The 922,746-nt window shown below is 60.3% G+C and carries 816 protein-coding genes, 16 tRNA genes, 1 other RNA gene, 10 pseudogenes and 4 riboswitches (2 of these 847 cut by a window edge); of the genes and pseudogenes, 426 read left to right on the top strand and 417 right to left on the bottom strand.

What is annotated here, in order from left to right; genetic code table 11:
• The 9 genes from EAO39_RS16450 to EAO39_RS16410 all read left to right on the top strand — a co-directional run.
• Positions 1–91, top strand: the final stretch of a protein-coding gene (locus tag EAO39_RS16450; protein WP_240467113.1) for a beta-propeller fold lactonase family protein. It extends 1,031 nt beyond the left edge of the window; only the last 91 of its 1,122 coding nucleotides appear in the window; its start codon lies off the left edge, out of view; its stop codon occupies positions 89–91.
• Positions 92–176: 85 nt separating this feature from the next.
• Positions 177–1,052, top strand: a complete 876-nt coding sequence (locus EAO39_RS16445) for a polysaccharide deacetylase family protein (protein ID WP_162989598.1) — start codon at positions 177–179, stop codon at positions 1,050–1,052.
• 18 nt (positions 1,053–1,070) lie between these two features.
• Positions 1,071–2,051: a sterol desaturase family protein gene (locus tag EAO39_RS16440; RefSeq protein WP_120969441.1), complete on the top strand. Its 981-nt coding sequence runs from the start codon at positions 1,071–1,073 to the stop codon at positions 2,049–2,051.
• 14 nt (positions 2,052–2,065) lie between these two features.
• Entirely contained in the window at positions 2,066–2,938 is an 873-nt protein-coding gene (locus tag EAO39_RS16435; protein WP_120969438.1) for an EI24 domain-containing protein, read from the top strand.
• 281 nt (positions 2,939–3,219) lie between these two features.
• Entirely contained in the window at positions 3,220–4,635 is a 1,416-nt protein-coding gene (gene glnA, locus EAO39_RS16430; RefSeq protein ID WP_120969434.1) for a type I glutamate--ammonia ligase, read from the top strand.
• A gap of 182 nt (positions 4,636–4,817) precedes the next feature.
• Positions 4,818–5,321 carry a hypothetical protein gene (locus EAO39_RS16425; protein ID WP_120969431.1) on the top strand — a complete coding sequence of 168 codons (504 nt, stop codon included), beginning with the start codon at positions 4,818–4,820 and terminating at the stop codon, positions 5,319–5,321.
• 108 nt (positions 5,322–5,429) lie between these two features.
• Positions 5,430–6,527 (top strand): nitrogen regulation protein NR(II), encoded by a 1,098-nt coding sequence (gene glnL, locus EAO39_RS16420; protein ID WP_120969428.1) that lies wholly within the window; start codon positions 5,430–5,432, stop codon positions 6,525–6,527.
• A 55-nt stretch (positions 6,528–6,582) separates the two neighbouring features.
• Positions 6,583–8,124, top strand: a complete 1,542-nt coding sequence (gene ntrC / locus EAO39_RS16415) for a nitrogen regulation protein NR(I) (RefSeq protein WP_120969425.1) — start codon at positions 6,583–6,585, stop codon at positions 8,122–8,124.
• 222 nt (positions 8,125–8,346) lie between these two features.
• Complete coding sequence (locus EAO39_RS16410) at positions 8,347–9,186, top strand: hypothetical protein (protein ID WP_120969422.1); 840 nt, start codon at positions 8,347–8,349, stop codon at positions 9,184–9,186.
• 69 nt (positions 9,187–9,255) lie between these two features.
• Here EAO39_RS16410 and xth read toward each other — a convergent pair whose 3' ends face one another.
• Positions 9,256–10,032 (bottom strand): exodeoxyribonuclease III, encoded by a 777-nt coding sequence (xth, locus tag EAO39_RS16405; protein WP_120969419.1) that lies wholly within the window; start codon positions 10,030–10,032, stop codon positions 9,256–9,258.
• A gap of 105 nt (positions 10,033–10,137) precedes the next feature.
• The gene (locus tag EAO39_RS16400) at positions 10,138–11,223 is read right to left on the bottom strand and encodes a metallophosphoesterase (RefSeq protein ID WP_120969417.1); all 1,086 of its coding nucleotides are present in this window, start codon (positions 11,221–11,223) and stop codon (positions 10,138–10,140) included.
• Between EAO39_RS16400 and EAO39_RS16395 the strand changes: the two genes are divergently transcribed.
• Positions 11,222–11,479, top strand: coding sequence for a hypothetical protein (locus EAO39_RS16395; protein WP_120969414.1), 258 nt, complete (start codon positions 11,222–11,224; stop codon positions 11,477–11,479). The genes EAO39_RS16400 and EAO39_RS16395 overlap by 2 nt on opposite strands.
• A 19-nt stretch (positions 11,480–11,498) precedes the next feature.
• Here EAO39_RS16395 and EAO39_RS16390 read toward each other — a convergent pair whose 3' ends face one another.
• Positions 11,499–11,999 carry a dihydrofolate reductase gene (locus EAO39_RS16390; protein WP_120969411.1) on the bottom strand — a complete coding sequence of 167 codons (501 nt, stop codon included), beginning with the start codon at positions 11,997–11,999 and terminating at the stop codon, positions 11,499–11,501.
• Between the two features lie 129 nt (positions 12,000–12,128).
• A complete protein-coding gene (locus EAO39_RS16385; RefSeq protein ID WP_120969408.1) occupies positions 12,129–12,959 on the bottom strand; it encodes a thymidylate synthase in 831 nt (276 codons plus the stop codon).
• Positions 12,960–13,210: 251 nt separating this feature from the next.
• Between EAO39_RS16385 and EAO39_RS16380 the strand changes: the two genes are divergently transcribed.
• A complete protein-coding gene (locus tag EAO39_RS16380) occupies positions 13,211–13,789 on the top strand; it encodes a hypothetical protein (RefSeq protein ID WP_120971203.1) in 579 nt (192 codons plus the stop codon).
• A 63-nt stretch (positions 13,790–13,852) separates the two neighbouring features.
• Here EAO39_RS16380 and EAO39_RS16375 read toward each other — a convergent pair whose 3' ends face one another.
• The gene (locus EAO39_RS16375) at positions 13,853–15,283 is read right to left on the bottom strand and encodes an FAD-binding oxidoreductase (RefSeq protein WP_120969405.1); all 1,431 of its coding nucleotides are present in this window, start codon (positions 15,281–15,283) and stop codon (positions 13,853–13,855) included.
• A 148-nt stretch (positions 15,284–15,431) separates the two neighbouring features.
• On the opposite strand from EAO39_RS16375, the gene EAO39_RS16370 reads away from it, so the two are divergent.
• The gene (locus EAO39_RS16370) at positions 15,432–16,367 is read left to right on the top strand and encodes a LysR family transcriptional regulator (RefSeq protein WP_120969402.1); all 936 of its coding nucleotides are present in this window, start codon (positions 15,432–15,434) and stop codon (positions 16,365–16,367) included.
• Position 16,368: 1 nt separating this feature from the next.
• On the opposite strand, the gene EAO39_RS16365 is transcribed toward EAO39_RS16370, so the two are convergent.
• On the bottom strand, positions 16,369–16,806 hold the full coding sequence (locus tag EAO39_RS16365; protein WP_120969399.1) for a DUF2069 domain-containing protein: 438 nt from the start codon (positions 16,804–16,806) through the stop codon (positions 16,369–16,371).
• Between the two features lie 125 nt (positions 16,807–16,931).
• Here EAO39_RS16365 and EAO39_RS16360 point away from each other — a divergent pair, with 125 nt between their 5' ends.
• Positions 16,932–18,638 carry a YhjD/YihY/BrkB family envelope integrity protein gene (locus tag EAO39_RS16360; protein ID WP_346427105.1) on the top strand — a complete coding sequence of 569 codons (1,707 nt, stop codon included), beginning with the start codon at positions 16,932–16,934 and terminating at the stop codon, positions 18,636–18,638.
• A 60-nt stretch (positions 18,639–18,698) separates the two neighbouring features.
• On the opposite strand, the gene EAO39_RS16355 is transcribed toward EAO39_RS16360, so the two are convergent.
• On the bottom strand, positions 18,699–19,034 hold the full coding sequence (locus EAO39_RS16355; protein WP_120969396.1) for a DUF962 domain-containing protein: 336 nt from the start codon (positions 19,032–19,034) through the stop codon (positions 18,699–18,701).
• A 367-nt stretch (positions 19,035–19,401) separates the two neighbouring features.
• Here EAO39_RS16355 and EAO39_RS16350 point away from each other — a divergent pair, with 367 nt between their 5' ends.
• On the top strand, positions 19,402–20,205 hold the full coding sequence (locus EAO39_RS16350) for an alpha/beta hydrolase (RefSeq protein WP_120969393.1): 804 nt from the start codon (positions 19,402–19,404) through the stop codon (positions 20,203–20,205).
• Positions 20,206–20,226: 21 nt separating this feature from the next.
• Here the strand turns inward: EAO39_RS16350 and EAO39_RS16345 are convergent, their stop codons facing one another.
• The 3 genes from EAO39_RS16345 to EAO39_RS16335 form a co-directional block, all read right to left on the bottom strand.
• Positions 20,227–21,135: a PoNe immunity protein domain-containing protein gene (locus EAO39_RS16345; protein WP_120969390.1), complete on the bottom strand. Its 909-nt coding sequence runs from the start codon at positions 21,133–21,135 to the stop codon at positions 20,227–20,229.
• Between the two features lie 30 nt (positions 21,136–21,165).
• On the bottom strand, positions 21,166–21,975 hold the full coding sequence (locus EAO39_RS16340; protein WP_120969387.1) for an alpha/beta hydrolase: 810 nt from the start codon (positions 21,973–21,975) through the stop codon (positions 21,166–21,168).
• A gap of 66 nt (positions 21,976–22,041) precedes the next feature.
• Entirely contained in the window at positions 22,042–23,340 is a 1,299-nt protein-coding gene (locus tag EAO39_RS16335) for an O-acetylhomoserine aminocarboxypropyltransferase (RefSeq protein WP_120969384.1), read from the bottom strand.
• Positions 23,341–23,558: 218 nt separating this feature from the next.
• Here EAO39_RS16335 and EAO39_RS16330 point away from each other — a divergent pair, with 218 nt between their 5' ends.
• The 3 genes from EAO39_RS16330 (at position 23,559) to aroC (ending at position 26,822) form a co-directional block, all read left to right on the top strand.
• Positions 23,559–24,011, top strand: a complete 453-nt coding sequence (locus tag EAO39_RS16330) for a CBS domain-containing protein (RefSeq protein WP_120969381.1) — start codon at positions 23,559–23,561, stop codon at positions 24,009–24,011.
• A 133-nt stretch (positions 24,012–24,144) separates the two neighbouring features.
• Positions 24,145–25,593: a CoA transferase gene (locus EAO39_RS16325; protein WP_162989597.1), complete on the top strand. Its 1,449-nt coding sequence runs from the start codon at positions 24,145–24,147 to the stop codon at positions 25,591–25,593.
• A 131-nt stretch (positions 25,594–25,724) separates the two neighbouring features.
• Positions 25,725–26,822 carry a chorismate synthase gene (gene aroC / locus EAO39_RS16320; RefSeq protein ID WP_120969378.1) on the top strand — a complete coding sequence of 366 codons (1,098 nt, stop codon included), beginning with the start codon at positions 25,725–25,727 and terminating at the stop codon, positions 26,820–26,822.
• Positions 26,823–27,139: 317 nt separating this feature from the next.
• Here the strand turns inward: aroC and nrdR are convergent, their stop codons facing one another.
• From nrdR to EAO39_RS22715, 4 genes are all read right to left on the bottom strand, one after another.
• Complete coding sequence (gene nrdR / locus EAO39_RS16315) at positions 27,140–27,616, bottom strand: transcriptional regulator NrdR (RefSeq protein WP_120969375.1); 477 nt, start codon at positions 27,614–27,616, stop codon at positions 27,140–27,142.
• 21 nt (positions 27,617–27,637) lie between these two features.
• Positions 27,638–28,885 (bottom strand): serine hydroxymethyltransferase, encoded by a 1,248-nt coding sequence (glyA, locus tag EAO39_RS16310; RefSeq protein ID WP_120969372.1) that lies wholly within the window; start codon positions 28,883–28,885, stop codon positions 27,638–27,640.
• Between the two features lie 34 nt (positions 28,886–28,919).
• A riboswitch (ZMP/ZTP riboswitch) is annotated at positions 28,920–29,076 on the bottom strand.
• Positions 29,077–29,233: 157 nt separating this feature from the next.
• Positions 29,234–30,148, bottom strand: a complete 915-nt coding sequence (locus EAO39_RS16305; protein WP_120969369.1) for a lytic transglycosylase domain-containing protein — start codon at positions 30,146–30,148, stop codon at positions 29,234–29,236.
• 293 nt (positions 30,149–30,441) lie between these two features.
• The gene (locus tag EAO39_RS22715; RefSeq protein WP_162989596.1) at positions 30,442–30,705 is read right to left on the bottom strand and encodes a hypothetical protein; all 264 of its coding nucleotides are present in this window, start codon (positions 30,703–30,705) and stop codon (positions 30,442–30,444) included.
• A gap of 404 nt (positions 30,706–31,109) precedes the next feature.
• On the opposite strand from EAO39_RS22715, the gene EAO39_RS16300 reads away from it, so the two are divergent.
• Entirely contained in the window at positions 31,110–35,009 is a 3,900-nt protein-coding gene (locus EAO39_RS16300; protein ID WP_120971200.1) for a DUF748 domain-containing protein, read from the top strand.
• 228 nt (positions 35,010–35,237) lie between these two features.
• Positions 35,238–37,886, top strand: a complete 2,649-nt coding sequence (locus EAO39_RS16295) for a DUF349 domain-containing protein (RefSeq protein ID WP_120969366.1) — start codon at positions 35,238–35,240, stop codon at positions 37,884–37,886.
• A 145-nt stretch (positions 37,887–38,031) separates the two neighbouring features.
• On the opposite strand, the gene EAO39_RS16290 is transcribed toward EAO39_RS16295, so the two are convergent.
• The 4 genes from EAO39_RS16290 to EAO39_RS16275 all read right to left on the bottom strand — a co-directional run bounded on the left by EAO39_RS16290 (position 38,032) and on the right by EAO39_RS16275 (position 38,804).
• A tRNA-Leu gene (locus EAO39_RS16290) sits at positions 38,032–38,116 on the bottom strand.
• 143 nt (positions 38,117–38,259) lie between these two features.
• Positions 38,260–38,344: transfer RNA gene (locus tag EAO39_RS16285), tRNA-Leu, on the bottom strand.
• A gap of 143 nt (positions 38,345–38,487) precedes the next feature.
• A tRNA-Leu gene (locus EAO39_RS16280) sits at positions 38,488–38,572 on the bottom strand.
• 147 nt (positions 38,573–38,719) lie between these two features.
• Positions 38,720–38,804 (bottom strand) — tRNA-Leu (locus tag EAO39_RS16275).
• A 34-nt stretch (positions 38,805–38,838) separates the two neighbouring features.
• Here EAO39_RS16275 and rnr point away from each other — a divergent pair.
• Positions 38,839–41,730 carry a ribonuclease R gene (gene rnr / locus EAO39_RS16270; RefSeq protein ID WP_120971199.1) on the top strand — a complete coding sequence of 964 codons (2,892 nt, stop codon included), beginning with the start codon at positions 38,839–38,841 and terminating at the stop codon, positions 41,728–41,730.
• A 103-nt stretch (positions 41,731–41,833) separates the two neighbouring features.
• Here rnr and EAO39_RS16265 read toward each other — a convergent pair whose 3' ends face one another.
• Complete coding sequence (locus EAO39_RS16265) at positions 41,834–43,438, bottom strand: NAD(P)H-hydrate dehydratase (RefSeq protein ID WP_120969363.1); 1,605 nt, start codon at positions 43,436–43,438, stop codon at positions 41,834–41,836.
• 95 nt (positions 43,439–43,533) lie between these two features.
• Positions 43,534–44,932 (bottom strand): annotated as a pseudogene (locus EAO39_RS16260) (amidase).
• 268 nt (positions 44,933–45,200) lie between these two features.
• Between EAO39_RS16260 and rpsB the strand changes: the two are divergent.
• From rpsB to EAO39_RS16155, 21 genes are all read left to right on the top strand, one after another.
• Entirely contained in the window at positions 45,201–45,953 is a 753-nt protein-coding gene (rpsB, locus tag EAO39_RS16255; RefSeq protein ID WP_120969360.1) for a 30S ribosomal protein S2, read from the top strand.
• Between the two features lie 109 nt (positions 45,954–46,062).
• Positions 46,063–46,956, top strand: coding sequence for a translation elongation factor Ts (gene tsf / locus EAO39_RS16250; RefSeq protein ID WP_120969357.1), 894 nt, complete (start codon positions 46,063–46,065; stop codon positions 46,954–46,956).
• 96 nt (positions 46,957–47,052) lie between these two features.
• Positions 47,053–47,775, top strand: a complete 723-nt coding sequence (gene pyrH, locus EAO39_RS16245; protein ID WP_120969354.1) for a UMP kinase — start codon at positions 47,053–47,055, stop codon at positions 47,773–47,775.
• Between the two features lie 58 nt (positions 47,776–47,833).
• Entirely contained in the window at positions 47,834–48,394 is a 561-nt protein-coding gene (gene frr, locus EAO39_RS16240) for a ribosome recycling factor (RefSeq protein ID WP_120969352.1), read from the top strand.
• 26 nt (positions 48,395–48,420) lie between these two features.
• A complete protein-coding gene (gene uppS / locus EAO39_RS16235; RefSeq protein WP_120969349.1) occupies positions 48,421–49,158 on the top strand; it encodes a polyprenyl diphosphate synthase in 738 nt (245 codons plus the stop codon).
• Between the two features lie 14 nt (positions 49,159–49,172).
• Positions 49,173–50,039, top strand: a complete 867-nt coding sequence (locus EAO39_RS16230; protein ID WP_120969346.1) for a phosphatidate cytidylyltransferase — start codon at positions 49,173–49,175, stop codon at positions 50,037–50,039.
• Positions 50,036–51,214, top strand: a complete 1,179-nt coding sequence (ispC, locus tag EAO39_RS16225; protein WP_120969343.1) for a 1-deoxy-D-xylulose-5-phosphate reductoisomerase — start codon at positions 50,036–50,038, stop codon at positions 51,212–51,214. Before EAO39_RS16230 ends, ispC begins: the two co-directional genes overlap by 4 nt.
• Before the next feature lie 88 nt (positions 51,215–51,302).
• Entirely contained in the window at positions 51,303–52,673 is a 1,371-nt protein-coding gene (rseP, locus tag EAO39_RS16220) for an RIP metalloprotease RseP (protein WP_162989595.1), read from the top strand.
• A gap of 44 nt (positions 52,674–52,717) precedes the next feature.
• The gene (gene bamA, locus EAO39_RS16215; RefSeq protein WP_120969340.1) at positions 52,718–55,018 is read left to right on the top strand and encodes an outer membrane protein assembly factor BamA; all 2,301 of its coding nucleotides are present in this window, start codon (positions 52,718–52,720) and stop codon (positions 55,016–55,018) included.
• Positions 55,018–55,521, top strand: a complete 504-nt coding sequence (locus EAO39_RS16210; RefSeq protein WP_120969337.1) for an OmpH family outer membrane protein — start codon at positions 55,018–55,020, stop codon at positions 55,519–55,521. The genes bamA and EAO39_RS16210 overlap by 1 nt, the downstream gene beginning before the upstream one ends.
• Before the next feature lie 18 nt (positions 55,522–55,539).
• On the top strand, positions 55,540–56,541 hold the full coding sequence (gene lpxD / locus EAO39_RS16205; protein WP_120969334.1) for a UDP-3-O-(3-hydroxymyristoyl)glucosamine N-acyltransferase: 1,002 nt from the start codon (positions 55,540–55,542) through the stop codon (positions 56,539–56,541).
• Positions 56,541–56,981: a 3-hydroxyacyl-ACP dehydratase FabZ gene (gene fabZ, locus EAO39_RS16200; protein ID WP_120969331.1), complete on the top strand. Its 441-nt coding sequence runs from the start codon at positions 56,541–56,543 to the stop codon at positions 56,979–56,981. The genes lpxD and fabZ overlap by 1 nt, the downstream gene beginning before the upstream one ends.
• Positions 56,982–56,987: 6 nt before the next feature.
• Positions 56,988–57,785 carry an acyl-ACP--UDP-N-acetylglucosamine O-acyltransferase gene (lpxA, locus tag EAO39_RS16195; protein WP_120969328.1) on the top strand — a complete coding sequence of 266 codons (798 nt, stop codon included), beginning with the start codon at positions 56,988–56,990 and terminating at the stop codon, positions 57,783–57,785.
• Between the two features lie 59 nt (positions 57,786–57,844).
• A complete protein-coding gene (gene lpxB, locus EAO39_RS16190; RefSeq protein ID WP_120969325.1) occupies positions 57,845–59,029 on the top strand; it encodes a lipid-A-disaccharide synthase in 1,185 nt (394 codons plus the stop codon).
• Positions 58,992–59,714 carry a ribonuclease HII gene (rnhB, locus tag EAO39_RS16185; protein ID WP_120969322.1) on the top strand — a complete coding sequence of 241 codons (723 nt, stop codon included), beginning with the start codon at positions 58,992–58,994 and terminating at the stop codon, positions 59,712–59,714. The genes lpxB and rnhB overlap by 38 nt, the downstream gene beginning before the upstream one ends.
• Before the next feature lie 88 nt (positions 59,715–59,802).
• Complete coding sequence (locus EAO39_RS16180; RefSeq protein ID WP_120969319.1) at positions 59,803–60,594, top strand: RNA methyltransferase; 792 nt, start codon at positions 59,803–59,805, stop codon at positions 60,592–60,594.
• A 170-nt stretch (positions 60,595–60,764) separates the two neighbouring features.
• On the top strand, positions 60,765–61,937 hold the full coding sequence (gene carA, locus EAO39_RS16175) for a glutamine-hydrolyzing carbamoyl-phosphate synthase small subunit (protein ID WP_120969316.1): 1,173 nt from the start codon (positions 60,765–60,767) through the stop codon (positions 61,935–61,937).
• Positions 61,930–65,178, top strand: a complete 3,249-nt coding sequence (gene carB, locus EAO39_RS16170; RefSeq protein WP_120969313.1) for a carbamoyl-phosphate synthase large subunit — start codon at positions 61,930–61,932, stop codon at positions 65,176–65,178. Before carA ends, carB begins: the two co-directional genes overlap by 8 nt.
• Positions 65,179–65,398: 220 nt before the next feature.
• Positions 65,399–65,875 carry a transcription elongation factor GreA gene (gene greA, locus EAO39_RS16165; RefSeq protein ID WP_120971197.1) on the top strand — a complete coding sequence of 159 codons (477 nt, stop codon included), beginning with the start codon at positions 65,399–65,401 and terminating at the stop codon, positions 65,873–65,875.
• A 111-nt stretch (positions 65,876–65,986) separates the two neighbouring features.
• The gene (locus tag EAO39_RS16160) at positions 65,987–66,409 is read left to right on the top strand and encodes a DUF4149 domain-containing protein (protein ID WP_120971196.1); all 423 of its coding nucleotides are present in this window, start codon (positions 65,987–65,989) and stop codon (positions 66,407–66,409) included.
• 46 nt (positions 66,410–66,455) lie between these two features.
• Entirely contained in the window at positions 66,456–67,334 is an 879-nt protein-coding gene (locus tag EAO39_RS16155) for a Kdo hydroxylase family protein (protein ID WP_120969310.1), read from the top strand.
• A gap of 81 nt (positions 67,335–67,415) precedes the next feature.
• On the opposite strand, the gene EAO39_RS16150 is transcribed toward EAO39_RS16155, so the two are convergent.
• From EAO39_RS16150 to EAO39_RS22710, 12 genes are all read right to left on the bottom strand, one after another.
• Positions 67,416–68,183, bottom strand: coding sequence for a glycosyltransferase (locus EAO39_RS16150; protein WP_162989594.1), 768 nt, complete (start codon positions 68,181–68,183; stop codon positions 67,416–67,418).
• A gap of 68 nt (positions 68,184–68,251) precedes the next feature.
• Complete coding sequence (locus EAO39_RS16145; RefSeq protein WP_120971195.1) at positions 68,252–68,722, bottom strand: YhbY family RNA-binding protein; 471 nt, start codon at positions 68,720–68,722, stop codon at positions 68,252–68,254.
• Between the two features lie 54 nt (positions 68,723–68,776).
• Positions 68,777–69,421 (bottom strand): recombinase family protein, encoded by a 645-nt coding sequence (locus tag EAO39_RS16140; RefSeq protein ID WP_120969304.1) that lies wholly within the window; start codon positions 69,419–69,421, stop codon positions 68,777–68,779.
• 577 nt (positions 69,422–69,998) lie between these two features.
• A complete protein-coding gene (locus tag EAO39_RS16130; protein ID WP_120969298.1) occupies positions 69,999–71,105 on the bottom strand; it encodes a zonular occludens toxin domain-containing protein in 1,107 nt (368 codons plus the stop codon).
• Between the two features lies 1 nt (position 71,106).
• On the bottom strand, positions 71,107–71,376 hold the full coding sequence (locus tag EAO39_RS16125) for a DUF2523 domain-containing protein (RefSeq protein WP_120969294.1): 270 nt from the start codon (positions 71,374–71,376) through the stop codon (positions 71,107–71,109).
• Positions 71,373–72,596: a virulence factor TspB C-terminal domain-related protein gene (locus tag EAO39_RS16120; protein WP_120969291.1), complete on the bottom strand. Its 1,224-nt coding sequence runs from the start codon at positions 72,594–72,596 to the stop codon at positions 71,373–71,375. Before EAO39_RS16120 ends, EAO39_RS16125 begins: the two co-directional genes overlap by 4 nt.
• A 493-nt stretch (positions 72,597–73,089) precedes the next feature.
• Entirely contained in the window at positions 73,090–73,317 is a 228-nt protein-coding gene (locus tag EAO39_RS16110) for a hypothetical protein (RefSeq protein ID WP_120969285.1), read from the bottom strand.
• Between the two features lie 77 nt (positions 73,318–73,394).
• Complete coding sequence (locus EAO39_RS16105; RefSeq protein WP_120969281.1) at positions 73,395–73,577, bottom strand: hypothetical protein; 183 nt, start codon at positions 73,575–73,577, stop codon at positions 73,395–73,397.
• Between the two features lie 8 nt (positions 73,578–73,585).
• Positions 73,586–73,732, bottom strand: a complete 147-nt coding sequence (locus tag EAO39_RS16100; RefSeq protein WP_162989593.1) for a hypothetical protein — start codon at positions 73,730–73,732, stop codon at positions 73,586–73,588.
• 74 nt (positions 73,733–73,806) lie between these two features.
• Positions 73,807–74,139, bottom strand: coding sequence for a hypothetical protein (locus EAO39_RS16095; RefSeq protein WP_120969275.1), 333 nt, complete (start codon positions 74,137–74,139; stop codon positions 73,807–73,809).
• 13 nt (positions 74,140–74,152) lie between these two features.
• The gene (locus EAO39_RS16090) at positions 74,153–75,373 is read right to left on the bottom strand and encodes a replication initiation factor domain-containing protein (RefSeq protein ID WP_120969272.1); all 1,221 of its coding nucleotides are present in this window, start codon (positions 75,371–75,373) and stop codon (positions 74,153–74,155) included.
• A 201-nt stretch (positions 75,374–75,574) separates the two neighbouring features.
• Positions 75,575–75,853 carry a hypothetical protein gene (locus EAO39_RS22710; RefSeq protein ID WP_162989592.1) on the bottom strand — a complete coding sequence of 93 codons (279 nt, stop codon included), beginning with the start codon at positions 75,851–75,853 and terminating at the stop codon, positions 75,575–75,577.
• Between the two features lie 104 nt (positions 75,854–75,957).
• Here EAO39_RS22710 and EAO39_RS16080 point away from each other — a divergent pair, with 104 nt between their 5' ends.
• The 6 genes from EAO39_RS16080 to ppk1 all read left to right on the top strand — a co-directional run bounded on the left by EAO39_RS16080 (position 75,958) and on the right by ppk1 (position 83,877).
• Complete coding sequence (locus tag EAO39_RS16080) at positions 75,958–76,260, top strand: hypothetical protein (protein ID WP_120969266.1); 303 nt, start codon at positions 75,958–75,960, stop codon at positions 76,258–76,260.
• A complete protein-coding gene (locus tag EAO39_RS16075; protein ID WP_120969263.1) occupies positions 76,244–76,906 on the top strand; it encodes an RlmE family RNA methyltransferase in 663 nt (220 codons plus the stop codon). Before EAO39_RS16080 ends, EAO39_RS16075 begins: the two co-directional genes overlap by 17 nt.
• Before the next feature lie 279 nt (positions 76,907–77,185).
• Entirely contained in the window at positions 77,186–79,108 is a 1,923-nt protein-coding gene (gene ftsH / locus EAO39_RS16065) for an ATP-dependent zinc metalloprotease FtsH (RefSeq protein ID WP_120969257.1), read from the top strand.
• Between the two features lie 69 nt (positions 79,109–79,177).
• On the top strand, positions 79,178–80,026 hold the full coding sequence (gene folP / locus EAO39_RS16060) for a dihydropteroate synthase (protein WP_120969254.1): 849 nt from the start codon (positions 79,178–79,180) through the stop codon (positions 80,024–80,026).
• A gap of 41 nt (positions 80,027–80,067) precedes the next feature.
• Positions 80,068–81,402, top strand: coding sequence for a phosphoglucosamine mutase (gene glmM, locus EAO39_RS16055; RefSeq protein WP_120969251.1), 1,335 nt, complete (start codon positions 80,068–80,070; stop codon positions 81,400–81,402).
• 303 nt (positions 81,403–81,705) lie between these two features.
• Positions 81,706–83,877 (top strand): polyphosphate kinase 1, encoded by a 2,172-nt coding sequence (gene ppk1, locus EAO39_RS16050; protein ID WP_240467035.1) that lies wholly within the window; start codon positions 81,706–81,708, stop codon positions 83,875–83,877.
• Between the two features lie 172 nt (positions 83,878–84,049).
• On the opposite strand, the gene EAO39_RS16045 is transcribed toward ppk1, so the two are convergent.
• Positions 84,050–85,531 (bottom strand): Ppx/GppA phosphatase family protein, encoded by a 1,482-nt coding sequence (locus tag EAO39_RS16045; RefSeq protein WP_120969249.1) that lies wholly within the window; start codon positions 85,529–85,531, stop codon positions 84,050–84,052.
• Between the two features lie 358 nt (positions 85,532–85,889).
• Here EAO39_RS16045 and pstS point away from each other — a divergent pair, with 358 nt between their 5' ends.
• The 7 genes from pstS (at position 85,890) to phoR (ending at position 92,617) form a co-directional block, all read left to right on the top strand.
• On the top strand, positions 85,890–86,930 hold the full coding sequence (pstS, locus tag EAO39_RS16040; RefSeq protein ID WP_120969246.1) for a phosphate ABC transporter substrate-binding protein PstS: 1,041 nt from the start codon (positions 85,890–85,892) through the stop codon (positions 86,928–86,930).
• Positions 86,931–87,045: 115 nt separating this feature from the next.
• Positions 87,046–88,038, top strand: coding sequence for a phosphate ABC transporter permease PstC (pstC, locus tag EAO39_RS16035; protein WP_205589437.1), 993 nt, complete (start codon positions 87,046–87,048; stop codon positions 88,036–88,038).
• Entirely contained in the window at positions 88,035–88,919 is an 885-nt protein-coding gene (gene pstA / locus EAO39_RS16030) for a phosphate ABC transporter permease PstA (protein ID WP_120969243.1), read from the top strand. The genes pstC and pstA overlap by 4 nt, the downstream gene beginning before the upstream one ends.
• An 18-nt stretch (positions 88,920–88,937) precedes the next feature.
• Entirely contained in the window at positions 88,938–89,720 is a 783-nt protein-coding gene (pstB, locus tag EAO39_RS16025; RefSeq protein ID WP_120971192.1) for a phosphate ABC transporter ATP-binding protein PstB, read from the top strand.
• Positions 89,721–89,730: 10 nt separating this feature from the next.
• The gene (gene phoU, locus EAO39_RS16020; protein WP_120969240.1) at positions 89,731–90,432 is read left to right on the top strand and encodes a phosphate signaling complex protein PhoU; all 702 of its coding nucleotides are present in this window, start codon (positions 89,731–89,733) and stop codon (positions 90,430–90,432) included.
• Between the two features lie 18 nt (positions 90,433–90,450).
• A complete protein-coding gene (gene phoB, locus EAO39_RS16015) occupies positions 90,451–91,146 on the top strand; it encodes a phosphate regulon transcriptional regulator PhoB (RefSeq protein ID WP_120969237.1) in 696 nt (231 codons plus the stop codon).
• Between the two features lie 64 nt (positions 91,147–91,210).
• Complete coding sequence (gene phoR, locus EAO39_RS16010) at positions 91,211–92,617, top strand: phosphate regulon sensor histidine kinase PhoR (RefSeq protein WP_120969234.1); 1,407 nt, start codon at positions 91,211–91,213, stop codon at positions 92,615–92,617.
• On the opposite strand, the gene EAO39_RS16005 is transcribed toward phoR, so the two are convergent.
• The 5 genes from EAO39_RS16005 to trxA all read right to left on the bottom strand — a co-directional run bounded on the left by EAO39_RS16005 (position 92,614) and on the right by trxA (position 98,335).
• The gene (locus EAO39_RS16005) at positions 92,614–93,984 is read right to left on the bottom strand and encodes an MATE family efflux transporter (RefSeq protein WP_120969231.1); all 1,371 of its coding nucleotides are present in this window, start codon (positions 93,982–93,984) and stop codon (positions 92,614–92,616) included. The two genes, phoR and EAO39_RS16005, sit on opposite strands and share 4 nt — an antisense overlap.
• Positions 93,981–95,705 (bottom strand): hypothetical protein, encoded by a 1,725-nt coding sequence (locus EAO39_RS16000; RefSeq protein WP_120969228.1) that lies wholly within the window; start codon positions 95,703–95,705, stop codon positions 93,981–93,983. The genes EAO39_RS16005 and EAO39_RS16000 overlap by 4 nt, the downstream gene beginning before the upstream one ends.
• Before the next feature lie 227 nt (positions 95,706–95,932).
• On the bottom strand, positions 95,933–96,178 hold the full coding sequence (locus EAO39_RS15995; protein WP_120969225.1) for a type B 50S ribosomal protein L31: 246 nt from the start codon (positions 96,176–96,178) through the stop codon (positions 95,933–95,935).
• 282 nt (positions 96,179–96,460) lie between these two features.
• Complete coding sequence (gene rho / locus EAO39_RS15990; RefSeq protein ID WP_120969222.1) at positions 96,461–97,723, bottom strand: transcription termination factor Rho; 1,263 nt, start codon at positions 97,721–97,723, stop codon at positions 96,461–96,463.
• Positions 97,724–98,002: 279 nt separating this feature from the next.
• Complete coding sequence (gene trxA, locus EAO39_RS15985; RefSeq protein WP_120969219.1) at positions 98,003–98,335, bottom strand: thioredoxin TrxA; 333 nt, start codon at positions 98,333–98,335, stop codon at positions 98,003–98,005.
• A 285-nt stretch (positions 98,336–98,620) separates the two neighbouring features.
• On the opposite strand from trxA, the gene EAO39_RS15980 reads away from it, so the two are divergent.
• Together EAO39_RS15980 and EAO39_RS15970 are read left to right on the top strand one after the other, a co-directional pair.
• Positions 98,621–99,895 carry a TIGR03862 family flavoprotein gene (locus tag EAO39_RS15980; RefSeq protein ID WP_120969216.1) on the top strand — a complete coding sequence of 425 codons (1,275 nt, stop codon included), beginning with the start codon at positions 98,621–98,623 and terminating at the stop codon, positions 99,893–99,895.
• Positions 99,896–100,340: 445 nt separating this feature from the next.
• Positions 100,341–100,574, top strand: coding sequence for a hypothetical protein (locus tag EAO39_RS15970; protein ID WP_120969211.1), 234 nt, complete (start codon positions 100,341–100,343; stop codon positions 100,572–100,574).
• Between the two features lie 8 nt (positions 100,575–100,582).
• Here EAO39_RS15970 and EAO39_RS15965 read toward each other — a convergent pair whose 3' ends face one another.
• Together EAO39_RS15965 and ffs are read right to left on the bottom strand one after the other, a co-directional pair.
• Positions 100,583–101,044, bottom strand: a complete 462-nt coding sequence (locus tag EAO39_RS15965; protein ID WP_162989591.1) for a CPBP family glutamic-type intramembrane protease — start codon at positions 101,042–101,044, stop codon at positions 100,583–100,585.
• Between the two features lie 492 nt (positions 101,045–101,536).
• An RNA gene (ffs, locus tag EAO39_RS15960) (signal recognition particle sRNA small type) lies at positions 101,537–101,632 on the bottom strand.
• 101 nt (positions 101,633–101,733) lie between these two features.
• Here ffs and dnaX point away from each other — a divergent pair.
• The 3 genes from dnaX (at position 101,734) to recR (ending at position 105,054) form a co-directional block, all read left to right on the top strand.
• Positions 101,734–103,905, top strand: a complete 2,172-nt coding sequence (gene dnaX / locus EAO39_RS15955; protein ID WP_120969205.1) for a DNA polymerase III subunit gamma/tau — start codon at positions 101,734–101,736, stop codon at positions 103,903–103,905.
• Between the two features lie 38 nt (positions 103,906–103,943).
• On the top strand, positions 103,944–104,276 hold the full coding sequence (locus EAO39_RS15950) for a YbaB/EbfC family nucleoid-associated protein (protein ID WP_120969202.1): 333 nt from the start codon (positions 103,944–103,946) through the stop codon (positions 104,274–104,276).
• Positions 104,277–104,463: 187 nt separating this feature from the next.
• Positions 104,464–105,054 carry a recombination mediator RecR gene (gene recR / locus EAO39_RS15945; RefSeq protein ID WP_120971191.1) on the top strand — a complete coding sequence of 197 codons (591 nt, stop codon included), beginning with the start codon at positions 104,464–104,466 and terminating at the stop codon, positions 105,052–105,054.
• Positions 105,055–105,057: 3 nt separating this feature from the next.
• Here the strand turns inward: recR and EAO39_RS22705 are convergent, their stop codons facing one another.
• Genes EAO39_RS22705 through gloB form a run of 3 tightly spaced genes read right to left on the bottom strand, consistent with a single transcriptional unit; the run spans position 105,058 to position 107,504 of the window.
• Complete coding sequence (locus EAO39_RS22705) at positions 105,058–105,219, bottom strand: hypothetical protein (protein ID WP_162989590.1); 162 nt, start codon at positions 105,217–105,219, stop codon at positions 105,058–105,060.
• 6 nt (positions 105,220–105,225) lie between these two features.
• Positions 105,226–106,716 carry a transglycosylase SLT domain-containing protein gene (locus EAO39_RS15940; RefSeq protein ID WP_120969199.1) on the bottom strand — a complete coding sequence of 497 codons (1,491 nt, stop codon included), beginning with the start codon at positions 106,714–106,716 and terminating at the stop codon, positions 105,226–105,228.
• Complete coding sequence (gene gloB, locus EAO39_RS15935; protein ID WP_120969196.1) at positions 106,716–107,504, bottom strand: hydroxyacylglutathione hydrolase; 789 nt, start codon at positions 107,502–107,504, stop codon at positions 106,716–106,718. Before gloB ends, EAO39_RS15940 begins: the two co-directional genes overlap by 1 nt.
• 19 nt (positions 107,505–107,523) lie before the next feature.
• Between gloB and EAO39_RS15930 the strand changes: the two genes are divergently transcribed.
• Positions 107,524–108,324 (top strand): class I SAM-dependent methyltransferase, encoded by an 801-nt coding sequence (locus EAO39_RS15930; RefSeq protein ID WP_120971190.1) that lies wholly within the window; start codon positions 107,524–107,526, stop codon positions 108,322–108,324.
• Positions 108,325–108,369: 45 nt separating this feature from the next.
• On the top strand, positions 108,370–108,819 hold the full coding sequence (gene rnhA / locus EAO39_RS15925; RefSeq protein WP_120969193.1) for a ribonuclease HI: 450 nt from the start codon (positions 108,370–108,372) through the stop codon (positions 108,817–108,819).
• A 41-nt stretch (positions 108,820–108,860) separates the two neighbouring features.
• Here rnhA and EAO39_RS15920 read toward each other — a convergent pair whose 3' ends face one another.
• From EAO39_RS15920 to EAO39_RS15900, 5 genes are all read right to left on the bottom strand, one after another.
• Positions 108,861–109,187 carry a thioredoxin family protein gene (locus tag EAO39_RS15920; RefSeq protein WP_120969191.1) on the bottom strand — a complete coding sequence of 109 codons (327 nt, stop codon included), beginning with the start codon at positions 109,185–109,187 and terminating at the stop codon, positions 108,861–108,863.
• Between the two features lie 90 nt (positions 109,188–109,277).
• Positions 109,278–110,669, bottom strand: coding sequence for a molybdopterin-binding protein (locus EAO39_RS15915; protein ID WP_120969188.1), 1,392 nt, complete (start codon positions 110,667–110,669; stop codon positions 109,278–109,280).
• Positions 110,670–110,842: 173 nt separating this feature from the next.
• Complete coding sequence (gene moaA / locus EAO39_RS15910; RefSeq protein WP_120969185.1) at positions 110,843–111,988, bottom strand: GTP 3',8-cyclase MoaA; 1,146 nt, start codon at positions 111,986–111,988, stop codon at positions 110,843–110,845.
• Between the two features lie 144 nt (positions 111,989–112,132).
• The gene (locus tag EAO39_RS15905; RefSeq protein ID WP_120969182.1) at positions 112,133–112,708 is read right to left on the bottom strand and encodes a DUF2889 domain-containing protein; all 576 of its coding nucleotides are present in this window, start codon (positions 112,706–112,708) and stop codon (positions 112,133–112,135) included.
• 230 nt (positions 112,709–112,938) lie between these two features.
• On the bottom strand, positions 112,939–113,736 hold the full coding sequence (locus tag EAO39_RS15900; RefSeq protein WP_120969179.1) for a Crp/Fnr family transcriptional regulator: 798 nt from the start codon (positions 113,734–113,736) through the stop codon (positions 112,939–112,941).
• A 132-nt stretch (positions 113,737–113,868) separates the two neighbouring features.
• Between EAO39_RS15900 and EAO39_RS15895 the strand changes: the two genes are divergently transcribed.
• The 4 genes from EAO39_RS15895 to EAO39_RS15880 all read left to right on the top strand — a co-directional run bounded on the left by EAO39_RS15895 (position 113,869) and on the right by EAO39_RS15880 (position 119,312).
• Positions 113,869–114,393 carry an Mpo1-like protein gene (locus EAO39_RS15895; protein ID WP_120969176.1) on the top strand — a complete coding sequence of 175 codons (525 nt, stop codon included), beginning with the start codon at positions 113,869–113,871 and terminating at the stop codon, positions 114,391–114,393.
• Between the two features lie 207 nt (positions 114,394–114,600).
• Positions 114,601–115,128, top strand: a complete 528-nt coding sequence (gene ppa / locus EAO39_RS15890; RefSeq protein ID WP_120969173.1) for an inorganic diphosphatase — start codon at positions 114,601–114,603, stop codon at positions 115,126–115,128.
• 201 nt (positions 115,129–115,329) lie between these two features.
• Positions 115,330–117,099 (top strand): methyl-accepting chemotaxis protein, encoded by a 1,770-nt coding sequence (locus tag EAO39_RS15885; RefSeq protein WP_120969170.1) that lies wholly within the window; start codon positions 115,330–115,332, stop codon positions 117,097–117,099.
• Positions 117,100–117,578: 479 nt separating this feature from the next.
• The gene (locus EAO39_RS15880; protein WP_120969166.1) at positions 117,579–119,312 is read left to right on the top strand and encodes a methyl-accepting chemotaxis protein; all 1,734 of its coding nucleotides are present in this window, start codon (positions 117,579–117,581) and stop codon (positions 119,310–119,312) included.
• A gap of 26 nt (positions 119,313–119,338) precedes the next feature.
• Here EAO39_RS15880 and EAO39_RS15875 read toward each other — a convergent pair whose 3' ends face one another.
• Complete coding sequence (locus EAO39_RS15875; RefSeq protein WP_120969163.1) at positions 119,339–120,619, bottom strand: GNAT family N-acetyltransferase; 1,281 nt, start codon at positions 120,617–120,619, stop codon at positions 119,339–119,341.
• Positions 120,620–120,704: 85 nt separating this feature from the next.
• Between EAO39_RS15875 and EAO39_RS15870 the strand changes: the two genes are divergently transcribed.
• Complete coding sequence (locus EAO39_RS15870; protein ID WP_120969160.1) at positions 120,705–122,348, top strand: NAD+ synthase; 1,644 nt, start codon at positions 120,705–120,707, stop codon at positions 122,346–122,348.
• A gap of 50 nt (positions 122,349–122,398) precedes the next feature.
• Positions 122,399–122,737, top strand: a complete 339-nt coding sequence (locus EAO39_RS15865) for a P-II family nitrogen regulator (protein ID WP_120969157.1) — start codon at positions 122,399–122,401, stop codon at positions 122,735–122,737.
• A gap of 122 nt (positions 122,738–122,859) precedes the next feature.
• Here the strand turns inward: EAO39_RS15865 and EAO39_RS15860 are convergent, their stop codons facing one another.
• The 6 genes from EAO39_RS15860 to EAO39_RS15835 form a co-directional block, all read right to left on the bottom strand.
• The gene (locus EAO39_RS15860; RefSeq protein ID WP_120969154.1) at positions 122,860–123,453 is read right to left on the bottom strand and encodes a TIGR00730 family Rossman fold protein; all 594 of its coding nucleotides are present in this window, start codon (positions 123,451–123,453) and stop codon (positions 122,860–122,862) included.
• Positions 123,450–123,842, bottom strand: coding sequence for a diacylglycerol kinase (locus EAO39_RS15855; RefSeq protein ID WP_120969151.1), 393 nt, complete (start codon positions 123,840–123,842; stop codon positions 123,450–123,452). Before EAO39_RS15855 ends, EAO39_RS15860 begins: the two co-directional genes overlap by 4 nt.
• 25 nt (positions 123,843–123,867) lie before the next feature.
• Entirely contained in the window at positions 123,868–124,413 is a 546-nt protein-coding gene (locus tag EAO39_RS15850; protein ID WP_120969148.1) for an RDD family protein, read from the bottom strand.
• 108 nt (positions 124,414–124,521) lie between these two features.
• Positions 124,522–125,355 (bottom strand): DUF3106 domain-containing protein, encoded by an 834-nt coding sequence (locus EAO39_RS15845; protein WP_240467034.1) that lies wholly within the window; start codon positions 125,353–125,355, stop codon positions 124,522–124,524.
• Positions 125,356–125,404: 49 nt separating this feature from the next.
• Positions 125,405–125,860: a DUF3619 family protein gene (locus EAO39_RS15840; protein ID WP_120969142.1), complete on the bottom strand. Its 456-nt coding sequence runs from the start codon at positions 125,858–125,860 to the stop codon at positions 125,405–125,407.
• Entirely contained in the window at positions 125,857–126,426 is a 570-nt protein-coding gene (locus EAO39_RS15835) for an RNA polymerase sigma factor (protein WP_120969139.1), read from the bottom strand. Before EAO39_RS15835 ends, EAO39_RS15840 begins: the two co-directional genes overlap by 4 nt.
• A 268-nt stretch (positions 126,427–126,694) precedes the next feature.
• Between EAO39_RS15835 and EAO39_RS15830 the strand changes: the two genes are divergently transcribed.
• From EAO39_RS15830 to pbpG, 7 genes are all read left to right on the top strand, one after another.
• On the top strand, positions 126,695–128,473 hold the full coding sequence (locus EAO39_RS15830) for an acetolactate synthase 3 catalytic subunit (RefSeq protein ID WP_120969136.1): 1,779 nt from the start codon (positions 126,695–126,697) through the stop codon (positions 128,471–128,473).
• Positions 128,474–128,632: 159 nt separating this feature from the next.
• Positions 128,633–129,124: an acetolactate synthase small subunit gene (ilvN, locus tag EAO39_RS15825; RefSeq protein ID WP_120969133.1), complete on the top strand. Its 492-nt coding sequence runs from the start codon at positions 128,633–128,635 to the stop codon at positions 129,122–129,124.
• A 61-nt stretch (positions 129,125–129,185) separates the two neighbouring features.
• On the top strand, positions 129,186–130,202 hold the full coding sequence (gene ilvC, locus EAO39_RS15820) for a ketol-acid reductoisomerase (protein ID WP_120969130.1): 1,017 nt from the start codon (positions 129,186–129,188) through the stop codon (positions 130,200–130,202).
• Positions 130,203–130,399: 197 nt separating this feature from the next.
• Positions 130,400–131,269 carry a CDP-diacylglycerol--serine O-phosphatidyltransferase gene (gene pssA / locus EAO39_RS15815; protein WP_120969127.1) on the top strand — a complete coding sequence of 290 codons (870 nt, stop codon included), beginning with the start codon at positions 130,400–130,402 and terminating at the stop codon, positions 131,267–131,269.
• A gap of 226 nt (positions 131,270–131,495) precedes the next feature.
• Positions 131,496–133,166: a 2-isopropylmalate synthase gene (gene leuA / locus EAO39_RS15810; protein WP_120969125.1), complete on the top strand. Its 1,671-nt coding sequence runs from the start codon at positions 131,496–131,498 to the stop codon at positions 133,164–133,166.
• A gap of 106 nt (positions 133,167–133,272) precedes the next feature.
• Positions 133,273–134,811, top strand: a complete 1,539-nt coding sequence (locus EAO39_RS15805; RefSeq protein ID WP_120969122.1) for a 2-isopropylmalate synthase — start codon at positions 133,273–133,275, stop codon at positions 134,809–134,811.
• 112 nt (positions 134,812–134,923) lie between these two features.
• A complete protein-coding gene (gene pbpG, locus EAO39_RS15800; protein WP_120969119.1) occupies positions 134,924–136,171 on the top strand; it encodes a D-alanyl-D-alanine endopeptidase in 1,248 nt (415 codons plus the stop codon).
• Positions 136,172–136,363: 192 nt separating this feature from the next.
• Here pbpG and EAO39_RS15795 read toward each other — a convergent pair whose 3' ends face one another.
• A complete protein-coding gene (locus EAO39_RS15795) occupies positions 136,364–137,059 on the bottom strand; it encodes an RNA polymerase sigma factor (protein WP_120969116.1) in 696 nt (231 codons plus the stop codon).
• A gap of 190 nt (positions 137,060–137,249) precedes the next feature.
• Here EAO39_RS15795 and EAO39_RS15790 point away from each other — a divergent pair, with 190 nt between their 5' ends.
• Both EAO39_RS15790 and EAO39_RS15785 read left to right on the top strand, forming a co-directional pair.
• The gene (locus tag EAO39_RS15790; RefSeq protein WP_120969113.1) at positions 137,250–137,819 is read left to right on the top strand and encodes a ferritin-like domain-containing protein; all 570 of its coding nucleotides are present in this window, start codon (positions 137,250–137,252) and stop codon (positions 137,817–137,819) included.
• Complete coding sequence (locus tag EAO39_RS15785; protein WP_120969110.1) at positions 137,816–138,214, top strand: cytochrome c family protein; 399 nt, start codon at positions 137,816–137,818, stop codon at positions 138,212–138,214. The genes EAO39_RS15790 and EAO39_RS15785 overlap by 4 nt, the downstream gene beginning before the upstream one ends.
• Positions 138,215–138,359: 145 nt before the next feature.
• Here EAO39_RS15785 and EAO39_RS15780 read toward each other — a convergent pair whose 3' ends face one another.
• The 3 genes from EAO39_RS15780 to aat all read right to left on the bottom strand — a co-directional run bounded on the left by EAO39_RS15780 (position 138,360) and on the right by aat (position 140,824).
• Positions 138,360–139,181 (bottom strand): IclR family transcriptional regulator, encoded by an 822-nt coding sequence (locus tag EAO39_RS15780; RefSeq protein ID WP_120969106.1) that lies wholly within the window; start codon positions 139,179–139,181, stop codon positions 138,360–138,362.
• A 125-nt stretch (positions 139,182–139,306) separates the two neighbouring features.
• Positions 139,307–140,047, bottom strand: a complete 741-nt coding sequence (locus EAO39_RS15775; protein WP_120969103.1) for an arginyltransferase — start codon at positions 140,045–140,047, stop codon at positions 139,307–139,309.
• Between the two features lie 30 nt (positions 140,048–140,077).
• Complete coding sequence (gene aat, locus EAO39_RS15770; RefSeq protein ID WP_120969100.1) at positions 140,078–140,824, bottom strand: leucyl/phenylalanyl-tRNA--protein transferase; 747 nt, start codon at positions 140,822–140,824, stop codon at positions 140,078–140,080.
• A gap of 202 nt (positions 140,825–141,026) precedes the next feature.
• Here aat and EAO39_RS15765 point away from each other — a divergent pair, with 202 nt between their 5' ends.
• Positions 141,027–141,347, top strand: coding sequence for a hypothetical protein (locus EAO39_RS15765; RefSeq protein ID WP_120969097.1), 321 nt, complete (start codon positions 141,027–141,029; stop codon positions 141,345–141,347).
• Between the two features lie 64 nt (positions 141,348–141,411).
• Here the strand turns inward: EAO39_RS15765 and EAO39_RS15760 are convergent.
• The 4 genes from EAO39_RS15760 to EAO39_RS15745 form a co-directional block, all read right to left on the bottom strand.
• Positions 141,412–141,487, bottom strand: a tRNA-Asn gene (locus tag EAO39_RS15760).
• Between the two features lie 47 nt (positions 141,488–141,534).
• A tRNA-Asn gene (locus EAO39_RS15755) sits at positions 141,535–141,610 on the bottom strand.
• A 46-nt stretch (positions 141,611–141,656) separates the two neighbouring features.
• Positions 141,657–141,732: transfer RNA gene (locus EAO39_RS15750), tRNA-Asn, on the bottom strand.
• A gap of 47 nt (positions 141,733–141,779) precedes the next feature.
• Positions 141,780–141,855: transfer RNA gene (locus tag EAO39_RS15745), tRNA-Asn, on the bottom strand.
• A 214-nt stretch (positions 141,856–142,069) separates the two neighbouring features.
• Here EAO39_RS15745 and def point away from each other — a divergent pair.
• Positions 142,070–142,609, top strand: coding sequence for a peptide deformylase (gene def / locus EAO39_RS15740; RefSeq protein WP_120969094.1), 540 nt, complete (start codon positions 142,070–142,072; stop codon positions 142,607–142,609).
• 442 nt (positions 142,610–143,051) lie between these two features.
• Complete coding sequence (locus tag EAO39_RS15735; RefSeq protein WP_120969091.1) at positions 143,052–144,539, top strand: nucleobase:cation symporter-2 family protein; 1,488 nt, start codon at positions 143,052–143,054, stop codon at positions 144,537–144,539.
• Between the two features lie 139 nt (positions 144,540–144,678).
• Here the strand turns inward: EAO39_RS15735 and EAO39_RS15730 are convergent, their stop codons facing one another.
• On the bottom strand, positions 144,679–147,315 hold the full coding sequence (locus EAO39_RS15730; protein ID WP_120969088.1) for a [protein-PII] uridylyltransferase: 2,637 nt from the start codon (positions 147,313–147,315) through the stop codon (positions 144,679–144,681).
• 177 nt (positions 147,316–147,492) lie between these two features.
• The gene (gene map, locus EAO39_RS15725) at positions 147,493–148,305 is read right to left on the bottom strand and encodes a type I methionyl aminopeptidase (protein ID WP_120969085.1); all 813 of its coding nucleotides are present in this window, start codon (positions 148,303–148,305) and stop codon (positions 147,493–147,495) included.
• A 176-nt stretch (positions 148,306–148,481) separates the two neighbouring features.
• Between map and purL the strand changes: the two genes are divergently transcribed.
• The 10 genes from purL (at position 148,482) to egtB (ending at position 165,995) form a co-directional block, all read left to right on the top strand.
• Positions 148,482–152,567: a phosphoribosylformylglycinamidine synthase gene (purL, locus tag EAO39_RS15720; protein ID WP_120969083.1), complete on the top strand. Its 4,086-nt coding sequence runs from the start codon at positions 148,482–148,484 to the stop codon at positions 152,565–152,567.
• Positions 152,568–152,929: 362 nt separating this feature from the next.
• Entirely contained in the window at positions 152,930–154,330 is a 1,401-nt protein-coding gene (locus EAO39_RS15715) for an SWIM zinc finger family protein (protein WP_205589436.1), read from the top strand.
• On the top strand, positions 154,327–156,102 hold the full coding sequence (locus EAO39_RS15710) for a DUF5691 domain-containing protein (RefSeq protein WP_120969078.1): 1,776 nt from the start codon (positions 154,327–154,329) through the stop codon (positions 156,100–156,102). Before EAO39_RS15715 ends, EAO39_RS15710 begins: the two co-directional genes overlap by 4 nt.
• A 34-nt stretch (positions 156,103–156,136) precedes the next feature.
• A complete protein-coding gene (locus EAO39_RS15705; protein ID WP_120969075.1) occupies positions 156,137–157,219 on the top strand; it encodes an AAA family ATPase in 1,083 nt (360 codons plus the stop codon).
• Positions 157,220–157,390: 171 nt separating this feature from the next.
• The gene (locus EAO39_RS15700) at positions 157,391–159,946 is read left to right on the top strand and encodes a DUF5682 family protein (protein ID WP_120969072.1); all 2,556 of its coding nucleotides are present in this window, start codon (positions 157,391–157,393) and stop codon (positions 159,944–159,946) included.
• Between the two features lie 32 nt (positions 159,947–159,978).
• Complete coding sequence (locus EAO39_RS15695) at positions 159,979–161,169, top strand: VWA domain-containing protein (RefSeq protein WP_120971189.1); 1,191 nt, start codon at positions 159,979–159,981, stop codon at positions 161,167–161,169.
• A 135-nt stretch (positions 161,170–161,304) separates the two neighbouring features.
• A complete protein-coding gene (locus EAO39_RS15690; protein WP_120971188.1) occupies positions 161,305–162,318 on the top strand; it encodes a DUF808 domain-containing protein in 1,014 nt (337 codons plus the stop codon).
• A gap of 210 nt (positions 162,319–162,528) precedes the next feature.
• Positions 162,529–163,128: an OmpW family outer membrane protein gene (locus EAO39_RS15685; RefSeq protein WP_120969069.1), complete on the top strand. Its 600-nt coding sequence runs from the start codon at positions 162,529–162,531 to the stop codon at positions 163,126–163,128.
• 637 nt (positions 163,129–163,765) lie between these two features.
• Complete coding sequence (gene egtD / locus EAO39_RS15680; RefSeq protein ID WP_240467110.1) at positions 163,766–164,644, top strand: L-histidine N(alpha)-methyltransferase; 879 nt, start codon at positions 163,766–163,768, stop codon at positions 164,642–164,644.
• A complete protein-coding gene (gene egtB / locus EAO39_RS15675) occupies positions 164,631–165,995 on the top strand; it encodes an ergothioneine biosynthesis protein EgtB (protein WP_120969064.1) in 1,365 nt (454 codons plus the stop codon). The genes egtD and egtB overlap by 14 nt, the downstream gene beginning before the upstream one ends.
• 45 nt (positions 165,996–166,040) lie before the next feature.
• Here egtB and EAO39_RS15670 read toward each other — a convergent pair whose 3' ends face one another.
• Positions 166,041–167,318 (bottom strand): aminotransferase class V-fold PLP-dependent enzyme, encoded by a 1,278-nt coding sequence (locus EAO39_RS15670; RefSeq protein ID WP_120969061.1) that lies wholly within the window; start codon positions 167,316–167,318, stop codon positions 166,041–166,043.
• Between the two features lie 279 nt (positions 167,319–167,597).
• Between EAO39_RS15670 and EAO39_RS15665 the strand changes: the two genes are divergently transcribed.
• The gene (locus EAO39_RS15665; protein WP_240467032.1) at positions 167,598–168,797 is read left to right on the top strand and encodes a GGDEF domain-containing protein; all 1,200 of its coding nucleotides are present in this window, start codon (positions 167,598–167,600) and stop codon (positions 168,795–168,797) included.
• A 57-nt stretch (positions 168,798–168,854) separates the two neighbouring features.
• On the opposite strand, the gene EAO39_RS15660 is transcribed toward EAO39_RS15665, so the two are convergent.
• Entirely contained in the window at positions 168,855–169,532 is a 678-nt protein-coding gene (locus EAO39_RS15660; RefSeq protein WP_120969058.1) for a 3'-5' exonuclease, read from the bottom strand.
• Positions 169,533–170,027: 495 nt separating this feature from the next.
• A complete protein-coding gene (locus EAO39_RS15655; RefSeq protein ID WP_120971184.1) occupies positions 170,028–170,837 on the bottom strand; it encodes an SDR family NAD(P)-dependent oxidoreductase in 810 nt (269 codons plus the stop codon).
• A 309-nt stretch (positions 170,838–171,146) separates the two neighbouring features.
• Between EAO39_RS15655 and EAO39_RS15650 the strand changes: the two genes are divergently transcribed.
• The 3 genes from EAO39_RS15650 (at position 171,147) to EAO39_RS15640 (ending at position 174,372) form a co-directional block, all read left to right on the top strand.
• Entirely contained in the window at positions 171,147–171,899 is a 753-nt protein-coding gene (locus EAO39_RS15650) for an SDR family oxidoreductase (protein ID WP_120969055.1), read from the top strand.
• Positions 171,900–171,908: 9 nt separating this feature from the next.
• Positions 171,909–173,372: an NAD(P)/FAD-dependent oxidoreductase gene (locus tag EAO39_RS15645; protein ID WP_120969052.1), complete on the top strand. Its 1,464-nt coding sequence runs from the start codon at positions 171,909–171,911 to the stop codon at positions 173,370–173,372.
• 67 nt (positions 173,373–173,439) lie between these two features.
• Complete coding sequence (locus tag EAO39_RS15640; RefSeq protein ID WP_120969049.1) at positions 173,440–174,372, top strand: alpha/beta hydrolase; 933 nt, start codon at positions 173,440–173,442, stop codon at positions 174,370–174,372.
• A 277-nt stretch (positions 174,373–174,649) separates the two neighbouring features.
• On the opposite strand, the gene EAO39_RS15635 is transcribed toward EAO39_RS15640, so the two are convergent.
• Positions 174,650–176,668 (bottom strand): U32 family peptidase, encoded by a 2,019-nt coding sequence (locus tag EAO39_RS15635; protein ID WP_120969046.1) that lies wholly within the window; start codon positions 176,666–176,668, stop codon positions 174,650–174,652.
• 577 nt (positions 176,669–177,245) lie between these two features.
• Between EAO39_RS15635 and EAO39_RS15625 the strand changes: the two genes are divergently transcribed.
• The 8 genes from EAO39_RS15625 to EAO39_RS15590 all read left to right on the top strand — a co-directional run bounded on the left by EAO39_RS15625 (position 177,246) and on the right by EAO39_RS15590 (position 185,460).
• Complete coding sequence (locus tag EAO39_RS15625; RefSeq protein WP_120969040.1) at positions 177,246–178,427, top strand: branched-chain amino acid ABC transporter substrate-binding protein; 1,182 nt, start codon at positions 177,246–177,248, stop codon at positions 178,425–178,427.
• Positions 178,428–178,475: 48 nt separating this feature from the next.
• Positions 178,476–179,864: a tRNA adenosine(34) deaminase TadA gene (gene tadA, locus EAO39_RS15620; protein WP_120969037.1), complete on the top strand. Its 1,389-nt coding sequence runs from the start codon at positions 178,476–178,478 to the stop codon at positions 179,862–179,864.
• A gap of 292 nt (positions 179,865–180,156) precedes the next feature.
• A complete protein-coding gene (locus tag EAO39_RS15615) occupies positions 180,157–181,152 on the top strand; it encodes an LD-carboxypeptidase (protein ID WP_120971182.1) in 996 nt (331 codons plus the stop codon).
• A gap of 63 nt (positions 181,153–181,215) precedes the next feature.
• A complete protein-coding gene (locus EAO39_RS15610; RefSeq protein ID WP_120971180.1) occupies positions 181,216–181,695 on the top strand; it encodes a hypothetical protein in 480 nt (159 codons plus the stop codon).
• A complete protein-coding gene (locus EAO39_RS15605) occupies positions 181,692–183,464 on the top strand; it encodes a hypothetical protein (protein ID WP_120969034.1) in 1,773 nt (590 codons plus the stop codon). Before EAO39_RS15610 ends, EAO39_RS15605 begins: the two co-directional genes overlap by 4 nt.
• Before the next feature lie 140 nt (positions 183,465–183,604).
• Positions 183,605–184,594 (top strand): NADPH:quinone reductase, encoded by a 990-nt coding sequence (locus EAO39_RS15600; protein ID WP_120969031.1) that lies wholly within the window; start codon positions 183,605–183,607, stop codon positions 184,592–184,594.
• Between the two features lie 133 nt (positions 184,595–184,727).
• Positions 184,728–185,093, top strand: coding sequence for an STAS/SEC14 domain-containing protein (locus EAO39_RS15595; RefSeq protein WP_120969028.1), 366 nt, complete (start codon positions 184,728–184,730; stop codon positions 185,091–185,093).
• A gap of 118 nt (positions 185,094–185,211) precedes the next feature.
• Positions 185,212–185,460, top strand: a complete 249-nt coding sequence (locus EAO39_RS15590; RefSeq protein WP_120969025.1) for a hypothetical protein — start codon at positions 185,212–185,214, stop codon at positions 185,458–185,460.
• Between the two features lie 37 nt (positions 185,461–185,497).
• On the opposite strand, the gene EAO39_RS15585 is transcribed toward EAO39_RS15590, so the two are convergent.
• Positions 185,498–185,881 carry a hypothetical protein gene (locus EAO39_RS15585; RefSeq protein ID WP_120969022.1) on the bottom strand — a complete coding sequence of 128 codons (384 nt, stop codon included), beginning with the start codon at positions 185,879–185,881 and terminating at the stop codon, positions 185,498–185,500.
• A gap of 196 nt (positions 185,882–186,077) precedes the next feature.
• Between EAO39_RS15585 and EAO39_RS15580 the strand changes: the two genes are divergently transcribed.
• Positions 186,078–188,657 carry a penicillin acylase family protein gene (locus EAO39_RS15580; protein WP_120969019.1) on the top strand — a complete coding sequence of 860 codons (2,580 nt, stop codon included), beginning with the start codon at positions 186,078–186,080 and terminating at the stop codon, positions 188,655–188,657.
• Positions 188,658–188,768: 111 nt separating this feature from the next.
• On the opposite strand, the gene EAO39_RS15575 is transcribed toward EAO39_RS15580, so the two are convergent.
• The gene (locus tag EAO39_RS15575; RefSeq protein WP_120969016.1) at positions 188,769–189,716 is read right to left on the bottom strand and encodes an alpha/beta hydrolase; all 948 of its coding nucleotides are present in this window, start codon (positions 189,714–189,716) and stop codon (positions 188,769–188,771) included.
• Between the two features lie 176 nt (positions 189,717–189,892).
• Here EAO39_RS15575 and EAO39_RS15570 point away from each other — a divergent pair, with 176 nt between their 5' ends.
• Positions 189,893–190,954 (top strand): aldo/keto reductase, encoded by a 1,062-nt coding sequence (locus tag EAO39_RS15570; RefSeq protein ID WP_120969013.1) that lies wholly within the window; start codon positions 189,893–189,895, stop codon positions 190,952–190,954.
• Between the two features lie 92 nt (positions 190,955–191,046).
• Here EAO39_RS15570 and EAO39_RS15565 read toward each other — a convergent pair whose 3' ends face one another.
• Entirely contained in the window at positions 191,047–191,964 is a 918-nt protein-coding gene (locus EAO39_RS15565) for a LysR family transcriptional regulator (protein ID WP_120969010.1), read from the bottom strand.
• 94 nt (positions 191,965–192,058) lie between these two features.
• Here EAO39_RS15565 and glaH point away from each other — a divergent pair, with 94 nt between their 5' ends.
• Together glaH and EAO39_RS15555 are read left to right on the top strand one after the other, a co-directional pair.
• Complete coding sequence (glaH, locus tag EAO39_RS15560) at positions 192,059–192,991, top strand: glutarate dioxygenase GlaH (protein ID WP_120971178.1); 933 nt, start codon at positions 192,059–192,061, stop codon at positions 192,989–192,991.
• An 87-nt stretch (positions 192,992–193,078) separates the two neighbouring features.
• A complete protein-coding gene (locus EAO39_RS15555) occupies positions 193,079–194,323 on the top strand; it encodes an alpha-hydroxy acid oxidase (RefSeq protein ID WP_120969007.1) in 1,245 nt (414 codons plus the stop codon).
• Between the two features lie 143 nt (positions 194,324–194,466).
• Here EAO39_RS15555 and ybaK read toward each other — a convergent pair whose 3' ends face one another.
• Complete coding sequence (ybaK, locus tag EAO39_RS15550; protein WP_120969004.1) at positions 194,467–194,955, bottom strand: Cys-tRNA(Pro) deacylase; 489 nt, start codon at positions 194,953–194,955, stop codon at positions 194,467–194,469.
• Positions 194,956–195,381: 426 nt separating this feature from the next.
• On the opposite strand from ybaK, the gene plsY reads away from it, so the two are divergent.
• From plsY to EAO39_RS15525, 5 genes are all read left to right on the top strand, one after another.
• Entirely contained in the window at positions 195,382–196,074 is a 693-nt protein-coding gene (gene plsY, locus EAO39_RS15545) for a glycerol-3-phosphate 1-O-acyltransferase PlsY (protein ID WP_120969001.1), read from the top strand.
• Between the two features lie 229 nt (positions 196,075–196,303).
• Entirely contained in the window at positions 196,304–197,836 is a 1,533-nt protein-coding gene (locus tag EAO39_RS15540) for a DUF4178 domain-containing protein (protein WP_120968998.1), read from the top strand.
• Positions 197,837–197,896: 60 nt separating this feature from the next.
• Positions 197,897–198,115: a DUF350 domain-containing protein gene (locus EAO39_RS15535; RefSeq protein WP_120968995.1), complete on the top strand. Its 219-nt coding sequence runs from the start codon at positions 197,897–197,899 to the stop codon at positions 198,113–198,115.
• A 107-nt stretch (positions 198,116–198,222) separates the two neighbouring features.
• Positions 198,223–199,755 carry a polyamine aminopropyltransferase gene (locus EAO39_RS15530; protein ID WP_240467030.1) on the top strand — a complete coding sequence of 511 codons (1,533 nt, stop codon included), beginning with the start codon at positions 198,223–198,225 and terminating at the stop codon, positions 199,753–199,755.
• Positions 199,724–201,487, top strand: coding sequence for an NAD(P)-binding protein (locus EAO39_RS15525; protein WP_120968989.1), 1,764 nt, complete (start codon positions 199,724–199,726; stop codon positions 201,485–201,487). The genes EAO39_RS15530 and EAO39_RS15525 overlap by 32 nt, the downstream gene beginning before the upstream one ends.
• Before the next feature lie 16 nt (positions 201,488–201,503).
• On the opposite strand, the gene EAO39_RS15520 is transcribed toward EAO39_RS15525, so the two are convergent.
• The 3 genes from EAO39_RS15520 to EAO39_RS15510 are packed head-to-tail and all read right to left on the bottom strand — an operon-like array spanning position 201,504 to position 203,684.
• On the bottom strand, positions 201,504–202,517 hold the full coding sequence (locus EAO39_RS15520; protein ID WP_240467029.1) for an HD domain-containing phosphohydrolase: 1,014 nt from the start codon (positions 202,515–202,517) through the stop codon (positions 201,504–201,506).
• 3 nt (positions 202,518–202,520) lie between these two features.
• Positions 202,521–203,180, bottom strand: a complete 660-nt coding sequence (locus EAO39_RS15515) for a retropepsin-like aspartic protease (protein WP_120968986.1) — start codon at positions 203,178–203,180, stop codon at positions 202,521–202,523.
• A gap of 18 nt (positions 203,181–203,198) precedes the next feature.
• A complete protein-coding gene (locus tag EAO39_RS15510) occupies positions 203,199–203,684 on the bottom strand; it encodes a YajQ family cyclic di-GMP-binding protein (protein WP_120968983.1) in 486 nt (161 codons plus the stop codon).
• Positions 203,685–203,788: 104 nt separating this feature from the next.
• Between EAO39_RS15510 and murB the strand changes: the two genes are divergently transcribed.
• Entirely contained in the window at positions 203,789–204,886 is a 1,098-nt protein-coding gene (gene murB / locus EAO39_RS15505) for a UDP-N-acetylmuramate dehydrogenase (RefSeq protein ID WP_120968980.1), read from the top strand.
• Positions 204,887–204,944: 58 nt separating this feature from the next.
• Here the strand turns inward: murB and EAO39_RS15500 are convergent, their stop codons facing one another.
• Complete coding sequence (locus EAO39_RS15500) at positions 204,945–205,421, bottom strand: hypothetical protein (protein WP_240467028.1); 477 nt, start codon at positions 205,419–205,421, stop codon at positions 204,945–204,947.
• A gap of 235 nt (positions 205,422–205,656) precedes the next feature.
• On the opposite strand from EAO39_RS15500, the gene phaR reads away from it, so the two are divergent.
• On the top strand, positions 205,657–206,193 hold the full coding sequence (gene phaR, locus EAO39_RS15495) for a polyhydroxyalkanoate synthesis repressor PhaR (RefSeq protein WP_120968974.1): 537 nt from the start codon (positions 205,657–205,659) through the stop codon (positions 206,191–206,193).
• A 235-nt stretch (positions 206,194–206,428) separates the two neighbouring features.
• Positions 206,429–207,193, top strand: coding sequence for an SDR family oxidoreductase (locus EAO39_RS15490; protein WP_120968971.1), 765 nt, complete (start codon positions 206,429–206,431; stop codon positions 207,191–207,193).
• Here EAO39_RS15490 and EAO39_RS22700 read toward each other — a convergent pair.
• Entirely contained in the window at positions 207,190–207,402 is a 213-nt protein-coding gene (locus EAO39_RS22700) for a hypothetical protein (protein ID WP_162989589.1), read from the bottom strand. The genes EAO39_RS15490 and EAO39_RS22700 overlap by 4 nt on opposite strands.
• Positions 207,403–207,455: 53 nt before the next feature.
• Between EAO39_RS22700 and rimO the strand changes: the two genes are divergently transcribed.
• Positions 207,456–208,853 (top strand): 30S ribosomal protein S12 methylthiotransferase RimO, encoded by a 1,398-nt coding sequence (gene rimO / locus EAO39_RS15485; RefSeq protein WP_120968968.1) that lies wholly within the window; start codon positions 207,456–207,458, stop codon positions 208,851–208,853.
• Here the strand turns inward: rimO and EAO39_RS15480 are convergent.
• From EAO39_RS15480 to EAO39_RS15465, 4 genes are all read right to left on the bottom strand, one after another.
• A complete protein-coding gene (locus tag EAO39_RS15480) occupies positions 208,841–209,113 on the bottom strand; it encodes a hypothetical protein (RefSeq protein WP_120968966.1) in 273 nt (90 codons plus the stop codon). The genes rimO and EAO39_RS15480 overlap by 13 nt on opposite strands.
• Before the next feature lie 16 nt (positions 209,114–209,129).
• A complete protein-coding gene (efp, locus tag EAO39_RS15475) occupies positions 209,130–209,684 on the bottom strand; it encodes an elongation factor P (RefSeq protein ID WP_120968963.1) in 555 nt (184 codons plus the stop codon).
• Between the two features lie 177 nt (positions 209,685–209,861).
• Positions 209,862–210,995 (bottom strand): elongation factor P maturation arginine rhamnosyltransferase EarP, encoded by a 1,134-nt coding sequence (earP, locus tag EAO39_RS15470; RefSeq protein ID WP_120968960.1) that lies wholly within the window; start codon positions 210,993–210,995, stop codon positions 209,862–209,864.
• Positions 210,996–210,999: 4 nt separating this feature from the next.
• The gene (locus EAO39_RS15465; RefSeq protein ID WP_120968957.1) at positions 211,000–211,914 is read right to left on the bottom strand and encodes a LysR family transcriptional regulator; all 915 of its coding nucleotides are present in this window, start codon (positions 211,912–211,914) and stop codon (positions 211,000–211,002) included.
• A 150-nt stretch (positions 211,915–212,064) separates the two neighbouring features.
• On the opposite strand from EAO39_RS15465, the gene EAO39_RS15460 reads away from it, so the two are divergent.
• From EAO39_RS15460 to EAO39_RS23015, 11 genes are all read left to right on the top strand, one after another.
• Entirely contained in the window at positions 212,065–213,297 is a 1,233-nt protein-coding gene (locus EAO39_RS15460; protein WP_120968954.1) for a CoA transferase, read from the top strand.
• A complete protein-coding gene (locus EAO39_RS15455; RefSeq protein ID WP_120968951.1) occupies positions 213,294–214,274 on the top strand; it encodes a hydroxymethylglutaryl-CoA lyase in 981 nt (326 codons plus the stop codon). Before EAO39_RS15460 ends, EAO39_RS15455 begins: the two co-directional genes overlap by 4 nt.
• A gap of 81 nt (positions 214,275–214,355) precedes the next feature.
• On the top strand, positions 214,356–215,342 hold the full coding sequence (locus tag EAO39_RS15450) for a tripartite tricarboxylate transporter substrate binding protein (protein ID WP_120968948.1): 987 nt from the start codon (positions 214,356–214,358) through the stop codon (positions 215,340–215,342).
• A 195-nt stretch (positions 215,343–215,537) separates the two neighbouring features.
• Positions 215,538–217,490 (top strand): excinuclease ABC subunit UvrC, encoded by a 1,953-nt coding sequence (gene uvrC, locus EAO39_RS15445; RefSeq protein WP_120968945.1) that lies wholly within the window; start codon positions 215,538–215,540, stop codon positions 217,488–217,490.
• A gap of 76 nt (positions 217,491–217,566) precedes the next feature.
• Positions 217,567–218,136: a CDP-diacylglycerol--glycerol-3-phosphate 3-phosphatidyltransferase gene (gene pgsA, locus EAO39_RS15440; protein WP_120971174.1), complete on the top strand. Its 570-nt coding sequence runs from the start codon at positions 217,567–217,569 to the stop codon at positions 218,134–218,136.
• A gap of 393 nt (positions 218,137–218,529) precedes the next feature.
• Positions 218,530–218,829, top strand: coding sequence for an HU family DNA-binding protein (locus EAO39_RS15435; RefSeq protein WP_162989649.1), 300 nt, complete (start codon positions 218,530–218,532; stop codon positions 218,827–218,829).
• 16 nt (positions 218,830–218,845) lie between these two features.
• Positions 218,846–218,921: transfer RNA gene (locus EAO39_RS15430), tRNA-Val, on the top strand.
• A gap of 374 nt (positions 218,922–219,295) precedes the next feature.
• Positions 219,296–221,191, top strand: coding sequence for a SurA N-terminal domain-containing protein (locus EAO39_RS15425; protein ID WP_120968942.1), 1,896 nt, complete (start codon positions 219,296–219,298; stop codon positions 221,189–221,191).
• A gap of 72 nt (positions 221,192–221,263) precedes the next feature.
• Positions 221,264–221,339: transfer RNA gene (locus EAO39_RS15420), tRNA-His, on the top strand.
• Between the two features lie 146 nt (positions 221,340–221,485).
• A tRNA-His gene (locus EAO39_RS15415) sits at positions 221,486–221,561 on the top strand.
• A gap of 983 nt (positions 221,562–222,544) precedes the next feature.
• Complete coding sequence (locus tag EAO39_RS23015) at positions 222,545–223,975, top strand: tyrosine-type recombinase/integrase (protein WP_120968936.1); 1,431 nt, start codon at positions 222,545–222,547, stop codon at positions 223,973–223,975.
• 54 nt (positions 223,976–224,029) lie between these two features.
• On the opposite strand, the pseudogene EAO39_RS15400 reads toward EAO39_RS23015, so the two are convergent.
• Positions 224,030–224,248: pseudogene (locus EAO39_RS15400) on the bottom strand (IS3 family transposase); the annotation flags it as partial.
• A 41-nt stretch (positions 224,249–224,289) separates the two neighbouring features.
• Here EAO39_RS15400 and EAO39_RS15390 point away from each other — a divergent pair.
• Positions 224,290–225,015 (top strand): hypothetical protein, encoded by a 726-nt coding sequence (locus EAO39_RS15390; protein WP_240467027.1) that lies wholly within the window; start codon positions 224,290–224,292, stop codon positions 225,013–225,015.
• A gap of 520 nt (positions 225,016–225,535) precedes the next feature.
• Here EAO39_RS15390 and EAO39_RS15385 read toward each other — a convergent pair.
• The 4 genes and pseudogenes from EAO39_RS15385 to EAO39_RS15370 all read right to left on the bottom strand — a co-directional run.
• Positions 225,536–225,739, bottom strand: a pseudogene (locus tag EAO39_RS15385) (alpha/beta hydrolase); the annotation flags it as partial.
• A 405-nt stretch (positions 225,740–226,144) separates the two neighbouring features.
• Positions 226,145–226,221, bottom strand: a tRNA-Pro gene (locus EAO39_RS15380).
• Positions 226,222–226,286: 65 nt separating this feature from the next.
• Entirely contained in the window at positions 226,287–226,541 is a 255-nt protein-coding gene (gene infA, locus EAO39_RS15375) for a translation initiation factor IF-1 (RefSeq protein WP_120968924.1), read from the bottom strand.
• 198 nt (positions 226,542–226,739) lie between these two features.
• On the bottom strand, positions 226,740–228,023 hold the full coding sequence (locus EAO39_RS15370) for an HPP family protein (RefSeq protein WP_240467026.1): 1,284 nt from the start codon (positions 228,021–228,023) through the stop codon (positions 226,740–226,742).
• A 191-nt stretch (positions 228,024–228,214) separates the two neighbouring features.
• Here EAO39_RS15370 and asd point away from each other — a divergent pair, with 191 nt between their 5' ends.
• Positions 228,215–229,090 carry an archaetidylserine decarboxylase gene (gene asd / locus EAO39_RS15365; protein WP_120968921.1) on the top strand — a complete coding sequence of 292 codons (876 nt, stop codon included), beginning with the start codon at positions 228,215–228,217 and terminating at the stop codon, positions 229,088–229,090.
• A gap of 375 nt (positions 229,091–229,465) precedes the next feature.
• Here asd and EAO39_RS15360 read toward each other — a convergent pair whose 3' ends face one another.
• Both EAO39_RS15360 and EAO39_RS15355 read right to left on the bottom strand, forming a co-directional pair.
• Positions 229,466–229,846, bottom strand: coding sequence for a cell division protein ZapA (locus tag EAO39_RS15360; protein WP_120968918.1), 381 nt, complete (start codon positions 229,844–229,846; stop codon positions 229,466–229,468).
• A gap of 31 nt (positions 229,847–229,877) precedes the next feature.
• Positions 229,878–230,087, bottom strand: a complete 210-nt coding sequence (locus tag EAO39_RS15355; protein WP_120968915.1) for a DUF904 domain-containing protein — start codon at positions 230,085–230,087, stop codon at positions 229,878–229,880.
• A 245-nt stretch (positions 230,088–230,332) separates the two neighbouring features.
• Positions 230,333–230,569, top strand: a riboswitch (cobalamin riboswitch).
• A 193-nt stretch (positions 230,570–230,762) separates the two neighbouring features.
• Between EAO39_RS15355 and EAO39_RS15350 the strand changes: the two genes are divergently transcribed.
• From EAO39_RS15350 to cobT, 13 genes are all read left to right on the top strand, one after another.
• The gene (locus tag EAO39_RS15350) at positions 230,763–232,568 is read left to right on the top strand and encodes a TonB-dependent receptor (RefSeq protein WP_162989647.1); all 1,806 of its coding nucleotides are present in this window, start codon (positions 230,763–230,765) and stop codon (positions 232,566–232,568) included.
• Between the two features lie 28 nt (positions 232,569–232,596).
• Positions 232,597–234,027, top strand: coding sequence for a cobyrinate a,c-diamide synthase (locus EAO39_RS15345; RefSeq protein ID WP_120968909.1), 1,431 nt, complete (start codon positions 232,597–232,599; stop codon positions 234,025–234,027).
• A gap of 35 nt (positions 234,028–234,062) precedes the next feature.
• Positions 234,063–234,644 (top strand): bifunctional adenosylcobinamide kinase/adenosylcobinamide-phosphate guanylyltransferase, encoded by a 582-nt coding sequence (locus tag EAO39_RS15340; protein ID WP_120971170.1) that lies wholly within the window; start codon positions 234,063–234,065, stop codon positions 234,642–234,644.
• Between the two features lie 44 nt (positions 234,645–234,688).
• Positions 234,689–235,603, top strand: a complete 915-nt coding sequence (locus EAO39_RS15335) for a helical backbone metal receptor (RefSeq protein WP_120968906.1) — start codon at positions 234,689–234,691, stop codon at positions 235,601–235,603.
• Positions 235,604–235,671: 68 nt separating this feature from the next.
• Positions 235,672–236,655, top strand: coding sequence for an iron ABC transporter permease (locus EAO39_RS15330; RefSeq protein WP_120971167.1), 984 nt, complete (start codon positions 235,672–235,674; stop codon positions 236,653–236,655).
• A complete protein-coding gene (locus EAO39_RS15325; protein WP_205589397.1) occupies positions 236,652–237,509 on the top strand; it encodes an ABC transporter ATP-binding protein in 858 nt (285 codons plus the stop codon). Before EAO39_RS15330 ends, EAO39_RS15325 begins: the two co-directional genes overlap by 4 nt.
• A 34-nt stretch (positions 237,510–237,543) precedes the next feature.
• A complete protein-coding gene (gene cobO, locus EAO39_RS15320; RefSeq protein ID WP_120968903.1) occupies positions 237,544–238,113 on the top strand; it encodes a cob(I)yrinic acid a,c-diamide adenosyltransferase in 570 nt (189 codons plus the stop codon).
• A 36-nt stretch (positions 238,114–238,149) separates the two neighbouring features.
• On the top strand, positions 238,150–238,848 hold the full coding sequence (gene bluB / locus EAO39_RS15315; protein ID WP_120968900.1) for a 5,6-dimethylbenzimidazole synthase: 699 nt from the start codon (positions 238,150–238,152) through the stop codon (positions 238,846–238,848).
• Positions 238,845–239,927: an adenosylcobinamide-phosphate synthase CbiB gene (gene cbiB, locus EAO39_RS15310; RefSeq protein ID WP_120968897.1), complete on the top strand. Its 1,083-nt coding sequence runs from the start codon at positions 238,845–238,847 to the stop codon at positions 239,925–239,927. The genes bluB and cbiB overlap by 4 nt, the downstream gene beginning before the upstream one ends.
• Positions 239,920–240,963 (top strand): aminotransferase class I/II-fold pyridoxal phosphate-dependent enzyme, encoded by a 1,044-nt coding sequence (locus tag EAO39_RS15305; protein WP_120968894.1) that lies wholly within the window; start codon positions 239,920–239,922, stop codon positions 240,961–240,963. Before cbiB ends, EAO39_RS15305 begins: the two co-directional genes overlap by 8 nt.
• Before the next feature lie 10 nt (positions 240,964–240,973).
• A complete protein-coding gene (locus EAO39_RS15300; protein WP_120968891.1) occupies positions 240,974–242,470 on the top strand; it encodes a cobyric acid synthase in 1,497 nt (498 codons plus the stop codon).
• Between the two features lie 113 nt (positions 242,471–242,583).
• Positions 242,584–243,018, top strand: a complete 435-nt coding sequence (locus EAO39_RS15295) for a hypothetical protein (protein ID WP_120968888.1) — start codon at positions 242,584–242,586, stop codon at positions 243,016–243,018.
• A gap of 195 nt (positions 243,019–243,213) precedes the next feature.
• Positions 243,214–244,326, top strand: a complete 1,113-nt coding sequence (gene cobT, locus EAO39_RS15290) for a nicotinate-nucleotide--dimethylbenzimidazole phosphoribosyltransferase (protein WP_120971163.1) — start codon at positions 243,214–243,216, stop codon at positions 244,324–244,326.
• Between the two features lie 57 nt (positions 244,327–244,383).
• On the opposite strand, the gene nth is transcribed toward cobT, so the two are convergent.
• The 3 genes from nth to EAO39_RS23085 form a co-directional block, all read right to left on the bottom strand.
• Entirely contained in the window at positions 244,384–245,040 is a 657-nt protein-coding gene (gene nth / locus EAO39_RS15285; RefSeq protein ID WP_120968885.1) for an endonuclease III, read from the bottom strand.
• An 82-nt stretch (positions 245,041–245,122) separates the two neighbouring features.
• Positions 245,123–246,814, bottom strand: a complete 1,692-nt coding sequence (locus tag EAO39_RS15280; protein ID WP_240467025.1) for a POTRA domain-containing protein — start codon at positions 246,812–246,814, stop codon at positions 245,123–245,125.
• 141 nt (positions 246,815–246,955) lie between these two features.
• A complete protein-coding gene (locus EAO39_RS23085) occupies positions 246,956–248,497 on the bottom strand; it encodes a collagen-like triple helix repeat-containing protein (RefSeq protein ID WP_276209298.1) in 1,542 nt (513 codons plus the stop codon).
• Positions 248,498–248,851: 354 nt separating this feature from the next.
• On the opposite strand from EAO39_RS23085, the gene EAO39_RS15270 reads away from it, so the two are divergent.
• Positions 248,852–250,048: a PLP-dependent aminotransferase family protein gene (locus tag EAO39_RS15270; protein ID WP_120968876.1), complete on the top strand. Its 1,197-nt coding sequence runs from the start codon at positions 248,852–248,854 to the stop codon at positions 250,046–250,048.
• Positions 250,049–250,050: 2 nt separating this feature from the next.
• A complete protein-coding gene (locus EAO39_RS15265; RefSeq protein ID WP_120968873.1) occupies positions 250,051–250,272 on the top strand; it encodes a SlyX family protein in 222 nt (73 codons plus the stop codon).
• 115 nt (positions 250,273–250,387) lie between these two features.
• On the opposite strand, the gene EAO39_RS15260 is transcribed toward EAO39_RS15265, so the two are convergent.
• The 3 genes from EAO39_RS15260 to EAO39_RS15250 form a co-directional block, all read right to left on the bottom strand.
• Positions 250,388–250,534 carry a DUF3149 domain-containing protein gene (locus EAO39_RS15260; RefSeq protein WP_205589396.1) on the bottom strand — a complete coding sequence of 49 codons (147 nt, stop codon included), beginning with the start codon at positions 250,532–250,534 and terminating at the stop codon, positions 250,388–250,390.
• A gap of 220 nt (positions 250,535–250,754) precedes the next feature.
• Entirely contained in the window at positions 250,755–252,182 is a 1,428-nt protein-coding gene (locus EAO39_RS15255) for a M20 family metallopeptidase (RefSeq protein ID WP_120968870.1), read from the bottom strand.
• 63 nt (positions 252,183–252,245) lie between these two features.
• Positions 252,246–253,259, bottom strand: a complete 1,014-nt coding sequence (locus EAO39_RS15250; protein WP_120968867.1) for a tripartite tricarboxylate transporter substrate binding protein BugE — start codon at positions 253,257–253,259, stop codon at positions 252,246–252,248.
• A gap of 205 nt (positions 253,260–253,464) precedes the next feature.
• Here EAO39_RS15250 and EAO39_RS15245 point away from each other — a divergent pair, with 205 nt between their 5' ends.
• The gene (locus tag EAO39_RS15245; protein WP_120968864.1) at positions 253,465–254,472 is read left to right on the top strand and encodes a LysR family transcriptional regulator; all 1,008 of its coding nucleotides are present in this window, start codon (positions 253,465–253,467) and stop codon (positions 254,470–254,472) included.
• 352 nt (positions 254,473–254,824) lie between these two features.
• Positions 254,825–255,031, top strand: a pseudogene (locus tag EAO39_RS15240) (IS5/IS1182 family transposase); the annotation flags it as partial.
• A gap of 131 nt (positions 255,032–255,162) precedes the next feature.
• Here the strand turns inward: EAO39_RS15240 and EAO39_RS15235 are convergent.
• Positions 255,163–256,146: an AraC family transcriptional regulator gene (locus EAO39_RS15235; protein ID WP_120968861.1), complete on the bottom strand. Its 984-nt coding sequence runs from the start codon at positions 256,144–256,146 to the stop codon at positions 255,163–255,165.
• 173 nt (positions 256,147–256,319) lie between these two features.
• On the opposite strand from EAO39_RS15235, the gene EAO39_RS15230 reads away from it, so the two are divergent.
• The 6 genes from EAO39_RS15230 to EAO39_RS15205 all read left to right on the top strand — a co-directional run bounded on the left by EAO39_RS15230 (position 256,320) and on the right by EAO39_RS15205 (position 263,192).
• Positions 256,320–257,375, top strand: a complete 1,056-nt coding sequence (locus EAO39_RS15230) for a 3-keto-5-aminohexanoate cleavage protein (RefSeq protein ID WP_120968859.1) — start codon at positions 256,320–256,322, stop codon at positions 257,373–257,375.
• 2 nt (positions 257,376–257,377) lie between these two features.
• Positions 257,378–258,205 (top strand): SDR family NAD(P)-dependent oxidoreductase, encoded by an 828-nt coding sequence (locus tag EAO39_RS15225; RefSeq protein WP_120968856.1) that lies wholly within the window; start codon positions 257,378–257,380, stop codon positions 258,203–258,205.
• A 13-nt stretch (positions 258,206–258,218) separates the two neighbouring features.
• Complete coding sequence (locus EAO39_RS15220; RefSeq protein ID WP_120968853.1) at positions 258,219–259,841, top strand: 3-(methylthio)propionyl-CoA ligase; 1,623 nt, start codon at positions 258,219–258,221, stop codon at positions 259,839–259,841.
• Between the two features lie 9 nt (positions 259,842–259,850).
• A complete protein-coding gene (locus tag EAO39_RS15215; protein ID WP_120968851.1) occupies positions 259,851–260,552 on the top strand; it encodes a carboxymuconolactone decarboxylase family protein in 702 nt (233 codons plus the stop codon).
• A gap of 197 nt (positions 260,553–260,749) precedes the next feature.
• A complete protein-coding gene (locus EAO39_RS15210) occupies positions 260,750–261,727 on the top strand; it encodes a tripartite tricarboxylate transporter substrate binding protein (RefSeq protein ID WP_120968848.1) in 978 nt (325 codons plus the stop codon).
• A gap of 337 nt (positions 261,728–262,064) precedes the next feature.
• Positions 262,065–263,192: a porin gene (locus EAO39_RS15205; RefSeq protein ID WP_120968845.1), complete on the top strand. Its 1,128-nt coding sequence runs from the start codon at positions 262,065–262,067 to the stop codon at positions 263,190–263,192.
• Between the two features lie 228 nt (positions 263,193–263,420).
• Here the strand turns inward: EAO39_RS15205 and EAO39_RS15200 are convergent, their stop codons facing one another.
• On the bottom strand, positions 263,421–264,383 hold the full coding sequence (locus EAO39_RS15200; RefSeq protein WP_120968841.1) for a LysR family transcriptional regulator: 963 nt from the start codon (positions 264,381–264,383) through the stop codon (positions 263,421–263,423).
• Positions 264,384–264,508: 125 nt separating this feature from the next.
• Here EAO39_RS15200 and EAO39_RS15195 point away from each other — a divergent pair, with 125 nt between their 5' ends.
• From EAO39_RS15195 to EAO39_RS15165, 7 genes are read left to right on the top strand one after another with little or no spacing between them, the layout of a single operon-like run.
• A complete protein-coding gene (locus EAO39_RS15195; RefSeq protein WP_120968838.1) occupies positions 264,509–266,254 on the top strand; it encodes an acetolactate synthase catalytic subunit in 1,746 nt (581 codons plus the stop codon).
• A 42-nt stretch (positions 266,255–266,296) separates the two neighbouring features.
• Positions 266,297–267,352, top strand: a complete 1,056-nt coding sequence (locus EAO39_RS15190) for a TauD/TfdA family dioxygenase (RefSeq protein ID WP_120968835.1) — start codon at positions 266,297–266,299, stop codon at positions 267,350–267,352.
• A gap of 9 nt (positions 267,353–267,361) precedes the next feature.
• Positions 267,362–268,168, top strand: a complete 807-nt coding sequence (locus EAO39_RS15185) for an SDR family oxidoreductase (RefSeq protein ID WP_120968832.1) — start codon at positions 267,362–267,364, stop codon at positions 268,166–268,168.
• A complete protein-coding gene (locus EAO39_RS15180) occupies positions 268,165–269,157 on the top strand; it encodes a tripartite tricarboxylate transporter substrate binding protein (RefSeq protein WP_162989588.1) in 993 nt (330 codons plus the stop codon). The genes EAO39_RS15185 and EAO39_RS15180 overlap by 4 nt, the downstream gene beginning before the upstream one ends.
• 19 nt (positions 269,158–269,176) lie before the next feature.
• Positions 269,177–270,685, top strand: a complete 1,509-nt coding sequence (locus EAO39_RS15175) for an NAD-dependent succinate-semialdehyde dehydrogenase (protein ID WP_120971159.1) — start codon at positions 269,177–269,179, stop codon at positions 270,683–270,685.
• Positions 270,682–271,425 carry an SDR family NAD(P)-dependent oxidoreductase gene (locus EAO39_RS15170; protein ID WP_120968826.1) on the top strand — a complete coding sequence of 248 codons (744 nt, stop codon included), beginning with the start codon at positions 270,682–270,684 and terminating at the stop codon, positions 271,423–271,425. Before EAO39_RS15175 ends, EAO39_RS15170 begins: the two co-directional genes overlap by 4 nt.
• Positions 271,426–271,454: 29 nt before the next feature.
• Positions 271,455–272,306 (top strand): sugar phosphate isomerase/epimerase, encoded by an 852-nt coding sequence (locus tag EAO39_RS15165; protein WP_120968823.1) that lies wholly within the window; start codon positions 271,455–271,457, stop codon positions 272,304–272,306.
• A gap of 509 nt (positions 272,307–272,815) precedes the next feature.
• Here EAO39_RS15165 and EAO39_RS15160 read toward each other — a convergent pair.
• From EAO39_RS15160 to EAO39_RS15150, 3 genes are all read right to left on the bottom strand, one after another.
• Positions 272,816–273,940: an HNH endonuclease signature motif containing protein gene (locus tag EAO39_RS15160; RefSeq protein ID WP_120968820.1), complete on the bottom strand. Its 1,125-nt coding sequence runs from the start codon at positions 273,938–273,940 to the stop codon at positions 272,816–272,818.
• Positions 273,941–274,239: 299 nt separating this feature from the next.
• Positions 274,240–274,650 (bottom strand): hypothetical protein, encoded by a 411-nt coding sequence (locus tag EAO39_RS15155; protein ID WP_162989586.1) that lies wholly within the window; start codon positions 274,648–274,650, stop codon positions 274,240–274,242.
• A 456-nt stretch (positions 274,651–275,106) separates the two neighbouring features.
• Positions 275,107–276,024, bottom strand: a complete 918-nt coding sequence (locus EAO39_RS15150) for an alpha/beta hydrolase (protein WP_120971157.1) — start codon at positions 276,022–276,024, stop codon at positions 275,107–275,109.
• A gap of 516 nt (positions 276,025–276,540) precedes the next feature.
• Here EAO39_RS15150 and EAO39_RS15145 point away from each other — a divergent pair.
• A complete protein-coding gene (locus EAO39_RS15145) occupies positions 276,541–278,727 on the top strand; it encodes a hypothetical protein (RefSeq protein ID WP_205589395.1) in 2,187 nt (728 codons plus the stop codon).
• A 348-nt stretch (positions 278,728–279,075) separates the two neighbouring features.
• Here EAO39_RS15145 and EAO39_RS15140 read toward each other — a convergent pair whose 3' ends face one another.
• From EAO39_RS15140 to EAO39_RS15130, 3 genes are all read right to left on the bottom strand, one after another.
• Complete coding sequence (locus tag EAO39_RS15140) at positions 279,076–279,909, bottom strand: hypothetical protein (RefSeq protein WP_120968814.1); 834 nt, start codon at positions 279,907–279,909, stop codon at positions 279,076–279,078.
• Between the two features lie 251 nt (positions 279,910–280,160).
• Complete coding sequence (locus tag EAO39_RS15135) at positions 280,161–280,706, bottom strand: DUF4256 domain-containing protein (RefSeq protein ID WP_240467024.1); 546 nt, start codon at positions 280,704–280,706, stop codon at positions 280,161–280,163.
• A gap of 212 nt (positions 280,707–280,918) precedes the next feature.
• Positions 280,919–281,734: a hypothetical protein gene (locus tag EAO39_RS15130; RefSeq protein WP_120968811.1), complete on the bottom strand. Its 816-nt coding sequence runs from the start codon at positions 281,732–281,734 to the stop codon at positions 280,919–280,921.
• Between the two features lie 887 nt (positions 281,735–282,621).
• Here EAO39_RS15130 and EAO39_RS15120 point away from each other — a divergent pair.
• The 7 genes from EAO39_RS15120 (at position 282,622) to EAO39_RS15090 (ending at position 291,006) form a co-directional block, all read left to right on the top strand.
• Positions 282,622–284,568, top strand: a complete 1,947-nt coding sequence (locus tag EAO39_RS15120; protein WP_162989585.1) for a patatin-like phospholipase family protein — start codon at positions 282,622–282,624, stop codon at positions 284,566–284,568.
• Positions 284,569–285,007: 439 nt separating this feature from the next.
• A protein-coding gene (locus tag EAO39_RS15115) for an IS3 family transposase (protein WP_120967072.1) occupies positions 285,008–286,158 on the top strand; the annotation gives its coding sequence in 2 pieces (ribosomal slippage) (positions 285,008–285,257 and positions 285,257–286,158; 1,152 coding nt in all).
• Positions 286,159–286,164: 6 nt separating this feature from the next.
• Positions 286,165–286,527, top strand: coding sequence for a site-specific integrase (locus tag EAO39_RS15110; protein ID WP_120968801.1), 363 nt, complete (start codon positions 286,165–286,167; stop codon positions 286,525–286,527).
• Entirely contained in the window at positions 286,524–288,140 is a 1,617-nt protein-coding gene (locus tag EAO39_RS15105) for a hypothetical protein (RefSeq protein WP_120968798.1), read from the top strand. The genes EAO39_RS15110 and EAO39_RS15105 overlap by 4 nt, the downstream gene beginning before the upstream one ends.
• Positions 288,133–290,004 (top strand): tyrosine-type recombinase/integrase, encoded by a 1,872-nt coding sequence (locus tag EAO39_RS15100; protein ID WP_120968795.1) that lies wholly within the window; start codon positions 288,133–288,135, stop codon positions 290,002–290,004. The genes EAO39_RS15105 and EAO39_RS15100 overlap by 8 nt, the downstream gene beginning before the upstream one ends.
• Complete coding sequence (locus tag EAO39_RS15095) at positions 289,982–290,416, top strand: TetR family transcriptional regulator (protein WP_120968792.1); 435 nt, start codon at positions 289,982–289,984, stop codon at positions 290,414–290,416. Before EAO39_RS15100 ends, EAO39_RS15095 begins: the two co-directional genes overlap by 23 nt.
• Positions 290,417–290,511: 95 nt before the next feature.
• Positions 290,512–291,006, top strand: coding sequence for a DUF2721 domain-containing protein (locus EAO39_RS15090; protein WP_120968789.1), 495 nt, complete (start codon positions 290,512–290,514; stop codon positions 291,004–291,006).
• Positions 291,007–291,077: 71 nt separating this feature from the next.
• On the opposite strand, the gene EAO39_RS15085 is transcribed toward EAO39_RS15090, so the two are convergent.
• On the bottom strand, positions 291,078–291,998 hold the full coding sequence (locus EAO39_RS15085; RefSeq protein WP_120968786.1) for an HTH-type transcriptional regulator ArgP: 921 nt from the start codon (positions 291,996–291,998) through the stop codon (positions 291,078–291,080).
• A 105-nt stretch (positions 291,999–292,103) separates the two neighbouring features.
• On the opposite strand from EAO39_RS15085, the gene EAO39_RS15080 reads away from it, so the two are divergent.
• A complete protein-coding gene (locus EAO39_RS15080) occupies positions 292,104–292,748 on the top strand; it encodes a LysE family transporter (RefSeq protein ID WP_120971152.1) in 645 nt (214 codons plus the stop codon).
• Between the two features lie 11 nt (positions 292,749–292,759).
• On the opposite strand, the gene EAO39_RS15075 is transcribed toward EAO39_RS15080, so the two are convergent.
• Positions 292,760–293,077: a hypothetical protein gene (locus EAO39_RS15075; RefSeq protein WP_120968783.1), complete on the bottom strand. Its 318-nt coding sequence runs from the start codon at positions 293,075–293,077 to the stop codon at positions 292,760–292,762.
• Positions 293,078–293,263: 186 nt separating this feature from the next.
• On the bottom strand, positions 293,264–293,731 hold the full coding sequence (locus EAO39_RS15070) for an Lrp/AsnC family transcriptional regulator (protein ID WP_120968781.1): 468 nt from the start codon (positions 293,729–293,731) through the stop codon (positions 293,264–293,266).
• A gap of 91 nt (positions 293,732–293,822) precedes the next feature.
• On the opposite strand from EAO39_RS15070, the gene EAO39_RS15065 reads away from it, so the two are divergent.
• Positions 293,823–294,725 carry an EamA family transporter gene (locus EAO39_RS15065; RefSeq protein WP_120968778.1) on the top strand — a complete coding sequence of 301 codons (903 nt, stop codon included), beginning with the start codon at positions 293,823–293,825 and terminating at the stop codon, positions 294,723–294,725.
• A gap of 118 nt (positions 294,726–294,843) precedes the next feature.
• Here EAO39_RS15065 and EAO39_RS15060 read toward each other — a convergent pair whose 3' ends face one another.
• Positions 294,844–295,629 (bottom strand): MetQ/NlpA family ABC transporter substrate-binding protein, encoded by a 786-nt coding sequence (locus EAO39_RS15060; RefSeq protein ID WP_120968773.1) that lies wholly within the window; start codon positions 295,627–295,629, stop codon positions 294,844–294,846.
• 155 nt (positions 295,630–295,784) lie between these two features.
• Between EAO39_RS15060 and EAO39_RS15055 the strand changes: the two genes are divergently transcribed.
• A complete protein-coding gene (locus EAO39_RS15055; RefSeq protein ID WP_120968770.1) occupies positions 295,785–296,024 on the top strand; it encodes a DUF3820 family protein in 240 nt (79 codons plus the stop codon).
• Between the two features lie 62 nt (positions 296,025–296,086).
• On the opposite strand, the gene EAO39_RS15050 is transcribed toward EAO39_RS15055, so the two are convergent.
• From EAO39_RS15050 to mfd, 6 genes are all read right to left on the bottom strand, one after another.
• Positions 296,087–296,596: an ABC transporter substrate-binding protein gene (locus EAO39_RS15050; RefSeq protein ID WP_120968767.1), complete on the bottom strand. Its 510-nt coding sequence runs from the start codon at positions 296,594–296,596 to the stop codon at positions 296,087–296,089.
• A 325-nt stretch (positions 296,597–296,921) separates the two neighbouring features.
• Entirely contained in the window at positions 296,922–297,479 is a 558-nt protein-coding gene (locus EAO39_RS15045) for an NAD(P)H-dependent oxidoreductase (protein ID WP_120968764.1), read from the bottom strand.
• Positions 297,480–297,632: 153 nt separating this feature from the next.
• On the bottom strand, positions 297,633–298,346 hold the full coding sequence (gene serB, locus EAO39_RS15040) for a phosphoserine phosphatase SerB (RefSeq protein ID WP_120968761.1): 714 nt from the start codon (positions 298,344–298,346) through the stop codon (positions 297,633–297,635).
• Positions 298,347–298,478: 132 nt separating this feature from the next.
• Complete coding sequence (locus EAO39_RS15035) at positions 298,479–299,465, bottom strand: tripartite tricarboxylate transporter substrate binding protein (protein WP_120968758.1); 987 nt, start codon at positions 299,463–299,465, stop codon at positions 298,479–298,481.
• 175 nt (positions 299,466–299,640) lie between these two features.
• Positions 299,641–300,312: a hypothetical protein gene (locus EAO39_RS15030; RefSeq protein WP_120968755.1), complete on the bottom strand. Its 672-nt coding sequence runs from the start codon at positions 300,310–300,312 to the stop codon at positions 299,641–299,643.
• Positions 300,313–300,381: 69 nt separating this feature from the next.
• On the bottom strand, positions 300,382–303,873 hold the full coding sequence (gene mfd, locus EAO39_RS15025; protein WP_120968752.1) for a transcription-repair coupling factor: 3,492 nt from the start codon (positions 303,871–303,873) through the stop codon (positions 300,382–300,384).
• 107 nt (positions 303,874–303,980) lie between these two features.
• On the opposite strand from mfd, the gene ispD reads away from it, so the two are divergent.
• A complete protein-coding gene (gene ispD, locus EAO39_RS15020; RefSeq protein ID WP_120971149.1) occupies positions 303,981–304,781 on the top strand; it encodes a 2-C-methyl-D-erythritol 4-phosphate cytidylyltransferase in 801 nt (266 codons plus the stop codon).
• A 62-nt stretch (positions 304,782–304,843) separates the two neighbouring features.
• Positions 304,844–305,323, top strand: coding sequence for a 2-C-methyl-D-erythritol 2,4-cyclodiphosphate synthase (ispF, locus tag EAO39_RS15015; protein ID WP_120968749.1), 480 nt, complete (start codon positions 304,844–304,846; stop codon positions 305,321–305,323).
• Positions 305,324–305,380: 57 nt separating this feature from the next.
• Here ispF and EAO39_RS15010 read toward each other — a convergent pair whose 3' ends face one another.
• Together EAO39_RS15010 and ompR are read right to left on the bottom strand one after the other, a co-directional pair.
• Complete coding sequence (locus EAO39_RS15010; protein WP_240467023.1) at positions 305,381–306,859, bottom strand: ATP-binding protein; 1,479 nt, start codon at positions 306,857–306,859, stop codon at positions 305,381–305,383.
• Between the two features lie 263 nt (positions 306,860–307,122).
• Positions 307,123–307,854, bottom strand: a complete 732-nt coding sequence (gene ompR, locus EAO39_RS15005; protein ID WP_120968743.1) for a two-component system response regulator OmpR — start codon at positions 307,852–307,854, stop codon at positions 307,123–307,125.
• A 313-nt stretch (positions 307,855–308,167) separates the two neighbouring features.
• On the opposite strand from ompR, the gene EAO39_RS15000 reads away from it, so the two are divergent.
• Complete coding sequence (locus EAO39_RS15000) at positions 308,168–308,920, top strand: SIMPL domain-containing protein (protein ID WP_120968740.1); 753 nt, start codon at positions 308,168–308,170, stop codon at positions 308,918–308,920.
• 151 nt (positions 308,921–309,071) lie between these two features.
• Here the strand turns inward: EAO39_RS15000 and EAO39_RS14995 are convergent, their stop codons facing one another.
• Complete coding sequence (locus tag EAO39_RS14995) at positions 309,072–309,854, bottom strand: 3-hydroxybutyrate dehydrogenase (RefSeq protein WP_120971147.1); 783 nt, start codon at positions 309,852–309,854, stop codon at positions 309,072–309,074.
• A gap of 75 nt (positions 309,855–309,929) precedes the next feature.
• Here EAO39_RS14995 and EAO39_RS14990 point away from each other — a divergent pair, with 75 nt between their 5' ends.
• The 3 genes from EAO39_RS14990 (at position 309,930) to EAO39_RS14980 (ending at position 313,356) form a co-directional block, all read left to right on the top strand.
• Positions 309,930–310,955: an alpha/beta hydrolase gene (locus tag EAO39_RS14990; RefSeq protein ID WP_162989584.1), complete on the top strand. Its 1,026-nt coding sequence runs from the start codon at positions 309,930–309,932 to the stop codon at positions 310,953–310,955.
• Between the two features lie 89 nt (positions 310,956–311,044).
• The gene (locus tag EAO39_RS14985; RefSeq protein ID WP_240467109.1) at positions 311,045–313,198 is read left to right on the top strand and encodes a bifunctional (p)ppGpp synthetase/guanosine-3',5'-bis(diphosphate) 3'-pyrophosphohydrolase; all 2,154 of its coding nucleotides are present in this window, start codon (positions 311,045–311,047) and stop codon (positions 313,196–313,198) included.
• 81 nt (positions 313,199–313,279) lie between these two features.
• Positions 313,280–313,356, top strand: a tRNA-Val gene (locus EAO39_RS14980).
• A 148-nt stretch (positions 313,357–313,504) separates the two neighbouring features.
• Here the strand turns inward: EAO39_RS14980 and EAO39_RS14975 are convergent.
• From EAO39_RS14975 to EAO39_RS14955, 5 genes are all read right to left on the bottom strand, one after another.
• The gene (locus EAO39_RS14975; RefSeq protein ID WP_240467022.1) at positions 313,505–313,807 is read right to left on the bottom strand and encodes a hypothetical protein; all 303 of its coding nucleotides are present in this window, start codon (positions 313,805–313,807) and stop codon (positions 313,505–313,507) included.
• Between the two features lie 466 nt (positions 313,808–314,273).
• Complete coding sequence (locus EAO39_RS14970) at positions 314,274–314,483, bottom strand: AlpA family phage regulatory protein (protein WP_120968729.1); 210 nt, start codon at positions 314,481–314,483, stop codon at positions 314,274–314,276.
• 225 nt (positions 314,484–314,708) lie between these two features.
• A complete protein-coding gene (locus EAO39_RS14965) occupies positions 314,709–315,236 on the bottom strand; it encodes a phospholipase D family protein (protein WP_120968726.1) in 528 nt (175 codons plus the stop codon).
• A gap of 46 nt (positions 315,237–315,282) precedes the next feature.
• Entirely contained in the window at positions 315,283–315,549 is a 267-nt protein-coding gene (locus tag EAO39_RS14960; protein WP_205589393.1) for a hypothetical protein, read from the bottom strand.
• Positions 315,542–315,871 carry a hypothetical protein gene (locus EAO39_RS14955; protein WP_120968723.1) on the bottom strand — a complete coding sequence of 110 codons (330 nt, stop codon included), beginning with the start codon at positions 315,869–315,871 and terminating at the stop codon, positions 315,542–315,544. Before EAO39_RS14955 ends, EAO39_RS14960 begins: the two co-directional genes overlap by 8 nt.
• A gap of 150 nt (positions 315,872–316,021) precedes the next feature.
• On the opposite strand from EAO39_RS14955, the gene EAO39_RS14950 reads away from it, so the two are divergent.
• Positions 316,022–316,504 (top strand): hypothetical protein, encoded by a 483-nt coding sequence (locus EAO39_RS14950; RefSeq protein ID WP_120968720.1) that lies wholly within the window; start codon positions 316,022–316,024, stop codon positions 316,502–316,504.
• 308 nt (positions 316,505–316,812) lie between these two features.
• On the opposite strand, the gene EAO39_RS14945 is transcribed toward EAO39_RS14950, so the two are convergent.
• Positions 316,813–317,166, bottom strand: coding sequence for a hypothetical protein (locus tag EAO39_RS14945; protein ID WP_120968718.1), 354 nt, complete (start codon positions 317,164–317,166; stop codon positions 316,813–316,815).
• 83 nt (positions 317,167–317,249) lie between these two features.
• Here EAO39_RS14945 and EAO39_RS22695 point away from each other — a divergent pair, with 83 nt between their 5' ends.
• Positions 317,250–317,825 carry a hypothetical protein gene (locus EAO39_RS22695; RefSeq protein WP_162989583.1) on the top strand — a complete coding sequence of 192 codons (576 nt, stop codon included), beginning with the start codon at positions 317,250–317,252 and terminating at the stop codon, positions 317,823–317,825.
• A 372-nt stretch (positions 317,826–318,197) separates the two neighbouring features.
• On the opposite strand, the gene EAO39_RS22690 is transcribed toward EAO39_RS22695, so the two are convergent.
• From EAO39_RS22690 to EAO39_RS22660, 8 genes are all read right to left on the bottom strand, one after another.
• On the bottom strand, positions 318,198–318,359 hold the full coding sequence (locus EAO39_RS22690; protein ID WP_162989582.1) for a hypothetical protein: 162 nt from the start codon (positions 318,357–318,359) through the stop codon (positions 318,198–318,200).
• Between the two features lie 160 nt (positions 318,360–318,519).
• Positions 318,520–318,714, bottom strand: coding sequence for a hypothetical protein (locus EAO39_RS22685; RefSeq protein WP_162989581.1), 195 nt, complete (start codon positions 318,712–318,714; stop codon positions 318,520–318,522).
• A gap of 34 nt (positions 318,715–318,748) precedes the next feature.
• A complete protein-coding gene (locus EAO39_RS22680; protein ID WP_162989580.1) occupies positions 318,749–318,958 on the bottom strand; it encodes a hypothetical protein in 210 nt (69 codons plus the stop codon).
• Between the two features lie 407 nt (positions 318,959–319,365).
• Positions 319,366–319,650 carry a hypothetical protein gene (locus EAO39_RS22675; RefSeq protein WP_162989579.1) on the bottom strand — a complete coding sequence of 95 codons (285 nt, stop codon included), beginning with the start codon at positions 319,648–319,650 and terminating at the stop codon, positions 319,366–319,368.
• Positions 319,651–319,725: 75 nt separating this feature from the next.
• On the bottom strand, positions 319,726–319,893 hold the full coding sequence (locus EAO39_RS22670; protein ID WP_162989578.1) for a hypothetical protein: 168 nt from the start codon (positions 319,891–319,893) through the stop codon (positions 319,726–319,728).
• A 16-nt stretch (positions 319,894–319,909) separates the two neighbouring features.
• The gene (locus EAO39_RS22665) at positions 319,910–320,134 is read right to left on the bottom strand and encodes a hypothetical protein (RefSeq protein WP_162989577.1); all 225 of its coding nucleotides are present in this window, start codon (positions 320,132–320,134) and stop codon (positions 319,910–319,912) included.
• Positions 320,135–320,297: 163 nt separating this feature from the next.
• Positions 320,298–320,492: a hypothetical protein gene (locus tag EAO39_RS14935; protein ID WP_120968711.1), complete on the bottom strand. Its 195-nt coding sequence runs from the start codon at positions 320,490–320,492 to the stop codon at positions 320,298–320,300.
• Positions 320,493–320,560: 68 nt separating this feature from the next.
• Positions 320,561–320,968, bottom strand: a complete 408-nt coding sequence (locus EAO39_RS22660; RefSeq protein WP_162989459.1) for a hypothetical protein — start codon at positions 320,966–320,968, stop codon at positions 320,561–320,563.
• A gap of 360 nt (positions 320,969–321,328) precedes the next feature.
• On the opposite strand from EAO39_RS22660, the gene EAO39_RS14930 reads away from it, so the two are divergent.
• On the top strand, positions 321,329–321,760 hold the full coding sequence (locus EAO39_RS14930; RefSeq protein ID WP_120968708.1) for a hypothetical protein: 432 nt from the start codon (positions 321,329–321,331) through the stop codon (positions 321,758–321,760).
• 169 nt (positions 321,761–321,929) lie between these two features.
• On the opposite strand, the gene EAO39_RS14925 is transcribed toward EAO39_RS14930, so the two are convergent.
• Positions 321,930–322,625 carry a VOC family protein gene (locus EAO39_RS14925; protein ID WP_120968705.1) on the bottom strand — a complete coding sequence of 232 codons (696 nt, stop codon included), beginning with the start codon at positions 322,623–322,625 and terminating at the stop codon, positions 321,930–321,932.
• Positions 322,626–322,950: 325 nt separating this feature from the next.
• Here EAO39_RS14925 and EAO39_RS14920 point away from each other — a divergent pair, with 325 nt between their 5' ends.
• Positions 322,951–324,690, top strand: a complete 1,740-nt coding sequence (locus EAO39_RS14920) for a methyl-accepting chemotaxis protein (protein ID WP_120968702.1) — start codon at positions 322,951–322,953, stop codon at positions 324,688–324,690.
• A gap of 100 nt (positions 324,691–324,790) precedes the next feature.
• Here the strand turns inward: EAO39_RS14920 and EAO39_RS14915 are convergent, their stop codons facing one another.
• Positions 324,791–325,471: a helix-turn-helix transcriptional regulator gene (locus EAO39_RS14915; protein WP_162989576.1), complete on the bottom strand. Its 681-nt coding sequence runs from the start codon at positions 325,469–325,471 to the stop codon at positions 324,791–324,793.
• 365 nt (positions 325,472–325,836) lie between these two features.
• On the bottom strand, positions 325,837–326,112 hold the full coding sequence (locus EAO39_RS14905) for a hypothetical protein (protein WP_120968693.1): 276 nt from the start codon (positions 326,110–326,112) through the stop codon (positions 325,837–325,839).
• 61 nt (positions 326,113–326,173) lie between these two features.
• On the opposite strand from EAO39_RS14905, the gene EAO39_RS14900 reads away from it, so the two are divergent.
• From EAO39_RS14900 to EAO39_RS14850, 12 genes are all read left to right on the top strand, one after another.
• On the top strand, positions 326,174–326,644 hold the full coding sequence (locus tag EAO39_RS14900; protein ID WP_240467021.1) for a phage regulatory CII family protein: 471 nt from the start codon (positions 326,174–326,176) through the stop codon (positions 326,642–326,644).
• A gap of 1 nt (position 326,645) precedes the next feature.
• Positions 326,646–327,479: a hypothetical protein gene (locus EAO39_RS14895; protein ID WP_120968687.1), complete on the top strand. Its 834-nt coding sequence runs from the start codon at positions 326,646–326,648 to the stop codon at positions 327,477–327,479.
• A gap of 71 nt (positions 327,480–327,550) precedes the next feature.
• Complete coding sequence (locus EAO39_RS14890; protein ID WP_120968684.1) at positions 327,551–327,892, top strand: hypothetical protein; 342 nt, start codon at positions 327,551–327,553, stop codon at positions 327,890–327,892.
• A gap of 13 nt (positions 327,893–327,905) precedes the next feature.
• Positions 327,906–328,706, top strand: coding sequence for a helix-turn-helix domain-containing protein (locus EAO39_RS14885; protein WP_120968681.1), 801 nt, complete (start codon positions 327,906–327,908; stop codon positions 328,704–328,706).
• Positions 328,703–329,263 (top strand): hypothetical protein, encoded by a 561-nt coding sequence (locus tag EAO39_RS14880; RefSeq protein WP_240467020.1) that lies wholly within the window; start codon positions 328,703–328,705, stop codon positions 329,261–329,263. The genes EAO39_RS14885 and EAO39_RS14880 overlap by 4 nt, the downstream gene beginning before the upstream one ends.
• Before the next feature lie 136 nt (positions 329,264–329,399).
• A complete protein-coding gene (locus tag EAO39_RS14875; protein WP_240467019.1) occupies positions 329,400–329,948 on the top strand; it encodes a hypothetical protein in 549 nt (182 codons plus the stop codon).
• Positions 329,945–331,975 (top strand): phage terminase large subunit family protein, encoded by a 2,031-nt coding sequence (locus EAO39_RS14870; protein WP_120968678.1) that lies wholly within the window; start codon positions 329,945–329,947, stop codon positions 331,973–331,975. Before EAO39_RS14875 ends, EAO39_RS14870 begins: the two co-directional genes overlap by 4 nt.
• A 10-nt stretch (positions 331,976–331,985) precedes the next feature.
• The gene (locus tag EAO39_RS14865; RefSeq protein ID WP_120968675.1) at positions 331,986–332,411 is read left to right on the top strand and encodes a Mor transcription activator family protein; all 426 of its coding nucleotides are present in this window, start codon (positions 331,986–331,988) and stop codon (positions 332,409–332,411) included.
• A gap of 98 nt (positions 332,412–332,509) precedes the next feature.
• The gene (locus EAO39_RS22655) at positions 332,510–333,547 is read left to right on the top strand and encodes an ATP-binding protein (protein WP_162989575.1); all 1,038 of its coding nucleotides are present in this window, start codon (positions 332,510–332,512) and stop codon (positions 333,545–333,547) included.
• A complete protein-coding gene (locus EAO39_RS14855; RefSeq protein WP_120968669.1) occupies positions 333,544–333,867 on the top strand; it encodes an STAS-like domain-containing protein in 324 nt (107 codons plus the stop codon). The genes EAO39_RS22655 and EAO39_RS14855 overlap by 4 nt, the downstream gene beginning before the upstream one ends.
• Before the next feature lie 10 nt (positions 333,868–333,877).
• Positions 333,878–334,375: a hypothetical protein gene (locus EAO39_RS22650; protein ID WP_162989574.1), complete on the top strand. Its 498-nt coding sequence runs from the start codon at positions 333,878–333,880 to the stop codon at positions 334,373–334,375.
• 294 nt (positions 334,376–334,669) lie between these two features.
• The gene (locus EAO39_RS14850) at positions 334,670–335,467 is read left to right on the top strand and encodes a Rha family transcriptional regulator (RefSeq protein WP_120968666.1); all 798 of its coding nucleotides are present in this window, start codon (positions 334,670–334,672) and stop codon (positions 335,465–335,467) included.
• A 122-nt stretch (positions 335,468–335,589) separates the two neighbouring features.
• Here the strand turns inward: EAO39_RS14850 and EAO39_RS14845 are convergent, their stop codons facing one another.
• The gene (locus EAO39_RS14845; protein ID WP_120968663.1) at positions 335,590–336,513 is read right to left on the bottom strand and encodes a hypothetical protein; all 924 of its coding nucleotides are present in this window, start codon (positions 336,511–336,513) and stop codon (positions 335,590–335,592) included.
• A 155-nt stretch (positions 336,514–336,668) separates the two neighbouring features.
• On the opposite strand from EAO39_RS14845, the gene EAO39_RS14840 reads away from it, so the two are divergent.
• The 18 genes from EAO39_RS14840 to EAO39_RS14755 all read left to right on the top strand — a co-directional run bounded on the left by EAO39_RS14840 (position 336,669) and on the right by EAO39_RS14755 (position 355,395).
• The gene (locus tag EAO39_RS14840) at positions 336,669–336,911 is read left to right on the top strand and encodes a hypothetical protein (protein ID WP_120968660.1); all 243 of its coding nucleotides are present in this window, start codon (positions 336,669–336,671) and stop codon (positions 336,909–336,911) included.
• 2 nt (positions 336,912–336,913) lie between these two features.
• Positions 336,914–338,506, top strand: coding sequence for a phage portal protein (locus EAO39_RS14835; RefSeq protein ID WP_120968657.1), 1,593 nt, complete (start codon positions 336,914–336,916; stop codon positions 338,504–338,506).
• Positions 338,503–339,879, top strand: a complete 1,377-nt coding sequence (locus EAO39_RS14830) for a S49 family peptidase (protein WP_120968654.1) — start codon at positions 338,503–338,505, stop codon at positions 339,877–339,879. Before EAO39_RS14835 ends, EAO39_RS14830 begins: the two co-directional genes overlap by 4 nt.
• A 29-nt stretch (positions 339,880–339,908) precedes the next feature.
• The gene (locus EAO39_RS14825; RefSeq protein WP_120968651.1) at positions 339,909–340,268 is read left to right on the top strand and encodes a head decoration protein; all 360 of its coding nucleotides are present in this window, start codon (positions 339,909–339,911) and stop codon (positions 340,266–340,268) included.
• Between the two features lie 28 nt (positions 340,269–340,296).
• Entirely contained in the window at positions 340,297–341,340 is a 1,044-nt protein-coding gene (locus EAO39_RS14820; RefSeq protein ID WP_120968648.1) for a major capsid protein, read from the top strand.
• Positions 341,337–341,675, top strand: coding sequence for a hypothetical protein (locus EAO39_RS14815; RefSeq protein WP_120968645.1), 339 nt, complete (start codon positions 341,337–341,339; stop codon positions 341,673–341,675). The genes EAO39_RS14820 and EAO39_RS14815 overlap by 4 nt, the downstream gene beginning before the upstream one ends.
• 5 nt (positions 341,676–341,680) lie before the next feature.
• A complete protein-coding gene (locus EAO39_RS14810) occupies positions 341,681–342,094 on the top strand; it encodes a hypothetical protein (protein WP_120968642.1) in 414 nt (137 codons plus the stop codon).
• Between the two features lie 38 nt (positions 342,095–342,132).
• Positions 342,133–342,930: a hypothetical protein gene (locus EAO39_RS14805; protein WP_120968639.1), complete on the top strand. Its 798-nt coding sequence runs from the start codon at positions 342,133–342,135 to the stop codon at positions 342,928–342,930.
• Between the two features lie 107 nt (positions 342,931–343,037).
• Entirely contained in the window at positions 343,038–345,785 is a 2,748-nt protein-coding gene (locus EAO39_RS14800; RefSeq protein ID WP_120968636.1) for a phage tail tape measure protein, read from the top strand.
• A gap of 2 nt (positions 345,786–345,787) precedes the next feature.
• Positions 345,788–346,171 carry a hypothetical protein gene (locus EAO39_RS14795; protein ID WP_240467018.1) on the top strand — a complete coding sequence of 128 codons (384 nt, stop codon included), beginning with the start codon at positions 345,788–345,790 and terminating at the stop codon, positions 346,169–346,171.
• Positions 346,172–346,182: 11 nt separating this feature from the next.
• Positions 346,183–349,776, top strand: a complete 3,594-nt coding sequence (locus tag EAO39_RS14790; RefSeq protein ID WP_120968633.1) for a hypothetical protein — start codon at positions 346,183–346,185, stop codon at positions 349,774–349,776.
• 25 nt (positions 349,777–349,801) lie between these two features.
• Positions 349,802–350,989, top strand: coding sequence for a hypothetical protein (locus EAO39_RS14785; protein ID WP_120968630.1), 1,188 nt, complete (start codon positions 349,802–349,804; stop codon positions 350,987–350,989).
• Positions 350,990–350,992: 3 nt separating this feature from the next.
• A complete protein-coding gene (locus EAO39_RS14780) occupies positions 350,993–352,003 on the top strand; it encodes a hypothetical protein (protein ID WP_120968627.1) in 1,011 nt (336 codons plus the stop codon).
• A complete protein-coding gene (locus EAO39_RS14775) occupies positions 352,000–352,398 on the top strand; it encodes a hypothetical protein (protein ID WP_120968624.1) in 399 nt (132 codons plus the stop codon). The genes EAO39_RS14780 and EAO39_RS14775 overlap by 4 nt, the downstream gene beginning before the upstream one ends.
• Complete coding sequence (locus EAO39_RS14770; protein WP_240467017.1) at positions 352,398–354,377, top strand: hypothetical protein; 1,980 nt, start codon at positions 352,398–352,400, stop codon at positions 354,375–354,377. Before EAO39_RS14775 ends, EAO39_RS14770 begins: the two co-directional genes overlap by 1 nt.
• Entirely contained in the window at positions 354,374–354,607 is a 234-nt protein-coding gene (locus EAO39_RS14765) for a hypothetical protein (protein ID WP_120968621.1), read from the top strand. The genes EAO39_RS14770 and EAO39_RS14765 overlap by 4 nt, the downstream gene beginning before the upstream one ends.
• 24 nt (positions 354,608–354,631) lie before the next feature.
• Positions 354,632–354,928, top strand: coding sequence for a hypothetical protein (locus tag EAO39_RS14760; RefSeq protein WP_120968618.1), 297 nt, complete (start codon positions 354,632–354,634; stop codon positions 354,926–354,928).
• Positions 354,925–355,395: a lysozyme gene (locus tag EAO39_RS14755; protein ID WP_120968615.1), complete on the top strand. Its 471-nt coding sequence runs from the start codon at positions 354,925–354,927 to the stop codon at positions 355,393–355,395. The genes EAO39_RS14760 and EAO39_RS14755 overlap by 4 nt, the downstream gene beginning before the upstream one ends.
• 95 nt (positions 355,396–355,490) lie before the next feature.
• Here the strand turns inward: EAO39_RS14755 and EAO39_RS22645 are convergent, their stop codons facing one another.
• The 4 genes from EAO39_RS22645 to EAO39_RS14735 all read right to left on the bottom strand — a co-directional run bounded on the left by EAO39_RS22645 (position 355,491) and on the right by EAO39_RS14735 (position 359,070).
• Positions 355,491–355,880 carry a hypothetical protein gene (locus tag EAO39_RS22645; protein ID WP_162989573.1) on the bottom strand — a complete coding sequence of 130 codons (390 nt, stop codon included), beginning with the start codon at positions 355,878–355,880 and terminating at the stop codon, positions 355,491–355,493.
• A gap of 86 nt (positions 355,881–355,966) precedes the next feature.
• Entirely contained in the window at positions 355,967–357,445 is a 1,479-nt protein-coding gene (locus tag EAO39_RS14745; protein WP_120968609.1) for an amidohydrolase family protein, read from the bottom strand.
• Positions 357,446–357,642: 197 nt separating this feature from the next.
• Positions 357,643–358,092, bottom strand: a complete 450-nt coding sequence (locus EAO39_RS14740) for a universal stress protein (RefSeq protein ID WP_120968606.1) — start codon at positions 358,090–358,092, stop codon at positions 357,643–357,645.
• Between the two features lie 204 nt (positions 358,093–358,296).
• Positions 358,297–359,070 (bottom strand): Rha family transcriptional regulator, encoded by a 774-nt coding sequence (locus EAO39_RS14735; protein WP_240467016.1) that lies wholly within the window; start codon positions 359,068–359,070, stop codon positions 358,297–358,299.
• A gap of 460 nt (positions 359,071–359,530) precedes the next feature.
• Here EAO39_RS14735 and EAO39_RS14730 point away from each other — a divergent pair, with 460 nt between their 5' ends.
• Positions 359,531–360,607 (top strand): hypothetical protein, encoded by a 1,077-nt coding sequence (locus tag EAO39_RS14730; RefSeq protein WP_120968600.1) that lies wholly within the window; start codon positions 359,531–359,533, stop codon positions 360,605–360,607.
• A 47-nt stretch (positions 360,608–360,654) separates the two neighbouring features.
• Positions 360,655–361,257 (top strand): hypothetical protein, encoded by a 603-nt coding sequence (locus EAO39_RS22640; RefSeq protein ID WP_162989572.1) that lies wholly within the window; start codon positions 360,655–360,657, stop codon positions 361,255–361,257.
• Between the two features lie 328 nt (positions 361,258–361,585).
• Here the strand turns inward: EAO39_RS22640 and EAO39_RS14725 are convergent, their stop codons facing one another.
• The 12 genes and pseudogenes from EAO39_RS14725 to guaB form a co-directional block, all read right to left on the bottom strand.
• Positions 361,586–362,266 (bottom strand): hypothetical protein, encoded by a 681-nt coding sequence (locus EAO39_RS14725; RefSeq protein ID WP_120968597.1) that lies wholly within the window; start codon positions 362,264–362,266, stop codon positions 361,586–361,588.
• Positions 362,267–362,558: 292 nt separating this feature from the next.
• Positions 362,559–362,870, bottom strand: coding sequence for a hypothetical protein (locus EAO39_RS14720; protein ID WP_120968594.1), 312 nt, complete (start codon positions 362,868–362,870; stop codon positions 362,559–362,561).
• 262 nt (positions 362,871–363,132) lie between these two features.
• On the bottom strand, positions 363,133–363,768 hold the full coding sequence (locus EAO39_RS22840; protein ID WP_205589392.1) for a hypothetical protein: 636 nt from the start codon (positions 363,766–363,768) through the stop codon (positions 363,133–363,135).
• A 33-nt stretch (positions 363,769–363,801) separates the two neighbouring features.
• Positions 363,802–364,551, bottom strand: coding sequence for a CPBP family intramembrane glutamic endopeptidase (locus EAO39_RS14710; protein ID WP_120968591.1), 750 nt, complete (start codon positions 364,549–364,551; stop codon positions 363,802–363,804).
• Positions 364,552–364,562: 11 nt separating this feature from the next.
• A complete protein-coding gene (locus tag EAO39_RS14705) occupies positions 364,563–365,216 on the bottom strand; it encodes a heme-binding beta-barrel domain-containing protein (protein ID WP_120968588.1) in 654 nt (217 codons plus the stop codon).
• A gap of 110 nt (positions 365,217–365,326) precedes the next feature.
• On the bottom strand, positions 365,327–365,974 hold the full coding sequence (locus tag EAO39_RS14700; protein ID WP_120968585.1) for a dihydrofolate reductase family protein: 648 nt from the start codon (positions 365,972–365,974) through the stop codon (positions 365,327–365,329).
• A gap of 150 nt (positions 365,975–366,124) precedes the next feature.
• Positions 366,125–367,340 (bottom strand): annotated as a pseudogene (locus EAO39_RS14695) (tyrosine-type recombinase/integrase).
• A 309-nt stretch (positions 367,341–367,649) separates the two neighbouring features.
• A complete protein-coding gene (gene guaA / locus EAO39_RS14690; RefSeq protein WP_120968582.1) occupies positions 367,650–369,266 on the bottom strand; it encodes a glutamine-hydrolyzing GMP synthase in 1,617 nt (538 codons plus the stop codon).
• Between the two features lie 32 nt (positions 369,267–369,298).
• Positions 369,299–369,733 carry a type II toxin-antitoxin system VapC family toxin gene (locus EAO39_RS14685; RefSeq protein WP_120968579.1) on the bottom strand — a complete coding sequence of 145 codons (435 nt, stop codon included), beginning with the start codon at positions 369,731–369,733 and terminating at the stop codon, positions 369,299–369,301.
• On the bottom strand, positions 369,730–369,990 hold the full coding sequence (locus EAO39_RS14680; protein ID WP_120968576.1) for a type II toxin-antitoxin system prevent-host-death family antitoxin: 261 nt from the start codon (positions 369,988–369,990) through the stop codon (positions 369,730–369,732). Before EAO39_RS14680 ends, EAO39_RS14685 begins: the two co-directional genes overlap by 4 nt.
• Positions 369,991–370,285: 295 nt before the next feature.
• Positions 370,286–370,741: a DIP1984 family protein gene (locus EAO39_RS14675; protein WP_120968573.1), complete on the bottom strand. Its 456-nt coding sequence runs from the start codon at positions 370,739–370,741 to the stop codon at positions 370,286–370,288.
• Positions 370,742–370,809: 68 nt separating this feature from the next.
• On the bottom strand, positions 370,810–372,285 hold the full coding sequence (guaB, locus tag EAO39_RS14670) for an IMP dehydrogenase (RefSeq protein WP_120968570.1): 1,476 nt from the start codon (positions 372,283–372,285) through the stop codon (positions 370,810–370,812).
• 108 nt (positions 372,286–372,393) lie between these two features.
• On the opposite strand from guaB, the gene EAO39_RS14665 reads away from it, so the two are divergent.
• Positions 372,394–372,912, top strand: coding sequence for a DUF4124 domain-containing protein (locus tag EAO39_RS14665; protein ID WP_120968567.1), 519 nt, complete (start codon positions 372,394–372,396; stop codon positions 372,910–372,912).
• A gap of 98 nt (positions 372,913–373,010) precedes the next feature.
• On the opposite strand, the gene EAO39_RS14660 is transcribed toward EAO39_RS14665, so the two are convergent.
• Together EAO39_RS14660 and EAO39_RS14655 are read right to left on the bottom strand one after the other, a co-directional pair.
• Positions 373,011–373,355 (bottom strand): RnfH family protein, encoded by a 345-nt coding sequence (locus EAO39_RS14660; RefSeq protein ID WP_120968564.1) that lies wholly within the window; start codon positions 373,353–373,355, stop codon positions 373,011–373,013.
• 5 nt (positions 373,356–373,360) lie between these two features.
• The gene (locus tag EAO39_RS14655; protein WP_120968561.1) at positions 373,361–373,813 is read right to left on the bottom strand and encodes a type II toxin-antitoxin system RatA family toxin; all 453 of its coding nucleotides are present in this window, start codon (positions 373,811–373,813) and stop codon (positions 373,361–373,363) included.
• Positions 373,814–373,972: 159 nt separating this feature from the next.
• Here EAO39_RS14655 and smpB point away from each other — a divergent pair, with 159 nt between their 5' ends.
• Together smpB and EAO39_RS14645 are read left to right on the top strand one after the other, a co-directional pair.
• Positions 373,973–374,446: an SsrA-binding protein SmpB gene (smpB, locus tag EAO39_RS14650; protein ID WP_120968558.1), complete on the top strand. Its 474-nt coding sequence runs from the start codon at positions 373,973–373,975 to the stop codon at positions 374,444–374,446.
• A gap of 93 nt (positions 374,447–374,539) precedes the next feature.
• Positions 374,540–374,935, top strand: coding sequence for a DUF4259 domain-containing protein (locus EAO39_RS14645; RefSeq protein ID WP_120968556.1), 396 nt, complete (start codon positions 374,540–374,542; stop codon positions 374,933–374,935).
• Positions 374,936–374,956: 21 nt separating this feature from the next.
• Here EAO39_RS14645 and EAO39_RS14640 read toward each other — a convergent pair whose 3' ends face one another.
• Entirely contained in the window at positions 374,957–375,271 is a 315-nt protein-coding gene (locus EAO39_RS14640) for a hypothetical protein (protein WP_120968553.1), read from the bottom strand.
• 224 nt (positions 375,272–375,495) lie between these two features.
• On the opposite strand from EAO39_RS14640, the gene alaS reads away from it, so the two are divergent.
• The 4 genes from alaS to EAO39_RS22995 all read left to right on the top strand — a co-directional run bounded on the left by alaS (position 375,496) and on the right by EAO39_RS22995 (position 380,726).
• On the top strand, positions 375,496–378,120 hold the full coding sequence (gene alaS, locus EAO39_RS14635; RefSeq protein WP_120968550.1) for an alanine--tRNA ligase: 2,625 nt from the start codon (positions 375,496–375,498) through the stop codon (positions 378,118–378,120).
• Positions 378,121–378,308: 188 nt separating this feature from the next.
• Complete coding sequence (locus EAO39_RS14630; RefSeq protein ID WP_120971137.1) at positions 378,309–379,397, top strand: ABC transporter substrate-binding protein; 1,089 nt, start codon at positions 378,309–378,311, stop codon at positions 379,395–379,397.
• A gap of 29 nt (positions 379,398–379,426) precedes the next feature.
• A complete protein-coding gene (locus EAO39_RS23000) occupies positions 379,427–380,074 on the top strand; it encodes a hypothetical protein (protein ID WP_240467015.1) in 648 nt (215 codons plus the stop codon).
• The gene (locus tag EAO39_RS22995) at positions 379,983–380,726 is read left to right on the top strand and encodes a GGDEF domain-containing protein (RefSeq protein WP_240467014.1); all 744 of its coding nucleotides are present in this window, start codon (positions 379,983–379,985) and stop codon (positions 380,724–380,726) included. Before EAO39_RS23000 ends, EAO39_RS22995 begins: the two co-directional genes overlap by 92 nt.
• 67 nt (positions 380,727–380,793) lie before the next feature.
• Here EAO39_RS22995 and trmB read toward each other — a convergent pair whose 3' ends face one another.
• The 4 genes from trmB to EAO39_RS14605 form a co-directional block, all read right to left on the bottom strand.
• On the bottom strand, positions 380,794–381,516 hold the full coding sequence (gene trmB, locus EAO39_RS14620) for a tRNA (guanosine(46)-N7)-methyltransferase TrmB (RefSeq protein ID WP_120971135.1): 723 nt from the start codon (positions 381,514–381,516) through the stop codon (positions 380,794–380,796).
• 56 nt (positions 381,517–381,572) lie between these two features.
• A complete protein-coding gene (gluQRS, locus tag EAO39_RS14615; protein WP_120968548.1) occupies positions 381,573–382,649 on the bottom strand; it encodes a tRNA glutamyl-Q(34) synthetase GluQRS in 1,077 nt (358 codons plus the stop codon).
• A gap of 56 nt (positions 382,650–382,705) precedes the next feature.
• Positions 382,706–383,815 carry an FAD-dependent oxidoreductase gene (locus EAO39_RS14610; RefSeq protein ID WP_120968545.1) on the bottom strand — a complete coding sequence of 370 codons (1,110 nt, stop codon included), beginning with the start codon at positions 383,813–383,815 and terminating at the stop codon, positions 382,706–382,708.
• Positions 383,816–384,017: 202 nt separating this feature from the next.
• On the bottom strand, positions 384,018–384,956 hold the full coding sequence (locus EAO39_RS14605) for a LysR family transcriptional regulator (RefSeq protein ID WP_120968542.1): 939 nt from the start codon (positions 384,954–384,956) through the stop codon (positions 384,018–384,020).
• 123 nt (positions 384,957–385,079) lie between these two features.
• Between EAO39_RS14605 and EAO39_RS14600 the strand changes: the two genes are divergently transcribed.
• The 3 genes from EAO39_RS14600 to EAO39_RS14590 all read left to right on the top strand — a co-directional run bounded on the left by EAO39_RS14600 (position 385,080) and on the right by EAO39_RS14590 (position 386,947).
• On the top strand, positions 385,080–385,781 hold the full coding sequence (locus EAO39_RS14600) for a pirin family protein (protein WP_120968539.1): 702 nt from the start codon (positions 385,080–385,082) through the stop codon (positions 385,779–385,781).
• A 76-nt stretch (positions 385,782–385,857) separates the two neighbouring features.
• Positions 385,858–386,265, top strand: a complete 408-nt coding sequence (locus tag EAO39_RS14595) for a DoxX family protein (protein WP_120971133.1) — start codon at positions 385,858–385,860, stop codon at positions 386,263–386,265.
• 130 nt (positions 386,266–386,395) lie between these two features.
• Positions 386,396–386,947 (top strand): flavodoxin family protein, encoded by a 552-nt coding sequence (locus tag EAO39_RS14590; RefSeq protein ID WP_120968536.1) that lies wholly within the window; start codon positions 386,396–386,398, stop codon positions 386,945–386,947.
• Positions 386,948–387,011: 64 nt separating this feature from the next.
• On the opposite strand, the gene EAO39_RS14585 is transcribed toward EAO39_RS14590, so the two are convergent.
• The 4 genes from EAO39_RS14585 to EAO39_RS14570 form a co-directional block, all read right to left on the bottom strand.
• Positions 387,012–387,779: a sulfurtransferase gene (locus EAO39_RS14585; RefSeq protein ID WP_120968533.1), complete on the bottom strand. Its 768-nt coding sequence runs from the start codon at positions 387,777–387,779 to the stop codon at positions 387,012–387,014.
• Between the two features lie 125 nt (positions 387,780–387,904).
• Positions 387,905–388,759 carry a MinD/ParA family protein gene (locus tag EAO39_RS14580; protein WP_120968529.1) on the bottom strand — a complete coding sequence of 285 codons (855 nt, stop codon included), beginning with the start codon at positions 388,757–388,759 and terminating at the stop codon, positions 387,905–387,907.
• Positions 388,752–389,558: a GGDEF domain-containing protein gene (locus EAO39_RS14575; RefSeq protein ID WP_120968526.1), complete on the bottom strand. Its 807-nt coding sequence runs from the start codon at positions 389,556–389,558 to the stop codon at positions 388,752–388,754. The genes EAO39_RS14580 and EAO39_RS14575 overlap by 8 nt, the downstream gene beginning before the upstream one ends.
• Before the next feature lie 46 nt (positions 389,559–389,604).
• Positions 389,605–391,314, bottom strand: a complete 1,710-nt coding sequence (locus tag EAO39_RS14570; protein ID WP_120968523.1) for a SulP family inorganic anion transporter — start codon at positions 391,312–391,314, stop codon at positions 389,605–389,607.
• A 156-nt stretch (positions 391,315–391,470) separates the two neighbouring features.
• Here EAO39_RS14570 and EAO39_RS14565 point away from each other — a divergent pair, with 156 nt between their 5' ends.
• The 4 genes from EAO39_RS14565 (at position 391,471) to EAO39_RS14550 (ending at position 394,659) form a co-directional block, all read left to right on the top strand.
• Positions 391,471–391,971, top strand: a complete 501-nt coding sequence (locus EAO39_RS14565; RefSeq protein ID WP_120968520.1) for a BON domain-containing protein — start codon at positions 391,471–391,473, stop codon at positions 391,969–391,971.
• A gap of 140 nt (positions 391,972–392,111) precedes the next feature.
• On the top strand, positions 392,112–393,338 hold the full coding sequence (locus tag EAO39_RS14560) for a PLP-dependent transferase (RefSeq protein ID WP_120968517.1): 1,227 nt from the start codon (positions 392,112–392,114) through the stop codon (positions 393,336–393,338).
• A 228-nt stretch (positions 393,339–393,566) separates the two neighbouring features.
• Positions 393,567–394,382 (top strand): DUF2189 domain-containing protein, encoded by an 816-nt coding sequence (locus tag EAO39_RS14555; protein WP_120968514.1) that lies wholly within the window; start codon positions 393,567–393,569, stop codon positions 394,380–394,382.
• Between the two features lie 16 nt (positions 394,383–394,398).
• Positions 394,399–394,659, top strand: coding sequence for a hypothetical protein (locus tag EAO39_RS14550; protein ID WP_120968511.1), 261 nt, complete (start codon positions 394,399–394,401; stop codon positions 394,657–394,659).
• A gap of 38 nt (positions 394,660–394,697) precedes the next feature.
• Here the strand turns inward: EAO39_RS14550 and EAO39_RS14545 are convergent, their stop codons facing one another.
• Complete coding sequence (locus EAO39_RS14545) at positions 394,698–395,411, bottom strand: arylesterase (RefSeq protein WP_120968508.1); 714 nt, start codon at positions 395,409–395,411, stop codon at positions 394,698–394,700.
• Between EAO39_RS14545 and EAO39_RS14540 the strand changes: the two genes are divergently transcribed.
• The gene (locus EAO39_RS14540; protein ID WP_120968505.1) at positions 395,410–396,090 is read left to right on the top strand and encodes an ATP-binding cassette domain-containing protein; all 681 of its coding nucleotides are present in this window, start codon (positions 395,410–395,412) and stop codon (positions 396,088–396,090) included. The two genes, EAO39_RS14545 and EAO39_RS14540, sit on opposite strands and share 2 nt — an antisense overlap.
• Before the next feature lie 68 nt (positions 396,091–396,158).
• Here the strand turns inward: EAO39_RS14540 and sstT are convergent, their stop codons facing one another.
• Positions 396,159–397,391, bottom strand: a complete 1,233-nt coding sequence (gene sstT, locus EAO39_RS14535) for a serine/threonine transporter SstT (protein WP_120968502.1) — start codon at positions 397,389–397,391, stop codon at positions 396,159–396,161.
• Positions 397,392–397,690: 299 nt separating this feature from the next.
• Here sstT and rlmB point away from each other — a divergent pair, with 299 nt between their 5' ends.
• Complete coding sequence (rlmB, locus tag EAO39_RS14530) at positions 397,691–398,467, top strand: 23S rRNA (guanosine(2251)-2'-O)-methyltransferase RlmB (RefSeq protein WP_120968499.1); 777 nt, start codon at positions 397,691–397,693, stop codon at positions 398,465–398,467.
• Between the two features lie 90 nt (positions 398,468–398,557).
• Here the strand turns inward: rlmB and EAO39_RS14525 are convergent, their stop codons facing one another.
• The 6 genes from EAO39_RS14525 to EAO39_RS14500 all read right to left on the bottom strand — a co-directional run bounded on the left by EAO39_RS14525 (position 398,558) and on the right by EAO39_RS14500 (position 404,384).
• Positions 398,558–400,504 (bottom strand): PAS domain-containing hybrid sensor histidine kinase/response regulator, encoded by a 1,947-nt coding sequence (locus tag EAO39_RS14525; protein WP_120968496.1) that lies wholly within the window; start codon positions 400,502–400,504, stop codon positions 398,558–398,560.
• A 272-nt stretch (positions 400,505–400,776) separates the two neighbouring features.
• Positions 400,777–401,265, bottom strand: a complete 489-nt coding sequence (locus EAO39_RS14520; RefSeq protein ID WP_120968493.1) for an SRPBCC family protein — start codon at positions 401,263–401,265, stop codon at positions 400,777–400,779.
• An 85-nt stretch (positions 401,266–401,350) separates the two neighbouring features.
• Positions 401,351–401,950 carry a chromate transporter gene (locus tag EAO39_RS14515; RefSeq protein WP_120968490.1) on the bottom strand — a complete coding sequence of 200 codons (600 nt, stop codon included), beginning with the start codon at positions 401,948–401,950 and terminating at the stop codon, positions 401,351–401,353.
• Positions 401,947–402,528 carry a chromate transporter gene (locus tag EAO39_RS14510; protein ID WP_120968487.1) on the bottom strand — a complete coding sequence of 194 codons (582 nt, stop codon included), beginning with the start codon at positions 402,526–402,528 and terminating at the stop codon, positions 401,947–401,949. Before EAO39_RS14510 ends, EAO39_RS14515 begins: the two co-directional genes overlap by 4 nt.
• A gap of 195 nt (positions 402,529–402,723) precedes the next feature.
• Complete coding sequence (locus EAO39_RS14505; RefSeq protein ID WP_120968484.1) at positions 402,724–404,046, bottom strand: HipA domain-containing protein; 1,323 nt, start codon at positions 404,044–404,046, stop codon at positions 402,724–402,726.
• Positions 404,047–404,087: 41 nt separating this feature from the next.
• Positions 404,088–404,384, bottom strand: coding sequence for a helix-turn-helix transcriptional regulator (locus EAO39_RS14500; protein ID WP_120968481.1), 297 nt, complete (start codon positions 404,382–404,384; stop codon positions 404,088–404,090).
• 160 nt (positions 404,385–404,544) lie between these two features.
• On the opposite strand from EAO39_RS14500, the gene cls reads away from it, so the two are divergent.
• The 9 genes from cls to EAO39_RS14455 all read left to right on the top strand — a co-directional run bounded on the left by cls (position 404,545) and on the right by EAO39_RS14455 (position 415,443).
• Entirely contained in the window at positions 404,545–405,999 is a 1,455-nt protein-coding gene (cls, locus tag EAO39_RS14495) for a cardiolipin synthase (RefSeq protein ID WP_120968479.1), read from the top strand.
• Positions 405,999–406,817, top strand: coding sequence for an NAD-dependent protein deacetylase (locus EAO39_RS14490; protein WP_120968477.1), 819 nt, complete (start codon positions 405,999–406,001; stop codon positions 406,815–406,817). Before cls ends, EAO39_RS14490 begins: the two co-directional genes overlap by 1 nt.
• Before the next feature lie 163 nt (positions 406,818–406,980).
• Complete coding sequence (gene sbcB / locus EAO39_RS14485) at positions 406,981–408,420, top strand: exodeoxyribonuclease I (RefSeq protein ID WP_120968475.1); 1,440 nt, start codon at positions 406,981–406,983, stop codon at positions 408,418–408,420.
• A 281-nt stretch (positions 408,421–408,701) separates the two neighbouring features.
• Positions 408,702–409,211, top strand: a complete 510-nt coding sequence (locus EAO39_RS14480; RefSeq protein WP_120968473.1) for a sigma-70 family RNA polymerase sigma factor — start codon at positions 408,702–408,704, stop codon at positions 409,209–409,211.
• A 24-nt stretch (positions 409,212–409,235) separates the two neighbouring features.
• Positions 409,236–410,306: a FecR domain-containing protein gene (locus EAO39_RS14475; RefSeq protein ID WP_120968471.1), complete on the top strand. Its 1,071-nt coding sequence runs from the start codon at positions 409,236–409,238 to the stop codon at positions 410,304–410,306.
• A 32-nt stretch (positions 410,307–410,338) separates the two neighbouring features.
• Positions 410,339–410,767 (top strand): hypothetical protein, encoded by a 429-nt coding sequence (locus tag EAO39_RS22635; protein ID WP_162989571.1) that lies wholly within the window; start codon positions 410,339–410,341, stop codon positions 410,765–410,767.
• Between the two features lie 2 nt (positions 410,768–410,769).
• Positions 410,770–412,470, top strand: a complete 1,701-nt coding sequence (locus tag EAO39_RS14465) for a PepSY-associated TM helix domain-containing protein (RefSeq protein WP_120968467.1) — start codon at positions 410,770–410,772, stop codon at positions 412,468–412,470.
• Positions 412,467–412,760, top strand: coding sequence for a DUF3325 domain-containing protein (locus EAO39_RS14460; RefSeq protein WP_120968465.1), 294 nt, complete (start codon positions 412,467–412,469; stop codon positions 412,758–412,760). Before EAO39_RS14465 ends, EAO39_RS14460 begins: the two co-directional genes overlap by 4 nt.
• Before the next feature lie 184 nt (positions 412,761–412,944).
• Complete coding sequence (locus EAO39_RS14455; protein WP_240467013.1) at positions 412,945–415,443, top strand: TonB-dependent receptor; 2,499 nt, start codon at positions 412,945–412,947, stop codon at positions 415,441–415,443.
• Positions 415,444–415,558: 115 nt separating this feature from the next.
• Here the strand turns inward: EAO39_RS14455 and EAO39_RS14450 are convergent, their stop codons facing one another.
• Entirely contained in the window at positions 415,559–416,581 is a 1,023-nt protein-coding gene (locus tag EAO39_RS14450) for an ABC transporter substrate-binding protein (RefSeq protein ID WP_120968463.1), read from the bottom strand.
• Positions 416,582–416,877: 296 nt separating this feature from the next.
• Here EAO39_RS14450 and EAO39_RS14445 point away from each other — a divergent pair, with 296 nt between their 5' ends.
• Both EAO39_RS14445 and EAO39_RS14435 read left to right on the top strand, forming a co-directional pair.
• Entirely contained in the window at positions 416,878–417,531 is a 654-nt protein-coding gene (locus EAO39_RS14445) for a flavin reductase family protein (protein ID WP_120968461.1), read from the top strand.
• 302 nt (positions 417,532–417,833) lie between these two features.
• Complete coding sequence (locus EAO39_RS14435) at positions 417,834–418,142, top strand: EthD family reductase (protein ID WP_120968459.1); 309 nt, start codon at positions 417,834–417,836, stop codon at positions 418,140–418,142.
• A 155-nt stretch (positions 418,143–418,297) separates the two neighbouring features.
• Here EAO39_RS14435 and EAO39_RS14430 read toward each other — a convergent pair whose 3' ends face one another.
• The 8 genes from EAO39_RS14430 to EAO39_RS14395 form a co-directional block, all read right to left on the bottom strand.
• Positions 418,298–420,139 carry a potassium transporter Kup gene (locus EAO39_RS14430; protein WP_120971129.1) on the bottom strand — a complete coding sequence of 614 codons (1,842 nt, stop codon included), beginning with the start codon at positions 420,137–420,139 and terminating at the stop codon, positions 418,298–418,300.
• Between the two features lie 441 nt (positions 420,140–420,580).
• Positions 420,581–421,630: an NAD(P)-dependent alcohol dehydrogenase gene (locus EAO39_RS14425; protein WP_120968457.1), complete on the bottom strand. Its 1,050-nt coding sequence runs from the start codon at positions 421,628–421,630 to the stop codon at positions 420,581–420,583.
• Positions 421,631–421,961: 331 nt separating this feature from the next.
• On the bottom strand, positions 421,962–422,762 hold the full coding sequence (locus tag EAO39_RS14420; protein ID WP_120968455.1) for an amino acid ABC transporter permease: 801 nt from the start codon (positions 422,760–422,762) through the stop codon (positions 421,962–421,964).
• Entirely contained in the window at positions 422,759–423,421 is a 663-nt protein-coding gene (locus tag EAO39_RS14415; protein WP_120968453.1) for an ABC transporter permease subunit, read from the bottom strand. The genes EAO39_RS14420 and EAO39_RS14415 overlap by 4 nt, the downstream gene beginning before the upstream one ends.
• A gap of 3 nt (positions 423,422–423,424) precedes the next feature.
• Entirely contained in the window at positions 423,425–424,327 is a 903-nt protein-coding gene (locus EAO39_RS14410) for a glutamate ABC transporter substrate-binding protein (RefSeq protein ID WP_120968451.1), read from the bottom strand.
• Positions 424,328–424,847: 520 nt separating this feature from the next.
• The gene (locus EAO39_RS14405; RefSeq protein ID WP_162989570.1) at positions 424,848–428,588 is read right to left on the bottom strand and encodes an autotransporter outer membrane beta-barrel domain-containing protein; all 3,741 of its coding nucleotides are present in this window, start codon (positions 428,586–428,588) and stop codon (positions 424,848–424,850) included.
• Positions 428,589–428,965: 377 nt separating this feature from the next.
• Positions 428,966–429,604, bottom strand: coding sequence for an N-methyl-D-aspartate receptor NMDAR2C subunit (locus tag EAO39_RS14400; RefSeq protein ID WP_120968448.1), 639 nt, complete (start codon positions 429,602–429,604; stop codon positions 428,966–428,968).
• 72 nt (positions 429,605–429,676) lie between these two features.
• Positions 429,677–430,906 (bottom strand): spore maturation protein, encoded by a 1,230-nt coding sequence (locus EAO39_RS14395; RefSeq protein WP_120968446.1) that lies wholly within the window; start codon positions 430,904–430,906, stop codon positions 429,677–429,679.
• Between the two features lie 90 nt (positions 430,907–430,996).
• Here EAO39_RS14395 and EAO39_RS14390 point away from each other — a divergent pair, with 90 nt between their 5' ends.
• Both EAO39_RS14390 and EAO39_RS14385 read left to right on the top strand, forming a co-directional pair.
• Positions 430,997–431,449, top strand: a complete 453-nt coding sequence (locus tag EAO39_RS14390) for a hypothetical protein (protein ID WP_120968444.1) — start codon at positions 430,997–430,999, stop codon at positions 431,447–431,449.
• Positions 431,449–431,874, top strand: coding sequence for a virulence factor MviN (locus tag EAO39_RS14385; protein ID WP_120968442.1), 426 nt, complete (start codon positions 431,449–431,451; stop codon positions 431,872–431,874). Before EAO39_RS14390 ends, EAO39_RS14385 begins: the two co-directional genes overlap by 1 nt.
• A 33-nt stretch (positions 431,875–431,907) precedes the next feature.
• Here EAO39_RS14385 and EAO39_RS14380 read toward each other — a convergent pair whose 3' ends face one another.
• Positions 431,908–433,038, bottom strand: coding sequence for a PQQ-dependent sugar dehydrogenase (locus EAO39_RS14380; protein WP_120968440.1), 1,131 nt, complete (start codon positions 433,036–433,038; stop codon positions 431,908–431,910).
• Positions 433,039–433,279: 241 nt separating this feature from the next.
• Between EAO39_RS14380 and EAO39_RS14375 the strand changes: the two genes are divergently transcribed.
• The gene (locus EAO39_RS14375; protein WP_120968438.1) at positions 433,280–433,984 is read left to right on the top strand and encodes a YebC/PmpR family DNA-binding transcriptional regulator; all 705 of its coding nucleotides are present in this window, start codon (positions 433,280–433,282) and stop codon (positions 433,982–433,984) included.
• Positions 433,985–434,137: 153 nt separating this feature from the next.
• Positions 434,138–434,692: a cupin domain-containing protein gene (locus EAO39_RS14370; protein ID WP_120968436.1), complete on the top strand. Its 555-nt coding sequence runs from the start codon at positions 434,138–434,140 to the stop codon at positions 434,690–434,692.
• A 199-nt stretch (positions 434,693–434,891) separates the two neighbouring features.
• Here the strand turns inward: EAO39_RS14370 and upp are convergent, their stop codons facing one another.
• From upp to EAO39_RS14345, 5 genes are all read right to left on the bottom strand, one after another.
• Positions 434,892–435,524, bottom strand: a complete 633-nt coding sequence (gene upp, locus EAO39_RS14365; RefSeq protein ID WP_120968434.1) for a uracil phosphoribosyltransferase — start codon at positions 435,522–435,524, stop codon at positions 434,892–434,894.
• A gap of 106 nt (positions 435,525–435,630) precedes the next feature.
• Positions 435,631–436,599 carry a threo-3-hydroxy-L-aspartate ammonia-lyase gene (locus EAO39_RS14360; protein WP_120968432.1) on the bottom strand — a complete coding sequence of 323 codons (969 nt, stop codon included), beginning with the start codon at positions 436,597–436,599 and terminating at the stop codon, positions 435,631–435,633.
• A 132-nt stretch (positions 436,600–436,731) separates the two neighbouring features.
• Complete coding sequence (locus tag EAO39_RS14355) at positions 436,732–437,628, bottom strand: enoyl-CoA hydratase-related protein (protein WP_120968430.1); 897 nt, start codon at positions 437,626–437,628, stop codon at positions 436,732–436,734.
• A gap of 95 nt (positions 437,629–437,723) precedes the next feature.
• Positions 437,724–439,319, bottom strand: coding sequence for a methyl-accepting chemotaxis protein (locus EAO39_RS14350; RefSeq protein WP_120968428.1), 1,596 nt, complete (start codon positions 439,317–439,319; stop codon positions 437,724–437,726).
• A gap of 342 nt (positions 439,320–439,661) precedes the next feature.
• Complete coding sequence (locus tag EAO39_RS14345; RefSeq protein WP_120968426.1) at positions 439,662–441,209, bottom strand: helicase HerA-like C-terminal domain-containing protein; 1,548 nt, start codon at positions 441,207–441,209, stop codon at positions 439,662–439,664.
• Between the two features lie 79 nt (positions 441,210–441,288).
• On the opposite strand from EAO39_RS14345, the gene EAO39_RS14340 reads away from it, so the two are divergent.
• From EAO39_RS14340 to EAO39_RS14305, 8 genes are all read left to right on the top strand, one after another.
• Positions 441,289–442,008: a YebC/PmpR family DNA-binding transcriptional regulator gene (locus tag EAO39_RS14340; protein WP_120968424.1), complete on the top strand. Its 720-nt coding sequence runs from the start codon at positions 441,289–441,291 to the stop codon at positions 442,006–442,008.
• A complete protein-coding gene (gene purD / locus EAO39_RS14335) occupies positions 442,005–443,288 on the top strand; it encodes a phosphoribosylamine--glycine ligase (RefSeq protein ID WP_120968422.1) in 1,284 nt (427 codons plus the stop codon). Before EAO39_RS14340 ends, purD begins: the two co-directional genes overlap by 4 nt.
• 3 nt (positions 443,289–443,291) lie before the next feature.
• Positions 443,292–444,239: an oxygen-dependent coproporphyrinogen oxidase gene (gene hemF, locus EAO39_RS14330; protein WP_120968420.1), complete on the top strand. Its 948-nt coding sequence runs from the start codon at positions 443,292–443,294 to the stop codon at positions 444,237–444,239.
• Between the two features lie 229 nt (positions 444,240–444,468).
• Positions 444,469–445,227 carry a ribosome silencing factor gene (rsfS, locus tag EAO39_RS14325; RefSeq protein ID WP_120968418.1) on the top strand — a complete coding sequence of 253 codons (759 nt, stop codon included), beginning with the start codon at positions 444,469–444,471 and terminating at the stop codon, positions 445,225–445,227.
• Positions 445,228–445,247: 20 nt separating this feature from the next.
• Complete coding sequence (gene rlmH, locus EAO39_RS14320; protein ID WP_120968416.1) at positions 445,248–445,715, top strand: 23S rRNA (pseudouridine(1915)-N(3))-methyltransferase RlmH; 468 nt, start codon at positions 445,248–445,250, stop codon at positions 445,713–445,715.
• A gap of 132 nt (positions 445,716–445,847) precedes the next feature.
• Positions 445,848–446,462, top strand: coding sequence for a Maf family protein (locus EAO39_RS14315; protein ID WP_120968414.1), 615 nt, complete (start codon positions 445,848–445,850; stop codon positions 446,460–446,462).
• A gap of 119 nt (positions 446,463–446,581) precedes the next feature.
• Positions 446,582–448,069 (top strand): ribonuclease G, encoded by a 1,488-nt coding sequence (gene rng, locus EAO39_RS14310; RefSeq protein ID WP_120968412.1) that lies wholly within the window; start codon positions 446,582–446,584, stop codon positions 448,067–448,069.
• A 55-nt stretch (positions 448,070–448,124) separates the two neighbouring features.
• Positions 448,125–448,331 (top strand): Arm DNA-binding domain-containing protein, encoded by a 207-nt coding sequence (locus EAO39_RS14305; protein WP_240467012.1) that lies wholly within the window; start codon positions 448,125–448,127, stop codon positions 448,329–448,331.
• Positions 448,332–448,443: 112 nt separating this feature from the next.
• Here the strand turns inward: EAO39_RS14305 and EAO39_RS14300 are convergent, their stop codons facing one another.
• The 14 genes from EAO39_RS14300 to EAO39_RS14235 form a co-directional block, all read right to left on the bottom strand.
• Positions 448,444–449,865, bottom strand: coding sequence for an amidohydrolase family protein (locus EAO39_RS14300; RefSeq protein WP_120968410.1), 1,422 nt, complete (start codon positions 449,863–449,865; stop codon positions 448,444–448,446).
• 7 nt (positions 449,866–449,872) lie between these two features.
• On the bottom strand, positions 449,873–450,988 hold the full coding sequence (locus tag EAO39_RS14295) for a BMP family ABC transporter substrate-binding protein (protein ID WP_120971127.1): 1,116 nt from the start codon (positions 450,986–450,988) through the stop codon (positions 449,873–449,875).
• A 50-nt stretch (positions 450,989–451,038) separates the two neighbouring features.
• Positions 451,039–451,971, bottom strand: coding sequence for an ABC transporter permease (locus EAO39_RS14290; RefSeq protein ID WP_120968408.1), 933 nt, complete (start codon positions 451,969–451,971; stop codon positions 451,039–451,041).
• A gap of 2 nt (positions 451,972–451,973) precedes the next feature.
• Positions 451,974–453,005, bottom strand: a complete 1,032-nt coding sequence (locus EAO39_RS14285) for an ABC transporter permease (protein WP_120968406.1) — start codon at positions 453,003–453,005, stop codon at positions 451,974–451,976.
• A gap of 31 nt (positions 453,006–453,036) precedes the next feature.
• Positions 453,037–454,659: an ABC transporter ATP-binding protein gene (locus EAO39_RS14280; protein WP_120968404.1), complete on the bottom strand. Its 1,623-nt coding sequence runs from the start codon at positions 454,657–454,659 to the stop codon at positions 453,037–453,039.
• 1 nt (position 454,660) lies between these two features.
• On the bottom strand, positions 454,661–456,052 hold the full coding sequence (locus tag EAO39_RS14275; protein ID WP_162989569.1) for a nucleobase:cation symporter-2 family protein: 1,392 nt from the start codon (positions 456,050–456,052) through the stop codon (positions 454,661–454,663).
• Positions 456,053–456,137: 85 nt separating this feature from the next.
• Entirely contained in the window at positions 456,138–457,517 is a 1,380-nt protein-coding gene (locus tag EAO39_RS14270) for a UbiD family decarboxylase (protein WP_205589389.1), read from the bottom strand.
• Between the two features lie 129 nt (positions 457,518–457,646).
• The gene (locus EAO39_RS14265; protein ID WP_120968400.1) at positions 457,647–458,594 is read right to left on the bottom strand and encodes an amidohydrolase family protein; all 948 of its coding nucleotides are present in this window, start codon (positions 458,592–458,594) and stop codon (positions 457,647–457,649) included.
• Positions 458,595–458,614: 20 nt separating this feature from the next.
• The gene (locus EAO39_RS14260; RefSeq protein WP_120968398.1) at positions 458,615–459,550 is read right to left on the bottom strand and encodes an amidohydrolase family protein; all 936 of its coding nucleotides are present in this window, start codon (positions 459,548–459,550) and stop codon (positions 458,615–458,617) included.
• A 34-nt stretch (positions 459,551–459,584) separates the two neighbouring features.
• The gene (locus EAO39_RS14255; RefSeq protein WP_120968396.1) at positions 459,585–460,682 is read right to left on the bottom strand and encodes a GTP-binding protein; all 1,098 of its coding nucleotides are present in this window, start codon (positions 460,680–460,682) and stop codon (positions 459,585–459,587) included.
• Entirely contained in the window at positions 460,679–462,973 is a 2,295-nt protein-coding gene (locus tag EAO39_RS14250) for a xanthine dehydrogenase family protein molybdopterin-binding subunit (protein WP_120968394.1), read from the bottom strand. The genes EAO39_RS14255 and EAO39_RS14250 overlap by 4 nt, the downstream gene beginning before the upstream one ends.
• The gene (locus tag EAO39_RS14245) at positions 462,970–463,458 is read right to left on the bottom strand and encodes a (2Fe-2S)-binding protein (RefSeq protein ID WP_120968392.1); all 489 of its coding nucleotides are present in this window, start codon (positions 463,456–463,458) and stop codon (positions 462,970–462,972) included. The genes EAO39_RS14250 and EAO39_RS14245 overlap by 4 nt, the downstream gene beginning before the upstream one ends.
• Positions 463,455–464,324, bottom strand: a complete 870-nt coding sequence (locus tag EAO39_RS14240; RefSeq protein ID WP_120968390.1) for a xanthine dehydrogenase family protein subunit M — start codon at positions 464,322–464,324, stop codon at positions 463,455–463,457. Before EAO39_RS14240 ends, EAO39_RS14245 begins: the two co-directional genes overlap by 4 nt.
• Before the next feature lie 16 nt (positions 464,325–464,340).
• The gene (locus EAO39_RS14235; protein ID WP_276209321.1) at positions 464,341–464,934 is read right to left on the bottom strand and encodes a UbiX family flavin prenyltransferase; all 594 of its coding nucleotides are present in this window, start codon (positions 464,932–464,934) and stop codon (positions 464,341–464,343) included.
• 65 nt (positions 464,935–464,999) lie between these two features.
• Here EAO39_RS14235 and EAO39_RS14230 point away from each other — a divergent pair, with 65 nt between their 5' ends.
• Both EAO39_RS14230 and EAO39_RS14225 read left to right on the top strand, forming a co-directional pair.
• Positions 465,000–465,395 (top strand): DUF2390 domain-containing protein, encoded by a 396-nt coding sequence (locus tag EAO39_RS14230; protein WP_120968386.1) that lies wholly within the window; start codon positions 465,000–465,002, stop codon positions 465,393–465,395.
• A gap of 185 nt (positions 465,396–465,580) precedes the next feature.
• A complete protein-coding gene (locus tag EAO39_RS14225; protein WP_120968384.1) occupies positions 465,581–466,558 on the top strand; it encodes a LysR family transcriptional regulator in 978 nt (325 codons plus the stop codon).
• 115 nt (positions 466,559–466,673) lie between these two features.
• On the opposite strand, the gene EAO39_RS14220 is transcribed toward EAO39_RS14225, so the two are convergent.
• Positions 466,674–466,946, bottom strand: coding sequence for an SDR family oxidoreductase (locus EAO39_RS14220; RefSeq protein ID WP_240467011.1), 273 nt, complete (start codon positions 466,944–466,946; stop codon positions 466,674–466,676).
• 252 nt (positions 466,947–467,198) lie between these two features.
• Here EAO39_RS14220 and EAO39_RS14215 point away from each other — a divergent pair, with 252 nt between their 5' ends.
• Entirely contained in the window at positions 467,199–467,816 is a 618-nt protein-coding gene (locus tag EAO39_RS14215) for a YdeI/OmpD-associated family protein (RefSeq protein WP_120968382.1), read from the top strand.
• 106 nt (positions 467,817–467,922) lie between these two features.
• On the opposite strand, the gene EAO39_RS14210 is transcribed toward EAO39_RS14215, so the two are convergent.
• From EAO39_RS14210 to EAO39_RS14170, 9 genes are all read right to left on the bottom strand, one after another.
• Positions 467,923–468,855, bottom strand: a complete 933-nt coding sequence (locus EAO39_RS14210; RefSeq protein WP_120968380.1) for an SMP-30/gluconolactonase/LRE family protein — start codon at positions 468,853–468,855, stop codon at positions 467,923–467,925.
• 9 nt (positions 468,856–468,864) lie between these two features.
• Positions 468,865–469,743 (bottom strand): amidohydrolase family protein, encoded by an 879-nt coding sequence (locus EAO39_RS14205; protein WP_120968378.1) that lies wholly within the window; start codon positions 469,741–469,743, stop codon positions 468,865–468,867.
• Positions 469,740–470,675 (bottom strand): tripartite tricarboxylate transporter substrate binding protein, encoded by a 936-nt coding sequence (locus EAO39_RS14200; protein WP_120971123.1) that lies wholly within the window; start codon positions 470,673–470,675, stop codon positions 469,740–469,742. Before EAO39_RS14200 ends, EAO39_RS14205 begins: the two co-directional genes overlap by 4 nt.
• Positions 470,676–470,743: 68 nt before the next feature.
• Positions 470,744–471,634, bottom strand: coding sequence for a tripartite tricarboxylate transporter substrate binding protein (locus EAO39_RS14195; protein ID WP_240467010.1), 891 nt, complete (start codon positions 471,632–471,634; stop codon positions 470,744–470,746).
• Positions 471,635–471,772: 138 nt separating this feature from the next.
• Entirely contained in the window at positions 471,773–472,702 is a 930-nt protein-coding gene (locus EAO39_RS14190; RefSeq protein ID WP_120968374.1) for an NAD(P)-dependent oxidoreductase, read from the bottom strand.
• On the bottom strand, positions 472,699–473,385 hold the full coding sequence (locus EAO39_RS14185) for an RraA family protein (RefSeq protein WP_120968372.1): 687 nt from the start codon (positions 473,383–473,385) through the stop codon (positions 472,699–472,701). Before EAO39_RS14185 ends, EAO39_RS14190 begins: the two co-directional genes overlap by 4 nt.
• A 44-nt stretch (positions 473,386–473,429) precedes the next feature.
• Positions 473,430–474,434 (bottom strand): tripartite tricarboxylate transporter substrate binding protein, encoded by a 1,005-nt coding sequence (locus EAO39_RS14180; RefSeq protein ID WP_120968370.1) that lies wholly within the window; start codon positions 474,432–474,434, stop codon positions 473,430–473,432.
• Positions 474,435–474,447: 13 nt separating this feature from the next.
• The gene (locus tag EAO39_RS14175) at positions 474,448–475,332 is read right to left on the bottom strand and encodes an amidohydrolase family protein (protein ID WP_120968368.1); all 885 of its coding nucleotides are present in this window, start codon (positions 475,330–475,332) and stop codon (positions 474,448–474,450) included.
• Positions 475,333–475,355: 23 nt separating this feature from the next.
• A complete protein-coding gene (locus tag EAO39_RS14170; RefSeq protein WP_162989568.1) occupies positions 475,356–476,360 on the bottom strand; it encodes a tripartite tricarboxylate transporter substrate binding protein in 1,005 nt (334 codons plus the stop codon).
• 183 nt (positions 476,361–476,543) lie between these two features.
• Between EAO39_RS14170 and EAO39_RS14165 the strand changes: the two genes are divergently transcribed.
• Positions 476,544–477,290 (top strand): IclR family transcriptional regulator, encoded by a 747-nt coding sequence (locus EAO39_RS14165; RefSeq protein WP_120968366.1) that lies wholly within the window; start codon positions 476,544–476,546, stop codon positions 477,288–477,290.
• A 513-nt stretch (positions 477,291–477,803) separates the two neighbouring features.
• Here EAO39_RS14165 and EAO39_RS14155 read toward each other — a convergent pair.
• Entirely contained in the window at positions 477,804–479,759 is a 1,956-nt protein-coding gene (locus EAO39_RS14155; RefSeq protein WP_120968362.1) for a choice-of-anchor I family protein, read from the bottom strand.
• 544 nt (positions 479,760–480,303) lie between these two features.
• Here EAO39_RS14155 and EAO39_RS14150 point away from each other — a divergent pair.
• Both EAO39_RS14150 and EAO39_RS14145 read left to right on the top strand, forming a co-directional pair.
• Positions 480,304–481,140, top strand: a complete 837-nt coding sequence (locus tag EAO39_RS14150; protein ID WP_120968360.1) for an RNA ligase family protein — start codon at positions 480,304–480,306, stop codon at positions 481,138–481,140.
• A 76-nt stretch (positions 481,141–481,216) separates the two neighbouring features.
• Positions 481,217–482,374: an AAA family ATPase gene (locus EAO39_RS14145; protein ID WP_120968358.1), complete on the top strand. Its 1,158-nt coding sequence runs from the start codon at positions 481,217–481,219 to the stop codon at positions 482,372–482,374.
• A 70-nt stretch (positions 482,375–482,444) separates the two neighbouring features.
• On the opposite strand, the gene EAO39_RS14140 is transcribed toward EAO39_RS14145, so the two are convergent.
• The 5 genes from EAO39_RS14140 to EAO39_RS14120 form a co-directional block, all read right to left on the bottom strand.
• Positions 482,445–483,686: a cyanate transporter gene (locus EAO39_RS14140; protein ID WP_120968356.1), complete on the bottom strand. Its 1,242-nt coding sequence runs from the start codon at positions 483,684–483,686 to the stop codon at positions 482,445–482,447.
• 189 nt (positions 483,687–483,875) lie between these two features.
• Positions 483,876–484,349 (bottom strand): nucleoside deaminase, encoded by a 474-nt coding sequence (locus EAO39_RS14135; RefSeq protein ID WP_276209293.1) that lies wholly within the window; start codon positions 484,347–484,349, stop codon positions 483,876–483,878.
• Between the two features lie 138 nt (positions 484,350–484,487).
• Positions 484,488–485,495 carry an alpha/beta hydrolase fold domain-containing protein gene (locus EAO39_RS14130; RefSeq protein ID WP_120968354.1) on the bottom strand — a complete coding sequence of 336 codons (1,008 nt, stop codon included), beginning with the start codon at positions 485,493–485,495 and terminating at the stop codon, positions 484,488–484,490.
• Positions 485,496–485,559: 64 nt separating this feature from the next.
• Positions 485,560–486,510 carry a class I SAM-dependent methyltransferase gene (locus tag EAO39_RS14125; protein WP_120968352.1) on the bottom strand — a complete coding sequence of 317 codons (951 nt, stop codon included), beginning with the start codon at positions 486,508–486,510 and terminating at the stop codon, positions 485,560–485,562.
• A gap of 143 nt (positions 486,511–486,653) precedes the next feature.
• The gene (locus EAO39_RS14120) at positions 486,654–486,953 is read right to left on the bottom strand and encodes a hypothetical protein (protein ID WP_120968350.1); all 300 of its coding nucleotides are present in this window, start codon (positions 486,951–486,953) and stop codon (positions 486,654–486,656) included.
• A gap of 110 nt (positions 486,954–487,063) precedes the next feature.
• Here EAO39_RS14120 and EAO39_RS14115 point away from each other — a divergent pair, with 110 nt between their 5' ends.
• The 5 genes from EAO39_RS14115 to EAO39_RS14095 all read left to right on the top strand — a co-directional run bounded on the left by EAO39_RS14115 (position 487,064) and on the right by EAO39_RS14095 (position 491,228).
• Complete coding sequence (locus EAO39_RS14115; protein ID WP_120968348.1) at positions 487,064–487,777, top strand: MGMT family protein; 714 nt, start codon at positions 487,064–487,066, stop codon at positions 487,775–487,777.
• Positions 487,778–487,907: 130 nt separating this feature from the next.
• Positions 487,908–488,699 (top strand): SDR family oxidoreductase, encoded by a 792-nt coding sequence (locus EAO39_RS14110; protein ID WP_120968345.1) that lies wholly within the window; start codon positions 487,908–487,910, stop codon positions 488,697–488,699.
• Between the two features lie 78 nt (positions 488,700–488,777).
• Positions 488,778–489,188, top strand: a complete 411-nt coding sequence (locus EAO39_RS14105) for a PaaI family thioesterase (RefSeq protein WP_120968343.1) — start codon at positions 488,778–488,780, stop codon at positions 489,186–489,188.
• 107 nt (positions 489,189–489,295) lie between these two features.
• A complete protein-coding gene (locus tag EAO39_RS14100; RefSeq protein WP_120968341.1) occupies positions 489,296–490,312 on the top strand; it encodes an NADP-dependent oxidoreductase in 1,017 nt (338 codons plus the stop codon).
• 10 nt (positions 490,313–490,322) lie between these two features.
• Complete coding sequence (locus tag EAO39_RS14095) at positions 490,323–491,228, top strand: SDR family oxidoreductase (protein WP_120968339.1); 906 nt, start codon at positions 490,323–490,325, stop codon at positions 491,226–491,228.
• A gap of 48 nt (positions 491,229–491,276) precedes the next feature.
• Here EAO39_RS14095 and EAO39_RS14090 read toward each other — a convergent pair whose 3' ends face one another.
• Positions 491,277–491,951 carry a DUF1566 domain-containing protein gene (locus EAO39_RS14090; protein ID WP_240467009.1) on the bottom strand — a complete coding sequence of 225 codons (675 nt, stop codon included), beginning with the start codon at positions 491,949–491,951 and terminating at the stop codon, positions 491,277–491,279.
• Between the two features lie 203 nt (positions 491,952–492,154).
• Between EAO39_RS14090 and EAO39_RS14085 the strand changes: the two genes are divergently transcribed.
• The 5 genes from EAO39_RS14085 to EAO39_RS14065 all read left to right on the top strand — a co-directional run bounded on the left by EAO39_RS14085 (position 492,155) and on the right by EAO39_RS14065 (position 501,147).
• Positions 492,155–493,375, top strand: coding sequence for a multidrug effflux MFS transporter (locus tag EAO39_RS14085; protein WP_120968337.1), 1,221 nt, complete (start codon positions 492,155–492,157; stop codon positions 493,373–493,375).
• Complete coding sequence (locus EAO39_RS14080) at positions 493,372–494,808, top strand: MFS transporter (protein ID WP_120968335.1); 1,437 nt, start codon at positions 493,372–493,374, stop codon at positions 494,806–494,808. The genes EAO39_RS14085 and EAO39_RS14080 overlap by 4 nt, the downstream gene beginning before the upstream one ends.
• 367 nt (positions 494,809–495,175) lie before the next feature.
• A complete protein-coding gene (locus EAO39_RS14075) occupies positions 495,176–496,495 on the top strand; it encodes an efflux RND transporter periplasmic adaptor subunit (RefSeq protein WP_120968333.1) in 1,320 nt (439 codons plus the stop codon).
• A 15-nt stretch (positions 496,496–496,510) separates the two neighbouring features.
• A complete protein-coding gene (locus EAO39_RS14070) occupies positions 496,511–499,696 on the top strand; it encodes an efflux RND transporter permease subunit (RefSeq protein ID WP_120968331.1) in 3,186 nt (1,061 codons plus the stop codon).
• Positions 499,693–501,147, top strand: a complete 1,455-nt coding sequence (locus EAO39_RS14065) for an efflux transporter outer membrane subunit (RefSeq protein ID WP_120968329.1) — start codon at positions 499,693–499,695, stop codon at positions 501,145–501,147. Before EAO39_RS14070 ends, EAO39_RS14065 begins: the two co-directional genes overlap by 4 nt.
• Before the next feature lie 396 nt (positions 501,148–501,543).
• On the opposite strand, the gene EAO39_RS14060 is transcribed toward EAO39_RS14065, so the two are convergent.
• From EAO39_RS14060 to EAO39_RS14040, 5 genes are all read right to left on the bottom strand, one after another.
• A complete protein-coding gene (locus EAO39_RS14060) occupies positions 501,544–501,885 on the bottom strand; it encodes a hypothetical protein (RefSeq protein ID WP_120968327.1) in 342 nt (113 codons plus the stop codon).
• Between the two features lie 33 nt (positions 501,886–501,918).
• Positions 501,919–502,542 carry a hypothetical protein gene (locus EAO39_RS14055; RefSeq protein ID WP_240467008.1) on the bottom strand — a complete coding sequence of 208 codons (624 nt, stop codon included), beginning with the start codon at positions 502,540–502,542 and terminating at the stop codon, positions 501,919–501,921.
• Positions 502,543–502,725: 183 nt separating this feature from the next.
• Positions 502,726–503,427 (bottom strand): hypothetical protein, encoded by a 702-nt coding sequence (locus EAO39_RS14050; protein WP_120968325.1) that lies wholly within the window; start codon positions 503,425–503,427, stop codon positions 502,726–502,728.
• Positions 503,428–503,530: 103 nt separating this feature from the next.
• Positions 503,531–504,205 carry a hypothetical protein gene (locus EAO39_RS22630; RefSeq protein WP_120968323.1) on the bottom strand — a complete coding sequence of 225 codons (675 nt, stop codon included), beginning with the start codon at positions 504,203–504,205 and terminating at the stop codon, positions 503,531–503,533.
• Between the two features lie 103 nt (positions 504,206–504,308).
• A complete protein-coding gene (locus tag EAO39_RS14040; RefSeq protein ID WP_120968323.1) occupies positions 504,309–504,983 on the bottom strand; it encodes a hypothetical protein in 675 nt (224 codons plus the stop codon).
• Between the two features lie 717 nt (positions 504,984–505,700).
• Here EAO39_RS14040 and EAO39_RS14035 point away from each other — a divergent pair.
• From EAO39_RS14035 to EAO39_RS14020, 4 genes and pseudogenes are all read left to right on the top strand, one after another.
• Positions 505,701–506,390, top strand: a complete 690-nt coding sequence (locus EAO39_RS14035) for a response regulator transcription factor (RefSeq protein WP_240467108.1) — start codon at positions 505,701–505,703, stop codon at positions 506,388–506,390.
• Positions 506,391–506,473: 83 nt separating this feature from the next.
• Positions 506,474–507,343 carry an ATP-binding protein gene (locus tag EAO39_RS14030; RefSeq protein ID WP_120968321.1) on the top strand — a complete coding sequence of 290 codons (870 nt, stop codon included), beginning with the start codon at positions 506,474–506,476 and terminating at the stop codon, positions 507,341–507,343.
• Between the two features lie 320 nt (positions 507,344–507,663).
• Positions 507,664–508,722 carry a 3-keto-5-aminohexanoate cleavage protein gene (locus tag EAO39_RS14025; protein WP_120968319.1) on the top strand — a complete coding sequence of 353 codons (1,059 nt, stop codon included), beginning with the start codon at positions 507,664–507,666 and terminating at the stop codon, positions 508,720–508,722.
• 167 nt (positions 508,723–508,889) lie between these two features.
• Positions 508,890–509,100 (top strand): annotated as a pseudogene (locus EAO39_RS14020) (transposase); the annotation flags it as partial.
• Positions 509,101–509,260: 160 nt separating this feature from the next.
• Here the strand turns inward: EAO39_RS14020 and EAO39_RS14015 are convergent.
• Complete coding sequence (locus tag EAO39_RS14015) at positions 509,261–510,169, bottom strand: LysR family transcriptional regulator (protein WP_120968317.1); 909 nt, start codon at positions 510,167–510,169, stop codon at positions 509,261–509,263.
• 114 nt (positions 510,170–510,283) lie between these two features.
• Between EAO39_RS14015 and EAO39_RS14010 the strand changes: the two genes are divergently transcribed.
• Genes EAO39_RS14010 through EAO39_RS14000 form a run of 3 tightly spaced genes read left to right on the top strand, consistent with a single transcriptional unit; the run spans position 510,284 to position 513,569 of the window.
• Entirely contained in the window at positions 510,284–511,276 is a 993-nt protein-coding gene (locus EAO39_RS14010) for a tripartite tricarboxylate transporter substrate binding protein (protein WP_120968315.1), read from the top strand.
• A gap of 16 nt (positions 511,277–511,292) precedes the next feature.
• Positions 511,293–512,822: a M81 family metallopeptidase gene (locus tag EAO39_RS14005; RefSeq protein ID WP_120971111.1), complete on the top strand. Its 1,530-nt coding sequence runs from the start codon at positions 511,293–511,295 to the stop codon at positions 512,820–512,822.
• A gap of 24 nt (positions 512,823–512,846) precedes the next feature.
• On the top strand, positions 512,847–513,569 hold the full coding sequence (locus EAO39_RS14000; protein ID WP_240467007.1) for a sulfite exporter TauE/SafE family protein: 723 nt from the start codon (positions 512,847–512,849) through the stop codon (positions 513,567–513,569).
• 156 nt (positions 513,570–513,725) lie between these two features.
• Here the strand turns inward: EAO39_RS14000 and EAO39_RS13995 are convergent, their stop codons facing one another.
• On the bottom strand, positions 513,726–514,733 hold the full coding sequence (locus EAO39_RS13995; protein ID WP_120968313.1) for a tripartite tricarboxylate transporter substrate binding protein: 1,008 nt from the start codon (positions 514,731–514,733) through the stop codon (positions 513,726–513,728).
• Positions 514,734–514,907: 174 nt separating this feature from the next.
• On the opposite strand from EAO39_RS13995, the gene EAO39_RS13990 reads away from it, so the two are divergent.
• Both EAO39_RS13990 and EAO39_RS13985 read left to right on the top strand, forming a co-directional pair.
• Positions 514,908–515,912, top strand: a complete 1,005-nt coding sequence (locus EAO39_RS13990; RefSeq protein ID WP_240467006.1) for an AraC family transcriptional regulator — start codon at positions 514,908–514,910, stop codon at positions 515,910–515,912.
• 619 nt (positions 515,913–516,531) lie between these two features.
• The gene (locus tag EAO39_RS13985; protein WP_240467005.1) at positions 516,532–517,908 is read left to right on the top strand and encodes an MFS transporter; all 1,377 of its coding nucleotides are present in this window, start codon (positions 516,532–516,534) and stop codon (positions 517,906–517,908) included.
• 94 nt (positions 517,909–518,002) lie between these two features.
• On the opposite strand, the gene EAO39_RS13980 is transcribed toward EAO39_RS13985, so the two are convergent.
• The 3 genes from EAO39_RS13980 to EAO39_RS13970 form a co-directional block, all read right to left on the bottom strand.
• A complete protein-coding gene (locus EAO39_RS13980; RefSeq protein ID WP_120968309.1) occupies positions 518,003–518,863 on the bottom strand; it encodes an isocitrate lyase/phosphoenolpyruvate mutase family protein in 861 nt (286 codons plus the stop codon).
• A 148-nt stretch (positions 518,864–519,011) separates the two neighbouring features.
• Complete coding sequence (locus EAO39_RS13975; RefSeq protein WP_120968307.1) at positions 519,012–520,013, bottom strand: tripartite tricarboxylate transporter substrate binding protein; 1,002 nt, start codon at positions 520,011–520,013, stop codon at positions 519,012–519,014.
• Positions 520,014–520,089: 76 nt separating this feature from the next.
• A complete protein-coding gene (locus tag EAO39_RS13970) occupies positions 520,090–521,079 on the bottom strand; it encodes a tripartite tricarboxylate transporter substrate binding protein (RefSeq protein WP_120968305.1) in 990 nt (329 codons plus the stop codon).
• 228 nt (positions 521,080–521,307) lie between these two features.
• On the opposite strand from EAO39_RS13970, the gene prpR reads away from it, so the two are divergent.
• Entirely contained in the window at positions 521,308–523,293 is a 1,986-nt protein-coding gene (prpR, locus tag EAO39_RS13965; protein WP_240467107.1) for a propionate catabolism operon regulatory protein PrpR, read from the top strand.
• 152 nt (positions 523,294–523,445) lie between these two features.
• Here the strand turns inward: prpR and EAO39_RS13960 are convergent, their stop codons facing one another.
• Positions 523,446–524,354, bottom strand: coding sequence for an AraC family transcriptional regulator (locus EAO39_RS13960; RefSeq protein WP_120968303.1), 909 nt, complete (start codon positions 524,352–524,354; stop codon positions 523,446–523,448).
• A gap of 323 nt (positions 524,355–524,677) precedes the next feature.
• Here EAO39_RS13960 and EAO39_RS13955 point away from each other — a divergent pair, with 323 nt between their 5' ends.
• The 4 genes from EAO39_RS13955 (at position 524,678) to EAO39_RS13940 (ending at position 530,480) form a co-directional block, all read left to right on the top strand.
• Entirely contained in the window at positions 524,678–525,151 is a 474-nt protein-coding gene (locus tag EAO39_RS13955; protein WP_120968301.1) for a (2Fe-2S)-binding protein, read from the top strand.
• 11 nt (positions 525,152–525,162) lie between these two features.
• Entirely contained in the window at positions 525,163–527,412 is a 2,250-nt protein-coding gene (locus tag EAO39_RS13950) for a xanthine dehydrogenase family protein molybdopterin-binding subunit (RefSeq protein ID WP_120968299.1), read from the top strand.
• Between the two features lie 319 nt (positions 527,413–527,731).
• Positions 527,732–529,855: an elongation factor G gene (gene fusA / locus EAO39_RS13945; RefSeq protein ID WP_120968297.1), complete on the top strand. Its 2,124-nt coding sequence runs from the start codon at positions 527,732–527,734 to the stop codon at positions 529,853–529,855.
• A gap of 139 nt (positions 529,856–529,994) precedes the next feature.
• Positions 529,995–530,480, top strand: a complete 486-nt coding sequence (locus tag EAO39_RS13940; RefSeq protein ID WP_120968295.1) for a VOC family protein — start codon at positions 529,995–529,997, stop codon at positions 530,478–530,480.
• Between the two features lie 294 nt (positions 530,481–530,774).
• Here the strand turns inward: EAO39_RS13940 and EAO39_RS13935 are convergent, their stop codons facing one another.
• Complete coding sequence (locus EAO39_RS13935; RefSeq protein WP_120968293.1) at positions 530,775–532,946, bottom strand: autotransporter-associated beta strand repeat-containing protein; 2,172 nt, start codon at positions 532,944–532,946, stop codon at positions 530,775–530,777.
• A gap of 414 nt (positions 532,947–533,360) precedes the next feature.
• Between EAO39_RS13935 and EAO39_RS13930 the strand changes: the two genes are divergently transcribed.
• Complete coding sequence (locus tag EAO39_RS13930) at positions 533,361–533,729, top strand: DUF1428 domain-containing protein (RefSeq protein WP_120971103.1); 369 nt, start codon at positions 533,361–533,363, stop codon at positions 533,727–533,729.
• A gap of 129 nt (positions 533,730–533,858) precedes the next feature.
• Here the strand turns inward: EAO39_RS13930 and EAO39_RS13925 are convergent, their stop codons facing one another.
• Entirely contained in the window at positions 533,859–534,758 is a 900-nt protein-coding gene (locus tag EAO39_RS13925) for a LysR family transcriptional regulator (protein WP_120968291.1), read from the bottom strand.
• 130 nt (positions 534,759–534,888) lie between these two features.
• Between EAO39_RS13925 and EAO39_RS13920 the strand changes: the two genes are divergently transcribed.
• The 5 genes from EAO39_RS13920 to EAO39_RS13895 all read left to right on the top strand — a co-directional run bounded on the left by EAO39_RS13920 (position 534,889) and on the right by EAO39_RS13895 (position 539,950).
• Entirely contained in the window at positions 534,889–536,049 is a 1,161-nt protein-coding gene (locus EAO39_RS13920) for an agmatine deiminase family protein (RefSeq protein WP_240467004.1), read from the top strand.
• A gap of 105 nt (positions 536,050–536,154) precedes the next feature.
• The gene (locus EAO39_RS13915) at positions 536,155–537,144 is read left to right on the top strand and encodes an agmatine deiminase family protein (RefSeq protein WP_240467003.1); all 990 of its coding nucleotides are present in this window, start codon (positions 536,155–536,157) and stop codon (positions 537,142–537,144) included.
• Positions 537,145–537,413: 269 nt separating this feature from the next.
• Positions 537,414–537,905, top strand: coding sequence for a hypothetical protein (locus EAO39_RS13910; RefSeq protein WP_120968285.1), 492 nt, complete (start codon positions 537,414–537,416; stop codon positions 537,903–537,905).
• 866 nt (positions 537,906–538,771) lie between these two features.
• Positions 538,772–539,119, top strand: coding sequence for an RNA-binding protein (locus tag EAO39_RS13900; RefSeq protein WP_120968281.1), 348 nt, complete (start codon positions 538,772–538,774; stop codon positions 539,117–539,119).
• A 312-nt stretch (positions 539,120–539,431) separates the two neighbouring features.
• Positions 539,432–539,950: a DUF1697 domain-containing protein gene (locus EAO39_RS13895; RefSeq protein WP_120968279.1), complete on the top strand. Its 519-nt coding sequence runs from the start codon at positions 539,432–539,434 to the stop codon at positions 539,948–539,950.
• A 233-nt stretch (positions 539,951–540,183) separates the two neighbouring features.
• Here the strand turns inward: EAO39_RS13895 and EAO39_RS13890 are convergent, their stop codons facing one another.
• The 4 genes from EAO39_RS13890 to EAO39_RS13875 form a co-directional block, all read right to left on the bottom strand.
• Positions 540,184–540,708, bottom strand: a complete 525-nt coding sequence (locus EAO39_RS13890) for an N-acetyltransferase (RefSeq protein ID WP_120968277.1) — start codon at positions 540,706–540,708, stop codon at positions 540,184–540,186.
• 107 nt (positions 540,709–540,815) lie between these two features.
• Entirely contained in the window at positions 540,816–542,048 is a 1,233-nt protein-coding gene (locus EAO39_RS13885) for an acyl-CoA dehydrogenase family protein (protein ID WP_120968275.1), read from the bottom strand.
• Positions 542,049–542,071: 23 nt separating this feature from the next.
• Complete coding sequence (locus tag EAO39_RS13880; RefSeq protein WP_120968273.1) at positions 542,072–543,064, bottom strand: tripartite tricarboxylate transporter substrate binding protein; 993 nt, start codon at positions 543,062–543,064, stop codon at positions 542,072–542,074.
• Positions 543,065–543,094: 30 nt separating this feature from the next.
• Positions 543,095–543,940: an IclR family transcriptional regulator gene (locus tag EAO39_RS13875; RefSeq protein WP_205589388.1), complete on the bottom strand. Its 846-nt coding sequence runs from the start codon at positions 543,938–543,940 to the stop codon at positions 543,095–543,097.
• A 114-nt stretch (positions 543,941–544,054) separates the two neighbouring features.
• Here EAO39_RS13875 and EAO39_RS13870 point away from each other — a divergent pair, with 114 nt between their 5' ends.
• On the top strand, positions 544,055–545,266 hold the full coding sequence (locus EAO39_RS13870) for a CoA transferase (protein WP_120968271.1): 1,212 nt from the start codon (positions 544,055–544,057) through the stop codon (positions 545,264–545,266).
• Between the two features lie 56 nt (positions 545,267–545,322).
• Here EAO39_RS13870 and EAO39_RS13865 read toward each other — a convergent pair whose 3' ends face one another.
• Positions 545,323–546,147, bottom strand: coding sequence for an IclR family transcriptional regulator (locus EAO39_RS13865; RefSeq protein ID WP_120968269.1), 825 nt, complete (start codon positions 546,145–546,147; stop codon positions 545,323–545,325).
• A 256-nt stretch (positions 546,148–546,403) separates the two neighbouring features.
• On the opposite strand from EAO39_RS13865, the gene EAO39_RS13860 reads away from it, so the two are divergent.
• The 3 genes from EAO39_RS13860 to EAO39_RS13850 all read left to right on the top strand — a co-directional run bounded on the left by EAO39_RS13860 (position 546,404) and on the right by EAO39_RS13850 (position 550,933).
• Positions 546,404–547,843 carry an aldehyde dehydrogenase family protein gene (locus EAO39_RS13860; protein ID WP_120968267.1) on the top strand — a complete coding sequence of 480 codons (1,440 nt, stop codon included), beginning with the start codon at positions 546,404–546,406 and terminating at the stop codon, positions 547,841–547,843.
• Positions 547,840–549,408, top strand: a complete 1,569-nt coding sequence (locus EAO39_RS13855) for an AMP-binding protein (protein WP_120968265.1) — start codon at positions 547,840–547,842, stop codon at positions 549,406–549,408. Before EAO39_RS13860 ends, EAO39_RS13855 begins: the two co-directional genes overlap by 4 nt.
• A 220-nt stretch (positions 549,409–549,628) precedes the next feature.
• Complete coding sequence (locus tag EAO39_RS13850) at positions 549,629–550,933, top strand: MFS transporter (RefSeq protein ID WP_120968263.1); 1,305 nt, start codon at positions 549,629–549,631, stop codon at positions 550,931–550,933.
• Positions 550,934–551,119: 186 nt separating this feature from the next.
• Here the strand turns inward: EAO39_RS13850 and prpF are convergent, their stop codons facing one another.
• The 3 genes from prpF to prpC all read right to left on the bottom strand — a co-directional run bounded on the left by prpF (position 551,120) and on the right by prpC (position 556,339).
• Complete coding sequence (gene prpF / locus EAO39_RS13845; protein WP_120968261.1) at positions 551,120–552,325, bottom strand: 2-methylaconitate cis-trans isomerase PrpF; 1,206 nt, start codon at positions 552,323–552,325, stop codon at positions 551,120–551,122.
• 35 nt (positions 552,326–552,360) lie between these two features.
• The gene (acnD, locus tag EAO39_RS13840) at positions 552,361–555,015 is read right to left on the bottom strand and encodes a Fe/S-dependent 2-methylisocitrate dehydratase AcnD (protein ID WP_120968259.1); all 2,655 of its coding nucleotides are present in this window, start codon (positions 555,013–555,015) and stop codon (positions 552,361–552,363) included.
• Between the two features lie 121 nt (positions 555,016–555,136).
• Positions 555,137–556,339 (bottom strand): 2-methylcitrate synthase, encoded by a 1,203-nt coding sequence (gene prpC, locus EAO39_RS13835; RefSeq protein WP_120968257.1) that lies wholly within the window; start codon positions 556,337–556,339, stop codon positions 555,137–555,139.
• Between the two features lie 154 nt (positions 556,340–556,493).
• Here prpC and EAO39_RS13830 point away from each other — a divergent pair, with 154 nt between their 5' ends.
• Complete coding sequence (locus EAO39_RS13830; RefSeq protein WP_120971099.1) at positions 556,494–557,975, top strand: short-chain fatty acyl-CoA regulator family protein; 1,482 nt, start codon at positions 556,494–556,496, stop codon at positions 557,973–557,975.
• A 184-nt stretch (positions 557,976–558,159) separates the two neighbouring features.
• Here EAO39_RS13830 and EAO39_RS13825 read toward each other — a convergent pair whose 3' ends face one another.
• A complete protein-coding gene (locus tag EAO39_RS13825; RefSeq protein WP_120968255.1) occupies positions 558,160–558,660 on the bottom strand; it encodes an NAD(P)H-dependent oxidoreductase in 501 nt (166 codons plus the stop codon).
• A 403-nt stretch (positions 558,661–559,063) separates the two neighbouring features.
• On the opposite strand from EAO39_RS13825, the gene EAO39_RS13820 reads away from it, so the two are divergent.
• The 3 genes from EAO39_RS13820 to EAO39_RS13810 all read left to right on the top strand — a co-directional run bounded on the left by EAO39_RS13820 (position 559,064) and on the right by EAO39_RS13810 (position 563,248).
• The gene (locus EAO39_RS13820; protein WP_240467002.1) at positions 559,064–561,523 is read left to right on the top strand and encodes a GGDEF domain-containing phosphodiesterase; all 2,460 of its coding nucleotides are present in this window, start codon (positions 559,064–559,066) and stop codon (positions 561,521–561,523) included.
• A gap of 83 nt (positions 561,524–561,606) precedes the next feature.
• The gene (locus EAO39_RS13815) at positions 561,607–561,936 is read left to right on the top strand and encodes a YnfA family protein (protein ID WP_120968251.1); all 330 of its coding nucleotides are present in this window, start codon (positions 561,607–561,609) and stop codon (positions 561,934–561,936) included.
• Between the two features lie 161 nt (positions 561,937–562,097).
• Positions 562,098–563,248, top strand: a protein-coding gene (locus tag EAO39_RS13810) for an IS3 family transposase (protein WP_120967072.1) whose coding sequence is annotated in 2 segments (ribosomal slippage) — positions 562,098–562,347 and positions 562,347–563,248 — 1,152 coding nt in all. Because the reading frame shifts where the segments join, the coding sequence is not laid out codon by codon here.
• Positions 563,249–563,311: 63 nt separating this feature from the next.
• Here the strand turns inward: EAO39_RS13810 and EAO39_RS13805 are convergent.
• A complete protein-coding gene (locus EAO39_RS13805; protein ID WP_120968249.1) occupies positions 563,312–564,091 on the bottom strand; it encodes a DsbA family protein in 780 nt (259 codons plus the stop codon).
• A 177-nt stretch (positions 564,092–564,268) separates the two neighbouring features.
• On the opposite strand from EAO39_RS13805, the gene EAO39_RS13800 reads away from it, so the two are divergent.
• The 4 genes from EAO39_RS13800 (at position 564,269) to EAO39_RS13785 (ending at position 568,618) form a co-directional block, all read left to right on the top strand.
• Positions 564,269–564,835 carry a retropepsin-like aspartic protease gene (locus EAO39_RS13800; RefSeq protein ID WP_120971093.1) on the top strand — a complete coding sequence of 189 codons (567 nt, stop codon included), beginning with the start codon at positions 564,269–564,271 and terminating at the stop codon, positions 564,833–564,835.
• Positions 564,836–565,098: 263 nt separating this feature from the next.
• Positions 565,099–566,478: a sodium:alanine symporter family protein gene (locus tag EAO39_RS13795; protein ID WP_120968247.1), complete on the top strand. Its 1,380-nt coding sequence runs from the start codon at positions 565,099–565,101 to the stop codon at positions 566,476–566,478.
• A gap of 367 nt (positions 566,479–566,845) precedes the next feature.
• Positions 566,846–567,907: a tRNA 2-selenouridine(34) synthase MnmH gene (mnmH, locus tag EAO39_RS13790; RefSeq protein WP_120968245.1), complete on the top strand. Its 1,062-nt coding sequence runs from the start codon at positions 566,846–566,848 to the stop codon at positions 567,905–567,907.
• A gap of 147 nt (positions 567,908–568,054) precedes the next feature.
• Positions 568,055–568,618, top strand: a complete 564-nt coding sequence (locus EAO39_RS13785) for a rhodanese-like domain-containing protein (RefSeq protein ID WP_120968243.1) — start codon at positions 568,055–568,057, stop codon at positions 568,616–568,618.
• Between the two features lie 35 nt (positions 568,619–568,653).
• Here the strand turns inward: EAO39_RS13785 and EAO39_RS13780 are convergent, their stop codons facing one another.
• Entirely contained in the window at positions 568,654–569,271 is a 618-nt protein-coding gene (locus tag EAO39_RS13780) for a LysE family translocator (RefSeq protein ID WP_120968241.1), read from the bottom strand.
• A gap of 205 nt (positions 569,272–569,476) precedes the next feature.
• Here EAO39_RS13780 and EAO39_RS13775 point away from each other — a divergent pair, with 205 nt between their 5' ends.
• Together EAO39_RS13775 and EAO39_RS13770 are read left to right on the top strand one after the other, a co-directional pair.
• Positions 569,477–570,886, top strand: coding sequence for a PLP-dependent aminotransferase family protein (locus EAO39_RS13775; protein ID WP_120971091.1), 1,410 nt, complete (start codon positions 569,477–569,479; stop codon positions 570,884–570,886).
• A 112-nt stretch (positions 570,887–570,998) separates the two neighbouring features.
• Positions 570,999–571,790 (top strand): hypothetical protein, encoded by a 792-nt coding sequence (locus EAO39_RS13770; RefSeq protein WP_120968239.1) that lies wholly within the window; start codon positions 570,999–571,001, stop codon positions 571,788–571,790.
• A 120-nt stretch (positions 571,791–571,910) separates the two neighbouring features.
• On the opposite strand, the gene EAO39_RS13765 is transcribed toward EAO39_RS13770, so the two are convergent.
• The 3 genes from EAO39_RS13765 to EAO39_RS13755 all read right to left on the bottom strand — a co-directional run bounded on the left by EAO39_RS13765 (position 571,911) and on the right by EAO39_RS13755 (position 575,065).
• Positions 571,911–572,243 (bottom strand): cupin domain-containing protein, encoded by a 333-nt coding sequence (locus EAO39_RS13765; RefSeq protein WP_240467001.1) that lies wholly within the window; start codon positions 572,241–572,243, stop codon positions 571,911–571,913.
• 157 nt (positions 572,244–572,400) lie between these two features.
• A complete protein-coding gene (locus tag EAO39_RS13760) occupies positions 572,401–573,933 on the bottom strand; it encodes an aldehyde dehydrogenase family protein (RefSeq protein ID WP_120968235.1) in 1,533 nt (510 codons plus the stop codon).
• A 40-nt stretch (positions 573,934–573,973) separates the two neighbouring features.
• Positions 573,974–575,065: a saccharopine dehydrogenase C-terminal domain-containing protein gene (locus EAO39_RS13755; RefSeq protein ID WP_120968233.1), complete on the bottom strand. Its 1,092-nt coding sequence runs from the start codon at positions 575,063–575,065 to the stop codon at positions 573,974–573,976.
• A gap of 78 nt (positions 575,066–575,143) precedes the next feature.
• On the opposite strand from EAO39_RS13755, the gene EAO39_RS23080 reads away from it, so the two are divergent.
• Positions 575,144–575,278, top strand: a complete 135-nt coding sequence (locus EAO39_RS23080; RefSeq protein ID WP_276209291.1) for a hypothetical protein — start codon at positions 575,144–575,146, stop codon at positions 575,276–575,278.
• A gap of 67 nt (positions 575,279–575,345) precedes the next feature.
• On the opposite strand, the gene EAO39_RS13750 is transcribed toward EAO39_RS23080, so the two are convergent.
• The 10 genes from EAO39_RS13750 to EAO39_RS13705 form a co-directional block, all read right to left on the bottom strand.
• On the bottom strand, positions 575,346–575,678 hold the full coding sequence (locus EAO39_RS13750; RefSeq protein WP_120968231.1) for a cupin domain-containing protein: 333 nt from the start codon (positions 575,676–575,678) through the stop codon (positions 575,346–575,348).
• A 4-nt stretch (positions 575,679–575,682) separates the two neighbouring features.
• Complete coding sequence (mmsB, locus tag EAO39_RS13745; RefSeq protein ID WP_120968229.1) at positions 575,683–576,579, bottom strand: 3-hydroxyisobutyrate dehydrogenase; 897 nt, start codon at positions 576,577–576,579, stop codon at positions 575,683–575,685.
• Between the two features lie 74 nt (positions 576,580–576,653).
• A complete protein-coding gene (locus EAO39_RS13740; protein ID WP_120968227.1) occupies positions 576,654–577,073 on the bottom strand; it encodes a DUF488 family protein in 420 nt (139 codons plus the stop codon).
• Positions 577,074–577,091: 18 nt separating this feature from the next.
• A complete protein-coding gene (locus EAO39_RS13735) occupies positions 577,092–577,577 on the bottom strand; it encodes a TfoX/Sxy family protein (RefSeq protein WP_120968225.1) in 486 nt (161 codons plus the stop codon).
• A gap of 34 nt (positions 577,578–577,611) precedes the next feature.
• The gene (locus EAO39_RS13730) at positions 577,612–578,778 is read right to left on the bottom strand and encodes an acyl-CoA dehydrogenase family protein (RefSeq protein ID WP_120968223.1); all 1,167 of its coding nucleotides are present in this window, start codon (positions 578,776–578,778) and stop codon (positions 577,612–577,614) included.
• A gap of 74 nt (positions 578,779–578,852) precedes the next feature.
• Positions 578,853–579,212: a lysozyme inhibitor LprI family protein gene (locus EAO39_RS13725; protein WP_120968221.1), complete on the bottom strand. Its 360-nt coding sequence runs from the start codon at positions 579,210–579,212 to the stop codon at positions 578,853–578,855.
• A 170-nt stretch (positions 579,213–579,382) separates the two neighbouring features.
• Positions 579,383–580,906 (bottom strand): CoA-acylating methylmalonate-semialdehyde dehydrogenase, encoded by a 1,524-nt coding sequence (locus tag EAO39_RS13720; protein ID WP_120968219.1) that lies wholly within the window; start codon positions 580,904–580,906, stop codon positions 579,383–579,385.
• A 234-nt stretch (positions 580,907–581,140) separates the two neighbouring features.
• Positions 581,141–582,640 (bottom strand): cytochrome c, encoded by a 1,500-nt coding sequence (locus EAO39_RS13715; RefSeq protein ID WP_205589387.1) that lies wholly within the window; start codon positions 582,638–582,640, stop codon positions 581,141–581,143.
• A gap of 11 nt (positions 582,641–582,651) precedes the next feature.
• Positions 582,652–584,433, bottom strand: coding sequence for a GMC family oxidoreductase (locus tag EAO39_RS13710; RefSeq protein WP_120968217.1), 1,782 nt, complete (start codon positions 584,431–584,433; stop codon positions 582,652–582,654).
• Between the two features lie 3 nt (positions 584,434–584,436).
• On the bottom strand, positions 584,437–585,147 hold the full coding sequence (locus EAO39_RS13705) for a gluconate 2-dehydrogenase subunit 3 family protein (RefSeq protein WP_205589386.1): 711 nt from the start codon (positions 585,145–585,147) through the stop codon (positions 584,437–584,439).
• 309 nt (positions 585,148–585,456) lie between these two features.
• Here EAO39_RS13705 and EAO39_RS13700 point away from each other — a divergent pair, with 309 nt between their 5' ends.
• A complete protein-coding gene (locus EAO39_RS13700) occupies positions 585,457–586,536 on the top strand; it encodes a LacI family DNA-binding transcriptional regulator (protein WP_240467000.1) in 1,080 nt (359 codons plus the stop codon).
• 88 nt (positions 586,537–586,624) lie between these two features.
• On the opposite strand, the gene EAO39_RS13695 is transcribed toward EAO39_RS13700, so the two are convergent.
• The 5 genes from EAO39_RS13695 to EAO39_RS13675 all read right to left on the bottom strand — a co-directional run bounded on the left by EAO39_RS13695 (position 586,625) and on the right by EAO39_RS13675 (position 591,652).
• A complete protein-coding gene (locus tag EAO39_RS13695; protein ID WP_120971085.1) occupies positions 586,625–587,572 on the bottom strand; it encodes a tripartite tricarboxylate transporter substrate binding protein in 948 nt (315 codons plus the stop codon).
• Positions 587,573–587,784: 212 nt separating this feature from the next.
• On the bottom strand, positions 587,785–588,429 hold the full coding sequence (gene maiA, locus EAO39_RS13690) for a maleylacetoacetate isomerase (RefSeq protein WP_120968213.1): 645 nt from the start codon (positions 588,427–588,429) through the stop codon (positions 587,785–587,787).
• Between the two features lie 9 nt (positions 588,430–588,438).
• Positions 588,439–589,146, bottom strand: coding sequence for a fumarylacetoacetate hydrolase family protein (locus EAO39_RS13685; RefSeq protein WP_120968211.1), 708 nt, complete (start codon positions 589,144–589,146; stop codon positions 588,439–588,441).
• Between the two features lie 145 nt (positions 589,147–589,291).
• Positions 589,292–590,422, bottom strand: coding sequence for a cupin domain-containing protein (locus EAO39_RS13680; RefSeq protein ID WP_120968209.1), 1,131 nt, complete (start codon positions 590,420–590,422; stop codon positions 589,292–589,294).
• A 24-nt stretch (positions 590,423–590,446) separates the two neighbouring features.
• Complete coding sequence (locus tag EAO39_RS13675; RefSeq protein WP_120968207.1) at positions 590,447–591,652, bottom strand: 3-hydroxybenzoate 6-monooxygenase; 1,206 nt, start codon at positions 591,650–591,652, stop codon at positions 590,447–590,449.
• A gap of 251 nt (positions 591,653–591,903) precedes the next feature.
• Between EAO39_RS13675 and EAO39_RS13670 the strand changes: the two genes are divergently transcribed.
• Together EAO39_RS13670 and EAO39_RS13665 are read left to right on the top strand one after the other, a co-directional pair.
• Positions 591,904–592,485 (top strand): MarR family transcriptional regulator, encoded by a 582-nt coding sequence (locus tag EAO39_RS13670; protein ID WP_120968205.1) that lies wholly within the window; start codon positions 591,904–591,906, stop codon positions 592,483–592,485.
• A 9-nt stretch (positions 592,486–592,494) separates the two neighbouring features.
• Positions 592,495–593,391 (top strand): LysR family transcriptional regulator, encoded by an 897-nt coding sequence (locus tag EAO39_RS13665; protein WP_120968203.1) that lies wholly within the window; start codon positions 592,495–592,497, stop codon positions 593,389–593,391.
• Between the two features lie 124 nt (positions 593,392–593,515).
• Here the strand turns inward: EAO39_RS13665 and EAO39_RS13660 are convergent, their stop codons facing one another.
• Positions 593,516–594,208, bottom strand: a complete 693-nt coding sequence (locus EAO39_RS13660; RefSeq protein ID WP_120968201.1) for a glutathione S-transferase — start codon at positions 594,206–594,208, stop codon at positions 593,516–593,518.
• 454 nt (positions 594,209–594,662) lie between these two features.
• On the opposite strand from EAO39_RS13660, the gene EAO39_RS13655 reads away from it, so the two are divergent.
• The 5 genes from EAO39_RS13655 to EAO39_RS13635 all read left to right on the top strand — a co-directional run bounded on the left by EAO39_RS13655 (position 594,663) and on the right by EAO39_RS13635 (position 598,292).
• Positions 594,663–594,739: transfer RNA gene (locus EAO39_RS13655), tRNA-Gln, on the top strand.
• A gap of 609 nt (positions 594,740–595,348) precedes the next feature.
• On the top strand, positions 595,349–596,179 hold the full coding sequence (locus EAO39_RS13650) for a transporter substrate-binding domain-containing protein (RefSeq protein ID WP_120968199.1): 831 nt from the start codon (positions 595,349–595,351) through the stop codon (positions 596,177–596,179).
• 87 nt (positions 596,180–596,266) lie between these two features.
• Positions 596,267–596,935 (top strand): amino acid ABC transporter permease, encoded by a 669-nt coding sequence (locus EAO39_RS13645; RefSeq protein ID WP_120968197.1) that lies wholly within the window; start codon positions 596,267–596,269, stop codon positions 596,933–596,935.
• Between the two features lie 3 nt (positions 596,936–596,938).
• Complete coding sequence (locus EAO39_RS13640) at positions 596,939–597,724, top strand: amino acid ABC transporter ATP-binding protein (protein WP_120968195.1); 786 nt, start codon at positions 596,939–596,941, stop codon at positions 597,722–597,724.
• Between the two features lie 91 nt (positions 597,725–597,815).
• Positions 597,816–598,292 (top strand): Lrp/AsnC family transcriptional regulator, encoded by a 477-nt coding sequence (locus EAO39_RS13635; RefSeq protein WP_120968193.1) that lies wholly within the window; start codon positions 597,816–597,818, stop codon positions 598,290–598,292.
• Positions 598,293–598,432: 140 nt separating this feature from the next.
• Here the strand turns inward: EAO39_RS13635 and EAO39_RS13630 are convergent, their stop codons facing one another.
• Together EAO39_RS13630 and selD are read right to left on the bottom strand one after the other, a co-directional pair.
• Entirely contained in the window at positions 598,433–599,692 is a 1,260-nt protein-coding gene (locus EAO39_RS13630) for an FAD-binding oxidoreductase (protein WP_120968191.1), read from the bottom strand.
• Positions 599,693–599,900: 208 nt separating this feature from the next.
• Complete coding sequence (selD, locus tag EAO39_RS13625) at positions 599,901–600,959, bottom strand: selenide, water dikinase SelD (RefSeq protein WP_120968189.1); 1,059 nt, start codon at positions 600,957–600,959, stop codon at positions 599,901–599,903.
• 347 nt (positions 600,960–601,306) lie between these two features.
• On the opposite strand from selD, the gene EAO39_RS13620 reads away from it, so the two are divergent.
• From EAO39_RS13620 to EAO39_RS13605, 4 genes are all read left to right on the top strand, one after another.
• Complete coding sequence (locus EAO39_RS13620) at positions 601,307–601,807, top strand: YfiR family protein (protein WP_240466999.1); 501 nt, start codon at positions 601,307–601,309, stop codon at positions 601,805–601,807.
• Positions 601,804–603,036 carry a diguanylate cyclase gene (locus EAO39_RS13615; RefSeq protein WP_240466998.1) on the top strand — a complete coding sequence of 411 codons (1,233 nt, stop codon included), beginning with the start codon at positions 601,804–601,806 and terminating at the stop codon, positions 603,034–603,036. The genes EAO39_RS13620 and EAO39_RS13615 overlap by 4 nt, the downstream gene beginning before the upstream one ends.
• Positions 603,037–603,038: 2 nt before the next feature.
• Positions 603,039–603,542 (top strand): OmpA family protein, encoded by a 504-nt coding sequence (locus EAO39_RS13610; RefSeq protein ID WP_240466997.1) that lies wholly within the window; start codon positions 603,039–603,041, stop codon positions 603,540–603,542.
• 204 nt (positions 603,543–603,746) lie between these two features.
• Entirely contained in the window at positions 603,747–603,956 is a 210-nt protein-coding gene (locus EAO39_RS13605) for a DUF4287 domain-containing protein (RefSeq protein WP_120968185.1), read from the top strand.
• A gap of 306 nt (positions 603,957–604,262) precedes the next feature.
• Here EAO39_RS13605 and fabF read toward each other — a convergent pair whose 3' ends face one another.
• On the bottom strand, positions 604,263–605,534 hold the full coding sequence (gene fabF / locus EAO39_RS13595) for a beta-ketoacyl-ACP synthase II (protein WP_120968183.1): 1,272 nt from the start codon (positions 605,532–605,534) through the stop codon (positions 604,263–604,265).
• Positions 605,535–605,642: 108 nt separating this feature from the next.
• Between fabF and EAO39_RS13590 the strand changes: the two genes are divergently transcribed.
• Positions 605,643–606,245: a TetR/AcrR family transcriptional regulator gene (locus EAO39_RS13590; protein ID WP_120968181.1), complete on the top strand. Its 603-nt coding sequence runs from the start codon at positions 605,643–605,645 to the stop codon at positions 606,243–606,245.
• 178 nt (positions 606,246–606,423) lie between these two features.
• Here EAO39_RS13590 and EAO39_RS22625 read toward each other — a convergent pair.
• The 8 genes from EAO39_RS22625 to EAO39_RS13550 form a co-directional block, all read right to left on the bottom strand.
• Positions 606,424–606,519, bottom strand: a tRNA-Sec gene (locus EAO39_RS22625).
• A 156-nt stretch (positions 606,520–606,675) separates the two neighbouring features.
• Positions 606,676–608,598, bottom strand: a complete 1,923-nt coding sequence (gene selB / locus EAO39_RS13585) for a selenocysteine-specific translation elongation factor (protein ID WP_120968179.1) — start codon at positions 608,596–608,598, stop codon at positions 606,676–606,678.
• A gap of 90 nt (positions 608,599–608,688) precedes the next feature.
• On the bottom strand, positions 608,689–610,158 hold the full coding sequence (selA, locus tag EAO39_RS13580) for an L-seryl-tRNA(Sec) selenium transferase (protein WP_120968176.1): 1,470 nt from the start codon (positions 610,156–610,158) through the stop codon (positions 608,689–608,691).
• A 97-nt stretch (positions 610,159–610,255) separates the two neighbouring features.
• A complete protein-coding gene (gene fdhE, locus EAO39_RS13575) occupies positions 610,256–611,230 on the bottom strand; it encodes a formate dehydrogenase accessory protein FdhE (protein ID WP_120968174.1) in 975 nt (324 codons plus the stop codon).
• Between the two features lie 82 nt (positions 611,231–611,312).
• The gene (locus EAO39_RS13570) at positions 611,313–611,939 is read right to left on the bottom strand and encodes a formate dehydrogenase subunit gamma (protein WP_120968172.1); all 627 of its coding nucleotides are present in this window, start codon (positions 611,937–611,939) and stop codon (positions 611,313–611,315) included.
• Positions 611,936–612,865 carry a formate dehydrogenase subunit beta gene (gene fdxH / locus EAO39_RS13565; protein WP_120968170.1) on the bottom strand — a complete coding sequence of 310 codons (930 nt, stop codon included), beginning with the start codon at positions 612,863–612,865 and terminating at the stop codon, positions 611,936–611,938. Before fdxH ends, EAO39_RS13570 begins: the two co-directional genes overlap by 4 nt.
• A gap of 10 nt (positions 612,866–612,875) precedes the next feature.
• Positions 612,876–615,941, bottom strand: a complete 3,066-nt coding sequence (fdnG, locus tag EAO39_RS13560) for a formate dehydrogenase-N subunit alpha (protein ID WP_162989567.1) — start codon at positions 615,939–615,941, stop codon at positions 612,876–612,878.
• Positions 615,942–616,155: 214 nt separating this feature from the next.
• Entirely contained in the window at positions 616,156–617,325 is a 1,170-nt protein-coding gene (locus EAO39_RS13550; protein ID WP_120968164.1) for an AI-2E family transporter, read from the bottom strand.
• A gap of 217 nt (positions 617,326–617,542) precedes the next feature.
• On the opposite strand from EAO39_RS13550, the gene EAO39_RS13545 reads away from it, so the two are divergent.
• The 5 genes from EAO39_RS13545 (at position 617,543) to EAO39_RS13525 (ending at position 625,350) form a co-directional block, all read left to right on the top strand.
• Positions 617,543–620,422 (top strand): 2-oxoglutarate dehydrogenase E1 component, encoded by a 2,880-nt coding sequence (locus EAO39_RS13545; RefSeq protein WP_120968162.1) that lies wholly within the window; start codon positions 617,543–617,545, stop codon positions 620,420–620,422.
• 62 nt (positions 620,423–620,484) lie between these two features.
• On the top strand, positions 620,485–621,726 hold the full coding sequence (gene odhB / locus EAO39_RS13540; protein WP_120968160.1) for a 2-oxoglutarate dehydrogenase complex dihydrolipoyllysine-residue succinyltransferase: 1,242 nt from the start codon (positions 620,485–620,487) through the stop codon (positions 621,724–621,726).
• Between the two features lie 101 nt (positions 621,727–621,827).
• A complete protein-coding gene (gene lpdA, locus EAO39_RS13535; RefSeq protein ID WP_120968158.1) occupies positions 621,828–623,255 on the top strand; it encodes a dihydrolipoyl dehydrogenase in 1,428 nt (475 codons plus the stop codon).
• 154 nt (positions 623,256–623,409) lie between these two features.
• Positions 623,410–624,507, top strand: a complete 1,098-nt coding sequence (gene zapE, locus EAO39_RS13530) for a cell division protein ZapE (protein WP_120968156.1) — start codon at positions 623,410–623,412, stop codon at positions 624,505–624,507.
• Between the two features lie 78 nt (positions 624,508–624,585).
• Positions 624,586–625,350 carry a hypothetical protein gene (locus EAO39_RS13525; protein WP_120971079.1) on the top strand — a complete coding sequence of 255 codons (765 nt, stop codon included), beginning with the start codon at positions 624,586–624,588 and terminating at the stop codon, positions 625,348–625,350.
• Between the two features lie 199 nt (positions 625,351–625,549).
• Here EAO39_RS13525 and EAO39_RS13520 read toward each other — a convergent pair whose 3' ends face one another.
• Entirely contained in the window at positions 625,550–626,329 is a 780-nt protein-coding gene (locus EAO39_RS13520; RefSeq protein WP_120968154.1) for a protein phosphatase 2C domain-containing protein, read from the bottom strand.
• Positions 626,330–626,439: 110 nt separating this feature from the next.
• On the opposite strand from EAO39_RS13520, the gene EAO39_RS13515 reads away from it, so the two are divergent.
• On the top strand, positions 626,440–628,488 hold the full coding sequence (locus EAO39_RS13515; RefSeq protein WP_120971077.1) for an ATP-dependent DNA helicase: 2,049 nt from the start codon (positions 626,440–626,442) through the stop codon (positions 628,486–628,488).
• A gap of 77 nt (positions 628,489–628,565) precedes the next feature.
• Here the strand turns inward: EAO39_RS13515 and EAO39_RS13510 are convergent, their stop codons facing one another.
• Positions 628,566–629,360, bottom strand: coding sequence for an outer membrane protein assembly factor BamD (locus EAO39_RS13510; RefSeq protein WP_120968152.1), 795 nt, complete (start codon positions 629,358–629,360; stop codon positions 628,566–628,568).
• A 227-nt stretch (positions 629,361–629,587) separates the two neighbouring features.
• On the opposite strand from EAO39_RS13510, the gene dnaE (EAO39_RS13505) reads away from it, so the two are divergent.
• The 3 genes from dnaE (EAO39_RS13505) (at position 629,588) to clpA (ending at position 636,147) form a co-directional block, all read left to right on the top strand.
• Entirely contained in the window at positions 629,588–633,130 is a 3,543-nt protein-coding gene (dnaE, locus tag EAO39_RS13505) for a DNA polymerase III subunit alpha (protein WP_120968150.1), read from the top strand.
• Positions 633,131–633,390: 260 nt separating this feature from the next.
• On the top strand, positions 633,391–633,759 hold the full coding sequence (clpS, locus tag EAO39_RS13500; protein ID WP_120968148.1) for an ATP-dependent Clp protease adapter ClpS: 369 nt from the start codon (positions 633,391–633,393) through the stop codon (positions 633,757–633,759).
• 63 nt (positions 633,760–633,822) lie between these two features.
• Positions 633,823–636,147 carry an ATP-dependent Clp protease ATP-binding subunit ClpA gene (gene clpA, locus EAO39_RS13495; protein ID WP_120968146.1) on the top strand — a complete coding sequence of 775 codons (2,325 nt, stop codon included), beginning with the start codon at positions 633,823–633,825 and terminating at the stop codon, positions 636,145–636,147.
• Positions 636,148–636,304: 157 nt separating this feature from the next.
• Here clpA and EAO39_RS13490 read toward each other — a convergent pair whose 3' ends face one another.
• The 7 genes from EAO39_RS13490 to cyoA all read right to left on the bottom strand — a co-directional run bounded on the left by EAO39_RS13490 (position 636,305) and on the right by cyoA (position 643,272).
• Positions 636,305–636,841, bottom strand: a complete 537-nt coding sequence (locus EAO39_RS13490; protein WP_120968144.1) for a response regulator transcription factor — start codon at positions 636,839–636,841, stop codon at positions 636,305–636,307.
• A 52-nt stretch (positions 636,842–636,893) separates the two neighbouring features.
• Positions 636,894–638,195, bottom strand: coding sequence for an ATP-binding protein (locus EAO39_RS13485; RefSeq protein ID WP_120968142.1), 1,302 nt, complete (start codon positions 638,193–638,195; stop codon positions 636,894–636,896).
• Between the two features lie 116 nt (positions 638,196–638,311).
• A complete protein-coding gene (locus EAO39_RS13480; protein WP_120971075.1) occupies positions 638,312–639,097 on the bottom strand; it encodes an SURF1 family protein in 786 nt (261 codons plus the stop codon).
• 8 nt (positions 639,098–639,105) lie between these two features.
• A complete protein-coding gene (gene cyoD / locus EAO39_RS13475; protein WP_120968140.1) occupies positions 639,106–639,531 on the bottom strand; it encodes a cytochrome o ubiquinol oxidase subunit IV in 426 nt (141 codons plus the stop codon).
• Positions 639,532–640,164, bottom strand: a complete 633-nt coding sequence (gene cyoC / locus EAO39_RS13470) for a cytochrome o ubiquinol oxidase subunit III (RefSeq protein WP_120968138.1) — start codon at positions 640,162–640,164, stop codon at positions 639,532–639,534.
• The gene (cyoB, locus tag EAO39_RS13465; RefSeq protein ID WP_120968136.1) at positions 640,157–642,163 is read right to left on the bottom strand and encodes a cytochrome o ubiquinol oxidase subunit I; all 2,007 of its coding nucleotides are present in this window, start codon (positions 642,161–642,163) and stop codon (positions 640,157–640,159) included. Before cyoB ends, cyoC begins: the two co-directional genes overlap by 8 nt.
• Before the next feature lie 62 nt (positions 642,164–642,225).
• Positions 642,226–643,272 carry a ubiquinol oxidase subunit II gene (gene cyoA / locus EAO39_RS13460; protein WP_120968135.1) on the bottom strand — a complete coding sequence of 349 codons (1,047 nt, stop codon included), beginning with the start codon at positions 643,270–643,272 and terminating at the stop codon, positions 642,226–642,228.
• A 338-nt stretch (positions 643,273–643,610) separates the two neighbouring features.
• On the opposite strand from cyoA, the gene EAO39_RS13455 reads away from it, so the two are divergent.
• Positions 643,611–644,951 (top strand): MFS transporter, encoded by a 1,341-nt coding sequence (locus EAO39_RS13455; protein WP_120968133.1) that lies wholly within the window; start codon positions 643,611–643,613, stop codon positions 644,949–644,951.
• 110 nt (positions 644,952–645,061) lie between these two features.
• On the opposite strand, the gene EAO39_RS13450 is transcribed toward EAO39_RS13455, so the two are convergent.
• Positions 645,062–646,063 (bottom strand): tripartite tricarboxylate transporter substrate binding protein, encoded by a 1,002-nt coding sequence (locus tag EAO39_RS13450; protein ID WP_120968131.1) that lies wholly within the window; start codon positions 646,061–646,063, stop codon positions 645,062–645,064.
• A 213-nt stretch (positions 646,064–646,276) separates the two neighbouring features.
• On the opposite strand from EAO39_RS13450, the gene EAO39_RS13445 reads away from it, so the two are divergent.
• Complete coding sequence (locus EAO39_RS13445) at positions 646,277–647,188, top strand: LysR family transcriptional regulator (protein WP_120968129.1); 912 nt, start codon at positions 646,277–646,279, stop codon at positions 647,186–647,188.
• Between the two features lie 111 nt (positions 647,189–647,299).
• Here the strand turns inward: EAO39_RS13445 and EAO39_RS13440 are convergent, their stop codons facing one another.
• Positions 647,300–648,103 (bottom strand): IclR family transcriptional regulator C-terminal domain-containing protein, encoded by an 804-nt coding sequence (locus tag EAO39_RS13440; RefSeq protein ID WP_120968127.1) that lies wholly within the window; start codon positions 648,101–648,103, stop codon positions 647,300–647,302.
• Positions 648,104–648,289: 186 nt separating this feature from the next.
• Here EAO39_RS13440 and pobA point away from each other — a divergent pair, with 186 nt between their 5' ends.
• The 4 genes from pobA to EAO39_RS13420 all read left to right on the top strand — a co-directional run bounded on the left by pobA (position 648,290) and on the right by EAO39_RS13420 (position 651,699).
• Entirely contained in the window at positions 648,290–649,465 is a 1,176-nt protein-coding gene (gene pobA / locus EAO39_RS13435; protein WP_120971073.1) for a 4-hydroxybenzoate 3-monooxygenase, read from the top strand.
• Positions 649,466–649,689: 224 nt separating this feature from the next.
• Positions 649,690–650,457 carry a 2OG-Fe dioxygenase family protein gene (locus tag EAO39_RS13430; RefSeq protein WP_120968125.1) on the top strand — a complete coding sequence of 256 codons (768 nt, stop codon included), beginning with the start codon at positions 649,690–649,692 and terminating at the stop codon, positions 650,455–650,457.
• A 276-nt stretch (positions 650,458–650,733) separates the two neighbouring features.
• A complete protein-coding gene (locus EAO39_RS13425; RefSeq protein WP_240466996.1) occupies positions 650,734–651,123 on the top strand; it encodes a hypothetical protein in 390 nt (129 codons plus the stop codon).
• A gap of 138 nt (positions 651,124–651,261) precedes the next feature.
• A complete protein-coding gene (locus EAO39_RS13420; RefSeq protein ID WP_120971070.1) occupies positions 651,262–651,699 on the top strand; it encodes a universal stress protein in 438 nt (145 codons plus the stop codon).
• 163 nt (positions 651,700–651,862) lie between these two features.
• On the opposite strand, the gene EAO39_RS13415 is transcribed toward EAO39_RS13420, so the two are convergent.
• Positions 651,863–652,840: a tripartite tricarboxylate transporter substrate binding protein gene (locus tag EAO39_RS13415; protein WP_120968123.1), complete on the bottom strand. Its 978-nt coding sequence runs from the start codon at positions 652,838–652,840 to the stop codon at positions 651,863–651,865.
• 193 nt (positions 652,841–653,033) lie between these two features.
• Between EAO39_RS13415 and EAO39_RS22620 the strand changes: the two genes are divergently transcribed.
• Positions 653,034–653,171: a hypothetical protein gene (locus EAO39_RS22620; protein WP_162989566.1), complete on the top strand. Its 138-nt coding sequence runs from the start codon at positions 653,034–653,036 to the stop codon at positions 653,169–653,171.
• A gap of 220 nt (positions 653,172–653,391) precedes the next feature.
• On the opposite strand, the gene EAO39_RS13410 is transcribed toward EAO39_RS22620, so the two are convergent.
• The 12 genes from EAO39_RS13410 to gcvT form a co-directional block, all read right to left on the bottom strand.
• Positions 653,392–654,147 carry an SDR family NAD(P)-dependent oxidoreductase gene (locus EAO39_RS13410; protein WP_120968121.1) on the bottom strand — a complete coding sequence of 252 codons (756 nt, stop codon included), beginning with the start codon at positions 654,145–654,147 and terminating at the stop codon, positions 653,392–653,394.
• A 101-nt stretch (positions 654,148–654,248) separates the two neighbouring features.
• Positions 654,249–654,962, bottom strand: coding sequence for an ABC transporter ATP-binding protein (locus EAO39_RS13405; RefSeq protein ID WP_120968119.1), 714 nt, complete (start codon positions 654,960–654,962; stop codon positions 654,249–654,251).
• Positions 654,962–655,729 carry a high-affinity branched-chain amino acid ABC transporter ATP-binding protein LivG gene (gene livG, locus EAO39_RS13400; protein WP_120968117.1) on the bottom strand — a complete coding sequence of 256 codons (768 nt, stop codon included), beginning with the start codon at positions 655,727–655,729 and terminating at the stop codon, positions 654,962–654,964. The genes EAO39_RS13405 and livG overlap by 1 nt, the downstream gene beginning before the upstream one ends.
• Before the next feature lie 58 nt (positions 655,730–655,787).
• Positions 655,788–657,026 (bottom strand): high-affinity branched-chain amino acid ABC transporter permease LivM, encoded by a 1,239-nt coding sequence (locus tag EAO39_RS13395; protein WP_120968116.1) that lies wholly within the window; start codon positions 657,024–657,026, stop codon positions 655,788–655,790.
• On the bottom strand, positions 657,026–657,952 hold the full coding sequence (gene livH, locus EAO39_RS13390; protein WP_120968114.1) for a high-affinity branched-chain amino acid ABC transporter permease LivH: 927 nt from the start codon (positions 657,950–657,952) through the stop codon (positions 657,026–657,028). Before livH ends, EAO39_RS13395 begins: the two co-directional genes overlap by 1 nt.
• A 99-nt stretch (positions 657,953–658,051) precedes the next feature.
• On the bottom strand, positions 658,052–659,173 hold the full coding sequence (locus EAO39_RS13385) for a branched-chain amino acid ABC transporter substrate-binding protein (RefSeq protein WP_120968112.1): 1,122 nt from the start codon (positions 659,171–659,173) through the stop codon (positions 658,052–658,054).
• A gap of 266 nt (positions 659,174–659,439) precedes the next feature.
• On the bottom strand, positions 659,440–660,105 hold the full coding sequence (locus EAO39_RS13380) for an RluA family pseudouridine synthase (RefSeq protein ID WP_120968110.1): 666 nt from the start codon (positions 660,103–660,105) through the stop codon (positions 659,440–659,442).
• A complete protein-coding gene (locus EAO39_RS13375) occupies positions 660,092–662,275 on the bottom strand; it encodes a PAS domain-containing sensor histidine kinase (protein WP_120968108.1) in 2,184 nt (727 codons plus the stop codon). The genes EAO39_RS13380 and EAO39_RS13375 overlap by 14 nt, the downstream gene beginning before the upstream one ends.
• Positions 662,276–662,523: 248 nt before the next feature.
• The gene (locus EAO39_RS13370; protein ID WP_120968106.1) at positions 662,524–663,273 is read right to left on the bottom strand and encodes a sulfite exporter TauE/SafE family protein; all 750 of its coding nucleotides are present in this window, start codon (positions 663,271–663,273) and stop codon (positions 662,524–662,526) included.
• A gap of 100 nt (positions 663,274–663,373) precedes the next feature.
• Positions 663,374–666,277, bottom strand: a complete 2,904-nt coding sequence (gene gcvP, locus EAO39_RS13365; protein ID WP_120968104.1) for an aminomethyl-transferring glycine dehydrogenase — start codon at positions 666,275–666,277, stop codon at positions 663,374–663,376.
• 90 nt (positions 666,278–666,367) lie between these two features.
• Positions 666,368–666,742: a glycine cleavage system protein GcvH gene (gene gcvH / locus EAO39_RS13360; protein WP_120968102.1), complete on the bottom strand. Its 375-nt coding sequence runs from the start codon at positions 666,740–666,742 to the stop codon at positions 666,368–666,370.
• 130 nt (positions 666,743–666,872) lie between these two features.
• The gene (gcvT, locus tag EAO39_RS13355; RefSeq protein WP_120971069.1) at positions 666,873–668,006 is read right to left on the bottom strand and encodes a glycine cleavage system aminomethyltransferase GcvT; all 1,134 of its coding nucleotides are present in this window, start codon (positions 668,004–668,006) and stop codon (positions 666,873–666,875) included.
• Positions 668,007–668,086: 80 nt separating this feature from the next.
• A riboswitch (glycine riboswitch) is annotated at positions 668,087–668,191 on the bottom strand.
• 25 nt (positions 668,192–668,216) lie between these two features.
• A riboswitch (glycine riboswitch) is annotated at positions 668,217–668,332 on the bottom strand.
• A 431-nt stretch (positions 668,333–668,763) separates the two neighbouring features.
• Here gcvT and EAO39_RS13350 point away from each other — a divergent pair.
• A complete protein-coding gene (locus tag EAO39_RS13350; protein ID WP_120968100.1) occupies positions 668,764–669,219 on the top strand; it encodes an Lrp/AsnC family transcriptional regulator in 456 nt (151 codons plus the stop codon).
• A 94-nt stretch (positions 669,220–669,313) separates the two neighbouring features.
• Here EAO39_RS13350 and EAO39_RS13345 read toward each other — a convergent pair whose 3' ends face one another.
• The 5 genes from EAO39_RS13345 to EAO39_RS13325 all read right to left on the bottom strand — a co-directional run bounded on the left by EAO39_RS13345 (position 669,314) and on the right by EAO39_RS13325 (position 676,400).
• Positions 669,314–670,789: an amino acid permease gene (locus tag EAO39_RS13345; RefSeq protein ID WP_120968098.1), complete on the bottom strand. Its 1,476-nt coding sequence runs from the start codon at positions 670,787–670,789 to the stop codon at positions 669,314–669,316.
• A gap of 539 nt (positions 670,790–671,328) precedes the next feature.
• Positions 671,329–672,123, bottom strand: a complete 795-nt coding sequence (locus EAO39_RS13340) for an ABC transporter ATP-binding protein (protein ID WP_120968096.1) — start codon at positions 672,121–672,123, stop codon at positions 671,329–671,331.
• 25 nt (positions 672,124–672,148) lie between these two features.
• A complete protein-coding gene (locus EAO39_RS13335) occupies positions 672,149–673,033 on the bottom strand; it encodes an ABC transporter permease (RefSeq protein ID WP_120968094.1) in 885 nt (294 codons plus the stop codon).
• A 122-nt stretch (positions 673,034–673,155) separates the two neighbouring features.
• Positions 673,156–674,124, bottom strand: coding sequence for an ABC transporter substrate-binding protein (locus tag EAO39_RS13330; protein WP_120968092.1), 969 nt, complete (start codon positions 674,122–674,124; stop codon positions 673,156–673,158).
• Positions 674,125–674,693: 569 nt separating this feature from the next.
• Positions 674,694–676,400, bottom strand: coding sequence for an electron transfer flavoprotein-ubiquinone oxidoreductase (locus tag EAO39_RS13325; protein ID WP_120968090.1), 1,707 nt, complete (start codon positions 676,398–676,400; stop codon positions 674,694–674,696).
• Between the two features lie 249 nt (positions 676,401–676,649).
• Between EAO39_RS13325 and EAO39_RS13320 the strand changes: the two genes are divergently transcribed.
• From EAO39_RS13320 to EAO39_RS13305, 4 genes and pseudogenes are all read left to right on the top strand, one after another.
• Positions 676,650–677,072, top strand: coding sequence for a thioesterase family protein (locus EAO39_RS13320; RefSeq protein WP_120968088.1), 423 nt, complete (start codon positions 676,650–676,652; stop codon positions 677,070–677,072).
• 310 nt (positions 677,073–677,382) lie between these two features.
• Positions 677,383–678,624, top strand: a pseudogene (locus tag EAO39_RS13315) (dicarboxylate/amino acid:cation symporter); the annotation flags it as partial.
• Positions 678,625–678,838: 214 nt separating this feature from the next.
• Positions 678,839–680,791 carry an ATP-binding protein gene (locus EAO39_RS13310; RefSeq protein ID WP_120968084.1) on the top strand — a complete coding sequence of 651 codons (1,953 nt, stop codon included), beginning with the start codon at positions 678,839–678,841 and terminating at the stop codon, positions 680,789–680,791.
• A 23-nt stretch (positions 680,792–680,814) separates the two neighbouring features.
• Complete coding sequence (locus EAO39_RS13305) at positions 680,815–682,149, top strand: sigma-54 dependent transcriptional regulator (protein WP_120968082.1); 1,335 nt, start codon at positions 680,815–680,817, stop codon at positions 682,147–682,149.
• A gap of 38 nt (positions 682,150–682,187) precedes the next feature.
• On the opposite strand, the gene EAO39_RS13300 is transcribed toward EAO39_RS13305, so the two are convergent.
• Positions 682,188–682,769, bottom strand: coding sequence for a peroxidase-related enzyme (locus tag EAO39_RS13300; protein ID WP_120968080.1), 582 nt, complete (start codon positions 682,767–682,769; stop codon positions 682,188–682,190).
• A 233-nt stretch (positions 682,770–683,002) separates the two neighbouring features.
• Between EAO39_RS13300 and EAO39_RS13295 the strand changes: the two genes are divergently transcribed.
• The 3 genes from EAO39_RS13295 to EAO39_RS13285 all read left to right on the top strand — a co-directional run bounded on the left by EAO39_RS13295 (position 683,003) and on the right by EAO39_RS13285 (position 685,215).
• Positions 683,003–683,479, top strand: coding sequence for a YetF domain-containing protein (locus EAO39_RS13295; protein ID WP_120971068.1), 477 nt, complete (start codon positions 683,003–683,005; stop codon positions 683,477–683,479).
• A 218-nt stretch (positions 683,480–683,697) separates the two neighbouring features.
• Positions 683,698–684,561: a transglutaminase family protein gene (locus tag EAO39_RS13290; RefSeq protein WP_120968078.1), complete on the top strand. Its 864-nt coding sequence runs from the start codon at positions 683,698–683,700 to the stop codon at positions 684,559–684,561.
• Positions 684,562–684,711: 150 nt separating this feature from the next.
• Positions 684,712–685,215 carry a DUF6882 domain-containing protein gene (locus EAO39_RS13285; RefSeq protein ID WP_120968076.1) on the top strand — a complete coding sequence of 168 codons (504 nt, stop codon included), beginning with the start codon at positions 684,712–684,714 and terminating at the stop codon, positions 685,213–685,215.
• 104 nt (positions 685,216–685,319) lie between these two features.
• Here the strand turns inward: EAO39_RS13285 and katG are convergent, their stop codons facing one another.
• Both katG and EAO39_RS13275 read right to left on the bottom strand, forming a co-directional pair.
• Entirely contained in the window at positions 685,320–687,518 is a 2,199-nt protein-coding gene (gene katG / locus EAO39_RS13280; protein WP_120968074.1) for a catalase/peroxidase HPI, read from the bottom strand.
• A gap of 335 nt (positions 687,519–687,853) precedes the next feature.
• Positions 687,854–688,396 (bottom strand): PAS and helix-turn-helix domain-containing protein, encoded by a 543-nt coding sequence (locus EAO39_RS13275; protein WP_120968072.1) that lies wholly within the window; start codon positions 688,394–688,396, stop codon positions 687,854–687,856.
• 74 nt (positions 688,397–688,470) lie between these two features.
• On the opposite strand from EAO39_RS13275, the gene EAO39_RS13270 reads away from it, so the two are divergent.
• Both EAO39_RS13270 and EAO39_RS13265 read left to right on the top strand, forming a co-directional pair.
• Entirely contained in the window at positions 688,471–689,178 is a 708-nt protein-coding gene (locus tag EAO39_RS13270) for a CoA transferase subunit A (protein WP_120968070.1), read from the top strand.
• Between the two features lie 2 nt (positions 689,179–689,180).
• Positions 689,181–689,822, top strand: a complete 642-nt coding sequence (locus EAO39_RS13265; protein ID WP_120968068.1) for a 3-oxoacid CoA-transferase subunit B — start codon at positions 689,181–689,183, stop codon at positions 689,820–689,822.
• An 84-nt stretch (positions 689,823–689,906) separates the two neighbouring features.
• Here EAO39_RS13265 and EAO39_RS13260 read toward each other — a convergent pair whose 3' ends face one another.
• The 3 genes from EAO39_RS13260 to EAO39_RS13250 are packed head-to-tail and all read right to left on the bottom strand — an operon-like array spanning position 689,907 to position 694,081.
• Positions 689,907–690,791 (bottom strand): hypothetical protein, encoded by an 885-nt coding sequence (locus EAO39_RS13260; RefSeq protein WP_120968066.1) that lies wholly within the window; start codon positions 690,789–690,791, stop codon positions 689,907–689,909.
• Positions 690,788–692,344 carry a hypothetical protein gene (locus EAO39_RS13255; RefSeq protein ID WP_120968064.1) on the bottom strand — a complete coding sequence of 519 codons (1,557 nt, stop codon included), beginning with the start codon at positions 692,342–692,344 and terminating at the stop codon, positions 690,788–690,790. Before EAO39_RS13255 ends, EAO39_RS13260 begins: the two co-directional genes overlap by 4 nt.
• Before the next feature lie 24 nt (positions 692,345–692,368).
• Positions 692,369–694,081: an OmpA family protein gene (locus EAO39_RS13250; RefSeq protein WP_120968062.1), complete on the bottom strand. Its 1,713-nt coding sequence runs from the start codon at positions 694,079–694,081 to the stop codon at positions 692,369–692,371.
• Positions 694,082–694,815: 734 nt separating this feature from the next.
• Between EAO39_RS13250 and EAO39_RS13245 the strand changes: the two genes are divergently transcribed.
• From EAO39_RS13245 to EAO39_RS13225, 5 genes and pseudogenes are all read left to right on the top strand, one after another.
• Entirely contained in the window at positions 694,816–696,075 is a 1,260-nt protein-coding gene (locus EAO39_RS13245; protein ID WP_240467106.1) for an HD domain-containing phosphohydrolase, read from the top strand.
• 140 nt (positions 696,076–696,215) lie between these two features.
• On the top strand, positions 696,216–697,130 hold the full coding sequence (gene imuA / locus EAO39_RS13240) for a translesion DNA synthesis-associated protein ImuA (RefSeq protein ID WP_120968057.1): 915 nt from the start codon (positions 696,216–696,218) through the stop codon (positions 697,128–697,130).
• A 167-nt stretch (positions 697,131–697,297) separates the two neighbouring features.
• Complete coding sequence (locus EAO39_RS13235) at positions 697,298–698,722, top strand: hypothetical protein (protein WP_240466995.1); 1,425 nt, start codon at positions 697,298–697,300, stop codon at positions 698,720–698,722.
• A 7-nt stretch (positions 698,723–698,729) separates the two neighbouring features.
• Positions 698,730–702,146: a DNA polymerase III subunit alpha gene (gene dnaE, locus EAO39_RS13230; RefSeq protein WP_120968055.1), complete on the top strand. Its 3,417-nt coding sequence runs from the start codon at positions 698,730–698,732 to the stop codon at positions 702,144–702,146.
• A 245-nt stretch (positions 702,147–702,391) separates the two neighbouring features.
• Positions 702,392–703,201, top strand: a pseudogene (locus EAO39_RS13225) (IS5 family transposase).
• 499 nt (positions 703,202–703,700) lie between these two features.
• On the opposite strand, the gene EAO39_RS22615 reads toward EAO39_RS13225, so the two are convergent.
• Entirely contained in the window at positions 703,701–704,276 is a 576-nt protein-coding gene (locus EAO39_RS22615) for a hypothetical protein (protein WP_162989565.1), read from the bottom strand.
• A complete protein-coding gene (locus tag EAO39_RS22610; RefSeq protein WP_162989564.1) occupies positions 704,273–704,803 on the bottom strand; it encodes a hypothetical protein in 531 nt (176 codons plus the stop codon). Before EAO39_RS22610 ends, EAO39_RS22615 begins: the two co-directional genes overlap by 4 nt.
• 792 nt (positions 704,804–705,595) lie before the next feature.
• Between EAO39_RS22610 and EAO39_RS13220 the strand changes: the two genes are divergently transcribed.
• Together EAO39_RS13220 and EAO39_RS13215 are read left to right on the top strand one after the other, a co-directional pair.
• Entirely contained in the window at positions 705,596–705,877 is a 282-nt protein-coding gene (locus tag EAO39_RS13220; protein ID WP_162989563.1) for a hypothetical protein, read from the top strand.
• Positions 705,878–705,915: 38 nt separating this feature from the next.
• A complete protein-coding gene (locus tag EAO39_RS13215; RefSeq protein ID WP_120968051.1) occupies positions 705,916–706,284 on the top strand; it encodes a hypothetical protein in 369 nt (122 codons plus the stop codon).
• A 386-nt stretch (positions 706,285–706,670) separates the two neighbouring features.
• Here the strand turns inward: EAO39_RS13215 and EAO39_RS13210 are convergent, their stop codons facing one another.
• The gene (locus tag EAO39_RS13210; protein WP_120968049.1) at positions 706,671–707,111 is read right to left on the bottom strand and encodes a hypothetical protein; all 441 of its coding nucleotides are present in this window, start codon (positions 707,109–707,111) and stop codon (positions 706,671–706,673) included.
• A 483-nt stretch (positions 707,112–707,594) separates the two neighbouring features.
• Here EAO39_RS13210 and EAO39_RS13205 point away from each other — a divergent pair, with 483 nt between their 5' ends.
• The gene (locus EAO39_RS13205) at positions 707,595–708,578 is read left to right on the top strand and encodes a tripartite tricarboxylate transporter substrate binding protein (protein WP_120971066.1); all 984 of its coding nucleotides are present in this window, start codon (positions 707,595–707,597) and stop codon (positions 708,576–708,578) included.
• 137 nt (positions 708,579–708,715) lie between these two features.
• On the opposite strand, the gene EAO39_RS13200 is transcribed toward EAO39_RS13205, so the two are convergent.
• Positions 708,716–709,507 carry an alpha/beta hydrolase gene (locus EAO39_RS13200; protein ID WP_240466994.1) on the bottom strand — a complete coding sequence of 264 codons (792 nt, stop codon included), beginning with the start codon at positions 709,505–709,507 and terminating at the stop codon, positions 708,716–708,718.
• Positions 709,508–709,937: 430 nt separating this feature from the next.
• Between EAO39_RS13200 and EAO39_RS13195 the strand changes: the two genes are divergently transcribed.
• Together EAO39_RS13195 and EAO39_RS13190 are read left to right on the top strand one after the other, a co-directional pair.
• Positions 709,938–711,284 (top strand): C4-dicarboxylate transporter DctA, encoded by a 1,347-nt coding sequence (locus tag EAO39_RS13195; RefSeq protein WP_120968047.1) that lies wholly within the window; start codon positions 709,938–709,940, stop codon positions 711,282–711,284.
• On the top strand, positions 711,284–712,033 hold the full coding sequence (locus tag EAO39_RS13190; RefSeq protein WP_120968045.1) for a GntR family transcriptional regulator: 750 nt from the start codon (positions 711,284–711,286) through the stop codon (positions 712,031–712,033). Before EAO39_RS13195 ends, EAO39_RS13190 begins: the two co-directional genes overlap by 1 nt.
• 153 nt (positions 712,034–712,186) lie before the next feature.
• Here the strand turns inward: EAO39_RS13190 and EAO39_RS13185 are convergent, their stop codons facing one another.
• The gene (locus tag EAO39_RS13185) at positions 712,187–714,418 is read right to left on the bottom strand and encodes an AsmA family protein (protein WP_120968043.1); all 2,232 of its coding nucleotides are present in this window, start codon (positions 714,416–714,418) and stop codon (positions 712,187–712,189) included.
• 120 nt (positions 714,419–714,538) lie between these two features.
• Here EAO39_RS13185 and EAO39_RS13180 point away from each other — a divergent pair, with 120 nt between their 5' ends.
• The 5 genes from EAO39_RS13180 (at position 714,539) to EAO39_RS13160 (ending at position 721,125) form a co-directional block, all read left to right on the top strand.
• Complete coding sequence (locus tag EAO39_RS13180) at positions 714,539–715,456, top strand: pseudouridine synthase (RefSeq protein ID WP_120968041.1); 918 nt, start codon at positions 714,539–714,541, stop codon at positions 715,454–715,456.
• Between the two features lie 82 nt (positions 715,457–715,538).
• Positions 715,539–716,087, top strand: coding sequence for a TetR/AcrR family transcriptional regulator (locus EAO39_RS13175; RefSeq protein ID WP_120968039.1), 549 nt, complete (start codon positions 715,539–715,541; stop codon positions 716,085–716,087).
• A 112-nt stretch (positions 716,088–716,199) separates the two neighbouring features.
• Entirely contained in the window at positions 716,200–718,335 is a 2,136-nt protein-coding gene (locus EAO39_RS13170) for an MFS transporter (RefSeq protein ID WP_120971062.1), read from the top strand.
• Between the two features lie 28 nt (positions 718,336–718,363).
• Positions 718,364–719,626, top strand: a complete 1,263-nt coding sequence (locus EAO39_RS13165) for an HlyD family secretion protein (RefSeq protein ID WP_120971060.1) — start codon at positions 718,364–718,366, stop codon at positions 719,624–719,626.
• Positions 719,627–719,634: 8 nt separating this feature from the next.
• Positions 719,635–721,125: an efflux transporter outer membrane subunit gene (locus EAO39_RS13160; RefSeq protein WP_120971058.1), complete on the top strand. Its 1,491-nt coding sequence runs from the start codon at positions 719,635–719,637 to the stop codon at positions 721,123–721,125.
• Positions 721,126–721,162: 37 nt separating this feature from the next.
• Here EAO39_RS13160 and EAO39_RS13155 read toward each other — a convergent pair whose 3' ends face one another.
• The 3 genes from EAO39_RS13155 to EAO39_RS13145 are packed head-to-tail and all read right to left on the bottom strand — an operon-like array spanning position 721,163 to position 723,752.
• Positions 721,163–721,600 (bottom strand): hypothetical protein, encoded by a 438-nt coding sequence (locus EAO39_RS13155; RefSeq protein ID WP_120968037.1) that lies wholly within the window; start codon positions 721,598–721,600, stop codon positions 721,163–721,165.
• 40 nt (positions 721,601–721,640) lie between these two features.
• Positions 721,641–722,552 (bottom strand): heme o synthase, encoded by a 912-nt coding sequence (cyoE, locus tag EAO39_RS13150; protein ID WP_120968035.1) that lies wholly within the window; start codon positions 722,550–722,552, stop codon positions 721,641–721,643.
• A 30-nt stretch (positions 722,553–722,582) separates the two neighbouring features.
• Positions 722,583–723,752: a COX15/CtaA family protein gene (locus tag EAO39_RS13145; protein WP_120968033.1), complete on the bottom strand. Its 1,170-nt coding sequence runs from the start codon at positions 723,750–723,752 to the stop codon at positions 722,583–722,585.
• A gap of 494 nt (positions 723,753–724,246) precedes the next feature.
• On the opposite strand from EAO39_RS13145, the gene EAO39_RS13135 reads away from it, so the two are divergent.
• On the top strand, positions 724,247–724,915 hold the full coding sequence (locus tag EAO39_RS13135; protein ID WP_120968030.1) for a hypothetical protein: 669 nt from the start codon (positions 724,247–724,249) through the stop codon (positions 724,913–724,915).
• An 87-nt stretch (positions 724,916–725,002) separates the two neighbouring features.
• Complete coding sequence (locus EAO39_RS13130; protein ID WP_240466993.1) at positions 725,003–725,395, top strand: DUF5329 domain-containing protein; 393 nt, start codon at positions 725,003–725,005, stop codon at positions 725,393–725,395.
• Between the two features lie 81 nt (positions 725,396–725,476).
• Here EAO39_RS13130 and EAO39_RS13125 read toward each other — a convergent pair whose 3' ends face one another.
• The 7 genes from EAO39_RS13125 to EAO39_RS13095 all read right to left on the bottom strand — a co-directional run bounded on the left by EAO39_RS13125 (position 725,477) and on the right by EAO39_RS13095 (position 734,239).
• The gene (locus tag EAO39_RS13125; protein ID WP_120968028.1) at positions 725,477–726,112 is read right to left on the bottom strand and encodes a CatB-related O-acetyltransferase; all 636 of its coding nucleotides are present in this window, start codon (positions 726,110–726,112) and stop codon (positions 725,477–725,479) included.
• Between the two features lie 105 nt (positions 726,113–726,217).
• Entirely contained in the window at positions 726,218–729,409 is a 3,192-nt protein-coding gene (locus EAO39_RS13120; protein WP_120968026.1) for a tetrathionate reductase subunit A, read from the bottom strand.
• A gap of 105 nt (positions 729,410–729,514) precedes the next feature.
• Positions 729,515–730,561: an NrfD/PsrC family molybdoenzyme membrane anchor subunit gene (gene nrfD, locus EAO39_RS13115; protein WP_120968024.1), complete on the bottom strand. Its 1,047-nt coding sequence runs from the start codon at positions 730,559–730,561 to the stop codon at positions 729,515–729,517.
• A gap of 12 nt (positions 730,562–730,573) precedes the next feature.
• Positions 730,574–731,443 carry a sulfate reduction electron transfer complex DsrMKJOP subunit DsrO gene (gene dsrO / locus EAO39_RS13110; RefSeq protein ID WP_240466992.1) on the bottom strand — a complete coding sequence of 290 codons (870 nt, stop codon included), beginning with the start codon at positions 731,441–731,443 and terminating at the stop codon, positions 730,574–730,576.
• A 247-nt stretch (positions 731,444–731,690) separates the two neighbouring features.
• Positions 731,691–732,755 (bottom strand): MBL fold metallo-hydrolase, encoded by a 1,065-nt coding sequence (locus EAO39_RS13105; protein ID WP_120968022.1) that lies wholly within the window; start codon positions 732,753–732,755, stop codon positions 731,691–731,693.
• A gap of 88 nt (positions 732,756–732,843) precedes the next feature.
• Complete coding sequence (locus EAO39_RS13100) at positions 732,844–733,407, bottom strand: NUDIX hydrolase (protein WP_120968020.1); 564 nt, start codon at positions 733,405–733,407, stop codon at positions 732,844–732,846.
• A 136-nt stretch (positions 733,408–733,543) separates the two neighbouring features.
• The gene (locus tag EAO39_RS13095; RefSeq protein WP_120968018.1) at positions 733,544–734,239 is read right to left on the bottom strand and encodes a fumarylacetoacetate hydrolase family protein; all 696 of its coding nucleotides are present in this window, start codon (positions 734,237–734,239) and stop codon (positions 733,544–733,546) included.
• 147 nt (positions 734,240–734,386) lie between these two features.
• Between EAO39_RS13095 and maiA (EAO39_RS13090) the strand changes: the two genes are divergently transcribed.
• Positions 734,387–735,052: a maleylacetoacetate isomerase gene (gene maiA, locus EAO39_RS13090; protein WP_120971052.1), complete on the top strand. Its 666-nt coding sequence runs from the start codon at positions 734,387–734,389 to the stop codon at positions 735,050–735,052.
• The gene (locus EAO39_RS13085; protein ID WP_120968016.1) at positions 735,049–735,969 is read left to right on the top strand and encodes a laccase domain-containing protein; all 921 of its coding nucleotides are present in this window, start codon (positions 735,049–735,051) and stop codon (positions 735,967–735,969) included. Before maiA (EAO39_RS13090) ends, EAO39_RS13085 begins: the two co-directional genes overlap by 4 nt.
• Here EAO39_RS13085 and EAO39_RS13080 read toward each other — a convergent pair.
• Positions 735,880–736,194 (bottom strand): hypothetical protein, encoded by a 315-nt coding sequence (locus tag EAO39_RS13080; protein ID WP_120968014.1) that lies wholly within the window; start codon positions 736,192–736,194, stop codon positions 735,880–735,882. The two genes, EAO39_RS13085 and EAO39_RS13080, sit on opposite strands and share 90 nt — an antisense overlap.
• A gap of 188 nt (positions 736,195–736,382) precedes the next feature.
• On the opposite strand from EAO39_RS13080, the gene EAO39_RS13075 reads away from it, so the two are divergent.
• The 3 genes from EAO39_RS13075 to phbB all read left to right on the top strand — a co-directional run bounded on the left by EAO39_RS13075 (position 736,383) and on the right by phbB (position 740,659).
• Positions 736,383–738,290 (top strand): alpha/beta fold hydrolase, encoded by a 1,908-nt coding sequence (locus EAO39_RS13075; RefSeq protein ID WP_120968012.1) that lies wholly within the window; start codon positions 736,383–736,385, stop codon positions 738,288–738,290.
• Between the two features lie 148 nt (positions 738,291–738,438).
• Complete coding sequence (locus tag EAO39_RS13070; protein ID WP_120968010.1) at positions 738,439–739,620, top strand: acetyl-CoA C-acetyltransferase; 1,182 nt, start codon at positions 738,439–738,441, stop codon at positions 739,618–739,620.
• 301 nt (positions 739,621–739,921) lie between these two features.
• On the top strand, positions 739,922–740,659 hold the full coding sequence (gene phbB, locus EAO39_RS13065) for an acetoacetyl-CoA reductase (RefSeq protein ID WP_120968008.1): 738 nt from the start codon (positions 739,922–739,924) through the stop codon (positions 740,657–740,659).
• 764 nt (positions 740,660–741,423) lie between these two features.
• Here phbB and EAO39_RS13060 read toward each other — a convergent pair.
• Positions 741,424–743,472, bottom strand: a complete 2,049-nt coding sequence (locus EAO39_RS13060; RefSeq protein ID WP_120968006.1) for an ATP-binding cassette domain-containing protein — start codon at positions 743,470–743,472, stop codon at positions 741,424–741,426.
• Between the two features lie 397 nt (positions 743,473–743,869).
• Between EAO39_RS13060 and EAO39_RS13055 the strand changes: the two genes are divergently transcribed.
• A complete protein-coding gene (locus EAO39_RS13055; RefSeq protein WP_240466991.1) occupies positions 743,870–744,727 on the top strand; it encodes a ferritin-like domain-containing protein in 858 nt (285 codons plus the stop codon).
• A 164-nt stretch (positions 744,728–744,891) separates the two neighbouring features.
• Here EAO39_RS13055 and prmB read toward each other — a convergent pair whose 3' ends face one another.
• From prmB to dapC, 5 genes are all read right to left on the bottom strand, one after another.
• Positions 744,892–745,839, bottom strand: a complete 948-nt coding sequence (gene prmB, locus EAO39_RS13050) for a 50S ribosomal protein L3 N(5)-glutamine methyltransferase (RefSeq protein ID WP_120968002.1) — start codon at positions 745,837–745,839, stop codon at positions 744,892–744,894.
• Between the two features lie 48 nt (positions 745,840–745,887).
• The gene (gene dapE / locus EAO39_RS13045) at positions 745,888–747,084 is read right to left on the bottom strand and encodes a succinyl-diaminopimelate desuccinylase (protein WP_120968000.1); all 1,197 of its coding nucleotides are present in this window, start codon (positions 747,082–747,084) and stop codon (positions 745,888–745,890) included.
• A 137-nt stretch (positions 747,085–747,221) separates the two neighbouring features.
• Positions 747,222–748,388, bottom strand: a complete 1,167-nt coding sequence (locus EAO39_RS13040) for a PilT/PilU family type 4a pilus ATPase (RefSeq protein WP_120967998.1) — start codon at positions 748,386–748,388, stop codon at positions 747,222–747,224.
• Positions 748,389–748,599: 211 nt separating this feature from the next.
• Positions 748,600–749,433, bottom strand: coding sequence for a 2,3,4,5-tetrahydropyridine-2,6-dicarboxylate N-succinyltransferase (gene dapD, locus EAO39_RS13035; RefSeq protein WP_120971050.1), 834 nt, complete (start codon positions 749,431–749,433; stop codon positions 748,600–748,602).
• A gap of 140 nt (positions 749,434–749,573) precedes the next feature.
• Positions 749,574–750,779, bottom strand: coding sequence for a succinyldiaminopimelate transaminase (dapC, locus tag EAO39_RS13030; RefSeq protein WP_120967996.1), 1,206 nt, complete (start codon positions 750,777–750,779; stop codon positions 749,574–749,576).
• A 355-nt stretch (positions 750,780–751,134) separates the two neighbouring features.
• On the opposite strand from dapC, the gene EAO39_RS13025 reads away from it, so the two are divergent.
• Positions 751,135–752,700, top strand: a complete 1,566-nt coding sequence (locus EAO39_RS13025) for a methyl-accepting chemotaxis protein (RefSeq protein WP_240466990.1) — start codon at positions 751,135–751,137, stop codon at positions 752,698–752,700.
• A gap of 88 nt (positions 752,701–752,788) precedes the next feature.
• On the opposite strand, the gene rsxB is transcribed toward EAO39_RS13025, so the two are convergent.
• The 7 genes from rsxB to EAO39_RS12990 form a co-directional block, all read right to left on the bottom strand.
• Positions 752,789–753,529, bottom strand: a complete 741-nt coding sequence (rsxB, locus tag EAO39_RS13020; RefSeq protein WP_205589383.1) for an electron transport complex subunit RsxB — start codon at positions 753,527–753,529, stop codon at positions 752,789–752,791.
• 15 nt (positions 753,530–753,544) lie between these two features.
• On the bottom strand, positions 753,545–755,149 hold the full coding sequence (phaZ, locus tag EAO39_RS13015; protein ID WP_120967992.1) for a polyhydroxyalkanoate depolymerase: 1,605 nt from the start codon (positions 755,147–755,149) through the stop codon (positions 753,545–753,547).
• 285 nt (positions 755,150–755,434) lie between these two features.
• Positions 755,435–756,085: a glutaredoxin domain-containing protein gene (locus EAO39_RS13010; protein WP_162989643.1), complete on the bottom strand. Its 651-nt coding sequence runs from the start codon at positions 756,083–756,085 to the stop codon at positions 755,435–755,437.
• A 239-nt stretch (positions 756,086–756,324) separates the two neighbouring features.
• Entirely contained in the window at positions 756,325–758,376 is a 2,052-nt protein-coding gene (locus EAO39_RS13005) for a M3 family metallopeptidase (RefSeq protein ID WP_120967988.1), read from the bottom strand.
• 168 nt (positions 758,377–758,544) lie between these two features.
• Positions 758,545–759,399: a bifunctional methylenetetrahydrofolate dehydrogenase/methenyltetrahydrofolate cyclohydrolase FolD gene (gene folD, locus EAO39_RS13000; RefSeq protein ID WP_120967986.1), complete on the bottom strand. Its 855-nt coding sequence runs from the start codon at positions 759,397–759,399 to the stop codon at positions 758,545–758,547.
• A 160-nt stretch (positions 759,400–759,559) separates the two neighbouring features.
• A complete protein-coding gene (locus tag EAO39_RS12995; RefSeq protein ID WP_120967984.1) occupies positions 759,560–760,210 on the bottom strand; it encodes a response regulator transcription factor in 651 nt (216 codons plus the stop codon).
• Between the two features lie 11 nt (positions 760,211–760,221).
• Positions 760,222–762,774: a PAS domain S-box protein gene (locus EAO39_RS12990; protein ID WP_120967982.1), complete on the bottom strand. Its 2,553-nt coding sequence runs from the start codon at positions 762,772–762,774 to the stop codon at positions 760,222–760,224.
• A 364-nt stretch (positions 762,775–763,138) separates the two neighbouring features.
• Between EAO39_RS12990 and aceE the strand changes: the two genes are divergently transcribed.
• The 4 genes and pseudogenes from aceE to EAO39_RS22605 all read left to right on the top strand — a co-directional run.
• Positions 763,139–765,853: a pyruvate dehydrogenase (acetyl-transferring), homodimeric type gene (aceE, locus tag EAO39_RS12985; protein ID WP_120967980.1), complete on the top strand. Its 2,715-nt coding sequence runs from the start codon at positions 763,139–763,141 to the stop codon at positions 765,851–765,853.
• An 18-nt stretch (positions 765,854–765,871) separates the two neighbouring features.
• Positions 765,872–767,560, top strand: coding sequence for a dihydrolipoyllysine-residue acetyltransferase (gene aceF / locus EAO39_RS12980; protein WP_120967978.1), 1,689 nt, complete (start codon positions 765,872–765,874; stop codon positions 767,558–767,560).
• A 348-nt stretch (positions 767,561–767,908) separates the two neighbouring features.
• Positions 767,909–769,744, top strand: coding sequence for a dihydrolipoyl dehydrogenase (gene lpdA / locus EAO39_RS12975; protein ID WP_120967976.1), 1,836 nt, complete (start codon positions 767,909–767,911; stop codon positions 769,742–769,744).
• A gap of 204 nt (positions 769,745–769,948) precedes the next feature.
• A pseudogene (locus EAO39_RS22605) lies at positions 769,949–770,107 on the top strand (hypothetical protein); the annotation flags it as partial.
• 57 nt (positions 770,108–770,164) lie between these two features.
• Here the strand turns inward: EAO39_RS22605 and EAO39_RS12970 are convergent.
• The gene (locus EAO39_RS12970) at positions 770,165–774,442 is read right to left on the bottom strand and encodes a tetratricopeptide repeat protein (RefSeq protein WP_120967974.1); all 4,278 of its coding nucleotides are present in this window, start codon (positions 774,440–774,442) and stop codon (positions 770,165–770,167) included.
• Between the two features lie 567 nt (positions 774,443–775,009).
• Here EAO39_RS12970 and EAO39_RS12965 point away from each other — a divergent pair.
• Positions 775,010–775,288: a helix-turn-helix transcriptional regulator gene (locus tag EAO39_RS12965; protein WP_120967972.1), complete on the top strand. Its 279-nt coding sequence runs from the start codon at positions 775,010–775,012 to the stop codon at positions 775,286–775,288.
• Positions 775,278–776,570 carry a type II toxin-antitoxin system HipA family toxin gene (locus EAO39_RS12960; protein WP_120967970.1) on the top strand — a complete coding sequence of 431 codons (1,293 nt, stop codon included), beginning with the start codon at positions 775,278–775,280 and terminating at the stop codon, positions 776,568–776,570. Before EAO39_RS12965 ends, EAO39_RS12960 begins: the two co-directional genes overlap by 11 nt.
• A 462-nt stretch (positions 776,571–777,032) precedes the next feature.
• Here EAO39_RS12960 and EAO39_RS12955 read toward each other — a convergent pair whose 3' ends face one another.
• From EAO39_RS12955 to EAO39_RS12945, 4 genes are all read right to left on the bottom strand, one after another.
• Complete coding sequence (locus tag EAO39_RS12955) at positions 777,033–777,272, bottom strand: hypothetical protein (protein WP_120967968.1); 240 nt, start codon at positions 777,270–777,272, stop codon at positions 777,033–777,035.
• Positions 777,273–777,459: 187 nt separating this feature from the next.
• Entirely contained in the window at positions 777,460–777,813 is a 354-nt protein-coding gene (locus EAO39_RS12950) for a zinc ribbon domain-containing protein YjdM (RefSeq protein WP_120971046.1), read from the bottom strand.
• 248 nt (positions 777,814–778,061) lie between these two features.
• Entirely contained in the window at positions 778,062–778,199 is a 138-nt protein-coding gene (locus tag EAO39_RS22600; RefSeq protein ID WP_162989562.1) for a hypothetical protein, read from the bottom strand.
• Between the two features lie 207 nt (positions 778,200–778,406).
• Positions 778,407–779,777, bottom strand: coding sequence for an MFS transporter (locus tag EAO39_RS12945; protein WP_120967966.1), 1,371 nt, complete (start codon positions 779,775–779,777; stop codon positions 778,407–778,409).
• Positions 779,778–780,666: 889 nt separating this feature from the next.
• Between EAO39_RS12945 and EAO39_RS12940 the strand changes: the two genes are divergently transcribed.
• Genes EAO39_RS12940 through EAO39_RS12930 form a run of 3 tightly spaced genes read left to right on the top strand, consistent with a single transcriptional unit; the run spans position 780,667 to position 781,782 of the window.
• Positions 780,667–780,978, top strand: a complete 312-nt coding sequence (locus EAO39_RS12940) for a DUF883 domain-containing protein (RefSeq protein WP_120967964.1) — start codon at positions 780,667–780,669, stop codon at positions 780,976–780,978.
• A 26-nt stretch (positions 780,979–781,004) separates the two neighbouring features.
• Complete coding sequence (locus tag EAO39_RS12935; RefSeq protein ID WP_120971044.1) at positions 781,005–781,400, top strand: phage holin family protein; 396 nt, start codon at positions 781,005–781,007, stop codon at positions 781,398–781,400.
• A 1-nt stretch (position 781,401) separates the two neighbouring features.
• Entirely contained in the window at positions 781,402–781,782 is a 381-nt protein-coding gene (locus tag EAO39_RS12930; RefSeq protein ID WP_120967962.1) for a hypothetical protein, read from the top strand.
• Positions 781,783–781,869: 87 nt separating this feature from the next.
• On the opposite strand, the gene EAO39_RS12925 is transcribed toward EAO39_RS12930, so the two are convergent.
• Positions 781,870–782,916 (bottom strand): quinone-dependent dihydroorotate dehydrogenase, encoded by a 1,047-nt coding sequence (locus EAO39_RS12925; protein WP_120967960.1) that lies wholly within the window; start codon positions 782,914–782,916, stop codon positions 781,870–781,872.
• 34 nt (positions 782,917–782,950) lie between these two features.
• On the opposite strand from EAO39_RS12925, the gene rpiA reads away from it, so the two are divergent.
• Complete coding sequence (gene rpiA / locus EAO39_RS12920) at positions 782,951–783,649, top strand: ribose-5-phosphate isomerase RpiA (protein WP_120967959.1); 699 nt, start codon at positions 782,951–782,953, stop codon at positions 783,647–783,649.
• Between the two features lie 145 nt (positions 783,650–783,794).
• On the opposite strand, the gene dusA is transcribed toward rpiA, so the two are convergent.
• A complete protein-coding gene (gene dusA / locus EAO39_RS12915; protein WP_120967957.1) occupies positions 783,795–784,820 on the bottom strand; it encodes a tRNA dihydrouridine(20/20a) synthase DusA in 1,026 nt (341 codons plus the stop codon).
• Positions 784,821–785,099: 279 nt separating this feature from the next.
• On the opposite strand from dusA, the gene EAO39_RS22595 reads away from it, so the two are divergent.
• The 3 genes from EAO39_RS22595 to EAO39_RS12905 all read left to right on the top strand — a co-directional run bounded on the left by EAO39_RS22595 (position 785,100) and on the right by EAO39_RS12905 (position 787,839).
• Positions 785,100–785,405, top strand: a complete 306-nt coding sequence (locus EAO39_RS22595; protein WP_162989561.1) for a hypothetical protein — start codon at positions 785,100–785,102, stop codon at positions 785,403–785,405.
• A gap of 94 nt (positions 785,406–785,499) precedes the next feature.
• On the top strand, positions 785,500–787,236 hold the full coding sequence (locus EAO39_RS12910; RefSeq protein WP_120967955.1) for an amidohydrolase: 1,737 nt from the start codon (positions 785,500–785,502) through the stop codon (positions 787,234–787,236).
• Positions 787,237–787,440: 204 nt separating this feature from the next.
• Complete coding sequence (locus EAO39_RS12905) at positions 787,441–787,839, top strand: VOC family protein (RefSeq protein WP_120967953.1); 399 nt, start codon at positions 787,441–787,443, stop codon at positions 787,837–787,839.
• Positions 787,840–788,250: 411 nt separating this feature from the next.
• Here the strand turns inward: EAO39_RS12905 and EAO39_RS12900 are convergent, their stop codons facing one another.
• From EAO39_RS12900 to EAO39_RS12890, 3 genes are all read right to left on the bottom strand, one after another.
• Entirely contained in the window at positions 788,251–790,176 is a 1,926-nt protein-coding gene (locus EAO39_RS12900; RefSeq protein WP_162989642.1) for a long-chain fatty acid--CoA ligase, read from the bottom strand.
• 281 nt (positions 790,177–790,457) lie between these two features.
• A complete protein-coding gene (locus EAO39_RS12895) occupies positions 790,458–791,978 on the bottom strand; it encodes an MHYT domain-containing protein (RefSeq protein WP_240466989.1) in 1,521 nt (506 codons plus the stop codon).
• A 272-nt stretch (positions 791,979–792,250) separates the two neighbouring features.
• Positions 792,251–792,886: a GntR family transcriptional regulator gene (locus tag EAO39_RS12890; RefSeq protein WP_120967947.1), complete on the bottom strand. Its 636-nt coding sequence runs from the start codon at positions 792,884–792,886 to the stop codon at positions 792,251–792,253.
• A 132-nt stretch (positions 792,887–793,018) separates the two neighbouring features.
• Between EAO39_RS12890 and scpA the strand changes: the two genes are divergently transcribed.
• The 7 genes from scpA to EAO39_RS12855 all read left to right on the top strand — a co-directional run bounded on the left by scpA (position 793,019) and on the right by EAO39_RS12855 (position 802,789).
• Entirely contained in the window at positions 793,019–795,196 is a 2,178-nt protein-coding gene (gene scpA, locus EAO39_RS12885; protein WP_120967945.1) for a methylmalonyl-CoA mutase, read from the top strand.
• 36 nt (positions 795,197–795,232) lie between these two features.
• A complete protein-coding gene (gene meaB, locus EAO39_RS12880) occupies positions 795,233–796,237 on the top strand; it encodes a methylmalonyl Co-A mutase-associated GTPase MeaB (protein WP_205589382.1) in 1,005 nt (334 codons plus the stop codon).
• An 81-nt stretch (positions 796,238–796,318) separates the two neighbouring features.
• On the top strand, positions 796,319–797,854 hold the full coding sequence (locus EAO39_RS12875; protein WP_120967941.1) for an acyl-CoA carboxylase subunit beta: 1,536 nt from the start codon (positions 796,319–796,321) through the stop codon (positions 797,852–797,854).
• A 13-nt stretch (positions 797,855–797,867) separates the two neighbouring features.
• Entirely contained in the window at positions 797,868–799,274 is a 1,407-nt protein-coding gene (locus EAO39_RS12870) for a DUF389 domain-containing protein (RefSeq protein WP_120967939.1), read from the top strand.
• Positions 799,256–801,304 (top strand): acetyl-CoA carboxylase biotin carboxylase subunit, encoded by a 2,049-nt coding sequence (gene accC, locus EAO39_RS12865; protein ID WP_120967937.1) that lies wholly within the window; start codon positions 799,256–799,258, stop codon positions 801,302–801,304. The genes EAO39_RS12870 and accC overlap by 19 nt, the downstream gene beginning before the upstream one ends.
• Positions 801,305–801,428: 124 nt before the next feature.
• A complete protein-coding gene (locus EAO39_RS12860; RefSeq protein WP_120967935.1) occupies positions 801,429–802,244 on the top strand; it encodes a YdcF family protein in 816 nt (271 codons plus the stop codon).
• Between the two features lie 80 nt (positions 802,245–802,324).
• The gene (locus EAO39_RS12855; RefSeq protein WP_120967933.1) at positions 802,325–802,789 is read left to right on the top strand and encodes a VOC family protein; all 465 of its coding nucleotides are present in this window, start codon (positions 802,325–802,327) and stop codon (positions 802,787–802,789) included.
• A gap of 88 nt (positions 802,790–802,877) precedes the next feature.
• On the opposite strand, the gene EAO39_RS12850 is transcribed toward EAO39_RS12855, so the two are convergent.
• Positions 802,878–803,921, bottom strand: a complete 1,044-nt coding sequence (locus tag EAO39_RS12850) for a site-specific integrase (RefSeq protein ID WP_120971042.1) — start codon at positions 803,919–803,921, stop codon at positions 802,878–802,880.
• Positions 803,922–804,362: 441 nt separating this feature from the next.
• Here EAO39_RS12850 and EAO39_RS12840 point away from each other — a divergent pair, with 441 nt between their 5' ends.
• The gene (locus tag EAO39_RS12840; protein WP_120967929.1) at positions 804,363–805,364 is read left to right on the top strand and encodes a DNA-binding protein; all 1,002 of its coding nucleotides are present in this window, start codon (positions 804,363–804,365) and stop codon (positions 805,362–805,364) included.
• Positions 805,365–805,737: 373 nt separating this feature from the next.
• Positions 805,738–805,863 (top strand): hypothetical protein, encoded by a 126-nt coding sequence (locus tag EAO39_RS23075; RefSeq protein ID WP_276209288.1) that lies wholly within the window; start codon positions 805,738–805,740, stop codon positions 805,861–805,863.
• Here the strand turns inward: EAO39_RS23075 and EAO39_RS12830 are convergent.
• Entirely contained in the window at positions 805,847–806,686 is an 840-nt protein-coding gene (locus tag EAO39_RS12830) for a class I SAM-dependent methyltransferase (protein ID WP_120967927.1), read from the bottom strand. The genes EAO39_RS23075 and EAO39_RS12830 overlap by 17 nt on opposite strands.
• A gap of 193 nt (positions 806,687–806,879) precedes the next feature.
• Here EAO39_RS12830 and gloA point away from each other — a divergent pair, with 193 nt between their 5' ends.
• On the top strand, positions 806,880–807,335 hold the full coding sequence (gloA, locus tag EAO39_RS12825; RefSeq protein WP_120967925.1) for a lactoylglutathione lyase: 456 nt from the start codon (positions 806,880–806,882) through the stop codon (positions 807,333–807,335).
• A gap of 56 nt (positions 807,336–807,391) precedes the next feature.
• Positions 807,392–807,889, top strand: coding sequence for a thermonuclease family protein (locus tag EAO39_RS12820; protein ID WP_120967923.1), 498 nt, complete (start codon positions 807,392–807,394; stop codon positions 807,887–807,889).
• Here the strand turns inward: EAO39_RS12820 and EAO39_RS12815 are convergent.
• The gene (locus EAO39_RS12815) at positions 807,863–809,368 is read right to left on the bottom strand and encodes a hypothetical protein (RefSeq protein ID WP_162989560.1); all 1,506 of its coding nucleotides are present in this window, start codon (positions 809,366–809,368) and stop codon (positions 807,863–807,865) included. The two genes, EAO39_RS12820 and EAO39_RS12815, sit on opposite strands and share 27 nt — an antisense overlap.
• A gap of 329 nt (positions 809,369–809,697) precedes the next feature.
• Between EAO39_RS12815 and EAO39_RS12810 the strand changes: the two genes are divergently transcribed.
• Both EAO39_RS12810 and EAO39_RS22590 read left to right on the top strand, forming a co-directional pair.
• Positions 809,698–810,507, top strand: coding sequence for an SGNH/GDSL hydrolase family protein (locus tag EAO39_RS12810; protein WP_205589381.1), 810 nt, complete (start codon positions 809,698–809,700; stop codon positions 810,505–810,507).
• A 64-nt stretch (positions 810,508–810,571) separates the two neighbouring features.
• Entirely contained in the window at positions 810,572–810,934 is a 363-nt protein-coding gene (locus EAO39_RS22590) for a hypothetical protein (RefSeq protein ID WP_162989559.1), read from the top strand.
• A 137-nt stretch (positions 810,935–811,071) separates the two neighbouring features.
• Here the strand turns inward: EAO39_RS22590 and EAO39_RS12800 are convergent, their stop codons facing one another.
• From EAO39_RS12800 to EAO39_RS12725, 17 genes are all read right to left on the bottom strand, one after another.
• The gene (locus EAO39_RS12800; RefSeq protein ID WP_120967917.1) at positions 811,072–811,557 is read right to left on the bottom strand and encodes a glycoside hydrolase family 104 protein; all 486 of its coding nucleotides are present in this window, start codon (positions 811,555–811,557) and stop codon (positions 811,072–811,074) included.
• Complete coding sequence (locus tag EAO39_RS12795; protein ID WP_120967915.1) at positions 811,554–811,880, bottom strand: hypothetical protein; 327 nt, start codon at positions 811,878–811,880, stop codon at positions 811,554–811,556. Before EAO39_RS12795 ends, EAO39_RS12800 begins: the two co-directional genes overlap by 4 nt.
• A gap of 110 nt (positions 811,881–811,990) precedes the next feature.
• Positions 811,991–812,560, bottom strand: a complete 570-nt coding sequence (locus tag EAO39_RS12790) for a hypothetical protein (RefSeq protein WP_120967913.1) — start codon at positions 812,558–812,560, stop codon at positions 811,991–811,993.
• Positions 812,557–813,828 (bottom strand): hypothetical protein, encoded by a 1,272-nt coding sequence (locus EAO39_RS12785; protein WP_120967911.1) that lies wholly within the window; start codon positions 813,826–813,828, stop codon positions 812,557–812,559. The genes EAO39_RS12790 and EAO39_RS12785 overlap by 4 nt, the downstream gene beginning before the upstream one ends.
• Entirely contained in the window at positions 813,825–814,601 is a 777-nt protein-coding gene (locus EAO39_RS12780; protein WP_162989558.1) for a hypothetical protein, read from the bottom strand. Before EAO39_RS12780 ends, EAO39_RS12785 begins: the two co-directional genes overlap by 4 nt.
• Positions 814,602–814,611: 10 nt before the next feature.
• On the bottom strand, positions 814,612–814,788 hold the full coding sequence (locus EAO39_RS22585) for a hypothetical protein (protein WP_162989557.1): 177 nt from the start codon (positions 814,786–814,788) through the stop codon (positions 814,612–814,614).
• Positions 814,789–814,803: 15 nt separating this feature from the next.
• Positions 814,804–821,346: a host specificity factor TipJ family phage tail protein gene (locus EAO39_RS12775; protein ID WP_120967907.1), complete on the bottom strand. Its 6,543-nt coding sequence runs from the start codon at positions 821,344–821,346 to the stop codon at positions 814,804–814,806.
• Positions 821,337–821,741, bottom strand: a complete 405-nt coding sequence (locus EAO39_RS12770) for a hypothetical protein (RefSeq protein WP_120967905.1) — start codon at positions 821,739–821,741, stop codon at positions 821,337–821,339. Before EAO39_RS12770 ends, EAO39_RS12775 begins: the two co-directional genes overlap by 10 nt.
• Complete coding sequence (locus EAO39_RS12765) at positions 821,741–822,202, bottom strand: DUF1833 family protein (RefSeq protein WP_120967903.1); 462 nt, start codon at positions 822,200–822,202, stop codon at positions 821,741–821,743. The genes EAO39_RS12770 and EAO39_RS12765 overlap by 1 nt, the downstream gene beginning before the upstream one ends.
• The gene (locus EAO39_RS12760; RefSeq protein WP_240466988.1) at positions 822,199–822,552 is read right to left on the bottom strand and encodes a hypothetical protein; all 354 of its coding nucleotides are present in this window, start codon (positions 822,550–822,552) and stop codon (positions 822,199–822,201) included. The genes EAO39_RS12765 and EAO39_RS12760 overlap by 4 nt, the downstream gene beginning before the upstream one ends.
• A gap of 24 nt (positions 822,553–822,576) precedes the next feature.
• Positions 822,577–825,456 carry a tape measure protein gene (locus EAO39_RS12755; RefSeq protein ID WP_240466987.1) on the bottom strand — a complete coding sequence of 960 codons (2,880 nt, stop codon included), beginning with the start codon at positions 825,454–825,456 and terminating at the stop codon, positions 822,577–822,579.
• 192 nt (positions 825,457–825,648) lie between these two features.
• On the bottom strand, positions 825,649–826,008 hold the full coding sequence (locus tag EAO39_RS12750) for a hypothetical protein (RefSeq protein ID WP_120967900.1): 360 nt from the start codon (positions 826,006–826,008) through the stop codon (positions 825,649–825,651).
• Positions 826,009–826,100: 92 nt separating this feature from the next.
• Positions 826,101–826,637: a DUF6246 family protein gene (locus tag EAO39_RS12745; RefSeq protein WP_120967899.1), complete on the bottom strand. Its 537-nt coding sequence runs from the start codon at positions 826,635–826,637 to the stop codon at positions 826,101–826,103.
• The gene (locus EAO39_RS12740) at positions 826,637–827,104 is read right to left on the bottom strand and encodes a phage tail tube protein (protein WP_120967897.1); all 468 of its coding nucleotides are present in this window, start codon (positions 827,102–827,104) and stop codon (positions 826,637–826,639) included. Before EAO39_RS12740 ends, EAO39_RS12745 begins: the two co-directional genes overlap by 1 nt.
• A 12-nt stretch (positions 827,105–827,116) precedes the next feature.
• Positions 827,117–827,467 (bottom strand): hypothetical protein, encoded by a 351-nt coding sequence (locus tag EAO39_RS12735; RefSeq protein ID WP_120967895.1) that lies wholly within the window; start codon positions 827,465–827,467, stop codon positions 827,117–827,119.
• Entirely contained in the window at positions 827,464–827,814 is a 351-nt protein-coding gene (locus EAO39_RS12730) for a hypothetical protein (protein ID WP_120967893.1), read from the bottom strand. Before EAO39_RS12730 ends, EAO39_RS12735 begins: the two co-directional genes overlap by 4 nt.
• Entirely contained in the window at positions 827,814–828,173 is a 360-nt protein-coding gene (locus tag EAO39_RS12725; RefSeq protein ID WP_162989556.1) for a hypothetical protein, read from the bottom strand. The genes EAO39_RS12730 and EAO39_RS12725 overlap by 1 nt, the downstream gene beginning before the upstream one ends.
• Positions 828,174–828,220: 47 nt before the next feature.
• Between EAO39_RS12725 and EAO39_RS12720 the strand changes: the two genes are divergently transcribed.
• Positions 828,221–828,955: a hypothetical protein gene (locus tag EAO39_RS12720; protein WP_162989555.1), complete on the top strand. Its 735-nt coding sequence runs from the start codon at positions 828,221–828,223 to the stop codon at positions 828,953–828,955.
• Positions 828,956–829,362: 407 nt separating this feature from the next.
• Here EAO39_RS12720 and EAO39_RS12715 read toward each other — a convergent pair whose 3' ends face one another.
• Genes EAO39_RS12715 through EAO39_RS22985 form a run of 4 tightly spaced genes read right to left on the bottom strand, consistent with a single transcriptional unit; the run spans position 829,363 to position 832,650 of the window.
• Complete coding sequence (locus EAO39_RS12715; RefSeq protein WP_120967887.1) at positions 829,363–829,878, bottom strand: hypothetical protein; 516 nt, start codon at positions 829,876–829,878, stop codon at positions 829,363–829,365.
• Positions 829,879–829,890: 12 nt separating this feature from the next.
• Positions 829,891–830,889 (bottom strand): major capsid protein, encoded by a 999-nt coding sequence (locus EAO39_RS12710; RefSeq protein WP_120967885.1) that lies wholly within the window; start codon positions 830,887–830,889, stop codon positions 829,891–829,893.
• A 9-nt stretch (positions 830,890–830,898) separates the two neighbouring features.
• Complete coding sequence (locus EAO39_RS12705; protein WP_120967883.1) at positions 830,899–831,360, bottom strand: hypothetical protein; 462 nt, start codon at positions 831,358–831,360, stop codon at positions 830,899–830,901.
• Positions 831,361–831,369: 9 nt separating this feature from the next.
• Positions 831,370–832,650, bottom strand: coding sequence for a DUF2213 domain-containing protein (locus EAO39_RS22985; RefSeq protein ID WP_240466986.1), 1,281 nt, complete (start codon positions 832,648–832,650; stop codon positions 831,370–831,372).
• A 133-nt stretch (positions 832,651–832,783) separates the two neighbouring features.
• Between EAO39_RS22985 and EAO39_RS22580 the strand changes: the two genes are divergently transcribed.
• The gene (locus EAO39_RS22580; protein WP_162989554.1) at positions 832,784–833,380 is read left to right on the top strand and encodes a hypothetical protein; all 597 of its coding nucleotides are present in this window, start codon (positions 832,784–832,786) and stop codon (positions 833,378–833,380) included.
• Between the two features lie 2 nt (positions 833,381–833,382).
• On the opposite strand, the gene EAO39_RS12695 is transcribed toward EAO39_RS22580, so the two are convergent.
• The 13 genes from EAO39_RS12695 to EAO39_RS12640 form a co-directional block, all read right to left on the bottom strand.
• Complete coding sequence (locus EAO39_RS12695; protein ID WP_120967881.1) at positions 833,383–834,315, bottom strand: phage minor head protein; 933 nt, start codon at positions 834,313–834,315, stop codon at positions 833,383–833,385.
• Positions 834,281–835,660 carry a phage portal protein gene (locus EAO39_RS12690; RefSeq protein ID WP_120967879.1) on the bottom strand — a complete coding sequence of 460 codons (1,380 nt, stop codon included), beginning with the start codon at positions 835,658–835,660 and terminating at the stop codon, positions 834,281–834,283. The genes EAO39_RS12695 and EAO39_RS12690 overlap by 35 nt, the downstream gene beginning before the upstream one ends.
• A 21-nt stretch (positions 835,661–835,681) precedes the next feature.
• A complete protein-coding gene (locus EAO39_RS12685; RefSeq protein ID WP_162989553.1) occupies positions 835,682–836,245 on the bottom strand; it encodes a hypothetical protein in 564 nt (187 codons plus the stop codon).
• Between the two features lie 120 nt (positions 836,246–836,365).
• The gene (locus EAO39_RS22575; protein ID WP_162989552.1) at positions 836,366–836,971 is read right to left on the bottom strand and encodes a hypothetical protein; all 606 of its coding nucleotides are present in this window, start codon (positions 836,969–836,971) and stop codon (positions 836,366–836,368) included.
• Positions 836,972–836,983: 12 nt separating this feature from the next.
• A complete protein-coding gene (gene terL, locus EAO39_RS12680; RefSeq protein ID WP_120967875.1) occupies positions 836,984–838,405 on the bottom strand; it encodes a phage terminase large subunit in 1,422 nt (473 codons plus the stop codon).
• Entirely contained in the window at positions 838,386–838,952 is a 567-nt protein-coding gene (locus EAO39_RS12675) for a helix-turn-helix domain-containing protein (RefSeq protein WP_120967873.1), read from the bottom strand. Before EAO39_RS12675 ends, terL begins: the two co-directional genes overlap by 20 nt.
• Positions 838,931–839,335, bottom strand: coding sequence for a hypothetical protein (locus tag EAO39_RS12670; protein ID WP_120967871.1), 405 nt, complete (start codon positions 839,333–839,335; stop codon positions 838,931–838,933). The genes EAO39_RS12675 and EAO39_RS12670 overlap by 22 nt, the downstream gene beginning before the upstream one ends.
• Positions 839,336–839,380: 45 nt before the next feature.
• Positions 839,381–839,854, bottom strand: coding sequence for a DUF1367 family protein (locus EAO39_RS12665; protein ID WP_120967870.1), 474 nt, complete (start codon positions 839,852–839,854; stop codon positions 839,381–839,383).
• The gene (locus EAO39_RS12660; protein ID WP_120967868.1) at positions 839,851–840,321 is read right to left on the bottom strand and encodes a RusA family crossover junction endodeoxyribonuclease; all 471 of its coding nucleotides are present in this window, start codon (positions 840,319–840,321) and stop codon (positions 839,851–839,853) included. Before EAO39_RS12660 ends, EAO39_RS12665 begins: the two co-directional genes overlap by 4 nt.
• Positions 840,322–840,339: 18 nt before the next feature.
• Positions 840,340–841,740: a replicative DNA helicase gene (locus tag EAO39_RS12655; protein ID WP_120967866.1), complete on the bottom strand. Its 1,401-nt coding sequence runs from the start codon at positions 841,738–841,740 to the stop codon at positions 840,340–840,342.
• Complete coding sequence (locus EAO39_RS12650) at positions 841,737–842,624, bottom strand: hypothetical protein (RefSeq protein ID WP_120967864.1); 888 nt, start codon at positions 842,622–842,624, stop codon at positions 841,737–841,739. Before EAO39_RS12650 ends, EAO39_RS12655 begins: the two co-directional genes overlap by 4 nt.
• Positions 842,617–842,811 (bottom strand): hypothetical protein, encoded by a 195-nt coding sequence (locus EAO39_RS12645; protein WP_120967862.1) that lies wholly within the window; start codon positions 842,809–842,811, stop codon positions 842,617–842,619. Before EAO39_RS12645 ends, EAO39_RS12650 begins: the two co-directional genes overlap by 8 nt.
• Complete coding sequence (locus EAO39_RS12640; protein ID WP_120967860.1) at positions 842,789–843,256, bottom strand: phage regulatory CII family protein; 468 nt, start codon at positions 843,254–843,256, stop codon at positions 842,789–842,791. The genes EAO39_RS12645 and EAO39_RS12640 overlap by 23 nt, the downstream gene beginning before the upstream one ends.
• A gap of 165 nt (positions 843,257–843,421) precedes the next feature.
• Between EAO39_RS12640 and EAO39_RS12635 the strand changes: the two genes are divergently transcribed.
• Positions 843,422–843,649, top strand: a complete 228-nt coding sequence (locus EAO39_RS12635; RefSeq protein WP_120967858.1) for a hypothetical protein — start codon at positions 843,422–843,424, stop codon at positions 843,647–843,649.
• 13 nt (positions 843,650–843,662) lie between these two features.
• Here EAO39_RS12635 and EAO39_RS12630 read toward each other — a convergent pair whose 3' ends face one another.
• Both EAO39_RS12630 and EAO39_RS12625 read right to left on the bottom strand, forming a co-directional pair.
• Positions 843,663–844,151: a hypothetical protein gene (locus EAO39_RS12630; protein WP_120967856.1), complete on the bottom strand. Its 489-nt coding sequence runs from the start codon at positions 844,149–844,151 to the stop codon at positions 843,663–843,665.
• A complete protein-coding gene (locus tag EAO39_RS12625; RefSeq protein ID WP_120967854.1) occupies positions 844,144–844,431 on the bottom strand; it encodes a YdaS family helix-turn-helix protein in 288 nt (95 codons plus the stop codon). Before EAO39_RS12625 ends, EAO39_RS12630 begins: the two co-directional genes overlap by 8 nt.
• A gap of 90 nt (positions 844,432–844,521) precedes the next feature.
• Here EAO39_RS12625 and EAO39_RS12620 point away from each other — a divergent pair, with 90 nt between their 5' ends.
• The 10 genes from EAO39_RS12620 to EAO39_RS12565 all read left to right on the top strand — a co-directional run bounded on the left by EAO39_RS12620 (position 844,522) and on the right by EAO39_RS12565 (position 852,816).
• The gene (locus tag EAO39_RS12620) at positions 844,522–845,271 is read left to right on the top strand and encodes a S24 family peptidase (RefSeq protein ID WP_240466985.1); all 750 of its coding nucleotides are present in this window, start codon (positions 844,522–844,524) and stop codon (positions 845,269–845,271) included.
• Positions 845,272–845,389: 118 nt separating this feature from the next.
• Entirely contained in the window at positions 845,390–845,776 is a 387-nt protein-coding gene (locus EAO39_RS22570; RefSeq protein ID WP_162989550.1) for a hypothetical protein, read from the top strand.
• Position 845,777: 1 nt separating this feature from the next.
• Complete coding sequence (locus EAO39_RS12615) at positions 845,778–846,233, top strand: hypothetical protein (protein WP_162989549.1); 456 nt, start codon at positions 845,778–845,780, stop codon at positions 846,231–846,233.
• A 736-nt stretch (positions 846,234–846,969) separates the two neighbouring features.
• Positions 846,970–847,188 carry a hypothetical protein gene (locus EAO39_RS12605; RefSeq protein WP_120967849.1) on the top strand — a complete coding sequence of 73 codons (219 nt, stop codon included), beginning with the start codon at positions 846,970–846,972 and terminating at the stop codon, positions 847,186–847,188.
• 593 nt (positions 847,189–847,781) lie between these two features.
• Positions 847,782–848,159 carry a hypothetical protein gene (locus EAO39_RS12595; protein WP_240466984.1) on the top strand — a complete coding sequence of 126 codons (378 nt, stop codon included), beginning with the start codon at positions 847,782–847,784 and terminating at the stop codon, positions 848,157–848,159.
• Positions 848,160–848,499: 340 nt separating this feature from the next.
• Complete coding sequence (locus tag EAO39_RS12585; RefSeq protein ID WP_205589380.1) at positions 848,500–848,754, top strand: hypothetical protein; 255 nt, start codon at positions 848,500–848,502, stop codon at positions 848,752–848,754.
• Between the two features lie 105 nt (positions 848,755–848,859).
• A complete protein-coding gene (locus EAO39_RS12580) occupies positions 848,860–849,885 on the top strand; it encodes a hypothetical protein (RefSeq protein ID WP_240466983.1) in 1,026 nt (341 codons plus the stop codon).
• Positions 849,882–851,699, top strand: a complete 1,818-nt coding sequence (locus EAO39_RS12575) for a YqaJ viral recombinase family protein (RefSeq protein WP_120967839.1) — start codon at positions 849,882–849,884, stop codon at positions 851,697–851,699. Before EAO39_RS12580 ends, EAO39_RS12575 begins: the two co-directional genes overlap by 4 nt.
• Positions 851,700–851,775: 76 nt before the next feature.
• A complete protein-coding gene (locus tag EAO39_RS12570; RefSeq protein WP_120967837.1) occupies positions 851,776–852,069 on the top strand; it encodes a KTSC domain-containing protein in 294 nt (97 codons plus the stop codon).
• Positions 852,070–852,132: 63 nt separating this feature from the next.
• Positions 852,133–852,816, top strand: a complete 684-nt coding sequence (locus tag EAO39_RS12565; RefSeq protein ID WP_120967835.1) for a hypothetical protein — start codon at positions 852,133–852,135, stop codon at positions 852,814–852,816.
• A gap of 87 nt (positions 852,817–852,903) precedes the next feature.
• Here EAO39_RS12565 and EAO39_RS12560 read toward each other — a convergent pair whose 3' ends face one another.
• From EAO39_RS12560 to EAO39_RS12550, 3 genes are all read right to left on the bottom strand, one after another.
• Entirely contained in the window at positions 852,904–853,731 is an 828-nt protein-coding gene (locus EAO39_RS12560) for a class I SAM-dependent methyltransferase (RefSeq protein ID WP_120967833.1), read from the bottom strand.
• Between the two features lies 1 nt (position 853,732).
• The gene (locus EAO39_RS12555; RefSeq protein WP_120967831.1) at positions 853,733–854,416 is read right to left on the bottom strand and encodes a hypothetical protein; all 684 of its coding nucleotides are present in this window, start codon (positions 854,414–854,416) and stop codon (positions 853,733–853,735) included.
• Positions 854,417–854,616: 200 nt separating this feature from the next.
• Positions 854,617–855,294: a hypothetical protein gene (locus tag EAO39_RS12550; protein ID WP_162989548.1), complete on the bottom strand. Its 678-nt coding sequence runs from the start codon at positions 855,292–855,294 to the stop codon at positions 854,617–854,619.
• Positions 855,295–856,129: 835 nt separating this feature from the next.
• On the opposite strand from EAO39_RS12550, the gene EAO39_RS22835 reads away from it, so the two are divergent.
• Positions 856,130–856,684 (top strand): hypothetical protein, encoded by a 555-nt coding sequence (locus tag EAO39_RS22835; protein WP_205589379.1) that lies wholly within the window; start codon positions 856,130–856,132, stop codon positions 856,682–856,684.
• A gap of 295 nt (positions 856,685–856,979) precedes the next feature.
• Here the strand turns inward: EAO39_RS22835 and EAO39_RS12530 are convergent, their stop codons facing one another.
• The 8 genes from EAO39_RS12530 to EAO39_RS12495 form a co-directional block, all read right to left on the bottom strand.
• Positions 856,980–858,191 (bottom strand): tyrosine-type recombinase/integrase, encoded by a 1,212-nt coding sequence (locus EAO39_RS12530; protein WP_120967823.1) that lies wholly within the window; start codon positions 858,189–858,191, stop codon positions 856,980–856,982.
• A gap of 325 nt (positions 858,192–858,516) precedes the next feature.
• Positions 858,517–859,050 (bottom strand): OmpA family protein, encoded by a 534-nt coding sequence (locus tag EAO39_RS12525; RefSeq protein WP_120967821.1) that lies wholly within the window; start codon positions 859,048–859,050, stop codon positions 858,517–858,519.
• A 221-nt stretch (positions 859,051–859,271) separates the two neighbouring features.
• Positions 859,272–860,084: an anti-sigma factor gene (locus EAO39_RS12520; RefSeq protein ID WP_120967819.1), complete on the bottom strand. Its 813-nt coding sequence runs from the start codon at positions 860,082–860,084 to the stop codon at positions 859,272–859,274.
• A gap of 18 nt (positions 860,085–860,102) precedes the next feature.
• A complete protein-coding gene (locus tag EAO39_RS12515) occupies positions 860,103–860,678 on the bottom strand; it encodes a sigma-70 family RNA polymerase sigma factor (RefSeq protein ID WP_120967817.1) in 576 nt (191 codons plus the stop codon).
• 267 nt (positions 860,679–860,945) lie between these two features.
• The gene (locus EAO39_RS12510; RefSeq protein ID WP_120967815.1) at positions 860,946–862,415 is read right to left on the bottom strand and encodes an efflux transporter outer membrane subunit; all 1,470 of its coding nucleotides are present in this window, start codon (positions 862,413–862,415) and stop codon (positions 860,946–860,948) included.
• Positions 862,416–862,429: 14 nt separating this feature from the next.
• On the bottom strand, positions 862,430–865,672 hold the full coding sequence (locus EAO39_RS12505) for an efflux RND transporter permease subunit (protein ID WP_120967813.1): 3,243 nt from the start codon (positions 865,670–865,672) through the stop codon (positions 862,430–862,432).
• Positions 865,673–865,698: 26 nt separating this feature from the next.
• Entirely contained in the window at positions 865,699–866,976 is a 1,278-nt protein-coding gene (locus tag EAO39_RS12500) for an efflux RND transporter periplasmic adaptor subunit (protein ID WP_205589378.1), read from the bottom strand.
• A 211-nt stretch (positions 866,977–867,187) separates the two neighbouring features.
• Positions 867,188–868,018, bottom strand: a complete 831-nt coding sequence (locus EAO39_RS12495; RefSeq protein WP_120967809.1) for an alpha/beta hydrolase — start codon at positions 868,016–868,018, stop codon at positions 867,188–867,190.
• 177 nt (positions 868,019–868,195) lie between these two features.
• Between EAO39_RS12495 and EAO39_RS12490 the strand changes: the two genes are divergently transcribed.
• Complete coding sequence (locus tag EAO39_RS12490; protein ID WP_120967807.1) at positions 868,196–869,116, top strand: LysR family transcriptional regulator; 921 nt, start codon at positions 868,196–868,198, stop codon at positions 869,114–869,116.
• Between the two features lie 106 nt (positions 869,117–869,222).
• Here EAO39_RS12490 and speG read toward each other — a convergent pair whose 3' ends face one another.
• The 3 genes and pseudogenes from speG to EAO39_RS22565 form a co-directional block, all read right to left on the bottom strand.
• Entirely contained in the window at positions 869,223–869,732 is a 510-nt protein-coding gene (gene speG / locus EAO39_RS12485; protein WP_120971032.1) for a spermidine N1-acetyltransferase, read from the bottom strand.
• A gap of 114 nt (positions 869,733–869,846) precedes the next feature.
• Positions 869,847–869,956 (bottom strand): annotated as a pseudogene (locus EAO39_RS22980) (integrase core domain-containing protein); the annotation flags it as partial.
• The gene (locus EAO39_RS22565) at positions 869,951–870,112 is read right to left on the bottom strand and encodes a hypothetical protein (protein ID WP_162989547.1); all 162 of its coding nucleotides are present in this window, start codon (positions 870,110–870,112) and stop codon (positions 869,951–869,953) included. The pseudogene EAO39_RS22980 and the gene EAO39_RS22565, both read right to left, overlap by 6 nt.
• 345 nt (positions 870,113–870,457) lie before the next feature.
• Between EAO39_RS22565 and potE the strand changes: the two genes are divergently transcribed.
• Both potE and EAO39_RS12475 read left to right on the top strand, forming a co-directional pair.
• The gene (potE, locus tag EAO39_RS12480; RefSeq protein WP_120967805.1) at positions 870,458–871,795 is read left to right on the top strand and encodes a putrescine-ornithine antiporter; all 1,338 of its coding nucleotides are present in this window, start codon (positions 870,458–870,460) and stop codon (positions 871,793–871,795) included.
• Positions 871,796–871,844: 49 nt separating this feature from the next.
• Positions 871,845–874,133, top strand: a complete 2,289-nt coding sequence (locus tag EAO39_RS12475; protein WP_120967803.1) for an Orn/Lys/Arg decarboxylase N-terminal domain-containing protein — start codon at positions 871,845–871,847, stop codon at positions 874,131–874,133.
• 148 nt (positions 874,134–874,281) lie between these two features.
• Here the strand turns inward: EAO39_RS12475 and EAO39_RS12470 are convergent, their stop codons facing one another.
• Both EAO39_RS12470 and EAO39_RS12465 read right to left on the bottom strand, forming a co-directional pair.
• A complete protein-coding gene (locus tag EAO39_RS12470; protein ID WP_240466982.1) occupies positions 874,282–875,277 on the bottom strand; it encodes a porin in 996 nt (331 codons plus the stop codon).
• Between the two features lie 241 nt (positions 875,278–875,518).
• Positions 875,519–875,595: transfer RNA gene (locus EAO39_RS12465), tRNA-Val, on the bottom strand.
• Between the two features lie 195 nt (positions 875,596–875,790).
• Between EAO39_RS12465 and EAO39_RS12460 the strand changes: the two genes are divergently transcribed.
• The 3 genes from EAO39_RS12460 (at position 875,791) to EAO39_RS12450 (ending at position 878,294) form a co-directional block, all read left to right on the top strand.
• Positions 875,791–876,729, top strand: a complete 939-nt coding sequence (locus EAO39_RS12460) for a Dyp-type peroxidase (protein WP_120971030.1) — start codon at positions 875,791–875,793, stop codon at positions 876,727–876,729.
• 176 nt (positions 876,730–876,905) lie between these two features.
• On the top strand, positions 876,906–877,511 hold the full coding sequence (locus EAO39_RS12455; RefSeq protein ID WP_120971028.1) for a gamma-glutamylcyclotransferase: 606 nt from the start codon (positions 876,906–876,908) through the stop codon (positions 877,509–877,511).
• A 171-nt stretch (positions 877,512–877,682) separates the two neighbouring features.
• Positions 877,683–878,294 carry a superoxide dismutase family protein gene (locus EAO39_RS12450; RefSeq protein WP_120971026.1) on the top strand — a complete coding sequence of 204 codons (612 nt, stop codon included), beginning with the start codon at positions 877,683–877,685 and terminating at the stop codon, positions 878,292–878,294.
• A 56-nt stretch (positions 878,295–878,350) separates the two neighbouring features.
• On the opposite strand, the gene EAO39_RS12445 is transcribed toward EAO39_RS12450, so the two are convergent.
• Positions 878,351–878,956, bottom strand: a complete 606-nt coding sequence (locus EAO39_RS12445) for an NTP transferase domain-containing protein (RefSeq protein WP_120971024.1) — start codon at positions 878,954–878,956, stop codon at positions 878,351–878,353.
• 61 nt (positions 878,957–879,017) lie between these two features.
• On the opposite strand from EAO39_RS12445, the gene pdxH reads away from it, so the two are divergent.
• Both pdxH and EAO39_RS12435 read left to right on the top strand, forming a co-directional pair.
• Positions 879,018–879,665, top strand: coding sequence for a pyridoxamine 5'-phosphate oxidase (pdxH, locus tag EAO39_RS12440; protein WP_120967799.1), 648 nt, complete (start codon positions 879,018–879,020; stop codon positions 879,663–879,665).
• Between the two features lie 369 nt (positions 879,666–880,034).
• Positions 880,035–881,120: a site-specific integrase gene (locus EAO39_RS12435; RefSeq protein ID WP_120967797.1), complete on the top strand. Its 1,086-nt coding sequence runs from the start codon at positions 880,035–880,037 to the stop codon at positions 881,118–881,120.
• Positions 881,121–881,147: 27 nt separating this feature from the next.
• Here the strand turns inward: EAO39_RS12435 and EAO39_RS12430 are convergent, their stop codons facing one another.
• The 3 genes from EAO39_RS12430 to msrA form a co-directional block, all read right to left on the bottom strand.
• Positions 881,148–883,154: a TonB-dependent receptor gene (locus EAO39_RS12430; RefSeq protein WP_240467104.1), complete on the bottom strand. Its 2,007-nt coding sequence runs from the start codon at positions 883,152–883,154 to the stop codon at positions 881,148–881,150.
• A gap of 328 nt (positions 883,155–883,482) precedes the next feature.
• Complete coding sequence (locus EAO39_RS12425) at positions 883,483–883,980, bottom strand: hypothetical protein (protein ID WP_162989546.1); 498 nt, start codon at positions 883,978–883,980, stop codon at positions 883,483–883,485.
• Positions 883,981–884,124: 144 nt separating this feature from the next.
• Positions 884,125–884,673 carry a peptide-methionine (S)-S-oxide reductase MsrA gene (gene msrA / locus EAO39_RS12420; RefSeq protein WP_120967793.1) on the bottom strand — a complete coding sequence of 183 codons (549 nt, stop codon included), beginning with the start codon at positions 884,671–884,673 and terminating at the stop codon, positions 884,125–884,127.
• A 213-nt stretch (positions 884,674–884,886) separates the two neighbouring features.
• Between msrA and EAO39_RS12415 the strand changes: the two genes are divergently transcribed.
• The 5 genes from EAO39_RS12415 to EAO39_RS12395 all read left to right on the top strand — a co-directional run bounded on the left by EAO39_RS12415 (position 884,887) and on the right by EAO39_RS12395 (position 892,197).
• Positions 884,887–886,152: an efflux RND transporter periplasmic adaptor subunit gene (locus EAO39_RS12415; protein WP_120967791.1), complete on the top strand. Its 1,266-nt coding sequence runs from the start codon at positions 884,887–884,889 to the stop codon at positions 886,150–886,152.
• 1 nt (position 886,153) lies between these two features.
• Complete coding sequence (locus tag EAO39_RS12410) at positions 886,154–889,375, top strand: efflux RND transporter permease subunit (protein ID WP_120967789.1); 3,222 nt, start codon at positions 886,154–886,156, stop codon at positions 889,373–889,375.
• Positions 889,376–889,429: 54 nt separating this feature from the next.
• Positions 889,430–890,140, top strand: a complete 711-nt coding sequence (locus EAO39_RS12405) for a protein-L-isoaspartate O-methyltransferase (RefSeq protein ID WP_120967787.1) — start codon at positions 889,430–889,432, stop codon at positions 890,138–890,140.
• A gap of 146 nt (positions 890,141–890,286) precedes the next feature.
• Positions 890,287–890,631, top strand: a complete 345-nt coding sequence (locus tag EAO39_RS12400; protein WP_120967785.1) for a rhodanese-like domain-containing protein — start codon at positions 890,287–890,289, stop codon at positions 890,629–890,631.
• Between the two features lie 180 nt (positions 890,632–890,811).
• A complete protein-coding gene (locus EAO39_RS12395) occupies positions 890,812–892,197 on the top strand; it encodes a TolC family outer membrane protein (RefSeq protein ID WP_240467103.1) in 1,386 nt (461 codons plus the stop codon).
• Between the two features lie 137 nt (positions 892,198–892,334).
• Here the strand turns inward: EAO39_RS12395 and EAO39_RS12390 are convergent, their stop codons facing one another.
• The 4 genes from EAO39_RS12390 to EAO39_RS12375 form a co-directional block, all read right to left on the bottom strand.
• Positions 892,335–893,645 carry a 3-deoxy-D-manno-octulosonic acid transferase gene (locus EAO39_RS12390; protein ID WP_120967783.1) on the bottom strand — a complete coding sequence of 437 codons (1,311 nt, stop codon included), beginning with the start codon at positions 893,643–893,645 and terminating at the stop codon, positions 892,335–892,337.
• Between the two features lie 116 nt (positions 893,646–893,761).
• Positions 893,762–895,150 carry a phosphomannomutase/phosphoglucomutase gene (locus EAO39_RS12385; protein ID WP_120967781.1) on the bottom strand — a complete coding sequence of 463 codons (1,389 nt, stop codon included), beginning with the start codon at positions 895,148–895,150 and terminating at the stop codon, positions 893,762–893,764.
• 162 nt (positions 895,151–895,312) lie between these two features.
• Positions 895,313–897,235 carry a propionate--CoA ligase gene (locus EAO39_RS12380; protein WP_120967779.1) on the bottom strand — a complete coding sequence of 641 codons (1,923 nt, stop codon included), beginning with the start codon at positions 897,233–897,235 and terminating at the stop codon, positions 895,313–895,315.
• Positions 897,236–897,472: 237 nt separating this feature from the next.
• Positions 897,473–898,075 carry an isochorismatase family protein gene (locus EAO39_RS12375; protein ID WP_120967777.1) on the bottom strand — a complete coding sequence of 201 codons (603 nt, stop codon included), beginning with the start codon at positions 898,073–898,075 and terminating at the stop codon, positions 897,473–897,475.
• A gap of 330 nt (positions 898,076–898,405) precedes the next feature.
• Here EAO39_RS12375 and EAO39_RS12370 point away from each other — a divergent pair, with 330 nt between their 5' ends.
• The 4 genes from EAO39_RS12370 (at position 898,406) to EAO39_RS12355 (ending at position 900,745) form a co-directional block, all read left to right on the top strand.
• Positions 898,406–899,032 (top strand): C40 family peptidase, encoded by a 627-nt coding sequence (locus EAO39_RS12370; RefSeq protein WP_120967775.1) that lies wholly within the window; start codon positions 898,406–898,408, stop codon positions 899,030–899,032.
• A gap of 192 nt (positions 899,033–899,224) precedes the next feature.
• Entirely contained in the window at positions 899,225–899,476 is a 252-nt protein-coding gene (locus tag EAO39_RS12365) for a GlsB/YeaQ/YmgE family stress response membrane protein (protein ID WP_120967773.1), read from the top strand.
• A gap of 131 nt (positions 899,477–899,607) precedes the next feature.
• Entirely contained in the window at positions 899,608–900,243 is a 636-nt protein-coding gene (locus tag EAO39_RS12360) for a hypothetical protein (protein WP_240466981.1), read from the top strand.
• A 7-nt stretch (positions 900,244–900,250) separates the two neighbouring features.
• Complete coding sequence (locus EAO39_RS12355; RefSeq protein ID WP_120967771.1) at positions 900,251–900,745, top strand: EVE domain-containing protein; 495 nt, start codon at positions 900,251–900,253, stop codon at positions 900,743–900,745.
• A gap of 109 nt (positions 900,746–900,854) precedes the next feature.
• On the opposite strand, the gene EAO39_RS12350 is transcribed toward EAO39_RS12355, so the two are convergent.
• Both EAO39_RS12350 and EAO39_RS12345 read right to left on the bottom strand, forming a co-directional pair.
• Positions 900,855–902,645, bottom strand: coding sequence for an amidohydrolase (locus EAO39_RS12350; protein WP_120967769.1), 1,791 nt, complete (start codon positions 902,643–902,645; stop codon positions 900,855–900,857).
• A 128-nt stretch (positions 902,646–902,773) separates the two neighbouring features.
• The gene (locus tag EAO39_RS12345; protein ID WP_120967767.1) at positions 902,774–903,979 is read right to left on the bottom strand and encodes an MFS transporter; all 1,206 of its coding nucleotides are present in this window, start codon (positions 903,977–903,979) and stop codon (positions 902,774–902,776) included.
• Positions 903,980–904,292: 313 nt separating this feature from the next.
• Between EAO39_RS12345 and EAO39_RS12340 the strand changes: the two genes are divergently transcribed.
• The 3 genes from EAO39_RS12340 (at position 904,293) to EAO39_RS12330 (ending at position 906,511) form a co-directional block, all read left to right on the top strand.
• The gene (locus EAO39_RS12340) at positions 904,293–905,141 is read left to right on the top strand and encodes a DUF2167 domain-containing protein (RefSeq protein ID WP_120967765.1); all 849 of its coding nucleotides are present in this window, start codon (positions 904,293–904,295) and stop codon (positions 905,139–905,141) included.
• Between the two features lie 114 nt (positions 905,142–905,255).
• Positions 905,256–906,017: a hypothetical protein gene (locus tag EAO39_RS12335; RefSeq protein ID WP_120967763.1), complete on the top strand. Its 762-nt coding sequence runs from the start codon at positions 905,256–905,258 to the stop codon at positions 906,015–906,017.
• A 179-nt stretch (positions 906,018–906,196) separates the two neighbouring features.
• A complete protein-coding gene (locus EAO39_RS12330; protein ID WP_120971016.1) occupies positions 906,197–906,511 on the top strand; it encodes a DUF2322 family protein in 315 nt (104 codons plus the stop codon).
• Positions 906,512–906,622: 111 nt separating this feature from the next.
• Here EAO39_RS12330 and EAO39_RS12325 read toward each other — a convergent pair whose 3' ends face one another.
• From EAO39_RS12325 to EAO39_RS12310, 4 genes are all read right to left on the bottom strand, one after another.
• Entirely contained in the window at positions 906,623–907,786 is a 1,164-nt protein-coding gene (locus EAO39_RS12325; protein ID WP_120967761.1) for a YbdK family carboxylate-amine ligase, read from the bottom strand.
• The gene (locus tag EAO39_RS12320; protein ID WP_120967759.1) at positions 907,776–909,089 is read right to left on the bottom strand and encodes a cation:proton antiporter; all 1,314 of its coding nucleotides are present in this window, start codon (positions 909,087–909,089) and stop codon (positions 907,776–907,778) included. Before EAO39_RS12320 ends, EAO39_RS12325 begins: the two co-directional genes overlap by 11 nt.
• A 631-nt stretch (positions 909,090–909,720) precedes the next feature.
• Positions 909,721–910,920 carry a M20 aminoacylase family protein gene (locus EAO39_RS12315; RefSeq protein ID WP_120967757.1) on the bottom strand — a complete coding sequence of 400 codons (1,200 nt, stop codon included), beginning with the start codon at positions 910,918–910,920 and terminating at the stop codon, positions 909,721–909,723.
• A gap of 24 nt (positions 910,921–910,944) precedes the next feature.
• On the bottom strand, positions 910,945–912,279 hold the full coding sequence (locus tag EAO39_RS12310; RefSeq protein WP_120967755.1) for a DUF3100 domain-containing protein: 1,335 nt from the start codon (positions 912,277–912,279) through the stop codon (positions 910,945–910,947).
• A 184-nt stretch (positions 912,280–912,463) separates the two neighbouring features.
• Between EAO39_RS12310 and EAO39_RS12305 the strand changes: the two genes are divergently transcribed.
• From EAO39_RS12305 to EAO39_RS12300, 3 genes are all read left to right on the top strand, one after another.
• The gene (locus EAO39_RS12305) at positions 912,464–913,378 is read left to right on the top strand and encodes a LysR family transcriptional regulator (RefSeq protein WP_120967753.1); all 915 of its coding nucleotides are present in this window, start codon (positions 912,464–912,466) and stop codon (positions 913,376–913,378) included.
• A gap of 596 nt (positions 913,379–913,974) precedes the next feature.
• Positions 913,975–914,652, top strand: a complete 678-nt coding sequence (locus EAO39_RS22975; RefSeq protein ID WP_240466980.1) for a hypothetical protein — start codon at positions 913,975–913,977, stop codon at positions 914,650–914,652.
• Between the two features lie 12 nt (positions 914,653–914,664).
• Complete coding sequence (locus tag EAO39_RS12300) at positions 914,665–916,401, top strand: EAL domain-containing protein (protein ID WP_240466979.1); 1,737 nt, start codon at positions 914,665–914,667, stop codon at positions 916,399–916,401.
• Between the two features lie 61 nt (positions 916,402–916,462).
• On the opposite strand, the gene EAO39_RS12295 is transcribed toward EAO39_RS12300, so the two are convergent.
• From EAO39_RS12295 to EAO39_RS12275, 5 genes are all read right to left on the bottom strand, one after another.
• Positions 916,463–918,982 carry a YgiQ family radical SAM protein gene (locus EAO39_RS12295; RefSeq protein WP_120967751.1) on the bottom strand — a complete coding sequence of 840 codons (2,520 nt, stop codon included), beginning with the start codon at positions 918,980–918,982 and terminating at the stop codon, positions 916,463–916,465.
• A 228-nt stretch (positions 918,983–919,210) separates the two neighbouring features.
• Complete coding sequence (locus EAO39_RS12290) at positions 919,211–919,741, bottom strand: PepSY domain-containing protein (RefSeq protein ID WP_120967749.1); 531 nt, start codon at positions 919,739–919,741, stop codon at positions 919,211–919,213.
• Positions 919,742–920,027: 286 nt separating this feature from the next.
• Positions 920,028–920,237, bottom strand: a complete 210-nt coding sequence (locus tag EAO39_RS12285; protein WP_120967747.1) for a DUF2783 domain-containing protein — start codon at positions 920,235–920,237, stop codon at positions 920,028–920,030.
• A 17-nt stretch (positions 920,238–920,254) separates the two neighbouring features.
• Complete coding sequence (locus tag EAO39_RS12280; protein WP_120967745.1) at positions 920,255–921,952, bottom strand: FAD-dependent monooxygenase; 1,698 nt, start codon at positions 921,950–921,952, stop codon at positions 920,255–920,257.
• Positions 921,953–922,179: 227 nt separating this feature from the next.
• A protein-coding gene (locus EAO39_RS12275) for a LuxR C-terminal-related transcriptional regulator (RefSeq protein ID WP_120967743.1) crosses the window boundary here: on the bottom strand, positions 922,180–922,746 show its 3' portion. Its footprint extends 309 nt past the window's final position; 567 of the gene's 876 nt are visible here — the last part of the coding sequence; the start codon falls outside the window, past its right edge; the stop codon is at positions 922,180–922,182.

The raw sequence follows: 922,746 nt of genomic DNA, 5'->3' as shown, positions 1-922,746 counted from the left end.
GATCGACACGGTGGAGAAGAAAGTGGTCAATCAGGTCAATGTGGGCAAGTCGCCCCACGGTGTCTGGACACTGTCCCACGCCGCGCGCTGATCTTCTTCATCATGAATCTCAGGCCGTAGACGGGGCCACCAGCGTACTGATGCTGGCCTGAGTCCGGCCTCCCCTAGGAGGGTGGATGCAAAGACGAAATTTCATGGTTGCCGCCGGTGTCGGTGCATGGGCTGCTCAATGGCCGCTGTTGGCGGGTGCCCAGACGGGATTGCCTGCGGCTGCTGCAGCAAAAAACATAGCTGCCAGCGCATGCAGCAAGCCCGTTTACCTGACTTTTGATACCGGTCATATGGGGATTGCACACTTGGTGGCCCAGGTGCTGCGAAAGCACAAGGTGGCCGTCACCTTCTTTGCCGCCAATGAGCGCACCAAAGAGGGGGGCTCCAGCCTCAGCGATTTCTGGGCACCTTGGTGGAAGGCCAGGGCCGATGAGGGCCACATGCTGGCATCGCATACCTATGACCACATGTACTGGGTGGCGGATATTCGCGATAAGGCAAGCGGGCAGGTTACGCACTTCAAGGTCAGGCCCTCGGCGGGCGACAAGGCCAATAAAAGCTTTGTGGTGTCTGCGGCCGAGTACTGTGAGGAAATCGGCCGGGCGGCCAGCCGTCTGGAAGCCATGACCGGGCACAAGACGCTTCCTCTGTATCGCGCGCCAGGCGGAAAAACCTCTCCCGCCCTGATTGCTGCGGCAGAGCAAGGCGGCTACAAGCAGGTGGGCTGGGCCAGCGCCGGCTTTCTGGGCGATGAGCTGCCCAGCGAAAAATACCCCAATGACCGCCTGCTGGCCCAGGCGCTCCAGAATATTCGCAGCGGCGATATTTTGCTGGCCCATCTGGGCATCTGGTCGCGCCAGGACCCCTGGGCACCGGCGGTGTTGGAGCCGCTGATCACGGGATTGCTGGAGCGGGGTTTTTGTTTTCGGACGCTGGCAGAGCATCCCGCCTATATGCCGTGGATTGCCCAGGCCCGAGACCATGCCTCGGTCAAGAAGTAAGCAGCTGAGGAGTGCATTGTGAATTGGTTGGTCGGTTGGTTTGGTGATGCCCAGCAGTGGCTTTTTGAAAGCGCGGTCCAGCCTTTGCTGTTCTACGCCGGCATGGCCAATTTGCTGGAGGACGGCTATGCAGCAACAGGCTGGTTGCTGGTGGGCCTGCTGCAGATCGTCATCATGGTCTGCGTTATCGCTCCGCTGCAGCTTTGGCGGCCAGTGGAGGCGGTGACCGATAGAAAAGCGATTCGCGTGGACATCATCTACACCCTGATTCACCGCCTGGGCCTGTTTCGCCTGGCGCTGTTTTTCACGCTGGACCCCTTGTGGGATGCCATCATGGGCCGACTCCATGTCTGGGGTATGCCGGCTTTTCACCTGGACGATATCTGGCCCGGCATCACGGACAACGCCTGGATCAGCCTGCTCATGTATCTGCTGGTCTTCGATCTGGTGGAGTACTGGATACACCGTGGTCAGCATGGCTACACCTGGTGGTGGAAGCTGCATGCCGTGCACCATTCGCAGCGCCAGATGACGGTCTGGAGCGATGATCGCAACCACCTGCTGGACGATGTGATTCACGACACCATCATCGTCTTGGTGGCTCAGCTGATTGGAGTGGCGCCGGGCCAGTTTGTGGCGATTGTGGCGCTTACCCAGCTCAGCCAGAGCCTGCAGCACGCCAATGTGCGCATGTGGTTTGGCTGGATCGGTGAGCGGCTGTGGATCAGCCCGCGCTTTCACCGTCGTCACCATGCGGTTGGCATAGGTCATGAACCCATGGCACCGGTGCGTAACAAAAAAGCCCATGGCAATAATTTTGGCGTGCTCCTGCCCTGGTGGGATATGTTGTTTGGCACGGCCAATTTCGAGCTGCGTTATGACCCCACAGGCATACGCGATCAGGTGCGCCCCGATGCGGCGGGCCAGTTGCGCGACTACGGCCAAGGCTTCTGGTCGCAACAATGGCGTGCAATCTTACGGTTGATGGGTCGCGCTTAAGGCCGGGCTTGGGTATGCTTGCTGGCATGAACTTGCTACTGGACTCCTTCTGGCGTGCCCTGGCGTATTGCGTACACAAGCGGGTGATTGCCTGGTCACTGTTTCCTCTGCTGCTCATGACGCTGATGGTCTGGGGCCTGGGGTATTTCTTCTGGGCCGATGCCGTGCAGAAGGTACAGGCTTTGCTTGACGGCGTAGGCTGGTTGCACAGGCTGTGGGTCTGGATGCAGGAGCACGGTGTGGGCTACGCCTCGGAAGTGGTGGCCTCCATGCTGGTGGTGCTGGGCACCGGCCCCATCATCGTGGTCGTCTCCTTGCTGCTGGTGGCCATGTTCATGACGCCGGCTCTTACCGAGCTGGTGGCACAAAAGCGCTTTCCGGTCCTGGAGAAAAAGCAGGGCGGCTCCACCCTGGCCAGCCTCAGCTGGTCTGCAGGCTCCACCGGCATTGCACTGATTGCCCTGGTGGTCACCTTGCCGCTGTGGGTCATGCCCCCGCTGATGCTGCTGGTGACGCCCATGATCTGGGGCTGGCTCACTTACCGCGTCATGGCTTTTGATGCACTGGCCGAGCATGCCAGCAAGCCTGAGCGTCGCAGCCTGTTTGTGCGCTATCGGGCTGCGTTGATCTTCATGGGCCTGGTCTGCGGCTATCTGGGTGCGGCACCGGGCGTGATCTGGATCTCCGGCCTGGTCTTTATTGCGGCCTTCTGGGTGCTGATTCCCATCGCCATCTGGATTTACGCCATGGTGTTCGCTTTCTCATCCCTGTGGTTTGCGCATTTCTGTCTGGCCGCCCTGGAGCAGATGCGCAAGGAGCCCAGCCGTGGTGCTCAGGAGCCCCAGGTGCCGTTTGCGCCAGGGACGCAGGCCTCCTCGGCACCCTAGTCAAATTGCGGTGCATTCTTTTGGGCATGAGATCGCCACACTCTCTTGAATGCACCTTCTTGGTGCAATTAAATTCACTGATTTGGTGCAAATTTTGAACATCGCACTAAGGTGAGACAATTTGCACCGAGTTGGTGATGGCAGTGGAATATGCTTATTCAAGGCAAGTGCAGGACTTACTTGCCAAATGCTGACTTTGCAGCATGACAAGAAGTTGGCACGGAAGCTGCTTTATTTCTTTTATCGTTAATTTGATCAGCCAAGTTGGCAGGAGTGATCTGATGGCAAAGACCGTTGCAGACGTGATGAAGATGGTGGAGGAGAACGAAGTCAAATTCGTCGACCTGCGCTTTACAGATACCCGCGGCAAGGAACAGCACGTGACCGTGCCTGTGTCGCACTTCGATGATGACAAGTTCACCTCGGGCCATGCTTTTGACGGTTCGTCCGTTGCTGGCTGGAAGGGTATCGAAGCTTCGGACATGCAGCTCATGCCCGACCCCAACACCGCCAACATCGATCCTTTCTTTGAAGAAACCACACTGATCTTGCAGTGTGATGTGATCGAACCCGGTGATGGCAAGGCCTATGACCGCGATCCCCGCTCCATCGCCAAGCGCGCTGAAGCCTATCTGAAGTCTTCCGGCCTGGGCGATACCGCCTACTTCGGACCGGAACCCGAATTCTTCATCTTCGACGGCGTGCGCTGGGGTACCGAACCTCACAACCCCTTCTTCGAAATTGAAGAATACGAAGCTCCCTGGAATACCGGCACCAAGTTCGAAGGCGGCAACCGCGGTCACCGTCCTCGCACCAAAGGTGGCTACTTCCCCGTGCCTCCCGTCGACAGCACGCAAGACATGCGCGCCGAGATGTCCCTGATTCTGGAATCCGTGGGCATTCCCGTCGAAGTGTTCCACCACGAAGTGGCAGGCGCTGGCCAAAACGAAATTGGCACCCGCTTCTCCACTCTGGTTGAGCGCGCCGACTGGACACAGCTGCAAAAGTACGTGATCTGGAACGTGGCCAACACCTACGGCAAGACGGCAACCTTCATGCCCAAGCCCTATGCTGGCGACAACGGTTCCGGCATGCACGTGCACCAGTCCGTGTGGAAGGATGGCAAGAACCTGTTCGCCGGTGACGGCTATGCCGGTCTGTCCGACTTCGCCCTGTACTACATTGGCGGCATCATCAAGCACGCCCGTGCCCTGAACGCCATCACCAACCCAGGTACCAACAGCTACAAGCGTCTGGTTCCCGGTTTTGAAGCGCCTGTGAAGCTGGCTTACTCGGCCAAGAACCGCTCCGCTTCCATCCGTATTCCTTACGTGAGCAACCCCAAGGGCCGCCGCGTGGAAGCTCGCTTCCCCGATCCATTGATGAACCCCTACCTGGGCTTCTCGGCTCTGCTGATGGCGGGTCTGGACGGCGTGGAAAACAAGATCCATCCCGGCGAAGCTGCGACCAAGGATCTGTACCATCTGCCTCCCGAGGAAGACAAGCTGGTGCCCACCGTCTGCCACAGCCTGGATCAGGCTCTGGAAGCACTGGACGCCGACCGCGCCTTCCTGACCAAGGGTGGTGTGTTCACAGACAGCATGCTGGATGCCTACATTGAACTGAAGATGGGTGAAGTGACCCGCTTCCGCCAGGCCGTGCACCCTGTCGAATACGATATGTACTTCTCGCTGTAATCGCAGCAGGCAGTTCAGAAAAGGCGACGCAAGTCGCCTTTTTCATTGCTGCGGCTCTGTATTCAGCAGGAACCAAACAGCGGTAAGCAAGTCAATCAATCGCATCAAGACGCAAGCTTGGAGCGATACTTGCAATATTGAAATGGCTGTGCTGTCCCAAGTGGATAGCCCGAGGGAGCTGAATGAAAAAACTGTTTGTGTCGTCGCTGTTGCTGGCTATATGCGCTGGGAGCTGGGCGCAGGATGTGATCTACCGCTGTGGGAACGAATATACGAACAACGTTTCCCAGGCCAAAGCCAAAGGCTGCAAGCCGGTGGATGGCAGCGGCGTCACAGTGATCCATGGCACGCGTGCAGCCCAGCCTGCGGCACCAAAAGTGCAGAGCGGCAACGCATCATCTGGCAGCTCTGCCCCTGCCCGCCCGGCTGAGAACAGCGCAGCGCAAAAAGCCCGGGATTCGGATGCCCGCGCCATCCTGCAGTCCGAACTGAGCAAGGCCCAGGCTCGTTTGGCTGAACTCAAGGCGGAATACAACGACGGCAATCCCGTGCGCACGGCGCTGGAGTTGCGCAACCCTCAGGGCTACCCAGAGCGCGTGGCCAAACTCAAGGCGGATATTGCCCGCCAGGAAAGCGATATTGCCGGTATCCGGCGCGAGCTGGAGCGTCTGCCTCCGGCTAACTAGCGCTGGCCAGTTCACGTGCAAGTTATGGCTCCTACCGCAGCTTGGCAGGTCAAGCTGTGAACGATTTATGCGGGGCGGCAGATGCAGCCACCCCCGTCAGGGTTTCGCATGAGCACCACTTTTGTTCCCTCCTTGGCGCAGCAGTCCTCTGCTGGCGTCAAAAACTACCAGGCCCTGGATTTGCTGTGCACGCTGATTGCCGTGCTGGACATGAATGGCGCCATCTGCTTTGCCAATGCAGCGCTGGAAAATGCCCTGGGGCAATCGCGCCGCACCATGGAAGGCGGAGAGTTTGCGCTGAGCTTTACCGAGCCCGCCCTGCTGGACAAAGCCCTGAGCGGAGCCCGCAGCAACGACTTCGCAGCGCTGCGCTTTGAAGCCAGTCTGCAGCGCCTGGGCCAGGAGCCCTTGCCGGTGCACGCCACGGTCTCCATAGCGGAGCAAACCGGTCATGTCATGGTGGAGATGTGGCCGCTGGAGCAACAGGCCCGCCAGGACCGCGAGGAGCGGCTGCGTGAGCAGGCCCAGGCCAACAAAGAGCTGATCCGCAATCTGGCCCATGAGATCAAGAATCCGCTGGGCGGCATACGTGGCGCGGCCCAGCTGCTGCAGATGGACCTGGCCTCGCCCGAGCTGCGTGAATACACCACGGTCATCGTGCACGAAGCCGATCGCCTGCAGGCCTTGGTGGACAGGCTTTTGGCCCCGCACCGCCATCCGCACGATGTGGGTGATGTCAACATCCACGAGGTGTGCGAGCGCGTGCGCTCTCTGGTGCTGGTGGAGTTTCCGCAAGGCCTCAAGATCACCCGCGATTACGACATCTCCATTCCTGAATTCCGGGGCGACAGCGCCCAGCTCATTCAGGCGGTGCTCAACATTGTCCAGAATGCGGCCCAGGCGCTGAGTTTGCGCATCGCACAAGGCGATGGCGAGATTATTCTGAGAACACGGGTGGCCAGGCAGGTGACCTTGGGGCGTCAGCGTTACAGACTGGCATTGGAATTGCATGTGATCGACAACGGATCAGGTGTGCCCGATGCCATCAAGGAGCGGATTTTCTACCCCTTGGTATCGGGCCGCGATGGCGGCTCCGGCCTGGGTTTGACACTGGCTCAAACCTTTGTTCAGCGTCACCATGGTCTGATCGAATGCGAAAGCCAGCCTGGACGCACGGATTTCAGAATACTGATTCCGCTGCCCTGAGCTCCGGGTTCAGGCATCTGCCAACATAGCAAAAAACGGGAAGGGATAAGCAGCAATGAAGCCGATCTGGATTGTGGACGACGACCCTTCCATCCGCTTTGTGCTTGAAAAAGCGCTGGGCCGCGAAGGCTGGCCCATTCGCAGCTTCACCCAGACGCGGGATGTGCTCAAGGCCCTGGCCGATACCGACAGCAGTGACCCCGCACGCCAGCCCCCCCAGGTGCTGGTCAGCGATATCCGCATGCCCGGCGGCTCTGGTCTTGAGTTGTTGGAGCAGGTGAGGGCGCAGCAGCCGGGATTGCCCATGATCATCATGACGGCCTACTCCGATCTGGACAGCGCCGTCTCGGCCTTTCAGCGTGGTGCGTTTGAGTACCTGCCCAAGCCTTTTGATGTGCCCAAGGCGGTGGAGCTGATCCGTCGTGCGGTGGAGGAAAGCCAGCGCGAGGAAGAAGCGGAAGTCCAGGCGCCGCTGCAGGCGGAGATGCTGGGTCAGGCTCCGGCCATGCAGGATGTGTTTCGCGCTATCGGGCGCCTGAGTCAAAGCCAGGTCACGGTGCTGATCACCGGTGAATCGGGTTCAGGCAAGGAGCTGGTGGCCCGAGCACTGCACAAGCATTCTCCCGTCTCGGGTGGCCCGTTTGTAGCTATCAATACGGCTGCAATCCCCAAGGATTTGCTGGAGTCCGAGCTCTTCGGCCATGAGCGTGGCGCTTTTACCGGCGCGCAGACCCAGCGCCGCGGCCGCTTCGAACAAGCGGAAGGCGGCACGCTGTTTCTTGATGAAATCGGCGACATGCCGTTCGAGTTGCAAACCCGCTTGCTGCGTGTGCTCTCCGACGGGCATTTCTATCGCGTGGGCGGGCACCAGGCCGTCAAAGCCCATGTGCGGGTGATTGCGGCCACCCACCAGGATCTGGAGCTGCGCGTCAAGGATGGCGTGTTTCGTGAGGACTTGTTCCACCGTCTGAACGTGATCCGCCTGCGCCTGCCGGCTTTGCGTGAACGCCGCGAGGATGTTCCCATGCTCACCCAGCATTTTCTGCAGCAAAGTGCCAAGCAACTGGGGGTGGAACCCAAGCGCATGGGCACCATGGCCTTGCACCGCCTGCAGGCTTTCGACTTCCCGGGTAATGTGCGCCAGCTCGAGAATATCTGCCACTGGCTCACCGTCATGGCTCCCGCGCAGCAAATCGCCCTCAAGGATTTGCCGCCCGAGGTGCTGGGAGGCCAGCCTTTGCCTGCCATGGGAGCCGTGAGCACGGTGCTGGTGGCCTTGCCTGAAAGCCCGGTCGCGCAAGCCGCTCAGCCGGTGGCAGCCTTGGCTGAAACCAGCGCAATGAGTGCTGTGCAAAGCAGCACCGCAGACGCAGGCTGGTTGCAGGATCTGGGCAAGCACGCCCAGCAATTGCTCGCCCAGGGCCATAACGATGTCTGGGATCAGCTTTCCCAGCAGTTTGAAGCCCAGTTGCTGCGAACTGCTCTGGTGGCCACACATGGCCGCAGGGTAGAAGCCGCCAGCCGACTGGGAATAGGCCGAAACACCATCACCCGAAAATTGCAGGAACTGGGACTGGACGACGAGAGTTTCGATTGATTTCGGGCTGCAATCGACTTGGGCTCAGAGGTGATAGGCCCTGAATTCTGCTCTTTGTGAGTGCTGCCAAGGCCGAATGTTTCTGATTGTTAGATTTGAAACATACGGCCTGCTTTCCTACAGAAAGCCGTTGGCCGCGCCGACTTCCACTTTTTGCCGACCGCACAATAATCTGCCATCAACCGGTCTTTGATGGGGGGTTGTGATTTGCTGGCTCGTCGCATGTTTTCTTTCCTGCCATTCGATGCGCCCTCGGCCCGGTCCGGACGGGGGGGGGATGATGGCGGCTGGGAGCAAGCCCAGCTTCCTGCAGCGCAAGAGCTGTTCTGGCGCGAGCGCTATCTCTCTGAGCCTTATTTTGTGGCCGGCCGTGGCTATGACCAATATCAGCCGGCCTATGCTTTGGGCTGGCATGCCGCTCAGCAGCTTGACCGCTCCATATTGAACACCCCCACCATGGCCTCCCTGGCCTTTGCTGCGCAAGATGCCCAGCTGAGTGTGCAATGGAACCAGCGGGTGAGCGCCAGCTTTTTGACCTGGGGCCAGGCGCGCGATGCGGCCAGGGCCGCTTGGATGCAGGCTTTGTGCCCGAAAACGATGCCCAGCAGAAAGGACTCGGATTTGCAGCCTCAGGTCCTGGCCTTGTTGCTGGCGGTTTACATGGCGGGCCGCCAAACGCTTGAGGCCGTGATCAGCTATCGAGGTGCCAAGCACAACAAGGCCATGGGCCAGACCTTGCAACGCATTCAGCTGGAAATGCAGGGTCTGCTGGAGGAGCTCAAGCAGATCCTGCCAGCGCAAGCATTGCAGCAGCATGTGCACAGTGAAAAAAAGCGGCCTGCCAGCCTGGAGATGCTGCAGGATGTCTGGCGTGACGCCCTCTTTTTGCAGGATGAATCCGTCAGCGATATCCAGCGCAGCCTTCAGACATGGTTCAATAGCTATCTTGCGATTTCTCTGGATGCTGTATCTTTGAAGCTGGCGCACCAGCTCAAGCGCCATATGCTCACCCTGCGCGGACACATCACGGCGATTCAGTGGATGGATAGTGGTGCAGCCTGATCAGCATAGATTGCAGCTACTCTTTCAGGGCCAGGTCTTTTACGGACCCAGCCCTGATTTGATTGGCGCTTAGCCCAAAGTCAGAACCACGGGCGCATGGTCGCTGGGTTGCTGATTCTTGCGCGGCGCGCGATCCACGGTGCAGGCACTGACGCTGCTCTTGAGTGCCTCGCTGACCAGTATGTGGTCGATACGCAGGCCACGGTTTTTCTGAAAGCCCAGCATGCGGTAATCCCACCAGGAATAGCTTTTCTCAGGCTGCTCGAACATGCGAAACGCATCCGTGAGCCCCAGCTGCAGCAGGTTCTGAAAATGCTGGCGTTCCTCCACCGTGTGGTGAATCGTGTCTTTCAGGCCCACGGGGTCGAAGGAATCCCTGTCTTCCGGGGCGACGTTGAAGTCGCCCACCAGCACCAGGCGGGGGTGTTTTGCCATCTCGCTTTGCACCCAGTGGTGCAGAGCTTCCAGCCAGCGCATCTTGTAGGCAAATTTGTCCGAACCCGGAGCCTGGCCGTTGACGAAATAGCCGTTGATCAAGCGAATCGGTCCACCCGATGCATCCACGGTGGCCGCAATGATGCGCGCCTGTTCGTCATCGAGTCCCGGAATATTGCGCACCACCTCGCTGGCCGTACTGCGGGTGATCCAGGCCACGCCGTTATAGGTCTTCTGTCCGTGGCTGACGGCCTGGTAGCCGGCTTCTTCAAACGCCATGTGGGGAAATTTGTCGTCGGTGAGCTTGAGTTCCTGCAGACCCAGGGCATCGACCGGGTTGGCCTCCAGCCAGGCCAGCACTTGCGGCAGGCGAACGGTGAGGGAGTTGACGTTCCAGGTGGCTATCTTCATGGGCTATGAATCCTTGATGTGCACGGCCATCGACGAGGGCCGCAGACTTTGGCATGTTCAACCCGCCCCGCTGCGGTTGCGCGAGGCGGCGATGCAGCCATGGTATCAATCCTGAACGGGGTAAGTCGTCTTGCCAAAGCCTTCGGAGTCTGCCTGGGCGCCATCATCAAACACCAGGGTGCGCTCGGGCCAGCGCAGGGCGGCGAGCTTGAAGCGCTGCGTGGGGTCTTCGCCGCGCAGGCGGGCCAGCCAGCGCGCGCCTACCGAGTAATCCACGCAAAACACATTCCCGCGCAGGCCGTGCCAGGACAGCGGCGTGGTGTTGCCGAACAGATTCTCAAACTGGGCGCCGTGCGCCGGCGCATCGCCGGGCAGCATGCGGCGCCAGTAATGCCCCACGACGACGGCCGGCTCCTCGTCATATTCGTTCCACCAGCCCACACGTTCCACAAAGCGCCATTTTCCGCCTGCGTAAAAAGGGTTGCGGCATTCGCGTTCTACGCCGGCCGTCAGCACCTTCAGCGGGTTGACCATGGCCTTGCCCAGCTCGTTTTCACTATGAGCGGCTAGGAACGGGGGCGCATAGCGGTAGTCTTCCAGGCTGTGCGGCCACGATTGCTCTTCCAGCCGCATGCGCTCGGCCACACAGCTGGCCTGGGCCTGGTCGGCAGCCAGCTCTTCAAAGTGATCGTAGGCGCTGCGGGCGCTACCCAAAGGCAGTTCGCGAACCATGGCTATCTGCGCGGGGCGCCAGGCTGCGTGAACAATGCGCAGGTCCTCACGCTCCAGCGCAATGGGCAGATAGGCCAGCTGATCGAGCAAGGCCGGTGCGGCCTTCTCTTCCAGGCGGGCAAAAGGGGCGTATTTGGGCTGGTCGGCCGCCACGCGGCTGTCGAAAAACCAGCCGGAGCCATCCTTGGCGTCTTCGCGCAGCAGATTGATTTCGTGATTGCCCAGCACGGCATGGGCTTTGCCCGATGCCAGCATGGGCAGGATGCGGCCCAGCACGGCCGGGCTGTCGGGGCCACGGTCACAGAAGTCGCCCACAAAGACCAGGCGCCGGCCTTGGGGGTGATTGCCTTCCCTGTCGTAGCCCAGATGCGCCAGCAACTGCTCCAGTGCCGCAATTTCGCCGTGGATATCGCCAACGATATCGACGGGACCGGGGGGCAGGGGCTGGACAAGGCTCATGAAAGGGGAGGAAGTGATGCAGGCGCTGTGGCGCCGAATGCAGAAAATTCACCTGACGAGCACAAGCCAGAGGCCTGGGCCAGGAACTGTGGTTAAGGTTTTTGACCTGGACGTGCTGCTTATTATCGTGATGTTGCAACGGCGCACGCCAGATGTCTGCTGTCACGGGAAGGACTTTGGCCTCAGGTCAGCAAAGCGTCGCCGTCCGCCCAATCAAAAGATCGAGCAAAAAAGGCCATGCATGCATGGCCTGTGAACGTGGGCTGCTCTGACGCTCAATCGCGGCTGTAGCGCACAAAGCTGTAGGGCAGTCCGTTGGCGGCCACATGGTCGCTGCGCTGTCTGGCTTTCCACTCTGCGCCCAGCACCGGGGCATAGGCATCGCCTTCGTAGTCGCGGCCGATTTCGGTCACTTCCACGCTGTCGGCCAGGGGCAGGGCCTGGGCGTAGATTTGCGCGCCGCCTATGACCCAGACATCGCTGGAGATTTGCCGCCCTAGTTGCAGCGCTTCTTCCAGGCTGGCTGCAGGCCGCACGCTTTCCGAGACCGGATCGGCTTGCCAGCCGGCCTGGCGGGTGACGACGATATTGGTGCGTCCGGGCAGAGGACGAAAGCGCGGCGGCAGCGAGTCCCAGGTCTTGCGACCCATGATGACGGCGCAGCCGTGGGTCAGTTGCTTGAAATGCGCCATGTCTTCGGGCAGGTGCCAGGGCATGGCGTTGTCCTTGCCGATGACGCCGTTGGCCGCGCGGGCATAGATGAGATGAATAGCCATAACTATGAATAAAGAAGCTGTCTGCGCTTGATCGGGGTGGATTTCAGTCTCTTTTCAACCTGAAACCCCATCCGGATAAGCGCAAGCAGCTTTTGATTGGATAGCGTTTTACTTTGTTCGCTCGCTGGATCAGACGGCCACGGGTGCCTTGATGGCAGCGTGGTGCTGGTATTCCAGCACTTCGAAATCCTCGTACGTGTAGTCGAAGATGGAATCGGGCTTGCGCTTGATGTTCAGCAGCGGATAGGGGAAGGGCTGGCGGGTCAGCTGGGTGGCGACCTGATCGAAATGGTTGTTGTAGATATGGCAGTCGCCGCCGGTCCAGATGAAGTCGCCCACGGCCAGATCGCATTGCTGGGCCAGCATATGGGTCAGCAGCGCGTATGACGCAATATTGAAGGGCACGCCCAGAAAGATGTCGGCGCTGCGCTGGTAGAGCTGGCAGGAGAGCTTGCCGTCGGCCACATAGAACTGGAAGAAGGCATGGCAGGGCATGAGGGCCATCTGATCCAGATCGGCCACATTCCAGGCGCTGACGATGATGCGGCGGCTGTCCGGGTTGTGCTTGAGCTGTTTGACCACCTCGGCAATCTGGTCGATGTGCGTGCCGTCGGCCTTGGGCCAGCTGCGCCACTGCACGCCGTACACCGGGCCCAGGTCGCCGGTTTCCTTATCGGCCCACTCGTCCCAGATGGTGCAGCCGCGCTCTTGCAGCCACTTGACGTTGCTGTCGCCGCGCAGAAACCAGAGCAGCTCATTGATGATGGACTTGAGGTGCACCTTTTTGGTGGTGACCAGAGGGAAACCTTCGGACAAGTCAAAACGCATCTGGTGGCCGAACACGCTGCGCGTTCCGGTGCCGGTGCGGTCGGTCTTGGCCACGCCGTTTTCAAAGACGTGGCGCATGAAGTTTTCGTACTGCGAGCGCACGGGGCGCAAAGTGGCGGTCGTAGAGGTCATGGCGCAAATGTGTTGGGGGCGATGAGGCGGGAGCTTGGTTGCCAGTGCCCATCGGCCATAGCAAATCAGGAGGTGGGCCTATCCGGCCCGCTATGCGGGCAGTGTGCCACGGGATGAACTGACGCTCACGGCGGCTGGTCAATCCGGCGCCGAGGCGGCGGCAGTCCGCGACAACTTGAAATACCTGCAGTTGTCTCCGTCATGCCTGCGCCCGCACAATGGTCTGCCTGCCACTGATGGAGATGAATCCCATGCCATGGACGGTTTTCAAGGCCGCTTGCGCTTTGAGCGCGGCTGTGCTGCTGGCCGCTTGCGACAAGCCTGCCAGCAAGGCTCCAGCCAATGCACCCGCTGGCTCGGCGGTGAACTCGGTGCAACCCGCTCCTGCGGAAAAACCGCAGGCCGACCCGGCCAAGCCGGGGCCCCAAGAGGTACTGCTTCCCTACAAAGGTCCGGATACGGAGCCAGGCCTGGCAAGCATGGCCATGCAGGTGGGCAAATACCACTCGGAAGGCCTGGATTATCTGAAAGAAGGGGTGTTGGCCAAGCGCCTCAAGGCCTTGCTGGGCGAGCAATACGCCACGCTGCTGGAGAATCTGGGCACTTCGGGCCCGCTGGAGCAGCACGGCCAGTTGCTGTCGCTCACGGGCAACCGGCCGCATCAGGGCGGCGACGAGAGTGCCGCCATCGTGATTGACCCCGCGCGCAATGGCTTGCGCGTCTGGCTGCAGCACCAGGGGCAGCAAACCGTGTTCACCGATGTGGAAGGCGATGCGATTGCCTGGCCCGAGCCGGTTCAGGTCTTCATGGGCAATGCCATGGGCAAATAGGCTGGTGCTGCATAAAAAAGCCCTCCGGTCCATTGCGGGCCGGAGGGCTTGGTTTTGCAGCGATCAGCTCTTCGCCAGCACCACGCCGGGGTTCATGATGCCTTGGGGATCCAGTGCATTTTTGATGGCGTGCATCATTTGCAGCGCAACCGGCGACTGGTATTTCTCCAGCTTGTCGACCTTGAGGGCGCCCACGCCGTGCTCGGCCGAGAAGGAGCCGTCAAACGCCGCCACGGCTTCATACACCAGGTGGTTGACCAGAGCTTCCTTGTCGCGCAGAAACTGCTTGCCGTCCTCGCCTTCGGGCACTTGCACGTTGTAGTGCAGATTGCCGTCGCCCAGGTGGCCGAAATTGACCAGGCGCACGCCGGGAATCTCGCGCTGCAGCACGGCGTCGGCATGTTCCACAAAGGCGGGAATGCGCGAGGCGGCAATCGAGATGTCGTGCTTGATATTCAGCCCTTCCTCTGCCTGGGCCAGCGGAATGCTCTCGCGGATATGCCACAGCTCATGGGCTTGGGCGATGCTCTCGGCCACCACGGCATCCAGCACGCAACCGTCTTCAAAAGCCAGTTCCAGCAAGTGTTCAAAGCGTTCGCGAGCGTGTTGTTCGGATTCGCTGTCGGCGTTCTCCAGCAGTACATAGTAGGGCGGTGCATCGGCCATGCCGGCAAACGGCACGCGCAGCTGAGGCATGTGCTTGATCACCAGGCTCAGCGCGAACTGGCCCATGACCTCAAAGCCCGTCAGGCCCGCACCCAGATGCTGGTGCGACAGGCCCAGCAGGCGCACGGCCGCTTCCATGCTGGGCACGGCAGCCCAGGCGGTCAGCTGCGCGGCGGGCTGGGGAAAGAGCTTCATGGTCGCGCCGGTGATGATGCCCAGCGTGCCTTCGCTGCCTATGAAGAGATTGCGCAGGTCGTAACCGGTGTTGTCCTTGCGCAGGCCCTTCAAGCCATCCCAGATCTCGCCTTGGGGCGTGACCACCTCCAGACCCAGGCACAGATCGCGGGTGTTGCCATAGCGCACCACCTGCGTGCCGCCGGCATTGGTGCCCAGATTGCCGCCAATGGTGCAGCTGCCTTCGGCGGCCAGCGACAGCGGAAACAGCAGGCCTTCCTTGTCCGCCACATCCTGCAGGTTTTGCAAAATGCAGCCCGCATCCATGGTGAAGCTGAGGTTGTCGCGGTCTATATGGCGTACCTGGTTCATGCGGGTGAGGCTGAGCACCACCTGGGTGCCGCTGTCATCGGGGGTGGAGCCTACCGACAGGCCGGTATTGCCGCCCTGGGGCACGATCTGCACCTGGGCTGCCGCGCAGGCCTTGACCACGGCGGCCACCTCGGCCGTGTTGCCGGGGCGCACCACCGCCAGCGCCTTGCCGTGCACGCGCTTGCGCCAGTCTTGTTCGTAGGCGGTCAGATCGCCCTCGGCGAGTACATGGGAAGCACCAACGATCTGGCGCAGTTGATCTAGAAATGCAGTGGCGGGCATAAATAATTTCGTAGCTTGCAAGGGCCGCAAAACAAGGGCTTTCTTGCGAATAAGGGGAAGTCTAGCGCTGGCAGGGCGGGCCTTGCCTGAACAAGCGCAAGCCTAGGGCATGGCGCTTTGTTGGACAATCGAAATAAATTGCTAAGTTATGCCAGTTTTTCCGAATAATCTCAGCCTACGCCAGCTGCGCGCCTTCGATGAAGTCGCCCGCCAGGGCGCGTTTGCGCCTGCAGCCAAGGAGTTGTGCATCACCCAGTCGGCCCTGTCGGAGTCCATCCGCCAGTTGGAGGACGCCGTGGGCATGCGCCTGTTCGACCGCACCACGCGCACCGTGGGGCTGACCAGCGCGGGCCAGTCCTTTCTGCTCGATGTGCGTCAGGCTTTCGAAGTGCTGGATCAGGGGGTCAAAAACCTCGAAGACCTGGCCGCCCTGCGCCAGGGCAAGGTGCGCATTGCGGCGGCGCCATCCATGCTGGCGGTGATCGTCTTGCCGCTGCTGCCCCAGATGCGCAAGCTGTACCCGGGGATTGCCGTGGATTTGCTGGAGGAAAGCGCCGAGGGCATTGCCTTGCGCGTGCGCGACGGTGCCGTGGATTTTGGCGTGGGTGCCGCCCACCCGGCGGGGGCGGAGCTGCTGACCCAGCCGCTGGTCAGCGACCAGATGGGCCTGATTGCCCGCGCCGATGAGCCCTTGCTAAAAGCGCCCAGGCTGGAGGTCGCGCAGCTGGCGCATCTGCCTTTTGTGGGGTTGACCACGGACACCGCCATCAGCCAGTTGCTGGCCCGCGCGCCGGGCATGCCGGCCAATGTGCTCAATACCTCGCTGCGCGTCTCGGATCCGCCGCTGCTGTTCGAGGCCGTGCGGCTGGGTCTGGGCGTGTCCCTGATTCCAGCGCTGACGGCCAGGCATCCGGCATCGCGCGATCTGCGTTTCAGGGCGCTGGATGCGCCGCATCTCTTGCGCAGCAGCCTGATGATCCAGCGGCCCAGGCGCGCCCTGTCTCCGGCAGCCCAGCTTTTGTTTGAGGCCGTGCAACAGCGCGTGCGGGCGCTATCGCGTTACGAAGGTATTTTTCTCGACTGAATCAGGCCGCCGCCGACGCTGCAGCCCTGGCGGCCTTCACGGCTTTTTGCCGCCAGCGCACATGGGCGGCGCAGGCCATGAACAGCAGCACGCACAGTGCAATCTCGCCCATGGCCAGCCAGCGGCTGGGGGCCGCATCGCCCCAGGCGCGCACCACGCCTTCGGTGAAGTACAGCCACACCAGCAGGCTCACCCAGCGGTAGGTATACATGCGTCGCTTGAGCAGGCCTACCAAGGCAAAGGCCAGCGGCAAGGCTTTGAGGAATAACAGCGTGCCGCCGGGACGCAGCGGCGCCAGCCACAGCTCCCAGGCCACGCTCAGCACGATCAGGCCCAGCAGGCTGCCAGCGGCCAGCCAGCGGGTGGCCGCCACATCGGCGCCCGGTTGCATGGCCGGCAGGGCCTGTTCGGTGATGGTGGATGGGGTTGCGTCAGTCATTGGGATGGCATCATATCGACCATGGCAGCCCCTTTTGAATCAGATCTGATATGTATCGGCTTGGCCGATGACTTTGTGGTGCGTGAGTTGTTGATGCAGCGCAATGTGTGGATGGGAGCCAAACCATGAAAAACGACCGTGCAGGCTTTTGGGCCGCTTTGGAGCGCGGCAAATCGCCCAACCCCGTACCCGCGCCAAATCCACAGCATCTGCCGGGGCAGGGCGCGGCCCATGGTCAGCCGGGGCCTGAGTCTCAAATTCCGGCTCAGGTACACGCTCAGTTGCATGGCCAGGGTCATGGCTCGACACCGGGCTCGGCGCATGCGGGCGCACAAGGCAAAGAGCCCTGGCTGGACAATCCGCCGCCCCAGCCTGTGGTGGGCGATAGCGCGCCTGAGCCAGTTCCTCCATCTGCTACACCTTTTGTAGCCGCACCTGCAGATACCACATTGGCTGCAGGCCCAAAAGATGCCGATGTACGCAAGCCATCAGGTGGGCCGGGTCTTGCCACCATGGCGCGCTATGTATTGAAGAGCAAGCTGCAGCCCCTGCCCAGCCGGGAGGAGCTCAAGAGCGGTTTTCAGCGCAAGCGCCGCCGGGTTCAACAGCGTCTGCGTACTTTTCCCTGGGGCAATACCTGGCAGGTGCTGGCGGCGCGCTTCAAGGAAGATCGCCTGGGGGTGACGGCCAGCAGCCTGACCTTTACCTCGCTGCTGGCGCTGGTGCCGTTTTTCACCGTGGCGTTGGCGCTGTTCACGGCCTTCCCGATTTTCGGCAAGGCGCAACTGGTGCTGGAGCGCTGGCTGATGGATAGCCTCATCCCCGAGACCATTGCCCGTCAGGTGCTGGGCTATCTCACCCAGTTCGCCTCCAAGGCCAGCCAGCTGGGGCTGGTGGGTTTTTCGATTCTGATCGTCACGGCCGTGGCGCTGATTCTCACGATTGACCGCACGCTCAACAATATCTGGCGTGTGCCACAGCTGCGGCCGCTGGGCCAGCGGGTGCTGATTTACTGGGCCGCCATCACGCTGGGTCCCCTGGTGCTGGGCCTGAGCCTGGTGCTTTCGTCCTATGTGATGTCGGCTTCCAAGGGCCTGGTCAACACCTTGCCCGAGAGCGTGCGCTTCATCTTTGATTCCATCGAGTTTGTGGTGCTGGCCTCGGGCATGGCCGGGCTCTACCACTATGTGCCCAACACGCCGGTGCGCTGGCGCGATGCCTGGGTGGGCGGCCTGTTTGTGGCCGTGTTCATGGAGGTGGCGAAAAAAGCGCTGGGCATTTACCTCTCATCCGTACCCACGTATTCGGTGATCTACGGCACTTTTGCCACGCTACCCATCTTGCTGATCTGGATGTATGTGGCCTGGTGCATTGTGCTGCTGGGGGCCTTGGTGACGGCTTATCTGCCTACCGTGCTCTCGGGTGTGGAACGGCTCACCGGCCACCGAGGCTGGGAGTTCGAGCTGGCGGTGGAAGTGCTGCAATGCCTGGCCAAGGAGCGCGAACTGCCGCACAAGGGCTTGTATCTGCGCCAGCTTTCCAAGCGTTTGCGCATCGAGGCCTCGCAAATCCTGCCCGTGCTGCAGGCGCTGGCCAAGCTGGACTGGGTGGGGGCCGTGCAGCCGGCCCATGCCCTGGCATCGCTGGAGAGCACCGAACCGCGCTATGTGCTGCTGATCGATCCGCAGGCCACGCGTGTGGAACCACTGGTGGAAGCGCTGCTGCTGCAGCCCTCGCAGGCGGTTGAGCCGCTATGGCAGCGCGCCCAGCTGTCGGAACTGACCGTGGCCCAGCTGATTGCCGCGCCACTGACCAATATGCATAGAGTTTGATGAAAATTGAAAGCAACTCTATGAATGGCAAGTGCTGACAGCTAGCAAATTCAAAGCAAGTCAGCGCAGCGAAATACGGCCCAGCAAGATATCGCGCCACATCATCCAGTCGCCCAAAAAGCTGTAGATGGGGCGTTTGAAGCTGGCGGGCCGGTTTTTCTCGAAGCCGAAATGCCCCACCCAGGCAAAGGCATAGCCGCAAACCAGGCCGGCCAGCAGATACCACCAGCTGCCGGTGACCACCAGCACCAGCAAGAACAGCAAGGACAAGCTGGTGCCTATGAAGTGCAGGCGGCGGCAGATGGGATTGCGGTGCTCGCCCAGGTAGAAGGGATAGAACTCGGCAAAGCTCTTGAACTGGCGCGGATCGAGGTGAGGGCTGGAGGTCTGGGACATGGCAAACCTTTCTGCTGGGTAAAGGCGCTGCGCCCGCCGCAGCTGCAAAATGCATGAGCGGCAGCTGATGCAACGGTTTGGCCGCAGCTATTACGGTTATAGACCCGGCATCTGTGCACCGCCAGCGGGAAAGCATGCAGCAGGGAAGCCGACGGCCGGTCTTCTTGAGGATAGAGCGCAGCTGCCGGCTCAGCGCAAAATACGACGTTTGAGTTGCAAATGCCGCCAAACAGCCGGCGAAAGCGGCTGTCTGAGGGTTAGGCGCTGTCGTCCATGGTGGGCCGCCTTTAGGCTTGTTTTTTCTGTATCACCGGGTCGGTGCGTCGGCATTGCTGGCCGGGCCGGCTTTCTCTCAAGGCTTTGCACCATGTCTGACCTCGCCACGCCTGCTCTTGTCATCACCACCCGTATTGCCACGCCGGACGGACAGTTGTTTGTGAAGCGCTGGCCGGGTGTTGATGGGCCGGTCAAGGCCCCGCTGGTGCTGATGCATGACTCGCTGGGCAGCGTGGCGCTGTGGCGCGAGTTTCCCGAGCAACTGGCCGCCGCCACCGGCCGCGATGTGATTGCCTATGACAGGCTGGGTTTTGGTCAGTCCGATGCACACCCGCGCAAGCTGACGCCCGACTTTGTCGCGCAGGAGGTGGCCGCAGGCTTTGCACCTGTGCATCAGGCCCTGGGGTTGAGGAATTTTGTGATGCTGGGCCATAGCGTGGGCGGCGGCATGGCGGCCATGGTGGCAGCGGCCTATCCCGTGCAGTGCAAGGCCTTGATTACCGAATCTGCCCAGACTTTTGTGGAAGACCGCACGCTGGAAGGCATACGTGCCGCACGCGACAATTTCGCCAAGCCCGGGCAGCTGGATCGCCTTTCGCGCTATCACGGCGACAAAGCGGCCTGGGTGCTTTCGGCCTGGGTCGATACCTGGCTGACCGAGGCCTTTTCCCATTACCGGCTGGATGCCACGCTCAGGCGCGTGCACTGCCCGGTGCTGGCCATCCATGGCGAGCTGGACGAGTTCGGCTCTCTGGTGCACCCGGAGAACATCTGCGAATGGTCGCAAGGCCCGGCGCAAGCCGAGATCGTGGCCGGTGGCGGCCATGTGCCCCACCGCGAGCTGCCTGAGCGCATCGTGGGCCGCATTGCCACGTTCTTGCAGCCGATTGTCTGAAATTGCTTGAGGTTGCCTGATTCAGCCGGCTTCGTCGGCTAGGCCTGCCTGCCCGCGCTGCCGCGCAAAGTCCACCAGATCGGCCAGATAGTGAGGCGAAGTGCGTAAGTCGCCATCGTCCCAGCCATAGAGCACGGAAAGTGCCGACACCTCCAGCGCCCAGTAAAACGTGCCCTGCCACGGTCCGCCTTTTTTCTGCTGCTTGGGCGAGAGGCGGTGAAATTGCGCGTACTGGGTTTGAAGATAGGGCAGCAGCAGCTCGGGCTCGGCCTCGCCAAGCTGCTCGAAAAACGGCAGCAGCGCGCCATAAGGCCGGGGGTGGAACAGGGTCTCGTTGACCTCGTCCAGCTCCAGGGCTCCCGCGCTCAGATAGTCCAGCAGGCGGTCGGTATCAAACACCAGCATCTGCTCCACGATGGCAGGGATTTCTTCGGGCGCATCCAGCAACACGGCCAGCGCCATGAGGATGACGGCGTATTTGTACTGCGCACTGCGGGTGTTGATGGGCGCGGGCACGCCGTAGTCTGCGCCTGTGGCCTGGCCCATGCTGGCGCGGGCATGGCCGGCCACGGCAGCTGCGTCTTTCCACAGCGCCACGGTTTCCAGATAGACGGGGCGCAGCACATGGCCGCTCAGGCCCAGATCCACGCCGTAGATCAGCAAATGGCAGGCCTCTTGCGCGGCGGCCTGCCAGTCCCAGGAGTTTTCCAGCGCGGCCTGGGCTTGCAGCTGCAGCGGAGCCTTGTAGCCGGGGCTGTCGGCAAAGCGCTGCAGCGTGGCCAAGGCCGCTTTCCAGTCGGCTTTTTTGTCCGCCAGACGGAGCGGGCGGCGCGAGGTGCATCCGGCCAGGGGGATCTGCTTCCAACTGGCGCAGGCGGCTGCAAGCTGGCTATAGGGAATGAAAGCTCGGGGAATGAAAGCGGCGGTCATCCCCCAAGCTTAGTGGCAGATAGGCCGGTTTTAGGCCGCCAGAAAATCCCGAATCGCAAACAGCGTGGCGTCGGGTGACTCTGTCATCTGGTTGTGGCCATTGGCAATCAGCTGCACCTTGACCGACTTGCCCGCCGCCTTGGCGGCTTCGATCAGGCCTTTGGCGGCCTTGGGCGGCGTCATCTGGTCTTGCTCGCCCAGCACAAACAGCGCCGGGGCGCTGATCTGGGCCATGGCCGCTTCGCCGCCGGCATAGCGGTCGCAGGCGCTAAAGCCGGTGTGCAACAGGTTGGTGTCAGTATTGCTGGCCAGTACCCTGCGGCCCAGGGCCATGCCTGCGCCAAACACCCAGCTGCCGGCGCCATTGGGTGGTGCCAGCGTGGCGCGCGAGAAGGTGTTGACCATGGCAATGGCTTTTTCGGGCGTGTTCAGCGCCGAATCCAGCAACGCGGGCGAGACCTTCATGGGAAAGGCCGTGCCCACCAGCACCAGATGGCTGATGCGCTCCTTCAGTTGGGCCGCCGCTTCCATGGCAATCAGGCTGCCCCAGCTATGGCCGATCAGCGCGGCTTTTGCGATGCCAGTCACATCCATCAGCTGGCCGATAAAGGCGGCCGCCTCTTCCACGGTCTGGGGTGCCGCGCCGCCGCTTTTGCAATGGCCGGGCAGGTCTATGGCCAGCACATTCCAGCCGTGGTTGGCCATATAGCGGCTTTGCAGTGCCCAGACGCTATGGTCGCAGAGCACGCCGTGGATAAAGATGGCGGTGGGTTTGGCGGCATCGAAGGCCTTGCCGCCGGTATAGGCGTAGATTTTCGCGTTGTTGACTTCAAAAAACATAGCTATTCCCGCAATGATGATGAGCGCTAGAGGCTGTTTTTATTGCTGTATTGAGGCCAAACGGCCTCAAGCCGCTTTCTCTGCAGCCTTCAAGGCGCGCTTCAAGTCGTCGATCAGATCATCGGCATCTTCCAGGCCGATGGACAAACGGATCGTGCCCTGGCTGATGCCGGCTTGGGACAGGGCTTCGTCCGTCATGCGGAAGTGCGTGGTGCTGGCCGGGTGAATCACCAGGGAGCGGCAGTCGCCCACATTGGCCAGATGGCTGAAGACCTTGAGCGTTTCTATGAACTTCTTGCCCTGGTTGCGGTTGCCGGCAATGTCAAAGCTGAATACCGAGCCTGCGCCGCGCGGCAGCAGTTTTTGGGCCAGCGCATGCGAGGAGTGCGTCTCCAGCATGGGGTGACCCACGCGGCTGACCAGGGGGTGGCTGGCCAGGAACTGCACCACTTTTTCGGTGTTCTTCATATGGCGTTCCATGCGCAGCGGCAGGGTCTCTATGCCTTGGAGGATCAGCCAGGCGCTGTGCGGGCTCATGCAGGCGCCAAAGTCGCGCAGGCCTTCGCGGCGCGCACGCAGCAAAAAGGCGCCAGTGGTGCTCTCTTCGCTGAACACCATGTTGTGAAAGCCGTCGTAGGGCTGGGTCAGCTCGGGGAAACGGCCCGACTTTTCCCAGTCAAAGCTGCCGCCGTCGACCACGATGCCGCCTATCACCGTGCCGTGGCCCGAGAGGAACTTGGTGGCCGAGTGGTAGACGATGTCCGCGCCATGCTCGAAAGGCTTGATCAGCCAGGGGGAGGTCAGGGTGGAGTCCACCAGCAGCGGCACGCCGGCTTCGTGGGCGATGGCGCTGACGGTGGGAATGTTCAGCACATCCAGGCCGGGGTTACCCACGGTTTCGCCAAAGAATAGCTTGGTGTTGGGGCGCACAGCGGCTTTCCAGCCATCTATGTCGCCGGGTTTGACAAACGTGGTTTCTATGCCGAAGCGCGCCAGCGTGTAGTGCAGCAGGTTCTGGCTGCCACCATACAGGGCGGTGCTGGCCACGATATGGCTGCCCGCGCCCATCAGCGTGGCAATCGACAGGTGCAGGGCGGCCTGGCCGCTGGCCACGGCAATCGCGCCCACGCCGCCTTCCAGCGCCGAGACGCGCTGCTCCAGCACCGCATTGGTGGGGTTGGAGATGCGGCTGTAGACATGGCCTGGGCGTTCCAGATTGAACAGGCTGGCCGCGTGGTCGCTGGACTCGAAGACGAAGGAGGTCGTCAGATGGATGGGCACGGCGCGCGCGCCGGTGGCCGGGTCGGGCTGTGCGCCTGCGTGCAGGCTCAGGGTGTCAAAGCCGGGGTCTGAGTAGCCGGGCATGTCTTGTCTCCATTTTGGTGTTTTGGCGAGAGAGGTTCAGACATCGTGAATCGATGCACCAGAATGGGGAATTTACGGGGGTGCAGTCGCTTCAGTTGCCTGATGCTGCAGGCATTGTGGGCTATATTTGTGTACGCACTAAAGTGCCTTGCGAACTGTCCGGCCGCCGTGGTGACACGTGGGGGACAAGGTGCTCAATTCAGATTTGGAGAACGGCAATGAAAGTAAGTGACATCCTGCGCGTCAAAGGCAATACCTTGTACACGGTGTCGCCCGATGAGAGCCTGGCCGAGGCGGTGCAGGTGATGTCGGACAAGGACATCGGCTCCCTGGTCGTAATGGATCATGGCGATGTGGTGGGCATGCTGACCTTCCGCGAAGTGATTCAGGGCTTTGTCAAAGGCGGCGGCATCGGCAGCATGACGGTGCGCTCCGCCATGGACGACGCTCCCATGACTTGCACCATGGAAACCGATATGGACGAGGTGCGCCGCATGATGCTGGACCGCCACGCCCGCTATATGCCGGTGATGGACAAGCGCATGCTCATGGGCGTGATCAGCCTCTATGACGTGGCCAAGGCCGTGGTGGACAGCCAGAACTTCGAGAACCGCATGCTCAAGGCCTATATCCGCGACTGGCCCGAAGGCGAGCGTCAGGGCGCCGAGTAAGCGCAGCTGTAGAACACACCTACCCAGCGTCTGCTACGCCATCCAACCTCAAACCCGCAAGCCAGGCTGTGCGGGTTTTTTGTTTTCTCAATGTAATTGCCGTGAAGCGCTTAGCTGTCAAGCACTGTCTGCTATGAAAAATATTGAAAACGCTTGTGATTTTGATACCGCTGTCAGTGCGAATGCCATCTCGGCCTTGCACGGACTGTGGGCGCAGTGCGGGCTTGATCCCCAGGCTTTGCAGCGCGCGCAGCTGACGGGCCAGGCCCAGGGCTTTGCCGCCAGCTTTGCGGCGGCCGATCTGGTGCAGGCCAGCGTGGGCGCTGCGGCCTTGATGGCGACCGAGATCGGCGGCTGGCGCGACGGCAGCCAGCCTGCGCAAACCGTGGCTATCAGCGCCCAGCACGCGGCGTTTGAAAGCAGCGGCTATTTTTTGCTTGATGGCCTGCAACCCGACCTCTGGTCGCCCATCTCCGGTCTCTATGCCTGCGGCGCGGCGGTGGGGGCACCAGGCTGGGTGCGTATTCATGCCAATTTCGAGCATCACCGCGATGGCGCGCTGGCGCTGCTGGGCCTGGCGCCTGGGCCGGACACGCCCAGGGCCGCCGTGGAGCAGGCGCTGCAGCAGTGGAGTGCAGAGCGTTTTGAAGCGGCGGCGGCGCAGCAAGGCCTGCCGATTGCCGCATCGCGCAGCCACGAGGCATGGCAGGCTCTGGGTCATGCGGCCGTCATCGCCGCCCAGCCCCTGGTGGCGATTGAGCGCGTGGGCGACGCACCGCCCATGGCTTGGCCAGCGCTGGGTGCCGAGCAGCGGCCTCTGGCAGGTCTCAAGGTGCTGGATTTGACGCGCATTCTGGCCGGCCCCGTGGCCGGGCGCACGCTGGCAGCCTATGGCGCACAGGTGATGCTGATCAACAGCCCGAATCTGCCCAATATCGATGCCATTGCCGACACCAGCCGCGGCAAGCGCTCGGCCCATGTGGATCTGGAGACTGCGCAAGGCCGGGAGGTGTTGACGGCTTTGCTAGGCCAGGCCCAGGTCTTCATGCAGGCCTACCGCCCCGGTGCGCTGGCGGCCAAGGGCTTTGGTGCGGAGCAGCTGGCGCAGCTGCGCCCCGGCATCGTGGTGGGTGAGTTGTGCGCCTACGGCTGGCAAGGCCCGTGGGCCGGGCGGCGTGGTTTTGATTCGCTGGTGCAGACGGCCACCGGCATCAACGCCGATGAAGCGGCGACCCGTGGTCTGGCCAAGCCGCAAGTCCTGCCCATGCAGGCGCTGGACTATGGGGCGGGCTTTCTGCTGGCTTTTGGCGTACAGGCGGCCTTGCTGCGCCAGGCCCGGGAGGGCGGCAGCTGGCGGGTGCGCGTCACTCTGGCAGGTGTGGCGCACTGGTTGCGCAGCCTGGGGCGTGTGGAGCAGCCGCAATGGAAAGAGGAAAAGCCCGATATCACGCCGTATCTGGAAACGCTGGACAGCGGCTTCGGCCAACTGCAGGCCGTGCGCCATTGCGCGCAGTTTTTGCGCACGCCTGCGGCCTGGGACAGGCCATCGGTGCCGCCGGGCACGGATGAGGCGCGCTGGTAAGCGGCGCGGCAAGCGCGGGTGATAGGGGGACGGGTTTTTGCCTTGGAGCGAGGGCAGGACAAGCCAGCAATGCCGAAGCAAGAAGGCGGCTGCGGCACCCGGGCCGCCACATCAACGATAATCCGCAGTCTATGAGCGGCAATACCTTTGGCACAATTTTCACGGTTACGAATTTTGGTGAATCTCACGGTCCGGCCATTGGCTGTGTGATTGACGGCTGCCCTCCGGGCATGGCGCTGAGCGAGGCAGATATCCAGTGGGATCTGGATCGCCGCCGTCCCGGAACCAGCAAGTTCGTGACCCAGCGCAACGAACCCGATGCGGTCGAGATTCTCTCGGGCGTGTACGAGGGCAAGACCACGGGCACGCCGATTGCGCTGCTGATCCGCAACACGGATCAGCGCAGCAAGGATTACTCCAATATCGCGCAAAGCTTCAGGCCCGGCCATGCCGACTATGCCTATTTTCAGAAGTACGGCATCCGCGATCCACGCGGTGGCGGTCGCTCCTCGGCACGGCTGACGGCGCCCACGGTGGCAGCCGGTGCCGTGGCCAAGAAGTGGCTGAAGGAAAAATTCGGCACCGAGTTCAAAGCCTGCATGACGCAGATCGGCGAGCTGCCCATAGGCTTTGAAAGCTGGGAGCATGTGCCCCACAACCCTTTCTTCGCGCCCGTGGCCGATGTGAGCCAGTACGAGGAATACATGGAGCAGCTGCGCAAGTCCGGCGACTCCTGCGGTGCGGCTCTGCGCGTGAACGCCAGCAACATGCCCGTGGGCCTGGGCCAGCCCCTGTATGACCGACTGGATGCCGATATTGCCTACGCCATGATGGGACTGAACGCCGTCAAGGCCGTGGAAATCGGTGCGGGCTTCGACAGCGTGGCCCAGCGCGGCACCACCCATGGCGATTCGCTGAGCCCCGAGGGCTTTCGCAGCAATAACGCGGGCGGCATTGTGGGCGGCATCAGCACCGGCCAGGATCTGGAAGTACGCATCGGCATCAAACCCACCAGCTCCATCATCACGCCGCGCGAGTCGATTGACGTGCACGGCCAAAGCGCCGAGGTCATCACCAAGGGCCGCCACGACCCTTGCGTGGGCATTCGCGCCGCGCCGATTGCCGAGGCGCTGCTGGCCCTGGTGGTGATGGATCACGCGCTGCGTCACCGCGCCCAGTGCGGTGATGTGGATTCGGGCCTGAAGCCGATTCCTGCTGCAGCGCCCTGAGCTGTAAATCGCCGCATGGCGCGCTGCAAGCCGGTCCTGCGCTATGCTTGAAAATTCGATAGTTTGGATCCACGCCAGCCCCGGCATCTATCGCCAGGGCTGGCGTTGTGCTTTGTGGGGCACGGAGCGGGGTCTTAGCTCGCATTCATTGAATTTGCTATTGAATCAAAAGCTAATGGAGCTTGATTGCATTGCACTTCAGGTGTGTTTCAAACTGAATTGCATGACTGACAAGCGCATCCCGCTTCTGTTTTTGCTGCGATTGCAAAAACAACAAAGCCACCCGAGGGTGGCTTTGGCGGAGTATGGCAGAGCGCTTATTTCTTGGGCGGCTTGGGATTCTTGGGACTGCGCACCTCATCCATGATGCTGGTGAAATCGTCCACATCTTTGAAGCTGCGGTACACGCTGGCAAAGCGGATATAGCCCACCTTGTCCATGCCCTTGAGTTCTTCCATCACCAGCTCGCCCAGGCGGCTGGAGACCACTTCACGCGTGCCCAGATTCAGTAGCTTGTCTTCGATGCGCTCAATGGCGGCATCGATGAGTTCGGTGCTCACCGGGCGTTTGCGCAAGGCAATCTGAAAAGAACCCTGCAATTTGCCGCGCTCGTACTCAATGCGCCGGCCGTCCTTTTTTACCACCGTGGGAAAGCTGACCTCGGGTCGCTCGTAGGTGGTAAAGCGCTTGTCACAGCCGCCGCAGCGGCGGCGACGGCGTATGAAGGCCCCGTCTTCGGACTCGCGTGTCTCAACGACTTGCGTGTCCGGGTGATTGCAGAAGGGACACTTCATGACAGAACGGCAGGGCCTTGATTACTTGCTGTAAACGGGCAAGCGGGCGGTCAGTGCAGCCACCTTCTCACGTACGGCAGCCAGAGTGGCTTCGTCGCTGGGGTTGTCCAGCACATCGGCCACCAGATTGGCGGTGATGCGGGTTTCTTCCTCGCCGAAACCACGGGTGGTCATGGCGGGAGTGCCGACGCGGATGCCGCTGGTCACGAATGGCTTCTCGGGGTCGTTGGGGATGGCGTTCTTGTTCACAGTGATGTGAGCCAGACCCAGAGCGGCTTCAGCAGCCTTGCCGGTAATGCCCTTGGCGCGCAGGTCCACCAGCATCACATGGCTTTCGGTACGGCCGGAAACGATGCGCAGACCGCGTTCGGTCAGCGTATCGGCCATGACCTTGGCGTTCTTGACCACTTGTTCCTGGTAGGCCTTGAACTCGGGAGTCAGGGCTTCCTTGAACGCCACGGCCTTGCCGGCGATCACGTGCATCAGCGGGCCGCCTTGCAGGCCGGGGAAGATGGCGCTGTTCAGCGCCTTCTCGTGCTCGGCCTTCATCAGGATCACGCCGCCACGGGGGCCGCGCAGGCTCTTGTGGGTGGTGGTGGTGACCACGTCGGCGTGGGGCACGGGGTTGGGGTAGACGCCAGCAGCAATCAGACCTGCGTAGTGAGCCATGTCCACCCACAGGATGGCGCCGACTTCCTTGGCGATTTTGGCGAAGCGCTCGAAATCGATGTGCAGAGCGTAGGCAGAGGCACCGGCCACGATGATGCGGGGCTTGTGCTCGCGCGCCAGCTCTTCCATCTTGTCGTAGTCGATGGCTTCGTTGGCGTCCAGACCGTAGGAAACGGCCTTGAACCACTTGCCGGACATGTTCAGCGCCATGCCGTGGGTCAGGTGACCGCCTTCGGCCAGGCTCATGCCCAGAATGGTGTCGCCGGGCTTGGCAAACGCCATCAGCACGGCCTGGTTGGCTTGCGAGCCGGAATTGGGTTGCACGTTGGCGGCTTCAGCGCCAAAGATTTGCTTGATGCGGTCGATGGCCAGTTGCTCGACCACGTCCACATGCTCGCAGCCACCGTAGTAACGCTTGCCTGGATAGCCTTCGGCGTACTTGTTGGTCAGCTGGGAGCCCTGGGCTTCCATCACGGCGGGCGAGCAGTAGTTCTCGCTGGCGATCAGCTCGATGTGCTCTTGCTGGCGATGGTTTTCAGCCTGGATGGCGGCAAACAGTTCGGGGTCGACTTTCTCGACGGTATCGGTGCGTTGAAACATGGCAGTCCTGTGAACTTGAAATTCCCTTGAGGCCAAGGGCTGCCCAGGCGAACGGCTGAAACGCTTGCGGGTTGCAATCGCTGCGACCTTGGGCGGTACGCTCCCCGGTGGTTCACAGACCTTGCAGTCTGCTGGTTTCCACGTCAGCGGCAGAGAAATTTCTGCGCCTATCGCCAGTTGCGTACACCCGCTAGTGTAGCTGAGCCGGGCCGGGCTTTCCCCAAGCTCCCGCTGCAAGTCCATGGGCTTTGTTGCGTTTTGTGCATTTGCACAAAAGCCGCCTGCACTGGAGTAGCACCAATGAAAAGAGCTGGCCATGGCCAGCTCCCAGGTGCAGAGGCAGACGCCTTACATTTGCCCTACGTTGGCTTGGGCCAGCTTGACGACGTTCTTGTCGAGCGCTGCTGAAGGCTGGCTCAGGCTATCGATGGCCGAAGAGGTGATGGTGTCCTTGGCATGTGTCGAAGGATTGGCCTTGGCCTTTTGCGCGGGTGCATCGGCCTTGGCTGTCAGCAGAGAATCACCGCGCAGGCCGACGGCCGCGCGCATGCGCTGGTGTTCGGCCAGCACCTTGGCTGCATAGCCGCCGTCGCTGGGCAGATTGGCGGCGCCCACGTAGTAACGCAATCCGCCTTCGATGGAGCCGGCACGGGCGATGCAGTCCTTGAGGACCTTGACGCCGACCTTGAGGTTGGTCACGGGATCAAAAGCGGCATGCTGGCCGCCAAAGCTCTCGTACTTGTCGGTGTGCACCGAAGTCATGACCTGCATCAGGCCCTGGGCACCGACCGAGCTTTGGGCGAAGGGGTTGAAGCTAGATTCAATGGCCATAATGGCCAGGATCAGCATGGGGTCCAGCTTGTTGGCCTTGCCCTGGGCGTAGGCTTCGCTGACCAGAGCCGCTAGCGGCTCGGGAGCCACGCGGTACTTCTTGCTCAGCCAGTAGGCTACGGCAGCCTGCTCTTTGGGCAGGCTCTTGGGATTGGCGGCCGTGGCCCGGTCGCTGGCTGCGACCATGGTGGTGCCCACATCTTCGACGGCAACTTCAGCTTCGGCCATCACGGGCTGGCGGGCATCCAACCATTGGCGCAGCTGGCTTTCACCAGCGAGCCGCAGATCGGGGCGGGAGATCAAAATCAAGGCCGAGATGGCCACGGCCAAGCCCAGGAGGGCGAAACCGTTGTGGGTGAGAGCAAGAAAACCATGGGCCACTTTGTGACCCAACGTTCGCGCGGAGGCGACCAATTTTTCTGACGCTGGCATAGCTTGTCCTTTCTGGAGGGCTGCCCCGGAGCATCGCTATGCAACCTGGAGGGTTGGCGAATTACCGTTGGCAACGACCTCAATGAGGTTTTGCTGCGGGCCGACTAAAAGCGCCTGGACCGGAGTGTCCGGAAGGCGTATGTCGGTCTGCTCAGTCGTGAGGCAGCGGAAACAAAAAACGCTCTTTTCGAGCGCTGGCGGATTCTAGGAGTCCTCTTAATAATCAGTCAACACTAACAAAAATAGTTTTAATATTTTAAAGTAATATTAAAACTGTATGGAAGCACAGTAATTTACAAGAGGGTCTTCGGGAAATCACCACTGCAAGCGGTGCATGCGCTCACATCGTTATTTGCATCAAAAAAGAGAAATAAAATGAAAAAACGCTGGTAACCCTTTGCCTGCACGGATATAGTGAATCTGCCTGCAAACTGCAGGTGTTCGCCAAAGAAAGGGAAAGGCAAACCTAGCCAAGGCACTTTCAGAGAGCTCTGGTCACGTTGCTTGTAATCTTCGCTGAGGCACTCACGGGAGCAATCTCTTGCTTCCAGCAGCAAGGACTTTATCCTCCTTGTCTGCGAAAAGCGGCACAGTCTGGTACTTGCCGTAGGGCCCGGAAGTTGGTTTCGCCACTTCCGGGCTTTCTTGTTTTTACAGCATCCCATCCCACCAAATTCCCGCTTCGACATGGCCGCTGAAGCCATTGATTGCCGACTGCGGAGTGGGTAAGAATGGTGTGAAAAATCTGGCTCGGCGTACCGACTTTCCATAGAACTTCCATGGAAAAAATGCAGCTCTCTATATATAGAGTGTTTTGCGTTTTTCATGGAGGCGTGAAAGCTGCGCTGCGGCAAGAGTACATTTGCGCCATCGCATGTGCTGACTGCCATGTTTGCTATCGTTGTTTGCGCTGCTGGGGTTGGAGGGCAGCCCCTTGTTCATGTCTTTCAAAAAAACACTCATGCCGCTGCTTTCAACGCATCGTTTGCTACGCCGCCTGCTCTGGCTTGTTCTGGGAATTTTGCTGCTGTGGCTGCTTTTGTGGGCGCTGCTGCCTATCGTGGCCAAGAGCCAGCTGGAAAAGCAAGCCTCGGCCAAGCTGGGTCGCCAGGTTCATGTGGGCAAGATCGAGTTCTCGCCCTGGTCCATGGCCATTAGCTTGCATGATTTGGTGATCGATAAAGCTACAAAAAATGTAGCTGATGGCGCAGATATACAAAGCGCTGAAGGCTCAAAAGTCCTTGAAAAAACTGCAGAGCCACAACTGGAGATCAAGCGCATTTTTGTGAATGCCAGCATCCAGTCCCTGTTTCGCCTGGCACCGGTGCTGGATGCGGTGGAGGTGGACTCGCCCGTGCTGCGTCTTACCCAGCACTCCGTGGGCAAGCTCGATATTGACGATGTGATCGCCAAGCTGTCCGAGCCCAAGGACGAGGCCTCCAAGTCTATGGAATTTGCGCTCTACAACATTGCGCTGCGCGATGGCCGTATCGAACTCAACGACGAAGCCGTGCAGCGCAAGCACGAGCTCAAGGCGCTGCAGCTGAGCATTCCCTTCATCAGCAATCTGGCCTCCAAGCGTGAAATCAAGGTGCTGCCGCATCTGGCGTTTGAACTCAATGGCAGCCAGTTCGCTTCTACAGGCGAGAGCACGCCTTTTGCCGACAATCGCCAGACGGCGCTCAATCTCCAATGGGCGCATATAGACCTGAAGCCTTATCTGGGCTATGTGCCCGAGTCTGTGCCGGTCAAGCCTTTGTCCGGCGTGCTGGATACGGATTTGCAGATCGCGTTCGAGCAGCAGGAGCAAGCTGTGGTGCGCCTCAATGGCAAGCTGACGCTCTCCGGGGTGGAGTTGCAGGACCGTCAAAGTGCGCCGCTCTTGAGCTTTGAGTCGCTTCAGGTGCAACTCAAGAATACGCAGCCGCTGCAAAACCAGATCACGCTGGAGTCGGTGCGCTGGGTCAAGCCCGAAATTCACGCCAGTCGCAATACACAAGGCGTGATCAACTGGCTGGGTCTGTCTGCTGGCAACGCCCAGGTCGTCAAGGACGCCGAGGCCAAGCCGCAGACCGACGAGCAAACGGTGGCTGCAAGCAAGGCTGTTGAGCCGGCTAAACCGACCACATCGGCTTCCCCACTGCAGATTGCGGTGCAGCAATTCAATCTGGATGCCGGCACGGTGCATTGGCGCGATGCCGCCACAGGCGCTGCGCCTGCGGCGCTGACGCTCTCGCCTCTGTCGCTGGAAGTGACCAGCGTGGCTTGGCCCATGAGCCAGCCACTGAATCTGACGGCCAGCAGTGAACTGCGCCAAGCGGGTGCTGGCGCCCCAGAGGCCGGTGCTGCAGCCAAGCTGGAGCTGCAAGGTCTGGTCACCCCCAAGGAGGGCAAACTCAGCATTCAGCTGCAGCAGCTGCCTTTGCAATGGGTGCAGCCCTATCTGGCTGCACATTTCAAACCTGAGTTGAGCGCCATGCTGGCCAGCCAGGCTGAAGTCTCCTGGGGCGAGGCCGGTGTAGTGGCGCAGGTCAGTGAATTCACGGCCGACAAGCTGCAGCTGCATGACAAGCAGACGCCGGTGACGGTGGAGCAAGTCAAGCTGACGGGGGTCCAGGTCGATCTGAAGATGCAGCAGGTGGTGGTGGAATCGATTGCAGTACAAAAACCCCAGCTGGCTGTGGTGCGTGATGCCCAAGGTCGCTGGATGTACCAGCAGTGGTTGCCTGCGCCCGGCAAGACTGCGGTCAAGCAGCAGGGCAGGGCGGATGGCAAGAGCGAAGCCAAGCCCTGGGCCGTCAAGCTGGCGGCACTGGCGGTAGATGGTGGTGCCATTCAATTCAAGGATCTGGCGCCTGTACCGGATCAGGCCAGCCAGGCGGTGCAACTGGAGCTGAGCGCGCTGCGCGTGCGCCTGGGGACTTTCGAGCCGCTGGCCCAAAAGGCCGCTCCCACGCCGCTTGAGCTGTCTGCCAAAATTGCCTCAGGCCGTCGCGTGCAGGCAGGCAGCATTCAATTCAAAGGCCGGTTTGGCCTGACGCCAGCCTCTGCCCAGGGGCAGTTGCAGGCCAGCGCCTTGCCCTTGCATGCGTTCGAGCCTTATTTTGGCCACAAGCTCAATGTGAATTTGGTGCGCGCCGACGGAAATTTCAAAGGCAAACTCAGTTTTGAGGCATTGGCCAAGGGTCCCAAGCTCAGCGTGCAAGGGGATGTGGCGCTGCTTGATATGCGCATGCGCTCCACCCTGGCGGAGCCCGTCAGGCCGGAGAGCGGCACGCCCAGCACCGCCAAGGGCGCGCTGACGGCCGTGCTCAATGACTCCACGGCAGATCGCGCCAAGGATTTGGCGAGCAAAACCGGCCTGGGTTTGGGCGATGACTTGCTGGCCTGGAAAACACTAGCCGTGCGCGGACTGGATTTGAATCTGCAGCCCGCACAGCCGCTGCGCGTCAGCGTGCGAGAGACGGCGCTGAGCGACTTCTTTGCCCGCGTCATCGTGCAGCGCAACGGCCGGATCAATTTGCAGGATATTGTGAAGACCGAGACGTCCGAGCAATCCGTGGCGCAGAACGAGCTGGCCAATGCCCAGGTCGCAGCCGGCGCCAAGCCCGATGCCGCCAAGCCTGCCGAGCCTGTCAAGGCCGAGGGCAGTGGCCCCGCACCCATCATCACGGTGGGTCCGATTGTGCTGACGGGCGGCAAGGTGCAGTTTTCCGACTATTTCATCCAGCCCAATTACTCGGCCGATCTGAGTGATCTGGCGGGCCGCCTCAGTGCTTTCTCTTCCCAGTTGCCGCCAGGCCAGACGGAGCCGCAAATGGCTGATCTGGAGATCAAGGGCAGGGCTCAGGGCACGGCTTCGCTGGAGATCACCGGCAAGATCAACCCGCTGGCCAAGCCTCTGGCGCTGGACGTGCGTGCGCAAATGCGGGATCTGGAACTCTCGCCTTTGTCGCCTTATTCCATCAAGTACGCAGGTCACGGCATTGAGCGCGGCAAGCTGCATATGGATGTGAGCTACAAGGTGCAGCCCGATGGACAGCTCACGGCTTCCAACAAGTTGGTGCTGCACCAACTGACCTTTGGCGATGCGGTGCAGGGCGCACCGGCGTCGCTGCCGGTGCGTCTGGCCGTGGCCTTGCTGGCCGACCGCAATGGCGTGATTGACCTGGATCTGCCCATTAGCGGCTCGCTCAACGATCCGCAATTCCGCCTGGCGCCCATCATCTTCAAGGTGATTGGCAATCTCATCATGAAGGCCGTGACGGCACCGTTTGCCCTGCTATCGGGAGCGTTCTCGGGCGGCGACGAATCTGGTGCCGTCACTTTTGCTCCCGGTAGCGCCGAGCTCGATGCCAAGGCCAAGGAAAATCTGAGCAAGATCGTCAAATCGCTGACCGACAGGCCGGCGCTCAAGATGACGGTGGTGGGAGAGTCCCGCGAGGCGGAGGACAGACAGGGCTGGAAGTTGGCGCAGCTCGACCGTTTGCTGCTGGCGCAAAAGCGCCGTGAAGCGATTCGTGATGGCAAGAACGGCGACGAGGTGCGCAGCGTGACGGATGCCGAGCGCTCGCCGCTGCTCAAAGCTGTCTACAGCCGCGCCGATGTGAAAAAGCCCCGTAACATGATCGGTATTGCCAAGGATTTGCCCGCCGAGCAGATGAAGACCTTGCTGATCGATAGCATTGCCGTGCCCGATGACGCTATGCGCGAGCTGGCTCTGGCCCGTGGCGTGGCAGTGCGTGACTATCTGGCCAGCCAGAATCTGCCTCTGGAGCGCCTGTTTCTGGGGGCTCCAAAGACCGAGGGACAGGAGCAGGACTGGACGCCGCGCGCCCAGCTCAGCCTGTCCGCACAGTGATATGTCAAACGCTGAAAGCCAAGGCTATTCAGCGTTTTTTGGCTCGTCTTCAAATAAAGGCGAAAATACGGGTTTGTCCAAGCGCTTGCAGGCATCATCGATGCACCTGCTGGCGCCTGGACTTGCGCTTGCAATGTCCACCCCCATATGGGCGGCAATGGTCTCGCCACCGGGCGGTGCCAAGCATTCTCTAACTGATACATGTCATCTATTTCTCCTAGCAGCACCATGTCTGATGCACCTGAAGTGAACCCGGCCTCTGCCAAGAATTCCGAGCAACATCCGCTGGATGCATTGACGGGTGGTGCTTTTTCCGCCGAAACCTCGGGCGACCGCGCCGCGCGTATCCGTGACTGGCTCACCACGCAACCTTCGGTGGAGCAGCTCCAGGAAGTGCACAAGGAACTGAGCGCGCGCGACAAGAGCGCTGCGCGCGCCGTGCGCGAGCGTCTGGACGAAATCCGTCGCACCGAAAATCAGGAAAAAATTTCCGTGGAATGGGCCGAAAAAGCCCAGGCCCTGCTGGCCGCCACGCCTTTTGATGCTGCTGCCGCAGTGGCCTGGCAGCGCGACGCTGCCAAGGCTGGCGCTGCGCTCTCGCGCGAGCCTCTGTCCCAGTTCAAGGCCCAGTTTGCCGAGCGCGTGAAGGCTGTGGAAGATCTGCAGCACCGCACGCAGGTGCAGCGCGAAGTGGCTTTGCTGCTGGCTCAGCGCATTGAAGTGCTGTCCACCAAGTCCTGGCGCGATGCCAAGGCTGTGCTCGAAGCACTGGGCAGCGACGTGGGCCGCTGGCAAGAACAGGCCAAGGAGCTGACAAGCGACGCGGCCTGGGGTAGCGTGGATAGCCGTTTCCCTCCTCAATTGGAAGCAGCATCCGCACAGCTGGCGCTGGTTTGGGATGCTTTCCAGTCTGCATTGACTCAGACCGAAGCCGCAGCGGCCGACGAAAGCGCTCCTTTGCCCACCGTGCCCGTGTGGGCCGACGAAATCCGTGTGGGTCGTGGCCTGCCGCCAGAAACCGCTCAGGCAGATGCTGCAAGGCCTGCCCAGGCCCGCGCGGCTGCACCCAAGAGCAACAAGCCTTCGCAAGAGCAGGTCGATGCAGCCAAGGCTGCTTTGAGCCAGGCGCTGGAAGCGCTGAAGGCGGAAACTGCGGCCGGTAACAGCAAGGCCGGCTCGGCAGCTGTGCAAGCCATGCGCGCGGCCATCAAGTCGCACGGCCGTTTTGTGGATGGCGCCTTGGTGACCGAGGTGCACGAAGCGCTGGTGGCGGCTGGCGAAGCTGATGGCTGGCAGCGCCAGAACGCAGACAAGCTGCGTGAAGAGCTGGTGGCCAAGGCCGAAGCCTTGCTCAACCGTCCCGACGGTCAGGCTCTGGGCGGCCGCAAGATTCAGGAAACCCTGCGTGCCCTGCGCGAGCAGTGGAAGCAGGCTGATCAAGGTGCTGCCGCCAACCACGCGCTGTGGAAGAAGTTTGACGAGGCCTGTAACGCCGCCTACAAGGTGGTCGAAGCCTGGCACGACAAGCTGCGCCAGGACACCACGCAGTCCAAGAGCCAGCGTCTGGCTTTGGTCGAAGAGATCAAGGCTTGGGCTGCCGAGCATGCTTCCAGCAAAGACTGGAAGGGCATGGGTCGCGCTCTGCGCCAGTTTGCCGAACGCTGGCGCGAAAGCGGTCACATCGGCGAGAAACTGTTTGCCGAGCTGCAGCCGCTGTTCAAGCAAGCCATGTCGGCCGCTGAAGCACCTTTGCATACTGCGCAAAAAGCCAGCCTGCAACGTCGCAACGCCATGATTGACGAAGCCGCAGCACTGGGTTCCGCACCCAGCCTGCGCATCGATGCCGTCAAGGAATTGCAGCAGCGCTGGCAGGCCGAAGCCCAGGGCGTGCCTCTGGATCGCAAGCACGAGCAAAAGCTGTGGGATGCTTTCCGCAAGCCACTGGACGAAGCCTTCAACCGCAAGGGTGCCGAGCGCGGCGCGCGCGCACCTGCCGTCGAGCTGTCCGAGCACGACCGCCGTGTGCTGGAAGCCTCCAAGGCTGTGGAAGCGGCCAATGCCAGCGGTGATGCCCAGCAGATTCGCACGGCCATGGCCGAGCTGGAATCCGTGCTCAAGGGCCAGGCAGCTGCCAAGGCTGAGGAAATCAAAGCTCAAGCCCAGGCAGATCAAGCGTCTGAAGCTACAGAAACCGAAGCGCCAGAAGCCGTGGTGGCCAAGTCTGCTCGTCCGATTGTGGCCGTGCGTGGCGATGACCGCCCTGGTATGAAGAAGGAAGCTGCTGCTCCCGCTGGCCGCCCAGGCGACCGCAAGGATGCTGGCCGTGGTCGTGACGGTGCTCGTGGCGATCGCGGAGCTCCTCGCGATGGTGACCGTGATGGCGCACGTGGCGGCCGGTTTGTGCGTGAAGATCGTGGTCCGCGTCTGGCAGATCCCGCATTCCGTGCGCAGCGCGAAGCCATGGAACATGCCCAGGAAGCTTTGCGCAAGCTGGCGGCACAGGCCCATGGTGAAGCCCTGAGCCAGCTGATGACAGCTTGGGAAAAGCGTGATGCCGAGCAACTGCCATCGGCCCAGCAACTGGGTGGCCGAGTGACTGTGCCCGTGCGTGCCGCCTGGTCCAGCGCCATTGCTGCCACGCCCAAGGGTGATGCGGCTCAAGCGCTGCTGCGCCTTGAAATGGCTGCCGACGTGCCTACGCCTGCCGACCAGCTGCAAGCCCGTCGTGCCCTGCAACTGCAGCTGCTGACCCGCCGCAACGATCCTTCGCCTCAGGAAACCTGGGGTCAGGATGCCGCGCAGGTGCTGGCCAGCACGCGTGAAGAGGCTACGGCCCGCCGCCTGCAGAACGCGCTCAAGCACTTGCTGCGCAAGTAAGGTCTGTGTCGGATACATTCCGGCGCTAACGAAAAAGGGAGTCTGCGGACTCCCTTTTTTTATGGTTCTCTGAGATGGCGAGCTGTTGCAGCAAAGGCTGCAGAAACGAAAAAGGCTGTTGCTTGCGCAACAGCCTTTTTGTATTTGGTGCCCAGAAGAGGACTCGAACCTCCACGGAGTTACCCGCTAGTACCTGAAACTAGTGCGTCTACCAATTCCGCCACCTGGGCATTTCAGAGTGATTGAATTATATAGCGGGAAAAGCAGCGCTCAGGCCGATTGGCGCGATTTTTTCAAAGAAATGTACAAAAGAGAAAGAGAGGCACAGGGAACGAAAAAGCCGTTGCATTTGCATGCAACGGCTTGTCGTATTTGGTGCCCAGAAGAGGACTCGAACCTCCACGGAGTTACCCGCTAGTACCTGAAACTAGTGCGTCTACCAATTCCGCCACCTGGGCTTTCAGAGTGATTGAATTATATAGCGGGAAAACCAGCGCTCAGGCCGATTGGCGCGATTTTTTCAAAAAAATGTACAAAAGAGAAAGAGAGGCGCAAGAAACGAAAAAGCCGTTGCATTTGCAGTGCAACGGCTTGTCGTATTTGGTGCCCAGAAGAGGACTCGAACCTCCACGGAGTTACCCGCTAGTACCTGAAACTAGTGCGTCTACCAATTCCGCCACCTGGGCTTTCAGGGAAGCTCGTATTGTAGCGCAATTTCTTGCGTTCAATCCGAATCTTCAAATTTTCTTGAGATGCCGTAGAGCTGTAAAAACCATCTGAATGTCAGAATGTTTTTCAAGTTTATCTAAACCTTGGTTGGTTGTCGTTAAACTTGGTGCCCAGGAGAGGACTCGAACCTCCACGGAGTTACCCGCTAGTACCTGAAACTAGTGCGTCTACCAATTCCGCCACCTGGGCATCTCAGGAAAGATTTAGATTGTATATCAAAAAAATGAACCCTCGCGCAAATGCCGCTGATATGAACGAAGAAATTTTGGGCACAGTGCAGGGCCACCGAGACGGACATGGCTTTGTGATTCGCGACGACGGCGAGCGCGATATCTACCTTCCTCCCAATGAAATGCGTGCCGTGCTGCACAAGGACAGAGTCCAGGTGCGCATTGCCCGCTACGACCACCGTGGCCGCCCCGAAGGGCGCGTGGCGGAGATTGTGGAGCGTCCGGAGCAGCCCATCATTGGTCGCTTTCTGCAGGAAAGCGGCGTGTGGCTGGTGGCCCCAGAAGACAAGCGCTACGGCCAGGACATATTGATTCCAGCCAATGCCACAGGCTCGGCCACGGTGGGGCAGGTGGTCGTCGTGGAGTTGACCGAGGCCCCGGCCTTGTTTGGTCAGCCTGTGGGGCGCATCGTCGAGGTGCTGGGCGAAGTGGATGATCCCGGCATGGAGATCGAGATTGCCGTGCGCAAATATGGCGTGCCGCATATCTTCTCGCAAGCCTGTCTGGAGCAGGCCAAGGCACTGCCGGAGACCGTGCGCGCCGTCGACTGCAAGAACCGCATTGATCTGACCGATATTCCTCTGGTCACCATCGATGGCGAGGACGCCCGTGACTTTGACGATGCCGTGTATTGCGAGCCTGCCAAGGTGGGGCGCGGCAAGGGCTGGCGTTTGCTGGTGGCGATTGCTGATGTGAGCCACTATGTGACCACGGGCAGCGATATCGATATTGATGCCTACGATCGCGCCACCAGCGTGTACTTTCCGCGCCGCGTGATTCCCATGCTGCCCGAGAAGCTCAGCAACGGCCTGTGCTCGCTGAATCCGGATGTGGATCGTCTGTGCATGGTCTGCGACATGCTGATCACGGCCAAGGGCGAAATTCACGCCTATCAGTTCTACCCGGCCGTGATGCACAGCCACGCGCGTTTTACCTACACCGAGGTTGCGGCCATTCTGGCCAATACCCGTGGGCCGGAGGCGGCCAAGCGCAAGGATCGCGTGCAGGACTTGCTCAATCTGCACGGTGTCTATCAGGCGCTTTTGAAATCGCGTGAAGAGCGTGGTGCGGTGGATTTCGAGACCACGGAAACGCAAATTGTCTGCGATGACAACGGCCGCATAGAGAAGATCGTGCCGCGCACCCGCAACGAAGCCCACAAGCTGATCGAGGAAGCCATGCTGGCGGCCAACGTCTGCAGTGCCGATTTCATCGAGCAAAGCGGGCAGCTGGGATTGTTCCGTGTGCACGACAAGCCCTCGCCGGAAAAGCAGGACATTCTGCGCGGCTACCTTAAGGCCATGGCCGTGGGCATGTCGATCAGCGACAACCCCACGACCAAGGAGTTCCAGCTGATCGCCGCCGCGACCAAGGATCGGCCCGATGCACAGCAGATTCACACCATGCTGCTGCGCTCCATGATGCAGGCCTTCTATACGCCTGAGAATTCCGGTCACTTCGGTCTGGCGTTTGAGGCCTATACCCACTTCACCAGCCCCATTCGCCGCTACCCGGACTTGCTGGTGCACCGCGTCATCAAGGCCGAGCTCAACGGCACCCATTACAAGCTGCCCGCCTTGCCGGAGCCCGGCGAAGCCGAGGCCAAGATGGCCAAGCGCCTGGCGTCGCGGGTGGTGGCACCCAGCCAGAAGCCGCGCAAGCGCGCCGCCGCCAAGGAAGTGCAGGCTTGGGAAGCAGCCGGTCTGCACTGCAGTGCCAACGAGCGCCGCGCCGATGAGGCCAGCCGTGATGTGGAGGCCTGGCTCAAGTGCAAATACATGCGAGAGCATCTGGGCGAGGAGTTTGCGGGCACGGTGTCTTCGGTCACCACCTTCGGTATTTTTGTGACACTGGACGCCATGTATGTGGAAGGCTTGGTGCACATCACCGAGCTGGGAGGCGACTACTTCCGCTTTGATGAAACGCGCCAGGAATTGCGTGGCGAGCGCTCCGGCATTCGCTACGGCATCGGTGCACGTGTTCAGGTGCAGGTCAGTCGCGTGGATCTGGACGGTCGCCGTATCGATTTTCGTCTGGTGCGCGATGGCGAGGACGGTTTGCCTTCGCAAAACCGTGGCAAAAACGAAGGCCGTGGCGATGCGCGCAAGAGCGGACGTGACGATTCGCGCTCGCGACGAGAAGGGCGTGATGGACGCGACGGTCGTGAGAGCCGTGAGGTGCGGGCCGAGCCTGCGCACTCCGATAAATGGAATCGCCGCGATGCCAAGGCCAACCGTGCCCAGCGCAATGCCGCTGGCAATACTGCTGCCAACACTGCGGGCGGGGCATCCGCCAATGCGGGAGCCAACGCAGGCGCATATATGAATAACGCTGCGCCAGAGCAGCGCCATGGCAAGCAAAGCCGCAAGGCAGCTAAAAAAGCCATGCTCAAGAGCGTCAATCTGGCCGCTTTGGAAGCGGAATACGCGAAAAAGCTTGCCAGCACCCCGGCAGTTCCCGCGCCTGCTCCAGCCCCTGTGGTTGTGGAGCAAGCTGTGGCGCCTGGCAAGAAGGCGCGGAAAAGCGGTCGCAAGAGTGCGGTGCCGGCCTTGTTGCTGCCGCCTGTCGAGCCTCAGCCGGTAGTGGCGGCTCCCGTGGCCAAGGCCGCACCGGCAGCGGAGCCTGCACCTGCGCCAGCAAAGCCGGCTGCTGCCAAGCGCAGCAAGGCGGTGGCCGAGTCCACCAAGCCCGTGACCAAGCCCGAAGCCAAGACTGCGCCCAAGACGGCGGCCAAGGTGACGAAAAAGGTCGCAGCCAAGACAGTGGCTAAGACAGCGGACAAGGTGACGGAGATGGAGACGGTCGTGGAAAAGGCTGAAGCTCAGACCGAGGCCAAGTCCGCAAAGCCTGCCAAGGTTACAAAGCGCAAACCCCGCGCGGTTTGAAGTCAGACTTGAGTTTGTTTGGCTGTGCGGCAACGCGCAGCTGAGTGTCTCGCTGAAAGGCCTTGCCGGAATTCATCCGGCAAGGCCTTTGTTGTTTGGTTTGTCAGCGGGTGCGTAGATGCTGGGCCAAAGCGCTGGCGCTAAAGGGCCGCTCTGCAGGCCACTGGTCGGCGACTTGGCCATGGCGATAAGCGCCTTGAGTGGCGGCCTGCTGCGCACTGAGCCCCTGTGCCCAGAGCGAAGCAATCAATCCTGCCAGCACGTCGCCTGTGCCTCCTGTGGCTAAAAGTGCATTGCCTGTGGGGTTGATCCATAGACTGGGCGTGCGTTGCTTGCTATTCAATGTATTGCAGGCGATCACCGAGCCCGATCCTTTGAGCACCACGGTACAGGCGAACTTTTGCGCCAGTTCGCTGGCCGCCTGCAGTCTGTCGGCCTGAATGCGGGCGGTGTCGGTTTGCAGCAGGCGAGCGGCTTCCAGCGGGTGCGGTGTCAGCACCGTGGCCTGGCCGCGTGCGGCGCGGGCTGTCAGCTGCTGGATCAAGTCTGTGGATGTCGCCACGATGTTGAGTGCATCGGCATCCAGCACCAGGCGCGGGGCTTGTGCCAGCAGCGTGGGCAGCCAGGGGGCAATCGCCAGTCCTCCGCCGCAGCCGCAGACCACGGTGGCGCTGCTCCAGTCTTGCGCACTGGGTTTGCGCAGCATGATCTCGGGCCAGGCGGAGCTGGCTTGATTGGCATGCTGCTCCGCATCGAGCAAGGCCAGCATCACGCGCCCCGCGCCGCCGTGCATGGCGGCAAGAGCCGCCAGCCAGGCTGCGCCGACCATGGACAGCCCTCGCTCCGCCAAGCCCTCGCCGCCCAGAATGGCGACATCGCCAAACACGCCCTTGTGGCTGGCATGCTGGCGTGCCGGGCTGGCTTGGGGCGCGCCGAGCAGGGCCAGAGGCGGCTGATCGGTATGTTGATGTGCGCTGATGTCTGCGCCCAATTCATCCCACCAAATTTGCCCGCATGCATCACGCCCGGCGCCGGTAAAAAGACCGGGTTGTAGCGTCAGCAAGGCCAGAGTGTGACGCTCGCGGGTGAGTGCTTGCGGCGCAGGGGCAGGTGCGCGCTCTGGCCCGAATCCCGGTGCTAATCCCGGCACATATTGCCCGGTTTGCGCATCCAGGCCAGAGGCAATGTCCACGCACAGCAGGGTGCAGGGGCTGTGCTGCACCTGGGTGAGCAGTTGCCGCAATCTTTCGTCTGACTGGTGGCTGCTGTCTGCCTTCAGGCCTATGCCCAGCAAGGCATCGATGCACAGGTCTTGTGCTGTCAGTGCGTCGGGTTGTGCGTCCACCCAGATCGCACCGGCTTGTCGAGCCTTGTCCCATGAGGCCTGGGCATCGGTGGGCAGGGCCTCGCGGGCTCGCACATCGCTGATCAGAATGCGGGCATGGGGCAGCTTGTGCCTGAGGCAGGCGGCGGCCTCATATCCGTCGCCGCCGTTATTGCCCGGGCCGCAGGCAATCCAGATGGTCTGGGCATGCGGCGCCAGGGCCATGGCCAGGCGTGCGACGGCCTCGCCCGCTCTTTGCATCAGCGTGTGCGGCGGCAGGGCGGCGGCCAGCGTTTGCTCCAGTCTGCGGGTGCTGGCCGTGCTGAAAAGCGGCAGACCTTGGGGAAAGGTCGAGATTGATGAGGGCGGGAGTATGCGCTGCATGACCAGAGCATAGCTCCATGCAGCGCAGAAATAATAGGCAAAAACAGCTGCCAGCCTTTATCAGTCAAGCGCAAGTAGCTATTGAAAATGCAGCTTTATACCGATCGGGTTGGCTGCAGAATCTGTTCGATTGCTGCGCTGATCTGCAACACGGCGTCGTCATGCAGGGCGGCATGCCAGACCATCAAGCCCGTGGGCAGCTCATTGGCTGCATGGCAGGACAGGGAGAGCGCGCAGCCGTCCAGCATATTGATCACGGCGGTATTGCGCAGCAGCAAACCGTTGACGCGGAAAAACTCGGCGTCGCGTTGCGCGTCCAGCTCTGCGTTCACGCCGTCGGCGGGCGCCACCGAGGCGATGGTGGGCGCCGTGATCGGTACGGTAGGCGAGAGCAGGGCGTCATAGGGTGCGATGGCGGTCTGCATGGATTCAATCCACTGCTGACGCGCGGCCTGCAAATCCAGATAGTCTGCCGCGCTCATGGAGGCGCCGCGTTCTATGCGCGAGCGCACGCGGGGATCGTAGAGTGCGGCCTGGGTCGGGTCCTTCAGGTATTTGCGGTGCCAGGCATAGCTTTCGGTAGGCGAAAAACCGCCAATTGCGTTGACGGCGTTCAGCGCAAGCAGCTCGGGCAGGTCGATCCATTCGATGCTGGCCCCGGCGGCCTGCAACTGGGCAATGCTGCGCTCGAAGGCCTGCTGGACGGCCGGTTCGATCTGCTCAAAAAATACCTGTCGCGGCACGGCCAGCCGGCGCTGCTGCAGATTCTTCTCGCCGGCCGAGACTTTGCGATCGGCCAGAATTTCGTGCAGAAAGACGGCATCGCGCACGCTGCGGGTGATGGCGCAGGCGGTATCCAGCGTGGGAGACAAGGGGATGGTGCCGCCTGCAGGCACCAGTGCTGCCGTGCTTTTGAAGCCTACCAGGCCATTAGAGGGCGGCAGGAATGCGGATGGAGCCGCCGGTGTCGGAGCCCAGGGCGGCCCAGGCTGCACCGCTGGCTACCGAAACGGCGGCCCCCGATGAAGAGCCGCCGGGAATGCGTGCCGGACGCGAGGGCGCCAGCAAGGGATTGCCGGGGTGGCGGGCATCGAGCGCGGCCGGCGTGCCAAAGTGCGGATTGGTGCCCACGCCGGAGAAAGCAAACTCCGACATATGGGTGCGGCCGATAATGGCGGCCCCGGCGGCGCGCAAACGCGCAACGGCCGGGGCATCGCTTGCGGCGGCTGCGGACGATTGCAGCAGCATGGAGCTGGCGGTGGTGGGCGAGCACTGGGTGTCAAACAGATTCTTGACGGAAATGGCCAGTCCGGCCAGCGGGGTATCGGGCGCAGCAGCCGCGGCCTCGCGGCGCGCTTCTACGAGAAAAGTCTGAGAAAAAACGTTGCCGCACAACGGACTTTGCGCGGCGGCGATGCTCAATTCCATCAGCTGGGAAGCACTGGTTTTGCCTTGGCGTATGTCTTGTACAGCGTCAAAGAGGTCGTGTTGCATGGCGATGTGCTAAAATTTTCCGGCTTTGCTGAGGGTTTGCCCTGGAATTGATGAAATGCTTGGCTGCTAAATGCTTGCCGACGCGTTGATTCAGTCTCTATGGGCTGATCTGATTCATGCTGATCTCGGACGATTTTTGTGCGCAAGGCGTGCAGTTTGTCCGGCAGCTGCAAGGCAAATAGCAAACCAGTCCCTTCAAGGTGTTGCGCTCATTCGCTGAGTGCAATCGTTGGGCTGGATTTTAGACCTAACCTTTGAGGTAATTAACATGGCAGTAACAATGCGCGAGATGCTGGAAGCTGGCGTCCACTTCGGTCACCAAACTCGCTTCTGGAACCCCAAGATGGCCCCGTTCATCTTCGGTCACCGCAACAAGATTCACATCATCAACCTGGAAAAGTCGCTGCCGATGTTCCAGGACGCCCAGAAGTTCGCCAAGCAATTGGTGGCCAACGGTGGCACCGTGCTGATGGTGGGTACCAAGCGTCAAGCCCGCGAAATGGTGGCTGCTGAAGCTCAGCGCGCCGGCGTGCCTTACGTCGACCAACGCTGGTTGGGCGGCATGCTGACAAACTTCAAGACCGTCAAGACTTCGATCAAGCGTCTGAAGGACATGAAGGCTCAGCAAGAAACTGGCCTGGAATCCATGTCCAAGAAAGAACAGCTGATGTTCGTTCGCGAACTGGAAAAGCTGGAAAAGGACATCGGCGGCATTCAAGACATGAACGCTCTGCCTGACGCCATCTTCGTGATCGACGTGGGCTTCCACAAGATCGCCGTGGCCGAAGCCAAGAAGCTGGGCATCCCCCTGATCGGTGTGGTGGATACCAACCACAACCCCGAAGGCATCGACTACGTGATCCCCGGTAACGATGACTCCGCCAAGGCTGTGCAGCTGTACGCTCAAGGCATGGCTGACGCCATCCTGGAAGGCCGTGAAGCCCGTCTGAACGACGTGGTCAAGGCTGCCGCCGGTGAAGACGGCGACGAGTTCGTGGAAGTGGAAGAGTCCGCCGCCTAAGCGAAGTCCGGCTGCGCGACCGCATCGCGAGAAAAAGCGGGGCTCTAAGTAGCCCCCTTTTTTTAAGCCGAATTCCTGTAACGAATCGAACAGATACTGGAGAAATACGATGGCAATTACTGCAAGCATGGTCGCTGAACTGCGCGCCAAGACCGACGCCCCCATGATGGAATGCAAGAAGGCTCTGACCGAAGCTGATGGCGATATGGCCAAGGCTGAAGAGCTGCTGCGCGTCAAGCTGGGTACCAAGGCTGGCAAGGCCGCTTCCCGCGTGACTGCCGAAGGCGTCGTGACTGCTTTCATCGAAGGCGGCAAGGGCGGCATGATCGAAGTCAATAGCGAAACCGACTTCGTGTCCAAGAACGACAGCTTCATCGCCATGGCCAACGCCGCTGCCAAGCTGGTAGCCGAGCACAAGCCTGCCGACCTGGAAGCTCTGGGTGCTATCGCCTACGAGCAAGACGGTTTCGGCCCCACTCTGGAAGACGTGCGCAAGGGCCTGATCGGCAAGATCGGCGAAAACATGTCTTTCCGCCGCTTCAAGGCTTTTGACGGCGCCGGCCTGGCTGCCTACGTGCACGGCACACGCATTGGCGTGGTTGTCGAGTTCGAAGGCGACGCAACTGCCGCCAAGGACGTGGCAATGCACGTGGCCGCCATGAAGCCCGTGGCTCTGACTTCCGCTGACGTGCCTGCCGATCTGATCGCCAAGGAACGTGCTGTGGCCGAAGGCAAGGCTGCCGAGTCCGGCAAGCCCGCTGACATCGCTGCCAAGATGGTTGAAGGTTCGGTGCAGAAGTACCTGAAGGAAGTGTCCCTGGCTGACCAGGTCTTCGTGAAGGCTGCTGACGGCAAGCAAACCGTGGGCCAGATGCTCAAGGCCGCCAACACCACCGTGAAGGCGTTCACCATGTACGTGGTGGGTGAAGGCATTGAGAAGAAGACTGACGACTTCGCCGCTGAAGTGGCTGCCCAGGTGGCAGCAGCCAAGGCTGGTGCGTAAGCCTCAAGCCTGAGCAACAATCGCGGCCTGGAGCCGCGATTGATTTATCTCCCTCCCGTTTTTCACAATCACTTTAATTTCCACCGGAGAATCATCATGTCCAACGCCATTCCAGCCCACAAGCGCATTTTGCTCAAGCTGTCGGGTGAGGCGTTAATGGGGGATGACCAATTCGGCATCAACCGTGCAACCATTGAGCGCATGGTCTCCGAGATCGTGGAAGTAACCAAGGTCGGTGTGCAGGTGGCTGTGGTGATTGGCGGTGGCAATATCTTCCGCGGCGTCGCAGGTGGCTCCGTCGGCATGGATCGCGCCACGGCTGACTATATGGGCATGCTGGCCACGGTGATGAATGCCCTGGCCCTGGCAGACGCCATGGACAAGCAAGGCCTGACAGCCCGCGTGATGTCGGCCATTGCCATCGAGCAAGTGGTGGAGCCCTATGTGCGCCCCAAGGCGTTGCAGTATCTGGAAGAAGGCAAGGTCGTGGTCTTTGCCGCCGGTACCGGCAACCCTTTCTTCACCACCGACACCGCTGCAGCTTTGCGCGGTGCTGAAATCGGTGCCGAAGTGGTGCTCAAGGCCACCAAGGTGGACGGTGTGTATACCGCCGATCCACACAAGGACGCTTCGGCGACCCGCTATGACAAGCTGACGTTCGACGAAGCTATTTCGCGCAATCTGGGCATCATGGATGCCACTGCCTTTGCGCTGTGCCGCGATCAGAAGCTGCCCATTCGTGTTTTCTCCATCGTCAAGCCCGGCGCACTCAAGCGCGTGGTGATGGGTGAAAACGAAGGCACTCTGGTGTACGCTTAAGAGTTCGCTCGCTTTTGATGCAAACTCTTGGCTGCTGAGTCCCTCCAAGGAAAAGAACATGACGATTGCCGAAATCAAGAAAAATACCGAAACCAAGATGGGCCAGTCCATCGAGGCACTGAAGAACAACCTCTCGCGCATCCGTACCGGTCGTGCCAATCCTGCTTTGCTCGACTCCATCCATGTGGAGTACTACGGCTCCATGGTGCCTTTGTCGCAAGTGGCCAACGTGTCCTTGCTGGACTCGCGCACCATCAGCGTGCAGCCCTGGGAAAAGAACATGGCTGCCAAGGTGGAAAAGGCGATTCGCGAAAGCGATCTGGGTCTGAACCCCGCATCGCTGGGCGATCTGATCCGCGTGCCCATGCCTCCCATGAGCGAAGAGCGCCGCAAGGAAATGACCAAGCTGGCTCGCAACGAAGGCGAAAACTCCAAGATTGCCATCCGCAATCTGCGCCGTGATGCCAACGAAGGCGTCAAGAAGCTGGTCAAGGACAAGGAAGCTTCCGAAGACGATCAAAAACGCTCCGAAGCCGACATCCAGAAGATCACCGACAAGCACATCTCCGAGATCGACGTGCTGGTGGCTGCCAAAGAGCAAGACATCCTGGCAGTCTGAGGCAAACAGCCCGAGGACCTGCACTTTTGACTTCCAAAAAAACCGGCGCGGTTCCGCGCCATATTGCCGTCATCATGGATGGCAACGGGCGCTGGGCCAAGCGTCGCCTGCTGCCCCGCCTTGCCGGGCACAAGCAAGGTGTGGAATCGCTGCGCCGCTGCGCCCGCGCCTGCGTGGAGCGCGGCGTGCAGGTGCTCACGGTGTTTGCCTTCTCCTCGGAGAACTGGAATCGCCCGCAGGAAGAGGTCTCCGGCCTCATGAGTCTGCTGGCGACCGCACTTGCCAAGGAAGTGAGCCAGCTGAGCCGAGATGGTGTTCGCCTGTACTTTGTGGGCGATCGCTCCAGTCTGTCTGAAAAAGTGCGCCATGGCCTGGCGCAGGCCGAGCAGCAGACCGCGCACAACACCCGCCTGATTCTCAATATCTGCTTCAACTACGGTGGTCGCTGGGATATTGCTCAGGCCGCTGAGAAGCTGGCGGCTCAAGGTGTGGCCATCACCCCCGAGAGCCTGGACAAGGCCATGGCACTGGCCCATGTGCCCGATCCGGATTTGTTGATCCGTACCGGTGGCGAGATGCGCATCAGCAACTTCCTGCTTTGGCAGGCTGCTTATTCCGAGATGTATTTCAGCGCCAGCCTGTGGCCTGACTTCGATGAGGCTGAACTCGATCTGGCCATTGGTGCTTTCAATGGCCGCGAGCGGCGCTTTGGTCAGACATCCGAACAGATTCAACAGCCGTCCACACCGACTGTGACGGCATAAACAAAAGAGGTGCCATGCTCAAGCAGCGCGTTATCACTGCCTTGATTTTGCTGGCCATCCTGCTGCCCGCATTGTTCTACACCGGCAGCAGCACGCCATTTGCCGTGCTCATGCTGATTTTCATGGCTGCAGGTGCCTGGGAATGGGGGCGACTCAATGGCTTTGGTCAGATGGGCTCCCTGGTCGTGGGCGGTGTCTGCACCGTGCTGTGTGCCGCCTCCTGGTGGGCGGGCTGGCTGCAGCAACCTCTGGGGGCGTTTGGCATGCTGTGGGTGATTGCCGGCGGCATGTGGGTGCTGGGTGGTGGCTTGCTGCTGCGCGCTGGCGTGGCTGGCTGGCCGCACATTCCTGCTGCTGTGCGCTTGGTAGGCGGCGTGCTGGCCTTGTGGGTGGCCTGGATGGCCGTTGTGCAGGCGCGCAATGTGGGAATCAATTTCCTGCTTTCCATGCTGGTGCTGGTATGGGTCGCCGACGTTTTTGCCTACTTCGCGGGCCGAACCTTTGGCCTCAAATTCACCAAGAACAAGCTGGCTCCGACCGTGAGTCCTGGCAAGAGCTGGGAAGGCGTCTGGGGCGGCATGCTGGGCGTGATCGCCCTGGCCCTGCTTTGGGTTTGGGCGGATCGGCACTATGGTGCTGGCGTACCTAGTTTTTATTCGGTGCTGCAGTCGCGCGGAACCTGGTTCCTGCTGCTGGCAGTGGTGTTTATGGCTGCGATGAGCGTGGTGGGCGACCTGGTCGAATCCCTGATCAAGCGCAGCGTTGGTGTCAAGGACAGCAGCGGTTTGCTGCCCGGCCATGGTGGTGTTCTGGATCGCATTGATGCCCTCTTGCCCACGCTGCCGTTGGCAATGATGCTCTCATCCTTTGTGCATCCATGAAGCAAAAAATCACGGTTCTGGGTTCTACCGGTTCGATCGGAACCAACACCCTGGATGTGGTGGCGCGCCACCCTGATCAGTACCAAGTGTTTGCCTTGAGCGCGGCCACCCAGGTGGACTTGATGCTCAAGCAGTGCGCTCAATTCAAGCCCCGCTTTGCCGTCATGGCCAGCGCTTCTCATGCGCAGCTGCTGGCTGAAAAGTTAAAGCAAAATGGGCTTGGAACCCAGGTGTTGCAATCGCAAAATGCTCTTGAATCAATAGCGTCTCATCCCGAGGTGGATGCCGTCATGGCGGCCATCGTCGGTGCTGCGGGTCTGGCCCCCTGTCTGGCTGCAGCCAAGGCCGGCAAACGTTTGCTGCTGGCCAACAAGGAAGCTTTGGTGGTTGGCGGGGCCTTGTTCATGGACACTGTCAAGCGCCACGGCGCCACGCTGCTGCCCATCGATAGCGAGCATTCCGCCATCTTCCAGTGTCTGCCCGAAGACCGCAGCACCTGGGCTGCGCGTGTGGACTCGCTGCTGCTGACCGCCTCGGGCGGGCCTTTCCGTCAGCGCGATCCCGCCACTTTGGCCGAGATCACGCCCGAGCAGGCTTGTTCCCACCCCAATTTCTCCATGGGTCGCAAGATCTCGGTGGATTCGGCCACCATGATGAACAAGGCGCTGGAAGTGATCGAGGCCCGCTGGCTGTTCGACATGGCGCCCGAGAACATCAAGGTGGTGATTCACCCGCAGCAAATCGTGCATTCCATGGTTCAGTTCACGGACTCGTCGGTGCTGGCTCAGCTGGGTACGCCGGATATGCGCGTGCCCATTGCCTGCGGTCTGGCTTGGCCCGAGCGCATTGCCAGCGGCGCGCCGCTGCTGGACTTTTCCAAGCTGGCAGCGCTGACGTTCGAGGAGGCGGATGCCCATCGTTTTCCGGGGCTGCACCTGTCTTGGCAAGCGCTGAGCGCGCCTGAGGGCACGACGACTGTGCTCAATGCGGCCAATGAGGTGGCTGTGGCCGCTTTCCTGGAGCGTCGCCTGGGCTTTGATCGTATCCATGCCGTCAATCTGCAAACCCTGGAGGCCGTGCAGCCTGGAGCTGTCGCCAGCCTGGAAGACCTGATGGCGCTGGATGCCAGAGCACGTGAGCAAGCGCGTGCCATTGCAAATCAGTGGGCTCTGTAAGCCGGCTTTGTGCAAAGCGGTGCGGCCCTGTGATTGAACTTGTGCGCCGGCGCGCTGTCAAAGCGCCATTGAGTCAAAGGAGCTGCTGGTGTTGCTGACGGTTGTTGCGTTCATTGTGGCGCTGGGTGTGTTGATCGCTGTGCACGAGTGGGGGCACTACCGCGTGGCCGTGGCCTGCGGGGTGAAGGTGCTGCGCTACTCCGTGGGCTTTGGCAAGCCGCTGCTGCGCTGGACCAGCAAAAAGACAGGCACCGAGTACGTGGTCGCTGCGCTGCCGCTGGGCGGCTATGTGCGCATGCTTGACGAGCGTGAAGCCGAGGTGGCACCCGAGGAAAAGCACCTGGCCTTCAACAACCAGCCTCTGCGTTCCAGAGCCGCCATCGTTGCGGCCGGCCCGGTGGCCAATCTGGTTTTAGCCATTGCCTTGCTGTCCGTCGTCAACTGGATGGGCGTGACCGAGCCTGCCGCCAGACTGGCCGCGCCGCCTGTGGGCTCTTTGCTGCAAACCGCAGGAGTGCAGGGCGGAGACCGGGTACAGCGCGTTGCCGTTGGCAATCAGGCCTGGGAGCCGGTGCGCTCTCTGGGCGATTTGCGCTGGTCCATCACCACGGCGGCAATCGAGGGCGACGCCCTGCAGCTGGAAGTGGCGGCCGCACCTGACGCAGCGGCCCGCGTGCTGAATCTCAATCTCGCCTCCCTGGAGCAAAAAGAGCCCGATGCGGCCTTTTTTGAAAAAGTGGGTTTGGCCGGTCCCTGGTCCAGCCCGGTGCTGCAAGAGGTGGTTGAAGGCGGACCGGCACAGGTATCCGGTCTGCGCAAAGGCGATTTGGTGCTGAGCGTGGACGGCAAGCCGGTGCAAGACGGCGCGCAGCTGCGCAGCTGGATACGCCAATCGGGTGCCTCCGGCCAGGTCGCGCCCCAAAGCTGGCAGATTCAGCGCGATGGGAAGACCATGGTCTTGACGGTGCAGCCGGAACTGGTGGCCGCGACGGCCGAGCAGCCCAGCACGGGCCGGATCAACGCCTTCATCGGCGGTGAAATCGAGATGGTGGTGGTGCGCCGCGGCTTTGTGGACGGTCTCTGGGCCGGTGTGACGCGGACCTGGGAGCTGTCTGCCATGACCTTGCGCATGATGGGGCGCATGCTGATCGGCGAGGCTTCGCTCAAGAACATCAGCGGCCCGCTGACCATTGCCGACTACGCCGGCAAGTCCGCCAGCATGGGGCTGGTGCAGTATCTTTCGTTTCTTGCGCTCATCAGCATCAGCCTGGGCGTTCTCAACTTGCTACCATTGCCAGTTTTGGATGGCGGGCACCTGATGTATTATCTTTGGGAAGCCGTCACAGGCCGCAGTGTTTCTGATCTTTGGGCCGAGAGATTGCAAAAGGCAGGTGTGGCAGTCATCCTGATGATGATGTCGGTCGCCTTTTTCAATGATTTCAACCGGCTTTGGGGCTAATTTTTCGCCGATTTCGGTAGCTGCAATTGCGGCAAATTCCACTCATGAAAAAACATTTCACTCGCTTTGGCGTGCGCAGAGCAACGGCCTTGGCTGCCATGGTTTTGGCTGCAAACGCGGCATGGGCACTTGAACCTTTCAAAGTGCAGGATATTCGTGTTGAAGGCCTGCAGCGCGTAGAAGCTGGTACGGTTTTCGCATCCATGCCGTTGCGCGTGGGCGAGCAATACGACGATGAAAAGGGCGCCGCAGCCATTCGCTCGCTGTTCGCGCTGGGCTTGTTCAAGGATGTGCGCCTTGAAGCCAATGGCAATGTGCTGGTGGTGGTGGTGGAAGAGCGCCCCACGATTGCTGAAGTGAATTTCGCGGGTACCAAGGAGTTCGACAAGGACACCTTGCTCAAGGCCATGCGCGATGTGGGTCTGGCCGATGGTCGCCCCTTCGACAAGGCACTGGCAGATCGTGCCGAGCAGGAGCTCAAGCGTCAGTACATCAACCGCAGCCTGTATGGCTCCGAGGTGGTGACGACCGTCACGCCGATTGAGCGCAATCGCGTGAACCTGACCTTCACGGTGTCCGAAGGCGAGCCTGCCAAGATCAATGAGATCCATATCGTCGGCAACAAGGCGTTCAAGGAGTCCACACTCAAGGACTTGTTCGACCAGGACACCGGCAACTGGATGAGCTGGTACACCAAGTCGGATCGCTACGCCCGCAACAAGCTCAATGCCGATCTGGAATCGCTGCGCTCCTACTATCTGCAGCGCGGCTACCTGGAGTTCCGCGTGGACTCCACCCAGGTGGCCATTTCGCCAGACAAGCAAAACATTGCGCTGACCGTGAATGTTCACGAAGGCGAGCAATATGTGGTGTCCGGCGTGAAGCTGGTAGGCAATTTCCTGGATCGTGATGACGAATTCAAGTCCCTGATCAAGATCAAGCCTGGTGAGCCCTATAACGCCGATCAGGTGAGCCAGACCATCAAGGCATTCACCGACTATTACAGCAACTTCGGCTTCGCCTTTGCCAAGGTGGAAGCCGTGCCTGAAATCGATCGGGCCAACAACCGCGTGGAACTGGTGCTGCAGGCCCAGCCTTCGCGCCGCGCCTATGTGCGCCGCATCAATGTGAGCGGCAACAACAAGACCCGTGACGAAGTGATTCGCCGGGAGTTCCGTCAGTTTGAAGCCTCTTGGTACGACGGCGACAAGATCAAGCTGTCGCGCGACCGCGTGGACCGCCTTGGCTTCTTTACCGAAGTGAATGTGGAAACCCAGGAAGTGCCTGGTTCTCCCGATCAGGTGGATCTGTTGATCAACGTGGCTGAAAAGCCCACGGGCTCGATTCAGCTGGGTGCCGGTTTCTCCAGTGCTGAAAAGGTCTCGCTGTCCTTCGGTATCAAGCAGGAAAACGTGTTCGGTTCCGGTAACTACCTGGGTGTGGACGTAAATACCAGCAAGTTCAACCGAACCATCGTGATGTCCACCACCAATCCGTATTTCACAGATACGGGCATTTCGCGCACCTACGATCTGTACTACCGCACCATGCGTCCGTACTACGACGACGCGGCCTACAAGATCGTGACCCAGGGTGCTTCCGTGCGCTTTGGTGTGCCGTTCAGCGAGGTGGACACGATTTTCTTCGGTGGTGGTGTCGAAGGCAACGAGATCAAGCCGGGCACTTACATGCCCCAGGTCTATCAGGATTACTGCAACAACTGGGGTTGCAAGCAGACCGGCATTCCCATGACCATTGGCTGGTCTCGCGATAATCGCGACAGCGCCCTGGCGCCTAATGCGGGTCGTTATCAGCGCTTGAATACCGAATTGTCCTTCCTGAGCGATATGCGCTATGTCAAGGCCAATTACCAGATTCAGCAATATATCCCGCTGAACAAGAAATACACGATTGCCTTGAACGGCGAACTGGGCTGGGGCAAGGGCCTCAACGGCCGTCCGTTCCCGATTTTCAAGAACTTCTATTCGGGCGGTTTGGGTTCGGTTCGCGGTTTCGAGCAGGGCTCGCTGGGTAGGCATGACACCACCTACACGAATCTGGCCCTTGGCGGCACGCGCAAGATGACCTTGAATGCCGAGTTCATGGTGCCGTTCCCTGGCGCAGGCAATGACCGAACCTTGCGTTTGTTTACTTTCCTGGACGTTGGCAATGTGTGGGCAGAAGGGGAGAGCATGGAGTTGAACTCCCTGCGCGCTTCCACAGGTATCGGTATTAGCTGGATTTCGCCTTTGGGCCCGCTGCGTTTGGCTTATGCTCAGCCTATCCGCAAGGAAACCGGGGATAGAATCCAAAAACTGCAATTCCAAATCGGAACATCTTTCTAATGAAATCTCTCTCTAGCCACCTTTCTCTGGCTGTGCTGCTTGGCGCCGTGGCCGTCTCTGCGCATGCACAAGAATTCAAGGCCGGTTTTGTGAACACGGATCGCATCTTCCGTGAAGCTTCTACCGCCAAGGCTGCCCAGGCCAAGCTTGAGCAGGAGTTTTCTAAGCGTGAAAAGGATTTGGTCGACAAGGGCAATGCCTTGAAGAGCGCTTCGGAAAAATTCGAGCGTGAAGCGCCGACCATGGCCGAGAGCCAGCGCATGGCCCGTCAGCGTCAGCTGGTGGATCAGGACCGTGACTTCCAGACCAAGCGCCGCGAGTTCCAGGAAGACCTGAATTCCCGCAAGAATGAAGAGCTGTCTCAAGTGCTTGACCGCGCCAACAAGGTGGTCAAGCAAGTGGCCGAAGCTGAAAAGTACGATGTGATCCTGCAGGAAGCTGTGTATATCAACCCCAAGTTCGATATCACAGACAAGGTGATCAAGGCCTTGAACGGCAAGTAAACCATTCAGGTTGAATCTGTGAGCGTTTTATTGGGACAGATTCTCGATGCGCTCGGCGGAGAACTGCTGGGTGGCGGGCGCGAGTTGCAAATCTTGCGCATCGCCCCTCTGGACTCCTCGGGCCATGGTGATCTGAGCTTTCTAAGCAACCCGCGCTATCGCCAGCAGCTGGCCGCCTCTCAGGCGGCCTGCGTCATTGTGGCGCCTGCAATGCGTGAAGAGGCGCAGGCGCGTGGCGCCTGTATCGTCACCGACGATCCCTATGCCTATTTCGCCCGTGCCACCCAGTGGTGGAAGGTGCAGCATGCAGGCGCTGCCATGCGAGGCATCCACGCCAGCGCCGTGGTGCATGAGTCTGCCGTGGTGCATGAATCGGCCTATGTGGGCCCGTTGTGCGTGGTGGAGGCGAATGCGCGTATCGGTGCCGGCACCGTGCTCAAGTCTCGCGTGACGCTAGGCGAAGCCTGCGAAGTGGGTGAGCGTTGCATCTTGCACCCGGGCGTGGTCATTGGCGCGGACGGTTTTGGCTTTGCCCCATCCAAGGGCGCGTGGATCAAGATCGAGCAGTTGGGACGGGTGCGCATTGGCAACGATGTGGAAATTGGCGCCAATACCTGTGTTGATCGGGGTGCACTCGACGACACGGTGATCGAAGACGGCGTCAAGATCGATAATCTGGTGCAGATTGCCCACAATGTGCACATTGGTGCGCATACGGTGATCGCGGGCAATACCGGTATTGCGGGCAGCGCCCGTATTGGTGCACATTGCCAGATTGGCGGCGCAGCCAATATCCTGGGTCATTTGACCATTGCGGATGGCACGGTGATTTCGCCGACATCCATGGTCACCCGCTCATTGCCCAAACCGGGTTTTTATACAGGCATCTTTCCGTTGCAAGAAAACGAGCAATGGGAAAAGAACGCTGCAACATTCAAGCAGCTGTATGTGCTCCGTGAGCGCATCAAAAAGCTTGAGCAAACGCTGGCCAATGACCAGCGAAGCAACAACGGAAACTGATGATGGATATTCAAGCAATTCTCAAGCAACTGCCGCACCGCTACCCCTTTCTTCTGGTGGATCGGGTGCTGGAGCTTGAGCGCAACACCCGTATCAAGGCCATCAAGAACGTCACTTTCAACGAGCCGTTCTTCACCGGTCACTTCCCTGGTCGTCCCGTCATGCCTGGCGTGCTGATTCTGGAAGCCCTGGCCCAGGCTGCGGGTCTGCTGGCTTTCGATGCCATGGGTCAGGTGCCTGATGAAAACAATATCTACTACTTCGTGGGTATTGACTCGGCGCGCTTCAAGCGACCTGTGGTGCCGGGAGATCAACTGGCTCTGGAAATCACCATCGACCGCGTTCGCGGCGGTATCTGGAAGTTCAATGCCGTGGCCAGCGTGGATGGCGAAGTGGCGGCAGAAGCACAGCTGATGTGCACCATGCGCCAAGTGGGTTAAGCGTTGATGGCTGCTGTCAGTCTGATTCACCCCACGGCAGTCGTCGACCCGGCGGCCCAGCTCGACTCGTCGGTGGCTGTGGGGCCGTATGCCGTGATCGGTCCCAAGGTGCGCATTGCCGCGAACACCACGGTGGGTGCGCATTGCGTGATCGAGGGCGACACCACCATTGGCTGCGACAACCATATTTTCCAGTTCGCTTCCCTGGGCGCACAGCCGCAGGACAAGAAGTACGCGGGCGAGCCCACGCGTCTGGAGATCGGTGATCGCAACACGGTGCGCGAGTTCTGTACCTTCAATACCGGCACTTCGCAAGACCGTGGCGTGACCAGTATCGGCTCGGACAACTGGATCATGGCCTATGTGCACATTGCACACGACTGCATCGTGGGCAACAACACCATCCTGGCCAATAACGCCACGCTGGCAGGCCATGTGCATGTGGACGACTGGGTCATCCTGGGTGGCCTCACGGGCGTGCACCAGTTCACCCATATCGGTGCCCATGCGATGGCCGGTTTTGCCAGTCATGTCTCGCAGGATGTGCCGCCTTTCATGATGGTGGACGGCAATCCTCTGTCCGTGCGCGGCTTCAACGCCGAAGGTCTGCGCCGTCGCGGCTTCACGCCCGAGCGTCTGGCCGTCGTCAAGCAAATGCACAAGCTGCTGTACCGCCAGGGTTTGACGCTGGATGCCGCAACCCAGGCCATTGAAGGCCTGAAGGCCGACATGCCTGAGGCACTGCAGGATGTGGAGCATATGCTGGCCTTTCTGGCTGCATCCACACGTGGCATTGCGCGCTAAGACGTGCCGAGCACTGCTAAGGAATACGACGGGCTGTGACAGATCTGGCTAAAACCTCCATGCCTGCGAAAAAGACCGCAGGCATGGCACCTGATATCGCCATGGTGGCCGGAGAGGCTTCCGGCGATTTGCTGGCCTCCTTGCTGCTCGATGGTCTGCGCCAGCGTTGGCCCGATGCCCGCTCCATGGGCATAGGCGGCGCGCAAATGCAGTCGCGGGGCTTTGATGCCTGGTGGCAGTCCGAGCGTCTGGCCGTGCACGGCTACAGCTGGGAAGTGCTGATGCGCGTGGCCGAGTTGCTGGGCATTCGCAAAAAACTGCGTCAGCGCCTGATTGCCCATCCGCCATCGGTCTTTGTCGGCGTGGATGCGCCTGACTTCAATCTGGGCCTGGAAGAAAAGCTGCGCGAAGCTGGCGTCAAGACAGTGCACTTTGTCTGCCCCTCCATCTGGGCCTGGCGTGCCGACCGGATTGAGAAGATCCGCCGTGCGGCCGATCATGTGCTGTGCATTTTTCCCTTCGAGCCCGAGCTCTTGGCCCAGCACGGCATAGAGGCGACCTATGTGGGTCATCCTCTGGCCCAGGTCATTCCTTTGCATCCGGACCGCGCTGCGGCCCGGGCGAAGTTGGGTCTGCCTGAAGAGGGGCTGGTGCTGGCCTTGCTGCCTGGTAGTCGTCGCTCGGAAGTGCGTTATATCGCTTCGGGCTTTTTCAAGGCTGCAGCCTTGGTACTTAAAGCGCTTCCGGCTACCAAAATCGTAGTGCCTGCCGTTCCTTCCTTGTGGGAGGAAGTGCAGCGTATTGCCGCTGAAGCCGGCATGGCGGACAAGGTTCTCATCGTGAAAGGCCAGTCCCACGATGTGCTGGCGGCCTGTGATTGCACGCTGATTGCCAGCGGCACGGCCACGCTGGAAGCGGCCTTGTTCAAGCGCCCCATGGTCATCAGCTACAGCATGCACCCCTGGAGCTGGCGTCTGATGCAACGCAAGCAGCTTCAACCCTGGGTAGGGCTGCCCAATATTTTGTGCGGCGATTTCGTCGTGCCCGAGTTGCTGCAGGATGCCGCAACTCCCGAGGCGCTGGCGAAAGCCGCCTTGGGCTGGCTGCGTGCCAGCCAGGATTCTCCTGTCACCATTGAAGCGCTGGTTGAGCGCTTCACCGCGCTGCACCACGAACTGCGCCGAGATACTGCCCAATTGGCTGCCCATGCGATCGAAAAAATCATTGCCTCCTCCGCTGCTTGAGCAGGATTGCCTGCCGTGGCATCCGCCCGGCTTGGTTGCCGGGGTGGATGAGGCAGGGCGCGGCCCGCTGGCCGGACCGGTGGTGGCTGCTGCCGTCATCCTGGATGACATGAAGCCGATTGCAGGCCTGAACGACTCCAAGAAGCTCACCGCCAATCGCCGCGAAGTGCTGTACGACGAAATTCGTGCCAAAGCTCTGTGCTTTTGCATTGCGCAGGCGTCGGTACAGGAGATTGACGAGCTCAACATCCTGCAGGCCACCTTGCTGGCCATGCGCCGTGCGGTGATGGGCTTGCGCCTCAAGCCCGTGCTGGTGCTGGTCGATGGCAATCAGCTGCCTCAGATCGACGTGCAGGCCGAGGCCATCGTCAAGGGCGACTCCTTGGTTAAAGCCATTTCGGCCGCCTCAATCTTGGCCAAGGTCACGCGTGATCGCTGGTGTGAGCGACTGGACATACAGTATCCGCAATACGGTTTTGCCACCCACAAAGGCTATGGCACGGCCGCGCACCTGGAGGCCTTGCGCGCCCACGGTGCCACGGGCGAACATCGCCGCACGTTTGCCCCCGTCACTAAGGTGTTGCAGGCCGGGCAGATTTGCGAAGGCGGCTTTACCGCGCCCGTGCTTTGTGAAAGTGGCGCCTCGGGCTCGCTTATCCTGTCGCAGGCATCGCTATATTCCTGAGCCAGGTGCTCTGCAGGGGCCGGGGTTTCGCCGTCCGATAGCTGTCGGGCAGGGAGATCCGGCTCCTGTTTTCATTCAAGAGGTAGACATGGCTCCACGCCCTCAGGTCACAGAAATTCATTCGCGCGACAACGCTTTCGTCAAGGAGCTGCGCCGACTCTCGCAAGACAGCACGGCCTACCGCAAGCAAGGTCATATCTGGCTGGAAGGCGATCACCTGTGCCGCGCGGCCCTGGCGCGCGGTCTGGTTCCCAAGATTGCGGTGTTTTCAGAGTCTTTTTGGCCGCAAGCTCCCGCTGAATGGGCGCAAGCAGCTAGCAAAATCATCGTTCTGGCAGACGGTCTGTTTGCCGAAATCAGCAGCCTGGAATCGCCGGCCCGCATGGGCTATGTGATGGGTTGGGATGCGATAGCGCAGGTCAAGCCCGGTGTGGCGACGGTGGTGCTGGATCGCGTGCAGGATGCCGGCAATGTGGGCTCCATCTTGCGAAGCGCCGCCGCTTTTGGTTTTGGCCAGATCGTGGCCCTCAAAGGCACGGCAGCGATCTGGAGCCAGAAAGTTCTGCGCGCCGGCATGGGGGCACATTTCGGCCTGCACATGGTCGAAGCCGCTGCTGTGGAAGATGTGCAGACTTTGCAGATACCCTTGGTCGTGACCAGCTCCCATCAGGGGACTTTGATTCATGAGGCCAGCTTGCCCTGGCCCTGTGCCTGGGCCATGGGCCATGAAGGGCAGGGCGTGGGCGAGGCGCTGATGCAGATGGCCGAGCACCGCATCAGCATTGCGCAGCCCGGCGGTGAGGAATCGCTCAATGTGGCGGCGGCGGCGGCGATCTGCCTGCATGCCAGCAGCGTGAGCATGTTGCGTGCTCACGGGTAATCCCGCAGCAAGTCAAAGGGCTGAAGCCGAGCAGGCTTATAATGGGCGGCTTTCAAGCATCTTTCTACGCCTAGCGACGCTACCTCGCCATTTCCCTGCAGACAAAATGTCCCAGCACACATGCCGGGGCCTCGTTGGGCGTAACCGTAATTAAAAAACCGGAGAACCCAGTGCTTTTGTCTCTCAAGGGAAATTTCCCATCCGCCATTCTGGCGCTCGCAGACGGCACGGTCTTTATTGGCAACTCGATTGGTGCGCAAGGCACCACCGTTGGCGAAGTCGTTTTCAACACTTCGCTGACTGGCTATCAGGAAATCCTCACCGACCCCAGCTATTGCCAGCAGATCGTGACACTCACGTATCCGCACATCGGCAACTATGGTGTCAATCCTGAAGATGTCGAGGCTGACAAGATCCATGCCGCAGGTCTGATCATCAAGAACCTGCCTTTGCTGGCCAGCAACTTCCGTTGCACTCAGACCCTGTCCGAGTACCTGGTCGAAGGCCAGACCGTCGCCATCGCCAACATCGATACCCGCAAGCTCACGCGTCTGCTGCGTGACAAGGGCGCACAAAACGGCGCCATCGTGGGTCTGGCTGCGGGCGAAGAAGCCACGCAGGCCAAGATCGACGAAGCCATTGCCGCAGCCAAGGCCGCACCCAATATGAAGGGTCTGGACTTGGCCAAGGTGGTGTCCACCGACAAGTCCTATCCCTGGGCTGAGACCGAGTGGACGCTGGGTCAAGGCTACGGCAAGCTGGAATCGCCCAAGTTCAAGGTCGTGGCCTACGACTTTGGCGTGAAGAAGAACATTCTGCGCATGCTGGCCGAGCGTGGCTGCGACGTGACCGTGGTGCCTGCCCAGACGCCTGCCAAGGACGTGCTGGCGCTCAACCCCGACGGCGTGTTCCTGTCCAACGGCCCTGGCGATCCCGCACCTTGCGATTACGCGATTGCGGCCGTGCAAGAGATCATGGCTGCCGACATGCCGGTGTTCGGCATCTGCCTGGGTCACCAGATCATGGCGCTGGCCTCCGGCGCCAAGACCTTCAAGATGCAAAACAGCCACCACGGTGCCAACCACCCTGTGAAGGACCTGGATTCCGGCCGGGTGAGCATCACCAGCCAGAACCACGGTTTTGCGGTGGAACTGGACTCGCTGCCCGCCAATGTGCGCGCTACGCACATCAGCCTGTTTGACGGCACGCTGCAAGGTCTGGAGCGCACCGATGTGCCCGCCTTCTGCTTCCAGGGTCACCCCGAAGCATCGCCTGGCCCCAACGATATCGGCTATCTGTTTGACCGCTTCACAGCGCTGATGGAGAAACACAACAATGCCTAAGCGCAACGACCTCAAAAGCATTCTGATCATTGGCGCCGGTCCCATCGTGATCGGTCAGGCCTGCGAGTTTGACTACTCCGGCGTGCAGGCCTGCAAGGCCCTGCGCGAAGAGGGTTACAAGGTCATCCTGATCAACAGCAACCCTGCGACGATCATGACCGACCCCGCGACCGCGGACGTCACCTACATCGAGCCCATCACTTGGCAGACGGTCGAGAAGATCATCGCCAAGGAACGTCCCGATGCCATCTTGCCCACCATGGGTGGCCAGACCGCGCTGAACTGCGCACTGGACCTGTGGAAGCACGGCGTGCTCGAGAAGTACCAGGTCGAGCTGATCGGTGCCAAGCCCGAAGCCATCGACAAGGCCGAAGACCGTCTGAAGTTCAAGGATGCCATGACCAAGATTGGTCTGGGCTCCGCACGTTCCGGCATCGCCCACACCATGGACGAAGCCTGGGCTGTGCAAAAGGAAATGGGCTTCCCCACCGTCATTCGCCCCAGCTTCACGCTGGGCGGCACGGGTGGCGGCATTGCCTACAACTCGGAAGAATTCGAGATCATCTGCAAGCGCGGCCTAGAAGCTTCGCCCACCAACGAGCTGCTGATCGAAGAATCGTTGCTGGGTTGGAAAGAGTACGAGATGGAAGTGGTTCGCGACACAGCGGACAACTGCATCATCGTCTGCTCTATCGAAAATCTGGACCCCATGGGCGTGCACACCGGTGACTCCATCACCGTGGCCCCCGCTCAGACCCTGACCGACAAGGAATACCAGATCATGCGCAATGCCTCGCTGGCAGTGCTGCGTGAAATCGGTGTGGACACCGGCGGCTCCAACGTGCAGTTCTCGGTGAACCCCAAGGACGGTCGCATGATCGTCATTGAGATGAATCCCCGCGTCTCGCGTTCTTCGGCGCTGGCTTCCAAGGCCACGGGCTTCCCCATCGCCAAGATCGCAGCCAAGCTGGCTGTGGGCTTTACGCTGGACGAACTCAAGAACGACATCACCGGTGGCAAGACTCCCGCGTCGTTCGAGCCTTCGATCGACTATGTGGTCACCAAGATCCCACGTTTTGCCTTCGAGAAGTTCCCCGCTGCCGACAATCGCCTGACCACGCAGATGAAGTCTGTGGGTGAAGTGATGGCCATTGGCCGTACCTTCCAGGAATCCTTCCAGAAGGCCTTGCGCGGTCTGGAAGTGGGCGTGGACGGCATGAACGAAAAAACCCAGGATCGCGAGATTCTGGAAAAGGAACTGGGCGAGCCCGGTCCCGACCGCATCTGGTATGTGGGTGATGCTTTCGCTGCCGGCTGGACGCTGGACGAAGTCCACAACATCACCAAGATCGACAAGTGGTTCCTGGTGCAGATCGAAGAGATCATCAAGATCGAACTCGAACTGGATCAAGTCGCTGCCGCCAAGGGCGACGCTGCTCTGGCCTCGCTGGATGCGGGCACTCTGCGCGCTCTGAAGCAAAAGGGCTTCTCGGATCGTCGCCTGGCCAAGCTGCTGCACACCACCGACAAGGCCGTGCGTGAAGCGCGCAAGGCGCTGAAGGTGCGTCCCGTGTTCAAGCGCGTGGACACCTGCGCTGCCGAGTTCGCTTCCAACACCGCGTACATGTACTCCACGTACGACGATGAGTGCGAAGCTGCGCCCACCGACAAGAAGAAGATCATGGTGCTGGGCGGTGGCCCCAACCGTATCGGCCAGGGTATCGAGTTTGACTACTGCTGCGTGCACGCCGCCATGGCCATGCGCGAAGATGGTTACGAAACCATCATGGTCAACTGCAACCCCGAGACCGTGTCCACCGACTACGACACCTCCGACCGCCTGTACTTCGAGCCGCTGACGCTGGAAGACGTGCTGGAAATCGTGGATGTGGAGCAGCCCGAAGGCGTGATCGTGCAATACGGCGGTCAGACGCCTTTGAAGCTGGCCCTGGGTCTGGAGCGCGAAGGCGTGAAGATCATCGGCACCACGCCCGACATGATCGATGCGGCCGAAGACCGCGAGCGCTTCCAGCAACTGCTCAACGAACTGGGTCTGCGTCAGCCGCCCAACGCCACGGCACGTACCGAAACCGAAGCGCTGGAAAAGGCTGCCGGCCTGGGTTACCCCCTGGTGGTGCGTCCTTCCTACGTGCTGGGCGGCCGTGCGATGGAAATCGTGCACGAACAGCGCGATCTGGAGCGCTATATGCGCGAAGCTGTCAAGGTCTCCAACGACTCGCCCGTGCTGCTGGACCACTTCCTGTCCAACGCCATCGAGTGCGATGTGGACTGCGTGCGTGACAAGACCGGTGCCGTGTATATCGGCGGCGTGATGGAGCACATCGAACAGGCTGGCGTGCACTCCGGTGACTCGGCTTGCTCGCTGCCGCCCTACTACCTGAAGGCCGAAACCGTCGCTGAAATCAAGCGCCAGACCGCTGCCATGGCCGAAGGCCTGCATGTGGTGGGCCTGATGAACGTGCAGTTCGCCATCAAGGAAGTGGACGGCCAGGACGTGATCTATGTGCTGGAAGTTAATCCCCGCGCTTCGCGTACCGTACCTTTCGTCTCCAAGGCGACCGGCGTGCAACTGGCCAAGGTGGCTGCACGCTGCATGGCCGGCCAGACGCTGGCCGAGCAGGGCGTGACCAAGGAGGTCACACCGCCTTACTTCAGCGTCAAGGAAGCCGTGTTCCCGTTCGTGAAGTTCCCGGGTGTGGACACCATCCTCGGCCCCGAGATGAAGTCCACCGGTGAAGTCATGGGTGTGGGCAAGACCTTTGGCGAAGCCTTCGTCAAGAGCCAGCTGGGCGCCGGCGTGAGCCTGCCCACCGAAGGCAAGGTCTTCCTGACCGTGAAGAACAACGACAAGGCCCGCGCCGTGGCGATTGCCAAGGATCTGGTGGCCATGGGCTTTACGCTGTGCGCCACGCGTGGCACGGCCGCTGCGATTGCCGAAGCCGGTATCGAAGTGCAGACCGTGAACAAGGTTACCGAAGGCCGTCCCCACATCGTGGACATGATCAAGAACGAGGAAATCGCTCTGGTCATCAACACGGTGGAAGAGCGTCGCAATGCCATCGCCGATTCGCGTCAGATCCGTACCAGCGCTCTGCTGGCCCGTGTGACCACTTTCACCACCATCTTCGGCGCGGAAGCGGCTGTGGAAGGTATGAAGTCCATGAACGATCTGGGTGTGATCTCGGTGCAGGAAATGCACGCGCAGTTGCAACAGGCTTAAAAGCCTGGGCAATCCGGCGCAGTCCGACAGGGGCGCCGGGTTTTACCGGATTTGTGCCGTGGCAAACACGGCATAATGAACGGCAATGAACTTCAACCGCCGCGCGGCAACGTGCGGCGGTTTGCTTTTGGGGCACGGGCCCCTGCTTGACTTTGTCGAGCAGCACTGTGCCTGCGGTGCCGCGCCATGCGCGGCGTTTGCTGAATTTGGAGACTTGACCATGGCCACCATCCCAATCACCAAGCTCGGAGCGGAAAAGCTCAAGACTGAGTTGCAACGTCTCAAGACGGTTGAGCGTCCTGCCGTGATTCAGGCGATTGCCGAAGCGCGCGCCCAGGGCGATCTGAGCGAAAACGCCGAATACGAATCCGCCAAAGAGCATCAAGGCTTTGTGGAAGGCCGTATCAAGGAGATCGAAGGCAAGCTGTCGGCTGCCCAGATCATCGATCCTGCCAGCGTTGATGCCGGTGGCCGCGTGGTGTTTGGCGCCACCGTGGACCTGGAAGATGAAGACAGCGGCGCTGCCGTGACCTACCAGATCGTCGGCGAAGACGAAGCCGATTTGAAGCACGGCCTGATCAACATCTCCAGCCCCATTGCCCGCGCCCTGATCGGCAAGGAAGAGGGCGATACCGCCGTGGTGCAGGCCCCGGGCGGCGAGCGCCGCTACGAAGTAGTGGGCGTGCGCTACCTCTAAGCTATTTGGGCTCAACTCGTGAACGGGTTGATCGTGGTTTGAATACGGGCTTGCCGTGCAATCTGTTGCATGCCAGGCCCGTCGGTGTTTTATCGCTTGACGGGATTTCTGATGTACTTGCGTCTGCCTTTCTTTCTGGCCGCATTGTGGTGGGGCAGTTTGTCCGCCATAGGCTTTATGGCCGTGCCCATGCTGTTCGCCAATCTGCCATCTCCGGCCATGGCGGGCTTTATGGCGGCCAAGCTGTTTGCCGCACAGACATGGATTTCCATAGCATGCTGCGCTTTGCTGCTGGTGTTTTCAAAGCAAAGAAAAGCTGAAAAGATTGAAGAATGGGCGCAAGCTGCTATCGGTTTTGTTATTGCCGGCATGCTGCTGGCCTTGTTGGTGCAGTACGGTGTCTCGCCCAAAATCGTGGCGCGTGAGAATCTCAAGCTGTGGCATGGCGTGGGCACGGCCATGTATGCGCTGCAATGGCTTTGCGCGGCCGTGGTGCTGTGGCGCTTGATCGGCGTACGTTCTCGTCTGGCTTGATCCATGCCAAGCCATGGCTGGCGCTGAGGGTTAAACTGGCACGGCCATGGAATCTCAAATCGTAAAAATCGACGCCACCGACTGGCGCAACGTCCCCAACCGTCCCGAATGGACGGCCGCCGTTGAGGCTGGAAAGCTGCTGTACTTCCCCTCGTTGGCCTTTGATCTCACCGAGCAGGAGAAAAGCCTGCTGCGCCCGGATGTGCGCGACCCCAAAGCACGCAATATCAGCCTCAATGTGGATGGCTCCATCAAAGGGGTGGCGGGCGATGAGGAGGCACAGCAGCAGGTGGCTGCCATGGTGGGCCGTTTCCGCGATCAGGCGACGGCGCTGATTGCCGGCCTGTTCCCCGACTACATACCGGTGGTGCGCATGGCGCCCACCAGCTATAGGCCTTCGCAGGTGGAAACGCGTGCCCAGTCCTGGCGTGCCGACGACAAGCGCATGCATGTGGACGCCTTCCCATCGCGCCCCAACTATGGGGAGCGGATTCTACGTGTCTTCACCAATGTCAATCCTCACGGGCAGCCGCGTGTATGGCGTGTGGGTGAGCCCTTTGAAGCGGTGGCCAGGAAGTTCTTGCCGCGTGCCAAGCCCTATGTGCGCTGGCAGGCCAAGGCACTTGAAATGCTGCATGTGACCAAATCGTTTCGCAGCGAATACGACCATCTCATGCTGCAACTGCACGACGGCATGAAGGGTGATCTGGACTATCAGCAAAACGCGCCGCAGGAGACCGTGCCTTTTGCCGCAGGATCTACCTGGGTGTGCTTTTCCGATCAGGCCGTACACGCCGTGATGGCCGGCCAATACATGCTGGAGCAGACCTTGTTTCTGCCGCCCGGCAGCGAGTACGACAAAGAGGCCAGTCCGCTGGCCATCTTGACGCGACTCAAGGGTCACCCCTTGGTGGATGCACGCTGAGCACGCATGACGCGCCTAGCAAAAAGGCGTTGCCGCAGTGGCAACGCCTTTTGTTTTTAGGGTTGAGGGCCGATCAGCAGATCAACCCCAGGCCTTGGCAATCCATCGTGCCGGCTGGATATGGCGAAAACGTTTGTTGCGACGGCCTTCCAGGGCATCCGGCGGGTTGACTTCTCCGTGGAAGATCACAATGCGCGCATCTTTCGGCGGCACGGGCTCTTTCCAGTAATTGGTCGGCCAGGCAGGAATGCAGTAGTACTTGAAGCTAGGGCACCAGGAGGCCGGCCAGTAGGCCAGCTTGCCTTGCTTGTGCAAAAAGTGCGACAGGTATTCCTGCTCGTTGCGATACTGGGCGCGCAATTGCTCGGTATGGGAGCGAAAATTTTCCAGCACATCGGCATGTGCTCCGAGCTGAAAGCGATAGACCGAAGAATTACCCACAATCCGTTCGCCGAAGCGCCAGAAACGCGGGTAATCGTGGATGATGAGGAATTCACCGCTTTGGGTGAAGAAATCATCAAGGCTGCCGACCACCACCACATCCAGATCCAGGAACAGAGCCACGCCTTTCAAGCCGTACAGGTCGCCTTCAAAAGTGGTGAGCTTTTTCCAGGCGCCATCGCGCTGGCCCGGTGCCAGATGGATGTTGAGGTCAGGAATGGGGAAGCACTCCACCTCTTCACGAATCCCTTCCGTATTGTCGGTCAGGCAAACAAAGCGAAAATCTCCCTTGAGATGGCGGCGCACCATGGCGTAGAGACGGTTGACGTACTCCGGGCCGTACTTGGTACCCCATTTCATGCAAAGGATATGGCGTTGCTGCGTTGGCAGCGGTGTGGTCTGGACCATTGGTGAGATGTCTCAGCAGTAGGAAAGAAGGCGCAAAGCGCCTGGAAGGCTGGATGCTTGGAGGAAAATTAGTCCAAGCGGCCTTTCTTGACCGACTTTTGCTTGGGCTTGGAACGTTTGATCGTGCCGCCGGCTGTCAGGCGTTGATTGCCAAGCACGCGGATCTGCTTGACTTCAGGCTTGGTTCCGGTACGGCCGAACTTGAGCACCTTGATGTCGCGTGGGCCGGGCATGCGGTCTTCGTCATGACGGCGCTCTTTCTCTGGCATGGGACGCCACAGCACGAGCAGCTTGCCGATGTGTTGGATGGGGGCGGCGCCCAGCTCGTCGCACAGAGTCTGATACATCTGTTCGCGGGCTGCGCGGTCGTCACCAAAAACGCGGACCTTGATCAGGCCGTGTGCGTTGAGGGCTGCATCCACTTCCTTCTGGACGGCAGGTGTCAAACCGTCACCGCCAATCAGGACCACGGGGTCCAAATGGTGTGCTTCGGCGCGTTGTTCCCGGCGCTCGGCGGGAGTTAATTGAATTTGGGGCATACCCGTATTATCGAGGCTGAGAGAATCCAGCATGAAAACGAACAGATAAAGCGCCTATTCTTCCGTGCCTTGAGGTCGTTTTGCAACGTATTTGCTGAGCACAGGGTAACGTCCTGTATTGATCTTCCCGTTGCGCTCGTCTAGCAGCCTGCGCAGTACGATCAGGGAGACACCGAACTCCTTGGCAACTTTCGGTTGGCTCAGTCGCTTCCCTGTGTCCTTGTCAATTTTTTCGTCGTAGCGAGCCAGCATCGCGATCTCTTGCTCCGGCGTGAGTCTTTTAGGCCTTCCAAAGACCTGACCTCTCTTCCAAGCAGCCACCTGGCCTGCAACCGTGCGTTCCCGAATGATGGACCGCTCAAGCTGAGCGACAGCGCCAAGCACCTGAACCATGAACATGCCAATAGGACCGCGCGTATCCAGCGGTTCGGTAAGCGATCTGATGGATGCACCGGCGGCTGAGATCCGGTCAAGGATCACAAGCAGATCCTTCAGTGATCGTGCTACCCGATCCATCTTGTAGACGACCAGCACATCTCCTTCACTCAGCGATGCCAAGCAGGCCTGCAACTCAGGCCTGGAACTGACGGCACTTGCCTTCTCCTGATAAATCTTCTCGACCCCAGCATTTTTGAGTGCATCTTGCTGGAGATAGGTCTCCTGATCTTTTGTAGAAACTCGTGCATAACCGACCAACATTTTTCTAAATTCTCCGTGCTGTAGTAATGCGGTAATGCTATTTATTTAGTTGTTTTTCGATCCTTTAATTAACTAAATTGCTATGTGTTTTATAGCAATAATGCATTGTTCGTAAAAAAGAATAATCACTTGGTCTTTAGATATTGGAAGCGCTATCGCGCCAATACCGGTTTTTCAAGCGAGTGATTCAGTCGCATCGGTTTGCAGCCTAATTGCGTTCCGTCCAGCACCCGCCCATGCGAGGTATGCGGAAGCACCATGCTTTGACCAGGTCAAACTAACTTTGCAGGCAACAGGCGCGCGACCTGGTGCAACTATCTTGGCGACGGGCCATTTACGCGAGGACGAGTGATCATCAGGGGCAAGCCCCCGATACCCCCAGATACACTTAGGCCATGCTCGAGCAAAAAACCATCATCCTGAGCCTAGTTGCACTAGCCCTCGTTTTCTGGCTTTTCGCGCGACGCAAAGCCAGGAAGCAAAAGCCGTTTTTGGAGTTGCGCTCCAAAAAAGAACAGCAGGCATTTAACCCCCTGTCCACGACCTACAACGCTAAGCAGTACCGCCGCAAGCGACGTTAGAGAGTTCCGAGTTCAGAAAGCCGCCCAGTGCGCGCTGCTTTATTGACCTCATGAATAGTGACCTCTCCGACCTGTTTAACAGGAGCTGTAGGCATAGGAACGCTGCGCACCCCTTCATCCTCCTTCACCTGTTGCACGGGCTTCTGCTGGACCTGCTGTGGAGGCAGGGGCACGGTGTAGGGATCAAATGGGCGTTTTTCTAGCCAGTCCTCGCACTCTTTGCGAGTAAGCCCTGCATCAGTCCCTTGCTGGGTGGTGCAGACGCATTTGCGCTCATTACACACGCCGCCGATCACCAGCGGCATCACAACAATCTGCCTTACTTGGTCATAGGCCGGCGCAGTCTCAGGTCTGTAACTCACGCGCGGCGTGAACTCTGCAAAATCGTAGATCTTGGGCGTTTGAATTGGCGCAGACCCCGCAACAGTCTGGGACTGTTCCAGGGCCTGAAGCTTCTGGGGCTCAGACTTGGGCTTGTAAAAATTCCAGGCCAGCAAGCCTACACAAGACACGATGGCGGCAGCACACATGAACACCAAAGGCGGCACCTTACGCGGTACTTTTGTGTGCTCGTTTGCAGATTTATAGAACTCAAAAACTCTCTTTGGGAGCTTATAGCGCCGCTTGTTTTCGCACTTTTGCCAACGCAGTTCTGCATTGCACTCAGGCCATTCGTACCACCAGCGGCCAAGCCAACCGGTATCTCTGATATGAACGTGCCGACCTATCAAGGAACGCAGATTCGAATCAACCAGCCGCGGGCCTTGAGTGGTAAAGAACACGTCAATACCCGCATGCCTGTGGGTCTCAAATGCTTGAATAGCTTTGGGAACCGCTGAGCCCGAGCCACGGGGTCTAAAGCACCCCTGGGCCTCATCAATCAGCAGGACAGCCCCGTCCGGCACTTCATCAAACCAGTTTCGGGCATTGCAGCGCGTATGCGGGAGTTGAAGCGTTTCAGCCAAGAGCTTTTGCTCTGGCCTCATACGTTCAGCTTCATCGAAATGCACGAACAAGGGGCGATCCTTCAATTCGCGCATCACTAGGTCGATCATGGACGCCGTTTTTCCCGCGCCAGGGTTGCCCGTGAAAATAGTCAGCATGTCAGCCCCCGATGAAAGCCAGTCTCTTGACGAACTGCAGTGACACGCGAGCGATCACCGCACCTGTGAGAATGCCCAGAACCTCAGGAACGCCCGCAATTGCAAGGAAGTTCAATACCTGCACTGGCATGGAGTTGTAGGCAGCCTTGGCATAACTCAAAAAGTTATTGATAGCCACGATCACGGCGGTATACGTGACAACACCAACGCCGATGCTGATCAAGAAGCGGATCAGCGCAAACTTGATGATCAAGGAGATGATTTGGCTCATTCTTTTTTGGCTCCCAAGAGAATGAAGGCAGCTGAAAGCCACGCGAAGGCAAGCAACAAATTCTTTGCCATTTCCAATGAATTGCAGAATGGTTGCCAGCTAATCGATAGGGTGCGACCACCAATCACGGCAACCATCGGAGGCGGGCATGCAGCTGCGCCGCCATAGCCACTTTCCACCTGAAAATCGAGCTCCACAGCCTTAGTCGGTAACTTGCCGGGATCCTCGGGTGCATCCAGCTTCTGACATGCGATCACGTCGGGGTGTTTGTCGCAAAAGTCCTGCTTATCTTGCTCCTGCTCTTCACGCGGTTTATCGCCGGGATTTGGCTTGGGCGTACCGTCTGGATTCGTATTCGGTACAGGATCGGAGCCAGGTTTCGGATTCGCAACAGGACGATTGACAGGCTGAAGATCTACCTGCCACGGGGAAGATGGAGACGGGGCGGGCTGGACGTTGATCCCAGGCTGCACAAAAGGCTGATTTTCTGGCGAAGGCGGTGCACTGGGGTTGTAGTTCGGATTCGGCACCGGATCACCGGTAGGAATGAACAGCGGCACGATTTCCGGAATCTCTATCGGTAGCGGATGAGGGATCTCCAAAGGGACATTCGCGGGCATGGGATTGGCCGAAACGCCATCCACAAATTCCTGCTCCGTCACCGACTTCATTGGAGGGGTCTGTACACAGCCAGCTGGGGTCACATACCAACCAGTAGGGCAAGAACCATCAGCCCTCTTGTACAAAGGCGCGGAATACGTCCAAGGCTGGTTGTTATTTTTCTCGGGATTGCCAGTTAAAACACAGTTCGTACCCGAGACGCTACTACCTATAAAAAGACCCGAAGAAGCAGAATTTTGATAGTCCTGAAATTTCCGGCATGCCTCGGAATAAGAATAAGCCACTGGAGAAAATGCAGCGGAATAAGAATAAATATAGCCGTCTGATGGCTGAGCATTAGGGTCAGGCGATTTCCAAAGACCAGATGCAGCGTCATAAAGAAACGCGCCAGCACCAAGCCAAGCCGCAACCGAAGCAGCAGTACGCAACGCCGGATGCAGCATCACCGCAGCCGCTGCCACACGACCGGCATTCGACGCCATACGAGCAGCAGCCGGAACGGCGACCGCACGGCCACCCACATTCAGCGCAGCGTTTGTGCGGACAGTCCCATTCAAATAGCTTGAGCCATTTGCAGCAACAGCCGTGGGCACATTCATAGAGCCACCAGGGCCACCGCCAGGGCTATAACCAGCAGGAGGCGCTAACTGGGCATAGCCTGCATGAGCAGCCCCACAAAGAGCAGAGGCCGCAAGAATTAGCGCTGCACGATAATCCACGCGGCCCCCAATATTGCAATGATTGATATCCAAAATCCGGGCGTCATTCGTCTGGCCTCGCGTAAAGGAGAGACTTAATCAGATACATAGAAATCCATCCTGTAGCGATCGCCCAAGCAATAGCTTGCCCGTCTTGCATCGTGAGTAAATTGCAGGGCATGGGTTCTTGCTGAACCTGCACAACCGTGGCAACACCGCCTGCCAAGGGATGTAGCGAGTACTGCACACCATCTTCAGCAACCGCCGTGACAGTGACAACGTAGGCGGCACCACTCTGCTGAACAACGCTCCCCGATTGTTCAGAGGCTTTCGCCTGCAGTGCCTGGGTTTTCGTGTCGTAACACGTGCCGCCTACTTGCCACATGGCCAACCTTTACTTGGCCTTCAGCAGCAGCTTGATGCACCACATGGCAAAAATGCCGAGCACGACTGTTGTGGTGATCAATTCACCTTGTGTCATGCCTTCGGTGACTTTCTGCACGACGCTGGCACCAGTACCTTCATCAGCAGCATGGGCAGCAGCAGATGCCAGAAATACCACCGGCACGGCTGCAATACGGGCGCCGTACTTGACGGCGACAGAGCGAGTTTTCTGGAACATAAATTCTCCTGTTGATTGATGAAACGACCCCAAAACCGGAGCCCTTGAACACCGCACGCGATGCTCAAGGACGAGTCTCAGGAATAGCGCTGGACGATGTAGAGAACAGCGGATAGACCCAAGATCACACCGAGCCCTACCTGCGCAGAAATCTGCACTAGGTGCATAAGCCAATCACGCTTGAATTCCTGCCTCGCTGTCTGCCTGTCAGCAGCCCACGCAGCGCGAATTTCAGCGATGCGCTCTTTAGAAACAGTCATCACGCCTCCTAGTAGTCGTTTGCGGTGCCCAGGCGGTCTAGGTCGATCACCTGGGGGAAGTCTTCAAGCTCGCAGCAGTCAGCTACGAGCTGGGTGATGCGCTCCATGTCATCCGTGACACCGCCGCCCGCTTGCTTCAGCAGGGAAACCCACATGGGCTCCCCTCCCTGGGGGTCAGCTGTCAAGAAACGACCGGTAGCGCCGGACTGGATGACGTAGCGCGCCATGGTCAGGAGGCCGCTGCGGCTTTGGCTGTAGGAACGGGCTGGATGGACAGCAGCGCGAGCTTGCTGTCATTGCCTGAACCGGCAACCACGTCGAATTCGCAGTTGCAGAGCACGGGCTTACCAGCGGCAAAGTGGGCCGACAGGTGCATCCACTTATCAATTTCGGTGGAGTCACCGAACTTGAAAGGGCGAGTCACCAGACCGATGGTCTTGCCATTGCCTTTTTTTCCCAGATCCACGGACAGGTGGAACTTGGTGGAGTCGTAGGCCGTGCCTTCGAAATCGCCTTTGCTGGATTCGATGCCAAACAGCAGGACTTGGGATTGCATCTTCATGGGAGCCGCTCCTTTAAATTGCCAGTCCTACGGACCGGACTTTGGGTTGAAAAACTTGGGTATCCAGCGAGGCACAGGCCGCGCTGATTTCTTGGGGGGAGAACTTGGCAAGACGACCGGGCAGCTTTCTACCGGTCAGGATTTCCAGAAAGGCGTCTTGGCCCAGGTGTTCAAAGGCCAGAGCAACGGATGCACCGGCTGTATTGGTGAGCCAGCGGATGGCGCGAGTGACCTCGGCCTTGACGCTTTCAATGGCTTGTTTAGAGCGCACCTTGATGCCTTGGGCTTCTGCGCATTTGCCGTGCTCGGCCAGCATCTGCTGATGCCAGTCAGAGGCACCAGCAAAGAAGTCATCAGCGCGGCGCAGCATGTCCACCGGCAAATCGCGCAGCTTGTTGCCGTAGCGCAGCTCTACACGCTCCCAGCAGGTTGCATCCAGTTCGCCAAACAGCTGGACACCCTTTTCATAGACGTTGGTTTGCTTGCCCGCTTCCTTGCTACCGAAGTAGAAGGAGCGACCCCGGCCACCCTCTACCCAGGGGCCAACGGTGTTGGGTTTGGGCCTGCGTCCGTTCACGTCCATCAGGCCGGCGTGCCATTCGTCACGGATGCGCTCCACACCGCCGCGGATGCCGTCGAAGAAGTCCAGGGCGTAGTCGATACGGGTGATTTTTCCTTCAACCTGTTCAATCAGGTTTGCCATGCGATGGCGCCAGTCACCCCGAGCGAAGGTGCAGGCTGAGCCGTACACATTGGCGTGGATGGTTTTGGCCTGTGCTTGCTGTCTCGGGCTTTCGCCCGATGCCAGGAAGCCCACCCAAGCGCACTCCACGTCGTTGCGCACGATGGACCAACGGAAGCGGTAGAAGTCATGGCCTTTTTTGACTTCGGGCTCAATGCGGAAATCCGGGCCCAGGGCTTTGCAGACCTTTTGTGCCAGGGCGTGGGCCTGGGCACTGGCGGCAAATTCAGCGTCGGGCATATCGCGCAGGATGCGCAACATCTTGGCGCGGCGGTATGACTCCAAATCCAATTCAGCAATGCTGCGCGGGCGTTCCAACGTCTCTTGCACCGGAGTCGGGAACAGGACTTCCATCACCGGGACAGGTGCATGGCGCAGTTCACAGGTGAAGCGCAGCCAATCGATATGGATGGCACCAGAATTCTTTGTGCGATCAGCCTGCAAACGCAGCTTGACCTCGTTTCCGTCCATGACAAGTACGGGTTTAGTCATGACGTGCGCCCTGTAGAACGATCTCCCCGTGATTACCAACGGGGAGGGTTAAGGCCTGGGCGGCCTGCGCGGCGCTTGCGCCTCGCGGCGCACCCACCGCGCCAGCCGCTTCACTGCTACGCGCTCTCGCTCGCAGCACGATTCGAAGGTTTTCATGAGTGAGGAAGTCAGCGATAGACATCCATTGGGCGCAGTTCTTGCTCATAACGCACCCGTGAAAATTTTTGCAGCCTGAAAAATGATCGCCAACGTGGCACAGACGCAAAACGCAACCGATACAGACACAACCACTGAATAGACAAGAAGCCCCAGTAGCTGCCAAAGGGCGTAACGCACGTCTGGCGGAACCCAATCCCAGGCTTCCTTTAGACGTGCTTTGAATGTGGTGCCCCTGACGCCGACGCAGCCGGGAGCGGCCACGCTATCGGATGCGCCTTTGGTGGCGTCAGGGACGTTATTCGGGTAAGGGTTTTGAGACATGGCCGCTCCTGTGTAAAAATTACCTTTGATGGTTAGTTATCCATCAGTGGTAAGTGCAGGGCGAAATGTACCAGTAGTGGTCAACTCTTGTAAAGATATGTTTTATGGACATCGCACAAACAATCGACACCGCAGTGAAGATCGTCGGGAGTCAGAGACGACTTGCAGAGCTTCTTCAGATTCCTGAGTCGAACATCAGCGGCTTTAAGAAGGGCCGCCCGTGCAGCTATCAGAAACATGCTGAAATCGCGGCAGCAGCGGGCATGGAAGAAGAAGCCCGCCATATCCTCATTCAAGGCATGGCCGACTCATTGCGAGACGACCTCGAGCACGAAGCTCAGGCAAAGGCAGGGCTACTTGCCATGCTCAAAGCCTTCCCCATAAGCAGTTATGAAAACCAAAACTAAAAGTAAGAAGGTCAATAAGAATTGGCTTTACGACCACATCAACGATCCGTATGTTAAAGCGGCTCAAAAAGATGGCTATCGGGCGCGTGCCGCCTACAAACTCAAGGAGATCGATGAGGGTCTGAAGCTCATTCAGCCTGGCCATACCGTGGTGGATTTGGGCTGTGCTCCAGGTGCCTGGAGCCAGTATGTGCGCCGCCGTCTGTCGCCTACGGGGGCGGCTGCAGGGCAGCTCAATGGCCGCATCATCTCTCTGGACCTGCTGCCCATGGAGCCTATCGAGGGCGTGCAGTACATCCAGGGCGATTTCCGCGAGGAGTCCGTGCTGACCCAGCTGCAAGAGGCCATGAATGGCGGCAAGGCCGATGTGGTGGTCTCGGATATGGCGCCGAATCTGTCGGGCAACTCGTCGACCGATGCTGCGCGCGTGGCCGTGCTGATCGAAATGGCCGTGGATTTTGCGATCCATAACATGAAAGCTGAAGGGGCTTTGGTGGTCAAGCTGTTCCACGGCAGCGGCTACAACGAGCTGGTGGATCTGTTCAAACAGACCTTCAAGGTGGTCAAGCCCATCAAGCCCAAAGCGTCGCGAGACAAATCCTCGGAAATTTTCCTGGTCGGCATGGGCTTGAAGTCGCCAGCTTGATGGCCTTGCTGGAGGGGCAGTTTCCTCACGAGTGCCTCTTGTTTGCCCCATGGGCAAGGTTTTGACCCTTCGGCATACTGCGCTTAAGCCATCGCCTTCGGTAGCAGGAAAACCAATCGGGACATGGGCTTGGCGCAGTAATGTGCCCAAACCCGTGTTCTGTCTATGGCCGCTATAGAGGGGATTAAGTCTCCCGGGTGCTTGAAACACCTAAAATGAACCTCAAATAGGTTCGGAAGCCCTTTCGGCCCTTTCATCTGTATTTCTTTGGAGCCCCGCTTGAACAATCAGTGGTTTTCAAAAGTTGCCGTCTGGCTCGTCATTGCCATGGTGCTTTTTACGGTGTTCAAACAGTTTGACACCCGAGGCGCTGGCAGTGCATCGCATGTTGGCTATTCCGAATTTCTGGATCAAGTGCGCAGCAATCGCATCCGCAGCGCCACCATCCAGGAAGGCGCTGGCGGCACCGAGATCGTTGCCACGACCACCGACGACCGCAAGGTCCGCACCACGGCCACTTATCTGGACCGCGGCTTGGTGGGCGATCTGATCAACAACAACGTCAAGTTTGATGTCAAGCCCCGCGAGGAAGGCTCCTTGCTGATGACTCTGCTGGTCAGCTGGGGCCCCATGCTGTTGCTGATCGGCGTATGGGTGTACTTCATGCGCCAGATGCAGGGTGGCGGCAAGGGCGGAGCCTTCAGCTTTGGCAAGTCCAAGGCGCGCATGCTCGACGAAAACAACAACACGGTCACTTTTGCCGATGTGGCCGGTTGCGACGAAGCCAAGGAAGAAGTCAAGGAAGTCGTGGACTTTCTGAAGGACCCCAACAAGTTCCAGAAGCTGGGTGGACGCATTCCCCGCGGTCTGCTGCTGGTCGGCCCTCCCGGTACCGGCAAGACCTTGCTGGCCAAGTCGATTGCCGGCGAAGCCAAGGTGCCGTTTTTCTCGATCTCCGGCTCTGACTTTGTCGAAATGTTCGTCGGTGTGGGCGCAGCCCGCGTGCGCGACATGTTCGAGAACGCCAAGAAGAACGCTCCTTGCATCATCTTCATTGATGAAATCGATGCCGTGGGTCGCCAGCGTGGCGCCGGCATGGGCGGAGGCAATGACGAGCGCGAGCAGACTCTGAACCAGATGCTGGTCGAGATGGACGGTTTTGAAACCAACCTCGGCGTGATCGTTGTGGCTGCCACCAACCGCCCCGACATTCTGGATGCCGCCTTGCTGCGCCCCGGACGTTTTGACCGCCAAGTCTATGTGACTTTGCCCGACATTCGTGGCCGCGAGCAGATCCTCAATGTGCACATGCGCAAGATTCCCGTCGGACAGGATGTGAACCCCGCCATCATCGCGCGTGGCACACCCGGCATGTCGGGTGCCGATCTGGCCAACCTGTGCAATGAAGCCGCTCTGATGGCTGCGCGCCGCAATGCACGCACGGTGGAGATGCAGGACTTCGAAAAGGCCAAGGACAAGATCATCATGGGCCCCGAGCGCAAGTCCATGGTCATGCCTGAAGAAGAACGCCGCAACACGGCCTACCACGAAGCGGGTCACGCACTGATAGGCAAGTTGTTGCCCAAGTGCGATCCGGTGCACAAGGTCACCATCATTCCGCGCGGCCGTGCTTTGGGCGTGACAATGAGCCTGCCCGAAAAAGACCGTTACTCCTATGACAAGGAGTTCATGCTCAACCAGATCGCGATGCTGTTTGGTGGCCGTATTGCCGAAGAAGTTTTCATGAACCAGATGACGACTGGTGCCTCGAACGACTTTGAACGTGCCACGCAGATCGCACGCGACATGGTGACGCGCTATGGCATGACCGATGCTCTGGGCCCCATGGTGTATGCCGAACAGGAAGGCGAGCCTTTCCTGGGCCGCTCCATGAGCAAGCCCAGCAACATCAGCGAAGAGACCATGCAAAAGGTCGATGCTGAAGTGCGTCGCATCATTGACGAGCAGTACCACCTGGCACGCAAGTTGATCGAAGACAATTCGGACAAGATGCACGCCATGGCCAAGGCCATGCTGGACTGGGAAACCATTGACGCCGAGCAGCTGGATGACATCATGGCTGGCAAGGCGCCGCGTCCGCCCAAGGACTGGACGCCTCGCAACCCTCCGTCTTCGGATGGTGGCAATTCGTCGGGTGGTACGCCGGAGTCTAGCTCCGAGCCTTCACCGACAGCGGCCTGAGCGCATTGCACCCACAAAAGGTCCTTCGGGACCTTTTGTTTTTTGTCACTTTTTTCGGAAAAATCATCTATGTCGCAGCAATGGCAAACCTCGCGCTTTGTGCTGGATCTGAGCAAGCCTCTGGTCATGGGCATTGTCAACGTCACGCCCGATTCGTTTTCGGATGGCGGTGCGCACAGCGGCGTATCGGGTGCCATGGCGCATGCGCAGTTGCTGCTCACACAAGGAGCGCATATTCTGGATATCGGTGGCGAATCCACTCGTCCCGGGTCTCCGGCAGTCCCTCTGGATGAAGAGTTGAACCGCGTGCTTCCCGTGATCAAGGAAGCGGTCAAGCTGAACGTTCCTCTGTCCATCGATACCTACAAGCCTGAAGTCATGCAAGCCGCGCTGGATCTAGGGGCCGACATCATCAATGACATCTGGGCCTTGCGTCAGCCAGGTGCGCAGCAGGTGGTGGTTCAGCATCCCAGCTGCGGCGTGTGCCTGATGCATATGCACAAGACGCCCCAGGAGATGCATCTGGAGCATATGCAAGGCGATGTGGTGGTGCAGGTGCGTGACTTTTTGCTGCAAACCACGCAGCCTTTGCTGGACGCCGGAGTCGCGCGTGAGCGCATCGTCTGGGATTACGGCATCGGTTTTGGCAAAAGCGTGGCACAAAATTTTGCCTTGCTTGCACATCAGCAGGAATTGCTGGGCCTAGACTTTCCGCTCCTGGCCGGCTGGTCGCGCAAAGGCTCTTTGGGGCAGGTGACGGGCTTGCCGGTGGACCAGCGCATGGTGCCCAGTGTCGCCGCTGCTTTGCTGGCGGTTGAGCGTGGAGCACGGGTGGTGCGGGTTCATGATGTGGAGCAAACCGTAGCCGCTTTGGCTGTCTGGCAAGCCATGCAGGCTTCGGGCGCTGCTCAGGCTTGAATTCAGGTATCGAATAATCGCTAAAAAAGAACGAGGAAACTATGGCGCGTCAGTATTTCGGCACCGATGGCATTCGCGGACTGGTGGGCAAGTCGCCCATCACGCCAGACTTTGTGTTGCGCCTGGCGCATGCGGTAGGGCGCGTTCTGCGTCGCACGCAAGAGCGCCCGCTGGTGCTGATTGGCAAGGACACCCGTATCTCCGGTTACATGCTGGAAAGCGCGCTGGAGTCCGGCTTCAATTCGGCAGGCGTGGATGTCATGCTGCTGGGCCCGCTGCCCACGCCTGGCGTGGCCTATCTCACCCGCGCGCAGCGCGCGAGCCTGGGTGTGGTGATCAGTGCCAGCCACAACCCGTTTTATGACAACGGCATCAAGTTCTTCAGCGCCGAAGGCACCAAGCTTTCCGATGCATGGGAAGAAGCGGTAGAGCAGGCCTTGAAGGAGGAGCCGGTCTGGGTGGATTCCGCCAGCCTGGGCAAGGCGCGCCGTCTGGATGATGCAGCGGGCCGCTATATCGAATTTTGCAAAAGCTCGTTTGATCAGAGCCTCTCCTTGCGCGGCGTGAAAATTGTGGTGGATGCGGCCCACGGAGCGGCCTACCAGATCGCGCCCAAGGTTTTTCACGAGCTGGGTGCCGATGTGGTAGCCATCGGCTGCGCGCCCGATGGGCTCAATATCAACGAAGGCGTAGGTGCTACCCATCCCGAGGCCTTGGTGACAGCCGTGCGCGCCAACAAGGCCCATTTCGGCGTGGCGCTGGATGGCGATGCCGACCGCCTGCAACTGGTCGATGGACAAGGGCGCTTGTATAACGGCGATGAGCTGGTGTATCTGATGGCTGCAGACCGCCTGGTACGTGGCGAACCCGTGCCGGGCGTGGCAGGCACGCTGATGACCAATATGGCGGTGGAGTTGGCGCTCAAGGCGCAGGGTGTGGGTTTTGAGCGCGCCAAAGTGGGCGATCGCTATGTGCTGGAAGCCTTGCGCCGCAATGGCTGGCAGCTGGGCGGTGAGAGCTCAGGTCACCTGCTGGCGTTGGATAAGCACACCACGGGCGATGGTCTGATCAGCGCGCTGCAGGTTCTGCAGGCCTGTGTGCGTTCCGGCAAGAGCCTGGCGCAGTGGTTGGAGAAGGTGCAGCTTTTCCCCCAGGTCATGATCAACGTGCGCCTGCAGCCGGGACAGGACTGGAAGAGCAATACCAAGCTGGCCCAGGAGCAGGTCCTGGTCGAGCAGGAATTGGGCGATACCGGCCGGGTGCTGATCCGCGCCAGCGGCACCGAGCCTTTGCTGCGGGTCATGGTCGAAACCCGCGAGGCTGAGCTCGCCAACCGCTGTGCGCAGCGCCTGGCCGAAGCCGCCAGAGCGGCCTGATCTGCTAAGCCGTGACTGTGCTGTCGGCCGACGGCACAGCCTGCGTGATGCTGTAGATCAGAAGATGTCATCAATCGGTCATATGACTGTCACGAAGCTGAGGCAGACTGTTACAAAGCTCATTCGAGCGCTCTCGGGCCGCACAGGCTCCGTTGTGACATGTCTCAGTCCATTTCGGGTTCTTCCGCTGCAGTCTTGGCCGTTGACGCCGATGCGCAGCCCGCCATTTCTTCATCTTCCGCCACAGAGATAGTTGCCGCAGCCCCTGCTGCGGCTCACCCAGGCCTCGGCGCAGACGTTAGCATGAGGTCAGGGCCAGACAGCGCGTCAGCAGTGGCGGCAGTGCTGGCATTTCCTTCTTCCCCCAAGATGCCGCCTGCGTACACCGAGGCGGTGCAGGAGGTATCGAACGTGAAAGCCAAGCCTTTAGACGCAGAGCTTGTGCCGTCGGTGGAGTTGCTGGACCGAGATCACAGCATTCTTTCCTTCAATGAGCGGGTGCTCAACTGGGCCGAGCGCGAAGACGTTCCTTTGCTGGAGCGCCTGCGCTATCTGTGCATTGTTTCCTCCAACCTCGATGAGTGGTTCGAGGTGCGCAGCGCTCCTCATGTGTCGGCCGCCAAAACGGGCGATGAAGCCGGGTTGTACACCCGCAGCAGCTTTGCCGCGCTGATGGACACGGCGCACGAGCTGGTCGCACGGCAATACCTGCTCTACAACCAGTCCATCATTCCCGCCTTTGCCAAACACCATATCCGTCTGATTTCGCACGGTGATCGCAGTGTGGCTCAGCGCAAGTGGGTGCGCGAGTATTTTCTGCGCGAGGTTCAGCCCCTGCTCATGCCGGTGGGGCTGGACCCTTCCCATCCTTTTCCGCAGGTCGCCAACAAGGCGCTGAATTTCATCGTTCGCCTCAACGGTGTGGATGCTTTTGGGCGCGCCAACGAGGTGGCTATCGTCAAGGTGCCGCGCGCTTTGCCGCGCTTGATTCCGCTGCCCGCCAGGATTTCAGGCAAGCAGCGCTTGTATGTGAGCATCTCCAGCGTGGTGCGCGCGCATCTGGCCGAACTGTTCCCCGGGCGCGAAGTGGCCGAATTCTCCCAGTTCCGTGTCACACGCCATTCCGATCTGGCCGTGGATGAGGACGATGTGGTGGATTTGCGCATGGCTTTGCGCCAGGGTCTGCATCACCGTCACTATGGTCAGGCCGTGCGCCTGGAAGTGTCATCGTCTTGCTCACCGATCCTGTCGGACCTGCTGCTGGAGCAATACGGCTTGCCCGAGCAGGCCCTGTTTCGCGTCAAAGGCCCTGTCAATCTGGTGCGCCAGATGCAGCTCATCGACCTGGTGGACGACCCTTCGCTGCTGTTTCCCAAGTGGAAGCCGGCCTGGCCTCTGCAACTGGTTCCCGGTCGTCCCATCTTGGCCCAGATGCGCAAGAGCGACATCATCATCCATCAGCCTTTCGAGAGTTTTGACTCGGTGCTGGAGATGCTTCGCGAGGCTGTGAACGATCCGCAGGTGCTGGCCATCAAGCAAACGATTTACCGCACGGGTTCTGACTCCGAGATCATGAGTTTGCTGGCCGAAGCCGTCAGTCGTGGCAAGGAAGTGCTGGCCGTGCTGGAGCTCAAGGCCCGCTTTGATGAAGAGGCCAATATCAACTGGGCGGAGAAGCTGGAGTCCCTGGGCGTGCAAGTGGTGTATGGCGTGGTAGGGCTCAAGACCCACGCCAAGATGCTGCTCGTCACGCGGCGCGAGAAGCGCAGCGGCCAGCTCAAGCGTTACGCGCACCTGTCCACGGGCAACTACAACGTGCGCAGCGCCAGGCTGTATACCGATATCAGCCAGCTGACCTGCGATCCGCAGATCACCGAGGACATGGATGCGGTGTTCCGCCACCTCTCCAGCCACAACACCTTGCCCACGTTGCAAAAACTGGTGATGGCGCCGTTTCATCTGCAAAGCCGCATGCTGGAGCTGATTGCCCAGGTGGGTGCAGCTGCAGCCAAGGGCGAGCATGCCCGCATCGTGCTCAAGATGAATGCCTTGACGGACGAGGCGCTGATGAGCGCTCTGGTGGATGCCGGACGCAAGGGCGCACAGATCGACCTGATTGTGCGCGGTGCCTGCATGCTGCCGGTGCAGCCCAACATCCGCGTGCGCTCCATCATCGGGCGGTTTCTGGAGCATTCGCGGGTGTTCTATTTCTCCTGGGGCAAGCAAGAGGAGTTGTTTCTTTCCAGCGCAGACTGGATGAACCGCAACATGCTGCGACGGGTGGAGCTGGCCTGGCCGGTGCTCGATAAAAAGCTGCGCCAGCGCGTGATTGATGAATGCCTGGTGGCCTATCTGTGCGACGACCGCGATGCCTGGCTGCTCAATGCCGACGGCACTTACAGCAAGCCCTTGCATCCTGCGTCAGGTCAGGGGGCTCAGCATGCACTGATGTTGCGCTACGGGCCTGCAATTTGATACTGAGTGGATAGTGCTATCGAAATCAGTAGCTTCCAGCGCTTTATTGGTAAGGATTTCAGGCTTGTTTAGGCTGAAATCCAAGCATTGAAAAGCGCTGGATACTCATGTTTTGATAGTCGAAATAAAAAAGGGACTGTTTTTACAGTCCCTTTTTTTGTGGTGATCGGCTCTAACGCAGCAGCAGCTTGAGACTCCAAGGCGTCTTGCTCCAGGCGGCGGCTTCCAGCTCCAGCAGGCGAGCCGACTGTGGATAGGCGGCGGCCCAGCCGGCAGGGGTGCTCAGCTTGCATTCGCTGCCGTCGCGCTGCAAATCCAGGCCCTGGGTCTGTGGGTCGCGGCGTGCGTGGCTGAGCTGGGTGGCAATGCGCAAGGCCATCAGCGGCAAGGCCAGATCGGGGTCGTCAATCACATGTTCGAGCTTGCGCAGCTTGCCCTGGTGGCCCAGCACCAGTTGAGTGATTCTTTCGCGCAGACCACTTTCCCAGGTCGCAAAGCCGCAGTGCTCGCAAATATAGGCGCCGTGGCGGTGGTAGTCGTTCAGCGAGATGCGCATGCCCACCTCATGCAGCTGTGCGGCCGTGAGCAGGGCCTGCTGGCTCATGGGCTTGGCGGCATCGCCTTGAATGCGTTGCCACAGATCGCTGGCAATACGGGATACGCGCTGTGCCTGTACGGTATCGACGCCAAAGTCCTGCTGCAGGGCCAGCACTTCGGCAGCTTCCTTGTCGGCCGGAGGTTCATGGTCCAGCAGATCGTGCAGCGCGCCTTGGCGCAGAGCTCCCTGGGCGACTTCCAGCTCGGCAATGTCCAGCAGCTCCACCACGGCCAGCATCACGCTGATGCCGCCGGCCACCACGGGGCGGCGGTCTTCCTTGAGGCCTGGAATGCGCAGTCTGTCCACATGGCCTATGTCCAGCAACTGCTGATAGAGCTGGCGCAGCTTGCTGCGGGTGATGATTTTTCCGTCAAGACCCTGGGCCGTCAGCGCATCGGCCACGGCATTGGCCGTGCCTGAGGACGCGTAGGCACAATCCCAGGCCGTGCCGGGGTAGGCCAAGCGGGCAGCGGCCAGGCATTCCTTGGCGGCGGCGATGGCGGCGGCGAAATTGGATTTGCTCAGTGCGCCGTCGGCAAAGAATTTCGAGCTCCAGGACACGCTGCCCAGAGGAAACGATGCCAGCTGCAAAGCCTGGCTGTGCTGGCCGATGATGATTTCGGTGGAGCGTCCGCCGATATCGATCACCAAGCGCCGCTGCTGACTGGGCGGCAGTGAGCTGGAGACGCCGCGGTAAATCAGTCTGGCTTCTTCTTCGCCGGAGATGACTTCGATGGGAAAACCCAGCAGTTCGCTGCCGCGGGAGACAAATTCCTCTGCATTGATGGCCTCGCGCAAGGTCTGCGTGGCCACGGCGCGCACGCGCCCGGGGGCAAAACCTGTCAGCCTCTCGCCAAAGCGGGCCAGGCACTCCCAGCCGCGCTGCATGGCTTGAGCGGACAGTTCGTGTCTGGAGTTGAGGCCGTTGCCCTGGCGCACGGTTTCCTTGAGGTACTCCACGCGCTCTATGCGCTGGTGCGAGCCTACGCGCCCAATTTCAAGGCGAAAACTGTTGGAGCCAAGATCAACGGCGGCAAGCAAAGATTCGGGGGCCATGTCTAAGCGGGTCAAGGTGGAAAATGAGGTCAGGCACCCGCTCCAAACCACCGGCGGCTTGACGGCGTGGCCTGACGCTGGTGCAGCCAGCACCGAAATATGCCTGAGTAGGCTGCATCCGGGTTGCCGTTCTCGGGTGTGACCTGGTTTTGCTCAGGTATTCGTGCCAGCGTGCCGGGCGTTGGCAAGAGCCTGCTCGGGCGAGGGTAAGCCAGTCTGAGAAGGCAATATGACAGCAGCATGACGATGAAAACGCTGTCATTTTATTTATGACGATGAAAATGTAGATGTCACGACGTTGTCATAAATGGTTTTTACAGTTCAGCCATCGAATCTTTCAACCCTAAGAGGTCGTTTCATGAAGTTGTCCCTGATTCACGTTCTGGTGGCTGGTGCTTTGTCTGCTGGTGGCCTGGGCCAAGCGTTTGCCCAGCAGGAAGCTACCGGTGCCGGTGCGAGCTTCCCGGCTCCTTTGTACTCCAAGTGGGCCGCGGACTATCACAAGGCTACTGGCGTCAAGATCAACTACCAATCCGTGGGCTCCAGCGCGGGTATCAAGCAGATTGAAGCCAAGACGGTGGATTTCGGTGCTTCGGATGAGCCTCTGAAGGACGACGAGCTGGCCAAAAAGGGTCTGGTGCAGTTTCCCACGGTGATTGGCGGCATCGTGCCCGTGGTCAACATCAAGGGCATCGCTCCCGGTCAACTCAAGCTCTCCGGCCAGGTGCTGGGCGATATCTACCTGGGCAAGATCACCAAGTGGAACGATGCAGCCATCGTGGCCCTGAACCCCGGCGCACCTCTGCCTGACGCCACCATTGCTCCCGTACGCCGCGCCGATGGTTCGGGCACGACTTTCGGCTTCACCAACTACCTGTCCAAGGTCAATGCCGAGTGGAAGGAAAAAGTGGGTGAGGGCAAGGCGGTGAACTGGCCCACGGGTGCAGGTGGCAAGGGCAACGAAGGCGTGGCCGCTTTTGTGGGCCGTCTGCCCAACTCCATCGGTTATGTGGAGTACGCCTATGTCAAGCAAAACAAGCTGACCTATACCCAGCTCAAGTCGGCTGACGGTACCTATGTCTCTCCCGATGACGCGACATTCAAGGCGGCCGCTGCCGGTGCCGACTGGGCCAAAAGCTTCTACCAGATCCTGACCAACCAGCCCGGCAAGGATGCATGGCCCATCACCAGCGCCACCTTCATCCTGATGCACAAGACCCAGGAAAAGCCCGCTCAGGCCGTCGCTTCGTTGAAGTTCTTTGAATGGGCTTACAAATCGAGCGACAAGACTGCCGCCGATCTGGACTACGTGCCCATGCCCGACGCTGTCAAGAATGTGATCTACAAGTCCTGGGCTCAGATCAAGGACAGCTCCGGCAAGGCTTTGCCACTGCAGTAATCTCTGAGGTGAGTGCAGCACTGCAGTGCTGCACCCGCTATCAGGCTTTTCACAACTTACGCGAATAAAGGCGCTGAACGTGTCCACTACGTCGCCCTCCGGCTCGCTGGCTGCCATGACCTCTCAAGACTCTGCCCAGCGGCACACTCCTCCTCCGCCACGCGCGCCCCTGATTTCAGGGCGTCTGGCGGATCGTTTGTTTGGCGGCATGGCACGTGCAGCGGCCTTGCTGACGCTGGCCCTGTTGATGGCCATCATGATTTCTCTGCTGATAGGCGCCTGGCCTGCCATCAGCGAATATGGCCTGAGCTTTCTGACGCGCAGCGTATGGGATCCTGTCAAGGGCGAGTACGGCGGCCTGGTCATGATCTACGGCACCTTGGCCACCTCGCTGATTGCGCTGCTGATCGCCGTGCCCGTGAGCTTTGGCATTGCCTTGTTTCTGACCGAGCTGTCGCCCGCCTGGCTCAAGCGCCCGCTGGGCACCGCCATCGAGCTGCTGGCTGCCGTGCCCTCGATTGTTTACGGCATGTGGGGCCTGATGGTATTCGGCCCCGTGCTGGCCACCTATGTGCAGCAGCCGCTGCAAAAGCTGTTTGACGGCGTGCCTTATCTGGGGGCCTTTGTCTCCGGTCCGCCCGTAGGTATCGGCATTTTGTCGGCCGGCATCATCCTGGCCATCATGATCATCCCCTTCATTGCTTCGGTGATGCGCGATGTGTTCGAAGTGACGCCGGCTCTGCTCAAGGAGTCTGCCTACGGTCTGGGTTCCACCACCTGGGAGGTGGTCTGGAAGGTGGTACTGCCCTATACCAAGACCGGTGTGCTGGGCGGCGTGATGCTGGGCCTGGGCCGCGCTCTGGGTGAGACTATGGCCGTGACCTTTGTGATCGGCAATATGAATCAGCTGAACTCGCTGTCGGTGTTTGAGGCTGCCAATAGCATCACTTCGGCTCTGGCCAACGAGTTTGCCGAAGCCGGTGAGGGTCTGCATCAGGCTTCGCTGATCTATCTGGGTCTGGTGCTGTTCTTCATCACCTTTGTGGTGCTGGCACTGTCCAAGGTCTTGCTCAGCCGCCTGCAAAAGAATGAGGGAGCGCGCTCATGAACTCGACGTCCGCAAAGATGATCTCTGCGTCGGAACTGGCCGCCGTGCGGCAGGCCAAGTACAACCAGCGCAAGCGCCTCAATCAGCTGGCCCTGGCCTTGTCGCTGGCCGCCATGGCTTTCGGCGTGTTCTGGCTGGTCTGGATTCTCTGGGAAACCATTCGCCAGGGTATGGGTGGCCTGAGCGTCGCCCTGTTCTCGCAGATGACGCCGCCGCCCAATGAAGCCGGCGGTATCGCCAACGCCATCTTCGGCTCGTTCATCATGGTGGCTCTGGCCACTTTCGTGGGCACGCCCATAGGCGTGATGGCCGGGGTGTATCTGGCCGAGTACGACAAGAAAAGCTGGCTGGCATCCACCACGCGCTTTGTGAATGACATTCTGCTGTCGGCTCCTTCCATCGTGATCGGCCTGTTTGTCTACACCGTGGTGGTCACCCGCTTCAAGAGCTTCTCGGGCTATGCCGGTGTGGTGGCGCTGGCGCTGATCGTGATTCCGGTGGTCATTCGTACCACGGAAAACATGCTGGTGCTGGTGCCTTCCAGCCTGCGCGAAGCCGCTTACGCTTTGGGTACGCCCAAGTGGAAGGTCATCATGATGGTGACGCTGCGTGCAGCCCGTGCGGGCGTGATCACCGGCGTGCTGCTGGCCGTGGCACGGATTGCCGGCGAAACCGCGCCGCTGCTGTTCACGGCGCTCAACAACCAGTTCTGGAATGCAGACCTGTCCAAACCCATGGCCAGCTTGCCTGTGACCATCTTCAAATTTGCAATGAGCCCGTATGAGAACTGGCAACAACTGGCCTGGGCCGGTGTGTTCCTGATCACCGTGGCCGTGCTGGGACTGAATATCCTGGCGCGTTTCATTACCCGTCAAAAGTAATTCATCAATGGTATGAACATGACTGCAACCACCTCCACCACACCTGGCAGCTCCAAGCTGACCGTGCGCGATCTGAACTTCTATTACGGCAAGTTCCACGCCCTGAAGAACATCAACCTCGACATTCCCGAGAAAAAAGTCACTGCCTTCATCGGCCCCTCGGGTTGTGGCAAATCCACGCTGCTGCGTACCTTCAATCGCATGTTCGAGCTGTATCCCGAACAGCGTGCCGAAGGCCAGATCTTGCTGGATGGCGAGAACCTGCTGACCAGCAAGCAGGATGTGGCCCTGATCCGTGCCAAGGTCGGTATGGTGTTTCAGAAGCCCACGCCGTTTCCCATGTCCATCTACGACAACATCGCTTTTGGCGTGAAGCTGTTTGAAAACCTCAACGCTTCCGATATGGACGATCGCGTGGAATGGGCGCTGCGCAAGGCTGCGCTGTGGAACGAAGTCAAGGACAAGCTGCAGCAAAGCGGCTCGGGTCTGTCGGGCGGTCAGCAGCAACGCCTGTGCATTGCGCGCGGCATTGCCATCAAGCCCGAGGTGCTGCTGCTCGATGAGCCCTGCTCGGCGCTGGATCCGATTTCCACCGCCAAGATCGAAGAGCTGATTGCGGAACTCAAGAACGACTACACCGTGGTCATCGTGACCCACAACATGCAACAGGCCGCGCGCTGCAGCGATTACACGGCCTATATGTATTTGGGCGACCTGATGGAGTTCGGTGAAACCGAACAGATGTTCTTCAAGCCCCAGCGCAAGGAAACCGAAGACTACATTACCGGCCGTTTTGGTTGAGGAGCCAACAATGACAGAAAAACATCTCTCCAGTCAGTTTGATACCGAACTCAACCGTGTCTCCGCCCGCGTGATGGAGCTCGGCGGTTTGGTGGAGTCGCAGATTCGCCAGGCCGTTTATGCCCTGACCAGCTTCAACACCGATGCTGTGGAACAGGTCATCAGCACCGAAAAGCGCGTCAATGCCATGGAAGTGGAAATTGACCATGAGCTTTCTTCCATCATTGCCCGCCGCCAGCCTACGGCCCGTGATCTGCGCTTGCTGATCGCGTTTTCCAAGGCCACGGCCAATCTGGAGCGCATGGGTGACGAGGCCTGCAAGATGGCCCGCATGGTCAAGTCCATCATTGATGGCGGTGCTTCGCGCTCTTTGCCCACGGGCGATCTGCGGGTGGCGGCCGAAATGGCCTCCGAGTTGCTGCGCAAGACGCTGGATGCTTTTGCGCGCCTGGACACCAAGGCGGCAGTGGTCATCCTCAAGGAAGACGATCTGATCGACGAAGAATTCGACGGCTTTGTGCGCAAGCTCATCACCTACATGATGGAAGATCCGCGCACGATTTCTGCCAGCCTGGACCTGCTGTTCCTGGCCAAGGCGATCGAACGCATCGGAGACCATTCCAAGAATGTGGCCGAGCTGATCATCTACCTTGTCGAAGGCAAGGATGTACGCCATCAGACGATGGCAGATATCGAATCTGCGTTGCGTTAAGCAGGAGGCAAGCCAGGGATGAAGAAGATGCCCATGGTCCTCATCGTAGAGGACGAACCGGCCATTGCGGAGCTGATTGCGGTCAACCTGCGTCACAACGGTTTTCAGCCCGTCTGGGCCGAGGACGGTGTATCGGCACAGCGTGAGCTCGATGCCGTGCTGCCCGATGTCATCTTGCTGGACTGGATGTTGCCAGGCTCCAGCGGGCTGATGCTGGCGCGCAAATGGCGTGCGGATGCGCGTACCAAGAGCGTGCCGATTCTGATGCTGACCGCGCGTGGCGACGAGCCCGACAAGGTGGCCGGCCTGGATGCGGGGGCGGATGACTACATCACCAAGCCTTTCTCCACGCAGGAGCTGCTGGCCCGGATTCGCGCCGTGCTCAGGCGCCGTGCTCCCGAGCAGGTGCAGGACAAGGTCAGCGTGGGTGAGCTGGTGCTGGATGCCGCCGCCCATCGCGTGAGCTGGCAGGGCGACTTGCTCAAGGTGGGGCCCACCGAGTTCAAGCTGCTCAACTATCTGATGAAGCACCCCGAGCGCGTGCACAGCCGAGCCCAGTTGCTGGACAAGGTCTGGGGCGATCATGTGTTCATCGAAGAACGCACGGTGGACGTGCACGTCAAACGCCTGCGCGAGTCGCTGGGCGTGGCCGGCGTGCTGATTGAAACCGTGCGCGGTGCGGGTTACCGCTTCAGTGCCCAGGCCATGGCCTGATTTCGTTTCGCCAAACCTCGGCCCGGCCTGGCTGGGCCGCCAAAAATCACAACAGAAAGCAATTATGGGGTGGCGTGGTTTTCGATTATTGGCCTCTCAGATTGCCGCCGCCCTGGTGGCCTGGCTGGTCTGGGTCTATCTCATTCATCCCGAAGCCAAGCTGGCGCAGCAATCCGTTGCCGTGCTGGCCGGGGCATTGATAGGCGGCTGGATCTGGTGGCTGGTGGACAGCTGGAATGGTGCGCAGCTGCTGCGCTGGCTGCGTCAATCCGAGCTGGGTGCCGTGCCCAATCTCTCGGGCATCTGGGGCGAGGCCGGCGTGCGCATGCGCCGCTGGATTCGCCAAAGCGTGCAGCAGGTGCAGCAAGGTGATCAGCGCCTGAACGATATCTTGTCGGCCTTGCAGGCCAGTCCCAACGGCGTGGTCTTGCTCGATGCCCAGGGGCGTATTGAATGGTGCAACCAGATTGCTGCCCGCCAGTTCGGCTTCGATGCGGACCGGGATGTGATGCAAAGCATTGGCAATCTGGTGCGTGATCCGCAGTTCAGTGCCTATTTTGCGGCGCAGGATTTCACGCACGATCTGATCATGCAGGGGCGTGAAAGCACGCCTTCGCGTCCCGTCAAACTCTCGGTACAGCTCTATGGCTACGGAGAAGGGCGCAGGCTGCTGCTGGCACGCGATGTGACGGCGCTGGAGCAGGCCGAGGCCATGCGCCGCGATTTTGTGGCCAATGTCTCGCATGAAATCCGCACGCCGCTGACGGTGCTCGCCGGCTTTGTGGAAACCTTGCAGAACCTGCCGTTGGAAGAGGCGGAGCGCAACCGCTACCTGGAACTGATGGCCCAGCAGGCTGAGCGCATGCAGCATCTGGTGGAAGATTTGCTGACCCTCTCGCGTCTGGAAGGCAGTCCTTTGCCCAGCAGCAACGACTGGGTGTCGGTGAGCCAGCTGCTGCAGCGTTGCGAGAACGAGGCGCGCGGTCTGTCTACCGCGCTCACGCGCAAGCAGGCCAGACCGCATGTATTGGAGTTTCCCGCCGATGAGGTGCTGGCGCAGGCCGGTGAAGTGGCCGGTGCCAGTGCGGAGCTGCACAGCGCATTTTCCAATCTGCTGGGCAATGCCATGCGTTACACGCCGGCCGGCGGCAAGATCGAGGTGCGCTGGGAAAGCCTGCCCGATGGCTCGGCCCGTTTTGCCGTCAAGGATTCCGGCGCCGGCATCGACCCCAAGCACATCACGCGGCTGACGGAGCGTTTTTACCGCGTGGATCGCAGCCGCTCGCGGGACACCGGCGGCACGGGCCTGGGTCTGGCCATCGTCAAGCATGTGCTGCAGCGACATGGCGCCACGCTGAGCATCAGCAGCACCGTGGGCCAGGGCTCGGAATTTGCGGTGACATTTCCGCCGCTGCGCATTCGCCAGGGGCAAACCGTGTTGCCACGGCCCCAGGTGGCCGCAGCCGACTAGGCTTCAAGTCTGGGCTGAGGCTGGTGTATGGCGCGGTGCAAGATGGAGCTGAAGGCCAGGGCGGTCACCAGCAAGGCGGCTGCGCTGGCCAGCCAGAAGGGCAAGGGGGTGTGCTGGAGATCGGTCCAGCGCGCTCCTGCTTGCCATTCATAGGCCAGCCAGTATCCCAGGCCCAGGCCGCCGCCCCAGAGCAGCAGGCAATAGATGATGAGCGGAGCGACGGTGATGCGGTAGCAGCGCAGCACAAAAATGCAAAAGGTCTGCACGGCGTCGGCGCAGTGATAAATAGCCACCCAGCTCAGCAGTAGCGAGGCCAGGGCAATGACTTCAGGGCTGCTGGTGTAGATGCTTGCAATCCAGTGTTTTGCTATGAATACCAGAGCTGATAGCGTAATACCTGTAAGCGCTGCAAGCCAAAAACACCTTGAAATCAGGCTGCGGGCCAGGGCTTCGTTGCCTGCGCCGCGCCAGTAGCCTACGCGGGCGCTGGTGGCGATCGCCAGAGACAGCGGCACCATATAGCAAATAGCTGCCAGATTGGCCGCAATCTGATGGCCGGCCGAAGCCAGTGTGCCCTGGCGCGCCACGAACAAGGCCATCAGCGTGAATGAGGTCACCTCCACCAGGATGGCCAGGCCCGCAGGAATGCCCAGGCGCACAAAGTGGCCCAGCATCGTCCAGTCCGGGCGCTCTGGCTTGTGCCACAAGGCCAAGGGGGCGTAAATCGGCTGCAGCCGCAGCAGCTGCAGTGCCACGAAAAACATGAGGTAGTTGACCGTCAGCGTGGCCCAGGCGCAGCCCACGGCGCCCATGGCTGGCAGGCCTGCGCCGCCAAAGGTGAACCAGATGGACAGCGGCACTTTGACGATCAGCGAGAGCAGCTGCAGCCAGGTGACCAGCTGTGGGTGGCCTAGTGCCTGATTGAGTGCGCTGAAGATGCGAAACAGCAGCGCCGGCGGCAGACCAAAGGCCAGTACGGCCAAGTAAAGCTTGACTTCGTGCTGAAGCGCCTCGGGTACATGGGTCCAGCGCAGCAGCGGATCCGGCATGAGGAGTACGGCCATGCCCGCTATGCATGCAATCACGCACAGATACATGGACTGGCGCAGCGACCTGCCAATGGCCAGAGGCTGCTGGGCGCCGCGCTGCTCGGCCCACAAGGGCAAAAGCGCCTGGAAGATGCCCATCAACGAGGCGTAGACGCTGATGAAAATGGCCGCCCCCACAGACAGGGCGGCCACGGCGCTATCGGAGTAGCGGCCGGCAACAATGGTGTCGGTCGTGCCAAACGCCATCACGGCCAGCTGGCCGGCCAGCACCGTGAGTGCATGGCGGCCTATGTGCTTTATCTCGGTGCTGGTGCTCATGGCTTGCTGCCATGGCGCAGCAAGAGCAGTGTTTCCTTGCGGTCGGTAGGCCGCTTGACGCGGGCTACCTGATTCCAGCCTTCCCGCAATTTTTGATTGTGATCGCCGGCCCAGCGGTCCTCATCGACCACCAGCCATTCGCATTGGCCTGGCTTGGCACGGCGCAGCAAGGCGGTATCCACATGCAGGTAATAGCGCAGGGCCGAAATCTGGGCGCGGCCCAGTCCATAGGTCAGCATGCAGCCTTGTTGCTGGTTGGCCTGCATGGGGACGGCAAGCAGCTTCATCTGTGCCTCGTAGCTGCGTGCATGGTCCAGCAGCGGCATCCACAAAGTACATATCAGCAGCCAGGCCAAAGTGGTGCCGCCAGCTGGCAGCACCAGACTTTTCCAGATAGCTGCGCGATTGCGCGAAGTGCGCCAGATCACCAGTACCACCCAACCGGCACTGGCCAGCAAGGCGATCAGCACGGTCAGCCAGTCAATGCTGGCTTCGAATTGCGGGGCCAGGCGCGAGATATTGCTGGCGATTTTGGGTGGATAGCCCGTCTGGAATGCAAGCCAGATCACCCAGATGGCGATGGCCGAGATGCTGAAGAACAGCAGCGTGAACCAGTCGATCAGCGCGCTGATGCTGCGCCGGAAGGTGGGCAGGGCAAAAGCCGCCAGCGTGGCAATGGCGGGCAGGCCCAGCAGCAGGGCGCGGTCTGCGGGGTAGCTGGCAAAGCAGGCAATCAAAGGCACGATGGAGAACCACAGTGCCGTACTCAAATGGGGGTTGTTGCGCGGCTGGGCGATCTGGCGGCGCCAGACCCAGAGCGTCCACAAGGCCAGCGGCCAGGCCGGCCAGCAAAACCACAGCAGCAGCTGCAGCAAGCTGCTCCAGTCCTTGGCCGTGCTGGTGTTCACCAGATTCCAGATCCAGAGATCCAGGGCCGTGGTCAGCGCCACCGCCACAGCGGTGGCTGCAGCCCAGATCAAGGCCCAGATGATGGACTGGCGGGGATTGGCTTCGGCAGCATCGCCCCAGCTGCGCTGAGTCAGGGCAATCAGGCTACCGCCCAGGCCGAACAGCACGGCCATGGTGGGGGCGCCGCTCAGCGCCAGACCTGTCATGCCCAGCAGCAGTGCGATACCGGCCTTGAGGGGGTGATAGGGGTGGGCTGCTGCCGCGAAAAACAGCATGGCCGTGAAGGCCAATTGGGTGACATAGGCCGTGGTTTCGTGTGAGGGCTGGGCCAGGCCCAGGCTGGCGACCAGAGCCAGCAGGGCGGCATCGGCCATGGCTCGGGCATAGTCCACCGGCTGTGCCTCGCCACCGAAAGCAAAGGCCACGGGCTGGGCGCCGGGCGAACGGGCCAGGTAATAAGCGCCCCACCAGGTGGCGGCCAGAACCAGCACCAAAAGGCCGGCGAACGGCAAGCGCGCAGCCATCTCGGGTCCGAGCAGGCCCTGAAACAGCTGCATGGAGAGAGCGCCCAGCCAGTAGGGCAGCAAGCCATCGGCGCCGGGGGCGAGTTCGGCAATGCGGGGCGCCAGCCAACTGGTGTGGCCCAGGGCCAGTTCCCGCATATAGCCGAAAGCCTCCATGTCTGCCGAGCGCCAGGGCCCGCGCATGACAAAGCCTGGCACCACATAGGCCAGGCACAGCAGGAGCAGGGACCAGCGCGGAAGGCGGCGCACGGCACTTTGGGCAACGATGGCGGGTGTGGGTTGATTCACACGAAAATCCTGGTGAGCTGCAGAGCATCCGACATTTCAAACAGAAATGACGCTATGCCCATGTATATCGTTCGATTGATGCTCTTGTATCAAGAGCGGATTTGAGGCCTGGCGCCTCTTGGCGTGCCGCCAGCGAGTGTGCCCTAGTTGCATGCAGCAAGGCAGGTCGCTCAAAAAGAAAAGGCAGCACGGTTGCCCGGGCTGCCCTTGCTTGCAAAGAAGAAAGATTACTTCTTGCCGAAGCGGTTGCGGAACTTCTCCACGCGGCCGCCCATGTTGTCCACCGACTTTTGTGTGCCGGTGTAGAAGGGGTGCGATTCAGAGGAGGTATCCAGCTTGAACAGCGGGTATTCCTTGCCTTCGAAGGTTTCGGTTTCCTTGGTGTTCACGCAAGAACGTGTCACGAACTTGAAGCCGTTGGACAGGTCCGAGAACAGAACTTCGCGGTAGTTAGGGTGAATGCCTTCTTTCATGATCTTCCTTTGGTCAAGTGCGGTAGCCGTGCCAAACCCGCTACAACCCATGTAGCAGTCAGAAATTTGACGTACTTTCCGCAATAGAAAAAGCCCTCCATTATTGCACAGAACGGAAATGGGCTGATAGTTTTCCTTCGCGGTGCAGGCATATGGGCTTCAATGAGCTTGATTGCCCGGGTAGATTGGACCGCCTGATGATCGCAGTCATTTGAGTCCGAAAATGAAAAGGCCCCGCAAGCGGGGCCTTTGTCATGGCTGCAGACGAGCTGCAGTGGCGAATCAACCGCCGCGGCGCATCATGTCGAAGAACTCGATATTGTTCTTCGTGGCCTTCATGTTCTTGATCATCAGTTCCATGGACTCGATCTCGTCCATATTGAACATGAACTGACGCAGGATGCGCGTCTTTTGCAGAATCTCGGGCGCCAGCAGCAGCTCTTCACGGCGGGTGCCGCTCTTGTTGAGCTCGATGGCCGGGAACACGCGCTTTTCATACAGGCGGCGGTTCAGGTGCAGTTCGCTGTTGCCCGTGCCCTTGAACTCTTCAAAGATCACTTCGTCCATGCGGCTGCCGGTATCGACCAGCGCGGTGGCGATGATGGTCAGCGAGCCGCCTTCTTCCACATTGCGTGCTGCACCAAAGAAACGCTTGGGGCGTTGCAGGGCGTTGGAGTCCACACCGCCGGACAGCACCTTGCCGGAGCTGGGCACGACGTTGTTGTAGGCGCGGGCCAGGCGGGTAATGGAGTCCAGCAAAATGACCACGTCCTTGCCCAGCTCCACCAGACGCTTGGCGCGTTCGATCACCATCTCGGCCACGTGAACGTGGCGGGTAGCTGGCTCATCGAAGGTGGAGGCAATGATTTCGCCCTTGACGGAGCGCTGCATTTCCGTCACTTCTTCAGGGCGCTCGTCCACCAGCAGCACCATCATGTGCACGTCGGGGTGGTTGGCCGTGATGGCGTGGGCAATGCTTTGCATCATCATGGTCTTGCCGCTCTTGGGCGGTGCCACGATCAGGGCGCGTTGACCGCGGCCGATGGGGGCAATGATGTCGATGATGCGGCCGGTGATGTTCTCTTCACCCTTCATGTCGCGTTCCAGGCGCATCTGTTCCTTGGGGAACAGGGGCGTCAGGTTCTCGAACATCATCTTGTGCTTGTTGGCCTCTGGTGAGCCGCCGTTGACCTTGTCCAGCTTGGTCAGGGCAAAGTAGCGCTCGCCATCCTTGGGGATGCGCACTTCACCTTCAATCATGTCACCGGTGTGCAGATTGAAGCGACGGACCTGGCTGGGGGAGATATAGATATCGTCCGTGCTGGCCGTGTAGCTGGTGTCGGGGCTGCGCAGAAAGCCAAAGCCATCGGGCAGGATTTCCAGAACACCGTCGGCAAAAACTTGTTCACCCGCTTTGGCGCGTTTCTTGATGATGGCAAACATCAATTCTTGTTTGCGCATACGGCCGACGTTTTCGATTTCGAGGGCTTCGGCCTGCTTCAAGACTTCAGACACGTGCAGTGCCTTGAGTTCATTAAGGTGCATGAAATGACTCCAAAGGTGGAGTGGAGTAACCAGAAAAAGGGGGGAGGCGGGAGCCTAAGAAACACCGTGAAAAGTGGGCAGGCTTGCCTGAAGACATCTCAGCGCGGCCCCGTGCGGAGACCGGCGATTCAAACATTATGACAGGAAAAATCAGATGACCGGCAAGGATTTTTCAGTGCAGATATCAGGATCTGCGCGGTGAAGAAGTCTGAAGGGTATAGGAGAAAACAAAAACGGCCAAGAGCAAAGGTCTTGGCCGCTGTTTTAGCTGGTGGCAGATCAGGCCAGATGCTGATCCAGGAATGCCGACAGCTGGGTCTTGTTCAGCGCGCCCACCTTGGTGGCGGCCAGCTGACCATCCTTGAACAGCATCAGCGTGGGAATGCCGCGGATGCCGAACTTGGCCGGGATTTCGCGGTTTTCGTCCACGTTCATCTTGGTGACCTGCAGTTTGCCTTTATAGCTTTCTGCTGCATCGTCCAAAATGGGGGCAATCATCTTGCAGGGGCCGCACCATTCAGCCCAGTAGTCCACGAGAACGGTGGTGCCGGGTTGCAGTACGTCAGATTCAAAGCTCGCATCAGTGATGTGCTTGATCAATTCGCTGGCCATTGTGAGTCCTGGATTTTCTCAGTCAAAGAAAAGTGGCGGCTAATTCGCCTCTATCGGTTTATTGTGACAGAAACTCATCTCCCGATGCTTGGTGTGGACGGTTGTTTGCTGCTATGGCGCTGATAGCGAAAGCCGGGGTTGACAGGGCTTGCGCGGGATTTCCTGCGAGCCTGGTTGCAATTGTCCCCGGTGGTATTCTGCGCAGCCTTGCTGCAGGCGGCCCGTTGGGGTGGTCTATATTGCAGCGCAATTTGAATGCCGCTTGAGCGGTTAATCGGGTGGGATATGAGTGAATCGGAATCGGCTGCAATGAACTGTGATGTGGCCGTGGTGGGCGCAGGGCCCTCGGGATTGATGGTGGCGGAGCGGCTGGCCGCCCAGGGTTTGAAGGTGCGCGTTTTTGAAACCAAGGCGTCGGCGGCGCGCAAGTTTCTCCTGGCGGGCAAAGGCGGCCTGAATCTCACCCATTCTGAAGCGTTCGAGAGCTTTGTGACGCGCTATGGCAAGCGCAGCGAGCAACTGAAGCCCTGGCTTGAGCAATGGGGCTCGGCCGAGTTGCGCCAGTGGGTGAAGGAGCTGGGCTTTGACACCTTTGTGGGTACTTCCGGGCGGGTCTTTCCCAGCGATATGAAAGCTGCGCCGCTGCTGCGTGCCTGGCTGGTACGTCTCAAGTCTCAGGGGGTGTGCTTTCACACGCGTCACCGCTGGACGGGGTGGAATACCGCCAATCATCCGGTTTTCCAGACCGAAAAAGGCGAGGTGAGCGTCCATTGCCGTGCCCTGGTGCTGGCCACCGGCGGCGGAAGCTGGGCGCGCTTGGGCTCGGATGCCGCCTGGTTGCCTCTGCTGCAAGAAAAGGGCGTGGATATTGCCCCGCTGCAAGCGGCCAATTGTGGTTTTGATGTGGGTGGCCTGGCCACTGCTGACCAGGGTTGGAGCGCGGTGTTCAAACAGCGCTTTGCAGGCCAGCCATTCAAGTCCGTGGCGCTGCGTTTCACGGACGACGAAGGCCGCAGCTTTGCCAAGCAGGGGGAGTTTGTCGCTACGGAAACCGGCGTCGAGGGCAGCCTGATCTATGCCGCTTCGGCCCTGTTGCGGGATGCTGTGGCAAGCCAGGGCAAGGCGACTTTTGAGCTGGACTTGCTGCCTCAGTTCAGTGCCGAGCGTGTTTTGAGCGAGGTGCAGCATCCCCGGGGCTCGCGCAGCTTGAGCAGCCATTTGAAAGGTCGCTTGGGTATTGACGGCATCAAGGCGGGCTTGCTGTATGAGGTGCTTGGCAAGGACGGCATGGCGGATGCGCGTCGTCTGGCTGCCGCCATCAAGGCCTTGCCTGTGACGGTGGTGGCTGCACGCCCTGTGGACGAAGCCATCAGCACGGCAGGTGGCGTGCGGCTTGAAGCCCTGGACGAACGCGGTATGTGCCAGGCTTTGCCCGGCGTGTTCTGTGTGGGGGAGATGCTGGACTGGGAGGCTCCGACCGGTGGCTACCTTCTGACGGCCTGCATGTCCAGCAGTGTTCGGGTGGCTGACGGGGTGGCCGGATTCCTGCAAGGCGCTTGAGCGCGTTGCCGCATAAGCCATCGCTTGCTAGCAAGCGGGCTTGTGCGGTGAGTGGGTCTGGCTTTTTCAATGCTTGACCTGCTAGCCGGCAGTACCAAGAATGAAGTCTCGCTGAAGGGAGTTCTTCCGATGTCCTTGTTGCTGCGCCGTTTGAGAGGTGAGCCATTTCTACAGATTCCCAGTCATGGGCAGATGCTGACTTGCTACAGGCAGTGCATGCTGCTTGGCTTGGTTCTTGGGCTTGTGTCTTTTGCGCTGGCACAACTGCCTTTTGAGTCCTTGGCCTTGCCCTGGCAGATCGCTTGTGGCCTGGTGCCGGGCATAGGCTTTTACTTGGCTGCTGCGTTGATGGCGAGTCGCGCGCCGTCCAGCCTATCGCCTGAGCTGGCGGCCACTCGGTGGCTTTAATCCTGGCGGATCCTCAAATTCTTGCAGAGGCGCATAGATGGATGCTGTTCTGAGTTTTGTGGGAAGTATCTTCAAGCAAGTGGCGTTCGAGCTGCTGTTCTTTTGGCCTGGTTGGCTGGCGCTGAAGGTGCTGACGCTTGGGAAATTTCCGAAGCTGACCAAACCGGGTAGAGATATCAATGACTATGGGGACGTGCAAGCTGTCTCGTACTTTGGCGTGTTAGTGGTTTTGCTGGCTTTAGTCGCCATCGTGAAGTATTGGCCCAAGTGAGGGGGCAATCACGCCCAATACATGATGGCGGTGCTGATGGTGTTGTGCAGTGCGTGGCTCAGTGCCACCAAGACAAACGCGCGGCCAGTTGATGGGCGCACCGAGGCATAGGCGAAAGACAGAATAAGGCCTGTAATGAAGCCTAGGACCACATACTCAATGGAGTAGTTGTGAGCCAGGCCAAAGAGGGCGGCGGATGCAAAGACGGCAACATAGCTTGGTAGTCGCAGCTTCTGGACCAGCAGCCAAAATGGGAGTGCTTGGAATAGAGCTGTTTCAATCAGCGGACCGACAAGCGACCCCATGACGATTCGGGTGCCCACAGAGGTCGATTTGAGCGGCCCCTCTGTGGATGGTGTGCTTATCAATGAAGACAGGAAAATATTGCCGACGACGGTTGCGGTGAATGTCAGCCCTGCAATGACCAGGACGAATAGTGCGGGGTGAAGCTGTCTCAGCCACTCGGCCAATTTGAAAGCTGTCCTCGGAGTCCCGGTTTCAGGCATAGGTTTTTTGCGAGAGCAGGATGCCTGCCATCCTAGCTGCTGGCGCTCGTCCTTGAAAGGACAAAATCCCCGAGTCAGCCGTGAAGGCGCGCATGCTTTTGGAGTCAGATAAGGCGAAAAAAGCAACTCTCGCGGCGGCAGTCAAAGCCTGCGCAGGAGATTCGCGCTTGGCAGAGTCAATATCGCCAGCATGGCGTCGAGTGGCGATTGACGCAGATCTACCCCTGACTTGTCAGAAGTTCCCAGATGCGTTGAGACACGGTCATGTCCAAGCCTTGTCTGAAGGTCAGCCGGAATGCCGCAAATCTGGTGGATTTTCGCTCTTGATAGCAACCTTTGAGAGGTCGCCCAGGTCTTGTGTGGTTGGCAAGGCGCCAGACCAAGATGATGCAAAGACTTGAAGAGAGTTTTCTCTGGAAGGCGACCTCTTGTCTACAAAGAGGTTTTCCATCGAAAGGTGACGAACCTTACCTCGGCACTGGTTCCACAGTTAGGGCTGCTTGGTTCCCCACCTGACCCGGTTGGCCGCTTCCCCATGCGAGGAGGCCCGTCACCGCTGATTATAGGTGCAAATGCATGGTCCCCGGGATCTCGCGGCAGGAATGCACTGCAGATGTGGGATGGCATGCGGCGTACTCGTAGAATCACGGCTTATGTCTTATTTAGTGCTCGCTCGCAAATACCGGCCCCGTACCTTCTCCGAAATGGTGGGGCAGGAGCACGTGGTTCAGGCCCTGACCAATGCGCTGACTCAGCAGCGCCTGCATCACGCCTATTTGTTTACCGGCACGCGCGGGGTGGGCAAGACCACGGTGTCGCGCATTCTGGCCAAGTCGCTCAATTGCCAAGGCGTGGACGGCCAAGGCGGAATCACCGCCACCCCATGCGGTGTTTGCGCAGCCTGCACTGAAATTGATAGCGGACGTTTTCCCGATTACACCGAGCTCGATGCCGCTTCCAACCGTGGCGTGGACGAGGTGCAAAGCCTGCTGGAGCAGGCGGTGTACAAGCCGGTGCAAGGGCGCTTCAAGGTCTTCATGATCGACGAGGTGCACATGCTGACCAACACGGCTTTCAACGCCATGTTGAAGACGCTGGAAGAGCCGCCTGAATATCTCAAGTTTGTGCTGGCCACCACCGATCCGCAAAAAGTGCCGGTCACCGTGCTCTCGCGCTGCCTGCAGTTCAATCTGCGGCCCATGGCCCCCGAGACGGTGCTTGAGCATCTGAGCCATGTGCTGGGCCAGGAGAACGTGCCTGCCGAGCCTCAGGCGCTGCGCCTGCTCTCGCGTGCAGCCCGTGGTTCCATGCGCGATGCGCTCTCGCTGACCGATCAGGCCATTGCCTTTGGTAGCGGCCAGTTGCAGGAAGCCACCGTGCGCCAGATGCTGGGCAGCGTGGATCGCAGCCATGTGTTCAGACTGATTGATGCGCTGGCCCAGGGTGATGGCCGTGTGGTGGTCGAGACCTCGGAGCAGCTGCGCCACAACGGCCTGTCTGCAGCCTCCACTCTGGAAGAGATGTGTGCCGTGCTGCAACGCATGGCCGTGCTGCAGGCCGTGCCCGATATGCCCGTGGATGCCAGCGACCCGGAAGCTGCCGAAGTGGCGCGTCTGGCAGATCTGATGCCCCGCGACGAGACCCAGCTGCTCTACAGCATCTGCTTGCACGGTCGTGCCGAGCTGGGTCTGGCACCGGACGAATATGCGGCGCTGACCATGGCGCTGCTGCGGCTGCTGGCCTTCAAACCGGACAATGCCGAAACCGGCGCGGCTGAAAAAAAAACTCTAGCGCGGACCTCGCCCAGACCTAGCCCGGCGATTGCGGCTCTCGCCACTCCAGCTGTGCGTGAGGTGGCGGAAAGTACGCCACAGAACCTGCCTGCGGCAGTTGTGGCGCCTTTAGCCGAAAAATCAGAGCCAAAACAGTCGGATGCACAGCTAAATCCAGCGCATCGCGCTATGGTTTCCGAGATGCCAAGCGCTACAACTCAGGTGCAAGCCGCGGCTGATGTCGTGCCGCCGCTGCAGCCTACGGAGCCTGCTGCGGCGATCCAACGGGCCCCGGTTGAAGAGCCCAAGCCTGCAGATTCTGTGCAGCAGCAGCCCCATCAGCCCAATGGCATTGTCGATGAACTCGCAGAGGCTGCCGCCGAAGTGGCGGAAGTCGCTGCGGTGGTGGACGAGAGCTATGCTTCCGATGAACTTGCTGCCACTGCCGAAACCATCGATGAGTCCGGCCCCGATGAGGGTGCCTGGGCTGGCATGCCCGAGGAAGGTTGGGCCGACGAAGGCCGCTGGGGCGACGATGCCGAGGTGGATGTCGGTCTGCCGGTGAATGCCGAGCCCCTGCGTGAGCAGCCCGCCGAGCAGGAATCACCCCAGGTGTATGCCAGCACGGTGGTGGATGTGCAGGAGCTGGTGTGCACGCCGGAAGGCGATTTCTGGCAAGGTGTGGTGCAGCAGTTGGTAGATGGCGAAGCCATTGTGGCGCTGGCAAGGCAGCTGGCGCTGCAATCGCAGCTGATGGCGCGCGAAGGCGATCTGTGGACGCTGCGTGTGGAAACCAACTCGCTGAACCAGGCCGGTTCGCGCGAGCGTTTGCGTGCTGCGCTGGAGGCCGCCGGTCATGCGCGACAATTGCAGGTGGAGCAAGGCGCGGTGACGGACACCCCGGCCCGCCGTATGGCGGTGATCACCCAGGCCCGTCAGCGCATTGCCGAAGAAATTGTGACGAACCACTCCATGGTGCAAACCTTGGTGCGTGAGCATGGCGCGAAAATCGTGCCCGGCAGCATCAAGCCCGTAGCTATTCGGCCTGAATAAGGTCTTACGTTTTTTCCCCGAAAGAAGAAGGAATTCACATGTTCAACAAAGGACAACTCGCCGGCCTGATGAAGCAAGCCCAGGCCATGCAGGACAACCTCAAGAAGGCTCAGGACGAACTGGGCAATGTGGAAGTGGAAGGTGAGTCCGGCGCGGGTCTGGTCAAGGTCGTGATGACTTGCAAGCACGATGTCAAGCGCATCACCATCGACCCCAGCCTGCTGGCCGAAGACAAGGACATGCTGGAAGATCTGGTGGCTGCTGCCTTCAATGCTGCCGTGCGCAAGGCCGAAGAGACTTCCAGCGAGAAGATGGGCAAGATCACTGCTGGCATGCCAGGCCTGCCCGGCGGCATGAAGTTCCCCTTCTAACTGCACCCCCTGAGCGGCTATGCCGCTTCCCCCTAAGGGGGACGACACCCTTTGCTGCGGGGCGGCCCTTGCTGGGCGTCTCGCACCTGGATCGCGCCGGTTTCAAGCGGTGCGGGTGGTGTCAAAAATGAATGGCGATCTGGCACCCAGCAGATCGCTTTTTTTCTGGTCAATGAAAGGACAAGCCGTGTCTGATGTGCAATCTCTGGATACCTTGATGGAGGCGCTGCGCCGCCTGCCGGGCGTGGGTATCAAGTCGGCGCAGCGCATGGCGTTTCATTTGCTGCAGCGCGATCATGCCGGGGCCTTGAATCTGGCCAAGGCGCTGGAGTCGGCCGTGAATTCGGTGCGGCACTGCCAGCGCTGCCACACGTTCACCGAAGCCGAGATCTGCTCGATTTGCGACGATGCGGGGCGCGATGCCGCGCGGCTGTGCGTGGTGGAGGCACCGGCCGATATGGCAGCCATGGAGCGCACTGGCGCCTACCAAGGCTATTACTACGTGCTGATGGGGCGCTTGTCGCCGCTCGATGGCGTGGGCCCCAAGGACATCGGCATGGGGCAGCTGCTGCAGCGGGCCTGCGACGGTCAGGTGCAGGAAGTGATCCTGGCCACCAGCTTCACGGCCGAGGGCGAGGCCACGGCGCATGCCATCAGCGAGGCGCTCAAGTCGCGCGGCATCTTGGTGACGCGGCTGGCGCGGGGCGTGCCCATTGGCAGCGAGCTGGAATATGTGGACCTGGGAACCATTGCGCATGCCCTGGTGGACAGGCGCTAGTTGCTATTTTTTCAAGAGCTTGTAGCGTTGGCTCATGAAGGATTTCAGCATGAAATCGGCCTGAATTGATTCGAAGGCAAGCGCTTGGTGCTCGCTTTTTGCCTGCTGCCAAAACACAAAGCCCGCCTGGCGATAGCTGTCAGACGGGCTTTTCCATTTTTTCAAATCGTGTTAACGGCGCTTTTTGGAAGGCGTGCCGCCACGGGCCTTGGGCTCGCTCTTGCCGCCGCGTGGCTGCGCTGCCACCGCTTTGCTGCTGGCACTGGAGCGGGTGCTGGCGTGGGCCGTGCGCGTCGCCCGCACGGGCAGATAGGCCACCAGCGACTGGCCGGCATGCAGCGAGGCCGTGGACTTGAGATCGTTCCAGTCCGCAAGATTGGAGACGCTGACGCCGTAGCGGTTGGCCACGCTGATCAGCGTGTCGCGCTTGCGGGCCTTCACGGTGGAGCGCACGGTGACGATTTCAGGGGCGAAGGAGATCTGGCCGTTGTCGGCCACATGGCCGGCCACGTCGGCATGGACATGGGCGCCGCGGGGCACCATCAGGGCCGAGCCGGCCTTGATCAGCATGCGCGGCGGAATATTGTTCATGGCGCGCAGATCGGATTCGCCCAGGCCCACGCGCTGGGCCGCTTCGGCCACGGTGATGGTGGAGGGCACGGTCCACACCGTCCAGCTGGCAAACTGGCCGTCGTTATAGGCTTGCAGATTGCGGCGGAAGATCTTGGCGTTGTCCCAGGGCAGCAAGACCTTGGGCGTGGCCGCCACAAAAATCACCGGCTTGTGAAAGCTGGGATTCAGGGCCTTGAAGTCTTTGACGCTGACATTGGCCAGCTTGGCCACCAGTTCCACGTCGATGTCATGCGTGATGTCCACGGCCTGGAAGTAGGGGTGGTTTTCGATCACGGGCAGATCGGCGTTGTACTTTTCCGGGTTGGCCACAATGTTCTTGACCGCCTGCAGCTTGGGCACGTACATGCGGGTCTCGGCCGGCATCTGCAGATCGGTGTACTTGGTGGGCAGGCCCAGCTTTTCGTTGCGCTTGATGGCGCGGCTCACGCTGCCTTCGCCCCAGTTGTAGGCGGCCAGGGCCAGATGCCAGTCGCCAAACATGTTGTAGAGTTTTTGCAGATAGTCCAGCGCGGCGCGGGTGGAGGCCAGCACGTCGCGGCGGTCATCGCGGAAGATGTTCTGCTTGAGATCGAAATAACTGCCCGTGGCGGGCATGAATTGCCACATGCCGGCAGCCTTGGCGCTGGAGACGGCCTGAGGGTTGAACGCGCTCTCGATATAGGGCAGCAGCGCCAGCTCGGTGGGCATGCCGCGGCGCTCGAGCTCCTCGACGATGTGGAACAGGTATTTGCTCGAGCGCTCCGTCATGCGCTGGATGTAGTCGGGGCGGCTGGCATACCACTGCTCGCGGTCGGCCACCAGCTCGTGCTCCAGATCGGGCATGGCAAAGCCCTGGCGTATGCGTACCCAGAGGTCGCCCGTGGCTTCCAGCGACGCCACGTCCGAGCTGGACACCTTGCCCCGGCTCAGCGGTGACAACGGACCGTCAGGGTACTGTGAGGAGGTGCTGGAATTGTCGTAACTGGTGGTGGATGCGCAGCCGGTGAGTACAAGCACTCCGGTCAGCAGCAAGGTATGTAGCAGCTTCATCAAAAAACGTTTTTCCATTGGCGCAAGGCGGCCAGCACGCTGGCGGGCTCTTGCGGATTGACTTGGGAGTCGAACTGCACGGCCGCCGCGATGACATCGGGCTGGCGGCTGCGCATGAAAGGGTTGATGGCCTGCTCGGTCTTCAAAGTGGAAGGCAGCGTGGGCTGGTGGGCGGCACGCAAATCCTGACAATGCTGCAGGTACTGAGCCAGATCGGCATTGTTTGGTTCCACGGCCTGCGCAAATCGCAGGTTGGAAATTGTGTACTCATGTGCACAGCACACCAGGGTGTTGCCGGGCAAGGCGGCCAGTGCATCCAGCGAGGTCTGCATTTGCTCTGGCGTGCCTTCAAATAGGCGGCCGCAGCCGCCAGAGAACAGAGTGTCGCCGCAAAACAGCAATGGTTGGTGGTTGGCGCCTTGCGCATGGGAGCTGAAAAACGCAATATGACCGCTGGTATGGCCGGGCACGTCAATCACCTGCCAGGGCCCGCCCAGCACATCGACCTGGTCGCCGCCTTGCACGCGGGTCACGAACTGTGGCTCGGGCAACTGCTCGTAGGCAGGCCCCCAGACCGGGGCGCCGGTGGCTGCGCGCAGTGCGGCCACGCCGCCCACATGGTCGGCATGGTGGTGGGTGACTAGAATGCCTTGCAGCTTCAATCCCAGTCTTTGCAGCACGGCCAGCGCCGGCTCGGCTTCACCGGGGTCTACCACGATGGCGTGCTTGCCATCGTGGAGCATCCAGATGTAGTTGTCGGAAAAGGCGGGGATGGGCAAAAGGTTCATGGGCTGCAAAATTATAGAGATGCATCACTGGACAGATACTGCCTTGGGGCACTACCTCCTGGATTGGGAGCAGCAGCGCTGTGACGAAGCGGTGGCCGATATCTTCGGCTATCACGCCGTTCAGCTGGGCATGCCTGCCTTGCAGGGCTTGCGGGCTAACCGCATGCCCCAGCGCTGGCTGGCGCTGGATAAGGTCGGGGAGTCTGCAGCGGCGCAAGCTGCCAATGTAGCGCAAGCGACCGATGAGTCTGCATCAAAACATGTCCCGCCGGCTCTGGTCGCGGATGCGACAGCGCTGCCGTTTTCCGAGGCCAGCCTGGATCTGGTGCTGATGCCGCATACGCTGGAGACGTCGCACGATCCGCATGCTGCCCTGCGCGAGGCTGCCCGGGTGCTGGTGCCCGAGGGGCGGCTGGTGGTCTGCGGTCTCAATACCTTGAGCCTTCTGGGGCTGCAGCGGCGCGTGGAGCGCAGCGCGGCGCATTTGCCCGATCTGAGTCTGGGCCTGGGTTACTGGCGCTTGCGCGATTGGTTGCAATTACTGGGCTTCGAGATCGAAGCCGTGCAATTTGGCTGTTATCGTCCAGCCACACAAAACGCGCGCTGGCTGGCGCGCTGGCAATTCATGGAAAAACTGGGCCATCGCTGCTGGCCGGCCTTCGGTGGGGTGTATTGCATTGTGGCCGTCAAGCGGGTGCAGGGCATGCGCTTGATCAGCCCCTCATGGCGCAGCAAGAGTGCGCCCTCGGGCGTGCAGATGCCCGTGGCCAACAAACGGCCCGGCGATGCGGCCTGGTGCAGCGATGAGTTCCCTCCATAAAAAGACGCGAAGACCAGCCTGTGTTCGCGACTCCAAGGAAAGAAATTGAATCAAGTAGTGATCTATACCGACGGCGCCTGCAAAGGCAATCCCGGCCCTGGCGGCTGGGGCGTGGTATTGCAGGCCGGTACGGCCGTAAAAGAATTGTTCGGCGGAGAGCTCGATACCACCAACAACCGCATGGAGCTGCAGGCGGTGATCGAGGCGCTGAAAGCATTGAAGCGCCCCTGCGATGTGGTGCTCTACCTGGACAGCCAGTACGTGCGCAAAGGCATTACCGAGTGGATTCATGGCTGGAAGGCCAAGGGCTGGCGCACGGCCAGCAAGGAGCCGGTGAAAAATGCCGAGCAGTGGCAGCAGCTGGATGCCCTGGTCAGCGGTGCCGGTCACCGCATCGACTGGCGCTGGGTCAAGGGCCATGCGGGCGACCCCGGCAATGAACGCGCCGATGCGCTGGCCAACAAGGGCGTGGACAAGGCGCTGGGGCGTCTTTAAACGCTCCAAGCAAGCGCCAGGCAAATAAGTGCCAGTTGCTCTTAGCTGCCGATCTGCTTCAACGCGTCGGTGATGGCCTGCGCATCAGCGGGGCGCACCAGGCGCGCCACTTCCTGGCCGTCACGCAGAAAAACCAGGGTCGGCCAGAGCTTGACCTTGTAGCTGCGGCCCAGGGGGCGGCCGGGGCCGTCTTCCACCTTGATATGCGGCAGCGCGGGCAAGGGTGCCAACGCGGCTTCAATCAGGGCTTGGGCTCTTTGGCAGTGCCCGCACCACGGCGTACCAAACTCCAGCAGTGTTGCACCTTGCAGCGCGTCCATGGCTTGTCGGCTGGGTTCTGTGGCCTCGTGGGTGGCTTGGTACGGCATGTCAGCGGGTCCTGTCTCGATGGAAGAATGGTTCTTGGCAAATGCGATGATGCCTCACCGCGTTTTCGGTCTCTGCGATGCAGTCAGGTGTCAGATCAGGCCGTCCAGAAGGAGTATGGACACGGCTTCGCCCGGTTGTACGTCTGAGCGTTCATGCTCGAGCACCATCAGGCAGTTGGCTGCCACCATGGAGCTGAGCACGCCCGAGCCCTGGGGGCCGGTGCTGCGCACGGTGGCCTGGCCAAGGGCGTTGAGCGCCACCACGCCGCGCAGATATTCGGTACGGCCCGGGCGCTTGCGAAGTTTCTCGGCGCTGAGCGCTTGCATCACGGGTACGTCGCCATCGCTGCAGCCCATGAGGCTGAGCAGGGCCGGGCGTACAAACATCAGAAAGCTGACCATGGCCGCCACGGGATTGCCGGGCAGGCCCAGCAGCACGGCCGGGCGTTTGGCGGCAAAGCTGTTGCTCTTGTTTTGAGAGCTGTCAGCGATTTCCTTGATTGGGCTGAAGGCCGATTTCTCTCCAAAAGCCTCTGCCAGCGAGGCATGGGCTGCCGGGCGCAGCAGGCCCACGGCCAAGGGGCGACCGGGGCGCATGTCCACGCGCCAGAACTGCACCGGCCCCAGGCGCTGCAGCATGGCGCGGGTGTGGTCGGCCTCGCCTGCGCTGATGCCGCCACTGGTCAGCACCACATCGGCCAGGGCCGCGGCTTCGCGCAGCTTTTCTTCCAGTGCCATGGGCTCGTCGGGCACCACGCCCAGGTCCAGCACCTGGACGCCCAGGCGGCGCAGCAGTCCTTGCAGGCTGAAGCGGTTGCTGTCGTAGATTGCGCCTTCGCGCGGCGCTGCGCCGGGGTTGAGGATTTCATCGCCGGTGGAAAAGTAGGCCACGCGCAGGCGTCGGCGCACGCTGACCTGGGCCAGGCCCAGGCTGGCCAGCAGGCCCAGGGCCGCAGGCTTGAGGCGCTGGCCCGCAGCCAGTGCCACAGCGCCGCGCTGCAGGTCTTCGCCGCACAGGCGCAGATTGGCACCGGCGCACACGCTGGCCGCATCAAAGCGGATGTGATCGTCATCGCGGGCATCTGCTGCGACGCTGGCCAGTTCATGGGCAATGACGGTATCCAGCCCGGCGGGCATGACGGCGCCAGTCATGATCTTCACGCATTCGCCGGGCTTTACCGGGTTGGTCCACGGTGCGCCTGCCAGCGCCGTGCCCACCACGCGCAGCTGCACAGTCTGTGCTTGCAGGGCCGAGCTGTGGAAGGCATAGCCGTCCATGGCGCTGTTGTCATGCGGCGGCACGTTGACCGGGCACAGCACATCGGCGGCCAGCACCCGGTCCAGGGCTTCGATCAGGGGCAGGGTTTCGACCTCGGCCACGGCGCCCAGGGGCTCGAGCAGGGAGGCCAGCTGTTGCAGCACCTGCTCCGTGGTGAGGCTTTGGGACAAAGAGGAGGCGGCAGGTTGGAAGATGGCAGTCATGGCTCAAAAAGTCAAAGCGGCCTGTCGCGAAGTGGCGGCAGGGGCTGCAATGCCGATCCTACGCTGCTTGTGCAGTGACCCAGGTCAATTCGGGAACAAGCAAGAGCAGGCGGCAAGCCCGGGCGGTGCCTGGATGAAGAGATGGTGGCATCTGTCGGCACCATCCCCAGCCATCAGCCGCCGATATAACTCATCTCGATGCGGCGGCCGCCGGTGGCGGGGGCCGGGGCGTCGGCGGGCATTTCGCTGCGCAGCTGTGAGTAGCGGTCGTCGCGCTGCTGCCAGATAGGGGCGATGGCCGCAGCCAGCTCCTCATCGCTGGCGCTGCTGCGCAACAGAGTGCGCAAGTCCCAGCCTTGGCTGGCAAACAGGCATAGGTAGAGCTTGCCTTCGGTGGAGAGGCGGGCGCGGTTGCAGTCGCCGCAAAACGCATGGGTCACGCTGCTGATGAAGCCGACTTCGCCCAGCGCCGGATCGTGCAGGCCCTGGGCATTGGCATAGCCCCAGCGCTCGGCGGTTTCGCCGCGCACGCTGGGTGCCAGCGGTACCAGGGGCAGTTCGGCCTGCAGACGTTCCAGCACCTGGGCCGAGGGCAGGACTTCATCCATGCACCAGCCGTTGGTAGCGCCCACGTCCATGTATTCGATAAAACGCAGCGTCACGCCCGTGCCGCGAAAGTGGCGGGCCATGGGCAGGATCTGGTCGTCATTGCTGCCGCGCTTGACCACCATGTTCACCTTGATGTTGGACAGGCCCACGGCCTGCGCCGTCTCTATGCCGTGCAGCACGTCAGAGACGGGAAAGTCCACATCATTCATGCGGCGAAACACCTCGTCGTCCAGGCCGTCCAGGCTGACAGTGACGCGGTTCAGGCCCGCATCCTTCAAGGCCTGAGCCTTGCGCGCCAGCAGCGTGGCATTGGTGGTCAGCGTCAGCTCCAGCGGCTGGCCGTCAAAGGTGCGTAGCTTGGCCAGCTGGGCGATCAGGGTTTCGAGGTTTTTGCGCAGCAGCGGCTCGCCGCCGGTCAGACGAATCTTGCGTACCCCATGTGCGGCAAACACGCGGGCCAGGCGGGTGATTTCCTCAAAGCTCAGCAGCGAGCTGTGAGGCAGGTAGGCATAGTCTTTGTCGAAAACTTCCTTGGGCATGCAGTATCTGCAGCGGAAGTTGCAGCGGTCGGTCACGCTGATGCGCAAGTCATGCAGCGGCCGCCCCCAATGGTCTTGCAGCAGGCCGGTGGGCGCTGTCAGGACGGAGGGGGCGAAGGCCGTGCGTGTTGCAGCACGTTCATCGACCAGAGGAATCACACGTTCAGCCATGTGAGCAATTGTGCCGCAAGCCCTATGTCCGGGCTGCCAATGGGTTGGAGGGGGAATTGAGGTCAATCATCCGCAGCTGCTTTATTTTTGATAGCTGCAAGCTATTCATCGATATAGGCTGAGGCGCAATTTTGTTCAAAGCACTCAGTTTTTGGCTTCTGCCTTGTCCAGTTTGACCAGCGGTTGCCAGCCGGCAAACTCGGGGTAATGCTCGGCCACGCCGGGGCCGTTGAAGTCCCAGCCATGGCACTGGCCCAGATGGCGTGGCGGCAGGCCGTCGTCGCCGGTGGAGAACTGGTTGAGCACGGAGTGAAATGCGGGCGTGGCCATGTTGAAGATCAGCTCGCGCATATGGGTGCAGCCTTCGACGCCGCCCAGGTTTTCATTGATGGCCTTGCGCCAGCCGCGGGTCATGCTGCAGCCCACCATGCGCTGCATGGCGCGTGTGGCTTCGGGGCAGTGGGCCAGTGGGTGGTCGTCCATGGCCGCCTCCACGGCCTGCACCACCAGGCTGGAGTTCACCGTCAACCGTATCCACATATGGTGGATCGGCGTGCCCGCAGGCACATGGCGCTTGCCGTGCAGGGTGATGTCGTAGGTTTTCAGATCGATCAGCTCGGCTTCCACGTCCCATAGATCGTCTTCGCGTGCGTAGCAGCGAAAGCGTACGTCGCGCATGTTGACAAGCTTGCGGTTGGCAGGGGGATGGATCAGGGGCATGGGGGGATATGTGAGTGCGGCTCTTTGGGCTGGCGAGGGCGGCCGCTTGGCGTGGGGAAATCGGCCGATCTTTGCCGCCAGCTAGGGGCTGGCTTCAAGACCGGGCGAAGCTGATGGCATTGTCAAAGCGGCATGGCCGCTGTCCAGCACCTGCATGACAGGCGCGGGACAGAGTCGGCACGCAGAAAATTCATTATCAATGACTACGGTGCACGGGCCTTGATTGAGATTCAGCTCGAGGCCTGGCCGCTTGCCGGCAGCCCGTAGCAGGCAGCTGTCTTGAGGCCGTTCAAATCCAGTACCTCCAGCTTGCCCCGGCGCAGCTGCAGGAGGCCGGCCTGCTGCAGCTCCTGCAGCACCTGGTTGGCCGTCTGGCGCGAGAGGCCGAGCATGCGCGCCAGCTGCTCTTGCGATACGGCCAGTTCGCGGCGGGTACGCAGGCTGTCATTCCACTGGTCATAGCTTTGCGCCATTTGCACCAGGCGGTGGGCCAGGCGCTGCGGGGCGGGCAGCACGGTCTGTTCTTCCAGGGCAATCAGGCAGTTGCGCAGCTTGTCGGTCAGCAGCAAAGCCATGTCGCGCCAGTACTGCGGATTGGCTTCCAGCCACTGGCGCAAGGGCTGATGCGCTATGTGCAGCAGCGTGCAATGCGTGGCGGCATAGGCGTCGTGGGAGCGCGGGGCCTGGTCAAACAGCGCAATCTCGCCCAGCCACATGGGCGGCTCCACCAGAGTCAGCAAGGCGGTGCGGGTTTGCTCGCCCATGGCCGCCGTACCCGCGATGGTGAGCGCGCCGCGCGCCACGGCATACAGACCGCAGGGTGCATCGCCCCGGCGAAACAGCCATTCACCAGCGGCCAGCAGACGTGGCTTGGCCAGGGCGCGCAGCTGTTCGGCCAGAGCGGGCGGCAGCGCGCTGAACCAGCGCCCGGCCTGAAGAATGGCCCAGAGATCGCTTTGCACCACGGAGCTGGCGGCGCGTCGGCTGCCGGAGGCGAGAGGTGGATGGGCTGGCGTGGATTCAGGCATGTGGATTCTTGTGTCGATTGTTTGACAGACGCTGCCGATGCCGCTGCACGACCATGGACATGTCTGCAGAAACCTTGTCATCTGCGCTTCATTTTCTGCAGACGCCACCCCGGCCACAAGGAGATGCAGACAATGAAAACCCTAGTCGATCAGCTGTCCAAGTATGCCGATTACCACCGCGACCCGCGCAACATACTGACGCATTACGTCGGTGTGCCCATGATCATGTTGGCCGTGGTCATCCTGCTGGCGCGCCTGGGATGGGGCCGTGTGGCGGGCTTTCCCATCACTCTGGCCTTGTTGGCGGCGGTGGTGGCGGCCGTGTATTACTGGCGACTGGATAGGCGTTATGGCATGACCATGGGTCTGGTGCTGGCCGCCATGCTGGCGCTGGCCGTGCCGATTGCCGGGCAGAGCACCGCGCTATGGCTGGCCTGGGGTCTGGGTCTGTTTGCCCTGGGCTGGGTGATCCAGTTCGTGGGTCATTTCTACGAAGGCCGCAAGCCCGCTTTCATGGACGACATCATGGGGCTGATCATCGGCCCGCTGTTTGTAGCGGCAGAGCTTGGCTTTGCCATGGGCTTGCGCAAGGAGGTGCAGGCCGCCGTGGAGCAGCGCAGCGGCCCCGTTCGCCGTCGCAGCCTGGCTGGTGCCTGAATTTGCAGTTTGTTTTGCTACTTAATTGATAGCTTATAACGATTGTTGTTAAAAGGTTCTAGGCATTTTTTGCTTGATTTTCAAGCTGCCGGGTTCTGCAAGCCCCACCGCAATCGGGTGCATGTAATGCCGGCGTTAGGGTCCTGCGCCTAAAATCACCGGGTCGTCCCCTGATGGGGGCTTTTTTTGTTTACTACTTCAACCATCATGTCTCTGAACAATGTGACCCCCGGCTCCAAGGCACCTGAAGTCTTCAACGTCGTGATCGAAATCTCGGCCAACTCCGCTCCCGTGAAGTACGAAGTGGACAAGGAAACCGGCTGCGTGTTCGTGGATCGTTTCCTGGGCACTGCCATGCATTACCCCGTGAACTACGGCTATGTGCCCCAGACCCTGTCGGGCGACGGCGACCCCGTGGATGTGCTGGTGATGACTCCCTTCCCCCTGCCCAGCGGCGTGGTGGTTCCCTGCCGTGCACTGGGCATTTTGCAGATGGAAGACGAATCCGGCGTGGACGGCAAAGTGCTGGCCGTGCCTACCCAGAAGCTGCTGCCTGCCTACGACAAGATCAACACTCTCGGCGACATCCACGATCTGGTGCTGCAACAGATTTCCCACTTCTTCGAGCACTACAAGGACCTGGAAAAGGGCAAGTGGGTCAAGGTGCTGGGCTGGAAGGGTCTGGATGTGGCGCACAAGGAAATCACCGACGGCATCGCCAACTACAAGGGCTGATCCACGGGTTTATCCCCTTCGGTCAACACTCTTGTAAGCGCTTTTTGCGCATTGCAGGGCAAACAAGAGAAATACAATTTGAAACGCACCGGGCGATCTGTCCGGTGCGTTTTTTTATGGCCAGAAGCTGCCATGGAGCGCAGTGGCGCTCTGACGGTTGCCCCCGGTGCAGGTTCAAGTCCCGGGCTTGAGGAGATAGCAATGAACTGGAAGATTTCGGATTGGCGGGTAGGCACCAAGCTGGGCGTCAGCTTTCTTGTCATGGTGGTGTTCTCGGCCATCCTGGGCTTGGTGGCCTGGACGCAGCTCAGCCGGATTCATGCTACGGGGACGGTGGTCTCCGAGGTGATGCTGCCCAGCATTTACAACGCTGCCTCCATGCGATCCGACTACAACCGCCTGCGCCGCCATGAGGCCGGCATCTCCACGGCCCGCACCTTGCAGGAGGTGGAAGGCTTTGAAGCGCAGATTCAGCAGCGGCTGAAGACGATCGCCGAGCAGGAAAAAGTGCTGGACGGCCTGATCGACGGTCAGCAACTGCGTGCCGCCTTCGACAACTACCTGGGCTACAAGGCCGAATACCTGAAGCTGCACCAGCGCATGCTGTCCATTGCACGCGATGGCGACTTCAACACCGTGGAGTCGCAGGCCGCCATGGCCGACGAAATGGGGCTGTTCTTTGCCGGAGAGTTTGAAAACGCCTTCAGCAAGCTGGCCGAGAGCACAGGCAAGTTCATGCAGTTGCAGCTCGATGCAGCAGCTGCGGCCCAGGAGGATGAAAAAGCCAGCTATGCATTGGCGCGCTACTGGCTGCTGGGCACGCTGGTGCTGGTGATTGCCGTGGCTGGCGCTGTGGGTGTGGCCATGACGCGGGCAGTGACCAGGCCTGTAGAGCGTGCCGTGCAGGTAGCGCAGGACGTGGCGGCCGGCCGTTTGCAGCGCCCGGTGCTCAACCAGCGCCGCGATGAATTGGGCCTGTTGCTCAATGCGCTGGAGGATATGCGCCGTCAACTGGCCTCGGTGGTGCAGGAAGTTCGCAGCAATGCCCATGGCGTGGCCCTGGCCTCGCGCGAAATTGCCCAGGGCAATGCCGATCTGTCTTCACGTACCGAAAGCCAGGCCAGCGCGCTGGAGGAGACGGCCGCATCCATGGAGCAGCTGGGCTCTACCGTGCGACTGAACGCCGACAACGCCCAGACCGCCAATCAGATGGCACAGACCGCGTCGGATGTGGCGGCCAGGGGCGGCTCCGTGGTGGCCCAGGTGGTCGATACCATGAAGGGCATCAACCAGAGCAGCCGCCAGATTGCCGACATCATCTCCGTCATCGACTCCATTGCCTTCCAGACCAATATCCTGGCGCTGAATGCCGCAGTGGAAGCGGCCCGTGCCGGTGAGCAAGGCCGTGGCTTTGCCGTGGTGGCCGGCGAGGTGCGCACGCTGGCCCAGCGCAGCGCGGAAGCGGCCAAGGAAATCAAGGGCTTGATCAGCGCCAGCGTGGATAGAGTGGACCAAGGCACGCAGCTGGTGGACAAGGCTGGAGAGACCATGGCCGAGATCGTGAGCGCGATTGGCCGTGTGGCCTCCATCATGGGTGAGATCAGCTTGGCCAGCCGCGAGCAAAGCCAGGGTGTGGCCCAGGTGGGTGAGGCCATCACACAAATGGACCAGAACACCCAGCAAAATGCGGCCCTGGTGGAGCAAAGCGCGGCGGCAGCCGATTCGCTGCAACGTCAGGCCCAGGCCATGGTGGCGTCGGTCGCCATCTTCGAAGTGGAGCAGGGCACGGGCAAGGCCGTGCCGGCAATGGCCCCTGTGGCCGTGGTCGCACCCCAACGTGCATCGCGGCCGGCACAGGTGCTTGCACCGGCGAGCGCGTTGAACTCTTCTGCCGCATCGGGCCGCGGGAAAGTGGCGCCCAAGACGGCGGCAGCCAGCGCCGCAGAAGATGAGCAATGGGAGCAGTTTTAAGCTCCGACGAGGGCACCCAGTCTGCAGCTAGTTGGGCTGGCAAGCATTCAAATTGAGCACACATTTTAAAGCCGCTGATTTCAGCGGCTTTTTTTATGGTTTCGGGATGAAGGAACAAGAAATCGTTGCTTGTGTCAGATAAATCCTTCATATTGATCTGTAGGAATATGAGTTTTGAAGATTTATCACAATTGGGAGTAAATGAGATTTCAGAGGACGACGCTTATCATGGCGATCACATGAGGCCCAAGTGATTAATGCAATTTGCAGAAAAAGCAGCTCCATTGCATCGGGTGCAAGCATGGAAAAAATGTCTCAAATTGAGTCTGAAAGCGAAATAGGCTTGCTCTTTATTTATGAAGCAGCTGTTAAGTGCATTGATTGAATTGCAGTGACTGCGCCAGCTGGTTTCGGGGCGGTATTTATCTGCTTGGCCATGGAATGCAAGCAATTCAACAGCCATAGAGGGGGTGGGCAATATGAAAAGCATCAAGATATCGACCCGTATTCTGGGTGCCTTTGGCATATTGGTCGTGCTGCTGCTGGCCGTGGTGGCTACAGCTTTGCTGCAGTTCAAGACCATGCGTGACAATGCCGAGGTCATTACGCGCACCGTGTTGCCCAGCGTGGAAATCATCAACGCCATGAATACCGAATTGGAGCGGTCGCGGCTGGTGGAATTGCGTCATGTGATCGGTAGCGATCCGGCCTACTTGTCCGAAGTGGAATCACAGTATTCCCAGTTGCAGCAGCGCATGACTGACGACAAGAAAAACTATGAGCCGCTGATCATCTCGCAGCAAGAGCGCGATTATTACGACCAGTTCATTCGCGAGCGCGAACTCTATGCGCAGGTGAACAAGCAGCTTTTTGCGCTCTCGCGAGCAGGCGAGCAGGACAAGGCCAAGGAGCTTCTGGAAGGGCAGTCGCTCAAGCTCTTCAATGATTCCTCGGCCACGCTGCAAAAGCTGGTCAGATACAACAGCGATGTAGCCCGGCAGGAAAGTCAGGCTTCGGTCACGGTGTACAAGCGCGCCGTGATACTGTTGATCGCGGCGGCGCTGGTGGCCGTGCTGGTGGCCGTGGTTGCAGGACTGATGCTGGTGCGCTCCATTCGCGTGCCGCTGGATCAGGCCGTCAAGGCGGCTGACCGCGTGGCCAATGGCGATCTGAGCGGCATGATCCATGTTGAGCGTCACGATGAAACCGGGCAATTGCTCAATGCGCTGGAGCGCATGCAGACCAGCCTGGTGCAGACCGTGCGCAGCGTGCGCCAGAACGCCGAAGGCGTGGCCTCGGCCAGCGCGCAGATTGCCTCGGGCAATGCCGATCTCTCCAGCCGCACCGAAGAGCAAGCTTCGGCGTTGGAAGAGACAGCGGCCTCCATGGAGCAACTGGGCACGACGGTCAGCCAGAATGCCGACAATGCGCGGGCCGCCAATCAGCTGGCGGTCAACGCCTCCCAGGTCGCAGCTCAGGGCGGTGCCGTGGTAGCTCAGGTGGTGGACACCATGAAGGGCATCAACAACAGCAGCCACCAGATTGCCGACATCATTTCCGTCATCGACTCGATTGCTTTCCAGACCAATATTCTGGCTTTGAATGCTGCTGTGGAAGCCGCCCGCGCGGGCGAGCAAGGCCGTGGCTTTGCCGTGGTCGCTGGCGAGGTGCGCACGCTGGCCCAGCGCAGTGCGGAAGCGGCCAAGGCCATCAAGGGCTTGATCTCCACCAGTGTGGAGCGGGTGGAGCAGGGCACGCAGCTGGTGGACAAAGCCGGCACCACCATGGCTGAAATCGTTTCGGCGATTCGCCGCGTGACGGACATCATGGGCGAGATCAGCGCTGCCAGCAGTGAGCAAAGCCAGGGTGTAGCCCAGGTGGGTGAAGCCGTGACGCAGATGGATCAAAGCACACAGCAAAATGCGGCTCTGGTGGAGGAGAGTGCCGCCGCCGCCGGTGCCTTGCGCAAGCAGGCACAAGATCTGGTGCAGGCCGTGGCCGTGTTTCAGCTACCCGCCAGCGCCATGCAAGACAGCGCGGCGGCCGCGGCTACGCGCCAGTATGGGCATGCCAGCACCTCTTCCGCGCGCGGCACGCGCTCCCTGCTCCAGGCCGCTGCGGCCGCACCTGCCTTGTCGGTTCGCTCCGGAGCGGATGCGGCGGCTCGCAAAGCTTCCAAACCGGCAGCCGATGGTGAGTGGGAAGCTTTTTGAGCGGATCTTGGGGCGCTGTACAGTGCCTATCTCTCAAAGGCCGCCGCAATGCGGCCTTTTTCATGCGGCTCCGATTGCCGCAAGGGGCTGTGGGCCTGAAGCTCCTGCACATAGCCGGCCATGCCTTCGCTTTCGCGTTCGAGGAATCGGCCAATGGCGTCGGCAAATGCCGGATGGGCAATCCAGTGGGCGCTGGGCGTGACGATGGGCAGCAGCGCTCTGGCCATCTTGTGCTCACCCTGGGCGCCGCCTTCAAAGCGCGCAATGCCATTGGCAATACACCATTCAATGGGTTGGTAGTAGCAAGCTTCGAAGTGCAGGCAGTCCACACGTTCCAATGCGCCCCAGTAGCGGCCATAGGCCACTCTTTCTTTGATAGCTGCTACCGACTTATTTGTCTGCATTCCAGGCGATTTTTCATCTGAAATCAATGAATAGTCGTCGCTGACTGCTATCAAACTACTTGCAATCGGTAGACCGTCACGCTCGGCAATGAAGAGCACCCAGTTCTCGGTCATATGCTCTTGCATGGCATTGAAGAATTCGGGCGTCAGATAGGGTGGGTTGCCGTGCTCCAGATAGGTGCGTTCATAGCAGCGGTAAAAAAAGGCCCAGTCGGCAGACGTGATTTGCGCCCCGCGCAGGGTTTTGAAGTGCACGCCTGCCTCGCGCACCTTGCGCCGTTCCTGGCGGATTTTTTTGCGCTTTTCCTGGTTGAGTGATGCCAGAAAATCATCGAAGTCGCGCCAGCTTTGTGCGGCAGGCGTGGGGGCCACATTCCTCCAATGAAACTGCACCGTGCTGCGCAGCATCCAGCCGGCTTGCTCGCAAGCGGCCAGATCCTGTGCATCGCCAAACAGCAGGTGCAGGGATGACAGCCCTGCCTGCTGCGCCCAGTGCTGCACGGCGTGCACCAGGGGCAGCCGCCACTGCGGCGCTTTGACCAGCAGGCGGGTGCCGGGCACGGGCGTGAAGGGCACGGCCAGCGTGCCCTTGGGGTAGTAGGGCAGGCCGTGCTGCTCATAGGCGCGGGCCCAGGACCAGTCAAAAACATATTCGCCATAGGAATGTGTTTTGACGTAAACAGGGCAGGCGGCCAGCAGCTCTTCGCCATGCCACAGCGTGATCACGCGGCAGATCCAGCCGGTTTGGGGCGTGGCGCTGCCGCTTTGCTCCATGGCGGCCAGGTATTCATGGCGCATGAAAGGCGTGTCCTGGGTCTGCGCAGAGAGCAGTGCGTTCCAGGTTTGCTCGGGCAGCTCCTGCACGCTTTGGAATGTGCGAGTGATAATCGTGTTTTCAGCCATGTCTCAAATGTTGTGGCGGCCAGCTGTCATACGGGTCGTGCGCAGGCACACGCGGGGCATGGCCTCACTGCCTTGCTCGCTTTTCATGACGCTTTCCATCTGCTGTGCCCAACGCAATTTTGTCGTGGGTGACCTGTCCGGCAATGTTCAGAAAATCATTGCTGCCGCCTCTGAAGCTTATGCGAGCGGCGCTCGTCTGTTACTGACGCCTGAATTGTCCCTTTGCGGCTATGCGGCAGAAGACTTGTATCTGCGCCCCGCTTTTCTTGAAGCCTGCGAACAATCCCTGCAGCAGCTGCAAACCGCCACGGCCCAGTGGCCGGGCCTGGCCATTGTGGTGGGGCACCCGCAATCTAGCGAAGGTGGCGCACTGTTCAACATGGCCAGCGTGCTGCGAGACGGCCAGCTGATGGCGCAATACGCCAAGCAGTTGCTGCCCAATTTTGGCGTGTTCGATGAGCAGCGCTACTTCGCCGCCGGAACCCAGCCTTGCGTGGTAGAGATTGACGGCATCCGCATCGGTCTGCTGATTTGCGAAGACGCCTGGCATGCCCAGCCCGCTCAGGCTGCCGTGGCCGCCGGTGCGCAGTTGCTGGCGGTGATCAATGCTTCGCCGTTTCATAGTGGAAAACAGGCAGAGCGTGAGACAGTCATTGCGCTGCGTGCTACTGAAAATGAGGTGCCGCTGGTCTACGCCCATCTGGTGGGCGGGCAAGATGAGATCGTGTTTGACGGCAATTCCTTTGCGGTGGACGCCAGCGGCCAGATTGCGGCCCGGGCTGCAGCTTTTGAGGAGGATTTGCCCGTGGTTGCTGCGCATCTGGTGGACGGCCGCGTCAAGCTCGCAGGTGAAGCCAGGCCTGCGCTGGGTCACCACCACGCTTTGTGGTCGGCCCTGGTGTTGGCCGTGCGTGACTATGTGGGCAAGAACCGCTTCCCCGGCGCACTGATCGGGCTGTCGGGCGGCATGGATTCGGCCTTGGTGCTCTCGATTGCCGTAGATGCGCTGGGCGCCGACAAGGTGCGCACGGTGATGATGCCTTCGCCTTATACGGCCGATATCAGCTGGCTGGATGCACGCGAGATGTCCGAGCGCGTGGGTGTGCAGCACGAAGAAATTGCCATTGCACCCCAGTTCGAGGCCTTCAAGGCGGCATTGGCCGCCACGTTCCAGGGCCGGGCCGAGGACACGACTGAAGAGAATCTGCAGGCCCGCATTCGCGGCACGCTGCTGATGGGCATGAGCAACAAGTTCGGCCACATCGTGCTGACCACGGGCAACAAGAGCGAAATGTCGACTGGTTACTGCACGCTGTATGGCGATATGGCTGGTGGTTTTGCCGTCATCAAGGATGTGCTCAAGACCGAAGTCTTTGCCCTGGCCCGCTGGCGCAATGCCCATGATCCGTTTGGCACCGGTCTCGATCCCATCCCCGAGCGCATCATCACCCGTCCGCCCAGCGCCGAGCTGCGCCCGGATCAGAAAGACCAGGACAGCTTGCCCGCCTATGAGGTGCTGGACGCCATTGTTTCCAAATACATGGAAAATAACGAGAGCATTGCATCCATCGTCTCTCAGGGCTTTGCCGCTGCCGATGTGGAGCGCGTCACGCGTCTGATACAAATCAATGAGTACAAGCGTCGCCAGGCTCCCGTGGGACCCCGGTTGACCGTGCGCAGTTTTGGCAAGGACTGGCGCTACCCCATGACCAATAAATTCCGTGCCTGAGACCTTGTCTCAGCCATGTTGCCCTTTTCAATCCCTTAGGAGTTAGCCCCATGAAACTGATTACCGCCGTCATCAAGCCGTTCAAGCTGGAAGAGGTGCGCGAGGCGCTGGCCGAATGTGGGGTGAACGGTTTGACCGTGACCGAGGTCAAGGGCTTCGGTCGCCAGAAAGGCCACACCGAGTTGTACCGCGGTGCCGAATACGTGGTGGACTTTCTGCCCAAGGTGAAGATCGAAGTCGTGGTCAAGACCGAAGATGTGGACCGCTGCGTGGACGCCATCGTCAACGTGGCCCGCACCGGCAAGATCGGTGACGGCAAGATTTTTGTCAGTCCGGTCGAGCGCGTGGTGCGTATTCGCACCGGCGAACTCGATGATGGAGCGATCTGAACGCGTCCTTTGAAGTCAGGGGCGACTTCTCACGACTGGTTGATGCGGTAGCCCGGGCTTTGGCCTGGTACGCGGTAAAGCCCTCAAGTAAAAAAGCCAGACTTCGGTCTGGCTTTTTGCTTTTAGATCACCGAGCGCAGCGAGGGCGTTTCCATGCGGGTGCCTGAGGCTTGCACCAGGCTTTGCAGCAGGGCGCTGGCGTCGCTGCTGCTTTCGATGAGGCCCATTTGCCACTCGCCCATGAAGCCATGGCCCACGCAGGACTGCAGAAACTGCAGCATGTGGTCGTAGTAGCCATCGACATTGATCAAGCCTATGGGCTTGTCGTGGTAGCCGAGCTGGCGCCAGGTCCAGACCTCGAACAGCTCTTCAAACGTGCCAATGCCGCCGGGCAGGGCCACAAAGGTGTCGCTGCGCTCGGCCATCATGGCTTTGCGTTCGTGCATATTGGCCACGATGTGCAACTCATCGCAGGCGTGGTTGGCCAGCTCCTTGTCGACCAGGGCCTGGGGTATGACGCCCACCACCCGGCCGCCCGCCATGCGTGTGGCTTCGGCCACGGTGCCCATCAGGCCGCTGCGCCCACCGCCATAGACCAGTTGGCCGCCGCGCTCGCCAATCCATTGGCCCACGGCCTTGGCGATTTCGGTGAACACGGGGTTGTTGCCTGGGCGCGAGCCGCAATAGACGCAAACAGAAAAAGCAGGTGTTGTCATGCAATGAACCGGTAGTAGATGGCAGCAGCCCAGACGGCGCCGCAGAGCCAAAGCGACAGAAACACGGCAGCGCTGCCCATGTCCTTGGCCTTCTTGGATAAATCGTGCCATTCCAGCCCGATGCGGTCTATGGCCGCTTCGATGCCGGAGTTGAGCAACTCCACGATCAGCACCAGTACGACGGTGCCCGCCAGCAAGGCGACCTGCTCCCAGCTCTGGCCCAGCCAGAAGGCGGCTGGCACCATGACCATGGCGCAGATGGATTCCTGCTGAAAGGCTTTTTCGTTCCAGCCGGCCTGCAGGCCGTTGAGCGAATATTTGCCTGCATGCAGCACGCGCGACAGGCCGGTGCGGCTTTTTTGCGGATTGACGGGATCGGTTGTGCTCATGGGGCAAAGAAAGTAACGAATCTGCTTAGCGAATTTTCTTCGGTGCCGGGGCCTGATGCACCAGGCGTGTACCGGCCCAAGCATCGTGCCAGAACTGCCGGGCGGGATGAAAACGGCTGACCAGCGCCCATACGAGTACCCAGCCTGTCATCAGAACCAAGACTTCCAGCACGGGGAGGTTCATGGGTGCCAGCACCGCCAGCGGTGGTAGAAACCACATCCAGCTCAAGGCATAGCGCAACAGGGCGCGGGTCTGGGTCAGCGGCCGGCCCTGGGCGTCCACCACACGGATGTGCCAGGTCTTCATGGCTAGGGTCTGGCCTTTGCTCCAGAACCAGACAAAGTAAATGCCCAATACGACCAGCATGAAGGCTTGCAGCACATGGCGGTTGTCCAACGCGTTACGGGTTTGAGACAGCGTGCTAAACAAATAGCCGGCAATAAATACCACCCCGAACAGCAACATACCCTCATAAAGCCAGCAAGCCATGCGGCGGCGCAGGCTGGGTGCTATCAAAAGCGAGGATGTTGGGGAGTCGTGTTGCGCGCCAAGCAGCGTGTCTTTGCTCATGAAGCCATTCTAGAGGGCTGGGGTGCCGAATTCATGCAGGCAGCTCCCTTGCTTTTGGACTCGGCTTGCTTCTTGATTCAGATCACCGAGCCCGCCGGAGGCTACACCTTACTGTGCAGCGCCTTCGCTGCTGCTCTCGTGGCTGCTGCCTGCCGCTCCGGAGCTGCCGGGTGCGGCATCGAGTGGGGGCAGGTTAATGGGCGTGGCGCGCGGAATATCCACCGGTGCGGTTTCCACAATCGTGCCTATGGGGCGCACGGGATGGGTTTCCACCATGGCCGGCGTGGATGGCACGGGCGGCGGCGGGTGGTGAATGGTTGCCGGCGGAATCTTGGGCAGATTGGGCAGGGTATTGGGCGTGCCGGTGGCTGCCGGAATGCGGGCCAGCTTTTTCTGCGGCACCGGCTTGACGGCAGGTGCGACAGTGATGACCTTGGGGGCTGCGCGGGCAGCGAGCAGGCGCTTTTCTTCGTCGCTCAGGGCCTGATAGGCCTCCCATTGGGCCTGTTTGTCGGTTGCCAGCTTGTTGGTGATGGCAAAGTTCAAGCGGGCCTGGCTGCGCTGCACGGCGCTCAGGCTGGCCCAGGATTCCATGCGGCTGCGCAGCTTTTCCTGTTCTTTTTCGCTGAGCTTGTCAAAGCCGTCGGCCAGAGCCATCCAGCGGCGCTTTTGCAAAGCGCCCACCATGGGCCAGCGCTCTTCCAGCGGTTCCAGCACGCGCCGTTGCGTTGGGGTCAGCTCGGCCCAGCGAGGCCCGGCAGCCATGGAGGTGACACGCTGGCGTGCCGCGGCATCGCCATGCGGAGCCATGGTGGCGGCCACGGTGGCTGGCGGCACGGTGCTGGGGGCCAGTCTGACTTGTTGGACTACATTCCAGCCCGTCCAACCCAGCGCCATCAACAGCACCGCCGCTGTGACGGCGGCGGTGTTGGTGGGAGTCAATCGGGAGCGCTTTTCAGTCGGCATTCAGGCGGTTGGCGTCTAGGGCGTCTTAGTTTTCTGCCGCAGCGGCGGAGGTCTTGAGGTATTGAATGAAGCCGGGGTCGGAATAAGCGGCAGGGGGCAGATCGTCGGTGAGCAAGGCTGTATCGACTTCGGTCACTTCGTTGAGACCGTTTTGATCCATCTGCGAGTTATATACCACCAGGCCTGCAACCAGGGCCAAGACCGGAATGGCCGAGATGATCGCGCGCCACCAGCCGCCGCCTTCGGAGCCAGGGCCATTCAAGACCACGGTATGGCCTTGAACCGAAGCGGAGGAGGCTGCCTGGGTGTGCAGAACGCTCACCTCGCGGCGGCGCTCGGAGACCGCACGCTCGCGCGAGGCGCGCAGGCGTTCCGTGATCTCGTAAGGGAGAAAGCCCTCGCCCTCGCTCAGCCTGGAGGTGATGCTGCGGGCGATGTGATCGGCGGCCATTTCTTGGCGGAGTGTGGGCACGGATTTCATAACTCGATTCCTTTGGCCTTGAGTGCCTTGCTCAATGTTTGGATGGCGCGGAAACAATGCGTTTTAACACTGCCTTCCGAGCAGCCCATCGCTGCAGCCGTCTCGGCAACATCCATCTCTTCCCAGTAACGCATGAGGAAGGCTTCGCGTTGACGCGTAGGCAGCTCTTGTATTTCTTTTTCTATGCTCAGCAGTGTCTGCTTGCGTTGCGTCAGCTCTTCGGCGCTGCTGGCCGTCTCCTTGCCGCTGTCGCTGGCATAGGTTTCCAGCCAGTCGAAATCCGCATCATCGCCTGCCGAAGCCTCGATCTCGCTGAAATGAACGAAAACGGCTCTCTGGGTTTTCTGGCGCCTGAACCAATCCAGCGTGCTGTTGGAGAGGATGCGCTGAAACAGCATGGGCAGCTCGTTGATGGGCTTGTCGCCATAGTGCTGGGCCAGCTTGAGCATGCTGTCCTGAACAATGTCCAATGCCGCATCCTCGTCGCGGACGTGGAAAAAGCTGCGCTTGAACGCGCGCTTTTCTACGCCTTTGAGAAAATCGGAGAGTTCTTGTTCAGTAGCCAAAAGAGATGGGCCCGTGTCAGGGCGGGCAGGAGGGGAGACCAAGTAAAGTAGGCAATTATGGCATTGCCTGACGTTTTTTAGCGTACTGCCGTGCAAGGTCTTGTTGCAGTGCGATAATGGTTTTGAACTCAAAAAAGCAAACGGGTCACGGTCCGGCGTATACACAATCGCCCATGTCTTGTGGCCCTAAGTCTCAAACCGGCCCCACAAGGGCTCAAGGCCAGAGGCACCCAAGGTTTTTCGTTAGAGAAATTCGCAAAGGTTGATCATGGAAATTTCCAAAGCTGAAATGGCTTGCGCAGCCACAGCAACGTCCTCATCGGGCGCCCAGGAATTGATGGGCTCCGAGATCCTTATCAAGTCGCTTCAGGCTGAAGGCGTCAAGCACCTCTGGGGTTACCCAGGCGGCGCGGTTCTCTATATTTACGACGCGCTCTACAAGCAAGACAGCATCCAGCACGTTCTGGTGCGCCATGAGCAAGCTGCCGTGCACGCTGCCGACGGTTTTGCGCGTGCCACGGGCGAAGTAGGCGTCGCTCTGGTGACTTCCGGCCCCGGCCTGACTAATGCGGTCACTGGCATCGCCACGGCCTATACCGACTCCATCCCCTTGGTGGTTATCGCGGGCCAGACCTCGACCAATTACATCGGTACCGACGCGTTCCAGGAATGCGACACCGTCGGTATCACTCGCCCCATCGTCAAGCACAACTTCCTAGTCAAGGACGTGCGTGATGTGGCCGAGACCATGAAAAAAGCATTTCACATTGCCCGCACCGGCCGTCCCGGCCCTGTGGTGGTGGATATTCCCAAGGATGTGTCCTTCAAGAAGGCGCTGTACACCGGCTATCCCGAAAAAGTGGAAATGCGCTCGTACAACCCCGTCAAAAAGGGTCATGCGGGTCAGATTCGCAAGGCGCTGCAGCTGCTGCTGGCCGCCAAGCGCCCTTATATCTACACCGGCGGTGGCGTGTTGCTGGGCAATGCCTGCAACGAGCTGCGCACGCTGGTGGACATGCTGGGTTACCCCGTCACCCACACGTTGATGGGTCTGGGCGCCTACCCCGCGAGCGACAAGAAATTCCTGGGCATGCTGGGCATGCACGGCACCATCGAAGCCAACAATGCCATGCAGAACTGCGATGTGCTGCTGGCCGTGGGTGCGCGTTTTGACGACCGTGTGATCGGCAATCCCAAACACTTCATGTCGGTGGAGCGCAAGATCATCCACGTGGACGTGGATCCTTCCTCCATCTCCAAGCGCGTGAAGGTGGACGTGCCTATCGTTGGCGACGTCAAGGATGTGCTGACCGAGCTGATTGCCATGCTGCGCGAGACCACGCAACGCCCAGATGGCGGTGCCCTGGCCCAGTGGTGGGACTCCATCGAAGGCTGGCGCAGCCGCGACTGCCTGAGCTACAGCCGTGGCGATGGCTCGGTGATCAAGCCCCAGTACGTGGTGGAGACACTGTGGAACATGACCAAGGATGCCGACGCCTATGTCACATCCGACGTGGGTCAGCACCAGATGTGGGCCGCCCAGTACTACCGCTTTGACGAGCCCCGTCGCTGGATCAACTCCGGCGGTCTGGGTACTATGGGTGTGGGCTTGCCTTACGCCATGGGCATCAAGCTGGCCAAGCCCGAATCCGAAGTGTTCTGCGTGACGGGCGAAGGCTCGATCCAGATGAACATCCAGGAGCTGGCAACCTGCCTGCAGTACAACACGCCGGTCAAGATCTGCGCGCTCAACAACCGCTATCTGGGTATGGTGCGCCAGTGGCAGGAAATTGAATACTCCGGCCGCTACTCCAGCAGCTACATGGATTCCCTGCCCAACTTCGTGAAGCTGGCCGAGGCCTACGGCCATGTGGGCATGCTCATCGAGCGCCCCGAGGATGTGGAGCCTGCTCTGCGCGAGGCGCGCAAGCTCAAGGATCGTACGGTGTTCATGGACTTCCGTACCGACCCCACCGAGAACGTGTTCCCCATGGTCCAGGCGGGCCGTGGCATCACGGAAATGCTGCTCGGCGCTGACGATTTGTGATGGTAGAGATGCTGATTTTGAATGAAATTGGCATCAAGCCCATATATATCAAGCGCAGACAGCTCTATTTTCTATAGCGTTTTCTGACGAATCTATTGCCTGCCGAGCCCGACGTTTACCGACGTCGGGGGAGGGCAGCGAAAAGAGGAATCTCATCTCATGAAACACATCATCGCTGTGCTGCTCGAAAACGAGCCCGGAGCACTGTCACGCGTCGTGGGCCTGTTCTCGGCCCGTGGCTACAACATCGAGTCCCTGACTGTGGCGCCGACGGAAGATCCGTCGCTGTCGCGCATGACCATTCAGACCACGGGTTCTGACGATGTCATCGAGCAGATCACCAAGCACTTGAACCGCCTGATTGAAGTGGTAAAGGTGGTAGATCTGACCGAAGGCTCGTACACCGAACGCGAGCTGATGATGGTCAAGGTGCGTGCCGTGGGCAAGGAGCGCGAGGAAATGAAGCGCATGGCCGATATCTTCCGCGGCCGCATCATCGATGTGACGGAAAAAAGCTATACCGTGGAGCTCACGGGCGATCAGTCCAAGAATGACGCCTTTCTGCAAGCCATTGATCGCACGGCCATTTTGGAGACCGTGCGCACGGGCGCCTCGGGTATTGGCCGCGGTGAACGCATTCTGCGTGTTTAATCCCATCCTCTGACCTGTTTTTACTTTTTAACCCCCTAGAGACAAGAGACCTGGAGCCATCATGAAAGTTTTCTACGACAAAGACTGTGACCTGAGCCTGATCAAGGGCAAGACCGTTGCCATCATCGGCTACGGCAGCCAAGGCCATGCACACGCTCAAAACCTGAACGAATCCGGCGTGAAGGTCGTGGTCGGTCTGCGCAAGGGTGGCGCTTCCTGGGACAAGGTTGGCAAGGCTGGCCTGACCGTGATGGAAGTGGACGATGCAGTCAAGGCTGCCGATGTGGTCATGATCTTGTTGCCCGACGAGAACATCCCCGAGGTCTACTACAACAACATCGCCCCTAACATCAAGCAAGGTGCAACCCTGGCTTTCGCTCACGGATTCAACGTGCATTACAACCAGGTCGTGCCCCGCGCTGACCTGGACGTGATCATGGTTGCTCCCAAGGGCCCTGGCCACACCGTGCGCTCCGAATACCTGAAGGGCGGCGGCGTTCCTTCCCTGATCGCCATCTACCAAGACAAGTCCGGCAAGGCCCGTGACGTGGCTCTGTCCTATGCCATGGCCAATGGCGGCGGCAAGGGCGGCATCATCGAAACCAACTTCAAGGAAGAAACCGAGACCGACCTGTTCGGCGAGCAAGCCGTTCTGTGCGGCGGCGCGGTGGAGCTGGTGAAGATGGGCTTCGAAACCCTGACCGAAGCTGGTTACGCTCCCGAAATGGCGTACTTCGAGTGCCTGCATGAGCTCAAGCTCATCGTTGACCTGATGTACGAAGGCGGCATCGCCAACATGAACTACTCCATCTCGAACAACGCCGAGTATGGTGAGTACGTGACCGGCCCCGAAGTCATCAACGAAGAATCGCGCAAGGCCATGCGCAATGCTTTGAAGCGCATTCAAAGCGGCGAATACGCCAAGATGTTCATCAGCGAAGGTCGTTTGAACTATCCTTCGATGACTGCCCGTCGTCGTCAAAACGCCGAACACGCCATCGAGCAAGTGGGCGGTCAGCTGCGCGCCATGATGCCCTGGATCTCCAAGAACAAGCTGGTTGACCAGAGCCGCAACTAAGACCGGTTTTCATCCGGTGCAAGCCGGATGAGATCATGTCGGCAAGAGGCCACCCCTTGGGGTGGCTTTTTTCATGCCGAACGCAGCAAGCAGCCGGGTACACTGGCGCCATGGGCTTTGCCTTGCGGGTAAAGCTTGACATACTATGGTTTTAATAGCTGCATGCGATTGACATGCAAGCACTGGAGGTCTGTTTAATGCAAAACAGCAATGAGTCTGGCGAGATCAGCGGCGTGCCGCGCAAGCTGCGCAAGGGCATTTATGTACTGCCCAATCTGTTCACCCTGGCTGCACTTTTTGGTGGTTTCTACTCCATCGTCATGGCCATGAACAACAAGTTCGAGCTGGCCGCCGTCGGCGTGTTCTGCGCCATGGTGCTCGACAGCCTGGACGGTCGCGTGGCTCGCATGACGCACACCCAAAGTGCGTTTGGCGAGCAGATGGATTCGCTGTCCGACATGGTGTCCTTTGGCGCTGCTCCGGCACTGATTGCCTATGAATGGGCGCTGCGCCCGCTGGGACGCTGGGGCTGGATTGCCGCCTTTGTGTACTGCGCCTGTGCCGCGCTGCGCCTGGCGCGCTTTAATGTGAACACCGGCGTGGTGGACAAGCGCTACTTCCAGGGCATGCCCTCGCCAGCTGCCGCTGCCTTGGTGGCAGGCTTCATCTGGCTGACCAGCGCGCTCATGGTCTCGCACCGCGATGTCCCCATCTTTGGTGATGTGATCTCCTGGTTTGGCGGCTATCCCACGGACAGAGCCGATCTGTCGTGGATCATGTTCGCCATCACGCTGTTTGCTGGCCTGACCATGGTCACCAACATTCCCTATTACAGCTTCAAGGATATTGGCGGCGCCAAGAGCATGCCCTTCGTGAGCCTGGTGGTAGTGGCCTTGCTGATGGCCATTGTGAGCGTGGAGCCGGCCACCATGCTGTTCCTGATCTTTGTGGGCTACTCGGTCTCGGGCTATGTCATCTATGCCTGGCGCCGTTCCAAGGGCGAGCATGTCAGCATCGTGGCGACCTCCAAGGATGAGCCCGATGAGCGCGGCCTGCACGACGATTGAGCGGCTCGGAAAAAATCGGACCGTATCAAACTTCTTGTGTTAAAGTGATCCGCATGCAAAACCTGTCGCTAGCTCTACTACTAATGTCCAACGGGCAGATCAAGTAGCGCGCGCGTACAAACACACCCTACTTCACGGCCCGTAGCACCAGCGACGGGCCGTTTTGTTTTTGGGTGTCGCTGGAAATGGGCTCAATTTCCTGCAATTTCGACTACAGAGACTCACCATGTTGCAAAACCCTTCGACCAAATACCGTCCTTTCGCTCCTGTGCGCCTGACCGATCGCACCTGGCCCGATGCGGTGATTTCCAAGCCTCCGGTCTGGTGCAGCGTGGATCTGCGTGACGGCAATCAGGCCTTGATCGAGCCCATGGACATCGAGCGCAAGGTGCGCATGTTCGAGCAGTTGGTCAAGATTGGCTTCAAGGAAATCGAAGTCGGTTTTCCCTCGGCTTCGCAAATCGAATTTGACTTCATGCGCAAGCTCATCGAGGAAAACCGCATTCCCGATGATGTGACCGTGCAGGTGCTGACCCAGGCGCGCGAGCATCTGGTGCGTCGCACTTTCGAAGCGCTGGAAGGCGTGCCCCGCGCCATTGTTCATCTCTACAACGCCACCGCACCGGTGATGCGCCGTGTGGTGCTGAACATGAGCGAAGACGAAATCGTCGAGCTCGCCACCACCAATGCCCAGATGTTCTCCGACATCGCGGCCACCTATCCCCAAACCCAATGGACTTTCCAGTACTCGCCCGAAATGTATTCGGACACCGAGCTGGAGTTTTCCAAGCGCGTGATCGATGCCGTGACCGCCGTGTGGCAGCCCACACCCGAGAACAAGTGCATCATCAACCTGCCCACCACGGTGGAGCATTCCACACCCAATGTGTTTGCCGATATGGTGGAGTGGACGCACCGCAACATCGAGCGCCGCGACAGCATTGTGCTGTGTGTACATCCCCACAATGACCGCGGTACCGGTACGGCTACGGCTGAACTGGCCTTGATGGCCGGGGCTGATCGCCTGGAAGGCTGCTTGTTCGGCAATGGCGAGCGCACCGGCAACCTGGATGTGGTCAACGTGGCGTTGAATATGTATATCCAGGGTGTGAATCCCGGCCTGGATTTCTCCGATATCGACGGCATTCGCGCCACGGTGGAGTATTGCAACCAGTTGCCCGTGCACCCACGTCACCCCTATGTGGGTGAGCTGGTCTACACCTCGTTCTCGGGCTCGCACCAGGACGCCATCAAAAAGGCATTCTCGGCCCACAAGGAAGGCGATATCTGGGATATGCCTTACCTGCCCATTGACCCCAAGGACCTGGGACGCAGCTACGAAGCCGTGATTCGCGTGAACAGCCAGTCGGGCAAGGGCGGTATCTCGTATCTGCTCGAGAGCGAATACGGCTTGCAACTTCCACGTCGCCTGCAGATCGAGTTCAGCCAGGTGGTGCAGCGCGAGATGGATGCCAGCGGCAAGGAATTGGCCGCCGCTGATTTGTGGGAGCTGTTCCAGCGTGAATATGGCGTGAACACGGTCAAGGCCCCGCATTACCGCTTGAGCGAGGCCGATGGCGTGGTCAGCATGACGGCCGAAATCGAGGTGGAAGGCGAGAAATATTTTTTGGGCGGAGAAGGTACGGGTCCCATTGATGCCTTTGTCCAGGCCTTGTCACAAGAGATTGGTCGCAATGTGCGCGTGCTCAACTATGCCGAACACGCGATTGGTGAGGGCGCGAATGCCAAGGCCATCGCCTATGTGGAACTGCGTGTGGACGAGTCCCAGGTTTACTACGGTGTCGGGGTGGATGCCAATATCGTCTCGGCCTCGCTCCGGGCCATCATCTCGGGATTGCAACGTGTCCCGGCCGTTCAAGAGGCGGTAGCTGCCTAAGTTTTCCATGCAAGCCGGTGTCGTCAAAAGCGCACCGGCTTTTTTATCGGCGATTCTTCATTACAACCGGCGCTGACCCGCGCCATCAATCCAAAGAGACCCCACCATGTCCGATCAACTCATCATTTTTGACACCACTTTGCGCGATGGCGAACAGTCGCCTGGCGCCTCCATGACGCGTGATGAAAAGCTGCGCATTGCGCGCCAGCTGGAGCGGCTGAGGGTGGATGTGATCGAGGCGGGCTTTGCTGCGGCGTCCAACGGGGAGTTTGAGTCGATTCAGGCCATTGCGCGGGCGATCAAGGATTCGACCATCTGCTCGCTTTCGCGTGCCAATGATCGTGACATCGCGCGCTCGGCCGAGGCGCTCAAGGAGGCCAATCGCGGTCGTATTCACACCTTTATCGCCACCAGCCCACTGCATATGGAGAAAAAGCTGCGCATGACGCCCGAGCAGGTGCTGGAGCCGGCCAAGCAGGCGGTGCGCTTTGGGCGCAATCTGATTGATGACATCGAATTCAGCGCCGAAGACGGCTACCGCAGCGAGCCCGATTTTCTGGCCCGTGTGATTGAAGCCGTGATTGCCGAAGGTGCTACCACCATCAATGTGCCAGACACCGTGGGCTATGCCATTCCAGAGCTGTATGGCAACTTCATCAAGAATCTGCGTGAGCGCGTGCCCAATAGCGACAAGGCCGTGTGGTCGGTGCACTGCCACAACGATCTGGGCATGGCGGTGGCCAACTCGCTGGCCGGCGTGAAGATCGGCGGTGCGCGCCAGATCGAGTGCACCATCAACGGCCTTGGCGAGCGCGCTGGCAACTGCTCGCTGGAAGAGGTGGTGATGGCCATCAAGACCCGCAAGGATTATTTCGGCCTGGATGTCAACATTGATACCCAGCACATCGTGGCCGCCAGCCGCCTGGTCAGCCAGACCACCGGCTTTGTGGTGCAGCCCAACAAGGCGGTAGTGGGTGCCAATGCCTTCGCTCACGCGTCCGGCATTCACCAGGATGGCGTATTGAAGGCCCGCGATACCTATGAAATCATGCGCGCCGAAGATGTGGGCTGGGCTGCCAACAAGATCGTGCTGGGTAAGCTCAGCGGCCGCAATGCCTTCAAGCAGCGCCTGCAGGAGCTGGGAGTGGAGCTCGATAGCGAGGCCGCCATCAACCAGGCTTTCACCAGCTTCAAGGAGCTGGCCGACCGCAAGAGTGAAATCTTTGACGAGGACATTCTGGCGCTGGTGAGCGTGCAGGGAAGCTCGCACCAGGAAGATCCGTTCCAGTTTGTTTCTCTGGCGCAGCAAAGTGAAACCGGTGAGCGCCCACATGCGGTCGTGGTATTCAGCAAGGAAGGCAAGGAAGTCAAGGCCGAATCGGACGGCAACGGCCCGGTGGATGCTTCTTTCAAAGCCATCGAAACCCAGGTGCAAAGCGGTGCGGAAATGGTGCTGTATTCCGTCAATGCCATCAGCGGCTCGACCGAGAGCCAGGGCGAGGTGACGGTGCGCCTGCAGCGCAACGGCCGGGTGGTCAACGGAGTGGGTGCAGACCCCGATATCGTGGTGGCTTCAGCGAAGGCTTACCTCAGTGCTTTGAACAAATTGCATAGCAATAAAGAGGTTGTAGCAGCACAAGGTTGAACACTGGATTTATAATTTCACTCAGATTATCGGAAAAGTTGTGTAAGTGCTTGTCGCTGCACAACTTTTTTGATTGAAATAAATCCTAACATCTTGTTGTCTGGAGTATCGCATGCCGCTGCTTCGCCCTTTCCGCCTTGCAAGACTCACCCAGGTGATGTCGCTGGCCTTGCTCAGCTGCGCGTTGGCGGCACCGCTTTCGCATGCGGCAAGCTCCAAAAAAGAGGTCAAAAAGCCTGCTGCCGAGGTGTCTACCAAAAAAGGTGCCAAAGCACCCGCGGGCAAAACCCGCGTAGTGGCCGAAATCAAGTCTGGCAAAAGCGCCAAGGCGGAAAAATCGGACAAGGCTGCCCGGGGCAAGAGCGATAAGGCAGATACCAAAACGGCCAAGGCAGGCAAGAATCTCAGCAAGGCCGAGCGGCGTGAACTGGCCAAGGCTGAAAAATCCGCTGGCAAGACCCGTGTCGCCAGAGGCATTGCGGCGCCCGCACGTGCTGCTGTAGTGGCTGCTGCAGCCGCGGCAGCTTACGAGCCGGCTCGACTCTCTTATGGCCAGATGGCCGGTCTGCATTCCGTCAACGACCCGCTGGATCTGCAAAGCAGCGTGGCCTATGTGGTGGATCAGGATACCCATGAAGTCCTGCTCAGCAAAAACGATCAGGCAGTGCTGCCCATTGCTTCGCTGACCAAGCTGATGACGGGTCTGCTGATCTCTCAGGCACGTTTGCCCATGGATGAGATGATCACCATCACCCAAGATGATGTGGACACCGAGAAAAACAGCAGCTCGCGCCTGCGTGTGGGTACCACGCTGACGCGCGGCGAGATGCTGCATCTGGCCTTGATGTCCAGCGAAAACCGCGCCGCCCATGCCCTGGGTCGCACCTATCCTGGCGGCTTGTCGCAGTTTGTGCAGCTGATGAACAGCAAAGCCCGCCAACTGGGCATGAAGGACACCCGCTATGTGGAGCCCACAGGCTTGTCCAGCAGCAATCAGTCCAGTGCGCGCGATCTGGCAATGCTGGTAGGCGTGGCCCACGGCGATCCTCTGGTGCGCGAATACAGCACCTCGCCCGGCTATGAAGTGGCTGTGGGTCGCCGCACGCTGCAGTTCAACAATACCAACCGTCTGGTCAAGAGCGATCACTGGGATATCGGTCTGCAAAAAACGGGTTATATCTCCGAGGCCGGTCGTTGCCTGGTCATGCAAGCGCATGTGGCCGGCCGCAAGCTCATCATGGTGTTCCTGGATTCAGCCGGAAAATTCAGCCGTCTGGCCGATGCCGAGCGGGTGCGCCATTGGGTCGAGAGCAATGGCGGCAGCACCAGCACCGCCATGCTGGGGCGTGTCAAAGGTTGATTGACACATCTTCCAAATACCCAAACGCCACCTTCGGGTGGCGTTTTTTCGCTTAAATACTATTGATTTTGTAGCTTTCTGCGCTTCTCTGATAAGGGCTATAGGCAAAAATAATCCAAAAAATGGCGAGTGATGGGTGCCGGTGCAGGCCGTCTTGATTGCCTTTTGCGAAGACATTGCAAGCGGGCATGCCTAGCGCGGCGATAGGTGCGCCAGAACCAGTGACACGATGCGATTGCAGCGCTCTCCATCGAAGGTGAATGCATCACTGAGGGCCATGTCCAGGTCTTGTGAGAGTCCTTCACGGAGCATGCTGCGAGCGCGAAAAAAGCGTGTGCGCACTGTGGCTTCTGGGATTTCCAGTATCTGCGATACCTCCTCCACGCTCATCTCTTCCACGCCGCGCAACATGAAAACCCGGCGGAAGTCGGTGGGCAGCATGTCAATGCGTGCTTCCATGATCTGACGCAACTCCGAACGCATGGCTGCGCGGTCGGGGCTGCGCTCCATATCGTCTTGCTGCCAGTCGGAATCCATGGCTTCCGTCGATGCCAGTGCGGACTCCAGCGGCACGATCTTCAGCTGACGGCGTCTCAGCTGTCCTAACGCTTCGTTGACCACAATGCGCACCAGCCATGTCGACAACTTGGCATCTGCCCTGAAATCACCTAAAGCCTGCCAAGCCTGCAAATACGCCTGCTGCACTGCATCTTCGGCATCCATATCACTTTTCAAAATGGCTCGCGCAGTGCGAAACAGCAGGCGATTGTGGCGCCGCATGATGGCCTCGAAGGCCACCTCGTCACCACTGATCGCCCGAAAAGTCAGCTCCAAATCTGACGCATCGGCAGTCGCAGGGCGGTGGCTCGAAGGTGGGGTGTGCGGCATGTACGCCTCCTATGACCATTGGATGGTGTACTCACGCCAAGCGTTCCCGTGATGATCTGATAGCCGCCCCTGTTGCCGGCAGGGGCGGAACATGGCGATGCGGCCATCCATCCAATGGATGAGTGCTTGCCTTGGGCGCCGAATTTCCGGGTGGCCAACGCAGGCCTCGTCACCCACGAAGGAGTGCCTCATGTCGTTCTTACATATCACTCACCCACAAGAGGCGCGTCGCCTCTTTCTTGGCCAGTCTGGGCTGCTGCTTTCCGGGGCGGCTGTTGCACTATTGGCTGGCCGTGAGGCTCTGGCGGCCAAGTCCGGCGATGGGAAAACACAGGACACGCAAATCCTGAATACTGCTCTGGGCGCTGAACTGGAGGCCATCGCTGCTTATCAGCTGGGAGCTGAGAGCAAGCTGCTGCAAGCACCGGTGCTGGATCTGGCTGTGACTTTTCAAGGCCATCACAAAGCGCATGCCAAGTTGTTGGCAAAGACGATTGAAAAATTGGGTGGGAAACCGGTCCTCCCGAAAACTGCTTACAACTTCCCGGTGAACCAGCTGAAATCGCAGGAGGATGTGCTGCGCTTTGCCGCGCGTCTGGAGCAGGGGGCTGTCAGTGCTTATCTGGGAGCTATCCCTTTATTCGGCAATCGAGAGCTGTCCAAGGCTGCCGCCAGTATTCTGGGTGATGAGGCCATGCACTGGGCCGTGCTGCGCCAAGCGGTGGGCGAAGTGCCGGTCCCTGTGGCGTTCGTATCATGAGCGTCACACCGTGGTGCTTGTTAGGTGTGCTGTCCTTCGCCGTGATAGCGCATGCAGCCCAAGATAAGCTGTCGGGCGAGCAGGTCTACGCCCGTTGCGCAGCCTGCCATGCGCTGGCTTACGACCGGGTGGGTCCACACCATTGTGGCCTGTTGGGTAGGCGCGCGGGTACGGTGCCCGGCTTTGCTTACTCAGCTGCCATGAAAAACTCCGGTCTTACCTGGGATGAAAAAACACTGGACCGCTTTCTGGCCCAGCCCATGAAGGTGCTTCCAGGCACAACGATGACTTACGACGGAATCCCGGATTCCAAGGAGCGCAGCGACCTGATTGCCTACCTCAAGCACGCCAATGATTCACCGGAATGCCGCGCATCTGGAGCGCCCCCGCATTGAATGCATTGTGGTCCTGCCGGCCAGCCGTCTATTCAGTCTTCATCGCCGTAGGTGCGAGGCTCAATCGGAATGTGCAGCAGGTAAATTGGTTAAAAAAAAAGAGCAGCCATCGGGCTGCTCTTTTTTGTTGCTATGAGTGCTTTGATCAGGGGTGGCGTGCGTAAGCGCCGCCGGTCTGTGCGGCGGGGTGGGTGCCGCTAAAGCCCAGTGACAGGGAAATTTCCTGTACGGTGGCTTGCAGTCTGGGAGCCCAGGCTTCATCCAGGCGGTCTGCCGGCGCGGAAATGGATAGGCCGGCAATCAGCTTGCTTTGGTCGTCATAAATGCCTGCAGCCATGCAGCGCACGCCCAGCTCCAGCTCTTCGTTATCGCGGGCAATGCCGTATTGGCGCACTTTTTCCAGTTCATGTTCGAGGCTGTTGAGCTGGGTGATGCTGAAATGGGTTTTGCCGGGCAGGCCGGTGCGTGTGGCGTAGGCGCGCACTTGCTGGGAATCATCGGCAGCCAGGAACAGCTTGCCGTTGGAGGTCAGGTGCAGCGGCGCATGGCCGCCAATGGCGCGCACCACCTGCATGCCGGAGCGTTCGCTGTAGGCGCGCTCCACATACACAATTTCATCGCCCTGGCGTACCGAGAGGCTGATGGGCTGCTGGATCTGCTTGTACAGCTGGCGCATGGGTGTCAGGGCCACTTCGCGCACGTTCAGGCGGGCCTTGACCAGATTACCCAGTTCCAGAAAACGCATGCCCAGGCGGTAACTGCCCGACTCGGGGCGGTCCACAAACCGGCCCATGGCCAGATCATTGAGAATGCGGTGCGTGGTGGAGGGGTGCAGGCCTGTGCGCTCGCTGATCTCCTTCAGAGATACCGCTTCCTCACGCGAGGCCAACACGTCGATCAACGTGAACATGCGTTCCAGAACCTGAACGCTGGGCTTTGCGGAAGTCGACAGATCTTCTTTTTTCATACCGTGGGGGTGCATTTCGGGATGAGGCATTCTAGCGGTGCAAACCGCGCGAGACCATGCTATCTCCGTATAGATGCGAGCTCAAAGCAGCGTTGTTTCGCCTTTGAGCGCTGTGGGCGGCAAGTTCAGCGGTCCACGCGCTCCCATTTTTCGTGAATGCGCACCTCGTGCGGCAGAAACTTGGCCTTGTAATTCATCTTGGGGCTGTCTCCAATCCAGTAGCCCAGATACACATAGGGCAGGTTCATGGCGCGGGCCTGATCGATTTGCCACAGCACATTGAAAGTGCCGTAGCTGGCGTGATCGTCCGGGTCGTAAAAGGTATAGACGGCAGACAGGCCGTCTTCCAGTACATCCAGAATCGAGATCATCTTCAGTGCGCCAGTGCTGCCATCGCTGGTCGGTTCGCGAAATTCCAGCAGTCGTGAGTTGACGCGGCTTTGCAGCAGAAACTGGGTGTATTGATCCACGCTGTCATGGTCCATGCCGCCACCGCTATGGCGGTGCTGCTGATAGCGCAGATAAAGCTGGTAATGCTCGTCCGAGTAGTGCAGGCGCTGAATGGAGGTGATCAGGTTTCCATGCAGTTTGGCTGCCCGTCGCTGGCTGCGGCTGGGCACAAACTCCTGCACGCGTATGCGCAGGGGGACGCAGGCCTGGCAGCCATCGCAATAGGGTCTATAGGTGAACATGCCGCTGCGCCTGAAGCCCAGGCTCACCAGCTCGGAATAGGCCGTGTTCTGAATCAGATGGCTGGGCGTTGCCACTTGAGAGCGGGCCAGCCGCCCCGGCAGATAGCTGCAGGGGTAGGCTGCAGTGGCGTAGAACTGCAGGGCGTGCAGGGGCAGATCGTTTGGATGCGTCATGGTCAGGCGGCGGCCAGAGGCTATCCCTGGTCAGGGGCTGTCCGAAAGTAGTTGATCCCAGTATACGGGGGCGAATTTCCACTGCATATCGGGTTGCGCGCGCTGCTCGCTCACCGTCTTCAGAAATTGGGCGCGGGGAATTTCTCTGGCGCCCATGAATGACAGGTGGGCGGTGGCCTGCTGGCAATCGATTTGCGGTGCGCCCTGGGCCCGGCACAGCGCAACCAGTGCCGACAAGGCGATTTTTGAAGCATCCGAGGCCAGAGCAAACATGGATTCGCCAAAGACGGCTCGGCCCAGGGCCACGCAATACAGGCCGCCGACCAGTTCTCCGTCGACCCAGGTTTCCACACTGTGGGCGGCACCTTGTTGGTGCAGCTCTGTGTAGGCATCCACAATGCTTTGCACAATCCAGGTGCCGTTTTGTCCTGTGCGCGGCGTTTGGGCGCAGTGCTGCATCACCGTGGAAAAAGCGCTGTCTATGCGGATTTCGCAGTGCGCTGAGTGGCGGAAGTTCTGCAAGGTCTTGCGCAGGCTGCGGTGTAGGCGAAATTGCGCAGTTGTCAGAACCATTCGCGGATTGGGTGACCACCACAGCACGGGCTGCCCATCGCTGAACCAGGGAAATATGCCTTGGCCATAAGCTGCACGCAGCCTTGAGGCATCCAGCGTGCCGCCCGCAGCCAGCAGGCCGGGAATGGGGTCTTGCTCGCCCCAGGTGCTTTCGACTGGGGGGAAATCTTGTTCCGGCTGCAGCCAGGGAAGTGAGTGCGACATGTACGGAAATGTGCCAATCGGTCGATACGAAGTCAATTTGAGCTTTGAGCCATTGTGCGGCTGATCAGAGTAGGTCGGGCTCCTACGCGTTGAACTCTTTTCATGGGACAGAGCTTTAGGGGCTGCTCGTTTAATCTCGAGCCGTGACGGACGGGACGAAGGCAATCCGTGCGCTTCGCCCTCTGGCTAAGGAGGATGAACGATGTTTTTCAGCAGGATCTTTGGTCGAAGCCTTGCCGAGCCGCGTTACATCCGTCGCATGCGTGCCTACCTGCAGGAGGCGCGCATGGCCATGCTCGAGCATTCGATTGCCGCAGAGTACTACCAGTCGTCGGCAGAAATGTACGCCGAGCGTGCTGCCCGTCTGGAAGATGAGCTGATGGCCTGGGAGCGAGGGGAGCAGCATGTCCCTGAATTCATGCACCGCCGAGCGGTGCATGGAGCCGTTGCACCCAAGCCGGTGGCTATGGAGCCGGCGCCCAGTCCTTCGGGTGGCTCGGTTGGCATGGTGCGGGCAGCCTGATCTTTGATGGATATGGAGATCCAAAAGAAAAAAGCCTGTATGCATGCATACAGGCTTTTTAGTTTGGCTCCTCAACCTGGGCTCGAACCAGGGACCTACGGATTAACAGTCCGGCGCTCTACCAACTGAGCTATTGAGGAAAATGTCTTTTCGACAGTACCTTGAACGATTGCAAGGCGTTAAATTTTGGCTCCTCAACCTGGGCTCGAACCAGGGACCTACGGATTAACAGTCCGGCGCTCTACCAACTGAGCTATTGAGGAAGATGTCTTTTGACAATACCTTGAACGATTGCAAGGCGTTAAATTTTGGCTCCTCAACCTGGGCTCGAACCAGGGACCTACGGATTAACAGTCCGGCGCTCTACCAACTGAGCTATTGAGGAAAATTTGGTTTTGATTGCTCTGAACGATTGCAGAGCAATGGAATTCTTGGCTCCTCAACCTGGGCTCGAACCAGGGACCTACGGATTAACAGTCCGGCGCTCTACCAACTGAGCTATTGAGGAATGAAGACCTCGATTATAGGCTGGAAAATGAGGCCCTAAAGAAGTTCGTGAGAATTTCCTGCGGAAATCGTGAATTTTTTGTGACTCGGGCCCGGGTGATGCATTTTTGGGCAGCCCGCCTGCAGCATGCGTAGCGCGCTATGCTTTATATATGAGATCTGCTTGCCTGGGACGATCAGCACCAGGCAATTTGCTTCCTGAAGAAATAAAGAACATGACTGTTAGAGCCATCTTGAAAATGGGCGATGCACGTTTGCTGCGCATCGCCAAGCCGGTTACCGAATTTGATAGCGATGCCTTGCATCTGCTGCTCACGGATTTGCTGGACACCATGCATGCCGCCAACGGAGCAGGGCTGGCGGCGCCCCAGATTGGCGTGGATCTGCAAATGGTGGTTTTCGGCTCGGGGCAGGCCAACCCCCGCTATCCCGATGCTCCGGTCGTGCCGCGCACGGTGCTGATCAATCCCGTCATTACGCCGCAGGGCGACGAGGAGCAACTCGATTGGGAAGGCTGCCTGTCGGTGCCCGGCATGCGCGGCATGGTGCCGCGCTGGAACCGGATCCGCTATACCGGCTTTGATGTGTATGGCGACCCCATAGACCGGATGGTGGACGGCTTTCATGCGCGCGTGGTGCAGCATGAGTGCGATCACCTCTGGGGCCAGCTGTATCCCATGCGGATGAGGGATTTCAGCCAGTTCGGATTTACCGAGGTGCTTTTTCCCGGGATCAATGCTGCCGAGGAAGATTGAGCTCCATTGCCGCGACCGGACAGCAGCGGGTGCAGGCTGCTCTATATATAGAGATCGTTTCCTGGCGTCGTGCAACGCGGCTCCAGCGCACGGTTTGCTTCCTGGAGGGGCGCCGTCTTGCGCGCTTCATTGCTGTCCGCGCATCTAACACCATCCACATCGCCTCAATAGCCTGAGCGCGCAGCGAAATCCTTGATTTGGCTAGGTATTTTCCCTTGATTCTCCGTTCCGGTCAGCTCTTTGTATACAAAACTGTAGACAATTTTGACGCGCAATGCACGTACATTGCTAGGCAGCATTGAGGTCATCGGTATGGCGGTGGCATCCGCGCGATTTCTTGAAATCGTTCCAGGTGGCCGTGATGCGCGCAGTGTGCACTGCGGGAAGTGGAATAGAGGGCCTTAAGAGCCCTTCAGAGCGTTAGAAGGACAAGGAGACAACGATGAGCGATCACACCGGATCGTCGCAAGGCCAAAGCGTGTCAAGGCCAGAGGACGAAAACCTGGGTGTTGCAGCCAACCTGATGTATGGCTTGCAGCATGTTCTGACCATGTACGGCGGCATCGTCGCCGTGCCGCTGATCGTGGCCGAGGCTGCGGGCATGTCGGCCGCCGATGCTGGTTTGCTGGTAACAGCCTGTCTGTTCATGGGCGGCGTGGCCACCTTGCTGCAAACTCTGGGCCTGCCGTTTTTTGGCTGCCGCCTGCCCCTGGTGCAAGGCGTGTCCTTTGCCGGTGTGGCCACCATGGTGAGCATTTTGCATACCGGTGGCGGTATCAGCGGCGTCCTGGGCGCGGTGATGTATGCCTCGGTTCTGGGACTGGTCATCGCCCCCGTGTTTTCGCGCATCACCAAATACTTTCCACCACTGGTCAATGGCTGCGTGATCACCGTGATCGGCATGTCTCTGATGCCTGTGGCGGCGCATTGGGCCATGGGGGGCAATGCTTCCTCGCCCGATTACGGCAGCATGGGCAATGTGGGCCTGGCAGGTCTGTCGCTGTTCATGGTGCTGCTGTTCAGCAAACTGGGCAGTGCCACGCTGTCGCGCCTCTCGATTCTGGTGGCGATCCTGGTGGGCACGGCGGCGGCAGTCATCATGGGCAAGGCCGATTTTTCGCAGGTGTTCAACGGCCCGGTCATGGCCATGCCAGCGCCCCTGCATTTCGGCTGGCCCACTTTCAACATGGCGGCCACCATTTCCATGTTCATCGTGATTTTGGTCATCCTGGTCGAGACCTCGGCCGACGTCCTCGCGGTGGGCGAGATTGTGGGCAGCCCTGTGGACGGTCGCCGCCTCGGTGACGGTCTGCGTGCCGACATGCTCTCCAGCATTGTTGCCCCGATCTTTGGCGGTTTCACCCAGAGCGCTTTTGCCCAGAACGTGGGTCTGGTGGCGGTGACGGGCATCAAGAGCCGCTATGTCGTGGCATTCAGCGGCCTGATCCTGATCGTGTTTGGCGTGCTGCCCATCATGGGTCGCATCGTGGCCTGTGTGCCGCCCTCGGTGCTTGGCGGTGCAGGCCTGGTGCTGTTCGGCACCGTGGCTGCCAGCGGCATCCGTACCCTGGCCAAGGTGGAATACACCAACAACATGAACCTGATCATTGTGGCTACCTCGGTAGGCGCAGGCCTGCTGCCGGTGGTTGCACCCAAGTTCTATGACCAGTTCCCCGAATGGTTTGCCACGATTTTCCACTCCGGTATCAGTGCCACAGCGCTGGTGGCCGTGACCTTGAACCTGGTCTTTAACCACTTCAAGCGGGGTAATTCCGATCAGCCCTCCGTGTTTGAAGCCGGCTACGGCCGCGCCTTGAGCAAGACGGTGCTGGATGCGCTGGCCGATGGCGACCGCGTGGAGGGCGGCAAGGTCTATGACAAGGATGGCAAGGAAGTGCCGATTCTTCCCGTGGCTGCACACGGACACTGAGTTGACGAGAAAGTGCGCGCGGCAGGGTGCAGGCCCTGCCGTGTATTGGGCCGCTATCCTTGATGGGGTAGCGGCTTTTTTTTGGCTCAAATCAAGGCGCAGATCTTATTGATAAAGCGCTTGCTGCTATGAAAAATGCTCAGGCGTTGAGGGACAGCGCTTTGAGCAGCTCGGTTTCTATGCGCAGCTGCTGCTGGTTGTCCTGCAGCTCGGCGCCTTCGATCAGAAAGGTATCTTCCACGCGCTCGCCCAGAGTGCTGATCTTGGCCAGCTGCACGCTCAGTCCGTGCTGGGCCAGGATGCGGGCGATGATGTAGAGCAAGCCCGCACGGTCCGATGCCGAGATGGCCAGCAGCCAGTGCTGGGCTTTTTCATCGGGGCGCAGCAGCACGCGTGGCGCGAAAGGAAAGCTCTTGACCCGGCGCGAAATGCGCCGGCGCGAAGGCTCGGGCAGCGGCCCGCCGCGTACCAGCGTTTGCGCGAGGTCGCTCTCTATCATGTGCATCAGCTCGCGGTACTGCTCCTGCATGGCCGGGGCAATCACCTGGAAGGTGTCTAGGGCGTAGCCGTTGTGGGCCGTGTGCACGCGGGCATCGAGAATGGAAAAGCCCGCGCGGTCGAAATAGCCGCAGATGCGGGCAAACAGATCGGCCTGGTCTGGCGCATAGACCAGCACCTGCAGGCCTTCGCCGGCCAGCGAGCGGCGGGCACGCACCACAGGCTTGTCCGAACCCACATGGCGCGAGATATGGCGGGTGTGCCAGGCAATATCGGCTGCTTCGTGGCGCATGAAGTAGCTCACGTCCAGCGTTTCCCAGAGTTTTTTGTGCGACTCGAAAGGCTGGGCCGACAGCGCCAGCTGCACCAGGGCCTCGCGCTTGCGGGCTTCGATTTCAGCAGCCGCATCGGGTGCGCGGCCGCCCAGCACGCGCAGCGTCAGGCGGTAGGTGTCTTCCAGCAGCTTGCCCTTCCAGGCGCTCCAGACCTTGGGGCTGGTGCCGCGGATATCGGCCACGGTCAGCAGATACAGGGCCGTGAGATGGCGTTCATTGCCCACGCGCTGGGCAAAGGCCTTGATGACCTCGGGATCGGACAAGTCCTGTTTTTGCGCCACCTGGCTCATGGTCAGATGCTCGCGCACCAGAAATTCGATCAGCTCGGCATCGGGCTTGGCAATGCCATGGGCGCGGCAAAAACGCTTGACTTCGACGGCACCGATGACGGAATGGTCGCCGCCACGGCCCTTGCCGATATCGTGAAACAGGGCGGCTACATACAAAATCCAGGGCTTGTCCCAGCCGCCGGCCAGCTGGGAGCAAAACGGATACTCGTGCGCATGTTCGGCCATGAAAAAGCGCCTCACATTGCGCAGCACCATGAGAATGTGCTGATCCACCGTGTAGACGTGAAACAGGTCGTGCTGCATCTGGCCCACGATGCGGCGAAACGGCCAGAGATAGCGGCCCAGCACCGAAGTCTGGTTCATCAACCGCATGGCATGGGTGATGCCGCGCGGCTGCTGCAGGATCTTCATGAAGGTGGCGCGGTTGACCGGATCGCGCCTGAAGGCCGCATCCATCAGATCGCGCGTGCCATACAGCGCCCGCAGCGTGCGCGAGGACAGTCCGGTGAAGCCCTCGTTGTGCTCATACATGAGAAAAGTCTCAAGAATGGCATGTGGCTCGCGTTCATACAGATCGTCGCTGGCGACTTCGATGGTGCCGGCCTTCTCGTAAAAGCGCTCGTTCAGGGCAATCGGCTCATAGGAGCTGGGGTTGAGCCGCTCCTCTATGCTCATGCGCACGATCTGGCACAGCTGGGTCACGGCCTTGGCCGCCCAGTAGTAATGGCGCATCAGCGTCTCGCTGGCGCGCATGGCCAGCTTTTTGCCTTCGGGCGTGGTGGAGCTATAGCCAAAAGCCTCGGCCACGGTGGTCTGCAAGTCAAACACCAGCCGGTCCTCATGACGGCCCGCTACGGCGTGCAGGCGGGCGCGGATCAGGCTGAGCAGGGCTTCGTTGGCGTCAAGCTGCTGCTCCTCGAACGGAGTGATCAGGCCTTTTTCCGCCAGTTCGCGCCAGCTGTTGCCAAAGCCCGCGCCCTTGGCCAGCCACAGCATGGTGTGCAGATCGCGCAGACCGCCGGGCGATTCCTTGCAGTTGGGCTCCAGCGCGTAGGGCGTGAAATCATGCTTGGCATGGCGCTGGCGCATCTCCAGCAGCTTGCTCTCCACAAAAGCCTGAGGGTCCAGCTGGGCCCGGTACCGGCTCTGGTAGTCCTCAAACAGCGCTGCATTGCCGCAGATACGGCGCGATTCCAGCATGGCGGTCTGCAGCGTCAAATCCTCGGCGGCGTCCTGCAAGCACTCTTCTATGCTGCGCACGCTGGAGCCGATCTCCAGTCCCGCATCCCAGCAACTGCTGATGAATTGCTCCATGCGCTGCGTCAGCGCTTCGTTTGCGCTCTGCTGCAGCTCGGTGGGCAACAGCACCAGCACATCGATATCCGAATAGGGAAACAGCTGGGCGCGGCCAAAACCACCTACCGCCACCAGCGCGGCCTGCGCCGGAATATCGGCCCGCTGCCAAAGCTTGCGCAGCAGGCCGTCGGCCAATTCACTGAAATGGTGCAAGACCCCGCGCACGCTGCGCCGACCCAGCGCGGAGTTCTTGAGCAGTGCAATCTGCCTGGCCTTGTCTTCACGATAGCGCTCGCGCAGCTGCTCCAGCGAAGGCTCGTCAGGGGAGGGAGTCGGGTGGGAAGCAGGGGAGGTCATGCGCAGCAGGGGATTCGGTTCAACAAGGCATAGGCAGGCAGCTCCTATTGTGCAGGCCAGCGATGCAGTGCTCGCCCATTAGAAACCGTGCCGGTGAATTCACCAAAGACATGCAAAAAACATGCCGCACTCCCTTGGGGGGAGGTGCGGCATGTGGTGTTCAGTGCAGGTCGGGCTTCAGGTGCGGATGGCGGTGATGAAGTCCGGCGGCGTGGGCGAGCCGTCCGACCAGGTCAGCACGTCATAACCGGTCTTGGTGACGGCCAGCATCAGCTCCCATTGGGCGGTCAGGCTGCGGTCCTTGGTGACCACGGTCCAGCCGTCGGGCATGGCCTTGATGTCGCGCTTGCCCAGATTGAGCATGGGCTCGATGGTGAAGACCATGCCTTCTTCCAGTCGCACGCCTTCGCCGGGGCGGCCGTAATGCAGCACCTGGGGCTCGTCGTGGAACACCTGGCCGATGCCGTGGCCGCAGTACTCGCGCACCACGGACAGGTTGTGGCCTTCGGCAAACGTCTGGATGGCATGGCCCACATCGCCCAGGGTGGCACCGGCCTTGACCTGCTGCACGCCCTTCCACATGGCTTCAAACGTGAGCTGGCACAGGCGTTTGGCAGCAATCGTGCCCTCGCCGATGATGAACATGCGGCTGTTGTCGCCAAACCAGCCGTCGTCGGTGATGATGGTCACGTCCACATTGACGATATCGCCCTTCTTCAAAGGCTTGTCATTGGGAATGCCGTGGCAGACCACATGGTTGACCGAGGTGCAGACATAGGCCGGGAAGGGCGTCATGCCCGGCGGCTGGTAACCCAGGCAGGCGGTCTTGGTGCCTTGCTGGGCCATGCGTTCGGCGCACAAATCGTCGATCTGCTGCGTGGTGATGCCGGCTTTGATGTGGGGGGTGATGTAGTCCAGCACATCCGAAGCAAAACGGCCTGCCACGCGCATGCGCTCGATGTCTTCGGGAGTCTTCAGTGTGATGCTCATGGCCGGAATTATCCCATTGCGGGCGTGAACATGCAGGGCTTGTGGACGTGAGACCCAGGGTTAGTGCTAGGCAAGTTAAAATCCGAGGTTCACCGATTCAGCGCCTTGGTCTGGCCCTCTCACGCAGAGGCCGGCCGTGGCGCTCTTCACCAGCCTTCACATAAACAGGCCGCCAAGTGACCTTGCATCTGACACAGTTTGAGGGTGGAAACGCCCTGAGCTCGTTCCGCGCCCAACAGCTTTTGACCGACCTGGTCGCCATCCACCCCAAGATCACAGGCGTTTGCGCGCGCTTTGTGCATCTGGTGGCTACAGAGGGAGGCGCTTCAGCCGCTGCTCCTGCGCCTGAGCTGCAAGAGCGCCTTTCGGCGCTCTTGACCTATGGCGACCCCTTTGAAGGTGGCAGCGAGGGCGCGGCCTTTGTGGTCACCCCCCGCCTGGGCACGATCTCGCCCTGGGCTTCCAAGGCCACCGACATTGCCCGCAACTGCGGCTTGAACGTGTTTCGCGTGGAGCGCATCACCGAATACCGCGTCAGCCTCAAGAGCGGCCTGCTGGGCAATGTTCTGGGTCACTCGCCCGAGCTGTCGGCCGAGCAAACGGCCCAGATCGCCGCCTTGCTGCACGACCGCATGACGGAATCGGTCTTCGCCACCCGCGCCGAAGCGGAAAAGCTGTTCTCTGCCCTGCAAGCCGCGCCCATGGAGTTTGTGGATGTGCTGGGCGGTGGCGCTGCTGCTTTGGAGAAAGCCAACAAGCAGTGGGGTCTGGCGCTGGCGCAAGACGAGATCGAGTACCTGGAAAATGCTTTCAAGGGCTTGAAGCGCAACCCCACCGACGTGGAGCTGATGATGTTCGCTCAGGCGAACTCCGAGCACTGCCGCCACAAGATCTTCAATGCCAACTTCACCATTGATGGTGTGGCCCAGGAAAAATCGCTGTTCGGCATGATCCGCAACACCGAAGCCGTCTCGCCCCAGCACACGGTGGTGGCGTACTCGGACAATGCCTCCATCATGGAAGGCCATCAGGTGGAGCGTTTCATCGCCCCGTTTGAAGGCGTATCGGCCGCAGGCGCAGAAGGTACAAACGCTCCCAGCTATCAAAAGCAAAGCGCCATCAACCATGTGCTGATGAAGGTGGAAACACATAACCACCCCACGGCCATCTCGCCCTTCCCCGGTGCTTCCACCGGCAACGGCGGTGAAATCCGTGACGAAGGCGCCACTGGCCGCGGCTCCAAGCCCAAGGCCGGCCTGACCGGCTTTACGGTCTCTAAGCTCTGGGGCAGCGAAGTCGGCAAGCCCGAGCACATTGCCAGCCCGCTGCAGATCATGATCGAAGGCCCGCTGGGTGGCGCGGCTTTCAACAACGAATTCGGCCGTCCCAGCCTGACCGGCTATTTCCGCGAATACGAGCAGCAAGTCGGCGATATCACCCGCGGCTACCACAAGCCCATCATGATCGCCGGCGGTCTGGGCGTGATCGACTCCGAACAGACCCAAAAGATTCTGTTCCCTGCCGGCACGCTGCTGATCCAGCTGGGCGGCCCCGGCATGCGCATCGGCATGGGCGGCGGTGCGGCCAGCTCCATGGCCAGCGGCACCAATGCCACCGAACTGGACTTCGACTCGGTGCAGCGCGGTAACCCCGAAATTGAACGCCGTGCGCAGGAGGTCATCAACCACTGCTGGCAGCAGGGCGCGGCCAACCCCATCCTGGCGATCCACGATGTGGGCGCGGGCGGCCTGTCCAATGCCTTCCCCGAGCTGACCAACGATGCCGGCCGTGGCGCACGCTTCGATCTGCGCAAGGTCAACCTGGAAGAGTCCGGCCTGGCACCCAAGGAAATCTGGTCCAACGAATCGCAAGAGCGCTATGTGATGGCGATTGCGCCCGAATCGCTGGCCCAGTTCACCGCTTTCTGCGAGCGCGAGCGCTGCCCGTTTGCCGTGATCGGCACGGCCACCGAAGAGCGTCAGCTGGTGCTGGAAGACACGGCTGTGGAGTCGGGCGACCAGAAGTTCCCGGTCGACATGCCCATGAACGTGCTGTTGGGCAAGCCGCCCAAGATGGTCAAGGACGTGACGACGGTGGTGCGCGAGCTGCCCGCTATCGACCTGACCGGCGTGCCGTTGGAAAAGGCAGTCATTGACGTCCTGGCGCACCCCACCGTGGCTTCCAAGCGCTTCCTGATTACCATCGGCGACCGCGCCGTGGGTGGTTTGACCCACCGCGACCAGATGGTCGGCCCCTGGCAAGTGCCTGTGGCCGACGTGGCCGTGACGCTGGCTGACTACCAGGGCTTCAAGGGCGAAGCCATGGCCATGGGCGAGCGCACGCCGCTGGCGGCCATCAACGCTCCTGCCTCGGGCCGCATGGCCGTGGCCGAAGCCATCACCAATATGCTGGCTGCGCCCATCGAGCTGAGCAAGGTCAAGATGTCGGCCAACTGGATGGCTGCTTGCGGCGAAGCCGGTGAAGACGCCGACCTGTACGCCACCGTCAAGGCCGTGGGCATGGAGCTGTGCCCGGCGCTGAACATCTCGATTCCCGTAGGCAAGGACAGCCTGTCCATGCGCACGCAGTGGAACGAGAACGGCGTGACCAAGAAGGTGACTTCGCCCGTCAGCCTGATCATCACCGGCTTTGCCAGCATCGACGATGTGCGTACCACGCTGACACCTCAGTTGAACGCCACCGAAGAAGACACCACCCTGGTGCTGATCGACCTGTCGCACGGCAAGATGCGCATGGGCGGCTCCATCATCGGTCAGGTGCTCAATCAGTCCGGCAACGAAACGCCGGATCTGGACCAGCCCAAGGACTTGATCGCCATGGTGGACGCAGTGAATGCACTGCGCGCCAAGGGCCAGATCCTGGCCTACCACGACAAGGGTGACGGCGGCCTGCTGGCCACCGTGGCCGAAATGGCTTTTGCCGGTCATGTGGGCGTGGCGCTGAATGTGGACATGCTGATCACCGAAGGCGACGGCATCTCCGACAGCCGCATGGACAGCGGCGAAGGCAAGAACTGGGGCAACCAGGTCTCCGGCCGCCGCGAAGATCTGACGCTGCGCGCACTGTTCAACGAAGAACTGGGCGCCGTGCTGCAGATCAAGACGGCCGACCGCGCCGAAGTGCTGCAGACCCTGCGTGAGCATGGCCTGGCCACATGCAGCCACATCGTGGGCAAGACACGCCCCGCATCCTCGCCCGTGGAAATGGGCAAGGGCGAGCTGCAGGTCTGGCGCGATGCCAAGAAGGTGTTTGGCGCCACATTGAGCGATCTGCATCAGGTCTGGGATGCCGTGAGCTGGAAGATTGCTCAGCAGCGCGACAACCCGGTCTGTGCCGATAGCGAGCACGCCGCCGCTGGCGTGGCGAACGACCCGGGCATGCATGTGCAGCTGACCTTCGATCCGCAAGAGAATGTGGCCGCGCCCTTTATCAACGTGGCCGCCAAGCCTGGCGTGGCCGTGCCGTCGCTGAATGCAGCACGACCCCGCGTGGCCGTGCTGCGTGAGCAGGGCGTGAACTCCCACGTGGAAATGGCCTATGCCTTCACCGAGGCCGGCTTTGACGCGGTGGACGTGCACATGACCGATCTGCAGTCGGGCCGTGCGCAGCTCAAGGACTTTGCCGGTGTCGTGGCCTGCGGCGGTTTCAGCTATGGCGACACTCTGGGTGCCGGCATTGGCTGGGCGCGCTCCATCACCTTCAACGATCGCCTGTCCGAGCAGTTCCAGGCCTTCTTCGGCCGCCAGGACACCTTCGGTCTGGGCGTGTGCAACGGCTGCCAGATGTTTGCCGAACTGGCCGACATCATTCCCGGTGCACAGGACTGGCCGCGCTTTACGCAAAACCAGAGCAACCGCTTTGAAGCGCGTCTGTCCATGGTGGAAGTGCTGGAATCGCCCAGCCTGTTCCTGCAAGGCATGGCCGGTTCGCGTCTGCCCATCGCCGTAGCTCACGGCGAGGGCTATGCCAACTTCAAGTTCCGTGGCAACCCGGATCAGGTGATTGGCGCCATGCGCTATGTAGACAACTTTGGTCAGCCTACCGAACAGTACCCGTTCAACCCCAACGGCTCTGCCGGTGGCTTGACCGCTGTGACCACGGCCGACGGCCGCTTCACGGCCATGATGCCCCACCCCGAGCGCGTATTCCGCAACGTGCAGATGAGCTGGACTTCGGGTGACAAGTCCGAATTCAGCCCATGGCTGCGCGTGTGGCGCAACGCGCGCAAGTGGTTGGGTTAAGGGCTGGGCCCAGGGCCGACCTGATGTTTCAGCGGCCTTGAAAAGTTAAAAACTTTCAATAGCAGCCCAAAGCCGGTTGACGCAAGTCAACCGGCTTTTTTCATGCCCGGGATTCTGGTATTTTTTCGTCTGCGTGCCGCATCCAGATGATAGGCTGGTGAAGGTCGCAAAGCAGCCCGTCATTGGCCATCCATGGCGGGGTTCGCCAGCGGGCTGGAAACACAAGCGCAATCATGGATTTTTGAGAGAAAACTGCCTCAAGCCCATGGTGTATAAGCGCATCCAGCTATCAAAATAAATGCAGCAACGGTTTCGGACGGGAGGCATGGGTGTCGCGTGTACTAGCAACGGAAGCAGAGGTTCTGGCCATGTCGCCCGATGCTGCTTCGTCCAAGGCAGCCAAGGGGCTGCAATCCATCAGCAAATGGCCTAGCGTCGGCAGCGATGAAGTCGCGGTCTGGGGCGAATGCCAGGGCAGCGGCAGCAAGCCGTATCAAACCCAGGTCGATCTGAGCGGGCCGGCCTTCAAATGCTCCTGCCCCAGCCGCAAATTTCCCTGCAAGCATGGACTGGCGCTGATGCTGCTGCGTGCTGCCGGTCAAGTGCCAGAGGGCGGCGCAGCGCAGCCCGAGTGGGTCAGCAACTGGCTGGGCGGACGCCAGGACAAGGCGGAGAAAAAAGAGGCCAAGGCGGCCGCCATTGCTGCCGCGCCGCCGCCGGACCCCGAAGTCGCGGCCAAGCAGCAGGCCAAGCGGGAAGACAAGCGCTGGGACAAGATGGCGGCAGGCATGCAGGAGCTGTCGCTGTGGATGCAGGACATGGTCAGTAGCGGTCTGGCCAATCTGGCAGGCGACGCTCAAGCCAGGGCCCAGTGGAGCAATATGGCCGCCCGCATGGTGGATGCCCAGGTGCCGGCCATGTCGACCCGTATCAAGGAGGCTTGGCAACTGGTGGATAGTCACCCCGGCTGGCCTAGAGATGTGTTGGTGCAGCTGGCGCATTGGCAGTTGCTGGTCGATGCCGTGCAGCGCCGCGAATCCCTGACGGCCGAGGTGAAAGCCGATGTCATGGCTGCTTTGGGCTGGCCTGTGGACAAGACCGAGGTGCTGGCGCAAGGCCAGGCGGTAGCCGATGAATGGCTGGTGGTGGGCTTGCGCCTGATGGAGCGCGAAGGCCGCTTGATGGAGCGGCGCGTGTGGCTGCAGGGTCTGCAAACCGGGCGCATGGCGCTGGTGCTGGACTATGCGCAAGGCGGGCGCGGCTTCGAGACGGCCTGGCTGGCAGGGCGCAGCTACCGCTGCGGCCTGCATTTCTATCCGGGCCAGGCGGCGCAGCGTGCGCTGCTGGCCGGCAGCAATGCGGCGACCTTGGTGGAGCAGGACGGCTTGCCTTTGAGCGCCGCAGTGGCGGCCCAGCCTTTGATGCGGCTGGCCCAGCGCGTGGCAGCCAATCCTTTGCAGGCGGTGCAGCCGCTGTGGTGCGCCAACTCACGTTTGCTGCCGGTGGACGGCCAGTGGCAGCTGGCCTGGCCGCGCGAGAGCAGCACGCAAGAAGAGGGAAATCAGGCCTGGGCACCGGTGCCCGTGGCGATTGCCGACGACGAGGCCTGGCGCCTGCTGGCGCTGACAGGCGGTGAGCCGCTGCAGTTTTTTGGCGAATGGGAGGAAGGGCGCTGGCGCTTGCTCAGTGCCTGGCAAGAGGCCCCTGCCGCGAACGCGGCCGATCTGCAATGCGTCTGGCAAAACCAGGGAGAGGCCGCATGAGCCATGCACAAATCTGGGCTGCGTTGCAGCAATCGGCCATGGTGGGCGCACAGCGCTTGGCTGTGCCGGCGGTCTTCACTTCGGCGGTCGATGCCTCGGCGCCTGTCTCGCAGCAGCTGCTGCAGTCGGCCCTGGTGGCTCCCGCGAATTCCACGGCCGAGCAAGTCTTGCGCGCCAGTGCCGTGGCTGCGGTCATGGAGCGCGCAGGCTGGGTTCCCGGCCTGCAGGCCAGGGCTGCTGCGGTCTTGCCCGTGCTGAGCGCCGCTCCCGCGGAATCGCGCGCCGCGCCCACCAGTCCACGCTTGCAACAGCTGATGGGCGAGGTGCTTCACGATGGCCCGCAGGATTTGCTGGCTCCCATGTTCCATGCCCTGGATCAGGCCGGTCAGCGTTTGCCGCATGGCTTGCTGGTGGCCGCTTTGGAGCAGGGCCGCCAATCCATAGACATGCGCCAGTGGCTCACGCCGGTGCTGGGTGAGCGCGGCCGCTGGCTGGCCGGCATCAATGCGCAATGGGGTTTTGCCAGCGGGGTACAGGAAACCGCCGATCCGGAGCTGATCTGGCAGGAAGGCTCCATCAACCAGCGTGTGGATTTGCTGACTGCCGAGCGCGAGAGCGATCCGGCCAAGGCGCGCCAGCGGCTGGAAGCCAGTTTGAAGGAGCTCAATGCCAAGGAGCGCCTGCCCATGGTGCAGGCGCTGGAGACCGGCTTGACCATGGCGGACGAGCCGCTGTTGGAAAAACTGCTGGCCGACCGCAGCAAGGAAGTGCGCGAGACGGCGGCACGGCTGCTGTCGAGCCTGCCGCAAAGCGCGCACAGCCAGCGCATCAGCGCCTGGCTGCAGTCCATGCTCAGCCAGGATGCCAAGGGGCAGTGGCAGATCGAGCCGCCCGAGGAAGGCCTCAAGGAATGGGAGCGCGACGGCATTGCGCTGCAGCCACCGGCCTATATCAAAGGTGTGAAAGCCTGGTGGCTGCAGCAGATGGTGGAGCTGGCGCCGCTGGACTTCTGGCTGCAGCAACTGGGCATGACGCCTGAGCAGCTATGGGAATGGAGCCGCCGCAGCGACTGGAAGACGGCGCTGCGCCAGGGCTGGCTGGCGGCCTTGCGTAGTCAGCATGATGTGCGCTGGATCGATCTGTTGCAGACCATGGACCGCGATGCCAGAGCCGAGTCTTTGTTGCCCGCCTTGCTGGATCAGCTTGACCCGCAGCAGCGCGAGGCGCATTGGCTGCGGCAGCTGCAGCAGGCCAAGGGCACGCTGGTCGAGCGAATCAACACCGTTGAAAACGGCATGCCGGTGGTGGGTGAGTTTTCACTGTCCATGTCCGAGCGCCTGATGGACGAGCTGGACAAGGCGCTGGGCGGCAAGCAGGTCACGGGCAGCTGGCATAGCTGGCAGGCCGATCAGGCGGTGCTGGCTTGCGCCCGCAGACTGCATGCGGCCGTGTTGCCGCGTTTTGTGCGCCTGTGGCGTCTGCCTGAGCCCGCTGCTGAGCCGCCGGTAGAAGCGCAATCCGAAGCCGCTTTGGCCTCCGAAGCCGCTGTCATCCCAAGGCTGACCCAGCTTTGGCGCAAGCTGGTCTCCAAGACCGATGCCGTGGAGCCAGAGGCCGCAGCCATTGATGCAGCCGGCAGCACCCTGACGCCAGAGCAGCAAGCCAAGCTCGATCGCGCCCGTCTGCGCCCCTGGGATGACGAGCAGGTGCTGGCGCGGCTGAACCGCATTGTCGATCTGCGCCTGGCCTTGCATGCCGAGCTGCGCAGCTGATCCCTTATTTCTGAATTCAAACCGGAAGCACACCATGAGCCAAGTACTACGTCAGCACGCCGAACAGCAATTTGCCGAGGAACTGGATGCCTTGCAGAAAGTGGATGACCGTCCGCGCCCGCCCAACTGGAAGCTCTCGCCCTGGGCGGTGTTGCAGTATTTGATGGGCGGCAAGCTCAGCAACGGTTTTGAGGTCAGCGCCAAATATATCGGCAGCCCGCGTCTGATGGAGATTGCCGTCTCCACTCTGGCCACCGACCGCGCCCTGCTGCTGTACGGCGTGCCGGGCACGGCCAAATCCTGGGTGTCCGAGCATTTGTCGGCCGCCGTCAGCGGCGATTCGACCATGCTGATCCAGGGCACCGCCGGCACCAGCGAAGAGCAGCTGCGCTATGGCTGGAATTACGCCCAGCTGCTGGCCCACGGCCCGTCCGAGAAGGCACTGATTCCCAGCCCTCTGGTACATGCCATGAAGCTGGGCAAGATCGCCCGCATCGAAGAGCTGACCCGTATTCCTGCCGATGTGCAGGACACACTGATCACCGTGCTGTCTGAAAAAACGCTGCCCGTGCCCGAGCTGTCCAGCGAATTCCAGGCCGTGCAGGGTTTCTCGGTGATTGCCACGGCCAATAACCGCGACAAGGGCGTCAACGAGTTGTCCAGTGCCTTGAAGCGTCGCTTCAACACCGTCATCCTGCCCGTGCCCGCCTCGCAGGAGGAAGAGGTGCAGATCGTCACCAAGCGCGTGGCCGAACAAGGGCGGGCGCTGGCCCTGCCGGCCGAGCCGCCCGCGCTGCAAGAGGTGCGCCGCGTGGTGCAGATCTTCCGCGAGCTGCGCAACGGCCAGACCGAGGACGGCAAGACGGTACGCGTGAAGTCGCCCAGTTCCACCTTGTCGACGGCCGAAGCGATTTCGGTGATCAACAGCGGCATGGCACTGGCCGGCCACTTTGGCGACGGCGTGCTGCGCGCCGGCGATGTGGCATCGGGCCTGCTGGGTGCGGTGATCAAGGACCCGGTGCAGGACACGGTGGTCTGGAAGGAATATCTGGAGACCGTGGTGAAAGAACGGGCGGAATGGAAGGATCTGTACCGCGCTTGCAGAGAGCAGCTCTGATTTGGCGAGCGGCTGCCACAGCCCTTGATACTTCGTTGCTTTGTCTCGCCGTAGCGCTGCTACTGTCTTCGACAAAGACGCCTCGTCTCAAACGCGAATCTTTGATTCGCTGGGCTGTGCCAACCGCCTGGAACGCAGCCGTTCACCAAGAATTTCTGATTGACCTAGCCCATGGCCACTTCCGCTGATTCGATTCATTTTTTTGGCATACGCCACCACGGGCCGGGCTGCGCGCGCAGCTTGCTGCAGGCGCTGGGCGCTTTGCAGCCCGACTGCATTCTGGTCGAGGGCCCGCCCGAGGGCGAAGCCCTGCTGCCCATGCTGCAAAGCCCCGATCTGCGGCCGCCCGTGGCCATGCTGGTCTATATGCAGGACGAGCCCAGCCATGCGGCTTTCTATCCGTTTGCCGAGTTTTCGCCCGAGTGGCAGGCGCTGCAGTGGGCGGGGCGCAACCAGGTGCCGGTGCGGTTTTTTGACCTGCCCCAGACCCATGCCATGGCCTTGGAGGCGTCGCGGCGCGCGGCTTTGAAGCAGGCCCTGGCAGAGCAGGAGGACGGTGCGCCTGAAGCTTTGGAAGAACCAGAAGCCGCAGAGGAGGCGGAAGCTGCGGCCGGCGATGCCATTGCCGTGGTCGATGATGCGCCAGAAGCTGAGCCAGCGCAGGAACCGGCCAACCCCATGCCCGGCGATCCGCTGGACTGGCTGGCGCTGGCCGCCGGCTTTGAAGATGGCGAAAGCTGGTGGAACCGCATGGTGGAGGAGCGCGGCGACAGCGAGGCGCTGTTCGAGGGCATCAACGAAGCCATGACGGCCGTTCGTGCTGAAGTCGACAAGGACGAGCAGCATTGGCGCGGCGAAGACTACGCCCGGCGGGAAGCGCTGCGCGAAGCCTGGATGCGCCAGTGCATGCGCGAAGCGCTCAAGGCCGGCTACCAGCGTATTGCCGTGGTCTGCGGGGCCTGGCATGTGCCGGCGCTGCAGCAAAACGTCACGGCCAAGGCCGATGCGGCTGTGCTCAAGGGCTTGCCCAAGGCCAAGGTGCAAGCCACCTGGGCGCCGTGGACCTATCGCAATCTGGCCAGCAGCAGCGGCTATGGTGCGGGCGTCACCTCGCCGGGCTGGTATGAGCATCTCTGGCAGTGTTTTGAGAAAAATCAGGCACCAGCCCAGGATGGTATTGCGCAGCAAGCTACTAAAACCATAGTGTCGGCCGCCACGCTGCGCACGGCGGGCTGGCTGACGCGCGTGGCGCATCTGCTGCGTTCCAAGGATCTCGATTGCTCCAGCGCCCACATCATTGAGGCCACGCGCCTGGCCGAGGGGCTGGCCGCCTTGCGTGGTCAGCCCACGCCGGGGCTGGTGGAACTCAACGAAGCCATTGCCACCGTCATCTGCATGGGCGAGAGCGCGCCGCTCAGGCTGATTGAGCGTGAGCTGATCGTGGGCGACGTGCTGGGCAGCGTGCCCGCCGATGTGCCCCAGGTGCCGCTGCAGCGCGATATCGAGCAGCAGCAAAAATCCTTGCGCATGAAGCCCGAGGCGGCCAGCAAATTGCTGGCCCTGGATTTGCGCAAGGACATTGATCTGGCACGCAGCCACTTTCTGCACCGGCTGCGCCTGCTGGGCATTGACTGGGGCGTGCCCAGCCAGGATGCGCAGCGCAACCGCGGCACCTTCCGCGAAAGCTGGCAACTGCAGTGGGAGCCCGAGCTGGCGGTGCGCATCATCGAAGCCAGCGTGCACGGAGCCACCGTGGCCCAGGCCGCCACGACCAAGCTGCGCGCCAGCCTCACGCCCGAGACGGATTTGCCCGAAATTGCCCAGGCCATCGACGATGCGCTGCTGGCCAATTTACCGGTCTTGGTGCAGGCCCTGATTGAAACCCTGGCTGAGCGCGCGGCGACCACCGACGATGTGGCCCAGCTGCTGCAGGCCTTGCCACCGCTGGCCAATGTGTACCGCTACGGCAGCGTGCGCCAGACTGATACCGCGCTGCTGGCCACGGTGATTGATTCGCTGGTACTGCGCGCGGCCATCGGCCTGCCTGTGGCCTGCATGGCCATGGACGAGGATGCCGCCGCAGCCATGAAGACCAAGGTGCTGGCCGCCCACGATGCGCTGCGCCTGCGCGGTGGTGAAGGCGGGGCCGATGCCGACGAGACGCGCCAGGCCTGGCGTGCTGCCCTCAAAAGCCTGGCCATGGGCGATGCGGCCGCTGCCTTGCTGCGCGGTATGGCCTGCCGCTTGCTGCTGGACGAGCATTTGCTGGAAAGTGCCGAGGTGGTGCAGCAGTTCAACCGCAATCTTTCGCTGGGTGCTGCTCCCATGGATGTGGCGGCCTGGCTGGACGGTTTCCTCAACCAGCAGGCCCTGGTGCTGCTGCACGACGAAGCCATCTGGGGCGCTATCGATGCCTGGCTCAGCGATCTGGGCGAGCTGCAGTTTGCGCAAATCCTGCCCCTGGTGCGCCGCAGCTTTGCCAACTTCAGCAAGCACGACCGCCAAAGCCTGGGTGACAAGGCCAAGCGCACGCCCGTAGGCGGTGGCGCGGCCGTGGTGGCGCTGCGGCCTGCGGGGGCGGCCGGTGAGCCGCCGCCCTGGGATGAGCAGCGTGCCTTGCTGGCTCTGCCCGTGTTGGGCCAATTGCTGGGGCTGAATCTGCCGCAGGCGCTTGTGGACGCAGCGCAAGATGCTCCTGATTTTGATGTTTTTGCTGCCAGGGCCTGACCATGAATCAAACAAGCAATGCTTTGGCTGCCATGCCGCAAGAAGACGAAGAGCCGGCGCAGGAGTCGCTGGAGCCCACCACCCGCTTGCAACGCTGGCGCATGGTGCTGGGCAGCCCGGCTGATGCCAGCTGCGGTGGCGTTGGCGGCCGCCTGCAGGAAATGGATCAGGCGCTGGCCGCACTGTATGAGGAAGACAGCAAGCTCTCGTCGCGCAAGGGCGGACGCGGCAATTCCTCGCCCTCGGTGTCGCGCTGGCTGGGCGATATCCGCAAGTACTTTCCCAGCCAGGTGGTGCAGGTCATGCAGCGCGATGCCATGGAGCGCCTGAATCTGCGCGAGCTGCTGCTGCAGCCCGAGATGCTGGAGAACGTGCAGCCCGATGTGCATCTGGTGGCCGATCTGATCTCGCTGGGCTCGGTGATCCCGCAAAACACCAAGGCCACGGCCCGTCTGGTGGTGCGCAAGGTGGTCGATGAGCTGATGAAAAAGCTGGAGGAACCCATGCGCAGCGCCGTCAGCGGGGCGCTGGACCGCAGCCAGCGCAACCGCCGCCCGCGCCATGCCGAGATTGACTGGAATCGCACCATACGTGCCAATCTGCGCCACTGGCAGCCTGAGTACCAGACCATAGTCCCCGAGACTTTGATTGGCTACGGCCGCAAGGCCAGACGCCCACAGCGCGAAGTGATTTTGTGCATAGACCAAAGCGGCTCCATGGCCAACTCGGTGGTGTATTCCAGCATTTTTGGTGCGGTGATGGCCAGCTTGCCGGCCGTGGCCACCAAGCTGGTGGTGTTCGATACGGCGGTGGTGGATCTGACCGACAAGCTTGACGATCCGGTCGATGTGCTGTTTGGCGTGCAACTGGGCGGCGGCACCGATATCAACGGCGCCGTCGGCTATTGCCAGAGCCTGATCAGCGAGCCGCGCAACAGCATTCTGGTGCTGATCTCGGACCTGTACGAGGGCGGCGTCGAATCTGGCCTGCTGCGCCGTGCCAACGAGCTGGTCGAGTCCGGCGTGCAGTTCATCACCTTGCTGGCGCTGAGCGACGAGGGTGCTCCGGCCTATGACGCCGAACTGGCCGCCAAGCTGGCCGCCCTGGGCGTGCCTTCGTTTGCCTGCACGCCCGATGCGTTTCCCCAACTGATGGCGGCCGCCATTCGCCGCGACGATGTGGCGGCCTGGGCGGCGACCCAGGGCTTCAAGACCAGCAAATAGTCACCTTCCAAGTTGCAGTCGAGGTCGTGCCAGGCCCAAAGCGCGGGGGCCGTGCAAGACCTTCCCCAAAATCCAACAGCTGCGGGCCGGGCTTGCCTTCATGATGGCTGCTGATTCAACTCCGGAGAAATGTGCATGGCAGTTGCTGGCCTTTTAATGCTGCTCGACGACATTGCAGCCTTGCTCGACGACGTGGCCTTGATGACCAAGACGGCCGCCGGCAAGAGCACGGCCATCCTGGATGATGTGGCGGCCCAGACCAAGGTTGCCATGCAAAAAACCGCCGGCGTGCTGGGCGACGATCTGGCGCTCAATGCCGAGAAGGTCACGGGCGTGAGCGCCAACCGGGAGCTGCCCGTGGTCTGGGCGGTGGCCAAGGGCTCGCTCAAGAACAAGGCCTATCTGGTGCCGGCGGCCATGCTGATCAGCGCTTTTGCGCCCTGGTTGATCATCCCGCTGCTGATGGTCGGCGGTGCTTTTCTGTGCTTTGAAGGCGTGGAAAAAATTCTGGAGCTGTTTCGCAAACGGCAACAGCATGGTGCCAAGCAGGTAGTGGCCGAATCTGTCGAGGCGGCGCAGATCGGCGTGGCGCCGTCTTCGGTGCGGGCTGCGCATGAAAAGCAGTTGGACCCGGCGCAGTACGAAAAAGAAAAAATCGCAGGTGCGGTGCGCACCGACTTCATCTTGTCGGCCGAAATCATGGCCATTGCCCTGGGCACGGTGGCGAGCAAGCCGCTGTGGGAACAGTTCACCGTGCTGGTGGCCGTGGCGCTGGCCATCACCGTGTTTGTCTACGGCCTGGTGGCCGGCATTGTGCGCATGGATGATGTGGGCGGCTGGCTGATGGCCAAGAAAAGCGCGGCCCTGCAAGCGATTGGCCGCGGCACGATTGCGTTCACTCCCTGGTTGATGCGCGGGCTGTCCGTTGTGGGCACGGCGGCCATGTTCATGGTGGGCGGCAGCTTGCTGGTGCATGGCATGGCACCGATAGAGCATTGGGTGCAGGCCGTGATCGCTCCCGTGGGCGGAATTGCCGCCGCACTGGGCGCGGTGCTGGTGCATGTGCTGGTGGGCGCCGTCATCGGCGCGGCCGTAGTGGTGTGCGTGGAGCTCTGGCACAAGCTGCGCCCGGCCAAGACCGGGCATTAAAAATGTATATCTAACACCGAAGTATTGGCAGCGCTTTGCGTTGTATCAGCAGCTAAAGCGGGCGTAGCCAAAGGGCAACGCCCGCTTTTTTCTTTGCGGCGAGCCCGGCTGGATTGACCTGGGACAAACCCGAGTGTGCAGGGCTTTGTTTCAATCAATGTCAAGGAAGGAGCACAGCGCTCCCCGGATTTTCTTCAAGGAAAAAAGCCAATGAAAAAGACTCTGATCGCGATTGCTGCCGCTGCCAGCGCCCTGACTGCCGGTACTGCTTTTGCCCAATCCTTTGACGGCAGCAGCCCCTGGCTGGTGCGTATGCGTGCAGTGAATCTGGACAGCGACAACGGCGGTGCCGCCGGTGCTGCGGGCGTGAGCATCAACAACAAGTGGATGCCCGAACTGGATGTGTCCTACTTCTTCACGCCCAATATCGCTGCCGAGCTGGTTCTGACCTATCCGCAAAAGCATGATGTGCGCCTCAACGGCGGCAAGATCGGTTCGCTCAAGCATCTGCCGCCCACCTTGCTGGCCCAATACCACTTCACCAACTTCGGCGCTTTCAAGCCTTATGTGGGTGCCGGTATCAACTACACGCGCTTCTCGAACGTGGACATTCTGGACGGTGCCCTGAGCGTCAAGAAAAACAGCTTTGGCGGTGCGTTGCAACTGGGCTTTGACTACGCTCTGGACAAGAACTGGTCGCTGAACTTCGACGTCAAGAAGGTGTATATCGACACCCAGGTCAGCGGCGGAATCGGTAAGTTCAAGGTCGATCCATGGCTGGTGGGCGTGGGCGTGGGCTATCGCTTCTGATAGCGGCAAACCGTGTTTTTCAGGGCAGATGAGGTGAAGCGTTTTCTGCCTTGAAACACGCACCGCAAGTGGTTGCGGTGTAAGAACGTGTTGACGATCTCCTCAACGCGGCTGCGTAGAAATCGTCAATACGTTCTAAAGGGGTGGCTGCTGTTTGCGCGGCAGCCATTTCTCTGGCTTGGGTGTATGTATTTGATCGGTATCCGCTTTGGCGGCTACCGATTTTTTTTGCTCTGGAGATGGCTAGCAACAAATGCCGGCTTCATTCAAACGTCCGATATCTCATGATGTGAAAAATATCGCTGGGCTCAGTCCTACTTCTGTCCAGCGCTGGCGGCGATAGGCTGGTGCTTTGCTGGCTTGGGCTTGGTGCCGGGGTCGCAATCATGGCTTGGCAGTGATGGCCCAGGTTTGGCAGACAGCCGCCTTGTGCGATCAACTCATCAGGAGAGGCAGCATGCGTTTGGCATCACGTTTGGTATCGGATAGGCAGGCAACATCCATAGAGTTTTTTTCCCGTGCCGGGCGTATTCCCCTGCCTCTGGCGTCTTCCTCGCCGCCAGTTGTCGCCGCCAACGGCGCCGGACATCAGGACGATGCGTCATGCCTGCTGCGCCATGAGCTGGCGCAAGGCCTGATGCAGCAGCAGGCGCAGATCTCACCCAAATTTCTGTACGACGCACGCGGCTGCGCCTTGTTTGAGCAGATCACGCAGCTGCCCGAGTATTACCCCACGCGTACCGAGGCCGCGATCATGGCCCGGTATGAGAGCGCCATGGCGCAGGCCATGAGCGGCTGTCAGGTGTTGATCGAGATGGGCGCGGGCAACTGCGAAAAAGTTCGGCGTCTGTGCCGCAGTCTGGCGCCGCAGCAGTTTGTGGGCGTGGACATTGCTGGGGATTTTCTGCAGGCGGCGGTGGCGCGCCTGGGCCAGGATTTTCCGCAGCTGAAGGCAAGCGCCGTGGCCGCCGATTTCACCGCCGATTGGCAACTGCCGCCCGATGTACCGCTGGCCCGGCGCGAGTTGTTCTATCCCGGCTCATCCATAGGCAACTTTGATACCTTGCAGGCCCTGCATATGCTGCAGCATATGCGCTCGCTTTTGAACGGCGATGGCGGACTGCTGATAGGCATAGATCTGCCCAAATCACTTCCTGTTTTGATAGCTGCCTACGACGATGCGCAGGGCGTTACAGCCGAGTTCAATCTCAATGTACTCAGCCATGTGAACAGCTTGCTGGGCAGCGATTTCAGGGCAACGGACTGGGTGCATGAGGCGCGCTTCGATGTGCAGCATTCCCGCATTGAAATGCATTTGCGCGCCCGCCATCCCGTCATGGTGCGCTGGCCACAGGGCCTGCGCTGCTTTGCGCAAGGCGAGAGCATTCATACGGAAAACAGCTACAAATATCCCTTGCCTGAATTTCTCTCCATGCTGGCCAGTGCCGGCTTTGGCCGCAGTCAGGTCTGGACCGATGAGCAGCAGTGGTTTGCCGTCATTCATGCCCAGGCTTGAAGCCGTGTATCAAGAGCTGCCTTCTGCGGTCGCCGCGCATGCCGCTCCCATCGACTGGTCTGCGCTGACGGCGCAGTTTGCGGCGGTGCGCGCAACCACGCAAAGCCTGGCAGCACCACTGTCGGCCGAAGATGCCTGCGTGCAATCCATGCCCGATGCCAGCCCGGCCAAATGGCATCTGGCGCACAGCAGCTGGTTTTTCGAAACCTTTGTGCTTGCGCTCCACGAGCCGGATCACCGGCCTTTTGATGCCAGTTTTCGCATGCTGTTCAACTCCTACTACCAGCAGGTGGGGGCGCGCCATCCAAGGGCCCAGCGTGGTTTGCTGACGCGGCCGCCTTTGGCGCAGGTCATGGCTTACCGCACGCAGGTGGATGGGCGGATGCTGGCGCTACTCCGCACCATGGAAGCCAAGCCTGTGGCGCTGCAGCAGACGGTGGCGCAGCTGATTAATTTGGGCTTGCAGCATGAGCAGCAGCATCAGGAGCTGCTGCTCACCGATCTCAAACATCTGCTGTCCTGCCATCCCTTATGGCCTGCCTATATGGAAGAGCCGCAGAAGGTTGAACTGACGATTGCCGGCATTGCCGAAACTGCCTGGCAATCGGTGGCAGAGGGCCTCTACAGCATTGGTCACTCGGGAAAGGGTTTTGCTTTTGACAATGAAAGCCCCCGCCATGGCGTTTATGTGCAGGCAGCGCAGATTGCCTTGCGGCCGGTCAGCAATGGTGAGTTTTTGCGCTTTGTACTGGACGGCGGCTATAGCCAGCCCCAGTGGTGGCTGGCCGAGGGCTGGGACTGGTGCCAGGCCCAGCAGCTGAGCCACCCCTGGTACTGGCGTGCACCACAGGGCGGCAGCCGCCTGGAGGACTGGCAGGAGTTCAGCCTTTACGGTGCGCTTGCGCTGCATGGGCAGCGACCGGTCTGCCATCTTTCCTACTACGAAGCCGATGCCTATGCCCGCTGGGCCGGCGCGCGTTTGCCCACGGAGATGGAGTGGGAGGTGGCCATGGCCGCGCATGCCGAGCATGGCTGGCAAGCCGGGGCAAGCGATGCGCATCGCACCCAGCCGAACTTGCACCTGCACCCGCAGCCCATGGCCGGCGATGCCGCACCGGCAACCGGCCAGGTCTGGGAGTGGACGCAATCGTCTTATGCCGCCTATCCGGGCTTTCGCGTCGCCGAAGGGGCGGTAGGTGAGTACAACGGCAAATTTATGGTCAACCAGTATGTGCTGCGCGGCAGCTCTTGCCTGACGCCCACTGGCCATTCACGCCTGAGCTACCGCAACTTTTTTCCGGCGACTGCCCGCTGGCAGATGAGCGGGCTGCGTCTGGCGCGCGACGCTTGAACGTCTTGCGCCGGCGCAGCCGTCATGCCCTGAAGCAGGCCGTGTTCAGACCTGTTCCAGCGCCTGGTGCAGATCGGCCAGCAAGTCGTCGATGTGCTCTATGCCCACGGACAGGCGCACCATGCCCTCGGTCACGCCGGCCTTGGCCAGTTCGGCGGCGTCGAGCTGGCGGTGGGTGGTGGAGGCGGGGTGGGTGGCCAGCGACTTGGCATCGCCAATATTCACCAGACGGGGGAACAGTTGCAGCGCATCGAGGAAGCGCGCACCAGCGGCGCGGCCTTCATCGCCCTTGAGGCTGAACGACAAAATTCCCGAGGCACGGCCGCCGGACTGCTTTTGCACGATGGCGTGATCGGGATGATCCTTGAGACCGGCATAGCGCACCCATTGAACCTTGGGGTGGTTTTGCAGCGTCTCGGCAATCTTTTGCGTGTTCTCGCAGATGCGGTCCATGCGCAAGGCCAGAGTTTCTATGCCTTGCAGGATCTGGAACGCGTTTTGCGGCGAGATGGCAGCGCCCATATTGCGCAGCGGCACCACGCGGGCGCGGCCTATGAAGGCGGCCGGGCCCAGAGCCTCGGTGTAGACCACGCCGTGATAGCTGACATCAGGCTCGTTCAGACGCTTGAAGCGGGCTTTGTGCTCGGCCCACGGGAACTTGCCGCTGTCCACAATCGCCCCGCCCACGCTGGTGCCGTGACCGCCCAGGTATTTGGTCAGCGAATGCACGACGATGTCGGCGCCATACTCGATGGGGCGCAGCAAATAGGGCGAGGGCACGGTGTTGTCCACGATCAGCGGTACGCCATGCTGGTGGGCCACGTCGGCCAGGGCGCGGATATCGGTCACATTGCCCAGCGGGTTGCCGATGGACTCGATGAACACGGCCTTGGTCTTGGCATCGATCAATTTGCCAAAGCTGGCCGGATCGCGCGGATCGGCAAAGCGCACTTCTATGCCTTGCTGCGGAAAGGTATGGGCAAACAGGTTGTAGGTGCCGCCGTAGAGCGTGCTGGCAGACACGATGTTGTCACCGGCTTCGGCCAGGGTCTGGATGGCCGCCGTGATCGCCGCCATGCCCGAGGCCACGGCCAGCCCGGCGATACCGCCTTCCAGTGCTGCCACGCGCTTTTCCAGCACGTCGGTTGTGGGATTCATGATGCGGGTGTAGATGTTGCCGGGCACCTTCAGATCGAACAGGTCGGCGCCATGCTGGGCGCTGTCAAAGGCATAGGCCACCGTCTGGTAGATGGGCACGGCCACGGCCTTGGTGGTGGGGTCGGGGGAGTAGCCGGCGTGAACCGCCAATGTCTCGATACGCATGCAGATGCTCTTTCCTGTGATGACTGACAGAACTGGGCAGGCCCAGGCCGCAGCCATTATGGAAGGCGGTTCTGCAATGCTCAACCACGTATTGGCTATGTGCTTATGCGCAGACCCAGCCTGCTCGCATGCCGAGACGATGCAGGCGTCTTCCATGGAGCCCGTCCCTGGTCGAGCCCCGACATTTCGCTGCCATCTTATGGAAAGATACACTCAGCAACGCTTTTGCTGCTGCTTGCTCCTTGCCCTATTCCGGTCCATCCTCAGACCTCATCTTTTGTGAATCTGCCTGCCGATCCTTATTTTGCGTTGCTCGCACCGGCCTGCGTCTTCTTGTTGGGCATGGTGTTGTTCGCCTGCTGGTGGCTGCAGCGGCGCCAGGGCAAGGCGCAATATCTGCTGTGGATGGCGGCAGGCTATGTCTTGCCCGCCACGGCCGTGGCCTTGCAGAGTCTGATGAACAATGCGCAACTGGCCCAGTGGGCCTTGCATACCGGCGTGCTGTATCTGGGTGGAGCCTGGGGCATCGCCCAGGGCATGACGCTGCGCACCACGGGAATGCCTCAGCCCTGGTGGGTAGGTGCCTCGGTGGGCCTGTTCTGTCTGGTCAGTCTCTACTACTACTCGCGCATTGATGAGCAACTGTGGATGCGTGTGCAGCTGCTTTGCATCAGCCTGGGTTTGATGCAGCTGCTGACGCTACGCAGCGTGCTGTGCGCCGTGCCCGCGCGCGACCGGCTCGAATCCATGTTGCGCTGGACTTATGTGGCCTTTGCCGTCTATGCCTTGCTCAGGGCGCTGGTGGTGCTGGTGATTGCCTCGCGCCAGGATATAGAGACACTGACGCGCTCGGGCTACTGGTTGATCACACTGGCTGGCGCGCTGCTGTTCAGCATGTGGTTCTCGCTGGTGCTGTTGGCCTGCTCGGTGCGCGACATGCTTGTCACGCTGCGCGAGGAGCGCAACCGGGATTCGCTGACGGCGCTGCTCAATCGCCGCGCTTTCATGGAGTCGGCCCAGGTGCTGATGGCAGACCGCTTGTCTGCGCCCTGGGCGGTGGTGGTGGGCGACATAGATCACTTCAAGCGCGTCAATGACAGCTGGGGTCATGCCTGCGGTGACCGGGTCCTGCAGAACATAGCGCATGTGCTGGTCACGCAGGTGCGTGAAGGCGATCTGGTCGCACGGTTTGGCGGCGAGGAGTTCGTTTTGCTGCTGGCCTGCGTCAACCTGCAGGAAGCGCAGACCATCGTGCAGCGCATCCGCTCCGATCTGCACGCCAATCCGATTGCCGTGCCCGATGCCCGGATGCGGGTGACGGTGAGCTTTGGCATCACCGAAGTGCTGGACTTGCCGGATTTGGCGAATGCATTGCACCGCGCGGATCTCTTGCTTTATGGCGCCAAGCAGGCCGGGCGCGACTGCATTCATGTGCAGGACATGCGTTTGCAGTCGCAGGACGAGGAAATCAGAATCTGATGAATGCTATTAAATAAATAGCTTCTGACGCTTGTAAATAAACGGGATTGACCTGTTTTAAGTGAGAATTCTGCCGCTGGAAGCCGTTTTTTCAGCTTGCGGCCTGGGCTTTTTGCGCGGGGCAGGCTGGGGCTGAGTTGCTTCCCAGGCGGGCAAGGCGGCATACAGCAAGGCCGGCGCATGGGCGTCGTTGGCGGCATAGCGGCGTTGCGCATCACTGAGCTCGCGCGCCGCCCAGTTGGAGGTGGTGGTTTTCTTGGACTTTCGAAAGTACTGCCCCAGCACCAGGGCCACCGCTGCCCGCACGCCAATCGAGGAGCCGTAGCCATGTTGCTTGAAGCGGCGGTCCAGATCCACGATATGCGCCAGCTCCACGCCCAGCTTGCGCGGCAGGGCATGCTTGTCGTTATCCAGGCCAAAGCCCACCTTGCAGATCGTCGTGCTGGCCAGCACTTCGCGTGCCAATGCCATGGCCTGCGGATGGTGCAGCTGCAAAAGCCAGGCCGCCTGAGGCGTGGCCAATTGCACCAGGTGCGGGCCGGTGTCCGTCTGGTTCACGCTGAACAGCGGCTTGCTCTCGGTATCAAAACCCAGCACGCTGGCGGCCAGCAAGGCTTGGCGCGCTTGCTCGAACTGCTGCTCGGTCTGCGGAGTGAAGATGGCCTGATCGGGCAGGGCGGGGTAAGGCGGCAGCAGGGCGCTGGCTTCTTTGCTGGGGGCTTGGAGTCTGGGCATGGCAAGGCGTAATGGATGCAGAGCGCAAGCGTACACGCTGCAGCTGCCGCCGGCAGGCCTTAGAACGTGTTTACGATCTCCTCGGCGCCGCGCCAGTACCTTTGCGGGATGGGATTCGCGCGGCCGGCGAGGCAACACCGCAGGGCGCCCCTAGCCGGGCGCCCGCAAAGGCACTGGCCTGAAGGGTTGAGGCGAAATCGGGCGATTTCTTCGCGCTGCGGCTGGCTTGCACCTCGGTGCAAGCTGCTCCACATCGCTTCAAACTCATCCCGATTGCGCCTCAACGCGGCTGCGTAGAGATTGCAAACCCGTTCTTATCCCCATGCAATGTGGATGGGCCTGTGGGCAAGTCATGGGGTAAGTCCGGAAAGCGGCGCCAGTGCTGGCTTTGCGGTCTGTGCCTCAAATTGAGTCAATCATGGGGCGCAGAGCAAAAAGCCGGCAGTGCCGGTAGTTGAAAATCCAGCGGCCTTGAGGCCCTCATGTGCTCGGGGCTCAATGCGCGGCTTCGGGCGCCCAGGCAAACACGGGGTCGGAGCGCGATTCGATCATCTTGCTGCGTGTCTGCAGCAGCGGGTCCAACATTTCCGGCTGGGGCACGATCCAGTAGTCGCCGCGCGCTATGGCGGCAAACACGCGCTGGGCGAATTCGTCGCTGCTCAGTCCGTTTTGCTCCAGCAAGCTGGTCATCATGCCGTGAAACTGTGTGGACGCCTGCGTCGGTGTTTCGCGGAAGATGGCCGTCTTGACCGGGCCGGGGGCCAGCAAGGACACCTTGATCTGCGGATTGACGGCCGCCAGTTCGCTGGCCAGGCTTTCGGTCAGCGCCACGACGGCGAACTTGGTGGCCGTGTAGGGCGCCATATAGGGGCTGGGCATAAAGCCGCCCACCGACGCCGTGTTGATGATGCGTGCGGGGCGATCAGCCTTCAGCAGCCGGGGTACAAAAGCGCGCAGCCCATTGACGATGCCGTTCACATTGACCTGCCAGGACTGCTGCCATTGGGCCTCGCTGATCTCCCAGCAATTGCCGGTGGACAGCACGCCCGCATTGTTGAACAGCAAATCCACCTGACCGAAAGCGGTATAGGCGTGCTCGGCCAAGGCGTTGAGCGATGCCTGCTCGGTCACGTCGGTAGGGACGGCCAAAGCCGTTCCACCGCAGGCCTTGATGGCTTGTGCCACTTGTTCCAGACCGGCGAGGTCGCGATCGGCCAGCACCACCTGCATGCCTTTTGCCGCTGCCAGCCTGGCCAGACCGGCCCCTATGCCGCTGGCTGCGCCTGTGATGACTGCCACTGTCATATTGCTTTCCTTTGTGTGATTCATGGAATTGATTTGAACCGCCTTGAGTCTGCAATATCAAGCATAAAAATACGCTTGACAGTTTTATCCGGTATTTACAGTGTGTCTGAATGGATTAAATACAAACCCCGTATTGACATATTTTGAGTAGGTCCACAGTACGGTCGATTTTTATAAGGGTTTATGCCGGAGACTGTAAACAGCTTGCGGTTTTGTAAAGAGGAAAATTCATAGTGGTTTGAATCGCCAGAATGAGAAGAATGGGCACCCGGTCAATAGGCGGCGATTTGAATATCTGTTGAGGTGAGAATGAATCAGTTGATGGGTGGGTTGAAAGACAAGGTCGTGCTGGTCACCGGCGGTACGTCGGGGATCGGATTGGCCAGCGCGGCAGTCGCTGCGGCCAACGGCGCCATCGTGGTTTGCGCCGACTTGCAACCGGCGCAGAAGCTGCCCGAGGGTTGCGAGTTCAGGGCGCTGGATGTCACGGACTGGAAAGCCACCGAGGCGCTGGTGGACGATCTGGTGGCGCGTCATGGCCGGATTGATGGTCTGCTCACTTCGGCCGGTGTTTCACGGGTGGGCGATGTGCAGGAGATGACGCTGCAAGACTGGGATCAGGTGCTGCAAGTCAATCTCACGGGCAGCATGTATTCGGCAAAAGCCGTGGCGCCCCATATGTGCCGGCGCAAGCAGGGCTCCATCGTGGCGCTTGCCAGCATCAACGGCATGCTGGGCAATGCCGGCAATCTGGCCTATTGCACCTCCAAGGGGGCGGTAATCCAGATGGTGCGCAGCCTAGCCGCGGATCTGAGCCGCAGCGGCGTGCGCGTCAATGCCATCAGCCCCGGTCTGATTCACACGCCGATGACGGCCATGCTGGATCAAAGCCCTGCACTGGCGGCCTTCGTCAAACAGCATTTGCTGGGCCGCGTGGGTCTGGCACAAGAGGTGGCCCATGCGGCGGCCTTTTTATTGTCGGATTTGTCCTCTTTTGTGACCGGTATTAATTTGCCCGTGGATGGCGGATTTTCTGCAGCCAAAGTTATTGAAATGGCCTAAAGGTTTTATATGAAGTACGATGTCATTGTTATTGGTTGCGGCATGTCGGGAATACTGGCCGGTATTCATCTGAAAAATGCCGGAAAGAAATTCATTATTCTGGAAAAGGCAGAAACCCTGGGTGGAACCTGGAGAGATAACACTTATCCGGGTTTGACTTGCGATGTGCCATCGCATGCCTATACCTATTCATTTGAGCCCAATCCTGAATGGTCGCGGGTATTGCCACCCGGTGCCGAGATTCAGCAGTATTTTGAAGCGGTATTTGAAAAATACGGCCTGGCCGAATCTGTGCGCTTCAACAGCGAGATCAGCAGCGCCCAATGGCTGGGCGAGGCCTGGCAGCTCACGGATCAGCAGGGCAAATGCTATGAGGGAGTCAGCGTGGTGGCCGCCACCGGCGTGCTGCACCACCCCAACTACCCCCAGATCAAGGGGCTGCAAGAGTTTGAAGGGCAGACCATTCACAGTGCGCGATTTGATCACTCCGTGCCGCTGGACGGCAAGCGGGTAGCCGTTGTCGGCAATGGCTCCACGGGCGTGCAAATCGTGTCGGCCCTGGCCGCGCGCAGCAAGGTCCGGCATTTTCAGCGCACACCGCAATGGATTTTCCCGGTCGAGAATCCGCTGTTCAGCGAAGAGCAACGGGCCGAATTTCGCAGCAACCGTGATTTGCTTGTCTATCTGCAGCGCGAACCGACCTATCTGGCCAATGTGGAGCGCTTTACCGAGGGCGTGCTGGACCCGGACTCCGAGCAGATTCAGGAGATCCAGATCCTGTGCCAGTCCAATCTGGACAACACCGTCACCGACCCGGCGCTGCGCCAGAAGCTGCAGCCCAATTACCGCGCGGGCTGCAAACGCCTCATCTACTCGCCCGATTACTACCGGGCCATTCAACATCCCGACGCCCAGCTGATCAGCGAGGGCATATCCCAGGTCGAGAAAAACGGCATTCGCACCAGCGATGGAGCGCTGCACGAAATGGATGTGATCGTGCTGGCCACGGGATTCAAAACCGACCGCTATGTGCGTCCCATGCAGGTGACAGGCTTGTATGGCAAGACGCTGGAGCAGGCCTGGAGCGATGTGCCCACGGCATACAAGTCGATTTCGGTGCCGGATTTTCCCAACTTCTATTTCATGAACGGGCCGACGTCGCCCGTGGGAAATTTCTCGCTGATCGATACCTCGGAGATGCAATGGGGCTATATCTGGCAGCTCATCGAGCGGGTGCAACAGCAAGGGATTGCCGGGCTTTCGGCCAAGGCCCAGGCTCTGGCCCGCTATGACGCAGAGCGGCTGTCGGCTGCCAAAACCTCGGTCTTCGGTTCGGGCTGCAACAGCTGGTATCTGGACAAGAACGGCGTACCAAATACCTGGCCCTGGTCGCAGTCGCGCTTCAGGCAGGAAATGCAGACGCCGCAATGGCAGGACTACACCGTGCACGCGCTGGAAAACGTCGCCGCATAACTTCCACGCTTTCAAGACCCACGGGCCACAGGCCTGCGGCTTCACTTTCAACGGACAAGGACGAATCATGCAAATTCACCCGGAGCTGGCGGCAGCACTTGAGGCTTTCAAGGACGCGCCGCCGCTGAACTTCACCACCATGGCGGTGACCGAGATTCGCCAGGTGCTGGATCACATGGGCTTTGCTCCCGCCGATATTCCTTTGCATGAGGTGCGCGAGCTGCGGATTGCTGCAGGGCAGCGCAGCATGGCTGCCCGCCTGTACCGCGCCAGCGACCATGCAGCAGCGCCGGTGATGGTATTTTTTCATGGCGGCGGCTGGTGTGTGGGCACGCTGTACACCCACGACAATCTGTGCCGCCATCTGGCGCAGATCACCGGCATGAATGTAGTTTCGGTGGACTATCGCCTGGCGCCCGAGCATGTGTTTCCTGCCGCTCTGGATGACGCCTATGCCGCCACGCGCTGGGTGGCCGCGCATGCCGCCGAGCTGAGCTGCGATGCCGGGCAACTGACGGTGGCGGGCGACAGCGCCGGCGGCAATCTGGCCATTGCCACCTGCTTGCATGCCAAGGAAGACAAATGGGGCGGCATAGCGCAGCAGCTGTTGCTGTATCCGGTCTGCGATGCACGCATGCAAACCGCGTCCTATGCCCAGTTCGGTCAGATGCCCATGCTCAGCCGCGATGACATGGCCATGATGTGGCGCCACTACCATCCCCGAACGCCCATGCACCCGCTGGCCTCCGTGATGCAATACGCCGACCTCAGCGGCCTGCCGCCGGCGGTGATGGTGACGGCGGAGCTGGATGTGTTGCGCGATGACGGCGAGGCTTTTGCCCAGCGTTTGCAGGATGCGGGCGTAGCGGTTTCGCTGATGCGCGCCCAAGGCATGCTGCACGGTTTTGCCAACTTCAGCACCATGCTGCCGCATATCGCCCAGCTGCTGGAGCAAGCCTGCGCTGCCCTGCCATCGGCTCAGACAGCCAGCACGGCGTGAGATGGAAATCTTCAACTGTTGCTTCATACAGCTGAAGAGGCGTGGAGGCCTAAATTCTTATCCCCGCTTCATGTGGACGCTCTTGTGGAAAAGCTCGCTTGAAAGTCTCGAAACCCGCGCCAGATGGTGCTTTCCACGGAATGCTTAAAAAATAATCGATTCCATTGCTACGCAAAATCCAAGGGTTAGCACCAGGGTAAGTTCTGTTCTCCCTGTCAGCAAAAAGCCCGCTCATCGAAATCGATGCGCGGGCTTTTTTTCTACTGGCTGGCCTGGATTACGGCTTGGCGTTGGGAGCAGGTCGGGTGCGGAAGAACTGCATGGGGTGCTCCTGCATTTCCTTGGCATGCTGGTTCATCACCGATTTCTTCATCTTGCCCACCACATGCATTTCGCAGGGCTTGCAGTCAAAGCGCAGGGTGAGCTTTTCCTTGCCGTTGATCAGCTGCAGCGGCTCGGCCTTGATCGTGCCCTTGACGCCGATCACGCCCTTGGCCTGCTTGGGGCACAGGCTCATGGAAAAGCGCACGCAGTGCTTGGTGATCATCAGCGAGACTTCGCCTTCTTCTTCCTTGCTCTCGTAGGCCGCGTCGATCACCTTCACGCCGTGCTTGACGTAGAAGTCGTGGGCCTTCTGGTTGAAGACATTGGACAGGTAAGTCAGCGTGTCTTCGGGGAAGGGTGCAGGCGGCTCCACAGGCTTGGCGCGCGGCAGGCGGATAAAGCCATTGGCGCGGGCGGCTTCCAGCGCGGCCAGTGCATCGCGGCGCAGCTGGTTCAGGGCCGAGGCCGGCACAAACCAGGGTTGGGACAGCTGCAGGCTGATGTCGTTGACCGAGAAGATGCTGGCACCGAAGCGGCCCAGCTGCTCGCGCAGCGTGGCTTCGGCCTTGGCAGCGTCGGTGGCGCTCTGATGCTCGTGCTCGATGGACGCGGTGGCGGTAAAACCGTCTTCATCGGTCAGCGTCAGCGCAAAGCCCTGCGTCGTGCCATTCACGGCTTCCTTGAACTCGGCCCACAGGCCGATGCGGCGTTCGCTGGATTTCTTCTCCAGCATACGCACCCAGTCCATGTCGCGGTTGCGGTTGATTTCCAGGCCTTTGCGCAAGTCCTTGAACTCGGCAATTTCGTTCTTGGGGAACAGGCGCCAGATGCCTTTCTTGGCATGCATGCATTCGACGCGGTTGATGTGCACGCCCACCAGTTCTTTTTGCAGATCGTAGTAGCACAGGCCGTCGCCGTTGTGCAGCTCGGTGGCCTTGTCGCTGGCTTCGATCTCGAACCATTTGTCGCCCACTTGCGTGACCCAGCCAATAGAGCGGCCGGGAGTCTTGGGCGTGTCGAAGGCGCCGATATCGTCTTTGCGGCCGTTGACAAAATAGTCGGTGAACTCGCGGTTGAAGTTCTGGTCGGGATCGGGCTCGAAGCTGAAGCTGGTGGTACCCGAGGAGGAGCGCGCCAGCGGCTGCTCGGAGAATTCGCGCTCTTCGATGATTTCATCGAGCAGTTTGCGGTAATGAGCGGTGATGTTCTTCACATAGCCCATGTCCTTGTAGCGGCCCTCGATCTTGAAGCTGCGCACGCCGGCATCGATCAGGGCGCGCAGATTGTCGCTCTGGTTGTTGTCCTTCATGGACAGCACATGCTTTTCATGGGCAATGATGCGGCCGCTGGCATCCGTCACCTCGTAAGGCAGACGGCAGGCCTGGTTGCAGTCGCCGCGGTTGGCGCTGCGGCCGGTATGGGCGTGGGTGATGTAGCACTGGCCGGAGTAGGCCACGCACAGCGCGCCGTGCACGAAAAATTCAATCGTGGTGCGGGCCGGGTCGGTGGCGGCACGTATGGCGGCGATCTGCTGCAGATCCAGCTCGCGGGCCACCACGATTTGCGACAGACCAGCATCCTGCAGAAAGCGCGCTTTTTCGGGCGTGCGGATGTCGGTTTGGGTGGAGGCATGCAGCTGAATCGGCGGCAGGTCCAGCTCCAGCAGACCCATGTCCTGGACGATCAGCGCGTCTGCTCCGGCGTTGTAGATTTGCCAGGCCATCTGGCGTGCGCCTTCAAGTTCATCGTCGCGCAAGATGGTGTTGAGCGTGATGAAGATACGGCTGCCAAAGCGATGGGCATGCTTGATCAGCCGCTCCAGATCGCGGATGTCGTTGCCCGCCGTGGCGCGCGCACCAAAGGCCGGGCCGCCGATGTAGACGGCGTCCGCTCCATGGTTGATGGCTTCAATGCCGATATCGGCATCGCGGGCCGGGGACAGGAGTTCGAGCTGGTGGGGCAGGAGAGACATAGGGGCAGGATTATCGCCGCCCCTTGCAATTGCTGCCTGTGGCGGGATTTCTGGCGCCTGGGGTAAGCCATCGCTTACGGGCTTGCCGCAGCTGTACATATTGACATAGACAATTGGTCCACAATGCTTAGAACGTGTTTACGATCTCCTCGGCGCCGCGCCAGTGTCTTTGCGGGATGGAATGCTAGGCGCGGGTGCGCAGCAAGGCTGTTGCCTTGCAAGTGACCGCAACGCCGCAAGCCGCCCGCAAAGGCATTGGCCCGAAGGGTTGAGGCGAAATCGGGCGATTTCTTCGCGCTGCGGCTTGCTTGCACCCCGGTGCAAGCTGCTCCACACCGCTTCGAACTCATCCCGATTGCGCCTCAACGCGGCTGCGTAGAGAGCGCAAACACGTTCTTAGTTCAGAGCGCATGCCAGCATTTGCGCCTCTGTCTTCATCTTCTGATTGCCTGCCCTGTTCCTGGGCGAGATACTCGGGCAATTTTCTTTATCGCGCTGCGGCGCGGCGTCTTTTTCAGCCCCGGTGCACGGCATGTTTCCTGCGCCGGCGGCCCATCGATTAATTAAAGGAATCTTCATGCGTTGTGCAGTTCCCCGCTCCATTGCCTTTCGTTACGCATTTCTGGGCTCTGCCGCCGCCCTGGCCTGCGCTTGCGCCACGGCCGGGAGCAGCGAGCAAGGCAAGCCGCTGGTGGTGCGCATCGCCCATGGCGGCCCGGTTTCCGGCCCGATTGCTCCCCTGGGCAAGGACGAGGAGAACGGCGTGCGCATGGCCATAGAAGAGCTGAACGCCAAAAATCTGCAGATCGGCGGCCGGGCCGTGCAGTGGAAGCTGGAAGCTGGCGATGATGGCGGCGACCCCGGTCAGGCTGCCTCGCTGGCGCGCCTGTTTTGCGACAAGAAAGTGGCAGCCGTGGTCGGCCATCTGCAGTCGGGCACCACCTTGCCTGCGGCCAGGATCTATAACGAGTGCGGCATTCCCAACATCACGCCGGCAGCGACGAATCCGGCCATCACCGATGCCGGCTATGACGATACTTTTCGCGTGATCGCCAGCGATGAGGCCATGGTCAACGCCTTGCTCGACGACGCTGTCAAGCGCCAGGGCATCAAGCGCGTGGCCATCATTGACGACCGCACGGCCTATGGCCAGGGCATAGTCAAACTGTTCGAAGCAGCAGCGCGCGAGCGCGACGTGCAGATCGTGGACAAGCAGTACACCAGCGACAAGGCCACGGAGTTCGCCCCGATTCTCACGGCCATCAAGGGCAAAAAGCCCGATGCCATCTTCTTTGGCGGCGTGGATGCCCAGGCCGGGCCCCTCTTGCGCCAGATGTCGCAGCTGGCCATGAACGATCTGAAGTTTCTGGGCGGCGATGCCCAGTGCAGCGAGCGCCTGCCCACCATGGCAGGCAAGGTGGCGGCACTGAAAAACGTGACCTGCGTGGTGGGCGGCAGCTCCTTGGCCAGCATGCCGGGCGGCACGGCCTGGAAGCAAAGCTATGACAAGCGCTTCCCCGGCCAGTTCCAGGTTTTCAGCCCTTATGCCTATGACGCCACCATGGTGCTGGCCCAGGCCATGTTGCGTGCCGATTCCAGCCAGCCCGAAGCCTATTTGCCCCAGCTGCGCCAGACCCATCACCAGGGCGTGACCTCCACCATCAGCTTCACCTCGCAAGGCGAGCTGGAGGAGCCGCAGGTCACCATCTACAGCTATGCCAGCGGCGAGCGCCAGCAACTGCGTCCAGCGGGCAAGTAATTTGAACGAAGCAACGCTGTTACCCAATATAGATAAGCGCTGATAGCTATGGTTTTTGATAGTTCAACGCACGAACACTTTATGCGCGAGGCCTTGCAGCAGGCGCGCGAGGCCGCCTTGGCGGGCGAGGTGCCGGTGGGGGCCGTGGTCGTGCATCAGGGACGCGTCATAGGCCGTGGCCGCAACAGTCCTCTGGCCAGCCAGGACCCCACGGCACATGCCGAGGTCATGGCCTTGCGCGAGGCGGCGCAGGCGATGGGCAATTACCGCCTGGAAGGCTGCACCCTGTATGTCACGCTGGAGCCTTGCACCATGTGCAGCGGCGCCATGTTGCATGCGCGGGTGGATCGCGTGGTCTATGGCGCGGCCGAGCCCAAGACGGGGGCCGCAGGTTCGGTGCTCAACGTGTTCGGCTATGCGCAGATCAACCACCAGACCCAGGTGCTGCGCGGTGTTCTGGCCGAGGAATGCGCGGCGCTGATGGCCGACTTTTTCCAGCAGCGGCGCGCACAGAACAAGGCCCAGAACAAGGCGCTGCAGCCGCATCCGCTCAAGGACGTGGCCTTGCGCAACCCCGATAGCGCTTTTGAAGCTGTTGCCGGTCTGGCCGACTGGCCCTGGCAGCCGCAATGGCGCAGCGATTTGCCGGCGCTGGACGGCCTGCGCCTGGCCGTGGTGGATGAAGGTCCGGCAGATGCGCCGCTGACCTGGCTTTGCCTGCATGGCAGTCCGGCCTGGGCTTATGTGTTTCGCCACGTGCTGCCTGCGCTGACCGCCCAAGGCCACCGTGTGGTCGTGCCCGATCTGCCGGGCTTTGGCCGCAGCGATCAGCCTAAGAAAGACAAGGCCATCACGGCCGAGGGCTATGTCCAGCAGCTGGAGCAGCTGCTGGCGGCCATGGATTTGCGCCATCTGGTGCTGTTGGGCCAGGGCGATGGCGGCCGCCTGGGTCTGGCGCTGGCCGAGCGCAGGCCGCAAAACTTTGTGGGTGCCTGGCTGGCCGATGTCTGGCCTGGGGCCGCACAGCCTGCCAAGCGCCAGCAATGGTTTGAACAGGCCGCGCGCAAACCCTCCTGGGATGTGGCGCAGGCCATGCAGGAGGTGGAAGGCCTGGCGGCAAAGGATATGGCATGGAATACACCTTTTCCGGATGCCGGCCACAGGGCTGCGCTCAAGGCCTGGTCTCGCGTGCAGACCGAAATGCCGCCGCTGCCGGCCGCATTGCTGCAGCAGTGGGCGCAGCGCAATAAGCTGTGGCTGCAAGCTCCTGCAACGGAGCAGCAGGTGTCGGCTCAGGACTGGCAAGCGGCCTGGATGCAGGCATTGCCGGCTTTGGACGGCCATGCAAGCGCCTGGAAACTAACCCGGCAGAGGCCGCTGGTTCCTTGGCTGTCAGCGGACATGGCGCGAGCGGCTGTGGAATACTTTGCGCTTTAGTTCGTAAATACGATCTTCGCTCGGCCGGCGTTGTGCGCCGAGCAGCACAGTTCACCCCCTTTTTTCGGAGCATGCAGGCCATAGCCTGCATGAACAGGTTTTGGCCACCACGCGTAAATTGTCGAGCAAAGCTTCTAGCAAGACCCCAGGCAAGGCAGTTCTTGCAGCGCAGCACGATCACGAACATCTTGCCGGGCATGACTGCGGCACGGAAGGCTGCAACCATGATCACGGCAAGCCTGCCGACCATGGACATAGCCATGATCACCACCATCACGATCATGCAGACCATGTGCATGCCGCTGACGGCAGCTGCTGCGGCCATGATCACAGCCACGGCCCCAGGCACATTTATATTTACTCACCTTCGGGAGCGGTGCGCGACAAGGCTGCTTTCAAGCGCGGCATCAAGCGCCTTGAGGCCCTTGGCCATGAAGTGGAAGTGGATGCCGATGCGCTGAGCAGCCATCTGCGTTTTGCCGGCGATGATGAAACCCGTCTGGCCGCCATTCACCGCGCGGCCGCCAGCGGTGCCGATGTGGCGCTGATCTCGCGCGGCGGCTACGGCCTCACGCGCATCTTGCCGGGCATCAAATACAAGACCGTGGCCAAGGCGATTGCCAAGGGCACGCAGTTTGTGGGCCTGAGTGATTTCACCGCTTTTCAGCTGGCCATGCTGGCCCAGACGGGAGCGACCACCTGGGCCGGCCCGGCGCTGAACGCCGACTTCGGCGTGGACACCAAGCATGGCGGTGAAGTGGACGACATCATGCTCGACTGCTTTGCCGATCTGCTCAGCGGCCAGGGCGAGGGCGCAGGCTGGCAAATGCCCAAGCTGGGCGAGCTGCCCAATGGCAAGCCCCAGCTCAAGGATTTCTATGTGCCCGGCGTTGCCACGCTGTGGGGCGGCAATCTGGCGGTGCTGGTGTCCCTGCTGGGCACGCCGTATATGCCGCAGATTGAAGGCGGCATCCTGTTCATCGAAGACGTGGGCGAGCATCCCTACAAAATCGAGCGCATGCTCACCCAACTGCTGCTGGCCGGCGTGCTGGCCAAGCAAAAAGCCATTGTCTTCGGCCAGTTCACTGAATTCAAGCTGGGCGCGCATGACAAGGGCTTCAAGCTGCAGACCGTGATCGACTGGCTGCGCATGCAAGTCAAACGCCCGGTGCTGCAAGGCCTGCCGTTTGGCCATGTGCCCACCAAGGTGCTGCTGCCCGTGGGCGCGCAGGTATCGCTGTCGGTTGAAGGCCGCGAGGCTCTGATTTACTGGGGTCATACTCACTGATTCATAGCGCCTGGCGCATTCTTCATATGGGCTGGGCGCATGTTTTATTTATAGAGGTTGGAAATGGGCAAAGCGGCGTTGCAATGGACCGATGAGATGCTGGCTCAGCTGGGCCAGGAAAAAGATGCCGTGCTGGCCCAGCGCTGGGGCACCTCGGCCAAGACCGTCAACCTCAAGCGCAACGCACTGGGTGTTCCTGCCTTCGGGCATTTCCAATGGACGGATGAGGCGCTGGCCCTGCTGGGCCGGCACTCCGATGCGCAGGTGGCCGGCCAGCTGGGCATCAGCAAGGCCAGTGTGGTGGCCAAGCGCGGCGAGCTGGGCATTGCACCCGTCAGCGGCAGCAGTCATGCCGCATTTGAGTGGGACGCAGCGGCCGTGGCCTTGCTGGGCACGGCGTCGGATGCCCGAGTGGCCGAGCAACTGGGCTTGAGCCGCCTGAGCGTCTACAACGCCCGCGTGTCCAGAGGCATTGCCGCCGCTGCGCGTGGCAGCGCAGGCAAGGGCGATTCGGCGGGAGCGGCTTTAACCGAGGGTCCATGAGGCGCCTGCCCGCCATGGCCAGACAGGGCATGACGGCGGCCATGCTGGGCTGGTTGTGGCTGGCCCTGCTCGGGGGCGCCAGCCACTGGCTGGTGTTTTTGCCGCCCTGGGCCTGGTTGCTGGCCGTGGCGACGCTGGGGGCACTGCCCGCCTGGGGGCTGTGGCTGGCCTTCATGCTGCGCAAGCGCGTGCTACACCACCAGTTTGCGCCGCAAGGCCGCATTCGTCGGTGCTTGTCAGGGGGCTGGTGGCCTGCCATCAAAGCCTTGGTGCTGGCGCTGCTGCTCAGCGGCAGCAGCTTGCTGCAAGCCTGGTTTCTTGCGCCCTGGGAATGGGCACTGTTGGCCGCCGCGCCCCTGCTGCATGGCCTGCTGTTCGGCTGGCTGCAAACCCGTCTGGATTCCGAATTTTCACAGCCTGCTTTTACCTGGGCCTGGTGCCAGCGTCTGGCCCGCTGGCTGCTGGTGGCCGTGCAGGGCGGACTGTGGCTGTGGAGCATGGCGCGCAGCGTGGACTATGGCCGGGCTCTGGCCACGGGCATGAGCGCCCAGGCGCTGGATGCGGCCATTGCCAGCATCCGTCAGGCGCCGTCGGGCTGGGTCCGCTGGGGGCTGGATAGCTTGCTGGCACTGCAAGTGGCTGGCGGCGCAGTGACAGAACTGCCCCAGCTGCCGGCCTTGCGTTTGCTGCTGCTGGCGCTGTTCGGCCCCGTGGGCGTGCTGCTGTGTCTGGGCTGCGCCCTGCAAGGGGCGGCAGGCGGGCGTGCCATCTGGCTTCAGGCCAGACCGCCGGCACAAGACAGGCGCGGCACGGCGGTGTTGCTGGGCCTGGTGGGTGTGTTGCTGGCCGGCCTTCTGGTGCAGACCGGCGCCAGCGTCGATGGCTTGCTGCGCACCCATGAAAGCCCGCTGGCCCTGCAGCGCCTGCCCGAGTGCGAACGCATAGGTCAGCAGCTCTACCGTCTGGGCACGCTGGAGGCCACACGCCAGCAGGCGCTGCAGGCCTTGGGGCAAATCAAGCAGGCACAGCTGGGCCAGGCGTTGTGCACCGGCGCGGGCGAGGTGCGCAAGGAGATGGACGCCGCCATTGAACGCTATCTGGACTGGTACTTCAGCCTGGGAGCCGAGTGGGGGCGCATTTTCAGCCTGTTGACGGGCGATGTGGGCGTGTTCCTGCAGGACAAGCTGACTTCCACCCTGGGCCAGGCCAAGGGGCTGGACGCCTGGATGCAAGCCGTGCAGCAGCAGGGCGCACGCAGCGGCGCAGCGCTGCAAGAGGGGCAGCAGCGCATCAACGAAACCCTGGCTCGCCACCATCTGGCGCTGGATGCCAGCCAATGCATTGTGCGGGTGCAAGTGCCCCAGCTACCGGCGCTGGATTTGCTGGGCGAGGCACGCCAGCGGCTGGCTGCCAGTGCCGTGGCCGGCACGGGAGCCGGAGCCCTGGCGGCGGTGGTAGCGGCCAAGGCCATGGCCAAAACCTCCATGAAGGCGGCCAGCAAGGTTCTGGCCAAGGCGGCGGCCAAGCAGGGCATTGGCAAGGCCGGAGCTGCCGCGGCCGGTGCGGCGCTGGGCTCGGTCGTGCCCGGCGTGGGCACGGTGGCCGGGGCTGTGGTGGGCGCGCTGGCCGGTGCCGTGATCGGCGTGGGCGTGGACTGGGCGGCGCTGTATGCCGAGGAGCTGCTCACGCGCGACGCCATGCGTGCAGATCTGCAGGCCGCTCTGGGCGCGCAGCTGGACAGCATGAGCCAGGCGCTGGGCTGCGAATAAGGCATGGCCGACCGGCGCACCAGCGCTGCCAAAACCAGTGCGGCCAAATCTTCTGGTTGCACCATAATCGCGGGCCGCGACTGCCGCCACCAAGATGCAGGCAGCGTGCTTGGGACCACCAATTCGGAAGGAATGAGGCAATGCGGGCTGTTTGGTATGAACGACAAGGTCTGGCGCAAGAAGTCTTGCAGTATGGCGAGATGCCAACCCCGGTGCCCGCGCGCGGAGAAGTTCGCGTGCGGCTGCTGGCCTCGGCCGTGAACCCGGCCGATGTCAACCGGCGAGCCGGGCGTCTGCATGCCATGGACTTTCCCCGCATCATTCCCAATAGCGATGGCGCAGGTGTCATCGATGCGGTGGGCGAAGGTGTCAGCGCCGCCCGGGTCGGCACCCGCGTGTGGGTGTATTTCGCCCAGAGAGGCCGCGCGTTTGGCACGGCGGCTGAATATGTCTGCCTGCCCGAGGAGTTGGCGTCCGAGCTTCCTGCGCAGATGAGCGCGGAGCAAGGCGCCTGCCTGGGCATTCCCTGTGTGACGGCCTATTGCGCGCTTTTTGATTCGGAACCCATCAAGGGCCGGACGGTGCTGGTCACGGGCGGTGCCGGTGCCGTGGGGCATTACGCGATTCAGCTGGCGAAATGGGGCGGTGCGCGTGTGGTCGCCACGGTGAGCTCCAGCGCCAAGGCCGAGCATGCGCTGGATGCCGGTGCCGATGTGGTGATTGATTACACCCAAGCCTCGGCCGGAGATCAGTTGCAACAGGCGGCCGTGGATGGCGTGCAGCGCATTGTCGATGTGGATGTGGTTGCCAACAGCCAGCTGGTGCTGGGTGCCGCCCATGACAATGCCGTCTGGGTCAGCTATGCCATCGGCTCGCAGGCAACGGCGGCCTTGCCCATGGCCAGCATCATTCGCAAGAATTTGAGGCTGCAAGGCCTGTATCTCTCGGGCTTGCAAGCATCCAGGCGCCGCGAGGCCCAGCAAGGCATTGCGCGCTGGCTGCAGGAAGTGCAGCACGCGCGCCATGCGGTGGACAGCGTGTTTTCTCTGCTGCAAACCGGCCTGGCCCATCAGGCGGTGGAAGCCAAGGCCAAAGTCGGCACGGTGGTGATTCGCTGCGATCAGGAGTAGCCAGCCTTCCCGCCTTGAGCATCCACAGGGCGGGCTTTTTTACAGTTCCAAGGCCGGTCTCGCGGGCATTTTTAAAAGGCTGCTATTGAGCCCCTAACGCCGTACAGTGGGGGTCTGACTGCAGGAGTTGCACATGTTGAACTACTCTTTGATGAAGCCCGAAGGTCTTTTGCTGCTGCAACCCCGGGGGCCTTTGACGCAGCAGGACTTTGAACGCATGAACCTGGATGTGAACGCCTATCTGGCGGAGCACGCCAAGCTGCATGGCGTGATGATCCAGGCCAAAGACTTTCCTGGCTGGGAAAACTGGGCCGGGCTGAGCGCCCACCTGGGCTTTGTCCGCGACCACCACAAGCAGGTGGAGCGTATTGCCCTGGTGACCGACAGCCAGCTGGCGGGCGTGGCCGAATTTTTCGGCAAACATTTCACGGGGGCCCAGGTCCGGCACTTTCCGTTTGCCGACGACGAGCTGGCGCTGCAGTGGTTGCAGACAGTCTGAACACATCGAACACGCGGTTTTTCCCGGCCCTTGATACCAGCGATCAGGTGAACCTAAGTGGTGTTGAGCGGCCAGCTATGAGGCCTGGTAGCGGGCACCAATCCAAGGAGTTTCGAGCATGACAGATCCCACCCAGCAGACTGCGGCCCACAAGCTGCTCTACATCCTGGTCGTAGAGCAGGGCTTGCGCGCCGGCGAGGGCATGGCGCCGCAGTTTCTGGCCCAAGACCTGGATAGACACGGCATAAGCCATGGCGACCAGCAGGCGGCGCTGGCACAGGCGATCAGCCAAGGCTGGCTGCAAACCGGGGCTGAGGGCGAAATCCAGCTGACGGAAGAAGGCTTTGCGCTGGACTTCGCGCAGTGAAGCCACAGTTTTGGCACACCTTCCCTGCTCCTAGGCGTCACTCCAGGTAGACGCCTTTTTCTTTTTTGCGGGCCCGCATGCCGGTGCGCAAAAACAGCACGGCGCCGCCTTGCAGCGCCAAAGGCTTGCCGCTGGCGGCGGCCAGGTGGGCGTCGGCGCGTTCCTTCCAGTGCTCAATCAGGCTCTCGATAGTGCTGCGCTCTTCGGGATTGAGTTGCGGGTGGCTTTGCAAAAAGCCGTGCAAGTATTGCAAAGCGTCCTGCTCCAGGGCTTCGCGGGTGGTGGCCAGGGAGATATAGCTCACATCGTCATCGCGGCCGGCGGTGTGCGTGCCCAGCAGATAGCAGCCTATATAGTCGCCGCGGGTCTGGCCCACGGGCGGGTCCTGGCTGAGTTTCTTGAGCAAGCTGAACGGCCACATGGGCAAAATCCTTCACGGGTGACAGCGCATGGATGGCTTCCTGGCGCGAGGTGGTGATTGTCGCGCAAGCCGGGGTCTTGCCGCGCAGGCAATCCGGTTCGTCCAGCAGTGTCGAATGCCAACCGCTGTGCTACAAAAGCCGTCAGCTTCCGCGATGCGGCAGTGCTTGTAGACAACGACAAAGCGAGGCAGCAGCATGGGAGACAAGACAGCATCACAGCGCTGGGTTCGGCTGGGTTTGAACGCCGGTGCCGTGGCCGTGGGGGTGGCCTTGCTGGCCGGCAGTGTGGCGGCGATCTATGGCGTCAAGGCCCAGCCCCGGCTGGATGGCACGCTGGCTGTTGCCGGGCTTGCCGGCAATGTTCAGCTGCGGCGCGATGCCGCAGATATCACCCATATTCAGGCACAGTCGCCGCAGGATGCCTGGCGTGCCCTGGGCTTTGTCCATGCACAGGAACGCGGCTGGCAGCTGGAGTTCAACCGCCGCCTGATGCAAGGCCGCTTGTCTGAAATCCTGGGCCCTGCCACACTGGAGCTGGACAAGCTGATGCGCTTGCTGGATATCCACGGAGCGGCCCGGCGCCAGTACGCGGCCATGCCGGCCTCGGTGCGCGAGGCGCTAACGGTGTACAGCGAAGGCATTGCCGCGTTTTACGCCGGCCAAAGTCAGGCCAAGGCCCCCGAATTTCTGCTGCTGGGCACCCAGGCCGGTGGTGGCACCAGTGGTGGCGATAGCGTGCCCTGGTCGGCGCTGGACAGCGTGGGCTGGGCTTTGATGATGGCGCTGGATCTGGGCGGCAACTGGGGCAATGAGGCCGCGCGCCTCAATCTGCTGCAAACCCTGAGCACCGAACAGCTATGGCAACTCATGCCTGCCTACCCGGGCGAGGCTCCGGCCACGTCTGTGGATCTGGCCGGCCTGTACCGTGAGCTGGGCGTGTACAAGCCGCAGGCAATACAGGCCCATGCACCGCAGGCTCCACAGGCCGATACGCGGGTCGCCGATCTGGCTGCCAGCGCGCTGCAGCAATGGGCAGCGCAAACCGTGCAGGACATGGGCAGCAACGACGGCAAGGGCAGCAACAACTGGGTGCTGGCGGGCAGCCGCACGCAAAGCGGCAAGCCGCTGCTGGCCAATGATCCGCATCTGGCCCTGTCGGCGCCGGCCATCTGGTACTTCACGCATTTGCAGGCACCGGCAGGCAAGGCGGCCGATGGTGCCGAGCTGGCGGCCCTGGATGTGGTGGGCGCCAGCTTGCCTGGCCTGCCGTTTGTGGTGCTGGGCCGCACGCGTGAGGTGGCCTGGGGCTTTACCAACACCAATCCCGATGTGCAGGATCTGTATCTGGAGCTGATCGACCCCGACGATCCCGGCCGCTATAGAACGCCCACGGGCTGGGAGTCATTCGAGGTGCGCAACGAGGTGTTCAAGATCAAGGGCCAGCCTGATCTTCAACTGCCGCTGCGCAGCACGCGCCACGGTCCGGTGCTCAGCGATGTGCAGGCCGTCTACAGCCAGTTTCTGGAGCGCCGCCAATATGCCGTGGCCTTGCGCTGGGCCGCGCTCGACACCGACAACGGCACCATAGAGGCCGGGCTCAAGGCCAATGGCGCGCACACGGTGGAGCAGCTGTTCGCAGCTTTTGCCGGCTACCACTCGCCCATGCAAAGCATTGTGGCCGCCGATGTGCAGGGCCATATTGGCTTCAAGGCCGCAGGCAAGGTGCCGGTGCGTGCAGCGGATAACGATTTGCGCGGCGTGGCACCGGCTCCGGGCTGGCTGGCCCGCTATGACTGGCAGGGCTGGCTCAGCCATGCGCAGACGCCGCAAGACGATGGCGCCGCGCGCGGCTATGTGGCCACGGCCAACCAGCGCGTCACGGCCGAAGGCTATGCGCATTTTCTGACCCAGGACTGGAGCCTGCCCTATCGCTACCAGCGCATTGCCCAGCTGATTGAGGCCACGCCCAAGCACACGGCGGACAGCATGGCCGCGATTCAAAACGATGTGTTGTCGCCTGCCACCGTCAAATTGCTGCCCGTGCTGCGGGCGGCGCCATCGGCCCACCCCCTGGCGGCCCGCGTGCAACAGATGCTGCGCGATTTCGACGGCCGCATGGACAGGGATAGCGCCGAGCCGCTGATCTTCTCGCTCTGGTCGGATGAGCTGGTGCGCGGCATGGTGATGCCCCGCATTGGCGAGGCCAGCTTCAAGGCAATCTACGGCAAACGCGATCTGCGCGCGGGGCTGGAAGGCATTCTGGAGCGCAATGACGCTTGGTGGTGCGCGCCGCAAAGCTGCGCCGAACAAGCCGGGGCGGCGCTGACCCGAACCTTGGACACGTTGCAATCGGCTTACGGAGCCGATCCCGGCCGCTGGCGCTGGGGCGATGCCCATGCGGCCTTGAGCGCACACCGGCCGTTTGGCGGTGTCGCGGGCCTATCGGCCTTGTTCAATGTCAGCCAGCCCTCCAGTGGCGACGGCTATACCGTCAACGTGGGTCAGTTCAACGCCAATCCGGTGCCCGCCGATGCCAAAGGCCCGCTGGGCAACCGTTTTGCCAACCGCCATGCGGCTTCGTTGAGGGCGATCTACGACCTGTCGGATCTGGAAGCGTCGCGCTTTATCTACCAGACGGGACAGAACGGCCTGCCTTTGTCCGGCCGCTATGCCGATATGCGCCAGCAATGGGCCGATGGGCGTTACCGCGCCCTGCAGATGCAGCCGCAGCACTGGGCGCACAGCCTGCAGCTGCGGCCAAAAGCTGCGCCTTGATGCCTATGAATTTGGTAGCTTCTTGCGCTTGATATGTATTGATTTCAAATATGAAGGTATCTGATCTCAATTGAAATCAAGCGCATGAAGCTATTGATTTGAGAGCTAATTTCAGCGCAGGAAGTTCTCTATCAACCGGGCCACGGCCTGGGGCTGGTCGTGGTGCAGCATATGGCCGGCATCTTGGACCACGGCGATTTCGCAGTTTTTCACCTGCTGCAGGCGCGCGTGGTATTGCTCCAGCGAATAGCGGCCCTTGTGCCACTGGCCCAGGCTGTCGTCCGAGGCTTCGATGGACAGCATGGGGGCGCTGATCTGGGCCAGGCAGGCCAGGGCTTCTTCCACGCGGTACAGATAGGGGTTGGTGATCTTGTGCGAGGCATCGCCCAGAATGCGCCACTGGCCGTTCGCATCGGGTGCGGCCCAGTGGTGGGCCAGCCACAAGGCCTTGTCACGCGGCAGGCGGCGATTGGTTTTTTGCAGGCGGTTGGCCACGGCCTCCACGCTGTCGTAGGGCGCCAGCTCCATACCGCCCTCGCGTTGCGCACGCAGCTCGTCCATCCATTGCGCCAGGCGCTTGGGTGCCTGGCTGGCCGAGGTCTCGGGCATGCCAAAGCCTTCCAGGCTGACAAAGCGGCGTATGCGCTCGGCGCGCGCACCGGCATAAAAGCAGGAGATATTGCCGCCCATGCTGTGGCCGACCAGATCGATGGGCTTGTCGGGCGAGAGCTGGTCGAGCAGCACATCGAGATCGGCCAGATAGTCGGTGAAGTAATAACTGTCGCAGGCCACGGGCGGGCGGCTCAGGCCAAAACCGCGCCAGTCGGCGGCCACGATACGGCGGCCCTCAACAAAAGCGTCGCTGAAGGCATCGACCACAAACTGGTAGGAGGCGGCCACATCCATCCAGCCATGGGCCAGCACCAGCAGGGGCAGCTCGGGATTGTGGTTCTCGGGCGTCCAGCTGCGCAGGTGGTAGTGCATATTGCGCACGGGCAGCATCTGCGATTGCCAGAGGCGCTGGGGTTGGTAGGGGGCGGTGTCTTGGTCTGTGCTCATGGTCTGCTGGCTTGTGGGTTGGTGCTTGGCTTCAATTATTGCGGTTGTGCCGCCATCAGCCGTCCGCCACGGGACAGTGGGCCATTGGTAAACACCCTCGGTTTCGCCAGGGTCTTGCCCTGTGGCGGCATACACTAGAGCGCATGAATTCCTCTGCCGGCTCCTCCCGTCTTTCCATGCATCCCGTTACCCTGGGTCACAGCGATCTGCGCGTCAGCCCGATCTGCCTGGGCACCATGACTTTTGGCGAGCAGGTGGATGAAGCCCAGGCCTTTCGCATCATGGATCGCGCCGTGGAGCGGGGGGTGGACTTCTTCGATACCGCCGAGATGTATGCTGTGCCCGCGCGTGCCGCCACTTGCGGGGCGACGGAAACCATCATCGGCCGCTGGTTGCAGGCCCGCCCAGGCATGCGCCAAAAGCTCACGCTGGCCAGCAAGGTGGCCGGCCCCGCGCGCGGCATGCCCTGGGTACGTGAAGGCATGGGTTTGACGGGGCAGGACATCCAAAACTCCTGCGAAGCCAGCTTGAAGCGCCTGCAGACCGAGGTGATCGACCTCTACCAGATTCATTGGCCCGAGCGCCATGTGCCGGCTTTCGGCACGCTTTACTACAACCCGCAAAACGAAAAATCTGAGACCTCGATTCACGAGCAGCTGCAGGTGCTGGGACGGCTGATGAAAGAGGGCAAGATTCGCCACATCGGCCTGTCCAACGAGACGCCTTATGGCGTGCATGAGTTTGTGCGCCTGGCCGAGCAGCACGGCCTGCCGCGCGTGGTGAGCACGCAAAACCCGTATTGCCTGGTCAACCGCACCTATGAAAACGGACTCGACGAAAGCTGCCACCGCCTGGGCGTGTCGCTGCTGGCCTATTCGCCGCTGGGCTTTGGTCTGCTGACGGGAAAGTTCGACCAGTTCGCACCCCATGAGGCCGGTGCGCCGCAGGATGCGCGGATTGCGAAATATGAATCGGTGCAAAAGCAGCGTTGGGGCCGTCCTGATGCGCTGGCCGCTGCGCGCCGCTACAACGCTCTGGCCCGCGAACATGGCATGACGGAAGTGCAGATGGCTCTGGCGTTTTGCTATACCAAGTGGCAGGTGGCCAGCACCATCATCGGCGTGACCTCGGTGGCGCAGCTCGATGAAGACCTGAACGCCTGGGGCACGCAACTCTCGCCCGAAGTGCTGGCCGCCATTGACCAGATTCGCTGGGAAATCCGCGATCCGGCCTTGTAATTGGTGGCTGAACAGGCTTTAGCCCATTCGGATAAAGCGCTGTGTGCTATCGAAATTGATGCACTAACGGTTTGAGGCGTGCCTTGGCCTGCTCATGCGCCGTAAGCGCTGGACTGCTTGGGCTGCTGGGCCTGGGCGGAGGCCACAAAAAAGCGGATGGCCGGTGAGTGCTCCCGCTTTCTATAGGCCAGCACCAGATGTACCAGTTCGTGAAAATCGCTGATGGGCCTGAAGGTAACGCCGGGCTGGCCGAACAAACGTATCGATTCCGGCACGATCACCACGCCATAGCCCGCAGCGGCCAGGCTGGTTGCGGTAATGAAGTCGTTGACGTGATATTCCGAGCCGGCGCTGAAGCCCGCCACTGCCGCCAGGCGTGACAGCACTTCGGAAAAGCCTTCGGACTCGTTGAACTGCGGTGCAATAAAAGTCTGGCCTCTGAGCTCTGCGGCCTTGACCGAGGGTTGCCTGGCCAGCGCATGGCTTTCAGACATGGCCACCAGCAGCGGCTCGCTATGAAGCAGCATGGCCTCCACTCCATCGGGGTAGTGGCGGCGAGGGCGCACCAGGCCTACATCAATCTCTCCGGTCTCGATGGCATGCAACTGCTTGGGCGTTTCCATGGCCACGACCTGCATGCGCACCCGCTCATGGGTGAGGCGAAAACTGCCCAGCAGGCGCGACAGCAGGCCCGAGGTTACTGCTGACGCCACATAGCCCATGCGCACGCTGCCGCTGAGGCCGCTGGCCGCCAGCAGGCCAACCTGCTCGGCGCGCTCCATATGGCGCAGCGCACCCACGGCTTCGGCATACAGCAGGGCTCCCGCGTCCGTGAGCGTGATGGGCTGGCGCTTGTTGCGTAGCAAGAGGCGCACATTGAGGTCGCGCTCCAGTTGCTGCACCTGCACGCTGATGGCCGATTGAGCCACGCCAAGGCGATCTGCGGCGCGCGAGAAATGCAGCTCTTCGGCAACGGCGACAAAGTACTGCAACTGTCGGTGGGTCAGCATTTGATAAGAAAAGCAGATTAAAAATTAATGCTCACGATATAGATCATATCAATGAGATGCGATGCAATAGAGGCCTTGCTACCGAATGACTGCCATGAACGCGCCAATCCCATCCCAAGCCCTCGCCTCCAAGAGTCTCAATGCCTACGAGATGTCCGAGCATCCCGACCATCCTCGTCTGCTGCATCTGAAGCTGAATCCAGAAGCGGTGCAGGGCTTTCTGGATGATGTGAGTGACATCGATGTCCAGAATCTGGAATACGTGCCCTTCATGCGCTTTCATATGGCGCGCACGTTGGTCAAGCACATGGGCGCCGATTTTGCCGAGAAGCTCAACGCCATCGTCAAAGACCGCAACCATGGCGGCTTCACTTTGGGCTTGCAAGGTCTGACCACTGACAGCGCTGAATACGTGAAGTTCGGTACCGCTATCGGCCACATCCTGGGCCCGGGCAACCACGACTCCATGTCGGGCACTTTCTATGCACGCTTTCTGGTCAAGCACACGGACGCCAGCGATTCCTATCTGCGCCAGGCCTACCGATTGTTCACCATGCATACCGACGGCACTTTCGTGACCGAAGCCACGGACTGGTTGCTGATGATGAAGTTCGACGAGAAAAATGCCGTGGGCGGCGAATCACGCTTTCTGCACCTGGATGACTGGTCCGAATGCCAGCGCTTTGCCATGGATCCTCTGGGCTCCAAGCCGCTGCTTTACAAAGCTCCGGGTTCCAAGAACGTCAACGAGCGCGTGGAGCGTCCCGTGTTCTTCCACGGCGAATTCGGCCTGTCCATGTCCTTCATCGACCAGTTCGTCCAGCCTGCCAACGATGCCGAAGCCGGCTATCTGCAGGCGCTGTCGGAATCCATGGAGTCGTCCAGCGGTACCAAGACCGTGCGCCTGCCCATCGGCGATCTGGTGGTGCTGAACAATTATTTTTACGTTCATGGTCGCGCACCCTTTGAAAAAAATGAAAATCTGCATCGTGAACTGATGCGCCAGCGCGGTACTTTCGCCCGCTAAGCTTCAGTACTCGTTTGTGTGATACCCGGTGTGGTGTGATTGCCAGACCGGGTCTTTTCGTCTGTCCTTTTTGCTTGGCTACTTCCGATGAGCTCTGACTCCACCCTCTCGCCCCTGTCTCAACCTGCGCGGGTGGCTGCACAGGCCGCTTACGGCAAGCGGCCAGACCTGCCACGCAGACTGCAGAACATTTTGTCGCTGGACGATTTCGAGACGGCTGCCCGCAAGCATCTGCCGCGTCCTCTCTTTGGCTACATCGCCGGTGCGGCCGAAGACAATATCTCGCTCAAGGCCAATCGCCAGTCCTTTCAGGACTACAGCTTCAGCACCCGGGTGATGGTGGATGTGGCCAAGCGCAACCAGCAGACCACCATTTTTGGTGAGACCTATGCCTCGCCGTTTGGCGTGGCTCCCGTCGGCATCAGCGCCATTTCGGCCTATCGCGGCGACATCGTGCTGGCGCAGGCGGCCGCATCGGCCGGCATTCCGGCCATCATGAGCGGCACTTCGCTGATCAAGATGGAAGACGTGCACCAGGCGGCACCAGGTACCTGGTTTCAGGCCTATCTGCCCGGCGATACCTCCCGCATTGCCGGCCTGATCGACCGGGTCGAGGCGGCTGGCTTCAAGACCCTGGTTCTCACCGTGGACATCCCTGTCTGGGCCAATCGTGAAAACAATGTGCGTACCGGCTTTTCCATGCCGCTGCGGCCCTCGCTGCGCCTGGCCTGGGACGGCATGATCCGTCCGCGCTGGCTGGTGGGCACTTTCATGCGCACGCTGCTGTCTCACGGCATGCCGCACTTCGAGAATTCCTTTGCCACGCGCGGTGCGCCCATGCTGTCGAATTCCGCCATCCGCGATACGACAGGACGCGATCACCTGACCTGGCAGCATGTGCAGGAAATTCGCCGCCGCTGGTCGGGCAATCTGGTCATCAAGGGCGTGCTCAGCGAACACGACGCGCTGCGAGCCGTGGAGGCCGGTGCCGACGGCATCATCGTGTCCAACCACGGCGGTCGCCAGCTCGATGGCGCTGCGGCTCCGCTAGAGGTGTTGCCGGGTATCGTCGACAAGGTGGGCCATCAAACCGTGGTGATGATGGACAGCGGCGTGCGCCGCGGCGCAGACGTGATCAAGGCCATGGCACTGGGTGCCCGCATGGTGTTTCTGGGTCGCCCCTTCATGTATGCCGCTGCCGTGGGAGGCCAGGTCGGAGTCGATCACGCCATCACCTTGCTGCGCGACGAAGTGGATCGCAACATGGCCATGCTCGGTGCCCGCTCGTCGCAGGAAATCACGGCAGACTGCATTCTGTCCAAAGTGCGCTAATTCCTTGCGCGGCTGAAATCCCCGGGCCCCAGAGCCCGGGTGCCGGCCCGGGTTTCGAGACGCTATTGGGTGCTTGCATATTCAAGCACTTGCAACGGGGCTTTGTGCCCCATTGTCGTTTCAGGCGGCAGCAGGCTGGGGCATCAGCCCTTGAGCGCCACTTCAACGATTTGCGGCTCGAGCAAGCGCAGCAGCTCTGTTGGCGCGATTCCCACCAGATAGCCGCGGCGGCCGCCGTTGATGTAGATCCTGGGCAATTCGAGAATACTTTTTTCTACAAACACTGGCATCTTCTTTCTGGTGCCGAACGGGCTGGTGCCGCCCACCAGAAATCCCGTATGCCGATTGGCGACTTCGGGTTTGCAGGGCTCGATCTTCTTGTATCCGGCCTGGCGTGCCAGTTCCTTGGTCGAGACCTTGCAATCACCGTGCATCAGCACGATCAGGGGTTTGGCCGATTCATTTTCCATGACCAGGGTTTTGATCACCGAGTGCTCGTCTACTTGGAGTTCTCTAGAGGAAACCTTGGTGCCGCCGTGTTCCTCATAAGCGTAAAGATGGCTGGAATAATCTGCGCCGTGCTGTTGCAAAAATTGGGTCGCAGGGGTTTCGGGTGCGTTCGTCGGCTTCATTGCATTACCTAGGATTCATGAGCTCAAGCTGCTTCAAGCGCGCGTCATGAAGTGGCCCGGTGATTGATTCGATCATGCCATTTTCACGACTTTCCCGGCCTTGAGCGCCAATTGAAGGCCCGTGAATGCCTGAGCTGCCAAGGTGAAAGCTGCGCTGGATCTGGGCCGGGTTTCATGGTATCCGGCCTGGCTGGCGACGAAATTGCCTGCCGAGCACTCAAAGTGAAATGGATGCGGGTAAATTCGCACTCTGGCGTATGGCATGGGTTGTTGCTCTGTGCGAACCTGTGCTGAAGCGCAAGTCATGGGTCGTGCGCTGGCAAAATAGGCGCCGGGCATTATCTGCCTGGCTGCATTGTCTGCAGCCGGCCAGAGCCCCAAATCAGATAACAGAACAAGCGCCAGTTTCTGGCACAAGGATTTCAATTGACCGCCCTGTATTCCCTGATCGCCGTGATTGCGGCCTATTTGATCGGCTCCCTGTCGTTTGCGGTCATCGTCAGCCGCACCATGGGGCTCAATGATCCGCGCACTTATGGCAGCGGCAATCCGGGTGCGACCAATGTGCTGCGCTCGGGCAGCAAGGCGGCCGCCGCCGTCACGCTGCTGCTGGATGCCGTTAAGGGCTGGTTGCCGGTGATGTTGATCAAATGGTTTGGTGCCGATTTCGGTCTGGCCGAAGGCACGATGGCCATGGCGGGCCTGGCCGCGTTTCTGGGTCATCTGTACCCGGTGTTCTTTGGCTTTCAGGGCGGCAAGGGCGTGGCCACGGCGCTGGGCGTGCTGCTGGGCATCAGCGGCTGGCTGGGCCTGGCGACTGCGCTGACCTGGTTGATCATGGCGGTGTTTTTTCGCTATTCCTCGCTGGCTTCGCTGGTGGCCGCGATTTTTGCGCCGGTCTACTACGTGCTGTGCAGCGGCGTGGTCTGGTATGCGGAGACACCCGTCACGGTGGCGATTGTGGCCATGGCGGCTCTGCTGGTCTGGCGCCATCGCGAGAACATCCAGCGTCTGATGGCCGGCAAGGAGTCCAAACTGGGCAAGAAAAAGCAGGATGCGGCAGCCGGTGCTGCGGCTGCTGCAGCTGCCAAGAACGGCAGCAAGAGCAAGCGCCGCTGATCCAGTGCTGCACCGGCGTTGCTTGGCGAGGGTGCTGAAGCGCAGGCTTCAAGCGCCCAGTCAAGCGCCGGGATGAAAGCGGATAGACTCCTCAATCAAAAGCAGGCTGTGTACGGTGTACTTGGTTTTGCAGAATAAACAGTGTTGAGAGTATTTCAGGGCAAGCGCAAGAAGCTCCTGATAGCGTAGCAAGACCTCATCGCAAGACATCAACGAGAACTCCCTATTTATGGCATCCGGCCCATCGCAGCGTGATTACAGCGCTCCTTGTCCTGGTTGTAGCGCTCCGGTTCACTTTGCCAGCGCGCAATCGAGCTTTGCCGTCTGCGAGTTTTGCCGAAGCACGGTGGTGCGAGAAGGCGAGGTGCTCAAGCGCGTGGGCTCCATGGCCGAGGTGTTCGAGGACTACAGCCCGCTGAAATTGGGCGCTTCGGGCATGGTGGGGCGCAATGGCAAGCCCCAGCCTTTCACCCTGGTGGGGCGGGCGCAATACAAAAGCGATGCCGGCAACTGGTCCGAATGGATGGCCGCCCTCAGCGATGGGGAGATTGCCTATCTGAGCGAGGACAACGGCAGCTTTGCTTTCTCCTTTGCCTGGGCCCCGCCCGGCTGGAATGTGAGCGATTTCAACCCGCGTGAATGGCGCATGGGGCGGGAGCTCAAGGCGGGCGATCTGTCCTTTACCGTCACCAGTGTGCAAAATGCGCAGCTTTTGTCGGCCCAGGGCGAGCTGACGCAACTGCCTGCGCTGGGCAGGAGCTTCAAGCTGGTGGAGTTGCGCAATGACAAGGACCAGATCCTGTCGGCGGACTTCAGCGGCAAGGCGCCTGTCTATACCCTGGGCGCACCCGTCAAGCTTGAAGCCTTGCAGATGCAAGGCCTGCGCGACAAGGCTGCGACCAAGAAGGAGCAGGGCCGCCACTTCAACTGCCCCAAATGTGCCGCCGTGGTGCCGGTGCGCTTTGACACCACCAAGGCCATGAGCTGCCCCAGCTGCGGCAGCCTGGTTGACATGAGCGCCGGCATCGGCGGCGAGCTCAGCTACGCCGAGCAGCGCAAGAAGATCAAGCCCCAGATACCGCTGGGCAAGAACGGCAGACTCGACGGCCTGGAATGGCAGGTGGTGGGTTTTCAAAGGCGGTCGGGGCGCGAGCTGGGCGAGGAAGACGACGACGAGACCTTTGAGTGGGATGAGTACCTGCTCTACAACCAAAAAGCCGGTTTCTCCTTCATCGTCGATTCGCTCGATGGCTGGAGCACGGCGCGCGTCATCAGCGGCGCGGCCAAGCTCTCCAAAAACGGCAACACCGCCACCTATATGCAGCGCAAATACAGCAAGGAGTCGGCCTATCTGGCGACCACGCTGTATGCCGAAGGCGAGTTTTACTGGCCGGTTTCCAAGGGCCAGGTCACCAGCAATGTGGACTATGTCTATGGCGGCAAGCAGGCGTCTCTGGCCCTGGAGACGGCCAACAACGAGAGCACCTGGACCCACGGCCAGCACGTGAGCGCGCAGACCCTGGCCCAGTCCTTTGGCGTGGACAAGCTCAAGGACCGATCCCAGGTCAGCCCTCTGTCGGGCAGCCGCTTCAGCATTGGCAGCATCTTGTTCTGGCTGTTTGTGCTGTTGTTCACCCTGCCTTTTTTGAGAGCCTGCGTCTCCAGCCCCAGCTGCGATCCGCGCACCGACCCCAATTGCAGCTACAGCCGCTCCAGCAGCGGCTCCTACGGCGGCTACACCTCGGGTGGCAGCCATAAATAAGCGTGGCTTGGCAGACCTGTGTCTGCAAGCGCGTATTTTTTGAGACAAGGAGAATCGACCATGACTTTTGACTGGTTCAGCGCCCAAAATTTCTTCGGCTCCATCCTCTATGCCCTGGTGGGTGTGGTGGTGTTTTGGGGCTGTTTTTTCATCATCGACAAGATCACGCCCGTGGACATGTGGGCCGAAATTGTGGAAAAGCACAACAAGGCCTTGGCCATGGTGGTGGCCGCCATGTGTCTGGGCATCAGCATCATCGTGGCGGCGGCGATTCATTGACGACATCCTCGTTGCGGGGCGGGCGACCGGCTTAGGCCCTGGCGCGATGTCTCTGGCTTGGCGCGCGCCGGTTTCGGGCGATGGTTTTTTTGAAAGTTGAGGGTGGTTTGACGAATGTGAAGGCGGCGGGGCCACGGCCCATCGATGTGGCACTGCTGACCAGCGTGTTCGTGATTGCGGCCTGCGGCCTGTTGTACGAGCTGGCGGCGGGCGCGCTGGCGTCCTATCTGCTGGGCGATTCGGTGCTGCAGTTCTCCACCATCATCGGCACCTATTTGTTTGCCATGGGGATTGGCTCATGGCTGTCGCGCTATTTCGAGACCCATCTGCCGGCGCATTTTCTGCGCATAGAGCTGCTGGTGGCCTTGATTGGCGGAGCCTTGCCGGCCGTGCTGTTTCTGGCCAATGCCTATGTGCCCGGAGCCTTCCGTTTTCTGCTCTACGGCATGGTGTTGCTGGTGGGCACGCTGGTGGGGCTGGAGATTCCGCTTGTCATGCGGATCTTGAAGCGCAACGCCACGCTCAAGGATCTGGTCTCGCAGGTGCTGACCTTTGATTATCTGGGCGCGCTGGCCGTGTCGCTGGCCTTTCCCATCTTGCTGGTGCCCAAGCTGGGACTGGTGCGTACGGGCCTGCTGTTCGGCTTTATGAATGCCGCGATTGCCGTGTGGGCGCTGCTGCTGTTCAAGAACGAGTTGCGCAATCTGCGCGCCCATGCCTGGGCCTGTGCGGCCGTCATGGGGGTGCTGGGGGCCGGTATTTTTGGTGCGGATCATTTAACCAAGTTGGCCGATGACCATTTCTACCAGGATCGCATCGTACTCAGCAGTGCCACGCCCTACCAGCGCATCGTGGTCACCCAGGGCCGCCAGGGCGCGCGTCTGTATCTGAACGGCAATCTGCAGTTTGCCCAGAGTGACGAGTACCGCTATCACGAGGCTTTGGTACACCCCGTCATGGCGGCGCAAGGTGCGCCGAAAAAAGTAGCGGTTCTGGGCGGCGGCGATGGCATGGCCGTGCGCGAGGTGCTTAAGTACCCCAGCGTGGAGGCTGTCACGCTGGTGGAGCTGGACCCGGCCATGACCGCGCTGTTCAAAAGCAATGCCATGATGAGCGCGCTCAACGGTCAGGCGCTCAATGATGCGCGGGTCAAGATCGTCAATACCGATGCGTTTCAGTGGCTGCAGCAAACCGATGAGGTGTTTGATGTGATCGTGGTGGACTTTCCCGATCCCACCAACTTCGCCATCGGCAAGCTGTTCACCGCCAGTTTCTATGCGCAGCTGGACAAGCGACTGTCCGCCAGCGGCTATGCCGTGGTGCAGACCACATCGCCGCTGATTGCCCGTCAGAGCTTTTGGACCGTGGTGCAGACCATGGAATCCGTGGGCCTGACGGTCAAGCCTTATCACGCCCATGTGCCCAGTTTTGGCGAATGGGGCTTTGTGATCGCCAGCCATCGCCCCTGGCGCGAGCCCGCCAGCCTGCCCGAAGGCATGCGTTTTCTCACGCTGCCCACGCTGCGGCTGATGTTCGACTTTCCGCTGGATATGGCGCGTGTGCCCGCCGAGGTGAACCGTCTGTCCAACCAGGTGCTGGTCAACACCTATGAGCGCGAATGGGGCAAGCTTGAGCATTGATCGCCGTCAGTGGCTCAAGACCGCAGCGCTGGGCGCATGGGGCGCCGTAGCCCCGTTTGCGCTGACGGGCTGCTCGCCGCGCATTCCCGTGGCGGACGATCTGCCCGGCGGCTTTACCGGCGTGGCGCTGGAGCGCGGCCATGCGATGCGTGCGCAGTGGCAACGCCTGGCGCAGGGCCTGGATTTGCCGGCTCCTGCCGTGGTGCACCGCGCACCGGTGGTGATTGCCGGCGGCGGCATAGCCGGGCTGGCGGCTGCCCGGGCGCTGGAGGCTGGTGGTGTGGAAGGCGCTGCCTTGCTCGATACCCAGAGCGCCATGGGCGGCAACAGCCAGGGCGGGATGCTGGGCGGTATGGCCTGCCCGCTGGGGGCGCATTATTTGCCCGTGCCCGGCGACGATGCGCCAGAGGTGCAGGACTGGCTGGAAGAGCTGGGCCTGCGTCAGCGCGTGGCCGGCCGCTGGAGCTACGACGAACGCTATCTATGCCATAGCCCGCAGGAGCGCCTGTACTGGCAGGGCGCCTGGCATGAGGGCTTGCTGCCTGTGCAGGGCGTTGCCCAACGCACGCTGGATCAGTACGCAGAGTTTGAGCAACTGATCAAGCAATTGATGGCCGAGGCGCGCTTTGCCATGCCCTCTGTACGCGTTTGGCAGCGTGAAGGCGGCTTGCCCTTAGCCCATGCGGCGCTGGATGCGCAGCGGTTTGATGCCTGGCTGGCTGCGCAAGGCATCGCCGATCCGCAACTGCTGTGGTATCTGAACTACTGTTGTCGTGATGATTTCGGGGCCGGCATTTCCCGCGTCTCGGCCTGGGCCGGCATTCACTACTTTGCCAGCCGTCATGGCTTTCATGCGCCGCGACCGGCGTCGGGCCATGGCGCCGAGGAGGTGCAAGATGATGGCGGCGATCAGGTGCTGACCTGGCCCCAGGGCAATGGCTGGCTGTCTCAGCAACTGGCGGCGCGGCTGGTGAGCACACAGCAGGTGACGGATTGCAGCGTGCTTGCCATCACCGAAGGCCGGCATGGCGTGCAGATCGATGCCTATCACCATGGTCGCCAGCAGCATGAGCGCTGGCTTGCCCAGCGCTGCGTGGTGGCCTTGCCGACGTTTGTGGCCGCGCGCGTGGTGCGCAATGCCCCCGATTTTTTGCGCACCGTGGCCCAGCGGCTGGACTGGGCCCCGTGGCTGGTGGCCAATATCCATATCGGCAGCGCCCTGACCGACAGGCCGGGTGCGGAGCCGGCCTGGGACAACGTGATGTTCGAAGACCCCAATGCCGGCGGCCTGGGTTATGTGGATGCCGGCAATCAGCGGCTGGATCGCATCAGCAAGCGGCCTACGGTGCTCAGCTATTACCAGGCGCTGGGCGACTGGGTCGACGGCCGCCAGCAGCTGCTGAGCCAGCCGTTTGAGTTCTGGCGCAACCGTATTGTGCAAAGCCTCAGCGAACCTCACCCCGATTTGCTGTTGCGAGCCACGCGCATGGAGATCACACGCTATGGCCATGCCATGGCGATTCCACGGCCGGGAGATCAGCAGATTTTGAGTCAAATCGCTTTGCAGTCCAATCAGGATAAGCGCAAGAAGCTATCAAATGGTGAGCGTGTCCAGTCGCTGCCCACGCCGGCCACGGCGCGTCTGGCCTTTGCCCATGCGGACTGGGCCGGTTACTCGGTGCTGGAAGAGGCTTTCACCCGGGGCCACCATGCCGGCTTGTGGGCAGCATAGGTTTTTGATATCTCAGTCAGGCAAGGCGCTGCGTGCCCGGAACCTGCACCATGCGGTAAAGCGCCTGGTTGTGCATGGCGCAGTGCATGCCCAGCTGGGCCATGGCGCGCGGGTCCAGCTCCAGGCTCAGGGCCGAGCGTGCCAGGGCTGATACCAGCAGCGGGCTGCGGCCCGGCTGGTGCAGCACGGGGGGGAAGAGGCTGTGGCCGCTCTGGTCGATGACGCTGGCGACTTCGGGCTGTTCCGGTGCCGTGCCGCGGCGCAGCACCACGGCAATTTCGCCATTGGCCAGCTGCACATAGGTGCCTGGCGGGTAAAGACCGACCACGCGCACCAGCGCGGCCTTGACTTCGTCGGCGTACTGCTGGTTTTGCTGCAGCATCTGCAGCGATTCGGTGGCCGAGCGTCCGGCGCGGGTCTTGCGCGGGCTGATCATTGCGGCATAGCGGTCCACGGCGCCCAGGATGCGCACCAATCGCTGTGCCGGCGACAGCATGGCCAGCGGCATGGGCGACTTGGCCGCGTGGTGCTGCTCCACCACCTCCAGCCATAGCGCATCGTCGATCATCAGGCGCTGCAGCAGCTCGCGGCTGTCCTGCGCATGGCGTTTGACGGCCTCGCTCTGATGGCTGCTCAGCGGTTCGCGCTGCTCGGCCAACTGGTCTTGCAGCGCATTCATGCCGATATTCATGGTCAGTGCGGCCCGCACCAGCACTCTGCGCTCGGATTCTTCCAGCCGCAGCTCGCGCGCCAGCACATCGCACAGGCTGGCACACACCAGAGCGTGCGAGGCGCTATAGCCCACGGTGGATGAGGCGGCGCGCTGGAACATCAGATACAGGGCTGCGTCCGAATTTTGGGTGATCAGATCCTGCAGCCACAGATCGAGTTGATGCAGCTTGCCCGGGAAATCGCTGATCTGCAGCGGCCCGGACAGCAGCACCGACAGGGCGGCTTCCAGGTCGGACCACAGACCCAGCAGGTCCTCGTAAGGATCGTTGTCTTGAATGGGAGTGCTGGAGTGGCTCACGGCTTAGCGCTTGACCAGAATCATTTCCGTGCCTTGCCGGGTCATCTGAAAATGCGCCAGCAGGTTGTTGCCCAGCAGCACATAGGGCATGGACTGGGAGGCGACGATGGCTTCCAGCCCGCGCACCTCCACATCACCCACACGCACGCTGTCCAATATCAGCTTCCAGCCCTGGGCCGTGCCGTTGGCGGTGCGCATCATGACCGGTGTGCCTTGCAGATAGGGCAGGCCCATGCGCTCGGCATCGGCCCGGCCTATGGCCACGGTGCTGGCACCGGTGTCCACCATATATTGCATGCTCTTGCCGTTGATCTGGCCGCGATCGATGAAGTGACCTCTGGCATCGGCCATGAGCACGATACGAGAGCCAGAGACGCCATTGCCGCGGCTGCCCACGCTGACGGGGGCCTCGCCCAGGCGTATGGTCTGGCGCTGGCCTTTGATCTCGACCACGACCGAGTCTGCCCCCACCTGCAGCACGCGCACGCCCTGGTGACTGTCATTGCTGGCCACGGCCTTGGGTACGCCGCCATCAATGACCAGCAAGGCCTTGCTGCCCAGCACGCCTGTCAGGGCCACGGACTGGGCCCAGCCCGCGCCGGCGGCGGTCAGGGATAGGGCCGAAACAGCCCAAATACCGAGCTTGCGGGCGAAGGCGTGCATGGGGTGAGGGCCTGAGGCTTAGTCGCGGAAGTTGTTGAACGACAGAGGGTGGTCGGCCAAGTCCTTGCGGATCAGCGCCATGGCCGCCTGCAGGTCGTCGCGCTTGGCGCCGGTAATGCGCACCTTGTCTTCCTGAATGGCGGCCTGCACCTTGAGCTTGCTTTCCTTCATCAGCTTTTGCAGCTGCTTGGCCAGATCGGATTCAATGCCGTTCTTGACCTTGATGACTTGCTTGACCTTGTCGCCGCCAATCTTCTGGGCCTTCTGGATGTCCAGGAAGCGCACGTCCACATTGCGCTTGGTCAGCTTGTTGCGCAGCAGTTCTTCCACTTGCTGCAGCTGGAACTCGGCATCGCCATACATGGTGATTTCCTTGTCCTTGAGTTCCACAGCAGCCGAAGTGCCCTTGAAGTCAAAACGGGTGCCAATTTCCTTGGTGGCGTTATCGACGGCGTTCTTGACTTCGACGAAATCGGCTTCGCACACGGTGTCAAAAGAAGGCATGAGACTTTTCCTATCTATCAGTTCAGAGACAAGCCGCAGTGCGCTCGGCGGGGATGGGGGAGTGTTCCCAGCAGCAGCACAGGCGCAGTGCGACAATTGCATGGATGTTAGTCGAGAAAAATGTTCCCCTGCAGCATTGCAACACCTTTGGCATTGCTGCGCGTGCTGAAACGCTGGTGCGCATCCGAAGCGAAGAGGATGTGCGCCAGTTCCTGGTCGATCCGCTCTGGGGTCGCCAGCCCGTGTTCGTGCTGGGCGGCGGCAGCAACGTGGTGTTGACGGGCGACGTGGCTCCCGTGGTGCTCAAGATGGAAATCATGGGCATGCGCTTGCTGCGTGAGACCGACAGACACTGGGTGGTGGAGATTGGTGCCGGCGAGAGCTGGCACAACATGGTGGCCTGGACGCTGGCTCAGGGCTATACGGGGCTGGAGAACATGGCGCTGATTCCCGGCACCGTGGGTGCGGCGCCGGTGCAGAACATCGGTGCCTATGGCATGGAGCTGCAGGATCGTTTCGATTCCCTGGATGCGGTGGATCTGGCTACGGGCGAGAGCTTCAGCCTCAATGCAGCCCAATGTGCATTTGGTTATCGTGACTCGGTGTTCAAGCATGCGCCTGCCCAGCCCAAGTACTGGCCGGTGGCCAGTGCCAGCGCCATTCCGCGGGGCCTCGGTCTCAAGGGGCGCGCCGTCATCACCCGTGTGCGCCTGGTCTTGCCCAAGGACTGGCAAGCCGATCTGGGCTATCTTGATCTGCAGCGCAAGCAGGCTGAAAAAGGCATAGAGAACCCCACGGCGCAGCAGATTTTTGACTGGGTCTGCGAAATCCGCCGCGCCAAGCTGCCCGATCCCGAGGTGATAGGCAATGCCGGCAGCTTCTTCAAGAACCCCACGGTGACGCCCGAGCAGTGTGCGGACATCATTGCGCGCGAGCCCAAGATCGTCCACTACCCCATGGATGATGGCTCCATCAAGCTCGCGGCTGGTTGGCTGATCGACGCCTGCGGCTGGAAGGGCAAGACCCTGGGGCGCGCCGGCGTTTACGACCGGCAAGCCCTGGTGCTGGTCAATCGGGGTGATCGCCACAGTGTCGATGCCAGCGTGACCGGCGGCGAGGTGATGACGCTGGCCGGTGCGATTCAAACCAGTGTGTATGAACGCTTTGGTATCCGCCTGGAGCCGGAACCGGTAGTGATCTGATATGGGAAAAAGGGCCGGAAGCGAATGCTCCCGGCCCTTTTTGGGTAAAGGATGGCGCTTATTTCCAGAAAGGCGGGCGCAGCATCATGGCGGTGACGCGGTAGGGTGCTTTGGCTTCCACGGCCAACTCCAGCGGCGCGTAGCCCTTGGCGCAGTCCAGCAGAACGCCTGTGGCCAGCGGGTTGCCGCTTTGCATGCGGGCCACGGTCTTGCAGCTGCCCATGCCGGTGTGCAGAGATGCCAGTGCTTTTTGCACGGCGTCCATGGGCGATTGCTTGAGGAATTCCTCGGTGAAATTGTTGGCTGCCAGTTTGCTCTTGCCGTCGGCGGCCGCAACAATCGCTTGCAAGCGCTTGAGCAGTGCGGCGCTGGCTGCGGCTGCATCCACGTTGGAAGGGGCGGGCGCTGCTGGCTCCTGTGCCGCAGCAGCGGCAGGGGCTGGAGTGGCTGCGCCTTCTTGTGCATGAGCGGTCGCGGTAAAGCCTGCGGCCACCATCAAAGCGGTGGTCAGAAGTGCCGAGCCTGTCTTTTGCATGTTCATCTGTTGAACCTTTCGTCAAACAACGGAACCACTTTAAACGCTGAAGCTGACATTTTTGCAAGACTCGCTTTTGTTTGTGTTGCCATATGCAAGATGTCTGGCTTCGTGGAATGCACCTGCGCCGCACTCAAGTCAGGGTTAGCGCTTGGCGCGGTGGGGCAGGGTCTGCCTAAAATCTGTTGCAGTGCAAAAGAGATGGACCATGCCCACAACAGAGGAGGAGCTTGCGATGCAAGAGCAACACCAGGGCGCAGCCCCACAAAGCGCACAACGCGTTATCAAGAAATATCCCAATCGCCGTCTGTATGACACGGACACCTCGTCTTACATTACCCTGGCCGAAGTCAAGCAACTGGTCATGGATCGCGAGCAGGTGGTGATCAAAGATGCCAAAACGGGCGAGGATCTGACCCGCTCCATCCTGCTGCAGATCATTCTCGAGGAAGAGGCCGGCGGAACGCCCATGTTCTCCGAAGCCATGCTGGCCAACATCATTCGCTTCTACGGCCATACCATGCAGGGCTATATGGGCACGTATATCGAAAAGAACGTGCAGCTTTTTACGGATTTTCAGAACAAGCTGTCCGAGCAGTCTCACAGTGCCTCGCCCGAGGCCTGGAAGCAGTTCATGGGCATGCAGCCGCCCATGATGCAGAACATGATGAGCAGCTATATGGAGCAGTCGCAAAGCATGCTCTCCCAGATGCAGGAGCAAATGCAAAAGCAGACCGAGCAAATGCTGGGTGTGCTGGGTCTCAAACGTTGAGAGCAGTTTTTGTTTCAATCAGGCGGACTTTCGGGTCCGCTTTTTTTATGGCTGTGCCTCGTCTGCCCTTAGTCCTGTTTGACGATGCAAACAGTTTTACCGAATCCAACAATGGTTTCGCACTTCTGCCGTCCGGCACGCATCACCCGATGGCGGGTGACGGCGGGCGAGGCAGGGTCTGGGAGAAACCTGGATCTGGTGGTTTTGAAATGGCGACATAACAAGGAGGAGACAGATGACAGGACGGGTTCAGAACAAGGTGGCGTTGGTGACGGGCGGTGCCAGTGGCGTGGGTCTGGAAGTGGTCAAGCTGCTGCTGGCCGAAGGTGCCAAAGTGGCATTTAGCGATATCAACGAGGCAGCAGGCCAGCAACTGGCCGCCGAACTGGGCGAGCGCGCCATGTTTGTGCGCCATGACGTGAGCAGCGAAGAGGACTGGACTGGCGTGATCGCCGCCGTGCAGCAGCGCTTTGGTGTGCTCAATGTGCTGGTGAATAACGCTGGCATCTTGCTGGCAGGCGACATGGAAAGCGGTCGCCTGGCCGATTTCCGCCGGCTGCTGCAGATCAACACCGAATCCGTGTTCATAGGCTGCCAGCAAGGCATGGCGGCTATGAAGGAAAAAGGCGGCTCCATTATTAACATGGCTTCGGTGTCATCCTGGCTGCCGGTGGAGCAATACGCAGGCTATAGCGCCAGCAAGGCGGCGGTGGCAGCGCTCACGCGCGCCGCAGCGCTCAACTGCCGCAAGCAAGGCTATGCCATCCGTGTGAACTCCATTCACCCCGATGGCATCTACACCCCCATGATGCAAGCCTCTTTGCCCAAGGGCGTGAGCAAGGAGATGGTATTGCACGATGCGGCGCACAACCGCGGCGGCCGGGCCTATATGCCAGAGCGCCTTGCCCAGCTGGTGCTGTTTCTGGCATCGGATGAATCCAGCGTGATCAGCGGCAGCGAGCTGCGTGCAGACAATTCCATTTTGGGCATGGGTCTTTAACGGCTGTCGTCACGCCTTGGCAAGCCACAAGCCCCATCGGTCAAGCCGGTGGGGCTTTTTTCAGCCTTGTCTTTGGCCTGAGGTAAGCGCTCGGAGCAGGTGCTGTCGAGGGTACAAAGCCGCGTTGGCACATGGTTTGCATGGGCGGCAGTAAAATATAGGGTTAATGTCGGCTCGCTGGCCATGGATGGGCCGGTACGCGAATTCATATGGGTCTCATGTGGATGGTGCGGACTGAGCCTCACTCTGAATGAATACCCCGATGACCAGCGAACAAAACATTTCTGCACAAGCGGCCCCCAAGGTCGGCTTTGTGTCCCTGGGTTGCCCCAAGGCCTTGACCGATTCCGAGTTGATCCTGACCCAGCTCAGCGCCGAGGGTTACCAGACCTCCAAGACCTTTGAAGGTGCGGATCTGGTCATCGTCAACACCTGTGGCTTCATCGACGATGCCGTCAGGGAAAGCCTGGACACCATTGGCGAGGCACTGGCAGCCAATGGCAAGGTGATCGTGACCGGTTGCCTGGGCGCCAAGGCCGGCAAGGATGGCGGCAATATGGTTGCCGAAGTGCACCCCAGCGTGCTGGCCGTGACCGGCCCTCATGCCACGCAAGAGGTGATGGATGCCGTGCATGCCCACCTGCCCAAGCCACATGACCCGTTTGTAGACCTGATCCCCGGCGCCTTTGGCGAGGCCGGCATCAAGCTCACGCCCAAGCACTATGCGTATCTGAAAATTTCGGAAGGTTGCAACCACCGCTGCACCTTCTGCATCATCCCTTCCATGCGCGGCGATCTGGTCTCGCGCCCGATTGGCGATGTGATCAAGGAAGCCAAGGCGCTGTTTGAAGGCGGCGTCAAGGAGCTGCTGGTCATCAGCCAGGATACTTCTGCCTATGGCGTGGACGTGAAGTACCGCACCGGTTTCTGGGATGGCAAGCCCGTCAAGACCCGCATGCTGGAGCTGACCGAAGAGCTGGGCAAGCTGGCTGCGCAACACGGCGCCTGGGTGCGTCTGCACTATGTCTACCCCTATCCCACGGTGGACAACATCCTGCCGCTGATGGCCGAGGGCAAAATCCTGCCGTATCTGGACGTGCCGCTGCAGCACAGCCATCCTGATGTCCTCAAGCGCATGAAGCGTCCCGCATCCGGCGAGAAGAACCTGGATCGCATCCGCGAATGGCGCAAGGTCTGCCCCGAGCTGGTGATTCGTTCCACCTTCATCGCCGGTTTCCCCGGCGAGACCGAAGAAGAATTCGAGCATCTGCTGAACTTCATCCGTGAAGCCGAAATCGACCGCGCCGGCTGCTTTGCCTATAGCCCCGTGGAAGGCGCCACCGCCAATGAGCTGCCCGGCATGCTGCCCGAAGAAGTGCGTGAGGCCCGCCGCGCCCGCTTCATGCAAGTGGCCGAGGAAGTTTCCACCCAGCGCCTGCAGCGCCGCGTGGGCCAGGTCATGAAGGTGTTGGTCGACAAGTCCATCAGCATGGGCAAAAAAGGCGGTATCGCCCGCACCTATGCCGATGCGCCTGAGATCGATGGCGTGGTACACCTGCTGCCGCCAGAAAAAGCCAGCAAGACCTACAAGGTCGGTGATCTGATCACCGTGCGCATCGTGCGTACGCAAGGCCACGATCTGGTGGGTCAACCCATCTGATCTTGCAGGCGGCTTGCCGCCTGTTGCTTTTGATGGCAAGACGGCCGGTATAAAGTGAGCTGCTTGCGCTGGATGTGTTTGAATTTCAGAGGGTTTTGCCTTTGAACTTCATACAAATCAAGCGCTAGTAGCTCATTTTTTATTTGCAGATGCAGCAGTCGGCGTGACTTGCAAACCTTGGCGAACTGCCGCTCTTTGCTGAGCGCCCATAAAAAAAGCTTCCTGATGACAGGAAGCTTTTTTGCATGCGAAGCAGTCACGAGGACTGCAGCCGCATTACACGCGCTTGCGGTATTCGCCGGTGCGGGTGTCGATTTCGATCTTGTCTTCCTGGGCCACGAACAGGGGCACAGCGACTTCAAAACCGGTAGCGATCTTGGCGGGCTTGAGCACCTTGCCGGAAGTGTCGCCCTTCACAGCTGGCTCGGTCCAGGTGATTTCGCGCACGATGGTGGTGGGCAGTTCGCAGGAGATGGCCTTGCCGTCATAGAACACGACTTCAGCAGTCATGCCGTCTTCCAGGTAGTTCAGAGCGTCAGCCATGTTTTCGGCTTCGACTTCGTACTGGTTGAACTCTTCATCCATCCACACATACATGGGGTCGGCGAAGTAGGAGTAGGTGCACTCCTTCTTTTCCAGAATCACGTTGTCGATCTTGTCGTCGGCCTTGAACACGTTTTCTGTGCCGAAGTTGCCGATCAGGCTCTTGAGCTTCATGCGCACGGTGGCAGCGCCACGGCCGCCACGGGCGTATTCGGTCTTCAGAACGATCATGGGGTTCTTGTCGAACATGATCACGTTGCCGGCGCGGATTTCTTGAGCGATTTTCATGGCTTGCTTATGACAGGTTGGAGCCGCTCTACACGGCAGGCAAGCTGTTCGCAATGGTTGCAAGGAGCAACGGTCAAAGATGCGGCGGCGGGGCCTGCCGCGTGGTCCGCGGCGGGGTGCGCTCCCAAGAGCTGGATCGCCTGCTGGCGAAACTCTCAAAGAGGCAAAACGTAGATTTTATCTTTTTTCGGCACTAAAGGCTTGAATCTGTGCAATCAAGTCGCTTTGTGTGGCCAAACTTTCTCTAGCTGCCTGCACGCAGGCTTGCCATTCACGCAGCATTTCGGGCGTGAGCAAAGGCAATGTTTGCGGCGAGGTCATATCGTTCCAGGCGTGATGAAACGCCCGCAGGCTGGGCGGAGCCTTCAGCCAGTCGAGGAAGGCATCGAGCTTGTCGTGATGGGCGTTGTCGTGCTGGGGGTAGATGTGCCAGATCATGGGCTGGCCCGCCCACAGCGCGCGTACCAGCGAATCCTCGCCGCGCACCAGGTTCAGATCGCAGGCCCAGAGCATCTCATCAAACTGCGGCTGCGGGCAGGGCTGCAGATAGCGGGGCTTGAGTGGCTCGGCCTGCGGCAAAGCCTGCACGGCAGCCGCAGCGCGGCCCGGAGTGACCAGCAATTGAGGGCTGAGCGCCGAGGCGGAGCCAAGCTGATCCAGCAACTGGGGCAGGGCCGCCGGTTCATAGCAAAACAGCGAAACAGCGCAGTCATGGCCTTGAACACCATGGGCTGCGCGCCACTGGCTGCGCCGGGCGGCAAAGTCTTTCTGGCGCGTACCCAGGTTTTGCTCGCGCACTACGGAGCCGGTGGCGGGCGTGAAGCCCGGGTAGAAGAACCAGCGCGTCAGGCCCGCAGCGGGGCCGGACATGATGCGCGAGGGCAGGCAATGGCAGCGCTTCACATAGTCTTCGGCCGACAGGTATTCCAGATTGATCCAGACGGGGGGCTTGCTGCCGGTGCGGGGCTTGGCATGGCTTTGTGCGATGGCCTCAAGCATCACCGGCGGTATTTCGCAGCCAAAGGCCTCGATCACCACATCGCCGATGTCCGCGGGAATCTGTTCGCGCAGCGTGGGCCAGCCATGCACGCTCAAGCCCTGGGGGTAGGGCTGGGGCGCCATCCATTGCAGGGCCGAGGCATCGTCCATCCACAGGCGCACGCTCTGGCCGCGCTGCACCAGTTCGGCGGCCGTGCGCCAGCACACGCCCACGTCGCCGAAGTTGTCTATCACCTGGCAAAAAATATCCCAGGTCAGGCGCGGATGTTGATGCGTCGCCGTGGTGGCGGTGAGAGGTAAAAAGTCCAGCATAGATTCAAAGAGTTGGTGCGTCTTGTGGCAGGCACAGATGCTCTACCAGCAATTGGGCCACGGGCGAGAGCGCATCTTGCGAGCGCAGGCACAGCATGAGTTGGCGCTCGGCCCAGGGCTCATCGAGCACGATGCAGCGCAGCGGCAGCGTGCCGGTATAGAGGCGGGCACTGCCTTCGGGCAGGATGCCTATGCCCAGGCCGGAGGCGACCATCAGGCACAGCGCGTCATAGCCCGTCACTTTCATGCGAAGGCGTGGCTGCAGGCCCTGATCTGCGGCCGCGCGGGTGATCAAATGGTTGAGGGCGCTGTCTGCGTGCATGCCTATCAGGTCATGTTCTATCACCTGGGCCAGGCGCAAACGGCGCTTGCGCGCCAGTGCATGAGCCAGCGGCACCACCACGGTCAGCCGGTCGCGTCGATACGGCCTGAGGCGGATTTTGCTGCCGTAGCTGCCGTTGTTGAGCAGGCCGATATCGGCCTCGTTGTCTTCCACGGCGCGGGCAATGTCGGTGCTCACGCGCTCTTGCAGGCGTACATCGACCAGCGGGTACTGGCTCAAAAAACTTTGCAGCTGAGCGGGCAGAAACTGGGTGATGCTGGAGATATTGGCCATCACCCGCACATGGCCGCGCAGGCCTTTGCCGCCGTCCTGCGCATAGTCCTTCATCTGCAGCGCAATTCCATCCATCTCGTTGAGCACGCCGCGCGCCATGTTCAAGAGTGCAAAAGCCGCGGCCGTGGGGCTGCTGCCCCGGTTGCTGCGGGTGAACAGCTCCACCTGCAACTGGGCCTCCAGCTCGGCCAGGCGGCGGCTGGCCGCCGATGGGGCAATGTGTTCGCGTGCGGCGGCGCGGGCGATGGCGTTTTCTTCCATCACGGCGACAAACAGGCGCAGGCTGATCGGGTCCAGTTTCATGTGCCCGTCATTATCCCAGCTATGCCCAAATGCGATGGCAGCTTCGCGTATCAGCGCTTTGCCGATTCTTTAGCCCCGTGCACCATGCGGCAAAACGGTTTCCGGACTTCCGCCGGCAATCAAGCGCAGACCAAATACAGAGAGACAAGGATGAACGCAAGCTACATCAAGGATCCCGCCACGCAGACGGCCACGGCGCGCGCCCTGGAGGGCGTGAAAGTGGTGGAAATGGGACAGCTGATTGCTGGCCCGTTTTGCGGCAAGACACTGGGGGAGTTCGGCGCCGACGTGGTCAAGATCGAAGCCCCTGGCGCGGGCGACCCGCTGCGCAACTGGCGTCTGATCAAGGAAGGCACTTCCGTCTGGTGGCAGGTGCAGTCGCGCAACAAGCGCTCCGTAGCACTGGATCTGCGTCAGAAGGAAGCGCAGGACGTGGCCCGGCGCCTGATTGCCGAAGCCGATGTGCTGGTGGAGAACTTTCGCCCCGGTACGCTGGAAGGCTGGGGCATGTCGCCCCAGGAACTGCATGCCATCAACCCCGGCTTGGTGATTCTGCGCATCTCCGGTTACGGCCAGACCGGCCCTTACCGCGATCTGCCCGGCTTTGGCGTGATCGGCGAGGCCATGGGCGGCTTGCGCCACTTGACGGCCGAGCCCGGCCGCGTGCCCGTGCGGGTCGGAGTGTCGATCGGCGACACGTTGGCGGCGTTGCATGGCGTCATCGGCGTGATGATGGCCTTGTACCACCGAAAGGTGCAGGGCGGAGCTGGCCAGGTGATTGATGTGGCTTTGCATGAAGCCGTCTTCAACGTGATGGAAAGCCTGCTGCCCGAGTACAGCGCTTTTGGTGCGGTGCGCGAAGCCGCCGGCAGCGCGCTGCCGGGCATTGCGCCGTCGAACGCCTACGCCTGCCAGGACGGCTGGGTGCTGGTGGCCGGCAATGGCGATTCCATCTTCAAGCGGCTGATGACGGCGATTGGTCGCCAGGATCTGGCGGAGGCCCCCGATCTGGCTGATAACGCAGGCCGCGTCAAGCGCGTGGTCGAGATCGATGCCGCCATTGGCGACTGGGCCAAGGTGCGCAGCGTGCAGGCCGTGATGGATGAGCTGGGCCGGGCCCGCGTGCCCGCAGGCAAGGTGTACACGGCCAAGGACATTGCTGAAGACCCGCACTACCGTGCCCGCGACATGATTTTGAATCAGCGCACCCGCGATGGTTTTGAGGTGGAGGTGCCGGGCATCGTGCCCAAGCTCTCGCTCACGCCCGGTACCGTGCGCAGCAGCGCTCCGCATGTGGGTGACGATACCGATGCCGTGCTGGCCGAAGTGGGCCTGACGGCCGAGCAGATCGCCCAGCTGCGTGCCAGGGGAATCATCCAATGAACGGCCCCAATGTATGGCATGGCGCGGGCCGCCGCATCTTCATGAACGAAGTCGGCATGCGCGATGGCTTGCAGATGGAGCAGGCGTTTGTGCCCACCGAGGACAAGATCGCCCTGGTCAATGCCCTGTCTCAAGCAGGCTTGTCCAAGATCGAAGTCACGGCTTTTGTCTCGCCCAAAGCCATTCCTGCGCTGCGCGATGGGGAAATTGTGATGCGCGAGATAGCGCGCCGCCCTGGCACCGTCTATACGGCGCTGGTGCCCAATGTGCGCGGCGCCGAGCGGGCGATTGAGGCCCACACCGATGAGCTGAACCTGGTGATGTCGGTTAGCGAGACCCACAATTTGTGCAATCTGCGCATGCAGCGCAGCCAGTCGTTTGAGGCGCTCAAGCAAGTCATTGCCACGGCGCAGCAGGCGACCACGCCCGTCAATGTGTCGCTGTCCTGCTGCTTTGGCTGCCCCATGGAGGGCGATGTGCCGCAGGTCGAGGTGCTGGCCTGGGTGCAGCGCTTTGCCGATCTGGGCGTGCAGGGCATCACCCTGTGCGACACCACGGGCATGGCCTACCCAAGCCAGGTGCATGAGATGGTCAAGGCCTTCAAGTCGCGCTGGTCGGCGCTGGGCCTCACGCTGCACTTTCACAATACCCGCGGCATGGCGCTGGCCAATGTGCTGGCGTCCATTGATGCAGGAGCGGATCGTTTTGATGCCTCGATGGGCGGGCTGGGCGGCTGCCCTTATGCGCCCGGTGCGTCTGGCAATGCCTGCACGGAGGAAATCGTGCATGCCCTGCAGCTCATGGGCTATGACAGCGGCGTGGACCTGGCCCGGGTGCTGAGCGCAGCGCGCGCCTTGCCGGCCTTGATCGGGCATGAGACGCCCAGCCAGATCGTCAAGGCCGGTACGTGCTGGGATCTGCACCAACCGCCCGCCGACTTTGCCGAGATTAAGCAAAGAGCCCTGGCCAAAGCCTGAGGCACGCTTTTAAGAAAACCCATGACTGCGTTCCTCGGGGGAGGAGTGCAGTCATCTGCCCCACCACAACCAGGAGACAAAATGAACATTCAACGTCAACGCATGCATCTGCTGCTGGCCGCAAGCGCGGCCGCTTTCGGTCTGACCGGCGGCCAGGCCATGGCTCAAGGCAGTTATCCCAACAAGACCATCACCATGATTGTTCCCGCGGCGGCGGGCGGCACGACGGATCTGGCCGGCCGCATGGCGGCCCAGGCTCTGGCGCCGGTGCTGGGTCAATCCGTGGTGGTGGACAACAAAGGTGGCGGCAACGGCGCGATTGCCGCCAATCTGGCCAAGCGGGCCGATGCCGATGGCTACACCTTGCTGATGCAGTACTCGGGCTTTCATGTGATTTCTCCCCACCTGGCCAAGACCAAGAGCTGGGAGCAGTCGGACTTTGCGCCGGTGGGCAATGTGCTCAGCGCACCGCAAATCATCGTGGTGCGCGCCGAGCTGCCGGTCAAGAATCTGGCCGAGCTGATCGCCTATGCCAAGGCGCATCCGGGCAAGCTCAATTACGCTTCATCCGGCAATGGCTCGCTGCAGCATGTGACGGGCGCCATGCTGGAGCAGCAGGCCGGTGTGAAGATGGTGCACGTTCCCTACAAGGGCACGGGGCCTGCGCTGCAGGATTTGCTGGGCGGTCAGGTGGATCTGACCTTTGGCACGGCGCCGCCCTTCATGCCCCATGTGCAAAACGGCAGATTGCGCGTGCTGGCGGTGACGGGCAAGCAACGCCTGCCCAGTCTGCCCACCGTGCCCACCACGGCCGAAGCCGGCTATGCCGGTGTGAATGCCACTTCCTGGTTTGCCGTGTTTGCCCCCAAGGCCACGCCCCAGCCGGTGCTTGACAAGCTGACAGCCGATTTGAAGAAGGTGGTGGAAGATCCTGCCTTCAAGAAAAAAGCTGAAGAGCAGGGCGCGACGGCCGATTATCTGAACCCGCAGCAGCTGGGCAGCATGGTCAAGACCGAGTACGCAAGCTGGGCGCAGGTGGTGAAGTCCTCCAAGATTGAAGCCGAGTAAGGCTATCTCTGCGCCAAACAAGCGCTGCAAGCCAAGGTCTGGACCCGTTCCAGGCCTTTTTTGTATCAAAACTACTTGTAGCCCTTTGGGTGTAGGCGCATGCAGCTACTAAATACATAGTGATTGACGGTCTGTGTGCTGCACGCAGGAGGCCTGTGCTCGGCTCTCGCGTCAAAGCGCATGAAAATAGCTGCTATGTCTTCAACGCATTCCGATGAACTGCTGGCCCTGGTGGCAGCGCTGCCACCGCTACCGGGCGTGTACCGCTATTTCGATGCGGCCGATGTGCTGCTCTATGTGGGCAAGGCCATCAATCTCAAGCGCCGTGTCTCCAGCTATTTTCAGAAAGACCATGGCGGCACCCGCATAGGCCATATGGTCAGCAAGATCGTTCGGTTGGAAACCACGGTGGTGCGCTCCGAGGCCGAGGCCTTGCTGCTGGAAAACAACCTCATCAAGACGCTGCACCCCAAGTACAACATCTTGTTTCGGGACGATAAAAGCTATCCCTACCTCAAGATCACCGGCGTGGCCCAGCGCGACGGCAAGCAGGGCGAGGCGGCGTTCCAGGAATTTCCGCGCATGGCCTATTACCGCGGTGCCGTGGATAAGAAGCACCGCTACTTTGGTCCTTACCCCAGCGCCTGGGCCGTCAAGGAAAGCATGCAGCTGCTGCAAAAAGTGTTTCGCCTGCGCACCTGCGAAGACACGGTGTTTGCCAACCGATCACGCCCCTGTCTGCTCTATCAGATCAAGCGCTGTACCGGGCCTTGCGTCGATCTGATTTCGCCCGAGGCCTATGCGCTGGATGTGCGCAATGCCGAAGCCATGCTGCGCGGCGAAACCAAGGAGCTGATGCAGCAGCTCGAAGCACGCATGATGGAACATGCCGAAAAAATGGAGTACGAGCTGGCGGCCGAAGTGCGCAACCAGATCACTGCGCTGTCGCGCGTCTTGCACCAGCAGGCGATAGAGACGGTCGATGACAAGGACGTGGACATTCTGGCCGTCAAGGTGCAGGGCGGTCGCGCCTGTGTGAACCTGGCCATGGTGCGCGGCGGTCGCCACCTGGGCGACAGACCGTATTTTCCGGCCAATCTGGGTGAGGCTGCGGCCGTCTATTTCAGCGAGCAGGAGATTGATGCCGCAGCCCAGGCCCGGCCGATGGAAGAGCTGGTGCTCGATGCCTTTATTGCCCAGCACTATGTGGATGTGGTCGTGCCGCCCACGCTGGTCGTCAGCCATCCGGTGGATAAAAAACTCATCGAGCTGCTGATTGAACAAACCGGCGTGCGTATCACCGTGGTGCAGCAGCCGCGCGAGCAGCGCCGCATCTGGCTGGAAATGGCGCAAACCAATGCAGATATTCAGATGGCCCGTCTGCTGGCCGAGGAAGGCTCGCAGCAGGCGCGCACGCGTGCACTGGCTCAGGCGCTGGATCTGCCGGTGGACAATCTCGATGAGCTGACCATTGAGTGTTTCGATATCTCCCACACCAGTGGCGAGAACACCAAGGCCTCCTGCGTGGTGTTCCATCACCACAAAATGCAAAGCAGCGAGTACCGTCGCTTCAATATCGAGGGCATTACCGGCGGCGACGACTATGCGGCCATGCGCCAGGTGCTGACGCGGCGCTACAAGCCCGTGGCCGATGCCCAGCGTGAAGCCGGCGGTGTGGAGCTGACCGGCAAACAGCCGCATCTGCCCGATCTTGTGCTGGTCGATGGCGGCAAAGGCCAGGTCAGCATGGCGCGCGAGGTGTTTACCGAACTGGGGCTGGATCTGTCTCGCATCGTGGGTGTGGAAAAAGGTGAGGGCCGCAAGGTGGGGCTGGAAGAGCTGGTGTTTGCCGATGGGCGCGAGAAGGTCTACCTGGGTCACGACTCCGCAGCGCTGATGCTGGTGGCCCAGATTCGCGATGAGGCCCACCGCTTTGCCATTACCGGCATGCGCGCAGCGCGTGCCAAGGTGCGGGTGGGTGGCGGGCAACTGGAAGAGATTCCTGGCGTCGGTCCCAAGAAGCGAGCCCGCTTGCTGCAGCGCTTTGGCGGCGTGCGCGGTGTGGCGGAGGCCAGCGTGGATGAGCTGATGACGGTGGAAGGTATTTCGGCGGCGCTGGCCGACGATATCTATCGTGCTTTGCACTGAGTGTTTTATGAATGCGCAGGCGCGACGTCATTTTTAAATCAGCCAGGCTGCAGTGCGTCATGCCACAATGACGCCCATGTTGATGACCATCCCTACCTTGATGACTTGCACGCGGATTGTGGCGATTCCGCTCATCGTCGGGGTGTTTTATTTGCCGCTGGAACAGGGCACTCGCAACCTCATCGCCACCGTGATGTTCATGGTGTTTGCCGCCACCGATTGGCTGGACGGCTATCTGGCCCGTAAGCTCAATCAGACTTCGGCCTTCGGCGCCTTTCTGGACCCGGTTGCCGACAAGTTTCTGGTTTGCGCCGCGCTGCTGGTGCTGGTGCATCTGCAGCGCACAGACGTTTTTGTGGCCCTCATCATCATCGGCCGCGAGATCGCTATCTCGGCCTTGCGTGAATGGATGGCCCACATCGGTGCCGGCAAGAGCGTGGCCGTGCACATGCTTGGCAAGCTCAAGACCATGTCGCAGATGGTGGCCATCCCGTTTTTGCTTTATGACGGCGTGCTGTTCGGTCGCGTGGATACCGGTGTCTGGGGTCAGGTGCTGATCTGGGTTTCCGCCGTGCTCACGGTCTGGTCCATGATCTACTACCTGCAAAAAGCGCTGCCTGAAATTCGGGCGCGTATCTCGCAGTGATGCGGTCTGGGGTCGAAATGCTCAAAGCGCTTGTACATCAAGCGCTTTTTTTGCCATGTCGATGCCTGATTGCGTCTCGCGCATGCCTGCACGATGCGGGTGCTTTGCCCAGCTGAAAGATCCGTTGTCTGCCTGCCAGGCCTTGTCAATCCAGGATGTCGCCGAAGTGAAATCAGAAAAAACCTGCGCGCAAGGCAAAATCGCCCGGAAAACCGCATAGAATCTAGCTCAGTCACTGTGAAGCGCAGCGCGGATAGGCATGAAGATGTCAATTTCGGGTCACCCAAAGCAGAGCAATTTCTAGGTGCGAAGTCGCAGCAAATACGCTAGATTTCTCATCCGCCGTTTGAACTGAAATGTTCGACGAAGAACTTGCCGCCACAGAGGCATTTCATTCACGTATTTCTCGAGAGGCATCTTGTGAATAAAACCGAATTGATTGAACACATCGCTAACAACGCCGATATTTCCAAGGCTGCCGCAGCGCGTGCATTGGATTCCACAATCGACGCAGTGAAGAAAACACTGAAAAAAGGTGGTACAGTATCACTCGTTGGTTTTGGCACATTTGCTGTTGGCAAGCGTGCAGCTCGTACCGGTCGCAATCCCCGCACTGGCGAGAGCATCAAGATCAAGGCTGCGAAAGTACCAAAATTCCGTCCGGGCAAGGCATTGAAAGACGCTTTGAACTGACACAAAGTTTCAGGTTGGGTCCTTAGCTCAGTTGGTAGAGCGGCTCCTTTACACGGAGTAGGTCGGCGGTTCGAGACCGTCAGGACCCACCAAAGAAAATAAAAAAAGCACTTGAATGATTTCAAGTGCTTTTTTTATTTTTGCTTCATCGAGCAAGTCCTTGCTTTCACGCAAGGCGCCGGCAATGAGGCTCCGCAGAAAATCTGCTGACCCTGCCAGCCACATTTTCTGCGGGCATGTGCTATCTCCTGGCAGCATTTGAAGAGCGCGCAGGTAGAATGCCCAGCTTAGCCTAACCCTGTGGTGGAGGTTGGATGGTGTTTTCTGTAGTGCCCTGATGTGATGTCTAGTGCCATCTGTAGAGACCCGGTCTGTGGCGTTTTCCGGGTTGTTCCACTGGCTTCACCACTGAATTCAAGGCGAACGAAAGTTCGCCTTTGTTTTTGCTGCCGCAGAAAGATAGACCATGTTCGAATCCATCCGCAAGCATTCCAAGTTCGTAATGATCTTGTTGTTCTTGCTGATCATTCCCTCTTTCATTTTTGTCGGGGTCGACCAGAGCTATTTCACCGAATCGAGCCAGGCTGTGGCACGGGTGGATGGCCATGAGATTACCCAGCAAGATTGGGATAACGCACACCGAATCGAAAGCGATCGACTGCGCGCGCAAAATCCTTCCATGGATGCCAAGCTGCTTGATTCGCCCGAAGCGCGCTACGCCACATTGGAAAAGTTGGTGCGTGATCGTGTGTTGCAAGCGGCGGTGACCAAGCAGCATCTGGCGACGACAGATGCCGAGCTTGTGCGCACCTTGCAGGAAATTCCTGCCATCGCTGGACTCAAGAAACCGGATGGCACGCTGGATGCAGAAGCCTACAAGGCTTTGCTTGGCGCGCAAGGCATGACGCCCGAAGGCTTTGAAGCCAATCTGCGCCAGGAGCTGGCACTCAATCGAGTGCTTGGCGGTGTCTCGGGTACTGCGTTTGCCACCGATTCCCAACTCAAGCAAGCCATGGATGCGCTATATCAGCGCCGTGATGTTCAGGTGGCGCGTTTTGATGCCGCGGCATTTGCGAGCAAGGTTCAGGTCAGCGAGGCTGATCTCAAGGCTTACTACGATGCCCATACCAGCCAGTTTCAGCAAGCCGAAGAGGCTTCGGTTGAATATGTGCAGCTGGATTTGGCCTCCGTGCAAGCTGGCATCACTTTGAGCGAAGACGATCTGCGCACCTATTACAAGGAAAATGCGCAGCGCATGGCCGGGCCTGAAGAGCGCCGTGCCAGCCATATCTTGATCAATGCTGCCAAGGATGCCCCTGCTGGAGAGCGCGAAAAAGCCAAGGCCAAGGCCGAAGAGTTGCTGGCCAAGCTGCGTGCCAATCCAAAGAGCTTTGCCGAGTTGGCCAAGGCCAACTCGCAAGATCCAGGCTCTGCTGCCAACGGCGGTGACCTCGGTTACTTTGGCCGAGGTGCCATGGTCAAGCCTTTTGAAGAGGCCGTCTACGGCATGAAGCAAGGTGAGATCAGCGATGTGATCGAGTCGGATTTCGGCTACCACATCATCGAGCTGACCGGCATCAAGGCACCCAAGGTCGCTTCGTTCGAGGAAATGCGTCCCAAGCTGGAAGCTGAACTCAAGCAGCAGCAGGCGCAGCGCAAGTTTGCTGAAATCGCCGACGCTTTCTCCAATGCGGTGTACGAGCAATCCGATAGCCTGCAGCCAGTGGCTGACAAGTTCAAGCTGACGATTCAAAAGGCTGACCATGTGACGCGCAAGCCTGCCGTCGGTGCTCAAGGCCCGCTGAGCAATGCGCGTTTCCTGGAGGCTTTGTTCTCTACAGACTCGCTGGAAAACAAGCGCAACACGGATGCAGTGGAGCTGGGTTCCAACTCCTTGGTGGCTGGCCGCGTGGTCAAGTACTCGGCTGCACGCACTTTGCCCATGGCTGAAGTGACCGACAAGCTCAAGCAATTGTTTGTGGCGCAAAAGGCTGCCGAGCTGGCCAAGGAAGAGGGCAAGGCCAAGCTGGCTGAATGGAGGACAAAGCCCGAGTCGGCCCAGCTGGCAGCCGCTGTGGTTGTGGGTCGCGATCAGCCTCAGAATCTGCCGCGTGAAGTGCTGGATGCCGCACTGCGTGCACCCACCAATGCCTTGCCTGCATGGGAAGGTGTTGACCTGGGTAGTGATGGTTATGCGGTAGTCAAGGTCAATCGTATTGTCGAACGCCCGACGGCCGAGCCTCAGCTGCTGGAGCAGCAGAAAGCGCAGTTCTCGCAGTGGTCTTCCATGGCGGAGGTAATGGCCTACTACGAATTCCTGAAGAAGGAATTCAAGGTGCAGATCAAGGCGCCTCGCCCTTGATTGCGTGAAGAGAAAATAAGGCCAGTTTTTGATTTCCGGCCTTTTTTCTGAAGTACAATAGATGCTTCTACGGTGGCTGTAGCTCAGTTGGTAGAGTCCAGGATTGTGATTCCTGTTGTCGTGGGTTCGAGCCCCATCAGCCACCCCAAATTTAAAGTGCCCCATGAAAATGAGGCGCTTTTATTTTTCAAGTTGGTGCTTCAAGCGTTGATTTGAAAAATGTAGAGAATGACGAAAATTGTTCCTTGCTTTTCAAGAAGGTAAATTTTCTGAAGTAGAATAGACGCTTCTACGGTGGCTGTAGCTCAGTTGGTAGAGTCCAGGATTGTGATTCCTGTTGTCGTGGGTTCGAGCCCCATCAGCCACCCCAGTTTTATAAAAAGCCTGACTTTTAGCGAAGTCAGGCTTTTTTGTTTTTGATTCAGATTTGTCGATTGGATTCTTGATTCATGCAATGCAGCCATTGCTGCAATCCGACGTTGATCTTCAGTGCCAGCTTAGGTGCTGGAAAAACAATGTGGGGCAGAATGGTCATGGCCTGTAGGCTTGCGCTTGCAAGGCAATATGGCATGACCTTGTGTTGTTGCAATGGCAATGCAGACTCTGGCCGAGTATCGAAGCTTGTTTTCTGATTGCGGGCTGGCTATTTTCTTGCGGCACGGTTACCAGCACTTGTTCAATAACGCGCTTGCTTACCTCATTCTGTTCGCGTGCTGCGAACATGGTGTTCAAAGGAGGTCGTGTATGCGTCTTGATTTCCCTGCATCACCTGATGCGCCGAATATCCCACCAGTTCCCAGTCCTGATCAGCCTGACACTCCAGCCAAGCCAACGAGGCCTATTCCTATTGATCCGCCGCTGAGCACGCCGCCAATCAAGCTGCCGCCGGAGCCTGCACAGCCGGTAAGCTAAAGAGGTGAAGAATGTCGTTTGGTGGCAAAGCTGCACGCACGGATAGGCGAAAACGGCAAGCTGAGCATTGTGAAGAGCGTTATGAAAGTGGCCGGTGCTCGCAACTGTCTGGATCGTGATCAACAGGAGATGCTGCATTGAATTGCATCGATACATCTGGGTTTGATGTGATGTTCAGACGGACAAAAGGCCTTGGATTTTTCAATCCAAGGCCTTGTCGTTTGCTCGGAGCGGCGGGATTCGAACTCATTACCCTCTGCTCCCAAAGCAGTTATTATTAAAATTAACTAGCACTCAGATGTTTTGGTGGGGACGATAAAATACAAATAACTTGTTTAAATACAACATCTTAAATTTCCGTGTTTGTGCGCAATAGTCCACAATTGTCTGCGTGGTGCCAAAATTTTGTTTACCCCTTTGTTTACCCCTCAGGGCTAACGCATGACGAGATACCCTAGAGCAGGCGAAGGCCAGCGCTGGACAATTCGGGAGTTGCTAGCTATCCCAGAGACATGGAAAGGTGATACCTTGAGCGATGGCGGCGGACTGTCTGGTGAGGTTCGCATCAGCAAAGAGGGGAAGGCCTCTGTACGCTTCAAATATGCGTATCGCTCTCAAGGCAAGGTCTGTTGGCACCAATGCGGAACATGGCCCGCCAATGATCTTGCCGAGGTTCGCCGCAACCGAGACATCGCTAAACAGCAAGTCGCAGAAGGCTTGAATCCAACTGCAGTCAAGGAGTCCGAAAAGCTGGAGAAGCAAAGGCTCATAGCGCAATCGCTGGCCCAGGCCGAACAGGAGCGCAGCGAACGCTATACCGTCGATGATCTATTTGAGACTTGGCTGAAGCAAGGAGTCAACCGCGCCGATGGGAATAAAGAGCTAGCTCGCAACTACACCGAATACATCAAACCAAGTCTAGGAACTCTTGAACTTCGCGGCCTTACAGAAGCTCATATTAGAGAGCTATTACAGCCTGTGGTTGCCGCTGGAACTGTGCGCAAGGCACAAGTCATGCTCCAGTGCATCAAGCAATCTTTGAAATGGGGTGAGAAACGCAAACCTTGGCGAGCGCTATTGCTGGAAGGAAACCCCGCAGATCTCGTCTCTGAAGATAGCATCACCCCGCCCGATCATCGAGACGAGCGCAGCCGAGTATTGAGTGCCGAAGAAATTTTCGAATTAAGCCAACTGCTGCAACATGGTACGCAGTCTTATGAGTCAGCTAAGGAGGGTGAAAAGCTCAATCATCCGCGCCCCCTAAAGCAGGAAACGCAGATTGCTATTTGGATTGCGCTTGGCACTCTATGCCGAATTGGGGAGCTTTTGATGACACGCTGGGAGGATGTCGATTTAGAGGCCAACACCTGGTTGATTCTTGCGGAGAACGTGAAGGGACAGAGAAAAAAGAGACAAGCTCAGCTTGTCCACCTTTCGCCCTTTGTTACCAAACAGTTCCAGCTACTTTATCAGCGCACAGGACACACAGAGTGGTGTTTTCCTGCTTTGAACAGTTCTGCAGCGAGTCAGCGTGGACATGTTTGCATCAAGTCCTTTTCAAAACAAATTGGTGATCGCCAATCCATGTTTATGGATCGCAAGCCCTTGAAAGGTCGACGGCATGACAACACGCTTGTGCTTTCCAAAGGACGCAGTGGCAACTGGACATTTCACGACTTACGTCGTACAGGTGCAACGATGATGCAGGGTATGGGCATCAAGTTAGACACCATCGATCGTTGCCAAAACCATGTATTGGAGGGCTCCAAGGTGCGCCGCCATTACCTGCATCACGAGTACACGGAAGAGAAGGCTGAAGCCTGGCTCAAGCTGGGGACAAGAATTGAAGATATTCTGGCCACTGGTAAATGAGCAGCCATCAAAAAAACACTCTGCTGGGCTGCTGCCGGTTTCGTCGACACCAGCCTAAGCTTCTCGAGCTTCCTCGAACTCTATCGGACTGATGTACCCAAGCGTCGAGTGCCGACGCGTCGGGTTGTAGAACCGCTCGATGTAATCGAACACATCTGACCTCGCTTGCTTGCGCGAGCGGTAGATCTTGCGAGCCGTGCGCTCCGTTTTCAGGCTACTGAAGAAGCTTTCCATTGCCGAGTTGTCCCAGAATTCGCCAGCACGGCTCAGCGAATCCTGAGATCATTTTTAGCCCATAAAAAAGCAGCCTGCCGATGGCAGGCTGCGATTGTGAGGTTCCTCGACTACATGCCGAGCTTTTCGACCATGCCGGCGATCACCGAAGCTTTCCAGCGGGCAGATTTTCCGATTTTGATGGGCTTGGGCAAGAGGCCTGCACGGATGGCTGCATAGACTGCAGAGCGGCTGAGCTGCAAAATTTCTTGGACGTCTTTCACTTTGAGCAAACGGTCATTCACCAGAGAGTCGTTGTTATTCATAGAGCACCTTATCAAGGAAATTTCTTCTTGCCGAACCACTTAGGCTTGGCTGAATCAGCAACTTTTTGCTGCCTTGAGAAAGCATTATTCGTAGATTTCTTCAAAAAAATCACGAAGGTGGAGCGCAAGCACAAATTTCTGCATTTCTGGCTCATAAGCAGGCTAATGTGCTGTTTTATGTGGATTTTGGGGAATGAAGCGTACCTGGGGGAGCGAGAGGGTGTTCAGAATTTTGCGCAAACGGCTCATAGCCCGCAGACTTCGGTATACAAAACCGTAAGCACCGTGGCATCCGTAAAACACGATATTCCCGAAGAGTTGCTCAGCGCCTTGCTGGCTGATTACATAAAGCCCGAAGACCTCATCTGTAAGAACGGCCTGCTCAAGCAATTGACAAGGCCGTGGTTGAGAAATCCTTACAGGGCGAACACTCTGCCCATCATGGGTCATGAACGCCATGAGACCATCACCAACGGCGCTTGCAGCAGCCACAATGTCTAGACACAGAAGGGTGAGTTTGGTGAGTTGCAGCAAGCCCGTGGCGCAGTGTTTTTAGCGCCATGTCACGCGTTGGCCGCTTCATTGTGAGCTAAGTTGTTGACGGACTAAGTCGATGACTACCGTGACCGATAGGTCGACGTGCAACCAGCAGTTACCGATGCAAAGTCGAAGCAGGTTCTTGGGGGCTGCTTCAGGCTGAATGCCGTCATCCCGTTTTGCTGGGCCGATGACCGGAACCAACTTTACCGGTCATTGGGATTTTCTCAGCCCGAGTGACCGCTGCGCTGCCAAGTCCGGTCATTAAGCAGATCTCTCGCACAGAGCGATAAAAGTCATAGCTTCACGCAGATCAGATACAGCTCTCACGGATTGCGAGCTGGCGATGCCGACTCAGAGCAGAATATAGTTGCAGAAAGTGACGCTCTGCTTTGGGCAACGCTCTAGGCATGGAGCATGCTTAAGAGCGTCAATTTCAGATATCGGCGTCACGGGTTACAGTGCTTTTTGGCGAAATCGCTAGTCATGTACCCAGCGCCTGCGACATGCAATCCTCTTTTAATTGAGCAATTAGCTCGTGAGCTTTTGGCCAGGCGCCATAACCTGATGCAGGGTTGAGGTGTCCGACATTCCCAAGGTCGACTACGCGTGCGCCCCAATCACTGGCCATCTTGTTCACGCTGTCAAAGCTGGCGAGTGGATCATTTCGGCTCACTGTGAATCGACCAGAGTTTTCTAGACAGCTTGCAGGCCATGTCCAAACTTCTGAAGGTGTATCAGTTTAGTGACTGCTCTGTGAACATAAGCAGTCATTGGCATTTCCAAGTTAAACGACTGTAATCATCAGCCTGAAGCAGCCTCCAGGCATCAACTTCGGCTTTGCAGCGGTTACTGCTGCTCATGGCAACATCGTGACCTATTGGTCACAACTACATAGCGGTCATCGGTCTACCCAAACGGGATGACGGCAACCAGCCTGAAACAACCCTTCGCACACATGGCTGTGAGCTTGAGGACTGATGGGCACTCACATTGGGGTGCGAAGACTGGGTTAGCCAATTTCTTGTTTACCCCTTGGCCCCAGAAAGACTAAAGGACTTAGCCGATTTCTCAGCTAAGTCCTTGAATCATATGGTCGGAGCGGCGGGATTCGAACTCGCGACCCTCTGCTCCCAAAGCAGATGCGCTACCAGGCTGCGCTACGCTCCGTAGCCTCTATTGTAATCGTAAAAAACGACTCGATTTTGAAATCGCCGACTTTTTCATGAAAGGGCTTAGCGTGAGCCGCCCGAAGGACCTGGGCCGCGGTTGGCCAAATGACGGAAAGTGATACGGCCCTTGGTCAGATCGTAGGGCGACATCTCCAGCGACACTTTGTCGCCCGCCAGAATGCGGATGTGGTGCTTGCGCATCTTGCCGCCGGTGTAGGCGATCAGCTGATGACCATTTTCCAGGGTCACGCGAAAGCGGGAGTCGGGCAAGACTTCCGTCACGGAACCTTGCATTTCAATCAATTCTTCTTTGGCCATGATTTCAATCTCTTGGATAAATCGGTTGAGGCACTTGTTCGTTAGGGCCACGGTCAAAGGTCTGGCTCGCAAGATGCCAAGCCCACAAGGCGCGTGGTGGATGTGCTGCGCGCCACGCGCAGACTGAACAAAAAGCCGTTATTTCTCAATACAGGGACGCAGACTTAGCGTACACCTAAACCTGCTGATTGTAGCTTCTCAGGATTGCTCCTGCGATTCGCCAGGGCTGACCGTAGCGGCCAGGACACGGATCAAATCGGTCTGGGTGATGATGCCCACAAGCATGTCCTTTGTATCGACCACCGGCAGATGGTGGTGGCCCGCCGATGAAAACAGAGGCACCAGTTCCATGACCCGCTGCGTGGCATAGGCCGTCTGTACCGTGTGCGCCATGAGGTCTTGCACGCTCTTGGCATCCTGATGTCTGGACTTGCCCATGACCAGCGATTTGAGGCGCTGGCCCAGGCTTTGGGCATCAGGCACTTCTTGGCTGGCATTGCGCACAAAATCGGCGTTGGAGATGATGCCTATGACCTGCTGTTGCTCATTGACCACCGGCAGTGCCTTGATGCGGTGCTCGTGCATCAGCGCCCAGGCCTCCTTGAGCGTGGCACCGGCTTGCACCGCAAACACGGGCTGGCTCATGATGTCTGCGCAGCGCAAATCTCCCAAGGTGCGCTGGAATGCAGCGCGGCCGGCCAGGTGCAGCAGTCCTTCCAGGTCGGCACGGCTGATGTCCAGCACCTGGTTGTAGTGCGCCAGTGCTGCATTAAGGTCTGCATCGGTGAAATGGCTGCCACCGGGCTGTTTGCGGTGGCTGTGCTGGGGATGAGGGTAGCGCTTGCCCGTGACCAGGGCATAGGCCACGGCGCAAGCCAGCAGCACCACGATGTTGAACAGGGTGGGAAACAACAGCATTCCCATGCCCGGTGCATGCTCCAAGACCACAAAGGAGGCCAGGCCCACGGCCGGTGGATGCAGGCAGCGCAGAGGCACCATCAAGGTGACGGAAAGGCCTACGGCCAGGGCCAGAGCCAGAGCTTCGTCGGGAACAAAGTGCTCGCTCAGCGTGCCTACCAGCATGCAAAGCAGCGATCCCGCCAACACGGGCCAGGGCTGGGCCAGCGGGCTGGCAGGCATGCCGAAGACGAGTACGGCAGTCGCACCCATGGAAGAGACAATCCACACCGCATTGTCATGGCCGTCCCACCAGCGGCTGATCAATGCCGTGATCAGCAGGCCGAGGGCCACGCCCACGGCCATGCGCAGACCTTCTGCCGCATTGGTGCCCACAGGTGAGGGCAGGAAATTGCGCAGCCACAGCAGCACCGGTGCCATGTGTTCGGTCAGCAGAGGCTCGGCGGGTGCAGGGGCTCGGTCTGCCGGAGAGGCCGGTTTTAGCGAGGGCGTGTCGGTTATGGAGGGCGGAACCTCCGGGGTTGCAGGTGCGAAGCGGGTGGGCTGCTGCGATGAATCAGGCATGGGCAGGCGTGCATGTTGATGGCATCAGCGGCTCATTGTGCGCCTGGTAGTGGCAGTCGGCTGGTCTGGGGATTTGGCAGCGGCTCACGATCCGCTGTTTGAGGTGATGGGGGAGTACACCGAATACAGCAGGTCGTGGCTTGGCTAGAATCCTGCTTCGATCTCTATAACTTTGATAGCAAAAATCCACTGTGTCTGAACGACTCGCCGTACTTTCCCAATATCTGTTGCCCAAGCAGGCGCTGACCGCTCTCATGGGCCGTTTGGCCCAGGCGCAGGCCGGTGGCTTGACCACATCCGTCATTCGCCGCTTTATTGCCCGTTACGGTGTGGACATGGGCGAAGCTGCCAATCCCGACCCTGCGGCCTATGCCACCTTCAACGAATTTTTCACGCGCGAGCTTAAGGTTGGTGCACGGCCTCTGGCTCAGGCTGACTGGATTTGCCCTGTAGACGGCGCCATCAGCCAGTTCGGCCTTATCGAGGGCGAGCAGATTTTTCAGGCCAAAGGTCATCAATACAGTGCCACGGCGCTGGTGGGTGGTGATGCTGCGCTGGCGCGTCAGTTCGACAACGGCAGCTTTGCCACGATCTACCTCAGCCCCAAGGATTACCACCGCATCCACATGCCTTGCGCCGGCCAGCTCAAGCGCATGATTTACGTACCCGGCGAGCTGTTCTCGGTCAACCCCGCTACGGCGCGCGGCGTGCCCGGACTGTTTGCGCGCAATGAGCGCGTGGTCTGTGTGTTCGATACCGCGCACGGCCCCATGGTGCTGGTGCTGGTGGGGGCGACCATTGTGGGCAGCATGGCCACGGTCTGGCATGGCGTGGTCAACCCGCCACGTACGGGTCATCTCAAGAGCTGGGATTACACCGGCGAGCAAGCCATTCATTTGGCGCAAGGCGAGGAGATGGGGCGCTTTCTGCTGGGCTCCACCGTGGTCTTGCTGTGGCCGCAAAGTGCGGGGCTGCAGTTCAACCCCGCATGGCAGCCGGCGGGCCCGGTACGTTTGGGCCAGGTCATGGCAGATGCACAGGCAAAGATTCCATCCGGCATCGCCTGATCACTGGCATTGCCCATAAACGAAAAAGCCGTTGATGCTTCAAGCTTCAACGGCTTTTTTGGTTCAGGAGAGGCAGCGTGTTGCTGCCCCAGAAAGTGCACCCTGAAATAGCAGGCGGCACAGGTATAAGGTGTCTGCAAACTCCACCGGACCGTCATCCTGAACCGGGGGTTCAGGGGGGCGAGGGCAGCCTGACGTTGGGTTCATCTGACGCGAGACGATCACGCTCATCAGGAAATTTACCAAGCCCGAGCTCATTGAGCATTGGTTCAAGGAAATATAAAGTCCGGCAGGTCTGCAGACAGGAGTTATTTTACTTCGATTGATACGGCGTTTGCCACGCCGCGATGCATTTGTCGCAAGGATTGCGGGCTTTCACAAAAGCCTTGCATCGTCTTCCAACGCTTTATCGAGTTTGAGCACCAGCTGTTCGGCCAATTCCAGTTGGCGCTGTTGCTCGGCCAGCTGTTCCTGATTGAGTGGTTCAGTCTGAGCCACAGCCTGCATTTCAGCCTGGGCACTGTTCACTTGTGCTTGCTGGGACGTCTGTTGGGCATCACGGTCCAGCACATCGAAAGCCATATTGAGCGCAGCCAGTACTGCGACACGCTCGCGAGAACGTACCTTGCCGCTGTCGCGGATGCCGGTCATGGCCTCATCCACGCGACGCACGGCTTCCAGCACGCGCTCTTGCTGACCTTCGGGGCAGGTCAGCATGTAGCTTTGCTGCAAAATTTGCACTTCGATCTGCTTCATGGGCGGGCGTCTGGTGGCAATGTCTGGGGAATCACTCGCCCTGGTTGGCGGGCAGGCGTTCGATCAGCGCGTCCACACGTGCGCGTGCAGCTTGCAGGCGCAGGCGCAGAGAGTCGCGCTCTTGGGTCAGGGCGGCAACTTGCTCGGTCAGCAGGGTGTTGGTGCGCTGAAGTTCTTCGTGGCGCACCATTAAACGTTCTACCCGCTCGGCAATGAGGTCAAGAGAAGTCTGGGGGGTCATAGACTCGGACATTGTAGGTCTTGCAGTCCGTAAATAAGTGCAGAAATCCGAGAGACTTTGTGCATGAAAGGCGGATGCAAGCTAAGTGCACCCGGAAACACGCGCGCATGCTTTCTCGGTTGGAGATTTTCCTCTACCAAAATCGTAGCGTGCAACTCAGGCACATAAAGCGCCAAGCTCATTTATATAGTAAATAATCGTCAACGGGGTACTCTGATTGAAGGAGGTCTTGCGGCCAAAACTAATTAGAATGCGCCGCTGTTGGTGCTCGGAGTTGCTTTCTGCGACCCCAGTTCAACGGGAAGCAGGGAGGTGAAGCCGCAAAGCGGTGCGATCCGTGCCTGCGCTGCCCCCGCAACGGTCAGCGAATAGATGCATGGCATCTCCTTTTCATCTTTGCCACTGGCGCTGCGCGTGCTGGGAAGGCTCGCAAAAGGACGTTTCGCTTAGCCCGGATACCGGCCAACGATGTGGATTGTCTGCCTTCAGCTGTGGGCACGTCTTTTTCCCAATTGCCAACGGGGAGGTTGGCGCCGGGTATCTATTGTTTTGTCGCTTCCCATGAGTTCGCAACACCAACCCCGATGCAAGACTGCATCCGTGGCCTCGCACGTGCACGCCAGCACGGCTTCCATTTTTCACCGTCCTTCCCTGGTGGCTGCGGCCATCAGCTGCATGTTGTCTGCACCTGTGCTGGCTCAGCAAATCGCCTTGGCCGATACCGCTGCCATGGCCGAGACGGTGGTGACGGCCAACCGTATCGAGCAGCCGCTGTCCGATCTGGTGGCGGATATGTCCATCGTGGACCGCGAGACCATTGAAACCAGTGGTGCGGCTGGCGTGGCCGATGTACTGTCGCGTCTACCCGGCATCGAGATGGTGCGCAATGGCGGCCCTGGTGCCTCCACCAGCGTTTATTTGCGCGGAGCCGAGACCCGTTTTACGGCGGTCTATATCGACGGCGTGCGCGTCGATTCCCAATCGACCGGCGGAGCTTCCTGGCAGAACATTCCACTCGACTCCATTGAGCGCATTGAAGTGCTGCGCGGCCCGGCGGCTGCCGTCTATGGTTCGGATGCGATTGGCGGCGTGGTGCAGATTTTCACCAAGCGGGGCGAGGGCAAGCCCAAGCCCTATATCGGCCTGGGCTGGGGCAGCCGCGGCACGGTGACGGCGCAGACCGGCATCAGCGGCGGCCTCAATGGCTGGGATTACAGCCTGGGTGCATCTCATGCCAGCAGCAACGGCTTTAACGCCAAGACATCGGCGGGCTTCAATCCCGATGCGGACGGCTACCGCAACAATGCCTTCAATGCCCGCATTGGCTACCAGATCTCGCCCAACCAGCGCGTGGAGGCCACGGCGCTGGAAAGTTACGTCAATTCCGGTTATGACGCGACCATATCAAAGAGTGCTCCTATTGCCGATGATCGCAGCATCAACAAGATGCAAACCCTGGGTCTGAACTGGCAAGCCAAGTGGAGCGATGTTTACAGCACCCGTTTGCAATACACGCAGTCGCGCGATTACTACGCCACCAAGCCCTCGGTCTATGAAACCGACACGCGCTTGCATAACTATCTGTTCCAGAACGAATGGAAGCTGGGCGTCTCCACCCTGACTGCAGCGTTGGAGCGTCGTGAGGACAGCTTGGTCAACGGCAATATCGACCGCACGCGTTCGCAAAACGCCCTGGCTCTGGGCTACGGTCTGCGTGCCGGCAAGCACACGCTGCAGCTCAATGCCCGCCATGACCGCGACAGCGAGTTTGGCGGCAACACCACGGGCAGTGCCGCCTATGGCTATGAGTTCATGCCCCACTGGCGAGCCACGGCATCGGCGGGCACGGCTTTCCGCGCACCCACGCTGTACCAGCGCTTCAGCATGTATGGGGATTCCTCGCTGCAGCCTGAGAAGGGGCGCAATGTGGAGCTGGGCCTGAAATGGGGCAAGGGAAGCAATAGTTTCTCGGCCACGGTCTATCGCAACAATCTCTCGAACCTCATCAACTATGTGAGCAATACCGGTGCATGCCCGGGCAATAACGGTCCCTTCGGCGGCTGCTATGCCAACGTGGCCAATGCCCGCTATGAAGGCATTACCCTGGCCGCCACCACCCGCGTGGGTGTGGTGAATCTGCAGGGCTCGGTGGACTTCCAGAATCCGCGCGATACGGACAAGGACTTGCAGCTGGCACGTCGCTCCAAGCGCCATGCCAGTCTTTCGGCCGACACCCTGGTGGCAGGCTGGAGACTGGGTGCGCAGATGCAGACATCGGGCAAGCGCTTTGACGATGCTGCCAACAAGTTCGAGCTTGGCGGCTACACCTTGTGGCATCTGACGGCTCAAAAAGAGCTGACACGCAACTGGAGCCTGGTGGCACGCATCAACAATTTGACCGACAAGCGCTATGAGCTGGCCCGCACCTACGCCACAGAGGGCCGCAGCGGCTATGTGGGCGTGAAGTGGACGGCCAATTGAGCGGGCTTGCAGCCCTTATCGCTTTCATATGCTGAGCACCACCTCCTCGTCTGATGCGGCAGGCCAGCCTGTGCGCTGTCCTGCCTTGCTGATCACTGCCCCGGCCTCCGGCCAGGGCAAGACCACGCTGACTGCGGCCCTGGCACGTTTGCATGCGCGCCAGGGCCGCAAGGTCAGGGTGTTCAAATGCGGGCCGGATTTTCTGGACCCGTACTGGCATGAACTGGCCACGGGTGCGCCCGTGCACTCACTGGATTTGTGGATGACGGGTGAGGCCGATGTGCGGGCACGACTGCACGCTGCGGCGCAGGAGGCCGATCTCATCCTCATCGAAGGCGTGATGGGCTTGTTTGACGGCAGCCCCAGCGCGGCAGATCTGGCGCGACTGCTGGGTCTGCCCATGCTGGCAGTGGTCGATGCGTCAGCCATGGCCGGCACGTTCGGCGCGCTGGCCTATGGATTGCAACACTATCAAAGCGGCTTGCGCTGGGCGGGTTTCATGGCCAACCGCGTGGCGACCAGCCACCATGCCGATTTGCTGCGCCAGGGCCTGCGCGAGCCCGAGCTGTGGCAGGGCGCGTTGGCTGCCATCAGCCTGGGCGCCACAGGCCATGTCAAAGGCGCGGCGCTGTTGCCCGAGCGGCATCTGGGCCTGGTGGCTGCGCACGAGCTTCAGGATGCGCTGCAGCGCCTGGATGCGGCGGCCGATGCCCTGGCGCAAATTCCTCTGGGTCAACGACCATGGCATGCGGACGAAACCGGCGATTCTGTGAGCGGCAGCTGGCAAGACTGGGCAGTGGAGTTTTCGGCTCCCGAACCTGCTGACGCTGCTGCGCCGGCTTTGCAACCCTGGTTGCAAGGCCGCACGATTGCCGTGGCGCGCGATGCCGCCTTTGCCTTTATCTACCCGGCCAACCTGGACTGTCTGCGCGCCATGGGGGCGCAGCTGGTATTTTTCTCTCCGCTGGCCGGTGATGATTTGCCCGCCTGCGATGCGCTGTGGCTGCCCGGCGGCTATCCCGAGCTGCATGCCAAAACCCTGGCCGGCAACACCGGCCTGCGCCAAAGTCTTGCGCAGCACCTGGCGGCGGCCAAGCCCGTCTGGGCAGAATGCGGCGGTATGCTTGCCCTGTGCCAGTCGGTGGTCGGCCATGATGGTGCCGAGCAGGAGCTGTGGAACTTGCTGCCTGGCAAGGTCATCATGCAAAAGCGCCTGGCCGGCCTGGGCATGCAGCAGCTGCAAATCGATGAAACCGTCATGCGCGGCCACACGTTTCACTACAGCCGGCTGGAGACCGCCATGCAGCAGGTGGCGCGTACCAGTCGCCCGCGCACGGCCGTGCAGGCCGATCGCGGTGAGGCCGTGTACCGCCATGGCAGCGTGCATGCCAGCTATTTCCACGCCTGGTTTGCTTCGGCTCCCCGGCTGATTGCCGAGTGGCTGGGCGCCAAAGTTTGAGTATTGAAATCATGAGTCAGTCCTGCACCATTGCCATGCCCCGCAGCCAGCTGCTGATGGGCGGCCAGAAAAGTGGCAAATCCCGCCGCGCCGAGCTGCTGGCGCGTCAGTGGTTGGCGGGCGCCAGCGGGCGTGAGGCCGTGCTGGTGGCCACTGGCCAGCCCTGGGATGCGGAAATGCGCGAACGCATTGCCCGTCACCAGCGCGACCGCGCCGAACGGGTGCCGGGCATGACCACACTGGAGGAACCTCGCGAACTGGCCCGCGTGCTGGCCGAGCACAGCGCACCGCAGCGCATGCTGGTCATCGACTGCCTGACGCTGTGGCTGACCAACTGGCTGATGCCTGCCGAAGCTGAGGAATCTCAGTCAAGCAAGGCTCAGGCCCAGGACTGGAATGCGCAGATAGCTCACTTTTTGATAGAGCTTGAAGCGGCCAAAGGCCCGGTGATTCTGGTCGGCAACGAGATCGGCCTGGGCGTGATTCCCATGGGCGCCGAGGTGCGGGCCTTTGTGGATGCGCTGGGCGTGCTTAACCAGCAGGTGGCAGCGCATTGTGAAACCGTGACCTTTATGTGCGCCGGCCTGCCCATGGCCGTGAAAGGCCCTCAGCCATGAGCTTGCCGAGAAAGCCAAACAGCGGCTGGCTTGCAGCACGGCTGATGCCAGCTCTGCTTGCCTGCGTGCTGGGTGCGGGCGCAGCCCCATCGGCAAGCGCTGCAGATACCGCCTTGCAGGTGACCGATGCGCGCGGCGTGACCGTGCGGCTGCCCAAATCGCCGCAGCGCATTGTGAGTCTGCTGCCCTCGCTGACCGAAACCCTGTGCGCCCTCGATGGCTGCCAGCGTCTGGTGGGCGTGGATCGCTATTCCAACTGGCCTGCACATGTGAAGACCGTGCCCGTGGTCGGCGGCGGGCTGGACCCGAATATCGAAAGCATTTTTGCGCTCAAGCCCGATCTGGTGCTGATCTCCATGGCTTCGCGCTCCGCGACGCGTCTGGAGGCGCTAGGCCTCAAAGTCGTGGCGCTGGAGCCCCGCACCTATGCCGAGGCGCATCTGGTACTGCAAAAAATCGGGGCCCTGCTGCAGATCGATCCAGCGCTGGGCGCCGAGCGGCTATGGGCCAAGACTGAGGCCGAGGTGGCCCGCGCTGCCGCCAGCGTGCCTGAATCCATGCGCGGCAAGCGTGTGTATTTCGAAGCCAGCCGTGGCCCGTTTGCGGCCGGTGAGACATCGTTTATCGGCGAGACGCTGACCCGGCTGCATATGCGCAATATCGTCGATGCCAAACTGGGCCCGTTTCCGCGCATCAACCCCGAGTTTGTGGTGCGCGCCGACCCTGACGTGCTGATGGCCAGCGAGCGCAGCTGGAAGAGCAATGTGCCCGAGTATCCGGGCTGGGCCCAGATGCGTGCCGTCCAACAGGGCAGCGTCTGCCGCTTTACGGCCGCGCAGGCCGATGTGCTGGTGCGCCCCGGCCCGCGCATTGCCGAAGCCGCGCAGTTGCTGGCCCAATGCCTGCAGACGGTGGCCAAGACGGTGCCACCGGCTGCATCTGCGGGCTCGCAGAAATGAAGTCTGCCTTGCGTGGACCAGGCTGTTCACTGGGGCGTTCGCCTCAGCGCGGCATGGCGGCACCCGGGCTGGCCTTGTGCCTGCTGCTGCTTTGCGCCGTGCTGGGTGCGCTGGGTGCAGGCATTGGCAGCACGGGCTGGGAGAGTCTGTGGAAGGCCTATGAAGACCCGCTGGCCTGGAAGATCGTCACCGATATCCGCTTGCCGCGCACCGCCGGTGCCTTGCTGGCCGGCGCTTTGCTGGGCCTGGCCGGCTCGATTGCGCAAGGCGTGTTTCGCAATCCGCTGGCCGATCCCTATCTGCTGGGTAGCGCGTCCGGGGCTTCGCTGGGTGTGGCGCTGGCCATGGCGGCCTTGGGTGTCTCGCCTTTTGCTCTGGCCGGGCTGGCACGCTGGGGCGTGACGGGTGCGGCCTTCATGGGCGCGACGGCGGCCGTCATGCTGACCCTGGTGCTGGCCAAGGGCGTGCACAACACCATGCGCCTGCTGCTGGCCGGTGTGGTGGTGGGTGTGGTGCTGGGCGCCGTGGCTTCGCTGGTGCTGCTGATGAACCCCGACATCATGCAGGCCATGCAATCTTTCATGCTGGGCAGCACCGCTTTTGTGGGCTGGAATGCCTGCGCGCTCATGTTTTGCGTGCTGGCGCTGGCGTTGTTGCTGGCCTGGTGCCTGAGCCGGGTGCTCGATGGCTTGGCGCTGGGTGAGGCCACGGCGCACAGCTTGGGCTTGCCGCTGGCGCCGCTGCGCGCGTTGCTGATCGTGCTGCTGGCGCTGGCCACCGGCACGGCCGTGGCCCAGACCGGGCTGATCGCCTTTGTGGGGCTGGCGTCGCCGCATCTGGTGCGCTCCATGGTGCGCGCACTGCACCGCTGGCTGCTGGTACTCAGCAGCCTGATGGGCGCCGTGCTGCTGCTGGCCGCCGATTTGCTGGCGCGCTGGCTGATTGCACCTCAGGAGCTGCCTGTGGGCGTGCTCACGGCCGTGCTGGGCGGCAGCTATCTGCTGTGGTTGATGCATCGCCGTTCGGCCTTGCAAAGCGGGGAGGGGGTATGAGCGCCGATTACCGTACCGATATGACTGGAGCCGCTGCTGCGCTGACTACCCGCCAACTGTGCGTCACCTTGGGTGACAGAGCGGTGCTGCGCGGCGTGGACCTGCAGATCCCGGCCGGCCGCTGGACGGCGATTGTGGGCCCCAACGGTGCCGGCAAATCCACGCTGCTGCGGGCTCTGGCCGATATGGGCGGCAGCAACCACCGGCAGTCCGGCGAGATCGATCTGCTCAATCGCCGGCTGCAGCAATGGCCGGCGCGCCAAAGGGCGCAGCTGCTTTCATGGCTGGGCCAGAACCAACCCGTGGCGGCAGACATGGCGGTGTATGACGTGGTCATGCTGGGGCGCTTGCCGCACCAAGGCTGGCTGGCCGCGCCGGACGCTGCCGACAAGGCGGCCGTGGAGCAGGCCTTGCGCCAGACCCACGCCTGGGATTGGCGCACGCGCAGCGTGGGCAATCTTTCGGGCGGCGAGCGCCAGCGCGTGCTGCTGGCGCGGGCGTTGGCGGTCGAAGCTCAGGTGCTGCTGATGGACGAGCCGCTGGCCAATCTTGATCCGCCGCATCAGACGGACTGGATGCTGACCGTGCGCGATCTGGTCGGCCAGGGCAAGACCGTGATCAGTGTGCTGCACGAACTTTCATTCGCGCTGCAGGCCGACGATCTGGTGATCATGAGCGAGGGCCTGGTCAGCCACCACGGCGCTTGCACCGACCCTGCCACCCATACGGCGCTGGAGCAAGTGTTTGATCAGCGTATTCGCGTGCGCCAGCTGGACGGCATGTGGCTGGCTCTGCCCCATATCCCGCCAGCGAACCCTGCTTTTTCCGCCCCTTCGATTAACCCCATTCATTAAACCTGCAGCGCAAGCTGGACGGGTACAAGACACCATGCAAATTGAAGCACCTCCTACCGAAAAGCCCTATGAAAAGCCCGAGGGCGAGCGCCGCGGTCTGATCATCGTCAACACCGGCGACGGCAAGGGCAAGAGCACGGCCGCGTTCGGCCTGGCTTTCCGCGCCACGGGCCGGGGCAAGGCCGTCAAAGTCTTTCAGTTCATGAAAGTGCCCACGGCCCGCTTTGGCGAACACCGTCTGGCCGAGCAGGTGGGCATGCCCATCGAAGGTCTGGGTGACGGCTTCAGCTGGAAGAGCCGCGATCTGGACCACTCGGCCGAGCTGGCCCGCGAAGGCTGGGAAAAAGCCAAGGCCGTGATTTTGGGCGGAGAGCATTTTCTGGTGGTGCTAGACGAGATCACCTATCCGCTGATCTACGGCTGGCTGCCGCTGGCCGAGGTGCTGGAGACTTTGCAGGCCCGCCCCAAGCATGTGCATGTCTGCCTGACCGGCCGCCGCTGCCCCCAGGAAGTCATAGAAATTGCCGATACGGTGACCGAGATGAAGCTGATCAAGCACGCGTTTCAAGCGGGTATTCCCGCGCAGCGCGGCATCGAAGATTGAGTGATTCGCCGCCTGCATCGGCGCGACAATAAGCTTATGACTGATCCCCAAGCCACCATTCCCGCCACGCCCTTCACCGAGGCCGAGCGTGCCGCCGTCTATCGCGCCATTTACGAGCGCCGCGATATGCGCCACTTTGCGGGAGGTGTGGTGGAGGAAGAGGTCTTGCTGCGGCTGTTGCGCGCCGCCCACCACGCGCCCAGCGTGGGGTTTATGCAACCATGGCGCTTTATTCGCGTGAAAAGCCTGGAGCTGCGCCGCTCCATTCATGCGCTGGTGGAGCAGGAGCGCGTGCTCACCGCCCGAGCCCTGGGCGAGCGCGAAGAAGATTTCATGAAGCTCAAGGTGCAGGGCGTGCTGGATGCCGCTGAGGTGCTGGTGGTGGCCATGCCGCCGGGGCGCGAGGCGCATATTTTCGGTCGCCGCACCCTGCCCGAGATGGACATTGCCAGCACGGCCTGCGCCATTCAAAACCTGTGGCTGGCCGCGCGTGCCGAAGGGCTGGGCATGGGCTGGGTGTCGATTTTCGATCCCCAGGCTCTGGCCGCTTTGCTGCAAATGCCCCAGGGCGCACATCCGCTGGGCGTGCTGTGCCTGGGTCCGGTGGATGCGTATTACGCCCAGCCCATGCTGCAGCAGGAAAAATGGGCCAGCCGTGCGCCGCTGACCGACATGCTGATGGACGATGTCTGGGATAGCACGCGCACCCCGCCTCCGACCACGCCCCGCACATGACGGTTGTTTCCTGGGTGGATTTGCTCATCGGGTTCTTCAGCCCCCTGGGCTGGTTGTTCAAAGCCATGACCGCCGAGCCTGCGCTGGCGCTGTTCTGGTCGCAGAAGCTGATGTGCGCCCTGATGGCCGTGCTGGTGGCCTTGCTGCTGGACAAGCTCTGGGGCGAGCCGCCTGTGTGGCTGCACCCGGTGGTCTATATGGGCAAGGCGCTGGGCCTGCTGGGCCAGTGGATTGCGCCGCGTACCGAAGTGGGCCGAGACTACGCGCGTTTTATGCTCGCAGCGCTTGCCTGGTGTGCGCTGGCAGCTATTGTTTTCATTGTCTATGGCCTGCTGCAGTTTTTGCTGCCGGATGCGCTTTGGTGGCTGTCTGGCCTGCTGATCGGCGTGCTGCTCAAGCCCTTGCTGTCCTGGCGCATGCTCAAGGACGAGGTGCTGGCGGTGGAAGCCGCGCTGCAGCAGTCGCTGCCTGCGGGCCGTGAGCGCCTGACTTGGCTGGTAAGCCGCGACACCACGCAGCTGAGCGCCGCCACGGTGCGCGAAAGCGCCATCGAAACCCTGGCGGAAAATCTCAACGACTCGGTGATCGCACCCCTGTTCTGGTTTGCCGTGGCCGGCCTGCCCGGCGCCGCTGTCTATCGTCTGGCCAATACCGCCGATGCCATGTGGGGCTACCCGGGCTGGCGCGGCCATGGCGAGCAGTGCCGCCACTGGCAGTGGGCCGGCAAATGGGCGGCGCGGGCCGACGATGTGCTCAACTGGATTCCGGCCCGCCTCACGGCCGCCTGGCTGGCGCTGCTGGTCGGCGGTGTGGCGTGGTCGGCCTTGAAGCGAGATGCGGCCGTCACCCCATCGCCCAATGGCGGCTGGCCCATGGGTACCATGGCGCTGGCCCTGGGCGTGCAGCTGTCCAAGCCAGGCGTCTATCAACTCAACTCCGGCGGCCGGGCGCCGCAGGCGGCAGACTTGCAACGCTCCGTGATTCTGGCCTCCAAAGTGGTGATAGCGCAGGTGGTACTTGCGCTGCTAGCTATGATTTTTGTTGCTTTGTGGATGTGGAAAGCGGGTCTCCATGGCTGAATTCACCCATGGCGGTACCGACGCTTTAGGCGTGCCGGCCCATGATTTTTCCACCAACCGCAATGCCTGCGGGCCCTGTCCGATAGCGGTAGAGGCTTTGCAGGCCGCCCATGTGGCGCAGTACCCCGATCCTCTGTACAGCGATTTGCGTGCGCAGCTGGCGGCGTTTCATGGCGTGGAGCGAGAGCGCATCCTGATTGGCGGCAGCAGCAGCGAGCTGATTCACCGCCTGACCCAGCATGCGCTGCGTAGCGGAGCGCAAAGCATCCGCTTGCCCAGCCGCCACTATGGTGACTATGCCCAGGCCGCCGATGTCTGGGGGCTGGCACAGAACGCCCGCAGCGCGCCTGCTAGCGATCAGCCTGTTTTGCATTGGGCCTGCGAGCCATCGAGCCCGCTGGGTTGCTGCGAGGAGATCTGGGCTGCCTGGAGTCAACCACCTGTGCTGAGTACCGGCCAGGAGTCGTTGCGCGAATGGCGTGTGCTTGACTGTGCCTACCGCCCCTTGTGGCTGGAAGGCGAGGCACCCGAGCGTGATCTTGATCTCGTCTGGCAGCTGTGGACGCCGAACAAGGCCTTGGGCATGACGGGCGTGCGCGCCGCTTATGCAATTGCGCCCCTGCGGGTGGCAGCGGCCGAGATGAGCGCGCTGCGCGCGCTGGCTCCGTCCTGGATGGTGGGAGGCCACGGCGTGGCCATGCTGCAAGCCTGGGTCAGAGCCGATGTGCAGCAGTGGCTGAGCGCCAGCCTGCATCGGCTGCGCGACTGGAAGCGGCAGCAACTGGCCCTTTGCGAGCAGCTGGGCTGGCAGGTGATTGCCGGCCATCAGGCCAATTATTTTGTGGCCCGTCTTCCCTTGGCGGATCAAGCCATGGCGGCAAGGCTGCAGGTCTTGCGCAACCAGGGCATCAAGCTGCGCGACTGTGCCAGCTTCGGCTTGCCCGGCCATGTGCGCCTGGGCGTGCTGCCACCCTTATCCCAGGCTGCGTTGCGCGCTGCCTGGAGCGAGCTTGGAACAAGCCTGGAATTCATTTGAGAACTGGAACATGAGCCAATTGATTCATTTGCCGCGACCCACTCCAGGCCAGCGGCCTGCCTTGTGTGTGATGGTGCTGGGCACCAGCAGCGGCGCCGGCAAAAGCTGGGTGACCACGGCCCTGTGCGCCTGGTACCGGGCCCAGGGCTACAAGGTGGCGCCATTCAAGGCGCAGAACATGAGCAACAACGCCCGCGTGGTGGCGACACCCGACGGAAAGTGGGGCGAGATCGGCACCGCCCAGTATCTGCAGGCCCTGGCCGCCGGCTGCGTGCCCGATGTGCGCATGAACCCGCTGCTGCTCAAGCCCGAGGCCGATACGCGCAGCCAGGTGGTGCTGTTCGGCCAGGTCCATGACGAACTCAGCGCCATGCCCTGGCGCGGCCGCAGCCTCAAGGTCTGGCCGCAGATTGCGCAGGCGCTCGATGACTTGCGTGCCGAAAACGATGTGATCGTGATCGAAGGCGCAGGCTCGCCGGCCGAGATCAACCTGCATGCCAGCGACGTGGTGAATATGCGCGTGGCGCGCCACTGCAACGCGCACTGCCTGCTGGTCTCCGATATCGACCGGGGCGGGGCGTTTGCCCATCTGTACGGCACCTGGGCGCTGTTGCCAGAGGACGAGCAAAAACTGATCAAAGGTTTTGTGCTCAACAAATTCCGGGGCGATGCCAGCTTGCTGGCGCCCGCGCCGCAGATGCTGGAAGAGAAAACCGGCGTGCCCACCGTGGCCTGCATTCCCATGCAGTTTGCCCATGGCCTGCCCGAGGAAGACGGCGTGTTTGACGACCGCGGCAGCAACGGCGCCGGCCAGGCGGTGCACACCACCATCGCCATCGTGGCCTACCCGCGCATCAGCAATCTCGATGAATTTCAGCCTCTGCTGCAGGTGCCCGGCGTGCGCGTGGTCTGGGCCCGCTCGCCAGCGCAGATTGCGGCGGCCGACTGGGTCATCTTGCCCGGCAGCAAGGCCACGGCGGCCGATCTGGCCTGGATGCGCACACAGGGGCTGGATGCCGCCGTGGTAGCTCATGCCAACGCCGGCAAGCGGGTGCTGGGTATTTGCGGCGGCTTGCAGATGCTGGGCGAGGCACTGATCGATCTGTATGGCGTGGATGGCAATGCCGCCGGCCTGGGCTTGCTGCCGGCAGCGACTTTGTTTGCGCAGGAAAAAACCGTCAAACCCACGCGTTTTGACCTGCCAGCGCTGCAGGCGCCCTGGCAGGCACTGAGCGGCGTGGAAGTGACGGGCTATGAAATTCACCATGGCCAGACGCAGCTGCGCCAGGACATGCAGGCCGCAGCCGGCCCGCAGGCGCAGGAGTTGCTGCCCGGTCTGCTGTGGCAGGCCGGCAACCCGGTGGTTATCGGCACTTATCTGCACGGGCTGTTCGAGAATTCTGCCGTCGTCCATGCCCTGTTTGGCAATGCGGCCCTGGGGCTGGAGCAGGTGTTTGAGCGCCTGGCCCAGGGCGTTGAACAGTGGTTTGCCGAGATGCCGTCTTGAGGCTGGGCTGTAGGCCCTGGCTTGCAGGGGCTTGTGGGCTGCACCGATAAGGGTAATCAGGGAATGCGCGCAAGCTCGGCGGATTACTTACTCACCTGTGATGGAGTCTGCTCATGGCAAATCTTGGAATTCGCAGCATTCAGTTGACGCTGGGCGCGCTAGCCCTGGCAGTTGCTGGCATGGCCTGCGCTCAGACCACCGAAGCGGCACCGGCGATGGAGATGGCCAAACCGGCGGCCAAATCGGCGGAGATGAAGTCTCACAAACCAATGCACAAGCAGATGCATAAGCCCATGCACAAGCGCGATGCCAATCCCGCAAGCCGCGAAGCGGCCGCCGCCAAGGCCGAAGCCAAGCGCGGCAAGCTCGATGACGGCCAGAGCGCCAATCAGTTCGAACGCAATGCGTATGCGCGCTGCCAGGTTTTCAAGACCGACATCGACCGCCAGGCATGTTCCGACCGCGTCAAGCAGGGTGCTATCAGCGGCTCGGTGCAGGACGGCGGCATTTTGCGCGAGTCGACCATTGAAGTGCCGGTAGGCCAGTAAGCACTCATTTCCTTTGCACCAAAGGCTCTGCGGAGCCTTTTTTCGTGGCCGGGCTTTCCTGTCGGCGCTGTATGCACTCCAGAACGCGCGATACTCGGCATCCGGCTGGCAGGGCGTTGCCAGCAAAGTGAAGGTGCAGGCCGTTTCCGGTCAATGGTCGCACCTGTATTCGATGTGCCGGGGATTGCAGCCTTGATGAATTCCGTTATCCGTTCCGATTTAGCCCTGTCCAGCATCTGGTCCTGCCCCGAAGTGGCCGATATCAGCGACGAGCAACTGCTGGCACGCGTGCAGCACAAGCTGGACTTCAAGACCAAGCCCCAGGGCTCGCTGGGTGTGCTGGAGGCGCTGGCGCTGAAGCTGGCCTCGGTGCTGGGCAGCGAGCAGCCGCAGCTGCAGGCGCCGCAGATGCTGGTGTTTGCTGCAGACCACGGCCTGGCCGCCAAAGGCGTGTCGGCCTATCCGGTGGATGTGACCTGGCAGATGGTGGAGAACTTTCTGGCCGGCGGGGCTGCGGTCAGCGTGCTCTCGCGGCAGAACGGGATTGCCCTGAATGTGGTCGATTGCGGTGTGGCCAAGGACTTTGCCGTGCGCGAGCAAGACCCTGAACACAAGCAGCCCAAGGCCTATGAGCCGCGCCTGTGGCGCCGCAAGGTGGCTTATGGCACGGCCGATAGCAGCGAAGGGCCGGCCATGACGGCCGAGCAATGTGCCGTGGCCTTGCGCAATGGGGCGGAGCTGGTCAAGAAACTGCCCGGCAATGCCTTGCTGCTGGGCGAGATGGGTATTGGCAACACCTCGGCCGCGTCGCTGCTGCTGGCGCGGCTGTGCGGCGAACCGATTGAAGCCGTCACCGGCGTGGGCACCGGTCTCGATGCCCAGGGCCTGCAGCACAAGCTGGCGGTGCTCAAACAGGTGTTGCAGCTGCATGTGGCAGTGACGGAACCTTTGGCCGTGCTGGCCGCCATGGGCGGGCTGGAGATTGCGACCATGACCGGTGCCGTGCTGCAGGCTGCGGCCGAACGCCGCCTGATTGTGGTGGATGGCTTCATCACCACGGCCGCGGTTCTGGTGGCCAGCCGTCTGCAGCCCCATGTGCTGCAGCGCTGTGTCTATGCCCATCGCTCGGGCGAACCGGGCCACACCCGCATGCTGGCCCAGCTGCAGGCCCAGCCGCTGTTGGATTGGCAACTGCGCCTGGGAGAGGGCTCGGGCGCGGCACTGGCCTGGCCGCTGCTGCTGTCGGCCTGCACCATGCTCAACGAGATGGCCAGCTTCGAGTCGGCAGGCGTCAGCACCAAGGGCTGAAGACCGCTTCTGTATTGATAGCTGTTGACGCTTTTGTGATGTACGCTAGCGGCTGTTTCAGCTCTTTTTTCCTGCCGTGGGCGCGGCCGTCTTGGGCGTGAAATCGCAGTATTGGGACACCACGCACTCCCAGCAGCGGGGCTTGCGGGCCTGGCAGACATAGCGGCCCAGCAGGATCAGCCAGTGGTGAGAATCCACGGCGTACTCCTCGGGCACGCGTTTGAGCAGCTGTTTCTCCACTTCCAACGGATTCTTGCCGGGGGCCAGCCCGGTGCGGTTGCTTACGCGAAAGATATGCGTGTCCACCGCCATGGTAGGTTGGCCAAAGGCCACGTTGAGCACCACATTGGCGGTCTTGCGGCCCACGCCGGGCAAGGCTTCCAGTTCTTCGCGGGTGCTGGGCACCTGGCCGCCATGCAGATTCACCAGCATGGCGCAGGTCTGCATCAGATGCTTGGCTTTGCTGCGGTACAGACCTATGGTCTTGATATAGCTCTCAAGCCCCTCCAGACCCAGATCCAGAATTGCCTGCGGCGTATTGGCTACCGGAAACAGCTTGCGCGTGGCCTTGTTCACGCCCACGTCGGTGGCCTGGGCCGACAGCAGCACGGCGGTCAGCAGCTCAAAGACGGTGGTGTATTCCAGCTCGGTTTGCGGCGTGGGGTTGGCGGCCTTGAGCGCGGCAAAAAAAGGCTCGATCTCGCTTTTTTTCATCGCGCTATTGTCGCTTGCCTGCTGCCGTTAAAAAAGCCGCGGGCTTTGCGGGCCGCGGCTTGGACGCAAGACGGGTGCGACCTCAGAGATCGAGGTTGTAGCTGAGAAGCAGGCTGTAGCGCAGTTCGCGCTCGGGGTTGTTGGCCGTGCGGTCACCCATGGGCTTGCTGGCCGCAAGGTCCAGGGAGTAGTGGCGGCTGTCGGACAAGCGCAGGCCGAGGCTGGCCGAGCGCAAGGTATTGCCCGCCAGCCCGCTGGTTCGCTGATGGGTGCGTGCCCATTCATAAAGCACATAGGGCTCGACGGATTTGAGCCACTGATGGGCCATGACAAACTGGTAGTTGCCTTCCACGCTGGCGCCCAGGCCCGAGTCGCCGGAAAACTCTCCCGCCTGATAGCCGCGCCCAAAGCGGTTGGAGCCGAAGGAGATCTTTTCAGGCGTGGGCAGAATGTCGCGGCTGTACTGCCCGCCCACGGCAAAGCCGGCGCCGAATTTGCTGGCAAAGCGGTGGCGCTGGCTGTATTCCATCAGCAGGCGTGTGAAGTCGAGCTTCACGGAGGAGGGTAGAAGCAGCGTCTGGTTGGGGTCCTGATAGAGCAGACCTGCCTGGGCGCCCATGGAGTTCAGGCCCCGCGCCAGCAACACATTGGCCGAGCGTGTGGCCTGCGGGCTGAACGATGACCATGCCAGCTGGGCGTACAGCGTGCGCACCCGCTCATCATTGGCAAGGTACTGGTTGCTGGTTTGCAGCTCCTTGTTGTAGTTGATGGCGTACAGACCGGCCGTACCTGTCAGCTGCGTGCGGTTGCTCAGTATCAAGGGGTGGCTGATGTTGAAATCAAGCTTGCGCTGGCGCGTCAGGTCGTCAATGCCGGGTATGTGCGTGGCGGGGTTGTTGAAGCTGCGGTAGTCAGAAAAGCTGGCCCGAGCCAGCGTGCCTTCGGCATTGAGCAGCTGGGTAAAGCCCAGTGAGCTGAAACGCTCCTTGCTGGGTTTTTGCAGCATGGTGGACAGCTGCAACTGGCTGCCTGCCCACAAGGGGTCGTTGAGCGTGAGCGACGCAATCACGCGCGGTGTGGGCTTGCGCAATTCGCCGCCAAAAGCCACCACCACAGGCTTGTGCTTGGACTTGATGACAAGTGCGGTGGCGCCATCCGTGGTGGTGGGCAGGCTGGCAGAGGCGACAATCTGCACGCCCGGCAGACGGGCCATCAGCTGGGTCTGTCGTTGAAAGGTCTGGGTGGTCAACGGTTTTTCATGAAGCAGGGGCTGGGCCAGTTCGCGAATCCCGGATTCGGAACGCCCGAAATCGCCCTCCAGCTGAAGATTGGCCACATAGCCTTCAACCACGGTGACCAGGACCACGCCATCGGCAAAGTTCTGTGGCGGCAAAAAAGCAAAAGAGAGCGCAAATCCGCGTTGCTGGTACAGCTCTCCCACTTTCTGCGCCGCCTGGGCCAGAGCGCCCACGGTATGGGTGCCGTTGATGAAGGGCGTGAACAGGGCGCTGACTTCATCGAAGGCAATGGCCGAGCTGCCTTGGACATTCACGCCCCTGACAGCGACTTGCACGCTGGCAATATCCTGGTTGCCGACCTGGGGCGTCTGTATCTGTATCGGCACCTGAGGGCGGCTGGCTGGCGGCACGCGGGGCAGGGTTTGCAGCGGATTGCCCGACTGGGCCCATGTCAGAGCCGTGCCGAAAAGCAGCGGCAGGCTCAGCGGCAAAGCGCGTGCCCAACGCGAGCGGCGAAAAGTTCTTGTTTGCTTCATCTCCAAAACGCCCTCCTGTCTTTTCTTTCTCTGCTGCATTTTTAGTGGCTTACCTTGTTTTGGGTATAGGGGTCTGTCGCAAAAAAGCCCGCACGCAGCGGGCTTGTAAAGCAGGCGATGCCGGATGACATCGCCCATGCTTTACTTGGCAGTGGCGCCCAGACCTGCCGTCAGCGCTCCCACGCTTCCGAGAACTCCGCCCAGCAGACCACCCAGTGGGCCGGCCTGGGCTTCCGTGCCCGCAGTCACATTGGTGGTGGCATTGGCGGCCACGGTCAGCCCGCCGGTCACGCCAGAGACCAGATGGGTGACAGGCGCCAGGATGCCGCCCACGGGAGCCGTGGAGCCGCTGGCCACACCACCTGTCAGTCCGCCGACAAGGTGAGTGACGGGAGTGAGAATGCCCCCTATGCCAGCTGCGCCACCAGAGCCGCCGGTCACACCGCCGGTGAGTCCGCCGACAAGTTGGGTGACGGGCGCCAGAACGCCGCCTCCACCGGAACCGCCTGTCAAACCCCCGGTCAGACCGCCGACCAGGCTGGTGACTGGAGACAGAGGACCTCCGTTGCTACCGCCATTGATTCCACCCAGCAAACCGGTAACCGGCGAGAGCAGGCCGGCACTGCTGCCGCCGGTCACGCCGCCAAGCAGGCCGGTGACGGGGCTGAGCAAGCCGGCATGGGGAGTGGAACCTGGTGTTTTGGCCAGACCGCCCAGGCCGGCAACGGTCTCGCCCACTCCGTCAACCACCTGGCCCAGCGGTGCGACGATGGGGGCGTCGGTAGCGGCAATACCGGTGCCTACATGGCTGACCAAACCTCCCACGGTGGTCAGCAGATTGTTGACCGGCTGACCAATGCCGGTGGTCTGACCCAGGTTTTGTACCGTGCCGACCACGCTGCCCAGAATGGGTGTGGCGGTGCTGCTGAGATTGCTGGTCAGTCCGCTGACCAGAGGGCTTTGCGTCACTTGCTTGACCGTTCCTTCCAGGCGGGTGACGCCGCCTCCCACTGTCTGGACGAGACCGCCTGCCAGACCCGCCACATCGCCCACGGCGCCCAACTCTGGCTTGTCCAGTGCGCTGACGGTCTTACCCACGCTGCCGACAGCTTGACCCAGATAGCCCACGGCAGGGGCCACGCTTTGTACCGTGGTGCCTATGGGGTCGGCGGTCTTGCCGATTTGACCCAGCCCCGAGCTGACTCCGTTGGTCAGAGACGCGACGGCAGAGTTGGTGTTGCCCAGAATGCCGCTGGCCGGCTGTGCGATGCCGCTCAGCGGGGTGTTATCTGTCGCCTTGCCCAGCACGCTGGTGACCAGCGTATTGGCATCGGTGATCACGCCGTTGACGCCACCCAGGGCATCGCTGGTGTTGTTGACGGTGTTGCGAACCACGGTCAGAGAATCCGCCGCAGGGTTGCCGCCGTTGTTGCCCCCACCGGTCCCGCCGCCCGTGCCACCGCCTGTGCCACCGCCTGTGCCACCGCCTGTGCCACCGCCTGTGCCGCCGCCTGTGCCGCCGCCCGTGCCACCGCCGCCGGCGACCACATCGCCACCACCGCTGCCGCCGCTTCCCGCGCCGGTATCGCTGCGAAGCGAGCCGCTGGAACCGCAGGCCGCCAGGCTGGCCGCGAGGGCCACGGCGCAAAGACTGCGCAGGCCCAGACCGGTTTTGCTGTTCATGTCCGCGGACAGCAAGCTCTGTGTCAAATCAGAAGTACGCATAAAACCCTCGTCTTAAAGATGTGCACCAAAAGAAATCGGAGTCCATGCCGCCTGCTGCGGCGGTGTGTGCATATTCCTGTTTCACGTCCGAAACTGTCCAATTCATATCTCCAGAAACGAAGTTACACTTAATTAATAAATCCTATCGAAAGTGACATATTGCTAGGTATCGTCTTACGCTTCTCTGGCATTTGTACCTACAAATACAAGAGTGTTTCCCGACGGCCCGCCGGGCGCGCCACAATAGAGCGCTTGCGGGCAGGTGCTACTGCCTGCAATTCCCATCTCCGTCGCGCTTTAACGAAAAAACGTATGCAATTTGCCAAACGACTCGATAACGTAGAGACCTCTGCGATCCGTGAACTGTTCAAGCTGCTGGGCAAGCCCGGCATCATCAGCTTTGCAGGCGGCTTTCCGGACAGCGCCATGTTTGATGTGGCAGGCATCAGTGCCGCATCGGCAGCCGCCCTGCAGCAAGAGGCCGGTGCGGCATTGCAATATGGCGCCACCGAGGGCTATCAGCCGCTGCGCGAGCAGCTCTCGACCTTCATGGTCAGCAAGGGCGCGCCCGATGTGGCGCCCGAGCAGCTCATCGTGACCACGGGCAGCCAGCAGGCGCTGGATTTGCTTGGCAAGACCATGCTGGGCGAAGGTGACAAGGTTATCGTGGAAGGCCCGACTTTCCTGGCCACCATCCAGTGTTTCCGCCTTTATGGCGCTGAAGTCATCTCCGCTCCCGTGGACGAGCACGGCGTCAACACCGATGCGCTGGAGGCGCTGATTGCCGAGCACCAGCCCAAGCTGGTCTATCTGATTCCCACTTTTGGCAACCCCAGCGGAGCCACGCTGAGCCTGGAACGCCGCAAGAAAGTGCTGGAGCTGGCCGTCAAGTACCAGACGCTGGTGGTGGAGGACGATCCCTACGGCGATCTGTACTTCGATGCAGCGCCGCCCGCCAGCCTGCTGTCGCTCTCGCGCGAAGTGCCTGGCAGCCGAGCCTGGCTGGCGCACTGCGGCTCGCTGTCCAAGGTGCTCAGCCCCGGTCTGCGCATAGGCTGGCTGATTGCTCCGCCCGAGCTGCTGTCCCGCGCCGTGATGTGCAAGCAGTTCAGCGATGCCCACACCAGCACTTTTGCCCAGGCCACGGCAGCGCAATACCTGAAGTCCGGCGCCATGCCCAAGACTTTGGCTCATGTGCGCGAGGTCTATGCCAAGCGCGCCAAGGCCATGGGCGATGCGCTGCGTGAGCAGCTCGGCGATGCCGTGGAATTTGTCCAGCCCCAAGGCGGCTTGTTCCTGTGGGTGCGGCTGACGGGTGCTCGCGGTCAGCTGGCCGATGCCGGTGTCCTGGCAAAAAAGGCCATTGAGGAAAGCGTGGCCTTTGTACCGGGCACGCCTTTCTATGCACAGAACGCCGACAGCGCCACCTTCCGCCTCTCGTTTGCGACGGCCGACGAAGAGAAGATTCGCGATGGCATTGCGCGTCTGGCCAAGGCGCTGAAAGGGTGAGCATGAGCGAGGACATGGAGTCTCTGCAGACCAGGGTGATGGAGCTGGAGATCAAGGCCAGCTATACCGACGATCTGCTGGAGCAGCTCAATATGACGATTTACCGCCAGCAGCAGCAAATCGACATGCTCATCAACGAGTTGCGCGAACTCAAGCGCCAGGTGCCCGAGGGTGGGGGTGCCGGGCAGCGCAATTTGCGTGACGAACTGCCGCCGCACTATTGAGGACGGTGATCGCAGAGACACAAAAGGCCGGAGCAATCTCTGGCCTTTTTTGTCTCTGCTTTGGAGTGTTTTATGCCTGCAGCCTATATCCGTATTGCGCTAGCAGCTATGAAAATCATTCCTTGGGGGCCTCGGCCGCAATGTGTTTCATCTTGCCCATGAACAAGCAGGTGAAGAACACCGCCATCACCAGAATCAAGACGATGACGATCAGGCTCATCAGCCCGTAGTCGGTGGAAAAAAGATCGATCATCAATTTCATGGGGCCTCCTTGTGCTGAGCCGCCAGCATGCGGTCATAGGCCGACTATTGCCCGAAGCCGGCGTCCAGGGCTTGTGCTGTGTCAAGCTTTGACGGTCGCTGCTTTGCGTGTGCGCAAGAAGCGAGGCGAGGACTCAGGCCGTAACCGCAGCCGCGCATGAAGCAGCCCGCAAAAAAGCCCTGCAATCGCTTGCAGGGCCTGAGGCTGAAATACGGACGGTTTACTTGCGCAAAAACGGCAGCGGCACCTCTGGCGGTATGGGGCAGATATAAGGCTTGCCACCGCGGCGCTGCAGCAGCTCCTGCTTGGCCAGGCTTAGCTGCTCGGGATGGGCCAGCAGTTCGATGGCGGTGGCCGTCAGAATCTTGGCCGCACGCACCATGCCTGCATGGGCCAGGGTGGATTGGCCTTGCGAGACCATCTGCCATGAATGCAGCGGCGTGCCGAAAGCGTAGCAGGCCACCCAGGCCTGGACCGTGGGCGTGATCCAGCTCACATCGGCCACGTCGGTGGAGCCGAACATGATGTCGTTGACCTTGGGGTCGTAGGGCGACAGGCCTTCGAAGATGGCCGGAACCTTGCCGCGCAACACGCTGGCCAGCGGGCGGCTGACGGCGTCCACGTCGTTCTGATCCAGCGTGGCCTGAAACTGGCCGGCCACGGACTGGGTCTGCGCATCCACCTGCAACTGGCCCAGAGCCAGCATCTGCGCATACATCACCTCGTTCAAGGTGCTGTTTTGCAGCAGATTGGAGCAGGCCTTGTCGAACACGATCTCCAGCTTGCAATCGGTCATCAGCGCCGCACCACGGGCCACGTTCTGCACGCGCTCGTAGAGTTCGGCTGCTTCGTGGTTGCGCGCTGCGCGTATCAGATACAGCGCTTCGGCGCGGGCTTGCACCACATTGGGCGACAGGCCGCCGCTATCGGTCACGGCATAGTGCACGCGCGCATCCGAAGGCATGTGTTCGCGCAGATAGTTCACGCCCACGTTCATCAACTCCACCGCATCCAGCGCGCTGCGGCCCAGGTGCGGCGAATGTGCGGCGTGCGAAGCCTTGCCGTGGAAGATGAACTTGGCCTGGATATTGGCCAAAGTACTCTGACTGAACAGGCCGGTGTAGCTGGCCGGGTGCCAGGTCAGCGCGGCATCGACATCGTCGAACACACCGGCGCGCGCCATAAAGGTCTTGCCGGAGCCGCCTTCCTCGGCCGGGCAGCCGTAGTAGCGCACGCGGCCGCTCTGGCCCGTGCGGCTCAGATGCTGTTGCAGCGCAATGGCCGCAAAGTGGGCCGATGTGCCCAGCAGGTGGTGGCCGCAGCCATGGCCGGCCAGGCCCGGACTGTCGGTGGATGGCGTGCAGACCAGGGCGCCGCTTTGCTGGTTCAGACCCGACAGCGCATCGTACTCGCCGAGCAGGGCAATCACCGGGCCTTCGTGACCCCATTCGGCCATGAAGGCCGTGGGAATGCCGGCCACGTTCTGGGTGATGCGAAAGCCGGCCTGTTCCAGCGCTGCCGTGTGCAGTTGGGCCGAGGCATTCTCGGCATAGCGCAGCTCGGCCAGCGACCAGATCTGATCGGCCAAAGCCGTCATGCGCGGGGTTTCACGCTGAAAGAAATCCTGCAGGGCGTTCATCGCTTGCATGGGGAAAATCCTTTGCCGGGTGCTTGAAGAAAGATGGGCGGGCGGGGAGTCAGGCACAGCGGCTTATTCGGGCTTGACGCCGGCCTTGTCCAGCAGCGCCTTGTTGCGCTTGAGTTCGGCGGCGATCTGGGCCGGGAACTGCGCTGGAGGCGTTTCGGTCGAGGTGGCGCCCAGATTTTTCAGATGCTTTTGCACCTCGGGCAGATGGGCAGCCTTGACGGCGGCTTCCTGCAGCTGCTTGACGATGGCTGCTGGTGTGCCGGATGGAACGACCAGACCGAACCAGCTGATGCCCAGCTCGTTGAGTTCTTCATAGCCCAGTTCTTTGAAGGTGGGCACATTGGGCAGGTCGGGCGAGCGGCCGTGGGAGGCGACCACCACCGGCACCAGCTTGCCGCCCTTGATCTGGGGCATGGCCGAAGGCAGCTGGTCGGTCATGATCTGCACCATGCCGGCCAGAGCGTCATTGAGCGCCGGGCCGTTGCCGCGATAGGGCACGATCTGGATCTGGGTCTTCATGGTCTCGTTGAACGAAGCCACCATCAGATGGCCCAGCGTTCCGAGACCCGGCACGCCGGCGCTGTAGCTACCTGGCTGGGCCTTGATCTTGGCCAGAAAGTCGTTGAAGTTGTTCACGCCCATCTTGGGGTGTGCCATATAGACCGAGGGCATGGTCACTAGATTGGCTACGGGCAGCAGCTTGCCTTCCAGCTTGATTGCGCGCTTGTAGAGCAGGGGGTTGATGGTGGCCGTGCTCACGGTGGCCATGCCAATGGTGTAGCCATCGGCGGCGGCCTGGGCAATGGCTTCGCTGCCTATCAGGCCGCCGGCGCCGCCCTTGTTGTCCACGATCACCGGTTGGCCCAGGGTGGAGCGCATGCCTTCAGCAATCACCCGCGCCACGATATCGGTGGAGCCGCCTGCCGCAAAGGGAACGATGAGCTTGACGGGCTTGCTGGGGTAGACATCGGCGGCCAGCGCCTGCGCTGCCGGCAATGCCCAGAGGGTGCTGGCGGCGGCCAGGGAGATCAGGCTGAGGCGGCGAAAGCGGCGGTGTTGGCATGAGGGTGTGGACATGAGCGACTCCAGAAAGATATCGGCGACAGCGCGTCCATAGGCATGGTGCAGGTCATGCTGTTTGCGCCGTCATTGAAGTGAAATATAGAAATTTCAACGGCTTTGCAGTGCACGATATTTGCCGCAAGCTATAAGCTATGTCGATAGCTATGAGGCTTCTCCCTGTGAGGCTTGTAGCGTGATAAGTGCAAACCCTAGGTTCTCCATGCCCAGCCCATATCCTTTTTCCGAGTTGCAGCGCAGCGACGATGTCGCGACGCCAGAAGGCAAGCAGCTGTTCTCCCGTTTGACCAAACAGGGGCGCTTGCGCCAGCTACAGCTGCTGGTGGCGCTGCAGCAGTGCGGCTCGGTCCTGCAGGCTGCCGTGCACCTGAACATGAGCCAGTCGGCTGCCACCCAGGCCTTGGCAGAGCTGGAGCGGGTGCTGGACATGAAGCTGTTCGAGCGCCATGCGCGGGGCATGCGGCCCACGGTGGCGGGCCAGACCTTGATTGATGCTGCGCACGGCATGCTGGCCGGGCTGCAGGAGGTTTCAGAGTCGCTGGCCTCCATACGCCGTGGGGCGGCCGCTGCGCTGCGCATGGGCTCTATTCCTGCGGCGGCCATGTCCATCCTGTCGCAGCTGCTGCCGCGCTTTTATGAGGCGCATCCGCAGGTACATGTGGATGTGCACGAGGACGCCAGCACGCCTTTGCTGTCGCAACTCATGGCCTCCCGCCTGGACGTGGTGTTCTGTCGCCAGCCCCAGATGCTGCCGGCCGCTTTCGCCTTCGAGCCTTTGCTGCTGGATGCGGCCGTGGTGATTGCCGATGTGGAACATGCTCTGGTGGGGCGCCGCGATGTGGCGCTGCAGTCTCTGAGAGGCGCACGCTGGGTGTTGCCCAGCTTCGGTATCGCAGTGCGCAGCATCGTGGAAAACGAGATCCTGCCGGTGCTCGAGGATGCGTCATGGTTTCCTGCCTCTACCGTGTCCCTGCCGGTGCTTGAGGGGCTGCTGACCCAGCCCGGAGCGGTATCCCTGGTGCCACGCAGCATTTTGCCGGGCCTGCGAACCCAGGGCCGCGTGCGCGTGCTGGATGTGCGCATAGCCGGCGGCTTGCCGCCGCTGGGGGCCGTGTATCGCATAGACCGTGCGCCCTCGCTGCTGCAGGAGATGCTCAGGCTGTGGCAGAGGCTCAAGCTTGATCACGCCGCGCCCGTGCCTGCGGCTTAGTCAAGGCCGGTGACGGCCGCTGAAAAAAAACAGGGCTGCTGGTCATTTCTACGTGTCTTGGTGAAAACAGCGCTGACTTTTGTGCATAAGAATAGAGGCTGAGAACGACCCGATTTTGAGGACATCATGAAGGGCGGTGTTTAAAACGTTACTTGCTAGCTTGAGCGCCTAAGGGTTGGGTGAGTTGGTAGGTTCGCCGCATTTATCGGTGATGGGGCCTATGGCACCCAGCCGGTGTATGAGGCGGAGATTCAAGGGGGCGCCGCCACTATCACTTCTCCACGAAAAAATGTCTGGCTACGTAAAGGCAAAACCTTTGCATGCCGAAATGCGGTCGTCGCCAGATGCCGACCGACATTTGGGTCGGGGAATCTGGGAAGTGTGGAGTGGCTACCACCGGCCTTGTCTAGTGGAGACAAAGATGAACTGCTTTAAACAATTGGACGAGCGGGTCATGCCCAGAACCTTCGAGCGCCAGGCCAAAGAGCTGCATATCCGTGCCGCCATTCTCAACTGGTTCACTGAACTCGGCCGTCCGCAGACGGTTGCCATGGCATAGCTTCATCCTGGGTCAGGGGCAATTCGACCAAAATTGGATTTATGCGACAGCGCCCACTCAAAAATGGACCCCAAAGGGGCATGCGGCTAAAAAATTTGACTAGTTTTAAGCCGCAAGCCCACTCGGCCTGGTCACTTTATCCTAGAGTGCATGAATCCAACCTGCGCAGTATTCGCACGCCGCCATTCGCTAGGCGTGGCCTTGAACCAGCGGCAGAACGCGCGCGTGAAGTTGCCCTGGGTGCTGTAGCCGAGCATTGCGGCGATCTCGCCTAGCGGCATGTCCGTGTCTGACAGAAGTTGCGTCGCCAGACGACAACGCGACTGCTCCAGCAAGCTGGTGTAGTCGGCGTCCATTCCTGCAAGCCGCCGGTAAAGCGTATGCCGGTGCACCCCGAACATGCTGGCGATACGCTCGTTGCTGCAGTCGCCGCGCAGCAACTGACTCTCGATCGCGCGTTTCACCTGACCAGCAAAATCCGAGGGCTCGCTGACCTCCAGAGCATCAAGCTGCCGCTTGAGGAAAGCATCGAGCTGCGCATCGGTGCGTCCGCGCGGCTTATCGAGCTCTGCGGCCGGAAACAGCAACTCATGTCGCGGCTGGTCGAACAGTATCGGCGCACGAAAAAGCTTGGCCCAAGCCTCCAGGTTGGCCGGCCGACGATGGGCGACACGTACCAGAGCAGGTTTCCACTCCGCGCCCAAGACTAGGCGCAGGCTCGTCATACCACCGGCTAGGTAGGCGCTCAGCAGAGCTTCCCGACCGGGAAACTCCACCTTGGCGGTGTAGCCCAGTACCGCATAACCCTGATCTTCCTCTAGTGTCATGTTAAGGCCGCGATACCACATGCTTGCGTAATGCCGCAAGTCCTCAAGCGCTGCGCGTGCTGTTGCCGCATTGAGCGCAAGGGCACGCACCGGCCCCACGTTTTCGAGCTGCGATCCTCCGCCCACTAACAACGGTAGGTCCTCATGGCCGCTGAGCTCGATGGCGGCGAGAAGAATACGCCCGTGCAGGTGGATTGACGAAGGCACCAGGGGGTCGCGCAGAGCACGCTTGTCGATGCCGAACTGACGCAGCAGCGCGTGCCCATCGTGGCCCAGTGTGTTGAGCATGGACGCGATGCCGGACAGAGGGCCGACAGGTAGCGAATCGGGGGTGCCAGGAGAAGCCAAGGGGAGACCCTGAGTGATGTGCTGCGAAATGATAAATCAATGCCACACAAAGATAAACGACAAGAGGGCAAAAAACCGACGATTCATCCATCCAACCTCACTAGGAGACATTGATGGAATTCCTCGACGACAGCCTCTACCCCGAAAACCAGCAACCACTGGTGATCCAGGTTGCTCCCTATGGTCCGCAGTACACGCCTTCCTGCTCGAGCGACATTCCCGTCAGCATGAAGGAGCAGGTGCAGAAAGCCGTGGATTGCTGGAATGCCGGCGCCACCGTGTTGCATGTGCATGTGCGCGAAGAAGATGGCAAAGGCAGCAAGCGCATGTCCAAATTCAACGAGATGCTGGCGCGTCTGCGTGACGCCGTGCCCGACATGGTCTTGCAGGTTGGCGGCTCTATTTCCTTCGCACCTGAAGACGAGGGGGCCGCCGCTCAATGGCTGGATCACGATACCCGTCACATGCTGGCCGATCTGAATCCCAAGCCCGACCAGGTAACCATTGCGATCAACTCGAGCCAGATGAACATCACCGAGATGCTCACGGCCGATGACATCCAGGGCACGCTGCTGGAAAAGCCCGAGTACTTCAAGGCATACACCAATATGGTGGTGGACGCGACGCCGGAGTTCCATGTTGAACACCTTAAGCGTCTGTCGGAAAAAAGAATCCAGCCGCATTTCATGCTGGGCCATGTACACCAACTGGAGACGGTGGAGCGTCTGATCCGCAAGGGCCTGTACACCGGCCCGCTGGTCTTGAACTACGTCGCCATCGGCGGCGGCGCTGCGGGTTTCCATCCCAGCGACCTGATCGAGTTCGTACGCCGCACGCCCCCCGGTTCAGTGCTGACGATAGAGAGTGCAATGCGCGCCGTGGCGCCGATGAATGCCATCGCCATTGCTCTGGGCTTGCATGTGCGTGTCGGCATCGAAGACAACCTGTGGGGAAGAAAAGGCGAGCGCATGAGCTCGGTGCAGCAGATCGAGCAGGCGGTGCGCCAAGCACGCGAGCTTGGCCGCGAAGTCGCCACCGGCAAGCAGGCCAAGCAAATCTACAAGATCGGTGAATGGTATGACAGCGCTGACGAGACCATCGCCCAGCTTGGCTTGGCACCCAACCGCAAGCCCGGCCAAACCGGCTTCACCGTTCCGGGCCGGGGTTGATCATGGGCAAGACCTTTGCAGACAAGGTGGCGCTGGTCACCGGCGTAGGGCCTGGCCTGGGCCAGGGGGTGGCGCTCGCTTTTGCCCGTGAGGGCGCGAGCGTGGTGGTGTGCGATGTCAATGAAGAAGCCTTGGCGGCCACTCAAAAGGCCGTCGAAGCTGAAGGCTCGGCCTGCCTGGCACTGCGCTGCGACGTTTCGGACAGCTTGCAAGTGCGCGAGATGTTCGATGCGATGATGGCGCGCTTTGGCACCTTGCACATCCTGGTCAACAACGCTGCGCTCACACCCAATCGGGCGATAGACACCGAGCGCCGCAACAAGCTCTATAGCTACAACAGCACACCGGTGCCGCGCGACACGCTGGGCTTTACCAGTGAGATCAGCGACGAGGAATGGCATCGCTGCTGGGGTGTGAACGTACATGGCGTCTTTTACTGCACACGCGAGGCGCTGAAAGTCATGCAGCCGCAGCGCTACGGTCGCATTGTCAACATCGCTTCCATTGCCGGTATTTCCTCCAAGAGCGCGCATAGCCCGCACTACAGCGCGACCAAGGGCGCGGTGGTCGCCTTTACACGCTCGGTGGCATATGAGGTGGCCGGAGCCAACATCCTGGTCAACGCGATGGCTCCTGGCGGCGTGGCCACGCCGGCCTTCAATGCCTACCTGGAGAACATTGGCGAAGAGGCGCGCAATCGGCTTTGGCAAGGCTGTCCCACAGGACGCTTCGGAACGGTCGAGGAGTACGCCAGCACAGTGCTGCACCTGTCCGGTGAGCACTACATGGTGGGTCAGGTAGTCAGTCCCAATGGCGGATCGACCATATGAACGGAGGAGCTCCATGCATAAATCGATGATGCAAATGCCGCTCAATGTTTCGGCGTTGATTCAGCATGCAGATCGCCACCACGGCAACACCGAGATCGTCTCACGCCGCGTGGAAGGCGACGTTCACCGCACTACCTGGCGCGAGCTGCACACCCGCACGCGCCAGCTAGCCAATGCGTTGACGACGCTGGGGCTTGAGCCGGGTGAACGCGTCGCGACGCTGGCCTGGAACACGCACCGCCACCTGGAGCTTTACTACGCCGTGGGAGGTTGCGGAAAAGTAGTTCACACCATCAACCCCCGCTTGCTGCCAGAGCAGATCGCGTGGATGCTGAACCATTCCGATGCGCGGGTGCTGTTTTTCGACGCCAACTTTCTGCCCCTGGTGGAAGTCGTTGCCCCGCATTGCGAGCGGCTGGACCACCTCGTGGTGATGACGGATCGCACCCACATGCCGTCTTCGTCCAAACTGCCAACCCTGGCATGCTACGAGGAGATGATGGACACCGCTTCCACGCAATTCGACTGGCCCGAGCTCGACGAGAACGCCCCCTGCGGCCTGTGCTACACCTCCGGCACCACGGGCAACCCCAAGGGCGCGCTGTACAGCCAGCGTTCCACGGTGCTGCATGCCTATGCATCGGCTTTGCCCGACGCGCTGTGCATATCCTCGCGCGATGTGGTGATGCCCGTCGTGCCCATGTTCCACGTCAATGCCTGGGGCCTTCCTTATTCAGCCGCACTGGCGGGCGCTAAGCTGGTGTTGCCTGGGCCCGCACTTGATGGCAAGTCATTGCATACACTGATGGAGCAGGAATGCGTCACCTTCTCGGCAGGCGTTCCGACCATCTGGCAAGGCTTGCTGCATTACATGAACACCGAGGGGGCACGCTTTGCCAGCTTGCGCCGCACGGTGGTGGGTGGATCGGCCTGCCCGCCGGCAATGATCCGCGCCTTCGACGAGCAGTACGGTGTCGAGCTGATTCATGCCTGGGGCATGACCGAGCTGTCGCCGCTGGGTGCGGTCGGCCGCCTTAAGTCCAAGCACCTCGGGTTGCACAAGGACGTCCAGCGCAAGGTGCTTGAAAAGCAGGGCCATGCGATTTTTGGCATCGACATGAAAATTGTCGACGAGGCTGGCGCCGAGCTGCCCTGGGATGGCAAGGCCTTCGGCGAGCTGATGGTGCGCGGACCCTGGGTGATCAGCGAATATTTCAAGCACCCGAGCTCACCGCTGCGTGACGGCTGGTTCCCCACCGGGGACGTGGCCACCATCGATGCCGACGGCTATATGCAGATCACCGACCGCGCGAAAGACCTGATCAAGTCCGGCGGTGAATGGATCAGCTCCATCGAGCTCGAAAACGAGGCCTGTGCGCACGCGGCGGTGTCGATGGCGGCCGTGATCGGCGTGCCCCATCCCAAGTGGGACGAGCGCCCTGTGTTGCTGGTGGTGAAGAAGCCAGGTGCTGACTTGACGCGCGAAGACATGCTCGACTTTCTGCAAGGCAAGGTCGCCAAGTACTGCATCCCCGACGACGTGATTTTTGCCGACTCCCTGCCCATGACTGCGACGGGCAAGGTGCACAAGCTCAAGCTGCGCGAACAGCACAGCGCTCACCTAACACCCCCATGAGGACCACATATGCAAACCACCGTTTTTGATCGCCTGCAAACCGTGGACCCAAGGTGGTCCGCCGCCTGGAAAGCTCTGGAGGCGCAAAGCGCCGGCGCCTCGCTTGACCCCAAGCTGGTCGCGTTGCTCCGCCTGAATATTGACGTGACCGCCACACACCTTTACGCGCCCGGCGTGCAGCGCCATGTGCGCGCAGCGCTGGACGCTGGTGCCACACGAACCGAGATCATGGCGGTCTTCAAGCTGGCTGCAGTGATCGGGATTCACGCACTGGCCCTGGGGGTGCCCATGCTTGAGAGCGAGCTGGCCGGACGTGGCATCGCTGATGAAGCCGCAGCGAAGCCTGCCACACCGGTGACCGATGCGGTACGCGCCAAGGGCATGTTCAATCCTCTCTGGGACACCCTATCGCGCTGGGACCCGGTGTGGCTGGAGCGCTTCCTGGAGATGGGGTTGCCATTGTGGACCGATGGCGTGTTGCCACCCCTATGGATCGAGTACCTTTGCATTTCCGGCGACGCTGCGATCTCGCATATGTACGGCCATGGCACACAGCGCCATATTGAGGCAGCCTTGCAGCTTGGTGCATCCCGTGAGCAAGTGCTCGACGTGCTCAAGATCGTCAGCCTGCAAGGTATCGAGGCCATGGAGTTGGCGCTGCCCATGCTTGATGCAGCCCTCGCCCAAGGCACACCAAAGCGCGTCGCCTGAAACATGAGCATCTTTGCCTTGACCGCATGCCTGGCTCTGAGTCGTTGGACTGACCACGGTCCAAATCGCTGCGATGGGCTGGCCTCCCATCTTGATGGGGAGCACTGAGCTGGTTTCATTGGAATACGGTGCTCCAGCTGCCTTGAGTCTTGACTGCTTATCCAAAACACCTTTCATATATCGACACCGGAGACATCATGAGTACACGTCGTTGCATCCTGTTCGCGCTGGTAGCCTTGGGTACCAGCTTGGCCCCCAATCTCCATGCGCAGGAGGCTTGGCCCAAACGACCTGTTCGTATGGTCATTGCCAGCCCGGGAGGCTCCGGGCCCGACGTGCTGCTGCGTGTCATGACAGAACGTGTATCACAAGCTCTCAAACAGCCTGTGGTGGTAGACAACCGGCCCGGCGCCAATGGCCATCTGGCGACTATCGAAGTCGCCAAGGCCCCCGCCGATGGCTACACGGTGCTGTTTGCATCAGCAGCTGGCACAGTGGTCAACCAGGCGCTGCAACCCGATCTGGCACTCAATGTTCTCGCCAAGTTCACTCCCGTCGCGCAGATAGGAGCTGGTGGCATCCACCTGGTCACTTCACCGGACTTTCCGGCGACCAACTTGCAGGAGTTCATTGCTTACGTTAAGGCAAATCCAGGCAAGCTCAATTACGCAAGCTGGGGCGTGGGTTCCACGGGCCATCTGGTGATGGAATCACTGAAAAATCAATACAAGTTGGATGTCCGGCATGTCCCCTACAAAAGCGTGCCGCAGATCTACCAGGACATGGGCGGTGGGATCATCAAGGTCGCTTTCGTTGACGCGACGAGCTCCCTTCCGCTGATCAAGAACGGCAAACTCAAGGCGCTGGGTAATACCGGCACGGCCCGCGGTCCCGCGCTGCCAGAACTTGCGACCTTCACCGAGCAGGGTGTCAAGTTCGCCGCCGACGGCTGGTACGGTGTCTTCGTGCCCAAAGGCACGCCAGACGCTGTGGTGAGCCGGCTACACCGAGAGTTCCTGAAGGTGATGATGGACCCCGCCATGAAGGAGCGACTGCTCCAGTTCAACATGGCCCATCCGCCGCTCAAGAGCCCGGAGGAATTTGGCAAAACGGTCGCTGCCGATCTGTTGCTGTGGCAGTCGATCGTGAAAACCAACGGTATCCGTATCGAGTAAGGCGAGTTTGCTGGCGGGTTGGCAAGAGAACCCGATGGCCGCACAGGCACAGGCACAGGCACAGGCACAGGCACAGGCACAGGCACAGGCATCGCGGCATGGAGGTTCAGCGCGCAGTTACAGCGTGCACCCCCACGGGCGCTCTTGGTGTCATCCCTTCTTTGCCTGGTATCTCGGATGCCTTTGCAACCGTTCTTCCGTCTATGAAACCAAGGGCTTCGTGACGGGCACATGCCCGCCCCCCTTGATGTCCTGCTATTGCCTATTACTTGTTGCATTGGCTTAGCGGGTTGCCGTGCACGTTACTAACGACTAGAAAAAAGAGTGAGACAACACGATGACCCATTCATTCGTGAAAACAACAATGGCTACAGTAATCCTGGCAGGTGCCGCATCCCAGGCTTCTGCGCAAAGCAGCGTACAGCTCTATGGCATCGTAGATGCTGCAGTGCGCTCGACAAGCAATCATGGAAAGACTCAGATGGTAGGCGGGGGGATGTCCCAGAGCCGCTGGGGCATCAACGTGACCGAAGACTTGGGTGGAGGACTGTCGGCTATCGCGAATCTGGAAGATCGCTTCCTGACGGATACCGGAAACACCGCTGTCGTGAATTACTTTCAGCAGGCCTGGGTAGGCGTGCGCGACAGGCATTTGGGCCAACTCACTTTGGGCCGTCAGTACAACGTTCTGCTTGACGTTGCGGCGTCGACCTATGCCTCTTTCCCATATCTGCCATTTATGGAGGTATACAAGCCCGAGATTGGGTTTTCCATGGGGGCACGCACCAACAACACGCTCAAGTACATGATGGCCTTGGGTGCATGGCGCGCAGGCTTGCAGTATTCCTTTGATGAAGGAAATACTATTGCCAAAAAAGGCCGTGACCTTGATCTGACGGGTGGCCTGGCCATGAAGACGGCTGGCGGCTACTTGCGTTATGCAAGCAATGGCTTGGCAATTGGTGGTGCTTACCTGAACACCAAGATGCCTGGCGGTACCGAGTTTGATGCTTATACGGTGGGCGGTTCCTATCGAGCTGGACCGTGGTACTTCAGTACCGGCTATGCCATGAACCAGCGCAAGAACACCCTCGCGGCGGAAGACTCTCGCCTGATCAGTGCTTACTGGGGGGCGGAAATCAATGGGGGCTTCGCATCGGGAGATTCGAACAAGCGTCAGCTGATCCAATTGGGTACTGGTTACCAGATCACCCCGCAACTCAATTTGGGGGCGCACTTTTACTACGCCAAGCAAGGCGGATCTACCTCCGGAGCTTTTAACAGCAAAGCTAACTTCATCGTGGCCGTCGCCAATTATGCTTTCAGCAAACGCACGAGCGCCTATATGGGCGTGGACTACACCCGTGTGAGTGGCGGTGCGGGCTCATATATCGAAAAAACCTCAGCAGGTGCTTTGGTGAGCAACCGCACCGGAATCACCATCGGACTGAGGCACTGGTTCTGAGTCAATCTTCAGGTGCTGCTGGAAAGCACCAGAGTCTTGCGCACCCATTTGCACGCTATCTTGGAAGATGCGACTAATGCCATCGTGGGCATAACCTGCACTGCCACGCGCACTCACGCATTGGCTGGAGCACGATAAACATGCCATTGGTATGAAACGCGTGTCTCCTTCTCAAATGCTTCGCCAGCGTATCAACTCCGGTTAAGTGAGTAGTTCAGCCAGCGGAAGTCAGTCCTGAAGACCAAAGGAAGATGAGGCAGCCTGCTCGGCTAGGCAGTCGAGCAGTTCCAGTGCGGCGGCCGATGGCAAAGGCTGTTGCCGCGTCAACGCAACCACTTGCAACACTTGGCTCATCTCAATGTCGAGTATCTGCACTAGCCCGCGCGACTCGAAGCTGCGGGCCAGCCCGCCCATGACCAGGGCGACGGCATTTTGTCGCTGCACCAGCCCCAGAATTGTTTCGTGCGACAAGGTCTCCACTACCTGGGCCGGCTCCGCAACACCATGGCGACGCAAGGCCGCATCCACCAAGGCGCGCCTGCGCGAAGCGCGCGGTGTCATGACCCAGATGTAATCGCTGAGGTCATGCAGACGGATGTGACTGGTCTTGGCCATGGGATGGTGGGGAGATACGACCCACACCATGTTGTCCACATACAGCGGCGTGATCTGCAGGTCAGCGATGGTGCTGCTTTCGGGGGGGGCACCGACAGCAATGTCCAGGCGGCCGGATCTGAGCAGGGGCAGCAGCGTATCGATAGGCGCTTCGTGCACGGTTAGGTCTAGAGGTGTCGCGGGTGGATGCTTTTTGCGCCAGCGTTCCAGGGTCGGGCTGACGATAGGTGTGCCGCCATGCATCACGCCCAATGACACGCGCCATACCTGAGGTCGGCTGACCGACTCCAGCGCCAGCGCTGCGCGCTGCAGGTCTTCCTCAATGATCTCGGCATACCGGGCCAGGCAGCTGCCTTCGGCCGTAGGTTCCAGCCCCTTGGGAGTGCGAAGGAATAGCGGTACTCCCAGTCCTTGCTCCAGTTCCGCCAATGCCTTGGATACCGCCGGCTGGGTGATGCTCAGTGCATCGGCAACACGGCCCACATGCCTATGGTTGTCTAAGGCCAACAGCAGCCGAAGCTGCCGCAGCTTGAGACCGCGTTTGAGGAAATTCTGCAGGGGTGCGGTATTCGTCATAACCAAATAGTAATCGTAGCGGCTGAAGGTTTCATTGGTGCTTACGCAAGCAACTGAACAGAATGAAAGCACTCAAAAGCAAGCCCTGAAAAGGGTGCTTGTGTCTCCAGCCACCAAGGACATTTATGACGAGTCAGTCTCATCTCTCTTCAGTTATTGCGGCAAGGCCTGAGCAAGCCAGCGAAAGCATAGCCTTTCTGCTGGCTCGGGCGTTGCAGCGCCACGGCATAGAAATGGTGTTCGGCCAGAGCATCCCCAGCTCGCTGCATCTGGCGTGCGAAAGCCTGGGCATACGCCAGATCGGCTATCGCACTGAAAATGCCGGCGGCTACATGGCTGACGGCCATGCCCGCATCAGCGGCCAGCCGGCCGTGATCACGGCTCAGAACGGCCCGGCCGCCACTTTGCTGGTCCCGCCGCTGGCCGAAGCGCTCAAAGCCTCCATTCCTATCGTGGCGCTGGTGCAGGACGTACAGCGCAACCAGACCGACCGCAACGCGTTCCAGGAATTCGACCACCTCGGCCTGTTTGCCTCCTGCACCAAGTGGGTTCGCCGTGTGACCGATGCCGAACGGGTGGAGGACTATCTCGATCAGGCCATTGCCAATGCTTGCGGAGGCCGGCCGGGTCCGGTGGCGCTGTTGCTGCCTATGGATTTGCTGGTGGAGCCTGCACCCAAGGCTGTACGCCGTAACTCGCTGGGCTATTTTCCGCTGGACCGCACGGTGGCCGCTCCCGCCGCTGTGGCCCGCGCAGCGGAACTGCTGCGCAATGCACGCGCTCCCATCGTCATTGCCGGTGGCGGTGTGCATGTGTCTGCGGCCAGCGAGGCACTTGCAGCCTTGCAAAACGATGCGCACCTGGCCATTGCCACCACGACCATGGGCAAGGGCGGCGTGGACGAGACCCATCCGCTTTCTGTGGGTGTTGTGGGTTCGTTCATGGGGCCGTATGCGGCATCGCGCCACCAGCGCAGCCTGGTGACGGAGGCCGACGTGGTGCTGTTGGTGGGCAATCGCACCAACCAGAACGGCACGGATTCTTGGACCCTGTATCCACCCAATGCACAGTACATCCACATTGACATCGACAGCGCGGAGGTCGGGCGCAACTACGAGTCTCTGCGCCTGGTTGGGGATGCCCGTGAAACGCTGGTGGCGTTGCGCCAGGCGCTGGTGGCCGGCGATCTGACTGCCCGTGCAGCGGCACGGGTGCCACTGGAGGCGCGCATTCGCAGCGGACGGGCGCTTTACGAGACCGAGTCCCGGGCTCTGCGCCAATCCAGCGCGCAACCGATACGCCCCGAGCGCATCATGGAAGAAATCGCCGCGCAGGCGACGGTCGATACCATTTTTGTGGCCGACGCCAGCTACTCCAGTACCTGGATTGCCAACTACCTGACGAGCACACGGGTCGGTATGCGCTTCCTGACCCCGCGCGGGCTGGCCGGGCTGGGTTGGGGGCTGCCCATGGCAATGGGGGCCAAGCTGGCAAGTCCCGATACGCCCGTGGTCTGCGTCGTGGGTGACGGCGGCTTCGGCCATGTGTGGTCTGAACTCGAAACCTCCGTGCGCAGCGGCATCGCTGTGACGCTGGTGGTGATCAATAACGGCATTCTGGGATTCCAGAAGCATGCCGAGCAGCTGAAGTTCGGTGAGTTCACCAGCGCCGTGGATTTCAAGCCCGTGGATCACGCCGCCATCGCCCGCTCCTGTGGCTGTGTCGGAGTGCGCATCGAAGATCCGGCCGACCTGGCCGAGGCGCTTGCCGCAGCTGCACGGTCTGGCACAACCACCGTGCTCGATGTGGTGTGCGACCCCGAAGCCTTTCCGCCATTGACCTTCTTCAACGCCAGGCACAAGCAGGTCTGAACTACCTTTACCCAGCCAGCAGCACATACCAGGAGACAGAAAATGGACCGCCACCCGCAACCCATCAACCACCCGGCCGCGTGGACCGTGGACACACTGACCAGCGACAGACGCTGGGTCGTGCGCCTGAACGATAACGATATTGCCGAGATCGACGAGGCCCTGGCCCATGCCAAGGCGTGCGGTGCCAGTGTGCCCGGCATGGTGAAAGAAGACTTTCCGCTGGATGGTTTGACCGCCAAGCTGCATGCCGTGGTGCAGGAGCTGGTCAGCGGCATGGGAATTGTGCTGATCAAGGGCCTGCCTATGGCGCGCTATAGCAAGCTCGAGGCAGGCTTGATCTTCTGGGGGCTGGGCCGACACATGGGCAATGCGATTGCGCAGAACGCCTACGGAGACGTGCTGGGCCATGTTTTTGACCTGGGCAAGGACCCAAGCACCGATGCCAGCGCCAGAGGCTACCAGTCCGCACTCAAGCTGCCTTTTCACACCGATGCGGCCGATGTGGTGGGCCTGATGTGCTTGCGCACGGCCAAGCAAGGCGGTGCGAGCAGCGTAGCCAGTTCACTCGCCGTCTACAACACCATGGCGGCTGAGCGTCCCGATCTTTTGCAGCGTCTGCACGAGCACTTCTACTTCGATGCACGCAAGGAACAAGGCGAAGGCGAAGCGCCTTTCTACCCCACGCCCATCTACCAGCGCCTGGGCGAGAAGGTGTACTGTCGCTACGTGCGCCGCTTCATCGACTCGGCGCAGCGCTTTGACGAGGTGCCCCGGCTCGATGTCCAGCAGCTGCAAGCGCTGGAGCTGTTCGAGGCGTTGCAGCAGGATAAGCGTCTGCGCTATGACATGGAGCTGGAGCCGGGCGATATGCAGTTCCTCAACAACTATGTGGTGCTGCATTCACGCACCGCCTATGAAGACCATGTCGAGATCGACCGCAAGCGACATCTGCTGCGGCTGTGGCTGAACCTACCGGAGCAAGGCCCTGTACCGGCCTCCTTCGAGCGCCGTGCACGTTTCAGCGAGCTGTGGTCGCGCACGCCGCGCGCACCGATCTACGACATCGCCCAGCTCATGGGTGCGACCGAACACTGAGGCCGTGTCATGACCCATTCTGAAACTCAAGACACACTGCAAGGCCGCCTGGTCTGGATCAACGGTGGCTCCAGCGGCATAGGCCAGGCCAGCGCCGAGGCCCTGGCACGTGCAGGTGCTACGGTGATCATCTCGGGCCGACGCGAAGCCCAGCTGTCCGCTGCCGTGGAAGTCGCCCAGCAGCAGGGCCTGAGTCTGCATGCGGTCCCCATGGATATCTGTGAGCGCGAATCGGTAAGCCGAGCAGCGGTGGATATCGAGCAGCGCTTCGGTACCGTGGACATTCTGGTGAACTGCGCCGGTACCAACGTGGCCCATCGGGCCTGGGCCAGTATTGATGCTGATGGCTTTGAACAGGTGCTGTCCGCGAACCTCAGCGGCACCATGTACTGCATGCTAGCGGTACTTCCAGGAATGCGGAGCCAGCGCCGAGGGCTGGTGATCAATATCGCGTCCTGGGCCGGCAAGTTTGTCTCTGCATTGACCGGGCCGTCCTATACAGCGGCCAAGCATGCGGTGGGCGCGCTTACGCAGTCGCTCAACACCGAGGAGTGCGTCAACGGCATCCGGGCCTGTGCCATCTTTCCGGGCGAGGTCGCCACACCCATGCTTCAGACCCGTGCCGTTCTGCCTACGGCCGAGGAGCAGGCCCGCATGTTGCAGCCGGATCAAGTTGCTGCAGCCGTGCGATTTGTGGCTGAAATGCCGGCCGGTGCATGCATCAACGAGATCCTGATGAGTCCCACATGGAATCGTTCTTACGCAGCAGTTGCTCGTGCAGAAGCCGAATTGCAAACCAGGAGACAAGCATCATGAATTGGATCAAACGCATTTCCCGGGCAGTGCTGGTCGCTGCTGTAGGCCTGGGCTTTGGGGCGGGTAACAGCGCATGGGCCCAGAAGAGTGACAACTGGCCCAACCGGCCGATTCGCATGATCGTGCCAGCGGGGGCGGGTTCAGGTACCGACATCATGGCGCGGCTGATGAGCGAGAAACTGGCGCATGCGCTCAAGCAGCCCATCGCCGTCGAAAACAAACCGGGTGCCAATGGCATCATCGGGAACGACTTTATGGCCAAGGCCACGCCAGACGGCTATACGCTGCTGTTTACCAATGCGTCTTCCGTATCGCTCAATGCGGCGTTGCGCACCGATCTGCCCTACGACACGCTCAAGGACCTGAAACCGGTGGTGATGCTGAGCAACGGCGGCGTGTTGCTTGCCGCCCGGCCGGAAGCTCAGGTGAAGAACCTGAAGGACTTCATTGCCTATGCACGCGCTCATCCCGGGCTGTCCTATGCCTCATGGGGTACCGGCTCCACAGGGCATCTCACCATGGAGGCATTGAACATCGCCCACAAGCTGAAAATGCAGCATGTGCCTTACCGCAGCATGGGCCAGATACTCACCGCGCTCTTGAGCGGCGAAGTCATGGTGGCCATGATTGATGCACGCTCGCCGTTGGCCATGATCAAGACCGGCAAGATTGTTCCTGTGGCTATGACCGGCTCCGCGCGGGGGCCGCTGCTGCCCGAGGTTCCCCTTCTCTCCGAGCAAGGCTTCAATCTGCAGCTTGATGGCTGGTACGGCATCATGGCCCCGCCCGGAACGCCCGATGCCATCGTCAACCGCGTACACGAAGAGGCACTGCGGATTCGCAGCGACCCGGCCTTGCGTCAGACCTTCTTCGAACTCAACCTGCCACCCCCGCCGCAAAAAACACCGGCGCAATTCGGTGCCGTGATCCGTGACGAAATTCCGCAGTGGCGCAAGATTGTCGTGACGGCCAATGTCAAGTCGGAGTGAGGAAGTACAGATGAATGCCATAAACCTGAATATTTCGCCGATTGCCCTCATCGACCGGCTTGCCGACCCCCGCCTGCTCAGGACCGATGCGCTGATTGGCGGCCAGTGGATAGGCGGGAGCGAACGCTTTGACGTACAGGACCCGGCGACGGGCTTGAAAGTGACCGATGTGGCGGCTCTGGGTGTCGCTGATGCCGAGCATGCCATTGCAGCGGCCAACGAGGCTCTGCCGGCCTGGCGTGCCCAGACCGTCAAGCAGCGCCATGCGGTGCTGATGAAATGGTTTGAATTGCTGATGACCCACCAGGATGACCTGGCCCGCATCATGACTGCCGAGCAGGGCAAGCCGTTGGCCGAAGCCCGAGGCGAGGTGGCTTATGCAGCCAGCTTTGTCGAGTGGTTTGCCGAAGAAGCCAAGCGCATCAATGGCGAAACTCTGCCCCAGTTCGACAACAACCGCCGTCTCCTGGTGCTCAAGCAATCCATCGGTGTCTGCGCTGCCATCACGCCCTGGAATTTTCCTCTGGCAATGATCACGCGCAAAGTGGCTCCGGCCCTGGCCGCAGGTTGTACGGTTATCGTCAAACCGGCCGAGCTGACGCCACTGACTGCGCTGGCAGCCACCGAACTGGCTGTGCGGGCAGGAATGCCTGCAGGCGTGCTCAATGTGCTCACGGCCGATAGCGCCAGCAGCATCGCTGTGGGCAAGGCTTTGTGTGCCAGCGATGTGGTGCGTCACATCAGCTTCACGGGCAGCACCGAAGTCGGTCGTATTTTGATGGCGCAAAGTGCTCCCAGCGTCAAGAAGCTGAGTCTGGAGCTGGGCGGCAACGCGCCCTTCATCGTTTTCGATGATGCGGATCTGGACTCGGCAGTTGAGGGCGCGATTGCCAGCAAGTTCCGCAACGCGGGCCAGACCTGCGTCTGTGCCAACCGCATCTATGTGCAGGATGCGGTGTATGAGGCCTTTGTCCAGAAGTTTTCCGCTAAGGTTCAGGGGCTGAAGGTTGGTAACGGTTTTGACGAGGGCGTGGTGCAGGGGCCGCTGATTGAAGTGGCTGCCATGGACAAAGTGCAGAAGCACCTGGATGATGCGCTGGCCAAAGGGGGCAAGCTGGTGGCCGGTGGCCAGAAACTTGACGGCCAATTCTTTCAGCCCGCGGTGGTGGCGGAGGCTACCAAGGACATGCTCTGCGCCAGAGAAGAAACCTTTGGTCCTTTTGCACCGGTGTTTCGCTTCAAGACCGAACAAGAGGCGATCCAGGCCGCCAACGACACCGAGTTCGGTCTGGCCAGCTATTTCTATAGTCGCGATGTGGGCCGCATCTTCCGGGTTGCGGAAGCTCTGGACTACGGCATGGTGGGTATCAACGCCGGCATCATTGCTACCGAACACGTGCCGTTTGGCGGGGTGAAGCAGTCCGGCCTGGGCCGCGAGGGCTCGCACCACGGCATGGATGATTACCTGGAGATCAAGTACCTGTGTATGGGGGATATTGCCGTGCCGGCTGGCAGGGGCACTTTATGAGCGCGCGGGTGGCGGTAGTCACCGGCGCCGCACGTGGCATTGGGTTCGCGGTCGCGCAGCGGCTCGCCTCAGTGGGCATGAAGGTGGTTATGGCTGACTTGCGCGACGCGGCGCAGGCGGCCAGCATGGTGAACCGGGATCTGTGCGCAGGCGTCGATGCCGACGTGTCTGATGAGGCATCTGTGCAGCAACTGGTTGCGGGTGTGGTGGCGCGATACGGTCGGCTGGATGTGCTGGTCAACAACGCCGGTATCTCCCCCAAACATGGCGGTCGCAAGGCACGGGTCGAGGACACGGCGCTGCCGGAGTGGCAGTCAGTGCTGGATATCAACCTCACTGGTACTTTTCTGATGTGCCGTGCGGCGCTGCCACATATGCGGGCTGCGGGCTGGGGGCGGATTGTCAATTTGTCATCACAGGCCGGCAGAAGCCGATCTGCCGTCACGGGGGCTCACTATGGGGCCTCCAAGGCTGGCATTCTCGGCTTTTCGCGCATTCTTGCCGAGGAGGTGGGGGGCGATGGCATCACAGTGAACTGCGTGGCGCCTGGTCGTATCGCCACCGCCATGGCAGCGGCCGCGCCCGAGACCGTCAACCAGGAGATTGCCGCCCGTATTCCGCTGGCACGGCTGGGAACGGCCGCAGAGGTGGCAGACGCCGTGGGCTTTCTGGTTTCCGAGCAAGCGGCGTACCTGACCGGTGTCACCCTGGATGTCAACGGCGGCTATTTCATGGCTTAGCCGGTGGCTCACACCCGAACAGCAAACCTATGTCACTACCTGAACTTTCTCTGGGATGGTTGAGCCTGCCGGACGCCAGCCCTACAGAACTCATTTACGCCGCTGCAGACGCTGGCTTCGCCAGCGTCAGTCTGCGCGTGGCGCCATCGCCTGGCGATGCCGCGTCTGCGTTATCCGCCCAGCCGCAAGGGGTGCGTGAGGTCAGGGCAGCGTTGGCTGCGACTGGCGTTCGGCTGGCCGAGATGGGCAGCATCCGTATGCATGGCCCCGTGCCCAGCAGCTGGTGTCTGCCTAGTTTGGACGTCGGTGCCAGCCTGGGTGCCGAAACCGTTATTGCCCTTATCTACGAGTCTCATTCTCAAAAGCGGCTGGACGATTTTTGCGACCTCTGCCATGCAGCTGGACAGTTTGGCTTGCGGGTGGCGATTGAGTTTGCCGCTTTCACCTCGGTGCCGACGGTGGAAGCGGCATATGCTCTGGTCACGGCTTGCGCCATGTCCAATGCGGGTCTTGTGGTGGATGCGCTGCATCTGGAAAGATCCGGCGGTACAGCAGCCGCGCTGGCGAACATTCCGGCCGAGCGGGTGTTTCTTGCCCAGCTATGCGACGCCCGGGTCAAGCGTCCATCAGATGCCGAAGGCTTGAGACTAGAAGCCAGAACGGACAGGCTGGACCCTGGATTCGGCGTTTTACCGCTGGTCGATTTCGTGAGTGCGCTCCCGGACTCTTTCCCTCTGGAGTTGGAGGTGCCCTGCATGCTTGCTGCGCCCATCAGCGCTGGCGTGCGTGCGCAGCAGATTGCCAAGCGCACGCGTCACTTTCTGTCTTTGTTGCCGCCGCTCGATGAGCAATCCAGTATCGCGTTAAGTTTGCAGCCGTGATTTTTCGCTGTGTGTCGAAGACTCGGGAGAGCTCAGAGCGTCTCGGACACCAAACGGCTTAAAAAGCTGTAGGCGGAGAAAGGCCGGCTCAAACAGCTGCCGGCCGAGACCATGCTCGAAACTGAGATCACCAAAGAGGCTTTAAGAAAAAATTGTGAGCGTACCCGCCAGTCGGGAGGAGAGCGCTTCATTGTGGGCTACCGTGCGTTTCAGAACCTTTGCAGGGCATTCGCAGGCAAGTCTCTGCAGACTGACCGAAAAAGGCTGGTTGCAGCCGCTGAGATTTGGCAAGCCTGTGACCGCTGCCGCCGATACCAGACGTTAACCTGCTTTCTGGCCAGACGTCCGCTGTGCGCCTCAAATCGGAAACTGGCTGGATCGCAGTGCGCCAGACACCTGAACGGCAGCTCTCGTAAGCTACGAACTGGTGCTGCCGACCCTGAGCAGCCATTTGCGTTCATCTTTAAACACCCGAGCTGATGACTATCCGTTTCGCACAACGAGTCAAATTAGGCCCGTTGCTTAAAATGTTCGCGGTGGTACTTAAGATAGGAGGCCGTAACAGTAGAGGGCCGACTACGTAGTTTAGTAAATCCATCGAGACCAGCCAGCTTCATGGTGCCAGCTGGCAACTTTGAAGAGGTTAGCAACGTTCCATCGTCTTCAAAACTGATCAAAAAACGGTCAAAGAGTGAATCCACGTTAGCGCTTAAGAGCAGGCCGTTTTCTACGTCGAGTTTTTCGCGCTTATTGGACTCAGACCAAGGCTTGATGTGTGATGCGACCAACATCTCTGGGCACTTAATGCCAGTAAGTGCACACATTCCATCCCATGCACGGAGCAATGCGGTTCGGTAGCCACCTTGGCCCATGCGTGCATCGACCAAAGAGATCTTGCTCAGCAAATCATCTGCGTCATCATCTTCACCGTCAATTTGTAGCTCTGAAGGTGTTTCGATATCCATTGCGCTTGCCATCGCGTCGTACAGCACTTCCCATTTTTGGGAGCGTTTGTGTTCAGGAATGAGGTTCATCATGTCCAGGGCGTTGACTTCGCTCAGCTTGGTATACCTACTAAACATGGACAGCCATCTTTGCGTGCCCCGAACTTTTTCAGACGAGATTTCAATGGGCTCGTCAAACCACCAATAGTGAGATTCAGGGCATACCCAGTTGGTGATCCAATTTAGATTGAGTTTCCAGTTCTTTAAAAACTGCTTATGGTTATCAGAGTACGTGTCACGCACATGCTCCAAAGCCCATGTTTCGTCCTTGAACGAATCTACATCTAGGAGATTACCAATTTCTAGGCGCTGTTTTTTCAATTCATCTGCACCTAAATAGGTTGCATTACCTGCAATACCTACAAACAGTTGCTTGCCTTCGTAGGACACCATCATGAATACGAAAGTTTGTCCTGCATACTGCTGCTCTTCACCGATTTGTACGGCCTCAGTATGGAAGAAGCGTAGGTCACTGTGCTTTGTTTTTAGAGTCAACCGTGGATCGTTATTCCATTCTTCGTGCCCATAACCATGATCCATTGGCCAGGAGTCCGCAGTTACAGGATAGCCTGAAGGACCCTTATAGCCTTTTGTATTCCAGTAAATTGGCTTTTGAATGAAAAGGGCCATACGTTATCTCCTTGAGTTTTTTAAAAGAAAGGTTTTTTTACGGTAAATTTCTTGGGTTCGAAGCTCTTTGAGCCGCCCTCTGATTCTGTCTAAGCGAAATACGCAAGGTGCGTTGCTTTCGACTAGCACTCCAATCAGATAAAAGTGATGTTCGCTAACGAGATGAAGCTTGTGTAAGTAGATACGTACTTCGATGGAGCTTCCTTCAAAGTCGCAGTAGCAAAATTCATATTTTGCGTATGAGCGGTTAGCCCACGCAGTCTTGATAATGATCAATTTTTTACCGAGAGATGCGATCATTATTTTCTGTTGATCAGTTTTTCAAGACGCTTAAATCCTGCTTCCATTCTGTCGCTCATTTCACCAAGAGCGTTGTATTCCAAAGAGGCCTGCATCTCTGCAACGATGCCCTCGACGAAATCATCGCTGGGGTGGTTCTCGCTCTTGTAAAGAACCAGCCGTACAGACTCGGAGGACTCGGTTTTGTATGCAAATGAAAAGCCAATCCCAAAGACTACGGCTGCCGAAATCGTTGTCCAGTGCGCTCGTAGTTGTTGGTATTTCACTTCGTGAACCAACAAAGGCTCCTTCGCATCTTCAAACTCTTGATCTTCTTGGAGCAGCTCGACAATGGCAGTTCTGCCATTTGCAAACTTCAAGTGAACTCGGCGCTTTCCATCGACATCCAGAAATGCATCTGGCTGGTTCACCAAGGTATCCAAGCAGGAAACCATAGATTCTTTGAACGCCTTGCCTGTGTATGGTTGGCTAAGGCTTCCTAGGCAATTTTTAGTCATCAGCTGCCCCTAAGTTGTCTGTAAGCCTAGTGTACTCAAGATTCACAAAGAGATCAAAAAATTACTCAAAGAGAAGAAATTTCACTGCCAATGAGGTGACTACGCGATGTCACCACGTGAAAATATTCAGCGTTTGAAGGTTGGAGCTGTAGAGTTTTATGCAATGTCTGGAATTGGCCGATCTGCGACTGTCGCTGACTGACCCGTTGCGGTCGTTCCTACCTAGGTGGCGAATGTCTGCTGCGCAGCGATTGCCGCTACCCATATCTGCTCTCGATCGATCAGTCTCAACTCACAGCGCCCGATTCTGGCCAACCTGAGTAGGTCTTGGGACGCCTGTTGAGAAACCACTCTGAAGCCTTGTCGGTTTTATCGCTTAACAGGTGTTGTGGGACTGAGAAAGTCGATAACGACGCGCTCAAATTGTTTGGGCTGATCCAACATGACGAAGTGGTAGCTGCCATCGATGCGCTGAAAGCTGACGTGAGGCGTGGCCGCGTAGGCGGATCGAAACATGGCATCGACGCGGTTTGTGGGGATGCCATAACTGGTGTCGTAGGCATAAACTACATGCACGGGCACCGTGATACGGTTGAGTTCCGGGCGCAGGTCGGAGATCATCAACTCGTAAGTGGCATGTGCCACTGTTGGGCGGTCTGATCGGAGGCTGGCGTCGAGCAGTGAAGGACGGGCTGCTTCGGTCTTAGTGAGGCGAGCGATGGAGGCAGATTGCATGGCCCTCATCTGAGCGTCGGTTGCTGCCAGCAAAGTGGCGCGGAATGCGGCCGCGCCCGGTGTAGCTTTCTCGCTGGTTGCGGATGGATCAAGCAGCAGGCTGTAGAAGGGCAATGCATCTACGATCATCAGACGCGACACCCGGTCAGGATGACGCGCGCCAAGCATGAGTGCGGCCTCACCGCCCAGGGAGTGACCGATGACAGCGGGTACCTGAAGATGCTCGCGTTCAATGTAGTCCGCGACGGCTGTGGCCGTGGGCTCAACCACCAAGCCTTGCGGATTGTGCGCTGCGGGTGCTCCGGCAAACCCAGCCACCTGCACGAGGTGCAAGCGATGGCTTTGCTTGAGGCGTTCGGCAAGACCACGCCAAACATCGCGGGAAGATGCTAAACCCGGAATTAGGATGACATCTGGTCCGCTTCCTTCGACTACCACCGAGATGCGCTCACGTACCATGGGTCCTTGTGGTGCGGTTGTCGATTGGGCCAGCGTAGCCGAGGTCAGTAAAAAGGTGAGGCCGAAGGCTACAAGCAGGGCTGAGAAACGCATTAAGTCAGCCCTGTGGTCAGGGCATGTTCTGGACAAGCCGAGCATTATCTGCGCTGTTGGTATGGCTGGCGAAATCAAGATTCTCTACAACAGCAACATCGTCACTCGTTGACGGCAGGGCTTTCGCCTGTAGTGTTTGAGACGCAACACTGTCAACGGATCGAGAGCATCTAGGTTCGCCTGTGCGATTCAAATCCAGCAAGTTTCAGGTTTGAGACGTACAGAAGACATCTGGCGAGATGACGGCGCGAGTTCTAGTATTGCTGGCATTGGTCAATGGCTTGTCAAAGCTCAGCCGTCACAACCAAGCTGGAGCGGACACTGATGTTGATCAGTCATATGGCTGCTTCTGGCCGAACTGAGTCGGTCACGACCAGCGGTCTAGTCAGCCGAAGCCGGCAGAGGTGGTTAGTTCATCCGGAATATGCAGCCAAGTATCTAATTCTGCTGTTTTTGGCACATTTGCAAGCCGATAATCGAGTGGAAATGACATAAGCGAGGAACGACGAGCCGTATGTGAAAGCACCCTGCCCGTTGGCCTTTGCGCTGCCGGTGGCGCCCGTCGAGAGAAAAGAGAGAGAGAGAGCCTTGAGCGTCGAAATATGCTTTGATGAAGAATCTGAAGTCGCCAGCATCCCGCTCGCCGGTTGGCCGCCGCCGTTAGTTGAACTTCTTGGACGCTATTTCAACATCCGCGATGGTGAGCTTCGGCTGGACTATTCCCATTTGATCGAGGGGCATAGCAATTCGTTCCAATGCCTATTTGACGGGCTAACAGCGCGACAAAATTTTGTCCTTAAATTCAATACTGCAGCATTGGAGGGGCCGATATCACTGACCCTCAGAATCCTCGGGTATGGAGGGGAAGAGGTCGCACATTCATCTTCCATTCTGGACAGAGAGGCATACCTGGATGCTCGGGTTGACTTATACGAGGACGTGTTTAAACACACCTCTCAGGCCTTGCGCGAGAGTGTCATGGCGGAGATCAAGCCTCATGCGATATTGGTGAGCTGGCTTTTCGAGCAAGATTCATCTAGGCGGGCTAGACTTTTAGATGATCAAGAGATCATGGCGGCGCTAGTGGCCAGCACTTCAGAGGCTAATTGCATCTATGGTCTTCAACTCGTTAAAGCCCATTGTGGTGAGAACAATTGGGCTTTCGAGCAATTGATCCAAAAGCATTGGCCCTATGTACTCGAATACGTAGGCAGTCAACTGCGCAATTCAACCGGTTATGTGCGCGATATCGTCTTCACGCTATTTGAAAATTCGGAGACTGTACAAACTTCCAGAGATGCCTGCTTGAAGGTTGTCGATCATGCTCATCTGATGATCTTTCCTCGGTTGATCCAGCATTGCCGGACGCTCATGGCGAGCGATGTTCGCCGGCTACTCCTACGCTTGCACACCTTGGCGAAGACAGAGAAGAAAGACGATTTCAAGGATTGTGTTGCCGCGGCTTTCTCGATGTTCGCTTCGTTGTTGGGAGGCGCCATGCCCTCGGACCTTGCGCTTGCCGGTGCTTGGCACGGATTCGAGCCCGCCTGGCTTAGCCAGCGGGGCGTCGCGGAAAGTCTCCGAGAACTGCCAACCGGATCGTGGGATCGTGAGGTGCTATGGAATCAACTGGGTCCGGCTGCCCGCGAGGCTTGGCGGCAAGATCTGTTCGATCAGTTGAAGGGGGAGTCGGAGCTGGCCCAGGGCCTAACTCATTTCGCCTGTCTCTGGCTCGAGCAGACGGCGTTCGCTGAAGTCGAGCCGGTGCTACTTCGATTAATGGACGACGAGGATCAACTAGCTTTCGTGAATAGGCTCGCGGCCACAGGTCCAAGACAAGTGCTGTTGAGAGCCAAAGGTCTTGTCCGATCTAAGCACGGCGCGCTGGACTTGGATGGCCCTAAAGGTCAAGCGGATGTCACTACACGGTCCAGCGTCGAAGCCCAAACTTGGCTGGGCGACTCGCACGTGGAGGAGGTCATTCATCGAGCGATTAGCCGGATCGAGAAAGAGTTTTGCCATGAGTATCCAGCAACCTGGGGAGAAGACGAGGAGGCTCATACTGCACGTCTGCTAACCCTAACGCAGAGTGCAATGGTTGAGGCGACCCACCACCTGCAGCAGCCTTCGGCAACAAATCGGGGGCAGTATCCAAGCCTGTCAGTTAACGTGCGTCAGCCCTCTAAGCGGGAGGAAGGGGCTTGCACGTCTACAGGTGCTCCGCTGGGGGCAGACGTACTGTTCCTGACCCGCATCGTCGACAAGGGTAGAACGGTGATCCAGCGGGCCACCTTGGTACAGGTAAAGAAGCGCCGCAGCACCGAGTCGGGGAAGAACTTTAGTTCGAAAATAGGTGTTGACCTGCAGCAGTGCGAGGACATGCTCAAGCAGTCCGAACACGCCTACTACCTAATCATGACGCCGGCCACTTCTCTTCCAAGGCTCTGGGTTGCACCAGCCCGGTTGGTCAGGAACTTGACTCAACTGCACACGAGCAGGGCGTCCATCGACGCGAAACATGTTAGGTACGCGAGCTGCTCTTATGCAGATTTCTTCTTGCGCAACCTTGTCGGTCTGTGGGCTGGCGACGAGCATGAGGAAATCGTCGGCATTGCCAGCGGCGATCCTCGGCTTGGGCGGATGCCTCGCCACATCGTTGACATCGAGGTTCACCGCAGATCGGAGGCAAGCGCTCATGATTAAGCTCGTCGTGGATTGATCTCCAGCCCTAGCGCCCAAGTGGCCGACTTCGGTTTCGTTGTGGGTATATGTGCCGCTCCCTGTTGTATGTCTTGCGATAGATGTAGCAGACGCTCGGATGTCGGTGACGAATGACGCAGTTTAGGCTTGGCAGCCGGCGGATACGAAGTGCTCAATGGTCTGCTTCTGGCCGATCTGCGACTGTCGCTGACCGACCCTGAGCCGTCTTTCACTGTCATGACCCGAATGTCTGGTTATCGGCATTTTGCGCAAGAGCTTCTCTGAGACAAAACCTCCTGGCTGCTTTAACTGGCGGGAGATTTTTGTAGATTACGGCTTCTGACTTTCTAATCAGATTTTCAGAGTTCGACGTCGCCTTGCTGCATCGAAAGGCCTCAGACGGCGTCTGAGTGTGTCTTTAGCTGGTTCATGAAGTTCTACCAGTGCAGTGACCATGTAGTTCAACGCAAGCTTATTTGCAGCTTTGCTCCAACCAAGCCTGAGAAGCCACTCCATTAGTTTGTTGCTCAGTACTCGGTATGTGAGACGTACTGCATATATGAGGAAGTGTGCTACCAATGCAGCCCACACGCAAATGAAAGTAATCGGGAGCAGATGGTCTGAGTAAATCAGCGCATATAACTCGTTGCCATCAGCTGCGCTGGCAATCAGAGCCGCAACAAGTGCAACAGCAGCAAGCACAATCGACATCAAACGAGATTTGTCCTTGGGGTCGAAGATGTTGTTCCAAAAGCCTAATTCTGGCTGCATGAAAATTATTTTTGTGGCTTGCAAGTCCGTAATCTCTTTGGCGATGTGCAAAAAATTTGATGACTTCTGGCTAAATAGTCGTTCTAACTCCCTACGCTTAGCCTCTAGTAATTGCTTTGTAACGTCAGGGCCGGATAGCTTGAAGCGCTCGTTTTGGCGCTTGTTTTTATAAGTCTCGATCCTTTGGCTGACGAGCAAAAATCCAATCTCAGCTGTAAGGATTAGAGCGCCTGCTATGAAGACGTAGATGCGATTTTGGGCAGCAAGAGCATAGAGAAAGCCCCCAACTGCTAACACAAAAGCGATAGCAAACAACGTTGAGACAACCCATTGCCAGCTGGAAAAATTTGGATAAAGGTCTTTGCCTTCAAAATGTTTATGGAATTGCTGGGCGATTTCAGTGATTTTTTTCACAGTAGCATCAATCTAGTGACAAGGTATCCCTGTTGTGAGGGCGGGGAGCTGAAACAACACAATCATGTATCCCCTTCATATTTGTTACTAATGTATACAAAAAAACTAGGCTTACGTCTGCGTTCGCCGGAGTTTGCTTTATCGACAAAGCAGCAGCCTGTGAGATAGGAGCGGAGCCTACCTCCAGCCCAAGCAGTCAGACAATGTGGTTTGCTGAAAGGCTGTTCTTGGCCGGATTGCGACGCTCATGCTCAGACGCTCACTGAGCCCCTGAAGCCTCGTGCGGCGTAGTAGGATTCAGCCCCGTTGTGATACACGAAGACCTTGCCGTAACGTCTGTCACAAAACAAAGCGCCACCGAGATTTCTGACGTCTTGCGGTGTTGCTACCCAACTGGACGTCTTCACGTCGAATTCTCCGACTTGTTGAAGCAGACGATATTGGTCTTCCGTCAGTAATGCCATGCCCATGTCCGCAGCCATGTCGACGACGTTGTTCTGCGGTTTGTTCTGCTTCCGGGAATTCAAAGCTTCTCGGTCGTAACACAGGCTCCTGCGGCCCTTCGGACTTTCAGCGGCGCAATCGCAGAAAAAGTAGGCACCGCCGCCATCCGCTGCCCCAATGACGTCAGGTTCACCCCCTGTCCTCTCCATCTCACCTAGTGCCTTCAGCTTGTCTGGGTAGCGCTGCAAGCGACCATGGACATCTGCCCAGTCGACCCCGGTGTGCCTATGCATGTTCTGTTTGAACCGCAACTTCAATGTGTCGATGAGAATACCGCGTTGTTCTGTGCTCACGTAGTTCGCTCCAGTTTCTTCGTATCGGTGCCACATTATCTTGTGGACGCATCGACTAAATTCTGCCGCCGTGATGAAGGTCCGCTGCTGGCCGGTTGCGGCTGTCGCTGTTCGACCCAGTTCAGGCATTCGCTAGCGTCGGAGTTGAACAGTACGCTGCCGATACGTGCTCGAGTGGAACGACCTGCTAGATTTCACCGCTCCAAAGTCAATCATGGCCACTGCTTCTTCCTACGGATATCTGCGTCACTGCCGCCGAAGTACACAAAAAACTCCGAGAACAGCGGAACCTGCCCCCCCCCACTTCTGGGGCTGCCATAGAACGCGGCATCACCAAGGGAATTGATGGTCTCCAGCAGAGGCGTCAGCACCCGAAACAGTCTCACCATTGCGTATGGCGTTGCAATCGCGTGCTTTCCCGGGAGGCTGAAGACTTCCTTCAGAGATAGTAAAGAGCCGTCCATTCCGTGCTGGATCGCACTGACGCTCCTGTGCATGAGCGCGTGCATGGCATCCGCCTGTGCAAGGTGTTTCTCCACCTTATGTTTTGGAACATCTGATTCAAGCACCTCAGCCAGAATCCGCCCCCAACGCTCCAGGGGGTCACCATAGCTCGCGGGCAGAGTATTCAGTGCATCAAGGTTGTAGTAACGCGAGTGCTTCGCGAACTCTGAGAAAAAGTCCAAAATCTCCCGCTCAATCGTTTGATTCTGCGGGAGAACGACGCCTTTGACGACACCACGCTGAGCAGCGGCCACGCACGATGCGTAAAGCGTCACAAGATCGTGCCCGTACGCTTTTAGATCGCCCTTCGAAGGCGTTCTATACCCGTGATGGAGCATGTGATCCGTCACAACGATGAGCTTCATCACCCGTTCAATTGCAATGGAGGTGTTGAAGAACCCCGAATAGAACTCAGACTTGTCCGCCACTGTCGCATTGCGTAGGGCAGTGAGTCCGACGGCGAGGCTTCCACGCGCGAGAAATGCTTCTTGTTGGAGAAGAACGAATGTGGGACTAAATGACATCTAAGATCTGACGAAAAGCTAAGCCGACCGCAGTATGCGGATCGGCTTGAGCGCCGGGTTAGGCAAGAACATCGGTGCTCGTAATTAACATGGGAGAAGTTGCGCCCCCAAGAATTTTCTTTTCTGCGATGAATTCAAATCTAGAGCGATTGGCTAAAAACTGCTGCTCAGGTTCACTTTGAGCGTTGCTGGGGTCAACATCTTGCAAAGCTTCTGTCGTCACTGAACAGATAAAATTTTCTCCGTTTACTTTTGCTTGAAAGTTGATTCCAAAAGTTTGTGTGTTTATTGCGTGATTTCCGGTAAATGAAATTTACATACTTCTCTTTGAAAAAACTGACTAACTAGATTTAGACGGAATGCAAAATGCTCGTCGTTCTTAAAAGAATGAATGTATCCATAGTTATGAGAGTGAGCAATCGCAAGCCAACCTTTTGTCCGACCTAAATTTCGAGATCGAAGCCTGTTATGAGTCGTCAAAGACCAATGATGTAATGGCTGCTCTTGGCCGAACTCTGTCGTTCACGACCAGCAGCCTGGTCAGCTACAACCGGCACAGGCGGTCAGCTCGACTGGAATACGCAGTAGCACAGTTCTCCATGAAGGATCAGGTAGCCGATAGTCCCATCTCGATGGTCAGAATATTGATTCGCTCCTTCTCAACTGGCAGCTGCCCTTCAATCAAATAGGATTCGAAGTCAACGGCCTAGCCAGGAATTCTTCTGCTACGGAACAATCATGTCCGCCTAGGGCTTCCCCTCTCCTGCAACTGATTTAGTAGAGCAAAGCTGTAACTGTTTGCTTAAATCAGAATTACTGGGGTGGGAGTGGAGATGTACAAATTCCTATCGGCTTTGTCATGTGTCGTCTTGGTTAGTTGTGGGACGATGCATATCGCGGATCCGGATACCAAGCCACCACTGAAGTTGGCAGCAATGACGGCAGAATCGTTGCAACGCGAATTTCAGCTGGAGAATCGTTATGTGCAAGACATGCCAGATGGCAGGCCTGGACCCAGGATTGGACTAGCGCTATCGGGCGGTGGGACGAAGGCTGGGATGTTCGCCCATGGCGTGTTGCACGGCCTCCACCAAAGCGGCTTGCTTCAGCATGTGCATGCAATCTCTACGGCTTCAGGCGGCGGCTATGGTGCCTACTGGTACTTCTCGAAAAAGATGGCTTGGGCAAGGGCCCAAAAAGAAGGCCAAAACCAATTTGCCTTTGACTCTATCTTCGCAGACTGCCTGCCTGCTTGGCTGGTGAACAAGAAAGACATGGAGGATTCCAAGTATCTGCGCAACTCTCGGCAGAACGCTATTGCTTCAGCACAGCGAGAAGCTGCTGCAGCAGCGGAGCCCAGGCCCGAGGCCGTGTGCCTGAGGAACCACCATCGAGTGGCCAGCATCCCTGGTGGAGATGCAGATCCGTACCGTTGGCAGGCGCACATAGTCCGCTGGCCCGATGTTTTCACAGATGAGATCACGATCCCTACTGGTGATAAACAGAACTCTCCGAAGAGGAAGATTGCGGGGTACACCATTGGAGCCTTCCTAGAGATCGTTCCTGGATTTTTTGGTGCTCAGTCTGCGGTTATCAATGCCTATGAGACCGGGATCGAGCGTACATGGGGTTTGAACCCAATGCCCCGAAGCGCGGCAGATCCAGACAAGCACTGGGCTTACACCAATGCCGCCGGCGAGGGCCACACATTGCGGGTCGATGGAACGAAGAATACCTGGGCCGAGTTGCGAAAAATGTACGACACGGACCCAAGCTTGCCAGTGTGGATTTTGAACACGACTCAGGGTCAGAAGTCAGCTCTGCCCAATGCATATAGTCTGTACGAAATCACGCCCTTCGGCCATGGATCCGCACGCATTGGTCGCTTTGAAACGCTTCCCTTCGAATCGATAACCACAGGCGTGCGAGCATCAGCTGCGTTCTTGGACACTCAGAACGTGGATCCGTCACTTGGTGCTCTAGTCTATAAAGGCTTTGCCTCTCTGTTGGGGGCCATTCAATGGGGCGTGAACATCCCTGCAGTGGATCCGAATACTGGACGCAAAGGAACAATCCGGCTGAGTGACGGCGGCCCGATTGAGAACACAGGGGCTTTGAGCCTGATTCGTCGCGGTGTCTCGGACCTCATCCTTGCGGACAGTGCAGAAGACGGCCGCGGACTCTTGGAAGACCTCTGTAATCTTAGGTTGATGCTCAAGGAGGAAAAGGTCATCTTTGACTTCCCTGCATTGCAAGACTTTGCGAAACACTGTGAAGAGGGCAGTGCCAAGTTCGCTTACAACGTCTCTGACTGGAAGTCTCCTGTGATTGAGGGCTATGTGCGGTGGCCTTCAGAAGCGGCAGAGCCAGGCAGGCGCATCAATGTCTACTTGATCAAGCCTGCATGGGATGAGCTTCTGACTCAAGAATATGCCAACAAGGGAACGACAATTGGAACGGAGTGTGGAACAGGCCCTAACCAGATGAACTGCTGGCTTCCTATCTACTTGCAGCATGATCGATCAACTACCGTTGGAGATGCTTCGGACTATATGAGGTTCCCGCAGCATGGGACCGTGACCGCGACAATTGACTCAAGCAGCTACCGCTTCTGGGCGTATCGAGAACTCGCACGAAACCTTGCAGTGAACCTGCAATTTGACCCAACAACAAGGCGAGTGAAAAATGTTGGTGAGCAGTGTTGGCAAGAGCGCTTAAAAGTGAACTCAAAGGGTGAGCGTCCAATTCACAGGCCTATGAAAGCTAATGGATTCAGCGGTGCGCCAACGCCTTGCAGGATCTTCCAGAGCTCAGTGAATGTGACCATGCAATAGAGGTGGTAATGCAAAGTGCCCAGCAAGATCACACGATCTGCTGGGCGCTTTCTGCATTTATTTAATGGTCACAGCTTTCCGTTTCCGGTCACGGAATTCAGAGCTGACATACAAATCGAATTCTTCGACGTCAAGAGCAACAGATTCCATCACCCCGCACGGTTCAAACACGAAGTCATGAGCTCAATGTGCATGCTGACTGAAGAATGGATCCTCGGGAGACGTGCATGACACCCCGAAGTTGTCGCGATGAATGTGAGCAAGCCGAACGGCTTCACTGACTACTGGATAGCTTCCTAGCCAGGCCTGCGGCATATGCGCGGTGTGGCCGTCAATCTCAGTGTTGGCCCAGCATTCTGCGTTTACAACAGATGTTTGAATCGACCAACTTTTTGTAGATAGTTCACAGCCTCCTATTTCCGTTCAAATAGGAGTCCATATGAACGCACAACGCTACCCAGAAGAATTCAGGATTGAGGCCGTCAAGCAAATCTTGGAACACGGCCACAGCGCAGCCGACGTCTCACGCCGTTTAGGCGTGAGCACGCATAGTCTGTATAAGTGGATTCGACTGCAGCAAATCCCCGCAGCTCAGCGGCAGGAGCAAGTCAGTCAAAGCGAAGAATTACGCCGTATCAAAGCAGAACTCAAAAGGGTCACCGAGGAGCGTGACATCCTAAAAAAAGCGGCGGCGTACTTCGCTCGCCAGTGCGACTGAAGTACGCCTTCATTGCCAAGCACCAGTTGATTTACAGCGTTGTGCGCATGTGCCGGGTGCTGCAATTGCACCCCAGTGGTTACTACGCTTGGAGGGTTCGGCCGCTCAGTCAACGTGCGGCCGATGACCAGCGTCTATTGGGCCTTCTAAAGCAGGCATGGCTAGAAAGCGGTGGCGTATATGGCTACCGCAAGTTGACATTGGACATGCGTGACTTAGGCGAGACCTGCAGCAGGCACCGGGTAGCAAGACTGCTGCGCTGTGAGGGATTAAAGGCTCAGCGAGGCTACGGACGACGCCCTCGTGTGCGAGGAGGTGCTCCAGCAGTCGTGGCTCCCAACTTACTATCGCAGCAGTTCACCGTGCATGCTCCGAACAAAGTCTGGGTGACTGATATCACCTATATCAGCACTCATGAGGGGTGGCTGTACCTGGCAACGGTAATTGACCTGTTCTCACGCCAAGTTGTTGGCTGGGCAACAGGTAGCCGCATTGATACCCAGCTGCCCTTGGATGCATTGCATATGGCGCTCTGGCGTAGAAGACCATGCAATACCGTGACCGTGCACTCTGACCAAGGCTGCCAATTTACAAGCCATGAATGGCAGCGCTTCCTTGCTAGCCACAACCTGCAATCGAGTATGAGCAGGCGAGGAAACTGTCACGACAACGCAGTTGCTGAAAGTTTTTTTCAGTTGCTTAAGCGGGAGCGCATCCGCAGAAAAACCTATCCTACGAGGCAAGAGGCGCACAGCGATGTCTTCAGCTACATCGAAATGTTCTACAACCCCATTCGCAGACATTCGTCTGCTGATGGTCTGTCTCCAATAGAGTTTGAGAGACGTAATTCCGTGAGGCTGGCAGCTATCTAAAAAAATCTGGTCGATTCAAACCGCAAGGGTGAAGAGCACTCACCTTTGTTCCTCACTGAGGCTGGCGTACCGTACCCGAAGGATGCTATCACCGCCATCATGCGTGCCTTGGCCAAACGGGTCGAATTTCCCGTTACCGCCCACATGCTTCGCCATACCTACGCCACCTATTTGCTGTGGAGCTTGCGTAAGAGCAAAACGTTCGAGGGTGAGCCGCTACTTTACGTCCGTGATCGCCTGGGGCACAGCGATGTCTCCACCACCATGATTTACCTCCACCTTATCAATGCGCTGGAGGGACAGTTGGTATCGGCCAACGAGGATGAGGTTGACCGGTTGTTCATGCCTGAAGGGGAGGCAACAGTATGAAAGTCAAGAAGACCTTCGATGCACCTGCCCCTATTAAGGTTGTCATTGCAGCGCCGACATCCGGCGATACCGCCGCTCTAGTCATCACGCTCCCGGAAAACGCCTCATCTTACCGAGTCCTCAACCTCATTCCCTGGCTCGGCCGAGGCATTGATGCGTGGGTGTGGGCCTGTGCCAAGCAGTTTCGTACTTTTTTGGCAAGCGAGTCAGTTACACCCTACACCCTAGCTAGCTACTGGCTCTCGGGCATGAGGTATTTTTTCGAATTCTTGGTATCGATGAGCACAGGAGTCGAGCCGCAGAACCTTGGGCCTGCGCACATTCGCCATTACATCGACTGGCTCAAGGACCGAGTCCCTGCTTACAACACCCAGAAATCCCTCTATAACCGTGCAAAATCCGTCCTCACGGCTCTGGTCCGATGCGGGATCGTGCCTGACCAGGAAGGCCTTTTTCCAGCCAATCCTTTCCCCCGCAGCAACAGCCGGATGAAAGGTGCAACGCCGCTATCGTCGACCGAGCGTCAGCGCCTGGCGCAGGCTCTGCGCGATGACATCGTGGCCATCCACAATGAACAGTTCAAGGGGGCTGGTCGCGATGCGATGGTGGTTTATCTGCTGGCGGTGGCTATTCGCACGGGAGCCAATCCTACGCCGCTGCTGGAGGCTACGCGCGACTGCCTGCGCTCGCACCCTTTCATGCCCAACATGATGCTGCTGGAGCTCTTCAAGCGGCGCGGAAACGCCACCAAACTAGTGAATCTCCGTTACTCCCGTGTGCATGAAGGTTCGCAACCGATTCCCATGGATGGCGTAGCTTTGATGCGTAAGGCTCTGCAGTTGTCAGAATCGTTGCTTAGCGAAGCGAGGCCAGATTATCGGGGGCGAGTGTGGCTATATCGGGCTAGGAAAAATTTTGGTAGCGCTGAAGAGGTCGTGGTGTTGACGCCCTCTGCTTTGGGAGCAAGCATCGCCAATCTGATTGAGCGACACGACCTGCGCGATGACGATGGGAATCGTTTGGTACTAAACCTCTCACGCCTGCGCAAGACTGTGGAACACCGCCTCTGGTCGTTATCCGGTGGGGATCTGATTGCAACGGCTGCCCTGATGGGGCACACCCCCAAGGTGGCCGACACCCACTACCTTGCTTGCACCCGTCAAATGAGGGAGAACGCGACCTTTGTCGGCGAGGCATTACCGGATATCTATCGCTCCGGTGAACGAGTAGGAGAAGTCGTCCCTATCTTGCCAAGCAAGTCGCCCACGGGGCGCTGCAAGGACCCTTACTACGGCGATAAGGCTCCCAGGAATGGGGCGCCATGTGACGATTTCTTTGCTTGCTTCACGTGCACCAGCTATGCCATCGTTGGTTCTCAAGAGGAGCTGCATCGTCTCTTCAGCTTCTATTGGTTTCTTGAGCGAGAGATGAGCAACACCCGTTCCAATGAGTGGCGCGAGGAGTTTCGCAACACCATGAGTCTGATCGATCGCTTCACAGCGGACAGGTTTGATGCCGGTTTGCTGACCAGCGCAAAAGAGCGCGCCCGTATGGAGCCGCTGAAGTTCTGGGCGGCCTACACCCTGAGTAGTCCAGAGGTCGTCCATGGCTAAGATGAAGGTCGCTCGAACGCAAATAGCCGAACCGGCAAAGACGACAAGCACACGACAGGAGAGGGCCGTAAGAACGCGTCTGTGCAACGCCTATGAGTTACTGGCTGGCCAGCCAGTGAGCTTGGTTGGGCTGTCGGTTGAGGAGCGTAACAACGTGGTAGTGAGCGCCGTGCTGGATGAGGCTAACAACATTGTGGTGATTTCCCGTGTAGGGGACCCGGTGTGGGAAATGTGGCCTTACTTCAGCACACCTAACACCCCGAATTCTATGAAGCGCCTGGGCTGGTCGGCCATTCCCGAGACCTACCGCGAGGCTTGCCAGAATGTGCTGTATCACTACTGGAAGGTGGGGCGACCGGGGATGGGGCAGCCAGCGGGGTCGATGCTCCTTAAAACTCTGCTAAATCTGGGAGTCTTCTGCCGTTTTGTTGCTTCGCTCGAGTTGGAGTCGCTCGCCGATGTGCAACCTCTGCACATTGCGAACTTCGTTCATAGGCAGAAGAGTGCAGGGCTGGTAGCCAGCACAATGGTAAAGCAATTCGCTGCGCTTGAGTTGCTCTACCACTTTCGCGATCAGCACAAGGCAGCCTTGCGGGTGCACCCTTGGCCTGAATCGAGTGCAGCGGCGGTGGCGGGGCAGGCTGGGCAAAATGGCATGGATGCTGGTAAAGCCAGTTTGACGCCGCTGATCCCGGTTGAGGTGGCGCGGCGTTTATTCCTTTACGCCGAGGACATCCTGGCTTGTGCAGAAAAGCAGCTTGACGAGCGTGATAGTGAGGAGCGTTCCGCATTCAGCGGACCTGGCCGTACGGTGATACGGGATGCCTGCTTTTACTTGCTCGGCGTGCTTACTGGCATGCGATCTTCAGAACTATCAAGCATTGAAGTCAGCGCAGGGCGTACCGAAGTCAAGAATGGCATTGTTTTCCACTGGATCGCCGCTATCGAGTACAAAACCAAGAAGGGGCACGTGGAGTATCTGATGCCTGCGATGGGTCACCGCATCCTGTGCATTCTGGAGCGCTGGTCACAGCCTTACCGCGAGCGGTTGGCTAAGCAGGTTTCGATGATGGAGCGAAAGTCGCAGCCGCTCACGCCAAAGCAATTGCAATGGCTAATCACAGCTAGAAGCAATGTCAAGCGGCTCTTTCTGGGAAATGCTAAGGGTGGCCTTGTACCTGTGTCTTCTGTCCGCTGGGGGACGATTTGTGCGGATTTTTCACGTGCCGCAGGCGTTGACTGGAAGCTCGCGCCCCACCAGATGAGGCGGCTCTATGCATATACCTTCGTACGCCACCGCCTGGGAGACATGCTGTTCCTCAAGGAGCAGTTCAAACATTCCAGCATCGATATGACGCAACTCTATGGCTCAAACCCGTTGCAGGACGCGGCACTGTACGACGACATCCTCAGCGAGTTGATAGCTTATAAGGCTGGCGTGGTGGCGCAGTGGTTAGAGAAAGATGAGCCACTGGCTGGAGGTGCTGCTCCCAGGCTTATGGAAATGCGGGCCCATGACTTTGGCAACCGAAAGGAGCTCCTCATTGAAACGTCGCGGCGTGTCAATATGCGCTCCACAGGACATTCGTGGTGCCTAGCACAGGATGAGGGCTGTGGTGGCTCGGGGATCTATGCCAAGGGAACCTGCGGCGATTGCCGTAACGGCGTGATCGATCGTAGGTTTATCCCGATCTGGCAGGAGGCCTATCGCCACCACAAGGAGTTGCGCATGGATGCCCAGGAACTGGGGCCTGGGGTGGTGATGCGGGTAGAGAGGGATCTGTACCAGGCGGCAAAAATCCTCAAAGACTTGGGAGTTGAGGTAGACGCAGAGGAAGGCGATGGCCAAATCGCTCCCCGCTAGGTCGAAAGTTGCTGGCATTGCCAACGATGCGCCCAGGAAACGGGATCGCGAGCATACGCTGCAAGAACTGAGTCTGGCTCTGATTCGCGTGCAACAGAGCGGCAAGAAGGTCACCCTCAAGGCAGTGGCGGATGAAGCGAAAGTGTCCCCGCCGCTGATTCACAATCGCTACCCCGACTTCGCCGAGCAGGTTCGGGCGGTCATGGGCAAGGCCGTGCGCCGTCAGCGCGACGAGATGGAAGATCTCCTGCTCAAGGAGAGGGAGAAAAACCGTAAGCTGCGGGAGTTGGTGAGCAGTCAGTTGGTGGAGATCATCAGGCTGGCATCAGTGAATGAAGCCCTACGCATAGAGCAGTCTCTAGAGAAGGCTATCGGCGAGGGAAAGATCGTCAGAGGAACGTTTAAAAAATAAGTCTGATCTCTGAAGGCTGCAAATTATTTACTTATAAAAATTCATTAATTTTCAAGCACTTAGATGATTGGTAAATTTACAAGGAATCTTAACGGATGAGTATCTGGACCATTGACGCCGCAACCGTCACCCATAGCATCCAGCTGGCCGTGGCTCCGGTTTTCTTTTTGACTGCGGTGGCCGGCATGATCGGCTCGGTGGCCGGGCGACTGGCCCGCATCATCGACAGGGCGCGCAAGCTGGAAGAGAACCTGCGCACTGCCACCGATCACGAGCTGATTGCACGCAGCCTGACCGAGCTGCATTATTTGCGCGCGCGCGGCCGCCTGGCTAATGTGTCTATCGGACTGCTCACGCTGTGCGGCGTGTGCATAGGGCTGACGATTGTGCTGTTGTTCGTGGGCGAGACCTATGGCGTCAGCGGCCAGCGTTATGCCGTGTTCAGCTTTCTGATTGGCGTGCTGACCTTTGTCTCGGCGCTATGCTGCTTTCTCTGGGAAACCATCATGGCCACGCGCATTCTGGACTTTCACGTGCTCAGCCAGGCCAAGGCTGCTGTGCGCCATGTGAAGCCCAGCGCGCCGCAGTGAAATCCGGTTTTGATAGCAGCTTGCGCAATACTCATAAGGGGTATTGCGCAAAATAGTCTAAAAAATGCGGTTCAACTCTCCATGGGCTCCAGCCAGGCAGCTGCGGCGTGAATGACGCAATCGGTCAGCCGCTGCAGACTGGCTTGCGCATTGCGGGTATGGGCCCAGTACATGGGAATGTAGAGATTCCTCCCTGGCAGCAGCGCTATCAATTCGCCGCTTTCCAGCTGAGGTGCTATCAGCGCAGCGGGGTGCATGCCCCAGCCCATGCCCAGCTCCACGGCACGGGAGTAGCCCTGGTTGGAAGGTAGAAAATGGCGCGCGTTGTTGCGCCGCCCATCCTGCCCCAAGCTGTGCAGCCATTGATCCTGCAGACTGTCCTTGCGGCCGTAGTACATCATGGGTGCCTTGGCCAGCGCCTCGGCCAGCCTCTGGTCCGTATCCGCCTGGGCTAGATAGCGGGCCACGAAATCGGGGCTGGCCACGGCGATATAGCGCATGCGGCCCAGCGGCCAGGTGTTGCAGCCGGCAATCACCGATCCTGTGGCGGTGACGGCGGCCATCACCTCGCCTTCCTTGATGCGTTTGGCCGTGTGGTCCTGGTCGTCGATGCTGATGTCCAGCAGCTCGTTGCCGTCCTGCGTGAACGCGGCCATGGCATCCATGAACCAGGTGGACAGGGAGTCGGCATTCACCGCCAGCTTGAGCGTAGGCAGGGCGGTCTGCCCCTCGGGCACCAGCTCGGGGTTTTTGCGGCGCAAATCGTTTTCCAGCAGTGCCACCTGTTCCACATGCAGGCACAGACGCCGCCCGGCCTCGGTGCCCGTGCAGGGCTGGCCGCGCAGCACCAGTACCTGGCCCACGCGTTCTTCAAGCAGCTTGATGCGCTGTGAGACGGCCGAGGGCGTCACATGCAGCTTGCGCGCCGCGCGTTCAAAACTGCCTTCGCGCACCACGGCGGCCAAAGCTTCCAATCCTGCGTAGTCAAGCATTAGTAATACTTCATTTGATTGAGTAAATGTAATTTTACTTAACTATTTTCAGAGGAGAGAATCCGGGCCATTCAAGAGTGAGTCATTGAGAGCGAGTATTTGATAGTGGACCTGACAACGAATTTTTCTTCCGCCTGGATAGCCGGCTTTACGGTGTGCGCTTCGCTCATCGTCTCCATTGGTGCCCAGAATATGTATGTGCTGCGCCAGGCCGTGCAGGGCGAACATGTGCGTGCCTGTGTGACCTGGTGCGTGCTCAGCGATGTGCTGCTGGTGGCTCTGGGTGTGGCGGGAATGGCGCAAATGCTGGCCAGCTACCCCGAGCTGGCCCAGTACCTGACGCTGGGCGGTGCCGCGTTTTTGCTGGCCTATGGGCTGTTTGCTCTCAGGCGTATGTGGCTTGCGCCCGATGCCGCGCCGCAGGCCGAGCAGCGCAAGAGCGGGCCGCGCAGCCTGATGAGTGTGCTGGCCGCATTGGCGGCAATCACCTTGCTCAACCCCCATGTGTACCTGGATACGGTGCTGCTCATGGGCTCGATAGGCGCGCAGCAGCAAGGTGCGGGTCGCTGGACGTATGTGATGGGGGCGGCCTCGGCCAGCTGCCTGTGGTTTGTGCTGCTGGCGCTGGCAGGTCGACGGCTCAAGCATTTGTTCGCCAACCCCAGGGCCTGGCGCATCATGGATGGCATCACCGGCGTGATGATGCTGTGTCTGGCCTGGTGGGTGGCCAGCAGCGTGTGGGCGGATTGAGTTGCGCGGCCTCAGTCCTCAGATGGTGTCGCTGGCTCTGTCCATAGGCCCACGATCTCGATCAGATTCCAGCCATTGCACTCAATGCGGTAGTGGCCGGTGTTGCCGGTTTTCTTGCTCAATCCCTCGATCACCACCTCGCGACCGCCGTGACATTGGGCCTGGGACAGTGGGGTGATCTTGTCGTATTGGTGCTTCTCTGCAATGTCGCCGCGGAAATTGAGGGTGAGCTGCGAGCGCCGGGGGTAGTAGTCGGCTGCATACTTTTCCAGGGTACGGGTGGCAACCAGGGTGGCCATATCGAGCGCGTTGATAGGCAGGGAAGACATAGGTGGCTCCTCAAAAGGGTGTAGGCAGCCTGTTACGTAATGTTTCCATCCTGTAGGGCTGTATTAGCATTCATGTTGCAATTTGTTTCATTAAATTGCAATACTGTTAAACCGGATGTGTCGGTAATTGCACGCATATCCAAGCTTGCCTGCGTCGATCGGCTGTGCAATCAGCCTGGTTCTGCTTCAAATCGGCAGCTGCAACCCTGTTTTAACGCGCTCCAATGCGATTGATGTACTAAAGCGTCGAATGTTCTCGTCGCCTTCGAACAGGCGGGCGCAGATCGCCTGGTAGTCCTCCATATCGGTGGCGCTGACCACCAGCACATAGTCGGTCTCGCCCGTCACATACCAGCTTTGCTGCACGGCAGCCTCCTGTTGCAGGCGCTGGCGAAACGGCCGCGAGAGATCGGGCCTGTCATTGACCAGTTGTACGGTGATGACGGCCGTGATGCTCAGTCCCAGCTTGCCGGGCTCCAGCACGGCCACATTGGCGCTGATCACCCCGGTTTCCTGCAGCCGCTTGATGCGCCGCTGCACGGCGGGTGCCGAGAGATTGATGCGCTCGGCGATCAGACGCTGGGGCGTGAGGTTGTCACGCTGCAGTTCGGCAAGAATGGCGCGGTCAAAAGAGTCCAGATCGGAGGCAGGCATAGGGTGTTGCGGTGCAGTAAGAGCGAAACTTGCAAGAGCAGCGCTGAAAACGAGTGAATTTCACGGGGGTAATGCAATATCGTACGCGCCTATGTCAAAAAACAGCTGGAATCATTGGTGGCCCGTGTTGGCCGTGTTGGGCTCGGTCACCTCGCTGGGCGTGGGGACCTCGCTGGCCAAGCAGCTGTTTCCTCTGATCGGTGCCCAGGGCACCTCGGCTTTGCGCGTGGGGTTTGCGGCCCTGATCCTGGTGTGCATCTGGCGGCCCTGGCGCTGGACGCTCAATCGCCAGCAAGCTTTTGCGCTGCTGCGCTTTGGCCTGGCGCTGGGCTGCATGAACCTGCTGTTTTACATGGCGCTGCGCGATATTCCCTTTGGCCTGGCCGTGGCCATCGAGTTTTCCGGCCCGCTGGCCGTGGCGATCTACTACTCGCGCCGGGCCGTGGACTTTGTCTGGCTGGCGTTGGCGGTGGCTGGTCTGGCGCTTATCTTGCCCATTGGCCATGACAGCGGCCTGCATCTGTCGCCCACGGGGGTGGCCTGTGCGGTGGGCGCGGCCGTGTGCTGGGCGCTGTATATCGTGCTGGGGCGTAGGCTGGGCCAGATTCCCAGCGGGCAGGCCGTGTCGCTGGGCCTGCTGTGCGCGGCACTGGTCGTTGTGCCTTTTGGCGTGGCCGAAGCCGGCGTCAAGCTGCTGTCACCTTCCATCTTGCTGTTCGGACTGATGGTGGCTGCCATCTCCAGCGCCTTGCCTTATACGCTGGAGATGATGGCCTTGCGCCGCCTGCCGCCCGCCACGTTCGGCATTGCGCTGGCCACCGAGCCCGCGATTGCCGCCTTCATGGGCATGCTGCTGCTGAGCGAGCATCTGAGCCTGGTGCAATGGGCCGCCATTGCCTGCATCATGGGCGCGGCCATGGGCAGTGCGATGACGCGGCCGCCTTCCAAGGCGCAGGCCGAGACGGCAGCCAAGAGCGCAGCCACGGCGACTTAAAGGTTTTCTAGCGAATAGCCCAATCAATACATGCGCTTGCAGCTATGAATTGAAGAACAATAAAAAAAGCGCTGCCTAGGCAGCGCTTTTCCATGGGAGGCGGTCAGATACCGGGTCTTCAGAAGGCGGGAACGACGGCGCCCTTGTACTTTTCCTGGATGAACTTCTTGGTGTCTGCAGAATGCAGAGCGCTCATCAGCTTGGCAATGTCGGCACCGCCGGCGCGATCCTTGCGGGCTGCCACGATATTGGTATAGGGCGAGTCCGCACCTTCGATGAACAGCGCATCCTTGGTGGGATTGAGCTTGGCTTCGATGGCGTAGTTGGTGTTGATCAGTGCCAGATCGACATCAGCCAAAGCACGGGGCAGCAAAGGCGCTTCCAGTTCCTTGAATTTGAGCTTCTTGGGGTTCTTGACGATGTCCAGAGGCGTGGGCGTCAGGCTCTTGGGGTCCTTGAGCTCGATCAGGCCATGCTTGGCCAGCAGGATCAGGGCGCGGCCGCCGTTGGAAGGGTCGTTGGGAATGGCCACGGTGGCGCCATTCTTCAGATCCTTGATGTTCTTGATCTTGCTGGAGTAGGCGCCGAAGGGCTCCACATGCACCTTGCCGTTGGGCACGGCCACCAGGGAGCTCTTGCGATCCTTGTTGTAGCTGTCCAGATAAGGCTGGTGCTGGAAGAAGTTGGCATCGAGTTGCTTGTCTTCCACGGCGGCATTGGGCTGCACGTAGTCGCTGAATTCCTTGATTTCCAGATCGATGCCCTGGGCCTTCAGCGCAGGCTTGATGTGGTTGAGAATTTCAGCGTGAGGTACGGCGGTCGCAGCGACCTTGAGCACTTCGCCGGCTTGGGCTGTCAGGGCCAGAGTGGCAATCGCGATGGCAGAGAGAGCTTGCTTCAACATGTTGTTCCGAACTTTCTTCAGCAGGTTGCAATAAATCCCAGAGGCTCAGCGCTGAGCCGTGGTCAATCAAGTAAGGTGTGTAGTCTAGTGCGGCTCAAGCAGGGTCGTAGAACATTTTTCTTATTTGGTTATAAGAGCGTCGTTTTTTATTCCTTATGAACCCAGAAATGCTGGAGCGCCTAGTGCGCGTGCCCATGCCTTATGGCAAATACAAAGGTCGGCTGATCGCCGATCTGCCGGGCAACTACCTCAACTGGTTTGCGCGTGAAGGCTTTCCCAAAGGCGAGCTGGGCCAGTTGCTGGCGCTGATGCAAGAGCTGGATCACAACGGGCTCAGCGGGCTGCTTGAGCCGCTGCGCAAGGCTGCAGGTCTGGCGCCGCGCGCCCAGGAATAATAGCCACTTGGCGCATGAAAAAGGGCCGCATCAAGCGGCCCTTGCTACGTGTGCTGCCTGGTTTACTTGGCAGCAGCGCGTGCGGCTTCGGCCTTGGCCTTGGCTTCGTCCAGCTTCTTTTGCAGGTCGGCGGCTTCGGCTTCAGCCTTCTTGGCTTCCGCTTCCTTGGCCTTCTTGGCTTCAGCTTCCTTGTCGCCGCCGCCCATGGCGCCGGCAATGGCGCTACCGGCCATGGTGCCGGCTACGGCGCCAACGGCAGCACCGGCCATGGTGCCCATCATGCCGGAGCCACGAGTTGGTGCGGCGGCGGCAGCGGGTGCGGCGGCTGGTGCCGCAGCAGCGGCCGGAGCTGCGGGTGCTGCAGCCTTGGGAGCAGCAGCTGCAGGCGCCACAGGAGCGGGCTGAGCCGGTGCCTTGGCACCAATGCTGGCAGGGCGCACAGACTTGCTGCTACCCATACGCTTGGCCTGGGCCAACGAGGGCACGGACAGCGAGGCAATTGCGATGGCAATCACGGAAGCGGTAGCACGGTACGAAGTCTTCACTGAAGGTTTTCCAATCATGGTTGTCATAGAGGTCCGCCCGCTGCCGGATGGCAAAAGACAGGCCGGCAAATCCTGGTGGCACCAATGCCATCAAGCTTGCTTGCTATGTATTTAGATACAGGGAGGGAAATTTCAAGACCTGGGGCTGAAACCGCTGGTTAAAAAGCGGGTGCCTTGGGTCTGGCAGCCGATTGTTGTGATGTGTATGGGGCTGCACGACCATTGTAGGGACAGACAGCGCAAGGCTTGCTGCTCAATACCCCTTTGGCGCAAAAAACTTCAATCCATGAAAAATCCCCGCAGCGCTTGTCGCATCTGCGGGGATGGCTATGAAATCAGAAGAAAATCGGTTTCACTTTTTCTGATGCAGCTCGACCCAGGCCAGAAATTTGTCCATGTACTTGTTCAGAAAGTCGTGGCTGGCGGCTCCGATATCGCCCTGGGCATCGATCAGCTCATCGCTCCAGCGCACAAAGCCCTCGGGTTGCTGCAGGGCAGGCATGTCCAGAAAGACAAAGATGTTGCGCAAATGCTGCTGTGCCATGGCGGTTGCCGCAGCACCGGGCGAGGTGCCGATCACGGCGGCGGGAATGCCTGCCCAGGCCGACTGGCCGTAGGGGCGGCTGCAGGCATCCAGCGCGTTCTTGAGCAGGGCGGGCACGGAGCGGTTGTGCTCGGGCGTGACGAACAGTATGCCGTTGCAGCTGCGAATTTTCTGCTTCACGTCCTCATAGGGCTGGGCGGGCGGCGTGCCGTCCATATCGCGGTTGTACAGGGGCAGATGGCTGATCTCAAGGAACTCGACATCCACCTTGTCCTGCACCAGTTTGGCCAGGCCCTGGGCCAGCTTGCGGTTGATCGATTGCTGGCTGCTGCTGCCCACGACGACGCCAATTTTCAACTTGCTCATTGCTGGGACCTTTCTGCTGTCTTTGGGAAAGAGAGCCCACTCTAACAAGCGCGGCCTGCGCTGTCGTGTCAGAAAAAATGCGTATTGCACCAGGCAAAGAAAAAGCCGCCGGGCAGGGCCGGGCGGCTGGTATTGGAGCGGGGAAAGATCCGTTTACTGCAGCACTTCCAGCAGGCGATCCAGCCCACCTTCGTTGATGGACACCTTGGCTTCGTTGCGCACTCGGGGCTTGGCGTGATAGGCCACCGACAGGCCAGCGGCTTGCATCATGGGGATGTCGTTGCTGCCATCGCCCACGGCAATGCACTGCTTGGACGAAATGCCGATCAGGGAAGCGACTTCCAGCAGCGTGCGGCGTTTTTCGGCGCCGTCGCAGATATCGCCCCAGGCCTGCTCGACCAGGCCGCCGGTCAGCGCGCCGTTGCGGATCTCCAGCACATTGGCACGCACGAAATCGATGTTCAGCAAGCCGCGCACATGCTCGGCAAAGTAGGTGAAGCCGCCCGATACCAGCAGCACCTTGAGCCCGGCGGCCTGCGCGGCCTTGACCAGGGTTTCAGCACCGGGCGAGAGCTTGAGGCGCTCGGCCAGCACGCGTGCCATATCGGCCTCGGTCACGCCCACCAGCTTGCCCACGCGCTGGCGCAGACTGTCCTTGAAGTCGGTGATCTCGCCGCGCATGGTGGCTTCGGTAATCGCTGCCACCTCGGCCTTCTTGCCCGTGGCGTCGGCGATCTCGTCAATGCACTCGATGGTGATCAGCGTCGAGTCCATATCGAAAGCGATGAGCTTGAAATCGGTCAGTTTCAGCGGTGCGGAAATGCCGCGAATCATCAGGCCGGGAGCGAATTCGGTTGCGTCAGTCATTGCGAATACTTGGTGGAGCAGGTGATGAAAGACTGCAGGCTGCAGCGCGCCTGGAGTATGGCCGCCATTATCCGCTGATGTGGGTGCCCGCTGGCGGCACCCACGGCGGGTAAACACGTTCTAAGAGCCGATTTACTGCGCTTGAATGCCGGCGGCCTTGACCAGCTCTGCGTGCAGCTTGATCTCCTGGGCGATGGCCTGCTTGAGCTGCTCGGGAGTGGAGGGCGCCACTTCCATGCCGTTTTTACCCAGCTTGGCCTTGATATCGCCGGCCAGGGCCACGCGCACGGCCTGGTTGAGCTGGTTGACGATGGCCGGCGGTGTTTTGGCCGGTGCAAACAGGCCTACCCAGGCCGAGAGATTCAGATCGGCAAAGCCGCTCTCCAGCATGGTCGGCGTGGTGGGCAGGGTGCTGGCGCGCGTGGGGCTGAGCAAGCCCAGCGCATGGAGCTTGCCGGACTGGATGTGGGGCAGGGCCTCGGGCAGCACGGCAAACAGCATGTCTACATTGCCTGCCAGCGTGTCGTTGACGGCAGGGGCGCCGCCTTTGTAGGGCACGTGCAGCATTTGTGTCCGGGTGCGGGTCTCGAACATCAGCCCCGCCAGATGCTGAGGGCTGCCGTCGCCAGAGGAAGCAAAGGTCAGCTTGCCGGGCGCAGACTTGGCCGCGCTGACCACGGCGGCCACGCTGGGGAATTTCTGCTTGTCCTTGACCACCAGCACCATGGGCTGGTTGACCAGGCGGCTAATGGGCTGGAAATCGGCCTCTGGGTCGTAGGGCAGGGATTTGAAGATGCTTTTGTTGGTGGTCAGGAACGAGGCCGGCGACACCATCAGCGTATAGCCATCGGGTGCGGAGCGGGCCACGGCTGGCGTGCCGATCTGGCCGGAGGCACCGGCCTTGTTCTCCACCACAAACGGTTGCTTGAGATCGACGGCCAGCTTCTGCGTCACCTGGCGGGCAATCATATCGGCGCTGCCGCCTGCGGGCAGGGCGACGATGACTTTGACGGCGCGTTCGGGGTAGGCGTTCTGCGCCTGGGCGGTCAGAGCACAGCCGGCGGCCAGTGCGCAGGCAAGTGTGGTGTGTACGGCGGCAAAAATGGGCTTGGAGAACATGCGATCCCTTATTTCATCAAGATATGCACCGGCATTGGTGAATGCTGCGGTGCGATACCAGATGATGAGCAAGCCCTGTGCCAGCTGCCTTGGCGTTTAGCCTGATGGGAAAGATGCTGTTTGCGCAAACGCCCGAAAACTGGCTGACGCGCGCATTGCATGCATGTGCAGTCGTTCAGCCCTGAGGATGGTGAGGCGGAACGAGGTAAATCGCATCCGACCAGGTAGCCATCCATTGGGGGCGGAACACCACAAACACGGCGGTCAGCATGCCGGTGGTGATTCCATCGCTCCAGGCCATGAGCCAGCGGGCCATGCGCGATAGATCGTCATTGACGTTGGGGAGTACATGGCCGGCCCACTGGCCAAGCAAAGAGGCCAAAAACACGCTGAGCACTGTGCCCGAAAAGCCGCGTAAAAGAATAAATACAAAAATGTTGTGCCAGCACCAGCGGCGCACTGCAGCGCCCCAGAGCATGGCCAGCGTGGCCGGCATCAGCCCTTGCCAGACCAGCATGCCAAGGGTCTCCTCCAAGCCAAAAGCGGGAGCGAGTCCAAAGGCAATAGCGCTTACCGCAAGCAGCACGAGGACTGCAAGCGGCCAGCCGAGCAAAAGCACGACCAGCGGAGCCGCAGACCAGCGCAGCTGCAGCGGCATCTGGTGCAATGCGGGCAAGGCCCAGATCCAGGGTAGCAGCACCAGCACGGCCAGCAGCGGCGTCAGCAGCGCAGAGGTGACCGGTTGCTGCATGCCGCCGGGCTCGGGCTGGCTGCCCAGCATGCGCCAGGGGCGACAGAGCAGGGACAGTGACAGGGCCAGCAAGGCGATCGCGGTTTCGAGAAACATGGCGGCTCAGGCAGTCAAGGCTGAAGGCCATATTGCACGCCATGCATTGGCAGCACTGCAAGAGCTGTTTTATGCGTGGGCCTCGGCTTGCGTCTTCAGCGGTTGGCCCAGGCTGCGCAGCACGTCGCGCACCATCTGGGCGCGGTCCTTGGGGTTCTCCAGTGCTTTTTCTATGCGCAGCTTTTCATTGCCCGCCAGCTTGATGTGTTTGTTCTTCTGGATCAGATGAATGATATTCATGGGATCAATCGGCGGCTGGGGCTTGAAGGTGATGTTGATCACGCCCGGCGCCGCATCGACCTTGACCACGCCATAGGGCTGGGACAGCACGCGCAGGCGGTGGACGTCGATCAGCGTCTGCGCCTGGGGTGGCAGCTTGCCGAAACGGTCCACGATTTCTTCGAGCAAGGTGTCGATCTGATCGGCCGTCTTGGCCGTGGCCAGCTTTTTGTAGAAGGACAGGCGCAGATGTACGTCGCCGCAATAGTCGTTGGGCAAAAGTGCGGGCGCGTGCAGATTGATGTCGGTGGAGGCCGAGAGCGGCGAAAGCAGGTCGGGTTCCTTGCCGGCTTTCAAGCTGCGCACGGCCTCAGACAGCATCTCGTTGTAGAGCTGGAAGCCCACCTCCAGCATATTGCCGCTCTGGTTCTCGCCCAGCACCTCGCCTGCGCCGCGAATTTCCAGATCGTGCATGGCCAGGTAGAAACCGCTGCCCAGCTCTTCCATCTGCTGAATCGCTTCCAGGCGCTGCTGGGCCTGCTTGGTCAGGCTGTCCAGGTCCGGCACCATCAGATAGGCATAGGCCTGGTGGTGGCTGCGGCCCACGCGGCCGCGCAGCTGGTGCAACTGGGCCAAACCGAATTTGTCGGCGCGGCTGATCAAAATGGTGTTGGCCGACGGCACGTCAATGCCGGTCTCGATGATGGTCGAGCACAGCAAGATGTTGTAGCGCTGGGCCACAAAGTCGCGCATCACGCGCTCCAGCTCGCGCTCGGGCATCTGGCCGTGGGCCACGGCAATGCGGGCTTCGGGCAGGATTTCCTCGAGCTTTTGCTTGCGGTTCTCAATGGTCTCGACTTCGTTGTGCAAAAAGTAGATCTGACCGCCGCGCTTGAGCTCACGCAGCACGGCTTCGCGAATCACGCCCGTGCCTTCGTTGCGCACAAAGGTCTTGATGGCCAGACGCCGTTGCGGGGCAGTGGCAATCACCGACAGATCACGCAGGCCTTCCAGCGCCATGCCCATGGTGCGGGGGATGGGGGTGGCGGTGAGCGTGAGAATGTCCACCTCGGCGCGCATGGCCTTCATGGCCTCCTTGTGGCGCACGCCAAAACGGTGCTCCTCATCGATGATGAGTAGGCCCAGATTCTTGAACTGGGTGGATTCGGACAGCAGCTTGTGCGTGCCGACCACGATATCCACCGTGCCGTCCGAAATACCTTTGATGGCGGCCGTGATCTCCTTGCCGGAGCGGAAGCGCGAAACCTCGGCCACCTTGATCGGCCATTTGGAAAAGCGGTCCACCAGCGTCTGGTAGTGCTGCTCGGCCAGCAGCGTGGTGGGTGCCAGAAACGCCACCTGCTTGCCGCCCATGGCCGCCACAAAGGCGGCGCGCAGGGCGACTTCGGTCTTGCCAAAGCCCACATCGCCGCAAACCAGGCGGTCCATGGGCTGGGGGCTGATCATGTCCTGGATCACGGCGTGGATGGCGGCGCGCTGGTCGGCGGTTTCCTCAAAACCGAAGTCGGACACAAACTGCTCGTAATCGGCCGTGGGGAAGCGGAAGGCATGGCCTTGGCGTGCCGCGCGGCGGGCGTAGATGTTGAGCAGCTCGGCGGCGGAGTCGCGCACCTGCTCGGCGGCCTTGCGCTTGGCTTTTTCCCACTGCGTGCCGCCCAGCTTGTGCAGCGGCGCATCGTCGGGCGAGACGCCGGTGTAGCGGCTGATCAGCTGTAGCTGGCTGACCGGCACATAGAGCACGGCGTCGCCCGCATATTCCAGATGCAGAAACTCCTGCAGCGCCGGAGTGCCGTCGGGATTCTTCTGGCCCATGTCCATATTGATCAGCCCGCGATAGCGGCCTATGCCGTGATCGGAGTGAACAATCGGGTCGCCCACTTTCAGCTCGGACAGATCCTTGATCAGCGCTTCCACATCGCTGACCTGCTCCTGTCTGCGGCGCTTGCGGCCCGTGGGGCTGGTGGCAAACAGCTCGGTTTCGGTGACGAAGTCCAGGCCTTCCTCGACCCAGGCAAAGCCCGTCATCAGGCCCGAGGTGGCGATACCGACTTTCTCGGTCGTATCCGCCTGAAATTCGGCCAGCGAGTCAAAGACCGGCGGGTTGACGCCCGAGGCGCGGAAAAAGTCCAGCAGGCTTTCGCGTCTGCCGTCGGATTCGGCCAAAAGCAAGACGCGGTGTGCGCTGTCTGCTATATGTTTTTGCAGCTTGGCCAGCGGGTCTTCGGCACCGCGAACCACGGAAAGATCCTGCAGCTTTTGGAAGATGGCGCTATCGGCCACATCTTCCGTACCCGGGCGCAGGGCCAGTTGGGCATGCTCCTTGCTGCGGGTGTAGAACTGGTCGGCAGACAGAAACAGGGTCTCGGGCGGCAGGGCTGGGTGGTCGGGGTCGCCCTGCACCAGGCGGTATCTGTCCTTGGTGTCTTGCCAAAAGCGCTGCAGGGCCGGCTCCAGATCGCCGTGCAGTACCACGGTGGCGTCGTTGCCCAGGTAGTCAAAGACGGTGGCGGTCTCATCAAAGAACAGCGGCAGGTAGTACTCGATACCGGCGGTGGCGATGCCGGCGCCCATGTCCTTGTAGATGCGGCTGCGCGTGGGATCACCTTCCAGCAGCTCGCGCCAGCGGCTGCGGAATTTGGCACGCGCTTCCTCGTCCATGGGGAATTCGCGGCCCGGCAGCAGACGCACCTCGGGCACGGGGTAGAGGCTGCGCTGGGTGTCGGGATCGAAGGTGCGTATGGAGTCGATCTCGTCGTCGAACAAGTCCACGCGAAAGGGCACGGTAGAGCCCATGGGGAAGAGGTCGATCAAGCCGCCGCGCACGGCATATTCGCCGTGGCTGACCACTTGCGAGACATGCTGGTAGCCGGCCAGCGTGAGTTGGGCCTTGAGCTTGGCCTCGTCCAGCTTTTGCCCGCTCTTGAATTCAAAGGTGTAGCCCGCCAGAAAAGCGGGTGGAGCCAGCCGGTACAGCGCCGTGGTGGCCGGTACGATGACCACGTCCGCGCCTTGCTCCTTGTCGCGCTGGTTGATGCGCCACAGCGTGGCCAGTCGCTCGCTGATCAAATCCTGGTGCGGCGAGAAGCTGTCGTAGGGCAGGGTTTCCCAATCAGGGAAGAGGGCGCAGCGCAGATCGGGCGCAAAAAATGCCATCTCCTCCATCAGCCTATGGGCGTCTGCTGCATCGGCCGTGACAATCGCCGTCACCCGGCCGGCCTGCTTTTCGCGCTCGCCCAGCTTGGCAAGCAGCAGCGCGTCGGCGCTGCCGGTGGGGCGGGGCAAGTTAAAGCGTTTACCAGGGATGAGCTTGGGCAGTTGCATGGATTCGGGTGGGAAATCAGAAATACAGCGGGGCAAAAGGGCAAAAATCTCGGCGCAGCCGGGTCATCAGTCATCCGGGCGCCGCCCGCGATTTTAGAATGCAGGCCATGACAGATCGGTCTTCCATGAAAGCGCCACAGCAACAGCAGGGTCAAGCCCCGGCCAGATTCTGGGCATTGATCCCCTGCGCCGGCGTGGGTGCCAGAGCGATTGCCAGGACGGCTGCCGGCAGTGCGGCGCCAGAGCTGCCCAAGCAATACCAGCCGGTGGCGGGCAGCCCCATGGTCATGCACACACTGGCGGCGTTTGCGGGCGTGCCCCGGGTTCACCACAGCCTGGTCGTGATTGCGGCGGGCGACAGCTTCTGGCAACAGCTGCCGGCGGCAGACCACTATGGCACAGAGGCTTGCGGCGGCGCAACACGGGCAGAGACCGTGGGCAACGGCCTGAAAGCCTTGCTAGACCGTGGCGCCCAGCCACAGGACTGGGTGCTGGTGCACGACGCGGCCCGCTGTCTGGTCACCTCCGGGCAGATCAATGCCCTCATCGATGCCTGCGAGCATGATGCCGTTGGCGGCTTGCTGGCCCATCAGTTGCCGGACACGCTCAAGATGGCCACCATGGGCGCTGACGGGGTGCGCGTGGCGGCCACGCTGGACCGCAGCGACAAATGGCTGGCACAGACGCCGCAGATGTTTCGTATCGCCGTGCTGATGGACGCGCTGGCCAAAGCCGACGCAGCGGGCGTTGCCGTGACCGATGAGGCCAGTGCCATGGAGGCCGTGGGCTTGCAGCCCAAACTGGTGGCCGGTGGAGCGCAGAACTTCAAGGTGACCTATCCGGACGACTTTGCGCTGGCGGCGGCCGTGCTGCTGCAGCGCCAGGCTGTGGTGCAAGCTCGGCATTGATTTTTACTCCTTGTTCAATAGCGTGTTGCGCTTGTTGAATGAGGGATTGACAAGGTTTTACTATGAATTTCCGTATAGGTGAAGGCTGGGATGTGCATGCACTGGTGCCCGGGCGCAAACTGATTCTGGGTGGGGTGGAAGTGCCTCATACCCTGGGCCTGCTCGGCCATTCGGACGCCGATGTATTGCTGCACGCGATTACCGATGCCTTGCTGGGCGCGGCGGCCCTGGGCGATATCGGCCGCCATTTTTCGGACAGCGATCCGCAGTTCAAGGGCGCCGATTCAGCGCTGCTGCTGGCCGAAGCCGCCCGACGCGTGCGTGCCAAGGGCTTTGAAATCGGCAATATCGACAGCACCATCGTGGCCCAGGCACCCAAGCTGGCGCCGCATATAGACAAGATGCGCGAGCGCATTGCCCAGGTGCTGGCGCTGGAGCTGGAGCAAATCAATGTCAAGGCCAAGACGGCCGAGAAGATGGGCCCTGTGGGCCAGTTGCAGGCCATGGAAGCGCGTGCCGTGGCCTTGCTCTACAAGGCTTGAGGACGGAGCTCTGCACAAGCAAAAAGGCTTGCAGCCGTTGAAGCTGCAAGCCTTTTTTCAATCTTCGCGGTTTTTTTCCGAGTTGCGCTGCGGCAGATGCCGCTTGATGGCCGGGCGCTGCAAACGCTGCTCGGGCGCTGCGCCTGCGGTGACGCCCGTGGCGCGTTGCAGCTGGATGTGGGCCACCAGACCGCCGGTGGATGAATTGGACAGGGCGAATACGCCGCCCATGCGCTGCACGGTCTTGTCCACAATCGACAGGCCCAGGCCGGCACCTGCGGCGGCCGTGCGCGCCGAATCGCCGCGGAAGAAGGGCTGGGTGAGGTTGCCCAACTGCTCGGGCGGCACGCCTTTGCCATGGTCGCGGATGCGCACCACCACCCAGCCTTCGGTTTCCTTGGCGCTGATGTCGACCAGCGTGGTTTCGGTGTCCGGCGATTTGCCGTAGCGGCGGGCGTTTTCAAACAGATTGGAGATCACGCGGGCCAGTTCCACCTCGTCGGCCAGCACATAGACATCCTCGGGAATCGTCATGCTGATCTGCAGCTCGCGGTGGTCCTGCACGGCATAGACGCAGGAGGAGATCACCGCATGCAGATCGACAGGGCTGAGCGTTACGTGATCGGGGCGGGCGTAATCCAGGAATTTGTCGATGGTGGCATCGAGCTGCACGATGTCGGCCACCATGTGCTCGCGTGCCACCTCGTCGTCCACGCTCATTTCCGTCTCCAGCCGCAGGCGCGCCAAAGGCGTGCGCAGGTCGTGGGAGATGCCGGCCAGCATTACGGCGCGGTCTTGCTCCAGCTTGGCCAGCTTTTTCGCCATGCGGTTAAAGCCTATGTTCACCTCGCGAATCTCGCTGGTCACGGCCTCCTCATCGAGCTGGCTGGCGGCAAAGTCGCCATCGCGCACGCGGTTGGCCGCATAGGACAGCTGTTTGAGCGGACGGTTGATCAGGCGCGCAATGGCGGCCGCACCGATGAGAGAGAGCATAGCCGCCGTGATCAGCCAGATCACCCAGGTCTGGCCGCTGGCAGGGGTGAAGCGCGAGCGATCCATCAGCAGCCAGTTGCGGTCGCCGTTGATATTGAAGCCCACCCACAGGCCAGGCTCGTTGTTCACGCTGCGCGCCACGATGGTGCCGTAGCCTAGGCGACGGGTCAGCTCTTCCGTCAGGCGGTTGCCCAGAGTGGAGTTGTCCAGCAGCTCGAAATGGTCGCCAGGCTCGCGCGGCAGAATGCGCACGCCTTCCTGGTCGGCCATGGTCTTGATCAGGGAGACGCGGTTGATGGCGTCCGAGTGCACCAGGGCCGCACGGCTGAGGTTGACAAGAGAGGCAATCTGCTGGGCGGTATGCAGGGTGCGGGGTTCAAAGTCCAGGGCGCGCAGCGTCTGCAGCCAGGCCAGAATGCTGCCTACCAGGAGCAGGGCCAGCAGACAGAAGGTGCGCCAAAAAAGATTGAATCCCAGGGGTGAGCGTGCAGTCATGCGCCGCTCGTATTCCAGAGGCGCGGGGCTGGTTGCATCAGGAGGCATGGCGGGTAAGGCACTCATGAGCAGCAGTGGTCAAAAACAAAACAAATTCTTCATCAGGTCAAACCATAGGCGCAATGAGACAAGTCGAGGTTACCGGTTGTCTATATGCCGTCGATCTGTTGTAAAACGGGCAGACCGTGCCACTGAAGACTGGCCTGTCGCCAGTCTGCAGGCGTCTTCTTATACCCGAAAGCAGAGGTGCAGGACCTCCGCTTGGTGCTTACCCATGGCACGGTGTTCTGGGCAAGCCATGTGGCTGTCGGTCAATTGACGCCATCGGGTACGAACACATAGCCCACGCCCCAGACGGTCTGGATATAGCGGGGCGCTGCAGCATCTTCTTCGATGAGCTTGCGCAGACGCGAGACCTGCACGTCCAGGCTGCGGTCAAAAGGCTCGAACTCGCGGCCGCGGGCCAGCAGAGCCAGCTTTTCACGCGACAGCGGCTGGCGCGGATGGCGTACCAAGGCCTTGAGCATGGCGAATTCGCCGGTGGTCAAAGGCAGTTCCTCGCCACTTTTTTGCAACACGCGGGTGCCCAGATCGAAGGTGAAGGGACCGAAACTGACCACCTCGTTGTCGCCGGACGGTGCGCCCGGTGCTTCCTGTGGGGGACGGCGGCGCAGCACAGCATGGATGCGGGCCAGCAGTTCACGCGGGTTGAAGGGCTTGCCCAGGTAATCGTCGGCGCCGACTTCCAGGCCCACGATGCGATCCACGTCCTCGCCCTTGGCGGTGAGCATGATGATGGGGGTGCGGTCGTTGGCGGAGCGCAGGCGGCGGCAGATGGACAGGCCGTCTTCGCCGGGCATCATCAGATCGAGCACGATCAGGTCTACGGTTTCGCGCAGCAGAATGCGGTTCAGTGCCTTGCCGTCTTCGGCAATCATGATCTCGAAGCCTTCTTGCGTCAGGTAACGGCGCAGCAGATCTCGAATGCGGGCGTCGTCGTCCACTACGAGGATCTTGTCAGTACGGTTGCTTTGCGTTGCCATGATCGTCCTTGTTGGGTTACTTGTAACAGCACCCATTGTTACCAGCTTACGAAAAAAAAACAGCGAAAACCGCTCGAATCTTGCGCTATGTTACATATGTTGCGTTTAAATATAGGACGATAAATGTGTCATGTTGATTGTTTTGCTAATATTTTCTCTGTTGATACATAAATTGTTCTGTTTTTGAGTTTAATTTGGCGTGCTGCTGCATGGTTATCCACTATGGGCTGACAACGTCATGCTGGATTCAATTGCGGCAGAAACTGAACGGTATGTGTCTGTGCTCCGCTATTTATTGCAAAGGGTGAACTCAATGAACAAGTATTCCTGGACTGATTCCCGACGCCGCACAGCGGCCGGCGTGTTGCTGCTGAGCGCACTGTGCAGCGGCGGCACTGTTTTGGCGCAAGGCACCACGGCGGTGCAGCCCGCTGCACGTCCCATGAATGTGCTCAATCTGCAGGCTCAAGGGGTAGTCGAGGTCAAGCAGGACTGGCTGACGGCCACGCTGTCTGCCACCAAGGAGGGCCGTGATGCGGCAGCGGTTCAGTCGCAGCTGCAAAAAGCCGTGGAAGCGGCCATGACCGTGCTGCGCCGCGATGCGCAGGCCGGACAGCTGGATCTGAGCAGCGGTAATTTCTCCGTCTCGCCGCGCTATGGCAACAACGGCAAGATGGATGGCTGGCAGGGGCGGGCCGAGATCGTGCTGCAGGGACGCGACTTTGTACGCATCACCCAGGCGGCGGCCAAGGTGCCGGAGATGACGCTGGCTTCGATGGGCTTTGGTCTGTCGCGCGAGGCGCGGGAAAAAGTCGAGGGCGAGGCCCAGGCCAAGGCGATTGAGGCGTTTCGCCAGCGCGCTGCCAGCATTTCCAAGAGCTTTGGCTTTGCCGGCTACAGCTTGGGTGAGATCACGGTCAACAGCGGCGAAGGCATGACGCGGCCACCCTATCCCCGGATGATGGCCATGTCCAAAGCCGGTTATGCCGACGCTGCGCCGGTACCGGTGGAAGCCGACAAGGCCGAGGTGACGGTCAGCGTGTCCGGTTCGGTGCAGATGCATTAAGGCGCAGTGCTGCGGCCCAGGGCTAAATAAAAAAAGGAGCGGCTGGCGCTGCTCCTTTCTTGGTTTGGGTCGTAAAAAGCGCCAAAACCCAATAGGATAGGGCGCTGTACGCTATGGATTGATGAGTTCAGGCGACGGTGGCCCGACGCGCTTATTGCGCAGCCCAGCCGCCATCCATATTCCAGGCCACGCCGCGCACATTGTTGCTGGCGGGCGAGCAGAAGAAGACGGCTAGATCGCCCAGCTCCTCGGGCGTGGTGAACTGCTGCGATGGCTCTTTTTCGCCCAGCAGCTGCTTGGTGGCTTCCTCGTTGCTGATGCCCAGGGCCTGCGCCTTGGCATCGACCTGCTTTTGCACCAGCGGAGTCAGCACCCAGCCGGGGCAGATAGCATTGCAGGTCACCCCGGAAGTGGCGTTTTCCAGTGCGGTCACCTTGGTCAGCCCGACGATGCCGTGCTTGGCCGCGACATAGGCCGATTTTTGCGCCGATCCGACCAGACCATGGACCGAGGCCACATTGATGATGCGGCCCCAGTTGGCCTTTTGCATGGCGGGCAGAGCCAGCCGGGTGGTGTGAAAGGCGCTGGTGAGATTGATGGCAATGATGGCGTCCCACTTCTCTACCGGGAACTCCTGCACGGGCGCCACATGCTGGATGCCGGCGTTGTTGACCAGGATGTCCACGCGGCCAAACTCGGCGGCCGCGTATTGCATCATTTCCTCGATTTGTCCGGCCTGGCTCATGTCGGCACCGTGGTAGCCGACCTTGACCTCAAACGCTTTGCCGGCTTGCTCCACCTGGGCACGCGGGCCTTGCACGTCGCCAAAACCATTGAGCACGATGTTGGCGCCTTGTCGCGCCAGTGCCGTAGCAATACCCAGGCCTATCCCGCTGGTCGATCCCGTCACGAGAGCGGTTTTGCCTTTCAACATGGACATACAGAGTCTCCGAATGAATTACGATGCGACAAAGCCATTATCGGCCCCGGCCTTGCGAATGCGTTCTCCATGAATCAACCTACGCTGAACTACGTATCCTGCCCCGGAGCCTCCGCGCTCGCCCCCACATGGTCCGATTCCAGCCGCAAGCAGCAGGTGCAAGCCCTGCCAAGCGGCGTGCACCGCATGGCCTACTGGGAGTGGAACAACACCGGCAATCCCGCGCACCCGCATGTCATCGTTTGCGCGCACGGCCTCTCGCGCCAGGGGCGTGACTTTGATGTGCTGGCCGCTGAGCTGAGCCGGTTTGCCCGAGTGATCTGCCCCGATGTGGTGGGGCGCGGCGAGAGCGACTGGTTGCAAGACCCCATGGCCTACCAGGTGCCGCTGTATGCGGCCGACATGTTGGCGCTGCTGGCTCAGCTGCATCACCAGGCGCCCATTCAGATACTGGATTGGGTGGGCACTAGCATGGGCGGCCTGATTGGCATGGGGCTTGCCGGTCAACCCGGCCTGCCGCTGCCTGTGCCCGTGCGCCGACTGGTACTCAACGATGTGGGGCCGGTGATCGAGTGGGGCTCGCTGGTGCGCATCGGCTCCTACCTGGGAAAAAGCTTGCATTTTCCCAACTTCGAGACGGCGGCTGCTGCCATGCGCTTGATTTCCACGGAGTTTGGCCCACATAGCGACCAGCAATGGGCGGATTTCTCCAGGGCCATGGTCAAGCCAGACCCCGCAGGGGGCGTGGTTCTGCACTATGACCCGCGCATTGCAGCTCCGATGGCGCATATGACGCAGGAGCTGGCACAGGCTGGCGAGGCAATGCTGTGGCAGCTGTACGACCAGATGCAGGCACGTGTCTTGCTTGTTCGTGGTGCGCAATCGGATCTGCTTTCGCGGGCCACGGCCCAGGCCATGGCCCAGCGAGGACCCAAAGCCCATTGCACGGAACTGGAGGGCGTGGGCCATGCTCCAACGTTGATAGCGCCAGGGCAGGTTGCACTGCTGCGCAAATTCTTACAAGGCGAACAGGCAGACATTGAGCTGCCGCTCACCATGAGTCTTGCCGAACAGGCATACAAGGATGCTGAATGAAGACCAGCGATACGGCAGCGCCTGCGGGTGCTGCCGATGCATCGGATACAGATGCGCCCCGCATTGTTGAACCTACGCCGCATCTGTTGATGGCCACGGCCCAGACCTTGCCCGAGCAGGTCAATGCCCTGGCGCGTGCGCGTGCTTTTGCCGAACCCCTGATTGCCAGCGAGTTCATGGAGACCGGCGAGAACACGCTGGCCCATGCTGACGCCGTGGCCGCGATTCTCAAGAAGATCGGCGGCTCGGAAACCATGCAGGCCGCAACCTATCTGGTACATGCCAGCGTGCACCTGAACAAGCCGCAGGAGGTGATTGCCAAGGCCTTTGGCGAGAACTTTGCCACGCTGGCCATTGAAACCGTCAAGCTCATGCGGGTGCAGCAGCAGGCGCGCGGCGGTCGCACCAGCCAGCAGGTGGACGATATTGCGACCCAGAACGAGAACGTGCGCAAGATGCTGCTGGGCTTCTCACGCGATTTGCGGGTGGTGCTGCTGCGCCTGGCTTCGCGTCTGCAAACCCTGCGCTATTACGCCGCCGAGAAAAAGCCGATAGCACCCAGCATCGCCAGGGAAGGACTCAACGTCTTCGCACCGCTGGCCAATCGCCTGGGTATCTGGCAGATCAAATGGGAGCTGGAGGATTTGTCCTTCCGCTTTCTGGAGCCTGAGACCTATCGCGAAGTGGCGCGCCTGCTCGATGAAAAGCGGGTGGAGCGCGAAGCCTATATGGAGCAGATGCGCGCCCGTCTGGAAGGCGATCTGCGTGCCCACAGCATCAGCGCCACGGTGCAAGGGCGGCCCAAGCATATCTACAGCATCGTCAAGAAGATGCGCGGCAAGTCGCTCAATTTCGATCAGTTGTTCGACATTCGGGCCATGCGGGTGGTGGTACCTACTATCAAGGATTGCTACGCCGCCCTGTCCTGGGTGCATCAGCAGTTCACGCCGCTGGAAAAAGAGTTTGACGACTATATTGCCAGGCCCAAACCCAATGGCTACCAGTCTTTGCACACCGTGGTGCGCGACGAGACCGGCCGGACCATAGAGATCCAGATCCGTACCCAGGCCATGCATGACCATGCCGAGCATGGCGTGGCTGCGCACTGGGCCTATAAGGAAGCCGGTACCAAGGGCTATGCCGGCGTATCGGCCGCCAGCGAGTACGACGCCAAGATTGCCGTGCTGCGCCAGTTGCTGGCCTGGGGCAGCGATCTGGCGGCGACCAATCACCGTGGCCTGTTCGAAGACCGCATCTATGTGCTTACGCCCGATGCCGCCGTGATCGAGTTGCCCCAGGGGGCGACGGCCGTGGATTTTGCCTACTCGGTGCACACCAGTCTGGGCCATCGTTGCCGTGGTGCGCGCGTGGATGGCGTCATGGTGCCGCTGAATACGGCGCTGCAAAACGGTCAGACCGTGGAAATCAACACGGCCAAGGAAGATCGTCCATCGCGCGACTGGCTCAATGCAGATCTGGGCTATCTGGTCAGCAACCGGGCCAAGGCCAAGGTGCGTGCCTGGTTCAATGCCCAAGCCACGCACGAGACGGTGGCGCGCGGGCGGGAATCTGTGGAAAAGCTGCTGCAGCGTGAAGGCAAGACCGCCATCAAGCTGGAAGATCTGGCCACGCAGCTGGGTTTCAAATCGGCAGATGCTCTGTTTGAAGTGGTGGGCAAGGACGAGTTTTCGCTGCGCAATATCGAGGCAGTGCTACGCCCCAGTGAAGAAGCGGCCGAGCCCGAAGAGTTCACCATGGTGCGCAAGGCCCGCGGCACGGACTCGCCCAAGGGTGGCGTGCTGGTTGTGGGTATTGACTCGCTGATGACGCAACTTGCCAAGTGCTGTAAGCCGGCGCCGCCCGACAGCATCCGCGGCTTTGTCACGCGTGGCAAAGGCGTCAGCGTGCACCGAGCCGACTGTTCCAATTTCCGCGAGATCAGCAGTCGCAATCCTGAACGGGTGATCGATGTGGACTGGGGTATACCCAAGACCACGGACAAGGTCGGTGCCGTCTATCCCGTGGATGTGGCCGTGGAAGCTGCCGACAGGCAGGGTCTGCTGCGTGATATTTCGGAAGTGTTCGCACGCGAAAAAACCAATGTCATTGGCGTGCAGACCCAATCGGTCAAGGGTACCGCTTGGATGACCTTCACCGTGGAAGTCTCAGACTCCGGCCGGTTGAGCAAGGTGCTGGGGATTGTTGCCGGTGTGGCGGGGGTTCGATCAGCCAGAAGACGTTGATTGCGAGGGATGGCAAGAAAGTTTTCGCTCTCAAAAAATGAGTGGAAAACCCGTGCTACAATTGCTTCATCGAACGAACACAGGCGCGTAGCTCAGCTGGTTAGAGCACCACCTTGACATGGTGGGGGTCGTTGGTTCGAGTCCAATCGCGCCTACCAAATATCGCAAGCAAAACCAGAGCTTGCAGCAAAAATGCCCGCTAAAAAGCGGGCATTTTTGTTTCTGGAATCAAACAATACGGGGCGCCTACCCATAAGCAGGTCTACCAGCCAGCTCGCCGCCGCATCAATGGCCGGATCCAGGCATCTAGTGACCAGAAATGTTGTGCCAGCTGGACTGACCATCATTAAAGCATTCGGTCCAGGTGGATACGGTTGGTACTTTGCGAATCGAGAACGTGATTTTGTGAGGGATGCGGGGTCCAAGGGCTGCGGGCTGCCCCAGCTTGTCCAAAACTCGCACAACGCTTTGGCTGACCTCTTCGCTGCCGTTGGAGTGGAGAACGATGCGGTACGTTTTGGCGAATTCATCCCACTCTTGCTGCCTGGTGACATAGGCATGCAAGCGCACATATGCACGGTTGGAATTCTTCGCGATGGGGCTATTCATGATCAAGACTCCTGCTTGCTTGAAACCACTTGCCAGATAACGATTCGTTCACAATTTTTTGCAATAGAGATAGCGTTGTATCAAATGCGTGCAGTGCGCTATGTAGGTGTATTTGCCGTGATGAACTAGGCAGCTTGGTGCATTTAAGTTTTTTGCGATTGATCTAATTTCGAAGTCTGAGGGTATTGCTAAAAATCAGGCAATGATGTATTGGCCACGCGAAAAAATCATCTTTAATCCGGCAGATTTTCTGTGGCGTAAGAGCTCATAGCAGAAGCCGCTGGTCGTAAAGAGGCCTGAGAAATTGTGAGGTTCACCGTCTTTGAGTGCCTGTCGGTGCTGGGTCCCACCAGAAGTGATCCCCACTCAATGATTAACAAGCCCTTGAAAGCCTTGTGTGGCGCGGCTTGTGAGGCTGGGATGGTCGAAAATACCATCCCAGATACCACGCAAATAAATGTTCTGTTTATGAGAAATTAGCCAGCGGAGCCGCGGCTTTCTCATTGGATTGGCGACGCGATTCGATCCAGGCATCGATCTCGGCCTCATCCCATGCTACGCGGCGTGGCGACAGCACGATTCGCTTAGGAAACCGGCCTACGGATTCCAGTTTCAAAATCCAGCGATCAGAGTAAGGCACTTTAGCGCAAAGCGCCTTGCGGTCTAAAAGTTTCATGGTTCTCTCCAATAAAAAAAGCCCGCTCAATGGCGGGCTGGGGTGGTGTTACTGAGTGAGCTTTTGTCGCTCGGTGGCTGAATCTTAGAAAACGCCGTACTTATATGCAAAGTACGCTGCGGCTAAAGCACCTATGACGGCGAGAGTGGTCATTATTCTGCGCATATGTCCTCCTGTGAAATTGAGAGTCAGGCGATAGTCTGAAGCGGAGCGAAGAGCACGGGGTCAATCACGTACCGGGTAGGGCTTTCCGAGATCCCAGCGCGATTGCCAGTGCGCAACATACTGCCGCGCCACGTCTGGCATGTCTCGCATGACCACGACATTCTCGGAATTGAGCGTCTCGGCCGATGGTGCGAAATTGAAGGAGCCCGTTTCAACTGTGGAACCATCCACGATGATGACCTTGTCGTGATGAATGTGGAAGTGATCGTTGGTTCGCAGCTCCACGCCATTGCTGGTCACAAAGTCCATGGCCTTCTTGCTGGTCTTGCCCATATTGCGCTTTTTGTCGATCACCACCCGCACATTCACGCCGCGGTTCTTTGCATCCACCAGGGCTTGCATGATGTCGGGCGCCTGAAATGCATAGGCCAGTATCTGGATGTCGCGCTGCGCGCTCGCTATCGTCTCAAGCACCAGTTTCTGCGCAGATCCTTCGGGGGAAAAACCTACTTGAACGCTGGGCGCGGCATGCACCAGAACCGGAATGCTGATTAAGGCCGCGAGCGCAATGCTTCGAAAACTATTCATGCTTAAAAACCTTTGTGTATGCAGCCTGGATCTGGCCTTTGTTACATCAGTTTAGCGCTGCCGCCATCCGGGCGAGCCCATGTCGATTTGCGCGCTGCTCATCGGGGGAGCCTGGAGTTGACCTAGCCGGCAGCGGCATGGCCAGGTTGTAGTGCGCCAGCCAGTGCAAACCGCAAGCGCTGTGAAAAGGGTAGGGGCAGCCCTCGTTGGGAGACAGTCCGGCGGCATAGGCCTCGCGGGCTTCGCGCTCCACGGTGGCTTTGGCAATCTGGGCCGGGCCGCCGGCCCAGGTGCAACTCAGCAACTCAGCCATACGCTGCAAGTTTGCTGCGGCTGGGCACCACGGCGCAGCTTATTACCGTGGCCAGCAGCTCGCTACGTGGCGGGCGGCAGTGCAGGGTGTGGATCTGCGCGCGCTCCAACTCCAGCACCAAAGCGGTGCCGGGCTTGAGCGTTGCGGCGTGCTCCAGCCAAAAGCGCTGGGCGCTGCGCCCTGTCCACGTCACGCGCCATGGCTCGATGTGGTGGGTGCCCAGCCGGTCATAAAGCAGCATCTGCAACTGAAAAGCGCCGCACCGGGCCGTGCTGGCCTGTGGTGGTGTTTTGCTGAGGTAAAGAGTGCCGGTATGGCGCATGTTGCCTCCTGTGGTTGGGCATAAAAAAGCCCGCGCGGAGTGGGCCGGGCAGGCGGTGTGATTTGTCTCAGCGCGGGCAAAGGCCTGCTGCGTAAACTGGTAGCGGCATGTCGCAATGACGGCTTGCGTTTAATAACGACAGGAGGGTCGATGAAACTGGACAGAGCGCTGCAACTGCGCATCTTGCAAGACTATGTCAACGCGCAGCCATGGGGCTCCACCACTAGGCTGGCGGAGTTTGATGTCGATGAGGAAAAGGTACTCGCCAACTTGCTCTACCTGAAAGAGCATGGATTGATCGATCCAGAGCTGAAAATGGCGATTGATCGGCAGTATTACTACGGCGGCGGCAAGATTACGCACAAGGGCAATGATTTCATGCTCGATGACGGAGGCCTCTCTGCCATCTTCGGCGTCGTCACCATCCGCTTGCATGACGACACGATCAGGGCGCTGATCGAAATGCGTGTCATGGAATCAGACTTAGCGCCGCCCGATAAGCAGAAATTGATTGCTCAGCTTCGATCGCTGCCCGTCGAGACCATAAAACATGTTGTACTAAAACTTGTGGACCTCGGGCTTGAGAAAGGTCCTCAAGCCATCGTGTCGATAAAAAGCTGGTTGGGTCTGTAGGCTTGCGCGGGGACATATCGATAAACCCCGGCGGTGCAGGCAGGCGATCGGGCATGCGCTGAAACTCCAGGTAGCCGATACCTGTGCCCATGTTGATGCAGAAAAATTCGTACTGCGGGTTGCCCGGTATGTCCACAAGCACCCCTTTGGCTGGGGTGATCCTCATCGCTTCAATGCGTATGGGTAATGCTTCCGTATCTGCTTGCATGTCAAACCTCAGGCAATAAAAAAGCCCTCACGGCGTGGGCCGGGCGGGCTGGGTTTTGAATGAAATTAGGCTCTAGCGCTTATGTGGAAAGCGCTAGAAGCTATGAAATTGATAAACCTACCGTAGTTGCAAGCGGCCTTGCTGGCCGGTTTGACCTGGCTGGGCCTGCTGAGCTTGTGCCGCGCCCTGGTGCTGCAGGGGCTAGCAGCTCGGCACGCGTGGCCATGCGCTGAGTGCAGGCTGCCGCCAGTCTGGCCAGCGTCATCACCATGGATCCGGCTTCAATGGGCTGCACATAGGGAGCCATCGCGCCGCCTGCGCCGCGGGTAAAAGACAGCAGCAGCATGCGGGTGGCGTGTGGTGCCTCTCCCTCCAGCATCACGGCATCAAACACGGCCTGGTAGACCTGTAGCGTGGCCGCATTTTTGAACAACTGTTTTGCTGTATCCAGCAAAGCTTGGTCGATTTGCTTGGATTTTCGCTACTGACAAGTCCACACTCAACGGTGATTTTTAGCAGCCGTACGAGAGATGCCTCATGCAAAGTAACAGATCCCAAGTATTTTTGGCTTCCATTGCTACTGCTTTGCTGTTTTTGGCTTGGCCAGGAGTTTCAAGGTCGCAGTGCTCGAATTCAGGACAACCGAGTTGCGATGCTTACAAATCTTGCTTTGCAAAATACTGCCCTTGTGAAGCAGAAGCCGACGAGTATTTCATGTCTTACGGGGACAAATACTGCCGAGCCTTTTTAGGAAATACTGCCCTGTCTGACGCAGGAAAGAAGTGGCGGGAGTCCACCATGCGCTGCCTGCAGGAGTCCATCGTTCCCTATTTGGATATCTCGGCACAGCCTAAGTGCAACTGCCGACAGATGAAGCGGCGCGCCTTCGACTCTCACGTTGCTTGCTACACCAAGCAGGGGGCGTCCATCTGCGACTTGCCGGCAGGGGACGTGGCACAGATTAGCAAGACCATCGACGTAAAAGATTTGTTCGACAAGGCAGGCTGGAAGCAGATGTATGAGGTTTCCAAAATCTGTGCGCAGACCGCGCCTGAGGATGGACGGCGAGTAACCTGGAAGGCTGTTGAAGTGGTTTTGAGCTCGCGAATGTAGTCAAATCGACCAGGAGCAGCCGTGAAACTCTACGAGGACTGCATTGCGTCGAGATCGGCTATCCAGAAGAGTCTGCTATCGGCCAAGCGTACTAGCCTTGGAAGTGGATGGCATGTGGCAGAGGTCCTTCAAAATAGAAAACCCGCGCGATGCGGGTCTTCTCATTGGTGGTTACGGGTCAGTGCATTTGCTCATTCATTTGCGTCAAGGGCTGTGAGCCTGGTTGGCGCTTATTGCATTTGCATTGCTGCTGACTGAAGTTTGGATTTTTTAGCGGCTGCCCCATTTGCATGGGCCAGTAGAGGTTCCGAGAACGAAGCTCGTTGACCGTTTGGGTCGTCTCAAGCTCCGTTGAGATCAGAAAAACAGTGGTTACCCCTGCTGGCCGGGCTTTTTCTGCTCTTGAGCAGGATTTTGGCCCTGTTGTTGCGGGTTTGGTGTCTGCTGCTGCTGTTGCTTGTCTTTTTGGTTTTGATCCACAGGCGTTTGGCCTTGCTGGGTCGTATTATTTTGTGCGTTGGTTTGCTGGGTCATTGTGGAAGCTCCTTGAAGAGTTGAGCAAATTTGAAAAATTTGCGAAGGATCCAAGATTCACTTTTAAAGGGACCACTGAGTGGGGATTCTTTTAGGAGCGATGTCCTGGGTGATGGCGCTCACGACGACCGTCTGTTAGCACCGCTCAAGCAACATTCACCTAAGTGACGTTGCTATGTAGATCTCGTTGCTTTTTTGTCAGGATCGGCTGTTGAAGCTCCTGATCTTTTTTCTGCTCATCAATCGGCGATTTCTTCTGCTGATTTTCTGGAAGATTTGTTCTGTTGTTGATGCCGTAGAAAGCTTTTTTTATTGAGCACCAAAAACCTTGACATTGAGAACTTAGGTAGGTCATAAGGCCTCCTGATTTACGTTGGCACCTAAATTAATTATTCGTCTGAAGGTGCTTTTCTTCCTTGGGAAATTTGTGAATTTTTTATGGCCTCTCTGGAGGAATCATCAAATTCTGGTGATTCACCCATTCGATCATCATTTGACGTTATGGTGAAATCATCGTCATTAAAAAGGTAGCTATCGATATCTAGGAGATGCGGTCTGCGTACCTTGAATGTAAGTGTGATTTTTTCGTTGAATGGCATAAAGACCTCCGGTCTTTTTTGGGATGGCCGTTTCTGGCTTCCATTAACGAACAATACGCCTATTCAAATAACAAAACCTTTTTCACACAAAGAATTACGTTGATTGGAGCTGTGCCAAACTGTAGTTAATCTTCTTGTGGCTAGTGTGGTAAAGCTTTTGATGCTATCAGTGTGTGAGTGATTTACACACAATGTTATATTTTAATTCGATAAGTATGGTTTTCTCAGCATAATTAACATGCTTTAAAAACACCGAACTAAAGCTATAAATTAAAGTGAAAAATAAATCCAGGCATAGCACTTGAAGGCATGCCGAAAACGCAATTTAGATGCCTGAATAGCTGCAAAGCAGGCAGGGGATTGGAGTGCCGGGTGGGCAAGGATCTGTGGGCCAAACTCCGGTGCAACTAGCGGTGTAGGGTGGCAGAAGAACGGGATTGGTAGTCTTCTTCCGCTGCGTTGCTACGTTGTGCCAGGCGTGATTTTTTGATGCGCACTTGCGGTTCTTTGTGTTCGTTTTTAGGCAATCTGGCTTCGTAAATTTCGGGGCAATAGACATAGTCGCCAGTAGGTACTGCAGTGCTATCAATTTCTTTAAAAACAGACTGGCTTTCCGATGGGTGCTTTTTTGATATGGTTAACATATAGGCCTCTATTTTAGTGAGGAAATTATTGCATTTCCTGCCATTCATTTTACGCCTTCTACGTTAAAAAGCCACCTATAGGTGGCTAGTGGGTCAATGGTGAATCTGTGAGGTCTAATTAGCTTACGCATCACGATTGATTTGCTGCTCTTTTTCGACCACAGGTTCATCCACTTTCACATTCGTTTCCTCTTCTTCTGGCAGGCCTGGAAAAGCCCGTGCCCAAGGGAATAACGTATGCATAAGATTCGACCAAAGATTGTTGGCCCTAGATAGTGGTAATACAAACATATAAATTTCCTTCAGCTTAGCCGCTCAGAAATTTCTTTCCCACAATCTTCAGCCCCACTTGAGTGGCTTTAGGTGATGGGATCCTGTTGGCAACTAGATCACTCAAAATAAAGCGGCCCTTTTTGATGGGGTGATCAGGCGTATGGGAGTAGTCGTCATGAGAGACCGAATGGCTATCGACGTCTGGATGCCCGGGTTTGAGAGTGCGGGCATTGATATTTTTTTTGACTGTGGCTTTCATACAAGCCTCCGATCCAATAAAGCACTCAAAAATGACTGCTTTCTTCACAGTACTCTCTTTTCGTGACAGAAACCGGTTTGGAACCAAAACTTACGGCATTGCGGCTACGCTGGGGGCCTCAGCGCTACAGCTGCTTTCTGCATGGCTAGTGTGAGGCCGCGGGTCAGGGCTTTTCACGCAGGCATTGCACGGTGTGGGCGTCCAGCCATTCGGCGTGCATGCCGGGGCAGGCAAATTCGTCGCGCACGGATTTGGTGAGTGTTTTGGGTTCGTCGGCCTGGGCGCTGGGGGTGGCCAGCCAGAGGGCACCCATGATGATGGCGGCGATGAGGATCAGGGATTCGATGATTTTTGCCATGGTGTTTCTCCGGTCTGGCGCTTATCGGTCAAGCGCATGTAGCTATCCAACTTGATGAGGTTGACCGTTCAGAGCGGCCAGGCTTCGGGGGTGGTGGCAATGACGGCGACTACGCCGATGAGGCAGAAGATGCCGAGGAGGGCGAGCGCCCATCGCGCGGCATTCAAAAGTTTTGCCCCAAGGTCGGAGCGAGCAGGAGCAAGGCTGCCAGTAGCAGCGCGAGCGCCAGGGTGCGGGTGTGCGGCCATTTCACAGACCTCCCTTCTCGCGCAGTCGCTGCACGAGGTCTTCATCAACGGGCTGAGGAACGGTGCTGTACAGCATGAAAACTCCTGAAGGCGAGAAGAAAGCCCGCTGCGCGGGCCGCAGAGATAAAAGGCCAGTGCCTTGAGGGGCGCGAAACCAATGAAGGGGGCGGAAGGATTGCGCTTCGCTAACTGGCGGTAAGGGTTGCGGCTGCTTTTGGGCAGATCCATCAAGGAAGAGTGCGAGCCCGGCTTTCGGTCTGTCGGTGGCGGCATTGCATTGCCAAGGTCCACACCCGGCTTGCACTCTTTCTTGATGGCCCCGCTTCGGCCCTGCGGGTGAGGGCACATGCTTGGAGCGGCATGCTGCTCAGAATTTTACTGTTATTTTGATCAGTGCTGTGTATGTGTACAGTAGTTTAGGTTTTGCCTGTTCAGTTCGTCAACAGAAATTGCGGTCGGTGTTGTTTGGCCGCGTTGGTCGCAGGCGGAGCCAAAAGAAAAGCCCGTCCAGCAGCTGATGGGGGCAGGGGTGAAAAATGCCGATGCCCTTGCGGGCGTGCCAGGAAGTGGAGGTGAGGGAGGGCGGAGATGGCCCTGGCTCGGCGAAAAACGGGTCAAACCGCAGTGCCCTGGTGCAAGGCGCTCTGGTTTGGCCCCGATGCGCTCGGGGTAGGCGGTGCCGGGATTCCAACCAGCGTTGCCGTTCTTGCTCTTGGCCGCATTCGCCTCACCCTTTTGACCGTGTACGCACTTTGGCGGCTGGATGCGGCAGGGATGCCGCGCAGCGCAGCGGCCGTGCCCGCTGATGCTATTGGCCCGGGGACGCTCCGCACTGGTGGAGCGAACGACATGGGCGTTCGACTTTTGAAAGAGACCGGGCCTGACCCGGTCGATGCCGTGGTGCCCATCGCGTCTGCAATTTCTGAATGCACTCCCTTTGCTGCCGACCATGCGCTAGCGTTGGTGGGTCTTGGTTGTGCCGTAGTGGTTGCTGCGATGAGTGAATTTAACCATGGTTAAATAAATGGTGTCAACCATGGTTAAATGTAATTTATGAAGAGTTCTTCAATGAGGTTGGGCTGGGTCGTAAAAAAAGCCCGCTGCTGCGGGCTTGTTTGGGGGGTGATGAAGGTGCCGAAATTACGAGTGTGAGCAGCTCATGCGGATTGCCCGCAAAGCGGTTTGTCGTTTACTGCTCTAGTTCCGCTTTGCTGTGGTTGGTCTGGTGGAGTGGCGGGTTGGCAGTCGACAGAAGGCGAAGCCCGTGTGGAGTGTTGATGTGTGCAACCAGGCGCGCTGAGGTGCCGGGCTCGGCTTGGCGCACTGACACCGGTGCGTCCAGATCGAGCGAGGACAGCAGCTGAGAGACGCGGTCTGGGGTTGGGTGAAAGATCTCGAGTTTGGCAAGAGACAGTCTTTTATCTTCTAGCGTGCGAGCGGGGTGCACATCGGTATGCCACTCGACAAGGGCGGGAGCCGTGCCATTGAGCGGAACGGAGCCATCCTCAGGAATGGTGATGAGCCATTCGAATGCGCCACGACTCATGGGTTCGATATATCCAAGTGGCTCGGAGGCAGCGGCGGCCGCTTTCTGGATATTGGGGGTTCGAGCCACCCATGTGGACAGCGATGGCGGCGATTGCGCGTCAAGGTCGTCAAGCGCAAACCAGCGAGGCCGTAAAGGCGGCTGAGCTGCTGGGTTGGGTGCGATGACCTCAAGGAACATGCTGTCGCCGAGGCGAAGCAGCATATTGTGGGTTGCCATGCGCGGATGCTCGCCACCAGTTTGTAGTGAAACTCCGAGTGTTTCGGATACGAACTTTGCTCCCTCTTCAAGCGAGAAGGCTGTTACCGTGATGTGGTCGAGGAGAGAACGTGACGGCATAGGCTCCTAAGTCAGGTGAGTGCTGCCCACAGCACGAGCGATGGTTTGCAGATGTTACTTTGTTAGTGCGGATGCTGACCAGCCTACATGACTGGACTGAATGCGTTACCCGACCTTTTGCCGCAGCTCACCCATTTTTTACGAGTAGTTGTGCTTTACCTACAAAGTGCAGCCGGCAGATCGTGGTGTCAGAGTAATTCAAGCCAATGGCATTAAAAATTACGCGATGCCTTGCTGCATACTGAAATAAACACAATTTGATTCAGATAGAGAATTGCAATAATTTTTGCTAAAAATCGACTGCCAATATTAGGAGGCGTCTGACATGGATCGTTTGAAAATTTCCACCCGAATGACCGTTTCGTTCCTGGTCATGATGGTGTTGATGTTGATCCAAGGGGGCGTCGCCCTCCTAGGTTCGTCAGAGCAGAATACGGCTCTCACTGCAATAACCGAAGGCCACATTCCCACTATTCGCTCCTTGAACACCATTACGGATGATGCCAATGAACAGGTGATTCAGTTTCGGAATTTGGCACTGTTTTCAACGGCGAAGATCCAGGCATCTGCCCGCACCATCATTCAGAAATCTCGTGCTGAGGCTGTGGTTGAGATGGAGAGCCTGGGCAAGCTCTTACAGGCTGCTGAAGATAGATCTTCGTTGAAAGATTTGAAGCAGCTTAATCTGGCCTTCCTCAAGCAGGGCGACGAGTTTCTTGCCCTGCTTGATCAGGGTGGTGGAGAAGCTGCTGTGGAAATGCTTGAAAACAAGCTGCGCCCCATTCAGCTCGAATATCAGCGTCACATTCGCGAAATGCTGGATCGCCAGACAAAGAAGTCTGAACTAGCTAGCCAACAGGCAGAAGCTGCTGTCCTGAGTTTGTCGCGAAGCATTTGGGCCACAAGTGCAATAGCCATCGCGTTGGCTATTTTTCTTGCCGTTGCCATTACCCGTTCGATTACCAAGCCCCTTGCACAAGCTGTCGCAGTGGCCGACCGCGTGGCTGGCGGTGACCTGAGTGGGCAAATTGTTGTGAAGTCCCGAGACGAGATGGGCCAACTGCTCAACGCGTTGAAACGCATGCAACAAAGTCTGGTCACGACGGTGACCACAGTGCGAGGCAATGCACAAGGGGTGGCTTCGGCCAGCGCTCAGATTGCGGTAGGCAATAGTGACCTGTCCAGTCGAACCGAAGAGCAGGCCAGCGCGCTCGAGCAAACAGCTGCATCCATGGAGCAGTTGGGAGCTACTGTTCGACAGAATGCAGACAATGCACGCCAGGCGAATCAGATGGCCATCAGTGCGTCCTCAGTGGCGGCTCAAGGCGGTGAGGTGGTTGCAGAAGTGATTGCAACCATGAAAAACATTGATGCGAGCAGCAGCAAAATTGCCGACATCATCAGCGTTATCGATGGCATTGCCTTTCAGACCAATATCCTGGCCTTGAATGCGGCCGTAGAAGCTGCACGCGCAGGCGAGCAAGGTCGAGGTTTTGCCGTGGTTGCCAGCGAAGTGCGGGCCTTGGCTCAGCGTAGCGCCGAAGCAGCGAAGGAAATCAAGCTGCTCATCGCGAACAGTGGCCAGTGCGTGGAGCATGGGTCGCAGCTCGTGGACAAGGCAGGTAAAACCATGATCGAGGTGGTCACGGCGATTCGCAGCGTAACGGATCTCATGGGTGAGATCAGTTCGGCCAGTCACGAGCAGAGCTCGGGAATGGCGCAGGTGGGTGAGGCCGTCACCCAGATGGATCAAACCACGCAGCAGAATGCCGCGCTGGTGGAGGAAATGGCCGCTGCGGCTAGTAGTTTGAACAGCCAGGCTCAAGCCCTGGTAGGGGCGGTGGAAGTCTTCAAGCTATCGGAGTTTGAGCAAACGAATCGCGCAGCAGCAGAGGGGTTGGCTTCTCCGATGCATGCGGCACAGTCGGTAAAAACAACGCCACCTATAAATCGTCCCCGAAGCTCGGCGATTGCCGCCAAGCCTGCTGCTTTGAGTCGTCCTGCAATGATGGCTGGAGCCCAGCGATCTACAGACAGGGCTGACAGCAATTGGGAGGCGTTCTAGAGCGACTGGCCGCTGGGGAAATATGCCAACTGACCTCTACAGGCAGAGGGCATAGCCCCGCATTCGAGGATCTCGTCGGCAACCAGTGGCCTTGCGATGCCTATAGCTTCTGGCCATTCCATGCCCAGACGACGCGACCCAGCACGCGTACCTGGTGATCGCCGTTCAGTTCATCCACGGTCTTGATGTTGGGGTTGTCCGAGCTGACCTCCAACGTGCCTGACATGCGCATGCGTACGCGCTTGATGTAGGTCTGGCCGTGTACATCGAGCACGTAAACGCCTTCGTGGCTGGCAGGGTCGCGCGAGCCCACATCGACCAGCAGCACGTCGCCGTCACTGAAAGTGGGTGACATGCTTTCGCCATGGGCGTGAATGAACTTCAACTCCTGGATGTTGCCGGGCTTGATGTACTGGTTGATCCAGTGTGCGGATAGGGCCAAGTCGCCCACCACATAGTCCGCATCAAGCGTGTCATTGCCTTTGCCCATGCTGCCGCTGTTGGCCAGCAGGGGGATGCGTATCAGGTCTTCGTTTTCTTCCGAGAAAACAATGCCGCCTGCATTGCGTGCCATGTCGCCCATGCCGGTCGCAAGCCAGTCCGACGACACATTCAGGCGTGCAGCGGCCTTGGCATTGTTCTCGGCAGTGAATGCCTTGCTCTCGCCCTCGAGGACTTTTCGCGCAGCCTGATATGACACGCCAACAGACCTCGCAAGCTCTGTGATGTCTACACCGGCGGCTTTCATCGCCTTCTCTATGCGTTCTTTGTAATCAACCATGGTTGAAATCATGGCGGATTCAATACTAACTATGGTTGCTTTCATTCTTTAACTAAGGTTAAGATTGAGGCATGACGATCCGAAAAACAGAGGCCATAGAAATGCTCGGCGGCTCCACTCGAGAAGTGGCTGCCGCTTTGGGGGTGTCTTACCAGGCCGTCGACAAGTGGCCCGAGGTCCTCAGCGACAAGATCGCTGACCGTGTTCTCGCTGCATGGACTCGTCGAAACGTGGAGGGCTTACCTCCTCCGTTTGCGAAGTCAATCTCTCAGCATCAAGCTGGCCAGGAGGCTACTCATGGTTGAGCGAATCTCTCGCCGTCGCCGCAAGCTTGGCGTGCGGGGCTTGGCTGCCAGCACAAGCTGTCACGTCAGCACCCGCACCGCCACACGCTGCAGCTCCTCGATCACGGGCATGGGCACGCTGCCGGTGCGCAGCATTTCGTGGATGCACTGGTTGTTCCAGCGACCAACCTTGCGGGCGGTGAAGCTGTCGCGGCCTTCGACGTCGAGGACGAAGACGATTTGCTGCAGCAGCAGCTCCATGGCCTGGGCCCACTCGGGTGTGGGGGCGATGGGAGTTTGCTTGGCTGTCTGCGCGGCGGCCGTCAGCGATGCGCCTGAGAAGTGAGGTGTGGTCATGAGAAGCAGTGTCTCTTTTCCTCCCTACACAAACAATGGCGAATTGGATGCTCAGGCCGACATGCCAATACCAGTCGATGTTGCGGATGCGGCCTATCTGATTGCGCACAAACATCCCGGCGGTGTGCGAGTGCTAGCTGAGCGCATGGGCGTGAGCGCCAACACGTTGCAAAACAAGCTCAACCCGAACAACACGACGCACCACCTTACGCTGCGCGAATCTGTGGCGCTACAGGTGATGGCGGGCAACCCGGCTATCTTGCGCGCTATGGCGGCGGCTCTGGGCTACACCTGCGTGCCCGCGCTGCCGGACCAGGCTGCGGGCGACCCGGTGGAGGCGTTTGTGGCCCTGCAGCAGGAGGTGGGCGAGTTCACGTCCGCAGCGGCAGACGCTTTTCGTGGTGGCAAGGCCATGGTGAGCCGCAACGAGATCAAGCGCCTGCAGTACCGCTACAACGAGCTGATATCTGCCTTGAACCAGCTGCTGGTCACGGCGGCAGCGCGCGTGCCGGCGCCAGTGGAGGAGGGCTGATATGCATATCCAGCTGAGCACGCGGGTGCTGAACCAGGCGGAGCTGCTGCGGCAGATCCACGGCCTGACGGGCGCACAGGCCGCCAAGGCCTATGCCAAGGCGCTGAACGATACGGGCTTCGAGATCCGCCGTGCCATGCAGGACGAGATGCGTGCGGTGTTCGACCGGCCGACCAATTACATCTTGCGCAGTCCGTTTGTGCGCATGGCCACGGCCGTCAAGCTGAGCGTGACCATCGAGCCGACCTATATGGGCGGCAAGGGGATCGATCCGCAAAAGATTCTGGATGCCCAGACTTGGGGCGGCCGTCGGCGCGACAAGCGCAGCGAGGTGGCGCTCAAGCGTGCGGGCATCTTGCCGGCCGGCTATCAGACGGCCATTCCCAGCGATGACCGGGGTGGGCCGTACCCCGGCAGTGATGACGGCAAGGGCAATTTGCGCGGACCGTTTTTGGTGCAGCTGATCAGCTACTTCCAGGCGTTTGGCGAGCAGGGCTACAAGGCCAACATGAGCGCCAAGGGCTATCTGCGCGTGCATCGCGGCACCAAGAAGCAGGCAGGCCGGCGTTACTTCGTGGCCTATGGCAAGACACGCGGCGGCCCACGCATTACCCAGAAGGGCGAGCAGGACGAGCGCACGGCACACCTGGCTCCCGGCATCTGGGCGGCCAGCGGCACAGGCGGCGCCGATGTGCGTCCGGTGCTGATGTTTGTGCGGCCGGGTCGTGGCTACCAGCCGCGCTTTGACATGGACAAGGTGGCCAAACGTGCCGACGCCACGGCCTATCTGGAGCGCCGTATCCGCTTCCGCTTGCGCGAGGCCGCAGGCGTATGACTTCAATAAATAAAGCAATGAATTTGAGCGCAGGTGCAATGCCGTGCGCGTTGATATCAGGAGGTTCAACCATGAAACCAACCCACAGCGCTGTGACGGCGCGCGATACGAGTGCCGAGGCCTTTGCGGCCTTGGGCAACGAGACGCGCCGCCGTTTGAACGAACGCCTGTACGAGTCGCTGCGCCATGCACACCAGTACGGCAGCCGAGACATGAGCCGCCGCGAGCTGCGCGATTACCACAACGAGCAAACAGGCGAATGGCTGGAGCTGAGCAGCGTGGCCAGCACGGTGAACGCTCTGCTGGCCGCCGGAAGGCTGGAGGAGGGCGAGGCACGCATGTGCAGCCTGTCCACCCGACAGCGAACCATCAAACCCGTGCGTTGCAAGGCGCGTCAAACGGCCTTGGCCTGATAACGAGAAGAGTATGAGCACCATCATCATGTCGGCCTGCTGGCCTATGCAGGGCATGTCTGCTGCACAAAAGGCGGTTCTGATATCGCTGGCAGATCAATCGAACGACGACGGCGTGTGCTGGCCCGGCGTCGGAACCATTGCCCGGCGCACCTGCCTGTCGGAACGCGCGGTGCAAGAGGCGCTGTCGTGGCTGCAGAAGGTCGGTCTGGTGTTTCGGGAATATCGCCTGAACGCCAGTACCAGCTACACCATCACGCCCTCACGTTTTGACCCGACGAAAGCGCCATCGGCTCGCAGCCGGAACAAGGTGGGTGGTGCAGATGGCGCACCCCCCGCAGATAGCGCACCCCCCGCAGATAGCGCACCCCCCGCACCAGGCGCACCAGGTGGTGAACCAGGCGCACCTGTACCCCCGCAGGAGGCGCACCCCAGGGGTGCAGGAGGCGCACCCAAATCATCATTGAACCGTAATAGGAACCATCAAAGAACCAACATACCTGCGCAACAGCGCGCAGGACCTGTTGTTCAGCCCGACGACGTGACCGACCAGACCTGGGCCGACTGGCAGCAGCTGCGCAAGGTCAAGCGGGCACCGGTGACGGAGACCGTGGTGAACGGCGCTCGGTCAGAGGCGGCAAAGGCCGGCATGACGCTGGAGGCCTTCCTGCAGCTGTGGTGCATACGCGGCTCGCAAGGGCTGCAGGCCGCGTGGCTCAAGCCAGCTGCACAGCCATCGGGCGGTCGTTTGCCAGCCAACAGCCACAAGCATGCCGGTGCAGCCGCAGCCATCTTCGACGGAGTTTGGGAATGAAAAACATCGCCACCTTTGCAGACCACGCCATGCGAGATCCGCAGGCCTATCGCGACACGGCTGAGGAGGCTGCTGAGGCCTCGTTGCAGGCAGTCAGCCTCGTGATCCGCAAGCTGTTCATGCTGCTGCACGGCTCGTACGGCAGCCTGTTCACCAGCAAGTTCGCCACGGGCCAGATGGCTGGCAAGCACGACAAGGGCGCGATCTCGGCCATGAAGGTCTGGGATGCCAAGCTGTCGCGCTTTCCCGGCACGGTGGTGGAGCTGGCCGCCTCTCGCCTGGCTGCCGAACATGCGGACTTCCCGCCCAACCTGCCGCAGTTCGAGCAGATGTGCGATGCCGTGATGCCGCGCCAGACCTATGCCCAGCAGCAGGGCCTGCCTGCCTTGCCTGCGCCAGTGGCAGCGCAGCCCGTGAAGGTCAGCCTGCAAGAGCGCAACGACGGCAAGGACTGGGCCCGCCGCATCGTGGCCCGCATGGAGGGCGGCGACACCAGCATCTCGATGTATTCGGGCAGGTCGGCCCGGATGGCCCTGGGCCTGGAGGTGAAGGTCTGATGGTGCGCTGCACAAAAAACAGGCAGATTGAGGGCCGCGGGTCCTTCCCAGCCAGCTCTGAAGCGGGTAATTCGAGCCGCGTTGTCGGACTGTTGCGTGAGTTTACTAAGGGGGTTAAGTGAAGGTTCTGCCTTATTTGGGTGCTATCGTTTCGCAAGCAGAATTTGCGCAGATGGTGGGTGTCAGCGAAGCCAGCATCAGCAAGCGCATGAGCGAAGGCGTGATGACCCGTGGCGATAACGTGCACGCCTGGTTGGTGGGCTACTGCGAACATCTGCGCGACCAGGCCGCGGGCCGGATCGGCGAGACCCTGGGCCTCGACCTAGTCCAAGAACGCGCCGGCCTGGCCAAGGCCCAGCGCGAGGCGCAGGAGCTGAAGAACGCTGTCGCCCGTGGCGAGTACGCGCCCATCGGCATTCTGGCCGACGTGCTCGGCCTGGCCAGCTCCGCCATCGTCGATCGCATGGACCAGTTCGAAGGCCAGGTGCGCAAGGCCTGCCCGGACCTGCCGCAAGAGGTGTTGCTGATCGTGCTGCGCATCATGGCCGACGCGCGCAACGAATGGATCCGCTCCACCTGCCAACTGGTCAACAAAGAGGTCGAAGCCATGGCGCAGCTCGACATAGACGAGACCGCAACACTTGATATCAGAGCAGGTGCCGATGAGGAGGGCGACGCCGCATGAGTGCACCCTTCAGCCCGGAAGCCATGGCCGCCATCCAGACCGCCGCCGCGCTGGGCCTGTCCAGCCTGCGGGCCGATGTACCGCAAACCCTTAGCGAATGGGCGGCCGAGCACTTTCTGCTGGCGGGCGAATCCAGCCACCAGAAGGGCGGCTGGGTCGGCTGGCCCTTTCAGCTCGGCATTCTCGACTTCATGAGCGACGACCGCATCGAAGAGCTGGCCGTCAAAAAGAGCAAGCGCGTGGGCTACACCAAGATGATCACCGCCTTCGTCGCCTACAACATCGCCCACCGCCGCCGCAAACAGGCGCTTTGGCAGCCCACCGACGACGACCGCGACAGCTACGTCAAGAGCGAGATCGAGCCCGTGCTTGACGGCGTGGCCGCCGTGCAGGCTGCGCGCCGCCAAGGCAAGGGGGTGGAGGACACCATCAAGTACAAGCCCTTTCGCGACAGCGTGCTGCACCTGCTGGGCGGCAAGGCTGCGCGGGCCTACCGCCGCATCACCGTGGCCGTCTCCATCCTCGACGAATGGAGCGCCTTTGACCAGAGCATCGAAAAATCCGGCGACCCCGGCAGCCTCGCCAAAGGCCGGCTGGAAGGCGCGCCATACCCCAAGTTCGTCGGCGGCAGCACGCCCCGCGTCAAAGGCATGTGCCATGTAGAGCGCGCCTGCGAAGAATCCGACGCCTACGTCCAGTACCACATCGAATGCCCGCGCTGCGGCGCGGAGCACCCGCTCGTCTGGGGCAGCAAAGAGCTGCCCTACGGCTTCAAATGGGTCAAAGGCCAGCCCGCCAGCGTGCACCACGTCTGCCCCCACTGCTTAGAGAGAATCACCCAGGCCGACTACCTGCCCGGTGGCTGGCCGCTCACCGGCACCTGGGTCTGCAAAAAGACCGGCCGCCGCTATGGCGCAGACCGCATCTGGCGCGATGCTGCGGGCCAGCCCTGCCGCCCGCCGCGCACCCTGGGCGTGCATGTCTGGGCCGCCTACAGCCCCCAGCGCACCTGGGTCAGCATCGTCGATGAGTTTGAAAAAGCCCACCGCGCCCTGCAGGCGGGCGACGTCGGGCCCATGACCGGCTTCACCAACGAAACCCTGGGCGAGACCTGGGAGCTGAAAGGCGACAGCAGCGACGAACACGCCCTGCAAGCCCGGGCCGAAGACTACCCCCTGGGCCGCGTGCCCGCCGGCGCGCTGCTGCTCACCGCCGGGGTCGATGTGCAGCGCGACCGTTGGGAGATCGCCATCTGGGCCTGGGGCCGCGGGCTGGAAAGCTGGGCCATTACCCACCACATCATTCAAGGCAACCCCGCTAGCGAAGCCGACTGGGAGCCCGTCACCCAATACCTGCAGCAGCGCTACGTGCAGGCCTGGCACGGCGGCAGCTTGGGGCTGTCTGCCATCAGCATCGACTCTTCCGACCAGACCCAGGCCGTCTACAACTGGGTGCGCAGCGCGCAAGGGCAGCTCACCGGCCTGCGCGCCATCAAGGGCGACAACAACGACAACCGCAACATCGTTGGCCCCAGCAGTCTGCAAGAGGTCAATTACCGTGGCCGCAAGATATCGCACGGCATCAAGCTCTGGCTGGTGGGTGTGGACAGCGCCAAAGACCTGTTGCTGGGCCAGCTCGCCATTGACAAACCCGGCCCCGGCTACGTGCACACCAGCCAAAAGCTGCCGCGCGAATGGTACGAACAACTCACCGCAGAGCAGCGCGTGCTGGTCAAAGTCAACGGCAAAGACGTGTACCGCTGGGTCAAGCGCAGGCCGCGCAATGAGGTGCTGGACTGCCGCAACTACGCCCTGCACGCCGCCATGTGCCTTGGCATCCATAAATGGCCCGATGCCCGCTGGCTGGAGCTGGAGCAAACCGTGCAGCCCCCGCAAGACCTCTTCAACACCACCGCGGCTCAAGTTGCCCAGCCAGAGCAGTCAAGGGCAGATGCCACGCCACTACGGGCCAAAACATCACGCGAAAGCGATGACGACGAGCTTTTCGCCCCCATGAGCCTCTATTAATAAAAAACCAATGCAAGCCCAAGCAGCGCAAGCGCAACCAGCGATCAAAACAATGAACAAGAAGAACCCAAACTCCACCCCTCCCGCACCCAGTAACAACAAACTGGACCCCATTGCCGTGCTGCGCGAGGAACTGGCCGCCGCCGCGCTATGCCATGGTGTGGAGCGGGTAGAGGACTTGACGGAAGAGTTGGTGCGCCGCTATGTGCAGCGGCTAGGTGGGCTCAATGTCTATGTGCGCAATGAGCGGGTGAGGGAGCGCGAGCGTGTGGCCCAGGAAATACGTGCCAGCTTCGATGGGTGCAATGCTCTTGAGCTGTCGCGTAGGTTTGGTCTTAGTGTGAGACAGGTGCAGCGGATCCTTCAGGATGGAGTACCGCAAGGCAAGAGCCCTTTAAAAGTGCTTTTTGAGGCAGGGCGAACTGCTGAGTGCTAGAAGCGACTGACTCTGACGGGTATAGCGCACCAGTTGACTGTAGTGTTCGCCTACAATAGAAGGAAGTTTTTATTAATTTTTAAACTAAGTTCTAAAAAATGAAAAAAATATCGAGGGGAAGACTAGATTGGCTTATTAGGAGACAGCGCGCATTATTAAAAAAAGATAAGAGATTTTGTGGCTATATCACGGCAAAAAAGAATAGGGTAATGGTTTCGCGGGCGGTGCTTTTGTCGCCAATAGTGCGCACCGCACCTGTCCACCTTAAATATTATGCGCCACCTGGTCAGAGAAGAGAAACTGAGAGTTTTTTTGAGAAAATAAATAATCATCTATTGAACGGAAAGTCAGTAAAGATTGATTTTCGAAAATTAGAACACCTATACCCTTGTGGTGTACTCATTCTCATGGGATGGGTAGACGAATGGGTAAAAAAATATCCGAAGAAAGTTTCGGCAAACTATCCGAGCGTAGATTTGGTCGAGCAGATGCTATCGCATGTCGGTGTGCTTGGTAAATTGGGGCTCGAAACGAGAAAAGAGTCCTCTCATAGCGATGTTCTGCGTTGGCACTACTTACATCAAAATGACAATAATAGCCAAGTTGAAGAAAATACAAGTTCTATGGAGAACTTTTTTCTTGAATTAAGATCAATTCTAGGGGAAGAAAAGCAAATTGAATTAGGTGGCTGTATTAGCGAGGCAATGGTCAATGTTGGGAATCATGCCTATCAGACTGGAGATTCGAAGCCATGGTGGATATTTTCTACAGTTTCTGAAAATAATATTTTTATTGCACTTCATGATCGTGGCCTCACTATCCCTAAAACAGTTCGTCAGAAGCCAAAGGTTCAAGAGGTGTTGCTGGGAGTTCGCTCCAAAGACACTGCTCGTGCGGATGTTGAGTTGATAACTGCTGCGGTAGGCGGCAGAACAAGAACGGGTTTGCCCTACAGAGGTCGAGGACTATCTGAAATGCTTCAATTTACAAAAAAATACAAGAACAGTGAACTTGGAATTATGAGTAATAGGGGCATGTATCGATATCACGGTGAACAGCATACAGCTCACCTTGGAAACCGATTGAATGGGACTTTGATTATTTGGATAATTAAATTTCCAAAGGATGAGAAATGAAAAAGCTAATAGTTATCGCCAAGGATTTTTCCCGTAGCCCTTCTGGGCGGCATCGTGAAGATGGTCCATTTTCTGGGCAGCTATTTAGAGAGGAGCTACTCGTTCCTGCCTTAAAATCGGGGGCGGTGGAAGTTAATTTAGATGGAGTTTTGACTTTGGGCTCATCATTTTTGGACGAGGCTTTCGGTGGCTTGGTTAGAGAGGCGGGATTATCGGTTGATGAAATAAAGGATAAGCTTACTATTTCTGGAAGAATTGAAACATTCACTAATAAGGCTTGGTCCCATATATTAGACCCTAAAAATAAATTTAAAAAATAAATAGGGTCTTATGAATTCAGAAGAAGTTTCATTTTTTGCTGCATATAAAGATCATCTTGTTGTTGTAGCTTGGTTACTTGTGGTGGTCGGATGGTTTTTAAACAATAGCCAAAGTAACCTAAGAGAGAAAAGAAAAGAAACAAGGTCTGAAATAGATGCTATCTGCAAGAAGGCAAGTGAGTTAGCTGATTCATGTCGAGAATACTACACTAAGCCAGTAGATCCACAAAATGACGTTTCTGAGTCATCCAAAATTGCATTTGAAGTCTATCGAATAGTTTCGCGTGTTGAACGCTTAAATGGTAGAGTTAAACGATGTGATGGATCTCCGTTTGAAAAATCAGTTAAATGCTGCGGAGTTTTTTTTGAAGCCATAACAAGTGATCCATTCAAATCAAGTACACGAGAGAAACTTGCTCCAGACTCTGATTTCATTCTGAATATTGAGGAATCAACACATGGGCTAATGGATAGCTTGGAAGATGGTTTTTCATTAGCTTTTAAATGATCAATTTCTGCAAAATTCAAGTTAGAATTGGGTCATCACGCCCGTAAGCGTGATCTGGGCTTGGCGGCCCGGAACTACACAGGCGCAGCAGCCGCGCCATCACTTCATGGTCTGCGGCTTTTTGCTTTTATGAGCATGCCTGCGCGCGCATGGCTCCGCTTTACGGTGGGCCGTGTGGGGACACCCGCAAGGGTGTGCCGGTCCTGTGTCCGGTCCGCCAACCCTGCACGGTCCATCACCTTTGCTTGGCGGCTGAGGCGATGGGTTCAAACACTTGTCGCACAGGAGCCCGTCATGGCTGACATCACCACTGGTTCGTCCGTAACTGCCGTATCTGCTCGCCCCGAGCTTTCAATTCACGACGGCATCGTCACCACCACAAGCATTCAAGTCGCACAGTTCTTTGGCAAGCGCCATCGTGACGTGATGCGCGCTATCAAAAACTTGGTTTCTGAATTGCCAGAGCCAGATGCGCGCAATTTTGCGCAGACCTGCGTTGACACGCGAATTGAAGGCGCAGCCAACATGCAGGGCGCAACCCGGCAGGATGTTGTTTACCGCATGACCCGCGAAGGCTTCATGCTGCTGGCAATGGGCTTTACCGGCAAAGAGGCGCTGCGCTGGAAGCTGGCCTATATCGCCGCCTTCAACCGCATGGAGGCAGAGCTGCAAAAGCCCGCGCAAGACCCGCAGCGCATCCAGCTTGCCCAGCGTCTGGCGACACAGGCCGCAGCCCAGGTCACGCAGGCCGTGTTCGACGCCGTGATGGCCGCAGACAACACCGACTGGCGCCACTTCCGCTACCTGCTCAACCTGGGCTACGACCGCGAAGGCCAGCCCAGCGTGCCCCATGCCCAGCCCATAGCCGACGATCAGATGATCGTCTCCTTCAACGCACTGCCCGAGCGCATCGCCAGCGGTGAGGTTCTCTCAGCCACCGACGCCCAGCTCGCCACTCTGGCCACAGCCTGCACCCAGCGTCTGACCCAACGCGCCCAGCACCGCGAAAAGCAGGTGACCCAACCTGTCTACACCACCCAGAAGCCCGCCGCCAGCCTGCCACCCGGCACGCTGATGATGACCTTCAAGTAATCAGTTTTGATAGCTGCTAGCGCTTGATGGATAAGTGCTAGAGGTCGTTTTGGCTTAAATCTCTTGGTGCAATGAAAAAGCCCCTGCTGGCGTTGGTTGGCAGGGGCTTTGTTTTGGTCGCTTTACTTCTTGAGCGGTGGCTTGCTGTTCAGCCAGCCTGTGTAGAGCGCTTTGATGCCTAGTGCAGCGATGGCGACACCTAGTGAAGTGGGCTCTGCTTGCCGCTCGGGCTCAATGACATGCGGTTGCGCTGTGTCGATTTTTGCAACCGCCGCAGGCTTCGGCTCTGGAACGTAGTACTTGATGAGATCACGCTTCATGTATTCGAGCACTGTTGCGTTGCCGTGCTTGCTTGGCCACCTGATCGAAATTAGTAAGGCGGCTAGTTCTAGGAGTTGCCCAGTGAGCATATACAGCATGACACCAATGATCACTAATCCGGCAATGATTTGTAGCGCGTCCCATAGCATCGACAGAGTGATCGGGCTGTTGATGAACCGCTCAGGATTGAGATTGGTGATGTTCTCAACCTTGCCAAAAGCAATTCCAATCGCGATCAGCAACAAGCCGCCTACTTTTGGCAGTAGTGGATGGTTAACGAAGTTCCAAAAAGTCTTCCAAAAGCTTGGATCTATTTTGGAGCGCAGTTCTTGTTCCAGCGCTTGTAGCTTTTTGATTTCATCAAGCAACTGAAGGAACTCAGAGGGTTTGCTATCTGTTAGCTTGATCAACGCCTTGCGTTTAGCGTGGTGAACTTTTAATTCTCTTTCAACGTTCTCATCGTCTGGAAGGTCTGCAAGCAAACCTTTATTCCTGTAGGCGATGATCGAGTAAGAGGCGAGGATGGCGACCAACTCAGGAACTAGCACCGGCCATCTATCTAGGAGAGCAGGTGAGCTGGCGAAAAAGTACCAGTAGATGGCGGAGCCAAATGCGACCAATGACAGCGCAAGAAGGATCGACCTCCAATTCCACCATTTAGGAAAGTACTTCGCTCCTTCAAATTGTTCAAAGTACCGTGCAGCGATTCGGTAATAGTTGTTCATTGCTCCCTCTGCGTTGTTTTCTGTTGCCGCGCATCTTAACTTTGCTATCAATTTGATTGTTGATGTTATTGCTGCATAAGCGATTGACAGCTGCGACATGATTTAGAGACATATGTCGCAGTGACTTGTCGCAACCATCCGCCGACCATCGGTGCATGGGTCTTTACAGCCACCTCACCACCGAACAGCTCACCGCACGGCGCGACAGTTATCTGGCCGCCATCGATGCGCGCCTGACCGGCCCCACGCAGGCCAGCCACAGCACCGACGGCGTGGGCGCACGCTCCGTGCAGTTCAATGCCGATACGACGCAGCTGCGCCGCGCCATTGACGATATCAACGCCGAGCTGCTGCGCCGTACCGGCCAGCCAGCGCGCAAGCCCATCTACCTGGTGTAAGCATGGGCCGCAGCACACGCCAGAACCGACAAAGCCGCGCCCGTGCATCTGTTGTGCAGGGCGGGGCGGCCATGTCTGCCCACCAGGGTGCATCGCACACCGATCTGGCCCTGCGTGACTGGCAGCCGTTTGCGGGCAGTGCCGATGCAGACTTACTCCCCGAGCTGGACACACTGACCAGCCGCAGCCGAGACCTGGCCCGCAATGACGGGCTGATGGCCGGCGGCATTCAAACCCACCGCGATAACGTGGTGGGAGCGGTGCTGCGCCTGTCTGCCTTGCCCGATTACCGCCTGCTGGGCTGGACCCCCGAGCGGGCCCGTGAATGGGGCAACAAGGTAGAGGCGCACTTTCGTAGCTGGGCCGACACGACGGATTGCGATGCGGCCCGCACGCTGGATTTGCTGGGCCTGACGGTGCTGGCCCTGGGCGGCGAAATGATCAACGGCGATGCGGTGGCCATTCCCAAATGGTTGCCCCGGCCAGACAGTCCCTGGGCCACACGGCTGAGCGTGATCGAGGCCGACCGGCTGGAGACACCGCCCCACCTGCAGGGCATGGCCCGCATTCGCCGGGGTGTGGAGTTTGACCGCGAGGGCGCGCCAGTGGCCTACCACTTTCAGGCAGCGCACCCGGGTGATGCGCTGTACCTGCGCGGCGATGAATCCATGGACCTGAACCGCTGGGAGCGCGTGCCCGCCTTCACGCCCTGGGGCCGCCGCCGTGTGGTGCATCTGCATTCCAAAGAGCGCACGGGCCAAAGCCGGGGCAAGCCCATCGTGAGCGCGGTGATGCGCGAGTTTCATATGGCGGGCAAGTACGCCCAGAACGAGCTGCAGGCCAGCCTGGCCAATTCGCTGGTGGCGGCATTTCTGGAGTCGGATCTGGACCAGGAATCTTCTGCCGCCTTGTTTGGCGACCAGCCGCGCGATGCGTGGAAAGACTCCGTCAAGCAGTCGCGCAGCATTGGCAAGTTGCAGGCTGGGGCGGTGATTCCGCTGCCCGTGGGTGCCAGGCTGCAGTCGTTTACGCCCGGCCGCCCCAATGTGGCGTTTGAGGCCTTCATGCAGTCAGTGGAGCGGCGCATTGCCGCAGGCATGAACCTGCCGTATGAGCTGTTTGCCAAAGACTTCAGCAAAGTGAACTACAGCAGCGCCCGCGCTGCGCTGCTGGAGGCCTGGCGCTACTTTCACGGCCGCCGCCGCTGGCTGACCAGCACCTGGCTCAAGCCCATTTTTGAGCTGTGGCTGGAAGAGGCGGTGAACGCGGGCGTGATTGACGCGCCCGGTTTTTACGCCAACCGCTATGCCTATACCCGCTGCCGCTTTGTGTTTGGCGGCAAGGGCTGGGTGGACCCAGTCAAGGAAATCACCGCGGCCAAGCTGCGGCTGGAGATTGGCGTTTCCACCCTGGAGCAGGAATGCGCAGAGCAGGGCCTGGACTGGGAAGAGGTGCTGCACCAGCAAAAGATTGAAGCCGAGCGCCGTGCCGAGCTGGGCCTGGTCAGCCCCATGGCCACCACCTGGATTGCCAGCACCGCCGATAGCGCTGGCGACAAGGAAGAGGGCGCAGCCGCCCAAAAGGATGCGCCATGAGCCGACCTTACCCGCATCTGGCCGACCGCCTGTTCAACACCCCGCTGCTGCTGCACCCGCAAAAGCTGGACGCCATCATTGCCGGCCTGGGCCAGCGGCTGCTTGGCACCGATGGCTTGCAGATCGATGCAGCCGCCATCAGCCCCCGCGCGGCCTTGCCCGCCGAGATGTTTACCACCCGCAAGGGCGAGCGCACCGAGCGCGGCTACCGCGTCACCGAGGGCGTGGCCGTGATCAGCGCCATGGGCGGCCTGGTGCACCGCACCCGGCTGGAGGCCGATAGCAGCTTGCTGATTGGCTACAACGACCTGGCCGCCGACCTGGAAGACGCCTTGGCCAAGAGCGAGGTGCATGCCATTGCCCTGGTGATGGACAGCCCGGGTGGCGAGGTATCCGGCGCCTTCGAGCTGGCGGAGCGCATTTACGCCGCACGCGGCAGCAAACCCATTGTGGCGGTGGCCGACGGCATGGCCGCCAGTGCTGCCTACCTGGCTGCCAGCGCGGCCGATGAGGTGGTGCTTTCGGCCACGTCGTATGTGGGCTCGATTGGTGTGGTGATGCGCCATGTGGATTTCAGCCGCGCACTGGCCAACGAGGGCATCAGCGTTTCTCACATCTTTGCTGGCGACCACAAGGTGGACGGCAACCCCTACCAGCCTTTGCCCGATGCGGTGCGCGCGAACCTGCAGGCCGACATCGAGGGGTTGTACCAGATGTTCATCCACGCCGTGGCCCAGCACCGGGGCATGACCGAGCAGGCCGTGCGCGATACGCGTGCTTCGGTTTATCGGGGCGTGGCCGCAGTGGCTGCGCGCCTGGCTGACCGCATTGGCGCGGCCGACGCCGTGATTGCCGAACTGGCCGCCCGCCGTTCCCGCAGCTACCCCGCAGGCGCGGGACTGTCTTATCAACTTGAAGGAGCTTCTATGGGTGACACCCAAACCATCAAACCGGCGGCGGCTGCGCCCGCTGAGGCAACCACTACGACTGCTACTGCACCTGTACAGGCCGAGCCGGCCCAGGCCAGCCTAGAGCAAGCCCGCGCCGAAGGTGCCACCGCCGAGCGTGCGCGCGTGGCGGCCATCCTGGGCCATGCCAATGCATCGGCCAACCCGGCCATTACCCAGCAGTGCATCAGCACGGGCCTGAGTGCCGAGCAGGCCAAGGGCTTTCTGGATGTGGCACCTGTAGCCGCAGTGACGGCCGCAGCGGCCACTGCTGGTGCGCCAGCCAACCCGTTTGCCCAGGCCATGGCGGCCATGGGCAACCCCAATGTCTCGGGCGTGGAAGCTGCCGCGCCTGACAGCGCAACCACCGCCAGCGCCCAGACCGAAGCGGGCTGGGGCCAGGCATTCGGCTATGCCAAGCGCTGATTCACCCTCATTCAACAGGAGCACACCCCATGGAAACACTCGGCCCCGGCACCGCCTGCTATTTGGTCAGCGAAGCCAACGGCACCCGCTCGCGCGAAGTAGTCACTATCGCGCAAGGCCAGACCCTGTTGCCCGGCGCTGTGCTGGGCAAGGTCACTACCAGTGGCGAATACACGGCTGTAAGCCCCAGCAACGACAACGGCAGCCAGACCGCCATTGCCGTGCTGTTTGCCGCAGTGGACAGCACCGCCGCTGCCCACGCCGCCGTTATCACCGCCCGCGATGCAGAAGTGGCCGCGCATGAGCTGGCCTGGCCCGCAGGCATGACCCAACCCCAGAAAACCGCCGCGTTGGCCCAGTTGGCCGCCGTGGGCATTGTGGCGCGCTAAGGCGCGCAGAAAGAACAAGGCACAACACATGGCCGATCTGAACGTCTTCACGCACGGCGCATTCAATATGACGTCTCTCTCCACCGCCATCCAGCAAGCGCCTTATGCGCCGCAACTGCTGGGGCAACTGGGCATCTTCACGCCCGACCGCGTGCGCACCACCACGATTGCCGTGGAGCAAAAGGGCGGCGTGCTGTCGCTGATTCCCACCAGCGAGCGCGGTGCTCCCCTTGAAGAAGGCAAGAGTGAAAAGCGTGACATTCGTCACTTTGCCACCACGCGCATTGCGCGCGGCAAGACGCTGTACGCGGCTGAGGTGCAGAACATCCGCGCCTTTGGCAGCACCAGCGAAATGCAGGCCGTGCAGAACGAGGTGGCCGAAATCATGAACGGCAAGACCGGCCTGCGCGCCGCCGTGGAGCTGACGCACGAGCACATGCGCCTGGGCGCCGTGCAGGGCAAGGTGATGGATGCGGATGGCAGCCAGTTGTATGACTGGTTTGAGCAGTTTGGAATTGCTCGCCCCGACATCATCAATTTCGATTTTCCCGCTGCCGTGGCCGAAGAGGGCAACGTGCGCGTGAAGTGCAATGACGTCATTCGCTCCATGATGCGCGGCAGCCACGGAGCCTGGCTGCCTGGCCAGACCTATGCCGTGGGCCTGTGTGGCGACAACTTCTTTGACGACCTGACCAGCAACGCCGAAACCCGCAGCACCTACCTGAACCAGCAGGAAGCGAACGACCTGCGCAATGAGGTGGGGCAGGCCTTTGGCTCGTTCCGCTACGGCAACATTCTGTTCATCAACTACCGGGGCACGGACGACAAGAGCACTGTGGCCGTTCACAACGACGAATGCCAGTTCTTCCCGGTGGGTGCGCCTGATGCCTTCAAGGCGGGCTTCTCGCCAGCGGAGTTTCTGCCCTTCGTCAACACGCCCGGCCAGGACGTATATGCCATGGTGGTGCCCGACCTGGCACGCCAGGCCTTTGTGCGCCCCGAGGTGTACAGCTACCCGCTGTTCATGTGCACCCGCCCCGGCATGTTGCAGCGTGCCAAGCGCAAGGCATGAACGGGCTCATCGGTATGCAGGCAAACCTTGCCCCATTCGCCGCTGTGGATGCCCTGATCAATCAGGGCATCAGCCAGACCTTGGCCAATGCCACGGCCAGTTGGCAGGGCGGCCAGTCCTTCGGCGTGATTTTCAATCGCACGCCGCTGGATGGCTATCTGGACCACGCCGTGACCACCGACCGCCAGACCGTGGCCATGTGCGTTGCCAACGCCCCCGGCATTGCCGAGGGCAGCACGGCCCTGGTGCTGGCGGGCCAGCCTTGCGAGGTGACCGGGCCTGTGGTGGCCGACGCCAGCGGCTGGGCCACTTTCCCCATCGTCTTTTTGAACTGATCGCCATGTTGCTTTTGGAATCTGTCCTCAAAGCCCGCCTGCAAACCCTGGCCGTATTGGCCGGCTGGCATCTGCGCGGTGCCTCCGAGCACTGCGATCGTTCGCAAGTCCCGGCCATCGAGATCCGCATGGTGGGCGCGGCGCCCGGCGATGTGTCGCGTGAAGCGGCACAGCTGGAGCCGCGCTGGTCCTGCGTGCTGGTGGCCAAGCGCAGCGCCCAGGCTGCTGCAGAGCTGGATGCGGCGATGACGGCGGTGATTGGCGGTCTGCATGGCTTCAAGCCTGTGTCTGCCGGCGGCCGTACCTGGTCGGAGCTGAAGGTGGCCGGCGTGCGCGAAGCCGAGTTCAGCGATGCCGGGCTGGTGGGCTACTCGGTGGAGTTCACCTGCGTTTCGGTCTTTGAGTCGCTGGACGTTTGAGTCCGGCGTCAACCCATCATTTATTAGGAGAGAGCACCATGGCTGCTTTGCCCCGCGTCAAAAAGGAATACCAGATTCCCCGTGGACGCCTTGTCTTTTATCCGTTCGATGCCGACGGCAAGCGCCTGGGCGGGCGCCAGTTCGGCAACTGCCCGGGCTTCTCGCTCAGCGTTGAAGGTGAGAAGGCGCCGCATTACAGCTCGCAAGGCGGTCTGCGCGAGAAGGATGAAGAGATCCTGATCGAGGTGACCCGCAAGGCCGGCCTGACCACGGACAACATCAGCTCTGCCAATCTGGGTCTGTTTCTGTCGGGCACGGTGGAGACGCACACCCAGGCTTCTGGCGCTGTCACCGCAGAAAAGCACACGGTCGAGCCCGGCCGCATTTACCAGCTGGGCGTGACGCCGGGGGCCCCCACCGGTGCCCGAAACATCAGCGTCGTGGTGCTCAAGAGCGAAGACGACGCAACCACCTATGAGGTGGACAAGGACTACCTGGTGGACGTGAGCCTGGGCTTACTGCAGATCGTGGAGGGCGGCGCCATTGCTGCGGCCACCGCCGTCTCTGTGGGCTACACCCGCGCGCAGGTCAGCTGGGAGCGCATCAAGTCGGGCAACGGCACCGACCTCAAAGGCGCGCTGCAGCTGATTGCCGACAACGCCCATGGCGCCAACCGTGACTGGTTCTTCCCCAGCGTCACCTTGTCGCCCACGGGCGAGCTGCCGCTGATTCAGGACGGCAACGACTACAGCCAGATCGGCCTGGATGTGGAAGTGCTCAAGCCCGACAACGGCGAAGCCGTCTATGTGGACGGCCGTGCAGCGCTGATCCCCTAAATCACTTAACCAAACCTCCCGGTTCGCCGGGGCGGTTTGCACTGCGGCCTGTTTTTGCTGGTTGCAGCGCAAACCGAAGTACTCACTCTTTCCCGCACCGCATAACCATGGCATTCAAGCCCATTCAGATCGTCATCAACGCCAAGGACAATGCGTCTGCGGTGCTGGGCCGCCTGGAGAGAAACGCCAAGGCTGTGGGCCTGGCCATCGTGGGTTACTTGGGCATCAAGGCCTTCGCCAGCGGTATTCAGGGCGCGGCCGAGTTTGAAGGTGCCATGAGTCGGGTCAAGGCGGCGACCGAAGGCTCGGCCGCCGAGATGGCGGCGCTGACCAAGGCGGCGCAGGACGCCGGCAGCAACACCAAGTTCACCTCGGTGCAGGCTGCGGGTGCGTTGGAGAATCTGGCTAAGGCCGGTCTGAGTGCTGGCGACGCCATCAAGACCTTGCCTGCAGTGCTGGCCCTGGCCCAGGCCGGCGACATCGAACTGGGCACGGCCAGCGAGTATGTGACCAAGGCCGTGATGGGCATGGGCCTGGCATTTGAAGATGCCGGCCGTGTGGCCGATGTGCTGGCCAAGGGTGCCAACGCCACCAACACCAGCGTGGACGGCCTGGCTCAGGCGCTGAGTTATGCGGCGCCCGTGGCGAACTCGCTGGGCCTGAGCCTGGAAAGCACAGTGGCCATCATCGGCAAGTTTGCCGATGCGGGCATTGACGCCAGCCGTGCCGGTACGGCGCTGAACTCCATCCTGAGCCAGTTTCAGAATCCGCTGTCGTCGTTTCGCAAAGAGCTTGGCGCGGCCGGTATTGTCACCACCAACTTTGAAGAAGCACTGCACCAGCTGGCTGCCAAGGGCAAGGACGGCGAAAAAGCCATCAACGCGATTGGCCTGGAGGCTGGCCCTGCATTGCGAGCGCTACTCAACCAGAGTATGGGCTCGCTCGATGCCCTGACGGCAAAACTCAAGGATGCAGGCGGCAGTGCTGAGGCGACTGCCAAGATCATGTCGGACAACCTGCAAGGTTCCCTGACGGGTCTTGGCAGTGTTTGGGGAGAAGCGGTAAAAGCGCTCAACACGCCTGTATTGCCCGTGGTGCGCAAGGGTGTGGATGAGCTCACGGCCGCTATTCGCCGCGGCCTTGAGGACGGCACGATTGCTAAGTTCGGCCAGACCCTGGCCACCGCATTTGAAAGCGGGCTCAAGTACTTTCAGGCGTTTGCGGCCAATGTCAACTTTGATGCGGTGATCTTGCGGCTGCAGGTGTTTGCCAGCGAGACGGGTGAGACCCTGCAGCGCATCGGCCAGTACGCGACCAATGCCGGCAACAGCATGCAGCTGGCCTGGGGCGTGATGACGACGGGCGTCAACGGCGTCATGGCTGTGATCTACAAGGTGGGCGAAGCCTTCGCCGGCGTGGCCAGCAATATCCAGAGCGGTCTGGCCTATTTGTACGAAGGCCTATCCAAGATCACCTTTGGTGCCGTCTCCCAGGCCTGGGCCCAGGCTGCAGAAGATGCGCGCTTGTCTGCCGAGGCAACCTGGGCTTCTTCCGAAGCGCTGGCCGCAAAGTCGCAAGAGGCGTTTCAGGCCATGGCAGACGGTGCGCAAACGGCCCGGGATGGATGGGCCGGGCTGACCGGGGAAGTTGGCGAGACTGCGGCCGCCGCCACGACATCGGCAGCCGAGCTGAAGAAGGTGGCCGAGGCCATTGAGTCCACGGGCAAGGCGGCATCCAAAGCCGCCAAGGATGCGGCAGCCAAGGCCGAGGCCGACCGCATGGCCGCCGAGTCGGTCAAGCTGCTCAAGAATGAATATCAGCAGCTGATTGCCAGCGGCAATGTGCAGGCCGCGGCCAAAGCACTGCTGGAAATCGACAAGATTCAGCGCAACCTGGCCGGCTCAGCAGCGGATGCCGCAAAAGCGACGGCACTGGTGGAGCAGGCGTACAAGGATCTGGGTCTGACCACCAATGAGGATCTGCAGCGCATGGCCAGCCAGGCCAAGGCGGCGTTTGATCGCCTGGAAACAGATGGCCAGCAGCCGCCCATGCGCATTGCCGAGGCCTGGAAATCCATGGCCGACAAAGTGATTGCAGCCAATGGCGGCATTGCGCCTGAATGGCTCAAGACCCAAGCTGCAGTCAAGGGCTACGAAATCGCTTTGGATGATGCGGGCAAGGCGCTGGTCAATACCGACAAGGCCACCAAGAAAGTCACCAGCTCCATGGCGGCCGACTTTGAGCGGGTGGCCAGCTCAGTCAGCAATGCAGGCCAAGCGCTGGAGAGCTTCAGCCATCAAAGCCGCAATGTGGGCGGCCAGAACCCTTCTGGTCATTCCCTGGATGCGCGCAATGCTGGAGTCAAAGGCTCCGACTCGGTCATGCAGCAAAAGTCTGGACCGTTGGCACTGGTGCCGACCTTCCAGAGCCAGAAGGAGCTGGATGCCTGGTGGGATCAGTGGAAAACCCAGTACGCCAAGGACAACCCGTTTCAGACCAAGGCCCAGGGCCAGCTGGGCATGTACCAGTACGACCTGACCGAGTTTGCCGTCAAGGAAGCGCAGAAGGGGCTGGATCTGCAGCAGGCCGTGCGTAACGCTGCCGACAAGGAGCGCAAGGAGTCTGTGCGCAAGCCTGCGATGCCGCCCGGAATACCTGTGCCTGGAAGTACTCCTAGCGCGCCAGCTCCCGCACCTTCGCCTGCCCCAGCGCCGTCTCAGCCGGTCATCACCCATCGCCACGATGTGTATCTCAACGGTCGCTCCTATGCCTGGGGCACCGATGCGCAGGGCAGCGAGGCAACACAGCAATTCATGCAAGAGCTGGAGCGTTCGGCCCAGCTCAGAGGAGGGTAGTCATGGCCGGACATTGGCTCAACGAGATCGAATTGCCGCGCGGCATGTTGTGGGTGGATGAGTTCGACTGGTCTGCCGTCGCTAAAACGGTAGACCGCTCCATCACCGGCGCCCTGGTCATTGATGCCATGGCGGTGATCGAGGGCCGGCCCATCACGCTGCAGGCGGTGGAAGACCAGGGCTGGATCGCTCGTCAGACCCTGCTGGCCGTGCAGGCCCTGGCCCAAGAGCCCGGCGCCCAGTACCCGCTGGTCCTGGCCGACGGGCGCAGCTTCAGCGTGCAGTTTGCGCCCGACAACCCGGTCAGCGCCAAACCGGTTGCGCGGCCCGAGTTGCCACCTGCCGACTACCCCTATGTCGCCACGCTGCGGCTGATCACGGTTTGAGAAAGAAATAGATGCCCATCAAGCAAGGCGATATCCAGCTGCTGGCCAGCCGCGTCATGGACGACGTACCCGAGGGCGGTGGCGGCCCATCGGCCATCGAGATCGAGGACGGTAAAGAAAACGCGCTGATGCCCGATGTCAGCCAGATGGACCGTGCCCTCGGCCGCGCCAATATGCGCCAGTCTTTTGTGGCCGTGCGCACCGACGACACCGACACCTATCAGGGCAGCAACGTCATCGTTGCCGAGCCGCCGGCCGATCCCAATATCTCCATCACCCTGTTTGCCACCGATGGCGTTTACGACACCCGCGCCCAGGCGCAGGCCCGGCTGGAGGCTTATCTGAATAAGGGAGTGGAATGGGGCGGCTATCTCTACTCAGACGCTCTCGCAGGCCAGCGGGCGATTCAGATTTTTCAACGCCCGGGCACCGAGCTGCCCGCCGTAGGCAAGACCTTGGTGCTGACCCAGAACGAGGGCCAGAGCAATGCGCAAGAGCAATACGTGCGCGTGACCCGGGTCGTCTCCCTGGAGCGCACCTTCACCTATGACCAGGACAAAGACTTCAAGGCGCTGGTGGTTACGCTCGATCTGTCCGATGCGCTGCGCTACGGTTTCAAGGGCACATCTGCCAGTCGCAACTTCACGCGACTCGACAATGCCGCCCGTGTCTGCGACACCGTGGTGGCCGATGCCGGGAGCTATGTGGGCGTCACCCCGCTGCAAAAGGCTGCGGCCCTGGGCGACTTCACGGTCATCGCCAAGACCATCATGACCCAGATCGTGCCCTCGGCTCAGAGCGAGACGCCGATCCCGGCCGCTATCCCGTACGCGGCTGCCGGTCTGCCCGTGCCCGGTGCGGCCGAGGTGGCATTTTCTACTTCGCAGGACTGGAGCGTGGCCACCAGCCTGGTGCTGCCCGGCGGTATTACGCCAGCCTCTCTGCGCATCACGCTAGGCGGCGTCACTTTTGTGGATGCCGGTGGCTTGCTCATGTCGGGCACCCAGCAGATCGGCACGGTGGACTATGCCAACGGCGTGGTGACCGTCAGCGCTGGCAGCTATGGCGGCAGCAAGGCCATCAGCTACCGGCCCGCCGCCTATCTGCAGCGCATGCCCCAGTCCAGCGAGATCCGCATCACGCCCGAGACCCGCAGCCAGAGCTATACCGGCTTTATCACGCCCACAGCGGCACGCGGCACGCTGTCGTTTTCCTACCGGGCTCAGGGTCGCTGGTACACGCTGGCGGATGCCGGCAATGGTGCGCTGCGAGGAACTGACTCCAGCTTTGGTGCCGGCACTTACAACGCCGATGAAGGCGCTTATGTCATCACCCTGGGCGCCTTGCCCGATGTGGGCAGCTCCATCGTTATCCAGTGGGGCGTACCCACGCAGGAGACCGTGCACCCGGTGGTCGATCTGTTGATCAGCCAGACGATTGCGCTGCCGCTGCCCGCCGGCCAGGCGCTGTACCCCGGGGCCTTTGAAGTGAAGTGGCTGGACGGTGTCACCCAGCGCACGGCCACGGCCACGGCGGCCTGGCAGTTGCAGGGCGATGCCACGGGCGAGGTGAGGGTAGGCCGCAGCGAGGTTCTGTTTGCTCCCAAGCTGCTGCCCGCCGTGGGCACGGTGCTCGATGTCACTGTGGATACGGCCCCGGCCGTCGAAGTCACTCTGGCCCATCCCTCGCGCAACGGCCAGGGGCGTCTGGTGGTCTCGGCCGGGCAGGGGGGCTTGCAGCCCTTCACGGTGGAGGTGGAGTGGAACACTCTGACCGACCAGAGCGTGCTGGGCACCTACACCCGCGCCCAGCTCACCGAGATGGGCGTGAGCTTGGTCGATCCCACCCAGATTGCCCGTGATGACGGCGCCGGCAAGCTGATGCTCAATGGCACCCAGGTGGGTACGGTGACCTATTCGACGGGCGCGGTGGACTTTCTGCCCGATGTCACCATCAAAATCCCCAAGCCTCATTACTCCACCAGCCAGGTCAGTGGTGGCGGTTTCTCTGGCGAGGCGGCCAGGTATCGCCTCAACTATGCGGGGATGGAGTACGTCAATGCGCCCAGCATCTTTCCGAATGATGAGAGCGGCGTCGTCAAGCTGCGTTTCCGGGCCACGGGCAGTGCCACCCGCCGTACGCTGCAGGTCACGTTTGCGCCCGAGTTTGACTTGGTCACCGGCGTGCAAGCGCCGGTGGTGCCGAGCTCGGTGCTGCTGATGCCCGCCAGTGGTCAGCCCTGGAGCGATGACGGTCGTGGCGTGCTGCGTGTGCTGACCGCTGCTGGCTTTGTGACGCGTGGCTCCATCAACTATGCCACCGGCCGCTTGGTGTTGACCGCATGGACTCCCAGCAATGCCAATCAGCTGCGCCGCTCCAGCTGTGTGACCACCCTGGGCGAGGCTATCTCCAGCGCCTATGTGTTTCGCACGGCTGCGGCTCCGCTGCGCCCGGGTTCCCTGACGGTGCAAGTGCCGCGCGCCGGCGGCGGCTCGCAGAACGTCACGGCAGGCATTGACGGTGCAATCTCGGCGCCCGGCGCGACCGGGACCGTGGACTACGACACCGGCCTGGTACGTCTGGGCTTTGGCAGTCTGGTGGTTGCAGGCGGCAATGAGGGCGAGCCCTGGTTCAACCCGGACAACGTCCAGAGCGACGGCAAGATCTTCAAGCCCCAGCCCGTGGTGGCCAGTGCCTTGCGGTACTCGGGCGTGGCCTATTCCTATCTGCCCATGGATGCTGACCTGATCGGCATCGATCCGGTGCGCCTGCCCAGCGACGGCAAGGTGCCCATCTTTCGGCCGGGCTCGCTGTGCGTGGTCGGCCACACCAAGACCAGCAGCCAGCTGGTGGTCAGCAACGGTCAAGTCATCAACCTGGCCCGGGTACGCCTGTCCCGTGTGGTGGTGCGTGATGCGAATGGCAAGAATCTGCAGACCGGCTTTAGCGTGGATCTCGAAGCCGGCACGGTCACCTTCACCGATGTCTCGGCCATGACCATGCCGCTCACTATCGAGGACCGCATCGAAGACATGGCTGTGGCCACGGACGTGCAGATTTCGGGCGAGATCACTTTCAACCGGGCGCTGACCCATGACTATCCACTGGCCGGCACCTATGTCTCCAGCGCCCTCGCATCCGGCGACCGCCATGCACGGGTGAGTGAAGCGTTTGACCAGAACACCTGGGACAGCGCCACCTGGTCCGATGCCCTGCAGGGTGCGGCCGCCGTGGCCGGCTATGACGAGTCCGTGACCCCGATTCTGGTCACCAATGCCGGCGCTACTACCGAGCGCTGGGCGCTGCATTTCACCAGCAGCACGCAGTTCCGGGTGATTGGCGAGCATGTGGGGATCATCGCCACGGGCGACATCAATACCGACTGTGCGCCCCTCAACCCCACCACCGGCAAGCCGTATTTCTTGATCAAGGCGCTGGGCTGGGGTCAGGGCTGGATTCCCGGAAACATCCTGCGCATCAACACCGTGGGCGCCATCTATCCCTTCTGGGTGGTGCGCACCATCCAGCCCGGCCCCGAGACCGGCATCGAGCACCGCTTTTCCTTGCTGGCACGCGGCGATGTGAACCGCCCGCAGTCCGCCTGAACCCTTGCATTCTGGAGATCAAACCATGGCATCCCCTGTCGATACCTCGGTCAAACATTTTTACAGCGCCATGGCCGGCGCTCCCGTACTCAACGGTGTGGCCGGCAGCCTGATTGCCGTACTCGATGCCTGCCTGGTCACCGGCTGGGGCCTCAAGGCCGTGGACAGCGCCACGGTCACGGCCGGCGTGTGCCGGCTGAACTTTGCCAGCGGCAAGAGTGGGGCGGAAGTCGATGCCGTCATTCTGGTGGCGGGTGCTACCCCGGCAGGGCTCAGCGGCGAGCAAAAGGTCACGGCCGTCAGCAGCAACTGGGTGGAGTTCAAGACAGCGCTGCCGGATGGTGCGGTCGCGGGCTCGGTCAGTTTCAAGATGGCGCCGGCCGGCTGGACCAAGGCTTTTGAGGGGGCCAACCTGGCAGCCTATCAAAGCCCGAATGTGCAAAGCACCAAGATGTTTGTACGGGTCGACGACACAGGTTCGGACCCTACCAGTGCACGCCTGCGGGGTTACGAATCCATGTCGGATATCAACACCGGAGGGGGTTTGTTCCCCCTGGACTCTCAACTGAACGGGGGCGGTTGGATCAATAAATCCGCTTCAGCGAACACATCAGCGGTGAAGTGGAGGATCGCAGCCAACGACCGCAGTCTATACATCAACATCGTCGGGCAGTCGGCGAATTCGCCTGGGACGGAAACAGGTCGAACGGTGTTTATCGGAGACTTCCAGGCCTACAGACCGGGCGGGGACCCCTACGCTTTTACGATTGGCTGCGCCCCTGGGGGGAGCTACGACCAAATCAACGGTACGTGCGACCATGGGGCGGTTGCATACCAATTTGCCCCGCGCAATTACACCGGCATGGGTTCGTCCTTCGGGTTAGAAAGCAGAGGGGAAATCGGGGGGGTGACCTATATGTCTGGCGGGGACTCAACATTCGGACCATTCCCCAGTGGGATAGACGGAGGATTGAGACTTTCTCGCCGCTTGATGCTTGAAGGCAGCACGCCCCGAGGGGTTGTGCCTGGGCTGTACACAGTGCCGCAAAGCAACGTGGGAGCCTACATTTCGCCGTTGACAAAAATGGTCGGTGCGAACTGGCTTGCCGGTCGCAATTTGCTAGCTGTGGGTTGCGGCTCTAGTTCAATTGCGTACCCATCGTCGAGCCTGGGGATCAGTTTTATCGACATCACAGGCCCCTGGGAGTATTGACCCATGGCGCGCATCAACGTCGGCACCATCGAGTTTGATTTGCACTCTACGCCTGCGAGCACGACAACAGACGCTGCTTACAACGCTTGGGCCGCAGAACTAGACTTGCCAAGCAGTGGCACTTTGCAAGCCTTAGATGCGGATGACGCAGCCTTTGTGCTATCCCTGGCGCGATCTGCCCTTGGGGTGTCCCCTGTCGCGTGTTTTGCCAGCGAGGGCGGCCTGGGCTTGTATGAGGCCGCGCCAGAAAACACGAATACCGTGCCTGTCGGCTACGCAGGAGTAGGCCGCATGCACGCCTTCGGTACGCCGGCCTCTGTGTTTTTTACCTTCCACCCGAACGCTGACTGCCGTTCCGAGTTCGTGAAGGTGCAGAAATCGGCAGAGGAAACGATCCTCGCGGGCAGGTTTAGGCAATACCAATCGGAGGTATTCGTTCTGAACTTTGCCATGCGCCTGTCCCCTGGGCGTGCCCAACTCATACTCAATGCCGTAGACCAGTTGGTTCTGTTCAAGGTGTTTAGCGCCCCTGGGTCTGCCGAGGCGGCAAACCTCGAGTTACCGGCCGGTACCACGACGCAGATCGACATCACAGACCTGCCGTTTCAGGACCCTGGCGCGGCGACGATATACCCAGGCCGCGCGACAGTTATTGGAAGCAGCCCGGCCCTGGTGTACGACAGGCCGAGCCACTCAAAGGTAATTCACCAGAGCGTGGTGTCAGGCACTGTCAAAGACCTGTTTACCGGCGTATTGGGCAAAGGCATTGGTCGCGTGTACGGCACGGTGCAACGCAAGACCGACCCGGCCAACACACCACTCAAGCGCAAAGTGCGCCTGGTGCGCGAGCGTGACGGCCTGGTGGTGCGCGAGGCCTGGAGCGATGCGGTCACCGGAGGGTATGACTTCCGCTATATCGACGAGCTGCAGACTTGGACCGTGATCGCTTACGACCACGAGCACAACTTCCGGGCCGTCATTGCGGATGGCATCACGCCGGAGATCACCCCATGAGCGATGGCCTGCCTGAATTTACGATCTCTGCGGCGCATGCTGCAGCGCGTCTGCAAGCCACGGTCACGTTTGCTGACTCTGGTCCGGGTCCGTCGACCATCGCGCTCTATGACGCCAATGAGCAGCTGCTGGTGACTTTGACCCTCACCAAGCCCTGCGGCCAGATCGTGGAGGGCGGTTATTTGCTGCTGACCCAGGCCAATGGCGGCGGCGACATGATCCTGGCCAGCGGCCAGGCCGCCATGGGTGTCTGGGCGACCAGCGACGGCCAGCTGGTAGGACGTGGCCAAGTCACGGACGAAGCGGGTCAGGGCCACTTCAAGCTGCTGGGCAGCACTGGCACCCAGCTCTATGCGGGCGGCAAGGCCATCCTGGGCGAGACGCGGATCGACTGATGCCGGAAAAAGACCTTGTTTTTAACCGAGCGTTTGAGCCAGGCAACCCTGCGGATTTAGTCTTTGGTGACGACGCGGAAGCCCCTCTGCCCGGTGTCCACCTGGTCTTCAGTCGACCCTTCAAGTCCGGCACTCCCGTTGAACTGGTCTTTGGCGATGACGGCGACGGCGGACAGGTGACTGATGCGGCTCTGGTCATGGCCGCGCGCCTGCCGGGCTTGCGAGTCCGTGCCCTGGTCCATGTGCGCAAAGACCTGCTCGCTGCTGGCCGCATGCCTGGTGTGCATTGCCAGGGCGCCGTGCGCTACAACACCGACACGTCCCGGCCCGTGGTGGCCCAGGTGCAAGCCAGTGCCCAGCAATCCCAGCCGTTTGAAGCTGGCTGGCACGCCCGCTGGCAAAAGACCCATGTCTTGCCGGCTGGATGGACGGCCACTGCTGAGGATGCCCGGCCGTTACGCACCCAGCTTGGCGCTGCCTGGCAGAGCGCCCAGCACCTCAGTCTGGCCAAGGCCGCCGCGTTTGAGCAGGCCCAGCATCTGGCGGTACCGGCGCTGCTGGCCCGCTGGCAAGAGGGCCGACTGGTGCGCATTGCCCTGGAGGCCTCGGCCCAGGATGCCGTGCCCACCGGTGCCGTTCGGGCTGTCCGGTTTCAGGAGAGTTTGCGCGACCGCCGTCTGCTGTTGCAGTCCTCAGCGCAAGACACCGTGCACCTCCAGCGCGGCATCAGCGATGGGGCGGGGCCGTCTTTGCCGCTGCACCTGGGTCAGCTCGCCCGCTATCAGCAAGCCATGAAGCCGCCGCCCGGCCGCTCCAACCTTACGCCGCCCAAGCCACCCGAGTCCGAGCACTGCTACCAGCAGCTGGTAGGCGGGCCCATTGCGCTGCTGTTTTGCAAGCCCTGGGCGGCCAGCGCTGATTTGCTGTTTGTCTGCTGCAAGGCTGCACCGCAGCCCGGCGCGCAGTTTGTGATTCCCTTGTTGAAGGTCTATATGACAGTGCATACCCTTGAAGCGCAGCTGCTGCCCTCGGGCGAAGCCGTGGTGCTCACCAATGTGACCATTGCCAGCGATGACGACGGCTTTGGCTGGAGCCTGTCGGCCTCCGGCCCCGAGCATCTGCTGGATCAGCTGGCCCCAGTTGGTGGTTTGCCGGCCCGCATTCGCGTCACGGTTGACGGCATTGCCTTTGTGTTTGCCGTGCAGCAGCTCAGCCGCAGCCGGCGCTTCGGCCAGCGCAGCGTGGCCTTGCAGGGCGCCAGCGTCACCGCCTTGCTGGGTGCGCCCTATATGCCGGCCCAGATCTGGCACGAGGCCCAACCGGCCACGGCCCAGCAGCTTTTGCTCAAGGTGCTGGAGTACACCGGCGTCTCGCTGGACTGGCAGCTGTCCGACTGGCTGGTGCCCGGCGGCGTCTGGTCGCACCAGGGCACGCCGCTGTCTGCCGTGCGTTCGGTGGTCGGCGCCGTGGGGGCGGTGCTGCGCAGCCACCCGGTCAACGAGCAGCTGATCATCGCCCCCGGCTACCCTGTGGCGCCATGGGATTGGGCGCAGGCGCAGGCCGATGTGCAAATGCCGGCGGCCGTCATCACCACCGACGAGCTGCGGCCCGAGCCGCGTGCGCCCTACAACGCCATCTATGTGGTCGGCGGCCGGGGCGGTGTGCTCGGCCATGTGCGCCGGGCCGGTACCGCAGGCGAGCTGCTGGCCCGCCAGGTCTCCGACCCGCTGATTACCGATGCTCTGGCAGCGCGCCAGCGCGGCTTGGCCGAACTGGCTGCATCGGGCAACAAGCTGATTCAAAGCATCACCCTGCCGCTGCTCACCGGTAGCACCCAGCCGGGGCTGATTCGCCCGGGCCAGTTGCTGCAGGTGGACGACACCGACGGCACTTGGCGCGGCCTGGTCAAAGGCACGCGCCTGTCGGCCGCCATGCCCGTGGTGCGCCAGCAGCTCACCGTCGAAAGGGTTGCCGCATGAGCACCAGCCTCTACACCCGCCTGCTGTCGCTGTTGCCGGATCAGCCACAGCTCACGGCCACGGTTTCTATTGCGCATGCCGACGGCACGGCCACGGTCGCGTTTCCCGGTGCCGGTGTGATGCGGGTGCGCAATCCCTTGAAGCTGCCGCAAGGCGCACAGGTCTATGTGCAGGGCGATGCCATCGCCGGCGATGCACCTGATCTGCCCTATGTGCTGATCGAAGTCTGAAAGCGAAATCAGAAAGGAGAGGGAATGGACGACTACGGCGACGAGCTGCCGGCGGCCACACGCCAGCAGATCAATGAACGATTCGACAAAGGGAGTGAACGCATGGCCACGATTGAGCGCGATTTGAAGGCGGTCACGCAGGAGCTGCAAGAGCGCAACCAGCAAATGGCGGAGCTGCTGGAGTTCTTCACCGCCATGAAGGGTGCCTTCAAGGTACTGAACTGGGTGGGCAAGGTGGCCAAGCCGCTGGCCGCCATCGTCATGCTGGGCGGCGCCTGCGTGGGGTTCTGGACGGCAATCAAAGGAGGAGCAAGCCGATGAACTGGAAAGAAAAACTCATTGCCGCCATCGGCACCGGTGCCGTCGCGCTGGCCGTGCCCCTGGTCGCCAAGTACGAAGGTACCGTGCTGCGCAGCTACCGCGATCCGATCGGCATCGTCACCGCCTGCACCGGCCACACCGGCCCCGAGCTCAAGATGGGTCAGACCTACACCCGCCAGCAGTGCGAGGAGATGCTCTACAAAGATCTGACCCTGCACGCCGATGCCCTGTCTTGCGTGCGCGTACTGCTGACGGACGGCCAGCGGGCCGCCTTTGTGAGCTTTGCCTTCAACGTGGGCGAGGGCGCGTTTTGCGGCAGCACCCTGGTGCGCAAGGCCAATGCGGGCGACATCGACGGCGCCTGTGCCGAGCTCAGTCGCTGGACCTACGCTGGCGGCAAGCAGCTGCCCGGCCTGGTCAAGCGCCGCGCGGCCGAGCGGCAGCTGTGTGAAGCGGGGCTGGCATGACGGGCGCGTCCCGCCTCTGGCCCTGGCTGGCCTTGGCCCTTGCCCTGCTGTTGGTCCTGCAGACCCAGCGGCTGGCCAGGGTGGAGGTATCCCAGTCAAAACAGGCTGTAGCCAAGGCACAGCAAGCACAAGCTGCTACAGAAATGAAAACCGCAGGGCGACTGCAGCACGCCGCAGGACAACAGGAAAACACCCATGACTACACGCAAAAACTGGCGGCTCTGGAGTCTGGCCGCGCTGCTGATGCTGCCCGCATTGCAGGCCTGCAGCACAGCGTCCGCACCGCCGCCACCCGCAATGCCCAGCTTGCCGGTGACGCCGCTGCCTGCCGAGATCTCGCAGATCAACACCAGCGACTCGCCGCCCTTGCTGGCGAAGGCGCGGGCGTGGTTGGCCAGCTTGTCGGGCTGGTCGAACGCCGAGACGCCCAACTCAACGCCCTGATGGGGCAGGTGCAGGTGGATAGGCAGCTGCTGGCGGCCCATTGAACACATCCAGAAAAGGCGAAAGCACCAGGGGCTCCGCTGTTTTAGCCAGCTGCGCACTCCTGCAAGTGCTGGCCTGTCAGCCCTTACAGCGTGTTCTTATGCACCTTGCCGTCCTTCATGATCAGGCGCAGGTTCTGCTCCGGGTCGCTCAAAAAATCCAAGGTCACGACCGGGTCGCCATCGGCCACCAGCAGGTCGGCAAACGCGCCGGGGACGATGCGGCCCAGCGGCAGCGGGTAGGGGTTGCGCTCGCCAGACAGGGCTAGCAACTGGCCATTGATGCCTGTGGCCTGGTTCAGCAGCGTCAGCGGATCGTAAAAGCGCGTCAGCTTGGCCAGTTGCCGGCCCTGCGTGGCCGTGCCCTTGGGGTTGAACAACACATCCGTGCCCCAGCCGGTCTTGATGCCGTATTTCTGCGCCATTTCATAGGCTTTGACCGTACCTTGCGCCACGCGTGACTGGCTCATGCGGCGTGCGGGGTCTGGGTAGATGTTGCTGTCTTCGTCCTGCAAAAACGGCTGCAGGCTCCACCACACTCCCTCATCGCGCATCATCTTCACGCTCTCTTCATCGGCCAGCTGCCCGTGCTCGATGCTTTTGACGCCCGCCTTGATGGCGCGCTTGATGCCCTTGGGCGTGTACACATGCGCCATCACATAGGTGTTCCAGTCGCCGGCGGCTTCCACGCCTGCGCGCAGCTCCTTCTCGGTGAACTGGGTACTGTCCAGCGGGTCGTACAGCGATGCCACGCCGCCGCCCGCCAGCATCTTGATCTGCGATGCGCCCAGCATCAGTTGCTCGCGCACGCGGCGCAGCACCTCGGCCTCGCCGTCGGCAATCATGGCCACGCCCGTCAGCTCCACCTGGCTCAGCGGCTCGTTCGCTGCGCGCGGAATATCGCTGCGCAGGCGAAAATCGCCATGGCCCGAGGTCTGCGAAATCATGGCCCCGCTGGGGTAGATGCGCGGGCCGGCCACCATGCCCTCGTCAATCGCGCGCTTGAGTGCAAAGGCCGGGCCGCCAGCGTCGCGCACCGAGGTAAAGCCCCGCATCAGCGTGCGCTGCGCCTCCTGCGCTGCGGCCAAGTACAGATAGCCCAGGTCTGCCGTCATGGCCGTCATCTGCGGAATGGCCGCCAGCATGGTGTGCCAGTGCGTGTCGATCAGGCCGGGCATCACCAGCTTGCCCTTGCAGTCGATCACCTGGGCACCTTCCACCTTTTCGCCGGCAGAGGGCAGGGCCGCAATTATCTGGCCCTGAATCAGCACCTGCACGCCCTGGCGCACCGGCTTGCCCGTGCCGTCAAACAGGCGCAAATTGGTCAGCAAAACGGGGCGATCGGCCTGTTTGGGCGTGCCCGCCGGGCTTGTCTCGGCAGCATGCAGGCCGGTAAACGGGGCCAACATGGCCGCCACACCGCCCACAAACATGCGGCGCGACATATCGGTCATCACCCGCTCATGCAGCAAATGGCACACCACGCTGCCGCAGGTGCAGGCCCTGGGGTGAATCGGGCCAGTCTGCCAGGCCGTGCCGGCATCGGTAGCGATTGCGTTACTCATCTGCTCTCTCACCTTTCCCAATGAACAAGAGACGCCGGGGCCGGCGTGACAAGCGGAACCAGCGGTTCACAATTTGATGCACTCATGCTACACGACGGCCCACCCAAGAAAAACGCCCCAACGCACTGTGGCGCTGGGGCGTTGCTTGCATTTTGAGAGCGGCCGTGAACCGGTCGCGCTGCCTGCGCTGTCGTAGGTCAGGCCAGCGGGCGGTGCACCAGCACCGGAATATTGCTGTTCACCAGCACCCGCTGGGTTTCGCTGCCCAGCAAAATGCCGGCAATGCCCTTGCGGCCGTGCGATGCCATGCAGATCAGATCGCACTGGCTGTCTTGCGACTGCTTGACGATGGCCAGATGCACGGAGACATTCGTCACCCGCGCCGTCTTGCACTGCACGCCTTCGGCCTGGGCAATGTCGATGGCCGTTTGCAGCACCTTGTCGGCTTCCCTCTGGGTGCTCTTGTCAAACTCGGATGCGTTGTATGCCGTCAGCACCTCGGCGCCGTAAATCATTGCGCTGTAGTCCGGCATCACATACAGAGCCGTCACCTGGGCGCCTTGCTCCTTGGCCAGCTGAATGCCCGCGCGCAAAGCGGCCTCAGAGAGTTTTGAGCCGTCTGTAGGAATCAAAATGTGCTTGAACATATCCAACCTCCTGGCGCGCTAGCGCGTGTTGTTGTCAATGAATCTGAACGATTGCCGAACCCATGCTTACACCCCGGGGCGGCTAATGCAATACCCCCAAGCGGCTATTAGAGCGGTTTTTTGATGAAAATCAAAGGCTTGAAATTCAAATGAAAACGGCCGCTAGCGCTTATGCACAAAGCGCTGGCAGCTATCAAAAGCAGACTACTTGAACGTCATGCGCAGCATGCCCTGTTCGGGCTGCTGGTTGGCGGGCAACTGGGCAGGCCGCTTGGCGTACACCGGCAGGGTGGTCTGCTTTTCGCGGTGCTGGGCGCGTTGAGCCAGGCGCTGGGTGCAGGCCGTGGCCAGGGTGGCCAGCTGCGCATCGGTCGCGCTGATGATCTCGCCGTCGGCAATGCGCTGCGGCAGGCTGTTGAATGAGACCACCATCTGGTCCGCACCAATTGGTTCTGCGTGGGGCAGGGTGGGCTGGCCTTGGCGGTCGTAATTCAGGTTCAGCAGATAGCGGCTGTGCTGCCATTCGTCTGCATCGCCTTGCATCACGGCATTGAACACCGTGCGGTGCACCTGCGCCGCGGCCTCTGCGGCCAGAGAGAAGGCCAACTCCATGCGCTGCGTGTCCGCAGGCTGGTGCAGCGCGTCCTCCATGCGGTTAAAGGCGTCGATATAGGCCAGCTTGAAGGCCAGCGCCTTTTTACCGGTAAAGCCCATGGCCAGCAGCGTAAAGCCGTCGCGGGTCAGACGGTAGGCTGGTGTAGAAATCGGCGCTCCACCGCTTGGATTGACACGGGTTTCAACCGTCTGCTGAAAATTCAGCAGATGGTCTGCATCCAGCTGAAGCAGAAGATTCTCGATAGCTTGAAGCACATTGCGATGCTGCTTGCCAAAGTGGCGCGCCAGATCGGTGCTGAGAGTGGTGGGTTTGCCGTCAACGATGGTGACGGATGGCGAGAAAGCCAGAGTGGATTGCGACATGAGAACGCTCCTGATCGAGACTTGCAATGCCTCATGGAGCGTTCTTACGCGCATCCATAAGGTGGCCGGGAGGTTAAGAACCTAGGATCAGCTAGGCGGACTTCTTCCCCTTGCGGGTCTTGTATCCGTCGCCCTCCCGGCCATAAATCAACGGCCTGCGAGTGTGCAGGCGTGCAATGTCCGGGCGCAAAAAAACCGCCAACTATCGGGTGCGGTTCTCCCGCTGATCCTAAGGAGTTCTTACGCTCCACCTCTTGCGAGGTGCTCGTAGTTTACAGGATGTTTCCTGAAGATGGAATTCGATGACTTGCGCTTGAGGGGGCTGGATAGCTCGGTCCGTGAATAAATTTGTTACATTGTGGGGTGCTCTATATTAAATAGAGCCATTATTTTCAGAAAAATTTAAATAGAAGTGTGATTTATAGAAGTTGGTTGTTTTATTTTTAAGAAGGATTAACTAATGGAAGAGCCCGTATCTCGAATTGATTCTGAATGGATTGCACTTAATGCATTTCGTGGTATTACTAGAATTGCCTCAAAAGGAGATATGACAAAATCTTCTTATGAAAATGCGCTGAATTTTGGTGGGGAGCTGTATCCTGAGTTGCTTGGTCCGGATGTGAGTGTTTTGCGCCGTGACAGGGAAAGTGATATTGCAAAAGAATATCGCCAGCGGGCTATTTTATTGACAATAAAGAGAAATGAAGTAGTTGATCCAATTAATCTTATAGAGATCGATATTAATGAAATAAAAGATTTGCTGTCAATAGCAGAAAAGAATAGAAGCGATAGAGCAAGAGTGGATCAACTTAAGAAGAAGCTTGCACAATTAGCTTCTGCAGAGCAGGAAATGAAACCTGCCTCTCACTCTGAAAATCAGTTGATTTTCAGAGATGCGTACAACGTAGATAGGAATATTCCATCAATTAGATCGGGTAAAGGCTGGCGCGATTTTGAGTTGCCCGATAGCAATATATTGCGTGTCAGAGTTCTTCACCCAGATGTTCCCGAGCATGTCACAGGCTCAGACATAATATATGAGAGACATAATCCCTTAGACGGTACGGTGAGTATTGTGGCTGTGCAGTATAAAATTTGGAGTGATAAAACTTTACGATTAACTGATCGAAGAATGATGGATCAGATAGAAAGGTTGAGAAAATTCTTGTGTTGTAACGGAATTTGCGATCAATCGGAGTCAGAGAATGACTATCGATTTCCATGTTGTGCTGCTTTTCTGCGACCTACTGATAAACTACAGAAAACCGATCAGAGGTACTTCTCCAGCGGCGAGCACTTGCCCATTTGTAGAATAGAGTCATGCAAAACAGAGACGTCGCGTGGGACACCTATTCTAGAATATAAAAAAATAAAAGATGTTTCCCTGAATAGTGAAATGTTCGAGTATCTTTTTAATAAAGGGAAAATAGGATCGAAAGCTATTGATTATTTGAATTTGCAAAATCTGTATGCCAATTATTTAGTCGAGTCTTCTCAGAGTAATGTGGTTATCTATGTGCAAGAGTTCTCTGCTTAAAAAATATTTTGTAAAAATACACAAGATTATATTTTATTATTTAAAAAATGAAAAAAATAAATTGGGCGCTCTTAGAGCAGGTTACTTCTTCAATTCAAAATATTGTAGTGGTTATCGCATCTATTGCCGCTGGTTTTTGGGCAATAAGCACTTTTTATTCTGAAGGAAAAAATCTATCAGGATCTGAAATAAAAATTTCTGCTAACCCATTGAAATTAAATAATTTAGTCTATCTAGATATAGGTGTTGAAGTCAGTGGAGTAGATAGAAAGGGTTATCATTATAATTTCGATGAATCAACTATTTCAGTTGTTAAATTCAACGGATCTGCTAATGACAAAGAGTTTTCTCATGTTTTGAGCTTAACTCCAACATTTCTTCATGTCGACGCTGAAAATAATGTCGTAGAAGTTGTTAGCTTGAGAACTCATGTTACTTCATTTAGTGTTAAAAAATTTTCTTCAATTGTTCCAATTCCTGGGGATGGAATCTATGTGGTGAATTTTTCTATGCCGCAAAAAGGCGTTCTTGATGGAATGGCCTCAAAGAGTAATTCTCGCATAAAATACAAAGAAAAGTATGTTGATCCTGATTTTCGGGGAGAATCTCGAAGTGTTACGGTAGTGGTTGATAACAATTTGAAGAAATAATTCTCAGTTATCAGCGTGATGCTGTCTTCCGTGTATTGAATCAGTGGTTTTAGTTTTTAAATTTTGAAAAAATTATATTTAGATTTAAAAGTAATGTAGTGAGCTGATGGATTTTTTATCACTAAGTGCTTTTGAGCTGTTCATCAGGGTTCGCTTTGGCCGGAATGGGCAGTGTGGCACCCTGCTCATGCGGCCAAGTGCTAGATACGTATAGCGATATCCCGTGGGGTATACCTAGTGGCCGCACTGACCTATATCGCCGTGCTCAATGAAAGCAGAAAAGCCCTGCTTGAGTCCGAGCGGGCCGAAGCCCGCATTTTCATTCGAGTCAATTGGTTGCGAAGCAGTACATCAGCCCGGCGCTGCCGCTCAGTTTGAGCTGGTCCACGCTGCAGCCGCGCGTGCCGTGGGATGAGTTCCAGGAGGCGTTGGCTACAGGGTCGGGGTTGGTACCTTTGTGGTCGTGGTGGCCCACGATGGCAGAGCCGCCATCGCTCTTGGTCCAGTTGCCGCAAGTGGTGTCCTTGCCGGGCTCGGGCACGGCCAGGGTGCCGTCAGGGCGTGAGCCGGTGAGGATGTCGTGGCGGTTGACCTCATCTCCAAAGCCGGAGACGACCTCGCCCTTCTCGGTCAGCGAGGTGTCTTTGCCTACCTTGGCATTGGCGCTGTGCAGATCGGCCACGCTGGTGGCAATGACCACGCCCTTGGCGTTGCGCCATGGGCCGTTGCCGATGCGGTCGCGCGCATTGACTGCCGGTTGTCCGTTCAGGGCCGCGTTGCTCAGGTAGGCGCGCCAGGTCTTGTTACCTGCGCCCACGCTTGCAGCCAGCGATTGGCAGTAGCGGTCGGCACCGGCCAGGCCGCCCAGGTCGCCGCCTTTGCCGGGGTTGGCGCTGGTGATGAAGAAGCCCATGGGGTTGCCGCTTGATGCCCCCATGGCGCCGCAACCAACGATCAGGGCGACAGCCGCAACGGCGGTGCTGGCGGAAAGAACCAAACGACGGGACATAGGTGGCTCCAGAGCAATAGTGGAGCCAGCAGGCTAACGCAACGCTGTGCCAGCGGCAATATGAGGAATTCCGCGATCTGGGCCCATCGCAATGGCCTTTGCACAGAGAAACTGCATGGCGGGCATTATCTGGAGATCCAGTTACAAGTAGTTTGCCCAAAGTCGCCGGTTCGATGCCTGGAATATGTATTGACTAAAGCCAAAAAGGCAACGCAGTTGAATGCATTGCCTTTTTGTTGGGGGCGGCCTTCAGATGGCTCTGGGCCGGTGCGTGCCTACGCCGCGTTATGCCTTAGCGGCAAGAAACATTGCGCCAGCTGAATTTGCCGTCGTTAAAACTTTCCGTCCAGACTGCCATGGCGGGTGCTTTGCGCGAAGAGAAGGTGATCTGGTTGGGGATTTTGTCGCCCAGGGCGGCAGGTCTGCCAATCCTGTCTAGCACCTTGACCCCGTATTGTTTGGCCTCATCGCTGTCCCAGGAGTCCAGAACCACGCAGTACGCGCTGGCGAAGTCATCCCACAGACGGTGCTGTTTGATCACGTAGCTGTGCAGGCGCACGTAGGCCCGGTTGGGATTTTTGCTCGTGAGGTTGGGTTTGTTCATGATCAAGACTCCTGCTTGTTCGTATTGATTCGGTGGAGATAGATCGATTGACATACTTTTGCAATCGCAACTTCTTTGTACCGAACTGTTTGTGTAACAGGCGTAGGGGTCTTGGCCGTGAGTAGATAGGGCTTAGGGGCTGCGCTGTAGGTTGTGTCGGTTATTGGGCGCTAGCCGATGCGGCGGGTGCCTTCTGCGTGTTTGGCCAGAGCCATCAGGCAAAGAAAAAGGCAATGTAGAGAACTACATTGCCTTTGGTGCGTTAGCGCTGTTCAAGGCGGTTGACGTTGCCGCGAGAGTCAGTGGTGCAAAGCCACTGGGCGCCCTTGAGGCTCAGAAACACTTCATACCCGCCAAAAGCCGGCACGTGAGAGATGGGCAGCACAAAGACGGTGTTGACGCCGCTTTTCAGGGCCAGGGCGCTTTTGCAGGCTGCCACAGCATCGGTGGCGGCGTTGTTGTTGGCCGCAGCTGCTGCGGGTGGCGGGGCTGCTTGCCCTGAGTAGCCTGCGTCTTGCTCTACGGTGAGGGTGTACCGGGCGCTTTCACCGCGCCGGGCAGCGTTGCGCATCAGGTAAACATCCACAAGGTAGCGGGCGCCGGGCTCGGTGCGGAAGGTGCAGATATTGCCCGTCATGGCGCCTTGGCACAGTGCTTCTGCCGAGCCTTCTTTTTCTACGTTCAAATAGTTGCTGGCGTTGCTGCTAGCAAGTTTGACGGTGAGTTGCTGGTGCGGCCGGGTGTCGAGCTGGTATTGCACGCCGTCGTTGCCTTTGATCTGGCCGCGCACGGAAGTGGAGGAGCCGTCCAGCGCAATGCGCTCGGTGCGATCCTGGGCCATGGCACCGCCAGCAAGCAGCAGGCCGGTGGTGACGAGCAGTGGCAGAAGTCGTTTCATTCGGTTCTCTTGAGGTTGGCTAGTGAGGATGCTTTAGGAATGGCTGGCAGCGTAGCTGCCAAGCAGCGCTGCAATGCCGAAGAGGAGCCAGTCATTCATGATATGCGCCAGTGCAGCGACGGTCAGATTTTTGCTGCGCAGGTAGGCCAGGCTCAGCACCAGTCTTGCAGAGCCGATGATCAGCAGGCATTGCGCCAGATTCCATTGATAGGTGGGCAGGTGCACCAGCGCAAAGGGCAGGGCCGAGAGCAGCCAGGCCAGCACCAGCGATTTGCGGCGCGAAAAGCCCAAACGGCCGTGGAACCAGGCGAGCAGGGCCAGAAGGGGGAGTATGGTCAGCACTTCTTCGCCCAGCAGCTGGGGAATGGTGCTTAGCAAGAACAGACTGCGGTCGGCCGCGCTTTGTTGACTGAGCAACTGCATGACCGGGTTGGCGTTGGTGCTGAATAGCAGGGTGACCAGCCACGCGACCGTGAAGCTGACGGCAATGTTGAGCAGTGCGATGCCCAGTGCCAGACCTATATCGCCCAGGCGAATGGGTTTGAAGAGCGCCCGCCAAGAGCTGGGCCCGGCAACGGCGCGCAGTACCAACAAGGGCACCAGCGGAAAGAGCAGGGCGGGTGTCAGCCGCGCCGCCGCATTAGTGAATGGAAGCAGCAGTGCGACAAAGCCCAGCGCGACCCCCAGCAGGATAAGAGCCCAGTCACGCCCCGATAGGGCGACCGGCTGCCCGTTGTAGAACGGAAAGTCGGTGCGCGCGGATTGGGGCTTGGTGACGGGCATGTGGCGTGCGCTCAGGCTGTGGTTTCAGCCTTGGCAGCTGCTAGCGCCGTGGGGTTGGGCGTGGGCTCGCCGATCTTGTGCAGGGTGTTGCGGTCGGTATGGGCAAAGGGCTCGCTCTGGCCGGGGATGGTCAGCGTGGTTTCCTGCTCATACGACCAGGTGCCGTCTGCGTTCTTGGTGACGGTGATGGTGTAGGCATCGGTTCTGAAGGCGTGCTCCAGAAACGGGTTGCTTGAGATGCCGTTGACGGTGGAGCCGCGCACGGCCTTGAGCGTGAATTGGGTGGCGTCAGCCGTGGTGTTTCCCGTGGCCATGGCGGTTTGCCCGCGCGGAATGGTCAGGGTCTGGATGATGTTGCCGGTGGCCGGCTCCCACAGCCAGTAGCCGACCTGGTCGTGATAGGTTTCGGGGTCGTTGGGCTTGACGATGCGCGTGTGGTAGCGCAGGCCGTAGAAGAGCTGGGGGCCGTTGGTTTGCGCATCGATGGGCTGGCATTCCATGTGCTCGATGAAGGCCTGCTTTTCCGGGCCGTCGGCCTTGGGGTTGATGTCCAGCCCGCGTTTGCCGGTCCAGATGCCGGCCATGCCGGTGAAGGGCCCCAGGTTGGCCAGGGTGTTCACATCGGGCTCGGGCTCGGTGTAGATGTCTTTGGGGTAGTTTTCCATGGCGAGTAGCGGGCTTTCACGTTGAAGTGGGGGAAGTACTTGCGTTGGAGCGTCTCTGCGGCTCCCGGTACTGAACCTGGGGCCGCACAACATTTCTATCACAGCAGGCGCTAGGCTTGTTTGCGCACCATCACATGGGTGGCACGTTCGCCTTGTATGACTTCGGCGACTTCGTAGCCCAGCGCTTTCATGTCCAGGCCGTACCATAGGTTTTCGCCGGCCCCCATCAACACGGGCCGCACGGCCAGGTGCATCTCGTCGATCAGCCGCGCTTGCAGGAACTGCCGCACGGTGGCCGTGCCGCCGCCGATGCGAATGTCGCGCTCGCCCGCTGCCTCCTTGGCTTGTGCCAGTGCGGAGGCTCTTCCTTCCGTGACGAAGTGAAAATCGGTGCCGCCCTTCATGCGCAGCACGGGCCGCGCGTGGTGCGTGAGGACGAAGGTGGGCACGTGATAGGGCGGCTCGTCGCCCCACCAGCCTTTCCAGCTTTCGTCCGGCCAGGGGCCGCGCACGGGGCCGAACATGTTGCGCCCCAGAATCCAGGCGCCAATGTTCTCGAAGGAGCGTTCGGCCATCTGGTTGTCCACGCCCGTCTCGCCGGTCTGCGATCCCCCGTGCATGCGCTGAAAGACCTGGGTGGGGAAGAACCACTCCATCAGTGCCGGCCCGCCGACGCCGAGGGGGTTTTGCAGATCCTGGTTGGGGCCGGCAGCGTAGCCGTCCAGCGAGACACCGAAGCAGAGAACTTTGACTGTCATGGCGGCAAACCTTTCAGACAAGAGAGCGACGATCGAGGGCGGCTGAGATGGGGCAGGTGCTCAGCTCCACCGGAATAGGCATTGAATGGCCAGCATTGAGGAGCCTGCATTGAGGGGCCAGTTTACTGAGCTTGCGGGCCCCAGGGGCTGTTATTGGGGTGCAGTCCAGCTGTCGATCATGTCGGCCCAATCCTGCAGCATGGCTTTGCGTTGCTCGCGGTACTCGGCCTTGTTGTAGACGGCGCGAACGCCTTTTTGCTCGTGGGCCAGGGTTTTCTCAATCCAGTCGGAGTTGTAGCCGGCTTCATGCAGGATGGTGGAGCCGGTGCGGCGCATGTCGTGCGGGCCGAATTTTGCAAGCGTGTGGCCGTCTTTTTGCGCGTATTCCCAGCTCAGCGTCATGACGCGGTTGAGCGTTGCCGCACTCATGGGCTTGTGGATCTCGTAGCGGCTGGGGAAGACGTAGTCCGAGCTGCCGGCAAACATCTTGAGGGCGGCTAGCAGGTCCATGGCCTGCTGCGCCAGAAAGACGATATGCGGGCGGCGGGCCTTCATTCTGGCTGCAGGAATGGTGAGCGTGCCCTCGGTGAAGCTAACATCTGCCCATTTGGCGTTGGTGAGCTCTCCCTTGCGCAGCAGGGTGAGCAGCAGCAGTTTGCAGGCCGCGCGAATGCTGGGCGTGGTGCCGACTTTCTCAAGATTTTGGTAAAAAATCCTGATTTCTTCTTTGGTCAGGGCGCGGTCTTTGGGCTCAAACGTGGCAATGGTGCTGGGCGCGACTTCTTCGGCTGGGTTGCCTACCTTTTGCCCTCGCTCGATGGCGTAGCGGAACACCAGCAAAACAATCTCGCGGGCGTGGATGGCGGTGGCCGGTGCGCCACGGGCGACGATGGCGTTGGCCATGCTGCGCACGTCTTCGCCCGAGATCTCGCGCAACTGGAGTTTGCCAAAGCGTGTCTTCAGGTCGCGCTCATAGACCGAGCGGCGCATGTCGCGGGTGCTGTCGGCCATCTTGTGGCCTTTGAGCCATTTGACGGCCCATTCGGAAAAGGTGCCGGCCGACACTTCACGCGCCCGGGTGCGAATCTTCTCGCGCCCGGGTGCGAATCTTCTCGCGCGCCGGGCTCACTCCCTCTTGCACCAGTTTCTTGGCAAGCAGCTGTTTGGCGCGTGCCTCGGCCAGCGTGATTCCGCCGATACCATACGCGCCGATCGTGAGCGTTTCCTGGCGGTTGTTGATCTTGTAGTTGTAGCGAAAACTTATTGTGCCGCTTGGGGTTACGGCCACATAGAGGCCATCGCGGTCGGTGATCTTGTAGAGCTTGCCGGTGGCTTTGAGTGAGCGGATTTTGGTATCAGTGAGCATGCCTTGGCCTCTTTTCATGCTGCCGATACCATGCGCAAAAAAGTGCATTTTTAGGCATGGTATCTTCATTGAAATCAATGACTTAGATGAATTTCATACCATGCGCCCCTAGCGAAGCGCTTGCATGGTATCGGTGAGGCGGATGGTATGAGGGCAGGGCCGTACCATGCAAAGTACCAATAAATCCCGCCGGCTTCACGCGACCGGCTAGTTCCGAATAGCACCCAACCAAAATGAAAAAAGCCCGCGAAATCGCGGGCTTACATGAGAAATAAGTCTAAAGGCTACATGTCAGGACATGACGCCTTTTTATTCCCACTCGATGGTTGCCGGTGGCTTGGTGCTCACGTCATAGGTGACGCGGTTGATGCCGCGCACTTCGTTGATGATGCGGCCGGAGACCTTCTTCAAGAGGCCGTAAGGCAGCTCGGCCCAGTCGGCGGTCATGAAGTCGCTGGTCTGCACGGCGCGCAAGGCCACCACGTAGTCATAGGTGCGGCCATCGCCCATCACGCCCACGCTCTTGACGGGCAAGAACACGGTGAAAGCCTGGCTGGTCAGGTCGTACCAGCTCTTGCCGGTGGCCTCGTCGATCCAGTTGTTCAGCTCTTCGATGAAGATGGCATCGGCGCGGCGCAGCAGGTCGGCGTATTCCTTCTTCACTTCACCCAGAATACGCACGCCCAGGCCTGGGCCGGGGAAGGGGTGGCGATACACCATGCCGCGTGGCAGGCCCAGGGCCACGCCCAGTTCACGCACTTCGTCCTTGAACAGGTCGCGCAGAGGCTCCAGCAGCTTCAGGCCCAGTTGCTCAGGCAAGCCGCCCACATTGTGGTGGCTCTTGATGGTGACGGCCTTCTTGCTTTTCGCGCCGCCGGATTCGATCACGTCGGGGTAGATCGTGCCCTGGGCCAGGAAGGTAGCGCCCTTGCTGCCTGCATTGGCGGCCTTGAGCTTGGAGGCTTCGGCCTTGAACACATCGACGAACAGGCCGCCAATGATCTTGCGCTTGGCTTCGGGTTCGGAAACGCCGGCCAGTTTGCCCAGGAACAGGTCGGATGCATCAACGCGAATCACCTTGGCGTGCAGCTTGCCTTCGAACATTTCCATGACCGCATCGCCTTCGTTCAGGCGCAGCAGGCCGTGATCGACGAAGACGCAGGTCAGCTGATCGCCAATGGCGCGGTGGATCAGGGCGGCTGCCACGGACGAATCCACGCCGCCGGACAGGCCCAGAATCACTTCTTCGTCACCAACTTGCTCGCGGATCTTGGCCACGGCTTCTGCAATGTAGTCGCCCATGATCCAGTCGGCTTGCGTGCCGCAGATATCGAGCACAAAGCGGTTGAGCAGTGCCTGGCCTTGCACGGTGTGCGTGACTTCGGGGTGGAACTGCACGGCGTAGTAGCGGCGGACTTCGTCGGCCATGCCGGCGATGGGGCAGCTGGGGGTGGAGGCCATGACCTTGAAGCCCGGGGGCAGCTCGGTGACCTTGTCGCCGTGGCTCATCCAGACCTTGAGCATGCCGTGGCCTTCAGGGGTCACGAAGTCTTCAATGCCCTTGAGCAGTTCGGTGTGGCCATGGGCGCGCACTTCGGCGTAGCCGAATTCGCGGCTGTTGCTGCCTTCGACCTTGCCGCCCAGCTGGGTGGCCATGGTCTGCATGCCGTAGCAAATGCCCAGCACGGGCAGGTTCAGCTCGAACACGGCGTCAGGGGCGCGGTCGTCCACTTCGTAGACGCTGGCGTGGCTGCCCGACAGGATGATGCCCTTGAGCTTGCCGTCGGCGGCGAATTCGCGCACCCAGTCGCTGCTCACATCGCAGGGATGGACTTCGCAGTAAACATGGGCTTCACGCACGCGGCGAGCGATGAGCTGGGTGACTTGGGAGCCAAAGTCAAGAATGAGGATCTTGTCGTGTTGCATGGTTATCAAGGGCAAGAGGGTGGCAAAAGGGGTTAGAAATCTTCGGGTGCCAGCAGCTTGATGCCGCTTTTGCGGGCGGCAGCGATCTGGGCAGTATCGAATGTGGCCAGTGGCAGGCGCAGCGACTGCGCCAGCCACAGATAGGCCGCGTCATAAGTGGGCAGGCCGGTGTCCAGCGCCACATCCAGCACGGCTTTGTGCTGTGCAGGTGCCAGATCGTGTAGCTCCACGCGGTGGCGTATGGCTTCGAGCACACCCCACAGGCCTTCCACCGAGCTGTGCGGGATGCGCCCATTATTCACGCCCGAGGCAATCAGGTTGCCGCATTCCCACTGCCAGAGGTTGGGGGCTTGCGGATCGACCTCGTGGCGGCGAATGCGGGTGTAAAGGCGCTGGGTGTGTGTGCTGGCGTTGTCCGGCAGCAGCCAGGCGGCGGTGACGGAGACATCCAGGATGAAGGCCGTCATGCTTCGCTCCGGCCGGTCTGGCGCAGCTTTGCTACGCAATCCGTAGCGCACTGCGCACGAATGGTGTGCTGCAAGGCCTGAATTTGTTCCAATTCCCGGGCAATCTGCTCATCGGTGATCACCGGCCGGCGTCGCACGGGCAGCATGCGCACGACTTCCTTGCCGTGGCGCGTGATGCGCACTTCTTCGCCTTGCTCGACCAGTTCGATCAGGGCGGAGAAACGGGTCTTGGCCTCGTAGATGCCGACGGATTGCATGAGGTGGAAATAGAAAAATCTGGCCTGCTATTTGAATCAGACCAGATTTTAACACTCTGATCAGAATTGAAGATTCCGACCAGAAAACTGTGGGTAAAGAGGGAGCGCCGCGTCAGTGCAAGGTAGTGCGATGTGAAATCTAAGGAGTTCGTCGTAAGTAGTGATGGGCTGAGGAGTCGTGGTGGTTTCAGCACCGGCGTTGCCCTTCACGCTCTGAGTTTGAGACCAGCTTGTTTTCAACCTCCTGGCCTCACCGAGGTCTTTGCACTCGCCCGTGGCGCTCCGAAACCGGATCTTAGTCGATGTCAATCTGCCAGTTGGCGGCTTGAATCGTCACGTTGACTTCACGAATCTTGCGCGACAAATCATCGGCCTGCTTTTGCAAGCCTGCCACATCGATTTGAGGAATCCATTTGATTTCACGCTGGCTGTAGCGGTCCACATCCTTGTGGGTTGCAGCAATGGCAGCCACCAGGAGCGAATGATGGGCAATCAAGGTGTCGCGCTGCGCCAATACATCGGCGAGCAGGCGGCCGTCTGCCAGCTTGATGGACTCATTGGCTGCATTGATGGTTCGCACCAGTTTTTGCTGCTCCTGCAGCGTGGAGCTTGCTTCGGCCAGCAAGTCCGAGACTTTTTCCTTGGGCGCCTCGCCCTCTTGCAAGATGGCGTTGCGGTTGATGCGCTCGCGCAGCGAGGCCAGCTTTTTCTTCAGATCGGCTCTGAGCAACAAGGCTTCGGCAAGTTTCATGAGGACTCCTGAAAAAAGAAAAGCAGGGCAGGCAATGCCCACCCTGCTATGACTTGTCAAGCAATCAATCAGTCAGCGCGGTAGTTGGGCGCTTCCTTGGTGATTTGCACGTCATGCACATGGGATTCGCGAATGCCGGCGGCCGTGATTTCCACGAACTCGGCTTTTTCGCCCATCTCGGCAATCGTGGCGCAACCGCAGTAGCCCATGGAGGCGCGCACGCCGCCAGCCATCTGATAGACGATGGAAACCATGGAGCCCTTGTAGGGCACGCGGCCTTCGATGCCTTCGGGAACCAGCTTGTCGGCATTGGGATTGCCGGTGGAGGATTCCTGGAAGTAGCGGTCGGCCGAGCCTTGCTGCATGGCACCGATGGAGCCCATGCCGCGGTAGCTCTTGTAGGAGCGGCCTTGGTACAGAATCACTTCGCCAGGCGCTTCTTCGGTGCCGGCAAACATGCCGCCCATCATGATGGTGGAAGCACCAGCGGCCAGAGCCTTGGAGATATCGCCGGAGAAACGGATGCCGCCGTCGCCGATCAAAGGCACGCCCGTGCCCTTCAGGGCCTGGGCCACGTTATCGATGGCCATGATCTGGGGCACGCCCACGCCGGCCACGATGCGGGTGGTGCAGATGGAACCAGGGCCGATACCGACCTTGACCGCATCGGCGCCGGCTTCAACCAGGGCCAGAGCGGCTGCGCCGGTGGCAATGTTGCCGCCGATCACGTCCACTTGAGGATAGTTTTGCTTGACCCAGCGCACGCGGTCGATCACGCCCTTGCTGTGGCCGTGGGCCGTGTCCACCACCAGCGCATCCACGCCGGCCTTGACCAGCAGATCCACGCGCTCTTCGGTACCCGCACCCACGCCGACGGCTGCAGCCACGCGCAGGCGGCCGGCCGCATCGCGTGCAGCATTGGGGAAGGTGGTTTGCTTGTTGATGTCCTTGACGGTGATCAGGCCCTTGAGTTCAAAAGCGTCGTTCACCACCAGAATGCGTTCCAGCTTGTGCTTGTTCAGCAGGGCCTTGGCTTCAGCGGGTGTGGTGCCGTCTTTTTCATTGACGGTGATCAGCTTCTCGCGTGGCGTCATGATCTGGCGGACCTTGACGTCGTAGCGCGTCTCGAAGCGCACATCACGGCTGGTCACGATACCGATGACCTTGCCGCCGTCGCACACGGGAAAGCCCGAGATACCGCGCTCTTCGGACAGCTGCAATACTTGCAGCACCGTGTGCTCGGGGGTGATGACCACGGGGTCATGCACTACACCGGATTCGTGGCGCTTGACCTTGGACACTTCAGCGGCTTGTTGCTCGGCTGTCATGTTCTTGTGGATCACGCCGATACCGCCTTCTTGCGCAATGGCGATGGCCAGGCGAGCCTCTGTCACAGTGTCCATGGCAGCGGACACCAGCGGCAGATTCAAGCGAATATTGCGAGTGAATTGGGTGGCGAGGGAAACGTCCTTGGGCAGGACTTCGGAGTAGGCGGGAACGAGCAGGACGTCGTCAAAGGTCAGTGCTTTTCCGAGAAGGCGCATGTGAAGGCTCCAAAAGAAAGATTGTAGCTGCGACTTGGCTCACAATGTGGGCACAGGCCAGAGATCCCCCACGGTCAAACCCATTTTTCGTGTACCGCTTTCGCACCCATGCAAATTACCAAGCTTTTCTTGATTGCCGCCATTGCAGCCAGCGCGATCCCCGCCATGGCCCAGTGGCAGTGGATTGATGCCCGTGGGCAAAAAGTGTTCAGCGACCGAGCGCCTCCGGCCGATATTCCCGCAAAAAACATTCTGCGCCAGCCGGGTGCTGGGGTTTCATCGCGGACTGCAGAAGCGGCGCCAGCTCCTGGTGCCGTAGCTCCCAAGACTGCCGAAAAGCCGGCGGAGTCAGGCGTGGACAAAGGCCTGGAGGAGCAAAAGCGCAAGCAGGAGCAGCAAGAGGCTGAAAAGACCCGCGTTGAGCAGGCCAAGCGCGAAAAATCACGCCAGGAAAACTGCGATCGGGCCAAGCAGGCCAAGGCGACGCTGAGCTCAGGGCGATTGCTCTCCAATGTCAACGCCAAGGGCGAGCGCAGCTTTATGGATGACAGCACGCGCGAAGCCGAGCTCAAGCGTGCGGATGTGGTGATTGCGGCCGAATGTGGGCCGCTGCAGCCCACGCAGTAAGCCGCTCTTCAAATCACGAAGGGGTGATGCAGAAAGCAAAAGCGCCACAGGAATGGCGCTTTTTTATTCTCCGGCGGTGCGTGTACCCATGACCGAGCTCAGTAACCGGCTTTGGCTCCAGGCCGCTGGCGCTTGAACAGACCGGCCCCGCGTGCGCCCTGGCGGGCAAAGCGTTCGCGTCGGGCGATCTTGGGGTCTACCGTCAGCGGGCGGTACAGCTCCACACGGTCGCCATCCTTCAGGAAATGCTCTGGTTTTGAGAGCTTTCCCCAGATGCCTATAAAGGGCTGCAGACCTTTTCCGTCTGCAAAACCCAGGGCCGAGAGACCACCGGCAGCTTGCAGCGCATCGGCGACGGTAGCGCCGGGAGCCAGCTCCAATTCCTGCTCGTGCACCTGGCCGGCGGCTGCCGAGTAGCTGAGGGTGATGTGCAGTGCGGCCATGGCGTTCAGCCGTACACCTGTTCTGCACGCTTGATGAAGGCATCGACCATGGAGCTGGCAATGCGGTCGAACACCGGGCCGATCACGGCGGCCAGTGCTCCACTTTCAAAGCCGTAGTCCAGCTGCAGCTCAATGCGGCAGGCGCGCTGCTTGCCGTCGCCTACGGGGTGAAAGCGCCAGTGCCCTTCCAGGCGCGAGAACGGGCCCTTGATCAGGCGGATGCTGACCTGCTTGCCGCCGTTGTCCATTTCGCTGTGGGTGTTGCGGGTCACGAAAGATTTTTTCAGGCCGCCGAACGTCATTCCGACTTCGGCCGTCATGCCGCTTGCGTCCTGCTCCAGCACCTTGGTCTGATCGCACCAGGGCAGGAACTCGCTATAGCGAGCCACGTCCGTCACGAGAGCAAACATTTCTGCGGGGCTATACCAGATGAGGACGGACTTGTTGACGTTTTTCATGGGCAAAGAGTTGTCGGCATGGGGTGGATGCAAGGGCTTAAGCAAGCGCTTTGCACCCAAGGCCGTCATGCGAAACTAAAATCTCGCACTGAGGCGAGACGGTAACCCTGTATTGTAGGGAGAGCTTTGACCCCGGGCTCGCGCCCAACCGAATACTCCATGGCCAAGACACAAGAAACATCGTCGCGCATTGCCGACAATAAAAAAGCTGCATTCAACTATTTCTTCGAGGAACGCTACGAGGCAGGCGTGGTGCTGCACGGCTGGGAGGTCAAGGCCTTGCGCAGCGGCAAGGTGCAGTTGACCGACGGCTATGTGCTCATCAAGGACGGCGAGCTGTACCTGATGGGCTGCCAGATCAATCCTTTGAAGACGGCGTCCACCCACGTCAGCCCCGATGCGGCACGCATCAAGAAGCTGCTGATGAAGAAAGACGAAATCAAGCGTCTGGTGGGCAAGGTCGAGCAAAAAGGCTACACCCTGGTGCCCATCAATCTGCACTGGAAAAACGGCTACGTGAAGTGCGACATCGCCCTGGCCAAGGGCAAGGCCGAGCATGACAAGCGCGACGTGATCAAGGATCGCGAAGGCAAGCGCGAGGTAGAGCGCGTCATGAAAGGCCGCAACCGCTGACTGATTCCTGCGGCCGGGGGGCTGACATGGTTTTGACATACGCCAGCACTAAGCTGGGCTGCAGCACAACGCTTCAGTCCAAGGAGAGTCACCATGGGTACCTGGTCGCACGGCAATTTCGACAACGACGCGGCGCTTGACTGGCTGATCGATATCACCACGCAGCTGCTCGATGAAATCAGCGAGGCCATGGATGCGCCCCAGTCGCTGCAGGCCGACGCGCTGGACGCCGATCTGGTGCCCTGCAAGATCGAGCTGCTGTGCACTATGGCCGAGAGCGGCATGGCACCCATCTGGCCATCGGCTCAAACGCTGATGGATTGGAAAAGCGTGTACCTGAAGGCCTGGGATGACAGCATCGACGCGCTGCAGCCCGATGCTGGCTACCAGCGTGATCGGCGTGCCACGCTGGTGGAAACCTTTGATCGCATGATCGACCTGGCGCGCAGCGACCAAGAGCAGGAGAGCGAGTTCGAGAACGAGGAGTAACGCCTCGCTCAGGTAAGCGCTTCAGGGGTTTTCGCCGTACTTGCTCTTGAAGTCGAATTCCAGCCGTTCGCAATCGTCCTTGGAGTGAAACTCCTGGGTTTTGCGCTCGGCCTCGGGTTTGCCTATCTGCTTCCAGCAGATCTTGATGGCTTCGCTGTCAACCCAGCGCTGTTTGCTCTGCGGATCGTCCATCAGCGTGCCAATCAGCATGAGTGCCGCAAAAATGACCACCGGCAGGCCGATCAGCCAGGGCACCAGGCGGCTTTTGCGTGGCGGCTGCGCATGGGAAGAAGTAGGGCTCGATGTGGTGGGTGAGCGGTCTGTGTTCTGAGGCATGGGCCGATTATCCGTATGCTGGCAGGGACTGCATTAATCCAGGTCAGAGCAGGGCACATGCCGCACACTGCGCTTGCGACAGTGCAGCGCCGCGCGGGGCTGTATGGGCAAACCTATAATGTTTGGCTGATTTGCCTTGCGTGCAGCGCCCTGTCCTGGCGCAGGGTCAAAGCCAAGCCGTACCTACCGTGGGTGCTGCGTTGTGCACCTTCATTCCAAACACCATGAGTACACCCACTTTTTCTGTTGCGGACATCCGCAAGACCTTCCTGGAGTTCTACGCTTCCAAGGGCCACACGGTTGTGGCCTCCAGCTCCTTGGTTCCGGGCAACGATCCCACGCTGATGTTCACCAACTCCGGCATGGTGCAGTTCAAGGATGTGTTTCTGGGCACGGACAAACGTTCCTACAACCGCGCCACCTCGGTGCAGGCCTGCCTGCGCGCCGGCGGCAAGCACAACGATCTGGAAAACGTGGGCTACACCGCCCGCCACCACACCTTCTTCGAGATGCTGGGCAACTGGTCCTTCGGCGACTATTTCAAGAAGGAGTCCATCGAATGGGGCTGGGAGCTGCTGACCAAGGTCTTCGGCTTGCCCGCAGAAAAGCTGCTGGCCACCGTCTATCACGAAGACGACGAAGCCTATGACATCTGGAAGAACGTCATCGGTCTGCCGGCCGAGCGCATCATCCGCATCGGCGACAACAAGGGCGGCAAGTACAAGAGCGACAACTTCTGGATGATGGCCGACACCGGCCCTTGCGGCCCCTGCTCGGAAATCTTCTACGACCACGGCGCCCACATTCCTGGCGGCCCTCCCGGCTCGCCCGACGAAGACGGCGACCGCTTCATCGAGATCTGGAACCACGTGTTCATGCAGTTCGACATGAAGGAAGACGGCTCCGTGGTGAACCTGCCCGCACCCTGCGTGGACACCGGCATGGGCCTGGAGCGCCTGGCGGCCATCTTGCAGCATGTGCACAGCAACTACGAGATCGACCTGTTCCAGGCGCTGATCAAGGCTGCGGCGCGTGAAACGCATATCGACGATGTGAACACGCCTTCGCTCAAGGTGATTGCCGACCACATTCGCGCCACTTCCTTCCTGGTGTCGGACGGCGTGATTCCTTCCAACGAAGGCCGCGGCTATGTGCAGCGCCGCATCATCCGCCGCGCCATCCGCCACGGTTACAAGCTGGGCCAGAAGACGCCGTTCTTCCACAAGCTGGTGGCCGATCTGGTGGTGCAAATGGGCGATGCCTATCCCAAGCTCAAGGAGCAGGAAGCGCACATCACCAGCGTGCTCAAGGCCGAAGAAGAGCGCTTCTTCGAGACCCTGGCCAACGGCATGGAAATTCTGGACAGCGCCCTGGCTGGTGACGTCAAGGTGCTGCCTGGCGAAGTGGCCTTCAAGCTGCACGACACCTATGGCTTCCCGCTGGACCTGTCCAATGACGTGGCCCGTGAGCGTGGCGTGACCGTGGACGAAGCCGGTTTCAAGGCGGCCATGGAGCACCAAAAGAGCACGGCCCGCGCTGCCGGCAAGTTCAAGATGGACCGCGCCCTGGAATACACGGGCGATGCCAACCTCTTCACCGGCTACGACAAGCTGGCCGAAGACGCAAAAATCGTAGCGCTTTACGCAGACGGTGTTTCGGTTCCTGAGCTGAAAGCCGGTCAAAGCGGCGTGGTGGTGCTGGATGCCACTCCTTTTTATGCAGAGTCCGGCGGTCAGGTCGGCGATCAGGGCGTGATCTCGGCCGGCGCGGTGCGCTTTGCCGTGGAAGACACGCTCAAGATCAAGGCCGATGTATTCGGTCACCACGGCGTGCTGGAATCGGGCTCGCTCAAGGTGGGCGATGCGGTGCAGGCCCAGGTGGACACCGAAGTGCGCGCCGCCGTGATGCGCAACCACTCGGTCACTCACATCATGCACAAGGCCTTGCGCGAAGTGCTGGGCGGCCATGTGCAGCAAAAGGGCTCGCTGGTCAATGCCGACCGCACCCGTTTTGACTTTGCGCACAACGCTCCCGTGACGGCCGAGCAGATCCGCGACATCGAGCAGCGCGTGAACGCCGAAATTCTGGCCAACACCAGCACGGCAGCCCGCGTGATGGACATCGAAAGCGCCCAGAAGACCGGCGCCATGATGCTGTTCGGCGAAAAATACGGCGAAACCGTGCGCGTGCTCGACATCGGCTCCAGCCGCGAGCTGTGCGGCGGCACCCATGTGCAGCGCACCGGCGATATCGGCCTGTTCAAGGTGGTGGGCGAATCCGGCGTGGCCGCAGGCGTGCGCCGTATCGAAGGCGTGACCGGCATCAATGCCCTGGCCTATCTGCAGTCGCTGGAATCCACCGTGGACCAGGCCTCTGCCGCCTTCAAGGCACCGGCTGCCGAGCTGACCAACCGCATCGGCGGTGCGCTCGATCAGATCAAGGCGCTGGAAAAGGAAATCTCTGCGCTCAAGGGCAAGCTGGCTTCCAGCCAGGGCGATGAGTTGGCCACGCAGGCTGCCGAGATCAACGGCGTGAAGGTGCTGGCTGCCAAGCTCGATGGCGCCGATGCCAAGACCCTGCGCGAGACCATGGACAAGCTCAAGGACAAGCTGGGTGCAGCCGTCATCGTGCTGGCGGCAGTGGACGGCGACAAGGTGCAGCTGGCTGCTGGCGTGACCAAGGCCGAGACGGCCAAGGTCAAGGCCGGTGAGCTGGTGAACTTTGTGGCCCAGCAGGTGGGCGGCAAGGGCGGCGGCAAGCCCGATATGGCCATGGCTGGCGGCACCGATGCTGCGTCCGTGCCTGCGGCCCTGGCTTCGGTGCAGGCCTGGGTGAGCGAACGCCTGTAAAGCGTCACTTCGACGTCTGACGGCGTCAATTCAGTCAAACACCCCGGCAAGTCCGGGGTGTTTTGTTAGGATGGGTGGTTTTTAGCGGCTCGCAGCCTGCGGGATCGTTCTCCGGAGTAGACAACTTCAATTCGTCGGCATATCCCATGGCGCTTTGGCTGGCGCTGCTTGTTCGTTTGGTGCGGCTTATGTGCCGCAGTGCCGGCGTATTTGCATTTTTGTTGCTGCTCTCGTTTCAGGCGGCGGCGCAAAGCGTGGTCTTCATCAATCCGGGGCGTAGCGATGAAACCTTTTGGCGCAACGCTGCCGAAGCCATGGAAGGTGCGGCGCGCAGCCTGCACATGACGCTGGAGGTGCGCTATGCCGAACGCAACCCCTTGCAGGCGATTGCGATTGCGCGCGATGTGGCCGCCAGGGCCGAGCGTCCGCGCTTTGTGGTGTTTGTGAACGAAAACAGCGTCGCTCCCGAGATCCTGAAAGCGCTGGAGGCTGCAGGCATTGACAGCTTTGTGGCCTTCAGCGGGATTCAGCAAATCCAGCGTGCCCAGGTGGGCCAGCCTCGCGAAAAATTCAAGCACTGGCTGGGTAGCCTGGAGCCCCGGGCTGTGGATGCCGGCTATATGACGGCCAAGGCCCTGATTGAAACGGCCCGGGCCTCGCGTGTAGCCCAGGCTCAGGACGGCAGGCTGCAGCTGCTGGCCATTGGCGGAGATCGATCCACGCTGAGCTCGATGGCCAGGAACGCTGGCATGCGCAAGGCGGTGGCCGAAGATGCTGATGTCATCCTGGTGCAGGAGGTCAACGGCGAATGGCGCAGGGATAAGGCAGCCGAGCAGATGCGCGTGCTGGCGCAGCGCTATCCCGAAGCGCGCCTGGTCTGGACTGGCAATGACGAGATGGCTTTGGGTGCCATGCAGGCCTGGCGGGCGCGGGGCGGCACACCGGGAAGAGATGGTTTTTTCAGCACCGTCAACACCTCGCCCGCTGCGTTCGCTGCCTTGCGCAGCGGTGAGCTCAGCGTGCTGGCGGGCGGGCATTTCATGGCCGGAGCCTGGGCGTTGGTGATGTTGTACGACTACGCCCATGGCAAGGACTTTCGCTCCGAGGGGCTGGAGTTGGAGCGGCGGATGTTTGTGCTGTTCGACCCGCCCCTGATCGATCGCTTTGAGCAACGCTTTGGTGCGTCCGGCAAGCCCCTGGATTTTGGCAAGTTCAGCAAGGTCTTGAATGCCGGCGTCAAGCACTACCGCTTTGAGATAGAGGCGCTGTTGCGCTAGGCTGACATGCCACAGGATACGGACAGGCCATGACACGTTTTCGATCGATTGCTACCTTGCTGATCTCGCGCATCGTGTGGCTGGCCTTGATTTGCATGAGTGTTTTCGTGGGCGCTCTGGCCTGGTGGGAGTACCGCGCGGGCCAGCAAAGCTTCAGGCTGGACATGCGCCAGCATGCCCGCAGCAGCCAGCTGCAGCTGTCTAGTGCTTTGTGGGATATAGAGCCGCAGATCGTGCGCCAACGGGTGGCCTGGCTGGCCAGTCTGCCTCAGGTGGGCTATGTGCGTGTGCGTTCGGCGACCACGGGAGAGGTGTTTGAAGCGGGCGACATGGATGCCACCGATGCGAGCGAACGCGAACCGCGCATCAAGCTCGACATTCCGGTGCCCGGGCAGACCGAGGATGGGATCCAGGTGGGTCGCCCCCTGGGCGTGCTGGGCACGCTGGAAATCTGGGAGAGCCGCAGCCACTATGCCCAGCTGATGCGCAATTCCATTTTTGGGGTGGTGCTGGGCTATGTGCTGTTTACGATACTGGTGCTGCGCGGTGGTGGCCATTGTGATGCGCCGGCAGTTGCGCGATCCCTTGCGTCAGATTTCTCACTTTGTTCGATCGCTGCGGCCCAACGAGCTGTCGCGGCCTCTGGTGCTGCAGCGCCCCCAGCGCAACAGCTTTGACGAAATCGATCTGGTGGCCAGCGGTTTTGCCCAGCTACAAAAAGCCCTGCAAAGCCATATTGCCGATCTGGACAGTCTGGTGGCCGAGCGTACCGCCCAGTTGGAGCTGATGGTGGAAGAGGTCAAGCGCCTGTCGTTGACCGATGCGCTGACGGGCTGCTACAACCGGCGGGCTCTGGACGAGCGCCTGGCTACCGAGATCGAGCGCAGCAAGCGCTATGGGCGCGCGCTGAGCGTGGTGTTCATGGATCTGGACCACTTCAAGCGCATCAACGATGAATACGGGCATGTCACCGGCGATGCTGTGCTGCGCGAGGTGGCGCTGCGCAGCCAGGGTCAGCTGCGCTCCCATGTGGACTGGATGGCTCGCTATGGTGGGGAGGAGTTTTTGCTGGTGCTGCCTGAATGTGCAATGCAGGACGCCTGGCAACTGGCCGAGCGCCTGCTTTGCGAGATTCGAAGCAAGGCTTTGAACCTGGACGGTCTTCACATCAGCGTCACGGCCAGCTTTGGTGTGGCCGAGTTGCAGAGCGGCGAGAGCATGGAGGCCTTGCTGGAGCGCGCCGATGCCGCCATGTACCAGGCCAAGCACAGCGGCAGAGCCCGTGTGTGCCTGGCCAAGCCCCAGGCCGGGGATGTGGAGCAGGCGTAAAAAAGCCGCCCAGTTGATGTGGGCGGCACGGTTTTCGCTATCTAAAAGATAGCCGGTGACCAGCGGTTCAGGCCTTGCGTGTGAACACCAGATCCCACACTCCGTGGCCCAGGCGCAGGCCGCGGTTTTCAAACTTGGTCAGCGGGCGGTAGTCGGGCTTGGGTGCATAGGCCTCGGCCGTGTTTTGTAGCGTGGGCTCGGCGTTCAGCACTTCCAGCATCTGCTGGGCGTAGGGCTCCCAGTCCGTGGCGCAGTGGATATAGCCACCGGGCTTGATGCGGGCGGCCAGCTTGGCGATCAGCGGGCTTTGAATCAGGCGGCGCTTGTTGTGCTTTTTCTTGTGCCAGGGGTCGGGGAAGAAGATGTGCACGCCGTCGATCGAAGCTTCGGGCAGCATGTTGTCAATGACTTCCACGGCATCGTGTTGCAGGATGCGGATGTTCTCGATCTCCTGCTCGCCTATGCGCTTGAGCAGCGCGCCGACGCCGGGTTCGTGCACTTCGCAGCACAGGAAGTTGTCGTCGGGGCGCACACGGGCGATATGGGCCGTGGCCTCGCCCATGCCAAAGCCGATTTCCAGAATCAGCGCACCGCTACGGCCGTAGGCTGCGGGGGCGTCGATGGGGGCCTTGTGGTATTGCAGCAAAAAGCGCGGGCCCAGCTCTTCAAAAGCCTTGGCCTGACCGGTGGTCGTACGGCCGGCACGGCGCACATAGCTCTTGATGGTCTTGGGGTAGGCCACGCCTTCGGGGGCTTGGCCTGCCGGTGCAGATTCGGGGGCAGACTCGATGGCAGCGGTGGCTGCAGCGTCGAGTGGCTCGGTGTTCGGTGTGGAGTTAGAGGAAGTCACAGGGCTGTATTGTAGATTTCACGCCAGCAGCCCACCCAGAAGTGCAAGGCCAAAGGCAAAGCCGTGTCGGGGCTTTCGGCCGGCAGCTTGGCAGCTTGGGGCGGTTGTGGCAGGGACAGCTGGCTGGCGGCTTCACACAAGGCCGCCAGCGCCGCCTGAGCGCTGCTGACATCCACCGCTGGGGCGCCATGCTGTTTGGAGAGCTTTTCGCCGCCGGCCATCAACACCAGGGGCGTGTGCAGATAGCGCGGCTGGGCCAGACCCAGTGCCGCTTGCAGCAGCATCTGGCGTGGCGTGTTGTCCGTCAGGTCCTGGCCGCGCACCACATGGGTGATGGCTTGATCGCCATCGTCCACCACTACGGCCAGCTGGTAGGCCCAGAGCCCGTCGGCGCGGCGCAGCACAAAATCGCCCACGCTGGCCGCCACATCCTGCTGCTGGGCTCCCAGACGCCGGTCCTGCCAGTGAAGCACCGGGCGTGATGGCTCCAGCTGATAGTGCGCTATCAACTGCGTAGCTTCATGCGCATGATCCGCTTGGGCTGAAGGCGGATTTGATTGAAATTCCTGTACCAGACGCTCCAGCGCAAAACGCCAGGCCCGCGCCGGTTTGCCCTGCAGACCTTGGCGGCAGGTGCCTGGGTAGGGGCGCTCCACATGGCGTTCATGCGCCAGGCCCATGCTCTGCCAGGCCGCTTCAATTTCCTTGCGCGTGCAGCCGCAGGGGTAGGCCAGTTGCCGGGTCATGAGCTGCTCCAGCGCGTTTTGATACAGGGCGTGGCGCCGGGACTGCCAGAGCACGGGCCCGTCAGAGTGCAGGCCGCAGGCAGCGAGCTGGTGCAGGATATGCAGATCTGCGCCGGGCTGGCAGCGCGGTGGGTCTATGTCCTCGATGCGCACCAGCCACTGGCCGCCATGGGCGCGGGCATCCAGCCAGCTGGCCAGGGCCGCGACCAGGGAACCTGCATGCAGAGGCCCGGTGGGCGAGGGGGCAAAGCGGCCGATGTAGGCGCCGGAGCCTACAGAGGGGCTGCTTGAGATGGAGGAGGAAGAAAAGGCGCTGACCACAGACATGAGTGCGCCAGTTTACGCGCAGGCTGCAGGGCTTGCAGCCTGGCGTAGGTGTGCCATCAGGTCAGCGCCAGTGCCATTTCAAGGCCGGAGACAAAAGCGTCTTCCACGCGGCGGCCGATACACCAGTCGCCGCACAGACCCAGGCCTGTGGAAGGATCGTGCACATGGCTCTTGCCCAGCGGGGCCAGTGTCTGGGCCTGCGGCCACAGATAAACGCTGGCATGACGCGGGGCGACGCGGATGCCGGTGATTTCGCCAAAGCCTTTTTGCAGCTTGGTCAGCACGCGGGCGGCGTCGTCGCTGCGGTGCTCCTGCGACCACTGCGGGTTGGCGTGCACGGTCCATCGTTCAGTCTGGGCGCGGCCGGGTTTGGAGGATTCGCGGGCCACCCAGGCAATGCGGTCGTGCGTGCTGCGTGCTGCATTCCACTGAGGCCCCAAGGTGGTGAGGCCGGCCTGCGCCGCCATGGGGTAGGAGAGCGTCAGCACCCAGCAAGGCGCCATTTCAACCTGGCTGAGCGATTGGGCCAGTGCCGCTGCCTGGGGCGCGCTTTGCAGCAAATGCTGGGCTTGCGCTGCAGGCAGTGCCAGCACCACGCTATCAAAATTGCTAGCGGTTTGCAGGCCGTGATCTTCGGTGTCCAGCGTCAGCGTCCACTGGTGTTTGCTATGGCCTTTGCCGCCGGCAATATGGTGTTCCAGGCGGGTTACGGTCTGGCCTAGGTGCAGACGACCGGCCTCCCACAGCGGAGCAGCCCAGGTCAGGGGCAGGGCCTGCATATCGGGCGTGCCCACCCAGTGGGTCTCCCGGCCCGACGGTGGCTCGGCTGTCTTGCGGCCCTGGGCATTGCGGGTCTGCACGCTGTTCACGCTCCAGGCGCGCACGGAGCCGGGCACCGTATCCAGTGCCATCTGAAAGCGGGGATCGCGTACGGCGAAGAACTGGGCACCGATGTCAAACGTGCCGTAAGGGCCGTTGACCGAACGCAAACGTCCGCCGGCCTGGGGCAGGCGTTCGTAGACATGAACGTCATGGCCGGCCTGCATCAGGGTGCGGGCGCAGGCCAGACCTGCAATGCCCGCGCCGATGACGGCAATGCGCCGGGCTGTGGTGGATGAAGCAGAGCGAGAGGCTTTGGTGGCCGAGGAAGCACGGGAAGCGTTCATGAACAAGCCTTTTCAACACAAGTCCGTCAGAGCGTAGCAGCTACTCAAAGCATAGCAAGAGCGGTAGATACCCTCAAGGCTATGAATGACTGCAGCCTGTGCTGCAGATCAAACCCCGGCCCTGGGCCGCAAGGCTTGTGCTGCAGCGCACACTGAGCCCCACTCTACACCGGGCACTGAACGGCTTGGAGCAGTGCGGCACTCAATGGCGGTGATGGTTTTCCATAAGGGCGCGGCGCGTGGCGGGGCTTTCCAGCTGCTGTAGCCACCATTGCAAGGCCCGGCCCGGCGTGTGGAGGGCTGCGCCCGACCAGCCGTAATGCAGGCGCAGATTGCGCCTCGCACGCGTGACCTGGCGGGTGACCAGCAGGCCTGCGTCCAGATAGGCCTGCACCATGCCGCGCGGCAGAAAGCCGCAGCCAATGCCGCGCACCTGGGCTTCGACCTTGGCCTGCATGCTGTCCACCGTCAGCACATCCTGGCCGTCAACCAGACCGTAGCTGATGTTGCTGCGCACTCCGGAGTCGGCCACGGCGATCAGGCGGTGCTTGAGCAGTGCCTCGTCGGTGAGCGGCTCGGGCGCCTGGGCCAGCGGGTGGTGCGGGGCCACGGCAAAAATGAAGTCCATCTCGCCGATCTCGCGCGTTTGCAGCTCGGCCGCATTGCTGGCGTTGACGGCAATGCCTATGGCCAGATCGGCCTGGCCGCTGGTCAGCGTCTCCAGCGTGCCGGACAGAATGCCGTCCTTGAGCTTGAGGGCGGTGGGCGGGTTCAGGGCGTAGAACGCTTCCACCAGCTCGAACATGGGCGTGCGGGCAATGGCTCCGTCGATGACGATGGTCAGCTGCGGCTCCCAGCCCGTGGCCACGCGTTTGACGCGATGGGCCACGGCGTCTATCTCCTGCAGCAGCCGCGCGCCTTCGCGCAACAGCGCCTGGCCGGCCTCGGTGGGCTGGGCCTGGCGTGAGCGGCGGTCGAACAGCAGCACGTCGAGCGCATCCTCGATCTGGCGCACTCGGTAGGTCAGGGCGCTGGGTACCAGGCCCAGCGAACGAGCCGCTGCGGCAAAGCTGCCGGTTTCGGAGATGGCTTGCAGCATGGCCAGGCTGTCTGGGGTGAGTACATCGCGGGAGCTGGGCATGGGAAGAGGCGAATGTTCAAAGAGTTTGAATGATGCCATCAATCCCGTGCAGCCGCGCCGGGCCTTGGCAGTTCTACAGTAGAGCCCATCAAGAGCTTGTTTTCAAACAGAAAGGTTCACACCATGATGACTCTTCGTCTCTCTCAGGAACGTGGCTATGCGGACCACGGCTGGCTGAAGTCGTTTCACAGTTTTTCATTCGCCGGCTACCACGACCCCCGCCATATGGGCTTTGGCAATCTGCGCGTGATCAACGAAGACCGTATTGCCCCAGGCACTGGTTTTGGTGCCCACGGCCACCGCGACATGGAAATCATCAGCTATGTGATGCAGGGCGCACTCTCGCACAAGGACAGCATGGGCAATGAGCAAACCATTGTTCCCGGTGAGGTGCAACGCATGAGCGCCGGCTCTGGCGTGGTGCACAGCGAGCACAACCATGCCCAGGGCGAGACCACACACTTTCTGCAGATCTGGGTGCTGCCCGCACGTGAGGGTATTGAGCCCGGTTATGAGCAGAAAGCCTTTCCAGAGGCCGAGAAGCGGGGGCGTTTGCGCCTGGTGGCTTCGCCCGATGGGGCCGAGGGCTCGGTCACTCTAAATGCCGATGCTCGCTTGTTTGCCGGCCTGTTTGATGGGGCAGAAGCCGCCGAGATGGTGTTGCCCGCAGGTCGCAAGACCTATGTGCATCTGGTGAGCGGCGAGCTGACGGTGAATGGACAAAGGCTGACAGGCGGTGATGCTGCGCTTTTGGACAATGAATCCCGTCTGCACCTGGCACAGGGCAAGCATGCCGAAGTGCTGGTGTTTGATCTGCAAGCCTGATCGATTTTGTCTCGGCACCGGGCGCAAGCAGCTCGGTGCTGGTCCCAAACGCGGCCGCTGCCGCAAGGAGTTCAAGATGTTGAAACAGTTTTCCAATCCTCTGGCCCTGGTGGGTCGTGTCCTGATCGCTCTGCTGTTTGTTCCTGCAGGTTTTCAAAAACTCACCGGCTTTGCCGGTACCGTGGGTTATGCCGCATCGATGGGCATGCCCATGCCTCAGGTGGCCGTGGCCATAGGATTGGTGATAGAGATCGTGGCCGGTCTGGCCATCTTGCTGGGCTGGCACACCCGCTGGGCAGCCTTGATTCTGGCGTTCTTCACCCTGGTGGCCAGCTTCTTCTTTCATGCGTTCTGGAGTGTGCCTGCCGAGGCCGCCATGGTGCAGCAGTTGCTGTTCTGGAAAAACGTGGCCGTGGTCGGTGGTCTGCTGGGCTTTGCCGCCCATGGCGCAGGCGGCTGGAGTGCCGATGCCGGAAAGCGCTGAAATGCTTGAGCAAGAAGCGCAGCATGCTATTAATTTGATAGGCTAATGGCCTTGATGGTCAAAGCCCCGCAGCTTCGGGCTGGCGGGGCTTTTTTTGAAGCTTGTCTTCGTAGAAAAACAGGGAAATTTCATGGCGAATACGGTTGTGGTCTACCACTCGGGCTACGGGCACACACAGCGCATGGCCCAGGCGGTGGCACAAGGCGCGGGGGCGCAATTACTGGCAATTGATGCCGATGGCAATCTGCCAGCCGGCGGCTGGGAAACGCTGGCGGCTGCCAGCACCATTGTGTTTGGAACGCCTACTTATATGGGTGGCCCTAGCTGGCAGTTCAAGCGCTTTGCCGATACATCGTCCAAGGCCTGGTTTGCCCAGAGCTGGAAGGACAAGCTGTTTGCCGGCTTCACCAATAGCGCGGGCGTGCAAGGCGACAAGCAGGTGACGTTGGACTATCTCTACCACCTGGCCATGCAGCACGGCGGTCTGTGGGTGGGTCTGGGCATGCTGCCCTCCAACACCAAGGCCGCGCAGCGCAACGACGTGAACTGGATGGGTTGCTTTACCGGCGCCATGGCGCAGACGCCTTCGGACGCATCGGTGGCTGAAATGCTGGCCGGTGATCTGGAAACGGCCCGCCAGTTTGGCGAGCGGGTGGCGAAAACCGCCAAGCGTCTGGCTTGATCAGGCGGTAGAAAAGCTGCCGTCGTCGTTACCGCCGCCAGGCAGCGCTGGCGGCTGGTGTTGATCAAGCGGTTTTCTTGACCGGGCGCGGATGAACCAGGGGCGTCAGTTGCAGGTCGGTGCCCAGTGAGTCACGGCCATCGAAGACAAAGCAGCCGCCGTCATAAAAGCCTCCATCGGTTTCTTCAAAGTATTTGAGAATGCCGCCCTCGAGTTGATAGACATGCTCCAGTCCCTCGTCGCGCATGAGGATGGCGGCTTTTTCGCAGCGAATGCCGCCCGTGCAATAGCTGACCACGGTCTTGCCTTCGAATTCGGCCTTGTGTTCGCGCAGCGCGGGGGGGAATTCGGTGAACTTGGTCAGTCGCCAGTCTATGGTGTTCCTGAATGCGCCTTCATCCACTTCGTAATCGTTGCGGGTGTCGAGTGTGACGACCTCACGGCCTTCGTCATCATGGCCTTGCTCCAGCCAGCGGCGCAGCGTGGCGGGCGTAACCGACGGCGCGCGGCCTTGGGCCGGGCGAATCGTCGGGTGGTTCATGCGAATGATCTCGTTCTTGACCTTGACCAGCATCTTGCGAAACGGCACGGTATCCGACCAGCTTTCCTTGGGATTGAGGTCGGCAAAACGCGCATCCTCGCGCAAGGCATTCACAAATTCATGCACCGAGGCGGCGGGACCGGCCAGAAAGAAATTGATGCCTTCCTCGGCCAGCAGCACCGTGCCCTTGAGCGCCAGGGTGTCGGCGCGCGCGGACAGGGTGTCGCGCAGCTCGGCTGCATCTGGCAGCTGAACAAATTTATAGCAGGAAATGTTGAGAATATCGGCCACGGCAGAAACTTAGATGATGTGGCAAGACGGCGCGCGCAGCTTGCTGGGCGTTCGATCAAGGTCGAACGCCATGGGTATCAGGGGAGGTGGCTGCAAAGGCCGCAGGCGCCGGAAATCATCCGGGTTCAGGCGTTTGCAGTCAGCGAAGCCTTGATTTTATTGGACAGCTGAGCCACTGCCAGCGACGCGGGTGCACCGGGCATGGATTGCAGCAACAACTGGCGGCGCATGACGGCTTCGCGCACTGAGGGGTCGGCCGGGATATCACCCCAGTGCACCAGTTGCACGGGCTCGCCGCTGGCGGTGGTCACAAAGCGGTTGAGCACCTGCTGCAGCTGGCTGGTGATGGCGCGGCCATCGCCGGGGCGTGCCGCCTGGTTGACGACCAGGCGAACCCGCTGGCGCTGCTGCTGGGTGGCCAGCACCTTGATGGCAGCATAGGCATCGGTCAGCGAGGTGGGCTCCGGGGTGGCCACAACCAGCACTTCGGTGGCCAGAGAGACGGAGAACAACACCACATCGGAGATGCCGGCACCGGTGTCCAGCAAGATGATGTCGTAATGCGGCGCCAAGGACTCTATGGTGCGCATGAACTGGTTGCGGATCTCGGGCGTGAGTCGCGAATACTCGATCATGCCCGAGCCGGCCAGCAGCACAGAGTAGCCGCCGGGCGCAGCCAGGATGGCGTTATCCAGCGAAGCCCGGCCCGTGAACACGTCGTGCAGCGTGACCTTGGGATAGAGATTGAGCACCACGTCGAGGTTGGCCAGACCCAGATCGGCATCCAACACCAGCACCTTGTAGCCGTGGCGAGTCAGGGCCGCTGCCAGATTGGCCGAGACAAAGGTCTTTCCCACGCCACCTTTGCCGCTGGTGACGGCAATGATGTGCGCTTGCTGCGCGCGCGAGGGCGCACGCAGCGCATCCGACATGGAGATGGAAGCTGGCAAAGAGGGGGGAGGGGCTACTGTGTCAGACATTTCCGCATTCTTTGGCGGGGCTTGCATCATCGGTGATCACGTCAGGGTCTAGTTGGTTATCGGCGCAATTGTGTGCGGGTTCGTCTTCAAACAAAGGCGCGAAAAGCAGGCCTTTTTCCTCGGCACTCACCGTGCTGTCTGGTTGTTCTTCAATCTGCACACAGTTGCGGCCATTGGCCTTGGCCAGGTAAAGCTGGCGATCGGCGCGTTCAGTCCATAGCGAGGCAGTGCTTCGAATCCACTGCAGGGCATAGACACCTCCGATACTAACTGTTACATTTAGCGATAAAACCGGCGAGACAGGAATAGGTGTGTTCTCTATTGCCTCACGCAGGCGTTCTGCCACGGATTGGCCAAAGCTGGCAGCGCACACGGGCAAGATGATGGCGAATTCTTCGCCGCCATAGCGTGCCAGCGTATCCATGGGGCGAATGCCCTGGCTGAGGGTTCGAGCCACGGACTGCAGCACGCAGTCGCCTGCAATATGGCCATGCTCGTCGTTGATCTGCTTGAAGTGGTCGATGTCCAGCATCAGCATCAAGGCGGTTTCGCCGGAGCGGGTGACGCGGTCGATTTCACGCTCCACCACGGAGCGGAAATGGCGGCGATTGGCCAGGCCCGTCAACGGGTCGCGCAGCGAAAGCGCGCACAGCCCATCTATCAGCGACTGCAGATAGTGGGTGGGCGTGTCGGTGGGCAACTGGATGCCGCCAGCGCTGGTGCGAGAGACCAGACTGTGGGCCGTAGCCAAGCGCAGATCACGTAAAAATACGGATTGGTGGGATGCGGAGGAAGTCACGTGGAACTACGAAATTTGCAGGTCAGTGTATCAGTCCGTATCACAATCAAGGGTTTGAATTGTTATCAATGGTGATCTGGGCTGGATCTGGATTTGACGGGGAAACGCGAAAATGTAATAGAAATTCGGCATCGGTGCGATAGGTGCGCAGATGAGGGGACGAATTCAGTATGCCGGCGCGTTCCAGCCGCTGCTCGGCCGGCAGCTTGAGCCCCACCACATGCAGGATGCCGCCGCGCTTGGCAACCAGAAGCTGTAGTCGTGCAAAAGTTTCCACACCGGTAATGTCGATATTGTTGATGGACTGGGCCAGCAAGGCCAGGTGCTGCGCCTCGGGGTTTTGCTGCCAGATATCACTGGCTCTGCTTTCCAGTGCCGAGGCTGCGGCAAAGTCCAGGTCCGCATCCATGCGCAAGGCGATCAGGTGCGGGGCCAGCGGGGGCAGCTGCCACAGCTGGCGGCTGCGCAGGCTGCCATCGCTGTGCAGGCCGACCTCGATGATGCGCGGATGCAGTCGCTGGTACAGAAAATATCCCAGGCTCAGCACAATGCCGGCAAACACGCCCCAGTACATGCGCGGCGCTGTCAAAATAGTGAGCGCCAGGGTGGCAACGCTGATGCTGCCCTCCACCCGTGAAACCCTGAACAGCTGAATGATGGCCTTGGGCTTGATCAGGTTCAGCACCGCGGTAATCACAATGGCTGCCAGCGCAGCTTGCGGCACATGGTAGAGCCAGGGAATAAACCACAGCACCACGGCGATCACCAGCAAAATGGAGAGCACGTTGGCATAGCCCGTCTTGGCGCCGGCCAGCATATTGACGGCCGAGCGTGAGAACGAGGCGCTGGTGGCAAAGCTGCCAAAAAGACCGGCACTGATTTTGGACAGGCCCTGGGCGATCAAATCCTGATTCTCGTTCCAGCGCGTGCCTGCCTGCTGATGCTCCACCTGCGCGCTGGAGGCGGTTTCCAGAAAGCTCACCAGCGAGATCACCAGCACCGGCATCACCAGACCGCCAAACTCCTCCCAGCTCAACATGCCCGGCCACTGGAAATGGGGCAGGCCTGAGGGCAGATAGCCCACCACCGCACCGCCGCCATCGGCAAAACCGCTGGCCCAGCTCGCCAGTCCGGTCAGCGCAATGATGACGATGGTGGAAGGAAAGGCGGGTCGCCATTTCTTGGCCAGCATCAGCCCGGCCATGCTGATCACGCCGTAAGCGATGGACTGCCAATCAAACAGGTAAATCGACGGGGAGTTGAACACTGCCGACCAGCTGCTGCGCAGGCCCAACAAGGTGGGCAGCTGCGAGGCCAGAATCAGCAAGGCCGCAGCCTGGGTGAAGCCCGTGAGTACCGGCGAGGTCACCAGATTGAGCAGCCAGCCGGCCTTGACCATGCCCAGAGCCCATTGCAGCAACCCGGCCAGAATGGCCATCCACGCTGCCAAAGCCACCCAATGCGCAGAGCCGGGCTCGGCCATGCCGGTGAGCGAGGCCCCGATCAACAGCGCACTGAGAGCGGTGGGGCCTACGCCCAGCCGTGGCGAGGGGCTGAACAAAATGGCAATGGCGGCCGGAATGATGGAGGCGTAAATCCCGGTGATCAGGGGCATGCCTGCCAAAGCGGCATAGGCCACACCCTGGGGAAGCAGCATCAGACCGACGGTGATACCCGCCCAGAGTTCTCCGCGTAGCAAAGTCAGCGTGGGTTTGGGCCAGGAGAGAAAAGGGAACCAGCGTGCGAGGGAATGCATAGGCGCTATTGTCATGTCAACTAGCTACAGTAAAACAATGTGCTTTTGTAGGAGTTTGTCCTACGAGCTTGTGCGCGTCCGTCACATTCAGCTTGTTGTCAGGTCTGCGTACAGTGGGTTCTGTGTTTGATTCTTCGAAGATTAAAGGGGGTATTCATGACTTCTATGTCTAAGCGCGCCATTCACATGCTGGCAATTTCCACCCTGGCTTTTGGCCTGGCTGCCTGCGGCAAGTCCGAGGAAAAGACCGCAGGTCAAAAACTGGATTCTGCGATTTCCCAGACCCAGCAAGCGGCCGAGAATGCCGGCAGCAAACTGGAAGACAGCGCCGCCAAGGCCGGAGATGCCACCACCAACGCGATGGAAAAAGCCGGCGACAAGATCGCCAGCGTGGCCGATAGTGCCGGCGCCAAGATGGAACAGGAAGCCGCCAAGGCCGGAGCTGCACTGGACGATGCCGGCATCACTGCCCAAGTCAAGGCGGATCTGATCAAGGAGCCCAATATCAGCGCTCTGAAGATTGATGTGGACACCAAGAGCGGCGTGGTCACGCTGAGCGGCACCGTGCCCAGCGAAGCACTCAAGACCCGCGCCGGCGAGCTGGCCAAGGCCGTCAAGGGCGTGGGCAATGTGAACAACAATCTGACGGTGGGCTGATCGCCGCAGTCGATTGGCGCTCGCCCGTCCAGCCAGAGCGCGCAAGCCCTCTGGCTTTTTTGTGTCTGGCCCTCTGTTTGGCTATCCCTGGCGGTCATTTCGGCGGCTTTGGCACCTGCCAGAGTCGATAAGATGCCAGCATGACCCAAGCCGACCCCAAGCTGTCCACCCATTTGATCCACCACCCCTACCAGGCTCCGCAGGATTTTTCAGGTCCGCAGCCGCCGGTACACAAGGCTTCCACCGTATTTTTCGAGAATGTGCAGGCCATGCGCGAGCGCCGCTGGCTGGACAAGAGCAGCTATACCTACGGCTTGCATGGCACGCCCACCACTTATACGCTGGAAGAGCGACTGGCCACGCTGGAAGGCGGGCTGCAATGTCTGCTGGTGCCCAGCGGGCTGGCTGCCATTGCCACGGTATCGCTGGCGCTGCTCAAGACCGGTGACGAGGTGCTGCTGCCCGATAACGCTTACGGCCCCAATAAATCGCTGGCCGAAGGTGAGCTAGCCCATTACGGCATTCGCCACCAGTACTACGATCCCATGAATGCGGCCGATCTGGCGGCCAAGATCACGCCGGCCACGGCGCTGGTCTGGCTGGAAGCCCCGGGTTCGGTGACCATGGAATTTCCGGATCTGATCGAGCAGGTACGCCTGTGCCGCGCGCGTGGCGTGACCACGGTGCTGGACAACACCTGGGGCGCGGGCCTGGCCTTCAAGCCTTTTGATTTGCTCGGCGATGGCGGCAGCCTGGGCGTGGATGTGACCGCGCACGCGCTGACCAAATACCCCAGCGGCGGTGGCGATGTGCTCATGGGCAGCATCGTCACCCGCAACCAGCCGCTACATATGCGCATCAAGCTGGCCCATATGCGCATGGGTCTGGGCGTAAGCGGTAACGATGCTGAAGCCGTGTTGCGCAGCCTGCCCAGCATCGGTCTGCGCTACCACGCCCAGGACCATGCAGCCCGCCAGTTGGCACAGTGGCTGGGCCGGCAAACTGCGGTGGTGCAGGTTTTGCACCCGGCGCTGGAAGGCGCCCCCGGCCATGCGCAGTGGAAGCAGCTATGCACCAGCGCCCAGCACCCGCAAGGCGTGGCCGCAGGCCTGTTCAGCGTGGTGATCGATGCGCGCTTTGGCCAGGAGGCGGTGGACCTGTTTTGCGACAGCCTGCGCCTTTTCAAGATCGGCTACAGCTGGGGCGGCCCGGTGAGCCTGGTCATGCCTTATGAACTGCCCAGCATGCGCCATTGCGCCACACCGCAAATCGAACTGGGCACAGTGGTGCGCTTTGCCATCGGCCTGGAGGATGCCGGCGATCTGCAAGCCGATCTGGCCCAGGCCTTGCAAATCGCATTGGGTTGATGCTGTCTGGATCAGCGCGAAATTGATAGCGGCTTGCGCATGCAGCGTGTGCAGTTGACAGGGCTGGTTGACGAATATCAAGCTGCATGAAGCGCAACCAGCTCATCAATTCATAGTGAAACCACCGGGCAGGGCCGAGGGCTTTCCGCAGTGTCTGGGCTTTGAAGCCGGGGGTAAGTTCGGTGCAGGCAGCGTTCGCCGAACGCGCTGGCAACCAGGAGACCCCGCATGCAAGCGCCCCCTGTTTCCGAAACCCCGGCCGATCCGCCGCCGCTGCTGGTGCGCCGCCTGCGCTGGGCCCAGCCCTGGCAATGGTTGGCCTGGGGCGTACGCGATGTGTTGCGCGCGCCCTGGATTGCCTTGTTCTACGGCCTGTGCTTCTGGGCCATGGCGCTGCTGCTGGGCTGGGTGTTCAAAGCCAGCCCCGAATACCTGATGTCCATGGCCAGCGGCTGTCTGCTGGTCGGGCCGTTTCTGGCCATGGGCCTGTATGAGATCAGCCGCCGCCTGGAGCAGGGCGAAGTGCCCGAGCTGGGAGCGTCGCTGGACTGCTGGAGTGGTCATCTGCAAAGCATGGGCATGCTGGTCATGGTGCTGATGGTGCTGGAAATGCTCTGGGGCCGCGCCGCCATGGTGGTGTTTGCCATCTCCTTCGATACCGGCATGCCCACTACCGCCAGTATTTTGCAAACCGTGCTGCGCCGCGAAAACTGGGAATTCCTGCTGATCTACCTTGCCGTGGGCGCCGTGTTTGCGGCCCTGGTGTATGCGTTCACCGTGGTGTCTTTACCCACCATTCTGGACAGAGACACGGATGCGCTGACCGCCTGCATCACCAGCATGCGCGTGGTGGGGCTCAATATGGGCGTGATGCTGCTGTGGGTGGGCATGATCACGCTGCTGGTGAGCGTCTCCTTGCTGCTGTATGGCGCGGGCTTGCTGGTGGTGGGGCCGGTGCTAGGCTGTGCCAGCTGGCATGCGTACCGGGCCAGCGTGTACGTGGAGCAGACCGCAGACCGCAGACCGCTGATCGCTGATCGCTGATAAAAGGGGGGCAGCAATGGACTTTTGGAACTGGATCACCCAGCTTTTCACTCCCCGAGCAGGCAACGGTGTGGGTGCCGGCCTTGGCAGGAGTGACGGCTCCCATTTTTCCATGACTGCGTCATACAGCCGCGACGATGGCAGCGATGTATTTGGCGACAGCTATTTCAACAACGATAAGCACAGCGATAAGGGCTGCGACAGCGCAAGCGCCGACTCCGACCAATGCAGTGATTCGGGCGATGCTGGCGGGGGAAGTGACGGCGGCGGTGATTGAGCTGGCGATTGAGTCTCACCGCCGTGATTTGCCCAGCTCTATTTCAGCAAGGGCTTGAGCTTGGGCCAGACATTGCTCAGCATCTGCGGCTGGGCTTTGGCATTGGGGTGAATGCGGTCGCTTTGAAACCACTGCTCGGCATCTGCCGCATCGCCTATGCCGGCCAGCAGAAAAGGCACGAGAGGCAGCTTTTCCTGCTTGGCCAGGTTCTCGAACAGGGCGGCAAACTGCTCGGTATAGGTGGCGCCGTAGTTGGGCGGCACCTGCATGCCCACCAGCAGCACCTGCGCCTTGGCCTGCTTGGACGCCTGCACCATGGCCTGCAGATTGCTCTGCGTGCTTTGCAGCGCCAGGCCGCGCAAAGCATCGTTGCCGCCCAGCTCCAGAATCACGATCGAGGGCCGGTGCTGCTCCAGCAGTGCCGGCAGCCGCGATTTGCCACCGGCCGTGGTCTCGCCGCTGATGCTGGCATTGATCACACTGTATGCCGGTTTTTCCGCCTGAACCCGCTGCTGCAGCAAGCCCACCCAGCCTTTGCCGCGCGTGAGCCCATATTCGGCACTCAGCGAATCGCCCAGCACCAGAATCGGGCCGCCGCTTGCGGGTTTGGGGTTTGGGCTATGGTGGGTGGCCGCCGCATGCGCGCTGGCGCTGGCACCGAAAACACCCAGTGCCAAAGCCAGGGCGATACAGTGGCGGCGTCGCCTGCGGTCACCGTGTTGTGTGGATTCCAACGTTTCAAATTGCTTCATGTCAGAAACTCTTGCCATTCCTTTGATCTCTGTTGAACAGGTATTCAAATCGGTCACCGACTCGACCGGTACGCTGGACATTTTGCGCGATATCAATCTGCGCTTTGTCGAGCGTGAAACCGTGGCCATTGTGGGGGCCTCGGGCTCGGGCAAGAGCACCTTGATGGCCATTCTGGCCGGACTCGATACCCCTAGCCGGGGAGCGGTGCGTTTGCAGGGCCAGGATTTGTTTGCGCTCAGCGAAGACCAGAGAGCGGCGGTGCGGGCGCAGAAGATAGGCTTTGTGTTCCAGAGCTTTCAGCTGCTGGGCAACCTGACGGCGCTGGAGAACGTGATGCTGCCGCTGGAGCTCAGTGGTGCACGCGATGCCCGTGCCCGCGCCACGCAGATGCTGGAGCGTGTGGGCCTGGGGCAGCGCCTGGCGCATTACCCCAAGCTGCTCTCGGGCGGAGAGCAGCAGCGCGTGGCCCTGGCGCGTGCTTTTGTGGTGGAGCCCGCCGTGCTGCTGGCCGACGAGCCCACGGGCAGCCTGGACTTTGCCACCGGCCAGACCATCATGGAGTTGATGCTGGCCCTGAACCGCGAGCGCGGCACCACGTTGATCATGGTCACCCACGACAGGGCGATTGCCGCCCAGTGCGAGCGCCGCATCACCATCGAGGCCGGGGCCGTGCTCTGAAAACAAAAAAGGCCTGTGATCAAACAGGCCTTTTTCCTAGATAGCGCAAGCGCTGGTAGCTATGAAAATCAGAGTTGCGGAACGGCCTGTCCCAGCTTGCGTTGGGCAGCGCGGCTGGCAGCGGCCGTGAACAGCACGTCGGTGGAGGAGTTCAACGCGGTTTCGGTGGAATCCTGGATCACGCCAATCACATAACCCACGCCCACGACCTGCATGGCCACGTCGTTGGAGATGCCGAACAAGCTGCAGGCCAGCGGGATCAGCAGCAGCGAGCCGCCCGCCACGCCGGAGGCGCCGCAGGCGCAGACCGAAGCCACGATGCACAGCAAGATGGCGGTGGGAATATCCACCGCAATGCCCAGCGTGTGGGCCGCCGCCAGCGACAGCACGCTGATGGTGACGGCCGCACCGGCCATGTTGATGGTGGCGCCCAGGGGGATGGAGATGCTATAGGTTTCCTCGTCCAGCTGCAGGCGCTTGGCCAGCGCCAGATTCACCGGAATATTGGCTGCCGAGCTGCGGGTGAAGAAGGCCGTCAGCGCGCTTTCGCGCAAGCAGGTCAGCACCAGCGGGTAGGGGTTGCGGCGGATTTGCGTCCACACAATGAGGGGGTTGACCACCAGGGCCACAAACGCCATGGAGCCCACCAGCACCAGCAGCAAATGGGCGTAATCCCAGAGAGCGCTTGTGCCGCCCGAAGAGAAGGTGGCCACCACCAAGCCGAAAATACCCAGCGGTGCCAGACGGATCACGCCCTGGATCACGCGGGTGAGGGCGTTGCCCAGATCCTCGATCATGGTGCGAGTGCTCTGGCTGGCATGTCGCAATGCCGTGCCCAGGGCAACAGCCCAGGCCAGCACGCCGATGTAGTTGGCCTCCATCAGCGCGCGCACCGGATTGTCAACGGCGCTATGCACCACATTCATCAGCACCTGGCCGATTTCTCCGGGCACGCCTTGCGTCACCGGGGCTTCGCGGAAATGAATGACCGAGGGAAACAGCACGCTGGCGGCCACGCCCACGCAGGCGGCGGCAAGCGTGCCCAGCACATACAGCCACAGCACGGGCTTGATCTGGGTTTGCTGACCCGGGCGGTGGTTGCCTATGGCGGCAATCACCAGCACGAACACCAGCACCGGTGCCACGGCCTTGAGGGCAGAGATGAACAGCGTGCCCAGCATGGATGCAGGCTGAGCGGCGGCCGGCCACAGCCAGGCGACCAGCACCCCGGCCACCAGGGCAATCACGATCTGCAGCACCAGGCTGGTACGGTTGAGCCAATCAAGCAAGGCGTTGAGCATGCAAGGTCTTTGTTGAAAAATGGAACGGGGAAAGCACTGCAGGCTTTCAGCGGACAGGGCCTGCAGCGCAGCAGCGGGGACACGGAAAACGGACAAGTGGCATAGCTGAATTTTGCGAGTGTCAAACCTCACAAACGCTGGCGTGCACCGGGAGCCTGGAGCGCTCAGTTATGCATGATAAGCGTCCTTCCCGTCCGAAGGGGGCGCAGTTTAGCCCCTACATAAAACCACAGTCGCGCGCGCAGGCATGACCTTGCAGGCTGCAGGCCTGTAGGCAAACCCCCGGATAATGGCGGCCTATGTCGTCTCCCAAAGTTCTGTTCGGCTTTCACGCCGTTGGCGTGCGTCTGAAGACCGCCCCCAAATCCATCATCGAGGTTTACTTCGAAGCCTCGCGCCGTGATGCGCGCATGCGTCAGTTTCTGGATCGCGCCAAGGAGGCCGGTGTTCGTCTGATCGAAGCCGATTCCCTGCGCATCGCCAAGCTGGCGGGCTCCCACGGCCACCAGGGCGTGGCCGCGCGCGTGGAGGAAGTCAAGGACACTCGCACGCTGGACGAGCTGCTGGACGATCTGGAAGAAGCCGGCGTCAAGGCGCCGCTGTTGCTGGTGATCGACGGCGTGACCGATCCTCACAATCTGGGTGCCTGCCTGCGCGTGGCCGACGGTGCCGGCGTGCATGCCGTGATCGCCCCCAAGGACCATGCGGCCGGCATCAATGCCACCGTGGCCAAGGTGGCCAGCGGCGCGGCCGAGACCGTGCCTTACTTCATGGTGACCAATCTGGCGCGCACGCTCAATGAGCTCAAGGATCGCGGCATCTGGATCATCGGTACCAGCGGCGATGCCGACAAACACCTCTACCAGATGGATCTGACCGGTCCCACGGCTTTGGTGCTGGGCGCCGAGGGCGATGGCATGCGCCAGCTGACGCGAAAGACCTGCGATGCTCTGGTGAGCATTCCCATGCAAGGCGCGGTCGAGAGCCTGAACGTCTCCGTGGCCAGCGGCGTGTGCCTGTATGAAGCTCTGCGCCAGCGTCTGGGCCACGGCCTTGCTGCTGCTCCCAAGGTCTGAACCGCAAGCGCAGACCGATTGCTCAGTCTCCAAAGGCTGCAGGGCACAAGCCCTGCGGCCTTTTTTTCAGCCTGTGCTGCGGTGAGGCCGTCAATCGCCTAACTGCTCCGCCGCCGGGCTGCGGTGTAGCAGCGCATGCACGGCTTTTGACAGATCGGGCATGGAGACGGGTTTGATCAGCACGGTGAACTCTTCGGTGGCCGGCTGCTCGCTGCGCAGCTCCTCATGGCTTTTGCCCGTGGTCAGCAGCAGCGGAATGTGCAGGCCTTCGTTTCGAAGCTGATGGCATAGCTGGATGGCCGACAAGGGCTTTTGCTGGCGGGCGGAGGCAATGATCAGGTTCACCTTGAGCCCGCTGTTGATATAGCGCAGCGCCACTTCGGGCTTGTAGGCCGTAGCCACTTGGTAGTCCAGCTCATACAGCACCTGGGCCATGGCGTTGCGGGTGGGCAGGTCTTGCTCGATCAGCAAAATGGTCTCGCGCCCGCCCTGCTCCAGCGCCTGAGGTTCGTCTTTCGGTGAACTGTCCTGCTCGGAGCGCGGAAAGTACAGGCGAAAACAGCTGCCCTGGCCTTCGGCAGACTCCACTTCGATCAGGCCGTGGGAGTGATCCATGAAGTTCTTGACCATGGGCAGGCCCAGGCCCGCACCCTTGCCCTCGGGTTTGGTGGTGAACAACAGCTCGAAGATCCGGGCCTGCACGGCCTCGCTCATGCCTGTGCCGTCGTCGCGCAAGCTGATCATCAGGTAGTCGCCGGCAAAGTCCTGGCGTTTGAGCACCGCATTTTCCACCGTCAAGGTGATGTTGCCGCCGCCGGCCGTGGCATCGCGGGCATTGATGGCCAGATTGATCAGCGAGTTCTCGAAATACATGCGATCCACGCGTATCGGCCACAGCTTGGCTGCCAGCTGAATCTGCAGCTGGGCTTCATCGCCCACGGCCTTGTACAGCAGCTGCTCGATATCGCGAATCAGGTTCTTGGGGTCTGCCGTGACCAGCGTCATGGACTTGCGGCTGCTGAAACCGGTGAGCTGCGAGGCCAGCCGTCCGGCCTTTTTGATGGTCTCGTGAATCACATCGATGTGCTCGTGCTGCTGGTTGTCGGTGATCTTTTTTTCGAGCAGACCGGCATGCAGGCCGGTGATGAACAGCAGATTGTTGAGGTCGTGGGCCACGCCAGCGGAGAGGTTGGAGATCAGATCCATCTTCTGCGCGCGCGCCAGACTGGCCTGGGACAGTGCCAGCTCCTGCCTGCCCAGTTGCAGCTGGTGCTTGAGGCGGGTGATCTGATCCTGGGATTTGTCCTCGGCCTGTTTGAGGGTCTGGATGCTGATGTTGGAGCCCACCCAGTAAAGGGTTTCATTGCTGGCGTTTTTGACGGGAGCCAGCGTGGCATAAAACCATTCATAGCCGCCGCCATGCTTTTTGATGCGCAAACGATAGCCGGTGGCTTTTTCGGTGATCAGCGCCCGTGACAGACCGGCATTGAGGCCCGCCAGATCATGGGGATGAACAATGTCTATCCAGACCGCATCGCTGAGGTCTATGGGCTGAGCGTGGTTGTAGGCGTAGAGCTTGAGGGCCTTGTTCAGCCAGGTCAGCTCGCCGTGCGGGGTGGCAATCCAGGCCTGGTAGGGCAGAAGATCGAGCAAGGCCTCGAAGCGATCGCTGTGCACAAGCTCGCCTGACCTTGCCGTGCTGCTCTGCGTCTCTGTGAGGGGCGCCGCTGTCAGATAACACTGCACGGCGCAGACCTGGCCGTCTTGCTGCATGGGCACAAAATGCCATTGCATGCTTTGCTGGGGCAATTGCACTGTGGTTTCTGCCAGCAGCTGCACGCTGTTTTGCAGGGCCTGCAGCAGCAGGGGGTGACGTACGGGATCGAGTCCTGTCTGAAGCGGGCCGGAGCGCATCTGCATCTGCAGCGCCTTGTTGGCGCATTCGAGTTGCAGCCCGGGAAACTTGATCAGCCCCCATGGCAGCGTGGCCAACATCATGGCCTGCTTGAGTACATCGAGATGTTCCATTGTGGTCATGGGCAAGCCTGTGGTACTCAAAATCAGGAGCGGTGATCTAAGCAGTGTAGAACCGATTCTGTAAATCTTTGTCATCCGATGTCCCAATTGACACCGGCGGGACATTTGAGCATCTCATGCCAAATCATCAAGCCCATGCTCGCCACCCTCGGCTGCCTGGTTGCTGCTGTTTTTTTTCAGCTGTGCTGGGGTGAAAAAGCTTTTTACCCCTTTGTTTGAATGTGCTTTAAGCTATTTAATTAATAGCGAATGGCTCCAATTTTGCGCCAGCATCAGGCGATTTGGGCGGCCAGGGCCTGCAACTGGTCGGCGCATATGCCCCAGCCTTGCTCAAAGCCCATGTCCAAATGCTGCTGGCGGGCCTCTGCGCTCCAGTGGCGTGCGCGGGCGGTGTACAGGGTTTGCTCGCCTTCGGGCTCGAAGCTGATGATGGCCGTCATAAAAGGCTTGGCCGTTGGCAGCCAGCCCGCGGTATAGGCATCGGTGAAGACCAGGCGACGGTTGGGAATCACCTCCAGATAGACGCCGGGGTTGGGGTGCTGATTGCCCTCGGGGTCTTGCATGACGATCAGGCTCTGCCCGCCGACACGTAGATCCAGCTCCACATGGGCAATCGTCCAGGGGCTGGGCACAAACCACTGCTTGATCAGCGCGGGTTCGGTCCAGCATCGGAACAGGGTTTGCGCCGAGGCGGGTATCCGGCGTATGAGCACCAGATCGTTGGCATGTTCGGCAATTGCTGACTGGGAAGAGGATGTCATGGAAACGCTCCTTTGGAACACAGGGCAGTCATCGTAAACAGGTTCTCGAATTCGCCAGCACTGATTTGCCCCAACCCCTGTTTGCCTAGACCCAGCCCAGCGCTCCCAGCAGGGCCCCGGAGCCCAGCAGCCACAGCAGGTGTATGCGGGTGCGCCATACCAGCAGCATGCAGACCAGGGAAAGCAGCCACAGCCAGCCGTCCTGGCGCCACTGGCCGCTGGCGCTGCCCAGCAGCCAGCCTGTGGCCAGCAGCAGGCCTATCACCAGCGGTGCCATGCCTTGCTTGAAGGCCCGCACGGTGCGGCGTTCACGGTTGTGCTGCAGCCAGCGCGAGGCCTGCCAGGTCAGCAGCGAGCTGGGCAACAAAATGCCCAGCATGCAGATCAGTGCGCCCAAAGCGCCCAGAGCCCAGCCCAGGCTGGTCGAGCCGCCTGCGGCATTGAGCCCCACATTCCAGCCCAGCAGTGCAATGAACAGCACATTGGGGCCGGGGGCCGCCTGGGCAATGGCGATCGAGCTGGTGAACTGTGTCTCGCTCAGCCAGTGCTGGCTGTCCACCAGATAGCGGTGCATATCGGGCGCCGCGGCAATGGCGCCGCCCACTGTCATCAGCGACAAGGAAAGAAAATACAGCCACAGGTGCAGCCAGTCCTGCCATTGCATGTCGATCAGCAGCTGGTTCATGGCGCCTGCTTCCGGTAGGTCAGCACGCAGCCGGCACCGCCGATGCTCAGCAGCACCCAGAACAGCGGCCAGCGCAGCACGGCCATGGCCGCAAAAGCGGCCAGCGCCAGCACGGCGCAGCACCAGCGCCCCAGAGGATGGCGGGCCAGCGTGGCGGCCAGCTTCAAGCCCATGCCTGCCACCAGGCCGGCGGCCACGGCGCCCATGCCGCGCAGCGCACCGGCCACGGCTGGGTGATGGGCAAACTGCGCATAGACCACGGTGAGGCTGATGACCAGCAGCAAAGGAAAGGCCAGGATGCCGCACAGCCCCACCACCGCACCGCGCCAGCCAAAATAGCGCTCGCCCAGCATGATGGAGAGATTGACCACATTGGGGCCGGGCATGATCTGGGCCACGGCCCAGTCTTCCATGAACTCTTCGTTGCTCAGCCAGCCGCGCTTTTCCACCAGCTCACGTTGAATCACGGCCAGCACGCCGCCAAAGCCCTGCAGGGCCAGCCAGGTCAAAGACCAGAACAGCGCGCGCAGATGGGCGGGGCGGGGTTTTTCGGTGGAGTCGGCAGGTACAGGGTTCATGAGAGCAATTCATGCAGCTGCGCCCGTCTGGATTGCGCACAATGCTATGAATTATCTATTCAGCAACCCGCTTTGGGCAGGGTTTTGCTGCCATATCTGGTATCTCTTGCGCTCATACCCCCATGGCTGAATGTGATGGCTGAGCTTGAGGCCGGTTGGCGAACACCTGTGGATTGATCACAGCCGGGCCGCTCTTCAAACCGCAAGTTTGACGCCGCCTTGTAGCCTTTCGGTCACGGTTTGTGCCACGGACGCCGGCGCCTGCTCGAGCACGGCCGGCCATTGCGCCTTGGCCTGCTGGACCCGATCGCGCAGCAGACTCAGGTGGCGCGGTATGCGCAACAGGCCGGCCGCTTGCATCAGGGCGCGCAAATCTTCCCAGTCCAGGGCTCTGAGCTGGGCATCGATGGAGCGGTTGACCGCGTACTGACCCGCAGGCGCATCATGAAAAAAAGCCGAAACACAGACCGGGTCGTACAGCGGGGCCAGTTGCGGATGGCGGCCGTCGGGGTAGATCAGGGCCCAGTTCTTGAGATGGGCATCGGTATTGCCCATGAGGATGAAGGCCAGCATGCGGGCCAGAAACTCGCGCGTGTCCTGCACAGGCTGGGTGCTCAGACGGTTGAGCACGCGCAGCATGGTGGCCCAGTCCTGCAGCGGCTGGGCCGGGTTGCGCTGTCCGTATTTCTGGCGCGGCGCATAGCCCAGCACCTGGTTGAACTCTTCCATATGTACGCGCACGCCGCCGGGCAGGTGGTCAAAGCGGTCCACGGCCAGAATTTCCTTGAACGGCAGATGCTCGGGCAGCTCAGCCTCGGCGCGGCTGATGACGCGGGCGCGGGCGCAGTTCAGCTGCAAGGCCTGGCACAGCTGATAGCCGGCGAACTCGTTGGCCACCAGATCCGGGTGCTGGCTGGTGGGCAGCTTCAGGATGGTGCTGCCCGCCTGGCCGTGGCGGTGAATGGTGTAGCGTCGCCCGTTGTGCACGGCGCTGAACTTGGTGACCACGCCCGGCAGCGAGGCCGCGTCTTCCACCGGGTATTCGACAAAGCCCGGCTCCAGCACATCGAGTCCCTGCGTAGTGTGCCAGTGGCGCACGGTGTCCGGCACGCCTTGCTGCAGCGGCACGGGCTCGACTTCCAGCGCGCCCATCAGGTCGTGGCCGGCCGCGGCCAGCAGCTCGAACTCATCGTCTGGCGCGCAGCCGCGCTCATGTGCCAGGCGCTCGCGGTTATGGCCTTCGGGCAGCAGGTTCTGAAAGTACACCGGCCAGCGCCCGTCGGTGCGCACCAGGCGCGCATCGCGCATGGAAGACAGGATTTGCCGGGTGGCGGCCTCGCTGTCGCCGGTCAGGCTCAACGACAGCGTGGGGCGATTGGCATCGTTGATGTAATCCTCGTCGAAGGAGATGCGCAGAATATCCCCGTACTGGGACAGATAGCCCACGCCGCGCCGCCCGCCGCCCCAGGCAGCCGGCAGATGCATGAACAAGCGCAGGTAACGGATGGCGGTGCTCATGGGCTTCTTTAGATGTTGGGACGGTGCCGGCCGTGTTCAGCTCAAAGCTTGTCGACGATGGAGGCCGGTGCCTCGGCTCCCTGGGGCTGGGCCAGAAACTTGCCACCGGACTGGATGAAGGCCTGCAACTCGGCCCGCAAGGCCGTGGGCACGGCAATCAGATCCATCTCCAGCACGCGTGCCATTTCCTGCAGGGTGGAAAAACGCGGGTCCACATCGCCGGTTTCGGTGCGTTGCACGGCCATGCGCGACAGGCCGGCGCGTGCAGCCAGATCGGCCTGGGTGATTTGGGCGGCTTTGCGCGCTTGAGCCAGTGTGGCGATAAGATCAGAAGTCATGATGCTAAATATACTCTTTTAATGTAATTTGAGTATTTTGAGATTCATTTATCGTTTGAAGTACAAGGCGAACGTGCAAACACGGCTGGCGCTTGTCGTGCCTCTGCCATAGTCTGGGTTCATTGTTGCTGCTGCAGAACCTGAAATCAGGAGAGACCCCTTGGATTGGATTGCAAGCCTGCTGAGCCAGGAACACGTCAAGCTCTGGCTTTCCGTAGGCTGGACCTTGTATGTGATTGTGGTCAGCGTCTGGATTTTGCTGCAGCGCAGCCAGCCGGTGGCCACCTTGAGCTGGTTGCTTTCCATGGCCGCGCTCCCGGTGGTGGGGTTGGTGATTTATTACTTTCTGGGCCCGCAGCGCATGAAGCGCCAGCGCATCAAGCGCTTGCGCTCGCGCAAACGCTCCAAGGTCAGGGCCAGCATTCAGCGCCTGCGCGAGCGCATGCCTCATGGCGATGCGCGCCTGCACCAGGTGGCACAGCTGGTGGCGGCCACCAGCGACTTTCCCCTTAGCACGGCCAGCGGCATGCAGCTGCTGGTTGGCGGGGCAGCCACTTTTGATGCCATTGCACAGGCGGTGACGACGGCCAGGCACCATGTGCACCTGGAGTACTACATCTACGAGCCGGACCAGACGGGCACGGCGCTGCGCGATTTGCTGATCGATAAAGCCCGCCAGGGTGTGCAGGTGCGCCTGCTGGTCGATGCCCTGGGCTCCAAGAAACTGGGGCGCCAGTTTCTCAAGCCCTTGCTGGATGCAGGTGCCGAAGTGGCGCGTTTTCACGATTCCAAGGTGGGCCGGCGTCTGCGCCCGGTGGTGAACTTTCGCACCCACCGCAAAATTCTGGTCTGCGACGGCCAGGTCGGCTTTACCGGTGGCGTGAATGTGACGGACGAGGAAAACGAGCGCATTGTGGCCAATGCCTATCACGATGTGCATTTGCGCGTGGAAGGCGCGGTGGTCAACTGGCTGCAGACCGTGTTCATGGAAGACTGGGCCTATGCGCTGGAGAAAAAGCCCGGCCAACTGCCTGCCGATATCGAGGAGCTGCTGCCGGAGCAGGGCGATGGCGACATTCCCATGCAGGTCATCACCTCGGGCCCCGACAACAGCCTGCAGGCGATTTATCGCGCGCATCTGGCCGCAATTCACGCTGCAGATCATCGCGTCTGGCTGACCACGCCTTATTTTGTGCCTACCGAGGCGGCGCTGGCCGCACTCACCAATGCCTCGCTGCGGGGCGTGGACGTGCAGATTCTGGTGCCCAAGAAGTCGGACTCGATCTTTGTGACGGCCGCGGCGCGCTCTTATTTTGATGAGCTGATACGCTGCGGCGTGCGCGTGCACGAGTTCCAGGCCAGCATGCTGCACTCCAAGACTCTGGTGGTGGATGACAACATCGCCATCATAGGCACGGCCAATTTTGACTACCGCAGCTTCTTTCTCAACTACGAGGTCTGCCTGATAGGCTATGGCCCCCAGCTCAATGGCGAGCTGGCGCGGCAGTTCGAGCAAGATCTGGGCAGCGCCCAGATGGTTCAGTACAAAAGCGAAAAACGCTTTAGTCGCCGCTTGTTTGATTCCGTGGCCCGACTGACTTCCCCCCTGCTGTGATGACCGAACAACTTCTGGCGGACTGGTTTGCCGCCCATCCCCGTCTACTTGTGATTACCGGTGCAGGCTGCAGCACGGAGGTGGGCATTCCCGACTACCGGGACGAGCAAGGCCAATGGAAGCGCCCGCAGCCCGTCACCTACCAGGCCTTCATGGGCGATGAACTGGTGCGCAAGCGCTACTGGGCCCGTTCCATGCTGGGCTGGCGCGTCATGGGCCAGGCGCAGCCGGGCAGGGCGCACCGGGCGCTGGCGCTGCTGGAGCAGCAAGGCCATATCGAGCTGCTGATTACCCAGAATGTGGATGGCCTGCATAGCGCCGCAGGCAGCCGCAGCTGCCTGGATCTGCATGGCCGCATCGACACCGTGCGCTGCATGGACTGCGGCCGGCGCTTGGCGCGCTCCCAGTTGCAGCAAAGCCTTCTGGCGCGCAATCCGCATTGGGCGCAGCTGTATGCCGCTCCGGCTCCCGATGGCGATGCCGATCTGGAGCATGAGGATTTCAGCGCTTTCGAGGTGCCGGCCTGCCCGCACTGCGGCACTGGCGTACTCAAACCCGATGTGGTTTTTTATGGCGAATCGGTTCCGCGTGAGCGGGTGGAGCAGGCCATGGCTGCCCTGGAGCGGGCCGACGGTCTGCTGATTGCCGGCTCCTCGTTGATGGTGTTTTCGGGCTTTCGCTTTGCCCAGGCCGCAGCGCGCCGGGGCAAAAGCCTGATCGCCATCAACCAGGGGGTGACGCGGGCCGATGATTTGCTGGAATTCAAGCTGGAGATGGATGTAGGCCAGGCTCTGCTGAGTATGGCCCGCGCGAGCTGATTTCCGCAGTACTTTGATTTTGATAGCTGTAAGCACAACAAATAAAAGGGGTTTAACCGTATTTTTCTTGAATTTTTGAAGACCAAATATCCTGAAAGCAGAGGCCGACGCCGCCGCAGCATTTGCCTTGAAGCCCCCTGGTTCGCGGGCATACTTGGCCTCCATGGCTCATACCTTTTTCTGGCACGACTACGAAACCTTTGGCGCCCAGCCGCGCTACGACCGCCCGGCACAGTTTGCAGGCATACGCACGGATGACCAGCTCAACGAGATCGGCGAGCCCGTCATGTGGTATTGCCAGCCCGCCAACGACTATCTGCCCGACCCGCAATCCTGTCTGATCACCGGCATCACCCCCCAGCGGGCGCTGGAAGACGGCATTCCCGAGCATGAATTTGCGGCCCTCATCGAGGCCGAGCTGGCCCAGCCCGGCACCGTGGGCGTGGGCTACAACACGATTCGCTTTGATGATGAGATCACGCGCTTCATGTTCTGGCGCAATCTGATCGATCCCTATGCGCGTGAGTGGCAAAACGGCTGCGGCCGCTGGGATCTGCTGGACGTGGTGCGCATGGTCTATGCGCTGCGGCCCGACGGCATTCACTGGCCCCAAAAGGAAGACGGCTCGCCCAGCTTCAAGCTCGAAGACCTTGCCCGCGCCAACGGCTTGCTGCACGAGCAGGCCCACGATGCCTTGAGCGATGTGCGTGCCACGATTGGACTGGCCCGCCTGATTCGCGACAAGCAGCCGCGTCTGTTCGACTTTGCCTTTGGCCTGCATAAAAAAGACGGGGCGCTGCGCGAGATGGGCTTGCCCGCGATTCAGGAGCATGCACGCCCGTTTCTGCACATCACCGGCATGATCCGCCCCGAGCGCGGCTGCCTGGCCGTGATGTGGCCGCTGGCCACCCATCCGACCAACAAGAACGAGGTGATTTGCTGGGATCTGGCCCAAGACCCCAGCGAGCTGGCCGGTATCAGCATTGAAGACCTGCGCCTGCGCCTGTTTACCCGCCAGGCAGAGCTGCCCGAAGGCGTTACGCGCCTGCCCATCAAGAGCATTCACATCAACAAATCGCCCATGGTGGTGGGTAGCCTCAAGACGCTGAGCCCGGCCATGGCCGAGAAATGGGGCGTGAATATGGAGCAATGCCTGGAATTTGCCGCCATTGCCCGCGACCTGCCCGATATGAGCGCCCAGTGGAAGGCTGTGTTCACGCGCGAGGCGGGCGAGCCGCTGGATGCCGATCAGGATCTGTACGGCGGTTTTGTGGGCAACGAAGACCGCCGCCGCCTGGAGCGCGTCAAGCGGCTCTCGCCCCAGGAACTGGCGCTGGACAAGACCGGCTTTGACGACCCGCGCCTGACCGAGCTGGTCTGGCGCTACCGGGCGCGCAACTTCCCCATGATGCTGAACGCCGCCGAGCAGCAGCGCTGGGAGCAGCATCGCGCTGCCTGCCTGATTGAAGGCCAGGGCGGCGCGCGTACGGCCGAGCAGATGTTTGCCATGATCGACGCCCTGTCCGAAACCGCCGACGAGCGTGCCGAAGAGATTCTGGGCGATCTTTACGACTACGCCGACGGCATGGTGCCCGAGGCCTGATCGACCCATTTGGGCGATTCGTGTCATCCTAAAAGGCTGCTCCCCGTAGATACGGGTGGCAGCCTTTGGTCTTTGACATTGGCATGGAAATGGAAATGCTGGAGACGTAAGCCGCACAGATAGCGCGACCGGCCTATGCAGCGCCGTAGCAGTGTTGCAGATGCAGCCGCGGGAGCAGAGCCACGAGTGCTGGCGGTCCGTAGAGAAAACTTGATTCGTTGTTACAATGAGAATAGTTCTCAATATCAAGTCAGTGTCGCGTCATCGCGGCCCTACAGCCTGTGACCGCTTCTTCCTCCACCCCTGCTGATCCCGTCCACACCCTGTACGTTGAACACCATGGTTGGTTGCAGAACTGGCTGCGGGGCAAGCTGGGCAATACGTTTGAAGCATCTGACATCGCGCACGACACCTTTGTCAACGTCATCGTCTCAGGCATGGCGACGCGCATAGAGCAGCCCCGGCCTTTTCTTGTCACGGTGGCCAAGAATCTGCTCATTCGCCACTATCGCCGTCGTGTGCTGGAGCGCGCCTATCTGGATGCGCTGGCCTTGCTGGCTGAAGAGCTGGCGCCGCCGCCGGAAGAGCGCCTGATCGCGCTTGAATCCCTGCAGGCCGTGGATCAAGTACTGGATGCGCTGGCTCCCAAGGCCCGCGAAGCCTTTTTGCTGGCCCATCTGGAAGGCCTGACTTATGCCGCCATTGCCGAGCGGCTGGGGGTCTCCATGACTTCGGTCAAGCGCTATCTGATGCAGGCGCACCGTCAATGTTTTTTCCTGGTGCTGGCCTGATCCAGGCATCGCGTTTACTCCGTCATGACACTCCACTCCACCGGCCGCTTGGCGGCCCCTGCACCGGGCACGGGCGCACAGCTGCGTGCCGGCGGCGCACCTTTGGATGCAGCCGTTGCTGAGGCGGCAGCAGACTGGTTCACGCGCTTGCATGGCGGCGCAGTTACGGCTGCCGAGCAAAAGCGCTGGCGCCAGTGGCATGACGCCCATGCAGACCATGCGCGTGCCTGGAAGCATCTGCAGTCCATTACCGGCGCTTTGCCAGGATTGAATGCAGGCGGTCTGGGCTACCGCACTCTGCACGCAGCGCCAGCGTCCGCATCACGGCGCCGCTTGCTGGCCTTGTTCGTGGGCGTGGGCACGGCCGCCGGTGCAGGCTGGGTGGCCACTCGCACACCGCAATGGCAGCAACTGGCGGCCGACTATCGCAGCGGCACTGGCGAGCGCCAGCGTCATACGCTGCCCGATGGTACCGAGCTGCTGCTGGGCACTCGCAGTGCGCTGGTATTGAGTTTTTCAGGCAAGGAGCGCAGCGTGCGCCTGCTGCAGGGCGAAGCCTTGTTCACCACCGGCCACCCGGCGAGTGAGCTGGGCGCTTTGCCCTTTGTGGTTGAAACCGCAGAAGGCCGCGTGCGTGCGCTGGGTACGCGCTTTACCGTGCGCCAGAACGCCGGCATGACGCAGGTTGCCGTGTTCGAGGGAGCGGTGGAAATTCACCCCGTGGATGCCGCACAGGAAAGTGCTCCGCTGCGGCTGGACGCGGGTCAAACAGTGAGTTTTGAACGCTCACACATACAGGAGCCAGTTGCCGCTGGCGAACGGGAGCTGGCCTGGAGTCGGGGGCAGCTTTGGGTGGATAACCAGCGATTGGACGATTTTCTCGTCGAGCTGGGCCGCTACCGCAACGGCTGGCTGCGCGTTGATCGCGCCGTGGCCGGAGTGCGTTTTTCCGGCGTTTTCCCTTTGGGGCCTGAAGGCAGCATGGCCAATACCGACGCTGTGCTGGCCATGCTGCCGAACTCGCTGCCCGTGCAGGTGCGCTGGCGTTTCCCTTGGTGGGTGGTGGTGGAGGCGAGGCCGATCAGCGGTCGCTGAAGTGGCGAGCAGGGCATTGCCCTCGGGAGTGGGTGACCCTTTTTGAAATCTCGTGCGTCATAGATCTCAAAAGGGAAGTGCCGGGCGTACATGGATGCATGTGCCCGGCATCGTCACATCGTTTTTATCTGCCCACGCCCATGTCTTGTCGATTACCCATACGTTTTTTCTTGCTTCGGCACTCTGGTCTGCGCTTGCTGTCCCGGATCATGGCAGCTGTTTTCGGCGGGTATCTGCTGACCAGCGTCTGGATCGTGTGGTGTGGTGCCTTGGGGTCGGCGCTGGGCAGCTCCAGAGCTGAGGCCATCCTGGTCGGCATGCAGTCTGGCTTTGTGCTTTACCCGGTGATCATTGCTGCGGTGTTCCTGCCGATATCGCTGCGCAGCGCCTGGCTGTGCTTGTTGCTGCCTTCAGCAGCGCTGGCGGCTATGGCTGCTTGCATGACTGGCTGGGGAGGCTGACCATGGCGCGAACGAAAAATACCAGTGGCGCTGCGCAGGGCGGCATGCGCCAGGCTCAGGCCTGGCTGCACACATGGTGCGGATTGTGGGTGTCGTGGTTGCTGTTTGCCATTTTGCTGACTGGCACATTGGCCGTGTTCAGAGAGCCGATTACCCACTGGATGACGCCCGAGCACCATGCCGAAGAGGCTGCCGAGGAAGCTGAGCACAAGGCAGGCCCGCAAGGCAATGACATCCGCAGGGCTGAACTAGCGCAGCGTCTGGCATTCGGGTTGGCTTACATGCAAAAACAGCATCCCGGCGCGAAGATGTGGGAGCTATGGCCGGCCAATGCCGAAGGGGCAGGCCCTCTGATCGCCTACTGGTATGACAGCCGGCGCGAATATGCCGAAGCCAGCCTGGACCCGGTGACGGGGGATGTCTTGGCTCCGGTCAAGTCCAAAGCCCGCAGCACGCAGGGCGGGCGCCATTTTGTGGAGTTTCACTACCAGCTGCATGCGGGCAAGCTGGGTCTGTGGGTGGTGGGCATTGCGGCGCTCGCCATGCTGGTGGCGCTGGTCAGCGGCGTCATCACGCATCGGCGCATTTTTCAGGATTTTTTCACCTTCCGCCCACGCAAGGGTCAGCGCAGCTGGCTGGATGCGCACAACGCCGTCGGGGTGCTGACTCTGCCTTTTCAGCTGATGATTGCCTATACCGGCATCATGATTTCGGCCCTGAGCTTTATGCCCAGCGGCGTGCTGACCTTCTTCGGGGCAGGCTCTGCTGGTGAACTGGCCTACCAGCAGGCTCTGGAAGATCCGGGCAAGCCAGCGCGCTCGGGTGTTGCCATGGCCGTGCCTGATCTGGAGTCCTTCGCCTTGCGCGGGCAGCAACTCATGGGCCAACCTGTACGTGCGGTGGTGATCGACGATCCGGGCGACGCTGCAGCGCGCATCAGCGTCTATGGCTGGAATGCGGAGGACGAACTGCTACATCGTCTGAGTGCCGCCAGCGGCATGGCCATGTTCTCTGTCGCAACGGGTGAAGTGCTGCAGGTGCGCCAGCCGGGTGCGGTGGGGGGCGGTCGCGCGGCCCTGGCGCAGTCGGCGATGACGGGGCTGCACAAGGTCAAGTTTGGCGGTTGGGCGCTGAAGTGGCTGTACTTTTTTTGCGGCCTGGCCGGTAGCGCCATGGTGGCAAGCGGTGCCATCTTGTTCATGGTCAAGCGCCGCTCCAAGCACGAAGGGGAGTTCGGTGCGGCCACGGCAGGTGTTTACGGTTTGATTGAAAGCCTGAATGTGGCGGCGATTGCCGGCTTGATGCTGGCCTGTGTCGGCTATCTGTGGGGCAACCGTCTGATCCCCGTCGAACTGGCCCACCGCCGCGACTGGGAACTGGCGGTGTTTTTTGGCCTGTGGCTGCTGGCCTTAGCCCACGCTCTGTGCAGATCGACTTCCTCGGCCTGGAAAGAGCAACTGGCCGCTCTGGCCGCACTGTGCTTGCTGCTGCCGGTGTTGAACTGGGTCACGGTGGGCGACCAATTGGCCGCGCAAATTCGGCGTGGCGACTGGGAAAGCGCAGGATTGGAGCTATGTATCGTGGTCTTGGGGCTGGCGGCGGCTCTGGCCTGCCGCAGTCTGCTGCACCGTCCCGCAATCGCCGAGCGACCGAACAGATGGAGCGGATCAGGCGCCCAGAAGGCGAAGGAGATAGAAGCATGAGCATGTTGCAAGCTGCTTTGGCGGCATGGGCACTGGCCTGGACGGGCATGACTGCGCTGGCCTTTGCCATGGAGCGTCATTACCAACAGCTCACGGGGAATATGACGCAGCCCCGGCTGCACCGCTATGTGTTGCGAACGGCAGGTGCGCTGCTGCTGGCGGCTTGCTTGCTCGTCTGCCTTGTTGGATGGGGTACCTCTGTCGGCGTGGTGGCTTGGCTGGGCTGGCTTTCTCTGGGCGCCTTCACTAGCACCCTGTTGGTTGGCATATGGCCGCGACGGGCGATGTAGCGGAGGTTGGCTGTATTTTCAGTCTTTTTGCGTCGTAGTGCTTATGCGTAAAGCGCATATTGCTATTGTTTTAAGAGTGTTAGAAATTATTTTCAATCGGACCTGACCCGATTTGATTCCTCAGGCTTCTTTGTTTCCGAGAGCTTTCATTCATTGCCATCGGATTCAAAGACTGTTCAACACCATGTATCTTCAAAAACCTCAGCGGCCCGTGCGCCGCGTTTTTGCGCCCACCCTGTTGGCCCGTGCCGTGCATTGGGCTTTGTGTGCCGGCACCGTCGCCGCACTGCCGCTGGCTGGAGCGGCGGCTCACGCTCAGGCGCTGGAACAACGCAGCTACGACATCCCGGCCGGGGCCCTGGATTCCGCCTTGCGCAGTGCCGCCGGTCAGGCCGGTGTGGCGCTGATCTTTACACCCGAGCAGACCTCTGGTCGCAACAGCGCCGGGCTGCGCGGCAGCTATAGCGTGGAAGGTGTTTTTGCAGCGCTGCTCAAGGGCTCTGACTGGCAGGCCGTGCGCCAAAGCGGCGGTGGCTGGGCGCTGCGCCGCGTGCCCCAGGTAAGCCAGGCTGTGGCCGGCACTGCTGCCGGTGAAACGGAGATGGCCGCCGTTACCGTGACGGCGGCTGCAGAGCGTCCGGTGGTGGCCGAGGGCGCGTACACGCCTACCGGACCGGTAACGACGGCCACGCGCTTGGGCTTGAGCCTGCGCGAGACGCCCCAGTCCGTCAGTGTGGTCACGCGACAGCTAATGGACGATATGGCGCTAACCGCCGTGCCCGATGTGCTGGAGAAAACCCCCGGCATCACCGTGGGCCGCAACGATAGCGAGCGCTACACCTTTTATTCGCGTGGTTTCACCATCGAGAACTTCCAGTTCGACGGTGTGCCCAACACCATGGACTCGGCCAACCAGTACACCACCTCGCTGGCCGACAGCGCCATTTATGAGCGCGTAGAGGTCGTCAAAGGCGCTACCGGCCTGCTGACCGGTGCGGGCAACCCCTCGGCCGTGGTCAACCTGGTGCGCAAAAAACCGACCAAGGACTTTGCCGCCTCGGTGGAGCTGGGGGCGGGTTCCTGGAATCGCTACCGCTCGACGGTGGATGTCTCGGGCTCCCTGAATGCAACGGGCTCGGTACGAGGTCGTGTTGTGGTGGCCGGCCAGAATGCCGAGTCCAACGTGAACTATTACAGCCGGGACACGCGCAATTTCTACGCCATTGTCGAGGCCGATCTCACGCCCAACACTTTGCTGAGCCTGGGCTTTGACTACATGCAATCCAAGGCCGATGGCTCCACTTTTGGCCACCTGCCGCTGTTCTACAGCGATGGTTCTCGCACCGATTTCAGCCGCTCGGTCAACCCGGCTGCGCGCTGGTCCTACTGGAACAATGACAGCCGCAACCTGTTTGCCAACCTCAAGCATGACTTTGGTGGTGGTTGGGTGCTGGATGCTTCGGCCAGCCACCTCACGCAGTCGCGCGATGTGGTCTACGGTGCGGCCTATAACGGCACCGTGAACCGGGTGACGGGCGCAGGCATTCGCATGATCGCGGGCACCATTCCCACGCAGACCGACGCCAACACCTTCAACGCCGCGCTGAGCGGCAAGTTCCAGCTGCTGGGCCGTACGCACGATGTGATGCTGGGTGCGGGCTATTCGCGCCAGCACCGGGCTGCGCAGATGTCGAACACGGTCTGGACGAACATCCCCAATTACTTTGCCTGGGACGGCAACATCGCCCAGCCCACGTTCGCGCGCAACGCTGACCGCGACATCGTGGTGCTGGAAAAAGGCCTGTCGGCAGCCACCCGCCTGCGGCCCACGGACGATCTGTCGGTCATTCTGGGTGCCCGCGCCAGCTGGTACGACATGATGGACACCAACACGGCGCTGGCTACGGGCAAGACCAGCCTGAACAACGACCTGCAGGTGAACCGCAAGCTCACGCCTTATGCAGGCCTGGTCTATGACCTGAACCCGCAGTGGTCGGTGTACGGCAGCGTGACCAATATCTTCAACCCGCAGACCTACTACAAGGATGCAGGCGGCAATCCCTTGTCGCCGCTGACAGGGCTGAGCAAAGAAGTTGGCGTGAAGGGCGAGCTGCTGGACGGCCAGCTCCACACCAGCGTGGCGCTGTTCCACATCAAGCAAAGGAACGCGGCGCAGTACCAGGGCATCAACGGCGCCAGCGGGGAAGAGATCTACACCGCCATCGACGGCATCACCAGCAAGGGCCTGGAGGCCGAGATGTCCGGCAGCATCTCGCCGGGCTGGAACGTGTTCGGGGGCTATACCTATCGCACTTCCAAGGCGCCGGCACAGCCTGACGTGGTCACACCTGCGGTGAACACCAACCAGCCCCGTCACCTGCTGAAGCTGGGCACGACCTACCGCCTGGGCGGCGACTGGTCGCGCTGGACGGTGGGCGGCAACCTCACCTGGCAAAGCCAAACCTATTACCAGCAACCCGGCGCCCCATACTGGCGTGCCACCCAGCCTTCCTATGCGGTCGCGGGTCTGATGGCGCGCTATGAACTGGACAAGCACTGGTCGATGTCGATCAACGTGAACAATCTGTTCGACAAGACGTATATGCCGGGCCTGGGATCCTACGGCACGGGCGTGTATGGCGATCCGCGCAATGTGCTGGTGACGGCGCGCTACCGCTTCTGAGTTTCAAGCGTGTAGCGCAAGAAGATGCTGAATGTCTATGAGACGTTTGGCATCCCTTATGCCAAGGCTGCTGTCGCCAGTGACAATGACGCCGGCGCACCGCGGCGATGCGGGATCAGCGCTTGGGCAGAATGTCCAGCTCTGCCACGGTGGGCAAGAAGCTGCCGTTCCACACGGCACGAGCCGGCACGGGGTTCTTGGTGGCATAGGCCTTGGCTACCTGCTCGGCCATGGTCTGCAGGCGTTCGGCTCGCAGCTGGCCAAAGCCTTCGGCACGGGCGCCTGGGCTGTCGATGGCGGTTTCAATCGTCAACTTCAGGCGCTTGACCTCCAGCGGCACATTGACCAGACCATCCTTGGCCTTCATCGAGGCGATGGCTGTTTCGGGGCTGGCCATGGCTTCCTTGGCGCCTTTGGCAAAGGCCTTGAGGAAGGTGCGTACGGCCTCGGGCTTTTCGGCAATCAACTTGGGGCTGGCAATGATCACATTGCCGTACAGCTGCACACCGTGCGTGGCATAAGGCAGCACCACCACGTCTTCGCGCTTGACGCCGCGGGCCTCCAGATTGAGCAGGCTGGTGAAGGTGTAGCCGGTCACGGCATCCAGATCGCCGCGCGCCAGCATGGTTTCGCGTAGCTGGGGTTCCATGGTGCTCCACTGCACCTCGCCCACGCCATTGGCCTGCGCAAAAATGGGGAAGGTGCGGCGGCCGGCGTCAAAGATGGGAGCGCCCAGCTTCTTGCCGGCTAGGTCGGCGGCCTTGCTGATGCCCGATTTCTTGAGCGCCATCACCGAGGCCGGTGTGGTGTTGTAGATCACCATGATGGCCACGGGCTTGATGGGCGCGTCGGGGTTGTTGGCGTGAAACTCCATCAAAGCTGCCAGATCGGCAAAGCCCAGGTCGTGTGTGCCCGAGGCCACGCGCTGGATGGCGCCGGCACCGCTGGCCGCTTCCACGTTCACGTCCAGACCGGCTTGCTTGAATAAGCCTTTTTGTTCGGGGTGAACAAACAGGGCGGCCGGGCCTTCAAAGCGCCAGTCCAGCTGGAACTTGAGCGGCGTATCTGCCGCATGGGCGGCGCCCCAGCTCAGGGCAATGGCCGCTACAGCGGTTTGCAGGAAAAAACGTTTTTGCATGGAGGCTCCTTACTTGATGGGTGGCAAACGGGACTGCAACCCTGTCCGCAAGATCGGTGCCAATGTGTATACAAAGTGGCTGGACTTCGGGGCCGCACTGCACCGGTGCGCGCCAGCCGGCGTTGCGCGGCCCTGGTGCATGGAGGGCGTGGGATGGTGCAGAGACTAGTCGCCCAGCCTGCGGCTTGCTCCGGGCATGAATATTGCAAATCTGCATGGATTGCGCCCAGCTGCGGATTGCGCAGCGTGCTATCGAATCCATATCAAATCTGCCTCAAGGGCAAAGAGAGACTGCAATGACGGAGATTGATTTTTCGCAACTGGACACCTATGCCCGCTACAAGCTGATGGCCAGCCTGATCGTGCCGCGCCCGATTGCTCTGGTGACCACCTTGGGCGCCGATGGCACGGTGAATGCCGCGCCTTTCAGCATGTTCAACATGATGGGTGAGGACCCGCCGGTGGTGATGCTCAGCGTCAACAAGCTGCAGGATGCAGCGCAAAAGGACACGGCCACCAATATCTTGCGCACCGGCGAGTTTGTGGTGCATATCACCGACGAAGCCATGGCGGCCGCCATGCACCGCTGTGGCGATCGCCTGCCGCCCGAGCACAGCGAGCTGCTGCACACCGGCCTGACCGCCACTCCTTCGCAAAGCGTGCAGCCGCCGCGCATTGCCCAGGCGCCGGTGGCTTTCGAGTGCGTGCTGCACGAGACGCTGGAAACCGAAAGCCGCTATGTCTTCATAGGCCGCGTGCAATGGCTGGCCGTGCGCGAAGGCCTGGTGGATACCGAGACATGGCGTGTGCGACTGCAGGAGTTTTTTCCCGTGGGGCGTTTTGGCGCCAGCTTCTATGTCAACTGTCGCGACCGCTTTGCCATTGAAGCGCATGAGGGAAGGGCGCCCGCATTGAGCACCGAGGCCAGCACCGCCATTGACGAGATGTAGCGCTCCGTGTTTTCAATTTTTGCTGGGCTGGGCTGGGCTGGGCTGGGCTGGGCTGGGCTGGGCTGGGCTGGGCTGGTGTGGGTGCTGGCCATCATTGTGCAAAGCGGTCTGCGATGCTCCAAAATCCATGGTGTCCTGCGGGCGGGTACACAGTTCATCAGGCTCCATCCCTGATTGCAAGTCACGCTCAGGGGGAGGCCGTACCGGGAATATCCTGCATCGTTCAACTTATTCTTCAAATTTTGCGGAATACATTACGCGAGGCAGCAGCTATAGTTTCGGAGCGATCACGGGAGAGCACCATGGCCAAGCTTATCGTCCTTTACCGCAAACCAAATAATCCGGTTGCGTTCAACGACTACTACTTCAACACCCATGTTCCTATTGCCAAGACCATTCCTGGCATCACGGGCTATGAAGTCAGTGAAGGGCCCGTAGCAACGCCACAGGGTGCCTCTTCCTATCACCTGGTTGCTACGCTCACATTTGATTCCATGGATGCGCTTCAGGCGGCATTTGCGTCTCAGGAAGGGCAGCGAACTGCAGCAGACCTGGCCAACTTCGCAGATGGCGGGGCCGAACTACTGATCATCAACCAGCGCTCCATCTAGAGCAGCCACCTCTCTTTAATCTGTCGCTCAAGCGGACATGGCGAGCAGAAGCCTGTAGCAGCATCAGCGACAAGCGTCGTGGCCTATCCCTGTCGCGCTTCTAGCGAGAGCCTTCGGGTACTTCGTGCTTTTTGATGCGAAGGAGCGCGCCTACACTAAAGCACTACCTGGGTACCCAGCTCCACCACTTGGTTGGCCGGTAGTTTGTAATAGGTTGCCGCGCCTGCAGCCTGCCGTGTCATCCAGCCAAAAATGGCGCAACGCCAAGCAGACAGTCCTCCGGGCCCATCCACAATCTGAACGCGGGCCACAAAGTAGCTGGTGACCATCGGATCAAGGTTGGGTTTTTTTCCGAAATTATCGGGTTTCAAAAGCTGCAGGGCCACCGGGATATCGGGTTGCTCGCGAAAGCCGAAATGGACATTCAGCGCCCACAAACCTTCGGCCAAACGTTTGATTTGTATACGCTCTGCCTGTTGCACATAAGGCGTATTTTCATTGACCACATGCAGGAACACCGTGTGCTCGTGCATGACCTTGAAGTGCTTGAGATTGTGAAAAAGCGCACTAGGTACCAGACTGATATCGGATGTTAGATACACCGCCGTGCCCGACACCACGGGCACTTGCGGCATGGGAGAGGCCAGTAGTTCGCTCACCGGAATATCGATCTTGCACCGGTGCTCTGCCACCAACAGGCTGCCGTCGCGCCAAGTGGTGAGTGCAATAAAAATCAGTGTGCCAATCGTGAGTGGAAACCAACCACCTTGCTCGAGCTTGGTGAGGTTGGAAGCAAAAAATCCAAACTCCAGCACGGCAAAGCAAGTCAACGCCAGCAATGTGATGCCTTTCCAGCGCCGCGTTCCTAGTCGCACCACATAGAACACCAGCACCGTGGTGATGATCATGGTGCCGGACACCGCAATGCCATAAGCCGCTGCAAGCGCGCCCGAAGACTTGAAGGCCAGCACCAGTGCAATCACTGCCAGCAACATCAGCCAGTTCACACTGGGAATATAGATCTGTCCTTGCTCTTGGTCCGAGGTATGCAGCACCCGTACACGGGGCAGATAACCGAGGCGACTGGCTTGCAGCGTCATGGAGTAAGCGCCAGAAATTGTGGCCTGCGATGCAATCACGGTGGCCGCGGTAGCCAGCACGACCAAGGGAATCAACAGCGACGATGAGGCGAGCAGAAAAAATGGATTGCTCGCGGCAGAGGCATCTCTCAGGATCAAGGCACCCTGGCCAAAGTAGTTGATCATCAGGCTGGGAAACACCAGGCCATACCAGCCCAAGCGCACCGCCTTTTCGCCAAAGTGCCCCATATCGGCATATAAGGCCTCTGCTCCAGTCATCGCCAAAAACACGGCCGACAGCAGAAAAAAGGCCATACCCGGGTGATCCACGGCAAACCGCAAGGCGTGCAAAGGATTCACCGCCTGCAAGACCATGGGCGTTTGGATGATGCTGTGCCCTCCCAGCCATGCTAGGCAGATAAACCACAGGATGGTGATTGGGCCAAAAAAACGCCCCACAATGCCAGTGCCCTTCATCTGTATGGAAAACAGTCCGATCAGGATGCCGATGGTGATAGGCACAATGTAGTGCTCAAAATCGGGAGTCGCAATGCTGATGCCCTCTACCGCCGAGAGCACTGAAATGGCAGGCGTAATAATGGCATCGCCATAAAAAAGAGCGGCTGCAAAAACACCGGCGCTGACCACCAGCTTGGAGCGGCGCGAGCGATCCTGACTCCTACGATGGGCCAACGCCGTCAACGCCAGTACACCGCCTTCACCATCGTTGTCGTAGCTCAGAACGACCCACACATACTTGATCGCCACGATAATGATGACAGCCCAAAACAAGGCCGATAGCGTCGCTAGCACATTCTCGGGCGATACAGCCATGGCATGCGTGCCGGCAAAAGCCTCCTTGAATGCGTAAAGCGGGCTGGTGCCTATGTCGCCAAATACCACCCCCAAAGCCGCCAGGGTGAGCGCGCTCTGACTGCTGGCACCATGCCGGACCGGGGCCCTCCTGTTGTCACTGCCACGGATCTCGGAAGCTTCGGACACAGACATATTCATTGCAACTCTCGTGAATGAATCGACATCGCATGCACCCAATAAATGAGCGGGTCATGGCAAGCGGATTTTGGTTCCAGCAGTATGGCATGTATACCGTCGCACCTTGCCTATGCGTCACGCTGCAGGTTTAGCAACACATCACATGGAGGATGAAAAATGTGTATTGCCCAGGTGGCGGAACTATATTGATCTGAAGCAGTTGCCATCTGACTCGCCCCCGGCCGAACGTCCGCTGCACTTCTTGAGCCGGAAACTTGAAAAACATACACCCGCCACAATCGCCCATGACTGATGTTCTGCTATGGGTCCGGTGCATGCACTGCAACCTCGATCAAGGAGGCCAGATTACGACGAGAGGCTGGCGTTGTCGATGACGAATCGGTACTTCACATTGCCCTTGAGCATGCGTTCATAGGCCTGGTTGATTTCGTCGGCGCGGATCATTTCAATGTCTGCGACGATGCTGTGCTCAGCGCAAAAATCGAGCATTTCCTGAGTTTCTGGAATGCCTCCAATCATGGAGCCGGCAAGACTGCGGCGCTTCATGATCAGATTGAATACGTTGGGCGACGGATGTGGCGTCGCTGGCGCGCCCACCAAGGTCATCGTACCGTCGCGTTTGAGCAAGGCAAAGAACGCATCCAGGTCATGTGGTGCCGCCACAGTGTTGAGGATGAAGTCCAGGCTCTTGGAATGCGCAGCCATCTCGCGGGTATTGCGTGAGACAACGACTTCATCTGCTCCCAAGGCTTTGGCATCTTCACGCTTGGACTCGGAAGTCGTGAATGCCACCACATGAGCACCCATCGCGTGTGCCAGTTTGATCCCCATGTGTCCCAAACCGCCAATTCCCACGATTCCAACCTTATGGCCTGCTCCCACATTCCAGTGACGCAACGGCGAATAGGTGGTGATGCCTGCGCAGAGCAAGGGAGCTACTGCAGCGAGTTGCTCCTCAGGATGGCGCACGCGAAGCACATAGCGTTCATGCACGACGACTTGCTGGGAATAGCCGCCCAGCGTGTGACCAGGTGCATCAGCGGTTGGACCGTTGTAGGTACCAACCATGTGGTCGCAGTAGTTCTCCAGGCCGTCGTTGCAATCGGAGCAGTGCTGACAACTGTCGACAATGCAGCCGACGCCGACCAAGTCGCCGGGCTTGAAATTCGATACATGGGCACCGACTGCAGAGACACGGCCCACGATCTCATGGCCTGGCACACAGGGGTACAAGGTTCCTGCCCATTCGGAACGGACCTGATGAATATCGGAGTGGCATACACCGCAGAAAGCAATGTCGATCTGTACGTCATGCACACCGGGTACACGCCGGGTGATATCCAGCGATTCCAGCGGCTTGTCGGCGGTATGGGCACCGTAGGCTTTGACGATCATGGCAGTTTCCTTTTTGGGTGGTCGGAACGCGTCACAGGGCGCTGGGTTTGGAATATTTCCAGCAAGCCTCAGACAAACATCTTAGAAACGTATTGGGTTTGGGTTCAGCGAACTCAAATTGGTCGTTCAACACACTCTACCTATCGGAAAGCAGGCTTTCTAGCTGTCGGCCCAATTCCGCACTGGCTAGTTCATGCAGCGTGAGAGTCAACGTGAGCGGCCAGCATTTGGGTGGCTTCATGCAAGCGCTCAGAAGTCACTGGACTGCCCCTCTGCACTTTCTCCTTTTGTCCGTGCACCGTGTCATCTACATGTGAACAGACTACGGCTGTCAGTGCACCGGCCTGCCGAGTCGTTTGCTTGCTCTTGATATAGCGTAATTCACGAGGCAGTAAAGCGCCGCTACGACGAGGTACACAGGTACCAGCGAGTGGTAGTTCGCGATGAGCACCTTGGCGTTTTGCATGAGTTCACCATAGGTGACGACATAACCGAAGGTGGTGTCCTTGACCACGATGACCAGTTGTGCAACCAGCGCCGGGACAATGTAGCGAACAGCCTGGGGAAAGACGATGGAGAAAAAAACCTGAGATTCGCTCATCCCCAGGCTGCGCGCAGCATCGGTCTGGCCGCGGGGGACGGCGAGCACGCCTGCGCGATAGACCTCGGCCACTACGGCGGCGGTACTCAGGCCAATGGGCAAGGTCAGCATCCAGTAGGTGCTCAACTTCAGTCCGACCGACGGAAGCACCAGAAAGCACACATAGATGAGCAGCAGTGTCGGCGTGCCACGCAGGAACTCGATGACCGCAATGCTGGGCCAACGCACAAGCCGCGACGGCGCCAGGCGCCCCAGCAACAGCAGCAGCCCCAAGGTCAGTGCAATGACGGCGGCCGTTGCTGCAGATGCCAGCGTGCCGAGCAGGCCTTTGGCCAGAAAGGCCCAAGTCGTAGGCCAGGCGAAGAATTCCCAGAAGGGGGCTTCGAGCTGCCCAGAGGTGTGGAACTGGAGCACGATACCCGCCGCCAGCAGGAGCAGCACGGCCGCCGCCATCACGCTCGCCACCCGAGTGACGGTCTGGGCCTTGGGGCTTGGCGCAGCAAACAGAATGTCTTCCAGAGAGCGGCTCATCGCAGTATCCGCACTTTCTTTTCCAGAATGGATCCGGCCCAGGCGATGAGCAAGCCAGTCGCCACATACATGGTGGCAGCCACCGCGAACGCGGCAATGCCGACAGCGGAGTCATTGGCGATTTTGGACACGAGCGCTGTAAGTTCCCGGCCCGGGAGCGGCACCTGTGACGCCAGCGAGGTTGACAACATCAGTGCAATGAGCAGCGAGGTCATAGGCTGCACCACCGAGCGCAGCGCCTGCGGCAGCACCACGTTGGAAATAACTTGCACCGGCCGCATGCCCAAGCTGAGTGCGGCTTCAATTTGGCTGCCGGGAATCGTGTTGATGCCCGAGCGCAGGTAGTCCGCCGTAAACGCGGAGCAGACCAACGTCAGCGTCAGGATCACGCTGGGCTCATAGTCAATCACGACGTTGAGGTCGGGTAGCGCGAACACAATAAAGATCAGCAGTGCCACGCTGGGAATGTTGCGGAAGATCTCGACGTAAACAGTCAGAGTGAAGCGCAGCGGCGGCAGCGGGAGCAGTCTAAGCACCGTCACAACCATGCCCAGCAAGAACCCGGGCACGAACGACGCCATCGTGAGCTTCCATGTCAGCAAGAGGGCCTGCCAGAAGGCAGGCCCATGGTCGGCCAAAAGCCTGGAAACCTCGCCCATCGTTTAAGGGAGGGCGGGTGGTGTCGGAACGACGGTGCTGCCGGTGCGCTGTCCTATGGAGACAGTCCAAAGTTTGGCCCAGGTACCGTCGGCTTCCAGCTTCTTCAGGAAGGCATTGATAAAAGCGACACCGTCCGAGCCCTTGGGCAGCCCTACGCCGTAGGAGTCCTGCGCACCGAATGGCGCACCCGCCAGACGCGCGTTGCTGGCGCCAAGGCTCAGTGCGTTGAGCAGCAGCGTGTAATCGGTCACGTAGGCGTCCACGCGCCCCTGACGCAGGGCGTCGAGGGCTTCCTGGTGCGTCTGAAACTCTTGCACGATCCCCTTGGGCGCGTACTGGGCGAGGATCGCGGGTCCCGTGGAGCCAGCCTGTGTGGCTACCTTCTTGGCAGCCAGGTCGTTGTATGACTGGATCGTCTTGTTGTTCGCCTTGACGAGCACCCCGGACTGCGAGGTGTAGTAGGGCCCTGCAAACGAGATCTTCTCGGCCCGAGCGGGTGTGATGGAGTAGGTGGCGAACACCATGTCCACCTGATCGTTGATCAGCACCTGCTCGCGTGTGGACGAGGTTACCTGTGTGAACTGGTACTTGGCTCCGTCGCCCAGGATGTAGCGAGTGATCAGTTGGGCCAGACCTATGTCAAAGCCGCGGATCTTGCCGTCTTTCTCGTTGAGCAGCGAGAAAAGATTCGAGGTTTGCGTGCTGCCCAGGCGTAGCGTGCCGGCCTGCTTGATCTTGCTGGCCCAAGTGCTTGAGGCAATGGTCGCTGCGCTGGCGACTGGGCCCTGCGCGACCAGAGCGTCATACGCTGCTGTATTGATGGGCGTGCCTTGTGCGAAAAGCGAGCCACCGGTCACGATCGTCAGTGTCGCCACGGTGGATTTCAGAATGAATTTGATCGACATGCGGTCTTCTTGAATGGTCTGTGGTGCGAATCAATATAAAGCAGCCATGGGATGACCGAGCCGCTCGTCCGAGCCATCATTGTGCACACAATACAGCCGCTTCTGCGGTTCATGGCAGTCGCCGCCACAGCTCGGCGTTTGGCACTGCCCCCCGCTTTCCGACGGTGCATTCGAGAGGCTGAACCGGCCGAGGGTCGGTCATGACCAGCTGTTAATCCCTTCCCTAAAGGCCCAGCTGAATCTATAAGTCACTGGGATTTCTCATTGGCGGTGGGTGGCGCAATACGTCGGTTGCATCTACTGCCCAGTCTCAGTCTGGTGCTGCCAGACGCAATGACGCTGGCGCACTATGGCAGTGCGGCCAGCTTTAAAGATCAGCGCTTGGGCAGAATGTCCAGTTCTGCCACGGTGGGCAAAAGCTGCCGTTCGGGCAGGGCGCCCGCATTGGGCGCCGAGGCCAGCACCGCCATTGACGAGATGTAAGGCGCAGTGACATGCCGCCTTGGATGCGCTCAACCATCTACCAGCGTCGCCTCACGCCCAGTGTTGCCTGCACTCCCGATGTGATGCGTGTATCGCCACCATTGGCCCACAGCTTGCCTAATTCGGCGTAGACACTGGTCATGGGGTTCAGCTGCAATGTGCCGCCCAGCACGAACTCTGTGCTGGTATAGCCGCCTTTGGCCTGGATCGCTGTGGTCGTTGAAACCGTCATAAAACTGGCCACATCGGTAGCGCGGCTGGAATGAAAAACATTGACCCGTACCGAGGGCTGTAGCACGCCCAAGGAAATCGGAAAACGGCCTTTAATCCGCGCCCCCAAGCGCACAAGCCAGTCATCGTCAGCCTGATTTCCAACCCGAGTCGAAGCCAGGCCGCTGTCCTCCAGAGATATGCGTCGGTAAATCAGCTGGGCTTGCGGCTCAATTTGCCAGCCGCCTTGCCATGGCAAAGACTGACCGGCTTCCAACGATGCCAGCCAGCCTTGTCCTTTGGTCAACGCTCTGGCATCGCTTCGGCTGTGAAGGTCGCTTCGGTACTCGGCAGCCTGTAGTACCGCATCCAGATACAGTTTTTGTGCATTCTGGTAGCTGCCGTAGAGGCCCAGATAGCGATTGCGCAGACTGTTGAAACCCACGTCCTGGCCTTGTTGCCCTCCGGCAAAGCCGCGAACCTGCATGTCTCCATTGAGCTGTCCCACATACAGACCGGCTTTCCAATCGCCGCCGCTCCAGACATCCAGACCTGCCTGAAAGCCCGTCAGCAGGGCCCGGCTTTGCGCGCTCACTACGCCTTGCTGGCTGATGCTTGGCTCGCTTCTGATCAGGCGCGCCCAGGCTTGCCGATCTCGGCGGGTGTCGTCGGCCTCATCCAAATCATCGCCGATACGCTGATGCCGATTGCCCAGCAAGCTCAGATCGGCCTGGCGCAACTGGGCTGGCAATGCGCTGATCAACGCAGCCTCCGCGCGGTAGGATGCATCGATACCGTTGATGCTTGAATGCAGCGATGCCCCCGAGGCGTCGCTTTTCAGGCGGTATTCATAGGCCCCGGCATCCACATGCCCACCCGCCAGCGTAAAAGCTCCCGAGCTCAGACGGCCTCCGTTCTCCGTGGCCACCACCACAATGCCTTTGGCATCGGTGGGTGCACCCAGGCCTCCTGCGTTGGTAATCACCAGCGAGGTGTTTCCACTGGCAATCGCGTTGCTACCGCTAAGCATCAGCAGGTCGCTGGCGCTGCCCGGGCCTTGAAGTTGGGTCGACAGGGCTAGCGTTGCGCCTTGCCCCACATAAGGGCCGGTGAGCTTGAGAATGGTGCTGGGCCTGCCACCGCCCGGTTCGCTGAGTGTCACGTTGCCACTGTTGTTCAAGGCGGTAATGGTTTGGGAATGGCCGGCCAGATCCAGCACCGCACCCGTCGCAACAGTGTGGGCAGAAGCCTGGCTCAGCACGTCGGCGGCACCCGCCAGCAGCCGACCTTGCTGCACTACAGTGCTCCCGCTGTAGCTGTTGCCAACATGGGCCAGGCGCAGTGTTCCCATGCCTTGCTTGATCAAGCCGCCACTGCCCACGATTGCTCCCCTCATGCCCAGCTCGGTTTGAGCCGCTACCTGCACGCGGCCGGCCGCCGTGCTCAACGTGAGGCTGCGGTCGGTCTCGAAGCTGGCGGTCGTTGCCAGCGCTCCTCCATTCAGTTCAACACCGGCTGCAGCTGTCCCCAGATTGACATCGCTGGACACGGTCAGTACGCCGCTATTGATTCTGGTGCCGCCGGAATAGGTATTGCGTCCTCCCAGCACCAAGGTGCCCAGATCCGTTTTTACCAAGGTGCTTGCACCGGCGAGCGGGGCATTGATAGTGGCTGTCATGAGGGCGCCGGCAGCGGTTCCATTTCCGACTCGCACCAGACTCTGCCCTCCCGGCCCTTGCAAATCGATGACATCGCCCTCGATGCGATAGCCATCGCTGGCAAACTGCATGCCGGTGACGCCAATGGCTCCGGCCGCACGATTGACGGTCACGGTGCCGGCTTCGGCCTCGAAAATGGCAAAGCTCGTACTGGGCTGATAAAAAGGCCCGTTGAAAGCACCGTCTGCTTCGGTCCAGTTCTCGCCATCGGCGCGCCACTGGCCCGAGCCGCCGTTGACCACGCCGTTGTCATGCAAAGCCGTATTGCCTCCGTCCCAGATACTCAATTGGCTGCCCACCGAGGAAACCAGATTGACCTGGCCGGCCACAGCGGTCTGGATGTGTAGTTGCTTGTAGAACACATCCAGTGGCGTGGCCCCCATATCCAGACCACGATTTGTCAAGGCACCGCCGTAGTCAAACAAGCGATAGATTCCGGCACCGAATCCGCCGAGATCGCTGACGTGCAAGACGCCGTCCAGCACCAGATCCCCGTTGACGCGGAACAATGCCGAGGTGGGCAGGGCACCCAAGCCAATATTGACCTGGCTACTTCCGTCTAAGCCTAGATTGCCTGCCACCGTCAGCGTCCGGCCTTGCACGCCGATCAGCACTCCGCCATTGGAAAAGTCGACTGCACCATTGATGCTGCCGGCTCCGGTCAATTCCCCTGTTTGCGTCACACTGACCGGCCCACCAAAACTTCCGTTCACCTGCAATTGCCCGGCGTTCACCAACGCCCGCCCTCCCAGTTGTCGTTCCACGATCAGAGTGCCACCCAGCACGCTTGTCTGGCCCTGAAAACCGGAGCTGTCGCCCGTCAGGCGGGTCTCGCCGGCATAGTGTTTGATCTGATGCAGGCCGGGTCCGGTGCTGGACATCGCCGCAGCAAAGGCATAAGCGCTCTCCGTGTGATTGAAATTCAGCTCCCCGGCACCTTCGCCAAACTGCAGCTGTGTTGCATCCAAGATGCCGGCAGCCACGGCATCGCCGGGGTTGCCGGTTGCGGCACCGATATGAATGACGGCGCTGGAGCCGCTGAATTTCGCCATCTCCACCACATTGCCAAGAACGGACAGCCGTCCTCCGTCTCTGAGCTGCAAGATTGCGCTACCTTCGGCACCTACCGATAAAGTCTGGCTTTCCCACACCGCGCCCTGGCCGGAAACCAGGGCTGTGCCCCGGCTTCCAGAAAACGCGCCAAGCACGGCGCTTTGGTTGCGAGCCAGACCACCATCCCTGACCTGCAGCTCACCCAGGCCACTGTCCCCAATCACGATGTCGTAAGCATTGAGCCAGGCAGAACCAGCGCCAGACACGAGCACCGTGCCGTGGCCCGTCGAGTCAAGGCCCAGGCTGCCATAGTCGCTGGCCACCACACCGCCGTTTAGGATGCTCAACAGGCCCCGACCTGAAATGCTGACGGAGATGTTGGAGCCGATATTCCAGCGCGAACCCGCACCGGAGACCAAGACCTCGCCGCTTCCGCTGTCCCAATCGCCTAAAGTGCCGTCACGGCTGACGACCAGGGCCTGATCCTGAATGCTGAGTCGGCCGAAACCGCGTTCGCCGACAGTCAGCCCGCCCCGGCTGTTCCACGTCGAGCCCTGGCCGGTGACGGTCGCCGTGCCCTGGCTGCCGTCTTCTTCACCGACATAGCCATTCGCACCGTTCACCACCGCCCCGTCGCTGATGGTTAACGAGCCTGTACCGGTTCGTCCCACGTACAGGCTCGCGCCAACATTCCAGACCGCCCCTGGTGCCGCAGGCGGCTGCGGACTGACATCGCCTGATGCCTCTATCAGCTGTGCCTGTGCGGGGTATATGGTCTGTCCGGATATCAGAGCCATGAGCAGCGCTCCAGGCCAAACCCGGGCCCGTGGCCCTCTACACAAAGCACAGGCAAATACGGCACTCAACGTCATGTAGGCATCCTTGGATAGGCTGCGCTTCTTTTGTAAGCATGTGCATGCTCGCTGAGGGAAGCTTGGCGATAAAGGCAGCGTAACTGCAGACCTTTTGCCAAGCGCCTGCTGCAGCCTTACAAACAATGCGGCAAATGCGTCAAAGCATTCTGAGGACAGATTTCTATACGGGCCTGAAGTAGTCAACTCAGACCGCTGATCTGCAACCCGCCACAGGCGTTGGCACACTGAGAATCCGCCTTGAATGGCCGGGCTTGGCGAAGAGGTGTTGCTGGCCGCTTTAGGTCGCTACAAGGCTCCTGTTAGCCACCTGTGGCCAGCTGCAGATTGCTGCGCGCCTGCTGCTCCAGTCGCTGATGTAAGTGCGGCGTGGCATAGATGAAATCGCGTTCCAGAAAGCTGCGCAGCACCTGCTTGCGCTTGAAGCCATAGACCAGCCTGGGCACCCAGGCATATTCGGCGGCGACCTGGCGGTCGTACTCGGCAAAGCGCTCGGGGCTGGCGCCCAGAATGGCCAGGTCTATGTCCACCAGCAGCTTGGCGTCGTCGTCAGAGGGGGCTGCTGTATGGCAGGTGGCCATGATGAGGGCAGACACCCGTTGGAGGCTTGCTTCGGTCGCGCCGCTGTCTTTCAGGGCCTGCTCGGCCCATTGCGCGCTGCGCAGTTCGTTGTCCTTGTCCTTGATGTCATACACGGCGTCGTGAAACCAGAGTGCAATCGCCAGCTCGCCGGGGCGCTGCGCCTGTTCCCAGACCGCATCAAAGTGCGCCAGGCATTCGGCCAGATGTTGCTGGGTGTGATAGTGGCGCTGGGGCTCGGCATAGGCTGCCAGCAGCCGCTGCTGAAGATCGTCTGGGGGCGAAAGGTTCAGAGCGGCCCAGCTGCGTTGCCAGGAGGACTGAAACAGGAGGGCTTGCGGTATATCGGACTCTGTATGCATGCGGGCGACCTCTGATTCAGACTGCCATAAGTTTTCAATCAATCGGCTTGCAGCGCTTGTCAGTCCTGGGTTCTACCCAAAAAACTGATAGCAAACCACAATCGCGGCCACCACGCCGGCCAGTTCAGCCACTAGCGCGCAGGGCACGGCGTGGCGCGCGCGCTGTATGCCCACGGCGCCAAAGTACACGGCCAGCACGTAGAACGTGGTTTCCGTGCTGCCCTGGATGGTGGCGGCGGCCAGGGCGGCAAAGCTGTCCACGCCCTGGGTTTGCATGGTCTCTATCAGCATGGCGCGGGCGGCGCTGCCCGAGAACGGCTTGACCAGGGCGGTGGGCAAGGCATCGACAAAGCGCGCATCCATGCCCACGGCATCGACCAGCCAGCGAATGCCCGAGAGCACATACTCCAGCGCTCCCGAGGCACGAAACACGCCCACGGCGCAGAGCATGGCCACCAGATAGGGCAGCAGATTCTTGGCGACATCAAAGCCTTCCTTGGCACCTTCGATAAAGCTGTCATACACGGCCACCTTCTTGTAGGCCCCCAGGGCCACGAACAGCACGATCAGTGCAAACAGCGTGAGATTGCCCATCAGCGAGGACAGCTGGGCCAGCGCCGCCGCGCTGAGGGTGGTGAGAAAAGCCATGAAAGCCGAAAGCGCCAGTGCCACGGGCAACAGATAGGCCAGCACCACGGGGCTGAAGATGGGCAGGCGCTGCACCAGGGCCACGCTGAAAAGGCCCACCAGTGTGGAGGCCGAGGTGGCCAGCAGAATCGGCAAAAAGACCAGGGTGGGGTCGGGTGCGCCTTGTTGCATGCGGTACATGAAGATGGTCACCGGCAGCAGCGTCAGCGACGAGGCATTGAGCACCAGAAACAGAATCTGGGCATTGGTTGCCGAGTCGGGGCGGGGGTTGAGCTCCTGCAGCGCCCGCATGGCCTTGAGACCCATGGGCGTGGCTGCGTTGTCCAGCCCCAGGCCGTTGGCCGCAAAGTTCAGCGTGATCAGTCCCAGGGCCGGATGGCCGCGCGGCACCTCGGGCATGAGTTTGGCAAACAGCGGGCCCAGGGCCTTGGCCAGCCATTCCACCACGCCGGCTTTTTCGGCAATGCGCAAAAAGCCCAGCCATAGCGTGAGCGTGCCAAACAGCAGCACCATCACCTCAACCGATAGCTTGGCCATGGCAAACAAGGCTTGCACCATGGCCGAGAACACCTCGGTCTGACCACCAAGCAACCACTGTGCCAGCGCAGCCACCGCTGCTACCAGAAAAAAACTGAGCCACAAGGCATTGAGCATAAAAGCGCCTGTTTTTGTACTGGCGCTGATTGTGGCGCGAAATGAGGGGCGCGATGGCACACTGCATCTGTTGCATATCCGAGGAACGCCATGACTGAAAGCTCCGACGTCTCCTGGATGAACAGGCTGCGCACCCACTTCGCAGGGCACACGCTGGGAACCTGGCTGATCATGCTGTTATTTGCCTATACCGGGTTGTTGGTGCTGCACTTCTTGCTGCTGAGCGCTTTGCCCAACGGGCTGCAGGAGACAGACAATGCCTGGACGCTGCTGGGTGTGGTCTTGCTGCTGGTGTCAGGCCTGCTGGCCTTTGTGGTGGTCTGGCAGCTGTACCGGCTACGGCGTGCCGTGCTGTGGTGGGCGCTGGCGCAATGGGCTTGTGCTTTTGCCGCTATTGCGCTGCTGCTCGTACCGCTGCTGGGCGCGGCCTTGGTCATGGCGGTTCTGACCGTGGCTTGGCCTGTGGCCTCACCGCTGCTGGCTTGCATGCTTGGCACGGTGCTTTATCTGCATCTCCTGATTCGCCGGGGGACCCTGCGTTGATGCAGACCAGGCTGCCGCTCTGGGAGCAACCGTATGGCAAGGGCCTGACTCTGCTGATCTGCCTGTTCGGCTTTCTGGGCCTGATGAGCGGCTGGATGTTGCTGGAGGCCGATTTTTCCTATGCATGGCGATCTTCAGGGCGTGCTTGGTGGGCTCTGGTGTTGCAGGCCATGCTGGCGCTGAACTCGGCGGTGTGCTTGACACTGGCGTGGCTGCTTTGGAGCCGCAATCGCGCAGCCGTGTGGCTGTGCGCTTTTTATGTGGCATTGGGCGTGACCAGTCAGGGCTGCATGTTCTGGTATGTCAACCGACTTGGCAGTCGGGCCGATGCTTTCTCCATAGGCTTTTGGCTGGCGCAGGCCGTTTTCTGGGCCGGTATTGTGGGCTATCTGCACTGGCTGCGGCGACGCGGCGCTCTGCGTTGAGTCACTCCTGCCTCTGGTGCATGCCTGCGTTGCTCAAGGTGCAGCCAGCACCCGCAGCAGCTGGCCGTCGGAGGCGTCGGTGAGCAGATAAAGCCAGCCGTCCGGCCCCTGGCGCACATCGCGCACGCGCTGGCCCAGGCGCGGCAGCAGCACTTCGCTGGCCGTGATGCGGCGGCTTGTCGCATTTGCAAAGCTCAGCCGTTCCAGGTGCTGGGCCTTGAGGGCACCGACCACCAGACTGCCTTTCCACTCGGGCCCATAGCGCTCGCTGGTGATGAAGGCCATGCCCGAGGGGGCAATCGACGGTACCCAGTAATGCAGCGGCTGCTCCATGCCGCTTTGCTGCGTAATCCCCTGACCGATCTTGCCGCCGCCGTAGTTTTCGCCATAGGTGGTCACCGGCCAGCCATAGTTTTTGCCGGGTTCGATGTGGTTGATTTCATCTCCGCCCTGCGGGCCGTGCTCATGCATCCATAGCGTGCCGTCCGGTGCCAGTGCAGCGCCCTGAGGGTTGCGATGGCCGTAGCTCCAGATTTCCGGCCAGGCATCCGCGCGGCCGACAAACGGGTTGTCGCGGGGAACGCTGCCGTCCTTGTTGATGCGGACGATCTTGCCCAGATGGCTTTTCAGATTCTGGGCCTGCTCCTTATAGGAGGAGCGTTCGCCCAGGGCCAGAAACAGGCTGCCGTCGCTCTTCCCGTCCACACGGCGCTCCACGATGCGGCAGCCAAAGTGCAGGCTGCTGGCGTATTTGGGGCGCTGGCTGAAAAGCGTCTGCACCTGCTCCAGCTGGCTGGCATCTGCCGACAGCCTGGCCTTGGCCAGAGCCGTGCTGTTCTTGCCGCTGTCTGCGCCCAGGCCAGGCTCCGAGTAGCAAAAATACAGCGTGCGGTTGCGGGCGAAGTCGCTGTCCAGCACCACATCCAGCAACCCGCCCTGGCCTGCAGCGGCCACGGCAGGCAGGCCTTGGATGGGGGCGTTGAGCCGTCCGTCGCGCTCGAGCACGCGCAGGCGGCCCGGGCGCTCGGTCACCAGATAGCGGCCGTCCGGCAAAAAGGCCAGGGCCCAGGGGTGATCCAGGCCGCTGGCCACGGCCTGGGTCTGTAGCTCTGCGGCCAAGGCCTGTGCCGAACCCAAGACCGCCAGCAATGCTGGCAGTGCCATCCGTGCGGCGGATATACCAGAGCTGCAAGAGCGGGCAGAGGCGGGTGCTTGAGAGAAAGAGGGCATGTCCACTCCGGTCTAGGTATGAGGCGTTGCGGGCGAGAAGGCAATTTTGCCCTGTCAAGCTCTGGCCTGCAGCCAAGCATGGCTGGTTCGGCGGGTGTATAAACTGCGGTTCGAGTTTTTCTCAGACCGTGCGCCTGGCGCCGGTCATCTCAGCAATCAACAAGGAATCGCACCCATGGGCGCGCAATGGAAAGCAAAGGGCAAGGCGCTGGTCGCTGATGCCAAAGGCAAGCTGTTTGGCAAGCTGGTCAAGGAAATCATGGTCGCGGCCCGTCTGGGCGGCGGCGACCCCGCAGCCAACTCGCGTCTGCGCATGGCTGTTGAAGCGGCCCGCAAGGCTTCCATGCCCAAGGACACGCTGGATCGCGCCATCAAAAAGGGCTCCGGTGCCGGCGCCGATGCCGTGAACTATTCCACCGTGCTGTTCGAAGGCTATGCGCCTCACCGCGTGCCGGTGATGGTCGAGTGTCTGACCGACAACCCCAACCGCACAGCGCCCAATATGCGCGTGTGCTTCCGCAAGGGCCAGATGAGCGCCGTGGCATGGGATTTTGACCATGTGGGCATGATCGAAGGCGAAGCCGAAAACGGCGCCGACGTGGAACTGGCCGCCATTGAAGCCGGTGCCCAGGACTTCGAGCCCGGCGATGAAGAAGGCGTGACCCTGTTCATCACCGAGGCGTCCGATCTGGACGTGGTCAGCAAGGCTTTGCCCGCCCAAGGCATCAAAGTGCTGTCGGCCAAGCTGGGCTACAAGGCCAAGAATCCTGTGAGCATGGGCAGCCTGTCTGCCGAGCAGCAGGAAGAAGTGCAGGACTTTCTGGCCGGCCTGGAAAACGACGACGACGTGCAACACGTCTACGCCGGTCTGGTGGACTGAGGACGCGGCCCGCCGTGTCGATCAAGGGAGCAGTGCAGTCACTGCTCCTTTTTTTATTTGTGTCCTGACCGAATGAAATCCTGAATTGATAGCTGTTGGTGCTTTATGGATAAGCGCTGCATGGAATTTCCATTCATAAAAAGAGAACACCTTATGTCCAACTTGTCGGCACAGACCCCTGTTTGGGCTCCTGATCCGGAACTGCATGCCACAGTCGCCGCCTTGGGCGTGGACTGGCAACATCGGCCGCTGCAGGCCGAGCCTGCGCTGGCTGCCTTGCTGGCCCAGCCTGAGCTGGACGAGGGCGGCAGGGCCACGGTGGTGCAGGCGCTGGGCATAGAGCTGATCGACGTTTGCATCGCCCATGGCTACCAAAGCATGGATCTGCTGGTGTTGCACCCGGACACGCCTGGCCTGGATGATGCGCTGGCGCGCTTTGACCGCCCGCACACCCATGTCGATGACGAGGTGCGCTACATCGTGGACGGCGCGGGACTGTTTGGCTTTTTCGACGCCCAGGGCCGCGAATACAGCGTGCAGGTGGGGGCTGGCGACTATCTGCGTGTGCCCGCCGGTGCCGAGCACCGTTTTACATTGACCAGCGCACGCCGCATCAAGGCGCTGCGCCTGTTTAGCGATACCGCCGGCTGGGTGGCGCAGTACACGGGCCGTCCGGCCGCGCCCATGGCGATGGCGATGGCGGTGTAACTTCGCCTTGTTTCCTCAAACGGCAAGTGTCTGGGTAAACCCCACAATCTTGCACAGTTACCGTGATCAAATTGCTGAAATTTTTATAGCGATATGTGCTTGAATGGATTGAGATTCAAGCTATTTTGATGCGTAAATGAAAAAGCCCCTGCAGTATTTGACTGCAGGGGCTTTTGCTCAAAGCGCGAGGTCGCTGCTTTTACTTGGTACCGAAGATGCGGTCGCCGGCATCGCCCAGGCCCGGCAGGATATAGCCGTGGCTGTCCAGTTGGCGATCCACGGCGGCGGTGTAGATATCCACATCGGGGTGAGCGGCCTGCATGGTCTTCACGCCTTCGGGCGCAGCCAGCAGGCACATGAACTTGATGGACTTGGGTTGGCACTTGTCCTTGAGCTGCTGCACGGCGGCGGCGGCGGAGTTGCCGGTGGCCAGCATGGGGTCAACCACCACCACATCGCGCTCGTTCATGTTATCGGGCATCTTGAAGTAGTACTCGACGGGCTTGAGCGTCTCGGGGTCGCGGTACAGGCCGATGTGGCCGATACGGGCGCCGGGCACCACGTTGAGCATGCCGTCCAGAAAGCCGTTGCCCGCACGCAGAATGGAGACCAGCACCAGCTTCTTGCCGTCGATGACCTTGCCGGTCATGGTTTCCATTGGGGTTTCGATCTCGATGTCCTGCAAAGGCATGTCGCGCGTGATCTCGTAAGCCATCAGCGTGGACAGCTCGCCCAGCATGCGGCGGAAACTGTTGGTGCTGGCTTCCTTGCGGCGCATCAGTGTCAGTTTGTGCTGAATCAGCGGATGGTCGATCAAATGCAGAGTGCTCATATTCTTGGTCTAAGTGTTCGGTTGGCGCCGCGCAGGCGGGTGGCCTGAGCGCTGGCAAAAGAGTGCGCAGGGCTAAGGCCTGCCGCAGCAGGCGCTATTTTCCCCGTCAGTCGGCCAGAAAGCGCGACAGTCGGTCTAAATCCACATTGCCACCGCTGATCAAGACCCCGACCCGGGCTCCGGCCAAGGCCACGCCGCCGTGCAAGGCACCGGCCAGCGAAAGCGCGCCCGTGGGCTCGACCACGATTTTCATGCGTTCGGCGTAAAAGCGCAGGCATTGCACCAGCTGCTCGTCCGAAACCGTCAATATGTCCTGCACATGCTGGCGGATGATGGCAAAAGTGATGTCGCCGGGCGACTGGGTTTGCGCGCCGTCGGCAATGGTGTGGGGCGTGGGAATCTTGACGATCTGCCCGGTTCTGAACGACTGCTGCATGTCGTTGCCGGCCTCTGGCTCCACGCCATAGACCTTGCATTGCGGGGCCAGCGCCTTGGCCGACAGCAGACTGCCCGAAAGCAGGCCGCCGCCGCCGGTGCAGACAAACAGATAGTCCAGATCGGGTACTTCCTCCAGCAGCTCCTTGGCGGCCGTGCCCTGGCCGGCAATCACATCGCCGTGGTTGTAGGGCGGGATCAGCGTCATGCCGCGTTCGGCCGCCAGTTGCCGGGTAATGGCTTCGCGGTCTTCGGTAAAGCGGTTGTAGGTGACGACCTGGGCCCCGTAGCCGCGCGTGGCTGCCATCTTGGAGGCCGGTGCGTCTTCGGGCATGACGATGAGGGCCGGCATGTCCAGCAGCTGCGCCGCATGGGCAATGGCCTGGGCATGGTTGCCGGAGGAAAAGGCCAGCACCCCGCCTTTGCGTTGCTCGGGGGTGAAGCGGGCCAGGGCGTTATAGGCCCCACGAAACTTGAATGCGCCTATGCGCTGCAGGTTCTCGCACTTGAAAAACACCTGGGCGCCGAGTTGGTCGTTCATGGTGCGGCTGGTCAGCACCGGCGTGCGGTGGGCCACGCCTTGCAGGCGCTGGGCGGCCGCGACGACGTCATCAAAAGTGGGCAGGGCAGCTTGGGTCATGGATAGACATTCAGATACAGGTGAACACATCATATCTGCCGCCATTCATGACCCAAAGCTGTCTTCAGATTAGGCAGCTTTGAATGAAAAAAGCTTGCAGCCCAATATCTGAAAGCGCAAGCAGCTATTGAATCAGGAGTCTTTGCTCTGAGTGGCCTGAATATCGCTGAAGTCGTGCAGCGCCTCCAGCGGCGGAAACTCGCCGGTGCGTTTGGCCTGCATGGCGTTCACTGCTTCCAGCACATGGCGGTTACTCCAGATGCCGCTTTGCACCCAGCCCAGTTGCTGCAGCGAGTCGCGCACGCCGTGGTCGCGTGCATAGTTGATCACTTGTTTGCTGCCCCAGATGGCGACTGGCGGCTTGCTGGCAATCTCGCGGGCACAGGCCAGGGCCGCCAGCACGGCAGCTTCGTGGGTGTCATGGAGGGCATTGACCAGGCCGTGGGTGGCGGCTTCCTGCGCGCCCATGCGGCGGCCGGTATACGCCAGATCCTTGACCAGGCCCAGCGGCATGATCTTGGGCAGGCGCTGCAAGCTGCCCAGATCGGCCATCATGCCGATGTTGATCTCCTGCACGCAGAAAAACGCATCGGCACTGGCGTAGCGAATGCAGGCTGCGGCCACCAGATCCAGCCCGCCGCCAATGCAGCCGCCCTGTATGGCACAGACCACGGGCATGCGCAGCTCTTCTAGGCGGTTGAAGGTGGTCTGCATCTGCGCCAGCGTGTCGACGACGGCGGCGCGCCCCTCGGGCGTGCGGTCATTGGGGGCAAATTGCGGATTGGCAAAGGTCTCCAGCGCCATGCCGGCCGAGAAATGCTTGCCCGTGCTGCTGATGACCAGCACCCGCGCCTGGCCGCTGCGCTGCAGCATGTCGAGCACGCCGGCCATCTCGCGCCAGAAGGCCGGGCTCATGGTGTTGAGCGCCTGAGGGCGGTTGAGCACCAGATGGGCGATGTTGTCGGTCAGATCCAGGCGAAAGCAGCTCAGGTCTGCGGCCTGCAAGCGGTGGTCATGGGTATTGGGCATGGCTCAGATGGTGTCCTGAACCATGCCGTGTGCAAGTCACGCGGGCGACTGAGCGCCTGCCGAATGCACAGGGAGATTCCCTTGGGGAAGGACGCTTAGGCGGCCAGCGCAGTAGCTGGCTGGGCGTAAGCGACGGCTGCTCCGGTGGCGCTGACCTTGAACACGGCCACCATGCTGGTGAGGCGCTGGGTCTGGTCGTGCAACGAGACGGCCGCTGCGGTGGATTCCTCCACCAGGGCCGCATTTTGTTGCGTCATCTGGTCCAGATGCGTCACGGCCTGGTTGACCTGGCTGATGCCGTCGCGCTGCTCTGTCGAGGAGGCGCTGATTTCTCCGATCATGTCGGACACCTTGCGCACGCTGCTCACGATGTCTTCCATCACCAGGCCTGCCTGAGACACTTGCTCGGCGCCTTCATTCGCTGCATCCACCGAAGTGCCTATCAAGGTCTTGATTTCCTTGGCGGCTTCCGCGCTGCGGTGGGCCAGTGCACGCACCTCGCTGGCGACCACGGCAAAGCCGCGGCCTTGCTCGCCGGCGCGAGCGGCCTCTACAGCCGCATTGAGCGCCAGGATATTGGTCTGGAAGGCGATGGAGTCGATGACGCCGATGATGTCGGAGATGCGGTGCGCGCTCTCGCTGATGCGGCTCATGCTGCTGACCACCGATTCCACGACGGTTCCGCCGCGCTGGGCCGCCTGCGCCGCATTGCCGGCCAGATGGGTGGCCTGGCGCGCGGTATCGGCCGACTGGGCCACGGTGGCGGTCAGCTGCTCCATGCTGGCGGCGGTTTCTTCCAAGTTGGAGGCTGTCTGTTCGGTACGCGAGGACAGATCATGGTTGCCCGAGGCGATTTCCGAAGATGCCGTGGAGATGGAGTGCACGCTGTCGCGTACGTCGCTCACCAGGCTGCGCAGGCGGGTTGCCATGGCAGAGACGGCGTTCAGCAGATGGCCGAATTCGTCCTGACGAGCTCCGTTGGCGGTCACGGTCAGGTCTCCCTGGGCAATGGCATGGGTCAATTCCACGGCTTCGGCCAGAGGGCGGGTGATGGAGCGGGTCAGCGCCAAGGCCAGGCCCAGTCCTGCCAGCAAGACCACGCCTTGAACGGCCCATGCCCACCAGGCAGCGTGTTGCTGGGCTTGCTGGGTCAGCAGATTGGCGGCATCGCGTTGCTGTTCCTGCAGCTTGACGAAGGCTTGCAGCGAATCCACATAGCGGGTGATGGCGCCCAGATACTGCTGCTGGATGAAGTTGCGCAGGGCGGCGATATCGCCCGTTTGCTTGATCTCGCGTGCCTGCTTGTTCAATGCCAGCACTTCGGTACGCACGGCCGAGATTTGCTCCAGCGCCTTTTTGTCGGCATCGCTCTGGGCCAGCTTGACCACCTGGGCCTGCAACTGGGAGTTGATGCCGACCCCGGCTTTGACACGCTCATCCATCAGGGCCGTCAGTTCTTCGTCGGCCGTCACATTGCTGGTGAGCACGCGCTCGCCCGTGGTTTCCGTGGCGCCTTTCCACTGGAGGGCAAGGTTGATACGGCTGTCGAAGTCGGCCTGGGTGCGCATGCCGGCCTGCATGGTCTGGCCTGCCGTGTGCTGAGCCCAGAGAGAAACTGCCAGCATCATCACCAGCAGCCCGCCGAGCGTGCTCCATAGCTTGGTGGATACGCGCCATTGATTGAATTGCATTCGCTGTGCTCTTGTACTGAAAAATGAATTGCAAAAAGCGCTGCAAGGCAAGGCGGCGGCCTGGAAAGCCGCAGTCAATACCTGTTGGCGCTGATTTGGGGAGTGGGAAACGATGCGCTCACTGTGAAGCAGGGCTTGAAACAGCCGGTGCAGCAGATGTGAGCGCAAGCCTGGAGGCTTTATGTATCGACATAATGCGTTCAGGCTTGAGCTATTTTTCTGGTCCGAGGTCGTCTGGCGTCACAGCCCAAGCCAAATTGCTGCGCAGAATGCGCTACCGAAATGGGTAGCTCAACAAAAAAGGCCTGCATCTGCAGGCCTTGGAGCGGGTATCGCTGGGTTTCAGCGTTTTTTACCGCCCAGAATGCCGCCCAGCACGCCGCGCAGGATTTCCTTGCCCAGATTGTTACCCACGGTGCGTACGGTGGACTTGGCCATGGTCTGGACCAGACCGTCGTGCTGGCCGCCGCGCGGGCCGGTGCGGCCAAACAGCAGCTCCTTCAAGCCGTCCATCATGGCGCTGCCGCCGGAGCCTCCGCCTTGCTCGGCCGCCGTACCTGCTGCCGCGCCTGCAGCAGCAGGTGCTTCACCGGGTTTGGCGGGAGTGGCTGTGGCCGTGCGGCTGCGCAGCACCTCATAAGCGGATTCGCGGTCCACGGCTTTTTCATAGACGCCTGCGACCAGCGAGCCATTCATCAGCGCCTTGCGCTGCTCGGGCGTGATGGGGCCGAGCTGGCTGCCGGGCGGAATCACGAAGACGCGCTCGGTCTCGCTGGGCCGGCCTTTCTCGTCCAGAAAGCTGATCAGCGCCTCGCCCACGGCCAGTTCGGTGATGGCCGCCGCGATGTCCAGGCCGGGCTTGGGGCGCATGGTGGAGGCCGCAGACGCCACGGCTTTCTGGTCGCGCGGGGTAAAAGCGCGCAAAGCATGTTGCACGCGGTTGCCCAGCTGGCCGAGCACGGAATCGGGCACGTCCAGCGGATTCTGGGTGACGAAATACACGCCCACGCCCTTGGAGCGCACCAGGCGCACGACCAGTTCGATGCGCTCGATGAGAACCTTGGGCGCATCGTTGAACAGCAAATGGGCTTCGTCAAAGAAGAAGACCAGCTTGGGTTTTTCGGGGTCGCCAATCTCGGGCAGTTGCTCAAACAGCTCGGACAGCAGCCAGAGCAGAAAGGTGGAGTACAGGCGTGGCGCGTTCATCAGCTTGTCGGCGGCCAGCACATTGACCACGCCATAGCCGTTGGCATCGGTCTGCATCAGATCGTTGATATCGAGCATGGGCTCGCCAAAGAACTGCTCGCCGCCCTGGGATTCGATCTGCAGCAGGCCGCGCTGGATAGCGCCCACGCTGGCGGCGCTGATATTGCCGTATTCGGTGGTGAATTGCTTGCCGTTGTCGCCCACGTATTGCAGCATGGCGCGCAGATCCTTGAGGTCCAGCAGCAGCATGCCGTTGTCGTCTGCGATCTTGAACACCAGATTGAGCACGCCCATTTGCGTCTCGTTGAGGTTAAGCATGCGGCCTATCAACAGCGGGCCCATGTCGGAGATGGTGGCGCGTACCGGGTGACCCTGCTGGCCGAACACATCCCATACCGTGGTGGGGCAGGCCAGAGGCGAGGGCGGCTCTATGCCGCGATCCTTGAGGGAGACGGTCAGCTTGTCGCCTATCTTGCCGCTTTGGCTGATGCCGCTGAGATCGCCTTTGACGTCGGCCATGAAAACCGGCACCCCAATCTGTGAGAAGCTCTCCGCCAGTTTCTGCAGGGTGACGGTCTTGCCCGTGCCAGTGGCGCCTGTGATCAGCCCATGGCGGTTGGCCAGGCCCGGCAGCAGAGCACATTCTGTGGCAGAGTGCTGGGCAATCAAAAGGGGTGAAGCCATTTGGGGTTTCCTCCGGGAGAGCTTTCAGTCAAAAGTAAAATCTCATCCGTAAGGTTAAATCAAATATCAAAGGACTCCCGTGGCAGGACACAGCAAATGGGCCAACATCCAGCACCGTAAGGGTCGCCAGGATGAAAAGCGCGGCAAGATCTGGACTCGCATCATTCGTGAAATCATGGTGGCTGCGCGTCAGGGTGGTGCCGATCTGGCTGCCAACCCGCGCCTGCGCCTGGCGGTGGACAAGGCCAAGGCCGCCAATATGCCGGCCGACAATATCAAGCGCAATATCGACAAGGCCACCGGCAATCTGGATGGCGTAACCTACGAAGAAATTCGTTACGAGGGGTACGGTATTGGCGGTGCGGCGATCATTGTGGACACAATGACGGACAATCACGTTCGTACGGTGGCCGATGTGCGCCATGCTTTCAGCAAATATGGTGGCAATATGGGAACGGCAGGCTCTGTGGCCTTCCAGTTCAAACATGTGGGCCAAATCCTGTTTGCTCCTGGCACCAACGAAGACAAAGTCATGGAAGTGGCTCTGGAAGCGGGTGCGGAAGATGTGCTCAGCGATGACGACGGTGCCATTGAGGTGCTGACGTCCCCCGGCGACTTTGAAACCGTGCGCGATGCACTGCAAGCCGCAGGATTAAATCCTGATATGGCCGAAGTGACCATGCGCCCAGAAAATACAATCGCTCTTGAAGGCGACGATGCAGCTCGCATGCAGAAGCTGCTGGACATGATTGAAGACCTGGATGACGTTCAAGACGTCTACCACAACGCAGAACTATGAAAATTCTTGTGATTGGCGGCGGTGGCCGTGAGCACGCTTTGGCGTGGAAATTGGCTGAGTCGCCCAAGTCGACCAAGGTGTTTGTGGCCCCCGGAAACGGTGGCACGGCCTTGGCAGGTGGCAAGCTGGAGAACCTGAACATCACCGATGTGCAGGCCCTGCGTGAATGGGCGCAAGCCGAAAAGATCGCACTGACCGTGGTGGGCCCAGAAGCTCCCCTGGCGGCCGGTGTGGTGGACGAGTTCCGTGCCCACGGCCTGCGTGTCTTTGGCCCGACCAAGACCGCTGCCCAGCTGGAAAGCTCCAAGGCTTTCTCCAAGGATTTCATGGCTCGCCATGCCATCCCCACGGCCCAGTACCAGACCTTTACCGACCCTGTGGCGGCTCACGCCTATGTGGATCGCCTGGGCGCACCCATCGTGATCAAGGCCGACGGCTTGGCCGCCGGCAAGGGCGTGGTGGTTGCCACCTCGCTGCAGGAAGCTCACGATGCCGTGGATTTCATGCTGGTGGACAACAAGTACGGCGTGACCCACAACGAAGGCGGTGCACGCGTCGTGATCGAGGAATTCCTTGATGGCGAAGAGGCATCGTTCATCGTGCTGTGTGATGGCAAGAACGTGCTGGCGCTGGCGACCAGCCAGGACCACAAGCGCTTGAAGGATGGCGACCAGGGCCCCAATACCGGTGGCATGGGCGCATATTCGCCCGCGCCGGTGGTGACGGCCGATGTGCACCACCGTGCCATGCGCGAGATCATCTTGCCCACCATCCGCGGTATGGAAAAAGACGGTGTGCCTTACACCGGCTTCCTGTATGCCGGCCTGATGATTGACAAGGCCGGTCACCCCAAGACGCTGGAATTCAACTGCCGCATGGGTGACCCCGAAACCCAGCCCATCATGATGCGCCTCAAGAGCGATCTGGTGGATGTGATGCTGGCCGCCACCGAAGGCAAGCTCGACCAGCTCGAGCTGCAATGGGACCGCCGTACGGCTTTGGGCGTGGTCATGGCCGCTGCCGGTTACCCCGAAGATCCGCGCAAGGGCGATGCCATCACCGGCCTGCCTGCGGCAGCTGATGACGCCATGGTCTTTCATGCCGGCACCCAGCTCAAGGACGGCGTGCCCGTGACCACCGGTGGTCGCGTGCTCTGCGTCACGGTGCTGGCCGACAGCGTCAAGCAAGCCCAGCAAAAAGTGTATGACGTGGCACGTGGCATCCATTTCGATGGTGCCCAGTACCGCCGCGACATCGGTTTTCGCGCCATCAAGGGCTGAGCCATGAGCGCCGTACCGCAATCCATGGATCTGCCGACTGTGGCCGAGGTGCGTGAGTACCTCACCGGTCTGCAAGCGCGCATCACCCAAGCTCTCGAAACCATCGAGGGCGAGGGCGGTACACGCTTTCTGGTCGATGCCTGGAGCAAAGGCCCGCAGGAAAAGCTGCAGGGCGACGGCATCACCAAGATCATGGAGGGCGGGCGTGTGTTCGAGCGCGCCGGCTGCGGCTTCTCGCATGTGCGCGGGCCGCAACTGCCGCCATCGGCTACTCAGCACCGGCCTGAATTGGCAGGTGCGCCATTTGAAGCCATGGGGGTGTCGCTGGTGTTTCATCCGCGCAATCCTCTGGTGCCTACCGTGCACATGAATGTGCGCATGATTTCGGCAGGACATGCCGGTCAGCCCAAGACCTGCTGGTTTGGCGGCGGCATGGATTTGACGCCCGTCTATGGCTTTGAGGAAGATGCCGTGCATTTTCACCAGAGTTGCCGCGATGCGCTGGCGCCCTTTGGCGAGCAGCTCTATCCGCGCTTCAAGACCTGGTGCGACGAGTATTTTTTCCTCAAGCACCGTAACGAGCAGCGCGGGATTGGCGGCATCTTCTTTGATGACTTCGCCGAACTGGGTCAGCAGCAGAGCTTTGCCATGCTGCAGTCCGTGGGTGATGCCTTTCTGAACGCCTATCTGCCCATTGTGGAGCGCCGCAAAAGCGCGCCGTACAGCGAGCAGCAGCTGGCTTTTCAGCGCTACCGCCGTGGCCGCTACGTGGAGTTCAACCTGGTCTGGGACCGGGGTACGCACTTCGGCCTGCAATCCGGTGGTCGTACGGAATCCATTTTGCTGTCCATGCCGCCGCATGCCGACTGGAGCTACCAGCGTGAAGATGCTCCGGGCACGCCCGAGCGGGATCTGCTGGAAAACTATCTGATTCGCCGCGACTGGCTTTGATACCCTACCTGCGACCGACGGTGCAAAAAGCACCTTCAGCAGGGGATTGCCCACTAAAACTATAATTTCGATAGCTGGATGCGCCACATGGGCTGGCGCATTGCCATTTTTTCAAGGCGTGGTGGTGCGGGTTTGTGAAAGCCCGGGTTGCCGCATCTGAGCCGACCCTGAGACGGGTGTGGTGCAGCACACGCTATATTGATCTCACTTTTACAGATTCCATCGCCTGATGACCACCTCCACCAAATCGGATTCCGCAGCCAAGCGCGACGTGACCAAACTGCAACGCGCCATTGTTGACGGCCTCGAAGACGTCAAGGCACACGATATCCAGGTGTTCAACACCGAAGCGCTGTCGCCCTTGTTCGAGCGCGTCATCGTGGCTTCGGGTACCTCCAACCGCCAGACCAAGGCCCTGGCCTCCAGCGTGCGCGAATCGGTCAAGAAGGCCGGCTTCCCCGTGCCCCGCCAGGAAGGCGAAGAAAACGGCGAATGGATTATTGTGGACTGCGGCGCCGCCGTGTGCCACATCATGCAACCCGCCATTCGCCAGTACTACCGTCTTGAAGAAATCTGGGGCGAAATGCCTGTGCGCCTGAAGATCGGTGCCGCCAAGCCCAAGCCCGCTGAACTGGCTGCCAAGAAGCTGGCCGCCAAGCAGGCCGTGGACAAGGCTGCTGCCGAGAACACCGTGGTCGAGAAGAAGTCTGCCAAAAAGCCAGCGGCCAAGAAGCCCGCCGGCAAGACAGCTGCTGCGAAGACAACCGCTGCCAAGACGACCACGGCCGCCAAAAAGCCTGCCAGCAAGACCGCTGCCGCCAAGGCACCAGCAGCCAAGAAGCCCGCCGCCAAGTCTGCAGCTCCCAAGGCTGTGAAGACCGTGGTGGTCAACGGTGCCAAGTCCGGCGCCAAGTCGGCAAGCAAAGCTGCTGCCAAGCCCGCCGCTGTAAAGCCTGCGGCAAAGCGCGCCCCCCGCGCCAAGGCCTGATTGCGTCCTGAGTTTTTGCCGTGAGACTGACCATCGTGGCCGTAGGCCTGCATGTGCCCGATTGGGCGCAGACGGCCTACGACGATTACGCCAAGCGCTTTCCGCCGGAACTCAAGGTTGAACTCAAGGCCGTCAAGACCGAGCCGCGTGGCTCCAAGACGGTAGAGACTTTGTATGCCGCCGAGCGCAAGCGCATTGAAGCGGCCATTCCCCGCAGCACCCGCATCGTGGTGCTGGACGAGCGCGGCACCAATCTCACTACCAAGGCCCTGGCCCAGCGACTCAAGGGCTGGCAGCTGGAAGGTGACGATGTGGCGCTAGTTATTGGCGGCCCGGATGGGCTGGACCCCGAGTTCAAGGCCAAGGCGCATGAGCGCGTTCGCCTCTCGGATCTGACCTTGCCCCATGCCATGGTGCGTGTGCTGCTGATCGAGCAGCTCTACCGTGCCTGGTCGGTGAACGCCGGTCACCCTTACCACCGCGAGTAAATCAGCCGCTCGCGCAAGGCCGCAGCTCGCGGCTGTGTTCCGCGTGCAATTTCATGCACTGCGTGATACTATGATTTTGATAGCCGTTAGTGCTTTATTGGTAAGCGCTAGCGGCCAATTTTTATCTTAATCATGGCCTCATACCTCTACCTCGCTTCCCAAAGTCCCCGTCGCCGTCAACTGCTAGAGCAGTTGGGCGTGGCGCATGAATTGCTGCTGCCCAATGCGGCCGGCGATATTGCCGAAGATGCGGAAGGCATAGAAGCCGAGAAAGAGGGCGAGGCGCCGCGCGACTATGTGCAGCGCGTGACCGCCGGCAAGCTGGATGCGGCCGTGGCCCGCCATGCCCGCCGTGGCCTGCCGCCAGCGCCGATTCTGTGCTCCGACACCACGGTGGCCTTGGGCATGCAGATTCTGGGCAAGCCTCAGGATGCGGAAGATGCCAGGCGCATTCTGCGCCTGCTGGCCGGCACGGAGCATGAGGTGCTGACTGCAGTGGCAGTTCAGAATGGTGTGCAGCGTCTGCAGGCTTTGAGCATCTCCACCGTGCGCTTTGCTCCCATGAGCGAGGCGCAGATCGATGCCTATGTGGGCACGGGTGAACCCATGGGCAAGGCCGGTGCCTATGGCGTGCAGGGCAGGGCGGCAGCACATATTTCACAGATCAGCGGCAGCTATTCGGGCATCATGGGTTTGCCGGTGTTTGAGACGGCGGCGCTGTTGCGCCAGCTGGGCTGGCCGCTCTGATCTTCTAGGGCCAGAACCGCAGTCTTGTCGCCGCCATAGACCGGCGCAGCATGCGCACGCCTTCTTGCCGAAAAACAAGCACAAGATCAGGCCAGACAACCAAGAAAGTACGACAGTCAATGCAGCAAGATATTTTGATCAACTGGTCGCCGCAGGAGACGCGAGTGGCGGTCATCGAAAACGGTGCCGTGCAGGAGCTGCACATGGAGCGCCCGCTGGAGCGCGGCCTGGTCGGCAATATCTACCTGGGCAAAGTCTCGCGCGTGCTGCCGGGCATGCAGTCGGCGTTTATCGATATCGGCCTGGAACGAGCGGCTTTTTTGCATGTGGCCGATGTGTGGCATCGCCAGGAAGGCGGCGAAGCGCCCATGTTCGCCCGCAAGGATGTGCCTCTGGTACCGATTGAAAAGCAGGTGTTTGAAGGCCAGACCATCATGGTGCAGGTCATCAAGGACCCAATAGGCACCAAGGGTGCGCGCTTGTCCACTCAGATCAGCATTGCAGGCCGCCTGCTGGTGTTTTTGCCGCAGGACGACCATATCGGCATCTCGCAGAAAATTCCGCAAAACGAACGCGATGCACTGCGCGCACGTCTGCAGGGCCTGGTCGGCACCAAGGACACGGGCGGCGGCGGTGGCTTTATCTTGCGCACCAATGGCGAAGATTCCTCGGACAGCGAGCTGGCGGACGATATCCGCTACCTGCGCAAGACCTGGACGCGCATCAAGGATGCCTCGCAGAAATTGCCAACTATGTCGGTGCTGCATCAGGACCTGAACCTGCTGCAGCGCGTGCTACGTGATCTGGTGAGCGAAGCCACGCAAAGCATTCGCATTGATTCGCACGAACAGTTTGCGCTGCTGCAGACTTTCGGCCAGGAGTACATGCCTGCCGCCGTACCCAAGCTGCAGCATTACAAGGGCGAGCGGCCGATTTTCGATCTGTACTCGATTGACGAGGAAATTGCGCGCGCGCTGGGGCGGCGTGTGGATTTGAAATCGGGCGGCTATCTGATCGTGGACCAGACCGAGGCGTTGACCACTATCGATGTGAATACCGGCGGCTATGTCGGGGCCCGTAATTTCGACGACACAATATTCAAGACCAATCTGGAAGCGGCTCACGCCATTGCACGCCAGCTGCGCTTGCGCAATCTGGGCGGCATCATCATTGTCGATTTCATCGATATGGTGCGTGAAGACCATCAGAGCGAGGTTTTGTCCGAGTTCCGCCGCCAACTGGGGCGCGACCGGGTCAAGACCATGGCTGGCGGCTTCTCGCAACTGGGCCTGGTGGAGATGACCCGCAAGCGCACGCGCGAGTCTCTGGCCCATATGCTGTGCGAGCCCTGCCCGGCATGTTCTGGCAAGGGCGTAGTCAAAACCGCCCGCAGCATCTGCTATGAGGTGTTGCGTGAAATCCTGCGCGAAGCCCGCCAGTTCAACCCCCGCGAATTCCGGGTGGTGGCATCGCCCAAGGTGGTAGAGATGTTTCTGGACGAGGAAAGCCAGCATCTGGCCAGCCTTTCGGACTTTATTGGCAAGCCCATTTCCCTGCAGTCCGAGACGGTGATGGCACAAGAGCAATACGATATTGTTCTGTTGTGAGTATTTTGGCGTTTGAGGGAACCTTGATGGATGAGGTCTGCGTAACCTCATAAAAATGGTCTGGCCATGGCTCAATCGGACGGTAGTAGTCCCCTTCATTCTGTCCTCTGCGGGCGCTGCTGCTTGGATACTACGATCAGAATGGGTGGGCCGGCCGATAGAGTTGACTCTAGGCCGCCATCCCGACCTCACGCTGGCTGCTGCACGAAAGCTGGCAGCAGAGAAAGGTGTCGAAATTCAGCAAGGAAAAATCTTGCTGTAGAAAAGTGCAAGGCGAAGTCACACAGGGGCTGGCTTGTGCTGCGATGTTGTCAGACTGCCAAATCCAGTATCTAGTGTGAGCGACGCTGCAATGCCTTTTATAGAAGGTTTGATCAGCTTTGCATCGCTAGCAATGCTTGAACTTCGGCTTGAGCTTGCATTCCGAGTCGTTCGAGATCAAGGCCCTTGGGAATATCGTTTTCGAGAATGATTTTTCCGCCGCAGACCAACCATTTGATATGCGGCCTGCCGCCGCTGACGACTGGGCCAAGCGCAGAATCATGTAGACCAAAGTACCTAGGGTCGTCGAGCGCATAGACGGCCAGATCCGCTGCCATGCCCGAGGCCAGATGGCCTACACCGTCAAAACCCAGCATCTGTGCACCGCTTTGGCTGGCCCAGTGAATGATCTGCTCCACCGCGGTGGCGTCTCCGCCTTCTTCTCCATGGCCTTCGGGTTTGGCGCGTGAGAGGGCACCTGCTTGGGCACGGTGCAGCATCCAGGCGAAATGCAGCTCGCTGATCATGTCTGCGGCTTCGTTGGATGCGGCACCATCCACCCCAATGGTGACTGGTGATCCCATTTTGGCCAGCGCAGGAGCTGGGGCAATGCCATCCGCCAGACGGGCATTGCTTTGTGGGCAGTGGGCAATGCCGGTGCGGGTTTCGCCCAGCATCTTGATTTCCGCAGGGCTTAGATGCACCAGGTGCGCCAGCCAGACATCGGGGCCCAGCCATTCGTTCTGGGCCAGATATTCAATGGGCAGACAGCCGAATTTCTCGCGGCAATGCTCGATATAGGCCACGGACTCAGACATATGACTGTGCAGGCGCAAGCCCATGGAGCGTGCGGCTCTGGCAACTTCCTTGAGCTCTTGCGTGGGCAGCGAGACATGGACTGAGGTGGGGGCCATGGCCACTTTGCTCATGGCCATGGGGCCGGTCTGATGAAAATGTTTGGCTGTGGCTTGTACCGAGGCCAGCATCTGATCCAGTGTCTCCGTGGCTTGCTGCAGCTTTTCATGATCTTCGAGCTTGCGTGTCACGGTGGCACCACCTCGCAGCAGCATGAAGCGCATGCCAAGAGCCTGGGCTTCTTCGAACAGAATGGCTGCAGCATCAAAATCCTGCCCGGGCTGGAACAGGTAGTGGTGGTCGGCTACGGTGGTGCAACCCGAGCGCAACAGCTCCACCAGGCCGATACGTGCGGCAATGCGCAAGCGCTTTTCATCAAAGCTGCGCCGATAGCTGAACGGTACGGCCTGCAGCCAGGGGCTGAGCGTGAGGTTGATGCCTGATGGAATTCCTTTGAGCAGGGACTGGAACAGGTGATGATGGGTGTTGACCCAGCCAGGGTAGATGACGCAGCGACTGGCATCCAGAACCTGCTCATCGGGCTGCGCACGCAAGCCACTGCCCATTTCGGTGATCACGCCATTTTCAATGCGTATATCGCTGACCGGGCTTCTGGCTTTTTCCCCCGGCAGCCCGGTCATGATGGCTGCTGCGTTTCGAATCAGAATATTCTTCTTCATGGCGTTCTCAGTTCTTGGGCATCAGGCCTTCAATGCCCTGGACCAGATAGTTCATGTTGGCCAGGTCGTTGGCCGAGATATTCTGACCTGCGGGAACGCGTGTCGTGCCTTGCTGGTCCCGCACCGGGCCTGAAAAAACCTGACGCTGGCCTGAGGCAATTTCTTTGCCCATGGCTTCGATCTGAGTGCGTACTTCGGCAGGAATGGCTGCATTCAGCGGTGCCAGTTTGATGATGCCGTCGTTGAGGCCGCCCATGACGCTCTCTGGCTTCCATTGACCCGCAAGCACGTCATTGACGACCTTGATGTAGAAGTTGCCCCAGTTCTGGGTGATGGATGTCAGATTGGTGCTGGGGCCGAACTTGGACATATCCGAGTAGTAGCCCAAGGTGTAGACCTTTTTCTCTTCACCTGTCGTGACGATGGACACACCTGAAGTGGCATAGGCCATGGTATCGGCTCCCAGCTTGATGAGGGCATTGGCCGCATCGCGCTCCTTGCCAGGGTCGTACCAGGCATTCACCCAGATCAGGCGCAGCTGAGCTTTCGGGTTCACGCTTTTCATGCCCAGAGCAAAAGCGTTCACGCCTTGCAGCACTTCAGGAATGGGAAAGGCTCCCACGTAGCCGACCACATTGTTCTTGGTCATATGTCCGGCAATCACACCTTCCAGATAGCGGCCTTCGTACCAACGGGCGTTGTAGGTGCCGACATTGGCCGCAGTCTTGTAGCCTGTGCCGTTCATGAAGGTAATCTTGGGCGCTGTGCGGGCGACTTTGAGCGTAGGCTCCATAAAGCCGAAGGAGGGCGTGAAGATCAGCTTGCAGCCATCTTGTACAAAATTGCGTACAACGCGCTCTGCATCTGGACCTTCTGCTATGTTTTCTACGAATTTGGTGCTGATTTTGTTACCCATGACTGCGACCAGCTCTTTGCGTGCCAATTCATGCTGATAGGTCCAGCCGCTTTCTCCAATCGGATTGGAGTAGAGAAAGCAGACCTTGAGCGGCTCTGCCGCCGCCGTGCCAGCAAGGCATGTCAGCAGGAGCGAAGCTGCGCTCCACTTGGGAAGGCGAGGGAGTCTCGTCGGGCGGTACTGGCGTTGCGCGTTGTAGCGGGTCATGGTCATGTCTCCGTAGTTGTAGTGGCAGGGAGCTGGATAGGTGGGTGTCTTCAGCTTTCTGGTCTATAGCCCTGGCCAAGGGAGGCCGGGGAATTCAACTTGATCGTGGTCTTGTTGCGCGAGATCAGCACCAGCACCACGATGGTGGCGATATAGGGCAGGGCCGACAGCCATTGCGATGGGATCTCCAGCGCCAGGCCTGAGCCCTGCACAAACAACTGGGATACCAGCACGCCGCCAAACAGGTAGGCCCCCACCAGAATGCGCAAGGGGCGCCAAGTTGCGAACACCACCAGTGCCAGCGCAATCCAGCCGCGCCCGGCGACCATGCCATCGGCCCACAGCGGGGTATAGAACACCGACAAAAATGCGCCGCCCAGGCCTGCCATGGCTCCGCCGTAGAGCACGGCCAGATAGCGAATGGCAATTACCGGGTAGCCAATGGCGTGGGCGGCGGTAGGTGATTCACCCAGCGCTCGCAACACCAGGCCGCCTCGACTGCGGTCCAGAAACCAGGCCGTTGCCGCGACCAGCAGCCAGGAGGCATAGACCAGCCAGTGATGGTGAAACAGCGCAGGGCCAATGATGGGAATATCGCCCAGCAGCGGAATATTGGGCACAGGAACTGCATTGAGCGGCGCCGACTCATAGGACTTGCCAAGAAAGGCCGACAAGCCCATGCCAAAGATGGCCAGCGCCAGACCGCTGGCTACCTGGTTGGCCTGCATGGTCAGGCATAGATAGCCGAAGATCAGCGCCAGCGACGCGCCGGCAAGCATGCCGATGGCTGCGGCTGTCCACGGTCCTGCGCCAGCATAGGCTGCTGCAAATGCGGCAACGGCGCCTACAGACATCATGCCCTCGGCCCCGAGATTGAGAACGCCGGAGCGTTCCACAATCAGCTCGCCCAGCGCCACGATGATCAGCGGTGTGCCTGCGACCAGAGTCGCTGCCACGATGGAGGAAATCAGCGATGCATCCATGATTAAGCTCTCCGAAGGCCGCTTTGCCAGCACAGGCGATAAGCGATGAACAAGTCAGATGCAAGCAGGAAAAACAGCAGCATTCCCTGGAAGACCTTGGAGATGGAAGAGGGCAGATTCAGTTGCTGCTGGGCTTGCTCCCCACCCAGAAAGAACAAGGCCATGATGAGGCTGCTGGCCAGAATGCCCACAGGATGCAGGCGCCCGACAAAGGCCACGATGATGGCGGCAAAGCCGTAGCCGGCGGAGATCTGTGCTGTGAGCTGCCCCATGGGGCCAGCGACTTCCGTCATGCCAGCCACTCCGGCCAGAGCGCCACCTGCCAGCAGTCCGACCCATATGGCCTGTTTGCCGGAAAAGCCCGCGTAGCGCGCTGCATCGGGTGCCTGCCCGCCGACCTGCATGCGAAAGCCTTGCATGCTCAGTTGCAGGAATACATAACCTGCGAGCAGAACGAACAGGGCCAGAATAAAGCCCGCATGCACGCGTGTGCCTTCGACGAGTAATGGCAGCAGAGCGCTGTCACCGAAGTTGCGGGTTTGTGGGAAGTTGTAGCCGTCCGGGTCTTTCCAGGGCCCATAGATCAGCCAGGACGCCAGTAGCTGTGCCACATAGACCAGCATCAAGGACACCAGAATTTCATTGGTGCCAAAGCGCGTGCGCAGCCAGGCAGGGATCGCTGCCCATAAAGCGCCGCCCAAAGCCCCCGCCAGCACCATGACCGGCAAGGTCCAGAAGGCGCTTGTATCGCCCGCCATCAATGCAATGCCTGTGGCAAACACTGCGCCGAGGATGAACTGGCCTTCGGCACCAATATTCCACACGCCTGCGCGAAAACCTATGGCCAGGCCCATGCTGATGAGCATCAAGGGCGTGGCCTTGAGCAGCAACTCGCTCAGGCCATAGATGTCGCTGATGGGTTGAATAAAGAAGACGTGAATGCCTTGCCAGGGCTTTTGCCCCAACATGGCAAACAGCATGGCACCGCTGAGCACGGTGAGCGCCACAGCCAGCAGTGGAGACAGCCAGCGCATACGGCGCGAGGCTTCGGGGCGCTTTTCAAACCTAGGCCACACGGTATACCTCGCTTTCCATTGGGCTGCTTGCGGGCTGCGATATAGACGGAATTTCCGGGCTGTGATCCATGCCTTCGTGAGGCCAAATGCCGCTCATCCAGAGGCCTATGGTTTCCACATCGGTGTCTTCAATGGGGACTGCCGGGGAGAGCCGGCCATCGGCAATGACGGCAATGCGGTCGCAAATTTCAAACAGCTCATCCAGCTCTTCTGAGACCACCAGCAGGCTGGCACCGCTGTTGCGCAGATCGATCAGGGCCTGACGTATGAAAGCTGCTGCCCCGACGTCCACTCCCCAGGTCGGCTGAGCGGCTATCAGTACCTGAGGCTTTTGCATCAGCTCGCGCCCGACGATGAACTTCTGCAGATTGCCGCCAGACAGCGAGTTTGCCGGAGCTTGCGTCCCTGAGCATTTGACGCGAAAGCCTTCTATGCAGCACTGGGAAAACTGGTCTACGGCATCACGGAGAATCAGCCCGTGCTTGAGCAGACCCTGGCCGTAGGCGGTGAGCAGCGTGTTGTCTGCCAGGCTCATGGCCGGCACGGCACCGCGTCCCAGGCGCTCTTCCGGCACAAATCCCAGCCCCAGCGCATGGCGGCTGGCGCTGTCCAGATGGGCCACGGCCTGTCCGTTGAGCCGAATCATCTGCGCCTGGCGAGCGGGCAGCGGGTCTTCTCCGGAAAGTGCAAACATCAGTTCCTGTTGACCGTTGCCAGAGACACCGGCAATGCCTAGGATTTCGCCGGGCTTGAGTTCAAAGCTGATGTCCTTGAGTGCTGTGCCAAAAGGGTGGCTGGCTTTTCGCGATAGTGCCTGGACCTGAAGTTTTGCTTCGCTGGTTTCGCTCGTGGTGGTCTTGGGGCGCTGGCAGGGTACGAGCTCCTTGCCGATCATCATGCGTGCCATGGAGGCCGGTGTTTCCTGCGCGGGAATGCAATGGCCTGTAATTCGGCCGCTGCGCAAGATGGTGGCGCTGTGGCATAGCTCCTGCACTTCGTCGAGCTTGTGACTGATGTAGAGAATGCTGCAGCCTTCGTCGGCCAGTTGGCGCAAGGTTTCAAACAGCTTGCGCACGGCCTGTGGGGTGAGAACCGAGGTTGGCTCGTCCATGATGAGCAGGCGCGGGTTTTGCAGCAGGCAGCGAATGATTTCCACGCGCTGGCGCTCTCCGACCGAAAGGGTATGCACGAGTCGCTTGGAGTCGACCGGCAGACCGTAGCGCTGGCCTACGGCATGAATGCGCTGGCATAGGTCGTCCAAGTCCGGGCGACCCGGCAGAGCCAAGGCTACGTTCTGCACCACAGTCAGTGTTTCAAACAGCTGGAAGTGCTGGAACACCATGCCAATGCCCAGTGCACGGGCCTGGTTGGGGCTGTTCATCTGCACGCGCTGGCCTCGCCAGTAGATCTCGCCTTCGGTAGGGGCAGTCATGCCGTAGATGATCTTCATCAAGGTGGACTTGCCGGCTCCGTTCTCGCCAAGAATGGCTTGAATCTCGCCCGGTGCGACGACTAGATCGATACCGTCGTTGGCGACCACTGATGCATACACTTTGCGAATACCGCACAGCTCCAGCTGTGGCTGGTCGGAGGAAGGGATAAGGCTGGGCATATCAAGCCGCCTTTCCGAGAGTGCGCAGATTGGGCGCCTCGCTGCTTTTGGCGTTGAACAGCACATTCAGCAGCACAGCAGTGAAGGTGCCCAGCAAGATACCGTTCTGGCAGAACTTGGCCATCATGTCGGGCAGGCGCATGAAGAACCTGTCAGCCACTAGCGGAATCATGCCCATGGCCAGACTGATGGCCACGATGTAGGCGTTCTTGCGGTTCTCGACAAAATCCACATGGCTGAGGATGCGTATACCTGTAGCGGCCACCATGCCAAACATCACCATGGCTGCACCGCCCAGCACGTATTGAGGAATGGAGGCAGCAATAAAGGACAGTTTGGGGAAGCAGCTGATCAGGACCAGCATCACGCCGGCCGTCACACAGACCCAGCGGCTACGCACCCCGGTGACCTGTACCAGCCCAATGTTCTGGGCGTAAGAGGTATAGGTGAAGGTATTGAAGATACCTCCCACGATGGCCCCAACGCCATCGGCACGCAGGCCGCGGGCAATATCGTCTGTCTCAAGTGGGCGCTCCACCACCTCGGCCAGAGCCAGGAACTGACCCACGCCTTCGATCATGATGACCACCATGACCACGCACAGCGTGACCGTGGTCATCACATCGATGGTGGGAATGCCGAAGTGAAACGGCGTGATGATGCGCACCCACTGGGCGGACTGCAGGCCCACGAAGTTGACTTGCCCGGAGACCAACGTGATCAGAAAGCCGACGGCAATGCCCAGCAGTACGGCAATATTGGACAGAAAGCCTTTGCACCAGGCAATGATGAACAAAATTGTCATCAGCACAATGCCCGAGATGGCAATGTGTGAGGGAATGCCGTAGTCGGGATTGTTGATGGGCCCGTTGGGACCGGCAATGGTGGGAGTGCCGCCAGCAGCCCAGTTGATGCCCACGCGCATCAGCGATATGCCGATGATGAGTACTACTGAGCCTGTCACCACTGGAGGGAACCAGCGCAACAGCCGACTGACATAGGGTGCAACAAGCAGGGTGAATATGCCCGCGACAATGACGCCGCCAAAAACCGCTTTAAGCCCCAGTCCTGGAGTGCTTCCTGCTGCAATAATAGGAGCGACAGCTGTAAAGGTCACTCCCATCATCATGGGCAGGCGTATGCCTATCTTGCCGATGCCCATGCTCTGGATGATGGTCACCAGGCCGCAGCAAAACAGGTCGGCGGCAATCAGGAAAGCCGTATCTTCCTTGGTGAGTTTGAGGGCGCTTCCAATGATGAGTGGGACGGCGATCGCTCCCGCATACATGACCAGTACATGCTGCAGCCCGAGTGCTGCGAGCTGGGGCAGGGGCAGTTTTTCATCCACGGGATGTACGGCTGGGGGGCTTTTGGGTACGGTGCTCGTCGTCATGGCTTGTCTCCTGAACTGGTTATCGAGCTGCCTGAGCACGCCCGGCCTTTTCGGCTCTGTGCGTTCCCGGCGTTTTAGGGTTCTCTCAAGTCATATTGCGATGGGCGGAATGAATCAGTGATTGGGCGCGTTGCATGACTTCGGGGCTGATGCGTGCCCGTATGCCATCGAATTTCGGACCTCTTGTGGCATCAATGCCAAGGCGGGAGGTTGTTCCGTCAGCAGAGGACGATGGATCCAGGGGGCTGCCAGGCAGACCATCGACCATGAACAAGTCTTGGTGTGGCTGGAAATGCGTGGCCATGGCCCAGAGCACTTCTTCGTCGCGGGTGATGTCGACGTCCTCGTCCACGGCAAACACGGTCTTCAGATAAGGGTCCCAGCCCAGCAGGCCCAGCATGACCTGGCGGGCCTCGCCAGGCCGGGATTGCTTGAGCGCGATATAGGCGTGAAAGTGGGTGCCCGAGCTGGGGTAGTGCACGGCGGTGACTCCCGGAAAGCGCTCTTTGAGCTTTTCCACCATCTCGGATTCACGCGGGATGCGGCCCAGATTGAGGTGTTCTGCAGAATTGCCACCCACCACATCGAGCAGCCAGGCATCGCTGCGCTGCATCAGCGTCTCGACCTTGAAGACATTGTTGGTTGAGCGGTCCGATGAGTAGCCCGTGAATTCGCCAAATGGTCCTTCCTCGGCGCGCAGGTTGGGATCGATCACCCCTTCGAGCACATACTCCGCATGGGCTGGCACCGAGATGCCATACCTGGGCGTCTTGACGACCTGCAGTGGTGCTCCGATCAGGCCGCCCGCCACTTGGCGCTCGTCGACGCCATAAGGCAAGCGGGCGGCAGCGGCCAGCATGAATAGTGGATGAGCACCTATCACCATGGCTACAGGCAGTGGCTTGCCCTGAGCTTCTGCGGCTCGCAGCATGCGCCAGAGGTGACCGCGTGAGTGCAGGCTGGTAGCGATCTCGGTGTCAGAGTGCACCATGGAGCGGTGGTAGCTCACATTGCTGATGCCGTCGAACTCCGAAATCAGAATCGAATTGGTGATGTAAGGACCCCGATCGCTGGCGAAATGCTTGATGGTCGGAATGTCCTGGTGCAGGTTGATCTGGCTGGTCTTGACCTGTTGCAGCGCCTTGCCATCCTGAATCATCTGGGGCTTGAGCAAATTTCTGCTGCGGGCCTGGTACTCGGCATGGATGCCCGCGGCAGAGACTCCGCCCAGCATGCGGCCCACGCGTTCTCGCGAGGCAAACAAATTGGTCAGCAGAGGACGCTGCAGGCTTTCAACCTGATTGAAGCGCAGCATGGGATGCCGGCCTTGAGCGGCCAGTGACCAGACCGTGGCGGTAACGTCCTGGTCGCGGCTGGTGAGTTGGTCAATGGACAGAACATCGTCTGGCCAGCTATCCGCATAGGCTGCGTAGAATTCGTGCAAGTCCTGACCGGTGTCTGTCATTGCTGTTCTGGCATTCATCGAGTGGCTCCGGCAAAGCAAAAACTGGGGTGCCAGCGGTCTGTGGCACTTCTTCGGTGGTGTGAAGCCCACCGCCGCTTGGCGGTGGGTGACGCTCGCTGTGGAGCGCAACTACTTCGCGGGGGCGAAGGTCAGGGCTTCTTTCTTGCGAACGCTTGCATAGGTGTCCGTCAGGCGAGCCTGGGCGTCTTCCAGGTTTTTGGGCGGTGGTGTGGTTTCAATGCCGACCAGTCGCGCAATGTTGTTGCCCAGGTAGTCTTCCAACGTGTCCTCGTCCAGGTCGATGCCGTGGGGTGCTGGACGGCACAGCATCTCCAGTTCACGCAGCCACATGCCGGGCTCGTTGGGAGGGCTGTCTGTGCCGAAGACCAGCTTGTTGCGTGGCAACTCCTTGGCGAATTCGGCAATGCGTGCCTGGAAGCACCAGCCAGATTCCACATAGACATTGGGCGTATCCATGGCCATCCAGAAGGTCTCGAACGAGTAATTGCCGCCAGTCTGAATGCCAAAGTGTGCAATCACGAAGTTCACCATGGGAAACTCGCGGATGATGGGGTAGAACATCGTGGGAATGGTGAAGGGACCATCACCCGTGTGAATGAGCACCACGATGTTGTACTTGGCGCAGACCTTCATGGCAGGGCGTAGCCATTCCAGCGCGCGGTCAGGCCGGTAGCCGTGCATATTGGCGTGCAGCTTGATCATCTTGAAGCCATAGGCCAGATGGTGGTGCTCGATCTCGGCGGCCCCGTTTTCCGGACCCCAGCGGGGGTTGTAGGTGAAGTTGCCTATGAAACGGTCGGGATATTTCTGCGTGAGCTCGGCGATATACGACATGTAGTCGCGAATGCCGTCACGTCCGCGGCGGTTGCCGTCGCGGTAACCCGTGTTGCCGGGCGGAGGCTGGATGAAGCCCATGTCGATGCGGCGAGGTTTGCCGTTGATCATGTAGGGGCCGTCCATGAGCTTGAGCATGCGCTCGCCGTTGAAAGGCGTGCCTGTGTGGCGCCATGCCTCGTCCACCAGATTGGTGGGGTGCAGATGGGTATCGATGATCATGTGTTGTCTCCTGGCTTGAATCAGTACAGTTCAATCACGGGATGGCGCTCGGCCTTGCGACCCAGCATCCGCTCGGCTTCTTCAAAAGTCCTGGGTGCATGGGTGGGCTCCAAGCCGATCATTCGTGCGATGTTGTTGCCCAGGTAGTCCTCAAGCGTTTCTTCGTCGAGGTTCATGCCCTGTGGGGGGTTGGTACACAGCACTTCCAGCAGGCGCAGCCACATGCCGGGTTCGTTGGGCGGTGTGTCTGTGCCGAAGATGATCTTGTGCTTGGGCAAGACCTTGGCGAACTCCACAATGCGCGATTGCAAGCACCAGCCCGATTCGCAATACACATTGGGTAGGTCCATGGCAGCCTGGAAGGGCTCGAAGCAATAGACGCCCCCGGTCTGCACGCCGAAGTGGGCCATGATGAAGTCCACATTGGGGAATTCCTGAATCATGGGAATCCACTCGGAAGGGATGCTGTAGGGGCCGTCGCCTGTATGCAGCTTCACGGGCACACCCAGTTCAGCGCATTTTTCAAACGCCGGGCGAACCCAGTCCAGCGCGCGGTCGGGACGGTAGGCATGCATATTGGCCTGCATCTGCACCATCTTGAAGCCATGCTCTTTGACATAGCGCTCAATGGCTTCCACACCGTTCTGCACACCGCAGCGAGGGTTGTAGACAAAGCAGCCGATGAGTCGGTCGGGATGCTCCTGCACGCATTTGAGCGTGTAGGCCATATAGGCATCAATGGACTCGCGGCCCGACTTTTCACCGTCGCTCCAGGTATAGATGGTGTTGCCCTGAGGCGGTTGGATAAAGGCTTTGTCGATGCGGCGAGGCTTGCCGTTGACGTAGTAGGGGCCGTCCATGGTCTTGAGCAGCCGGTCCACGGTATAGGGCTTGCCGTCATGCCACCAGGCCAGGTCAACCTGGTCGGTGGGATAGCAGCTGATGTCGATGATCATGTGTCTCTCCTTTGGTGATGACGGATGAAGCGCTTCAGGCGGCTTCCTGAGCCTCGATGGAAACCAGGTGACGAGTGAGTGCGCTTCGCAGCAGCGAGGCGTTGAGGTTGCGGCCGATGAAAACCAGCTTGCTGCTGGGCGCTTTGTCCCACCAGGGAATGGAAGGTTTGAGTTCGAGCAGGCGGTGCACGCCTTGCAGCACATGGCGGCGGTCATCGCCCTGCACATGCAAGATGCCTTTGACGCGGAAGATGTCATCGCCTTGCTCGGCCAGCAAGCCATCAAGGGTTTGCATCAGCGCGTCGATTTCGAAGGGACGGTCGAAGACGAAAGACACCGAACTCACCGACGGGTCGTGTGTGTGGCCCAGGTCTACGGATTGCCCGATTTCTGGTAGACGCTCATGGTCGTGCGCGCAATGCGTATCGCAGACATGGCCGCCTATGGCAGGTTGGTGCAAAAAGTCGGGGTCTGTCATGGAAAGCGCATCGGACTCAAAGGTCTGCAGGCCCAAAATCTGGGACAGATCCACCTGTGCCTGAACACTGCGAATCAGTGGAGCATTGCTGTTGAGGGTACGAATGCGGCGCTCCACTTCCTGCAGCTCGCTCTCGCTGACCAGATCGGATTTGTTGAGCAAGATGCGGTCAGCCACCACAATCTGCGTCACTGCCTGGTTGTCGTATTCGGCAAGTGCAGGATCATCCAGGTGTGGCTGCACATGCACGGCATCCACCAGGGTCACGATGCCGTCCAGCACCACCTTCTTGGCTACTTCGTTGTCCATGAAAAAGGTCGCGGCAACCGGCGAGGGATCGGCCAACCCGCTGGTTTCCACGAGGATGTGATCGAACTGATCCTTGCGGTCGAGCAGCTTTTGCAGAATCTCCACCAGGTCGTTGCGCACATCGACCACGCAGCAGATGCAGCCGTTGGCGACTTGAAAAATTTCCTCTTCCGAAGCCATCACCAGGTCGGAGTCCACATCGACTTCGCCGAACTCGTTTTCGATCACGGCAATGCGGTGGCCATGTTTTTCCGTCAGGATGTGGTTGAGCAGCGTGGTCTTTCCTGCCCCGAGAAAGCCGGTGAGGATGGTGACGGGAATAGGGCGTTGGCTGGTCGAGGTCATGCATGAGCTCCTTCTGTGACACGTTGGCTTTGACCGTCCTGGGCTTTCAGGGCTTGCAGCACCTGCTCGGGGCGGATGGGGTAGTGATGAAAGCGCACGCCGATGGCGTCGTAGACCGCGTTCACAATGGCCGGACCGATGGCGATGATGGGGTCCTCGCCCACGCCCTTGGCACCGAACGGACCTCCAGGGTCGGGCGCGGTTTCCAGTAGCACCGTGCGGATCTGGGGCATGTCCATGGACAGCGGCATCTTGTAGTCAACGAAGTTGGCATTCAGAGATCGGCCTGTCTTCATGTCGATCTGGTAGTCCTCGTACAGCGTGTGACCGATGCCTTGCTGTATGCCGCCCTCGATCTGGCCTGCTGCGGCAACGGGGTGAATGACCTTGCCGATCTCATGTACAGGAACTACTTGCAGCACCGTGATCTGGCCGGTCTCTGTGTCTACGCTGACTTCTGCAAAGTGGGCCGCGAAGGAGTAGGCCTTGGTCGGGTGATAGGTGGCCGTGCCCACCAGTTGGGCGGCGGGAATGCCTTTGCGTGGTCCGACAGCATCGCGCACGCTCATGCTTTTGCCATTGGGCGCATGGATAACACCTTGCAAGACTTCGAGCGTGCTGGCCTCTGCATCCAGATAACCGGTAGCTCTTTCCAGTAACTGCTCCTTGACCTTGGCTGCAGCCATCTGGGCCGCACGACCACCCATATAAGTCGTGTGGCTGGCAAAAGCGCCAATGTCCCAGGGAACGACATCCGTGTCGCCGTGCGTGACGCTGATGGCCTCAAAACACAGGCCCAGCTCTTCGGCCACGATCTGCGCCAGAGCCGTGTGGGCACCTGTGCCCAGGCCGGCAGTTCCGGTCAGTAGTACGACCGTGCCATCCTCATTCATCTTGACGATGGCATTGCCTTGCTCCTTGATGCCGGGGTAGGCACTGCTGCCATGCATTTCGCAGCCCATGCCCCAGCCGTGGCGTACAGGACCTTCGGTCTGCTCAGGGCTGCGGGGCCAATGGACTTCCTGCATGCCCCGACGTATGCAGTCGGGCAGACCGTTGCCGACAATGGGGTGTCCGGAAGGAGCCAGATCGCCCTCGCTCACGGCGTTCTTGAGCTTGAGTTCTGCAGGGTTCATGCCCAGTACGACAGCAGCTTCGTCGAGCTGCAAGTCCAGCGCAAAATAAGTCTGCACCACGCCGTAGCCGCGAAATGCGCCCGCAATGGGACTATTGGTATAGACGCAGAGTCCTTCCAGATCCACGTTCTCGCATCGATACAGCGAGGTCATCGCGGCTGTGCCCACATTGGTCACGCCTGGGCCGTGCGAGCCATATGCGCCGGAATTGAAGACTACGCGGGCCTGGCGCGCGGTAATGCTGCCGTCCTTGCGAAAGCCCTGTTTGAGCCAGATCTTGACGGGGTGGCGGGTGCGGCCGCCCAGAAATGTCTCTTCGCGAGAGAACTCCATGCGCACCGGTCTGCGGGTCTGCTTGGCCAGCAGGGCACACAGGAATTCGCTTTGGAACAAGTCTTGCTTGGCACCAAAGCCGCCGCCCATATGGTCCACCAGTACCCGCACTTTGTGCAGCGGCAGGCCCAGCACCTCAGCCATGATGCCGCGCACCATGAAAGCGGTCTGCGTGGAGATCCAGACCGTGAGATTGCCGTTGCCGTCCCATTGGCACATGCAGGCATTGGGCTCCATATAGGCTGGCGTGGGGCGGCCTCCTTCGTATTCACCTTCCAGGATGAAGTCGGCCTCGGCAAAGCCTTTTTCGATATTGCCGCGCTGAATTTTCACGGGTGGCAGTACCAGATTGCGGCCCGGCTCGCGGTCGTGAATCAGCTGTGTATCAGGCGCTGCCAGTGCCTCTTCGGTGGTGAAGAAGGCGGGCAAGGCTTCATATTCAACATCGATCAGATCCAGCGCCTGCTCGGCAATTTCTTCGCTGGTCGCGGCGACCACCGCCACACTTTCACCCCAGTAGCGGACCTTGCTGTCCAAAATGTACTGGTCACAGGTGACCGATGCAGAGCGAGGGTGGGGCGAGCCTGCATGCAGAACACGCGGAACGTTCTCGTGCGTCAGCACCGCCTTGACTCCGGGCAGAGCCAGAGCCCGGCTTGTGTCGATTTTCACAATGCGAGCATGGGCGATATTGCTGCGCTTGGTTCTGGCATAGAGCAAGCCAGGCAGATGCATGTCGGCCACGTATTTTGCGTCGCCAGTCACCTTGGCGAGCAAATCGTTGCGCTTGACGCTGGTTCCGATGATGGATTTCTTGTTCATGATGCTGCGGCCTCCTGCATGGCGGGGGCGGCAGCGGCAATGGCATCCACAATCTTGGTGTAGCCGGTGCAGCGGCAGATATTGCCGGCAATCGCAAAGCGAATGTCTTCTTCCGTGGGGTTGGGGTTGATGTCAAGCAAGGCCTTGGCGGCGACCAGAATGCCGGGGGTGCAAAAGCCGCATTGCGCTGCGCCGCACTGCATGAAACATTCCTGCAACGGGTGCAGTGTGCCGTCGGGGCTTTGCAGACCTTCTACCGTGGTGATTTCTGCGCCATGGGCTTCTGCAGCAAGTACCAGGCAGGCATTGGTGGGCTGGCCATTGAACAAGATGGTGCAAGAGCCGCACTCGCCCACATCACAGCCTTTTTTGGTGCCCGTCAGACCCATCTCGGAGCGAAGTGCATCCAAAAGGCTGCGGTTGGGTGCGACTTCAAAGTCCAGCAACTCGCCGTTGACCGTGCATGAAACACTGAGCTTTTTCATTCTTGGGCCTCTTTGATGGCTTGAGTCAGAGCGCGGGCGGTGAGCACGCGCACCATGTCCCGGCGGTAGTTGGCGCTGGCGCGCACATCGCTGATGGGGGCTGCAGCCGCGGCGGCCGCCTGGCTTGCTGCCTGAACCTGGGCTGCGTCAAGGGTGCAGCCCTTGAGCAAAGTCTCCGCACCGGCTGCACGCAACGGTGTGGGTGCCACGGCGGCGAGGATGATGCTGACGGTGTCCACATGTCCTTCAGGACCCAGAGTGAGGCTGACTGCCACACCGACGGTGGCCAGTTCCATCTGGCTGCGCCTGCCGTGCTTGAGATAGACCTTGCCCGTGCGGGGACGCGGTGCAGGGATATCGATGCGCGTGACGACTTCGTCAGTGGCCAGGCTCGTGCGGCCAGGGCCTAGCAGGAAATCTTCAACTCGGCATTGGCGCTGACCGTGCAGTCCGTGGATGTTGAGCACGGCTCCGTCGGCGATCAGTGGCGGCAAGCTGTCAGCTGAAGGGGATGCGCGGCACACATTGCCCGCCAGGGTGGCACGATTGCGCACCTGGATGGAGGCGAAATCGGTGCAGGCCTTGGCCAGACTGGCATAGTGTTTGAGCGTGATGGCCGAGGTCTCGATCTCGCGGGTGGTCACCAGAGCGCCTATGCGCAGACCGCTGCCTGGCGCGTAGCTGAAGTCATTCAGTCCGGGGATCTTCTTGAGATTGACCACATGGGATGGAGCGCGAACATGCTCTTTCATCATCACCATGAGGTCTGTGCCTCCGGCCATCAGACTGGCTGAGCCAGCGCAGCGCTGCAGCAGCTCCGAAGCCTCTTGCAGGCTGCCGGGCTCGACATATTCAAAGAATTTCATGCGGGGAGCTCCTGTTTCATGAGACTTCGGCGCGGCGGCTGGCTGAGAGCCCTTGCCAGCGCTTGACGGCATTCACTTCAATATCGAAAAGATCCAGCACCCGGCCCAGCGAGTGATCGACCATTTCATTGAGATCAGCAGGCCGGGTGTAGAAGGCTGGCACCGGCGGGGCGACGATGGCCCCCATCTCGGTAACGGCCAGCATGTTCTTGAGGTGCGTCAGCGTCAGCGGTGTTTCGCGTGCCATCAGCACCAGGCGGCGGCGCTCCTTGAGCATCACGTCAGCAGCTCGGGAAATCAGCGTGGAGCCAATGCCGTTGGCGATCTCGGCCAGTGTCTTCATGGAGCAAGGCGCAATCACCATGCCGAGGGTTTTGTAGGAGCCGCTGGCCACGCAGGCGCCTATGTCCTCGTTCTTGTGAACCTGGGCGGCCAAGGACGTGACGTCGGAAAGACTGAGCTCGGTTTCTGCACCCATGGTGATCAGTGCTGCACGGCTGAGGATGAGGTGAGCCTCGATGTCTGTGCCTTGAAGCAGCTGTAGTAGCCTGTGGCCATAGACAAATCCGGAGGCTCCGGAAATTGCCACAATCAGGCGCTGACGATTGATCGGCTGTATCTTCATTTAGACGCTCCTAACCAGGCGTTTGCCTGCAGCACAAAACTTTTGAAGCCATGAACTCTGAACAGACCTGGAAGGAAATTTGCGAGCGCTATGCCGATCACGAGCATGCGGCAGCGCTTTTGCAGCGGCAGGAGCAGCAAGGTCTGGACGTGGTGCTGGAGCTTTTCTGGGAATGTGCCCAGGCGCGGGGATACCGCTTGAGCGAGCAAGCTAGACAGGAGGCTGCCGCCTTTGTGAGCGACTGGCGTGCTCAAGTGCTGCTGCCGCTGCGCCAGTTGCGCCGAGGCATGAAACTTATGGAGACCAAGGTGCTTGAGGCTGCTGAAATCAGAGAGCAGATTCAGGGCGCTGAACTGCTGGCCGAGCGCACGCAGGTACGACTGCTTTGCGAATGGCTTGACACACACCTGGCCCGATCTACCACGGACTACACCGCTGGTGGCTAGATCTGAAGCTCCCCTTGAGAACATGAGGGTAGAGCACAGCATCTTGGTCTCCTGCATTCGGAACACCAACCCGACGAAGCCTTTTCGTCACGGGGATGAGTCAATGCTGGCAGAAGGCCGCGCTTTGTAAAACTATTGCAAGCTTATATATTCATTGCTGATTCATATGATTTGGCGATAAATATATGTCGATTACCCTACGTCAGCTCGAAGTGTTTGTGGCAGTTTCCGAAGAGGGCAGCCTCACCAGAGCGGGTGAAGTGCTGGGCTTGCCGCAGTCCAGCATCAGCAAACAGCTCAAGGAGCTTGAGGACTTGCTGGGTCTCAAGCTTTTTGACCGTCACACACGCATGTTGCGCTTGACGGAGGGTGGTATGGAGATACTGCCGCTGGCCAAGAAGACGCTGGCCGATCTGGATGCCATGCTTGATGGATCTGCCCAGCTCAAGACACTGGAGCGAGGTCGAGTTTCTATTGCTGCATCGTCCATGCAGGCGGCTTTGGTGCTTCCCCGAATGGTCAAAGCCTTTAGCGAGATGCATCCGGGCATCCGCATCGAATTGCTGGATGTGACGCAGGACGATGTGATCCAGATGGTCAGTGGCGGAGCGGTGGATTTCGGCGTGGGCTCAGCCTTTGGGGATCATGGCGATCTGTCCATGAAGACACTTTGGTCAGAGCCATTTTTTGCGGTCGTGCAGCAGGACCATGCCCTGGCTAGGAAAAAAAGCGTGACCTGGAAAGAGCTGCAGAAATTTCCGCTGATTGGTTCACGCAAAGGTAATCCGGTGCGCACGGCTCTGGAGTTCTCTCTGGCAAGTGAAGGCATTTCTCTGAAATATGTGCATGAGGTAGCACTGCCCCTGACCACGATTGGCATGGTCGCTGGTGGCCTGGGTGTGGGCATTTTGACGGGATCGACACGCCGCCTGTCTGAGTCATTGGGGTTGCTTTTTAAACCGATTTTTCAACCGAAACTGGAGCGGAAAGTTGTGTTGGTGCTGCATTCAGCTCGCTCTCTCTCTCCTGCCGCCAAGAAGTTCAGCGATGCATTGGTGAGTTGGACAAGCCTTAAAAAATCGCGCTTTAACGAAGAGGATAACGTCCATCGCTTCTGCAACGTTTGCTATCAGTTCGGATGTTCATTGACGCATCAGCACTGAGTATGAGATCACCCCCTGAATCTCGGGAGACAGTCCAATTTTCACCATTTGTGTCTACTTTTGATGCTCAGGCAACCAAGCCGCCGCAGTTCACCGGCAATACCTGGCCGTTGATTCACTCTGCCTCGGTCGATGCCAGATAGGTCACGGCGGCGCCCACATTCTGAGGTGATCCGGCGCGGCCGATGGAGGTCCCCTTCTTGGCAATTTTCTCGGAGCCTTCCCAGTTGTTCAGGGTGCCCAGCGACAGCGCATTGGCCGTCACGCCATGGAGACTTCCCTCACCCGAGAGATTGCGGATAAAGCCGATCGCCGCCGTCTTGGCAGCGCCGTAAGCACACAAGCCCATGCCTGTGGCCGTGCGTGCTGCGTCGGAGTTGATTGCCATAATGTGTGGCCCAGCCCTTGTCCTGCATGGCAGGCAGCAGCGCCTGGCAGGCTTGCATCAGACCATGCAGATTGAGCGACAGCCAGGTGAAGCCTCTCTGGCTTCTCTCAACTGCGAGTCAATGCGATCGCGAGACGACTGGGCGATAGGTCGCGCAAGACAGGCGGGCCCTTTCATGTCGCACAGATGCACCAAGCCTCATCGCTGCGCAGCGAGACGCGCGGGGGCGCTTGTTGCGGCACACTCAGGGCAATGCCTACCGCCAAATCTGCCATCCAACTCGACTCCGCGCCGAGCTTATTCAAGAGCGCCAAGGCTTTTGAGGCTTGGATGAAGAAAAATCATGCTGCTTCCGATGGCCTCTGGCTCAAGATCGCCAAGCGTGGCGCCAACGAACCCAGCGTGACCTACCCCGAGGCGGTGGAGATTGCGCTTTGTTGGGGCTGGATCGATGGCCAGAAAAAAGGCCTCGACGAGCAGCACTTTCTTCAGCGCTTTACGCCCCGGCGCGCGCGCAGCATTTGGTCGAAAGTCAATGTCGACAAGGTCGAGGCACTCATTAAGGCGGGTCGCATGCAGGCGCCCGGCCATGCGCAGATTGAGGCTGCCAAGGCCGACGGGCGCTGGGCGCGGGCTTACGACAGTGCGCGTACGTCCACGGTACCCGAGGATCTGCTAGCTGCGCTGGAAGCCGAGCCAAGGGCCAAGACTTTCTTTGCAACGATCAATGCGGCCAATCGCTACGCGGTATTGTGGCGTATCCAGACGGCCGTGAAAGCCGAGACACGTGCCAGGCGTATTGCCCAGTTGGTGGAGATGCTTGCGCGCGGTGAAACCATCCACCTCTTCAAGCCCAGAGCCAGGAGCTGACCGTGAGGTGTTTGAGCTGAACTTTCGCTCGACACCCCAGATCCGTCACCGGACCAGCGATAAACCCTGCCGGATCTCAATGGCCGCTCGATCATCTGCCTGTGCTTCAGTTCTTCCCCTTGCTGCCCAGCCGATGCAGTTGCAGCCCCTGCACACTCATTGTTGCTCGCAGAACATGCCCGTGCGTGGAATCGGTCACGTAGAGATCGCAACGATCCGTGCCGCCAAATGCCAGATTGGTCGTAGAAATACCAGGCATGCTGCGCAGCACCTGTACAGGCTCCGCGCGACTGTTAAGTACCCAGACATAGCCCAGCCCCGGATTGGCAACCAGCAAGCGACCTTCCACATCCACAGCAAGACCATCGGGGCCACTGGGACCGTATGAGGTAAAAAACTGGCTCACTTTGGATACACTGCCATCGGAAAGCAGCGGTACCCGCCATATGCAGTTGCCGCGAGTCACCGCAAGGTACAGCACGCGTTCATCTGGTGACAGTGCCACGCCATTTGGGCTTGGCACATTGCTCAGCAATAGATCAAGCTGCCCATTGGGGCGCAGACGATAAAGACGTCCCGACGGATCCTGCAGCCCGCTCTGCCCCTGATCCGTGAAATACAAATTGCCCTGGCTGTCGAATACGAGATCGTTCACCCCTTTAAAGCGCTCGCTGTTGCGACGCTCCAGATAGGGGCTTACCTGACCACTCTCAATGTTCAGGCACATCAGCCCGTTCTTGTAGTCGGTAATGAGCAGCGTATCGGCATCCAGGAATTTCATGCCATTGGGTTCGCCGTCGTATTCCGTGATCAGCGACCAGTTGCCCTGAGGATCTATGCGCAGGATGCGGCCCCAGGGGATGTCGGTCACATAAAGATTGCCGCTACCGTCAAAAACAGGCCCCTCAAGAAAGGAGTCAACAATCGCTCCACCGCGGTTTGCATCGGCCCAGGCACTTCGCTTGCGGCGGCGCAAGGACTCGGGCAATGAACTGAATAGTTCCAGCTCACGGACTTCAGGTGCTTGCAGTAAAAACATGAGTTGCTTTCAAAAACCGTACAAATGTGCCGGGTTGTCCACCAAGATTTTCTCCATCGCGGATGGAGACACGGTCCATGCAGCCAAAAGATTCAACAGGTCTGCGTCATTCACCGTGTCAGGGGCTGCGGTGGTGTGTGGCCAGTCGCTGCCCCAGATCAGCCGCTCGGGAGCTTCCCGCACCAGGGCGCGGCCTAGCGCTAAGGTATCTGAATACTTGGGGCCTTGTACTGTAGAGCGCATATAGGCGCCTGAGAGCTTGACCCAGGTATTGCCGCCGTCCAGCAAGCGCCGTATGGCATCGTAGGCTGCGCCCGAAGCGCCCTCTGCCGGGTCGACGTATCCCAGATGATCAATCACCAAGGGCACAGGCAGCGCAGCAAGTACGGAGGCAAGCTGAATGAGCTGCTCCGGATGCACAAAAACCTGAATATGCCAGTCTTCGCAGGCCGGGTGAGCCGCCACTTTTTGTGCAAGCGTGCTCAGCATTTGCAGTGTGGTCTTGCCCCAGGACTGAGGCGTGACAAAGTTCACACGAAGACCACGAACGCGGCGGGCAGCCAGCAAGTTCAGCTCGACATCGCTTACGTCGTGCGCCACGACAGCCACACCGCGTGCACAATCGCCCAACTCATCCAAGGCATTCAGCATGCAAGCGTTGTCGGTGCCATAGGTTGATGGCGTGACGACCACGGCCCGCTGAGTGCCTAAGCGATTTTGCAATTGCCTATAGGCCGCGACAGGGGCATTCGGAGGCTGGCGTACCCAGTGAGACGACTCAGCGAAGCGCGGGTCGAAAATATGCATATGGCTATCACAGGATAGCGGCGGGACCGCGCGTGCCGGTTGATTGAGTCCTGCGGAATGCGGAACTGCAACAGATGTCATTGCTTGTCCATTCCCAGCTTGCCTGCGACAGATTCCCAAAGTCGAGCATCGCTTTTGAGTTTGTCGGCAAAGGCTTGCCCGCTCAGCACGCTGGGCACCGCTCCCAGGTCATCTGCAAAGGACTGGATGTCGGCGCTGGCCATGGCTTGCGCAATATTTTTGCGAAGCACCTGCAGCACGGCATCGGGCGTACCCTTGGGGGCCCACAGCCCGGTAAAGTTGACCACCTTGTAGCCAGGCGCTCCGGCTTGCGCAAAGGTGGGTACGTCAGGCAAGGCCTTCAGGCGCTGGTCTCCACTCACGGCCAGCAACCGCACTTTGCCGCCGCGCACCTGGCCCATGACACCAGGGGTCGAGGCAATCTGAAAATCGATAGAGCCGCCCAACAGCGCCATGGTGGCTTCACCAGCGCCCTTGTAAGGGACGTGGGTCGCGCTCAGCCCGCTGGCAGTCTTGAGTGATTCGGTGGCGAAATGCGGCATGGTGCCCGCTCCACCTGTACCGTAGTTGAGCTTGCCCTGATGTGCTTGCGAATAGGCAATCAACTCACCCAGGGTCTTGAATGGAGAGTTGCTCGCCACGACAACTGCGGTAGGTGCGAAATTGAAGCCTGCCACGGCGACCAGATCATTTGCATAGTCCCACGGCAACTTCTTGAAAACCTGAGGCAAGATGGAGTAGGTCGTGTCATTGGCCAGCAGCGTGTAGCCGTCGCCTGGCGCGCGAGCGACCTGCGAAGCACCAATGGTTCCGGTTGCTCCGGCCTTGTTTTCGACGAAGAAGCTCTGACCGGTCTGCTTGGTCAGTTTCTGTGCAATGCGTCGCGTGACTTGATCCACGGCTCCGCCCGGCGGATAGGGAACTACGATCTTGACCGGCTTGCCTGGATAGGCAGCTTGAGCGAGGGCGCCCGCAGGGGCATATGCAAGCATCGTGGCAAGCAACAGGAGCGGAGAGAAGAAGATGGGTTTCATGAGAAATTTGCTTTCAATTCAGTGCGTTAGTCAGCCTTGATTTCCAGTTCCTGTGCAACGCGCGAATATGTCGCAACTTCGCGGCGCACTTGGTCTGCAAATGGGGCTCCGCACAAGGAGGTGGTCTCTATGCCCAAGCTGCGCATCCTGTCTGCCGCCGCCTCGCTTTTGGAGAAACCTGAGGCGGCATCTTCCAATGCCTTGACGATGGGCGCGGGTGTTCCTGCGGGAGCAAAAACGCCGTACCAGGCATCTGCAGAAAAATCTCCGCCACCGGCCTGTGCAAAGGTAGGCAGCTGTGGCAAGAGAGTGGAGCGCTTGGGTGCGGCGACAGCCAGCGCCGTTAGCTTGCCGCTCTTGATTTGCGGCAGCACTGAGCCCAGCGTGGCGAATGAGCTGTCGAGTTGTCCGCCCATCAAATCCGTCACCACCGGTGCTGCGCCTTTGTAAGGGACGTGGTTGAAGCGCAGGCCATTGGCACGAGCGAACATTTCAGTCGCGAAGTGAACCGAGCTGCCGACGCCTGGCGAACCAGCCGTCACCTTGCCTGGCTGCGCGCGAACCGCAGCCATGAAGTCTTTCAAGGTACGCGACGCAATGGCTGGGCCGGTCACCAGGACAGTCGGGCTGGTGGCAACGGCGCAAATGGCCTGAAAGGATTTCACGACATCAAACTTCACACGAGACCCGTACAGCGCGGGAATCATGGTGTGATTGCTTGCGCCGAACAGCAAGGTGTATCCGTCAGCCGGGGAGCCGAACACGGCCTGCGCCGCCAGTATGGTGTTGGCGCCTGGCTTGTTGTCCACCACAAAAGCTTGTCCTAGTGCGCGGCCAGCGTAGTCAGCGAAGGCTCGCGCTACCACATCCGTTGGACCACCTGCAGCAAATCCAACAACAAGCCGTACCGGCTTCATCGGATAGTGGCTAGCCTGTGCCAGGCAAGTGCCTGAAGTGATCAATAGCGCTGCCAACAATAGGCTGGGGCTGACTATCGAATGTCGGTTTTTTTTATGAATTTGCTGCATGTCTTGTCTCCTGATGGCTGAAGAAGCTCAGGCGACAGCTGCGGGGCTCAGCACCGCCAGCGCATTACGTGCAGCGCTCAGGCCCATATTCACATAGGCATCGCTGGTCACGCCACCAATATGCGGACTCAGGATGAATCCTGGTTGATGCCGGAACGGATGGTCGGGCACCATGGGCTCAACGGAGAAACTGTCCAGACCGGCGGCCAGTACCTGTCCGCTTTGCACCGCAGCAAGCAATGCAGCCTCTTCGATTAATCCGCCACGCGCAGTGTTCACCACAATCACACCTCGCTTGCAGCGGGCCAGTGTTTCAGCGTTTAGCAGGTTACGGTTTTCGTCCATCAAGGGGCAGTGCAAGGAAATTGCATCGCTGTCGCGCCACAAGGTTTCCAAGTCCACGGACTGCACATAATCGGGCAGGTTCTTGGCAAACGGATCGAAACCAATGACTCGCATGCCTAGCGCATCTGCCATTTTTGCAAAGCGCAGTCCGATAGCTCCCAAGCCGATCAGGCCTATGGTTCTGCCTCCTAGTTCCAGGCTCTTGTGCGTGGACTTGTCCCAATGGCCTTGATGCATGCGCTCATCAAGCTGTGGTATCGATTTGGCGCATGCCAGGAGCAGCGCCAGAGCTTGTTCTGCCACGGCGGCGGCATTGACTCCCACTGCTGCAACCACCTCGATGCCTCTCGATTTGGCGGCTTCCTTGTCAATGGTGTCCGTGCCGCTGCCGTGCTTGGAGATCACCTTGAGCGAAGGTGCAGCGTCCATGGCTTGCGCACCTACTTTGCTGTAGCGAACAATGATGGCGACGGGGTCATGCTGGCGGCACAAGTCAATGATGTCATCTTCGGCGGGGGTCTTTCCCGCATAGACGATGTCATAGCCTGTGAGCAGTTCGAGCGCCTGTGGCGCAAGATCGGCAGCCGTGATCAGTATGGTTTCTCGCTTCACAGAGCTTCTCCTTCTTTGAGCACGCCAGCTGCGCGCAGTGCCGCCGGAAGCCACTTTGAAGCGGTGTCGCCACCTGCGATGGCTTCGATGCGCGCGGCCTCGTCGGCGACCTTCTTCACTGCCAAAGCCATCATTGCCGGGGCCTTGATGCGCTCGATGACGACGACGCCATCGGCATCGCCAACCACCAGATCTCCGGGGTTCACCGTTGCACCACCGCACGAAATGGGATGGTTGATACGCCCAGGCACGAACTTGGTTGGTCCGGCAGGGTTGAAGCCCGCACTGAAAACCGGAAAGTCCAAGTCCAGAATTTCAAGCTTGTCGCGAATAGAGCCATCGACGATGACTCCAGCCAGGCCGCGCTTCTTGCAGGCGCTCAGCATCAAGGTGCCCATGAGCGCCGCGGTCTGATCGCCTTTGCCATCGATCACGAGGATGTCGCCGGGTTGCGCGAGCGCGATGGCGGCATGGATCATGAGGTTGTCGCCAGGGCGCACCTCGACGGTGAAGGCAGGGCCTGCGAGTTGCATGCGCTCGTGTACCGGTGTTACGCGGGCATGCATGGTGCCGCGACGGCCCGCCACGTCCGCGAGAATGGCTGCCTGGAAGGTGGCGGCTTGCTGTACGACTTCAGCGCTGACACGTTCGATGTCACGAATGATTTCAGGAAGTTGGCTCATGGTGTGCTTTCAGTTGAAAAGAGATAGGTGATGGGCGCTGGTCTTCATTCGGCCTTGATGTTTCCGTCCTTGATGACCTTGGCCCATTTGGCGGAGTCGGCCTTTTGCAGGTCGGCCAACTGCTGTGGTGTGCCACCGACCAAGGTGATGCCCAATTTGTCGGCGAGAGCGACGACAGCGGGGTCCTTCAGCACGCGGGCGATTTCGGCGTTCAGGCGTTGAACAACTGCAGCGGGTGTCTTGGCTGGCGCGAAAACGGCTTGCCACTGCTCGACCACAAAGTCCTTCAGGCCTGTTTCGCTCAGAGTGGGAACGGTGGGTAAAGCCTTCAGGCGATGGGCGGATGTGACAGCTATTGCGCGCAGCCTGCCGGACAGCACATGGGGCAGGGCAGCCGCAGCGGGAGCGAACATGAACTGAACCTGTCCGGCGAGCGTGTCCTGCAGTGCCGGTGTGTCACCCTTGTAGGGCACATGAATGAAACGTGCGCCCGTTTGCTGCTGTAGCAGCTCGCCCTGCATCTGCAAGATGGTGCCGTTGCCACCGGAGGCGAATGCGAGCTTTCCGGTTTGCGCTTTGCCTGCGTCAATCAGTTCGGCTACTGTCTTGAAAGGCTGGCTTGCACCCACTACCAAGATGTGTGGGATGGTGCCTATGGTGATCACCGGCTCGAAGCCCGCAATCGGGTCGTAGGGCAGCTTTCCCATGAGGTGAGGCGCGATGGCTTGCGGGCCAATCGATGTGCCTAGCAGGGTGTACCCGTCGGGCGCAGCCTTGGCAACAAAGGATGCGCCTATGGTTCCTGTAGCCCCCGGTTTGTTGTCTACGATGACCGTGGTGCCCAGTGATGCGCCCAGGCGCTGCGCGATATTGCGACCCAGCACATCGGTACTGCCGCCTGGAGGGTACGGCACCACCCAGGTAATGACACGACCCAAAGGCCAGTCTTGTGCCACTGCAGGCCCTGCCACACAGAGGGCCCCTATGGCAGTGAGCAGGTGGCGGCGGGTAAGTCCATCCGCCTTGGGGGAAAAATCATGTTGAATCATGGAATAGATCCTTTCAGGTGCAGCTGGCTTCGAAGCCGTAAAGCGTGGCGGGGTTGTCGACCAGCACCTGTTTGAGCGTGGTTGCGCCTTCAGCGTGTTTCAGCCATTGGTTCAATCTGTCGATCTGACGTGCGTCATCAGGCATGGCCTGCATACCGGCACTGGCTGTGGCGTGGGGCCAGTCGCTGCCCCACAGCACTCGCTGCGGTGCGACGCGCAAGTAGCTGGCGGCAAGCGCATCGAGTGCCGGGTCTTCCACGCTGCCTTGTGGGCTTACGATGTAGCCGCCAGACAACTTGACCCAGGCCTGTCCCGACCGCAGCAACTCCAGCAGCAAGCTGTGGGCGGGGTGGCTTTGTGCCTGGTCTGGCGGTATGCGCCCCATATGATCGAAGACCAGGGGAACCGGCAGCTGCCTCAGCACGACGGCTTGCGAAGCCAACAGATCAGGATCCATCAGTAGTTGCAGATGCCAGCCAAACGGGGCGATGCGCTGGGCCAGTGGTTCCAGCTGATCGACCGAGCCGGCCACACCGAGCGACAGGTTCAGACGCACTCCACGCACCCCTTGCTCATGCAAGCTGTGCAACTCGGCATCGCTCTCTTGTCCGTCTATGACGGCCACGCCTCGTGCCCCGGACCCAAGGGCAGCAAGGCCATTGAGCATGCAACGGCTGTCCGTCCCGTAGGTGGAGGGTGTCACCAGTACCACCCGTGACAAGCCGAGTCTGCGCTGCAACTGGCGGTAATCTGCAGCTGTGGCATCGGGAGGCATGAGTTTTGCACCTGACGCTGCGGGGTAGCGTGCGTCATACATATGCACATGACAGTCGCAGGCGCCAGCTGGCACCGTGCTCTCAGGCCGCTGGCTGCCTGCAGAGAAAGGCACGTTCTCCATGGTCGTCTCGTCGCAGCTTTGGATTAGTCCAGACTTGCGCCGGATTTCTTGACGATCTGACCCCAGCGCGGGATCTCGTTTCGCAGCAGTTGAGCAAACTGCTCCGGGCTTCCTCCCAGTACATCGCCGCCTTCTGAACGCAGCTTTTCGGCCACGTCAGGCTGCTTCAGTGCCTGATTGATCGCCTGATTGAGCTTTTGAATGATGGGAGCCGATGTGCCTGCGGGAGCCAGGATGCCAAACCAGGAAATTGCATCAAAATTTTTGTAGCCGCTTTCAGCCAAGGTTGGCGTGTCTGGCAGTTGGCCGGATCGCTCGGCCGAGGTGATGACAATCGGACGTACCTTGCCGTTGCGTACATGACCCAGCAGGGTGGGTATGGATGACATGTAAAACGCTACTTGGCCGCTCATCACGTCGGTCAGGGCCTGCGCTGCGCCCTTGTAGGGCACGTGGCGCAATTGAATGCCGGCGGCGTTTTCCGCCATTTCGCCGGCCAGGTGAGCCACGGTTCCGTTGCCCGAATATCCCAACGTAAACGAGTCCGGGGCTTTCTTGGCTGCTGCCACCACCTCTGCGAAGCTCTTAAAAGGTGAGTTGACGGATGCTACCATCACGATGGGAGAAGATGACACCAAGGCTACGGGCGCCAAGTCTGTGAGTGGCTTGTAGGGAAGCTTGGGATACAGCGTAGGGTTTATCGCGAGATTGCTGGTCTGCCCCATAACCAAGGTATAGCCATCCGGCGCGGCCTTGGCTGCAGCATCCACTCCAAGGTTGCCGCCGGCTCCTGGACGGTTATCTATCACCACATTCCATTTGTTTTGCTCAGCGATTTTCTGAGCAACAGCGCGCGCAATCATGTCGGTTCCGCCGCCGGGCGGGAAGGGAACGATGAGCCTGATGGGCTTGCTGGGATAGTTGGACTGCGCGAAGGCCGAAGCTGCTGGGCAGGCCGTGACCACGAGGCCGAGCAGCACAGCGCCCGCATTGACAGCCGAGATACGAGAACGCATAGAAAAACGCATGGCAAAGTCTCCTTGTCTAATTCACGGCATCGCCAGCCACGGGAACCGCATGAGCGCAATTTTGAAAAAACGTTTCACACAGTACAATCTGGTTTCGTACAGTGAAACGAAATAGACATGGAAAACCCTCGCGCACCACTCTTGTCCAGTCGAAATGAAGTGCCCCATGCGGAGCCTGCGGAGATGCAGTCTGGTCAGGCAAGCACCGAAGGCGGTGTTACGGCCGTGACGCGCGCGCTGCAGATACTGGATGCCTTTGCATTGGGAGAGTCGCATCTGCCTCTGGCCGAGCTCAGTCGCCGGTGTGGATTGCACAAGACCACGGTTCTACGATTGGCACGCACGCTGGCCTTATCGGGCTACATGGTTCAGCGCGACGATGGCGAGTGGCGTCTTGGCCCCTCAACAGGGTGGTTGGGAGCGCGCTATCAGGCAGGTTTTGATGTGCAGAATGTGCTGGAGCCAGCTTTGCGCATGCTCACGCAAAGCAGTGGCGAGAGTGCCGCCTTCTATGTCCGCGAAGGCAATGTACGCACCTGTCTTGTGCGTGTTGAAGGACCGCAGGCGCTACGACATCACGCTCGCATGGGCGAAGGTTTGCCCCTGGATCAGGGCTCGCCGGGCCGGGTGATTCTGGCGTTCTCGGGCGAGCCGGGGCGGGTGTATGAGCAGATCCGCAGGCAGGGCTACCAATGGTCGATAGGTGAGCGCGAGCCGGGCGTCTCAACGGTGTCGGCTCCCGTATTCGGAATGAATCGTCGGCTGCTAGGCTCCGTGTGTATTTCAGGACCCGAATCGCGATTGCCGCCGGCCAAGCTGGAATTGCTTGCGCCCCAGGTCATGGACACGGCTAGGCAGCTATCGTATGCACTGGCCGGTAACAGCTCAGCGGCACCGACTGCTTTGCCCCAGAGCCGCTGGCATCCCTAGTCGAACCGAGAAAAGCAGACGGGCATCGCCGTGGGTCGTATGACGGCGATGTCGAAGCTGATTCACTGGCTTTGTCGCTGAAACAGCGTTGTGACGCTAGGATTGTTGGCCTCGTGTGTCCTGCCTGAATCAGCTTGTCTAGGGGCCTAAGACTCTTCCAGATTTATCGGAGCAAAGCGTTCCAGAATGATGGTTTTGAGCCGCTCGGCCGCTGGCGGCAGAAGGGGGTGGCGGGGCCAGATGATGTTCAGGTGCGTGCGCAGGGCGGGATTATCGAGCGGTACCAGGGCCGGAAGCCCTTGCATGCCCAGTTGGGCGAAACTTTTCGGATACACGGCGGTTTAACAGGTCGCAAGCGGGTGGCTTGCGGCGAATGAGAACCCATAGGCGGTACATCGACCGCTGGCGGCGATTGTTGCGTATTTGCGAAGACCCCGACCCGTGGCTCAGTTACATCCAGCCGAAAAAAAGCCCCGTAGCAACGGGGCGCAATGGTGAGCTGCCTAGAAGGCGTCAGTACTGCAGATTGAGCTGATAGATGGCTGTGGTGCCGCTGACCTCGTTGCCCACCATCAGCAAAGGTTTGCCATTGGGTGATTTGGCGGCGGGTATGAAGTGCAGGCCTTCGGGGCCGAGGTCGCCCAGAGCCTCCAGCGCTGCACCGCTGGGCGCAGTCTTGCTGTCAAAGCTGGTAGCCCAGTTTTCGCGGGTGTTCAGATAGTCGATCTGCTTGGGTGCTTTGGGGTCGGTGATGTCAAACACCAGAATGCCGCCCATGCGCTCCAGACCGACGAACACAAAGGTTTTGTCGCCAATCTGGCCCACAGTCAGACCTTCGGGTTCGGGACCTTTGGCGCTGCTGCGAGCATCCAACGTGGCGGTTGCATCATGACCGGTGTTGAAATAGGTCGCACAGGCGATATCGCGCCCGGAACCCAGCTTGCATTCGTGGCTGGCAATGAATTTTTCAATCGCCGCGCCAGAGTCCCAGACCTGTTTGCCTTTGGCATCCCAGATGGAGATGGAACGGCCGCCATAGGCGTAGAGCCGGTCGTAGGTCAGATAGCCTTTGCCGTCCTTGACGGGACTGCCGTCGGGGTTGGTCTGGTAGCCCATGGTCCAGCTGACCTTGAGGCGACCGAGTTTGTCGTCATCGCGGCAGGTCTTGGGGTCGCCGCTGACGGCACCGCACCAGCTGAAGTTGGCGGCATTCAGGTAGGCTCCATTGCCCAGCTGGGCCAGGTGGGCGGGCAGATCGTCGCCTGCGCGGCGCAAGAAACCATCTTTGTGCACCAGATGCTTGATGCGCCACTCTTCCACAAAGCCCTTGGTTACATCGCCGGCAGCCTGAGGCGACTTGGTGCCGAAGTAGGCCGCATTGCCTTCGCCCCAGGCGCGTGCATCGCCTTCGTTGGCGGTGACCAGATAGGTGTTGCCGTCAGAAGCCTTGTAGGCGGCAATCGAGTCCGGCTGGTACATGCCGTAGACATTGGGCGCAGCGCTGATGTTGATGACGGGGCTCTTGCCGTCGCTGTCCGCAAAGTCCAGCTCGTTGCCCGAAGCGCCGTGGTCCTTGTAGCCCAGCGCCACCACATCGGTAACGGTGGCGGTGGCAATGTCCACGATGGCCAGCGCATTGTTTTCCTGCAGTGTCACCCAGGCGGTTTTGCCATCGGGAGCCACGGCAATGTATTCGGGCTCCAGATCATTGGCCACATTGGCAGTGCCCTTGCCGTCGGCCGTGGGGCCGAAGATGCGCACGCCCTTGGCCAGCAGTGCGGCCTTCTGGCTGTTGAAAGCCTTGAAGTCGGCAATGCGCGCCACAGGCTTGGCGGGTGTGCTCAGGTCAATCACGCTGATCGAGCCTTCGGGGTCAATCTGGTAGTCGTCGCTGGGCTCGCCTTCATTGGCGACCAACAGTGTCTTGCCATCGGGAGTGAAGGTCAGCATGTCCGGCAGGGCACCCACGCCTACCTCGGCGATCAGCGAGAGCGTGTCGGCGCTGAATAGCGCCACCATGCCCTTGTCGGTCTTGTTCGCAGCCTGCACGGCGGCAGCGACCAGCCCGCCCTGGACGGCCACGCTGTTGATGGAGGCCCCTGTGCCCAGCGAGAGCTTGGTGGCATCCAGACTGGCCACCAGTCGTGGCGCGGCGGGGTTGCTCATGTCCAGCACATCCAGCGCACCTTTCTGGGCATTGACCACAAAGCCGCGCTTGGTGGCGGGATCGAAAGCGGTGATCTCTGCGGCGCTTTGCAAAAAGATGCCGGATTGGTAGCTGCCGATTTTGAGTAGCGACAGGGACAGCGGGGTCTTCTCGGGCTCGGGTGTAGGCTCTGGCGCAGGGACCACCGGGACTTCGGGCTCGGGTGCCGTCGCTTGGTTGTCATCGCCACCGCAGGCTGTCAACGCGGCGGCGGCAATCACGGAGATCAGAAGATGCTGGCTCAGGGCTTTTGCAGATGTCATTGGGGGTGTGGCAGGTGCATGAAAACCCGCATTTGTATCGACTCCATGTTTCAGTACCGTGAAACCTGCACCGTGTAGGGAAAAGGCCAGCGTGCGGTTCGCGCCACAGTGCGTGCATCGAGGCTTGGCAAATGCCGACAGTAGGCTCTACACTCGCCAGCCGTTACTCCACCTGCGTTACTCGCTCTCTTTTTCGAGGTGCACCATGTCCCGCCGCATTCGTTTCTGCTAAACGACTTCGTCACACGCTGATTTCCCAGGCGTGTGCGCTGCGGTGCGCGTGGATTCCTTTTCTGCCCCCTGAGGCGCTTTGCGCCTTCCTCCGCCCAGGAGGGCGATGCCGTCGCTGTGGGCGGCTCTTGCTTGGTGTTCTCTATCCGGGTTGCACCCGGATTCCAGGCGATTCCACTTCCTGAGGCTCTGACCCGCTTTTTGCCGGCCGGTCAGAGGCCATTGCTCTCGCCCCACCGCGGCGCTGCCGTTGTCGTTGCTTTGTCTGCCATGTCTTTCGCGCATGGCTTATTCCCTCTTTGGAAAGCACAACATGACTTCACAACATCTATTCAATCTGGACATTCTCAAATACCCGCGCACACCGCATTTGCGTGGTTCGCGCTTGCAAGTCGGTGACCAGGCCGATGCCGTGGCTTACGAGGCCTTGGCCGGCCGGCATATCGTGGTCGAGGAAAAGCTCGATGGTGCCAACTCGGCGCTGAGCTTTGGCGCAGATGGCAGCTTGCTGCTGCAGTCGCGTGGCCACTATCTGCAGCTCGATCAGATGGGCGGGCGTGAGCACCAGTTCAATGCTTACAAGCAATGGGCCAAGGCCCATGAGGCAGCGCTGATGTCGCTGCTGGACGACCGATTCATCATGTATGGCGAGTGGTTGTATGCCAAGCATTCGCTGTTCTACGACGCGCTGCCGCATTGGTTTTGCGAGTTCGATGTCTGGGACAGGTCCAGCGGTTGCTTTCTCGACACTCCGCGCCGCCATGCGCTGCTGGCCGATGTGCCCGTGGTCTCGGTGCCCGTGCTCTACAGCGGCATCGCTCCCAGGCGCGTGCAGGACTTGCTGGCGCTGCTGGTCCCATCGCTGGCGCGCAGCCCGGGCTGGAAGGCAGTGTTCGAGGCGCAGCTGCAGCGGCAGCAGCTGGATTTGCCGCTGGCCTGGAAGCAGACCGATGCCTCGGATCTGGCCGAAGGCCTGTACATCAAGGTCGAGGAAAACGGCCAGACCGTGGAGCGCTACAAGTTTGTGCGCGCGGACTTTGTGCAGGTGATTCTCGAATCTGGTTCTCACCACAGCGAGCGGCCCATCGTCGCCAACGGCCTGCGCGCTGGCATCGATATTTTCGCCAATACGATTCAAAAGAGCTGGTGACGCTTGTCTATAAAGCGCTAACAGCTATCAAAAAGATATCAGAACCACAGTCAGTGAACTGCGGAAGGAGTTTTATATGTGGAGCTGGAAACAGATAGCGGACCTTGTGCCTCATTGCTCGCCGCATTCCACTCATGCCCGTGTGGACTGGGCTGCCTGTCTGCAGGCCTTCCCGCAACTGGAGCGGGCCAAGACCACGCCGCAAGACCCGGTTTATCACGCCGAAGGCGATGTCTGGACGCATACACAGATGGTGGTAGCCGAGTTGTTGGCTGACGCCGACTATGCATTTCTCACCCATGAGGAGCGCGAGACCGTTTTCCTTGCGGCGCTGCTGCACGATGTGGCCAAGTGCTCGACCACGCAGGTCAGTGAGGATGGCCGTATCTCGCAGCCCGGCCATTCGCGCCGGGGCGCGATGGATGCACGGCTGATGCTGTGGGAGGCCGGCGCGCCGGTGGCGCAGCGTGAGGCCATCTGCCGCCTGATTGCCGTGCACCAAGTGCCGTTTTTTGCGTTTGCCGATTCTCGCCGGGGTGTCTCGCCGGAGTTCATCGTTCGCGAGCTATCTTGGCAGGTCGACCTGCAGTTGTTGGTGCTGCTGGCGCGGGCCGATATACGCGGGCGCGTCTGCCCCGATGTGGGCAATGTGCTGCTCAATATCGAGCTGTTCAAAGAACTGGCGCTCGAAGAGGGCTGCCTGCGCAAGCCGCGTGCGTTTGCATCGGCAGAGACGGCGGTGCGCTATTTCCGTGGGGCCGAGCTGCATCCCGACTATGCGCTGCATGAGGAGTCGGGCTCGCGCGTCATCATCATGTGCGGCCTGCCTGCAGCGGGCAAGAACCGCTGGGTGGCCCGGCACCACGGGGCTTTGCCCGTGGTGTCGTTTGACGACGCGCGCACCGAGCTGGGTCTGCGCCATGGCGACAACGAGGGTGCAGCCGCCCACCGTGCCGTGGACAAGGCCAAAAGCCTGCTGCGCACCAAGGCCGCGTTTGTCTGGAACGCCACGCATCTATCCAAACAAATGCGAGGCAAATCGCTGGACCTGTGCCTGGCCTATGGCGCGCAGGTGGAGCTGGTGCACCTGGAGGCCAGCAAGCCGGCCTTGCTGGCCCGCAACAGCCAGCGCAACACCAGCTTGAGCAACGCCGCCTTGCTGGGCATGTTGCACAAATGGGAGGTGCCGCTGCCCACCGAGGCGCACGGCCTGCAATTGCTGGTCAACGAGTGATGGACAGCTGACCGAAAACCGAAAGGGTCTGGATACTTCCAGGCCCTTTTTTTGCGAATGCTGGTGGCCGTCAGGGTTGGCGCATCTCCCGCGCATAGTGTTTGGGGTTGAACTGCGCGACCATCAGGCACACCAGTGCGGCCACGCCCGCCTGGTAAAGCCAGCCCACCGTCCAGCTGCCGCTGAGCTGCTGCAGCTGGGCCACGATCCAGGGCGCGAGAGCCGCCAGGATGAAGCCGCCGCCCTGCATCAGCGAATTGAGTGCGCCGGCCTGTGTGGGGGAGGGCAGGTGGTCTAGCGCTACCAGCATATAGAGCGAGAAGCAGCCGCCCAGACCGATGCCCAGAATCACGATGCTGAGCGTGGGTGCGGCCGTGGGCCACAGCGCCATCAGCGCAAAGCCGACGGCTTGCAGCAGCAAGGCCAGAATCAGCCAGAGGCGGCGATCCGCGCTGCGTGCGGCCAGGGCAGGCATGGTCAGGGCCGACGCGGCCTGGGCGATCGAGAGAATGGCGACCAGCGAGCCGCTTTGCGTGGCCGTCCAGCCATGGGTTTGATAAAAGGGCGCCAGCCAGGCCACGGTGGAGGCATAGCCGCCGTTCATCAGGCCGAAGCTCAGCACCAGCAGCCAGGTGCGGCGGCGGCGCATCAGCCAGGCGGTGTCGCTGGAGGCCGGCGGGGTGTTTTTCGCCGAGGCTATGGCCGAGGGTATGGCAGAGGGCGCAGGTAGGCCTATGCGGCTCAGCGCATACCAGGCCAGCGGCAGGGCGATGACCACGGGCACCGCCCACATGGCCAAAGAGGCTTGCCAGCTCAGCCCCCATTGAATGGCCAGCGGTGAGAGTTGGGCGCCAAAGGCTCCGCCGCCCATCAGGGCTGCGGAGTACAGGCCCATCATGAATGGCACGTTGTGCGGCGACTGGCGCTTGATCAGGCCCGGCAAGATGCTTTGCACCAGGGCCACGCCCGCGCCGCACAGACCGGCGGTCGCTATCAGCACCGTGCTGCTGGCTCCGGCAATGCGCAGTGCACAGCCCAGAGCAACCAGAATCAGCGAACCGACGATGGCCTGGCGTGCGCCCAGTCGCTGCAGTGCCGAAGGCGCAAGCCAGCCGCCCAGCCCCATGAGCACCATGGGCAGCAGCGTGAGCCAGGAGAACGCGCGCAAATCCATGCCCGTGGCGGCCTGTATGACCGGACCCAGCGGGCCTGGAGCCGAGAGAAACGGGCGCAGATTGATGGTGATGAGCAGCACCACGGTCAGCCACAGCAGTGGCGAGACGCGTTGAGGATGTGAAGACAATGCGGTCATGAAAATTCTGGCCCAGGGCTGCGGTATGGGTGATCACGGCTTGTGATCACGAGGCTGCACTTCAAGGGCTGGGTGGCTTGTTGTATTCGCTTGTATGCCGGGGGACTGCTTTGCACAGTACGACGCGGTGCGGTGCTTTGTTTGCCGCCCCGCGTCGGTATTTTGGCCCATTAGGGGGCTTCAGCTTTTTCAGGCGGCAGGCCAGGCGGCATCGCCGTACAACTGTTCTGCACGGATGCCGGTGTCGATGCGGGTGATGGGCAGCGGCGGCGGTGTCAGCGACAGGCGCAGCTGCTGGTACGTGCTTTCGCTGGATAGGCCGTAAGGCGCGGCATCTTGGTTGTCGAAAGCAAAGAATACCTGCTGGGCTCCACCCATGACCACGGCCGCCAGGCACATGGGGCAGGGGTGGCCGCTGGCGTAAATCGTCAAGCCGGCCAGGCTGGGGTTGGCGCGCTGGCGGGTGCCGGCGCGAATGGCCTCCATCTCTGCATGGGTGGATGGGCCGTGGCTGGCAATGATGTTGTTCACGCCGCTGGCAATCACTTCGCCATCCTGGGCCAGCACGGCCGCAAAAGGGCGGCCGCCGTTCAAGCGGTTGGCATGGGCCAGATCCACGGCCTGGCGCATCAGTTGCAGGTGGGTGTTTGGGGATTGGGTCATAACTATGAAATCAATAGCTGCCAGCGCTTATATATAAAAGGCTGGCAGCCTAAAACAGCTGAATTGTGCGCGGTGAGCGCAAACTTTGCCCAGGGTACACCCGTGCGACACAGGTTGTGCATGCACGGGGCGCAAAGCTTATTTGCCCGCAGCGTTGTGCTGGTGCACGGCTTGCAGCAAGGCGCTGCAGGCCAGTTCCACCTGCTGGCGCGCGGCCGGGCTGGCGGCCAGCATGCGGGCAAAGCCGTGAATCATGGCCGGTGCGCGCAGCAGGCACAGAGGTGCGCCGGCTGTTATGGCTTGCCGGGCAAAGGCCTCGGCTTCGTCGCGCAGAATGTCGTGGCTGGCCGTCATCAACACCGTGGGCGGCAACTGGGCGATTTGTGCCGTGCACAGGCTGGGCGTGCGCCACTGTGCGGCAGCGCCCTGAGGCTGGCCCAGGGCCTGCCAGTAGTAGCGCATGGCTTCGGGCGTGAGGCCAAACCCGCTGGCAAAGGCGCGCATGCTGGGCGTGTCCTGATCGGGCAGCAGCGGCGGGTAGAGCAGCAGCAGGCCGGCAATACGGGCGCTTGGCTCATCTTGCTTCGTGTCCTGCGCGGCCGCTTGCAGCTGGCGCACGGCGGCGGCCAAGGCCAGATGGGCGCCGGCGCTGTCGCCGCCCAGCAGTATCTGGCTTTGTGCCAATGGCAGACGGTTGGGTGTGCTCTCCATGCTCTGCAGCCAGTGCAGCACGGCCATTACATCGTCGAGCGCGGCGGGAAAAGGATTCTCCGGCGTGCGCCGGTAATGCACCGAGAGCACGCGGCAGCCGCTGAACAGCGCCAGGTGCTCGCATAAATCGTCATGGGTGTTGAGATCGCCCACCATCCAGCCGCCGCCATGCAGCCAGACCAGGGTCTTGCAGCCGGGATGGCCCGGCTTGGCATAGCTGCGTACGCAGATTTCGCGCCCGCTGGCGGCCAGAAAATGATCCTGGCGATCGATGCCGGGCCAGGGACGGCGAATCTGCTGGGCTTGTAACTCGCTGAGCAGGCGCCGGCGCTGCACATAGCTCAGTTGCGGCGTGGCGGTTTCGGCATCCAGGCGGGCAAAGCCTTGCAGGGTGCGGGCCAGGGCCGGGTCTATGCTGCCGTTGTCACAAGCCATGGTGAATCATCAAAATAAATAGCGGAATGCGGTTGATTAATAAGGGCTTGAGGCCTTTTTTATCTCAAATAGCTGCGTCCAGCAAAGGTTCGCGGTAGACCAACACCTTGAGGCTGCGTTCCTCATCCACGTCGGCAAACTGGGGTGGGTTGGCAACACGCTCCACAAACTGCAGCGCGGGGGCGGATTCAGCCACTTGGGCCTTCAGAAAATCCGTGCCCAGCTCCGGCGCGTTCAGGCACAGCAGAGCATGGCCGCCGGGCAGCAGCAAGTCCGACAGACGACGCACCAGGCGCGCATAGTCCTTGGTGGCGACAAAGCTGCCCTTCTGGTAGCTGGGAGGATCGACCACGATCAGGTCATACGGCCCGCCGCGGCCAATCTTGCCCCAGCTGCTGAAGATGTCGTGGGCCGCAAAGCTGGCCCCGGCTTTCACGCCGTTGAGCTGGTGGTTTTGCTGGCCTACGGTGAGCGCGCCCTTGCTCATGTCCATATTGAGCACCTGGCCCGCGCCCGCGCGCTTGGCGACCACGGAAAACGCGCAGGTATAGGCAAAGAGGTTGAGCACCCGCATGCGTTGGGGTTGAGGGTGAGCTTCCACCAGGCGGCGCACCCATTCGCGGCCGGCCGCCATGTCCAGAAACAGGCCGTGGTTTTGTCCGCGCGCAATATGCACTTGGTAGCGGGCGCCGTTTTCGGTCACCACATGCTGCTCGGGTATGGTGCCGGCCATGATGCGGGGCTCGACATTGGCGCCCACATTGCGGCTTTGAAACACCCAGTTCAGGCTTTCGCCGGCCGGTGCCACCTGCTGCCAGCGGGCCTCAAGGGCGGCGCCGATGGCGGCCAGTTGCGGCTCGTCCATGGGCGCAAAGCTGGTGAGCACGATGACGGGCGGGTAGGCATCAAGCGAGATCTGCTCGCAGCCCGGAAAACGGCCGCCCCGGCCATGAAAGATGCGCGTGGCATCCGTGGGGTAGGGCATGGCGGCGATGGCGTCGAGCAGGGCTTGCATGGGCAAAGTGCCCGGGACATGCCGCTTAGCGTGACAGCACGCGGCACGACCCGGTAGAGAGTCAGAGGAAAGGGCGACAGTGTATGCAGTTCGCAAGGCCTGCGTGTGCTGCGGTGCGCATTCCTGCTATCTGCAAGCTGGGCTCAGGCCCGGCGCACATCGAAAAAACAGCTTTCCGTGCCGCCTATGCCTTGCAAGGCGGCTTCGCCTGCGGCGCGGGCGGCTTTTATCCAGCGCTGAAACATCTGCTTGGCGTCTTCGGTAATTTCCTCGGGCGGCGTGTCCTCCAGCCCTTGTACCAGGATGAGTGCTTCGGAGACCTGCTCTTCGCCGCCCAGTTGTTTGGCTAGTACGCGGGCGTAGCGGGCCTCGGCCTGAAGGCGCTTGTCTTCGGGCAGCTCGGGGTAATCGCATAGGGAAACGGTGAAAGTGGCTTCTTGCATGTCCGTAAGTTCACAGTGATGACTGGGTAAATATACAGTAATAACCTGATTTTGTATCCAGTGGTTTGAAAATTTTTGACTGTGGCATATGCGGCTCTAAACTGGGGCTCATGACTGTTGCCCTCGCCCCCATGTCCCAGGCCCATGCCTTGTTTGCCACCCGCATCGGTGTCTGCGGCCTGGCCTGGAATCAAGCCGCCCTGGTGGCCGTGCAACTGCCCGAGCTGGAGCTGACACAAACCCGCGAGCGCATGCTGCGCGGGCTGGAAAAGCGCCATGGCCAGCAACCCTCCCATGCGCATGCTGCATACCCCATGGCCGCTGAGCTGCCCGACTGGGTGTGTGAGGCGATTGGCGGCATGCAGCAATTGCTGGCCGGTGTCTTGCCCAGCTCTGACTGGGATATCTCAGTGCAGGCCGAGGCCCGAGTGCAGGGCGTGATCGGCGATTTGCGCCCGATCTGGTTGAAACGCCAGGCCCAGAAGCTGCCCCAGATGCTGCCCGATTTGCGCAATCTGCCGCTGGACGAGTTTGGCGTTTCCGACTTTCACCGCCGTGTCTATGCCTTTACGCGCGCACTGGCGCCGGGCCAGACCTGTACCTATGGCGATGTGGCGCGTGCCCTGGGCGACATGGGCTTGGCGCGCGCCGTGGGTCAGGCGCTGGGGGCCAACCCGTTTGCGCCTGTCGTGCCCTGCCACCGGGTGTTGGCCGCAGGGCGTCAGCCCGGAGGTTTTTCGGGCGGGCAGGGCGCCATCACCAAGCTGCGCATGCTGGAGCTGGAAGGCGGTGCCTGGGGCGGCACGCGTTCGCTGTTCGAGTAAGCGTCGGTTGCCGACACGCAGGTGACAAGCGGCGCTGCGCCGCACTTGCACAATGAATGCAGCGATGAGGGGCAGTCAGCCTCTCGCCGACTGACTCTTCAAATTCATCACCAATCCAGGAGACATGCGGATGACACGCACGGTGCAGCAACTTTTTGACCTCTCGGGCAAGACCGCCCTGGTGACTGGCGGCTCGCGCGGCCTGGGCTTGCAGATGGCGCATGCGCTGGGCGAGGCCGGAGCCCGCGTGCTGCTGACTTCGCGCAAGGCCGCCGATCTCCAGGAGGCCGCAGCCGAACTCAAGGCCGCCGGTATCGACGCAGACTGGATTGCTGCCGATTGCGCCGACGAAGCCGACATCGACCGGCTGGCCAAGGAGGCGGTGCAGCGCCTGGGCCATGTGGACATTCTGATCAACAACGCCGGCGCCAGCTGGGGCGCGCCTGCCGAAGACCATCCCACATCGGCCTGGGACAAGGTGATGAACCTCAATGTGCGCGGCTACTTTTTGCTGAGCCAGCGCATTGCCCGTCTGTCCATGATCGAGCGCAAGTGCGGCCGCATCATCAATCTGGCCTCGATTGCCGGCCTGGGCGGCAACCCCGTGGGCATGAAAACCGTGGCCTACAACACCTCCAAGGGCGCGGTGATCAATTTCACGCGGGCTCTGGCCGGTGAATGGGGCGTGCACGGCATCACCGTCAACGCGATCTGCCCCGGTTTTTTCAAAACCAAGATGGCTGCCATCTTGATCGAGACGCTGGGCGAGGATGAAATGAAATCCCATGCGCCGCTGCGCCGTCTGGGTGACGACGAAGACCTGAAAGGCCTGACCCTGCTGTACGCCAGCGATGCAGGCAAGCACATCACGGGGCAGTGGATGGCCGTCGATGGCGGCGTCAGCGCACTGGTGGGCGGCTGAAGCGGGGCGAAATAGCTCTACAGTCATAGGTTTCGCGGGCCAATGGCCCGCTTCCTAGTCCACAGAAAGATCCCTACCGTGTTGTCCTTTGGTCCCGAAATTCCCTTTGTGCATGAACTGGGCTTTGCTCTCCAAAAAATGGAGGATGGCGAGTCCGAGCTGCACTACACGCCGCGACCCGAGCATCTGAATTCCTTTGGTGTCACGCACGGTGGTGCCTCCATGACGCTGCTGGATGTGACCATGGCCGTGGCGGCCCGCAGCGTGGATTTCCAGTCGGGCGTCGTCACCATCGAGATGAAGACCTCCTTCATGCAGGCCGCCAAAGGGCCGCTGGTTGGCAAGGGCGCTCTGCTGCACCGCACGGGCACCATGGCGTTTACCGAAGGCCGCATCTACGACGCTGAAGGCCGTTTGTGCGCGCATGCCACAGGCACTTTCAAATACATGAAGCGCAAGCCCGCGGATACAGCGCTGGCCACCGACTAGTTTGTTATCAGCTAATTGATAGCTGCTTTCGCACGATACACATAGGTTTCAAGGCAATTTCTTTTTGAATATCCGTTTGGCTGTCCATACCCATCAGGAGACACATCATGACCGTGAACCAACAGATTCTTCTCGATAACCGCCCCACGGGAGAAGCCGTGGAGAGCAACTTCAAGCTGGTGCAGTCGCCGCTGCCCACGCTGCAAGATGGCCAGGTGCTGGTGCGCCACCATTTTCTGAGCTTGGACCCGTATATGCGCGGTCGCATGAATGAATCCAAGAGCTATGCGGTGCCCCAGCCCCTGGGTGAAGTCATGCTGGGCGGTACCGTGGGCGAGGTGGTGGAAAGCCGCCATCCCAAGTACCAGGCCGGTGACAAGGTGGTGGGCATGGGCGGCTGGCAGGAATATTCGGCGGTCGATGCCAATGTGCCCGGCGCGTTGCGCAAGGTCGATACCACCCATGTGCCGCTGTCGTATTACCTGGGCGCCGTGGGCATGCCCGGCGTGACGGCCTGGTATGGCCTGGTCAAGATCATCAACCCCAAGGCGGGCGAGACCGTGGTCATCAGCGCCGCGACCGGTGCGGTGGGCAGTGCCTTCGTGGCGCTGGCCAAGGCGCGCGGCTGCCGCGTGGTGGGCATTGCGGGCGGGCCGGAAAAGTGCAGCTATGCGGTGAGCGAGCTGGGCTTTGATGCCTGCATCGACTACCGCGAGCACACCGACGTCAAGACCATGGCCAAGGCGCTCAAGGATGCCTGCCCTGATGGCATTGACGGCTATTTCGAGAACGTGGGTGGCTACATCTTTGATGCCGTGCTGCTGCGCACCAATGCGTTTGCCCGCATTGCCCTGTGCGGCATGATTGCCGGCTACGACGGTCAGCCGATGCCGCTGGCCAATCCGGCGCTGATTCTGGTCAACCGCTTGAAGCTGGAAGGTTTTATCGTCAGCGAGCACATGGAAGTCTGGGCCGATGCCCTGACCGAGCTGGGTACGCTGGTGGCCACCGGTAAGCTGCGCCCGCGCGAGTCCATCTCGCAAGGCATTGCTTCGGCGCCTGCGGCCTTCCTGGGGCTGCTCAAAGGCAAGAATTTCGGCAAGCAACTCGTCAAGCTGATCTGAGAGGCTGGTCATGATTCGCAACTTTGAAGGTAAAACTGCGGTGTTGACCGGCGCTGCTTCGGGCTTTGGCCTGGAGTGCGCACGCATTGCCGCCCAGCGCGGCATGAACCTGGTGCTGGTGGATGTGCAGCAAGAGGCGCTGGACAAGGCGGAAGCCGAGATGAAAGCCGCCGGTGCCCAGGTGCTGGCCTGCAAGGTGGACGTGTCGGACGCCGCGCAGATGGAGGCGCTGGCGGCCGAGGTGAAGACCCGGTTTGGCGCGCCGCACTTTGTGTTCAACAACGCCGGCGTGGGTGCGGGCGGTCTGGTGTGGGAAAACACTGTGGCCGACTGGCAGTGGGTGCTGGGCGTGAACGTCTGGGGCGTGATTCATGGCGTGCGCCTGTTCACCCCCATGATGCTGGAGGCCGCCAAGGCCGACCCCAGCTTCGAGGGCCATATCGTCAACACCGCCAGCATGGCCGGTTTGCTGGCTCCGCCCAATATGGGCATTTACAACGTCAGCAAGCATGCGGTGGTGAGCCTGACCGAGACGCTGTACCAGGATCTGGCCCTGGTCAGCGATCAGGTCAGTGCCAGCCTGCTATGCCCGTTTTTTGTACCCACAGGCATCGGCCACAGCGAACGCAACCGCCCTGCAGCCATGGGCGATCAGCCGCTGACGGCCAGCCAGAAGATTGGCCAGGCCATGACGGACAAGGCGGTCAGCTCCGGCAAGGTCACGGCGGCCGAGGTGGCGCAAAAGGTATTTGACGCGGTTGCCAGCGGCCAGTTCTATATCTACAGCCACCCGCAAGCCCTGGGCTCGGTGCAGACGCGGCTGGAAGATGTGGTGCAGGCGCGCAACCCCACCGACCCGTTTGCCCACAAACCCGAACTGGGCGTGAGCCTGAAAGCGGCGCTGCGCGCTGGTTGAGTAGCGGGCGCCTGGGGCCAAGGCCTTGCTGTAGCGGCAAGGCCTTTTTTATTTCTGGACTGTCTGGGCTGCTGCGGCCAGTTCCTCTGCCGTGGCCGGGCGCACCAGACGCAGCAGCAAGGCATTGGCCTTGCCCATGTCGGGCACGGCTTGCAGGGTTTCGGTGTTCACCGCCCAGGCTTGCTGGGCCGACAGGCTGGAGAGATTTTCCGATCGGTTGATCTGGCTGTAGTTGTACTGGTTGAGGCGCTGGCTGTTGACGGAAGCAGTCGCCGTCCAATGCCAGTCGCGCGGCGCATCGGGAAACAGGGCGGGGTTCAGGCCTTGGGGCTGGCTGCTCCGGTCCAGCAATCGCTTGAACTCATTGACGCGCGGCAACCGCCAGCGCTGGCCTTCGGCCTGGTTGCGCTGTGCGGCGTGGGCCTGTGCCTGTTTGTAGGTGAACAGCCGGGCCGTGCCGCCGCAGTTCTTGCCGTCCCAGACCATGCCCTCGGCACAGCGCGGCCAGGCCAGGCGGGCACGGGTATCAATCATCCAGGGACCATGTGCTAGCTGTCCGTTCGCCGATGAAGCACTGGCTACCTGCTCTTTGGTAGAAGGCTGGGCTGCCGTGCTGTTCTGGCTTGCCTGTGCCTGTACCAGACAGGGGGCCAGCGCTGCCGCGGCACAGCACAGCGTGGTGGTGAAAGGGAAACGAAAGCTGGGCAGGGGCATGGCGTTCATCAGGGGCGGGGCGGATCAGGGTGAAGGGCAGAGCCAACATAGACCCAACACAGATCAAGGTGCTGGGCTTGGCGGTGCTGTCAGGCTGTGTGAAATCAGCCGCTTTAAAAAGCATAGCTGCACACGCATATTGTGTAAAGGCTGGGGGGCTGTTGGATGCACGGTCAGCAGATAAATCCACTTCACATGACAATTGGGTATCTATGCAAGCTACTGTTTCCCTGCGCCTGGTTCTGATACTGGGTTTGTTATCGGCCATAGGCCCTTTTGCCATCGATATGTATTTGCCCGCGCTGCCGCAGATTGGCAGCCATCTGGGCGCGGATGTGGGTGCGGTGCAAGCCAGCCTCACGGCGTTTTTCCTGTCCATAGGCGTGGGGCAACTGCTCTACGGCCCGGTGTCGGACATGGTGGGCCGCAAGCCGCCGCTGTACTTTGGGTTGATCCTGTTTGCTGCGGCCAGTGTGGGCTGCGCTCTGGCCACCAATATCGAGACACTGGTGGTGTTTCGCTTCATTCAAGGTCTGGGCGCAGCCGCCGGCATGGCCGTGCCGCGTGCCGTGGTGCGCGATCTGCATACCGGCCACGCGGCGGCGCGCATGATGTCGCTGCTGATGCTGGTGTTCAGCGTCTCGCCGATTCTGGCGCCGCTGGCAGGCAGTGCCGTGATTGGCCTGACCAGCTGGCGCGGCGTGTTCTGGGTGGTGGCCGTGGCCGCCATTCTGGGCTTGGTCGCTACCTGGCGCGGCGTGCAGGAAACCCGCACGCCAGAGGCGCGGCTGGATAGCAGCTTGCGCGGTGCGCTGCAGGCCTATGGCGTGCTGCTGCGCGACTGGCATTACCTGGGTCTGGTCTTTATCGGCGGCAGCGCCATGGCAGGCTTTTTCGTCTATCTGGCCGGCTCGCCCTTTGTGCTGATCAACCACTACGGTCTGAGCTCCACGCAGTACAGCCTGGCGTTTGCGCTCAATGCCATTGCCTTTATCGGCTCGGCCCAGTTCACGGCCAGGCTGGGCCAGCGCTTTGGGCTGGTGCCGGTGGTCAAGGCGGCGGCCACGGGCTCGGGCGTGGTCATGGTGTCCCTGCTCAGCTACTACCTGCTCGGTGGTGAGGAGCTGGCCGTGCTCATCGTGCTGTATTTCATTGCCAGTGCCTTGATGGGCCTGGTGATTCCCACCACATCGGTGCTGGCGCTGGAAGAGCATGGCGCGATTGCCGGCACGGCTTCGGCTCTGCTGGGTACTTTGCAAATGCTGTCGGGCGCGGCCGCCATGCAGATCGTGGGTCATTTCTCCAACGGCAAGCCCCTGCCCATGGTGGTGGGCATGGCTGCTGGCGCACTGGTCGGCGTGGCCCTGACCTGGATCACCCTGGGCGGCGCTCGCGGCCACCGTGTGGCGGCAGCACAGGACGCTCAGCCATGAGCGCAGTGCCGCAGCACGCCGCCATTGCAGATGGTCTACCCGAGGGGCGGCGCGGCCTGGCCATGCTGGTCATCATCGTGGGGCTGACACTGTCGGTGCTGGACAGCAGCATCGTCAATCTGGCCCTGCCGGCGATTGCCCGTGAGTTGCAGGCCAGCTCGGCCCAGACTTTGTGGGTGGTCAGCGCCTACCAGCTGGCCAGTCTGGTGCTGCTGCTGCCGCTGGCGGCCCTGGGCGAACGCCTGGGCTACCGCCGTGTGTATCTGGTGGGAACAGCTGTTTTTGTAGCAGCTTCTGCAGCCGCCATGATGGCTGACTCGCTATCGAGCCTGATTGCCGCGCGTGTGCTGCAAGGCATGGGGGCGGCGGGGGTGATGAGCGTGAACGCCGCGCTGGTGCGTCTGATCTACCCCAGCAATCGGCTGGGCCGGGGCATGGCCATCAACTCCCTGGTGGTGGCCACGGCTTCCATGGCCGGGCCTTCGGTGGCGGCGGCCATTTTGTCGGTGGCCCACTGGTCCTGGCTGTTTGCCATGAATGTGCCGCTGGGCATTGCCACCCTCTGGCTGGGCCGCCAGGCCCTGCCCATGAATCCGGTGGCCAGCAGCGCGAAGGAAAAAATCTCGCCGCTGGATGTGTTGCTCAATATTCTGATGTTCACGCTGCTGTTTCTGGGCGGCGAGCAGCTGGGCGCGCGCATTGGCGGACATGATGCGGCGGCTGGGCCGCCATGGCTGCCCTCGGGCTGGTGGTTGCTGGCGGCGGGTGTGCTGGTGGGCGCGGTCTATCTGCGCCGCCAGTGGTACAAGAGTGCGCCGCTGTTTCCCGTGGATTTGCTGCGCATACCGGTGTTTGCACTGTCCATGTGCGGCTCGGTCAGCGCCTTCTGTGCGCAGATGCTCTCCTATCTGGCCCTGCCATTTCTGCTGCTGGATGCCAAAGGCCTCACGCCCATAGAAGCGGGCATGCTGATCACGGCCTGGCCGCTGGCTACCATGGCTACGGCTCCGGTGGCGGGCCGCCTGATAGGCAAGGTATCCGACGGACTGCTGGGCGGTATTGGCATGAGCATGTTTGCCTGCGGCCTGTGGCTGCTGGCCGTGATGCCCGACGATGTGGCCCATTGGGACATGGTCTGGCGCATGGTGCTGGCGGGCAGCGGTTTTGCGCTCTACCAGTCGCCCAACAATCACACCATCGTCAGCTCGGCCCCGCTGGCCCGCAGCGGCGCTGCCGGCGGCATGCTCAGCTCGGCCCGTTTGACGGGGCAGACCTTGGGCGTGGTGGTGCTGGCCACCATCTTTACCTTCTCGGGCGGACATGGCGGTCATGCCGAGGCACTGGCCCTGGCGGTGGCTGGCGGCTTTGCGGCGCTGGCCGGTGTGTTCAGCATCTTGCGCGTGCGCCAAGCCGTGCCTGGTGCCTCTCATTGAGGCGGCTGGAGTGGGCGATCTGGAGCAAGTACAAGGTGTGAATTGCCCTTAGTCCTTGTGAACCATGCGCAGCAAGCTATTGAATTGATAGTATTTCAGGACGGCTGGAGCGCAGCACGCGCTCCAGCTCGCCAGGCGTGGCTCCACGGACGGGCTTGAAACAGGCCGGCAAACGCAAAAAATGCAGCGCTCATGCTGCAGTTCCTGCGTTGGCTTGTTTCAGATGGACACATGTCGCTGGCATGATGGAGAGCTGGCCGTCATGCCGGCTTGGCCGACGGCAATGTCAGAAAAATTGCACTTTACAAATAAGAAATATTGGCAAAGCACAATGTGCAGGCCTCAGATTTCCACACTGTTTCACACTATGAAGTTCGCACTGCCCCCTTCGCTGCCCCCGCGCCAGACGGCCCATTCTTCTCATGCAGGCAGCGTTGGAGAGCAGTCACGTGCAGCACGCTGGAGCTTGACGCTGGGCACCGTGCTGGTGGCCTGTGCACTGGCGGCCTGCTCCAAGCAGGATGGCGGCAAGGCCGAGGCGCCCAAGTCCCTGCCCCAGGTCGGTGTGGTGACGCTGCAAAAGCAGAGCCAGCAACTCGATGTCAGCCTGCCCGGGCGCACGCGCGCCTTTCTGACGGCCGAGGTACGACCCCAGGTCTCGGGCATTATTCAAAAGCGCCTGTTCACCGAAGGGGCTGCGGTCAAGCAGGGCCAGCAGCTCTATCAGATCGATGCCGCATCGCTGCAGGCGCTGGAGAGCAGCGCCACGGCCGCCGTGGCCAAGGCCGAAGCCAGCCAGCGCACTCTGGCGGCCACTGCGCGCCGCAATGCGGAGCTGGTGAAGATTGACGCCATCAGCAAGCAGGCCTATGACGAAAGCCAGGCGGCTGCCGTCCAGGCCCAATCCGATGTGGCGGTGGCCAAGGCCAATCTGGAGACCGCCCGCATCAACCTCAAATACAGCCGCATCGAAGCGCCTATCGGCGGGCGCATTGCCCTGTCTGCCGTGACTCCGGGCGCACTGGTGACGGCCAATCAGGCCACGGCGCTGACCACCATCGTGCAGCTGGACCCCATGTATGTGGATTTCACCCAGTCCAGCACGGACATGCTGACCTTGAAGCGCGAGCTGGAGTCCGGTCGCTTTCAGAAGGTGGAAGGCGACAAGATTCCCGTGAGCATTCGCTTCGATGACGGCAGTGCCTACCCGCACCAGGGCAAGCTGGCCTTTGCCGGCGTGATCGTCAACGACACCACGGGCACGCTGACGTTGCGCGCCGTGGTGCCCAATCCCGACGGGCTGCTGATGCCCGGCATGTATGTGCAGGCCCTGCTGCCCACGGCGCTGGCGCCCGATGCATTGATGGTGCCGCAGCAGTCCATCACGCGCGATCTGACAGGGCGTGCCAATGTGCTGGTGGTCAAGGCCGACGATGTGCTGGAAAAGCGTGAGGTGGAACTGGACCGTGCCATGGGCGCTTCCTGGTTGCTGCAGTCCGGCCTGGCGGCTGGCGAGCGGGTGGTGGTCGATGGTTTTCAACGAGCCAAGCCCGGTGACAAGGTCAAGGCCGTGGAGGTCGATCTGAAAGCCCAGGCCGAACGCAAGAGCAAGCCCGGCCTGCCGCCGGTGCAAAGCGGTGCTGCCGCTTCGGCACCCGCAGCAGCAGCCACTGCTCCCGCCAAGTAAGCAGGGGCAGCACATATGGCTCAGTTCTTTATCAATCGGCCCATTTTTGCCTGGGTCATCGCCATCATCATCATGCTTGCCGGGGCTTTGTCGATCTCGACCTTGCCGCTGGAGCAGTATCCGGACATCGCCCCGCCACGGGTGACGATTTCTTCGCAATACACGGGCGCATCGGCCGAGACCGTGGAAAACTCGGTCACGCAGATCATCGAGCAGCAAATCAAGGGCATAGACAACATGCTCTATATGAACTCGACCAGCGATGCGTCGGGTCGCTCGCGCACCACGCTCACTTTTGCTCCGGGCACCAATATCGACGTGGCCCAGGTGCAGGTGCAAAACAAGCTGCAGTCGGCGCTGAACCGCCTGCCCGATGCCGTCAAAAGCCGCGGTGTGTTTGTAAACAAGGGCGGTCAGGATTTTCTGGTCACCTACAGCTTTTACTCGCTGGACCCGGAAATCACCGACGTCGATATTGGCGACTACATCAACAGCAATCTGGTGGATGTGATCGGCCGTCTGGAAGGCGTGGGCGACATCAACGTCTTCGGTACGCCGTATGCCATGCGCATCTGGATGGATCCGGCCAAGATGGAGAAGTACGCGCTGATCCCGTCCGATCTGGTCAATGCGCTCAATTCGCAAAATGCCCAGGTTTCTGCGGGTCAACTCGGCGCCTTGCCGGCGGCCAGAAACCAGCAGCTCAACGCCACCATCACGGCGCGCACCAAGCTCAAGACCCCGGAAGAGTTTGAAGCCATCGTGCTCAAGTCTTCCACGGACGGCTCCGTGGTCACCATCAAGGATGTGGCCAGAGTAGAGCTGGGTGCTGACAACCTGTCCATACAGACCAAGCTCAACGGCATGCTGGGCGCGGGCATGGGCATCATCTTGGCCGACGGTGCCAACGCCATGGCTGTGGCCGATGCGGTGGCCGCCAAGCTGGCCGAGTTGAAACCGTATTTCCCCAACCAGATCGAATACTTCGTGAGCTCGGATTCCACGCCTTTTGTGCGTGCCTCGATTCATGAAGTGGTCAGCGCCCTGGCCGAGGCCATGGTGCTGGTGGTGATCGTGATGTTCATCTTCCTGCAGAACTTTCGGGCCACGCTGATTCCGGCGATTGCCGTGCCCGTGGTGCTGCTGGGCACCTTCGGCGTGCTGTCGGTGGCCGGTTATTCCATCAATACGCTGACCATGTTTGCCATGGTGCTGGCCATTGGCCTCCTAGTGGACGATGCCATCGTGGTGGTGGAGAACGTCGAGCGGGTGATGCACGAGACGGGAAAATCGCCCAAGGAGGCGACTCGCCAATCCATGCGCGAGATCACGCCCGCGCTGGTAGGTATCGGCGTGACGTTGTCTGCCGTGTTTGTGCCCATGGCGTTTTTTGGCGGCTCCACCGGCGTGATCTATCGCCAGTTCTCCATCACCATCGTGGCGGCCATGGCGCTTTCGGTATTTGTCGCGCTGACGCTCACCCCCGCGCTGTGCGCCACGATTCTCAAAGCGCCTCAGACAGCTGGGCATGACGGCCACGACAGGCCGGTGCGCAGCGGCCTGCTGGGCTTGAATGACCGATTCTTCAACTGGTTCAATCGCAACTTCGATCTGACGGCCAACCGCTATCAGGGCTCGGTGGCTTATCTGCTGCGCCGCTCCAAGCGCATGATGCTGGTGTTTCTGGCCATCTGTGCGGCGGTTGCCGTGCTGATGCATCGCCTGCCTACCTCGTTTTTGCCGGACGAAGACCAGGGCTTTGTCTATGTCAACGTGAACCTGCCTTCTGGCGCGGCCGATGCCAGACTGCAGCAGGTGCTGGATGAGGTGCGTGAGTACCTGCTCAAACAGCCTGAGGTCATCAGCTTCAACCAGGTGTCCGGCCTCAACGGCGACCAAAGCTCGGCGCGCGGTTTTGTGCGCCTGAAGCCTTGGGCCGAGCGTAAGTTGGCTTCGCAGGGCTCGGCGGCTGTGGCGCACCGCGCAACCAAGGATTTGTCCTCCATTCGCGACGCCCGCGTTTTTGTGATGAACCCGCCTGCCGTGCGTGGCCTTGGGGCGAATGCCGGCTTCAACTTCATGCTCAAGGACATCAACGGCATGGGCCACCAGGCCTTGCTGGCAGCCAGCAAGAAAGTGGAAGAGGCGGCGCGCAAGAACCCGGCGCTGACGGCCGTGCGCTCCACCAATCTGGAAGATGCGACCGAGCTGCGCCTGGATATCGACGACCGCAAGGCCGCTGCGCTCAATCTGTCCTACACCGATATCAATAGCGTGCTCTCCAGTGCCATGGGCGGCACTTATGTGAACGACTTTCTGAACAACGGCCGCGTCAAGCGGGTCTACATCCAGGGCGATGCTCCGTATCGCATGCTGCCCCAGGACATCGCCAAATGGACGGTGCGCAACAAGAGCGGCGAGATGGTGCCTTTCGGTGCGTTCTCGCGTACCTACTGGGCTTATGGCTCGCCCCAGCTCATGCGCTACAACGGCGCGCCGGCCTATGAGTTCATAGGCAGCGCCTCGCCTGGCGTCAGCTCCGGCGTGGCCATGGCTGCGGTGGAAGACATTCTGAAGACCTTGCCTGCCGGCATTGGCTATGAGTGGACCGGCGCCTCGCTGCAGGAGCGCCAGTCGGGTGCGCAAGCCCCCATGCTGTATGCCATCTCCATTCTGTTCGTGTTCCTGTGCCTGGCGGCACTCTATGAGAGCTGGACCGTGCCTTTGTCGGTGATGCTGGCCGTGCCTCTGGGTGTGGTGGGCGCCTTGTTGGCCACCTATACGCGCGGGCTGACGAACGATGTGTATTTTCAGGTGGGTCTGCTCACCACGGTGGGCCTGGCCTCCAAGAACGCCATCTTGATCGTGGAATTTGCCGTACAGCTGCAAGAGCAGGGCAAGAGCGTATTCGATGCCACGGTGCAAGCGGTACGCCTGCGTCTACGCCCGATCTTGATGACTTCGCTGGCCTTCGGTTTTGGCGTGATTCCCCTGGCCATAGGCACGGGTGCTGGCGCCGGTGGCCGCAATGCCATCGGTACGGCCGTGCTGGGCGGCATGATGGCATCGACCATGCTGGGTATCTTCCTGGTGCCGGTGTTCTTTTTGCTGATTCGTAGCTGGTTCAAGAGCCATGGACGGCATGACGAGGAACCCCAGACCAGCTTACCAACCACTGCCCACAAGGAGAGCGCAGCATGAGGCGCCTGACATTCAAGATGCGTTCCGTGGCCGTAGCGGCCACCATGACTGTGCTGCTGACGGGTTGCAATCTGGCGCCTACTTACAAGACGCCGGACTTGCCCGTACCCGAGACGATCTCGGCCCAGGCCAATCCTGTGCTGGCCAGCGATGCGGCCTTGCAGCAGGCGCAAGCCCTGCAGTGGCTGCAAGCGCCCCAGCTGCGTGAGATAGTGGCCCTAGCGTTGACGCACAACCGCGATTTGCGCATCGCCATTGAAAACATTGAAAAAGCCAGAGCCCAGTACGGCATCACCCGTGCGGATCTGCTGCCGGGCATCAATGCCCAGGCCCAGGGCAATCGAACGCGCACGGCGGGCGATCTGACCACGGCCGGACGCTCCAGCGTGACGGAACAGTACTCGGTGCAGCTGGGTTTTGCCAGCTATGAGCTGGATTTGTGGGGGCGGGTGCGCAATCTGGGCGAAGCGTCGCTACAGCAGTTTCTGCAAAGCGAGGACAACCAGCGCAATGTGCAGATCAGCCTGGTGGCCGATGTGGCCAATGCCTGGCTGACGTTGGCCGCCGATCTGGCGCGGCTGCAGCTGGCACAGGACACGCTGGCCAGCCGCGAGAAAGCATTCGAGCTGACCCGGCGCATGTATGAGCTGGGTTCCACATCGGGTCTGGTGCTGGCCCAGAACCAGACCACGGTGGATACCGCGCGCGGCGATGTGGCCAGCTACACGGCTACCGTGGACAGGGATCGCAATGCGCTGCAGCTGCTGGTGGGTGGCGCGATCACCCCCAACTTGCTGCCCACGGCTGCAAGCTTGAGCGCCATGAATGATGTGGCTGCGCTCATGCCCGTGCCTGCGGTTCTGCCTTCTGCGGTCTTGCTGCAGCGACCCGATATCCGGGCCGCCGAGCACAATCTGCAGGGCATGAACGCCAATATCGGCGCGGCACGGGCAGCCATGTTCCCGTCCATCAGCCTTACGGCCAGTGTGGGCACGGGCAGCAGCGAGCTCGACCGCCTGTTTGGCGGCAATAACGGCACCTGGAGCTTTATCCCGCTGGTCAAGCTGCCCATCTTCGATGGCGGCCGCAATCGGGCTTCGCTGCGGGTGGCCGAGAGTAATCAGCGCCTGGCGGTGAGCCAGTACGAAAAGTCCGTGCAAACGGCTTTCAAGGAAGTTTCGGATGTGCTGGCAGATCGTGCGCAGTGGAACAACCGTCTGTTGGCCCAGACCAGCATGGTGGCTAATACCCAAAAGGCGTTTGATCTGTCCAATGCCCGCTTCAAGGCCGGGGTGGACAACTATCTGACGGTGCTGGATGCGCAGCGCAGCCTCTATACCGCTCAGCAGACGCTGATAGGGCTTCGTCTGTCGGAGCAGCAAAACCGCGTCACGCTCTGGAAAGCCTTAGGTGGTGCGGAAGTAGTGCAGGAGCAAGCTGCAGCCAGCTAGGCGAAAGAATGTCCGCTAAAGCAAGCGCGCTGCGAGCTGACAAGCTCCAGCGCGCTCTTGCTTTAGGAGCGGCATCCGCATGATGTGATGCGAATTTAGTGAGGTTTATTGCCGAAGTCCAGAGATGGAAATCGCTAGCCGCTATGGTTTCTGTGCAGGCGCATCACCGGTAGCCTGTCGCCGCTTGAAGATGCTGGATCTCAAATGGGCGGGCACTTGCTGGCCGTACAGCAATCTGCCGCAGCTATGGTTTGGTGCGAAGCACGAAGCTATTGAGACTCGAAATGACGCGAGGGCTGCGTTCTCGAAAGAAGCGCAGCCCTCGCGGGTGAATGGCGGTGAGTCGAAGCGGGTCCCTACATGAGAAGACTCCGACACACCTCCTAGTTCACCAACCTACTTGGGGTCCTCGGTGGGGATAAAGAACAGGTATTCCCCGGGTCCCATTTCTGGAGTGATCAAATAGCCATCGCAGCGCTGGCTTTTGCAGCGTACATAAACCGCTCGGGGCCAGATGGTGGCTGCGGTGGGGTATCCAGGCAGATACTGCGGCACATGATAAGCGCCGGTATCTCCAACCTGTGCTGCTTCTTCCTGGCCTGAAGCTCCCGGTGTGCCGCTGCCGAAGACCTGGCGCTCAATGGTGACGGGCGCGTTGGCCAAGCCGCCAGGGGGTGGCTCCGCCGCCCACCCACCAAGGGGGGCGGCAGCCATCAAAATAATCAAAGTCCTGAACATAGTGACCTCCATGAACAGTGCCAGTCCAAGAACTTAGTTGCTATAGAGGTTCGCTGTTTGTGGCGCTTCGGTGACGGGTGTGATCTGCTGTCCTTCGGACGCTACCGGGCTGCTTACAGCCAGACTGGCAGGTGCGGATACTGCGGTAGCACCTTCGGAGGAGGCCAGGGGGCCATAGTTGTTGCGACGCTCGTCAGCCGTCATGGTCTGCGGGCATCTGGTGCCTGTGATCTCCAGTGCCAGGCGGGCGGCCGGGTCCATGCAGTCCACCGCAAGAGAGGCGGCTTTCATGCCCTTGTTCCAGAGTTCACGACTCATTTTCAGGCGCTTGCAGTGATCGTCAGACCATGTGGTACCAAAGCTCACACCAAAGCCTGGGCCGTTGGCACTGCCGCTGCTGCTACCCATACAAGTGTCGTTGCTGGTGGTCAGGGGAGGTCCGCTCACACTGGGTACGTTCTTCATGGTGTAGGAGCCGGTGTACTCCACGATGTTCTTGGTCGTTCCGCTGCTGACGATGTTCTGGTCGGAACGGCTGTCTATGGTTTGCGCCGAACGGCTATCCACGGATTGTGTCGAACGGCTGTCGACCGACTGGGCGGATCGGCTTTCGGGCGGAGTCTGCGTGACGAAGGTAATGGATTGCTGATTTCCCACTGCAGACGTGCTGGCAGAACTTTGCGAATTGCTGTCAGAGGCAGATGTCTGCGCAAAGCTGCTCAAAGTAACGCAAAGGCCTAATAAAGCGAATGAGGCTTTCATGTGTTTCTCCTATGTCCCCGAGTCTTGTCTGGAGGACTGGACTCAGGGACAAGCACGACTACGATGGAAGGCTTGATATCAATGATTGGCGACGGAGCCGCTCCAGGCACCAGCGCCACCCGAGGTACCGCCACCGTTGGAGAATCCGCCAGCATTGCCAAAGGCGCCGCCAGTGGTGTGAACATTACCGACCGAGGAAGCACCGGAGGTATTGTTGGTAGCAGTTCCAAGAGGGCCGGCGACGGCTCCCGAGGTGGCACCGTAGTTGGACTGGGTACCGGCCGTGCTGTGGATTGCGGCGATACCGCCGCCAGGGCCTGCATAGGTGCCGGCGGCATTGGCGGTGTGCGAATTTGCCGTACCGGCCGCGCCGCCAGCCACGGATGCGCCGCCAGGGGCCGTAGCGCCGTAACCGGCAACTGCACCCGAGTTTGCATTGGCATTGGTGGCACCGCCGCCGGCAGCGACGCCGTTGCCGGAAGTCGCTGCTAGGCTGTTCACCGTACCTGTGGTGGTGGCGCTACCGCCAACAGCCGCAGCACCGCCAGCGGTATGGCCAATATTGCCTGATCCAGCACCTGCAGCTGCGGTTGCATTGGCACCCGAAGAAGCACTGTTGAGGCTAAAAGCACTTCCAGTGCCGGCACTTGCAGCTGTTGATGCCGTGCCCGAAGCTGCATTGGACGAGGTGTTCGTTGCAGCACCGCTATTGCTGTTGACGGCAGCAGATGCAACACCAGCCAAGGCCAAGACAGCGATTGCAACCAGAGTTTTTTTCATGATGGAACCTTTGGAAAGCCAGTTTTAGATTTTTTCTGCCCCCCGAGTCTTGCCTCAAAGGCCAGACTCGGGGACAGACACAACTACGAAGGCAGACTTGACATCAATGAGCGACGGAGCCGCTCCAGGCACCAGCACCACCCGAGGTGCCGCCACCGTTGGAGAAGCCGCCAGCATTGCCAAAGGCGCCGCCAGTGGTGTGAACATTACCGACCGAGGAAGCGCCGGAGGTATTGTTGGTTGCAGTACCGCCAGGGCCGGAGACGGCTCCCGAGGTGGCACCGTAGTTGGATTGGGTACCGGCAGTGCTATGGATTGCGGCGATACCGCCGCCAGGGCCTGCGTAGGTGCCAGCTGCATTGGCGGTGTGCGAATTTGCTGCACCTGCTGCGCCGCCAGCTACAGTTGCGCCGCCAGGGGCCGTAGCGCCGTAACCGGCAGCTGCACCCGAGTTCGCATTGGCATTGGTGGCACCGCCGCCGGCCGCGACGCCGTTGCCGGAAGTTGCGGCCAGGCTGTTCACCGTACCTGTAGTGGTTGCGCTACCTCCTACAGCTGCGCCGCCGATAGCGGTATGGCCGATGTGACCTGCTCCACCACCTGCAGCTGCGGTTGCATTGGCACCCGAAGAAGCACTATTGAGGCTCAAAGCACTTCCATTACCAGCACTCGCAGCCGTAGACACAGTGCCCGAAGAGGCATTGGACGACGTGTTCGTTGCAGCAGATGCGACACCAGCCAAGGCCACGATGGCCAGTGCAATCAGAGATTTTTTCATGATGGAACCTTTGGAAAGCCAGTTTTCAGATTTTTTCTGTCCCCGAGTCTTGCCTCAAAGGCCAGACTCGGGGACAGACACAACTACGAAGGCAGACTTGACATCAATGAGCGACGGAGCCACTCCAGGCACCAGCACCACCCGAGGTGCCGCCACCGTTGGAGAAGCCGCCAGCATTGCCAAAGGCGCCGCCAGTGGTGTGAACATTACCGACCGAGGAAGCGCCGGAGGTATTGTTGGTTGCAGTACCGCCAGGGCCGGAGACGGCTCCCGAGGTGGCACCGTAGTTGGATTGGGTACCGGCAGTGCTATGGATTGCGGCGATACCGCCGCCAGGGCCTGCGTAGGTGCCAGCTGCATTGGCGGTGTGCGAATTTGCTGCACCTGCTGCGCCGCCAGCTACAGTTGCGCCGCCAGGGGCCGTAGCGCCGTAACCGGCAGCTGCACCCGAGTTCGCATTGGCATTGGTGGCACCGCCGCCGGCCGCGACGCCGTTGCCGGAAGTTGCGGCCAGGCTGTTCACCGTACCTGTAGTGGTTGCGCTACCTCCTACAGCTGCGCCGCCGATAGCGGTATGGCCGATGTGACCTGCTCCACCACCTGCAGCTGCGGTTGCATTGGCACCCGAAGAAGCACTATTGAGGCTCAAAGCACTTCCATTACCAGCACTCGCAGCCGTAGACACAGTGCCCGAAGAGGCATTGGACGACGTGTTCGTTGCAGCAGATGCGACACCAGCCAAGGCCACGATGGCCAGTGCAATCAGAGATTTTTTCATGATGGACCCTTTGAAAAGCCAGTTCCCAGAACACTGAGAGGTTGAGGCAGAAGGCTGTTTGCACTTGTCATGCAAAGCGAGCCCGACATAAACCGGATGCGGTGCTGAAACATTTCCAGAGAAAGTTTCAAATTTGCTTTCGGTCGGAGCTAGTTTCAGCAGCGGCCATGAAAATCGAAATACCGAGATTGTTTTTGCGTCGTCCGCAGGTTGTTGGCTGCAAGAGATGGCTTTGAAGTCCTTTGTTTTTGCGCCTGTTGTGCTATCGATTTTTCAATGTTTGACAATTGAAAACCTCGAGAAACTAAACGTAATCTGAGTTTATTATTGTGTTATGTTGCAGTTTTCTTATTATTTCTGATTGAGGTTTGAAAAATGAATCTCTGCATGTGCTATTGATTTATTTGTTTTAATAAAAAATAGCTATTTTGTTTCTATTCAAGCCATTATTTTTTTAAAGCATTTAAATCTATGGGTCGCCTCATGGTAGTAATTACATAGAAATGACGAAACCAATTGTAAATATAGTAATTCGAAAGATGTATTTCACAATTTTTATAGATTTTTTATGGCTTTCCTTTTAGCTTGAGCCCCAGAGAAGTAAGAACTTTTTGTAACGCTGTGTTATTTTTTTGGGGAGACGATATGTCTGCTGTTCAAGGGTTTACCGAAGTCCTCGCTGCTTCAGAGCACCACAAATCTGCAGCGCACAGCTATATGTGGCCGCAAAGCATGGTTGGTCAAGAAGGCAAGCCTGTGCGGGTGTATGTCGTCGATGACGACAATCACATCCGGCGTGTGATTGCCCAGGAGTTGATGTCTGACCCGCGTACCTTGCTGGTGGGGCAAGCTGGCTCCTTGAGGGAGGCACGCAAGCATTTGAGTCAACAGCCGTTTGACGTATTGCTGGTGGACCTGAACCTTGGCGATGGGGAAGGTCTGGAACTCATAGGCCTTGCGCAAACGCTCAACCCTGACGCTCTGATCGTGGTGGTTTCAGTCACGGAGCGTGATGACAAAGTGCTTCAGGCATTCGAGCTGGGAGCCATGGGCTATCTGCTCAAAAACTCCTTGTTTGGCGACTATGTGCAGGCCGTGCTTCAGGTTGCCAACGGAGGTGCTTCAATTACGCCCAGCTTGGCAAGAAAATTGCTTACGCACCTGGATAAATCCCATGCCAAGCCTTTTGCTTCCGGCGGAACTTTGCAGGAAGAGCGCTTGTCTGCGCGTGAGTCGGAAGTCCTCAAACTGGTGGCCGGCGGTTATACCAGTTCTGAAATTGGTGCTCAGCTAGGTATCAGTACCTTGACGGTGAATACGCACATCAAAAGCATCTACCGTAAGTTACAGGCGCGTACAAGAGCACAGGCGGTTCGCGCGGCCTCTTTGCGGGGCTTGTTTAGCTGATGCATTCAGGTAATGAGAAATATTTATATTTAAAAATATAAAAGTCGCACGACATATATGCCGTTTTATGTCTAGAGGTCATTATGGAATCGCTGCGCAGCTTGAGCTGGAGAATCACTGCTCATATTTTCCAGGTGCTGGTTCTTTTGGCGTGGAGCGTTGGGGGGGCATGGCACGATAAAACCTGGCTTTGGATTGCAACATTAATCGCTGCGGTGGGAGGTCTGGCAATGGCATTGCGTTATGTCCCACGTATATATCGGAGATTAATGTGCAAATGGCGACGAAATGCCCATCCCTCCAAAGAAATCCTTGAGGAAAGAAAGCGTATTGCGTCGGACTTGCACGACACCTTGGGTAGTCAATTGGTGCAGGCCTTGGTTTTAATGGAGGAAACGGGAAGCTCAGGCTCCAGCGCCGCAAAAGAGGTGCTGGAGCAGTCTTTGCTGGATCTGAGACTGATTGTCGACTCCATGGATGCTCAGAACGACGGCCTGGGAATGCGTATGGCGCGCTTGCGTCATCGATTGGAGCCGGTCATGCGTCGCAAAGGCATTGTTCTGCATTGGACGCTTTGTGACCCTGAGCTAGACATAGGGCGCCCCACTGACGCTGCTCTGCCTGTAGGCAAGGTGGCCCACCAGATATTGGCGGTAGTGCAGGAAAGCATCAGCAATGCGATTGAGCATGCATATGCCTCGGAAGTCTGGGTGGCGCTGGAACCCTTTGAGAAGGACGATCCGGAGCGATTCGGCTGGAGCTGGCGTCTGTGCGTGGAAGACAACGGCGTGGGTTTCAATCCCAAGGCGACGTTGAGCGACGGCTCGAAATCGGGTCACGGTGTTTCCAATATGTATAGGCGAATGAACGAAATTGCTGGAGATCTGCACATCCAGCCCAGGCAAGGCGGAGGAACCCAGGTTTCATTGAGATGGCGAGCAGGAGATGTCTGAGGGGCGCAAAGCCCCCAAGCGCTCGACATTCTGATTTCCCGGTACCAGAACATGATCGCCAGCTCCGCCATGCGCCAGGCCTTGCCATGGCCATGGGGGAAGATCGGGGCCCAAGCATGGGTGGCGCACTTTGCCAAACCTGGAACGCGATAGGGCAAGTGATTTGTACTGAATCTGTCTACATTGAATTGGTTTTCGATTTCGACGGCTGGAGTCCGGTCGCTGACAAGGCTTTGCTTGCAATGATTGCCTGGTGGCTTTGCATGCTGCATCCACGTCTGACCTGTCCGCCGAAGTCTGCATTCAACTGGAGACATGTTATGAATTTCCTCGACGGCCATCTGTTCCCTGAAAACCAGCAACCCCTGATCATCACCGCTGCGCCTTACGCGCCCGGTTGGTTGCCTTCCGACTTTCCGGAAGACATTCCCGTGACGATGGAAGCGCAGATCCAGAAGGCCGTGGACTGCTATAACGCCGGTGCCACGGTGCTGCACTTGCATGTGCGCGAACTGGATGGCAAGGGCAGCAAGCGTCTGTCCAAGTTCAACGAACTGGTTGCCGGCGTGCGCAAGGCCGTGCCTGAAATGATCATCCAGGTGGGTGGGTCCATCAGCTTCGCTCCAGAAGACGAAGGTCAGGCCGCTAAATGGCTGTCCGACGACACGCGCCACATGTTGGCCGATCTGGACCCCGTTCCCGATCAGGTGACGGTGACGGTGAACACTTCGCAGATGAACGTGACCGACCAGGCTGAAGACGCTGACTTTGCTGGTACTTCGCGTGCCAATGCTACGCTGTTCAATGCCTACAAGGAAATGACCGTTCCGGCTCAGCCAGGCTGGGTCGAAGAGCATGTGCGTCGTTTGACCAAGGCCGGTATCCAGAGCGCTTTCCAGTGCTACAACCTCAACAGCTTTGAATCGGTGGAGCGCCTGATGCGCCGCGGTTTCTACATGGGCCCGCTGGTGATGAACTGGGTGGCGATTGCCGGCGGCATGGACACCCCCAGCCTGTACAGCCTGGCAAACTTCGTGCGTTCCGTGCCCGATGGCGCGGTGCTGACGGTGGAGAGCAATGTTCGCAACGTATTGCCCGTGAACATGTGGGGCATTGCCGCCGGTCTGCATGTGCGCTGTGGTACCGAAGACTGCCTGTGGAATCAGACACGTACCGAAAAAGCCAGCACGGTCTCGCAGATCGAGCAACTGGTGCGCATCTCGCGCGAATTCGGTCGTCCAATTGCTACCGCCAAGGAAGCGCGCGAGATCAGCAAGATCGGCGTGTTCTACGGCACAGTGGAAGAAAGCCTGGCCGCCAACGGCTTTGCACCCAATCGCAACGGCGGAAACCAAGGTTTCCTGCGCAAGACAGCCTGACAAGGCGAGTGCGCAATGTTGGCAGCCAGGCATTGCGCATCTCCGGGAAATTACTGGTATGACATGCGCAAAAAGGTCTCCCGAAAGGGAGACCTTGCCCTTAAAAAACTGTATTTCTAAGCGGCGTTGTTGCTAAATCTGCTAGCGCAAGTCGGTAGGCTGGCGGCATGAGACAATCCCGCAGTAGTTTCAAGCCCCGTTATCGCACCACCAACTGGTGCTTAGCTATAACGCAGCTTTGAAGACATGTGGTTCGTTGACCATTTGGCTCGTTAAGGGTGTGTAATGGTTTACAGCTGCCAGTTGTAAACGCGGACGCAGCCCGAAGTTCTCCGATGCTGCCTTTAGCTTTGCCTGACCATCAAGAGCTTGTTCGGCTGGATTGCCTCCAGTCGAACTGGGAAAAGCAGGCGGACATCGCTGCGGGCCGTGTGAAGGCGACGTAGCAGTTGATTCACTGGTGTTGCTGCTGAAACAGCGTTGTGACGCTAGGATTGTTGGCCTCGTTTGTCCTGCCCGAATCAGCTTGTCTAAAGTCCTAGGATTCTTCCAGATTCATCGAAGCAAAGCGTTCCAGAATGATGCTTTTGAGCCGTTCGGCCGCTGGCGGCAGAGGAGGGTGGCGGGGCCAGATGATGTTCAGGTGCGTGCGCAGGGCGGGATCATCGAGCGGTACCAGGGCCGGAAGCCCTTGCATGCCCAGTTGGGCGAAGCTTTCCGGAGCAAAGGCTACGCCCAGGCCTTTTTGCACCATTAGCAGCATGGGCAGCGTTTCCACACCCCAATACAGCACATCCGGCGTGAAACCCGCGTCCTGGCAGGCGCGCATCAGCATGTCGGAAATACCGGAGCCCAGCAACGAGCTGTGAAGCAGAAAGCGCTCATTGCGCAGCTCTCCGATATGGACCTGGGCTCGGTCATGCAGCCTGTGGCCCGGCGGCAGAACCAGCCGCAAGGGCTCGTCCATCAGCACCTGGTTTTCCAGTTCCGGTGCGGTGTACTGGCTGCGGCAGATGATCAGATCCAGGCTGCGCTCGCGCAGGCGTTGCAGCATGTAGCCCGTCTCGCCTTCATGTACATGGACAGTGATCTTCAGCCCGCTGGCCGTGATGTGTTCCATGACGCTGGGCATGATGAAAAGACTGGCGGCCGTAGCACAGCCTATGTGCACTGTGCCGCGCGACCCCAGCTCCGCTTCCTGCAGTTCCCGGCGCATGGCTTGCAAGCTGGCCTGCAAGGCCTTGGCGCGCAGATAGAATAGCTCCCCTGTTGCTGTAGGCACAAGACGGTGCCCGCTGCGATCAAACAGTCCCACGCCCAGCTCGTCTTCCAGCTTGCGCAGCAGGATGCTTAAAGGCGGCTGTGTCATATGCAGGCGCACGGCAGCAGCGGAAACACTGCCTTGTTCGTACACCGCAATAAAGCATTTCAGTCTGTGCTCATCCATACATTAAGTATATAAAAACATATTCAATATATATTAGACGATATCGACATGCGTTTCTATACTCCGCCCATTCGCACTCAGCTGGAGTACGAGCCTCATACACAGGAGACACGCATGCACCACATCCGCCGACAGGTCCTGGGCCTGGCACTCACCACATGTCTGACGCCCATGCTGGGCCTGAACGCCGCTCATGCCGAGGCGGAATGGCCAAGCCGTCCGATCCGGGTTGTGGTGCCTTATCCGGCAGGTGGCACGGCGGACATCATGGGGCGCTTGGTGGCCAACAAGCTCGGCAAGGCTTTTCCTAAAGTGAGCGTGGTGGTGGAGAACGTCTCGGGTGGTGCCACCGTGCCAGGAACGATGGCGGCTCTGCGTGATCCTGCCGACGGCCACACCTTGCTCATGGCCAGCGACAACACGCTCAACATCAACCGCTGGTTGCTCAAGGACGTGCGTTATGACGGCGATCGGGATTTCTCCCCTGTCACGGTGCTCGTGACCTATCCCCACTGGCTGATCGTCAACGGCCACGGTCCTTACAAGAGCTTTGACGATCTGGTCAAAGCCATACGCGCCAAGCCGGGCAAGGTATCGATCAGCGTCAATACCGTGGGCGGTGCTGCCTACCTGGCGCTGGACAACTGGCGTCGTGAAAACGGTCTGGATTTCGAAATCGTGCCTTATCGCGGATCACCACCGGCCGTGGCCGACCTGATTGGCGGTCACATCGATGCGCACCTGGACGTGGTGGGCTCTTCCATGGCCCATGCACGCAGCGGACGCGTGCTGCCGGTGACCGTGCTGCAAAACACACCGCTCAAGGAATTCCCTCAGGCGATCCCGCAAAACGACAGCAACCCCAAATCACTGAATGCACGGGTCAATCTGTCTGTGGTCGTGCGAAGCGGCACGCCTGCTGCCATCGTGGACAAGCTGTATGCCGTGCTGAAAGCTGGCGTCAAGGATGAAGACTTCATCAAGACCGTGGACATGATGGGCCTGGGCACGGTGATGTACGAGCCCAAGAAAGCCAAATCCTTTCTGCAGCAGGAGACCCAGCGCTATCGCGTGCTGATTGAAAAATCCGGTCTGGAAAAGCAGTAAGAAGGAAATGTACGCCATGAAGTTTGTTGTTGCGCTGATCCGCCACGAAACCAATACTTTTTCGCCTGTCAGCACGCAGCTGGGCGACTTTAGGCGCGGCACCGGCAAGAACGGTCCAGCGTATGGCGAAGCTGCCCGCAAGGCCTGCGAGGGCACGAACAGCGCTGCAGCCGCCTATCTGGATCTGGCCCATGAGATGGGGGCCGAGGTGGACTTCGCGATTTGCGCCAATGCCGTGCCTAGCGGGCTGGTGACGCGCGAAGCGTTTGAGAGCCTGTGCGATACGATGGTGCATAGTGTCAGCCAGGGCTGCGATGCGGTGCTGCTGGATTTGCACGGTGCCATGGTGGTGGACGGCTTTCCCGATGCGGAGGGTGAGCTGCTGCGTCGTCTGCGCGAGTGCACGCCCGCCGGCCTGCCGATTGGCGTGGCTCTGGATTTCCATGCCAACTTCAGTGCTGAACTGATTCGCCACGCTACGGCGATTGCTGGCTACTGTACCTATCCGCACATCGATATTTACGAAACCGGCGTGCGCGTAGGTCGCAGCATCCGTGCGTTGCTGGAACAGCGCAGCCAGCCGGTGGTGCTGTGGCGGCGTTTGCCCATGCTCACGCATATGTTGCGTCAGGCGCCCTCTATGCAGCCCATGAAAGACATCATGGATCGCGCCATGCAGGCCGAGAAAGATGCAGAGGTGTGCAATGCCTCGGTGTTTGGCGGCTTTCCTCTGTCCGACATCGACTGCGCAGGCCTCTCGGTGGTCATCGTGGCTGAGCGCGAGCAGATCGAGGCCGGCAACCGCCTGCTCGATGAGCTGTGCGAGCTGGCCTGGTCGCGGCGTGCTGATTTTGTATTCCCGGTCGAGTCAGTGACGGCTTCGGTAGCCTATGCCAAGACGCTGGAGCAAGGCCCGGTGATCCTGGTGGACCATGGTGACAACTGCGGTGCCGGGGGCACCACAGACATCATGGCGGTGCTGGACGAAGTGCTGCGCCAAGGGCTTGAGGATGTGGTTGCCGGTCCGTTTTGCGACCCCGAGACTGTGGCCATTCTGGTGGAGCAGGGCGTGAATGCCGAAGTGACCGTGGATCTTGGCGGCAAGACCGATATGCCTGCTCTGGGCCTGACCGGCCAACCGCTGCGCGTGACGGGCGTGGTTGAGTGTCTGACCGATGGCGAATACACGGTGACCGGCCCCATGTTCACCGGCATGCGTCTGAGTCTGGGGCGCACGGCTGTGTTGCGTGTGGGCACGGTGCGTATTTTCATTTCCGAGCGGCCGCAGGAGCCGAATGACACCGGCGTCTTCACCCATGCGGGCGTGGATCCTGCGCAATCCAAGTACGTGCTGCTCAAGTCGCGTCAGCACTTTCGCGCGGGCTTCGAGCCTTTTGCTCGGCACATTGTGTTGATCAGTGGCCCCGGCGTGTGTAGCTCGGACTATGGGCTTTTCCCGTTCAAGCATCTGAGCCGTCCCATGTATCCGCTCGATGCTGACGCCAGCCTGGCCCAGGCCGAAAGCTGGGCGCATGACGTTTGTTGATATCCAGAGAGGTTGATTTTGGATTTGGTTTATCCCGTTTGTGTCGTGTTGCTCGGCTATGTGGTGCTGGGCATTACGGGGTTTGGTTCAGCGCTGGTCATCGTGCCCTTGCTGGCCTGGCATTGGCCCCTGCCTGAAGTGGTGGCTTTGACCTTGCTCATGGATGTGCCGGCTTCCCTGCTGCACGGTGGCCTGAACCTGCGCCAGGTGAACTTTGCCGAGTTGCGGCGCCTGCTTCCGGGCATGGCGGTCGGTGCCTTGGTCGGGTTGTGGCTCTCCAGCGTGCTGGCTGCGAGCTGGCCTTTGCTGGTGCTGGGTCTGTACGTCGTCATGGTGGGCGCGCAAACGCTGCGCGTCGCGCCAGCCAAGCGCCCCCAGCTAGCCGCACCGTGGGCCTATGCCATGGGCGGAGCCATTGGGGTGGTTGAAATGTTGTTTGGCACTGCGGGTCCGCTGGTGGTGGCAGGGTTCAGCCGCCGCCTGTCCGATGTGAATGTGCTGCGCGCCAGCACTCCCGTGGCCATCGCCGCCAGTGCCGGCGCGGTGCTGGTGGCTATGGGATGGTCGGGCAGGTTGTCCCATGTTGATCTATGGCAGCGTTGGCTGGCTCTGATGGGCGTGGCCGTACTTGGCGTGATGCTGGGCAATCGCCTGGCATGTCGCGTGTCGCCTGTGGCCTTGCGCAAGGTGATTTGCGGCCTGCTGATTGTCAGCGGACTCACGCTTGTGGCACATGCCTTGAGCTGAGACGACCGCTGCACTGCGGGCATTGGCGATCGAGAAAGAGTGAGATTTCAGGCCGAGTTAATTAAGGTCAGCAGCCCGTACAGAAGACGACCAGGGCAGGCACTGCATTTCTGGCCGCTGGTGTAGGTGGCCCTTATTTCTCCCGAATGCCGGCCCTCAGATGGGCTGCTTTGCCAGCACTTTGCCCACGCGTTCATAGTCAGCCAGCAAGTCCTTGTGCAGGGTCTGAGAATCGCGCTGACTGCTGGGTTCGAACCCGGCATGGTTCAGTATGTTTTTGTAGTTGGCGGTGTTGAGCACGGCTTGCACCTGCTGCTTCACGACAGCCTGCGCCTCTGCCGGCAGTGCGCTATTGCTCCACAAACCCATCCAGCCCGTGTAGGTGAGTTGCGGGTAGCCCAGTTCCTGGAAGGTCGGGACCTCGGGCAGCAGCGTAGATCGTTGCGCCGAGCTGATGGCGATGGCCTTGATTTTTCCAGAGCGTATCAGCGGCAGCGATGTGGCCAAACCGTCAAACATCAGCGGGATATGGCCGCCCATGACATCGCCCAGTCCCGCCGTTGAGCCTTTGTAGCCCACATGCACCAATTTCGCGCCGCTGGCCTGCTCCAGCAGCACGCCGGCAACATGGGACATGGTTCCGGGGCTGTACGAGGCATAGCTGAGGCCATCGGCGCGGGCGCGGGCCTGGGCAATGACGTCCTTGAGGTTTTGCACCGGCAAGTTGGGCGCCGCAACCAGGACCAGACCGCCGCGCGCCAGCTCCGCCAAAGGCGTGATGGCTTTGCGCGTGTCGTAGCGCATTTTCACGATGTGCGGAATTTCGCTGACCAGAGAGCTCACGCCCACCAGCAAGGTATAGGCATCGTGAGGTGCTTGCAGCAAATCATTGACTGCGATCACGCCTGCAGCGCCTGGTTTGGGCTCGACCACAAAAGGCTGTTTGAGCGTTCGGCCCAGTTGATCGCCCAGGGCGCGTGCCACCACATCGGCAGAGCCACCCACCGGGCCGGCCACCAGAATGCGAACCGGTTTTGCCGGCCAATGGGCAAAGTCGCCTTGCGCATGGCTGGCAGGCACGGTGCCAGCCAGTGAAAGCGCTCCCGCCACGCGCAGCAGCTGGCGGCGGTTGATGGGCGCATAGGGGGTGATCAAAGAATTCATCGCGTCTCCTGCTCGCTTGAAAATTTGTTTTTCAGGCGACTTAATGTAGAGATTTGGTAGTAATATTTTTCTCTTTTGGCGCCTTATTCTTTTCTTTTTGCGTCATCTGGTGCAAACCCTGATGGGAATCAAGGCCGGTTCGCAAAGACTGCCTGCTCGGTATTGGATGTGGATATGGATACGCTGGTAAGAACGGTCACCCTGAACGGATTTTTGAGCGTCTGCAATATGCATGGGCTGCGCGCTCGTGAGTTGCTGCGCACGGTCGGATTGGACGCCGGCTCGCTGGTGGATGCCGAGCGGCATGTCTCGGCAGAGACCTTGTGCCGCCTTTTGGAGCTGGCAGCGGAGGAGTCCGGCTGTTCCGCCTTTGGTGTGCAGATGGCCGAGGCCCGGCAGTCTCTGGACTTTGGCATTCTTGGCAATCTGATGCGCCACAAACCCAGCTTGCGGGAAATGTGGCAGTCCGCCATTCATTACCGGCAACTGCTGAATGCGGCGCTGGCGCTGTCTTTGGAGCCCGCAGGCGACTTCAGCATTCTTCGCTTTGAAATGCTGGTCAACAGCCAGGTGCCGCAAAAACAGGCTTGCGAGCTGGTGGTGGCGGTGGGTGTGCGCGCTTGTCAGGCGGTGCTGGGAGACGGTTGGAGCCCGCATAGCGTGAGCTTTATGCATGCCGCACCGTCCGAGCTGTATTTGCACAAGAAGTTTTTTGGTTGTCCGCTGAGCTTCAACAGCGAATTCAACGGGCTGCTGCTGCGCAACAGCGACCTGAATGCACCCAATCCAGCGGCAGACCCGGAGTTGGTGCGATATGCCGAGAGCGTGGCCATGCCGCTGAGAGCCTCTGGCGAGAATCCCGTGCTGCAGGAGGTGCGCAAGAACATCTACCTGCTGATGCCGCTGGAGCAGGCCAAGATCGAACGTGTGGCCGAGCAGATGCATCTGAGCACCCGCACGCTGCAGCGCCACCTGGATCAAAGCGGAACCAGCTTTTCGGAATTGCTGGAGAACGTGCGCAAGAACCTGGTTTTGCGTTATCTGAACAACCAGCGCTATTCCATTGGGCAGGTGGCCTCGTTGACGGGCTATACGCGCCAGGCCTCGTTCACCCGCTGGTTTCAGCTCAATTTCGGTATGTCGCCGCGTCAATGGCGGCAGCAGAACGCTGCACACTGAGGCTTCCAGCAGAAGTCCAGGGAATGCTCTTGTTTTGAAGCGCCGTGAGGCGCTTCTTTGCTTTGGGCCCGTGCTTCCTTTGGCACAGACAGCTTCCACGCGGAGCAAAGCCCATCGTAAGCATGTGGCGATGGACTCTGCAAGGGTTTTTGCGCCCATCGTTCTCCGAACAGACCCTACTAGCGCTATCCCGTAGTGGCGCCAATTATGAAAAAGATGACGTCATATGTGTAAAGACAAAAGCCTTGCGCAGACACACTGAGATTCGTATTCGCAGCCAGCCAGGCATGTCGAACGGGTGGAAACACACCCTTGCTTAGGGCTTGCTTGCGACACGGAAATCACGCAATCCGCAGGAGACAACTTGAAAAAGACACCAAAAAAACAAAAGCACTGGGCCCCATTGATCCGGACTTTGGTGACGCCCGCAATGGGCAGTGCAAAAGGAACGCGCACAGGGCGGTACGCGCTGTAGCGGCCTTGAGCTCAGTCTTGAATTGACAGGACTGCTTGCGTTGCGCTTTTCGCTTCAAGCGAAAGCGAAAGCGAATCATCCATTTTTGCGTCCCGGCGGAGCACAGCTCATCGCGTGGGACGCCGTGTTCCTGGAGTCTTCACCATGATTTCACCCAGTGCCAATGATGCTGTGAACGAGAAGGCCGACTACAGCGTGAGTCGATCGCGCGCCTGGTTTGGCTTTGCCATGATTTTCCTGCTGATGATGTCGGATTACATAGACCGGCAGATCATCGTTTCGCTGTTTCCTCACCTCAAGGAGGAGTGGGGCCTGTCCGACAAGCAACTGGGCGGACTGGTTTCGGTGATTTCGGTGGTGGTGGCCATAGGCAGCATTCCCGTGGCCATGCTGGCCGATCGTTTCGGCCGCGTGAAGAGCATTTTCGTGATGGCCATGATTTGGAGCACGGCCACGATCTCCTGCATGTTTGCCCGAAACTACGGCCAGTTGTTTGCCTCTCGCGCCGTGGTGGGTCTGGGCGAGACGGGCTACGGCTCGGTAGGGTCGGCGCTGATCAGTGCGCTGTTTCCCAAGCGCCTGCATGCCACGCTGTTGGGCGCATTCTTCGCGGCCAGCTCCGTAGGTGCCGTGCTGGGCGTGGTGCTGGGCGGGGTGATTGCCGAGCACTGGGGCTGGCGTGCCGCATTTGGGGCCGTGGGCTTTCCCGGACTTGCCATGGCGCTTCTGTTCTTGCTGGTGCCCGACTACAAGAACGTGATTGTGAAGATTCGCCCGACCATTGACAGCAAGGGCGCGGGCGCACATCTGTCGCGTTTGATCAAGACGCTGAGCCGCGGCCCGACCATGTGGATTCTGTGCGTGGCGGGCTCGTTTCAGATGATCGTGGTCTCGGCCATGTGGTCGTGGATGCCGAGCTTCTTCAATCGCTACCACGGCATGCCCGTCGCGGTTGCAGCCAAGTATGCGGCCGTGCTGGTGTTGTTTGGCGCCTTCGGTGCGCTGTTCTGGGGCTGGGTGGCAGACCGTGTGAGCCGTCGCGAGGGCGCCAATAAACTGCGACTGCTCGCGCTGACCACGGTGCTCACCGCCATTCTCTTCATTGCGGCGTTCACGCTTTCGCTCACGCAGTCCCTGCAGTTCGCGCTGATCCTGGCGGGCGGCTCGATGATGACCTGCACGGTAGGTGTCTCGGTGAGCGCAATTTTGGATGTGACCCATCCCGGCCTGCGCTCCACGGGTGCCGCAGTCCATGCGTTTGCCATCAATCTGTTTGGCTTGGCAGTGGGGCCGTTTCTGGGTGGCGTGATCTCGGATCACTGGAGTCTGCAGACCGCTATGGCCATCATTCCGGCCGCCGGCTTTTTTGCCTCGTTCTTCTACTGGAAGGCTTCATGCTCCTATGCAGCCGACGCGGCGCTGGCAGCAGACATGGTCACCGACACGGCCGCAGACGTGATTTCCCAGCCAGACGGGTATGCAACACGTGCCGTAGGCGGGTTACAGAAAGCGCATGCCTGAACGCGCACCGATGACTGGCTGAAAGCCAAAAAAGCCGCAGGATGGCAAGGTCCTGCGGCTTTTTGCATTGGCTTGTAGGCATCACAAGCCGCGCTTATTGGTACTTTTGCTCCAGTCCATCCCAGAAGTCCTTGTTCACCAGGCGCTGGCGCTCCAGAAAGGGGGCGACGATGGCCGGATCTTCATCCACCTTGTGCTCGTCGCGCAGCAGGGTCAGACATTTGTTCATGCCGGCCAGCGCGCCTTGCAGGGCGGCGTTGGCGTAGAGCACAAAGCCAAAGCCCAGCTGGCCCAGTTCGTCGGCGTTGAAGATGGGGGTCTTGCCGCCAATCACCATGTTCATGAGCTGGGGACGCTGGAGCAGCTGGGGCAGGGCACGCACTTGCTGCTCCTGGGTCACGGCTTCGACAAACAGGATGTCGGCTCCGGCCTCGGCAAAAGCCTGGGCGCGGTCGATGGCGGCGTTGAAGCCGTGAACGGCAGCGGCGTCGGTGCGGGCCATGATCAGCGTGCCCTCATCGCGGCGCGCATCCACGGCGGCGCGAATCTTGCCCAGCATTTCATGGGTTTCGATCACATCCTTGCCGTTGAAGTGGCCGCAGCGCTTGGGCGAGACCTGGTCTTCCAGCTGAATGCAGTCGGCCCCGGCGCGCTCCAGCGTGCGCACGGCATGGTAGGTGTTGACGGCATTGCCAAAGCCGGTGTCGGCATCGACCAGCAGGGGCACATCCACTGCATCGCGGATGCGGGCCGTGTGGTCGGCGATATCGGTCAGGCCCATAAAGCCTTGATCGGGCATGCCGAACCACATATTGGTCACGCCCGCGCCGGTCACATAAATGGCTTCAAAGCCCAGATCGGCAATCAGCCGGGCCGACATGGCATTGAAGGCGCCGGGAACGATGACGCCACGGCGCGCGTCGGCTAGGGCTTTGAGTTTTTGCTTGGAGTTCATGAGATTTCTTAATAAATACGACTCTGGTGCCTGTGTGGCGTGCGCTGGCTGCTCTCAAAAGCGATTAGAGCGGACAAGACCTTCGCGAGAGGCAGCGAGCAAGCGAGGCTGTCGTCCCCGGGGGGAAGGCGCGCAGCGCCTCAGGGGCTTAGTCCAGTGAAATATTGGCGTTCTTGATGACCGGCCCCCACTTGGCGCGCTCGGCTTCTATGTACTTGCCATAGGCGTCGGGCGAGCCACCCATGATCTGGCCGCCGCTGCTTTCAATCATCTGGCGCAAGGCCTTGTCGTTCTTGAGAGCATCGTTGACGGCCTGGTTGAGCTTGGCGATGACGGCGTCCGGCGTGCTGGCAGGAGCGATCATCCCCAGCCAGTTGTAAGACTCAAAGCCTTTGATGCCGGCTTCGTCCAGCGTGGGCACATTGGGCAGCACAGCCAGACGTTTTTTGCTGGAGACGGCCAGAGCATTGATCTTTCCAGCCTTGATGGAGGGCAGGGCCGAGTAGCCCATCTCGAACATCATGGCCAGATGCCCGCCCATCAGGTCGGTGGCGGCCAGAGAGCCGCCCTTGTAGGGCACGTGGGTCAGCTGGGTTTGGGTCTGGTACGCCAGCAACTCGCCCGACAGATGGTGGGCACCGCCCACGCCGGAGGAACCAAAGGTCAGTTCGCCAGGCTTGGCCTTGGCGTAGGCAATCAATTCCTGCACGTTCTTGAACGGCTGATTGGGGGCCGTGGTCAGGAACAGCGGGGCCTGCTCAATGAGGATGATGGGCTTGAAGGCCGTCCTGGCGTCGTAAGGCAGCTTCTTCATCAGCATGGGGTTGGTGACCAAGGGGCCGGGCGAGCCAAAGCCGAAGGTATGGCCGTCACCGGCCTTGGCAATCACGTCCGTGCCGGTCACGCCGCCGGCGCCACCACGGTTGTCGATGATGACGCTCTGGCCCAGCACCTTGCCCAGAGAGTCGGCAATCAGGCGGGCACGGGTATCGGCATAGCCGCCAGCGGCATAAGGCACGATGAGCTTGACGGTGCGGCTAGGCCAGGCATCGGCACCCTGGGCCAGGGCAGCATGCGAGCCGCCCAGCAAGGCGATGGAGGCCGCAGCGCAAGCAGCGGTGCGAAGAATGGTGTTTCTACGGGAAATCATGAATTTAGTCTCAAGGCTGTTTTAAGGCTCCAGCGCTTATAGAGAAAGCGCTGGCAGCTATGTTTTTCAAGGCGGCTTACTTTTCCTGCATATGGGCGGCTTTGACGATCTCACCCAGGCGCTTGCGTTCGGCATTGACGAATTTCACGAATTCGGTGCGTGTGCCACCCACGGGCTCGATACCCAGGCCTTTGAGCTTTTCCACGGTGGCGGGCTCTTTCATGGCCTGGTCCACGGCGGCGGCCAGCTTGTCCAGAATCGCGTTGGGTGTGCCCTTGGGCGCGTGTATGCCGGCCCAGTGCGCAATCTGCACATCGGCAAAGCCTTGCTCCATCGCAGTGGACAGCTGTGGGTAGGCGGAGATGCGCTGGGTCCAGGTGGTGGCCAAGGCCTTGAACTTGCCTTCGTTGACGATATGGGGCAGGGCGATGATGCTGGCCTCGGACGTGCCTTCGACTTGGCCGCCCAGCACGGCCGTCGTGCTTTCGGAGCCGCTCTTGTAGGGCACGGGTTGCAGCTTGGCGCCGTATTTGACGTTCAGCATCTCGGCCACAAAGTGCGGCGTGCTGCCGGTGCCGGCGGTGGCGAAGTTAAAGCCCTGGCCCTTCTTTGAAGCCTCCACAAAATCGCGCAGATTGTTATAGGGCGCGTTCTTGGGCACCACGATCACCGAGGGTGCCAGGCCAATCATCACGGCCGGTTGCAGCGCATCGTCCTTGAAGGGCATGGACTTCTTGATCATGCTGTTGGAGATCACGCCTGCCGCGCTGACCAGCAGGGTATAGCCATCGGGCTGGGCCTTGGCCACCATGTCGGCACCCACGGTGCCACCCGCGCCGGGGCGGTTGTCGATCACGACTGGCTGGCCCAGCACTTTGGAGGCGCCTTCGGCGGCGGAGCGGGCCATCAAGTCGTTGGCGCCTCCGGCAGAGAAGGGCACGATCAGGCGAATCGGGCGGCTGGGCCAGTTGTCTGCGGCCTGTGTGGCATGCGTGGCCGCCATCATGGGGCCCAAGGCAGACAGGACAAGGGTTTGGGCCAGCAGGCTGCGGCGGGACAAGAACATGGCGGTCTCCTGATTGTTATCGATGTGCCATCACGTTTGCAAAGGCCGTGCCAAACAGTCCGGGCTGAGTTGAATGCATTTCAAGCAATTGATTTTTATAGGAATGTTCGAGTCGTAGTGTTTGTTTGGTGCGACCGGATCAAGGTGGTTTGTTTCAAAAATGAAATAATGTATTTCATGAATGAAACAATTGAGGCTGAGCCTGGGCAAAACCCGCCTTTGCGCGTCATGGCGGCTGGTGCGGATGCGTCGCAGCTGCCGCATATCGTGACCGTGGGACGCTACCGCATAGGGCGGGTGCTGCAGAAGATCTCGCTGCTATGGTCCGAGCAGGCGCGCTTTACCCATGTTGCGGCCTCGTTTGATGAGGCCGTGGTCCAGGTTCAGGCACTCAATCAGCGGCAACCCATAGATGCTCTGGTGGGAGCTGGTGCCAGCGGTGCCTGGGTGCGCGAGCGCGTGGACATACCGGTGAGCATGGTGGAAGTGCGGGGCCTGGATTTGCTGCAGGCCCTGCGCCAGGCCAAGTTGCAGGTCTCGCCCGAGGCGCCGAATGTGGGTCTCGTGTCTTTCGAAGCCCCGTCGCCTATCGTGGCCCAGTTTGATCAGCTGTTCGGCCTGGGTCTGGTGCAAATGGCTTATCAGGGGCCGCAGGACGCGGCAGCCTGCATTCAAAAGCTGCAGGCCGCAGGTGTGGGGGCGGTGGTGGCGCCGGGCTTGATTTCCGATCTGGCGGAGCAGGCCGGCATGCCCAGTGTCTTGCTGTACTCCGAAAAATCCGTGCACCAGGCCTTGGGCGATGCCTTGCTGCTGGCCAGGCACAAACAGGTGGAGCGCGACCGCCACCGGCGCCTGGAGACCGTGATCGGTCAGTTGCAAGATGGTGTGGTTGCCGTGGATGAGCAGGGCCGCATACGGGCCTTGAATTCACGCATGGCCCTGCTGCTGGGCGCCGAGGTTCAGGCCCTGCACGGGCGTTTGCTCGATGAAGTGGCCCCGGTGCTCAAGGTAGCCCAGGTGCTGCAGGGCGATGAAGGCGGCGAGGAAGTGGTGCAGCTGGCAATGCGCACCTTGGTGCTGCGCCGTGCGCCCATCTGGGAAAACGGCCGGCTGACCGGTGCGCTGCTGGTGTGCCGGGACCCTGCCGTGATCCAGAGTGCAGACCGCAGCTTGCGCGCCAACCGCAGCCAGCGCGGGGCGGGGGTGCGCTGGCGGCTGGAAGACTATGTGGGCGAAAGCCCCGCCACCCAGCGTGTGCGCCAGCTGGCGCGCCAGTACGCGGCAACCGAGGCCACGGTGCTCATTCTGGGCGAAAGCGGCACCGGCAAAGAGCTGCTGGCCCAGGGCATGCATCGTGCCAGCCGGCGTGCTGCCCAGCCTTTTTTAGCCGTCAACTGTGCGGCGCTCAGCGAAAGCCTGCTGGAGAGCGAGCTGTTCGGCTATGACGAAGGCGCTTTCACCGGTGCACGGCGGGGCGGCAAGACCGGCTTGATAGAAGCGGCGCATACGGGCACGCTGTTTCTGGACGAGATTGGCGATATGCCGCTGGCGCTGCAATCGCGCCTGCTGCGCGTGCTGCAGGAGCGCGAGGTGCTGCGCGTGGGCTCCACCACGCCTGTGCCCGTGGACGTGCGGGCGATGGCCGCTACCCACGCCGATCTGGCTGCGCAGGTGGAGAAAGGACTGTTTCGCCGTGATCTGTATTACCGCCTGGCGGTGCTGCGCCTGCAGACCTCGCCGCTGCGCGAGCGCGGCGCGGCCGATGTGGCGCTGCTGGCCCGCCGCAGGCTGGCAAGCCGTCTGGGTTTGAAAGACGAACAATTTCCCGACTCACTCGCTCGCACCAGCCCGCAGGCCGGGCTGAACGCACTGCTCCAAGCCATGCTGGCACATGCTGCCGATTACGGCTGGCCGGGCAATGTGCGCGAATTGGACAACTGGGTGGAACGCCTGCTGGCCTGCCAGCCCCATTTATGCGATGCCCAGGGCCAGCCCGATGCAGTGCGGTTGGCCGAAGTCTTTGTGGAATGCGCCGCACCGATTGCTGCTGCAGCGGCGGTGGGAAAGACCCGACTCAAGGACAGCAGCCGCGAGGCCGAACGCCAGCGCGTGCAGCAGGTGCTGCAAAGCGTGGACGGCAATCAGGCCCGTGCCTGCGAAATTCTGGGCATCAGCCGTGCCACCTTGTGGCGGCGCATGAAAGCAGCGATTTGAATGATATTGCTGCGTATTTGATAGCTGTCAACGCAATCTATTGAAGGGCTATCTGCCTTTTTTTATGTGTTTTTCTTGTTGGCGCAGCAGCTTCCACAGACAAGGCTGTTTGGCGCGGGGTGCTGCGAGAAGAGAGCTCTGGCCGGCCAGCGTCAGGAGGTGGGCGGCTCTGCATCAGCCAGGGACAGGTGCTGCATTCTCTTGATGTCGCGCTGAGGCGGTGCACCAAACAGGCGGCTGTAGTCACGGCTGAACTGTGAGGCGCTTTCATAGCCCACGCGCGCTGCCGTGGTGCTGGCATCCAGGGCCTGATTGAGCATCAGCTGCCGCGCCTGCTGCAGGCGCAACTGCCTTTGATACTGCAAGGGGCTCATGCCTGCGAGATTGCGGAAATGCTGCCGGAAGGTGGAAGGGCTCATGTGCACGCTGGCGGCAAGCTCGTTCATCAGCACGTCGCGGCTGAAGTTCTGTTTGAGCCAGGTCATGGCTTGTGCGATCTGGTGGCTGGGGGAGCCCGATGCCACCAGCTGCCTTAGATAAGGCCCATGTGGGCCGGACAGCAGTCTCACCATGATCTCCCGCTGAATCAGGGGCGCAATCGGGGTGATGAGTTCAGGCTCGCTCAGCAGTTGCACCAGGCGGGTCAAGGCATCGAGCAAAGGCGCCTCCAGCGGGCGCAGCGAGATCGCGCGCGATACCTGCTCGCGCGACACCGGCGGCAGCTCCATCTCGGAGGCCAATTGCAGCAGGGCGCTGCCGTCGAATCGCAGCATCATGCCCAGAAAAGGCTGGGCCAGACTGGCCTTGGTGACATGGGAGACCACGGGCAGGTCGACGGTGGTCAGCAGGGATTGGCCAGGGCCGTAGGCAATCACCTGCTCGCCAAGGGTCACCTGTTTGCCCCCTTGCGCAGTGATGCCCAGGCCCAGTCCGTAAATGCAATGCATGGGTGCGGTGCTGGCACTGCGCCGGTGGATGCTGAGCTGCGGTATGCCCGTTTGATGGTCGCCATCATTTTGAGCAATCTTGCCAATTTCCTGGGCCAAGGTTTCGATGGACATGTCAGCAGATCTAAAGAGTTGGATTGATTCTGAAATTCAGATGGCTAGCCAGAATGCAGTCAGAACGCAGCCGTGGCGCTTGGCCTACAGGGACTGTATGACCGATGTGGCTCCTGGACAGGTCTGGGCGTGCGAAACATCGAAAAAGGCAATACAAAAATCGAAAATGGCAAGTTCGATTCGGAGCAAACGCAGACACTCTTAGGCGACGATCACCCTTGAGAAGTGTCAGATGGCGTCTCTTTTCTCGCCTTGTATGCTCAAGGCCGTCACCCCGCGCAACCGCATTGCGGCATCGCCCATTCAATGGAGAACTGCCCACCATGAACACGTTAAATGTTAACGGCCGTGAGCACACGCTCGACGCTGACCCCACCACTCCCATACTCTGGGCCTTGCGTGACACGCTGGGCATGACCGGCACCAAATTCGGTTGCGGTGCGGCGCTGTGCGGCGCCTGCACGGTGCATCTGGATGGCCAGGCCATCCGTTCCTGCGTGACCCCCATTTCCTCTGCCGAAGGCAAGCAGATCACCACGATCGAAGCGGCAACCGATGGCAGCGACCGCATAGGCTCTGCTGTGCACACCGCCTGGGTCAAGCACGACGTGGCGCAGTGCGGCTACTGCCAGAGCGGCCAGATCATGAGCGCGACGGCCTTTCTCAAGTCGCTGCCGCGCGGCAAGCAGCCCAGCGCGGCCGAGATTGATTCGGCCATGGCCGGCAACATCTGCCGCTGTGGTACTTACGCTCGCATTCGCGCCGCCGTGGCCGATGCAGCCAAAACCCTGGTTTGAAGGAGCGCCCCATGCTGCCCACCCACATTGATCCCAGCGAGTTGCCGCGCACCCTGCAACGCCTGATGGCGGTAGACCCGCGCGAAGAGGCCGCAACCCTGGCGCGTCGCAGCTTTTTGAAGCTGGCCGGTATCGGCGGCTTGGCGCTGGGCGCATTTCCCCATCTGGCAATGGCACAGGCCGACGGTACGGCCAAACCGGCACAGACCCTGAAACCGACGCAGCAACCATCGGCTTTCGTGCAGATTGCCCCGAATGGCGAGGTCACGGTGACCATCAACCGGCTGGAGTTCGGCCAGGGCGTGCAGACTGGCCTGCCGATGATTCTGGCCGAGGAGCTGGATGCCGACTGGAGCCTGGTACGCAGCCAAAACGGCAGCAACGATGCGGCCTACTTTGATCCGCTGTTTGGCATGCACATCACCGGCGGCTCCCAGTCCATCAAGAACAGCTTTACCCAGTATCGCGAGCTGGGCGCGCGCGCCAGGGCCATGCTGCTGTCCGCTGCGGCGGCCCGCTGGAAAGTTGATGCGGCCACTTTGCGTACCCAGGCCGGCATGGTGCTGGGCCCGGATGGCCGCAAGCTGGGCTATGGCGAGCTGGCCGAAGCCGCCATGGCCTTGCCGGTGCCGGAAAAGGTCACGCTTAAGAACCCCAAGGACTTTCGCCTTATCGGCCAGCCCACCACGCGTCTGGATGCGGGCGCCAAGAGCAGCGGGCGTCAGGACTTCGGCATTGACGTGAAGCAGCCCGGCCAGCTGACGGCCGTGGTGGCACATCCGCCCGTGTTTGGGGCACGCCTGGCCTCGGTGGACGACAGCGCGGCGCGCGCCGTCAAGGGCGTGAAGGCCGTGCTGCGCGTGCCGCTGGACCGTGGTGCCGAGGGCGTGGCCGTGGTGGCCGATGGTTACTGGCCCGCCAAGCAGGGCCGCGATGCGCTCAAGTTGCAGTGGGACACGGCTGCCGTGGAAAAAGTGGATAGCGACAAGCAACTGGCCCAGTACCGCGAACTGGCCAGCAAGCCGGGCCCGCGCAAGTTCGATGCCGACATGGCGCCGCTGGCCAAGGCGCCACGGCAGCTTCAGGCCGAGTTTGTCTTTCCCTACCTAGCCCATGCGCCCATGGAGCCGTTGAACTGCACCGTCAAGCTGTCCGGCGACCGCGCCGAGCTGTGGGTGGGCTCCCAATGTGCCGGTCTGGACGCCGCTGCTGCCGCGCGAGTGCTGGGCGTAAAGCCCGAGCAAGTCAAGTTGCATGTGCAGATGGCGGGCGGCGGTTTTGGCCGGCGTTTCTCGGCCAGCAGCGACTTTGTGGTCGAAGCCTGTCAGATCGCCAAGGCCATGCAAGCCGCCGGCCTGAACGCGCCGGTGCGTCTGCTGTGGAGCCGCGAGGACGATATCAAGGGCGGCTATTACCGCCCCATGCATCTGCATCGGGCGCATATAGGCTTTGACGCGCAGGGCAAGGTTCTGGCCTGGGAGCATGTCATCGTGGGGCAGTCCATCACCAAGGGATCCATCTTCGAGCAGTTCCAGCTGAAGAACGGCATAGACGGCACGGCCACGGAAGGCATGCGCGACCCCTATCCGCTGCCCATGCGTCTGACCGTGCAGCACCCCGAGGTCAATGTGCCTGTGCTGTGGTGGCGCAGCGTGGGCTCCACCCACACCGCTTTTGTGATGGAAACCCTGATCGACGAGATCGCCCGAGCCACCAAGCAAGACCCGGTGGCCTATCGCATGCGGCTTTTCGGCAAGCCGCATGAGCGCCACCGTGCCGCGCTGCAGCTGGCGGTGGACAAGAGCGGTTATGGCAAGCGAAAACTGTCGGCCGGCCGTGCCTGGGGCGTGGCGGTGCATGAATCCTTCAACACCGTGGTGGCCTATGTGGTGGAAGCTTCCGTCAAGGACGGTCAGCCGGTGCTGCACCGGGTTACCAGCGGCGTGCACTGCAATCTGGCCGTCAATCCGCGCAGCGTGGAAGCTCAGGTGCAAGGTGCGGCCGTCATGGGCTTGTCGATGTGCCTGCCCGGCGGCGCCATCACCTTGAAAGACGGTGTGGTGCAGCAGAGCAACTTTGGCGACTTCGCTGTGCCCCGCATCACCGATGTGCCGGAATTTGACGTGCATATCGTGCGCAGCGCCGATGCGCCCACCGGCATGGGCGAGCCCGGTCTGCCGCCACTAGCACCGGCCTTTGCCAATGCTATCGCCCAGCTCACCGGCAAGCCGCTGCGTCAGCTGCCTTTCAAGCTGGCTTGAACGGGGCCGCATAGGCGTGAGTTGCTGAGCGGCGATCCCGCCTGGCGGTGGAGACTTCACCGCCAGGCTTGGTGCACGTCAGCGACTCGCCGTGGCCGCTCTTGCAGCAGCGAACTGACGCTTTCTTCCGCTTGTGCAAAGCTGTGCGATACGCCACATTAAGAGCCATGGCTCATCGCTGTTGCGTGGATTTTTCCGCGTCGCTGGTTTGCCATATTGACAGTGCGACCGTGTTCGCACACCCAGCGTGACCCGCTTTCGTCATGCTGTCGGCGCTGCGGATGTGGCGCCTTTTTTCTCACCGTCAAGGGAGGTTGTCATGGCTCGTCATACCCCTATAGAGCACTATCGCAACATCGGCATTTCCGCGCACATCGATGCCGGCAAGACCACCACGACCGAGCGCATCCTGTTCTATACCGGTGTCAATCACAAGCTGGGCGAAGTGCATGACGGCGCAGCCACCATGGACTGGATGGAGCAGGAGCAAGAGCGCGGCATCACCATCACCTCGGCCGCCACCACGGCTTTCTGGTCCGGTATGGAACACAACTTTCCCGCCCACCGCATCAACATCATCGACACGCCGGGTCACGTGGATTTCACCATCGAGGTCGAGCGTTCCATGCGCGTGCTGGACGGTGCAGTCATGGTCTATGACTCCGTGGGCGGCGTGCAGCCCCAATCGGAAACCGTCTGGCGTCAGGCCAACAAGTACAAGGTGCCGCGCCTGGCCTTTGTGAACAAGATGGACCGCGTAGGTGCGGATTTCTTTCGCGTGCGCCAGATGATGATCGATCGCCTCAATGCTCACCCGGTGCCTGTCGTGATCCCCATCAGTGCAGAGGCCGATTTTCACGGCGTGATTGATCTCATCAAGATGAAAGCCATCTTCTGGGATGATGAATCGCAGGGCGTGAAGTTCGAGTACCAGGACATCCCCGAGTCGCTACAGGCCAGCGCCAATGAGTGGCGGATGAAAATGGTGGAAGCTGCTGCCGAAGCCACCGTGGAGCTTACCGACAAGTATCTGGAAACCGGTGATCTCAGCGCTGCCGAGATCACCGCAGGTCTGCGTCTGCGCACCATCGCCACCGAAATTCAGCCCATGCTATGCGGCTCGGCGTTCAAGAACCGGGGCGTGCAGCGGCTGCTTGATGCCATGATCGAATTCATGCCATCGCCGCTGGATGTGCCGCCCGTGACGGGTCACAGCGAAGACGACGATGCCAGCGAAATGCTGGTGCGGCATGCGGACGACAATGAAAAATTCGCCGCCCTGGCTTTCAAACTCATGACCGACCCCTTCGTGGGGCAGCTGACCTTTGTGCGCGTTTACTCAGGCGTGCTGTCCAAGGGCGACGTTGTCTACAACCCCATCCGGGGCAAGAAGGAGCGCATAGGCCGCATTGTGCAAATGCATGCCAATGCCCGTCAGGAAATCGATGAAATCCGCGCCGGCGATATCGCTGCCTGCGTGGGCCTCAAGGACGTGACCACGGGCGAGACGCTATGCGATCCTTCTGCTCCGATTGTTCTGGAAAAAATGTCCTTCCCTGAGCCCGTGATCGCACAGGCGGTGGAGCCCAAGACCAAGGCCGATCAGGAAAAAATGGGTCTGGCGCTCTCGCGTCTGGCGGCGGAAGACCCCTCGTTCAGAGTGCGCACCGATGAGGAGTCGGGTCAGACCATCATCGCCGGCATGGGCGAGCTGCATCTGGAGATCATCGTCGATCGCATGAAGCGCGAATTTCACGTGGAAGCCAATGTAGGCAAGCCGCAGGTCGCCTATCGCGAAACCATACGCAAAAAGGTCACGGATGTGGACGGTAAGTTCGTGCGCCAATCTGGCGGCAAGGGCCAGTACGGCCATGTCGTGTTGACCGTGGAGCCGCTTGAGTCGGGCAAGGGCTTTGAGTTTGTTGACGAAATCAAGGGCGGCGTGGTGCCGCGCGAATTCATCCCTGCCGTGGAAAAAGGTGTGCGTGAGGCCTTGAGCTCTGGCGTGCTGGCCGGCTACCCGGTGGTGGATGTGCGCGTGCGCCTGACTTTTGGCTCTTACCACGATGTGGATTCGAATGAAATGGCTTTCAAGATGGCAGCCATTCTGGGCTTCAAGGATGCGGCCAGAAAAGCCAGCCCGGTGATTTTGGAGCCCATGATGGCTGTGGAAGTGGAAACGCCCGAAGACTATGCCGGAACCTTGATGGGCGATCTGTCGTCGCGCCGCGGCATGGTGCAAGGCATGGATGACATTGCCGGCGGCGGTAAAACCATCAAGGCCGAAGTGCCGCTGTCGGAGATGTTTGGCTATGCCACGCATCTGCGCTCCATGACGCAGGGCCGCGCCACCTACACCATGGAGTTCAAACGCTACTCGGAAGCGCCTGCGCAGGTGGTTGCGGCAATCTCCTCTTCACCGTCTGCCAGAAAGTCGGGCTGAACCTGCAGGACTGGTCGGGTTCAGTGGACAGCACCGGAAGCCCTGTCTGGATGTTCGAATGCTCGAGAACTCATCGTCGAAAAAATGCTTTGTATTCAGTCATTTAGACCTCACGTCAGTTGACAAGGAATCTTGCACCATGAGCCCCAAGAACACGGTATGCCTTTGGTATGTGGGTGATGCGCTGGAGGCGGCAAACTTCTATGCCCAGACTTTTCCGGACAGCTCCGTGGGAGCGGTTCACCGCGCGCCTGGCGACTATCCCGATGGCAAAGAGGGCGATGTGCTGCTGGTGGAGTTCACGGTCGCCGGCGTGGCCTGCGTGGGCCTGAACGGTGGCCCGCATTTTCAGCACAGCGAAGCCTTCTCCTTCCAGATTGCAACCGACGACCAGGCCGAGACCGATAGGCTCTGGAATGCCATCGTCAGCAATGGTGGCCAGGAAAGCGCCTGTGGCTGGTGCAAGGACCGCTGGGGCATCTCCTGGCAGATCACGCCGCGCATTTTGTTGCAGGCCATCGCCAATCCCGACCGCAGCGCTGCTCAGCGTGCCTTTGAAGCCATGATGCAGATGGTCAAGATTGATGTGGCGGCGATCGAGGCGGCAGTCAAGAACGCAGGCTAGCTTCTGTCGCAGCCGGGTGACATCGTCAATGGAAACCGCCGGCAGTATCACTCCGCATGAGCCGGGTGCTCTCCATTTTCAGCTCTTTGAGGTGCTTGGCGAGGTCAAACCGGCTTCTGTCTCTTTCAGGAACTCAACGCTCTGCTCTTCGGAGAATCGCTTCTTCATATCCAAGCTCACGCGCTACTCAGCGTTGGGGCGGCGTCGCAATTTCCGTAGTGACTGAAAAATTCCAAGCTGAAATATGAAAAGGCCTGCGCCACAAAGTCGCACAGGCCGTTTCACTTGGTCCGATCAGTTGGCCAAGGTGATGGTCACGCTGGTATCGGCATAGCTCACAGTGGACTTGGCAAAGCCATCCACCACCACATTGGCGAACTTGTTGTGCACGCCTTTGGCGGTCAGCACCACAATTTTTTCACCCGCCTTGGGTGTGTAGCCGCTGATGAAGTTCAGATTCAAAGAGCCGGCCAGTGCCGCATGGTCAGCCACAGCCAGCGTACCGGCAGTGTTGCTGGATAGCGCCAAGTTCAACGTTCCCGACTTCTGTGTGTAGGGGCCGGCCACCTTGATCTGGATGCCGTTGGTTGCGAACGTACCGCCATCGATGTACACCGCACCGGTGCCTATCGCCGTAGCAGAATCCGCACGCAAGGTGCCTGCTGAAACCACGGTGCCGCCGCTATAGGTGTTGGCGCCTGTCAATGCCAGGGTGCCGGTTCCTCGCTTGGTCAGCTTGCCTGCACCGCTGATATCGTTGCGCCATTGGTCAAAAGTACAGAAACCCGAAACACAAAAGCCTTCGGTGCTGTTGTTCATGGTGACGGTTACATCGGCCTCCAGCTTGCCGTAGCCGCTGGCTGCATCGAACAGGTTCAGGCGCCCAAAGCCTTCTTCATCGTCAAGCACCGGGTAGCCAGAATCAATGGCGGTGGTCTTTAGCACTGCGCGGCGTTGATCTGCGGTCAGATAGGGGAAGCGGGTTTCCAGCAGGGTTTCCATTCCCTTGGGTACGACGGCAGGCTTGCCAGCCTTGGTCTTGTCTTGCGCAAAACCGAATGTCAGGCGTCTGAGGTAGTCAGCCTTGGCGATCGCGAAATCCGCAAAGCGGTCATCACTGACCTTGGCCGAGTGCGCAACATTCCAAAGCTCCACGCCGCTATTCACGCCCAGCTTGGTGCGCAGCTGTGCTTGCGCTTGCTGAAACACGACCTGACGCTGCGCTTCGGTATAGGCCAGACCGCGATCACCGGCGCCCTTCAGAAAAGGCATCCATACCGACGAGCCGAGCATGCGTCCGCCCATGACGCCTAGTGCCGAGTGCATGCCGGCGCGGATGCGGTTTTCGCCTGCCTCCAGCCCACGCGCCACCGCTTCATGGAAGCGCTGTGGTGCCACGTAGGCGATGGCCATCGAGTAGCGCACGAATTCAGCGGTATGGCCGCTGGGGAAGTCGGAGTCCTGCTGAGCCTTGGTCTGTGCTGCGGCCGCATCGTCGCCTGCAGCGCGGCGCGATAGCAGCTCGGGCAGGACCTTGACTACGGGAAGGCTGCTGTCTGCTGCCGACCAGCGATAAGGACGGGCAAATTTGTAGAAGCCTTTGGGTCCATTGTCCGAAGCGATATTGCCGACCGTGGCGTTGTCGACGAACTGAAGCACTGTCCCGAACTCGGGGTTGGTTTGGGTGTTGGTGTCGCCCCAGCCGGAGCTGGGATTTTTTGCCAGATCATCCCAGGCCTTGCCCAGCGGGCCCAGTGAGCCGCCCATGACCGTGCGCGTGACCTTGTTGCCGGTGTCGTCCAGCTTGATGTCTTCTTTCTGCGCGTCGGTGTAAGTGGTTTGCGTAGTCAGCTTGGAGGAGTACGCCATGTTCTGCAGGAACAGATCGTTCTTCTTGACCGTTCCGGTGGTCCCCGCCGTTGGCGCTTGGCCGGGCGTGCTATTGGTGTTGTCTGACGCAAGCACATGCCAGACACCGTTCCAGGTGGTGAGACCGAAAGCGTCGCAGGCTTCTTTTCCGGCCACGTTGGTATCCGGTGTGGTCGCGCCAGCTGCAAAGATTCCCGCGTAATCGGACTTCTTGAAGCCGTTCATCTTGCGCTCGGAAGGCTCCCAGATATCGAGGAAGCCCGACAGAATGCGCAGCGTGCTATTGGTGGTGTGATCAGCGTAGCAGGAGTTGTTGCCACTGGCCGTTGCATCATGTCTGCCGGAGTTGAAGACGGTGGCGTCTTCGCGATACTTGGGCACATCCGTGCGCGATGCAGGCATGCTGGCCGCAGCTTGCGGAGTGACATTGATCGTTTCCGTGCCCAGCCCCGTGGGAGGTCCGGGAATGACATAGCCTGCAACTGTTTCTTCATCGCCACCGCCGCTGCATGCGGCCAGGGTCAATAGCGTTGCCAAGGCGACGGCGCGAAGAACGAATTTTTTCTTGTGTGATGGAAAACGAACGAAAGTTTGCATACGCGAGCTGATTTCAAAGGCAAATAAGCGCGTAATGTTTATGGAAAATAATGAATCCTCTGTGACATATCAAGTCAGCGAGGAGTAGTTATTTGTCAGACGTGACTCACGTGGCTGTAAGTTGTGCTTTGCACCGACCCTGATCAGAGCTCATGCGAACCATGCGACACCGCAGACACGGTTTCCAATGCAGAGGTTGAGGGCCAAGAAGCATGCGCATTGATCGCACTGTCCTTCAAACTGCCGTTCGCTCGACGTCGCGCTATAACCATGTTGAAAGGCCATGCCCGCCTCGGATGGCTTGAGCGTGACCTGCGAGCTCAAAGGGTCGAGCACTACAGCGGAGGGCCCGGCAGTTATTCTGTCGCGGTGCTACCTAAGCACCGGCAGTTCAAACTTAGCAGGAGTGAAAACATGTCATATATCGATGGTTTCGTGATCGCTGTTCCCACCGTTAACAAGGAAAAATTCATTGAGCACGCGCGCAAGCTCGACCCGATCTTCATCGAGCTGGGCGCAATCCGTGTGATCGAGGGTTGGGGTGATGATGTCCCCGATGGGAAAGTCACCGACTTCCGACGCTCAGTGCAGGCCACGGCCGAGGAGACGGTGGCCTTTTCGTGGGTCGAATGGCCGGACAAGGCTACGCGCGACGCAGCCATGAAGAAGATGATGGAAGACCCGCGCATGGATCCGTCCGCCCCCGGCAACCCGCCCATGCCCTTCGACGGAAAACGTATGATTTTTGGAGGCTTCGAACAGGTCGTCGAAGTGAAGGCTTAAGGTTTGCCTTGGGTTGGGTGCGTCCACAGCCAGAAGCGGTCATCGGGGTGCATGGACTCAGTGACTGCTTTCGCTTGTGGAATGTCGTCAAGAGGTGCGTGGATGTGTTTGATCCAGATAGCTCTGTAGTTATGAATCTTTAAGCTCCGCACCCTGAGCACGTAGCCAATTAAATACCTGTAGGACAATTTCCGAACGCGCCTGTTTCTCCATCCCCGACAGCCACCAGGTATTGCCAGGCAAGCGTGGATATTCCGACAGGATTTGCAATTGACCACGTGCGAGGTTGGCATCTACCAATAGACGCGGCAGACAAGCAATACTGCCTCCTTCCAGTACGGCATCGATCATGAGGCGTGCGTCGTCATAAATGGAGCGCTTCCTAAAGCGTGCAAGCGGGCCCAGGAACAGTGGGGCCGTTACATCACTCGTCAGACTCTCTTCCAGGCAAATCAGATCTGCATGCAAATGGTGCTGTGCCTGTGGAATGCTGGCTAACCTCTTTGCCAATTCGGTATTTGCGACCAGTAACCATTCATCTTGGAGTAGTGGCAATTCATGCAAACCAGGCTGCAGGAGAGGTCTGTTGCTGATGGCGATATCGACATCAATTTCGTCGACGAAACGGGCGCTTTCATCCACCGACAGCAGCAGACATAGCTCGGGGATTTGAGCTTGCAGTGCCCGCAATCTTGGCTGCAACCAGCCATGTAGCAAGGGCGCAGGGCACACAACCACGACCAATCCTGGATCGAGGTAAGTGGCTATTCTTCCCAGCCCACTGCGCAACACAGTCAGTGTGCGTTGGACGCTGCGCAGAAGCACTTCGCCAGCGACGGTCAGCTCCACTCCGCGCCCCGCTCGACGAAACAACGGTTGCATGACCTGCTCTTCTAACTGCTGCACTTGATGGCTGATTGCTGACTGTGTCACGTGCAGTTCGTCAGCCGCACGCGAGAAGCTGCCATGTCGGGCAGCAGCCTCAAATCCCATTAACAACTTCAGAGAAGGAATGCGATGCTCTGACATATGAGAAAACCTAATGTTTATAGCTAAATCTTATCATTTGTCCTCATGAATCCATCCATCCACAATGCCGTTCATTCCAATGCGGCGGCAATTTCCCCGCATCACTACGGTTGATTAACAAGGATGGGTGATGAGTACACGTCGATATTTCATGCGTCAATGCGCGGCCGGTGGCAGCTCAATGGCGATGCTGAGCTTGCTGGCCGCCTGTGGCGGTGGTGGCGATAGCGGACCGGACGCGAACACCGTTACACCGCCCTCGAACAATGGCGGATCCAGCAATCAAGGCGAGGGGTGGCATATGCCCGATGAGGCCGAAGCTCACAAGGCAACTTGGATGGCATATGGAGCCTCGAGCGCGATCTGGACGCGTGCGCAAGTGCCGCAGGTGCAATTGGCACTGGTACGCATCGCCAACGCCATTGCCGCCTACGAACCCGTCAACATGCTGGTTCGTCAGGCTGAGCTGGAAACTGCGCGGCAGTTGCTTGATCCACGCGTGACGCTCATTCCCGCCAATCTTGACGATCTGTGGATGCGCGACACGGGCCCCGTCTTTGTACGCAAACCCAATGGCGAGCGGGCCTGTGTGAAGTTCAATTTCAATGGCTGGGGCAAAAAGCAGCAGTTTGACCATGACGGCCAGGTCGCCGATGTGGTCAGTACCTATGTGAAATTGCCGTTGCTTGCCACACGTCTCGTGCTTGAAGGCGGAGCGCTGGAGGTTGACGGCAAAGGAACGGCCATCATCACGGAAAGCTGCGTGCTGAACAGCAACCGCAACCCGGGCTGGAGCAAAGCCGATTGCGAAGCAGAGCTGCGCCGTTTGCTGGGTGTTCGCAAGGTCATCTGGTTGCCCGGCATCAAGAACAAGGACATCACTGATGCTCACACGGACTTCTACGCTCGTTTTGTACGTCCCGGCATGGTGGTGGCACACCTTGAGACGAACCCGGACTCCTACGACTATGCGTTGACTAGGCAGCATCTGGATATTTTGCGAAACGCCACCGATGCAGACAATCAGCCGCTACAAATCGTCGTTGTTGATGGGCCCAGCCAGATCCGCCCTGGGAATAATCCGGACACTTTCGCTGCCGGTTACATCAACTACTATGCCACCAGCCGCGCCATTTTTTTGCCCGAATTCGGTGATGCGAAAGCTGATTCGAGTGCCAAGGCGCTATATGCGCAGCTGTACCCAGGACGCGCAGTGATTCAAATCAATATCGACCCTATTGCGGCCGGTGGCGGCGGCATCCATTGCACCACGCAACAGGAAATCATCTAGGACCAGGTGAGCCATATGCAACGACGACATTTCCTCACCACAGCCATGGGTCTGGCAGCCGGCCTGCCTGTCTTGCCAGCTCTGGCGGCTGGCAGCGGCTGGCGTATGCCCGACGAAGGCGAGCGGCACGCAGCCACCTGGATGGCTTTCGGCGCTAATGACGAGGTATGGGGCCAGCGTCTGAAATCAGGCGCTCAGGCCAATTTGGCGCGCATCGCAAAAGCGATTGCCACCGTAGAGCCCGTTCACATGCTAGTCAACGAGGAAGACTACGATCTGGCGGCGCGGTTGTGCGGGAATAAGGTCAATCTGGTGGTACAACCTATCGACGATCTTTGGATGCGTGACACGGGGCCCGTTTTCGTAAGAAGGGCTGGCGGAGCGCTAGCCGGCGTGAACTTCAATTTCAATGGTTGGGGTGAAAAGCAGGACTACGAAGACGATGCGCTGGTGGCTGACTTCGTCGCTAGGCGCGCAGGTGTAGCCGTTCTGGAGAGCACTCTGGTGCTGGAAGGAGGGGGTATCGAAGTCGATGGCCACGGCACGGCCATCATCACGGAAAGCTGCGTGCTGAACGCCAACCGCAACCCTGGCGTAAGCAAGGCGCAATGTGAAAAAGAACTGCACCGAGTGCTGGGTATCGAGAAAGTGATCTGGTTGCCCGGCATAGCCGGTCATGACATCACCGATGGTCATACCGACTTTTATGCCCGCTTTTGCTCGCCTGGTGTGGTGGTTGCCGGATTTGAAAGCGATTCATCCTCGCCCGAGCACGCTGTCACGCAACGCCATCTCGAAATCCTGCGCAAAGCCACGGACGTACGTGGTCTTCCGCTGAAGGTGGTGACCATGCCAGGGCCCGACTATGTTCGGCCGCAGTATGAGAACAAGGACTTTGCTGCTGGCTACATCAACTTTTACGTATGCAATGGCGCGGTGCTATGCCCTGAATTTGGCCATGCGCAAGCTGATCGCAACACTAAAGCTATCCTGCGTGAGCAATTCCCCGGGCGCGAGATTGTGCAACTCAACATTGACGCAATCGCTGCTGGTGGCGGCGGTATCCACTGCACCACACAGCAGCAGCCGGCCTGACATGATGACTAGATACTCACCCCGGGTGTCTAGTCTTAGAAAAGCCGACCTTCACCGTATAACCTCGAACGACTGCAAGTGGGCCGAGTGTCGCAGCTGCTTTCGGCCAGGATAGGCATGCCCAGTGCTCATAGATAAACGCCCCCTGCGTCGACCAAATGAGAGCATGTGTAGCCCAAGACGCCCGACCTTGGGATAGACCTACTCTCACAGAACTGTATAAAGAGACAGTAAACTTTGGACTTGATAGTTCCCAAAAAAGTCCAGACATGTCAGTAGAACTCGAGCAAGAAGGCATCTCAATTTTCGAAGACCGCCTTTGGCATCACAAGGGCTGGGAAGCCCGCGTCATCAAGAATGAAGACGACGATGGCTGGGCAGTGTCGATGACCCAGGACGGCCAAGCGGAACCAGCTCTGGTCGGCCCATGGACCATGGGGCGCGACAAGAAGAATCCTAAGCCACTTGACGTTTCGGCCTTCAACACGCTGGTGAAGACTGCCAGCGAAGTCATACGTCGGCATGAGCAGCACCAGGCAGCACTGCTGCATAAAGCGATACAGATCGAAGTTCGCGGATTGCGCGTAACGGTGGCTCTTGATATTGAGCCTGATGATGAGAACCCCTCTGCGACTCTCACTGCCACCTCAGCGGACGGCAGTCCATTGGCCAAGGTACGAGTCCGGCCGGACCACAGTCTCACCCGTGCGTCCGCACAGCGCTGGGCAGACGCAGGCTACCCACGTGATCGCGAGGACTGAACCTCAGAACAAGGCTCTTGCTTTCGCCTCATGTGCTGTTCGGAAATAGCGAGAGCCTCACGGCTCAGGAACGAGGGCTTAGATTTCAGAGGAATGTCGAACTGGGCATCGATCAAAGGAACCCGGGTTGTGCACCTGGCTGCCACGCAAAAGTCAGGTGGGCCCTTGTAGGGTGGCTGATGTGCGTCGCAGCGTGGCCTTGGCACCGCTTGCTTGCGGATTCATGTTTGAGCACCTAAAAGCAGGCCATCGATAAGCAGGAGTTATCGTGGTCAGAGCAGTAGCCGGCCGAAACACGGCCATCAAACAAAAAGATAGCTAAACACCAAAAATAATAAAAATTGCATTTTTTATAGAAAATGCTTATAATTAACGTCGTTGCAAAATAACTTCAACTAGTCTCACCGCAACGCCTGTTAGAGGTCAGAAGCCCTCCAGCAAGAATTTTTTCGCGAAATTGATCGCACCGTTGGCTGTCGAGCAGCAGCCAATCGAGTTATCGAAAGCTCATGCAGGCCTCTCGGGCTGCACTTTGATTGAACTAGATTCCACTCTCTCCTATTGCTATGGGCAAGTACTTCGTTACGCCCTCATCCCATAAGACCCATTGCGGTCGCTTTCAAGCTTCCTTTGCACTTCAGCGCACAAAGCAAAACAGCAGCTACTGCCGTGTTTTTCGCTTTGACAAAACATTTGCCTCGACCGAAGCAGCAAAAATCTATGCTGTGACTCAAGGCTGGCTGCAGACGTCCTGAGCTTTTAACAAACGCTCAATTTCATCCGGTTGCTACGGACTCCCACTCCCCACAGCCATCGTCAAACGATGCGTCAGTTTTTGACGCGTCATTCATAAAAAGGCTCCTTCCATGAGCACCAAAATCTACGTTGGCAACCTGCCTTACTCCGTGACCGATGCTAGCCTGAAAAGCAACTTTGCTGAATTCGGCAGCGTTACTTCAGCCAAAGTCATGATGGACCGCGAAAGCGGACGTTCTAAAGGCTTTGCGTTTGTAGAAATGGCAACGGCAGACGCTTCTCAAGCTGCTATTGCTGCGCTGAATGGAATGTCCGTTGATGGACGTTCTATCGTCGTCAACCTCGCGAAACCTCGCGAAGAAGGACGTGGATCCGGTGGCAACCGCGAATTCCGCGCCAGCTCTCGACCCAATGTTGGCTATGGCAACGATGGCTATGGTGGTGGATCCGGCTACTGATGTAGCCACACACCCTAAAAAAACGCCCCACGCTTGAGGGCGTTTTTTTATGCCTGAGAGTTTGCGCCGATAAGCAGGGTGAATCGACCAGAGTCTTATAGACCTTTGGATGGCTGCACTGGGGCGGCAGCGGCAGAGCCGCCAGAAGCGGGCGCCCGCGACTTCCCGCATGCATCTGGTCTCAACGGCGCGGTGCGCTGAAGCCCTGGCCAAGGCTCCTCTATCATTGACCAGGCAGCGCGGGAGAACGCCCCCTGCATTTGCTGTGCACCCAAATATGCTTGGCGATTTGCCATCTATTACGAGAGAACCATGTCGCGATACGTTGCCTTTCTTCGCGGCGTCAGCCCGATGAACGCCCGGATGACCGAACTTAAGCGCTGCTTCGAGGCGGCGGGTTTCCTTGAAGTGAAGACTTTGCTCTCCAGCGGGAACGTCGTGTTCAACGCGCAATCGTCCTCACTGTCTAGCTTGGAGCGACGCGCCGAGCATGCGATGCAAGCTGAGCTGGGCCGCAGCTTCGACACCTTCGTCCGTCCGGCCTGCTATCTACAGGAGCTCATCGACTCTGACCCCTTCGCCGAGTTCAGCCTGGCTCCTTCGGCCAAGCGGGTCATCACCTTTCTCCGCAGCCCGGTGTCGCCAGACTTGAAGCTGCCCATAGAGCGCGACGGCGCAAGCATTGTCAAGGCCAATGCCACGGAGGCCTTTAGCGCCTACGTGCCTGATCCGAAGAAAGGCCCCGTGTTCATGCGCCTGCTTGAACGCTCATTCGGGAAGGACATCACCACTCGCACGCTGGATACGGTCATCAAGTGTGCCAAGGCATAGGTTTCATGCGTCAGGTGATACTCGCACTGACTGGCTGAAATGGATCGACTGCACCAGTTCGACGCCTATGAAAGCAGACTTTGTGTTCCGGCAGGAACCCACACTTCCCATGAGTGTCTGGTTTGAGATAGGGTGCGCACGTTAGGCCAGAGTCACGCTCTGGGCCATCTGCTGCATTCTGCTATGTTAATAGTAGCTATATGCGCTTTTAATGATTGGGCTATAGCCTGTTTTTATTCAAAAGCTGGATGAAAACCGATTTCACCTTGCATGGGGGCATCGGCCACAAAAGCCAGGGCCTGAAAATACGCGGGCGGCACGCCGGGAACGGTAAAACCATGCTTCACATGAAAGCCAAAGCGCCCGTAGTAAGCCGGCTCGCCCAGCACCACCACGCCGCTGACGCGGTTCGGGTGATTTGAATTTCGCTGCCGCAGGGTTTGCAGTGCCTGGCGAATCAGCTGGCTGCCAGTGCCCTGGCTTTGGCGCTCAGGTGCAACGGATACCGGTGCCATGCACAGCCAGCTGCTGGCCTGGCCGTTGATCTGCACGGGTGAAAAGGCCACATGGCCGATGATTTGCCCATCCTCTTCGGCTACCAGTGACAGGGCCAGCGCCTGTTCGCTGCGCAGACGGTTGACGATGTGGTGCTCGGTCGTTCCCTGGCCCGGAGCGTGGTGAGGATGGTTGTCAAATGCGGCAAGAATCAGCTGCTCGATGGCCTCTATGTCTTGCGCGGTTTCGGTGCGGATCAGCATAGTTGAAGGCGTTGAAAGTGTTCAGGCCTCCATCATGCATACAAAATCGCCATGAAACAGCAGCCGAACGCGGTGCGATTCAGCGGCCTTGTCCACTCGAATGGCGCTTAGTAGTCGACCAGCGAACCTTCACGCAAGCTGGGGTTGCGCTGTGCGCTGCTGCTGCGGCGCACCACGTCGCGGCCGATGACGGTCTTGTGGACTTCGCTGGAGCCTTCGCCGATCTGATTGAGCTTGGCGTCCCGGAAGAAGCGCTCCAGGGGGAAGTCTTTCATATAGCCTCGGCCGCCGGTGAGCTGCAAGGCATCCGTCACCACTTTCATGCACAGGTCGGTGGCCTGCTGCTTGGCCATGGAGGCATAGATGGACACATCGCCATCGCCGCGGTCGTACTTCTGGGCCGTTATGGTCAGCAAGGCGCGGGCGGCTTCGATCTGCGACACCATGTCCGAGAGCATCCACTGCGCGCCCTGGTGGGCTCCCAGCGTCTTGCCAAACAGCGTGCGGTCGTTCATATAGGTGGCGGCAATTTCCACCGCACCGATGGCGCGGCCCAGGGCCATGGCCGCATGGCCCATGCGAGCACGCAGCAGCGCATCCTGGGCCAGCTCGAAGCCGTCGCCAATCTTGCCAAGCAGATTGGCGGCGGGCACGCGAACGTTCTCGAACTCCAGAGAAGAGATGGGCACGCCATACCAGCCCATCTTGTCTACCTCGGGGCTGATGGCAAAGCCTGGGGCATCCCGGGGCACCAGCACCGCGACAAAGCGCGAGCTATCCGTCTCCAGGCGACCCACGACCATGAACCAGTCCGCCGTGGTGCCGCGGGTGATGAATTTCTTGCTGCCGTTGACGACAAAGTGCTCGCCTTCCTGGCGAATCAGGGTCTTCAAGCCGCGCACGTCCGAGCCGGCCTCGGGTTCGGTAAGTGCAAAGGCGGCCTGCAACTGGCCCGAGCGCAGGCCCGGCAGCAACTGATCCTTCATGCCGGGGCTGGCCCCCGCGACGATGGCCCGGCATGACAGATCCGCCCCCGTGATCAGCGAAGCCGAGGCGCTGCAGACGCGTCCCAGCTCCTCGATGATGCGTATGCGCAGCACCTGGCGGGCATCGGTGCCGCCGTACTCCACGGGAAAGGCGCTGCCTATCACGCCCTCATCGGCGAGCAGCCGGAAAGTGTCCCAGGCAAATTCGTCCTTCTGTGCCACCTTGTGGGCGTTGGGCCCGATATGGCTGACCACCAGGCCACGCACCTTGTCCAGCATCTGCAATTCCTGCGGGTTCAAATCGTGCAGAAAATGCTCGCCAAAAAGCCGGCTCACCGTGTTTGTCTGATTCATCTTGTGCTCCTATCCATGGTTTTTTAGCTATTGGCCTGAATGCCGGCGCGTTTGATGACCTCGGTCCATACCGAGACTTCCTGTTTGAGGAATTCATCAAAGGCGGCTCCCGACTGGGGCGCGCCTTCCAGGGCCAGGTCTTTGAACTTGCTCTGAACTTCGGCCTGCTTGAGGGCGGAAGCCACATCCGCAGACAGCTTGTTGACAATGGCCGGAGGCACTTTGGCCGGCGCCAGCAAAGCCAGCCAGGTACCGACCTGAAAGCCGGGCAGGCCTGCCGCCTCGGCCACCGTGGGCACATCGGGCAGGGCGGAGGAGCGGTAGTCGGTCGTGACGGCCAGCGCTCGCAGCTTTCCCGCCTTGATATGCGGCAGCGCCAGCGAGGTGGACATGGGCATCATGTCGACGCGGCCCGAAAGCAGATCCGTCATGGCCTCGGGCTGACCTTTGTAAGGCACATGCGTGAGCTGGATATGGGCCATCTGGTTCAAAAGCTCGCCCGTCAGGTGCGAGGAGGTGCCCAGGCCCGAGCTGGCATAGGTGATGCTGCCGGCATCCTTCTTGGCCAGGCGGATGAACTCCTGCATGGTTTTGGCCTTCACGCTGGGGTGCACCACGATCACATTGGGAATGGCGCCAAAGCCGGCAATGCCCTTGAAATCTCTGACGGGATCCCAGGCGGTGTTTTTCTGGAAAAACGGCATCACCGCATGCGAGGGCGACACCATCAGCAGCGTGTATCCATCAGCGGGAGACTTGGCTACAAAGTCCGTGCCTATGGCGCCGCCAGCGCCTGTGCGGTTCTCGATCACCACGGGCTGGCCGTACTGCCTTCCCATGCGCTCGCCCACCACCCGGGCAATGGAGTCCACCACGCCACCTGCGGGGTAGGGCACGATGATGCGAATCGCCTTTGTCGGATATGCGCCCTGGGCCCACGCCCCCAGTGGCTTGAGGGCGCTGCCAGCGACCAGCGCTGCGGCAATGCCGACCATGGACCTTCTCGATTCGTTCATGTCTTGTCTCCTTGGGTGGTTTTCATCTCGCTAACCAGGGTGCAGTCCGTATGAGGTTTCGATCTCGTGAACGGTTTGCTTGAGCAAAGGCAAAACCTCGCTGACGAGCTTTTGCTTGGCATTCTTGTGGGCGTAAAGCGTGCCGTTCATTGACAGAGGCGGCTCGCCCGGTGCGCCTTTCAGTGGCACGGCAATCGCATACAGCTCACGGTCCCAGGCGCCTGAAGAGAGGCAGTAGCCTTGCTCGGAAAAACGCTTTTCGTCCTCATCCAGGCCCTGGCTGTATTGGGCAAACAGCTCGCTGTCTTGCACTTTCAGGTAGTTCAGCAGCGCCACTTTCTGGGCGCGCGGCAGGCCATGGATCAGCACATGGCCCATGGAGCTGACCAGCAGCGGATAGGTGGAACCGATATCGGGCAGATACTCGTTGCGGCCATCTGCACGTACCGAATCCACATAGACGATGTCGGTGCGATCCCGCAAGCCCAGGTTGACCGTGCAGCCCGTCTGCCTGGCGATATGGGCCATGAGCGGCTTGGCCAGTTGCCGGGTCTTCATGCCGGCCAGCAACGGATGAGCGAGGGTCAGCACGCCCGAGGCCAGGCGGTATTTTTGGGTGTCCGCGTCCTTGGACATATAGCCCAGCAGCCCCAGGGTGTAGCTCAGGCGGGACACCGTAGGCTTGGGCAGGCCGGTGCGGTCGGCAATCTCGCGATTGCTCAGCACCGGGTGGGTGGCGGTGAAGGCGCGCAGGACTTCCAGGCCGCGGGCCAAGGTCATGGCGAATTGGCGGTCTAAAGCCAGATCGTGGGGGTTGATAAGCCCTGGAAGAGTGATGGAGGACACTTTGCGCTGCTTGGATGAATCTGCGGTCATGGTTGGTCACCTGCGTTTTGCCGTCAATGAAGTGTTTCGCATATCGAAACAAGCATTGTTCCTTGCCGGCGGGCTCTGGATACTGGTGACTTCATCCAGATCACAAAGCCTCCAATGACAACTACGCAAAACTCCAAAGGCGCTCTGCAGGGAGTGCGCATTCTGGACATGGCCACCGTGCTTGCCGCGCCGGTGGGCGCCACCCTGTGTGCAGATCACGGTGCAGAGGTCGTCAAGCTGGAGCTGCCCGATGGCAGCGATGCTTTGCGCGGCCTGCAGCCGGTCAAGGACGGCTCGCCGCTGTGGTGGAAAGTGGCCAACCGGGGCAAGAAAGGCATCACCCTGGATGTGCGCAAGCCGGAGGGGCGGGAGATTTTTCTGGAACTGATTGCCGGCTTTGACGTGCTGATAGAGAACTTTCGCACGGGCACGCTGGACAAATGGGGCCTGGATATCGAGACGCTGCACGCTCAGAACCCCAGGCTGATCGTGGTGCGGCTTACGGGCTTCGGCCAGACGGGCCCTTACTCCCAGCGGCCGGGATATGCCCGCATCTTTGAGGCCATGAGTGGCTTTACCAATCTGACCGGTGAGAAAGGCAGCACTCCGCTGCACAGCAACTACCCCATAGGCGACTATGTGGCAGGTCTGTTTTGTGCTTTCTCCGTGGCCATGGAGGTGGCCCGGCTGCGTGGCGACCCGCGCTTAGCGGGCACGGAAGTGGACCTGTCTGCCACCGAGGCCTTGTTCAGGCTGCTGGACCCGCTGGCCGTGGAGTACGAGCAGTTGGACTATGTGCGCGGGCCCGAGGGCAACTGCGCCAGCTATACGGCGCCGTCGAATATGTACCGCACACGCGATGGCCGCAGCCTGTCGCTGGTGGCCTCGTCCAACCCCATTTTTGCCCGGCTGTGCGAGGCCATGAGCCAGCCGCATCTGGCCAGTGATTCGCGATTCAGCACCAACCCGGCCCGGGTCAAGCACCTGGCGATACTGGACAAGATCATTGCCGACTGGTTCGGCGAGCACGACATGGTGGACGTGGTGCAGGCGCTGGAGGCGGCCCAGATTCCGTTCAGCAAGACCAACTCCATCGTGGACATTTTGCAAGACCCGCACTTCCAGGCCCGTGGCGCCGTGCTGCGCCTGCCCGATCCTGACTACGGCTCGGTTCCTGGCCCTTGCATTGTTCCCCGCGTCGCAGGCCAGGTGCTGGAGGCGCCTGCCACCGGGCCCGAGCCTGGTCAGCACAACGCCGAGGTCTATGGTCGCCTGGGAATCGCGCCGCAGCGGCTTGAGCAACTCAGGTCCCTGGGGGTGGTCTAGCCCGGTTTTTCATCGAGAGGCGAGCGCTGCCGATATTGGCGCTCGCCGCCGGGCCTTTATGGCTGCAGCAAAGCCAGCGGCGATTCTGCAGCGTCCAGCGGCTGAGGCAAGAGTTCGTCCGGCGCATCAAAGGTCTGCGCAAGTCGCTCGGCGACCCGATGCAGCTCCGGCACCCACTGCATCAGATCTGCAATGGAAAACTGCTGGGCGCTGACCTGAATGGCGAGCGCAGCTCCGGCTCGTTGTGCGCTGAGCATCACCGGAACGGCGATGGCGACCACGCCGGGAAGGTATTCGCCCACATTCACGCCAAAGCGGCGTTTGCGCGTTTGCTCCAGGTCGGCGCGCAACGCGTCCGCCTCGGAAATCGTCCGCTCGGTCCAGCGCCTCAATGGCAGGCGCTTCAACAGGCTTTCGCGCTGCTGTTTGGGCAAAAAACTCATCAGCAATTTGCCGCTGGCCGTGCAGTGAAATGGCACTCGCGTGCCGGGCGCGAGCTTGGTGCCGGCATTCCAGTTGGCCTCCACACGATCCAGATACACCACGGCATCGCCGCTGGAGATGGCCAGATTGCAGCTGGCCTGCACCTTGTCGGCCATCTCCTGCAAGATGGCGCGCCGCGCGGCGGCCGGGCCGGTGGTCATCAGCATATTGATGGCCATCTGCCGCACGCGGCTGGAGCACACATAGTGCTTGCCCGGCCCGTCACGATTGACCAGCCAGGCGTTCTCCAGCTGCTTGAGCAGGCGGTGCACCGATTGCTTGGGCAAGTCCATGCGGTTGCTGATGTCCATGAGCGTGAGCGGCTGTTGCGCTTGCGCCAGCAACTCCACGATGCGAAAGGCGCGTATGGCTGCGGCATTGGATTGGGTCGATGTCATGAAACTTCACCGTGGGGGCGCACTGATGGCCTGCGATGGGGCGTGCTGCGTTTGGGCACGTAGCTGCATGCAATGCATGACAGGGATGGGGCGATCTTGTCCCGAAAAATGCGTTTTTGAATACGGATTGCCCCGCACATCGCACAAAACGCAAATAACGGGACGCGCGAATTTGCCAAACGCCTAGTCTGCGATTCAGACAGGCCCCAGGGCTTGATCTTCTACCCGCCAGACAACGATATTCAAGGAGCAAGCAATGCAAGTGCAGGAGGCCCAAAGAGATCCGCTGCAAGCCACGCAGCAGGTAGTCTCAGATCTCGTCAAACATGCGCGGGCAGCGCAAGCCAGCTTCATACAACTGGGCCAGCAAGGGCTGGACGATGCCGTCTCGGCCGTGGGCTGGGCGATCATGGAGCCAGGGCGCAATCAGCGGCTGGCAGAACTTGCCGTCCAGGAAACCAGCCTGGGCAAGGTGGACGACAAGATCACCAAGAATCATCGCAAGACGCTTGGCTTGCTACGCGACCTCAAAGGCGTGCGCACGCATGGCGTGATCGAGGAAGACAAGCTCAAAGGCATTACCGCCATCGCCCGTCCCGTCGGCGTGGTGGCTGCCATCACGCCGTCCACCAACCCGGGCGCAACACCGGCCAACAACATCATCAACGCGCTCAAGTGCGGGAATGCGGTGATTGTTGCGCCTTCGCCCAAGGGGCTGGGGGTGAGCAAGATGCTGGTGGACTTCATCCAGGCCGAGCTGCGCAAATGTCGTCTGCCCGTGGATCTGGTGCAAACCCTGCCCAGCCCCATCAGCAAGGCGCTCACGGCAGAGCTCATGCAGCAGGCCGATCTGGTGATCGCCACCGGCTCGCAGGCCAATGTGCGCATGGCATACACCAGCGGCACACCGGCGTTTGGCGTGGGAGCAGGCAATGTGGCGTCCATCGTGGACAGCTCGGCAGATCCGCAGCAAGCGGCCGCTCTGATCATTGCGTCCAAGACCTTCGACAACGCGACCAGCTGCTCATCCGAGAACAGCATGGTGTTGCTGGACGACATCCGCAGCGACATGCTCAAGGCCATGAGCGATTGCGGCGCCCTGCTGTTGACCGGCCAGGAGAAGGCGCGTCTGCAGCAACTGATGTGGCCCAACGGCAAGCTCAGCGATGTAGTTACCGGCAAGTCGGCCCAAGTGATTGCCGAACTGGCCCAGATCGACTGGCGCGGCCGCATTGCGCTGGATGCGCCCACGGTGTTGATGGTGGAGGAAAGCGGTGTGGGCAGCGAGCATCCGTTTTCGGGCGAAAAGCTCTCGCCCGTGCTGAGCGTCTACAGCGCCCAGTCCTTCAACGATGCCTGCAGCACCGTGCGCAAGATCTACGGCTATATGGGGGCAGGGCACTCGGTCAGCCTGCACTCCGATGATGACGAACAGGCGCTGTATCTCGCGCACAGCCTGCCGGTGGCGCGGGTCATTCTGAACCAGGCGCACTGCTTTGCTACCGGCGGCAACTTCAACAACGGCCTGCCGTTCTCGCTGTCCATGGGCTGCGGCACCTGGGGCGGTAACAATTTCTCGGACAACCTCAACTACCGCCACTACATGAACGTGACGCGGGTGGCGCGCACCATTGCCGAAAACAAGCCAACCGTGGAAGACATGCTGGGCGATTACTTCCGGAGGTATGGCGTATGACCATCATCAAGCAACTGTGCAGCATGGCCGAGCTGATCGAGGCCCGCGCCGCCGAACGAGGATCCGAGCCCTTTATGCTGGATGCGCAAAGCGGGGCCGCGCTTTCCTTCCAGCAACTGAAGGAGGAGACCGACAGGCTGCGCAAAAACCTCGAAGCCAGCGGGCTGCAGCCTGGCGACAAGGTGTCGGTCTACATGCCCAACGGCCCGCTGCCGGCGATCTTGCTGCTGGCCATCATGGCCAGCGGGCTGCAGGTCAACCCCATCAATCTGCTCAGCCAGTCCTCGCAACTGGTTTACGTGCTCTCGCACTCCGACACCCGGCTGGTGTTCACCTGCAAAGAGTATTTACCAAGCTTGGCCCAGGCGCTCAGGCAGGTGGAGCGCGAAGTGGCGGTGGTGGTTTGCGAGCCGGAGTCCATGCAAGTGCCCGTCGTGCCGGCTGTGGCTGCTGTGTCAGCGTTGCCGTCTGCACCGAGTGCATCTTCAGGTGCGCTGAGCGGGCAGCAGATACAGGCCGATGAGCCCGCGCTCATCATGTACACCTCGGGCACCACCGGCGTGCCCAAGGGCGTGTTGCTCAGTCATGCCAATCTGCTGGCGAATGCAAGCAGCACTTCCGAGGCCCACCAGCTCGGTGTGCAGGATCGGGTCATGGTGTCGCTACCGCTCTATCACATCAACGCCCTGGTGGTGGCACTGATCACGCCGCTGTTTCATGGCGGATCGCTGGTCATGTCGCCCCGGTTTTCGGCCCGAACCTTCTGGGCCGATGTCTGCCAATGGCGCTGCACCTGGATCAATGTGGTGCCAACCATCATTGCCTACTTGCTCAACGATGAAGCAGGCGCTCAAGGCCATGACCTCACGCAGCTGAAGTTCTGCCGCTCTGCCTCGGCAGCGCTGGCGCCCGAGCATCACCGCGCATTCGAGGCCCGTTTTGGTCTGGGCATCATAGAAACCATGGGCCTGACCGAAACCGCAGCCCCGGCTTTCAGCAATCCCCTGCAAGCCAGCGCCAGACGCGTTGGCAGCGTGGGCCGCCCCACAGGAACGCTGGCCGCCATCATGGGTGCGGATGGGCAGTTTCTGGCGGCCGGCGAGCGTGGCGAGATCGTTTTGCAGGGGCCGAATGTGATGCTGGGCTATTACAAAGACCCTGTGCGCACGCAGGAGTCTTTCACGCCCGACGGCTGGCTGCGCACCGGCGATGTCGGCTATCAGGATGCCGACGGCTTCTTCTACGTCACCGGCCGATCGAAGGAACTGATCATCAAAGGCGGTGAAAACATTGCTCCGCGCGAGATCGATGAGGCCGTTCTCAAACACCCCAAGGTGCTGGAAGCCGCAGCCGTGGGGGTGCCGCATCCCGAATACGGCCAGGAAATCGCCGTCTATCTGGTGATGCGCGATGGCGCAGAGTTCGATGCGGCCGAGATGCGGCGCCACTGCCTGGCCGAGCTTGGCAACTACAAATGCCCCAGCCGCTTTGTGCTGATGAACGAGCTGCCGCGCGGCCCCTCCGGCAAGCTGCAGCGCCTGCGGCTGCTTGAGCCAGCTGCCTGATCGACGGTGCAAGCCTTGCCACTTGGCAGGGCTGGTGTTTCAACCCCTTTCTTTATGGAAAGTCGTTGTGTTCTCTGGATTGCAGCTCCCGCAAGAGCTGCGACATATTGCTTGTGTTCGCGTGCGGACAGCGCACCAAAGCGGCTGCCGCCATCTACCGTGAAGTGAACAAAGGCTGGCCGGGCGATTTTTGCCCGGACCGATGCCAAAGGAGACAAACATGCAACGTAGAGTCAAAACCCATCACATGATCCTAGGTGTGATGTGCCTGATGTACTTCATCGCCTATATCGACAGAGTCAATATGTCGGTCGCAGCGCCCATGATCAAGGAGGAAATGGGCTTGAGCACGCTGCAGCTCGGCCTGGTGTTCTCGGCTTTTGCCTACCCCTATGCCGCCATGCAGATCGTGGGCGGGTGGCTGGCCGACCGGTTTGGACCGCACAAGGTTCTGGTGGTGCTGTCGCTGATCTGGGGCACGGCCACCTTGCTGACGGGCTTTGTCGGCTCGCTGGTTTCCTTGCTGGTGCTGCGACTGGCGCTGGGCCTGGGCGAAGGCGGCGCGTTTCCCACTGCCACCCGCGCCTTTACCTACTGGATTCCGCTGACCCAACGCGGCTTTGCCCAGGGGATTACGCACTCGTTTTCGCGCCTGGGTGGTGCTGTGACGCCGCCGCTGGTGATTGTCATCATCGCGCTGGCCGGATGGCGGGAATCCTTCATCGTGCTGGGCGTGGTCAGCCTTGGCTGGACGGTGCTGTACTGGCTGACCTTTCGCGACACGCCTCAGCAGCATCCCCGTGTGACGCCGCAGGAGCTGGCCGAGATCAACGAAGGCCGCACGGACAAACCCAAGGAAGACAAAGGCCCCACGCCCTGGAAGCGCCTGATTGGCGGCATGTGGAAAGTCACGCTGGTGGACTTTTGCTACGGCTGGACCTTGTGGGTCTTCCTCACCTGGCTGCCTTCCTATCTGAAAGATGCGCGCGGTTTCAATCTCAAGGAAATGGCTTTGTACACGGCGCTACCGCTGCTGGCAGGGGTGGTGGGCGACACGCTGGGCGGCATCGTCTCGGACAAGCTGCTCAAGCGCACCGGCAATCTGCGCTTTGCACGGGTCTCGGTGCTGGTGGTGGGCATGGTCGGCGCCCTGGTTTTCATGGTGCCCATGATCTCGGCGGAAAACGCGATGACCGCCGTGCTGCTGCTGTCGGCCTCGTTCTTCTGTCTGGAACTGACCAATGCGGTTCTGTGGAGTCTGCCCATCGATATCGCCGGTGATTACGCAGGTACGGCATCCGGCATGATGAACACCGGCTTTGGTGTGGCGGGAATGATCTCGCCCGTGGTCTTTGGCTATCTGATTCAGACCACCGGCAGCTACTCCTTGCCCTTCATGATCTCGGCCGGCCTGCTGGGCCTGGGTGCGGTCATGGCGCTGTTCATCAACCCCACGCAAACCGTCAAGCGTCCACCACGGGTTGCGCCCGACGCCATGCCTCTACCCAGCGCCGGCATGGCCTGAGTCGCCCGGGCACAAGGCATATAGCCCAACCCATGAAACAAACCGCCACGCTGCCCGCGTGGCGGTTTGTTTGCTTGATGACGTCACTCAAGAGGTGGGCTCCAAGTCTTTTGTCTCGATATCTATATCAATTTCATAGCCGCATGCGCTTTTAAATAAAGCGCTAGAGCCTGACTTGACGATTATTTAGCCCAGGAACACCTGGGCGGGGACCCGAATCCAGCCTTCCATCAAAATCCGGGCGCTGCGGCTCATCAAGGCCTTGGTGACCTGCCACTGACCGTCCAACTGCCTGGCCTCGGCGCCCACACGCAGCGTGCCCGAGGGGTGGCCAAAGCGCACCGAGCTGCGCTCGCCGCCACCGGCAGCCAGATTGACCAGGCTGCCCTCAACGGCAGCGGCCGTGCCTATGGCCACCGCTGCCGTGCCCATCATGGCGTGGTGCAGCTTGCCCATGGACAGGGCGCGCACAACCAAGTCTATGTCCTGGCTGTCGATGGCCTTGCCGCTGGATGCCGTGTAGCTTTGCGCCGGGGCGACAAAGGCAATCTTGGGCGTGTGCTGGCGCTTGGTGGCTTCGCTGAGTTCCTGGATCAAACCCATGCGGATGGCACCGTGGGCGCGAATGGTCTCGAAGCGCTGCAGCGCTTCGCTGTCGTTGTTGATGGCGTCCTGCAGCTCGCAACCGGTGTAGCCCAGCTCTTTGGCGTTCAGGAAGATGGTGGGAATGCCGGCATTGATCAGGGTGGCGGCAAAGCTGCCGACGCCGGGAACGTCGAGGCGATCGACCAGATTGCCCGTGGGGAACATGCTGCCCCCATCTTCACCTTCGTCGGCGGGGTCCAGAAACTCCAGAGCCACCTCGGCAGCGGGAAAGGACACGCCGTCGAGTTCAAAGTCGCCGGTTTCCTGCACCTGGCCGTCGCTGATCGGCACATGGGCAACGATAGTCTTGCCGATATTGGCCTGCCAGATGCGAATGGTCGCCATGCCGTTGTGGGGGATTCTGTCGGCTGCAATCAGCCCCATATGAATGGCGCAAGGCCCCACAGCGGCGCTGAGGTTGCCGCAGTTGCCGCTCCAATCCACAAAGGGCTGATCGATGGCGACCTGACCGAACAAATAGTCCACATCATGGCCGGGCCGCGTGCTTTGGCTCAGGATCACGCCCTTGCTGGTGCTGCTGGAGGCATTGCCCATGCCGTCAATCTGCTTGCCATAGGGATCGGGGCTGCCCAGGGCGCGCAGAAAAATCGCATCGCGCACGGCACCGGCTTGCTGGGCGGTGGTTGGCAAATCCAGCAGTTTGAAGAACAGGCCCTTGCTGGTGCCGCCACGCATATAGGTGGCGGCAATCTTGATCTGCGGTGCAAACCGCGGTGTCTCTGACATTGGTTTTCTCTTGTTTTGATAGCTGATTGCGCTTTTCATACCTGCGCTTCAAGCAGTTTTGGCTTGCAATTTTCGGCCAGGAAATCCTGGGCAAAGCGCTGCAGCACGCCGCCGGCCTCGTAAATCGATAGCTCTTCGGCCGTATCCAGGCGGCAGGTCACGGGCACTTCGATGCGTTCTCCGCAGCGTCGGCAAATCTTCAGCATGAGCTGGGCGCGCGGCAGGCGTTGGCCGATTACATCAAAAATTTCCGTGCCGTCCAGGCTGAGGGTATGGCGCGTGGTGCCGGGCAGGAATTCCAGTGGCAGCACGCCCATGCCGACCAGATTGGTGCGGTGGATGCGCTCAAAGCCTTCGGCCGCAATCGCCTCCACCCCGGCCAGGCGCACGCCCTTGGCCGCCCAGTCGCGGGAGCTGCCCTGGCCGTAGTCGGCCCCGGCCACGATGATCAACGGCTGCTTGCGCTGCATATAAGTCTCTATCGCTTCCCACATGCGCATGACCCGGCCCTCGGGCTCGACCCGGGCCAGCGATCCCTGGCGCACCTTGCCGGCATCGTCCAGCACCATTTCATTGAACAGCTTGGGGTTGGCAAAAGTGGCGCGCTGGGCCGTGAGGTGGTCGCCGCGGTGGGTGGCGTAGGAGTTGAAGTCTTTCTCGGGCAGGTCCATTTTTTGCAGATATTCGCCGGCAGCAGAGTCCAGCTCGATGGCGTTGGAGGGCGAGAGGTGGTCGGTGGTGATGTTGTCCGGCAATATGGCCAGCGGGCGCATGCCGCGCAACCGGCGCTCCCCGGCCAGAGCACCTTCCCAGTAAGGGGGGCGACGGATATAGGTCGATTGCGCGCGCCAGTCATACAGCGCTGCTGCCTTGGGGCCGTGGTCGGCCTGGATGGCAAACATGGGCTCGTACACGGCGCGAAACTGCTCGGGCCGGACGGCGGCCTTGGCCACGGTGTCGATTTCCTCGTCGCTGGGCCAGATGTCCTTGAGGCGAATCTCCCGGCCCTGGTACAGGCCCAGCACATCGTTTTCGATATCAAAGCGAATCGTGCCCGCAATCGCATAGGCCACGACCAGCGGCGGCGAAGCCAGAAAGGCCTGCTTGGCCTGCGGGTGGATGCGGCCGTCAAAGTTGCGATTGCCCGAGAGCACGGCCGTGGTGTAGAGCTCGCGCTCCTTGATTTCCTGCGCTATGGCCGGGTCCAGAGCGCCGCTCATGCCGTTGCAGGTGGTGCAGGCAAAGGCCACCACGCCAAAGCCCAGGGCCTCCAGATCGCCCATCAGGCCGGCTTGCTGCAGATAAAGGGGCACGGTCTTGGAACCCGGAGCCAGCGAGGACTTGACCCAGGGCTTGCGGCTCAAGCCCAGGTTGCGGGCATTGCGTGCCAAAAGACCTGCGGCAATCACATTGCGCGGATTGCTGGTGTTGGTGCAGCTGGTGATAGCCGCAATGATGACGGCGCCATCGGGCATCTGGCCGGGCGTGTCGCTCCAGGCTGCGGCAATGCCCTTGGCGGCCAGCTCACTGGTGGCCACGCGGGCGTGCGGGTTCGACGGCCCGGCCATATTGCGCACCACGCTGGAAAGATCAAAGTGCAACCTGCGCGCGTACTCGGCGTTTTCCAGCGCATCGGCCCAGAGCCCGGCCTGCTTGGTATAGGTTTCGACCAGCTGCACCTGGGCGCTCTCGCGGCCGGTCAGGCGCAGATAGTCTATGGTCTGCTCGTCAATGGCAAACATGGCGGCCGTGGCGCCGTACTCGGGCGCCATATTGGAGATGGTGGCCCGGTCGCCAATGCTCAGGTTTTTCGCACCTTCGCCATGGAATTCCAGATAGGCGCCCACCACTTTTTGCTGGCGCAGAAACTCGGTCAGGGCCAGCACCATATCGGTGGCGGTGATGCCGGCCTGGCGCTTGCCCGTCAGTTGCACGCCGATGATTTCAGGCAGGCGCATCCAGGAGGCGCGGCCCAGCATCACGTTTTCGGCCTCCAGCCCGCCAACGCCTACGGCGATCACTCCCAGCGCATCGACATGGGGCGTGTGGCTGTCCGTGCCCACCAGGGTATCGGGATATGCTTCACCATTGATAGCATGGATCACAGGGCTCATGCGCTCCAGATTGATCTGGTGCATGATGCCGTTGCCCGGGGCAATCACTTCCACGTTCTTGAACGAGCGCTTGCACCAGTCTATGAAGTGAAAGCGGTCTTCGTTACGGCGCTCTTCAATGGCGCGGTTCTTGACGAAGGCCTGGGGGTCGTAGCCGCCGCACTCCACGGCCAGAGAGTGGTCCACGATCAGTTGCACGGGCACGACGGGATTGACGGCTGCAGGGTCCCCGCCTTGTTCGGCAATCGCATCGCGCAGCCCGGCCAGATCGACCAGCGCCGTCTGACCCAGAATGTCATGGCAGACCACGCGGGCCGGAAACCAGGGAAAGTCGCGCTCGCGCTTGCCCTCCACGATCTGCGTCAGACATTCGGTCAAGATGGCCGGATCGCAGCGGCGCACCAGATTTTCTGCATGCACGCGGCTGGTATAGGGCAGGGCGGCCCAGGCGCCGGGGCGAATGTCATCGACAGCGGCGCGGGCGTTGTAGTAGTGCAGCGCGGTGCCGGGCAGGAGCTGGCGGTAGATGCTGTGCCTATGGTTGTGGCTATTGTTTTGGTTTTGGGGCGTGCTCATTTTTCTATCGGCTTGCTTTGTTCAGTGAGCCAGAGCGTGCAGCTGCGGCTCAAAGGGTGGGGCGAAAAAAATCAAAGACTTGCGCGGCGCAGCATGCGTCGATGTTCTCCAGACGCGCAATTTATTGCCGCTCAGCGATGGGCACGAACTGCAGATCGTCCGGCCCCGTGTAGTGGGCGCTGGGCCGGATGATTTTGTTGTCCTGGCGCTGCTCGATGATGTGCGCCGCCCAGCCGCTGGTGCGCGCCATCACGAACAACGGGGTGAACATGGCCGTGGGCACGCCCAGCAGGTGATAGCTGACAGCGCTGAACCAGTCGAGGTTGGGGAACATGTTTTTCACCTCCCACATCACCGACTCCAGCCGTGCGGCAATGTCATACATCTTGGTGCTGCCGGCCTCGTCCGACAGCTGCTTGGCCACACCCTTGATGACCATGTTGCGCGGGTCGCTGACGGTGTAGACCGGGTGGCCGAAACCGATCACCACTTCCTTGGCCTGCACGCGGCGGCGGATATCGGCCTCCGCCTCGGCGGGGTTGTCATAGCGTTTCTGGATTTCAAACGCCACTTCGTTGGCGCCGCCATGCTTGGGGCCGCGCAGCGCGCCAATGGCGCCGGTGATGGCGGAATACATATCGCTGCCCGTGCCGGCCACCACGCGGGCGGTGAAGGTGGATGCGTTGAATTCGTGCTCGGCATAGAGGTTGAGCGATGTGTGCATGGCGCGCACCCAGCTTTGGGAGGGCCTGGCGCCATGCAGCAGGTGCAGAAAGTGGCCGCCAATGGAGTCGTCGTCGGTTTCCACCTCAATCCTGCGGCCCGAGTTGCTGAAGTGGTACCAGTACAGCAGCATGCTGCCCAGCGAAGCCATCAGGCGGTCGGCGATATCGCGTGCACCCGGCAGGTTGTGGTCGTCTTTTTCGGGCAGGGCGCAACCCAGGGCGGAGACGCCGGTGCGCATCACATCCATGGGGTGGCTGGCAGCCGGTAGCTGCTCAAGCGCGGTCTTCACGCTGCCGGGCAGGCCGCGCAAGGCCTTGAGCTTTGACTTGTAGGCCTTGAGTTCGGCTTGCGTGGGCAGCTTGCCATGCACCAGCAGATGGGCGGTTTCCTCAAACTCGCAGACCTCGGCAATGTCCAGAATGTCATAGCCGCGATAGTGCAGATCGTTGCCGGTCTTGCCCACGGTGCACAGCGCGGTATTGCCTGCCGTCACGCCGGACAGCGCCACGGACTTCTTGGGCTTGAAAGCTGCTGCCGAGGTGGCCAGCAGCTGTGCTGTGCTGGAAGTTTGTGTGCCGGGTTCGCTCAGAGTGCTCATGCGGGGTCTCCTTGAAGATGGATGGGAGGCAGTCCTGTCTGCCATACTTCGCAATCTACGCAAACACATGGCGCAGAGATAGAGCTGAATTGGCAAAATCTTGCGAATGAAAAATCCATGATTTGCAAAGTTTGCGAATTTTTCAGGAGGCATGATGGCCAAGACATTCATGGGCGTGCGCCTGCGCAGCCTGCGTGCAGAGCGTGGCATGACACAGGCTGCGTTGGCCCAGGCGCTGGAACTTTCGCCCAGCTATCTGAACCAGATCGAGCAGGATCAGCGTCCGCTCACGGTGCCGGTGCTGCTCAAGATCCACAAGGTGCTGGGAGTGGATATCCAGCAGTTCTCGGAAGACCAGGAGGCGCGCCTGCTGGCCCAGCTGCGCGATGCGCTGGCCGCCATGCCCCAGCCCGAAGCGACCGTGCCTTTGCCCGAGCTGCGTGAGGTGGCGGCCAAGCTGCCGCATCTGGCCCAGGCATTGCTGGCCATGCACCAGCGCCAGCTGGCCGATGCCCAGCGGCTGGAGGCGCTGACCGCGCGCCTGGGCGACGGGCGCTCCGAGCTTGAAGACGGCAGCAAGCCGCTGCTGGCCGAGCCCGTGCGACAAATGCCTTTTGAAGCCGTGCGCGATTTTGTGTTTGCCCACCGCAACTACTTTGATGCGCTGGACCGCGCAGCCGAAACCCTGGCCCAGCAAGCCAGGCAAGACAGTGCCGTGTCAGGCGTCAGCCTGCAGGAATGGCTGCAAAACCGGCTGCAGCTGCGGCACCGGGTGCAACTGCAGCGCGGCAGCGATGCGAGCGCCGGTCAGCACAGCCACCGCCGCTTTGATGCCGCCACGCGCACGCTTTATGTGGGCCCCCAACTTAGCCCGGCCCAGCAGGCGTTTCAGCTGGCGACCCAGCTGGCGCTGCTGGAGTTCGAGAGCTTGATTGAAGAGCAGTTGCAATCGACGCTCTGGCCCATGTCGGCACAGGATGAAGCCACGCGCCGCCTGGCACGCATGGGCCTGGCCAACTATGTGGCCGGTGCATTCATCCTGCCTTATGGCGTGTTTCTGCAGGCCGCCGAGAGTCTGCAGTACGACATCGATCTGCTGGCCCGGCGTTTTGACGTGGGGTTTGAAACCGTGTGCCACCGCCTGTCCACCTTGCAGCGGGCGCAGGCGCCTGGCGTGCCTTTCTTTTTTATCCGGGTGGATCGTGCGGGCAACATCAGCAAGCGCCAGTCTGCCACGCATTTTCATTTTTCCAAGACGGGCGGAACCTGCCCGCTGTGGGGGGTGTACGAGGCCTTCACCCAGCCGGGGCGCATCGTGCCGCAGCTCGCGTCCATGCCCGACGGGCGGGTGTATCTGTGGATTGCCCGCACCATCACCCACCCGGGCCAGGGATGGGGGGCGCCGGGCAAGACCTTCTCCATAGGCCTGGGCTGCGATTTGCAGCATGCCGCGCGGTTGGTGTATTCCAAGGGGCTTGATCTGCGCAATCTGGAGGCGGCCACGCCCATAGGCATGGGTTGCAAGGTGTGCGAGCGCAGCGCCTGTCCGCAGCGTGCCTTTCCGTTCGTGGGCAAGCCGCTGCGTGTCAACGAAAACGAAAGCGGCTTTGTGCCCTATGGGGCTTTGGATGGATGAGTGGCTTCGAGATCCGGCGCATCAGTCTGGATAGATAGCAGGCCAGCTGGCCCGTATCTTGCATATACAAAATCTGGTGCGGCTGAGAGTAGCCGATTTGTTTGCACAGGCGATGGCTTTCGATTCAGAACTGCCTTGAGCCGATATTCATCATACGGTTTGCGCTATGAAGTTAATACCAGGGTCAGAACACTCCCAAGACCAGACCTGTGGCAAAAGCCTGGCCCAGCTCCTGGCAGAGTTGCAGATCGGCGGCAGAAATCTGTTTGGGGGCCAGTATGGCCTCGGGCGTTTGCGCGTGAGTGCAGATGATCAGCGGCTCGGCCACGGGCTTGAGCCGCCAGCCGGTGGCAATGCGCTCGATCTGTCTGGCGGCATTGTGGCCGTCGCTGCCGGCGCAGATCAGGCTGGCATATGGTCGGCCTTGTATGCGATCCAGGGCGCCGTAATAGCTGCGGTCAAAAAAGTCCTTCATCAGACCGCTGACGGCTGCCAGATTTTCGGGCGTGGCAAACAGGTAGCCGTCGGCCGCCAGCATTTCGGCAGGGCCCGCTTCGGGGGCGCGCAGCATGCGCACGGCAACGCCGTCTTCCTGCTCGGCACCGGCACGCGCCGCCTGCGCCATCTGCAGGGTGCCGCCGGTAAGCGAGTGATAGACGATGAGCAAGGTTTTGCGTGCAGGCATGTTGGCATTGTGAGCAGGGCGGATAAATCAGGTCACCCAAGGGGTCTGCATGCCGAGATAAAGCATTTTTTGTTGTGTAAAACAAACAAAAACCAACTTATTCATGAATCAGCGCTAAACCATCTATTTGTTTGACAAAAATTGACCTTTGTCATGCCACTTTTGTGCCTTTGTCCGATGCTTGTGCGTCTGTCGGCAATGAGGTAGCGCATACGGCCGTGTCGGTTTTGCTTGTGCGATGTCTGGCTGGACCTCGGTCATGCGCCAGATCCTCATGGCTTCAGTCGCTGTTTTCCGTGGGTTTTATCCTACAAAATGTGGAATGACTGACGGGCCGGTGCGACGGCGGATTGCCCCCGGTGGCCTGCATTTGTTTCGGCATTCCAGTTTCTGCTCACCTTCCATGCCTTCTTTGGATTCCAACCCGTCGTTGATGCCGCGCTTGCCCTGGCCCGCTTGGGTCGTGCTGCTGGTCGGCATGGGTATCAGCACGGCTGGCAGCTGGGTGGTTTTTCGTGCCATTGGGAGCAGTGCCCATCTGCGGCTTTTGCCCTGGGGCGTTTGGTTGCTGGGAGCGTTGGCCAGCTTGCTGGCTGCGGCTTTGACGGCACTATGGTTGCAGCGGCGCGAGCCCTGGCATGCCAGGCTCAGGCGCAATACCCGTGCCATGCGCGACAGCGATGCCCGCTTTCAGGACCTGTGCGAACAGGCGGCGCTGGGCGTGGTGCAGGTCGACAGCATCAGTTTGCAGGTGCTGAGCGTCAATCAACGCTATTGCTCGCTGACCGGTTATGCCGCTGATGAGTTGCTGCAGCGCAGTGTTCTGGACCTGTGCATGCCTCAGGAGCGTGGCGACTTTGCTCGCTTGCTCAAGGCCTTGATAGCTGGCGAGATGCGCGACATTCGGGGCGAGCATGCATTGGAGTGCAAGGACGGCAGTCAGGTCTGGGTGGAAGTGAATATCTCGCTGATCGGCCTGCAGCAGCCGCGCCAGATCCTGGCCTGGGTGCAGGACATCAGCGAGCGCAAGCGATTGCAGCAGTTGGAGCAGCAAGGCCACCGGCAGCTGCGTCGCCTTATGCAGCGCCTACCCGTGGGCCTGGTAATGGAAGCGCATGATGGCCGGCTGGTTTACTGGAACGAGGAATTTTTGCGCCTGGCCGGCAATGCCAGTCAGCCCGACGCCAGCAGCGACCAGTGGTGGCAGCGCATGTTTGACAACGAAGCAGCGCGCGAGCGCATACGTCAGCGCTGGAAGAATGCCACCGGCAAGGCCAGGGCGGCCCTGAATGTCAGCGCCGAACCGGCGGTTTGCCATGTGGCCACGCAGGAGGTGTTATTGCTGGGCAATGATGGGCAGCGCCGGGCTGTGGCCTTGAGCGGCGTTTTGCTTGATGAAGGCTGTTTGATGGTCTTGCAGGACCAAAGCCAGCGCAAGGCCGCCGAGCAGGAAGTCAAACAACTGGTGTTTTACGACCCCGTGACCGGCTTGCCCAATCGCCGCTTGCTGGAAGATCGCATGCAGCATGCCCTGGTGGCCGTGCAGCGCCGCAACGGCTTTGGCGGTGCTCTGGTGCTGGATGTAGACAACCTCAAGAGCTTCAACGAGAACTTCGGCCAGGCGCATGGCGATGCCGTGCTGCGCAGGCTGGGCGAGCGGCTGCAGGCCGGTGTTCCCGCCGGCGCCACGGTGGCGCGCCAGCGCGGTGATGACTTTGTGGTGATTCTGGATGATCTGGGCGATGACCCCGTGGCCGCGGCTTCGCGTCTGGAGTCGCATGCCCAGCACCTGATGGAGAGGCTGCGCGTTCCCCTCAGGGTGGATGGCGTGCAGCACCATGTCACGGTCAGCATGGGGATCAGCCAGTTTGGCGGCAAGGCCTTGAATGCGAGCGAGGTGCTGCGCCGCGCCGAGATGGCCATGTACCAGGCCAAGGGCCTGGGCCGCAATATGGTGCAGTTCTTCGACCCCCAGCTGCAGACAGCCTTGCAGCTGCGCCGTTCGCTGGAGCAGGACATGCGCGAAGGGCTGGAGCAGCAGCAGTTCGAGCTCTTCTATCAACCCCAGGTCGAGAGCGGCCAGGTGGTGGGGGCCGAAGCCCTGCTGCGCTGGAAGCATGTGCAGCGCGGCTATGTTTCTCCCGGCGAGTTTGTGCCGCTGGCGGAAGAAACCGGCTTTATTTTGACCCTGGGCGACTGGGTGCTGCGCAAGGCCTGCCAGCAACTTGCAGCCTGGGCTCGCCAGCCCGCTTTTGCCCAGATGACGCTGGCCGTCAATGTCAGCCCCAAACAGTTTCACCAGCGAGATTTTGTGCAGCGCGTGCTGACTGCATTGGCCGAGCACGGCGCGGACCCCAGGCTGCTCAAGCTGGAACTGACGGAAGGGCTGCTGCTCACCGATGTGGACGACACGGTGGCAAAAATGGTCAGGCTCAAATCCCACGGCATAGGCTTTTCGCTGGATGACTTTGGCACCGGCTATTCGTCGCTATCGTATTTGAAGCGCCTTCCACTGGACCAGCTGAAGATCGACCGCAGTTTTGTGCACGATGTGCTGAGCAACCCCAACGATGCCTCGATCGCCCGCACGATTGTGGCGCTGGCCGCAAGTCTGGGTCTGCACGTGATTGCCGAAGGCGTGGAAACCCAGGAGCAATGCCGTTTTCTGGCCGATATCAACTGCCATGCCTGGCAAGGTTATCTGATGAGCCCGCCAGTGGCCGTAGCTGCGTTTGAAGAGCTGGTGTGCAATGCACGTGCCCATGGGTCCCTCAAGACCTGCATGCATACGGCCGCCGATGTTGTGGCGGGTGGGCCGGCGATGTCTGTAGCGCAGGCACCGGGCACCGAGTCGGTGGCTTGACTGAATCGATAGTGACCTGGGGCCGCGTGCCTGGCGCAGCGCAGGCACAATACCTGCCCCTGTAATGCGAATCCTGCCGATCTGTGACTGAAGTTAAAACCCTGCTGCTTTTTGCTCTTACCGCCGTGGCCGAGATCGTGGGCTGTTATCTGCCCTGGCTCTGGCTCAAGCAGGGCGGCAGTGCCTGGCTGCTGCTGCCTGCGGCAGCCAGCCTGGTGGCTTTTGTCTGGCTGCTAAGCCTGCACCCGGCAGCTGCCGGCCGCGTCTATGCAGCTTACGGCGGCGTGTATGTGAGTGTGGCCCTGGTGTGGCTGTGGCTGGTCGATGGCATCAAGCCTACGGGCTGGGATATGGCCGGGGTGGCCGTTTGTCTGCTAGGCATGGGCATGATTGCATTCGCTCCGCGTGCGTGAGGCGTCGACGGTTTCTTGCTCCATTGCATGCGTAAGCCGTCATAGATAGCGCGGCTGGCCTTACTGGGATGGGGCGGATTTTTGCCGCAGCCTTGTGTTGAATCGACCAACTTTTTGTAGATAGTTCACAGTCTCCTATTTCCGTTCAAATAGGAGTCCATATGAACGCACAACGCTACCCAGAAGAATTCAGGATTGAGGCCGTCAAGCAAATCTTGGAACACGGCCACAGCGCAGCCGACGTCTCACGCCGTTTAGGCGTGAGCACGCATAGTCTGTATAAGTGGATTCGACTGCAGCAAATCCCCGCAGCTCAGCGGCAGGAGCAAGTCAGTCAAAGCGAAGAATTACGCCGTATCAAAGCAGAACTCAAAAGGGTCACCGAGGAGCGTGACATCCTAAAAAAAGCGGCGGCGTACTTCGCTCGCCAGTGCGACTGAAGTACGCCTTCATTGCCAAGCACCAGTTGATTTACAGCGTTGTGCGCATGTGCCGGGTGCTGCAATTGCACCCCAGTGGTTACTACGCTTGGAGGGTTCGGCCGCTCAGTCAACGTGCGGCCGATGACCAGCGTCTATTGGGCCTTCTAAAGCAGGCATGGCTAGAAAGCGGTGGCGTATATGGCTACCGCAAGTTGACATTGGACATGCGTGACTTAGGCGAGACCTGCAGCAGGCACCGGGTAGCAAGACTGCTGCGCTGTGAGGGATTAAAGGCTCAGCGAGGCTACGGACGACGCCCTCGTGTGCGAGGAGGTGCTCCAGCAGTCGTGGCTCCCAACTTACTATCGCAGCAGTTCACCGTGCATGCTCCGAACAAAGTCTGGGTGACTGATATCACCTATATCAGCACTCATGAGGGGTGGCTGTACCTGGCAACGGTAATTGACCTGTTCTCACGCCAAGTTGTTGGCTGGGCAACAGGTAGCCGCATTGATACCCAGCTGCCCTTGGATGCATTGCATATGGCGCTCTGGCGTAGAAGACCATGCAATACCGTGACCGTGCACTCTGACCAAGGCTGTCAATTTACAAGCCATGAATGGCAGCGCTTCCTTGCTAGCCACAATCTGCAATCGAGTATGAGCAGGCGAGGAAACTGTCACGACAACGCAGTTGCTGAAAGTTTTTTTCAGTTGCTTAAGCGGGAGCGCATCCGCAGAAAAACCTATCCTACGAGGCAAGAGGCGCACAGCGATGTATTCAGCTACATCGAAATGTTCTACAACCCCATTCGCAGACATTCGTCTGCTGATGGTCTGTCTCCAATAGAGTTTGAGAGACGTAATTCCGTGAGGCTGGCAGCTATCTAAAAAAATCTGGTCGATTCAAGGTCTGCATCGAGGCGGTGCTTGTGAGGCGATGTCTGCGATGGCTTAGCGCGGTGGCAGTTCGCAGCCGTCGGGGCCGCAGCCGGGTTCTGCGGCGTCATCGGCCTGTGTCTCTTGCTGGATCTGAGCCACTTGCTCGGCCCACTCGGTCAGCTGTGTCTTCCAGCCGTCCACATCGCCCAGCCAGGGGCCTATGTCGATGCGCTGCACGGCGCGCTGGCCGGCTTGCTCGGGGTGATCGAATTCCAGCGCCAGAGTGGGAAAGCCCTGGCCTTGCACCATGCCCAGCCACTGGCGGCTTTCTGCAATGTGTTTTTGCGTTGCAGTGCCCGATAGACGTGCGTAGGCAGCTGCAAAATCTGTAGCGTCAAGGCCTATGTCCTCGGCCAGTGCGCGCAGCACGGCGGCCTCGCTGATGCGCTTGCCATCCACGTAATGGGCTTTTTGCTGGGCATGCAGCATCTCCAGTCCCTTGCCGGCCAGCTCCTCTGCGGCCAGCAAGGCCGTGGTCGGTGGTTCGGAATCCAGCGGTGCGCCTATATCGTTGAGCAAGCCGTTGAAATAGCCGTCACCAAAGGGCTGGCCCGTCATTTCGGCAATGCGCTGATCGCTGGACATCACATAGTCGCGCCAGTCGGCGGTGATGGTGCGGGTGTGCTCGCCCGTCAGCATGCCGCCGCCATGCCATTGCACGGCAATGCCGGGTACGCTGCGCGCCGCGTCGACCAGGGGCGCAGCCCCGTAACACCAGCCGCACAGCGGATCAAAAATATAGTGAAGCACCAGTGGTGGCAGGTCTTGGGACAGTGGCTGTGTGTTGTTCATAGGAGTGAATCGGGAGCTAGAGGGCTGGCAAACTGCAATGAATCGTCAATGTAGTGGCTCAGGCGCCAGCCATGCCTGCAGTGACTGTGATGACCTTGGCACGATGTAGGCAAAATGGCCGTGAAATTTCTGCCCTCACGGCCCACGCTGCCCGCTTTGCTCTCATTGCCTCAATCTATGCGCCTGAACGCCTCTCCGCCTCCATCTCCTGCGCCTTCGGGCTCGAACGAACCCACGCCCCAGTCGGTTGCCCGGCGCAGCACCTTGTGGTTTTTGTTGTTCTGGCTGCTGCTCATGGGCGCGATGTACTGGGCCATGCAGTTTTTTCTGGAGCCTGCCCATGCCAAGGTGCAAGCCGATGGCTCGGTGCGCATCGAGCGCGGCCATGACGGGCACTTCCGGGTCAAAGGCAGCATCAACGGGCAAAGCGTCACCTTCATGGTGGATACGGGGGCGTCCTCGGTCAGCGTGACGGAAGCCCTGGCCGAAAAAGCCGGCTTGCAGGGCGGTGAACGGGCGCGGTTTCGCACAGCCAACGGCGAGCGCGAAGGCCGCATCGTGGTGGCCGATGAGGTGAAAGTGGCCAGCCTGACGGTGCGCAATCTGCGGGTGGGCACGGGCTATACGGGTGAGGATGTGGAAGACGCTTTGCTGGGTCAAAATTTTCTGCGCCACTTTGATGTGCAGATGAGCGGCGATCAGATGCTGCTGCGTCCCCGCAAATCGGGCGGCGGTGCGCAGTAGGCGGCACCGTTTTAATCAAAGTCTGGCACTTGGTGTTGAGTCGTATCCGGCCGTATTGGGCGCAGCCGGGCTCTGACGGGTTTACAGTTGTCTGCTTTGCCAACCGGCAAACAGAAAACGGCTGTCTTGCCGGCCCACATCCGGGCGTTCGAGGCGGTTGGGGCCACGCTCATGGGTGAAAGACATGTTCTTGGAGCTGTTGCCATTCGCTGTGCAACCCAAGAACGCGTTTCGGCGTTGCGCAGCTCATCGCTGAACTTTCAATGGACTGGCTGACTCATTTATTCAAGACTCTGAACGACCTTGTCTGGGGCGTTCCCATGATCGTGCTCATACTGGGCACGGGCTTTTATCTGCAAATTCGCCTGGGCTTCATGCCGCTGCGCAACATCGTGCGCGGCTTTCGCATGATCTGGCGCAGCCGCCGCCCCGGCGATGCGGCCGATGGCGACATCACCCCTTATGCGGCGCTGATGACGGCTTTGTCTGCCACCGTGGGCACGGGCAATATTGCCGGCGTGGCCACGGCGATTGCCGTAGGCGGCCCCGGCGCCTTGTTCTGGATGTGGATGACGGCCTTGCTGGGCATGGCCACCAAGTACGGCGAAGTGGTGCTGGCCGTCAGGTTTCGCGAAAAAAATGATCGTGGCCAGTGGGTTGGCGGTCCCATGTATGCCATCAAGAACGGCTTGGGCCCTCGCTGGAAGTGGCTGGGCACGCTGTTTGCGCTGTTTGGCGGGCTGGCCGGTTTCGGCATTGGCGCCATGGTGCAGTCCAACGGCATTGCCTCGGCCATGCACAGCGCATTCGGGCTGGAGAACTGGGTGACCGGTCTGTGCATTGCCGTGCTGACTGGCGCTGTGGTGCTGGGCGGCATCAGCCGCATAGGCGCGGTGGCCGAGAAGCTGGTGCCCGCCATGTGTCTTGCCTATGTGGGCTGCGTGCTTTATGTGCTGGGCGTGTATGTGGATCGCATTCCCGCCGCGCTTGCGCTGATTTTCGAGCAGGCCTTCAATCCCACAGCAGCGACCGGCGGTTTTCTGGGCTCCACCGTACTCATGGCCATCCGCATGGGCGTGGCGCGCGGCATTTTCTCCAATGAGGCAGGTCTGGGCACGGCCGGCATTGCGCAGGCCGCAGGTGCCACGCGCGATCCGGTGTTCTCGGGTCTGGTGGGCATGATGGGCACCTTTATCGATACCATCATTGTCTGCACCATGACCGGTCTGGCGATTGTGGTCAGCGGTGTCTGGAGCTCGGGCGCCACGGGAGCCTTGCTCTCCACGCAAAGCTTTGAAGCCGCCATGCCCGGCGTGGGCAAATATGTGCTGGCGCTATGCCTGTCCGTGTTTGCCTTCACCACCATTCTGGGTTGGGCCTATTACGGCGAGAAATGCTGGACCTATCTGGTGGGCACGGTTTGCGAAATCCCGTTTCGCATCCTCTGGACGGTGGGAGCCTATATCGGTGCCGTGGCCACGCTGGATCTGGCATGGCTGGTGGCCGATACGCTCAACGCGCTGATGGCGATTCCCAATCTGCTGGCGCTGTTGCTGCTCTCGCCTGTCATCGTCAAGTTGACGCGCGAGTATTTTGCGCGTGACGCCCAGGAAGATCAGCTTGGCCTGATTCCTAATAAGTGAGCGCAATGCGTATATCTGGAAAGGGCTGAAGCCCATTTTCATTGAAGTTAGGGCTTCAAGGCACGGGGCGCAGATGTTCTGGCAACTGCGCCCCGTGCGGCTTTAAGGCAGCGCCAGGCCCTGCAGTAGCGGCTTCTGCGAAAATGCAGGCCTCTTCCAGGGAAGGCGGCGCCCGCATCATGCGGCTGTTCGTTGTGCGTATCGAGGCTCGATCCATTCCTTGTCCGTGCCTGCGCTCGCTTGTCAGCCGCAGGTCTTGTCGCAATGCCTAGCCTCGGGTCAGACTCTGTCTGGCTGTCGCCCTAACCTTGAGAGCTGCCGCCCAGGCAGCTCCACGCCGGGCCGTGGCACAAATGGATCGCCTGCCGTGTCCCATCGCCAGCCCGTACGTGTGCCGGAACGTCATCAGTTTGAAACGCTGATCGATGCCCGCACGCCTGCCGAATTTGAACTCGATCACCTTCCCGGAGCCATCAACTGCCCCGCGCTCAGCAACGAAGAGCGCGTGCAGATTGGCACCATCTACAAGCAGGTCAGCCCGTTCGAGGCCAAGCGCCTGGGGGCGGCCATGGTGGCTGCCAATCTGGCGCGCCATCTGCGCGAAACTTTTTCCGACAAGCCTGCCAACTGGAAGCCGCTGGTCTATTGCTGGCGTGGCGGCCTGCGCAGCGGCTCCATGGTCACCTGGCTGCGGCTGGTAGGCTGGGAGGCCCAGCAACTGGCCGGCGGCTACAAGGCTTTTCGCGGCCATGTGATCAGCCAGCTGGAAACGCTGGTGCCCCAGCTGCAGCTGCGCGTGCTGTGCGGTGCCACGGGTAGCGCCAAGACCCGCGTGCTGCATGCTCTGGCCGAGCATGGCGAGCAGGTGCTGGACTTGGAGGGCTATGCCAGCCACAAGGGCTCGCTGTTGGGCAATCTGCCCGGTATCGAGCAGCCCAGCCAGAAGCGCTTTGAGACGCTGCTGTCCGAACAGCTGGAGCGTTTCGACCTCTCGCGTCCGGTGTACCTGGAGGGCGAAAGCGCCAAGATAGGCCGGCTGGGCGTGCCCCTGGTGCTGGTGGAACATATGCGCAAGGCTGCCGTCATCGATGTGCGCGCCACCACCGAGGCGCGCCTGTCCTATCTGCTGCGCGACTACGCCTATCTGGGCGAGGATCCGCAGGCGTTGGCGCAAAAACTGGGCTGGCTCAAGGAGCTGCAAGGCAACGAGACCGTGGGCCGCTGGCAGGCCTGGGCGCTGGAGAAAAACCTGGCCCCCTTGTTTGAAGAGCTGATGCTGCGCCACTACGACCCGCACTATGAGCGCTCCCAGTCCAACCATTTCACCCAATGGCCAAAGCGCGCCATGCTGGAAACCGATGATTTGTCGGAGCTGGGCATTGCCTCGCTGGCCGGGAAACTGCTGGCGCTGGAGAAGCGGCCCGCTTGACCAGACCGGGTGTGCGCGACGAATAAAGAGAAATCCGCTATTCTGGGCGACGCCCATCAAGCGCTGATGGACATGTCTTGCTGGTGTTAGGTGGGCCTTTTGATGCTTTCAATATAAGAACCTTTTTCATGTTTGAAAGGATTCCTTATGACGACAAGCTGTACTCGACGCGTCCTGCTCGCAGTTGCATTGATCATGGGCAGTGCGTTGGCTTTTGCGCAAGAGGTGGGGTACGCAGACGAACTCATGGACTTCGGTGTCATACCGAGCAATGCCCCGCGGTCACGCGCGCAAGGCTACGGCGCACCGACACCCACCTCCATTCCTGGCGCAAAGGTCATCACCACCAGGGAATTGATGGAGATGCAATCCGCCAATCCCAAGCCGGCAATCTTTGTGGTTTACAGCGCCAAAGGCGTCATTCCTGGCGCCATCAGCGCGAATGGAGCTGGTGAAGACCGGTTGTTTGGATTGGAGCTTGAAAAATTCACCAAGCTGCTTGCCAAATCCACCAATGGCGACAAAAGCCTTCCAGTCGTCTTTTACTGCCACGGCCCTAAATGTTGGCTGTCCTATAACGCTGCTCTGCACGCAAAGGAAGCTGGGTACAGCAATATCTATTGGTATCGTGGCGGCAGGGATGCATGGAAGGCTGCAGGCCTGAAATTCAAAAAAACCCAAACGGATGATTCCAGCGAAAGCGAAGAGTAGTCACGAGGGCTGCTCACGTTTCAAGAAAAATTACTTCAGGCACGCTCCATGAAGATGGGCAGCAGCGACAGCATCAGCAAGCCCGCCATCAGCCAGTTGAAGCTGCGCAAGGCCTGGGGCGTGCGCAGGGCGCGGCCCACGGTGCTGCCGAACAGCGTCCAGACGCTGATGCTGGGGTAGTTCACCAGGCCCAGCACCAGGGCCGAGAGCACCAGATTGGCAAAAAAGCCTTCGCGTGGCGTGTAGGTCGCAACCACGCCAACGGCCATGATCCAGGCCTTGGGGTTGACCCACTGAAACGCCGCAGCCTGCCAGAAGCTGAAAGGGCGATGACCCGCGTGGCCTTGGTCCACGCTGCCCGAGCGCGCAATCTTCCAGGCCAGCCAGACCAGATACGCGGCGCCCACATATTTGAGCAGGGTGTACAGGCGCGGCTCGGCTTCAAACACGGCACCCAGGCCCGCGCCAATCAGCAACACCATGACCACCACTCCCAGGCAGATGCCCAGCATATGGGGCACGCTGCGGCGGTAGCCAAAAGTGGCTCCCGAGGCCGTGAGCATCACATTGTTGGGGCCGGGCGTGACGGAGCTGACAAAGGCGAACATGGCCAGTGGCAGCACAAAGGAGAGGGAGTCGGGCAGGGCAGTCATGGGAAGCACCTTGGATCAAAAGGCTGGGATGCTGTTCATGTTAATGGCATTGATCTGTACAGTAGCAGTACACTTGATGGGCCACTCAATAATCTGGCCTGCTTGTTTTATCCATACACTTTGCGAAAGCCCATAGAAAGTCAACACCATGCGCAACCCCGCTGATCTCGTGCTGCCTGCCTCGCTGCCCTCCCAAGCCTCCTTCATGGGCTGGCAGCCGCTGCGCTCGAGCAGCCTCAGCCTGGTAGAGCAATTGGTGGAGCACTTTGGCAGCCTGATACGCAACCACGGCCTGCGCACCGGCATGCGTCTGCCTTCGGTGCGGGCGCTGGCTGAAAGCGCGGCCGTCAGTCGCGATACCGTGGTTCAGGCCTATGACCGACTGGCCGCCCAAGGTCTGGTGCAGTCGCGCCGTGGGGCCGGTTTTTTTGTCGCCGCTCAGCGCAGCGTGGTCACGCCTGCGGCCATGCCTGGTACGACGCTTGCGCAAGGCACGGCGTTTGATACCGCCTATCTGCTGCGTGGGATGTTTCGCCCGGGCTCCGAACTTTCGGGCGGCGCGGGCTTGTTGCCTGCCAGCTGGATGGATGAGGACATGATTACCTCGGCCATGCGCTCGATTGCGCGGGCGCAGAGCCCCGGCTTGCTCAGCTATGGCGTGCCTCAGGGCTTTCTGCCTTTGCGCCAGCAGATTGCTTCCATTCTTCAGGCGCAGGATGTGCCCGCCCATCCCGAAACCCATTTGATGACCGTCAGCGGTGTGACCCATGGGCTGGACCTCATCATGCGCAGCTTTTTGCAGGCCGGCGATACGGTGCTGGTGGAAGACCCGGGCTGGTTTCTGATCTTTGGCCGCTTGACCGCCATGGGGGTGAATGTTGTCGGCGTGCCGCGCCTGCCCGGCGGGCCCGATGTGCAGGCATTGGAGAGTCTGGCGCAGCAGCACCAGCCCAAGCTGTTTTTCGTCAACACCGTGGTGCACAACCCCACAGGCCAGACCTTGTCCATCGGTGTGGCGCACGAAGTGCTGCGCATCGCGGAGCGCCATGGTTTTTATCTGGTGGAAGCCGATACCTATAGCGACTTTCTGCATGGCGCACCGATCCGCCTGGCCACGCTGGACCGGCTGCAACGGGTGCTGCTGGTGGGCGGTTATTCCAAAACCCTATCGGGCGGGCTGCGTGTGGGCTATGTGGCAGCCAAGCCCGAGCTGATCTATCAGCTCACGGATCTGAAGCTGCTCGGCGGTCTGACTTCGGCCTTGCCCAGCGAGCAGATCGTGCACCGCATTCTGGCCGAGGGCAGCTACCGCAAGCATGTGGATCGCCTGCGCGAGCGCGTGGACAAGGCACGCAGCCGCTGCCTGCGCAAGCTGGAGCAATTGGCTTGTCATGCGGCTTTCGAGCCTGTGGCCGGTACTTTTGCCTGGGTGGACTGCGGCATGGACACCGAGGTGCTGGCCCGCCATGCGGCAGAGCATGACCTGCTGCTGGCGCCGGGCGTGCTGTTTTCGCCGCGCCAGGCGCCCAGCCGTATGCTGCGCGTGCCGGTGTCCATGGCCGACCAGGCTTCCAGCTGGACGCTGCTGGAGCAATTGCTCAGGCAATACCGTTGAGGGCAGGGTAGCTTGCACCTCAAACGCCAGGCATGAACTCCATTCACGATTGATCACAATCGAGAGCTGCACTGCGAGGGGCTGATCGCTTGGCTGCTGTTATGTTGTGACCATGATCGCAGCACGAGCCCCGTCCCATGCAGCCACCGGTTTTTGCGCTACCCCGCCGGTACGGCGCTGCACGGCTTGGCTGTCATTGCTGCTTGTCATGGCTATGGCTCTGGCCCTGACTGGTTGCAGCAGCGCACCCACAGAACATGGCGAGGTGGAAGGCGAGAACTTCAATGCAAAGGAATTGCTGCAGTCCGATAGCAACCGTATGGCCACGCTGGCCATGAAGGAGAACCTGGAGAGCCTGTTTCTTCTCATGGACAAGCTCTACCGCCGCAACCCCGCAGAGTGGAAGAAGACGGCCGCCAGCCGCGAGGCCGCCGTTGCCTATGTGCGCATAGCCATCATGGAGCGCCAACCCTGGCTGGAGCTGCAGGAAAAGCGCGATGTGGCGGCGCTCTCGCTGGCGCTGCAGCCCACGTTCACGGGGGACAGGGTGGCCGCTTTTGTTTATGCTGCCGCCGACACCATCATCACCGCCCATGGTGGGCGCACCTCGTTCACGCTGGTCGATGGGCTGGATCCGCAACATGTGTTCAATGCTGCGCGCAATCTGGAGATTGCCAACTGGATACTTAATTCGCGCAAGGCTCCAGACGGCAAGCCTTTGCTGTTGTCCAATCAGGCTGGCGATGCGCAAAGCAATCTGAGTTACGAGCGCGAGATGGGCAAGATCATAGGCCGGCTGGATCTGTTGGCCAGCTACACCACCGAACGCTATCGCCGCTCGGTGATCGGTTATGGCCAGGGACTGGTTGCCGGGCCGTTTTTGCAGTTCTTGCCGGTGCGCTAAGAGCGGCCAACACGGTCCAGCAAATCGAAGATTTGCGTTTGAAGCGAGGCGCAAAGCCGCAGGCAGTACATCAGTACGGCAAGGCTGGGCAACGACGCATCAAGGGGTGTGTTCGACGCTCTACAGGTCGCAGAGCACAATGGTGGCAATGGCCGAAGAGTCTTCTATGGCGCGCACGGCATGCGGCATATTGGATGGCAAATGCATCAGCTGCTTGGGGCCCAGCTCATGGATGCTCTGGCCGATCAGCACTTCAAGACGCCCCTCAAGACAGTGCAAGCTGACACTGCCCGGCACTCTATGCGGCGGTAGGGTCTGGCCGGTGCGCAGTACCACGCGAATGACTTCCAGATCTGCCGCCTTGAAGAGTACGCTGGAATGTGCGCATGAGAGCTTGGCGCCGAACGGAGCGACATCCAGAGCGCGGGCGGGCGTGGAGTGTTTGTGGTCCATGACAGCACCTTGGCGAAAGCGGCAATAGCACATTGTCACCCGCTTGCGGCGCAAGTTCAATCGCAGTTTGGTGACAAAGCTTTATTCGTGCCTATTCGTCAGGCTGTCATCAAGCCCAGTTGCCGCAGATTCGTGAGCACTTTGCTCAAGTCTACGTTCAACCGAAATGAATTCCCTGGGCCAACGGCAACTCGCGCGAGAAGTTGATGGTGTTGGTGGTGCGGCGCATGTATTGCTTCCAGGCGTCCGAGCCGCTTTCACGGTCGCCCCCGGTTTCTTTCTCGCCGCCAAAAGCGCCGCCAATCTCGGCCCCGCTGGGGCCTATGTTGACGTTTGCCATGCCGCAGTCAGAACCGGCCGCGCTCAGAAAGCTTTCCACCTCGCGCAGGTCGTTGGAGAAGATGCAGGAGGACAGACCCTGGGGCACGTCGTTGTTGCAGGCAATGGCTTGCTCCAGCGCCTCATAGCTGAGCACATAGAGCAGGGGGGCAAAGGTTTCCTGCTGCACGATGGCGGTTTGTGCCGGCATGTCCACAATGGCGGGTGCGGCGTAAAAGCCCTGGGGGAACTGCTGCTCCAGCAGGCGCTGGCCGCCGGTCAAGAGCTTGCCGCCCTGCTGAAAGGCCTGGGCGATGGCCTGCTGCATGGCCGCAAAAGCTGAGGCATCGATCAGCGGGCCGACCAGGGTGTCGTTTTGCAGTGGATCGCCTATGCGCAGGCTGCTGTAAGCCTTGAGCAGCTTTTCCAGCAGCGCCGGTTTCACATCGCGGTGCACGATCAAGCGCCTCAGCGAGGTGCAGCGCTGACCGGCCGTGCCTACGGCGCTGAAGACAATCGCACGCACGGCCAAGTCCAGATCGGCGGCCGGGGTGACCACCATGGCGTTGTTGCCGCCCAGCTCCAGAATGCGTTTGCCAAAGCGCGCTGCCACCTTGGGCCCCACGGCTCGGCCCATGCGGCTGGAGCCGGTGGCCGACACCAAGGCTATCTGAGGGCTGTCCACCAGCACTTCGGCCACACCGCTGCCGCCCAGCACGATCTGCGCCAGCCCCGGCGGCGCCTGGTTGCCGAACTGGGCCGTGAATTGCTCTATGGCGCGTTCCAGCGCCTTGAAGGTGGCCAGGCCCGACAGCGGCGCTTTTTCCGAAGGCTTGAAGACCACCGGATCGCCGCAGACCAGAGCCAAAGCTGCATTCCAGGCAAATACGGCACTGGGAAAGTTGAAGGCCGTGATAACGGCCACCGGCCCCAGCGGGTGGTATTGCTCCATGATGCGGTGGCCGGGCCGCTCAGAAACAATGGTCTTGCCATGCAGCTGGCGCGACAGGCCCACGGCATATTCGCAGATGTCCACGCCTTCCTGCACTTCGCCCAGGCCTTCCTGAGCTATCTTGCCCACTTCACGCGAGATCACATGGCCTATGTCCGCCTTGCAGCGGCGCAGCTCCTCGCCCCAGAGCCGTACCAGCGCGCCGCGCACGGGCGCGGGCACCAGACGCCACTGCTCAAAGGCCTGCGTTGCGCGCTCCATCACGGCCGGCATGGCCGCTGCGGGCTGGGCGGCCAGCCGGGCAAGTTCGGCCCCGTCGATGGGCGAGCGCACGCTGATCTCGTTGCCCTGGTAGCTGGGCAGATCAATGCCGCAGCGCTTCAAGACGGCCTGAAAGTCGGTGAAGGAAGTTTCAGTCATGGGCACCTGGTGTTGAAGTGGGTGAGAGGGCATCAAGGCGTCAATTCACCATGCCTTGAAAATAGGAGCCCACGCGGGTCGCCATCAAATCGTCAAGCGTGCATTGCTCCTGGCGCACAAAGCCCTGCTGCGGCAGCTTGCCCGTCGCAAACAGCTCCACCGCGCCCAGCATGCCGGCAGCGGTGGTCAGCTCGATGGCTGTGCGCTGCTTGCCGCGCAGCGTAGCGCCGTAGATGCGGGCGCTGCGGGTCAGTTGCTCCAGCTTTGCACTCCGCATGCCGGTGGCCATGGCTGCGATCACCACCATGTCGTCACGGCTGTGGGGCACGGCGCCTTCTAGCACCTGGCGCAGCAGATCGCGCCGCTCTATCAGGCGCAGACCGTGCAGCAGCAAATGCATGGCGTCGCGGTGGCCGGGGTGGCGTATGGTCTTGTAGTTCAGATTGCGCACGCGGCCTTGCAGCGTCTCGCACAGCGTGCCCAGGCCGCCCGAGGTGTTGAAGGCTTCGAAGCTCTCGCCATCCAGAATCAACGTTTCCACATTCTCCAGCGGAGGCACGGTGACGGGCTGGCCGTTGGCAATGGTGTTGCAGGGCTTGCAGTACTCGTTGATGACCCCGTCCACGCTCCAGGTGAAGTGGTAGCGCAGCGCATTGGTGGCATGGCGGGTCAGCGCGCCCACGCGCAGTTGCAGATCGAAGAGTTCGTCAAACTGCTGGGCCAGATGGCCGCCCAGAATGCCTATCAGCCCCGGGGCCAGGCCGCACTGCGGCATCAGCACCGAGCGCGCCTGTGGCGCCAGCGCCTGGATGGCGCGCATGGCGGCCACGTCTTCGGTCAGATCAAAGTAGTGCACGCCATGCAGCGCAGCAGCCTGGGCTACGCGCGCGGCGCAAAAATAGGGCAGGGCGTTGATGACCAGGGAATGTTGCTGTAACACCGCAGCCAGTGCCGCGTCGTCCTGTATGTCCAGCTGCAGCGTCCGGATCTGCGCATCGTTGCTGGTCGATGGGGGCTGCATATCGGCCAGCGTGACGGTGGCACCATGCAGCTCGGCGGCCATGTCGGCGATGGTCGAGCCAATCTTGCCGGCACCGAGGATGAGAATGTCTTGTCCGGGCAGCTTCATCATGGATAACTCCTTGAGAGCAACGCAACTGTTTTTTCCTCTGCAGGCATCTTAAACACAGGGCCGCGGTTTGCACTAGCGATGCAAGCGTCAGCAGGCGCCGATTTGCAGGGGCAGACCAGAGGCCTGATGGCGACGGTCGGCTTTAAAAATAATAGCTTCCAGCGCTTATTGGGTAAGGGCTGGAAGCTTGAAAAGCTGAAAATCAATGCCTGACGGGCAGCACACGCCCACTGACAGATCGTGCGGGCCGTGCACGTCGCATCTGTACATTGCGAGGCCGCTAGCGGCCGTGCAGCGCTATGGTGAGCAAGGCCGATGAGTCCTGCTCGGCCTCGAGCGCATGCATGGTCCCGGCCGGTAGAAACAGCATCTGCCCTGCGGTGAGTGAGTGGCTGTCTTCACCCAGCTTGATGGTGAGCTGCCCCTCTATGCACTGAAGCGTCATCTCGCCCGGAGTCTGATGGGCGGGCAGGCGCTTGCCAGCCATCAGCACCAAACGAATCACTTCCAGACTTTCGGACTTGAAGAGCGCGGTCGTCTGCTGGCTCCCCAGCCTGTCGGCAAATGGCTGCACTCCGACGGGAACACCGGGGCTGGCGTGCTGGAGCGCCATGGCTTCAGGCCTTTTTCTGCAGCATCTTGATGACGCTGGAAAAGTCTTCTGCACCGTGTCCGGACAGGCTGTGGGCGGCGTAGATGGAGCGCGCCAGGCCGCCCAGCGGCGTGCTGGCCTGGGTGGCAATGGCATTTTCCTGGGCCAGGCCCAGGTCCTTGAGCATCAGATTGGTACCGAAGCCGCCCGCGTAGCCTTTGCTGGCCGGGGCGTTCTCGTGCACGCCGGGGAAGGGGTTGTATTTCTCCAGTGCCCAGTTGCCGCCCGAGCTGCGGCGCATGATTTCCGAGAGGACTTTGGGGTCCAGGCCGTTGGCCACGCCCAGGGCAATGGCTTCGCTGGTGCCCACCATCAAAATGCCCAGCAGCATGTTGTTGCAGATCTTGGCCGTCTGGCCGGCGCCCACGGCGCCTGCGTGGAAGATGTTGGCCCCCATTTTTTCCAGCAAAGGCTGGGCGCGTGCCAGCTGGGCGTCGCTGCCGCCGACCATAAAGGTCAGCGTGCCGGCAATGGCGCCGCCGGTGCCGCCGGACACGGGGGCGTCGATAAAGTCAATACCTGCGGCGGCAGCGGCCTTGGCTACTTTCTGGCTGGTGCTGGCCGCAATGGTGGAGCTGTCTATGATCAGCGCGCCCCGGCCTATGGCGCTCAGCAGACCGCTCTGGCCGTCCTTGCCAAAGTACAGGCCTTCCACATGCTGGCTGGCGGGCAGCATGGAGATGACGACTTCGGCACCCTGGACGGCATCCAGCGCGCTGGCGGCGCTGTGGCCGCCTTCGGCCTTGACCCGCTCCAGTGCCTCGGTACTCAGGTCAAACGCCTTGACGCTATGGCCTGCCTTGACCAGATTGATGGCCATGGGTGCGCCCATATTGCCCAGACCGATAAATGCCACTTGCATGCTTGTCTCCTTGGTTTGTTATCAAAATCAATAGCTGCTGGCGCTGTATGGATAAGTGCTGGCAGCTTGTTTTCCTAGTTCTCAATCGCTGCACCCTTGTCCGCCAGCAGCGAACGCAAGATGCTGCGATGGCAGTGGTTTTCATGCTCGCAATAGCAGCCCAGGGCAAAGGCGCTGGACTGCGACAGCGCGGCCAGCAGGGCAAGCGTATGCTCGGCGGCGGGCTCGGCCAGCTGCTTGCGAAACTGTTTTTCAAACTGCTGCCAGAGCTTGTCGGCCTGAGCCGTCTGGCCTGCGGCGCGCAGCTTGATGGATTCCTGGGCCTGGGCCATCAGCTCGGCCTGGGGCGAGAGTTCGGGGTACCAGACGTCGTAATAGTTGCGGCTGGCAAATTCGGCCTTGGGCACACCGCGCGGCGGTCGGCGCACCGTGCCTATGCGCAGACCTTCACCGGGGGCGCGATCGCTGCCTAGCTGAATAATGCGTATGGGCATCAGCGTTGTCCTTGCTGCTTACTCGCTGCCGAAGATGGGATGCGTCTTGCGCCGGCCGGTTTTGCCGGGGGCCGTGCTTGCCGCCTCCTGCTTTGAAGGCAGAGTTGAGGGCGACAGCTTGCCGCTCTCGGGGGCAGAGCCGTCGGCTTTTTTGCGTTTGGGCGTGGCTTTGGCCAGAGGGTTGAAGGCCAGAGCGCCCTGAATCCAGTATTGCCAGGCAGGGCGCGTGGCGTAGCCGCTTGGGCCGACCAGGAAATAGCCGTCCATCAGCCCCTTGCTGGACAGCGGCCGCACACCGGCCATCTCTGCCACCTGGGCATGGCTGCCCGGCGGCAGGCGCACCAGCAGCTCGTCGTTTTCCACGCCCAGGCACATCTTGCCGTTGACCATGAACACATGGCAGCCGAACATGGTTTTCTCTTCCACCTCGGTGCAATCCGTCAGCGCGTCGCGCACGGCATCGATCAGCTGCAGGGTTTCGGGATCCAGTGGGCGGCGAGGCATGGCGGTGCTTGTCAATGAGTTAGTGACAAAGAGCTTAGCGAATCACCTCACAGGCATCGCCGTCGAGCATGCGCCTGGCGATGATGACGCGCATGATTTCGTTCGTGCCTTCCAGAATCTGGTGCACGCGGGCGTCGCGCATCAGACGCTCCAGCGGGTATTCGCGGATATAGCCATAGCCGCCGTGCAGCTGCAGGGCTTCGTTGCAGACCATAAAGCCCGCATCGGTGGCAAAGCGTTTGGCCATGGCGCAGTAGGTGCTGGCGTCGCGCGCACCGGCATCGAGCTTGCTGGCGGCCAGACGCACCATTTGCCGTGCAGCCACCAGCTCGGTGGCCATGTCGGCCAGCTTGAACTGCAGGGCCTGAAAGCTGGCGATGGGCTTGCCGAACTGCTTGCGCTCCTGCATATAGCTTTGGGCTTGGGTCAGCGCGCCCTGGGCTGCACCTACCGAACAGGTGGCGATGTTGATGCGCCCGCCGTCCAGCCCCTTCATGGCAATCTTGAAGCCTTCGCCTTCTTTGCCCAGCAGGTGATTGGCGGGAATGCGCACATTGTCGAAATTGATGACGCGCGTGGGCTGGCTGTTCCAGCCCATTTTTTCTTCCTTCTTGCCGTAGCTCACGCCTTCGGCATTGGCAGGAACCACAAAAGCGCTGATGCCGGAGGCGCCCGAGTTGGCATCGCCGGTGCGCGCCATCAGCACCAGCACGTCGGTGGAGCCGGCACCGCTGATAAAGGCTTTGCTGCCGTTGATGAGGTATTCGTTACCCACCAGCTCGGCCCGGGTCTTGAGCGAGGCGGCGTCCGAACCCGCGCCGGGCTCGGTTAAGGCATAGCTTGCCAATTTCTGGCCGCTGGTGAGTGCCTCGCCCCATTGCTCGCGCACGGCGCCGGTGGCCCAGGTGCCCAGCATCCAGGTCGCCATATTGTGGATGGTGATAAAAGCCGTGGTCGATGGATCGACGGCGGCCAGCTCCTCGAAGACCAGGGTGGCATCCAGGCGCGGCAGAGCCAGGCCGCCGGCGTTTTCGGGCGCATAGAGACCGCAAAAGCCCAGCTCGCCGGCCTTGGCGATGGCTTCGCACGGGAAGCTGGCTTCGCGATCCCACTCGGCCGCATGCGGAGCCAGCTCGGCCTGCGCGAACTGGCGGGCGGTATCGGCAAAAGCGCGTTGGTCTGCAGTCAGTTCAAAGTCCATCTTCAGTCTCCGTTATTGTTCTAATTAGCTTCAGGCGCTTATGGATAAAGCGCATTCAGCTATTGAATTCATAGTCATTGCGGTGGCCCCTGGTGCAGCCACTGCTTGAGCACGCCGTCGCGGGCCTGGATCTGCTGGGCCAGGCACTCGTGAAAGCGGCGCGGCCAGTCGGCCTGGGCTTCAAAGGCGGCCTGCGATTTTTTGCACAGCAGATTGCGGCCGCGCGTCCACTCGTTTTGCTCCTTGCGCAGCGCCGGGCGCTCGTGGGCCGAGAGTGCGCGCATCACATCGCCATACAGAATCTGGTTGTCGGTGTCGGCTTGCTGAAAGCGCTTGATGGCGCAGGCATTGGTCTGGGCCGTCGTGCCGTCGCTGACGCAATCGGCCCCGGCCTGGGCATGGGATGGCGGGCTGAGTAATGCAGCGAAAACCATAGCTGTCAGCGCTCTTGTATTAAAGGCTACAACCCGTTTTGAAGTGAAATGATGAAGAGCAGAAATCATGCTCCCATCATCGCCGCAGATGGGGGTGCCAGAAGTCGCGCAGCACAAGCCCTGCCGTGGGTCTGGCGGGTTTGCGCTGCGCTGCTTCATGGAGCCCGGTCTTACTTCAGGCTGATGGTGGTGTTCACGCCATGGCTGGTGGTGGAATCGTCAAACCAGCGGGCGGTGATGGTCTTGGTCTGGGTATAAAACAGCACGACCTGCTTGCCGTAAGGGCCCAGATCGCCCAGCTTGGAAGCGCGGCTGCCGGTGAAGGAGAACAGGGGCACGGGCACGGGAATTGGCACGTTGATGCCGACCTGGCCCACATCGATGTCTTCCTGGAACTTGCGCGCTGCCGCACCGCTTTGGGTGAAGATGGCCGTGCCGTTGCCATTGGGGTTCGCGTTGATGAGTTCGATGGCGTCATCCAGCGTATCGGCGCTGGCCACGGCCAGCACGGGGCCGAAGACTTCCTGCTCGTAAATGCTCATGCCAGGCTTGACGCCGCTGAAAATGGTGGGCGCCACAAAATTGCCTTTTTCGTAGCCGGCCACCTGGGGCTTGCGGCCGTCGAGTTCCAGCACCGCGCCGTCGGCCACGCCGCGCTCGATCAGGCCTTCCACACGCGACAGGGCCGCGCAGGAGACCACGGGCCCCACATCGGTGCCGACTTCGGTGCCGCCGGAGACCTTGAGCGTCTTGGCCTTGGCCACCAGATCGGGAATCCATTTTTGCGCTTCGCCCACCAGCACGACCACCGACAGCGCCATGCAGCGCTGGCCCGCAGCACCGAAGGCGGCACCGGCAATGGCATTCAGCGTCTGCTCCTTGTTGGCATCGGGCAGCACGATGGCGTGGTTTTTGGCGCCCATCATGCATTGCACGCGCTTGCCGGCCAGCGAGGCGCGGTTGTACACATGGGTGCCGACCTTGGTGGAGCCCACAAAGCTGATGGCCTTGATATCGGGGTGGTCGCAGATGGCGTTGACCACGTCTTCGCCGCCATGGATCACGTTGAGCACGCCGGGCGGAACGCCGGCTTCAAGCGCCAGCTCGCACAGACGCATGGTGACCATGGGATCTTGCTCGGAGGGCTTGAGCACAAAGGTGTTGCCCGTGGCAATCGCCATGGGGAACATCCACAGCGGAATCATGGCCGGGAAGTTGAACGGCGTAATGCCAGCGCACACGCCCAGGGGCTGCATGATGGAATAGGTATCGACGCCATTGGCCACGTTATTGGCCAGCTCGCCCAGCTGCAGCGTGCCGATGTTGGCCGCATGCTCCACCACTTCCAGGCCGCGGAACACATCGCCTTCGGCATCGGGCAGGGTCTTGCCCTGTTCGGCCGTCAGCAGGGCCGCCAGCTCCTTCATGTTCTCGCGGATCAGCTGCTGCAACTTCAGGAAGATGCGGGCACGTGCGCCGATGGGGGTTTTCTTCCAGGTCTTGAAGGCCTGCTGGGCGTTGGCTACGGCGGCGTTGACTTCCTCGGGCGTGGCAAAAGGCACGCGGGCCAGCACTTCCTGGGTCGCAGGGTTGACCACATCGCGCCATTGCGTGGTTTTGGATTCGACCAGCTGCCCGTTGATCAGCAACTTGACCGTGGGTGCCAATACCTTGGCGGATGTAGGTGCGTTCATGCCGTGTCTCCTGGATTGCGCCGATGGGAAATCGTTGCGCGTGGTTGATTTGTGCTCCATGGTATGTGTGCGCATTTGCGCAGGCAATAGCAAATTCTGCACATAGTGTGTGCAAATGCGCACAAGTCATCACTCTCTCTGCCAGCGCTGCCGGGGCGGCAAAGGTCTTGTGGCAGCGGCATGAAAAAGGGCTGCCGTAAAGGCAGCCCTTGGCTAACGCGGTTTGGACCTGCCTCAGTGCTTTGCCGCTTTTTCTTGTGCGGCGCGCACCTTGCCGACCTGGGAGGCCGAGACCTGGCTCGCCTGGTTGCCCCAGCCGGCGCGCACAAAGCTGCTCACATCGGCCACCTGCTGGTCGCTCAGGCGCCAGCCAAAAGCGGGCATGGTGAAGGTGGACGGCCGGGTGCGGGTGGCAGGAAGCTTATGGCCTTGCAGCACGATGGCCACCAGATTGCTTGGGTCGCCGGTCAGCACGGCCGTATTGCCTGCCAGGGCGGGGAACACCTGGGCATAGCCCTTGCCGTCGCTGCGGTGGCAGGCGGCGCAGTTGTCCAGGTACAGGGCGGCGCCAACACGGCTGACATCGCCCTTCCACAGCGCATTGGCCGTGTCGTCGCTGGCGGCGAACTGGCCGCCGTCGTCGCCCGAGCGGCCTGCGGGCAGGCTTTTCAGGTACACGGCCATGGCTTTGAGGTCGCTGTCGCTCAGATACTGCGTGCTGTGCTCAATCACCTCGGTCATGCTGCCGAAGACGGCGCTGTGGTCGTTGCGCCCGGTTTTGAGCAGGGCGACGATATCTTCCTCGCTCCAGCGGCCCAGGCCGTCCTGGTCGCCGCGCAGGCTTTTGGCAATCCAGCCGTCAATCGGCGCATTGCCGCCCGCCAGGTACAGGTCTTCGCCAGCGGTCAGGGCTTTTTCGGCCATGGTGACGGAGCGGGGCGTGTGGCAGGAGCCGCAGTGGCCCAGGCCTTCGACCAGATAGGCGCCGCGCAGCCTGGCATCGACCGTGGGGGCCACGGCCGCCGCGCTTTGCTGCACCTGGGCGGCATCGGGCGCAAACAGGGCGCGCCAGATGCCCAAAGGCCAGCGCATGGACAGCGGCCAGGGTATGTCGTTTTCCCGGGTCTGACTTTCCACTGGTTGCACGCCCTTCATGAAGTAGGCATACATGTCCTGCATGTCCTGCTCGGTCACCCGGGCGTAGGAGGGATAAGGCATGGCCGGGTAGAGGCTGCCCTTGTCCTTGGCATAGCCGTGGCGCACGGCCTGGTCAAAATCGGCAAAGCTGTAGCTGCCGATGCCGGTTTTGGCGTCGGGCGTGATGTTGCTGGAGTACATGGTGCCAATCGGCGAGGCCATGGCCAGACCACCGGCAAACGGCTTGCCGCCGGGTGCGGTGTGGCAGGCCACGCAGTCGCCCATGCGCGCCAGGTATTCGCCGCGTATCAAGGCATCGCCGGAGGTGGCGCCTGCAATCGGCTGGGCCGGGCTATGGGGCGCCATGGTCACCATGGGCTGGGGCCCTTCCTGTCCATGTGGCGGCACCAGATTGCTCTTGGCTGCTGTGGCTGCTGCTGCGGAAGTTGTAGCTTCTGGCGCAGCATGGCTGCTCGCCTGAGCCTGTTTTTGTGCCCAGGCGCTCAGACCCAGAATGCTGCCGGTCGCGAGCACGGCGGCAAGCGCCGTACCTTGGATGAAGCGGGCTTTGCGCGAGGAGAATGGCTTGTTTAGCATCTTCATCCTCCTCAAGCCTTGAGCAGCGCGCCGGGCTGCTTGAGGTATTGCGTGCGAATCGCCTTGGCCGACCAGTAGGCCAACGCCGCTACCAAACCGGTTGGGTTGTAGCCCAGGCCCTGGGGAAAGGCCGATGCGCCCAGCACAAACAGATTGTGTGCATCCCAGTTCTGCAGATAGCGGTTCACGGCACTGGTCTTTGGGTCCGTGCCCATGATGGCGCCGCCGTTCAGGTGCGTGGTCTGGTAGCTGGTGGTGTCAAAGCGCGAGCCGGGTTTTTTGCCATAGACGCCTATGGCATGGCCGCCCATGGCTTTGGCAATGCCGCTCATTTTGTCGGCCATGAACATATTCATCTTGATGTCGTTGGGCTGCCAGTCCAGCGTCATGCGCAGCAGCGGGTTGCCGTAGGCGTCCTTGTAGGTGGGGTCCAGGCTCAGGTAATTGCTGCGATAGCTTTGGTGGGCGCCGTGGGCGTCCATCGATACGTGATGGGTGTAGTGCTCGGCAGTGGATTTTTTCCACGCGCTGCCCCAGCTGGGCGTGCCGGGCGGCGTGACCGAAGCCGAAATCGGCTTGGTGCCGCCCTGGTTGAGCCAGAAAGGCGAGCCGCCCACAAAGCCTGCAGCGCCGTGGTCGAAGTTGCCGGCATTGAAATCGTCGATGGCAATGCCGTTGCCGCCGGCGCCCATGAAGGGGTTGGTGGTGTGGCTGTTCTTGTCGAAGAACACCTTGATGGTGGCCATGTTCTGGAAGGCAAAGTTCTTGCCCACCACGCCGGTATTGCTTTCGGGGTCGTAGGGCTTGCCGATTTCCGACAGCAGCAGCATGCGCACATTGTTGAACTGGAACATGCACAGCGCCACGATGTCGGCGGGCTGGAAGACTTCCTGGCCCATGGAGTCGATATAGGTCACGCCGGTGACCGATTTGCCGTCGGCCGACTTGTTCACGCGCGTCACCTGGCATTGCGCACGCAGCTCGAAGCGGGGATCCAGGCGCAGCGCGGGCAGGATGTTCACATTGGGCGAGGCCTTGGAATACATATAGCAGGCATAGCCGCTGCAGAAACCGCAGAAGTTGCACGGCCCCATCTGCGCGCCATAGGGGTTGGTATAGGGTCCCGAGGTATTGGCCGAAGGCATGTTGTAGGGGTGGTAGCCCAGAGATTCGGCGGCCTGGCCGAACAGTGAGGCCGACACCGAGTTCTTTTGCGCAGGCAGGGGGAAGTCGCTGGAGCGATCGGGTGCAAAAGCGTTGCCGCCCTTGGCCATGCGTTTGCCGTTCACCGTCCAGGCCGAGCCCGAGGTGCCGAACACTTTCTCGGCAAAGTCGAAATGCGGCTCCAGCTCGTCGTAGCTGACGCCGAAGTCCTGAATCGTCATGCCTTCGGGGATGAACTTCTTGCCGTAACGCTCTTCATAGTGGCTGCGCATGCGCAGCTCCATGGGGTCGACACGAAAGTGCACGCCCGACCAGTGCAGGCCCGCACCGCCCACGCCGTTGCCCGGCAGAAAAGCGCCGAGCTGGCGATTGGGCAAGGCCACATCCTGGCTGCTATGGCGGATGGTGACGGTCTCCTTGGAGATGTCCACAAACAGCTTGCGGCGCGAGTTGCAGGTCAGCTCGTCCATGGTCTGTGGGTACACGCCATCGGGGTCGGTGTCCTGCATGGGGCCGCGCTCCAGCGCCACCACGTTGAGACCGGCTTCGGTCAATTCCTTGGAGAGGATGGCGCCGGTCCAGCCGAAGCCCACCACCACCACGTCTTTTTTCGCTAATGTCTTTGCCATCTCTTATCCCCGCAGGCCCTTGATCGAAACTGGCGGCAGCGGATATTTCTCGTCCCGCTCTATCCAGTCCATGAAGTCGGCGCGTGCGCCGGGAAAGCCTATGAGCTTCCAGCCCACCATGTCCTTGTTGCCGCCGTGAATGGGGTCGCTGAAAAAGCCTTCGCGGGTATTGCCCCAGAGCATGGAGAAAAAGGTGGCCGAAGGCAGGCTGTCAAAGCCGTCTAGGCCGTGTTGCATCGCCGTCAGCGCCTTGTCCTGCGCATCTGCAGGCAGATCGGCAAAGAGCTTGCCCATGTCCTGGCTGCACCAGGCGTTGGCCGCAGCAATGCCCAGGCGGTAGATCTCGCGCGCATTGAGCTTGAGCTGGTAGCCCATCTCCTTGGGCGCCGAAGGCTCGAACGGGCCTTGCATATACCAGTTGGCACCGGCCGCCCAGGGCGTGTTCATCTGGCGATCGATGAACTCGGGCACACCGGCTTCCAGGGCGCCAGGGCCCAACTCGTCCTGGGGAATCAGCCGGGCCACTGCGGCCTGGAGAAAACGATATTCTTCGGCGCTGAAGTAGCTGGGCTGGTAGCTGGCCGCCTCTGCCAAAGCCGTGTTGACGGGCGTGCCGGGAACGGGCGGCAGGTGATTGGGCTGGCTGGCAACCAGGGTGGCGGCCCCGCCAGCGGCTGCGACAGCCGCCACGGGGATGATGGGCAGGGATTTCATGAAGAACGCACGCCGCTGCGGACTTCCCAAAGATTTGCTGTTATTCATCATATATAAGTGTTAGCGCTAACATTGTAAGCATGCAAAGCAAATCTCTGCTTTGGATCAAGAGATTTGGCGCTTGTATGGGCTAGGTGTCGGTTGGCTGCAACCGGGGTTTTGGCGAATTCTTGATTGATAAGTCATACAAGAAAGAAATCCGAAGCGCGTAGCAAGCGGCTGCAAATGCAGCGTCTGAGTTGTGGCCGCTGCTGGGGAGCGCTGCCCATTAGCGCTAACATGGCTCGCAAACTTTCAGAGGACTCTGCTTTGTCTGCTCGCCGCCCCGATAAACCTGCTAGCTCCGATAGCTCTGACCACGCGCCCGCACCGCGCGCCCGTTCACCGCGTGCCAGCGGCCGCGTCACCTTGCAGGATGTGGCGGCGCATATCGGGGTCAGCGCCATGACGGTATCGAGAGCGCTGCGCGGCGGAGCCCGCGTTGATCCGCAGCTGCTGCAGTCCATACGCGAGGCGGCGCAGGAGATGGGCTATGTGCCCGACCCGGCCGCGCGTGCCCTGGCCTCCCAGAAAAGCAACCAGATCCTGATGCTGGTACCCATGCTCTCCAACACCTTGTTTGTGGAGCTGATCGAGGCGGCCCATGCCGTGCTGTTTGCGGCCGGCTATCAGGCCATGATCGGTGTGACCCACTACGACCGCGAGCAGGAGTTGCAGCTGCTGCAGTCCTATCTGCCGCTGCGCCCGGCCGGTCTGCTGGTGACGGGCTTTGAGCAAAGCCCGCAGGCACAGATGCTGCTGGAGCAAAGCCGCGTGCCCTGCGTACACATGATGGAGCTCAGTGACGCCGCCGAGGTGGCTTGCGTGGGATTTTCACAGCAGCAGGCCGGGGCCGCCATGACTGCGCACCTGCTGGACAGAGGCTATAGACGCATTGCTTTTTGCGCGGGCCAGCTCGATGCACGGGTGATGCAGCGCGCCAGCGGCTGGCGGCAAACTCTTGAGCGCGCCGGCCTCTATGCGAGCGAGCTGGAAATCATGTGGCCGCAGCCCACGTCCATGGTCATGGGCGCCCAGTTGCTTGAGGCCACGCTGGCGCAGGACCCCACGGTAGATGCCATCTTTTTCTGCAATGACGACATTGCCCAGGGCGCTTTGCTGCAGGCCTTGCGCCTGGGCCTGGATGTGCCCGGCAAGCTGGCCATTGCCGGCTTCAATGACTTGCCCGGCAGCGACCAGATGATCCCCCCCCTGACCACCATCCGCAGCCCGCGTGCGCGGATAGGTGAGGAAAGCGCCCGGCTGTTGTTGCAGCTGCTGGACGGCAATCCGCCCGCCTTGCTGCGCAGGGATCTGGGCTATGAGCTGGTGGTCAGGGCCAGCAGCTAGTTGCCATTAGCTAGCAACAGCTGCCGCTCATCCGCCGTTGACCGGATTGGGTCAGGTTTGCTATCGAACCAATAGCTTCAGGCGCTTATCAATCCAGGCTGATATGCGCTTTTTCAATCAAAAGCTTGTATTGCTCTGACTTTTTCTTGGCGAACTGCTGCATCTCGGCCACCGTGAAGCCCATGGGCTGGAAGGCAAAGGTGGCGAATTTTTCCTTGACCTGGGGGTCTTGCAGCACGGCCACGACATCGGCGCGGATCTTCTCGCGCACGCCGGCATCCACGCCCTTGGGCGAGAGCAGGGAGACAAAGGAGTTCACATCCAGCTCGGCGGGGCCGCCGGCTTCGGCCACGGTGGGCACGTCGGGCATTTGCGCAATGCGCTTGGGCGCGGCCACGGCCAGGTAGCGGATCTTGCCGCTTTTGTAGATGCCCTGGCTGGATGGCAGGCTGGCAAAGCTCCAGGCCGGATCGCCGTTGGCCACCGAGGTGAACAGCTGGCTGACCTCGCGGTAAGGCACATGGGTCATCTTGCTGCCGGTCAGGTAGTCCAGCCATTCGCCGCCCAGATGACCGGGGCTGCCCACGCCCCAGGAGCCGTAGCTGACCTTGCCGGCATCGGCCTTGGCGGACTTGATCAGATCCGCCATGTTTTTCCAGGGCGATGCGCTGGGCACGGCCACAAAGAAAGGCGTGAGAAACAAGGGGGCCACGGGGTCGAAGTGATCCAGCGTGTTGAAGTTCCTGTTCTTGTACAGATAGGGCAGGGCCGAGATATGTTCGCTGTCCAGTTGCAGCAGCGTGTAGCCGTCGGGCTTGGCGCGGCGTGCATATTCAATCGCCACAAAGCCGCCGCCGCCGGGGCGGTTGTCCACGGTCACGCCTTGCTTCCAGCGTGCGGCCAGCTTCTCGCCCACGATGCGCAGCACGGCGTCAGGCCCGCTGCCCACGGCAAAAGCGGTGACCACGGTCACCGGGCGGCTGGGGTAACTGGCGGCTGTGCTCTGCGCCGCAGCGCCACCCGCCAGAGCCAGCAAGGCCGCGCCCGCCACCAGGCTGCGCCTATTCAATTTGATAGCTGTATGCGCAATACGGGTGTAGGCTGGGATGTTTTTTTGGTCATTTTTCACAGTTTGTCTCCTGGTTGAAAATTTTTGCTGTTCCTGCGGATAACCAAAGAGCGGCTTGCGTTGAGGCAAGCCGCCGGGCAAGACCGGTGCGGGCGGTTGCCTTGCTTCTTTCTGTTTCTCTATCCCCCGGCATCCGGCTGGGCTAGCGGCGCGGCCTTGGCAAACGCGGGCAGGGCATTGCAGGCCGCATCCACGGCGCTGATCAGCGGCCAGCGGCCCATGCCGACGCCAAAGCGGCGGGCGCTTTCCACCTGGGGAATCAGATAGACATCGGCCAGCGTGGGCGCATGGCCAAAGCAGAAGCTGCCGCGCTTGCCGTCCTGGGCCAGCAAGGCCTCGATGGCATCAAAACCGGCGCCAATCCAGGTGGCGCACCAGGCGTTGACGGCGGCTTCGTCGGCACCAAACTGCTGGCGCAGCGTCTGCAGAATGCGGCGGTTGTTGATGGGATGGATGTCGCAGCCCACGATGGCCGCCAGGGCACGTACCTGGGCGCGTGCCTGGGAACCTGCGGGTAGCAGGGCGGGTGTGGGGTACTGCTCTTCCAGCCACTCGATGATGGCCGGCGACTGGATCAGGGTCTCGCCACTATCGAGCGTGAGTGCCGGCACCAGGCCTTGCGGGTTCACGCTTTTGAAGGCGGCCTGGGCCTGCTCGTCCACGCGCAGATCGACGGGAATGTAGTCGGGGCTCAGCCCTTTGAGGTTGAGCGCAATGCGCAGGCGGTGCGAGGTGCCGCTGCGGAAAAAACTGTAGAGCTGCATGCTGGCGTCTTACTCGGGCTGGCCCACGGTCAGGGCGATCTCGCCCACGCCTTCCACGCGGCCCGTGATCCGGTCGCCGGGCAGCACGGCGCCCACGCCTTCGGGCGTGCCGGTATAGATCAGATCACCGGGCTGGAGGTGATAGAACAGCGACAGGTCGGCAATGATTTCGCGGATGTTCCAGATCAGCTTGTTCACATCGGACTGCTGCTTGACTTCGCCGTTGACGGACAGCTCGATGGCGCCGGACTCAATCACCTGGCCGGGCATGGGCACTACGGCGGTGGCCACGGACGATTGCTCCACATCCTTGCCCAGATCCCAGGGCCGGCCCTTGTCGCGCGCCACCAGTTGCAGATCGCGGCGCGTCATATCCAGGCCGCAGGCATAGCCGTAGATGTATTCATGGGCTTCGCTTGCCGCAATGCGAAAGCCGGCTTTGCCTATGGCCACCACCAACTCCATCTCGAAGTGATAGTTTTTCGTCTCTGGCGGGTAGGCCACGGTGGCGCCGGATTCGGTCAGCGTCTGCGGGGCCTTGGTGAAGTAGAAGGGGCGCTCCACGCTCTTGTCCACGGGGCGGCCCATTTCCACCGCATGGGCGTGGTAGTTGCGGCCCACAAAGAACAGGCGGTTGATGGGCAGGCGTTGCTCGCTGCCTTGCACGGGCAGGGATTGAACCGGAGCGGGAGTCCAGAGATAGTTGCTTGGGGTCATGGGAGAAATTCCTGGTTGGTGATCGGTAAGAAGTGCTTGAAACCAGCGCCCTTCAAGAGTGGGACAGTCGGCAAGGGCCTGGGCGGCCCCGCCGCCCCGCAGCAAAGGCTGTCGTCCCCCTCTCAGGGGGAAGACGCGCAGCGGCTCAGGGGGTCTCTGCTCTATATGCGTGAACGGCTTCAAAAATGGGCGTGTCGGCAAAGCGGAACAGATCCAGCTGGGGTTGATCGGCATCGCAGCGGGCGGTGAAGGGCTGCCATGAGGGCACGACAAACATGTCGCCACGGCGCACCTGCCATTGCTTGTCGCCCACGGTGACCAGACCCTGGCCGTCAAAGACCTGGAACACGGCCGAACCCACTTCACGCTTGGGCTGGGTCGCTGCGCCGCTTTGAATGCGGTGCATTTCGCAGCGAATCGTGGGCAGCACATCGCGGCCGTTTGTCGGGTTGGTGTAGCGCACGGCGGCGTGGCCAGGGCTTACGGTGGCGGCATAGCCTTCGGCCTCCAGCGCCAGTTGCTCGCTCAGGGCGCGGTCCGTATCCACCCAGCGATAGGCCAGCAGCGGCGTGGCGGGCGTTGGCTCCAGATGCGCTACCGGGCGTAAGCCGGGGTGAGCCCACAGGCGCTCCGAGCGCGAAAACTGGGGCTGGACGCGCTCATGCGGCTCCAGCTGCAGGCGTCCGTGCTCGAAGAACTGCGACTCGGTGTAGTAAGCAAACGGAATGTCCAGGCCGTCAATCCAGGCCATGGGCTGACTGGCCGCATTGTGGTGGGCATGCCAGTTCCAACCGCCCTGGGGCAGAAAGTCGCCGCGCGACATGCGCACCGAGTCACCGTTGACCACGGTCCACACGCCTTCGCCTTCCACCACAAAGCGAAAAGCGTGCTGGCTGTGGCGGTGCTCGGGTGCATCTTCGCCGGGCATCAGATATTGAATCGCGGCCCAGAGCGTGGGCGTGGCAAACGGGCGCCCGCCCAGGGCCGGGTTGGCCAGGGCAATGGCGCGACGCTCGCCGCCCCGGCCCACGGGAACGATGCGGCCGGCCTCGTCGGCCAGCTTGAGCAGATGGTCCCAGCGCCACAAATGGGGCAAGGCCTGGCTTTTGGGGTGGGCGGGCATCAGGCCGCCGATTTCCGTCCACAGCGGCACCAGCATTTCCTGCTCGAAGCCGCGGTACAGCTGCTCGAGTGCGGGCGTGGGTTCGGGCTGGCCGGGGCCGGCCCCGGCCGACAGTTTGACGGGGGAAGGAGGTGTTGTTTCTGTATGGAGCATGGCGCTTGCTTTTTTTGGATGGACTCAGTCTTTGGCCAGGCAGGTTTCTGCCGTCCAGCCGTACAGCCATTCCATGGCGTCATAAAAACGCTCTGGCGACCGCCCCTTCCACAAATCGTTGCGCACCAGACGCTCCACTCCCTTGGCGTGGAAGATACGGCCCATCTCTCGCGCCGAAAGCACCACACGCGCCGTACGGGCAATGCGTGAGCGCTCATAAAGCTGTAGCGCTGCAGGCCAGTCGTGCTCGCAGTGCTTGAGGGCCCGGCCTAGTGTGACGGCGTCTTCGAGCGCCATGCAAGCGCCCTGGGCTATGTATTGCAGTGTGGGGTGGGCGGCATCGCCCAGCAAGGTTGTGCGGCCGAAAGTCCATTGGTCAATGGGTTCGCGGTCGGCCGTGGCCCAGCGTTTCCAGCTCTTGGGCAAGTCGATCAGCTGGCGTGCAAGCGGGCAGCAATCCTGGAAATAGCTTTGCACTTCTTCGCGGCTGCCTTCGCGCACGCCCCATTCCTCGGCCTCGCGGCTGTGAAAGGTGACGACCACGTTGTATTGCTCGCCGCCGCGCAGCGGGTAGTGCACAAGGTGGTAGTTGGGGCCGACCCAGATGCTGGCCGCATTCCAGCGCAGATCCTGGGGAAAGTCGTTTTTTTCGACCACGGCGCGGTACACCACATGGCCGGAAACGCGGGCTGCATCGCCAACATATTGCTGGCGCACCACGGATTTGACGCCGTCGGCGCCAATCAGTGCCTGGCCGACGTGGGCCACACCATGCTGGTCGTAGACGGTGACGGTTTCGCCGTTTTGCTCCACGCGCTCAATGCGTGTTCCCGTCAGGGTTTCGATATTGCCATGGGCCTGTGCACCCTCTAGCAGCGAGCGGTGAATGTCGGCGCGGTGAATCACGGCATAGGGATTGCCAAAGCGCTGGCGAAAGGCTGCGTCCGTGGGGATGCGTCCTACCAGGCGCTCGTCCAGTGCGTCGTGCATGACCATCTCGTCGGTATAGACGGCGCGGCTGCGGGCCAGCTCGCCAATGCCCAGCGCATCGAAGGCGGCAAAAGCATTGGGACCCAGCTGAATGCCGGCGCCGATTTCGCCCAGCTCGGGCGACTGCTCCAGCACCTTGACGGCATAGCCCAGACGGGCCAGCGACAGGGCTGCCGCCACGCCGCCAATGCCGCCGCCGGCCACCAGGACGGGAAGAGTTGATGAGCAAGGAGTCGTCATGGTTTCGCTTCTTTCTGGTGCCGCTTTCCACTCGGTGCTGATGCAAACCAGGCCCGTCTAGGTCTGCGTCATCGCCAAAAGCCGGGTGGCTAGTGGTCGCGGAAGATAAATAAACAGTGTGCTGACGATCAGTGTAGTTTTTATTTATCTCAAAAGTTTCTGGGGTAAACCCGGTGGTCGAATGCGCGGTCTGAATCGGCCCGAATTCATGAGAACATTCCTCTGCGCACCGCAGCCACACAGAACAAGACATGCAATACCAACCCGCAGAACTGGAAAACTATCCCGGCTATCACATACGCAGGCTGCAGCAGATCGCCGTGGCTGTCTTCATGGAGGAGGTCGAGGCCTTTGGCGTCACGCCCGTGCAATACGCGGCCATGTCGGCCGTGCTGCGTCAGCCGGGTGTGGATCAGCGCACGCTGGCGCGCAACATCGGTTTTGACACTTCCACCATTGGCAGCGTGATCGACCGGCTGGAAGTGCGTGGCCTGATGCTGCGCAATCCCAGCCCCACGGACAGGCGGGTGCGCCAGCTGACGCTGACGGATGAGGGCCGCGAATTGCTGCAGCAGGCCGAGCCTGCCGTGTTGCGCGCCCAGCGCCGCATGCTAGAGCCGCTACCCGATGACAAGCGTGCCCAGTTCATGGAGCTGATTGCGCTGCTGATCCATGAAAACGACGAGTTCGCTCGCGCCCCCAGTGCCGTGGCCGAGCGCAGCGCAGAAGGCAAGCGCACGGCGGCAGTCAAGGCCGTGAAGTCCTTGACGGGCAAGGCGTCTGGCGCCCGTGCCGGCAAGCTGGTCAAAGCGGCCAAAGCAGCCGTCGAGTAAGCCCGGCTCATGGACTGGGACCATCTGCGTTTTTTTGGCGAGCTGGCCCGCAACGGCAGCATGGCTGCTGCCGCGCGCCGCCTGGGCGTGGAACACACCACGGTGTCGCGCCGCATTCAGGCGCTGGAAAAGCAGCTGGGTGCCGTGCTGTTTGAACGCGCCGGCGGGCAGTGGCGACTGACGGAAGCCGGCCGCCAGCTGTTGACCGTGGCCGACAGCATGCAAAGCGCGGTCGATGGGCTGGAGCGCGGCCCGCTGGCGCTGGCCTCGCACAGCGAAGGCCCGGCCGGACTGGTGCGGGTGGGTGCTACCGAAGGCTTTGGCACGCAGTTGCTGGCCTCGGAGCTGGCGCGCCTGACTCAGCGCTACCCCATGCTCAGCATCGATTTGCTGGCGCTGCCGCGCATGCTGCATCTGTCGCGGCGCGAGGCCGACATCGTCATCTCGCTGGAGCGCCCCAAGCGCGGCTCGGTGGTGGTTACCAAGCTGGCCGACTACCGGCTTTATCTGTACGGACAGCGCGAATACCTGGCCCGCAAGCCCCTGGTGGCCAGGACCGAAGATCTGCGCCACCACAGCTTTGTGCACTATGTGGACGATATGTTGTTTACCCGCGAGCTGCAGCTGCTGGACACTTTGCACCAGCCCGAGCGTTTTGCCTTGCGCAGCACCAGCATTACCGCCCAATACGAGGCCGTCAGAGCCGGAGCAGGTCTGGCCGTGCTGCCAGCTTTTCTGGCCGACAAAGACCCGGTTCTGAGCCGCGTGCTGCCGGAGCAGGCCTGCTTCACCCGCACTTTCTGGATGAGCATGCCCGTGGAGTCGCGCCAGATTCCGCGCATTGCCGCCACCTGGAGCTTTCTGCGCGATACCGTGCAATCCATGCGCAGCCTGCTCTGTCCTTGAGATACGTTCAGGTCAGCAAGTGATTCGCGAAAAAATCAAAACCCCGGCAACGCAAGCGGCCGGGGTTTTCATTGAAAGCTGCCAAAGCGCAGACCCAGTGGCCGCTTTCAGCTATGTATTTCGATCAAGCGCTGGCTTGAACACCTTTGTTCGCAAACGTGGGGCCGGTGGTGCCGGGAATCCAGCCGGGATAGGTTTCCATCACTTCGGCAAACAAGGCGGAGTCTATCCAGCGTTGCAGCCAGTCCTGCAGATGCGGCCAGGGCTGCTCGTCCCACTGCGCCTGCTCGATGCGGGCGTACTGGCGTACAAAAGGGCGCAAAGCCATGTCGGCCAGGCTAGGGTGCAGACCAAACAGGTAACCGGTCTGATCGAGCTGGTCGTTGAGCTCGCTGAGCCAGATCAGTGCATCGGCCTGGGCCTGATTGACTTCCTCGGCGCTGTGGCGCTCGGGGTATTTGCAGCGATCCAGCGCTTTCTTGAAAAAACCGTCATTGCGCGCGATCAGCGACAGCATCTCGCTCAGCTCGCCTTGCGTGGGTGAGAGCCAGCCGTCGGGATCGTTGGCGGCAAGCGCATGCAGCATGATGTCTAGGCTTTGATCGATCACGGCTCCATCTGCACTCACCAGCACCGGCACCGTGCCTTTGGCCGATGCATCCAGCAGTGCCTGTGGCTTGTTTCTCAGATTGATCTCGCGCAACTCGCAGGCCATGGCCGAATGCGCCAGCGCCAAACGGGCACGAATCGCATAAGGACAGCGGCGAAAGGAATACAGCACAGGCAGCGAAGAGGGTGAGGACAAGGAATCAGACATGAACAGCAGAGAAAAGTGCGATGCAGCGTTGAAGGCTTTGCGTGCGCTTGGATGAGTTTGGGAATGGAGCAGCCCACAGCCTAACCCATGTCTCATGCCGTCAGGGCGTGATCGCCTATAGATCGCCTATAGCCAAAGCCAGCGGCTTTGCGGGCCTGGAAACGAGCCAAAGCGAATACCAAAGTGCGTGAAGGCCAAACTCGCGAGGCTAAAGGGGTGCAAGGGATTCTGAAAGACACAGTGCTATTTGTTGTGACCGTACAGCGCATCAGCGGCCACGCCATCCGGGTGCGGGCCATGCGGCAAGCACAGGTCCATACCGCTGATAGGCTCTGCAGCCTGCGAGCGTTCGAGGGCCTGGCAACCGGTCTTGCTAAAAATTATGTGCGATTGCACAATTTTGTCGAACTTCGAAATTCATAGCGAAAAGTCGTTGTACAATTCGATCCATCGTAGGGGAGTCGCCAAGCTGGTTAAGGCACCGGATTTTGATTCCGGCATGCGAAGGTTCGAATCCTTCTTCCCCTGCCAAGATATAAAAACCTGTTCACGCAAGTGAACAGGTTTTTTGTTTTGTGCCTTTTGTGTTGCGCTTTGCATTGCCTTTTTCCCGCTTGGTTTGTCATACGCCATCCGCGGGTCCATCCATTGCGCGGATTCGATCTGGTGAAATTCGCATTCGCCGGGCGCAGGCAATAGATATCTGCAAATCCTGCATGTCTAGATTCGCCTTGCTTCGTGATGCCGCGCTGTTTTCTCTGACGTTTTTGCGGTGCTCAGTTGCAGTGCTTCGGTATTGATAGCTGCCTGCGCTTAACTGTGCTGCATCTGAGGCCTGTTTGATACTTCGTCGAGTGGACGTGACGGTTTGTTTCGAGTCGGACAGGCTTTTGTCCATGGCCGCGGGCGATTTGAGGCAGGTGGCAGAGGCCAGATTGGCTTTTTGCCTAAGTGTTACTACGGATACGTCAATAAATGTCGTTAAATTTCTTGCGAAATGATTCGATGATTGCGTCGAATCGTCAAAACAAAGAAATTTCACCTGCAAACTGCTTATAGACTGGCTCTCTTTTGTTCGACTTACTTTCGATAATTGTTCGATTTAAGTCGAAGTTGATCCGAACCCAGCAGGAGCGGCGTATGCCCAGCAAATCTTCGATTCTCCAGACCGTGGCCCTGGCTGCCAGCCTGTGTGTTGGCACGGCTGCCGTGGCCCAGGAATCTTCCATGGCCCGTGTCGAGCGTACCAAGACGCTGCGCGTGGGGGTGATTTCGGGTGCCACGCCTTATTTCCACAAAGATCTGGTGTCGCAAAAATGGGAAGGCTTTGGTCCTGACTTCGCCACCAGTCTGGCCCAGAAGCTGGGCGCCAAGGTGGAGCTGGTGGAAACCACCTGGGGCAATTCGGTAATGGATCTGCAGACCAACAAGATCGACGTGATGTTCGGCATGGGCCCGACGCCCGCGCGCCGTGAAATGGTGGATTTCTCGGAGATGCTGTTCAACAACACGCTCACAGCGGTCTGCAAAAAAGGCTACGGCCCCGTCAAGACCTGGGAGCAGTTGAACGATCCCAAGGTCAAGATCGTGGTGGACGTGGGATCCAACCAGGATCAGTTCGCTACCAAGACTTTGCCCAAGGCCAATATTGCACGCCTGGAAAGCTCGGGCGCGGCCTCCATGGCCGTGCAGACCGGCCGTGCCGATTGCCAGATTCTGATGGTGTTGCTGGCCCAGCCGCTGCTGGCCAAGCGCCCCGATGTGGGTGCCATGTTTGTGCCCGAGCCCGTGGCCACCTCATCCACCCATATCGGCCTGCCCAAGAGCAGCAACAAGGATTTTGAAAAAGCCGTGAATACCTGGCTGCTGGATGTGCGCGCCAAGGGCGAGGTGCAGTCGGTGATCGTCAAGAACATGGAAAAGCTGGCCGGCGTCAAGCCCGAGAGCTTTCCCAAGCAAGTCAAGTTCTAAGCTCTGACCCATAGATTCCGACTGGGACTTGCCCGGTCCCTGCTGCGGCTGCCATGCAAGGCAGCCGCAAGTCGTTCAGGAGTAGCAATGTACGAATGGGATTTTTCCCTGTTGTGGAAGTATCGGACCCTGTTCATCCAGGGCATAGGCTATACGCTGCTGTTCACCGCCATCTGTGTGGCGGGTGGGCTGGCCGTGGGCCTGGTCGCGGGTCTGGGGCGGCTGTCGCGCCATAAATGGATCACCTTGCCGCTGCGTGCGTTTGTGGAAGTGTTCCGTTGCACGCCGGTGCTGGTGCAACTGGTGTGGTTTTACTACGCGCTGCCGGTGCTCACCGGCATCGAGATGTCGGCCCCGGTGGCGGCTGCGCTGTGCCTGTCGCTGTACGGCGGGGCCTTCTATTCCGAAATCATTCGCGGCGGCGTGATCTCCATCGATGCGGGCCAGACCGAGGCCGCTCAGGCCATTGGCATGACGCAGTTTCAGCTGATGCGCCGCATCATCTTGCCGCAGGCCTTCAAGCGCATGGTGCCGCCGCTGATGAGCCAGTCCATCATGCAGCTCAAGAATACTTCGCTGCTGTCTGTGCTGGCCGTGCCCGATCTGCTGTATCAGGGCCAGGTGATTGCGCATGACACCTACCGTCCGCTGGAGGTCTATACCTTCATCGCCGTGGCTTATTTCGTGATTCTGCTGCCGGCCACCATGTGGGCCAAGCGCATAGAGCAAAACAGCTCTCAAGCCAAGGAGGCATAAGCGATGACTGCTCCTGTAATTGAGATTAAGAATCTCAAAAAATCCTTTGGCGATCTGGCCGTTCTGAAAGATATTTCGCTGACGGTGGAGCGCGGCTCCGTCGTGGCGCTGATCGGCCCCTCGGGCTCGGGAAAATCCACGCTGCTGCGCTGCGTCAATCTGCTGACCGTGCCCGATGGCGGCGATATCCGCGTGGGTGAGCAATCCATCACCTTCAGCGGCAAAAACACGGCACTGCCGCGCGACAAGGTGCTGGCCGGCTACAGAGCCCGCACCGGCATGGTGTTTCAGCATTTCAATCTGTTCCCCCACATGACGGTGCTGCAAAACGTCATGGAAGGGCCGGTGACGGTGCTCAGGAAAAACCGGCACGAAGCCGAGGCCAAGGCACGCGAGCTACTGGCCAAGGTGGGTTTGGCAGACCGTGCCGATATGGTTCCTGACAGAATGTCTGGCGGCCAGAAGCAGCGCGTGGCGATTGCACGGGCTTTGGCCATGGAGCCTTCCGTCATGTTGTTTGACGAAGCGACCTCGGCGTTGGACCCCGAACTGGTGGCCGAAGTGCTAGGTGTCATCAAATCGTTGGCCAAGGAAGGTATGACCATGATTTTGGTCACGCACGAAATAGCTTTTGCCCGCGAAGTGGCGGACAAGGTGATCTTCATGCGCGATGGCGTGGTGGTGGAGTCAGGGCCGCCCTCGCAGGTGATAGACGATCCGCAGCAGGAGGCGACACGCAGCTTTCTGGGCCGGATTCTGGGTAGCAGCCATGCGCCGGCTCGGGCGTAGAGGTGTAGCGCATGAATGAGAGCAAGAACAGCATCAGGTACGGCAGCAGCAAGCTTTGCGCGTACCACAGCATGAAGAGAATGGGGTAAGCATGGAATACCGTTTGGACGAAACCGACCGTCAGCTGCTGCGCCTGCTGCAGACCAATGCGCGCGCCTCGACCGCGCATCTGGCGCGGCAGATGAATTTGGCGCGCACCACCGTGGTGGCGCGCATTGCCAAGCTGGAGCAGGAAGGCGTGATTGCCGGCTATGGCGTGCGTCTGGGCTCGCGGCTGGAACAATCGGCCGTGCGCGCCTACTGCGGCATCCGCGTGCAGCCCAAGACGGCAACCTCCGTCATGCAGGCGCTTAACCGCTTTACCGAGGTGGAGGAAGTCTCGGCCGTCAGCGGCCAGTACGATTACATGGTGTTTGTGCGTTGCGAAAGCAATGAAAAGCTCGATGCCTTGCTGGATCGCATTGGCCTGATCGACGGCATTCAGCAGACCTATACCTCGGTGGTACTGAGCCGCAAGATCGACCGCCGCACCACGGCCGAGGTGGTGGCAGACAATCAGGCTGGCTGAGAATCGGGCGTCCGCTTCAGAACAAACACCCGTCAGCGATAGGCTGCTCGGGTGTTTTTGCTATTTATACAATAGCTGTCTGCGCTTGATTACATTGGACGAGAGGCCGACTTGACCTCAAGCTCACTGTTCTGAATGCCTTACAGGAAGCGGCTGGCACGGAAAGGGTAGGGGTCCAGCGGCAGCTGCGCATCGCCCAGCATGCGGGCGGCCAGCAGGGCGGCGGTTCCCGGTCCGGTGCTAAAGCCTATGTGCTGGTGGCCAAACGCCAGCCACAGGCCGGGGCGGCCCGGCATTTCGTCGATCACCGGGCGGCTGTCGGGCAGGGTGGGGCGGCGGCCCATCCACAGTGGCTGCTCCAGGCGCTGGCCCAGGGGCAGGGCCTGGCGGGCGGCGGCTTCGGCCTGCTCCAGCTGCTGTGGCTTCATGGGCGCATCGCAGGCATTGAGCTCCACGCCGGTGGACAGGCGCAGGCCCTGCTCCATGGGCGAGAGCACATAGCCGCCTGCCGTGTCATATATAGGGCGCTGCAGGCGGGCGGAGGTGTCGCCCGCTGCGTAATGCATGTGGTAGCCGCGCTCAAAGCCCATGGGCACATCAATGCCCAGGCCGGCCAGGAACTGGCTGCTCCAGGGTCCCAGGGCGACCACGACGCGGTCGTATTCACGGGTTCCGTCGCCGTCCACCACGGACCAGCGACCCGTCACGCTTTGGCGCACGGTGCGCAACTCGGTGGTCTTGAGCGCGCCACCACGGGCCACAAAGGCCTGGGCATAGGCCTTGACCACGGCACCGGGGCTGTTGACGGAGTAGCTGTCCTTGATCCACAGGGCCTTGGCAAACACCGGCGCGAGCACCGGCTCCAGATCGCTGATGGCTGGCGCATCCAGCGTTTGTGTGGCAATGCCAAACTGCTCCATGGTCTCGCGACCCAGCTGCGCGCCAGGGGCGTCAAACGCTTGCAGGCTGCGGTAGAGGAACATCCAGCCGTTGTCGCGCAGCCGGCTCAGTTCGTTGACTTCGCCCAGCAGGCGTTTGTGCTCTGCGGTGGACAGGCTGATCAGAGCGTCCAGCGCGGCCGTGGTTTCGGCAAACACGCTGTGGCGTGCATTGCCGACAAAGCCCATGGCCCAGCGCAGATTGGCGGCGACAAAGGCCGGGTTGTAGCGAAAGCCTGTGCCCTGGTTCTTGAGCAGCCCCGGCAGATTGCCCCACAGCTTGGGGTGGTTGAAAGGCATGAGCGAGCTGCGCGCAATCACGCCGGCGTTGCCGTACGAGGTTTCCAGGCCGGGAGCACGCCGGTCCAGCAGCGTTACCGCCAAACCACGGCGCTGCAACTCCAAGGCGGTTGCCACGCCCACCATGCCGGCGCCCAGCACGGCCACTGTTTTTTGTGTCATGAGAATACACGCGCCAGCCCTAGGCCGGCTGGCGCATCAAAAGTCCAGATTGCGTTCCGCAGCGGCATGGCAAGGTGGCATGCCGCAGGGGGTAGACGGTATTGTCGGCGCGAACCGGTAGGGCTTTTTGCAACATTCGCATCCAGCTGAACGCGGAGCGAAAAAAAGAGAGCCGACGGCTCTCTTGGGCTTAAAGCGCGGGCGGCAATCAGTCCACAACCACCTTGGGCTGGCCTTGCTGCATATGGCCGATGACGGCGGCCTCGGCAAAGCCCTGGGCGGCAAAAAGCTGCAGCACCTGCTCGGCCACCTCGGGTGCGCAGGAGACCAGCAGGCCGCCCGAAGTCTGAGGGTCGGTCAGCAAAGCGCGCTGTGCATCGGTGACCGAGGCCGCCAGTTCGATCTGCTCACCATATGAGGCCCAGTTGCGAGCCGAGGCGCCGGTGATGACGCCTTGCTCTGCAAAGCCTTGCACCGTGGGCAGCACCGGCAGCTTGGCGCTGTCGATGCGGGCCGTGAGGCCGGCGCCGCGTGCCAGCTCCAGGCCGTGGCCCAGCAGGCCAAAGCCGGTCACGTCGGTCAGCGCATGCACGCCGTCGAGCTTGGACAGATCGGCCCCGGGGCGGTTGAGCTGGGTGGTGGCCTTGACCATGGCGGCATAGCCGGCATCGTCGAGCAGGTTCTTTTTGAGCGCGGCCGACAGAATGCCCACGCCCAGCGGCTTGCCCAGAATCAGCACATCACCGGCCTTGGCGTCGGCATTGCGCTTCATGTGCTTGGGGTTGACGATGCCAATGCCCACCAGGCCGTAAATTGGCTCTACCGAATCAATGGAGTGGCCGCCGGCCAGGGGAATGCCGGCATCGCGGCAAACGGACTCGCCGCCTTCCAGGATCTTGGCGATCACATCATGGGGCAGCACATTGATGGGCATGCCCACAATGGCCAGTGCCATCAGCGGCGTGCCGCCCATGGCATAGATATCGGACAGTGCATTGGTGGCGGCAATGCGGCCAAAGTCGAACGGGTCGTCCACGATGGGCATGAAGAAATCGGTCGTCGCCACAATCGCCTGCTCGTCGTTGATCTGATAGACAGCGGCATCGTCGGCAGTTTCCGTTCCCACCAATAGGTTGGGGAAGAACTGCTTGGGCAGATTGCTTTTGGCCAGCAGTTCGGACAGCACGCCGGGCGCGATCTTGCAGCCGCAACCGCCGCCGTGGGATAGGGAGGTGAGTCGGGGAACTTGAGGGGTATCTGTGGTCATGGATGGAGTCTGACTGGCAATGGGGGCAAGCTGGCCTGCGATTGACGCGGGGCGGTCCGGTTGGACATATGTTGCATTATCGGCAGCCCGCACATTCCCTGTACTTTAGTGCGAGGCCGCTGCGGGCTGCCAAAGCAAGGTTTACACCTCTACCGCTAAAGATGTGAAAAAATGTACAAGATTCGGAGGCGGAGCCGGATAGCAAGCTTTCGCCGTCCTGTCTCTCAAGTCCTGTGCCTGCTGTTTTCATGGAGTCCTTGTTGTCACCGTTGTTGTCATATTGCAAGCCAGGTCGATGCCATGGAGCGCAGCCTCTTCGCCGCAACAGCGGCTGGGCTTGCCTGCTCGTGGCCTGTCTGGCCTGGTCGGCCACGGCGGCCCGCTCGGAAACGGCGGCCCAAGAGCATGTACAGGCGGTGACGCGCACGGTGATCGGCATTCTGGGCTATACGCGCTGGCCGGCAGAAAATGCCGTGCTGCACCTGTGTGTGGTCGGGACCACGGAATATGCGGGCGGACTGATGCAAAGCTCCGGCCAGGCGGTTGGCGGCCAGCGCCTCGAAGTCAGGCGTGTGGATCTGGAGCAACTGAAAACCTCTGATTGCGACGGCATTTATGCCGGTGAGATGAGCGAGCCGCAGTGGCGCAGCCTGCTCAAGCAGGAGGCCGGGCGCTCTCTGCTGACGGTCAGCGAGCGCAGCGCTCTGTGCCGCATCGGTGCCATGTTCTGCCTGCGGCGCCTGGGCGAAGGACCGGGTTTCGAGGTCAATCTGGACTCGGTAGCCCGCAGCGGCCTGCGCATCAGCCCCAAGGTGCTGCAGCTGGCCCGGTCGAAAGCGGCGCCATGAGTTTTCCCATGCGTGGCGGCAATGCCTCATTGCATGCGGTGATACGCCGCGCCCATCTGCGCATGGCGGGCATGGCCATCGCCTTGGCCGGCGCGCTGCTGCTGCTGGTCGGGGTGGTGGTGCTGCGCTTTTATCTGCTCAACAACCTGCAACTGATGGCTCGCTCCCTGGCCTATACGGTAGAGGCTTCCCTGGTCTTCAACGACCGCGATGAGGCCGGCCAGATGCTGGAGCAGCTGCTGCGCGGCGAGGATGTGGCGCGAGCCCAGGTGTTCGACGCGCAAGGGCAGGTCTTTGTGCACTGGTCGTCCGGCAAGTCCGCTACGGGTGGCGTCGGCGAGGTGCTGGCTGCCGTCATCGGGATAGAGCCCGGGAAGGCGGAAGTCAGCCAGGACGGCAAGCCCATCGGGCATGTGTTGCTCTACAGCGACGGGGCCGGTTTTGTGCACTTTCTCTATGCCGGCCTGGCCGTGCTGGCCTTGTGCCTGGGCATCAGCGGCTATGTGGGCATGCGGCAGTCGCGGCGCATGATGGCCGATATTGCTGAGCCGCTGCAGCAGCTGGCCAGGGTGGCACGCGCGGTGCGGCGCGATCGTTCCATGGATCAGCGCGTGCCTCCGGCCCGTATTGCCGAGCTGCACGAACTGGGCGATGACTTCAACGCACTGCTGTCCGAGCTGCAGATGCGCCACGAGCGACTGCAGCAGCAGAACTCGGTGCTGGAACTGCAGGCTTTGCGCGATGGTTTGACGGGCTTGGCGAACCGTGTCTATTTCGAGCAGCGTCTGCAGCAGGCTTTGCGCGATGCGCAAGATGCCGGGCACAAGCTGGCCGTGCTGTTTTTGGACAACGACCGTTTCAAGCATGTCAACGACGTTCACGGCCATGCCGCGGGCGATGCCTTGCTCAAGGCCGTGGCGGACAGGTTGCAGTCGCTGGTGCGTGAATCGGACATGGTCGCCCGCTTGGGCGGCGATGAGTTCTCCATCCTGCTGTACCCGGTGGGCGGCGTGGCGGATGCCCAGTTCGTGGCGAACAAGATCCAGGAAGCGATGCGGGACCCTGTGATCACCGGCAGCGGTGTGCTGCTGAATCCTTCGGTCAGCGTAGGCATAGCCGTCTTTCCGCAACACGGCCAGGACATGGAGTCATTGATGGACTACGCAGACCAGGCCATGTACGAAGCCAAGCTCGCGCGTCGTGCCGAGCGCTCTTTACTCGAGGAATGAATATGCAATGGAATCAGAAGATGGGGCTTGGGCAGCGCATTGGTGCCTGGGGTTCAAGCCTGGCGTTGGCCTTGATGCTGGCCGCATGCCAGACGCCGCCACAGCCCAAAGGGCTGACGGTGCAGCAGCAGCAGGTGCTGCGTGCACAGGGCTTCGAGCAGATGGACCAGGGCTGGGAGCTGCAGATGCCGGGCAAGCTGCTGTTTGAATTCGACTCTTCCGAAGTCGGGTCCGCGGCCCGCGTCAAGGTGACGGAGCTTGCACAGGCATTGATGAAAGAAGGCATAGATCGCCTGCGCGTGGAAGGCCATACGGACGACAGAGGCAGCGATGCCTACAACCTCAAGCTATCGGCGCGCCGGGCGCAGGTTGTGGCCGATGTACTGATGGAAGCCGGTATGCCCAAGCAGAACATCGAGGTCAAGGGACTGGGCAGTGCTTCGCCGCTGATGACGGGCAACGCCGCAGAAAATCGCCGCGTGGCGATTGTGGTGCCCTTGCTTTAAGCGTTGGCTTGGTGGCGGGCACCAGCATCCACTGAAACTTTGTCCAATGAGGTGTTGGCGAGGGGGTTTCTTGTTTGAAGGGCGCTGTGGACGCGGGTCATTGCTGACCACCCTTTGTCAAGGCCGTGACATTTCGCCTAGCCTGAATGTCGATTTCCACTGGGTGGATTCGAGCATCACGTTTACTCTTTGAAGGAGCTCTTCATGGTCGAGATCAGCAAGGTAAAAGGGCCTGCCTCCTATTTCCCATCCATCGAGAAGACTTACGCCCAGCCCATAGCGTATTGGATGGACATTCTTCAGGCGGCGGGACCGCTCAAGCACATGGAACTCGTCAACTGCCTGAAAACTCAGCATCAAATGGGACATGGGCATGCAAATGCCTTGGTAGCCGCATTCCTCGCAAAGAAGTAGCGGCTTAAGTAGCCTAGCGGAAACCTTCGCCAGTCACTGCCTGGCGGTCATGCAGCACAAGAGTATGGCCCGCGAGGCTGTCGCGTTGAAGCTCTGAGCTCCCACTAGCCTACGTCCTATCGCGTAGGTATCGTGCCCATGCGCGGCATGCGCTACCTCATGAGCAAGTCACAAGGGAGCTTAATGAGGCAATCAAGTGTCTTCTCTGGCACTGAGGGGCCATGGCAAGCGGTACTTCTCTGCTCAGGGAAGTCGTTTGTCGCATCACTGCCGTAGCCGGCAATGGGTTGCATGGAGCTGCGGTGCTCAGTCTGCATATCGCTTCAGAATCAGTGAAGCGTTCACGCCACCAAAACCGAATCCATTGAGCATGGCGTGCTCTATTGCATGAGATCGCGCTTTTCCTTTGATCAGGTCAAGCCCATCTGCCAATGGATCCGGGCTTTCCAGGTTGAGCACCGGCGGAGCGATCTGGTCGCGCAAGGCCAGTACTGTGAAGATGGCAGCTGCACCACCGGCTGCCCCCAACATATGGCCCACGGCGGATTTGGTGGCCGTGATGGAGGGGCCATGGCCGCTGCCAAATACTTGGCGAATGGCTGCCAGCTCACCTCTATCGCCGACCAAAGTAGACGTTGCGTGAGCATTCAGGTGCTGGATATCACCGGCTTGCAGATTCGCATGGCGCAAGGCGATGCGCATGGAGCGTGCGGCGCCGGATCCATCTTCGGGCCCAGAGGTGACATGGTGGGCATCGGCCGAGGTGCCATAACCCACCAGCTCTGCCAGCGGCCTGGCCCCACGCGCCAAGGCATGCTCTAGCGATTCAAGCACCAGCAGGCCCGCACCTTCAGCCATGACAAAACCGTCGCGCGCCAGATCGAAGGGCCGGGACGCTTTGGCCGGATCGCCGTTGAAGTGGGTCGTCACAGCTTTGGCTGCCGCAAAGCTGCCCAGTGCCACCCGGTCAATCGTGGCTTCGCTGCCGCCGCAGAGCGCCATATCCGCTTCATCATTGCGAATCAAACGCGCCGCATCGCCGATGGCTTGAATGCTGGCTGCGCAAGCCGTGACCGGAGCACCCAAGGGGCCTTTGAGCTGATGCTTGATCGATACCTGCCCGGCAGCCAAATTGGCCAGAAAGGCCGGAACCGTGAAAGGAGACAGGCGCTGAGGCCCCTTGCTGTCGGTGGTGCGCACTGCTTCTGTGATGGTGCTGAAACCGCCCACACCGGAGCCGATGATGGTAGCCGCACGCTCTTGCTCTTCGGCGCTTGGATGAAGCCACTGTGCATGTGCCAGTGCCTGGTCTGCGGCACCCAGGGCAAATGCGATGAAGCGATCCATGCGGCGCAGCTCTTTTGGCGATATGACGGCCTCTGCATGCCATCCTGCTTGCGGGTCTTCCTCCAGGCCAGGGACCCGTCCGGCGATCGACACACCTGTGCCTTCACCCACATCGGCATTGAGGCTGCGCACCCCGGACTGGCCGGCTAGCAGGCGCTGCCAGGCCAGTTCCACATTGCACCCAAGAGGGGACACCAAGCCCAAACCGGTGATGACTACGCGTCGACCCATGCTGCACCTTTCGTTTGTCACATCCAGACTTCGCTAGAAGCTGAATGCAACTTTATTGATGATGATTGCAATCATAAATGAGTTTTGATGACGGCTATCATCTAACACATGAAAGTCAGCAAAGCACAGGCCGCAGAAAATCGCGAAGGAATCGTGGACGCCGCTGCGCGCCTTTATCGGGAAAAAGGCCTGGACGGTGTGGGCGTGGCAGAGATCACCCGCGATGCCGGTTTGACGCATGGTGGTCTGTATCGACATTTCGAGTCCAAAGATGCGCTTGCACGCGAGGCCTGCCTGCGCGCATTTGAGTGGACGATCACGCCGCTGGACGAACTGGCGCCGCATGCAGCGGACGCAGCTTCTTCAACCAGATTTCACGCCATGGTGCACAGCTATCTTTCGGCAGACCACCGCGACCACCCTGGCGAAGGCTGCCCAGCTGCCGCATTGGCCGCAGATGCCGCGCGCGCCGGGCCGGAAATGTCCGAAGTTTTTGCACAAGGAGTGGAGCGCAATATCCAGCGTTTCATGGGCGTGCTGCAAGGTGATGATGCAGCCAAGCGAACGCAGACCATCGTGACCCTCAGCAGCATGGTGGGCGCATTGGTGCTCGCTCGAGCCACTGCCGCAGGCAACCCGGCGCTGTCTGAAGAAATCCTGGCCACTTTGCGTCAGCAGTTGGCGCCATCTGCGCCCGACCAGCCGGCCTAGGCTTGCATCGGTGTTGACCTGCAAATATGGCGGATAGACGCGATTTGCATGAACTCTCATGCCGTGACCGATGCTGGACTTTGCAGTTTTGAATGCAAGCCAAAACCTTTGCCCTACCGGGCGCAGGAATGAAAAAAGTCCCGTGAGGGGCTTTTTTGGATGGCTATCACCGTAATTCTGGCGGAAAGCAGCTGGAGTCGAACCAACCCGGGAGCGGCTGACGCCCCCCACCGGGTTTGAAGCCCGGCCGCACCACCGGGCACGATTGCCTTCCTTGTGTGCAAGAGCCGCAAGCGCAACTCTTGTAGAAGAGGTGCTGATTGTAGCCAGCATTGCCGCCGCCACGGTGCAATCGCCGCTTGGCCCAGTGCTGCAGTCTTCTATCAGTTTGATAGTGGGCTGCACAAGCGGTGATTGCGCGTCAGGGCTTTTAGCTGAATTTCCACTGCACATCGGGGCGCAGCATATGGGCGTCGCGCACGCGGCGGGTATAGCCTATGCGGTCGAAGAATTCCAGAATCTGAATGGCTCGCTTGCGTCCCAGGTCGGTGGCGTCGCGAAAGGCGCGGGCCTGGATTTCGCCATGGGGCGCAGCGGCCGCCAGTTCGGCCAGAGTGGCGGTGAGCTCGTCCATGCGACCGCTGGCATAGAACAGGTCTTTGACCACCTGAAACAGCAGGCCCTGGCGCGAGAGTTTCTTGAGCAACTGGCGCACCACTTCTTCGCCCGTGCTGTGATCGCGCGCCAGATCGCGCACCCAGGGCGGGTCGTAGCGGCCGGCCTCAATCGCTGGCAGCAGTTTCTGGGCCAGGGCTTGCTCGGCACTGCTGAGCCGCACACTGTGCTCGGGCAGATGCAGCCAGGCGCCACTGCTGGCTAGCTGCTTGTCTTGCAGCAAGGCCGAGAGCAGGCCCTGGTAGAGCGCATCGTGGCTGGCCTGCTGCAGGCCGGGCAAGGCCATGCGGCGCAGGCGGGAGGCGTTGACGCCGGGTTCGTCCGGCGATTTTGCGTGAAAGCGCGCAAGCGCCTGCAGCAGCTGGGCTTGCAAGATCTGCCAGCGACCCTCAGTCAGCACCATGGCATCGCCATTGGTCATGGGCAAAGAGATGGTGCCCGCCACCGGTTGCTGCTTGTCCAGTGCATGGCCGCTCAAACGCTGCAGTTGGGAGCGTGGTATGCCGTGCGGGGCCTGGGCAATCAGCGCGGCAAAGTCGCCGGAGAGAATCAGCTGCTCCAGCGCATCCAGATAGGCCATGCGCTCAGGGCTGCGGCGCTTGCGGGCCGGGGCGCAGGGGTCCAGCACCATGCCGCCGGCGATGGTGCGACTGGCCTGGGCATTGCGCAAGATCAGGCGGTCGCCGGGGACGGTGAACACAGGCGTATCCAGCACCAGTTGCACCCGGGCTTCGGTGCCGGGCTCGATGGCCGCATCCTGCAGCAAGGCCACGTGGCCCGTGGTGCGCTTGGTACCCAGATGCACATGGACCGGCGTCCACTGCGCCATGGCCGGGGCTTCGGCCAGCAGATGCAAATGAATGTCGATGCGCTCGGTGGCCTGCTGCAGCTGCCCGTCCAGGATCCAGTCGCCGCGCGTGATGTCTTCCTTGGCGATGCCCGCCAGATTCAGGGCGCAGCGCTGGCCGGCCGCGCCGGATTCGCTGGCCTGGTTTTGTGCATGGATGCTGCGCACCCGCACCGTCTGGCCCGTGGCCGAATGCAGCAGCTGATCGCCTACGGCGACTTTGCCGCTGAAGACGGTGCCGGTGACCACCGTGCCTTGACCGGCCAGCGTGAAGGCTCTATCGATCGCCAGGCGAAACAGACCGTGCTGCGCGCGTGCCGGCATGGCTTGGGCCTGCAGATCCAGATGCTGGCGCAGCGCCCAGACGCCGGGATCATTGGGCAGGGCGGCCGCGGTTTCAAACACCGGAGCGTGGGCCAGCGCGGTGACGCCGAGTATGGCGGCTATCTCCGTGCGTACCTCGTCAATGCGCTCGCGGGCCACGCGGTCCACCTTGGTCAGCGCCACCGTGCCCTGAGTGACACCCAGCAGCTGCAGGATTTCAAGGTGCTCAATGGTCTGGGGCATGATGCCGTCATCGGCGGCGATGACCAGCAGCGCATGGTCAATGCCCACGGCGCCGGCGGCCATGGTGTGCACGAATTTTTCGTGACCGGGCACGTCGATGATGCCCAGCACATCGCCATTGGCCAGAGGCGCATAGGCGTAGCCCAGCTCGATGGAGATGCCGCGCGCTTTTTCTTCCTTGAGTCGGTCGGTCTCCACGCCGGTCAGGGCGCGCACCAGCGTGGTTTTGCCGTGGTCGATGTGGCCGGCGGTGCCGATGATCATGCGAATGTTTTCCCTGCCCGCAAGGGCTGTACGGTCAAAAAATCAGGCCAAATTGGCATGTAACGGTTATCGGTTAAGCGCTGATAGCTATCAAATAAAGAGCCAAGACTTGACGAGCAAATGGCTCAGCTGTGCAGTGAATTGCGCCTGCATACCGTCTTCCAGGCAGCGCAGATCCAGCCACAGGGCGTCATCGTGCAGGCGGCCTATCACCGGGCGGGGCAGGGCGCGAAAACGCGCTTCCAGCTGGGTCAGCTGGCGACCGGCCTGCTTGCCGCTGGTCGGGTAGATTTTCAGGCCATGGCTGGGCAGGCTCTCCACCGGCAAGGCGCCGCTGCCGATCTGGCTGGTCATGGCTGCGGCCTCCACCACATAGGCCTCGCCCAGGGCAGCTTGCAGCGGTGCCAGCAGGCTTTGGGCCTGGGCCTGCATCTCGCCGGCCTGGCGGGTGAACAGGCGCAACGTGGTCAGCTGCCGGGCCAGGGTTTCGGGGTTGAGGTACAGGCGCAGCGTGGGCTCCAGTGCGGCCAGCGTGATCTTGCCCACGCGCAGTGCGCGCTTGAGCGGATTTTTCTTGATCTGGGCAATCAGCGTCTTCTTGCCGACGATGATGCCGGCCTGCGGGCCGCCCAGCAGCTTGTCGCCGCTGAAGGTCACGATGTCGGCGCCCGATTCCACCGTCTCGCGCACCGTGACTTCATAGGGCAGGCCCCAGTCGCGCATGTCGATCAGCGTGCCGCTGCCCAGGTCCACGATCATGGGCAGTTCGTTCTCATGGGCGATGCGCGCCACATCGGCATCGCTGACGGCCTTGGTAAAGCCGGTGATGGCGTAATTGCTGCAGTGCACCTTCATCAGCGCGGCCGTGTGCTCGCCAATCGCGCCCAGATAGTCTTTTTCGTGGGTGCGGTTGGTGGTGCCCACTTCCACCAGTCGGGCCCCGGCCCGGGTCATCACATCGGGAATGCGAAAAGCACCGCCGATTTCCACCAGCTCGCCGCGCGAGACCACCACTCCCTTGCCCATGGCCAGGGTGGACAGCACCAGCAGCACGGCAGCGGCGTTGTTGTTGACGATGGTGGCGGCCTCGGCGCCCGTCAGTTCGCAGACCAGGGCTTCCACCAGATCATCGCGGTCGCCACGGCTGCCGTCTTCCAGGTCGTATTCGAGATTGGCGGCCGAAGTCATGGCCTCCACCACCGCATCCACCGCAGCCTGCGGCAGCAGGGCGCGGCCCAGATTGGTGTGCAGCACCGTGCCCGTGAGATTGAAGACGGGGCGCAGCCTGGGGGCAAAGCGCTGCTCCAGCCGCTGCTGAACGCTCTGCACCATGTCGTTCATATCCACCCACAGCGGCACACCCGGGGCTTCATCACTGCCCAGCAACTGGCGGCGCAGACCGGCCAGCACCGTGCGCACGGCTTCGGTACAGGCATCCAGGCCGTAGCTGTCGCGCAGCGTCTGCATGGCAGGGGTCAGCAAGACCTTGTCCACGGCAGGCAGCTGGGAAGGATGGGTGACTTCAGGCTTTTCTGGTGTTGGCGCTTGTGTGGCGTGCATGAGGTGCTGCAAAAATGAAAGTGGTTTCAGAGTGCGGGCCAATGGAAAAGGGCGCTGGGATCTGCCAGGCGCCCTTGATTGTGAACCGGCGCCTGTCTTAAACGCAGGGATCGATCAGCGTATGGTCCAGATCACCGTCTTGTTCCTGGGCCACGGCCACGAACAGCAGGGGATTGGGGCTGGCGCGCTGGAACTGGGTCTCGCTCATCAGCAAATCCAGCATCAGCGTGGCCAGATCGTCGGCCAGCGGGTCGACCATATGGTCTTTTTCCTGGTTGACGATCTTGCGGTAGCTGCCGCATTCGCTGCAGGTCTCGGCCAGCACGGCTTCTCCCAGACCGTCAACGCCCTGGTAGTGGATGCCCTTGGTCGATTCGCAGTGCGAGCACTTGACGCGCACCATCTGCCATTCACAGGCGCAGGTGCCGCAGTGCAGATAGCGGTGACCGGCAGCCTTGCCGCCGATGCGCGTCACGCTGGCCACAGGTTCGCTGGCGCAGATGGGGCAGATGCTGGCGGGCTCGGTATAGGGTATGTCGCGCACGGCGATGCCGGCCGCACGCAGCGTGAACGTGACTTGCAGCGCGGCCATGATGAAGGGCGCCATGCCCACATGGCGGGCAGCCACTTCCTTTTGCAGCAGCTTTTGGGCAATATCATCGCGCTCTGCGCTGCCCATGGCGCGCAGTTCCTGGATCAGCGGTTGCAGCGGCGGGGGCAGACCCTGGCCTTGCTCGCTGCCTTGCAGCGTATCGAGCATGGCGTCCAGCACGCCGTGCCAGGCCGGGTCGATGTTCTCTAGCGCCGGCAGCAAGGGCATGGAGTGTTCTTGGGCGCGCGCCATGAGAGCGGCATCGGGCTCTGCCAGCGTGGTGCTGGCCACGGCCTGGTTCTGGGCGTCCATGATTTGCGCCACGAACAGCAGGTAGTCGGCAATCGGGTTGCCATTGGCCAGCTGGCGCAGGCGTGCGGCGCGTTCGGCAAACAGGCTGCTCGCTTGTGGCAAAAGAATGCGCGGGAAGCTGGTGTGATCCAGCGTTTCGATTTCGCCAGGTTGAAGAATGCGTTGCATTGACAGGGTTTCCAAATGAAGCAGCCGCCGAGCGCCGGTAAACGCTTGGCGGCTGGGTTGTTAGGGGACGGGACTAAAGGTCTTAGTCGTTGTCACCCGTCATCTTGCGGTACCAGCCGCGGTGGTGTTGCTTGGCCCAGGCACGGGTCACTGTGCCATAGAGCATGGCGCGAATCGTGCCCCGGGTCCAGATGGCCGCATACACGTGCATGACGATCAGGCCGATCATCCACACGGCGGCAATGGCGTGCACCACCGAAGCGGCGCGCACCACGTCGACGGGCAAGGTCCACCAGGCGCGCCACATCAGAAAGCCCGTGATCACGATCAGCAGCATGCCGATCACCAGGCCCCAGAACAACAGCTTCTGACCGCCGTTGTACTTGCCTTGTTCGGGCATGTCGTGGTCGTCGCCGTCGATCATCTTGTTGACGTTCTTGAGCCATTCGATGTCGCGCGGCTCAACGATGTTGAGCTTGGCGAAGCGGCAGGCCATGATGACGAAGAACGCGCCCATGACGACCCCGATATAGGGGTGCAGGATGCGGGTCCAGGGACCGCCACCGAACAGATTGGTCAACCAGAAGAAGGCCGGGTGAAAGAACGCCAGACCGGACAGGGCCAGCAAGATGAAGCAAATGCCTACCACCCAGTGGTTGGCGCGCTCCGATGCGTTGTAGCGCACGAGGTCGCGAGGATTGCGTTTCATTTGCCAGACTCCTTATTCAGCGCTTCGGCATCCTTGCGCTCCATTTCATCCTCAAGGTCCTTGGACACGTCGTTCGGTCCCTTGGTGATGTAGTGGAACAGGCTGCCCACTGCGGCCGCGCCCAGAGCTGCCATGGCCAGAGGCTTGGCAACACCCTTCCACAGAGAGACCATGGGGCTGATCTTGGGATCGTCCGGCAGGCCCTTGTACAGCGATGGCTTGTCCGCGTGATGCAGCACGTACATCACATGGGTGCCGCCCACGCCTTGGGGGTCGTACAGGCCGGCCTTGTCGAAGCCGCGCTCCTTGAGGTCCACCACGCGGTGCGCGGCCTGTTCCTTCATGGCTTCCTTGGTGCCAAACATGATGGCGCCGGTGGGGCAAGTCTTGACGCAGGCAGGTTCCTTGCCCACGGCAACCCGGTCGGAACACAGGGTGCACTTGTACGCCTTGTGGTCCTTCTTGGAGATGCGCGGAACATTGAACGGGCAGCCGGTCACGCAGTAGCCGCAGCCAACGCACTGGTCCTGCTGGAAGTCCACGATGCCGTTGGCGTACTGGATGATGGCGCCGGGAGACGGGCAGGCCTTGAGGCAGCCCGGGTCTTCGCAGTGCATGCAGCCGTCCTTGCGGATCAGCCACTCCAGATTGCCGGTCGCTTCGTTTTCGTACTCGGTAAAGCGCATGACGGTCCACGAGTCCGCCGTCAGATCGGTCGGGTTGTCGTAGACGCCAGCGGCAGCCGTACCGATTTCGTCGCGAAGGTCGTTCCACTCCATGCACGCTGTCTGGCAAGCCTTGCAGCCTATGCATTTGGAGACGTCGATCAGCTTGGCGACTTCACCCGCGTGCGCACCGCGTACGCTGGGGGAAGGCGTCGTCGTGGCCGAACGGCGCTTGATATCTAAAGACATGGTTGATGACATCAGCTGCTCCTTAGATCTTTTCTACCTTCACGAGGAAGGTCTTGGATTCAGGGGTCAAGCTGTTACCGTCACCCACCGACGCCGTCAGGTTGTTGGCCAGATAGCCCTTGCGTCCCGTGGAGGAGAAGCCCCAGTGAATCGGCACACCCACGTGATGGATGGTCTTGCCATCGATCTGCATGGGCTTGATGCGCTTGGTCACCATGGCTGCCGCCTTCACAAAGCCGCGCTTGGAGCTGACCTTGACCTGTTGGCCGGTTTCGATACCCAGTTCCTTGGCCAGCGCTTCGCCGATTTCCACGAACTGATCGGGCTGAACAATGTTGTTCAGCTGAACGTGCTTGGTCCAGTAGTGGAAGTGCTCGGTCAGGCGGTAGGTCGTGCCCACATGCGGGTACTCGGCAGCCGTGCCTGCGGTGTCCTTGACGGAGTCAAAGATGCGCATGGCAGGGTTGATGACAGCCAGCTTGTTGTTGGGGTACATGGGGTTGTAGCCCAGCGGGTTGTCAAATGCCTCGTAGTGCGTGGGGAACGGACCTTCGGCCAGGCCCTTGCGGGCGAACAGACGGGCCACACCTTCGGGGTTCATGATGAAGGGGTTGGTGGTCTCTGGCGGCATGGTCGGGCCCATGTCGGGCACGTCGATACCGGCCCAGTTCGTACCGTTCCACTTGACCAGGGTGCGCTTGGGGTTGAATGGTTTGCCTTCGCGGTCGCATGATGCACGGTTGTACAGCACGCGGCGGTTGGCCGGCCAGGCCCAGGCCCAGTTCAGCGTATTGCCCAGACCGCTGGGGTCCGAGTTGTCGCGGCGTGCCATCTGGTTGCCCGAAGACGTCCAGCAGCCCGCCCAGACCCAGCAGCCACCCAGGGTGCTGCCGTCATCGCGCATTTCGCCAAAGCCAGCCAGTTGTTCGCCAGCCTTGCGGATGAGCTTGGTCGGATCCTTGGGATCGTACAAGTCCACCAGCGCACGGCCGTTGTACTCCTTGGCAATCTCATCCGAGCCAGGGTGTTCCTGTTGCAGATAAGGCCAGTACAGCTTGGTGATGGGGTCGGGGAACTTGCCGCCGTCTTTCTGATAGAGCTCCTTCAGACGCAGGAACAGGCCGGACATGATGGCAATGTCGGTCTTGGCTTCTCCCGGAGGCTCTGCAGCCTTCCAGTGCCACTGCAACACGCGCGAGGAGCTTACGACTGCGCCATCTTCTTCAGCGAAGCAGGTGGTGGGCAGGCGGAACACTTCGGTCTGGATGGAGGCCGAGTCCACATCGTTGAATTCGCCGTGGTTTTTCCAGAACTCGGAAGTTTCGGTAACCAGGGGATCCATCACGATCAGGAACTTGAGCTTCTTCAGGCCTTCGCGCACGTTGTTGCTGTTGGCCAGCGCCGCCAGGGGGTTGAAGCCCTGGGCGATGTAGCCATTGAGCTTGCCCTGACGCATCAGGTCAAACACTTGCAGCATGTCGTACTGCTTGTCCAGCTTGGGCAGGTAGTCAAAGGCCCAGTTGTTCTCGGCCGTCGCAGCGGGGCCCCACCAGGCCTTCATCAGGCTGACGTGGAACTTGGGCGTATTCGACCAGTAGTTCATCTGACCGGGACGCAACAGCTTGGGCGTGCGCGAGGCGATGTACTGGTTGTAATCCTGTTCGGCTTCGTTTGGCAGCGTCAGGTATCCCGGTAACGAAGCCGACAGAATGCCCAGGTCCGTCAGGCCCTGGATGTTGGAGTGACCGCGCAGCGCGTTCATGCCGCCACCTGCCACGCCGATGTTGCCCAGCAGCAGCTGGATCATCGCGCCGGTACGCAGCATTTGCGCGCCGGTGGTGTGCTGGGTCCAGCCCAGGGCGTACATGATGGTGGCCGAGCGGCCTGGTACGGCGGTCGAAGCCAGCTTCTCGCACACGTGCAGGAATTTTTCCTTGGGCGTGCCGCAGGCTGCCTCCACCTTCTCTGGGGTGTAGCTGGCGTAGTGCTTCTTGAGCCACTGGTAGACGCAGCGAGGGTGTTCCAGCGTGGGATCGACCTTGGCAAAGCCGTCGTCGCCCATCTCGTAGTCCCAGGTCGCCTTGTCGTAGGTGCGTTTTTCGGGGTTGTAGCCCGAGAAAATACCTTCATCGAACGCGAAGTCCTCTCGCACGATAAAAGTGAAGTCCGTGTAGTTCTTCACATACTCGTGGTGGATTTTGTCGTTCGTGAGCAGGTAATTGATCACGCCACCCAGGAACACGATGTCCGAGCCCGAACGGATAGGGGCATAGAAATCGGCCACGGAGGCAGAACGGTTGAAGCGCGGATCGACCACCATGAAGTGAGCCTTGTTGTGCTCCTTCGCCTCGGTCACCCACTTGAAACCGCAAGGGTGTGCTTCGGCGGCATTACCGCCCATGATCAAAATAACGTCCGCGTTCTTGATGTCGACCCAATGGTTCGTCATCGCTCCACGGCCAAACGTCGGGGCAAGACCTGCCACCGTCGGGCCGTGTCAGACACGTGCTTGGTTGTCGAGTGCAAGAAGGCCCCAGGAACGGGCCACTTTGTGCGTGATGTAGCCGGCTTCGTTGCTGGAGGCCGAAGCGGCCAGCATGCCGGTGGTCAGCCAGCGGTTCACCGTCTGACCTTGTTCGTTCTTTTCGACGAAGTTGGCGTCGCGGTCGTCCTTGAGCAGCTTGGCGATGCGGGTAAGGGCATCGTCCCAGGACAGACGCTTCCACTCGCTGGAGCCGGGAGCGCGGTACTCAGGGTACTTGAGGCGATTGGGGCTGTGCACGAAGTCGAGCAGCGAAGCGCCCTTGGGGCACAGCGTACCGCGATTGACCGGGTGGTCGGGATCGCCCTCGACGTGAATCACCGAAAGCTTGGCATTTTTGACGCCATCGCTGAGCGAGTGCATCAAGATGCCGCAACCGACGGAGCAGTAGGTGCAGGTTTGGCGTGTGACCGTGGTGGCTGACAGCTTGTACTGTCGCACCTCAGCAAGAGCAGCTGTAGGGGAGAATCCCATCAGCGCCAAGCTCGATCCCGCCAGAGTCGAACCAGTCACTTTCATGAACTGGCGTCTGGAGAATTGGACCATTGTGGGGGTACCTTTTCGTATGAACGCTTTTTGTGAAATTAAATTCTACGTTTACACCTCTTGACAGACCTAACAACATTCCCTGAGTAGTTGAGCGAATGTGTGCGACTTTGATTGCTTTGATTCGTTTGCGAGTACTTATGAACAACAAAGAATTTATGCCCGTTGCGTTCTAAGCAGGGCGGAATTCTCTGTCGTCAAAGGCATTGTCTGCCTAGTTGCCTTGCTTGTCAGCGTCTTTTGCTGGAGGCGTATTGGCCGCAGCATCAGGTGCTGTCTCGCTTGGCAGTACGGCTGGTTCGGAGCTGCGCAGACTTTGCTGTAGCTGCAACTCTTCCTGCTGCTGCATGTTGGCAAAGATGTCCCAGGTCGCCATGAACAAGGCCGCAATGGCCGGGCCCAGCACAAAGCCCGTCAGTCCGAACACCGCCATGCCGCCCAGTGTGGAGATCAGCACCACATAGTCTGGCATCTTGGTGTCCTTGCCCACCAGCAAGGGGCGCATCACGTTGTCCACCAGACCGATGACCACGACACCATAGGTCGCAAGAATCAGGCCCTTGCTGACTTCGCCGGTTGCCAGGAAGTAAATGGCAACAGGACCCCAGACCAGACCTGCGCCCACGGCGGGCAGCAGAGACAGAAAGGCCATGACCACGGCCCAAAGCACGGCACCCTGGATGCCGAGAATCCAGAAAATCAGGCCGCCCAGTGCGCCCTGAGAGGCTGCGACCACCAGATTGCCTTTGACGGTGGCGCGAATGACGGTGATGAACTTGACCGCCAGCTCATGCTTGTGGGTGGTGTCGAGCGGTGTGGCATTCCACAAGCGCTGCACCAGCGTCTTTCCGTCGCGCAACAAAAAGAACATCAGATACAGCATCACGCCAAAGCCAATGACGAAGCCCAAGGTGTTCTGCCCCACGCCAACGGCCCTGGAGGCCGCCAGCTTGCTCGCCTGCAAGGCGAGGTTGGAGAGCTTTTCCTGCATTTCAGTCAGCGAGCCCAGATGCAGTTTTTCCAGCCAGGGGGTGAGCCAGGAAGGCAGGGCGTTGAACACCTGCTCCACATAGGCTCCGGCCGAAATATTGCCGTTGGCAATGCGCTCGTAGATGGCCGTGGTTTCCTTGACCAGGGAGATGCTGATCAGCACCAGGGGCAGGATGACCACCACCAGACTCAGCAGCAGGGTGGCCAGCGCGGCCAGGGTAGGGCTTTGGGGTATGCGGGCCGCGATGCGTTTGTGCAAGGGAGCAAACACAATCGCCAGCACAATGCCCCAGAAGATCGCTACGGAATATTCCCAAAGCACCAAGCCAAAGCCGACGGTCACCGCCAAAAGCAAGAGCATGAAGGCGCGTTTGTGTAGCGGCAAAAGGTGCATGAAAGTCCTTGTGAGTAATGGCCCTCACTGTAAGCGAGGTGGCCGAACGTAAACAGAGGTCATTTACAAGAGTCGGGCATTGAACAGTGGCACAATGCCAGTCGCAAACTAAGGCCCTTCCCAGCCACAGTCGCATCCGCCAATCGGTACAGCCGTGTCGCGGGGGGTTCCACAACCAACTAATGCTTCCCTAAGGGAAGCGGAGGTCAGCGCAGAAATGAGCGATCAGTCAACGGTCTATAAAGCCTATCAAGGCAATACGTACCTCTTCGGCGGCAATGCGCCCTATGTCGAGGAAATGTATGAAAGCTATTTGTCCAATCCTGGCAGCGTGCCGGATTCGTGGCGCGAATACTTCGACGCATTGCAGCATGTGCCTGCAGTGGACGGAACAGATTCCAAGGACATTCCTCACCTGCCCGTGATCAATGCCTTTGCCGAGCGTGCAAAGCAAGGCGGCACCAAGGTGGTTGTGGCTTCCGGTGCCGACTCCGAACTGGGTCGCAAGCGCACTGCCGTGCAGCAGCTGATTGCTGCTTACCGCAATGTGGGCCAGCGTTATGCCGATCTCGATCCGCTGAAGCGCACCGAGCGCCCTGAAATTCCCGAGCTGGAGCCTTCGTTCTACGGCTTCACCGACGCCGACCAGGAAGTGGTGTTCAACACCAGCAACACTTTCTTCGGCAAGGAAACAATGACTCTGCGCGAGCTGCTCAACGCTCTGCGCGAAACCTACTGCGGCACCCTGGGCGCCGAGTACATGTATGCCACCGACCAGAACCAAAAGCGCTGGTGGCAACAAAAGCTGGAAACCATTCGCTCCAAGCCCGCTTTCAACGCTGACGAGAAAAAGCGCATCCTGGATCGCCTGACTGCAGCCGAAGGCCTGGAACGCTATCTGCATACCAAGTATGTGGGTCAGAAGCGCTTCTCGCTGGAAGGTGGCGAGTCCTTCATCGCCGCCATGGACGAGCTGATCAACTCCGCCAGCGCCAAGGGCGTGCAGGAAGTCGTGATCGGTATGGCCCACCGCGGCCGTTTGAACGTGCTGGTCAACACCCTGGGTAAGATGCCCAAGGACCTGTTCGCCGAGTTCGATCACACCGCTCCCGAAGACCTGCCAGCAGGCGACGTGAAGTACCACCAGGGTTTCAGCTCGGACGTGTCGGCCAAGGGTGGCCCCATGCACCTGTCGCTGGCGTTCAACCCCTCCCACCTGGAAATCGTCAACCCCGTGGTTGAAGGCTCGGTGCGTTCGCGCATGGATCGCCGCGATGACCCACACGGCAAGCAAGTGCTGCCCGTGCTGGTGCACGGTGATGCCGCTTTCGCCGGTCAAGGCGTGAACCAGGAAACGCTGGCTCTGTCCGAAACCCGTGGCTATACCACCGGTGGTACGGTCCACATCATCATCAACAACCAGATCGGTTTCACCACCTCTGACCCCCGCGACCTGCGCTCGACCACCTATTGCACGGATATCGTGAAGATGGTCGAGTCGCCTGTGCTGCACGTCAACGGCGATGATCCTGAAGCGGTGTGCCTGGCCATGCAGATGGCTCTGGACTTCCGCATGGAGTTCTCCAAGGACGTGGTGGTAGACATCGTCTGCTTCCGCAAGCTGGGTCACAACGAGCAGGACACTCCTGCTCTGACACAGCCTCTGATGTACAAGAAGATTGCAGCCCACCCCGGGACGCGCAAGCTGTACGCAGACAAGCTGGCTACCCAAGGCCTGGGCGAGACCCTGGGCGACGAAATGGCAAAGGCGTTCCGCGCTGCCATGGACGAAGGCCGTCACACCCAGGAAGTGGTGCTGACCAACTTCAAGAGCAAGTACGCAGTGGACTGGAGCCCCTTCGTAGGCAAGCCCTGGACCGATGCCGGCGATACCGCTATTCCCTTGGCCGAGTGGAAGCGACTGGCCGAGAAGATCACAACTCTGCCAGCCAGCGTGAACCCTCACGCTTTGGTCAAGAAGGTGTATGACGACCGCGCAGCCATGGGCCGTGGCGATGTCAACGTGGACTGGGGCATGGGCGAAACCATGGCCTTCGGCTCCCTCGTGGCTTCGGGCTACCCCGTGCGTCTGTCTGGCGAAGACAGCGGTCGCGGTACCTTTACCCACCGTCATGCCGTGATTCACGATCAAAAGCGTGAAAAGTGGGATGAAGGCACGTACATCCCTCTGCAGAACGTGGCCGACAACCAGGCTCCGTTTGTCGTGATCGACTCCATCCTGTCCGAAGAGGCAGTGCTGGGCTTCGAATACGGTTACGCATCCAACGATCCCAACACCCTGGTGGTCTGGGAAGCCCAATTCGGCGACTTCGCCAACGGCGCCCAAGTGGTGATCGATCAGTTCATCGCCTCCGGTGAAGTCAAGTGGGGTCGCGTCAACGGCCTGACGCTGATGCTGCCTCACGGCTACGAAGGTCAAGGTCCTGAGCACAGCTCGGCCCGTCTGGAACGCTTCATGCAGCTGGCGGCCGACGCCAACATGCAAGTGGTGCAGCCCACTACGGCCAGCCAGATCTTCCACATCCTGCGCCGCCAGATGGTTCGCAACCTGCGCAAGCCGCTGGTCATCATGACTCCCAAGTCGCTGCTGCGTAACAAGGACGCAACATCGCCTCTGTCCGAGTTCACGAATGGCAGCTTCCAGACCGTGATCCCCGAGCAGGACGCCGCCGTGGTCAAGAACGCCGACAAGGTCAAGCGCATCATTGCCTGCTCGGGCAAGGTGTACTACGACCTGGTCAAGAAGCGCACCGAGAAGGAAAGCAAGGACGTGGCCATCATCCGCGTCGAACAGCTGTACCCCTTCCCGCACAAGGCATTTGCTGCCGAAGTGAAGAAGTACGCCAACGCCACCGATATCGTGTGGTGCCAGGACGAGCCTCAGAACCAGGGTGCCTGGTTCTTCATCCAGCACAACATTCACGAAAACATGCGTGAAGGCCAGAAGCTGGGCTACTCCGGTCGCGCTGCGTCCGCGTCGCCAGCTGTCGGTTACTCGCATCTGCACCAAGAGCAGCAAAAGGCCCTGGTGGAAGGCGCATTCGCCAAGCTCAAGGGTTTTGTACTGACAAAGTAAGTCTGTAAACCCATCTATTACGTCGTTACGTATCAGACAAAACACTTTTGGAAAGAATCAAAATGGCAATCGTTGAAGTCAAAGTTCCCCTGCTGTCCGAGTCCATCACGGAAGCCACCATGCTCACCTGGAAGAAGAAGGTGGGCGAGGCCGTCGCCATCGATGAAATCCTCATCGAAGTGGAAACCGACAAGGTGGTGCTCGAAGTGCCCGCACCCGCTGCCGGCGTGATCGTTGAAATCGTGCAAGGCGACGGCGCCACCGTGGCCGCCGAGCAGCTGATCGCCAAGATCGACACCGCTGCCGTGGCCGGTGCTCCAGCTCCCGCAGCAGCTCCTGCCGCCGCATCCGCTCCTGCTGCTGCCCCTGTGGCTGCCGCAGCGGCCGGCGCCGACAAGAGCGGCGTGGCCATGCCCGCTGCCGCCAAGATCCTGGCCGACAACAACCTGTCCGCCGCCAATGTGGCTGGCACAGGCAAGGACGGCCGCGTGACCAAGGGCGACGCTCTGGGTGCCATCAAGGCTGGCGCTGCCATCCCCACTGGCGCTCCCAAGGCTGCTCTGCCCCAGGTGGCGGCTCCTGCCGGCAAGCAAGAACTGGGCGAGCGCCCAGAGCAGCGCGTGCCCATGACACGTCTGCGTGCTCGTATTGCCGAGCGTCTGCTGCAATCGCAAGCCACCAACGCCATCCTGACCACGTTCAATGAAGTGAACATGGCTCCCGTGATGGACATGCGCAAGAAGTTCCAGGACTCCTTCACCAAGGAACACGGCGTGAAGCTGGGCTTCATGTCCTTCTTCGTCAAGGCTGCTGTGCACGCCCTGAAGAAGTTCCCCGCTGTGAACGCCTCGATCGACGGCAACGACATCGTCTATCACGGCTACTTCGACATCGGTATCGCCGTGAGCTCGCCTCGCGGTCTGGTGGTGCCCATCCTGCGCAATGCAGACCAGATGAGCTTCGCCGACATCGAAAAGAAGATTGCTGAATTCGGTCAAAAGGCCAAGGACGGCAAGCTGGGCATTGAAGAAATGACTGGCGGTACTTTCTCGATCTCCAATGGCGGTACTTTCGGTTCGATGATGTCCACCCCCATCATCAACCCTCCTCAGTCCGCCATCCTGGGCGTGCACGCCACCAAGGACCGCGCTGTGGTCGAAAACGGTCAAGTCGTGGTTCGCCCCATGAACTACCTGGCCATGTCCTATGACCACCGCATCATCGACGGCCGCGAAGCCGTGCTGAGCCTGGTGGCCATGAAGGACGCGCTGGAAGATCCTTCCCGCCTGCTGTTCGATCTGTAATTTTTTACGGGTCCATCAAGCGAAAACCCACCCACGGCCCCTAGCCCAGCGGTGGGTTTTTTCAAGCACTGAACGCAAGAGCTTTAAAAGAGATTTGAGTCATGAGCAAGCAATTTGACGTCGTCGTGATCGGCGCAGGCCCCGGCGGCTATATCGCCGCCATCCGCGCTGCACAACTGGGTTTCAACGTCGCCTGTATCGACGAGTGGAAGAATGCCGCTGGCGGCGCTGCACCTGGCGGCACCTGCACCAATGTGGGTTGCATTCCTTCCAAGGCGCTGCTGCAGTCTTCCGAGCATTTCGAGCATGCCAAGCTGCACTTTGCCGACCACGGCATCTCCACCGGCAAGGTCGAGATGGATGTGTCCAAGATGGTTGCCCGCAAGGAAGCCATCGTCAAGCAAAACAACGACGGCATCCTGTACCTGTTCAAGAAGAACAAGGTCACTTTCTTCCACGGCCGTGGCTCCTTCGTAAAGGCCGTTGACGGCGGCTACGAAATCAAGGTTGCCGGCAAGGAAGAAGAAATCATCACCGGCAAGCAGATCGTGCTGGCCACCGGCTCCAACGCCCGTGCCCTGCCTGGCGTGCCTTTCGATGAAGAGAACATCCTCTCCAACGATGGCGCTCTGAGCCTGGGCAAGGCTCCCAAGAAGCTGTGCCTGATCGGTGCTGGCGTGATCGGCCTGGAAATGGGTTCGGTCTGGCGCCGCCTGGGCACGGAAGTGACCGTGCTGGAAGGCATGGACAAGTTCCTGCCCGTGGTGGACGAGCAAATCGCCAAGGAAGCCAAGAAGGCTTTCGACAAGCAAGGTCTGAAGATCGAGCTGGGCGTGAAGGTCGGCGACATCAAGTCCGGCAAGAAGGGCGTGTCCATTGCTTACACCAATGCCAAGGGCGAAGCCCAGCAGCTGGACGTGGACAAGCTGATCGTCTCCATCGGCCGCACGGCCAACACCATCGGCCTGAACGCTGAAGCCGTGGGCCTGGCCCTGGACGAGCGTGGCGCCATCGTGGTGGACGATCTGTGCAAGACCAGCCTGCCAGGCGTGTGGGCCGTGGGCGACGTGGTGCGTGGCCCCATGTTGGCTCACAAGGCCGAAGAAGAAGCTGTGGCCGTGGCCGAGCGCATCGCTGGCCAGCATGGCCATGTGAACTTCGCCACGCTGCCTAGCGTGATCTACACCAGCCCCGAAGTGGCATGGGTGGGCCGCACCGAGCAGCAGCTGAAGGCCGACGGCGTCAAGTACAAGGCCGGCACGTTCCCCTTCCTGGCCAACGGCCGCGCGCGCGCTCTGGGCGACACGACCGGCATGGTCAAGTTCCTGGCCGATGCCGAGACCGACGAAATCCTGGGCGTGCACATGGTTGGTCCCATGGTGTCCGAGTTGATCTCCGAAGCTGTGGTAGCCATGGAGTTCAAGGCGTCGTCTGAAGACATCGCCCGCATCTGCCATGCCCACCCCTCGCTGTCCGAATCCACCAAGGAAGCGGCTCTGGCTGTGGACAAGCGCACGCTGAACTTCTAAAGTTTCCTTCAGTCTTGCGCGCAGGCTTATGACATGGCTGTAATGTGCCCGCGCGCAAGCTGAGTTTCTTTTGAATTTCAAGTAAAAATGGCTGCCAGTGCTTATGAATAAAGCGCTTGCAGCTATTGTTTTTTGAGCATCTGGAGACGAGACGGTGAATGTAAAACAGGCCTACGAGGCAGAACTGGCGGCCAAAGGCTTTCAAAGTGACCCTGCGCAAATGCGTGCAGTGGAGGCGCTGCAGCGCTGTGCCGATGAGTGGGCCGTATACAAGAACAAGCGCTCCAACGCGCTCAAGAAGCTGCTCAACCACCCCGATCTGCCCCAGGGCGTTTACATGTATGGCGGAGTAGGGCGCGGCAAAAGCTTTCTGATGGAATGCTTTTTCAATGCCGTGCCCCTCAAGCGCAAAGTGCGTTTGCACTTTCACGAATTCATGCGCGAAGTGCACCGCGAGATGCACCTCATGCAAGGCACGCAAAACCCGCTCGATGCGCTGGGTGCCAAGATTGCCAAGAAGTACAAGCTGATCTGCTTTGACGAGTTTCACGTCTCCGACATCACGGACGCCATGATTCTCTACAAGTTGCTGGAATCGCTGTTTGCCAACGGCGTGGGCTTTGTCACCACCTCCAACTTCACGCCCGACGGCCTGTATCCGGGCGGCCTGCACCGCGACCGCATCCTGCCGGCGATTGCCCTGCTCAAGGAGCGCATGGAAGTGATCAACGTGGACAACGGCACCGACTACCGCCGCCGCACGTTGGAGAGCGCCAAGCTCTACCACTGCCCGCTGGGTGCCGAGGCCGATGCTGCGCTGGAGGACACTTTCAATCATCTGGCCGAGGCCCATGATGAAGAGCCAGTGATGCAGATTGAAACCCGCAAGATTGCGGCCAAGCGCCGCGCTGGCGGCGTGATCTGGTTTGATTTCCGCGAGCTGTGCGCCGGCCCGCGCTCGCAAAACGACTACCTGGAAATTGCCACGCAGTTCCACACCGTGCTGCTGTCCGATGTGCCGCAGATGCATGTGAACATGGCCTCGGCGGCGCGACGCTTCACCTTGCTGGTGGACGTGCTGTACGACCGCCACGTCAAGCTCATTCTCTCGGTGGCCGTGCCGCCCGAGCAGATTTACACCGAAGGCCCGCTGGCCCACGAATTTCCGCGCACGGTCTCGCGCCTCAACGAGATGCAGTCCAAGGAGTATTTGCAGCTGGAACGCCGTGTGGTGGATACCCGCCTGACTTGAAGGCGAAGCGGTGCCGACGCCTTAAGATGTCGGACCCGCTCAATGATGGATGGACGACTGATGGTCAAACGCACCCGTATGCCTCTTGTGAAACAAGCGCTGCTCAACAGCCTGGCCGCACTGCTGCTGGCCGGCACGGTAGGCGTTGCGGCGGCCCAGCCGCTGCCTGAGGCCAAGAGTGCCGGCACGCAGGTTCAGGACGCCGATAGTAAGGCCGCTAAAAAGCGGGCCCAGGACCAAGCGCACGCGCAGTCCAAGGCCGAGCGCGAAGCCCAGCAAAAGGAAATCGCCCAGCAGCGCGCCATCATCGCCAAGCAGCAGACCGAGGCGGAAGCCCGCTGCTACCAGAAGTTTGCCGTGGAAGGCTGTCTGGAGGAGGCGCGCCGCGTGGCGCGCGAGCAGGATGCGCCGCTGCGCGCGCAGGAGCTGAAGATCAATGAGTCCGAGCGCCGCGAAAAAGCCGCCGATCGCCTGCAAGCCATTGAAGAGAAAAAAGCGGAAAAAGCCGCCACGCCCATGAAGAGCCAGCAGCGCGAAGCCAAGGATGCGCGCTCGGCGCCCAAGCCCACAGGTGTTGGCGCTCAGCCGCCGGTGGACGAGGCGGCCGCCCAGGCCGAGCGCCAGAGCGAAGCCCAGCAGCGTGCCGCCAGGCAAGCCGATTACGTGCGCCGCCACAATGAAGAAGTGAGTCGCCGCGAGGCCGAAAATGCCCAGCGCTCCGTCAAGGCGCGTGCCGATCACGAGGCCAAGCTCAAGGCGGCGGCGCAGCGCAAAGCCAAGGCCGAGCAGGCCGCCAGGGAACGAACCAAGACGGCTGCTCCTCTGCCGCCGCCTGCCAACTGAGGATGAACAAACCAGGTAGTTCAGCCTTGGGTTTGCCGAGATTGCTCTCGAAAAAATAGCTGCTTGTGCTTATCAATTCAGTGATTCATGGCTCTAAACACCTGAATTCATTGAATGAAGATCGCAAGCAGCTTTGTTTTTGATAGCGTGAAACAGGACGGACGGCGCGCCAGGCTCTGCTGCTTCTTGCCAAGCTGGATCAGGTCGCTGGTTGGTCTGTGGGGGCTATCGCCACCAGCTTGAGCACGGCCAGCGACAGATTGTCGCCATGGCCACGGGCGCGGCTACGCGCCTTGTCGATCAGAAATTCCGTGGCTTCGCGCGGTGTCAGCGCGTTCAGCACCGTGCCCAGCTCCTGCTGCGTGAAGTAGTGCCAGATGCCGTCCGAGCAGGCCATCAGCGTCTCGCCGGGGCGCAGGGCTTCGATCACATGGTGCTCCATGGGCGGCGGTGCCTCCGTGCCCAGGCAGCCAAGCAAGATGTTGGACTGGGGGTGGTTGTTGGCCTGCTCCTCGCTCAGTTCACCCCTGGCCACCAGGGCTTGTACATAGGAGTGATCTTTGGTGCGATACAGCATTTGATCGCCGCAATAGTGATAGACGCGCGAGTCGCCTGAATGCACGATATGGCAGCGCCCGCTGGGCAGCATGACAAAGGCGGCAAAAGTGCTGTGCGGTTCTTGTTCGGAGGACATGGCCGTGAGGCGAATCACGGTGTGCGCATCCTGCACAATGGTGCGCAGCATGCGGCTGCACTCTTCGGTCTGCGGATCGAACTGCTCGAACAGCTGGCGGGCCGTGAGCATGACTTGATCGGAGGCCTTGCGCCCGCCGCTGCGCCCGCCCATGCCGTCGGCGACCACACCTAGGACGCAGCCGTTGACACGCGGATGCGACATCAGCAACACCTGATCCTGCTGATATTCCCTGTCGCCGCGGTGTATGCCGGTCGAGGCCTGGATGCGAAAGTTGGAAGACATTGACGAGCTGGAGCAGTGCGACAAGTAGGCGACTGCTAACGGTTGGAGATAGATAACGAAATAGCAGACGCAATTGTGCACTGCATCGTGAGGCGGAAAGCGTATTGGTTGTGAGTTCCCTGCAAAACGCCGTGCTGGCGGCATTTTCCCCCGATGGCAGCCTGTCCGTGGCCGAGCCCGGCTTCAGGCCGCGTGCCGGCCAGACGGCCATGGCAAGCGCGGTGGCCGAAGCCATCGAAAACCGGGAGGTACTGGTGGTGGAGGCCGGCACCGGCGTGGGCAAGACCTATGCCTATCTGGTGCCGGCCTTGCTCAGCGGCCAGCGGCTGCTGGTCTCCACCGCAACTAAGGCCTTGCAGGATCAGTTGTTTGCCCGGGATCTGCCGCGTCTGGTGGGCGCTTTGGGCCTGCCGCTGCGCATGGCGCGCCTCAAGGGGCGCAGCAGCTATCTGTGCCTGGAGCGGCTGGAGCGCGTGCGCCAGGGCAAGACGGCGCCGCAAGACCCGCAGGTACTGCGCGCCGTGGCCGCGGTGGAGCGCTGGTCAAAAATCACGCGCACCGGTGATTTGGGCGAGCTGTCGGCACTCGACGAACGCTCGCCCGTGGTGCCGCTGGTCACGACCACCAAGGACAACTGCGTGGGCTCCGACTGCGCCCATTGGCAGGACTGTCATGTGAACCTGGCCCGCCAGGAGGCCATGCAGGCCGATGTGGTCGTGATCAACCACCATCTGCTGTTTGCCGATATGGATGTGCGCGAATCCGGCGTGGCCCAGTTGCTGCCGAGCACCGGCGTGGTGGTGATAGACGAGGCCCATCAGCTCAACGATATCGGCGTGCAGTTTGCCGGCGAGACCTTGTCCAGCCAGCAGCTCATAGGCTATGCGCGTGATGTGCTGCGCAGCACCAGCGTGCATGCGCGCGGTATGGCGGACTGGCTGGTGCTGTGCGCCACGCTGGAGCAGGCCATGCGCGAGTTGCGGCTGCAGGCCGGCAAGCCCCCCGTAGGCGGCCGTCTGCCCTGGCAGGGCGTGACGCCCCAGGGTCTGGATGCACAGCGCTGGCGCGCGGCCCTGGTGCGCCTGGGCCAGAGCCTGCGTGCCTTGCTTACGCCGCTGGCCGTCATGGAAGCCATGGCCGCCGATCTGCAGCGTGTCTATGAGCGCGGTGCCGAGCTGCTCACCCGCCTGGCGCGTTTTGCGGCCGCTGCCGATGAAGACTGCGTGCGTTGGCTGGAGGTCGGCACCCAGCAGCTGCGCATGCTGGAGTCGCCTCTGAGCATTGCCCGCATCATGCGCGAGCGATTGTTGGGCCGGCTGCTGGACGAAGAAAACCATAGCGATCAGCTAAATACGGACAAGGGTGCCAGCTGGATTTTTACCTCGGCCACCCTGGGGCGGGATGCGCAGCTGAGCTGGTTTGTCGAACCCTGCGGTCTGCGCGGCGCGCGGGTGCTCAAGGTGGACAGCCCGTTTGACTACCCGCGCCAGGCCGGGCTGTACATCCCCCAGCCTTTTGCTGCGGCAGGCAGCGCCCAGCACAGCCAGCAGGTGGCTCAGCTGGCGCTGGACGGTGCCCAGCGCCTGGGCGGGCGCACCCTGGTGCTGACCACCACCTTGAAGGCGCTGAACAACATCAGCATGGCCTTGCGCAATGGCTTGGGCCTTTTTGGCGAGCTGGAGGTACTGGTGCAGGGCGAGGCGCCCAAGCTGGCGCTGATTCAGCGCTTCATGGCGGCCGGGGCCGTGACGCAGGGGGCGTCGGCGCGGGGCTGCATTCTGGTGGCTTCGGCCACGTTCTGGGAGGGCGTGGATTTGCCTGGCGATGTGCTGCAGCTGGTGGTCATAGACAAGCTGCCGTTTCCGCCGCCCGATGATCCGCTGGTCGAGGCCCGCTCACGCCAGTTGGAGAGCGTGGGCCGCCACGCTTTTCAGGATTACATGCTGCCCGAGGCTGCCATGGCGCTCAAGCAGGGGGCAGGGCGGCTGATTCGCAGCGAGACCGACCAGGGCATGCTGGCCGTATGTGATGCCAGGCTGGCCACCATGGCCTATGGCGCCGAACTGCTGGCTGCGCTGCCGCCCATGCGCATGCTGGCAGGCCAGGGCGAGTTCGAGGCGCAGCTGGATGCTCTGGCGCAGCAGCGCGGCAGCAATTGAACAGCGCCCATGAAAAAAGGATACGCATGGCGTATCCTTTTTTGGTTTATTGAGGCTTGAGGCTCAAGCTGGCTGGCTTACCAGAGCTTCCACCAGGTCTTGGTCTTGTCGCCGCTGAGCTTGAGCTCCGCATCGTCCTTGAAGGTGCTCTTCATCACGCGGTCTGCGTCATCGCGCAACTGGGTCATGCCCAGCGCATCGTAGGATTTGACCAAAATCACCATGGCATCGCGCACGGCGGGCACGCCCTGGTAGTCCTTGATGGCGGCCTGGGCGCGGGCAATGGCGGCGACGTAAGCGCCGCGCTCATAGTAGTAACGGGCCACATGGGCTTCGTATTGCGCCAGCGAGTTCACGATGTACTGCATGCGCTGGCGCGAATCCTCGGCGTATTTGGATTCGGGAAAGCGCGTCACCAGCTCGCGGAAGGACTCGAAGGAATCCTTGGCCGCTTTCTGGTCTCGCTCGGACAGATCCTGGCGGGTGAACCAGGAGAACAGGCCCAGGTTGTCGTTGAAGTTGACAAGGCCCTTGAGGTAGAGGGCGTAATCCATGGCCGGGCTGGCGGGGTGCAGCTTCATGAAGCGATCAAGCGTGGCCGTGGCCTGCACTTTTTCGCCGCTCTTGTACTGCGCATAGGCTTTGTCCAGCTGGGCCTGCTGGGCCAGCGGCGTGCCTGCGGCACGGCCTTCGAGCTTTTCGAACAGCGGCACGGCCTTGTCGTAGGCGCCGGAGGAGGACTCTTCGCGCGCTTCGGTGTAGATGCGATCGGGTGTCCACTTGGCCGTCGGGTCCTCTTTGGTGTTTGCGCAGCCTGCCAGCACGGCGGCAACCAACACGGCGGGGACAAGAGTCAGTGAAATACGCGGCATGGTGGACAGTTTTCTAACAATCATTAGCTGTATGAGAAGACATGCTGGGCAGCTGCTGCTGCATGGTTTGGCACGACGTTGGATCGCACACCATACACCAGCGCGCTGGAGGCACCCTTGAAAAAGGAATCGAAGCATTGTAATGGGCGCGCCGAAGCAGGTTGAGACTTTGGGCTTCAGAAGCATTGAGCCCGCAAGGACGAAGCGGGCTTTCTACAATAGCGCCCATGTTTGTCCATTTGCGCCTGCACACCGAATTTTCCGTCGTGGACGGAACCAACCGCATCAATGCCACGATCAAGGCCGCTGCCGAAGACGGGCAGGTGGCCTTGGCCATCACCGACTTCAACAGTCTGTTTGGCGGTATCAAGTTCTACCGGGAAGGGCGCTCCAAGGGCGTCAAGCCCTTGCTGGGTGCGGAAATCGTGATGGAGGGCATCAACGGTGCGCCGGCCTCCCGCATCATCGTGCTGGTGCAGAGCAAGCTTGGCTATCACAACCTCTGTGAGTTGCTGGCCCGTGGCTGGACGCGCGGCGTGGTGCGCGATCAGGCCCAGCACACCTGGGAATGGCTGCAGGAGTTGGGCGAGGGCATGATTGTGCTGTCGGGCGCGCAGGCCGGGCCGGTGGGCATTGCCTTGACGCGCGGTGACGAAAAAGGGGCTGCCGCGATTGCCCAGCGTCTGGCGGGCATGTTTCCCCACCGTTTTTTCATGGAGTTGCAGCGCGCAGGCCGCGCCGATGACGAATCCCATGTGCTGGCCGCCGTCAAGCTGGCCAGCCGCCTGAATCTGCCCGTGGTGGCGACCCATCCCTCGCAGTTCTTCAAGCCCGATGATTACGAATCGCATGAGGCGCGGGTCTGTATTGCCGAGGGCGAAATTCTGGGCAATGCCAAGCGGGTGCGCAAGTTCACGCGCGAGCAGTATTTCAAGACGGCCGAGCAGATGAAGGCGCTGTTTGCCGACATTCCCAGCGCCATCGAGAACACGGTGGAAATTGCCCGCCGCTGCAGTCTGACCCTGGTGCTGGGCGAGCCGCAGCTGCCCAATTTCCCTATCCCCGACGGCCTGACCATGGAGCAGTTCTTCCGTCAGGAGTCCTTTGAAGGGCTGGAAGAGCGTCTGAGCCATCTGTATCCCGACGTGGCCAAGCGCGATGCCCAGCGTCCGCGTTACGTGGAGCGGCTGGAGTTTGAGCTGGACACCATCATGAAGATGGGCTTTCCCGGTTACTTTCTCATCGTGTCGGACTTTATCAAGTGGGCCAAGGCCAACGGCTGCCCGGTGGGCCCGGGCCGGGGCTCGGGTGCCGGCTCGCTGGTGGCCTATGTGCTGAAAGTGACCGATCTGGATCCGCTGGAATACAACCTGCTGTTCGAGCGTTTCCTGAATCCCGAACGTGTGTCCATGCCCGACTTCGATATCGACTTTTGCCAGGGCAATCGCGACCGGGTCATCGACTATGTGAAGGACAAGTACGGCCGCAATGCTGTCAGCCAGATTGCCACCTTCGGCACCATGGCGGCGCGGGCGGCGATTCGCGACGTGGGCCGTGTCATGGACATGAGCTATATGTTCGTCGACGGCATCTCAAAGCTCATTCCCAACAAGCCGGGCCTGCACGTCACCCTCAAGTACCCGCCCAATCCGCCCAAGGAAGGCGACAAGTACACCTATGCCATCAAGGAAGAGCCGATTCTGGCCGAGCGCATAGAGAAGGAAGAAGACGTCAGGACCATCATCGAGATGGCGCAAAAGCTCGAAGGCATGTGCCGCAACATCGGCATGCACGCCGGCGGCGTGGTGATTGCGCCGGGCAAGCTGGCCGATTTCTGCCCGCTGTACCAGCAGCCGGGCAGTACCTCGGCGGTGGCCATGTACGACAAGGATGACGTGGAGCTGGTGGGCCTGGTCAAGTTCGACTTCTTGGGTCTGGCCACGCTGACCATTCTGGAAATTGCGCGCGAATTCATCATGAAGCGCCACAAGGGCCAGGAGAACTTCCAGTTCGAGAACATTCCGCTGGACGATTACCCCACCTACAAGCTGTTTTCCGACGGCAAGACTGAAGCGGTATTCCAGTTTGAATCGCGCGGCATGCAGCAGATGCTCAAGGAGGCCAAGCCTTCGCGTCTGGAAGACCTGATTGCCCTGAACGCCTTGTACCGCCCGGGTCCCATGGATCTGATTCCCAGCTTCATTGCCCGCAAACACGGGCAGGAAGTGGTGGAGTACCCGCATCCGCTGGTGGAAAAAGTGCTGGCCGAGACCTACGGCATCATGGTCTATCAGGAGCAGGTGATGCAGACCGCCCAGGTGCTGGGCGGCTACAGCCTGGGCGGCGCCGACTTGCTGCGCCGCGCCATGGGTAAGAAAAAAGTCGAGGAAATGGCCAAGCACCGGATGATCTTCCGGGAAGGTGCGGCCAAGAACGGCTTGAACGAAACCAAGGCCGACGAAGTTTTCGACTTGATGGAGAAGTTCGCGGGCTACGGCTTCAACAAGTCGCACGCGGCAGCCTATTCGCTCTTGGCCTATCACACGGGCTGGCTCAAGGTCCATTTCACGGCCGAGTTCTACTGCGGCAATATGACCGTGGAAATGGACAACACCGACAAGCTCAAGGTGCTGTACGAAGACGCGCTCAAGATGGGCATCACCTTCGAGCTGCCCGATGTGAACCGCGGTGTGCATCGCTTTGAGCCCGTGACCGACAAAGTCATACGTTATGGGCTTGGAGCCATCAAAGGCACTGGGCAAGCTGCTATCGAAGCGATAGTGGCCGCCCGCAACGGCGAAGGCACGGGCCCCAACGGCCATGAAAAAGGCCCGTTCAAGAGCCTGTTTGACTTTTGCCTGCGCGTGGACCGGGCCCGCATCAACAAGCGCACGCTGGAAGCGCTGATCAAGGCCGGCGCTTTTGACAACATCGACATGAACCGCGCGTCGCTGCTGGCTTCGGTGGATGTGGCTTTCGGCTTTGCTTCCACCTCGATTGCCAACGCCAATCAGGGCGGCCTGTTCGACATGATGGGCGACGATGCCGTGGGCTCCAGCACGGCGGAGCCGCCGCTGGCCGATGCTTTGCCCTGGGGGGTGAAGGAAAAGCTCACGCTGGAGAAAACCGCAGTGGGCTTTTACCTGACCGGCCATCTGTTTGACGAAGTCGAGGCCGAGGTGCGCCGTTTTGTGCGCACGCCGATTGGCGAGATGCGCGACAGCCGCGAGCCGCAGACCATGGCCGGCATTTTGAGCGGTTTTCGCACCATCAACGGTCAGCGCGGCAAGCTGGGCATCTTCACACTGGATGACAAATCAGGCGTCATCGAGGCCTCGGCCGACGAAAAAGTGCTCAACGCCTGCAAGGACTTGATCAAGGACGATGAGTTTGTAGTGGTCTCGGGCCGCTTGCAGCCCGACCGTTTCAGCGGCGGCCTGCGCATGAAGGTGCAGCAGATGTGGAGTCTGGCCGATGCGCGCTGTCGTTATGCCCGCTATCTGCAGATCAGCGTGGGCGAGGGGGCGGAGCAGATGCCCGATGTGCCCAAGCTGCTGCGCCAGTTTCCGGCCAAGGTGCAGGAGACGGAAACCGGCCCGCTCACCCATGGCATGAAGGTGCGTCTGGGCCTGATCTGCGCGGACGACCGAGGCTCGGCCAGCTGCGAGCTGGCGCTGGGCGATGCCAGCCGTTTCTACCCCTCGGATGAGGCGCTGGCGGCCTGGTATGCCGAGGCCGGGCTGGCTCAGGTCAAGGTGATTTACGAGTAAGCACGCGGCGGCCTTCAGCGCCCCTGGCACCCACCGTCTCGGAGTCTGTGCTCCCAAGGCTGTGGGTGCTTTTTCATGGGGCGGCCCTCCTACAGCATTCACAATTTTTTGCTTACTAAAAATCGTAGCGGTAAGCGCTTGCACTACAAAGGCTGGAGTGGAAAATAAAGCATAAATCTCGCTTTATGCGAATCCAGTCTTGAAATCCCTAACATCGCTATGCATATGCCAGCGCAAAAACACCGCAATCGCTCGCTAGAATGGTTTTCATGGCAACTCAACCCCCATCAATTCCCCCGGTAGTCCCTGGAGTCAGGAATACGCCTGACGAAGGCGGCTCCCTGGTGCTGGAGAGACGCCGCCAGCGCCTGCAGCCGCCGCGCATGTATCAGGTCGTGATGCTCAATGATGATTTCACGCCCATGGAGTTTGTCATCGTCGTGCTACAGGAGTTTTTCGGCAAGAACCGTGAAGCGGCCACCCAAATCATGCTCAAAATTCATCTGGATGGACGAGGTGTCTGCGGCGTCTTTTCCCAAGACGTAGCCGCCACCAAGGTCGAGCAAGTGCACCAGGCAGCCCATAAAGCGGGCCACCCGTTGCAAGCCACATTTGAGCCTGTTGAATAAATGCTGGATGCCCTCAAATAAGGTATCAGTCAGTAATCCCTAGCAAGCCGAAAGGAGTCGCACATGATCGCTCAAGAACTGGAAGTCAGCTTGCACATGGCTTTTGTTGAAGCCCGTCAGCAGCGCCACGAGTTCATCACCGTGGAGCATTTGCTGCTGGCGCTGCTGGACAACCCCAGTGCCGCGGAGGTGCTGCGCGCTTGCTCCGCCAACATTGATGATCTGCGTTCGTCACTGTCCAATTTCATCAAGGACAACACCCCACAGGTCGATGGGACCGATGAGGTGGATACCCAACCCACGCTGGGTTTTCAGCGTGTGATTCAGCGCGCCATCATGCATGTGCAATCCACAGGCAATGGCAAGAAGGAAGTGACGGGCGCCAATGTGCTCGTGGCGATCTTCGGCGAAAAAGATTCCCATGCCGTGTACTACCTGCACCAGCAGGGCGTGACGCGCCTGGACGTGGTCAACTACATTGCCCACGGCATCAAGAAGGGCGAACCGCCCGAGCCCGCCAAGTCCGAATCGCCGTCCGAAGGCGAAGAGGGCTCGTCCGGAGAGCGCAACGAGAAAGCCTCGCCGCTGGAGCAGTTCACGCTCAATCTGAACGTTGCCGCCAAGGAAGGCAAGATCGATCCGCTCATCGGCCGCGAGTACGAGGTCGAACGCACCATCCAGATCCTGTGCCGTCGCCGCAAGAACAACCCGCTGCTGGTCGGTGAAGCCGGCGTGGGCAAGACGGCGATTGCCGAAGGTCTGGCATGGCGTATCACCGAAGGCACGGTTCCCGATGTGCTCAAGGACGGCGTGGTCTACTCGCTGGACATGGGTGCGCTGCTGGCCGGTACCAAGTACCGCGGCGATTTCGAGCAGCGTCTGAAAGGTGTGCTCAAGTCGCTCAAGGACAAGCCGCATGCAATTTTGTTCATCGACGAAATCCATACGCTGATCGGTGCCGGTGCGGCATCGGGCGGCACGCTGGATGCGTCCAACCTCTTGAAGCCTGCGCTGTCCAGCGGCCAGCTGCGCTGCATCGGTGCGACCACCTTCACGGAATACCGTGGCATCTTCGAAAAAGACGCGGCCTTGTCGCGCCGATTCCAGAAGGTGGACGTGGTCGAGCCCACGGTGCCGGAGACCGTGGATATCCTCAAGGGCCTCAAATCCCGCTTTGAAGAGCACCACGGCGTGAAATACGCTGCCGAAGCCCTGCAGGCTGCTGCCGAGCTGTCCGCCAAGTACATCAATGACCGTCACCTGCCTGACAAGGCGATTGACGTGATTGACGAGGCGGGCGCCGCCCAGCGCATTGCCAAGGTCGAGTTGCGCAAGGAGATCATCGGCAAGGCCGAGATCGAAGCCATCGTGGCAAAAATAGCCCGCATTCCGCCGGCCAATGTCAGCAACGACGACCGCAGCAAGCTGCAGACGCTGGAGCGCGACTTGAAGAGCGTGGTGTTCGGTCAGGACAAGGCGCTGGACGTGCTGGCGGCCAGTGTGAAGATGGCGCGCTCGGGTCTGGGCAAGCCGGACAAGCCGATTGGCTCCTTCCTGTTCTCCGGCCCCACGGGCGTAGGCAAGACGGAAGCTGCCAAACAGCTGGCCTATATCCTGGGCGTGGATCTGATCCGCTTCGACATGTCCGAGTACATGGAGCGCCATGCCGTGTCGCGCCTGATCGGTGCGCCTCCGGGCTATGTGGGCTTTGACCAGGGTGGCCTCTTGACCGAAGCCATCACCAAGAAGCCGCATTCGGTGCTGCTGCTCGATGAAATCGAGAAAGCGCATCCGGACATCTTCAACGTGCTGTTGCAGGTCATGGACCACGGCACTCTGACGGACAACAACGGACGCAAGGCCGACTTCCGCAACGTGATCATCATCATGACCACCAATGCGGGTGCCGAGACCATGAACAAGGCCACCATCGGTTTCACGAATCCGCGTGAAGCCGGCGATGAAATGGCCGATATCAAGCGTCTGTTCACGCCCGAGTTCCGCAACCGTCTGGATGCCATCGTCAGCTTCAAGCCGCTCGATGAGCAGATCATTCTGCGCGTGGTGGACAAGTTCCTGCTGCAACTGGAGCAACAGCTGGCCGAGAAGAAGGTGGAAGTCACCTTCACCGATGGCTTGCGCAAGCATCTGGCCAAGAAGGGCTTTGATCCGCTCATGGGTGCACGCCCCATGCAGCGCCTGATTCAGGACACCATCCGCCGCTCGCTGGCCGATGAGCTGCTGTTTGGCCGTCTGGTCAACGGCGGTCGCCTGGAAGTGGATTGGGACGATGCCGCCAACGAAGGCAAGGGCGACATCAACCTGACCATTACCGATCTGCCCATGGACACGCCCAAGTCCGAGCCCGAAAACGCCGTGGCTGAATAATCCGCAGCTTTTAATAACAAAAGCCGACAGTGTCAAAGCTGTCGGCTTTTTCTTTGGAGCACCTTGTATTGATATCTATAGGCGCTTGTGTTGTCTGGATTTTAGGTCAGATACGAGCTGAGATCGAATAAATACCAGCGGTGGTGGCTATCAAAATTTATTTGACCTGGCGCTTTTCCAGCTTGCGTGCCAGCGTTCTGCGGTGCATGCCCAGGCGGCGAGCCGCCTCGGAGATGTTGAAACCCGTCTCTGCCAGGGTTTCGTGGATGTGCTCCCATTCCAGCGTCTTGATGGAGGTGGTCTGGTTGCTCACTTCCACATCGGTGCGGCCTTCCACGCGCTCGAAAGCGGCTTCGATATCGTCGGTGTTCGAGGGCTTGGCCAGGTAGTGGCAGGCACCGAGTTTCACGGCCTCCACGGCGGTGGCAATGCTGGCATAGCCGGTGAGCACCACGATAAGGGCTTCGGGATTTTGCTGGTGCAGCATCTGCACGCAGTTCAGGCCCGAGGCGTTGCCCGCCAGCTTGAGGTCCATCACCGCATAGTCGGGGCGGTGCTGGGCCAGCAGGGCTTCGACTTCCTCGCCGCTGACGGCATGCAGCACGCGATAGCCCCGGCGCTCGAAAGAGCGCTTGAGGGTGCGGGCAAAGGCTGCGTCATCTTCGACCAGCAACAGCAAACGGGCTTCTTGCATGCAAACAAATTCGCTTTAATGGCGGCTCAAAAAGCGCGCTTTGGTATGGAAGTCAAATAGCCATGGCTGATTGAGGCAGGTGAACCTCCACCAACGCACCGCCGCCATCTCTGGCAGACAGGTTGCGGGCCTGGACCCTGCCGCCCAGGGCGCGGGCCACGTTCATCACCAGAAACAGACCCAGGCCGCGGCCGGGGCGCTCCTGCTTGGTGGAGACATGGCACTGGCCCAGTTGCTGCAGCACGGTTTCGTCAAAGCCGGGGCCGTGGTCGCGCACCTGCAGCACCACCTGCTGCTGCACGGTGGCCATGCTCATCTCCACCCACTGGGGCGAGGCTTCGAGTGCATTGTCCAGCAAATTGCAAATCATTTGCTGCAGCGCAGTATCCGAGAGCATGGCAAAGTCGCTCAGGCCCCGGTTGTTCAGCGCAAAGTGGCTCAGCGTGTGATGGCCTTGCCAATGGCTGACGATGCCTTGCACAAAGCTCACAAAGGTCGTGCTCTCCGTGCCTTCCGCCCGCGTTTCGCCGGCCGAGAGGAGAACGCCCGAGACTATGGATTTGCAGCGTAGCAGCTGGCGCTGCATCTCCTGCAGATCCTCGCGCAGATCCTGGTCTTTCATCAGCGCCGGCATGTGCTGCCAGTCGCCCAGAATCACGGACATGGTGGCCATGGGCGTGCCCAGCTCGTGCGCGGCGCCGGTGGCCAGCAAGCCCAGGCGCACAATATGCTCTTCCTCGCTGGCGCGCTGGCGCATGTCGGAGATGCGGGTGTCGCGGCGGCGCATATTGTCGACAATGCGAGTGAGAAAGACGATGGTCAGGATGCTGGTCAGCGCAAAGCTGACGAGCACGCCCACCACGTACATGCTGGGCAGGCCTTCCTGGCTTTCAAACTGCACATGCAAGGGCAGGTGGAACATGCTCAGCCCGATCACGCAGACAAACGAGGTGATCACCACGCACCAGGTGTAGTGGGGCCGTAGCAGCACAGCACTCAGAATGCCTTGCAGCAGATAGAGGTAGATAAAGGGATTGCTGGCTCCGCCGCTCAGATACAGCTGAACCGTCAAGGCCAGCACGTCGGCCAGCAGGGCCCAGAACACGCTGCGTGAACTCAGCGGCCGGTGCAGGCCCTGGCTCCAGTAGATGTAGGCGAGGTTGGTAGCCACCAGTGCCACCAGCACCAGAGCCATGGGCAGCAGAGGCAGGGCGATATGAAAACCATAGTGCACCAGCGAGATGGTGACCACCTGGCCCACGACGGCAATCCAGCGCAGCTGTATCAGCAGCTGCATGTTTTGCCGCTCTGTCAGGCGCGCGACCCGGAACAGGGAATCTGAGGTTTTGTTCACCCGTCAATTGTCCACGACAGCTCTGCCGTCAACAGCCTTGGGGGTATGGCAATTTGTTGTAGGCCGCCGTTTGAGTGCTCCATGAAAAAAGCGCTCCGTGTGGAGCGCTTTGCGGTTCAGGCCCGAGGCGGGGTGGCCGTCTTGTCATGGCGCCTGACCAGCCAGGCGCCAAGCAGCACCATTGCGGCCAGTCCATACCAGGTCAGGGCATAGACCAGGTGGGTGTTGGTGAATTGGATGACCGTCATGCCCGAGCGCAATCCATCCTTGGACTCCTGCGCCTGGTGCGCAGGGTTGCTGGCGGGCAGGCCCTGGTCAATGAAGTAGGGCGCGACCTGGGTCAGACCTTTGCTCTGGGCGATGGCGGCGACATCGCGCGAAAACCATTGCTGAGTGTCCGCATTGTTGCTGCGCAGAAAGCCGCCCGATGGCTCGCTCATGCGAATCAGCCCTGTGACCGTCACGGTTTCGCTGGAGTCGCCGGCTTGTTCAATCTGCTTGAGCCATTCGGCACGCTGCTTTTCCGGCGTGAAGCCGCGGTTGATCAGAATGTGGCTGCCATCGGCCAGTTGCAGCGGCGTGAGCACCCAGAAACCGGCTCCGGCCTCGGTCAAGGCCTTGGTCAACACGCTGAGCTTGTCCAGACGCACGCCTTGAACCGTGACCGGCAGGTATTCGAAATTCGCGGCGTCGATCTGCGACCACTGGCTGGCTGCGGGGGCGGCTACCGGTGCGCTGTGCACACGCTGCTCCACGCGCTCGATCAGGTCGAGCTTCCAGAAAAGGCGCTTGACCTGCCAGGTGCCCAGTGCCATGAACCCTAAAAACAAGGCGATGCCCACTATCGCGAGCATCGCCTTGGTGAAGGGAGAGCGCTGACGCGCAGCGCTCTGGTTCTTCAGGTGGTCAGTCAAGGGGTTACAGCGGCAGGAGCCGTGTGACCTGCGTGATCTGCATGGCCTGTGGCCTGGTGCATCTCATGGCCGGGCATCATGTTGGCGTTCATGTGGAACATGACCCACAAGGTACCGGCAATCGCGATGGACAGGAAGATGACCGTGAAGATGGTGGACAGCATGGTCCAGCCACCCTGGATCTTGCCGTTCATGTGCAGGAAGTACACCATGTGCACCAGCACCTGAACAATCGCAAAACCGCCGAGCACGGCCACGGCCGTGGTGCGATCGGTGATGACGTTGTTCATGACCAGGTAGAAGGGGATGGCAGTCAGGATGACGGCCAGGATGAAGCCCTTCACATAGTCGCCCATGGAGACGTGCAGATCGTCGTGATCGTGATGATCATCGTGACCGGCGTGGATATCGTGTGCGCTCATTTACAGCACCCCCATCAGATACACAAAGGTGAACACACCGATCCAGACCACGTCCAAGAAGTGCCAGAACATGGACAGGCAGTTGATACGGCGCACGTTCTCGTTGATCAGGCCGTGCTTCTTGATCTGGATCATCAGGGTGATCAGCCAGATCAGACCGAAGGTCACGTGGATACCGTGGGTGCCCACCAGCGTGAAGAACGAAGACAGGAAGGCGCTACGGGTAGGGCCGGCACCTTCATGGATCAGGTGGTGGAACTCATAGAGTTCCACGGCCAGGAAGGCTGCGCCCAGCAGGCCGGTGACGGCCAGCCACAGCAGCGTGCCGTTGACGTTCTTCTTCTGCTTTTGCAGCATGGCAAAGCCGAAGGTGATGGACGACATCAGCAGGAAGGCCGTGTTGATGGCCACCAGGCTCAGATCGAACAGATCCTTGCCGCCGGGGCCGCCTGCATAGTTGCGGCCCAGCACGCCATAGGTGGCGAACAGCGCGGCAAAGATCAGGCAGTCGCTCATCAGGTAGAGCCAGAAGCCCAGCGAGGTGCCGTTTTCTGGATGAGGCTCGTGCGCGAGGTGGTACTCGCGCTTGGCCAGGGCGGCTGCGCCGCCAGCGTGGGTATGTGTATTAGACATGGGCTGCTGCAAGCTGCTTGGTGCGCGTTTCTTCCGTTGCGGCCACTTCGGCTGCAGGGATGTAGTAGTCACGCTTGTAGTTGAAGGTATGGATGATCGAAGCCAGAACGGTCGCGGCGAACGAAACGATCGCCAGAGGCCACATATGCCAGATCAGTGCAAATCCCAGAACGGTGGACAGGCCGGCAATCACCACGCCAGCGCCGGTGTTGGCGGGCATGTGGATGGGCTCGAAGCCAGTCAGCGGACGCTGATAGCCATGCTTCTTCATGTCGGTCCAGGCGTCAATTTCGTGCACCACAGGGGTGAAGGCGAAGTTGTACTGGGGAGGAGGCGAGGAAGTTGCCCACTCCAGCGTACGGCCTTCCCATGGGTCGCCAGTCACGTCGCGCAGTTCGTCACGCTTCCAAATGGACACGGCCAGCTGGATGAAGAAGCAGCCGATACCGGCAGCAATCAGGGCTGCGCCGAAGGCGGCGATGATGAACCAGATTTGCAGCGAAGGATCGTCAAAGTGGTTGGCACGACGAGTCACGCCCATCAGACCCAGGATGTACAGGGGAGTGAAGGCAACCCAGAAGCCGACCAGCCAGAACCAGAACGAAGCCTTGCCCCAGAACTCGTTGAGTTTGAAGCCGAAAGCCTTGGGGAACCAGAAGTTGATACCGGCAAACACGGCAAACACCACGCCGCCAATGATCACGTTGTGGAAGTGGGCGATCAGGAACAGCGAGTTGTGCAGCACAAAGTCTGCGGGAGGCACGGCCAGCAGCACGCCGGTCATACCGCCGATGGCGAAGGTGACCATAAAGCCCACCGTCCACAGCATGGGAACGCTGAAGCGGATGCGGCCACGGTACATGGTGAACAGCCAGTTGAAGATCTTCGCGCCCGTGGGGATCGAGATGATCATCGTGGTGATACCGAAGAAGGTATTCACGCTGGCACCCGAGCCCATGGTGAAGAAGTGGTGCAGCCACACCAGGTAGGACAGGATGGTGATACACACCGTGGCGTAAACCATGGAGGTGTAGCCAAACAGGCGCTTGCGGCTGAATGTGGCCACGATTTCGGAGAACACACCGAAGCAAGGCAGGATCAGGATGTAGACCTCAGGGTGACCCCAGATCCAGATCAGGTTCACGTACAACATCGGGTTGCCGCCGAAGTCGTTCGAGAAGAAGTGCGTGCCCATGTAACGGTCCAGGGACATCAGCACCAGAGCGGCGGTCAGCACGGGGAACGAAGCCACGATCAGGGCGTTGGTGCACAGGGCAGTCCAGGTGAAGACGGGCATCTTCATCAGGTTCATGCCGGGAGCGCGCATCTTGATGATGGTCACGATCAGGTTGATACCCGACAGCGTGGTACCGACACCGGCGACCTGCAGGCCCCAGATGTAGTAGTCAAGACCCGTGCTTCCACTCTGGTGCCCCAGATTGGACAGAGCCAGCCAGCCGGAGGTGGAGAACTCGCCCAGGAACAGGGAGATCATCACCAGCACGGCGCCGCCGGTCGTCATCCAGAAGCTGAAGTTGTTCAGGAACGGGAAGGACACGTCACGGGCACCGATCTGCAGCGGCACCAGATAGTTCATCAGGCCCGTCACAAAAGGCATGGCCACGAAGAAGATCATGATCACGCCGTGGGCCGTGAAGATCTGGTCGTAGTGGTGCGGAGGCAGGTAGCCGAGGTTGTCACCAAAGGCCATGGACTGCTGCAGACGCATCATGACCGCGTCGGCAAAGCCGCGCAGCAGCATGACCAGACCGAGGATCATGTACATGATGCCGATCTTCTTGTGGTCGATCGAGGTCAGCCAGTCGTTCCAGAGCGGAGCCCAGAGGCGGAACTTGGTGATGCCGGCGACTACGACGAGTCCGCCGAGCACCACGGCAATAAAGGTCATGAGCACGATGGGCTCATGCGTCATGGGAATCTGGTCCCATGTGATGCGACCCAGCAGCCAGTGGGCGGCTGGGGTTGTTGTTTCAGACATGTTGAGTCTCTTTTGTCGTATTGGAGCGGCGGAGCTGGAGGCTCAGTCGCACCGTGAGCTACTTATTGCTGTGCGACAGCTCCGGAGGCTGCTACTTCATCGAGCAGGGCCACAACGCGGTCAGCGTCTTTGGACGTGCAGACGTCCAGGGGCAGGATCACGCTGGAGGTCTTGCCATGGTGCTGACCACCGGCGGCGTCAATGGCCATCATCTGGCTCATGCACATCTTGCCGTCTTCCACGCAGCGGTTGAGGACCTTGTTGTACAGGCCTTCGTCCACAGTGCCGAAGCGTTCCACAGGATTGCGCTCGCTGGGCTTGGCCAGATCGAGGTAAGCGTCACGTGTCAGAACCTTGCCTTCGGTCTTGGCCTGGGCTACCCACTGTTCGAACTGGCCGTTTTCCAGGCCGTGGAACTTGAAGGTCATGCCTGCAAAGCCAGCGCCGCTGTAGTGCGAGGACTTGCCGCCGTAGACGCCAGGCTTGTTGATCACGGCATTCAGCTCGGTCTGCATGCCGGGCATGGTGTAGATCATGCCAGCCAGATCAGGAACGTAGAACGCGTTCATGGTGTGGGTGGATGTCAGCTTGAAGTGAATGGGACGGTCCACTGGAGCGGCCACTTCGTTCACGGTCGCAATGCCTTGCTCGGGGTAGAAGAACAACCACTTCCAGTCCAGAGACACGACTTGAATTTCCAGAGGCTTGACGTTGGGGTCAAGAGCCTTGGTTGAGGAAACGCGGTCCAGAGGGCGGTAGGGGTCGAGCTTGTGGGTGCTGATCCAGGTAATGGCGCCCAAAGCAATGATGATCAACAAAGGCACGGTCCAGATCACCAGTTCCAGCGATGTGGAGTGGTGCCATTCGGGGTCGTACTTGGCTTCGGTATTCGACTGGCGGTACTTCCAGGCAAACAACAGCGTCAAAAAGATGACGGGGACGATGATGAGCAGCATCAGCAAGGTGGCCGTAACCACCAGATCGCCTTGTTGCTTGGCAACATCGCCGGCTGGGTTGAGTACGACAAGCTTGCTGCAACCGGCGAGGGTTGCAGTCAAAGCAGCCGCTGTGAGCCACGCGGGCCCACGGATTTCCTTGATTTTTAACATGCTGTAGGCGTGACAAAGTCGCGCTTAGGTGTAAACGCGGATTACTGGATCTCGGCAAATGTAATACCAAATGCTGTCTTGTCGATTGGACATTTTGTCCAAGGTCAAGGATGGAGGGCTGAAAATCCGCTATGTGACAAGGGTTTAGCTGTGTCCGCGGGCTGCGCAGCTTGGGCGCAAATTGTGAATTTTTCGTGGTTTTTGGGCTCAAAGCGCCGGGTCCTGCGCCTGCCGCCGACAGGGCTCAGGGCAAAAACTCTATTGCAGCTGCACATGCTTGGGCGTAGAAATGGATGCGTCAGCGTGACATGGCAAGTAAGACAAGGAGTTGTATCTATATGAGTAGCACGAACCCATCCATTGGTCTTACTCAGCAAGACTATGAGAACTCGGAAACCCTGGCTTATGCGGATACCGATGAAGATGTGACTCCGGGAGAAATCGCTGTTGGCGTGATCATTGGCCGTTCATCCGAGTACTTTGACTTTTTCGTTTTCGGCATGGCTTGCGTGCTGGTGTTTCCTTCCCTGCTGTTCCCCTTCCTCTCCAAGCTCGATGGCACGCTGGCGGCGTTTGCCATCTTTTCCCTGGCCTTTATTGCCCGTCCCATAGGCACGGCACTGTCCATGGCCGTGCAGCGGCGCTGGGGCCGTGCCACCAAGCTGACGATTGCGCTGCTGCTGCTGGGTGTCTGCACGGTGGGTATGACCTTTTTGCCCAGCTATGAGACTGCCGGTATGAAAGCCATCTGGGCGCTGGCCATCTTGCGCGTGGGTCAGGGTCTGGCACTGGGCGGTACCTGGGACGGTCTGCCTTCGCTGCTGGCCATGTCGGCGCCCAAGAACCGCCGCGGCTGGTATTCGATGATCGGCCAGCTGGGCGCACCTCTGGGCTTCATCATGGCGGCGTCGCTGTTTGCCTATCTGTACTCCAGCCTCACGGCAGACGATTTCATGAGCTGGGGCTGGCGCTATCCCTTCTGCGTGGCTTTTGCTATCAACGTGGTAGCGCTGTTCGCCCGTCTGCGCCTGGTGGTAGGTCAGTCTTTTGTGCAGATGCTGCAGGAGCGCGATCTGGAGCCCATCAGCGTGACCAGTCTGATGCGCGATGAAGGTCGCAATGTGTTCATCGGCGCTTTTGCCGCTCTGGCCAGCTTTGCGCTGTTCCACCTGGTGACGGTGTTTCCGCTGTCCTGGATCTCCTTGTACTCCCATCAGTCCGTGATCGACGTGCTGATCGTGCAGATCATAGGTGCCGTTCTGGCGGCTGGGGCCATCATGCTGTCGGGCTGGCTGGCAGACCGCGTGGGACGCCGCAACACTTTGGGCACTATGGCCTGCCTGATCGGTATCTTCAGCTTCCTGGCGCCTTGGCTGCTGGGTAGCGGCACCGTGGGCAACAATGTGTTCATCATCGTGGGCTTCATCCTGCTGGGTCTGTCCTACGGCCAGGCCTCGGGCACGGTGACATCCAACTTCTCGGCGCATTACCGCTACACGGGTGCGGCCCTGTCCACCGACATGGCCTGGCTGATTGGCGCTGCATTTGCGCCGCTGGTGGCTTTGGGGGTGTCGGCCAAGTTCGGTCTGGTGGCCCTGGGCATTTATCTGCTGTCCGGCGCCTTGTGCACGCTGGCGGCTCTGGGCATCAACCGGGCCATCGAGGCACGTGAACAATAAGCCTGAGGGCAGATAGAAAAAGCCCGCAGAGAGAACAAATCTCTGCGGGCTTTGCTTTTAAGCCATGAAAAAAGCCATCGCGAGATGGCTTTTTGTTTTCAGCGCTTCAATCAGTCCAGTGCCAGACCGGCTTTCTTGATCACTTCGCCAAAGCGTTTGCTTTCATCGGCCATGAATTGCTTGAACTCCGCAGGCGTGGGGTTGTAGCTCTCATAACCAAAGGCCGTGAACTTGTCCTTCACGTCCTGGCCGGTCAGAGCCTGACGTACGTCGGCGTGAATCTTCTCGACCACGGCCGCTGGCGTGCCGGGGCGTACGGCCAGGGCGTTCCAGCCGATCACGGCATAGTCCTTGGGGCCGCCGGATTCGGACACCGTAGGCACGTTCTCGAAGCCTGCAATGCGCTTGGGGCCAGCCACGGCCAGGAAGCGCAGCTTGCCGCCGCGCACCAGCGGGCCTGCCGTGCCCAGCGAGCCCAGAGCGAAGGTCAGCTCGCCATTGGCCACGCCCTGATACAGCTGGCTGGTTTCCTTGTAGATGACGTGCTCCATCTTGGTGCCGGTCTGGTTTTCCAGCAGGGCCGAGCCCAGGTGCACGGGGTTGCCCACCGACCAGGAACCGTAGTTGAGCTTGCCGGGGTTGGCCTTGGCGTCGGCAATCAGGTCGCCAATCGTCTTGTAGGGGCTGTTGACGGGAACGCAGACAAAGAAGAAGTTACGGAACAAGGGCATCAGGATGTTGAAATCCTTGCTCAGGTCGTAGGGCAGCTTCTTGAACAGGTGGGGGTAGGCGGCGATGTGGACGTTGTCCAACTGGATCATGTCCGTGCCGTCGGCCGCGCCGCGCTTGAAGGCTTCAATGGCGATGAAGCCGTTGCCGCCAGGGCGGTTTTCCACCACCACGGGCTGGCCCCAGGCGCGGCCGAGCTTGTCAGCCACCAGGCGTGAGACGCCATCGGGGCCGCCGCCTACGGGGAAGGGGTTGATGATGCGGGAAGACTTGGTGGGCCACTTGGCATCGCCCTGGGCGAAGGACGGTGCGGCCACGGATGCGGCAATGGCGCCCAGTGCGAATGCAGCTTGGCGACGGCTCATATTGAGCTTTTGGGTCATGGTTGTCTCCCTGATCCTGAAAAAAGGACTGTCGAAAAGAGGTTGCGTGTTGGCTTTTGCGCTCACGCGTTTTGTATGTAGGACCAAGGCTTGCGCTGTTGTAACAAGGCAATTCTCAGCTGAGCAGATTGTGGCATCGCAACAAAAAACACCAAGTTCTAGCCGAGGCTATCAGCTATAGCAAAATGGCATAGCTTGATTTGAGGAGCCTGCATGAATCTCCAGCAGATAGAAACTTTTGTACACGTGGCCGAAACCGGCAGTTTCAGCAAGGCTGCCGTGCAGCTGGATACCGCCCAGCCCGCGCTCAGCCGCCAGGTGCGGGCGCTGGAGACCGAGCTGCGCGAGACGCTGCTGATACGCACGGGGCGCGGGGTCACGTTGACCGATGCCGGGCGCCGACTGCTCGAGCACGGTCATGCCATCATGCAGCGCGTGGCTCTGGCCAAGGAAGATATAGGCAGCCAGCGCGACGAGCCCGTGGGGCGCATCACCGTGGGCTTGCCGCCCAGTCTGGCCAGGCGGCTCACGCCGCCGCTGATTGACGGCTTCAGTCGCGATATGCCCAAGGCCCGGCTGGCCGTGGTGGAAGGCTTTTCCATGAATATCGCGGAATGGCTGACTTCGGGGCGTATGGATCTGGGCCTGGTCTACACGCCGGAGCCGCATCCGCATATCGAGGTGACGCCGGTGCTGGAAGAGCGGCTGTGCCTGATCGGCCCAGCCAGCGCCCTGGCCGGTCGCACCAGTGTGCCGTTTGCCCATCTGGACGAGTTTCCGCTGATCATGCCGCAGCGCGGCCAGATCTTTCGCAAGCTGATGGAGGCCCAGGCCACGCTGTCCCAGGTCAAGCTCAATGTGGTGTGGGAAGTGTCCAGCGTGCCGGCCATTCTGGACCTGGTGCGCGGCGGCTATGGTTATGCCGCGCTCACCGACAGTGCCATGCGCGGGCAGGGGGCAGATCCTTCGCTGATGGAAGTGCCGATCAAGTCGCCGCATATCGTGAGCACGCTGTGCCTGGTGCAGTCGGCCAAGAAGAAAACCACGCCCTTGATACGCCGCACGGCAGAGCTGCTGAGGCGTTTGAGCCTGCAGGTCTGCGCCGTGGAAAGCGGGCACTTATAGAGTTTGCTATGCATGTACAAGCTGCTGGCGCATTGCTTGATTGAATTTCAACAATAAATCCGTTTGAAATTCAATCAAAACAAGCGCAATAAGCTACTGAATTCATAGTCATCAGATCAGCGGGCGCAAGCTTCTTGCGCCTTCAAGCAGCAGGGGCAGGATTTCCTGCTCCATGGTCTGGGCGCTCATACGCTTGGTGGCGCTGACCATATTCAGCGCCGCCACCGTGCGGCCCTGCATATCGCGCAGCGGCACGGCCAGGGCCTGAATGGCGACTTCGTGTTCTTCCAGGGCAATGCAATAGTCAAGCCGCCTGACTTCGGCCAGCAGCGCCTTGAGCGCCCCTTCCTCGGTCACCGTGTGGGCGGTGAGCTTGGGCAGATCGTAGGTGGCCAGCCATTCATCCAGTTCGGTGGGCGAGAGCGCGGCCAGCAGTACCCGGCCGGTGGAGGTGGCATGGGCGGGCAGGCGCGTGCCCAGATGCAGGCCGTGGGCCATCAGCCGCTCGCCCTTGTCATGCACGGCGCTGCGGGCCACGATGACGACCTCGCGCCCCTCGCGCACCACACAGGAGTAAGACAGCCCCGTTTGCGCCGCCAGCCGGTGGAGCACGGGCTGCACGATGCGGGGCAGCCGCGCCGAGGCCAGATACGCCCCCGACAGCCGCAGCACCTTGGGTGCCAGCCAGAAAAAGCCGCCATCGCTTTCCAGATAGCCCAGGTGGGCCAGCGTCAGCAGATGCCGGCGTGCGGCGGCGCGGGTCAGGCCGGCACGCTCTGCGGCCATGGTTGCATTGAGGCGCTGGCGCTCGGTATCAAAGCTCTCCAGCACGGCCAGGCCTTTGGCCAGACCCGCAATGAAGTCGGCATGGGCGATGGAGGAAGAGGAGGTGGGAGATGGCAGGTGCTCGGTCATGGTGCGGTATGAACTCTGGATGGCGAAAACCGTGGTTTTGCGCGATTGTCGAACCAGTTGTGCGATTGTCGCGCAAATGTGGCTTTCGGCCTCTCGGCTTGATGCAGCACAAACCTTAGTCTTCAGACCATGGGCTGCAAGCAGAAATTGCAGCGTGGTTGGGTGCAATACAAGGAGACATACATCGTGCGCACACAGGTAGCCATCATTGGTGCAGGCCCCGCAGGTCTGTTGTTGGGTCAGCTGCTGTACAAGGCCGGCGTGGAGACCGTCATCATCGAGCAGCGCAGCGCCAACTATGTGCTGGGCCGCATCCGCGCCGGGGTGCTGGAGCAGGTGACGGTGGACTTGCTCAAGCAGGCCGGGGCCGATGTCCGCATGAACGAGGAAGGTCTGCTCCACGATGGCATAGAGCTGCTGTTCAAGGGCCAGCGCCACCGCATCGATCTGCATGGCCTGACCGGCGGCAAGCGCGTGATGGTCTACGGCCAGACCGAGGTGACGCGCGATCTGATGGATGTGCGCGCGGCTGAGGGCCTAACCACCATCTATGAAGCCAGCAATGTGCAGCCCATCGATTTCGACACCGATCATCCCAAGGTGCGCTACGAAAAAGACGGCCAAGTGCATGAGATCGAATGCGACTTCATTGCCGGTTGCGACGGTTTTCACGGCATCTGCCGCGCCAGTGCGCCCAAGGACAAGATCAAGACTTTCGAGAAGGTCTATCCGTTTGGCTGGCTGGGCCTGCTGTCGGATACGCCGCCCGTCTCGCATGAGCTGATCTACGCCAATACCGAGCGCGGCTTTGCCCTGTGCAGCCAGAGAAGCAGCACGCGCAGCCGCTACTACCTGCAAGTGCCTTTGACCGACAAGGTGGAAGACTGGAGCGACGAGGCCTTCTGGGAAGAGCTCAAAAGGCGCCTGGACCCTGAAGCCCGCGCCAACTTGGTGACCGGCCCCTCGCTAGAGAAAAGTATTGCCCCGCTGCGCAGCTTTGTGACCGAACCCATGCGCTTTGGCCGCATGTTCCTGGCGGGCGACGCCGCCCACATCGTGCCGCCCACCGGCGCCAAGGGGCTGAATCTGGCCGCATCCGACGTGGGCTATCTGTCGCAGGCCTTCACCGAGTTCTACCGGGACGACAGCCAGGACGGCATTGACCGCTATTCCGAGCAATGCCTGCGTCGAGTGTGGAAGGCCGAGCGCTTTTCCTGGTGGATGACGTCCATGCTGCACAACTTCCCGGGCGAAGGCGAGTTCAACACCAAGGTGCAGGAAGCCGAGCTGGACTATATCGTTCACTCCGAAGCCGGCGCCACCTCGCTTGCCGAGAACTATGTGGGTCTGCCCCTGGTGTAAATTGCGGGTGCTGCTATCGATGGTATAGCGTGAAGCGACACAAGCGCTGATCTTGGCGTTGGGTGGAACGGCCTGCATGGCTTGCGATGCAGGCCGTTTTTCATGGCGCTTGGCTATGACATTCGGCGGCCATGATCCATGCAATTTGGTTGCTGCAGCCATGCACAAATTTTGATGCTGGCTGCGGACATTGCTGGCGCTGGAGGAGTAAGCTTGCCGACCTTATGGCGCACATCATGTTCCCCCCTCCATATATTGCTGCCGAGCAGGCGGCTCAGTCATTGCGCGAACACGGCTCTGCCGTGTTGCGCCCTGAGGATTTTGCCGCCTGGATAGGCGCTAGCCTACCCCAGCTGCATGCGCTGGACCAGGACTGGAACGATTTGCCGCCCGACGCCTTTCTCAAGGACAGCGGGCGCTATCGCAGCCGCCGCCACTCCTGCTTTGTGGCCGAGGCAGGCAGCTTGCAGCAGGTGCCCCACCGTGCGCACTGGCAGCCGGTGGAGTACAACGCGTTGCACGGCGGCATGCAGCGCATGTTCGATCCCATGCATGCGGCCACCACGCAAAGCCCGGTGTGGGCGCTGATGCTGCAAAAGCTGGCCGAGCTCAGTGACCAGGTGTTCGGCAGCACAGGCCAGCAGCGCTGGTTTGTGGAGTCGCACCAGTTTCGCATTGACACCACGGACGGCATTGGCCGGCCCACGCCGGAAGGCGCCCACCGCGACGGCGTGGATCTGGTGGCCGTGATCCTGGTGAACCGCCAAGGCGTCAAAGGCGGCGAAACCCGCGTGTTCGAAGCCAGTGGCCCCAGCGGCCAGCGCTTCACGCTGACCGAGCCCTGGTCGATCATGCTGCTGGACGACGCCCGCATGATTCATGAAACCACGCCCATACAGCCTGCCGAGCCCGGTGGTGTGCGCGACACGCTGGTGTTGACCTATAGGCGCGGTGCTTTTCAAGGCGCGGACCTGCAGGACGGGGCGCTCTGATGAAGGTGAAGCGTTTTGTTCTAAAAATTTGAGCAAAACTGTAACGTTTCCAGAGCACAAAAGTGCAGAGCGTGACGCGGCATGATGCGGGTCTTCAGGCGGACGCAAGATGCTTGCATCGACGCTTCGCCAAGCAATCCAACAAATGAAAACCAACTGGCCCAGGCCATGCCCGAAACGGCGTGGTTTTTTTGTATGCATCGCCTTTCCGCCCTTAGCCTTTCCGCGTTGACCGCTCTTGTCACGATAGTTGCTTGTTCCCCTGCCGAAAATCCTTTGCCGCAGGCCCATATCAAGGAGCCGACCATCTATTTCCGCAACGGTCTGGAAATCACCATGGATAACGTGACCGTGCCGATTCGCGGCGTGCAGGATTGCCCTTATGGTCTGGCGGCGCCTGCTGGGGCCGTGGTGGCCATGAACGATGCCAGGTGCATACGCCTGTCGGACGATACACAACAGATCACGGTGATGCTGGACATGCCCAGCGGCATCGTGCAGGAGGAATGGACTGTGCGCCGCGACGCCTCCAGCAAGCCTGATGAGCCGGCCTTCAAGCATGTCTCGCTGCTGCGCCCGGATGGCTCGCGCATCACGATCACCGACAAGTCCGACAAGCTGCTGGACAAATGCTACGAATACAAGGCGGCTCACGTCTGCATCTGATGGGCGCCTGAGGGGCGGGACTTCAGGGTTGATTTAGGTCAACACGCTGAGGCATGATGAAGGCAGACTGAATGCATCCCATCACGGCATCTGCTCACTTGCATGCCGTCCGAACCCCTAAAGGAGAAGCCCATGTCCATGTTCAATCACATCCTGGTGCCGGTTGACGGCTCCAAGCCCGCGCTGCTGGCAGCGCGCAAGGCGGCAGAGCTGTCCAAGGTCTTTGGCAGCGCCATCACGGCGGTCTACGTGGTCGATCCCTATCCGTTTACCGGCGTGGGCGCGGATTTTGCTTATGGCCAGTCCCAATACCTGAGCGCAGCCACGGCCGAGGCCAATGCCACGCTGGATGCCGTCAAGGCCATCATGGATGAAGCCGGTGTGGCCGTCTCCACCGTTGTAGGCGAGGGCCATGCCGTGCACGAAGGTGTGGTACGCGCCATGGAAACCTCGGGCGCCGATCTCATCGTCATGGGCTCGCAAGGCAAGCGCGGCCTGGAAAAGTTGATGCTGGGCAGCGTCACCCAGCGCGTGCTGGGCGCCGTTAAAATCCCGGTGCTGGTCGTGCGCGAATAAACAAGAACAGCTCAAAAACAAAGACCTCCAGGAGGAGGTCTTTTGCATTACAGCTAACGACCTTAAATCAAGCACGTCCCAACAAAGAGACAGCAAGCAAGGGCCGCCCCGCAGCGAGGCTGTCGTCCCCCTCTAGGGGGAAGCGGCAAAGCCGCTCAGGGGGTCATTGAATCGTTGCGCCCGAGGCCTCGACAATCGCCTTGTTGGCCTTGAAGTCTGCCTGGAAGAACTTGTCAAAAGCTTGCACCGTCATGGCCTGGGGTTCGGCCCCCTGGGTCTGGATGGCTTCCTTGACTTCGGGCATGGCCAGCAGCTTGTTGACTTCGGCGTTCACCTTGGTCACCACGGCAGCCGGTGTGTTCTTGGGCATGAAGATGCCGTACCAGGTGCTGACGTTAAAGCCCTTGAGGCCGGATTCGGCCAACGTGGGCGTATCGGGCAGCGAGGTGGAGCGGGTGGCCGAAGTCACGGCAATGGCGCGCAGCTTGCCCGATTTGATCTGGCCTATGGCCGAGGGCACGGAAGACACCAGCAGTTCCACATTGCCGGCCAGTGCGTCCATCATGGCGGGGTTGGAGCCCTTGTAGGGCACATGGGTCAGCTGAATGCCTGCGGCTTTTTCCAGCATCACACCGGCCAGGTGGATGCTGGTGCCATTGCCCGGTGAGCCGTAGGTGACCTTGGCCGGATGCTGCTTGGCCGCAGCAATCACGTCGGCCAGTGTCTTGTAGGGCGAGTTGGCGGCCGTGGCGATCACGATGGGCGTGTAGGCTACATGGGCCACAGGCGTCAGATCCTTGAGCGGGTTCCAGGGCAGGCTTTTGTACAGATAGGGGCCGAGCACCACATTGTCTTTTTGGCCCATCACCATGTCATAGCCCGTGGGGGCGGCTTTGACGGCTTCGGTGATGCCTATGGTGCCGCCCGCGCCGGCGCGGTTGTCGGGCACCACGGTCCAGTGGCTGACTTCCGTGAGCTTGTTGGCGATCACGCGCGAGAGGATGTCGGTGCCTCCGCCTGGAGGGAAGGGCACGATCATGCGTATGGGCTTGTTGGGGTAGTCGGTGGCTTGTGCAGCGGCGGTAAAGCTCAAAGCGGCGGTGGCCGCAGCAGCGGTGCAGGTGATCAGTTGGCGAAACATGAAAAAGAAACTCCAGAGACGAATCGGGTGTGCGGCATGGGGCGCTCGGCTTTTGGCCGGGGCCTGCGTTGTCGCGGCTGGCAGCCTTGGCATCGATGCCAGGGGCCAGGGTCACGGAAGGTGGGCTTTTCGATGATCGGGGAGGGTGGTTCCGCCATCAATGGGTATTTGTCTTTACCGACGAGACCAGCGCATGCGGTACTGGCATGGCTGGATGGCATTCGCGCGCGGTGCCGTGCAGGGTGGCTGCATGGCTTGCACGGAGGCAGCGTACCGATCGGGTGTCGCTGCCGATGTGGCCCACGGGCGCGGAGTGCGCATGAACCTGTAACTCAGGAACAGGTGAAACATTCTGCCATGGCTCCATGCCCGCCATGGCTTGGCGGGCGCAATAGTTGGGCCATGGGTTTGCGTGGCGTTTTTCCGCGGTCTGAAGCAATGGCACCAGTCCTGAGTTTTTGAATGCGTGGCTTCAATGCATCAGAGACAAAAAAAGCTGCAAGCCCTTTGTTATCAAGCGCTTGCAGCTATGTTTTTAATGGCGTCCCGCTTCAGGGATGGCGTACATCGGCAATGACTTGCTCGCCAAAGTCGGCGCGCTCCAGCCAGGCTAGCATGCGTGCGGCAGCTTCTTCGGGCGAGGTGAGCTTGCCCGACTCCTTGAGCTGGGCGAAATTGCCCACGTCGGGGAAGTCGCTGCTGTCGGCACTGCGCAGCTGTACCTGCATATCGGTGTCGATCACGCCGGGGGCCAGCGAGACAATGCGTGCACCGTTGGGCTTGGCGGCTTCCTCCAGCGCCACACAGCGGCTGTACTGATCCATACCGGCCTTGGCCGTGCAGTAGCTGGCCTGCGAGGCCATGGCTCGGCGACCCAGGCCCGAGGAGACATTGAGCACCTTGCGGGCAATACCCCAGTTCTCGGTGGCCGTCAGAAACGCGGCGGTCAGCGCCATGGGCGCTTCCAGTCCCACGCGCATGGCGTTGATGATGTCGGCTGCGCTGGTCTGGGACAGCGGCGCAATTGGCGGGATCACGCCCGCGTTGTTGATCAGCGTGATGCCGGCCCAGTCGCTGCTCTTGAGCGTGCCCAGCCAGGTGGCAAGGCGCTGGGCGGCCGCGGCGCTCTGGGCCAGGTCCTGCTCCCATTGCAACAGCTGCTTGGGCTCGCTGGCGCTGGCCGCCAGCGCATCGCTGGTCTTGCGTGCAATGCTCAGCACATGGTGGCCTTGCTGCAGCAGTTGCTGGCCCATGGCCAGGCCCATGCCGCGTGAGCCGCCCGTCAAAATAATCAAATGCTTGGTCATGTATTTGATCTTACGGGCGTTTGATGGAGGTCGAGCCTCGGGCGCAACGAAAAGGCCCTGCCGATGGGTATCGGCAGGGCCTGGCAGGGTCGTGAAAGACTTTAGTGACCTAGATAGGCTTTGCGCACCGCATCATTGGTCAGCAGATTGGCGCCGGTGTCCTCCACCACCACCTTGCCGGTTTCCAGCACATAGCCGCGGTCGGCAATCTGAAGGGCGCGGTTGGCGTTCTGTTCGACCAGAAACACCGTCACGCCTGCCGCGCGGATGGTCTGGATGATCTCGAAGATCTGCGCAATGATCAGCGGCGCTAGGCCTAGCGTGGGCTCGTCAAGCAGCAGCAAACGCGGCTTGCTCATCAGCGCACGGCCTATGGCCAGCATTTGCTGCTCGCCGCCCGACATGGTGCCCGAGCGCTGCGTGGCCCGCTCCTTCAGGCGCGGGAACAGCTTGAAGACATGCTCTATGCCGTCCGCAATCTCGGCCTTGTTCAGAAAAAAGCCGCCCATCTGCAGGTTTTCCGTCACCGTCAGATCCTTGAAGACGCGGCGGCCTTCCGGGGAGATGGCGATGCCGCGGCGCATGATGTGGTGGGTTGACATCTGGGTGATGTCCTCGCCCTCGAACACAATGCTGCCATGGCTGGCACGCGGGTTGCCGCACACCGTCATCAGCAAGGAGGTCTTGCCTGCGCCGTTGCTGCCGATCAGGGTGACGATCTCGCCCTGGTTGACGCGCAGACTGACTTGGTTGACAGCACAGATCGCGCCGTAATGGGTGGAGACTTGGCTCAGTTCCAGCATAGCTTGGCTCATCAGGCCTCTCCTAGATAGGCCTTGATGACCCGTTCATCGTTGCGAATGGCTTCGGGCAGGCCCATGGCGATGGGCTTGCCGTATTCCATGACCAGAATGCGCTCGGACACGCCCATGACCAGGCTCATATCGTGCTCGATCAGCAGCACGGCCACGCCGTATTGCTTGCGCAACTGGTCGATCAGGCCTTGCAGGTCTTTCTTTTCCTGAGGGTTCAGGCCGGCTGCGGGCTCGTCGAGCATGAGCACACGGGGCTTGGTGATCATACAGCGGGCGATTTCCAGGCGGCGCTGGTGACCGTAGGCCAGGTTGCCGGCCTCGCGGTTGGCCATGGCGCGCAGGCCCATCACGTCCAGCCACTGCAGGGCGTTCTCGATCTTGGCTTCTTCGGAGCGGCGATAGCCGGGCGTATTGAACAAGCCGCCCAGCACGCTGGAGCGGGACTGACGGTGCTGGGCGACCAGCAGGTTCTCCAGTGCCGTCATGCTCTTGAACAGTCGTACGTTCTGGAAGGTACGCACCACGCCGTGATTGGCCACCTCGTGGCTGCTCTGGCCGGCAATGCTCTTGCCGCCCAGCACCACCGAGCCGGCAGAGGGCTGGTAGAAACCGCTGATGCAGTTGAACACCGTGGTCTTGCCTGCGCCATTGGGGCCGATGATGGCAAACACTTCCTGCGGACGCAGATTGAAGGCCACGTTGTCCACGGCCAGCAGACCGCCAAAGCGCATGCACAGGTCTTTGACTTCTAGCAAATACTCGCTCATTCGCTTGCCCTGCCTGCGGTTGTAGTTATTGAAATGATAGCGTTCATGTTGGCATGCATCATGACTTCACCTCCACCTGGTGGCGCTTCATGGGCAGCAGGCCTTGTGGGCGCCAGATCATCATCAAGATCATGACCAGACCGAAGATCAGCATGCGGTATTCAGAGAATTCGCGGGCCACTTCGGGCAGCACGGTCAGGATGATGGCCGCCAGGATCACACCCAGCTGCGAGCCCATGCCGCCCAGCACCACGATGGCCAGGATCAGGGCCGATTCGATGAAGGTGAAGGACTCGGGGTTCACAATGCCCTGGCGTGCGGCAAAGAAAGCGCCGCCAAAACCGGCGAACATGGCGCCCAGCGTGAAGGCCGAGAGCTTGATCTTCATGGGGTTCAGTCCCAGGGAGCGGCAGGCGATTTCATCTTCGCGCAAAGCTTCCCAGGCGCGGCCTATGGGCATGCGGATCAGGCGGTTGCTGATGAACAGCGTCACCATGGCCAGCATCAGTGCCATCAGATAGACGAAGATCACCATGTGCATGGAATTGAACTCCAGGCCGAAGAACTGGTGAAAGGTCGTGCCGTCTTCGGTCAGGGGCGAGCGCGTCATGGGCAGGCCGAACACCGTGGGCTTGGGAATGCTGGAGATGCCGTCCGGGCCGCCCGTGAGGCTGGTCATATTGGTCAGCAGCAGGCGGATGATTTCGCCAAAGCCCAGCGTCACGATGGCCAGATAGTCACCACGCAGGCGCAGCACGGGAAAGCCCAGCACAAAGCCGAACAGGGCCGAGGCCGCGCCCGCCAGCGGCAAGGCCTGCCAGAAGGACCAGCCGGCCCAGTGAAACAGCAGCGCATAGGTATAGGCTCCCACGGCATAAAAGCCCACAAAGCCCAGATCGAGCAGGCCGGCAAAGCCCACCACCACGTTCAGGCCCAGGCCCAGCATGACGTAAATCATGGCCAGGGTGGCAATGTCCACCGCATTGCGGCCGGCGAAAAACGGCCAGGAGGCCGCCATCATCAGCGCCACAAAAATCAGCACATTGCGTCCACCCGAAGAAACCTTGGGCAGGGCCGGCAGCGTCAGTTTGGGCATTTTGCCGGCCAGCAGCGGCTTGAGCATCTGCACCACAAAGACTGCGGCGCAGGCCCAGATCAGGGTGGTCCAGCTGGGGGCGATGACGGTGCGCGTGCCGGCGCGCTCCAGGTGCAGGCTGAAGATGGGAATGACGACGATGGCCGTCATCAGCGTGGCGATCAGCGCATCACGAAAACTGGCAGAAAAGCTGTATTTCATCAGACCTTCTCCACTTCAGGTTTGCCCAGCAGGCCGGAGGGGCGGAACATGAGGATGGTCACCAGCAGGCCAAAGGCCACGATGTCCTTGTATTCCGAGGAGATGTAGGCGGCGGCAAAAGTCTCGGTAACCCCCAGGATCACGCCACCCAGCATGGCGCCGGGAATGGAGCCAATGCCGCCCAGCACCGCTGCCGTGAAGGCCTTGATGCCGGCCAGAAAGCCGATAAAGGGATTGAGCTTGCCAATGGCCAACGCAATCAGCACACCACCCACGGCTGCCAACATGGCACCCAGGATGAAGGTGAAGGAAATCACCTTGTTGGTGTCGATGCCCAGCAGATTGGCCATGTGCATGTCCTGCGCGCAGGCACGCGAGGCGCGGCCCATGCGCGAGCGCTTGATGTACAGCGTCAGCAGCACCATCAGCACCACGGTGACCGCGATAATGAGAATGCGCGAGTAAGGCACATAGACCTCGAAACCGCCTTCACTACCAAATTTGAAAGCGCCCGGAAGCAGCGAGGGCACGGCCATATCGCGTGCGCCCTGGCCCAGGGCCACCCAGTTCTGCAAAAAGATGGACATGCCGATGGCCGAGATCAGCGCCACCAGGCGCGGGCTTTTGCGCACCGGCTTGTAGGCCACCTGCTCCACCACCAGGCCGTAGACGCCGGTGACGAAGACAGAGACCACCAGCATCAGGCCGATGATGGCCCAGACTGGCAGGCCGCTGGTCGTGCCGACGGCAGACAGCGTGACCAGACCGATATAGGCACCGATCATGTAGATGTCGCCATGGGCGAAATTGATCATGCCGATGATGCCGTAGACCATGGTGTAGCCAATGGCGATCAGGGCGTAAATGGCTCCGAGTGAGAGCCCGTTGAATAGCTGCTGTAGCAGCTGGGGGATGAAATCAGACATGCAATGCCACCCTTAAACAGGAAAAGGCCCTAGGGCCATATTGCAAACAACCGGAGGCACATGGCTTGCGCCACACGCCCCCGGTCATGGGAGGTGGAATTACTTGTTGGCGACAGACTTGCTGCCATCCTTGTGCCATTCGAACACCTGGAAGTCGAAGGACTTCAGGTCACCTTGCTTGTTCCAGGCCACGGGGCCCAGCACGGTGTCAAAGCTGCTCTTGTGCAGGTGATCGGCCACCTTGGCTGGGTTGTCGCCAGCGGCCTTGATGCTGTCCAGCAGCACTTGCGTGGCGGCAAACGAGGTCAGCTGGAAGGCGCCCGAGGGGTTGCGCTTCTTGTCCTTGAAAGCCTTCACGACGGCAGCGTTCTTGGGGTTGGCCGAGAAGTCTGCGGGCAGGGTGACCAGCATGCCTTCGACGGCAGGGCCGGCAATGGCGTTGACTTCAGGATTGCCCACGCCTTCGGGGCCCATCATGCGCACCTTCAGGCCTTGCTCGGCGGCCTGGCGCAGCAGCAGACCCATTTCGGGGTGGTAGCCGCCGTAGTAGACAAAGTCCACGCCTGCGCTCTTGAGCTTGGTGACCACGGCAGAGTAGTCGCTGTCGCCGGCGTTGATGCCTTCGAACAGGGCCACAGGCACATTGGCCTTCTTCAGGTCATCGCGCACGGAAGAGGCGATGCCCTGGCCGTAAGACTGCTTGTCGTGCAGCACGGCAACCTTCTTGGGCTTGATTTTTTCAACGATGAACTTGGCGGCGGCAGGGCCTTGCTGGTCATCGCGGCCGATGGTGCGGAACACGAAGTGGTAGTTCTTGCCGTCGGTCAGGGCAGGGGAAGTGGCCGAAGGCGTGACCACGACCACACCTTCGTTGTTGTAGATGGGGGCTGCGGCAATCGAGGCGCCCGAGCACACGGGGCCGACCACGTAGCCGATCTTGCTGTTGACCACGCGGTTGGCGGCCACCGGGCCTTGCTTGGGTTCGCAAGCATCGTCCACGGGCACCAGTTCAACCTTCTTGCCATTGATGCCGCCTGCGGCATTGGCCATTTCCACGGCGGTGGTCGCGCCTTCCTTGACCATGTCGCCGTATTGGGTCAGTGCGCCGGTGGTGGGAATCACCAGGGCGATCTTGATTTGCGCATGCGCAGTGGAGAGCAAGGCCGCACCAGCCAGGCCCAGGGCAGCGACGATGGTGTGCATGCGAAACGGAATGCTCATGAGGTCTTCCTTCAACTTTGGATAAAGTGTTCTGAAAAACGCAGGACGCTATTAGCGGACACTGCGAAAAGATGACCAGAATAAATCAGTGGTATCCGATTTCAAGAGGGTATCCCGGGGGTAGTGCAAACTTTCAAAATCCGCTATGCACTGTATAGCGGCTGCGCGTTTACAGGCCTGCGCTTGCCTCTATTTTGAGCAAGATATTTCTGGCCCCATCTCGCTGCAGTTTCAATTGGATTTTTTGGTATTCGAGGAATATTGCGTCAGAACGGAGTTTTTGACTCGAACTCGAGAATCTGTCCGTTTGTTGGGTGCTCCAAACGCAGAATTTTTGCGTGCAGTAGCAGGCGCTGCGATTGCGCTGCAATCTCGGGGGCTGCGTACAGCGCGTCTCCCACAATGGCATGACCCACGGCGGCCATGTGCACGCGCAACTGATGGGTGCGGCCCGTCAAGGGGCTGAGCAGCACCCGGGTGCAGGCCTGGTGTTGCTCCGTGTGCTCATGCGCCAGGGCGCGCCACAGGGTCTGGCTGCTTTTTCCCTGTTCTGCGTCAATCACCCGCAGGGGGCGGCGTTCCCAGTCGGCAGCAATCGGCAGATCGATCAGCTGCCAATCGGCAGACAAGGGCTCCAACTGCCCGGCGACCACGGCCTCATAGCGTTTTTGAATCTGCTTTTTCTCGAAAGCCAGGCTCAGGGCGCGCTGAACCGCCAGACTGCGCGCCATGATGAGCAGGCCCGAGGTGGCCTGGTCCAGTCTGTGCACGATGAGGGCATCGCTCCAGTGTGCCTGGGCGCGAGAGCTCAGGCAGTCCTGCTTGTCCGGGCCGCGTCCCGGCACGCACAACAGGCCCGAGGGTTTTTCCAGCACCAGCAGGGCTTCGTCTTCATACCAGCACTGCGGTATGGGGGCATCAATCGTGTTCATGTAGCAGTCGGTGGACGGTGGCGCACAGCTCTTCCACGTCATTGGGCTTGTAAATCAGGGCCTTGGCGCCGGCGGCCAGCGCGGCATGTTCGATTTCGGCCGTGACATAGCCCGAGGCCAGGGCAATCGGCAGGCCGGGGCGAATTTCCAGGGCCTCAACCACCAGATCCAGGCCGCTGTAGCCGGGCATGTTGTAGTCGGTCACCACCAGATCAAAGTCCTGCGGTTGATCGCGCAGAGCCTGCACGGCTTCATGCGGATCGGTAAAGCCGCTGACCACATAGCCGCGGCGGCGCAGCAGGCGCTGGACCAGAAACACCAGGGCCTGGTCATCGTCCACATACATCACGTGGCAGGCAGCGTTGGCATGGGCTTCATGGGCGGCCGGAGCCAGATGCGGGGCCGCAGCCGCCGTGCTGTGGGCCAGCGGCTCCAGCAACACTTCGGACTCCGGCAGGGGGAAATAGAGATTGAAGCGGCTGCCCAGGCCCGGTGCGCTGAAGACATCCACGGCGCCGCCATGGGTGCGCATGACGCCATGCACCACCGCCAGCCCCAGGCCCGTGCCCTGTCCCACGGCCTTGGTGGTGAAGAAGGGCTCGAAAATGCGCTGTTGCGTGGCCTCGTCCATGCCGGGGCCGTTGTCCTGCACGGTCAGCAGTATGTAGTTGCACCAGGTCAGCCCCAATCGTTCGCACACCTGCCGCTCGGGCCGCAGCAGCTGGGCCTGCATCTGAATGCAGCCGCGGGCCTCGCCCATGGCTTGCATGGCGTTGCTGCAGAGATTGAACAGTGCCTGCTCCACCTGGGTGGGATCGGCCATCAGCAGCGGCAGAGGCGATAGCTGCTCGATCTGCAGCTCGATGGCCGGCGGTAGCGAAACCCGCAGCAGCCTGGCCGCGTCCTGCATGACTTCGTGCACCTGCAGCGGGCGGCGCTCAGGCTTGTCATTGCGGGCGAAGGTGAGAATTTGCCGCACCAGATCGCGGGCGCGGCGACCGGCCTTCTCGATCTCGCGCAGACTCTCCAGCGCGGCGGGGTTGTCCAGGCTGTCGGCCTTGGCCAGCTCCACATTGCCCAGAATGGCACCCACGATGTTGTTGAAATCGTGGGCAATGCCGCCGGCCATGGTGCCCAGGGCCTGCATTTTGTGGGATTCGCGCAGCTGTGATTCCAGCGCATTGCGCTGGGCTTCGGCTTTTTTGCGGCTGGTCAGATCCCGGGCGAAGACGGTGGTGGTGTCGCCGCTGTGGTGGCGCTCGAAGGAGACGCTGACTTCCACCGGAATTTCCCGCCCGTTGGAAGTCAGGCCCGTCATCTCGCCCAGGATGGCCTGCGTGGTCAGCGGTGCAAAGCTCAGGGCCCGCGATGCGTCGGGCAGGAAACGATTGAGCGGGCTGCCCAGCGCATCGCTGGGCGAGCACAGAAACAGTGCCGCCGCCGTGGGGTTGAACACCGTGATGCACTGGCTTTGATCCACGCACATGATGGCGTCCAGTGCGGAGTTGATGACCGACTCCAGCCGCCGCTCGCTGGCGTGCAGCTGCTGGTTGCGTTCCTGCAGTGCCCGGCGCTCGGCCAGCAGCGGGCCCTGGTTGACCACGGCGCAGAGAAACTGCCGGCTCGGGGTACCGTTTTGCTGGGGAATGTTCAGGCAGGCCACATGCAGATCGCAGCACAGCTGTATCTGATCGGTGATGTCGAACAGCACCTCATGCGCCAGCGCTCGGCCTTGCTCTGCGGCCTGGGCAAACACCTGCTGCACGCGCTGCGCGTCCTGGGCATGGACAAAGGGCAGAAAACTGATCAGCAGACGATCGTTCTCGCTGGGCTGAAACGCGGCATGGGCCATGGCATTGACCTGGACCACCATGTCATGCTCGTCAATCACCAACAGCGGCAGGGGAATGCTGGCAAACAGCGCCTCAAAGCGCTCGGAAGCACTCTCGGCCACGGCCTGGCTGTAATTGAGGACCTCGTTCTGAATCTCCAGCTCGCGCTGGTAGTTGCGCAGCTCGGCTACCAAGGCCTGCAAAGGGTCTTGATCTTCGGGAACCAGAGGGCGGATGGTGCCGGGCCAGGACGGCAGGCCGGCCGCAGGCTCCAGCAAGGCCAGCAGCGGCAAAGAATCTGGATCATCAGCCGAAGCTGGGGGGTGTGAGTCGCTCATGAAGAACGGGGGCCGGCCCCGGGATGCGATGGAGGAAGATTCAGAACAGAGGGCCAGTGTAAGCGCAGGGCTACATGGGGGCGGCGGCGTGGTCGGGGGCAAAAGCACCGAAACCGACGGCCCCTCATTATTTGCGGGAGGCATCAGCCATGACTTTTGATGCGCATCAAGCAGGGTGCATCTTCAGCACCGCCCCGCAAAGTGCAGGCTGCGGAAAAGCGGCGTATGCCTTCGGGGCTGGCCTGGGTTCACCGAATGCCCGAAGCCAGCATGGCTAGGCCGGCCAGGGTCAGCAATCCCAGCACCACCCGGCGAAACGCCTGGTCGCTGATGCGGTGGTAGAGCCGCCCGCCCCAGATGGAGGGCAGCAGCATGGCGGGCAGGGCCACGGCAAACAGCGGCAGCATGGAGCTGGTGACCAGACCCGAGCCCAGATAGCTGGCAAAGGTGACGGCCAGCATGGTGAGGTTGAAGTTCTGGATGATCTGGCGCTGCGCATCCTTGGCCATGCCGCCGAGCTGGCACCACAGCGTAGGCACCACGCCGGAGAAGCCACCCAGCGCACTCATGACTCCGCCCGCCATGCCGGCCAGCGCGTTGCTGATGGGGCGCAGCGGCCCTTGCATGCAGCGCCAGTCGCTCAAGCGCGGCAGCTTGTGCGCAAAAGCCATCAGCGGGCAAAACACCACCAGCAGCGTACCCAGCACGGTTTTGAAAAGCTGGACATCCAGCCGGGGCAGCAGCATCAGCCCCAGCGGCAGGCCGGCCAGACCGCCAAGAAGAAAAGGCCACAGCGCCCTCCAGTCAAATCCGCGGCGCACGCTGAAGGCCTGGATGATCTGGCCGGTGAGCCCGCCAAATACGGCAAGCACGGCAGCCAAGGTCGGCTCCAGCGTCCAGGCCCAGAGCGCCATGGCTGTCATGCTGTAGCCAAAGCCGGACAGGCCTTGCACAAAGCCGGCCAATGCAGCGCCGATGATGATGACTATGATTTCCATAGCTTATAGCGTATATCCGGTAAGGGCTGTTGCGGGTTTTAGCATGAAAAACGGCCCGCATGGGCCGTTCTTTGGGTGAAAGCGTAATGCGTTCAGGTCATCAAGACTCGTAGTCTTCCACGGGCACGCAGCTGCAAAACAGGTTGCGATCGCCGTAGACATTGTCCACGCGGCCTATAGGGCTCCAGTACTTGTTGCGGCGCAAGGCCGGCACGGGGTAGGCGGCCAGCTCGCGGCTGTAAGGGCGGCTCCACTCGCCGCTCAGCAGTGCTTCGGCCGTGTGGGGGGCGTTCTTGAGCGGGTTGTTGTCCTGGGGCAAGCGGCCGTCTTCGATCTGGCGGATTTCCTCGCGGATGGCGATCATCGCGTCAATGAAGCGCTCCAGCTCGAACAGGCTTTCGCTCTCGGTGGGCTCCACCATCAGCGTATTGGGCACGGGGAAGGACAGTGTGGGCGCGTGAAAACCGTAGTCGATCAGGCGCTTGGCCACGTCTTCGGCCATCACGCCGCTGCTTTCCTTGAGGCCGCGCAAATCCAGAATGCACTCGTGCGCCACATGGCCGTTGGCCGAGGCGTACAGCGTGGGGAAGTGATCCCGCAGGCGCGTGCTGATGTAGTTGGCGCTCAGGATGGCGGTTTCCGTTGCCGCCTTCAGGCCGGGCTCGCCCATCATGCGGATATACATCCAGCTGATAGGCAAGACTGCGGCATTGCCCAGCGGGGCTGCACTGACGGCCCCCACTTTGCCGGCCACACCGGCCGTGGCATGGCCGGGCAGGAAAGGCACGAGATCTTCGACCACGCAGACCGGACCCACGCCGGGGCCGCCACCGCCGTGGGGAATGCAGAAGGTCTTGTGCAGATTCAGGTGGCTGACGTCGCCGCCGAATTCGCCGGGTGCCGCCACGCCGACCAGGGCATTCATATTGGCGCCATCGACATAGACCCGGCCGCCGTGGCTGTGCACCAGCTCGCACAGCTCTTTGACCTGGGTCTCGAACACGCCGTGCGTGCTGGGGTAGGTGATCATGATGCAGGACAGATTGGCGCTGTGCTGCTCGCACTTGGCCCTGAGATCGTCCATGTCCACATTGCCCTGCTCGTCGCAGTGGGTGACCACGACTTGCAGGCCCACCATTTGCGCGCTGGCCGGATTGGTGCCGTGGGCGCTGCTGGGAATCAGGCAGATGTTGCGGTGGGCCTCGCCACGCGATTCATGAAAGGCCTTGATGGCCAGAAGACCCGCATATTCCCCCTGGCTGCCTGCATTGGGCTGCAGGCTGATGCCCGCATAGCCCGTGGCCTGGCATAGCCAGTCGCGCAGCTGCTGATCCAGCTCGGCATAGCCTTGCAGCTGGTCGGCGGGTGCAAATGGGTGCATGTTGGCGAACTCTGGCCAGGTGATGGGGATCATCTCGCTGGTGGCATTGAGCTTCATGGTGCACGAGCCCAGCGGAATCATGGAGCGGTCCAGCGCCAGATCCTTGTCGCTCAGGCTGCGGATATAGCGCAGCATGGCGGTTTCGGAATGGTGGGTGTTGAAGACCGGGTGCGTCAGATAGGGGCTGGTGCGCAGCTGCGATTCGGGAATCAGCGAGGGCCGGCCCTCGTCCATGGCCGTGATGCTGGGCAGGGGCTGGCCGTCCTTGGCGAAAATGCTCCAGATCAGTTCCACATCGGCGCGGGTCGTGGTCTCGTCCAGGCTGATGCAAAGATACTCATCCCAGGCTTTTCTGAGGTTCACGCCCTTGGATACTGCGCGGGCAGCTATGGAATCCGTAGCTTTCTTGGTATGCAGGCTCAAGGTGTCGAATGCCGTGTCATGGTGGGTGGCGGCATAGCCCAGCTGCGCCAGGCCACGGCTCAGAATCGCCGTGTAGCGCGCCACGCGCTGGGCGATGCGCTTGAGTCCTTCAGGGCCGTGGTAGACGGCATACATGCTGGCGATGACGGCGGGCAGCACCTGGGCCGTACAGATGTTGGAAGTGGCTTTTTCGCGGCGGATATGCTGCTCGCGCGTCTGCAAGGCCAGGCGGTAGGCGGGCTTGCCGTGCACGTCCACGCTCACGCCGACCAGGCGGCCAGGCAGGGAGCGCTTGAATTCATCGCGGCAGGCCATGAAGGCGGCGTGCGGGCCGCCAGCGCCCATGGGCATGCCAAAGCGCTGGCTGTTGCCCACCACGATGTCCGCGCCCCATTCGCCTGGCGGCGTCAGCAGGGTCAGGGCCAGCAGGTCGGTGGCGACGATGGCGGCCGCCTGCTTGGCGTGGATGGTGTCCACATCGGCCTTCCAGTCCGCAATCCAGCCGCTGGAGGCCGGGTACTGGATCACGGCCGCGAAGAAATCGCCCGCCAGTGCGGTTTCCCACTCCTGCTTGCTGTTGGCCACCGTGACTTCGATGCCGATAGGCTGGGCACGGGTCTGTATCACTTCTATGGTCTGGGGATGCAGATCGCCGGCCAGCACGATGCGTTGGCTTTTGGATTTGACCGAACGTCTGGCCAGGGTCATGGCTTCGGCGGCGGCCGTGGCTTCGTCCAGCATGGAAGCATTGGCAATCGGCATGCCGGTCAGATCGCAGACCATGGTCTGGAAGTTGACCAGCGCTTCCATGCGGCCTTGGGAAATTTCGGCCTGATACGGGGTGTAGGCCGTGTACCAGGCGGGGTTCTCCAGAATATTGCGCAGGATGACGCCCGGCGTATGCGTGCCGTAGTAGCCCTGGCCGATAAAGCTTTTGAGCACCTGGTTCTTGCCGGCGATGGCCTTGAGCTCGGCCAGCGCTGCGGCTTCGGTGACGGGATCCGGCAAATCCATGGGTTTGGCGCGCGCAATCGAACGCGGCACGATGGAGTTGATCAGCGCGGCGCGCGAGGCCTCGCCAATCACGGAAAGCATCAGCGCTTCATCCGCGGCATCTATGCCTATGTGGCGGGGAATGAATTCACCGGGATTTTCCAGCGCTTCAAGGCTGGCAACGGGAGCGGGGGGCGACATCAGCATGGGAGGGACCTGTTCTCAAATACTGTGACTGACTGGGGGCGCAGGCAGAAAGAAAAACGGCCTTCGCAAACGCGAAGGCCGTGGAAAAAATCAATTGCTGGCAGCGAAGTCGTTATAGGCCGTCTCTTCCATCAGGCCTTCGAGTTCGCTGACATCGCTCATCTTGACCTTGAAGAACCAGCCGCTGTTCAGAGGGTCGCTGTTGGCCAGGGCAGGGTCGTCGCGCAGAGCTTCGTTGACTTCCACGATTTCGCCGGTCACGGGCATGTAGACATCGGCAGCGGCCTTGACGGATTCGACCACGCCAGCCACATCGCCGGCCTTGAAGGTGGAGCCCACGGCGGGCAGGTCGACAAACACCACATCGCCCAGCGCATCCTGTGCGTGGACGGTGATGCCGACGATGGCTGCATTGGTGTCAGCCGTGTTGATCCATTCGTGTTCTTTGGAATATTTGATGCTCATGGAAAGCTCCAGATGGTGAATTCAGGGAAATCTGTGTTTTGAGAAAGGTCCAGCGCGCACTTTAGCGGCGTTCTGAGCACCGCCGGATGAATTGGCCTGCTCAAACAAGAGGCCGGGCCACGGCAGCGGTTCAGCCTCGGTAATAGTTCGTGGGCACAAACGGCGTGGCCGTGACCTTCATGGGCACGGGCTTGCCGCGCACCATGGCGAAGATCTCGGTACCCAGCGCCGCATAGTCGGGCTGCACATAGGCCAGCGCCACGGGCTGGTTGAGCGTGGGGCTGAGCAGGCCGCTGGTGATATGGCCTATATGCTGGCCGTCCATGTTCTCCAGCACCGCAGGCTCGCGCACGGGAATGCGCTCCAAGGCCACCAGGCCTACGCGCTTGCGCTGGAGCTGCTGCGGATTTTGTAGCTGTTCCAGCACGATGGATGCACCGGGAAAACCGCCTTCACGCGCACCGCCGTTGCGGCGCACTTTCTGTATGGCCCAGTTCAGCGCCGCTTCCACCGGCGTGGTGGTCGTGTCTATATCGTTGCCGTAGAGACAAAGACCGGCTTCCAGTCGCAGCGAGTTGCGTGCGCCCAGACCGATGGGGGCGATTTCGGACTGGGCCAGCAGTGCTTGGGCCAGGGCTTGGGCACCGTCTGCGGGCACGGAGATTTCAAAACCGTCCTCGCCGGTGTAGCCGCTACGCGTGATGTAGAGCGCATGGCCTTGCCAGTCAAAATGGCCGCCGGTCATGAAGACCAGCTGGCTCACGCCGGGGATCAGGCGCGCCAGCACCGTGACCGCTTTCGGGCCTTGCAGGGCCAGCAAAGCCTGATCGGGCAGGGGAATCACTTCGCAGCGCTGGCCTATGCGCTCCTGGATATGGGCGATATCGGCCTGTTTGCAGGCACCGTTGACGATGACGAATAAGTCGTCGCCGCGGTTGACGAACATCAGATCGTCCAGAATGCCGCCTTGGTCATTGAGCAGCAGGCCGTAGCGCTGTTTGTGCACGCCGAGGTCTTGCACGTCCACGGGCATCAGCGTTTCCAGGGCGGCGGCAGCGTCGGCACCGCGCAGCAGCAGCTGGCCCATATGGGAGACGTCAAACAGGCCGGCGGCCTTGCGGGTGTGCAGATGCTCGGCCATCAGCCCCTGGGGGTACTGCACGGGCATGGAATAGCCGGCAAATGGCACCATGCGGGCGCCCAGCTGCTGGTGCAGGGCGAACAAAGGGGTGTGGCGCAGAGGTTGGTTGTCGGCGGCAGTCAAGGGGCAAGCTCCGGTGGTGAAACCAAATGAGTTGCCATGCCCGGCAAATGCAATAGATATCGCATTGCCTGGCGTGGCGGTCTTGCCCTGCTGTCCGCTTTACCTGAGAGATTCACTGCACGCGGGTGCAGCTTGCTCCTTCGGTGGGTGCTGCAAGCGCAGCACCTCTCTCCAGCAAGGAACGCTGTGGACTGAGCTTTGCTCGCCCGTCAGCGCTTGTCAGTCCTTTTGCCTGAGCGTTCGGGTGCTGCATAAAGGCAGAGCCTGCGCCTTCGGCGGTGCGTTGCGGGTCAAACCCCGTAGGCACTCTCTCCTGACAGCAGGCATTCTAGCCGCCAGTTATTGCGTCGCAACATGGGGTTTATGCGGGTTTGTACGAGGTCTGCGCATGCCGATCCGGCGGCGTTGGCTGTGAGAGATGCGCATAAAAACCGCTTGCACTCCAATCAGTAAAAGCGCAGACAGATATCAATTGCATAGTCCTTTCTCACTCTGTGGCACTGCCCAGAATGCGACAGGCCGCGCCACTGCGGATAAGTGGCGCGGCCTGGAACGGGTTCCGGTGGCGGATCAGACAATCTGGCGCTGACGGTAAACAGCGGGATCACTTGAATGGTTTTACTGCGTTGGTGAACGTGCTTCCATGGACTCAACTATGCATGTTGCAGTGCAGAAAATGCTGCTTTGTTTTCTGCAGATATCGCTTTGCTACAGAAAATTTTGCTGCCAATGCTTAAAAAGCGATAAATTCAAGGCCATGGACACTTTGGATAAAAAGATTCTTGCTGCTTTGCAAGCCAATGCGCGGGCCAGTCTGCAGGAAATCGGCGCTGCCGTGGGCTTGAGCGCCTCTCCATGCTGGGCGCGCATCAAGAAAATGGAGGAAGCCGGCGTGATCGAGGGCTATACCGTGCGCCTCAATCCCCAGGCGCTGGGCCTGGCCGATTCGGTGCTGGTGATGGTGACGCTGGACAGTCACTCCGACAACACGCTGGAGAAATTCGGCGAGGTGCTGGCCACCATTCCCGAAGTGGTGGAGGCGCATCTGGTCTCGGGCGAATACGACTATCTGCTGCGCATTGTCGTCAAGGACACGCGTGACTATGAGCGTTTGCTGCGCGAGAAGCTCTACAAGATCAAGGGCATACGCCACAGTCAGTCCAGCTTTGTGCTGCGCACGCTGAAGCGGGCCGATTTACCGCTGGGCATCTGAATTAAAGACCGAGACAACTGGAGCCGCAGAGAGTTTGAAATGAAAAAAGGCAGCGCCGTTGCCGGTGCTGCCTTGTTGCATGATTGGGGCTGAATTAGCGCAGACCCTGCACGTCCATGTCTTTGTACTTCACGATGCGCGAGCCTTTGACCAGCTTGTAGCCCCACCAGATGATGAGGAACAGCGGCAGGCCGATATAGGTGGCAATCGCGCCCACCCAGTCGATCTTGTCGCTGAGGAAGTTCTCGTAGTTCTGGCCCAGGGTGATGATCAGGCACAGCACAAAGGCAAACACCGGGCCGAAGGGGAAGGCTGCCGCACGGTAGGGCAGCTGGTTGAGGTCGAAGCCCTGTGCTTCGCAGCCCTTGCGAAAGCGGTAGTGGCTCACGGCAATGCCCAGCCAGGCCACAAAGCCGCACATGCCAGAGAGATTGAGCAGCCAGATATAGACCGCCTTGGGGCTGAAGACATTGGTCAGAAAGCACAGCGCAGCAATCACCGTGGTGGCCAGCAGTGCCAGCACCGGCACGCCGCGCTGGTTGACGCGGGCGAACAGCTTGGGCGCCATGCCCTGGGTGGCCAGGGCGTAGAGCATGCGGGTGGAGGCATACATGCCCGAGTTTCCGGCCGACAGCACCGAAGTCAGCACCACGGCATTCATGACGGCAGCGGCCGACAGCAGGCCGGCGCGTTCGAACACCAGGGTGAAGGGGCTGACGGCGATATCGCCCAGGTTGTTGCGCAGCAGCTTGGGATCGGTATAGGGGATCAGCAGACCGATGATCAGGATGGCGAAGACATAGAACAGCAAAATGCGCCAGAACACCTTGCGCACGGCGCGCGGCACGTTCTTGGCCGGATCTTCGGACTCGCCGGCGGCAATGCCGATCAGCTCCGTGCCCTGAAAGGAAAAGCCCACCACCATGGCCACGCCGATCAGCGCGGCAAAGCCGCCGACAAAGGGCGCGTCACCGGCGGTGAAGTTGGCGATACCGCCCCAGAGGCCGTCGGGCGAGCCGCCTTGCATAATGCCGAAGATCATCATCACGCCCACGGCGATGAAGACCAGCACGGTGGCGACCTTGATGGCGGCAAACCAGAACTCGGATTCGCCAAAGCCTCTGGCCGACAGGGCGTTGAGGCCGAACATCAGGGCCAGGAACAGGGCGCTCCAGATAAAGCCGTCAATGCCGGGGAACCAGTAGGCCATCACCAGCTGTGCTGCCACCAGGTCCACGGCAATGGTCACAGCCCAGTTGTACCAGTAGTTCCAGCCCAAGGCGAAGCCAAAGCCTTCGTCCACGTATTTGGCGCCATAGGTGGCAAACGAGCCCGACACCGGCATGTGCGAGGCCATCTCGCCCAGGCTGGTCATCAAAAAGTAAACCATCAGGCCGACAATCATGTAGGCCAGCAAGGCGCCGCCAGGGCCGGCTTGCGAGATGGTGGCGCCAGAGGCCACGAAAAGCCCCGTGCCGATGGAGCCGCCAATGGCGATCATCGACATATGGCGCGCCTTGAGGGAACGGTGCAAGCCACCGTCTTCAGTTTTTGCTTGGCTATCGCTCATGAAAGATTTGTGTTTTTTAGCAGGGCGTGCCGCCCAGGATGATCAGACCGCGCGGGCCTGTGCCATGGCATGCATTGTGCTTAGCTGGTGCCGCAAGGCATCTAGGTATCAACGTGGTCAGCGCGATCGGCGATGACATGCATCGCCCTCAGCGGCTGCCGACAGGGTGCAGATTGTGAGCGATTTACGCGCCCGGTGCAGGCGCTGTTGCGCGGCCCGGGCGTGGCGCACTGCGGTCAAACCTCTGCTCTTGGTCTAAGTATTTGATTGATATGAGATTTTTTGTCGATTTATGCCGTCGGCGGAACGTTTGAAGCCTCTAGTCAAATCGTCATTTGCGACATAAAAACCAACGACGAATAGGGGTTTCGTCGTGCATTCAGAAATGCTATTTGGGCGATTGATGTGCTCTTATCGTCGAAAAAAATAGCTATATCGTCATTATCTGCGGCTGATTGATCATGTATAGATAAAGAAAAAGCTGCCAGCGCTTTATATATAAGCGCTGGCAGCTTCTGTTTTCATAGCAAGTTGGCGACTCAGCTCAGCAGCAGTGCATCGTCGGCCAGCTTTTCGCCGCGCACCTTCTCGAACATGCGCAGCAGATCGGGCACATCCATTTTGGAGCGCTCTTCGCCGCTGACGTCCAGCACCACCTGGCCCTGGTGCAGCATCACGGTACGCGTGCCCACATCCAGCGCCTGGCGCATGCTGTGCGTGACCATCATGGTGGTCAGCTTGGCTTCCTGCACGATGCGCGCGGTCAGCTGCAGCACAAAGTCTGCGGTGCGTGGATCCAGTGCCGCCGTGTGTTCGTCCAGCAGCAGGATACGCGAGGGCTGCAGCGCCGCCATCAGCAGGCTCACGGCCTGGCGCTGGCCGCCCGAGAGCAGGCCGATGCGGTCGGTCAGACGCTTTTCCAGACCCAGGCCCAGGGTGGACAGGCGTTCGCGGTACAGATCACGGTTGCTGGCCTTGACGGCTTTGGACAGGCCGCGGAAGTTGCCGCGCTCATGGGCCAAGGCCATGTTCTCTTCGATGGACAGGTCTTCGCAGGTGCCCGCCATGGGGTCCTGGAACACGCGGGCCACTTGCTTGGAGCGCGACCACACAGGCATGCGCGTCATGTCGATGCCGGCAATCTCGATCTTGCCCTTGTCCACGCTTTGGTCGCCGGAGACGCAGTTGAGAAAAGTGGACTTGCCCGCACCGTTGGAGCCGATCACGGTGACGAATTGGCCTTCGGGAATGCTCAGCGACAGGCCGCGCAGCGCGCGGGTTTCGATGGGCGTGCCGGGGTTGAAGGTGAGTTCCAGGTTTTGTGCATTCAGCATGGTGTTCTCCGCATTTCCTTCGTTCTTATTTGCGCTTGCCGAGTTTTTTCTTGATTTGCGGAATCACCAGAGCCACGGTCACCAGCACGGCAGTGACGAGGTTCAAATCCTGGGCCTTGAGGCCGATGGCGTCGATGTTCAGCGCCGCTGCAATGAAGAAACGGTAGACGATGGCGCCAATCACCACGGCCAGCGTGGCCCAGATGATTTTGCGCGAGGGCAGAATGCTTTCGCCCACGATCACGGCCGCCAGACCGATGACGATGGTGCCGATGCCCATGGAGATGTCGGAGCCACCCTGGGTCTGCACGAACAAGGCACCGGCCAGACCGACCAGGCCGTTGGAAATCGCCATGCCCAGCAAGATCATGGCGCCGGTGTTCACGCCTTGGGAGCGGGCCATGCGGGCGTTGGAGCCGGTGGAGCGAATCGCCAGACCGCGCTCGGTGGCGAAGAACCAGTCCAGAGCCAGCTTGGCCACGATGACAAAGCCCGTCAGGATGATGGGGCGCATCACATAGTCTTCGATATTGTCCGGCTGCAGCATGGTGAACAGCGTGGGCTCGTTGATCAGCGGCACGTTGGGGCCGCCCATGACACGCAGATTGATGGAGTACAGGCCGATCATCATCAGGATGGAGGCCAGCAGATCCATGATCTTGAGTTTTACGTTGAGCCAGCCGGTGATGAAGCCGGCCAGCGCGCCAGCGGCCGTGCCGGCCAGCGTGGCCAGCCAGGGATTGGTGCCGTGGGCAATCAGGATGGCGCAGACGGCCCCGCCCAGGGGGAAGCTGCCGTCGACCGTCAGGTCGGGAAAGCGCAGCAAACGAAAGGAGATGAAGACGCCCAGCGCCACCAGGCTGAAAATCAGGCCGATCTCAATCGCGCCGAGAATGGAAAATAAAGACATAGAGAGAGCGACAGGCGCGACAAACGTCTAAAAAAATCGGCAGGGCCATGTTTGCCATGGCGCCTGCCGCTGCGCTGGCGCTGCGGGCCTGAGAGGCTGCAGCGCAAGTCACAGACCGGGGATTACTTGACCACGGTGGCCGCAGACTTGACCAAAGTCTCGGACAGCTTCACGCCCTGCTTTTCAGCAGCGCCGGGGTTCACGAACAGTTCCATCTTGGTGCTGACTTCAGGCTTGATGTCGCCGGCTTTCTCGCCCTTCAGGATGCGCACGACCATACGGCCGGTCTGTTCGCCCAGATCGCGGTAGTTGATGCCATAGGCGGCCACGGCGCCGCGCTTGACGGAGTCGGTGTCAGAGGCGACCAGAGGAATCTTGGCGTCCTGACCCACCTTGACCAGCGACTCGTAGGCCGAGACCACGTTGTTGTCGGTGTTGGTATAGATCACGTCCACCTTGCCCACCAGGGAGCGGGCGGCGCTGGAGACGTCCACCGAGCGGGGAGCGGCGGCGGTGACCAGGGTCCAGCCCAGCTTGGGCAGCAGAGCTTGCAACTCCTTCACGACCACGGCGGAGTTGGCTTCACCGGGGTTGTAGACCATGCCGATGCGCTTGGCATTGGGCACGACCTGCTTGACCAGGTCCATCTGCTTGTCCAGTGCCAGCAGATCGGACACGCCGGTCACATTGTTCTTGGACGGTGCCCAACTGGGAACCAGCTTGGCGGCCACGGGGTCCGTCACGGCGGAGAACACCACGGGCACGGTCTTGGTGGAGGCAATCACGGCCTGGGCCGAAGGCGTGGCGATGGCGACGATGGCGTCGGGCTTGTCACCCACGAACTTGCGGGCAATCTGGGCGGCGGTGCCGGTGTTGCCCTGAGCGCTCTGGTATTGCCACTTCAGGTTCTTGCCGTCTTCATAGCCGGCGGCCTTCAGCGCATCTTTCACACCGTCGCGTACGGCATCCAGCGCGGGGTGCTCAACAATGGCGGTCACGGCCACCGACTTGGTATCGGCCGCGTAGGCACCGGTGATGGTGGAAATGGCCAAGGCCACGGCACCCAGGCGGGCCCAAGACTGCTGCTTCATGTGTATCTCCAGCGTTTGTTATGTGTTCCAGATGGTGTGTAAGACGGCCAGGTTGTAGCCTCAGCGCCTTGCGGCAAAGTCTACTGCACACATCTGCTTGTCTCGTTGTTCCTCTTAACCCGGTTTACACCTAGACGGCGATCGCCAAAAAATGACATGAAAGCTGCATGAAATGAAAACTGACGGGGTTAATCGTGCAGTAATTTATGAAAAACGACTGCAGGTTTGCGTCGTGTGGACTTTGTTTTGGCGCTGCTGCTGCATTTTTCCTGCGTTGTGCTGCTGAAGGCTCTTGAATTGCACGAATTTTGAGCAGGCGCAAGCCGTTGGCCCAGGCGTCTCAGGGGCTGCTGCACTGGCGGAAATCGGGCTCCGGATGAGACGGCGTGCGGCGCAAGCTAGGGTTTGTCTGGATGCTGGCCAAGATCCCAGAGTTTGCTTCTATTTTTATAGCTTTCAACGCAAATGTTGTATGAGCTAGACATGAAAAAAGCCTGCAATGCAGAGCATTGGCAGGCTTTGGCGGGATTTTTGCTGCGACCGGGCGGGTTGGCCCGGCTTGAGCTGGCTTACATGCCCGAGTAGTTCGGGCCGCCGCCGCCTTCAGGCGTGACCCAGACGATGTTTTGGGTCGGGTCCTTGATGTCGCAGGTCTTGCAGTGCACACAGTTCTGCGCATTGATCTGCAGGCGCTGGGCGTCGCCGCCCTTGTCCACGTCGGCCACAAACTCATAGACGCCGGCCGGGCAGTAGCGCGATTCTGGGCCTGCGTACTTGGCCAGGTTGATGCTCACGGGCACCGAGGCGTCCTTGAGCGTCAGGTGAGCCGGCTGGTCTTCGCCGTGGTTGGTGTTGCTGATGAAGACGCTGGAGAGGCGGTCAAAAGTCAGCTTGCCATCGGGCTTGGGGTAGTTGATGGGAGTGCACTCGGCCGCAGGCTTGAGGTAGGCGTGATCGGGCTTGTCGCGGTGCAGCGTCCAGGGGATGTTGCCCTTGAGCACGAATTGCTCGAAGCCGTTCATGATGGTGGCCGTGGTCAGGCCCTTCTTGAACCAGGCCTTGAAGTTGCGGGCCTTGTATAGCTCGTCGTACAGCCAGCTGTTCTCGAACGCGGTTTCGTAGGCGTTCAGCACATCGCCCTGGCGGCCGCCGGTCACGGCTTCGTAGATGGCGTCGGCGGCCATCATGCCGGTCTTGATGGCGGCGTGGCTGCCCTTGATGCGGCTGACGTTGAGGAAACCTGCGTCGCAGCCCACCAGCGCGCCGCCGGGGAAGACGAACTTGGGCAGGCTGGAGATGCCGCCGGCCGTGATGGCGCGGGCACCGTAGGAGATGCGCTTGGCCGGCTTGATGCCGTTGGCCTCGTCACCTTCCAGGTAGTAGCGGATGTTGGGATGCGTCTTCCAGCGCTGCATTTCCTCGAAGGGAGACAGGTAGGGGTTGGCATAGTCCAGGCCGGTAATGAAGCCCAGGGTGACCAGATTGTCTTCCAGGTGATAGAGGAAGGCACCGCCATAGGTCTTGCTGTCCATGGGCCAGCCGGCGGTGTGCAGCACCATGCCGGGTTTGTGGCGCTTGGGGTCGATTTCCCACAGTTCCTTGATACCCAGACCGTAGGTTTGCGGATCCTTGCCTGCATCGAGCTGGTATTTGGCAATGATCTGCTTGCCCAGATGACCGCGTGCGCCTTCGGCAAACACGGTGTACTTGCCGTGCAGCTCCATGCCCAGCTGGAAGTCACCCGTGGGCTCGCCGTCCTTGCCTACGCCCATATTGCCGGTTGCCACGCCCTTGACGGAGCCGTCTTCGTTGTAGAGCACTTCGGCAGCGGCAAAGCCGGGGAAGATTTCCACGCCCAGGGCTTCGGCCTGTTCGGCCAGCCACTTGCTGAAAAAGCCCAGGCGCACGATGTAGTTGCCTTCGTTGTGAAAGCACTTGGGCAGCAGCCAGTTGGGGGTGCGCAGCGAGCTTTTTTCGCCCAGGAAGACCATGGCGTCTTCGGTCACGGCCTGGTTCAGCGGCGCGCCTTTTTCCTTCCAGTCGGGGATCAGCTCGGTCAGTGCGCGCGGGTCCATGATGGCGCCCGACAAGGTGTGAGCGCCGGGCTCTGAGCCTTTTTCCAGCACCACAACGGAAATGTCCTGGCCTTTTTCGGCTGCCAGCTGTTTGAGACGGATGGCCGTGGCCAGACCGCCGGGGCCGCCGCCAACCACCACCACGTCATATTCCATGGCCTCACGCGGACCGAACTGGGCCAGGATTTCTTCGTTTGTCATCGGGAGTGTCTCGCTTGAATAATGAATCAGAAAATTGGCGGACGCGGCCTTGTCAATCTGTCGTCGCAAATGCCGCAATGCGGGCGATTCTATGTCGGTCTTTCCACATAAGGATGCGGATTAGGTGACAGCGCAAAACTACGTATTGCGGCAGAGTTGCTAGATTAGAGGGCGCATCGCCCGCTGCCATACCCCAAAACAACTAGCGCGCCAGGACGGGTCCGAGGCGCAATGCAAGGAGACTGCAGCATGAAAATCGAGCTGCCGGAGCAGAAGAAACAGGTGTTCGAGATGCGTTTTCCCGTGCGCTGGGGCGATATGGATGCCATGGGCCACGTGAACAACACGGTGTATTTCCGCTACATGGAGACGGCTCGCATCGACTGGATGGCCAGCGCCGGAATCGATCCCGACCCGCAAGGCCAGGGCCCGGTCATCGTCAACGCCTTCTGCAACTTCTATCAGCAACTGGCTTATCCGGACGAGGTGCTGCTCAAACTCTTTGTCAGCGACCCCGGGCGCGCCACCTTCGAGAGCTGGGCCACCATGGAGCGTCTCAGTGCGCCGGGCGTGATCTGCGCAGCCGGAGGCGGCACCGTGATCTGGGTGGATTTTCCCCAGCAAAAAGCGGCGGATCTGCCGGACTGGATACGCAAGTTGGTGATGGCTTGATGTTCGGAATTCCGGATGATTGTATTTTTTGATGTTCGGATTTTCGTCATGTCTTATGCATGAGTGTAAGAAGGATATAAGTAAATCAATGGGTTGGCATTGATTTATCTGCTGGCACGAAACGTGCTTTAACTGGTGCAGGCCGCGTGCGCGCGGTTGCGAATTCCGGTGTGGTGAACACGGATCTGAATGCTGATTCAGTCCCGTTTTTTCGTGACCGGTCTTGCTGCTCCAGGCCTGGGGGTCGATCGCTTGCCGATCGCCAGGCGGCTTGGAGCGGTACATCACGCATACCAAGACATCCAAAACAATGAAATCCAATCGCCTGACCATGATGGTCTTGCTGGCCATGGCTCTGGGCGTGGTCGTGGGCTATCTGGTCCACACCTACGCTGCCACGCCTGAATCGGCCCAGAACATTGCCAGCTACTTCGGCATCCTGACCGATGTGTTTCTCCGCATGATCAAGATGATCATTGCGCCGCTGGTGTTTGCCACCTTGGTGGCCGGCTTGGCGAACATGGGTGACTCCAAGTCGATCGGCCGCGTGGGCGGCCGCGCCTTGGGCTGGTTCATCGCGGCGTCGTTCATCTCGCTGCTGCTGGGCCTGTTCTACGCCAATCTGCTCAAACCCGGTTACGGCCTGAATGTGGAGCTGCCCACTAGTGCCGCAGGTCTGGGGCTCAAGACTTCGGCGCTGAATCTGCGCGATTTCATCAGCCACGTCTTCCCCAAGAACATTTTCGAGGCCATGGCCACCAATGAAGTGCTGCAAATCCTGGTGTTTGCGCTGTTCTTTGGTATTGCTCTGGGTCAGCTGAACCACCAGAAAAAGCACGCCATGGTGGGCTTTATGGAAGAAGCCTCCCACATCATGCTGCGAGTGACGGACTTCGTGATGCGCTTTGCTCCTCTGGGTGTGTTTGGTGCCGTGTCCGGCACCATCGCCATCCATGGCCTGGGCATGCTGGCCGTGTTTGGCAAGTTCATGCTGTGTTTCTACATTGCTCTGGCCACGCTGTGGGTGCTGCTGACGTTGGCCGGCTACCTGGTGCTGGGCAAGGATGTGTTCCGTCTGCTGTCGCTGATCCGCGGTCCCGTGCTGGTGGGCTTTTTTACTGCCAGCAGCGAATCCACGCTGCCCAAGCTCATGGAGCAGCTGGAAAAATTCGGCATCAAGCCACGTATCACCGGTTTTGTGCTGCCTCTGGGTTACTCGTTCAACCTTGACGGCTCCATGATCTACACCACCTTCCTGGCCATCTTCATCTCGCAGGCCTATGGCATCGAGATGACGCTGACAGCGCAGATCACCATGCTGCTGGTGCTCATGGTCTCCAGCAAGGGCATTGCCGGTGTGCCGCGCGCCTCGCTGGTGGTGGTGGCGGCCGTGCTGCCCATGTTTGGTCTGCCTGAAGCTGGTATTTTGCTGATTCTGGGTATTGATCACTTCCTGGACATGGGCCGCACGCTGACCAATGTGCTGGGCAATGCCATCGCCACCGCCGTAGTGGCCAAGTGGGAAGGAAATGGAGACGAAGAGAGCGAGGCCGCTGCCGTAAGCACGGCTCAGGCGCCTGCGAGCGCCATGCCTGTGGCTGAGCCGGCTGTGCAAGCCGCTCACATCGGCGCTGCCCGCGCAGATGCCGGTCGTGCTGAAGCCGGCCGCACCGAAGCCATCCCGGGCTGAGCCCGTTGAAAGTCTGCGCAGAGGCTGAGCGGCTCAGTCCTGCGCAGCGCAGGGCGCTGCTACGATGGGGCACACTATGACTGCCCCCGTTGTTTCCTCTTTGCGCCCTGGATCGGGTCCTCGAACGCGGCTTCGCTTTCGTCCCCGATTTCGCCTGCTGCTGGCCTGCCTGTGCTGGCTGGGGCTGAGCGTTCTGGGCGGCTGGGCGGTCTATCAGGCCGCAGAGCAGGCCGCCCTTGAAGAGGTGCAGGATGCCGGCCGCAACCGGCTGGCGCTGTATGCCACCAGCTTGCAGCGCGAGATCGATAAATACGCCTTCTTTCCCGGCATTGTGGCCTTGCAGGCCGATGTGCAAGCCGTGCTGGCCCAACCCGGTAACGCGGCGCTTCAACTCAAGGCCAACACCTATCTGGAGCAACTGAGCAGCCGCGCCGGCACGCTCAGCGTGTATCTGGTGGATCGCAGCGGCCATGTGCTGGCATCCAGCAACTGGCGGCGCCCCGACAGTTTTGTGGGGGAAGACCTCAGCTTTCGCCCCTATGTACAACAGGCTTTGCAAGGTGGCTCCGGCCGCTACTTTGGCATCGGCACCACGCGCGGCGAGCCCGGCTACTACCTGACCAGCACCGTCAACAGCGGCGAGGGCCAGGATGTGGGTGTGGCCGTGGTCAAGGTCGGGCTGGCTCAGCTGGAGCAGTCCTGGGCCACGGCCGAGTCGCCGGTCTGGGTCAGCGATGAAAACAGCGTGCTCATCTTGAGCAATGTGCCGGCTTGGCGTTTTGCCACGCTGACGGAGCTTGATGCCGCACAGCGTGCGCGTCTGCAATCCTCTCAGCAATACAACCGGCGCAGCCTCAAGCCTCTGGGCTGGAAGCTGGAGCAGCCGCTAGAAGATCGCGGCACCGGCCAAACCGCCGGCGCGCAACTGCTGCACATCGCCCAGGGCGAGCAGGACTCGCCTGCCTTCAGCAGCGGCCAGTTCCTGCTGCAATCGAAGGCTCTGGCAGGCACGCCCTGGACCTTGTCCGTGCTCTCGCCAACGGAAGCTTCCATGCAACTGGCCCAAAGCCGTGCCTGGGTGGCCGCCGTGGTGATTGCCTTGATCCTGTTGCTGGCTGCCCAGTTCTATCAGCGCCGCAAGCATGCGCGCGAGCAACTGGCCGCCAGACAGAGACTGCAGCAAGCCTATGCGGTGCTGGAGTCCAAGGTGGAGCAGCGCACCGCCGATCTGCAAGCGGCCAACACGGCATTGCAGCAAGAGGTAGGCGAGCGCATCCAGGCCGAAGCCACGCTGCGCGCTGCGCAGAACGAGCTGGTGCATGCGGGCAAGCTGGCCGTGATTGGCCAGATCTCCACCGAGGTCGCTCACGAGCTCAACCAGCCTCTGGCGGCATTGCGCACGCTGGCCGGCAACAGCCAGCGCTTTTTGGAGCGGGGGCAGCACGAGGTGGTGCGCAGCAATCTGCAGCGCATGGCCGACCTAGCCGACCGCATGGGGCGCATTACCGGGCAGTTGCGCAACTTTGCACGCAAGTCCTTTGGCAAGCCGGCGCCCGTGGAGCTGGACAAGGCGCTGGATGCCGCGCTGGCCGTGCTGGAGGCGCGCATTGCCCGCAGCGGCGCCATGGTGGTTCGCAAGAGCGCCAACCCGCCTGTCATGGCTTGGTGCGATGCCGGCCGGGTCGAGCAGGTGCTGGTCAATTTGCTGGGCAATGCACTCGATTCCATGCAGGATCAGGCTTTGAGCGGCAGGCGTTCCTGCGTGGAGCTGGAATGCACGCGCAACCAGCAATGGGCGCAGATCACCGTGCGCGACCACGGCCCGGGCTTGAGCGAGCAGGCCGCTTCCCATCTGTTCGAGCCGTTTTTCACCACCAAGCCCGAAGGCCAGGGACTGGGGCTGGGCCTGTCGCTGTCGGCCAATATTGCCCAGGCCAGCGGCGGCATGCTGCAAGGCCGTAATCACCCTGAAGGAGGGGCAGTATTCACCTTGTTATTGCCGTTAGTGGATACTCAGCCGCTCGCCTGAACTGACTGCCTTTCTCCTTGCCCATGAATTCCTCCCTCCAAGTCCTCATTGTGGAAGATGACGCCGACGTCGCCATGGCCTGCGAGCAGGCCTTGCAACTCGAGGGCCTGGAGTGCCTGTGCATGGGCAGTGCAGAGCTGGCGCTCAAGCAGCTGTCGCCGGATTTCAAGGGCGTGGTGGTCAGCGATATTCGCCTGCCGCGCATGAGCGGGCTGGAGCTGCTGCACGCGCTTCGCGCCATGGATGCCGAGCTGCCGGTGATTCTCATCACCGGCCACGGCGATATCTCCATGGCAGTGCAGGCCATGAAGGACGGGGCGCAGGATTTTCTGGAAAAGCCTTTTGCGCCCGAGTTGCTGGTCAACGCCGTGCACCGTGCGCTGGAGCGCCGCCGCCTGGTGCTGGAGGTGCGCTCCCTGCGCCAGCAACTGCAAAGCCGTGATAGCCGCGATCTGCTGCAAGGCCAATTGCTGGGCCGCTCGCCCCTGGTGCAGCAGCTGCGCCAGACCGTGCAAAGTCTGGCCGCCAGCGCGGCTGATGTGCTGATCATGGGTGAAACCGGCACCGGCAAGGAGTTGGTGGCCCGCTGTCTGCACGAGACCAGCAACCGCAAGAACGGCCATTTTGTGGCGATCAACTGCGGCGGCCTGCCCGAGACCCTGTTCGACAGCGAGATGTTCGGCAGCGAGGCCGGTGCTTTTACCGGCGCCGGCAAAAAGCGCATAGGCAAGATCGAGCATGCCAGTGGCGGTACCTTGTTTCTCGATGAAATCGAAAGCATGCCTATTGCCATGCAGATCAAGCTCTTGCGCGTGCTGCAGGAGCGGGTGCTGGAGCGCCTGGGCTCCAACACCTTGATTCCCGTGGATTGCCGCGTGATTGCGGCCACCAAACTGGATTTGCTGGAGCTCAGCCGCCAGGGCCAGTTCAGGGCGGACCTGTACTACCGCCTCAATGTGGCCACGCTCAATCTGCCGCCGCTGCGCGAGCGCCGCGAAGATGTGCCCCTGCTGTTCGAACACTTTGCCCTGCAGGCCGCGGCCCGTCACCAGCGCCCCGTGCCCGAGCTGACGGCCGAGCGCCTGAACACCTTGATGGCCCACGACTGGCCCGGCAATGTGCGCGAGTTGCGCAATGTGGCCGAGCGCATGACGCTGGGCATAGAAGCCGGCTCTGCCCCGTTTGGCGCGGCAGCGGTGGCGAATCCGCAGTCGCTAGCCGCTACCGTGGAATCCATAGAGCGTGCCCTGATCGCCGAAGCGCTGCGGGCCAATGAAGGCAATCTGACCCGCACCGCGCAGGCGCTGAATACGCCCAAGACCACGTTGTACGACAAGATTCGCAAATATGGCTTGTGACGCGGCGTGCAGCGGGCTGCTGCCCGTAGCTTGAGGCCTCAGGCTTTTTTCTCGCGCGGGATGCGGCCCATCAGATAGAACTCGGTGTTGGGCGTCATGCCTGCAAAACTGGCCATGCGGTTGGACAGGCCAAAAAAAGCGGTGATGGCGGCGATGTCCCAGATGTCCTCGTCATCAAAACCATGCGGATACAGGGCTTCGTAGTCGGCATCGTCAATTTCCTGGCTGCGCAGGCAGACCTTCATGGCAAAGTCCAGCATGGCGCGCTCGCGCGGGCTGATATCGGCCTTGCGGTAGTTGACGGCAACCTGGTCGGCAATCAGCGGTTTTTTCTCATAAATGCGCAGGATCGCGCCGTGAGCCACCACGCAGTACAGGCACTGGTTGGCCGCGCTGGTGGCGGTGACAATCATTTCGCGCTCGCCCTTGGTCAGCGAGCCTTCCTCCTTGACCATCAGCGCATCGTGATAGGCAAAGAAAGCCCGCCATTCCGCCGGGCGACGCGCAAAGGCGAGAAAGACATTGGGAATGAAACCTGATTTTTCCTGCACCTCGGCGATGCGATCTTTGATGTCCTGGGGCAGGGTGTTGAGATCGGGGAAGGGGTAGCGGTTCTTCATAGGTCTGTCTCCTGGAGGTGAGAAGACCCAGCATGACATGCCTGGCTGCTGTAATGCTGTCGTTTGTGTTGCAGATGCTGCCGCGGGTGGATGCCGATTTTATGTCTGAATGGCCTGCAGTGCTTATCTATATTGCGCTGGATGCTATTGATTTATTGACACCTTGCGCAAGTATGGATGCCGTGGAACCGCCCCGCGCTATGCTGCTTGCATTCAGGACTCAGGAGCATGCAATGTGGCAAATGGCCGTCCCTTGGTGGGAGTTCGTGGTGCGCGGCGTGGCGGTGTATCTGTTCTTGCTGGTTTTTCTGCGGCTCACGGGGCGGCGCCAGACAGGGCAGTACGCGCCGTTCGATCTGGTGCTGCTGCTGATCCTGTCCAACGCGGTGCAAAACTCCATGAACGCGGGCGACAACTCTCTGGTGGGCGGGTTGATCAGCGCCACGACGCTGATCACATGTCATCTGGGACTCTCGCATCTGACGTTTCGCTTTGAGAGACTGCGCCATCTGATCGACGGCAAGCCCACGGTGCTGATCGAGGAAGGGCGCATCGATCCCACGCTGCTGCAGCGCGAGCAGATTACCTCGGATGATCTGGAGGCTGCCTTGCGAGCCAACGGCTGCCTGAATGCCCATGAGGTGCAGCGCGCCACCATTGAAACCAATGGTCTGATTACCGTGGTGCTGCGGCGCCGGACGGCCGACTGAAGCTGAGGCAAGCGTGCGATGCAGGGCCGCAGCAGGCATGCTGGCATGGCTTCACACGGAGAGTCCAAACTGGTGTTTGCCTGACAGCTGGCGCCGCTGCGCCGCTTCATACTGGCGCAAGCGCATGAATCTTCAGGCAGACCAGCATGCGTGGCGCAGATGGGAGTATTTCCTCAGCGGCAGGAATCCTCCTCATACTCTGGCGGCCGGAGACGCAAATGGTCAAACTCCAGCTGGAACTCGAGTTGTCGTATACGGTCTTTGAACCGGGTGCCGACTTCTTTTTCTACATCCATGCGGCATGCACGCAGTATCAGACGGTGTCATTCGAGAGTCTCGACATCAGTCAGAAGCATGCCCGCTGGGAAGTGCAGCAAAGCCAGAATGTGGGTCAGCGTTGCCTGCGGCTGAGTGCCGAGCCAGGTGCTTTGCATGTGCGCTATCTGGCCACGGTGGCCATCACCCACTTTTGCGCAGAGCCTGCGCAAATTGCCGAGGTTCCCGTCAGTCAGCTGCCGCTGGAGGTGCTGCACTATATCTACCCGAGCCGTTATTGCCAGTCAGATCGGTTGGCCAATTTTGCGATGGGCCTGTTTGCTCATCTGCCCCAGGGCTATGCGCGGGCACAGGCGATTTGCGAATGGGTGAGACAGCATGTGACTTTTCGCTCCAATAGCTCGAATGCCAGCACTGCGGCGGTGGACACGCTGGTCGAGCGGGTAGGGGTGTGCCGCGACTTTGCCCATTTGATGATTGCGCTGTGCCGGGCCAGCAATTTGCCTGCCCGGTTTGTGACGGGAACCGACTACGGTGCCGATCCCGCCCTGGGGCCTTCCGATTTTCATGCCTATGTGGAGGTCTATCTCGGTGGCCGCTGGTACCTGTTCGATCCCTCCGGCACAGCCATTCCCATGGGCATGATGCGGCTGGCAACAGGGCGCGATGCTGCGGACGTGGCGTTTGCCACCATTTTCGGCGGCGTGATGAGCGAGCAGCCCCGTATCCGGGTGCTTGCCGAAAGCGACGAGGCCCATGGCGTGAGCTTGCCCAGTCATACCCACCTGGCGCTCTCCACCGCCTAGCGCTGCGGCGCCAGAAAAAGCAGCGGGGCTGAAAAAAGCGGCCAGCGCCGGGGCCAGGAAAAGCCTATGGGGCGGGTGGCAAAAGCGACCAAAGTCACAGTGCTCTGGATTGGACCGACAATCGCTGCCATTCGGAACACAGGATAGCGAATGAGCGAAGCCAACCCTATAGAAAACACCGCCCCGGACTGGGCCGCCTGGAGCCGCGAAGCCGTGCAAACCATGATGGCTCGCAATGCCGAATGGCCTGGCCAGTTTGGCCTGCAGGAATCACCTGCCTACCGCTGGGATCTGGACAAAGCCATTCTGGTGCTGGAAGGCGCGCTGCACAAAGTCGTAGCTACCGTATGCCTGGTAGGCACCAGCAGCGACAGCGAAGGCAGTTTCTTGTGGAGCTGGGCCAATGAAGCCGTTCCCCCACAGCACGGCCAGGCCCTGGAGGTGGTGCATGATTTTGGGCGCGACAACCAGCTGGCGCTGCTGACCACGGCCAGTATTCAAGGCGGCCGCCCCGAAGCCACGGAATGCCTGTGTATCGCTGCCCGCTTGCAGCGCGCCATGGGCACCTTCATCGACAAGCAAGGCGATGTGACGCTGTACTTCAGCATCTTGCATATGCAGCTGGCGCCAGTGGAAGGCACGCTGGCGAACTGAGCTCGGATGTGACGGGCAGCAGGTCAGAAGATTGAAATGAAAAACGCCCCTAAGGGCGTTTTTCATTTCTGACACTCAGCCAAGGCTCAAGGCCTTGGCGCGCATCATTTCTTCAGATCGAAGCGATCCAGGTCCATGACCTTGACCCAGGTGGCCACAAAGTCCTTGACCAGCTTGTCCTTGGCATCGGCTTCGGCGTAGACCTCGGCCAGGGCACGCAGCACGGCGTTGGAGCCAAAGACCAGGTCCACGCGGGTGCCGCTCCAGCGCTTGGCGCCGGTCTTGCGGTCCACGCCCTCGTAGCTGCCATCGGGCAAGGCCTGCCATTGCGTACCCATGTCCAGCAGATTGACGAAAAAGTCATTCGTCAGCTTGCCGGGCGTGGCCGTCAACACGCCATGCTGGCTGCCGCCGGTGTTGATGTTGATGGCTCGCAGTCCACCGATCAATGCCGTCATTTCGGGGGCGGTCAGTGTCAGCAACTGGGCCTTGTCGATCAGCAAGGCTTCGGCAGGGGCAGGGAAGCGGCCTTGCAGGTGGTTGCGAAAGCCATCGGCCTTGGGTTCCAGCGGTGCAAAGGATTCGGCATCGGTCTGATCGGCTGTCGCATCGTTGCGGCCGGCGTGAAAGGGGACGGTGATATGCACGCCAGCATCGGCTGCGGCTTTTTCCACACCGGCACCGCCGGCCAGCACGATCAGATCGGCCAGCGAGATGCGTTTGTCGCCATCGGCGGCCTTGTTGAACTCGCGCTGTATGCCTTCCAGCACGCCCAGCACGCGGGCCAGTTGCGCAGGCTGGTTGACGGACCAGTCTTTTTGCGGAGCCAGGCGGATGCGGGCGCCGTTGGCACCGCCGCGCTTGTCCGAGCCGCGGAAGGTGGAGGCCGAAGCCCAGGCCGTGCCCACCAGCTCCTGTACCGTGAGGCCGGAGGTCAGCAGCTTTGCCTTGAGCGCGGCCACATCGGCATCATTGACCAGCGGATGCTTGACGGCAGGGATGGGGTCTTGCCAGATCAGCTCTTCCCTGGGCACTTCGGGGCCCAGATAGCGCTCGCGCGGGCCCATGTCGCGGTGGGTCAGCTTGAACCAGGCGCGGGCAAAGGCTTCGGCAAAAGCCTGCGGATTTTCCAGGAAACGGCGCGAAATTTTCTCGTAGGCCGGGTCCACGCGCAGCGAAATATCGGTGGTCAGCATGGTGGGCTTTTTGTTGGGGCCGCCATGCGCGTCGGGTATGACATCGCTTGCACCCTGGGCCACCCATTGAATGGCGCCGGCAGGGCTTTTCTCCTGCACCCATTCGTACTTGAACAGGTTCTCAAAGAAGAAATTGCTCCACTGGGCGGGCGTCTGGGTCCAGGTCACTTCCAGGCCGGAGGTAATGGCATCGCCGGCTTTGCCGGAACCAAAGCTGCTGGCCCAGCCCAGGCCTTGCAACTCCAGGCCGGCGGCTTCAGGCTCGGGACCGACATGCGAGGCCGGGCCTGCGCCGTGGGTCTTGCCAAAAGTGTGGCCGCCGGCGATCAGGGCCACGGTTTCCTCGTCGTCCATGGCCATGCGGGCAAAGGTGTCGCGTATGTCGCGGGCGGCAGACAGAGGATCGCCATTGCCGTCCGGGCCTTCGGGGTTGACGTAGATCAGGCCCATCTGCACGGCCGCCAGCGGGTTTTCCAGATCGCGCTCGCCGCTGTAGCGGCTGTTGGGGTTGTCGGTGGGGGCCAGCCATTGCTTTTCTGCGCCCCAGTACACGTCCTGATCGGGTTCCCAGGTGTCGCTGCGGCCGCCGCCAAAGCCAAAGGTGCGAAAGCCCATGGTCTCCAGCGCCACATTGCCGCAGAGCATCATCAGATCGGCCCAGGAGATTTTCTTGCCGTACTTTTGCTTGATGGGCCACAACAGGCGGCGCGATTTGTCGATGTTGACGTTGTCGGGCCAGCTGTTCAGCGGTGCAAAGCGCTGCTGGCCACGGCCTGCGCCACCACGGCCGTCCTGGATGCGGTAGGTGCCGGCAGCGTGCCAGGCCATGCGAATGAATTGCGGGCCGTAGTGGCCGAAGTCGGCAGGCCACCAGTCCTGAGAATCGGTCATCAGCGCACGCAGATCGCGCTTGAGCGCTTCATAGTCCAGCGTGGAAAATTCGTCGGCATAGTTGAAATCGGCACTCTGAGGATTGCTCTTGGCCGAGTGCTGGCTCAGCAGATCCACGCGCAACTGCTGGGGCCACCAGTCTTGGTTCGTGGTGCCGCCAGCAGCGGCCGTGCCGCTATTGGCCTGGTGAAAAGGGCACTTGGATTCTGTGGTCATGGGGTTCTCCGTTTCAACGTTTCCGACAAGTCGGGCCAGGTCAGGGGAGAGATATCAACGCATGGAAGATATCAATCAATTCAAATCGATAGTTGTTTGCAATCGATTGAAATGAATTATCGGCGCAAGGCTTGCGCAGAGGCGATTTTTTGCTATTGAAATTACTAAGCGCCACCATAGTAAAAATATACGAAGCTGTGTGGATGCGGTCGCTTGCTGCCCGCCGCTCAAGCGTAGGTGAGCCCGAGCATCTGCACAAGTGCGCAGGCTCAAAGTCTGGTGTTTGACCTGAGGGAGGGTGGGGCGGAATGGGCTTGAGCCCAGACGCTTTGCTGCTAGCCTGCCACCAGCTTGTGCACCAGATCGGCGGCGGTGGAGGCGCCGTATTTGCGCATCAGCCGGGCGCGGTAAATCTCTACCGTGCGGTGACTGATATTGAGGGCGCGGCCGATTTCCTTGGAGGTCAGCCCTTCAAGCAGGCGCGCTGCCACTTCGCGTTCGCGCCCGGTCAGTTCGGCCTTGACGGTGCGCTGGGCCGAGAGGTCTTCAAAGCTCCAGATGCCCGAGGCATGCGGGTCGTCTCTATCCAGCGTGCGACCGGTGACGTGGCACCAGAAAGCCTCGCCGTTGGCGCGCTTCATGATGCGGTTGTCGCTGTAAAAACCTTTGGTATTGAGGATGGGGGCAATCCGGGCGCCCAATCGTTCATACTCGTCGGCGCTGGGATAGAGTACCTGGAAGGACTGACCAATCAGCACCTCGCGCGAGGCGTGGAACATCTCGCACAGCTGCCGATTGCAGTCAATCATGGTGCGATTGCGTGAGATGACCAGGCCCACAGGAGCCGCTTCAAACGCCAACCGGTAATCAATCACCATAGTGCTGCTCTTTACGAAAAACTACTTACTCAACTACGTAGTATCGTATCGCATCTAATCTGAAGGAGACAGTTGTGAAAAAGCTCTACCCATCCGCAGACGCGGCGCTTCAGGGCGTTGTGGCTGACGGGCAATTGCTGGCCGTTGGTGGCTTTGGCATCTGCGGCATTCCGGAAGCGCTGATTGACGCACTGCGCGACAGCGGCGTCAAAAACCTCACCGTGGCATCCAACAATGCGGGCATTGATGGTTTTGGCCTGGGCAAGCTGCTGGAAACCCGCCAGATCAAGAAGATGATCGCCAGCTATGTGGGCGAAAACAAGGAGTTTGAGCGCCAGTACCTGGCCGGTGAACTGCAACTGGAGTTCACGCCCCAGGGCACGCTGGCCGAGAAGATGCGTGCTGGCGGCGCCGGCATTCCCGCCTTCTTCACCAAGACCGGCGTGGGCACGCTGGTGGCCGAAGGCAAGGAGCAGCGCGAGTTTGACGGCGAGACCTATGTGATGGAGCGCTCCATCGTGGCGGACGTGTCCCTGGTCAAGGCCTGGCGCGCCGACAAGAGCGGCAATCTGCAGTTCCGCCTGACGGCTCGCAACTTCAACCCGGCAGCGGCCACCTGCGGCAAGGTCTGCATCGTGGAAGTGGAAGAGGTCGTGGAAGTGGGCGCTATCGCTCCTGACGACATCCATTTGCCCGGCATTTATGTGCACCGCATTGTGCACAACGCCCACCCCGAAAAGCGCATCGAAAAGCGCACGATCACTGAGAAAGCAGGAGCCTGACCATGCCTTGGACGCAAGACCAGATGGCCGCACGCGCGGCGCAAGAACTCGAAGACGGCTTCTACGTCAACCTCGGCATCGGCATTCCCACCCTGGTGGCCAATCACACGGGCGACAAGGAAGTGTGGCTGCAGTCGGAAAACGGCATGCTGGGCATTGGCCCGTTTCCCACTGAAGACCAGGTCGATGCCGACCTGATCAACGCCGGCAAGCAGACTGTGACCACGCTGCCGGGCTCGTCCATCTTTGGCTCTGACCAATCGTTTGCCATGATCCGTGGCGGCAAGATCAATCTGTCGATTCTGGGCGCCATGCAAGTGTCTGAAAAAGGCGATCTGGCCAACTGGATGATTCCCGGCAAGATGGTCAAAGGCATGGGCGGCGCCATGGATTTGGTGGCCGGCGTCAAGCGCGTGATCGTGCTGATGGAACATGTGGCCAAGAAAAAAGACGGAACGACCGACCTGAAGATCTTGCCCGACTGCACCCTGCCGCTGACCGGCGTGGGCGTGGTGGACCGTATCATCACCGACCTGGGCGTGATGGATGTGACGGCCGAGGGCCTGAAACTGGTGGAGCTGGCCGATGGCGTGAGCTTCGACGAGATCCAGTCCAAGACCGGCGTGACCCTGCTCAGGGCCTGAGAGATTACAAGGCTTTGAGCAAGACAAAAAAACCCGCGAAAGCGGGTTTTTTTATGGATCCAATAACGCTTGGATTGAAGGAGGCTATTGAATCTTGCCAAGCAGATCCGGCGTGCCAAAGCCTGCCAGCTTGGCGTGGGATGCTGTGAAATACTGCTCCCAGAAGGCGCGCAAGGCGTTCATGGTTTGCGGGTCGCGGTAAACACCGTTTTTCTGCGTGTCGCTATCGATCAAGCCTGCACCAAGTACATAGATCTGAGCACCGCCAAAGTCTGCAGTGAGTTGATTGCTCTCCACTTTCTTCCACTCGGTCGCCACATCAATTTTGCGCACGGCCTTACTGCTGTAGAAGCTGCTGACCGAGGAATTTTCCAGCATGTCCGACGCCAGTAAAACAATCTTGCGCTGGGCGGGTGAGGCCTGAACCTGGGTCGAGATGTCCTTGAGGCTGCCCAGCACATCCGATTTTGCGATGCTGGAACTGGCCTGCGAGAGAATCTTGACCAGTGCCTCCTGTGTCAGCTTATGAATGCCTTGTTTCTGAAATACCAAGCATTGATCAAATTTTTGCAACAAGGCTTTTCCTGCATCGTCGCGGGCGTCGGCAGACATGGGTGCATCCATGCGAGCATGCAGCAGGCGGCGTGTGTAATAGCCCTGCGTATAAGCAGAGAAGGCGAATACGGACAACGCATTGCCTGGGCTTAGCAAGGGCCCAATCTGCTGGGCCAGGGATTGGCGCAGCTCGCCGCTGAACGGCGTGGTCTGATCAATCACCACAAACAGCTCGGTTTGTACGCTGGCAGGCGTCTGGCGCTTGATCTGTGCGAACTGATAGCAGTCGGGCAAAGCATTGTTGCCCGTGTCTGCCGAGGCCGCCGTGCTGGCCAGGCCGAGTGCCAATCCAGCTGCCAAGCCCATGCTCAGCAATCGCGCGGTGGGGCGGCCTAAGCTGAAGGAGGCCGTCATGACTGTTCCCCTTCGAGATTGGCCAGTTCCTTTTTCATCTGCTCAATCTTGGCTCGGCGCTGGGCGTCCTTGCGCTCGGCCAGTTGACGTTCCAGGCGGGCCAGTTCATCGTCTTCAGATTCGGCTGGCACGACCACCGTGCTCAAGGCGGGTGTGGATGCGGTGGCAATTTCTGTGAGCACAGGCGCGGTGATGGCCGCAGAGCCAGGTGCGACGACAGTGGTTGTTGTGGGAGCTACCACTGGCGCTGATGCTGGCACAGTCGGTGCCTGAGCCGCTGTCGGAGAGGCTGTGTATGCCTGCGTGTGCTGGTGCTGGCTGTTGAGGTCGCGCACATCTTCACTGCGCTCGCGGTCCATGAACTCCTTGAAACTCATCTTGTTCGCTTGTGCGGCGCTGCTGGTGCCGCTGCGGCCGCTTTCCTGGCGGCGCTGGTCCAGGCTGCTCAGCTGGGCTTGTGCGGCATCGGCCACATTGCGGTAATGCGCTCGCACATCTTCATAGCTGGTGAACCGGCCCTTGCCTATGGCTCGGAAAGCATCCGCGCTTTGTTTGCCTGCAAAACCCCATTTGTAGCCAAACAGCACGCCCAGGAACTGCAGGAACACAAAGATCACGGCCAGCACGATGAAGGTGCCCCAGCCGCCGTCGCGATCCAGATTCTGGGTGTCATGCAAGACCTTGTCCTTGCTTTCCTGCACCCGGGCCTGATCGTCCGTGGGCAGCACCAGTCCATCGAGTTTGAGTTCACCGCCACTGCCGGTGTTCAGACTCAGACTCAGGCCAGCGACTTCCTGTGTCAGAGTCTTTTCCAGTACTTTGCCGCGCACATAGGTTGCGCCCACAGCGACCATGGCCACGAAAATGACGGTGGCAATCGTGATCGCATATTGAGGGTGTGCACCTACGCGATTGATCAGCTGGGTGTAGACGGGCAGGTGATTGTCCACGCTCTGGGGTTCGGCCAGTGCGATTTCCTTGGTAAAGAGGTCGCTCTTGCGACCGCCATCGAGCCAGCTGCGGCGCGATTGCTTGATCTTGCCGGAGCGGTACAGTTCGTGGCCTGCGAAGTGGGTCAGAGCCACCAGCAGCACGGAGATCAGAAAGGCGATGCCCAGTGCACCCATTTGCTGGGTGTTCTCGCTGGCGCCTGGGATGGTATAGCCGGCCAGCACATAGCTGAAACCCATGGCTTCAACGAACACTAGCAAGGTGGTCAACAGCCAGATGAAAACCGGTGTGCCGCTGCGGCCCAGGTCGCCAGCCTTGGTCAGGTAGGTGATTTTTTCGTTGAAGTCATGCTCGTTGCGCAGTTGGATGAACTTCTTGTAGTCGCGGCACAGTTTCAGATCTCCCTGAAAAGCGCCTGTCTGATAATCGGTGCTGACGTCCTTGGACAGACGTGCCACATGACCGATCAGTGGAAAGCTGTACCAGGTGTTCATCCACCACCATTTGACTTTGTCCCACAGCGCAGAGATAACAATGGCGGCCAGCAGCACGCTGACAACGCTCCAGACAGCCACCGGGTAAGTGGTCAGAATTTCTTTCATGTGAATGACTTGGTTTGAGGTGATTTAGAGCTGCTGGCGAGGCTTGAAGTCCGTGGCAAACAGCTGCTCTACATTGCCGTAGATGAGCTTTCCGTCGCTGGCGCTTTTGCCCCCGTCCTGCGGGAAGAGAATGTCCATGCAGCGCGCGCCTTGCGGGCTGTTGGCAAATACACGGTAGAGAAGGCCGTTGCTGCCCTGATAGACGTTGACTGCTGGATTGCCACTCCAGACCGGCTTGGCCGTGGCCGACTTGCTGGAGTCATAGTCGGCGTAGAACTTCAGTTCTGGCGATTGTGGAGAGCTGCCGTCGCGCAGAACAGCCACCTTGTTGAGCACCACCAGATGGCCATTGATCTGTTGCGCCCAGGTGGTTCCGTACAAGCCCTTCATGTGCTCGCTGGTGCGGTAGCTTTTGCCCGTCATTGTTTTGACATCGCCAATTTTGCGCGGACGGTCATTGTCGCAACGGGCGATGAAGGGTGCGTCATTGCTGGCATGGGCTGTAGAAAGCAGACCGAAGCCGCTCTTGGGTGGTGTTTGTGCGCCCAGGCTGACCAACCGTGTCTTGGCTGACAAAGGAGTTCCGCCAAAGTCCAGCACCCCAGTGGGCAGCACAGGGGAAGGGGCGGTCTGCTGGGATGCTGCTGCCGTCATGCTGCTTGTAGGGCGAACGGCATCTTCCTTGGTGGCTGCGGATGAGACTGGCGCAGCCTTGGCGCTTGCTGTGTGTTGAGGTGCCGCAGCCTTGGCGGATGTGCTTACCGCAGGTCTTGCATTTTTGACTGGGCGAGCCTGGACAGTTTTGCTGTGGTGGGTAAAGGCCGTGCTTTCGCCTGAATCTGCCGCTGATGTAAATGCAGATCCTGATGGCACGGCGCGATATAGCGCGTAATTGGCACGGCGATTTTCAATGTAGTAAGCCAGCGCCTCGTCGCTATAAACCTCTACAAACTCAACGCGCCGATTCTTACCTCGGCCTTGTTCTGTTTCATTATCCGCAATCGGATATCCTTCACCAGCACCTTGAAAATACAGCTGATCCTGAGGAACGCCATTTTGGCGTAGCAGCTGTGCCACGGCTTTGGCGCGGCGCTCGGAAAGATCGGCATTGCCCTGAGAGTTGCCGGTATCGTCTGTATGACCAATCAGCAGCAAACGGCGTTGCTGAACGGTTTTTTGCCAGGCTTTGACTTGCTCAGGTTTGGCGCCGGAGGGGGGGTGAGTCTGTGCATATTGTTTTGCGATTTGCAGAAAATATTCCCTAGCGCGTGGCGTCAGCTGTTCTGAGTTGGGAAGAAACTGTGCAGAATCTCCCTGTGCATCACGCACTGTCATGGAAAATGCTTGCGAAGGCTCATCTTTTTTCGCTTCTGCGGATACGGCTAATGGAGTGAACTCCATATCAAGCTGGTATTGCTTGGCAATTTTGGATAGTTCGCAGCGCTTTTGATCGATATTCGCACCAATCAAGCCACCAACCAGGGCGCCAGCGGCGGCTCCTGCGATGGCTGCGCCCAGCTTGGCGTCCAGCACTTTGGATAGCAAGATGCCGCCTACCACGCCAACCGCTATTCCAATATTTCTGGCGTTATTAGCACATGGGTCATCGCTGGCAAAAGTGTCGGTCAATGCTTTTTGAACTCCGCCAGACCCATTGCCTGTAGTGGCACACCCTGCCAGCGACATCGCAATCACCAAACTTGTGAATCGATGGTAAGTGTTTGCTTTCGCTAGCATTTTCTCTCTTTTGCTATGTTTTTTGATTATTGGATATGATTTCCGCCAATCAGGATTTCTATGAGATTAATGCAAAATTTTGTGCTAGAGCTTTGGTATGAAAAACCTGACACAAAATACAGCTCGAGAATCGGTGAAAATTTGACTGGGACACGGAAATAACTTGATGATGGTAACAAAAAATAACAAGCATCTAGGTACTTGGTTTTGCTTATTTAAATAGTTGGGGCTTACTTCTGTTTTCGGTGTTTGGGGCAATATTTTGAAGCCGGTGCATGAATGTGTTGGAATAAAATCTGAAAATGCAGGATGGCGGGTGGTGATGTGGGTTGGTGTGCTCTGTTCGGTATTTGGAGGCTTCAAGATCGCTAGCTTTTTGCGTATTGAATCAAACACTAGAGCCGGATTGAATTCGTATTCAAGCCATACTGGTGCTTATGCAAAGCCGCCAGGCGTTGTCTGTAGGTGGCCTTTCTGGTTGACCTTGGACTGGTCATCCGGACCGCCCCACTGGGCTCATGTCTATCGTTGCTTCGTCGAGGACGCTGAGCCTTGCCGTCGTTACTTGTTGCTTCGCGCCTTGTCGCAGTCGTAAATCTGCGATGTGCCAGGTAGTACAAGCCACTCTGAATATCGAGAAATTTGCAATGAGTGAAAACACAGCGCAGAAGCTGAGTCAGCCGCAAGTGGAGCCGCACGAAGACGGTGCGCATTTTTTGCGTGCCGTTAGCGATATGGCCGAGCACACCAAGGTGGTGACGGGTGAGGCCATTTACACCGACAAAGGCATCAAGCTCGTAGACAAGGGCGCGCGCATGGATAGCCGCATGTATGACAGGCTCATACAGCACAAGCTGCGCGACCCCATAGATAGCCATCTACTCACGGAACATCTGGTGGACATTCCGGCGCTGCAGGCCCAGGCCATGGTGCAGTGCGAAACCGTAGAGTTGATGAAGCGCCTGGTGCAATCGCAAGGCGGGACTGAACGGCTGTTGGCTCCGCTGCGCGGCATCGAACTGCCGCCGCAGATCGCTTTCAAGCTCACGGTGATGCGTGAGCAGCGCCCCGAATTGTTTGCCCATAGTCTGCAGATGGCGCTGGTGGCCATTTATCTGGCGCGGCAGGAAGGCTGGAGCGAGCGCGAATGCGTGCCTCTGGCCACTGCCGCCTTGTTGCACGATGTGGGCATGCTCTATATGGACCCGGCCTGGACGGATGCTGCATACCGCCTCAGCGGCGAGGAGCGCAAACATCTGGTGGCGCATTCGATCACGGCCATGTTGGTAGTGCGCAGTGCCGGCGTGTATTCTCGGGCGGTGGAGATGGCGGTGCTGGAGCACCATGAGCGCATGGACGGTTCCGGCTATCCGCGCGGAGTGCCGGGCGATGCCATCTCGCCCATGGGGCAGATTTTGCTGTTGGCCGAAGTGGTGGCGGCTTTCTTTGACAAGTTCAAGCACATGCCGGGCCAGCGCCTGTCGCTGATGCTGCGCATGAACCACAAACGTTATCCGTTGGCGCTGGTACATCGAATGCTGCCGCTGCTTTATGACGAAATCAGCCCCGGCACGCCGCTGGCACCGCTGCTGGCCGAAGTCACGCATGGCGTGGCGGCGCTGTCTGCGGTGTTTCAGATGTGGGAGAAGCTGCTGCAGACGGGGCAGGACGAGGGCAGGCCAGATCTGGTTAACCATGAAGCCGCTTCCTTTGTACAAACCAGCTTGCTGCATCTGCAAAAACAGCTGGCCGAGGCTGGCTCACACCCCGATCAGCAACTGGACGTACTCAACTACCTCAAGGACGATGCGGAGGGCATGAACGAGCTGGCATTGGTCAATCGGGAGGCCTTGTGGCAGCTGCAAGCCATCGTCAATGCCTGTCTGCGCCGCTGGCCGCCCCCGGCTGAGCCCGGCCATCCGCTGGATGCGGTGGTGAGCCAATGGTGCGATGCCTGTATGCAAATACAGGTGAAAGCTCCATCGCAGGATTGAGGCTTCTGAGCTTGATCCCCCAAAACACCGGTTTCAGCCGGCGTTTTTCGTTGGTTTGCAGCTTTCAGGGTCATGGTTTTTGCCATCAAGTCTGTTTACTGTATATTTATACAGTAAATTGATTTTGTGACTTTCAGCCCATGTCCTTGCCTCTCAGCGCCTCTCTCAACCCTGCCAATACCGCAGGCCGGAGTGCGTGCGAAGAGGATCTGGCGCGTACCAGGCACCAGGGGGCGGATGCGCTGCAAGATATTGCCGGTGTCTGGCGCGGCGCGGACTGGCATGCCAGCCAGCGCAGCAGCACCTGGCCCACCGGCCATGCGGCGCTGGATGCCGAGCTGCCCGGCGGCGGCTGGCCGGCCAGTGGCCTGACCGAGGTGCTGCAGGCCGCTCACTGCCATGCCGAATGGGCTTTGCTGCTGCCTGCGTTGGCGGAACAGGCTGGGCGGGCCAAAGCAGCCGATCAAGCCCAGCCTTCCGGCAGGCTGGCAACTCGGAAAATTGTGTTGATGCAGCCGCCGTATCTGCCGTTTGCACCTAGTCTGCAGGCTGCAGGCATTGCCCCGGAGCAACTGTGCTGCGTGTACAAACCGCCGGCCTTGCCCGTGCATGAGCTGGCCTGGGCTTGCGAGCAGGCCTTGCATTGCCGGGATGTGCTGGCGTTGCTGGCCTGGTTGCCCTCATTGCCGGCCAGCAGCTTGCGCCGCCTGCACTGGGCTGCGGCATCCCAGGGGCGGCCGCTGTGGCTGTGGCAGGAGTTGAGCGTGCAGCAGCAAAGCACGCCGGCGGCCTTGCGCCTGCGCCTGGACAAAGCGCCTCAGACCGCCCAGGAAAATACGCTGCACGCGCTGCAGATTCAGATACTGAAACGCCGTGGGCCCGCACTGGAATTGCCCATACAGCTATCGCTTTCGAAGTGGGCCTGGGCGCCCATTTTGCAAGCCCAGGCCAGCCGCCGTGCCGCCCAGAGTGCCGAGGCCGCTTTGCTTATGCAAGGCCGGGTAGCGCAGTCGCTGGATTCCGGCGTCGCGGCCTCTCTGCACGGGGCCGCATAGCTCTGAGAGGAACCGCCATGACAGCCGCCGCATTGCCTTCCCCGCACTGGATCGCCTGGCCTTTGGCTGCGCTGCAGCCAGACAAGGCAGGTGGTGCAGCGCCATCGCCGCCCCGATCTCCAACCGCATCGCCAGCCATATCGGCACAGACATCCACAAAGAACGCCATGCAACCGCTGCAGGCCAGCACCTGCTGGTGGGCACTGCAGCACTCGCCACGCGTGGCCGTGCTTGAAGAGGCTTTGCTCATGGAAACCAGCAGCGTCCAGCGCCTGTGGGGCGGGCGCGAGCCCATGCTGCACAGGCTGGCCCAGGCTTTTCAGCAAGCCGTATCTCAAGCCGCAGAGCCTGGGGCTGCGGCGGTTGAGTCTCCCGCTTCGGGGGAGGGGCCCACGGCCTGGCAGGCGCTGGCGCAGCTGCGTCTGAAGCTGGGCGGCGAAAACGGCACGAGAGCAGAGCGGGGCACAGGGCGGGGAACAGGGCAAGGCACAACGCCTCTGGACGCTGATGATTTCCCCTTATGGACTTTGACGGCTTTGCAGCAGCACAGCGCCGTGCTGCAACGCCTGGGCTGTACGCGCTGGGGCCATGTGCGCGCTTTGCCGCGTGCGGGGCTGTCGCGCCGCATCGGTGCCAAGGCCTTGCGTGTGCTCGATGAAGCCTATGGGCTCTTGCCCCAGCCGCTGAACTGGCTGCAACTGCCCGAGCAGTTTGGCCTGCGCCATGATCTGGGCTACCCCGCCCACCATGCCGATGCCGTGCTGCAGGCGGCTCAGCCTTTGCTGCGGGCGCTGCAAACCTGGTTGCAGGCCCGCCACCGGGCGGTGCTGGCGCTGCAACTGCGCTGGCACCATGATTTGCGCCGGGTGGATGGCCAGGAGCTGCCGCTGTGGGGCGAGCTTTGCATACGCACGGCCCAGCCGGCCCAGGGCGCACAGGCCATGGCGCATCTGCAGCGCCTGCTGCGCGAACACCTGACCCAGCAGCGCTGGCGTGCGCCCGTGGACATGCTGGAGCTGAATCTGCTGGAAAATGTGGCCTGGGCGCCCGATATGCTCAGCTGCCTGCCGCAGCCGGGAGAAAAAGAGGGCTGCCAGGACAACAGCTTGCCCTGGCATGAATGGGTGGAGCGCATCAGTGCCCGCTGGGGCGAGGACGCCGTGCGCATGGTGACGCCTTGTGCCGATCACCGGCCCGAGGCCATGCAGCAATGGCAAAGCGCCAGCAGCGGGCTGCAGCCCCAAAAGCCGGCAGTCAGGCCGTTGGCGGCGATGAGCACTTGCTGGCAGTCGCTGTGCCCGCCATGGCTGCTGGCCGAACCCCAGGCTTTGCCATTGCAAGGCAGCCGTCCCAGTTGGCACGGGCCGCTGCAACTGCGCGCCGGGCCTTACCGGCTGGAGTCGGGCTGGTGGGGCGAGGCAGATGCCCTGGCCGTGCGCGACTATTTTGTGGCCTTTAACGAGGTGGTCGGCCATGTCTGGATCTACCGCCAGCGGGCGGCAGAGCCAGGGCCTCATGTGGCAAGCGGCTGGGGCAGTTCAGCTGGTGCCGGGGCAGGTACGCAGTGGTTTGCCCAGGGCATCTACGGGTGAGCCGGCCATGGCTGCTGCAGTTCTAAGCCGCAATGCACCCGCCAAGCCACCGGCGGCAGCGCCGGCCCTGCCCACGGCCCTGGGGGCGGGCAGGGGGCCGCTGGCCTATGCGGAGCTGCATTGCCTGTCGCACTTCAGCTTTCTGCGCGGGGCTTCATCTCCGGCCGAGCTGGTGCACCGAGCCAAAAGTCTGGGCTATGCGGCACTGGCGCTGACCGATGAATGCTCGGTAGCCGGTGCCGTGCGTGCTTTCGAGGCGGCGCGAGACTGCGATCTGCATCTGATCTATGGCAGCGAATTTGCCTGGGGCAAGCTGCGCATCGTGGTGCTGGCGCGCGATCTGCAAGGCTGGGGCAATCTCTGCGAATTCATTACCGCTGCACGCAGCCGGGCCGCGAAGGGCGCTTATGTGGTAGATGAGACTAGTCCCTGGTCATTGCTGCACCAGGGCTGTGAATGCGTGCTGCTGCCGCAGCGTGGCCTGGTTGCCGGTTTTGAAGATGCTTCTGATTTGATATCTATAAGCGCTTGTATTCAAAGCGCTGTAAACCATTTTTATTCAGAATCTCTATGGCTGGGTGTGGAGCTGCACCTGGCCCCCGACGACAGTCTGTGGCTGCAAACCCTGCAGCAGGTCGGCACTGCGCTGGGCTTGCCGCTGCTGGCCTGCGGCGATGTGCATATGCATGCCCGCTCGCGCAAGCCGCTGCAGGATGTGGTGACGGCCATCCAGTTGGGCAAGACGGTGGGCGAATGCGGCTTTGCGCTGCAGCTCAATGCCGAGCGGCATCTGCGCTCGCGCCTGCGGCTGGCGGCCCTGTATCCCAAAGCGCTGCTACAGGCCAGCGTTCGGTTGGCCGAACGCTGCAGCTTTATCCTGAACGAAATCAGCTACCAGTACCCGCAGGAAAGCGTGTTGCCCGGCATGAGTGCAGGCCAGACCCTGGCCTGGCATACCTGGCAGGGCGCGGCGGGGCGCTATCCCCAAGGCATTCCCGAAGCGGTGCGGGCGCAGCTGCAGATCGAGCTGGCGCTGATTGCCGACTGCAAGTACGAGATGTACTTTCTCACCGTGCATGACATCGTGCGCTATGCGCGCAGCGTCGGCATTCTGTGCCAGGGCCGGGGCTCGGCCGCCAATTCCGCCGTGTGTTTCTGCCTGGGCATTACCGCCGTCAACCCCGTGGGCAATCATTTGCTGGTGGAGCGCTTCATCAGCAAGGCGCGCAGCGAGCCGCCCGATATCGATGTGGACTTCGAGCATGCCCGGCGCGAAGAGGTCATCCAGTACATCTACACCAAATACGGCCGCGATCGGGCCGCGCTGACGGCCGTGGTCAGCTGCTGGCGCAGCCGGGGCGCGTTGCGCGATGTGGGCAAGGCCTTGGGCTTGCCGGCGGACCTGATCGATGCGCTGGCCAAGGGCCAGTACTGGTTCAGCGAACATGCCCAGGCCCAGGCCGAAAAAGCCGACCTCTCCCAGGCATCGTCCGAGGCATCGCCCGAAGACGGGCCAGAAACCCTGCCCGAGGACTGGGTGGAGCGCAAATTCAAGGAAGCTCAGGTGCTGGCCCAGGATAAATCCATGACGGTGAGCGTCAGCGACAGGCAGCTGCGCCTGTGGGTGGAGCTGGCCTGGCAGCTCAAGGATAGGCCGCGTCATCTGAGCCAGCATGTGGGCGGCTTTGTGCTCACCCAGGACAAGCTCACGCGGCTGGTGCCGGTGGAGCCTGCAGCCATGGCCCATCGCTGCGTCATTCAATGGGACAAGGACGATCTGGACGTGCTCGGTCTGCTCAAGGTCGATGTGCTGGCCCTGGGCATGCTCACCATGCTGCGCAATGCGCTGACCGAGCGCGCCCGCTGGCGCGGCGAATCATGGGGCCTGGCCCAGATCCCGCAGGACGACCCGGCTACCTACGCCATGATTTGCCGTGCCGATACCGTGGGCACTTTCCAGATCGAAAGCCGGGCTCAGATGAGCATGCTGCCGCGGCTGCTGCCCCGCAAGTTCTACGACCTGGCCGTGCAGGTCGCCATCGTGCGGCCCGGGCCGATTCAGGGCGGCATGGTCCACCCCTATCTGCTGGCGCGCGAGCGTGAGCGCAGGGACTTGCCGCTGGTGCTGGAAAAACCAGAGCTGAAAAAAGCCCTGGAGCGCACGCTGGGCGTACCCATATTCCAGGAGCAGGTCATGCAGATCGCCATGGAGGCGGCGGGTTTTTCGGCCGAAAGAGCCGATGCGCTGCGCCGCTCCATGGCCGCCTGGAAACGCAAGGGCGGTGTGCACGGCTTTGAGCGCCCGCTGATCGACGGCATGGTGGCGCGCGGCTACCGGCTGGAATTTGCCCAGGCCATCTTTGCGCAAATGCTGGGCTTTGGCGAATACGGCTTTCCCGAAAGCCATGCCATCAGCTTTGCGCTGCTGGCCTATGCCAGCGCCTGGTTCAAGCGCCATGAGCCGGCAATTTTTCTGCAAGCCCTGCTCAATGCCCAGCCCATGGGTTTTTATGCGCCCGCGCAACTGGTGCAGGACGCGCGCCGCCATGGCGTGCGCGTCCTGCCAGTGGATGTCTGCCACAGCCACTGGCTGTGCACGCTGGAAGCGCCTTTGCAAACCCTGCGCGGCGTGGCCCAGCCCCAGCCCGCCGTGCGCCTGGGCCTGAATCGCGTGGCGTATCTGGGCAAGGCTGCGGCGCTACGCATAGAGGAGCAGAGGGCGCAATCCCCGTGGGCGAATACCGAAGATCTGGCCCTGAGAGCGCAGCTGAGCCAAAGCGAGCTGCAAGCCCTGGCCGCTGCCGATGCGCTGCGCTCTCTCTCGGGCCATAGACGCCAGCAAATGTGGGATGCCGCCGTGCAAAACGACTTGCCGCCGCTGTTTGCCGGTGTGCCGGTCAACGAGCCCGCGCTGCAGCTGCCCGCAGCCCGAGAGGGCGAAGAAATCATGTTCGACTACGCCGCCACGGGCCTGAGTCTGCGCCGCCACCCTCTGGCCCTGCTGCGCCCCAAGCTGGCCCGCCATGGCCTGCACACGGCCGTGGAGCTGCGCAACATGCTGCCGGGTCAAAAAGTGCGCGCCTGCGGCATCGTCACCGTGCGCCAGAGACCGCCCACGGCCAAGGGCACGCTGTTCATCTCCCTGGAAGACGAGACCGGCACCATCAACCTTGTGGTCTGGGCCCAGACCTTTGCCCGCTGGCAGGCGCCGCTGCTGGCCTCACGCCTGCTGGCCGTGGAAGGCATCTGGCAAACTAGCACGGCTCCACAGCTGGACGCCGAGGAATATGAGGGAAAACAGGCTAAAGCCCAATCAGATAAAGCGCCAGCCGCTCATCATTTGGTAGTAATGCGCGCCAAGGACATGACTCGCTGGCTGGGGCGCTTTGTGGAAGTCGGCCTGAACAGCCGCGATTTTCATTGAGGCCGTTGGTTGCGGTGAGAGCGCTTGCATCGCAAGATTGTTCAACAAACTAGGGAGTGAACGACCCGGAGCAGGGCGCAAACGCAGTCGGCGGCAAGAAATTAAAGGGTTTTTAAAAAGTAAAGGCCGGGCAGCAAGGACCGACTTGGTGCGCCATGCGGAATCCAGTGATTTTTGTACACCTAAGAGCCGCTAACACCACTTCCCTCTGAGACCGGCATGAAGCATTTATGCTTCATGCCCTCATGGCAAGACAACCCGTTAACAAAGAACTGTGGCAACAGCTGCAGCCCCTGATTCCAACATTTTCACCTTCCAGCAAAGGTGGCGCGCGCAAGCTACGCGTGAGCGATGAGGCGGCCCTCAACGGCATCCTGTTCGTGCTGCACACCGGCATTCCATGGGAAGACCTCCCCCAATCCCTGGGTTACGGCAGCGGCATGACTTGCTGGCGGCGCCTGCGTGACTGGAATGCTAGTGGTGTCTGGCAGCGATTGCACCAAGCCATGCTGGTGCGCCTGCGTGAACATGACCAGATTGATTGGAGCCGGGCCTGCATTGATGGCTCTTCGGTGCCAAGCCCCCGGGGGGCCAGGAAACGGGCCCCAACCCCACCGACCGAGGCAAGCTCGGCTCCAAACGGCATATCGTCGTAGATGCCAGAGGTATCCCTCTGGTGATTCTCGTCAGTGGGGCTAACAGGCACGATTCCATGATGTTCGAGAAGTGCATGGATGCGCTACCTGCGGCAAGCAGGCTTGCCAGGCAGAGCACGCAAGCGACCGGCGAAGCTACATGCCGACAAAGGTTATGACTACCGACGCTGCCGTGCCTATCTCAGGCGGCGGGGCATCGCCAGCCGGATTGCAAGGCGAGGGATGGAGAGCAGCGAGAAACTGGGTAGGCATCGCTGGGTTGTGGAGAGAACACACGGATGGTTTGCTGGCTTTGGCAAGCTGCGAATCCGTTTTGAAAGGCGCTTGGACATTCACGAAGCGTTGCTGCAATTGGCTGCAGCAATCATCTGCGCCCGCTTCGTGGATAGGTGGTGTTAGCCGCTCTAAGCAGGCTCGCTTGGTCAATCCTTAGGCTGATTCGACGGCTGTAAACGAGACCTGTTGCAGCTATTCGCATGTTATCGCTCTAGGGTTGCTGTGCAGCGATTGCCGCTGCTCGTAGCCGCGACGCTTCCTAACTGTCACCGTCCCATACCGGCCATCCGATCATCGACGCGGACTACTGCCCAATGACGGGTTGCAGGTGTGCAGCGGACAGCGACTATCAAGTGAAGGCAGTTAGGTCGCTGGATGTCCGCTGTCACGTCGTGCGAACAGGAGCTAGCGACCCATTGCGGTCGTCCAGCCTTCGTAGACCTATGTCGGCTTTGCAACGGTTGCTGTCCTTCGACTTGCCGAACGAGATGCCCGGAAGCGGTCGCTCAACGCTCTATTAACCTGCGTTTTGCCTGGCGCGAGCCTTGCGCTGAAAGGGTCATGACAGATAAATAAGTCAGGTTAAATAGAGTGCCAGAAGGATACGCCATATATTTCCCGGCTATTCGAGGCTGCTCGCAATATGGATTTCTTCATCGTTGTTGTGAATATGGGTGACCAAATGTTTTCCAATAAGCCAAACATTCCCATTCCAGAAGGGTTTTCTAACGGATTTATCTATAAATGAGTTTAATATGCCAGGATCTGAGTGTCTCCTGAGTCCGTAAATCACCTCGCCCCCAACTATATCAACTATATTTTCGTACGACCTTCGAAAAACAGGGTAAGCGACTAGGTGGTATTGGCGATCAGTCGATTTACCCAAGTAAGTTCTATCGAAGGAGAAACAGCCACATCGTGCAAAATCAATGAAATCGCTTAAGTAGGCCTGGCGATCAAATTCTTGACTTTCGAAATTCCTGGCTTTATTTGCAAGTATTTCATCGATATGCGGACTCAGTTTGTATTCGAGTTTAAGGCTTTCTGGGATGCTCCTCAGCTTCTTCCGAAGCGCAAAATGCGCTGGATTTGAAAAAACTTCGCTGGCGATCGTGCCACCCCCTGATGCGAGATGAATGAGGAACCTGCTATAGCGGGATCTGAAGAATAGATCAAAATCGAAGTCTGTTGAGTTCATTTCTCGGGTCCAAACACTACCACGCAATTCGGACATCGCGGTATTATTTCCAAGGTGCGCGGTCGAATGGCCGGGGTGAGTTCGATTTCGGGCACATCCAACTTCTTGTTTTTTCGCAAGATTTGATTTGCAGCCTTAACTTCAGCGCATTTTCCAATAACGTTTGTCGAGTTCGTGTTAGCCGACTTCTTTCCAACATCTCCGAGACGGGCAAGTCGCCTTTTCAGTCGAGGATTACAGGACTGCACAACACGGTAGGAGGTCCCAAAGCTATAGAATTTCTTCACCCTCGCGCCAATAGCACACGCCACCAAGGTATGGTGGCGAAATTCAACATGCTGGGCCAGCGTTGCACTTAATTCCGATTGAGCGCTCTCGATGTTTTCTTTGTATTTTACACTCTTGTATCGAAGCATCCGGAAAACCGAGGCGCCTGACCGTCGGCCTTTTTTAAGGTAGTGCTGCTTGTCAAAAAACTCGTTAATCTGCTTAATTCTTTGATTAACGATTTCTTTTGTTTTCGACATTGATTGGCCTCGAAAATTTACTAGTCATTCTAACGTGTTCTCGGGAGACGGCTAATGCCATCTAGGCAGACCCGCTACGCGCCTAAATCGGCGCACCGTGCACCGGCAAGCCTTTGATAGGTCATAGAAATCTCCCGTTTAACTGTATTTAAATACAGAATTAAGTTTCCGGCAAAAGCGGCGCGTGCTTACAAGTCTCCTCAACGAGGATTCGCTGCCGCCGGGAGCCCACATGATGCCAGCCCTGCCGTCCAATCAAGGCCATCGCAAGCACCTGCGACTGCGGCCCGTCATCGAGCTTCAGCCGCGGAGGGCCACACGGGTACTTGACCAGTTGCGCGAACAGCTGTGCCGGATGCTCGACCGCCTGCGAACAGAGGAGTCTTCTGGCTTCCGTATTGGCCTAGCCCGATTTGCCGCAAAGCGGACCTTGGTGAACTTCCGCAATCAGCCTGAAACAGTCAATGAGGGAGATGCCTTCAAGGACTGCTGCTGGCCGACAACACCACTTCGTACTCGCCACCGATAGCTGCCTTCGACCAATTAGCTGATGCAAGTCGACTGACTGCTATCGAGGAGCAAATCGAATTCACGCAGTCGGCCATGAGCAGTCATTCCATCATTGGCCTCTAATAGCACATATCAAGCTCCAGTCTCGAAATTTTTAGGTTCGCCTAGAAGGCAATGCTTGCGATTGCTCACTCTCATCATTACAGATAGATTCACTCTTATGAGAGCGATGAGCAATTTTGCCTGTCGTCTAAATCCAGTTAGCCTGTTCAGGAGACTTCAATGCCAAGCTTGTATCCAACAGCCCATGCAGAACGTTATGACTTTGGTCTGCCGGCCTTTGAAATGCGCGGCAACCAACTCTATCCGACTGTGCATAACGAGGTGCACGACTACGGACTTCCTGCATTTGAGATCAGGGGCACGTCCGTATATCCAACTATTCACAATTCTGTTGATGATTTCGGCCTGCCTTTTTACGAGATTCGCGGAACACAGCTATATCCAACAGTGCATAACAGTATTGATGACTACGGCCTTCCCACCCTGGATATCCGTAATTGAGGTCGACTAACAACTCATCTAAGCCGACTTAATCTCACATGAGCGTTTCTACACTCTTGGCCATTATTGGGCCACTTCTGGCACTTCTTGGGGCCGCCCTGTTGGCATACGACGCATTCCAAGCGCCCATGCAGGTTCAACGGCAGCGCCATTTCAAGTCACGGATCGACGGCCTACTGCGTTTACATCAATACTTGAGTACCACTTATCCCAGTCCGCCGTACTCCGCTGACGAAGTAGCCGCCGCTAAGACTCAACGTGACGAGATGATGGCAGAACTCCAGGCAGAACTGGAAACCTCTGAATTGAACTACCGGCTCCGAGTGTCGAACTTGGCTTTGTGGGGGTTTATTTTGATTGCTCTCGGTAGCTGTGCTCAGGTAGCCGCCGCTTGGATACTTGCTTGAGGCGAAATCTAACATGTTGTTCCACCGGACCGCCTTCGGCGTCGGTGAATTCAAACGTTAGTGGCTGTCTGCTGTGGGTCGACACAAGCCTGTCGGGGCACGCAGAAGCGATCCTTCGTTTGGATACGTGTCGAACCACGCAATCGAGTGACCGGTCCTGAGGGTGAAGCGGCACTTCGAGGTAGATGGCGCTCAACGGCTGGTGTTAGCGATTGCTGTCCCTCAGGCGCAGGTCCCTGAATGACTCAGTTCAGCCTAAAGCTGCCTTCGGCAGGCTACTTCTGCTTTGCAGCGATTGCCGTCATTGATACAGCCAAGTCCACCAACCACCTCATGACACTCCTCGGCCGCTCGAGCCTGCGAACAAGATCTCTGTGGGGGCGCGCTCATACCTTGGCGAGGAAGGCCGCCGCATCACCTGCTTCACACTTCCAGTCTGCGAAGACCCCAACCAGATTGCATTCCACGCAGTGGCAAGCGATGTAGTACCAGCGCACGTCATGTGTGCCCTCGTACACGGAGACGCCGGACATCAGCTCGAACACCTCGTTCTCGCACACGCACTCGTGCGCCTCGGGGGCGGCCTCTTCAACGTAGTCCGCGCTGTCGCCCATCAGGTGTTTCTGCCCGCAGTCGGTGCAGGTGCGGATTGCCACGCCGGCTTCTTCATCGGTCTGCAGCGCAAAAGTCCGGCACCCGCAATCGCATTTGGACGAGGCAAACCGGACGGCCTCATGGCGATTCGCAACGCTGTAGCTGCGCAGCTCAGCTTGGGTGTCGCCGGACGTCGTCCCGTACCAGAACTCGCCCTTCTTCGTCAGTGCCATTGATGTTGTTCCATTCTTCAAGGTGGGCTTCCCGGCAGACCTGACGCCAGGCTTGCCCCGATCATCTGGATTTTGCCTGAATGCACGGTGAATCGTCGTCAAGGGGCCGGATCGGGGTGGTCGCCGACAAGGGCTGAGGAAATCCTTGAATGCCGATTCTTGGAGATTGCAGCCAGAGACCATCAAGCTCAGCTGTTGATCGCCGCCGACATTCGATGTTGAAGCCCCTACGTCAGCTCTCAGCCTGAAGCCAACGCTGGCATCTGTTAGCCGGAATTCCGCTTCTGGCCGAACTCCGTCGCTCACATATCCCATTCAGGCCGTGCCAGCTGCCATCAGCTTGGCGCGCCACGCCATGTTCTGGTTTCTATGTATTTCCTTGTCAAATAATTTAAGGACAATGAAGTGAATTTTGTTGAGCAATCCATGATGTATCGCTGATGGATTGCTTGTGGCTCCCGCTGTATACCTCTCGCTATGAATCTGACCCAAGCCGCCATCTCTAGACGCACTTTGCTTGCCTGCGCCGCAGCATTGCTGGGAGGCTCGTTGCATGCGCAAACCGCCTATCCGAACAAACCCATACGCGTTGTGGTGCCCTACGCGCCCGGCGGCTCGGTTGATATGGTCGGGCGTGTGATTGGTGATATTTTGGCCAAGCAACTGGGCACCACCGTGGTGATCGAGAACGTACCCGGTGCCGCAGGTGTGGTGGGTGCGCAGCGTGTGGTCTCGGCCAAGCCCGATGGCTATACCTTGCTGGCGGGCTCTAGCAACGAGATGGCGGGGACCAAGTTTGTCAACGCCGCGCAAAAGTACGATCCGGCTGTCGACCTGACGCCGATTGCGCTGACGGCTTCGGCCCCCAATCTGTGGGTGGCGGGCGCCCATGTGCCAGTCAAGAACATCGATGAGTTCATCCAGCTGGTCAAGGCCAATCCCGGCAAGTACAGCTATGGCAGCCCTGGCATTGGCTCCACGCCGCACTTTTCGGGCGAGCTGATCAAGAAGACGGCCGGTGTTCACCTGGTCCATATTCCTTACAAAGGCTCTCCCGCAATGACCGCCGATCTGGGCGGCGGCAATCTGGATTTCGCCATTCTCTCGCCCATGGCCTCGGCGCCGCTGGTGCAATCGGGCAAGATCAAGATCCTGGGCGCCACCACGGCCGAGCGCATCAGCACCTTGAAGAACGTGCCCGCGCTGGCTGAGCATCCTGCACTCAAAGGCTATGCCCTCAGTGGCTGGTTTGCACTGGCGGCGCCCAAGGGCGTTCCTACGGACGTCGTTGCCAGCTTGCAAAAAGCAGTGCAGGCCGGCTTGGCCGATCCCGCCATCCGCCAGAGGCTGGAAGCCGCAGGCACCCCGCCAGCCAACGGTACGGAAAGTCTTGCCCAGGTCATCCGCACCGATATGGGCAAATACGCCGAACTGGTGAAGTTCGCCAAGATCACGCCCGAGAACTAAGCGGCATTGCGCTGCGCCACAGCGCCTGCTTGCGCGGAATGCCGTTCACTGAGCCAAGAGAACGGCATGTGCAGCCGCAACCGTCTTTTTCATAGCTTTCTGCCCATGTCTGCAGGGCGTCAGCGGGCGATTTGGCTTCAGGGAGCCGGCTGTTTGATCCACTGAGCCATAGCCGCCACGGCCTGGGCTTCCATGCCGATATAACCATGCCAGTGCATGGCGTGGCATGGATCACCAGACGGGTTGGCGCCGCCATCGACCAGCATGAGTTTTTTGACGGGTGCCCCGGTGAGCGCTTGCAAGACCTCGGGCAAGGCACTGGGCGGGCAGATGCGGCAGGCATCTCTGGCATGGTGAAACAGCAGCACCGGCACGCGGATACGACTGAGGTTCAGGCTTTGCATGGAGCCGGGCTCTTTGGCATCCACAATGCTGGAGCTCAGCACCACACCGGCAATCACTCCATCAGGAAATTGGCTGGCAGCCGCCGCTGCTGAGGTTGTGCCCCGGCTGGTGCCCACCAGCCAGATGGGGGCGGGGCTGCGCTGTTTGACGGCTTCAATTACCTGGCGCAGGTCTTCCAGGTGCTCGGGCGACATGCGGTCTCTGGGTTTGAGTTCTTGGCCGTTGGCGCGGCCGAAGATGGCCACATTCAGGCCCTGGGCCACAAAATCCTGCTCGGCGCGCACCAGAAAATTGTCGCTGCTGGGTCGGCCTTGCTCCATCTTGCCAAAGCCGCCCAATCCGCCAGGAAGCAGTAGCACCGTGGCCGCAGCCTGGGGGGCGGGGTCCCAGAACACCGTGGTTTCCACGCCGGCCCTGGTGGGCAGTCTCAGCAACGACCCCTGCGCATATGCCTGGGCCGAAAGCATGAGCAAAGCCGTGCACAGCCCGGCATATAGCGAACGAATCTTGGGCATGACCAGCATGACGCTCTCCTTAAGGCATTGGCTTGGCAGTGAAGCTGCAGATCGCCCGCACGGGTAGGGCCTGCAACGCCGAAAGCATAGCCTTGCGCCCGACTCCTGCCTATCCCGGCTGCTGGCGCGCATATTGCTTGCATCAATTGCTATCAAATGAATAGTCGCAGTGCGCCGCTGTGAACCCGTCTCAAGGATCTGGCTGGCATGCACCGTCTCCGGGCCTGTGCCCCATATGCGGGCATGTTGCGCAGTCCGTCTGCACTACAGCAGGGAAAGCTTTGGATTTCATGCACGCAAGTCAGGACTGATCGTCTCTGAAGCGGCGCAAATCTGCAGGGAATACCCGCTTCTGGCACGGCTTTCGCTTATCTACATTCTTGTATGCAAGTTTTTGATGAACTTGCATACAAGAATCTCTAACTTGCGAAAGACGACTATGCGCCGCTTTGCCAAATCACTTTTCGGACAGGTGGTGATCGCACTCATCTTGGGTGTGCTCGCCGGACTATTGGCCCCTGAATGGGCCGCCAAACTCAAACCCTTGGGCGATGCTTTCATCAAGCTGATCAAGATGATCATCCCTGTGCTGGTGTTCTGCGTGGTGGTGCATGGCATCGCGGGCGCTGGCGACCTCAAGCGCGTGGGCCGCGTCGGCGTCAAGGCGTTGATCTATTTTGAAGCGCTGACCACCATTGCCCTGGTGCTGGGTCTGGTGTTGGCCTTTGTGTTCCAGCCGGGCACGGGCATGAATGTGGACACGAGCAAGCTCGACGCCTCCGCCATGAGCGCCTATGCCAGCAATGCCGACAAGCTGACCAGCGGCGGCACGGTGGACTTTCTGATGAAGCTCATCCCGACCACCGTGGTCCAGGCCTTTGCCACAGGCGATGTGCTGCAGGTGTTGCTGTTCGCCGTGCTGTTCGGCTGTGGCCTGAGCATGCTGGGCGAACGCGCTGCTCCGGTGAGTCTGCTGATCGATACGCTGTCGCATGTGCTGTTCAAGATCATGGGCATCATCATCAAGCTGGCGCCGCTGGGCGTGCTGGGTGCGATCTCGTTTACCGTGGGTCAGTACGGCATAGGCTCGCTCAAGCAGCTGGGCATGCTGGTGCTGCTGTTCTATGTGGCCGTGGCTTTTTTCGTCTTCGTGGTGTTGGGTCTGGTGATGCGCCTGTCAGGCTTCAGCCTGATCAAGCTGCTGCGCTATCTGCGTGAGGAACTGGCGGTGGTCTTTGCCACTACATCGTCCGACAGCGTGCTGCCCCAGATCATGGCCAAGCTGCGCAATATGGGGGTGCGCGATTCCACTGTGGGTCTGGTGATTCCCACGGGCTACTCCTTCAATCTCGATGCCTTCTCGATCTACATCACGCTGGCTGCCGTGTTCATCGCCCAGGCAACGAACACGCCCATCAGCATGGCCGATCTGCTGACCATTCTGGCCATCGCCCTGGTGACATCCAAGGGCGCCCATGGCGTACCGGGCTCGGCCATTGTGGTGCTGGCTGCCACCTTGCATGCGATTCCTGCGATTCCCGCCATCGGACTGGTGCTGGTATTGTCTGTAGACTGGTTCATGGGCATTGCCCGCGCCGTGGGCAACCTGATCGGCAACTGTGTGGCAACCGTGGCCATCGCCGCCTGGGAAGGTGATATCGATCGCGAGCGTGCCCATGCGGTGCTCGACGGCCTGGTTGACAATCAGGAGTCTGCCGATGCTCCCAGCCCAGCGCCGCTTGCCCAGCCTGTGTCTCCCATCCTTCCTGCTCACCCCGTCGTCTAATGAATCCTGTAAGCCCCCTGCATATCGCCGAGCGCGTGGTGGAATCCATCCTGGCCCAGAAGCTGGCGCCCGGCGAACGGCTGGGGGAGCAGGAGCTGGCCGACAATTTCGCCGTCAGCCGCACCATGGTGCGCGAGGCGCTGATGCAGTTGCAGGCGCGCGGCTTTGTACAGGTGCAGCCGCGCCGGGGTTGGTATGTGGTTCAACCCACGGTGGAGGAGGCGCAGGACGCCTTTGCGGCGCGGCGCATCATCGAGACCGGCATTCTCAGCGAAGCCGGTCGGCCCATGCAAAGCGTGATCGGTCAGCTGCGCCGCCACATCGCCCAGGAGAAGCAGGTCATAGAAGGCGCCGATGCGGCCACTCGGGCCTTTCTGCTGGCCGACTTTCACGTCTGTCTGGCCGAGCAGATGGGCCACCGTCTGCTGGCCGTCACGCTGCGCGATCTCACGGCCCGCACCACGCTGGCCGCTACGCTCTACCAATCCACGCACAGCGCCAACCAGTCCTGTGCCGAGCATGAGCGCATCGTGGCTGCATTGGAGCGCGGCGACACCGAAGCTGCCAAGACCTTGATGCTGGAGCACATCGGCATGGTGGAGCGCTCACTGGACATCCGTCCGCCAGCGCCACCTCCCGGTGCCAGCGCTCGCCTGCGTGCCACGCTGGCGCCGGTGAGTGCAGAGCTGCTGGCAGATTCTGTCGTGAAATCAACCCCTTCCGAGGGATGTCTAAAAGCTGCGCCTTGATGTCGAAGTTGATTTCTCATACCAGCGACTGCTTGAACGGCGTGGACTTGGTTTGTCGGGCAGGTGGCAGCCAGCAGAGTTGAGTGCATGGATGGGCTTGGCTCAAGCCATGGTCGTAGCAATACGTCATGTAATGCGCACTACCCTCGATTCTCACTTGCCTTGCTCCTTGGCTTGAACCTGTACCAGCAATTGTCTGCAGTTCACATCGTCGTCGGCGGCAGGTACGGTCAGCGGCAGCAAGGCCAGTGCGGCTGGGGCAAAAACTGCCGCTGCTACCGCAGCACCGGCACGGGCTACCAGCGGGCCCGGTTCCAGGCCCACGTCTGGTTTGGCAAAGCTGCCGCGTACATACAGTGGTGTACGTAGCGAAAAGAATTTCCATTGGAGTGCTTCGGGCACGATGCGCAAATCCAGTGTTTCCTGCGCAAGGTTGACTTGGCCGGTGGCTTGCACAATCGCTTCGGCGGTTGCCAGCTTGGCGTTACGGGGTCGGGCTACGCCGTTTTGTATCTGAAGGTCTGCGATGGCGCAGCGCAGTTGCACTTCCTTGTCTGTGCCAAATAGCTTGGAAACGACCACGGAGCCGACGTTCAGCCCGGCCAGATCAAGCAGCTCGCGGCTGAAAGTACCTTCGCGCACATACAGCCGCACCGAGCCGTTGCCGCTTCCCAGCCACTGCGCCAGGGAATCGCCACGGCCTTGCAGGGTCATGGCTCCATCCAGACGCCCCAGGCTTTTCTTCATTTTCTCTATTTTGGGAAAAAGTGCCGAGAGCTTGAGTGCGTTGACCCGGCCCGTGATCTGGGCGGAAACAGGCTTGTCATGGCTGTCCACCGTGGTGCTCAAGTCCAGTGTGCCCTGGGCGAAACCGAATTGCAGCGGCGAGAGCACGAGCTTGCCGTTGTCAAGCTGGGCGCGCAATTTGAGGTTTTGCAGCGGCAGGGCGTCGGGGCGCAAGATGTGGCTGCTTTCATAGCGCAGATCCATGTCCATCTTGTCCCAGTTGGCCGTATCAAAGCGGATTTGCGGCAATACCTTGCCGTTGTTGGGCCGTGGCTTGGCGCTGCTGCCCGATGGAGTGGCCCCGATTGTCGGGCCCAGATCCTGCAGGCGCAGCAGCTGAGATGACACCTGACCGCTGAGTTTGGGGCGGGGTTTGCCAGACCGGTAGTGCAGCTCACCGCGCACATCGCTTTGTCCCACCTTGCCTTGGAATTTTTCATAGTTCCATATGGCATTGCCCGGTTGGAGGCTGCCGATCAGATGGCCACTGGTATCAAATGGCGGAGTGGCAGGCAGCAGCAGACCGGTAAGTTCAAACAGATCGGCCATGCTGTTGCCGCGCAGTCTTACCTGAAAGTCCAAACCATCCAGCTCTCGGGGATTGTCCAGAACGCCTTCGGCAAAGGCTTGCACGCTGCCGGCCTTGGCTGAGAAGCGCAGCGGAAAACGCAACTGCTCTTGCTGCAGATCCAGAACCGGGCCGGCCAGCCCTTGCGCCTGAATTTGCGCTCGTTTTTTGCCTTGCTCCATATAACCGGTTAGACCAAAGCGTATGCCATAAGGCTGGGTGGCAGTCACGGGCTTGCGTAAGCTGTCAATCCGAGCTCGCACGGCCATGCGTTTGATGCCATCGGTCCAGCCTATAACGCCATGGCGTATGTGCAACTGTCCCAGCTTGAAACTCCAGGGCGCTCCATTGCTTTCAGGTGTTTTGAAGATCCAATTGACATCGCCTGCCTTGTTGCGGGCCAGAACCATATCCGGAGCATCCAGTACCAGTTGGTCGAGCTGTATATGCCGTGCCAACAGCGGCAGCAGTCGAAGACTTGCGGTAGCGCTTGCGGCGGTAGCCATGGTGGAGGGCGTACGCTGGAGCGTTTGCGCGTCGGCCTCTGCGATTTCGTAGCTGTCATCCTGGGTGTCTGTAACTGCGGTACCTGTTGTGGGCTTCGTGGGTTGATCGCTGTGAGGCAAGCGTCCAGTGTTGAGGTCTTTGGGAGCCTCAGGCAAGGCTGGGAGGTCATCGCTGCCTTGGTTTGGTGCTTCTTCAACCAGCCAGCCCAGAGGCTGGGAAATTCGCAACTGCCCGGCGGTGACCACCACACCTGGAACCCAATGCTTCCAGCCGGTGTCCAGCGGCTGGGGCCAGGTCCAGTTCAGCCGCAGATCACCTTCCACAGCAAATTCGCGACCGGTGGCGGCACTGACTTTTTCATTGACCCAGGGTTTGAACTGGTTCCAGTCAATCCAGGCGATGGCTGCTGCGGCGGCTAGGCAGAGCACGACCAAGGTCCCGAATATTGCACCCAGCAGGCGCAGCCAGAGCCTGGGCTTGCGTTGGGCGGTTGTAGGGGCAGAGCTACTTGCAGATTCATTCATTGCAACCATGCTAACGCCCGGTTTACGCTATTTTTGGGGACCTTGTTTGGCAATCGGCGTAGGCAGGGGATGACGAAGCCATGCCAATGGCGCCTCATGGCCGCCCTAAAATTGCGAGCCATGCATAACACCCACAATCCCAAAGTCTTGCCGCTGCGCGACGGCGTCAGCCCCAGCTGCGTGGTGGCCCCCAGCCAGGGCGCGGGCTTGCTGCTGGATTTTCTGTGCGAACGCCTGCCCGATGTGGGGCGAGCACGCTGGCTGGGCCGCATCGAGGAGGGTGAGGTGGTCAGCGAGCTGGGCGAGGTGACCACGGCGCAAACGCAGCTGCAGCCGGGAAGGCGTTACTACTATTACCGCTCGCTGGACGAGGAGCCGGAGATCCCGTTCGTGGCCGAAGTCGTTTACCGCGATGCCCAGCTGCTGGTGGCCGACAAGCCGCATTTTCTGCCAGTCGTGCCGGCCGGCCAGTATCTGCAGAACACTTTGCTGGTACGCCTCAAGCGCGAGTTCGGGCTGGAGGAGCTGTCGCCCATCCACCGCATAGACCGCGACACGGCGGGGTTGGTGGTGTTTTCAGTACAGCGCGCGACGCGCGGGGCTTATCAGGCGCTGTTTCGCGAGCGGAGCATTCACAAGACGTACGAGGCTGTGGCGCCGTTCAGAGCCGAGCTCGACTTTCCGCGCGAGCACGCCAGCCGCCTGGAAGAGAGCGGGCAATTCTTTCGGATGCACGAAGTGGCGGGCGAGCCCAACAGCCAGACCTGGATGGAAATCATCGAGCACAACCCGTGCTGGGCACGCTACCGGCTCTCGCCCGTCTCGGGCAAGCGTCACCAGTTGCGCGTGCACATGGCGGCGCTGGGCCTGGCGCTCAAGGGCGATCCGCTGTATCCCGTGGTCAACGATCCCGAGCCGGGCGATTACTCGAATCCTTTGCAATTGCTGGCATGCAGCCTGGCGTTTGACGATCCCTTGACCGGCGAGCGGCGCGCGTTCGAAAGTCGCCGCAGTCTGGCACCGCTGCCCAGCCCCTGAATTTCAGCCGCAGACCCTGAGTGCAGCAGGGCGGCTGCCTCTCTGGCATTGAATCGGACAGTTTTGTCCGATAATGCTTTGCATGTGTTCCAAACGTCCCCCTGCCGAAGAGCGCCGTACCCAGTTGCTGGATGCGGCGGATGCCGTGTTTGCCGAGTACGGAGTGACGGCTCCGCTGGACATGATCGTGGAGCGGGCCCAGGTAGGGCGGGCCACGCTGTATCGCCAGTTCCCGGATCGGCGGGCCATCACGCTGGCGCTGCTGGAACGCTCGCTGAACAAGACGCTGGCCGCAGCCCATGCCTTGCGTGACGACGAGCAGGCGTTTTTCAAGCTGCTGGAGATGGTGGCGGATCGGATTGCGATTTCTGCCCCCATGGTCGATTATTGGCGTGCGGTGGACAGGGGCGACGAAATCCTGGCCAACGCGCGCCAGCAGCTTTGGCATGCTTTCGAGGAGCCTATGAAGCGCGCGGTTGCCAGCGGTCTGTGCAAGCAGATGCTGTCGCAAAAAGACCTGGGGCTGGTGCTTGGCATGCTGGGCGGATCGCTGCGCGGCGAAACCGCACAGCAACGCAAGGCACTGGCGCGCCGCGCCCTGCAGATCATTCTGGAAGGCATCAAGGCCTGAAGCTATGAGCCAAACCGCTGCAGCCACTGCTGCAACCAGCGCTGCACCAAGCAGCACTGCATCAGCCAGCGCCGCCCCCGCTGCAGCTGGCGGCGCGCCGCCCCAGGCGCCCATGATTTATCTGCGGCGTCCGCCAGACTGGGAAGAGCATGAAAAACCTAGTCTGCCGGGCTCGCCGGCCATGCCTTTTCACAAGCCCTGGGTGCGTGTCTGCTACGGCCTGATTGCCGTGCTGATCGCTCTCACCGGGGGCTTGGGCAATGCCTTGTTCACGGCCAATCTGCCCACCATCCAGGGGCAGATGGGTCTGACGGTGACCGAGGCCGCCTGGCTCTCCGGCGCTTACGTCATGTTCAATGTGACGGCCAATTTGCTGGTCTACAAATTTCGCCAGCAGTTCGGCATGCGTCTGTTTGCCGAAATCGGCCTGGGTGTCTATGCCGCTCTGTGCGTGCTGCATCTGCTGCTGGGCGGTTATGACAGCCTGATTTTGCTGCGTGCCGCCAGCGGTCTGGCTGCTGCCACTTGCTCCTCATTGGGCACGCTGTATATGCTGCAGGCCGCACCGCGGACCTATGTGCTCAAGATGCTGGTGATTGGCGTGGGCGTGGGGCAACTCGCCGCGCCCCTGGCCTGGGTGCTATCGCCAGGCCTGCTCTACAACAGCGACTGGCACAACCTCTATATGTTTGAGGCCGGGCTGGCGCTGCTGTCCTTTGCTGCCGTGGTGGTGCTCAAGCTGCCGCCAGGCGTGTTCATCAAGACCTTCGAGAAGCTCGATTTCCTCACCATGGCTCTCATGGTGCCGGGCCTGGGCCTGTTGATCGCCGTGCTGGTGCAAGGCTACAGCCACTGGTGGCTGGATACGCCCTGGCTGGCCTGGATGCTGGTGGGCTCCATCGTGCTGCTGAGTACGGCGCTGTACATAGAGCACCACCGCCGCAATCCCATGCTGCATACCCGCTGGTTCACGCAAGCGCCCACGATACGCTTTGTGGTGGGAGCTATCTTGCTGCGCTTTCTGACCACCGAGCAGACCTACGGCATGGTGGGCCTGCTGCGCACCTTGGGTATGACGCCCGACCAGATGCAGCCGCTGTTCTGGGTCATCTTGCTCGGAACGCTTGTCGGCATTGCGGTCTCTGCTAGCACTTTTGGATTGCCGCATCTGGGCAAGCAAATTCTGGGGGCGATTGCCTTGTTTGCTGTGGCCGCATTTCTGGACTTGCACCGCACCAGTCTGGACCGGCCTGCCGACTTCTTTTTGAGCCAGTTTTTGCTGGCCATAGGCGCGGGCATCTTCATGGGCCCGCTGATGTTGACGGGCGTGATCCAGGGGCTGAAGTACGGGCCCAACCATATGCTCACGGCGATTGTCACCATCTCCATGACGCAGGCCATGGGCGGGCTGATGGGTTCGGCCTTGCTCAGCACCTACCAGTTGCACCGCGAGCAGGTGTACTCCGTGGCCCTGGTGGCCCAACTCGACCCCACCGACCCTGTGGTGGCCGAGCGGCTCAAGATTCAGAGCCAGATCTATGGCCGGGTCACGCCAGACCCTGCCATGCGCGCCAACCAGGGCCTGCTGCAGCTGTCGCAAATCGTGCGGCGCGAAGCCAATGTGCGTGCCTATAACGATGTGTTCGCGCTGACGGCGGCCATTGCGGTGGCCTATCTGCTGTGGTTGCTGGGCGTGGTTGAGCGCCTGCGCAAGGCTGCGGCTTTGGTGCGGGCACTGACCTGGCAAAGCGGCAACCAGGGCGCGGCTGCGGCTGCAACGGATGGGGCACCGCAAAGAGCTTCTTCACTGTCCTCCCAGGCTGCAGACCGTAGCCAAAGCGCGGTGAACGAGGCTCAGCCCCAGGCTGCAGCAGGCGGTCAGCCCAGGTTCACCGTGGTGGTAGAGGAAAGCCAGACCGATGCCCGCGGCGACGATTTGGCTGGCTACGCCCAGGTGCCGGGCCAGACTCTGGTGATTGAAGGCGAGCAGGCCCTGGAGCTTTCGCAAGCCGCCCAGGCCGCTCAGCTGCAAGAAGCGGCGGTGCTGGCCAGCCGGGACCCGCTACAGGATAACGAGCCGGCGCTGGCGCTGAAAGAGCGTCTGGAAGCCGGCATAGGGCAGGCGGCTAAGGAAAAAGCAGCGCAGGAACAAGCCAGCCGGGCCGCGCTGCCAACTGCGACCGAACCCGCCAGCAAGCAGGATGCCCAAGCTGAAGCCCAGGCCCAGCCTGCGCGCAAGCCTGATTGAAGAAACACAACACACAAAGATTCTGGGTATGAGCGAAAAACCATCCAACACAGCGGCTTCTGCGGCCACACCGGCGGCATCACCGGCGGCATCACCAGCACCCGGTGCTGCATCCGCCTCGGCATCGGCCGCGTTGCCGAGCACGCCCAAGAAGATCAAGCCCTCCACGCGCAGCGTGCTCATCATGCTGGTGGTGGCGCTGGCGGGTATCTTGCTGGTGCTGCGGGCCTGGAATCTCTGGCCTTTCAACAGCTCGGTGATCAGCACCGACAACGCCTATGTGCGCGGCGCCGTCACCATTCTTGCGCCCCAGGTCAACGGTTATGTGACCGAGGTGCTGGTCAAGGACTACGAACAGGTCAAGGCCGGCCAGCCTCTGGTGCATATTGATAGGCGCAGCTATGAAGCCTCGCTGGCTCAGGCTCAGGCGCAGCTGGCCAACGCCAATGCCCAGCTGGCCAATGCCGACCAGACCCAGGCCCAGAACCGCGCCACCCTCTCTGCCAGCCGCGCCGGTTTGGCGGCAGTGCAGGCCGAGGCCGAGCGTGCTCAGGCCGAACTCAAACGCGTGCAGGAGCTGGCCGAGCGCGGCTCGGTCTCTTTGAACGAGCGCGACAAGGTGCGCGCCACGGCGCGTCTGGCGCTCAGCAATGTGGCCAAGTCCCAGGCCGATATTGAAATCAATAGCGAAAAGATCAAGGCCACCACGGTCAATCGAGATGCGCTCAAGGCCCAGGTCCAGATGGCTGAAGCCCAGTTGCAACAGGCACAGATCAATCTGGACAACACCACCGTGCATGCGCCCAGCGATGGTCAGGTCAGCGAAGTCTCGGTGCGCAAGGGCCAGTATGTGGCGGCCGGCACCCAGCTGGTGTATGTGGTGCCGCCCACGTTCTGGGTGGTGGCGAATTTCAAGGAAACACAGACCGCCCATGTACAGATCGGCCAGGCCGTGACTTTTGGCGTGGATGCGCTGGGCGGTGCTCGCCTCAAAGGCCATGTGGTGGAAATAGCGCCGGCCACAGGCTCGGAATTCAGCGTGCTCAAGGCCGATAACGCCACCGGCAACTTCACCAAGGTGGTTCAGCGCCTGCCGGTGAAGATTGCCATCGATGAGGGCCAGGAGCTGGCCGCGCGGGTGCGGCCCGGCATGTCGGTCATGGTGCGACTGGATACCAAGCAAAAGTTGCAGAATCTTCAAAAACAGGAGCTAAAGGCGCAATCAGATAAAGAGGTAGAGGCCGATTTGCCTTTGAATTCTGAGTCTGCAGACCATAAGGTCAAACCATGAAACAGCCCATGCTGAATTGCCGGTCCAAGAGGGCCTGGACGCTCAAACCGCTTGCCTGCGCGGCCCTGGCCGTGGTGCTGAGCGCTTGTTCCCTGCCTCGTACCAGCCAGGCGCCAGCCGGTGCCCAGCCGGCCGTGCCGGCGCAGTGGGAGCAGGCCGCGTCAGCGGCTCAAAACCAGGCCCAGCTTCAGTCGGCCTGGTGGCAGGCTTTTGGCGATGCAGGGCTCAACGCCTGGGTGGGTCTGGCTCTGGAGCAAAGCAATGATGTGCTGACCGCCATGGCCAGGGTGGATGAGGCCAGGGCCAATTTGGAGCTGGCAGGTGCTGCGGCGATGCCCCAGGTATCGGCGGCCTTGCCTCTATCTAGCGGCCGCAGCCTGGGCGCGCGCGGCTTGACGCAGACCCGCAGTCTTCAGCCCGGGCTGCAGGCCAGCTGGGAGCTGGATGTCTGGAACCGTTTGGGCGATTTGCGCAGCGCGGCCGATTTGCGCCTGCAAGCCAGCCAGGCCGATGGCGATGCCGTGCAGCTGGCGGTAGCTGCCACCACGGCTCAGGCCTATATAGGCATGCGCTCGCTGCAGGCGCAGCTGAGCGTAGCCCAATACACGCTGCAGTCGCGCGAGGCGGCTGTGCGCCTGCTCACCGATCAGGTACGGGTAGGCTATATCTCGCAGCTGCAGCAAAGCCAGGCGCTGGCCGAACTGGAAAGCGTCAGGCAGTCCATAGAGCAGCTGACTCTGGCGCTGGAGCGCCAGCGCCTTGCCTTGCTGCAGCTGGCGGGCGGCATCGGCGATGCGTCGGCGCAAAAGCTGATGGGCGAGACATTGCCAGGCCGTGCTGTAACGCAGCCGCAGGGCGGTTTGGAGGCGCTGGCCGTGCCTGCGCTGCCGGAGCTGGGCTTGCCGTCCGAGCTGCTGGAGCGCCGCCCGGATATTGCCCGGGCCCAGTTGCAGCTGGCCGCTAGCGACAAGCAGCTGGCCGCCCAGCGCGCCGCGTTTTTGCCCCAGGTAAGTCTGAGTGCCAATCTGGGCAGCTTGCTGATCAATGCGCTGGATTACCACCCGGCTACCGTCTGGGGCCTGGGCGGCAGCATTCTGGCACCGCTGTTCAGCGGCGGGCGGCTGCAAGGCCAGTTCGATGCGGCCAATGCCCAGCGTGATCAGGCCGCGTACGCTTATCGCGGCACGGTCATCAAGGCCTTGGGCGATGTGCAGCTGGCTCTGGTGAGCACCCAATATCTGCAAACCCAGTTGGCCAGTGCCAGACAGCGTGAGGCGGTGCTGCAACGCACTCTGGGTTTTGCCAAGGATCGCTACGAGGCCGGCTATGCCAGCTATCTGGAGGAGTTGGACGCACAGCGCAATCTGTTTGCCGTGCAGCAGGAGGTGATACGCCTGCGCCAATCGCAGCTGGAAAACGCGGTGCAGCTGTATCAGGCCCTTGGTGGCGGCTGGCAGAAAGCCGCGTCGGCAGTTGCGACTATCACTCCTGAAAAGTGAGCGTCTGGCCTATTTCCAGACGAGGCTTGGGGCTTGTTTAACTTTTGCTGAAGTAATACCAGAGAGCTGCGGCCGCAGCCAGCAAGAGTGCCAAAAAAGGCCGGCCGCTGCTGCGCGTCACTTCACCCGGTGACTGGTTGCGGTCTGCTTGGGTTGGGGCTATAGCCATGCGCTGTTCTATACGCTGCTTGGCCTCCAGCAGGCCGAGGCCCGTGCTGTCGCACAGCAGTTTGATGGCCTGCAGTTTCTCGCCGCGAGCCAGGGCGGCATCGATGGCTGTCATCACATCCTCAGGCGTGAAGCTTTGATGTGTTGCAGGGTTCGGCTTGCCCTGGGCATCTTCCAGCCGCTCTTCCAACAACTGCTTGGCTTGGGCTAGACCCAGGCCGTTTTGCTCGCGCAACAGGGCAATGGCGCGGACTTTTTCGCCCTGGCGGGCCAGCTGCAAAATATCTTCAGGGACGCGATGCGACATGGGGCTCCATTCATTCCATGTGGGTCGGCCCCCTGCAGGCTCAGCCCAGCCAGATGTAGTGATCGATCAGCAGAGCCAGAAACAGCAGGCTCAGGTGAATCAGCGAGAAGCGGAAGGTCTTGCGCGACAGCTCATCCGAGTAATTGCGGTACAGGGCAATCGCGTAACCGCAAAAGCCGGCGCCCAGGATGATGGCCGTCACCAGATACAGCCACGAGCTCATGCCGTAGATGAAGGGCAGCAGGCAGGCGGCAAACAGCACAAAGGTGTAGAGCAGAATCTGCAGCCGCGTGTACTTGCTGCCGTGGGTGACGGGCAGCATGGGCAGGCCGGACTGGCGATAGTCTTCCACGCGGTAAAGGGCCAGAGCCCAGAAATGGGGCGGCGTCCAGAGGAAGATGATCAGAAACAGAATCAGGGCTTCGGGGCCCACATTGCCCGTCATGGCCGCCCAGCCCAGCACGGGAGGCATGGCGCCGGATGCGCCGCCAATCACGATGTTCTGCGGCGTGGCGGGCTTGAGCACCACGGTGTAGATCACGGCATAGCCCACAAACGTGGCCAGCGTCAGCCACATGGTCAGCGCATTGGTGAAGATCCAGAGAATCGTTGCGCCCACCATGCAGAGAATGGCCGAAAAGGCCAGGGCCTGCTGGCTGGAGAGCTCGCCGCGCGCGGTAGGGCGCCAGGAGGTGCGCTTCATCTTGGCATCGATATGGCGCTCCACCAGGCAGTTGAAGGCCGCAGCCGCAGCGGCTACCAGCCAGATACCCACACAGGCCACGCCCATGTAGAGCCACTGTGAGCCCGTGGGCCAGCCGGGAACGGCCAACACCATGCCAATCAGCGCGCAGAAAACGATCAGTTGCACCACGCGTGGCTTGGTCAGCGCGTAAAACTGGCTCACGCGTGAGGAACTGCTCTCTGTCAGGGAAATATCACTAGCACTCATGCAAACACTCTCAATTTGTGTGCGCCGCCTTCAGCGGGCCGCACCAGTCGTGGGGCTTGGCGCTTGGGACGCAGTTTGCGTCGCACGGGTCACCGTCAGGCACCAGACCACAATCGTCACCAGAGCTGCAGCACCACCGGTGTGCAGCACGGCGGCAACCAAAGGCCAGTCCAACACCACGTTGGACAAGCCGGTTGCCACCTGCAAAATCAGAAAACCGCCGAGCAGACGCCGCTGCAGCGCCAGCGCCGGCACCAGGCGCAGACACCACCACAGTGCCGCCAACACGCCCACCACCACATAGGCCGCCAAGCGGTGCAGGTAGTGGATGGCGGTCAGCGCCTCGAAAGCGATGCTACTGCCATCGGCCAGCAAGCCCAGCGGACGCCAGATCTGCAGCGCCTGTTCAAAATTCATGGCCGGCCACCAGCTGCCCTGGCAGGTGGGAAAGCTGGTACAGGCCAGCACAGCATAATTGGTACTGACCCAGCCGCCCAGTGCCACCTGCATCACCACAATGGCCAGCGCTGCCCACAGGCCAAGGCGCAAACCTCGGGAGATCAGCGCCGGCGCCTGCTGGCGTGCTGCCAGACTCATGGCCGCAGCCGAAATGCACAGCAAAGCCAGCAAGCCCGTGCCGCCCAGCAAATGCAGGGTGACGATGGCCGGGAACAGCTTCATGGTCACGGTCAGCGCGCCAAAAGCACCTTGTATGCAGACCCAGACCAGGGCCGCCGTCGGCCACCAGGGACTCAGGGCGCCTGTGCTGGCTTGCCTGCCCAGCTGCCGTGCACGCCGCCATGCCATGACGGTCATGGCGATGATGAGCACGCCCACGGTGGTGGCCAGGTAGCGGTGAATCATCTCCACCCAGGCCTTGCCATGCGTGACCGGGCCCGTAGGCATGGCGGCCTGCGCCTGCGCAATTTGCGCGCTGGCCGCAATTGGGCTCGATGTGCCGTAGCAGCCCGGCCAGTCGGGGCAACCCAGGCCGGAATCCGTCAGGCGCGTGAAGGCACCGAACAGCACCAGGTCAAAGGTCAGAAACAGGGTCAGAATGCACAGCGCCTGCAGGCGCTTGCCCGAGCCTGTGCCGCGATTGCGCCACCACACCCAGGTCAGCGGTCCCAGCGCCAGACCCAGGCCCAAAGCCATCAGCTCCAGCATCGGTGCCAGATCGTAGAGGGCGCTATGGGTCATTGCACTGCCTCAGCCAGGGTGTGCAAGCCGGTCTGCGCAATGCAAGCTGTCCATTGCTTAGGCATGGGCAAGAGAGGCTGTGATTTTTCGCAAAAGCGACAGGGCATGGCGTGGAACATGGACCGCAGCAAAGGCTGCAGGCTTTTTATCTGAACGGGATGGGCAAAAAACGGCGGCTTGGCGCCGGGGCTGTCAGGCATAGGCAGTTGCCAGGACAGGCATGGGCCAAGCCGCGAGCTTGGTGTTTGATCTTGAACAATTCTACCTGTGTGATTTATGGCAAAGGTCTACATGCTTCAGTGCCCCTAATAACGCAACGGCAGGCAGGGCCTAAGATGGCTTGCCCAGCCGCTTAGGTCTGCCCCGTGCCTGGGCAGCACTTTGCGCACTCTTCTCCTTGGGGCGATCCCAGCTTGCGCCCTTTTCCATAGAGCACATAGCCTGCTGTCGTGCCGCAGCGAATGTGTTCAACTCCTTGTTATCCCATCCAAAAGATGCATCCAACGATTCACCAAGCCTTCGCTTTTCTGGCACTGCCTTTGGCCGTCGCAGCGCAGGCGGCCGAGCCGCCGTCCCCGATTCCCGCGGCTGACCTGTATATCAAGACCCTGGTCAACCATGATGAGCAAGCCATTCGTCAGTTGAACGACTATCTGCGCCCCGACCGTCTGCGCTCCGGCCGCAGTGCGGACTATGCCGACCTGGCAGCGCTGCAAGCGGCGGACAAGGCCTTCCCCGGCGAAATAACGGAAATCGCGGTGAAGCTGTTTCCGCAAGCCATGCGGGACGAGATGAAAGCACCGCTGGAAAGCCTGATGAGCACCGTGCAGCAAGCTAGGCAGAAGTCCGAGTGCAAAGCCTTGTCGTCCGAGCCACCGACCATGGCCAGCAATGGCGTGTTGACGGCTCAAGTGGCTTTTGAGTGCTCCCTGGTCAAAACCCAGGAAAGCTGGGCGGCTGCTATTCAACGCTTGGTGCGCAGCAACGCCGATGTTGCCAAGAGCCGCAGCGATTTGCAGGCACTGCAAGCTGCGTATGCCGCGCCTGTCAGCGTCAGCTATCGCGGGGTGTTTCCGCTGAGCATGGTGCCCAAAGACAAGAACGAAGCCTGGCGCAATGACTTTGCCAGAGAGACATTTGACGAAATGCTGAGCCAGTTCTGATCTTGTCGCCGGGGCTGCTTGCCGTAGCCCTGGCTTTGCTAGCATGGGCGCAGTCAATTTCACGACTGTCAGTCGCAAGGAAGCCGGATGCCCCAACTGAATATCGCTAAGATGGTCTCGGGCTTTGCCCTGTTTCTGGCCGCCGGCCCGGCGCAACTGGCGCTGGCGGCAGCTCCCTCGGCCCAGGCCCAGCAGGAAATCGCGCATTTGCAGGACTATCTGAAGAACTCGGGCTGTGAATTTCAGCGCAACGGCAGCTGGCATAGCTCGGTGCAGGCGCGCGATCATTTGCAGAAAAAATACGACTATTTGGTGAAAAAAGACTTGCTGCAGTCGGCAGAGGACTTCATTGCCCGTGCTGCCACCGAGAGCAGCATCAGCCACAAAGCCTACGAGGTGCGCTGTGCCGGCAAGGCGGTCGAGCCTGCCAGCAGCTGGCTGCAGGCCGAGCTCAAACGCTATCGTGCCCAGCTGCGGTAAGCCGCAGCTCAGCCAAACGTCGGGCTAAATTTTTTAGACGTAATCCGGTTAAAGCCCAAGACCAGTCTGCGCTTTCAGCTATCAGATTAAATGAACATCCCTGGCCGCCGCCTCCAGCGCGGCGATATCGCAAGCGCATAGCAGAGGCTGCAGAAGCTGGAATGCGGCCTCGGGCCAGTCATAGATTTTCAGCGCCAGCAACCGGGCGATCACATCGTCGCTGAAGCGCGATTTGATGTGCTGGGCCGGATTGCCGCCTACCACGCTATAGGGCGCCACATCGCGGGTAACGACGGCGCCGGCCGCGATCACAGCACCTTCGCCAATCGTGATGCCGGGCATGAGCATGGCCCGCATGCCGATCCAGGCTCCGTCGCCGATGCGGGTAGCGCCCTTGGCCTGGTAGGAGGCCAGGATGTTGTCGGCAAAAGGGTAGAGGCTGAACCAGTCGGCTCTATGGGTGTTGTTGCCGCCCATCAGGATCACGGCCTCTGCGCCTATGCAGACATAGTCGCCGATATGGAGCGGGTCCACCTTCCACTGCGATTGCCAGTGTTGCTGGCTGTAATCGTCGCCGTAGAGATAGCGCACCACGGACTGCTCAAACGAGCCACTCCAGGCGTCGCTGTAATAGCTGTGTCGGCCTTTGAGGTGGATGTTGGGGTTGCGCACGGTCGCGTGCAGCATCTCGATCCGGGACCAGTGTTTCTCAGTCATATGCTCGCTTGATAGTGGCGCACCCCTTAAAACAGCCCCGCCGGGGCGGGCGAGGCTGTTTAAGGCGGGCGCGGGGGCTAAGCCCCCAGGTCATGCGTGCCGATTCTAGGCTTTGCGCACTTTGACGGGCAGGCCTTGCCTCACCACCGCCCCCGACACCCAGTCAATCCAGACATTGTCCTTTTCCGGGCGGGTCGGGTCGGCAAAACCCAGCGCATTGAGGTTGACGCCATTGCCATGCTGCGGGTTGGCATGAGTGGGTTTGCCGTTGACCTGGTGGGCCACGGTGCCCAGTTGCTTGTGGCCGTAGCCGTGTTCAATAGCCACAGCGCCCGCTGCAATACCGGCACGCACCAGGGCCACACCCTGGAGCTGGCCGCCGGGGGTGCTCAGCAAAATCCGGTCGCCATTGGCAATGCCCAGCTGGGCGGCGTCGTCCCGGTTCAAGCTTACGGGGTTGTGCGGGTGCACCTGGCGCAGGCGCGAGGCGGCGATCGACATGCTGCTCATCAGGTTGGACTTGTAGCTGGTCATGGTCAGCGGCCAGTCCTGCTCGCTGAACACGGCGCGCATGTCCGCGCCGCTGGCCAGGCGCGTGGGGTACCAGGTGGGGCAGCCGCTATAGCGCTCGCCGGTCATGGAGTGGCGCATTTTGGATAGACCTTCGTGCCAGAAGGTGGCCGGAAACTTGGCTTGCAGCTTGAGCTGCTCGCCCTTCCAGGCGTCTTCCTGCCGGTCGAAGCGGCCGCCGCGGCTCATGACCATGGCCACGCGCCGCACCTCCTCGGGTTTGACGCGGGCCTCGACCGATGGCATCCACTTTTTCAGGCCGGTGATTGCTATATCGTCATCGCTGGCTTCGGCCACGGGCTTGCCGGCCTGGTAGGCGATATTGCAGATGCCGCGCAGATAAAAGTCTTCGGCGTTTTCCAGGTCCAGCGGATCGCCTTCCTTGGTGGACATGGCGTTCTTGCCAAAGCCTGGCAGCTTCAACTGTTTGGCCACGGCAAAGATAAAGGTTTCAAAGCTGATGGGCTGGCCGTCGGCCGTTTTGGCGGTGGCAGCTTGCACGGTGGGCCAGCGCACGGTGCTGCTCTTGGCCACCACGTCGGCCCAGGGCGCACCAATGCCCCAGCTTTCGTAGGTGACGGTGTCGGGCACGATGTAGTCGGCCAGGGCCGAGGTCTCGTTGATGAAGGGATCGACCGAGACAAACAGCGGCAGCTTTTTCACATCCTTGACCGATGCCGCCAGAGCGTTTTCGAAGCCGCAGACGGCATAGATCGGGTTGCTCATGTGGTTGATCCAGGCCTTGACCGGATAGGGATAGCCCAGCATGCCGGCGGCCAGCATTTCGCTAGACAGCCCGCCGGTGGCGGGATACCAGGGAGCCTTGGCGGGGTAGGGGTTCTGGCCGGCTTCCTTTTTGCGCTTGAATTCGCTGGTCTTCTCATACGGGAACTTGCTGCGCGACAGCGCCACGCCCGTAGGTTTGACCGCGCCTTGGAATTGCGCAAAGTTGTAGCGCGGTCCGGGGCCGAACGGTCCGAACGGTCCCGCATCCATGACCCAGCCGCCCTTGACGTTGAGATTGCCTATCAGGTTGTTGAGCATGGCAATCGCGTAGGCGGTGTAAAAGCCCGAGCCATTCATGGTGCCGCCGTGCGAATTGGCCACGGCCTGCTTGCCGTGGCTGGTGAATTCACGCGCCAGCTCCTCGATCTCCTTGACCGGAACGCCGCACAGAGCGGCATATTCCTGAAGCGTCTTTTGCTGAGCTTCCTTGCGCAGCTTTGCAAAAGCGGTGCAGACCGCAATGGGTGCAGGTTCCTCGGTGGCGTCGGCGGCTTTGATGGGCCTGAACTCACGCTCCACCATCAGCTCGGCCGGCTGGGCTACGGTGTGGGCGACCAGGCTACCGTCGGCTAGTTGCACCACATACACATCTTCAGCAGGCGTTTTTTCATCCACCGGCTCTGGAAGGGCCAAACCGATATCGGCTCCGCGCAGAAACTGGCCGTAGCGCGGGTGCTTGGGTTCGTTGATCAGCAAATGCGTGGCATTGCTCCAGCTGGCCTCGCCCGCAGCCGCCATGGCGGCGGGGCCGGGTTGGGTCAGGAACTGCTGGTCGTAGCGCTGGTTGTCGATGATCCAGCGAATCAGACCCATGGCCAGCGCCAGGTCGCTGCCGGGCTTGACGGGCAGCCAGCGGTTGTTGCTGCCCGCCGCATGGCTGGACGAGGTGGGCAGCATGGGCGAGACCACCACATATTGATAAGTGTTCTCGCTGCGCGAGCGCGCTTCGGCCAGTTCGCGGCCCACGCGCTGGAAGGGATTGCCCGATTGCGCGGGCGAGGTGCCTATGAAGAGGCCAAAGCGCGAGTTCCTCCAGTCCGGCTTGCCATGGGGCATGCCGGCCATGTCGCCCAGCGCCGCGCCCGTGCCCACGCGGTAAGTCTGGCCGCAGTAAGAGCCGTGATTGGACACATTGATGGTGCCGAACGCCTGCTTGGCAAAGCGGTTGACCAGCGGCGTGCGGCCTTCGTTGGCCGCTTCGGTGAACAGCAACTGATTGGCCTTGGGGCCGTATTCGGGGCTGTTTGGGTCGATCAGCGTTTCAAGATCGCGGATGGCGGCCAGCCCGTCCACATGGCCTTCGCCAAACAGATTGCCACCGGCGCAGATTTCCTGCACCAGCTGCTCCAGCGTGATGGTCTGCCATTGACCCGAGCCGCGCGGGCCCACGCGCTTTAAGGGCTGGAGCACGCGGTGCGCCGCTTTCTGGTGCTCCAGCATGGCCGAGCCACGGGCGCAACTGGTAGCGCGGCCTTCCAGACCGTTGTCACCGCCCAGCATGGCATAGACCTCGCGCACCGGTGTTTCCATGGGCGCGGGATGGGTGGTGGCCAGCGGGTGGTAGGGGTTGCCGGCAATGCGGATGATCTGGTTGTGTTCGGTATCGACGCGCACGCGCACGCCGCACTGGGTCCAGCAGCCCAGGCAGGACGAGGGGCTGACCACCTGGCCGGGCTGGGTCGTCAATTTGCCGGTGACCGGGTCGATACGGAATTCCGGCGTCAGCGAATTGCCGCGCGTGGCGCTGGCTGTGGCTTTGCCCGAAGTACCGGTGATCAGCCCCTTGGCGCCTTTGACCACGGTTTCGCCATAGCCGGCGGCAAAGGCGGCCATACCGCCGGCCACGGCGCCGCCGCGCAGCAGCATGCGGCGGCGTGCAACATTGGCGTCGGATACCGCGTCATCATGAGATTGTTCGGGGGTGAGTTTCTTGTCAGTCATGGTGTGCCTCTTCTGGGCTGGTGCGCGGCAGCGATGCTTTTAATTTGATAGCTGCTGCCGTTCTTCTGTTATGCGGTACAGGCCGATTTGGCTTGAAAAAATGCTTCAGACGGTGGCCTGGCGTTGGGGGAAAAGCTCCAGCGCCCAGGTCGCCAGGGCCACCAGGGCCACGCACAGACCGGCCACGCCCAGCATGCCCAGCAGGCCGTCGCCGCCCAGGGGCATGCTGTACAGATACAGCCCCGCGCCAAACTTGGGCACGCCTTGCACGCCCATAAACAAGGCCCAGCGGAAGGCCCAGGCCGATGCGGCAAGACCTGCACCCAGCACCAGGGTGTAGCCCTTGGCGTGCAGACGACGCTCGCCGCGTAGCAGGGCCCCGACCACGGCGGCGCCAAACAGCGCCGAGCCCAGCATGGAGAGACGCCAGACGGGAAATTCCCGGAACAGGCGCACGGCCATGTCGAACGAGGGGCTGTTGCCGGCGATGCCAGCCAGAGCCCAGGTCAGCGCGGAAATCACCAGGCCGGTGGCCAGCCACAGGCCCAGATTGCGCAGGGCTTGCAGCGCCTGGGCATCGGGTTGCAAGGGCCGGGGCAGAAAGCGATACAGCACAAAGCCCATGCCTACCGTGGCCAGCCAGCCGCTGAGCGCCAGGTTGATGGGCACCCACAGCGTGTTCCATAGCGGGCGCGAACGCACGGCCATGATTTCCGCTCCGGTGTAGACCACGATGCTGAGTGTGGAGACGATCAGCAGCGGCGCCAGCCAGCGCATCCAGCGGGCCTGGCCCAGCCACCACAGCGCACACATCAGCAGGCTGAGCAGCACGAACACCGGCATCAGCACCGCGCCCAGGCTCATCCACGACCAAGGCGTGAGATGGGCGTAAAAGTGCCAAAAGCGTGCGGGCTGGTGCAGGTCGGCCAGCAGGGCCACGGGCGCAGAGGCCGCGCTCACGGCCAGCAACAGCACGGCCGTGGGCAGCAGGCGCTGGCGCAGACCGGCTTGTGCTCCGTGCCCGGGGCCAAAGATGCAGGCCGAGGTCAACAGCGCCGCGCCGGTGGCAATGCCGACCAGAAAGAAATACTGCACGGCCCAGGGCAGCCAGGCGGCTTCGTAGGCAGGGGTCAGGAGTTCGATGATTTGCATGCTGGGACTCCTTTAAAGATGCTCTGCCACCAGGCGGACGGTCGCCTGACCATCGACGCCATTGACGAATTCATCGGGCAGGCCGATATAGAACACATGGGGCTTGGTTTTCATGCCGGGCTTGAGCACCTTGATCTCGTCCTTGTGCGCGCTGATCCTTTGGTTGATCTCGCTGTGCGCGTCATTCAGATCGCCAATCACCCGTGCTCCGCCCACGCAGCTCTCCACACAGGCGGGCAGCAGCCCGGCTTCAAGCCGGTGCTCGCAGAAGGTGCATTTGTCGGCCGTCTGCGTCTCATGGTTGATAAAGCGCGCGTCATAAGGGCAGGCTTGCACGCAGTAGCCGCAGCCCACGCAGCGCTCGTTGTCCACCAGCACAATGCCGTCGCTGCGCTGAAACGTGGCCTGCACCGGGCAGACCGGCACGCAGGGTGGCTCGTCGCAGTGGTTGCACAGGCGCGGCAGGCTGACCATGGCCGGTGCGCTGCTGCCGGCTTGGTCGATCTCGTACTGCAGCACCGTGGTGCGAAACTGGCCTATGGGCGGCTGGTTCTCTACCGAGCAGCTCACCGTGCAGGCCTGGCAGCCAATGCATTTGCGCATATCGACCAGCATGCCAAAGCGCTTGCCTTCCATGCCGGGGCGGCGTGGGGGCTGAAAGCTGGCGCTGCCAGGCGTGACGGCTTTGGCCGCACCCGCCAGGCCAAAGCTGGCGGCCACGGCAATCAGATCCTGCAGAAAGCCTCGCTTGGCCGAGGAGGGCGCGCCTTGGGGCAGGGCGCCTGCCTCGGCTCTTGAAGCGCGATTGCAGTCGTTACCGCTTTGGCCGCTGCAGTCGCAGTTGTGATTGCGATTGGAGGATGGAGTTTGGGGAAGCTGCATGGCTCTTGCTTTCATCGTCGAGCACAGCCGGGGTCGGCTATTTTTATGCATGAAAAAGTTTTAAATAAAAGCTTTTCATGTGCTTTTGACTATATTGAGCTGCACCAATGTGGTGCTTGATATGTATCAACCAGCCTGCTGGTTATCCCTAGGAATGCGCATATTGCGGGCGTTGGCCGAAGCGCCCATGCAAAAAAGCCCAGACCGCGTTCAGTGCGGCTGGGCTTGTTGCTGGGGCTAGGACGCTTTAGCGCTGGATTGCCTGGCGCACATCGGCGCAGTCGCGCCACCACAGGGAGCCGGGGTGGGGTGCATCCAGGTCGATGCGCTCCCCCATCATGGGCGTGGTCAGCTGCAGCTTCTGTTTTTTGGCCAGGGCATGCACGCGCTCGAACGGGTCCCACCAGGCATGCATGGACAGATTGAAGGTACCGTTGTGTATGGGCAGCAACCAGCGGCCTTGCAGGTCGATATGGGCTTGCACGGTTTGCTCGGGCAGCATGTGCACATAAGGCCAGTGCTCGTTGTAGGCGCCGGTTTCCATCAGCGTGAGATCGAAGGGGCCAAAGCGGCGGCCGATTTCGGCAAAGCCGTCAAAGTAGCCGCTGTCGCCGCTGAAGAAAACACGCAGCCCGCGCGCGCTGCTCAGGTCTTCAATCACCCACGAGGCCCAGAGCGTGCGGTTACCGTCCTTGAGGCTGCGGCCCGAAAAATGCTGGGCAGGCGTGGCCGTGAAGCGCAGGCCGTCGATCTGCGTGCCCTGCCACCAGTCGTACTGCTGGATCTTGGCTGCGGGAATGCCCCAGCTCAGCAGTCTGTCGCCCACGCCCAGCGTGCATAAAAAGACCTCGACCTGGGGCGCAAGTGCCAAAACGGCGTCCCGGTCCAGATGGTCGTAATGGTCGTGCGAGAGGATGACGCCGCGAATCCTGGGCAGGTCGGCCAGTGCGATGGGCGGTGCATGAAAGCGCTTGGGGCCCATGAAGGACAGCGGCGACGCGCGCTGGGCAAATACCGGGTCCGTCAGCCACCAGCCGCCGCGCAGCTTCATCAGCAAGGTGGAATGGCCTAAGCGGTACAGGCTGCGCTCGGGGGCTTGCAGCAGCAACAAGCGGTTGAGCGGCAGCACGGGCAAAGCCTGTGCAGGCTCGGAGTTGGCGGGCTTGTTGAAGAAGAAATCCCAATACAGCCGCGCACCGATCTTTGGCGAATCGGCCGGGCGGGGCTGCAGATTGTGAAAGCGACCCTGGGCAAACTGGGGCGAGGCGCTGTAGTCGCCTGCGGCGATGGCGGGTGTTGGGGATGTGGTCACGGCGATCGCAAGAGCGGAGGGAGCTACACAGTTTGCAGCGGCGGCCCGCACCGCTTCGTCAGATCAGGCCGTTAGATCCAACCCTGAATCACACATTGAGATCCACGCAATGGATATGTCCGCGGTTGAGCACGCCGGCCTTGCGGTCTTCGAAATAGCGCTCCAGCGTGACCTTGACGGTGCGAAAAGCGATTTCGTCCCAGGGAATATCGGCTTCGGCAAACAGCTGGGCCTCCATGGTCTCGGGGCCGGGATAGCATTTTTCGGCGCGCAGATAGGCCAGATAAAAAAAGTGCACCTGGCCGACCTGGGGCACGTTGATGAGGGAGAACAAGCGGCCCATCTCGATATCGGCCCCGGCTTCCTCGTCGGTTTCGCGGCGCGCGCCCATTGCCGTGGTTTCGGCCAGTTCCATAAAGCCCGCAGGCAGCGTCCACTTGCCTTTGCGCGGCTCGATATTGCGTTTGCACAACAGCACGCGGCCGTCGTCCATCACGGGCACGGTGCCCACGACGTTGAGGGGATTTTCGTAATGGACGGTATTGCAGTGAGGGCAGACAGCGCGCTCTCGCGTGTCGCCGTCGTCGGGGAGGCGATAGGTGACGGCGGTGCCACAGTTGCGGCAGAACTTGATCGGGCTGCGGAAAATCATCCCGCCACTATAAGCAAATCGGGCTGCAGTTGCAGGTAGTACAAGCGCAACAAGCTATGAAAAAGGGAGTTGACTCCTGGTGAAGGAATCCACTCCCTGTCAGCCCAATGCTGGGGTGCCTGGTTTTCAGGCGTTTTTAGGCGATCTGCACCTTGATGGGGGTCAGGCCGGTGACGCTGCCTTCCAGCACGTCGCCGCTGACCACGGCGGCCACGCCTTCGGGTGTGCCGGTCATGATCAGGTCGCCGGGCTGCAGTTCCCAGGCAGCAGACAGGTGCTCGATGGTCTCGGCAATGTTCCAGATCAGCTTGCCGATGTGGCTGCGCTGGCGGTCGGCGCCGTTGACCTGCAGAGCGATTTCAGCGGCGGCGATGTCGCCGGCTTCGGCTGCGGGGGTGATGGGGCCGATGGGGGCCGATTGCTCGAAGCCCTTGCCAATGCACCAGGGGCGACCTTGCTTCTTCATCTCGTTTTGCAGGTCGCGGCGCGTCATGTCCAGGCCCACGGCATAGCCGTAGATGTGTTGCAGCGCGTCAGCGGCCTTGATGTTCTTGCCGCCCTTGCCGATGGCGACCACGAGTTCGATCTCGTGGTGCAGGTTCTGCGTCAGCGTGGGGTAGTCCATGCGGGCGGTGCTGCCTGCATCCACCACCAGGGTGGCATCGGCGGGCTTGAGAAAGAAGAACGGCGGCTCGCGGCCGGTAAAGCCCATTTCCTTGGCGTGATCCTCGTAGTTGCGGCCTACGCAGTAGATGCGGTGAATCGGGAAGCGCTCGCCGCGGCCCACGACGGGCAGGCTGGCAACAGCGGGGGGATTGAACACATAGCTCATGAAAACCTCGGCAAAGACGGGTGCGCCGCTGGCTGCGGCATGGGTTGATGCGCCAAGCAGTGTGCCATGGCGCAGGGCTGCGAATGGGCTGTTGCGCGGTGGTTTCTACGCATAGGTATGCCGCGCGCACGCTATGCTGGTCACACCATGAAGCTGCATACCTATTTCCGATCCTCTGCCTCCTATCGCGTGCGCATTGCGCTGCTGCTCAAGGGCTTGCCCTATGAATCCCTGCCCGTGCACCTGGTGCGCGGAGAGCAAAAGCAGCCCGCCTATGCCAGCCATGTGGGAGATGCGCTGGTGCCGTCGCTGATCACCGATGACGGCCACTGGCTGACCCAGTCCATGGCCATCATCGAATATCTGGATGAGACCCATGCCCAAACACCATTGCTGCCCAGCGATGCGCTGGGGCGGGCCCATGTGCGGGCGCTGGCGCAAATGGTGGCCTGCGAGATTCACCCGCTCAACAATCTGCGCGTGCTCAAGTATCTGGTCAAGGATCTGGCGGTTTCGGACGAAGCCAAGACCGCCTGGTATGCCCACTGGGTGCGTTCGGGTCTGGAAGCGTTCGAGCGTCAGCTGGCGCTGCTCGATGCCGAGCGCAAGGCCGACGGCCTGCCCGAGTCGCTTTACTGCTGGGGCGATACGCCCACGCTGGCCGAGTGCTGCCTGATTCCGCAGATCTTCAATGCCCAGCGCTTCAATGTGGATCTCGATGGTCTGCCACGCCTGATGGCGGTGGTGGAGCGCTGCAATGCCTTGCCCGCGTTTGCGGCGGCTCACCCCTCTGCCTGCCCGGATGCCGAATGATGGCTCACCCTGTATGGCCTGCCTCCTGGCTGGTTCCTGACTGGCCCGCACCACCGGGCGTGCATGCCGTGTGCACCGCGCGCGAGGGCGGCGTCAGCCAGGCCCCCTGGGGCAGCATGAACCTGGGCGATCATGTGGGCGACCTGCCCGCGCATGTGCAGCAAAACCGTGCCATCTTGCAGCGCAGTCTGCAGACGGCCACGCCCGGTGCCTGCTCGGCTTTTTTGCAGCAGGTCCATGGGGTGGACGTGCTGGCGCTGGACCAAGCCAATGTGGGCCATGCCAATGGCTCAGCCTTCGATGCCTGCGTGACGCGCGATGCCGCGGTGGTCTGCACCATCATGGTGGCCGACTGCCTGCCGGTGTTGCTGGCCCATGCGGACGGAACCGTGGTTGGGGCGGCGCACGCGGGCTGGCGCGGCCTGGCCGGCATGCCGCCGGGGCGCAGCGCAGAGCAGGGCCCGTTGGCGCAGGGGGTGCTGGAGTCGTTATTTACTTCATTCTGTGAGCAATTTAATGCTCAACCCCTTGCCGGTAATACGCAATCCGCTATTAAAAAAGAGAATGCCGCGCATATTGCAAGCCAGACGCTGGCCTGGCTTGGTCCTTGTATAGGCCCTACGGCATTTGAAGTGAGCGAGGACGTAAGACAGGTGTTTATTCAGCAAGATGCGCAGGCTGCTGAATATTTTGTTGCGCTGGTGGGGCGCAAGGGTAAATACCTGGCAAATCTGCCGTTACTGGCGCGCCAGCGCCTTAAGGCTTTGGGTATTAAGGCGATTTACGGTAATGACGGCAGTGCGCCCTGGTGCACGGTCAGCAATGCATCACGGTTTTTCTCGCACCGGCGCGATGCGCTCCGGCTCGGCAGCAGCGGGCGGCTGGCTGCCTGCATCTGGCGTGAGGAGGGCTTCTGAGGCATTCACGGCCTGCCCTTCCTGTGCCCGCTCGCGCTCGAACTGCGCACGCAGGCGGCGCTTGCGGCCTGGAGTGCCCAGGATGTAGAGCACGATGGACAGAGGCAACAGTCCATAAAGCAGCAACGTGAAAAAGGCGCCAAGCAAGCTGCCGTTGGGGCTGGCGGCCTCGGCCACAGCCATCATGACAACGACATAAATCCAGGCTATAGCAACAAGGTACATACAATAAAACAGTAAGTCGATGCATTAAAGCGTCGATTGTTGAACAATAAAAAATAAGGTTTAAGTTATTTTGTCGTCATAGTTTGTCTAAAACGACAAATAGCTGGTGATAATGTGGGCCAGTGTTAGCCGAATTGCAGATTCCGCATGATTCCTGCGTGGGAGAGTGCCTTGATTAGGATGTAAGCATGAATTTTGACCCACTATGGGGCCAGACCGGCCAGTCAGTGCAGGCATTCTGGAGCGAACAATGGACGCGCGGCCTGCAGAGCATGCAGCAAATGGGGCAGCAAGTTCCCAGCGCTTTGAATGTGATGCCGGGCACACCGGAATCTGCCAATCCCTGGGCTGCCATCACCCAGGCACTGCAATCGGCGATGGGACAGGCGACAGCCACCCACGGCGCTCAGCCTGCAGTTCAATTCGACGCACAAAAGCTACAAAACCTGCAGCAAGCCTATCTGCACGATGCGCAGGCATTGTCCGACAAGGACCAGACCCAGAGTTGGCTGGCCAAGGACAAGCGCTTCAATACAGCAGACTGGTCGCAAAACCCGGTGGCGGGTGCAGCAGCTGCAGCCTATTTGCTCAACAGCCGCATGCTGACCGGCCTGGCCGATGCAGTGGAAGGCGATGACAAGACCCGCAACCGCGTACGCTTTGCGGTGGAGCAGTGGGTGGCAGCCATGGCCCCCAGCAATTTTCTGGCTTTCAATGCCGATGCTCTGAAGAAAGTGGTGGAGACCAAGGGCGGCAGTCTGGCCCAGGGCATCTCCAACCTGCTGGCAGATATGCGCCAGGGCCATGTCTCCATGACGGACGAGAGCCTGTTCACCGTGGGCAAGAACGTGGCGACCACCGAAGGCGCGGTGGTGTTCGAAAACGAGCTGTTCCAGCTCATCGAATACAAGCCGCTGACAGCCAAGGTGCACGAAAAGCCGTTTCTGATGGTGCCGCCTTGCATCAACAAGTTCTACATCCTGGACCTGCAGCCCGACAACTCGGTGATTCGCCATGCGGTTGCCCAAGGGCATCGCACTTTTGTCGTCAGCTGGCGCAACCCCGATGAAAGCCAGGCCCACCAGACCTGGGACAACTACATCGAAGACGGCGTCATCAAGGCCATCAGCGTGACGCAAGACATTTGCGATGCGCCTCAGATCAATGTGCTGGGCTTTTGCGTTGGCGGCACCATGCTGTCCACCGCCATGGCCGTGCTCACGGCCCGCCATGCCAGAGAGAGTGGTGATGTGCCGGCGGAGCCTGCCAAGACCACGGCGCGCAGCCGCTCGGCAGCGGCCAAAACGGCAGCCAAGTCCAGCAGCAAGACGGCCGCCAAGCCTTTCCCTGTGGCCAGCATGACGCTGCTGACCACCTTGCTCAATTTCAGCGATACCGGCATTCTGGACATCTTCATCGACGAAAACATGGTGCGTTTTCGTGAGATGCAAATGGGCAAGGGCGGATTGATGAAGGGCCAGGACATGGCCTCCACCTTCAGCTTTCTGCGCCCCAACGATCTGGTGTGGAACTATGTGGTGGGCAACTACCTCAAGGGCGAGACACCGCCGCCGTTCGATCTGCTGTACTGGAACAGCGATTCGACCAATTTGCCCGGTCCGTTCTATGCCTGGTATCTGCGCAATCTGTACCTGGAAAACAGCCTGATCAAGCCTGGTGCACTCACCGTCTGTGGCGAAACCATAGACATGAGCCGCGTGACCGTGCCCACCTATCTCTATGGCTCGCGCGACGACCATATCGTGCCCATTGATGCGGCTTATGCCTCCACCAAGGTCCTGGGCGGCGAGCTGCGCTTTGTGATGGGCGCCTCGGGTCACATCGCTGGCGTGATCAATCCTCCGGCCAAGAAAAAGCGCAGCCACTGGCTGCGTGAAGATGGCATGTTTCCTGCTAGCTTTACCGACTGGACCGCAGGTGCTACCGAGTATCCCGGCAGTTGGTGGACGGACTGGAGCGAGTGGCTTGCGTCGCATGCCGGCAAGCAGGTGGCTGCGCCCGCCAGCTATGGCAAAGGCCAGGAATATCCCGCTATCGAAGCCGCGCCCGGACGCTATGTTCTGGTCAAGGCCTGAGTTGGGTCTGGCTAAGGCCTGAGGCACAATCGCTTTGATATTGCGGTGCAGCAGTGTGCCGTAATGCGCCTGTGGCCAGGCGTATGGTGAATATGCGCCGGCCTTTATTCATGCATCAATCGAGAGAGACCTAGAAAGGTTCGTCATCATGGAAGACATCGTTATCGTTTCGGCCGTTCGTACCGCTGTAGGCAAGTTTGGCGGTTCCCTGGCCAAGGTGCCCGCACCCCAGCTGGGCGCCATTGTGATCAGCGAAGCGCTGGCACGTGCCAAGGTGGGTAAGGATCAGGTCGGTGAAGTGATCATGGGCCAGGTGCTCACGGCTGCCAGCGGCCAAAATCCCGCCCGTCAGGCCATGATGGCAGCCGGCGTTTCCAAGGAAACTCCCGCACTGACGATCAACGCCGTGTGCGGCTCGGGTCTGAAGGCCGTGATGCTGGCAGCTCAGGCAGTTGCTACCGGTGACAGCGAGATCGTGGTGGCTGGCGGCCAGGAAAACATGAGCGCTTCGCCCCATGCCGTGCCCAACTCCCGCGACGGCCAGCGCATGGGCGACTGGAAGATGGTGGACACCATGATCGTGGACGGCCTGTGGGACGTCTACAACCAGTACCACATGGGCATTACTGCCGAGAACGTGGCCAAGGAAAAAAGCGTGAGCCGTGAACAGCAGGATGCACTGGCACTGGCCAGCCAGCAAAAGGCGACGGCTGCTCAGGATGCCGGCAAGTTCAAGGACGAAATCGTTCCGGTGAGCATTCCTCAGCGCAAGGGCGAGCCCGTGGTGTTTGCCGCCGACGAATACATCAACCGCAAGACCAATGCGGAAGCGCTGGCAGGCCTGCGCCCCGCATTTGACAAGGCCGGCTCCGTCACGGCGGGCAATGCTTCGGGTCTGAACGATGGTGCTGCCGCTGTGGTGGTGATGAGCGCCTCCAAGGCCAAGGCTCTGGGTCTGAAGCCTCTGGCCAAGATCGTCTCCTACGCTACCAGCGGCCTGGCTCCCGAGGTCATGGGTCTGGGTCCGGTGTTTGCCACACGCAAGGCGCTGGAGCGTGCGGGATGGACGGCGGCCGATGTAGATCTGTTCGAACTCAACGAGGCCTTTGCTGCACAAGCTTGCGCCGTCAACCAGGACCTGGGCATTGATACCGCCAAGGTCAATGTCAACGGTGGCGCCATTGCCATCGGCCACCCCATCGGCGCCTCCGGCTGCCGCATTCTGGTGACGCTGCTGCACGAAATGCAGCGCAGCGGTGCCAAAAAGGGCCTGGCAGGCCTGTGCATCGGCGGCGGCATGGGTGTTGCCATGGCCCTCGAAGCCTGCTGATCGCAGCCCTTTTCCCCATTTGAAGACCAGCCCATAAAGCTGGTCCCAATGCGGTCTGTACCGGTGCTCCTGAAGACCGGTGCAGTCCCGGACTCGCTCCTGGCGGCCAGTTTGCAGTGTTCGACCCTAGGGAAGACCTGTAAACAATCAAAGGCCGGTGAGGGCGTTTTCCCTTCGCAAGGCATGCATACTGGTTATGCCGTATGCAAGGCGCTTGGCGTTCTGGCCAATAAGCAAAATCTATAGAAGCTTATTGGCAATAGTGTGATCGTGAAAAACCATTGATTGACAGGAGAGATGAATGGGCCAGAAAGTAGCGTACGTCACGGGCGGCATGGGCGGTATTGGTACCGCAATTTGCCAGCGTTTACATAAGGATGGCTTCAAAGTGATCGCGGGTTGCGGACCGTCGCGCGATTACAAGAAGTGGCTCGATGAGCAAAAAGCTCTGGGTTATACCTTCCATGCTTCGGTCGGTAACGTGGGGGACTGGGACTCCACCGTCGAAGCATTCAACAAAACCAAGGCAGAACACGGCGCGATTGATGTGCTGGTCAACAATGCGGGCATCACAGCTGACCGCATGTTCATCAAGATGACACCGGCGGACTGGCACTCCGTCATCGAAACCAACCTCAACTCTATGTTCAACGTCACCAAGCAGGTGGTGGGCGATATGGTGGAAAAAGGCTGGGGCCGTGTGATCAACATCAGCTCGGTCAATGGCGCCAAGGGCCAGGCCGGTCAAACCAACTACTCGGCAGCCAAGGCCGGCATGCATGGGTTCACCATGGCGCTGGCTCAGGAAATGGCCACCAAGGGCGTGACGGTCAACACCGTGAGCCCTGGCTATATCGGCACCGACATGGTCAAGGCCATTCGTCCTGATGTGCTGGAAAAAATCGTGGCCGGCGTGCCGGTCAAGCGCCTGGGCGAGCCCAGCGAGATTGCTTCCATCATTTCCTGGCTGGCTTCGGAAGAAGGCGGCTACTCCACTGGTGCGGATTTCCCCGTCAACGGCGGCTTGCACATGCACTAAGCTTTAGTGCCAATCACAAAAGGAGTCTTTCGGGACTCCTTTTTTGTTTGGAATGCAAGCTCAGGCCTGGAAAAAATCAACCGGCTTCTTGCCAAGTGATCCGGGCCCTGGAGCCTGCAGACCCATGAAAAAGCCCGCTGAGCGGGCTTTTTGTTTGGACTATTTCCGGTTGCCACCTTGTTCATCACCGGTGGCTGCTGCAAGACATCTGCTTTGAAGAGTGGCTTGCAACGTTGGGCAGGTTTGTGAAAAAGCTGCCGGGCATCTGGTCTGCGCTTGATTCAAGCGCAGCGATCAGCGTTTGCGATCGCGCTCGTCGTCGGGCCAGATGTTCATGATGAGGGTGGTTTGCATGGGAAATCTCTCCTGTTTGCAGGTTCAACGCTTGAGCTTTTCAGCTCGTTGACAGCTTTTTGAAATTATTTTTGCTGTTCTTTTATCCAGTGGTTTGAGGATCAGGCGGAGCGGGTTGGTGCACGCTTGCGGTCACGCTCGTCCCAGGGCCAGGACATCTGTGACAGGGCAGCGGCCAGTTGCTGGGCGGTTGCGGTGTCGAAAACAGTGTGGGTCATTACAGCTCACTCCTTTGTGAGTGTTCAACGCCCGGCTATGTCCAGGCGTTGACGCTGGAGCGAAAGGAAAACGCAAGAAAATGCAAGCGGGATGATCCGGCAGCGTCAGCTCGCTGCAAGCGCAGAAAAAACAATAGCGGCCAGCGCCCATGAAACAAGGGCTCTGGCCGCTATGGCGGTGAGGCGTGCTGCTTACGCTTCGTTGCCTACCATGCCGCTCAGTTGCTCGACTTGGTCGTTCAGCTCCAACCAGCGTTCTTCGAGCTGATCGATTTCATCGTTGCAGGCCTTGAGGCGACGGCCGGCTTCGGCGATCTCGGCAGCGGCCATGGGCTCGGCCATGCGGGTTTCGAGTGCGCTGCGTTCGGCTTGCAGGGCCGGCAGTTTTTTGTCGATCTGTTCGATTTCCTTGCGGAAGGGGCGCAGCGAGTCGGCCATTTGCTGGCGTGCCAAGGCGGCTAGACGGCGCTGTTCCTTTTGGTCCACGGCAGAAGCGGGAACTGCGGCCGCCGCAGCTTTGGCAGCAACCACTGGCGCTGCAACGGCTGGCGCAAGAGCCACGGCAGCGGGCTTGGCAGCAGCTGCCTTGGCGGCGTTGAGTTCGGCGTTCTTGGCTTCTTCGCGCAGGCGCTTGGATTCTTCCAGCAGGTAGCGCTGGTAGTCGTCCAGGTCGCCGTCGAAGGGGCCAACCACGCCGCGGCCAACCATCCAGAAGTCTTCGCAGACCGAGCGCAGCAGCGAACGATCGTGGGAGACCAGCATGACGGTGCCGTCGAAGTCGTTGAGCGCCATGGCCAGCGCTTCGCGGGTGGCCAAGTCCAGGTGGTTGGTAGGCTCGTCCAGCAGCAGCAGGTTGGGGCGTTGCCACACAATCATGCACAGCACCAGACGGGCTTTTTCGCCCCCGCTCATGGTGCCCACGGCCTGCTTAACCATGTCACCCGTGAAGTTGAACGTGCCCAGGTAGCTGCGCAGGTCTTGCTCACGGCTCGGTTGCTTGGCATCGGCACCCATTTCACGGGCCAGGCGGATCATGTGCTCCAGCGGATTGTCCTCGGGGCGCAGCACGTCCAGCTCTTGCTGAGCAAAGTAGCCGATGTTCAGACCCTTGCCTTCAGTGACGTCGCCGCCCAGAGCCTTCATGTCGCGAGCAATGGTCTTGACCAGGGTCGATTTACCTTGGCCGTTGGCACCCAGGATACCAATGCGCTGACCTGCCAGCACCGAGCGGTTGACACCGCGCAGGATGGTGGTGGCGTTGCCTTCTTCGTCCGTATAGCCGAACGAAGCATCGCTGATGGACAGCATGGGGTTGGGCAGATTGGCGGGTTCTTTGAACTCGAAGGTGAAATCGGCCTCGGCCAGCACCGGGCCGATCTTTTCCATGCGTTCCAGCTGCTTGACTCGGCTTTGGGCCTGTTTGGCCTTGCTGGCCTTGGCCTTGAAGCGGTCAATGAACTTCTGCAGGTGGGCCATCTTCTCTTGTTGTTTGGAGAAGCTAGCGGCTTGCAGTTCGAGCTGCTGGGCGCGCAGCTCTTCAAACTTGCTGTAGTTGCCGCCGTAGCGGTTCAACTCGCCGCTTTGAATTTGCAGCGTGACGTTGGTGATGGCATCCAAAAACTCGCGGTCGTGGCTGATGACGATCATCGTACCTGCGTAGCGCTTGAGCCAGGCTTCCAGCCAGACCAGGGCATCCAAGTCCAAGTGGTTGGTGGGCTCGTCCAGCAGCAGCAGGTCGGAAGGGCACATCAGTGCGCGTGCCAGCTGCAGGCGCATGCGCCAGCCGCCGGAGAAGCTGTCGACAGGGTTGTTGAGCTCGCTGGCGCGAAATCCCAGGCCCAGAATCAGCGCCTGGGCACGGGCTTCGGAGTCGTGCGCCCCGGCGTCGTGCAGGTCGGAATAGGCTTGGGCAATGGCCATGCCGTCGTCAGCCGCTTCGGCTTCTGCCAGCTGGCGCTGCACCTCGGCCAGGCGCGTATCGCCCTCGAGCACGAAGTCTGTCGCGCCCTGGTCGGTCTCGGGCATGTTCTGGGCCACTTCGGCCATACGCCAGCTCGAAGGGATGTGAAATTCACCGCCGTCTTCAGTCAGCTTGCGACTGAGCAGGGCAAACAGACTGGACTTGCCTGCACCGTTGCGGCCGACAAGACCGACGTTTTCGCCAGGGTTGATGGTGGCGGAGACGCTGTCGAGCACGACTTTGGTGCCACGGCGCAGGGTGACGTTTTTGAGGGTAATCATTGGGGCAAGATTATCCCAGCGATTGGACGAGCCCGTTTCTGCAGGGTTCTTGTTGTTTTGTGGCAGGAAGCGCAGGTGTTTTTACAAAATGAATAAAAAATGCCTGAAGTGCTTTTCAGGGTTGCACTGTAAGCTATCAAATTTGATTGTTTGGAGTGCTTGATCGCGAGGAGGCGGCCTGGAATGCCTCGCATGGACGGATCGTGTGCCGCAGTCTTGGACTAAATGTCAGCCAATGGTAATGTCGGTCTGGACTGACACGGAGCCGCTGGGCAGGTCAGCAAGATGGAAGCGCCTTTTAGTTATCAAGGCGAACAATGTCTGCTCCTGGCTCAGCCGAGTGCAGAAGATGGCATTGGGCGTCTCACACCATTCCTAGATGCATTCCCAATCACCGATGTCCTCTGATCCTGCCGACTCCAGCCGCCATCACTGGCGGGTGGAAGATATTGAGCTGAACGGCATAGACCGCGCCGCCATAGAGCACAACGAAGATCTGTTTTTCATGCTGCTCAGTGCGTCTTTTGTCGAGACAGGCTCGGATACCTATGCCAACAATCTGGCCGAGCATTACGGCGATCACCCTGAAATCAGTGCCTGGCTCAAGCGGCACTGGGAAGCCGAGGAGTTGCAGCACGGCCATGCCTTGCGCGCTTACGTGGAGGCAGTGTGGCCGCTGTTTCCCTGGCAGCAGGCCTATGACGGTTTTTTTGCCGAGTATTCCCAGCTGTGCACCATGGAAGAGCTCTACCCCGATGCGCGCCTGGAGCTGGTGGCGCGCTGTGTGGTGGAAACGGGCACCACGGCCTACTACCAGACGCTGGGCGGCCTGACCGAGGAGCCGGTGCTCAAGGTGCTGCTAGGCCATATTCGCAACGACGAAGTCAGCCACTTCAAGCATTTTCTGCAGTATTTCAAGCAGCTGCAGCAAACCCAGCCCGTGGGCCGGCTGCAGATTGCGCGCATTCTTTATCAGCGGCTCAAGGAGATGCGCGAGAGCGACTCCGATGTGGCGCTGCGCCATGTCTGGGCGCATAGGCAAGGGGTGGGCGGAGCATATGGCGGTGCGTTTTTTGCGCAGCCCAGTGCGCAGTTCGAAGTGATGGCCCAGCGCATTTACCGCCTGGTCAGCAGCCGACTGCCTGCCGATATGGCGGTGCGCATGTTGCTCAAGCCTCTGCTGCTGCCCCACAAGGTGGAAGGCCTGCTGCATGCGCCCATAGCCAAGTTTGCAACGCGGGTGATGTCTGCCTGAACGGTGCAGCCCGCAAGCAATGGCGGTGACTAATTTTGGCGGTAATTAATAAAAACCATAGCGGCTGGCGCTGGCTATTTCTAGGTTCTGGGTATGAATAATGCCAAAACCAAGAAATAGCAAACGCCAGCCGCTTTGTTTTTGATAGCCGATGCGATGATTGCTTAAAGGCTTAGCGCTGCCGTATTGCCCTGGCTCCAGTGACGCAGCGCTTCTTCGGTGATCAACAGCACCTGTTCGTCGCCCGAGCTGGTGTCCAGCCAGAAGACCGGTAGATCGGGGAAGGCGGCTTCAAAGAACGGCTTTTCATTGCCGATTTCCAGAATCACCACCGCGTTCTTGTTTAGGCGCGCCGGCAGATCCAGCAAGAGCTGGCGGATGAAGTCCATGCCGTCATCACCGCCGGCCAGGGCCAGTTCGGGCTCGGCCTGGTATTCGGCGGGCAGCTTGCGCATGCTGTCGGCGTTCACATAAGGGGGGTTGCACAGCACCAGATCCCAGGGGCCGGGCACGGCAGCCAGGCCGTTGCTTTCCACCAGCTGCACGCGGTCTTGCAGGGCGTGCTTGTCCACATTGATGCGGGCTACGGCCAGGGCATCGGGCGAGATATCGGCGCCGGTGACCTGCACCTCGGGCCAGGCCATGGCGGCCAAGCAGGCCAGCGAGCCGTTGCCGGTGCACAAATCCAGCACCTGGGTGGTCTTGTCCGAGAGCCAGCCGTCAACGCTGCCGTCGGCCAGCAGCTCGGCAATAAAGCTGCGCGGCACGATGGAGCGCTCGTCGATATAAAACGGCACGCCTTGCAGCCAGGCTTCGCGCGTGAGATAGGCCGCAGGTTTGCGGCTGCGGATGCGTTCTTCGAAAAGTGCAGCAACCAGCGCTTGTTCTTCTTGGGTTACAGGCCGATCGGCCAGAGATTGCGGCGCGCCGGGCGTGAGTTCGCTGTCCAGGGGCAGGCCCAGCTTCCAGAGGGCGAGCCAGGCCGCTTCGTCTTCGGCAGTTGCCGTGCCGTGGCCAAAGGCAACGCCTGCGGCCGTCAGGGCCTGGGCGCCGCTGGCGACGAGTTCGGCGAGGGTGTCACCGTGGATGGCGGGGGAGGGAGTCGAGGTCATGCGGCATTTTAGTTTCATGCCGCATGGCAGGCGGGCGCGGCCCGCTATTTACCGGTGCATCTGGTGCAACTGTTCCAGCGTCTTGCGATAAATGTTCTTGAGCGGCTCGATATCGGCCACGGCAATGTATTCATCAATCTTGTGGATGCTGGCGTTGGGCGGCCCCATCTCGATGACCTGCGAGCAGATCTGGGCGATGAAACGTCCGTCGCTGGTGCCGCCGGTGGTCGAGAGTTCGGTGGTCAGCCCGGTCTCGTCCTGGATGGCAGCCTGCACGGCCTGCACCAGGGTGCCGGGCTCGGTCAGAAACGGTTGGCCGCCAATGGTCCAGACCAGTGAATACTCCAGGCCGTGGCGGTCCAGCACCTCGTGTACGCGCTTTTGCAGCGAATCGGCCGTGGATTCGGTGGAAAAGCGGAAGTTGAAGTCGATCACCACATGGCCGGGGATGACGTTGCTCGCGCCCGTGCCGCCGTGGATGTTGCTGATCTGCCAGCTGGTGGGCGGGAAGAAGTCGTTGCCGCGGTCCCAGACGGTGGTGGCCAATTCGGTCAGCGCAGGCAGGGCCTCGTGAATGGGGTTGCGTGCCAGCTGCGGGTAGGCGATATGGCCCTGAATGCCGTTGACGGTGAGCTTGCCGCTCATGGTGCCGCGGCGGCCGTTCTTGATCATGTCGCCGGTGCGCTTGACGGAGGTGGGCTCGCCAACAATGCACCAGTCCAGGCGCTCGTTGCGCTTTTTCAGCATCTCGACCACGACCTTGGTGCCGTCGATCGAAGGGCCTTCTTCATCGCTGGTCAGCAAGAGAGCGATGTCGAAGGACGGCTCGGGTGTGGCTTGCAAGAACTCTTCCAGCGCCACCACGAAGGCGGCGATGGAGGTTTTCATATCGCTGGCACCACGGCCGTAGAGGCGGCCGTTGCGGTGCATGGGCACAAACGGCGGGCTGCTCCATTCCTTGAGCGGGCCGGGCGGCACCACATCGGTATGTCCTGCAAACACCAGCACGGGCTTGCCCGCTGTTGATCCTGAAATGATAGCTTCTGACGCAGATGCAGGGCTGGCGGTCGTGCGTTTTGCCCACAGATTGCAGACGCGGAAATCCTGGGGGCCGCTGTCCAGCCGCTCGCAGGCAAAGCCCATGGGGTTCAGCGCGTCGGCCAGCAGCTCAAGGCAGCCGGCATCTTCAGGGGTGACGGAAGGCAGGCTGATCAGCTGCTCGGTCAGTTGCAGAGTACGGGACATGGGGGAGGGTTCTGGGCAATCCGGGGCGACACGGCAGTCGCAAGCGCTGCAGGCCGACCCCAATCAAGTTGACGAGGTGTAAGCAGCTCGTATTGTGACGCCTGTGGGCGTGGCGTGGGGCGCGCGCTGTGGCCTAATTACAGCGGTTTGATGTCCAAAGTGATTTCTGTAAACGATGGCATATCGTCATCACCGGGCAGCAGCACATCGGTCTCCTCGTTGGCTTTGTCCTTCTTGGCCTGGAACAGCTCATTGTCCATGCGCCACATCAGATTGGTGGGCGAGTCGGCATAGGACAGGGCTTCTTCGCGCGTCACCAGTCCATCGACCACCAGCTTGGCCAGCGCCTGCTCGAAGGTCTGCGAGCCTTCGGCCATGGACTTTTCCATGGCTTCCTTGACGCCGCCGAAGTCGCCTCTAAGAATCAGGTCGGAAATCAGCTTTGTGTTGAGCATGGCCTCCACGGCCGGCATGCGCTGGCCATCGATGGTGCGCACCAGGCGCTGGGAGATGATGGCCTTGAGCGCGGCTGAGAGTTCGCCCAGCATGGTGGGGCGGATCTCTTCGGGGTAGAAGGACAGAATGCGGTTGAGCGCCTGATAGCTGTTGTTGGCGTGCAGCGTGGCCAGGCACAGATGGCCGGACTGGGCATAGCTCACGGCGGCCGACATGGTCTCGCGGTCGCGGATTTCGCCGATCAAAATCACATCGGGTGCCTGACGCAACGCGTTCTTGAGCGCCGTGTGCAGCGACTCGGTATCGGTGCCGACTTCGCGCTGATTGACGATGGATTTCTTGTTGCGAAACTGGTATTCGATGGGATCTTCCACCGTCAGAATGTGGCCGGTGACTTTCTCATTGCGCTCCTCGATCATGGAGGCAAGGGTGGTACTCTTGCCCGAACCCGTGGCTCCGACCAGCAGGACCAGACCGCGTTTTTCCATGATCAGCTCGCTGAGCACGGGCGGAAGATTCAAGGATTCGCGGGTGGGTACGCGCTGGGAGATAAAGCGGACCACCACCGCATAGGTGCCGCGCTGGCGCATGGCGCTGATACGAAAGCGCCCCACGCCGGACAGGGGCACGGCCGTATTGAGCTCGCCCGTGGCCTTGAGCTCCTCAATCGCTTCGGGCGAAGCGACTTCGGCCAGCAGGGCCAAAGGGGCTTCGGGCGGCAGCAACTGGGCGTTGATGGGAACGCATTCACCATTGATCTTGATGAGCGCCGGGGCGCGGGCAGACAAATACACGTCGGAGGCTTTTTTCTCGGCCATCAGACGCAGGATTTTTTCCATGGTGCTCATACATTCCTCATCTTGTTCTGGGTTCTGCTGTCCAGACCCTCTCGGTGCGAGCATGTTAGCGCCTTGCAGGCGGGGTGCCGGCATGCAAGGCGCAGGCAGCTGATCCTGTGCAAACAAAAAAGCCTGCACGCAAAAAATGCGGGCAGGCTTTGCCGGGGTCGCGTCAGGCGCTCAAACCCCTTTGGGGGGCGGGCGTCTTCACGCCAGCCTATCAGTCGCGCAGCAGATCGTTGATGCTGGTCTTGGAGCGGGTCTGGGCATCCACGCGCTTGACGATGATGGCGGCATACATGCTGTAGTCCTTGCCGTCCTTGGTCTGCTTGGGGATGTTGCCGCTGACGACCACCGAACCGCTGGGCACGCGGCCGTAGCTGATTTCGCCGGTTTCGCGGTTGAACAAAGGGGTGGACTGACCGATGTATACGCCCATGCCCAGCACGGAGTTTTCTTCCACGATCACGCCTTCGACCACTTCGGAGCGTGCGCCGATGAAGCAGTTGTCTTCAATGATGGTGGGGTTGGCTTGCAGGGGCTCAAGCACGCCGCCCAGGCCCACGCCGCCGGACAGGTGAACGTTCTTGCCCACTTGAGCGCAGGAGCCCACGGTGGCCCAGGTGTCGACCATGGTGCCTTCATCCACATAGGCGCCGATGTTCACATAGGAAGGCATCAGGATGGCGCCCTTGGCGATGAAGGAGCCGCGACGGGCCACGGCAGGAGGCACGACGCGCACGCCGGTGGCGGCGATCTGGGCTTCGCTCATGCCTTCGAACTTGGTGGGCACCTTGTCGAAGAAGTTCAGTGCGCCGCCATTGATCAGGGCGTTGTCCTTCAAGCGGAAGGACAGCAGCACGGCTTTCTTGAGCCACTGGTGCACGGTCCACTGGCCCACGCCTTCACGGGTGGCCACGCGCATGCGACCGGCGTCCAGCTCGGCGATCACGTGTTCCACGGCATCGGCCACTTCCTTGGAGGCGGCAGCAGGCGAGATGGAAGCACGGTTGTCCCAGGCGGTGTCGATGATGGATTGCAGTTGTTGCGTCATGATGTTTTCGGTCAAAGATCGAAAGTTGAGGTGAATCGGTGAAGTGCAAAGGTCTGCGGCGGCAGACCGTGCTGGTTTTTATAGGCTACTCACATCGGTGCTAATGCCTGGGCTAGCACCTGGGCATCAACGCCTGAATATCAGCGCGTGCGGGCTTCGATGAAGGCGGCAATGCGCTGTGCGGCTTCCAGGCATTCTGCCGTTTCAGCCACCAGAGCCATGCGTATGCGCTTGGCGCCGGGGTTGAAGCCCTGGGCCTCGCGTGCCAGATAGCTGCCGGGCAAAACGGTGACACCTGTGCAAGCATACAGCTGTTTGGCAAATTCGGCGTCATCCATGCCCAGGCTATCGGGAATGCCGGCCCACAGATAAAAGCTGGCATCGGGCAGCTTCACATCCATGACCTTGGACAGCACGGGCGTGACTTGCTCGAACTTTTCCTTGTACAGACGGCGGTTTTCCACCACATGGGCTTCATCGCCCCAGGCGGCCACCGAGGCGCTCTGCACCACGGGGCTCATGGCGCCGCCGTGGTAGGTTCGATAGAGCAGAAAGGCCTTGAGCAGCTTGGCATCACCGGCCACAAAGCCGCTGCGCAAACCGGGCACATTGCTGCGCTTGGACAGGCTGGTGAACATCACCAGGTTCTTGAAATCGCTGCGGCCCAGCTTCAGCGCCGCTTCCAGGCCGCCCAGCGGAGGCTGGTCGCCGAAATAGATCTCGCTGTAGCACTCGTCGCTGACGATGACGAAACCATAGCGGTCCGACAGTGCAAACAGCTTTTCCCACTCGCTCAGCGGCATTACTGCGCCCGTGGGGTTGCCGGGCGAGCAGACAAAGATCATCTGCGTGTTCTGCCACACGTCATCGGGCACGGCATCCCAGTTCACCGCAAAGTTGCGGCTGGCGTCGCTGGCGGCGTAATAGGGCGTGGCCCCGGCCAGCAGGGTTGCGCCTTCGTAGATTTGATAGAAGGGGTTGGGGCAGATGACACGGGCGCCGGCCTGGCTGCTGTCCACCACCACCTGGGTAAAGGAGAACAAGGCTTCGCGCGAGCCGTTGACGGGCAGCACCTGGGTGGCGGCATCCAGCGCAATGCCGTAGCGCTGATTGGCCCAGGCGGCGCAGGCCTCGCGCAAAGCGGGCGTACCTGCGGTGGCCGGGTAGACGGACAGGCCCTTGAGGTCGGCACTCAGGGCTTTTTCAATGAAGGCCGGCGTGGCGTGGCGCGGCTCGCCAATGCCCAGGCTGATGGGTCGAATGTCTGCGGGCGGCTGAACCGAGGCGAACAGTTGGCGAAGGCGTTCGAATGGATAAGGCTGAAGGCGCGAGAGCAAGGGATTCATGGGTGTCTATTATGGGCTGATGCCATTTCAGCATGAGAGAGGAGCGCGAAATTGCGGGTAATCCGCGCTCGAAATATTTCAATTTGTTACGTAAGCTTGCGGCCTGGAAAGTGACTGGGCCATGCTGGCTCAAAGGCGTATCAATGGCGGGGAATGGTTGGCGGTGACCCATTCCTGCCATGTTCGCCCTGGCGCTCGTGGCGAGAAATGTGGGCAGTAACTTGCGGCATGCCGCAGTGTGCCGCAAGCCGTGGCAGATGCAGGCCAGCTTGCAGTTTTTCAGTCAGAACTGACGAAATAACAGGTGATGCAAGGGAGATTGGCGATGGGGCAACTGCGGGATATGGGGTCAGGTATGAAGGCTGTGGAAGCGGCAGGGGTGGACAACGCCGCAGCCGCGAGCCGCATTCCCGATACGGGTACCGTCAAGGCGGCGCGAATCGCAGGGAGCAAAAGCGCTGCAGGCAAGCACGCGGCCCTGCTGCTGGTAGGCGGCCTTTGGTTGCTGGCCGGTCCGCTGCTGCCCGGCATTGATGTGGCTGATCGTGTGCCGGGCATGTACTGGGTATGGTTGCCGCTGTGGCTTGCGGGCATGACCGCTTGGGGATATCTGTGGAGCGGTCAGCGCAAGACGCAGTGGTTGGCGGTGCAGGATGCGATGCGCAATGTGGCCCATGGGGATTTGCGGCTGGCGCAGCGAGCGTCGGCCACGAATTCAGGCTCCGAGCAGCTGATGACGGAAATGGTCAGATCGCTGTCGGGCATGGTGGCCGATGTGCGCAGCAATGCCGCTCTGGTGGCACAGGCGGGGCGGCAGATGGTCAATGAACATGAGGCCCTGGAGTCCCGCACCCAGACCCAGGCCGGTAATCTGGCGCAGACCGTGGTCAGTGTGGAGCAACTGAGCAGCACCGTGCAAAACAATGTGGAGGTGGCTCGCGCCGCCCATGCCCAGGCCAATGGCGTGAGCGCTGCTGCGGATGGGGGGGTGGCTGCCATGGCACATGCCGTGCAATCGGTGGAGGCCATAGAGCAAAACGCAGGCCGCATGCGCGAGATCATTGGCGTGATCGATTCCATCGCTTTTCAAACCAATATCCTGGCGCTGAATGCTGCCGTGGAGGCGGCGCGCGCCGGTGAACAAGGTCGTGGCTTTGCCGTGGTGGCCAGCGAAGTGCGCACGCTGGCTCAGCGCAGCGCTGAGGCGGCCAAGGAAATCCGCCAATTGATTGGGGAGACCGTGCAGCAGGTGACGCAAAGCACCAAGCTGCTGCGCCAGGCGGGCAGCGAGATTGAGGGCGTGACGCAAGGCATACATGAGGTGGTGGCGCATATGGGCCAGTTGTCCGAATCGGCCAGCAGTCAGAGCCAGGGCCTGGTCGAGATCAGCAATGCCGTGCGGGCCATAGACCAGATCACCCAGCACAACGCGCAAATGGTCGGCCATGCCCTTGATCAGGCCCAGGCGCTGCAGCAGCGCGCCCAGGTGTTGTCAGGGACGGTATCGCGCTTTCGCTTGCAGCAAGGTACGGCAGAAGAGGCAGTTGCCCTGGTGGACGCCGCCTTGCAACTGGCCCAAAGACTGCCCAGCACGCGGGCTTTGCTGACGGCCGTGAGCGACCCTCAGCAGGCTTACTACGACCGAGATATGTATGTGTTTGCGCTGTCTGCTCAGGGCGAGTACCTGGCGTTTGGCGGCAATCCGTCCAAGGTGGGGGTACGGGTGCAGGACGTACCCGGCATCCGGGGTGAGCAGCTGATTGCCGACATCATTGCCCAGGCCGAGTCCTGCCCGGGCTGGGTGGAGTATGACTACATCAACCCCAGCACCCAGCAGGTGCAGACCAAGATGTCCTACGTATGCAAGCACCGCGATCTGTATTGGGGTTGTGGCGTGTACAAAAGCCTGACCGCAGCCTGATCAGGCGTCTTGAGAAATCCTGAATTGATAGCTGATAGCCCATGTGCTTACTGGGCTATCGGCTTATTTCGCAAGAAATGGCTGTGTTTCAGCTTGCGCTGGGAGGGCGCTGGGCACGGGCCTTGGCCAGGATGGCGGCAATCGTGGCTTTTTTGCTGGCGCTGGCGTCGGTGTCTGGCGCTGCTGTCTCGGGTGCCGGGACATGGGCTGGCACCTTGGGTGCCTCAGCTTCTGCGGAAGTGGCAACTGGCGCGGAGGTGGTGGATGCTTGCGCCGTCTGGCTGGGAGCCGTTGCCAGCTTGGCTGCCGGTTTGTCTGCCGCCAAGCGTTGCTGGCGGCGGGCATAGCGCGTGCGTGCGTGCTCGGCCTGGCTGGGGCTCCATGCATCCCAGCCCGTGGCCTGGCCGCATACATTAATCAGCTCTATGCAGTCCACCGGGCACACGGGTAGGCACAACTCGCAGCCGGTGCAGTGCGTGGCTATCACGACGTGCATGCGTTTGTTGGCGCCCAGAATGGCATCGGTGGGGCAGGCCTTGATGCATAGCGTGCAGCCTATGCACCAGGCTTCGTCGATGACCGCCACGGTGCGCGGAGCTTCCAAGCCGTGCTCGGCGCTCAAAGGCAGGATGGGCCGGCCGGTGATGGCCGCCAGGCGTGCCACGCCCTCGGCTCCGCCGGGCGGGCACTGATTGATGGGAGCTTCCTCGCGGGCAATGGCATCCGCATAAGCGGCGCAATCAGGGTAGCCGCAGCGCGTGCATTGGGTCTGGGGCAAGACTGCATCAATGTTCGCAGCCAGTGCTTGAAGCGAGGAGGCTGCGGACATTGATGGATTCATGGTCTAGCCTCTGCGCTTGGAACGCTGCGAATTGCGTGCGTTCTCGGGCGCAGCGCCATTTTTACCTGTTTGGACCTTGGTTTCAGGCTTGGCAGCCGAAATCACCGAAGTATTTTCCGCTGTGGCCACCGCGATGTCGCCGCCTGCAGAAAAATCGCTCTCTTCAGGATTATCGGTTTGGATCGTGGTTTCAGGCTCGGGAGCGGATTCCACCGGAGTATTTTCCGGGGTGATCACCGTGGCCCCGGCGCTGACGCTGTCGGAGTCCTCGCTGTCATCGGGAAACGGTGCATCGTCGCTGACACTGGGTGCATGACCGGCGGCGCTGGCGCTGGTGGCGCTGGCAGGCTGGTGAGCCAGAATGAACTCGCAGACCTGGGGATACACCACTTTGCGCCAGCGGCTGCCGCTGAAAATGCCGTAGTGGCCCGCGCCTGCGACTTCGATGTGCTTTTGTGCATTGGCATCAATGCCGGTACACAAATCATGGGCGGCACGGGTCTGGCCTGAGCCCGAGATGTCGTCCAGCTGGCCTTCCACGGTCAGCAGAGCCGTGTTCTGGATATCCTGAGGGCGCACACGCTCGAGCTGGCCTTCGGGTGAGCGGACATCCCAGGTGCCCTTGACCAGCTTGAACTCCTGGAACACCGTGGCAATGGTCTCCAGATAGTAGTCGGCGTCCATGTCCAGCACGGCGTTGTACTCGTCGTAGAACTTGCGGTGATGCTCGGCGCTGGCATCGTCACCCTTGATCAAGTCCTTGAAGTAGTCGTAGTGGCTGTTGGCGTGGCGATCGGGGTTCATGGCCACAAAGCCCGAATACTGCAAAAAGCCCGGATACACGCGGCGGCCGGCGCCCGGGTAGTTGTCGGGCACTTCGTAGATCACATTGTTTTCAAACCAGTCGTAGCTGCGGGTCTGGGCCAGATTGTTCACGGCCGTGGGCGAGCGACGGGCATCGATGGGGCCGCCCATCATGGTCATGGACAGCGGCGTGGTTTCGCCGCGGCTGGCCATCAGCGAGACGGCAGCCAGCACCGGCACCGTGGGTTGGCAGACGCTGACCACGTGGCACTGACCATAACGGCCTTGCAGATACCGGATGAACTCCTGCACATAGTTCACATAGTCGTCGAGGTGGAATTCACCTTCGGACAAAGGCACGGTGCGGGCATTCTTCCAGTCGGTGATGTAGACCTTGTGATCGCTGAGCATGCTTTGCACGGTGTCGCGCAGCAAGGTGGCATAGTGGCCGGACAGCGGGGCCACAATCAGCACCACGGGCTGGCTGAGCATGGCGTCCAGCGTCTCCGGGTCATCGGAGAAGCGCTTGAAGCGACGCAGCTCGCAAAACGGCTTGTCCACTTCCACGCGCTCGCGAATGGTGACATCCACCCCGTTCACATCCACGCTCAGCAGATTGAACTCGGGCTTTTCGTAATCTTTGCCCAGTCTGTACACCAGATTGAAGCCAGCGGCCAGGCGTTGGGCCATTGGAATCTTGCTCAGTGGCGAATGAGGCGTGCTGTAGAGCTTGGAGGCAGCCTGGGCAAAGTCAGCAAAAGGCTCGACCATTGCGCGTTGCATTTCATAGAACTGATAGAGCATGGGGCAAGGGTTTCAGGGTTATGTTGCAGTGCAATATAACAGCTGTATTTGACTTGCGAAGTAGTGGAAGCCCTTTGGTATTTTCTATTGCCTTGCTTGGTGTATGGGCTGTTTGCTATGGCTCAGAGCATGCCTCCAGTGGTACGGCCATGCAGCCGGCGGCCAGCACCCCAAAAACCGATTGTCAAAAATATTGACTGCCTGTGCACAAAGCCCAACAACGCATCAATAGGTCAACAGCTTGGCTGAGGGACTTGCGGTGCTGGCGTTGATCAGGCCAGTGGCTTAAAAGCGCAGGCCTGCGGGATTGTCCGCCGTAGGCGTACCCGGCGGCGTGGCGCTGGGCGCTGCAGCGGGGCGTGTGGTCCGGCTGCTGGCTGCCTCGGGCTTGGCTGCCTTGGGTTCGGCGACCGGCGTTGTCAGCGGTCTGGGGGCTGGGGCTTTGTACTGTGCCGGCAACTGGGGCTGTGCCGGATAGCCGGCAGCACTCAGGTACTGGTTCCAGCTGTCGGCGTTAAAGCCTTTCAGATGCTGGCTGCCGACGGTGGCAAACGGCAGGCTGTCCTGGCCGCTGAGCTTTTTGAGGGCGTCGGCATCGCTTGCGGTTTCTATGCTGCGCTCGGCAAACGGAATGCCACGGTTTTGCAGATGGCTGCGGGCTTCGTCGCAGGGGCTGCAGTCTTTGGCGGCGTACAGCGTGACGGGGTAGCGTTTGGTGGCTTCACGCAGCTGATACGGCAGTTGCGCATTGCTGCTGTTGCTGGCGCTGCCTGAGTCGGCTTCGGCCGACTTGAGCTCGCTGCTTTTTTTCGTGCCATCCACGGGAGGGCGATCCGAGAAGCTCACGCGCCCATCGGGGCCTACGATTCGGTAAACCCCCTGAGCCTGCACGGACAGCGGCAGCGCGCTAGCCAAGGCCACGCAGGCCAGCACCATCAAGCTTGCGGTCTTCTCTGCGGTCTTTGGTCGCCAATGGCCGGCGAGTGGGCGGTGCGGGCTGTTGTCAGGGCTCTGTCGGTGCATTGTGGGCGCTAAGGGTCGTGGAAATGGCTTGAGCATAACGCCGCACTGCGCGCTTGGCCCTTCGATGAAAACCTGATGTGCCTGGGCTTGACCTGCCTGCATGAAAAAAGCGCCCTGGCGGGCGCTTTTGATAGTGGTGGTGTGCGGTGCGGTCAGGCGGCCTGTGCCATGCCTTGGTGGCGCAGCAAGGCGTCTAGCTGGGGCTCGCGGCCGCGGAAGGCCTTGAAGGACTCCATGGCCGGGCGGCTGCCGCCGACTTCCAGAATGGCCTGGCGGTATTTGCGGCCGGTTTCCGGATTGGGCGAACCATCGGGCAAAGCGGTTTCTTCAAAGGCCGCGTAGGCATCGGCGCTCAGCACCTCGGCCCATTTGTAGCTGTAGTAGCCTGCCGCATAGCCGCCAGCAAAGATATGGCTGAAGGTATGGGACATGCGGTTGTAAGCCGTGGTGGGTAGCACCGCCACCTCGGAGCGCACCTTGGCCAGCAGCGGCATGAAGTCGTCTGCAGGGTTGTGCTCGGTGTGCAGCAGCATGTCGAACAGGGCGAACTCGATCTGGCGCAGCGTCTGCATGCCGGACTGGAAGTTCTTGGCCGCAATCATCTTGTCGTACAGCGCGCGCGGCAGAGCCTCGCCGGTATCGACATGGGCCGTCATGTGCTTGAGCACATCCCATTCCCAGCAGAAGTTTTCCATGAACTGGCTGGGCAGCTCCACCGCGTCCCATTCCACCCCGGAGATGCCGGCCACATCACGCTCGCTGACCTGGGTGAGCATGTGGTGCAGGCCATGGCCGGTTTCGTGGAACAAGGTGATCACATCGTCATGCGTCAGCAGCGCGGGCTTGCCATCCACGCCGGCGGCAAAGTTGCACACCAGATGGGCGACCGGGGTTTGCAGCTGGTGGGTGTCGGGGCGCAGCCAGCGGGTACGCACATCGTCCATCCAGGCGCCGCCGCGCTTGCCCTTGCGGGCCTGGGGGTCCAGATAGAACTGGCCTACCAGTTGCGGGCCTTGTGGCGTGTTGCGCTCAATGCGGTAGAACTCCACGCAGGGGTGCCACACGGGAGCTTCATCGCGACGGATGGAGACTTCAAACAGCGTCTCCACGATCTTGAAAAGGCCGGCCAGCACCTTGGGTGCCGGGAAGTATTGCTTGAGCTCCTGCTCGCTGAAGGAGTAGCGAGCTTCCTTGAGCTTTTCGCCGATGAAGGCCCAGTCCCAGGGCTGAGGATCGGCAATGCCCAGCTCGGCCTTGGCAAAGGCGCGCAGATCGGCCACGTCTTTTTCGGCATAGGGGCGGGCGCGCTGACCCAGATCGCGCAGGAAGTCGATCACTTCCTTGGGCGAGTCGGCCATCTTGGGCACGACGGAGACTTCGCCGAAGTTTTTGTAGCCCAGCAGCTGAGATTCTTCCAGGCGCAAAGCCAGGATTTCCTTCATCACGGCGGTGTTGTCAAAGCGCTTGGCATCGCCTTCGGCCTGATCGGAGGCGCGGGTCACATAGGCCTGGTAGAGCTTCTCACGCAGGGCGCTGCTCCTGGCAAACTGCATCACGGGCAGATAGCTAGGCATCTTGAGCGTGAGCTTGTAGCCTTCCTTGCCATCTGCCTCGGCAGCCGCCTTGGCGGCGGCAATCACATCGGCGGGCACGCCGTCCAGCTCGTCGGCAGTGGCGTAGTAGGCAAAGGCATCGGTGGCGTCCAGCGCGTTCTCGCTGAACTTCTGTGCCAGCTCGGCCGAACGAGCCTGGATTTGTGCAAAGCGCTCCTTGGCCGCGCCTTGCAGCTCGGCACCCGAGAGCACAAAGCCGCGCATGGCGTGATCCCAGGCGGCGCGCTGCTCCTGGTTGAGGCTGGCGGGATCAATGGCCTTGTACTTGGCATACAGGCGCTCGTCGGCGCCCAGATTGGTCCAGAATTCGGTAACTTTTGGCAGAGCCTCGTTGTAGGCGGCGCGCAGCTCGGGGGTGTCGGCCACGCTGTTGAGGTGATTGACGGCACCCCAGGCGGTACCCAGCTTCTCGGTAGCCACATCGAGCACGGCCGAGATAGCTTCCCATTGGGCGGGAAAGTCGGGTGCGACGACGGTCTCCAAAGCCTCGCTGGCGCGGGTCAGCAAGATATCGATGGCAGGGCCCACATCGGCGGGCTGAATGCGATCAAACAAGGGCAGGGCAGAGGATTCGAGAAGTGGATTGCTCATGCTGTATTAGGTGCCGGCAAAGACGGGTAAATCAAGAACCGCCATCGCAAATATTGCTATGGCGGTGATAGCGTCAGTCGCCTGTCAGTCAAGCGCTTGAAGCGATTTTTCCTGGTAGCGGTCCGGCGAACCCTGGCGACAAGGCCTGGGCGGCTCCGGCCGCTGCCATCAAGCGGCCGAGCGCTCGGCCGATTCCATGGTGTTGACCAGCAGCATGGTAATCGTCATGGGGCCGACACCACCGGGCACAGGGGTGATGTAGCCGGCTACTTCCTTGACACCGTTGAAGTCCACGTCGCCGCAGAGCTTGCCTTCGGCATTGCGGTTCATGCCCACGTCGATCACCACGGCGCCGGGCTTGACCATGTCGGCCGTCAGCACATCGACCTTGCCTACGGCGGCCACGATCACGTCGGCCTGGCGCGTCATGGCGGCCAGGTCGGCCGTGCCGCTGTGGGTGACGGTGACAGTGGCATTGGCAGCCAGCAGCATCATGGCCATGGGCTTACCAACGATGTTGGAGCGGCCGATCACCACGGCGTGCTTGCCGCGCAAATCCTTCATGCCGATGGATTCCAGCATCTTCATGCAGCCGTAAGGCGTGCAGGCCTTGAAGCCGACTTCACCCACCATCAGCGCGCCGGCGCTGGCCACGTGGAAACCGTCCACGTCCTTGGCGGGCGAGATGGTTTCGATGACCTTGTGGTCGTCGATGTGCTTGGGCAGGGGCAGCTGCACCAGGATGCCATGGATGCTGGGGTCGTTGTTCAGCGCTTCCACGCGGGCCAGAAGTTCGGCCTCGGTCATGCTGGCGTCGTACTTTTCCAGCACGGAATGAAAGCCCACATCTTCGCAAGCCTTGACCTTGTTGCGCACATAGACCTGGGAGGCCTGGTTGTCGCCGACCAGGACCACGGCCAGACCGGGCGTGATGCCCCGGGTCTTGAGAGCGGCCGCGCGGGTGGCGACTTCCTTGCGCAGTTGTTCGGAGAGGACTTTGCCGTCGATGATTTGAGCTGTCATGGCTGGATTTACCAATAAAAAATGCTGCTAGCCCTTGATTTACAAGCACTAGCAGCTATCAGAATGGGAGTGAGCAAAAGCGGCTGCTTTGCGGGTGCTCCGTCAATTATCTCGCGTTATTTTGCGATGGGGTTTGGGCCCGACCGCAAATCATCCGGTCTTAGTTGACTGCTGCGGCCTTGGCGGCGGCGCTGGTCTGGCCTTGACCCAGGGCAATCTTGAGCAGATCGGCCACGGTGTTGGCGTTGAGCTTTTCCATGATGTTGGCGCGATGGGCTTCCACGGTCTTGATGGAAATGCCCAGATCGTCGGCAATCTGCTTGTTCAGACGGCCGGCCACGATGCGTTCCAGCACCTGGGCTTCACGGCCGGTGAGCTTGGCCAGCAGCGCGTCGCGGCTGGCCGCTTGCTGGTGACCGGCAAAAGCTTCGCGAGCGTGTTCGAGCATGCGCTCGACCAGACCCACCAGTTCTTCTTCGTCGAAAGGCTTCTGGATGAAATCCAGCGCGCCTTTTTTCATGGTGTTTACGGCCATGGGCACGTCGCCGTGACCGGTAATGAAGACGATAGGCAGGGGGGACTTGCGCTCGATCAGGCGATCTTGCAGCTCCAGACCCGTCATGCCGCCCATGCGGATGTCAACGATCAGGCAGGCCACCTCGCGGGGGTCGTAGCGGGAGAGGAAGGTCTCGGCCGAGTCAAAGCAGCGTACCCGGTAGTCTTTGCCTTCTAGCAACCATTGCAACGAATCGCGAACCGCTTCATCGTCATCAACTACGTACACAGTGCCTTTTTTGGGAATCAAACTCATGCAATCGTCCTCTAGGTAGGTTCGCTTGTCTCGGTGGGTGTTGTTGTCTCCACTCCCGTTGCCAAAGGCAGCCAGAATGAAAACCGGCAACCAGTGACCTCTGAGCCATTGTAGAGGTTCTCGGCGCGCATTCGACCGTGATGCGACTCGACAATCGAGCGGCACAGGTTCAGGCCAATCCCCATGCCTTCGCTTTTGGTGGAGAAGAAGGCTTCAAACAAGTGCTCCAGCACTTCGGGCGGCATGCCCTTGCCCGTGTCTTCCACACTGAATTCCACGCCGTTCTGGCCCTCGAATAACTGGGGACGCACCCGCAGTTCCACGCGCCGCTGGCCTGTGGGTCGATCGGAATAGTCAATGGACTCGGCACTGTTTTTCATCAAATTGATGAGAACCTGCTCGATCAGGATGGTGTCTGCCATCACGCGGGGAAGACGCTCGGCCACATGGGCCGAGAGCTGCACATTGCGCCGGCGCAGCTCGATGCCGGCCAGCTCTATGGCTTCGTTGACCATGTCCGACACCTGGGCCAGTGTGCGGTTGGGCTCGCTTTTCTTCACGAAGGAGCGGATGCGCTGAATGATCTGGCCGGCGCGCTGGGCCTGGTGGGCGGTTTTCTCCAGAGCGAACTTCATCTGCTCGGGGGTCAGCGTGCCTTTTTCCAGGCGAGTGAGCATGCCCGAGCTGTAGTTGTTGATGGCGGTCAGCGGCTGGTTGAGCTCATGGGCCACGCTGGAGGCCATCTCGCCCATGGTGATCAGACGGCTGGCGGACTGGGCTTTTTCGGCCTGTGCGGCGGCCTGATCTTCGGCCAGGCGGCGCTGGGTGATGTCGGTGGCAATCACCATCTGGGCCAGACGCCCGTCCACCCAGCTCAGGTAGCGTGAGCGCACTTCCAGCCACTTGCCAAGATCGGGCAGGAAAATCTCGGCGTTGTTGGCGCGGGCGGCGGTCAATGTGGCGGTTGGCAGGCCCATCAGGCCGTCTTCGTCTTCCATCTCCGGCTGGTGGCGTATCGGCAATTTGCCCGCCTGGGCCACCAGTTGCAGATGGCCGTCGGTCTGCGAGCCGAACCACTGGCGGTAAAGCTTGTTGGCAAACAGCAGCTCGGCGCTGCCCAGTGGTGCTACAGAAACAGAAGCATCAAGCGCTTCCAGCACAATGGTGAAACGCTCATAAGAGGCTGAAAGCTGGGCGCGAATGCGGTTGGGCTCGGTAATGTCCGTCATGGACGACATCCAGCCCGTGTGCTGGCCGTGGGCATCGATCAGCGGCGAGACATACAGGCGCGCATCGAACTGTGTGCCGTTCTTGCGCTGCACGCGTACCTGAAAGCCGCCCACGATGGTCTTGCCCGAGAGCTCTTCGCGCAGCTGTGAATGCAGATTGTCGTAGTCGTTGTCCGGCCAGTAAGGGTAGGGCGGCACCTGGCCCACCAGGTCCTGCTCGCTCCAGCCCGTCATCTGGCAAAACGCGGCGTTCACATAGGTGATGCGGCCTTGCAGATCGAGGGCGCGCATGCCGGTGAGCACGGAGTTTTCCATGGCGCGGCGGAAATTGGTTTCGGCTACCAGGGCTTCCTGCGCGCGCTGGCGGCGCCGGGTGTGGCGCCAGGTGGCCAGCAGCATCCAGGCCGTCATGGCGCTCAGCGTACCCACCAGCCAGAACAGGCCAGAGCCCACCACACCCAGCGAGGTGCGGTAAGCCTGGGCGCGCAGCATCAGGCTGTTGCCCACGGGGGCGACGGCCAGCTTTTCCTCGTTGGCCACGCCGCGCCAGCGCAGCAGCTCGGTGGGCGTTTTGCGCGGCATCAGTGGCGTGCCGGCCAGCACCTGCCCCTGGCTGTCAAGCATGGTCACTGCGTAGCGCGCCATGATCTCGGTGGGCGTGCCGTAGCGCAGCAGACTGTCTACCGAGAACTCGCCCAGCAGCTCGCCCACATAGCGGTTGTTGCTCAAAATCGGTACATGCAGCTGCAGCAGCGGTGCCATCTCCCCCTTGCTGGCGGGTTGCTGAACATAAATGGGCTGCAGCATCTCGCGGGCCTGCTGGATGGCCGCACCGGTTTCGCCGCTTCCTAGGGTTTCTCCTAGCACATGCTGCTGATCCGTGCTGACCGTGGGCGCGGACTGGCTTTCCAGCACTTTTCGCCTGTCGTCCACCAGGGTGACAGATTGCAGCTCCGGGTACTGGCTGATCAGCGCTTCGGCGCGGGCCGAGAAGTCGGCTTTCTTCAGATCGCGCGTGCCCATGTCGCGGGCCATGCGCATCAGCTGTTCCTGGCGCTCGAGCAGACGCAGGCGCACCCGCTGCTGTGCATATTCCACATCGCGGCGCAAGGCGTCCTGTTCACGCTCCACTTCTTCTGTGCGCAGGTACCAGAAGGAGGCCGTGATGGCTGCCATGAACATCAGCACTGCGGCCAGCGGGGCCAGAGCGGCAAAGCGGTCCTGGCGAGTCGGGGAGAGGCTGCGCCACCAGCTGCGCCACCAGCGCACCGGTGCGGCGATGGTGTCGTCGCGGATCTGTGCCTGTTTTTCAGGCGCGTTAGGGCTTGATTGCATCCCCGAAGTGTAGGTGAGAGACCGTGCGATTTAGGCGACTATTTTTGTCGCCCAAATGTCGTTTGAAGCCCTTCTTCCTGTATGTGCATTTGCAGCATAATTTCATATTATAAAATCAGAATGCGCTATTTGAAATTTGAAAAAAATGTGCGAAACTCTGCCCGCATCGAAAAAGTGATAGCGATTTAGTGTGGAAGAGCTGGAGTGGTACAAAGTTTGCGCGTAGCGAGCTTTCAAACTTCTCATTACGGCGCACCGCCACCGCATTCATGGATTCGGATCGAGAGCTTGCAGATAGTGGCCACGCCTGGCGTGAACACTGTCGCTGGCTCTGAAAGCTACCCCCTCTCGAAGGAGACACTCAATGACAGCTCAGACTGACCCACAAGGCGCTGGCATGCCCGCTGGCCTGGACCAACAAGAATCGCGAGAGTGGATGGATGCCCTCTCGGCCGTGATCGACCGTGAAGGTGCCGACTACGCACACAAGCTGATCGAAGATCTGCTTGAGCATGCACGCCAAAACAGCGTGGACATGCCTTTCTCGGCCAACACCGGCTATGTGAACACCATCGAGACCGACCACGAGGCCAAGTGCCCAGGCAACCTCGAAATCGAAGGCCGTCTGCGCGCCTACATGCGCTGGAACGCCATGGCCATGGTGGTCAAGGCCAACCGCGTGCACCCCCCCGAAGGTGGTGATCTGGGCGGCCACATCGGCTCCTTCGCTTCGCTGGCCAATATGTTTGCCGCCGGCTTCAACCACTTCTGGCACGCCGAGAACGAAAACCACGGTGGTGACTGCCTGTACATCCAGGGTCACGTATCGCCCGGCATTTACGCCCGCGCTTACCTGGAAGGTCGTATCTCCGAAGAGCAGCTGCTGAACTTCCGCCAGGAAGTGGACGGCAAGGGTCTGTCGAGCTACCCCCACCCCAAGCTGATGCCCGACTTCTGGCAGTTCCCTACGGTGTCCATGGGCCTGGGCCCGCTGATGGCCATCTACCAGGCACGTTTCCTGAAGTACCTGCACGCCCGTGGCATTGCCAACACCGAAAACCGCAAGGTCTGGGTGTTCTGCGGCGACGGTGAAATGGACGAAGTCGAATCCCTGGGCGCCATCGGCCTGGCCGCACGCGAAAACCTGGACAACCTGGTCTTCGTGATCAACTGCAATCTGCAGCGTCTGGACGGCCCGGTGCGCGGCAACGGCAAGATCATCCAGGAGCTGGAAGGCGAATTCCGCGGCGCTGGCTGGAACGTCATCAAGCTGCTGTGGGGCAAGGGCTGGGACGAGCTGCTGGCCAAGGACAAAGACGGCGTGCTCAAGAAGATCATGATGGAGTGCAACGACGGTGACTATCAGGCGATGAAGGCCAACGATGGTGCTTACGTTCGCAAGAACTTCTTCGGCCGCGATCCTCGTGCGCTGAAGATGGTCGAGCACATGAGCGACGACGAGATCTGGAATCTGCGCCGCGGCGGCCACGATTCGCAAAAGGTCTACGCTGCCTTTGCGGCTGCCAATACCCACAAGGGTCAACCCACCGTGCTGCTGGTCAAGACCGTCAAGGGCTTTGGCATGGGCAAGGTCGGCGAAGGCAAGAACAACGTTCACCAGACCAAGAAGCTGAGCGACGAGGACATCAAGGCCTTCCGCGACCGTTTCAACATTCCAATCCCCGACAGCCAGATCGCGGACATCCCCTTCTACAAGCCGGCCGACGACACGCCGGAAATGAAGTATCTGCACGAGCGCCGCAAGGCCCTGGGTGGTTACCTGCCTCACCGTCGCCAACAGGCCGACGAGCAGTTCACCGCGCCTACGCTGGATACCTTCAAGGCCATTCTGGAGCCCACACCTGAAGGCCGTGAGATCTCCACGACCCAGGCCTATGTGCGTTTCCTGACGCAGCTGCTGCGCGACAAGAACATCGGCCCCCGCGTGGTGCCCATCCTGGTGGACGAAGCCCGTACCTTCGGTATGGAAGGCCTGTTCCGCCAAGTCGGTATCTACAACCCCCACGGTCAGCAATACACCCCGGTCGACAAGGACCAGGTGATGTACTACCGCGAGGACAAGGCCGGCCAGATCCTGCAGGAAGGCATCAACGAAGCCGGCGGCATGTCCAGCTGGATCGCTGCGGCCACCAGCTACAGCCATAGCAACCGGGTCATGATCCCGTTCTATGTGTACTACTCGATGTTCGGCTTCCAGCGCATCGGCGATCTGGCCTGGGCTGCAGGCGATCTGCAAGCACGCGGCTTCCTGCTGGGCGGCACTTCGGGTCGCACCACGCTGAACGGCGAAGGCCTGCAGCACGAAGACGGTCACAGCCACATCCTGGCCAACACCATTCCTAACTGTGTGACTTACGACCCCACCTTCGCTCACGAAGTGGCCGTGATCATGCAGGACGGTCTGCGCCGCATGGTGCAGAACCAGGAAAACATCTTCTACTACATCACGCTGCTGAACGAAAACTACCCCATGCCCGGCCTCGCCGAAGGCACGGAAGAGCAGATCCTCAAGGGCATGTACATGGTCAAGCCTGGCCAGAAGGTGCCGGAGAGCGGACTGCGCGTGCAACTGCTGGGCTCGGGCACCATCCTGCGCGAATCCTTCTTTGCACAAGAGCTGCTGGAAAAGGACTGGGGTGTTGCCGCCGACGTGTGGAGCTGCCCATCGTTCAACGAACTGACCCGCGAAGGCCAGGAAGCCGATCGCTTCAACATGCTGCACCCACTGGAAGCCGCCAAGGTTCCATTCGTGGCACAGCAACTGGCGGCCCACCCCGGTCCAGTCGTTGCTTCGACCGATTACATGAAGGCCTACGCCGAGCAGATCCGTCCTTACATGCCCAAGGGCCGCACCTACAAGGTGCTGGGTACCGATGGTTTCGGTCGTTCGGACTTCCGTGCCAAGCTGCGCGAGCACTTCGAAATCAACCGCCACTACATCGTCATCGCTGCACTGCGCGGCCTGGCCGATGAAGGCAAGATCAACGCCACCACCGTGGCCGAAGCGATCAAGAAGTACGGTATCAACACCGACAAGATCAACCCGCTGCACGCCTAAAAACGGGAGACACTCAACATGGCATTGACAGAAATCAAAGTCCCCGATATCGGCGACTTCTCCGAAGTCGGCGTGATCGAAGTGCTGGTCAAGGTGGGTGACACCATCAAGGTCGAGCAGTCGCTGCTGACCGTGGAATCCGACAAGGCTTCCATGGAAATCCCTTCCAGCCACGCTGGCGTGGTCAAGGAGATCAAGGTTGCTTTGGGCGACAAGGTCAAGGAAGGCTCCGTGATCGTGGTGCTGGAAACCGCGGAAGCGGCTCCCGCACCCGCTCCAGCCGCTGCGGCCCCCGTGGCTGCTGCACCTGCACCCGTGGCCGCCGCTCCTGTAGCTGCTGCACCGGTCGCTGCTGCGCCTGCTGCATCGTCCACTGTGGACCTGAAGATCCCCGACATCGGTGACTTCAAGGACGTGGCTGTGATTGAAATGCTGGTCAAGGTGGGTGACACCGTGACCGTGGAGCAATCGCTGTTCACCGTGGAGTCCGACAAGGCCTCGATGGAAATCCCATCGCCAACGGCTGGCACCATCACGGCGCTGACCATCAAGGTGGGCGACACCGTCAACATCGGTGATGTCGTGGGCCAGATCACGGTGCAAGGCGCTGCGGCTGCAGCGGCTCCCGTCTCCACTCCTGCCCAGGCAGCAGCTCCGGTTGCCGCCCCTGTGGCGGCTCCCGCCCAGGCTGCCGCTCCCGTGGCTGCTCCTGCAGTGGCTGCTGCTGCACCCGCCCACAACCCCACGGTGGCGCCTTCGGGCCAACTGCCACACGCCTCGCCTTCGGTGCGCAAGTTCGCTCGCGAACTGGGTGTGCCTCTGGCTGAAGTCAAGGGTTCGGGTCAGAAGGGTCGCATCACGGCTGACGACGTGCAAGCCTTCACCAAGTCGGTGATGGCCGGTGCTGTGCAGACCCTGGCGCAACAGGCAGCGGCTCCCAAGGCTTCGTCCGGCGGCAACGTCGGCGGCCTGGAAGTGCTGGCCTGGCCCAAGATCGACTTCGCCAAGTTCGGCCCGGTGGAACGCAAGGATCTGTCGCGCATCAAGAAGATCTCGGGCGCCAACCTGCACCGCAACTGGGTGATGATCCCCCACGTCACCAACAATGACCTGGCCGACATCACTGATCTGGAAGCCTTCCGCGTCTCGACCAATGCCGAAAGCGCAAAGGCCAAGAGCGATGTCAAGGTCACCATGCTGGCCTTCGTCATCAAGGCACTGGTGGCTGCACTCAAGAAGTTCCCTGAGTTCAACGCTTCGCTGGACGGCGACACCCTGGTCTACAAGCAGTACTTCAACATCGGTTTTGCCGCTGACACGCCCAACGGTCTCGTTGTGCCCGTGCTCAAGGATGCCGACAAGAAGGGCATCATGCAGATCAGCCAGGAAATGGGCGAGCTGGCCAAGAAGGCCCGCGACGGCAAGCTGGGCGCTGCCGATATGCAAGGCGGTTGCATGTCCATCTCGTCGCTGGGAGGCATTGGTGGCACCAACTTCACGCCTATCGTGAACGCGCCTGAAGTGGCAATTCTGGGCCTGTCCAAGGGCCAGATGACCCCGGTGTGGGATGGCAAGCAATTTGTGCCCCGCCTGATGCTGCCTCTGAGCCTGTCGTACGACCACCGCGTCATCGACGGCGCGCTGGCCGCCCGCTTCAACGCCTATCTGGGCGCTGTGCTGGCCGACTACCGCCGCATCCTGCTCTAAGTAGCAGCCGGGCAGGCCGGTTTCGAAAGAAATCGGCCTGTAGCGCATATCCATCAAGCGCAAGCAGCTCCTGTTTTTAAACTGCTTGCGCGCTTGCGTATCAGCCTTGTGATCGAGATAAAAGCCTGGGCAGCAGCCATTGATGCATGCGCGTGGCCTCGCTGGATGAGCGCTGGAGCCGAGCCGCTTCACCCCATCACTCTTCTGCAAGCCCAAAGAGGCCGTTGCCGGTGAGCGGGGCGCGAAGGAACAGGGCAATGCGCTGCTCAAGCCTGGACCGAAAAAATCATTTGCAGCAGCCTGAATGCTTCAGGCCGCACAGAGACAAAAACCAAGATAGGAGCGCATATGAGCCTCATCGATATCAAGGTACCCAACATTGGCGACTTCGCCGAAGTGGGCGTGATCGAACTGCTGGTTCAGCCCGGTGACACCGTGGCTGTGGACCAATCGCTGTTGACCGTGGAGTCCGACAAGGCCTCCATGGAGATCCCCTCCAGCCACGCTGGTGTGGTCAAGGCCATCCTGGTCAAGGTCGGCGACAAGGTTGCCGAAGGCTCGGTCATCATCTCGCTGGAAGCCGCAGCCGGTGCTGCCGCTCCTGCAGCAGCTGCCCCTGCACCCGCAGCGCAAGCTCCCGCACCCGTGGCAGCCCCTGTTGCCGCAGCTCCCGCTCCCGTGGCCAGCAACTTCAGCGGCACGGTCGATTTCGACTGTGACGTGGTGGTCATCGGCGGCGGCCCTGGCGGTTACTCCGCAGCCTTCCGTGCGGCCGACCTGGGTCTGAAGGTCGTGCTGGTCGAGCGTTACAAGACGCTGGGCGGCGTGTGCCTGAACGTGGGTTGCATCCCATCCAAGGCGTTGCTGCACGTGGCAGCCGTGATGGACGAAGTCAAGCACCTGGAAGTGGCCGGCGTGAAGTTTGCCGCTCCCGAAGTGAACATCGACCAGCTGCGCGGCCACAAAGAAAAGGTCATCGGCAAGCTGACCGGCGGTCTGGGCCAGATGGCCAAGATGCGCAAGGTCACCATCGTGCGCGGCTACGGCAACTTCGTGTCTGCCAACCACATCGAAGTGGATGAAACCACGGGCGACGCACAGGAAAAGACCGGCAGCAAGAAGATCGTTCAGTTCAAGAACGCCATCATTGCTGCCGGCTCGCAAGCCGTGCACCTGCCCTTCATGCCCAAGGACCCCCGCGTGGTCGATTCCACCGGTGCGCTGGATCTGAAGGAAGTGCCCAAGCGCATGCTGATCTTGGGCGGCGGCATCATCGGCCTGGAAATGGGCACCGTCTACTCCACGCTGGGCGCACGCCTGGACGTGGTGGAAATGATGGACGGCCTGATGCAAGGCGCTGACCGCGATCTGGTCAAGATCTGGCAAAAGATGAACGCGCCGCGTTTCGACAACATCATGGTCAACACCAAGACCGTGGGTGCCGAAGCTACGCCCGAAGGCATCAAGGTCTCGTTCGCTCCTGCCAAGGACGGCATCACCGTGCCAGAACCCCAGACCTACGACCTGGTTCTGCAAGCCGTGGGCCGCACGCCCAATGGCAAGAAGATCAGCGCCGAAAAGGCCGGCGTGGCCGTGACCGACCGCGGCTTTATCGACGTCGATATCCAGATGCGCACCAACGTGCCCAACATCTTCGCCATCGGCGACATCGTGGGTCAGCCCATGCTGGCACACAAGGCCGTGCACGAAGCCCATGTGGCCGCTGAAGTCATCGCCGGTGAACTGCAAGGAAACAAGGAACTGGCAGCCGCCGCCTTCAACGCCCGCGTGATCCCGTCCGTGGCTTACACCGACCCCGAAGTGGCATGGGTGGGTCTGACCGAAGACCAGGCCAAGGCACAAGGCATCAAGGTCAAGAAGGGCCTGTTCCCATGGGCTGCCTCCGGCCGCGCCATTGCCAACGGCCGCGATGAAGGCGTGACCAAGCTGCTGTTTGACGACTCCCCTGAAGCCCACGGCCACGGCCGTATTCTGGGCGGCGGCATGGTCGGCACACACGCTGGCGACATGATCGGCGAAGTGGCTCTGGCCATCGAAATGGGGGCTGACACCGTGGACATCGGCAAGACTATCCACCCCCACCCAACCCTTGGCGAGTCCATCGGCATGGCGGCGGAAGTGGCTCACGGTTCTTGCACGGACGTGCCACCACAGCGCAAGTAAGTAAGTAAGTGTAGCGATCAGGCCTGAACGTTTGTTCGGGCTTGCTTCAAACAAAGGCAGCCTACGGGCTGCCTTTTTCGTTGGAGGTGATGGTTTTGATGCTGTTTCTGGACGAGCTGCGCTGCCTGCTCGAAGGCGTGCTGGCGCGCTATGGCTTGCGGCATAGGGAGTGGCGGGCTGGGAAGGGTGTGCAGCAGCGGTGACGACATGATGGGTGAAATCATGCTGGCCATCGAAATGGGCGCTGACACCGTGGACATCGGCAAGACCATCCACCCCCACCCAACCCTTGGCAAGACCATCGGCATGGCGGCGGAAGTGGCGCACGGTTCCTGCACGCAAGTAAGTAGGTCAATCACCTGAGAATGCTACTGATTCAGTAGCGGGTTGTGCAGATTCTGGAAGGACTGCGCGGCTTTTTTAATTTGTATGCTCGACACCGATAGCAAAGGATTTGCGTTTCGCCACTTGTGCCATCCACTGTGGACGCTTGTCGTTTCGCCGCCGATCGAACGCTTCCAATTGCTGCGGCCAGTTGCTAAACCTTGAGTCAAGGCAAGCATTGGCTTGTGCATATGCGCAAATGACGAGGTATTGTGAATCGCAGTGTGTTTGCTGGGATTTAGACATCGCATTCCAACTGTCCCACACAGCGTCCATTGAACTGGCGATCTCAGAGGGTTCCTGTCTTCCGAGTGCTAGTAGCATAAATTGGTAAAAGCGAGCAGGTCGCATAAGGTAGGGCTCTTCAGCGTTGCATGGCTCGCTGGATGGCGCAAGCAAATTTCTTCCGTCAACTAGCCATGTTAATAATGTGACAGTGAGCTGAGAATTAAGCGCGTCAGCTGCGAACTTGGCGCGGTGTACGTTGGCAAGCCGCTCGTAAATAAGCAAAGCCTGCTTGGAAAAGTCCAGCGCCTGCGTGATGTCTCCGATGTCCGATAAGTGATTTGCGTAATTGTTCAAGGATTTTGCTAAATCTGGTTCAAAACGTTCTGGATTATCTTTGGCAAGCCGTTTACGAATATCAAAAGCGAGCTTGGAAAAGTCCAGAGCCTGGGTGGTTTCTCCGACGTACGACAAATGATTTGCGTAATTGCCAAAGGATGAAGCCAAGGCTGCTTCAAAACGCTCTGGATTATCTTTGGTAAGCCGTTGATGAATATCCAAAGCCTGCCTGGAAAATTCTATGGCCTGTATGGCGTCTCCGAAATCCGACAAGTGATTTGCGTAATTTAACAAGGACGAAGCCAAGTTTGGTTCAAAACGCTCGGGTTTATCTTTGGCAAGCCGTTGATGAATATCCAAAGCCTGCTTGGCAAAGTCCAGGGCCTGCGTGGTGTCTTCGACTTCGGACAAGTGGCTTGCGTAATTGCTCAAGGACGAAGCCAAGTTTGGTTCAAAACGCTCGGGCATATCTTTGGCAAGCCGTTGACGAATATCCAAAGCCTGCTTGGAAAAGTCCAGCGCCTGAGTGGTTTCTCCGACGTCAGACAAGTGGCTTGCGTAATTGCTCAAGGACGAGGCAAAGTCTGGTTCAAAGCGTTCGGGCGTATCTTTGGCAAGCCGTTGATGAATATCCAAAGCTTGCTTGGAAAATTCAAGAGCCTGCATGGAGTCTCCGGCATCCGATAAGTGATTTGCGTAATTTCCCAAGGACGAAGCCAAGTTTGGTTCGAAATGCCCTGGATTATTTTTGGCAAGCCGTTGATGAATATCCAAAGCCTGCTTGGCAAAGACTAGGGCCTGCGTGATGTCTTCGACGTCAGACAAGTGGCTTGCGTAATTGCTCAAGGATGAAGCCAAGCCTGGTTCAAAACGCTCGGGATTATTTTTGGCAAGCCATTGACGAATATCTAAAGACTGCTTGGAAAAATTAAGAGCTTGAGCTGTTTTGCCAAGTTGTCTATTTGCAATGCTGAGGTTTAAAAGCGTTTTGCTAAAAATGTTCCAGTCGCCGATTGAAGCTTTGACCTTTTGGCAACGGCGCTCTGCTTGCGTATTAATTGTTTCGCGAATTAGCAATTCCAGGCCTGCTAATGGGAGGACTTCGTATTTGAAGTTTTGTTCAAGAAGTCCAGCCACTTGTAGTGCGACAGTAGGACTTAATCTCTTGAAACTTCGTTCCGCAACTAAGAACAGAGGGCTAGGTGTTTGGATACACACTTGAAATAGCGGCTGTGCGCAGCGTGCAAAGTTCTTGCTTAATGCAATTTCAAGTGGGGTAGATACAGCGGAACGGTAACGAAGCAGGCGAGCCAATATGGTCAGTGCATGAGTGCGTTGCGTCACACTGGCCTTTTCCCCCAGCACTGCGTCAAGTAGCGCTCCTCCTTCTGAGCCCAAGACTTGGTGACCAATGAGTGCTTCACCCAATAGGTCGGGTTGCAGTGCACCGAGCCCCTGGCGGCCTGGGTAAAGTGGTGTCAAGCCTGTGAAAAGTGGTTTGAGATTAGGCTGCTGTCCATCAGCGGCAACCCATAGTGGTTCGATTGCCTTTGCTGTGGAGGCATAGCCAATCAAAGTCACCAAACTCATCATTAGATTGGCTTCACTCTCACAGCTTGAGTTGGCTGCGACCTTGTACCAGTAGCGTTGTTCATGCCGCACCAATGACTGTGGGAGTGCTTCCGCATTGGCTGTGCGCTCCCCCAACAAAGTCAACAAGGCAGCCATTTGCAGAAACAAGGGGCTGTGGTATTGCTCGGCACTTAAGTCAGGTTGAATATTTGGTGACGTAACATTAAGAGCTTTTGCAAAAGCGGTTAATGCTTGGTTGAACGCCTTATTGCGCTCACTGACTTGCTCATATAACCCAGGTAAGCTGTAAGGGCCTGTAGTGGCAAAACCATCCAGCAGGGCTTCGCATCGCGTTTCGTACATGGGGAGTTGCCTCCACCATTCACCGCTACTGCGAGCCAGTAATAGAAACCGTATTGGCGAAGCAGCGTTTTGCGACAAAACAGCTGCCAAAATTCCAAGCAGTTCAGTTGTGCGCGTCTCTGCGTAATCGATTACCAATAAAACCGGTTGTTGGCTTTTTGAGAGCGCTTTTGCCAAACTTTGTGCGGATTGTGTCTGAAAGTCACCCTTAAGAAATCCAGCCGCCCAGCCCTCTTTCAATAGGCATTTGCACATCTCAAGCGCAAGCCTGGTTTTTCCAGAGCCACCCTCTCCGGTCAGTAGTCGGACGCAAGCAGGGTAGGCCGATGTCTTAGCCCAATTAAGCTGCGTTTGCAAAAATTGAAAGCGTTCTTGCGCGAAAGGAATCAATGCTTCTTCGGCCTTTAGAAGTTGACTGGGGCTCAAGCCGCTGTGCTGGTTCCAAAGCGGCGCAGGTAAGGCTAACCATTGGGCCAGATTGGTTGCAATTGGTGGAGTGGTGGTTGCGGGCGATACTTGTGGCGGCGGCGCAATAGCCGACGCTGTGGGGGTATGCCAATCAAGTGCGGCTATAAAAGTGTCCGCACATGCTCGCCAGTGGTAGTCATTTTGTAATTCTTCTCTGAGCCGTAATGCATCCGCTCGCACGGATGAATAATTCTTCGCAATCTCGATTAACAGGTTTGCAACGGCCTCTTTGTCTGCTTTAGCGAAGAAAGGAGATCCGTTTTGTCCTTTAACGTCGATGGCGTGAACCAAGTTCTCTTTTCTTAGCATTTTTAAGAAATGATAGGCGCCGCTCTTCTGGCTCAAGATGAGGGGTACACCTGCTGCGATGGCTTCCCATGCCACTAGGCCGAACCCTTCATGCCACGAAGGCATGAGACACACACTGGCTGCCTTTAACTCGTCAAATAGCTCGGTACGGTTTTGGGTAAATGGCAATGCCTGTAGGCTGATGACGCGCCCCGCATGTTGCTGAGCCAGTTCTTTCAATTCGACTTCGGCCCCGGTCGAATCTGTATTGGGAGTCTCTTCTAGCTCAATACCGCGCAGTATGATGCGGGGCTCGTTCTCGCCACGGAGGGCATCCGGTAGGCCGGAGTTTGAATCACATTGGTGGACTGCATAGGCAAACCCCGCTACGCCCAGATGTGCCTGTTTGATCTTCTGGGCACCTGCATCAAGTCTGCCACTGACAAATGCAACGAAGGTGTTGTGATGCCTCCGCGGTGAAATCTCGGCAAGACCTGGTATCAGCATGGGGATGTCGGTACTTCGACGGTCCAACATATTCGCCGCAGCGCTTTGTAAAAGTGGCCCGACTGCCAAACAAATGTTGGAATCAGTAAATAATTGCCTTTGCTCGCTTTCCTTGCTTTTTGAGGTTGCACTGTCCTCAGCAAAACTTTCATAGTGCGCATAACTCATGTGATGGATGAGTGCTGATCGCCCACCGTGAGTTCTTGCCAATTCGATGGCTGCTGCACCTGTAATTCGGTCATGCCCTAAGAAGACTATTTCGTCAGATTTCTCACCCAGACCTTTTGATTGAAGTTTTGACCGTACCAGCGTTGCATGCTCCTTCCCGATTGATCCCCCGGTCAATTCAAGACTAATGAGTTCTATTTGGTATTGATCCCAGACTAGTCGTATTTCGTCGTCAGCACATTCGGCGACAACGCAGACTACCCGCAACCATGACCAGTGTGCAGCAGCTATCGCAATGAGAAGGTCGTAGTTAAATGCATTTATGCCGCCATATTTTGGTCCCCATGCAGTCGCAACTGCAATCAAAGTGTTTTGTTTATTCATAAGCGAGAAGGCGTTGTTGCACGCGATGTTAACCGCTTAAAGTCAGTTAATTGCTCACTTACGTAAACCCTCGGTTGTCTCTCTTGGCCTATAAGCTCAGCACACAGAAATACACGGCTATCCGTCAAACTCTGGCCGAGCCAGACCCGCTGCGGTTGAGTTGGCTTAACCTGATCAAAGGCACGGTGCGCACCGTGGTACAGCAACTGGGTGGCGATGCGGTGGCATTGGTAGAACAAGCCGTGCAGGCTATCGTGCGCCGCCGCGCAGCAAGCCGAAGTCAAGGCGCTGATTCTGGACGAGCTGCGCCGCCTGCACGAAGGCGTGCTGGCGCGCTATGGCTTGCGGCCCAGCGAGTTGATGGCGTGGCGCCCGGTGAAGGGCTTGTAGTTTTTGATAGCTGCTTGCGCTTGATAGATAAGCGTTAGAGCAAATTCTGACTAATACCTTGTGTGGAGGCGTTGGCTTCGGTCGTGTGGCAAATTTCCCAATCGGGAAATATTTCACCGCAGGCTGAGGTTTGGCTTCATAATTTCCCGAACGGGAATTTTCAGGCTAGGCCACCTTATGTCAACCATTCACACCACCGACCAACTGGGCGCGGCCTTGCGCACCGCCCGCAAACAACTGGGGCTGACTCAGCCACAGCTGGCTTTGGCCGCAGGCGTGGGCACGCGTTTTATTGTGGATCTGGAGTCGGGTAAGCCCACGGTGCGGCTGGAGCATGTGCTGCGGGTGATTGATGCGCTGGGCGGCGAATTGCAGTTGAGTGGCTTGCCGGACGCTGCACCTGAAGACGCTGCTGACCGGGCAGCAGTAGTGCAGGGCGCACGCCATGGCGCATGAACTTGACGTCTGGCTGTTTGACCGGCGCGTGGGCAGCCTGTCGCTGGTGCATGGGCGGCTGAGCTTTGCCTATGCGCCTGACTGGTTGACGCAGCCGCAGGCCACAGCCTTATCGCAGTCGCTGCCGCTGCAGGCCGAGCCGTTTGACGATCACCAGACCCGGCCTTTCTTCGCCGGTCTGCTGCCCGAGGGGCAGATGCGCCGCCTGATTGCGCAGCAGTTTCAGGTGTCGGGGCAGAACGATTTCGCTATGCTGGACCATATTGGCGGCGAGTGCGCGGGGGCGGTGACTTTTCTGGAGCCTGGACAGGCCTTGCCACAGACTAACGGGGCTGGGGCGACCGGTGCAGAGGGTGATGTGGAGTGGCTCAGCGATGAAAAGCTGATCGCAATTCTGGACGAGCTGCCGCGCCGTCCCATGCTGGCGGGCGATGACGGCTTGCGGTTGTCGCTGGCCGGGGCGCAGGACAAGCTGCCCGTGGTGGTGGATGAGAGCAATCCGGGTTCAGTGCGGATCGGCCTACCGCGCAATGGCGCGCCCAGCTCGCATATCTTGAAGCCCGCCATTCATGCGGTGGATGACAGCGTGGCCAACGAAGGCTTTTGCATGCTGCTGGCTGAGGTGATGGGGCTGCGCCCGGCACCGGCGCGTATTCACCAGGTGCTGGGCCGTTCTTTTTTATTGGTGGAGCGCTATGACCGCGTGCTCAATGCTGCAGGTCAGCGCGAGCGCTTGCACCAGGAGGATTTTTGCCAGGCACTAGGCGTGGTGCCCGAGATGAAGTACCAAAACGAGGGCGGGCCTGGCTTGGCGCAGTGTTTTGGCCTGCTGCGCGCTGTGACAAAACCTAGCGCTCCGCAGATTCTGCGGCTGCTGGATGGGGTGACCTTTAATGCCTTGATCGGCAACCACGATGCCCATGGCAAGAACTTTTCGCTGCTCTATGCCGGCAAGTCACCTGCGCTGGCACCGTTTTACGATCTGCTCGCGACAGCGATCTATCCCCAGCTGACGCCCAAGATGGCCATGAAAATTGGCAGCAAGTACAAGTTTAGCGAGCTGGAGGTGCGGCACTGGGAGCAGTTTGCCGAGAGTGCTGGTTTGGCCAAAGCCGCCAGTAAAAAGCGATTGCAGGTGCTGGCCACCGAGCTGCCAGCGGCCGCGCGCCAGCTGCAGGCTGCGCCGCAACATGGCTTTGCAGGCAATGCGGTGGTGGAGCAGATCGTGCAGCTGATCGAACAGCGCTGCTCCCTGACGCTCAAGCGCTTGGCTTCTGCGTGATTGCTGTCTGCAGGCGAGGGGGTGTCGGCCAAGGCCGTAGTGCTGCACGGATCGCGGGCACATAAAAAATTCCCGTTCGGGAAATAATTTGCACTTTAAGTGGATTGATGAATAAAAATTACCGATCGGTAATTTTTTGCGCAACCATTCAACTCAACTGCAGAAACTGTTTTGATAGCTGTCAGTGCTTGATGGGTAAAGGCTGGAGTCGTATTTGTTGCATATTTTGCAGCGTAGATAACGTTCGCCATGTACTGACTACCTCGTTTTCAGTTCACACCCTCGGCAAACCTAAGAGGAAGCGTCAGCCTCTGCGGTAGACAGCAAGCTTAGGCGCGGAGTCAAAGAAAGGCAGCTCAGGCTGCCTTTTTGCTGGGCGATTGGGGCGGCTCTTCTGCGAGAACAATGAAGGCTTGGCCGCAGCGGGCAGGCTCAACGGCTGCGCCGCGCATCACATGCGCATCACGAGGTTTGAATGGAGGCTTGCAAACGAGCCCATTCTTCTGCCAGGGTGTTGGCAGGCAGTTGGCTGTTGCCGCGTCCGTACCAATAGCGGGCGTTGCTCAGATCTCCCTCGACCCGGTGCAGATAGCCATGGATTTGGCAAGACAGTTCATCGCCGTGCTTTTGCGCAATGGCGTGGGCCTCTTCCCAGTGGCCGGCCTGGGCCAGGTCCAGCACTTTTTGGTGATCGCAGCTCATGGAATTTCCTTTTTATTGATTCTTGTGGGATGCGGGCGGCCGCTGTTGGCGTGCCGCCGCCAGCCAAGCTTGAGCGTTGTGGTGTCTCGAATGAAGGGCCTACTGAGAACATTCCGGCCTTGCTCCATGGCGGAATGTTCTCATTGAGGGCATCAACCCGCAGCAGCGGGTGTCAAGCCAAGAAGGCTCAGGCCTTTTTCAAGAACTCTGACTTCAGGATGAAGGGGCCTTGGTCGGTCTTGCAATCCACGTCGTGGTCGCCGTTGTCATAGACCAGGCGAATGCCTTTGATCTTGGTGCCCTTTTTGATGACGGTGGACGAGCCTTTGACCTTCAAGTCCTTGACCAGCAGCACGCTGTCGCCGTCGGCCAGCGGTGTGCCGTTGGCGTCTTTGATGATGCGCGGGCCGCTGTCTTCGTCATCGGTGGGCGCGCTGGCCGACCATTCGTGGGCGCAGTCGGGGCAGACCAGCTGGTCGCCATCGGGGTAGGTGTTGTCCAGGCCGCATTGGGGGCAAGAGGGCAGGGTGGAATGGCTCAAGGATTCGCTTTCGTTCAAATGCTCTGAAGAGAAGGGGCTAAGGTTACCGCCTAGGCAGTAGTGGCCTGGCGGGGTGCGGATTGCATGCACCGCGCGCGCACCTTCAGCGGCAGTCACGCGGCACAGAGGTCGCGTCATGTGCCGTGTGGCTTGGCCAGACAGTTCAAAAGCCGCTCTGGTTATCTGCTTGCAATTTTGATAGCTGCTCGCGTCTGATAGGCGAGCGATAGCGGCTGTTTTGGTTAAAACTATTCGTACTCGAATTCCGCGCGGTAGTCGTCGCGGCTGATGCCTTCGGCCTGCAGCGGCGCGACCAGGCGAAAGCGTGTGATCTTGGCCGATGCGGTCATGTAGCCCTTGATGACCAGCTCGCTCGAGCAGGGCATTGGCGCTGGATCAGGTTAGCTGCCGATCGCGCTCAGTGAATCATGATTTTGATAGCTTTCAGCGCTTGATGCATCAGCACTAGAGGCTGTTTTTATAGGTTTTTAACGTCAAAAGACCAACGGCAAGTGCATTGTCTGCACCTGGCGTTGGTCTTTTCTTATGGATCAGCTCTTGCTGTCAGGCGCTCTCTAGCGCTCTGAGTCTTCTCAAGCTCGCTGGGCTTTGGCCTTGCGGATGGTGGCCAGCATCAGCACGATGACGGAGAGGATCAGCATGCCCAGCACCAGGTAGATGCTGTAGTGCTTGTTGCCGGTGTACTGGGTCAGGATGCCGGAGAGCATAGGGCTGGCGGCAGAGCCGAGGTTGCCCAGGCTGCTGATGAGGGCGATGCCGCCTGCGGCTACGGCGGGCGACAGGTAGTCGCTGACCAGGGCAAAGAACAGTGGTGGCAAGGCGGCCAGGCCGATGAGGGTGAAGGCCAGTGCGATCAGCGAGCCTTCCAGGTGTCCGTGCATCTGCAGCGTGATGACGAGACCGACAATGGCCATGCCGGTGGCGATGAAGAAATGCCAGCGACGTTCGCGGAATTTGTCCGAGCTGGCGCCGAAGATGATCATGCCGAACAGGCCCGCGATAAAGGGCAGGGCGGAGTAGATGCCTACGTGCAGCACGTCCTGTACGCCCAGGCCCTGGATGACGGTGGGCATCCAGAAGACGAACAGGTAGGTGGCGCCGTGCATCATGAAATAGGCGAGCGACAGGGCGTAGACCTTGGGGTCGCGCAGCAGCAGGCTCAGAGGGGTTTTGTTGCCGTGACCGCTCTTGTGGCCATGGTGGCCGCCGCCGCCAAGACCGGCATCGTTGTCGATGTTGTGCTGCAGGCGGGCTTTTTCGGCATCGCTTAGCCATTTAGCGTCGGCAGGCTTGTCTTGCAGGTAGAAGTACAGGATCAGGCCCAGGACGCAGGCGGGAGGGCCTTGAATCAGGAACAGCCATTGCCAGCCGTGCAGGCCGTCGATGCCGTTCATGTACTTGAGGATGGCGCCGCACAGCGGGCCGGCGATGACGGCCATGCCCATGACGGCGGACAGGAAGATGGAGATCACGCGGCCGCGGCGGGCCGAGGGGTACCAGTAGGTGAAGTAGAGGATGACGCCGGGGAAGAAGCCGGCTTCAAAGGCGCCGAGCAAAAAGCGCGCCACGTAGAACTGCATGGGCGTGGAGACCCAGGCCATGGCTGTGGCGACGATGCCCCAGATGACCATGATGCGCATGAGGGTCTTGCGGGTGCCGATTTTCTCTAGCAGCAGGTTGCTGGGCACTTCAAACAGAAAGTAGCCGATAAAGAACAGACCGGCGCCAAAGCCGTAAGCGGCAACGCCAAAATCCAGCGTCTGCTTCATCTGGATCTGCGCATAGCCGATGTTGATACGGTCGAGGTAGGCGACCATGTAGCAAAGCAGCAGCAGGGGCAGGATGCGCCAGCTGATCTTCGAATACAGCGCATTGTCTGCATCGACATCCGCATTGGCTTGCCTGGGCGTGATGCCCTGGGTGATTGTTGCGCTTGGGTTCATCGCAGTCTTAGCTCATGTTGTTGTATGTGGTTCAACTCGAGACAGTCCTGATCGTCTGTCGACGCCTGTCTTGGCAGTCCCGGTCGGCATGCCAGGGCTTGAAAGCCTGGGCTGATGGGCTGGGTAGAGTGGGGCGCTAGCAGGGAAGGGTTTCGGGCCCTCGGCCTCTTGTCGCCATGGTGTCGTTCTTGACGGCTGCCCCAGGCTGCGCCAATGGGCTGGCGATGATCGTGCCTCTACCGCGACTGCCACCGCTGGCCAATGCGCGTTTGTCTTCCAGTTCCAAATTCATATCGTATTTCCGCCATTCATCGCCAGAACCTGGGCGGCGAGCCACTCGTTGGCGTACAGCCGTGAAGCGCTTGCCAAGCATTGCCTGCAGGTTCGAGGTCAATGTAGGTTGCGGATACGCCACGGGCTTGACGCATCATGAACAATGATTGACATATCGCGACACCAAGGGTAAGCCCTAGCCTGGCTTTGAGGCTTGAAACGCGGCTGTATTTCGGCGGCTGCGAGCGGCTTGTACAGGGGGAGATTTGTCTCTGAGGCCCGCTTTGACGCCCAGCGGCAGGGTGGCGGTTGGAGATCGCGCTTGCGGCCTTATCCGCCGCTCTTCAAGCCACAAACCTGCTGCGAGCCTTTGATTATTTAGCTTTCACTGCTTTGATAGCAGGCAATACAGCAGCAGTCTGATGGCCGAGCGGGCGGCAGATGCGTCTATGCAGTGGCTGCTGTGGTTAAGATGTACGCAGGCAGTCCGATAAGCGCTTGCACTTTTGCTACGCAATTCGTGTCACTGAGCCTGCTCTGGTTTTGAACTTCCAGTAGCGCCCATCAGCGCACGTCCCTGTGGCGGCACTCCACAATTCACCAAGAAAGGTCGCATATGTCCCGTACTCTTACCGACACCGTTTCCTCCGCTCAAGACGATCTGGAAAAGCTGGTCAGCGATCTGCGCGGTCTGCTGTCTTCGCGAGACCTGGACAAGATTCCTGAAATCAGCGTGCTGCGTCAGCGTCTGGACGATGGCATGTCTCATGCCCGTGAATCGGCCGTGCGCGCTGCGCAGGAAGCCGCTCGCCAGGCCCGCGATGCTGCCGACGCTGCAGACCGCTACGCCCATGACGAACCTTGGCGCGTTGCCGGCGCGGCTCTGGCTGTCGGTGCTCTGGTCGGCTTTATGCTGGGCCGCCGTTAATTGACCGCTCAGCACACAAATTGCCTGTGAACTGGAATTCACTGTTAGGTCTGGATGCCTTGACGGCGCGTTGGCGCGCAGTGGCCATCGAAACGGCTATTGCCGCCGAAGACCGCGTCGATCTGGCGCGGCTGGAGTGGCGAGAGCACAAGCGCAGCTTGCAGACCTTGCTGATCCTGGTGGTGGCACTGGGCGGCTTGACGGTGGTGGCGCTGGTGATCCTGTCTCTGGCTCTGGTGGTGCAGTTTTGGGATACCCCCCATCGCGCCACCGTGGCCTGGTGCCTGGGCGGTGGCTGGACGCTGATCTGGGCCCTGGCCCTGTGGCGTTTACTGGCTGTGGTGCGTCAGCTGTCCAAGCCTTTTGCCTTGACCCGCAATGAGCTCAAGACCGACTGGCAAGCTCTCAAAGTGAAGCTCTAGCATGACAGATGCCGTGCCAACATCCTCCATGCAGCCCGCTCCAGCCGGGCCGCCTGCGGGCGTGAATCTCGCCCTGTGGGAGCAAGCTACCGTTGATCAGCAAAAAGTGCTGCGCCGCATTGCGGTACAGCGCGGACGGCTGCGTGCGCGTGCATCGGCCCGGGCGCAAGCCCTGGCGCTGCGCGATTCGCAGTCGGGCGATCACGTGCGCGCCGATGCGCCGTTGACCGAACGCTTGATGACTTTTGCCCGTTTGCATCCTGTGGCCGTGGCGGTTGCCGCTGCTGCAGCTTTGGCCGTAGGGCCGCGCAAGCTGTTTCGCCTGGGCGGCGTGATTCTGCCCTGGGTCATACGGCTGCAGCAAAAACGGCGCGAGCCATAAAGCAGCGCTGATACAGCGCTAACCTCCACAAAACAGCCCGTGCAACTTGCGTTGACGGGCTGTTTTTCTGTGGGCTTTGAAAGTCGATCAGCGCATGTTCGCAATGGCCTGCGCAGATTCACTCACCAGTTCGGGGCCGCGATAGATCAGGCCGCTGTAGATCTGCACCACATCGGCGCCGGCGCGGATTTTGCTGACGGCATCTGCGCCGCTCATGATGCCGCCCACGCCAATGATGGGGAAGCGGCTGCCCAAAGCCGAGCGCAGCTGGCGGATGACCTGGTTGCTGGCTTCCAGCACCGGAGCGCCCGAGAGCCCGCCGGTTTCTTCGGCATGCTGCAAGCCCTTGACGGCCTTGCGGCTGATGGTGGTGTTGGTAGCGATGACGCCATCCATGCCATGGCGCTGCAAGGTGGCGGCGATGACGCCGACCTGCTCTTCGTCCAGATCAGGAGCAATCTTCACAAACACCGGTGTGCGCTTGCCGTGTTGGGTGGCCAGTTGCTCGCGGCGCTCGGCAACGGCGCCCAGCAGCGCGTCCAGCGCTTCATCGCTTTGCAAAGCGCGCAAATTCTTGGTGTTGGGCGAGCTGATGTTCACGGTCACGTAGTCGGCGTGAGGGTAGACGCCGTCCAGGGCCTTCAGATAGTCGCTGGTCGCTTCTTCAATCGGCGTGGTGGCGTTCTTGCCGATGTTCAGACCGAGCAGCATGGGCGCACCATTGGCGCGCACTTGCGAGCGGCGCACATTGGCCAGGAAGGCATCCAGACCTTCGTTGTTGAAGCCCAGGCGGTTGATCAAGGCCTTTTTTTCAGGGATGCGGAACATGCGTGGCTTGGGGTTGCCAGGCTGGGGGCGGGGCGTGACGGTGCCTACTTCCACAAAGCCGAAACCCATGGCGGCCAGCGCGTCGATGCAGCGGGCGTTCTTGTCCAGGCCTGCGGCCATGCCCACACGGTTGGGAAACTTCAGACCCGCCAGCTCGATGGGGTCGCTGATCAGCGGGCGCTCCCAGGCTTTTTGCAGCAAGGTGTTCTGACCCTTGGCCATGAAATTCATGGTGAAGTCGTGAGCGGCTTCGGGGTCCATGCCGAAAAGAATAGGACGGGTCAGGGAGTAAGGAATAAGAGACATGAGGATAATCGCAGGATTATCTGGATTTTCCCTCATGACGACACCTGTTGCTTCCCTTTCTCAAGATGAACTGAAAACTTTGGTCGGACAAGCCGCGCTGAAATACGTGGTGGCCGGCGCTATTGTGGGCGTGGGCACGGGCTCCACGGTCAACAAGTTCATCGATGCACTTGCCACCATCAAGGATCAGATTCTGGGCGCTGTCTCCAGCTCCGTGGCCAGCACCGAGCGCCTGAAGGCCCTGGGCATCAAGGTGTTCGATGCCAACGAAGTGGACAGCCTGGCCGTCTACATCGACGGTGCTGACGAGATTGACGGCAAGGGCTATATGGTCAAGGGCGGCGGCGCTGCTTTGACTCGCGAGAAGATTGTGGCGGCTCTGGCTGAGCGCTTTGTCTGCATTGCCGATGAGTCCAAGCGTGTGGATGTGCTGGGCAACTTTCCTCTGCCCGTGGAAGTGATTCCCATGGCTGCCGCTCAGATTGCCCGCCGCTTCGAAGCCATGGGCGCTGACGTGACGGCACAAATCCGCATGAAGGACGGCACGCCCGTGGTAACCGACAACGGCCAGCATATTCTGGATGTGCGCAATCTGAAGATTGCCGATCCGCTGGCGTTTGAGTCCGACGTCAACCAATGGCCAGGCGTGGTGACTGTGGGTGTCTTTGCCCACCAGAAGGCTGCCGTGTGTCTGCTGGGAACGGCACAAGGCGTGCAGACGCTGGAATACTAAAAACGGCTGGTTCGCGGCCGCTGTTGCGGCTTGAGCGGCTGGATTGAAAAGGCCCTGCCAGTGGAATTCACCGGCAGGGCCTTTTTGCAGCCTTTTTTAATTAAAAATAGGCTATAGCCTATTATCTATAAGCGTAAGTAGCTATTTAAATAGTAGCGGCTTCCGGCAAGTCGGCAGGCTTGGTGCGCGCCAGTTTCATCACCTCGTGCGGGGGCAGGGTCTTGAGGCGGTGATCGCTCCAGGTCTGTCGCCAGCGGCGGGCACCGGGCAGGCCGTTGCGCAGGCCCAGCATGTGGCGGGCAATGGAGTACCAGTGCGTGCCATGCTCGCGGGCTTCGCGCTCCATATAGAGCACCATCTGCTCTTCCACGCTTTCGCGCGTGCGCTCCTTGCTGTCGTCGCCATAGAACAGCGCATCCCAGGAGGCCAGCCACCAGGGGTTGTGGTAGGCCTCACGGCCCACCATCACGCCGTCGACCTGTTGCAACTGCTCCAGCACGGTGTCATCGGTCTTGATGCCGCCATTGACGGCAATCGTGAGCTGGGGAAAGTCTTTTTTGAGCTGACTCACCATCTCATAGCGCAGCGGCGGAATCTCGCGGTTCTCCTTGGGCGACAGGCCTTTGAGCCAGGCGTTGCGGGCGTGGACGATAAACACCTCACAGCCGGCATCGGCCACTGTGCCTACGAAATCGCACACAAAGTCATAGCTCTCGATCTTGTCGATGCCGATGCGGTGCTTGACGGTGACTGGCACGTCCACCACATCCACCATGGCCTTGACGCAATCGGCCACCAGACTGGCCTCGTTCATCAAACAGGCGCCAAACGAGCCGCGCTGCACGCGTTCGCTGGGGCAGCCGCAGTTGAGGTTGATCTCGTCATAGCCCCATTGCGCACCCAGACGGGCGCTTTGCGCCAGATCGGCAGGCTCGCTGCCGCCCAGTTGCAGGGCAACAGGGTGCTCGCTAGGATCGAAACGCAGATGGCGCGGAACATCGCCATGGATCAGGGCACCGGTGGTCACCATCTCGGTGTAGAGCAAGGTGTGCTGGCTGAGCAGGCGGTGCAGATAACGGCAGTGCCTATCTGTCCAATCCATCATGGGGGCAACCGACATGCGCCACATGTTGTGAAGTGGTTGATTTTCTTTGATGTTTATATCGTTCATCGATGACATTCGAGGGCTTGCAGCACTGATTCAGCACCCTGAAAAACGCCCCAAAACCCCGATTCATGTCCCTGAGTGCTACAGGCAGTGCTACGAAAACAGCATGTAGCACTGGCAGCAGGGGACGACTACAGCCAGGAAGAGAGCGGACGGCCAGAGCGCATGTGCAGCCCGGATCCGTCTAAAGGATAAGGGTAGTATTGTGCACACAGAGGCGCAAACTTTCACTCGCAAGGCTTTGGCCAGGGCAAGCTAAAACGCAAGAGGCTTGCCCACAGAATGCCCGCTAGCCAATTGGAGAAGGCTGAGCTTGGCGAGGTGTTGGCTTGGGGCGTCAAGGCTGAATGGGCTGAAAAGCTTCTGCAAAGCAGCGGAATCTCGGGTATTCCCGCAAAGCAATTACGAGCGCTTGCCATAGCCTTGACACACTGGACTTGCATCCGCTCATACACAAGCGATGGTGCATCGGCACATCTGCCGGTCAAGCCCACGGACCGCTACGCCATCCGCGACAGCACACCGGCCCTGCCGAGCAGGCCAACGAACGGCCAGCATTGGCAGGCGCCTTTCCTCTTTATCCATTGACCAGGCTCAGCGCATAGCTGCGCCTGTGTGTCAAACGCGCAATGGCCAGCTGGCAGCTGGCGGCCATTGGAATTGAATCGATCAGAGACTTCATATGCATCCAGATACCAGCTTGCTTCAACCATCGAGGCCGAGCGAGCGCAGCCGTAACTACCTGGGACTGGCTCTTATTGCCAGCATTGCGCTGACCGCCTGCGCGGGCAAAGAAGCCGCCAAGCCAGAAGCCCAGCTTGTCTACACCAACGCCAATATTTTGACGGTAGACCAGAGCAATGCGCAGGCCGAGGCCGTGGCCATACGTGACGGAAAAATTCTGGCCGTGGGCGCAGCCAAAGACATTGCCGGATTTATAGGAGCCAACACCAAGGTGGTGGACCTGCAGGGCAAGACCATGATCCCCGGCATCTATGACGCGCACAGCCACTTTGCCGTCGCCAAATTGACGGGCACTTTTGTGGCCGATCTGAACAGTCCGCCCATAGGCACGGTGCGCAACATCGGCGACATTGTGACGCTGCTCAAGGCCCAGCAGGCCAAGGTTGGTGCCAAGGAGTGGGTCAGCGGCTCGGGCTACGACGACACTTTGCTGGCCGAAAAGCGCCATCCCACGCGCGCCGATCTCGACCAGATTTCGGCGACACAGCCGATTTTCCTGACCCATGTCTCGGGCCACCTCGCCGTCGCCAACAGCGCCGCGCTGGCCCTGGCGGGCATCACGGCCAGCACTCCCAACCCTGAGGGAGGAGTCATTCGCAAGAATGCCAAGGGCGAGCCCGATGGTGTGCTGGAGGAGACGGCCTTGTACCTGGTTGCCAAAATCCGGCCGGCGTTGACCGACGCCCAGCAGCGCGAAGGCATTCGCCTGGCCGGGCAATGGTACGCATCGCACGGTGTCACGACGGCCAACCACGGTGCAGCGACCACGCCCGCCCTGTTGAAGATGCTTGATGAGACGGCGTTGGCCGGAAAACTGCCTATCCGTGTGGTGACCTGGAGCGGCTTCGACACCATGGACGCCGTGGACAAGGTGAAGCTGAGCAGCGGCAAGATCAAGGTTGGCGGGGTCAAGGAGTTCTCGGACGGCTCGATCCAGGGCTATACCGGCTATCTGGGCGAGCATTACCACACGCCTTTTCACGGCGACACGCATTACCGTGGATTTCCGCGCTTTACCCGCGAAGATCTGGCGGCAAGAGTGCTGAAAGTGCACGAATCCGGCCGCCAGATCATGATCCACGCCAATGGCGATGCGGCCATCGACGATGTGCTGTATGCCTACCGCAAGGCGCAGGAGGCATCGCCGCGCAAAGATGCCAGGCAAGTCCTGATCCACTCGCAGATGATGCGAGAGGATCAGCTGGACGAGGTCAAGCGTCTGGCTGCCATCCCCTCCTTTTTTGTGCTGCACACCTATTACTGGGGTGACCGTCACCGCGACATCTTCATCGGCCCGGATCGGGCATCACGCATCAGCCCGGCGCGCTCGGCCAAGGAGCGGGGTCTGGTCTACACCATCCACACGGACACGCCCATCGTGCCCATGGAGCCCATGCGCCTGATCTGGTCTGCCGTGAACCGCGCGACCACCAGCGGCGTGGTCCTGGGCGCGGAGCAGCGTATTCCAGTCGCCGATGCCTTACGCGCGACGACGATCAACGCCGCCTACCAGAACTTTGAGGAAAAAGAGCGGGGCTCCATCGAAGTCGGCAAGTACGCGGACATGGTGGTTCTGTCCGATAACCTCGCCAAGGTCGATCCCATGGCCATCAAGGACATCAAGGTGCTCGAGACCATCGTCGAAGGCCAGTCGGTCTATCAGGCCGCTCGCTGATCGAGGCTTGAGGGGAGGGGGCAGATGCTGCGTGCTTCTGCGCTCTCCCTATCTGCAGCGGGTAGGCATGTGGCCAGTCGTAAAGTCTATGTCGTCCAGTTCATTTGCGGTGGCGGTGGCTAGTGCAATGGCAAAGCGAGGACTAAGCTTGGGCTGCTCGGCTTACCGGCTGCGCTATGGCAGCTTCGGGCGAAAGGAGCTCTTATGCTGACCCATTGTGCTGTGACGACGATGCTGCCGGTGATGGATATGGATCGCGCCCGGGCCTTCTATGAAGGCTGTCTGGGCTTGACGCGTGGGGTGTTACGCCCCGACGGCAAGTTTGTCTATATGGTCGGCGGCAGTGCACTGGCATTGTTTCCCAAGCCCGGTGGCACCAAAGCGGAACATACGGCCATCAGTTTCCAGGTCTCGGACATTGCCGCAAGCGTCGAAGAGCTCAAGGGCAGGGGAGTGGTGTTCGAGGACTACGACTTTCCGGACTTCAAGACCCTCAACCATGTTTGCGTGCTGGGGTCCGAGAAAGCTGCCTGGTTCAAAGATACCGAGGGCAACTATCTCTGCATACACCAAGATTTGGCGCCGGCCGGCGGAGAGGGCTAGCGGAGGGGCCCCAGGCCGTTGTCGGGTCTGAGAGTTTTCGAGTATTGCTGGCATAGATCCCGCGATCTGTTGGTGGCAGCACGACAGGGCACAGAGTGGCGCACACGACTTGGTCCATCGGCGATTGGTGATTGAGTCGAGGTGGCAGACCGCGCTGGACAAAGCCAGGTTAGTACAGAAATACCGCAATGCGAGGTGTGCCTGCAAAGCAACCAAGTAGCAAGACCTGTGTTTGCAGCGTCACGCTCTGGGAGCTCAACGCATCTTGGACCTGGAGTTTCGAGGCAACGCCAATTTCGTCAGCGTATTTTAATATTTAATGTAACTTACATGTAGGTGATTGGCAGACCTAAAAAATGAAAAGGCACAACTCGACCTAAAAACTAGAGGCCCGCTAAAGCGGGCCTAATGTCAAACAACCACGCTGTTTTTCCAGCGATCGACTGGTTTCCCGTACATGGTCTCGATGTCCTGCTCGTAATAGGCCATCAGGTTCTTGCGTTTGAGCTTGAGGGTAGGGGTCATGAGACTGTTGTCAATCGTCCAGGGCTCCTGAACCAGATGCACTGCGCGCGGCACGGCATAGCGGGCAAAGCTGCGGGTCTGCTTTTCGATACGGGCCAAGGCTTCGCGTTCTGCCGCCGAGTGGTTGAGGCTGGCAGGGTCTGAGGCGTCCAGGCCCTGCGCCTGGGCCATGGCCTGCCATTCTGTGGTGTTGACCACGGCGATGCAGGCGATGAAGGGCCGGTCTTCGCCCAGTATCAGGACTTGCTCGAACAGCGGATCGGCCATGATGGCTTGCTCCACATCGTTGGGCGGCACTTTCTCGCCAGTAGAGGTGACGATGATCTCTTTGATGCGCCCTTGAATCCGAACTCGTCCGTCTTCCATGACGGCTTGATCGCCGGTCTTGAGCCAGCCGTCTGCGGTAAAGGTCTTGGCCGTGTCTTCGGGGCGGTTCCAGTAGCCGCGCATCACCATGGGGCCGCGAATCTGCAGCTCGCGGTCTTCGCCGATGCGCAACTCGGCGGTGGGCAAGGCCCGGCCTACGGTGGCCGGATGGTTGTCGTCCAGCGCATTGGCCGCCACGACAGGCGCTGTTTCCGTCATGCCATAGCCCTGTATCAAGGGCAGACCCAGGCCCAGAAATACGCGGGCGTTGGCGGCCGACAGCGGTGCGCCACCACTGACGGCGGCGCGCAAGCGCCCGCCAAACTGGGCCAGCAGCGGCTTGGCAACCAGTATTTGCAGCAGCCACCAGGGAAGATGCTGCATCCAGCCACCGGTGTCCGTATCAGCTTCGGCAGCAGCCGCTTCGGGTTTGATGCCCTGGGCTTGGCAAAAACGCTTCCACCCTACAGCCACGGCAGCGTTGAAAAGCCGGTGCTTGAATGGCGATTTGGCCAGCGCCTCGACAATCTTGGCATTCACGCGTTCATAGATGCGCGGTACGGAGATGAGCACCGTAGGCTTGACGGTCTTCATGTCCTCGGCAATCTGAGCCACCGATCGGGCATAGGCCACGCAGGAGCCGCAGGCCACCGCCAGGTAGTAGCCCGTGGTGCGTTCAAAGGTATGCGACAGCGGCAGAAACGAGAGAAACACATCGCTGGGAAAAGCCTGTACCCGTTGCATGACGGCATGCAGGTCGCTGACCACATTGCGGTGGGTCAGCATCACGCCTTTGGGCTTGCCTGTGGTACCCGAGGTGTAGACGATGCCTGCCAGGTCCTCTTCGGCCGGCGGCGCAGGCAAGGGCCTGTTTTGTTCCCGGCCCTTGGCTAGCCACTGAGATAGAGGAAGCAGCGGTATTTGCTGCAATGCCTGTATTTCTGGCGACGCGTTTTCATCGACCAGCCGCCGAGCGTCGTAGCCCTCTTCTGCCGCCTTGCCCTGAGGGGCTAGGATGACGGCCTTGAGCTCGGGCAGGCTCTGGCCCGTGGCGCATATTTTTTGCCAGGCTTTGGCGTCGGCCACCAGCAGCAAGGAGGCACCGGAATCGGCCAGGATATAGGCCACACTGCCGGCGTTATCGATGGCGTGCAGCGGCACCGGTACCAGGGCGCAGCGCAGACTGGCCTGGTCCATGGTCATGGCATCCAGGCCGTTGGGCAGCAAAATGGCTACGCGCGCGCCAGCAGGCAGCTGCTGGGCGGCCAGTGCCTTGCACCATTGCAGCACACGTTCCTCCGTCTGCTTCCAGCTCAAGCTGCTCCATTGCTGGCGGCTTTCGTCAAAACTACGGTAAGCCTCGCCCTCGGGTGTTTCGCTCACGCGCAGCGCCAGCAATTGCGGCAAAGTCTGTGCCTGGGTGATGGAGGCCGGCAGATTGGCCATTTCCAGCACGGCGGTGGCAGTGGAATTTGTCATGGGTCGAATCCTGGGAGATGGGCGAACTTGGAGCGAGCCAGCTGCCGGGCGACATGCCGTTGCAGCTAATCCTGCAGCTCCCGGAATAATAGCTGCTTGTGCGCTAAGGCCGGCAGACGCCGCGACCTGCCCGGGCCATCCACGACCTGCTGCGCTGAAAATATAGAGAAAATAGCCTGCAAGACCAATAGATATATCCGAATATAGCTACTTATTTAATAGCAATATCCGGCAATCGCAACCTGTCATCAATGAGCGACGGATTGCTGCTGCCTGATACCTTCATAGCAAACGCCGATGTAGTGGTGTACCCGGTCATGTTCATCGCGCACGGCGGTGATGGACAGGTGGTGCGGGTTGCCGGTATGCAACAGCTTCCAGTCGCCTTGCCAGTGGCCGGTACGCAGCACTTCGGTCCAGATGCTGGAAACACTCGCTGTGGCGCCGGCATCATCGGCGATATCGATGTACAGGGCCGAAAATTCCTTGTTGCGCGCGGTTTTGCGCGACAGGCCGCTCATGCGCTCGTAGGCCGGATTGATGTCCACCACGCGGCGGTTGGCATCCAGCACCACCACACCTTCGTAGCTGTGCTCAAACACGGTGACGGCAATACGCAGATCGCGTGCGGTCTTCTTCTGCTCGCTCAGATCCGTCAAGATGCCCACATACATGCGTTGCCCGCGGGCGTCGGCCTGGCTGAGCGCCAGGCGCAGTGGAATCAGCGTGCCGTCCTTGTGCTGGGCCAGCACTTCCGAGACCTTGTCCTTGAGCGGAGGACCGCCGTCTTGCTGAATTTTCTCGTGCTGCAAGACATAGTGGTCGTGCTGATCGGCCAGGGCAGCGGGCATGAGCATTTTCACGCTCCGGCCTATGACCTCCTGCGCGCTCCAGCCAAAGATGCGCTGTGCGGCAGGGTTGTAATCGAGCACGATGCCGCAGGTGTCTATGCAGATAATGCCGTCTGCGGCCATTTGCACCAGGGCACGCAGATGGGCGGCATTCATGTCTTCAATCATCCAGCGTGAGCGGTAATGCAGCAAGGCATTGGCCTGAACGATCAGGCTGCCTACGCCCAGTGCGACCAGGGCAATCGTCAGGGCCAGAACCTGAGAGTCGTCGCCAGGCATCTGCTCATATAGCGCACTCTCATACCCATCGCTTACGCGCAAGGCCAGCATGGCGGTGTAGTGCATGCCGGCTATGGCGCCGCCCATGATGATGGATGCCCCCATCTTGCGGGCCAGCGAATGCGATAGATCAGCGCTCGCCAGACCGAAGCGTACCCAGAGTGCCAACATGGCCAGTGCAATACCCACCAGCAGCGACAGCGTAAACCAGGGGGCGGAGTATTGGTGTGGCGAATGCGTTTGCATGGCAGCCATGCCGCTGTAATGCATGGCGGCGATACCCAGGCCCACCAAAATTCCTCCCAGAATCAGCGGCAAGCGCTGCAGCTGTGGCCTGGCCAGCAGCGCCAGCACCACGGCCGAAGCAGCAATGCCAGGGAAGATGGAGAGTATGGTCAGCGGCAGGTCATATTTCACATCGGCATGCAGGGTGTATCCCAGCATGGCAATGAAGTGCATGGCCCAGATACCGGCGCCCAGGCTGAGACTGCCGCTGCCAATGGCCAGCATGCGCAACTGTGGTGTAACGGCTTTTTGCGCCAATGCAGCCAGGCGCAAGGCCTGGCTGGAAGCAATCACGCTGACCAGAAACGAGAGCAGAACCAGCCATAGATCATGCTCGCCCATGGTTGGGGGCATATCTGAGGGACCGCTCCAGAAAAAGTGGGCCAGCATTACGAGAAATCCTGTAGGAATGTATCGAGCATTCAGTTACATCTATAGCTTCCCACAAAATGGGTAATTTCAGCTAGTGAAATATGTAGGTGTTTGTGTCTGCAGGATAAAACTGACGCGCGATCAGAATCGTCTTACCAAGCCATGCGCGGCATTTGCGGCGGGATCTGGGCTGGGCGTACACGCCACTTAAAGCGTGGGCGAGGTGACGCTGCGCGCAAGCCGTGTTGCTGCGGCTAGGTGGCGGCTACCAGCCCATTGCTGAAATGCTCGCGTACTGCCGTCGCCGCCATGTCTCCATTGCGCTGCAGCAAAGCGGACATGATGGCCTCGTGCTCAGCCAGCGAATCCTTGATACGGCCTTGCTTGAACAGCGACTTGTGGCGATTGAGCTTCATGACCTTGCGCAAATCGGCCACCAGCTGATCGCGCCAGCGGTTGTCTGCGTAGTCCAGGATTTGCATGTGAAAGCTCTCATTGAGCTCAAAGAAACGATCCGCGTCCTCGGTGTTGTCCACCAACTGTTGGTGGGTTTCATGCAAAGCGGCCAGTTGCTCGTCGCTGGCCGTATCGGCCACGACCTTGGCAGCATCTGCTTCCAGCAAGCTCAGCAGGTGGTAGACGTCGGCAATATCCTTGGGCGAGACTTCGGTCACATAGGCGCCGCGGCGCACCTTCATGGTGACCAGGCCTTCGGCAGCCAGCACTTTCAGCGCCTCGCGCAAAGGCGTGCGGCTGATGCCGTATTCCTCGGCAAGCTTGAGTTCGTCAATCCAGGCGCCCGGCTCCAGCTCATGCTGAAAGATGCGCTGGCGCAACTGCTCCGCCACTTGTTCATACAGTGCGCTGGGGGTCAAAGTTTTTCTTGTCATGTCGCCCGATTGTAGATGCTGAATATTTTGAATTCATAATTATGAATAATGTACACTTGCGACATCTAGGTACTTCACCGCAATTCCACTCAAAACTTCGTCGCGTTTCGCGCACAGGACAAGAGAGACACCATGAGCCAAGAGAACCCGACAGCCCAGGGCCAGACCGAATTTCCCGCTGCTGATCTGCAAGCCTGGAACAAGGCTGCCAACAAGGCGGCCCCCGGTGGAGACATCAACAATCTGAACTGGGTCACGCCGGACGGCATCACCGTCAAGCCTCTGTACACGGCGCAAGACACTGCCGATCTGGCCTACACCGACACGCTGCCGGGTTTTGCTCCCTATATTCGCGGTCCTCAGGCCACCATGTACGCGGGCCGTCCCTGGACGATTCGCCAGTACGCCGGTTTTTCCACCGCCGAGGAATCCAATGCCTTCTATCGCAAGGCCCTGGCTGCCGGCGGTCAAGGCGTTTCCGTGGCCTTCGATCTGGCCACGCACCGCGGCTATGACTCCGACCATCCCCGCGTGACGGGCGACGTGGGCAAGGCCGGCGTAGCGATCGATTCGGTGGAAGACATGAAGGTGCTCTTCAACCAGATCCCGCTGGATAAGGTCTCAGTCTCCATGACCATGAACGGCGCCGTCCTGCCCGTGCTGGCCGGCTATGTGGTGGCGGCCGAAGAACAAGGTGTGTCGCAGGACCAGCTCTCCGGAACGATTCAGAACGACATTCTGAAAGAGTTCATGGTGCGCAACACTTATATCTACCCGCCCAAGCCGTCGATGAAGATCATCGGCGACATCATCGAGTACACGAGCGCGAACATGCCCAAGTTCAACTCGATCTCGATCTCCGGCTATCACATGCAGGAAGCCGGCGCCAACCAGGCGCTGGAGTTGGCCTTCACCCTGGCCGACGGCAAGGAATACGTGAAGACCGCCGTGGAAAAAGGCATGGACGTTGACGCTTTTGCGGGCCGCCTGTCCTTCTTCTGGGCGATTGGCATGAACTTCTATCTGGAAGTGGCCAAGATGCGCGCTGCCCGCCTGCTGTGGTGTCGCATCATGCAAAAGACCGGTGCCAAGAACCCCAAGAGCCTGATGCTGCGCACCCACTGCCAGACTTCCGGTTGGTCGCTGACCGAGCAGGATCCTTACAACAATGTGGTACGCACCACCATCGAGGCCATGGCAGCCGTCTTTGGCGGCACCCAGTCGCTGCACACCAATGCGCTGGATGAAGCCATTGCCCTGCCTACCGAGTTCTCCGCCCGTATTGCCCGCAATACCCAGCTGATCATTCAGGAAGAAACCCACATCACCAATGTGATCGACCCCTGGGCCGGTTCCTACATGATGGAAAAGCTGACCCAGGAAATGGCCGACAAGGCCTGGGCCATCATCGAGGAAGTGGATGCCATGGGCGGCATGACCGCGGCCGTGGATTCGGGCTGGGCCAAGCTCAAGATCGAAGCCGCCGCCGCCGAAAAGCAGGCCCGCATCGACTCCGGCAAGGAAGTCATCGTCGGCGTCAATAAATACAAGTTGGCCAAGGAAGATCCGGTCGACATTCTGGAAATCGACAACGTCAAGGTGCGCGACGGCCAGATCAATCGTCTGAAGGATATCAAGGCAAAACGCGATACAACCCAGGTGGAACAAGCGCTGGCTGCTCTCACTTCGGCAGCAGAATCGGGCCAAGGCAATCTGCTGGATCTGGCTATCAAGGCCGTGCGCCTGCGCGCCACCGTGGGTGAAGTTTCCGACGCGCTGGAAAAAGTCTACGGCCGCCACCGCGCCGATACGCAAAAGGTGACCGGTGTGTACGCTGCCGCTTACGACTCCGCCGAAGGCTGGGACAAGCTGAAGGAAGAAATCAACACCGCCTCCGAAGCCCTGGGTCGTCGCCCTCGCGTGATGATTGCCAAGTTGGGTCAGGACGGTCATGACCGTGGCGCCAAGGTGGTGGCTACCGCCTTTGCCGATCTGGGTTTTGACGTGGACATGGGCCCGCTGTTCCAGACACCCGAGGAATGCGCCCGCCAGGCGATTGAAAACGATGTGCACGCCGTGGGTGTCTCCACCCTGGCTGCCGGTCACAAGACTCTGGTGCCCGCCATCATTGCCGAGCTGCAAAAACAAGGCGCTGACGACATCATCGTCTTCGTGGGCGGCGTGATTCCTGCGCAGGACTATGATTTTCTGTACAACGCCGGCGTCAAGGGCGTCTACGGCCCCGGCACGCCAATTCCTGCCAGCGCCAAGGACGTGCTCGAGCAGATCAAGAAGGCCAACGGTCTTTGATCGGCCCCGGTTGCATACAGAGCAAAGGCGATCCAAGTGACTCCTGAGCAAATGCAAAACGGCATCCTGCACGGCGAACCCGCCGTGCGCCGCCGGGCCATGGCCAAGGCCATTACCTTGCTGGAATCTTCGCGTGCCGACCACCGCGAGCAGGCCGACGGCTTGCTCACGGCTCTGCTGCCGCATACGGGCAAGTCTTTCAGGCTGGGCATCAGCGGCGTACCGGGCGTGGGCAAATCCACCTTCATCGAGGCGCTGGGCCTGTACCTGATTGCTCAGGGCCTGCAGGTGGCGGTGCTGGCGATCGATCCCTCGTCCACCGTCTCCGGCGGCTCCATTCTGGGCGACAAGACCCGCATGGAGCACCTGTCCATGAATCTGCAGGCCTATATCCGCCCCAGCCCCAGCAGTGGCACGCTGGGCGGCGTGGCCGAGAAGACCCGCGAAGCCATGCTGGTCTGCGAAGCGGCCGGCTATGACGTGGTCATCGTCGAGACCGTGGGGGTGGGCCAGAGCGAGATTGCCGTGCACGGCATGACGGACATGTTCTGCGTGCTGCAGCTGCCCAATGCGGGCGATGATCTGCAGGCCATCAAAAAAGGCGTGATGGAACTGGCCGACCTGGTAGTCATCAACAAGGCCGATATCGATCCCCATGCCGCCACACGCGCCCAGGCGCAAATCACCTCCAGCCTGCGCCTTCTGGGCATGCACGGCAATCCTGACCATGCAACCCACGGCGCCCTGTGGCAGCCGCGCGTGCTGCAGATCAGTGCCTTGCTGGGCCAGGGGGTGGATGCTTTCTGGGCGGCGGTTGCCAGCTTCAAGGACATGCAGACCAGCAATGGCCGCCTGGCCTTGCGCCGCGAAAAGCAGTCGCTGGCCTGGATGTGGGAGCGCATCGACTTCGGCCTCAAGCAGGCGTTTCGCCAGCACACCGAGGTCAAGGCTATGCTGCCTGCATTGCAAGCCGATGTGGCTGCGGGTCGCATCGCTGCCAGTACAGCGGCAAGAAATCTGCTTCTAGCTCAAATGAAGTAAGCGTAAGAAGCTCACTTAACCATAGCATCGCACTAGCAAACATTGCGAGACAAACAACCCAAATCACGTTAGAGGACAAGCATGCAAGACGATATCCTGAAGCAGCTGGAAGCCAAGCGAGAACTCGCCCGGCTGGGTGGGGGACAAAAGCGCATCGATGCGCAGCACAAGAAGGGCAAGCTCACGGCGCGTGAACGCATCGAGCTGCTGCTGGACGACGGCACCTTCGAAGAGTGGGACATGTTCGTGGAGCACCGCTGCACGGACTTCGGCATGGAAAACACCAAGATCCCCGGCGACGGCGTGGTCACCGGCTACGGCATGATCAACGGCCGCCTGGTCTTTGTGTTCAGCCAGGATTTCACCGTTTTCGGCGGTGCACTGTCTGAAACCCATGCCGAGAAGATCTGCAAGGTGATGGACCAGGCCATGAAGGTCGGCGCTCCCGTCATCGGTCTGAACGATTCGGGTGGTGCACGTATCCAGGAAGGCGTGGCTTCCCTGGGCGGCTATGCCGACGTGTTCCAGAAGAACGTGCTGGCTTCGGGCGTGGTGCCCCAGATCTCCATGATCATGGGCCCCAGCGCCGGCGGTGCCGTGTACTCGCCGGCCATGACCGACTTCATCTTCATGGTCAAGGATTCGAGCTATATGTTCGTGACCGGCCCTGAAGTGGTGAAGACCGTGACCCACGAAGAAGTCACGGCAGAAGAGCTGGGCGGTGCCATCACTCACACCACCAAGAGCGGCGTGGCCGACATGGCTTTCGAGAACGACGTGGAAGCACTGATGATGCTGCGCCGTCTCTACAACTACCTGCCGCTGAACAACAAGGAAAAGGCCCCGGTACGCGAAACCACCGATCCGGTGAACCGCGCCGACCTGTCGCTGGATACGCTGGTGCCCGAGAACGCCAACAAGCCCTACGACATGAAGGAGCTGATCCTCAAGACCGTGGACGATGGCGACTTCTTCGAGCTGCAGCCCGAATACGCCAAGAACATCCTTATCGGTTTTGCCCGCATGGCCGGCCAGACTGTGGGCGTTGTGGCCAACCAGCCCCTGGTGCTGGCAGGCTGCCTGGATATCAAGTCTTCCATCAAGGCCGCGCGCTTTGTGCGCTTCTGCGATGCTTTCAACATCCCCGTGGTGACCTTTGTGGATGTGCCCGGCTTCATGCCCGGTACCAGCCAGGAATACGGCGGCATCATCAAGCACGGCGCCAAGCTGCTGTACGCATACGCTGAAGCCACAGTGCCGAAAATCACCGTCATCACCCGCAAGGCCTACGGCGGCGCGTACGACGTGATGGCTTCCAAGCACTTGCGCGGCGACGTGAACCTGGCCTGGCCCCATGCCGAAATCGCCGTCATGGGCGCCAAGGGCGCGGTGGAGATCATCTTCCGCGAAGACAAGAACGACCCCGAGAAGCTGGCCGCCCGCGAAGCCGAATACAAGGCCCGCTTTGCCAACCCCTTTGTGGCCGGCGCCCGCGGCTTTATCGACGATGTGATCCAGCCGCACGAGACGCGCAAGCGCATCTGCCGCAGCCTCGAGATGCTCAAGAACAAGCAGCTCGACAATCCGTGGCGCAAGCACGGCAACATCCCGTTGTGAAAGCGCTGTAATCGTGCGCCCGAACCTGCTTTTTCTGTTTGACCTGCGCCAGGATCAGCAGGACCCGTCCGTCATTGACGCGACGGTGCGTTCGGGCGCGCAATTTGGCGGTACCAACCTGTGGGTGCTGTTCTTCGCCATCCTGATCGCGTCGGTGGGGCTCAATACGAACTCCACGGCCGTGATCATTGGCGCCATGCTGATTTCCCCGTTGATGGGGCCCATCGTCGGTCTTGGCTACGGTGCGGCGGTGCAAGACCTGGGTTTGATCCGCATGGCGGGCAAGAACCTGGCCATTTTCGTCGTCCTGAGTCTGCTCACCTCGGTGCTGTACTTCACGCTCAGCCCCTTGGAGCAGCCCCAGTCCGAGCTGATGGCGCGCACCTTTCCCACGCTGTGGGATGTGCTCATCGCCGCTTTCGGTGGTGCGGCCGGCATGGTGGCGGTGACGCGCCGCAGCTTCTCCAATATCGTGCCGGGTGTGGCCATTGCCACGGCTCTCATGCCCCCGCTGTGCACCGCAGGCTTTGGCATTGCGCATGGCCGCTGGGACATGTTTGGCGGAGCTTTCTACCTGTTCATCATCAACGGCATGTTCATCGGTGTCTCCACCTTGGGGGTGGCCAAGCTGCTGCGCCTGCCAAGACAGGGCGAGCTCGACGAAGCGACGCGCAAGCGCCACCGCATCATCATCGTGCTGGGCCTGACCGTGGTGCTGGTGCCCAGCGTGTGGATGGCCTATCGCCTGGTGCAGCAAGAGGTGTTTGCCAGTGCCGCAGTGCGTGTGGCGCGGGAGCTGGAGACGGAGCCCGACAGCCACGTGCTGATGCACGAGGTGGATGCCGGCTCACGCACGCTGCGCCTGGTTCTGGCCGGCCGGGTCGACAAAGACCAGTTGCGCGAGCAGGTGCGACGCCGCATGCAAAGCAATGGGCAGGCCGATGTGACGGTGCTGATGCGCGATGCCGGAGACGACTCGCTCAATGTGGAAAAGCTGCGCCAGGAACTGCAGGACGGCGTGAACCGCACGCTGGTGGAACAGGTCAAGTCCATGGATGCACAGCTCAAGCGCCTGCAGCAGAATGTGGCTCAAGCCAAGGCGGTGGCTGAAGTACCGGCCGTCAAGCCGGTCGATGCCCGGGCACTGCTTGAGGAAGTGCAAGCCCAGCAACCGCTGGTCTGCGCGCTGACCTTGGCACAGGGCGAACGTTCCGCTGGCGATGGCGCTCAACCGGCCAGTGTGGTGGTGCTGGATGTGGCCCAACCCTTATCCACGCACGACAAGGACGGCCTGAGCCGTTGGCTTGGCGTGCGATTAGAAAAATCTGAAGTGCAGTTGATCGAGCGCCCGGATCCCCGCTCGCTCAATTCTCGAGATAAAAACCGAAGGAAGCAGACAACATGTTTACCAAAATCCTGATTGCCAACCGCGGAGAAATTGCCTGCCGTGTGATTGCTACTGCCCGCAAAATGGGCATCCAGACCGTGGCGGTCTATTCCGATGCGGACAAGGATGCACGCCATGTGAAGCTGGCCGACGAGGCCGTGCACATCGGTGCAGCGCCCAGCCGCGAGTCCTATCTGGTGGCCGAGCGCATCATTGCAGCGGCCAAGCAGACCGGCGCGCAAGCCATTCACCCTGGCTACGGATTTCTGAGCGAAAACGAGGCTTTTGCCAAGCGCTGCGAAGACGAAGGCATTGCCTTTATCGGTCCCAAGGCGCATTCGATTGCCGCCATGGGCGACAAGATCGCTTCCAAGAAGCTGGCCAACGAGGCCCAGGTCAATACCATCCCTGGCTACAACGATGCCATCGCCGGCCCCGAGCAGGCCGTGGAAATCGCCAAGGGTATTGGCTATCCCGTGATGATCAAGGCTTCGGCCGGCGGCGGCGGCAAGGGCTTGCGCGTCGCGTTCAACGACAAGGAAGCCTTTGAAGGCTTTGCCAGCTGCCAGAACGAAGCCCGCAACAGCTTTGGCGATGACCGCATCTTCATCGAGAAGTTTGTGCAGGAGCCGCGCCACATCGAAATCCAGATTCTGGGCGACAGCCACGGCAATGTGGTGTATCTGAACGAGCGCGAGTGCTCGATCCAGCGCCGCCACCAGAAGGTGATCGAGGAAGCGCCAAGCCCCTTCATCAGTGAGGAAACCCGCAAAGCCATGGGTGAGCAGGCCGTGCAACTGGCCAAGGCCGTGAAGTACCAAAGCGCCGGCACCGTGGAGTTCGTGGTCGGCAAGGACCAGGACTTCTACTTCCTGGAAATGAACACCCGTCTGCAGGTGGAGCACCCGGTCACCGAGTGCATCACCGGCCTGGATCTGGTCGAGCAGATGATCCGCGTGGCCGCTGGCGAAAAGCTTTCCTTCGCTCAGGCCGATGTCAAGCGCGACGGCTGGGCCATCGAGTGCCGTATCAACGCCGAAGACCCGTTCCGCAACTTCCTGCCATCGACCGGCCGTCTGGTGCGCTTTTCGCCTCCCGAGCAGACCATGTGGCAGGCCGATACCGAGCACCTGCAAGGCGTGCGCGTGGATACCGGCGTGTATGACGGCGGCGAGATTCCCATGTTCTATGACTCGATGATCGCCAAGCTCATCGTGCACGGCAAGGATCGCAACGAAGCCATTGCCAAGATGCGTGAAGCCCTGAACGGCTTTGCCATTCGCGGCATCAGCTCCAACATCCCGTTCCAGGCCGCGCTTCTGGCCCACCCCAAGTTTGTGACGGGCGAGTTCAATACCGGCTTCATCGCCGAGCATTACAGCCACGGCTTCCATGCCGAGGACGTGCCTCACAGCGATCCGGATTTTCTGGTTGCCCTGGCACTGTTCCGCAACCGCCGCTACCGCGCGCGCGCTTCCACCATCACCGGCCAGATGCAGGGCCACAACGTGCAGGTGGGCGAGCGCTACACGGCTGCGGTGCTGGGCGCCGAAGGCAACAACCAGTATGTGAGCGGTGAGGTCACCGATTTCGACGCGCTGTCCCGTGTCTGCAAGGTCGTCGTCAACGGCAAGACCTACGAATTCCGCAGCAATGCGGATATCCGTGATCTGGTCGTACGCGGCAGCTGCAACGGCAAGCCTTTCACCTGCCAGATCGAGCGCGGCACGCCCAAGAATCCGCTGGCTCTGCGCGTGATTCACAACGGCACGCAAGCCGATGTGCTGGTGCTCTCGCCCAAGGGTGCCGAGCTGCACCGGCTCATGCCTTACAAGGCTCCGCCCGATCTGTCCAAGTTCCTGCTCTCGCCCATGCCCGGCCTCTTGGTCGACGTGGCCGTGCAGCCCGGTCAGAAGGTGCAAGCCGGCGAAAAGCTGGCCGTCATCGAAGCCATGAAGATGGAAAACATCCTCTTCGCAGCACAGGACGGCGTGGTGAGCAAGGTCTCGGCCAGCAAGGGCGATTCCTTGGCTGTGGACGACATCATTCTCGAATTCGAGTGATGTACCGGAATCAGGCAGCTGCGTAAGCTCTGCCTGATATCCCCCAAGCCCGCCTGGCCGCAAAGCCTTGCGGGTTTTTCAATGCCAACCGGCTCTAGCCCTGGATGAACAAGCACCATCAGCTATGAATTTGAATGCATACGAATCATCGGCAAGCCGCAACGGCGGCTTGCCGCGCAGCTTGCTAAGCCTGGTGGGAGTGGTGCTGCTGGTCGATGCCCTCGTGTTGATGCTGATGGGCCATTTCAATGTGGGTGTGCTGGTGCCGGCAGTGCTGGGTCTGGCCGCCGTGTTGCTGGCCTGGAAATGGAAGGCGGTTCAGCGTTGGCGCAAGGCCAGGGCACTGCATGAACGGCTTTGGGGCATAGGCTGGATGGCATTTGCGCTGTGGCTGATCAGTCTTGGACTCTTCTGGAGCCGCTTGTCAGGCCTGGGTCTGGAGCCGGCGCAAGTTCCGCCGGTGCAAGCCATTGTGGTGCTGGGTAGCGGCACCTTGAACGGTCATCCGCGCCCGGTGCTGGCCAGCCGCCTGGATACGGCGGCCGAGCTGGCCCGGCTGCAGCCCCAGGCCTTGATCGCCGTGTGCGGCGGCGTGGATTGGGGCGAGACGGAATCCGAGGCCGCCGTGATGGCCCGCTATCTGCAGCAGCGCCATGGCATTGCGCCACAGCGGCTGGTGTTGGAGCAGGAAAGCACCAGCACCGAGCTGAACCTGCAGCTCAGCCGCCCCTTGCTGGCCGAGCGCGGCGTGGGGCCCGATGCGGCCACGGCCATGGTCAGCAGCGACTTTCATCTGATGCGTGCCATGGGCATTGCCAAACGGCAAAACCTCAGCGCCATCTATCCCGTGGCCGCGGCAACGCCGCTGGCAACCCGCTTCAATGCCTGGCTGCGCGAGTACTTCGCCATGGCCAGCAGCTGGCTGCTGGGCGAGGTGTGATCACATATCAATGCAAAAACAGGCTGTAGCGCTTGACTGGATTGCGCAGGCAGCTATCAATCAAAATCAAGGAGTATTTCATGAGCAACCGTCCTTTCAAGGTTCTGGGCATTCAGCAAGTGGCCATCGGCGGCACCGACAAGAATCGCATGAAAAAGCTGTGGGTGGACATGCTGGGTCTGGAGCAGACCGGCACCTTCCAGAGCGAGCGCGAGAACGTGGACGAAGACATTCTGGCCATGGGCAAGGGCGCGATGAAGGTGGAAGTGGACATCATGCAGCCCATGGACATCGAGAAAAAGCCCGCCGTGCACGCCACGCCGCTCAACCACATCGGTCTGTGGATCGATGACCTGCCCAAGGCCGTGGAATGGCTCACGGCCAACGGCGTGCGCTTTGCACCGGGCGGCATCCGCAAAGGCGCGGCCGGCTACGACATCACGTTTTTGCACCCCAAGAGCAATGATGAATTTCCCATTGCCGGCGAAGGTGTGCTGATTGAGCTGGTGCAGGCGCCGGCGGATGTGATTGCGGCGCTGGGCTAAAGCCTCAAAAGCGGATAAACGGCAGTTGTGCTCTGTGGCAAGCAGCGCACAACTGCGGCATTTCTGCCGTATTTTTTACGGCTTGTGCTCAGCTTTTCTTTTGAGGTTCATCGAGCAAGCGCGCGGCCCGGTTTTGCAAAGCCGTATCTGCACGGTAATAGCCCATCACCGTGTTCACGCTGTGGTGACCGGTCAAGGCCATGGTGTCTGGCAGGGGCACGTTCTGCCGGCCCGCTTCCGTCACAAAGCCTGAGCGCAGCGAGTGGGCCGAAAAATCGCCTTCCACGCCCGCCAGCGCACAGCGCTCCTTGACGATATTGCGCACTGCGGCCGGGGTCAGCGGCTCGGCCACATGGCCGCCTTTGCGAATACGGCGAAATATCGGTCCTTCGCTGATCTGCGCGGCCTGCAGCCAGTCGCGCAAAGCCTGAGCCGCGCGGCCTGTCACAGGTTTGTGATTCTCGGGGGCATCGGCACCGCTCTGGTTGGTCTTGCTGTGCACCAGCGTGTAGATGAAGTCCTCAGGCCCCACGGAGCGCAAATAGCGCATGTCGCCTCCCGCCACCTCGGACCTGCGCCGCCCGCCACTGGCCCAGGCAAACAGCAGCAAGGCACGATCACGCAAGCCACGCAGGCTGTCGTCGCAGGTGGCCAGCAGTTCTTCCAGCACATCACGGGTCAGCGCTTCTTTTTTCTGAGGCTGCTCGCCCCGGCGGGCATAGGCCTTGCGAGTACGCGACATCAGCTCGCGCACCGCGCCGTCCTGGCAGGGGTTGACCAGCCCGTGTACCTGGTGCGCTTTCGACAGCACAGCAATTCTGTGCACCAGCGTGTTGTGTGACGGCGGGCCTTTCTTGCCCTTGTAGCCTGCGAGCACCAGCGCCTCGTCCACTTCATCGGGCATTTCGCTCATCAGGCCGTTGGCCGTCTGTCGCTGGGCATGGTCAACAATGAATTGCAGCACGGCCGCCGTTGCCAGCGGCAGCTGCATGGGGCGGCCCAGCCGCAACACATGCCATGCAGCCCAGTAACGCATGGCACTTTGATAGCTGGTGCGAGTGTTGCCGGACTCGCCCTCGCGCATCAGCTCACGAATGGCCTCCTGGGTCGCAGCTTGCAGCCCGACTTCCATCACCGGCTTTTCAGCGCTTGACAGGCGTTGATCCTCTGGCGTGAAGGCCGCCAGAAAAGAGGAGGGCGAGCCCTGGTAGCGCGAATTTGTAGACATATCTTTATTGTCTGCGCAGCCAGATGGCTCCGATGCCGACTCGTTGAAGGAAGCCTGGGCCAAGCATCAGGCGATGCATCGTCTTCATACGGCCGCCCCGGTAGACCGCGCTGTCATGCCCCAGCAAGTCGGCTCTGAGGCATTGGTCTTTTTTCGTCGATTGAAGCTGAATTTGCCCATTTGACGGCTCCGTTGGCGCGCTTTCAGTGCCCAACCCAGTGTATTGTAGAAAAAATTCTGTATGAAAATTTCATATGTAATATTAAATACATGATATGTATGATGTATTACGTACTTATTAAATAAATCACGATAACAATCACTTATCGTCAGTTATATCAAGATATGAATACAAACACTCCAAAAACAACGTCACGAGGCGTGCAAGAGGCCGATGTCTGGGCGGCCGCCGATGCATTGATTGCTCAAGGTCTGCGCCCGACCATCGAGCGCGTCCGCCAGCACATAGGGCGTGGCTCGCCTAATACCGTCAGTCCCATGTTGGAAACCTGGTTTGCCACGCTGGGGCAGCGCCTGGGTGTGGCGGGAGACCAAGATGCTGGCGCTACACAGGCGGTGCCTGACCCGGTGCAGCGGCTGGCGCAAGATCTGTGGAATGTGGCCAAGGAAGAAGCCGTCGCAGCTGCCAGCGCTGTGCTGGGTGAGCGCGAAGAGCTGCTGGCTAGTTCCCTGGCTGAGCATCAGCAGCAAAAAGATCAGCTGGCACAGCGTGAAGTAGCAATGCAGGCGCAAAAAGAAGCGCTCAACCAAGCCTTGCAGGCAGCCCAGGCTCAGGCCCAGGATTTAGCCAGACGACTGGATGAGGTCCAGCAGCAGCTGCAAGACAGAGATGTGCGCCTGGATGAAATGCGTAACGCCTTGGCCGATGCAGCCAAGCAACGTGAATCACAACAGCAAAAGCACGGCGAAGAAATCCAGGCCGCTGGCGTGGAGCGACAACGCCTGGCCGAGCAATACGCCGGCAACGAGCGGCATATGCTGGCCGAACTAGATCGAGCGCGCCAGGAAGTTGCGGCTGCGCGCAAAACCGCTCAGGAGCAGGAGCGCAAAGCTGAAAGTCGATATCAAGAACTGCAAACCCGCCATGAACGTAGCGAGCAAGACCTGCTCAATGTGCATGCGCAACTGCAAGCTGCACAAAACGCTGCCGCACTGGCCCAAGAGCGCGCAGCGGACATGAAAAGCCTTCTGGATGCCCAGCAACGCCTGGTTGCAAGCAACAGTCCAACAGGTGATGCAACTGCTGCTATTAGCAATACCAATGCACGCCGCTCGACGCTATCCACCGCACGCCGCTCTATGACGCGTGTACGCACATTGAGATAAGAGATAGCGCATGCGTCTAGAGTTCTATTCGCATGCGTTTTGCTCCAGAGCGTTAGTGCGCCACATCAACGCGCTAGGAAACTAAACGCTGAAATCAGGAGTATGACGATGGATGCTAATTTTAAATACGATGTATATTATGTTAAATCGCATGCTGCGACGATTGATGCGCACTGGCTCAGCCGCGACTTTGGCAATCTAGGCTTGTCGAACCAATGTGATGTACAGAGCACCGTCACAAGCCAACCTCCCCCATCTCCTCCCTCTCCTGAACGACGTTCACGGCAACATTGACCAAGTGGCTAGACACTTGGGCATCGCACCGGCAACTCTTCGCAAGTACAAAGCCCAGGGGCAAGCGCCACGTGCAGTGATGTTTGCCCTTTTTTGGGAGTCCACCTGGGGGCGCATGACCGCCGATGCGGTGGCCTTCAATCACGCCGCCGCCCATGCAGCGCGGGCAGCAGCCTACAAACGCGAGATCAAGATTGAGTACTGACCGTAGCAACCGATTTCGTCGCCACGATCATATGCGCCTGAATTTTCCCGGCGACAGGGCCTTGGCCATGGCGGCGGGCAATCGCCTCTGTTGCACGCTCCGTTGCTAGCTGAAGCAAGCCTGGATCGCGAAATTCGATTTCGTTGCGCAATGGAGTCCCCAGACAATAGGCTGTAGCAACCGCTGCTGCAGAGGTTGAGTGACTTACCGTTGCAATCGTCTTGATCTCGATATCCGCAAATCCTGCGTGGCTCAGGTCTTCGCGGATGAGTTTGACATCGTGATAGCCATGCGGTGTGCGGGCAAGAAAGCGCGGCGGGTTCTCTACGAACAGTTCAGCCATGGCGTTGGTTATATCGTCGGCAAAAGCGTTTTCTTCTATGCGATCCCAGACGCTAAAAACAAAGTGCCCGCCTGGCTTGAGCACTCGGTGTGCCTGCGCATAACCGGCAACACGATCCGGGAAGAACATTGCACCGAACTGGCAGCAAACGATGTCGAACGAGGCGTCTTCAAAAGGCAGATCCAGTGCGTCCGCCCGTTGCCACTCAATACGGCTATCGGCCCCCTGCCGTGTGCTTGCATAGTCAAGCATGGGCTGATTGAGGTCTGTCGCCACATAGTGTGTGTGGGTGCCAAGGCGAGGGGCCAGGGCCCGCGTGACAGCACCGCTGCCTGCAGCTGTTTCAAGTACCGAACCGGGCGAATAAGCCGCAACCCGCTGCGCCATATCGGCGGCATAGGCGTCAAAGATCAAGGGGACCATCAAGGTGTCGTAAAACTCTGGAATGGCACCTGAAAACACTTTGTCGCTCTCAGCCATAAGACATCTCCTTGCAAGCCGTCAAACGCGCGCCTGATCACCAGTGTCAAAGTTGGTATAGCGTATGCCAACGGCACTGAATCTAAGCCTTTCCCCATGCTTGCACTGGTCAGATCCAGCCAAGCCGCTTGGTACCTAGCAATGTACTTCTGCCTCGTCAGCAACGATATGGGGAGGCTGGCACAATCAACGCATGAGATTTCTTCACACCATGCTGCGCGTTGGCAATCTCCAGCGCTCCATTGATTTTTACACCCAGGTACTCGGTATGACGTTGCTGCGCAAGTCAGAAAACCAAGAGTACCAATACTCGCTGGCCTTTTTGGGATTTGATGGCGGCAATCCGGCGCAGGCTGAAATTGAGTTGACCTATAACTGGGGCACAGAAAGCTATGACATGGGCACGGCTTATGGGCATATCGCCCTGGGCGTACCCGACGCGTATGCAGCGTGTGACAAGATCAAGGCTGCAGGCGGCAATGTGACGCGCGAGGCCGGCCCCGTCAAAGGCGGCTCCACGGTCATCGCTTTTGTGACGGATCCCGATGGTTATAAGATCGAATTAATACAAGAGAATTCAAGGGCTTATATGGCTGACCGCCAGCCTACCGCCGACGGCGAAAAATTTGACCCGTTGCGCAACGCATAAGTCTCAAAAGTCCCACATGCTTTAAGCTGGTGGGGCTTTTTCTTTGTAGAGGTCTGATGCTCGCAACCACCCTCCTCTGCCTCATAGTCGGCATCTCTGACGGCGACACCCTGACCGCCCGATGTGGTAAGGCCGGCCAATATGAACAAGTGAAGGTGAGACTGCAGGGCATCGATGCCCCGGAGCGCAAACAGCCGTTCGGAGAGCGCGCCTGGCAGGCCCTGGCCGAGCTGACATTTCAGAAAGAAGCGGAGCTGCGCTGCACCAAGACAGACCGATATAAGCGACAGGTCTGCTCTGTCTGGGTAGCACCAGCGTCAGCACCCAGCGGGCCGCGCACACTTGATGCTGGTCTGGCCATGGTTACGCAAGGCATGGCCTGGTGGTACCGCGCCTATGCCGGCGAACAATCTTCCCAGGAACGAGGGCAGTATGAATTTGCTGAGCAAGAGGCCAAGGCTCGCAAAATTGGGCTGTGGCGTGATCCCGAGCCAATTGCGCCGTGGGATTGGCGCAAAGCTAAACACTCAATTGCTCTCCCAGAGCGAGTCTGAACCATAGGTGCATACAAGATTCAATAATTCGTCAAGGCATTCTTTGCCGTCATCTGCATTTTGTTTGCATAGTTCATCCATCTTCGCAACGAAAATCGCATTTGGAACGTTTTTCCTCGGCTGCTCATCATTGAAGTCATCGGATGTAACCCAGGCGGAGAAATAGTAGTCGTTGTACTTGCCGGGACCTCCAAAATACTGTCTCTCAATTCGACACACACTCTTACCTGCTTGGTAAGATTCAATAGCTTCACTAGGATTATTACCTGCTTGCTCAAACGTTCCATTTGAGAAACGCCAGCCTCCATGCCCAAAATTGAAGTCTCGGCTTATCACCTTTTGGTCGAAGTTCCGCAGTAAATATCCCGCCACCTTGTCTTTGATATACAGAAGCTGGACTTCCCCGCCATCGCGCGTTTCACCACCGTATTTTTCATAGGTCAACCCGTTGACAGGCTGCGACGTGTAACTTGATGGTCCGAACATGGACAGAATGTGCTCACGACTCATCTTTAGCTCCAGCTGAGCCAATTTAGATGGCTCCTTCCACGGCTGTTGTTGTGGGACTAAATTTCGATATCCGAAGAAGCCAAGGCCAACTACTATGCAAATGAGCACAAACCCAACAAGTTTTGCGATTAACCGTGTAGCGCGAACCCCTGCTTGCTGAAGGAGTTGCTCACGGCGTCGATCCTTTAATCGTTCCCAGTGAGAATATGTCTGGTCTTGCCCTGCGAGATAGTGCAGACGAGCTTCTTCGAAGAGTCCGCCCTGCTCGGTATCAACAGGAGCAAGGGCATTGGATACTGGTTCAAAGCCCAATTGAAGCGCGATGTCATAGAGTTGTTGCGGACTGGCACTACCAAGTACAGCTTGCTGCTTTGGAGTTAGCTCTTGGCGGAATCGCGCAGCAAGGGTGTAGCCCAGTAGCATGCTGCACCAAGCTTCATATGCAATCGCTTCTCGGTTGCGCAACCACTGAATAGTTTCGTAAAGTTTCAGCGGAAAGTAGGTCGCAATCCGCGCGAGCAATGGGCCGGCCTTAGTCACCTGCGATGGTGGCGGGTAATCCATGCCGACATGGTCGCGCAGACTACGTTCTATCTCTCCCGCCCAGTCGCTTTCTTCATAGCGCGTTGTGCGAAGCACTACGACATTTCGCCAGTTTGGATACGGTAATCCCAACAAGCGCTGATCAGCGTCCAAACCGGCTAACTCGATTCGTCGTGGGAGAACTCCATCGTCATTGGACTCAACGATCACACCCTCGCGAATGTAGATCGACGCATGTGAAAAGCGGCTACCAGTGAACTTCTTTATTGCGTTGGAGACAAGATCGCTCGTCGTAGAAAAGATGATGTCGCCTGTGCGTAGTACCGAGACTGCTAGGTACTGTTGCCGGGCTTCATCTGAAACATCGGAGGCAACCCCTGCCATACTCGCACCGCAATTATTCCCACTAGTGTGCTCTTCGTTCACCGAATGCCCCTTAGGTTGTTGACAGGTGCGAGTCGGCCAAGGTGGAAGCAATTGCCCCAAAGCCAGGCGACTCTTGTAAAAATAAGTGTAGCTTTTTGATCGGGGAAGGTCACTACTAGGATCTTCTGCCACCTTGAGCGGTATTTCAAGGCGACCCTTGCCAAATAAGAGAGAATTAGTTAATGCACTGATTAATGAACTTCGCGACCAACCTTGAAGGTTACTCAGACGGATGCAATCTCCACCCCCATGCTTTCACCAACCAATTTCTGTAGGAACCACGCAAACAATGGCAACGCCCAACCCCGCGGCAAATACAGGAAGCAAGCATGGCATACAACAACGTCGTCTATTGGTCGATGACAGAGCTTCAAGATTCTGTGCCATCCAATGCGCAGATACTGGCCGTCGGAGACTCCTGGTTCTGGTACCCCATGCCCGGCGGCTCTCTCCTCAATTACATCGGAGATTTGGTCAAACCCAAGGGCTACAAAATTCTGGCCGTCGGTAACAACGGCGCAGAAGCCTACGACTATGTGGACGGCAAGTACAAAAATGTTGTTAAGGGTATGTTCAAGCTTTATGGCTCTACTGCAAAGGCACTGCTGATCAGCGGCGGCGGCAACGACTTTGCAGGATTCAATGACCTGCGGCGCCTGTTAAACGACAAATGCGGTAATGCATCAACCGCTCTAGAGTGCTTCAAGCCAGGCACCATCGATGACGAAGGCACCGTGACCTGGCTCATGCACAAGACTTTCGAAAACTACTCATTGCTCATTAGCCGCGCTCTCGCCCGCATGCCGGCTGACGTCAAGATATTCGTGCACAACTACGACTACGCCATGGCCAGTGGCAAAGGAGCTCTTGGCGGAGAGCCATGGCTCAAGCCAGCATTAGACGATGCAAAGGTTCCTGCGGAGCTACAGCGCGATTGCATACGACTCTTGATCGATATGCAGTCGGACATTTTGGAGCGTCTGCAGAAAGCGCTGCCCAACAACATCGTTTATGTGGACAGCCGAGGAACGCTGGCTGACAGCGACTGGGCCAACGAATTGCATCCCAGTAAAAGTGGGTTTCAGAAAATTGCCAACAATGCCTGGAAGCCATTACTGGCAAAGGCCGATCTGGCCTGATTTCTCTAGCCTAAGCAGCGGCCAAAGGCGGAAGTATAGAGAAGCGCTTGACTCATCGCAGCTCATGAGTGAGTGCCCGATCCACTTTAACCTGTCCGGCCAATGCATTTACCTGGGCGTCTCGCCGTTTGACCAGGCCTCCAAGCGCGCCAACCACGCCCGCGCCTTCGCCAGCAAGGGCTGCGAGTCGCTGGTGTTGATCTGCGAGATCTCGACAGGCAGCTGCGTCACCTGCAGCCTGGGCGTTGCGGGTGGCGGCTGCGCGGACATCGTGCTGCAAGCCTGCAATGCGGGCAGCATCAGCAGCGCGCCCAGCCTCAAGCCGAGCCATTTCTTGCGTGTAGTCATGGGTGTTTCCCTGTTGGGCAGCTCCGTGTGCGATCACGGCATCTGCTTTCTTTTCTGTAGCTGCCTGCGCTTGTTTTGATTGCGCTACAACCTGTTTTGATTGGGTACTCTCGGAACGTGCGATCCGTGCATCAGACCGCCAGCCGTTGACGAGCCAGCCAGCGGAGAAGGCAGCGGCCAGCAGCAGGCCGGCGGCCAAGGCGTGGGCACGACCGGTCATGCGGCTTGACCTCCAGCCTTGAGGTACACAGCAATCAGGTTACTCATCCGCTGCTCGTGTTGGCCATATCCCGCCCCGGGCAAGCTCGCCCAGATGTTGGATACCTGCTTGATGGCGTCTTCGATCTTTCCCGCCTGGATCATCGGTAGTGCGCGACGCTCTCGGATTTGCTGAATGGCAATCAGGTCCTGTGAAAGCGGCGAAAAGTCCTTGAGCCCCAGCAGACGCTTGTAGGCATCGAAGTAGCGGCTCAGCAGCTGATAGCGCCCGGCGGCTGTGCTCTTGATCTTGAGGCGTGGCAAGTCAATGAGCTGACGCGGATGATCCGTGTAGCCGGAGAATTGCCCTCCACCCACCAGCACGTCATAGCCTCGGTCACGGGTCGGCTGACGTCCGTTATCAGTCCCCTCGCCCCAGGCCAGCATGTCGAGGAAAGCCAGCACATTTTTGCCGCCGGCTTGACCTGCTGTGATCGCCGTCATACAGCACCCCCATCCTTCGGCGGCAGGCCCAGGCGCTTTCGCACCCACTCATTGAGCAGTGGGCCTAGGGCGAACTGGTCCCAGGCGCGGAATGCCCAATCAGCCGCAGTCATGGAGAAAAGGCCGACCAGAAAACCCGACAGCCCTTCGGCCAAGCCGGTGGCAGCTGCAAAGTCCAGCGTCCCGTAGTTGCTGGCGGCCACACCGAGAACTAGCATGGCCAGCTTCCGCGGCCAAGTACCTTGAATCCACATAAGCGCTCCTGCGCTGCCGAGAATCCCCGGCATCTTGGGTAAAACTTGATCCATCCAGTTGTTGTCCATTCACCCCTCCTTGGGTCTGTAGATCGACGTTGAGACAAATGCTATGGAGGCCCGGGCGTAAAAAAACCCGCCGAAGCGGGTGCTGTGGAATGCGGAGCTGCATGCCTAGGCTATAGCTCCAGGGCGTGCGCATAGATAAAGAGCTCATCCACCTGGGCCGAGGTCAGCTCGAGCTGCTCGGCGGCCCAGAGCACCGTGGGGCTGGCGCGCTTCCAGTTCAAGACTTCGAGCATGGCGGCATCCAGCAGCACTTGCTGCTCGGCATCTGCGATGGATTCGCGCAGCTGCAGCAGGCGATCCCAGAGAGAGATGCCCTCCCCGTTCACCTTCTGCATCAGGGCCAGCTTGGCCTGCCAGCGGGCTACCTCGGCCGGAATGCGCGGCGGCTGGACGGCATCGCTGCCTGCAAACACGCGATCCGGCGTGGCCGGCGGCTCGATTTCATAAGGCTGCAGCTCGGGCACCCGCTCGGACAGATTGATGTGCCAGCCTGGCGCCGGCGCCAGGACGGGGACGTCACCCTCGGGGGTGCTCTGCATCTCACCGGTGGGGCGGTAAACGATGCCGACCACATCGACGGCAACCCGATTGATGTAAGTAGGCAACTGCCCTGCTGCTGCCCAAGGTGCCAGTGCGGCACGCCCGGTGGCTTCGTTTGTGAATTGCAGATAGGTTGTCATAGGGTAGTGAGCCTTTGCAATTGAGCAGGAGTCAGGGCTGCAGGAAAAATAACCGCCCGTGCAATCGTTGCGGAAATAGCAGGGTTGCCGCCAAGGGTTGCGCAGAGCTGCAGCATGGACGTTTGTGGGAATACGGATACCGGTGGCGTATCGACAGATATCCCTCCATTGACTGAGCAACGGAAAACGCCAGCGCCCCAGCTGACCCCTGACTTAATGCGAGCTCCAAAACTTAAATTAGGGCCAGAAGATACGGCTCCAGCATAGCTGGCATCACCTGCAGCTCGCACGTATGAACTCAATTGCGGGCCGATAGCATTCACATATGCCGCGCCAATATACGACTCTGCGGAGCCCTGCAATCGAGCAACAAAGCCTGCTGTCGCCGCACTATTTGCAACGGCTTCAATCAGCAGCGTTCCCTCTGGTTTAGAGTTTTCATAGGCTACATAGATCACATCCGCAGCGCGTGTCACTGCAGCGGTGCTTGTTCGAATGACGGAAGACGCCGAGGCCCCAAGCTCCATTTGAGGCAGGCCGATGCGCAGCGTGATATCAATCACAGCCCCGACTGAATAGCCGATAACCACGAAAGGAACTAGAAATGCCGTGGCTGCATCCGTAGGGGTCAGGGCTGCAGAGTAACGCTGTAAGGCCAATGGCACATTGGTAACAGCCAAATTGCTGGAACTGATCGCACCCAGCTGCGTGTTACCAACATCTCTCATCGTGCACCGTAACAACACGGAGTTGATGCCGGTCAGAGATCCACCTACAAGACGAATATTCGCACCCAAGGTCCAAGTTTTAGCAGATGTGGCCGCGATGCCTGTATTGGGCTCAAACTGTGCGACAGCCATGCCTGTAGAGCCAGCAGTCGCCGTACCACTCCACCGGATGTCAATGTATTCAATGCCATCTTCGATGCCGAGTCCGACGATCTCCCGGGACAGGCCATTGATCGGCGTAGACACGCTCCAGTTGGTCGGCAATGTCCCGGGAACTCCCGTGATCGCGCCTACCATGGTGTTATTGCGGATGACATTGGTGCGAGCATCCTCCCGCAGCAAGCCCAGGCATTTGCCGCTGATTGGGTTGTACTCAATGCGCGGCACATTGGCCGCTACCGTCCGTAGCTTTCCATCGCGCCCAATACAGGTAGCGGTGCTTGCCCGCACGCACTGAATACGCGGGTCTACGCGACCTGAGTTTGCAAAATCCAGCAACAGGCTGGGCCGAATATCCGGCAGGTCGGCAATCACTGTCATGCGTAGGTCTCCGTAATGCTGCGCACCACGCCATCGAGGCCGTGGTATTTCTTGATCAGTTGGGTATCGCTCACGCGCTCATGCCAGGAATCACCTGGGCGGCTGTCGCGCACATGCTGGTGCACCTGCAGGGCGCTGGCCACGTCCTGAAACGCCATGGCACCCAGGTGCAGATTGCTGGGCACTTGGTTGGGCGCCGGGCCCACGGTCGTCAGTGCAAGGCATACGGCCGCCAGACTGTTGAGCGCCGCCTGGGTTGCCGTGCTGACTGGCAGCTTGTCCACAAATACCCCCGTCGGCGTGCCATCGGCGGCAATCTGAAGGCGCACCGCCCCGTTGGTGATCAGCTGCAGGATGTCTGCCCCGGGCAAGTTGACGCCGGTGTTTTCGTCGGCTGCGCCGCGCACACTGGGGATCAGTTGCAGCGTCTGGCCCGACCCTGTGGTAGTACCCGCAGCAAACTTGCCTGCCCCAGCGCCATCACGCACAGCCTGGTAGCTGCTGACCAGTGCGGCAGCTTGAGCGGCCAAGTCACGCAGATAGCCCTGGGTGGGCATGATCGCGTAGCTCTGCGCCGTGGCCGTGCCACCCTTGTAGTTCGGGCTTATGCGCAGGCTGGTGGCGCTGACGATGGAGGTGATCTCATACACCTGTGCATCCGGCCCCAGAAATGTTTCACCCAAGGCGACCGAATCCACCCATGAGGTGCCTGTGCCGGCAATGACGTTGCTGTTGTTGGTCACCGCTACGGTGCCAGTTCGATACCAAGGCATGGTTTCCTCCTTATTGGTTGATGCTGGACTGGATGAGGACGGGCTTGCCGTCAACGATGGCGTGTGTGCCCGCAGAGACCTCGGGGCCGACCGGCACGCTGATAACGCCCTCAGGCGTGATCTCCGCGATGAGGTGTTCGGGCGCCTCGAGGATCTGGGTGATGGCTGTTTCGCCTACTTTGTGCATTGCAAAACGCATGGTTTACCTCTTGAAAATCGTTGCCTTGATGTAGCGATTGCGGGCGCGTATGCCGACGCTGGGGACCAGCTGCAGCAGCCGGCCATTGCCGTTGCCGCTGAAGGCATAGGAGAAGTTGAAGGTGCCGGCTTCTGGGGATGCCGGATCTGGCGTACCCCTGTTGGGGGTCAGACTGATGGCTGGGCCGCCATCCACATAGAGGTGGATGACTCCTGCTCCAGCAGCGCTGGTATCCCAGGTGCAACCGAAATCAACCACGCAGGTCATGGTTCCATCGAAGGCCGGCGTCCACAGGTCGAGAGCGGAGTTGCCAAAGGTGTACGCGGCTGCCGACTGCGCGTATAGCGGGATCGTTGCAGCATTCAGATCCAGATTTCCGGTGGTCACCACGCGCTGCGCGGTCAGCGTGCCGCTAAAGTAGCCAGATGCACCGGATAGGTATCCACTGAAAGTTGCATTTCCATTCTGGATAGTGAATCCAGGCATGAAAATATTTCCACTGGCTTGAATCTCGATATACCTGCCAGTATTCGCATTACCCAGCAGCAAACCATTCGGCCCCAGGTGAAAGCCGGTGCCATTACCCGACGGCCATCCGTAGCCGGTAAATGCCCCGGCGTTCAAGCCGTTGGCATTGATGGTGATGCCGCCAATGTTGCCGGCCGTCGAATACAGGGTGCCTCGAACGATGACGCCCGAGAACTCGGCCATGCCGTCTGGACGCAAAGTCCAGCCACTGGAGCCCGCCACATAGTTACTGGATTTCAGCGTACCGCCGATCACGCCATTGCCGGCTGTGAGCTGGCTGGCACTGATGGCCGTGGCCTGCACCTTGTCCGCAAACAACGTACCGAACCTCCCCAGAATTGCTTCGACGTTGCCGATCCGAGCCGAGTCCATGTAAACGCCGGCGGGCAACAACACGCCGTTTAGCGTCTGGTCCGAGGTCTGCACGTAAAACGGCGTGGCCTTGCGGACACCATCCGGTGAAGCAATGCTGAATGCATCGGTGGCAAATGCAATCGCAATCTTGGCTCCCTCTTCGCCCTCTGCGGTACCGGTGATCTGCATGCCGCCCACCACCAGCTGGTCCCCACTGCCCACCTGCACGACCAGCGAATACTTGGCTGCCAGATAGCCATTGATGCCGGCCTGGGCTGTGAACTGCTGCTGGACCGCCGCATGGTTTTCACCCACGGTGGCCGCCAGCTGCTCACGCTGGGTGGCCTCTGCCTCCATGGCCGTGGCCCGCGTTTGAGACTCCTCCGTGATCTGAGACTGGATCTCCTCCTTATCTGCCTGTACCTTGGCGGCCAGCTGCTGTCGCTGCTGTGCTTCGGCCGAGACAGCGTCTGCGCGCGCCTGCCGCTCATCCTGTATCGCAGCTTGCGTCTGCTCCTGCCCGCGCTGCACCTGCGCCGCCAAAGCGGTCCGGGTGGCCGCCTCGGCCGCATCGTTTTCGACACGCACGCGTGACTCTTCCTCCAGAGCCGCCTTTTGTCCATCCACCACGGCGGACAGCTGCGTGCGTTGCAGAGCCTCCGCACTCAAGCCCTCCTGGATCTGCGTGGCCAGCTCGGTCTTGGCCATGGCAATGGTTGCCTGGGCCTCCGCCTTGTTGCGCTCACCAGTCAGGATGTCTTGCAGCAATGCCTGAGCCGTGCGCTCGCTCTCTTTTTGGCTCAGCGCCCTCGATGCCGAGATCTGGCTTTCGCGCGAGGAGGTCTCCGCACGGTCACCCTCCACACGGGCAGTGGCTTCATCCGTGATCTGGGCCTGCAGCAAGGATTGGACTTGCTCCACTGCTGCAGCCAGCTGCTGGCGCGCGCTGGCCTCAGCACTGTCAGCATCGGCACGGGCTTGGGACTCGTCCATGACCTGGGCACGAATGGCCTCCTGCTCAGTCTGCACCTGGGCAGCCAGCTGCTGCCTGGCTGTGGCTTCGGCGCTATCTGCCGTAGCGCGTGCCGTTGCCTCCTCCTCCAGCAGCGCCGCCAGCGTGTCGGTCTCACCTTGCATTTGCGCGCGCAATGCTTCGCGCTGTGCCGCTTCGGCTGCATCGCCATCGACGCGGGCCGTTTGTTCGAGCTCGATTGCGGCAGCGGTTTGCTGCTGGTTGCCCTGTACCGTGGCCGCCAGGGCTTGACGCTGGCTGGCCTCGGCGGCGTCAGCCGTGGCGCGCGTCAGCGATTCCTGCTCCAGCGCCGCCGCTTGCTGGCCCACGGTAGCGGCCAGCTGGGTGCGCTCTACAGCCTCTGCCGCCAGTCCTTCCTGGATCGACGCACTCAACTGGTTGCGCGCAAACGCCAGAGCCTCTTGGCCCTGTACCCGGTTGTATTCGCCGTTCAGGATGTCCTGCAGCAGGGCTTGCGCGGTCTTCTCCGACTCGCGCTGCAGCTTGCTCACCGCCGTCACCGTAGCCGTGATGGCCGGCACATCCAGCGCCGACAAGGTCAGCTCGGCCGTGCCAAGGCGGGTTTGCAGAGCGTCTTGCGCGGCCTCGTACTCGGCCCGCGTCACGCGCAAGGCAATCTGCGCCCCCAGAGCATCCAAGGTGCTTTCTGCCGTGCTCAGTCGGGCCACGGCATTTTGCAGCTCCAGCGCTTCCGCCTTACTGCTGAGCGTGCCGTTGATGCTGTCAAGCTGCTGCACCACGTTGATGAGGCGCGCATCCAGACCTTCATAAAGCAGCAGATCTGCGGGCGACAGCACTGCCTCGGCAATCTTGCCGTCCACGTAAGTCGTGGTGGCCTTGAGTTGCAGCTGGCCGGCCAGCGCATCCAGCAGCAATTCCAAACTGGTGACCTGGCCTTTGGTGGTCTCGAGCCCGTAGATCTTGACCTGGCCGGTGGCCGGATCGACATACATACCCGCATCGGTGATGCGCTCGAGCGCGGCATCTGCCGCCAGAGCCGCCTCCAGCAAGCCCTTGGCCATGTCCTGCATGTTGCCGCGCACCTGCTGGTTCAGCGCATCCTGCTGCGCCGCAGCGGTCACCAGGCTTTTGCTCAGAGGGCCGCCCTCAATATCAATCAGGTCCAGGCGCTTGAGATTCACCAGGGCCACAGACTCCAGCTGCTCCAGGCTGAAGTCGTTGAGCGCACCAATGCGGTCAAAGTCGATCAGATCAATCTGGTCGATCTTTTCCACCACGATGGGGTCGAACTGTTCAGGCCCGACCTTCCCGGCCAGCACCTCCAGCAGGCCGGCCACATCCTCGCCCGTGACGGCAGCCACCGGGCCGGCCCAGTCACCGGCCACGCCATCGGCGCTGACATTGCGGGCCCAGATGTTCCAGCTTTGCCCAGGCTGGGCGCTGAAGCTGATGGGACCGGCATAGCCCTCGCCCACCTGGGTGGCTTGCTGTAGATCGGCGCCCTGGCCGGCCCAGAGTTCCGTGCGGGCATGGCCATGGCCCACGGTGTAGATGGGCGTATCCCAGGCCACCTGCACCGAAGTGAGCATGCCAGCGGCCGTCAGGCCGGTCACCACGGGCGGCGGCGTCAGGTCGGGGTTTTGAATCTGGTCAAAGCTCTGGCCCAGCTCAATGGCAAAGCGCGCAATCCCATTGGCCAGCTGACCGGCCGTGTCGATGGCGCGCAGGCCAAAGGTCCAGAGGCCGGCGCCAGGGCGGCTGGTCTCGAACTGGGCGGTGTAGATGTCATCGCCATCACCCAGGGGCTGCATGGCATCCCAGCCAGCCACGCTCAACGGCACATCGCCGGGCAGATAGCGGATTTGCACGCCGGCCAGGGCCGCAGGCTTGTCGCTCGCATAGGCCCAGGCAAAACGGCGCAGACCGCCGGCCAGCTGCTGAACCACAAAGCTGCTCGGGTTGCGCGGGGGCAACTGGGTCTGCGTGGTGATGTAGATCAGGACCGCCGACTGACCGGACTGACCGCTGGGATTGAAGGGTTTGACTTCAATCAGCCATTCGCCCGCACCGTCAATGCGGAACGTGCTGCGGCTGCCCACGGCATTGCCATCGACCAGGCGCAGCTCGGAACCGTCACGGCCGGCCCAGACCTGGGCATGGTCGTAGTCGCCTTCCACATCCCAGACGCAAGACAGCTCGTACCACTCGGTATCGCCCTGCAGGTTGACTTTTTCGGCTACGCGCAGATTGCGGATGGCCGGGCGGCCCAGCTGGGGAATGCTGCTCTGGTTGGGTGCAGGCACGTAGGTGCCGTTGAGCACATAGTCCCAGAACTCCGGGCCTTCGGGCACCGCCGTCACGCGGGCACCCTTGAGGTCGGACTCGGGATCTATGCCCGTCACGCGCACCCGATAGCCCGGCGTGGGCTTGAAGTCGTAACACCAGAGCGTGTCATGGGCCGGATTGTCCAAACCCTCGCCGGGGAAGGCCAAATCCTCGGGCCATTCGCCTACCAGGGTGACCGTGTCGGATTCAGCCGACAGGGGCTGCACAGACCACACACGATAGTCGCGGGCGCCGGTCACGCGCAGACCGATGTAGGGCGTGGCCAGCGGTGGTACCGGTTCATCCAGGGTCAGCTGTATCAGGGCACCGATGCGTCGGGCGGCCATCACCCGACCACCAAAGCCCCACTGCGTCAGGTCGTGCGAGACCGACAGCACCGACAGACGGCGGTAATCGAGATGCTCGATATCCGCCGTAAAGTTCACCGTCTTGTACTGGTACAGGCTCTGGGCCAAGTGATAGCGGGCCATGGCAGCCGCATGGGCCTCGCTGGTGATGCCCTCACCTGTCACCCGCGCCGGGCTGAGCATGGTGGCCACGCCAGGCGCCGTCACGCGCAAGGTGGTCATTTCCCAGGTATCACGGTTGAGCCATTGGTACTCGATGCCGTCGGCGGTATTGCTCAGCGCGTAATCGACGCTGAAACCACCCTTGAGCATATTGGCCATGTTGACCACGGCGCTGTTGGGCTGGCCGTTGGTGACAAACACAGCGGTGGGGCGGCTGCCGTCGGTCCAGGCAAACTCCCCCATGCCGGCCAGCGCCACTTCTTCGCAGAAGGCACCCAGCGAAATGCTGGCTGTCACCCACTTGTCATAGGTGTAGCCGCGCGCCGTGCAATGCAGCATGAAGGCCTTCAGGCCCTCGATGTCGATCTGCTCATCGGACAGGCCGAAGCCAAACTGCAAGACGCGCTGTCCCTGGCTGTCCGTCACCCACACCCCACGCAGCGTCTGCAACAGGATGGCGCCGGGATTGGAGAGGCCGTTGGCACGCGTGGTGGCCGTGGCCCACTCCGAACCCGTCCACACAGGCATAGGCTTTGCACGATAGGTGGCACGCACTTGGTCCAGGCTGCCATTGAGCTGGCCAGAGGCTCGGATCTTGATGCCGATGCGGCCCCACTGGCTGTAGTCGGTGGCATCGGCCTGCACACTCTTGAGAGACAGCAAGGCCAATTTGCAGGCATCACCCGAGCCGCCATCGTTCCAGCGCGGGATACCCAGCTTGGCACGCACCTCGTACTGGCCGGGCGCCACATCGAATGAGAAAGTGCGGCGCAGCACATCGGGCGATGCATTGACCAAGGTCGTGACCATTAGCGATTGCCACGCGGAAGCACCGACCAGACGGCATTCGATGCTCAGATCCACATTGTTGGCGCCAATGTTGCCCTTGCTATCGGCGTCATACAGCTGTCCCTCAATATCCAGCTGCAAGGCACCAGCACCGGCCGAGCCCGTGCGCGTAATCCAGTCGCCGCCGTTGACGAACTCGGCACCGGCAATGGCATCCACATTGCTATACAGCGGCACATCCTGGCTGGGCATGCCGGGAAAGCCGTTGAAATACAGGCTCACGTCGCTATAGCTGGTGATCGGCGTGTCGCCCACGGACAGATCTGCGGCGCTATAGACATTGATGCCGCCCAGCAAAATGGTGCTCATGTACTGGTCATCACCCTCGTACCAGGCATATGGCTGACTGGCCAGATCGGGCGTGACACGCATCTCGCCCCATAGCGTGGGAATAGGCTCGTAGGCCCGGGCCGAGTTTCGCTGACTGCTCAGGCTGTAGATCTGCTTTTGCGCAAGGGACTGCGGGGTCTGGATCTTGGGAGCCAGCACCTTGTTGATGAGCATGGACCCTGCCATGAACAGGCCCAGGTTGAGCGCACTCAAACCCAGAGATCCCACGGCCGCCAGGCCGTTGATGCCCAGGATAGAACCGCCCAGCGTGGCACCTGCACCCAGCGTGAAATAGCTCAGGGCAGCAATGGCCACCAGTTGCAGCGCCGCCTTGCGCAGAACGGCGCGGCAGGCGATCAGCTGGCCGTGCTTGGGAAAGGTATGCACCCACATGGCCTGCGGAACAGCCGCGCCACCAATCATCACCGTCCACGCGCCGGACTCGATGTCAGGAACATGACGCCCCAGGAAGGCCGCAAGGCTTTCGCCGGGCTGCAGATCCGCTGGCACATTGCGCTGGCCGTCCAGCGTCAGCGCATTGGGCGTGACGACCAGGCGGCCTGCCACGTCCAGCACATCGGCAGCTTGCCCGCCCACGGAGGCCACAGCAACTGTCTCGGCGCGATTCACTTCCATCGGAAATATCCCTCAACAGCCAGGCCATAGCCCGGCAGGTCCTGCACCCTGTGCAACACCGACGCCCCCAGCTTGTGGGAGGTGTGCAGCACATGGGGGGCGTAATTGGTAAACACATAGGTGCCGATATGGCCGGCCTGGTCAGCGCCGATATCGCGCATCAGCACTGCATCTCCGTCCTGGGGCTGCTCCACGGGCCTGCCTAGCTCGGAGCAATACCCGGCGATGGCCGCCGCCTGGGCATCCAGATCCAGCGGACGGGCCCGCTTGCCGGCCAGCACCACATGGCGCCCGAAAAGATCGTGCTGCACCAGCAAGGTCAGGTCAGCACAGTCCATGCGGCGCGGGCAGTAAGGAATTCCGACGAAGCGGTCAAGTTGCAGGGCTTCCAGCATCAGAAGACCCCCGGCTGAGTGTGCGGATTGACGATCTGCAGGCAAGCGGAGCGGCGCATCAGCTCATCCACGCTGCAGGAAGCCTGGGCCGAGGCGCCGCCGATGCTGACGCTGGACATGGGCAGCCAATACACATGCTGGTGCATGTCTGGCTTATCACGCGGCACGATGATCAGCTTGGCCATGGTGGTGGTGCCAGGCTGGCGGCGCTCCAGTTCATCACTGACGCCGCGGCCCACGTTGTCCATGGTCAGGCGCATTCGCGGGGCCTGGTCTGTCACGTCATCTGGCAACGTGAAGCCAAAAGGCAAACCAATGTAGCTGATGCCCTGGCTGATGAAATCCTGCACATCGTTGGCGATGTACATGGTTTCGGAAAAGCTGGGGTTGGTCACCTCCAGCAGCGCTACGTGGCCCACATCGTCGGTAACGCGTTGGTTTCGCGTGCGAAAGTCGGTCATCGCAGGTACTCCAATGTGGCGGTGCGCTGTGCAACAGCAAAGCCCTGAGCCATTGGAGTGAGCTCACCCAAGGCGCCGCCTTGAAAGCGAACGCGACGCACGACGTTCGTGCGAGAGTCGTGCCAGTCAAAGAAGCCAATGCGTTTGATGGCAGTGAAATACCAGTCTTCAAAGGCTTCTGTGTCCTCTGCCGAGCTAAATAGCAGGGTGACCGCTACCTGCTTCACGACCCTGCTCGCGCCCACGCGAAGTTTGGCCAGTCCGCGCTCAACCTCAGACTGGACGATTGCTGGGTCGAACGACTCCGGGCGCGAGTAGTGAACAATGACGTAGGAAGGAAGCGATGCCATGCATAGGCATGCTAGGGAGCCAGCTCAATAGCTTTTCAGCTGGGGGAAGCGACCCGTCAGAGCTCTAAATGGGGCGCCAGACCCATTGGAAATACCGTCTCCGATCCTGTTTTCAATTTGCTTGAAAATCACTTCAATATCAAATTGCCCAGCGCCAGCACTACTCTGCTTCACCTCTGGCTGTGACGGCGCGCCGATGAACTTCATGTTGATGATCGGGGCAGACCATCCACCGCTTCGACCTTCAGGTGAGGGTACCTTTGCCACGTCCATGCCGCCCAACGGGGTGACGCTGCCAGATTGGCCGGCCATCATCAGCAACTGCTTGTTGCCCACAGTCAGCAACTCAGGTACGCCCCTTTCGTTGACTTCGTACATCTTGCCGGCACCCACATCACCGCCGTTTTCGCGCTTGCCGCTCATGCCAAAGAAGCTGCCGACAGCGCTCATTGCTGAACCAAGCAGCCCTGACCCGGAGCCGCCCGACACCAAGCCACCGAAGAGCGATCGAGAAATGTCTGCTGCAACCGCCTGGCTGGCCATTTTCAGCAGCATCTGGCCCCAGGCAGCGCCGATGTCCTTGAAATTTCCAGTCAAGCTGCTGTAAAGCGTGCCACCCAACTGGTCTTGGACGTTCTGCGCGAAACGCACTGTGAACTGATCCATCTGGTTCAGGCTTTCTTCGTACTCCTTCGTTGCCTTCTTGGTCAATCGTGTGAAAGTTTCGCCACTGATGTCTTCGGACGCCAGCAGGCTTTTGAACTTTTGCAGCTCTGCATTGAGCTTTTCAAGAGGAGTCTGCACGGAATCAGTCAGGGTACGGCCCATTTCGGCAGTCTGACGGGTGAAGTCTTCACGGACCTTTTGCGCCTCCTCAGCCCTGCTGATGAAAATGCCAAGCTCATCGTCTTGGAGTTTGGCTCGTTGAATGGAATAGCGCTCCTTGATGAGAGTCACCCCTTGTTCGTACTCCTCGATCTTTAGCTTGCGCTCTTGGAGTAGCTTTTCGTGATCGCTCAAAGCCTTGCGTTCCTCGGCATCAATCTTCGCAAGTTCGCTAGCGGATGCATTTGCGCTCAAGCCCAATAAGTAGCCTTTGCTATCAAATTTGTCACCCTTGGCGCCTTCTTTCAGCTTCTTCTGCGCCTCGCCAAGGTCGTAGATAGTTGTGGCCAATTTCTCGGCTTCAGCTCGCTCCGCTGCTGTGGCATTTGCGCCAAGTTTCTGAATCGCCTGGAGACGCGCCCGCGCGGCCCCCGTGAGCTTTGCCAGTTCCACCTCGTCACGCATGCCTGCCAGGCGCTTTTGCACCTCAGGGTCGCTGCGCGTTACCTTGGCCTTCGTGGTTGGCGTACTGGCCCGAAGCTTTTGAGCCTCCGCCAATTTGTAGTCGGCATTGATCATCTCCTGCAATTCTTTGGTGGCGCCATCGGCATTGCTGCGCGCATCCACAAGTGCACGATTGACGTTCTCGAGACCTTTGGCATCGATCCCTCCCCTCCCTTCCTGGAGTTGCTTGTTCAGAGCCGCTTGATCGCGCTCCAGGGCCTTAACGGCTGCATTTGCGTCTCGTGCCTTGGTTGTCAGTTGACCAATGGCGTCCCCTGCCTTATTCCGCTGATTCGCCAGCTGAGCGGCGGTGAGCTTTTCTACCGAGGCCGTGAGCTCGTCCACTTTCGGGATAGTCTCGGATGCCTTGGCGCCGAAGGTAAAAATGCTCGCAGCGGCAATACCGACTGCAATGGCAATGCCAGCGGGCCCGGTCAAGAAAGTGATCAAGCCTCGTAGAGCGCCGCCCATGGCAGCACTCGTTGCAGCCTGCGCAGCCTGGGCCGCAGTGAGTCGCTTCGTTGCCGCTTCATGCGCAAGCGTGGCGGCTGTGACCTGAGCCTGCGTGATGCCAGCGGCCTGAAATGCCCTGGCCTGAGCCAGTGAAGCAGCAGTTTGTGCAACTTGCGCCTGGGCCAATGCAACCTCAGCGGTGGTTGCACGGACGGCAACAGCGGCCTTTGCAGCGGTGGCAATGCTGGCAGCGACCATGCCACCGACATAACGAGCAAGACCGGCAGCCACAGCAACCAAAGCAGTGTCGGCCAGAACATTGAAGTTCGCGCCCAGTGACTGGATCACAGACGAAATGGTTGCCGTGATGCCGCTGGCTTCATTGGTTCGCCCGACGTACTCATTCAGTGCGTTCGTCACGGACTGGATGGCATCCTTGACCGTGGTGGGCATCTCTTTGACCTGCTGAGCAACCTTGCCGGATCCATCTGACAGTGCCTGTACCAGCACATCAATGCCCAGCTTGCCTTCTGCACCCAGCCGGCGAATCTCTGCAGCGCTCTTGCCGCTGCTTTCTGCGATGAGATCCACCACGCTGTCCACGGTGGAATAAATGCTCATCCAGGCGTCGGCATCAATAGAACCCTTCTGCAGAGACTTGGCCAGGGCATCTTGGGCGCCCTTGGCCTTCTCAGCGCTGGCGGCATTGACCACCAGCAGGCCACTGAAGCTGTCGATCACATCGACTGACTGCCCGAGAGTAAGCCCCATTTCACGCAGCACAGGTGAGAGCTGGATGAAGCTCTCGCGTGTCTCCTGGATGCTGCGGAACGTCGCGTTTGCTGACGCCAGCATGCGCTCCTGCACATAGGTGTACTCCTCTGTGCTTTTGGTGGCCATCTTTATACGGCTGGAGTACTGCCCCCACTCGTCGGCCATCTCGATGACCTTCATCACCGCCAAGCCTGAGAGGGCCGCTTTCGCTGCGGCAGCGATCGGGGAGAGACGCTGCAAGCTGTCAGCCGTCTTATCTAGGCTCTGCTGGGCGCGACGTTGATCCTTGATCATCTGATCAAGTTCAAGAGTCACGTCATAGTAAATTTCGCCAACTTTCTCTGCCACTGCATGCTCTCCGGTTGTTCCAGAGGCATGCTAGGGAAGCCAAGTACTAGCCAAGTACTAGCCAAGTATGAAGACTGCGATGATCCACTTGCTCATGATGTCCATCTCCGCTTTATTTGAGATGCGTCCTACCAGTCCAGATATGACACACCCCGCCGGGGCGGGGTGTGCTTGATAGGTGTGTAGCTCAGATCAGGCGGTGGCCTTGCTGTGGTGAATGTAGAGGTATGCCAAGCCAATTGGGGCTATGAAAATGGCGAATCCAAAGCAAATCATCATGGTCGCAAATTTTGTAAACAGCATCACAAACGTGTTTACCCAAAAGACATTATTGCCGAGCACGAACCCCACAATGCTTTCGTAGACAAAACGAGAGTATGGGTACAGAAGTGCGGAAATCGCGAGCCCAACGTACATACCTATTCCGAGCTGATTTTGCCCCGCCCGGTCCATCATGATTGCAATTGCCGCCAATATGACGCCAAAGGCCAGTTGCCGAAAATAATACTGAGGGGTTAGGCCACCAAACGTCTTCTGTAGCACGGGATGCACTCAAATATCTCCTTATTTTTAACCTTTGAAATGTATCAATTTATTACATTTAAATCAAGAGCTTTTAGATCATCAAATTAAGGAGGCATCATTTACTGCGACCCCATCGCAGTCATAGCCGCCCGATATTCCTCCCGTGTCGGCACATCCCGCTTTTTCTTCTTGGCGTCCGGATACTTCATCTCAAACAGTGTCTGGAAGTCACTCATGCTCAGCGCCTCGGCGTCGGCCGCGCTCATGCCAAGGTGAACTCGGGCAGCTGCCACGTACTCAGCGACGTTGAATTCCGTCACAGGCCTTGCGCCCTGTTCTTTGCTGCCACCTGTGCCCACCAGTCCATGGCGCATCAGGTGTGCGGCCAGGCTGATCTGCTCAAGCACCGGCATACTGCCAAGATGCTCGCCATCTTCATCACACCAGCCCAATAGTGCTGTGGCATCGTCCTGATCACACAGCACCGCCAACACGTAGCGGGCATTCAAGGCGGCCTGCCTGCCGAACAGTCCGCGGAAAGCATCAACAATTTCGCCCGGTCGTCCGAGTTGGGCGATCCGGGCGAATGACGGTGTGAAAGTGAACTCCAAGCCGCTGGCAGTCACGACTCTGGAGAAACCATGCTCAATCAGCATCAGGGGCCTAATGGTGCTGGCGTCAGTGTGACGGAGCCATTACTGGTCGCGCCCATGCTCCACGTAGCTTCGTTGGCGTAGGGGCTGTCGTTCGACCAGGATGTGACAAGGAACGGGCCTTCATAGACTTTGCCGCCTGGGTATGTGATCTTGAACCACACCTTAGGCTGATTGCCAGTTTCAGCGGGTGGCGAGACCACGTGCTTTTCAAGCAGTTCCTGGTTGTGCACGTCATCGTCGTAGCTCACGCCGTCACCCGAGAATTCCACGTTCTTGAACGTCACCAAGCTGGTTTTCGTGAAGTCTGGCGACTTGTCTGCGGTGGTGTCCACCGTGTCCCAGGTGGTGTTCAAGCTCTTGGCGCGCATCATGCCAAGCACCTTGTAATCACCGGCCACCGGCTTGGGTAGCGTTTCCGGCTTCAAAGCAAATTCGACCTTTACGTCGCGTCCTACGTGAGCGCCCATGGCGTGCTCCTTCTAGCGGTTGATGATGGTGTTGATGGTGATTTCGGCCACTGGCCGTCCATCGTCGGTAGCCCAGTAGATAGGCTCACCCGGTTGTGCAAATACTAGGGAGCCGGATTCAGCAAGCAGCTTCTCGATCACGTCCTGGGCTTTGCGCTCCGGCGCTGTGAGTGGGTCAGTGCCAGCACCAATCAGCACCAGGCTGAATGCGGGCTGGCGCACCAGGCCTGCCATAGGGCCGCCCATGGGCTTGAGCACTGCATACCGAAAGGTCTTGCCGCTGTCGATCCAGCGCCCAAACTGAAAGCGCCAGTCCGAGAGCACCGGCTGAAGGAGTTGCCTCAGGGCCTCGCTGGCGGTCATGTCTTGATCGCTCCTGAAATCACGGCGCGGATATTGGGCTCTGCGCGTTCGAAGCCCTTGGCCAGGAACTCCTTTTCAGCCGATTGCCGGCGAAAACGCTGTTTGTTGTCCGGATCGTGGACAGGCTCGGAATAAACCGCTGTGTAGCCAACACGGCCGACGACCTTGGTCGCCTCAGTGTCCACCTTACGGTATTGGCTGTTGAGCAGGGTTGAGGTGTCTATGGGAGTGAGGACTGAGGCTTCGGATGCACCCAAAATCAACGCCTGCGTCATGCCGCGGGTGCCCTTTGCTTGGACCTGGGCCACAAATTGCGGCAGCCGACTGGTAATGCGTGGCTTGGCCATTAGGTCAGGATCCTGAAATCGTCGGCGATTCGGTCGAAGGTGTCGGCATCACGCACCACTGTGCGCACCTCAGCCGCACCGGCAGCCACGGGATCAGCCTGTGTGCTCTCGCCGATCAGGACGTAATCGCCTTGCTTGACTGTGCTGTGTTCGGTGTAGATGACCTGGCGCAGGGTCAGCTCGACGCCTGTATCCGGAGACGTTCCTCCAGCGTCGGATGAGCGCACCGCCTCAGACTTGTAGTCGCAGTCGAAGAGCACGGGAGGCGCAAAAGAAAGCTGACCGCTCCAGTCGTCACGACCAAGGAGCGACCAATGAGTTGCTTTTGCGGTATAGGACCAGGCAGCTGATGCAGACATGTGCCCCATGCTAGGGAGGCGATATGCTTTGGTTCGAAGGAGCTTATATGTCAGCCAACATTGCGTTTTCTGCACCCGGCTTTTCAGCCGTCGGAACCGACACCAGAATCACTAAAACGGTCTACGGTCAGACTTACACAGTAGACACTGCATCGGATGCATTCAAGCTACCAGTTTACGAACCATTTCCGGAGCCATATGTCAAACTGCGCCCCGCCGGAAATGGCTGGGTGACCGGCTTGGGCGAGTTGGCAAGTGCTGAATTCATTCTGGACGCGCTAAATGCTGCCTCAGCGGACACATATGAAAAGGCACTCTTGGCTTTATCCAATCAAAAGGGGTGGCAGGCTGAAGTAATGAAAGCTCATAAGCGCACAATTGAACAGCTTGAGACTACAGAGATTTTCGGCGCACCGTTTTCCATAAGCGAGCTCGGTAACTGGAGACTCGGCCTACAACACAACGACCCACGAACTAGAGATCGATTGCTAACCATCGTCAATTGGGGCGGCCAGACTACTCCGGCTGGTGGCGATGAGTTAAGGGCCGAAATCGACGCACTGAGAGGTTACGCGCAACCTCACTCTGTTGCCTCGGCTATGGCAAGAATCATCCTCTTAGCAGCCGCAGCTGACGCATCTGTGGGGCCAAATATGCAATTTGGCTTTACTGCGTCCATCACAGGTGGAAGGCTACAGCGAGGCTTCTATAACGGACCTGCAAAGGATGTATTGAAGATGAACGGCGACGACTTCGCCAAGGCTCTCGTGCAACCTCACTAACCTCAGCCGTTCACCACGAACATGAATGCCGAGCCAGCAGGATCTGGTCCGACGAGATCCGCCACGGTGCCGGCCTTGATCTGGTCCGACGAGATCCGCCACGGTGCCGGCCTTGTCCAGGGCCACAAGTGAGCGACGCAAGGCTGTGAGGTCGCCATCCTTGTATTTGAAGCCACGAGATGCACCCGACGGCGCGCCTTGGCTAGATAGCCGGCGGGGATCGCCAGTTGAAGCCACCAGTGCCACGGCCATGCACTGGATCAGTATTTGAGTGTGGCTGTCGTAGCCCGCATCCACCATGGCCTGCTCGGCTGTGGCAACACGGGCTACTGCAGCCTCCAAGAGGAACGCGGGCACGCTCACGCCCAGGGCTGATTCCAGGTACTGCTGCGATTGCGTGCTCGTGATCATTTCTTGGCTGTCTTCGTTTCGGGCTTGGGCTCAGCTTCAGTCTTCGTTGTGGCCTGCGCTTGCAGTTCTGCTACCTGGGCGCGAACCTTTTCCAGCTCTTGGGCCAAGGCTTCGTCCATCTTCTGTGCGTCAGTGACGATGCCTTGCAAGTTTGCTTCACGTGCCAGAGAGGCTTCCAAATCAGATTTGGCCGCGTCCAACTGCTGTGCCAGCAGCGAACTCTCCGCGACCCCTTCCTTTAGCTCGGCAGTGAGCTGCCGAATGGTCTCTTCTTGATCGGCCAACTGACTTTGATTGAGGAAATCACGCTCTTGGCGCACCTGCAATTCATTGACGGCCTGGTTCTCAACCAGCTTGGGTTGGTAGCGAAAAAGCGCCTCGGCGTTTTCAGGCGCCAGGGTAAATTTGCCAACCGCCCAGGCAGGCGCAGTCTCAGCTTCGAAGCTGACGACATCGCCAACCTTGGCCCCTTCGGGCCAGGGCGCTTTGAGAGTCTGAATGATGACTTTCATACGCGCCGCTCCTTATGCCTGGGTACCGTGCAGGAAAGCCGACTGGCCGGTGAAATCGCTGCGGAACTGCGGGGAAGCCGCTGCCATCACACCGAAGAGGTAGTCATCTTCCGGCTCAATGCGGTTCTTGGGGCGCGTTACCAGCGGCATGGCCGACAGGATGCCACCCCACTCGCCACCGTCGATATCCACAATGCCAAGGATTTCGTTTGGAGGAACCGAGGCCACCGGCACGATTTCCTTGACCTGGTTGACTGCCTGCAAGCGTTGCACGATGGTGCCGCTGTAGTTGGCGGCATAGTCAGTTGTGTCAGCTGCCGTGTAGTCAGCCTGGTTGATGAACAGCGTGATCTGGCCATACTGGTTGTCGCCCATGGCAGCGGCAATCGCTTGCTTGAACGCGCTCAGCCATTGCGCGCCCGTGGCTGTGGCCAAGGTGAAGCCATGCACGAAGGTGTTGCGCGCGGGCAGGTTGCGCAGGCCGTAAATCACGTTGCCGTCGACATCAATGCCCGACAGGCCATTGAGCACCATGTCTTCCAGCTTCTCTGCTACCTTGCGCTGATGGTTGCCGATCGTGGCCGTGTCGATCATGCCGCCGCCCTTGCGGATAACTTCCATTTGGCGCCAACCGAAGCGTGCGGTTGAGTTGAAGATCGGAACCGGGGTGCCGGCGTACTTCACGACGGCCTGATCGGCCTTGCCTGCGTTGCGGCCATCCATCGTCACCTGCACTTCACCGCTATCGCTGACTTGCGGGTAAAAGTTCACCAGATCGGCGATGGACACGGGGATGCTGCTGGCAGCGGCCAGTCGGTTGAACATCTGCAGGCGCGTGCGTGAGATCTGCTGCACGCGGGTATCGATGCGGCGCCATGCATCCAGCGGAATGGCAAGAGAGTTGCCCTCGAGGCCTGCAACAATGCCGGCCGCCATGGCCGTGGCGCGCGTATTGAAGCCTGTACGGGCAGCCTTGATGGCGGTCTGTTGTTCGTTGGTGAAGATCAGCATTTGGACCTCTTAGGGCTTGGTGTAGGAATTGGCGATGACCACATCGGCCAGCTCGCCGGCCAGCACGGTCTTGCCGGGCTGATCGAAATAGGCAACCACCACAGCACCGGCCGCTGCAGCCGTCAGTCGGCCAGCGGCGCCCACCGTCAACTCCTGGCCATAGGTGTAGGAGCCTGCAGCCATGGCGCACAGAAACTCATCGTCGGGTTTGGGGATGTAGGCTACGCCGGACTCGCCCAGCTTGTAGGGCGTCATCAACGGGTCGGGCGACTGCCCAATGCCAAAAGAGCTGTAGAAGTCGCGGTCACCCAAAATGGCCAGCCGGCCGCCGCCTATGGCAGTGGCCTGGGTCAGTTGTTCGGCCCCAACCAGCACAAAGGTGCCGGGCAACAGCGCTGCGGCGACTGTCTTGTCGGTGATCGTGCGGGGGCGCGGAACACCGCTGCCAGTACGGGAAATGCGATTGGCCATGTCGGCTCCTTAGAGTTTGTTGAGGTCGTAGCCGGCGAACTCGTCGGCCGGCGTCTTCTGGCCGCTGTTACCCACCACCACGGGCGCAGCAGAAGCATTGGCCTTAAAGGCTTTCAGGCGTTCGAGTGAGAACAGCTTCAGGTCATCCACGGTGAGCTGGCTGTTAGTGGCCAGTTCAGTAGCCAGCGCATCACGTTCGGCGTTCTCGACGGCCTTTTTGTCGTCTTCGAGCTTTTTGGATTTACCCTTTTCTGCCGCCAGCTCGTCCTCGACAGGCTTTTTGACGACTGAGTTGTAAGCAGCCAGGGCCTGCGTATCGGTCAGACCTTCAGTCTTGATGCCCGCAGCATTGAGCGCGGCGATGATCTGTTCTTTCACTGTGTCAATCTCCTGTTGGTTCGTGACGGGTTCATAAGACACCTGCCGAACGACTTCAACAGGCTGTCCGACCCATGCTACGGAGCCACTTTCTGCGACGTGATAGTCCTGGCGCCACAGCTTTCCGGCCTCGTCAGACCAGACTGCATAGGAGGCGAATACCTCACGGATCCATGAGTTTTCAGGCAACCCAACGCGCAGGCCGTCATAGATCTGGTCGAAGCTGATGTCCTTGTTAGTGAAGAAACTGCGCAGCCAGCCAATGGCGCCCTCATAGCGCCGGTCTTCGGGATCCTGGTTGACTTTGATGGTCTCGATCTCATCCTCGCCGCCATCGCTGTTGAGGAACATGCCCACACCCTCCTCCGGCGTGCCGGCGCCCGGCTCGTCCAGCAGGATCGCAAGATGGTCGTAATGCAGGTTGGTGGCGATTGAGCTGTATTTCTTGCCATGGCTCTCGCCGTTGGCCACGACCTCGATCAGGTTCAGGCCGGTGCTGACGTGGATGGGATCGGCATTGGTGCTGGCAATAGCGGCATCCAGCCTAGCAACCAGCTTCTTGCCCTGCTCCGTGGCCTGGGCCATATCGCCATTGACGACGATATCGGTCAGGGTGCGGCCGCCCTCGTGCCGTGCATTGGTGCAGTAGGCACCGATCCACGCTGAGGCCAGGGCTTCGCCGTTGGCCGCGCTGATGTGCTGGCCCTTGCTGTTCTTGGGGTGCCCTGCGGGGGCGGGCTTGCCATTCAGGCTCTTGACGCCGGCGGCCAGTTGGTCGGCTGGGTACAGCCGGCGATTCATCACGATGTCATCGACTGCCCCGCAGACGTCGCGGATGGTGTAGGTGGTGCCAGATTTGCTGACGTTGGCCGCATTGACGGCACTGATGATGTGGATGCGCTTTTTAGCCATGGTCCTGCCTCATGTAGATGCTGGCCATGCTAGGTAGGCAAGAATTCTTGTTTCAACGGAAATGCGCATGCCTTCAGCTATCCTAGATTGCCTAAATTCTTAGAATATTTTGTTGATTCAAACGGAGGGGTAGATGCAGGAATCTAAAAAGCGGAGAGCTGATCAAAATAAACCCGTGATTAAGATCACTCTTGACGTCAGAGAAGACAATGAGAAAAGCAATTTGACGCTGGCAGAAATAGGTGCCTTATCTACGGCGGCAAATCGTGCAATAAATGAAATCGCTGCAACGCAACTGGAGCAAAGTACTTCGGGGCGCTATGTATATGCACCGCAGTCAGACGAACCGGCACTTGTTCAAGTTGAAGTAACCTCGATTCGAAAAGGCTCGCTCATACTTCAAGGGGTTGCGCAGACGGGAATTTTTTTATCAACAAATTCAGACGCAATCATGGCAAGTATTGCAGCAGCACTTGCATATGATGGTGCAAAGGGTGGTGTGAAAGTTCTCGCAAAGCATGTCAAGCGCGCTGCAGATCGGCTAAAAGCTGGTTCCAGTCGGATTGAACCAACTCAAACTCGCCGCAGAGTTGAGCCAACGCTTAATCAGAGCAATTCCGCTGTCGACTCTGCAGTAAAGCGAAACAGGGTAAGAGCGATTACTGTGAAGATCGAGGTGGGAGAGATCGAGGTATCAAGCGAATCGACCATCTCCTCGAGCAGAGATTGACCTTAGAGCTTGAATACCCAGTTTTCACGCTCCTTGTCCATAGCCTGCTGCAACTTGCTCGTCAGTATGGGGCTGCCACTGGCATCCAGCAGACACTCGGTCTGCCCGCAGTGGCAGTTGTATCGGTTCCCGTCTCGTCCATAGAAAGCCCGAACCTCATCTGTGGAATACACCCGGCCATTGCGTGTCGCATGCGTGGCCCGGGTGGTCGGCAACAGCGCCGAGGTCCACAGCATCCCAATCTTCAGCCCGAACTGCACCTGCGCCGCTTCGGATTCAGCCCAGCGAGCCTGCCGCAAGGTGTCGGTGATGTCAGTCTGCGCATACTGAGCAGCCTTTGACCTAGTCACGCCCAGGCCTTCAACGATCAGTGTCCGGGCGGCCTTCGGATTTAGGCCATCCGCCACAGCACGGCCGATGATGCCGGCCAGACGGCTCTGCCCCTCGGCGCGCAAGCCTGTCCAGTGCTCGTAGCTCTTCATGCGGGCCAGCGCCACCCGGGTGAGATACGGCTCACTGCGGACCACCTGATCGAACGAGCGTGAAGCAGCATAAGCCTCAGAGAGATTCGTGAGATTGGTCACGCTTTGCAACGCGCCGAGCTGTGATGCCTGCTCAACGAACGGATTCCACCAGAACAGCTCCTTTGGCTCCTTGCCGTTCTGCACCCAGCGATCCAGCGCAGCTGCAATCTCCAGCAGGACGATGTCGAGGATGGCTGGGGTGATGCCATAGGCCACCTGTGGGCCCGTGTCGTTCAGGGCGTAGACCGGGATGCGATCGAATGCGGCCAGCACATCCGTGGTGAGCCTCTTCCAGCGCTCATTGATGGCGACCAGCGCCTTGCGCAGCAGCAGCGTGGAGCCTGTGCGGTCCCTGCGCGTGCCAGGAATGGCCGGGTTAGGAGTTCGCTGGCGCATTGTCGAGTCGCTCATCAGCGGGATCTACCTGGTCGGCCCGAGCCGGATCATCTTCGGTCGGCATCCCGTCGTCCTTGCGTTGCTCAAAGTCCATTACGGCGCGCAGCTCGTTCGCATCAAAAAGAGGCTCTGTCAGCCCCGCCTGAAAGGCCTGCTGCATGGCAGCGGTCATCTTGCCCAGCAGTTCGGCCTTGTCCTTCTCGGTCGGCGCATTGACCGGTGGCCACTCAATCTCAAACTCTCCAGCATCGATGATGCCGGCCGCCTGCATGCGGGTGATGAACTCCTCGAGCATTGGCGTGAGCTCGAACTCCTGCCGGCTGGAACAGCGGTTAGCAAAGTCGGACTTGTCCTCATCGCTGGCCAAGCGGCCTGTCTGCTGGCCAAATAGCACGGTGAAAGGGATTCTCACGGAGGCTGCAAATTCATTGGCCGCCGTGGTCCAGGGACCGGTGGGGTCGCTGATCGAGGTTTGCAGCGTCGTTGCATCACCACCCTGCATGACGACAGCAGCGTCCGTGCTGCGGTTCAGGGCCCTGGCCTGCTCTTCGTGGGCTGCGCGCACCGACTTTGTCTCGGCGCCATCTGGTCCAGGAATGGCCTGAGGTGTCGCTCCCGCTTCATACTTGAAAACTATGGTGCGGGCGCTGTTCTTCAGGAACGACTCGCCCGAACCGCCAGCGATTTTGTCCAGATCCACCAACCGGTTGAAGCCGGCGCGCAGCAGGGGCACGCCATCGTAGAAGTCGCCGACCGCGCCCTCGGCCAGGATCTGCACGCGACTTGGGTGAACATCGGCCCACTCCTCAGGCCTTCCCTCTGTCTCCGTGCCGGGTGGGCTGATCTTCCGGTACTGAAACATAGCCGGCGTGCCATAGTTTTCTGCGCCCTGCTCTGTGTGCCACTTCGTGACCTTGATCTGGTTTTCGTAGAGAGGGATCAGGTCGACCAGCTTGGTTGCACGCTCCAGAGGCTGATCCAGCGTCTTGCTGTCGGCCACGCGGTAGATCACTGCCGCATACCTGCCCACCAGATTGCGCCGGTCCAGGTCCTTGAACTTGCTCCAAGCGCGAATCGAGCGCAGCACCTTGCCCGCTTTGACCTCCCACGGGCTCTTCTCATCGCTGTCCGGCTTCTTGATGCGCGGCAGCTTGAGCCAGCAGACATCCAGCAGCCGGTGCACAGCTCCATGGCCTGCGCCGCCACGCTCGTAAGCGGCATAGAGCATTTCAAAGCTGACCTGCTCGCTGTAACCGTACTGAATCCAGGCAGTCGCCCGCTTTGCGTCAAGGCCCAGTGAGCCGAGGAACTCATGGCGGGCACGAGAGAGTTCAAGGGAGTTGGTGGTGATCTCAGGCATGGATCTTCATGCTATGGAGGACTACCCTTCGAGAATCGTGCGTAACTCTGCTAGGTAAGCTGTTTTTTGTTCTTCGTACTTTTCGATCGCCGAATTTAAGGCTTGCAGTTCTTCCATGCGGCTCACCTCCCACACGTCCATACATAGTGTTGAACCTGGAGGCAATTGCCGCGCCTGTTCATCGTGTTGCTTAACAATATCGTCTACTGCTATTTGAACTGTTTTTCTGTAATCACGTAGTTTATGTTGTTCATCATTCAATGATGAAATTAGAGCAGTAATGGCTGATATTCGAACTTGCGCAGCCTGATGTTTCTCCGATGCTTGCAACGCGAATTTTGTTTCCTCCAACTCCTTCTGTTGCAGCTTCACCCCCTTGACTAACCATACCAATGCCATAAGAGCGACTATCGGATTCAAAATTCCACCAAAGAAATCACCAATTTGTCCGTTAATTTCGAAAGTAGGCGCTGGAGAAAAGTAAAACCAAGTTGCGATGGGAATAGACAATATTCCGCCTATTACAAATCCAATCGCGACGTAAAGTATCACGAAAGACTTATTATTATTTTCTACTAAAATCACAACACTCCTTCAAACAAACATTCTCAATTTAGGCTGCAACGGGTCAAAAATCATTATTACAGCCTAAATCACACCTTCGAGGGCGATGATCTCTTGCCTGCCACAGGCTTCAGAGAAATACTAAGCATCCAATTTCGATGCATCTTCTGTTGACTCCAGTATTCTTTTTAATTCATTTTCATACTTATGCCTTAGAAGCATGAGCTCACCAATTCTTGAATTTACAGATGCGATGCTTGCTTGAGCTGAATCTATGCTAACCCACGTACCAGTAGCATCTCGCACACCAGCCCTTCCTTTATCGATTGCTTCATTCATTTGCCAAATGAAAGTCCGATGCATGGTGACTTCTGTAAGAATTGAATTAATGAGGCCAGTTAGAGCATCGATGCGAACAGAAATTGCCGCATGCTTTTCCTGAAGCTTTTGAGATTTAGCAGATTCATCTAAAGCAAGCCTTGTGGCCGCCAATTCCTCCTTTTGTAACCGAACACCTTTGGTTAACCAAAAAAATGCTGCTAATGCGACGACTGGATTTAGTATTCCACCAAAAAAATCTCCGGCTTGCCCCCAAACATCAGCGCTTAAAGCCAGATTGAAATTATTTATTATTTTAAACCAACCGAAGTATATTAAGATATTCAAGACAACGTATATCCCAATACCCCACTGCCATCTTGTAATGCTTTTTTCTAAATAATTATCAACCTTCCCTTGACCACTCACGATAAGATCCTCTCAGGTAAATATTCCAACAGTCGGCTGCAACAACCCATTAAACCCTCTTGCAGCCCCGTCGACTTGGTCATCATATTTGCCAAAAGGGAACAATCGGCACTCATCAATGAATGGTGTGTTCCAAGCACCCCTGAGCAGCAGCACGTTGCCAGCGTTGATCTGGCTGGCCAGCGGCGTAGCCCGAGTCACCTTGTCGCCTGACTCAGGACTGAAGTGCACGTTGTGGCCAGCCAGCAGCTTGGCAAAGGCCAGTACCTGGGACTTGCCGGCCTGACCAGGGTCCTGCGGCAGGCTTTGCTTGAGCAAACGGCCATCTGAAACGGCAGTGCTCTTGATGAGCTGGTCGCGCATATTGGTCTCGAACTGCTCCCGCTTCATGTCAGCAATGATGTAGCGGCCATCGGCCAGCCGACCGACCTTGCCGCCGGCGGTGAAGTCTCCAGAGGCAGATGCACCCAAGTCCCAGCCGCGGCACCACTCCACCACGTTGGCCGGGATGGCGTCCACCACGGTCATCAGGTCTGGTTTGATGACGCCGCCGGCAGGTGGTGCTGGCCGTTGCCGATACTGGCCCGCGAAAACATACGGATTGGCCTTCTCCATGCGCTGCAGCTCTTCAACGCTGTGTTTACCGGGCCAGAGCGGTGCCTCGTCCTGGCCCACCCAGGCCGATAGACGCAACACATCCCAGACCTCACCATTGCCGCCAGCCACCGGCGGCCCATGGCCGTCCTTTCCACGGTCGCCCAGTAACCAGCCGGCCAGGTCGTCCTCGTGCAGACGCTGCATGATCACGATGATGGGCGTGTCTGGACTGTTCTTGCGGCTCTCCAGCGTGTTCTGGAACCAGTCGATCACGCCTTTGCGGATGGTGTCTGACTTGGCCTCGTCGGCTTTGTGTGGGTCATCGATGATGATGGCCCCGCCAAAGCCCTCTCGGTGCTTGCCCGCGCCAAAGCCGGTGATCGTACCGCCCGTGCCCGTGGCGTACATCACACCGCCAGCGGTGCTCTTCCAGTGCGAGCCAGCATCAGAAGCCAGCCGCAGGCTGGGGAAGATCTCGGCATAAGCTTCGTGCTGGACCAGCCCGCGCACATTGGTGCTGTTGTTGACGGCCAAAGGCGTGCTGTAGCTGCTGTGGATGAATTCAGCATCTGGCACCTTGCCCATGGCCCAGGCGATGAAGTTGACCACCGCCAGCTCGGTCTTGGAGTACCGCGGCGGAATGTTGATGATGAGGCGCTTGCACTCCCCCCTGAACACCCGCATCAGGGCATTACAGATCATCTCGTGGTGCTGGGCCCGCAGCCAGAGGTAGCCCTTGCGCTGCAGGAACATCCAACGGGAGAACGAATACAGGTCTTCACGCGCCCAGCCGATAGCAGCAAGCCGCTCTGCCGCACTAAAACTTGGCCTGGACACTCTGAACGGCTTCCTTCAGCTGTTGCGGGGAAACGTTCCCCACACCTTGGCTCTGGGGCTCTTCGCTATTGATCTCTTTGATCGTTTCCTTGTTCGCGGCCAGCAGATTGAGCGCAATGCTTGCGCTGTCGTTGGCCAGCTTGGTGAGTACAGCCACTCCCTTCATGGCATTCACGCTCTCGGGCGCCAAGGGTGCGGCATCGTCCACCTTTGCCACTTCGGAATTTGCCAAGGCGCTGAGACGGTGGGCCGTCTGGGCACCGTACTGGGCAGCGCTTGCCAGGTTGTCGCTGATCGCCCGAAGCTTGGAGGCTAAGTTAACTGCAATCAGCTGTTCAGAAACCGGCAGTCTTGCGAGCGAGCGCTCCGCCGTAACCACTTGATTTGCAACGCTATGGATAGTTTCTGCGCGTTTCGAAACTCGTGAACTTACGGCAGCTTTGGAGACGCCGTACTCTCTTGCCAGATCTGCAGCCCTCTCCCCTGATACCAGCCTTGCGGTGATCTCTCCCCACTGTTTCTCCGTCAGCTTTGAGGGTCGTCCCATATCCTGCTGTTCCTCATCTTGAAAGTCTGTTTGCGTGCTCTGGGCACAATTTGGCGGGCGCGACGCTGGCGCTCCTTCTCCATGCCTTCGTCGGTCTCAGAAAAGCGAACCACCTGACACCGCACAACCCCGTTGCCCCTTGTGACCAGCATCACATTGCTGTTCTTCTCCGGAGAGCTGGGCGGGGCGCGCAATTGAAGGCCCGTGGTTGCCAAATCGAAAACCGAAGTCGGCCCGGCCAGGAGCGGTGCACTGCAATCCACTGCACGCACCATGCTATGGACGACAGGCGGATCGATTTCCGCCTCCTCCAAGCCGGTACGCAGTTCCTCGAGCACCGTCAGGCTGTCGAAGAGGTCAAACTGCATGTCATTTCGTCCCATGGGCGCCTCCTCTGCTGCGATGAATGCAATGCGTGCTGGGCTGGGTCAACGCTGGGAGCCCTCCATGAACGACTCCATGCAGGCCCAGCGCTGATCTGCGTTGAGCGCGGGCCACAAGATGGCCTGGGCGCGCAAGGTCCAAAGGAAGGCATCGACGGCGCGATGCAGCTCCGAGAATTCGGCCTCGTCCATGTTGTCGAAGTCCATGGATTTGGGGATGGCGTTCGGCTTGCCATCCAGGCCGGGCACAAAATCCGCGTATCCGGCGCCCAAGATCACCCAGGCGCGCAGCTTGTCCAGATCTGCGAACTCCTCGGTGCGCTCGAGCAGCTTCTGCAGCTTGAGGAAGAAAAATGCGTGGTGCTGGGGGCTGCGGGGCACGCGGAAGGTAAAGCCCAGGGTCTGGCCCGGGAGCAGGCCAGCCACCACGGCCTTGAACTTGTTGTAGGCACGCTGGCCCTTCTCGTCCAAGCCGCAGAGCTTGCCGTCCATCCCCTTGGTGATGACGAGCCGGCTCATGGCAACGCCCCCAGCAAATCGCCCTGCTCTTGCACCGGCGCTGCCGCAATGGGCGTGATCGTCACCACCAGCTTGCCGCCATCCACGGGCATACCACGTTCGGCCGTGATGCGGCGCACCCACTTGTCGTCCTCGATGGCCACGCCCTTCAGGGCATCCAGTAGCACCTTTTGGGCGTTGTCCAGATCGATGCACTGCACGGTGTCGTCCCAGGTATAGGGATCACGCTTCATGCGGCGTTGGGCATCCTGCGGGCAGTGAGGGTGCAGCGTGTACGAGATGGCTACCCGGCCCAGGATGGGCTTGAGCACCCCGGCAGCCTTGGCCAGCCAGCCCACCTGATCCTTGAAAGCCTTGGCCTCGGCGCTGACGTAGGTCATGGCCCGGGACTGGCCAGCCATTTTGATAACGCGGGTCTGCCAGTAACGATTGGCACTGATTGGGTACGGAAGCGTAAGTGTGATCATGGTTTCGTGCTCCTGTTTTTATTCAAAGTCATCGTCTTGACGCGTGGCGCCCGTGCCCGGCTTCTCGCCATGCCAGTTGCCAAAGCGAACGAATGGCCCGGTGTAGCGAAGGTGCAGATCACCGGTGGCGCCGGCGCGCTGCTTGGCCACGCGCAAGGTGGCGTAGCTCTGCCACTCCGGGCCCAGGCTGGGTTTGAGGTGGATCGGCCGGTGGGGGAACAGCACGATGTCTGCGTCCTGCTCGATCTCGCCGCAGTCGCGCAGGTCGGACAGCATGGGCAGCTGGTCGACGCGCTTTTCCACTTCTCGGTTGAGCTGGGCCAGCAGCAGGACCGTGATGCCCAACTCCTTGGCCAGTTCCTTGAGGCTTCGGGTCACTTCACCCAGTTGCGTGGTGCGGTTGTCCTTGGGGTTGGTGCCGTGCATCAGGCCCAGGTAATCCACGATCAGCAGGCGCAGGCCATGGCGGCGTTTGAGGGAGCGGGTTTTGGTGCGCAGCGTGTTGATGTTCAAGCCGGTGCGGTCCGTGACGTAAAACGGCAGGCGCTTGAGGCGAAGATTGGCCGCTGTCACCGCGTCGTAATCGGCATTGCTCATGCGCTTGTGCGGCTGGCGAATTTTGCTCAGTGGCACCTCGGCCTCCATGGCCACCTGGCGCTGCCACAGGTCAGCACGCTGCATTTCCAGCGAGAACATGGCCACGGTCTGCCCCAGCTTTGCGCCGTGCATGCCGATGGTCATGGCCAGAGCCGTCTTGCCCATGGCCGGCCGGGCGCCGATGATGATCAGCTCGCCGGGGCGCATGCCGCCGTCCAGCTGCAGGTCCAACGCATGCAGGCCGGTGGGCAGAAATGGATCTCCGTTGCCAGAGCAGCGGGCGTCCAGATCGGCCATGAACTCGTCCATGCCGGTATCGACGCTCACCCACTCGTCGCCTGGGCCATCGGCTGCCAGGCTGGCCAGCTGGGCCGAAACCTTGTCAACACGCTCACTGATGGGCAGCGTGTGATCGGCGGCCAGCTCACGGGCCTGAGTCACCACAGCCACCAGCTGCCGGCTCAGCGCCCGCTCATGAACGATCTCGGCGTAGCGGCGCACTGCGGACTCAGACGATGTGCCGCAGTTGTGCAGGTCGTTCAAGGCCATCAGCTCGACCCGGCCCTGCAGGTGCTCGTGCACCGTGATGACATCGATAGCTTTGCCGGCGTGGGCCATGGCGCTGATGGCGCCGAAGGCTGTGGCGTGCAGTTCGTCGGCAAAATCCTTGGCCTGGACGATGTCCGAGACCACGTCGAATTGGCGGGCGTCGTACAGCAAAGAGCCGATCAATGCGCTCTCAGATTCATAGCTGACAAGCATTGGCTTGTTAGCGGGCGCTTCGAATTCCTCATCCAATGGCGGCATGCTGCGGGCGTTCATGCAGCACCGCCTTTCGTGCGCTCGATGACGTGCTGCATGCCACGGTCGGTCAGCAGAAAATCGAGGTCGCACTGCCAGCCCGCATGCTCAGCTGAGCGTGGTCCCCGGCCCATCAGGAAATCGTTCTTGCTGGCTCGTCCGAAGTAGCCGCGCAGCCAGGTACAGGCCTCTTCGGCGGTGGATGCCCGCGGCGCTCCGTCCGATTTTTTGCTGGTCAGGACCCAGCGCCAGACCTTGCTCAACGCCCGTTTGCGTTTGTCGCTGAGCAGCTTGACGCTCGGCAAGCCGGGCAGTTGCTCGTGGTACAGACCCACGATGGCATCCACGGGGCACGGTGGCAGCTTGGGGCCTTTGCCCTCCCCTTCTCCTTCGGCGTTGTCACCAGCAGCAGACGGCTTCCCGTCCAAAGTTTCGTTTTTCAGGTCTGCATCGTCGGCCCCGCCGACAGAACCGTTAGGTTCTTTATTCTTTTCTGTATCTGTTCTGTTCTGTATCTGTTCTAGGGCGTTATCAGGCGTTACTGGTAACGTTACATCGCCCGTTACAGCGTTACCGCCCTCTGCTTTTTTCTTCGCTCTATGCTTGGCAACGCGCTCAGCACTGCTTGAGCTGCTATCAACTTTGAACTGACGCTTTTCCCAGTTCAGCAAATTCAGCTCTGAATCAATGAATCCCTTCTTGATGAACAGCGCTTTTGTCTCGGTCCAATCTTCAGCAGTAATTCGAAGGTGAAACGTTACTTCGTCGTCCTGTAACGTTACTAGGTCGTTACTGCAACGCATGCACATCAGCATGATGTAACGGCGCTGCATGGCCTCGCTCATCATCTGGACCTTGGGGTCGTGTGCGAACTCCGCATACAAGCGGAACCAGTGGTTAGCCACGGCTGGCCTCCTTCTCTTTAAGCAGGACTGCTTGCACCTCGAGGAGCCGATACATTCGACGCATGAAGTGATAGGCGCGGTCGCGCTGTCCGGCGTCCATCGCCTTAATCTCCAGATCGCCTGCACGTCGCGCCAACGACTGCAGGCGTTTTTCTTTGCCCGGGTTAAGCACGCTTGCCCGCTGCATGCTTCGCCTCAATGGACTGTTCGAGCTGCTGAAGTGCCGCGCGGGCATCAGCAACTTCCTTCTGGATGCGCACCATGTCGTTGTCCGAGATATGGCCGTCGGCATTCCCCTCGAGCGTTGCCGTCACGACGTGTGAAAGCTCGGTGGTCACTGCAGAGATGGAACGATTCACGCAAGCCGGCTCGCTCATTTCGACCACGGGCAAGCGAACGAAGCCACCGCCATCAGCAGCAACGGCATTCACGAAATCAAAGCAGTGATGGGCCTTGGCTTCGATGCACAGCTCTGAAATCAGCAAAGAAGTCGACAGGCCCAGCTTGAACTTGGGATCGCCTGAAAGCTCCTTGCGCAGAACCTCAGCGGTCTTGCCAACTCTCGGTGCCAGGCTCTCATACCCGCCTGGGTAAGCCTTGGCCATTTGGCGCAGTGCGTCTTGGGGCGTCATATCCGGTTGCTCTCGTGTTGGATGTTGTTTGCACGCTCCCGCTTCCAGATACTGAGAACATGGAAAAAGCAGACGCGAATACGAGGGGAGAGTCGAAAAAGGGTGCCCGCCCTGCCCCGGGCTACGATGGAAGCTCCTACACAACCATCACCAGAGAGGGCGGACATGAACGAAGAACTGAAAGTGCTGCAGACGCAGCTGGATCTCATAAGCCAAGTTTTGGTACAGCTAGTAAATGCATCCAGCACGGGGACGCGCATAGAGCGGCAGGCATGTATGGCGGCTTTGGAGCTGGCAAAAAGTACAGATTCAGCCGTTGCCGATGCGGCTGCGGCGTGGGGGGCGAAGTGGTTTCCGCACCGACCACACATGGACAGCCCGTTCAACATGTGACGACGAATCGTTCTCATGACTTCCAATCCGGGAAGTGCGAAGGAAACTCCAGCGGAAATTTCAGCAGCTCTTCGCGGTGGCTCTTGAGTGAGTGCAGACTGAGTTCAAACACCACTCGGCCTTTGCACTCGCCATTGATGGCCTCTCCTTCAGGCACAAAACGAGGGACCATCACCACACTTAAGGGGCCCAGGTGGCGGAGAGCGCCGTCCCGTACGGCCTGGCTCGGATACTTGCCAAGCACTTCTTCAATGGCCCCCAGTTCAACGCTGACCGAATCAGCGAATCGAACAGGAAATTCCAAGGGCAGTGGCCGTGAATCGTGCTGGCTGCATTCAGCAGCTTGGGCGGCGCCGTTAAGTTGGCCGATTGCTACCGTCTTGTCCTGGGCTGCTGCCAACTGCGCCAACCCAGCCTCCAAGCGGCGCTCCATCCGCTTAAGGCGCAACTTGAGCTGCCACAGCAACGGGCCGCCTTTTCGGGCTTTACGGGGCTTACCCATGGGCCGCCTCCCCTGCCGCCGGCTTGCAGGCCGCTAGCTCAGCGGCGGCGGGGATGGGTCGGGTGGTGCGCAGGTATGCCCAGTCAACATCAGGGCGCAAGTCCTCGCAGCGAATCGCACCGCTGGATTCACGATCCAGGCTGATGCACAGGCTCTCACCCAGGCGCTGCCCCTTGCTGATGGCCTTGCGCAGATAGCCTTCGGAGGTTTTGCAGCGCGTCACTAGGTCGAGACGCTCAGCCTTCGGCAGGCTGTTGAGGTAGGCAAGTAGTTTGTCCATGCCATCAATCTTACCCACGGGTAATCAATCAAGCAATACCTGAGGGTTATTTACTTGCAGGTAATGATTTGCTGGAATCGAAGGATGGATATGTACGAACAACGCCGCTCAGCGCTTCAGAACCTTGTCGATTCTTTGGGTCGGGGCGGCATCGCTAGCATTGCGCAGCAAATTGGCAAAGACGCCAGCTACGTCTCTCGGATGCTTTACCCAGCAGAAAAGAGTGGAGCCAAGCGAATCGGCGAAGACACCGCCCTGCTATTACTGGGTGCTTATCCTTCTTTTTTCACTGGAGAGCACGCCTTATTCAGCGGTCTTGCCGCGCCTTCCGCTCATGAAGTGGCCTCATCACCTTACGAGTCGCCGTCCGCGAGTGGCAGTGAGCATGACCTAGTCATCACGCAGTACGACGTGGGTGGCGCCATGGGCAATGGCGGCAAGCTGATCCTGGAGGCTGAACCACCTGGCGTTATCAAGAGCTGGCGCGTTGACAAGGAGTGGCTGCGCCTCAATGTGCCGGTCTACACCAGCATCAGCAATCTATGCATCGTCACTGGTTTCGGGCCATCCATGAAGCCGATCTTCAACCCTGGTGACCCGTTGCTTATGGACCGTGGTGTGAATCACGTCGACCATGAGGGCATCTACTTTTTCCGCTTGGGTGATGAAGGCTTCATCAAGATCATCCAGCGCGTGCCCAATTTCGACAAACCTGGGTTCGTGCTGCGCATCATCTCGAAGAACAAAGAAGACTTCCCCCCCTACGACATTTCACCGAAGCATCCGGACTTCCATGTGATTGGGAAGATTCTGACCGTGTGGCGTAGCGAGCAATACTGAAATTAGAGGCTGCATGACTGTTGAGCAAGGGCGGCATGGATTCTGGTATTCCAAAGGAACGGGGTTCGCCACCAAAGAGCAGACGCAAGCATCGCATTCATTTGTTTAAAGGTTCGGCATGAGTAAATCAGATGATAACAAGATAATTCTTGATCGTATAGATAAAGAATTAATCGCAATGTTCGACAGCCTTGGCGGTCTCGCAAATGAAAGAAACAATAAAATAATTAACTCATTTTTTGACTGTCATCTGGCAAGCGTGAAAGAAGCTACTGCTATATTTGATTACCTTAAGTCAACAAGGAATTTAGTTTCACATAATATTGACGCCCGAATGAACTCGGGGCACACATCAGATACAGAGCAAATCCTAGTACAAGATTTAATTGATAACATCCAATCAAGCTTCTCCAACTATGATGATCTACGCATAGAATCCAAAAAAGCTTTTCTTCAACTTGGATTGGACTTGGTAATATACCTAAAAGGCCAGAAAAGTGAGTAATATGAAAGTAGTTACTCAGCAGAATACGGCTGAAATAATGTCAGAATTTTCATCTTTATCGGATCGAAATAAACTGGCCAATGACGGCGGATCCGGGGGAGGGTATGATTCAGTCATGGAAGCCCGTGTCAAATCTCTTGAGGAAGCTGTAAAGAATCTGCCCACCAAAGCGGACTTTGCAGAGCTGCGTGCTGACGTCAAGACAGGGATCTCCGATCTTCGAGCAGAAATGCACAAGAGCAGCATAGAAATCCACAAGTGGATGATCGGAACGGTCATTGGCCTTTTCCTTGGGTTTGGTGGTCTTTTCCTTGCAATGAGCAATGCGCTCAAGCAGTCATCACCGGCACCTGCTCCTACGACTGCACAAACCACCACGCAGCCGCCCATCATCATCAACGTGCCGAGCGCTGCCCCATTGCGCACGCCAGAATCTGCACCCACGATGCAAAAGTAGCTCTCACAGCTCTCACATCCAGCCCGCCCCCAGCGGGCTTTTTTACGCCTACACGTTCGGCTGTTGCACCGGATCTCCCGGTAGTTCAACCGGTGGCACATCGCTCGGCGGATCAATAGGCTCAGGCTGGGGGTCCTGGTCTTTGTTTGGATCTTTCGGTGGGTGAGTCATTCCAGCTGCCTCCTTTCTTGGATTCAAGTCAGCAGTCTTGTAAAGATCACCTCACTGTCAGTGATCTTTGACTTCGTAAATCAACCAGGCCACAAGCAGCATCAATAGCCAAAGGCCAACCAGCTGCATCATGAAATTAGACATCGCCGCTCTCCTGGAAGTGCGTTGATGATTCAATTTTTCTCCTGTGAAGCTCCGCCAGCAACCAGAACAGCTCGCCTGGCGCGGGCTTTTTTGCGTCTGTGTGGTGTGTGCCCATGACGGAAGCTTACCTGACAAGCAAATTAAATTACCCGTTGGTATTGCAATAATAATTACCCGTGGGTAAGATTGATTTCATCGCAGTCCTTGAGCCAACAAGCCCAACAGCTGCGAGCAAGTCGATGAAGAAGGCAGCGAAGGAATCCCCGAGCTGAGCAGCCGCCGAGGTCTGCGCCCTTCCGAGGCCCATGGTGGAAGCCTGCAGCGGCTGGGAAAACCTGCAGTGCCAGCCGTCACGCGATACGGCCAAACCAGAGTGCCTTGATTCAGGGTGCTGCGGTTTGCAACTCAAAAGGAGCATCTGATGCAAGAAGCAATTCAAAAGAAGCCGCCCCATGCCAACAGCCCAAATGGATGCTGGGCTCGGCACGGCTATCGCGTTGAGCGTATGGAGCGCCCGATGGGCTCACCGATGCGCAATATCTATGGCCCTGACGGCACCCTGGTGCTCAAGGATTCGGACTATGACAAGGAGATGGCCTACTGCCGTAAGCACGGGCTGCTCCTGCCATCCAAAGACTGACGGAGATTCAAAAATGTGAGCAAGTAGCCAGCATGCGGCCTGCATGTGCCTTCCCCGCAAGGCTAAGCGGGGCCATCCGGCATGGCCATGCTACCCAGCGTGGCCACACCAGATGGCGTGGCACCTTTTCTTAAACCCAAGTGCGCATAGCTTGGCCCTCAAGCCGCTGCGCCATCTACCTTTACTCCTCCCTCACTTCGCAGTGAGTTTGCCCCGCAAGTCGGGGCCTTTTTATTCAGCAGCACTGGCCCAGTGGTCAGTACCGCGGCGAATCCCAACGGCCATCTGGGCGTCCATCAGGTCGATTCGGTCTCGAGCCACGGTCGTTATCCCAGCGGCCCCGATCGTTGTCGTATCGGTCGCCGCGATCGTTGTCATAACGGCCACCATGGTCGTGGCCTCGATACCCGTACGGAGGAACCACGCAACCGCCCAGTGATGCAGCAATGACTGCAACCGCAGCGAGAGAAAACAGCTTTTTCATAGCAACCCCTTGTTAGTGGTTGCACTCAGTCTATGCGCCGTAAACAAGCCGCCCTGTAAATAAATATTCCCCGCCCCGTCAGAAGGGGCGCTTCTTTTGGAGGTTCGCCATGAACGCACGAGTCCCGATGTTCACAGGGCCCACGGCCAACCCGCACGCTGACGCCGAAGCCTGGAGCGACTCGCAGGAGATAACAGATGAGTTTGTACAAGAAGCCCAACGTCAAGCGCCCCTCATCGTGTTGGCCAAATTGCAAACCATTGCCAAGGGCGCCGACTGGTTCAACAAAACACTGCCTGGCATAGGAAACTATGAGCCCCACAGTGCGCTTTGCGATGCCATCGCAGAGGATGACGATGCCTTAAGTGCCTTTTTCGAGCTGGTAACTAGCCCTCATGCTCAGGAGCTGCGGCGGCTCGTGGCCAATTGGTACGCCAAGAAGCAGTCTGTCGACATTTACCTTGACCACCTGAGAAGCCAGCTATGAACTTCGCCGCAGTCTTCGCCGCTCACCCAGCTTGTGCCGAGTTCAGAATTTTGGAACTGGAAGCTCAGGTGCAGCAACGCTGGCAGCCAATCGAGACAGCTCCGAGGGATCGCACCGAAATACTAGCTTGGCGTGAGGACTGCGGCATGTTCATAGCCAGCTTCACGAGCCCAAGCGCACTTCCCTTGTCGCAAGCGGAAATAGATGCGGCAGATGAAGCATGCCTATTCGCAGAGGACTGGTTCACGCAATGGCCACACGCTGTACGCCTTGACGGCAGAGAAGCTCCCACCCACTGGATTCCCCTGCCTATGCCGCCCCCAACTGATGGAGCCACCTGATGCCTTCTCCGATCCAACTCCAGCGCTTTCCGCGCCGCAAGAAGCCCGCCCCCAAGCGGGCTTTGTTGTTTCTGGCCTTGCTCATCGTGCTGGTGTGCACCTGGCTGGCTGGCTGCAGCGCCCAGGCAGCAGATACGCCGGCCACGACCGCCGTAGACCTCAAACGTGCCGCCGCAGGTGCATGGCTCTGCCCGGGCATGCACGCAGAGTGGCTGGATTCGCAAACCGTTCAATGCTTGAGGGAGAAGCCTTGACCGAAACCCTAGCCCTCATCCCCATCGTCCTGGCCTTCGCCGCTCTCGCATGGAAACCATGACTCCTACCAATCCCAAGCCCGGCACCGCCCGGGCTTTTCTTTTGTGGGCTGGCGCATCTGTCGCCGCTCTTTCTGCCTTTATCACCCAAGTGAGGTTTTCATGAGCAGTGCTCTCGCCACCCAGCAATCCGCAGCTTTGCGCCCCGCCAGCCAGTTTGACCTGAGCCCCCAGACCTTCGACCAGGCTCTGACATTTTCGAAGTACTTGGCCGACAGCGACCTGGTACCCAAGGACTTCAAGGGCAAGCCCGCCAACTGCTTGATTGCCATGCAATGGGGTGCAGAGCTGGGCTTGAAGCCGCTACAAGCCATCCAAAACATTGCAATCATCAATGGCCGCCCTGCTCTTTGGGGGGATGCGGTAATCGCTTTGGTGCGTGGCAGCCCAGCATGCGAATACATCACAGAGTCCGACGATGGAACCACCGCGGTCTGCCGTGTGAAGCGGAAGGGTGAAGACGAACAGGTCAGAACTTTCAGCATTCAAGATGCTACGACTGCAGGGCTGGCAGGAAAAAACACATGGGCGCAGTACCCCAAGCGCATGCGCCAGATGCGTGCTCGGGCTTTTGCCCTGCGCGACGTGTTCCCCGACGTGCTGCGCGGCATGCCGGTGGCCGAGGAGCTGCAAGACATGGCCGCCACAGCTCCCACAACTGCCCAAGGTGAGCGCCACCTGGGCAGCGCTGAAGTCGTTAGTCAGGCTCTCCCCACCTACGACCAAGCCAAGTTTGACCACAACTGCCAAAAGTGGGCCCAGTCGGTAGCCGACGGCCAGAAGACGCTGGCCGAAGTTTTTACTTGGCTGCGTGCAAAAGCCACAGTCACCCCGGCTCAAAAAAAGCAGCTGAGCGATGCAGTCGAACAGCTCTCCAAGCCAGAGCAAGCAGAGAGCCAGGATCTGCCGGAAGTGGACCCCGAAAAGCTCATTGCTGACATGCAGGCGGCCACCAACCTCGATCACCTTTACGAGCTTGGCGGCCTGATTGATGCTGTGGCCGATCCCTCACTGCAAGCAAACCTCACCGATCAATTTGATGTCCGAGTGGCAGAACTGGAAAAACCATGACCATGCAGATCGTGAACCTCGTGCAGGGCAGCGCCGAATGGCACGCCCACCGTGCCCAGCACTTCAATGCCAGCGACGCGCCGGCCATGATGGGCTGCAGCTCTTACAAGAAGCGCTCTGAGCTGATCAAAGAGCTGGCCACGGGCATCACTCCTGAGGTCGATGCCGCCACGCAGCGCCGCTTTGATGCTGGCCACCAGTTCGAAGCCCTGGCCCGCCCGCTGGCCGAAGAGATCATTGGCGAAGACCTCTCGCCTTGCGTTGGCACCCGAGGCAAGTACTCGGCCAGCTTCGACGGCCTGACCTTCATGAATGACGTGGCCTTTGAGCACAAGTCGCTCAACAGCACCTTGCGCGAGCTTCTGGCCCCAGGTTGCACCGGCGCTGATCTGCCACTGCAATATCAGGTGCAGATGGAGCAGCAGGCCATGGTCTCGGGCTGCGAGCGCATTCTTTTCATGGCCAGCAAATGGACAGATGACGGCTTGCCAGTGGAAGCCTTTCACTGCTGGTATGAGCCAGATGCTGAGCTGCGCGCCAAGATCATCGCCGGCTGGGAGCAGCTGGAGAAGGATGTAGCCGCCTTCGATGTCAGCGCTCCCCAGACTGTGCCCGTGGTGGCCGAGCCGGTGGAGAGCCTGCCGGCCGTGGCCGTTCAGTTGCAAGGCAGCCTGGCCGTGGTGTCCAACTTGCCCGCCTTCGGTGACGCTCTGCGCTCGTTCATTGAGCGCATGGTGGCCAAGCCCAGCACAGATCAAGAGTTTGCTGATGCCGAGGCCGAATGCAAGGCGCTGAAGAAGGCTGAGGAAATGCTGGAGGCGGCCGAGTCCGGCGCCCTGGCCCAGATCAGCGACGTGGAGCTGCTACGCCGTACCGTGGCCGACCTTCGCAATCTAGCCCGCACCACGCGGCTGGCCCGCGAGAAGCTGGTGGCAGCCGAAAAGGACCGCCTCCGCACACTGCTGGTGAGTGGTGCACAGCAGGATCTCGATGCCCACGTCTCCGCCTTGAATCAGCGCCTGGGTGCCAACTGGTTGACACGCATGCCCGGCGGCTTCGCAGAGGTGATCAAAGGCAAGAAGTCGCTCAGCAACATGGAAGACGCCGTGGCCGTGGCCCTGACCAATGCCAAGGCGGAGGCAAACGGCTTGGCCGGCCGCCTGGAAGCCAACCGCAAGCACCTGGTGCAAGAGGATGGTGACTGGATTGCCTTGTTTGCCGACTTCTCCAGCGCGGGCACGAAGGCTGCCGAGGACTTCCAGGCCCTGGCCGCCCTGCGCATTGGCCAGCACAAGCAACAGGAGACCGCCCGCCTAGAAGCCCAGCGCGAGCAGATCCGCAAGGAAGAAGCAGCACGATTGGAGCGTGAAGCTGAAGCTAAGGCAAAAGCGGAGGCTGAGCAGGAGCGCAAGCGCATCCAGCAGCAGGCTCAGCAGGAGCAAGCAGCAATTGCCCAGGCCCAGCAGACAGGCCAGCTGGCCACGCCACTAGCCTCCGACCTGGCCGGCTTGGTTGCAGACAAAGCCGCCGAGGCCGTGGCCGGCATTGATGCCCAGCAGGCAATCACCACAGCCAGGACCAGCTCTGCGGCCGTGGACACCAGCCCTGTCATGACGATGGGCCAGGTCAATACGCTTCTGGAAGACGCAGGCCTTGGAAAGATCACCGCCGCCACGCTGGAACACCACGGCATTCCGTTCACCAAGGAGCGCGCCGCAGTCCAGATCCAGGCCTCCCAGGTGAAACGCCTGCTGATCTTGCTATCCATGGGCATGCGCAAGCTGGCCGACGATGTGATGACGATCTCAGTCTAAACAAAAACCGTAGCAACCACCGCAAGCCTGCTCTACACCAGCAGGCTTTTTCTATTCAATCTCAAGAAAGCACACCATGAACCGCGCATTCAAAGCCCCGGCCCCCTTCTCTGACAAGTCCTATATGGCCATCCCGATGGAGCCGGTTGAATCCAACCAGGTCAAGGCCATCGGCTATGACCCGGCTACGAAGACGCTGGCCGTCACATTCACCCGCGGCCCAGGCAGCATCTACCACTATCCCAACGTGGAGCCGGAACTACACGTCAACTTCATGCAGGCTGAATCCAAAGGCACGTTCTTCGGCAAGAACATCAAGGAACTGCCGTTCGACAAGTTCCCGGTCACGGCAACAGCTGACCAAGCCTGATCACTTCCCGCCCCCACGAGGCCCGCATTGCGCGGGCCTTTTTGCTTCCTGACAGGAGGGCCCATGGCCTTTGAACTCGCACAACCCACCAACGTCACAGTCACCAATGCGAACCCGCGCCGCGAACTTCACGGAGAGGACAAGGTCCGCGCGATCGACCTTTCGTTCGTCCTGACCGGCGAAAACACCCTGCTCGATTTGATCGAAAAGGGACTGCGTGAGCACCACTACTGCAACACCGCTCTCAAGGATGGCCAAGAAGTACTTCCCGGCGTGGTCATACCGTTGCCGAATCTACGTCACCCTCAACTGCCCCTGCTGTACCACTATGGCAAGGGCCAGAAATGGCGCGGCTACCGATTTGTGTGGGACTGGGGCATCAACGAGCACCACGTCGACTTCACCGACGCAGTGCTTTCGAGCCTGCAATACGAGCTTTCCGAGGGCGGCAGCGTCACCATCAAGGGAACCATTTCATACAACGGCGACGAGCTGCAGGACAACGACCTGTTCGGGGAGCTCTCGGGCCTGGCCGCCGAGGGAGAAATCTCCATCAAGCTATTGGCTCCGGCTGAGCTGCAGCAGGCCAAGAAGGGTTACCGCGCTGGCAAGCCGGATACTCCGGTCGCGTCCGGCCAGAACGCGGATCAGTTGGGCCTCAATGAGGAGCAACAGGAAGGCGAGGAAGATGAATCTGAGCGAACACCAGAACAGGCATTCTCTGAAACGGTACTAGCTCCCGGTTGAAGACTGCCCTTTCGCTCAGAACTGGCTAGCCGGTGCACACCTACCATCTAGTAGGTGTGCATCTGCGATACCTGGTTCATTTGCATGTCAAAGTCGAAAAATTGCATCTCCGAGCAGCACAGTTTCTTGATCATCAGCCAGGCGATGAAACGAGTAAATTTGAGCGTATGCAGGCTTAGCGACCAAGTACCTAGCGAGCGACATCGGCCAAGTCGGCACGTTGACGGGGCAGCATGCTTCTGAGCGAATAAGAACATCGCCGACGTTAAAGCAACGCACTGGAAGATATCCTGCAGCACCATCAACAACCAGCGACTCATACTGCATCAGCGATAGCGGCCGGGCATAGTCTGGGTGGAACGGGCTTACATCGAGCTTGGCTGAAAAATAGTAGTCATCACTCGGATCGTGTCCATGAAGCGCTAGCGCGGCTACTCCTGCTCGCGTAACGACCGGTACCGAGCAAAGCATTACCCCTCCATCTCGAAGTAAGCCCCTTCCGGTATTGAGCAGTTGATCGCACTGGATTTTTGTTAGATGGCCAAGAACCTGAGTGCATAGAATCAAATCGAATTTGACCCCAGCTGGCAGTTCATCTGTTGAAGCAACAATCTTTGTTTCCAGACCGGCCAATGTTGTTGCCTCAGCTGCACTTTGCGCTTGCATCCGACGTAAGGCATCTGGCTCCACACCAAAAAGTTTTCTACCGCTTGCGCCGCCCCCAGCACAAGCTGTCTGAAAAACGGTATCAAAGTACCGGCCTATGCCGCAACCTAGGTCAAGAGCTGTTTCCCACTCAAACTGTATAGCGCAGGCGATGCTCAATCGCTCCCTTGCTAATTTGTACGGATCCATCGCCAACTCAAGTTGATCAGTAATCACCTCGGCGGCGGGATAGCTATATTTATTTTTCACTCTATTCGTTGTTTTTGGCTGATGCCTCGGAAAGGACAAGCAGAAGGCTTCTTGCCTTCAAACCCATAAAAATTAACAAAGCGATGCTTGCTGCAGAACACGGCAACACCAGCGTGTTGCTATGAAAGCTCACTACGAGCGCCAGTGCCATATAACCTATAGAAACAGCAGCTATCAATATAGGCTCCGCCTTTAGGTCGAGGTCGGCGGTATACCACTTGGAATCTCTACGCTGATTCTGAAGCCATAGCTCCCAACTCAACACTGGTGCATTCGGTATGCCAGGCCCCAGTGCAGCCAAACACTTATTTACCTCAGGGACAAGCATGATTCGAAAATATGCCGCAAAAGAAAATATCTGCTTGAATACCCCAACATATATTTGCAATAAAGAGGCCGCACATAGGCTTATGCCGATGGTAATTATCTGAAGAACCAATGCTCTGTTAATTACCACCTTAAGAATATCGGTATCTGGCGTAGCTCCAGCGGCTAGTACAGTGGCAATTGCTGGTAGCGCTGCTCCTGCCAGAGCAACTGAAAACATGGCGATATAGCGAACTCGACCGATACAGATTAGCTGTTCAGCCCGAATGAACTCGTAATCTTTGACGATCGCACCCAACCTCAACTCATAGTATTTTGTGAGTTTGTCGGGAGCTATGTTCAGATCGTTATGTGGCATGCTCGCTAGTGCCTATGAAGTGCTCACAGCATCACCGGCATCTGTAGTCGCCGTCAAGTCCAAATTAGAAAACCGAAGCGAGCGAACTCAGACAGGCGCTGCTCCACTTCGAGCAGTCTGGAGCCGTCACAGTGACAAGCCACTTCTAGCAGATATCTGCCGCTCTTTGATGCGAGCATGCCAGACGCTCACTTTTAAAGTTAATTCTTTCCAAAGGCAGTTTTTGCATTCTGTATCGCTTCAATCGTTAAGAACTCCAAAGTTATGGCGACTGCTTCGTGCACATGCTGATTGGCAGGGCATGTGTCCATATGGGCTCTTTTGAAGGTGGTTTGGATCGTTGAAGTGCCTACGCTCTCCCTTTCCCAGACCCGAGAGATCTCACCATTTTTCGCAGCAATGGTTTCTCCGTTGATGCTCTCACATGGCTTTGCATGAGACGAATCGGACAGTGTTCCTTCGCCATACTTTGCAAGCACCTGAGCGGCTAAGGTTGTGATCACCGAGTCCTCTTGCCTGGCAAAAGCTGAAATGGAGACGAGCGAACTATCTTTGAAGAGTAAGCTGAGACTTATGGGCGTAGTTGAGATCGGCGTTACCAGCTTGCTAACGTATCGTTCTACACCCGGAATTTGCTCCGAATTTTTGTTGAACGATCGGTGCAATCGAGATGCCACATAGACATCTCCGGAGTTCAGGGCCTCAACTTCAGCTTTGCTCATCCCGAGCGTTAAAGGACCAATCCCGATTGGACCTGTTTCCTTTTTAACAATAGTGGGAGCCCTAGGCACTGCAGATTTTCCTGCAGCTGCTGCAGGGAGTTGCCCAGAAAAAATAAGAAATGAAGTTGCTGCAGCCGAAAAAAGCAATGATTTCATTGCAACCTCGCGTTACAAACAAATACATTCCGTTAATATATCCCTGTTCATACTTTAAAGATATTAACCATGATCGCATCGCAAATGAGTCGTAAGTCTCTCGGTGGATCTAACTGAAAAATCACCTTATTCAAGCGCACTGCAATCGCTTTCCAGATTTTCTTTCAGGAGATTCCATGCTTCAAAGCGCCGATCGACACCCAATTGATGACGACCTCGTGCAGAGCGTACGAGAGAAGAAAGGTTGGTGAAATGGCAGCTCATCTCCGACCTACTCCTCGCCGTCCAACTGCCGCCATAGAGCTTTTGGTTGTTGTGCAATGGCTGCTGGTGGTATTCGCCATCTTCTGCCTAGTCGGTGCAGGGATCTTCATGGTAAGCGCGCCTGAAGCATGGCCATTCTGACTCACTAAGTAATTGATTCAATACATTTTTAGGCCCGCAAATGCGGGCTTTTTGCTTTGTGGAACCTTATGAACGACACACGACCACAAAAGCACTGTGGCAGTGGCAGCACGCCTGTCTTCCTCGATTTCAAAGTTGGACAGAGCCAAGCACTGACCTAATCACCAACATCTCAGCCCGCCGCCGCGGGCTTTTCTCATTCTTGAGCCATGACAACTGCCGCCTTCAACACCCTAGCGCCACACATTCGCTCGGCGTTGGCCCAAGTGAAGCGCACCTACTGCGCTCCACCCAAATTCGCACCGGCCGACAACGTGACCGGGCACCTCGAGTGCCCGCGCTGCAAGAGTCGGCTGAATTTCACTGTCCTGACCAGCGGCATGACCTCGGGCCGCTGCACAACTAGATCCTGCATTTCATGGAGCATGCAATGACGCACCCTAAAACTTGCGAAATTTCGCAAACTGCTGCCTGCGGCAAAGTGGACGAACTGGCCATGCTGGTGCGCCAGCTAGTCCACACTCTTCGCAAATCGGCTCCGGGCAACGATCTCGCCGAACGGGCGCTGGACTATCTCAAACGCCACGGCCTGGGTGGAACACTTCTCCGCGAGTATGTTCCAGTGCTACAGAAGGCCGAACTGTGCGTATCGCGCTCAGACCCAGGACAAAATGGGCTGATGAACCAAGCCAATTTCACGGAAGCGCTAGCGCAACTGCGCCACTTGTACCAAAACATGGTCAGCGGTGGCGTGGCCACAGCCGAGCAAGCTAGAAGCGCCGCCGATGGACTGCTCTCGCCTGCTATCGCTTCGCTGGAAAAGCAAGCCCAAGAGCTTCAGGCTGCCCGTGCGCGCATTGCAGAGCTCGAGGCCACAGCCAATAGTCCAGGCCTGCGTCGAATTCCTGTCATTGGGGAAATCGAAAACGAGGTGGTCAGGATCAAACCACTGGAGCTGCCACCGGGCACAACTTGGGGCGAATAGCAACCCCTCCCCACAAACACCAAGCCCTGCCACTGCGCAGGGTTCTTCTTTTTGGAGAGAACAATGACAGACACCATCAACGCGGATCAGTGCGCACAGCTGCTTGACTGCACGCCTGCAAAGGTCGAGGAGCTGGCGCGCAATGGTGAGCTACCGGGGCTCAAGATTGGACGTGGCTGGGTATTCGTCAAGGCTGATCTTTTGGCTTACCTTTCAGAGCGTGCACGCGTAGAGGCGGAAAAGCGGCGAATGGACCGAGGAAAGAGCTCCCAATCCGCCCCAAACGTGCGCCAGATCAAACCCCGCCGGCAGCCGCCTCCGGCCCTGCCAAGACCGGCCACAGCTTAGCGGCCATGTCTTCAGCTCTGAAACTTGCATACCGGTGGGCCATGGCCGAGCCTGGCGCCCAGCCCATGATCCGGTTCACTTCCTCCAGGCGGAACAAAAAGCTTCCGTTTGCATCTCTCATCTCAAGCCATCGACAGGTGGCTTCGTGTCTCAAGTCGTGTTCGTGGAGGTCCATGATCTCCATGTACTCGAACGCCACTCGGAATCTGGCAGACAGCCTGCTGCTCACAGTCCGATACCCTTGCACCCCATCCTCTTCCATGAACGGAAAAAGCCATGCCCCAGGCAGCATGGCACGGGTTTCCAAATAATCAGCCAGCGCCTTGTGCACGGCTGGTGACATGGGAACGTCCCGAAATGCAATCTTGCCCCGCCACTGCTTTGAGCTTTGAGCGCGGATCACCTTTACGTCCATGTCCACCTGGGAGCGCTTGAGCGTGGCGGCCTCTTTCAAACGCAGACCTGTGCCCAAGATCAGTTTGAACAGGGTCAGCAGTGCATTTCCGCCTTGCAGTTGCAGGCCTCTAGGCCGATCAGCTCGTTCATAGCCTGAAAGTACCTGCAGAATTTTTTCCTCATCACCAGGACGCAAGCGGCGATCACGTTGGACATTGGCTTTGGCTTCTCCCCCATTGGCCACAGCCAGCTTGGTGTCGATATCGCTGTAGCCGGCGTAGCCCTTGGGTAGCAGTCGTGTTGGGTTTTGCATGACCATGGCCGGGTGGTTGCGCAAATACTCATCAATGGCACGGCCCAAGCATTGGATCCGGTGCCGAATGGATTGTGGTGTGAGCTGCTTTTCCACCTTGAGCCACTGGATGTAGCCCTGGAGCCACTTGTAGCTGGCCTCTGCAAGCTTTACCGTTCCCACTTCGCGGTTGACGGTCGAAATGGTGAGAATCTGGGTAGGTGCGGCATAGCCGCTTTGCTCCCACTCTCCCAGAACTCGGCACAGGCGGATATTCCCATAGCCGTTGTCTACATCCAGCAGCTCGCGCGGTGGTGGCAGGCCGGAGTCTTTCATCAGCTTCCACTGTTGCGCATAAGCAATCGCATCGGCCTCCGAATCGAAGGTGAAATACTTGCGCCCATTTGGCAGTGAGGGGTGCCGCAACGCTACTTCCCATTTGCCCGATGCTTTTTGCCTTGGCTTAGCCATGAAGTGCTGCTCCTGTTGGTTCGATCAATCTAATATCTGCGTGCGTCAGATTGAGTCTTGGCCGCCATTTTGTGGCGGCTGGAGCAGGTTTTCAACGTATTTGAGCCAATTCAAGAATATTTACATCTTTGTAAGCTATTGATTAATAAAGGAATTAAGAAAAAATGGCTGGTAATACATCAGCTATAAGATTGAGCTGATTGAACGCCGCGATGATCACGGTCAAGGCACGGGCCTGCGCTGATTCACACAGCTGAACAACACAACAAAAAACCCGATGGCAGCAAATGCGCCATCGGGTTTTTTGTTAGGAAAAGCGTGTCGATCAGTCGATCAAAATCACTTCGACGCGGCGAGCTTCTGCATTGCTGCCGCTGGCTTGCAATTCTTCGGGCTTTTTCAGTTCTACCTTGTCTTCGGCCACGCCCAGAGCAATCAGTGCAATCTGCACGGCTTGAGCGCGTTGTTTGGCCAGTTCGGCGTTGATTTCAGCGCCGCCCGTGGCGTCATGGAAGCCAGAGACCATCGCACGCTTGCCTGCTTGAACGCCCTTGACGATATCTGCCAGGGCCACATTGCCGCCTTCGGCCACTTCAGCCTTGCCAGATGCAAAGTAAAACTTCACCACACCGTTTTCAACGATGACGCTGGCAACATCTGCCTGCACGATGACAGGAACATTAGTGGCATTGCCTGCTGGCATCTGGGCGCTGGCGCCGGAAGTTGCAGGCGCATGGGCGATGCCGCGCTTGTAGACCACGGTTCCCACCACGGTGGAAACGACCAGGGCAATCAGGGCAAACAGAAAACCCAGGGCAAAGCGTGTTTGGCTGTCGTCATCAGAGCTGCTAAAAGACATGTAAGAAATCTCCGTTGTTTCCGAGAGTGTTGAAATGCATTGTTTTGCTGCAATGCAATATGCGTTTGCAACAAAAACAGGCATTGTATGGTGTTGTCTTTACAAGCGGTGTCAAAGCTTGCCTGATCTCAGTTCTCCAACAGTGAGGTTTGTGCTTTGCGGGTTGGAGTTTTCCTGAGTATTAAAGGCCGTGGTATCCCGCAGAGTGCGGGGTACGTACGCTAAAGATCACGCCGGATCAAAGCGCCCTTGAAAAGTACCGGTCCGGTAGGCCCTGTCTCGCTAGGAACCCCTCCTTTGGGCTCCAGGCTGACGGCTAAGGTCGGCACGGCCTCCACCTGCGATGCTCCTGCAGTCAGCTTGAGCAACTTTTCCTGTCCTAGAACACCTAGAGAGCGCGGCCCGCCTTGTGGCGGCAAGGCCCATAGCTGCAGCGATTTATCCTGTCCTTCCTGGAAATTGCCCACGCGTTGCAGTACCAGGCTGTTGTGTGCTGGGTCAAAAGTGACCAGCATGGACGCATCGGCTTTTGCGTCCGCCAGCACGGCCACATACTGAATTTGCGGCGCGGAAGCAAGCGCGGCCTGGGCCGTCTGCACCTCGGTGCGTAGCTGGGCCAACTGAGCGCCGGCTTCTTGCTTGATGGCCTGGTTTGACCATAGCCCAATCGCAAGCACAGCCGCACTGGCACAAGCTCCCACAATTGCAGCGCCGCGCCACCATGCCAGAGCAGAGCGGATGGAAGCGAGCCCCACTTTTGCGGTGCTGTCAGGCACCGGTTGTGCAGCCGCCCTGCTCTTTTCCGCCTGAAGCAGATTGTTGATACGAATCCAGACGGCAGCATCGGGTGTATGCGGCGTCTGTAATTCAGGCAACGCCGACCAGCGTCCTTGCCACAGCAAGGCCGCCGCGCGCACTCGGGAATTCTCACGCGCCAGGGTTTCAAAACGGCGTCGTGCTCCGCCTCTCAAGGTGCCAAGCGCGTATGAGGCCGCAAGGCGATCCAGCAGTTGAGGGTGTTGGCCGAGGTTCATGATGCTTGCTTCGGCAATTTACACATAGCGCGCCATGCATTGGCGCAGCTGTTCCAGCCCGCGCCGGATCCAGGTCTTCACCGTTCCTAGTGGCAGCTGCAGCTGCGCAGCCAGCTCGCTGTGGCTCAAGTCGCGCAAATAGGAAAGACTGACCAGCTCGCGCTGGCGCTGCTCCAGCCTCTGCAAGCACTGCTGCAGCACCAGGGCTTGCTCGCTGGCTTCTGCAAGCTGTTGCGGGCCCTGCTCTCCCACATCTGCAAGCGATGTCTGCATTTCATCAAAGTCTTCATGCAGATGCAGGCGCTCAGCCCTGCGACGGCGCAGAAAGTCCAGCGACCTGCTGCGCACTACCAGCCCCAACCACGCCAGAGGCGGGCTGAGCGAGGCCCGATAGTCACCGGCTCCCCGCCAGACATGAAGATAGCTTTCCTGCAGCACGTCTTCGGCCCAGTCCTTGTGTCCCAGAATGCGCAGCGCGAGCCCATACAGCCGGGACGAGGTCAAATCGTACAGGCGCTTGAGCGCAAGCTCCTCATGCGTGGCGATACGGTCCAGAAGTTCCATCAGCTCTTGATCCAGTTGGGGTGCGCTCATGCCCCATTGTGAAAGACAAGCTCGCTTTGTAGCCAGCTCTTTTGTATTGATGGCAAGTCATGCCTTGCCATCGCTTATGAGTGAATACGCAGGCAATCAGCCGCTGGATGCGGTTTGAAGAATAAAAATCATCAAAACTTGCATTTGCTGTCTTTTCGTTTGCGTAGTGAACGAGTCGGGCAACGGCTCTACCTGCCCGGCATGCACTGGCTTGCTGATATTTTTCAACTTGCTGTGCGTGCCGGGCCTTGGTCTAACGCCGTGGGGTCAGTGCTGTGCAGCGGCAAATTTCTGCGGCAGGGTTACCCCTGCCACTGGCATCGTTTCCCAGCCGCCGCCCAGCGCGCGGATCAGCGCTACGGTGGCTGTGTATTGCGCCGTGCGCACCTGCAGCGCCTGGCGGCGGTTGCGCAGCTCGCTGCGGCGGGCATCCAGCAGCTCCAGCTGACTGACCATGCCGTTGCGGTAGCGCGAGTCCGACAGTTGCGTTGCACGTACGGCAGACTGCACGGCGCGGCCCTGGGCTTGGGCTTGGCCGTCCAGCAGGCGCAATGCGCTCAACTGATCTTCCACTTCGCGAAACGCCGTGAGCACCTGGCCACGATGGGCCGCCATGGCGGCATCCATTCGCGCGCGGGCGCCCTCCTCTTGCGCAGCGCGTCGACCACCGTCGAAGATCGGCAGCGACAGCAGCGCGCCTATGCCCCAAGACCGTGCCGACCACTTGAGCAGGTCGCCCAGCTCGGGCGATGCGTAGCCACCGTTGCCTGTCAGCGTGACGGCCGGGAACCACGCCGCCTGCGCCACGCCCACGCGTGCTTGCGCGGCCAGTACGGCTGCCTGCGCGGCTGATACGTCGGGCCGGCGCGCCAGTACGGTACCAGGCACGCCAGCGGGAATCACCGGCAGCGTTGCTTCGCCCGCAGCAGGCGCCAAAGTAAAGCCCGTGGACACCTTGCCCACCAGCACGGCCAGTGCGTGGGTCAGCAGGGCCTGCTGGCGCTGCAGCGCCAGGGCGTCGGATTCGGTGGAGGCCACCTCGGTCTGCACGCGGGCCACGTCCAGCTCGGCCACATCACCCGCCTGAAAGCGGCGCTCGGTCAGGCGTAGCGTGCTTTGATAGGCCTGAAGACCTTCATCGACCAAAGCGCGTTCGGTCTGCACAGCGCGCAGTTGCAAATAGGTCTGCGCCACGTCGGCCTGTGTCATGAGCAGTGTGCTCTGCAACAAGGCCTTGCGCGCCTGGGCATCGAGCTGGGCTGCGGCACTGGCTTGCGACAGGCGGCCGAACAGGTCGAGCTCGTACGACACATTCAAGCCGGCTGTAGCCAGCGTGGCGGGCGTGGTGCCGTTGGCGGTGTTCGCACCCGCCTGGCGCGCCACACCGGTGGACGCGCCTATTTGCGCAGCGCGGTTGGCATCAGCCGATCGCAGCAGTGCCCTAGCCTCTGCCAGCCGTGCTGCAGCCTCTTGCACGGTGGTGTTGCCGTCGCCGGCGCGCTGCACCAGATCGCTCAGCACCGGGTCGCGAAAGCCCAACCACCACGCGCCGCGCGGCTGAGCCTCGGCGGGAGCTGCCGTAGTCCACGACACGGTGTCAGCGGCTTCACTGAAAGCGGCAGGCACAGGCACACCGGCATGCTCCGGAACCGCCGGAATACTCATGCAGCCAGCCAAGGCCAGGGCCGCAGCCAGCGGCACCAGGCGTGCGATAGAGGCAGGAAAAAATAGCGTCATTGAAAAACTCCGTCTCATTCGTGCTGCCCGCGCGGCGCGGCAATCACAGGGTAGGCTGAGGCACCGTGACCCGCGCCCTGGTCTTCATCGCCCAGCGGCGCTGTATGGCTGCCGTGCTGCTGCAGTGGACGGTTGCCGGCCATGCGGCGCAGCACCACGTAGAACACCGGGGTCAGGAACAGGCCGAAGGCCGTCACGCCAATCATTCCGGCGAACACCGCCACGCCCATGGCGCTGCGCATCTCGGCGCCGGCTCCCGTAGAAAGCACCAGAGGCAGCACACCCATCACGAAGGCCAGCGAGGTCATGAGAATCGGGCGCAGGCGCAGGCGGCTGGCCTCGATGGCGGCCTGCACGGGCGTGCGGCCGGCAAATTCAAGCTCCCGCGCGAACTCCACGATCAGGATGGCGTTCTTGGCCGATAGCCCCACCAGCACGATGAGTCCGATCTGCGTGAACACGTTGTTGTCGCCCCCGCTGAGCCACACGCCCGTCATGGCGGCCAAGAGGCCCATGGGCACGATCAGGATGATGGCGATCGGCAGCGTCAGGCTTTCGTACTGCGCAGCCAGCACCAGGAACACCAGCAGGATGGCGATGGGGAAGACCAGCACGGCGGAATTGCCGGCCAGGATTTCCTGGTAGGTCAGCTCGGTCCATTCGAAACCAATGCCCTGCGGCAGGGTTTCGGCGGCGATGCGTTCAATGGCCGCCTGGGCCTGGCCCGAGGAGAAGCCGGGCGCGGGCCCTCCGTTCACATCGGCGGCCAGAAAGCCGTTGTAGCGCATGGCACGTTCGGGCCCAAAGCTGGGCTCGATCTTCATCAGCGCCGACAGCGGCACCATCTCGCCCGTGGTGGAGCGCACCTTGAGCAGGCCCACGTCTTCGGCGCGCGCCCGGTAGGCGGCATCGGCCTGAACCCTCACGCTATAGGTGCGGCCGAACTGGTTGAAGTCGTTGGCGTACAGGCTGCCCAGATAGATCTGCAGCGTCTCGAAGATGTCGGTCACAGGCACACCGAGCTGGCGCGCCTTGGTACGGTCGATGGCCGCATAGAGCTGGGGCACGTTGACCTGCCAGCTGGTGAACAGACCGGCCAGCTCGGGCGTCTGGTAGGCCTTGGCCATGAAGGCCTTCACGGCCGCATCCATGGCGTCATAGCCCAACGAAGCGCGATCCTCGATCTGCAGCTTGAAGCCGCCGGTCGTGCCCAGGCCCGCCACGGGGGGCGGTGGGAACATGGCGATGAAGGCTTCCTGAATGCTGCCAAAGGCCTGATTCAGCTGGCCAGCAACGGCGCCGCCGCTCTGGTCGGCACGCGTGCGTTCGGCAAAGGGCTTGAGTGTGACAAACACGATGCCGGAGTTGGAGCTGTTGGTGAAGCCGTTGATCGACAGGCCCGGGAAGGCAATGGCGTCTTCCACATTGGGGTTGGTCTTGACGATCTCGCCCATGCGGCGGATCACGTCTTCGGTGCGGTCCAGCGTGGCGCCGTCAGGCAGCTGCGCAAAGCCCACCAGGTACTGCTTGTCCTGCGCGGGCACAAAGCCGCCGGGAACGATCTTGAACAGACCCCAGGTGGCTGCGACCAGCGCAGCGTAGATCACCAGCATCAAGGCCTTGCGGCCGATGACCCGCTTGACGCCGCCGCTGTAGGCCTCCGAGCCACGGTGGAACAGGCTGTTGAAGCGGCGGAAGAACCCGCCCAGCACCTTGTCCATGCCGCGCGTCAGCGCGTCCTTGGGCTCATGGTGACCACGGAGCAAGAGCGCCGAGAGCGCAGGCGACAGGGTCAGCGAGTTGATGGCCGAAATCACCGTCGAGATGGCGATGGTCACCGCGAACTGGCGGTAGAACTGTCCCGTGAGACCGCTGATGAAAGCCAACGGAACGAACACGGCGACCAGCACCAGGGCGATGGCGATGATGGGGCCGGACACTTCGCGCATGGCGCGGTAGGTGGCCTCGCGCGGGCTCAGGCCTGCCTCGATGTTGCGCTCGACGTTCTCCACCACCACGATGGCGTCGTCCACCACGATGCCGATGGCCAGCACCAGGCCGAACAAGCTCAACGCATTGATGGAAAAGCCCAGTAAGTGCAGCACTGCGAAGGTGCCAACCACCGACACCGGCACCGCCAGCAGCGGAATGATGGAGGCGCGCCAGGTCTGCAGGAACAAGATCACCACGATCACCACCAGGGCCACAGCCTCCAGCAGCGTCTGGATCACGGACTTGATCGACGCACGCACGAACTGCGTGGGGTCATAGGCTATGCGGAACTCCACGCCTTCGGGCATGTTCTTCTGCAGCTCGGCCATGGTGGAACGCACATTGGCCGAAATATCCAGGGCATTGGAACCTGGTGCCTGGAACACGCCCATGCCCACGGCCGGGTCGTTGTTGAGCAGCGAACGCAGTGAATAGTCGGCCGCGCCCAGCTCCAGACGGGCCACGTCGCGCAGACGCGTCACGGCACCATCGGCACCGGTCTTGACGATGATGTCGCCAAATTCTTCTTCGGTCTGCAGACGCCCTTGGGCGTTGATGGACAGTTGCATGTCCACACCCTTCAGGCCCGGCGACTGGCCCACCACGCCGGCTGCGGCCTGCACGTTCTGACCGCGAATGGCGGCGACCACATCGGCGGCCGAGAGGCCGCGCTGTGCCACCTTCTGGGGATCCAGCCAGGCACGCATGGAGTAGTCGCCACCACCGAAGATTTGCACCTGACCCACGCCCTGAATACGCGCCAGACGATCCTTGACGTTCAGAACGGCGTAGTTGCGCAGGTAGTCGATGTCGTAGCGGCCGTTGGGCGAGACCATGTGCACGACCATGGTCAGGTCGGGCGCACTTTTCACCGTGGTGATGCCCAGGCGGCGAACTTCTTCTGGCAGGCGTGGCTCGGCCTGGGAGACGCGGTTTTGCACCAGCTGCTGTGCCTTGTCGGGGTCGGTTCCCAGGGCAAAGGTGACGGTCAATGTCATCACGCCGTCGGTGGTGGCCTGGCTGCCCATGTAGAGCATGCCTTCCACACCGTTGATGGATTCCTCCAGCGGCGTAGCCACGGTTTCGGCGATCACCTTGGGGTTGGCGCCTGGGTAGGTGGCGCGTACCACCACGGACGGCGGCGCGACTTCAGGGTATTCCGAGATCGGCAGCGCGCGCAGGGCGATCAGACCACTCAGGAAGATGAGCACCGACAACACCCCGGCAAAAATGGGGCGGTCGATGAAAAAGCGGGAAAGGTTCATGTTCTTGTCTTTCTGGCGGTCGGTGCTCAGGCCGCGGGCTGCGTGGCAGCAGACGGCTTGTCGCCTGCCTGGGCCTGCGCAGCTTCACCTGTCAGTAGTTCGGCCTTGGCGCTCATGGGTACGTTCTGTGGGGTGATCACGGCACCGGGGCGCACGCGCTGCAGGCCGTTGACGACGATGCGCTCCCCAGCCTTGAGGCCCGAGGTGACGACGCGCAGGCCATTGACCGGCGCGCCCAGCTGCACTTCGCGGTACTCGGCCTTGTCGCCTTCGCCCACGACCATGACGAATTTCTTGTTTTGGTCCGTGCCCACGGCACGTTCATTGATCAGTACGGCCGAGGTGCTCTGTGCCTGGCCCATGCGGATGCGCGCAAACTGGCCGGGCATGAGGGCGCCGTCCGTGTTGTCAAACACGGCGCGTACCCGCACCGTGCCGCTCTTGGCGTCCACCTGGTTGTCGATAAGCTGCAGGTGACCGGTGTACGGTGTGCTCCCAGCCGTGCCCGTGCCCATCTGTACAGGGATGCGTTCTATGAGCGCCCGGCCGCCCTGGGCACTCTTGCCGCTATCCAGGCCGTCGAAGGCGCGCGCCACCACCTGCTCGTCGGTGTCAAAGCTCGCGTAGATGGGACTCACCGAGACCAAGGTGGTCAGCACAGGGGCGCTGGCGCCGGCATCGACCAGATTGCCCATGGTCACTTCGATGCGACCCACACGACCGGCCACGGGAGCGCGAACCTGGGTGTAGGAGAGATTCAGGCGTGCCGTCTGCAGCGCTGCCTGGGCGGCACGCAGATTGGCGTCGGCTTCGCGCTGGGCGTTTACGCGCTCGTCCCGCTCGCGCTGGGCAATGGCGCGCTCGTCCCATAGGCGAGTGGCACGCTCCATATCGCTGCGCGTGTACGACACGCGGGCCTGGGCGGCGACGACCTGGGCATCGGCACGGTCCACCTCAGCGGCGTAAGGCGCAGGGTCCACGGTGAACAGCAGATCGCCCTGCTTCACCAGTGCGCCTTCGCGAAAGTGCACGGCCTGCACGGCACCGGCCACGCGCGGGCGGATGTCCACACGCTGCACGGCTTCGAGTCGACCCGAGAACTCGTCCCACAGGGCTACATCCTGCTGCACCACGGCGGCTACGGACACGGGAATGGCCGGCGATGCAGCATGGGCGGGCGCTTCGGCGTGCGAGGTTTGCAAGCCCAGGGCTGCGCCCCCGGCGGCAACCACCACGGTGGCTGCGCCAACGGCCGTCCACCAACGGCGCGAGGAAGAGGAAACAGTAGAAAGAGGTGCGTTCATGGCGATTCTTAAAAGGTGGTACGCCCTGCCTTGAGGCAGGATGCAGAAAATTCAGGCAAAGCGGTGCCCTCCGGCCGATCACACCGGAAAAAACCAAACAGCAAAGGAGCCTGCGCCGGCAGGCGCCGGTCAGAGGTAGGCAGTGTTCAACCTAAAGCAAGCTTGAGGTCAAGCGCCTGCAGCAGACAGGGGATTCAGGGCCTGCGGCCCTTCAAGGGGGTGGGCGACATCGTGTGGCCTCGAAGAAGTGTCGAATCTGCGTTTGCACTTCGTCCGCACAAGGGCAGACTGGCGCGCCGGGCTGCAGCAGCGCGTCGGGCCATTGCTCCGCCTGGTTGAATACATGGCGGGTTACCGACAGGCCAGCGGCTTCAAGCCGGTCCGCATAGGCCAGGGCCTCGTCGTGCATGGGGTCCTCGCTGCCCACCATGACCAGGCTGGGCGGCAGGCCCGCCAGGCGCTGGGCGGCACCGGGCACGGCATAAGGGTGTTCGGCGTCGCGGGTGCAGCCCAAGAATTTGAACCAGCCATCGGCCCACTTGCAGGCCGTGGCCGTGCCCGTTGCCGCTCGCAGCGAGGCCGTGCCCACGCAGGGGTCGAGCATGGGCGAGAGCAAAATCTGCCCGGCCAGTGGCGGGTGCGATTGGTCGCGTGCCATCAGGGCTACGCCGGCGGCCAGGTTACCGCCGGCCTCCTCTCCCGCCAGGTAGACCAGAGCGCCGTGACCGGCCAGCCGCGTGCGCTGCTTGTAGGCCCACTGCAGCACGGCATAGCCGGTTTCCAATGGCTGGGGAAAAGGTGACAGCGGATAGGCCACGGAGACCACGCGGGCGCCAGCCGCCTCGAGCAAGCTGGCCACGGTGCAGCCGTTGTCCAGGTCGCCCGAGACAAAGGCGCCGCCGTGGAAATGCACGACCAGGGGGTGTACCTGGCCTGCCGGTTTCTTGCCGTAGACACGTACAGCCACCTCCTGCCCGGCCACTTGGATAGTGGAGTCGGTGCGGATGGATGGTAGCGACGAGGCAGCAGGTGTAGTGGACATGGTGTTGGGAACCGGACAGGACAGAACCGGATGATGGCAAATGTAGCGGGACAGTTGGCAACGATAAACCGGGCAATCGCCACCGCTGTGTTTCCAATTACCGAACAATCGCGCAGGGACTACGTGTGAGAATTCTTCTGCCCCTGACTGGGGCAGAGAAGGAAAAAGGGAGAGTCCATGGACCAAATCCAGGCCATGCGCCTGTTTGCGCGGGTGGTCGAAGCCGGCACGTTCACGCGCGCGGCCGATTCGCTGCAGTTGCCCAAGGGCACGGTAACCAAACACATCCAGGCCCTGGAGGCCCGTCTGCGCGTGAAGCTGCTCAACCGCACCACCCGCCGGGTCACGGTCACGGCCGACGGCGCGGCCTACTACGACCGCGTCGTGCGCCTGCTGGCCGATTTCGACGATATGGAAGCCAGCCTAAGCCAGGCGCGTGCCACACCGCGCGGACGCTTGCGCGTGGACGTGGGCACCTCCATGGCCCGTCTGCTCATCATTCCGCACCTGGCCGAGTTTCAGGCGCGCTACCCGGACATCCAGCTGGACCTGGGCGTGAGCGACCGCACCGTGGACCTGATTGGCGACAACGTGGATTGCGTAATCCGCGGCGGCGAGCTGGCAGACCAATCCTTGGTGGCGCGGCGCATCGGCAATCTGGAATTCGTCACCGTGGCCTCACCAAGCTACCTGGCGCACCACGGCACGCCACTGCATCCACTGGAGCTGGAGCGAGGCCACCGTAACATCATTTATTTTTCGCCCGTGTCCATGCGCCGCTATCCGCTGGAATTTCACCGCAGCGGCGAGGTGCTGGAGATCGGCAGCCCGGCACAGTTGGCCGTGAACGAAGCCAATGCCTATGTGGCGGCCTTGGTCGCAGGCCAAGGCGTGGGCCAGATCACCACTTTTCAGGCCCGTGAGCACCTGGAGCGTGGCGAACTGGTACAGCTGCTGCCCGAATGGGGCCAACCCCTGCTGCCTGTCTACGTGGTCTACCCGCCCAACCGTCACCTCAGCGCCAAGGTGCGGGCCTTTGTTGACTGGGCGGCCGAGTTGTTCGTGCAACACCCCCACCTGCAACGTACAGCCTCCTGACGTGCGGGGCCTGGCCCACTGACTCGCGAGCGGATCACCGTCATGGTTAGGTCGCCAAACCTATTAGATCCAATCAGAAGTCCAAGTGCTCGCATGAATCAAGCCCTTATTTCAGGTAACTCTTTTGCAGCATGTACATACGCAGCACGCTGCGATATTGGCCGTTGGAAAAAAACTCATCGACCAGTTCACCTTCCGGTTGAAATCCAATTTTTGTATAAATATGGATAGCCTTTGCGTTCTCCTGGTCCACATGTAAAAAAATCTTGTGCAGATTTAGAACCTTAAAGCCATAGTCAAGTGCCAAGCGGGTAGCACGGGTTGCAATCCCCTTGCCCTGTTGATCAGGAGCAACAATGATTTGGAATTCCGCACGGCGATGTATCAGGTTGATTTCCACCAACTCTACCAACCCCCCTCGCGCCCCTTCGTGCTCAACCACAAAGCGACGTTCAGTTTGATCATGAACGTGAGATTCATACAGGCTGGTCAGCTCATCGAAGGTCGCGTAAGGCTCTTCAAACCAGTACCGCATGATGCTGGCGTTGTTATCCAAATGATGCACAAAACGCAAATCTTCGCGCTCCAACGGTCTTAGTTGAATGGATGTCGTCATAAATTCTTTCATTCAAATATTTGAAGAGGCTACTTGGGGCGCACGTATTACTAATGATCCGAGGTCACTCCGTTTTCAGTAGCACTGCGCTTTAAATTTAACTGCTTTCTGCTTCTAGGTCCTTGCGTAGGCTTCAGGCGTTAAGCCACCCAATGAGCGCGTGAGCCTTTCATCGCTGTATTCCCGTCGCCACCTTCAATGACAACCCGGGCATGAGCCTAGGCCAGCATGGCAAGGCCACAGAATTCTTTACCGGCGGCGATGAGACTGGGCCACGACCTTGCCTCGAAGCTCACAGCTGCCCTTCGGCACAGCTCGGTCGCAGCCAAACCGGCTTCGGCCTCTCTCAGGAATTCATTGATCTGCTCTTCGGTGAACATGTCCAATCTCCTGCTGTGGGACTTGGACTCCAAGCTTGAGTGCTACTCAATTCGGGGCGACGTCGCATGAGTCAAAAAACGCCGTTCAGAAAATGTCAACTCTTGAAAAAAATATATATATTGATAGATTGATTTCAGTGCATTCAACACTATTGAAATCAAAATTTTTGTGAAAACCTTTTGATTTCAAGCAAAACAGGCATCAATAAGGCTTCTTATCTTTGAGCGTCTTTGCCGTCACGCCTGAAAAGACGCAGATACTTAGGCACGATCCACAGATCGCCACCCAGCTTCGCTTTATCTGAAACCCACCCGGTTTTTCAACTGAGATCCAAGAGGGGAAAAATGACACAAGGCAAAAAAATGACGGTGGTGCAGCTCACCATGCTCACCGTAGTCAATATGCTGGGGTCGGGCATTGTGCTGCTACCCACCAAGTTGGCAGAAGTCGGGGCGATCTCCATTTTGTCCTGGCTGGTGACTGCCACCGGCTCCTTAGCTTTGGCCTATTGTTTTGCCCAGTGCGGCATGCTGAGCCGCAAATCTGGTGGCATGGGCGGCTACGCTGAATATGCGTTTGGCCGCTCCGGCAACTACCTTGTGAATTACACCTACGGAGCGTCACTGTTGATAGCGAATGTCGCCATCGGCATCACGGCCGTTGGCTACATGACTGAGCTTTTCGGCATGAAACTCAGCCCCATGGGTGTTGGCTTGACGACGATCGCTCTGCTGTGGATCACGACATTCGCTAACTTCGGCGGCGCTGGCATCACCGGCAAGATCGGCAGTGTCACCGTCTGGGGCGTGATCTTGCCGGTAGTGGGCGTCTCCACCTTTGGTTGGTTCTGGTTCAGTCCAAGCACCTATGCTGAAGCCTGGAATCCTCATGGCTTGTCGTACTTCCAGGCGGCCAGCTCCTCGGTGGCCATCACGCTATGGGCTTTTCTAGGCATGGAGTCGGCCTGCGCCAACTCTGATGCCGTTGAAAACCCAGAGAAAAACGTACCAATCGCTGTGCTTGGCGGCACGATTGGCGCCGCCGTGATCTACATCGCCTCGACCAACGTCATGGCCGGCATTGTTTCCAACCCTGAGCTCGCGGCCTCCACAGCGCCGTTTGGTCTGGTATTTGCCCACATGTTTACGCCACTGGTCGGACAAATCATCATGGGTCTGATGGTGCTGGCCTGCATTGGTTCACTATTGGGCTGGCAGTTCACCATCGCCCAAGTGTTCAAAAGCTCGGCCGATACAGGCTACTTTCTGCCCGTTTTTGCCAAGGTCAACAAAGCCGGCACCCCTATCGTTGCCATGCTGATTTTGCTGGCCGCTCAGACCGGCCTAGCCCTGCTGACCATCAGCCCCGACCTCACCAAGCAATTCGACACTCTGACGAACTTGGCTGTGGTTACCAATCTCGTGCCTTACGTGTTGTCCATGGCTGCCTTGATGACCATACAGAAGGTGGCCGGTGTAGCACCTCGCAAAGCCTTGTTTGTCAATGTTGTCTCGTGGGTCGCTGCGGCATACAGCTATCTGGCCCTCTACAGCTCAGGCTCCGAAGCCTTACTGCTTGGCGGCGTGGCAACCATCTTCGGCTTCACGCTCTACGGCTTTGTCAGCACCCGCATGCTGCGTTTAGACAAAGAACGTGCAGCCGCAGCTGGCAAGCTCGCTTGAATCGATTTCAGCTCTTTCCACCTTTAATCCCCTGTAACGGAGCCTGGCTATGTATTTCAAAGCGTTGGACTACCCGGTCGTCATCATCGACAGCGAGTATGAATCTCCCCGCCTGCGCGGAACCATCATTCGCGCCCTGGCGGGGGAGCTGGAAAATTCCAACCAGCGCGTAATGGCGAACCTCACGCTGGACGACGCGCTGGTGGCAACACGTACCTATTTGGCGGCCTCTGCCGTGCTGATCTCCATTGATGCAGAGCGAGATGCTGCTGAGCAGTTTGAGCGCATTCAGCAACTGCTGGAACAGAACCTGGCACGCCATCCTCAGTTGCCGGTGTTTTTCTACGGTGAGCGCGGGTCTGTAGAAAAAGTGCCTACCAATCTGGTGAAGTATGCCCGTGGCTATTTCTATCTATTCGAGGACACCAAGGCCTTCATCGCACGCCAGGTCATACGTACCGCCGAAGAGTACATGGAGCATTTGCTGCCGCCTTTCTTCAAGGCGTTGATCAAGCACACGGCCAAATCCAATTACTCCTGGTATACCCCTGGTCATGCTGGTGGCGTGGCTTTTACCAAGTCCTCGGTGGGGCGCGCCTTTCACCAGTATTTTGGTGAAAACACGCTGCGCAGCGATTTGTCGATTTCTGTACCTGAGTTGGGTTCGCTGCTGGACCACACCGGCCCCATCCGGCAGGCCGAAACCGACGCGGCCAAGAACTTTGGCTCTGACCACACTTTCTTTGTCACCAACGGCACTTCGACGGCCAATAAAATCGTGTGGCATGGCACCGTGGCCCGTGGAGATGTGGTTTTTGTCGACCGCAACTGCCACAAGTCTCTGCTGCATTCGCTGATCATGACCGGCGCCATACCGGTGTATTTTTCGCCTAGCCGCAATGCTCACGGCATCATCGGCCCCATCAGCGAGGAGCAGTTCTCGCCCAAGGCCATGCAGGCCAAGATTGCACAAAGTCCGCTGGCTGCCGAAGCCATGAAAAATGGTGCCAAGCTGCGCATTGCCGTGGTCACCAATTCCACTTATGACGGGCTTTGCTACAACGCCGAGAGCATTGCCAAGAAGATAGGCAGCGCCGTGGATTTCCTGCATTTCGACGAAGCTTGGTATGCCTATGCGGCCTTCCACCCTTTCTACGAGCATTACTACGGCATGGCCAAGGGCAAGCCGCGCGAGCAGGACGCCATCGTCTTCACCACCCACTCAACCCACAAGCTGCTGGCGGCCTTCTCCCAGGCATCCATGGTTCATGTGCGCAACAGCCGCAAACGCAAGCTGGACATGGGGCGCTTCAATGAAGCCTTCATGATGCACACTTCGACCAGCCCTCTCTACCCAGTGATTGCTGCCTGTGATATCGCCTCGAAGATGATGGAAGGTCAGGCCGGCGTATCGCTGATACAAGAGATGCACGATGAATCCCTGGCATTTCGCCGCGCCATGCTCCAGATCGAATCCGATCTGGACAAAAAGGACTGGTGGTTCAAGGTCTGGCAGCCGGAGATCGTAGCCAAGAATCTGCAAAAGACCTCTACCCATATCCCGCCTGCTCAGCCCAAAGACTGGCAGTTGCGCCCCGATGGCAAATGGCATGGCTTTGACCATTTGAGCGATAACTTTGTGATGATCGACCCCATCAAGGTCACGCTGACGATGCCGGGCCTGGAGATGGATGGGCAAATGGGCGAGCAAGGCATTCCAGCCAGCGTGGTCAGCAAGTTCCTCTGGTCACGCGGTATCGTGGTGGAAAAAACCAACCTCTACTCGCTGCTGGTGCTGTTCTCCATGGGCATTACCAAAGGCAAATGGGGCACGCTATTGGCCGAGCTCATGAGCTTCAAGCAGCACTATGCGGCCAATTCGCCCCTGAGCTTGGTGCTACCCGACCTGGTGGCAAGCCACCCGCAGGTCTATGCAAGCACCGGCCTGCGCGAGCTATGCGACCGACTGCACGAGTTCAATCGCCATCACAACGTGCCAAAGGTTATGCGCGAAATGTATGTGGAGCAGCCCGATATGGCCATGATCCCCGCAGAAGCCTATAACCGCTTGGTTCAGGGCGAGGTCGAGAAAGTCGAGGTCAAGAAACTCAAAGGTCGTATTGCCGCCACGATGCTCGTGCCCTACCCCCCCGGTATTCCGCTGATCATGCCCGGGGAGCGCTACAACGAAAAGGCTGATGCCATCTTCAACTACCTGCGCATTGCCAAGGAGCAAGATGCGCAGATACCCGGTTTTGAATCGGATATCCATGGCCGGGAAGTAGAAGTAGATGCCGCAGGCCAGCGCCGTTATGTCGTGGAAGTACTCAAGAACTGAGCAGGCCACCCAATTCCAAGCCGCCAGAGGGCGGCTTTTTCTTGCCTACTATCGTAGAGTGGTGGTCAAGTGTATTCGGCCACTCTGTAGAAGTTCCGATCTGATTCATTGAGACGCCTCATCAGGGGCCGCCACTGAGTCAGCTCGCTCAGAAGAACTGACGTATGCCTACGGCGAAGGAATGAAAACTGACACCGGGCTCACCCGAGCGGTAGCTGGCCTGTGCGCCGTTATGTATGCGGGTGTAGAGCGCATAGACCTTGGTGCGCTGGCTGAAGTTGTAGTTATAGGCCAGGGTCCACTGCAGGGCCTGGCTCTCACGGAGGCGGTTGGCTGCGCTCGCGTGGCCGACATTGACATGCAGCTCGTTGGCCCCGGTGGTGTACATGGCCGCGACACGGGTGGTGCGGTGGCTGCCGCGTGTGGGGTCCACAGCATAGAGCACGGTATCCCAGTTGCGGCTGTGTTGATGGTAGCCCCCAAAGGTCCAGGCGCCGATGGTGTAGTTGGCGCGTAGCGTGGCCTGGCGCGCAGGCCCCCACTGGTCATAGCCCAGGCCAAGCGACCAGTCTCCTACATCGTATTGAGCGGCCAAGTCCCAGGCGTTCTTGGGTGGGGTGGCGGTTTTTTCGGGCAGGCTGGCACCGATCTCGACGCTCAACTGCCGCCAGCGAGGTAGGCGCCAGGAGACATGGTTCTTGCCATTGGACACATAGGCGTACAGGGCATCGGCCGATGCCCCCGTGTCGTAATTGTGCGGGTTCACTCTGTCGGCGGTGGCGTAGTAGGCCTCGCTAATCACAGTGCCCAGGCGAAGCATGCCAAAGCGCCCGCTGAGGTTGACTTCGCTCTTGCGCCCAAAAAAACCGTTGCTGCTGATGGCGCCGGTGTCCACGGCTACGCCGCCTTCAAGCACAAAGCCGGCGCGCAAATTTCCGCCCAGATCTTCTTCTCCGCGTAAGCCGAACAGCGAGTCGTTGTCGCGCAAACCGAAGACTGCTGACTGATCGCCGATCTTGACCCGCTCTATCGAAGCGTTGATGCGGCCGTAGATCTGCAACGATCCAGTTTGGGCCTGAGCGGCAGTTGCAGACAGGGCGGCGATGCCTGTTAAGGCCAGTCGCCAGGCAGTAGGTGGATTCACAGAGACTCCGGGACGCATCACATACACACTGCTTTTAGTGTGCATGGCGGCCCCAAAAGTGACAAGCCGCAACGGCATGCTCTCAGAAGTTACTGCCTTAAAAAGACAACGTCATGCAAAAAAGCATCAAAGAATCTGTTTGAGTGCCGTTTTCCACAAACGGTTTTCGTACCGCACAAACAAAAATGCCCGCTAGTTAGCGGGCATTTTTGCTGCAAGCACTGGTTTTGCTTGCGATGTTTGGTAGGCGCGATTGGACTCGAACCAACGACCCCCACCATGTCAAGGTGGTGCTCTAACCAGCTGAGCTACGCGCCTGTCGTTTGTTGAAGCCGCAAGTATAACAGTGCAAAAACCGTGTTTTCCCCAAATACGGCATTTTTCTGAAAAAGAGGGCCGACCATGCATTTTCCTAAGGCTAGGCCGCCATTTCACGCCTGTCCTGCTGTCAGCGTGAAGCCCTGTGCAGCGCAGTAGACTGATCGCCCCCCAACGATTAACTGCATGCACACCATGAATCTGTCTCAAGCAGGCATTCTGGCCCCACTTCCCAGCAGCGGCCGCTACATTTTCTTTTCCATTGCTGGCGATACACAAGCCTTGCGCAGCGCACTGGCACGCTTGCAAACTATGGTGGACGGCCGTTCCGCAGTTGTCGGCATGGGCCCGCAGCTGATGGCTGCGCTGGGCTGCGAAATTTCATGTCTGCGCGAGTTCCCTGCGCTGCAGGGCACGGAATTTTCAACCCCCAGCACACCAGAGGCGCTTTGCATCTGGCTGCGCGGCCCCGGCCGGGGCGAGGTGCTCACCCAAACCCGTGAGCTGCTCAAGGCCCTGCGTCCCGCTTTTGCCGTCAGGCACATTGTTGACAGTTTTTTGCATCAACTGGGGGAAAGCGGCCACGGCCGTGATCTGACCGGCTACGAAGACGGCACGGAGAACCCGCAGGACGAGGATGCCTCGGCTGCTGCCTTGTGCGCCGATTTAAGCGATGGGCTCAATGGCGGCAGTTGCTGGGTGCTTCAAAAGTGGGAGCATGACTTTTCCACGTTCGAGCGCATGGCCACGCACGAGCAGGACAACGCCATGGGTCGCCGCCGCAGCGACAACGAAGAGCTGGAAGATGCCCCCGAGTCCGCTCACGTCAAGCGCACTGCCCAGGAAGATTTTGAGCCCGAAGCTTTTCTGGTGCGTCGCTCCATGCCCTGGTGGAGCGTTAGCCCGCAAGCGGAAGATCATTGCGGTCTGATGTTTTCCGCCTTTGGCCATCGTTTCGATGCCTTTGAAGCGCAGATGCACCGCATGCTGGGGCTGGATGACGGCATCAGCGACGCCCTGTTCAAGTTCTCCAAGCCTTTGACCGGCTGCTATCTGTGGTGCCCACCCATGCGCGACGGAAAGCTGGATTTGCGTCAACTGGGTGAACTCACAGTACCTAAAAGCGCAGGCTAAAAGAAACCGGAAAGCTTCCTCACGTGAACCTCTGACTGAGGGTGGACGGCTGTTGCTTTTGCACAAACTTTCCGCCCGCTGTGCACCACAGGCGCAGGGCTGCGTTATACAAGACAGCAGTGCAGCACGAAGTTGCACTTTTGTAGCTACCCAGCCTTTTCGTGTGGGAGTTTTCGATGTCAGCCCTGCCCTTCCCCTCTCTTTTCTGCGCGCATGACCGTGATGCCACGCCCATGCTGGAACACACCATGTCGCAATGGGGGGGCTCAGAAGATTTATGGGTGTTCGGCTACGGCTCGCTGATCTGGCGCCCGGATTTTGCTTTTAGTGAGCGGCGTACAGCCCATGTCCATGGCTGGCATCGTGCTCTCAAGATGTGGAGCACCATCAACCGCGGCACGCCCCAGTGCCCGGGCCTGGTGTTTGGCATGCTCTCGGGCGGTAGCTGTCAGGGCATGGCTTTCAGAATCGCGCAAACCGATGCACCCGCCGTGCTCAAGCAGCTATGGCAGCGCGAAATGCCCAATGCGGTCTATGACCCGCGCTGGCTGCCTTGCAAGACGGCCCATGGCACGGTGAAGGCCTTGGCTTTCACACTGTCGCGCCAAAGCCCGCATCACACGGGTGAGCTGCCACCCGAAGAGTACCGGCGCATCTTTGCCCAGGCCCAGGGCATTTATGGCACGACGCGCGACTACGCCCAGGCGACCTTTGATGAGCTGCAGCGCATGGGCATTCGTGACAAGGCCTTGCAAAAGTTGCTGAGCTACGCAGCCAACTAATGCCTGAGCCAAGCCATTGTGCGCTATGGTATTGGGAGCCACCTGCGTATCCATTGATTGGCTTTTCCACTAATTTTACCCCCGCAAGCTATATCTACCATGCGCTAGCCGCTCTGCTTTCGTGAGTGGCATATGCAGCGCGTGGCAGTTGCTCAACACAAGGACGACAAGATGAAAGACTCACCAGCCCTGCAGCCCGTCTGGCTTGCCCTGGCCGTTGCAGCCACGCTGGCGCTGGGCGCCTGCTCCACTTCTGCGCCCTCTTCCTCCGGTACTGCTGCAGCGTCAGGGGCGGCTGCAAGCAGCGGCTATGCCAAGGCGGCGGGAATCCAGTCGATTGCACGCCTGGAAGCGACCAAGGGCAGCACTGTCAGCGGCGTGGTTCAGTTCTTCCCGCAGGCCGACGGCAGCGTGCGCGTACAAGGCAGCGTATCGGGCCTGGCGCCCAATACCGAGCACGGTTTTCATATCCATGAAAAAGGCGATTGCTCCAGCGGCGACGGTCTGAGCGCCTTGGGACACTTCAACCCCGGTCAGCAGGCACATGGCAAGGCCGGCAGTACTGGTGCACACCATGTGGGCGACTTACCCAGCCTGGTGGCCGATACCCAAGGCGTGGCCAAGGTGGATTTTGTGACTCGCGCCTTTACGCTGGACCGCGAAAGCAATGGCGTGCTGGGCCGCGGCCTGATTGTGCACAACGACCCCGATGACTACACCACCCAGCCCACTGGCAACTCGGGCGCGCGCCTGGCCTGTGCCGTGATTCAGCGCGGTGCCTGATTTTCAAATGGGATTCAAGCAAAAGGGCTGATATTTCAGCCCTTTTTAATGGACATTTACCTGCTCGCTGGCTGGCGCTCACGCCAGATCTTGCGGGCCTGCTCCAGGGCTGTCACGGTGTCCACATCCAAAACGACGCCCACATCATCCACTGGCAGGATATGTAAGTTTCCGGCAGCACGGGCCTGCTGGACGATAGCGGAGGCACCCTGATCGCCGCTCAAGGCCATCAACTTTTCAGCGGCAGCCTGAGAAAAAGCCACGGGATGCCCTTTTTGGCCCTGGTACAGGGGCTGGACCACGGCCAACGCATCGCTGTGGGCTTGCTGCAAGCCACGGGCAACGGCTTGCAAGGTGGTTGGCAGCACCAGGGGAAGATCGGCCGGCAGTATCAGCCAGCCGCCTCTGGCTTTGGTGCCATGCGTGGTACGCACGGCGGCGGCAATGCTGTCGCCCATGCCCGAATGCGGGCCTCGCTCCAGATGCCATGGCAATCCGCTGGCCTGTACCGCCGCCAATGTGGCTTCGAGCACGGAGCTATTGCCCAGCGCAGCCGCCAGTTTGTGGGTGCTGCCGCCAGAGGCGAGAAAGCGCTCTCCCCTGCCTGCCGCAAGAATCAGCACGCAGGGAAGGTCTTTGGAGAGAGTGATGTGGGAACTCATGGCAATGATGTCTTGCGCCTGAACATGAACGTGGCGCGACAGTCGCGGCACAATGCCAAGCATGAGCAGCTTATCTTCTTCCATCGCCGATCTGCGCAAAAGCTATGAGCGCGCCGAGCTCAGCGAATCCGCCTCCAACGCCGATCCTTTGAAACAGTTTGATCAATGGCTGCAGGAGGCCGTGCAAGCGCAAGTGCCCGAACCCAATGCCATGACGGTGGCCACCGTGAACGGTGACATGCGCCCCAGCACCCGCATTGTGCTGATCAAAGGCTATGACGAGCGCGGCATCGTCTGGTATACGAATTACGACAGCCGCAAAGGCCAGCAACTGGCGGGCAATCCGTTTGCAGCGCTGCAGTTTCATTGGGTGGAGCTGGAGCGCGTGGTGCGTATAGAAGGTCGGGTGGAAAAAGTCAGCGCCGAGGAAAGCGACGCCTACTTTGCCAGCCGACCGCTGGATTCGCGCATAGGCGCCTGGGCCAGCCCGCAAAGCCAGGTCATCAGCGGCCGTGGCGTGCTGGTGGCTAACGCGGCCAAATACAGTGCCCAGTTTCTGCTCAAGCCGCCCCGGCCTGAGCATTGGGGCGGTTTTCGCCTGGTGCCAGACCGCTGGGAGTTCTGGCAAGGCCGTAAAAGCCGCCTGCATGATCGCCTGTGCTATCGCGAGGAAGACGGGCAATGGCTGCGTGAGCGCCTGGCGCCCTGATCAGCATCTCAGAATTTCTGGACATTTCAGCCCAGTTTTGATGAAAGCGCGGCACAGGGCCGCGCTTTTCCATGCCCATGGGCTCATTTCATCAAGTAGGTTTGCACAGCCCCCTCTTCTTGATCACAAAATGATTAGGCATGAACTATTGTTAGAAATGGAAATTCTATCCATGTAAGTTACATTAAAATAATTCACGCATCATCTTACGCAGAAGATCGACAAGGCCAAGTATCAATAAAAAGCAAATTGGGATTTGAATCAGCGCATCAACCTACGCGGATGAAGCAGCCTGCCTGCGAACAAGCACTACCGCTCCTCCGCGTAGATTCAATCATCACACCCCCTGTTCAACAACCAAGCCAATCCATGACAGCAACCCCGCCCTCCACGCTGCCCTCAGGCACCGCTTTGTTTCGCGGCTGGCTGGAACATGAGGGCAGCAAAAGCTGGGACGGCCTGGATACCTCCCCCGATGGCAGCTATGAAAAAGTCTGGGCTTCCTGGTTGCAGCAGTTGGCAGGCGAGCTGCCAATCAAAAGCAAGCACAATCAAGCCGATGCGGGCCCAGCACCCTCTTCGCCCATAGCGACTGCTATCAAAAAGCAGAACAGCAAGACGCCAGTCAAACCCAAGCACTGGCATGAAGCCACGGCCATCGATGTGCAGCATTTTTTGCAGCTGCGCCAGGGCCAGCGTGCCCTGCACCAGCCGGACAGGCAAATCAGCGAAGTCACCCGCAGGCGCTACTGGCGTTTGCTTGAACGCATTTACGACCACGCTTGCGAGCATGGCTGGATCGCTCACAACCCCGCGCGAGGCATAGAGCATGCGGAACGACCGCCGTCAGAAGATGGCAAAGGCCACTGCCTGCCTGCCCCGCTGTGGAATGCTCTGCCAAGACATATTCCCGCCGCCGATGGCTATCAGAACGCCAGAGACCGCGCCATCATGCTGCTGCTGTATGAATTAGCGCTGGCGCCCGAAGAGGTACGCGCCCTGCTCTGGCGCGATGTGCAAGGTGAAGACAGGCAGCCGATTCAGGGAGCGGAGTCGCCACAATGGCTGCACATTGATGGTGCGCGCGCTGCCCAGCAGCGCACGTTGGCGATTCCAGAGAACGTGGCCCAGGCGCTGGCCGATTGGCGACGTTTCAGCCACCAGCAGCGCGGGCCACTCGTGGTCGATGGCGATCACATCGTGTTTTATTCGCGCCGGGGCGGGCCGCTGTCGGTGCGCATGCTGTTTCATGTGGCGTCGCAAATCATTCAAAAAGCCCACCAGGCTTTGCCCGAAGACAGCCAGAAGACCCGTCTGCTGCGCGTCGGCCCCCAGGTGCTGCGCAACACGGCGGTAGTGCAATGGCTTAAAAACGGAAGGCCAGAACTCGAAGTGATTGCCCAGCTCGGGCTGGAAAGCACCAAAGGCTTGCGCCACCTGCAACACTATTTATAGCGCGGCAGCGGGCGCAAGCCCAGGAGCTTAAAAGTCCAGCTTCACACCTACCGTCAGATTGCGGCCCGTCAAGGGAGCTGCCGTCTTGATGAAGGACGTGGCGGCATAGGCCAGGCGGTTGGTCAGATTCTGGCCCTTGACGTAAACGCTCCAGGTATTGGCTCCACTCCTGAACTGATAGCTGGCCCCCAGGTTCAGCATTCCGTATCCGGCCGTTTCGCTCTCAAACGCTGCCGTGCGGTTCTGGCGCATCACTTGTACCCATTCGGCCATGCCATCCCAGCCGGCCAGGCGGGTGTTGACGCGCAGGCCCCAGCGCTGCGAGGGAATGCGCGGCAAGGCCTCGCCATTGGCCAGGCGGGCACGCACGCCATCGCCAAACACGCTCACCGTCCAGCTGGCAGACAGACGCTGGGACACCTGAGCTTCCCAGCCGGTAAAGCGCGCATCGCCCTGGGTGTATTGCAGCAGCTGCAGACCTTCGTGGGCATCCAGCGTGGCGCCGTAGATGTAGTCGTTGATACGGTAGTGGTAGGCGTTGAGCTTCCACTTGGTATCGCCCGTGGTCTTGGCCAGGCCCAGATCCAGCGCCTGCGAGCGTTCGCGGCTCAGATTGGCGTTGCCGCGCTCGTAGGTGGCCGTGGCCATGTGCAAGCCATTGGCAAACAGCTCTTCGGCCGTGGGCATGCGGCTGCCTGAGGTCACCGAAGCCGTGGCGCTGTAGCCGGGCTGGAACTTCCACACCGTACCCAGCGAGGCCGATGTGGCGCTGTGGCCGCGGCGCTCGTCCGTCAGCTGCGCCTCTACCCGCTGGCGATCATGGCGCAGCGCGGCCTGCAGGCTCCAATCCTGCCAGCGATACTCTTCAAGCAGATACAGACTGTCGCGGCGGGTATCCGTGGGCTGCACATATGCTTCCTCGCCCTGAGCGCTGAAGCGACGGTTCATGGTCTGCAAACCCAGGGTGCCGCGCCAGCCGGCCAGGGGCTCGTGCTCGACTTCCAGGCGCAGATCATGGGCGCGGTTCTTGAAACGGGTGGCCACCTGGCCATCTTCCACCTCGTCATGGCGGTAATTGGTAAAGCCGCTGCGCAGGCGCACGGCGGCTACGCCGGCTGCCGGATTGCGCCATTCGCCGCGCAGATCCCAGCGCTCGCTGGTCAGCTCCACCACGGGCACATCCCCTGCTCCATGGGCTTCAGCCCCGTGGTCATGACCTTCGTGCCCGCCTTCATCACCGCAATGCAGATGGTCGCCATGGGTATGGCAGCCTTCGAAGCCATGGCTGTGGCCGGGCAGGCCGTAGCGCGCGGTCTGGCGGGTATAGGCCAGGCCCAGATAGCCTTTATCGGTCACCCAGCTCAGACCCAAGCTGCCGGTCTGGGTGCGGTTGAAGCTGCCAGGCACTTTTTTGTCGCTCCAGCCGCTGCCCACACGGTAGTCGCCCGCGTTACGGGCCACGCCTTCGGCATGCAATACCAGGGAACCCGAGCTATCCGCATTGGGCGCCGCACCCGTCAGCGAAAAAGCCCCCGCTGTCTGGCCGGCCGCCGTGCTGCCCTGCAACTGGGCCGAGCCTTGCACGCTCTTGTCCGGACGCGAGGTGGGAATCTTGCCGTCCAGCACATTGACCACACCACCCATGGCACCGGCGCTATAGAGCAGAGCCGAAGGGCCGCGCAGCACTTCCATTTGCGTAGCCAGCATGGGCTCGCTGGTCACCGCATGGTCGGGGCTGACGGTGGAGGCATCAAGCAGCTCGGAGCCGTCGCTGAGAATGGAGACGCGGGCGCCATCCATGCCGCGAATCACCGGGCGGCTGGCACCTGCGCCAAAGTGGCTGGCATGAATGCCGGGCTCGGCAGCCAAGGTCTCGCCCAGCGTGGCAGCCTGGCGCTGCAGCAATTGCTCTGAATCCAGTACTTGCACGGGCGTGGCCATATCGGCAGCGGGCAAGCCGCTGGTGGAGACGGTCACCTCGCTCAGCGTTGCTTCGGCCTCCTTGGCTTCCTGGGCCATGGCGGCAGGAACCATGACCGCCGCCGCCATGCCTAAAACAGCATGGGCACTGCGCGCGCTCAAGGCGCCCGACGTGGAAAAACGGGTAGAAAAATGACGCAACTTCATCAAAAACTCCACACAGGCACGGGCATTGACAGGCGCAATCGAGCGCATCTGCCCATGCGGCTACGCTTTAGATCAGCGCATCCGGGCCTGAAAATTCAAACGAAACAGGTTGCTAGCGCATGCTGTAGATGCGCTACCTGCTATTAATGTGGGAGTGCTAGGAGAGAAACCAAAGCCCGATGGGCTAGTCCTGGACCTGGCCGGCGCTCACAACGCACCAGCGCAAGCAAGTCTCTCAAACCTTGCCGTGATGAAGCGGAGGCCCGCGCGCATCAAAAAACGCCAGAACGGCCTGACCCGCCGTGGCCTGGAGCACAAACAGCGGCACGGCCGTATCCGGCACCACAGGCGTGAAGGCCTGCAGGGCGGGCGGCCCGGCATAGCCGTGGTTGTGCTCATCGAGCAGCTGACATTCGGCAGGGCCGTGGCCTGCGAACAGATCGTGAATCCAGCCATAGCCCGAGGCGACATGGCTGTCGGTGGCAAGTACGGCGGCACCACCGTAGGTATTTCCGGCCGTGCTTGCGGACCAAGCCGCCGTGGAACTCGCGGCCGCGTGCACCACCCGGTGCATCTGCCCCAAAGCCGGCCCCAGCACCAGGGCCAGCGCCAGCAAAGCCATCAACCAGCGATTGACCCAGAATCGCTCGCGCGCGCCCTCGACCCCACGCGGCAGGCGTGAGGTCGCAGCCATGGGCTGGCTGCGCTGGGAAGCGTGGATGGAGGATTTCAAACCGGCAATCAGGTCGGGATCAGGGGGCCGTATCAGCTCATCGGCTCACACCGACACTTTTATGGGTGCCGGCGCTCTAGGCCAATGATTAAGCAAAGCGCACGAGTGTATAGCGACTTGGGCGCCTGCAAAGACTTCAGCGGCTCAGGTGTTTGGCCCGTTCTTCTGCCAGCGGCCAAATGCATGCTGAAACTTGCTCACCTTGGGGCCCACCACAAAGGCGCAATAGCCCTGGCTGGGATTGTTCGCAAAATAGTCCTGGTGGTAATCCTCTGCCGGCCAGTAGCTGCTCAAGGGCTGGACTTCGGTGACTATGGGCGCGTCGTATGCGCCTTCTGCCGTCATCTGCGCAATCAGCGCCTTGGCAATCTCGGCTTGCTCTTCCGTGGTGGTGTAGATGCCGCTGCGGTACTGCGTGCCCGAATCGTTGCCCTGGCGGTTGAGCGTGGTCGGGTCGTGCGTGCCGAAAAAGATCAACAGCAGATCGCGCAGGCTGATGACGACTGGGTCGAACTCCAGCTTCACCACTTCGGCGTGACCGGTGCGGCCGGTGCAGATCTGCTCATAGCTCGGTTGCGGGGTTTGGCCGTTGGCATAACCGCTTTCCACATCCGTGACTCCGCGCACGCGGTCAAAAACGGCTTCCGTGCACCAAAAGCAGCCACCTGCCAGATAAATCGTTTCTGCAGCCATGCTCACTCCTTGAATCTAAAACTTCCCCAAGGTTAGCGCATACCGGCCGGCCCTGCCGGGCGCATATAAGCCATTCGGCCTACTGGCTAGCACCCTGGATTTCAGCTACCGGAAAAGCTAGCATGGCTGCGCCTTGAAACATTTCAGTACAAGCGACACAGCTAGACTCGTTGCGGCGACATCACAAGAAATCCAAAAAAGGTTTTACACATCATGAAGCGTTCCGGCCGCTGGGCTCTGGCCCTGGCTTTTGTCGCCGTTTTGGGCTTTGTCGCCTGGCGTGCCGCCAGCCATCAGCAGCAGAAAAAAGCCGCCATGCAGCAGACCACGCAAGCGCGCGAGCTGCCCACCCAGGTGCAGGCCGGCGAGGTACTTGAGCTGCAGCCGCTGACGCTGAACATCACGGTTCCCGTCAATGGCGTGGTACAGGCGGTGAACTCGGCCGTGGTCAAAGCCTATGTGGCCGGCCAGCTGCGCGAGTTGCAGGTGCGCGAAGGCGATAGCGTGAAAAAAGGCCAGATCCTGGCCCGCATCGACGCCACCGAGGTGGACGCCCGCTGGCGCCAGGCCCAAAAACAGGCCGATGCCGCCAAGGCCCAGCTGGCCATCGCCCAGCGCCAGCAGGACAACAATCTGGCTCTGGTGGACAAGGGTTTCATCTCCAGAACCGCGCTGCTGACCTCGGCTGCCAATCTCGATGGTGCCCAGGCCAATCTCTCTGCCGCCCAGGCCGCCACTGACGCCGCGCGTAAAAGCGTGACCGACACCGTGATCACCTCGCCCATGGACGGACAGATAGCCCAGCGCTTTGTGCAAGACGGCGAGCGCGTGGGCGTGGAAGCCAAGCTGCTGGAAATCGTGGATGGCCGCCAACTCGAAGTACAGGTACAACTGGCGCCGGCAGATTCGGTTTATGTACAGATCGGCCAGGCCGCCCAGCTACAGGTGCCTGGTACCAGCGGTGCCAACACGGGCAAGGATGATTTGCAGCCGGTGCAAGCCCAGGTGGCACGCATCAACCCCAGCGCACAGACCGGTTCGCGCACCGTGGCCGCTTATCTGAAAATTTCAGAAACCAAAGTTGATAGCAACAAGCGCACACCGCAATTGCGCCCTGGCCTGTTTTTGCAAGGTTTGGTGATTACCGGCCAATCCCAGCAACTGGCCTTGCCTTTGACGGCCGTGCTGACCGACAAGCCCCAGCCGTATGTGCAACTGCTGCGCCAGCAAGAGAGCCAGGACGGCGCCGCCAAGCTGTGGCGCGTGGTGCAGGCACCCGTGGTCCTGGGGCCTCAGACTCCGCATGAAGCCAGCACCTGGGTGCAGATTGTCTCGGGCCTGAGTGCCGGCGACCGAGTATTGGTCGGCGCAACCGGTGGTTTGCGTGAAGGCACGGCGGTGGTGATAGCGGCCCAGGCCGAGCAGAGCAGCAATAGCGGCGCCCAAGCGACAACAAAGCCAGCCGCCGGGAGCCAGTGAGATGTGGTTCACCCGTATCAGCCTGAAAAACCCGGTGCTGGCCACCATGCTCATGCTGGCCTTTGTGGTACTGGGCGTCTTCTCCTACCAGCGCCTCAAGGTCGATCAGTTCCCCAATATCGAGTTTCCGGTGGTGGTGGTAACGGTGGACTATCCCGGCGCCTCGCCCGAGATTGTGGAGAGCGAGGTCACCAAGAAGATAGAGGAAAGCGTCAACTCGGTGGCCGGAATCAACTCGCTGACCTCGCGCAGCTATGAAGGCACCAGCGTGGTCATCGTGGAGTTTCAGCTCCAGGTCGACGGGCGCCGCGCCGCCGATGATGTGCGTGAAAAAGTCGCCGCAGTGCGCCCTACGCTGCGCGACGAAGTCAAGGAGCCGCGGGTCATACGCTTTGATCCCTCCAGCAACGCCGTCTGGTCGGTGGCCGTGCTTCCTGATGCACATGCGCTCAAGGGACAGAACAGCGAACAAGCCGTCACGCCCCCCGATGCGATTGCACTGACCAGTTGGGCCGATCAGGTGCTCAAAAAACGGCTGGAGAACGTGCGCGGCGTGGGCGCCGTGAATCTGGTGGGCGCAACCAAGCGCGAAATCAACCTCTATCTGAACCCCGAAGCGCTGGAGGCCTATGCCATCACGCCCGAGCAGGTGGCCCAGGCCGTGCGTGCCGAAAACCAGGATCTGCCCGTAGGCGCCATACGCTCCAAAGAGCAGGAGCGGGTGGTGCAGATCGACGCCCGCATTCAACGCCCGGCCGAGTTTGCCAACATCATCGTCGCCCAGCGCGCGGGCGCCCCGGTGCGCGTGGGCCAACTGGCCCGGGTACAGGACGATGCCCAGGAGCTGCAATCGCTGGCCTTGTACAACGGCGGCCGCACCTTGCTGCTGTCGGTGCAGAAAGCCCAGGACGAAAACACGATAGAAGTGGTGGACGGCCTGAACGCCACGCTTGCCGCCATCGCCCCCGAACTGCCCCCCGGCGTGCGCTTGCAGGCGATTGGCGACACCTCGCGCACCATCCGCGTGGGCGTGGACAATGTGCGCCAGACCTTGATCGAAGGCGCAGCGCTCACCATCCTGATCGTGTTTCTGTTCCTGAACTCCTGGCGCTCCACCGTCATCACGGGCCTGACCCTGCCGATTGCGCTGATAGGCACGTTTCTCTTCATGTACTGGTTCGGCTTTTCCATCAACATGGTCACGCTGATGGCGCTTTCTCTGTGCGTGGGCCTGCTGATCGACGATGCCATCGTGGTGCGCGAGAACATCGTGCGCCATGTGCAAATGGGCAAAAGCGCCTACCAGGCCTCGCTGGACGGCACGCAGGAGATCGGCCTGGCCGTGCTGGCCACCACGCTGTCCATCGTGGCCGTGTTCCTGCCCATAGGCTTTATGGGCGGCATCATAGGCAAGTTCTTTCATGAGTTCGGCATCACCATCGTGGCGGCCGTGCTGATCTCCATGTTTGTCAGCTTCACGCTGGACCCCATGCTCTCCAGCGTCTGGCATGACCCGGCCATCCATGCCCATGGCGTGCACGAGAAAAAATCGCTATACGACAAGACCCTGGGCCGGCTCACGGCCTGGGTGGAGCGCGCCAGCGACCGGCTGTCCGACCTCTACCAGAGCATTCTTCGCTGGTCTCTGGCCCACAAGCTGCTCACGCTGTTGCTGGCGTTCTTGACTTTCATAGCAAGCATCGCCCTTGTACCCTTGCTTGGCACCGAATTCGTGCCCAAGGCCGATTACTCCGAAACGGCGGTGAGCTTTACCACGCCCGTGGGCTCGTCCATTGAGGCGACGGAGGCCAAGGCCGTGCAGGTCAACGACATTCTCAAAACCCTGCCTGAGCTGCGCTATGCGCTGACCACCATCAACTCGGCCAGTGCCAACGGCAAGAACTCGGCCAGCATCTATATACGCCTGAGCGATAGACATCAGCGCCACCGCAGCGTGGACACCATCTCCGAGGAATTGCGCACCCGGCTCGGCGCCGTCGCCGGCATCACCGTCACCCATGTGGGCCAGCGCGACAACGTGGGCGGGCAAAAGCAGATCGAGCTGTCTCTGGTGGGCGCAGACCTGGGCCAGCTTGAGCGCCTGAGCCTGCAGCTGCAGGACAGGATTCGCACCATTCCCGGTCTGGTGGACCTGGACTCCAGCCTCAAACCCAACAAACCCATGGTGGACATCCGTATCAACCGCGATGCGGCGGCCGATCTGGGCCTGTCCGTGGGCGGCATGGCTAACGCACTACGCACCTGGGTGGCGGGCCAGACCGTGGGCAACTGGCGCGCCAGTGACGACCAGACCTATGACGTCAATGTGCGCCTGGCCCCTGAAGCCCGTACCACGCCCCAGGACCTGGAACGCCTGCCGTTTGCGCTCAGCGCCGGCGACGGCAGCTTGCGCATCGTGCGCCTGAACCAGGTGGCCACGGTGGAGGCCGGCAGCGGCCCCAGCCAGATCAACCGCCGCAACCTGAACCGCGAGGTCGCGCTGAACGCCAATGTCTATATGCGCTCCGTGGGCGAGGTCACGGCCGATATCCAGGCCGAGCTCAAGCAGATGGCCATGCCGCCGGGCTACAGCTTCCAGTTCAACGGCGCGGCCAAGAACATGGCCGAGTCCTTTGGCTATGCGGTCTCGGCCCTGGCCCTGGCCGTGATCTTCATCTACATGATTCTGGCCAGCCAGTTCAAGAGCTTTCTGCAGCCCCTGGCCCTGATGACCTCCCTGCCCCTGACTCTGATAGGCGTGGTGCTGGCCTTGCTGATGTTCGGCTCGGCCCTGTCCATGTTCTCCATCATCGGGGTGGTCATGCTGATGGGGCTCGTAACCAAGAACGCCATTTTGCTGGTGGACTTTGCCATTCGCGCCCGCGAACCACACCGCGACGAGGCGACAGGCCAGACCACGCCCGGCCTGCCCCGCTCCGACGCTCTGTTGCTGGCCGCCCGCGTGCGCCTGCGCCCCATTTTGATGACCACGCTGGCCATGATTTTCGGCATGGTGCCGCTGGCCTTTGCCGTGACCGAAGGTTCGGAGCAGCGCGCGCCCATGGGCCAGGCCGTGATCGGCGGCGTGATCACCTCCTCGCTGCTGACTCTGGTCGTGGTGCCCGTGGTCTACTGCTATCTCGATGATTTTTCCGTCTGGCTGCGCCGCAAATGGACTGGCGGCCCCGCAAAAAACGGCCAGCCGCCGCACGATGGCCTCTAGGCTCGTAGAATCGCTGGTTTGTCCCGATAAAAGACTTTCCCCGGAGATCTCCCCATGGCCCTGCCAATGAACAGCCAAGTCGATCCGCGCGATGTGCACGCGCAGGCCCGCTTCAACATGATTGAACAGCAAATCCGTCCCTGGAACGTGCTGGATGAACAAGTGCTGGAGTTGTTGGGCAAGGTGCGCCGCGAAGACTATGTGCCGCCCGAGCATGTCACTCTGGCCTATTGCGACATCGAAATCCCTCTGCACGGCACGCCTGACGAAGCCGCCGCCAAGGGCTGGATCATGCTGGCCCCCAAGATCGAAGCCCGCATGGCACAAGACCTGCAGATCAAGCCCAGCGACCGCGTGCTGGAAATCGGCTCGGGTTCCGGCTATATGGCCGCCCTGCTGGCCGCACAGGCCAAGGACGTGGTAACGCTGGAAATCGTGCCCGAGCTGGCCGAGATGGCCCGCGAAAACCTGCTGAGCGCCGGCGTGAAGAACGTGGAAGTGAAGCTGGCAGACGGTGCCACCGCCGCAGCAGCCCTGGGCCAGTTCGATGTCATCGTGCTCAGCGGCTCGGTAGCCCAGATTCCCGAAGCCCTGATTGCCCAGCTCAATGACGGCGGCCGCATTGCCGCCATCGTGGGCCAGCAGCCCGTGATGCGCTTTACCCTGGTCACCAAGACCGGCAACGAGTTCAAGCTCAGCCAGCCCTGGGATACGGTTGCTCCGCGACTGACCAGCTTTGAAGAGCCTTCGCGCTTCAGCTTCTAATCCTGTTGCAGCCTGAAAAATAGCGCCTCGCCCGCAAGATATCTGCGACAGGCGCTATTTTTCTAATAGCAACCACCTGCCCCTTCCGGTACTTGATTGCCCCAGGCCCCCTCTTCTGATTTCTGCCTTCTTTTTGATTTTTTCGCATGCTGACCCAAGTTTCTCCCGCTCAATTCCAGGCCTGGCTCGCCGCCCATAGCAATGATTCGGCCCTGCCCGTGGTGCTGGATGTGCGCGAGCCCTGGGAAATTGCCCAGGCCAGCATTCAAGGCGAAGGCTTTGAGTTGCGCTGCATTCCCATGCACGAAATCCCCGGCCGCCTGCAGGAGCTCGACCCCGATCACCCGATTGCCTGCCTGTGCCACCACGGCGCACGCAGCATGAGCGTAGCCGCGTTTCTGATCAACCACGGCTTTGAAGACGTGAGCAATATCACCGGCGGCATCGATGCCTGGTCATTGACCGCCGACCCCAGCGTGCCGCGCTACTGAAGCCCCGACCTGCCCTGCACCGAGCGCCACCGACACCGACCTAGACCGAGACTGCCAAAGACTTCATCTATGACCAAGCTGCCCCGGCCCCAGTGCTTCACCAGTCCCAAGGCCAACCAGGCCAGTCAGGCCCGCACCGCAAGCATGCTGCCCCGGCCCTCCTTGCTGGCCCTGGCTCTCATGATCGCAGCGGGCAGTGGTGCCGCCACGGTGCAGGCAGAGACGCTGTCCCAGCTCACGGCCCAGGCGCGCGGCTACGATGCCTCCTGGCAAGCCCAGCAGGCCGATGCACGCGCGGCGGCAAGCCGGGCCGATCAGGCTCTGTCGGGTCTGCTGCCCAGCGTGGGCCTGCAAGGCGGCGTCAATCGCACGCATACCGAGATTCACCTGCCCCAGGCCGCAACAGGCGTCAACACCACGCTGCAAAACCTGCAGCTCAGCGCCCAGCAGCCGCTGTACCGCCCGGCCAACAAAGTTGCTTACGAGCAAGGCCAGCGCGGGCTGGACGTGGCCCAGGCCCAGCTCGACGGCGCGGCGCAAAGCCTGATCGTGCGCGTGGCCCAGGCCTATTTCGATGTGCTGTCGGCCCAGGACAGCCTCAACGTGGCCATGGCCCAGAAAAACGCCATCAACAGCCAGCTGGAGATGGCCAAGCGCAATTTTGAAGTGGGCACGGCCACCATCACCGATTCGCGCGAAGCTCAGGCCCGTTACGACCTGGCAACGGCGCAGGAGATCGCCGCCCAGAACGAGGTACAGGTCAAGCGCATTGCGCTAGACCAGATCGTGGGCAAGGTGGGCACCCAGCCCAGCCCGCTGGCCCAGCCCCTGACCCTGCCCAGCCTGCAGCCTGCCGATGCGCAAAGCTGGGTGAACACGGCGCTGGAGCGCCAGCCCCAGCTGCGCCAGGCCCAGCTGGCCCTGGATGTGGCCCAGCTCGAAACCCAAAAAGCCGAAGCCGGCCACAAGCCCACCGTGGATCTGCAGGCCGGCTACGGCATCAACCGCTACCCCAACGGCTATATGACGCCCAGCCTGCCTGCGGGGACCAGAACCAATTCGGCCCAGATCGGCGTGGTGATGAATCTGCCGCTGTTTGCCGGCTTTGCCGTGCAAAACCGCGTCAAGGAAACCGTGGCGCTGGAAGAAAAAGCCCGCGCCCAGCTCGATGACGCGCGCCGCACGGTGGAGCAGACCACACGCACCGCCTACTTTGGCGTGCAATCGGGTCAGGCCCAGGTCAAGGCGCTGGAAGCGGCCCTGAGCTCCAGCCAGAGCGCTCTGGAAGCCAACCGCCTCGGTTATGAAGTGGGCGTACGCATCAATATCGACGTGCTCAATGCCCAAAGCCAGGTCTTCCAGACCCAGCGCGATCTGGCCCAGGCCCGCTACCAGGTGCTGTTGGGCCAGCTCAAACTGCGCCAGTCCGCCGGTTCCTTGAGCGACGATGACCTGCGCATGATCGATGCACTGACTGTGGCGCCTAGCATTAGCGGCACAACCGGCAAGACTGCAGCGGCAGTCGCCAAGGCGAACAAGCCTGCTGTGCGCCAAGCCCAGCATTGAAAAACGTTTCACCCAAGACAGCGCTCTCTATTTGAGAGCGTTTAGCGCTTTTTCTGTGGAGACTTCAGTGCGGTTCAAGGGTCAAAATATCAAGAATAAAGCGCCTGCAGCTATCAAATAAAGCGGACCGCTTCAGATCAACGCTGCATCAGCTGCAACACAGCCTCGGCCGTGGCCTCGGCGGCGCCCCGATGCTGCTGCAGCAAATCACGCGCCGATGTTTCGGCCGCCATTCGCGCCTGCGGGCTTTGCACCAAGGCCAGAGCCTGTTGCACGGCCGCTGCCATGTCCGCGCTGCGCAAGGCCGCGCCAGAGAGCACGGCCAGATCGGAAGCTTCGCTGAAATTGAAGGTATGCGGCCCCAGCACCACGGGCGTGCCGCAGGCCAGAGACTCGATCAGGTTCTGTCCGCCCAAGGGTTCGAAGCTGCCGCCCATCAGGGCCACATCGGCCAGGCCGTAATACAGCGGCATCTCGCCTAAAGAGTCACCAATCCAGAGCGCACCCTCTGGCTGCGGCAGGCCGCAATCCCACTGACTGCGGCGAGACACGGTAAAGCCAGCATCGGCACACAGCTGCGCCACCGCATCGAAACGCTGGGGATGGCGCGGAACAATCAGCCACTGCGCGGCCTGCAGGGCTTGGGGATTTTTCTTCAGTTCGGCCAGCAACTGCGCCTCTTCGCCTTCGCGGCTGCTGGCAAACAACAGGATGGGCAAGCTCAAAAATTTGCGCCACTGGTCGGCCCGGGCTTGCTGGGCAGCATCGGGCTGCACATCGAATTTGAGATTGCCCAGCACCGCATCCACCTTGGCTCCCACATTGCGCAGGCGCTGGGCATCGGCCTCGGTCTGGGCCCAGACGGCAGACAGTGCCGCATAGGCGGGGCGCGACAGCGGCGCCATGCGCAAGGCCCCGGCCTCCGACTTGGCGTTGAGCCGCGCATTGGCCAGCGCCAGCGGCACGCCGGCCTCGGCACAGCTGGCAATGAGATTGGGCCAGATTTCGGTTTCCATCAGCACGCCCACGGCCGGGCGAAACTGCGCAATAAACGCGCGAGTTGCGGCAAGAGTGTCCCAGGGCACCCAGACCTGGACATCACCTTCTTGCAACAGTTTTCGGCCTTCGGCACGGCCCGTGGCCGTGTTATGGGTCAGCAGCAGCCGCATGCCGGGCATTTTCTGCCGCAGGGCCTGCAGCAAAATCGCCGCCGCCCGCGTCTCGCCCAGCGACACCGCATGCACCCAAACCCATTGGCCGCGCCCGTCCTGCCCCAAGGTCTGTGGCGTGTAATGCCCGAAACGCTCGGGCACCGCCTCGGCATAGCCGGGCTCGGCCACGGCGCGGCGGCGCAGCTTGCGGCGCAACAAAGACTGAACCGCCCAGGCCAGCGCGCTATAGGCGGCGCGGGCCAGAGTGATTCGAGAGCGAGAGGAATGCAGATTCATGAAAAAAGCCCCTGACGGCTCACATTGGCACGGCCCAAGCCATAGATGCCAAGCAAGAGCCGCCTCGCAGCGACGGCATCGTCCCCGCGGCAACGCCGCTCAGGGGGTATTTCATCTCAGTGCGCAGCGCTGCCGACTTGCGCGTCGGGTTTGACACGCTTGAGCAGCGCCAGCATCTTGGCTTCGATACGCTGCAAAGCCGCTTCGCTATGGCCTTCAAAACGCAGGACCAGCACCGGCGTGGTGTTGCTGGCGCGGATCAGGCCAAAGCCATCGGGCCAGTCCACACGCAGGCCGTCAATGGTGCTGACCTGAGCCGGCGCCTCAAACTCCGTCGCAGCCAGGGCTTGCAGCTCGGCCGCCAGACGGTGGGGTTCGCCTTCGGCGCAGCTCACATTGAGTTCGGGCGTCGAGTGGCTGGTGGGCAAGCCGTTGAGCAAGGCGCTGGGATCGGCCTCGCGGCTCACGATTTCCAGCAGGCGACAGCCGGCATACGTTCCGTCGTCAAAACCGAACCAGCGCTCCTTGAAGAAGATATGGCCGCTCATCTCGCCGCCCAGGGGGGCGTCCAGCTCTTTCATGCGGGCCTTGACCAGGGAGTGGCCGGTCTTGAACATCACGGCCTTGCCGCCGGCCGCTTCGATCTCGGGAGCCAGGCGCTGCGTGCATTTCACGTCAAACACAATGGCGCCGCCGGGCACGCGCGAGAGCACGTCCCGGGCAAACAGCATCATCTGGCGGTCGGGGTAAATGGTCTGGCCGTCCTTGGTCACAATGCCCAGGCGGTCGCCATCGCCGTCAAAAGCCAGGCCCAGTTCCGCATCGGTGGTCTGCAAGGCGTGAATGACATCGCGCAGGTTTTCGGGCTTGCTGGGATCGGGGTGATGGTTGGGAAAATCGCCGTCCACTTCGGAAAACAGCTCCACCACCTCGCAGCCCAGCTGGCGAAAGATGGCAGGCGCCGAAGCACCGGCCACGCCGTTACCGCAGTCCACCACCACCTTCATGGGGCGGGCCAGCTTCACATCGCCCAGAATGCGGGCCGTGTAGTCGGCCAGCACATCGGCCTGGGAGATCTGGCCTGTGCCGGTGATGGCCCAGTCTTCGGTTTCCATGCGCACGCGCAAAGCCTGGATTTCGTCGCCATAAATGGCGCGGCCGCCCAGCACCATCTTGAAGCCGTTGTAATCCTTGGGATTGTGGCTGCCGGTGACCTGAATGCCGCTGGTGCACAGCGTGGCCGCCGCAAAATACAGCATGGGCGTGGTCGCCATGCCGATATCGATCACGTTCACGCCCACATCGGTCAGGCCCTGCATCAGCGCCGAAGACAGCGAAGGACCGGAAATACGGCCATCGCGGCCCACGGCCACCGTCTTTTCGCCGGCCACCAGCGCCGCCATGCCAAAAGCACGGCCGATGCCGCGAGCCACCTCTTCGGTCAGCGTGGACGGCACGATGCCGCGGATGTCATAGGCTTTGAAAATGGAAGCAGCAACTTGCACGGCGACTCTTTCTCGGGAGGTTTGAATTCTGGATTGCCGGGCGCGGGGTGGCGCCGGCCAAGCCATCGATTTTAGGCGGCAAACAACAAGGCCTACGGCGTTTAGCGGCAGGCCTTGCATTCACTCACCTTTTTATAGCTTCTATGACTTTATAGGCAACATTTACAGCCTTTGCTGCACCTGGGCCAGAGCAGCCGGATCTTCCATGGTGCTCAGATCGCCGGGGTCGCGCCCCTCGGCCACCGCCTGCAAGGCCCGACGCAGCAATTTGCCGCTGCGCGTCTTGGGCAGGGCCGAGACAAAAATCACCCGCGACGGTCTGGCCACGGCCCCCAGGCGCGAATCCACCAACTTCATCACATCGGCTTCCAGCGCCTTGCAAGCCGCCTCATCGGCCACGGCCGAAGCATCGCGCACGATGGCGAAAGCCAGGGCCGTCTGCCCTTTGAGCGTATCGGCCACGCCCACCACGGCCACTTCGGCAATCTGCGGATGCGCCGAAATGCTTTCCTCGATCTCGCGCGTGCCTAGGCGATGGCCCGCCACGTTGATCACGTCATCGGTGCGCCCGAGGATGAAGTAATAGCCGTCCTCGTCTCGCACGCCCCAGTCAAAGGTGCTGTAGACCATGCGGCCTGGAATGCTCTTCCAGTAGGTGTTCACAAAACGTGCGTCGTCACGCCAGACGGTTTGCATGCAACCCGGCGGCAGCGGCCCTTCGATGGCCAGCACGCCTTTTTGGCTGGGCGTGTTCAGCTCTTCACCCGTGGCATCGTCGATCAGCTTGACGTTGTAGCCATAGACGGCCTTGCCCGGGCTGCCAAAGCGCGTGGCCTGAGGCGCTATGCCGTTGCACAGCGTCATGATGGGCCAGCCGGTTTCGGTCTGCCAGTAGTTGTCGATGATGGGTTTGTTGATGGCGCCGCTGATCCAGGCGGCCGTGGGCTCATCCAGCGGCTCGCCTGCCAGCCACAAAGCCTTGAGGCTGGAAATGTCGTAGCGGTGCAGATAGTCGGCATCGTGCTTTTTGAGCACCCGTATCGCCGTGGGCGCCGAGAACATATGGGTGACCTGGTATTTCTCCACAATGCTCCACCACACGCCGGGATCGGGGCGGATCGGCAGGCCCTCATACATGACGGTGGCCATGCCCGCAATCAGCGGTGCATAGATGATGTAGCTGTGGCCCACCACCCAGCCTATGTCGCTGGTGCAAAAGAAAGTCTGGCCGGCCTGGACATCAAAAATATGGGGCATGCTGGAGGCCAGCGCCACCGTGTAGCCGCCGGTATCGCGCTGCACGCCCTTGGGCTTGCCCGTGGTGCCGCTGGTGTAGAGGGTGTAGCTGGGATGGGTGGATTCCACCCACACGCAATCGACCACGGCTTCGCTATGCAAAGCGCGCAAGGCAGCCCAGTCATGGTCGCGACCGGCGCGCATGGGCATGTCGGCCAGGCCGCGGTTGACCATCAGCACGGCGGCGGGCTGATGGCTAGCTTGCTTGAGCGCCTCATCCAGCAAAGGCTTGTAAGCCACGACACGGCCGCCACGCGAGCCGGCATCGGCGCTCACAATCACCTTGGGCTGGGCATCGTCGATACGCGAAGCCAACGCGCCCGAGGCAAAGCCGCCAAACACCACGGAATGGATCGCCCCCAGGCGTACGCAGGCCAGCATGGCAAAAGCTGCCTCGGCAATCATGGGCATATAGATCTGCACCCGGTCGCCTTTTTCCACGCCCAGCGCCTGCAGCGCGGCCGCCATGCGGTTCACCTCACCATGCAGCTCGCGGTAGGTATAGGTCTTTTCCGTGTTGGTTTCGGTGGAAATGGCGATCAGCGCCTTTTGCTCGCCACGCTCCGCCAGATGACGGTCCACGGCGTTGTGGCACAGATTGGTGGTGCCGCCCACAAACCAGCGGGCAAAAGGCGGGTTGCTGTAGTCGCAGATCTGCGTGGACTTTTGCTGCCAATCGATCAGCTCGGCCTGCTCGGCCCAGAAGGCATCGCGGTCGTTGATGGAGCGCTGGTAAAAATCTTCAAACTGTGCGCGCGCGTGTTTGTCCGTCTGCTGGTCGGTATTCATATGTCGGTCTCCTTGACTCTCCATCTTTTGCAGAGAGTCTTCTGAATTCATAATTATTCATAATGCGCTTGCCGAAAACTGACAGGCTCTTGTCTGGATTCAATCAAGCCGAGCCGACTTGCCCATCCGGGCTTTCCTGCACCACAGGCGGCAGCAACGAAAAAAGCGCCCGAAGGCGCTTTTCTTATCTTTTTCTTATCAAGATCGGTTTGATATCAATCTGATAGCTGCCCATGCTTATTTCACAAGCGCCAGCATTTCCTTGAAGGCCGGATCTTCACAGGTGCGCAGCCACTCGAACATCACCATCTCGGTGGTCACCAGTTCGGCACCGGCACCGGCCAGGCGGTCAAACGCCGCATCGCGGTTGCGCTCGGTGCGCGAGCCGCAGGCATCCGTCACCACCCAGACGTCAAACTCTTCCTCGAGCAGCTCCAGCGCCGTCTGCAGCAGGCAGACATGGGTTTCGCAGCCGGCGATCACCACCATATTGCGCTCGGGCGCTTGCTGCTGGGGCTTTTGCAGATGCTTGGGCAGGCTGCGGGCATTGCCGCTCGGGGCCTTGGCTGGAGGACGCAGCCATTCGCCCAGGCCTTCGGCCACGGCGCTGAAATACATCTTCTCCAGCGTCTTGCCGCACAAGGCCTTCAACTCGGCCTGATTGGCACCCAGGCGCGAAGGGTTCTGCTCCGTACCCCAGACCGGCACGTCCAGCATCTGGGCCAGCTTGGCCAGCTTGATGGCATTGGCCAAGGCCTCCTGAGCTTCGTGGATCACGGGCATGAGCTTGTCCTGGTAATCGACCAGCACCAGTTGCGATTCGGCGGCTTCTAACAGCATGGCAGTTCTTTCTGAGAAATCTTGTACTTTTGCTTGTGATGGGCAGATAAAAGCGTTCACCCGCCATCGCTATAGGGCGCTATTGTCGCTGCTCGCCCCGCTTTGCGCGATTCAGACCGGTAAAAACCCGTGGTAGCACAGATTGGCCTTGGCCAAAATCGCTAGAGACAGAACCGGGAAAACACCGACAGCGATACGCTTCAAATTTGAGAGCACATTAGGCAATAAGCTCATGCCTGCAAGGCATTTACTGCTTGAGATCAAAAACCTGGGGTAGAACATGGAAATGGAGGTCCCATCCTACAAATTAACGTGGTACCCTCACGCCCCATGTCCAGATGGCTTATTGCACTCCTCTTTGTCGGCGTTACAACCGCACATGCGGCACCCAGCGAACAGCGTGACGACGACATGACCCAGTTGCTGGTCAACCGCGGTCTCATCACCCAGCTGCGTGAAGCGCGCCACTCCATGGCCGAGCGTACTTCCGACTTCGTTCGCGAAGCGCGTCAGAACGTGGCCGAGAAAACCTCCGACCTGGTCGTCACGGCCATGGGTTTTCTGGGTGTTCCCTATCGCTTTGGCGGCAACAGCGCTGAAACCGGCTTTGATTGCAGCGGTTTTGTGCGTGCCATCTACTCGCAGACCGTGGGCAAGGTTTTGCCCCGTCTGGCTGCCGAGCAGGCCCAGGCCACCCAGAAAATCGACCGCGACGAGCTCAAGCCCGGCGATCTGGTCTTCTTCAACACCATGCGCCGCGCTTTCAGCCATGTGGGCATTTATGTGGGTGAAGGCAAATTCATCCACGCGCCCCGCACCGGTGCCAGCGTACGGGTGGAAAGCATGCAGACGTCCTACTGGGCACACCGCTTTGACGGCGCACGCCGCGTAGAAGGCGCCCAGGGTGCAGATGCCACGGCAGCTGCACTGACGGCCGCCGCTGCGCTGCCGCAGTGAATCTGTGACGCCCCCCAAAAAACGCCTGCCCTGCAGGCGTTTTTTATTGCCTGTTGCGTGGGCTGGCATGACTTGCACACCAAGGCCTAACCCTGCGGATTCAGACCCGCGCAGACAAAGGACGGCGTCCGACAAGCGGCGGTTGCACGTCCTCATAGAGTCAATCGTCAATTAACGCGGAGGAGTTTTTCTATGTCGATTCTGGGTACGCTGTTCGTGGGTTTGATCGTGGGTTTGCTGGCGCGCGCCTTCAAGCCCGGCGATGACAAGCTGGGCTGGATCATGACGATCTTGCTAGGCATAGCCGGCTCCTTTCTGGCCAGCTATGTGGGCGTGGCCATGGGCTGGTATCAGCAAGGCCAGGCGGCGGGCTGGATTGCCTCCATCGTCGGCGCCATTGTCTTGCTGTTCGTCTACGCCTTTGTCAGAAGCAAGGCCAGTTGATTGCAGAAGTTGATTGCGCAGCAATGACCGTATAGTCTTGACTGCCGCATTTCAGGCCGCAAGGTACAGGAGCAGGCTCTTGTGCCTTGGCGGCTTTTGCTTTTGACGCCTGGCATCCAAAGGATTGATTCATGTGGACCCAAAAACCTCAAGCCTCTTCCCAGGCATCTCCGGCATCTTCGGCCTTCGCCAGCCGGGACGATGTGGCCCAGGCCGCAGCACGCGCGCGTGCTCTACTCAAAAAACGGGCCTTGTTTGGCGCTGCCGTCAGCACCATTCCAATTCCAGGCCTGGACTGGGCCGTGGATGCCGCCCTGCTCTCGCAGCTGTTGCCGCGTATCAACGAGGAATTCGGCCTCACGCCCGAACAACTGGACCAGTTGAGCCCCACCAAACGTGAACAGGTACAGAAAGCCGTGGCCATGGTGGGCTCGGTGGTGATCGGCAAGTTCATTACCCGCGATGTGGTGATGCGCCTGGCACGCGCCGCCGGCATGCGCATGACCACCAAGCAGGCCGCCAAATACGTGCCCCTTGCTGGCACTGTGGCTGCCGCAGCCTTGGGCTATGCCACGCTGCGCTATCTGGGCGAGCGCCATATCCAGGATTGCCTGCGTGTGGTCGAACACGCCAATCTTGACCTGCCCGGCCGCCTGCGCCGCACGGCCCATACCGTGGAGCAAAGCAGCGCCAGCGCACGCAGCTGGAGCCAGACCGATCGAGGCCCCTGGGGCCGCAACCGCCAAGGCGATGCCAAAGGTCAATAAGCTCACCATGAACGCAAGCTCTACAACCTCGGCTTCCGGGCGCCGTTACTGGCTGATGAAAAACGAGCCCGACGAGTACTCGATTGATCATGCCCTGGCCGCGCCCGGGCAGACCATTGCCTGGAACGGCGTGCGCAATTACCAGGCGCGCAACTTCATGCGCGACGATATGCAAGTGGGCGACGGCGTGCTGTACTGGCATTCAAGCTGCGCCGAACCCGGTATTTACGGCCTGGCACGCATTGCCGGCAATCTGCGCGTCGATCCCTCGCAGTTCGACCCGGCCGATCCCTACTACGACCTCAAATCCTCTCCCGACAAACCGCGCTGGCTGACGCTGGACGTGCAGGCCGAACGCAAGACCCGCCCGCTGCAGATTGCCGAACTGCGCGAACAGCCCGATCTGGTCCAGATGCGGGTGCTGCAAAAAGGCAACCGCCTGTCGATCACACCGGTCAGCGAGGCTGAGTGGCAGCGCATTGTGCAGCTGCTGGACAGCTGAAACGCCCGGACCATGGCTGGGCCGGGCCCTAGCGGATTTTGAGTAGAACAGGGATTTAGCCTATAGCTGACAAGCGCAGCACGCTATCCATTCACAAGCAGCCGGGATTTCAAGGCGCCCGGTACAGGCTGCGCCCTTGCTTGATGGTCTCCAACACCTTGAGGTTGGCCAGTTGGTGGCGCTCCACAGTCAGCGGGTTGTCCGAAAGAATCACCAGATCGGCCAGCTTGCCGGCTTCCAGACTGCCTTTGCGGTCTTCCTCAAAGTACTGCCAGGCCGACCAGAGGGTTTGGGCCTGCAGCGCCACCCAGGGCGAGACGCGGTGCTCGGCCCCCAGCAGCTTGCCGCTTCGGGTGGTGCGGTTCACGGTCGCGTCCAGCACCCGCAGGGACGAGGGCAAGGCCACGGGTGCGTCGTGGTGCGAGGTAAAACGCATGCCTTGCTGCAGCACCCAGCCTGTGGGCGAGATGTTTTGCGCTCTCTCGTTGCCCAGCACCGAGTCGCGATGCCAGTCGCCCCAGTAGAACGTGTGCATGGGGAATAGCGAGGGGACAATGCCCAGCTCCTTGAGCTGAGGAACCTGATCGCGCCGCAGCGTCTGGCCGTGAATCAGCACCGGCCGCACGGCGCGGGTTTTTTCCACCGGGCCGCTGGCGCGCACCGCGTGGATGAACTGGTCAATCGCTGCATCGCCATTGGCATGCACCAGAATCTGCCAGCCGTTGCCGATGGCCTTGGCCACCTGGGCATTGGCCTGGGCATCGCTGAGCGCGCCATAGCCTTTGTAGCCGGGCTTTTGCCCGTGGGGCGGCACCAGATAGGGCTGGGTCAGCCAGGCTGTCTTGCCCTGGGGCGAGCCGTCCAGCGTGAGCTTGACCCCGCCTATGCGCAAATGATGCTTGTAGCTGCGTCCGTAATACGGTCCGCGCATGAAAGCGCCCTCGCCCATCTGCAGGATGTCGGGATAGGACACCACATCCACCAGCAGTCGCCCGGCTTCAGCAGCGGCAATCGCCGTGGCAACGGCCCCGGGGTCGGCGCGGCCGTCCTGTACCGTCGTGTAGCCGAATTGCAGATACAGCTGCTGGGCTTTTTCCAGCCACTGAATCGATTGTTCCTGCGTCAGCCTGGGCATGATTTTGCCCAAGGTATGGAAAAACGCATTTTCCTCCAGCACGCCATCGGGTTCCTTACTGCCTTTCTTGCGGCGAATCACACCGCCTTCGGGGTTGGGCGTTGCCGCGTTGATGCCGGCCTTGGCCAGAGCTGCGGAATTGAGCGCACCAAAGTGGCCGGACTGGTGAATTGCCACAATCGGCACGGTTTTGGAGACGGCATCCAGATCCGCCCGGGTTGGATGGCGCTGCTCCTTGAGCTGGGAATCGTCATAGCCAAAGCCAAAAGCCATGCCCAGAGACTTCACCTCGGGCGAGGTCTTCAGGTATTCGCGAAAGGTTTGCTGCAACTGCGCAATCGAGGCATTGCCGCCATCTGGCGGGGGCAGCAAGTTGGCAGAGATGGCCTGCAGGCCTACGCCGCCCAGATGGCTGTGCGGGTCCACAAAGCCGGGGATCAGCGTGCGCCCCTGCAAATCCACCATGCGCGTCTCGGTACCACGCAAGGCAAAGATTTCGTCGCGCGTGCCCACGGCCAGAATCAGTCCATCCGCCACGGCCAGCGCCTGTACCTGCCGCTGGGCGTCGTTCATGGTGAGAATCGGACCGCCAAAATAGATTTGTTCAGCCTGGCCAGGCCGGGCTGCCGCCTGAGCAGGCACTTGCGGCTGAGGCTTGGACTCGCCCACCGCAGCCGTGGTGCAGGCGCTCAGCAAAGCGGAGCTTGCAACAGCAGCCCAGGCCGTGCCCGATGCCGCCGTGGTCAGAAACTGGCGTTTTTTCATGAGTATTGGACTCTTGATGGCTATAGGCCAAGCCTAACCGCAAGCGGGCTGATTCAGCTTGCATCAGCGCAAAAAATCCATGAAAACCAGCTAAAGCCCTTTGTTTATCTGCGTTCAAAGCTATGAATTCAATGAGCAGCAGCCCCAGACGCAAGAGCCGCCCATTGGCGCTGGATCAGCGCGGCCAGACCCCAACCGGCCGCGCAGAACACGCCGGTGATTGCCCAGGTCCATTGCCAGCCGCCCATGGCCGTTGCCACGGCAGCCACCAGAGGCGGGCCTGCAAACTGACCCAAGCAGGACCATTGCTGCATAAAGCCTACGCTGGTGGAGACCGTGTTCTGACTGGGCGCCAAACGCATGGCCGAAGTGAACAAGGTGGCCGGAATCAGCCCGCCAGCGGCCGAGAACAGGAACACCGCCACAAAGCGCAGCCATAGCGGCATCAGCGGCTGGCCGTCCACTTGCGCATAGGCGGCCACGGCGCACAAACCCATCAGCACAAAGCCGGTTTGCAGACAGCGCCCGGCGCTCCAGCCCTGCAGCTGCAATCTGCCCGACGCCACATTGCCAATCGTGTTGGCTGCCGCCACCAGAGCCGTCAGCATGCCGGCCATCTCGGCGCTGAGTCCGGCCTGGCCATAAATCGTAGGCAAGAAGCCAACAATGCCCATCCACTGCCCCGAATACAGCATAAAGCTCAGCGCCACCAGCCAGGGCGCCGGCGTACGCAGCGTCAGCGCCAGGCGCGGACGCCAACCTGCATCGGTGAGTGTCTGGGTCTGAGCGCTCATATGCACGCCTGCATGCAGTGGATCGGCGGGCACTTTGCGCCACACCACCCATGCTGCCAGCAAAGAGACCGCGCCCAGCAGCAACCACCACAGCTGCCAAGAGCTGAACTTGAGCACCCAGGGGCCCAGCAGCAATCCCAGGGCGCTGCCTAGAGGCATATAAGCCCCCCACCAGCCCATGCGCGTTCCCAGTTCGCGGGGTGAGCAGCTGCGGCGAATCAGCGCCGGCCCCGGCATGGCAATCAGCAAAAAGCCCAGGCCCTCCATGGCCCGCAGCCCCAGCAGCCAGCCCACGCTGGTAGCGCAGGCGCCCAGGGCACTGGCCAGTGCCATCAACAGCAAGCCCGTCAGCAGGCTGCGGCGCAGCCCCCATTTGTCTGCACCCAGGCCCACGACCAGGCCCAGCAGCATGCCCGCCACCTGCACGGTGGAGAGCAGAAATCCAGCCTGCACCAGAGTGATGCCCAGCTCATGCTGCAACACCGGCACGGCTGGCGGCAGCTTGCCCACGTGCAAAGCGCCGCTCACGCCCGCGGCCATGACTATCCATGAGGGATGGATTCCCCCGCCCTGACGGGTCTGCAGCCCGTTATCTGTCAGCGTTTCAGCCAAAGCGTCTCCCGTTTTGCTTTTGATAGATGATATGTCAACAACTCATGTGAAATTCGGCCCCGCTTTTTGGCCGCGACCAATTGCAAACCTTGTGCAAGCGCATTGCCAAGCGGCGGCAGGCCCGCCAATAATCGGCGCGCCTTCACCGCCTGCGCCACGCCTTGATGCCCGCGCATCCAGCCGCACAAAGTGAAGCGACAAAAGCCGTACCCAATAGATTCATAACAAGGAGGTCATTCGCATGTTCAAGTCCATCGCCACCGCAGTCTTAGGCCTGTCACTGTCCCTGGGACTGTGGGCCAAGACAGAAGAACCGGGCCGCATGCCCGAACAGATCAAGCAACTCGCCTGGGTCAGCAGCGGCCAGGGCGAGATTGCCGGCAAGGCCAGCATCAAAATTCCCGAAGGCTATGGCTTTTTGGGCCAGCAAGACACCTCCAAGCTGCTGCAGATCTTTGGCAACCCGCCCAGCAACGAGCACTTTCTGATCGCCCCTCAATCGCTGGACTGGTTTGCCGTGTTCTCATTCGACGACACCGGCTATGTCAAGGATGACGAGAAGATCGACGCCGCCGAGCTGCTCAAATCCATGCAATCGGGCGACGAAGCCGGCAACAAGGAGCGCAAAAAACTGGGTCTGGAAGCGCTCTATACCGAAGGCTGGCAGGTCGCGCCCCACTACGACACGGGCACGCGCCGCCTGGAATGGGGTCTGCGCCTGCGCGATGAGTCAGGCCAGCGCAATGTGAACTACACCGCCCGTATTCTGGGGCGCAGCGGTGTGATGAGCGCCATCCTGGTCTCCGACACCGAGACGCTGGCCAGCAACACCGAGGAATTCAAGAAATTGCTGACCGGCTTCAACTATCACAGCGGCCAGAACTACTCCGAATTCAAGAACGGCGACAAGGTGGCTGCCATAGGCCTGGGCGCGCTGGTGCTGGGCGGCGCGGCCGCCGTGGCGACCAAAAAAGGCCTGTGGGGCGTGATTGGCGGCTTCCTGGCTGCCGGCTGGAAGTTCATCGCCGCCGCGGCCGTGGCCTTGTTTGCCGGTCTGGGCAAGCTCTTCGGGCGTAAAAAGGCCAGCTGATAAGGAGCTGATACGGACCTAGGCCGCTCTTGGCGCCTCAAGCCAGCCCCGTGTATCGCTAAGATCGCGGGGTTTGTCATTGCAAAGCCCACCTCAAGGAAAGCGCGACCGCTCTTGTATTTCACCGTCAGCATCGAAGTGCAGATTGTGCTGGCCATCTGCCTTTTCTACGGCTACGACGCTGCTCTGGCCCTGCCATCCCATCAAGGCCTGCTGCGCGCCGGCACCAGGCGCTGGCACGCCCGCCTGGCCTTGAGCGGTTTTGAGCTGCGCCGCGCCTGGCTGTTGTGGCCGCCGATTTTCCTGCCGCACCAGCCGCTTTACCGCCTGAGCTGGGATGCCACGCATATCGCACTGGCAGGAGACGACAGCGCGGTTCAGCGTCTTGTCGCAGATGCGCAACGCTTCAAAGGCTTTGCCCTGCCGATCTATCTGCTGGCCGCCTGGCTGTTTGTACTGTTGCCTGCCGCGCTGCTGGTGCTGCATTCCCAACGGCTGCAATTGATTGCGCTGGGGCTGATTTACCTCACTACCCTGTGGCTATCGGCCCTGGCCTGGCGCCATGGTCGGCGCGGCCATGGCCATGCAAAAGAAGCCCGCTCCATCGCCCTGCAAATCCTGCTGTGCCCCCCGTTTGCACTCAATGTGGTCAGAAAACTGTCCCTGGCGGATGACCATGCCAAACCGGATTTTCTGCTTGCCGCCAAGCAGCTCCTACCTACGGCAGGCTGGCAAAGCCTGGCCGCCCAGGCCCATCAGGCCATTGCCAGAGAATTGCAGGAAATTGCCGAATTACCCGAGCTGGCCAAGCGCCACCAGGCACTGGAAAAATCTCTGCATCTGCTCGCCGCCGAGCTGCCGCAAGAGACTGAATGAGCGCGCAATCATTCATATGAAATCAGCGTCTTCCCCTTGAATAGAAATGGGAAGACGCTATTTACTCAATAGCAAATCAGCCACCAATGGCTAGCAATCGCGCAAGCCAAGGCTTTTGCTGCAAGCGCAGCATTCATCCCGCACAATGTCGGCCTCCGCAACCACCGCACTTGTTCACCATGGCCTTTGCCGACAACCTCAAGCAACTTCCCTCCATCGAGCACATTGCCGAGCTGCAGCTGATCGCCGCTGACGGCAGCCTGGCCGCCAGCATTCCCAATGCACCGGGCAAAGCCGGCTCCGTCACCGTGTACAACGCACTGGCCGTCAAGCACGGCAGCATCAATGTCGCCGCCGCCGAAGAAGGTCTGCAGATCTTTGCCGAGCACACCGACGACGCCAGGGCCCGCCCCGGCGCTCACCCCAATATCGACCGCCTGCTGCAAGTGATTGCCTCGGGCCAAGGCTATGCCGTCAAAGTGATCGCGGCCTGAAGCACAAGCCTGCAAAAACAAGAGCTGCCAGCACTTGATTGACAAGGGCTGGCAGCACTTGATTGACAAGGGCTGGCAGCTTTTTTCATTGAAACAACAGTCTTTGCCCGCTTAAGGCTGTGCCCCTCTGAAGCGCAGTGCAGCCTGGCGCACCACTTCCGGCAGTTGCTGAGCGTCGGCATAACATGCGCGCAGCCAGCTGGCGTCGTTGCCGCCCAGGTTCAGACTGTTGCGCAGCTGCTGCAAGGCCGGCCTGCTCTGCGCCGTGACATAAGGCGTGATGCGCTCCAGCGTGAGCGCAATATGTTCGCGCAGCCCCGATTGTTCGCTGCTCACCGGATCGACATAGCTGCCGTCCAGCCCGAAGCGGCAGGCCTGAAAGCGGTTGTAGGTATAGACCAGATAGTCATCCTCGCTGGGCTCGAACGGGTTCTCGCTCAAAAACCAGGCACCCAGGGCCTGGACATAGGCCGCCAGCTGGGCGGCGCGCTCGATAGACAGCGGCGTGTCGAACACCCGCACTTCCACCGTACCGAACTCGGGCTTGGGCCGGATGTCCCAGTAAAAGTCCTTCATGCTTTGTATTACGCCCGTGGCCGCCACCTTGTCGAAGTAGCGCTGGAAATCCTCCCAGTGCAGGGCAAACGGTGCCCGGCCCGAGAGCGGAAAAGCGAAGACCGAATTGAGCCGGGCAGAGTCGAAGGCCGTGTCCTGGCCCTGGACAAAGGGGCTGGAAGCCGACAGCGCAATGAAATGCGGGATATAGCGCGACAGGCGGTGCAGCATCATCAGCGCGGCATCGGCATCGGGGCAGCCCACATGCACATGCTGGCCGAAGATGGTGAACTGCTTGGTCAGATAGCCGTACAGCGCCGTCACTTCCTTGAAGCGGGGCTTGTCGTAAATGCGCTGCTGGTGCCATTGCTGAAACGGATGGGTGCCGCCGCCGGCAATGGCGATATTGAGGCGATCTGCCGCCTTGACCAGTGCATCGCGGGTCACGGCCAGCTGCTGGTAAGCATCCTGGGCGTCGGTGCAGATGCCCGTCGATATCTCAATCATGCTGGCCGTCACCTCGGGCACGATAGAGCCCGGCACCGGCGTATTTTTCAGCAAGGCCAGCATGTCAGGCGCATAAGGCGTCAGGTCGTAGTGGTGGGTGTTGAGCAGCTGCAGCTCCAGCTCCACCCCCAGCGTCAGCGCCTGAGACGATGCAAACTCGCCCAGGCCGGAAGCGGCGCTGGGACTCTGAATCTCGGTGGTTTCATGTGTCATGGCGTTTCTCCCCTCTCAACAGCGCCGTGCGGCCTATGCCGCGGTGGGCCTCGCCCGAGCGCCACAGCGCAGCCGATGCGGCCAGCACGCCCAGCAACTCGCAAATCACGATCAGCGGCAAGGCAATGGCCGAGACCTGCTGTGCCACGCCAGGGTTCAGCGGCATCCACTGCCAGGCAATGGACGAAGCCAGCACCAGGGCCAGACCAGACAGCGGAAGCTGAGCGCAGGCCACGGGCCACTGGCGCCGCCAGCCCAGGCCCGTGCCGTGGCCCAGCAGCAAGATGGAACCCAGCTTGCCCGTCATGCGCGCCAGAACCACACAAAGCACCACAAAGAACATCGCGCCATTGAGCTGCACCTGCGCCGCCATGCTGGCCACCAGCACAAACATCACCAGATTGAGCATGGCGTTCGCGGCCTGAAAAGCCTGGGGCCAGAGCAGCGGTTTGGCACTCAGATTGCGCAGCAGCAAGCCCGCCACCATAAAGGCGAAAACGGCAGAACCGCCCCAGTGCTCGGCCATCAGGCAGGTTGCAGCCAAAGCAGCCAGCAGATACAGCGCCGTGGTGTCGCTGCGCGATGATTTCCAGCGCAGCACCGGCCATAGTGCCGCCGCCAGCAAGGCCGCCCACAGCAGCGAAAGCACCACGTTATACAGGCCGGCCAGCAGACCGGAGACAGAAAAACGCATCTGCGTCAGCTGCGCGGGCTCAGCGCCCGTGGCGGCTCCCAAAGCAACACTCACCGGCACCCAAGAGGCCGTTAGCACCAGGCCGGCCAGCAGCGCCAGCCAGCTGCTCACCGTCGCCAACAGCACGCTGCGGTCCGTCACCGCGCCGCAGGCGCGCAGATCTTCGGCAATGCGCAGCAGCACTGCAGGCGATGCCGCCATGGCAATCACGCCCACGGCCAGCGCCACCGGCCAGCCCCAGCCCAGGGCTACCAGCAAGCCGGCCGTCAAGCCCAGGGTGATCAAGGATTCGCCCAGGCTTTGCAGCATCAGCCAGGGTTGTTTGAACAGCCAGCGCAGCGAAATCTGCGATGCCGCCACCAGCACGCTGGTGCCTACGGCAATCTCCAGCAGCAGCGCCGTATTGCCTCTGAGCGGCCAGGGCAAATCGCCAAAGCCCAGCCAGCCGGCCACCAGCCCCACAGCGGTATAGCCCAGCATGCGCGGAAAACCGGACACGCGGTGCACCATATGACCCAATAGCGCCGCAGCGCCCACCAGCACACACCAGCTGAGCAGCGCAGGAAAGTGACCCGGTGCCAGTTTTGCCCATAAATCGGCAGAGTGCATAAAGCGCCTTCCTGTATCAAGACCGGCACGGCGATATACGCCATGCGGCCGGGATTTGGCAGGCAGCGTTGCGATACGAGAATGCGGCGAATGCCGCGAGAAAGGCCCAAGGCCTGGAAAGCAACACCTGCAGAAGGCGGCCTGTCCATTGAAAGCAAGCAACACAGGGCGTGAGCCATAGACGCCTGGCATCTGCCAGCCGCCGACGATCCAACCCAAGCCAGGAATCGGCCCCACTGTGTTGGCTGCGCTTAGAAGGCGGCCACCACGCACGCTCCGAATTTCGGAGCGCTAAACACATCATAGAACCATGTGCTCAGCGATTTGGGCTTTGACCTTGGCCTTTTCTTGTTGTCAATTTGCTGTCACCGAAGCAGCGAACGGCCAAGAGCCGGGCTCAGTAACATTTATATAGAAAACGCCTTCAAGCACAATAAAAGCAATCGCCAGCAGCTATCAAATAAAGAGTTACTGCTGACTATCGGCCAAGCCTTGTGCCCAGGCGTCCAGCAGATGACGCGACAGCAGCCTGGGGAGCGGCAGCCGGGTTTCCTAGCCGCCGCCATGCCATCGCTTGCGCCTGACGTAAGCTTTTGTTGTGCTACATCTGTAGCAATTCGCAAATCCGTCTTCAGGCTTTGGGCAGCTTGCCGTCGCGCAGCAAAGCGCTGACCAATTCCACCCAATAGCGCGTACCCAGAGGCAAGACCGCGTCATTGAAGTCGTAATGCGGGTTGTGCAGCGAGGCGCTGTTTTCGCCGTTACCCATCCAGATATAGACGCCAGGACAGGCATGGGCCATGAAGGCAAAGTCTTCAGAGGCCATGCTGGGCTGCATGTCACGGCGCACCTGACCCTGGCCCAGCACCTCGGTCAGCACATCGGCGCAGATTTCAGCATGGACGGAGTTGTTGATGGTGGCCGGGTAGCTCACGCGGTAGTCCAGATCGGCCTGCAGACCGTGCAGCGCGCAGGTGGCGGCAATCGCATCGCGAAAGCGCTGCTCTATACGCGCGCGCTGCTCCATGTCAAAGCAGCGCACCGTGCCGCGCAACTTGATGACTTCGGGCATCACGTTATAGGTGTCACCGGCGTTGAAGCTGGTCACGCTCAGCACGGCGGGCTTGTGCACCTCCTGCTCGCGGGCAATCAGCGCCGGCAGCTGGCTCACCAGCTGGCAGGCCGCCAGCAAAGCGTCCTTGCCAAGATGGGGCATGGCCGCATGGCAGCCCTTGCCGGTCAGAGTCAGATCAAAAATGTCAAACGCCGCCATCACGGCCGTGGAGTGCACGGCCGCCGTGCCCACCGGCAGGCCCGGCCAGTTGTGCATGCTGTAGACAGCCTGCATGGGAAAGCGCTCGAACAGGCCTTCCGCAATCATCTCGCGCGCGCCGCCTTCGTTTTCCTCGGCGGGTTGGAAGATGAAGTTCACGGTGCCGGCAAAGTCCGGCTGGGCCGCCAGCACCTTGGCCGCACCCAGCAGCATGCTGGTGTGGCCGTCATGCCCGCAGGCATGCATGCGGCCCTGGTGCTGGGATGCATGCTCGCACTGGTTGAGCTCATGCACGTGCAGCGCATCCATATCGGCGCGCAGACCGATGCTGGGGCCTTCGCCCAGCGCGCCATGAAGCACTGCCACCACGCCGGTGCCAGCAAGGCCGGTATGCACTTCAAGCCCCCAGCTGCTCAGCAGCTCGGCCACGCGAGCGCTGGTGCGGTGTTCCTTGAACGCGGTTTCTGGGTGGCGATGAAAATCGTGACGCCAAGATTGCAGCTCAGCCAACTCGGGCCAGATCTTGGATGAATTCTTGGGTGATTGGATGCTGCTCATTGCCTATTCCTCGATTCAATCAGTTCACATGGTGTGCACAAACGACTGTGCAATCACCGTCGCAGCGAGAAACACGCCGGCATTGGCCAGCAGCGAAACCACCACAATGCGCCAGCCCAGGCGGCGGAAAGCCGGAATGTCCTTGGCCAGCGACAGACCTGCAAAGGTCAGCATGGGCGTGATCATGGCCAGAAAGCTCACCTTACCGGTCATCGCTGCCACTTCGGCGGCATAAGGCGTGGGGGGAAAGGTCATGGCCATGGCGATGAAAGAAATCCAGCACACGGCGGGCAGCTTGCGTCGGGTGCCCACATAGATCAGATCACCAACCAGCACGGCCAGGATGATGATGAGCACACCCGGCAGTGCATCCAGCATGGGAACGCCGTAACCGATACGGTTGCCAATCAGCACCATGGCGCCCACCAGCAGCCACGAGGCCAGGCGCATACCCAGGCCCAGCATGGGTGCGTGCACGGTTTCCTGTGGCTCGGCCGTCACGCTTTGCTCCACTGCCACCGCCTTGCGGTTGCGGCCCAGGATGGGCTCCAGAAAGCGGTAGGCGCGCACTGCCAGCGGCAAGGAGATGAACAGCGTCAGATAAGTGCCCACCGTGGTCGCAATCAGATTGGCAGCAGCCGCAAAGGTGGCGATCTGGTCAGCCATTTCCGGATGCTGAGCCGCAATCGCGCCCACGGCAGCAGCCGTCATGCTGCCCGAACCCACGCCGGCCCCCATGCCCAACGCCAGCGGGTGAAAAATGTTCAGGCTCGAGACAAAGCCGGCCAGCACGGAAATGAAGATCGCGCCGATCAAGGTGCCGGTGATGTACTCGGCCAGCACGCCGCGACCTTCGGGCGAATCCATGCCGAAGCGCTCGCCCACAATGGCCAAGCCGGGCTCACGGCCGATGGAGAACGTGGCACCGATCGCTTCGCGCTTGATGCCCAGCAGCAGCGCCACCGGCATACCCAGCATGATGCAGCCCACCAGATTGCCAAGTTCCTGCAGCACCAGACCCCAGCCTACCTGCGCCAGTTGCGGCAGCGAACCGCCTACCAGCAAGCCCAGCTTGGCGATGAACAGAAACAGCGCCGAAGACAGAATGGCCGCTGCCAGATGCTGGCTGTACAGGCTGATCTTCAGCGGCGAAGGCAGACGCTTGTTCAGCAAGCCCAGCACCAGACCTATCAGCAGCGCCCAGATCATGGGCAGCAGTACCACCCGACCCACGCCCAGTTCAATCGGCAAAGGCCCCAGCCATTCGGACAGGGCTGCTATCACCAGCGCCAGCGCAAATATCTGCACCACACTGCCCAGGTTCAACGCCGTCTTGGCTCGCTGCATCTCGGTACTCATCGATTTCCTTTTCGGCCACTGTATATGCATACAGCGAGCACTTGCTATGATTCAAAGGCAGAGCCGCAAAGCCTCTACCTTGTACTGGCGGTGAATATATCAATGCATATATTTCATGACTTTGTATTTTCTGTTCTAAAAAAGTGGACACTAGCAGAACCCCGGATCACTCAAGCCCTGCTTCATGCCTGCCTACCAAGACTCTCGCGCCCACTATCTTTATGAGGCCGTCACCTGCGGCTCGGTGCGTGCAGCGGCAGAGAAGCTGGGCATTGTTCCCTCGGCCGTCAGCCGCCAGATCAGCCTGCTGGAAGAGGCTCTGGGCGTAGCCCTGCTGGAACGCCACCGCAGCGGGGTCGTGCCTACACAGGCAGGACAGCTGATACTGGACTACTACCGCCAGCATATGGCCCATCGCCACGACATGCTAGCCAAGATGGATGCGCTGCGCGGCCTGCATAGCGGCTCCGTGCAGGTGGTCAGCGGCGAAGGCTTTGCCCAGGAACTGATTGACGGGCCGATTCGCCAGTTTCGCCAGCAGTATCCCGGCGTGTCCATCTCGCTGGAGATCTACGGCACCAACGAAATCATGCGCCGCGTGCGCGAGGACGAGGCCGAAGTCGGTCTGGTCTACTACCCCCCGGCCGACAGCCATATCACCGCCCGGGGTTCGGCGCGCCAGCCCATGCATGCCATCGTCAACCCCCATCACGCCCTGAGCAAGGCACAAAGCACCTCGCTGCAGGAGCTGACGCAATGGCCTATCGCCTTGCTGCAAGGCGTGTACGGCATACGCCAGCTGGTGGAATATGCCGAGCAGACGGACAGGATTCGCCTGAGCCCCGCTCTCACCAGCAATCTGATCAGCGTGTTGATCAGCTTTGTGACTACCGGCCAGGGCGTGACCTTGCTGCCCCCCTGCTCCATCACCACCGAACTGGCCCAAGGCCGCGTGTGCGCCATTCCCGTCAACAGTCCCACCTTCCAGAATGCGGAAATGCAGCTGATCACGCGCACAGGCCGGCATCTGTCGCCTGCAGCCAACCGTTTTCTACAGTACTGCATGCAGGGCATGCAGGCATTTCAGGCCGCCGCATAAAGCGGTTGGCGGCTGCTACCGTCGAAATGGAACTGGACCAGCCGTCTTTCAAATTCAAGAAAAAGCAGACAGTCTCACTCCACTACGTGGATACCGGATAAATACCTAAAAGCGTGGTAATAACGCTTGAGCCATATCACCCTGGCATTTACCGCCATCGTCCTACAAACACTTTGTTACCCAGCTACCGCAAAATAAGGATATCTCTTGCTATCTCTTTTTCGGCTTTTCACCGAGGTCAAACGAGCGATAAGACAAGGCAGTACGGGCCAGGTTGACATAGGACAACACTGAGAAATGCGACATTGCGCCATACGCTGCCGGCTTTGAATCACTGGCTGCACATGGCTTGCGAGATAAGCAAAAATATACAAGTTAAACAATTTAAAACATTCAAGCGTAAAAAACGGGGGTTTATTTACAGAAGGCTCGGATGAATGCGCAAATCTTGAGATTGCACTGCAGATGCCGGCTTGAGTTGCCTGGACTCGAAAGGCACGAACTCAGGTATTTCCACCTGTTTTCGCGCATCGCTTACACCACACCCATCAGCGCTACTCAATATGCAACAGAGCACTCAACCTAGGGGTAGCAGATTGGCCTTCTGGCAAAGAGTCTGGCCGTTCGCACTGTTGACGGCCATTCTGGTGATCACGGCCGGCACCAGCATTTACATGCTGTCTGCCGTGCGCGGCATTGTTGCCGGCGAAAGCTTCTGGTCCAAATCCCAAAAAGATGCCATCTACTATTTGACACGCTATGCCGAAGCCGGCAACCGCGAGCATCTGGACAAATACCACAGCGCCATGCTGGTGCCACGCGGAGATTCCGATGCCCGCGAGGCGTTGGAGAAAAATCCGCCAGATCTGGCGGCAGCACGCAAAGGCCTTTTGCAAGGAGCCAATCACCCCGATGACATCAATTCGCTGATCTGGTTGCTGCGCAATTTTCGGCATTTCAAATTGATAAAGGAACCCATTTACTACTGGAAACAGGGTGATGAGTACCTGGCCCAACTGGGGCTGTTGGCAACAGAAGTCGAGCAAGGCTATAGCGAAAGCAAGCCGCCAACCAAAGAGACCATCAGGACCTGGAAGCGAGAGATCGGTCTGATCAACAGCGGCGCATCCCCTGCAGCCAAGGCCTTTACCGATTCACTGGGGCAAAGTTCACGCCGCATCGTCTACATTCTTTTGAGCATCAATTGCACCTTGGCCTTGGTGCTGGTCGCGGTCTGGAGTCTGAGCACACACCGTGCGCTGCGCCAGCGATAGCAAACCCAGTCGGTGCTGGATGCCGAAAAAGAACGTGCGCAAGTCACGCTCGCGGCTCTGGGCGATGCCGTGATCACCACGGATGCCCACGGAATGCTCACCTATATCAATCCGGTTGGCATCGGTTTGCTGGGTGCAGGTCAGCAAAGCCCGATTGGCCGCTCACTCAAGCATGTGCTTCAGTTTTACTCCCTGGATTCCAGCTACAGCAGTGAAGTGCTATTGAAGCAACTGCTGAGCGGCGAGGTCACGCGCCGCGACGAGCAGACCCACTGGCTGCGCCGCAACAATCACGGCACGCTGCCGGTCAAGGTGGTGGGCTCGAGCATCAAGAGCGACGGTCTGGTCACAGGCACGGTGATTGTGCTGCGCGATGTCTCGCGGGAGCAGCAGTTCATGGACCAGCTGTCCTGGAACTCCAGCCATGACACGCTGACAGGGCTGGAAAACCGTGGTGAATTCGAGCGCCGGCTGCAGCATCTGCTCAACCAGGGCCGCCATCAGATCAAGCCCTGCTCTCTGCTGTACATCGATCTGGACCAGTTCAAGCTCATCAACGAGACCAGCTCCCATCACGCTGGAGACGAGGTGTTGTGCGAGGTGTCCCGCATGCTGCTGAGCAACCTGCGCGAATCAGACTCGCTGGCCCGCATGGGCGGAGATGAATTCGGCATTCTGCTGGAGAACTGCCCGCCTCAGGCCGCAATGGCGATTGCCGAAAAATTGCGCGCCGCCGCCGAGACCTTACAGGTGCAATGGGGCAACAAAACTCTGCGCACGGGCTTCAGCATGGGCTTGGTGCACATCCCAGGCGATGCCAGCAGCGCAGCCGATTTGCTGCGTCTGGCCGATATGGCCTGCTACCAGGCCAAGGACAAAGGACGCAACAAAGTCTTTGTCTACACCCACAACGACGGCTCCTACAACCGTTATGTCAGCGAAATGGAATGGGTAATGCGCGTGCGCTCGGCACTGGATTCGGACCGGTTTTGCCTGTATGCGCAAACCATTGCACCGCTACAGAATCCCAACGAACGGGGCATGCATTTCGAGGTGCTGCTGCGCCTCAAGGATGAGCAAGGCCAGATCATCGGCCCCGGCGCCTTCATACCGGCTGCCGAGCGTTACGGCATGATGCCCATGCTGGACCGCTGGGTCATCAGCCACGCCCTGCAAAGCCTGGCCCGGCGTCCGGCGGGTTCCCGCCCCGTGGATACCTGTGCCATCAACCTCTCGGGCGCCAGCCTGGATGACGAGGAGCTGCTGCACTTTGTCAAAAAGCAGATTGTGCTGCACGGTATTGCGCCACATTTGCTGTGCTTTGAAATCACCGAAACCAGCGCCATTGCCAACCTCAGCAATGCCACCCGACTGATACAGGCGCTGCGCGCCCTGGGCTGCCGGTTTGCGCTCGACGATTTTGGCGTGGGCATGTCGTCGCTGACCTACCTCAAGCAACTGCCGGTGGACTATGTGAAGATCGACGGCGGCTTTGTGCGCGACATGCTGCAAGAGCCCAGCAACCATGCCATGGTGGAGATGATCAATCGCATAGGCCATATTCTGGGCAAGAAAACCGTGGCCGAATTCGTGGAAAGCCGCGAGATTGCGCAAGCTCTTCAGGCCATGGGTGTGGACTACGGCCAGGGCTATGCCATTGCCCGCCCCACCCCTTTGGTGCCCGAGTACTTTCTGCCAAACTCCGGCGGCGAGCTGCCCCAGTGGTGCGAAGAACTGATCACGCAATGAGCACGCACACCCTGTAAGCCATAAAAAAGCCCGGATGACCGGGCTTTTTTATTGGGAGGGATCAGCGCGGCTTGCGCGGTGCAGAGCCGGGCTTGGCCGCTGCCTTGAACGCCGGTTTGCCTGCGGGCTTGCCACCCTTCACACCGGCGCGCGGAGGCAGGCCGGTATGCTGGCTCAGCATCTGACCGGGCTTGGGCTGGGCGGTTCTGAAGCGCACATCGCCCTGAGGCTCGTTCGATTCCTGGGTGCGGCGACGCACAGCCACGGCCTTGCCTTCCTTGTTGACGGTATAGCCTATGCCACCGCCACTGCCGGACTGGGTGCTGTTTTTCTTGCGGGCACTTTGATAGCTGCCGTCCACCATGGGCTGGAAGGTAGGAATCAGATGCTGCTTGCCGTTGCCGATCAGATCGGAACGGCCCATGGCCTTCAAGGCCTCGCGCAGCATGGGCCAGTTGTTCGGATCGTGATAGCGCAAAAAGGCCTTGTGCAGACGGCGGCGTTTTTCACCACGCACGATGTCCACACGCTCCTCGGCCTCGTCGCGCATCTGGCGGCGCACCTTGGTCAGCGTGTTGCGGCCGCTGTGGTACATGGCCGTGGCGGTGGCCATGGGGCTGGGGTAGAAGGTCTGCACCTGATCGGCGCGGAAACCGTTCTTCTTGAGCCAGATGGCCAGATTCATCATGTCCTCATCGCTGGTGCCCGGGTGGGCGGCAATGAAGTAGGGAATCAGGAACTGCTTTTTACCGGCCTCTTCGCTGAATTTCTCGAACAGCTGCTTGAACTTGTCATAGCTGCCGATGCCGGGCTTCATCATCTTGTTCAGCGGGCCGGCCTCGGTATGCTCGGGCGCGATCTTCAGATAGCCGCCCACATGGTGCTGTACCAGCTCCTTGATGTACTCGGGCGACTTCACGGCCAGGTCGTAGCGCAGGCCGGAGCCGATCAGAATCTTCTTGATGCCGGGCAGCTTGCGCGCACGGCGGTAGATCTTGATCAGCGGAGCATGGTCGGTGTGCAGGTTCTGGCAGATGCCGGGGAACACGCAACTGGGCTTGCGGCAGGCCGCTTCGATCTGCGGGCTCTTGCAGCCCAGGCGGTACATATTGGCCGTGGGGCCACCCAGGTCGGAAATGGTGCCGGTAAAGCCCTTGACCTTGTCGCGAATCTCTTCGAGCTCCTGGATGATGGAGTCTTCCGAACGGCTCTGGATGATCCGGCCTTCGTGCTCGGTGATCGAGCAGAAGGTGCAGCCGCCAAAGCAGCCGCGCATGATGTTGACCGAGGTGCGGATCATCTCCCAGGCGGGAATCTTGGTCTCGCCATCATGGCTGCCCTTGCTGTCGGCATAGCTGGGGTGCGGGTTGCGGGCGTATGGCAGACCAAACACCCAGTCCATCTCAGCCGTGGTCAGCGGAATGGGGGGCGGGTTCATCCACACATCGCGGGCCGTGAGGCCTTCGCCGTGGGCCTGTACTAGCGCGCGGGCGTTGCCGGGATTGGTTTCCAGGTGCAGCACGCGGTTGGCATGGGCGTAGAGGATGGGATCGCTCTTGACTTCCTCGTAGCTGGGCAGACGCAGCACGGTGCGGTCACGCGCAGGCAGCTTGGACTTGCTGCGCAGCGAGAGATTGGGCACGAATTGAATCGTCTGCACCTGGGCCACCGATGCAGCATCTTTTTGGCCTGTAGCGCAAGATGCGCCTGCGCCGGAAGCTACATTTTCAGGAGTATCTCCCTGCGTGCCATCTTCCTTGGAGCAGGTCTGGCCTTGGGCCTCGGCCTGCTCGCTGGTGGTCATATAGGGATTGATATGCGGCTCGACTTCGCCGGGCTCGTCCACCGTGGAGGAGTCGACTTCAAACCAGCCCTCTTCCGAGGCGCGGCGGAAAAACGAGGTGCCGCGCACATCGGTGATGTTCTCCACCGGCTCGCGCGAAGCAATGCGGTGAGCCACTTCGACCAGAGCCCGCTCGGCATTGCCGTACAGCAGGATGTCGCACTTGCTGTCCACCACGATGGAGCGGCGCACTTTGTCGCTCCAGTAGTCATAGTGGGCAATGCGGCGCAGCGAGCCTTCGATGCCGCCCAGCACGATGGGCACATCCTTGTAGGCTTCGCGGCAGCGCTGGCTGTAGACGATGGCGGCGCGATCCGGGCGCTTGCCGCCCACGTCGCCGGGCGTGTAGGCATCGTCGGAGCGAATCTTGCGATCAGCCGTGTAGCGGTTGATCATGGAATCCATGTTGCCGGCCGTCACACCCCAAAACAGGTTGGGCTTGCCCAGCGCCTTGAAGGCTTCGGCGCTGGTCCAGTCGGGCTGGGCGATGATGCCCACGCGAAAGCCCTGAGCCTCCAGCACGCGGCCGATGACCGCCATGCCGAAGCTGGGGTGATCCACATAGGCGTCGCCCGTGACCAGGATGATGTCGCAGCTGTCCCAGCCAAGCTGATCCATCTCCGCACGGGTCATGGGCAGGAACGGCGCCGGGCCAAAGCGCTTGGCCCAGTACGGTTTGTAGCTGGTCAGCGGTTTGGCATCGCGATGAAAAAAGGAAACATCAACCGGGGCGTTCATGTGCAGTGGGCTCTAGCGGCCAGTACGGGGAAAGAACCGGTCAGTGTACGTTTCTCCCCCTGGCCTTGCATGTGCAAGGTCTTGCAAATGCAGGGGCAGGACTTTGAAATTCATAGCAGGCAGCGCATTCGTTGACTGGAAATCAAGCGTTAACAGAGGTCAAATCCAGTCAGCGCATGCGCAACCCACTTTCAAATCCATAGCAAGACCGGTTTTCCCGACGGTCACTCAGTCTTTTTTCGTACCGGTGACCTTGCCCGTCTCGGCATCCAGCCTGACGCTGGTCACCACATTGTCAGCCTGCAGCAGCTTGACCTTGTAACTGGTCTTGCCCCAGTCCGAATCCAACTGGGCCTCCACAGGCTTGCCTGGCGTGTGGGCCACGGCGGCATCCACGGCCTGGGCCAGCGTGATCTGGGCCTCGGCCAGATACTTGGTGTGCTTGCGTTCGGCCTTGCCCTTATTCTTTTCAATCGCTGCATCGCCGGTGGCGGCATTCACGCGCAGCTTGATTTCTTCGTTGGCCGGCGACACCAGCGTCACCGAGTAGTAGGGCGTCGCGCCTTTCTTGCCGGCTTCCAGCTCGGCCTCTATGACTTTGCCGGGAGCCACAGTCTGGGCTTTTTCCATGGCCTGCGTGATGCCCACGGCTGTCGTTGCGGTAAGGGCCTGCCACTCGGCCGCGGATTTGGCCATGGCAGGTGCGCCAGCCAAACCCAGAACAATGCTCAAACCCAAGGCGGTGCTGCTCAGTTTCATTTATTCATCTCCTGATCAACGGTAAAGCAATTGAAAACCGGCCTGCCGAAGCGGTATTCGCGGCATGCAAAACCGGGCTCAAGCGCCAGCGGCCTTGCTTGCCTGTTGCAAAAATACAGGCCTGCCTACCCTTGTAACCCCATCGGCCTTCTATAGCCAGCCTAGTTGCTCAATAAATAAGTACAAAAAACCGGCAATTCAAGAGTTCAAGCCATACAACGCAACAAAAAAGCCCGCCAGGCAGTTGCACCGGCGGGCTTTTAAAACGGCATTGCTGCGCAGCGGCTTACAGATCTCGCTGAGCGGCGGCAATCAGTTCGCCAACCAGCCCGGCATCGCCAAGGCGATTGGCGGCCAGCAGCGCCAGCTTGACCAGAAAGAGTTCGGATTTTTCCGCCCCCACGGCATCGATCGCCGTGGCCAGCTGGTCGTACACGGTTTCCAGAGCGCCGATATCCAGGCCGGCCGCTGAAGCCAAAGTGTTTGCTGTTGTCATGGGATTCTCCTCGTGGTTCAGGCGGGCAGCGCCAGATTGAAAGCAGCTTGCAGGCGGTTGGCGTCCAGCGCCATCCAGCGGGCGCAGACATGCTGGTCGGGCCGCAGCAGATAGGCCGCACCCTTGGCCATCACGCCATAGCGGGCGCGGCAGCTGCCGTCCCCATCGTGCAGTGTCAGATCTGCTCCCTCCACAGCCGCCACCGGCTGGCTGCTCACGGCAATCAGGCCCACGCCCACGCCTCTGGCCTTCACGCCATCGACCACCCGACGCAGTTCGGCGGGAACGGCCGCACCATCGTTGAAGTACAGCAGATCAAAACCGCCGCCCAGATGGTCGAGCAGATAGCTGTCGGCCGCAAAACGCACGTTGACGGGCGGCGCGCCATGGGCCGGGCCGGCCTTGAACAGCAGATTGTCGTCACCCACGCTGTTGAGCGGAGACTGGGCGTACTCGTGCGGGCGCGAGGTGCGCCAGTGGTAGAGCGGCCCGACAAAAGGCTGGCTCAGCGACAGCGACAGCACGGCATCGCGCAGCAATCTGAAGCCGCGGGTGGGCGGCGCCATAAAGCGCGTGCTCTTGCCGGCTTCCTCCACAATCTCGCGGGCCGCGCCCACGCGCTCGCTGCTATAGCTTTGCAGCAATTGAGGGCTGGCCGCGCCCTTGGCCACCAGGGCCAGGCGCCAGCCCAGGGCCTGCGCATCCTGAAAGCCGGTATTGGCGCCGCGCACGCCAAAAATAGGCAGCATATGGGCGGCATCGCCGGCAAAGATCACGCGGTCGTGTACGTAATTGGGCAAGGTCAGAGCGCGGGCCGAGTAGACCGAACTCCAGTCCATCTCCCAGGGTGTCCCGCCAAAACCTATCATCTCCAGCTGGGCATCGATGCGGGCCTTGAGCGACTCGGGCTTGAGCGCATCTTCGGGGTCTTCACCGGCGGGCAGCTGATAGTCCACACGCCAGATACCATGCGGCTCGCGGTGCATGAGTATGGTGTTACCGGGGTTCCAGCTGGGGTCGAAAAACGCCAGGCGCTCGGTAGGCAAAGGCAGGTCAATGCGGATATCGGCGATCACAAACCGGCCTTCGTAGGAAGCGCCTTCCATCTGCAGATGCATGGCGCTGCGAATTCCCGAACGCGCGCCGTCGCAGGCCACCAGCCAGTCGGCTTCCAGCGGGTAGCAGCCCTCAGGCGTGTCCACCTCGGCAACGGCTTTGCCGCCCACCTGCTCCACCCGATTGACCCGGTTGCCCCAGCGCAGCTCGATCAGCGGATGGGCCTGCACGGCATCAACCAGATACTCCTCCAGATACTGCTGCTGCAGATTGATCATGGGAAAGAAACGGTCATCGTCGGCGCGGGCGTTTTCCATGCGGAACACACGCTGCCCGCGGTAAATGCTGTTGCCAAAGCACCAGGGCAAGCCGGTCTCCGTCACGCGGTGGGCCACGCCGACCTGCTGCAGGATTTCCATGGAGCGGCGCGTGAACACGATGGCGCGGCTGCCTTCAGATACCTGCAGCTCCGATTCCAGCACCACGCAGCGCTGGCCGTGGCGGGCGATCTCCAGCGCCGTGGTCAGGCCCACGGGGCCGGTACCGACGATGACGATGGGATGGCTTTGCGCGCCTGGGTGCTCGGATGGCAGCCAGGGCTGGTTGACGCGGTACTGGTAGTAAATCGAGCGGCGAGGCTGGGCATAAGGCTGGTGCATATCTTGTCTCCTGAGGCTGCGCGGCCGTCTGTTCGCTTGGCTTGCGTTTTTCCGGCGCGCCTTGATCGGCCTTCTCACGGGCTTGAAGCCAAGTGTAGAAAAGCCGCTCTATCGGGATGTCACCATATGAGGACATGAAAGCGCCGGCTTGCCATGCGCCAAAGGATTTTAAATAAAACAAGACTCAAGAGCAGGCGCATCATGCGCAAGCTGCTATCAAAACAGCTTTAAACCTCTGCCGGCTCCATCAGCAAGGCAAACAGCTCGCGCTGGCCTTGTACGCCCAGCTTGGCGCAGACGCGCTTGATATAGGTGCGGGCGCTGCTCACGGTAATTCCCAGGCACTGGGCCAGCGCATCGGCATCCAACCCCTGGGCCAGGGCGCGCACCACATCCAGGTCGCGCGGCGTGAGCTGCTCGAAGCGCTTGCTCAGCCGTGCCAACACCAGGCCGACCAGATCGTCCTGCAGCGTCTGGCCCGCGTAGTGCAATCGCATGGCCTGCATGACCAGGGGCGCAAACGTCTCGATCAGCGCAATCGCGCCCGCATCAAACACCCCGTGCTCCTCGCCCCGGTAGAGATTGACCGACAGCCAGCGGGCGTTTTCCTGCAAGTACAGCAAGGACACGCGCTCGGCAATGCGCGGCAGCGTGTAGCAGATCTGGCGGTACTCGGGGTGCTGAACATCGCCCGGCCCCTGGCGGTGCAGCCACACGCGTGGCTTGGCATGCGGGTCCTTGGCCAGCCGCGCAAGCTCGGCCTTCATCACCTGCTGGGAGCCGTCCAGAGGGTA

The organism is Comamonas sp. lk (assembly GCF_900564145.1).
Classification (GTDB): Bacteria; Pseudomonadota; Gammaproteobacteria; order Burkholderiales; family Burkholderiaceae_C; genus Comamonas.
This window is presented reverse-complemented; position numbering and strand designations above follow the sequence as displayed.

Coding starts and splice junctions, on each gene's coding strand:
- EAO39_RS16445 (WP_162989598.1), top strand. CDS start 177: ATGCAAAGACGAAATTTCATGGTTGCCGCCGGTGTCGGTGCATGGGCT.
- EAO39_RS16435 (WP_120969438.1), top strand. CDS start 2,066: ATGCTTGCTGGCATGAACTTGCTACTGGACTCCTTCTGGCGTGCCCTG.
- glnA (WP_120969434.1), top strand. CDS start 3,220: ATGGCAAAGACCGTTGCAGACGTGATGAAGATGGTGGAGGAGAACGAA.
- EAO39_RS16425 (WP_120969431.1), top strand. CDS start 4,818: ATGAAAAAACTGTTTGTGTCGTCGCTGTTGCTGGCTATATGCGCTGGG.
- glnL (WP_120969428.1), top strand. CDS start 5,430: ATGAGCACCACTTTTGTTCCCTCCTTGGCGCAGCAGTCCTCTGCTGGC.
- ntrC (WP_120969425.1), top strand. CDS start 6,583: ATGAAGCCGATCTGGATTGTGGACGACGACCCTTCCATCCGCTTTGTG.
- EAO39_RS16410 (WP_120969422.1), top strand. CDS start 8,347: ATGTTTTCTTTCCTGCCATTCGATGCGCCCTCGGCCCGGTCCGGACGG.
- xth (WP_120969419.1), bottom strand. CDS start 10,032: ATGAAGATAGCCACCTGGAACGTCAACTCCCTCACCGTTCGCCTGCCG.
- EAO39_RS16395 (WP_120969414.1), top strand. CDS start 11,222: ATGAAAGGGGAGGAAGTGATGCAGGCGCTGTGGCGCCGAATGCAGAAA.
- EAO39_RS16400 (WP_120969417.1), bottom strand. CDS start 11,223: ATGAGCCTTGTCCAGCCCCTGCCCCCCGGTCCCGTCGATATCGTTGGC.
- EAO39_RS16390 (WP_120969411.1), bottom strand. CDS start 11,999: ATGGCTATTCATCTCATCTATGCCCGCGCGGCCAACGGCGTCATCGGC.
- EAO39_RS16385 (WP_120969408.1), bottom strand. CDS start 12,959: ATGACCTCTACGACCGCCACTTTGCGCCCCGTGCGCTCGCAGTACGAA.
- EAO39_RS16380 (WP_120971203.1), top strand. CDS start 13,211: ATGCCATGGACGGTTTTCAAGGCCGCTTGCGCTTTGAGCGCGGCTGTG.
- EAO39_RS16375 (WP_120969405.1), bottom strand. CDS start 15,283: ATGCCCGCCACTGCATTTCTAGATCAACTGCGCCAGATCGTTGGTGCT.
- EAO39_RS16370 (WP_120969402.1), top strand. CDS start 15,432: ATGCCAGTTTTTCCGAATAATCTCAGCCTACGCCAGCTGCGCGCCTTC.
- EAO39_RS16365 (WP_120969399.1), bottom strand. CDS start 16,806: ATGACTGACGCAACCCCATCCACCATCACCGAACAGGCCCTGCCGGCC.
- EAO39_RS16360 (WP_346427105.1), top strand. CDS start 16,932: ATGAAAAACGACCGTGCAGGCTTTTGGGCCGCTTTGGAGCGCGGCAAA.
- EAO39_RS16355 (WP_120969396.1), bottom strand. CDS start 19,034: ATGTCCCAGACCTCCAGCCCTCACCTCGATCCGCGCCAGTTCAAGAGC.
- EAO39_RS16350 (WP_120969393.1), top strand. CDS start 19,402: ATGTCTGACCTCGCCACGCCTGCTCTTGTCATCACCACCCGTATTGCC.
- EAO39_RS16345 (WP_120969390.1), bottom strand. CDS start 21,135: ATGACCGCCGCTTTCATTCCCCGAGCTTTCATTCCCTATAGCCAGCTT.
- EAO39_RS16340 (WP_120969387.1), bottom strand. CDS start 21,975: ATGTTTTTTGAAGTCAACAACGCGAAAATCTACGCCTATACCGGCGGC.
- EAO39_RS16335 (WP_120969384.1), bottom strand. CDS start 23,340: ATGCCCGGCTACTCAGACCCCGGCTTTGACACCCTGAGCCTGCACGCA.
- EAO39_RS16330 (WP_120969381.1), top strand. CDS start 23,559: ATGAAAGTAAGTGACATCCTGCGCGTCAAAGGCAATACCTTGTACACG.
- EAO39_RS16325 (WP_162989597.1), top strand. CDS start 24,145: ATGAAAAATATTGAAAACGCTTGTGATTTTGATACCGCTGTCAGTGCG.
- aroC (WP_120969378.1), top strand. CDS start 25,725: ATGAGCGGCAATACCTTTGGCACAATTTTCACGGTTACGAATTTTGGT.
- nrdR (WP_120969375.1), bottom strand. CDS start 27,616: ATGAAGTGTCCCTTCTGCAATCACCCGGACACGCAAGTCGTTGAGACA.
- glyA (WP_120969372.1), bottom strand. CDS start 28,885: ATGTTTCAACGCACCGATACCGTCGAGAAAGTCGACCCCGAACTGTTT.
- EAO39_RS16305 (WP_120969369.1), bottom strand. CDS start 30,148: ATGCCAGCGTCAGAAAAATTGGTCGCCTCCGCGCGAACGTTGGGTCAC.
- EAO39_RS16300 (WP_120971200.1), top strand. CDS start 31,110: ATGCCGCTGCTTTCAACGCATCGTTTGCTACGCCGCCTGCTCTGGCTT.
- EAO39_RS16295 (WP_120969366.1), top strand. CDS start 35,238: ATGTCTGATGCACCTGAAGTGAACCCGGCCTCTGCCAAGAATTCCGAG.
- rnr (WP_120971199.1), top strand. CDS start 38,839: ATGAACCCTCGCGCAAATGCCGCTGATATGAACGAAGAAATTTTGGGC.
- EAO39_RS16265 (WP_120969363.1), bottom strand. CDS start 43,438: ATGCAGCGCATACTCCCGCCCTCATCAATCTCGACCTTTCCCCAAGGT.
- rpsB (WP_120969360.1), top strand. CDS start 45,201: ATGGCAGTAACAATGCGCGAGATGCTGGAAGCTGGCGTCCACTTCGGT.
- tsf (WP_120969357.1), top strand. CDS start 46,063: ATGGCAATTACTGCAAGCATGGTCGCTGAACTGCGCGCCAAGACCGAC.
- pyrH (WP_120969354.1), top strand. CDS start 47,053: ATGTCCAACGCCATTCCAGCCCACAAGCGCATTTTGCTCAAGCTGTCG.
- frr (WP_120969352.1), top strand. CDS start 47,834: ATGACGATTGCCGAAATCAAGAAAAATACCGAAACCAAGATGGGCCAG.
- EAO39_RS16230 (WP_120969346.1), top strand. CDS start 49,173: ATGCTCAAGCAGCGCGTTATCACTGCCTTGATTTTGCTGGCCATCCTG.
- ispC (WP_120969343.1), top strand. CDS start 50,036: ATGAAGCAAAAAATCACGGTTCTGGGTTCTACCGGTTCGATCGGAACC.
- bamA (WP_120969340.1), top strand. CDS start 52,718: ATGAAAAAACATTTCACTCGCTTTGGCGTGCGCAGAGCAACGGCCTTG.
- EAO39_RS16210 (WP_120969337.1), top strand. CDS start 55,018: ATGAAATCTCTCTCTAGCCACCTTTCTCTGGCTGTGCTGCTTGGCGCC.
- fabZ (WP_120969331.1), top strand. CDS start 56,541: ATGATGGATATTCAAGCAATTCTCAAGCAACTGCCGCACCGCTACCCC.
- lpxA (WP_120969328.1), top strand. CDS start 56,988: ATGGCTGCTGTCAGTCTGATTCACCCCACGGCAGTCGTCGACCCGGCG.
- lpxB (WP_120969325.1), top strand. CDS start 57,845: ATGCCTGCGAAAAAGACCGCAGGCATGGCACCTGATATCGCCATGGTG.
- rnhB (WP_120969322.1), top strand. CDS start 58,992: ATGCGATCGAAAAAATCATTGCCTCCTCCGCTGCTTGAGCAGGATTGC.
- EAO39_RS16180 (WP_120969319.1), top strand. CDS start 59,803: ATGGCTCCACGCCCTCAGGTCACAGAAATTCATTCGCGCGACAACGCT.
- carB (WP_120969313.1), top strand. CDS start 61,930: ATGCCTAAGCGCAACGACCTCAAAAGCATTCTGATCATTGGCGCCGGT.
- greA (WP_120971197.1), top strand. CDS start 65,399: ATGGCCACCATCCCAATCACCAAGCTCGGAGCGGAAAAGCTCAAGACT.
- EAO39_RS16160 (WP_120971196.1), top strand. CDS start 65,987: ATGTACTTGCGTCTGCCTTTCTTTCTGGCCGCATTGTGGTGGGGCAGT.
- EAO39_RS16155 (WP_120969310.1), top strand. CDS start 66,456: ATGGAATCTCAAATCGTAAAAATCGACGCCACCGACTGGCGCAACGTC.
- EAO39_RS16150 (WP_162989594.1), bottom strand. CDS start 68,183: ATGGTCCAGACCACACCGCTGCCAACGCAGCAACGCCATATCCTTTGC.
- EAO39_RS16145 (WP_120971195.1), bottom strand. CDS start 68,722: ATGCCCCAAATTCAATTAACTCCCGCCGAGCGCCGGGAACAACGCGCC.
- EAO39_RS16140 (WP_120969304.1), bottom strand. CDS start 69,421: ATGTTGGTCGGTTATGCACGAGTTTCTACAAAAGATCAGGAGACCTAT.
- EAO39_RS16130 (WP_120969298.1), bottom strand. CDS start 71,105: ATGCTGACTATTTTCACGGGCAACCCTGGCGCGGGAAAAACGGCGTCC.
- EAO39_RS16125 (WP_120969294.1), bottom strand. CDS start 71,376: ATGAGCCAAATCATCTCCTTGATCATCAAGTTTGCGCTGATCCGCTTC.
- EAO39_RS16120 (WP_120969291.1), bottom strand. CDS start 72,596: ATGAATGTGCCCACGGCTGTTGCTGCAAATGGCTCAAGCTATTTGAAT.
- EAO39_RS16110 (WP_120969285.1), bottom strand. CDS start 73,317: ATGTTCCAGAAAACTCGCTCTGTCGCCGTCAAGTACGGCGCCCGTATT.
- EAO39_RS16105 (WP_120969281.1), bottom strand. CDS start 73,577: ATGACTGTTTCTAAAGAGCGCATCGCTGAAATTCGCGCTGCGTGGGCT.
- EAO39_RS16100 (WP_162989593.1), bottom strand. CDS start 73,732: ATGTGGGTTTCCCTGCTGAAGCAAGCGGGCGGCGGTGTCACGGATGAC.
- EAO39_RS16095 (WP_120969275.1), bottom strand. CDS start 74,139: ATGAAGATGCAATCCCAAGTCCTGCTGTTTGGCATCGAATCCAGCAAA.
- EAO39_RS16090 (WP_120969272.1), bottom strand. CDS start 75,373: ATGACTAAACCCGTACTTGTCATGGACGGAAACGAGGTCAAGCTGCGT.
- EAO39_RS22710 (WP_162989592.1), bottom strand. CDS start 75,853: ATGTCTCAAAACCCTTACCCGAATAACGTCCCTGACGCCACCAAAGGC.
- EAO39_RS16080 (WP_120969266.1), top strand. CDS start 75,958: ATGGACATCGCACAAACAATCGACACCGCAGTGAAGATCGTCGGGAGT.
- EAO39_RS16075 (WP_120969263.1), top strand. CDS start 76,244: ATGAAAACCAAAACTAAAAGTAAGAAGGTCAATAAGAATTGGCTTTAC.
- folP (WP_120969254.1), top strand. CDS start 79,178: ATGTCGCAGCAATGGCAAACCTCGCGCTTTGTGCTGGATCTGAGCAAG.
- glmM (WP_120969251.1), top strand. CDS start 80,068: ATGGCGCGTCAGTATTTCGGCACCGATGGCATTCGCGGACTGGTGGGC.
- ppk1 (WP_240467035.1), top strand. CDS start 81,706: ATGAGGTCAGGGCCAGACAGCGCGTCAGCAGTGGCGGCAGTGCTGGCA.
- EAO39_RS16045 (WP_120969249.1), bottom strand. CDS start 85,531: ATGGCCCCCGAATCTTTGCTTGCCGCCGTTGATCTTGGCTCCAACAGT.
- pstS (WP_120969246.1), top strand. CDS start 85,890: ATGAAGTTGTCCCTGATTCACGTTCTGGTGGCTGGTGCTTTGTCTGCT.
- pstC (WP_205589437.1), top strand. CDS start 87,046: ATGACCTCTCAAGACTCTGCCCAGCGGCACACTCCTCCTCCGCCACGC.
- pstA (WP_120969243.1), top strand. CDS start 88,035: ATGAACTCGACGTCCGCAAAGATGATCTCTGCGTCGGAACTGGCCGCC.
- pstB (WP_120971192.1), top strand. CDS start 88,938: ATGACTGCAACCACCTCCACCACACCTGGCAGCTCCAAGCTGACCGTG.
- phoU (WP_120969240.1), top strand. CDS start 89,731: ATGACAGAAAAACATCTCTCCAGTCAGTTTGATACCGAACTCAACCGT.
- phoB (WP_120969237.1), top strand. CDS start 90,451: ATGAAGAAGATGCCCATGGTCCTCATCGTAGAGGACGAACCGGCCATT.
- phoR (WP_120969234.1), top strand. CDS start 91,211: ATGGGGTGGCGTGGTTTTCGATTATTGGCCTCTCAGATTGCCGCCGCC.
- EAO39_RS16005 (WP_120969231.1), bottom strand. CDS start 93,984: ATGAGCACCAGCACCGAGATAAAGCACATAGGCCGCCATGCACTCACG.
- EAO39_RS15995 (WP_120969225.1), bottom strand. CDS start 96,178: ATGAAAGAAGGCATTCACCCTAACTACCGCGAAGTTCTGTTCTCGGAC.
- rho (WP_120969222.1), bottom strand. CDS start 97,723: ATGCACCTTAATGAACTCAAGGCACTGCACGTGTCTGAAGTCTTGAAG.
- trxA (WP_120969219.1), bottom strand. CDS start 98,335: ATGGCCAGCGAATTGATCAAGCACATCACTGATGCGAGCTTTGAATCT.
- EAO39_RS15980 (WP_120969216.1), top strand. CDS start 98,621: ATGAGTGAATCGGAATCGGCTGCAATGAACTGTGATGTGGCCGTGGTG.
- EAO39_RS15970 (WP_120969211.1), top strand. CDS start 100,341: ATGGATGCTGTTCTGAGTTTTGTGGGAAGTATCTTCAAGCAAGTGGCG.
- dnaX (WP_120969205.1), top strand. CDS start 101,734: ATGTCTTATTTAGTGCTCGCTCGCAAATACCGGCCCCGTACCTTCTCC.
- EAO39_RS15950 (WP_120969202.1), top strand. CDS start 103,944: ATGTTCAACAAAGGACAACTCGCCGGCCTGATGAAGCAAGCCCAGGCC.
- EAO39_RS15940 (WP_120969199.1), bottom strand. CDS start 106,716: ATGAAGCTGCTACATACCTTGCTGCTGACCGGAGTGCTTGTACTCACC.
- gloB (WP_120969196.1), bottom strand. CDS start 107,504: ATGAACCTTTTGCCCATCCCCGCCTTTTCCGACAACTACATCTGGATG.
- EAO39_RS15930 (WP_120971190.1), top strand. CDS start 107,524: ATGCATCACTGGACAGATACTGCCTTGGGGCACTACCTCCTGGATTGG.
- EAO39_RS15920 (WP_120969191.1), bottom strand. CDS start 109,187: ATGCCGTACCAAGCCACCCACGAGGCCACAGAACCCAGCCGACAAGCC.
- EAO39_RS15915 (WP_120969188.1), bottom strand. CDS start 110,669: ATGACTGCCATCTTCCAACCTGCCGCCTCCTCTTTGTCCCAAAGCCTC.
- moaA (WP_120969185.1), bottom strand. CDS start 111,988: ATGGCTGAACGTGTGATTCCTCTGGTCGATGAACGTGCTGCAACACGC.
- EAO39_RS15905 (WP_120969182.1), bottom strand. CDS start 112,708: ATGCCCCTGATCCATCCCCCTGCCAACCGCAAGCTTGTCAACATGCGC.
- EAO39_RS15900 (WP_120969179.1), bottom strand. CDS start 113,736: ATGCCTGAATCCACGCCAGCCCATCCACCTCTCGCCTCCGGCAGCCGA.
- EAO39_RS15895 (WP_120969176.1), top strand. CDS start 113,869: ATGAAAACCCTAGTCGATCAGCTGTCCAAGTATGCCGATTACCACCGC.
- ppa (WP_120969173.1), top strand. CDS start 114,601: ATGTCTCTGAACAATGTGACCCCCGGCTCCAAGGCACCTGAAGTCTTC.
- EAO39_RS15885 (WP_120969170.1), top strand. CDS start 115,330: ATGAACTGGAAGATTTCGGATTGGCGGGTAGGCACCAAGCTGGGCGTC.
- EAO39_RS15880 (WP_120969166.1), top strand. CDS start 117,579: ATGAAAAGCATCAAGATATCGACCCGTATTCTGGGTGCCTTTGGCATA.
- EAO39_RS15875 (WP_120969163.1), bottom strand. CDS start 120,619: ATGGCTGAAAACACGATTATCACTCGCACATTCCAAAGCGTGCAGGAG.
- EAO39_RS15870 (WP_120969160.1), top strand. CDS start 120,705: ATGACGCTTTCCATCTGCTGTGCCCAACGCAATTTTGTCGTGGGTGAC.
- EAO39_RS15865 (WP_120969157.1), top strand. CDS start 122,399: ATGAAACTGATTACCGCCGTCATCAAGCCGTTCAAGCTGGAAGAGGTG.
- EAO39_RS15860 (WP_120969154.1), bottom strand. CDS start 123,453: ATGACAACACCTGCTTTTTCTGTTTGCGTCTATTGCGGCTCGCGCCCA.
- EAO39_RS15855 (WP_120969151.1), bottom strand. CDS start 123,842: ATGAGCACAACCGATCCCGTCAATCCGCAAAAAAGCCGCACCGGCCTG.
- EAO39_RS15850 (WP_120969148.1), bottom strand. CDS start 124,413: ATGAGCAAAGACACGCTGCTTGGCGCGCAACACGACTCCCCAACATCC.
- EAO39_RS15840 (WP_120969142.1), bottom strand. CDS start 125,860: ATGAAATCCGTGCCCACACTCCGCCAAGAAATGGCCGCCGATCACATC.
- EAO39_RS15830 (WP_120969136.1), top strand. CDS start 126,695: ATGGAAATTTCCAAAGCTGAAATGGCTTGCGCAGCCACAGCAACGTCC.
- ilvN (WP_120969133.1), top strand. CDS start 128,633: ATGAAACACATCATCGCTGTGCTGCTCGAAAACGAGCCCGGAGCACTG.
- ilvC (WP_120969130.1), top strand. CDS start 129,186: ATGAAAGTTTTCTACGACAAAGACTGTGACCTGAGCCTGATCAAGGGC.
- pssA (WP_120969127.1), top strand. CDS start 130,400: ATGCAAAACAGCAATGAGTCTGGCGAGATCAGCGGCGTGCCGCGCAAG.
- leuA (WP_120969125.1), top strand. CDS start 131,496: ATGTTGCAAAACCCTTCGACCAAATACCGTCCTTTCGCTCCTGTGCGC.
- EAO39_RS15805 (WP_120969122.1), top strand. CDS start 133,273: ATGTCCGATCAACTCATCATTTTTGACACCACTTTGCGCGATGGCGAA.
- pbpG (WP_120969119.1), top strand. CDS start 134,924: ATGCCGCTGCTTCGCCCTTTCCGCCTTGCAAGACTCACCCAGGTGATG.
- EAO39_RS15795 (WP_120969116.1), bottom strand. CDS start 137,059: ATGCCGCACACCCCACCTTCGAGCCACCGCCCTGCGACTGCCGATGCG.
- EAO39_RS15790 (WP_120969113.1), top strand. CDS start 137,250: ATGTCGTTCTTACATATCACTCACCCACAAGAGGCGCGTCGCCTCTTT.
- EAO39_RS15785 (WP_120969110.1), top strand. CDS start 137,816: ATGAGCGTCACACCGTGGTGCTTGTTAGGTGTGCTGTCCTTCGCCGTG.
- EAO39_RS15780 (WP_120969106.1), bottom strand. CDS start 139,181: ATGAAAAAAGAAGATCTGTCGACTTCCGCAAAGCCCAGCGTTCAGGTT.
- EAO39_RS15775 (WP_120969103.1), bottom strand. CDS start 140,047: ATGACGCATCCAAACGATCTGCCCCTGCACGCCCTGCAGTTCTACGCC.
- aat (WP_120969100.1), bottom strand. CDS start 140,824: ATGTCGCACTCACTTCCCTGGCTGCAGCCGGAACAAGATTTCCCCCCA.
- EAO39_RS15765 (WP_120969097.1), top strand. CDS start 141,027: ATGTTTTTCAGCAGGATCTTTGGTCGAAGCCTTGCCGAGCCGCGTTAC.
- def (WP_120969094.1), top strand. CDS start 142,070: ATGACTGTTAGAGCCATCTTGAAAATGGGCGATGCACGTTTGCTGCGC.
- EAO39_RS15735 (WP_120969091.1), top strand. CDS start 143,052: ATGAGCGATCACACCGGATCGTCGCAAGGCCAAAGCGTGTCAAGGCCA.
- EAO39_RS15730 (WP_120969088.1), bottom strand. CDS start 147,315: ATGACCTCCCCTGCTTCCCACCCGACTCCCTCCCCTGACGAGCCTTCG.
- map (WP_120969085.1), bottom strand. CDS start 148,305: ATGAGCATCACACTGAAGACTCCCGAAGACATCGAGCGCATGCGCGTG.
- EAO39_RS15710 (WP_120969078.1), top strand. CDS start 154,327: ATGAGCCATGCACAAATCTGGGCTGCGTTGCAGCAATCGGCCATGGTG.
- EAO39_RS15705 (WP_120969075.1), top strand. CDS start 156,137: ATGAGCCAAGTACTACGTCAGCACGCCGAACAGCAATTTGCCGAGGAA.
- EAO39_RS15700 (WP_120969072.1), top strand. CDS start 157,391: ATGGCCACTTCCGCTGATTCGATTCATTTTTTTGGCATACGCCACCAC.
- EAO39_RS15695 (WP_120971189.1), top strand. CDS start 159,979: ATGCCGCAAGAAGACGAAGAGCCGGCGCAGGAGTCGCTGGAGCCCACC.
- EAO39_RS15690 (WP_120971188.1), top strand. CDS start 161,305: ATGGCAGTTGCTGGCCTTTTAATGCTGCTCGACGACATTGCAGCCTTG.
- EAO39_RS15685 (WP_120969069.1), top strand. CDS start 162,529: ATGAAAAAGACTCTGATCGCGATTGCTGCCGCTGCCAGCGCCCTGACT.
- egtD (WP_240467110.1), top strand. CDS start 163,766: ATGCAGCAGCAGGCGCAGATCTCACCCAAATTTCTGTACGACGCACGC.
- egtB (WP_120969064.1), top strand. CDS start 164,631: ATGCCCAGGCTTGAAGCCGTGTATCAAGAGCTGCCTTCTGCGGTCGCC.
- EAO39_RS15670 (WP_120969061.1), bottom strand. CDS start 167,318: ATGCGTATCGAGACATTGGCGGTTCACGCCGGCTACTCCCCCGACCCC.
- EAO39_RS15660 (WP_120969058.1), bottom strand. CDS start 169,532: ATGCCCAGACTCCAAGCCCCCAGCAAAGAAGCCAGCGCCCTGCTGCCG.
- EAO39_RS15655 (WP_120971184.1), bottom strand. CDS start 170,837: ATGACAGTGGCAGTCATCACAGGCGCAGCCAGCGGCATAGGGGCCGGT.
- EAO39_RS15650 (WP_120969055.1), top strand. CDS start 171,147: ATGAATCAGTTGATGGGTGGGTTGAAAGACAAGGTCGTGCTGGTCACC.
- EAO39_RS15645 (WP_120969052.1), top strand. CDS start 171,909: ATGAAGTACGATGTCATTGTTATTGGTTGCGGCATGTCGGGAATACTG.
- EAO39_RS15640 (WP_120969049.1), top strand. CDS start 173,440: ATGCAAATTCACCCGGAGCTGGCGGCAGCACTTGAGGCTTTCAAGGAC.
- EAO39_RS15635 (WP_120969046.1), bottom strand. CDS start 176,668: ATGTCTCTCCTGCCCCACCAGCTCGAACTCCTGTCCCCGGCCCGCGAT.
- EAO39_RS15625 (WP_120969040.1), top strand. CDS start 177,246: ATGCGTTGTGCAGTTCCCCGCTCCATTGCCTTTCGTTACGCATTTCTG.
- tadA (WP_120969037.1), top strand. CDS start 178,476: ATGGTTTTTGATAGTTCAACGCACGAACACTTTATGCGCGAGGCCTTG.
- EAO39_RS15610 (WP_120971180.1), top strand. CDS start 181,216: ATGGGCAAAGCGGCGTTGCAATGGACCGATGAGATGCTGGCTCAGCTG.
- EAO39_RS15605 (WP_120969034.1), top strand. CDS start 181,692: ATGAGGCGCCTGCCCGCCATGGCCAGACAGGGCATGACGGCGGCCATG.
- EAO39_RS15600 (WP_120969031.1), top strand. CDS start 183,605: ATGCGGGCTGTTTGGTATGAACGACAAGGTCTGGCGCAAGAAGTCTTG.
- EAO39_RS15595 (WP_120969028.1), top strand. CDS start 184,728: ATGTTGAACTACTCTTTGATGAAGCCCGAAGGTCTTTTGCTGCTGCAA.
- EAO39_RS15590 (WP_120969025.1), top strand. CDS start 185,212: ATGACAGATCCCACCCAGCAGACTGCGGCCCACAAGCTGCTCTACATC.
- EAO39_RS15585 (WP_120969022.1), bottom strand. CDS start 185,881: ATGTGGCCGTTCAGCTTGCTCAAGAAACTCAGCCAGGACCCGCCCGTG.
- EAO39_RS15580 (WP_120969019.1), top strand. CDS start 186,078: ATGGGAGACAAGACAGCATCACAGCGCTGGGTTCGGCTGGGTTTGAAC.
- EAO39_RS15575 (WP_120969016.1), bottom strand. CDS start 189,716: ATGAGCACAGACCAAGACACCGCCCCCTACCAACCCCAGCGCCTCTGG.
- EAO39_RS15570 (WP_120969013.1), top strand. CDS start 189,893: ATGCATCCCGTTACCCTGGGTCACAGCGATCTGCGCGTCAGCCCGATC.
- EAO39_RS15565 (WP_120969010.1), bottom strand. CDS start 191,964: ATGCTGACCCACCGACAGTTGCAGTACTTTGTCGCCGTTGCCGAAGAG.
- glaH (WP_120971178.1), top strand. CDS start 192,059: ATGAACGCGCCAATCCCATCCCAAGCCCTCGCCTCCAAGAGTCTCAAT.
- EAO39_RS15555 (WP_120969007.1), top strand. CDS start 193,079: ATGAGCTCTGACTCCACCCTCTCGCCCCTGTCTCAACCTGCGCGGGTG.
- ybaK (WP_120969004.1), bottom strand. CDS start 194,955: ATGAAGCCGACGAACGCACCCGAAACCCCTGCGACCCAATTTTTGCAA.
- EAO39_RS15540 (WP_120968998.1), top strand. CDS start 196,304: ATGGCATCCGGCCCATCGCAGCGTGATTACAGCGCTCCTTGTCCTGGT.
- EAO39_RS15535 (WP_120968995.1), top strand. CDS start 197,897: ATGACTTTTGACTGGTTCAGCGCCCAAAATTTCTTCGGCTCCATCCTC.
- EAO39_RS15525 (WP_120968989.1), top strand. CDS start 199,724: ATGAGCGCGAATGGGGCAAGCTTGAGCATTGATCGCCGTCAGTGGCTC.
- EAO39_RS15515 (WP_120968986.1), bottom strand. CDS start 203,180: ATGCACGCCTTCGCCCGCAAGCTCGGTATTTGGGCTGTTTCGGCCCTA.
- EAO39_RS15510 (WP_120968983.1), bottom strand. CDS start 203,684: ATGCCTTCTTTTGACACCGTGTGCGAAGCCGATTTCGTCGAAGTCAAG.
- murB (WP_120968980.1), top strand. CDS start 203,789: ATGTTAGTCGAGAAAAATGTTCCCCTGCAGCATTGCAACACCTTTGGC.
- EAO39_RS15500 (WP_240467028.1), bottom strand. CDS start 205,421: ATGCAAAAGACAGGCTCGGCACTTCTGACCACCGCTTTGATGGTGGCC.
- phaR (WP_120968974.1), top strand. CDS start 205,657: ATGCAAGAGCAACACCAGGGCGCAGCCCCACAAAGCGCACAACGCGTT.
- EAO39_RS15490 (WP_120968971.1), top strand. CDS start 206,429: ATGACAGGACGGGTTCAGAACAAGGTGGCGTTGGTGACGGGCGGTGCC.
- EAO39_RS22700 (WP_162989589.1), bottom strand. CDS start 207,402: ATGAATTCGCGTACCGGCCCATCCATGGCCAGCGAGCCGACATTAACC.
- rimO (WP_120968968.1), top strand. CDS start 207,456: ATGACCAGCGAACAAAACATTTCTGCACAAGCGGCCCCCAAGGTCGGC.
- efp (WP_120968963.1), bottom strand. CDS start 209,684: ATGAAAATCGCTCAAGAAATCCGCGCCGGCAACGTGATCATGTTCGAC.
- earP (WP_120968960.1), bottom strand. CDS start 210,995: ATGCTGGACTTTTTACCTCTCACCGCCACCACGGCGACGCATCAACAT.
- EAO39_RS15465 (WP_120968957.1), bottom strand. CDS start 211,914: ATGAAACTGGACCCGATCAGCCTGCGCCTGTTTGTCGCCGTGATGGAA.
- EAO39_RS15460 (WP_120968954.1), top strand. CDS start 212,065: ATGAACGCAAGCTACATCAAGGATCCCGCCACGCAGACGGCCACGGCG.
- EAO39_RS15455 (WP_120968951.1), top strand. CDS start 213,294: ATGAACGGCCCCAATGTATGGCATGGCGCGGGCCGCCGCATCTTCATG.
- EAO39_RS15450 (WP_120968948.1), top strand. CDS start 214,356: ATGAACATTCAACGTCAACGCATGCATCTGCTGCTGGCCGCAAGCGCG.
- uvrC (WP_120968945.1), top strand. CDS start 215,538: ATGTCTTCAACGCATTCCGATGAACTGCTGGCCCTGGTGGCAGCGCTG.
- pgsA (WP_120971174.1), top strand. CDS start 217,567: ATGTTGATGACCATCCCTACCTTGATGACTTGCACGCGGATTGTGGCG.
- EAO39_RS15425 (WP_120968942.1), top strand. CDS start 219,296: ATGTTCGAATCCATCCGCAAGCATTCCAAGTTCGTAATGATCTTGTTG.
- EAO39_RS23015 (WP_120968936.1), top strand. CDS start 222,545: ATGACGAGATACCCTAGAGCAGGCGAAGGCCAGCGCTGGACAATTCGG.
- EAO39_RS15390 (WP_240467027.1), top strand. CDS start 224,290: ATGGCAGGCTGCGATTGTGAGGTTCCTCGACTACATGCCGAGCTTTTC.
- infA (WP_120968924.1), bottom strand. CDS start 226,541: ATGGCCAAAGAAGAATTGATTGAAATGCAAGGTTCCGTGACGGAAGTC.
- EAO39_RS15370 (WP_240467026.1), bottom strand. CDS start 228,023: ATGCCTGATTCATCGCAGCAGCCCACCCGCTTCGCACCTGCAACCCCG.
- EAO39_RS15360 (WP_120968918.1), bottom strand. CDS start 229,846: ATGAAGCAGATCGAAGTGCAAATTTTGCAGCAAAGCTACATGCTGACC.
- EAO39_RS15355 (WP_120968915.1), bottom strand. CDS start 230,087: ATGACCCCCCAGACTTCTCTTGACCTCATTGCCGAGCGGGTAGAACGT.
- EAO39_RS15350 (WP_162989647.1), top strand. CDS start 230,763: ATGTTGTCTGCACCTGTGCTGGCTCAGCAAATCGCCTTGGCCGATACC.
- EAO39_RS15345 (WP_120968909.1), top strand. CDS start 232,597: ATGCTGAGCACCACCTCCTCGTCTGATGCGGCAGGCCAGCCTGTGCGC.
- EAO39_RS15340 (WP_120971170.1), top strand. CDS start 234,063: ATGCCCCGCAGCCAGCTGCTGATGGGCGGCCAGAAAAGTGGCAAATCC.
- EAO39_RS15335 (WP_120968906.1), top strand. CDS start 234,689: ATGCCAGCTCTGCTTGCCTGCGTGCTGGGTGCGGGCGCAGCCCCATCG.
- EAO39_RS15325 (WP_205589397.1), top strand. CDS start 236,652: ATGAGCGCCGATTACCGTACCGATATGACTGGAGCCGCTGCTGCGCTG.
- cobO (WP_120968903.1), top strand. CDS start 237,544: ATGCAAATTGAAGCACCTCCTACCGAAAAGCCCTATGAAAAGCCCGAG.
- bluB (WP_120968900.1), top strand. CDS start 238,150: ATGACTGATCCCCAAGCCACCATTCCCGCCACGCCCTTCACCGAGGCC.
- cbiB (WP_120968897.1), top strand. CDS start 238,845: ATGACGGTTGTTTCCTGGGTGGATTTGCTCATCGGGTTCTTCAGCCCC.
- EAO39_RS15305 (WP_120968894.1), top strand. CDS start 239,920: ATGGCTGAATTCACCCATGGCGGTACCGACGCTTTAGGCGTGCCGGCC.
- EAO39_RS15300 (WP_120968891.1), top strand. CDS start 240,974: ATGAGCCAATTGATTCATTTGCCGCGACCCACTCCAGGCCAGCGGCCT.
- EAO39_RS15295 (WP_120968888.1), top strand. CDS start 242,584: ATGGCAAATCTTGGAATTCGCAGCATTCAGTTGACGCTGGGCGCGCTA.
- cobT (WP_120971163.1), top strand. CDS start 243,214: ATGAATTCCGTTATCCGTTCCGATTTAGCCCTGTCCAGCATCTGGTCC.
- nth (WP_120968885.1), bottom strand. CDS start 245,040: ATGAAAAAAAGCGAGATCGAGCCTTTTTTTGCCGCGCTCAAGGCCGCC.
- EAO39_RS15280 (WP_240467025.1), bottom strand. CDS start 246,814: ATGAAGCAAACAAGAACTTTTCGCCGCTCGCGTTGGGCACGCGCTTTG.
- EAO39_RS23085 (WP_276209298.1), bottom strand. CDS start 248,497: ATGAACAGCAAAACCGGTCTGGGCCTGCGCAGTCTTTGCGCCGTGGCC.
- EAO39_RS15270 (WP_120968876.1), top strand. CDS start 248,852: ATGCAATTTGCCAAACGACTCGATAACGTAGAGACCTCTGCGATCCGT.
- EAO39_RS15265 (WP_120968873.1), top strand. CDS start 250,051: ATGAGCGAGGACATGGAGTCTCTGCAGACCAGGGTGATGGAGCTGGAG.
- EAO39_RS15260 (WP_205589396.1), bottom strand. CDS start 250,534: ATGAAATTGATGATCGATCTTTTTTCCACCGACTACGGGCTGATGAGC.
- EAO39_RS15255 (WP_120968870.1), bottom strand. CDS start 252,182: ATGCAAGCGATGAACGCCCTGCAGGATTTCTTTCAGCGTGAAACCCCG.
- EAO39_RS15250 (WP_120968867.1), bottom strand. CDS start 253,259: ATGTCCACACCCTCATGCCAACACCGCCGCTTTCGCCGCCTCAGCCTG.
- EAO39_RS15245 (WP_120968864.1), top strand. CDS start 253,465: ATGCCCAGCCCATATCCTTTTTCCGAGTTGCAGCGCAGCGACGATGTC.
- EAO39_RS15235 (WP_120968861.1), bottom strand. CDS start 256,146: ATGCTCAACACACTGGGCCACGATGGGCACGCGCTGCTGCGTCAGTTC.
- EAO39_RS15230 (WP_120968859.1), top strand. CDS start 256,320: ATGGAATTCCTCGACGACAGCCTCTACCCCGAAAACCAGCAACCACTG.
- EAO39_RS15225 (WP_120968856.1), top strand. CDS start 257,378: ATGGGCAAGACCTTTGCAGACAAGGTGGCGCTGGTCACCGGCGTAGGG.
- EAO39_RS15220 (WP_120968853.1), top strand. CDS start 258,219: ATGCATAAATCGATGATGCAAATGCCGCTCAATGTTTCGGCGTTGATT.
- EAO39_RS15215 (WP_120968851.1), top strand. CDS start 259,851: ATGCAAACCACCGTTTTTGATCGCCTGCAAACCGTGGACCCAAGGTGG.
- EAO39_RS15210 (WP_120968848.1), top strand. CDS start 260,750: ATGAGTACACGTCGTTGCATCCTGTTCGCGCTGGTAGCCTTGGGTACC.
- EAO39_RS15205 (WP_120968845.1), top strand. CDS start 262,065: ATGACCCATTCATTCGTGAAAACAACAATGGCTACAGTAATCCTGGCA.
- EAO39_RS15200 (WP_120968841.1), bottom strand. CDS start 264,383: ATGACGAATACCGCACCCCTGCAGAATTTCCTCAAACGCGGTCTCAAG.
- EAO39_RS15195 (WP_120968838.1), top strand. CDS start 264,509: ATGACGAGTCAGTCTCATCTCTCTTCAGTTATTGCGGCAAGGCCTGAG.
- EAO39_RS15190 (WP_120968835.1), top strand. CDS start 266,297: ATGGACCGCCACCCGCAACCCATCAACCACCCGGCCGCGTGGACCGTG.
- EAO39_RS15185 (WP_120968832.1), top strand. CDS start 267,362: ATGACCCATTCTGAAACTCAAGACACACTGCAAGGCCGCCTGGTCTGG.
- EAO39_RS15180 (WP_162989588.1), top strand. CDS start 268,165: ATGAATTGGATCAAACGCATTTCCCGGGCAGTGCTGGTCGCTGCTGTA.
- EAO39_RS15170 (WP_120968826.1), top strand. CDS start 270,682: ATGAGCGCGCGGGTGGCGGTAGTCACCGGCGCCGCACGTGGCATTGGG.
- EAO39_RS15165 (WP_120968823.1), top strand. CDS start 271,455: ATGTCACTACCTGAACTTTCTCTGGGATGGTTGAGCCTGCCGGACGCC.
- EAO39_RS15160 (WP_120968820.1), bottom strand. CDS start 273,940: ATGGCCCTTTTCATTCAAAAGCCAATTTACTGGAATACAAAAGGCTAT.
- EAO39_RS15150 (WP_120971157.1), bottom strand. CDS start 276,024: ATGCGTTTCTCAGCCCTGCTTGTAGCCTTCGGCCTCACCTTTTTACTG.
- EAO39_RS15130 (WP_120968811.1), bottom strand. CDS start 281,734: ATGTCATTTAGTCCCACATTCGTTCTTCTCCAACAAGAAGCATTTCTC.
- EAO39_RS15120 (WP_162989585.1), top strand. CDS start 282,622: ATGCATATCGCGGATCCGGATACCAAGCCACCACTGAAGTTGGCAGCA.
- EAO39_RS15105 (WP_120968798.1), top strand. CDS start 286,524: ATGAAAGTCAAGAAGACCTTCGATGCACCTGCCCCTATTAAGGTTGTC.
- EAO39_RS15100 (WP_120968795.1), top strand. CDS start 288,133: ATGGCTAAGATGAAGGTCGCTCGAACGCAAATAGCCGAACCGGCAAAG.
- EAO39_RS15095 (WP_120968792.1), top strand. CDS start 289,982: ATGGCCAAATCGCTCCCCGCTAGGTCGAAAGTTGCTGGCATTGCCAAC.
- EAO39_RS15090 (WP_120968789.1), top strand. CDS start 290,512: ATGAGTATCTGGACCATTGACGCCGCAACCGTCACCCATAGCATCCAG.
- EAO39_RS15085 (WP_120968786.1), bottom strand. CDS start 291,998: ATGCTTGACTACGCAGGATTGGAAGCTTTGGCCGCCGTGGTGCGCGAA.
- EAO39_RS15075 (WP_120968783.1), bottom strand. CDS start 293,077: ATGTCTTCCCTGCCTATCAACGCGCTCGATATGGCCACCCTGGTTGCC.
- EAO39_RS15070 (WP_120968781.1), bottom strand. CDS start 293,731: ATGCCTGCCTCCGATCTGGACTCTTTTGACCGCGCCATTCTTGCCGAA.
- EAO39_RS15065 (WP_120968778.1), top strand. CDS start 293,823: ATGTCAAAAAACAGCTGGAATCATTGGTGGCCCGTGTTGGCCGTGTTG.
- EAO39_RS15060 (WP_120968773.1), bottom strand. CDS start 295,629: ATGTTGAAGCAAGCTCTCTCTGCCATCGCGATTGCCACTCTGGCCCTG.
- EAO39_RS15055 (WP_120968770.1), top strand. CDS start 295,785: ATGAACCCAGAAATGCTGGAGCGCCTAGTGCGCGTGCCCATGCCTTAT.
- EAO39_RS15050 (WP_120968767.1), bottom strand. CDS start 296,596: ATGACAACCATGATTGGAAAACCTTCAGTGAAGACTTCGTACCGTGCT.
- EAO39_RS15045 (WP_120968764.1), bottom strand. CDS start 297,479: ATGAGCAAGTTGAAAATTGGCGTCGTCGTGGGCAGCAGCAGCCAGCAA.
- serB (WP_120968761.1), bottom strand. CDS start 298,346: ATGACTGACGCAACCGAATTCGCTCCCGGCCTGATGATTCGCGGCATT.
- EAO39_RS15035 (WP_120968758.1), bottom strand. CDS start 299,465: ATGTTCTCCAAGCCCATTTTTGCCGCCGTACACACCACACTTGCCTGC.
- EAO39_RS15030 (WP_120968755.1), bottom strand. CDS start 300,312: ATGTTTCTCGAAACCGCGATCGCCTTGCTGGCCCTGTCACTGTCCCTG.
- mfd (WP_120968752.1), bottom strand. CDS start 303,873: ATGCAACTGCCCAAGCTCATCCCTGGTAAACGCTTTAACTTGCCCCGC.
- ispD (WP_120971149.1), top strand. CDS start 303,981: ATGACAGATCGGTCTTCCATGAAAGCGCCACAGCAACAGCAGGGTCAA.
- ispF (WP_120968749.1), top strand. CDS start 304,844: ATGAATTTCCGTATAGGTGAAGGCTGGGATGTGCATGCACTGGTGCCC.
- EAO39_RS15010 (WP_240467023.1), bottom strand. CDS start 306,859: ATGCCTCCTGATGCAACCAGCCCCGCGCCTCTGGAATACGAGCGGCGC.
- ompR (WP_120968743.1), bottom strand. CDS start 307,854: ATGGCAACGCAAAGCAACCGTACTGACAAGATCCTCGTAGTGGACGAC.
- EAO39_RS15000 (WP_120968740.1), top strand. CDS start 308,168: ATGAACAAGTATTCCTGGACTGATTCCCGACGCCGCACAGCGGCCGGC.
- EAO39_RS14995 (WP_120971147.1), bottom strand. CDS start 309,854: ATGTTGAAAGGCAAAACCGCTCTCGTGACGGGATCGACCAGCGGGATA.
- EAO39_RS14990 (WP_162989584.1), top strand. CDS start 309,930: ATGAATCAACCTACGCTGAACTACGTATCCTGCCCCGGAGCCTCCGCG.
- EAO39_RS14985 (WP_240467109.1), top strand. CDS start 311,045: ATGGCCACGGCCCAGACCTTGCCCGAGCAGGTCAATGCCCTGGCGCGT.
- EAO39_RS14975 (WP_240467022.1), bottom strand. CDS start 313,807: ATGAATAGCCCCATCGCGAAGAATTCCAACCGTGCATATGTGCGCTTG.
- EAO39_RS14970 (WP_120968729.1), bottom strand. CDS start 314,483: ATGAAACTTTTAGACCGCAAGGCGCTTTGCGCTAAAGTGCCTTACTCT.
- EAO39_RS14965 (WP_120968726.1), bottom strand. CDS start 315,236: ATGAATAGTTTTCGAAGCATTGCGCTCGCGGCCTTAATCAGCATTCCG.
- EAO39_RS14960 (WP_205589393.1), bottom strand. CDS start 315,549: ATGGCTGAGTTGCTGAGTTGCACCTGGGCCGGCGGCCCGGCCCAGATT.
- EAO39_RS14955 (WP_120968723.1), bottom strand. CDS start 315,871: ATGCGCCATACCGGCACTCTTTACCTCAGCAAAACACCACCACAGGCC.
- EAO39_RS14950 (WP_120968720.1), top strand. CDS start 316,022: ATGAAACTGGACAGAGCGCTGCAACTGCGCATCTTGCAAGACTATGTC.
- EAO39_RS22695 (WP_162989583.1), top strand. CDS start 317,250: ATGCAAAGTAACAGATCCCAAGTATTTTTGGCTTCCATTGCTACTGCT.
- EAO39_RS22690 (WP_162989582.1), bottom strand. CDS start 318,359: ATGACCCAGCAAACCAACGCACAAAATAATACGACCCAGCAAGGCCAA.
- EAO39_RS22685 (WP_162989581.1), bottom strand. CDS start 318,714: ATGACCTACCTAAGTTCTCAATGTCAAGGTTTTTGGTGCTCAATAAAA.
- EAO39_RS22680 (WP_162989580.1), bottom strand. CDS start 318,958: ATGCCATTCAACGAAAAAATCACACTTACATTCAAGGTACGCAGACCG.
- EAO39_RS22675 (WP_162989579.1), bottom strand. CDS start 319,650: ATGAATGGCAGGAAATGCAATAATTTCCTCACTAAAATAGAGGCCTAT.
- EAO39_RS22670 (WP_162989578.1), bottom strand. CDS start 319,893: ATGTTTGTATTACCACTATCTAGGGCCAACAATCTTTGGTCGAATCTT.
- EAO39_RS22665 (WP_162989577.1), bottom strand. CDS start 320,134: ATGAAAGCCACAGTCAAAAAAAATATCAATGCCCGCACTCTCAAACCC.
- EAO39_RS14935 (WP_120968711.1), bottom strand. CDS start 320,492: ATGGCAAAAATCATCGAATCCCTGATCCTCATCGCCGCCATCATCATG.
- EAO39_RS22660 (WP_162989459.1), bottom strand. CDS start 320,968: ATGGATCTGCCCAAAAGCAGCCGCAACCCTTACCGCCAGTTAGCGAAG.
- EAO39_RS14930 (WP_120968708.1), top strand. CDS start 321,329: ATGGCCCTGGCTCGGCGAAAAACGGGTCAAACCGCAGTGCCCTGGTGC.
- EAO39_RS14925 (WP_120968705.1), bottom strand. CDS start 322,625: ATGCCGTCACGTTCTCTCCTCGACCACATCACGGTAACAGCCTTCTCG.
- EAO39_RS14920 (WP_120968702.1), top strand. CDS start 322,951: ATGGATCGTTTGAAAATTTCCACCCGAATGACCGTTTCGTTCCTGGTC.
- EAO39_RS14915 (WP_162989576.1), bottom strand. CDS start 325,471: ATGGTTGATTACAAAGAACGCATAGAGAAGGCGATGAAAGCCGCCGGT.
- EAO39_RS14905 (WP_120968693.1), bottom strand. CDS start 326,112: ATGACCACACCTCACTTCTCAGGCGCATCGCTGACGGCCGCCGCGCAG.
- EAO39_RS14900 (WP_240467021.1), top strand. CDS start 326,174: ATGCCAATACCAGTCGATGTTGCGGATGCGGCCTATCTGATTGCGCAC.
- EAO39_RS14895 (WP_120968687.1), top strand. CDS start 326,646: ATGCATATCCAGCTGAGCACGCGGGTGCTGAACCAGGCGGAGCTGCTG.
- EAO39_RS14890 (WP_120968684.1), top strand. CDS start 327,551: ATGAAACCAACCCACAGCGCTGTGACGGCGCGCGATACGAGTGCCGAG.
- EAO39_RS14885 (WP_120968681.1), top strand. CDS start 327,906: ATGAGCACCATCATCATGTCGGCCTGCTGGCCTATGCAGGGCATGTCT.
- EAO39_RS14880 (WP_240467020.1), top strand. CDS start 328,703: ATGAAAAACATCGCCACCTTTGCAGACCACGCCATGCGAGATCCGCAG.
- EAO39_RS14870 (WP_120968678.1), top strand. CDS start 329,945: ATGAGTGCACCCTTCAGCCCGGAAGCCATGGCCGCCATCCAGACCGCC.
- EAO39_RS14865 (WP_120968675.1), top strand. CDS start 331,986: ATGCAAGCCCAAGCAGCGCAAGCGCAACCAGCGATCAAAACAATGAAC.
- EAO39_RS22655 (WP_162989575.1), top strand. CDS start 332,510: ATGAAAAAAATATCGAGGGGAAGACTAGATTGGCTTATTAGGAGACAG.
- EAO39_RS14855 (WP_120968669.1), top strand. CDS start 333,544: ATGAAAAAGCTAATAGTTATCGCCAAGGATTTTTCCCGTAGCCCTTCT.
- EAO39_RS22650 (WP_162989574.1), top strand. CDS start 333,878: ATGAATTCAGAAGAAGTTTCATTTTTTGCTGCATATAAAGATCATCTT.
- EAO39_RS14850 (WP_120968666.1), top strand. CDS start 334,670: ATGGCTGACATCACCACTGGTTCGTCCGTAACTGCCGTATCTGCTCGC.
- EAO39_RS14845 (WP_120968663.1), bottom strand. CDS start 336,513: ATGAACAACTATTACCGAATCGCTGCACGGTACTTTGAACAATTTGAA.
- EAO39_RS14840 (WP_120968660.1), top strand. CDS start 336,669: ATGGGTCTTTACAGCCACCTCACCACCGAACAGCTCACCGCACGGCGC.
- EAO39_RS14835 (WP_120968657.1), top strand. CDS start 336,914: ATGGGCCGCAGCACACGCCAGAACCGACAAAGCCGCGCCCGTGCATCT.
- EAO39_RS14830 (WP_120968654.1), top strand. CDS start 338,503: ATGAGCCGACCTTACCCGCATCTGGCCGACCGCCTGTTCAACACCCCG.
- EAO39_RS14825 (WP_120968651.1), top strand. CDS start 339,909: ATGGAAACACTCGGCCCCGGCACCGCCTGCTATTTGGTCAGCGAAGCC.
- EAO39_RS14820 (WP_120968648.1), top strand. CDS start 340,297: ATGGCCGATCTGAACGTCTTCACGCACGGCGCATTCAATATGACGTCT.
- EAO39_RS14815 (WP_120968645.1), top strand. CDS start 341,337: ATGAACGGGCTCATCGGTATGCAGGCAAACCTTGCCCCATTCGCCGCT.
- EAO39_RS14810 (WP_120968642.1), top strand. CDS start 341,681: ATGTTGCTTTTGGAATCTGTCCTCAAAGCCCGCCTGCAAACCCTGGCC.
- EAO39_RS14805 (WP_120968639.1), top strand. CDS start 342,133: ATGGCTGCTTTGCCCCGCGTCAAAAAGGAATACCAGATTCCCCGTGGA.
- EAO39_RS14800 (WP_120968636.1), top strand. CDS start 343,038: ATGGCATTCAAGCCCATTCAGATCGTCATCAACGCCAAGGACAATGCG.
- EAO39_RS14795 (WP_240467018.1), top strand. CDS start 345,788: ATGGCCGGACATTGGCTCAACGAGATCGAATTGCCGCGCGGCATGTTG.
- EAO39_RS14790 (WP_120968633.1), top strand. CDS start 346,183: ATGCCCATCAAGCAAGGCGATATCCAGCTGCTGGCCAGCCGCGTCATG.
- EAO39_RS14785 (WP_120968630.1), top strand. CDS start 349,802: ATGGCATCCCCTGTCGATACCTCGGTCAAACATTTTTACAGCGCCATG.
- EAO39_RS14780 (WP_120968627.1), top strand. CDS start 350,993: ATGGCGCGCATCAACGTCGGCACCATCGAGTTTGATTTGCACTCTACG.
- EAO39_RS14775 (WP_120968624.1), top strand. CDS start 352,000: ATGAGCGATGGCCTGCCTGAATTTACGATCTCTGCGGCGCATGCTGCA.
- EAO39_RS14770 (WP_240467017.1), top strand. CDS start 352,398: ATGCCGGAAAAAGACCTTGTTTTTAACCGAGCGTTTGAGCCAGGCAAC.
- EAO39_RS14765 (WP_120968621.1), top strand. CDS start 354,374: ATGAGCACCAGCCTCTACACCCGCCTGCTGTCGCTGTTGCCGGATCAG.
- EAO39_RS14760 (WP_120968618.1), top strand. CDS start 354,632: ATGGACGACTACGGCGACGAGCTGCCGGCGGCCACACGCCAGCAGATC.
- EAO39_RS14755 (WP_120968615.1), top strand. CDS start 354,925: ATGAACTGGAAAGAAAAACTCATTGCCGCCATCGGCACCGGTGCCGTC.
- EAO39_RS22645 (WP_162989573.1), bottom strand. CDS start 355,880: ATGGGCCGCCAGCAGCTGCCTATCCACCTGCACCTGCCCCATCAGGGC.
- EAO39_RS14745 (WP_120968609.1), bottom strand. CDS start 357,445: ATGAGTAACGCAATCGCTACCGATGCCGGCACGGCCTGGCAGACTGGC.
- EAO39_RS14740 (WP_120968606.1), bottom strand. CDS start 358,092: ATGTTCAAGCACATTTTGATTCCTACAGACGGCTCAAAACTCTCTGAG.
- EAO39_RS14735 (WP_240467016.1), bottom strand. CDS start 359,070: ATGTCGCAATCCACTCTGGCTTTCTCGCCATCCGTCACCATCGTTGAC.
- EAO39_RS14730 (WP_120968600.1), top strand. CDS start 359,531: ATGGAAGAGCCCGTATCTCGAATTGATTCTGAATGGATTGCACTTAAT.
- EAO39_RS22640 (WP_162989572.1), top strand. CDS start 360,655: ATGAAAAAAATAAATTGGGCGCTCTTAGAGCAGGTTACTTCTTCAATT.
- EAO39_RS14725 (WP_120968597.1), bottom strand. CDS start 362,266: ATGTCCCGTCGTTTGGTTCTTTCCGCCAGCACCGCCGTTGCGGCTGTC.
- EAO39_RS14720 (WP_120968594.1), bottom strand. CDS start 362,870: ATGAACAAACCCAACCTCACGAGCAAAAATCCCAACCGGGCCTACGTG.
- EAO39_RS22840 (WP_205589392.1), bottom strand. CDS start 363,768: ATGAAACGACTTCTGCCACTGCTCGTCACCACCGGCCTGCTGCTTGCT.
- EAO39_RS14710 (WP_120968591.1), bottom strand. CDS start 364,551: ATGCCCGTCACCAAGCCCCAATCCGCGCGCACCGACTTTCCGTTCTAC.
- EAO39_RS14705 (WP_120968588.1), bottom strand. CDS start 365,216: ATGGAAAACTACCCCAAAGACATCTACACCGAGCCCGAGCCCGATGTG.
- EAO39_RS14700 (WP_120968585.1), bottom strand. CDS start 365,974: ATGACAGTCAAAGTTCTCTGCTTCGGTGTCTCGCTGGACGGCTACGCT.
- guaA (WP_120968582.1), bottom strand. CDS start 369,266: ATGCAACACGACAAGATCCTCATTCTTGACTTTGGCTCCCAAGTCACC.
- EAO39_RS14685 (WP_120968579.1), bottom strand. CDS start 369,733: ATGACGGCCTTCATCCTGGATGTCTCCGTCACCGCCGCCTGGCTGCTG.
- EAO39_RS14680 (WP_120968576.1), bottom strand. CDS start 369,990: ATGCAATCCGTCGGCATCTACGAGGCCAAGACCCGTTTCTCCGCCCTG.
- EAO39_RS14675 (WP_120968573.1), bottom strand. CDS start 370,741: ATGAAACTTGCCGAAGCCTTGTTGCTCAGAGCCGATCTGAAGAAAAAG.
- guaB (WP_120968570.1), bottom strand. CDS start 372,285: ATGCGCCTTCTCGGAAAAGCACTGACCTTTGACGACGTCCTGCTCGTT.
- EAO39_RS14665 (WP_120968567.1), top strand. CDS start 372,394: ATGCAAATTACCAAGCTTTTCTTGATTGCCGCCATTGCAGCCAGCGCG.
- EAO39_RS14660 (WP_120968564.1), bottom strand. CDS start 373,355: ATGGCCGCACTGCACATCACCCTCAGCTACTCGGCAGCCGCCGGCCAG.
- EAO39_RS14655 (WP_120968561.1), bottom strand. CDS start 373,813: ATGAAAAACGTCAACAAGTCCGTCCTCATCTGGTATAGCCCCGCAGAA.
- smpB (WP_120968558.1), top strand. CDS start 373,973: ATGGCCAAGACACAAGAAACATCGTCGCGCATTGCCGACAATAAAAAA.
- EAO39_RS14645 (WP_120968556.1), top strand. CDS start 374,540: ATGGGTACCTGGTCGCACGGCAATTTCGACAACGACGCGGCGCTTGAC.
- EAO39_RS14640 (WP_120968553.1), bottom strand. CDS start 375,271: ATGCCTCAGAACACAGACCGCTCACCCACCACATCGAGCCCTACTTCT.
- alaS (WP_120968550.1), top strand. CDS start 375,496: ATGAGTACACCCACTTTTTCTGTTGCGGACATCCGCAAGACCTTCCTG.
- EAO39_RS14630 (WP_120971137.1), top strand. CDS start 378,309: ATGTGCCGCAGTGCCGGCGTATTTGCATTTTTGTTGCTGCTCTCGTTT.
- EAO39_RS23000 (WP_240467015.1), top strand. CDS start 379,427: ATGACACGTTTTCGATCGATTGCTACCTTGCTGATCTCGCGCATCGTG.
- gluQRS (WP_120968548.1), bottom strand. CDS start 382,649: ATGTCTGTGGTCAGCGCCTTTTCTTCCTCCTCCATCTCAAGCAGCCCC.
- EAO39_RS14610 (WP_120968545.1), bottom strand. CDS start 383,815: ATGAACGCTTCCCGTGCTTCCTCGGCCACCAAAGCCTCTCGCTCTGCT.
- EAO39_RS14605 (WP_120968542.1), bottom strand. CDS start 384,956: ATGCCCAGCTCCCGCGATGTACTCACCCCAGACAGCCTGGCCATGCTG.
- EAO39_RS14600 (WP_120968539.1), top strand. CDS start 385,080: ATGATGACTCTTCGTCTCTCTCAGGAACGTGGCTATGCGGACCACGGC.
- EAO39_RS14595 (WP_120971133.1), top strand. CDS start 385,858: ATGTTGAAACAGTTTTCCAATCCTCTGGCCCTGGTGGGTCGTGTCCTG.
- EAO39_RS14590 (WP_120968536.1), top strand. CDS start 386,396: ATGGCGAATACGGTTGTGGTCTACCACTCGGGCTACGGGCACACACAG.
- EAO39_RS14580 (WP_120968529.1), bottom strand. CDS start 388,759: ATGTCTGACACAGTAGCCCCTCCCCCCTCTTTGCCAGCTTCCATCTCC.
- EAO39_RS14570 (WP_120968523.1), bottom strand. CDS start 391,314: ATGCATTCCCTCGCACGCTGGTTCCCTTTTCTCTCCTGGCCCAAACCC.
- EAO39_RS14565 (WP_120968520.1), top strand. CDS start 391,471: ATGACTTCTATGTCTAAGCGCGCCATTCACATGCTGGCAATTTCCACC.
- EAO39_RS14560 (WP_120968517.1), top strand. CDS start 392,112: ATGACCCAAGCCGACCCCAAGCTGTCCACCCATTTGATCCACCACCCC.
- EAO39_RS14555 (WP_120968514.1), top strand. CDS start 393,567: ATGCAAGCGCCCCCTGTTTCCGAAACCCCGGCCGATCCGCCGCCGCTG.
- EAO39_RS14550 (WP_120968511.1), top strand. CDS start 394,399: ATGGACTTTTGGAACTGGATCACCCAGCTTTTCACTCCCCGAGCAGGC.
- EAO39_RS14540 (WP_120968505.1), top strand. CDS start 395,410: ATGTCAGAAACTCTTGCCATTCCTTTGATCTCTGTTGAACAGGTATTC.
- EAO39_RS14545 (WP_120968508.1), bottom strand. CDS start 395,411: ATGAAGCAATTTGAAACGTTGGAATCCACACAACACGGTGACCGCAGG.
- sstT (WP_120968502.1), bottom strand. CDS start 397,391: ATGCTCAACGCCTTGCTTGATTGGCTCAACCGTACCAGCCTGGTGCTG.
- rlmB (WP_120968499.1), top strand. CDS start 397,691: ATGTCGTCTCCCAAAGTTCTGTTCGGCTTTCACGCCGTTGGCGTGCGT.
- EAO39_RS14525 (WP_120968496.1), bottom strand. CDS start 400,504: ATGACCACAATGGAACATCTCGATGTACTCAAGCAGGCCATGATGTTG.
- EAO39_RS14520 (WP_120968493.1), bottom strand. CDS start 401,265: ATGACATCCTCTTCCCAGTCAGCAATTGCCGAACATGCCAACGATCTG.
- EAO39_RS14515 (WP_120968490.1), bottom strand. CDS start 401,950: ATGAACCAGCTGCTGATCGACATGCAATGGCAGGACTGGCTGCACCTG.
- EAO39_RS14510 (WP_120968487.1), bottom strand. CDS start 402,528: ATGAACCCTGTACCTGCCGACTCCACCGAAAAACCCCGCCCCGCCCAT.
- EAO39_RS14505 (WP_120968484.1), bottom strand. CDS start 404,046: ATGAGCACCGCCATCCGTTACCTGCGCTTGTTCATGCATCTGCCGGCT.
- EAO39_RS14500 (WP_120968481.1), bottom strand. CDS start 404,384: ATGACTTCTGATCTTATCGCCACACTGGCTCAAGCGCGCAAAGCCGCC.
- EAO39_RS14490 (WP_120968477.1), top strand. CDS start 405,999: ATGACCGAACAACTTCTGGCGGACTGGTTTGCCGCCCATCCCCGTCTA.
- sbcB (WP_120968475.1), top strand. CDS start 406,981: ATGGCTCATACCTTTTTCTGGCACGACTACGAAACCTTTGGCGCCCAG.
- EAO39_RS14475 (WP_120968471.1), top strand. CDS start 409,236: ATGACACTCCACTCCACCGGCCGCTTGGCGGCCCCTGCACCGGGCACG.
- EAO39_RS14465 (WP_120968467.1), top strand. CDS start 410,770: ATGGCGCGAACGAAAAATACCAGTGGCGCTGCGCAGGGCGGCATGCGC.
- EAO39_RS14460 (WP_120968465.1), top strand. CDS start 412,467: ATGAGCATGTTGCAAGCTGCTTTGGCGGCATGGGCACTGGCCTGGACG.
- EAO39_RS14455 (WP_240467013.1), top strand. CDS start 412,945: ATGTATCTTCAAAAACCTCAGCGGCCCGTGCGCCGCGTTTTTGCGCCC.
- EAO39_RS14450 (WP_120968463.1), bottom strand. CDS start 416,581: ATGCAAAAACGTTTTTTCCTGCAAACCGCTGTAGCGGCCATTGCCCTG.
- EAO39_RS14445 (WP_120968461.1), top strand. CDS start 416,878: ATGACGGAGATTGATTTTTCGCAACTGGACACCTATGCCCGCTACAAG.
- EAO39_RS14435 (WP_120968459.1), top strand. CDS start 417,834: ATGGCCAAGCTTATCGTCCTTTACCGCAAACCAAATAATCCGGTTGCG.
- EAO39_RS14425 (WP_120968457.1), bottom strand. CDS start 421,630: ATGATCGTCAAAGCCTACGGTGCCCATACCGCCGACAAGCCGCTGGAA.
- EAO39_RS14420 (WP_120968455.1), bottom strand. CDS start 422,762: ATGAGCCGCTCTCTGGAAGACATTCTGTTTGCTGCGCCAAGCCCCAAG.
- EAO39_RS14415 (WP_120968453.1), bottom strand. CDS start 423,421: ATGGGCGAGGTTTCCAGGCTTTTGGCCGACCATGGGCCTGCCTTCTGG.
- EAO39_RS14410 (WP_120968451.1), bottom strand. CDS start 424,327: ATGTCGATCAAATTCATTCTGAAATCCACCGTGGCGACACTGACGATC.
- EAO39_RS14405 (WP_162989570.1), bottom strand. CDS start 428,588: ATGGCTCTGATATCCGGACAGACCATATACCCCGCACAGGCACAGCTG.
- EAO39_RS14400 (WP_120968448.1), bottom strand. CDS start 429,604: ATGCATACAGAGTCCGATATACCGCAAGCCCTCCTGTTTCAGTCCTCC.
- EAO39_RS14395 (WP_120968446.1), bottom strand. CDS start 430,906: ATGCTCAATGCCTTGTGGCTCAGTTTTTTTCTGGTAGCAGCGGTGGCT.
- EAO39_RS14390 (WP_120968444.1), top strand. CDS start 430,997: ATGACTGAAAGCTCCGACGTCTCCTGGATGAACAGGCTGCGCACCCAC.
- EAO39_RS14385 (WP_120968442.1), top strand. CDS start 431,449: ATGCAGACCAGGCTGCCGCTCTGGGAGCAACCGTATGGCAAGGGCCTG.
- EAO39_RS14380 (WP_120968440.1), bottom strand. CDS start 433,038: ATGGCACTGCCAGCATTGCTGGCGGTCTTGGGTTCGGCACAGGCCTTG.
- EAO39_RS14375 (WP_120968438.1), top strand. CDS start 433,280: ATGGGCGCGCAATGGAAAGCAAAGGGCAAGGCGCTGGTCGCTGATGCC.
- EAO39_RS14370 (WP_120968436.1), top strand. CDS start 434,138: ATGTCCAACTTGTCGGCACAGACCCCTGTTTGGGCTCCTGATCCGGAA.
- upp (WP_120968434.1), bottom strand. CDS start 435,524: ATGAGCACTCTGCATTTGATCGACCATCCGCTGATTCAGCACAAACTG.
- EAO39_RS14360 (WP_120968432.1), bottom strand. CDS start 436,599: ATGACCCAAGCTGCCCTGCCCACTTTTGATGACGTCGTCGCGGCCGCC.
- EAO39_RS14355 (WP_120968430.1), bottom strand. CDS start 437,628: ATGCCCAATACCCATGACCACCGCTTGCAGGCCGCAGACCTGAGCTGC.
- EAO39_RS14350 (WP_120968428.1), bottom strand. CDS start 439,319: ATGCAATTCAATCAATGGCGCGTATCCACCAAGCTATGGAGCACGCTC.
- EAO39_RS14345 (WP_120968426.1), bottom strand. CDS start 441,209: ATGGCTTCACCCCTTTTGATTGCCCAGCACTCTGCCACAGAATGTGCT.
- purD (WP_120968422.1), top strand. CDS start 442,005: ATGAAAATTCTTGTGATTGGCGGCGGTGGCCGTGAGCACGCTTTGGCG.
- hemF (WP_120968420.1), top strand. CDS start 443,292: ATGAGCGCCGTACCGCAATCCATGGATCTGCCGACTGTGGCCGAGGTG.
- rsfS (WP_120968418.1), top strand. CDS start 444,469: ATGACCACCTCCACCAAATCGGATTCCGCAGCCAAGCGCGACGTGACC.
- EAO39_RS14315 (WP_120968414.1), top strand. CDS start 445,848: ATGGCCTCATACCTCTACCTCGCTTCCCAAAGTCCCCGTCGCCGTCAA.
- rng (WP_120968412.1), top strand. CDS start 446,582: ATGCAGCAAGATATTTTGATCAACTGGTCGCCGCAGGAGACGCGAGTG.
- EAO39_RS14305 (WP_240467012.1), top strand. CDS start 448,125: ATGGTCTGGCCATGGCTCAATCGGACGGTAGTAGTCCCCTTCATTCTG.
- EAO39_RS14300 (WP_120968410.1), bottom strand. CDS start 449,865: ATGAAGAAGAATATTCTGATTCGAAACGCAGCAGCCATCATGACCGGG.
- EAO39_RS14295 (WP_120971127.1), bottom strand. CDS start 450,988: ATGACCCGCTACAACGCGCAACGCCAGTACCGCCCGACGAGACTCCCT.
- EAO39_RS14290 (WP_120968408.1), bottom strand. CDS start 451,971: ATGGATGCATCGCTGATTTCCTCCATCGTGGCAGCGACTCTGGTCGCA.
- EAO39_RS14285 (WP_120968406.1), bottom strand. CDS start 453,005: ATGCGCTGGCTGTCTCCACTGCTGGCTGTGGCGCTCACCGTGCTCAGC.
- EAO39_RS14280 (WP_120968404.1), bottom strand. CDS start 454,659: ATGCCCAGCCTTATCCCTTCCTCCGACCAGCCACAGCTGGAGCTGTGC.
- EAO39_RS14275 (WP_162989569.1), bottom strand. CDS start 456,052: ATGACGACGAGCACCGTACCCAAAAGCCCCCCAGCCGTACATCCCGTG.
- EAO39_RS14270 (WP_205589389.1), bottom strand. CDS start 457,517: ATGACAGACACCGGTCAGGACTTGCACGAATTCTACGCAGCCTATGCG.
- EAO39_RS14265 (WP_120968400.1), bottom strand. CDS start 458,594: ATGATCATCGATACCCATCTGCACCCCACCAATCTGGTGGACGAGGCA.
- EAO39_RS14260 (WP_120968398.1), bottom strand. CDS start 459,550: ATGATCATCGACATCAGCTGCTATCCCACCGACCAGGTTGACCTGGCC.
- EAO39_RS14255 (WP_120968396.1), bottom strand. CDS start 460,682: ATGACCTCGACCAGCCAACGCCCTATTCCCGTCACCATCCTCACCGGC.
- EAO39_RS14250 (WP_120968394.1), bottom strand. CDS start 462,973: ATGAACAAGAAATCCATCATCGGAACCAGCGTCAAGCGCAACGATTTG.
- EAO39_RS14245 (WP_120968392.1), bottom strand. CDS start 463,458: ATGAAAAAGCTCAGTGTTTCATGCACGGTCAACGGCGAGTTGCTGGAC.
- EAO39_RS14240 (WP_120968390.1), bottom strand. CDS start 464,324: ATGAAATTCTTTGAATATGTCGAGCCCGGCAGCCTGCAAGAGGCTTCG.
- EAO39_RS14230 (WP_120968386.1), top strand. CDS start 465,000: ATGAACTCTGAACAGACCTGGAAGGAAATTTGCGAGCGCTATGCCGAT.
- EAO39_RS14225 (WP_120968384.1), top strand. CDS start 465,581: ATGTCGATTACCCTACGTCAGCTCGAAGTGTTTGTGGCAGTTTCCGAA.
- EAO39_RS14220 (WP_240467011.1), bottom strand. CDS start 466,946: ATGGCAATCAACTCCGACGCAGCACGCACGGCCACAGGCATGGGCTTG.
- EAO39_RS14215 (WP_120968382.1), top strand. CDS start 467,199: ATGCCTACCGCCAAATCTGCCATCCAACTCGACTCCGCGCCGAGCTTA.
- EAO39_RS14210 (WP_120968380.1), bottom strand. CDS start 468,855: ATGTTTTTACTGCAAGCACCTGAAGTCCGTGAGCTGGAACTATTCAGT.
- EAO39_RS14205 (WP_120968378.1), bottom strand. CDS start 469,743: ATGACATCTGTTGCAGTTCCGCATTCCGCAGGACTCAATCAACCGGCA.
- EAO39_RS14200 (WP_120971123.1), bottom strand. CDS start 470,675: ATGCTTGCATATGCCCCTGCGGGCGCCCTCGCTCAAGCTGCCTATCCA.
- EAO39_RS14195 (WP_240467010.1), bottom strand. CDS start 471,634: ATGAAGCCGGTACGGCTTGTTGTTGGATTTGCTGCAGGTGGTCCAACG.
- EAO39_RS14185 (WP_120968372.1), bottom strand. CDS start 473,385: ATGAGCCAACTTCCTGAAATCATTCGTGACATCGAACGTGTCAGCGCT.
- EAO39_RS14180 (WP_120968370.1), bottom strand. CDS start 474,434: ATGATTCAACATGATTTTTCCCCCAAGGCGGATGGACTTACCCGCCGC.
- EAO39_RS14175 (WP_120968368.1), bottom strand. CDS start 475,332: ATGGAGAACGTGCCTTTCTCTGCAGGCAGCCAGCGGCCTGAGAGCACG.
- EAO39_RS14170 (WP_162989568.1), bottom strand. CDS start 476,360: ATGCGTTTTTCTATGCGTTCTCGTATCTCGGCTGTCAATGCGGGCGCT.
- EAO39_RS14165 (WP_120968366.1), top strand. CDS start 476,544: ATGCAGTCTGGTCAGGCAAGCACCGAAGGCGGTGTTACGGCCGTGACG.
- EAO39_RS14155 (WP_120968362.1), bottom strand. CDS start 479,759: ATGACATCTGCAAAAGCCCTGAGCCAGCATCTTCTGATCTCCGTGATT.
- EAO39_RS14150 (WP_120968360.1), top strand. CDS start 480,304: ATGACTTCACAACATCTATTCAATCTGGACATTCTCAAATACCCGCGC.
- EAO39_RS14145 (WP_120968358.1), top strand. CDS start 481,217: ATGTGGAGCTGGAAACAGATAGCGGACCTTGTGCCTCATTGCTCGCCG.
- EAO39_RS14140 (WP_120968356.1), bottom strand. CDS start 483,686: ATGACCGCATTGTCTTCACATCCTCAACGCGTCTCGCCACTGCTGTGG.
- EAO39_RS14135 (WP_276209293.1), bottom strand. CDS start 484,349: ATGACCCAATCCCCAAACACCCACCTGCAACTGATGCGCCAGGCCGTG.
- EAO39_RS14130 (WP_120968354.1), bottom strand. CDS start 485,495: ATGGCTTGTGACAACGGCAGCATAGACCCGGCCCTGGCCCGCACCCTG.
- EAO39_RS14125 (WP_120968352.1), bottom strand. CDS start 486,510: ATGCAAGCCCTGCTCGACGCCATCGCCGCCATGCCCTACCCCACGGAT.
- EAO39_RS14120 (WP_120968350.1), bottom strand. CDS start 486,953: ATGCAAGAAGCCACTTTCACCGTTTCCCTATGCGATTACCCCGAGCTG.
- EAO39_RS14115 (WP_120968348.1), top strand. CDS start 487,064: ATGACTGTTGCCCTCGCCCCCATGTCCCAGGCCCATGCCTTGTTTGCC.
- EAO39_RS14110 (WP_120968345.1), top strand. CDS start 487,908: ATGACACGCACGGTGCAGCAACTTTTTGACCTCTCGGGCAAGACCGCC.
- EAO39_RS14100 (WP_120968341.1), top strand. CDS start 489,296: ATGACCGTGAACCAACAGATTCTTCTCGATAACCGCCCCACGGGAGAA.
- EAO39_RS14095 (WP_120968339.1), top strand. CDS start 490,323: ATGATTCGCAACTTTGAAGGTAAAACTGCGGTGTTGACCGGCGCTGCT.
- EAO39_RS14090 (WP_240467009.1), bottom strand. CDS start 491,951: ATGAACGCCATGCCCCTGCCCAGCTTTCGTTTCCCTTTCACCACCACG.
- EAO39_RS14085 (WP_120968337.1), top strand. CDS start 492,155: ATGCAAGCTACTGTTTCCCTGCGCCTGGTTCTGATACTGGGTTTGTTA.
- EAO39_RS14080 (WP_120968335.1), top strand. CDS start 493,372: ATGAGCGCAGTGCCGCAGCACGCCGCCATTGCAGATGGTCTACCCGAG.
- EAO39_RS14075 (WP_120968333.1), top strand. CDS start 495,176: ATGAAGTTCGCACTGCCCCCTTCGCTGCCCCCGCGCCAGACGGCCCAT.
- EAO39_RS14070 (WP_120968331.1), top strand. CDS start 496,511: ATGGCTCAGTTCTTTATCAATCGGCCCATTTTTGCCTGGGTCATCGCC.
- EAO39_RS14065 (WP_120968329.1), top strand. CDS start 499,693: ATGAGGCGCCTGACATTCAAGATGCGTTCCGTGGCCGTAGCGGCCACC.
- EAO39_RS14060 (WP_120968327.1), bottom strand. CDS start 501,885: ATGTTCAGGACTTTGATTATTTTGATGGCTGCCGCCCCCCTTGGTGGG.
- EAO39_RS14050 (WP_120968325.1), bottom strand. CDS start 503,427: ATGAAAAAAACTCTGGTTGCAATCGCTGTCTTGGCCTTGGCTGGTGTT.
- EAO39_RS22630 (WP_120968323.1), bottom strand. CDS start 504,205: ATGAAAAAATCTCTGATTGCACTGGCCATCGTGGCCTTGGCTGGTGTC.
- EAO39_RS14040 (WP_120968323.1), bottom strand. CDS start 504,983: ATGAAAAAATCTCTGATTGCACTGGCCATCGTGGCCTTGGCTGGTGTC.
- EAO39_RS14035 (WP_240467108.1), top strand. CDS start 505,701: ATGTGGCCGCAAAGCATGGTTGGTCAAGAAGGCAAGCCTGTGCGGGTG.
- EAO39_RS14030 (WP_120968321.1), top strand. CDS start 506,474: ATGGAATCGCTGCGCAGCTTGAGCTGGAGAATCACTGCTCATATTTTC.
- EAO39_RS14025 (WP_120968319.1), top strand. CDS start 507,664: ATGAATTTCCTCGACGGCCATCTGTTCCCTGAAAACCAGCAACCCCTG.
- EAO39_RS14015 (WP_120968317.1), bottom strand. CDS start 510,169: ATGGATGAGCACAGACTGAAATGCTTTATTGCGGTGTACGAACAAGGC.
- EAO39_RS14010 (WP_120968315.1), top strand. CDS start 510,284: ATGCACCACATCCGCCGACAGGTCCTGGGCCTGGCACTCACCACATGT.
- EAO39_RS14005 (WP_120971111.1), top strand. CDS start 511,293: ATGAAGTTTGTTGTTGCGCTGATCCGCCACGAAACCAATACTTTTTCG.
- EAO39_RS13995 (WP_120968313.1), bottom strand. CDS start 514,733: ATGAATTCTTTGATCACCCCCTATGCGCCCATCAACCGCCGCCAGCTG.
- EAO39_RS13990 (WP_240467006.1), top strand. CDS start 514,908: ATGGATACGCTGGTAAGAACGGTCACCCTGAACGGATTTTTGAGCGTC.
- EAO39_RS13985 (WP_240467005.1), top strand. CDS start 516,532: ATGATTTCACCCAGTGCCAATGATGCTGTGAACGAGAAGGCCGACTAC.
- EAO39_RS13980 (WP_120968309.1), bottom strand. CDS start 518,863: ATGAACTCCAAGCAAAAACTCAAAGCCCTAGCCGACGCGCGCCGTGGC.
- EAO39_RS13975 (WP_120968307.1), bottom strand. CDS start 520,013: ATGATTTCCCGTAGAAACACCATTCTTCGCACCGCTGCTTGCGCTGCG.
- EAO39_RS13970 (WP_120968305.1), bottom strand. CDS start 521,079: ATGTTCTTGTCCCGCCGCAGCCTGCTGGCCCAAACCCTTGTCCTGTCT.
- prpR (WP_240467107.1), top strand. CDS start 521,308: ATGGCGGCTGGTGCGGATGCGTCGCAGCTGCCGCATATCGTGACCGTG.
- EAO39_RS13960 (WP_120968303.1), bottom strand. CDS start 524,354: ATGTCCATCGAAACCTTGGCCCAGGAAATTGGCAAGATTGCTCAAAAT.
- EAO39_RS13955 (WP_120968301.1), top strand. CDS start 524,678: ATGAACACGTTAAATGTTAACGGCCGTGAGCACACGCTCGACGCTGAC.
- EAO39_RS13950 (WP_120968299.1), top strand. CDS start 525,163: ATGCTGCCCACCCACATTGATCCCAGCGAGTTGCCGCGCACCCTGCAA.
- fusA (WP_120968297.1), top strand. CDS start 527,732: ATGGCTCGTCATACCCCTATAGAGCACTATCGCAACATCGGCATTTCC.
- EAO39_RS13940 (WP_120968295.1), top strand. CDS start 529,995: ATGAGCCCCAAGAACACGGTATGCCTTTGGTATGTGGGTGATGCGCTG.
- EAO39_RS13935 (WP_120968293.1), bottom strand. CDS start 532,946: ATGCAAACTTTCGTTCGTTTTCCATCACACAAGAAAAAATTCGTTCTT.
- EAO39_RS13930 (WP_120971103.1), top strand. CDS start 533,361: ATGTCATATATCGATGGTTTCGTGATCGCTGTTCCCACCGTTAACAAG.
- EAO39_RS13925 (WP_120968291.1), bottom strand. CDS start 534,758: ATGTCAGAGCATCGCATTCCTTCTCTGAAGTTGTTAATGGGATTTGAG.
- EAO39_RS13920 (WP_240467004.1), top strand. CDS start 534,889: ATGAGTACACGTCGATATTTCATGCGTCAATGCGCGGCCGGTGGCAGC.
- EAO39_RS13915 (WP_240467003.1), top strand. CDS start 536,155: ATGCCCGACGAAGGCGAGCGGCACGCAGCCACCTGGATGGCTTTCGGC.
- EAO39_RS13910 (WP_120968285.1), top strand. CDS start 537,414: ATGTCAGTAGAACTCGAGCAAGAAGGCATCTCAATTTTCGAAGACCGC.
- EAO39_RS13900 (WP_120968281.1), top strand. CDS start 538,772: ATGAGCACCAAAATCTACGTTGGCAACCTGCCTTACTCCGTGACCGAT.
- EAO39_RS13895 (WP_120968279.1), top strand. CDS start 539,432: ATGTCGCGATACGTTGCCTTTCTTCGCGGCGTCAGCCCGATGAACGCC.
- EAO39_RS13890 (WP_120968277.1), bottom strand. CDS start 540,708: ATGCTGATCCGCACCGAAACCGCGCAAGACATAGAGGCCATCGAGCAG.
- EAO39_RS13885 (WP_120968275.1), bottom strand. CDS start 542,048: ATGAATCAGACAAACACGGTGAGCCGGCTTTTTGGCGAGCATTTTCTG.
- EAO39_RS13880 (WP_120968273.1), bottom strand. CDS start 543,064: ATGAACGAATCGAGAAGGTCCATGGTCGGCATTGCCGCAGCGCTGGTC.
- EAO39_RS13875 (WP_205589388.1), bottom strand. CDS start 543,940: ATGACCGCAGATTCATCCAAGCAGCGCAAAGTGTCCTCCATCACTCTT.
- EAO39_RS13870 (WP_120968271.1), top strand. CDS start 544,055: ATGACAACTACGCAAAACTCCAAAGGCGCTCTGCAGGGAGTGCGCATT.
- EAO39_RS13865 (WP_120968269.1), bottom strand. CDS start 546,147: ATGACATCGACCCAATCCAATGCCGCAGCCATACGCGCCTTTCGCATC.
- EAO39_RS13860 (WP_120968267.1), top strand. CDS start 546,404: ATGCAAGTGCAGGAGGCCCAAAGAGATCCGCTGCAAGCCACGCAGCAG.
- EAO39_RS13855 (WP_120968265.1), top strand. CDS start 547,840: ATGACCATCATCAAGCAACTGTGCAGCATGGCCGAGCTGATCGAGGCC.
- EAO39_RS13850 (WP_120968263.1), top strand. CDS start 549,629: ATGCAACGTAGAGTCAAAACCCATCACATGATCCTAGGTGTGATGTGC.
- prpF (WP_120968261.1), bottom strand. CDS start 552,325: ATGTCAGAGACACCGCGGTTTGCACCGCAGATCAAGATTGCCGCCACC.
- acnD (WP_120968259.1), bottom strand. CDS start 555,015: ATGAGCACGCCCCAAAACCAAAACAATAGCCACAACCATAGGCACAGC.
- prpC (WP_120968257.1), bottom strand. CDS start 556,339: ATGAGCACTCTGAGCGAACCCGGCACACAAACTTCCAGCACAGCACAG.
- EAO39_RS13830 (WP_120971099.1), top strand. CDS start 556,494: ATGGCCAAGACATTCATGGGCGTGCGCCTGCGCAGCCTGCGTGCAGAG.
- EAO39_RS13825 (WP_120968255.1), bottom strand. CDS start 558,660: ATGCCTGCACGCAAAACCTTGCTCATCGTCTATCACTCGCTTACCGGC.
- EAO39_RS13820 (WP_240467002.1), top strand. CDS start 559,064: ATGCCTTCTTTGGATTCCAACCCGTCGTTGATGCCGCGCTTGCCCTGG.
- EAO39_RS13805 (WP_120968249.1), bottom strand. CDS start 564,091: ATGAACAACACACAGCCACTGTCCCAAGACCTGCCACCACTGGTGCTT.
- EAO39_RS13800 (WP_120971093.1), top strand. CDS start 564,269: ATGCGCCTGAACGCCTCTCCGCCTCCATCTCCTGCGCCTTCGGGCTCG.
- EAO39_RS13795 (WP_120968247.1), top strand. CDS start 565,099: ATGGACTGGCTGACTCATTTATTCAAGACTCTGAACGACCTTGTCTGG.
- EAO39_RS13785 (WP_120968243.1), top strand. CDS start 568,055: ATGACGACAAGCTGTACTCGACGCGTCCTGCTCGCAGTTGCATTGATC.
- EAO39_RS13780 (WP_120968241.1), bottom strand. CDS start 569,271: ATGACTGCCCTGCCCGACTCCCTCTCCTTTGTGCTGCCACTGGCCATG.
- EAO39_RS13775 (WP_120971091.1), top strand. CDS start 569,477: ATGGGCTGGCAGCCGCTGCGCTCGAGCAGCCTCAGCCTGGTAGAGCAA.
- EAO39_RS13770 (WP_120968239.1), top strand. CDS start 570,999: ATGATCGCAGCACGAGCCCCGTCCCATGCAGCCACCGGTTTTTGCGCT.
- EAO39_RS13765 (WP_240467001.1), bottom strand. CDS start 572,243: ATGGACCACAAACACTCCACGCCCGCCCGCGCTCTGGATGTCGCTCCG.
- EAO39_RS13760 (WP_120968235.1), bottom strand. CDS start 573,933: ATGACTGAAACTTCCTTCACCGACTTTCAGGCCGTCTTGAAGCGCTGC.
- EAO39_RS13755 (WP_120968233.1), bottom strand. CDS start 575,065: ATGATGAAGCTGCCCGGACAAGACATTCTCATCCTCGGTGCCGGCAAG.
- EAO39_RS23080 (WP_276209291.1), top strand. CDS start 575,144: ATGCAAGCGTCAGCAGGCGCCGATTTGCAGGGGCAGACCAGAGGCCTG.
- EAO39_RS13750 (WP_120968231.1), bottom strand. CDS start 575,678: ATGGCGCTCCAGCACGCCAGCCCCGGTGTTCCCGTCGGAGTGCAGCCA.
- mmsB (WP_120968229.1), bottom strand. CDS start 576,579: ATGCAAGTGGCATTTATCGGTCTGGGCAATATGGGCGCACCCATGGCC.
- EAO39_RS13740 (WP_120968227.1), bottom strand. CDS start 577,073: ATGCCCATACGCATTATTCAGCTAGGCAGCGATCGCGCCCCCGGTGAA.
- EAO39_RS13735 (WP_120968225.1), bottom strand. CDS start 577,577: ATGCCTCGCCGCCCACTGGATCCCGAAACCCTGCAGCTGATCGATGCC.
- EAO39_RS13730 (WP_120968223.1), bottom strand. CDS start 578,778: ATGGACTTTGAACTGACTGCAGACCAACGCGCTTTTGCCGATACCGCC.
- EAO39_RS13725 (WP_120968221.1), bottom strand. CDS start 579,212: ATGGTTTTCGCTGCATTACTCAGCCCGCCATCCCATGCCCAGGCCGGG.
- EAO39_RS13720 (WP_120968219.1), bottom strand. CDS start 580,906: ATGAACGCACCTACATCCGCCAAGGTATTGGCACCCACGGTCAAGTTG.
- EAO39_RS13715 (WP_205589387.1), bottom strand. CDS start 582,640: ATGCTAAACAAGCCATTCTCCTCGCGCAAAGCCCGCTTCATCCAAGGT.
- EAO39_RS13710 (WP_120968217.1), bottom strand. CDS start 584,433: ATGGCAAAGACATTAGCGAAAAAAGACGTGGTGGTGGTGGGCTTCGGC.
- EAO39_RS13705 (WP_205589386.1), bottom strand. CDS start 585,147: ATGAAATCCCTGCCCATCATCCCCGTGGCGGCTGTCGCAGCCGCTGGC.
- maiA (WP_120968213.1), bottom strand. CDS start 588,429: ATGCAGCTCTACAGTTTTTTCCGCAGCGGCACCTCGCACCGCCTGCGC.
- EAO39_RS13685 (WP_120968211.1), bottom strand. CDS start 589,146: ATGACCCCAAGCAACTATCTCTGGACTCCCGCTCCGGTTCAATCCCTG.
- EAO39_RS13680 (WP_120968209.1), bottom strand. CDS start 590,422: ATGCTCCATACAGAAACAACACCTCCTTCCCCCGTCAAACTGTCGGCC.
- EAO39_RS13675 (WP_120968207.1), bottom strand. CDS start 591,652: ATGACGACTCCTTGCTCATCAACTCTTCCCGTCCTGGTGGCCGGCGGC.
- EAO39_RS13670 (WP_120968205.1), top strand. CDS start 591,904: ATGCAATACCAACCCGCAGAACTGGAAAACTATCCCGGCTATCACATA.
- EAO39_RS13665 (WP_120968203.1), top strand. CDS start 592,495: ATGGACTGGGACCATCTGCGTTTTTTTGGCGAGCTGGCCCGCAACGGC.
- EAO39_RS13660 (WP_120968201.1), bottom strand. CDS start 594,208: ATGTCTGATTCCTTGTCCTCACCCTCTTCGCTGCCTGTGCTGTATTCC.
- EAO39_RS13650 (WP_120968199.1), top strand. CDS start 595,349: ATGCCCAGCAAATCTTCGATTCTCCAGACCGTGGCCCTGGCTGCCAGC.
- EAO39_RS13645 (WP_120968197.1), top strand. CDS start 596,267: ATGTACGAATGGGATTTTTCCCTGTTGTGGAAGTATCGGACCCTGTTC.
- EAO39_RS13640 (WP_120968195.1), top strand. CDS start 596,939: ATGACTGCTCCTGTAATTGAGATTAAGAATCTCAAAAAATCCTTTGGC.
- EAO39_RS13635 (WP_120968193.1), top strand. CDS start 597,816: ATGGAATACCGTTTGGACGAAACCGACCGTCAGCTGCTGCGCCTGCTG.
- EAO39_RS13630 (WP_120968191.1), bottom strand. CDS start 599,692: ATGACACAAAAAACAGTGGCCGTGCTGGGCGCCGGCATGGTGGGCGTG.
- selD (WP_120968189.1), bottom strand. CDS start 600,959: ATGACCACAGATACCCCTCAAGTTCCCCGACTCACCTCCCTATCCCAC.
- EAO39_RS13615 (WP_240466998.1), top strand. CDS start 601,804: ATGAGTTTTCCCATGCGTGGCGGCAATGCCTCATTGCATGCGGTGATA.
- EAO39_RS13610 (WP_240466997.1), top strand. CDS start 603,039: ATGCAATGGAATCAGAAGATGGGGCTTGGGCAGCGCATTGGTGCCTGG.
- EAO39_RS13605 (WP_120968185.1), top strand. CDS start 603,747: ATGGTCGAGATCAGCAAGGTAAAAGGGCCTGCCTCCTATTTCCCATCC.
- fabF (WP_120968183.1), bottom strand. CDS start 605,534: ATGGGTCGACGCGTAGTCATCACCGGTTTGGGCTTGGTGTCCCCTCTT.
- EAO39_RS13590 (WP_120968181.1), top strand. CDS start 605,643: ATGAAAGTCAGCAAAGCACAGGCCGCAGAAAATCGCGAAGGAATCGTG.
- selB (WP_120968179.1), bottom strand. CDS start 608,598: ATGATCATCGGCACCGCCGGCCACATCGACCACGGCAAAACCACGCTG.
- selA (WP_120968176.1), bottom strand. CDS start 610,158: ATGCACGCCACACAAGCGCCAACACCAGAAAAGCCTGAAGTCACCCAT.
- fdhE (WP_120968174.1), bottom strand. CDS start 611,230: ATGCAACGCATTCTTCAACCTGGCGAAATCGAAACGCTGGATCACACC.
- EAO39_RS13570 (WP_120968172.1), bottom strand. CDS start 611,939: ATGAAACGCAATCCTCGCGACCTCGTGCGCTACAACGCATCGGAGCGC.
- fdxH (WP_120968170.1), bottom strand. CDS start 612,865: ATGTCATCAACCATGTCTTTAGATATCAAGCGCCGTTCGGCCACGACG.
- EAO39_RS13550 (WP_120968164.1), bottom strand. CDS start 617,325: ATGCACCTTTTGCCGCTACACAAACGCGCCTTCATGCTCTTGCTTTTG.
- EAO39_RS13545 (WP_120968162.1), top strand. CDS start 617,543: ATGAGCGATCAGTCAACGGTCTATAAAGCCTATCAAGGCAATACGTAC.
- odhB (WP_120968160.1), top strand. CDS start 620,485: ATGGCAATCGTTGAAGTCAAAGTTCCCCTGCTGTCCGAGTCCATCACG.
- lpdA (WP_120968158.1), top strand. CDS start 621,828: ATGAGCAAGCAATTTGACGTCGTCGTGATCGGCGCAGGCCCCGGCGGC.
- EAO39_RS13525 (WP_120971079.1), top strand. CDS start 624,586: ATGCCTCTTGTGAAACAAGCGCTGCTCAACAGCCTGGCCGCACTGCTG.
- EAO39_RS13520 (WP_120968154.1), bottom strand. CDS start 626,329: ATGTCTTCCAACTTTCGCATCCAGGCCTCGACCGGCATACACCGCGGC.
- EAO39_RS13510 (WP_120968152.1), bottom strand. CDS start 629,360: ATGCCGCGTATTTCACTGACTCTTGTCCCCGCCGTGTTGGTTGCCGCC.
- dnaE (WP_120968150.1), top strand. CDS start 629,588: ATGTTTGTCCATTTGCGCCTGCACACCGAATTTTCCGTCGTGGACGGA.
- clpS (WP_120968148.1), top strand. CDS start 633,391: ATGGTTTTCATGGCAACTCAACCCCCATCAATTCCCCCGGTAGTCCCT.
- clpA (WP_120968146.1), top strand. CDS start 633,823: ATGATCGCTCAAGAACTGGAAGTCAGCTTGCACATGGCTTTTGTTGAA.
- EAO39_RS13490 (WP_120968144.1), bottom strand. CDS start 636,841: ATGCAAGAAGCCCGTTTGCTGTTGCTGGTCGAAGATGACGCAGCCTTT.
- cyoD (WP_120968140.1), bottom strand. CDS start 639,531: ATGAGCGCACACGATATCCACGCCGGTCACGATGATCATCACGATCAC.
- cyoC (WP_120968138.1), bottom strand. CDS start 640,164: ATGTCTAATACACATACCCACGCTGGCGGCGCAGCCGCCCTGGCCAAG.
- cyoB (WP_120968136.1), bottom strand. CDS start 642,163: ATGTCTGAAACAACAACCCCAGCCGCCCACTGGCTGCTGGGTCGCATC.
- cyoA (WP_120968135.1), bottom strand. CDS start 643,272: ATGTTAAAAATCAAGGAAATCCGTGGGCCCGCGTGGCTCACAGCGGCT.
- EAO39_RS13455 (WP_120968133.1), top strand. CDS start 643,611: ATGAGTAGCACGAACCCATCCATTGGTCTTACTCAGCAAGACTATGAG.
- EAO39_RS13450 (WP_120968131.1), bottom strand. CDS start 646,063: ATGACCCAAAAGCTCAATATGAGCCGTCGCCAAGCTGCATTCGCACTG.
- EAO39_RS13445 (WP_120968129.1), top strand. CDS start 646,277: ATGAATCTCCAGCAGATAGAAACTTTTGTACACGTGGCCGAAACCGGC.
- EAO39_RS13440 (WP_120968127.1), bottom strand. CDS start 648,103: ATGACCGAGCACCTGCCATCTCCCACCTCCTCTTCCTCCATCGCCCAT.
- EAO39_RS13430 (WP_120968125.1), top strand. CDS start 649,690: ATGGCGCACATCATGTTCCCCCCTCCATATATTGCTGCCGAGCAGGCG.
- EAO39_RS13420 (WP_120971070.1), top strand. CDS start 651,262: ATGTTCAATCACATCCTGGTGCCGGTTGACGGCTCCAAGCCCGCGCTG.
- EAO39_RS13415 (WP_120968123.1), bottom strand. CDS start 652,840: ATGTTTCGCCAACTGATCACCTGCACCGCTGCTGCGGCCACCGCCGCT.
- EAO39_RS22620 (WP_162989566.1), top strand. CDS start 653,034: ATGCGGTACTGGCATGGCTGGATGGCATTCGCGCGCGGTGCCGTGCAG.
- EAO39_RS13410 (WP_120968121.1), bottom strand. CDS start 654,147: ATGACCAAGCATTTGATTATTTTGACGGGCGGCTCACGCGGCATGGGC.
- EAO39_RS13405 (WP_120968119.1), bottom strand. CDS start 654,962: ATGAGCCAAGCTATGCTGGAACTGAGCCAAGTCTCCACCCATTACGGC.
- livG (WP_120968117.1), bottom strand. CDS start 655,729: ATGAGCGAGTATTTGCTAGAAGTCAAAGACCTGTGCATGCGCTTTGGC.
- EAO39_RS13395 (WP_120968116.1), bottom strand. CDS start 657,026: ATGAAATACAGCTTTTCTGCCAGTTTTCGTGATGCGCTGATCGCCACG.
- livH (WP_120968114.1), bottom strand. CDS start 657,952: ATGTCTGATTTCATCCCCCAGCTGCTACAGCAGCTATTCAACGGGCTC.
- EAO39_RS13385 (WP_120968112.1), bottom strand. CDS start 659,173: ATGAGCATTCCGTTTCGCATGCACACCATCGTCGCTGCCCTGGGCCTG.
- EAO39_RS13380 (WP_120968110.1), bottom strand. CDS start 660,105: ATGAACACGATTGATGCCCCCATACCGCAGTGCTGGTATGAAGACGAA.
- EAO39_RS13375 (WP_120968108.1), bottom strand. CDS start 662,275: ATGAGCGACTCACACCCCCCAGCTTCGGCTGATGATCCAGATTCTTTG.
- EAO39_RS13370 (WP_120968106.1), bottom strand. CDS start 663,273: ATGGAAATCATAGTCATCATCATCGGCGCTGCATTGGCCGGCTTTGTG.
- gcvP (WP_120968104.1), bottom strand. CDS start 666,277: ATGCTGATGTCGCCCCCCGCTCCCGTTGCCAGCCTTGAAGCGCTGGAA.
- gcvH (WP_120968102.1), bottom strand. CDS start 666,742: ATGAGCATCAAATATTCCAAAGAACACGAATGGATCAACACGGCTGAC.
- EAO39_RS13350 (WP_120968100.1), top strand. CDS start 668,764: ATGGACACTTTGGATAAAAAGATTCTTGCTGCTTTGCAAGCCAATGCG.
- EAO39_RS13345 (WP_120968098.1), bottom strand. CDS start 670,789: ATGAGCGATAGCCAAGCAAAAACTGAAGACGGTGGCTTGCACCGTTCC.
- EAO39_RS13340 (WP_120968096.1), bottom strand. CDS start 672,123: ATGCTGAATGCACAAAACCTGGAACTCACCTTCAACCCCGGCACGCCC.
- EAO39_RS13335 (WP_120968094.1), bottom strand. CDS start 673,033: ATGTCTTTATTTTCCATTCTCGGCGCGATTGAGATCGGCCTGATTTTC.
- EAO39_RS13330 (WP_120968092.1), bottom strand. CDS start 674,124: ATGAAGCAGCAGTCTTGGGCCCGCCTGGGTGCCGTGGCCTTGGCCATT.
- EAO39_RS13325 (WP_120968090.1), bottom strand. CDS start 676,400: ATGACAAACGAAGAAATCCTGGCCCAGTTCGGTCCGCGTGAGGCCATG.
- EAO39_RS13320 (WP_120968088.1), top strand. CDS start 676,650: ATGAAAATCGAGCTGCCGGAGCAGAAGAAACAGGTGTTCGAGATGCGT.
- EAO39_RS13310 (WP_120968084.1), top strand. CDS start 678,839: ATGACTGCCCCCGTTGTTTCCTCTTTGCGCCCTGGATCGGGTCCTCGA.
- EAO39_RS13305 (WP_120968082.1), top strand. CDS start 680,815: ATGAATTCCTCCCTCCAAGTCCTCATTGTGGAAGATGACGCCGACGTC.
- EAO39_RS13300 (WP_120968080.1), bottom strand. CDS start 682,769: ATGAAGAACCGCTACCCCTTCCCCGATCTCAACACCCTGCCCCAGGAC.
- EAO39_RS13295 (WP_120971068.1), top strand. CDS start 683,003: ATGTGGCAAATGGCCGTCCCTTGGTGGGAGTTCGTGGTGCGCGGCGTG.
- EAO39_RS13290 (WP_120968078.1), top strand. CDS start 683,698: ATGGTCAAACTCCAGCTGGAACTCGAGTTGTCGTATACGGTCTTTGAA.
- EAO39_RS13285 (WP_120968076.1), top strand. CDS start 684,712: ATGAGCGAAGCCAACCCTATAGAAAACACCGCCCCGGACTGGGCCGCC.
- katG (WP_120968074.1), bottom strand. CDS start 687,518: ATGACCACAGAATCCAAGTGCCCTTTTCACCAGGCCAATAGCGGCACG.
- EAO39_RS13275 (WP_120968072.1), bottom strand. CDS start 688,396: ATGGTGATTGATTACCGGTTGGCGTTTGAAGCGGCTCCTGTGGGCCTG.
- EAO39_RS13265 (WP_120968068.1), top strand. CDS start 689,181: ATGCCTTGGACGCAAGACCAGATGGCCGCACGCGCGGCGCAAGAACTC.
- EAO39_RS13260 (WP_120968066.1), bottom strand. CDS start 690,791: ATGACGGCCTCCTTCAGCTTAGGCCGCCCCACCGCGCGATTGCTGAGC.
- EAO39_RS13255 (WP_120968064.1), bottom strand. CDS start 692,344: ATGAAAGAAATTCTGACCACTTACCCGGTGGCTGTCTGGAGCGTTGTC.
- EAO39_RS13250 (WP_120968062.1), bottom strand. CDS start 694,081: ATGCTAGCGAAAGCAAACACTTACCATCGATTCACAAGTTTGGTGATT.
- EAO39_RS13245 (WP_240467106.1), top strand. CDS start 694,816: ATGGCCGAGCACACCAAGGTGGTGACGGGTGAGGCCATTTACACCGAC.
- imuA (WP_120968057.1), top strand. CDS start 696,216: ATGTCCTTGCCTCTCAGCGCCTCTCTCAACCCTGCCAATACCGCAGGC.
- EAO39_RS13235 (WP_240466995.1), top strand. CDS start 697,298: ATGCAACCGCTGCAGGCCAGCACCTGCTGGTGGGCACTGCAGCACTCG.
- dnaE (WP_120968055.1), top strand. CDS start 698,730: ATGGCTGCTGCAGTTCTAAGCCGCAATGCACCCGCCAAGCCACCGGCG.
- EAO39_RS22615 (WP_162989565.1), bottom strand. CDS start 704,276: ATGAACTCAACAGACTTCGATTTTGATCTATTCTTCAGATCCCGCTAT.
- EAO39_RS22610 (WP_162989564.1), bottom strand. CDS start 704,803: ATGTCGAAAACAAAAGAAATCGTTAATCAAAGAATTAAGCAGATTAAC.
- EAO39_RS13220 (WP_162989563.1), top strand. CDS start 705,596: ATGCCAAGCTTGTATCCAACAGCCCATGCAGAACGTTATGACTTTGGT.
- EAO39_RS13215 (WP_120968051.1), top strand. CDS start 705,916: ATGAGCGTTTCTACACTCTTGGCCATTATTGGGCCACTTCTGGCACTT.
- EAO39_RS13210 (WP_120968049.1), bottom strand. CDS start 707,111: ATGGCACTGACGAAGAAGGGCGAGTTCTGGTACGGGACGACGTCCGGC.
- EAO39_RS13200 (WP_240466994.1), bottom strand. CDS start 709,507: ATGCTGGTCATGCCCAAGATTCGTTCGCTATATGCCGGGCTGTGCACG.
- EAO39_RS13195 (WP_120968047.1), top strand. CDS start 709,938: ATGCGCCGCTTTGCCAAATCACTTTTCGGACAGGTGGTGATCGCACTC.
- EAO39_RS13190 (WP_120968045.1), top strand. CDS start 711,284: ATGAATCCTGTAAGCCCCCTGCATATCGCCGAGCGCGTGGTGGAATCC.
- EAO39_RS13185 (WP_120968043.1), bottom strand. CDS start 714,418: ATGAATGAATCTGCAAGTAGCTCTGCCCCTACAACCGCCCAACGCAAG.
- EAO39_RS13180 (WP_120968041.1), top strand. CDS start 714,539: ATGCATAACACCCACAATCCCAAAGTCTTGCCGCTGCGCGACGGCGTC.
- EAO39_RS13175 (WP_120968039.1), top strand. CDS start 715,539: ATGTGTTCCAAACGTCCCCCTGCCGAAGAGCGCCGTACCCAGTTGCTG.
- EAO39_RS13170 (WP_120971062.1), top strand. CDS start 716,200: ATGATTTATCTGCGGCGTCCGCCAGACTGGGAAGAGCATGAAAAACCT.
- EAO39_RS13165 (WP_120971060.1), top strand. CDS start 718,364: ATGAGCGAAAAACCATCCAACACAGCGGCTTCTGCGGCCACACCGGCG.
- EAO39_RS13160 (WP_120971058.1), top strand. CDS start 719,635: ATGCTGAATTGCCGGTCCAAGAGGGCCTGGACGCTCAAACCGCTTGCC.
- EAO39_RS13155 (WP_120968037.1), bottom strand. CDS start 721,600: ATGTCGCATCGCGTCCCTGAAGATATTTTGCAGCTGGCCCGCCAGGGC.
- cyoE (WP_120968035.1), bottom strand. CDS start 722,552: ATGAGTGCTAGTGATATTTCCCTGACAGAGAGCAGTTCCTCACGCGTG.
- EAO39_RS13145 (WP_120968033.1), bottom strand. CDS start 723,752: ATGACCCATAGCGCCCTCTACGATCTGGCACCGATGCTGGAGCTGATG.
- EAO39_RS13135 (WP_120968030.1), top strand. CDS start 724,247: ATGCATCCAACGATTCACCAAGCCTTCGCTTTTCTGGCACTGCCTTTG.
- EAO39_RS13130 (WP_240466993.1), top strand. CDS start 725,003: ATGCCCCAACTGAATATCGCTAAGATGGTCTCGGGCTTTGCCCTGTTT.
- EAO39_RS13125 (WP_120968028.1), bottom strand. CDS start 726,112: ATGACTGAGAAACACTGGTCCCGGATCGAGATGCTGCACGCGACCGTG.
- EAO39_RS13120 (WP_120968026.1), bottom strand. CDS start 729,409: ATGACTGACAAGAAACTCACCCCCGAACAATCTCATGATGACGCGGTA.
- nrfD (WP_120968024.1), bottom strand. CDS start 730,561: ATGCAAATCATCGAACTCCTGACCCCTGCCTACGAAGCCGCCTGGCTG.
- dsrO (WP_240466992.1), bottom strand. CDS start 731,443: ATGCAGCTTCCCCAAACTCCATCCTCCAATCGCAATCACAACTGCGAC.
- EAO39_RS13100 (WP_120968020.1), bottom strand. CDS start 733,407: ATGATTTTCCGCAGCCCGATCAAGTTCTGCCGCAACTGTGGCACCGCC.
- EAO39_RS13095 (WP_120968018.1), bottom strand. CDS start 734,239: ATGAGCTATGTGTTCAATCCCCCCGCTGTTGCCAGCCTGCCCGTCGTG.
- maiA (WP_120971052.1), top strand. CDS start 734,387: ATGAAGCTGCATACCTATTTCCGATCCTCTGCCTCCTATCGCGTGCGC.
- EAO39_RS13085 (WP_120968016.1), top strand. CDS start 735,049: ATGATGGCTCACCCTGTATGGCCTGCCTCCTGGCTGGTTCCTGACTGG.
- EAO39_RS13080 (WP_120968014.1), bottom strand. CDS start 736,194: ATGTACCTTGTTGCTATAGCCTGGATTTATGTCGTTGTCATGATGGCT.
- EAO39_RS13075 (WP_120968012.1), top strand. CDS start 736,383: ATGAATTTTGACCCACTATGGGGCCAGACCGGCCAGTCAGTGCAGGCA.
- EAO39_RS13070 (WP_120968010.1), top strand. CDS start 738,439: ATGGAAGACATCGTTATCGTTTCGGCCGTTCGTACCGCTGTAGGCAAG.
- phbB (WP_120968008.1), top strand. CDS start 739,922: ATGGGCCAGAAAGTAGCGTACGTCACGGGCGGCATGGGCGGTATTGGT.
- EAO39_RS13060 (WP_120968006.1), bottom strand. CDS start 743,472: ATGATTACCCTCAAAAACGTCACCCTGCGCCGTGGCACCAAAGTCGTG.
- EAO39_RS13055 (WP_240466991.1), top strand. CDS start 743,870: ATGTCCTCTGATCCTGCCGACTCCAGCCGCCATCACTGGCGGGTGGAA.
- prmB (WP_120968002.1), bottom strand. CDS start 745,839: ATGACCTCGACTCCCTCCCCCGCCATCCACGGTGACACCCTCGCCGAA.
- dapE (WP_120968000.1), bottom strand. CDS start 747,084: ATGTCCCGTACTCTGCAACTGACCGAGCAGCTGATCAGCCTGCCTTCC.
- EAO39_RS13040 (WP_120967998.1), bottom strand. CDS start 748,388: ATGAGCACCATGGAAAAAATCCTGCGTCTGATGGCCGAGAAAAAAGCC.
- dapD (WP_120971050.1), bottom strand. CDS start 749,433: ATGACGCAACAACTGCAATCCATCATCGACACCGCCTGGGACAACCGT.
- dapC (WP_120967996.1), bottom strand. CDS start 750,779: ATGAATCCCTTGCTCTCGCGCCTTCAGCCTTATCCATTCGAACGCCTT.
- EAO39_RS13025 (WP_240466990.1), top strand. CDS start 751,135: ATGAAGGCTGTGGAAGCGGCAGGGGTGGACAACGCCGCAGCCGCGAGC.
- rsxB (WP_205589383.1), bottom strand. CDS start 753,529: ATGTCCGCAGCCTCCTCGCTTCAAGCACTGGCTGCGAACATTGATGCA.
- phaZ (WP_120967992.1), bottom strand. CDS start 755,149: ATGCTCTATCAGTTCTATGAAATGCAACGCGCAATGGTCGAGCCTTTT.
- EAO39_RS13010 (WP_162989643.1), bottom strand. CDS start 756,085: ATGGTGCTGGCCTGCGTGGCCTTGGCTAGCGCGCTGCCGCTGTCCGTG.
- EAO39_RS13005 (WP_120967988.1), bottom strand. CDS start 758,376: ATGAGCAATCCACTTCTCGAATCCTCTGCCCTGCCCTTGTTTGATCGC.
- folD (WP_120967986.1), bottom strand. CDS start 759,399: ATGACAGCTCAAATCATCGACGGCAAAGTCCTCTCCGAACAACTGCGC.
- EAO39_RS12995 (WP_120967984.1), bottom strand. CDS start 760,210: ATGAGTTTGATTCCCAAAAAAGGCACTGTGTACGTAGTTGATGACGAT.
- EAO39_RS12990 (WP_120967982.1), bottom strand. CDS start 762,774: ATGCAATCAAGCCCTAACGCGCCTGAAAAACAGGCACAGATCCGCGAC.
- aceE (WP_120967980.1), top strand. CDS start 763,139: ATGACAGCTCAGACTGACCCACAAGGCGCTGGCATGCCCGCTGGCCTG.
- aceF (WP_120967978.1), top strand. CDS start 765,872: ATGGCATTGACAGAAATCAAAGTCCCCGATATCGGCGACTTCTCCGAA.
- lpdA (WP_120967976.1), top strand. CDS start 767,909: ATGAGCCTCATCGATATCAAGGTACCCAACATTGGCGACTTCGCCGAA.
- EAO39_RS12970 (WP_120967974.1), bottom strand. CDS start 774,442: ATGAATAAACAAAACACTTTGATTGCAGTTGCGACTGCATGGGGACCA.
- EAO39_RS12965 (WP_120967972.1), top strand. CDS start 775,010: ATGTCAACCATTCACACCACCGACCAACTGGGCGCGGCCTTGCGCACC.
- EAO39_RS12960 (WP_120967970.1), top strand. CDS start 775,278: ATGGCGCATGAACTTGACGTCTGGCTGTTTGACCGGCGCGTGGGCAGC.
- EAO39_RS12955 (WP_120967968.1), bottom strand. CDS start 777,272: ATGAGCTGCGATCACCAAAAAGTGCTGGACCTGGCCCAGGCCGGCCAC.
- EAO39_RS22600 (WP_162989562.1), bottom strand. CDS start 778,199: ATGCCCTGCTCGAGCGAGCTGGTCATCAAGGGCTACATGACCGCATCG.
- EAO39_RS12945 (WP_120967966.1), bottom strand. CDS start 779,777: ATGAACCCAAGCGCAACAATCACCCAGGGCATCACGCCCAGGCAAGCC.
- EAO39_RS12940 (WP_120967964.1), top strand. CDS start 780,667: ATGTCCCGTACTCTTACCGACACCGTTTCCTCCGCTCAAGACGATCTG.
- EAO39_RS12930 (WP_120967962.1), top strand. CDS start 781,402: ATGACAGATGCCGTGCCAACATCCTCCATGCAGCCCGCTCCAGCCGGG.
- EAO39_RS12925 (WP_120967960.1), bottom strand. CDS start 782,916: ATGTCTCTTATTCCTTACTCCCTGACCCGTCCTATTCTTTTCGGCATG.
- rpiA (WP_120967959.1), top strand. CDS start 782,951: ATGACGACACCTGTTGCTTCCCTTTCTCAAGATGAACTGAAAACTTTG.
- dusA (WP_120967957.1), bottom strand. CDS start 784,820: ATGAACGATATAAACATCAAAGAAAATCAACCACTTCACAACATGTGG.
- EAO39_RS22595 (WP_162989561.1), top strand. CDS start 785,100: ATGCCCGCTAGCCAATTGGAGAAGGCTGAGCTTGGCGAGGTGTTGGCT.
- EAO39_RS12910 (WP_120967955.1), top strand. CDS start 785,500: ATGCATCCAGATACCAGCTTGCTTCAACCATCGAGGCCGAGCGAGCGC.
- EAO39_RS12905 (WP_120967953.1), top strand. CDS start 787,441: ATGCTGACCCATTGTGCTGTGACGACGATGCTGCCGGTGATGGATATG.
- EAO39_RS12900 (WP_162989642.1), bottom strand. CDS start 790,176: ATGGCCAATCTGCCGGCCTCCATCACCCAGGCACAGACTTTGCCGCAA.
- EAO39_RS12895 (WP_240466989.1), bottom strand. CDS start 791,978: ATGCCCCCAACCATGGGCGAGCATGATCTATGGCTGGTTCTGCTCTCG.
- EAO39_RS12890 (WP_120967947.1), bottom strand. CDS start 792,886: ATGACAAGAAAAACTTTGACCCCCAGCGCACTGTATGAACAAGTGGCG.
- scpA (WP_120967945.1), top strand. CDS start 793,019: ATGAGCCAAGAGAACCCGACAGCCCAGGGCCAGACCGAATTTCCCGCT.
- EAO39_RS12875 (WP_120967941.1), top strand. CDS start 796,319: ATGCAAGACGATATCCTGAAGCAGCTGGAAGCCAAGCGAGAACTCGCC.
- accC (WP_120967937.1), top strand. CDS start 799,256: ATGTTTACCAAAATCCTGATTGCCAACCGCGGAGAAATTGCCTGCCGT.
- EAO39_RS12860 (WP_120967935.1), top strand. CDS start 801,429: ATGAATTTGAATGCATACGAATCATCGGCAAGCCGCAACGGCGGCTTG.
- EAO39_RS12855 (WP_120967933.1), top strand. CDS start 802,325: ATGAGCAACCGTCCTTTCAAGGTTCTGGGCATTCAGCAAGTGGCCATC.
- EAO39_RS12850 (WP_120971042.1), bottom strand. CDS start 803,921: ATGGAAGTCGGGCTGCAAGCTGCGACCCAGGAGGCCATTCGTGAGCTG.
- EAO39_RS12840 (WP_120967929.1), top strand. CDS start 804,363: ATGAATACAAACACTCCAAAAACAACGTCACGAGGCGTGCAAGAGGCC.
- EAO39_RS23075 (WP_276209288.1), top strand. CDS start 805,738: ATGTTTGCCCTTTTTTGGGAGTCCACCTGGGGGCGCATGACCGCCGAT.
- EAO39_RS12830 (WP_120967927.1), bottom strand. CDS start 806,686: ATGGCTGAGAGCGACAAAGTGTTTTCAGGTGCCATTCCAGAGTTTTAC.
- gloA (WP_120967925.1), top strand. CDS start 806,880: ATGAGATTTCTTCACACCATGCTGCGCGTTGGCAATCTCCAGCGCTCC.
- EAO39_RS12820 (WP_120967923.1), top strand. CDS start 807,392: ATGCTCGCAACCACCCTCCTCTGCCTCATAGTCGGCATCTCTGACGGC.
- EAO39_RS12810 (WP_205589381.1), top strand. CDS start 809,698: ATGGCATACAACAACGTCGTCTATTGGTCGATGACAGAGCTTCAAGAT.
- EAO39_RS22590 (WP_162989559.1), top strand. CDS start 810,572: ATGAGTGAGTGCCCGATCCACTTTAACCTGTCCGGCCAATGCATTTAC.
- EAO39_RS12800 (WP_120967917.1), bottom strand. CDS start 811,557: ATGACGGCGATCACAGCAGGTCAAGCCGGCGGCAAAAATGTGCTGGCT.
- EAO39_RS12795 (WP_120967915.1), bottom strand. CDS start 811,880: ATGGACAACAACTGGATGGATCAAGTTTTACCCAAGATGCCGGGGATT.
- EAO39_RS12790 (WP_120967913.1), bottom strand. CDS start 812,560: ATGACAACCTATCTGCAATTCACAAACGAAGCCACCGGGCGTGCCGCA.
- EAO39_RS12785 (WP_120967911.1), bottom strand. CDS start 813,828: ATGACAGTGATTGCCGACCTGCCGGATATTCGGCCCAGCCTGTTGCTG.
- EAO39_RS12780 (WP_162989558.1), bottom strand. CDS start 814,601: ATGCCTTGGTATCGAACTGGCACCGTAGCGGTGACCAACAACAGCAAC.
- EAO39_RS22585 (WP_162989557.1), bottom strand. CDS start 814,788: ATGCACAAAGTAGGCGAAACAGCCATCACCCAGATCCTCGAGGCGCCC.
- EAO39_RS12775 (WP_120967907.1), bottom strand. CDS start 821,346: ATGGAAGTGAATCGCGCCGAGACAGTTGCTGTGGCCTCCGTGGGCGGG.
- EAO39_RS12770 (WP_120967905.1), bottom strand. CDS start 821,741: ATGCTGGAAGCCCTGCAACTTGACCGCTTCGTCGGAATTCCTTACTGC.
- EAO39_RS12765 (WP_120967903.1), bottom strand. CDS start 822,202: ATGACCGACTTTCGCACGCGAAACCAACGCGTTACCGACGATGTGGGC.
- EAO39_RS12760 (WP_240466988.1), bottom strand. CDS start 822,552: ATGGCATCGCTTCCTTCCTACGTCATTGTTCACTACTCGCGCCCGGAG.
- EAO39_RS12745 (WP_120967899.1), bottom strand. CDS start 826,637: ATGCTGATTGAGCATGGTTTCTCCAGAGTCGTGACTGCCAGCGGCTTG.
- EAO39_RS12740 (WP_120967897.1), bottom strand. CDS start 827,104: ATGGGCGCTCACGTAGGACGCGACGTAAAGGTCGAATTTGCTTTGAAG.
- EAO39_RS12735 (WP_120967895.1), bottom strand. CDS start 827,467: ATGACCGCCAGCGAGGCCCTGAGGCAACTCCTTCAGCCGGTGCTCTCG.
- EAO39_RS12730 (WP_120967893.1), bottom strand. CDS start 827,814: ATGGCCAAGCCACGCATTACCAGTCGGCTGCCGCAATTTGTGGCCCAG.
- EAO39_RS12725 (WP_162989556.1), bottom strand. CDS start 828,173: ATGTCTGCATCAGCTGCCTGGTCCTATACCGCAAAAGCAACTCATTGG.
- EAO39_RS12720 (WP_162989555.1), top strand. CDS start 828,221: ATGTCAGCCAACATTGCGTTTTCTGCACCCGGCTTTTCAGCCGTCGGA.
- EAO39_RS12715 (WP_120967887.1), bottom strand. CDS start 829,878: ATGAAAGTCATCATTCAGACTCTCAAAGCGCCCTGGCCCGAAGGGGCC.
- EAO39_RS12710 (WP_120967885.1), bottom strand. CDS start 830,889: ATGCTGATCTTCACCAACGAACAACAGACCGCCATCAAGGCTGCCCGT.
- EAO39_RS12705 (WP_120967883.1), bottom strand. CDS start 831,360: ATGGCCAATCGCATTTCCCGTACTGGCAGCGGTGTTCCGCGCCCCCGC.
- EAO39_RS22985 (WP_240466986.1), bottom strand. CDS start 832,650: ATGGCTAAAAAGCGCATCCACATCATCAGTGCCGTCAATGCGGCCAAC.
- EAO39_RS22580 (WP_162989554.1), top strand. CDS start 832,784: ATGCAGGAATCTAAAAAGCGGAGAGCTGATCAAAATAAACCCGTGATT.
- EAO39_RS12695 (WP_120967881.1), bottom strand. CDS start 834,315: ATGAGCGACTCGACAATGCGCCAGCGAACTCCTAACCCGGCCATTCCT.
- EAO39_RS12690 (WP_120967879.1), bottom strand. CDS start 835,660: ATGCCTGAGATCACCACCAACTCCCTTGAACTCTCTCGTGCCCGCCAT.
- EAO39_RS12675 (WP_120967873.1), bottom strand. CDS start 838,952: ATGGGACGACCCTCAAAGCTGACGGAGAAACAGTGGGGAGAGATCACC.
- EAO39_RS12670 (WP_120967871.1), bottom strand. CDS start 839,335: ATGGGACGAAATGACATGCAGTTTGACCTCTTCGACAGCCTGACGGTG.
- EAO39_RS12665 (WP_120967870.1), bottom strand. CDS start 839,854: ATGAGCCGGCTCGTCATCACCAAGGGGATGGACGGCAAGCTCTGCGGC.
- EAO39_RS12660 (WP_120967868.1), bottom strand. CDS start 840,321: ATGATCACACTTACGCTTCCGTACCCAATCAGTGCCAATCGTTACTGG.
- EAO39_RS12655 (WP_120967866.1), bottom strand. CDS start 841,740: ATGAACGCCCGCAGCATGCCGCCATTGGATGAGGAATTCGAAGCGCCC.
- EAO39_RS12645 (WP_120967862.1), bottom strand. CDS start 842,811: ATGCAGCGGGCAAGCGTGCTTAACCCGGGCAAAGAAAAACGCCTGCAG.
- EAO39_RS12640 (WP_120967860.1), bottom strand. CDS start 843,256: ATGACGCCCCAAGACGCACTGCGCCAAATGGCCAAGGCTTACCCAGGC.
- EAO39_RS12635 (WP_120967858.1), top strand. CDS start 843,422: ATGAACGAAGAACTGAAAGTGCTGCAGACGCAGCTGGATCTCATAAGC.
- EAO39_RS12630 (WP_120967856.1), bottom strand. CDS start 844,151: ATGGGTAAGCCCCGTAAAGCCCGAAAAGGCGGCCCGTTGCTGTGGCAG.
- EAO39_RS12625 (WP_120967854.1), bottom strand. CDS start 844,431: ATGGACAAACTACTTGCCTACCTCAACAGCCTGCCGAAGGCTGAGCGT.
- EAO39_RS12620 (WP_240466985.1), top strand. CDS start 844,522: ATGTACGAACAACGCCGCTCAGCGCTTCAGAACCTTGTCGATTCTTTG.
- EAO39_RS22570 (WP_162989550.1), top strand. CDS start 845,390: ATGAGTAAATCAGATGATAACAAGATAATTCTTGATCGTATAGATAAA.
- EAO39_RS12615 (WP_162989549.1), top strand. CDS start 845,778: ATGAAAGTAGTTACTCAGCAGAATACGGCTGAAATAATGTCAGAATTT.
- EAO39_RS12605 (WP_120967849.1), top strand. CDS start 846,970: ATGCAAGAAGCAATTCAAAAGAAGCCGCCCCATGCCAACAGCCCAAAT.
- EAO39_RS12595 (WP_240466984.1), top strand. CDS start 847,782: ATGAACGCACGAGTCCCGATGTTCACAGGGCCCACGGCCAACCCGCAC.
- EAO39_RS12585 (WP_205589380.1), top strand. CDS start 848,500: ATGCCTTCTCCGATCCAACTCCAGCGCTTTCCGCGCCGCAAGAAGCCC.
- EAO39_RS12575 (WP_120967839.1), top strand. CDS start 849,882: ATGACCATGCAGATCGTGAACCTCGTGCAGGGCAGCGCCGAATGGCAC.
- EAO39_RS12570 (WP_120967837.1), top strand. CDS start 851,776: ATGAACCGCGCATTCAAAGCCCCGGCCCCCTTCTCTGACAAGTCCTAT.
- EAO39_RS12565 (WP_120967835.1), top strand. CDS start 852,133: ATGGCCTTTGAACTCGCACAACCCACCAACGTCACAGTCACCAATGCG.
- EAO39_RS12555 (WP_120967831.1), bottom strand. CDS start 854,416: ATGCCACATAACGATCTGAACATAGCTCCCGACAAACTCACAAAATAC.
- EAO39_RS12550 (WP_162989548.1), bottom strand. CDS start 855,294: ATGAAATCATTGCTTTTTTCGGCTGCAGCAACTTCATTTCTTATTTTT.
- EAO39_RS22835 (WP_205589379.1), top strand. CDS start 856,130: ATGACGCACCCTAAAACTTGCGAAATTTCGCAAACTGCTGCCTGCGGC.
- EAO39_RS12530 (WP_120967823.1), bottom strand. CDS start 858,191: ATGGCTAAGCCAAGGCAAAAAGCATCGGGCAAATGGGAAGTAGCGTTG.
- EAO39_RS12525 (WP_120967821.1), bottom strand. CDS start 859,050: ATGTCTTTTAGCAGCTCTGATGACGACAGCCAAACACGCTTTGCCCTG.
- EAO39_RS12520 (WP_120967819.1), bottom strand. CDS start 860,084: ATGAACCTCGGCCAACACCCTCAACTGCTGGATCGCCTTGCGGCCTCA.
- EAO39_RS12515 (WP_120967817.1), bottom strand. CDS start 860,678: ATGAGCGCACCCCAACTGGATCAAGAGCTGATGGAACTTCTGGACCGT.
- EAO39_RS12510 (WP_120967815.1), bottom strand. CDS start 862,415: ATGACGCTATTTTTTCCTGCCTCTATCGCACGCCTGGTGCCGCTGGCT.
- EAO39_RS12505 (WP_120967813.1), bottom strand. CDS start 865,672: ATGAACCTTTCCCGCTTTTTCATCGACCGCCCCATTTTTGCCGGGGTG.
- EAO39_RS12500 (WP_205589378.1), bottom strand. CDS start 866,976: ATGAACGCACCTCTTTCTACTGTTTCCTCTTCCTCGCGCCGTTGGTGG.
- EAO39_RS12495 (WP_120967809.1), bottom strand. CDS start 868,018: ATGTCCACTACACCTGCTGCCTCGTCGCTACCATCCATCCGCACCGAC.
- EAO39_RS12490 (WP_120967807.1), top strand. CDS start 868,196: ATGGACCAAATCCAGGCCATGCGCCTGTTTGCGCGGGTGGTCGAAGCC.
- speG (WP_120971032.1), bottom strand. CDS start 869,732: ATGACGACATCCATTCAACTAAGACCGTTGGAGCGCGAAGATTTGCGT.
- EAO39_RS22565 (WP_162989547.1), bottom strand. CDS start 870,112: ATGTTCACCGAAGAGCAGATCAATGAATTCCTGAGAGAGGCCGAAGCC.
- potE (WP_120967805.1), top strand. CDS start 870,458: ATGACACAAGGCAAAAAAATGACGGTGGTGCAGCTCACCATGCTCACC.
- EAO39_RS12475 (WP_120967803.1), top strand. CDS start 871,845: ATGTATTTCAAAGCGTTGGACTACCCGGTCGTCATCATCGACAGCGAG.
- EAO39_RS12460 (WP_120971030.1), top strand. CDS start 875,791: ATGAATCTGTCTCAAGCAGGCATTCTGGCCCCACTTCCCAGCAGCGGC.
- EAO39_RS12455 (WP_120971028.1), top strand. CDS start 876,906: ATGTCAGCCCTGCCCTTCCCCTCTCTTTTCTGCGCGCATGACCGTGAT.
- EAO39_RS12450 (WP_120971026.1), top strand. CDS start 877,683: ATGAAAGACTCACCAGCCCTGCAGCCCGTCTGGCTTGCCCTGGCCGTT.
- EAO39_RS12445 (WP_120971024.1), bottom strand. CDS start 878,956: ATGAGTTCCCACATCACTCTCTCCAAAGACCTTCCCTGCGTGCTGATT.
- pdxH (WP_120967799.1), top strand. CDS start 879,018: ATGAGCAGCTTATCTTCTTCCATCGCCGATCTGCGCAAAAGCTATGAG.
- EAO39_RS12435 (WP_120967797.1), top strand. CDS start 880,035: ATGACAGCAACCCCGCCCTCCACGCTGCCCTCAGGCACCGCTTTGTTT.
- EAO39_RS12430 (WP_240467104.1), bottom strand. CDS start 883,154: ATGGTTCCTGCCGCCATGGCCCAGGAAGCCAAGGAGGCCGAAGCAACG.
- msrA (WP_120967793.1), bottom strand. CDS start 884,673: ATGGCTGCAGAAACGATTTATCTGGCAGGTGGCTGCTTTTGGTGCACG.
- EAO39_RS12415 (WP_120967791.1), top strand. CDS start 884,887: ATGAAGCGTTCCGGCCGCTGGGCTCTGGCCCTGGCTTTTGTCGCCGTT.
- EAO39_RS12410 (WP_120967789.1), top strand. CDS start 886,154: ATGTGGTTCACCCGTATCAGCCTGAAAAACCCGGTGCTGGCCACCATG.
- EAO39_RS12405 (WP_120967787.1), top strand. CDS start 889,430: ATGGCCCTGCCAATGAACAGCCAAGTCGATCCGCGCGATGTGCACGCG.
- EAO39_RS12400 (WP_120967785.1), top strand. CDS start 890,287: ATGCTGACCCAAGTTTCTCCCGCTCAATTCCAGGCCTGGCTCGCCGCC.
- EAO39_RS12395 (WP_240467103.1), top strand. CDS start 890,812: ATGATCGCAGCGGGCAGTGGTGCCGCCACGGTGCAGGCAGAGACGCTG.
- EAO39_RS12390 (WP_120967783.1), bottom strand. CDS start 893,645: ATGAATCTGCATTCCTCTCGCTCTCGAATCACTCTGGCCCGCGCCGCC.
- EAO39_RS12380 (WP_120967779.1), bottom strand. CDS start 897,235: ATGAATACCGACCAGCAGACGGACAAACACGCGCGCGCACAGTTTGAA.
- EAO39_RS12375 (WP_120967777.1), bottom strand. CDS start 898,075: ATGCTGTTAGAAGCCGCCGAATCGCAACTGGTGCTGGTCGATTACCAG.
- EAO39_RS12370 (WP_120967775.1), top strand. CDS start 898,406: ATGTCCAGATGGCTTATTGCACTCCTCTTTGTCGGCGTTACAACCGCA.
- EAO39_RS12365 (WP_120967773.1), top strand. CDS start 899,225: ATGTCGATTCTGGGTACGCTGTTCGTGGGTTTGATCGTGGGTTTGCTG.
- EAO39_RS12360 (WP_240466981.1), top strand. CDS start 899,608: ATGTGGACCCAAAAACCTCAAGCCTCTTCCCAGGCATCTCCGGCATCT.
- EAO39_RS12355 (WP_120967771.1), top strand. CDS start 900,251: ATGAACGCAAGCTCTACAACCTCGGCTTCCGGGCGCCGTTACTGGCTG.
- EAO39_RS12350 (WP_120967769.1), bottom strand. CDS start 902,645: ATGAAAAAACGCCAGTTTCTGACCACGGCGGCATCGGGCACGGCCTGG.
- EAO39_RS12345 (WP_120967767.1), bottom strand. CDS start 903,979: ATGGCCGCGGGCGTGAGCGGCGCTTTGCACGTGGGCAAGCTGCCGCCA.
- EAO39_RS12340 (WP_120967765.1), top strand. CDS start 904,293: ATGTTCAAGTCCATCGCCACCGCAGTCTTAGGCCTGTCACTGTCCCTG.
- EAO39_RS12330 (WP_120971016.1), top strand. CDS start 906,197: ATGGCCTTTGCCGACAACCTCAAGCAACTTCCCTCCATCGAGCACATT.
- EAO39_RS12325 (WP_120967761.1), bottom strand. CDS start 907,786: ATGACACATGAAACCACCGAGATTCAGAGTCCCAGCGCCGCTTCCGGC.
- EAO39_RS12320 (WP_120967759.1), bottom strand. CDS start 909,089: ATGCACTCTGCCGATTTATGGGCAAAACTGGCACCGGGTCACTTTCCT.
- EAO39_RS12315 (WP_120967757.1), bottom strand. CDS start 910,920: ATGAGCAGCATCCAATCACCCAAGAATTCATCCAAGATCTGGCCCGAG.
- EAO39_RS12310 (WP_120967755.1), bottom strand. CDS start 912,279: ATGAGTACCGAGATGCAGCGAGCCAAGACGGCGTTGAACCTGGGCAGT.
- EAO39_RS12305 (WP_120967753.1), top strand. CDS start 912,464: ATGCCTGCCTACCAAGACTCTCGCGCCCACTATCTTTATGAGGCCGTC.
- EAO39_RS12295 (WP_120967751.1), bottom strand. CDS start 918,982: ATGAACGCCCCGGTTGATGTTTCCTTTTTTCATCGCGATGCCAAACCG.
- EAO39_RS12290 (WP_120967749.1), bottom strand. CDS start 919,741: ATGAAACTGAGCAGCACCGCCTTGGGTTTGAGCATTGTTCTGGGTTTG.
- EAO39_RS12285 (WP_120967747.1), bottom strand. CDS start 920,237: ATGACAACAGCAAACACTTTGGCTTCAGCGGCCGGCCTGGATATCGGC.
- EAO39_RS12280 (WP_120967745.1), bottom strand. CDS start 921,952: ATGCACCAGCCTTATGCCCAGCCTCGCCGCTCGATTTACTACCAGTAC.